Origin of the sequence: Algibacter sp. TI.3.09 (assembly GCF_038154905.1) — a bacterium.
Taxonomy (GTDB): domain Bacteria; phylum Bacteroidota; class Bacteroidia; order Flavobacteriales; family Flavobacteriaceae; genus Algibacter.
On sequence record NZ_JBAKAN010000001.1, the window covers coordinates 1,095,760 to 1,922,512 of the forward strand.

Below are 826,753 nucleotides of genomic sequence, written 5' to 3' on the forward strand. Positions count from 1 at the left end.
ATCGGCCATGACTCCTTTACCTATTTGGTCTGCCATGCCTCCATCAGCTTCGGTTAAATATTCTAACTGTGGTATATCTTGTAAATATAATGCAACAAATATAGCACCTGCGTTAGCACTTGCTTGATGATTCATTATTCCCAAACCATCCATGTGCTTTTTATTCAACTCTAAATAATAACGAAACGAAGCTTCAATATTCTCTTTATCTGTACTAGATAATTCTGGTTCGTTATAAAGAATATCGCAAGCTGCGGATATAAATAAAAAGAAATTCCCTTCATGAACCTGCACACCGTTAGTAGCCGCGCCAATAGATAAATAACCTTCCTCTTTATCAAAAACTGCTTTAACTAAGCTAATTACTTTTTGCTTGTAAACAGCCTTTCCCGTTAATTTATAAGCCAATGCCAACTGAAACGCTTTTTCGCCATCGCTTGCACTATAATCAAAGCTTGACCATATTTTGGTTGGCCTTCGTTTACTAACAATTTTACGTTCAGGAAACTCAAACCCATCAAGTTCCTTCATCATATTATCTAAGTTTTGCTTAGCCCAAGGATAGTTTTCTATTTTTTGTTTGGTGTCTTCAAAAACAGCATTAGTTGCCAATAAAAACGGATGCGATTTACTTCTAACAGATATAAACTCTAATGTTTCGATAATATGCCCTTCGGAATCTTTTAGTTCTATTATACTTGCTTCTTGTCCGCCTAAAGGTATTCTATCGCTAACTGTAACCTTTAGTGTGCCGTTATAACTTCCGTTAGGTTCTAAAGTTATTGATGCCACACTTAGTATATTTTCACTAGCCAATTCTCTCGGATGTTTCACGTTAAGAGTATAAGTTTCCGAAGTACTTTTTATGTTTTTTAGTTGAAAATTATAGGTTATAATTTCGTTAGCTTTTGCTGCTTGAGTTTGTAATGAGCTGCTTAAAACTACTTCTGAAATAGGCGAACCTGCATAACATAAGACATGGATTAAACAACAAAACAGTCCTAATAAAAACTGTTTTAAAAGAACTTTAAATTTTAATGATAAAACGTTCATTTTTAATTTATTTTATTTGAAAAAGGTTAAATCTGTTTTGCAAATAATCTCACAAAACAGACTTAAATATTTACATTCGTTAACTTTAATATTAGCCTAAATAAGCACCGTTACTTTCCAATGTTTCTTTTAATTTAGTATAAACTACTTCATTCGGCATAACTTTACCAACGGCAGATAAACCAGCTAGTGTTCCTGCGCCTTGACCGATAGCCATTGCAATAGGTGTAACACGTAAGCCTGCACTAGCATGATGATCGGCACCAATAGCTCGGCCAGAAAGCACTAAATTGTCGACTTCGTTTACCAACAAAGAATCGGTTGGAATAGAATAAACTCCATCATCATTTAAGTGTACGGTATCGGTTGTTCCTCCATCTGGCGAATGAATATCTAAAGGATAACCACCAACAGCGACAGGATTTTCAAACTTTACTTCGTTTACTAAATCTTCCGCAGATAATACATATTTAGCATGCGGATGACGCGATTCGCGGATGCCTATATGTGGCGCAGTACTTATAAAAGTTGCATTCTCGAAACCTGGTGCATACTTACGCATAAAATTAAAAATCTCTACACATTGCTTACGCCCCATAGTTTCCGCTTTACTTAAATCGAATGGATTTAGAGGGTCGAAACCTAAAACACGTGAGGTATTAAATATAAATTCGCCCTCGGTATTGGTTTCAAAAAACAACACATTATCTCTCGGCACAGTAACTTCTCCGTTTGCTTTGGCTTTGTTCCATAAATCGTAAAAGCCCCAAGTAGAAATACGTTTGGTACGTTTTAAAACTTCGGCTTTATCGTCACTACGCTCTTCGGCATCAAATTGATCCCAATTGTTTCGCATGTATTCACGTAACTTCTCCGTATCCACATTACCCATTTTCACATTTGTGGTCATGGGTTGCGATTTATTATCTTCAACACGACCTTCTGTAAAAGGCACACCAGATAATTTTACAATTTCACTATCTCCACTGGCATCAACAAAAATAGTTCCTGGAATTTCTTGAATGCCACCTCTATTATGAATAAAAACCGACTTGATTTTATTGCCTTCTTTAGCAATATCAATTAATCGGGTATGGTACAAAATATCGGCTCCAGCCTCACGTACCATATCTTCCAAAACAACTTTCAACATTTCGGCATCAAAAGGTGTTACTGTAGAACAATAACCTGTGCTATCAAAAATATGTCCTGGACTTGCTCCTTTTTCCTTTAACCTATTTACCATTTCATTTGGAGAACCAAACACAAGTTGCTTACCTCCTTTGTTATGAAACGTCATCATAGGACCAACACCCATAGCTGTTAAAGAGCCTCCTAAAAACCCAAATTGCTCGATTAATAATGTCTTTGCTCCTGTTTTACCTGCTGCAATCGCGGCATGACTTCCAGAAACTCCTCCGCCTACAACTATCACATCATATCCTTCTATTAATTTTGTATTGAATGTTTTCATTAAACTTTATTTTATTTTTTATAATTTTTAAACTAAATCTGTTTCACTTGAATCTACACCGAGTTTTGAAAGTAATAATGCCGTAACAATTACCACAAGTGCTCCAACTGGAAACCACCAGAAAAAACTAATCCCTTCAAAATGCATCCATGCAATAGCCAAAATTGCCATAAATGCACCAATTAAAATGCCCGTAAAAGTACCTTTCCGCATAAGCGCCAAAAAAGCGATACCAATTAAAATTCCATATGCATAACCAGGAACTTTGAAGCCTAAAGCTAACAAACCACCATCTTGAAAAAAGCTAAATCCGTAAGCCAATAATGCTAAAACTACACCCCAAACAATGATGGCTATTTTAGATATTTGAACCACTTTATTTTCGTCCATGGTTTTTAACTTCGGAAAAACTAAAGTTCCAATCCCCATAACACTTGTTTGAGAAAGAGCTGTTAAAGCAGAATCTAAGGTGGAAATTCCTGCAGCAAACATGGCCGCAATAATTAAACCTGAAATACCATTTGGTAACTCGTTTACCACATAATATGGAAATATCCTGTCGGGTTCTGCACTTATGGAAGCTTGAATTAAATCGGATAACGGATTGATATCATAATAAGCTACTAAACCGATGCCTACAAAAGCCATAATCCATGTAGTGGCCACACCTACAACAGAAAAAGCAACGGCCTTTCTTGCTTCTTTTAAATTCTTGCAGCATAGCGCGCGTTGCGTAACCACTTGATCGACGGCATTTGAGCCAAACTCAAAAAAAGTACATCCTAAAATACCAACCCATAAAGTATATGTTTTATGCGGATCTAAGGATAGATCCCAAAGTACCAATTTGGCTTTACTATCTGCAATGGCCATCATTTCTCCAAAACCACCCGGAATATCGCCAACGGCATAAAAAAGCGCAAAACAAGCACCGAAAATAAAGATTACAAATTGAATAGCATCGGTCCAAACTACCGTTGTAATACCGCCGATATAAGACCAAACTATAGCAAACAGCGCTATAATACAAATACATATTAAAGTACTTTGCCCTGTGATAACGCTAAGTACTAAAGCAGTACCTAACAAGCGTACACCTTGACTCATAGTGGCTCCAATCATGAAAAAAGTTCGAGATAACTGACTCGTTTTTACGCCTAATCTTTTCTGAATAAAATCGTATGGGCTGTAAATACCTTCTTCATAATATTCCTTTAGTAAAACATAAACAAATAGTACGTTTCCTAAAGCAAAACCGATGGTCATTTGTAAATAAGTTAAATTTCCATTCATGGAAAATATAAAAGCCGGTACCGCAATAAAAGTAGCAACACTAGTTTTTGTTGCAATTAATGACAAGGAAACCGCCCACCACGGCAAATTATTTCCGCCCTTAAAAAAAGCATCAAGGCCTTTGTCTTTATTTTTAACTAATTCGCCAATAACCGTGGTTCCTAAAAGAAATACAACTAATATAATCCAATTTAAGGTTGAAAACTTACTTGTGGCAATGCCGTTTTCATCTTGAGCAAACAAAGTGAAACAACAAAACAAACTGACTAATATGGCTATTGTTTTTTTCATTAGTGGTTTTATAATTTTCTATATTACGAAGCCTTTTATCTTCTATATTTTTTTAATTCTCTAAAAGCATACGATACAGAAACGATGGGTAATTTTCCCCTGTAATGGTTCCTGCTCCTGAAGCTCCCGAACCTTTGGTTAACGAGTCGCCAAAACAAATAATATGATTGTATTTATCTAACAAATTATTGGTTTTTAGGTAATCGAATACATTTTCGGCAATAAGCTTATACCCTATCGGTTTTAAATGCACACCATCTTCTTTATTACTATTTTTTAAGTTCCTGATGTAATTATCTTGGTTGTGTTGTGGTAATCCTTTTGCTTTAAAAACACTGTAATTGTCAACAAAAAACGTTTTATTTTCTTCGGAAACCGCTCTCATAATTTGTGTTACTTTTTGAAGTTTTACATTAGGCGTATCGGTAAATAATGATTTATCATGACGCTGAAATAAGTATAAACTATCCACTCTTGGAGGCGTCATCAATAATACTTGAGCATCGTTATTTTTAATATCCTTTACAATGTTAGAAAGATTTAAATAGTAGTTTTCATACGGTATAAACTTACTAGAATTCAACATATCGTTGGTTCCAACCATAAGAATAACCAAATCTGGTTTTTCTACTAAAACATCTTTTTCTAATCGACTTATTAAACTACGTGTTGTGTTTCCTGCAACACCTTTATTTTCTAATTTCAAAGCAGGTTTCTCGCTTTTCACAGAAGCTGCTTTACATGCAGTAAAGCAAATTATTAGTGTGAATATGACGTAAAATGATTTCTTCATATAAATACTCTTCAATTAATTATAATTAGTCTTTATTCTGTTCCATTTTCTTCAATCTTAACAAAGCCTCCATAAAATAATAATCCGCATAGATAATAGGCACATCGATTTCTGAATTTTTAGGGTGATGTCCCGTTGAATGCAGTAACAATGCTTGATTGTTATTTTTACTTAGATATGCATCGGAAGAAAGAATATCTATAAAACACTTAGCTGCATTAAAGTAAGTTTCTTTTAATTTCGCATCTTTAACTAAGCCTGAAAGATCCAATAAACCACAAGCCGCAACGGCAGCCGCAGAAGCATCTTTAGGTGCATTTGGAATTTTAGGATCGTCGAAATCCCAAAACGGCATACCATCTTCAGGTAAACGTTCTAAAAACTTATCGGCAAGACCAATGGCTGTCTTTAAGAAATCTTCTCGACCTGTTTCTCTGTATGTGAAAGCAAACCCATAAATACCCCAAGTTTGCCCTCTTGCCCACATAGAATCATCGGCGTAACCTTGATGCGCTACACCACGAATAAATTCGCCTGTTTTATCATCAAAAGACCCTAAGTGATAGGTTGAATAATCTGGACGCACCAAATGCTTCATACTCACCTCTGCATGGCTCTCTGCAATATCATAGAGCCTTTTTGAACCTCCATTTTTAGCCGCCCAAAATAGCAACTCTAAATTAATCATATTATCAATAATGGTATTGTGTGGATACTGCGGTTTCATAGGCCAAGAGTGAATAGAACCTACAATCGGGTTATATAAAGTAGCTAATGTGTCAGCTGCCGCCAACAGTATTTTTTTATACTCTGGATTACCTGTAAGCCTATAACCATTACCATAGCTATTGTAAATTTGAAAACCAATGTCATGATCTAAGGCCTTACTATAGGCAATAGTTTTTAATGGTGCCGTGAAGTTTTCGGCCGCATGCTTTAAATCTTGATCTCCTGAAAACTCATAAGCATACCAAAGGACACCCGGCCAAAAGCCACTACACCAATCTTTAACGCCTACTTGCTCCCATTTGGAGTGATTTTTAGAAATAGTACGAGGAAAACTATCAAATGTTTTTAGATCTTTTAAAGCCGCTTTAACCTTTATGGTATTAGAGCTTAATATCTCATCAATATGTTTAACATCTTTTTCTTTTTTTACTGAAGAACAACTTACGATTAGCATTGTAAAGCCTAAAATGAAAACGTTCACTTTAAAAAATTTCATATACATTAATTTAAAATTCTTGTTTAAGACTTCCTTTTAAGAATGTATTTTTTGAATACCCTTTCCGGAAGAAACACAAAGCATATTGCATACGTGCTTTACAATAGTAAAGAGATTTAATATTGAAGAATATAAATTATTGCTCTAATGATAGTAATTATTACCCAAATAGCCGAAATCTAACAATTACAAGGCCTTAGAGTATATGTAATGGCTAATTAATGCAGTAAAAAACATATAAACAAGCTATAAACACGACTAATTAAACAACTTTTTAAATAACAAAATGTTATTTATTTTCGTGGTTATCAATATATTCTTTAGGTGTTACTTTGAATTCTTCTTTGAAACTTTTACCGAAATAGGTTGAAGAATTAAAGCCAGCTTTATATGCAATTTCCTTAACTGTAAAGTTACCTTGGATTAATAATTCCGCAGCATACTTTAAACGGATTACTCTAATAAAACCACTTGGGTTTTGCCCCGTTATAGATTGAATTTTTCTAAAAAACTGAGACTTACCAAGACCTATTTCTTTTAAAATATCAGCAATTTTAAAATCGGGATTACTTATATTTTCTAATACAATTTTTGTGGCCTTCTCGATAAAAGCTTCATCTAGAGAATTTGTTGTCAGTTCTTTTGAAGGCAGTATAGCACCAAGTTTAGAGAACTTTTGTTTTAACCTTTCTTTAGTATCTAAAAGGTTTTTTATTCTAGCTTTCAGTACTGTAATTCTAAAAGGTTTTGATACATAAGCATCTGCACCTTGATTAAAACCAGATATTAAATCTTCTTCCCTGCTTCTCGCAGTTAACAAAATTATAGGAATATGGCATGTTTCAAACTCCGCTTTTAAGGTTTTACACATTTCAAAACCATCCATTTTTGGCATCATTACATCACTAATAATAATGTCTGGATAATGCTTCAAAACCATTTCTAAACCTTTTTTTCCGTTAACGGCTTCTTTTACAATGTAATAATCGCTTAAATCATCTTTTAAATGCGCCCTCAGCTCACTATTATCTTCTACAATTAATATGGTTTGCTTTTTAGAATTCGTGGTTTCCGGTTGTAATTTTTCGGTTGGTAATGTTATATCGGAAGTCAGCATATCGTACTCTACAGCCTTCATTGAGTTTATTAAAAACTCGTTCTTAACATTTTCTACAACCTCTTCTCTACCCTTTATATCTAAAGGAATAGCAACTATAAATTTAGAGCCTTTTTTAAGTTTACTTTTTACAGTAATAGTACCCTCGTGCATTTCAACTAATGCTTTAGTAAAGTTTAATCCAATACCAGTACCCGACTTAGTAGCATCTAAACTAGAAAAGCGTGAAAACACTTGCTCTTGTTGCTCTTTATCCATACCAACACCGCTATCTTTAATAACAATTTCTACAAAATCGCCGCGTTGTTTCTGTTTTTTAAACACACCTGAAACACGGTTTTCCTGAGTTAAACTTGCTATATTAACGCTTATACTCCCGCCACGATCGGTAAATTTAATGGCATTAGAAATTAAATTTGTAATTACTTTTTCGAGTTTATCGAAATCAAAAAGAGATATTATTTCTTCGGAAGAAGATGCAAACTGATAGTCTATCTGTTTTTTTTCAGCTAAACCCTCAAATAAATCAAAGATAGATTCACTAAACTTTACGATATCGCCTTTTTCTAATTGTAAAGGCGCCATTCCTGCATCCATTTTTCGGTAATCTAAAAGCTGATTTACCAAATGCAAAAGGCGTCTAGCACTACGCTGTGCTGATAAAGCAGACGATTTTACAACGGTAGACTCATTTAAATTAACCAATATTTTTTCTAGCGGATTTAAGATCAAAGTAAGCGGTGTTCTAAACTCATGAGATACATTGATAAAGAACTGAAGCTTCATAACATCGAGGTTACGCTCCTGCGACTCTTGAATACGTCTACTATACAATCTCATAAAAAACCAAACAAGACCAGTAATTAAAACTAAATAAATAAGATAAGCCCACCATGTTTTCCATAATGGCGGTAAAATTTCTATGTGTATTAATGCCGATTCACTTTTCTCCCAAGCGCGATCTACAGAAGCCAAAACTTCAAAAGTATAACTACCTGGTAATAAATTAGCCTGATTAACTACGCGTGAACTCTTGATAGTTACAAAATTATCATCTATGCCATGCATTTTGTAGGCATACCTAACATGATCTGGATTATTATAAAAAAGCGCTTCAAACTCAAACGAAATATAATTCTCGTCATGCTTTAGCTCTATATATTTTGTTTGAGAAATGTCTTTAGTTAAAAGCACTCTACCATTTACAGAATCGCCATAATTTATCTTTTTATTATTTAAACGAAACCCTGTTATTTTTGGTTTTAAAACTTCCGCAGACTTTAAATTGATAGTTTTAGGATTAAAAATATTAAAACCATTAATACCTCCCGCTATTATTTTACCATCCTTAGTTTTTTCTATAGATTTACTTTGAAACTCTGCGCCTTGTATACCATCGTGCGTATTAAAGTTTTTAATTTGATCTGTTTTTGTATTAATAAATGAGAGACCATTTTTTGTAGTTGCCCACACATTCCCATCATTATCCTCCGCCATACCAACAACAAAGTTATTAGGTAGTCCGTTTGCCGATGCATACGCTTTTACAACTTTTAAATTGCTATCTAATTTAAAAACACCATTATCGGTACCTAACCAAATGTTGTGTAAAACATCTTCGGTGATATAATTTATTTTCTGCCCTGCAACTCCTTTTTCTCTTACTTCGGAAACGTCTAGCCTTTTTGGAATAAACTCACTGAGAGCATTTAAATCTAGAACATTCAAACCTAAATTGGTTCCGATAAGTAATCTATTTTTAGAATCAATAAATAGCGTAAAAATGTTATTACTCCCTAAGTTCTCTTTATAACTATGAAATGTTTTATTTTTAGCGTTATAAATATTTAAACCCTCACTTTTTAAACCTAACCAAATTCGGTTCTTAGAATCCTCAACACCTGTCCATATGGAGTTCTGACCTAGGGTTAAGCTATCTTTTTCATCATGATAAAACCTTTCAAATTGGTCAATTTCAGTATTAAATTTGTTTAAACCACCATCGAAAGTACAGATCCAAATATCGTTATTAGAATCTTCAAAAGTGTATAATATTTTATTTGAACTTAATGAATTTTCATCTTTAGGATTATGCGAAAAATTTTTAAAAGTATTACTTTCTGGATTGTATAAATCTAAACCTCCATTGTAAGTACCTAACCAAATTCGTTCTTTAGAATCCTGCAAAACCGATTGCACAATTTTTTCACTTAGCCCTTTTGGATTATTAGGTTGGTAATAGTGATGCCCAAAAGAGTTTTTAGACGGATCTAATTTACTCACACCTTTATCATAGCTACCAAGCCAGAAAACGCCATCATGATCTTGAAATATTTTTGAAGGTTGATTGTTGGGTAATGAAAACGGATCGAACGGGTTGTTAACTATATTTTGCTCTAATTTTGCTTCATGTTTATTGTATAACAACAAACCATACCCATCGGTAGAAATCCAAATAATGCCATTTTCATCTTGATAAAAATCTTGTATTGGTGCTTTATTTTCAACAATAGAAATGTGATTAAAACTATTACTTCTAGGATTCCAAAGTATTAAATTAGAAACATCATTACCAATCCAAAAATCGCCATCTTTATCTATAAAAACTCGTTTAGAGATGTGGTTTAGCTCATAAAAGCGTTTGTTTTCAATTAAAACCCTTTCAAAATTATTTTCAGCCTTATTATATTTATTTAAATAAGATCCATTTGTACTCAGCCAAATGTTGTTATTCTTATCTTTTAAAACCACGTTAACGTAGTTATTATCTATAGAGTTCTTGTTGTCTTCATTATTTTGAAACGTATTAATTTTTAAGTTAGATGCGCTAACATCATTATCTTTTAAGTCAATTTTTACTGCGCCTCTATTGGTCGCCACCCATATGGTGTTTTCAACCTCATCAAACAATAATTTATTTATAACCTCATTGGTATTTGATGTTAGAGATTCACTTTCAAAAATATTAACACGAGAAAATTGCTGAGTGTTTTTGTTTAAAATATTGAGCCCGTTATTGGTACCAATCCATAAATTACCACTTTTATCTTCTGTAAGGGTATTAATCCTGATGTTGCTAATGGAACTAGGATCGTTAAGATTTGGTCTAAAAACCTCAAAACCATATCCGTTATATTTGTTTAAGCCATCAATAGTACCAAACCACAGATAACCATCTCGATCCTGAAATATTTCGGAACATGTACTACTAGAGAGTCCATCTATCTTATCTAAATTCTCAAATTTTAAATTATTGAATTGAGCTAGAGCTGAAAATGAAATAAAAAGAGAAACTAATACAACATATAATCTCAAATTCATTTATTTTATTTGGTTTGATGGTTTTGGGTTATTGAACTTATAATACAAACTTAAATAAATTAACCGGTTTTTTTAAGGATGATATTCTAAACAGACTACTCAATCTTATTTGGAGAATTGAGTAGCCCATTTAAAATATGATTTATTTAGTTTTTAACTATCTTCTCGGTTATAACAACTCCATTCTTTTTAATAGAAACAAAATAAACACCTAGATTTAAATAACTAACATCGAATGATTTATTATTATTCTCAACTTTAGTTTGAAGTAATAACTTGCCTAGCATATCATGAATTTCTAAAATACTGCCTTGGCTATTTGTTAAAGTAAATACATCAATAACCGGATTTGGATACATAGACATTAAAGCATTATTCCCCTCTTCTACAGATAGAGAAATATCATTATAAAATCTAAACCAATTAAAGTTTGCTAAAGTTGTGTTGGCCTGACCATTAAAAACCAAAAACACCTCATGAGAACCTGATACATTTGTTAAAGCAGCTGAACTTGCTTTCCAGTTTTGCGAACCTCCCGTGGTTTCGCTAACATCTATAGTACCAATTAAAGTACCGTTATCACTATCTAATCTAATTTCTACAAACGTATCTTTAGTTGAAGATTTCCCAATTGCAACCTCAGCTGCATTAATACTATTTTCATCAAAATTAAAAACTCCATAGTTTAAAAAGTCGCCTTTTTGGATACCACCAATGTAAGAACCTCCTTCTGATGCTGCTTTAATCTCAACGCCTTGGCTATCACAATAATCTTCTGCATTTATTTGAGAATTTGCAATTATAGTACCACATGCATCGATATCATCCTCATTACTTATCAAATTAATTGTAAAATTATTCAGTTCAAAAGCATTATCTATTCCATTAAATAAAATTTTAAGAGCTTGCACACCTTTTGTTAAGGTTACATTACTCGCTACTTTAAAATCCTTCCAATCGCTTAATCCTGTAGAATGAGATCCCCCAAAAGGAACAACAACATCGGTTGTTACATCTGTTCCTCCAATATTAAATTTTATAGCACCATTGGCATTAACTGATGCATATCGTATTAAAATATCATAAGTGCCATTATTCGGAATGTTTACCGTGTACGTAAGCCATTCGCCTGATGCAATATCTGTTACATTATATCCACCTTCCGTGCATTCTTTAAGATCTACATTTTCATCAGTACGATACTCATTTCTAGAATTCCCCATTGAAGTATCATGGTAAATACGATTTTCACCACTTACTGTTGAATAATCAAAATTCTCAGCTTCTATAGTCATAGGCAAACCATTCATATTATAAACAGGCAAATTATTTCCATCGAAACCAGAAATAGGATCTCCAAAACATTCACTTGGCCTACGGAAGGTTAATCCGCCATAACCAAGATATGCCCCATTTGATGGTGCAGTTTCATATGTTCCATTTATATCAATAGATTTTTCTCTAGCTCTTAACGTCCATTTTGCATCATCTTGAGTTTTTAAGCCTCTACCAACATAATGTGCTGTTGGTAATTCCCAGGCAGCAACCGTATGGAAGGTACCACGTAATATTCTAGAAGCATCGGTACCATATATTGGAGACATAGCTAAAGACTTTGTTCGGTTGGTTCTATCCATACCTTCAATAAATTTACCCGAAGCAACTGTTGGAGTCCATTCTGTTGGTTGATCTGGATAAGACGCTATATAAGAGACACTGTATTTCATGTTATACTCTAAACCTAATAAAATACGAGAATCTGAAGCGCCCCAAAAATCCGTTCCTTGATTCCAAGCTATTTCACCAACCGAACATAGTAAAGATTCTCCCCACATAGTATGCACCTGATCTCGTGAGCTTTCTTGCGACTGCCCATTGGCATAAATATAATGAGTTAAAACGCCATTAAAACCGTAGTCTGGCGTTGTGTTGCCTATGGTATAATTGTAATCTACTTGATAGTCTGTTGTACTTTTTATACTACCTCTAATATGCGGACCAGCCTGATATGGTAAATCATCCGTGCGGTGTGGTAATCCCATAGTATACCTCAGTGCTCTATCGTACATAATTTCGTTATCTAAAAACACACCCATTGCCAAACACGCTCTTATAGCACTTAATTCTTGATTTCCAGCACGTACATAATCAAACAAATAAGCGCGCCAATACCATGTGCCTTGTGTAGTTAAATCTGCTGGTACTGCTGTATTAGAATATCCAGGATACACCAACATATCTTTAAAGGCTTGGATATCGTTGGCTGCCCAGCCAGAATAGGTGCTTTTTATAATCTCTGCGGCTTCTACCATTTGATATATTAAGGAACTCGTTAACGCTCTAGTACCTGTGTGTTGCAGATAAGTTAAGCCAGTCCATGCATTAAAAATTTCTACTGCCTTATCAGCATATCGACTATCTCCAGTAATACTCCATTGCAAAGCATTGTAATAGGCTGCTCTGCTATCACTTTCAAAAGCTGAGAGGTTGGTTTTAGGTGAATCTCGATACAAAACCGTCATAGAAGTATTTCCTTGAACAGCATAATTGTAACTTGCTTTAGAATCGGAAACCATATGTTGGTAAGAGCTAAACCAAGGATCAATCTCTGCTTCAACCATATATTTCATACGTTCTAAATCTGATTTTTTATGCGATAAACCTGGGTGTACAAATTGAGCATTTATGCTACCGATATACCCCAAAATGAAACATAGCAATACAAGTGTTTTGCTGGTTGAAATTGAAAAGGTTTCGTTTACGCTGAAAGTAGTTTTCTTCATGTCTTAATATTTATAATTTTAGTTTAGTTCCTGTTGTTTACTTCGCTAAAAAAGAAGCCTATTATTTTGAAAAACAGGCACTAATTTAATTCAGTAAATTCATCTAAATTTAAAGATGAGTGGTATTGTAAATCTAAAATTTAGACCATAATAATAAACGATATTATAACCCCTTGATTAAAAACTATTACCCATTTACTAGATATTACGGCATAAAAAAGCCCTAAACTTAAGTTTAGGGCTTTTTTAATTTTCTAGAAATATATATTCCTTTTGTATTAAACCACAAAAAGCACTATGCCTATAATAGCTAATACCGTTCCAACAAAATAGAAACCATATCTGGTTAACCTATCTTTCTGAAAAATATAATTTCCTTTATCGTCATTCTTCTCTTTTACAAATTTAAAATCTTCTTCTCCTTGTTTCATATCTTTTATATTTTATGTTGAATTAATATGTAGACATGTATTTTTTCTTCTTACTAAACATGTCCTTTTCAGTAGTTGTTCAAATGTATTTATTAAAGCCTTAATGGATTAACGGGATACTGTAAATTTTTGACGCAATACATTAATTGCACAATTTAAGCCTACTTTATTCCTTGAAAAACGTAATAGCGTTAACAATAAATGTTTTTGAATTAATACAGAACACGAAATAGTAGCACCTTTGAAAAAAACAAATTATGGAAAATATATTAGTAGCTGGTGCCAACGGTACCACCGGAAAAAAAATAGTAAACTTATTAAATGCATCTCAATATTTTAAACCTGTCGCTATGGTTCGTAAAACGGAACAAGAAGAACAATTTAAAAAAGATGGTATAGCAACCGTTTTAGGAGATTTAGAAAAAGATATCTCTCATACCTTAAAAGGTATAGACAAAGTAATATTTGCAGCGGGTTCTGGAGGAAAAAACGTTATTGACGTAGATCAAGAAGGTGCAAAAAAATTAGTAGATGCTTCAAAAAAAGCCAATGTTAAGAAATTTGTAATGCTAAGTTCTATGGGAGCAGAAAACCCAGAAAAAGCAAGCGACTTAAAAAACTATTTAATGGCTAAACATAACGCTGATGAATATTTAAAATTAAGCGAATTAACATATGCTATTGTTAGACCAGGAAGCTTAACAGATAATAACGCCACAGACCATATTGAATTAGAAAAAAGTTTAAATAAAAGTGGTTCTATAAGTAGAGCCGATGTTGCTCAGACTTTAGTAAGATCACTTCATGATGATGCCGCTATTAACCAAACTTTTGAAATTATAGAAGGTAATACTCTTATCGGAAAAGCTTTAGATACGCTGTCTTAATTAAAAGTATATACTTCAAGACTATTAGGTGTGTCTTTTTATTTTCAGAATAAAAAAGATACACCTTTTTTAATAAATATAATGCACTCATTTTTATTCAATCCGCTTTTTAAATCCCACCAAAACTGCGCTGTACCATGGAGCAATTACAAACAACACATCAATTTAGCATTAAAGAACTTCCTTCTTTAATAAAAGAAACATACACCTCATGGATGGCCGACGATCCGTTTAGGCTTAGCGCCATTGTGGCGTACTATACCGTATTGGCACTACCCGCTTTATTGGTGATTATAATAAATGTAATTGGTGCTATTTGGGGTGTTGAGATTGTACAAGGGCAATTAACCGATGAAATTTCGGCTGCATTGGGTAAAGATGCCGCAAGTGCTATAGAGAATATTATTAGTGAAACTCAAAATTCAGAGAGTAATTTTCTATCTACAGTTATTGGTATTGGTACACTACTTTTTGGTGCTACGGGTGTGTTTTATCAATTAAAAATATCATTAAACGAAATCTGGAAGATCAAAACTAATCCGAATGCTAAAATCTGGAAAATTATTACCGATCGTGCCTTAAGTTTTGCTTTCATATTAGTTATTGGTTTTTTACTGTTAGTTAGTTTTATAGTTACCGCCGCCATTAGCGCTTTAAATAGTTACATACGCGATGCTTTACCAGATGTTCTGCTCTACATAGCTTACATATTAGATTTTGTATTATCTGTGGGTATCATTTCTGTGCTTTTTGCTTTAATGTTTAAGTACTTACCCGATGCTAAAATTAAATGGCGAACCGTATGGATTGGTGCTATACTTACCGCCATACTCTTTGTACTCGGTAAATTATTACTGGGCATTTATTTTGGTCAAGCTGATCCAGGTTCTACCTATGGAGCAGCCGGCAGTATTGTTCTAATTCTCTTATGGGTTTCTTACTCCTCACTTATTTTATTCTTTGGGGCAGAATTCACCTATATCTATGCAAAACGCTATGGTAAAGGCATAGAACCGAAAACGATAGGTATTATAAAAGAATAAAAAAAAGTTCTGTACGAGTTAACTTTTTATTCGATACCATTAATTGATGTCATCTTAAATACTGAATTTTGATGTAATGGAAAACCAACCATTAATCACTAATACTTATGAAACACATTAGCCCAAACATTATTAGACAAGTTTTTGTACTGCTACTTATAATACTTATGGGCGTACTCATATTTCAAGAAATTCTACCTTATTTAAGTGGTGTTCTTGGTGCAATAACAATTTATGTTATTCTTAAAAAACCCATGAAAAAATTAACGGATAGAGGTTGGTATCCTAATATGGCAGCCCTCTTTTTAATGTTGATGTCTTTTTTGTGCATTATGGTTCCTATAGCTGGTTTAGCAGTTATGATGGGAAGTAAAATTCAATATGCAGTAGATAACTCACAGAAAGTAATTAATGCCGGTAAAGGACAATTAGAAAAAGTAGAATCGTATTTCAATATAAACATGGCGTCGGATATAGATACCGGAGCTATTACATCTTGGTTATCAGATAAATTACAAAATTTTGCAGGTGGCACATTCAATATGGTAATATCCATAACTTTAATGTACTTCCTTTTGTTTTTTATGCTTACCAATGGAAAAAAATTAAAAGAATCATTATTTGAATATATCCCTATTAAAGACGAAAATTTAACCATCATAGGCAAAGAAACTAGCGCCAATGTAAAAGCAAACGCCCTTGGTATTCCTTTGGTAGCTATTGGTCAAGGTATTGTGAGCTTAATTGGCTTTTTAATATTCGGAATTTCCGACCCGTTTTTTTGGGCCGCTATTGTTACCGTTGGATCTATGATTCCGTTTGTAGGTAGTGCATTGGGTACCATTCCAGTATTTTTATTAGCCTTATCAAACGGCGACACATTTCAGGCTTGGGGAATTTTAATTTACGGTATTGTGGCTATTGGGGCCACAGATAATGTGTTTAGACTATATATTTTAAAAAGGCTCGACGATGTACACCCTTTAATAACCTTAGTGGGCGTTTTGGTTGGGGTACCGCTATTCGGTTTTATTGGGTTAATCTTCGGGCCTTTATTAGTTAGTCTATTCCTTATTGTACTTCGCATTTACAAAAAACAATACGGAGAAACCCAATAAATAGTAATATAAACAGCTTACACGTTCAATACCATTCAATTTATAGCGATTTTATCCTTCTTAATGGATAGCATCAAAAAAGAACGGGAACAAGTCAACCCACACCGTCATTGAGTCGTAATATTGAAGTAGTAAGAATAATAAACCGTTCTGAAGCAATTCAGAATATAAAAACATACAATTATGAAAATAGGAATAATAGGAAGCGGAAAAATTGGAGGAAATTTAGGAAAACATTGGGCACAAGCAGGCCATAACGTGCTATTTAGCTCGAGACATCCCGAAGAATTAGGGAGTCTTGTAAAAGAAGCTGGAGCTAATGCCAAAGCCCTAACTGTAACAGAAACTTTTGAAGCTAAAGCTGACGTATACGTATTAGCCATGCCGTTTAAAGCCATTGACGAAATCGCGGAACATTACGCAGGCGAATATGCAAATAGCATCATTTTAGATGCTACTAACCCATACCCATCTCGAGATGGCGATATGGCACAAAATGTAAGAGATGCTAATTATAATGCATCGGAATATACAGCCATGAAATTTGGTACAGCAAAAACAGCCAAAGCGTTTAATACCATACAAGCCGATCACTTAAAAAATCGTGCTTTTAGAATGCAAGATAAACTATCTGTCCCTTTTGCAGCGCAAGATGAAAGTAGTAAAAACGCGGTAAAAGAGCTTATAGAAGATATTGGTTTCGATGCTGTTTATGTTGGGAACTTAAGTGATTCTAAAATCATGGATCCCGATCAAGAAATTTACGGTATGTCGGTTTCTAAAACAGAACTTTTAGATACCATTCATTCTCAAAAATCATTTTAACACCTTAATTTCTTAACATATTTAAAAGAAATTAATTAAAAACAAAACACATGCAAATTATATATGAATATCACGATGTGTCTGCAAGCAGTAGCTTAGAGGCCATCGCAAAAGACAAACTAGAAAGCTTACAGAAAAAATTCAATTTCGTCCATCGGGCCGATGTATTTTTTAAAGTGCAAAACCGAACAGACGATAAAGAACAAATTTGTGATATACGCTTAAGTTTACCAGGCCCAAGGATATTTGCATCCACAAATGCAGAAACATTTGAAGCGGCTATTGCTGAAACTATTCGAGACTTAGAAATTCAGCTAAACAAGACAAAAGATAAAATGGGAGCTAGATAAACGCTTAATTAAAAATAACTATAGGTGGTTGGAAATGGTCTTGACAAACTTTTGGATGTTGAGGCCTATTTCTTTTAAAGCCATCCCATTTTAATATTAACCCTTAAAACATAATACAATGAAAACTTCAGAAAATATAAATAATACAGATGCAACTTATAATTCTAACATTACAGAAGATGATATTAGTGCCCTAGGAAAAAAAGGCCTGAGAGCAGACTCTGAAGATGATAGATTGTTACTAGACCGAGAAGAATCGATAGATTTTCAAGGGAAAAATTTAGATATCCCAGGAAGAAGCAATAGTGGTATTAACACCACACAAATTATTACAGATGAAGAAAACACCCTCTTTGGACAAGGCGGTGAAGACAAAGAGAATTTAGAAGCCCCAGAGCGTGCCAATGTAAGTAGAAGTGAGAAGTAGAACGCGCCTGAATCTATAAATAAAAACTAGAAAAAGAAAGAAAACATTATGAGTAATACAAACGATAAAACCAATTTTGAGACTATTAATCCGGCAACAGGAGAAACAATAGCAACATATAAATATATGGACGGCAAAGAAGCTGCCAGCAAAGTAAAAGACGCACATAACGTCTTTTTGAAGTGGAAATTAACATCTTTAGATGAACGTGCAAAAATTATAAAATCTATTGGTAAAACTTTAGAGAAAAATAAGGATGCTTACGCTAAACTTATGACTCAGGAAATGGGTAAACTAATTTCACAGAGTTATGAAGAAATAGAATTATGTATTGGCATTTGCGACTATACCGCTACAGAAGGTTTAAAACATTTACAAGATGAGCATAGACCGCTTTACGATGGCGGACAAGGGACTATACATTATTCGCCAATTGGTGTAATTTACGGTATTCAACCCTGGAATTTCCCGTTATACCAACCTATTCGTTATTCTATAGCCAACTTAATGGCAGGAAACGGAGTTTTACTTAAACACGCAAAAAACGTAACAGGATCGGCTATTAAATTGAAAGAAATATATGAAGAAGCAGGACTTCCAAAAGATCTATTTCAGGTACTAGTAATTAATCACGATGTATCGGATGAAATTATTGCCAACGATGCCGTTAGAGGTGTTACATTAACAGGTAGTTCTGGAGCAGGAAAACACGTAGCTATAAAATCTGCCGAAGTATTAAAGAAAACCGTTTTAGAACTTGGTAGTAATGATGCTTATGTTGTTTTAGATGATGCTGATATAGACTTAGCAGCAGAAGTTTGTGCCAAAGCTAGAATATACAACAACGGACAAACCTGTGTTGCTGCTAAACGTTTTATAGTTGCTGATAGTGCTTACGATGCTTTTAAAGAAAAATTTGTTAGCCATATGGAAGCTATGGAACTTGGTGATCCCACAAATTCGGATACCGATTTAGGCCCTATAGCTCGAAAAGATTTAAGAGAAGAACTACATGATAAAGTAACAAAAAGTGTTGAAAACGGCGCTAAAATTTTATGCGGTGGCGAAATACCGAACACAAAAGGTTACTTCTACCCTTCTACTGTTTTAGATAATGTAAAACCAGGCCAACCTGCATATAGCGATGAGCTTTTTGGACCTGTAGCGTCTCTAATAAAAGCAAAAGATAATGAAGATGCTATGCGTATTGCCAATGATAGTAAATTTGGTTTAGGTGGTGGTATTTTCAGTAAAAACGAAGAGAAAGCTTTAGAGTTAGCCAAAAATCATTTTGATACAGGAATGATACATATTAATTCTTATGGCTTAGCATATCCTAATATGCCTTTTGGAGGCGTTAAAGATTCGGGTTACGGAAGAGAACACGGTGGTTTTGGTGTACGCGAGTTTACTAATGCAAAAGCCATTACTCAACAAAAATAAGAAGCTTAGTTTGAATAGACTTTTTTCAAATTAAACAGAATTAAATAACAAAAACCTCATCTTGAAAGTAATTTCAAGATGAGGTTTTTTTATGCGCTAAATATAAAAAGAGCCCTAATTATAGGGCTCTTTTTATATTTAACGCAATCTATTTTATTATAGTTCTATTTCTTGATATACACCGTCTTTTTATTTACGAATTCTAATATACCTTCCTGAGACAATTCGCGTCCATAACCAGAAGCCTTTGTTCCTCCAAAAGGTAATTGAGGATCCGATTTCACCATATCATTTATAAAAAATGCGCCATCAGGAATATGACTAATTAATTTTCTAGCGGCTTCTAAGTCTTTTGTAAAAATCATGGTACCTAAACCAAATTTAGAATGTGTTGCAGTCTCTATAGCTTCTTGCTTATCTGCTACACGAATAATGGCTGCTACTGGTCCAAAAAGCTCTTCATCGAATGCTGGCATGCCTGGCTTTACACCTTCTAAAATAGTCGGCTCAAAATAATTACCGTCGTTATTATAACCGTAAGTTACTTTAGCGCCTTTTTTAATAGAGTCTTCAACTTGTTTCTCTAAACCTTCTACTAAATCTTTTCTAGCCATTACGCCTATTTCGGTATCCATTTCCATAGGATCTCCTTTTTTAATTTCAGCAACGCGTTTTTTAAAGGCCTCTATAAACTCATCGTAAATAGCATCGACCACAATAAAACGTTTAGCGGCAATACAACTTTGTCCGGCGTTTTGCATTCTTGCCATCACTATAGTATCAATATGCTTTTCTAATTTTGCATCTTCTAGAATAATACAAGCGTTATTTCCTCCCAATTCCATAACCGATTTCTTTAAATGCTTTCCGGCTAACGCTGCAATATTACGTCCTGCTTTTTCACTTCCCGTAAGTGTAACACCAGCAACGCTTTCGTGAGCTATAATAGTTTCAATATCCTCATGCCCTATTAATACGGTTTGAAAACAACCTTCTGGATATCCAGCATCTATAAACAATTGTTCCATCGCCAAGGCACAACCTGTGGTGTTAGACGCATGTTTTAAAATGGCTGTATTACCAGCTGTAAGTGTTGGTGCAGCAAAACGCATAACTTGCCAAAACGGATAATTCCATGGCATAATAGCTAAAATAGTACCAGAAGGATCACAACTAATAAAGCTCTCTTTGGCATCTGTTTTAATTAATTCATCCGCTAAAAAATAAGCAGCATTTTTTACATAAAAATCACATACAGCACTACACTTTTCTATTTCGGCTATACTCTGTGAAATAGGTTTCCCCATCTCCTTCGTCATTAATTCTGCGTATTCCTGTTTTCTTTCTAATAGCAATTGAGATACCTTATTAAGCATATCGGTTCTATCACCAATAGATTTCATTTTCCAATCTTTAAAAGCATTAGCGCCTTTATCAATTATTCCTTGAACTTCAGACTCCGTATGTAATTGGTAAGTCTCTATATCCTTATTATTAAAAGGGTTTGTAGTTGTTATCATAGTTTTTTCATATTTAAATATACTGCAACAAAGTATGCACATATTATTAATAAAGGTAACACAATCCATTTACATATTGCCTCATACCCTTCTATGCCGACTAAGTTAATATTTTAAGCGTTTGCGTCAATACTAACCGTAAATAGATTGCATCTTTGTAACAGAAACAAGAAGTAATATTAATTTAAAACATTTTACAACATGAACAATAATGGAAACACATTTTTAGGAGTATTAGCAGGAACAGCAATAGGTGCTGCATTAGGAATTCTTTTTGCACCAGATAAAGGATCTGCAACTAGAAAAAGAATTGCTGAACAAGCAGAATCTGCTAAAGAGAGCATTACAGAAACCACATTAGATATTAGAGATAAAGCTGCTTCTACTGTAGCTTCTAAAAGAGAAACTTTGGATACGCAATTGAATAACATTGTATCGGACGCAAGTCACAAAGCAGAAGACGTTATATCTACTTTAGAAACTAAATTAGCAGATCTTAAAGCGAAGAATAAAAAACTTCAAAAATCATAATAAGAACTATAAAAAAGAAATCATAAATGGGAATAATTGAAGCATTAGACGAGACCAGCTCGAAGGCAGTAAAAACAGGAGAAGACTATGTGCAAACTTCTAAAAATTACTTTGAATTAAAAGTATTTCAGCAGTTAGCTATTTTATCTACTGCTGGTATTAAGTTAGCCATTTACGGCATACTTTGTACGCTGGGTCTCATATTTTTAGCCGTTGCAGGTGCAGCCGCTTTAAGCACGTATTTTGAAAGTGCCGCTTTAGGTTACTTATGTATAGCTGGCGTATTCTTCCTTTTCATCGGTATTGTTTATTTACTGAGAAAAAAGATAGAAAATAGCGTTATTAAAAAACTCTCTGAAAACTATTTTGACTAATGAAAAAGAAAAATTATAATTCCTTAGAGGAAATTAATACGGAACTACATCTATTGAGTATTCAACGTGAAATTCATTTAGAAGAACTAAAATTGACCAAACATCAATTAAAAGAAGACTTAAGTCCAGCAAACTGGATAAGCACAGCCCTAGCAGGCATTAAAAAATACGGCGTACTAATGCTACTACGCAAAATTATTAAATAGTGAAATATTCCCAAGATTTTTTTACAAAAACAATTTGATACAACTAGAACCTTAAAACGTTTTAGTTGTATTTTTTTTTGTTTTAATATGAAGGGTGACCGTCTTCCTTATATTATCCTAAGTTTAAAAAATACCTCTTTCCCAAATTTTCAACACAGCGTAAAAACTCACCTTAACAAACTAATAATCAAACTCTTTATCAATAGAGCTAATAACTGAATGGTTTCCGTTAAGGTTAACCTTTCATTAATAGTAAATTTGAGTGTGATATTAAATAGGCTGTATCATTAAAGAAAAGCCTACTAATTAAAAACAAAAAAATACTATGAGTACTTACACAGAAACAGTAGGAAATAAACTAAACGAAATTTTAGAAAAAACATACGATGCTGAAAAAGGATATGCCAAAGCAGCAGAAAACACAGATCACTCTTTATTAAAACCATACTTTAAAAAACGTAGTAAAGAACGTTACAATTTTGGACACGAATTGAAAGCCGAAATTTTAAAATTTGGTGAAGAACCAGAAAAAGGTGGTAGCGTTACAGGAACTGTACATAGAGCCTGGATGGATACAAAAGCCTTATTCTCTGCAAACGATGCCGAATCTATGTTAGAGGAATCTATTAGAGGAGAAAAAGCTGCAGTATCAGAATATGAAGATGCTTTAAAAGATACCGCTTTACCATTAAGTACCGCGACATTATTAAGCAACCAGATGCAAAGTATCAAATCGGACTTAAACACTATAAAATTTTTAGAAGACCTAAGTTAAGATCAACTTACGTTTACTAACAAAAAAAAGGGATGCTCAATAGCATCCCTTTTTTTTGTTTTAAATCTATTTATATAATAACACTAATAGCCTTAAGCGCCGGAACACCCAATTTTATTAGGCTATTTCGCAAATGGATTAACAATAGAACGGATTACGGCAATCTACACGCTACATAAGTGGCATCTTTGTATAAAGGAAGTTGGTAAAGCATCAACCGAATTATTAACCTTAAAACAAATTACTATGTTACGTTGGACAGTCACTTTTATAATATTAGCACTAATCGCCGGAGTTTTCGGATTTGGAGGAATAGCAGCAGGTGCGGCAAGCATCGCTAAAATTTTATTCTTCATATTTATTGTACTATTTATAGTCTCTTTAATTAGAGGAAATAAAAGGGTATAATTAAACTCACCTTGCAAATATTGGGGCAAGGAAAAAACACACCAATAATACATTAACCATTAAAACATACACAATATGAAAAAATCATTTTTATTCTTAGCATACGCCTTATTATTCACCATTTCAATCTCATCTTTTACTAGTTGTAGAGATGAAAAATCGACATCAGAAAAAGTTGAAGAAACTATTGATGATGCTGGAGACAACATCGAAGAAGGTGTTGAAGAAATTGAAGACGAAATTGATGATGCTACAGACGACAATTAATAGTATTGAAAGAAAGAAAATTAATATAATAGCAAACAACGGGCATTTCTACTTAAAGATTTAGCCCGTTGTTTCTTTAAAAAAACGAAAACATGGAAAAGAAAGATTTAAAAAGCGAAAAAGACTTTATTAAAGTATACCAAGAGAAAGGTTTTACCGGAAACTTCATGATGGTGAACCATAAATTAGTAGGTACCGAAACAAAAACAGAATACTACCCTATGGATATTAAGGTGGTTGCAGAACACCGTTTTGAAGGTATGAGCAATCCGTCGGATATGTCAATTTTATATGTTATTGAAACCAAACAAGGACATAAAGGTACCGTTTTGGCTAACTATAGCCCATCTAGCGATACGAGTACGGCCGAATTTTTTAAAGCCATTCCTAAAGAAAATGTATCTCAAGAAGCTAACTTTTTAGTTTAATATTTAGATATAAATTCTTTATTTAAATAACGTCAATATATTCCAAACACCGAAAAACCTACTGTAAAACAATGGCATACAATAATAAAAACAGCACCACCCTATTATAAAAGATTTAAATTTCTGTAATTTCAACTTCACCTAAAATCAACTTATTTACTTCGGAATAACTAGCAGATTCTCATTTGTTTTCTGATCATTTTAAAAAAAGTTTTGATATTGATAAAAGTATTATATTTATCAAAATAAAATTATACTCAAAAAAGTACATTTTTTTAAAATAATTTAGATCCAATTTTAGTCTGGTTTTATGAAAATAAATATCAAATTTGATTATACTTTTATCTGTAAAGCCGTTTTACACGAACAATTAGAAGCGCTCGGTTTAGAGTACAAGCTTAACAACTTAGGTGAAGTTGAATTCCAGAAAAAACTCTCTGTATTAGAAATCGAAAACGTAACGGAAGCTTTTAATAAGTATGGCATAGAAATATTGGCCAATCCACAAAACGTTTTAGTAGAACGCATCAAAGATTTAATAACAGAACTTATAAGCGACCCTGAGAAATCTAGAAAGTACAATGTTTCTAGTTATTTGGCCGATGAGTTAAACTATTCTTACGCACACCTATCGTCTGTATTTTCAGAAATAACATATTCTTCAATAGAGAATTTTATTATTCTGAAAAAAATTGACCTTGCCAAGCATCTTATTATTCATAAAGACTTTACTCTAACAGAAATTGCTCACCAACTAAATTATAGTAGTGTTGCACATTTATCTACGCAGTTTAAAAAAACAACGGGCCTTACGCCTTCTGCTTTTCAGCGTATTATAAAAAAACGACAAGAAATTGAATAATAAAAATTTAGAGCTATGCCGTTAACTATTATGAATATTGTTTTGGCCGACGATGACGAAGATGATCGCTTATTATTCGATGAGGCTATATCGGAAATTGATGTAAAAACTAAACTATCGTTATTTAATGATGGTAAAGCCCTTATGGATTATTTAGTTTTACCTGATACCATTTTACCAGAAATTGTATTTCTGGATTTAAACATGCCAATAAAAAATGGTATGCAATGTTTAAAAGAAATTCGTGCAAACGATAAACTTAAAGAGCTTTGCGTTGCCATATATTCTACATCTTCATCCGAGGAAGATATTGAAAACACCTTTGTTAATGGTGCCAACGTGTACATTAATAAACCTAACAGTTTCTCTGCGCTTAAAAAAGCTATAGATAAAGTTTTGAAAATAAACTGGCAATACCACACATCTGCGCTTAATAGAGATAATTTTTTGTTACGCTTATAACCAGTATTTCTTCAAGGTTTATCGCTGTAAAGCACAGAACATATTCTTTCTGTGCTCATTTGCTATTTTTTTTAACTCAATCGATTACAGGGTTAACCGAAACGGTTTTTTAAAAAATAGTTTCCTTACTTTAGCGAGGTTATCATTCATATAAATTCGAATTAGAAGGTGATTAAAACATACAAAATTTTTATTGTACTGCTTATTTTGGCGCTCTCGGTGTTAATGTATTTAGGTAGTAATAGCTACAAGCAAATTAGAGAATTAGAGAAAACCGCCGAAATGGTAATGCACACATTACGTGTAGAAACCGAGATTAACAGTCTGTTTTCTCAATATGCCATGATGCAATCTCGAATTTTTGAAAACAAGTTGTTAAACAATTTCGATCGGGAAACCTTATTAAAAAATCAAAAGGATACCACGTTAAAAATTTTTAAGCGTTTAGATATTCTAACCAAAGACAACCTTAAGCAGCAAAAGAATTTAGAAGAACTTATAGTTTTAGAAGCTGCTTTCTATAAAAGCATAGAATCTTTAAACACGGAGGCTACAGCCGATAAAGAACTGCAAAATGCACATTTACAAGATGTATCTGCATTAATGCGAAAAATAGAAACGATTAAAGCCAACATGTTGGGCCATGAAGAAATTCTGTTGTCGCGTCGCCAAGAAGAGTTTTCTAAATCGAGACGATTAAACCCAATAATGACGTTATTTTTAGGCATGTTTGCATTGCTTATTTTTATAATCTCGTTTTGGCAAATTAACAAGCAGCGTAAAAAAAACGATAGAACTACAGCCTTTCTAGAAAGTGTATTAAAAAACACTGAAAATATAGTAAGTTATTATACCCCTATTAAGGATGATAACGATAAAATAACCGATTTTAAAATTATTTACGTGAACGAAAACATTGAAGATGTATTAGGCACATCGTCTCTTGTTTTGGAAGATCAATTACTTTCTAAAGTGTTACCAATACATTTTGAAAATGGTGTTTTTGATGCTATGGTAACTTGCTACAACAGTGGCGAAACCCAACGCTTCGAAAAAACCAATAATTTTAACGATACCCGATATCGGTTTAAAACTAATGTGGTTAAGCTTAACGATGGTGTTCTGGCAACAGCTAGCGATACTACAGAAGAGTATGATATTAAGCAAAACCTAATTACCGCTAAAGACCAACTACAAACTCAAAACCTTTTACTTTTAGACAACCGTGCTTTTTTAAGTAACATATTTAAAAGCACCTCTAATATTGTAATGCATTTTAAGTCTATTAGAGATGCAGCAGGTAAAATTATTGATTTCGACACATTATTTATTAACGATGCCATTAGCGACGTTATTGGCGATATACCTGCCGATGTTAAGCATAAAAAAGCTTCGGAAATTTATCCAACAGTATTCGAGAATGGTGTATTCGAAAAAATGGTAACTTGTATTGAAGAAGAACGCCAAATTGAATACGAAACCAACTTTGAAAAAGATGGAGAAACCAGGTGGTTCCAAGCTACAGCTATTAAACTTAACGATGGTGTAACTATAACCACTAGTGATATTACACTGGAAAAAACAAGAGCTGCAAAATTAAACGATTTAAATGCTGAACTAGAAATACAAAACTCCATTTTTAAAGATGCCGAAGGTGTTGCAGATATTGGTAGTTATGTTTGGTATTTAGATACAGGAGCCGCAAATATATCGGACAATTTCTATAGAATTTTAGGGTTTACTCCCAATGAGTTTGATGTCACTTTTGATAGCTATAGAGAACTTGTGCATCCCGACGATTTAGGTCGTTACGATCAATTGGGTGAGGAAATTGTAGAACACGGAAACTCTGATATACATACCTACCGTGTAATTACCAAAAGAGGTAACGTAAAGCATATTTATGTAAACGGACAAAAGGTAATTAAAGAGGGCAGACCAGCTTCTGTTGGTGTTGTGCAAGATATAACCAACCGTGTAAAGACTGAAGAAAAATTAAGAAATAAGAATGAAGAGTTAAAACGTTCTAATGCCGAATTGGAAAGTTTCAACCGTGTGGCGAGTCATGATTTACAAGAACCTATGCGAAAAATACAAATGTTTATTTCTCGCCTTTCGGAACGTGAGCTAGATAAACTTTCCGATAAGGGAAAAATGTATTTTGAAAAAATAGACAGTTCTGCAAACCGTATGCAAACGCTTATTAAATATTTACTGGCCTACTCGCGTATTAACCGAACTAAAAAAGATTTTATAAAAATATCGCTTAACGATACTATGGAAAAAGTATTGGACGATCTGGAAGAACGTATTGAGGAAACTGGTGTTGATATTGCTATAGATACCTTACCATCACTAAAGGCCATTCCTTTTCAAATGGAACAACTGTTTAATAACTTAGTCTCTAACGCTATTAAATACGGTAGCACCACAGAGGCTCCAAAAATTGTTATTGACTGTAAAAAGCTATCTAGAAATAAAATTCCGGAAGTCTTTGATAAGAAACGTAAAAACTACTACCGCATATCTATAATGGATAATGGTATTGGTTTCGATCAAGAAAATGCCGAAAAAATATTCGGCCTCTTCGAGCGTTTACATCAAAAGGACGAATATTCGGGAACCGGAATTGGCTTAGCCATTTGCAAGAAAATTGTTTTAAACCATAAAGGACATATTGTAGCGCAGAGTGAACCCGGTAAAGGTTCTACATTCTGTATTTACTTGCCTGCTTAGAGTTAGGTAGCCCGAAATGTTTCCTATAAAACAAAATTACAAAGCGCATCTTTAAACACGATGCGCTTATTTTTTGATTGTTTTCTTCTTCAACTTCATATTTAAAAATTCCACTAAAAGTGAAAATGCTATAGCAAAATACAAGTATCCTTTTGGAATAGCACCAATAGTCTGTCCGAATATTACGGTGTTAGATAAATGTGCCGCTTCGGTAATTAACATAAAACCAATAAGTATTAAAAAGGATAAGGCTAGTAATTGCATAGATGGGTGTTCGCTTATAAACTCGCGTATTGGGTTTGCAAACAACATCATTATTAATATAGATATTACTACAGCTATTATCATTAATATAAGCGCATCGTTATGGTGTTCGCCAATACCGTTTGTCATTCCAACGGCTGTTAGTATAGAATCTATAGAGAATATAAAATCTATAATAACAATTTGCACTATGGCATTAGAAAGTGAGGTTATCTTTTTTCCTTTTAAATCTTGCTCCTCCTGCCCTGGTTCGTCTAGTTTTTCATGAATTTCCGAAGTACTCTTATATAATAAGAAGAGCCCACCGAAAAATAAAATGAGTGCTTGCCAACTTATACCTACTTCTAACCAAGACCATGTAATGGTGTAAAACGGCTCTTTTAGTCCTACAAGGAAAGATACACCTAATAATAATAAAATACGCTGTACCATGGCTAACATGAGCCCTAAGTTGGTTGCTTTTCGCTGTTGGTGCTCCGGAAGTTTATCGGCCGCTATGGAAATAAACACAATATTATCTATACCTAATATAATTTCTAAAAAGGTTAGGGTTAATAAAGCTACCCAAGCATCGGGACTTGAAAATATTTCGAACATGGTTTAATCTCTTTTTTTATGTGTAATTGAATACCGTTTAATATATAGATGAAATTTATAAAAAATTAACCACAGTTTGCTAGAAATACTTCATTTGCATCAAAATTTAATGGTTTAACGGCCTAAAACAGGCACTTTCCGATAATTATATAACATAATACGAAAATTGTATAACGAAAAAGGTGTGTCTATTTCTGAACTTTGTATCAAACAAAATAGCAGACCAATTATGAAAAATAATAGCCAAAATTACCTGACAAATTCGAGAGTAGGACGTAGATGGTCTAAAGAGACTTTAAACGATACGGAACACAATGTTTCGAACCCAACAGAATTAAGTTCTACAGAAGGAACTAAACAAGACCCAAATTATTAAAAAATATTGACCTTAAATTAATGATATGTCTAAAATATTAAATGTACTCGCTATAGTTCTTTTCGGTCTTTGGGCCATTGGATTTTTTGTGTACAACCTTATCATTATTTCACACATATTTTTAGTATCGGCAACATTGGTACTAATTATAAGAGTTTTAAAAGAAAAGTAAACCCTAACCCTTAAAAAGCATTATTATGAAAGTTATAGATCTTAAAACAAATAATTTAGAACAAACCTTTAACCAATTAAAGGCAGACCTAGGTGGCCGTTTAGATTCAGCACACAAAGAGTACGCTTTAGAAATTGATAATAACATGGCTAAGGGTGAAATTAAAGGTGTATCTGTTAACGAAAATATTTCTTTCTTAGAATATAATATTACGTTTGAAAACGATACTGTAATCGCTAGAAACACACCAACCACTAACCCTATTTACTTTCTGTATTGCTCAGAGGGGCAAATGAGTCACGGGTTTGGATTAAACAGTAAACAACGCTCTTTAAACCAGTTTCAAACTGGAATATTTGCCAGCGATCCACATAAAACAAGCTGTTTCTTTTTTAGAAAAGGACAAACAGTAAAATTCTCTAACATTAGTTTCGATACGCAATCTAGCACTAAAGATGCCGATGCTATAAACTTATTGCAAACACAACTTTTAAAAACCTTTATGCCTAAAGGTGATAAAGAGATTTTTGCATACATAGGATCTTATAACTTGAGAATTTCAGAAAAAATACAACAATTAGAAGCCATTAAGCAAAAAGGTATTGTTAGACAATTATTAACTAACGGTATTGTACACATGATTTTGGCTTTAGAAATTGAGCAACACAACGAGGATACTAAAAATGGCATAACCAACTTCGGGTCTTTAAGCAGAGGCGAAATGGATACCATTAACGAGTTATCTAACTTTATACAAAATTACCCGGAAATTAAATATACACTGGCTTACTTAAGTAAAAAAGGTGGTATGTCTCCGGCAAAATTACAAGAAGGTTTTAAATTATTGCACAACCGTACGGTATCAGACTTTATTAGAAATACCCGTGTGGAAACAGCTGAAAACCTATTGAAAACAACGGACTTAAATATATCTGAAATTGTTTACACCGTTGGATTGACAAGTAGAAGTTATTTTTCTAAAATTTTTAAAGAAAAATATAACTGTAGCCCAAAGTATTACCAAGAAAATCAATATTCGGTAGCTGTAACAGCCTAATTAATAAACAAATTTTTGGGATATACTCCCGAAATAACAATGAAAAAATCCGCTAGCTTAGCGGATTTTTTGTTTTTGGGAAGGTTTGGCGTGAGTTTAATTTGGCTACAGAATTGTTAAAAAATCTTACAAGTTGTTATTCAATATTTTGAGTTTAGTGAAATGGTTTTTATATGTTTGTTATAAGTAATTTGAGCAAACCATTATGAGTAGACTAAAAACATTGATAAGCATTTTAATTCTGACCATGACATTTAGTAATTGTGGAAATAAAAAGAATGAAGAAGAAACCAACTCAAAAACTGAATTAGAAAAAGTTGAATTTCCCAAGAAAGTTTTTACCGAATCAGAAATAGCCAAATACACAGTTTCTGCGATTATGAATCAACCACCTGAAATAATAAAAGTAAAAGACAATGGCGGAATTTATAACGTTTCGTATACTCGAAAGGATGACGGGGAAAAGTTTGATTACAAGATTAAGATTAGCGGAAATAAAGTTACTTGGGGAAATATTGATGGAAGATGGAGAGACACTAAATTTGACGAGAAAATAAAGTATTCTGAAAAAGATAATAAACTAAAAATCATACAGACTTTTGAAAATGGTTCTAAAATTGTAAAAGAATTTAAAAAAACAGAATAAATAAATGAATTTGAAGATTATTGATAATGACGGTTTTTTAGCATTAGTTGATTCAAATAAATATAAATCTTTTATAACGGAAGATTGGGAATTTGAACAACTGACTTCTCACTTTATTGAACAATCAAATAAAGGACATATGGTTATTTGGAGAACAGGAGATGAAGGAGATGAATGGAATATTAGAATTGAAAAAGAAAAGACTTGTAAAGATTGTTTTAGAGAATTTGAAACTAAAATAAATGTTACTGACGGACAATTGTTCTTAACAGAATATGCTGATTTAACTATGTCTGCATCTTATCATAATTCTAAAATTCCATCGAAACATAATTCGGATTTAAATATACAATTAGACAATGGTCTTTATAATGTGATTATCAGACAACTTTTCAATCCTGATATTTACTATAGTGAAACAAAAGTTCATTTTGAGATTGTATTTAGAAAGACAGAAACTAATAAAATCGATAATATTAATAAGATAATGTGGTTTAATTGAAGAGAACGTTATACAACGTCATATTTATCAATATGAGCAATTAGTACTTAACCTAATGGTTATTCTATTTACAAAGCCACCAAATACTTAACGCTATCAAATATTAAAAAAATATAACTAACATGAATTTTGAATCATCGCCAGGTTGGGACGCTATAGATAATATTTTGAATAAAGTTTATAGCAATCAAAAACCTGAACATTTTGCCCCTGAAACGCCATTTAATTTAGGCGGAAGTGACCCTTTAGATGGTGTTAGCGTTTATTATGATAAGGAAAATGGATTTTACCACTACATAACTTACGGATTAACTGAACTCCACCAAAAGGAATCTGACAACGACGAATATAGTGGCTGGGGATTTGAATTAACTTTTAAGCTGAAATCAAATTCTAAAATGAATAATGCTCCAAAATGGCCAGTTAACATGCTACAAGAAATAGCAAAAATCGTTTTCCATGAAGAGCTTGAATTTGATGAATTTCATACGTTATCATCTGGGCCCATTACAAGTGAAAAATCCTCTATAAATGGATTATTGTTTATATTAGATAATCAACTTGGCGAAAGAGACTCGGAATATGGGAAATTTAAATTTTTACAAATATTCGGGTTAACAGAAAAGGAATTTGATGGAATTACAAACAAAACTATAGACCGCAGAGATTTAATAAAAAAAGAACACGTAAAAAACCCTTTATTAATCACTGATATAAATAAATAAATAGATTTGGTGACATTTGAACAAAATCAGACTCTAATAGACAAAACTTATTTAAAACCATAAAAAATGAATAAATCAAAAAATTTTAATTATTGGTACTTAACTATTGCTTTTGTATTAATCATGCTAACTCTTGGGTACATTTTTGAACTTGGAGAAACACTAGGAAAAGCCCTAGCAAATTAATATACTTTAGGCTAAATATAATAATAACGACACCTTTTATTTGACGTATTTGCTTAGAATTGTTTTTATATGTTTGTTGTAAGTAATTTAAGAACTGTCTCGAAATCGACAAATTCGGTATCTGAATCTTAAGATTTCGCCAATTATAAAATTCTTAACTAAAAATGATTTTTGATTTTTTAACATTGCAACTAACCATAAATCAACGACTTTAATGAAAATTCTCTTCACAATAACATCAATTTTTATAAGTATAATTCTTCACTCTCAAGAAAAAACAATAATTGGAGAAGTATGGAATTTTGAAAATAATGAACCTCTCTCCTATGTTAATATTGGAATTAAAAACAAAACCGTCGGAACAGTTTCTAATAATAATGGTTTATTCAAGCTTTTATTAAATGACCAAGTATCTTCAAAAGACACTATTATTTTTTCATACATTGGTTTTAAAACCGAAAAATATTTAGTTTCGGAACTAAATAAAATAAAAAAACCGATTTTACTTCAACCAAAAAGTATGGAATTAGATGAAGTAATTGTGAGTTCAAAAAAGATAAAATTAAAATCTAAAAAAATTGGAAGGACGTCAAAAGGCCTAGGATTGATGCACTCGAATTTTTACTCATATTATGAAAAGGATATCGATGACCGTTTGAGTAAAGAAAGGGGTATGAAGTTTAAAATGAGACGAAATTGTCATATCAAAGATTTGAATTTTAATATAACTTCAAATGACTTCAAATCTTTAAAATTTAGAGTGAATTTTTATAAAATTAAAGACGGTTTCCCAACAGATTTTATAGTTAAAAAGAATATCGTATTCGAAATAAAAGACAACTTTCTTGGTTGGTTTAAAGTCGATTTAGAACCTTATGAAATTTTTTTCAACAAAGAAATCGAAGAGGTTGCGGTAACAATTCAATGGCTTGAAAGCGTAAAAGCAAATGAAAAGAGTAAATATTTTGCAATTTCAACTGCAACCTCACCAACACATACAGCTTATTTCAGGGAAAAATCGATGGATAATTGGAATAAAGGAGGGCAAAATTTAAGTTTTTATTTAAACGCAATGTGTGAGTAAAAACTACTTACAACACCGGTTGAAAATAATTACGGTTTAGTGATAAAAAAAAAGTAGTTATATGTTTGCTTCAAATGATTTTATTTGTTAGACCCTCGTATACAACACCGTAACTATCATTAAAAAAAACATTGTAAAGCATACAAAGAAATGACAGAAGAAAAATTTTGGGAAATAATAGAAAAATCGTGGCAAGATTCTCCTGAGCTAAAAAAACAGAGAGATGAAGCAAATAATGACGAGAATTCTTTAGAACAATTAAGTTATCAGTTAGAAGAGGATATTACAGAAAACTATATCAAACGATTATCTAAACTAAAAAAAGAAGAACTCACTAAATTTATTCATATCCTTGAAGAAAGAATTTACCATATTGACAGAAAAGAGATTCATACGTATACGGATGGCTCTGATGATGGATTTTTATACTGCAGATGCTTTATTTTAGGAATGGGAAAAAGCTACTATGAATTAATAGACAAAACTCCATCTAAAGCAAAATTTGATTTAGAAGCGGAAGGTTTTGGCTTCTCGGCATATCAAGTATATGAGGAGTTATTTAATGAAGAGTTTGATAGATACTCAAAACACTCTATGGAATCTTGTTCAAATTCTGAAGGTTGGATTGAATAGCGTATAACAGCATTTTCAATAAACTGAAAGTTCTACGGATATTAACAAAACCTAACCAATAATAAAGGCTTAAAATTTAAAGCATTAACAATTGAAAACTAAATGGAAAAATATAAAATAGCTTTTGAAAACTCTTTATCAGGAAAAAAGGGTGTAGAAACTACAGTCTCTTCTACTAAGGAAGTCATAGAACACTATAAAAGCATCAATTGGTTTGAATTACTCAAAAAAGCAACACCTGAAAACCAGAATGATTCGGATATCATGGATGATAATTCTTGGAATTTTTCTATAGAATATGAAAAGTACAAAAAAGAATATATCCTTCATATTTATCCGCACCTTTACCCTACTCCAAGCGTAAAACCCGAAGACATTAAATTAGTTATTGAATTTAAAGAATCTAGCATAGTACCGACTTCGAAATTCGTTCAATTTTTCGGAGGTTCGAAAGTAAAAAAAGTTGAACAATATAAAACGGAGGCCACAGATTTATTGCAAGAAGACATATTGGAATATTTAAAAGATTTTTTAAACACCAACCATATGAATTTAAAAAAGCTTAACTCTAATGAATTTAACACCATGTTTGAGAGAGTTTGTAAAGTTTATTAAATTCAAAATATTTTTTTAAACCTATTGAAAGTAGAAGAAAAATAGATCACAATAATGAATTTTATAAAGAATATTACGGTATACCAAGTGTTACTAATTTTATTTTGGGTGTTTATAGCGCATGCCACATTTAGTGTGTTTTCAAAAATATACGAGCATAAAAAATATGACATGGAAAAAATATTGTTCGATATAAAAAAAGAGTTTCCATTTTCTACATTAAATTTCCAAAACATAAGAATTCAAGGGAATGATGAAAAAAGAAGCGTTTCACGCAATGGTGCTCCAGATAGCTATTATGAATCCGTTCATGTTTCAATAAAAAATGATAAACTACAAAAGGAGGCCAATTTCCTTTGGCTTCTTTTTCTTTTACCCTGTCTATTATTTTTAATGATTTTTGAACTTCCTCGAGACCCAAGAAATTTAAAAGTAAAGAATTTAAATAAAGTAAAACTAGAAACTTTTCTGTGGATTTTTGGAAGTCTTATTATATCACTAATTATTGCCGCCCCAACATTTAACGACAGATATTCCAGCAGTCACAAAGATTTAAACGCATTCCAACGTGAAACATCAATACTTTTAAACAAAATAAATTTAGAAAACTATAAAGTAAATGATTGAAATGTATAGATCTATAAATGCCGAAAAAGTAAACGATGATGTTATTTTAATAAATCATACAGATACTAGAGTTCTTTATTTCGAAATTTTTGTTTTATGCCCTTTAGGCTTAATGCTAATCATCCAAATTTTAAGTTATAACCATCAAGGTCTCATCGAAATTACAATAACCTTTTTACTGCTTATTATTACTATAATTTTAAATATATTTAAGAGAAAAATGTGCCCTAAAACAATCGAATTCAACAGAATTAAACAAACTGTTATTTACAAGAGAACATTCCCTAATATAAATGCAACCTATAATTTTAATAACCTTGATATTAAATCAAAAACTATAAACAATATAACTAATGATGGCCAAAAATTACATTACAAAAAATACTTAATTCAAGTTAAAAATAAAAATATAAGTTATCGTTTATGTAAAAGTAATCCCGATATGTCTTTTGATTCTTTCATTAATAAATACATGGAATCAGACAAAAAAACAATTAAAACCTTAATTCATTATAATAAAACTGATGATTTAGAATTGAATAAAGTAGTTGTCAACTAAAGCTAACATGTCTTCAATTCAACCTCTTTATAAAGTAATTTTCAAAAACCAATATTTAAGACTTCGTTTTAGGATTATACATAACGATAATCTGAATTACAATAGCCAAGAACACCAATATAAAAATCTCAATTTGGGTAAATAATTCTACCGAATCAAGAGCACGTTTACTTATAGACATTTGCCTGTTTCCTTCTGTAAGCTGTATTTTAGATAAATCACTAAGGTTAGTTTTTAAGCTTTCAATATGTTTAATAATTTGAGCATTATCAGCATAACCAGAGTGTAAAAACTTTGTTTCAGCATCTACCAACAACTTAACATTTTGCTTTAAATCTGAAAATACGTTCTCCTCTTGCGAGGTCAATTTTGTTTCCTCAAATCTAGAAACCAAAGCTTCTATATTATGGTTTACTTTTGAGTTTTTACTATCAAAAAAAGTAGAATCGGATATGGCTACTGCTAATTCCTTTTCTTGAACGGATTTTAGCATTTCAAAAATTAAATCATTCGCCACTAATCTGTCTTCGTAAATTGTAACCACAGAATCACGAACACGAACAAAATTGTTCTTATCGATTAAGTTAGTTGCAATGATCAAAACAAAAACCATTAATATTCCAAGTATCCACTTTAATTTATTATAAAACCCCATATTTTATAGCTTTTTAGAGATTAAACGTTAACTGTAAATATACAAAAAAGGGGGTGAATCAAGACTCACAATACGTTCTGAGGAAGATCGTATTTCCTAAATTTTCGTTAAAATTTTCTATCTATAATTTGTCTATAAACTTTGGTGCTTATATCCCGCTTATTGTGCCTATGCTCATCTTAAAAAAAACTTCCACTATGGACATAAACAAACTGTAAGAAATAAAAAATAAATTGACTACTTAATGTCATAATAATAGATATTCTCAAATTATATACATTTACAAATGATTAAAACTAAAAACCTAATGCAACAAGTAACAATCAATTTTTCTATTTTATTCATCTTATTTTTCTCTGTAACAAGTTGTAATAAACCTGAGGAAAAAGCTTCTTCTGATAAAAAAACAAAAAATGAAGTTTTAGTTTTAGGCACAATACACGGTGGGCACCTTACCGATAGTGTTTACAATATAGATTATCTCCAAAAGTTAATAACAGAAATAAATCCAGATTATATATTAACCGAGATTCCTCCAAAGGCATTTAAAACAGCCATGGAAGGGTTTAAAAGAGACGACAGTATCTCGGAGCCTCGTACCATGCGTTTCCCTGAATATGTTGATGTTATTTTTCCGTTATCAAAGAAAATGAAGTTTGAAATTATACCAACAGCTGGATGGACAAAATATATGGCAGCCGAACGTGGGGCAAAATTAAGAGCCATTCGCCAAGACACTTCGAGAGCTGATGATTGGGCTGAATATGTAAAAGGAAATAAACTTTCAGATTCATTATATTTGGCTAGTGGTAAAGTAAATAATCCATACTTTATCCATACAAATCAATATGATAGCATTCAAGATATAAGCCTGCAAACGTATAATACATTGTTTAATGATGAGCTTGGCCTTGGTGGCTGGGAAAATATTAATATCGCACATTATTGGAATATTGAAAAGGCTTTAGAAAAACACCGCTATCAAGGAAAACGCATACTAATTACATATGGCGCCGGACATAAAGGTTGGTTTTTAAAGGAATTACGTAAACGTGATGATATTGAATTATTAGAGATGAAGCCTTTTTTAGATGCTATTGAATAAAACAAACTATTACTTTAAATGATTGAAAAGCTCCAAAATAACGACATAGAAGTATCTAAAAAAATATATTCCGTTTTTCAGTCATCTTATAAAATTGAAGCGGAATTATTAAATGCTATTGATTTCCCTCCTTTAAAAAGACCTCTTGAAAATTATGTAAACAGTGATACAACCTTTTTTGGATACTTAAAAGATAAAGAGCTTGCTGGTGTTATTGAAATTAGCCATAATAAGAACTTTACACATATTAATAGCTTAGTGGTGTCTCCAAGTTTTTTTAGACAAGGAGTTGCAAGGAAATTAATGGAATTTGTTTTAAACACATTCGATTCTAAACTATTTGTTGTTGAAACAGGTGTAGATAATGGGCCAGCTTCCGAATTGTATAAGAAATTTAATTTCAAAGAAGTTAAACAATGGGACACCGACCATGGAGTAAGAAAAATAAAATTTGAACTAAGAATAAATGCTTCAGTATAACACCTAGAATTGTTATGCTAGGCTTAAAACACTTCAGTTTATCATGATTTTAGGATTCACTAATACCGCATACTCAAAAGTTGCCATCGTTTAATTACACCTACTGCAAAACAAAATGATACAAGCCAAGCATTGTGATTTATGTGAGTTCCCTAAAAGGAATTTGAAAACTGGCTTACATTGTGGTTTGACTGATAAAAAACCTGATTTTAAAGTTTCTTGTTCAAAAATTAAATTTAGTAAGGAATTCAAAAACTATCTTCCTGAATTACAGAATCAAATTGAAAAATTAAAAAAACGAAAAACATCTGTTTACGTAAAATTTCTTCTAACATCCACCATTGGATTAATCGTTATATTTAAAAGCCATTCCCTTTTAGAGATCGTATTTAAAATGGAATTAAGTTATTCGAGTTGGAGATATTTTGAAGATACATACTTAATTTATTTGGTTGGAGCTGCTATTTTATCAATAGCTTTGAGGCCAATACTTCAATACAAGAAAGCATTAAAAGACCTTAAATCTGAAAAAACTGAAATAAATACAGTAATTAACAAATATAACCTTAATATAGAATCTTTAATAAATCGCGATAAAAAGTAATATTAAATGACAGAAATTATTGATTTAAGTCAGGAAATATATGAAGGAATGCCTGTTTTTAAAGACCTTCCACAAGTTAAAATGGAAATTCATAATTCTCACGAAGAATGGGACGGCATAAAAAACCCTAAAACAAGAACACCTACAGTACATAAATTAGAACTCGGTGAACACACAGGAACTCATGTTGATGCTATAAACCATATGGCAAAAGAATATGAAGGACAATCGATAGATACCATGCCTTTATCTATGTTTTATACAGAAGGTATTTGTTTAGATTTTTCACACAAAAAGCTTAGAGAATTAATCGAACCTATTGAAATTGAAAATGCTTGTAAAAAACAAAATTTAGACATTAAACAAGGTGATACCGTTTTGATTTATACCGACCATTACCGAAAACATTTTAATGGTATAGATTGGGGAAACGGACCGGGAGTTTCTATTGAAACTGCTCGTTGGCTAGGAGAGAAAAAAATTGCTGCATTTGGCGTAGAAACCATGTCTCCTGGCGTTCCAAAAATATCGAACAAAGAAGTACATCATATTTGCGGCGAATTAGGCTTTACTCATTATGAAAACATGATAAATCTTGATTTATTAATTGGAAGAGGACGATTTAGGTTTATTGGACTTCCATTAAAAATAAGAGGAGGAACAGGCTCTCCTGTCAGAGCTGTTGCAATATTTGAAAAATAGTAACTATTACATGTAAAATTACAAAAATGACAAAAACAATATTTCAACTGTTATTACTCTTTGCTTTCTTTAATAGTATTGCTCAAAACTCAAAATTTGAATTAGGCCCTGAAATAGGCTTAAATATTAGTGATTTTAGATATATTGAAGCTAGGTATGTACAAGGTTATTCCATAGAAAGAATATCATTTGGACTTGTGGGTAAATTCAATTTTTCTAGAAATTGGGCGATAAAATCGAAGTTAAAATATGAAGGAAAAGGAATTCTGAATGAAAACGAGTGGGATACAGGATCTGTAATTCAAAAATTAAACTACTTAGTAATGCCAATTATGGCCGAATGGAGATTAGGCAAAGGAAATCTACAAGGTTTCTTTAATTTTGGAGCCTATGGAGCAACATTAATATCCGCCAAACGAGAATATTATTTGAATTCTATTGGAGGAGAAAAAGATACTACGGATAATAAAGATGAATTCAAACCTTATGATCTTGGGGTTGCTGGTGGGGTTGGAATTATTTATCAATTAAAAAACAACTTAAAAATCACACTCGATTTAGGAGGGCAATTAGGTTTGAGTCCCGTCGATTCTGGATATGGAAGTAATACTGGCTGGAGAGCTAATCAACATTTAACCGGAAATATTGGATTACTGTTTGAATTATAAGCTTACTACGCTACATTATACAATTTAATGATAGCTCTAATTTAAAATCAAAATCTTTGTTTTTTCATGTTTATTTGGTTTAAATTCATTAAATTAGTTATTCACTCAAGTACGGGTAAAATCTAATTATAAACTAAAAATTAAAACCATGGAAAAGACTTCGATAATACTTTTAGCAATAAGCCTTTTTGTAGTAATTACTTTTCTGTATTGGAGATTAACTCGTGCTTATGCCGAAAAGGAATTCGGTAAAAACATTTGGAAACAATGGGGAACGCGGACCTTTTATTGGCAAGGTGCTCTATACTTTAGTGGAGGACTTACGGTTGCCTTAATTTTTGTGTTAAAATCAGCAAATGTCTTAACGTTTTAATAGTTAAAAATCGTTTAAGCATTGAACATCTCATCCCTATTAAAATCTCACAAAGAAGAGATTATCTTAAATTTGAGTATTGAAGATTTAAAAGAGAAACTCAATGAAGATATAGAAACCTTTCATTTTAGATGGGAATCTGAGACGCGTTTCATTATCAGTTTAAAGTTCTCGTTCGGCTCTAGCTTAACTTTCGATACACATTATCATAACACCAAAAGTGACATCATAGCCAAAGGGAATTTAACCAAATTATCTAGTTTAAAAACAAAAATATCTTTAGAGACTAAAAGTAGATATTGGTTATTATTTTTACTTTGTCTCCCCATACTTATGCTAATATTAGATTTATGGTTGCAAATAGGCATTTTTATACCGGCTTATTTTATTTTTCCTGTAGTCTTTTTAATCCTCACAAAGGTGATTCAGCATGAGTATAAACGGTTAATAATAAATTTTAAAACTTATTTACATCAAAATTAGAAAACAAAAAAAAACGGTAAGAGTTTCCTCTTACCGTTTTTTCTTTTTCTAACAATTTTTATTTTCTATTTAAACGTTTTTAAAGACGAACGTAACATCCAAGCCATTTGTTCATGCATTTGCATAATACCGGTAATAAAATCGGCTGTACCTTCATCGTTATGCGCTTCGGCGTTGTCGCCAATATTTTCTCTTATAAATTTAATCACTGTTTCGTGATCTTCTAATAAAACCTTCATAAAACTAGCACTATCATTAGTGTCTGGTCCGTTTTCTTTCAATTCAGAAAGTTCTATAAACTGTTGCATACTTCCTGGCGAATAAAAGCCTAACATACGGATACGTTCTGCAACTTCGTCAATGGTATTTTCTAGTTTTCCATATTCTTCTTCAAAGAACACATGCTTACTATGAAAATCAATTCCTTCAACATTCCAGTGCGCGTTTCTGTATTTAGTATACATTACATATTCATCGGCAAGTAGTTGCTTTAACATTTCTACTACTGCTTTTCTATTATCTTTCTTAATGCCTATGGCTGCTGTTGTTGTTTCCATTTTCTTTATTTTTTTATGATTATAATATAAAGATACTAGTAATCATGGGCTTCGATTAACGCTAAACATTTAATAATTAGCGCTAAAAAATTACAGCTCCAGGCCACCATATTTTACGCCTTAACCATGAGCCTACTTTTTCTTGTTTTCTTTTTTGCTTGCTTTTTCGGCATCTTCAAAATCTATATCATTATCCACAACACCTTTAAAAGCTTCTATCCATCCATTCTTAAAGACATTAAACACACTTGGCCATACTTTGGTCTTTACTTGGTTTAAATCGCCCGATAAAGGCACCTTTGTTGCTAAGGTGTTATTCCCTTTATTTTTTAAAACGAATTTAAAAAAGCCAACAAAACCTTCCCATAGGGTGTTTAAAAAGCTGTCTTGTTCAGCACTAATTAACTTAGAATCTTTCAGTAAAGGTTTTACATAACCCGTTAAAAAACCATCGGCAATAGCAATTTCACTAAATACATTAAAACTTCCTTCAGCAAAATCGATGCCTGCATAATAATTAGTAAAATCGTTAAGTGCTGTTGCAGAAGCATCTTCCAAAGAAAATGATACATCCATATCTGGAATTTGCTTCACTAAATCCATTTTTCCGTTTAAGGTAAAACGACCTTCCCCAATAGACATGGCGGTAGCATTAATTTCAGAAGGCAATTCGCGCTCAGTACGTTCTACATTTCTAAGGTTGGTGGCGTTTAACTGAATTTGGTTTAAATTTAAATCGATATTTGGGTCGGCAGTAAGTTGCACAAAGGCAGCTTTACCGTCTATAATTTCAAGATTATTAATATCAATTGGTACCAAATCGGTTAAAGCTTTTGTCCAATCATCAAAATCAGGATCTGCAGCTTCATTTTTTTGTTGATCTTCAAAAACATAAATAAATTGCGGGCTCGTCATTACAATTTCACTCACTACCCTACCCTTAAATAAAGAACGCCATTCTATGGAAATATCCGTTTCTGCTAACTTTATAAAGGGCACCTCGGAACCTGCATCAATCTTATTTAAATATAAATTATGAATTACATAAGCACCACGAAAAAGCGAAATATCAATACCAGAAACCTGACCATAATAACCCGGAATGTCCGCAAGAACATTATTTACATACTTTTTAACCATAAAAGGTAATAACAACCTAAACAAGATTAAAACACCAATAATAATTACCGGTATAGTATATCGTTTTTTCTTCAAGCCTCTGTTTTTCTTCTTTTCCATGTGTTCTGTTTTATTTTTTTCCGTTACCAACTACTGTATTTTTAAGACCATCTTTCGTATTTAACCATAAATAGTTAAAAAACGATTTTGTTCTATCGCGCTCCACAGCAATATCTCCGTACCTATAACCGTTGGCATCGGTTTTAGAGCCATCATTAGTTAAAATATTAACCAATGTACTCAGTGTTTTATTTATACCTAATTGATCTTCATCTAATATAGAGAATTTAAAGTTCTCATATTTCATTTTCATTTCACCAGTAGATTCAAAATCATTACCATGTATTGTGAAATACATTTCATGAATGCGACCTAAAGCCCTTACATTAGCCTGAGATTCTAAAAACGGATTAATAGTTTCTCCTTCCAAATCGGTTAAAATAGCCGATGCATTAAAAGAATCTGCAGCATCCTTAGTATTAAAATCCCAATTAAATAATATTGGTGCTTTGCCCATAAGTTTGGCTTCCACTTTAATATCAATTTTTTCAGCATTGGTGTTAGAAACATTATTAATTTCTGCATCCAAATCTTCAAAAGAAATAGACACGGGGTCTATATCTAAATCAATCTTTTCAGAATAAAATACATTGGCATTTTTTATAAAGAAAGATTCAATATTTAGTTTTATAGGAAGGTTTTCGAGCTGCGTTCCATAAAGTGTTTTTACTGTAAAATCGTCTGCTATTAATTTGTTTCTATACAGGTTTAATTCTGAATTATTTAAATTGAAACGCTTTACTGAAACTGTAAAACTATCTTTAACTGTTCCCAATTCTAAAGCTTCAAAATTTCCTTGAGGCACTTTAAAATCTACATAATCACGCTCTACAGTTAATCGTTTTGAAAGTGCTTCTTTATTATATTTTGAAGTAATTGATAAATTTTCAAACTCTAAATTATTTTCTTCAAATGAAAGGCTAGCCACTTTTAATTCTTCAAAACGACTTAAATCTAAATACAGCTCTTGCAATTCCACATCTAAGGTTTCGTAATTAAAAGGAATTTTATTTTGAAGCATAGCCTCGTCTGTTTTCACATCAGATATATTAAAAGATAACTCATTTACAGAGAAGTGAATATCATCTGTATCTTCTTTATATAGCGTAATATTTGCATTTTTTATTTCAAAATTATCGGCTTCAAATCGCTTATCATTCCAAAGCGGCCAATATGCAACATCGGTTATTTTTAAAAATTCCGTAGTTGCTAAAATCTCTATCTTTTCAGTTATTTCATTTAAGCTCTTTAAGTTCAAATTATGAAATTTAACCGACCCTAAAAGGATATTAATATCCAAATCGTCGTAACTTAACTCAACGTTATCGGGTGTTTTTTCATTTATAGCTTCTGTTAAAGCATATTTACCATAAACCTGCAAGCCTAATAAACATAACAATAATATAATAGCAACCCCAAGCAAAACTTGGGGCCATTTTTTATGTATTGTTTTTGTTTTATATTCTGTTTTAGGCATCGTCATCTTCAGTAAATTGTTGGTCTAAAGGTTCTTTGTTTAAACCTGTGCTATCCGCATCTATATATTGTTTAAATTCCGCGGCACTTTTAATTTGTATATAGTTTTCACCATCTATCACAATTGGATATTTTAATAATTGCGGCTCATTCTCTAATATTTTTAACCAATCGTGCTGTTCCATAATTGCAGAATCTTCACCATAGGTTTCTGTAAAACCAGGATGGTCTTTATTTATTAAGTCCGATATATTTTTACCCAACTTACTGGCTAATTCGGCCCATTGTGTTCCGGTAACGTTTGTTTTAGATATATCTACTGCATGTAGTTTTTTCTCAGAAGATTTTACATAAGCATACGTTTGCTTGCCTATAGAGTTCTCTGAATGATAATAAATTGTAATTTTTCTGTTGTCTGTTGATATCACTCCCATAATGTTTTAATTTAGGTCGAAAGATACCTTCATTCTACTTTTTTAATTAGCGTAATCAAATTCTTTTGTAACTCAAAAGCACGCGCTATCCAACTATCAACGGTACATTAACTATCTTGTGAGTACAAAATAAAACAAGATAATGAACACACTATTATGGACTTTATACGGGGTTGTTACCCTTTGGAGCATCATCAGTATTATACTGCATGGCAGCCGACCAACAAAATCATTAAGTTGGTTATTGGCTGTGGTATTACTACCATTTGCTGGGCCATTACTTTATTATCTATTTGGTGTTAATAGAAGGAAGTTTAAATTTTTCAGGTTGAAGCAAACCGAAAAACGAAAGCTCTTTGATGAAAAATATAAAGACATTCATGAGTTAGAGAATAGTGTAGAATTTAACTCTTCTAAAAAGAAAAAACTTTCTCGACTTATTGAAAACGGTACGTTACTTAAAGCTTACGATGGTAATAACGCTACAGTACTTAATGGCGGAAAAGAAACCTTTGAAAGTATATTTGAAACCTTAGAAAAAGCAGAACACTTTATTCATTTACAATATTATATTTTTTCCGAAGGTGAACTTTCAGAACGTTTTTACAACATATTTAAGGAGAAAATTGCAAAAGGTGTCGAGGTGAGATTAATTTACGATTCTTTCGGGAGTTCTTCTTTTCGAGGAAACACCATTAAACGTTTTCGTGATCTTGGGGTGAAAGCCTTCCCTATGATGCCAATTCGTTTTGGAAGTCTTCTATTTACCTTGAATTATAGAAATCACAGAAAAATGATTATTGTTGATGGAAAAATTGGGTTTACAGGCGGTGTAAATGTATCCGATCAATATATAAAACCTATTTCCGATCTCGGAATTTGGAACGATATACATATTAAGCTAGAAGGCCCTGTAGTGAAGAGTTTACATCGTGTTTTTATAAAAGATTATTATTTTGCTAGTGATGAAGAGTTGCTTCTAAAAGAAAAATATATTCCTAAAATTGAACAAAAAGGAAACCATACCATCCAAATTGTAGCTGCTGGGCCAGACTCTAAACAACCAGCTATCATGCAGCAATATATAAGTATGATTATGCTGGCCGAAAAATGTATTTGCATTGCCAATCCTTATTTTATACCAAGTATTGCTGTGCTACAAGCATTAAAAATTGCAACATTGAGTGGTATTGAAGTTAACATACTTGTACCAAAAGTATCGGATTCTAAAATGGCAAAACTAAGCATGTTTTCAAATTTTGAAGAGTTACTTGCTGTTGGGGTTAACGTATACTTGAGGCCCGATTTTTCGCATAGTAAAATGATTTTAATCGATGGTGAAATTGCATCTATAGGTTCTGGTAATTTTGACTACCGAAGCTTCGAGCATAATTTTGAAACCAACGCTTTACTTTATGATGTTGAGTTAACCAAGAGCATACAAACAGAGTTTGATACTATTTGTAATAATTACATACCGCTAGATTACGAGTCTTTTAAAAACAGACCAGTCTGGAAACGTTTGCTAGAAGGTATGGCTAAGTTTTTTAGTCCGTTACTATAAAAGGAGACCACGAAATAAAACGAATGAAATTTTTAATTTATATACTAATATTTATGAGTGTAGAATACACAAAAGCACAACACATTATACCCGAAATTATAAAAAAAGAAGCCACGATTGCACTAGCTTACTATCCGCAATTAAAAGATACCGAAATAGAGTTTCGCTTTAAAAACGACATTAAAAAATCGACCATGCTGGCGCAACCTGTGTTTTGCAGTCTTTTAAAAAATCGTAAAAAAAGAAAGTATTTGGTGTTATTGAGTAGAAAGTTTAAAATATCGGGGAAAGAATTTAAAACTACCGATGTAGATAGCGATATTTTAATTGGATGGCTTGGTCATGAATTAGGTCATATTTGCGATTATCAAAACCGCAGCAGCCTTAACCTTATTTGGTTTGGCATTACATATCTACTTTCCGATAATCATATTAGAAAAGCAGAACGCGCAGCAGACTCTTACGCGGTTTCATCTGGAATGGCTGAATATATTCTAAAAACAAAACATTTTATTTTAAATAATGCTGAAATTGATGAAACATACAAAGCCCGTATTAGAAAATACTATTTAGCTCCAGATGAAATTTTACTGTTAGTGAAAGAACGAGAAGCTGTAGAAAACTAATTTCTTACAGCTTAGAGGCTACAAAATCTTCCCATTCGGCAAATTTTTCTTGCCCCATTACACGCTCCATTTTTACTTGTCCGCCTTTCTTTTTATTGCTTCCACTCCAATCGTGAAAAACAGAAGGCGATACCGTGTTAACCTTTACACCTTCTAAAGCTTTAGAACGTGCCACTTTATAATTTTTATTGGCATTCTTCAAAAATTCATCTAAAGCATTTACCAATTTATCAGTCTCTATGTTAGACTCTGTACCCAAATACCAGCAGTGGTAAAAATCATCGTTAATTCTATTGGCACAAAGCGTATATTCAGGTATTTCAATATCAAATTCCTTTTCTAAGTGTTGTACAGCATCATTCAATTTATTAACCGATAATTGAGAACCAACAGTGTTTAAAAAGAATTTTGTTCGTCCCGTAATTTTAATTTCGGCACGTTTAATATCTGTAAACTCAATAGTATCACCTATTAAATAACGCCACGATCCTGCCACCGTACTAATTACCAAAACATAATCTTGATTAAGTTCTACCTCAGAAATAGATAACGACGGCGCATCTTGCACCAACGAACCATCTGCTTGAATATACTCGGGCTTAAAAGGTACAAATTCAAAATAAACGCCATTATTGGTTACTAACTTCATAGCATCCGTATCTGGTCGTTCTTGGAATGCCATAAAACCTTCCGAAGCCAAATAAGTATCAATAACCGTAATAGGTTTTCCTAAAAGGGCATTAAAACTTCTTTTATATGGACCAAAAGCTACACCTCCAGAAGTATACACTTGTAAGTTCGGCCAAATCTCATGTATATTATTTAAACCATGATAATCTATCACTTTTTGCAGCATTAACTCCATCCAAGATGGAATACCGCTTAGTGCACCAATATCCCAATTAGCAGCGTTTTCAGCTATACGTTGTACACGTTTATCCCAATCGTCAATTTGAGCAATTTCTTTTCCTGGCTTATAATAATTTTGAAACCAAAACGGAATATTACTAGCGCTAATACCACTAATTTCACCTTCTAGCGCATCATTATGTTCTTCAAGATCTGTAGAACTTCCAAGCATCATAATTTCTTTTTCATAAAAATCGGCTGGTAAATCAAAGTTTCTTAAGGCAAGAACTTGTTGAATTCCTGCATTTCTAATAGCTTTAACCATGGCATCTGTAACCGGAATACGTTTATTTGTTTTCCCTGTAGTTCCCGAACTTAGAGCAAAATAATCTGGGCTATCTGGCCAAGTAATATCCTTTTCACCAGCTTGCACCTTTTCCCACCACTGTTCTGTAATTTGATTGTAATCGTGAAATGGCACTTTAGCTCTAAAATCACGTTCCATAGTATCCGATTTTAGAATCTCTTCAAATTGATAGGCTTTACCAAACTCGGTATCTTTTGCGGTTTCTAGTAAATCTTTTAGAACCTCGCGTTGTTCTTCTGCAGCATCAAATTCTGAAGAAATGATTTCTGATGCATGAATTATTCCTTTAATTATATTTCCTATTATGGCCATATTTACAGTGGTTTTATCGGTTAATAGCTATTTTTAAGAGTACGTAAATTGCGTTTGAATTTAATATGAAACGCGCCACGAACTCATCTACCAAAACTCCGCCAAAACCATAGAATAGTTTAGCTGTATCAAACTAATTATTAATCCAAAGCAGAAAAAACGCATAAAAAAACCGATGAGATCCTGAGATTCATCGGTTTTAAAACTACTTAATCTAAAATATACTACTAATCTAAATCTCGCTTTCGCGGAAAAGTTAAACGTCTGTTTTATTCCTTTTCGAACTAAAGTATTCTACTTCTCAACTTGACTTCCCCACCAATCTTTATTTGGTGTATAATCAGGAGATAACATCTTTTTACGTTGCTTTTCTAATCTTGGTAGCAACTGTGTTTTATGATTTTCTAAACGTTTTTTTCTAGCCGCTTCATCCCACAAAGGATCAACTTCAGCATACTGTGTATTCATACTTTCTAACCATTCTAGCAGCTCCGTTTTTAATGATGCTGTTAATTCTTTATTACTATCTGCAACGTCATCGCTTTCCATTAAATCACTATCCAAATTGTACAATTCACTGTGTAAATCTTCCCAGTAATAAATAAGTTTCCAATTTCCTTTTCGGATTATAGAACTTGGTTCTCCGCCTTGATTTCCATAATGTGGATAATGCCAAAACAAAGGTCTTTCATCTATAGTTTTACCCTCTAAAAGTGGTTTTAAACTCACGCCATCCATATGCGCTTGTGGTTCTAATGGTAAACCTGCCAAATCTAAAAGTGTTGGAAATAAATCGGTTCCAGAAACCGGTACATCTATATTGCTACCTTTTTGATCCATCCATGGAACATATACAAAATATGGAATACGCACGCCACCTTCCCATTGATAACCTTTACCACCACGAATATCTAGCTGTGCTGTAGAAAAATTGTCACCAGAAGTAACTCCTCCATTATCCGATGTGAATACTATAATAGTGTTTTTGTCTAAATCTAAATCTCTAAGCGTTTGCATTACAGTTCCAAGCGCCTCATCAACCTGCTCAATCAAACCTGCATAAACGGGATTATCTTGATGTTTTCGAGCTGGTAAAACACGTTCCATTTTAAATCCGTTCTCATCAATGCCCATTTTCTCAGCCTTATCTCTATATTTTTTCCATTTTTCTTCGGAAGTTTGAATAGGCGCATGAACTGCGTAAAACGATAAATAAGCTAAAAAAGTAGTGTCTTTATTTTTTTCTATAAATTTTGAAGTTTCTTTGGCAAGCTTCATAGATAGAGTCATCCCTTTTTCTTCAGGTAAGTTTGTTAAGTTCGGATTTTTAAACGGCGAAAAATAACCGCCATTTGGTCCTCCAGATTTGTTTCCTCCTTGGTTAACATCAAAACCATGATCGGTTGGCAAAGATTGTTGCTCTTCACTTCCTAAATGCCATTTACCAGCAAAAAATGTGCTGTACCCTCCAGCTTTAAAGGCTTCTGGCAACGTAAGCGCATCGAGATCTAAATGTTGTTTAAAATCTGGTGGTAATAATTTTGTATATCGGTTTTTGGCTTTCCAACCCTGTCCAGATTGAGCACCTTCGTATTGCGTGATACCATGTCTCGCTGTAAATTGTCCGGTAAGCAAACTTGCTCGCGACGGACTACACACCGTACATGTGGCATAACCATTTGTAAAAATAGTTCCAGATTTTGCAATTTTATCAATGTTCGGCGTTTCGTAATAATCGCTTCCCATAACGCTTAAATCTTGATAGCCTAAATCGTCTACCAATACAAATAGCACATTGGGCTTCTTAGGTTCAACTTCTGCTTTTTCAGATTTACAAGACGTAAAAACCGTACTCCCTAAAGTTAAAGCGAGTACCAAATATTTCGATGCTTTTTTTAATTTCATAAACTTTTATAACTGTTTTTATTTATCTCAATGAAATAGCTCCCAAAAGCTATTTTTTTATTCTAATTTAATTACGGTTCTAGCTCTAAATATAAACAATCTACAACCATTAAAAAACTGCCTTCAACAAACAAAAATTAAAGGCAGCAATTATACTTAAACTAAAACAAAACAAACAAGAAGGTTTAATCTCCTTAGAGGTGAATTCCCCTTGCATAATATCAAAAATAAGGCGTTTTAATGTTTTAAAATTCTCAAATATGGGTTCAAAATGAATCAAAAAAGCTCTATAAGCATCATTTAATCTGCTAATAGAGCTTTTTTTAATTTTATGTCTATTTTAAATTTTCCTAAAAGGAAAATTATACTCGATAACTTAAATTAGAAAATTATCTAATAATAATTTCATCAATAAATAATCCTTTATCTTCTATTGTTTCTATCTTAATCGTATTCGCACCACGATCAATTTTAATAGGTAATTTCGCCTTGCTCCAAGCTTTACCCATGTTGCTAGAATTTGGTAAAAACAATTTATCGTTAACCACTTTTCCATTTACAGTAACTTTTACAAAAGTTCCAGCAGCTTCCTTTAATTTTATACTATAACGCACATACAAATCTGCAGGACCTGCACCGCCATCATTCTCTTGATACCAAGATACAGAAGCACCTTGAGCCTTATTCATGCTAACAAAACCTTTGCCTTTAAAGTTTGCTCCATTAGTAATTATCTTGGCATTATTAAGCGTGGCTTCCTCAGCTTGCTCTCCTATTTGTTCTCCATCTCCTGTGTTTTTATTCCAAGTAAAACCTTCATTTTCACCAAAACGTTCTTCTAAAATTTGAGTTTCAACACCATCAACAACAATTAATGCTTTAACGGTAGTTTCTTTTTCAATTTTAAAACTGTTTTGATATTTAGTAGAACTTATAGTTGGCACATCGCCATTTACAGTATAAAACACTTCAATTTTAGGGTCTACTTTATCACCTCTTAAATTAATAACTTCTGTATCAATACTTATCAAGTTTGAAGTGATTTGTTTTTTCTCACCTAAAATACAACTCGCTAACAAATTAATAGCTCCATTTTGGTCTGTAGACTCAATATAAGCCCTTGTTAAACCATAAAACGCCGTTCTATGATTTGGACCAACATGTTGCTCTACATCTACAGGACTGCCGTTATCTAGCGCTTTAATTTTACCAGCGCCCAAAACGTTAAAGTACGTTCTGTTTTCCCCGTAAGGGTAAAAAACACCTAAACTATCGGTTGTAGAAACGCGTACTTGTACAATATCTTGACTGCTATTACCAAGTGATTCACCATCAATAGATAATTTTATTTTTGATGGCTGTGCCGCTGTTTTAACGATCTCTTCCGACACCACTTTTCCGTCTCTATAACCAACAGCTTTTAAAGTTCCTGATTGCCATTTTACCATCCATTGGCATTGCATTTCATCCCAAGCTGTGCCAGGTTTTAATTTCCCTAGTGATGTGTTATTGAAAAACAACTCCACTTCGTCACAATTAGAATATACCCAAACTGGAATTTCAGTACCTAAAGCTACTTTTGGATGCGTCCAATGTGGTAAAACATGAACCATTGGCTTACTCGTCCATTGACTTTGATATAAGTAAAATAAATCTTTTTCGAAGTTTGCCAAATCTATAGCACCACCCATAAACGCTTTAAAAGGCCAGCCGCCATGCACGTAACCGGCTTCGCCAATATAATCGTAACCCGTCCAACGGAACGATCCTGCATAGGCCGGAATATCACGAAGTTGTTCGATATTTAATCTAGACGACACACGCACTGTAGCATTATCATAACTTGAGTTAAATATTTGTTTCCTGTTTTTTCGATCCAATTCATCTACCCAATCGTGAGTAAAGACTTCCTCTTCCGTTAAATCAGGAAGTTCGTATGGTCTTTGATTTTTATTAGGATAACCATCTCTAAACCATGTTTTTGTTCGGTAAAAACCACGAACTTGCCATGTATGTGTATTTTCTGTTCCTATAAAAACTTTTCCTTTTTGCTTTTCGGTTAAGTTCTCCAAATAACCTTGCTTTTCGCTGCTCCCGTTAACACCTAAAACATTCATAAAATCCGAACCCGAATGTCCAGATGTTACAGGTCTTGTTGGATCTAGCAAGTTACATTCTGCAACTAAATCTTTCGCAATAGCGCCACGCGTTTCGTTACCAACACTATAAATTACTATGGATGGATGGTTTCTATCGCGCTTAATCCAATCGGTTAAATCTTTCTTCCACCATTGATCAAAAAAGTGAGCACCATAATCGTTTTTGGCTTTTTTCATCCATCCATCGAAAATTTCGTCCATAACTAACATTCCCATTTCATCACAAAGCTCATAAAATATCGGCGTTTGCGGATTATGAGATGTTCTAATGGCGTTTACACCCATATCTTTTAATTGCTGAATTCTGAAACGTAAAATTTTATCGGGCACCGCAGCGCCTAAAGCTCCAGCATCTTGATGATTACAAACCCCTTGAAGTTTGACATTTTCACCATTAATCCACATACCCGTTTCGGCAATCCATTCAATATCACGAACACCAAACTTGGTATTCACAACATCTACCAATTTATTATTCACTAATAACTCACTTTTTAACGTGTATAAATATGGAGTTTCCGTAGACCAAAGATTAGGGTTTGAAATAGCCAATTCTGTTTTAGTTGCAGTATTTAGGTTCTCAATTTTTTCTTCGGAAGAAACAATTACTACTCCACTTTTATCAAGTATTGTTGTTACTAAAACTGCATTTTTAACATCCTTATTTTCTGGAGCAAATTCAGTTTCAATAAAAACCTGATCGCCTTTGGTTGTTACAAAAATACCATCGCGAGCAATGTTTGTTTTATTTTTTACATCAATCCAAGTGTGAGCATAAATACCACTACCAGTATACCAACGCGCTGATGGTTGTTTATCGTTATCCACATGCACCGCAAAGGTAATTTTATTAGCATTTTCGGCTATGTCGCTAATATCATAAGCAAAAGACACCCAACCATAAGGTCGGTTTCCTAATTTTACACCATTGGCCCAGACCGTACTATTCATAAATACACCATCGAAAGCAATTTCAACTTGTTTACCTTTCCATGAACTTGGTACATTAATGGTTTTTCTATACCAACCAAAACCTGCCGGTAAGTAGCCACATTGCGCTCCCATAGGGTTGCTTTCGTCGTATTCACCTCCAATACTCCAATCGTGAGGTACATTTACAGTTTGCCAATTTGTATCATTAAAATCGACAACTTCGGCACCTTTAATATTCTCTTGGATAAATTTCCAATCGGCATCAAAACTGGTTCGTAATCGTGTTTCTATGGTACTGCTTTCCTCTTTACAACCAACTAGACATAAGTATAGCAAACTGAAAAGAACAACCGATATTTTAATATTTTTAATTTGTTTTAGCATATTATTTCTAACATTTTTATCCTTTACGTTTAATGAAAAACCATAAGGCCTATCAACTCTATTTTTCGGCTTTTACCGCTTTAATAGTATAACTATAAGTTAAGTTATCAGCTTCTATTTGATATTCCTTGTGAGGCATTCTACCCCAACTTGTATCGCCACCAACACCCATTTGTTTGTAATCGATATTGATGTTTACTAAATCTCGTTTTTCGATATCGGTAGTATGGCGTTGTCTTTTATCTTCTCCAGCATCAAAATCGTCGTTGTACTGGTGGTGGGCACTAAATGACACTAAATCTTCCGCAGTTACTTTAATTCCGTTACCAGATTCGTTTGTAAACGTAATCCATCGTGTATCCGTTTTATAACCGTTTTCTTGTGGACGAATGTATGGAAAATATAAATCGCTTACCGATGCTTTATATAAACCAACCAATGCCGATGTATTTCTATCTTGATAATTTTCGTGAGGGCCTCTACCAAACCAAGCTACGTTACTAAACTCGTTATTAATAACCAAATTATTACCAAATCTAGGCAATACAGGTAACTCTCCATTGATACCAGACATTGTAGTGTTTACTAAAATAGATCCTTCCGAATTTATCGTGTAAACCATTTGTAACGTTCCATTAACCGCAGCCAATTTGTAATTTGCAGTTACTACGCTGTTACCAGAAGCATCTGTTTCTTGCTTAATATCTACAAAACCTTGATTTTTGGTAGCTTCTTTCCAAACGCCCATTTTTTTAGGCATTTTAAAACCATAATCGTTATCGGTTGTTGGACGCCAGAAGTTGGCTTGAATACCTTTTAAAATAAGGTTACCATTACCATAATCTAATTCATTTAAAACACCTGTAGCTTTGTTGAAAGCAACCTTAATATCTTTACTAGAAATTAATATTTTTTCAGCATCTTCTCCAACAATTAATTCATCAGAAGATTTATTTATTCCAAAATTAAATTGACCTTTTTGAACTTCGAATTGCTCGTAAGCCACCGTATGTCCGCTTGGTACTAAATCTGTCGCTGTTTTTGTTTTTGCATAAATATTAACATGATATTCTGCATTATCATCATCAAACTTTGGTAAATCTATATTTACAGTTTTAGCCGTGTATGGAGCTACATCTAAAACAGGTAATTTTCCATCTGCAATTTCAACACCATTTTTTAATAAAGTATAAGAGAAATCTAAAGTATTTAAGTTTGTGAAATCGTAAATGTTTTTAATTTCAAAGGCTCCTTTTTTAGCATTTACAGCTTTAAACTTAATGTATTGATATACTTTTTTAACTTCAAATAAAGCAGGATGAGCCGTTCTATCTGGGTTAACAATACCGTTTAAACAGAAGTTTTTATCATTATGTAAATGCCCTGCACCTAAATCGCCACCGTAAGCCCAAAACGCTTCGCCGTCTTCATTTTCAGTAAGAATACCTTGGTCTACCCAATCCCAAATAAAACCACCTTGCATGATGTCGTATTTTTCAATAACATCCCAATAATCTTGTAAATTACCAACACTGTTACCCATAGCATGTGCGTATTCACATTGAATTAAAGGGCGTGTTGGATTATTTTCAGCATATTTAACCATACGATCAATTGTCCAATACATAGGTGCTTGAATATCTGTATTAGAATATTGTGTAGCTCCTTCATACTGGGTTGGTCTTGTGCTATCTTGCTCTTTTAACCATTTGTAAGTTGCAAAAAAGTTTTCACCATTTCCTGCTTCATTTCCTAAAGACCAAGTTACAATAGATGGGTAATTTTTATCACGCTCAAACATGCGTACCGTTCTGTCCATGTGCATAGCAGCCCACTCTGGTAAATATGCTGGGTGAACAGATTGATCTTTTTTATTGTTATTTAAACCTTGGTTGGTTGTCCCCATACCATGCGTTTCAATGTTTGCTTCATCAATAACATAAAAACCATATTTATCGCATAATCTATAAAAATGAGGGTTTTTAGGGTAGTGACTGCAACGAATAGCATTCAAGTTATTTTGCTTCATCACTTCTAAATCCTTCATGGTTAAAGCTTCAGAAATTACATGACCTTCAGTTTCGCTATGGTCGTGTAAATTTGCACCTTTTAATAAAACAGGCATACCATTTACAAGAAACTGATTGTTTTGAATATCAATGCTTCTAAATCCAACTTTAATAGCAGTAGATTCGCCATTTGTTGTTAATAAAAGCGTATATAAATTTGGAGACTCTGCGTTCCATGTTTTTACATTCGGAATTATTTTACCAAAACTCAACTCATTTCTTCCAGCTTTTAAAGCTATCGATTTAGAATCGGCATAAATTTCTTTATCACCATCTAATAATTGAATTTTAACAACCTGCTCTGCTGCTTTAGAAGTATTATTATCAACTTTTAAATCTACTTTAAACACACCATCTTGAAAATTATTTTCTAAATCTGATGTTACTCTAAAATCGCGTAACGTTACTTTATTACTAGCATATAAATAAACATCGCGCTCGATACCACTTAATCTCCAAAAATCTTGATCTTCCATATAACTAGCATCCGACCAACGTAAAACTTGTACAGCTAAGCTATTTTTTCCAGACTTTACTAAGTCGGTTATTTTAAACTCTACCGGTGTTTTACTGCCTTCATTATAACCTACCATTTCACCGTTTAACCATACATACATCGCACCGCTAACACCTGCAAAATGTAAATAAACATCTTTACCATCCCAATTTTCTGAAACTTCAAAATCTCTTTTATAACTACCGTTGCTGTTTAAGTTATGAGGTATATAAGGAGGATTTGGAGGAAACATATACGTTCTATTTGTATAAATTGGCACACCATGACCTTTTAATTCCCAGTTAGATGGTACAGTAAGTGTATCCCATTGTTTAACATCGAAATTTTCTTTGTAAAAATCGGTTGGACGCGCTTGTACACTATCTGCGTAATAAAATTTCCAAACACCATTTAAAGATTGATATAACGGAGAATTCTCCCAAGATTCATTACCTAAAGCTTCATTTTCATTGGTATATTTATAGAATGATGCCGTTGGCTTTTCTCTATTAATTTGAAATATTTCAGGGTTCTCCCATTCTGGATTTTCCCATTTTTCAGCCGTATAAACCGGTCTTGTTTCTGTTTTATCACAGGATACTAATGAAATAACAGCGATGATGAGGATTAAGTACTTTTTCATTTTATAATTAAGTTAGTGGTTCTCTTTATTTTGTTGCAATATGTTGATTTACCAAAGCGCTTTCTAGTGTTTTACCTTGTTTAGTAATGAATGCTTTTATGGTATAATTTGAATTTTGTTTCACTTTTGATAAAGGAATAAAGGCCTGAAATTGCTTGGTTTCTTCAGTTCTTCGTGTACCTTCAATTTTAATATCTTCTACATTTAAATAAGATACATTGTTGATAATGATACCAAAAGCGTCATTTTCCTTTAGTTGAAGTTTATTAAGTTTTACCTTTACAAGATAACCGTCTTCTTTAGTTTCAACAACTTGAATAGTAATTTTATCATTGTTTTCTGCTGAGAATGCCGTGGCTATATTTGGATAAAAATTACTTTCACCAGCATCAGTCAACCCTTTTACGGTGTAATAATATTGCTTATCATTTACAATATTGTTATCCAGAAAAACGGTGTCTTTTACAGCCGTTGCAATTTTAGTAAACTCATGCAACTTCTCACCACGATACACGTTATAGCTTGTGCCTTCCAAGACTTCATCTTGGCTATGCCATTTAACCTCAATGGTACTTGATGATTTTTTTACAGCTGAAACATTGCGCGGACTAAACGGTATTCTAGAAGATACTGTTACGTTTTCCTTATCAGAAGCTTCGCCTCTACCTAAACCGTTGTATGCTGAAACTGTAAATTGATAATCTGTTTGATCCTTTAAACCTTCAATACGGTAACCGAAAACATTATCGGCATCAATCTCTATGTCTTTTCCGTTTTCATCAACATAGTGTATTAAATAACCTTTGGCGTTTGCAACACTTTTCCAAAAAAGGGTAACGCTATCATCGCGTCTTGAAACTTTGAAAATTTCAGATTGTTCCGGTTTATTGAATGTTACTGAAACCACATCTGAAATTGGACTTTCGATAGCTTTATTTAATGCTTGTAGTTTAAAATAATACGGTTTTCCTTTCTCTACCGTTTCAACCAAAAAGGCCATTTTATTTTTTACAGTAACCGACTTATTTAAATTTAAAGCATCTGTACCATAATAAACTTTATAAGCTGTAGCTAAACCAACTTTTCCCCAATTTAACTGAATTCCCGTTTTCTCAATACTCGCTTTATAAATCGTTGGTTGCGTAAGTGCACTAGAGTTCGTTTTCCATTTACTAACCGAAATACTAAATGGTTTTACAGTTATAAGTCCGTTTATATATGTAGTTTCCTGAATATCTGGGTTTCTAGTTTTTAAGACATCGGCAGAAATATAGTTCGTTAATAAAGTCTCCTTTAATGGTGTGCCGTTAATATTAACTTGAAACTGATTAGATTCTTCACTTCTATTCGTAATCACTAAATAATTGAATCCATTATTCCCTTTGTAGGTTTGCACAAACATACCATTTGCTTCTGTCCCTTTTAAACCCGGGACTTGTACCATTTTAGAGATATCGGTTTTATATAAGAAATTAGAATTATTAGTAGCCTCATGATATATTTTTAAAGTTTTACCTTCTATATCACGATGAATACCGGTAATAATGGTATCGGTATCTATTTGCTTATTATTTTTAAAGGCTTCTTCTAATAAATTGTTTTTATTTACCGCAGGCAAAAACTTGTTACTAACCTCGTGCGCTGCAACATAAGTAGTGTTGGTGTGTTGCAACTGACGCATAATATATTCCACGTTATAAATACCGGAATAAATACCATTTAACGGGCTGTTCCATACACCAAATTCGGTGATAATCATGGGTGCATCTTTCCAAGTATAATCTTCTATTTCCGACATTGCCGACGGACTTGTTGCTTCTATTAATTTAGTGTTTGCGCGTTTATAAGCTTGCTCTAATGTTTCTTTTTTTCCCGTGTGTGGTGCGTAAGAATGCTTTGAAAACGTATTCCAGTAAGCACCATTGCTTTTTTGAAATTTATTAATCTCTTTCATAAAAGTCCATACACCATCCCAAGTATAATTCAATGCTAATTTAGCATCAGGCAGCACCTCTTGGATAGCTTCGGCATAAGGCTGCATTTTTGCCGCATAATCATAACCATCATTCCACCAATATCTATTTCTATTTGGCACATAAAAATAGGGTTCGTTGCAAAATTGCCAAGTTTCAACTTTAATATTATTGTTTTTACAAAAGCGAGCCAATTCCATCACCATTTCTGGAGTTTCAGAAAAGGCATTCACCGTAATCACTAGTTTTCCGTTGATTTCACTTAATAAATGATATAAATCGGTAACGCGATGTGGCCCTTTAACTTCCGTAAAGCGATGTCCTTTTAAATAAGGTTTTTGGTGATCGAACATGGCAATATAATCCAAATCATACTGTCCTGTTGCGCTACTAAAAGCATCACCCATTGTGCCAGAAAAATAACGTAACCAACCTGGTTTTAGCTCTTTTACTGAAGCTACAAAATCGGGATGTGTATAACTCCAAACCTTATCGGCTATACGCACATTGAAACCACTTGCACCATTTTTAATAGCATGGCCAGTTGTGGTATCTATATTTATAGACTCCGGATTTTGTGCATATATTGAAGCGGTTTGCACAAGGCAAACCGCTAAAACCAATTGTATGATTTTTACTTTTTTAAAAGCCATAAATTAAGATTAATCGCTTATTAAATTTTTAAAATGAAACCTGATCGAAGGTAAACACATCCGATGGTGTTCTTGCTTCTTTTAAAATACGCTCCATATCTTTTACAACCTCTGGATGCTCGCTAGCAACGTTATTTTGCTCACCTTCATCTACAGATAAATCGTATAATTCTATAGGTGCATTCGGGTTTTTAAGCACTTTATATTTTACTGCTTTCCACTTCCCTTTTCTAATCGCTTGGCGACCTCCTCTTTCATGAAATTCCCAATATAAATAATCGTGTTGTTTTTGTTCCGAAACATTATCCAATAATGTTGGCAAAAATGAAATACCATCTAAATTTGATGGAACTGGAACATCTGCTACTTCAGAAAACGTTGGAAGCACATCCCAAAATGCAGAAATTAAATCACTTTTACTACCTGGTTTAATTTTTCCTGGCCATTTAATCATCATTGGCACACGAATTCCACCTTCATATAAATCTCTTTTAACACCTTTAAAAGGTCCGTTACTATTAAAATATTTTGGATCTGCTCCACCTTCAGTATGCGGTCCGTTATCCGAAGTAAAAACAACAATAGTATTATCCTCAAGACCTAACTCTTTTACTTTATCCATAATTTCACCAACTTGATTATCCATAATTTCAATCATGGCAACAAAAGCAGCGTGAGATTCTGTTTGAGATTCATAAAAGCCTAATCTATATTCTGGCCCATCATCTGTACCTTCAAACACTTTCTCTGGAGCATATTTACCTCTATATTTAGCTAAAACAGCTTCTGGAGCTACTAATTCGGCATGAGGAATAATAGTTGGCACATACATAAAGAATGTACTATCCTTATAATTTTCTAAAAACTCGATGGCTTTTTCTTGAATTAATTCTGGAGCATATTGTTCTTTTTTATGTCCTGCATTACCTGTTAAAACAATAGAATCTTGATTAGACCATAAATGATAAGGATAATAATTATGCCCTAAACGTTGACAATTGTAACCATAAAAAACATCGAAACCTTGTTTGTTTGGATCACCTTCTGATCCTGGATAACCTAACCCCCATTTACCAAAAGCACCTGTAACATAACCGCCTTTTTGAAGCGCTTCTGCCATAGTATACGTATTGTCTGGAATTGGATATTGACCTTCTGGCATAACCTCTTTATTACCACGAACTGGAGTGTGACCTGTATGCATACCCGTTAATAAAGCTGAACGTGATGGTGCACAAACAGTATTACCAGCATAATGCTGAGTGAACAACATACCTTCTGCTGCTAATTTATCTATATGCGGTGTATTAAATTTTTGTTGACCAAAACTACTTAAATCACCATAGCCAAGATCGTCAGCCAGTATATATATGATATTCGGCTTTTTATTCTCTTTTACAACTTCCGTAGAAATTACATTTTCTTTGGTTTTCGCTTTTCCACACGAAAACGCACTTGCAACTAAAATAGCCGACAGTAAAATTTGAATACCTTTTTTCATTTTTATCAATTTCTTTTCTAGGTTTTAGGATCTATTTCCTTTTGAACATTTTAATACATTCAAATATACTTGTAAATTAAAGCTTCGTTTTATTAAAATCCCCCTACAAATGTTGCGATACCTGCAATACATGGTTAAATTAAAGCAGATGCAACATTATCACCCCTATTATTTTACATTATTAGGCCTAGCTCCGGCTAATTAAGGGTAAAAAACGATAAAACTTATGTAAATTGTGATGCTGTCAAGAATATTTTATATACAACATAATTACTCCTTTGATTTTTATGAGCATTTTTAAAACCACCATTACCTACATATGTTTAATTATTACGTTTTTTACTTTAAACATTTCTTTCTCTCAATCTAATTCTTTAAACTTTCATGAATTAGACATACACGGTGTTCTTTTCAATAAGAAGGTAAACGTCCTTTTTAAAGATAGCTATGGTTATTTATGGATAGGAAGTAATTCTGGTCTTTATAGATATGATGGTCATGATCTGGAAGAGTATCAATATGATGTTTTTGATGCCAATTCTATTCCTAATAATAATATCAATTCTATTATTGAAGACGCCCATAAGAATCTGTGGATAGGAAGTGAAAGTTACCTTATTCATTATAATAGAAAGAAAAACCAATTTAAAGGTTTTTTAAAAAATATCAGCTCGTTTGTAAAAACAAGTAGTAAAACGGGAGATATATGGGTAAATATCCAAACGGAAGGCTTACTCAGGTTTCAATCTAAGGAAGACATATCTGAAATTAATTTACCCGAAGTTTTTAGTAACGAACCTAGTGATAATATATACAAAACGAGCGCCAAAACCATTTCTACTGTATTGATAGATAATTTTGATAGACATTGGATTGCTAACGATAATGGCCTATTTTATATCAACGAAAACAATTTAATTACAGCTACAAACTTCAATGAAAAAATTATTGATATGAAGTTTTTGGCAGATAATAAAATAATGGTAGTAAGTTCAACCAGCATGTATATTCTAGGTACTAACAAAGCAGACTATAACATCGAGATTCTAGAACAATACCCAAATATTAATGAAGAATTATCCTCTACTTGCTTTTTAACAACAGTATCGATAGATGTGAAAAACAATGCCATTTGGATTGGCTCATCGGAAGGGTTAATTAAAGCGAATAGAATAGACAATACTTACCGTTTTAATTATTTCTCAAACACCAATAAAGAGGTTAACTTATTAAATAATCATATTTCATCAACCATATTTGATGATTATGGTAATCTTTGGATTGGTTCCTTTAAAGGAATTAATAAATATTTAGGCAGAACGTCTCTATTTGAATACAACAAACTCTCTCAAAGCAACAGCATTACTACAAGTTTAAAGAGTTTGGACTTAACCAACATTTTAGTAGGTACACGCGAAGGCCTTTTTCATTTTAATCAGAAAACAAAAGCCCATGTTAAAATTGAAAACGATATAAAGTTTATACAAACCATTACGAGAAATTATGAAAACACCGAGTTTTTAATTGCCGATAATAAAGCTATTTATAAAACTCGCAACTATAACTCCAACGATACCAAACTAGATTTAGTTAAAATTAAATCTTACAAAGAACTCATAAAAGACATTGTACCTATTAATAAGAATGAATTATGGGTGGCCCTTTGGGATGGAGGTATTGATATTATTAACAGCAATAAGGCGGTTTCTGAATTTAAACAAAATGTAATTAAAAAACTAGAAAACCACCACACCTCTACCCTTTTGCTCTCTAAAAACAACAAATTATGGATTGGTACACGTGGAGAAGGTTTATACTGCGTGGATCTTTTAAATGAAACTATAAAGCACTACCTACCTACCCTAGAAAATGGTTTAACATCCAATGCTATTTTAAGTTTACATGAAGATAATTTAAATAATATTTGGGTAGGAACACGTGGTGGCGGCTTAAATATGTATGAAGAATCTCTTGATAAGTTCAAGAATTTTAAAGAAAATAACGCCTATAGTCCAAAAATAGTTTCGGCTATTGAAGAAGATTATAATGGTAATATTTGGATGAGCACCAGAAATGGCATAACAAAGTTCAATATTAAAACACAACGTTTTATACCTTTTGGTGTGGAAGACGGTATTAACGAAAACCAATTCCTTTTTAATTCTAGCACGGTTAATGCGCAAAAAAAGATTATCTATTTTGGTTGTACCGACGGTTTCTACAGTGTTTTTACAACAAAACTAACACCACAAACTATATTGCCAACTACGGTAATTACAAGTTTTGCAATTCTTGGTAAAACACAAGAAAACAAAGCTATGAATAGCTTTAAAAACATCAATGAATTTTACACATACTCTGGCGCTCCAATAGAGCTACCGTACAATCAAAATAATATTGCTGTAAATTTTTCGTCGTTAGATTTAACAACACCTAATAAAAACCAATACGCCTATAAATTAAAAGGACTGAACAATTATTGGATTTACACAAGTGCTTCTAACCGAAATGCTAATTATAACGACCTCTCGCCTGGCACTTACACCTTTATGGTAAAAAGCACCAATAGTGATGGCGCTTGGAATGAAACACCTGCCGAGGTGTCCTTTATTATCAATCCCCCAATATGGAAAAGTATTTGGGCTATACTAACCTATATTCTTTTAGGCTTATTAATTATTTACATAGGTTCTATTTTAATTAGACGTTGGTATTTACTGAAGAAAAACCTTGTAAAAGAAACCATTTCTAGAGAAAAAGACAATGAACTTAACAGAATGAAGATGATATTTTTTACCGATATCTCTCATGAGTTACGTACGCCATTATCATTAATATTAGGTACTATTGAAAAAGTAGTTAAAGAGAAAAAATTCACATTAAGCCCTTTAACAAGTCAGCGTATTTACAACAATACTCTGAGAATGCACCGCCTAATAAACCAGATTATGGATATTAGAAAGTTTGACGAAGGGAAATTTAAACTCAAGGTTTCAAAAAATGATATTGTAAAAGATATAAATACCATTAAAAACGCCTTTAACGACTTTGCTAAAATTTACGAAATCGATTATGATTTTACATCTAACGAAAAGAAAGCATCCGGTTGGTACGATGTCGATTTATTAGAGAAAATTCTATTTAATCTAGTTTCCAATGCCTTTAAATACACTGCTAAAAACGGAAAAATAATAGTAAATCTAGACGTTATAAAACCTAATAAAAACGAAAGTGAGCTACAGCCATTTAGTGGTAAATATATAAGGTGTAGCGTTCGCGATAACGGTTTAGGAATTCCTAAAAAAGATTTAGAATTTATTTTTGATCGCTATTACCAAGCAACAAAATCGCAACGTAATCAAATACCAGGAACCGGCATTGGCATGGAACTGGTACATAAACTTATTGAGCGCCACCATGGTACTATTAACGTAGAAAGCGAAGAGAATGTTTATACAGAATTCACTTTTTGTATTCCTATTTCTAAAGATAAATACAGTAAAAAAGAGCGCATACAAACCAGTATGCCTTTAAAACGAAATTTCATAAAAAACTCCGAATTCCAAGTCATTGAAGAAGTTTCTACAGAGTTTAACAATAAAAAAAGCATAGAACAAAAAACTAAAAAATCTAAAGTTCTTATTGTTGAAGATAATGATGATTTAAGGCAAATGGTAAAAGAGGAGTTAAGCGATGATTTTGAGATTATTGAAGCTCCAAATGGCCAAGAAGGTTACGTGCAAGCTATGGCAGAAAAACCAGACCTAATTATTAGCGATATTTTAATGCCTATTCAAGATGGTCTTTCTATGTTGAAACAGATAAAACAGAACCCTGAATTTAACAATACACCTATTTTTATGCTTACTGCTAAAAATTCCGATGAGTCTAAAATTGAATGCTTAAGCCTTGGCGCAAACGACTATATAGAAAAACCTTTTAGTTTAGAATTTCTTAAATGGAAAGTAAAAAACACCTTTAAAACGAGACATAATCTAAAGGAAAAATATAGTAAACTTATAACCACAGCGCCTGTTGACAAACACGTAGACTCTAACGACGAAAAATTCATTAAAAAGCTTATCAAAATTATTGAAGATAATATGAACAATAATTTATTAAGCGTAGAATTTTTAGCTTCAGAAATTGGAATGAGCAGAGCAAACTTATATCGAAAAGTACAGCAAATATTGAATGATACACCTGTAAATTTCATTAAAACCATAAAACTAAAACGAGCTGCTCAGTTACTAAAACAAGATAAAATGTATATCTCTGAAGTTGCTTACATGACGGGGTTTAACAACCAGAAATACTTCAGTAAATGCTTTAATAAAGAATACGGCATGAGCCCTACGGAGTATATTAAACAAAATACAGAATAAAATAACAGTTGCTAAAACCAAAAAAAAAATTAAATCTCAGTTATACCATATTACTGAGATTTTTTTTGTGTTCATTTTGTTAATTTACAGACATATTCAATTAACATATTTCTCTGTTTTTTAGCTATTTTTCAGAAAAATTATATTTTAATCAGACTAAATATTACATTATATCATTATTGATACAAATAAATCCATTTTGATTGATTTTATGCTGAACTAGGTTTAACTTCGTTGCTCCTTAACAGCCACCTTAATTTTTAAAACTTAGTATAGCGAAACCAATGGATCACTATTTAGACCCTTTCTTTGAACTATCGATGGATTGTCTCTGTATTGCTAATTTCGATGGCTATTTCGTTAAAATCAATCCTGCTTTTGTTGAGCTTTTAGGGTATTCTGAAACGGAATTACGCTCTAAATTAATTTCAGAATTTATTTATGATGAAGATAAAAAGCGTACAGCCTCTAACAGATCTAATTTAAAACAAAATAAACCTTTAATCAATTTTGAAAATAGATATGTAACCAAATCGGGCGCAATTATCTGGTTGCACTGGACCTCTATTCCTGTTGAAAAACATAAGCTAGTTTATGCCATTGCTAAAGATATAACACACAAAAAAGAATTAGAGAACGAACGCATATCTCACCTAAGCAAACTTAGTGAGGTTAACGAAAAACTTAAGCAGCTTAACTACACAACATCTCACGATCTTAGATCTCCAGTAAATAATTTAATATCATTAGTAGATTTAATTGATTTAAGTAAAGTTGAAGATCCAGAAACTTTGAAAATGTTGAATTACATAAAAGTCTCTGCAGAAGGTTTAAATGATTCTCTAAACACTTATGTGGAAGCCTTTAAACAAAAAAACATATCGAACGAAACCTTAGATCTCGTTAATTTTAATACCATTTTCAACAAAGTAAGCCACTCCATAAGTACGTTAATACAAAAATCAGGAGCACAATTCGAAATAGACTTTAAAGCTTTAGAAAGCGTTCCGTTCAATCCGGCTTATATGGAAAGTATTTTTCTTAATTTCATTACAAACTCCATTAAATACGCACGACCAGAAGTTCCGTTAATCATTTCGATAACATCTAATAATTTATACGGTAAATCTACCTTTCAATATTCTGATAATGGTCTTGGGTTTGATATGGAAAAAGTAGGACATCTAATATTTAAATTAAATCAACGTTTTCACGGAAATGAAGATAGCAAAGGCGTGGGCTTATATTTAGTTTACAACCACGTAACCTCACTTGGCGGAAGCATTCATGTAGATAGTAAGGTTAACCATGGTACAACATTTACTATCAGTTTTAAGGATTAATTCTTCCTGCACACATCAATTTATTTATCTTTTTTCTTTATAAAATCTAAGTCTATTACATAGATTAAAAACTTTAAATATTCAGAATTTAGGTTTCAACACATCACGTTCTAAAATATTTTGTTTAACTTTTTAAGAAAAAGATTAAACATTATTGTATCTTTACAAAGTATTTAATGTTACAATTTTTAAAAAATCAAAAAAAAACGAGATAAGATATGTTTGGACTATTCAAAACAAAATCAGAGAAAGATATATTACAAAAACAATATGAAAAACTGATGAATGAAGCCCACGCCCTATCCACTTCAAATAGAAGAATGAGCGATCAGAAAGTGTTTGAAGCAGAAGAAGTCATGAAAAAACTAGAAAAGTTGAATTAATAAATGAGTGAAGAAAAAAAGCCAGATCAGGTCGTTTACAATACAGAAACCAAAAGATATGACGCTTCTATTAAGCCGTATGCCACTTCTGTAGGTGCACCTGTAATTACGCCAACCGATAGTATTGCTTGGAAAAACAGAAGCATCACAAAAATCAATCATAAGGTTGAGGCTAAATATTTGGAGCTAAAAGCAGAATACGAGAAAATGATTCAAGAATTTGAATACAACAAACTCATATTCGATGCCAAGTTCTCTTTTGAACCGGTAATTGGCGAAGTATATCATTTATATAAAAGAACTAATGGTGAATCGTTTCTATCTATAATAGCACCAGAACAATGCGATTTTAATCCGCTAGGAAGCTTTTATTTAAATGCAGACCAAACTTGGGAAAAAATATAATTTCACGATGACAGAAACAAAAACATTAACAGAGAGAGAATTAGACCGCATTATTGAAATGGCTTGGGAAGATCGCACGCCTTTTGAAGCTATTCTATTTCAGTTTGGATTACCTGAAAAAGAAGTTATTAAAGTGATGCGTGGCAACCTAAAAGAGTCTAGCTTTAAACGTTGGCGTAAACGTGTAAATAGCGGAGTGAGTAAAAAGCATTTAAAAAAACGAAATCCAGATATTACACGTTTTAAATGCTCTAGACAAAAAGCTATTTCTGGCAACAAAATAAGTAAACGTTAGTAAAAACAGCTCACCACGAATAGCAAAAAATTAAAAATGTTTATTCAATTATATTATCCCTAAAAAAATAAATAACTTCTTGAAAAGGCAAGCTATAAATATTGTTTGGTTAAAGCGAGATATTCGCTCGCAAGATCATGAGCCTTTACAAAAAGCGGAACAAGCAGGCATTCCATACCTTATTATTTATCTATTTGAACCTTCTATAATAGAATATCCAGATACAAGCCCGAGACATTTAAAATTCATTTACCACTCTATTTCGGAGTTAAACACAACATTAGAAACATACAAAAGACGTGTTGAAGTCTTTTACGGAGAAGCTATTACTGTTTTTCAATATTTACAAAACGTATTCAATATCAAATCTGTTTTTAGTTATCAAGAAAGCGGAATTCAACTAACTTGGCAACGCGATAAACAGATATCACAATTCTGTAAAGAGCATACTATTTTATGGCAACAATCGCAACGAGATGGTATTGTTAGAGGTCTTAAAAACAGAGATACATGGAACAAGCAATGGCATCAAACCATGCATACGCCAATTATAAAAAACATCTATTCTGTTTCCGAACTAGCTTCTATTAATCATCATTTTTGTATACCCGAAAAATTAGAAAATCAATTAAAAGCCTATCCCAAACATTACCAACCAGCAGGTGAAGTAAATGCTTGGCGCTACTTAAAATCGTTTACCGCAAAAAGAGGGTTTAATTACCAAAAACACATATCTAAACCTACAGAAAGTAGAATGTCTTGCAGCAGACTCTCACCCTATTTAGCCTGGGGAAATTTAAGTATAAAGCAAGCTTTTCAATTTATAGGTACACATCCAAACGGAACAAAAAACAGTAATGCATTTTCAGCAATGTTAACCCGATTACATTGGCATTGCCATTTTATTCAAAAGTTTGAAGTAGAATGTACCTACGAAACACGATGCATAAATAAAGGTTACGAGCTTTTGTCTCACAAGAAAAACGAAGCTTTTATAAAAGCATGGAAAACAGGCCACACCGGCTACCCTATAATCGATGCTTGCATGCGAGCTGTAGAACAAACTGGCTGGATTAACTTTAGAATGCGTGCTATGGTTGTCTCTTTTTTAACACTCAATTTAGACCAAGACTGGAGAGACGGCACTTACCATTTGGCACGGCAGTTTTTAGATTATGAACCAGGAATCCATTTTCCTCAATTTCAAATGCAAGCAGGCACTACAGGCATTAATACCGTACGTTTATATAACCCCGTAAAAAACTCACAAGAGCACGATCCTGAAGGTTTATTTATAAAAAAATGGATTCCAGAACTAAGCGCTGTTCCAACTTTACATATTCATGAACCTTGGAAAATGACAGCTATGGAACAAACGTTTTGCAACGTTATTATTGGTGAAACCTATCCAAACGCCATAGTAGATTTACAAGAAAGTGCGAGAATTGCGAGAGACAAAATTTGGGGACATAAAAAACACCCTGCTGTGTTGCAAGAAAAGAATAGACTTTTACAAACTCACGTTAATAGAAACTAATGAAAAAGGAAAATCTGCCAGAGAAAATATGTGTGGTTTGCGACAAACCATTTACATGGCGTAAAAAATGGGAGAAAAATTGGAACGACGTTAAATATTGCAGCACACGTTGCAGAAAGAATAAATGAAAAGCATCAACTTAATATTTCCACATCAATTGTTTCAAGAATCACCAATTTTTGAAACCACTGCTCCTATTTATATAATTGAAGAATATTTGTTTTTTAAGCAATACCCGTTTCATAAACAAAAAATAGCGTTTCATAGAGCTTCAATGAAGTGCTACGCAGATTTTCTTCAGAATAAAAAAAACCTCGAAGTAAATTATATTGAAGCTATTAACGATTTATCGGATATTAGAAAGTTAATCGTGCAGTTAAGTAAACAAGAAGTAAAACACATTAACTACCTAGACCCGACAGATAATTGGCTTCAAAAAAGGATAGAAAAAACAAGTGAAGAGCACGGCATTTCAACAACCGTTTATACTTCGTCTTTATTCTTAAACACTAAAGATGAACTTGCTAATTTCTTCCGAAAGGATAAAAAGAAATACCATCAATCTACATTTTATACCGAACAGCGTAAAAAAAGAAAGATTTTAGTCGATTCGGAAAATAACCCATTGGGAGGCAAATGGAGTTTTGATGCTGAAAACAGAAAAAAATATCCTGCTAAAAAAACACCCCCATCGGTTCAATATCCAGATAACGATGCTTATTATTTAGAGGCGAAAGCATATGTAGAAAAGCATTTTTCTGACCACTTAGGGAGTCTTACAGAGCATGCCTTATACCCTACTAATTTTGAAAGCACAAACAATTGGTTACAGCAGTTTTTTGAACAACGTTTTATGGAGTTTGGAACTTATGAAGATGCTATAGTTGCAGAAAACTCGATACTAAACCATAGTGTATTAACACCTATGCTAAACGTAGGTTTGATAACGCCTAAGCAAATAATTGATGCTTGCTTATTATATGCTGAAGAGAACAATGTACCTATTAATTCTACCGAAGGTTTTATTAGGCAAATTACAGGTTGGCGCGAATTTATAAGAGGTGTTTATGAAGCTAGAGGTAGTGAAGAACGCACCACTAATTTTTGGGGATTTAAAAAGAAAATTCCTAAATCGTTTTACGATGGCACCACAGGCATAGCACCCATAGATAAAACTATTAAAAAAGTATTACAAACTGGCTATTGCCACCATATAGAGCGCTTAATGGTTTTAGGGAACTTTATGATGCTTTGTGAGTTCGATCCCGATGAAGTGTATAAATGGTTTATGGAACTCTTTATTGATGCTTACGACTGGGTTATGGTAACCAATGTATATGGAATGAGTCAGTTTGCCGATGGCGGATTAATGGCGACAAAACCTTATATAAGTGGCAGTAATTATTTAATGAAAATGAGTAATTATAAAAAAGGAGATTGGCAAAACACTTGGGACGGGCTTTTTTGGCGATTTATGCATACGCATCGTAATTTCTTTTTATCAAACCCTAGATTAGGCATGTTGGTGAAAATGTTTGATAAAATGCCTTCTGAAAAGCAAGAGCAACATCTTAAACATGCAGAACAGTATTTAATATCCCTAAAAAACTAATATTATGCTATTTAACACAACACAAATTAATGATGCTTTTGTAAAAGAAAGTGACAACCTAGTTGGAAAAGCCTTTTCTTTTTTAGAAAAAATAAAAATGGGTGGTATTGGATCGAGTAGATTTATGATTGAAGAAATAAGCGAAAAACTTCAACCTAAAAATCTGCAAACTCTAGCCACAAATTATGCGAATATAGAACTAAGACCAAAAGGTATAATCGTGCATTTTACAAATAGACTCGATCGTTACTCGTGGATAATCCCCTATTACAGATTTGTTACTTATAGCACCAAAACGTATACTATACATGGTAATGGCCATTTTATCAAGTTTAAGAAAAATAAAAATTATAGCGATAACAAAAAGTTTATTGATAAAATGATTAACTTAAAGATCAGCTTTTTACAATTAGATTATTACGATGCTTAAAAGCCATTTTTACTCTAAAATAAAATACCATGAAGCATTTCATTTTAACACTTTTAATAGCTACTACTATGCAAACTGATACTATATTTAAATTTGAAAACACATCGGATATTACTAATTGGACCGTGGTTAACGATGATGTTATGGGCGGAAAATCGTCTGGAGCATTCACTTTAAATGAAACAAGCCATGGCGTTTACACCGGGCATGTATCTTTAGAAAACAATGGCGGTTTTTCCTCTTTAAGATATCGATTTAATGAGACTAGCACCGAAGGCTTTTCAAAAGTTATATTAAAAATTAAAGGTGATGGTAAAAATTATCAATTTAGAGTAAAATCTAAACTATCAGACAAACATTCATATATCGCGCTTTTCAGCACTTCAAAAAAATGGGAACTTATCGAAATATCACTAGCGGATATGTATCCGGCGTTTAGAGGTCGTAAACTAAATATTCCAAACTTCGACGCAAATAGTATTGAGGAAGTTGCATTTTTAATAGGCAACAAAACTGCTGAAGATTTTAAACTAGAAATTGATTCTATTATTTTAAAGTAATTTGAATACTTAGTTAATCACGCTTTACAAACAAACTCGATCGAGATGGCGCCGGAACCATAGAATTAAAATATCGCTTAAGCTTTTTCTCGTCCTTAACATTTAAAGTATCTAGTTCGGTATTTGGTCCAAAACAATTCATGGTAGTAGGCCTATCGGTTTTCACTAAAACAATAGTAGGCTTTGCTGCATTTTTATTACTACAGCCGCACAAAAGCGTTGCAACCAAAGTCAATAAAAAAGCATTCCGTAGCATAATTATTAATGTTGAATATTTAAAGGTACATATTAAGGATATTACTTTAAAGTAGCATAATTAAGCATTAAATAAATTTGTTAAATTCTTATTAAAAGCATGTAAGCCGCTTTATTTCATGTAAAAAAAAGATTTCACATTTCACCTTTAAACAAAAAAATCCTGCTTAAAAAGCAGGATTCTTTTATAAAATATATTTTAACAAGTTTTACACAAACAAAGGTTTATCTTGCATCATAGCATTTACTTTTGCTTTTACAGCTTCTAAAGCGGCATCATCTTCAAAGTTATTAATAACCTCGTCAACAAGCTCTACAATAGCAACCATATCCGTATCATTTAAACCACGAGTTGTTACAGCAGAAACACCTAAACGGATTCCAGAAGTTACAAATGGAGATTTATCATCAAAAGGTACCATGTTTTTATTTACAGTAATATCTGCTTTTACTAACGCTTGTTCAGCATCTTTACCAGATAAGTTTTTGTTACGTAAATCGATTAACATACAATGGTTATCAGTTCCGCCAGAGATAATGTTATAATCTTTAGCAACTAAAGCTTTTGCCATAGCATCAGCATTTTTCTTAACTTGTAATTGGTATTGTAAAAACTCATCGGTTAAAGCCTCTCCAAAAGCGATCGCTTTAGCAGCAATAATATGTTCTAATGGTCCACCTTGATTTCCTGGGAAAACAGCTGAATCTAATAAAGAAGACATTTTACGTAAGTTTCCGTTTTTAAGTTTAATTCCGAAAGGGTTTTCAAAATCTTTCCCCATCATAATCATACCACCTCTTGGTCCACGTAATGTTTTATGAGTTGTTGTTGTAACAATATGACAGTGTGGTAACGGATCGTTTAAAATACCCTTAGCAATTAAACCTGCTGGGTGAGATATATCGGCCATTAAAATAGCACCAACGCTATCTGCTATAACTCTAAAACGCTCAAAATCAATATCACGAGAATAAGCTGACGCTCCTGCAATAATTAATTTTGGTTGCTCTTTAGTAGCTATTTCTTGAATTTTATCATAGTTTAAAACTCCTGTTTCTTGCTCTACACCGTAAAATACAGGGTTATAAAGTTTACCAGAAAAGTTTACTGGAGAACCGTGAGTTAAATGCCCACCGTGAGATAAATCGAATCCTAAAATTTTATCACCAGGGTTTAAACATGCATGGTAGACAGCTGTATTAGCCTGACTTCCTGAGTGTGGTTGTACGTTTACATATACTGCACCAAACAAAGCTTTTGCTCTATCGATAGCTATTTGTTCAACTTCATCAACTACTTCACATCCGCCATAATAACGTTTACCAGGGTAACCTTCGGCGTATTTGTTAGTTAACACAGAGCCTGCAGCTTCCATTACTTGGTTGCTAACAAAATTCTCCGATGCAATAAGTTCTATACCGTGTAATTGGCGTTCTTTTTCGGCTTCAATAAGTTCAAAAATTTGTTCGTCGCGTTGCATATTATGAGTTTGATTTTTAATATTCCGCAAAAATAACAAATAGATTACTTAAATTGATGAAAATTTCGTTTTTTACATTTAAGTTTTTAACCAATTTATTAACGGTTAAAGAAAATTCATTTTTAAAGTAATTTTTCGTTGTAAAACAAAAAAATTATGTACGTTTGATAAGAATACAACAACCCGAAAACAAAACAGAATATGCCATTAACAGCGAACAACCCAGATAGAAAGTCGTGGCTACACGTCGATAAAAACTCCGACTTCCCGATACAAAACATTCCTTTTGGTGTTTTTTTAACCCGAGATGATATTATAACCATTGGTACACGTATTGGTGATACCGCTATAGACTTAGGTGCTTTACACCAATTAGGCTATTTTGAGGGCATCCCGTTAACCGACGATATTTTTCTTCAAGATACCTTAAACGATTTTATTGCAGATGGCCGTAAAACATGGCGTTTGGTTCGAGATAGAATTGCAGAAATTTTTGATGCAGAAAATGATGCCTTAAAAAGCAACATGCAACATAAAGAGGTTGTACTTTTTCGTTTAGACGAAATTGAAATGCAACTTCCTGTTCAAATTGGTGATTATACCGACTTTTACTCAAGTAAAGAGCATGCTACTAATGTTGGTACATTATTTAGAGATCCAGAAAATGCGTTGTTACCTAACTGGTTGCATATTCCGGTAGGTTACCACGGGCGTAGTTCGTCTATTATTCCTTCTGGAATTCCGGTACACCGCCCTAAAGGTCAAACTTTACCAAACGGAGCAACAGAACCTGTTTTTGGACCAAGCCAGTTAATAGATTTCGAATTAGAAATGGCTTTTATAACAACCGATGCTAACGATTTAGGAGAACCAATACCAGTTAACGAAGCGGAAGAATATATATTCGGACTTGTACTTTTTAATGATTGGAGCGCACGCGACATTCAAAAATGGGAATACGTACCATTAGGGCCGTTTTTAGCTAAAAACTTTGCATCGTCTATTTCTCCTTGGATTGTAACGCTAGATGCTCTAGAACCTTACCGTGTAGAAGGACCTAAACCCATTAAAAAACAATTGGATTACCTTAAATACAAAGGCAAAAAAAGTTACGATATTAATTTAGAAGTAGCCATACAACCAAAAGGCGCTAAAGAAACTACGGTAAGTCAATCTAACTTTAAATACATGTACTGGAACATGTCTCAACAACTAGCACACCATACCGTAAATGGTTGCCCAGTAAATTCTGGCGACATGATGGGTAGCGGAACCATTTCTGGACAAACTCCAGATTCTTACGGTTCTATGCTAGAGTTAACTTGGAAAGGTGAAAAACCTTTAAAAATGAAAGATGGTACTGAACGTAAATTTATAAATGATAACGACACCGTTATTATGCGTGGTTACTGTGAAAAAGATGGCACTCGAATTGGTTTTGGAGAAGTATCTACACAATTACTTCCTGTTTTCGAATCAAAAAAATCTAAATAACACTATAAAAATCAAACACTTAAAAACCCTCAAACTAAAAACTTGAGGGTTTGTTTTTGTTTGGCATCAAAATTGAAATTACCTCCAAATAACATAAAACCTTTACCTATGAAAAGATTACTACTCTTATTGTTATCCATTTCATTTTTAATATCCTGCGGTGGACGCAAACAACTCGAAAAAGCCATAAATACTGGCAACTACAACCAAGCCATTACAGAGGCCTTAAAAAAACTTGAAACCAACAAGGATAAAAAACGAAAACAAGATTATATTGTAATGCTTCGAGATGCTTATTATAAAGCGGTCGAAAAAGATTTAAATACCATTAAACATTTAGAAAAAGACAATAATCCAGAGCTTTTTGAAAATGTTTTTAATGTATACAAAAACCTAAATGCGCGACAAGAGGCCATAAAGCCTGTGCTTCCATTATACATTAACGGAAAAGAAGCTAAATTTGAATTTAGCGACTATAGCTCTAAAATTTCGGGCTATAGAAATAAAACCTCTAATTATTTATATGAAAAAGGACTCGATTTATTAGAAAGCGAAAATAAAGAGCAAATTAGAGATGCACATCAAATTTATAGCTATATAGAATCTATAAACCCTAATTACGAAGATACACGCGAACTTATACAAGAAGCTCATGCTCGTGGTACAAAATACGTTATTGTAACCATTGCAAACCAAACAAAACAAGCTATACCTAGAGATTTGGAAAGTGATTTACTAAATTTCGATACCTATGGTTTAAACCAATTTTGGACAGTTTACCACGCATCACCAGAGCAAACTAGAGCGTACGATTTAGCCATGCAACTGCAATTAAAACAAATTATTATCTCTCCAGAGCACGTAAAAGAACGCCAAATACTAAGAGAGCAAACCATAGTTGATGGTAAAAAATATGTTTTAGACAAAAAAGGAAACGTAAAAAAAGATAGTTTAGGAAACGATATTAAAGAAGACAACATTATTAAAGTAAAAGCCAAGTTATACGAGCTTAGCCAACAAAAATCGTCTCAAATTCTAGGAAACGTGATTTACAAAGACCTGAAAACAAATCAGGTTTTACAATCTTTTCCTGTAGATAGCGGTTTTAACTTCCAAAACATCTACGCAACTTATCGTGGAGATAAACGTGCCTTAACCACCGAAGACTTACAACTTATAAGATCTCGTAAGGTACCGTTCCCAATAAACGAACAAATGATATTCGATACCGGAGAAGATCTCAAACTGCAACTCAAAAACATTATAACCACTTACAATCCCGAATAAAAACAAAAAGCCCTCTAAATTTTAGAGGGCTTTCTTTTTCAATAAAACAGTAAATTAAATATTACATCGCTGTTTTTGTATAAGTAAATGTTGTTTTACTAACTATAGTTTCACCGTTTACATCAATATAATTAATGTTTCCTTCAGAAGTAAATTCAGTAAAATCATCATTTACCTCAAGTTGGCTCGTTTGGCTAAAACAACTAGATACTACCGTTAAACCATAAGTTTCATTTAGTTTCCAAGTCCCAATAGTAGTTTGTTCATTATCACAATCACTAGTACCACCTGAAACAAAAGAGTAAGCTCTATCGTCCTCAAAACCGTAAACAATATCTTTCTCACAGTCATCATATTGTAAAAACAAATCTGTACTTGCATTATCTTCACCGTCATCGGTTAAATCAATTTCATCTTCAGCAACAACAGCAGTTAATACCCAAGTACCACTAAAATTCATTTCTACATCGGTTAATTCACCCGTTAAACTATCAGTACAAGTTACGCCATCACTGTCGTCGTCGTTACAACTAACAAATAGTAAACTAAAAACCATTAAACTCTTCACTAATAAAATACTTTTCTTCATAATTAATTATTTTTATTTTCAAGATGTTAAATATCCTTAAAGGTTGCGTTATAATTATGCGTTTTTTACACAAAAAAATCTTACAAACAGGCTATTAAACTGCATATCAACTTAATAAACACAAAATTATAGAAACAAAAAATGCCCGATACATTTATCGAGCATTCTGTACTTTATAAACAAGTAAGTTATTAAATAAACTTACTTAAATCCATTTCATTTATTGCACCATGACTTTCGTGTGCAACAGCTACACCATTTTTAATTACCAAAAGCTGTGGAGACTGGTGCATAACCTGAAATTTATAACCCACCTCATTAGATATTTCTCTAAAATTCAGTAAATCTAAAAAATACAAATCTGCATCTTTTTCAGTAAAATCATAAGCATCTACAAACTGGCTCATCACCATTCTACTAATTCCGCAACGCGTAGAATGTTTAAAGATCATTTGAGTTTTAGTACTCGATTTTTCCTTTATTAAATCCAATTGCTGCATAGCATTCAACGGAATCCAAGGCAATACCTTTTCTTCTTTTGCCTCTCCCGAATCACCAAAAATTTTATTAAATAACCCCATGTATTGTTTTGTTTAATTATATTAATAAAGTATCTCAAAAAGCATAGATTAAATACATTATTGAAATCTCTATACAAATGTTTAAAAATAACACAAAAATAGTCCGTATTTTAAATAAAACTTACAGTTTTTATTCCTTTTTTTTTTAAAATAACCAGTAACATTTCCATAGGCATAAATTTATAACGAATTAATAAAACACGACTTAAATTATATTTGAGTTACATAATCTGGTTTATAATCGCTGTTAAATTTCACAATAAAAGTAGAACCTTCACCAACAGCACTTTCAACTAAAATTTCGCCTCCCATAGACTCAACATGTATTTTGGTCATGAACAAACCTACACCTCGCGCCTCAGGATGTCTATGAAATACTTTATTTAAACCAAATATTTTATGACGATGCTTTTTCAAATCGATACCTAAACCATTATCTTGAATTTTAAGCAAAATTTTATCATTTAATATCTCTGTATAAATATGGATGATGGGCTTTTCAATGTTTGATTTATATTTCAAAGCATTTTCAACAAGATTTAAAAAGATACTTTCAAAATAAATTTTATTGCACGATACACTATTAACCGCGCTAAAATCACTCGTTATCTTGGCTTTAGATTCAATGATATGTCCCGCTAATAATTCCTTTGTTTTATTTAACGTTTCATCAAAATAAACCTTTGTTTTAGAAACTTTTTCCTTTTTCACTCTTAGAGCCTCTAACAGAGTATTTAAAGTAATTGTTAAATGCTCAATCACTTTTTTGAACTTATCAAAAATCTCTTGCTTATTTTCTGAATCGCCAGCCGCACTATATAGTTGAACTAAAGAATTCAAGTTACTAACAGGTGCTCTTAAATTATGCGATGTTATTTGAGCAAAATCTGCTAATTGATTGTTTTTATCTATAAGTTTTTCGGCCAAAAGTTTTAAGTTAGCATTGGCATTAATCGTTTTTTGTTCTGCCTCTTTTTGAGCTGTAATATCTCTAATAGCAGCCGAAACTAACATACCATCTTCCGTTTGCATTGGGCTTAAGCTAACCTGCACAGTAAATTCTTCTCCATTTTTATGTCGGCCAATTAATTCATTTTGCTCACCAATTCCTATACTTTCCGGATCTGAAAAATAATTATCCTCATACATTCTAAAATTATCAACAAATCTATTCGGTAGTAAAATTTCTATCTCCTGTTCTAATAATTCTTCTGCAGCATAGCCAAACATTTTTTCTGCCTGCTTATTAACTAAATGTATTTTTTTATCTTCATTAACTATTATCATAGCATCAGGTGCCGACTCCAGAAGCCCTCTAAACTTAATTTCTGCAATCCTTTGGTGAGTTATATCTTGGCAGGTCCCTACGATTTCAGTAATTTCATTATTATCATCGGTAAAAATTTTAGCTAATACTTCTATCGTTTTTACAACACCATTTGTTGTTATAATCCTATGTATTAATCTAGAAGGAAACTCTTTATCCTTAAAGGTTTTCTCCATATGCCTTCTTACCTTTTCACGATCTTCAGGATGGGTTACTTTCAACATTGTTCGTTTATCCACATGCATTGAATCCACTTCTACCTCCATCATTAAATACAAATTGGGAGACCAACTAACAATATCTTCAATAAGATTATAACGCCAATGGCCCATCATGGTGATGTTCTCAGCAAAACTCAATAACTGGTTTTGTGTTAGTAAATCATTCTGAACCTTTTTTAAATATGTTATATCTTGAAAAATCCCAAATATTTTATTGCATTCACCATTTACAAATTCAGCCTGACCAATATCACGAATCCAAATATTTTCACCGTCCATATTTACTATTTCAAGTTCTACATCAAATGGTTCTCCTGTCTTTTTTAAATGCTGTATGGATTTTATAATTTTGTTCCTACTAGAGCCGTCTTTATAAAGATGCAAGCTTTTATTACCATAAACTTGGAAACCATTGGGTAATTTCAATATTTCTCGAGACATATCACTAAAAGTAATTTTATCACTCTTAATATCTAATTCCCATGTTCCAATACGAACAACTTTATTGGTTGTTCTTAATATTTTCTCTATTCTATCCTTTGCTATACTAATATTTTTGCTATCCGTAATATCGCCAGAATACATCAGTAAGCCCCCAATAGATCCGGTTGGTAAGTACCATGGGCGAATATCCCAAAAATACCATTTTACCGAGCCATCGTCTTGTACATAGTAACCTTCGTCGCACTTATCAATATCACCCTCTAAACATTTTTGATGCTGAGTCTTTCGGCTATCTGTAAGATTTGGAAAAACATCATAATGAGACATACCTACCACATCTATATCAACCATATTATAAACTTGTTTCCACTTTTCAGAAACCGCTATATATTTCATATCCCTATCGAGCATTGAGATAGATGGAGCTGCTTGTTCAATGAAGATTTTATTAAACTTATCTTTCTGCTCTAAGTCTAACTTTAATTTTTGAACAACTTCCAGATTTTCTTTTATTTGAAATTGAGATTTTGCCAACCGCTCGTTTGCTAATATTAAAGACTCATTCTTCTTTATTAATTGTCGAATATTAGTTAACCATAAAAATATAAATACCCCTAATAAGATTAAACCAAATACTAAAAAAATGATGTAAAAACTAGTTTCTACTCTTCTAAAGTTTGCTTTCGATTTTCTCTCATATTCACGAACTATAGCATCCATGCCAAATAAAAAGGATAGTTCTGCTTCTTTTATTTTAGCTTTTGTATGCTTGTCTAAAGAGAAACTCTTTAAAGACATTACACTATCGCTACATTTTACTAGTACCTCTAACTTAGTATCAACTAAATCAAACAGAGAATCTAACCTTTTAGTTCCCTTAGTTTGTTTATATTGATTAAGTAAAATATTGTGAGATGTTTCTATCTCCTTAGTAAACACCCTTAGAGAATCTACCAATTCGACAGGGGAAACTAGCCTAGTATCGCTATCCATAGCAAACATTACTTTTGTAATACGCTGACTTAACATACCTTGTTTACCAGACTTACTAATTAAAAACGCATCGTTATTTTGAGTTAGAACATGCTTTTTAATTACTATGAACACTATAAAAAAAGCAATAACAGATATGCATGCAAAAAGACCGAATCTCTGTTTTACTTTATTTTTAAGGGTTCTCATTATTCTATTTTAGTTAAAAATAATAAAAATACACAAACACAACTATTCCTACAAAAAATTAAATTAATAAACTTCAATAATTACAGTTAATCTAGTTTTTTTGATATTCTATTTTAGAAACACTAATTATTATTAACATAAAACATATTCTTTTTAAACTAAATTTGTAATATTCAACCATACTTACCAAGACAAAAAGTCATCTACAACAAGTGTTTAAGCGTCATTTTGTCGCTTTACTGTAATTGGTAGGGAATTTGAAATATACATTCCGAAATAAAAAACTAATAAGGTTTCCCGTTAAACGGAAACCATAAAACATATTAATTATGAACTTAAACGATTATACTATTAAATCGCAAGAGGCCATACAACAAGCACAACAAATTGCGCAAGGTTTTGGCCAACAGCAAATAGAAAACGAACATATTTTTAAAGGCATTTTTGAAGTCGATGAAAACGTGTTACCGTTTATCTTAAAGAAATTAAACGTAAATATCCCGATACTAAAACAAGCTCTAGATAAACAAATAGAAAGCTTTCCAAAAGTATCAGGTAGCGAACTTATGTTATCTCGCGAAGCAGGAAAAAGCTTAAATGAAGCCTCTATAATTGCGAAAAAACAAAAAGATGATTACGTTTCTATCGAACACCTCATTATGGCTGTTTTTAAATCGAACAGCAAAATAGCGCAAATGTTAAAAGACCAAGGTGTAACCGAAAAAGGACTACAAGCTGCAATTGATGAGTTACGCCAAGGCGAAAATGTAACCTCACAAAGCCAAGAAGACACATACAATTCGTTAAACAAATACGCTAAGAACTTAAATCAATTAGCTAAAGATGGTAAGTTAGATCCGGTTATTGGTCGCGATGAAGAAATTCGTAGAATTCTACAAATCTTATCACGTCGAACCAAAAACAACCCAATTTTAATTGGAGAACCCGGTACAGGTAAAACCGCTATTGCCGAAGGTTTAGCACACCGTATTGTTGATGGAGATATTCCAGAAAACTTAAAAAACAAGCAAATTTTCGCTCTAGATATGGGAGCACTTATTGCAGGAGCTAAATATAAAGGTGAGTTTGAAGAGCGTCTAAAGGCAGTAATTAAAGAAGTTACCACCAGCGACGGAGATATTGTTTTGTTTATTGACGAAATACACACATTAGTTGGTGCAGGTGGCGGACAAGGTGCGATGGATGCAGCAAACATATTAAAACCAGCACTAGCACGTGGAGAACTGCGAGCTATTGGAGCAACTACTTTAGATGAGTATCAAAAATATTTTGAAAAAGATAAAGCTCTAGAGCGTCGTTTCCAAAAAGTTATGGTTAATGAGCCAGATACAGAAAGTGCTATTTCAATACTTCGTGGTATTAAAGAAAAGTATGAAGCACACCACAAAGTACGTATTAAAGATGAAGCTATTATTGGAGCTGTAGAACTTTCAACACGATATATCACCAATCGTTTTCTACCAGATAAAGCTATCGATTTAATGGATGAAGCTGCAGCAAAATTACGTATGGAAATAAACTCTAAACCCGAGGAACTCGATGTTTTAGATCGTAAAATCATGCAACTAGAAATTGAGATTGAAGCTATTAAACGCGAAAAAGACGAAACGAAGTTAAAATCTCTACGTTCAGACTTAGCTAATATTAAGGAAACTAGAAATGAGCTTAACGCAAAATGGAAAAGCGAAAAAGAAGTTGTAGACAATATTCAAAACACGAAGCAAGCCATTGAAAACTATAAGCTCGATGCCGAAAAAGCAGAACGCGAAGGTGATTACGGTAAGGTTGCAGAATTGCGTTACGGGAAAATAAAAGAAGCCCAAGAACAGCTAGAGATTTTCCAAAAGCAATTGGATGAAAAATCGGAAACATCACTTATTAAAGAAGAAGTAACTTATGACGATATTGCTGAAGTTGTTGCAAAATGGACAGGAATACCAGTTACAAAAATGCTACAAAGTGAACGCGAAAAACTCTTAAGACTAGAAGATGAACTACACAAACGTGTGGTTGGTCAAGAAGAAGCCATAGAGGCTGTTAGTGACGCCGTACGCCGTAGTAGAGCCGGATTGCAAAACCCGCAAAAACCAATTGGAACCTTCCTGTTTTTAGGAACTACCGGAGTTGGTAAAACGGAATTAGCAAAAGCTTTAGCTGAATATTTGTTTGATGATGAGAGCGCGATGACGCGTATAGACATGAGTGAATACCAAGAGCGTCATGCTGTAAGCCGTTTAGTTGGAGCACCTCCAGGATACGTTGGTTATGATGAGGGAGGACAATTAACCGAAGCCGTAAGACGTAAACCATACTCTGTAGTGCTTTTAGATGAAATTGAAAAAGCGCATCCAGATACGTTTAACATCTTGTTGCAAGTTTTAGATGAAGGTCATTTAACAGATAATAAGGGTAGAACTGCAGACTTTAAAAACACGATTATAATTATGACTTCTAATATGGGAAGCCAAATAATTCAAGATCGTTTTGAAGCTACAAAAGATATCGACTCGGCTATTGAAGCAGCAAAAGTAGATGTGCTTGCATTATTAAAACAAACCGTGAGACCTGAGTTTTTAAACCGTATTGACGATACCGTAATGTTTACACCATTAAGTAAAGAAAACATTGTATCTATTGTAGGTTTACAAATAAAGAGTATCACAAAAATGATAGCAAAACAAGGTATTACTTTTGATGCTACGCCAGAGGCTGTAAGTTATTTAGCCAATAAAGGTTATAACCCAGAATACGGAGCAAGACCAGTAAAACGTGTAATACAGAAAGAGGTTTTAAACGCCTTGAGTAAAGAAATTTTAGCAGGGACCGTAACAACAGATAGTATTATTTTACTCGATGCCTTTAATGACGAGTTAGTTTTTAGAAATGAAAATCACTTAGTTAGCGAAGAAATCTAAGTTTTAGATACTAGAATTTAAATGTTAATTTGAAGCAACACAAAACTCAACATGAGGGATGTGTTGCTTTTTTTTATTAACGGAATAATGTAAAACGCCAATTAAAAAATAAAATTCTGATACTAATTTTACGAATTACCTTTCAAACCAAAATAAGCTTTTCAAAACACTAAAAACCAGTTCGTTTTATAGCAAGTCTTTTAATAATGTGCCTTACCATAGATAAATTATATTACAAACCCTTTGTTTTTCTTATTTTTTCTATGAAAGTAGGAATTAAGTTACCGTTCGTCTAAAAAATGAAATTTCACCCAAGCAATGCTCGGTTAGTTTCTAACTTTACTTCGGAATTACCCTAAACTTTCATTATTTAAAACTAATGAAGACTAATTCTGTCCCCTCAAAAAATAATAAAAAAATAGCTTAACCTAAAACTCCCTAACAATGATTATTTCGGAATACATTGACTATACCCTATTATCACCCACAACAACCGAAGCAGAAATAATAGCACTCTGCCAAGAAGCAAGAAAAAGCACTCTAAATAGTATTTGTATAAACAGTTGTTATGTAGCACTAGCTACAGAATTACTAATAGGTACCGACGTTAAAATATGTTCTACTGTTGGTTTTCCTGCCGGAAGCGCATCAACAGCAAGTAAAATTTTTGAAGCAACAAACGCTATTAAAGAAGGCGCTAGCGAAATCGATATGGTTATCAACCTTGGTTTATTGAAAAGTAAAAACTACGTTTCAGTAATGAAAGATATTAGCGCTGTAAAAACAGCAATTTCGAACATACCACTAAAGGTTATTATTGAAATTTCAGAATTAAATAAAAACGAAATTGTAAAAGCATCTCAAATTTGTTCGGATGCTAATGCCGATTTTATAACCACTTCTACCGGTTTTTCTAAAGGTGGCGCCACATTTACTGCGGTAAAAATTATTAAAAAAACAGTTAGAGATAGTATAAAAATTAAAGCTTCAGGAGGTATTACTAATTTAGAAATGTCTCAAAAATTTATAGATATTGGTGTAAGTCGCATTGGAGCTTCTCCAAACTTAAAACTTAGAAAAGCACTTTTAAAACTAGCATAAAACAAGTTTTATTTACTCAATTTAAATGAAATGGCTTGTCCAGTATATTTCTGTGACAAGCTATTTATTGCAGTTTCACTTAACTGAAGCACTCGTGGATAACCACCAGTAGTTTGGCAATCGCGCATTAAAACAATAAGCTTTCCTGAAGGTGTAAGTTGAACTGTTCCTGGAATAACTGGTCCAGTAATAATGGCTTCTAAATTATTTTGAAAATTTTCATTTAGCTGGTACCCCATTCTACTGTTATTATTAGAAATAGTGAAACACGTAGACAGTAACTCGTTTTGCTGAGTATTACTGAGGTTTTCAAACTCTGGACCTACATAAACCTCCAAAGTCGATGAATTCATATAAGATTCATCGTATCGAATTCTCGAATATGTATTTTGATTCTCCAGAGATGAAGCATTAATAGCTAATTCATCATTTTTAAGTAACCTGCTTGCTTTTGTAATGTTCGGATACATACTTTTACTCTTCATAATAGTTTCGGTGTTAAAACCGCCTAAAACAGCTAAATAACATCGAAAGCCTAATTTAAGTTTTCCGAAACTTAATATATCTCCCGGGTTTATAGCAATCGAACTATTGTTCATTATTTCAACACCATTCAACTTAGCACCCATTTGTGCGCCAGAAAACGAGACATATGTATTTACAGAAAATTGAAGACTAGCACCTAACATGGTCATTTCTAAAACCGCTTCATCTTCACCATTACCAACTAAGCTATTTGCAAAAGCCGCCGCTTTTCGATCCATAACTCCAGAAAATGGCACACCAAATTCCTGATAACCGTAACGACCAAAATCTTGAATAGTAGAATAAAAACCTGCTTTTAAAACTTTAATCATTTACGTTTTCGCTTTCTAATTGATACACACCTGCTTCTACTAAAGTTTTAATGTTTTTATAAGTTTTTAATGAAATTGGATAAAACTGAACACGATCTCCTACTTTCGCAAAACATGGCTTTTCTTTAGAAACATCGAAAAAATTAAGAGGAGAATTACCGATAATATTCCAACCGCCAGGACTCTCATTTGAGTAAATCCCAGTTTGATTTCCGCCTATAGCAACCGCACCTTTTTCAACCTGCAACCGTGGTGTAGATTTACGTGGTATATGAAGTGATTCATCTAAACCACCCAAGTATAAAAACCCGGGTAAAAAACCTATAAAATAAACCGTATAAATAGCCTCGCAATGTTGCTTAATAACATCCTCTTTAGACACCTTTTTTTCATTTGCAATAGTATTTAAATCGAGACCAAAAACCTCATCATAGCATACAGGAATCTTCCAAAGATGAGAAATTAAAGAAACAGCATTACTTTTACTTGAATAGATTTTATCTATAATAGCGATTCGCTCATCTAACGAAATAAATAAATTAACATAAAAAACTACTAATGAGCTATATGCGAAAGTTACCTGAATAATCTCTTTAATATGTGAGTTTTCAATTTTCGCCTTTAAAACTAAGACATCCTCAAGAACAGCTTCACTAATTTCAGCCGGCCATTCTACTAAAACAGCATGCAAACCTAAGGATTTATAACGAAGTTTAAAAGTCATTTAAACTAAAAAATTTTAATATGATGAAGTTCCAAATCGCTCCTTAAATCCTGAATTAAATTCACAACATTTGGCTGGTCTCCATGAAGACAATATGTATCGGCTAAAATCTCAATATCACGACCTTGTATCGCCCTAACTTTTTGCTCAGAAACCATCTTAAAAACATGATTAAACAAGTCGTTTTTCTCATGAATTAAAGCATTATTTTCTTGCCTAGAAACCAAGCTTAGATCGTCATTATAATTCCGATCTGCAAAAGCCTCGTAAACTATTTTAATATCATTTTCTATAGCTAAATTTGCTATAACAGAATTATATGGCACGTAAAGCTTAATAGGTAACATGAGTGATTTTATTACCTCGATAATAACATTTGCTGTTTTAACATCGGTAGCAGCCAAATTGTAAAGCGCACCGTGTGGTTTTATATGATGAAGTCTTGCGCTTTCAGATTTTAAAACAGAAAGTAAATCTCTAATTTGATGTTTAATTGAAGCATAAAGCGCAACGCAGGACATACCCATAATCACTCTTCCGAAGTTTTCTTTATCAGGAAATGATGGATGTGCTCCAATTTTAACACGATGTTGTTTAGCTAAACGCGTAACATCTCGCATAATCTCTAAAGTTCCGGCATGACCACCACAAGCGATATTGCATGAGGATATATGCGGCATAAGCAAACTTTCGTTGCCAATCCCCTCGCCTACATCAACATTAATATCTATTGTTTTAATTTCCACCAAACCAAGTTAGCGAATTTAAATTAATTATTAGAAAGAATTTAAGGCGTAAATAGCGAAAGAACCTAACCAATGCCCACCCTCGTAGCTATCACCGAAAATACTAGGTAAAGAATGATTTAAGTGCTGTATAGCCACAGGCTTTAAATGTGCATATTCTGGCAAACCTTCTACTATTTTATTTAAACTCCACGCTCTAGAAAAATTTAAACCATCTAAGTGTACTAAATTCCCATCGTTTCTATCGGAAACCTTACCCGTTTCTAAAGAAAAGGTTTTAGATTTCAATTGCGGAAGAAAATCATTTAGCCATGTTTTATAAGTTTCAACAGGTAACAATCGCTTCATTAAAGCAGCCTCTTCTAGGCAAGGCGATAAAAAATCTGAACCGCCAGGCTCCCAAGACATCGGACAATTTTTATCATTTAAAAAGAAATATTTTGCACGACTTTCAATCGCTTTCTTAAATGCTTCATCATTTACCGCCACAGCATAATCGTAAGCAAAAGACATTCCGAAAGCTGTATTCCCATGTGTTCCAACTCGCGTTGGATAATTTAATTTTGGAAGATAAACAGTATATTTTTCAACAATTAAATTTGTTAAAGGTTGAAGATTTTCTTCTAAGATTCTTGCAGTATCATCATCCCAAGTATGAAGTTCTTCTGCCAATTTTAACAGCCAAGCCCAACCGTAAGTTCGCTCGAAAGACGCACTATGCTTACCCGAAAAATACGCAACCTCTTCTTCAATCTTCTCTTTAGATAAGTTAAACAACAACCTATTCTTTAAATCGTTACGGTTTTTTATATCAGGATTGGTTTTAAGCAAACTCACCAAACTCCAATGTCCATGTACCGCAGAATGCCAATCGAAACAACCATAAAAAGCAGGATGTAATGTTGCAGGATTTTTTAAGTCTTCTCCACTCCCTAAGGTTTGAGATAACTTATTTGGGTATTCAGAATTTATACAATGAAGCGGTAATGCAGCTAATTTATTTGCTTGCTCTAAATCTAATTTTGGAACATCTTGACTTTGATTTTGAACCGCATTATAATCAGGAACAATCTCCTGTTTATTTTCAGACTGTTTGCAAGCTGTAATAAATAATAGAAAAAGTATAATAAAATGTGGTTTCATATAAAAGCTATTTATCGAGGTAAGAATCTATCAAAAGACTGCCAATATTTATCCTTGTAAATATCAAAAGTAATTTTTAACCTATCTGAGTATTTTGATTCAATCTCATAAAAAACCTTAGAAGGCTTTCTAAAATCGGCACATGCGAAATATACCTCTCGCATATTATCAGCCGTTTGCCTACCAATATTAAGATAGCCATCAAAATCTTTAAGCTGTTCCAAAACTTCATCTTCAATAACACTTAAAAGATTATAAGTGTTTTCATCTGGCATACCGTTATCCGCAATACATTTATACTCTATTTCGAGCACAGCAACCCATGGATGCGATGCTTTGCTATCCCATTGAAGCAAATCGGTATTTACAACTGCTAAAAGCGATAAACCAGACTCCATAGTAGCTTCTAACGCTGCATAACTATCTTTATCAGTAGAATGACGCAGTCCATCATATTTTTCAATGAATTCCTTTTCACGCCAAATTAGAAAATCTTTTAATTTCTCTATAGGCACCAAATCCGCTTGAGCATCAACGGTATTAATAACATTTAGATTATCGATAATAGAAACAGCGTTTAATTCGCCTAAAGCATTATCTAAAAACAAATAAACACCGTTAGTAACATCTAAACGTTGCTCTTCAGTTAAATCTTTATGGGTTATAGTAATATCAATTTCATCAGGATAATCTCCTAAGTCGTTAGAATAAAAATGAAGTGTATTTTTACTAAACTCCAACTCTCCTATTTGGATGTTCGAGTCATCGAAACCAGATTCAGGTTTTAAAGCTGTAATTCTCCAACCTTTAATTTCCGGAGCTTCGTTTACTAAATCTTCAACAAAAGCAATGTTTCTTAAATCACCATCGGCGGTTAAAATAAGTTCTGCTGTATCAACATCATACATTCCTGCAAGAAACCAAAACCCTTCTTTTAACTCATCTAATTTCAAAGATAAATCATTAAAAAACAACTCATTAACATCGCCTTCCTCACTAATCGCTTTAAAAAATGATTTTTCGTTTTTAACAAACCACTTCCAAAAATCTGAATAAGATTTTACAGGCATATCTTTCTTTAGTAACTTATTAAAAAAACTCATACCGCACCATTAGGTGATTTCGTTTTAAACGAATATAACAATTGAAAATAAAAAAAAGAAGAACATGAGATTACTCTACACGTTCTATTTTGGCACCAATAGCGCGTAAACGCTCGTCGATGTTTTCGTAACCACGATCTATTTGCTCAATATTCTGTATGGTCGATGTTCCTTTTGCAGAAAGTGCTGCAATTAGCAAAGACACACCCGCACGAATATCTGGAGACGTCATGGTTGTTGCTTTTAAAGTCGATTTAAAATCGTGACCAATAACGGTAGCTCTATGCGGATCGCATAAAATAATTTTTGCTCCCATATCAATCAATTTATCCACGAAGAATAAACGACTTTCGAACATTTTTTGATGTATTAAAACACTACCTCTAGCTTGTGTAGCCACAACTAGAATGATACTCAATAAATCTGGAGTAAAACCAGGCCAAGGCGCATCGGAAATGGTTAAAATAGAACCATCTATATAACTTTGAATTTCGTAACCGTTAGTATGTGCAGGAATATGAATATCATCGCCTTGCTTTTCAACGGTGATTCCTAATTTTCTAAAAACGCTAGGTATTACGCCTAAATCGTTCCAGCTTACATTAGAAATGGTAAGTTCACTTTTCGTCATAGCCGCAAGACCAATCCAACTTCCAATTTCAATCATATCAGGAAGCATACGGTGTTCCGTACCTCCTAAAGCTTCAACACCTTCAATAATAAGCATGTTAGAACCAACACCACTAATTTTGGCACCCATTCTGTTTAGCATTTTACAAAGCTGTTGCAAATAAGGCTCGCAAGCCGCATTGTAAATTGTAGTTGTTCCTCGGGCTAAAACAGCAGCCATTACAATATTTGCTGTTCCGGTAACCGATGCTTCTTCAAGCAACATATAAGTCCCAGTTAAATACTCGGCTTCTACGCCGTAAAACTGATCTTCTTTACTGTATTTAAATTTAGCACCTAAATTAATTAGGCCTTCAAAATGCGTATCTAATCTACGACGACCAATTTTATCTCCTCCTGGTTTTGGAATATATCCTTTACCAAAACGAGCTAATAAAGGCCCAACAATCATTATAGATCCTCTTAAACCACGACCATCCACTTTAAAAGCGTCAGATTCTAGATAATCTAAATCAACTTCGTCGGCTTGAAAAGTATAACTACCGTTATTTATTTTTTCAACCTTAACACCTAGTTTTCTTAATAAGTTTATAAGCTTATTAACATCTATAATGTCTGGAATATTATTTATTGTAACCAGTTCTGGAGTTAGTAGAACGGCACATAGAATTTGTAAAGCTTCGTTTTTTGCTCCTTGAGGTTGGATACTTCCTTTTAATTGGTGTCCTCCTTCAATTTTAAATGTTCCCATGCGTAAAAATTAGTAGCGTTTTCTTTGGCGGTTATTAGTGCTATTGCTCTTTTTTTGACCACCTTTTTTATTGTTATTATTAGCGAATTTCGATTTAGTTCTCAACAAACTAGTAGAATCTGATAAATCTTCTTCAGAATTTCGAAGATCTATTTTTCCTTCAGATAATTCGAACAGATGTCCGTAAATTACGGCATCTTCAACGGTATCTTTATTCCAATTTAAAAAACACTTTTTCATGTGATTTGCAATGGTATAAAGCAACGCTTCTTTTAATTCACCATCTTCCCATGTGTTTGCCACATCGATCATGGTTTTAATATTATTTCCGTAGAAACGATATTTCGGGAAGTTTTGTGGGTATTTTAAAGGCTCAGGACGCTCTTCGTAAATTTCTTTAGTAGGAATTTCATAAGGAGAATCTGCATCTAATTCAAAATTAGACATTATAAAAAGTTGATCCCAAAGTTTATGTTTAAAATCTGGAACATCGCGTAAATGCGGTTGCATATTACCCATTACAGCAATAATGCCGTTTGCTAATTTATTACGTTCTTCTTTTGTTTCTCTTGTTTTAGCGTAATTAATCATTTTCTGCATATGTCTTCCGTACTCTGGAATGATTAAATGCTCACGCTCTGTGTTGTATTCTAAATCGTCTATCAAAATAATGTGTAGAATTTATATTGTTGCATGTAGTTGTTATGCTTGCGCAAAATACAAAAAAAATTGAATAGCACGATTATTATTACCAAATCAATTATTGCGCGTACTTATTTATTAACCTAACGAGCAAATTATTTAGAAATTCAACCTCATATTCTCCAACAGTTGGCTCTATATGGTCGTTGCCAATTCCGCTATCGTTTGTAATAAACACATAGGTTCCGTTGGTTGCAATAGCAAAATAACGCATTAAAAACTCGGTAGATTTATCGATACCACTTGCCGTTACCGGAATCAATTTCACACCATTTTTGGCCGCTTTAATTAACGATTTCTTAATACTTAAATTTACGTCATCGGTTTGGTGTGGTGGCGCATCTAAAAGTAAAAAAGCAATTCGTGTTTTAGAATTTGTACCCCATTGCAAATCGTTTATTGCTTCATCTAAAGCTTCCTCCACGGCCTCTTCAAAATCGCCTCCACCATCTGCGCTTTGCTTGCTAATGAAATCTACAGTAGAAGAAATACTCGTTGTAAAATCTGATCGTCTGGTAACATAATCATCGCCCTGATCTCTATAAAACACCGTAGAAGTTAAAATTGTAGAATTGGCATTATCTTCTTGTGCACGACTAATAACATTAGTTAAATCGCTCTTTAAAAATTCAAGCTCATCGCCCATTGAGCCCGTAGCATCAACAATAAAAGCTACTTCTATTTTATTGGCAGTAGTTGTTGTATTCTGAATATTAAAAACATTTACACCTTCATTAAAAAAAGAAACTGCTTGACTTATTACTTCACCATTAATTTGAACATCGTAATCGGCAAGATTTACTGAAGAACTCGCCTTTCCGCTATCGAATAAGTCTACAAACAAATTAGCTTCACCTAAATTATCTGTTTTAGCTTCGCTGATAATTTCGCCATCTTTTAACAGAGAAAGCGATACATTGTTTAAAGGTTGTGAGGTGTTTTGATCTAAAATTTGAAACGCAATGCGTTTTGATGTATTGAAACTCCAGTTTTCTTGAAATGCAGTATAATCTTGAGAATTTAATAAATCGATCCAAAAATCCCACTGAGTTAAATCGTTCCATTCACCAGCCGTAATTTGGCCGGCACTTTCGCCGTTTCCCCCATTACCAGAATCTCCTGAACTCTCTGAACCTTTTGAGCTCGAAGATGCTGATGAATCGAGTTCATAACTTCCATCAACAGCACTATCACCGTTTTCACAACTGAACAAAACAAAAACAGAACATAAAACTAAAGCAATTTTCTTCATCTTAAACATTTTATTTCAAGATGCAAAATTATGCAAAAGGTTGCTTCAGAATAAAAAATAAAGTTTCAAACTCACGCTTTTTACATAAATTTAAAAGACAACAAATAAGATTTTCGTTTTCACGGAATTAAAACAAGTACAATTATTAAAGACTAATTACACCTTCTATTTTAGAAGCGACCTCTTTATATTTCTCGATAACAGTTTCAGGTTTTTCCATAACAACATCAATAGAAACACTAGTATATTTCCCGTTTTTAGATTCTTTTGTTTTGATAACAGCACCTAAACCATCGAAAATAGTTTCAATTTTCTCAATCTTTTCTTTGTTTGAAAGTACAATGAATTTATATAAGTATTCTGCAGGCCAAACGTCTGTATCGTATAATTGTTCTTTTAATTTATCGTAAAATTCTTCTGAATTTGGAGGTGTGCTCATTACATATTTATTTGGCTGCAAATATACAGTTTAGTTTCGATTTTTTTTATAGATTATAAATTCCGATTTTTACACAAAAATAAAGCAGCATTGAACACTAAAAAGATTGTTATTACGGGCGGTCCAGGAACTGGAAAATCAACTTTAATTAATGAATTAATAAAAAGAGGCCATACTTGTTTAGAAGAAATTTCGCGACAAGTAATTTTAGATGCCAAAAAAGAAGGTATTGATCAGCTCTTTTTAACCAACCCGCTCATGTTTAGCGAACTCCTCTTAAAGGGGCGACAAAAACAATTTGTTGATGCCGAATTATTTAAAAAAGAAATCGTGTTTTTCGATCGTGGTTTGCCCGATGTACTAGCTTACATGGATTTTATTGGCGATGAATGTCCAGAAAACTTCATTGAAACTTGCAACAAATCTAAATACCACACAGTTTTTATATTAAAACCTTGGGAAGCTATTTACACCAGTGATAATGAGCGTTACGAAACCTTTGATCAAGCTTTAGAAATTCACGATCATTTAGTAAAAACATACGAAAAATACGACTATAATTTAATAGATGTACCTTTTGATACTGTTGAAAATAGAACCCATTTTATTTTAAACGAATTAAAGATGTAAACGTCCAGAATGGAACACCCTATTAACATACTAGAACGTTATTGGAAATTTACAGAATTCCGACCAAACCAAGAAGCCATTATAAATTCGGTTTTGGCAGGTGAGGATACCTTTGCGCTTTTACCAACTGGTGGCGGAAAATCGTTATGTTTCCAAATTCCTGCTCTGGTAAAAAAAGGGATATGCATTGTGGTCTCACCACTTATTGCTTTAATGAAAGACCAAGTACAGTCCTTAAACAATAAAGGGATTAAGGCCATGGCGCTTACAAGTGGGATTTCATATAAAGAATTAGACACGCTTCTAGACAATTGTATCTACGGAAATTACAAGTTTCTATACCTATCTCCCGAGCGACTGCAACAAGAATTGGTACAAGACCGCATTAGGTTAATGAATGTGAATTTAATTGCCATAGATGAGGCACACTGTATTTCGCAATGGGGTAGCGATTTTAGACCAGCTTACAATAATATTGCGCTTTTAAGACAGCTACAACCTACGGTAAACGCTATTGCACTAACGGCATCTGCAAAACCAGAGGTTATTGATGATATTGTAAAACAACTCGATTTTATTAATCCTAAAATATTTAAGCAATCTTTTTTAAGACCCAATTTGGCTTATTTAGTTTACGATGAAAATGATAAATATTACAGAATACAGACGATATTAAAAAAATATAAACAGTCTTCTATTATTTATGTTAGAAATAGAAAACCAACTATTGAGCTTAGTGCTTTTTTAGAATCTCAAAACATAACCGCTACCTTTTACCACGGCGGTTTGCACAATAGCGAAAAGGATAAAAACATGGATGCCTGGATCAATAACCAAAAACAGGTTATGGTGGCTACAAATGCCTTTGGAATGGGGATTGATAAACCCGATGTAAAAACCGTGATACATATTAGCCTACCAGAAAGTATAGAAAGTTACTTTCAAGAAGCTGGACGCGTTGGTAGAAATGGTGATAAGGCTTTTGCAGTAATTTTGAAAAACAAAAGTGACCAAGCTAGTATTAAAAAACAGTTTTTAGGATCTTTAGCTAGTGTCGATTTTGTAAAGCAAGTTTATAGAAAACTATGTAATTATTTTCAGGTGCCTTATGGTGAAGGTGAATATTTAACTTTTGAGTTCGATTTTAATACCTTTTGCAAAACGTACAAGTTTAGCCCAAGCTCGTGCTACAACGCTTTATTGATTTTAGATAGAAATAGTATTATTACACTTTCTAAACAATTTAAAAACAAGGTTACAGTACAGTTCATTATTTCTAACTCGGCATTGTTCAATTATTTAGATACACATACGGAGTACAGTATTATTGTAAAATCTATTTTACGCATGTATGGCGGTGTTTTTGAGCAAGTCACCAAAATTGCATTGGCCAAAATAACAGAGAAATCGGCGATAAGCGAAGTAAAAATAGTGAACGCTTTAAAGCAGCTAGAACACGATGGTATTATTACCTTAAAACTATCTGCAACAGATGCCGAAGTTACTTTTATTCAGCCACGAGAAGATGATAAAACTATTAACAGAATAGCAAAAACTATAGAACAGCAAAATAATTTAAAGCAACAGCAAGTAAAGGCGATGCTAGATTATATTGAAAACGAATCGGTGTGTAAAAGCATGCAACTCCTCGCCTATTTTGGAGAAACAGAAATTAGTCCTTGCGGTGTTTGTTCGGTTTGTACTCAAGCTAAAAAAATTAAGGTTTCATCAAATGATATCTCAACTATAAAAAACCAAGTTATTGAGCTTTTAGAAAATGGGGATCAATCTTCTAGACAAATTTCGGCTTTACTAAACACTTCCGAAGAACATATAAAACAGGTTTTAAAATTACTTTTAGAACATCAAATAGTAACGATAACAGCAAAGAATACTTATAAGTTGAGCCATTTATAATTCAGCTTAATTATTAAATTCAGAAATAAACTTCAACTACACCTATTATAATAGGTATATAAAACGAAATACTAAACATGTTTAAGCTAAGGCCTACATGTTAGAAAAAACAAGATTAGAAATGAAAGATTTAAAAATAGTATTTATGGGAACGCCTGATTTTGCCGTTACCATTTTAAAAACATTAGTAGAAAACAAACAAAACATAGTTGGCGTAATTACGGCTCCGGATAAACCTGCAGGACGTGGCCGTAAACTAAACGAAAGCGCCGTAAAGGTTTATGCAAAATCGGTTGGATTAAATATTTTACAACCTACCAACTTAAAGAATGAAGACTTTTTGGAAGAATTAAAGGCGTTAAATGCGAATTTACACATTGTAGTAGCCTTTAGAATGTTACCAAAAGCGGTTTGGCAAATGCCTGAATATGGTACTTTTAATTTGCACGCTTCTTTATTACCTAACTATCGTGGAGCTGCCCCTATTAATTGGGCTATTATAAATGGAGAAACAAAAACTGGCGTTTCAACCTTCTTTATTGATGAGAAAATTGATACTGGTGCTATGATTCTTCAAGAAGAAATAAAAATAGAGCCAGAAGAACATGCAGGAAGCTTACATGATAAGTTAATGCACTTAGGGAGTGATTTGGTTTTAAAAACGGTTAACCTTATTAAAGAAGGCCCTGTTAAAACAGTTCCACAACAAGAAACGGCAGATATAAAAACGGCATACAAACTAAATAAGGATAACTGCAAAATAGATTGGAATGCCTCTATAGAAGATATCCATAATAAAATACGTGGTTTAAGCCCATACCCAGCAGCATGGTGTACCTTAATTAATGGTGATGATAGCCTAGACATTAAGATTTATAGTGCTAAAAAAGAAATTATTGAGCATAAGGATGCTATAGGACTTATTGTTTCTACAAAAAAAGAGTTAAAAGTCGCTGTGAGTAAAGGTTACCTTATTATAGATGATATTAAGCTTCCTGGTAAGCGAACTATGGATGTAAAATCACTTTTAAATGGCTATCAATTTGAAAGCGATGCAAAAATGCTGTAAAGCCTTATTCCTGCTGATGTTATTAAAAAAACGTTAAATCAACGTGTCTTTATTAACAAATGCTATAAGTTATTAACAAAACCACGAATTTCCCTTGCTATTACTTGTGTTATTGAGTAATCCGTATAAATTTGTATAGGATATAACAAAATGTTTAACCAATTTATTAATAATTAAATTTTATATTATGAACAAGACAGATTTAATCGATGCTATGGCAGAACACGCAGGAATTACTAAGGCTGCTGCTAAAAAAGCTTTAGAATGTGCAATTATTGAAATCGAAGGAGCTTTACAAAAAGGTAACAGAGTTTCTTTAGTAGGTTTTGGTTCTTGGTCAGTTTCTAAAAGAGCTGCAAGAGAAGGAAGAAACCCTCAAACAGGTGATACTATCCAAATTAAAGCAAAAAACGTTGTAAAGTTTAAAGCTGGTGCAGATTTATCAAGTGCAGTAAACTAATTATTTGCTTCATAAATATTCAGAAAAGCCTTCAAATTTTGAAGGCTTTTTTTGTATATATGTATTAAAGACTTGCTTTTTTAATAAATTAATATTAGATTTAATTACTAATTCCTGAAAATATGGTGACTACACAACCAAAAAAAGGTGATTTATTAATAGCAGAACCAGCTATTATTGGAGACGTTTCATTTAATCGCTCTATTGTTTTACTAGCCGATCATACTATTGAAGGTTCTATTGGTTTTATTTTAAATAAGCCTTTAGAATATACTATAAACGACTTAATACCAGAGCTTGATGCCTCGTTTAAAGTTTATAATGGCGGCCCTGTAGAGCAAGATAATCTTTACTTTATTCATAAAATACCAGAACTAATACCAAACAGTATTGAAATATCTTTGGGTATTTATTGGGGTGGCGATTTTAATGAAGTAGCAGAACTTATTGCTAACAAAACCATTAACGAAAACGACATAAAGTTCTTTTTAGGCTATTCTGGATGGGATACTAACCAATTATCTGATGAGTTAAAAGCTAATTCTTGGGTGGTTACCGAAAACATCTATAAAAAAGATGTTATTGAAAAAAGCTACAAATCTTTCTGGAAAGAAAAAATGTTAGAATTTGGTGGAGAATATAGTATTTGGTCTAATGCTCCCGAAAACCCGAGTTATAATTAACTCACTCTAATTTTAATATTTAATTCTTGAATTAAAAGTTTAGATACTTCTGATTTAAAAGTCTTTTTCCTGTATTTACTTACCGCTTGAATACCAACAATAACATTGGTAATAAAAATTTCGTCTGCCTTTTGAAGTTCAAAAGGAGAAATTGCCTCTTCTACCAATTCATATTCTGGTAAACTTTTTATTGTTTCTATAATTTGCTTACGCATTACACCTTTTAAACAACCGTTTTCTATTGGTGGCGTTTTTATAGTATTGCCTTTTACAACAAACACATTTCCGTTTAAAGCTTCAATTACTTGCTTATCGGTATTTAAAACTAAACAATTGTCGAGTTTGTTTTCTTTGGCATAGATACTACCAACTACATTTAAAGCCTTGTTATTAGTTTTTAAGCTCGATAACAAACTTGGAGACACATAGTAATCTTTAAATAAATCGACCTCGTAGAAGGCGTCTTTCACGATATAAAAATCAGTGTCAATAGGTTTTACAGCAATTAGAAAACTAATATCGTTGGTTTCGGGTAAATACAAGCCACCTTCATTTCTAAAAACAGTTAATTTCACTCTAGAAGATGCGTTTGATAGATTGTTTTCCGTTAAGGTCTTTTGTATTTGCTCTTCTAAATATTCCATGGTAAAATTCATAGGAATCTCCATGCGCATAATTCGCATAGACGCCATAAGTCTAAAATAATGATCTTCCCAAAACAATAATTTACCATAAGAGGCTTTAATTGTTTCAAATAAGGCATCACCATAGGCAAAACCTCTGTTGTTAATAGATAAGAGTGTATTATCTTCTAAAATATTTTCGTTAAAATTTACCATAAAAAAGTCCCGTTTTCATTAAGTGTAAAAACGGGACAAATATAATCGAATATTATGTTTTTTATATTACGCTGAGCCTAATACTTGCTTTAAACTTGATATTTGGTTGGTCCAAAGCATTTTAGATTCGTCTACTTCATCTTCTTCGGCATAATCAGTCACCATTAAAGAAACATCTTTTGTAATTTCATCTACTTGAATTCTAATTTCAAAATAATAAGAATCGCCTTCCTCTTCATCTTCTAACCATCTAAATTTAACACGCTCGCCACTTTTTTTATTTAATAGTTTTGCTTTTTCTTCGCTACCATCCCAAATAAAAGTAAACAACTCTCCTCTTGAATTTACGTTGTCTGAAAACCATTCAGATAATCCAGAAGGTGTTGATATATATTGATATAACAATTGTGGTGATGCTTGTATAGGAAACTCTATATTATATTTTACTTTCTCGTCCATATATGATTTAATCTTTATGTTGACAATATATACATTAATTAAGAAGTACCACAGAAAATTTAATAATATTTTTTGCCACTAATGTTTGTGTAATCTAATTATGTTTTTATCTTTGCACCCGCGGAAACGCATATGGCGAGGTAGCTCAGCTGGTTAGAGCGTCGGATTCATAACTCGGAGGTCATGGGATCGTGCCCCATTCTCGCTACAGGTAAACAAAGGGAAAGCCAAGAATTTTATTCTTGGCTTTTTTTATTTTGCTAAAACATTTGGTGCTTTTTTCGCACCATAATACAATTAGCACCAATTTATATCGAATTAATAAAGCTATTGTACTAATCCCACAGAATAATAAAAGATAGCGGATAAACCACTCCTATGCAAAAACAAAATATTAGCAACTTTTTCTTGTTTTTGTTTTTGTTTTTGTTTTTGTTTTAAGAAATGTATAGTCAAAAGAAGTTTAATTAGAGCGTGATATCTTAAAAAAGCGATTAGCATTTTCTCTATGAACGATAAAAAAAATACAAGTTTATAAAACAGCAACCTATAAAATTTCCTACTGAAGCGATACAAAGCATTAAAAATAAGCAAAGTAGTAATTACTTCGGGTTAAGATAGGTGCCAAATAAGTTATGAGTAGAAAACCAAAAGATAAGCTCGCTTGTTAAGATCATTTTGAGGTTAATTTTAAAGCCATAGCTCTTCAAGAATAAAATCAGAATTGAAAGCATAAAACTACAAGGTACCTAAACTAAGAGTAGCCCGTATAATAAGAATCAATTATTTGTTTGCAAAAAAAAAGCGTAATTTTAAAACAATCACAGAAAGCAATCATAATTACCTCATAGCACCTAATTTATTGAATCACTGTTTTGATGTTAATCGAAAAAAACTAATTTAGGTAAGTGACATTACTTATATTCAAACCAAACAATACTGGCTATACCTTACAGTAATTATTGATTTATTTAATAGAAAAATGATTAGATGGTCTTTAAGCAAAGACCTTTCTACAAATAACACTATTCAAGAAACCGCCTTACATGATAATAAATTAGTTCCTATTAATCTCTATAACATCTTTCTCTTCTACATTCTAAAAAAATTAATACTAAACCTCCCATTTGGAGAATATATTTTTAGTTTTTTTGACTCGTTCATAACGTATAAATCAAATTCACCAATTAACCAACTTATCCTAAATAGTGATATTATTAATAACCTCAACTTTGTTAAGTTTGAAATGTGTGGCTTAGTATTAAGAGTTTCGATATTCATATTGTATAAAAAAATAACGTATTAATAATGCCATCTTACAAAAGCCTCCATAGCTGCGTAATGTGCCATACCTAATTGATCATACAACTCGGCTGTTTCTTTATTCCTATCCTCGGCGCGTTGCCAAAATTCTCTACTATCTGTACCTTGGAACACCACACCATCTTTTTGTGATTGATGTTTAAAAATCCCTTTGCGTTTTTCCAAAACCTGGTCTGGCCCCATAGGTACAGCCATTTCAATTTCGTCTATTCCCCATTCTTGCCATGCGCCTCGGTATAACCAAACCCAACAATCCGTCATAAATTTCTTTGGCTTAAGTGTTTTTACGGCTTCAAAAATAGCATCTAAACATACTTTATGCGTACCATGCGGGTCCGCTAAATCACCAGCGGCAAAAATTTGATGTGGTTTTATTCTTTCAATTAATTCTGCTGTAATTTTCACATCGGCAATCCCTATTGGATTCTTTTTAATGGCTCCTGTTTCATAAAATGGTAATTCCATAAAATGAATTTGTTCATCTGGAATACCTATAAAATGACATGTTGCTCGTGCTTCACCCTTTCTAATAATCCCTTTAATACATCTCACTTCAGGACTATCAATTTCACTAGATTTTTTCTTTTTAAGGAAATCTGCTGCTTTTTTATAAATAGCATTTGCTTCTATACTTTCAATACCAAATTTCTGGTTATAATCGCAAACAAAACTTGCAAAACGTAAAGCTTCATCATCAGCCACAGCTATATTGCCTGAAGTTTGATATCCAATATGAACCTCGTGACCCTGCTCATGTAACCTTTTAAACGTACCTCCCATACTAATGATATCATCGTCGGGGTGTGGGCTAAAAATAATAACACGTTTTTTTAATGGCTCGGCACGTTCTGGTCGCTTAATATCATCGGCATTTGGCTTTCCCCCCGGCCAACCTGTAATAGTATTTTGAAGCTTATTAAATATTTTAATATTGATATCGTAGGCTGGACCAGAATCGGCTAGCAAATCACTCATACCGTTCTCGATATAATCATCATCAGTAAGCATTAAGATAGGCTTCTTTAAATTTAGAGCTAAATTTAAAACGGCTTTTCTAATAAGCTTATCAGACCACTCAATCTTTTCAACCAACCAAGGTGAATTAATCCGAGTTAATTTGGAAGCTGCCGCTAGATCTAAAACAAAACTTGCATTATTATGCTCCTGCAAATATGACGCTGGAATATGACTACTAACTTCACCTTCTGCTGATGCCTTAATGATATTAGACTTCCCTTCTCCCCAAGCCATTAGAATAACTCTCCTGGCTTCCATTATTTTTTTAACACCTAAGGTAATAGCTGTTCTTGGCGTATTCCCTAATCCAGAAAAATCGCCACTTGCTGCTACTCTAGTTATATGATCTAATGCGACCAAACGAGTTTTAGAATTTTGAAGTGAACCAGCTTCATTAAATCCAATATGCCCATTACCTCCAATACCTAAAATTTGTAAATCGATACCTCCTAAGGCTTCAATTTTAGCTTCGTAAGCATTACAATAATCGGCAATAGCTTCTTTTGATAATAAGCCATCTGGAACATGATAATTTTCTGGTAAAATATCAATATGATTAAATAGTTGTTCTTTCATAAAACGAACATAACTATTTATAGAATCGGGTTCCATTGGGTAATATTCATCTAGATTAAAAGATATTACGTTTTTAAAACTTAAACCTTCTTCTTTGTGTAAACGCACCAATTCTGCATACAGCCCCTTTGGAGAAGAACCAGTTGCTAACCCCAAAATACAAGGTTGTTTTTGAGCTTGTTTAACATTAATTAAATCGGCAATTTCTTTTGCAACTGCCTTAGATGCAGTTGTTGAATCTTGATAAACTACCGTACCTATATTCTCAAATCTTTTTTCGAATCCTGTTGCTTTGTCAATACTACTTTTTAACATAACGTGTATTTATTTCGGTGAAATTATTTTGTTTATTTATTGATTTTTCCTCCAATTTCTAATTTTGTGTCCCCAAATAGCATAAAAAAGAATAAAGACATAACAAGGTGTTAAAATCCAATAACTTTGTGTTGATGCTGTTGCCATGGCATCGGTTTGATTCATACCTTGAGCTATTAAATCTAGTTCATTAGCATCTACAATTTTGCCATATAATGGAGGTATAATGGCACCACCAGAGATTGCCATAATTAATAATGCTGAACCTGTTTTTGTAAACTTCCCTAAACCATCTAAAGTTAAAGGCCATATTGCTGGCCAAACTAAAGCATTTGCGATGCCTAGTGCTGCAACAAATAATATTGAAGTAAATCCTGTTGTGGATATAATGCAAATACTAAAAATAATACCTAATACAGCACTAGTTTTTAATGCTGTGCTTTGTTTTATGTATTTAGGAATTAAGAAAACACCTAAAAGATAAGTAGCTACCATGGCCATTAAGGTATATGTAGTAAAGTATTTAGCTTCTTCTCCAGAAAAACCAAGAGATATTCCATACGCTATAATAGTATCTCCTGCAATAACCTCTGCTCCTACGTAAACAAACAATGCCAAAACGCCTAACCATAAATGCGGAAATTGAAAAATACTGTTTTTAATACTTTTTTCGTTATTAGCCTCTTCTTTTCCTCCGGCGTCTACATGTGGTAAAGGTGCTTTTCTAATTAAAACACCCAATACAAAAAGGACTAAAGCCATAATTAAATACGGTATAAAAACACTATCTGCCATAGTATCTAATAGTGTGTTTTTTTCTTCTAATGTAGCGGAACCTAATTTTTCTTTAACCTCATCGATACCAGATAATAATATAGCTCCAAAAATTAAAGAGCCTAAAGCACCTGCTATTTTATTAGCTATACCCATAATAGCAATTCGTTTTGCACCACTTTCCAATGGTCCTAAAATTGTAATGTATGGATTTGCTGCTGTTTGCAACAAAGTCATCCCGACACCTTGAATAAAAATCCCCGTCAAAAACACCCAATAGGTTCTAGCTTCAGCGGCAGGAATAAAAACCAGCGCACCTATACCCATAATAATTAAACCCAAAGACATTCCTTTTCTATATCCAATTTTATTTAAAATATATGATGCTGGCAAAGCCATAACCACAAATGAGATATATGATGCGGAAGCTACTAAATAAGATTGCGCATCGGTAAGTTCGTTTATAGTTTTCATGAACGGAATTAAAGCCCCATTAATCCAAGTGACGAATCCAAAAATAAAGAAAATTCCTGCTATAATAATTACAGGCACCAAGGTGCTGCTTTTTTGCGTTGTGGTTTCGGGAGTAATCATAAATATTTTAAATTATTGTTTTACTATTTTGATGGTATTATAATTTGCTAGCTTCAATCTTCATAGAAAACCCATTAATGCATTCTAATGTAATTATAGTATGGTCTCCAGAATTATCTACATTTTGAATATAATCTGCTGGAATGACTGTCCATTTTCCTTTTAAGGTTATTTTAAGTTCTACAGGCATACTGTAGTTTTTAAATCGTCCTTTTTTATATTCAGGAAAATTTAAATCAGGTTGTACCGCACTTATAGTAAAAGCTTCTGCCGAGTTTTGTTTAACCATAACCAAAGCAGGCTCTGATACGGTTTCTAATAAACCATACTTTAAATTTTCTTCCTTTTCAAAAACCACATAACCTGTTGTATTCGTTTTTTTATCCAAAACAATATGTGCAATACTATCTGCACGTTCTATACTAAAAGACTCATCAGTTGCAATTAATTTTCCGAAATTCTTTTGAGAATCTTCATCTAAAAAAGGATAAATAACATATTGATAAGATGCATTCTTAGGTGCTACCCCATGATCGACCCAAGCAGTAACATAATCGGCCTCGGTTTCTTTAGCTCCTTTTCCTTTTGCATTCATGGAGCCGGTATTGATAGAATATTTATTATGATATGAATGTTGTTTTTCCTTCTTAATTTGAACAGGTGTATTAGAAAGCACATGATAGCCATTTCCGTAAGCATCTGTTAACCAAATATCAAATCCTGAATCTTGCTTAAGTTCTGTTTTAAAAGGAAACTTTTTTATAGTTTCTGATGCCGTATACAATGGTATTTTAGTATCTGATAAAAAATTTTGAAACAAATTAGTTTGTGTTAAATTCTTGGTATCTATACTAGAAATATTAGTGCCAATACAAATTAATTTATCACCAAAAGAGAACACCGATTTCTTAGCTTTTAAACGTCCTGGATATCCTACTTTATCTTCAGGACCATCAGCATTAGTCCCTTTACCTTCATTTAAAATCATTCCAAAAATACCGTTATCATCTAAAGTTGTAGAACCTGCGAAAGACTCATTAGATCTAAACATGAGTAATGGCATTTCTGCCTCTAATTCTTCCAATGGTAAATAAATAATTGTTCCTCCCGGATAGCGATTCCAATCCCAACCTTCTTGTTTAAAACCACTACCTGTTTCACCCTCATTATTTAATAACTGAATAGTTCCATTTGCCGGATATCTTCCATACCTGTTTTCATTTACATAGATCTCTGAAGCCCAAACATTCTTACTGTATCCTTTTATGATGGCTGCCCAATTCTTTCTTCTATGTACTGACGTGGCTGCATAAGGCATTGTGTAATAACCTGATAAATTTTCTTTTCGTATACCATTTACTTGAGTAAAAAGAGACGTATTCAACATATCATCTTTCCCCCAAAGTCTTAAATATGCCGCTGCAACATCTTTATCAATATTCTCTCTACCTTCTGGGTTACCAGCATAAACCATTAATAAAAATTCTTTCTTTAGGGATACAATTCCATTTTCTTCAATGGGGTGGCGGCCTGCGTTACCAAAGCCCCATTCATAAAACTGACTATATATTCGTGACTCTAAAAATGCTTTTTTGAAATTTTTGTGTCCTGCTGTAGAAATACGAAACCTGGTTTTAGCTAAAGTACTTATTACTTTGGGAACCGAATGAAAAGCGCCTATTCCGTATGCTGGATAATGACCGTTATGATGCCAAGATGTTCCATCAACTTTAAAGCCTCCATCTTCCTTTTGTTGTGCTAATGTAATAGAGATATAATTAGAATACGCACGTAACATTGCCGATTGCATCTCTTGTTTTTCAAACATAAAAATGAGCATTAAATGATAGTACGATTGCGTGTTTAAATAATCGATATTAACATGAAATGTGCTTTCATCGTTTAAGAGCATTCCTAAATTAAATAACCAATGCAAACTTGCCCCTACTTCGTTTAATAATCCATTATCGTACAATAATTGGCGCATAGTAAAAAATGCTTCGGTAATTTCTCTAACATTATAACCTATATGGTGTCTGGTTCCTCCACTAGAACCTGCTTGCCAACCTTGATCTAAAAAATACTTTGTTCCCGTTAAAAACATCGCTCTAATTTCTGCTTGTTCTTCAGGGTTTGCTCTATTGTAAAAATTGGCTAATTGTTTTAAAACTCGACCTAAGTCTTTTACATCGTTAAATTTATTTGGCCCTTGTTGCTTTTCATCATAATACTCCTCGAATTCCTTAAAAGTTAAAGGAGGCCCAACTACAATATTTCCTTTTTCTTTGATATTTAAATTTTGATATAAATCTCGGAGCGTATTTATATAGACTTTATATTTTTTATCGACTGCTAAACTTTGATCTATTAGTTTTTCGAACTTTTTTAGATCTAATCGAATAGCCATAGAAATTGGTGTTGGTTCTAAACTTTTAATATTATTATAATTACTAGTCAAAGCCATCCAATGGTCGGATCCTAAATTGGTATCTGATTTTATAAATGGTACAATTTCATCTGGGTATTGAAACCTATCATCTTGATATTGAGAAAAAATAATATCATCGAAAAACAATTTTCCTTCAACAGAAGTTGTACTTATTTTAAAGGTATCAAAATCAATAGATTTGCTTTTTAATGGAGCATTGCCTTGCATTTCATAAAACGGAACCCAAATGCGTCTCCATCCTGTAAAAGATAAATCTACTTTGAACCAAACTTCTTGTTTTCCATTTTTTTCATAAGAAATTGTTATTTTTTCATCTTGAGCCTCCTCATTATAAATAGACATTTGAAGTGTTGGGCTAGCAGGAAAATGATCGCCATAAGCTAACGGACTTTCTTCTTGTGATAAGATTTTAAAATTAGATGTTGAAAAACTACTTTCTCCATTCCATTCCCAAAGCAATGATGATTTTCCATATCTATTATGAGCCTCACTTATAGATACTTTACTATTCTCTACTTTATAAAACTCTAAAGCTTTTTGAGACTCGAAAGACTCTATAGCAGGGTTATAATCTTGTTGTGCAAAACAACTTACATTTATAAGTAACCCCATTAAAAAAAGGAAGCATTTCATACTATTTGAAAAACATATAATTCTTTTCATCTACTTGTGTTTTTGGTATAAAATTGAGGTTGTTTTTTAAATAAAAGCATTAATAAATCATAATTACCTTATTAAACTGATTTTTATTCTGCTTATAATTTTAGAGCCATTTCATTTACTTACCCTTTGAACCCTATCACTTTATTCTTAATCTTGTAACTTTTTTAATCTCGACAACGCTTCAATATAATAATAATCAGCATAAATTAAAGCAACATCTATTTCCCATCCCAAAGATTTCGCTCCGGTAGAATGTAATAAAAACGAATCCGTTTTTCCAACACCAGAATATTTATCTGACCCTAAAGACTTCAACATTTTTAAAGCTGCATTATAATAACGTTCTTTATCTTCTTTCTTTTCAACAAAAGTGCTTAAGTCTATTAAAGCAGATGCTACTACAGCTGCTGCCGAAGCGTCCTTCTCTTCTTTTGGATTGTTAGCCACATCAAAATCCCAGCAAGGCACCATATCATCAGGTAAAAGCGATAAATACTTATCGGTAAGTTTTTGAGCAAAATCTAAAAACTTTTTATCTTTTGTTTCTTTATAAACCATGGTATAACCATAAACCCCCCAAGCTTGTCCTCTAGACCATCGACTATCATCGGCATAACCTTGTTTAGTGTGTCTATTTAAAACAACTCCCGATATAGAATCGTATTCTAGTACGTGCCATGAAGTGTAATCTGGCCTAAAATGATTTTTCATCGTTGTTTCTGCATGCTTCACAGCAATATCATAAAGTTTTTTATCACCTCCGTTTTTTGCTGCCCAAAACAATAATTCTAAATTAAGCATATTATCAATAATGGTAATATGTTGTTTCCAACGTGGATGCATTTTATTAGACCATGATTTAATAGCACCAACATTAGGATTAAAACGTGTTGCTAATGAATTTGCAGACGTTATTAAAATATCTTTATATTCTTTTTTATCTCCTATTTCGAAACCTTTACCATAAGCAGGAAACATCATAAAACCAATATCGTGATGTTCTGTAATATTTTTATAATCTTCAAAAACCTCGGTACGTTTTATAGCTTCATCTTTCCATTTTTCATTTCCTGTAACATTATAAGCATACCATAAAATACCAGGATAAAAACCAGAAGTCCAAATAAGCTCATCGTTATCAACCTGCTGCCATTCTGTTTGGTAGTTTTCAATAAAACGTGGATGTTTTGTAAGATCTGTTAATTTAGGAACTATAACTTCTAATTGTAACTCACAATCATCAATTTGTTTTGCTAAATCAATACTTATAGTATTATTATTTACAACTTCTGTGATTAACTCTTTTTTGGATTCTTTACAGCTAGAAGCACAAATTAAAAGACTTGTTAAAAAAAGACTTTTAAAAGCCAAGTGAGCACTATGGATTACATTTAAATGGTTTTTCATTCTTAATAATTATAATGTTTATATTTTTTCTATTTACTACTTATGGGTGATTTCTATTGCAAAGTAAGGTGATGTATCAAAAAATTAAGCGGTGTTTCCGTACTTAGAAAAGGGGGATAACTAGTCTTTTTTGGTGATTTTTATAAAACTTACAGTATTTATACTACCTATTTCAAAACATTAATGAACAACCACAACTTAGAGTGTTATTAAGATCACATATAGCTTTTATAAACTAAAAAAAACACGTGAAGCAAAACTTATATGAAACAAAAAAGGGTAGCTATTTAAATGGCTACCCTTTTTATCAATACTGAAGAATTCCTCATTTATAAAATTATTTTACAACAACTTTTCTTGTTGCAACACCTCCATCTTGAAATTCAATTTTTAAGATATATAAGCCCTTTAAAAAGTTGGATACATTAATAGTTTGATTATTAAATTGGCTATAAATTGTTTTACCAGTAACATCAAAAAGAATTACTTTTTTAATATTAATGTTAGTATTGGTTTTACTAATATTTATTACGCCATTTGTAGGATTCGGATATATTGAAATACCTGTATTCAATAGATTGTTTTCAATCGATAAAGAAGAAACATCTGTTGATATCACAGCACCATTAATGCTTGCATTATCTATTGAAAAATTACGCACTACATTCCCATCATCATCTCTTACATATCTTAACTCTAATACATCTCCAGCATCACTGACCATAGCCGTATAATTAATAGTTAAAGCGCCAATATTACCACCTGATAAATTTGAATCTGTTGGAATCGTTAATTGCAAACCATCTGTCACATTATATAAAAATACAGTTACACCACAAAAAGATGCATCTGGATTATAAATGGTAGTTTTAACCTCGTAAGGTGTCCCTTCTAGCATGACATCATTGAAAGTGAAGGCCGCTCCTTGGCCTACCACAGCAGACTGTCCGTCTACATATATTGCACCATCATTTTCACCATCTCCATTATCAGTATCATCTGTAGTATTAGACAATGCTGTATCTCCAATTGAAGACCATGTGCCAGCTGCAGAAACAACTACAACCGTTGGCCCAACCGCTGCTCCATTAAGTTCTAAAATATCAATAGCATAATTACGAGATGCTCCTGCTTGTGTTTTTACATATCGCACTTCTAATACATCTCCATTATCTGCAGCTACAGCCGTATAACTCAAAGTTACAGCATCAATATCTGCTCCTGAAACATGCCCCACGCCTTGCAATCCAGAAGTATTTGTTGCTAATTCGATATCATCTGTTTTATTATATAAAGATACCTGCACCGTACAATATGAGTTATTGAAATTATACAATGTTGTATTTCTATCATTTACATTGTAATCTTCTAAATCACTACACGATGTAACAACCAGCCCCATTATAATTAAACACGTTAATATTTTATTTATATTTTTCATCTTTTATTTATTTTTTAAAATGTTAAATTAAGGTTCAGACCAATACTTCTTGTTGAAGGAAGCCCTAAAACATCTACGCCTTGTAATGCATTACCCGTACTTAAAGAAACGTTAGGATCGTGCGGTGCGTCTTTATAAAAGAAAAACAAATTGCTACCCACTAATGATGCCTTAACCGAAGAAAAAAATGATTCTTCACCTAATTGAAAGTTATAACCCAAAGCAAATTCTGCTAATCTAACATTAGTTGCACTATACATATATTCGCCAGTAAAACCATTTCTACCACCTACTTTGCCATAGTATTCTTGCGCCGTTAATGTAGATGTATTTCCTGCTAAATCTACTACTGCTATGTTAGCATTCTCTGTTTCTCGAGCTGAATTATTACTAAATCCTTCAACTATAGCTTCAGTCATACTCATAGTTTCACCTCCAAATTTTCCATCAATTAAAAGATCTACGGTAATATTTTTATATTTAAATGAATTGTTCCAACCTAAAGTGAAATCTGGATTTGCATTTCCTACTTTTGTTAAACCATCAATCGTGTTATCATCATTAGCGATTACGGCATCGTTATCTACAATAGGCAACCCGTTTTCATCTCTCCTAACAACTTGCGCATAAATATCTCCAAAAGAACCACCTTCAACTAAGTACGAACCGAAAGTATTAGAGCTTTTACTAGATATTGTAAAAAACTCAGGCTCAATTAAACCTTCTAAAACTTGACCATTATAAATTTTTTCTACTGTATTGTTATTAGATGCAAAATTTAAAGTTGATATCCATTCAAAATTATCATTTCGTATAGGAATAGCAAAAGCAGATACCTCTACACCTGTATTGGAAATTTCACCAGAATTTAAATACGCTTGCTCTGCACCGATAATAGAAACAGATGTTGAAAATGCATAATACTGATCTACAGTTTTAGTATTATAATATCCTAAATCGATACCATACCTGTTATTGCTAAATTTCCATTCTGTACCAATTTCGAAAGATTTTTGTCTTTCCGGTTTAGGAGTAGACCCAGGGAATGGCCTGATTGGATCGGTAGAACTAACACCTCCTCCACCAAAAACGATACTACTATTAGGTGATATTCTATCTGCAGAAAAACCACTACCAACCTCAGCATAAGATGTTCTTACTTTTCCAAAGGAGATAAGGTCTCCTAAGTCGAATAATTCACTTAAAACACCCGTAACTCCTACTGAAGGGTAAAAGAATGAATTATTTTCTGCTGGCAATGTAGAAGACCAGTCATTTCTAGCTGTTATATCAACGTATATTTTATCTTCAAAACCAATGGTTGTACTTGCAAATAATGAATTTACTCGTGTTTCTAAAGAATTTTGCTCAAATTTAACTGAAGGATTTCCATTAAAATTTTGAAATGAAAATACATTTGCAAATTGCAAACCTCCGTTTGTTCCTGAATCTCCTACAAAAGCTTCCGAAGTTGTTCGTTTTGTACTCGCTCCTAAAATTGCTGTGAAAGAAATATCTTTATTAATACTTGTATTAATATTTGCCAAAACATCTCCGTATAATTGTGTGTAATCATTTTTCTCAACAATATACCTTCCGTTTAGTGGCGCCAAAGTAGCCTCGGTAGTTGCATATATTTTTCTTTCAAAATCGAAGAATGATTTATCATACGTCCCTCTAGTTTGTAATGTAAGCCAATCTTTAAGCTTAAGACTTACGTTTAACGAAGCAACTAACTTTTTATTAGTATCTTCGGAAACATTACGGTTTAAAATCCAATATGGGTTTTGTTCAATATCACTAGTAAAAAATGTTCCTGGTTCTGTTCCTACTCCACGAAACCATCTTTGAGTCATGATATTTCTATTTGGGTTAAAAACCTCAAAATTAGAATAGTCCGATAATTTTTCTGTATCAGATTCAAAGGCATACGCCCCAACTAAAGGGTTATAATATGTTGCAGAAACAGGTCTATTCACAACACTTTGCGTAGACCCCATAACACTAGCATTTACACTTAATTTACCATCAAAAAGCTTTGCTGTTTCCCTAACATTAAACGTATGTTGCTTTAACTTGTTTGTTGGTAAAGTTCCATTCGCAAACGTATTACTATAAGAAAAATATGTTTGTGCATTTTCTGTACCACCCGATACAGATATCGAGTTAATATTAGTAAAACCTGTAGATAAAAAATCATCAATATTACTTTGAGCTTCATCATTAAAGTCCATAGCATAAGCAGAATCCTCAACAGTTAAATTCGAAGAATACCCCACTTTAAAATTTCCTGAACGTCCTTTTTTAGTAGTAATTAAAATTACTCCATTTAAACCTGCACTACCATATAAAGCAGAAGCAGATGCTCCTTTTAATACTGTTAAAGATTCAATATCATCTGGATTTATTAATGATAAAGCATCACCTCCATCTCTATTTCCTCCATCTTTACTTCCCAAAGAACTTCCCGGCTGGCTAGATGACGGATTAGATAACGGAATACCATCTACAACATATAAAGGTTGGTTGTTACCTATAGAGGAGTTACCTCTTAAAGTTACTTTAACCGATCCCCCAGCACCAGAAGCACTACGTGAAATATTTACACCGGCGACCTTACCTGACAAACTATTTATAGGATTTGTTTGTTTAACCTTATTTAGCTCATCTGCATTAATATCTTGAGCTGCATAAGTTAAAGATTTCCTTGTTTTTTTAATACCAAGTGCTGTAACAACAATTTCTCCTAATTGTTCTGCATCTTCATCTAATTGCATATTGACAATATTAGAATCCCCTACAATTTGCCTTCCTGTAGCCATTCCTAAAAAGGAAAATATTAAAACGTTTCCTTTGTTAGCTACTATAGAATAGTTTCCATCAAAATCTGATAGCGCTCCAATAGATGTGCCTTCAATTATAACATTCACTCCTGGTAACGGAATACCATCTGATTTCGAAATAACTGTTCCTTTTATTTCTTTTTCTTGCCCAAATGAGATTTGTACAGTGAATAATAAAAAAGAAAACAAAAATAGTTTTAATAAGTTTTGTTTCATAATTTGATTGTTTGTTTAATTATTTCCAACAAAGATTATAATTTAGAAGCAAAACTATAAGGGGTTAGGTGTTCATCGAGAGGGGCTTATCTGCTCTTTTCATTGACAACAAAGTTTTTTCAGAATAATTTATAAAATACTTTTAAAAATCATGTTAATGTTCAAAAAGTAATAACCTTGTTAAATACATCGTCTGTATCCCTTTATATAATCCTTGATGAATAATAATCTATTGTAATTAACATTTACTTTTTCAATTTCTTAAACAAAAATACCAATAGAGAAACTATGTACATATTGAATAACACAATTTTTGAATTTCTTAAAAAATTCGATTTTACCAATAGGACAAATCGGATAACTCTTTTGAGTTTAAAATTAAAATCCTAATTTTTAAATAAAAAACGAAAATTCAAAAATTGAATATTATTCAATTTTTAGTACAACCCAATTCATCAAAAATGATCTGCTCTTTATTTAGATTAAAATAAATTAATAAGTAGAGAGCAATTCGTTACATAATAAGTTGACACCCTCTATTAACTCCTACGAAAATTCAAAAAAACAAAACCTTCTATTGTACTTCTATCTCTTAAACTAACAACAAAGCCTATTAATAGAACTCAAAAATCAATAACCATATCAAGTGCCTCATCAGCATCTTTTCTCATAAAATTAGCTTGATAAAGCATAGTTGTAGTAACCGAAGAATGGCGATATAGTTTTTGTAACATTTGAATGGGTATTTTATCTCCCGAAATATTACCAAAACTATGGCGAGCAATATGCATGGACATTTTTTTATCTATACCTGCTTGCTCATCAACAAGCTCTAACCTCCTATTGAAGTTTCTTGTAGCTGTTTTTATTCTCGTTCTTACGCGTTTCTTATCATTTAAATTAATCCCTTCTAACTCCTTAAACAGATAAACAGAATCTTCTTCTCTTTCTAATTTACCGAGAATTTTAGAAACTTTATCAGGGATCTTCAATGACACTAATTTGTTGTTCTTAGCCATACGGTAATGTAAAGGATCGTCATAAAAATCTGCCCACTTTAATTATAATACATCACTTACACGAATTCCTGCAAAATAAAAACTTAGTAACCATGCATATAAAGCGTACTCTTGAGCTTGGGTTAAATCTGTTAAAATTATTAGCTGAATACTGAGATTAGATAAAATTTCTATTTAATCTTAAATTTTAAACCAATTTGTTATAATTTGTTTTTCTAGGGAAATTCCGTCTTTATGAACAAATTCATTTTTAGAGATATTATAAACGTAATCTATATTCCATACATTATAATTAGCAGCAACTGCTTTAATAGCGTCACAAACAAACTCGACTTCAGCATTGGTCATGGTTGGGTGTATAGACATTCTTATCCATCCTGGACGCTCCATCAAACAACCTTCCAAGATTTTTAATTCTATTGATTTAGACGTTGGTTGATCTACATTCAACAAATAGTGACCATAAGTACCCGCACATGAGCAACCACCACGAGTTTGTACTCCAAACTTATCATTTAGCAGCTTGACGATTAAGTTATAATGTGCATCTTTAATGAAAAAAGAAAAGATTCCTAATCGATCGGTCTGATTTGGAGCTAAAAGGTGTAAGTTTTCAATTTTTGAAAGCCTTTCAAACACAATGGTATTTAATTCATGTTCCCGGTCTAAAATATTCTGTACGCCCATTTCTTCTTTAAGTTTAATGGACAACGCAATTTTTATCACCTGTAAAAACCCTGGTGTACCACCATCTTCACGAGTTTCGATATCATCAATATAATCATGATCTCCCCATGGATTTGTGTAAGACACCGTGCCGCCGCCAGGATTATCTGGAACCAAGTTTTTATATAGTTTTTTATTAAAAACCAATACACCTGACGATCCTGGACCTCCTAAAAATTTATGCGGAGAAAACGTGATAGCATCCAAATATTCATCGGTATTTTCAGGATGCATATCAATGTTGACATAAGGTGCAGAACAGGCAAAATCCACAAAGCATAAACCATTGTTTTGATGCATAATTTTTGCCACCTCGTAATAATTAGTTCTAATACCCGTAACATTGGAACAGCCAGTAATAGCTGCTATTTTTATGGGACAATCTTGATGTTCCTTAATGAGTTCTTTCAATTTTATTACACATGGCAAACCGTGATTGTTTGATGGAATCACTTTTACTCTAGCGATGGTTTCCAACCAAGAGGTTTGATTTGAATGATGTTCCATATGAGACACAAAAATAATGGGTCTTTTCTCTTCCGGAACTTCTATATGGTCTTTTAGATTTTCACTCACCTTTATACCTAGAATACGTTGAAACTTGTTGATAGCTCCCGTCATTCCGGTGCCCACAGTAATAAGCACATCATCTTCTGAAGCGTTTACATGTGTTTTTATAATCGCTCTAGCCTCATGATACGCCAAGGTCATAGTAGAACCTGTTATAGATGTTTCGGTATGCGTATTGGCTACATACGGACCAATTTCATTTAGTAGTTTTTCTTCTATCGGTCTGTATAACCTTCCGCTTGCGGTCCAATCTGCATAAATAATTTTTTTCTTTCCATAAGGCGATTCAAACTCTTGATTTATGCCAACAGTTTGACTCCTAAACTCCTTAAAATATGCTTCAAGATTGGAAGTTCTTTTTTTATTTCTGAAATTATCAAGTATATTATTCATGTTTTTCAAACTTTAATTGAAGAATCACTCTAGCACAATAAAGTACCGAAGCAATTCTTCTCACTAAAACAATTAAGCATCTCTAAAAAAGTGTACTTAATTAAAAATTTTCAGTTCCTGTTTTTAACCAAGTGTAATAGGTTTCAACATCTGGCGTGTAAGCTACAGGTGTTATTAAATTTTCTTCGTTATGATCTATTAAAACATAGAACGGTTGTGAATTGGTTTTATATTTTATGGTTTGAAGTTCGCTCCATTTTTGCCCGATATACTTTAACGTCTTCCCTGGTTTAAGTTGAGATTCGACAACCTCACCGGCTTCAAGTTTTCTTTTATCATCGACATATAAAGAAATTAATACGACATCATTTTTTAAAATATTTAAAACCTTCGGATCTGGCCAAACATTTTGTTCCATTTTTCTGCAATTAACACAAGCCCAACCTGTAAAATCTAACATCACTGGTTTACCTATTTTTCTGGCGTAAGCCATACCTGTATCATAATCGTCAAATGCCATAATATCGTGTGGCGCTAATAAATGTGAGCCTTCAGGCAAATCGCCATGAGACGCATTACTTACGCCTAATCCTAATTTAGAAAAGCCAACACCATAAGGCGACTCGCTATAATCTTGCGGTGGCGGAAAGGCACTAATAATGTTTAAAGGTGCTCCCCAAAGTCCAGGAATCATATAAATAGTGAACGTTAAAACGATCAATCCTAAACTTAATCGTCCTACTGAAATGTGACTTAATGGTGAATCATGTGGTAACTGAATTTTTCCGAATAAATAGAATGCTAATGTTCCGAAAATGGCAATCCAAATCGCGATGAATACTTCGCGTTCTAAAATATGAAGTTGTAAAACTAAATCCGCTTGACTTAAGAATTTGAATGCCAAAGCCAGTTCTAAAAATCCTAAAACTACTTTTACGGTATTTAGCCAACCTCCCGATTTTGGCAGTGAATTTAACCACCCTGGAAAAGCTGCAAATAATGCAAATGGCAGCGCTATTGCCAAAGAAAAACCAAACATACCAATTACTGGAGCCAAACCACCTTTCGATGCGGCTTCAACTAATAAGGTTCCTACAATTGGGCCTGTACAAGAAAAAGACACGATAGCTAAGGCTAATGCCATAAAAAAGATACCTACAAGTCCGCCTCTATCTGCCTGTGAATCTACTTTATTGGCCCATGAATTTGGTAACATAATTTCGAAAGCACCTAAAAAGGAAACAGCAAAAACAACTAAAAGAATAAAGAAAATGATGTTAAACCATACATTGGTCGCTAGTGCGTTGAGAGCATCGGCACCAAAAATTCCGGTTACAGCGATACCTAAAAGTAAATAAATAACGATAATACAAATACCATAAATGATGGCATTTTTAATTCCTACAGCTTTGTTCTTGCTTTGTTTGGTAAAGAAACTCACCGTCATTGGAATCATAGGAAACACACAAGGTGTTAATAAAGCCGCAAAACCAGATAAAAAGGCTATAAAAAATATGGCAAAAAGCCCTTTATTTTCTTCCTGATTTTCTTCCACATGAGTACTACTATCAATAACCTCATCTTCTACGGCTTCCAACCTATTACCCGAATCTTTATGTAATTGAAAGGTTAAATCAACTTCTGTTGGAGGTAAACACCGAGAATCATCACATACCATAAATTCGACAAATCCAGAAATGGAAGATTCCCCTGCTTCTACTTCAACTTTTTGTTTAAACGTGGCTTTGTTTTCAAAAAACTTAATTTCCATTCCGAATACGGGATCATCCACAACATGACCTTCTTCCTCTTCGGTATTTCCAATAATTTTAAACCCACCCTCACTATCGTCATAAACGAAAGTTGTTGGTATTGGACCATTTTCTGGCACATTCTGTGAATACAAATGCCACCCTTGATCAACGATAGCGGTAGAAATTAAATGGTATTCGGTGTCTGATATTTTCTCTACTGAGGTTGTCCATTTTACGGGATCTAGGACTTGCGAATACCCCGCTAATGAAAATATTAAAACACTTAACACTAAAATAAATTGCTTCATTATATGATTTTGTTTTATTTGATATTGAATATTAAATCTACTTCGGTCGGAGGCAAACATCTACTATCGTCGCAAACCATAAACTCTACAGTTCCAACTACCTTAAATGGTATATTTCCTTTAATTAAAATACGTTGCTTAAATAAAGCTCTCGTTTCAAAGAACTTAATCTCCATATTAAAAACAGGGTCATTAATGACGTGTCCTACTTCCTCCTTGGTATTTCCTTTTTTTAAATAATAGTCGCTACTTTCAAATAAAAATGTAGTTGAAACCGGCCCGCCTTCTGGCACATTCTGCGAATACAAATGCCAGTTTTCCTCAATCGTTGCTGTTGCTAACAATTCGTATTCTTTATCCGTTATTTTCTTAACTGATGTAGACCAGTTTACTGGTTCTAAAACCTGCCCGTTACTCATTGTAAAAACGAATAACGTTAGTAGTAATATAAGATTTTTCATGTTTTTATTTTTTAAAGGGTTGTTATTTACTAAACAACCCTTTTTTTGAACTCTCTAAATTGTTTTAATATATTTAATGACTAACTCAAATAATCTAAAACTAAACAAAAAGCTGCTTTTTTTATTCAAGAGGTTAAGCAAGAATGATATTTTTACTATTTACCAAATGCCCCTTTTTATATTTTAGTCCAAAACATCATAAAAATTAACAACAACGCTAATTTTTATAAGTTTTCTCTTTTAATCTTTTATGTATTTATTAAGTTGACTTACGGGTATAACTACTTTTGTAACAAGCTGTAAATCTCCTTTTTTACCACCTCCTGTATAGTATGGATGGGTGGCACTCACCACACCAACGACTTCACCCGAATCATTAACAACAGGTCCGCCACTAGACCCTATACCGAATTCTGCTGTTATTGAAATTTTAGGTTCTGAATTCTTGGAACTTATATATTTTCTAGAAATGATACCTTTAGTCATAAAAAAAGTATTTTTAAAAGGATGGCCCATTACATATACGTCTTCTCCAATAAGTTCCGTTTCGGCCAACGGTAGTGCTTTTAATTTCTCGCCATTTGTTTCAATTTTAATAATCGCTAAATCATTAGATTTACTTGCGGACAAAATTTCTGTAACAACATAAACAGTCCCATCTTGAGTTACTGCAAAAATACCCCCATTATCATCGCCCGACTCAGGATTAATAACATGATAATTGGTTACAATTATACCATCTTCGTGAATTACAAAACCTGATGACGAACTTAAATGCACATTTGGACACTTATCACATAAATAAGACGTTCCTATAAATACTGTTCTGTCCTGTAGATAGTAATACATTTGATTACCCGTTTTTTTATCTAGCTTAGTATGAGTTATCTCGACCCCTGAATTGGCTTCAAAGTTTTTAACTTTGTCTTTTTGAAGTTTCTTATAAGTGGTATGCTTATTAGCTAAAACTATTTTTTCTACTTCTTTATTTGCGGCAGCTATAAACGCAAAACCGTTTTCTACTTCATCCCCTGATATAACAACTTGTGTATCTTTTTCCTCAGTAGTTGTTTTACTAGAATTACAACAACAAAGTGTTAATGTTAATGATAATGATATGATATAATTAATTTTCATTTTTTTGTATTAATAAGGTTTTTATATATTTTTTTTTATGGTTAGTATTAATAATAATGAAAAAAATATTTGATTATTATTTCAAACTATGAGATCTTTTCTATTTCAAAATGACATAGAAACATCCCTTCTTAAACAAATTAAAAAGAGGTTATTTTATAATTCTCTTTTCTAAACTTTGATTAAGACTAATTCCAAAATTTAAAACTAACAAAATGACTAATAATGTTTTAACTTAAAAAACATGTTTTAATTGAGGTGAATATTAAATTTTAAGTCCTTCAAATAATGAGATTAATTCCGGGTTCGATGGTCTTGGAGCATTCGTATTTACAATATTTCCTGAAGGATCTAATAAAATAAATTTAGGAATGCCGTTAATAACATAATCTTTAATAAACTGAGATTGAAATTCATTGTCTGCAAACAATTGAGTACCTCCAAGTTCTTTTTCTTTAATCATCGTTTTCCATTTTTCATAGCTTTTTTCTCTATCTACAGAAATACTTATAAATTCTATGTTTTTACCATGATATTGTTTTTCAACTTTTTTAAGCGAAGGTATCTCCCCTATACAAGGACCGCACCAAGTTGCCCAAACATCGATATAAACGTATTTTCCTTTTAAATCATCTAAAGACGTTGTTCCTCCAGCATAATTTATATAGTTTTCAAATTTAGGCGACGGATTTCCTGTTTGAACTTTCTTTAATTTTTCATAAGATTCAGTTACGCCCGTTTTTTGTTTTTCGTTCGTAGAACTAGACATAAAAAGATTGTAATACTCCTCAAGATGCTCTGTTCTAGAAATGCTAGCTATAGTTGTACTTAACAAATCATTCTTAATACTTTGGTTTTCAATAGAGGAAAAAGCCTTTAAATCGGCAATATCTTTAGAAATATTTTCAGATTCTTTAATTTCAGCAGCCTTATTCCTGTAATGCATACCTACTAGAGATTTATAGGCTCTAGAATTCTTATAATCTTCTTCATTATTATAATCAATATCGTCCAAATCACTTAAGAAATCTGAAGACACTTTAAAATCTTTTTTCTTTGTATAACGTGCGTGAGAATATTCAAAGTTAGCTATTTTATTAAGGTAAGTGTATTTTATATCTTTTTGCTGTGCTATTCTAAAACTTTCGGGAATACCCTTTGTGTCTCTTAATAGTTCGTTAAGAGAAGTAATTATAGTATTCATTTTATCTTTAAATACATCTTGCTCCAAAGTATAGACGTTCTCAGTACCCTCTAACTCTTTTGCTTTTTTAGCTCTAGCTCTTAAGAAGTTATTTTCTCCTGCACCATTTCCGCTAACGGCAACAGTACTATCTAATGCTTTTGAATCTGCATTCATAGTTAAATCATACCCATTTTCTAAATGAATATTGGTTCGCATTTTATTATAAATTAATTGATACATTCCTTCTTTACCTCGAATGGTATCTTTAAAAGATCCATCGCTAGCAACTAGTATTGTATCTTTAAATGTGCGATCATTAAAACTTAATACAATTATTTTGTCATCATTATTGTTTAGTAATTTACCTGAAAACAGAGCATAATCTACAGGTGCTTTTGCCTTACAAGAAAGCGCGAATATTGCAATTCCTGTTATAAATAGTAATTTTCTCATACAATTAGTTGTTGTTTTTAATGGTATAATTAAATACCTAATTCATTAAATAAGGTTATTAATTCTTCTTTTGAAGGTCGTGGTGCATTCCACGATACAATATTCCCTTTTGGGTCTAGCAAAATGAAACGTGGTATACTGTTAATTTTATAAGCTTGAATAAAATCGGTACTCCAATCTTTATCTGCAAGTAATTGAACGCCGTCTAATGCTTTATCTGCAATCATTTTACTCCATGCTTCACGCTTATCTTGTATATCTATAGAAATACTCACAAACTCAATATTTTTACCGTGATATTGCTTTTCAATTTTTTTAAGCGCAGGAACCTCGGCTAAACAAGGTCCACACCAAGTTGCCCAAATATCTATATATACATGCTTGCCCTTAAAATCACTTAAGGAACTTGTTCCTCCAGCGTTGTTTACATAATCATTAAAAACAGGAGAAGGTGCTCCTTTAGATAATTTCTTTAAGTCATCGTACTTTTTAGTAAAAACCTTATTATTCTCTGTTGAAGTAGAAACAGCCATGAAAGAGCTATAATACATTTCCATATCGTCGGTATAAGCTATATCGTATTTTGAGGCCGCCTTTAATAAATCATTCTTTATATAATCGTTAGGGATTGCTCCAAACACCCTAAGCTTAGCTAAATATTTATCAATCCCTTCTTTATCTACTAACTCAACTGCTTTCAGTTCAAAATATTCTTCCACCAATTCATCATACCACCCTCTATGTTTATAGGTTTCTTCGCTAGCAAAATCCACTCCTTCTAGTGGTTTAAGAAATTCCTTTGAAACTCTAAAATCAGGCTGTTTTAGGTTTCGTCCGTGTCTTCCTTGATACCGGACTAAAGATAATAGATAGTAATTATTCAATTGCTCACGCTCAAATTGAGCAAACTCGCTAGGCAAATCGGGAAAGCTATCTAAATATTTTATAAGATTTTCTTTAATCATGCTGGCTTTAGCACTAAAATCAGATTCGTTTAGATTATTAAATTCTTTAAAATCTCCTCTAAGGCGATCTCTTCGACTATCTTCTGTCAACAAATATTTAGAAGCATTAGAATCTGGCCCAGTTAATACCGAGGTGGCTCTCATATTTTTACCGTCTGTGGTGAGGTTATACTCCCCTCCATTAGCTAAGTAAATATCAATTCTGTTCATGCCTTTACCACTAAACCTGTAGGTGCCTGTTCCTGAAAATATGGTGTCGCAAGTAAAAGAACCATCCTCTGCTGTTTTAATAGTAAATCTACCTTTAGCATCTTTATGAGATAGACTAAATTCTTTAGATGGAGCGTCCAAAATGGTTCCAGATAACAAAATATAATCTTTTTTAGGATTCTCATTACAACCGAATATACAAACGGCTGTACATAATAAAATAATAATTTTTTTCATTTTTTTTTCATTTTAGAGCGCATAATAAAACTACCCCTGTAAGTGAAGCAAACAAAACATAGGAAAGCGAATTGCTTTTTTTATATGTATAATAAGTAGTTCTTTAGAGGATAGCAGCAGAAAGTGGCAAAACTTTTAATTTTGCCCTTATCTACTATTTTTAAATTGATTATTAACCCCTGTTATTTAATTTTTAGACCATAAATATCTGATCACCCTATAATAAATAAGATTGTTAAAAAACAGTTGCCAAAAAAAATATCTAAACCCATAACTAAGGGTTTAAACTTATTGAAGTCTAATACCATCTAAACAAAATGTAGACGGATATACCATAGTACCATCATTGTGAACATAGTCTGATGTCATTGTAAATAATACTTTATCTACATCTCCCAAAGAGGATAAGTCCACTTTTTGCCAATCATTTAAAATATAATCATGTTCTGGGTTTATATTATCCACCTCTTCATTTACACATAAGTACCAATCAACAGTTCCAGTAGAATTTCCATTCAAAAATCCTTCAATGGTTAATTTTACATAACCTTTATATATACCACTATCATAAGCTTCATCATAAACTTCATCATAAATATCACTATAAGCTTCATTATAAGCATCATCATAAGTGGCATTGTAAGCATCATCATAAGCTTTTTGTATCTCTTCTGGAGTAAGAGCTGGAGTATTAGCACTAGCGTCTACTTTTGCAGCTTCTCCTGCAGCAATAGCATCTGCTTCACTAACAGCTAATCTTGCTGCTTCTCCTGCTGCTACCGCTTCCGTTATCACAACTAATCCTGCTGCTTCTGCTACTTTATCTCTTTCTAAATTTTGAAAACCATTTAACCTAACAGCATCAAAACCACCAGGTGCTGGTAACCTAAACCTACCTTCTAAATCTGAATCCGGATTTTTAATATTAGGATTAGATCTCTTTCCACCATCTATTAAATAAGATTCAGTTACACCATCATAATCATCAGAGTAAATAGAGCCATATTGAGCTAAAAGATAATTATAAGACGTATTTGCAATAAGTACATGTGCTATAGTATTTGGAGAAGATAACGTAAAAAAGGCATTATCTCCTTCAGTATTTCCAACCAAATAATTCTGAGTCTTATTTGGCTCAGTAGTATAAACACTAAAAGCTGTAGTATTTATAGACGCTTGTTCTTCGGCTGCGGTAAGCCCTCCTATTGGAGCAAAATCCGGACTTAAATCCCAAGGGTATGAACGAAAATTTTTATTAGATAATGCAAACCCACTAAAATTATTTCCTGTTCCTGTAACATTTACCGTAATAATACCTGAAGCATTGTCACCAGCTGTAAACGGTGCCGTTGGAATTTGATAAGTAAATCTATCCAAACTTAATTCATTGAAAGTAATATCATTTGGATAAGCTATTTGAAGTTCTAAACTTTCTTCACATGAATTAAGCAAAATTAAACCAAAAATTGCTGCAGAAATCACTATATGTTTTTGTATTTTCTTTATCATCATAAAATATATTATTAGTCTAATTGATAGTTTTGGTGAATTAAATTATTCAGTTCCATTTCAATTGAAGGGATATTGTAACACAAACGAAATATTTCTAACACCCCTTCGCCTCTTAAATTCTCAATCCAACGAGCACCTGCAGAATCTTTAAATCGAGTTGATGCAAAGTATTCACTTCCATTTTCTAAAAACGTTTCGAAAAAATATTCTTTAAAAATGGCATCCATTAATTCTTGTTCAGTTGTAGGATTTAAACTAGGGATTATTGGATTCGTTCTTACAGCTCTCATCGTGTTTATAGGTGCAATTGCTTCAGCTATTGAAGCTCCAGTTCTTGCCAATAATTCTGATTTTAAAATATATAATTCTGGATACCTAAAGAAATATGTGTTGTATTTATGAGGTGTAGATTCTGTATTTGTATCTTCTCCCCAATCTCCTAATCTTGTAACTTTAGTAAAAGTAAAAACCTCTCTATTAGACCTAGGCCAGCAATAGCCAGTTACAACATCCCAACGAGGATCTGCTGAAAACCACTCATATCCACGTTTTAAATCTCCATCACGATCATCTGTTAGCTCAACTCTATTTGAATAATTGTATGGTATGGAGAACCTGTACCAACTACTAGTGTAGTAGTCTCTACGTAATGCTTCTATATAACCTGAAAATAAATTTTCTTGAGAGTCCCAAGAATCTTCATATACTTCTGCCAAGTCTTCCTGCATAGAAAAACGTGATATATTTGCATTTAACACTTCATTTATCAAACTAAGTGCTTCGTCAAGCCCAGTAGTTTCTGTATTAAAACCAGCTCTAAACAATAGCAACTTCGCTTTTAAAACCTTGGCTAATTCTTTAGACATATATTTACTATCTGAAAAGCCTGGAGCGTTAGCAATAGCAAAATCAAGATCTTCAAAAATTTTCTCGTAGCTATCACCTACATTTAGCCTAACTTGATGAACATTTTCTAGAGTAACTGTTTCTTCACGGTACATTACACCATCTGGATCATTATCATCACTAGCCCACCAATGTGAAAACTGCTGTAAAACAAAGATATGCCCCCAGGCTCTTAACAATCTAGACTCTCCAAGTAAAGCATTTTTTTCTTCTTGATCTATTTGCGTTTCATCTAGATTTGAAATACCATTTATCGCAAAATTTGCAGCATTTATTGTTTCATAATATTTCTGCCATTTAGATTGTTGAGTACTATTACTCCCAGATTGAGACCATTCCATAGCATATTCTGAACCTGACCAATCTACAAAACCTGCTCTAGACGCCATCGCTGTCATCATTCCTCCATCATATTCTGATCCATCAAGAGTACTATAAACTCCATCAACAGCAGCTCTAGCATTTACACTATTCGTAATTCCGTTCTGGCTATTTAATTTAAAACTTGGTTCTACATCTACAACGTCAGAACAAGAAACTATTAAAAAAGTTAGCAGAATTAATGGTATATATATTATTTTTTTCATCATTAACATAATTTATTAAAGTTTAACTTTTATTCCAAGACTATATACTTGTGCAGAAGGATAAGTCCCGTAATCAATACCTCCTTGAGAAAGAACTAAAGAATTTGCATCACCTTGAAATCCACCACTAGGATTAAATCCTGGATATTTAGTAATTGTGAATAAGTTAGTAGCTTGAAATGTAAAATCTATTCCATTAACTACTGAATTATTGAATATATCATTTGGTAATTTATACGATATATTCAACGCATTTAAACGTATATATGATGCATTATATAAGTATAAATCAGAAATCTCACCGTTATTAGAAAGCCCGTATTGCCCCATTCTAGGAAAGCTTGCCTCATATGGACTTAAAAGAGTTGCACTTTGTCCTGCTATTAAATTACTTTGGTTATTCCATCCAACACCATCTACATCTTGTCTTGGTAAATCCCATAATCTTTTGTGCCCATAAGCATATGAAAAAACAGAATTAACCCTAAACCTCTTGTATGAATATGTCAAACCAAAACCTCCATATCCTTTAGGAGTAGAAGTTCCTAAATCTACAATATCATCATCATCAATCTTTCCATCTCCAGAGTGATCAATAAAAATAACATCACCTGCTGTTTCAGTACTACTTCCGTAGTGTGTTTGCTGTCCTGAATCAAGTGTATTTCCAGTCATGGCATAAGCTTCTTCTGCAGTTACATAAAATCGTCCGGCAGTTTGCAATCCTTGCCAAACCCCAATAACATCACCCTTTTGAATATTTTGAGCATCACCTGCGACACCAATACTTTCGTTTGTACCATTAATAGCTAATATCTCTCCTTTATTTTTTGACCAATTAAAATTAAAGGTCAACCTATGATTTTCATTACGAAGAATATCATAGTTAAAATCAAATTCAATACCTGTATTTAATGTTGAAGCAACATTTGCTTGCACCTGTGAATCACCAGAACTATAAGCTACACGTTCTCTAAAAATTAGATCTTTACTTTCTCTTTCGTACATCCCAATAGAACCAAATAAGCGATCATCTAATAAACCAAAATCTAAACCTAAATCGAACATTACACTCTCTTCCCATTTTAAATTTTCATTTCCAAGACCGTCTGGTAAGATTGCAGGAGATTCATTATAAGTTGTAGCATCTACTAAGGTTAACCAATCAAAATTACCATTGGCAGGAGTACCTGCTAAACCATACGATGCTCTAACCTTTAAAAAAGAAACATATTTTTTAATCTTTTCAGATTTCATAAAATCTTCACCTGTTATTAACCAAGCCGCTGATCCAGAAGGAAAAGTTCCAAAACGATTTCCTGGCCCAAAACGCGATGAACCATCTTTTCTAATAGTTCCTGAAAGAATGTAACGATCGTCATATTTATATTGCACACGCGCAAACTGTGACACTAATCCACTTTCTGTGCTATCTTCATCTATATCAGCAATACTTGCGTGAGATCCAAAATTATTAAGAATATCATCATCTGGAAAATTTTCAGCAGACATTGAAAAACTTCGTCTTATACGAGTCTCTGCACTATAACCTAATAAGGCTTGTACATCATGTTTATCGTTAAAAACCTTTGAGTATGACAAGGTATTATCCCAAACATTTGCAGAACTTTTTGAGTTATACCAATTTCTTTCTGCAACAGTTTTATAATAACTACCTAACCTATAATATCTCAAAGTTTCTGAGTCTGAATAAGTATTTGAAAACGTAGTCTTTAACCTTAGACCTTCTATTATTTGATATTCTAAAGAACTAGTTACATTAAAAGTAAGTGATTTAGAATTATTAGTATTACTAAGAGTTGTATAAGGGTTCTCAGTCCATTTATCTTCTGTATAAAGACTACCATCCTCATTAAAAGCCTGTATATCTGGACGAATTAGTCTAAAAGCATTAATCAACCCATCCTTATTATCTGCATTTCGTGTACCTCCACTTGCTCTCAAATCAAATTTCAAATTATCTGTAATTTTTGTGTCAAAGTTAAATCTACCGCTATAATTCTCGGTTTTCCCACCTTTAATTACCCCTATTCGATCTATATATTTAAAAGATGCAAAATAAGTACTTCTTTCAGATCCTCCTCGAAGAGAGAAATTATGATCTACACTAATAGGTGATTGTGATAATAATTCTAACCATTTATTATCAGCATCAAAATATGCATCTGGATTCATCTTTAAATCAGATTTATCCCATTCACTTGTATTTAAAGCTTCAAATGCATCTTCATCTAACCAGTCTCCAGTACTTGATCCAAAACTCCCATCAGACCAAACATCTTCTTTAAAAGCTGCCTGTGAAAAGTTAATATAACCTTCTCTGTCGTAAAACTCATACCCATTAAAATCAAGTTTACTAACTGCTACACGAGAAGAAATTTCAAACCTAGGTTGTGTATTAAGCTTACCTTTTTTAGTAGTTACAAGCACTACACCAGCCGCCGCTCTAGAACCGTAAATAGCAGTTGCAGATGCATCTTTTAAAATATCAATGCTCTGAACATCATCTATATTCAAATTAAAAAGTGTATCAGCAATATCACTTGAAGTTATTCCAACTGCTTGTGGCACTCCATCAATAACCCATAAAGGTTGATTATTCCCAAGTATTGAAGCAGCCCCTCTAATAACTATATTTACTTGAGAAGTTGGTGATGCTGAATTTATCTGTACATTAACACCTGCTGCTCTACCTTCTAATAGACTAGATATACTAGCCCCCATTGGTGCGGTTTCAATGTCTTTTGCTGTTACTCTAGAAATTACTCCTGTTGCATCTTTTACAGTGGAAGTGCCATATCCAATAACTACAACTTCATCTAGGCCAGAAAAATCAGCCACCATAGTTACGTCAACAACAGTTTTACCACCTATAACAACTTCTTGGCTTTTAAAGCCTACATAACTAAAAGTTAAAATAATATTTTTATCAATATTTTTTAATTTGATGCTATATTTACCATCAAAATCGGTAAAAACTCCTTTGTTCTTACCTTTCAGGATAACATTTACTCCTGGTAAAGGAATCCCTTTATCATCTAAGACAATTCCTGTAATGCTATATTGCTGCGCACTAGCTAAATGTTTATTAGCAGTTACTTCGAGTGATTTAGCTTTAATTAAAATATCTTTTTCTTTTGAAAACTGATATTCAAATTGACCTTGTGACAATGCTTTCTGTAGAAGATCTTCAGCTTTTACAACGCTTTTTTTTAATGAAACTTTAGGATAATTCTCAAACAAATCGGCTCTATAAATAAATCTGTAATCTGTCTGATTCTTAATCATTTTGAAGACTTCGTCTACCGAAATTACTTGATTCGCTTTAATTTCAATTTTAGCGTTCTGAGAGAATCCATTTTTAGGAGATAAACTAAAGACGGACATCGATAAAAGAAAAATAAATGTTTTCATGATGAGCGTTAAAAACCTTCTCTTCTTGAAGAGAAGCAGATTAGTAATTTTTTTTTTCATAAATTTACATGTTGGTTAGTTAAATCATTTAATTAATCACTGTTTAATGGGATATCACTGGCGGTTAGAGGTTTAGTTTTATCCCGTTTTTTTTTATTCTATAGTTATATGTTTATCATCAATTTTATAATTCATATTATTAGTGTTTTTTATAATTTCCAGTATGTATTCTATAGATTGTTGTTTACTGATAATCCCAGTAAATCCAACACTTCTCATGTCTTCATTAGTGATTGCAACATCAACATCATACCATCTTGCCAACACCTTCATAATATCTTCTAAAGATTTATTTGTAAAGCTAAACTCACCAATACGCCAAGAGATAAAGTCTTCGACCTCTACTGTAGAAATTTCAAAATCATTTTTAGCTTGAGATAGTTTTGATTGTTGTTTTGGTTCTAATATTCTTTTATTTATATTATTACTAACACAAACACTGCCTTCTATCAAAGTGGTAATAATTTCAGTTTCGTCCCTGTAAGCTTTTACATTAAACATGGTTCCCAATACTTTTATACTTTGCTCATTGGTTTTTAAATGAAAAGCATCTCCACCATGATTAGTGCTTTTTGATACATCAAAATAAGCCTCCCCATAAACCAACTCTATTTCCCTCGGTTTTCCTTTTATAAAATTTACGGGATATTTTAGTTTAGAATCTGAATTTAACCAGACTTTAGTGCCATCTGATAATTCTACAAAAAACTGTCCTCCTCTTGGAATTGTTAAATAGTTATAGACAAGCTCTTCTTCTTGTTTTTCTGGTTTATTATAAACTACAGATTTACCATTACTTTTTAGCTTATCAGATTCGTAGATGGTTTCTTTATCTAGAACAATATTACTTCCATCTTCTAAAGTTAAAGTTGCTTTATCGGATCCGATTTGAATGGTATTACTGGTTTGCACAGCATAAACCTCTACTCTAGATTGAGATTTATATATAGAACCAATAGCCACAAATGCAACTAATGACGCAGCAACTGCATATTTAAAAATAGCTTTCTTATAAAATGGAATAACTTTAACCGGACTCTTTTCTTGGATAGATTCCAGAATATTAATAAGCATTTTGTTTTTTATCTTACTTTCTGGCCCCAACTCTTCAACCCATTCGTGGGTCTCTTGAAAACTTTCATAATAGTTTACAAGTTTTTTAACTTCTTCAATCGTAATTTTTCCATCAAGATATTTTTCAATTAAGGTTTGAAAATCTTGATTTTTATTTTGATTGTTTTTCATAAAATCTATAAATACGTTAAGTGTATATTAAGTAAGTGTCAAAATTGACTACTATCCCCCAAAAGAAAATCAATTATTTTTCATTTTCCATGAAAATAATATTACAAAAACACAAAAACACGTCATTTAAGCCAACGAATAAGCCTAAACAGTAAATAAAACGCAATGTTATTTTATTATAAAAAAGAAATGGAAATTTATAAATTCAGAAAAAGGGTAACAAATAAAACCTGTCCTAATGAAGTACGAAGTACGCGAAGTGCGTTTGTAATATGATTCTCTACCGTTTTAACAGTAATACCTAATTGTTCTGCTATTTCTTTGTGGCTTAACTGTTCTTGTCGACTAAGTTTATAGACTTTTTTACACTTTTCCGGTAAACTTTCAACAACAAGTTTAACAAAGTTTTTAAGCTCCTTATGCATCATTTTAGTTTCTGGAGTGGTGTATTGTAACCGTTCATTCAGGTCATCAAACAGCTCAACTCGCATCATTTTATTAGTTCTAAATTCAGCAAAAACTTTATATCTAACACATGCATAAAGATAACTTTGCAGAGATACTTTTATTTCAAGATCTTTACGTTTATTCCAAAGATCAATAAATACATCTTGAATAATTTCTTCGCAAACCTCTTTATTTTTTAATAAATTATAAGAAGAAATATAAAGTACTTTCCAATAGCTATTATAAAGTATAGTTAAGGCCTTCTTGTCGTCCACCTTTAATTTTCGTATTATTTCGCTATCGGAGTTACACATAATTTACGTGAAAATTATGAAAAAGAATATTCATTAATTTTACCAAAAAAAAAAGTTAAATTTCCACTAATGTATGTTAAATTTATTTATAACAATAAATCTAGTTTGAAAATAAAAATTTAGAAGCAGTACTTTTTTATATTAATAAATTGAAAGGTTTATTTTACTAATTCGAATAAAAAACAGACTTAATTTTATTTATATAATAAATTTGATTGAAAACTTGAACAGAATAATAAGAACAAAAAAAAACAGATACTTTTTTTCAACATATTAAGCATTAGTGAAACCCCATTTTTTTTAGCAATAGGTTCTTTCAGGTTTTCTTTTAACCTATACCAATATTATAAAAAAATAATTAAATAGTTCCTCTTTCTCTTGAACCAAGTAAAAGATTAATCAATAAAAATTAGAAATCAATAACCATATCAAGCGCCTCATCAGCATCTTTTCTCATAAAATTAGCTTGATAAAGCATAGTTGTTGTAACCGAAGAATGCCTATATAGTTTTTGAAGCATTTGAATAGGAATTTTATCTCCAGAAATATTTCCAAAACTATGGCGAGCAATATGCATGGACATTTTTTTATCTATACCTGCTTGCAAGGCAACAAGCTCTAACCTCCTGTTAAAGTTTCTTGTAGCTGTTTTTATTCTTGTTCTTACGCGTTTCTTATCATTTAAATTAATCCCTTCTAACTCCTTAAACAGATAAACAGAATCTTCTTCTCTTTCTAATTTACCGAGAATTTTAGTAACTTTATCAGGGATCTTCAATGACACTAATTTGTTGTTCTTAGCCATACGGTAATGTAATCGCTCGTCAAAAAAATCTGCCCACTTTAATTGTAATACATCACTTATCCGAATTCCTGCAAAATAAAAACTAAGTAACCATGCATATAAAGCGTACTCTTGAGCTTTTGTTAAACCTTTTAAATTCTCTAAAGTTTTTATTTCTTCTCTATTTAATCCTACCTTTATTGTTTCGGGAAACTTAATTTGAAATTTCCCTTTTCCAAAAGGGTATAACTCTTTTTTGGTGATGTTTTGACTAATAGCTAAATTATAAATAGTTCGAAGCGTAATCATATAATTAGCCACAGTTCGTGCAACCAAATTTCTTTTACTTAACAGAAAATGTTCAAATTGTTTTAGGAGTTCAACATTCAAATCTTTAAAATGAAGTTGATCGTTTTTTATAAATTCTCTAAACACTGCTATACGACCAATTTCAATATCCAATTGATGAAACTGCTTTCGGTTTCTTATGTTTACCAAGTAACTCTCGGCTACTTTAAAAAAATCGTTATCATATTTCGATACAATCTGATTCTTTATCTTTTTTGAAGATAAATCCTGCGCTTCAATCTCTGCATTAATCAAACTTTTGTTGGCTAAAGATAGTTTTGATAGTATCAGCTGATTGATTTCTAAATGATCTGGATGTGATTTTCTTACCCTTCGATTTTTGGTATCCCACTGCTTCAACTTTATAGCTTGTCCAATATAAATATATGATGGCTTCCGATCCTTTATAATTCTAATCGATATAGGATGTAGATTTTTTGAATTTGGTCGTTTAACTAAAAAAGGTGTTACTGATGCCATAAGTATTGATTTTTAATAAAGATAAAACTCTGTGTATTTATACACTGCTAAAACATAGCTAAAACATTCTTTGATATTAATTGATTTCATTTTATACTAAATAAAATCTAAAGCTTCATTTTTAATGAATTTTAAAGGTATTCATATTGATTTGACATAGTACGCTCTAAATTCATAACTCGGAGGTCATGGGATCGTGCCCCATTCTCGCTACAACATTTAATCGATTCAAAACAAACGGTTTAGTTCACTCTAAACCGTTTTTTTATGCTTAATATAAACGAATTCATTACATTTGAACACGAAAATGAACACGATTTAGAATACGATTTGGCACATAAAAAGATTTTTTCAACTCCTAAAATCCACACCGCTAACGGAGATTTATCAAAACGTTGGTACGTCTATTTTTCTTTTAGAGATCCTAAAACAGGGAAGCTCAAGCGAATGAAAAATATTTATGGTTCTGCCAACTCTCACAAAAACAAAGAAGATAGGCTTGCACTTTTATCTCGATACCGTAGAAGACTTTTAAAATTACTTAAAGAAGGCTACAATCCATTTCTTGATAATACAGAATTTCATAAAAATAAACTTGCTAAAAAAAGTGAAGTTCCTGCTCCCGTAGAACAAGCTAAAACTATTCCTGTTGAACAACCTATTCCTACGGAAGTGAAAGTTGAAGCTCCAAAACAAGAACAAAAAGAAAAAGAAGAAGTTAAAATGACTATTCGTGAGGCTTTTGATTTTAGTTTGGAACTCAAGGCTAAAGTAATTAATGAAAGGTCTCTAAAGGATTACCAATATTCTACCAATGCTGTTGTAAAATGGGTAAAAGAGAATAAACCGAAAATTAAAACCATAGATCAATTCACTAAAAAAGTAGCTCTAGAGTTTTTAAATTCTGTGTTATTGAAATCTAGTGCTAGAAATAGAAACAATTATCGTCTTAATTTAAGTAGCTTGATGCAAACTTTGGAGGACAATGAGATTATTGCTTCTAACCCAATGCGGAAAATATCTGTTCTTAAAAGTATTCCGAAAAGGAATCAAACTTATAGCGCTAATGAACAAGAAGACATATTTAAATACCTAGAAAAGGAAGACCCCATATTGCTTCTGTACATTAAATTCATTTCTTATAATCTACTAAGACCAATAGAAGTGTGTAGATTGAAAATAAAAGATTTTGACTTAAAGAATAACACCATTAAGTTTAAAGCCAAGAACAGCCCTTTAAAAACGAAAATCATTCCTAAGATAATTTTAAAAGAACTTCCAGATTTATCTAAACTGAATCCAGAAAACTTTTTATTCACGCCAATAAAACTTGGTGGTGCTTGGGATGCCACAGAAAATAACAGACGCGATTACTTTTCTAAACGATTTAAAACCGTAGTAAAGGAAAAGTTTAACTTAGATAATAACCACGGGCTTTATAGCTTTAGACATACATTTATAACTAAATTATACCGTGCTTTAGCGCAAAGCACATCGCCTCATGCTGCTAAAAGTGAATTAATGTCCATCACAGGGCACTCTTCAATGCAGGCTCTTGAAAAATACTTAAGAAATATTGATGCTGAATTACCAAATGATTATTCCGATTTACTATAAATAGATATGGATATTTTTACAACGATAAAAGATAATTTACTTCGGCACTATATTATATATGTGCCAACCATTCTTTTTTCTAAACTTAAAGGAAGTATTTACGAAGGTGTTTTACCTGAAGATGCTGCTAATACTTTATTCTATCTATTCAATCCAAAAGAAATAATTGCGGACGTTAATGCGTTTTCAATAGTTGCACTTTTAGAAAAATCGGATATACTGGAAAGTAATCTGTTTAAATTATTTGAAGCTAAAAAGACTATAGATGAAGAACATTTTAGAGTATTACTGGATAAATACAAAGAGCACGTAGAAGGCCATGCATTTATGACGCGGTGGATGTATGTTAATATAGATAAAACTTTTGCGAACTTAGACGTTGGCATTATCAATATGTTTAAATTCCAAGCGGAACAATTTCAAAAACATAGTGAAGAATTAAACAATCATTTTAAAATTCAACCAAATAAGGTTCCAAATGAAACTATAGCGCTTTTAGAACAATTAAAGGCAACCTATGCTAGTACTGAATTAAAAATCACTCCTCCTGCACCTATAAAACCTCTACCCGTTAGCGAAAAAACTAAACCTACAAAAAAGCAAAAGCTAAAAATTGATGATGATGAGATTGATAGGTTTTTATTAAGCTCGGTTTTCAACGTTAATCTCTAACTTTTTAAAATTTTTGACTACAAAATTAGTCTAAAAACTACAAAAAATATTAATTTAGCGTCAAACGTGCGTTCATTTGACGCTAAATTAAAGATATGGAATTTTATACTTGTCAATATTGCTATAAAGAATTTGACCCAAAACGTCGTCGTGTTCAGAAATATTGTAGCAATTCTTGTCGTTCGAAAGCACATCATGCTAGAAAGAAAACAGAAACTAAACTTTCTATAATTTCTGATTCCGAAACTAAAACTAACGTTCCAACTGTACCAACTCCTTCTGCAAAAAACAAAGTGGATTCTATGAGTTTGGCTGGCACAGGAAATGCAGCTGCAGGTAGTTTGCTAGCCGATACAATAAAATCTGTTTTTACACCTTTAGATAATAAACCTGCTACTAAAGGTGATTTGGAAAACCTGAAAAAACAGATTGTAAATCGTTACCATAAAATAACTAATCTCCAACAACGGAATGATGGTGCTCTACCCTATTTTGATATGGATACTAGTGAGGTTGTTTATTTGCTTTAGTGTTGGGGTAGGTTACTAATTTTATTAGTTAGAAAGCTTTCTATATTTTTCAATGATACCAGATATAACTTCATAGTATTTTTTGTCCTTATTCCTATCAGTATTATTATCACTCCAATCAAAGTTATCGTCTCGATAAACTAGTAACTCTCGATAAGGGTCATTCCAATAATACTTAAATCCATCAAACTCATACATATCATAAGGCCAATTATTGTACAATGATAATAATTCATCTTTTTTTAAATTAAATTTGAAAGTTATCCTCTTTTTTTCAAAACAGATATCTACACCATTATAGAAATTATCACATTTTGCAAACCAATCATCCCGCCTTCTTTCAAAAGGCTTAAACTTTTTATTTATAAAAGATTTATTCAATCTATCACATAAATTTCTAACCAAATCCTCTTCGGTTCTAAAGCTATTAATCTCAGTAGAACTATCTTTAGCCTTATTATAGTTAAATTTGAATTTATGAGATTCTGTTTTAACTTCCCTTTGGATCTCTGGTTTAATATCTTTTTTTATTTCTGTCTTATGCCCTCGGACTGGTCGCTTATAATCCGTTGAGTTTAAATCAATTTCTTCTGGAAAATCACTAAGCTTTTTCGTTGTTGTTTTCTTATTAAGACTAAAACTATAAAAACGTTGAGTTTCATCCAATAAAACCTCTGATTTCACGTAAGTTTTATTTAATGTTACTAGAAATTTATTACTCGTAAAAACAGGTCGTTTAATAAATACAGGTGAGTTTTCGTTTGCTATCTCCATACAGCTATTAAAAGCATCATTTTCAATATTATTGCTTCCTCTAAAATTGAATATGTCTGATTTGGAATGCTCGGTTAAAACTCCAAATTCAATATTTTCATTTGTAAAAGAATAATCATAGAGGTTTATTGAAGTAATCACACCTTTTTTTTCATTAGCATAATACTTAGCGTGTAATTTAGGCGCATGGATTATACTTATATTCGAAAATTGTTTAAAAAACTCAAAATCTTGTTTACTTAAACTTTTACTTACTTTATTTTCATTCTTACCAAATATTACAAGTATTTTAAGAAAATCAAATCGCTTAGGATTGCTAAATAATTTTTTAAAATGTTCATCTAATTTAATAAATGGCGAAACTATTAAAAGGGTCTCTTTGGCTTCCCATATTATATCATCAATTTCACTTTCTAGGGCTTTACCCGTTAAAAACGTACTCATACTAGGTTAATATTTTATATTTATTTGGGTTTTATTTTTTAAGCTGTCATTCCATTTACAAAAACTTGAACAAACTCTTTCATTTTGTCCAGTATACGCGCTCCTATTTCTCTTGCTTTTAAAATGCTTGGTCTACTGTCTAAACATTTAAAAACCTCATCACGTAATGGTTCTCTTCCATTATAGGTATAACTTTCAATAAGTGCTTTAAATTGGGCTTTATCTAAGTTTTCTTCTTCGCATAATTTAGCAAGTGCTAACACCTTTTCTTCATGCCAAAAACGTTCAAATTCATCTTGAATCGCATCGACATCGCTAATATGTGGTAAGTTTTCTTCAATAAATTTTTCTATCAATTCACGTTTACTACGTAACTCTACGTCTCCAGATAACATATCTATAATAGCCTTTTTCTGTGCTTTTGCATCTGCTGTTTTAGATTGTTTCAATTTAGCTAAGAGTTGCAAAATGTAGGCTACATTAATTTCGTCGCGATGAATAAGCTCTAACTCGAAATCAATATCATCTAAAATAGAGGTTTTGTGTTTTTGTCTATTACTTTTAACTTTCTCGTTTAAATCTAGATATTTGCCTTTGTAACTTTCAAAGGTTTGTTCATCTATACCTAAATCTTCCCAATCGAAATCGGTATAAGATTCTAATACATTTTTGGCGCGTAATAAACGTCTAAAAGCTTGAACAAAATTTAACTCATCGTTTTCACTTACCAAATCATCCACATTTTGATAAGTTGGCACTATTTCTAATAAATTCTTTAAAGCATCATCAAATTTTTCCGCTATGGCTTCATAGGGAGGCAAAATTATATCTTCAATTGCATTTTTATTAGAGAACAAAGTAATAGCCTCGTCTGTTGCCTTTTTTAGGTTTCGGAAACACAGTATATTTCCTTGAGATTTCTTCTCTCCTAAAATCCTATTGGTTCTAGAATACGCCTGTATTAACCCATGATGTTTTAGATTTTTATCTACGTAAAGTGTATTTACCTTTTTAGCATCAAAACCTGTAAGCATCATGTTTACAACAATAACAATATCTAATCTATCTTTATCCTGAAACGTTGTTTTTTCACGTTCCTTTAAACGCTTACTTATATCTTTAAAATAGTTTTCAAACTGCTGGCTATCTCGTGTTGAAAAGCTAGTATTATACATTTGGTTATAATCTGTAATATACGTGTCTAGCTTTTCTCTGGTATGACTTGTTTTATAAAGTGCGTTAGGTTCTGCCGCTTGTTGTAATTCGTCTCCAGGAATATAATCTTGTGCATATTCATCGTCTTCATTGGTACCATAAGAGAAAATAGTTGCAATGCGTAAATCATGCTCGCCTGCTTCTTTTTTACGTTTAAAAATATCGTAATATTTAATAAGCGTCTCTATATTACTTACTGCAAATAATGCAGAGAAATCCTTTCTATCTGTTTTAGTATCATGATAGGCAATAATATAATCTGCTATTTTTTCTAAACGTTTTTCATCTTTAAAAACGGCAGCCGTATCAATATCTTCAACTTCAATATCAATAAACGTATTGCTTTTTTGTTTGTATTTACCAATATACTCTATACCAAAACGTAATACATTTTGATCTTTAATAGCGTCTGTAATTACATATTTGTGCATACACTTACCAAACAAATCTTTGGTGGTTCGTTTACCTAAATCGTTTTTAGACGCATTGTCTTTAAAAATTGGTGTTCCTGTAAAACCAAACAGTTGGCTACTTTTAAAGTATTCGGTGATTTTTTTGTGTGTTTCTCCAAATTGGCTTCTATGGCACTCGTCAAAAATAAAAACTACTTTTTTATATTGTAAATGCGTTAAGCTTTTCTCGTAGTTAGCTTTAGAAATAGCATTATTTAATTTTTGAATGGTAGTTAACACCAATTTAGAATCGTCCGTTAACTGTTTAACCAAAGATTGTGTATTGTCTGTAACATCTACACTATCTTTCTTAAAGCTATTAAACTCTAACATGGTTTGGTAATCTAAATCTTTTCTATCTACTACAAATACCACTTTGTGTACGTTTGGCAAATCCATAATAATCTGGCTTGCTTTAAACGATGTTAAGGTTTTACCAGAACCTGTAGTGTGCCAAATGTAACCATTATCATTACTTGTAGATACTTGATTCACTAAATGCTCTGTTGCATAAAACTGATATGGTCGTAAAACCATTAATATTTTATGCGTTTCGTTATGTACCACATATTGCGCAATTATTTTACCCAAATGGTTTGGGGCTAAAAATGAATTGGCAAAATCAATTAATTCGGTTATGTTTTTATTATTTACATCTGCCCAAAAGAAGGTTTGCTTAACAGACTGCAACTTATTATTGGCTAAATATTTGGTGTTTCCACCATTACTAATAACGAACAATTGCACATACTGAAATAACCCATGATTAGACCAAAACGAATGACGTTGATAACGATTAATCTGGTTAAAGGCTTCTTTAATTTCTAAACCACGACGCTTTAACTCTATTTGTACTAATGGCAACCCATTAACTAATAACGTAACATCGTAACGATTTTTGTAAGTCCCTTCTTGAGTAATTTGGTTAGTGACTTGAAATAAATTATTGGTCCAGTCTTCGCTATTAAAAAAGCGTACATAAAAACTGTCTCCATTATCTCTGGTAATATTGAAACGATCGCGTAAGGTTTTGGCTTTTTCAAACACATTACCTTTTGCCAAGTGGTTTAAAATAGTATCAAACTCTTTAGTAGAAAACACCGTTTGATTAAAAGCTTCTAATTGTACTTTTAAATTAGACACTAAAGCGTCTCCATCTGGAATGGTTACGTTTTGGTAGCCTAAACCTAGTAATTGTTTAATTAGGTTGTTTTCTAGTTGTAGTTCCGATTGTTTAGCCACGATATAATTTATTATTTTGTTTCTATTTTTGGAAAATTTCTAAGTGGCTCATCACAAAGTATACAAAGCTCAATGATCCTACCAGCGACCTGTTCTACTAATTTTGCTCGAGTTTTATCATTAAACAAATCAGTTCGTACTTCTATATCTCCAAAATTTGTAACATTATTATAACAAGCCCAATACATATTACTGCTCCATTCTAATTCAGAAAATCCTGCTTTCTTCAGTTTTTTATGAATCAATTCTCTACTAAAACTCTCATTGTAGGCGATAAGTCCATATTTATTTTGAGAGGTATGAATTTTACTATTACCTTGTAATTGCACTTTAAGTCCTTCTATCCACTTTTCATTGTAAATATTTAAGCCACTCCAAGATGTAGTTAAATCGTTACCAACCGAAAAAGACCATATTGATTCTGTTTCGTTTAATTTAGTGATTACCATTTCCCCAATTTCCATTAAATATAGACTTGCATACTCTACCTCTACTGCCTCAATATTATCTGAAATTGTTTTAGCCGACTTATAATTAGCCTTGATAATATCTTTAATTTCTTTTTCCATTTTATCGTCTGAAAGTTGATTGGTTAGTTTTTTTAGTAGAATAATATATTGTTTAATGCTCTCTCTTAATATAGGTTGATCTGCAGCTTCTTTTAAACATAGCTCTAACCATTCTATTATTGTTTTGCGGTATGAGATACAGTGATAATCTTCATTTATAGCTAAATCATCTTTACTCCAATCTGATGGTTCTTCTCCTGTTAAAGTAAGATAATAAACTGTGTTATTTTCCTTATTATGGTTAGAATACCTTTTTATCTGAAGATTCTGGTCTGTAGCATAAATTTTGTTTTCTATACAAATAGTTTTATTTGTGGCATCTTTTATATAAATATCCACACGACCACCAGTTTTGGCTTTGTCGTCAATAAAACCCAATGAGTACTCTAATACTACTTCGGCAGAACTCAACTCTAACCCCTCAAAACCAAGTTGTTGCAAAAACAATCCAAGAAAGACACTTTTAAAATTATGCGAGCCTTTAGGGTTTAGCAACTCACCCAAAAACGCAGAGTGTGTTCCATTTTCTTTACTCTCCATTTTTAAAATAGAAAACACATTAAAATTTTCGCCTTTAAGATTTTTAATCTCTTCTTGATCTTTTAATGTGCGTTTTACATCTCGTAATAAATTTTTAGAGGTGTATAATATGTCTTCTTTGTTTAGACTCATTGTTTATCTGTTCTAGTTCGTCTTATTAAAATTGTCTAACTCAAATTTAGTTAAAGCATCACCATCTGTAATGGTTACGTTTTGGTAGCCTAAACCTACTAATTGTTTAATTAGACTGTTTTCTAGTTGTAATTCGGATTGTTTAGTCATTCAAAAAATTAAGTTTATAATTATTTTCAATCTCAGTAACTTCGTTTTCTTTTAATTCAGCAAACTCTTTGTTTAATGCTCGTTTTGAAAACACACCGTTATTCTGTTCTAAAAACCGAATTAAAGTAGCCACCATTTTATCTGGCATTTCAAATTCATTATCTAGATATCTTTTAAAAGCATCATAATTTTGCAGATAGTTTACTTCTTCTGGAATTACACGCTTTAACGTATCATCAACACAATCGTATAAAAATTCGGCTTGTTTGGTTGCATCAAAATAACGATAGAAGTCTATTGTATTGTTTAAAACTATCACATTATGGTCTTCCGTTTCTTTCCAGGAAATAAAATCTAATAGTGGATGCGAATAACTTTCAAGCGTCTTCCTGTAGTCATCAATATGGTCTAAAATGGATGCTGAAACCGGAAAAATAACACCTTGTTTCGTGAATTCCTTTTTAGCCAATATATGGTGTATAAGGTATCTGTGCAAACGACCATTCCCATCAACAAATGGATGTATAAACACAAACCCAAATGCTATGGATACTGATGCCAATACAGCATCATAAGCTACATCTTGCATTAACACATTGGCGCTAACCAATCCATTTAATAACGATGCTAAATCTTCATGTTTTGCTGAGATGTGTTCTGGTAGTGGTACGCCTGTGCTTCTATCATGTTCTCCAACAAATCCACCTTCATCTCTTAAACCAAGCTTTACAAATCTGGCATTTTCAATAACTATTTGCTGTAAACGCTCCAATTCTTCTATACTTAATGGTTTGTTACCAGCTTGTCCAATGGCTTTTCCCCAACGCATAGCGCGATTGGTTCCTGGATTTTCATTCTCAATAGTAAACGATGCTTTTGAATCTTTTAAAAGTAAAAAGGAAGAGGCGCGTTGTAACACATCTTTGTGGATACTGTTTAAATACGTGTTTTTCTGCTCTGATAATTTGGCGTTAATATAGTTATCTAGTTTATCCGTTTTAAATATTAATGGGCAAAATTCGTGTGTACCAGGAAGATTATTTACTATTTTTTGTCTTGCTACCTCGCTACCTTTAATGGCATATTGTAAATTTTGGTCTATTAATGGAATGTATTTACGTTTTTTTAAATCTACATTAATCTCTATCTGTTTTTGCATTAACCACTCATACAGAAACCATATTTTGCGACTATATTGACCGTTAGGTTCAATATGTAATAACTCTATAAGTTCATTTATGTTAACGTTATTAAAATAAGCTTTGAAGAATAATAAATTAATACCCTCATATTTTATAGCAAAGACTAATTGTTTGTAAAGCGTTTCTTCTGGCTGATAAGTTGGTGAGTAAACAGACCAACCGTCTGATTGGTATTTTTTTGACTTTTGTGCAATAAGTGATAGCGTATGAGGTAATGGTATTGGTAGTTTTAAACGTTCTATCAATGCACCATAACCCACTAAAACGCCTTCTTCTGGTGTTTGTCTACCTCGAAAAGTATTTATTTTTAGTGAATACTGTTTATTTTCCATTTGTTTTGTTGTAATCTAATGCTATCAAATATATACAAATAACGTGCGCTAAACAAAAAATACGTGCGCTAAATATGTTATTTAAAAAAATACACGCGCGTTAATTGAAAAAATGAGGCGCAATACATAAAAAACAAGCGCATACTATTTATAATGTAAAATTTTGCGCGCAAACATACTTAGACAAATAGTTACTGAAACAACTCATATTTATCGGTGTTGTGTCGGTGTTGTTCTCTTTTTTACCTAAACAAACATTTGCTGCAACAACCCTTTTTTAAACGCTTGCGTTTTGGTTATTTGCGTTTGTACTGCTTCTATTTTTAAATCTATAGCACTTAAATAATTGGCTATTTTTTTTTGTTCTTTTAATTCAGGAATCATAACTTTCAAATTATTTATTTCACTTGGAGATAAATTTGGAGGATCTGAACCGGCAATGTTATTTTCTATTGACTTAATTAAAAAATCTTGCTGCAATAAAAAGTAAACAAAATCTTTATTATTTTCTGTTACGATTTTACCAACTCTTTGATTTAATAAAGAATTACTAAAAAACTCATTAACTCTTGCTATCTTAAGTTTCCCATTTAAAATTGGACGTGTAAGTGCTAAAATATAATCTCCTTTTTCTAAAATGAATTTCTTATGTTTTTCTAAAAAAGAATATGGTAAAAATGATATACTATCGTTTTTCATTTCTTGAATACCAACATCTGCGATTTTCACCCATAAAACACCTTCACTTGTTGAATCCTTACTCGAAAAGGCATAACCATTAAAAATTTTAAAAACCTCTCCCAACCGCTTCTCTTCCCAATCTGGAAATTCCGTTTCATTTGGTGAGATTACGTCGTCCTGCGTCCTCGCAATGACGTCTGGTTTAAACCGCAGTTGTTGGCTAAACAGTTGTTGCATAACGCCTTTTTTGTATTGGGCTAACCTTTCTTTTTTTGTGGTGAGTTGCTGTAGTTTGGTATCTACTGCTGTTAGGAAATTGGCTATTTTTTGTTGTTCTGGTAATGAAGGTAGTTGAAGTTTTGTCTTAAATAAAATTCCCTGATTAATTACAACTTGTGCAGAGGCTAAACCTGCAATTTTATTTTTCCAAGATTTCTGCACACTATTTGAACCTAATATCAAAGGGACAAAAGCTGGATTAATATTTCCTTTAAGTCTTAATCTGAACATATTATCAGATACCATTAATTTAGTCCATACTTTATTTACATGGACAACAACTCCTACTCTATCTTTTGGACCAACACGAGTAATTAATATATCATCTTTGTTAACTTCGATATCTTTTCGTGCCTCCAATTTTCCGGGAAGCTTTTTGTTCTCATTTGGATTATAACCTTGCCAACTTATAGAAGTAGTTTTTAAAGACCCCCATTCTCCTTTTTTTGCTGGATATGACAAACACTTAGGACTCCAACCACTTCCAATCTTGTCGATTAAGTTTTTAAGAATATGCAAATCCCATTCACCTTCAAACTCATTAAAGCGTAGTTTGGGTTTTAGGCTTTTGGTTTTCTTTGGTGAGATTGCTTCGTCGAGTTTGCTTCGTTCCTCGCAACAGGCACTCGCACTGACAGATTGCTTCCCTGCGTTCGCAATGACGGATTGCTTGAGTTTGCCGCGTATGTCCTCCTCGCACTGACTGGCTGAATTATTTTCGTTTTGTGTTGCCATTATCGGTTTGTTTTTTTTGCGTGAGGGATAGCAGTGGAAATCCTTTTTGAGAGGGACGAACAAAAAGATTGTAGCGTATAGCCCGACCCTTGGGGCACGCCCAAATGGTTTATATGTATGTTGTTAATTGTTATCATGTGGTTGCTTTGTGAGACTGCTTCGTTCCTCGCAGTGACGGCTAAAAGGGGGGTTCTATGTTTAACTGTTTGCAAAAGTCGGCAATAGTAGCATCGGTTTTGGCTATGTCTTGCTCTATGGCTTTTAGGTCTTTGGCTACGGTGGTTAAATCTATAGGTTCTTCTTCCTCAAAGGTATCTACATAACGTGGTATGTTTAGGTTGTAATCGTTGTCTTTAACTTCGGCTAACGTGGCTACGTAACTGTATTTGTCTTTGGTTTCTCGGTTTCGGTAGGTTTCTACAATGGCGGCAATGTGCGCGTCTTGCAGTACGTTTTGCGTTTTTACTTTCTCGAAATGTTGGCTGGCGTCTATAAAAAGTACGGTGTCAGCGTCTGACCGCTTCTTTTTCAATACCAAAATACAGGTTGGTATACTGGTACCATAAAATATATTTGCTGGTAAACCTATTACGGCGTCTAGGTAATTTTTATCTTCTATAAGGAATTTACGTATGTGTCCTTCGGCAGCACCACGGAATAAAACGCCGTGTGGTAGCACGCATGCCATGATACCATTATCGTCTAATTGGTGTACCATGTGTTGCACAAAGGCAAAATCGGCTTTAGATTTTGGTGCTAGTTTACCGTATGCCGAAAAGCGATCGTCGCTCATAAATAATGGGCTTGCGCTCCAGTTTGCCGAAAATGGTGGATTGGCAACTATGGCTTCAAAACGTTTGTCTATATGGTTTGGGCTTGGGTTTACTAAGGTGTCTTCGTTATAAATATCGAAACGTTTGTAGTGTACGTCGTGCATAATCATGTTCATTCTGCACAAGTTATAGGTGGTTGGGTTGCTTTCTTGTCCGAAAAACTCGCCTACTTCTTTTACTTCTTTAGCAACACGTAATAATAACGAACCTGATCCACAAGTTGGATCGTACACGCTTTTTAGTTTGGTTTTATTAGTGGTTACTAATTGCGCTAGTATTTTAGAAACTTGTTGTGGTGTGTAAAACTCACCTGCTTTTTTTCCTGCGCCAGAAGCAAATTGTCCAATTAAATACTCGTAAGCATCTCCAAGAATATCACTATCTGTGTTTTCTAAATCGAAATCGATACCTTCTAAATGGATTAGCACTTTTACTATCAGTTCGTTTTTGGCGTCTTCGGTTTTACCTAGTTTACTACTTGTTAAATCTAGGTCTTCAAACAGGTTACCAAAATCGTCTTCGCTTTCGCTTCCCATAGTACTTTGCTCTATGTTGGTTAGCACGTTTGCTAAATCGCCAAGAATAAAGTTGTTTTTGTTACCAGAGTTACCACGTTTAGCCAACTCGCTAAATAGCTCACTTGGTTTTAAAAAGTAACCTAGTTTATCTAAAGCTTCAAATTTAATGGCGTCTAGCAAAGCTTCAGCTTCTGGATGTGCCTCTACTGTATCGTAATCTAAGCCATCTGGTTTTAAAATAACGTTAGCGTAAAGTTCCATTTTTCGACTTAAATATTTATAAAAAATAAAGCCTAATATATAATCTCTAAAATCGTCTGCATCCATATTACCTCGAAGGTCGTTGGCAATATTCCACAGGGTTTGTTTTAGTACTTGTTGTTTTTGTTCTTCAGACATTAATAATGTTTGTTTTTGTATTGAAACACTTAAAATTCTAGTAAAACAATAACGTTTTTAAGACTAGAAAAAAGTAATTAAAAGTATGCGTTTAAATATAGCAACTTTATTAATTATAGCAACTGATTAGGTTTAAAAATAATTGTTTTTCTTACACTTAAACGGGTTTGGTATTATCTGTAATTTTTAACTGATAACTATAACATTAAGCCGTTAAACGTACTGCTTTATTAAGCTCTAAATCAATAAGCTCTCAAACTTAGATATTTTGTAGGAGGAAACTTTACGGAAAACCGTAAAAGAGGAAAATAAACACTCAAATTTTAAACAAAAAAAAGTAAAAAGACCTTAGATATTATCTTCTCAATGATTTTAGATTTCCATGAAAAAGAATTGTTAGCGTTTGCAAAAGACAACTAATTTAGTCAGTTATTGATTTACATTTTGTTCTAAAATCTGCTCTTTATCAAGATTAAATGAACTTTTTTTTACCTTTAAAATAACAGGATAGATTATACCAATAACAAATAAAACTAAACTTAAAAATAATAAGTTAGAAGCTGAAACAAACACTGTATTTGCAGTAAGAATTCCTAAAATCAGTAAAACTGATATGGGTAAGGATAAGGCTAATATCGATATTGCAAAATTCGCATTAAAGGTTTTATCCTGCTTTGCACGATTTTTTTCTTTAAAATCAATACAAGAAATGTGTGCATAAGGCCAAAAACTACAGGCGCTTAAAGAAAAAGCGATCATAACTAATATATCATTCTTTACAACCAAATTAAAGGTATAAACAGCAACAGAAATAAGCAAAAGTGTAAATGCTGCTCTAAGAATTAACAATGAAAATATTTCGAAAAATTGCTTCTTTTTCAATTTTACAGCTAAGCCAATAAAAATTAAAACTAGCGGCGTCATTATAGCACTTAGTCGAGTTAAAGTACTGCCCAAAAAGTTAGGAAGCCTATCTAAAGAGATATTAAATGAAACCAATATAAGTGCTGCGAAAATAAAAAGATTAACAGGCTCGTAAAGTAAAGTGAGTAAAAGCGATTTCAACCTCGATTTTAAAGGCATTTTTTGTGTATCTGCCTTTTTATAATGCCACTTTACAGCCAATAAATATAACAGAAATAGAACAAAGAATTTGTTTCCTAAATCGGCCATGGCTGCATTTGCTAAAGCGCCATCTCCTAGAAATTCTAAAATAAAAGGAAAACAAGATAGTCCTGGAGCCAAAGAAGGAATTAAAAGTTTAGCACTTCTGCCAGATGGTGAGTTTTCATCTATTCCTACAATAAGCAGTAACATAGGAGATATAGCCAACAGTAATAAATTTAGACCAAGTGCTAATGCTGGAAAAAGAATGAGGTTACTATCTATTTTTATTTTTAAGAGGGCTATAAATATAGTTGCAGGTAAAACTATGGAAAGAATTAAACTTTTCAATCCATTGGTTTCATCGCCTGCCGATATTTTCTTTCTTAACAACAGCCCTATAACTACAAAAAGAAGAAACGAAATAGGTTTATCTAAAACATTCTCCATCTATTAGGCAAAGATTTCGCTAATAGCATTAGTAAAAGCTTTCATTTCATCTAGAGTGCCAATACTTACTCTACACCAGTTTTTATCCCAAAACTTAAAGGCCCTTACAGCAACATTTTTACCATAAATTTTTTCTAAGAATTTTTCGCCATCCATTGGGATTTCAAAAATGATGAAGTTAGTTTCAGAAGGCAAACAAGAGAAGTTATTAGATTTTAAATACGTCATGGTATAATCTCTAGCTTCCGTAATTTTTGCTTTACAATCTATTAAAAAGGCATCATTATCTAGACTTGTTGAAGCTGCAGCAATTGTTGGCCCTGTAATACCCATTCCGCCACGAGTAATTTCACTAATTCGTTCTAAAGTTTCTTTTTTACCTATTACATAACCAATACGTAAACCAGCCATACCATGAATTTTAGAAAATGTACGAGCAACAATGACGTTTTCACCTTCTGCTACCAAGGAATTCATAGAATCTTTTAACCCATTTTTGGAAAGCTCGATATAAGCTTCATCAACAAAAACAGGTGCTTTTTTTGAGACTCTTCGGCAAAATTCCTTTAATTTCTTTGCATCGGTAATTGAACCTGTTGGATTGTTTGGATTACAGATATAAACAAGTTTTGTATTCTCATCTACTCCTGCTTCCATAGCATCTAAATCGTGTTGAGAATCTTCTAATAATTTGTATGACTTCCACTCGCCTCCTACCGACTTTGCAACCACAATAAGCGACATATAACTTGGATCGGCACTGACCACATTACCTCCTTCACTAAAAAATACCATACCCACTTTTTCTAACAAATCTGAAGAACCAGGTCCCATTAAAATTTGATCGGGAGTTACGCCTTCATTCTTTACTATTTTCGCTTCTAGCTCTTTTAAGCTTTTCCATGCATATCTATTTGCTTTAAATACTTCATCCTGAAATGCCTTAGCTGCTTCTGGAGGTGGACCATAAGGATTCTCATTAGCTCTTAAAATCACTAATGAATCTTCAACTTCATTTAGTATAGGTGGAGTAAATTCATTAAAAGTATTCTTATAATTATATAAAAAAGGACTGTTACTTTTTTGAGCCTCTGTAACATTAGCACTCCAAATATCATTAGGCATTAATGCTAAAGTAAATAAAGAAAGTCCTCCTTTTTTTAACAAATCTCTTCTACTAAATTCAGTTGATTTCATAGTTTTATTTTATAAAAAGTTGAGATCAGAAGTTAATAAACTTGAATAAAACGAAAGGAGTGAAAAACATAAAAAGCACTACCCCTTTTTTTGTATTACGAAAAAATTGAGGCGTTTTTTTATGGGGTTGACAAAAAAAGCGATTTAAAGGCGATTTTTTAAAAATTGAAAATTCTAAATAATATGTTTTGGCTTATATTTTTTAATAATCTGTAATAGAAATCAACCTAAATAAAACAATTAGCAATCAATTAAACATTAAGTAGTATAAATTTGAATTTATTGATATTGAGTTGAGAAATATAAAATCACTGCAATAATATCGAATTTTAGCAGATTTATAATTATTAACAATCTATTCAAAACATTGATTAATTGGTGTATTATTTCTCGATCAAACTTTTATTAACGCAAATCACGCCAAAAAAAGCCGCAAAAAATGGAATTAAATTGTACAACAAAATAAGATTACATCTATCTTTATACTATAAAACCCCAACAAAATGAATTTACCTAAACTCTCTTTCCTTTTCCTTTTAATAATAATGCCAAGTTACAACTTGAAAGCTACTAACTACTATGTCTCAAATTCTGGCCTAAACTCAAATACAGGATTAAGCCAAAATGATGCTTTCTTAACGATTCAACATGCTGCAGATCTTGTTATTGCAGGAGATACCGTTTTTGTAGAAAATGGAATTTACGTAGGTTTTGACTTAAGAAATGTAAATGGCACAGCAGCAAATCCTATAATTTTTATGGGAACTGGAAATAATGTGTTAATTAATCAAAGTGGTGCAATAAGAAACGATGGTATTAACATTGAGAATGCTAACTATATAATAATCGATAGCTTTATTGTTAACGATATGCTAGGAAATGGTAATGGAATACGAGTGGTGGTTTCTAATAATTGTATTGTTAGAAATTGTGCTTGCGACAATAATGCAGAACGAGGAATTTTTACAGCATTTACAGATGATATTCTAATTGAATACAATGTTTGCACTAACTCAATCGATGAACACGGAATTTATGTCTCTAATAGTTCAGACAGACCTATAGTTAGATATAATGAGTGCTATGGTAATAATAATGTTGGAATCCATTTAAACGGAGATTCATCTGCAGGAGGAGATGGAATAATTAGTGATGCCTTAATCTACGGTAACAATATTCATGATAACAATGGAGCTGCTGGAATAAATATGGATGGACTACAAAATCCTACAGTTTATAATAACCTTATATATAATAATCATTCCGCTCAGGGAATTTCACTTTTCCAACAAGATGGAGCCATTGTAACTAATGGAGCCAAAATATATAATAATACCATTATTGTTCCTTCTGATGGTAGATGGGGAATACTACTTCAAAACGGAGCTAATATTAATACTGAAATCTATAATAACATCATCATTAATCAACACGCTTGGAGAGGCTGTATTGCTATAAATGATACTGCCATGTTTACAAGCGATAACAATATATTAAACGACAAAATGAGTAATAATGGAGACGGTTCTACTATTAGTTTAGCAGCATGGCAAGCATTAGGGTTTGACACAAACTCTCTATTGGCTAGCTCCATAAATTCCATATTTGTTAACCCAACATTAAATGATTTTAATTTGGCAACAGATTCTCAAGCTATTGATACAGGCACCAACCTTGTAAGCACAATAGTTGCGTACGATATAAATGAAAACACAAGACCTACAGGAATAAATTATGATATAGGAGCTTATGAATTTGACAGTACTCTTTCTACAGATAACAATTCACCTATATTCCAAGGTATTGCCGTTTATCCTAATCCAACTAGTGGCATAATAAACACGAAAATTAAAAACTTAAATAATATTATTTTATATGATATAACAGGTCGTTTTATTAAAATGATTGAACCAAAATCATTAATTGATTTAACTGAATTACCAAATGGCATTTATCTATTAAAACTTATATCAAATGAAAGAGAATTTATAACAAAAGTTATAAAGGAGTAATACATTGGTTAACTGTACTTACCTTAGTATATAAAAAAGGGCTATTAAAAAATAGCCCTTACTCCTTTACATTTGTAACTAACTCAAACAAAATATAGTAAAAGAAGATTAAAATAATTTATACATGAATTAGGTTTTAATCTAACGCCTTAATTATAACTTCTGCTTTATCTGCGTCTTTTATTATTTTATTGGCCATGTCTACAATATCACTCATTGCAATACTATTAACGATATTTTCAAAGTTTGCAGGATCATTCATATCGTAACCTTCTCGATAAAAATTAGTAAGCACATTCATCTCGTATTGATTGTAATCTTTGGCTTGTTCTCGCTCTTTTAGAAAGTTACTTATTGTTTTATTAAAATCATTTTCTTCTACTTTTCCTGCCGCCACTTTATTAAGTTCATCATACACCATAGCAATTAATTTATCCGCTTTTTCTGGGTTACAATCAAAACGCACAGAAAGTGTTCCTTTTTCTCTAGGTCTCTTGGATAAACCTGCTGATGTACTTGTACCATAAGTTCCTCCTTCTTGCTCTCTTAATGTTTCCATATACCTAAGCTGAAGTATATCTCCAAAAGCCTTCATTACTAAAGCGTTTTTTAGAGAATATTCCACATCATTTTTATAGATAATACTCACTGTAGTTTTTGGATTTTCCATTTTAAAAAACAAATCTTTTTTAATGATTTTACTTAACCATTCTGTAGAATTATCTTTATAAGTTTCTGTTTGCTTTTTAGTAGGAATGCTAGCAATATAGTTTTCTAATAATGGTTTTAATTGCTCTTTAGATACATCTCCAACAATAAAAAATTCGAAATCTGAAGCGTTATTAAAGCGCTCCTTATAAATTTGCTGAATAGTCTCGAATGAAACAGACTCTATATATTCTTTAGTAAACAAAGGCTTTTTAGGGTTGTTTTTACCATAAAACGTTACAAGCGTACTATCTTTTATTTTTTGACTCAGGCTTTCACTTTTACGAACCAATTGATTGTTTGAATTGGCTATAAGCACATCAAAAACCTCCTTTTCAAACCTAGGCTTTACAAATCTTAAATGCACCATTTGTAACATGGTTTCAACATCTTTAGTAGAAGATGATCCTGAAACAGATTCCGTAAGATTAGAAATAGACAGGTTTGTTCTTGCTGTTTTACCTGCAAGTACTTTCGAAAGATCATTTCTAGGATAATCTCCTAAACCAGATCCAGAAACCAAACCATTCATGTAACTGGCAGAAGGTAAATCTGCATCATCAATCAATGAACGTCCTCCATAACTCAATGCATTCAAATTAACGTCATTTTTTGTTTTATCAGCAAATTTATAATGTATCTTAATACCATTACTTAATATAAACGTTGAAGAAGCTGTTTCTTTATTTTCTTTTTCAGAAACTATCTTGCCCTTTTTTATCTTTACATTGCCTAACAAGGTTTTACCACTAAACTCATCCTTATACGCCGTAAGTGCTGTATCGTTTTCTGCTGCTGAAATAATTTGTAATGCCTCAGCTTCCGTTAGGTTTTCTTCTCCCTTTACACCTGTTGCTGTAATATATCTGTTTTTAATAGTATAGAGTGATTTAAGTTTTAAATGCAACTCTTCTAAAGTTAAGGTATTAAAAATCTGTTCTGCGACACTATAGTCTTTTTCAACATCCCTCATTCTAGAATTTTCTAGATAGTTTTTTTGAATCATGCCTTCAATATTTCTATGAGAAATGCTCTCCATCTTAGAGATTTGATTCTCATAAGAATTTTTATACATAGTGATGGCTCTATCAAGTTCTCCTTGTGTGAACCCGAATTTTACAGCACGATTTACCTCTTTTAAAACCATTTCAAAAGCCGCCTGTTGCTTACTTACTTTTGGAGATATACCAAATTTAAAAACATTTGTAGACCTAGAAATACTACCATAATTTACAGAAGCTCTTAACAATGGAGAGCCGGGATCATCATTTAATTCTCCTAATCGAATACCAAGTATCATAGTAGCAATACCTCTTAATAAACTTGACTTTAAATCTCCGACGGTTTCTTTCTCTAAATTTTTAGGGTGACGTATTCCGAATTCTATAGACGTAGATTTAACCTCCACATCCATAGCTGAACTAAATATTAATGCATCATTTTCAGGAATACTAACAACAAAGCGTTCTCTAGGGCTTTCCACGGCTGGAATTTTAGAAAACAACTTTTCTATTTTTGCTTGAACCTCTTCAACATTTACATCTCCAATAATTGCAATTGCCTGTAAATCGGTTCTATACCAATCATGATAAAAATCTCTTAAGACTTTGTATTTAAAATTATCAACAACATCCATTTTCCCAATAGGCATACGCTTAGTATAAATACTGTTGTTAAAAAGTGCTGGCATATGCTTTTCATAAATTCTCATATAACCTGTTTGGCGTGTTCTCCACTCTTCTTTAATAACACCGCGTTCTAAATCAATTTCTTCATCTTTTAAAGACAAAAAATTTGCCCAATCATGGAGCACTAACAAACAGTTATCTATAAGCTCTGGAGTGGCCGGAATATTATTCATGTTATACACCGTTTCTTCAAAACTAGTATAAGCATTAATATCTTTACCAAAAGACGCTCCATGTTTTTCAAGCTTATCAGTTATGCCTTTATCTGGAAAATTATCGGTACCGTTAAAAGCCATATGCTCTAAGAAATGAGCTAGACCTTGTTGATTTTCATCCTCTAACACAGAGCCTACATTTTGGATAATGTAATAGCTAGCTGCATCTTTTACAACGTCTGTTTTGTAAATGTAATAAGTAAAGCCATTGGGCAAAACACCTTTTATAACCTTAGTGTTTTCTGGCAATGGATCATTAAGGTTAATATTTTGCGCCAATAAACTGATGCTAAATAAAAATGTAAATAATATTGTTATTTTTTTCATTATTTTTTTTGTTATTATTACAAACGATAACGCTTATAATTAATCTTAAGAGCATTTGCTCATTATTTTCTAATTGATAATCTATACTATAGATTTAATAGTTATTATATAATTTGCCTTTGCTGAAACAGCAAAAAAAAGTTATTTAAAACCTGAATAACGCAACTGTAACTAGTTGGCTCTAATTTAATTTGACGTAAGTAATTCTTTTATTTTTGCTTCAAGCTCGTCTCCTTTTAGATTTCTTCCAGCTACTACACCATTTTTATCTATTAAGATGGTTGCCGGTATCATGGTTACTGAAAACACTTTTGCAGATGGACATCTAAATTCCTTTAAAGAAGAAGCCTGATCCCAAGTGATGTATTCATTTTTCTTTAAAAAATTACGCCATTTATCGTCATCTTTATCATATGATATACCTAAAACTTTTAAGCCTAGAGGACCAAATTCTTTATGTATTTCTCCTATATGCGGCATGGCTTCTATACAAGGTCCGCACCACGTTGCCCAACAATCAATCAACAATACTTGACCTCTGTATTGATAAAGGCTAATTTCTGAACCGTCTAAAGCAGGAATTGAAAAATCATCTGGAGTACCACCAACAAAAGATCTTTTTATTTCTTCTACCTCCCCTTTAAATACCATTGCTTCTTTTGAAGTTTTTATACTTTCAGATAAATTATTAAATGCTTCTTCAACCGACGAAAGCGGATCAAATCTTAACATATAATTCTTAATATAGAAGTACGTTCCGTAACTATTTGGGTAATTAGATAAGGTATCTATAACCTCTTCAATAAAGCCTTCATCTAATTTTTGACGTGCTTTTGCCAACTCATCATCACTCAGTTCATTTTTTTTATTGGCAACAACCAATTTATTTGTGGCTCTACCCCATACCGTTCTTCTATCCTTATAATTATGCTTAAGCTTAGCATATACAGCATCTTCTTTACCTCTATCAACCTCGAACTTAAACGGTTTATTAAATTTTGTTATCGAATCTTGCCAAATAGTTACATTAATGATAGTATCTTCAATAATAAAGTCTTCTTTATATTTGGTTCCTATAATTGATAACCTAGCCTCTTTAATTTCTCCAAATGAAGGGCCCTTAAAAGCGAAATTACCGGTACTATCTACACTTACAGTATCAATAGTTTTAACAACTCTTAAATTAGAGATTTCTTCTAATAACAACTGCTTTCCTACACCTTTTTCAAAAACGCCATTAATGACATAATGGGGAGGCTCCTGATTACAAGAAAATATTAACGAAGCAAATAAAAATATAAGTGCATTTTTCATATTACTAATTTTTGAAATAAAACAAATTCTTAATTTTTCCATGAAGTATATAGCCCTTAAATATTTAGCTCATTGAAAAGATTAATTAACTCTGGGTCTGATGGTTTTGGTGCATTTTGAGAAACAATAACCCCGTTTGGATCGATAAGTATAAAGCGCGGAATTGATTTAATATTATAATCTAAAATAAATTGCGAATTAAAATCTTTATCTGCTAATATTTGAATACCTCCAAGCTTTTTATCTACAACCATATCTTTCCATTTATCATGATCTTTAGAGATATCAACTGAAATACTTAGAAACGTTATATTTTTACCATGATAATCTTTTTCAATACGTTGTAAATCTGGAAGTTCTTTAATACATGGTCCGCACCAAGTTGCCCAAACATCAATATAAATATATTTTCCTTTAAGATCATCCAGCGATAATGTGCCTCCTGAATGCTTTTCATAGTTAATGAATTTAGGCGAAGGTTGCCCCTTATTTACACGCATAAAATCGTTATAAATTTTTGTGATTTTAGCATTGTTTTCTTCATTAGTAGAAGCGTTCATAAAAATTCGGTAAAACTCCTGAAAATCTACGGTTTGGTAGATATCATATTCTGCTTTTTTTGAAATGAGTTCGTTTCTAATTAATTGATTCGGAACAGTAGCATACACCGTTACGCCTCTTAAACCATACTCAAGAGAATCTTCTCTATGTAAAACATTTATTTGCTTAGTGTAATGACGATTAACCATTTCTCTATAAGCACTAGAAAAATAAAAATCGACAGCATTATCTAAATCTACGCCTTCTAACTCGGCCAAAAATTCTTCCGAAGGTTTATAACCTTTTTTTCGAGCCCATTGTCTGTGGTAACCACCAGCATAACGTTCTAATTCGTTTAAATATTCGTAATTAAGATTACGCTTTTCCAAAGTTTTAAAATCAGGCGTTATACCTTGCGTAGTATCTAACCTTGTATTTAAGTCGTTCTCAATTTGCTTAAATTTAACTTTAAAATCAGGTTCTTCTAATTTATAAACCGCTCTATCTTTTGTTTTTAAAGCAGCCTCTTTTTTGTTTTTAAATAGAATATAATTTGTAGTTTCTGCACCTTTACCAAAAATATCAAGAGAGCTATTAAAAGCTTTGGCATCTGCGGTAAGGTTAATAACATTCCCTTTATCTAAATAGATATTAGTTCTGTTTTTACCTATAATAAGTTCGTAAAGTCCAGAAGCTGCTTTAATGGTATCAGCAAAAACACCATTTGATTCAATAGTAATTTCTTTTTTAAAAGATTGATCTGATTTTATCAAAGTAACTTCTTTGGCTTCAAGATTGTCTATTTTCCCGGTAACTAAAGCATAATCTACTGAAGCGTTATTTGAACACGCTATAAGACTTAATGCTAGTCCGAAACTAAAAACTGTTTTTTTCATTTTATGGATGGTTATTTTTTGTTTATTACTAATGACGATTTTGTTATGGAATACATGTGATTAAAAACGTAAGTCGTACTAATCGAAATAATATTTTTTAAATATTTAACGTATTAAATAATTCTATCAATTCAGGACTTGAGGGGCGTGGAGCATCTTTATCAACTACGGCGCCTTGTGGATCTATTAAGATAAAACGTGGAATGGTTGACACAAAATAATCTCCAATAAATTCAGACGTTGGACCTTTATCAGTAATGACTTGAATGCCTCCTAATTCTTTATCAACAATCATTTGTTTCCATTTTTCAACATCTTTTGGCACATCAATAGATACGCTCAAAAAATTAATATTTTTACCATGATATATTTTTTCTAACTTTTTTAAGTACGGTACTTCAGCTAAGCAAGGTGCACACCAAGTAGCCCAAATATCGATATAGGTATATTTTCCTTTAAGCTCGTCTAGAGATAATGTTCCACCAGCATGGTTTTGGTAATTCACAAATTTTGGTGATGGTTTGCCTTTATTTAGACCTATTAACTTGTTGTAAGTTGTTGTAAGCTTCGCATTGTTTTCCTCGTTAGTAGAAGCATCCATGAAGGTTTTATAGTAATCCTCTACGTTTTCTATTTTAGTTATTCCATATTCAGCTCCAGAAAATATAAGCGCATTCTTAATGCTTTCATTCGGAATAGCTGCATGCACTTTAACCTTAGCATACATAAACTCAATAGAATCTTTTTTAGCTAGCGCACTAATTTCTTTAACATAATAACCGGTAACTAGTTGTTTATATGCATTTGAAAGTTCAAAATCTTTTTCATTATTAATATCTAAATCATCTAATTCTGACAAAAAATCTTCTGAAGGTTTATAATCATTATTTTTTGTCCAATAACGATGCTTTCCACTTGCATATTGAGACAATTGTAATAAATAAGTGTAATTAATATTCCTTTTTTCTAATGCTTTAAATTCAGGATCGATCCCTTTTGTAGTATCTATTACAGTATTTAGTATCGTACTTATATCATTGAGTTTCTTTTTAAATTCAACTTCTTCCAACGTGTAAAACGATTTATTATCGCCACGTAATTCCGCAGTCTTTTTATTTTTAAATGTGATATAATTTGTGGTTTCAGCACCTTTACCCGAAAACGCTAATGAACCATTGAAATCTTTAGCATCGGCTGAAAGATTAATGACATTCTCGTTTTCTAAATAGACATTAACTCTGTGTTTACCTACTGTAAGTTGATAAAGTCCAGAACTCGCCTGAATGGTATCAGAAAAAGCACCATTCGATTCGATTGTAATTTCCTTTTTAAAGGATTGATCGGCTTTTTCTAAAGTGATTACCTTAGCTTCTAGATTTTCAATTTTACCCGAAAACAAAGCGTATTCTACTGGAGTTACTTTTGAACAAGCCATAATACTCAAGAGTAGTACGACACTAAATATTGTTTTTTTCATTTAATTAAATATTGTAATAATATGTATTAATATGGTAATAGCGTTCATCAATTTAGATGCCCACCGACTGCCATTGGATTGAAAGAGCTTCTAAATCCATGTTTAAATCAGTCATCATAGATTCAACTACAATATCGTATTTAGCCTTAATATTAGGTTTTGTAGTTAACCATACATCTCTTTCTGCTTTTGGTCTAGAAATGATCCATACTATATATGATTCCCAATCTTCATGAGGTTTAAGTGAAATAGCTGTAAGCCCCCATGGATGCACAAACCCAGCATCCGTAGCTCCTTCTTCATCATATTCTGTTGCTGATGTGTGAAATGGAATACTAGAAAAAGTATACCGTCTATAAATATCTCCAGAAATACTGCTAAAGTCTTCTGGAATATTATAAGAATGATCAACATATGCATAAAAGTAAGCGAAAAGCAGCATTTCTTTGGTTAATGATAGGTTGAATTCAAAATCATTATTTACGTTAGAAATCATTTGTGTGCCCTGTGTATTATAATAAAGAATATCTCTATTATAACCATATGTGTCGAGTTTCTCAGCTGTACTAGAAGAAAATCCATTACCAACTAAGATCCATCTTCTAGCAAAATGAAGTTCTCTATAATCACTGAATAGGTCGAACATTTCATCAATTAAGTTTAAGAAAATCACAGCCCTTTCTTCATCTGCTGGTAATACGCCATCAACAAATTTTGATGGTTTACCCATAGCGCCATATTCTGTTTGAAGCGCCTCTTCTCCTTCAAGATCATAATACATGTGTAATTCATGCTCTTCAAGAAAACCATAAGCAAGTTGGCTAGCTTCAGTTGTACCTTGCTCAATTATTGGAAATGGGTCTCTACCGTTAAAGTCTGAAACAAGAACTTCTTCTTCTTCACATGATGCAAAAGAGGTTATTACCAATAAGAGAGACATTAGTTTTATTATATATTTCATAATTTTTTGTTTTATAGTTTATTTAATTATCTAGGCGCTGGTACCATACTTGTATTTGCCTGAATTTCACTCTCCGGAATTTGTAATACATAGCGTGGGTCATTTTGTTCTAAATGAGCCTCACGACCATCATAACCTATTCTATCCATTGCTGGGCGTGTAGTACGTTTTAAATCAAACCAACGATGACCTTCAAAACAAAGTTCTTTTCTACGTTCGGTATATATGTAGTCTAGAAGTGTTTCTTTTGTAAAGCCAGTAACAGTTAATTCAGTATAAAAATTAGGATCAAACTTTTTAACTCTAAGTGTATTAAGATCATCTATGGCTAATTGCAACTCTTCTTTTTGCGCATAAGCTTCTGCTCTATTTAATAAAACCTCCTCAGTTCTTAATACTCTACTGTGACCCTGAAAACTACCATAGTATCCACTTGTAGCTTGAGGTGTTTTTTCTCTATTTTTTATCAAATTTAATTTTGTGTTACTTATACCCCATAATACTCTATTATGAGTACCAATAAAATAAAACCTTCTCACATCACCAGGCTCATAAGAATCAGCTAATTCTTTACTTACTGAAAAAGTTGTTGCTGTAGGCCAAATCGATAGAATAGGAATATTTTCATTGGCACCGTTTCCAAAAAATACGTTCGGATTTTCCAAATCTGTATAATTTGTCCCCGTTCTAAATACACTATAATTAGCTTCATCAGTTTCATTATAAGTATCAGAAAGTATACTTAAATCAAAAATAGAAGGATTAGCTCCTAAAACTTCATTAGCAATCTCAATTGTTTTGTCCCAATCATGCATATATAATGCCACTCTAGATTGAAAAGCCTCGGCACTTTTAGCATCAAATAATACTTTTGTATATTTTTCAACAGGATTTGCTTCCATTAAACTAACCGCTTTTTCAAGATCTGCTGCCATTAAATTATATACTTCTTCCACAGTCGCCCTTGGATAACCCTTGTCTTCTGCTGCTGTAGTAAGTGTAATTGGAATTCCAAAATCTGAACTTGCTGTAGCCGGGTCATAATGCTGTCCATATAAGTTAACCAAATAGAAATATGAAAAAGCTCTTAAAGCATAGGCTTCTCCTTTTAGGTTATCCTTATAATCTTGCATCTCATCTCCAAGTGTAACTGATGATGAATTATCTACATTATTTATCACCAAATTGGTATAATAAATACTTTTATAAAGACTTGAAAACGCTATATCTGTTCCTAGCACCTCTTCATGAGATAGGTCGAACATGTAAGCTCCCATATAGACATCTGACGCATCTGGCCTAGGAATACCTACATTTAAGCCATACATTTTGTCCTCTTCAAAAAAGCCTATATCATCACTAAGCGCTTCAAGATATGGCATAATTCTAGTGTCTGTAACATAACCATAACTTAAAAGTTCCCTATAATCTGTTACTGTAGACGGGTTCAACTTATTTTGAGGTACCTCTTCAAGGTAGTCTTCACATGATACCGTTCCAAAAACAATTAGTACCACCGATATTATTTGAAATATTTTATATATATGTTTCATATTATTTTCAATTTTCATTATTACAGATTTAAACTAATACCCAATGTAAATGTTTTTGGTAACGGTAGAGAACCACCCCAGAAAGACGTATTGAAGTTCGCTGTTTCAGGATCCATACCTTGTAATCGTTTGTCAGCCAATACAAATAAGTTATCTGCTTGAAACTTTACCACTGCGTTAGAAAAACCTGCCTTTTCAATTAATGATTTTGGTAAACTATATTGAAGTAGTACATTTCTCAATCTTAAGTAATCCCCATTAATTGTTTGCGCATCACTATTATTAAACATGTCTGCTTGCGTACTTAAATAAGATGATGAACCTAGCCATGGAATAGTCGCAAAACTCTCATCACCTGGTTGTCTCCATCTGTTTTCAACACCTCTACGTAAATTAGCTTCAGCTTCAATGTATTCTGAATTAAATGCAAGATTTTGAAGTCTAATTTTATAATCTAGACCCGCAACAAGTAAAAAAGATAATTGAAAGTTTTTATAGTTAAATCTATTTGTGATTCCTAACGTTGTTGTTGGAACTCTAGACCCTTCATATTTTAGAGCATCTTTATTATCCTGAATATTGACTCTAAAATCGGCATCTGTTACACCGTATTCATTACCTTCTCCATCAAAAAACAATACAGCGCCTTCTTCATTAATTCTTGAAAAACGATAGGAATACATAGAATTAATAGGCATACCTTCTACAACTTCCCCAACGGTAAAAGTGGAAGATAAAAGACTAGATATAGACGGTTCTATAAAAGATTTTGTAACCTCACTATCAGTGAATGATGCATTAATACCTAAGTTATATGAAAAATTATCATTTTTAATAATTTTAGCATTTAACCCTAAATCCATACCTTGGTTCATTACGTTCGCATAATTCACGGCTTTATTTTGAAAACCTGTAACGCTAGAAACATTTTTATAAGAAATTAAGTCATTTCCTAAATCTCTAAATAAATCAATAGCACCAGACAATCTTCTATTGAAAACAGAAAAGTCAATTCCAATATTTACAGTTTTCGTAGTTTCCCATTTTAACTCTGGGTTAGCTGCTTGAATAATTTGTTGTTCTGTTAAGCTTGTAAACCTATTTGGAGGTAATGCTGTAGATATCACTTGCGGAGAAGCTTCTTCAACAATATTTCCTCTAAGTCCATACGAAGCTCTAACTGATAGCGCGTCAACAAAATCTGCCGAATCTAAAAAAGATTCTTGGTCAATATGCCATTTACCTGATACAGACCAAAGTGGTAGGTATCTATAATCTGGATTAGAACCGAACAGATTAGAACCATCAAAACGAATGTTAGCATTTATAACATATTTATTTTTAAACATTGAAGAAAATGTTGAGAAATATGATATGAATGATCTATCATAAAGTGAACGAGACACCGTATTTCTTTTAATTTCACCTTGCTCTTCTGATTCTTGTGGATTGTAAAATATTTTACCTCTATCGTGAAAATAGCCATAATTTTGGGTGTTTAACCCATCATAAACAACGTTTCTAAACTCTGTTCCTGCCATAATATCCACAGACAAATCTTCAATTGGATTGAATTTAGCATTCAAAGAATTTCTAAGAAGATAAGATTCTTGAGAAAAATTAGATTGATTGAATACACCTCCAAAAGGTAAGCTTGAATCGGCTATTTGATCTGCAGAGCCTGCTCCAAAGTTATAACCACGAATAACAGCCACATATTTACTAGCGTCTGTTGCATATTGTTGTGTTACACTACCTGAATATGTATAACTCATAAGGTTGTTATAGGTTAACCAATCTGTAATTTTATAATCAAGATTTAAAGTTGCTCTAATTTCGTGTTGTTTAGAGGTCTGATTGGTTGTACTTTGCTCATGTAGGATATTATAATTATAATTTCCATAAAAATAATAAGTTCCATCATCATTAAATGCAGGTAATGATCTAGATCTAGAATACGCATGGTCAAAAGCGTTGGTGGTGTAATTTTGTTCTCTATCTCTTTTAGATGCATTTAAAATAAGTCCAAGATTAACTCTACTAGAAAGTTCTGTATTCACCTTCGCCATAGCGCTATAACTTTTGTAACCTGTTGTTTTATCTAAACCATCTTCACTGGTATGACTCAATGAGGCATAATAGTTACTTTTGTTAGATCCGCCAGAAAAACTAATATCACTTGTGTTTGTTACAGCATCGCGAAATAATAGATCGAACCAATCCACATTCATTTCTGAAGTTTTTCTTATTCCTGCAATATATTCAGCTTCACTAATTCCTCCATTCTTATATAACCCCTGATAATATGGGACACCAACACCTCCGTGTAGAGCTATACCATCGTCAAGTAAATCAAATGAAAACTGAGCACGTTCTTGGGAATTCATTAAATCAAAATCTTCATAGGTTGGTCTTGGTTTAATACCAGTAGTATGATTAAAAGATATTCTAGGCTTACCACTTTTTCCTTTTTTTGTTGTCACCACAATAACACCGTTGGCTGCTCTAGTTCCATAAATTGCAGTAGCTGATGCATCTTTTAATATGGTAAGCGATTCAATATCGTTTGGATTAACCCCACCTATTGAACTGTTAAATGATTTTAAAAAATCAGGATCATTAAGTTCTGCAGGAGTTGCAGGAACTCCGTTTTCTAACATTACACCGTCTACAACCCAAATAGGCTCTGCATTACCACTAAGTGTAGCTGTTCCTCTAACTCTAATTCTTGGAGCAGCTCCAGGTTCTGCACTACTTGTAACAACGCTTACACCTGCAATTTGCCCTTGTATCATGTTTTCAATACTGGAACTACCCACAACATCAATTTCGCTAGTTTTAATTACGGTTACAGCACTACTTGTTTCGCGTTTATCTTTGGTTTGATAACCATTAATAACAACTTCATTTAATGCAGAAATATCTTCTATCAATGTTACATCAACTATCTTTTGACCTTTAATCGCTACTTCCTGAGTAACAAATCCCATAGAACTAAAAATTAAAGTCGTATTTTCAGCAGCCTTTATTTTATAGGCGCCATCAAAATCTGTAAAGGTACCTACGTTTTTATTTTTTACTTTTACTGTGGCACCGACCAATGGTATACCTTCCTCACCTTTAACAACTCCAATAACAATTATATCTTGTTGCTTTTCTAATTTTGATTGTTTAATTATTATCGTATGTTCTTCCGATATCAAAAAACTAAGATTGTTTGAGGTAACACAATCTTCTAAAAGTTTAGATACCTTTACTTTTCCTTTTTTTAGATGAACTTTTGATATCTCTTCAAAACAATCATCTGAATAAATAAAATTGTAATCGGTTTGATCACTTATCATTTTAAAAACTTCATCAACAGATACTGTTTTATCTGTTTCAATAATAATTTTTGCGTTCTGAGACAACGAATTCTTTGGAGATAAACTAAATACTGTTAAGCAAAAAGTAAAGAGTAATGTTCGCATGATAATTTTTAAGAACCGCTTCCCAAAAATGAGACGAGGGTTTGTTTGATTAATTTTCATAAATTTGCATAAATTGGTTAGTTAATTATTTAATTAATTGTTTTAAATTTAGGAGGGAGGAATCTTCACGGTCCAATGTTTATATTCTTTCCCTCTTTTTTATTTTAGAAAAACTGATTTCTCTTTCATTTCATAAGCTTCAATTTTATTGGTATTTTGAATGAGTTTTAAAATAGTTTCCAAGTTTTGATTTTTCTTTAATTCTCCATTAAATTTTTGTTTGGAGATAGAATCATTCAAAAACTCAAAATCAACATCATACCACCTCCCTAATACTTTAGCAATGTCTCCAAGTGATTTTTTATGAAAAATAAATTCTCCACATATCCAAGCTATTTCGTTTTTAACATCTACATGCTTAATAATCAAATTATTATTTTCAATATTAAAAATAGATTGCTGATTTGGAATTAGTAATTTTGTTTCCAATTTTGAGCTTACAGATACTTTCCCTTCTCTTAATGTCGTATAGACATTAGGTTCTTCCTTGTATGCCTTAACGTTAAACTTAGTTCCTATAACCTCAATAGTTTGATTCCTATTTATAACTGAGAACTTCGCTCCATAATGATCAGAACTCGGTGATACTTCAAAATAAGCTTCTCCATAAACAAGCTCAACTTCTCTAGGTTTACCTGCTATAAAATTTACTGGATATTTTAATTGAGATTCCGAATTTACCCACACCTGTGTATCGTCAGATAACACAATATGGTATTGCCCACCTCTAGGTATAGTCAAATAATTATATTCAGTTTTATTTGTATCATCCTCAGCAATTTTATATCGAATTTCTTTTCCTGAACTAACTATAATGTCATCACGATAATTGGTTACACTATCTAGAAAAATTTCAGATCCATTGGCAAGAGTTAATATAGCTTTATCTGTTCCTGGATTTATTGATACATTATTAGTTTCAGGCAAAGCATTTTTCGATAAAAAGAAAAAACTTGAACAAATTAGAATTAAAACTGTTGCTGCGTATTTGAAAAATTTTCTTTTATATATTGGAATGACTTTAGGTTTTTCATCAATAACCTCTCTTACATTCCTGTATGCTAGATCTACATCGTTCTTTAGCATGGCCATATTCAAATCATGATAATCCAAAACATATCGTTCAAACTTATTTTGATTCTCTCGATTTTCAAGCCAGATGTAAAGCAACTCTAGCTCCTCTTCTGTAATTGTATTTACTATAAATTTGGTTATAATCTTTTTCAAAATTAAATACTTATTTAGATGTTTACATGTATTATTACTTGTAAATTAAATAAAACCCCTAAAAAAAAATACACTTTTTATTAAAACACTGAGATTTATTCAAAGAAACTCATACAAGCACACCTTGTAATTCAATATGATTTTTTGAAACTATATTTTTTTTTAAAAGAAAAAAAAAGAATTCCGCAATACTTTCAATCTATAATACGATAATCATAATAACTGAATATTTTTAAGCTTTGCAGCAATCAATTATTGCATTTTTAAACATTTGTTTATAGTATTGCTTATGTATTACACTAAACATCTAAAAATATTCATGTCTACTTAAATATTACTTATATCAATATATGAATGAACTAGAAGTAACTAAAGCCATAAAAAATGGTGACGAAAAAGCCTTTAGACATCTCTTTAATTTATATTACGATAGACTTGTAGCTTATATAGCTACATACACCCATGATAAAATGAGCTCTGAAGATATTGTACAACAAGCTTTTATTGATTTATGGAATGCTAAAGATAAATTACAAGAATGCAAATCACCAAAAAGCTATTTATACACTATTGCTTACAACAGATTTATTGATAGTATTAATAAAGATAAAAGACGCACTAATTTATTAAATGTTGTTTATGAAAATGCTTTAAGAGATAGAATAGATGAGGATAATGAAGCATTAGAAAAACGCGTAAAAAAAATGAACCAAATTATTCAAACACTTCCTCCAAAATGTAAAAAGACTCTTGAAATGAATAAAATTAACGGGCTCAAATATCATGAAATAGCCGAAATAATGGGAGTTTCTGTAAAAACCGTAGAATCACAAATGAGTGTCGCTTTTAAAAAAATCCGTAAAGGTTTTGAAAAAGAAAATTTGTATCTATTATTGGTGAATTTCTTAAAAAAAGCATAAACTAAGCTTGAAATTCTGAAAACTTGAAGATTTATATAAAAAATTAAAGCGCAAAAATTCATGATTCACAATTACGAGTAGAATCATAAATTGTGATTAGGTTAAATGGAGAGCATAAAATTGCTCGCTGAACTAAATCAGCTATTTTTATAAACGATTAGAAAGTTCTCGTTTAGATGAACATAAACAAATCTTCATCATCAAAAGTTGATGCTGTAATTAAAGTTCTTGGTTCATTTTTTTTACTCTTTTCAGAATTTAATAATCTTCCAAAATTAAGTTTCTCTAATCTGCTTTTTAATTCTTTTAATGTTTTCATGGCGCATTTCTTTTTCTTGTCATAAATATACGATGCACGCATTGCTTTTAGATGTTTGTTTTCAATAAAAAAGCTTCAATATCAAAGAATTATCAATTTTTTAACAATTATATATAATCCAGTTTACATTATGCGACTTTGCCATTTTATGAAATTATTCAAGTAGAATAATAAGTAAACGTAACAGTATAAAATAGACTTATTACTTTCTTACACGATAGCTTTAACTCTAAAATTTAAAGTAAAAAAAACACAAAAAACCTTGTCTATTTCAATCTTAAAATCTAATTTTATTGTTCAAAATATTACTAATAATAGTGAACACAAAACTGAACACGTTTTGGAACACGATTTAAAATATGGTAGTTTTTAAATAATTGATAATCAATTATTTAGTCTTATGAAATTTTCTTGTACGAAAATTCACAACTCGGAGGTCATGGGATCGTGCCCCATTCTCGCTACAGGTAAACAAAGGGAAAGCCAAGAATTTTACTCTTGGCTTTTTTTATTTTGCTAAAACATTTGGCGCTTTTTTTAACTTAACTACAAATAGGATTAATTTAGCCTAAATTTTATTAAACTTCATTATAGTAAAAAACTAACGAAGAGATTCAATATATAAATAAACATAGTACTAGTACAGTTAATTATAATTTATATACTTCTAACTTGCACAGCATTTAATACAGGTAAACCTTTTATTTTCTCAAAATCAATAGCGATGCCTTTACCATTAGTAGCCTGTATTTCGTATTTAATTTTGACTGCTTTTTCAGAGCTATAGCGTGCTCTTAAGTTAAATCCTTTTTCAACACAAACAGTATTAATAAGAATATTATAAACCCGATCTGAAATATCTTCCTTTACTTTATCGTTTCCTAGATTATAGACCAATTTTTCGTGCTCTTTATCCGATTCTAGTTCTGCCCAATGTAAAGTTACGGCATACTTTCCATCCGGAACATCAAGTTTAAATTGCTCTATTCCAACACGCTGTGTTTGATATACGGGATCGTTTTCCGAATCGATAATATCTAACTCTGAACTCGGTAAACTACCATATTTGGTCTTAGGTTGGTAAGGTTTGCCTCCAACAAATCCCCAACTACCTGGTTGGTATGCTTTTTCTGGAATCCAAATGATGCTTTGCTTTTTATCTTCGTACATTCTCTTTGAACCTAAAAGCACATTCAGCTGATAAAATTCATCTTTATAATTAGAAAACTTATTGGGCGCTAACCTAAAATCGACATCCATAACATCTACAAAAGTCTTTGAATCCATAATACTTTTAGCAACCAAGGCATTAGTTCCGTTTACAAATGGTATTGAAAAACGAGCAATATTGTTTTTAACCTCAGCATTATAAGTTTTTCCGTTATGTAACAACTCTACCGAATTACCATTACTATAAACGGTAACAGGCTGCGTACAATACTGCGTGCCTACCTCGGCAACACCACCACGAATTGTCCATTGGTTTTGCCCAAACTTAATCACAGGTTCCTTAGATAGATAGGTTTTATACAACCACCACGTGTCTTTTTTTTCTCTGTTTAAAGTTGTAATACCCTTTAAATTAGTTCGAGGCAAAGCATAACCTCGAGATTCTGAATAAAAATCGTTTAAATTCCAAATATTAGCCCCTACAATAAAAGGTCTTTCAATAATGGCTTTAAAATAATGTTCGTGGTATTTATTTCCATATTCTACAGTGTAATCAAATCGTTTCGATTCGAAGGAATGTAATCTAGGATGTACGTCAGCACCATATTCTGTTACAATTAAAGCTTGGTTTGGGAACAATTCATGGAGTTCATCAAGATTTTCATCAAACCCCTTAAAAACACCACCATACCAACCTTGGTATAAATTCCAACCAAGAATCATAGGAACCGCAGTTAAACCTGCATCTTTGTAACGGCTGATAGCACCGTGATTAGGAATCATGGTATATCGACTAGAATCGAGTTCTCGAATATGAGCTTCTATTTTAGACGCCAGTTGGGTGACGTTTTTTGCATAAATTTCATAACGTGCTTTTTCTGTTTTTTGACTAAACGGTAAACGTAAAAGCACCTCATTCATATACGCCCATATAATAAGAGATGGGTGGTTGTTGTTTTGTTTTACCATTTCCTCTGCCATAACAAGGCAGTTTTCGGTAAAGGTTTCCGATTCGGTAATGGCGTTTACAATAGGGATTTCTACTGAAGCTAAAATACCAAGTTTGTCGCACATTTCTAGCACGGTTGGATCTTGCGGATAGTGTGCAATTCTTAAAAAATTACCACCCATTTCTTTTAGCAATCGTATATCGCGCATGTGCATTTCATCGGATAATGCATTCCCTTTTTTTAAATAATCTTGATGCCTGTTTGTACCTATTAATTTTAAATGCTCACCGTTAAGGAAAAATCCTTTTTCTGGGTCGAAGTTAAACCAGCGTAACCCTAAAGGCTCTATAGATTGGTCTAAAACCTCTCCCGTTTTGGCATCTTCAATTTGGGTAATTACGTTATACAAATACGGATTATCTGGCGACCATAACTGCGGGTTTTTAATAGTAAAAGCTTCTAAAACCGTTTTGCTTTTTTCGCTTTTGCTGAATTTTACTTTTTTAACAGTGGTTGCAACCGTTTGTCCATACTTATCAATAATTCGATTTACAAGGTTAACAGCTTTATTGCCGCTCAATTCATTTTTAATCAGGCTTTTTACCTCAACTTTAGCTATAGTTTTTGAAACCTCAGGTGCGCTAATGTAAACTCCCGACGTACTATAATCGTCCATTGAAAAATGAATAGCGCTACGTTTAAGTAAAAACACATCGCGATAAATACCACCAAAAAATGTAAAATCGGCAGATAATGGTGGAATGTCAATATTATGACTGTTATCTACTTTTACAGCCAAAATATTGTCTTGACCATATTTTAAAAATGATGAAATATCAAAATGAAACCTTGTATAACCGCCTTTGTGCTGTCCTACCCATTTTCCATTTACAAACAAATCGGCCACTTGGTTTGCACCTTCAAAATAAATGAAGGTTTTAGTTTTTGGAAGCTCTTCTTCTGCTATAAATATGTTTTTTTTATACCAGCCAATACCGCGATAATAGCCTGGTGTATCGTCTGTCGCATCTATATTATTCCATGTATGTGGAATGTTTATTGTTTCCCATTGAACTTCTTTTTCTGTTGAAGAATTTTCAATCTTAGAAGCATCTATATCGCCCTTATAAAACACCCAATTATTATTAATGGTGAATTTTTGATGCGATTGAGACCATCCACTAAAAACAGCAGCGATGGTAAATATTAAAACATAAATATTTTTTATCATTTTCAATAGTAATAGTTAATCAATATTTTCGAATACGCCACGATCTGGATTTCCTTGTATTGGATTTCCTAAAAAGTCAATCATTGGGTGTCCATCAATTTTTACACCCTTATTAATATCCGGAGATTCACCTTTTAATAAAAATCTTAAATAAGCCTTCCAATTCGTTCCAGCAGCCATAGCACTTTTAAACTGCGGATTCAATTTACTTTTAGCTGAATCTTTAGGCTCGTTTATTATATCTCCAAAAAAGGTATTGGCTTGAAAAGTGGTACTGGTACTTTTAGTAAATTCAAACATATTCCCTTCGCCTAATGAATAAAATATATTGTTTTTGTATTCCGTATTATCCGGATATCCGTTCCAGCTTTTATGATAAATAAGCTGCACTGCATCACGCGCCTTACCTGCAAAAAAGACGTTGTTATAAATTTTAATATTTGTAGTAGTACCAGAGTTCCTTACAATATGATGGGCATTGTCTTCAAAAATATTATACCTAATAATTGTGCCATCATTAAAACTAGTTTTACTGGCTCCGTCGTTACAAATAAGGATGCCTCCATGACCGTTATGATGGCTATAATTGTACTGAAATATGGTGTTTTTACAATTCCAATCACTATCAAAACCACCTGCATCTACATCTGGTTTATGATCCCAACTATCGGCTTTACTATTATAATAGGTGTACGACGCTTCGTTATACTGAAACAGAGCATTATCACAATTAAATGGGAAAGATGCATTACCGCTACCTTTAATGCCATTATAGGTAAACAAACAATGTTCTACTAATGGTGATTTTGCTACCCTAACAATTAAAGCATTAGCACCAGCTTTTTCGAATCTATTGTTTCTAAAAACAACATTTGTATTTGGATACCAATTGTGAATTTTACCATTTGCTAGCGTTTCCCCCCAACTGCTATTTAAAGATCTACGGTCCCAAACAGATTTGTTAGACCAACCCGTTCTATCTACATTATGAATATAGCAGCCCTCAACATACAAACCATCGAAATTAGATTTTCTCTGTTGTGAAACGTTTTTATCTCTAGTAATTTCAACAAAAACACCTCCATTATCTTTGGTACTCATATCACCATTTACATGGCAAATTTCTAAATTAATTAATTGAATATCGTGAAGTGTACCGCAATCCTTTCCTTCTATATAAATTCCCATTTTAGGCGCATATACATAAGTCGCATTATTTTTTATTGGATACTCCCTTGGCGTTTCTGAAACGGCATAATTTTTAATTTTTAAATCGCGTAATTCTAAATATTCTTGATTAAAGAATCGAATAGTATAAGATACAGATTCTCCATTAGCAATGCTACCAGCCGCATCTAAAATAGGAATTGGTCCCGAACCGTAAGCTCCAAAAACTATGCGTTTGTTTTTAGCACCACTTCCCTTTGGTATAAAGTTACCTTTCCAGGAACCACCTCTTCTAAAAAGCACAGAATCACCTGGTTTTAAAAGTATTTGATTAATTTTTTCTATATTTTTAAATGGCGCTGCTTTACTAATCCCAATGTTTGTGTCTTGCCCAATTAAATCATCCACAAAATAAGTGGTTTGCCCTTGTAACAAGGCAGTCATAAAAACAAAAATGTAAACAATTCTATCTCTCATCACAATTTTAAGCATTTTGATTTTATTATTTTTCTGAAATTAGTTTTAACATTTCGGTGGCATAGCGTTTTCCTAAAAGTCGCTGACTTGCACTATCAAAATGTGTTTTATCTATGGTTGATGTGTTTTCGGTAGTAACAACACCTGTATTTTTAACCGTGTTTGGCAACTCCAAAATCATGGCATTAAAATTATTTCGTAGTGGTTTATCTGGTGATAATTGTCCGGCAACAAATGGTAAATTAGGTACGTTCAAATCTTTTCTCAAAGCTTCAATTAATGCCGTTATTTTTGGCATATATTGTTTATACTTTCTTGAATTCGCTTCACCTTGGTGCCAAATAACACCTTTTAAAACACCATCTTTCATAGCTTTTTTTGCTTGACTAATTGCTTCATTATAAAAGGTCTTTCCTTGTTCCCATTCTTCAATAGACGTACCGCCTTTGGCATTAACAATCAATCCTATTTTTTGGTTTGGCATAGCTTGAGCCATTTCTTTTGCAAAACCATAACTAGGACCTATGTTTTGCATTTTTAGATCCTTTCTAATCGTAGAATATTTATTTAAAGGGTTTGCTGCTTTTTCCCAAGGCTTATTTTCAGTTCCAGTAAATAAAAACACATTTGGAATGCTATCTTGGTCTTGCAATTCGATAGGAGCTCGCCCCGCCATATTAGATTGCCCAATACATAGGTAAAGATCCATTGTTTGGGTATTACTTTTTGCTAAACTAGATGTTGATTTACATTGATACAAAAAAACAACACATACCAATAAAAGTATTTTGAATTTATTCATTTAATAGTTCTATTTTCAATTAATTTTCTATTCTTTTTTTTCAAAAAGCCATTATAATAATTCGACCTTAAAAGTGCCTTTCGGAATGATAACAGTAACATTATTCGCTTTAGAATTAACTATAGGAACTTTTATACCATCAATTTTTACTGATGAAACACCAACTGCATAAAAAGTTACTTTAGTTCCAGGAGAAACAATCTTACCAGTTGCCAATTTAGCGTCAACACCAGTACTCATGGATAATGCAACTGAAGCTTCGGATTGAAATCCTATTAACGTCTGTTGCCCTGATTTAAAGGATAATCCCTTTACAAAATAAGAAACCAAGTTCCCTCCTAGTTTTCTATAAACTATATTTTCTCCTTGAAAAGATTCTAAACCACGTTTTCCTTTTCCATTACCATGTGAAGTAAGTGCTATATCTACAACCTGACCTTGGGTAATTTCACTACCTGAATAATCGCCAGTTTTGATTCTCTTTATATCTCCTGCTTTATGGGTTTTATCACCAGGAAATAACACCGTTAAAATATCGGCTTGTTGGTTGCGTGTATTATAATTAACATACATATAATCTGAAGCAAAGGCATACCCCGATCTATCTTGATTGGCTGTCTTTTTTAGTTCTACCGATGCTGGTTCTGTACCTAAAAAGGTAGTTAATGTGGCCTTGTTATCAGAATACAAACGAGGCCCTGCATTTCCTTTTTCTATTTTAATTTCAGAAAAGTATTCGGTGGTATTCTTAACGGTATTTAAAATTGCTGAATTAGGATGCCACACTACATTTACATTATCTTCTTTTTTATCCGTAGTAACATGATCCATAACCAAATAATACCCATTAACATTATTTGAAGGTTGCATAAACACCACATCTCTAAAATGAGTTCCTTCTATTGCTTTAATACTAGAGCCTCTAAAATATTCTATATCCTGTCCTATTATGCCTTCAATAATACCATCTCCCACTTTAGAGGTATGTCTTTTTCCACCTATCATTAAGGTATTAGCTGCCTCTGAATTTGAATGCATAAAATCGAAAGTAGCCGTTACTCCATTTATAGTAGCATTGGTATTAGGACCATCGTAACCAGCATTACGCATTAAAATTTCGCCATATCCCGCCAATGCCAATGCATTAGTTTCATAATGGGTATGATATTCAATATTACCCTTAAGATTCATCATACTCATGTAAAGGCCATTATTAGATTGATCTTTGGATTTTAAAGCACCATAATTTTCAAATAAACGACTTGGTGCTAATTCTGCATCATTGGTATTAAATTCTAATGGATTATTTTTTGCAGCTGTTCCTGCCATAATTAGGTAATTAGACAAATGGCCTTTTAAAACACCTTCTGAAACACCAGCACCTTCACGTAATACCCACATGCCATATCTATAGGCTTCTGGTGAAAAGCGAGCCCCCGAAACTATATGTGGAGACAAAATGATATTTCCGTCTTCAATATCCCATGGCTTTTGAACTTCGGTATTTCGCGAATCGCCATACAGTAAAATTCTTCCGAAAGGCGCTGCAGCATAACCGTATATAAATTCTTTTAATCCAATAATTCCTGGGTTAGTGTAATATTCATTATACCCCATATACTCCATGATATCTAACATGGTATTTTTGGCTGCACGTTCAATAGAGTTCCATCGTTGTACGCAGTAGCCATTACCTGCAGGCGATACTCCATCATTAGGCATATAGTGCTCTGATAATCCTATATCAAATTCTTTTTTTGCATTTTGAAATTTAGCGTCGTATCCAATATATTTATAATACATCATTCTCATAGCCCATCCATGAGGATCCCATTTTCCTATTACTAAGGCCATTATTTTATCTTCTAGCCAACTTTCATATTTAGAAAGAACCTCAGCATCCAAATCATATCGAATAACATCGAGTGCCAAAAGCGCATAAAACAATTCATGAGAACGTACAGAAGATGTAGCGGCGCCATTACCAATTATGATAGTTTGAATTCTAGTTTCGAATTTGTTTTTAATAGCACTAATATATTTAGCTTTATTTGCAGGGTCTAGAATATAGGCTAGCGCGTTAGATCCCATAACATCTCGGGTTTCACCATCTCCTAGATTTGCAATAGAAATAGCACTGGTTTTCATGGCTCCAAACATTTTAGAAGTCGTTGCCAGTTTTCTCCAGTATGCGTAATCGTTAGTATCAATTATGTTTCCTGCATACCCTTGAAGTGGGATAAACACTGTACAAAAAAATACTATTAAAACTAAGTTGGTAGCACCATTAGTTACTTTCATATTGTTATCACTATTTAATTTATCTGCTATTTATTCGTTTAAATTCTCAATTACTCCAATAGCTCATGCATCTTCCTAATATTAAATCGTCTATTCTCGCTTTTTAAATTTAAAGCATCATCTCTACTTGGACTGCTCGTAACCCAATACCGCATGTGGTTCTTGCAGCAAGCCTTTCATATCTTCTATTATATCTTTATATTTAGCATTATTTGAATGTACTAGGTTATTCCATTCATTTGGATCGTTTTCCTGGTTATAAAGTTCCTGAGAACCATCAAAATATTCTGTAAATCGATAAGAACCATATTTCACAGTAGCATACTTCCCTCTTCTGAAAGTATAAGCTGGGTGTTCCCATTTAAGGCTAGGATTTTTTATAAGAGGAACTAGACTTTGCCCTTCAACTTGTTTATTTTCAGGAAGCCCGCATAACTCTAATAATGTTGGGTAAAGGTCAATAAGTTGAACGTTAGATTCAACCGGCTTAGCAATACCGTTTATTGAACTAGATCTAGGATCCTTTATGATTAATGGCACTTTAGTTGAACGATCCCAAGCGGTGTGTTTTTGAAACCTACTTTTTTCTCCCATATGAAATCCGTGATCCGACCATAAAACGACAATGGTATTATCTCTATACGGACTCTTTTCTAGGGCATCTAATATTTTTCCAACCTGAGTATCTGTAAAGGTTATGCAAGCCATATAAGCCTGAAGCATTTTCCGCCATTGGTTGTTCTTAATTGCCCATGGTACATCGGGATACGAATTCCAAACCGATTCGGCTGCTTCAGGAATATCATCATAATCATCGGCTTTATAAGGCGGAAGTTCGATGTCATCAAGAGGATACATATCTAAATACTTCTGTTGAATATATAAAGGCGTATGCGGACGCATAAAACCAGTCATCAAGAAGAATGGTTTATCGTGTTCTTGTGATAGTTGATCTACAGCCCACTCAGCAGCTTTATAATCACTCATTTCATTTTCTGGTTTGTGTATTGGGCCCCAATCCAACAGTCCTTTTGAGCCGAACCAGTTTAGTCTTTTCTTTTTACCATTTTCATCTAGATTGAAGTCCCATGAACCACGACCATGAGATACATCAACTGTTTCTTCGGGAACGTGATGATGAAGTAACTTACCAGCAGCCATCGTCTTATAACCATAATTCGAAAAATATTGATAAATGAGAGAAGAACCTTTCTCTTTAACAGCGTTAACAACCTCTTCATCCTCCCGCTGTATACTGCCTTCCATTCCGAAGCCCAAACTGTGATAATACATTCCAGACATTACGCTAGCTCGAGAAGGTCCACAAACCGCGTATTGACAATGGACTGAATTAAAAAATGTTCCTTGCGAAGCCAAAGCATCCATATTTGGAGTAATGGTTTGGTTATTGCCCATATAACCTGCCCAATCATTTAGGTCATCGACCGCAATAAAAAGTACATTTGGTTTCTTTTCTGTTTTCACTTTTTTAGATGAGGAACAGCTTGCAATAAGACCTAAACTTATAAAAAGGAGAAGGAGTCGTTTCATAGGGTAATATTTTTTATTAGTAATAAAAATTGTTTTAATCGGTTATCGTAGCCAATTAGGAATAGTGTTATTATCTTCCCATTCTTTTACAATACCATCTAATTTATCGCCTTCCCATTCGGTTGAACCGGCAGGAATAGCATCCTGTTTTGGCAACCATTTTTTATGCGCTTCAATAACGTCAGCATATTCAGGGTTACCAGCTAAATTAATATGTTCTCCTGGGTCGGTTTTATGATTGTATAATTCTTCGCCGCCATTGCGATACCTAATGTATCTCCATTTGTTACTCCTTACTGCATGGTTTTTGTAATACCATGTTGTTAATATAGACCGCTCTGTTTTTGTTTCTGGCGAATTAATTAATGGCACTATACTTTCGCCTTCTAATTTTGGTAATTCAGGAAGATTACAAAGTTCTGTTAATGTAGGATACACATCTAAAAGGCTAACCACCTGACTGCTTTTTTGCCCGTTACTTTTGTTATTCGGAACCTTAAAAAACAAAGGCACTTTTGTGGCTTCTTCCCAAAGGGCTTGTTTTCTAAAATGGCGTTTTTCTCCTAGGTGCTGCCCATGATCGGACCATAAAACAATAATGGTGTTTTTTCCATTCGGACTTTTCTCTAAAGCATCAATTACCTTTCCTATTTGCTCGTCTACAAATGTTACGCAAGCTAAATACGATTGTACCAATTCTGGTAAAATTTCTTTTTTCTTGCTTACATCGCCCCAACCGCCACGAGGTGTGTAACCATAAGCAATGGCTTTTCCCATAATGGGAATATCTTTAAATTCATCTTCAGGAACTTCTGGCACAACAATATCTTCGATAGGGTATAAATCGAAATATTTTTTTGGTGCTGTATATGGTACATGCGGACGAATAAAACCAACTGCCATAAAAAATGGTTTATCTTGTTTTTGATTAAGCTTATTGATTGCCCAACTAGCTATTTGCTCATCATACATGCCTTTTTCAGGAATATCTTCATCCTCTAAAGGGCCACCACATAAGGAGTAAAACCTATTAGTATCCTTATAGTTTTCAATTATATCTTTTTCACCATAAAGTTCTACCAACTGACCTCCATTTTTTGGAAAAGGATAAAACATAGTACCTCGATACCCATAACCATTTTCTTTTATATGTGGCTCCATATTTCTCCAAAATTGAGGTGAATATTCGGTCCAAAAATCATCTGTTTTATCTTTATAATCCGATTCACCGCTATGGAAAACTTTTCCTGTAGCGTAGGTATTGTAGCCATTGTTTTTAAAATGCTCTGGTAGCATACTATGGTTTGCCATGACGGTTTCATAATTCTTTTTCATATTAGCCGTAGAACTATACCAACCAGACGACGTGGGATGAATCCCGCTTAAAATTGAGTTTCTTGAAGCCGTACAAACAGGTTGCGATGCATGGGCATTTGTAAATAAAACACCTTCGCTAAATAACCTATCCATGTTAGGTGTAATAGCTTGTGAATGCCCAATTAATGCGCCTTCCCAATCGTTTAAATCATCTACAGAAATAAAAAGCACGTTTGGCGATGTATCTATTGAAGTCTCTTTACTTTTAGTTGACGAACAACTTGATAAAAACAAAAAAATTATAAATACTGCAAATATTCGTTTCATTATGAATTTTATTATGATTGTTGCTTATTAAGTTATTTTTTCAGTTTTGCGACTGCAATTCCAAATTCACCAGAAATAGAATAATAGAGATATACCTCGTTATTATCAATCAAAATAGCGGGATCTCTTAATTCATGAACCGGATTTCGAGAAAAACCATTTACAGATGTTTCGATAGGAAGATTAACACCTTCATAATCTTTTTCGGGTTTTAAAATTTCATTGGGAGTACTAGCCTTCCAACTCTCCCATGTGCCTTCAGAAAGATTGACTTCACAATTAAGAATACGTTCTGGTGAATCTACCTTTTGAGAATAAAACACAACGAGTTTATCTCCATTTAAGCTTAATGCTGTATGTCTTGCCTTTGGTAATATTAAAGCGCCTTTCATAAACGGTTGCATGCCATCTTCCGAACGATAAAAAGTACCTTTTACTAAAGCGTAATAACTAGATTGGTATTTAAAAACTCGAAAATAGGAAGGCCCCAATACAGTCTCTGATGCCTCAAAATTCAGCCCATCATTAGATGTGCTAAAAAACGTTTTTTGCCCTTCTTTGTTATGGTTATAGCCATGAAAATACATTCTCATGGTTTTTGTTTCGTCATCTTTAATAACATCTGGTGATGCAATATGACCTACTGCTGCGGTTTTATCGATATGAAGTACACCTGGTTTATAAATTGTCCATGGACCGGTAGGCGAATTGGCATAAGCTAACCTAATAAATTTACCATGATGGTGCGCAAAGTACATGTAATATTTACCTAAAGGGTTTTGGACCCAATCGGGAACTTTAATAACCGAAGGCCCATTAATATTACCGCCTATTTTACCTTTTAGCCCATCCATTTTGGGAGAAATCATGGGGTTGTTTTCTGCCCTAACAAACTCATAATTCCCCCAATCTATAACATCCAATTTGGATTTACAAGATGAAGCTCCTAAAGTTATAAATAAGCAAATTAGACCATATAATGCGCTGGAATGGTTCATATTATTTTTTGTTATTATCGAAATATGAGATTAAACTATAAACATTATTATTTACAGCTTCCATTTTTTTCATCATTGGTTCCCAAACTTCATATTCATTACTTACAATACCTTTATTAGCATCAATATTTGAAGGATCTACGCCTTTAGCCGTTGGATCGTTGTCTTGATATTTAAAATAATGCCAACCCACACAGTTTTTAGACTCCAATAAAGCTAGATTATAATTTTGATAAAAAAGACCGCGATCTTCTTGTGTACGTACAATCCATCCAGCTCCACTAGTATTTCCCATACCAGAATCTTCTCCCTTTGTATAATACTCGGTAACTATAAAGGGTTTGTCCGACCATTTTTCCCAATCACGCATTTGTTCTGCATCTGGTGTCCAGTAATTGTAATAATTATTAGAAATGATATCGAGATATTTACCAGCCGTTTTCATAAATGCTTCGTGATTTTTTTCTTTAGCATAAAAACGTGAACCAATATACATATGGTTAGGATCGTACTTCTTAATAGCTTTAGAAATTATTGAAAAATATTTATCGGCTACAACAGCCATAAATAATTCGCGATGATCGTTTGTAATTTCTTTCTTGGTAATTCCTTGTTCTTTTAACCAAGCGGCAGCGGCTTTATAACCAAAATCGTTGGTTGGTAAACTTAAATAATTATCCAAAGCTTTAAATTTAAATGGCATTTCATTATCGGAAAAATGTCCGAATAAATTAGGGTCGTCTTTATACTGTAACAGTTTTTTAGCGTGCGTATCGCAAAAGGTTTCAAAATTTGGATCAAACACAAAAATAGCATCGTTTGGATATCCTGTATGTCCAGGTTGCTGGTGTGTGCCACCACGTTTGCGCCCGTAACTACTCATAAAATTCCAATTTACCGTATACGGAAATGGTTTTTCTAAGGTTTTATTTACTTCTACAATTGCATCCACATCACTCCAAGAACCTGCACTATTAAAACCATTGTCTTGTAACATCCTTAACGTTTGGTTTATCCAGTTTTCTTTAGTTTGAAACTTTTTTGTAAACGCTGCTCTAGTACGTTCAGATTTCCCTGTATTGATACTATTTAAAGCAATATTAAAATATTGATAGCCTAACGGATCGATACCCCACCAACGATCGCCTATTTTTTTAACATGGAAAAAGCCTGTAGCTGCACCTGTTTGTTTACTTAAATCGCCACCATACTTGCTTGTTTCTTGCTTAGTTTCAGCTACATTATAACCGGGAAGAAAATCTACTGTTCGAGTTTTAAAAGGTTTATAATCTTTATAACTTCGAGTACCATCTTTATGATACACTTTCACCTTAGCATCAACCATTACAAACTCTTTATCAGCATTTGTAGCAGGCTTTTCTTTTGGTTTTGTATTTACGCAACCAACGAATAAGCTTGCTAAAAATATAACAGATATTTTTTTCATGACTTTAATTTTTTTTTTCAATTTTACCACTGATAATCTTTTCCTTCTCGGCTATCTTTCCATGATGCTTTAATTTTTTCTAATTCCGCCATCATGGTTTTTAATACTTCTGGTTTTTCTAAAGCTAAATCGTGTTTTTCTCCAGGGTCGCTTTTTAAATCGAAAAGCATCATGCTATCTCCTTTATTCGGAATACAAATTTTATATTGTCCGCTAACCAATGCATAAAGTTCTGTTCCATTATACAAACGCTGATAACCTGAAGCGATAGGAACGGTTCTTTCTTCGGAAGCGCCATTTAATAGTACTGGTTTTAAGCTCACGCCATCCAAAGGAATTTTCTTGCTTGGTTTAATATCAAGGATATCTAAAATAGTAGGTAAATAATCTACCGTCGAAGCCTGATAATTTAACTTTTGATTGGCATTAATTTTTCCTGGCCATAGTGCTAAAGAAGGTACTCTTAAACCACCTTCGTACATAAGGTGTTTATGCCCACGAAACGGACCAGCAGAAGCGATTCCTTTTTTAGTAATTGGTCCCGAAGGTCCATTATCACTAGTAAAAAAAATAATGGTATTATCTTCAATATTCTTTTCTTTCAAAAAACTACGCAAGCGCCCAATTTGATCGTCCATAGCCGTAATACAGCCATACAAATGTTTTTGTCCTTCTGGAAGGTTTGGGTATTTTGCTAAATACTCCGGTCCTGCAACCACAGGTTCGTGTGGTGTATGAAACCAAATAGTAGCTAAAAAGGGTTTATTTTCTGAAATAGATTTTTCTATAAAAGGAATCGCGCGATCCATAATAATACGACTATCATCTCCCTCTAAATTATCGGTTACCGGTGTTCCGTTTTCAATATAAATAGATCCGCCCCACGACCCGTCGTCCATAGCTCCCCAACTTTTCCATCCTTCTGGTGTTTTTGTTGGATTCCATGTAGGCACAGCACTTTTAGTAGCAAAAGTTTCATCATACCCATGATGCCATGGTGGTGAGTACATTCCGCGAGATTCTACTTTATCGGGTTCTAACCAACCTAAATGCCATTTACCGAAAAATCCAGTTTCGTAACCTTCTTTTTTTAGATACTCTGGAATTATTTTTTCTGCAGGCCTCATACCTCCTGTATGCGCGGCAAAAATGCCTTGTCTAAACGGACTTCTACCCGTTAAAACACTAGCTCGTGTTGGAGAACATAATGGTGCTGCCGCATAGAAATCGGTAAAAGTTACACCCTCTTTAGACATATTATCTAAATGAGGGGTAATAATGTTATGGTTTCCATTAAACCCAACATCTCCATACCCTAGATCGTCCGCCATAATTAAAATAATATTGGGCTGACTTTGTTGCACCTTTTGAGCGAAACCTTGAAACGCGACTAAATTAAGAGTGAAAAATACAGCCTGTTTATAAAAAAATCGATTTATCATATATCCTGTTTTAAAGTATAACTACTTGTTATAGCCTTCATTTTGTTCCATTTCTGCTCCTGTATTGGCATCTATAATACCCTGTGGAATTGGTAAATACTCATTATACTCAAATACTTTAGAGGCATCTAAACGTGGATTGTATTTTATAGTCCATTCGTAAAATGTCCCCGTTCTTACTAAAGTATGTTTTCTATATTCTTCAGTAACTAATTCGCGAGAGCGCTCCTTTAAAATAAACTCTAAAGTAACATCAGAAGCGTCAATTTCTGAAGCGTTAGAACGTCTTCTTAAGTCGTTTAAATATTGAGCTGCCAAATCGTTTTTACCTTGGTTCATTAACGCTTCGGCTGCAAGCAAATATGTTTCTGCTAATCTCACAAACATTTGATCGTCGTATTGCCCTGCATTAGATGCATTAGCAAAAAAGAAAGGATCGTTATATTCCCATTTTCTAACCCATGGCCATAAAAAATGCTCTTCTAAATCGTCTGGCTCATCATAATCCATATTGGTATACTGCACCACATCAAAATCAGTAGCAGTTTCATCGGTTGGAAAAACATAATATTTTTTTACACAATGCTCAGAATATCTATCATCGAAAGATTCGTACCAACCGAAAGCCGAATCGGTAACAGATAAACGCCCTGCTCCTTTACCTCCATTATACGTGTATTGTGTATCCAAATCTAACTTTTTCAACACAGCATCTTTAGTATAATATGTAATCCATGCATTTTTCATATATATATATTCATTTCCTACAATATCGGCATACGCATTATTTATTACCCAAAGCACTTCTTTATTGCCATCTTCGGGTCTTGGGTTATCAAATATATCTGAAAACGCATTACCTGGCTGTGATGTGTTAACACCAAATCTAGAAGTCATAAGTTCGTATTCCGGACTATTTATAACTCTAAGCGCTTCAGTTTCCGCCTTTAAATCTTCGCCCATATCAAGGTATAACTCTGCTAACATTGTACTCGCAACGGCACTGTTTACTTTACCTGTTTGCTCTTTCATTTCAAGATGATCGCGTGCAAAACTTAAATCAATTTCCATTTGGGCATTAATTTCTTCTATAGAACTACGTTCCCAATCGTTACGATAAGTTGTTCCATCAATTTCTTCAAGACTTAAAGGTACAGCACCCCAACCATATCGTAAATGACGGTAAGACCAAGCACGAATCAATCTGGCTTGTGCAATTACTTTATTTTGATTTACTACATCTGCAGAATCATTTCCTCCCATCCAATCAACAGCTGTAGTTTCAGCGCGATTGATAATTAAATTACTTGAATTAATAATTCTATATAACAAATTAAAATTTGATCCTACTAAGCTATTTTCTGAATTTAAATCGGCATAATCGTTAAACGGATCTATTTGTCCTGCTCCATTATTTACAAAAGCATTATCCGTACCCATTTGCCATAAAGATGCACGTGTAGTATTGCTTTGCGACAATCTATCTTCTCTAACCAATGCATACAACGCATTTAAGCCATTCTCGAAACCATCATAATTAAGTAGCAGGTTTTCGGCGAATATATCATCTTTTGGTTCTTCCTGTAAAAAAGTCTCTTCATTACAAGAGCTCATTAAAGCGGAACCAATGATTACTAATAATATCAGTGTTTTTTTCATGTTATTATTTTTAAATTTTTATTTAAATACTAAGTTTTAAACCTAGTAAAAAAGATGTTGTTTGAGGCACAGCAGTTTGCTGAGATGAGCTGTTTGAAAATTCAGGATCCAAACCTATCCAATCTGTTTCTGTATATAAATTTTTAATATTAGCAAATAGCTCTAGATTACTAATCTTCAATTTCTGTAATGCATCTGAAGGAAATTTATAATTAAGTGTAATATCTTGTAACCTTATAAAATCGGTACTACGATAAAACTGCATACTACGTTGATTTACATTAGCCGACCTATCATTTCTTGGATATGTATTACTTTGATTTTCTGGAGTCCAAAACGCTACATCATATCTGTTTTCTCTAAGATCAATATCATTAGTATACAACAATGTATTAGCTTGTGTAATACCTGAAACCATATTTAAAAAGAAACTTAATGACCAATTTTTATACTCGAATGTATTGGTTAAACCTGCTACGAAATCTGGAATTTGGCGTCCGATAACTCTTTTATCTGAAGGCGAGATATCTCCACTACCATCAGCATCTAAATATCGAATATCTCCTGCCTGAACATCGCCTTGTGGCGTACCTGTAGCATCTTCTTGGTATATACCATCGAAAACATAATCAAAATTAACATTAATAGGCTCTCCAATAAACCATTCATTATCAATATCGTCAATATAATTCCCTTCACTATCTGTTAACCCCACGTTAACAATTTTAGTGTTATAATGTGCGATATTAAAATTAGTAGACCATTGAAAATTATCGTTTCTTACATTTACAGTTGATATTTGAAACTCTATTCCTGTATTAGATGTTTCACCAATATTTTGAGTTATAGAACCTGTACCATTAACGTTAGAGATAGATTTACTTAACAAAAGATCGGTTGTTTTTGATGAATACACATCTATTAACCCTTTAACTCTATTTTTAAAAAATCCAAAATCTAATCCAGCATTAAAAGACGCTGTTGTTTCCCAGCCTAAGGTAGGATCTCCTAACCTACTTGGATAAAAACCGAATAAGGTGCCATCGTTTTCGTCAACATAATCTATAGATGATAAAGTTGGTAATGTAGAATAAGCAGATACAGCTTCATTTCCACTTTCACCATAAGACAATCTTAATTTTAAATTATTGATAGTATTTGAATCTTCTAAAAATTTCTCATTCGCAATATTCCATCCTACTGCCGCCGAAGGAAAAATCCCAAACTTACTATCTGTTCCAAATGCTGAATAGCCATCACGACGTGCTGTTAAGGTTAGTAAATATCTTGAATCGAAAGCATAATTAGCTCTAAGCATTTGAGACAAGTGTGTTTGCTTGTTATACGATGCCGTAGGCTCTATTAAACTAGCTTTACTTGCTTGGTAATAAGTCATTACATCATTAGGAAAACCTTGTGCACTTACATCATGATTTTCAGACCATTCGCTTTGCGCACTATACAGTCCTGTTAAAAATATAGAGTGTTTTCCGAAGGAATTTTTATAACTTACAATATTCTCAACAAGCCAGTCTTCATCATATTCATTTGCTAAATCTAACGAGCCACCAACACTCAAACCAGATCGGGTATTTCGGCCTCTATATGTTTGCGCTAATCTAGTGCGGTAATCGTAACCTGTGTTTAACTTATATGATAATCCTTTTACAAAAGGGACATCTATTAAAAGGCTATTATTAGATGTAAATCGACGAGATATATCGCTATTATCATATAACAGCGCTGCTAATGGATTCGTTACGTATACGCCATCGTCCCAAGTTTCTAATGTTTGAGAGCCATCTTCATTAAATGGGACTCCTAATGGATTCATAGAGAATGCGCCAGAAAAGCTAGCATTATTACCACTTCGATCGTAATAACCGTATTGCGTACTTGTATTAAACGTCATCCAAGGTAATAATTTGTGATCCAAATTAATTCTTAAAGTATAACGCTTAAAATCATCGCCAAGCGAAACCCCTTCAGAATTTAAGTATGATAACGATACATAATATTTTGTTTTTTCAGAACCTCCTAAAAACGATAAATCGTGTTGTAATGTCTGCCCTGTTCTTGTTGCAAGATCTACCCAATCAGTATTTCTACCAGCTGCATAGCCTTCATCTTCTACAAGAGACGTTGTTAATCCACGGTCTATTTTAGTTTCATAAAATGTTTTACCATCCATTAAACTTGGTATATTAACTGCTTGATTAATGGTTGTTGACACAGAATAGTTAACCGTCATCTGACCTTCTTTTCCCTTTTTTGAAGTAATAAGAATAACACCATTTGCACCACGAGAACCATAGATGGCTGCAGCCGATGCATCTTTTAATACTTCGAGAGATCCTACATCTTTCGGGTTAATTTCAGATAAATTTCCAGAGAAAGGAACACCATCGAAAATAATTAATGGTCCATTGGAAGCAGAAATAGAGTTTTGTCCTCTAATTAACATGGAGTTAGAAGAGCCTTCGGCGTTTGATGCATTTACCGTAATATTCATACCTGCCATAGTACCTTGAAGCATTTGCTCTAAACTAGCTCTTGGCCTAGATTCTAGTGTTTCTGGACTTACAGATACTACAGACCCAGTTACATCACTTTTCTTTTGAGTTCCATACCCCACAACCACAATTTCATTTAAAGCAGTCTCAGAAGTTGTCATAACCGTATTAATAACGGTTTTGTTACCTATTTCAATTTCTTGAGTAGTCATACCAATGTAACTAAACACGAGAGTCCCTCCATCTCCAGGAACTTGCAATGTAAAGTTTCCATCAAAATCTGTCATGGTACCCGTGCTTGTACCTTTTAATAACACAGAAACACCAGGTAAAGCGCCTCCGTATTCCTCAGAAACCTGTCCTGTAATCGTTTTATTTTGAGCGTACCCAAAAAAGGTAAACAAAACAAACGCTAAACACAGAGGTTTAATTAATAATTGCTTTTTTTTCATAAATCTAGTTTTTAGTTTGGTTGTTAATTTTAGTTTGTCTTAGTAAGGCTTCTAAGTAGTAATAATCGGCATATATTAGTGGTACATCGATCTCAGAATCTTTTGGTTTAGATCCCGTTGAGTGCTTTAATAAAAAACCTTTATTAGCGCCTTTAGTGTTAAAGTATTTTTTTGATGATAATGATGTTAAAATGTTATTTGCCGTATTTACATAGGTGTCCTTATTTTGACTAGAATACGCACTAAGTTCAAAAAAAGCAGATGCCATAACGGCTGCAGCCGAAGCATCTCTAGGTTCGGTTTTAAAATCCTTTAAATCGAAATCCCAAAGCGGCACATAATCTTCTGGTAATGTTGCGATGTTTAAAATATAATTAGCCACGTTTTCAGCTTGTGTTAAATAAACAGGATCTTTTGTTTCTCTATATATCATGGTATAACCATAAAGCGCCCAAGCTTGACCACGAGACCAAGACGACTCATCGGCATAACCCTGATGCGTGTTTTTTGAAACTACCTCACCCGTTTCTGGGTTGTAATCAACCACGTGGTAAGAACTATAATCATTTCTAAAATGATTTTTCATGGTTGTTTTAGCATGCGTATTTGCGATGTTATAAAACACAGAATCTCCTGTTTCTTTCCATGCCCAAAACAGCAATTCTAAATTCATTAAATTATCTATAATTACTGGATAATCCCATTTATCTTTATTGTGATCCCAAGATCTAATACAGCCAATTTTTTCATCAAATCGCGTTATAAGTGTTTTTGCCGATTGAATTAAAATTGCTTTATACTTTTCATTTTTAGTTACTTTATATCCCTCTCCAAAACTTGGTATCATTTTAAATCCTAAATCATGGTTTGAAGCATTAAATTTTTCACTTTCTAATTCTAAGGTATAATACTCCGCTTTTTCCTTCCATTGGTTTTCTCCGGTTAAATTATACATAGACCATAAAACTCCTGGATAAAAACCGCTAGTCCAATCTCTTTTTCCTACTAAATGTAGTTTGCCAGATGGCGTTAGTGTTCTTGGAAAAATTCTACTCGTATTTTTGAGACCAAGCGTATCTTTTATTTCAGGAAAATAAGAAAGCTGTTCCGTTATGGTATTGATTAATTTATCATGACTTACCTTTTTATTTTGCTGAAAATGGCAAGCTTGAAATAAAACAACAAAAAGCATTAAAAGAGTGATCCGCCTCATAGAAATATATATTAGATTAACAAAAATAACCTTAGCTCTTTCTTTATTTCTATTAATTGTTCCCTATTAGTATCAATTATGTTTCATTTAGATACAAATGTTCCAATTAACAACATGTGTACTAGCTTTTACCAAAAACATCCTTACTCTAAACTTGATATTATTTGTACTTTAGTTTTTTTAACCAACTACCAAATGAGACTTTTATTCTATATTGTAATGTTTAGCTGCTTTACAATATTTTTACATGCTAACAACGATCCTTATATATCCATTTGTAAAGTTACACCCGATGGAGGTGTTGCTTATTCTCAAGTAACGTCTATACTAGAGGATGATATGGGGTTTATTTGGTTTAGCACAAACAATGGTGTTTTCGCCTATAATTCAACTAAAACTAAACGGTATAGCCATGTACAAAATAACGACTCTACAATTCCATCCAACCGAATAAACAAACTTTACAAAGGCCATAATGGCAATATTTGGGTTGCCACAGAAAATGGACTTTGCGAATACCAACGTAGTAACGATTATTTTAAAAGATATTCCATTAAAGATAATTATGACAATAATATTGGTAAAAACATCACGTCTATATTTCAGGATAACAACCATACATTTTGGTTCTCGGACGAAAATGGTTTCGGGACTTTAGATCTAGAAAAAAATAGAGCTCTCTATAAAAAAACTAAAAATATTACAGGAAAAGTTAGCTGTATTTCTATTGATGACGAAGGCACTATTTGGGTATTTTATAATGATGGTGATATCTATTTTGCCACCAAAGGCTCCAACACTTTTCAGTTTTTAACAAAAGGATTAAAAAACCTAGTAAGGTCCGTTTTAATAGATAAAGATAATATCTGGATTGGTTACGAAGCCAAAGGCTTGCTGTGCGTTAATAAAATTGATAATAAAAAAACGCACTACTCCATAGAAGAAAACCGCCCAGATTATTTAAAGTTACCTAGTAACCAAGTTAGAAGTTTATTAAAAGATGAAAACAATAGAATTTGGGTAGCCACGTACAATGGTATTACTTTAATTGAGGACTTTAAAGTAAGCCACCACATTGATCAGCAAAAATATTCCGAACTCCCCAATCATTCCATTTGGTCTCTATATAAAGATTCTCAACAAAATATATGGATTGGTACTTGGATGGGTGGTTTAGCGTTTCATAGCGCGCACAATAATTCATTTATACGCTACAACCAATCAACTACAAAAAGAACTTTAAACGGTAATATTGTTAGCTGCTTTGCTCAAGTGCCAAATAGCGAGAATGTTTTGATTGGTTTAGATGACGGTGGAATAAACTATTACAATCCCGAAACTAACGTATTTAAAAACCTGCCTATTAACTACCAAGGCAAGGTTATTAAAAACATAAAATCTTTAGCTTACGATAAATACGAAACCTTGTGGGTTGGTACCTATGGAAACGGTGTACTGTACCGCGAAAAAGGAAAAACCAATTTTGAACATCTTGCTGTTAATTTTGAAACAGGATTTCAAGCGTTAGATATTTTAACTACTAATACTGGTGTTTGGGTTAGCGATTACCCTTTAGGCGCTTACTTTTATAATTTTGAAACTAAAGCCATTAAACGTTCTATACACAACCCACTAAATATCAAATCCATATCAAATAATAAAGTGCATTTTATTATTGAAGACAAAGAAGATAACGTTTGGTTTGCTACTCAAAACGGACTTAACCTATTGAAGAAAGGTAGTGACGAATTTATACATTATTTTCAGAATAAAAACCAACCACAAGGCGTATCTCACAATTATTTATACTGCATACATGAAGATAGTAATGGCTTTTTATGGTTAGGTACAAATGGTGGCGGACTTGATAAATTTGATCCTAAAACGGGAAGATTTGAAAATTACACCATTAAAAATGGCTTACCAGGAAACGAAGTATTTTCAATTCTCGAAGATGATAAAAAAAACCTTTGGTTAACAACCGAAAATGGATTGTGCAAATTCAATACGCAAACTAATATTGCCCAATCTTACATCACTAATAATAGCTTACAGAGTGACTTATTTCATCCTACATCGGCTTTAAAAGCCACTAATGACGATTTATTTTTTGGAGGCTCTAACGGTGTTATTCGCTTTTCACCTTCAAGAATTATAAAAAACCCTAAGCCACCAAAAACAAGTATTATATCGATAAAAGTTAACAATGAAAACATTCCTTTTAGCAGTAATATACCTTTAAAGTTACACCATACACAAAACTTTATCGGTTTTCAATTCACTTCTAACAACTATATAAATCCGAAGAAAAACATATTTAAATATCGCCTTTTAGGATTTAATGATCAATGGATTGAAACCGACTATACTGGCAAAGCCAATTTTACTAACATTCCTCCAAACCATTATGTTTTTGAAGTTAAAAGTGCTAATAATGATGGCGTATGGAATTTAGAATCTACAAAAATAAACATTAATATAATTCCTCCTATTTGGGCGAGATGGTATGCTTATGCATTGTATTTATTAGCCTTTATAGCTTCTATTTATTATTTTAGAAAACAAGTAATAAACCGTCAAAATTTAAAATCGCAAATAAAGTTAGAAAAAATACATCGTGAAAACGAAGAACAATTACACCAAATGAAACTTCAGTTTTTTACCAATATTTCTCATGAATTTAGAACACCACTTACCTTAATTCAAGGTCCTGTAAATAGATTATTAAAATTAGAAACCAACAACCCTAATTCTAACAAGCAACTAGAATTAATTAAAAATAATACCGATAGGTTACTTAGGCTTATCAATCAGTTTCTAGATTTTAGACGTGCCGATTCTGGTAAACTAAAACTACTTTCTGTAAATACAGATATTATAGCATTCTGTAAAGATGTATTTTATTGTTTTGAAGATCATGCTTTACAACGTGGTATTAATTTTCAGTTTATATCAGAAGTTCCTAACTTAAAAATTGATTTCGACACCGATAAGCTAGATAAGGTTTTGGTTAACATGCTCTCAAATGCTTTTAAGTATTCACCAGATAACACGAGTATAACATTAACTATTAAGAACAACAAAAAACCAAGTTTTAAGCCGAATTGGAATATATATACTGTGGGAGAACATATTAATGAAGATTATATTTCTATCAATATCTCTGACTTTGGATACGGTATTTCAGAAGAAACTCTTCCACAAATATTTGAAAGATTTTACCAAACAGAAAACAACTATAACCGAGGCACAGGAATAGGCCTTTCGCTATCTACCAACTATATTGCTATGCATAACGGGCAATTAATAGTAAGCACTTTAGAAGGTGAAGGATCTGCTTTCTGCATTTGTATACCTCAACACCAACCCAATACCACAACGCATATTGCCGATACATCGAGCATTACACAAACCAATAACTTTTCTTTTGAATCTTCGGAAATTAGAACTACCGAACATCAAATTGAAGAACACACAAAAAACCAAGAAGCCCTAATACTTATTACAGAAGATAACCTAGAGCTGCTAGAGTTTTTATCAAGTGCATTACAAAATCACTTTCGAATTGCCACAGCAAAAAACGGTAAAGAAGCCTATCAACAAATACATACATTATTTCCAGATTTAGTAATTTCAGATATTATGATGCCTGAAATGGATGGTGTTGAGCTCTGTGCCAAAATTAAAAATGATATTAGAATTAGTCATACGCCTGTAATATTACTTACAGCTTTAGATACTATAAAAGACAGAATATCAGGTATTAATTCTGGTGCAGATCTTTATGTTCCCAAACCGTTCAATGAAGATGTATTGATTGCTCAAATACACAACTTGCTAAACTCTAGAAAAGCACTTCGTTCTTTGTTTTCATCTCAACAAGAAGTTTGGAAAAGTGATATTGAAGTTCTAGACTTAGATAAAAAGTTTCTTTTAAATGCCATAAGTGTGGTTGAACAAAATATAAGTAATCCTGATTTTTCTGTTGAAGATTTAACCGATAAATTACACCTTAGTAGAACGCATTTACATAGAAAGCTAACATCATTAACCAATCAATCTGCCACAGAATTTATAAGAAGTATTAGACTAAAACATGCTGTTGAACTTATGAAAACAGGCGATTATTTAGTTAACGAAATTGGGTTTGCCGTAGGTTTTAATTCACACAACTACTTTTCTAAATCGTTTAAAAAACAATATGGAAAGACTCCTTCTGAATTTATAAAGGCAAACTTTGATGTTTCTGAAGAAAAAAAATAACACTTTATTTTTTCCAAGACAAAAACCGACTAGAACAAAACTGCTATAAATGATAAAACTTATTTACACATGGCCAAATAACAACCATATGCAAATAAGTTATAATTTAGGAATATAATTCCTCTGTAATAGAAATATAAAATTTAGTAACTCTAAAAACAGAATTGATTTAAAATCTATTAAAAAAACATGCTACATTTAGGCAAGCGAATTTATAGCAGTATATCTCTTTAATAATCTTTCTTTAGCATGCGTTTTACTTCTACTTCGCCATTTACACTTGTTATTTTCACCAAATAAAGACCTGTATTTAATGTGGTTACATCTATAATAGCTTTTTTAGAATTGAAATTATTTTGAGTTAAAACAACAGAACCGTTTATGTTGTAAAAATCTATATCTTGAATTATAGTTTTAGACTCTATTTCTAATCTATCATTTACAGGGTTTGGATACATTTTGAAGTTTGGTTCAATAGAAACTTCTGTCGACAACCCCGTTCTTACAATTGTTATGTAAGCTGGAGTATTATTGGCAGTATCTTCCTTTTCTCTTATTCTAAATTGTTCATTGGTAGAAGCGGCATCAACCATGTTTAATGAAACGATCTTGTTGCCCGCAATTTCAGCCTTAACATAATCGGTAATATCAATTTGATAAGAATCGTATCTAGAATCTACATCGCCATTTGATGAAAACACACCTGCTATTACTGTTGAAGCTTCGGGTGCATTGTTCCATGTTATGCTTTCCTCAGACCACGAATCGTCTTCTACTCCAAGCAACGTAATATCAAAAGCGCTTCCGTTAGACTGGTTTCCTGTTATATGTAAGGTTGCAGATTCAATTGCAACATACTCACTAACATCAAACTTCAACCAAGTCCGTCTTGAAAAATCTGCATTGGTTGGGCTTTCTTTTACAATCAATAATTCGCCATCATAATTTTTATTTGCGTTAGAGCCTCCTCGTGTAAAACTATCCTCTATAGCATAGAGTTTACCTCCTTCGTCATCAATATTACCATCATCTTCCAAAGCCAAAAAATCTCTAAAATTATAGATGTCTTTACTTATTTTTATTAGAGATGTTTTAAGTTCGGAATACCACTCCCCATTTGCATTTATAACACCTTTATTACTCGCGTCATCCTGAAACCTAAACCATTGATAACTTAAACAACCTTTACTTTCTAATAAATTAATAGCGAAGTTTTCAAAATACGCTGCTCTATCTGCTTGTGTAGGTACGTGATACCCTGCTCCACCACTATTATCTAAATCTACATCAAAACCCTTAGCATAAAACTCACTAATCATAAAAGGTTTTCCAGACTGCTCTGTCCACATTTCTAAGAGATTAGTATCAGGCTCAAATGGTCCATAATAATTAACACTAAATACATCTATATACGGTGCACTATCTTTATAAATAGACTCATAATTTTTTGCAGCACCATGTAATCTAGACCCCAAATAAAGCATATTTGGTGCATATTTTTTAATGGCAGTGTGTACAATTCTATAATAGGTACTCATTAAATAACCATGAAAATCGTTACGATCATCATTATCGATTACATAATCTGTTCCCTTTCTCTCAATCATCCAATCGTGAGCAGCTAAATAATTAGAATTTGCTTTGTCGATTATATCCAAATAACGATCTAACAATTCACCATATGTACTGTTCGAATAAATTGGCATTTCATTATCAGAAAACACACCAATACAATACGGATCATCTTTTTTTAAAGCCACAGTTTGCGCTAAATTATCGGCGTAGGATAAAAATGCTGTATCAAATACAGGAATAATTCCGTCTTTATATAGATCCTTATTTCCTTGAGATTCATTTTTGTAACCTAATATAAACAGTTCTCTAAAAACATATGGTATTTTATCTGAACTACTATTTATACTCTCAAAATCGGACCAATTAGCTAAATGATTAAAGCCAGCATCCTTTAAATCGTTAGGCAAACTTACGTTGGGATAATCTGATTCTACATTAACCGAATTTATTCCTATACCAAAATATAAATAGCCTTCTGGATCTACCATGTACCATTTATCATTATAGATTGCTGTTCTAAAATGCCCTGAAGCGGTTAGTTTTACGTCTAAAAAACCACCATACTGACTAAGTGCAGCTTCATTATTAGCATACTCTAATGTTCTTGAATTGTTTGTAGAACTCCCTGTGCTACCTCCTTTAAAGGTGGTTGGTATTACTGAAAAATCTTGTGCTTTTATAATTTGAATGTGACATAGTATTGCTATAAATATATATGCAACTTTGTAATTGTTTTTCATATGAGGGTATGTTTATGAGTTAGGCATTTCGTTTAAAAACACCTAACTCTATTAGTTATTAATTTAGTTTACCTGTTGCTATTCTATAACAAACTCGGCATATTGGGTATAAAACAAATCGATGGCGTTATCAAAAGGTTGATAAACACTTCTAAACTGTATGTTTTTTGAAGTATCAATATCTTCTAAAGAAATTTTGATAGTTTCTAAATTATCCAAATCGAGTTTAGCTTCCCGTTCAACATTATTAGAATCAAAATACATAAACTCACTGTATACATAGTCTGCAGGATCGCTAGAACTCATTGTGAACGTAATGTTATTGGTTGTTGTTTTATATGAAAGAATTTGTCTATTATTTAACGATGATATGTATATATCCCCAAGAGATTTCCCCGATCTAACAACAGGAATAGATTTATTTCCATAACTATCTAAATTAACAACTTCAAAAACATAACCTCCTTCTGGCAAGTTTTCAACTACGGCGCCAATAGTATCAATTACATTTGGTGTTACCGTAATAGGGATATCTAGAGAATCGGTTTTATCATTCCAAAAAATTCTTGCGCCCTTTATACTCAAATCCGATTGTACAAACCATTGTAATTTTAATCGATTATGTCCTGAAAAAGAAATTAGTGAATCTGGTTTTGCTGGATATATTGTTTCACCTTTATCTAAATATGGCTGATGTAAATCGTTCATTTCGGAACAATTATAAAACGCAATTAGAGTTAATGTTATTATTAATACTTTTTTCATTGGTGTGTGTTATTAGTTATTAATTGGCGCTCCAAAAAATTCAATTTCGGCATAAGTTACTTCCTTATATTCTGTATCCCAGTTTTGAATTTGTCTAATTCTAAGATACCTGTATGGTGGTGTACCACCTGGCATAAGGAATTCCATACCACCTTCTGAAAAGGGTCTATCAATAGCATTAATTTTTTCAACCCCTGGTAGGCCTGATGCTTTTATAACTTCAAATTCACTAATTAGCTCCCAGCCATCCATACCTTCTTCTCTCCAATTACCTGTTTCATGAGGATTGTCATCATTAGACCATACCCAGGCCCCATTAGTTTCTCTATCGATAAGACTTTGATCATTCGTTCCATACATCTCAAAGAAATGCATACCACCACGCGAATAACCATTCCACTCTGTAGCATAAATTTTAAAACGACTGTATAAGTTTATCTCCCCCATATCCATAGTATAATGCAGTGGAGAATATTGTTCTTCACTAGATAAAACAGTACTAAATGCATTAGATCTTGATTTGGTTATATCACCATCAAAAGCTCTTTCAAATCGTTGAGAATTTTGTTCTTCTGGTATATCCGTATCTAATCGTAATGCTTTCCATTTTGTTCTATCTAATTGTATTTCGTAAAGTGGCTTAAACTCCCCAACAAGTGTATCACTAATATTTCCCCATTGATCCTTTACAAAAAAACCTAATTCCACTTGCAACGTATCCATACCTCTTACATTTTGAAAATTAGTATTTGAAGCATCGTCATATACAGTTTCATAAGGCACAAAATCTCCAAATTCATCATGTCTTAAAATTGTAATCCCGAGATTATCAGCCTCTGCTTCATTTTGCCATTTTAATAAAACACCAGAAAAATCACTAGAAACTTCTAAAGATTCTCTCATACTAATATATGGCGGTGTTAACGGTATTACTTCTGCTACAACTTTGTCTGATCTGTTTCCACTTTTATCTACAGCATAAAGCTCAACTTCTTTTGGAAGCGTATCTCCGAAACCATTTACATATAAGTTTTGAGTGTATTTAGTCGCTACAGATTTTCTTTGTTGAACTTCATTAACGTAATATATAGCCTCAACATGAGAAAAATCTTCATCTGTAGGAATATCATAAGTGATTTTTGCGCCTCCAGGCGTGCCTTCACTTAGAACATTTGATATCATATCTGGGGCTGTTCCATCGGATGCTGGTTGCCCAATAAACTCCTCGCTACCACAAGCAACGATAAAAATAAATAAGCTAATTAAGGATATTTTATATTTCGTTTTCATAATTATTGTTTTTAAATTAAAGATAAGACTACCAACCTCCATTTTGAATTAAATTAGGATTAGACAAAATTTCACTAGTTTCTATAGGCCATAAATTATTTTTAAATGAATATGTAGGTACTCCCAAAACATTTGGCACATAATAATCTAAAGGCTCATTACCCAAATAATTCCAACCTCTAAAAGGTATATTCATATAATACTCTGCTAATTTCCATCGTTTTAAATCCCAAAATCTATGTCCTTCAAAAACCAATTCTATTAAACGTTCTTGACGAACAATATCTCTGAACCCTTCTTTCGTTGATGGTTTAGATGGGTTTACTGAATAATTAGCCCAAGATTCTACAACGCCTTTCAGGTTAGCTCTTTCTCTCACTTTATCTATATAAATATAAGCTGTGGCTCTATCGTCCACCTCGTTTGCACATTCTGCATATAATAAATATAAATCGGCCAAACGCATCTCTGGAAAAGCGTAACTTTCTCTACTGTAATCCATATCAGTACTGCTGATAACATTATCGTAATTAACTAACTTTTTAGGAAAATACCCCGTTTGAGAATATACTCCAGAACCAATAGCTGTACCTGAATATTCTGAAGCTCTAGCTTCTACATAATGATCTTCAAAGCCTGCTTGTCCTCCTGAAGAGTTGTATTGTGCAGGGTTTCCATACCATATGCCTCTATCAAAGCCTAAGCTACCATAAAAACGCACCTCTCTGTTCATGTGCAAATTTATAGTGGTTTCTCCATCTTTTACAAAGTATTGGTTATCTGGCACACCGTTCCCATCAGTATCACTATCATTATCAACATCATAATCTATTAACCCATACCGATCTGCATAATTCCAATTTAAATCTTCATCAATAGGCACGCCGTTTTTAGTATAAAACATTTCTGCTATACGTAATGTAGGCGAATAGAATCCCATAGCTTCAACGTTATCTTGAAATTTAACATGTGTTCTTGCTTGGGCATGGTTTTGGATTCTTCCTGCTAATCCTCTAGTAGAAACAAATATTTTCTCGTCGGTCCAACGTTCTGATAGTGATTGCTGTATCGTTAAAACATTCACTATTTCCTCTGGTACATCTTCTCGAGCAACATTAGCTGGTAAATACTGCATATCACTAGTATCAAACTTAAAAAGTTGAATACCCGCAAATTCTAAAGTATCTACTGCCATTTTGCAGGCATCTGCAGCCAATTGCCATTTATTAGCATCATAATCAGAAAAAAGACGTGTTCCATTCATATCTATCATATTAGCATACTCAGTATTTCCATTAAATAATGGGCTAGCTCCTGTAGCCAATACTTTAGCTCGCATGGCTAATGCCGCACCTTTTGTAACTCGCCCCAACTCATTTTCTCTATCGTTTATAAGTAGAGGTAAGTTTGTACTTGCTTCTAGAAATAAATCAGCGATATAATTTACACACTCATCCACTGGACTTCTAAATTTATGAATTTCCGATATATCCGCATCTATTGGCAAATTGATATCGTTTAGTATAATTGGTCCATACATTCTAAATAAATAAAAGTTATAGTATGCTTTTAAAAATTTAACTTCAGAAATCCAACGCTTTCTTAAATCTTCATCCATATATACTAGGCTGTTAATGTTTTCTAAAAACACGTTACAATCATTAATACCTAAGTATAAATTTGAACCGTTTTTACCACCACTCCAATAATCCAAATAAGAAATATCAGCTTCTTGAGCACCTAACGCTAATTCCGAATTAACTAAATGTGCTGGCTCTTCTCCTCTAATTAGAGAATTCACTCTGTAGGATGCATCTCCCCCGTAAAAGCCAACGTTGTTTTTAGGCTCCCCTAAACTTGGCATATGGCTATAACATGTAAATAAAAAGCTCTCTGCCGAGTTTTCATCATCAAAAGCATCAGCAATTGTTGCTACATTATCTGGTACAATATCGAGATAATCCGAACACCCTGTAATGACCACAGATAGTGTAAATATTATAAATATGTGTTTTATATTAGTTTTCATATTGATGTCATTTTTTAAAATTCAAGTCTAATACCTAAGTTAAATACTTTTTGAACTGGGTAATTGTATGGATCTCCAGAAAGTGACACATCCCATAAATCGAACTTACTAATGGTAAATAAATTTGTTGCAGAACAATAAAGTCTTCCGCTTTGCAACAGAGGTAGTTTACTTTTTATAAAATCTTTAGAAATATTATAACCTAGTTCCACTTGTCTTAATCTTAGATAAGAGCCATCTCTTAACCACCATGTACTATTTACACGATTATTATCACTTCTTGCATGTGTTAATCTTGGATAAAGTGCATAAGGATCTTTGTTATCTTCCGACCAATGATCTTGTGCATAAATATCTAGTAACTGATTGATAGCTTCCCCTTCATCAACACTATATTGGTAAAATGGTTGTGTACCAGAAGAATCTATAAAAAAGGATGTACGTGCTATACCATTGAAGAAACAGCTGAAATCCCAGTTTTTGTATCCTGTTGAAAATCCAAATCCGTAGTTTATTTCAGGAGATGAAGGGTACCCAATTGGCACTCTATCTTCACTATCAATAACACCATCTCCATTAATATCTTTGTATTTAATATCTCCAGGACCATAACCTTCATAAGAATTTTGTACACCTATTTGCAATGGTGAGTTTATTACATCATCTTGATCATAAAATAAACGTTCTGCTACATAGCCATAATTTTGCCTAATAGGTTGCCCTATTCTACTTCTCCATGGCGCGTTGGTATAATCAGGCTCATCATAAGCCAAAAACTCACTAGTTGCATAAGTGAAATTAGCCATAGTTTGAATCCAGAAATCTTTATTTACATGATGGTTCCCTCTTAATGAAAACTCAAATCCACGACTCTCAGCTTCACCTGAGTTTGCATATAAATTTGTTGATAATCCTAAACTTGCAGGAATTTCTGAACGCTCCATAAAAATATCATGTCGTTTATCAAAAAAGTACTCAGCAGTAATGTCTAATTTATTGTTAAACAAGCCTAAATCTACCGCTAAGTTAAATTTTTCAGCATTCTCCCAAGTAATCGCGCTATTAGCATATCTATTAATAGCTACACCATTTACAGTATATTCTCGGTCTTCACCAAAGGTTGCAGAATTACCACTGTTGTTTAGATTTACTTCTGATAAATAAAAGAAACGATCACTAGCGCTACCAATAGCATCATTACCAACTAAACCATAAGACGATCGGATTCTGAATTTATTCACCACATCTTCTAAAGGTTCCCAAAATTTTTCTTTGGAAACATACCAACCTGCTCCAATAGACGGAAAAAAACCGAATCTATGATCTGCAGAAAAACGCTCAGATCCATTATACCCAAAATTACCTTCGATAAAATATCTGTCTTTATAAGCATAATTTAATCTACCCGCTAAACCTAAATTTCGATTAGGTAAAGAGTTTTGCAAGTTAGAAGCTGTATTATTCTTTTCTTCACGCATGGTATAAACCAATGTTGCCCCTATTTGATGATCATCATTTAATTGTTTGTTATAATTAGCTGCACCTTCTAAATAAAAAACAGCAGACACCTCACTTGAAGACGGCGAATAATCAATAGCATCTTCAGGGTTACTTTCTTCGTTGAGCCATGCTAACTCGTAGTCTCCTGTGTATTTATCATACCTCCCAACATTATAATAAAATGGTCTATACTGTCTTCTGGTTTGAAAATAAGAAGAGTTATCATAACCTACTTTTAACCTAACATTAAAATCTTTTGAGAATTCTTTAGATAAATTAATTTGTCCACTTAATTTAGACCTAGTGTAATCTCTATATCCTTTTACAGATTCTGCGTAAGGATTAATATAATCGGCACCTTCTAAGTAATTCCCAAATAATATTTGTGTAGCATACTGGTTAGCAGCATCTGGCTCATAATATGCTGGATATAAAACAGGACTTGTTTTTCCTACCATATCAAAAACCGTTTGTGCACCATCTAGAGGCCCTGTATAGTCATCCAAAGCTAAATAAAACTGTACTTTTGCTTTAAAACTCGGGGTTATGTTAATATTGTTATTAGAACGTATTTGTATTTTATTTAAATTAATCCCAGAATTAAAATTATTCCTATCATCTACATTTAATATACCTGTATCATTAGTATATGTTCCAGATAAATAATACTTGGCAACCTTACCTCCACCAGAAACATTCAAGTTTAAACGCTTATTAATGGCATGATCTTTAAACAATGTGCCATACCAATCTGTAGCAGGAAATATTTGTGGATCAACATTGTTTTGTACATTATCTATTTCATTTTGTGTAAATACACGGTTTACAATTTCGCCTCCATTGCTAGATGTAAAAACAGCCTCATTCCATAAATTCATATACGTTACAGGATCTGCAAACTCAATATCTTTAACGTTGGATGATAAATAGGTTTCGTATTTAAAAGATATTTTCGCTTTTCCTTCTTCTCCTTCTTTAGTATTCACTAAAACAACACCATTTGCACCTCGCGAACCATATAAAGCCGCTGCCGAGGCATCTTTCATAATAGAAAAACTTTCTATATCATCTACATCCATTCTGGCCAAATCGTCTACACTAGATTCCATACCATCAATTAAAATTAAAGGGGAGGTACGATACCCGAATGTTGATACACCACGTATAAAAAACTCAGCATTATCATTGCCAGGTTCTCCCGATGTTTGATAAGATATAACTCCAGGAATTCGACCAGAAAATGATGCTGTTAAATTACTTGAAGGTATTTTTAACTCTTGAGGTTTTACTGTGGTTATAGAAGCCACTACACTTTCCTTTTTTTGTTGCCCGTAAGCGACAACGGTGACCTCGTCTAATTTGGCTGTATCTACCTGTAGAATAATGTTAAATTTAGTTTTTCCTTCAACAGGAATTTCTTGCTTAAGAAATCCCACATAGGTAATTACCAACACATCTGTCGGCTTTACTTTTAAAATAAAGTTTCCATCAAAATCTGTAGATGTACCTCCTTTATCTCCTTTTAGCATAATATTTACTCCTGCTAAGGGTAAACTATTATCTGAGGCAATAACAGTGCCTTCGATTATTAAATCTTGTTCATCTAATAAAGTGACACCGCTATTTTCAATACCCAATGCATGGGAGGAATAATGTAATGGCATTATCACATAAAAAAAGAACACCATTTTGAGTAATTTACAAAAATACTGTTTCATCCAGTTCGGTTAGTTTAGTTTAGTTAGTAATTTAGTTAGGTTAATTTCTATTTCTATCTATATTTTTATTTTGAGTATAGAAGAACACTCACTGATATAGAAAACTCAATAACAAATAGTTAATGACTGAAAATAGAGATCACTCAAAATTAAAAAGTAACGAGAACGAGAAGTGGAACTATTGTATCGACTTTGTAGTAAAGTTGTTACATTCTAGGGGTTATGTAACAAAAAGCAACATATGTACTAATTGAAATTACGTTATAAACTAAAGAGAACTAAACATATACAAGTAAAAACAGCTTTACTATTAAATATTAGACGCCGCATAAGAAGTTTTTCTTTTATGGAGAGAACAAAACGTTGGCATTAGTGGAAGAAACGGCAAAATAGCATGCAATAAAAAAACCACAACATGTATGCTGTGGTTTTTTTATTATATTATTCTTTACGCTAGATACTCTTGACGGCACTCGTTACAAACGAGAGCTGGTAGAGGGCTTTCTATATTCTATATCTATAGAATTGTATTTTCCCCACTCGTGCCACATCTATAATCGAAGAACCTGGAGCGCTTTTGTAAAGCGTGACTAATTGTTTTCCTATTTCAAATTACCATAGAGCATGTACTTTAACCGAAGGGTTTTAAAATAGGATGGTCGAATAAATAAATATTTGCATTGCAAATACTAAAAAAAATTAGACACACTTCACAGAAGTGCGCCAGAGTTACGGATATGTCGCGCAAGTGGATTAATAGTTTAAATGAATTGACAACTTTGTTTACTACTTATTACGCGAGCTTGCTGCTTATGCTAGTGGGGGAAATCACTATTAATAATGAAAACGTTATACATATGTGAAATTTTATTTTCACCTTATTTGTAAAAAAAACCGAAAAACAACTAAGATATAATCGTATTATCATAAAGTAAGTCTATATTTAATAAAGGTTTTGTTTCCTTTAAAACTTCTTGAGATCTATATATAACAAAAGATGAAATTATTATGCTTCCCTCATTATCCGTTAATGCATAAGGAGATAAGTGCGTCTTTTTTCCCTTTCCAAATAATCTAATTTTTGGATAATCCTTCTCTAACATCTCATGCCAATTTTTCAAATCAGCACCTGGAATAATACTAAAATATTCAATTTCTTCAGTCAAATTAAAAACTCCTTCATCATTAAATTTCTTTCCAACTAAAGGTTCTATTTTTTTTATATTATTTGTGGAATATATAGGGTATGTAAATGGATTTATCCCCCAAGTTATCATTATTATCTCCGCATGAAAAAGTTTTTCTATTATTTCACTATTACTAAATTCGTACACTAAATCCAACTGTTTCTTACCGTACTCATCTTCGATTACCTCTTTCATTTTAGGTAAGTCCACAATTAAAAATCCAAGATGACTAAAGCCATCAAAATGTTTTTGAACTAAAAAATTTTCATTATTGACTTTGGTTGACTTTAATGAAAAATTAATATAAATATTTAAAATATTTTTAGGAATAGGAATAGTTTCCAATACTCCATATGAGTGGTTAGGAAGTTCTTCGTACACACAAATATTTATATTATATCTTCCTTCTTCTAAAACCGTTTTTGGTTTAAAATTTATTAATTCATCTTCGCTTTGTAATTGTAACTCTGATTTACTATTAATTTCAATCTCCGATTCTATACTGTAAATAGGTTCGCCAAATAATTCAATAGGGAAAGTCTTTGATTCTAAATCGAAATCAAAAATAAATCTCAAGTTAAAAGATTTTTCAATTTCTAATTTTATGTTTAGAGGAACCTTTTCTTCATTTGAATTTAATATCAGTTGTTTCAAAATACTCGAATTACCTCTGTAACCAAAAGTTTCTAATTTATTCATAAATATATTTTAGCATTTTCCTTTTTTTCCATTTGAAATAATTAAATGTAAGTCTTCTTTAAATTTTAGCAATTCTGGCCTAACTCATGCCACATCTCTAATAGTCAAACCTCGCGAGTTTTTCTAAAGCGTGACTAATTGATAAATTAAAGATAATAAATTGCATTGCAAATTCTAAAAAAAATTAGACACACTTCACAGAAGTGCGCCAGAGTTGCGGATATGGCGCGCGAGGGGTATGCTTCTCTATCGGATAATAAAAAGTTTGTAAAATATTCTTCGAAGGGTTTACCAACCTCCAATAATCTTACGTTCTTTATGTTGTGATGATGTACGCTCTGGAGTAGCAAAAGATCCCGGATATAAAGGTTTAGGAAAACCTTCTGCTTTTCTACGTTCAAAATCTTGTAATCTATATTCGTCAAAAGCTGTGCCGGGAGGTAATGGACGGTTTTTATCCATATACCATACCATAAAAGACCAATCTTCTAACACATCGCCTCCCATAACATCAGTACTGGTATACCCATTGGGGTGTAGTAAAGATAACCTAGGTGTTGTAGGCGCTACACCAACATTTTTCATAGACCATGCCGCTAAACAATCTTTAAAGGGCATGGTAAAGGGTTTGCCATAAAAATAATTAGGAAACGTAATATTTCCATTCATTCTATCTAATATTAATTCTTTTTTTGGGTGGGTATAATAATAAATAATATGTAAACAGCCAATTATAAAAAGTAAAGATGTAAAAAGTAGACTAACATCTTTATTATGAGATAGTCTTACAATTATAGTTAATAATAATGCTCCATAAAATAAAAAACCTATATGTTTATATGTATCCATTGCAATAGCCTCATTCATTATAAAAAATTCATTATCTACACGGATATAATATTCAGGATTATTTACCTCCTCTTTTTTTATACGGCGCTTAACATCCCTATCAACGCAATGGGGCAAATAGCCTCCATGTTTACCATATCGTTTTTTTATCTTCATTATATCATAATTTACCTTTATATTCTTTACCCCAATCCATTAAACCCTCTATGGTATCTATACGTACGTTCTTATAATAAAAATCCCTTGCTTGCGCAAGCAACCATTATAGCTAGTGCGAGCGTCACGCTTGTACTCATAATTAATTACTAGCTTCATTATTATAGCATACCTAAATTCATTCCATCATTATCTATTTTTAATATGGTTTCATCATCTGAATAGTTTCTTGCACTACTATATTCCCAATCCCCAAAGCCATTTTGTGGTTGTAGAATTTATACTTTCTACTCATTACTTAAAAGTACAAAAGCTATCTAAATAGATAGCTTTTGTATTTTATTTTTTTGTAAAACTTACCGGTATGGCACTTGTTACAAACGAGCGCCAGCGAGGGTTATTAAGTCAATATTTGTCGTTTTTTTATTATCACATAACCTTCCACAAGGTTTATATCTACTTTTTAAGTTGCAATGGTAATATTTTATAAACAGATTTTTCTGCCTTAAAGATATTCTTTGATAATTCTTCAAACGCTATTTTATCATTGTCCTCAGGGTTCCAATCTTCTCTTCCTAAGTTAAAATCGGTATAGTATGCTTCCCAACTTGTATACTTTTGGCGTGCTAATTCTAATGTTTTTGCTCCTATTTCTTTAACTTCTTCCTTATTTAAATATCCAGATGCATACCCCATACAAGCATTATTAATTATTCGTGCATAGTCCCACGATTTATATTTATAATCTCTAGTTTGCAAATCCGTAATAGACTCTAATAAGCTAGATTTATTTGTTATATCCCACATGCTTCTTAACATACGTTGAGCACCAGATTTATCTGTGGTTTCAAAAGGAAATTCATATAACTCTTTATATCCTGCTACAATATCCTCGTCTGTGTTATAATCACTTAACATACTATTTACTTCAGCTATGCCTCCATAACCATTTGTAAAATAGATACCACCCAACATAAAACTACTTAAAGTTTCATCTTGTAATGGCTTTTTATCGGTTTTAGATCCGCAAGAGATTCCTACAACAGCAACTAACATTAAGGCTATACTTTTCAATTTTAAAATTCTCATATTTTATTTATAGTTTATTTCTCACAAATAACGTTATTTATTATTGGTTATGTCATTAATTAACCGAAAATTTATTACCTATTATTTTAAATTCTTGTATGAAAAACATTATAATTTAATAAAAACCAATATTGTCAATTTTCAATACTGTATGGCCACCTGCAAAGTTTTTAGTGCTACTATATTGCCAAATGTATTGCATTGTTAACAAAACAAAAAACAACGGGGTTAATATAGATGTAGTCTATTTTTTGTTTTATAACTGAAGTACTCCATAATTTAATAGGTTCGCTGTGGTGTTGACAAAATTGTTGTTTTGAGATATTACCTTTTTCTCTTCTGCAATAGTCTATACTTTCTACTTATTACTTAAAAACACAAAAAGCTACCTAAATGAATAGATAGCTTTTATTTTTAATTCTTTTGTAGAACTTACTCGATACGGCACTCGTTACAAACGAGCGCTAGCGGGGGAACTACCAAATTAGAACAGAGCCATTATCTTTAGATATTTTTGTTTCCAAAAATTCAGATTCTGGAGGGAGTTTACCTTTCCAACCTACCATTATATTTCCTTTTCTATAAATATTAAATATGTCCACAAAAAAAATAGGATAATTGTCGTCTAACTCTTTAAAATACAATTCATTCATATGGAATAAGATGATTTGTTGTAAACGAAAATCTGTTTTTATATCATTGTCCATCATGAATTGATTACAGATGTTGTCTATTTTGCTAAAGTCAATAATTTGCCTGTTTTTTTTTGATAATTTATTCCATGTGTTTTGATGATCCTTTCTTCTATTGGTATATAGATATGATAAAGATCTTCTCATCGCTTCGTTTATTAAATTCTCTAAACAAATAGCTTCGTTTGTATTTGGTTTACTACGTAGGGCTTCTAAACTTTGTTTTTTATCAATATTTATTACATCATAATAATTGTTATCAATATTTAATTTATTACCGACATTAGAAAACCAATTGATGGTAGAAAGTTCTTCTACAAACTGACTCATTTGATTGTTGAGTTCAATTTTTTTTAAAAATTCAAACATTATTTATTATTTTATTTATCTGTAAGCTGTCCCACTCGTGCCACATCTATAATCGCAGAACCTGACGCGCTTTTGTAAAGCGTGACTAATTGTTTTCCTATTTCAAATTACCATAGAGCATGTACTTTAACCGAAGGGTTTTAAAATAGGTTGGTCGAATAAATTAATCTACCCAATCAATTATTGTTATTGTCACAAATGTTGGAACAGTACTATCTATAACTTTATATCTCTAAGACATTGTTTAAATATAATAAATTGCATTGCAAATACTAAAAAAAAACAGACACACTTCACAGAAGTGCGCCAGAGTTACGGATATGCCGCGCGAGGGGTTTTTACTGTTGGTGTTTTTGTGTATTTATATTTATCGCAATAAAAAAACCACCGCAGTTGCAATGTCTTATATTTTTATTAAATCTTTATTCCCAATCAAAAGTTCCTATATATTTTAAACCTTCAAATTCTTTAGCTAAAGAATCGCCATCTAACCATTCATCTCCATAATATAACATTGCATTAGGATTAGTTAGCTTATTATTTTTGCAATATTTTAATACATCTTTTGTTAATTGATCACTAGGGAGTCCATCTAGTAGTTTTTGTAAATCATTTTCAATATAAACATGCCCAATGAAATCATTATCATAAGAGTTTTTATTCAAATATTTGCAAAACCCACAACGTTCGAAGTCTTCTCCTTCTTGGCTATTATAAAAGGAGGTTAGATCGAATAGTTGGTGAAATTCTTCTTCTGTACCACTAAATATACCTACCCATAAATGTAATTCATCCATAATTATTCAAAAAATTAATGTGTTTTCTTTAAGTGCTTATTGTGCATTTGTGTTACTATTGTTTTTGCTTGTTTTTTTGTTTTTGCTGCTTTTAATCTGGCAATTAATCTTTTATGGAAATTAGCAGAAGCTTCGGAATTATTTACCCACTCGTGCCACATCTATAATCGCAGAACCTGGCGCGCTTTTGTAAAGCGTGACTAATTGTTTTCCTATTTCAAATTACCATAGAACATGTACTTTAACCGAAGGGATTTAAAATAGATTGGTCGAATAAATAAATCTACCCAATCAATTATTGTTATTGTCACAAATGTTGGAACGGTACTATCTATAACTTTATATCTCTGAGACATTGTTTAAAGATAATAAATTGCATTGCAAATGCTAAAAAAAATTAGACACACTTCACAGAAGTGCGCCAGGGTTACGGATATGGCGCGCGAGGGGATAAATTTGTTAGTCGTTATATAGTGGATCAAAATATGGTTCTTTGAAAAACTCTATACCTTTTATCTTTTCTTTTTCACATTCATGGACGAATAATTCATTAACAACAAGATCCCAATCTCTATAACCATTAGCACGTACTATTTTATGATCCCCTAAACTACTTGGTTTAAATACAAGTTTAGTGTAATCGTCAAATTCATCTTGAAGTGATTTCTCACTATCAATACAATCTGAGAGATTTAAAACGTTTGGTATAAAATATTTTGCGATAAGTTTTTTTTCTTGATATACCTTAACAGGTATTAACTGTATATCTTTTGAAGCTATCTTGTTAATAATTGAAGCTAATTTTTCACTAATTAAAGGTACAGCATCACTTTTGACATAATCAAATTGTTTAAATTTATTCAGACTCGCTTTTTTATTTAGGTGAAATTTAATTTCACTTTCTATATTGAGAAATTCACAATCAAAAAAATCGAGGTAATCGGGATTTGTTGCGTGTTCATACTCTAACCAATAAAGGTTAGGGAAATCGCTACTAATGGTCCAAACGTAATACATATTTAAAATTTATTTACACTTTATTTTACCAGTTGACAACTCCACTCGTGCCATATCTATAATCGCAGAACCTGGCGCGCTTTTGTAAAGCGTGACTAATTGTTTTCCTATTTCAAATTACCATAGAGCATGTACTTTAACCGAAGGATTTTAAAATAGGTTGGTCGAATAAATAAATCTACCCAATCAATTATTGTTATTGTAACAAATGTTGGAACAGTACTATCTATAACTTTATATCTCTGAGACATTGTTTAAAGATAATAAATTGCATTGCAAACACTAATGAAAATTAGACACACTTCACTGAAGTGCGCCAGAGTTACGGATATGGCGTGCGAGGGGGGATAAACAAAAACATATCTTTTTTACTTTAGATTCTATGATAAAAGCTATCAAACTAGAAAAATTATAAACTAAAAAACCACAGCTTGCGCTATGGTTTTTCTTTTAGTATTTGTGTTGCTTACTCAAAATCAGCACTATTTACAAACTAGCGGGAGCTGGGAAAAGCGGACTATAGAATTTCAATTACTGGGGCTTTATCGTTATACATGTCAGTAACCATTTTTTTATTTATTTGAGATTTTTCATAAAAATAATTTTTATGTAGAGCACTTCCACCTTTAACGCCAATGCCAATAGTTTCATTTTTTTTAAGCATATTTTTAATAGCATTAAATATTTTCTTTATTGTCTTGTCACTAGTCTTAGAGATTAAACGTAACGAAATACGTTCAACAATATTTTTATCTATTCTTCCTCCAGTTCCTTCTATAATATATTGGCAAAAATTATCATTATAAAAACTCTTCTTCTCGTCTATAAATTCATTAAGAACTATATAAAAATTAAGATTAACTTCTCTGTTATTCTCTATGTCATTAATAGAATTGACCTTAAATTTAGAAACAGTTTTATCACTGTTTCTTTTTTCTGCATAAATAGATCCATTGTTTTTCTCTAAAACCTCCTGAATAAAAGGAATAAAATCAGTTAATGGCATGACTATATTTATATATGACATATTTGGTGTCTTATTTTATTTACAACTTACACTTGTTTTTTACCCACTCGTGCCACATCTATAATCACAGAACCTCGCGCGCTTTTGTAAAGCGTGACTAATTGTTTTCCTATTTCAAATTACCATAGAGCATGTACTTTAACCGAAGGGTTTTAAAATAGGTTGGTCGAATAAATAAATCTACCCAATCAATTATTGTTATTGTCACAAATGTTGGAACAGTGCTATCTATAACTTTATATCTCTGAGACAGAGTTTAAATATATCAAATTGCATTGCAAATGCTAAAAAAATTTAGACACGCTTTGCAAAAGCGCGCCAGAGTTACGGATATGTCGCGCAAGTGGACTATTAATATAGCTATCTGTCACAGTTTTATATTTAAAACTTCACCAAGTATTTCCTTCAAATATTGTTTTAACTTATCCTTATCATAGTCTTTTGATTCTAACTTTAACGTAATATTTTCTATTTCAGAATCTTTATTTGAAGGAAAGTTAAAACTTATTTTATTACTATCTAAAATAACTTCTTTGCAAATTCCATATCCAGAATTACTTTGATCATTATACTCTAAATAATAGCTGTCCATTTCTAATTGCTTGTCTTGTTCGTCAAACATATTTGCTCTTTGGACAATAAGGTAATTTTCGATATTACTTTCTTCTTCATTATCTCCAAAGGCAATCATTTTATAACCTTCTTCAATATTATTAGAAATATTTATTGTTTTAATATTTAATTCAATTTTCATACACTATTATTTACAACCTTTAGCTTTCCAAGATTTCATTTTTCCATCATCTCCTTCCCATTTATATTCAATATCTCCTCCTGTAGCATTCATTTTTCCTTTACAAGAATTACAAGGTGGATATTGGCCTATAATTTCCATTCTTTGTCCTGGCTGTAGTTTAACTTTCTTTACAGCTCTTGCTTCGGTATGTGTTGCTAAAGTACTTTGAGGGAAACCAAGAGCTTTTTCGGAAGCTGTCATATTTCCACTTTGAAATACTTCGGAAGAAACTAAATTGTTATTACTATCAAAAACATTTACTGTAGCTGTGTGAACTCCTTTTCCAGAACCAAATGCCATTAAACCATTAGGGTCTAACCAAAAATTCGTATCATGAACGTATGCGTAAAGATTATCACTACCAGCTAACCTAATCGGATCTTGACTTATATAAACACCTTCATCCGCAGAATAATACCTAAACCTATTATAGTACAGTCCAGTTTCTTCATCTTCATACTGTCCTTGATACCTAAACGGACAATCTTCCAAAGAACCTATAGCAAGTTTACGAACTTTTCCGTAAATATCGTACTCTACAGACCATGTTTTTTTGCCTTCAGAATTATACATTTCTACCGGTGTTCCTAGGTAGTCCGTAATAATAGAGTAGCTATCTTCTTCTGTAATTTTAGCCGATGGTTTAAATGTGCCTTCATCGAAGACCCAAGTAATTAAGTTTTTTATAGGTTCTGGATCGCTTTCGGTAAGTATACCAAACTCATCTACTGCTAATTTTGGCCTATCGCTAAGGTTGTATTGCCACTCGTGTAGTGGTACATTACCATCCCAAACAAAACGTGTTATTGTTCCTTTTTTAAGTGATTCTGTAATAAACTCAGAGTTGCCTTCTATACTTATTTTTGCTGTACGGCGCCCTAATGCATCATACTCATACTCTGTTTTTTTGTTTTTAGGGTCATTAACACTTTTAAGCATACCGTTACCATACCAAGTATAATTCCAGTTGCCTTTATTTGTTATTTTAGTAATTAAATTTCCTTCTTTATCATATTTATACTGGTTTCCATCTGCTTCTAATAGTTGGCCTCCGGTACCATATTTTCTATCGCCTTTACCTTTGCTTCTGTATAAATTACCAACCTCGTCTGGGAGTTTGTAATCAAATTGTTGATTTTCATAACGGGCACTTGCCAAATTATTAAAAGCATCATAACCATAAGTTACTGCACCATTAGTTAATTCGTCTACCATTTTTGATAAACGATCGTTAACATTCCATGCATAGGTACGATGACGCGTTTCTTTACTATGGGCCGTTACTTTTTGTTTTACTGGTCGTCCTGCACTATCATACGTTATGCTATTAACCACACCGCCAGGTAAAGCACGCTCTACCTCCATACCTATACTGTTATAGGTAAACTGAGCTTGCCATGGTAAGCTTGCCTTTGTTTCTGCTTTTTTATTTTGTGAAACAGAAGCAGACATATGCTCTACTTGCCCAAGTTTGTTACGGTTTATGGTGGTATTAGCCCCTAAACTACTGCTTATTTGTACTCTATTGCCTAAAGCATCGTACTTACTTTGTACTTTGTGTCCGTCTTGGGTTTCGCTAATTACTTTACCGGTTTGGTCGCGTTCTAAGGTTACTTGCGAGTGTTGGTTTACGGCTTCTATTAAACTACCATCTGCATCATAACTATAGGTTTCCCATGTACCATCGCTATGTTCGGCACGTACTATACGGCCGTTTAAATCGTATTCGTACTCCGTGTATTTTTCATCTGGTCGTTTTACTCGCAATACCTTACCTGCACGATCACGATTATATTGCCTTGTAAGACCATCGAAACCTATTTCGGTTACAATATCTCCTTTTTCATTACGCCCAAACATATAATACTCATCATGCTCGTTTGCAATTTGTACAAGTTGCTCTTCGGTGTTGTATTTAAAACGGACTTCTCTACCGTTTTCTTCTCTTGTTTTTAAACTCCCCATTGGAGTGTAATCGAAATTTATTTTACGATTATACTGATCTTTTGTTTGGATAACCTCATCATAAGCATTATATTTTAAGTGTATACTATTACTATCTGCTTGATGAACTTTGTTAATACGATCTAAAGCATCGTAAAAGAAATTTTGTTTATGGTTTTCGGCATTTTGAGTTTCTAGGCAACGTCCCCAACTATCATATTTCCAAGTAGAAATGGCTCCATTTGGTAAGGTCATTTTTGTTAGATTATAATCTTTATCATAATCTAAAACGGTTATATTACCTGCATTATCTCTTACTTCTTTAATTAAACCATTTTCATTATAGGTAAATGCGGTAACACCACTATCTAAACCTATAACGGTATGCAGTTGGCCTTGCTCGTTAAAGGTTTTTATTACAGAACCTCCTTTGGGGTATTGGGTTAATACTTGCCTATCATTACTATCGTAAACAAAGCTTACCACAGTACCATCTGGTTGAATTAGCGCAGTTAAATTACCGCGCTCATCATAACTATAACCTGTTAGGTTTCCTTCTTCATCTATATCTCTATAAATTTCTCCAAATTCGGTATACTCATGGTGTATACTATCTCCTAACGGATCGGTGACTTGCGTGCATAAATTATCGCTATTGAAATAGTAAATGCTTTCTCTTCCTAATGAGTCTGTTATTATATTATACCCTTTGTGGTATTCTAAGGTACCGGACAAAATATTATCGTCTCCCCAAGTTTTTATACATTTGGCTCCTGTTTTATCGCCATCGTATTCCCAATAAAAGGCTTGCCCATTACGGTCGGTTTTTTTCACCATTAAATGGTTATTATATTCCATTACGGTAGCTTTACCTAGAGCATCTATAATATGCGTCATGTCTCCCGCTTCGTTATAGCGATAAGCAATAAGAGTACGTATTTGTCCGCCATGGCGTGCGCTTACTTCTATAATTCTACCAGCAGCATCTAAGTCTAAATTTAAAATTCTACCTGCACTGTCTGTAATACGCTCTAGCTGTTGTACCGCATTATAAGAGAAACTTATAGTAAACCCATCGGTGTTTTCTAATTGGGTTGGCTTGTACAAATTGTCACCAACTTTTGAAAAAGTATATGTTTGTTGTGTTTCGTGATTTTTAACTTTATAGGTTTTACCGTTTATGCAATATAAGGTTAGCTTCTCGTTTCGGTTATAAGCTTCCTCGTTTTCGGCTACCAACCAAGGAAAACTAGTTACTCTACCGTCTGGCAAACGCATAACTATAGTGTCTTCTTCTTGAACAATATGCAACGCTAAGTCGTAATTAGAATGCATACCATGGCCTAACATACCATGGTAAGCAGAATCTGAATACCAGTTACGTTCCCAATGTATTGGAAGTGATCCTGCTAAATGAAAATCTTCCCCATCATAAATCATACGGCCTGTTACCAAATCTACTGGTTCAAAACCTTTTTTACAGAGTTTATCACTTAAACCTTGTGTAGCATCAAACTTTTTTAAAACCTTATGGTTTATTCCTTTTAATAGTTTCCCTCCTGCTTTTTTACCAAGTTTACCTGCAACCTTCATTAGCTTACCAAAACCTAAACTCATAAGAGCTCCCATTAAAGCTCCCATTAAATCGGGAGCATAAGGACCGCCAACTATAACTGGTTTCCCTCCTGGTAACGGTATAGTTGCCGATGTTGGTAAAAACATGTTTGGAGGTGTTATTGGCATACCTATATCACTACAAGTCATTAACATATATCCTGCAGGACTAAAGAAGGCATCTTCTGCACTTACTTTTGTACTCCCAAAAAAGTTAATAGATTCGTGCGCAATCATTGGCATCATTGCAAATGCGCCACCTAAAGGAATATGTTTTTTTATACCCAACATACCTGCGGTACCACTATTTCCCTTTGGTACACCATTTACATTTATGGTAGAACCAACGTAAGGCACATAATCTATAGGGTCTATTACTAAACCAATATAAGGGTGAGGTATTGGCACAGGAACTCCTGGTGGAACAATAACGATATGAATATCGACACCTATTACTGGGGTAAAATGTTTATTTGCAGGTAGCATAGTTTAAAACCAATTTAGTAATGTTAGTTTCCTTTTTTCCATTTCTTTACGTTTCTCTTCTATATTTTCTCTCCAAGTAACACCATCTAGCTCTCTCATAAATATATCAATGTCTTCGCATGTTTTTAAATCCCTTTTGTTTTCGTGTATGGTGTAACAATCGGCACTTATAAAATTCATACATGTTGCTTTTAAAACATCTTTAGGTAATGATGTTCCATAATGATATGCTTTAACAACAATAAGCTCATATTTCGCTTTGTCTTTTTTCTTTATAACACTATATGCCAACCACCAAGCAGATAAAGCTTGTGCGCCTAAATTATACTGTATTGCCGCATCGGCTTGCTTGCAAAATAGCGTTACAGCTTCATTTTTTTGTTTTTGTAATTGCTTACTACTAGCTTGTAAGCCATAATTTTGAACAATAATAGGTTCGCATATTTTATCGCCTCCTAAAAGGCCTTGCTTTGCCAAAGCCATTCCTTTTTGCAACAAATTATCTACCATTTCAAACTCTTTAAAATTAAATAAATAGCCTGCATACACTACATGTGCAGTAGCATAAGTAGATTTATTCCCTGTTACTTTTGTAACTTCTAAGCCTTTATTTCCCCATTTATGTAAACGAGACAAATCGTTTTTACTAACGCTATTCCCCATTTCTATTAAACAAGACCTAAACTTAACTTCAGGATCGTTAGGGTTCCCCATAGTCGCTAGTTTATTTATGGCACCGTCTAAATCCAAAGGAACAGATAATGATTTTGAAATAGTTGAATACTTCTCCATAACATCATCAAAATCTCTAGCATTAACGTCGTCAAAAAGCATGATCTTAACATGTTTAGGGAAACCGATACTTACTAGTCTATCTAACCATTTTTTATAATCTTTTTCTCTTTGTACAGCGTTAGGAAAAAGAGAAAGTACTAATGGTAACTCATTATCTGGTATGGCTTTTTGAAACGATTCTAGCATTTCTAAAAGCAACACATCATCATTTTCGGAATCTTTTAATTTGTTTTCATAAAGTTCAACATCCCAATCAAATGCAAAATCATTATTAGCTATTGCCTTTTGTATGTCTTTATCATTTTTAAAACTCTCTATCCAATCATTTACTAGCGACCTGCTATGCTTATCTATATCATTAAAAGGTGTAAGCAAAACTACCGGTATACATGGTAAACTACCATGTTCGCTAGACTCTAGTTTTAAGAATCCTTTATACAACCTTTTTTGATCTGGTTTTATTAACCATCTAATAAGTTGTATCTCTGGATAATCGGCAATATCATTTATCCATTTCTGTTGAATTTGAGTAATTAATCGTGCTATTGGATTGTGCTCTCTACTCATTAACTACAATTCAAGTTCAACATACCTCCTTTAACATTTGTCATTGCTGTACCATCAATATTAGTAGTTGCACCTTCTAATTTCAACATGGTATCACCCTTTATATTGGTATTTGGCGACTCCACATTTACTTGAGAAGCACTTTTTAATGTGTTTTTGGTACTACCGTCAGACAGGATCTCTTGCGATTTAATTTCTACATTATTTGTTCCTTCTATAAACACTTTTTTAGAAGCCTTTATTTCTATTTCTTCTGATGATAATGTGATTTTTTTAGGAGCACTAATTGTTATTTCAGATTTTGAAGTATCCAATATGATACTATTTCCACTACTATCTAAAATAGTTATGGTTTCTTTTCCTGCTTCATCAGAAAAAGATAAAGTATGGCCACTACGTGTTTTTATAGCTTTGATATCATTCTTCTCTGTTTTCCACGATTCTGCTTTACCATTCCCATTATATAAACTTCCAAGCATATAAGGGCGTTCTGCATTTGCGCCTTCAAAACCAACTAAAACCTCCTCGCCTACTTCTGGTATAAAATGAAAGCCTTTATCACCACCACCATGTGGTGTTACCACACGAATCCATGGCGTAGTTACTCCTGTTGGTTTTTGCCATGGGAATTGCACTTTTATACGTGCTAAGCCATCTGGATCTGAGTTTTCCATAACAACCGCTGTTTGCGTGTCACTTTTTGGTATAGCTTCAAAATTTGTATCCGGAAATACATCCATATCTGCACTTAGCGCCTCGAATGTATTATGGTATTGTCCGTTTTCGTTATTGCTATGGCGCACTTTTATAACACGGTATCTGCCATGACTTGCATTTTCACCTTGTATGTCTATTATTTTCCCTATACCTACACCAGGGTTATCACTATCACCCTTCATTCTTACTTGTTGGGTTTCTACAGCTTTTTTCTGTTGTTCTACATGGGTGTCCATACGTTGTTTAAGTCCTGGATCGTTAAACCCGTTTACCCAAACATTGGTTTCTTTAGCATAAAGTGCGTTACCGCGTTCGCTTGTAAAACTACTATATCCGGTAGAGCCTGTACTTACTTCCGATGTTTTTTTCTCATGCTTTTCATCGGTAAGGTAGTCGTTGGTGAAGTAATTAAAATTGTTAGGAAGTGGCACTAAATCTAATGAAAACCCATGTAAATCGTGCCCGTATGTTAAAACAACATCTTCTCCGTCTTCTGGTTGTCCGAAAATAAGTTTTTTACCATCATAGTACAACCACTCACTATATTGCATAGCTAAACGGCTTGCATAACGCCAATTACTTTCCTTATGCTGTACACTGTAATGAACAGGCGCACTGTTTTGCGGATTCATTATAGCGCTAAGTTTTGAGGTATCATACCCCTGTAAAGTAAGTGCTATAATGTGTGATAAACTTTTGTCTAAAAAGGAATTATAATGCGGACCATCATCACATAAAACCGTTGGGCTTTCTGCTTTAATCGTTACAATATTTTCGTTATTATATCCGCGCTTATTGGCTACAGAGGTAACAACACCTTTAAATTCTAATGTTTTATAACCAGAAAAATCACTTAGAGAACTTACTTGTAGTGTTAACGTTTCTCCCAAATAGTTTTTTGTACTATTAGAAATCTCTCCTTCTAAATTTTCTAGCACATCGGTTCTGCATTCCAAATTTAAAAAATGGTGCGCATTGATACCTTGATCTAAAACAAAACGCTTAAATGAGGTAATAGCGGTACTTCCAATAAAAATTTCTGTAACGGATTGTAATGCCATAGTTATATTTTTTTAATTTTTACTTTTAAACTGACCGTTGTTAAACGATAAAACGATTTTTTTTCCGGTAGGTCTCATCACCCCCATATCTTCATCTTCTTTATGTTCCAAAAAGCTTATTTCTTTCTTTTCTAAATCGTATGTTAATTTATCTTTTTGACTGCGCGATTTATATAATACCAATCGATCTTCACCATTAAAACAGCTTATGCAATCCTGTAGTTTTCCTTCTCGAAAAGACAACAAACGCATGGTATAAAATTCGTGACCATGTCCATGAGTTCCATAACCTTTAACTAGATAAAAATTGGTATCTATATCTATAATTTCAAAATGGTAACCATCTGAAAAATTAATATAATTACCCGTATTTAAATCTTTTTCAGATAAAAAACCTGTATATAATTGATTGTTATTTTCATATTGATACATGGAGTTATATTGTTTCCAGCTACCCATATTAAAGGTATCCCAAGAATAAATCTGTAATTTTTTATCTTTTGAGGTTAATACCGTAACCTGTTTAGACTTTGTAAGCGAATCGAAAGCCCTACCATAATATTCCTTCTTACCTAAAGCATCTTTCAATTTCGTTTCAAAAAGAGGTAACAAAGAATCTTTTTCATGACCAAAATCCTTTCTATCCTTATAATACTCCTGATATATTTGATGTAATTCTAAATCGACTTTACTAAATGCCAAATCGCTAGTTTGTACACTTTGGGATTTACATCCTAAAATCAAAAATAAAATTAGTGTATATGAAAAGATATATCTCATTCTGAAAAAGTATTAGACCATTGTAAATAACGCCACGAAGCTAGATTAGACAAGGCCACATCGTTAGGTTCTCTATTATCAAGCGTAACCACTCTTGATCCATAATCTGTATTACGAGCAAAAATATCTAATGTTGCTGCTTTTTCTAAAGCTGTGCGTGCTCGCCCTTCTCCTTGATAATATAAATAAGTCCAATATGCTAATTCATCTTCGGTTGGAGTAAGATGACCGAGCTCTTTAGCATGTCTTAAAAATAAATCTCTACGATGTGCTAAAGTGGCTCCACAAGCCCAAATAGCACTCTCCATATTTTTAAAATAAGCAGAAACGGTTTTTTCACGCTCATTCTCTGTGTGATGTTGAATAAATTCTGCATCGCCTTCTATATCTGCAATAGTTTTTCCTTCGTTGAAGGTATTAGGAAGGTACTTTTTATAGCGGTTAAATTCAGAGCCAAAATCATCGGTTCCAGCTATTTGATATCCACTTACAATAATATCATTACGAACTCCGTAAGGTGCATTTTTAGAAAAATTATTAGAATTCTCTAGATAGTTTATACCCAATCCTTCGGTGAGTATAATTGTTGCAAAATACGATGGAATAAACCCCAAATCTTTAGCAACCTCCTCTATAATATTATTCGCAAGACGTTCATTTGCTCCATTAACATAACCTGCTACAGCCAAAACTTTCCAAGCTTGATACTTGTTTTTTAGCTCTAGCTTAACTTCTTTATACGTTTTTTCTTGCTTACCCATAGTTAAAATATTAACTTATTGTAGGCCAGTTATTTGTAAACGTAGTATCTTTTATGGTAATCTCCTTTGCTGAAATTACTATTTGGGTTTGCATAGCATGGTCGTCTATAGCATTAAAATGCTCTTTATAATGTAAACAATAGGCATTTTTAAATTCTACTTTTTTTAAACTAGCCATATTTTCTCTTTTATAAAAAGTAATTACGCCGTTTTTAACCATATCGGGAGAAATAGCCCAATCTAAAAAATCTGTTTTAGAAGTCGATTCTATTAGTAGTTTAATTTGTCCGCCTCTTGTTTTTTCCGCAGGTCTTCCGTTATAATCTGCACCTTGAGAAAATTCGAATGTGCAATCTAGCACGTTCATTTCATCGCTTCCGATGACCAATTTTGATAAAAATGACATAAATTCTATTTTTAATTTTTAAGATTGCTTAAACCTTTAAACGTTGAACAATAATATTATTTTCTTCTCTTATTCCATTCCACTCTATGGTTTTGTTGGCATCGATATGTCGAAGAGCACTCCACCAATGTGGTTTAAAGTAAAAAATCCAGCCTGCTAATTCGTTATTTTCACCTAAAACTTCAATTTTACGTTCTGGGTGTAACGCATTATAATCATCTACAAAAAAGTAAAAAAGCTTACCAAACTCCATATGCTCTGGTGCCTTCACTTTAAAACGGCTCATATCCTTATCACCAAACTTCTTTTTAAACTCAAAACTAATAACTATAGGGTTGCTTAACTCGTTACTCGTTGGATCTTTAATATTTTCATTTAAAGGATAAAACCATTTTTTATAAACAGGAACAGGTATTGACAATGCAAATTCGTATGTTTTTAATACTAATAATGGTATAATAAAAGCAAAACCAACTGCAAGATATGTTAAAACAAAAGGTTCTCTAAACCTACTAATTACTTGCGTAAAGGCCAATAAAGCGATGCCTAAAAACGCTAAGGTTATAATAAACTCACCGAAAAATTCATTTTTATTTTCCGACAATTCACTAAAGAAACTACGCAACACAAAAATGTGACCTATACCTAATAAAAATATTATAATTTCTATAGCTATAAAGCTATTAGTAGGCGAGTTATCTAAAATCTTGTAGTATCCAAGCAGCCCGGTTAACCCAAATAATAAGGCTAACACTAAAACATAAACAATGGCTTGTACTTTATTTTTAGTGAATACTTTACGTACCTTTTTTACTAAAACCATAAGTATAGAACTCACTATAAATAGAATTATACTTAATTTTAAAACGTTTCCATTTAGTAAACTTGACATCATAGCATTTATAATTATTAAATTCTAGTAGACATACCTAAATACGCACCTACTTCTTTATCTAAGATAAATTCTTTTTCTTGTTTTAATTCAATTTCTGTTTTAACAATATATTCTATTGGTATAAAAAACTTATAAAATATATCTACAAAATTTAATATGCCCTTTTCACCTAAAAAGTGAGCCACATCGCTCTTTTTTTTAAGTTGTATTTCAACATTTAATACAGGTTGTTGTATGATTAAGGTTTCCTGATCTAATACAAAATCTTGCCCTAGCCGTCCTTCTGATTCCCCTCCTATATAAACTTTTTTAGACTCAAATGTTTTCTTGTAAATTACATCTACATCTAATATCTTTTTTAGACTTAAAAAGACGAGCTCCAAATTCCCCGAAATTTGATGTGCGTAAGGCAATAACCTGACTAATTTAATAGCGTACTTTTTAGGTATTGACTTATCTATTTTCCAAAAATCTATTAAAAAACTATCTTCTAAATTAGAAAACTTTTTAATTATAGATTTCTCTTTTTTTTCTATATCTACGCGCTGTCTAAATAACTCGTTTTCTATAGGAGCCAATAAAAGCCTAGCATCATGCTCTTCTTTTTTTTGCTGTTTTCTTATCGATGCAAAAGACGTCGAACTTCTTTTGGTATCAATTTTATGAAAAACACCCTCTGGTAGTAAATCGTAAATACCGTTTCGAGATAAATCTAATTGTAATGCGTCTTTATTTTTTTGATACTGTACTAATTTAACTTCTGCAATATCTCTTCTATAAGACCTATTAAAAGTACTTTGATTTAATGTTATAATACTATCTTCTGGAATGGAGGTTTTTTCTTCAACTTCAGACACCACAATTTCGGCCTTTAAGTCGTGGTAGACTTCTAAAAGCTCTTCATAAACAGCATCGAGTTGGTTGGTCATTCTTACGCGTCTTATAACTATGTACGAAAATTATTCTAAATCGGTTCTTTTACCCCCTGCAACAAATCGTTTTTCCCAAAATGGATTAGTGATATCACAAATTTTTACACCGCTAGCACCACTTGGCCCTCTGTATGAGGTTGCATTAATAAATTTATTGTTTTTTAAATAAATACCTACATGAGTAATAAGTTGTTGTTCGTTTGGACTATTAAAAAACAGAAAATCGCCTTCCTCTAAAAATTCTTTTCCTCTAAACAAAGTAATATGCTCCGAATCGAATTGCTTTTGCGCAGTACGCTCTATATACTTATCATAAACTTCAATAAATAATAGTTGTGTAAACGATGAGCAATCTATACCTTCTTTAGTCTCTCCTCCTAATAAATACGGTGTATTCATCCATTTATCAATAAACGTATACATTTTAATGTTTTGAAGAGAATCGGGCTTAGTATTTAATAATTTGGCGTACTCTATTTGTACAGGCAAATAGGGTGTTTTTACTATTAAGGAATCGTAAGAGACCACAATATCATCATTAGAATTAACAACAGTAGCTTTGGGACCTTTGCAGTTTATAATAGTAAATAATACTACCAATGTGAATAATAGTTTAACAAAAAATTTAATCATTTGTTTAATCTTTTTATTTTAAAATAAATTTTATTCTCTTCGACTAAAATACTTACAAAAATACATTATTTACATTAATAATTAATTTGAAGTTTTTAAATCTCCAATTCAAACATTTTTAATGTAAGTATTTAGGCCTATTTAATTTTGCGAAAGTCTTGCAATATCGCGATCTCTTTTAGTTTGCTCTAGTTCGTTTCTTGTACTTTCTAAGGCCACCTTATACTCTTCAATTTTACTTTTAGCATCAGCCAAACCATGCAATTCTTTTTTTGCTTTCTGCAAATCCACTAAAGTTTCAATAACACCTAAATACATATTATAACGATATGTTGAGTCTTCGCGAGGTATTGTGGTTTGTACGTCTGCTAATTTACTACCTATTAAGTTATTGATAAAAGACACATTTTGCCCAGGAATATCTAGAGAGTCTATCATCGATTTAATGCCGTCAATTTCTGAAGCAAAAGTTTTTTGAAATTGCATTTCGCGTTCCATATTTTTTGCGCGTTCTTTTAATAATGCGTTCTCTTTTTGAGGTACTCTAAAGTTAAAGAAAACAGCAACCATAATAGTTGTTGTAGTTAATATGAATAATAGAAGAAACTTGATAAAACTTGATCTACGCTCCTTAACATTTTTTGGTTTCATTCGTAATAATTTATTTGAGTTTGTATATTTCCGTTTGATTTATTCCATGAAAAAACGACGTCGTTTTTTAACTTGCTCTTCAACAATAACATCTTCTTTTACAAAGATATTAGAATCTGATTTTTTCCCAATGTATTCTAATTCGTTTAACTTCTTAAATAAAGCATTCATGAGTACTGTAAACGACGATGCTTTTTCAATAGAGGCATTAACATCTGTATGGATATACTCTAAGCTAATCATTTCATTTAAAACATTTTCAAACGCTCCTTGATTTACATCACACCAATCGGTAAGGTAGTTTAACAACTCCTCTTTTCCTGTACCTGCATATATATCTAAACTTCCTTTAATGGTTCTAGCTAAATTAATAAGTTTAATAACCATCTCTACAGGTGAAGCGTATTTATCATTAATACGATAAGTAGAAATTATACCTCTTAAATAAGCCAAAACATCTGTAGATAGTACTAAAACCATTTTAGCAAGATCGTTTGCCTGCTTTTTTTGGTGTATTTTTTGAATAACTTGCGTACAGTATAATTCTATAGCATTAAAAAAAGCACCCACTTCTACAAAGGTGTGCTGTAAGTCCGGATGACTTTGTATAGAGGTACATGGCGGAATAAAATCTTCTACTAAGGTCGACGTGTTATCTTCAATAATAACTTTACCTAATATAATACTGTTAAGCCCAACTTCTTTGCTATTGATATGATGCTCTGAAAGTAATGAAATTTGATATTTACCAACAACAAATGGCTTTCTAACAGGTTCTTCGTTTGGATTTGCATATCCAATTGGAATTCTACTATAAGGATTTACTGAAAGAACGATATACCAAACGCTATCTTCATTATTAATTGCAAATTTGCTTTTAATAAGGTGCCCAGATTGTTCCAAATATGCATTAATATCTTTATTAATTATTATTTGATAACCACCTAAAGTAACGGCATTACACTTATTTACAACAACAATTACACTTTCTTGTCCGTCCATAGAAACGGAAAGTTTTACAGGTAAATCGCTATCTCCAGGATTAGGCAGTAAACCGAAGTTATTTTGATGAATAAAATTACTATTAACCAACATAAGTTGTTGCATTAAAGCATCTTCAAAATCAATAAAGTGATCTTTATTAATTTTCATTCCATCTGCCCAATTTACTCTATGCTTATATTTAGATTCCATAATTTAAAGAATTTTTCTGCTATATTCAACATTCAAATTTTTAATACAATTCGAACCATCGTTTCTAAAAATAGTTAATCGTTTTATATTAATTCTTTTCCCTCTAATTTTTTGACAGAACACCAAAAATGTGGTATTCCTTCCGTTTACAACAATAGGTTTATTAACATCGCCACAGAAATAGTTCGAAAATTCTTTTTCGGTAATTTTACTTTCCGACACTTTGTAAAGCCTTTTTTCTAAATCAGGTTCGCTAATGTAAGGTACTTCAATATTTTCCAATTGCTCTTCTTCATTTTTATCATCATCCAAAACGGGCTCATACGGTATATCCCAACCTATTGGTCTTTCTGGTGCTATTATTGGAGCATCAATTTGTGCAGTTGGTGTTTCCTTATCATAAACTCGAATTCTTTTTTTACCGATGTGCTGAATATCACCATTAACTACTAATGTTATGGTTTTTAAACCAGATTCTTCATAAACATACGCTGCAGATTTAGTTGTGGCATTAGCATTAGCGGTTTCACCAAATCGCCACTCCCAACTGTAAGCATTTTTTGTGTTATCTGTAACTTTTAACTCTTGACCTACGGTTATACTATCTGGTATAATTAAATTAGGAATTTTAGTAGGATCTAAAACAAACTTTTTCTCTTTAATAATAATCGTCTCTGTTTTTTCGCAGCTATTATTTACTAATAATCTAACGTTATATTCTCCAGGCTCTTTATAGATATGAAAAGCTTGACTAATAACAGAAACGTCGGTACTATCGCCAAAATCCCATTCCCAACTCTGACCTTGTTCTGTAAGGTCTTTAAATTTTATAAGCTCACCCACTCTATAGTCACTAGCCTGAATATCAATATTAATTTGATCGCAAGGAAAATCTGTGTAATACCTGTAAGCCAAAGCACTCCCTGAAATAAAAAAGACTGCCAAAAACAAATACACTACATTTTTATCTAGATATTTTGTTAAATTTTCGTTCTTAGATTTACTCATTTGTTAAATTATTTTATAATTCTTTAATAACAATTTTATAAGGAAAAATGTTTACTGCTTGTTTTTTTAGAATAGACAGTAAATTTTCATTTAAATAATCCCACTCGTAAGGTTTTAAGTTCCCGTTTTCACTAGGCATTAAGATAATTTCAATGCATTGCAAAATCCCTTTGGTTATAGACAAATCTGTCATAAAACCCTTTTTAACTTCAATATGCTTTATGTTTTTGCCATACAATTCGTAACATACCGCTTTTAAATCCTCCTCTGTAATAATTCTATTTTTTGTTAAAGTAACACGTCTGTAAGCCTCTATCCGTTGCTCCATAGTTAAACTATTACTACCTCCAAAAACAGGTCTTAAAAAATAACTACTTTTCGTCTTTAAATTAGGTCCTTTATAAATTTCAAGACTTTTTCTTGCCTTTATATGGTTTGCTTCCTCGCCATTTGTGGTCCAATAGGTTACATTAATATTTTCACTACTTGTAAAAGGATTTAAATAAACATAATTAGTATGTAAAGAACTATCGACTACTTCGTTCGCTTTTTTCTCTATTAACGCGATAGTTTGATTTAAGGTGTTTAAATTATTTTGTAAAAATTCGTGATTAAAAAACTTAAAAGCAGCACTTTCATCTCTAAGCAACTCTAATAAATGAACAATGTATTCTTTTGCTTTTCTAGAATCTAACTTACCTACGTTTGCACTTCTAAGAAAATAAGTGCCCTTGTAAACTTCGTCAACATTTTCAGCTTCCAGTTTATAAGTTTTTCCGTTAGAATTTTCGATAGATTTTACATCGAAAAAAGGATCTTCTGAAAGAATTGGAATGATATCTATAAAATCCTTCATTTTATAACTAATATTATTCCATTTTCTATTTAAAACAGGAAATGCATTTATTGAACAATATAGTTGCCCTAAGGATTTTGATGATATAATACTAGAAAACTCAACTTTTATCCATAATAAATCACTTCCTAAAAAAGCATCATTTTTTGGGTTTTTAAAGTTTTGTAATTCTGGATAATCAGGTAAACCCTCTACTTTATTTGGTAATTTTAATGTTACAAAATGCTTTTGATAGTATTTATTAATCTCTCCAGAAAGCGTACTTGCTTTACTTGTATTTCCATCTAAAATACTTTCGATAGTACTTCTATCTAATTCTTCACTATTATAATATCCATCGATAGTGTTTATTTTTTGATCTCCAAGATACCATGTGGCATTATTTAAATGATGATAAAAAAGATCTTTATTAGCTACTCCCATGTACTCAAAATAAAATGAGACATCATTGAGGTCTAAGTTTTCATGTTCACTTTCTAAACCAATGTAAAGCGTTGCTTCATCCAAATCAAATTCGTTTCCCAACATTTGAGATAGGTCTTTAGATTTTTTATCAGAAAAAGTAAAAAGTTTATTACCAGTTACAATGTGTTTTACTCTGGCATCTAAAAGCTTTGTGTTTTGTGTGGGCGTAAAAAAGATATCTTTATAGCCTTGAGCAAGTCTCTGCGAAGTCGTTTTTTTTTTATAATATAATTGATGCTCTGGAGTAATTGTTGTTTTTGGCTCTAAAGACTCGCAATAGGCAATAGTATGCGCTGGTTTAACATCAAATGTAGACAGCGGCGTCATTAATTGAATGAGTCGCTCGGTAACTCTAATATGAGAATCACTAATATCACCAGAAAGCTTTTCTAGCTCTGATGCACATGCCGATAGTAATAAAGAGATTATAGGATCAAAAGAATCGGCAATTTCATTTGCAGGTATATTCCAAAGGCTTGCAGCCTTTTTCATCATCCGGTTCTTTATATCCTCCTTAGTAGTATAACTCATAATTTCAATAAGATAAAGGCGCTATATAAAAATGCTCTACATATTTAAAAGGTTCATTCGTTTTTTTAACGACACCTTTAACCATTATATATACAGATTTTTTAATTCTACTTTTCTCGCGTTTGATATTTATTTCTTCTTGTTCTATATTTACATCAAATTCTAAATTTGAAAGCCTAGTTTCATGTTTTTTTAATGACTTTACTAAAGATTCTGACACAATCACTCTAAGCTTATTATCGGAAGATATATTATTAAAATCTACGTCCCAAACTGCACATCCAAAAGATAAATCAAAATTACACTCGCCAAAGCGCGTCGTCATTATTAAATGAATATAATTAGCAACAGACTCTTCTATATTAGATTTCTCTACAGACCCATTATTAATTAACGCAGTTGCATTTAGTGGTAATTTATAATATTTATGTTGCATTATAAGCTTTGATTTTAATACTAGCTTAGCTAAACAAGAGGGATTTTATAGCTGCTATTTTATATCTAAGTATTCAAATAGTAAATTATTAAAACATCATAAAAAATATGCCAAATAAGTATATTTAACAAAAAAAAGCCACCTTATGGTTTTAGGCAGCTTTTTATATTTTTAAAAACTAAATATTATTGTTCTGCATAGTCAGTATCCCATTCGGTACCATCATCTCCTTTTTGACCATCCATAGTAATTAAGAAGTTTTTTGCAGGGAAATACGGTTTTAATCGAATATCCACGTGTATTTTATCTTTTTGGTCTCTGTCTTGTTCAAACCTTTTAATATCAAAGTTTTCAATTAACTTATCAGGACCAGTAACACCATCTAAAAACTTAACAATTTGTTTTAAAATTTCGTTTCTAGTTTTAGTATTAAAGTTTTCAAAAGCACGACGATTTAAAAAGTCCATTAAAACTTTAGATATGTAATCAAACACACGAACTACCGAATATGTTTGCAGACCAATGTTATCTCCATTAAATAATGTTTTAGCAGAAAATGCCATAACCTTACCATATTCGTTAACCATTGGTACTAAACCTAAACTTTCTAATGTAGCAATCTCACTCTTTTTTAAATCAAAACGTACAGATTCTACCTCACTTAAACCACCATGTTTTTTACCTGCAGTTACCTGAGACATAAGGGTTTTATACATACTACCTGCTAAAGCTCCAGATGGAGGAACAAAAACATCTTCTTCTTCTCCTAGTTCTGTTTCTTTATTTCTTCCTACTAACCAATTACATGTCATAATGGTATTAGATAGGTAAGCATCTCCACTTGCTAAATTTGCACTTTCAAAAAGCTCCATAACATCGTCTGGCTCATCTAAATGCGCGAAATCGGTAACCATAGTTACTTTATTACTATGCGCCATTTTAGCCCATTTATCTACTACGGCTTTACTACCTAAATACCCAGGTAATACTAATAAAGCGTAATTATCTCTTAAATCTAAACGATCGTAACTAGATACTATTTCTTCACGGATATAATCAAAAAATCTTGTGTTATCAAGATCTGCTAATTGGTCCATCTCAGCATTTACAATAGTTGCATTCTTAATAGACGCTTCATCTGTGTTTTTGTAAAACAACGCTACAGAACGATAAGATGCTTCTAGTTCTCTTGTTTCATCTAAAGCTATTTTTAAGTTCTTTTTTAAAACCGCTTTAGAGTGCTCTGCTTTTTCGTCTGTTTTTTCTATAATGTCGATAAGATCGCCATCAGACTTTAATGTTTCTGACCATAGCTTCAATACTTTAAGTAAATCACTACGTTCTTGTTTTTTATTATTTTCTGTTAAAAATATTTTACGCCTTGCTTTACGCTCAGGGTTTAAATTTTGAACATTATCGATTGCAGATTCTAAAAGATCAAACCCTCCGTATTTTGTTAACGAATTAGATTTTTCTTGAATTTGTTGCGAATAAGATTTTTCTTGTAAGCTTTGCTGACTATTTTCTGTATTTGCCATATCTTAGTTATATCTTTATTTAGCGGTACTTAACTCCTCAATTAGCATTTCTAAAGTAGAAACTAATGCTTGTTTTGATTCTTCATCTTGTAACGCCTGCTTAAGAACTTTATTCGTTTTAAGTTGCTTTATTATTTTTTTGTATTGCTCGCTTTCAATTTCAAGGCCTTTTAAAAAATCACTACCGTCAGTAATTCCTTTTTTACCGAAATCTCCTAGATTATTAAATTTAGTAGCTTCGTTAACAGTACCACCTTCTTTATCTTCGTATGCAATATTAAGCTCTGGAGAAAAATGTTCAAAAACATCTTCAACCGTTCTTAATCCTTCTACTGCTTCTGGTTTTATAGGAGTGTTTGGAGTAAGCTTACCCGCTATAAGTGTTCTGTTTTGAGGGATTTCATTTAATGCTTCACCAGCATCGACATCCGTTACATTACCACCAAGTCCAACTTTATTTGATGCCATAATATGTTTATATATATATTAAAAATTTAACTTTCACCCCGCTAATATAGCTAAGTTATTTTAAGAATAAAAGAGAATGTCTGAAAAAACTCAAACATCCTCTTTTTGTAATATTATTCATTTAGTCATAAAAAAACGACTAAAAAGAATCTAATTATACTGGCCACTCATTCTCATGAATTCCACCACCACTAGAAAGTTTCTTAGCAGAAATAGTAAACGTTTGAGTTAATGGATTAGTACCTGAAGCATCAAAATCTTCTTTGTAAAAAGTTAAGTATCCTTCTTCGAAGTTTACTTCTTTTAATTTAGCATCAGTGTCTCTTTTTGTAAATTCAATAGATCCATCTCTGCGCTCAAAACTACTACATTGCCATTCGAACAATTCAGTTCCGCCTGTTGATTCGATTGTAACTTTAATCTCTCCTCCTCTTGTTACAGAAGAAGGTCTTCCAGTTGCATCTGTTTCTTGTTTAAGAGCATAACTACAACTTAATACGTTGTACTCATTTCCTCCTACTTTTAACTTTGTTTTAAAAGCCATAAAAATTTGTTTTGTGGTAAAAATTACCTGATTAAATATATATAACGGCATGAACGCCAGCTACAAATCTATTAAAAATATTAAACTTGAAAGAATTTTAAACATATTTATTTAAAAAAATTCCCTAACCCCCAATAAACCAATAAGAAAGAAAAATATTATAGTTTTACAAATTAATAGTTTAACATTTTTTGTGATTTTCACTTTTCAAAATATTACTTTTGGGTAAATTAAATTGATAAAAAACTGTTATTTAATATAAATCTGGCTTAAGCTTAAAAACTAAATAAACTACAATATTACATGCAAGACTTAGACAAAGTAATAAATATAGCGCATAAAATAGCTAAAGAATACCAACACGAAAATTATGGTCCCGCTCATCTTATTAAAGCGGTACTCCATAAAGATTTTGCTCTTATGCGATTATTATTTAATAATGAGATTGATGTTTATTTTATAGAAGAATGGGCCGATGTACATTTGGAAAGTTACCCAAAACGTTCGCACAACCATAATGCTATTGAGGCAGACAGTAATGCGCAAACCACATTAGAGGAAGCCGATGATGTTAAAACAAAGCTTACTCACCAAAACGCAGATTTATTAAGTATTTTTATTGCAGCCATTACTCCTGGTGTTGGTTTTAGTTTCGATCAATTAAAATCATTACCGGTTACGCATACACAACTTATTGCTACCTTTAATAACAATAAAAACACGTCTGGAGTCAGCACTAAAACTAATTTAGATTCTAAAACAGGTAGTGATAATTTAGATAAATACGCAACCAACAAGCTTATTGATGCCGCCACAGGTAAATATGATTTTATTATTGGGCGCGATAAAGAGCTTAAACAAATTTCTGAAATTCTAAACAGAAAGTCTAAACCACATGTTATAATATTAGGAGAGTCTGGTGTTGGGAAAACTGCTTTAATTGAATGTTTTGCATCGGCTATATATAATGGTAACATTGTAGACAGTTTAAAGGACGCTACTTTATTTGAAGTAAACACGTCTATTTTATTATCGGCAGCTTCTTATAAAGGAGAAATTGAAGACCGTTTATTAAATATTTTTAAAGAATCTAGAAATTACGAAAAGCCTATCATCTTTATTGATGATTTCCACACGCTTCTAGAAGATAAAGCCACAAATAAAAGTATTGCCAATGCTATTAAATCTGAAATTAACACAGGAGGCGTAACCTTAATTACGGCTACAACTTCAGAAAATTACAGAAAATTAATAGCTGTTGATGAAGGTTTAGAAAGACGCATGGAAACCTTACAGGTTGAAGAACCAGACGATGAGTTAGCTTTTAGAATGATAAGCAACAATGCTAAACTTTACACAGAGCACCACGAACTTTCAATTTCTGATGATTCTATTAGAGAAATTATAAGGTTAGCTAAGCGCTACCTAAAGGAAAAAAGTCTTCCTGATTCAGGAATCGATCTGATTGATAGAACCATGTCTGCCGTTAAGGTATCCAAACAATCGCTCCCTAACGATATAGAATCTTTAAAATTAGAATTTTTAGATTTACAAAAAGAAATTGATAAAAAAACCCAAGACCAACGCCTAGAGGAATTAGATTGGTTTTACCTATCGCTAACAAATAAAGTTAGTGCTATTGTTTTAGATCAATATTTAGATGAAAATCCAAAAAATCATAAAACTATAGAAGAGAAGCAAGCGAGTATCGCTGCTTTATTACAAAAAATAAAAACCCATGCCGAAAAAGATATCACTGAAGTAACAGATAGTGATTTGGCAGCTATGGTTTCCATAATAACAGGCATTCCTGCAGGAAAAGTTCAAACCCAAGAAAAAGAGCGCCTGCTAGATATGGAAGATATTTTGAGAAAACGTGTTATTGGTCAAGATGTTGCTATTAAAACCATTTCTGACGCCATAGTAGAATCTAGATCCGGATTATCAAAACCAGGACAACCTATCGGTTCTTTCTTTTTCTCTGGACCAACAGGAACAGGAAAAACAGAACTAGCAAAATCTTTAGCTGAGTTTCTATTTAACGACGAAAATGCTATCATCCGTTTTGATATGTCGGAATTTAAAGAAGAACATTCCGCAGCATTATTATACGGAGCACCTCCAGGTTACGTAGGTTATGAAGAAGGTGGTGTTCTAGTTAACAAAATACGCCAAAAGCCTTACGCTATTGTTCTTTTTGATGAAATTGAGAAAGCACACCAATCTGTTTTCGATGTATTTCTTCAAATTCTAGATGAAGGAAAGTTGCACGATCGATTAGGGAAAGAAGGCGACTTCTCTAATGCCGTTATTTTGTTCACCTCCAATATTGGTTCAGATTTTATATCTAAAACCATGGAAAAAGGCGACGTACCAACATCGAACCAGCTTACAGAAATTATGGCTAATTATTTCCGACCAGAATTTTTGGGTCGTATTACAGAAATTGTTCCCTTCGCTCCTATTTCAGAAAAAATAGCAGTATCTATTTTCAATTTACATTTAAAAAAGGAGCTACTAAACATGGCAGAACGTTTAGGTATAACTCTAGAAATAAACGAAGAAACAAGAACCTACTTAGCCCTTAATGGGTTTTCTCCCGTATATGGTGTTAGACCGTTAAAAGGTGTAATTAGAAATCAACTAAAAAGACCTTTAGCTAAAATGATAATTGCAGATGAAATTAAACCGCCACAGGTAGTCGAAATTAAACTCGAAAACAATGTCGTAAAATTCATTCCAAAACAAACCAAAAAATAATTATAAAAACCATAAAGGGATTTCAAAAAGCAACAAATAAATCTTTCAAAAAAACGATAGCAAGGCTTACAAACATCTATAAAAGCCATGTATTTCCTACTGTTTCTTTGTGAGAAAAAAAGTGTTTTTGTGAGAAAAAATTTAAAAATTAAGTCGCAATCCCTAATTAACCTCGTATATTCGAAAAATTTAAAAAAGTTAAATTAAATGATAAGATTTTTTTACACACTTTGTTTCTTCTGTGTGTGTTTCTCTGGATGGTCTCAATTGGCCTCCTTAAAAGGAAATACGATAGAAAATATTAGTAAAAAACCTATAACTGATGCCTTTGTTATAATTGAAAATACTCCGATAATTCAAAAAACAAATGCTCTTGGAGAGTTTTTTATTGAAGAAGATTTACCTCTAGGCAAAATAACCGTTATAATTAGAAAGGTTGGTTACATAACTCGAAGGTTTGAAATTGAAATTTTTGAAGGCAAAGTAGCTAATGTTAAAGACATAAATCTACATATAGAAAAAGAGGAAGATAAAGATCCTGAAGATGAAAAAATAATATTATCGGGTACTTCTCTTACGGGAGTTGTGACTCACAAACAAACAAAAAAAGTTATAGAAGGCGCTCGAATAAACATCGTGGGGTCTTTTATGACGACTACAACAGATGAGGACGGATACTTTGTTTTTAATGGTAATGTTCCAGAAGGTCCTATCATTATAAAGGTTGCCAAAGATGAGTACACACCAAAGATGTACGATATTTTTATTAATAGCGGTAAAATTGCTTACGTAGACGGTATTACTTTAGGAAATGATCTTTATGATATACAAAACCAACAGATAAATACCTTTACAGAAGATCAATTATACGCAGATAATAATACTATTACTAATAATGCTGGTTTCTATCAATCTTCAAGTGATATTTTCTTAAAAACAGCGGCCACTCAATTTAGTTCTGCCTTTTATAAAGTAAGAGGACAAGATGGAGCAAATGGCGAGGTAATGATTAATGGTGTGGTGAATAACTCCCCTTTAAATGGAGACACAGAATGGAATAGTATTGGTGGTTTAGAGGAAGCAATGCAGAATAACTATTTAAGTTTTGGTTTATCTTCATCTAAATATAGTTTAGGTGGTACTTTAGGAAATTTAAATATAGACACCAGAGCATCTTCACAAAGAAAAGGAGGTAAAGTTTCTTACTTCTCTTCTAACCGACGTTTTTCTCATGGCGTGAACGCGACGTATGCCACTGGAAGAAATGCTAACGGATTTTCACTAGCTGTTTCTGCTACAAAAAGAACTGCTTTTAACGAAGGTTATTTTGATGGTACACCATACGATTCTAACTCGCTTCTTATTAGTGCAGAATCTAGAATAAACTCTAATAACGCTATTAACTTTACTGGTATTTTTAATGGAACCAGCCGTAATGGAAGGTCTGCAAACACCAACGAAGTTTTCAACCTTATAGATAATAAGTACAATAGTAACTGGGGAACAGTAAACGACGAAATTCACAACTCTAGTGCTCAAAGTATATCGCAACCCCTTTTAATGTTAAATCATTATCTAAACTTGGGGCCTAACACTAAAGTTCAAACTAATGTAGCTTATAGTTTTGGCACTAAAGCTAGAAGTCGTTTAGATTTTAATGGTGCTAGTATTGATAATACTAATAATATTTCGGACTCTTTTGGTGAAGATCCAAACCCAAGCAGAGCTTCTGCCCTACCAAGTTTTTTCTTTGCAGATGCCGATAACCCAGACTATGAAGGTGCTACTTTAGCAAGAGAAGCATTTCAGAATAATGGTCAAATTAATTGGTTCGATTTATTTGATACTAATATTAATAGTAATTTAAGCACTTCTATTTATGCACTTTACGAAGATGTTGAAAAGCACTCTAATCTTTCGGTTAACTCTATAGCAGATTTTAAAATAAATTCGCTTTTAAACATTAACGCTTCTGTAGGTTACGAAAATTATAACACAAACAATTTCGCTAGAATAAAAAACCTTTTAGGAGGTCAAGGTTATTTGGATGTTAATACTATTGAGGGTTCTGGAGATGACATACAATCCGATTTATTAAACCCAAACCGAATAGTTTCTACTGATGATGATTTTAGATATAATTACGACTTAAATAGAGTAGCCTTTAAAGGGTTTCTTCAAGCAGATTATAAGTACGACCAATTTGATGCTTTTATTGGTGCAAACCTTAAATACTCTAATAATACCAGAGATGGTAATTATCAAAACGGAAAATCTCCATATATGTCTTTAGGCAAAGGAGAAGAATATACATTTTTAGACTACAATGTAAAATTAGGTGTTGGTGTTGAAGTAAATTCAGAAAACAAATTTAGCATTAGAGCGTTGTACGGTAAAAATGCACCAAACCTAAATAACATATTTTTAAATGCTAGAGAAAGTGATAACCCAAGAGATTTCTCTACTATTGATTTCAATACGTTGCCTTCAGGGACATTAACGAGTGAAGATATTAGTGGTTTAGAAGAGTTTATAGATATTGTACAAACTACAAACCTTTCGGCCGAAATAAAATACGAATATAATTCTCCTTTACTTCAGGCGAGTGCCACTGCTTATTTTAATCAAAATTCCGACGGTATATCAAACAGAACTTTCTTAGGGTCTAGTTTCAACCAAAACACATCGTCTACCATACAAGAAGTGCTTACAGATGTAGATAAAAAATATATGGGTGTAGAACTTGGTTTAGCTTACAAATTACTAAAAACGCTAAGCCTCAAAAGTGCTGTAGCCATAGGCGATTTTAGGTATGCAAAAAACGCCAATTTACAATATATTATTTCTGAAGGTCATGTTGAAAACCTAGGTGAAGCCGCTTTAAAAAATGTACACGTATCTGGTACGCCATCTAATGTGTATTCTATAGGTTTTGAGTATAAAGATGAAGATAACTGGTGGTTTGAGGCCATGGGTAATTACTTTACCGGTAGCTATGTAGACATAAACCCTTACTTTAGATCGCGCGATTTTTTCTTAGATACAGATGGTGCTGTATTTGAAAGCTTTAACACTCAAGATGCTACAGCATTATTAAAGCAAGAAAAACTAGACAACTACCTAACTATTAACTTATTTGGTGGAAAATATTGGGAAATTAATAATAACCACATTGGCTTTAAAGCAGGTATAAATAATATTTTAGGTCAAAAACACGAACTAGGTGGGTATGAAACTCAAGGACAAATAAAATATGATGCCTTATTAGAAGACTCTAAACGCGAACAACCACTATATGGAAATCGTTACTGGAAAGGTTACGGTGCTACCTATTTTGCAAATATTTATTACAGATTTTAAAAACTATAACAAAAACAAAACATGAAAAACTTCTTTTTAAACCCCATTATTGTAATTAGTTTAATTATCGCCACCACATTTTCTTGTGCTAGCAATGACGACATTAGCATACCAGATTTAGATAAAGACAACCCAACCGATGTTGAAGCTAATACGGAATTACTTGCTATTACAGATTTATTTACAGGTAATGTAATTGAGTTCGATCAGGTACAAAACGGAGGAGAATTAGTCACTTCTGGTTTTATTATTTCTAGTGATGTTAGTTCTAATATAAATAACCAAATTTATATCCAAGATAAAACAGAAGATGCTACAAGTGGTCTTGTTATAGATGTTGAACTAGATAACATTTTTTTAACTCACGGAATAGGTCGCGAAGTGCTAATTAAACTTAACGGCTTAGGCATGAAGAAAGTTGGTAACGAACTACATATTGGTGTATATAATGATGGTGCCATTACATCTATTTCGGGCGACGATTTTCAAGATTTTGTTATTAGAACAAATACCAAAGAAACTATTGTTCCTAAAATATTAACGATAAACGAAATTTTAGAAGCTGCTAATTCAGATGAACCTCTTCCAACAATTTTAGTATCTATCGAAAATGTGCAAATTATTGATGAGCAATTAAACACAACGTATGCCAATGTAGATAACAACAGTGATGTGGATAAAACTTTAATCAATTGCACAGATGAAGATACCCAAACCATTATTTTACAAAATAGCGGTTTATCTACATTTAAAGCGCTACCCTTCCCTACAGAACAAGGTGCAATTACTGCAATACTTTCAAAAAACAAACTTATTATTAGAGATACTAATGATATCGACTTTACAGAAGAGCGCTGCATAGACGATAGTGTATTGCTATATGAAGATTTTCAAGATATAACGGATACTAATGAGATTATTGAGCTAGATGGATGGGAGAATATCAATATTTCGGATCCACAACTTTTTATACGTTGGGAAGCGCAAAAAACAAATGATAATATTTTTGCTGAAATAGAAAAAGGTGGATCTACTCAAAAATACGATGCTTGGTTAATCACCAAAGAAGTACAGATAGTTAATACACGTACATTAAAGCTTTCAGTAGACATCAATGTAAATAATTTTAATAGTAATGATCTTGAAATATTTATTGTAGAAAATGTTTCAGGTGATAATATTAATTTTTCAGAAGCTAACGAAATCGATGATATTGTACTTTCAGAAGATACAAGTGGTTTTATAACTAAAGAAACTACAATTACTATACCTAGCGATTATGATAGTTTTAGAATAGGTTTTAGATATAACAAAAAAAGTAGTACACCATCTGAAACAGAATACCAAATAGATAACATTATTATTTCTGAAGAATAAAAACCTTAAAAAAAACCTTAGCTTTAATCGGTTAAGGTTTTTTCTATTTTAAAATAAAAACAGAAAACTACCTACACTGCTTTAAGATAAATTAAAAAAGCTAAAACCCCAAAACATGAAAAACACCTATCTAAAACCCTTTATGTTATTAAGCATAATTGTAGCCACTCTATTTGCTTGTGGAGATGATGACAACGCTATAACGCCAGAACAAGAAGATGATATAGAAGCTAATACCGAATTGCTTGCTATTACTAACTTATATGAAAACGATATTGTAGAATTTAATCAAGTACAAAATGGAGCGACTTTAATAGCTTCAGGATTTATTATTTCTAGCGATGTTAGCAAAAACATAAATCAGCAAATTTACATACAAGATAAAACTGAGGATGCTACAAGTGGCGTTGTTATAGATGTTGCCCTAGATAATATTTATCTTACTCATGGTATAGGTCAAGAAATTCTCTTAAAGCTTAACGGACTTGGTATGCAAAAAGTGGAGAATGTAATCCATATTGGTGCTTATAGCAATGGAGAAATCACACCCATTTCTAGCGACGATTTTCAAGATTTTGTTATCTCAACAAATAATAACGAAGCAATTGTTCCTAAAACAATAACGATAAACGAAATTCTAGAAGCTGCTAATTCAGATGAACCTCTTCCAACAATTTTAGTATCTATCGAAAATGTGCAAATTATTGATGAGCAATTAAACACAACGTATGCCAATGTAGATAACAATAGTGATGTGGATAAAACTTTAATCAATTGCACAGATGAAGATACCCAAACCATTATTTTACAAAATAGCGGTTTATCTACATTTAAAGCGCTACCCTTCCCTACAGAACAAGGAACCATTACTGCCATTCTTTCTAAAAACACATTAACCATAAGAGATACTGATGATGTTGCCTTTACAGAAGAGCGTTGTATAGATGATAGTGTATTGCTACATGAAGATTTTCAAGATATAACGGATACTGATGAAGCTATTAACCTAGATGGATGGGTAAATGTTAATATTTCAGACCCACAACTTCTTATACGTTGGAAAGCACGAAAAACGGAAGATAATGTTTTTGCTGAAATAGAACAAGGAGGTCCTTCAGATAAATATCGAGCTTGGTTAATCACTAAAGAAATACAAATACAAAATTCTCGAACCTTAAAATTTAATCTAAGTATTAATGTAAATTCAAGAAATAGTGATAATCTGGAAATATTTATTATAGACAGTGTAACTGGAGATGATATTAATTTTTCCGAAGCTAACGAAATCGATGATATTATACCTTTAGAAAACACTGATGGATTTATAACTAAAGAAGCAACTATAACTATACCTGAAGATCTAGACAGTTTTAGAATTGGGTTTAGATATATTAAAGATAATATCCCATATACTACCGAATACCAAATAGATAACATTATTATTTCTGAAGAATAAAATTCTCACAAAAAAAACCTTAATCTTCAAATATTAAGGTTTTTTTTTTACCTTGTTTCCAACTAATTAAAACGCATATAAGTGTCATTTAAAGCAAAACTATATATAGAAGGCCAAGAGCGAAACCTACTAAACTCAGTTCTAGTTTACTCACAAATAGCCGATTACAATGGCAGGCCCACACAACTGCCCGTTAGTGAGCCTTTACAACTTGCTTTCGAGTCTACTAAAGACGACGAGTTGTTTTATAATTACATGTTCCATCCAGACCGCATGTTTAAAGGATACATTCGTTTTTTTAAACGCGATGGCTTCCAAAAAGATTTTGATATTGAGTTTGCCAATGCACATATTATTAATTTATACGAGCATTTTTCATCTACAGGCGATGATCCAATGTATATGCACATTATAATATCTTATGGTATTAGTCGTGTTAAAGGTACTATTCATGAAAAAAAATGGAATCCTAGTAATCCATTTGAAGAGGTTGAGGAGACAGCTACTCAAGAAGAAGAAACTTCTATTCTTGATTTGTACTACGAAAATAGTGAAGGAGAACAAATATCTAAACTTCGAAAAAATAAAACTGTCTTTCTTGTAATTAATACAAATGGTATGGTCGGTAAATCTATCGATTTAGACTTAAGCGATAGTGATTTCAATTTCGAATATAATGGAGAATTATTAGAAAACGACCAGTTATTAGGTCTGGAAGTTACTGCCGACACAATGAAAGTAGAATTAATCACAAAAAAACAAAACTAAGCTATGCCTACTGCAACACAATCTGACGATAACAGCATCTCATTAACTTCCTCAGGACTAGATGTCGACGAGTTTATTCCTTTAGTTTCTTTTAAGCGTGATGGCTTAAAAAATATAAATATATCCGAAGAAATTTTTGAATATGAAGAAGAGAAAATATCACATAATAAAGATGAAGACAACAAGCTTTCTAAACATATAGATTACTGGAATAGTCGTACTTATAGAATATTTGAACGTGTTACTAAAAAAGAAAAAATCACATTCCCTTTATATATTACCAAGGGAAATGAAGAAAGTGAGGATGATGACGGTATAATTACTGCTCGTTTATCTGAAGAAATAGAAGGTGTTAAAATTACGAGTGAAACAGATTTTAAAGCTTCTTACAATAGTAATTACACTTTAGAACTAGAATTAAAAGGTGATAAACTAAAACCTTTTTACGTTGATTTTTATGCAAAAGATGATGAAGATGATGATTGGGAAATAATGGACGTTACCATTAATGATAAAACAGGAAAATTAAAAAATGTGCATTGTGGGAGGATTAAGATAGTCAAAAAACAAGCTTGTATTTGTACAGATACTGATTGGCCAATTTTACCTAATATGGTATTAGATGCAAATAAAGTTAGATACGCTGTTACTTCCGTACCATGGGATAATCCAGAATGCTATCATTACGCTCTACATCAACTAAGTGTTTTAGGGTATTACTTGAAATCAGAACGTTGGAATAAAAAATGGGATGGTACAAAAGAACTAAACGACTATATTTATCAACTACAGGTAGATCACGAGGTTGCTGGCATGATAAAAGGACCACAAAAAATAATGTTCAAAAAGGCTCTTGTTTATCTAAAGAAAGCAATGAAAATGAAAACACCAGTTATGATAGGCTTAGATTATGATGTTAATACATATGCCAATGATGACTTAATTACAGATCACTTCGCTGTGATTACTGGATGTGGTAAAGACAGTGATGGAAACTTATATTTTGATGTAACAGACAATGCTTTTAAATATCAAAAATATTATTGCAACTGTGAAAATTTTGAAATATCAACTAAAAAACCAGGATCTTTGGAGGCTAAGGGCATATTTAGAGTATCTCAAGTTCGAGAATCTAAAAAATTATAGAGATGAAGATTAAATTAATTCTAGTAATTATTCTGTTAAGCTTATTAGCATGTCAAAAAATTGACAAGACTAATTTAAATGTCAAAAAATTTTATCCTTACACTTTAAAACTAAATAAAAATTCATCTTTATGGTATGATCGTAATCATGATTTTTTATATGAAGTATCTCAAAATGGAGATGGTTTAAATATTAATTTTCAATTTTATGAATTAAAAAAAGATACAATTACTGTAAATACAAAAAAAATAGAATTACCTCCATTTTATAAAGATATTTTTACACAAAAAAACGATTTTATAATACTCCATACAGAACCTAGAACTTTAGGTAAAAATCTAAAATCTACAGATATACTAACCAAGTATGACGAAAACTCTAGAATTCTTTTAAAAAAAGACATGGATATTTCAAAATACCCTAACGGTAATTGTTTTATCGTTGGCAATAATGAAAGACTTTTCTATATATCCGATTGGTTTGCTGCTGCTAATTCTAAAAGAGCAGCAGAAAGTAAACTGATAATTTCAGAAATTGATACGTCCTTCAATATTTTAAATCAAAAATTATTTAAAAATAAAAACAGGGATTTTGACTATAACCCCGCAAAATGTATATTTATTGAAAACATTGGTATCGTGATAGTTTCAGATATGTCTTATTTTGAAATTAAAGGCTTACCATTTAAAATAGAAATGTTCGATTTAGACCTAAACAAAAAATGGTCGGAAAATTTTGAGGCAAATTCTATAGTCTCTTTAGGTTATTCAAAAACTGAAAAGAAAATATCTCTTGTAATAGAGAAAGAAGGAACAAAAGTTAATTTTTGGGATTATGAGGGAAAGAAACAAGAAAAACAATATCACTTCAATTCTGATTTAATAAGTTTAACGTCGAGTGATGATAACATTTTTCTTTTAACTAAAAATCAAGAAAAGAATGATATTACTAAAATTGATTTTTCTGGAAAAGTAATCGATAAAATAAATCTTCCAAAAAATATAGAAATAAATAAAAAAAAGGAAATAAATTTAGCTTATCAAGAAAATCAGCTTTTTTTGATATCTATTGATAATGATAAAAAACTTTTGGAAATAGATAAGATTACAATGGAATAAGTATCTCAAATAAATACTATTAATTACGTTTATAAACATCTACACTCTTCTTATATGATATAAGAAGTTTACCAAGTATTAGCCTTACCAAAGCCTCCAATAGATTTTGAAACAAATAAAATACAAGCTGTTGAAATAGTTATAGAAGAAATAATTAGACAATCTAAAAAAAATTATAGCAATGAAATATTTCATTATATGTTTAATGATATTTGGACTTTCGTGTAAACAGTCAAAAAAAAATCAGTAGAATATGATGATATCATATCAAAAAATGACTCAATAAAACCAACAACTACAACTCCTAATATCACTAAACCCAACCAAATTAAAATCTGTGATGAAAGCTTTAGAACATCTTCCGCTTCATTGAATAAATTCATGGCATCAAAGAAAATAACATACCATGATTCTATAAAAGAAAGTGTTTTATATTACCCAACACCTCAAGTTTTCAGCTCCTTATTTAAAGCACAGTCCATTAATTGTATAACTTCTTCATCAGCTGGCCCATATCTTTCATTTGAATTATTTTACGACACATCTATAAAAGCCGAAAACATTTATGAAGACTTATTTAATCACAACAAAAATTATGAGAGTAAACAGGATATAGAAGGAAATTATCATGATTTTTTTAAAAGAGGGTTAATTTTAATATTGAATAAAAATGACAATATTATTACAATTATTAATTTTAATCCATTTTACGATAATAGCCTGCCAAAACAAGTACGACAATATTTTTCTAAAAATAAAAATGAATTTGACAGGGTCTTTATGAGCACAGGGGTTAAAACGGCTGAAGAATTTAAGTAGCTCATTCTACTTTCTATATTTTTTAATTCGATAAAACAGTATTGACGTAAGTATCTTGTATCAACATATGTCAACAAGTTCAAATTTACGTTACACCATGGGACTTACACAGCTTTTAATGCAGCGTGAATTACAACTACTCCCTAGCCTTTTGCTCATAAGAAGCTTCCCAAGTATTAGCCTTGCCTGAACCACCAATTTTACCATCCAACCTAATTAAGAAGTTTTTAGCTGGAAAATAAGGTTCCATATGCAATTCTAAATAAACACGATCTTTATGTTGGGAATCTTGTTCTAAACGCTTTATGGCAAAACTCTCAATCAATTTTTGCGATCCTGTGTTATTATCTAAAAAATCTACTATTTCCCGCATAAATTCTTTTCTAGTACGGACATTAAAATTCTCAAAAGTTTTTCTGTTAAAATAATCGATAAGCGCCTTGCTTACGTAATCAAAGACTCTAACCACAGAATAAGTTTGTAGCCCTAAATTATCACCATTAAACATTGTTTTGGCCGAAAAAGCTATAATCTCGCCATTTTTATAAACCATCGGAATTAAACCAAGCCGTTCCAATGATGCTAAATCATTTTTTTTGAGATCAAAACTTACACCTCCAATTCTTGCCAAAACACCAAACTTTGTTCCAGCACTCGCTTGAGACATTTTATTACTATAAATTTTACCTGCTAAGGATGTAGATGGCGGAATGTATAAATCATCGTCCTCATTAATATAATCATGCCTACCTCTACCAACCAACCAATTACAGGTCATGATGGTATTCGACAAGAAAGTATCTGCTCGAACATGGTCTGTACTCTCAAATAGTTCTACCACATCATCTGGCCCATCCAAATGAGCAAAATCTGTAATTAGTAACACTTTATTATCATGAGTTATTTTAGCCCATTTATCTAAAACCATATTACTTCCTAAATATCCTGGAATAATTAAAAGCGAGTAATTATCAACTAAATCTAACCTATCATAAGCATCGTTAATTTCATTGCGTACAGCATCAATAAACACAGGATTATCTAAATCTTTTAGCTGTTCTAAATCGGCATTTAAAATGGTTAAATTATGTACCTTTGTTTTCTGTGTATTTTCAAAAAACAAAGCAACAGATTTGTACGCCACCTCTAAATCTTTAGATTTCTGTACCAACAAGTTTAAGTTTTTAATATAATTTAAACCGGTATCTGTTATTTTCTGGGAGGTAGAATGTATCATCTCATCAGTTTCAGCATCCTCTTTAAGTATTTCTTCCCATAAATCAAGAGTTAATAAAAGCTCTTCTTTATCTTTTTTACTTACAGATGTTTTTAAAAAGTTATGCTTTTCTTGAGGCCTGTTAGAATTCAAATATCTTAATTCTGGAATAATGGTTTCCAAAACATCATAACTTAAATCTTCTAATTGATTAATCTCAAAATCGCGATTATTTTCACTTTCAGAACTTTTATCTTGAATTAATGACATCTATATTATGAGTTTTTTATTTCTTTTTTTAAATCTTGAATTTTTTTCAAAAGAGCTGTTTTAGAATCCTTGTTTTTAAGGAGTTCTTTTAACTCGCTATTATTTTGTAATTTATTTACAATATCAAAATAGATCCGTTTTTTAAGTTCCAACTCTGTTAAAAACTCACTTCTTGAAACTATTTTTTCAACTTCAAAATCCAACATATCCGTAAAACGAATAGTTTCCTTAACCATGCCTTTATCTAGGTTATCAAAAACGACATTTACACTCGGTTTAAAGTGCTGAAAAACAGCTTCGGTATTTTGCAACCCCTTTACAACCTCGGGTAGCAATGGTGGTAAATCTGTTAATTTTTGAATTAATAGAGATTTATTTGACGGGATTTCCTGAACACCATCGTTGTTTTTAGAGCTTCCATCAAATCCAAAATTAATCGCCATAATTAGTCTAGTTTATTAAATCTTAAAAATATACAATTGAGTTGGAATATTACTACTATTTTACTCATAAGCTCATTTTTTTTCATTTCTTATTAAATTTTAAAACACCAATAATTGAAGTTTTTCTAGCTTTTTTTATTCTTGCTATCAAGCAATTTTTTATCCTTAAAATTATCCCTTTTAATTCTTTAAATAAATAAACGGAATCCTCTTCTCTTTTTAATCTATTAAGGGTTTATCGAACAAGCTGCAGCATTCGGAACGTTTGTTCTAGATTAAAGATGTTCTGATTTCTCTGGTTTTCTTAAAACTTCTTTAATTTGAATTAAGCCAAAAAAACTAATTTAAAACAAAACTTATGATTAAAATTTTACTCAAAAAATTAACTTTAGTAATAGCTTTAAGCTTTTTAACGACAAAAAAACTAAAGTAACTAATAGCTATAAAGTACACGATCCTTCTATTATTCCTTACAAAGGTAAGTTCCATTTATACTATAAAGGTGAACAAATGGTAGAAGCTATTACTTTTGGAGGCAGACAAATTAGACATGGTGTGCCATTGCTGATAATCATAAAGGACCCTACGTAAAATCGCCTTACAATCCGATTTCAAATAGCGGACACGAAATTTATGTTTGGCCTTACAATAGCGGTATAGCAGCATTAATTACTACAGATGGTCCAGAGAAAAACACGGTACAATGGTCTCCAGATGGTATCAAATTCGATATTAAAGGTGTAGTAAAAGGTACTCCGCATGCTCTAGGTTTGGATAGAACAGCTGATAATGAAAAAGAACCTACAGAAGTATTACGTTGGGGTTTAACACATGAATATAAAAACTCAGATTACCAATATATTAGAGGTTTTAAATCCTGGAAAATGAAAAAGAATACCGCTAAAGGTGTGAGTGATGAATAGGCTTTTCGGGTTCTTATTTTGGATAAAGAAGAACTAAAAATTTAAAATAAATATTAGTCAAAATCATGGTGTGTTTTATATTAAAGTAATAATTACGAACTATTATTTCGATATAGAACACACCTTTTATTTGCACAGAAAACCTTGAATATTAATAACTATAACAGCACTAAAAACTACATCAATCCGCCAAACAAAGCATGGCACAAAATAAAAGCGACCACAGATAAAATAATACCAATTAAAAAAACATTAAACGATTTACGAAGGAGCTTAAACTTACGATCAATCGTTTTTCCTAAATGATAGGTATCTTTTGCGATGGTTTTATAAAGCTCATCCCCTTCATTCATTAAATTGGTGATATTTTCAACATATTCACCCTCTTCCATATCTTGAAAATTACCATAAAACATTAAATTTTTCACTTCACTTTTTCCATGAACGAGTTCTGGTCTTGTTGCAAAAATGGCAAAAGTAATAGATGTTAAATTGGTAAACAATATCATGACTATAGGATAAATAAGGTGTGGGTCATTGCTTAATTGACTCATCACTGTTCCCAATATTAACGACAAAATTAAAGCGTTTATAGATATTAAAATGTTCGATTTGGTATCAATCATTGTATTTAAAGTATACTGATTTTTAGACAATAACCTGAACAATGTTTCAACACCTCTTTCAGATCTCGGCGCTACTTTAGCCAATTTCTTTTTTAACTGCTTTAAACCGTCTTTATCAAGACTTAATTCATCCATTAAATATTTATCTTCTGCCTTTTCTTTTTGTTTATTACTCATAATAATGTTTTATAAATTATATGTTGAGAAGATTCACCTAAGGCATCTTTTTCTACATAATTGTTATTTTGATTAAAATCTATTATTCTTGATTTTATAGTATCCTTTAATTGTAAGTCTAATATTCCTTTTAATTTTAAATGAATATCTCTATCTAAAATTGGTGTTATAACCTCTATTCTATGATCTAAATTACGTGTCATCCAATCCGCAGAACCAAGATACATTTTTTCTTTTCCATTATTTCCAAAAGCATAAATTCTGCCGTGTTCCAAAAATCGATCTACAATACTAGTTATAGATATGTTTTCACTTTGTCCTTCAACTCCTGGAACTAGACAACAAATACCACGTATAAGTAATCTTACTTTTACGCCTGCATTACTTGCTTTATAGAGTAGCTTAATCATTTTAGCATCTTGTAGGCTATTTAGTTTCAAAATGATATAGGCTTCTTTACCTGCTATGGCATTTTCAATTTCTGACTCTATTAATTCTCTAAATTTACTTCGTGTTGTAAATGGAGATACTAAAAGCTTTTTAGATTTTGGAATAATAATTTGTCCTTGTAATACTTGAAATACCTGACAAAGTTCTCCTGTAATTTTAGGATTTACCGTCATTAATCCAAAATCGGTATAAATCTCTGAGGTTTTTTCATTAAAATTACCAGTGCTTATATAAGCATAAATAAGCGATTTATTTTCCTCAATACGTTCTATATATAAAATTTTAGAATGCACTTTTATTCCTGGATAACTGTAAACTACATGCGCTCCGTTTTCTTCTAAAACTTTTCCCCATTTTATATTGTTTTCTTCATCAAAACGTGCTTTTGTTTCAATAAAAACAAACACTTCTTTTCCATTTTTCGCTGCATTTAAAAGGGCCTTTGCAACAAGTGATTTTTTTGCAATTCGATATAAAGTTATTTTAATTTTTGTAACGCTATCGTCATTAGAGGCTTCATCTAATAATTGAATAACCGGTTGGTATGATTGATATGGAAAACACAAAAGTCTATCTTTAGCTTTAATAGCCTGGAACATATTCACATAGTCAAGAAATTCTTTACTTAATATGGGCGATAAACTTGAAAAAGATAAATTTTTAGTAGTTGGGTTAAGAAAACTAAACAGATCTTTAAAATTATGATAAGTACCACCTTTTATAATATCCGTCTCATTAATATCTAAAACCTCGTTTAATTTAAGCTGTAATTTTTTGGGAGATAGCTCATCTATTAAAGCTCTTGTAACCTGACCGCTAATTCTATTAGGCAATGCTGCTTTAATTTTATCTAATAAATTACCAGAATATTCATTATCTATATACAGTTCTGCATCTCTTGATATCTTTATACTATAAAAACTATGTTTATAAACTCCTTTAAGATTATCTTTTAAAATATCATCAATAAATGTTATATAATGCTTATTATCTATTGAAGGAAGTTCTATAAACCGAGGTGTTTGCTCATTGAATTTTAACCAAATAAGAGAATCATCTTCCATTTGAGAAACTAAATACAATGCTTCATTTTCAAGAAAAGGCTTCTCTTTACTGATATTTAAAAATTGCGAAGACTCTATTTTTTCTTTATAATATGTTTTACTAAACGCCTGTTGTTCTTTGTTAAATTCTTTATAACAAACCAAATTAACACCTTCATTTTCTAATGCCGGAATTATTTTAGAAAAAAATATTCGTCCAAATTCTTTTTGCTGTATATCAACTTGTTTTTTAATTTCTCTCAGTAATTTATTTGGCTTTGTTATTAAACGTTTTCTAAGTGGTTTATCTAGTTGTTTTATTTTTCTAATATCTGAAACTCTAACTTTAAAAAACTCATCTAAATTAGAAGAAAATATAGCTAAAAATTTAATACGTTCATACAATGGGTTTCTTTCATCTGCGGCTTCCTGAAGTACACGATGATTAAACCTTAACCATGATAAATCTCTATTATAATACTCCTTTGTGTTTAACATGTTTTTTAAATTTTAAAACGAATTCCTGTTCTTAAATACAATGGGTTAGAGCTATCTAGTCCAACAATATCATCTTTATTTTTATCCCTTAAATTAACTGAATTACTTAACACGTATGATGTTCTTGCATAAAATTGAATATTATTGGTGATATGAAATTCATATTGCAATCCACTTAAAAGTAAAGACATATTAATACTTTTTGCAACTGTAGAATTATTTATAAGAACACCTCGCTGTAAGTTTGATGTAAAACCATCAAGCTCTGTATATAATTTAAATCTGTGTTTAATTGAAGCATGATATTGTAAATTTGTTTTTGGCACCCCAAGATTATACGACCATTTTGAGTGAAATTTCCTGTAATAACTAATAAATGGTAAAGGAAAAGGATACCCACGATTTCCTGAATAAGATACACCTAAGACGAGTCTCCATGGTTTTTTTACATCTTTACTTTCCTTTTTATCCTTTATAAAAATAACATCTCCAGACAGTATTACATCTTCAAGATTTAAATCATTTGCAGTTAAATTAGAACTAAAGCCTGGTGTGAATCTTACACCTAAACGCCAATCGTTTTTTAAAGGCGTTGTATAAGCTATATTAATATCTAGTAATTGAAAATCGTTAAGTTCCTCTTTGCCAAAAGAGGGGGTTTCTCTCATATTAAGACTTACAGTACTATAATCAACTCCTAAAAATAAATACGTACCCTCTTTCTTTAATTTAATAGGATAGTTAAATAATGCACGTACTCGACTATATTGAATATTAGATTCTCCTGCCGGAAGTATTGTATACTCTATTCTCGCTAAATCGCTTAATTGAGCAAAACTAAAGTTTATAATAAATAGAGTAATTGTAAAACATAGAACTTTTAAGTTTTTCATTTTTATCTATGTTGTTTATTTATATAATTTCTTTACAAAGCTACCTATGCTTAAGCCTTGAACAATGATTGAGAATAATACAATAACATAAGTTATGTGGAGTATTAAATCTCCAGACAGCGCTTTACTTAAACTTAAAGCTAATGCAATAGAAATACCACCTCGTAATCCTCCCCAAGTTAAAATAGCAATTGTTTTAATTGGTTTTTTTTCTTCATGCTTTAACAACGAATATGGCAAAAACACAGAAATGAATCGTGCAAAAAGCACTATTAGTATAGCAAGTAAACCCAATAAAATATAACCTGTACTAAAATTTAATAAATGGATAGCAAGACCAATAAGTACAAATAAAATACCATTAAATACATCGTCTAAAATCTCCCAAAAAGAACTAATCGCTTTTTGTACTGGATTTTCATTTTCATTAACATGAATCTTATTACCTATAAATAATCCTGCAACAACCATAGCCAGTGGTGCAGATGTATGCAACATAAATGCACCTGCTGTCCCTCCCATAACAGTTGCAAGTGTAATCATTACTGCTAACTGTGGGTTGTCTTTTAAAGATTGAATACATTTTAAACCTAGAAAACCAATTAATAATCCATAAACTAATCCTCCAACTGCCTCTTCTAGAAATAGCATTCCAATTTCTGTTCCTATTTCTGTACTACTATGCTCTCCTGTTGCTGTAGCAATTAATAATATACCAGAAAAAACAACTACACCAATACCATCGTTAAATAAGGATTCTCCTTCTATTTTAATCCCTAAACTTTCGGCAATATTAGCTTTCTTTAAAATAGCCATTACAGCAATTGGATCTGTAGGTGAAATTAAAGCACCAAATAAAAGTGCATGTAAAAAAGGAAGCTCTAAACTAAATAATTGTGCTCCAAAGAAGGTTAAGCCTCCAACTAAAAATGTTGAAATAAGTACACCTAATGTTGCAAATAGGAAAATTGACTTTTTCTCCTTTGTAAGTGCTGCTAGATTAACATGTAATGCTCCTGCAAATAATAAGAAACTTAAAATACCATTAAATAACAATGTTTTAAAATCTGCATTAACAATTATGTCGCAAAAGAATCTATAAAATTCTGGAAAAATAGTTTCACTAAGCGTTATTGGAATAATTAAAATTAAACTCAAAATCATTAATCCAATAGTTGTTGGCAATTTTAACCACTTATAATTAATGTAGTTAAAGAGTGCTGCTATTGTAAATATAATACTGAAAGATTCGAACATTTTATTTTGATTTTGTATTAATATATTTCCCTACAAAGACACCGATAACGATAGCGAGATAAAATTGTCCGATGATATTCATAACAAGCGTAAGAGATTGTGCTGGCGCTGTAAGTGGTGTAATATCTCCATAACCAACAGTAGTAATACTTATAAAACTAAAATAATAAAAACTAAATCCTGAAAATCCCTTAATGAGTTGAAAGGAATTTGGATTTAAGAAGTTAATAGCTTCAAAAAGAATACCGCCAAGAATTCCCAAGTAAAGAAACCCTAATAAGGGCCCTAACACAAATTGAAGGTTTACTTCCTTTATTTTTAGCAACTGCCTTATAAGAATAACACTAAAACAAGCAAATAAGACAAAAGAGAATACCAACCTACAAATTAAAAAGGACTTAGAATTAGCATCTGTAAACTCTAACCAAATAGTTAACAACGTTATAAACCCAATAATATATGTAGTTAATTTTGCTGTTTTTTTTGTCGCAAGTAAAGAGCTACTTAAAATAACTAATGTATAATTTATTACTACCACATAACTTGGGTTAAAATTACCAAGTGCTATATGTACTGGAGTTAATAAAAAATTGAAAGCCGTTACAAGCGCTATCAAGTACTTATAACTCATGATTTTCTTCCAACTAATTATTGATTGTTGTTTCATTACTATTAAAAATTAGATTCAAGTGTTAACACTTTTCCTTTTCTTAAAACTTCAATTAATACTTTATCTCCAATTTTTAGACTTTCTATTTGCTTTTTAATACTACCTAAATCATGAGGTGCATTACAACTTAAACCTTGAATACTTAAAATAATATCACCACCTAACCATAATTTTTGACCTAATATTTCAGCTTGAATAACACCCGGTTTTAATCCAACTTTATCTGCAAAAGAATTAGGTGTTACACGCTGAATTAAGACTCCAGATTTTTGTGGTGTATTAAAAACACCAGCAAGACCTTCGCTTAAAAAAACACCTTCAAACCCTGTCCAAAAACTATTAACATCAAACAAAACTTTTTTCGCCGTATCAATATCTACTGCAAAACCAAGACCTTCAAACCCTCCACTATTAGATAAAATAAAGCTTACAATACCAATTAATTCTCCTTTGGTATTAAACATTGGTCCTCCAGAATTCCCATGGTTTATAGAAGCATCTGTTTGTATAAAACCCGCCATCTCACCATTAGAAATTATATTTTTTTTCATTTTACGACTAATGTGCCCAACAGATAATGAGTGCTCCAAACCTAAAGGTGCACCAATTACAAGTATTTGTTCTCCAACTTCTGAAGTATTAGAGCTTCCTACTTTTACTGGTTTTAAATTTATAGGCACTGTTCTTATTTTAAGAAGTGCTACATCTGCAGCTGTTGAACTTGATAACACATCTGCCGTAAACTCAACTCCATTTTGAAGTTTAACCGATACTTTATTTGCTGATTCAACAACATGAGCTGCTGTTAAAATAAAACCTTCTTTATCAATAATAACCCCAGAACCTAAACCTCCAGAACTTGTTATTTTGTCATCTTTTACCTTATATTCTATAACCTCAATGGTTACCACTGATGGATCGAGTTCTTTGAATAAAGTAGATAGATCTTGTGCATTAAGACCTGTACTTACACAAACCAAAAACACACACAATTTTTTTTTAATTTTATTCATAATAATTATTATAAGCTTGTTTTCAAATTCTCTACCATAGTCAAACAATACGCCTGCTAATCTAGGAGAATATACTCGAGAAAGATTATCTGTAAAATTCACTTCTACCTTTCTCTTGTATTTTCTATAAAATTTTAAAGGTTCTTATTTAAAATTGTGTTTTGCTATTAAGCGTTCATTTTTGCCCAAGCAGCATCTGCTAAACTTCTTAATTCTTCTGGCTTTTTAACCCATTGTCTTTTAGCATCAATAATTCCGAAAAACTTTCTTGTAAAAAAGTATAATTTATCATCTCTTATTTCCCAACTTTTGGGATTAGGATCTAACTGTTTATCTTCAGACATTGCAATTGCACAAAATCCGCCATATTCTGGTGCATAAGACTCTGGTGACTTCTCAAATCTCTCTTTATCTTCTAATGAAGCAAATAAGTACTTTGCATCATTAAAACTTGAAGTATAAGCGGCGTTTCCTTTTTTAGGACTTCCGTTAAAGAATGATACCACATCATATCCTTGTGCTGCAATTCCGTCTTTTAAATTTTGTTTCATTTTAATTATATTATAGTTTGTTTATATTAAAGTAGCATCTGTAATTATTTCTAATAATGCAGGACCGTTATGGTCTCTTAGCTTTTCTAAAGCTGGTAATAGTTCTTCTTTTTTGGTAACTCTTATTCCTAATGCACCACAGTTTTCTGCATATTTAGCAAAGTTTGCATTGTGTAAAGATGTTTTCCAAACGTCTAATTCTGCTGCTTTTTGTTCTTTTGAGATTTTTCCAATTTCAGAATTGTTTAGTAATACATGTTTAATATTCATGTTGTATTTTACTAAAGTCATCATTTCACCTAAATACTGCCCAAAACCACCATCACCAGAAACCGACCAAATGGGTCTCTCTTTTCCTTGTGCTGCCCAAGCTCCCATTGCTGCTGGTAATGAAAAACCTATAGATCCTAAATAACCCGACATTAAAACCGATTGATTTTTAGGCTCAAAATAGCGTCCGAAAGAATACGTATTATTCCCTACATCTACAGCAATTACTGCATTGTCTGGTACTACTTTATTCATTGCTTCGAAAACAGCAATAGAACTTAATCCAACTTTACTTTCGTCTTTTAAACGACTAGCTTTTTCTTCTTGCCAAATCGCCCAACGTTCTGCAATCTCTGGTCGTCTATCGATTGTATTCAGTTTACCTTGCGTTTGTTCTTCTATTAATGTTAAAGTTTCGGAAATCTCTCCCCAAAGCCCAGCATCTACTTTATGAAATTTACTTAGAGCTGCAGGATCGTAATCCACCTGAATAATTGGCTTTTTAGGAGTAATACCTGTATGATTAGAAAAGGAAGCTCCAAAGACTAATAGTAAATCACTTTCGTTCATAAACCATGATGCAATTGGCGTTCCGCTTCGTCCAAGCACACCACAGCCTAATGAATGATTATCTGCTATTAATCCTTTACCTTTAAATGTAGTAATTACTGGACAGTTTAATTTTTCCGCGAAAGCGGTAATAGCTTCCATATGAAAACGTGCACCGTGACCAACAATAATAGCTGGCATTTTAGCATTTTCTAACATACCCACTGCTTTAGTTACCATTTGCCTAGGTGGCGAAATGTTCATAGGTGTTATTCTATCTTCTGGTGTTTGCGCTTCTTCTCCTTCTGGTTTTGGCATAAAAGCAACCTCATCTGGAAATGTTATATGCGAAACATCCCTATTTAATAAAGCACTTTTTATAGCCAAACTCATTAACTCACTATGTTTTGAGTTTTGTTGTACGCTATGGTTAAAATTGGCTACAGTTTGAAACGCACCAACTAAATCTACTTCTTGAAAAGCACCTGTTCCTAATACTTGTGTATTTACTTGACCAGAGAGCACTAACATTGGCGAGCGGTCTACTTTTGCATCCCACATTCCTGTAAACATATTAGTAGAACCTGGACCTGCAATACCAAAACAAACCGCTGGTTTTCCCATTAATTTACCATAAGCTGAAGCCGCAAAAGCGGCTGCACCTTCGTGACGAATACCAAAAAACTGAAATTTATCTTGTTGTTCTAATCGCATCATAGCATCGGCAACTGCTAAGTTAGAATGGCCAACCATACCAAAACCAGTATCTACTCCCCAATTTACCATGGTCTGCATCATCACATCCGAAATGGTATCTTGATGCTCTTCTTCCTCTAAAACACCAACAAAAATTTCGTCGCCTTCTTCTTTTACTTCAAAAGTTGTTACGCCATCATCAAAACCTCCTGGTGGTAATCCAGAACAAGGATCGAAATCCCATCCATGCCAAGGGCAACGCAACATCCCGTTTTCAATAGAACCTTCTCCTAATGGTCCACCTTGATGCGGACATTTATTATCTAATGCAGAAAACTTACCATCGTAATGTGTTAAACAAATACCTTGATGACCTGCTGTTACCGTTTGTACACGTCCTTCAGGCAAAGTTTTCTTATCTTTTAGTACACTATACCATTTTGTTGTTTTCTTCATAATATTTCAGGTTTAATCTAGTTTATTTTTAAATTGATTCTGACGAATGGTTACTGCTCTAAAGGAAAAAATAATCAAAGAAATAAGACCAATAAGCGCAAAAATAATTGCCAGAATGCTTGTATATAAAGACGCTTTTCCAACTTCATACAAACCATTGATAACGGCAGAAATTAATAAAAGCGCTACAGCTACATAGAAAAATACCATAGCCATGTTAAGCAGCTTTAATTGTTTTAATTTTCTTGCAGTAATTGCTTTCTTTTTAGAATTTTCAATCATTGCGTTTATTTCATTACTTAACGTTACCATTAAGTTTGAAGTAGAAAGAATAAGCAACCCTAAGCCAGGAACAATTGTAATTGGTAAATGCCAGTTTTCCATGTTTCTATTTTAAATGATTTCGAACACCATAACTTGCCAATACACCTTCGCCTGTAGCTGCAGCAACTTGTGCAATGGCACCCTCACGACAATCTCCTGCTGCAAAAACACCAGACACGTTAGTTTCACCTAATCCTGTTGTAGTTATAAAGCCGCTTTCATTTAACTCAATAATATCTTTTACACTAGTTGTGTTCGGAATTAATCCTATAAATATAAAAGCACCATCTGCTGTTAATTCTTCGGTTTCACCAGTTGTTTTATCTTTAACTTCCAAACCTTTAAAATTGCCATTTTCATCCTTAGTAAATGCTAATGATTCTTTATTTAGATGTGTTTCTATATTTTTTATAGATGGTAATTTTTCAATATAAGTTTCAGAAGCTGAAAATTCTGAACCACGATTTACAATCGTTACTTTTTTACAAAAACCTGCTAGAAATATACCTTCTTCCAAAGCACTATTTCCACCTCCAATTACAAGCACTTCTTTATCTCTATAAAAAGCACCATCACAGGTTGCACAAAAATGAATACCTGCACCTATTAAATCTTCTTCATTTGTAATACCTAATTTTCTATATGTAGAACCTAAAGCTAAAACCACAGACCTACTTTGGTATTCGCCCATATTAGAATCTATATGAAATAAATTTCCGTTTTTAGAAATACTTTTCACCTCAACACCAGTTTCAATAGTTGCGCCATAGACTTGAGCTTGTTCTGCCATACGCTCCATTAATTTTGGACCAGAAATCTCTGTAAAACCAGGATAGTTTTCAATTTTTTGAGTTAAAAAAGCATTACCTCCAATATTCTTTTTTTCAAGAATTAAAGAACTAAAACGGTCTCTTTGAATGTAAATAGAAGCCGTTAATCCTGCTGCACCAGCACCTACAATAATACTATCGTAAACCTTTTTTTCTGATTCTTGACCAATGTTTAAAACGTCTTTTAAAATTGAATTATCTGGATTGGTATAACTTTTATCGCCAATAAATAAAGTCGGGATAATACGTTTTCCGTTATTAATTTCTTCTACTTTTTGAGTAGCCCAATCGTATTTATCGACTTCTATATATTGAAAATTAATATGATTGTCTTGTAAATATCCTTTTGCACGTTGGCAATCTGGACACCAATCTGCGCCATATAAAATAACACGTCCTTGCTCATTAATCCCTAATACGTTTGCTAAAACACTATTATCTGGATTAGTATATGGTTTTTCGTTAATAAGAATGGTTGGTATAATACGTTTACCATTGTTAATACCCTCTACGCGAGCAGTAGCATCTTTGTCTAAATCGACATCAATAAAATTGAAATCAATATTATTATCTTTTAAATAGGCTTTTGCGCGTTGGCAATCTGGGCACCAATCTGCGCCATATAAATCTATTGTATTCATTATTAATTGTTCTTTAGTTGGTTAATTGTTTCTTCAAAAAATGTGACACCTTGCGATTCTACTATAGTATTTGTATCGAGAATGGCTCCAGTAAACCCATTAGATTTCCACTCTCCAGATTCTAATTTTGGTAATTTAGAAGTGTCAATGGTATTTCCATTTTTGTATCCAGAAATATATAAATAATGGTTATTACAAATAGTATCTGGTATTGCTAATCCAAATCCAATAGTAATATCCGAATTTGGTAGAGCGCTATAAATACCGGTATCGAAGTGATGTGGCCAAATTCTAATTGAAGCATTAAGATTGTATTGTTTATCTGTTTTCTCAAGTACCAATTGTGCCAAAACACGCAGATGCATTAATGCTTTCAACTTAGACACATCTAATAATTTGAATGTAAATGCATCGTCTATTGTATACGGTAAATCGTAATGAAATTTATATTGATATGTTTTATTTAAGAATGCTTTAGAAGTATCTGTAAGCCATTCTAAAACTTCAGCATGCGTTGCACCATCTAAACTAAACGTTTTTGTTTCTTGATTCGATTTCCACTCTAATACAAATTTTTTGTAATCCAAACACAGTACATCTCCATTTTTTGAAAGTGTATGCGTAGAAAGACATCCATTTTCTATGTTAAAACCTAGGTTTGTATGACTGTCGTCTGACTCCTTTTCTAGAAAGCTAATTCCGGCGGCAGCTAAATATTGTGCTGCTAAATGCATCTGTTTTTCCATGGTATATTATTTTAAGCCTGCGTAATTAATTTTTGTTAAATGATGCATATCTCTATCATAAGTTGATAAATCGTCCTTATTAAACTTAGTAATATCATCGTAACCACAAGCACGTGCTACAACTCTAATTAAATCGTTTGTGGCTTCAAAGTAGTTTTGTAATTGTTTAGCTGAAGAATCAATAATCAATCTGCCACGTAAAGACTCTTTTTGAGTCGCAATACCAACCGGACAGTTATTAGATCCGCAAGCACGCATCCCTAAACAACCAATAGCTTGTAATGCAGAATTAGATACCGCAATAGCATCTGCGCCAAGCATCATCGCTTTTGCAAAATCCTCAGCAACACGTAAACCACCTGTAATTACTAAAGTTACATCTGTAGCTCCTACTTTATCCATATAAGCTCGTGCTCTTGCTAAAGCAGGAATGGTTGGTACATTAATATGATCTCTTAAAATGGTTGGAGCAGAACCTGTTCCGCCACCACGACCATCGAGAATTATATAATCTACACCAACATCTAGCGCAAACTGAATGTCCTTTTCTATATGACTTGCAGCAATTTTAAACCCAATAGGGATTCCTCCTGTGCGTTCTCTTACTTTATCTGCAAATACTTTAAAATCTTCAACTGTGTGAAAGTTTGGATTTGCAGCTGGCGAAATAGCCGTTTCACCTTCTTTTAATCCTCTAACCTCAGCAATTTCTTTACTTACTTTACTTCCTGGTAAGTGTCCACCAGTTCCTGTTTTCGCACCTTGACCACCTTTAAAATGAAACGCTTGTACGTTATCTAATTTATCCCAAGAGAACCCAAATTGAGCCGAAGCTAATTCGTAAAAATATTTAGAATTACTCGCTTGTTCTTCTGGTAACATACCACCTTCTCCAGAACAAATTCCTGTTCCTGCTAATTGTGCTCCTTTAGATAATGCTATTTTAGCTTCACGAGATAAAGCTCCAAAACTCATATCACTTACAAAAAGCGGCATGTCTAATTCTAAAGGCTTTTTTGCATTTGGACCGATAACAACTTTTGTAGCAACATCTTCATGATCTAATAAAGGTCTTGATGCTAATTGCGCTGGTAAAAACTGAATATCGTTCCATTTAGGAAGCGTATTTCTATCCACTCCCATAGAAGCTGAAAAACCATGATGTCCAATATTTTTCAAACCATTTTGAGCAAGTTCTTTTATATAACCTGTGTATGGTTCTGTTTCTTCTGGATGTGTATCTGCGTAAGCACCTAAATACGTATCGCGATTAAATGGTTGTGGACTATTTACTAAATAAGATTCAATTTCGAATGCATCTACAAACAAATCGTCTCCTTCAATTTTAGTAGAAAACTTATGTAGCACTTCTTTATTATTATATTCTGAAACTCCAGAATCTACACGATAATCCCATCCATGAACACCACAAATTAGATTATGACCATCTACGTGACCGTCTGACATTAACGCTCCTCTGTGTAAACATCTTCCGTAAAGTACAGAAATATCATCATCAAATTTCACGATTACTAAATCCAACCCATTTACTAGAGCGTGTTCCGGTTGCTTATTTTCTAAAGTACTTACTTGAGCAATTACTACTGGTTTTTTCATGGTTTTATTTATGTTTTTATGTTAGATTTAAAAAGAGAAACCAAGCACAACTGAGATTATTCCTCCATCGGCACTTGAATAATATCCTGCATTTAGTGTAAATGTTTCCAAGCCGCTAATCCAAAAAGAACCTCCCAAACTATTGTGCCATTTATCCGATGTGTCATTTTTCAACCAAACTCGACCATAATCAAAACCACCAGTTACACCATATTTTGTTGGAATAATACCACTATTAAAATCACCTATTTCCAATCTTAAATCGGTACTTTGAAACACTGAATAATTACCTATAAAACGTTCTTTTCTGTACCCACGAAGGTTTTCTCCACCTCCTAATTGCGCAGCGTGATACAATTCAAAATCATCTCCAAGAATAGCTTCTCCTCCTAATTTTGTTGCAAATACTAAGCTACCACTTTTATTTAACTTGTGATTAACAGCAATATGTGGTTTAATATATCCAAAAGAACTATCATCATTTCCTCCATCAATAACAGTTTTATAACCTACTGTAATTCCCGCATCTAAGCCCATTGTAGGGAAAGCAATATTATTTCTATTTTTAAATCTATAATTTACTTCACCACCAGCATAAATTTGCTTTTCAAAAAGGGTTGCTTCTTCTGGCAAAATATTAACAAATCTATTGGCTACGTTTTCAACTTCGAAAGATTCTATTAAAGGTTTAAAATAAAAAGAACCTCCATTTTCACCATGCCATATTAATGACACTGCAGCATTCCACTCTTTTATACTTACTCTATTAAAATCAAGTTCTACCTCATCTTTATCATAGCTTGTTTCATTACCAAAACCAAAGAAGTTCTGTGCAAAGTTTGGACTTGTGTACTTACCTTCTACTCCAAAATTCCATTTATGAAAAATATTTGAAAATTCACCTTTATAAGATAAATCATACCCTGAGTTCCCTGTGTAATATGCCGCACTTATACTATGTTTATAAGTAAACTCGTTGCGTTGTAATCCGAAGTATGAAAAGTTGTTTAGAACCCCTAATTTAACGCCATCATCTGGGTTTACACCTAATAAAGGTAGTATTTGACTAAAATTATGTTTTACTTTTTTATGGTCGTAATTATTTAGTTCATAATCATCAACTAGCCACTTTTTAGACTTTTTGTTTACAATGGTATTTTCTTTACTCTTATAATCATAAAGTTTTACTTTTTTGATGTTTTTAAAATCGTATATATCGTTTTTCTTTCCACCAACTATTCTAATTTTAATAAGATGATCGCCTTCTCCATCTACAACAAAAGTATCTTTTCCGTCTAAACCATAAATCCAAATTTCTTTGGTAATATCATGAGAAAAAGTTCGGTTTAAAAGCCCCATGTCTTTACGATCTATTTTTATAGTAGTATCTCCATTCGGAAGACGTGTTATAGAGAATTTATCTGTTTTTTGAGTTCCTACAATAACTTTGAATTTGTTCAAATATTCGTAATATGCTTTCGCTATTTCTACTAAATTAGACCGTCTTCCTTTAAGTTTTACTTTTATATCATCAATAACTTCACCTCTTATTTCTGAAGGAAAAGCTTCAAAAGCTGTCTCTACATCTTCATCTGTAAGATGCTCTTGAATGTATTGCGCTTGTTTTTCCCATTCATCCCAACCAGAAGAATTAACTAGCATTAAATCTAAATGATAAGGAGAAGATGCTAACCATTTTACACTTCTAATCTCTTCATCATAAGATTGCATTTTGCGAAGGGACGGAATAGAACGTGTTAAAAAAGAAATTAGAGATCCATCATATTTTGAAAATGCCTGATCTCTATCTCTAGGGATAGGCTCACAATGTGATGTACCGTCCTCATCATCATAATAGGCCCAACGCCATTGATCTTCATGTCTGTCCCAATCTCCTAAAAGCATATCAAACAGTCTCGCTTTAATGTATGATGGCTCATCAACAACAGATTTACCTGATCTATGAATTTCTTGTAAAACATCAGCTGTACTCAATATCTGTTTAGGATTTCCAAAACTTTCTAAACCAGCCTGCGTACTTCCAACATGTTCCTCTATCATGTATAACTCATCGCCAAAATCTTCATTAAACGCACCTAATATTTTTTGCTTAGGAATGTAATATAATACAGGGTTTGTATGATTAACACCTACTGCACTTGATAATCCACCAATTGCAAATGCCGCGTAAGGATTTGATGTGGTATAGAAATCTGATAAAAACTTATCTATTGTAGTATCATCAAGTGAATTTTCAATAAAAGTATTAGGAAAAGCATTGGCTTGTAAAAACTTAGCTGTGCTCTTTTTTATGGCTCGCATAACAAACTGCTTTCCATTTTTATCTTCTAATCTAAGCGATTTCGATTGTTGACCTCCACCTCTTTTTATAGGAGAAAGTCCGCCCATTAATGTATCTAATAAAACGACTGGTACATTTACATCTGTTCCGTAAAACGGTCTATAATGTTCTCCCCAAACTGTTTTGTAAAAACTACTTTTATCTATAGCCTCCTTGGTATAAATTGAAGCAGATTGTGTTTTTGGAGATGTTTCTTTAAAAGTATAGTGGCTTTGGTTATCATTTTCATCTCCTTTTAAAACATTAGCTTTAAAAACCTCTGTAGAAACACCATTTTTTACAGTATAAAACTTTACCTGTGCAGCACCATTATCACCTATTTCTAACTTTGCGAAGCCGTTTTCTGCAAGACCAAAATCACTTTTACTAACGTTACTAATATTTTTAGTTTTTCCAACCGCCCCACTAATAATTTGAGGTATGCCTTTATCTATATATTGTAAATTTTTATCTTTCCCAGATATAAAAATGATATTACCAGCAGCCTGAGCAATCGTTTTTAATCTGTTTCTAAGTTTTCTATATTTCTTGTTCTGAAAATCATGAGACTTAACACCTCCTATATTACTTAACAATCCTTGCTTTGTGTTTGTTTCAATAGGATGATGTAATGCAACTAGAATTGTTTTACCATGAGCTTTCTTTATTCTATTCTCAAATTCTAAGAAAAATAATGTTCTATTTTTAATTTCACTATCATCATTTATATAACTATGCTTATCCCAATCTTCCAGAAACCATTGTGTATCTACGGTAAGAAGTACTATATTTTCAGATAAATCTTTATGTTTTATAGCCTCACCATCATCCGGATAAAATTTTGAATTACTATTTTTTTGAATATGTTTTTCAATAGATTGAACACCTTTGTGGCCATTAAATGTCCATTCGTTTTTTCCGGGCATAAAATACGCTTCCCCATTGAACAAAGACAACTTATCTAATTGAGATGAAATACTTTGCTTAAAATCTTTACTACTATCATTGTCGCTTACTGAATTCCCTAGCAATAATAATATAGAATTTTTGGATGTTTTAGAATCCTTGATAATTTCATCCAATACACTAGTATCATTTGTTGTACCTGTATTGGCTATTAGATAAATTGATTTATCATTTTTTTGTCCCAAAACAATGGAAACTGTTAGTAAGAAAAAATATAAAATATTTTTTCTTAGACTTTTTAAAACACTCATAATTTGTTTGGTTTTTGATGGTAAATTTTTAGTACTATTAAACTACTAAAAAGCAATAAAGAATAATAACACATTGGAGTTCCAGAAGCTGTTTTCGGGCATTCGGCATAACCTAAAAACTGCATGATTGAAGCAATTAAAGCAATACTACCTGCTAAGCCTGTAAATAAAAAGTACAAGACATTCTTCTTTTTTAAAAGATGTACTATTAACGGAACGAGAAAACAGAATAGAATAACCAAACACATGGGGATGCCCATTATTTTTGGGCAGCCTTCACCTGTTTTAAATTCTTCAACAACTAGTCCGCCTGCTCCATATACTCCTATTATCAGTATACCAAGAATAACATAATATGTAATTCTTTTTAGCATTATTTGTTATTTACAACAACACAAGTAGGGCATTCTGTACCTTTAACTGTGCTCTTTAATTTTATACCATTTAGATGTGTTACCATAAAATTCTGTACAAAGGCATAATTAGCACTGTGGTTATTAACACTTATCTGTGCATCTTCATACTTTTCTCTTATGAGGTTATCGTACTCTTGATGCCCCCAACAATTAGGACAATAGCCCTTAGATAAATCGTTAATGTCCTTCTCCTTGCCCTTACCTAATAATTGTTTTATAAAATTCATCTCTTAGTTTTCTATTCTACTATTTCTATATCTGTTTCTATATCTGTTTCTTCTAAAATCGGTGCTTTAACTTGCTGTTTTAAATCGATAACCGAGTTGATCTTCGGGTTATCAACACTAATTTCTTTGTTGTCTGCCAAAAGCACTTTAATATTCAAAACAGTAGATTCTTTCCCTAATCCAAATTGAAGTAATGCCGTTTGATCACTAGCTAAGCCCTCTCCGCTTAACAGCCAATCGGTTAACGTTCTTGTTGGTGTAGTTACTGTTACTTTTGCTCCTTGTGCATTTACAGATTCTCCTAAGTCTACTTGCAAATAATTATTAGTTCCTCCTTTATTGATGTAGGCTAAAGATGGCGAATCGATATTTACCCAAATCATGTCTAAATAACCATCTTGATTAAAATCACTTACTAATGATGTTATAGCGTAATACGGATTAACAACACCACTCTTTTCTTCAGTTGGTGCAAACGTGCCATCTTCCTTTTGAACTAAAAATCTACTAGGTAATTTAAATAGTTTATTAGGTGCAAAATCTACATAATTTTCAGCTACCATTAAATCTTGTAAACCGTCGTTATTCATATCTGCAAAGGTGCAACCCCAAGAAAATTCGTAATCTGCAATTTTAGTCTCTTCCGCCGTATCTGTAAATTTAAAGTTTCCTTCATTTTTAAAAAGAATCCATTTTTCATTAAATAAAGAGGCATCTTTTATATCGCCTTTGGCCAAAGCTCTTGGCAACGTACTTCCGGTATTCGAAAACATAAAATCTACCAAACCATCATTATTATAATCGCCAACTGCTAACCCCATTGGGTAGGCAAATTTTTTGGTTAATGGGTTTGGCTTCATCGTGTATGTTAGGTCGCCATTATTTCTGTAAGTTCGTGCTTCACCCGTATCATGCACCACAACTAAATCTAACCAAGAATCGTTATCAATATCAACCAAAACACCTTGAAACGTATTATGAACATAATCTAAACCAGCTTGTTTTGTAATGCTTACAAAGTTTTCGTTTCCAGTATTTAAAAGTAATTCACTTGTAGAACCATAAGTATAATCTTCAAAAATAGTTTGACCTTCCATCAACTCTTTTTTAAGATAGGTTGCCATAAAAATATCTAAATCACCATCTTTATCAATGTCACCAACCGTTAATCCTGCAGGCGTTGATTTTTCGTTTATTGGTGTGTCAATCTTTTTAGCGGTAAATTTCCCGTCGGTATTATAATAGATCGTTAAGCCATCTTCTCTACCAAGTAAAATATCGGTAAATCCATTGTTATCAAAATCGGCAGAAACGACACCAACCGTGGTTAACGTGCTTCCTTTTTTCTGTAAATTAACTTCGGAAGAAATATCGACAAACTTATTATCGCGATAAGCAAAAATGGCATCTTCTTGAAACATGCCGCCTCCAAAAAAGACTTCATCTATATTATCGTTATCAATATCTATTAAAGCTGAAGGTGCGATTGGTAAAGATTTATCACCATTATATTGATGTTTAAAATCGATTACAACGCTCTCGAACAAAGGAATTTCACTATCTTCTATTGTGATGTTGTATTTATCTGAAACTGAATCACGCCAGAAAAAACCAAGAACGAGTACAACTAGTAAAAGGATAACTATTCCTGTGTATTTTAGAATTTTTTTAAGCATTTTTTTGATTTTTAATGTATTTGTTAAATTGATATAATGATAATCCGAAAAGAATAAAATGAGTGACGTTCATTAAAATAGGTAGCATGTGTTTTCCTAAATCTGGTATTAGCTTACCTAAAAGCACTAATAAAATAAGTATTACAATGGGGTTAAAAACTGCCATCCATTTTGGGTAGTATGTACCACCTTTTAAAATGGCAATAGCAAAAACAACGGATAATGTTGCTATAATAACACGTAGCGCTTGTACTAATACTTCCATGTGGTTTGTGTAATGCGCTAATAAATTTTGATAAGTATTAGTATCCATGGCTTCTTTTAAATGAACAATATTACCAATAGAAGCTCTAGATCCAATCCAAACTCCACCAACTGCAAAAGCTACAAACCCTATAGCTAAAACTAGTCTAGCCAAGGTTTCGTTGCCCGATTTAAGCATTCGGTAAATATGAATGTATCCAGCAAAATAAAAAGGCAATCCAATAACGGCCAAGAAATGACCTGCGGTAAGATTATTTAATGCTACAAATTTGAAAAATTCGTAATTTTCTGAATGTTCTAAAATTGAGGGTGAATAGTGTAAAAAGTATTCACCTAGACCTACAAGAATAGAAGCAATAAGGCCTAGATACCCTAAAGTTTTAGTTAATTTCATTTGATAGTTAATGTGTTAGTTATGGGTTTGTCGAGATATGTTAAAATTACTTTCAGACAAAATAAAATACTATAAATTAATAGGTTACAACTGCGGCTCGTAAAACAAAGCATTAGAAAACGACATGTAATAGAAATCTCAAAAATCAAGCTTTACACCTAATTCCCACACTTACATTTGTTTCTTCCTTATCAAATATATTTTGAATCAACAGAAAATATTTTAAGTAACCATTAATAGCTTCTAGAGCTATTTTATGTTTGAAATAAACTCGATATTATAATCTATTATCCCTTCCTTCCTCATGGTGCTAAGTACATTGCTCACTGTTTGCCTAGAGGTATTTGTAAGGTTTGCAATCTCTTTATGCGAAAGTAAATTTTTGGCAGTTAATTGCCCAGCTTCATCAGTTTCACCAAACTCTTCCAGGTAATCTGCAATAAATTCTTTAATTCTTGTTACGCTATCTTTATACAATAGATTGTGAACTCTTCTTTCTAGTTTTTGAATTCGAAGACCGTAAATTTTTAGCACACCATTTTTTAAAGACTTATGTTTTTCCATAAGTGCTTCCATCTGTTCCGATTCTATGTAACAGATTACGCAGTCCTCCAAAGCATAAGCTATTTCTTCGCTTGCCGCTTTTTTATCATATAGTGCAAGTTCGCCAAAAATATTACCACGCTTTAAAACATACTTAACAGTGTTGTTCGTTTTATTTACAATTTTTACACTCCCTTTTTTTAGAAAGAACACACTATTCTTATGCTCATCATTAAGGTTAATAGGTTTTCCCTTTTCAATATTATCCATTTCTAGAATCTCAACAATCTTCATCATATTGAACATGCCAAGCTTCTTAAAAAGATTGAAATCTTCTAAAAACCAGTATTTTGTAATTGCTTTCAATTGTAGTTTGGTAATAATTATAAAACCAAAGGTATCACATTTAACATTTGAATGATGGTATTAAATTTTTGATAGTTACTTAAGGCGACACTTGTTACGATTTTATTTCTCTTAAACTTCCTTCCTTATTTAACCGAAAAGCCACTTGAAAAGGAAGCCATCAATAACAACTATAACGATTTGGTTCAGAAGATGATATTTAATTACTTTTAACGAGTTTAGCAACTCCAATTCCAAATTCTCCAGATACTGAATAATATAGGTATACATCTTTGTTATCAATTAAAATAGCCGGATCTCTCAACTCATGCAATGGTTTTCTAGAAAAACCTTTTACAGATTTTTCAATAGGAAGATTTACACCTTCATAATCCATTTCTGGTTTTAATACTTCTTTAACCTCGTTAGCTTTCCAGCTTTTCCATGAACCTTCAGAAAGATCAACATCACAACTTAATATCCGTTCTGGTGCATCTCCTTTTTGGGAATAAAATACAGCAAGCTTATCTTTTTTTAAGCTAACAGCTGTATGTCTGGCTTTAGGTAAAATTAAAGCACCTTTCTCAAATGGTTGCATACCATCTTTAGACCGATAAAAAGCACCTTTTACTAATGCATAATATTCCGATTTGTATTTAAAAACACGAAAATAGGAAGGCCCTAATATGATATCGGATGCTTTGAAATCTATTCCATTTTTAGACGTGCTTAAAAACGTTTTTTGCCCTTCTTTATTCTTGTTATATCCATGAAAATACATTCTAATGGTTTTCGTTTCTTCATCTATAATAATATCTGGCGAAGCTATATGGCCAACAGCTGCTGTTTTATCAATATGAAGCACTCCTGGTTTATATACAGTCCAAGGTCCAACCGGCGAATTTGCATAAGCTAACCGAATAAACTTACCATGATGATGCGCAAAATACATATAGTATTTACCTAGAGGATTTTCAATCCAATCGGGTACTTTTATCACCGATGGTCCGTTTATATTTTCACCTAATCGGCCTTCTAAACCATCCATTTCCGGATAGATCATCAAATTATTTTCCGAACGTACAAAAACACGATCGTTGCCCTCTTCTAAAATAGAACTAGACACAACAATTTTAGACTTGCCTTGCCCTTCATTTTGAGCATAACCTTGAAACATTATTAAACTCAGGACAAGAAATAAAGTCTGTTTGCAAAAAAACCGATTTATCATATATACTTTTTTAGAATAGAACGACTTGTTATAAAAAGCAGTAATTTTTATTTCTGCTCCTGTGTTCCCGTTTGTAATAGCTTATCAACAACATTACCTGTTAGGCAAACAAAAATAGCCTTCACTCTATCTTTATAAGTATTAATTATTCCCTATTCGTATAAATTATGTTTCATTTTGATGTAAAACACCTTTAAATAGCACGAAACAGAGTAAGGCTTATCTTTTTAAAATAAGATAAGCCCTTCTCCTCTATCTACTAAAAAATTTATATTATATTAGTAAAACTTTACCTACGTAGATATATTGTGAATAAATTTCTAAAACATATCTAATTTAAAGACGAAAAACAATTCATCTTAAACACCTACAGAAAACCATGAAAAGAAAGGCTATTATTAAAACCACCACGTTCAAAAACTTATTTTATTTAGCATTAATTTCAATCGTGTCTATCGCTTGTGGTTCTAGAATTAATTCAAAAAAAGTTGAAAATTTCAATACCATGGAAGGTGTTTGGGAATTAAGCGAATTCTACCATCTTGCTAATGGAGATACGCTTATAGTAGATACTTCAAAAGTGCAACATAAAATTTACCTAGACGGCTATGTAATATGGAACACAGATCCGGCTCCCGATGCTTCGGAATGGCATGCTTATGGTACTTACACTTATAAAAACGACACCATTATTGAAAAGCTAACATCTACTTCGAAATCAATGAAAAGTGATGTGAACACATACGTTATACCCATTGAACGCGGAAAAAACTCTTACAAACAAGTAAACACTTATAAGAATAATGATACCATTTATCACAACATTGAAGTTTATAAAAAAATAAATTAAAGTTCATCAACCACTTTCCTTACAGAACAAAAAAAGTCTTCTTATACATACTTAAAGTATTTATAGGAAGACTTTATAATTTCCAGTTCAACCTACTTTTAATAAATGTTCTGGATACCATCCCCCAAAAAAAATCGTGACCAACTTATTCATTGGTTGCGTAAAACATCCATGATAATTTATATTATCTGTTATTATTTTCATGCTTCATTTTTTATTAAAGTGATATTGAAAACCCGGCCTTCCTCATGAAAAAATTAAGCCTTTTCTCCTATTATTACATCTTCTAAAAGTGTCCATATTTTATAACTAAAAAGAGCATTTATAATATTTTTTTTTAGACATTCAAATCTATCCCTAGTAAAATTATTTCACATCAACCATTTCGAAACAGCTGTTATACATAGTAATTTCAATCATATGCAACAATTGTTTCACCATTAGTCCATTTTGTTTTACTCTACATTCTATTAAAAAAGTAATTTTATTCAAATCATTTTAAGTATTAAAATTTCAATTATTAAACGTCTTTTTTAAACTATAACCATGACCCACAGAATAAAAAATATCCTTTTAGTTTCTGCACTAATTTTAAGTACATCTAGCTGTAAAAACGAAGTAAAAGAAATTAGTAACACCGAGAGTAAAACCACTTCATTGAAAGATGCTTTTAAAGGTAATTTTCTTATTGGAGCGGCATTAAACAAATCTCAAATAGAAGAAAAAGACACATTATCTATAAACCTTATAGAAAAAGAATTTAATACCATTACTCCAGAAAACGAAATGAAATGGGAACAAATTCACCCACAAAAAGATACATTCTATTTTGATATTGCCGATAAATATGTAGCACTCGGAGAAAAAAACAATATGCATATTGTTGGGCATACTTTGGTTTGGCATAGCCAATTGGCGCCATGGATGCAAAATGAAAAAGACAGCATTACTATGGTGAAAAATATAGAACACCATGTAAATACTATTGTAAAAAGATACAAAGGCAGAATAGATACTTGGGATGTGGTGAACGAAGCTTTAAATGAAGATGGCAGTTTTAGAACTTCTAATTTTTATGAGGTTATGGGCGATAATTTTATAGCTCTTGCTTTTAAATTAGCTGCTGAAGCCGACCCAGGTGCAAAATTAGTTTACAATGATTACAACCTTTGGAAACCAGAAAAAAGAGCTGGTGTAGTAAGGCTTGTAAAAAATCTACAAGAAAAAGGTGTAAAAATAGATGGTGTTGGTATGCAAGCCCACTGGAGTTTAGAAGGCCCATCTATAGAAGATATAGAAAATAGTATTCTTGCTTATGCCGCATTAGGCGTAAAAGTTAGTTTCACCGAGTTAGATGTTACAGCTCTACCAAACCCATGGGATTTGGATGGTGCTGCGGTAGAACAAAGTTATGAGCAGTATGAAGGTGATCCAAAAATGAATCCGTATCCAGAAAAATTATCTGAAGCTGCAGCTATGCAATTGGCTAACAGATATGAAACTATTTTTAAGCTTTTCTTGAAACATAAAGACAAAATTGATAGAGTTACATTTTGGGGGGTAAACGACGGTCAGTCTTGGTTAAATTACTGGCCTATAAACGGAAGGACGAATCATCCGTTATTATTCGATAGAGACTTCAATCCTAAAAAAGCATATGAGCGTGTTATGGCTTTAAAAAGTGATAATCAACCAAAACAAAACTAAAAGTTATGAGTTCTGATACACAAAAACTTTCGGTTAGAGAAAAAATAGGATATAGTTTAGGAGACCTAGCTGCCAATTTAGTATTTCAAACATTAGTGACCTATCTAGCTTTTTTCTATACTGATATTTATGGTCTTGAAGCCAATCATGCTTCAGCAATTATATTAAGTGTTGGCCTTGTTGCTGCTTTCGGGTTTAATCCAATTATTGGTGCTATTGCAGACAGAACAACTTCTAAATGGGGAAAGTTTAGACCATGGATTTTATGGACAGCAGTACCACTTGGAGTTGTGGCACTTTTAGCCTTTAGCACACCCAATTTTGAATATAAAGGCAAAGTTATTTATGCCATTGTTACTTACACTTTATTACTTTTACTTTATGCTGCAAACAACTTACCATATTCAGCTTTAAGCGGTGTAATTACTGGCGATATGGGCGAACGAAATAGCATTTCTGCGTATCGTTTTGTTGCAGTAATGTTTGCACAATTTTTTGTGCAAGTATTTATGCTACCTATTATTGAATCTGCCGGAGGTGGTGATAAAGCCGTTGGAATAGAAATAGTAATGACGTGGCTTGCCATTATAGGCACCATTATGTTACTCATCACGTTTTTCACTACGCGAGAACGTATTGTTCCTAAGCCAGAACAAAAATCGAGTGTTAAGGAAGATTTATCCGATTTATTTAAAAACAAACCTTGGGTTATAACGTTAACCGTTACCACATTAGTTTTTGTTACTCTAGCCATGAAAGGAGGCTCTTATGTGTATTATTTTAAAAACTACGTAGATGCCGATAGATTAACAAGCTTTATAGGTCCGTTATTAGATTTTCTATCAAGTATTGATGTAAATTTCTTTGGTGAAGATCCTGTATCTGCCGGGTTTGGATTATTCAACGCTGGTGGTATTATTTTCATGATAGTTGGTATTGGTTTATCTAAAAAATTAGCAGACAAATATGGAAAAAGAGATGTTTTTATGACGTTTTTATTTATTTCAACTTTGTTTATCATCTTCTTTTATTTCTTCTCTTCAACATCTGTAGAACTGATGTTTGCATCACAAATTTTACATGGTTTTTTCTACGGAATCACTATCCCGCTACTTTGGGCTATGATTGCCGATGTTGCAGATTATTCTGAATGGAAAACGAACCGGCGAGCAACAGCCATTATTTTCTCTGCAATGATGGTTGGTTTAAAAGGCGGCTTAAGCATTGGCTCTGCGCTTTTAGCCTCCATTTTAGCAAGTTATGGTTATGATGCAGACCTTACGCAACAAACAGCCATTACAATTACAGGCACTAAAATGCTTGTAAGTATATATCCTGCAATTCCATTTTTACTAGGAGTAGGTTTACTTTTCTTTTATGAAATTAATAAGAAAATGGAATTACAAATTGAAGCTGAACTAAAAGAACGAAGACAAAGTTAAAACTAACAAAACATAAAATTATGCCTGAAGAAAGTATCGAAAACATCAATTTTGATGACCTAAATAAGCGTGCTATTTCCCAACCATTGGTAACCAATATTTACACTGCAGATCCATCTGCCCATTTTTTTAACGGAAAAATATACATTTACCCATCTCACGATGTTGATGCTGGAGAAGCTTTTGACGATTTAGGAAGCCACTTCGCAATGGAAGACTATCATGTAATCTCAATGGATTCTATCGATAGTGAAGCCGTAGACCACGGTGTCGCTTTACACGTAAATGATGTGCCTTGGGCAAAAGAGCAAATGTGGGCTCCAGATGCCAACGAAAAAGACGGTACATATTATTTGTTTTTTCCTGCAAAAGCTCATGATGGTGTTTTTAGAATTGGAGTCGCCACAAGCAACTCGCCTATAGGACCATTTAAAGCGCAACCAAAAGCTATTAAAGGCAGTTTTTCTATTGACCCTGCAGTTTTTAAAGATGACGACGGGAGTTACTACATGTATTTTGGTGGTCTTTGGGGCGGACAATTACAGCGCTGGAGAAGTGGAGAATTTAATGCAGCTCAACCCGATAGCCCAACGGCATTTCTTCCTGAAGATAACGAATCTGCATTACTCCCTTATGTGGCAAAAATGACGGACGATTTATTAGAATTCAGCGAAAAACCAAAAGCTATAGAAATTTTAGATAAAAACGGAAACTTACTATTAGCTGGCGACAATAATCGTCGTTTTTTCGAAGCTGCCTGGTTACATAAATATAACGGTAAATACTATTTCTCTTATTCTACCGGAGACACGCATTTTATCTGCTACGCTATTGGAAATAACCCTTATGGGCCATTTACTTATGGCGGACGTATTTTAAACCCTGTAATTGGTTGGACCTCTCACCACTCTGTTTGTAAAGTTGATGAAAAATGGTATTTATTTTATCATGATTCTAGTTTATCTAAAGGTGTTACGCATTTAAGGTCTGTTAAAGTTGCTGAAATCACACATAGAGAAGATGGAAGTATTGAGACCTTAACCCCTTATAAAGACTAATTTTTATTATGAAATAATACTTCAAATAAGACTATAAATGAAATGGATTGTAAAGCGACTTATTGAGAATTACAATCCATTTTTATTTAATATGAAGTTTAACTGAAAACTTCAAACCTAAATTATTTCACTTACTAACCACCCAGTAGATCCCTCCATAAATATGATCTAAGAAATTTTTGTCTTTATACGATTCTGGTTTATGCCCTAAGGCTGTATAAAATGACTTTCCTCCTTCATAATATTGAAACCAAGAAATAGGGTGTATTTCTCCCATACCTTTTAACGGAATTTCATCATAACCTGCAGTAAAATTATAAGAAGCTTCATCAACAGTTAATACTATATTTAGTTTATCTGAATTCATATTTTCAAAATTATACCACTCATCACTACGTAACCATTTATTTGGCAAATGCCATGTTGCTGGAAAATCGTTGTTTTCAACCTTTACAATGGCAGCCTGTAATTTTGGATGATCAACAAATTTTGCGCCCACAAGGCCATCAAACCAAGTATTATCGTTTTCACCATCTGCTGTTCCATGTATACCAACAAAACCTCCACCACGTTTCATAAATGTTTTTAAAGCAACCATATGCTTTGTCTTCAAAGAATCGGCATTGGCATTCATAAATATTACTACATCATGTTCTGGTAATTTCTCGATAAGATCATTTGGTCGTTGTGTCCAATTAAATTTGAATTGATGTTCTTCTGCCATATCTTCAAAGGCCTGAATAGCAACAGGAATGCTATTGTAGTGCCAATCATCATGTTGGGTAAACAATAAAACACTAAACTGATCTTGAGCATTGGTTTTAATCATTGTAAGCATACATAGAGTTAATAAAAGATTCTTAATTGTGACAGGTTTCATAATCAAAGGTTTATTTTAATAATTCATAATAAATATATTCCCAAGCTAAACCAACACTAAACAACGGTGGAAAGCTATAATCTTCAACTTCAGATAAAATATATTGAACTCCAGATACTTCTTGATACTTAAATATATCTTCGAAATCTATTTTCCCGCTTTCTCCTAATTCTTTATAGTCTTTAACATGCCAACTAATAAATCGGTTAGGATAGGTTTCAAAATAATGAACAGGATTAACACCTGCGACATGCATCCAATAGATATCCGATTGAAAATACACATATTCCGGATTTGTGTTTTGCAGAAAGTAATCGTAAACTCTTATACCTTCAACCATTAAAAATTCATCAGCATGATTATGAAAAATAAATTTTAAGTCATTGTCTTTACAAAGTTTTCCGATTTTATTATAATAATTACAATAATCTTGAAGCTCTTTAATTGTCTTAATACTTTTTATTTTACTATTTGAAGTTGAAAGATATTCGACACCCGCTTTTTTATGATCTTGTATAGCCTTATCCCACCAAGACTTGATTGCAACATCATCATTTTTATCTGCAGGATCAAAGAATGTCATGGAACCCAAAAACCTCATACCTGCTTTTTCAACTACAGCCTTGAACGCTTCCGGAGTATAACCATAAAAACCCTCTTCTTTATACACAAAAGTTTCAACATAACTATAACCCATTCTACCTAATTGAATCAAGGTTTTTTCTGGATTTTTAAGCATATCATCATGCACCGAAACTAATTGAATACCTATATTCTTATTTTTAGGATTATGCTTGATATATCTCGTTTTCCATAAATGTTTTTCATTATTATCAAAGCCTTCCAAAGTAACATCGGTATAATTATTAAAGTTAAAATTAACCGTCATGGTGTTATTTCCATTAAGATCTTTATCCTGCATGGTCCATTTTTTTTCTGAAGAAAACCTGCCTTTCCCTGTAAAAAAAGCACCTTCATTATTATGTCCGGCTGCAAAGACAGTATTCGTAACACGATCATAACCAATTATCTCCCTAAGTATTGGTTCATATTTACTGGCACTATTTTTTTGCAAAACCGTTATGCTAAGCGAATTATTATTAAAATTACTTATACTCCTCATTTTCAAAGCCGGCAGTGCTGCAACGCTATCTGTGCTAGAATTAATAGCACTTACCCATTGCCCAGAATATTGCCTTAATCTATCTTTTTGAGAAGAAATACTATAGTCTGTTTGCCCAAAACTGAACGTAGATATTAATACAGTCAATATCTTAATGATTCTATTTCTTGTTTCCATTACAATTCTTCTTTTAAACCTTCTAAAACTCCAAAATAAGCTGGTTTTGGTTGTAAATTATCATCGTAAATAGTTGGCCAATCGGTTAAACTAAAAAAGCCATCTATCCAGGAGTCTCTATCTGTAAAATCCCAAAATGTAATGCCGTATTGTTGTGCTTTCGGTACAATGGAACGGTACATTTTAACAAGGTTTTTATATTTTTCGGCTTGTGCCTTTTTCATATCTGTGGTTAATTCAGTGTAAATTTGTTCACCACCATATTGCGTATCATTATGTGTATTAAAAATAATATCAACTTCAGATAAATGAATTTTTAAACCTGTATCGGCTGCTTTCTTCAACGCATTTGCAATCACCTCATCTGGAATATCCATACGGATATGCATTTGAAAACCTAAACCATGAATTGGAATATTTTCCGCCCTTAAATCTTCTATTAATTTAAGTGTTGCATTTAGTTTTAAAGTGTCTCGCTCAATATTAAAATCGTTATAAAACAAAACTGCATTTGGGTCGGCTTCATGGGCATAAGTAAATGCTTTAGCGATGTAATCTTTGCCCATAATACTGTACCAGATGGTCTCTCTCATGGCTCCTCCTGCAGATTCAAATGCTTCGTTTACAACATCCCAGCCCGCGACTTTACCTTTATAGCGGCCTACATAAGTTGTTATATAATCTTTCATAAAACCGGCTAACCACAACGTATCTTTTAAAGCTTTCTCTTCTACCCATTTAGGTGTAGAACTGTGCCAAATTAAATTATGACCAAACAAACGTTGGTTATTATTTTGAGCGTAATTAAGAATACCATCTATTCTGCTCCAATTGTACACACCTTCGCTTTCTGTAATGCGGTTCATTTTCATGTCGCTTGCAGAGGTTATGCTATTGAAGTTTGATTTTTGTAAATCTTGAAGCTCAAAATCGGCATTTAAAGTTTCAATTTTAATGGCGGTTCCTATTGGAAATTCCGCATTAGCTTTTAAGCCATTTTCTTTCTGTTTTTTATTACATGCCTGCATAACTAGTAATAACAAGGTTACACAGATAATTTTTAAGGTTTTATTGAAAAGCATATTTTTATTATTTGTTGGTTACTTTCGTTTGTATGTTTTTTATCTCTAGACCTAAATACTTTAACTTTTTTATATAGAAAAGCCCTAAAATGCGGAACAACTTAGGGCTTTCTAACTAAAATCTTAAATGATATTTATTACTCTAATCCTTCTAAAAACCCAGCATATGCAGGCTTTTTATTATAATCTTCGTCAAACATTAATGGCCACTCTGGAACACCCCAGAAATCTAACAACCAAGACTCATTATCTCTTACACCCCAAACTGTTAATGCAAATTTATTATCCAACGGAATGGCATTATAAATTTGAACAACCTCTTTAAATTTGTCTTTCTGAGCATTTGCTCTATCTGAAGAAAGTGAAGTTAAACTGGTATCTTCTTCTGGGTTTGCTCTAATATCTAATTCTGCAAAGTGCAATTTTAAATTTCTAGATACTGTACCATCTGCAACAGCTTGAATATTGGCTGCAGAAGGCCCGTTGTAAGAAATATGCATTTGTGCACCTACACCATCAATTAAATCTCCCAACTCATCAACCAAGTTAAACATAGCTTGACGTTTTGTTGGGCTAGATGCCATGTTGTAATCGTTATAAAAAAGAATTACATCTGGGTCTGCATTTCTAGCAAACTGAAAACATTTTTTAATATAATCATCTCCCATTTTTTGTCTAAAAACTGAATTTCTTAACGGGTGCCCTGTACCATCTTCAAAAGCTTCATTCACAACATCCCAAGAACGTACCTTTCCTTTATAGTGATTTAAAGTTGTTGTAATATAATCTTCTACCATAGCTTCAAACTCTGCATCGGTTCCAGAAAAATTTTCTACCCAACTAGGTGTTGCATTGTGCCAAATTAAAGCGTGCCCATGCACATTCATATCATTTGCTTGAGCGAAACCTACAATGGCATCTCCAGCAGAAAAATCATAATTACCTTCTGATGGATACATAATATTCATCTTCATTTCATATTCCGAAGTCAAGTTATTAAACTCATTCTTTAGAATTTCTATATGCTTACCTCCTGCCGTAACATAAGGCGATCTTGTAATTGTACCTACCGAAAATGTAGTTGCTGCACCTTTTAAACTCGCTGTATTTACACTTCCACAAACGGCATTAAGACAAATACCAATTTCATCTACAATAATATCTTTACTAATGGTGTTTGTAATACCATCACTAGATACGGTAAGGCTAATAGTATATCTTCCTGGAGTATTGTAAGTCACCTCTTTTACTCCTGCTCCATCAGCAATAGCGCTAGAGCCATTTCCGTAATCCCAAACTCCGGTATATGGTAGGTAATATTCGGTTGTATTATTTAAAATAAGCACTTTTGGATCTGATGGTGATATTGTGAAATCGAACGATGCTTGTATAGCATCTGGAAGTTCGGTTGGTCCAAATGTTGGAGAATCATCTGAAGAATTAGAACAGCTAAAAGCCATAAATAATACGACCAAACGAATTATATATTTAAATGTGTTTTTCATAGTTTTTTCGTTTTGTTTAGTTTTTAACAACTTTAATTGCATCTATTAAAAATGTTCCTTTTGTTTTCCCCATATCTAAAGCTATGGAAGATGTATCTGAATTTGCTGTAAATGTCCAAGCATATTTTGTCCATTCTGCAGATGCGATATAACCACCAGCATATTGTTCGGTACTATTTGCACCTGGATTAGTAGAATATCTAACAGAAACAGCATCGCCTTTAATCCATAATGATACGGTGTAGTCTGCTCCATTCTCAGTTGCAAAACCATCACTTACCATTTGAGCTTCCCATTCGTTACCATCGACGCCGTTATTAACTCTAAGCGCTCTAGAACCACTTAAAACATCTACAGTTTCTTGAGTCATTCTATCTGCTCCATTGTTTTGACTCCAATTAATAAAATCATTTTCTTCACCTGCTTCTAAATCACCGTTTAATAATTCGCTATCATTAGAAGGTAATGGCAAGGCAACTTCGCCTTTTACAACCTCAACAGCATCTATTATAAATGTTCCTTTTGTTTTTCCCATATCTAGGGCTAATAAGGTTGTTGCAGAATTTGCTATAAAGGTCCAAGAGTATTGAGCCCAACCGGAAGTTGCTGTGTAATTACCAGCATACTGATCGCCACCAACTCCAGGGTTTGTAGAAAAACGGATTGAAACAGGAGAACCTTTAATCCAAACAGAAGCAGTATATTTTTCACCATCTACGGTAGGAAATGCATCTGAAACTAATTGAGTTTCCCATTCGTTACCATCTGCATCATTATTAATTTTTACAGCTCTAGAACCTACTAATGGTTCGCTGCGTTCTTCCGTCATTCTATCGGCTCCATTATTTCTACCCCAATTAGTAAAATCATTACCTTCACCTTCTCCAAAATAACCATTAGCTAACAAATTCTCAGGATTTATTAAATGACGAATGTCTGATGGCGGTGGCAAGGTTACCGTAATATTTTGACTTGTATGTAAGTTTGTTAAAGCACTTACCATAGTTAATTTTACTGTTTTAGAACCTGAGCTTTTATACTCATATACTAACGGGCCATTTTGATCGATTACTTTAGAACCTCCAACTTCAAATTCCCAAAAGCTATAAAACTCTTCTTTATTTGGTGTTGTATTTTCGAATGTAAAAAAGCCAGACTCTCCTTCTGGAGCAGTTACCGTAAATTGTGGTTGTGTTAGTTCTATAACCGCATCGTCATCAGAACATGACCAAAACGCCAGACTTAAACATAAAAAACTTAAAATTTTAGTTGTTTTCATAATTGTTTTAATTAGTTTATTTAGTTATCGATATGTTTTCAACTATAAAAAAGTAACCTGAAGTATTTTTTTAATTGAATCCATATTTTTGATACTCAAATTTATTCTTTAACCACCTTTTTGAGTATAATAAATGTAGCGATGAATGATAAAATTGTTGCTTTTTACAGTAAAACCAACGTTTTACCTCACTTTTACAACATCCAACGAATCGTTATTTTTAACAATCAAAATATAGGTTTCATTTTTTACTGCTATGCTTTGCATATCCTTTGAATCTCCTGTAACAAAAAAGCCTGACTGATTAGCAGACATAGCCTTAAATTCACCTTGTCCATTTCCCTTTAAAAGTAATCCATGACTAGCATCATTTCGTGGTGTTTCAACTTCAGACACATATAAATTACCTACTAAAAGGGCATCTAAATGCGTGTCTTTATCAAAATCTTTTACTATTATTTTATTGATACTAGATACCTGAGCCTCTATAGGTAATTGATGCGTAACAAAATGGTCGTTTTTATTTTCTAAATACACGCTGGCAAAAGATTTTACGCTGTAGTGCAACGACGACTCTAGAGCTTTTTCTGTATAAACATCTACCAAAGTAGCTTGAGAAAAAGTTTCGTAATTTTTAAACTTACTTTTAATACCAGGTATTTGTTGAGATGAACACGACCTACCACGAACTGGGTATTGCTTGCCTTTATTGAAGTAGCTTAAAACAATATCGGTTTTGTGGTTATTATCAAAATCGTTAACAAAAATATCGAAGGTTTCGTTTTCTGTGGCTTTATATTTATAATTTAAGCCATTGTTGCCGAGTATATAATCTATATCACCATCGTTATCAAAATCTCCTGCTTCAATACTCCACCACCAACCTGTAGTATCTTTACTTAACCCCATGGTTTCCGATACGTCTTCAAAACCAGTTTTTATATTTTTATAAACCTTTATAGGCATCCACTCGCCTACCAAAATAACATCTGGCCAAGAATCGTTATTAAAATCGGTGATAATAGCGCTTGTAGCCATTCCTATATTTTCGAATACTTTGGAGTAACTTTCTTCAAATAAATTAAATTTCGGAGTGCCTTTTTCTCCAATATTTTTTAATATATAAGAAGAAACTGGCATTGGATATTTACCTGGTATTTGCCTACCTAAAACCAATAAATCGCCCTTTCCATCTTTATCAAAATCTGCATTATAAACTTTAGATCCACTTACCAAAAACTCAGGTAAAACTTCAGGTTTTGCTCGTATAAAGTTTCCAGCTCCATCATTAATATACAATCTATCTTGTAGTAATTTTGGTTGCGTAGCAAACTCATAACCGCCACTTACTATATACAAATCGTTATCATTATCTTTGTCTGCATCAAAAATGAGTGCGCTAATATCTTCATAGCTTTTATCTTCTAGCAATGCCTTTATAGATTGCTGCTCAAAACCACCTTCTTTATTCTGAAAATACATAGCTCCAGATTTTTCGTGAGATCCTCCAATAAAATAATCGTCCAAACCGTCTCCATTTAAATCACCTACAGCCAAAGCAGGGCCAAAAGCCGACATTTTGTGAGGCATTAAAACTTGATGTTCAAAATCATCAAAATTATTTTCAACGTGTTTATGTTTTGGAAAAGGACTTTCTGAGGCTTTAGAAAATATTTTTTGATAGCTATCCGTTTCGTTGTTATTCTTTGCTTCAACTATGCCATCAGTATAACTCAATACTAATTCTTGATTTGCTTTTAGATTTTTTAATTGCTGAATTTTGCCATCGGGCCAAACCACTTTTAGTACTTCTATATCGTTTTGTTTGCCTAATCCAAAATGTAATATTGGTGCTACGGAAGATTCAAAGCCCCGAGTAAGCGTAAGCTCTTGCATTTGAGTTTTGTTCGCCGTTGTAATATAAACGCGCGCTCCCAAACCGAAAGCATTTGCTTTTTTTCCTTTAAATGAAACCATTAAATAATTATTGATTTCTGAGCTTTTGTTTTCAAAAACGGAAGCATAGTCGTCAATATTATTTGTCACAATTTCTAAATCGCCATCATTATCTAAATCTGCATAAATTACACCGTTAGAGAAGCCTTCGAACTCAATACCCCAATCTTTATTAACACGTTTAAAATTGAAATCACCTTTGTTTTGATACATGTAATTATCCAATTTCTCTGAAGGAATTTGTTCAACTAAATAAAGGACAGAATCGTTTGCAACCTTAAGTTCTTCTAAATTATTGAAAAAATCATTATTATGAATCTCTCTTCGTGAACCGTTAGAAATGTATAAATCTTTGAACCCATCGTTATCAAAATCAGCAAACAGTGGTCCCCAACTCCAATCTGTAGAAGATACTCCTGCTAATCTTGAAATATTAGAAAAATGAGGAATTCCACTCTGGTAAACTCCCGAATTAACTTGCATACAGTTTTGCATGTATTGGGTTTGAAATCCCGCATTTTCAATATTGGTGAACAACTCCGGATTCATGCTAGACATGTTTGCTTTTTGCCTTTTATTATCTTCCGCATCCATATCTGCTTGAAAAATATCGAGATTTCCGTCGTTATTAAAATCTGAAATATCGGCACCCATACCATAAAACGCTGTGTGCGATGTCGCTTGTTTTATAACCTCGCTAAACGTACCATCTTTTTGATTTAGAAACATTAAATCTGGTGAATCAAAATCGTTAGACACATAAATATCTGGCCAAGAATCGTTGTTTAAATCGCCAACTGTAGCACTTAATGTTAATCCGAAGTTTTTAATACCTGCTTCTTCCGATACATCGGTAAACGTGTTACCATCATTTCTATATAAATGATCGGATTCAATAGCTTTTACATTTCGCATATTCTGTTGATATACAAAGGTTGGCGAACCAAATTTTGTTGGCGGATAATTGGCTACATACACATCCAGATCTCCATCTTTATCATAATCGAAAAATGTTGCTTGTATACTATGGCTAGCATCGTCCAATCCATAAGCAGTTGCACTTTCGGTAAATGTACCATCTTGATTATTGATGAATAATTGATTGTTTCTAGGTTCAAACTTCCCGCTTACGGAACAATAAATATCTAAAAACCCATCGTTATTAATATCTACCATAGTTGTGCCTGTATACCACCTTTGATCTCCAGAAACTCCTGCTTTAGTTGTAATATCTTCAAAGTTTAAACCACCTTTATTTAAGTACAATTTATTCTCTGCTTGGTTGCCTGTAAAAAACAAATCTATTAAACCATCATTATTAATATCTCCGGCAGAAACGCCTGCTCCCATATACATGTAAGCATAAGTAAAGTAGTTTAACTTATCTGTTTCACTAAGTGTATTTTTAAAATCTATTCCTGATTTTGAAACCTCAACTGAAGAAAAAATTTTACCATCTATAGATTTCACTTGTGCTTTCTCTTTGGAACAACTAATAAGTATTACAAAGCAAATTACACTTACTACATATGCTTTTAAATATCTGATTTCCATTTGTTAATATTTAATGGTTGATAATAAAATTCTAAAACATCTTTATTTTTACAAACGTTTTTTAAAGTTAAAAAGCAGCACAATTACATTGTGCTGCTTTTATCCAACTTAAAAAACTATCACTAAACTAATTCTAAACTATTTTTAATACCCTGGATTTTGGTCTGCCACTGTAACGTTTGGATTTGTTGCAATTTCCTTATCTGGTATTGGCCAAAGCTCATGTTTACCAGCTTGAAAATTAGTACCTGCTAACTCTGTAGCTGCGATGCCCCAACGAATCATATCATCAAAACGTACTTGCTCTCCACTTAACTCTACCTTACGCTCGTGCACAATAGCATCGAACACAGCCGGTTTAGAAAGCGAAGTAGATAAAGGATCTAAATCTGCACGTGCTCTAACTTCATTAATATACCCAACAGCAGTTGCTTGAGAACCGCCAGGTCTTTCATTTTCACATTCGGCCATCATTAATAACACATCTGAGTAACGAATTACTTTCGGGTTAATTCCAGATTCCTGCACCTCACTAACTTGCTTGTAATAATTTTGATATTTTTTCCAAGCAATAGGGCGAATATCTCCACTATTTTCAGCAAAATCTCCTTCTACAAAAGTATTAGCGCCATTGTTGTATGTATCTCCAACAAAGTAAAAACTACCTTCAATTCTGTTATCTCCAGGTTCAAATTCGGCCACTAAATCATCTGATGGATATACGTTAAACCAATCTAACACACCATAATCTTGACCTCTATAAGTCGCATGATTTTTACCAAAACCAGCAACAAGACTAGACCATTTATCTCCTGTTCCTAAAGATAAATCGTATTGAATTTCCCAAACAGACTCTATACCATTTTCTGTTTCTTCTTTAAAATTATCGTAGTAATCAGACTCTAATTCGTATCCTGACATTTTCTTAAAAGAATTTAAAGCAAGTTCATATTCTTTTTGATATAATAATGCTTTTCCTAAAAATGCTTGCGCAGCTCCTTTTGTAGCACGACCTGTTTCTTCTTGAGATTTTGGTAACAAGTTTGCTGATGCAAAAGTTAAATCTTCAATAATTTGATTCATTACATCGGCTTTTGGGCTCAATGGTTTTCCTTCTGGTTGTGTAAAATCACCGTTTCTTAAAGGCACATTACCAAATCTATTTACTAATAACCAGTAATATTGCGCTCTTAAAAATTTAGCTTCTGCCATAAATTTAGCCTTTGTAGCAGTCGACAATTCATTTTCTGGAATCTTATTTATAGTAGCTTCATTACCTATAACAAAGTTTGCTTTGTTTATGCCTCTAAAACAACTGTCCCAATATTCTGCAATTTGTCCGTTAGTGGAATCGAACGAGAAATCGTAAAATGTAATTTTATCGGCCTCTTGCTGTCCGTTTGGAGATTGCTCATGAGACATATTATCCATCATATACCAAATTAATCTACCATATAATGAAATGGTTTGTAGGTTAGCATAAGCAGCATTTACTGCAGATTCTACTTGAGTTTCTGTAGCGAAGAAAGTTTCGGGAGACAGTTGATTAGGGTTGGCTAATTCGAACTCGCTCTCTGAACAGGAATTCACTATAAATATCCCGAACAGTGCTGTAAGTATTAATTTATATGTTTTCATAATTTATTTCTTTTTTATTAAAATGATACTTGAAGTCCTAAAATAACAGATTTAGGTTGTGGATAAAGTCCACGGTCTATTCCAAATTCTTGATTTCCTTGTCCTATTTCTGGATCTAATCCGCTGTAATCCGTTAAGGTGATTAAGTTTTGGGCACTTACATATAATCTCAACTTTGAAAAATAATTTTCGAAGACACCGTCGGTAAACGTATAACCTAAGCTAATGTTCTTTAACCTTGTAAACGATCCGTCTTCAATATATCTATCTGAAACACTATGGTTTTGTGGCGCTCCTGGCACTCTTGGTTGTGTTGTAGATGGATTAGTTGGTGTCCAACTATCTAGTAATACCTTACTTCCATTAAATAATCTATTGGCACCAGCTTCTAAATCGTATTTGTTAGTGTTATAAATATCAACACCTTCTATACCTGTGATGTATAAATTTAAATCGAAGTTTTTATAATTAGCACTTAAGTTTAATCCGTAAGTAAAGTCTGGATAAGGGTTTGCCAAAATATCGCGATCTTCAGAAGTAATGTCTCCATCTCCATTTAAATCTTTATATCGAACATCTCCAGGTTGTACTGTAGTTTGCCCTGGGTTTGATGTAAATACCGCTGCTACCTCTTCTGGAGTTTGGTAAATACCATCGCTTACTAAACCATAAAAATGAAATAAAGATTCGCCAACCGTAGTTCTAGAAATGTTTCCTTTACCATCTTTCATGGCTGCACCTTCAAAAGCATCTAAGCTTCCTAAACTTAAAACTTCGTTTCCACTAGTTCCTAAATTTAAATTCGCCGACCATGTAAAATCCCCTTCATAATCATTAAATCCTAAAGCTAACTCTACACCACTAGTTTCTACCGAACCAACGTTTGCTGTAATGTTTCCGGCATTAATACCATTAGATAATGGTGCTGGTAAGCTTAATAATAAATCGTCACTTTGGTTTCTATAATACTCTAAACTTGCAGTAAACTGCCCATTATTTAAACCAAAATCTAAACCAACATTAAACATGGTAGTTTCCTCCCATTTTAAATCCGGATTTGCGCCACCATTTGCAGTTACACCTGCTCCATTACCATCGCCTAATGGGTACTCAAAATTCCCCGTTAACGTGGCACTGTATAAATAGTCTCCAATATTATCGTTACCAACTACACCGTAACTGGCTCTAAGTTTTAAATTATTAACATTAGAATCGTCTAAAAAGTTTTCTTTAGCAATATTCCAACCTAAAGAAGCCGATGGAAATGTTCCCCAACGATTGTTTGCACCAAATCTTGAAGAAGCATCTCTTCTAATAGAAGCAGATAAAATATATTTATCTTCAAAGTTATAATTAACCCTTCCTAAATAACCTAATCTATTGGTTTCACTAGAACCACTTCCAATAGATGGCGTTGTGGCACCAAATTGAACTAACTCGTTTGTAATTAAGTTTCTTGCACTTCCACCAAAATTTGTACTCTTGTTCTCTGTTTTTTCAGCAAGTGCTAATAATTCTAAATTATGCTTTTCAGCAATAGTTGTACTGTAACTTAAACTGTTTGTAAAAATTAAAGTTTGCCCTTGAGTATGACTTCTACCATACTCGGCATAGTTTTGAGCATGTGTACTACTACCGTCAACACTATCATCACTAAATGATGGCGTAAATGTGTTTCCATCAAACGTAAAATAATCTAAACCAACTTGTGTTTTATAATTTAAACCTTCAATAATCTCTAAATCGGCATATAAGTTACCGATAACGCTTAACGTTTTGTTAATGCTTGTAGGGTGTGTTTGAATACGTACTGGGTTTTCAGCATCTTGTCCATCTGCAGATGAAGAAGGCCCTTGAAAACCACCATCGTTATTAGAGTTATAAACCGGTAAATACGGAGCCGCTTTAATAGCATGAGTAATTAAAGAACGTCCACCACCCGATAATTCTGGGTTTTGTTTTCCAAAAGAAAGTGCCATAGACTCACCTACTTTTAATTTACCGATATTAACAGAACTGTTTGCTCTAAACGAATAACGCTCAAAGCCTGTGTTAACAATAATTCCTTCTTGCTTTAAATATTCCGCAGAAAAATATTGAGAACTTTTATCGGTTCCCGCAGAATAGTTTAAACTATGATTTTGCATCATTCCTATTCTAAATATCTCATCTTGATAATTTGTATTTATTTTATACGTAGATAATGGTCTGTTTGGAAAAACTCCTAAATTACCTGCATGTTGCAAATACTCAATGGTATTCATGGTGTTGTAACGTTTCGTGTTTTGTTGGAACCCCGTATACGTATTGAATGATAGTTGGCTTTTACCACTTTTTCCTTTTTTAGTTGTTACCAAAACCACACCATTAGAACCACGTGCTCCATAAATAGCAGTAGTAGATGCATCTTTTAAAATAGATACATTCTCGATATCGTTAGGGCTTATTCCAGATAAATTACCAACAATAACACCATCTATAACATACAATGGCGAGTTGTTACCAAACGTACCTAAACCTCTAATCAAAACTACTGGACTAGAACCTGGAACACCACCGTTTACAACAGTAATTCCTGGTGCACGACCCTGAAGTGCAGACTCTGCATTAGTTACTGGTAAAGCCGACATTTCTTCAGCATCTACTGTAGAAACTGCTCCTGTTACCGTGGCTCTACTCTGCTTTCCGTAACCAACTACAACAATAGCTTCTAGTGCTTCTAGAGATTCTTCTAAGGTTATTTTTAATGTATTTTGATTACCTACAGTTAGCGTTTTAGTAGCCATACCAACGTAACTTACTGTAATTTGATCTCCTATATTTACGTTTTTCAAAGAAAAATTACCATCGAAATCTGTAGATGCTCCATTTGTGGTACCCAAAACAATTACAGAAACACCAGGTAAAGGCATACCTCCAGTATCTGAAACTGTACCGCTTATGGTTTTTGCTTGTGAAAAGGCATTTTGCATGCAGAACATAGCAAGCAACATACCCAAAAGTTTAAACTTCATCATATTAAATAGTTTAAGTTAATTAATTAGTTATTTATTTAGTTTGTTAATAATACTCTTTTTTTTAAAACAGATGTAGAACTCGTATCGGAAACACCTTTAAAACCGGGTTGTTTACCTCCTACACTTAGCAATACATTTCCTGGCTCTAGTATTTTTTTTCCTTCGAAATTAACCCAGGCATACTCTTCAGCATCGATTTTATAATTTAAAATTTTAGTCTCTCCAGCAGCCAGCTGCACTCTATCGAAACTTACCAAAGTTCTAATCGCGTTTTGCTCATGTTTATCTAAATGTGTTAAATAAATTTGAACCACATCATCACCAGCAACTTTACTTGTGTTTTTTATTTCTACTGAAACATTAATAGCATCTTTAAGCGTTACTTGATCTGCTATTTTTAGGTTTGAATATTCGAAAGTTGAATAACTTAACCCGTGACCAAAAGGAAACAAAGGATCGCCCTTAAAATATTTATAAGTTCTATTATCCATGTTATAATCTTTAAAATCTGGTAAATCTGCTACCGATTTATAAAACGTTACCGGAAGTTTTCCTCCAGGGTTATAATCTCCAAACAAAACATCAGCAATAGCTTTTCCTCCAAATTCTCCAGGATACCAAGCTTCTAAAATAGCAGGAACATTTTCGGCTGCCCAATTTACAGCCAACGCACTACCATTCATTAAAACTACAATAGTGGGTTTACCGATGGCCTGAACCTTTTTCATTAATTCAACTTGATTTTTAGGTAATGAAATTTCAGAGCGATCTCCTTTATCAAAACCTTCCAATTCCACTTCCATTTCTTCACCTTCAATTTCTGGTGAAAGCCCTAAAAATAAGATGGCAACATCGGCCCTTTTTACCGCCTCTATTGCTGGTGTAATTAAATCTTCATCTAATTTAGCCCAAAGTAAATGCGCTTGCGGATCGGACAATGCATTGTTATACTCTATTTTAACATTATATATTTTTCCTTTTTCTAGAACCGTATCGAAATATTTTGTTTTTGGCTCGTATTCTGAACTAAACTCGAAATAAAGTGAATCGTTTATAAACAATTTAGCAAAACTACTTGCCTTTAAACCTATTCTGTATGCACCACTTTCGGTTGGTTTTAATGCTCCTGTCCAACGAACCGAAAAGTTATCAGATTTTAAATCGTTAATAGGTAGTTTTGGCGTCCAAACAAAATTGATAATACTATCTACCCTTGTAAACTCAGGCTCACCTTTAAAAATGTTATTACTAAAGTACTCTCCTTTTAAACCTGCTTCGCCTTCGCTTTTGAGTTCCGAATTAGGAATAGGTGTTAAAGTGGACCATCCCGAAGCAATATCACTACCCAAAGCATAATGTATTTCAGTATTAGGCAATTTTGCTTTTATAGCCTTTAATGGTGTTATAAACTGGTTGGGCGTACCATGATAATTACCTAATAAAGCTTGTGTCGAATTTGCATTAGGACCAATTATAGCAATGGATTTTAAACCTTTACTAAGTGGCAATGTTTCATTTTCATTCTTAAGCAACACCATAGATTCCTTAGCCACTTTTTCCGATAGTGCAAAATGTGCATTGCTAGCTACAACATCATAAGGAATGCTTGCCCATTTTACATGTTCTGGAGCATCAAACATACCCAATTTAAAACGTGCTAAAAACAGTTTTTTTATAGCAGCATCAATAGCTACCTCATCTACAAGTTCTTTTAAAATGGCATCATTAAGGCTAGGATCGTAAACATTTCCGCAATTTAAATCTGTGCCGTTATTTAACGCCATAGCTGCTGCTTCTGCTGGTGTTTCTACAACACCATGGTGTTCAGCTTGCCAAAAATCGTTTATCGCCCAACAATCGGATACTACATAACCATTGAAACCCCAGTCGTCGCGAAGAATTTTTTGTAATAGCATATCGCTACCACAGCATGGCACATCTCTATATCTATTATACGCACACATTACGGAATAGACATTCGCTTCCTTAACGGCTGCCTTAAATGCTGGCAAATACGTTTCGTATAAATCTTTATTATTTGTTTGGTAGTTGTCTTGGTGTCTCGATTTCTCCGGACCGCTGTGTACAGCAAAATGCTTCGCTGTAGCAACTACTTTCAAGTATTTATCATCATCGCCCTGTAAGGCATTAATATAATTAACACCCATTTTACTAGTTAAAAACGGATCTTCACCATAAGTTTCTTGACCTCTACCCCAACGCGGATCTCTAAAAACATTGATGTTGGGTGTCCAAAATGTTAAACCTTGGCCCATGCGTCTTTTACCCTCTTTTACAAACTGATGGTGCTTAGCCCTAGCTTCATTTGAAACTGCTGTTCCCATTTCAAAAATTAAATCTGGATTCCATGTTGCCCCCATACCTATAGCTTGAGGAAAAACAGTTGCTTCTCCTGCTCTAGCGACACCATGTAAACACTCGTTCCACCAATTGTATTCAGGAATACCTAACCGTTCTATTGCTGGAGCATCATATCTTAATTGAGATATTTTTTCTTTTAAAGTTAAACGCGATACTAAATCGTTAACACGTACTTCTGTAGAAAGCGATTCATCTTGAAATTGAAAAGCAACCCCTTTTTTGTTAGAGTTACAAGAATTCAAGACACATGTCAATATTACAACAAAAGCTATGTTATAATATTTAATGTTCAATATGTTAAGTTTAGTTATTAGCATATATAATTTGCGTTTAAAAGAAACTGAATATCATAACCAAAATGAAAAGCATAAAACAGACCAGTAAAATTTCTGCTAAAAGTTTTAATAGGGTTTTGCGATGTTTCATTTTGAAATTCAATAATTATGAAATCAAATATACTTGACGAATCGCTTTTTTGATAGAACGCATTAAGCAAACAATGAGAATTTTGTTGCGATTACCCCTATAAACGCATGTTTTACAACATTTGACACAAAAGATGCAACATCTATTACAAAACAGCCTTGATGTTAAAATATTGATATACTTAAAATAAGGCAGCTAGAAATATTAAGATTGAATACGTTTAACACAGATTATAATGCATAAAAAAACACATAAAAACTATGCTTTCACAAGCTGCTTTTATGTGTTTTTCTTCTTTAATTTGAAGTTATAATCTATTTACACCTCATCGTCTTTTACCTTAACCTCGGTAGGTAGAATTCCGAAGTGGGCCTTAAAACATTTTGTAAAATATGAAGGTGAAGAAAACCCTACTTTATAGCATACTTCGCTAATATTAGAATTTCCCGTTTCAAGTATCTGCTTAGCCTTCTGTATACGGATTTTTCTTAAAAACTCATTTACCGTTTGGCCCGTAAGCGATTTTATTTTGCGATAAAGCTGACTTCTACTTAAATTTAACTGCGATGCCAAAACCTCAACACTTAAATCGGAATCACTCATGTTTTCACTAATGTAGCTTAATACTTTTTGTATAAACTCTTTATCAATAGATGTAGTTCCGGCTTGTTCCTTACCACTTATATCTCCAAAATATTTATCGAATATTAACTTTCTACTCGTTATTAATTGTGCCAAACGTAATTTTAGTAAACGCATATCAAACGGTTTTACCATATACGCATCGGCACCAAAACCAATACCTTCCATACGGTCGTCTATTCTGGTTTTAGCAGTTAGCATTAATAACGGAATATGACTCGTTTTTATATCCGTCTTTATTTGTTTACAAAACTCAAACCCATCCATTTCTGGCATAATAACATCGGTTAGAATAATATCTGGTATAGATTGTTTTGCTATTTTCAAGCCTTCTTTTCCATTTTTTGCAACCAATATTTTGTAATGATTTTTTAATTCACTTTTTAAATATTTTCTCAGCTCCACACTATCTTCTACAATAAGTAATGTACTCGATTTAGTGCCACTTGCCGCATCGCTATCGGTTTCTGTTGCCTCTACAGCAGAATTTAATATAAATTTTTCCTTTTTCGCACTTTCTGAAACTACGTGAGGTGCAAGTTCTTCTTTTGTAAAATGTGTATTCCCAGCAGGAAGTAGAATTCTGAATGTGGTACCCTTACCTACTTCACTTTCCACTTCAACTTTACCTTTATGCAGTTTAATAAAACTTTGCACAACCTCTAAGCCTATACCTGTACTCCCGTAATACCCTTTGTTTAGGTTTTCAATTTGATAAAAACGTTCAAAAATTTTATTTATTTGATCTTTTTCTAATCCCGGACCTGTATCTGATATTCTAATTTCTAATGCCTTACGTGGTTCTTTTTCATCTATTAAAGGGAATAAAACCAAATCGTCTGTCGATAAAATATCTGCATTAATAGCACCACCATCTGGCGTAACTTTTATAGCGTTAGACAGGATATTAAAAATAATTTTCTCCAACATACTCGCATCTGCCCAAATTGGTAAATCGGGCACATCGGAATCCATAGAAAGATAAATATTTCGGTTAGACGCTTCTTCTTTAAAAAAAGCAACCACATCTTTTGTTAAACTTACCAGGTTGAATTCTGAAGCTCTAATATTCACTTTATCGAGTTCTAACTTTCTAAAATCCATAAGCTCGTTAATCATTCTATAAAGCCTATCGGTATTTCGATAAATAACATCTAGTTTATCTTTAACCGTAAACGGAAGACTCAAACCTGTGTCTCTCAAAATGTCTTGTAGTGGGTTAATTATTAAAGTAAGTGGTGTTCTAAACTCGTGAGAAATATTGGTAAAAAACTGAATTTTCTTCTCATTTAATTGATCTTCTTGTGCTCGCTGAATACGTTCGTTTTTAATAGCCTCCTTCTCTTTTATTCTACTTTGAGTCATTCTATTTAAAAGGTATACTCCCATAAAAAACAAGGCAATGTAACACACCATGGCAACATTTGTTTTCCACCAAGGTGGCAACATGGTTATTTTAAGTGTTAGCGGCGTTTCGTTCCAAACTCCATCATTATTCGCGGCTTTTAGCTTAAAGGTATACTCGCCATAATCTAGGTTTGTGTAGGTGGCACTTTGCAAATCGCCCACATAATTCCAAGATTCTTCAAAGCCTTCTAAATAATAAGCATATTGATTTTTTTCTGGTCTTGTGTAATTAATCCCTGTATATTCTATGGTAAATACCGTTTGCTCGTAATTAAACTCTAAACTTTTCGTTTCGGTAATAACCTTAGTGAGTGGGCTATTTTCCTGATTTAGAACTACATCTTTATTGAAAATTTTTAATCCTGTTAAAAATAAAGAAGGCACGCTTGAGTTTACCTCTAGTTTTTCTGGATTGAAATAATCTATACCTTTGTAATTACCAAAATAAAGCACACCATCTTCATCTTTTAACGTGGCGTTGAAATTAAAATCATCGGACAATAAGCCATCGTTAGACGAGTAGCTTGTTACCTCATTCGTTTCAATATTTAATTTTGAAATACCAGAATTACCAGTTACCCAAATATCGCCAGCATTATCTTCAATAATGCCAGTTACATTTTCTTCTTGCAAGCCTGTGATTTTATTATACCATTTAAATTCGTTGGTTTGCTTGTTGTATCTACAGAGCCCTGCGCCACGTGTGCCTATCCAAATATATTGGTTAGAACATTGATATAATGATAAAATATGATTGGCACTTTTTTGATTATTTGGCACCTGCGACATCTGTTTTTCTAGGGAAGCAAGTTCCAATTCATCATTTTTACTTTTAGTTATTTTGAAAAGCCCAGCGGTAGTTCCAAACCAAATGGTATTATCTTTATCGACTAAAATTTTTCTAACATCGGTTGTTGAAATACTTTCGAATGCGCCAGAATTATAATTTTTAAGCACATCTGTTTCCGTGTTATAAGTGTAGATACCGGAGTAAAAAGAGCCTATCCAAATTATTCCATCTTGATCTTCTGTTATAGATAAAATAGCATTTGAAATTAGATTGCCTTGAGCGTTTTTTACATTAATATTTTCAAACTTATTTTTGTCTTTTTTAAGCACATAAAAACCATTATCCCAGCTTCCTGCCCAAACATTTTCTTTACTATCAATAAAAACAGTTTGAATATAATTACTAGTTAACCCCGTATAATGCTCGGTATTAGAAAGATTTATATGATTAAATTTTGAATTTTTAATATCTATAACATCAATGCCTCCACCATCTGTAGAAACCCAAAGTTTATCTTTACTATCTTTAACAATACCAGTTACAGAACCTGTTTGCAAAGAGTTTACATTGCTCGTTAAACTTTCTATATTACCAAATTTATCAAAAAGTTTATCGCTTACAGCAACACCGCTGTTATAGTACCCAAGCCAAATGCGCTCTTCCTTATCTAGAAATAAAGACCAAATAGAGTTTGAAAGAATGCTATTTTCATCTCTTTTATGATACAAGTATCGTTTTATAAGTTCTCCATTAGAATTAATATGAAAAAGTCCATCATTCTCAGAGCCAATTAATATGGAATTATCTGGCAACTGAATCATTGCAAGTATGCGCTTATTACTTATTTCAAAATTTGAATATTCAGTAATAGTATCGTCTTCTAATAGATACTTAATAACACCGTTTCCGTAAGTTCCCGCCCATAAATTATTATTATTACTCCGTTTTAATGTTTGTATAGGTAGATTAAAATTGGCGTTGCTATTATTATGTGGTTTTCTAATTTTATTATTAGAATAATCTAATACACGAAGCCCTACACTTGTTCCTAAAAACACTGTTTTATTACAAATTTCTATAGCATTTATAGCAGGATATCTATCTGTATCAATCACCCTTACGACTTCTCGAGTTTCTAAATTCATGAGAAACAAACCTAAACCTCTTGTCCCTATTAAAAGATTGCCATAATGATCTTCTTTAATGCTTAATACTGAAATACCAATCTCATCGGTATTACCAACCGGTATTTTTTCAAACTGATCTAAATCCCTATTGTAGAGGTTCAGTCCATCTTCCGTACCAATCCATAAACGATTGTTATTATCTAAATAAGATGAAAAAACAAGATTGCTACGTAGTGATGTTGAATCTTCAACTTTAAATTTGTATGATGTATAATCAATACCATCAAACTTATATAAACCCGATCCGTTAGTACAAATCCACATAAACCCATGATGATCTTGGGTTATGGAATATATACCTACTTTAGAAATACCTTCCCTGATATTAACAAAATTAAAATCTTGAATAGGTGTTTGTCCCCAAAAATTTAGGGTTAACAGAAAGCTTAAAAATATTAAAAGATTAGTGCATCTTTTTAGCCGCATATTATTACAATTTATTTAGGACTATAATTAACATCGTTTGTTAAAATAATTCGATCCATTTTTAGACCATCTTCACGCATAGAGAACGATAAAATCGATTCTCCTTTTTCTAAATCTAAAAATATAGTTTTTGGCGTACCACAATGATTATCTGTTGCACGCTGCGCCGATGACCAGGTCCATTTATCTTTACCTTTGCACCATTGCATACGCGCTCCGCTTTCTGGCCAAGTGTTATTTACCCCAACATGTACGCCATTATCTTCTGCTCCACTAGAATAAACGCTTGCCCAAACATAATAACGACCAGGTGTATTTATTTTTATTTTATATGAAACCATACCGCCAACACCAGGCAGCGGGAAAAAGTTTTCTCCTTTAATTAAAATATCGTCATGAGTAACACGAGTATCCGGAAATGCCTCAATATATTTATGAGAACTTGCTGTTTTACTTTGGTCTGTTTTCTCTTTAGCATTTTTAACAATCCATTCTCTATTTGTTCCGTTTTTTGAATTATAATGAAAGTCCTCAGCCTCAATTTCTAATACACCTTCTTTTTCTATAAAAGGTATTTCTGCTTGTAGCATCTCTGGGGTTACCAAACCATCTGGAGTTAGAACAAGTTGACTCCATCGTCCTCTAGACCATGCGGTTCCGCCATTTTCTGGTATTTTCTTATTAGTTACCGCTTTAGATGCTATTTGGATAATATCATTTTCTGCAATAAAAAACTGGCCCATTTCGTGACGTTCAATATTAAATGTTTTATCGGTTTCCGAGTTTATTATATTACTCACAACCTCACCATTCTTTAAAATAACGTATTCCGATTCACCATCATTTTCAGCCATAGAAATCAACGTCAAGTTGTACAATCCAGATAATCCGCTAAACCTAGTACTTGCATAAGCTAACTTAGAGCGTTGGTCTTTATCTGCAGCGTTTATAGCTAAAACGTTATTGGACTTATCTTTATAATATACCGCGTTGTTATTATCTGTTTCTATCTCAAAATCCGTTAAAGCATTTAAGGTTACTACTTCTTTTTTAGTTTCCGAAGTTCCTTTTTTCTTTTTACTTTTTAAGGTTAATAAAGCCACCCAATCTTTTTCTTTATTTGGAGGAAAACCAATATCCACTTTTTGTCCGGCTTGTATTTTTTCTATTGTTCCATTTTGCAGGGCTTCGCCTGTTCTTGGATTATACCATTTTACTAAAAACGTATTTTTAGAACCAAATAAGTTAATTTTTGTTTCTTTTACTTCTGGTAAATAAATAGCATAGGTATCATCATTTTTAGCAAAAACAAAATCGTCTGGATTATCAGTTAAACCATCGGCCGATTGCATTTCTGTAAAAGGTAAATACCTCTGAAAAAACTCTAAAGCATATCTAGTTTGATTCCAAACGGCATCTCTAGAGCGCCAATCTTCACATTTTAAATCGTTGTGGTCAAATTTATATCCAAAATACCACTCTACACCAGCACCACCAGCCATTAAATTTCCCCATAACACTTTGTGTCTAATATCATCATGATTAGGATCGTCCTTATCTGGTTTTGCTCCAGTATCGGCAGGGCCAATTTCATCTTGATTTACAACCCAATTTCTTCCATTTTTTTGAGATTGGTCTATCCATTTTTTTGTAATGTTATGTACTAAATCAGGTTCGTGCGTTTGCAACGAAGGCCCATCTAAAAACGGATAGCCTAATAACGGATTTAAAAACAAATCTTGTTCTTTTGGCTGAGAGTGCGTGTGCAAAACCACTAAACTCTTATAAGGATCATGGGTTTTAATGTACTTAGCCATAGCTTTTCTATCGCTATCATTTTGACCTTTTGGCGACCAATGTACAGGACCATTTTCTTCTCCTAAATTCCACGTTATTGCTAAATGATGCGAAAACCTTGCTATTAATTCTCTGTAATACAGCTTTCTTTGTACTCCAAGTTCACCAATATCCATTAGCAATTCGTTTTCTGTTTCCTGAGTTACAATATGTAGCATTAAACCTAACTTATCCATGTGATCGAAAACAATTTCCCATTGGTCTAGCTTACTACAATCGAAGCGGTAACGCTCATTCTCGTTTGTCCATGGCCAAACATCTTTTCCATCGCCTTGCACATTCATGGTTAAAAAATAAACCGAGTTCATGCCTTTTGATGCTAGATAATTTAATGCACCAATAATGTTTTTCCCTTTTCCATTTTGCCACATTGGATCTCCATTTTTCCAATCTTTAAAATGTGGTTGGTATCGGTGTTTATCAGGTGTTTGATCGAACTCATAATATCCTAAAAAGTTTTCAGGACTATCCGTTCCTCCTTTTAAAAATGGCTTACTATTTTCTGAATAGTGCAAATATCTATCGCCTGTATATTGCAATCTTCCTTTTGCTTGTTCATCTGGTTTAGTAATTTCAAAACCACCTTTTACACCATCAAAAGCAACCGATTCTCCGGCCTCTTTATTATCATCTATAGCTATATTGTTTCCTTTTCTAAAAGATACCTCGTAAGTCCATGTGCCAACTTCATCTGGAGTAAATCGAACTTGCCAAACCTTACCATCTTTCGCACTTGTTTCAGAAGCATTACCATCTGTAGCATAAAATCCAGGAACGGAATACGTTTTGTTTTTACTTTTAAAAACAACGTTAAGTCTGTAGTTTAAAAACGGATTATCTTCTTGGCTCTCACTAAAAGAGTCTCCAGTAAAACTTAGTGTTATTTTTTGCCATTTTTTTAATGTGCCTTCTACTTTCACATCTTTATATTCCGAAAAAGTTAACTGGGTAATTAAAAAACAGAGTACTGTAAAAATTCTCATTAGATTAAGTTTTGGTTGGTTAATTGGTTTTGGTTTAAATTTCGGAGAATTAAATCAAATACTCCGAAATCTAATTTAGTTTTTATTCACTCTTTAAAAGTATATATTATTTTTATTACATCCTACCCATTACCTTTCTTATAGTCTTCTAAAAATTTAGCCAAACCACTATCTGTTAAAGGGTGCTTTAATAAACCTGTGATTGATAATAGTGGCCCCGTCATAACATCAGAGCCAATTTTTGCACAGTTAATAACATGTATAGTATTTCTAATAGATGCCGCTAAAATTTGTGTTTCAAAACCATAATTATCATAAATTAACCTTATTTCGCTAATTAGGTTTAAACCATCTGTAGAAATATCATCTAAACGGCCTAAAAAAGGCGAAACATAAGTAGCTCCCGCTTTAGCTGCTAACAAAGCCTGCCCTGCCGAAAAAACCAACGTTACGTTCGTTCTAATTCCTTTATCCGTAAAATATTTACAAGCTTTTACGCCATTAGCAATCATAGGCAGTTTTACTACAATTTGTGGATGCAATGCTGCTAGAGCTTCACCCTCTTTTATCATACCTTCGAAATCGGTAGAAATCACTTCTGCACTTACATCACCTTCAACTAATTCGCATATTTTTTTATAATGTCCCAAAATCGCCTCGCTTCCGATAATACCTTCTTTTGCCATTAATGATGGGTTTGTTGTTACGCCATCTAAAACACCCAAAGCTTGAGCTTCTGCAATATCACTTAAGTTTGCTGTATCAATAAAAAATTTCATAATTTACCTTCTTATATTATTGTTAAGTTTTTACTATTTAGTTTTCATTCATAATAAATAAATTGAATTCAACCCTAAATTGAAAATTCATATTCAAAACTACGTACAGAAAAGCCTATCCTATATTACAAATCAATCATTCTATGAAACAAATGATGCGCCTGGCTCTATAATTTGCATCTATAGAAACAGTTATTGCCAGATGTTACAAAAACAAAAAGCAGATTTTATGGTTTCAATTTTAAATGTTTTAGCGAAAAAACATAAAATATGTGGTGATATAAAAATCAATAACAGCTATTAAACCTAATGCATTAGCCAACATTTAATGCGTAAAACCTGCTTCAAATACTCAGCTTTTTTATCACAAAAAAGCATTAAAAAATTTAATAAAAATTTATATAAAAAATTGGCATTGTTATTTTTTTTGTATATAAATTAGATACACAATTAATAAATCTAACAATGCTATGTTATTAAGAGATGGCGTAAAAAATGCGGAGATAAAGGTCTCTTCGGAAACCAGAAAACTAAGTGATTTTGTAAAAGACAAAACCAAATCACTAATCGATAGGTTGGAATATTTTGAAGATATTATAAATATTGAAGTTGGAGATACCGGATTAAATAGAGCGAAAGCCTTAGAGCGCAAATTCGATATTCGCCAACTATATATTAAATATGAAGGTGATAATCCAACAGGTACGCAAAAAGACCGCATTGCCTTTGCACAAGTCTATGATGCTTTGCGTCGCGATTACGATACTATTTCTTTAGCAACCTGCGGTAATTATGGTGTGGCGGTAGCATTGGCAGCAAATTTAGCGGGCTTAAAATGTAAAGTGTTTATTCCTGAAAGTTACCATACCGAGCGTATTAAGGAAATGGAAATGCTTAACGCGGAAATTATTAAATTGGAAGGTAGCTATGAAGATGTTGTAAAATCTAGCACAGATTATGCTTTTGAGTATGGTTGGTACGATGCCAACCCAGGCGGAGCCAATACACCTTTACAAATTACGGCTTATGCACAAATAGCTTACGAAATCGTGGAAGATCTAGGCGATGCACCAAAATATTGCGCTGCACCAGTTTCTAACGGTACTTTATTTGCTGGAATTTATAGAGGTTTTGTTACGCTTTACAAACGTGGTAAAACATCGCGTATACCAAAAATGATAGCAGCCTCATCCTCTCATAAAAACCCAATTGTGAGTTCTTTTAAAAAAGGATTAAGCTCTTGTGAAGATTTAGACCCTAAGTCTATAAAAGAAACTATTTATAATGAACCGCTTATAAATTGGCATAGTTTTGATGGCGATGAAGCTTTATTTGCATTAAAAGAATCTGAAGGAGATGCTTTTAACGTAAGTGACAAGAAAATGAAAGAGATGGCAACTTTTCTTCTAAAAAAAGAAGGGTTAAAAATATTACCTGCCTCAACCGCAGGACTTATTGGATTGCTAGAACTCGATGAAAAACTAAATTTTGAACCAGACCGCTTTGTGGCAGTCTTAACAGCAAAAAACTAATAAATACGCTTAATTAAGCATATTTTAAAAACTAAATTAAAGATGAAAAAGAAAATAGACGGACGCGCACTTGTATATTGTGAAGGCGCATTTAATACACCTAATGGCAAAACGGCTCACGGCTTAGTACGTTTTACCGAACGCTACGAAGTTGTTGGCGTTATTGATAGCAAATATGAAGGGCATGATGCTGGAAAAACATTAGACGGAAAAAAGAATGGTATTATAATTTTTAAAGATTTAACTTCTGCTATTAAAGAATTAAAAAACTCTGGTGCTTTACCTAAAACCTTGGTTATAGGCCTAGCTCCCGATGGAGGAAGATTACCGCAAGAAGCTAAAGCTACCATAAAACAAGCACTTACCTTAGGCTGGAACGTAGATAGTGGTTTACACGATTTTTTAACAAACGATGAAGAGCTTGTAAAAATAGCTAAAGAAAAAGGTAGCCGCATTCGTGATGTACGCAAAACACCAGATCGTGATACCCTGCATTTTTTCTCTGGAGATATTGAAAAAGTAGACTGCTTAAAACTTGCTGTTTTAGGTACAGATTCTGCTATTGGCAAACGTACCACAGCATGGTTAATTGTTCAAGGTTTACGTAAAGCAAGCCGCAGTGCAGAAATGATTGGTACTGGGCAAACTGCTTGGATGCAAGGTGCTAAATACAGCATGATTATGGATAGTTGTATTAACGATTTTGTTTCGGGTGAAATAGAACACGCCGTTGTTAGCGCTTACAAAAATGAAAAACCAGACGTTATTGTAATCGAAGGTCAAGGTAGTTTAATGAACCCTGCTTATCCTGGTGGTTTCGAAATTCTGGCTGCTGGGCGTCCAGATTATGTTATCTTACAACATGCACCTACGCGTAAAGAATACGATGGTTTTCCTGGCTATAAATTGCATACATTAAAAAAACAAATTCAAGCTATCGAAACCATTTCTGGTGTAAAAGTATTGGCTATTACTGTAAACCATGAAGGTATGACGGCTGAAGAAATTACACCTGCATGCCAAGCTATCACTAAACAAACAGGTTTACCTGCATTTGATGTTTTAGCACATGGCACGGATGAACTAGTAGAATTGTTAGATTCTAAACTGTAATGAAAATAACCAATGTATCATACGAGCGTCTAGATTTAAAGCTCTCAGAGCCTTATACTATCGCTTACGAAACCATATCGAAAGCTGTAAATTTCATTCTTAAAATTGAAACAGATACACTAGCTATTGGTTATGGTTGTGCGGCACCAGACGCTGTGGTTACTGGAGAATCTCCTCAAGAAGTTGAGCAAGACATTAAAGATATTATCATTCCTTTTCTAAAAGGAAAAAATAGCTTTATGAGTACCGAGATTCTGCATGATTTAAAACCACTTCTAAAACGAAAATCATCGGCCTTAGCTATGGTAGACATGGCTTTACTAGATTTAGTTGCTAGAAAAATCGATACTCCTTTATATCAATTTTTAGGAGGTTATCGCCATAGCATCCCAACGAGTATCACATTAGGTATTTTACCTATTGAAGACACGTTGCGCATTGCCGGAGATTATGTAAAAGAAGGTTTTTTTATTCTAAAAATTAAAGGCGGACTTTCTGTAGAAGAAGATATAGAAAAAATGATACGCTTGCGCGATATGTTCCCAAGTACACAATTGCGCTTCGATGGAAACCAAGGTTATACTGTAAAAGAAGCCATTGCGTTTTTTGAAGGGACTAAAAAAGTGGGTATTGAAATTTTTGAACAACCAACCAAAGAAGGTATGGACGAACTTCTTGGCCAAGTAACCAAAAATACAGGTATTCCCGTTATGGCAGACGAAAGTGTAAAAACATTAAAAGACACGTTTCGTTTAGCTCAAAATGAACGTGTAGACATGGTGAATATAAAACTGATGAAAGTTGGTGGTATTCGCGAAGCTATGCACATCAACTCGGTATCTCAATCTGCGGGCCTAGAAGCTATGGTAGGTTGTATAGACGAGTGTAGATTAGGTATTTCAGCAGGATTGCACTTTGCGCTTTCTAGACAAAATATAAAATTTGCAGACCTTGATGGGCATTTAGATATGATTGCAGATCCTTTTAAAGGATTATTTAAACTAGATAAAGGTATTTTATATCCAAGTAAAGCAGCCGGATTAGGACTAATTAAAGACTAAAATGAAAAATAAATTTATATTATATTTCGCCCTTTTGGGAATATTAACTTTTGCACAAGCACAAGAATTGCCTGTAAAAGCTAATACGGCTACTAAACCGCTTAGATCTCTTTTAGATAATACACTTCAGAAAAAATTAGATTCTGAAATGAGTAAACATTCCGATTGGAAAACTCTTATTAGTCAGAACAAAATGGCTATCGGTCTGGTTGATTTATCTGATAAAAATAACATTAAATTCGCCCGAGTAAACGGCAATGAAATGATGTATGCTGCAAGCTTACCTAAAATTGCTGTATTACTAGCAGCAATGGATGCCATAGAAAAAAAGGAGCTTATTGAAACAGCCGATATTAAAAACGATATGAAGTTGATGATAAGTAACTCTAACAACGCGGCAACCACAAGAATGATAGACCGTTTGGGTTATGATAAAATTGAAAAAGTACTCACTAGCGACAAATACAATCTTTACGATGAGGAGACAGGAGGAGGCTTATGGGTAGGGAAACGCTATGCTGCCGGAGGCGCAACCAATCGAGAGCCTATAAAAAACTTAAGTCATGCCGCAACTGTAACTCAGGTATGCCGATTTTACTATATGCTTTACAAAGGTGAGCTTGTAAATACGCAACGATCTAAACAAATGCTAGATATTTTAGAAGATCCTGCTTTACACCATAAATTTGTAAACACATTAGATAGAATAGCACCTAGAGCTCGTTTGTTCCGTAAATCGGGCTCATGGAAAACGTTTCATTCAGATTCTATATTAGTTTGGGGAGATCCTGGTCGTCGCTATATTTTAGTAGCCTTAATAAATGATGAAAACGGAGAACAAATTATTAGAGACTTAGTAGTTCCTATTGAAAAAGTACTGAATATTTAATCATTTTTTATAACTTAATAGTAAAATAAAACATCTGGAATAGCTTACTTACATGATAAAAACAGCTTTAAAAAAAATATTTGATATTCGAGATGGAGAATTAAAAATAGCCCTACTTATGCAGGGCTATATCTTTTTAATAATTGCCACACTTTTAATTATTAAACCAGCAGTTAGTGCGCTTTTTATTTCGGAATTAGGTGCAGAAAACCTTCCTTTTGCGTATTTACTAGTTGCTGTTACAGCCGTAATTAGTTCTTATTTTTACTCTAAGGCAACCGAGCGTTTTCCGCTAAATAACATTATTAAATTCACCTTAATTTTTAGCATTATTAGCCTTGCTATTCTAGGATCGCTTTTACATCTTAATTTAATAAAAGGCTGGGTTTTATATGCTTTTTATACCGGAGTAGCCATTTATGCCGTATTAGCAACTTCTCAATTTTGGGTATTAGCCAATCTTGTTTTTAATGTTCGAGAGGCTAAACGTTTATTCGGTTTTATAGGTGCAGGTGCTATTACTGGTGGTATTTTTGGAGGATATCTTACCACGATACTTGCTCCTTTTATAGGTAATGAAAACCTCATCTTTGTAGCGGCAGTTTTCTTAATGCTCTGCTTCCCGTTATTAAATAAAATTTGGAAAATAAAAGTTTCAGTATTAAACACTTTTAAACAGAAAAAACGTATTTCCGTTTCCGAAGAAAACCCGTTAAAACTAATTTTAAGTTCTAAACATTTAACCTATTTAGCTGCAATTATAGCCGTTGGCGTTATTACAGCTAGATTAGTAGATTATCAGTTTAGTTATATTGCTGGCGAACGCATCACTGATAGCGATGAGCTTACCTCATTTTTTGGGTTTTGGTTATCGTCTTTCAACGTGGCGTCCCTATTCCTTCAATTATTTTTAACTAGAAAAATTGTGGGTGTTTGGGGAGTTGGATTCTCTTTATTACTATTACCAATTCTTATTTTTTTAGGCGGATTGTTATTCTTTGTTTTTCCAGAACTTTGGGTGGTTATTTTGCTAAAAGCATCAGATGCTAGTTTAAAACAATCCATAAATAAATCTGCTGTAGAACTCATTGCTTTACCGCTACCTTTTCAGTTAAAAAAAAGAACCAAATCTTTTATTGATGTAGTGGTCGATAGTATAGCCACTGGTATAGCGGGTTGTATTTTAATTTTCTTGATAAAAGGGCTAAATGTTTCTCCAATGTATATTATGGCGCTCATTGTTTTACTCACCTTTACATGGACTTATTTTGTATTTAAAGTTAGAAAAGAATATTTCTTATCCTTTAAAAAAAACCTAGAAGCCATAGTGCCTGTCACGAATAAAAAACGAAAAGAAACGGTATCAAAAGAATCTTTTTTAAAAGGCATGTACAATGTATTTAAAAATGGTGAAGACAGCGAAATTTTGTTCATGCTCGATAAGGCTAAAGAAATTAATGATAAGCGTTTGGTTGCTCCTATTTCTGCATTGTTAAATCATTCTTCTAATAAAATTAAAGCTGAAGCATTACGCAATCTATTTTTCTTAAATGAAAAAAGTATTTATCTCGAAGTTATCCCCTTTTTAAACACTCAAGATGAAAACCTAGTTATGGCAACACTAGAGTATTTATTACTGCACGCAGACAACGAAGAAGCCATTGTTTTTGATAGTTATTTAGACCATAAAGACACCTTTATTTCTGATGCGGCCTTACTTTGCTTAGCAAAAGAATCTAGAGACAACTACTCTTTGCGCGTTAAATACAATCTTTTTGATCGCATAGAAAACAAGAAAAGTAGCATAATGACCTTACCGGAAGAATTGCAACTTAAAGAAGAAATAAAACTACTACATTTAATAGGTTTTTCGGACTATAAAAAAGGATATCCTACTATTCTAAACGCTTTAGAAAACAATAATAACCCGGCGTTACAAGGCGAAGCTATTGTTGCTGCTGGAAATACTATAAATTCATTTTTTGTTGATGCCCTATTGTATAAATTACTAGATAAAACATTCCGCGAAAGCGCTATAAAAGCATTGATTAACTACGGAAACGCTATGTTGCTTGTTTTAAAAGAAAAGCTATTTATTGACGATATTGATATTGCTATTAGACGTTTTATTCCAAAAGCTATTTCGGCCTTTAATTCTCAAAACGCTGTGGACACAATGTTGATTAGTTTTAAAGATTCGGAAGATTTATCGATACGATTAGAATGTGTTGCTCAGCTCTCTAAATTAAAGGAAGCTAACCAAAATTTACATTTTAATGAAAAGCAAGTCGCCAAATTAATTCTGGAAGAATGTAAACTATACAATAGTTCGATAAATGCAATGCACACCCAAATTATTGTGCATTATTTACGTCGTAAAAAACTAAAAGCAACTATTCCTGATGAAGAAATGAAAGCCCGTGAAAGCTTAATTGAATTATTAGAACGTAGGCTAGAAAACGGCTTACAACGTATTTTTAAACTTCTTGAATTACGCTACGCTCAAAATGATGTACGCATGGCATACAAAGGTATTTTAAGCGATGAGCAAGATAAAAGAACTAATGCTATTGAGTTTTTAGATATTCTACTGAATCCTAATTTAAAAAGTGTGTTAATTCCAATTGTTGAGGCGACTATACTTGATACCTCTTCGGAAGAAGTTATTGAAACTATTAGCAAGAATAAATTAACAGAAATGGAATGCTTTCAGAATATACTAAACGGTAAAGATGTAAAACTGAAACTTGCCGTTTTATACTTAATAGAGAAAAAAGAAAGCTTAAAATACAACGAACTTATTACGCCGCTACTAACAAGTAAAGATAAACGCATACAAGAGTTTGCACAGAAAGCGATTAACGCAATGGTATAAAAAAATCTCAGGTTAAATACATAACCTGAGATTCATTTTAAATTCCCAAAAGACTTTTTTTTCTATTCTCTTACAGCCTTATCTATTCTACTGGCTAAAGCCAAGTGATCTCCTGCAGAGTTTTTCCCTAAAACATTAGTCATTAAACACACCATATATTTTGAGCCATCTCCATGCTCTACAATAGCAACAGAATTCATGTAATTAAAGACATTGCCTTTATATTTACCGCAAGCCTGATCTTTTTCTTTATCACATTTATATAAACTTCCCGATTTAAAATATACTGCAGCATCACGCAATTCTGGTGCTTGTGCGTAGCGTATTCTTCTATCTGTCATGTACATTAAACGTTTTATTTCTAAACTTGATTGCTTATCTACAATCTTCCCTTGTTCTAATTGTAACATCCATTTCATTAAGCCTAATGGCGAACCAATACTACCGCCTTTACTACCAACATAGGGGTTTACTCCGCGTGTAAAAAATGTTCCTAAACGCCATTCATCTTCAGTGATTCCTAAATCTCTTAAAGGTTGATTTACTATAGATATAGCAAGCTCTGTAATATCGTTTTTAGGACCTGCGCTAAAATAAGCATCGGCATCTGCCTGAGTCATTGTCGGATATTTTTCACCAAATGCAGCCATTAATAAAGCCTCTCGCCAAACCACACTCGCTGCACCATTATTACTAACCGATAAGGCATGATCTGCCCACTCAAAAAGAGAAAACACATCGCTAGCTACCGCTTGACGCTTTACCAATTTATTAGTTTCAATATTAAAAACAGGAATGGTATGCTCATCTGTTAACACCCAATTGCCTCCTTTTACTATTTTAGTTTTTAATAACGCCACGCGCTTGCTGTAATCATTAGGATAAATTTTAGCTAATTGATCGAATAACGCAGTAACAACAACCAATTTACCAACACTACCTGGTTGATAACCTCTAGTCTCATTTTGTTGTGCATATCGTAAACTATCTGGTTTATAAATATCTAAAATTGCAACAGAATAACTTTTATCCAACCTAGGAAATAATGCATCTATCTTTTTTTGGAATGCAGGGTTTTCCTTTAAAATATCACCTGTATTATATTGAGATTTAGTGAGCAAATTCAACTTAATATCATTAATACTTTTATAAGCTCCCAATGGTAATTTCGCATCTGGTAAATCGCCCGAAATAGATAGCTGTAAATGTTTTAACCGCTTTATTCCAGAATATTGATACCCATCTATAGGATAGATAGTATCGTTTACCGGAATAGTAAAAGCCATACAACATAAGGCTATTGCTAATATTTTAAATGTTTTAATCATGATTTTATAATGGTGTGTTCAGTGAAATTTCTTTTTGAATATTAACAATAGGCGTAATACTTTTTAAGTAATCTGATCCTAATGCTTTTTTGTTTTCTACAAATGGACGAATTTGAAATAACCAAAGTTTATTATCTTTAAAGCCAAGCTCCACATCATAAGCGCCCTTGTAGTCCGATTTTGTTTTTTTCGCTAAAGTTTTTCTAATTGTTTTTGATAATTCGCTTATTTCTAAAATATTTTGAGCGTTTAAAATTGGTTTTTCAAAAGTAGCAACCTCTTTACCTGTACCACCTGTTATCGGCAATGTGTTATGGAAAGCTTCTCGAGCAGGCGACAGTAATTGCGCTTTACCATCTACGCCTATATTATGTGTTTCGGCAGATTGCCCATCTACGGCACCACCTGCACCACGACTAAAAGCAATGGTTAAATCGTCTTCATTACCAGAAGAAATTCCTTTTGTAATCAACACCCCAGAGTAATCCACATCTACCGATGGAATAACTAAAATAGAAGGAAATACGTTTTCTGGATTTAGTAAATATTTCTGTCTCCATTTAAAGCTACGCTCTACATAAGGTGATGCCCAAACATCTTTAATACCTTGTAGAATTTTCTCTTTTTCAACAGCGTTAAAAATGGTGAGGTTAAGTCCTGCGCCTGTAAAATCTTTTAAATCTTCCATGTTAGTATCACTGCGCAAAAACACAGGAACGCTTCCGATAGGTTTGCCTAAAATAGATTGGAACGATTTAGAAATATCGTCTGTAAAATCAGTTTTAAGTGGCATAATTTTAATAGCTGCACGTAGAATTTCTAATTGTTTTAATTGAAAATTCTCTACCTCTATTTCAGAAATATTTTGAGATCTTTTTACTTCAGCTTCAGCAAACATTGCATTTAAAAACTCCCAATATGTTTTACCTTGATTAGGCATAACCTGATTCATGTGTGTTCTAAAAATACCAAACGGAATTACAAAACCTTCTACAACATTATCTTCAAACATTGATTTTAATTGCCCAAGATTGGCTGCTTTTGGTCCGCATAACTTCCCAGAATCTGATGCATCAACCTCACGCAGATTTAATATTTTGGTTTGATCTAAACGAATCTCCTTTACAGGTACTTCAATTTTATCTTCTTTCCGCACTTTTTTAGCAAACAATTCCTTTTCTTCAGCAGTCATTTTAGTGGCTTCTTTTAAAATCACGGTGCCTCTGTTCGATACAGCATAAAACACTTTTTTACCATTAAAAGCCATTAAAGCTTTCAAATTCTCATCGGATAAGGCTGCATTTGGAATCCCTAAATTTCTAGCTAATAATTGTACATGCGAAACCAAATTACCTTCGGCAACCGTTGCAATACCTGCAACAGGTTTTAAATCGGCCGGAGCACGTTCAAAAATGTAAATTTTATCGCTAGATACTTCTACATCATCCGGATTACCATTTACAACAACTAACTCGCCAAAAGCGTAGCCAGGATTTAAACCACGTACACTACTTTGGTTTGATAAATTCATTACTTTATTAGATAGCGAAGATTGATTTGCGATAAATACACCCAAATCGCCAACCGTTTGCCCCAATTGCAATGCCACAGACGAGCGTATACGATCGTCTATAAAACTATATGCCTTTGGCTCAAAACCTGTATATACATTTACTATATCTTGATAGTTTGCTTTTACCATTGCCGAACTCCATTCTACAACACCACGTGCTGTTTCTAACTTTTTAGTAAGGTCGCCTAAAGTAGATTTCACAGATAAACTTGGTTGTAAGCGAGAAGCCACTTGCTCCCACTCCCATAATTCAATCGCACCTGTTCCTGCAGCAGCCATAGCTAAAGCATGTACTTTCTCTAACTGTTCTCCAACTGTTTTTGGATGCCATTCTGTCGATGTTTTAAAAACAACAGCCTCTAGTTTATTAGCAATATCTAAAAGTAACAACCTGTGTGCACCACCTTTTTCGATAACAACATGTTTACGAATATCTAATAATACTTTAGCCGTTTCTTTAGTAAGTTCAGCTGCATCAGAGGTTTTACTATTTGTAGTTACAAATGCTTTTATAGATTTTTTTAAGTTAGATTCTGCTTGCAGTTTATTAATAAGCTTCATCAAACCATCTAAACTTACTGGCTTATGAAATTTTTCCATAGTTAAAACCAACTCGTCTATCTTTTTATTAAGTTCGGTTGTTAGTTTTAAGCTATTTTCTTTTTTAAAAGCTAATGTTTTTTCAATATCTATAGGCTCAGGATTACTGTGGATTTTTACTCGTAAATCCATAAATTTCCCAAATTGATCGGAAAGCACTTTAGATTGCGCCCTCATTAATTGCGATAAATCATCATCGCCTTGATGTGGTACATCTTTTAACGATTGTAACACTAAGTAATAATCTTTTACAAGCACATCATCTTTGGTAAGTAGCCATTTGTAAAATTTTACTCCCCAAACTTCTTCATCTTCAATTTGTATAGCACCACGATAAAATTGGCCTTTTTGGTTAACCCAACCATCATCTGTACGCGCTAAATATTTACCAAGTTGAAATTGTTTTAAGCGTGAATGATTTTTTGAAGCATCCCAAAAATCAGTTTTATCCGTATAAGCCAAAATTTGTCCTAAAAAAACAGCATTACTTTTACCTAAAGCAACAACCTCATTTTTATAAGTAGCATGCTGCACGCCACCTATATCGTCCGGACAAGGATCTTTTGCGGCTCGCATAGTCCCATCGTCACAAAACCATTGAATACTTTTATAAGTTCCTCGAATATCATTTTTATAAAATTCGATTTGACTTTTTATTTTTTCATTACTTAAAGATTGCCCGTAAGCATTGCTTCCTATTTTAAGAACAACAAGCAATAAAATCCATTCGCGTATTTTCATTTTTATGTTTAGATTATAACGTATTTTTAGACACTCTTATGCCAAGTTAGTCACTAGTTTAATTTAGTGAATTTTAAATAATACGCTATTATAAAATTAATCTTTTTTTAAATGATTTAATACAATTATACATAAAATAAAAAAAGCGATAGCAAAGAGAAATAAAACACTCTAGCTATCACTTTTTTTTACTTATTATTTTTAGATTAACCACACTTAGAAGATCCACAATCTTGACAAATTAAACAACCTTCTTGATATATTAATTCGTTGGAATTACAATTCTCACAGGTTTGTCCTTTAGCCTTAGTACCATCTTTCACATAGCGTTTTAATGCGCGTTGCACACCGTTTTTCCAGGTGTTAATAGATTCTGAATCTAACTGTAAACTTTGTATCAATTCTACCGTTTTATCTATAGGCATGCCATGTCTCAAGGTTCCAGAAATAAGTTTAGCGTAGTTCCAAAACTCTGGATTAAACTTATGAGACAAGCCTTCTATGGTTGTTTTGTAGCCTCGCTTATTTTTATATTGAAAATCGTAACGTGAAGATCCATCATCATTTCTATTCTTAATAATAAAACCTTTATCCACCCATCGCGGAATTACAATACCATCTTCATCATCGGTTAACCCTGTAAAAACCTCATAAGGTCTGCCATCTACCAAGCCCACGAAAGCAATCCATTTTTCTTTTTGATTCTGAAAACGAACCACATCGGCTTCTAAACTCAAAGGTCGTTTTTTTGAAAAATTATCATTTACAACTTGTTCTTCTTTTTTGGCATCAGTTGCCACTAAAACACCTGCTCGAGAACCATCGCGATAAACAGTTACACCTTTACAGCCTACTTCCCAAGCTTTTAAATACAACTCGCCCACCAAATCTTCACTAACATTATTTGGTAAATTAACAGTAACACTTATTGAATGATCTACCCATTTCTGGATGGCGCCTTGCATAGCGACTTTACTTTTCCAATCAATATCGTTGGATGTTGCTTTATAATAAGGCGATTGTTTTACTAACTTATCGAGTTCTTGTTGCGTAAAATGTTTTGAAGAATCTATATTATTAACCTCCATCCACTGCTTAAAACGATGATGAAAAACGATATATTCTTCCCAAGAATCTCCTACTTCATCCACAAAATCTACACGAGCATCTTTATCATTTGGGTTTACTTTTTTTCTTCGTTTATAAACAGGCATAAAAACAGGCTCTATGCCAGAGGAAGTTTGCGTCATTAAACTCGTTGTCCCTGTTGGAGCAATGGTTAGCAAAGCAATATTTCGACGTCCATACTCTAACATTTCATAATACAATTGGCCGTCTGCTTCTTTTAAACGTAATATAAAAGGATTCTCTTTTTCTCGGTCTGCATCAAAAATGGCAAAAGCACCTCTTTCTTTAGCTAATGTTACCGAAGCTCGGTAGGTTTCAAGGCATAATATTTTATGCACTTCCGTGGAAAATGTATTGCCAACTTCACTTCCATAACGAATACCTAAAGCGGCTAACATATCTCCTTCTGCCGTTATACCAATACCAGTTCTTCTGCCTTCCGTAGCTTTTTGCTTAATATTTATCCAAAGGTTTCTTTCTATAGCTTTTACATCTTCTTGCTCTGGATCTGAATCGATTTTAGCTAAAATTTTATCAATTTTTTCTAACTCTAAATCAATAATATCATCCATCATTCTTTGTGCAATAACGATATGTTTTTTAAATAACTTAAAATTGAATTCAGCTTGTTTTGTAAACGGTTTTTCAACATAAGAAAACAAATTAATCGCCAATAATCTGCAAGAATCATAAGGACATAAAGGAATTTCTCCACATGGGTTTGTAGAGACGGTTTTGTATCCTAAATCGGCATAGCAATCTGGTACAGATTCACTAATAATAGTATCCCAAAACAAAATCCCTGGTTCTGCCGATTTCCATGCATTATGTACAATTTTCTTCCAAATGCGATGGGCTTCTACCGTTTTAGTATAAAGAGGATTTTTACTATTTACAGGATAGTTTTGCGTGTAGCTACTATTGGTTTTTACGGCTTGCATAAAAGCATCATCAATTCTAACCGAAACATTAGCACCTGTTACTTTACCTTGCTCCAATTTGGCATCAATAAAGGCTTCTGCATCCGGGTGATTGATGGACACAGATAGCATTAATGCACCTCGGCGACCGTCTTGAGCTACTTCTCTAGTTGAGTTGGAATAACGCTCCATAAACGGCACAATACCAGTCGAGGTTAATGCTGAATTTTTTACAGGAGAACCTTTAGGACGAATATGAGACAGATCGTGACCAACTCCACCTCTACGTTTCATTAATTGTACTTGCTCTTGGTCTATTTTCATGATGCCTCCATAGGAATCGGATTCCCCATCATTTCCTATAACAAAACAATTCGATAAAGACGCTATTTGAAAAGGATTTCCAATTCCTGCCATCGGGCTTCCCTGTGGCACGATATATTTAAAGTTTTTAATGACTTCAAATATCTCAGATTCTGAAAGTGGGTTGGCATATTTTTTTTCAATTCGTGCTATTTCTGAAGCTATTCTTTGATGCATTTCATCTGGAGTGCTCTCGTAAATATTATTAGCCGAATCTTTTAAAGCATATTTATTTAACCACACACTAGCGGCCAATTCATCACCTTTAAAATAATTACGTGCTGCTTGTAAAGCTTCGTTTCTAGAATATGTTTTTCGAGGCTTCTGTAATGTTTGAGAATTCATGTTTTTCTGGAAGATTTAAATTGATACAAGACGTACTAAATGTCTTCAAAAACAAAAATCTAAAAGATGATAATTATCATAAAGTTTTCAGTAAAATTTTTCAACACCCTTATTTTTAAAACATTACAAAACAAGAACAGATGAAAAGTTAACAATTAATTTAAATTTATCAAAAAACAACAAAAACACCTTAACTCCCTAAACAAGGCTAATTAGCTCTATTTAATTGATTATAGAAACCTGTATATTGTGGGTTATTTGGAAATAATTGTACCAATTTAGAAGCAATATTTATTGCCTTATTTCTTTGATTTCCTTTGTTATAAATATAAGCGAGCACATAGAGCAAACTCTCATTGTTAGTATCTAATTTTAAACCTTGTGCTGCTATTTTTTCAGCTTGTTCTAAATTATTCACTTTATCGTAGAGTAAACTTAAATTATAATAAAACCTAATATTTTCCGGACCATGCTTTATAGCTAAATTCATTTGTTCTATAGCATCGTCTATTCTATTTAATTCGGCCAATAGTAATGCATACGAATAATACGTTACTGCATAATCAGGTTCTAATTCTATAATTTTTTCATAAGCTTCTTCAGCTTTTAGAAAATCGTTATTTCTGTAATACAAATTAGCCAAATTGGTTCGCACAATGTTATTAATATTGTCAATTTCTAAAGCACTTTCATAACCTCGAATAGCGGCTTGTAAATCACCTTTTTGCAAGTTGTAATCTGCTCTTTTTATTCTTCCTCCAACAAAATCTGCTGTGCTACTTAATTTAGTATCGAATTCTTTCCTAACTTTTTTATATACCGCTTTGTATTCTTCTGGTATTTGAATTTCATCTAAAAAACCTAAGGTATAAAAAGCCTTAACTCTTACCGAGCGCTTATCATCTTTAAGCATTGGCAGCAAATAATTTACATATTCTTTAGAATCTACTGCCCCTAAAACATCTAAAGTTGCGCCTCTTACAAGTGCCGATTTATCATCTAAAAAACTAATTAAATTATCGACGGTATTTGCATCGAAATAATTATTTAAACCACTAACAGCAGAAGCCCTTGCAATATCTGGATACAAGGTGTCTTTGGCTAATTCTAGTAAATTATTTAACCCGTTTTCTGTACCGAATAAACCAGGAGCAAGAAGTTCTGAAAAATGTTTATAATCGGGCTCACCATATTGTTGTTTAAATTGCTCCCAAGCCCAAGCATCATCTTTATCGGCATGGCATTGCACACATGCATTAGGTGTTCCGTATTTTAAGCTTAAATCTGGTCTCGGAATTCTAAAACTGTGATCTCTTCTAAAATCATTTCCCATATAATATTTACCCGTCATGTGACAATTAATGCATTTTGCCCCTTCGGAATTATTTGAATGAAAATGATGGCTAGGCGTATTGTAAGTTTCCGGAACATGGCATTGTGCACATAGATTATTGTCTTCAAATTTAAGCTCTAATGAATGTGCATCATGACAATTAATACAGGTTACACCGCTGTGATACATTTTACTTTGTACAAAGGAACCGTAAACATAATCTTCATCTAAAATTTGACCATCTGGATGATAAGTTCTTTGATTAATTAACTCCGGAAAGTAATGATCCAACATGGTGCCTTCAAAGTTAAAATACTCGGACACCTGTTCTCTCCGCATATGGCATCGTGCACATTGATCTACTAAATCTTTTGGAGCCGTGCCAACCGACATTTTTAAATCTCCCGTAAACTTATAGTCTTTTCCTTTTAAATTAGCTTGCTCCACATGGGTTTTCCCTGGCCCATGGCAGGCTTCGCAACTCACGTTAATTATGGCGTATTTAGTATCATAACTATGCGACTCGAAATCGTAATTTTTTCTAACATTTGTGGAATGACAATCGGAACACATATTGTTCCAATTCAATCCGCCTCTAGACCAATGCAACCACTCGGAATGGACAACTTTAAAGTCTGGGTACAAATCGAACCACTTATCTTTTTCGGTATCCCAAGCCGTTCTTAAGCATTGATAATGCCCGTTTGGAAACTGAACGATATACTGTTGTAAAGGTGTAACACCAAAAGTGTATACTATTTTATAATCTTGATAAGTGCCTTCAGGACCTTCAGTATTAACAAAAAAATCAGTTCCTTTTTTATAAAAATGAGACGTAACCCCTTGGCTTTTAAATTTTACATTATTGAAATTTCCCAAAACACTAGAATCTGAAACCACTTGCATGGCCTTGTCATGATGAGATCCTTGCCACAATTTAAATTGATTGGCATGGCATGCTTTACAACTTTGATCTCCTAAAAAATGATTGTCTGGAATTTGAGCTGTTGATACAAAAATATTATCTATTTCACCTGAAGTTGCTACATATTCCGATGTTTTTTCTTTACAAGAAAACAACGTAAAAATGACCAATAAAACAGCACTTGCTATGTTTGTAAATTTCAATATTACATAATTTTAAGCTCTAAAATTAAGTGAATTTTAGAGCGAAAAACCTAAATAATATCATGTTTTAAAAGAAGATATTTTCTTAAACTAAATTTTTAAACGGAGATTATTAAATGCAATTTCAATTCTGATTAAACAATTATTTTATTCTTCAAATTTAAAATAATCTAGTTCTGCTTTAAATGCTTTATTTCCGGAAAACCTCAGGTATATATCCTTTTTACCTTTCATTTTTTTTATGATTGAAAGAAGTTCTTGTGGCTCTTCATTTTTGGTAGATTCCAATTCAATTTGCCCGATTATAGAACCCGAAATACTATTTTCGCGTATTTCAATATTCCCTTTACCTTGGATGTTCTTTAAAGTAACTTTAATTTTTGATACCTTGTTTGAAAAGTTCACATTTGCAAATTTTACCCAAGCTCCATTTTTAATATTAGACAACCAAAAACCTCCATCTCGAGTTCCTTTTTTCTCAACACCTTCAGATTTATCATAAAACCATTCGGCTTCAATTTTATTCCAAGACGCATCATATTGACCTACTCCATTTTTAAAATGTTCATCTAAAAACTTAGTATCTGTAACAATATCTCCATTATCCGCAATATGACAATAGGAGATAATAGTTTCTCTAAATTTAAAGCCATTTTCAATATAATAACACCAAATATGATAAAACTGACCTTTCCACCAGAAGAAACTTCCGTGTGCAAATTCATCTAGATGATGCCCTTTTCCAAAAGCTCCAGAACTTTTATAAGGTCCGTAAATATTTTTGGATGTAGCATACTCGCGTCCCCAACTTAAGTAATAAGTGTCTTTATGTTTAAACAAATAATTTTTATCCATCCATTCTGGCGCTTGCTCCCAAGACTCACCATTTATTATAATAGGTTTAGGTGCTTCAACAGTAGAAATCATATCATTATTTAGTTCCGCAATGTAATATGCATCCGATTTATCTCCATAAATAATATATGGTGTTTTGTTCTCATTATCGTCAATAAAAATTGTGGGATCGTGCATTGGAGAAACCAGTGGTTTCCCTAAAGCATCTGTAAACGGACCGGTTGGTTTATTGGCACTCATAACACCAATACCCCGCTTTCTATCGGAAAAATAGAAATAATATTTACCATTTCTAGTTGCCGCATCGCTGGCCCAGCAATCGGTACTATTATCGGCCATGTAATTATGTTTAGGAGAAATAGCTTGTTCCATTTTCCAATCTAATAGATTAGTAGAGGAGAAAACCCGCCAATCTTTCATATCCCATATTTTATCTGTCGGATTTGAATCGTGTCCACTATACAAATAAATAGTATCATTAAACACCCGAATGTGAGGATCGGATACACCTTGTGCTTTCGTTATTGGGTTTTGGGCATTCCCTAGTAATGAAAACATAATAGATAATAACAGAAATGGTTTTAACATGGTGTTTTGGTCTAGTTGTGGTTTGCGAATATAACAAATAAGCAAAAACAGAAGGACCTCATTCATAAAAAGGAAAGGCGCTTTAACGGAGACAAAATTTTATTAATTTAAAAAAAAAACCAAAAAAAAACTCTGTGCCCTAACAACACAGAGTTTAAAAGCTCCCTACAGCTTTATTAATAGCTATTACAAAAATACTACTACTGTAGGGTTAATCTTTACGGGTTTCCGTAAAAGCCCTATTTTTTTTTAAATTAATCCTAAATCTTTAGCTATGGCTATTAAATGTATGGTGTTTTTCGAGTTTAATTGAATTTTAAGTTTGTTCAATCTTTTTTCAATAGAGCTTAAACTAGATGCCGAAGCTCCTTTTTCTTTAAAAATAGCACTTATTTCTTCTTGAGATTTACCTATTGAGATATTACGGAGTAATTCAACATCAAAAATATCTATTTCTAAATTAGATTTATTGTCTAAAGCCTTGGCTATTTTGGGTGAAAAATACCGTTTACCTTCGTACACACTTTGTACCGCTTGAGAGAGCTCGCTAACGCCATTACGTCCTTTACAAACATAAGCGTTTATACCTAAAGCCACTAAGCGTCTAACTTGTTGTAATCTATCGTCTACAGAGTAAGCTATAACATTTACTTCTGGATGTTTTTTTCTAACCAATGTTATCAAATCTTCACCCGATTTTAATTTTTGCTCTCTATGGTCGCATATAAAAGATAAATCTGTGATAAGTAAATCGAAGGGTTCGTTATCTAATTTTGCTTTTTTTATTTTTAAATAAGCTTCATCGCAATATTGAACTTTAGAAACATTTTCTATATTCAAATTTTTCAAAATTGTAGAAACCCCTTGGTTTATAATCCCCAGATCATCCGAAATTAAAACTTTATGAAACATACTATATCCGTGCGTTAACTTTAAACCCATTACCTATTTTGGTGCTAAATATAACGGTTCCTCTTAATGCATGAATACGGGTTTCCACATTCTCAAGACCACCAAGTCTATTTAACTCGGCTCCCACCCCATTATCCATATAGTTTATCTCTAAAATATTTTTATTTTTTTTAAAAGAAATAGATACAAGAGTGGCTTCACTATGCTTTTTCATGTTAGTCATAAGCTCTTGCAGCACCCGATAAATGGTCGTTTTTTTAATTTCAGAAATAGTATCCCAGTTTATATCCATTAAACCTCTGGTAATAATAACCAAACCTTCCGTTTCGTAAACCAATAATAAATCGTTTAAAACAAAACTAAAATTAGTTTCCAAATCAATGGTTCCACTTTCTCGTGATATATCTCTAGTTTTATTATAAATATGTTCTAACTCATCTAGAAGTTCTTCCTTTTCACTACTTTCTTCATACTGAAGCCTTGTCATAACTTGGTATACATCATTAGCAACCTCATCGTGCACTTTTTTAGAAATTCGTTTTTCGGTAACATAAACTTCCCTAACGCGATCTTCTCTGTGTTTTGATTTTAATGCAATAAATATTAAAATAGACAATATAATAACCAACACCCATAGTGTTAAGTATAGCCATTTATAGGTTATTTCTTTTTCTTTTTCAAACTCACTCACTAAAAGCTTAGTTTCATTTTCTTCTAGCAATTGTTCGTTTCTACTTAAATTATATTTTATGGCTGCAAATTTATTTTCTCTAAGCTGTTTTTCGCTTATTAGCTGTTTATTTAAATCGATATATTTTTTAAAATCAGAATTATTTTCAAGGTTTAGTTTTAAAGCTAAAGCTTCGAGTTGATAAGCTGGTGTTTGGATACTATCGGAAAGTGATTTTACTTTATTTGCAAAATAACGCGCCTTTATTCTATTTCCCTTTTCGGAATAAAACAAAGATAAATGGCGATAACTAGAAAAGAGACCCGATAAGTCTCCCAGTTCTAACCTCAATTTTAAAGCCTTTTCCATTTCTTTCAACGCTCTATTGTTTTTTATTTTCAGGTTGAAATATCCAAAATTATCAAAATAAGTTGCTTTAATTTCAGAGTTTTCTAAACCTGTAGCATCATCATAATATGATAACAAAGTTTGTGTTGCTTTATTGAAGTTGTTTTCGTCGGCATAGGTATTACCAATATTAGTAATAATGGCAATTTTATCTTTTGTTTCTTTATTTAATTCTAAAGCTTGATTGTAGTAACGTCTGGCATTTTCAAAATCTTCTAGTCTGCGATAAATCATACCTAATTGGTTAGATAATCGTCCTTTGGCATCATTAGATTTAGCTTTATCTTTTACAGCATCTAACAATTTTAAAGCCTTTACACTAGCAACTTCACTCTCGTAAGGAAATCCCATTTTAAATTGCCCAAGTGCTATTAATTCTAAATAATAAGCCGCTTTAATACTATTACCAGCCAATAATTGCTGATCTGCTTTCTTTTGAAAAAAGCCGAAAGATTTACCTATATAGTTTACATCTTTAAGTTCGGTAATAGATTTGTAGTAGAATAATGTACTGTCTTTTTTATTCTGAGCAACCAAGTTATGGCTCACAAAACAAAAAATATTTAAGGCTACAAACCAAAAGAAAAGAAATGAAGTTTTATTGACTCTCATTCCTCAAAAATAACAACTTATTTGTTGTTACGAATAAAAATAGATATTAACTGAAAACGATTACGGAATAACAAGAAATCACCTACAGAATATTGGATTTCCAATCATATTTTATAATAATTAAATGTGTCATTATTCAGGAATAACCAAAAACGGAATTTTACAATGAAACCCGAGTTCGTTTATCACAGGTTCGTTTATTATTTTTTCAATAAAACTATGTTTATATTTCACCATAGCTAGTACATCGATATCGAGTTCTTCTATAAAATCGTTAATTTCTTTAGCTTTCTCGGCATATTTAGGCATACAATGTAAACTGAAATCATATTTTTTAAAATAAATTTTTAACATTCTTAAATTAAAACTTTGAATATTACTCAGTTCCTTTTCTTCAGTGATATGTACAATTCTAATTTTAGGTTTATACAAATCGGCTAGGCTTTTTAAAGGCTTTATCTCTTTTAGGTTATAAAACCGATTGTAATCTGTAGGGAAAGCAATTTGCTTAGGCGGAACAAAATCGAACTCTTCTGGTATCACTAATACAGGGCACGCTTTAATAGACATTATTACGTTTACTGCTTTACTTCCGAAGAAAAACTCTTTTGCGCCCGTTGCTCCTTTTGTTCCCATAACCACCAAATCTATATCGTGGGTTTCACAAGCATGGTCAACGGCTTTATATAGATCTTGGGTACTTAAAATAATTTCAAATGTATGCTTTGGGTTGGGGTCGCTAGTTTCTGCCAGTTCCTTTAAATCTAAAAGTTCTTGAGTTGCTACGGTAGACATTTCTTTTATTAATCTATCTGAAAGATTGGATAGCATATTCCGCGTAAGCGCAACCGAATTTAGAAAATAAAAGGTACAGATTTCTTGTTCAAAAAAGTTGAGCGCATAAAGAGAAGCGCTCCATGCGTTATCAGAAAAATCGGTGGGCAGTAAAACTCTTCTCATACTAAAAGATTTATGCTTAAATGTAAGTATTTAGCATCAAATAAAAAATGATATCTATCAGTTTATTTGGCTTTCATCTCAAAATTATGCACAAAAAAAAGGGAACGTTTTAAACAAACACTCCCCTTTTTACACATTACTGAGATAATGCGAACTAACCAACTATAACTTTACTAAGAAACAGGATTTTAAAACTCCTATTTCATTTTTTTTGAACTGCTTGATTACATTTGTTAACTCTCACTAAAACCTAATACACCTTATTGAACGTTATTAAGTATTAAGAAAACAAACCTCATCTAGCAATCCATAGTAGTCTAAATACGTTATAAAATTTATGACTACTGATTTTTAAAGAACGTACAATTATACTGCTAAATTACTGTCTAAACCCGTAGTAAAACATGACAAATATCAGTTTTGAAAAATAAATTTATTTTTTTGTTTTCACTTTCATATTCAACGTGTTTTTATAAGAACTAAAACTAACACATCTATAGATATACATGTACCTCACTTTTAGATAACATGATAAATATCATTTTTTAAAGCAATGAAAATCAATAACTTTAAGATGTTAAAAACCCAAGATTATGAAAACTATTCTATACGCCACAGATTGTACTAAAAACGATGCTTCTGCATTAAAATATGCTTATCGTTTTAGCTACATAATGAAAGCCGATTTACACGTTTTACACGTTTACGATTTTCCTCCTATTCATCTTTCCGTTATTCAACCTATTGAAAAATTACAGCATCGAATGAAGGAAGAAAAAAGAGATATTGCTAAGAAATTCTGCGAAATACACCTTAAAAATGAATTTCGAGAAACACCAATAAAAATTCATGCTGTTGAGAATGCTTCAGTAGAAGATGCTATTATTGATACTGCTAAAAAATTATCTCCAGACCTTGTTATTTTAGGTATGAAAGATGACCATAGCCACCGCGGGTTTTTCGCAAGCAATATAGCTAACGAATTATTAGATCGTGTTAATTTCCCGGTTATGATGATTCCGAACGGTATAGATTACACCTGTATTTCTACTATTGTTTATGCCACAGATTTTGAACAACAAGACATTATTCCTATAAAAAAACTTATAGAAATTGTTCGTCCATTTGAAGCTCTTATAGAGATAGTACATATTTATCATACAGATACTACAACTGCTAGAGAAAGAATGGAACAATTTAAAAACATGCTCTTGGAACAAGTCTCTTATGAAGATATAACGTTTAAAACCATAGCTTCCGATAAAATAAAATCGGGTATTATAAGCGTTATAAATAGTGAAAATGCCAGCATGCTAGCCATGTTAGAACGTAAGCATGAATTTAGATTAGATAATCCATTTCGTAAAGATTTGGTAAAAGAAATAAAAACCAGAGTAGATATACCTGTTATTGCTTTTAGCAAGCGAAATACCAAAACAAAAGAGGCTGTTATCGCCTAATTGATCAATATATAGTAACCCCTTTTTCTTTTAAAGACTTCTGCTATAGAATACCTATAGCAGATGTTTTTAAATATCTTTTTTCTTATACATTTTAAACTATTTAAACCTGAATTTAAATGGTAAATAAACTAGTCTCTAAATCTAGTTGCACAAACTTCTAAATCAACACGTCTCAATACACTCAATGTAACAAAGGTTACTAACTAAACTTGCCTAATAGATTAATTTTACTCCATTATACCGTTAATAATAGAAACAAATTAAAGTTATGTCAATATTTTCAACACTATTTTGCTCTAAATCCGACAAGGATAACATCATTAAAGTTTTAGATATTTTAGAGTTTAAAGCACAAACGCAAAGTAAAAATGTGCAATTAGTAGATGTAAGAACTCCTGAGGAATTTAATTTTGGACACATTCAAAATGCTATAAATATAGACTCATCATCAGAAGAATTGAATTTAGAGTTTAGTGCATTAAACAAAAACGAAGCCGTATATGTTTATTGCAGAAGTGGTGCTCGAAGCAGGAGATGTGCTAACAAATTAGCAGGTATGGGTTTTATGGAAATCTACGATTTAAAAGGAGGCATATTAAACTACAAATAAACCCACATGGTTCAAAAACATATAAAAAAATGAAAACATCAATAATAGTACAAAATTTAAAATGTGGTGGCTGTGTACACACAATCACATCAAAATTAGCAGAAATTGAAAACATTACAAATATTATTGTGCATACCGATGATAGTAAAGTTTCATTCAATTACATAAACGAAGACGATGCTTTTGCCGTAATAGACAAACTAAAATCATTAGGCTACCCATCTATAGACGGCCATAACAACCTAGTAACCAAAGCAAAATCTTTTGTGAGTTGCGCAACAGGTAAATTTTCTAAATAAAGCGATTAACATGAAACGTTTACTAGTCTTTTCTTTACTTGCAATGTTATTTTTTAGTTGTAATAATTCTAAAAACAAAACATACTCTGCTTTCGATGAAGCCAGGGAATCTAACAATCATCCAGGAAAAAAGCTAATGGAAAACAATTGTTACGCCTGCCATAGTCCGTCTGCTAATGAACAAAATAGGATTGGCCCACCAATGATTGCTATAAAAAAACGTTACATCAATAGTGAAACAACAAAGGCAGAGTTTATCGAAAGCATGCAAGCTTGGGTTAAAAATCCAAACACCGAAGATGCTAAAATGTTTGGTGCCGTAAAACGTTTTGGGGTTATGCCAAAATTATCTTTTCCAGAAGAAACAATCGCACAAATAACCGATTATATGTATGATTTTGATATTGAACAACCCGATTGGTTTAAAACCCATTTTAATGAACAAAAAGGTAATAAGCGTCCTCAAGGCATGCGCAAGCGTAACGCACAAAGTATGGGGAAACAATTTCAAAACACCTCTACAGATACGCTAACTTATGCCCAGCGTGGTTTAAAATATGTCTTAGCTACTCAGGCTATTTTAGGTAAAAATTTAATGGGAACCATACAGGAAAAAGGCACACTAGAAGCCGTCGCTTTTTGTAACATAAAAGCCTACCCACTAACCGATAGTATGGCGGTAGCGCAAAACGCTATAATTAAACGCGTTTCCGATAAACCTAGAAATCAAAATAATCAAGCAAATAAAAAAGAATTAACGTATATTAAGGCCTTTAAAAACGATATTAAAAATAATATAGAACCAAAACCCATAGTAGATTTAACAGATAGTAAAGTACAGGTGTACTACCCTATTTCTACAAATACCATGTGCTTGCAATGTCACGGAAAACCAAATAGCGACATTCAAAAACCCGTATTATTAAAACTAAATAATTTGTACCCGCAGGATAAAGCCATAGGGTATCAAATTAATGAAATTAGAGGTGTTTGGAATATTACTTTTGATAAATAAAACAAAGTAAGGTATGAATAAATTTTCAGAATTAATAAACCAAGAAACTCCAGTATTAGTAGACTTTTATGCCGAATGGTGCGGCCCATGTAAAATGATGACCCCTATATTAAAAGATGTAAAGGATAATTTAAAAAACAGAGTTTCTATTATTAAAATTGATGTTGATAAAAATAAAGCCATTGCTGAAAAATACCAAGTAAGAGGTGTGCCTACTATGCTTTTGTTTAAAAGAGGAAAACAAGTTTGGAGACAATCTGGTGTACTTCAAAAAAGCGAACTTATTAATGTTATTACCGCATCGTATTAATGGATTTAACCGAGAGTTTCTGGGATAACAGATACAAGTTACATGATACAGGTTGGGATTTAGGTGAAATATCTCCGCCGTTGAAAGCTTATTTCGATGGTTTAACTAATAAAGATTTAAGAATTTTAATTCCGGGTGGTGGTAATTCTCATGAAGCCGAATATTTACACAACAAAGGTTTTAAGCACGTTTACGTTATAGATTTATCGAAAACGGCTTTAGAAAATTTAAAATTAAGAGTTTCTACTTTTCCTGAAGACCATCTAATTCATGGTGATTATTTCGATATTGATATGGTATTTGATATCATTATGGAACAAACTTTTTTCTGTGCTATAAATCCAAATTTAAGACACGCTTACGCGGAAAAAGCCTTTAACCTTCTAAACCAAACGGGACAGATTGTAGGTTTGTTATTCGATGCACATTTAAATGAAACGCGCCCGCCTTTTGGTGGTTCTAAAGCTGAATATTTAGACTATTTCAAACCTTATTTTGATGTTTCATTGATGGATGCATGCTATAATTCTCATCAAACAAGATCAGGAAGAGAATTATTTATCAGGCTCAAAAAACTTGATCATTAAATTTATAAGAAATTCTAAAAAATCTATAAGTATTCTTCAGAATAAAAAGATTTAAATAATTTCAGAATTTATAATTTTCACGCCCATAGCAATCATTTTTTCCTTTATAGCTACAAACCCTTCATTATCGAGTGCTTTGGAAGCATCTTCAATAAAAAAGCAATCAAATCCAGTTTCTACAGCATCATAAATAGAAAAATAAACACAAATATCCGATGCTAATCCACATAAGTAAAGTTCTGTAGTGCCCTTTTCCTTTAAATAACCTGCTAAGCCAGTCGATTTTAAATGTCCGTTGTCATAAAAAGCGCTGTAACTATCAATACTTTTATCTGTTCCTTTTCTAAAAATAGCTTCATAACTTTTAGTCTTTAAATCGGCATGAAGTTCTGCGCCTAAAGAACCTTGCACGCAATGTACAGGCCATAAGGTTTGTGGTTTTCCATGAACTTCAATTTCATCAAAATTAGATTTCCCTTCATGATTAGCTGCAAAACTAATATGATTTTCTGGATGCCAATCTTGCGTAGCCACAACCAAATCGAAATGATTTTGAATGCTATTAATTACAGGTACAATGTGATTACCTTCCGGAACGGGAAGCGATCCGCCAGGCATAAAATCGTTTTGTACATCAATTATTAGAAGCGTTTTCATAATATAACTTTTTATTATCGATTGTTTGAAAAGAACAAAAACTCTGTATCGCTTTTAATCTCTTCTGCTCAATTTATATTTTATGTTCTTTTATTAAAGCATCGCGTTCTTCTTTAAGCGAAGGACTTAAACCTATTTTGTAAATATGCGGATTTTGAAAACGTTTATATTCATTAGGGAGTTGCTCTAAACGAGATTGAGAATATTTTGAAATTTCGGTAACCGTACGTGTTGGCACTACTCTTTTTCCCTCTTCCATAACCATTTCTAAAAGTGGTTCGTGTTTAAATGGACTCAAATCTAATTTTTTAGTAATATCAAAAGGATGTTCCATTTGTGAAACCTCATCTTCAATAAAAAGTCCGATAGCATCTGCTCCATAAAACATATCATTAGCATCTACCATACGGTAAACTTGCTTTTTGAAAGGCAATGAAACCTTTATAATATTTTCAGAAAGTTTAATTCTTGGTGTTCCATTATATTCCGATAATTTATAAACGCCATCCAAAGCAGCATCTGGTTTTCCGGTAACTAAATTGGTGCCAACTCCAAAAATATCAATTGGAGCTCCTTGTTCCTTCAAACTTTTAATAACATATTCATCTAACTGATTAGACGCTACAATTTTTACATACTCCAAGTTAGCTTCATCTAAAATTGTTCTTGTTTTTTTTGATAAGTATGCTAAATCACCACTATCCAATCGTACGCCTAACAATTTATCACCTCGTTCTTCCATTTCTTTGGCGACTTTAATCGCATTTGGAAGCCCTAGTTTAAGCGTATTATAGGTATCTATTAAAAGTACACAGTTTTCTGGACGCACTTTTGCAAAGTCTCTAAAAGCTTCTAATTCGTCCTCGTAACTTTGAATAAACGAGTGTGCCATAGTACCCGACGATGGAATATTATAATCTTCAGCCGCTTTTACGTTACTCGTGCTATCAAAACCACCAATAGCAGCTGCTCGAGAAGCATAATAACCACCCGTGGCATGAGCGCGACGTAAGCCCATATCTAATAGAATTTCATCTTTAGCACTACGCCTAATTCTACTCGCCTTAGTTGCAATTAAAGTTTGAAAATTGAGAATATTAAGTAAAACGGTTTCTATAATTTGAGCCTCAATAATATTAGCTTCCACCTGTAATATTGGGCGATTAGGAAATACAACATCACCTTCTTTACTAGAACGAATGTTTCCCCTAAATCTAAAGTTTTTCAAATACTCTAAGAATTCATTTTCAAATCCTTTTTCTTTTAGATATGAAATATCTGAATCTGAGAATTTCAAAGTTTCAAGAATATCCAATACATCTTCCAATCCAGCAAAAATGGAATAGCCACTATTGTATGGATTATGTCGATAATAATAATCGAATACCGCTCGTCCATCGGGTTTGGTTTCAAAATAGACTTGAGCCATTGTGATTTGGTATAGATCGGTGTATGCAGCAGTAATATTCATGAGATTTTTAATTTTGATTGACAAGATATTCAAAATAGGAAAGATTTCTTATATCAAACGCGAAAGAAATTAACTGAAAAAGATTTACACAAAAAAATGGTGATGTTTTACTTAGAAAACCGAAATTAATTTCCTTTTAATCGTTGCCATAATTCAGAAATCAGCTTTTTTCCATCACGATTATCTTTAGGTTCTTCAGTAAAAGTAACCTTTCCTGAAACATCAACGTCCATTCTATATTTAAATACAAAATTTTCAGCCTTGGGCGTTAAACTCAATAACCCAAACCGTAAATCATTAAAATAAAGTACATTATCTTTTTTATTTATAGTGTACCAGCCTTCGGAAATAGCGATCATACGTTTTACACTTTCGTCTTCAACAAGATTACCTAATAATTCATGATTTTTAGGATAACTTTCAAAATTGATGGGTTGTGTGTCAAAAAACGAATAATTAGCAAGTAAATAAGCGTCTTCCGTTTGCACATTTGCACTCCAAAGTATCGTATTTAAAGGCGAAGGTCTGGTATCAATTTCTAAATATGTAATGTTTTGATTATTTAAAGCAGCCTCAAATTTAGTGTAAGAAGCCCATTTTAAAAGCAAAGTTATCGCTAAATAACATGTGCTTAAAATTAAGCCCATGTTGTTATAAAAGCGTCGTTTTTTGGTGGTACGCTTTTGGCGCATAGCCAAAATTAAAAAGACTAAAAAAGGTAAGGTGTATAACGGATCGATAACAAATATATTCTTGAAAGCCAAACGTAAATCGAAAGGCCAAAACAACTGAGTTCCCCATGTGGTATGTGCATCTAAAATAGGATGCGTAACAAACGACCAAAAGAACAACCAAGACCAATCTTTAAAATTCTTATACGTTTCATACCTAGAAACAAGCCACCCGAAAATAGGAGCAAAAAGTACGGAAAACACAATAGAATGTGTAAATCCGCGATGTATGGCAAGAGCAGAAACTGTGTCTGTAAAAAATGAGGCAAACACATCTAAATCTGGAATAGTACCCGCGATAGCACCATAAAGCATAGCTTTATTTCCAACTTTTCGACCTAAAACAGCCTCGCCTATAGCAGCTCCTAATACAATTTGAGTTAATGAATCCATATAGGTTTTAAAAGTAAATTAATTATAAAAATGGTTGAGGGTTTACACTTAAAGAGTTTTACCGGTCTACTTCTTCGACTTCTTATAAGCGGAAGCATAAGCTTTATGCCCAACTTCTACTCCATTTTGCATATCAATATAAGCCTGTGGATGCTCTTTTTTAAACCATTCCATAAAAGGTTTACCTGGCACGTCTTTAGGATGATAAATATTGTTAACAGGTATCATTTTTTCATCAAACTCTAAAGTTTTGTTTCGTAGCTTCTCAAGAATGTCTTTATAGTCTTTATTAGTCGCTAAGTTCACAAGCTGGTGAGGATCTTCTTTTAAATTATATAATTCCTCTATAGGTTTTGTAGGTTCGAAAAATGTTTTTTGATTTTCATTCAGCCTACCATCCCTATACATTTTACGCATAATATGTACGGCTGGTCTGTAGAATTCTAAATACACTTGATGAGAGTCGAACGGCACCTCCGGCATATCATTTCTAATATATGCCCAATCACCAGACGTTATAGCTCTAGATTTCTCGTTTATCTCGTCCCATAAATCACGGGTTCCATAAGTGAATTCGCGGGTGAAATCAGGTTTAAAAATAGGTTTCCCTGTCATATAACTTGGTACATCGATACCGGCAAAATCAATAATAGTTGCCGTAATATCTGTAGCACTAACAACCTCGTTTCTAACCTGCCCAACTTTAAAATATTTTGGATAATATACTATAAAAGGAATACGCAAACCTGTATCTTGTAAATAACCTTTTCCTCTAATATTGCTACGTCCATTATCTCCTATAAAAATAACAATGGTGTTATCTGCCATATTTTTTTCTTCTAACTCCTTAAAAATCATACCAACCTCATTGTCCATATATTCAATTTGGTCTAGATATTTTGCCCAATCTAAACGTATTGCAGGATGATCTGCCAAATACGGTGGTAGAGTTACTGTTTCTGGATTAACAGGGTGTGTTGATTGTTCCCGAATACTATCCCACCAATCTCCACGGTGTGTAACCGCTAATTGAATTTGCGCAAAAAAAGGTTCGTCTTCCTTATTAAAAGTATCGTGTTTATCAAATAAACCAAATTTATCTTTACCGTTCCAAGCCCCTATAGCTTTATTTTTAAAATTAACATCGATTTTGCGACCTTTATTCATAACACCATGGTGTCCCAAAATAGTGGTGTACCCTGCGTCTCGAAGCAATTTGGTAAACGGTTTAAAATGAGAATCTAAAGGAATCTCTCTATTGCTTCTATGGTTATGTGTGTTAGATTTTAGCTGATGTACACCAACCATCATAGCAGATCGACTTGGTGAACAAATAGAGTTGGTTACAAATGCGTTATTAAACCTGACACCATCGTTAGCTATTTTGTTTAAAAAAGGAGTTTTAACATCAGGCATACCGTACACTTCCAAATCGGTACTCATATCTTCCGCCATAAGCCAAATGATATTCGGCTGTTTATTTATTACCGAAGTAACTTCTGTTAGGTCTTTAGTCTTTACTTTAGAAGTACATGAAGTAAAAGCCATTACCATAACCAAGTTTAAAACAACATTTTTAAATAATTTCATCTCTTTTTATTATGAATTTATAATTGCGTCAACTTCTTTTAAGCTATAAATACGAATATCCATATTAGAAACATAAGCTTCACAAATATTAACATAATCTCTTTAAAGTAAGTAAGAAAGTTTGTTAAAAAATGTTTTTAATATGAAGGTTCACATAATTAGTACCGATAACGAAAACAGAATTAATATGCCCAGCAACCAAAATTTTACGCATAAAAAAAACTCAACGATATGATACCGTTGAGTTTTTCAATATTATAATTTAGCCCTGATAATTAAATAACAGTAAAACTATTTTACATAGCCCCCCATTCTTTTAAAGAAGCTGTGTTCATTTTAACATAACCATCGTTACCTGCTTTTTTAGAATAAACTAATGATTCTTTTGCAGCTTTAATAGCTCCAGCTTTATCACCGTTTGCAGCATGAATTAATGCTTGTCTACGTAAGTAATAAAAACGTGGGTTATCTTTAGTCATTTCAACAGCTTTATCAATCCATTCTGTTGCTTTTTTCATGTCTTTTCCTTCTGCTAAATAATAAGCAGCAGCAGCATAATAATCTCCTTCACCAGGACCAGCCATTACTTTATCAATAGCTTTTGAAACGGTTTGCTCTGTTGGAACAGTAAATGGCAATGCGGCATAAGAGTTTTCCCAAAATAACTCAAGCTTAGCTCCATTATTGGTGATACTATTAATATCAATAGTAAATGTCTCTACAACAAAAGGAATTGGCTCTACAGCTACTTTTGCAGATGCTGCCACTTTGCTATCATCCCAATTTTGAGGTGCTCCCCAGTTGCTAGTATCGGTGTAAAAAAATAATTCCCATTCTGTAGCCGAAATTAATTTAGTAAATAAAGCATAAGTTCCTGCTTTTAAAGACTGACCCGCAACTTCAACATCATTACTAAATGTAATTTTAGTGTTCTCGTTTGCTCCTGTTCTCCAAATAGTTCCAAAACTCTCTAGGTCTCCAAAAACTTTACGTCCTTTAACTCCTGGTCTAGAATATTCTATAGTAATATCAGTTAATCCCACCTTTTGCTCAAATTTTGCTTTTGGGCTTGGTTGTGGCGTTTCAATCTGTGCGTTTACTGTGTAAACCGTAGTAAATGCTAATAAAATTAATAGTAGTTTTTTCATCTTAGTTTTGATTATTAATATGCTATAAAATTACACATCCAAAGACTGATAATTGTTAACAAAAGCTTAAAAAAATGAGATAAGTAAAAATGGGGTAAATAAGGTAAAAACTACCATTTTGATAAGTTCAAAAAACAACGCTTTTTTTTCCTAAAAAACTATAAAACGCCTTGATTTGAATATATAAACACCTCAATCATTAAAATTTAGCTAAATTTTTGCTGTAAAATCAAAAAATTTATAATATTTTATTATATTGTCGAATTGTGAATAATACACAACGTGTTTTACTCCAAGAAAATTATTAGAAAAACGATTATTATATATGGAACTAATTGAAAAAGCGGTTGAATTTGAACAACGCAAACATACTTTTAAAACTACCAGTGAACGAATAGAAGCTTCGAGAGAGGTTAAAGACCTTATTTTAAGTCTAAACGACGTATACAAGGTTGATAAAGACCAAGAAATAATGGACTTAATGAAGCGATTGACTGCAGTTAAACAAAAAATTGAAAAAAGATTAAAAGGTAGACCTTAAAAACAAGGTCTTGTTAGTATTTTTTATTGCTAGCAAAAACACTTAGGAAGCATTAATTTACTTCATAAAAAAGCAGTATTTCATAAGTTATGAAATACTGCTTTTTTTATTGACAAGATTTAAACCCTTGCCTATTCTATTTTTTATAATATTTTACATGCCCACGGTAAGCAAAAACCCCAAGTACAGCTACAATTCCACAAGCAATAAGTATAAACTTAACACTCACAATTTGATCGCCACTAGCGTAGCTATGTAAACCTGCTAAGTAGAAGTTTACACCAAAATACGTCATTAATATACTTGCAAAAGCAATTATTGAGCAAAGGTTAAAAAACCAACGTCCGCGTAATCCTGGCACTAAACGCATGTGTATTACAAACGCATAAATCATGATACTAATAAGCGCCCAAGTTTCTTTTGGATCCCAGCCCCAGTAACGTCCCCAACTTTCGTTGGCCCACATACCTCCTAAAAAGTTTCCTATGGTAAGCATAACCAAACCTACGGTTAAAGCCATTTCGTTTATTACTGTTAACTCCTTAATATTAAGGAGCATTCTTTCTTTATTCTCCTTATTCGTGAAAATTATTAAGAATAACGAAACAACACCTAAAATCATACCTAATGTAAACGGTCCATAACTCGCAACAATTACCGCCACGTGTATCATTAACCAATAACTATTTAAAACCGGTTGTAAATTAGCAATAGCAGGATCCATCCAGTTCCAATGTGCAATCATTAAAATCATTGCAGTTACAAAAGCGGTAGAAGCCATTGTTAAATCACTCTTTCTTCCAAACAGTAATCCAAACAACATAGTAGCCCAGGCTACATAAATCATAGATTCGTAAGCATCACTCCACGGCGCGTGACCAGACAAATACCAACGTACAATTAAACCTGCTGTATGCAGTACAAACAAACCGATAACGATAAACTTGAATACTTTAATTGCCGTGCTTAAACCTTTACTATGCGATTTAAATATTTGAAAAACTAACAAGACAAACATTATTGTACCTGCATACATGTACCAGCTAAATAATTTTTTGAAAATATCGTACTTATTATATAGAACTTCTGTTTTTACTTTTTGATCACTAAGCATTACCGAACCACCATATCTGTGCTGTGTATCTTTAAAAGCCCTTAGAAGTTTTGAAGCTTCAGAGAAATCTCCAGATTTTTTAGCAGCATTTAAAGTATATAAATATGCCAGGAATCCGCTTTTCACAAAATTGTTGTAAAGTGAATCTTTTATAACGGTTGGATCTTCTTTGAATTCGAAATTGGAAATCCATTTGTGGTTATCATCATTTGGAATTGGGAATATTTTTAATGAACGTCCTTCAACTGTATTAAACAATAAGTTTACACGTTGATCGGCTTCTTTAAATTCCTTCTGAAAACCATTTGGTACTTGTGCTTTGTAGGCTTCATCTAAATAAGGCGCTAAAATATATTCTCCCCTTTCGGTGAAAAAATCCGCTAGTGTAGCATATTGCTCATCTAAATCTACACCAATCATATGCCGAATAGAATCGGCTTTTTTAGTTTTTAAGTAAATAATAGGCACATTGTACCATAACTGTGGACTTTCTTGAATAGATAGAAATACTTGGTTAGCATCAAACTCTTCATAAGAGTCATGTTTACTTAATTTTCTAAGCATTTCCGATGCATAAGTATTTACAGGCATCATACGTCCGCTCAAATCCTGAATCACCAAATTACCAAATTCAGAAGCATGTGTTTTAGGAGTAATATTTGCTCTTAAAACAGAATCTATTTGTGTTTTTGTAGGTTTGTTGCTATGGTTATGTCCATCGTTTGCAGAATGTTCTTGAGCAAAACCTTGAAGTCCAAAACATAAAACAACTACAGCTAAAATCTTAGCTTTCTTATCTTTTAATTTTTTGAGTTGTTTCTCTAAATCGCCAAAACGAGAATGCTTAGAAAACAAAATCGCCATCATACCAAAATAAAGCATAAAGTAACCAATATAGGTAATTAACGATCCCCAATAATCATGGTTTACAGAAAGTATAGTTCCCTTTTCATCTGGATCAAAACCCGATTGAAAAAAGCGATACCCATCATGATCCAAAATATTATTCATAAAAATTTTATAATCAAAATCATCACCACGCTCATCTAAAACCGTAACCTCACTAGAATATGCAGAATAACCTCTCTCTGTTCCAGGATAACGTTCGGCCTCAAAATCGTTCAATTTAATAGAAAATGGCAATTCAATTTTTTTAGATCCATATTTAAAAGCGAAATCTAATCCGCCTACTTTAATTTGCTTAAAACTACTGTTTGTGCCTTTACCACCAAGTAAACCCACACTTTTAGTTTCTCCATTGGCAGTTACTTTTAAAACCAAACCATCTTCATCATTTTTAAGGAATTCTGCTTTTTTCACCACATCAAAAACACCTTTTACAACAGGTTTTGGAAATACAATTTGCATGTTACCAATAGAATACCCGGAACGTAAATGTAGCGGCTGTATGCTATCTTTTACAAGTAAACCCTGAGCACGCGTTGCCATGGTCATGTATTCACCATCAAAAGGAGAATTAATAGTTAGGTTATCGTTTTCTAAAGTAATATTTATAGCACCATCGGTTGGCTTATTTAATGCGAATAACACATTGTGCACACTAGATACTTGACCTACTTTTAAGAAATGATTATGCGGTCCACTAGTTCCTGCTTCTACTATTTTTAAATAAGACTCTCCGTTTTCGTTGGGAATAATATCTTCTTCTGCTCCAACAATAAATTTATCTAATTTAATATTTATAGGTTGTTTGTTGTATTCTGTATTTAAATTGAAATCGTTTTCTAAACGCCCAGAAAAATCTACTTCTGTTTCTAAAACACGACGTTGCGCTACACCATCTACTAGAAAATCACCATCTACATAAGTGGTTATATATGTTTTTTGAGAAAGAAACGAATTTTCTGTGTCACCTTCGCGAATAGCCATCATACCTTCAAAACTTGCATAACGCGTAATAAATGCGCCTATAAGTATAAAAATAAATGCTAAGTGAAGAATGAACGTTGCCCACTTTTCTTTTTTGTACAATCTAAAACGAACTATATTACCTAAAAAGTTAATCACGAAAAACACCATAATACCTTCAAACCACCATGTATTGTAAATTAAATTACGTGAGTATGGCGTTGGAGACATATCTTGTCCGGCATCTAAAAATGTACCGGTTGCCATGGCCGCCGCAAAAGCAATAAATAAAACTGAAGTTAAACGTGTTGAGAAAAGAATGTTGGCTAGTTTTTTTTGCATGATAAAGGCCTTTTTAAGGTCGTGCAAATTTAAGGATTTAAGTTTATTCTTAAGTGTTAAAACTGTTATAAAATATTGGAATAAAGTAGGTAGAAACCCACTAAAATTATATCACTGAATTTTATGATGATTTAGATGAAATTTGAAAGCTAAAAAATATGAATCACTACCCCATTCTAGCTTCAAATATTTTTAGATATAAAAATGAGCCCATTTTACGCGCCTTAAATTTGGCGTTTTGAGCAAAATCGCCTTCAAAAAGTTCATCAATGGTTTCTAGCCATAGGTTTAACCAAAGTCCGAAATGCTGCTCTGTGATTGTGTTTTTATTATCGGCATCTACTTTAATATGCGTTTCTAAAGGGTTGCCTGTGTATTTTGTTTTTAAAAACAGACTGGCTTCCCAGAAGGTTGTTAAACGCTCTAGGTGCGCATCCCAATCTTTTATAACATCGTTAAAAAAAGGCGCTAACACCTCGTCTTTCCTTACTTTTACGTAAAAAGATGACACCAATAAGTAAACATCGTCGCGGGTTTCTAGGTCTTTTTTCATAATTCAAATTTAAGATTTATTTTAATACTTATCTGTTCTCAATAGGCGACTACATCAATATGAATACTTTTTATTCTTTAACAGCAAACCGTGTTACTAAAGTATATTGGAAAGCTGTTTTTTGATAAAAACCCAAGACTTGGCGGATAAGGCGTGAGGGATTGAACGGCCTGTTTGAGCTCCCCGACCTTAGAAGGGAGCGAGTAGTGATAGCCCGACCCTTGGGGCACGCGCAAATTATTTTGATTTATTAATTTGAAATTGGTAATTGCTTAGTATTTTTGCAAGATGATTTCAGTAGTAATTTTAGGAGCTGGCAATGTAGCTAGCCATTTGTATAGAGGTTTTCGTGAGGCAGATAATGTAACTGTTTCTCAATGGTATAACAGGAGTTTAGATTCGATTTCCGAGCATAGCAACGAGGTTGATATTACGGACGATTTATCGAATTTAAAGGTTGCCGATGTGTATATTTTGGCGGTTAGTGATGATGCTATTGCAGAATTATCGGAACAACTTCCGTTTGAAGATCGTGTGGTTGTGCATACTTCTGGAGGTATTGGGGTTTACGATTTAGATAAAAAACACAGACGTGGCGTACTCTACCCGTTACAAAGTTTTACAAAAGGGGCAGAACTCGATTTTGCAAATGTGCCGATGTGTATTGAAACTATTTATAAGGATAGTTTCCCGATGTTAAAGGAATTAGCCTTAAGTTTAGGTGGCCCAATACAAAAGGTAAATAGCGACCAAAGGCGCGTGTTGCATTTGGCTGCGGTTTTTGTTAATAATTTTACGAATCAGTTATATAGAATTGGTCATGAAATTACGGAGAGTGAAGGTGCCGAGTTTGATATTTTAAAGCCGTTGATTTTAGAAACCGCTAAAAAAATTGAGCATTTATCGCCTTTTAGAGCACAAACTGGCCCGGCAAAACGTCACGACAAAAAAACGATTAAAAAACATTTAAGAATATTGGATAACAATATTGAGCATAAAAAGATTTATGAATTGCTTACAGCATCAATACAGAAAACACATGGAAGAAAAAAGCTATAAAGAGTATTTGGAACATATTACCACCTTTGTTTTTGATGTAGATGGTGTACTTACCGATGGTACGGTTTCGGTTTTAACCAACGGTGAAATGTTAAGAACCATGAACGTAAAAGATGGCTATGCTATTAGATCGGCTGTGGATAAGGGTTATAACTTATGCATTATTTCTGGCGGAAAAAATGATGGCGTTCGTATACGTTTGGAAGGTTTAGGTATTAAGGATATTTATCTGGGGGCGAAAAATAAAATTGAGCAACTAGACGACTACCTAACAGCTAATGATATTAAATCGGAAAACGTGCTTTATATGGGTGACGATATTCCTGATTACCCTGTAATGAAAGGTATTGGCCTGCCTTGCTGTCCGCAAGATGCTGTTCCGGAAATTAAGAGTATTTCTAAATATATTTCGCATAAAAAAGGCGGAAAAGGCGCCGTACGTGATGTTATTGAGCAGGTTTTGAAAGTACAAGGAAAATGGAGCGGTTTTTATAGCGCACAGTTTGACTAATTTGTAAATTTCATTATCCGACCTCGCAGTTTTACTTTTTTAATTATTCATTTTATTTGATAAATGCTTAACGTCTTAAATCTTATTCGATGGAAGAATTTATTAATGATTGCCTTAACGCAATTATTAGTTAAGTATGCGCTTCTAGAACCTTTTGGGGTTGCTATTAGTTTGGATGGTATTGGCATTTCTCTTTTAATTTTTGCTACTATTTGTATTGCCGCCGCAGGAAATATTATTAATGATATTTACGATGTTGAAACCGATTTTGTAAATAAGCCGCATAAACTTATTGTTGGCAATTCTATCTCCGAAAAAACGGCTTACAACCTCTTTATTATTTTCAACTTTATAGGTGTTGGCGTTGGTTTTTACTTATCTCACGCTGTTGGTAAAAGTGCTTTTTTCTCCCTTTTTGTTATTATTTCGGCTTTGCTATACGTTTATGCTACTTATTTAAAACGGACGCTTTTAATAGGTAACATTGTAATTTCTATTCTTGTTGGTTTAAGTGTTTTAATTGTTGGCATTTTTGAACTACTACCCGCACTTACTTTAGAGAACAGAGACATTCAACTTACATTTTTTAAAATTATTTTTGATTATGCCGTGTTTGCATTTCTACTCAATTTAATACGAGAAATAGCTAAAGATGTTGAAGATATTGATGGTGACTATAAAGCAGGCATGCACACCTTACCTATTGCTATTGGTAGAGATAGAACGGGTAATGTTTTGTTTGTGCTATCGTTAATTCCCGTTTTAATTCTTATTTATTACATTGTAAATTCACTATATAAAGACATGCTTTCTGCGGGTTACTTTGTCTTCTTTATTGTGGGCCCGCTAATTTTTATAAGTATTAAATTGTTTAGTGCTAAATCGAAAAAAGACTATCACTTAATAAGTAGTTTAATAAAATTGGTGATGTTTTTTGGCGTACTTTCCTTGTTAATTTACTATTTTAACTTGAAAAATTAAACGATTCCTAATACTTTTGGAAGACGCTTGTAAAACCGTAAATAAATAGGTTTTATTAACTACTGATATACCTCAGTTGTTCACGCTGAAACTTTTAAACATATGCTTAAAGAGAAACTTAAAAATTACAATATTATTCTAGCTTCAGGGTCGCCACGTAGGCAGCAATTTTTTAAAGATCTTGGTTTAGATTTTGAAATAAGGCTAAAGCCAGTTAAAGAAGAATACCCAAATAGATTAACGCATTTTGAAATAAGCGATTATTTAGCACAATTAAAGGCGATACCCTTTAAAGATGAATTGCAACCAAATGATATTTTAATAACCAGCGACACCATAGTTTGGCATAACAACAAAGCTTTAGGCAAACCAACGGATGCAACTGATGCGTTCCAAATTTTGAAATCTTTGAGTAATGCCACGCACGAGGTAATTACATCGGTTTGTTTTACATCAAAAACAACATCTAAAACACTTTACTCCGTTACTAAAGTAAGTTTTAAAGAATTTACAGACGAAGAGATTCTGTATTACATAAAAACAGCTAAACCTTTTGATAAAGCAGGTGCTTACGGTATTCAGGAATGGATTGGACAAGTTGGTGTTACCAAGCTCGAAGGTTCTTATTTTAACGTTATGGGCTTACCAACGCATTTGGTGTATCAAACCTTAAACAAGCTTGCCGAGCAACCCGTTTAAAAATAAATATAAACCCGCCTTGCTTTGCTTTCTAGTGTATATTTGCAGCAAATTTTAAAACCTTAAAACATGCAGTTTTTTGAAACGTTTAAAAATGAATTAATAAACACAGCTATTGTGCTTGTTGTTTTGTTAATCATTAGATCCTTAATCCATTTTGTTATTACCAAAATTGGACACACAAGTGGTATAAACGATGCTAGAATACGCTTAATTAGACGTTACATCACCGTAACCTTATTTTTAATCGCCATTTTAATAGAATCCCTAATATTTGGAGTTGAAGTACGTGATTTAGCGGTTGTTTTCTCTTCTGTTTTTGCGGTTATCGGTATTGCATTATTTGCTATTTGGTCTATTTTAAGTAACATTACTTCTGGTATTATTATGTTTTTCAACTTCCCTTATAAAGTGGGTGATAAAATTGAAATTCATGATAAAGATTTCCCTATAAAAGCCATTATTGAAGACATTAGAGCCTTTCAAATTCATTTAAGATTAGACAACGGAAACTTAGTAACCTACCCTAACAACTTAATGCTACAAAAGGCCGTTACCTTAATACAAAAAGATGCTATAGACGAGACTGTTGATGATGGTGTTGATGCTATTTAAATTATTTATATCTTTATCTAAATACAATTTTTAATGGCTAAGACGAGAAAACATAACTACAAGAAAAAAGCAGGACAAGTACCGGGAACAGCCATTTATACAGGTTCAAAATCTTCAGAAAAACTCTTTATTGAAGTTTTCGATTATAATGAAACTCAATTTACAGAAAAACATTTAACCGATGTATCGGAAACCTTTCAGTTCAAAGGCAGTGATTCTATTACTTGGGTAAACCTAAATGGACTTAACCATGTTAAGGAAATTGAAAAATTAGCTAAACATTTCGATTTCCACCCTTTAGTTTTAGAAGATATTGTAAACATCTCGCAACGTCCAAAAATTGATGAATACGAAGATTATTTCTTCGTTGTTTTAAAGATGTTGTATTATGATAAAGATGAAAAAATAATATCGGAACAAGTCAGTTTTATTTTAGGCAAAAACCATGTTCTATCTTTTCAAGAATCTGAAGGTGATGTTTTTGATGCCGTTAGAGAACGTATTAGAACAGCAAAAGGACGCGTTAGAACCATGGATTCTGATTATTTACTCTATGTTTTAATAGATGCTGTAGTCGATTATTATTTTAATATTATTGAGATATTAGGTGATAAAATTGAAGATTTTGAAACTGATATTTTTAACGGAAATGCCACAGATGACGTCAGTCAGAACATCCAAAATTTAAAACGTGAAATACTAAAAGTACGCCGCGCTATTTTTCCGCTTCGCGATGTTATAAGCCGTATCGAAAAAAGTGACAATGCACTAATTTCTAAACAAACGCTTAACTATTATCGTGATGTTTACGACCATCTTATTCAAGTCTCAGAAAACATAGATATTTATCGGGAAATGATTTGGAGTTTAATGGATATGTACATGACCACCATTAGTAATAAAATGAATGAAGTGATGAAAGTGCTTACCATTATGGCTTCCATTTTTATTCCTTTAACCTTTATTGCTGGTATTTATGGTATGAATTTCGACTATATTCCGGAACTGCATTATCAGCATTCTTATTTTGTGCTTTGGGGTGTAATGATTATTATTTTTATAGGAATGATTATTTATTTTAAGAGGAAAAAGTGGTTGTAAACCTTCAAAATACGTCCAAAAACTAAACAGGCTTCCTAACATAAAAACATAAAGTTAAAGAAACATTAAAACCAACTTAAACCCTTTCAATCTTTGCTATATTTGATGCTTAGCTAACTACCTTTTTTATGCAAAGCACGAAGTATTATTTTATATTACTAGTTTTTACTGTTTCATTTTTACAAGCACAAAAACCCAAAACACCAACATCTACCGAGATTTACGAATCTATTGAAAAACTTAATTTTTTAGGTTCGGTATTGTATGTTGCCGCTCATCCCGATGATGAAAACACCAGATTAATTTCATACATGTCCAACGAAGTTAAAGCCCGTACAGCCTACCTATCTTTAACACGTGGTGATGGCGGACAAAACCTTATTGGCCCAGAAATAAGAGAACTATTAGGTGTTATTAGAACTCAAGAATTACTAGCTGCAAGACGTGTAGATGGTGGCGAACAATTTTTCTCTAGAGCTAACGATTTTGGTTACTCTAAACATCCCGATGAAACTTTAGAGATCTGGAATAAAGACCAAGTTTTAAGCGATGTAGTTTTAGCCATTCGCCAGTTTAAACCCGATGTTATTATTAACAGGTTCGACCATAGAACTCCAGGCAGCACACATGGTCACCACACCAGTTCTGCCATTTTAAGTTTAGAAGCTTTTGATTTAGCAAACAATAATACGGCTTATCCAAACCAATTAAAACAAACCGATTTATGGCAACCAAAACGCCTATTTTACAATACGAGTTGGTGGGCATATGGTAGCGAAGAAAAATTTAATGCTGTCGATAAAAGCAACATGCTAACTTTTGATATTGGTGTGTACTATCCGTTAAAAGGCTTATCGAATAACGAGGTTGCGGCACAAGCTAGAAGTCAGCATTTATGTCAAGGTTTTGGTCGTGTGTTAGATCGTGGATCGCAAAACGAATACATTGAATTTTTAAAAGGTGATCCTCTAGGTGAAAACAAAGATATTTTTGAAGGTATTGACACCTCATGGAATCGTGTAAAAGGCGGAAAAGCTATTGGAGATATTTTATATGAAGTGGAGGATAATTTCAATTTTAAAGAGCCGTCCCAGCATCTTCCGCAATTAATTGAAGCCTATAAATTACTTCAAAACATAGAAAACGAACACTGGAAAACTCAAAAAACAAAAGCGTTAAAGTCGATTATATCGATGTGTGCTGGTTTATATTTAGAAGCATCGGCAGAAACACCGTGGGCAACTCAAAACGAAACCGTAACCTTAGATCTTGAAGTTTTAAACCGAAGCAATCAAAATATTAGACTGGAAAGCTTTAAAAATGCCAATAGTGTAAATATTTCTAAACATATTGAATTAACAGAAAACACCAAATTCAACTTCAAAGAAACCTTTAAAGTTGGTAGCCATCAAACACCTACTACACCTTATTGGTTAACTAAAAAAGGAACTTTAGGCATGTATCAAGTAGACGATACAAGTTTAATTGGTTTACCCGAAACACCTAGAATTTACCAAGTAGATTTTAATCTTCTTATAAATAATACACCTATTACGTTCACTAAAAATGTTGTTTATCGTTTTTCTAAACCAGAAAAAGGTGAATTGTATCGTCCGTTTGAAATTATCCCAGAAGTATCTGCTAAAATCACCGAAAAGGTTATTATTTTAAATTCTGATGCACAGCACGATATTTCCGTTGTAGTAAAAGCTGGCCGAAATGACTTAGAAGGATCTGTAGAAATTTGTCATCCAAAAGACTGGAGCATATTTCCTAAAAGCCAAAAAATTTCAATTAAAAATAAAGGCGAAGAGCAAACCTTGGTTTTCACTGTAATTCCTCCTAAAAACCAAAGCGAAGGTACTATAAGCCCTATAGTTCACATTGGCGCTAAAGATTACACCAAAGAACTAATTGAAATTGATTACGACCATATTCCCTTCCAAACGGTTTTACTACCAAGCGAAAGCAAAATTGTACGTTTAGATATTAAAAAGAAGGGTAAAAATATTGCCTACATACAAGGTGCTGGCGATGTAGTTCCAGAAAGTTTACAACAAATAGGATATCACGTTCGTATTTTAAAACCAGACGAAATTAATGCCGAAACCCTAAGTAATTTTGATGCTGTTGTGGTAGGCATTAGAGCTTATAACACGGTTGAAGAATTAAAATTTAAGCAAGATTTATTGTTCGATTTTGTCGCTCAAGGCGGAAATATGATTGTACAGTACAACACCAATCATCGCTTAAAAGTTGATAATTTAGCACCTTTTGATATTACACTTTCTCGTGATAGAGTTACAGATGAAACAGCTGAAGTTACATTTTTAAACCCTGAACATCCCGTTTTAAATTACCCTAATAAAATTACACAACACGATTTTGAAGGTTGGACGCAAGAACGTGGTTTATATTTCCCAAGTAATTGGGCACCTACCTTTACTCCTATTTTATCTATGCATGATAAAGGTGAAACCGATAAAAAAGGAAGTTTACTTGTTGCAAAACATGGTAATGGCTACTTTATTTATACTGGTTTAAGCTTTTTTAGAGAATTCCCTGCCGGTGTTTCTGGTGCTTATAGACTGTTTGCAAACATGCTTTCTATTGGTAAAGAAGATTTAAAACAAGAAGCAAAACTAAACGATTAATTATGGAAGAAAATCAACCCAAAAAACCAGTTTGGCTAAAATTATATTCTGTGGTTTTAATTGCCAACGCCATCTATTTTATTCTGTTTTATTTAATTACAAAAGCCTTTTAATTTATGGAAACTTTAAATTGGATCGATTGGGCCGTACTTTGCTTTACACTAATAGCCATAGTAGCTTACGGAACATACCAAACACGAGGCAGCCGTAATGTACAAGATTATTTAAAAGGTGGAAACACCTCTAAATGGTGGACTATTGGCTTATCAGTTATGGCTACACAAGCTAGTGCCATCACCTTTTTATCAACACCAGGGCAGGCCTTTAATGATGGTATGGGCTTTGTTCAATTTTACTTTGGCTTACCAATAGCCATGGTAGTTATTTGTATGGTTTTTATACCCTTATACCATAGATTAAAAGTATATACAGCATACGAATTTCTCGAAAATAGATTCGATTTAAAAACGAGAACCTTAACAGCAATTCTATTTTTAATTCAGCGTGGTTTAGCAGCCGGAATCACCATTTTTGCTCCTGCTATTATACTTTCTGTTGTTCTTAAATGGGATTTACTCACCCTAAATATTGTTATTGGCTTACTCGTTATTATCTACACCGTTTCTGGTGGTACACGCGCGGTAAACGTTACGCAAAAACATCAAATGGTTATTATTTTTGTTGGTATGTTGGTAGCTTTCTTTTTAATCGTGAGCAAACTACCGCAAGACATTACTTTTAGCAAAGCGCTTGATATTGCTGGAGCTAGCGGAAAAATGGAAGTTTTAGATTTTTCATTCAACTTAAATAATCGTTATACATTTTGGAGTGGTATTATTGGTGGTACATTTTTAATGTTATCTTATTTTGGTACCGACCAAAGCCAAGTACAGCGCTACCTTTCGGGCAAATCGGTTAAAGAAATGCAATTGGGTTTAATTTTTAACGGACTTTTAAAAATACCAATGCAATTCTTTATATTATTTGTGGGTATAATGGTTTTTGTGTTTTATCAATTTAATGAAGCACCTGTAAACTTTAACCCAACCGCTACGGAGGTTGTGTTACAATCTAAATATGCCGATGAATACAAAACGCTTCAGGCAGAACAAACAGCTATTTTTAACGATAAGCAAAACATTATTAAATCGTTCTTAAACTCTGATAATCCAGATGCTTCAAAATACATTGCATTAGCAAATGAAGCCAATGATGAACTAAGAAAAGAAGCCAGAGATTTAATTGATAAAGCTTCGGAAAGTGAAAACATAAAAATAGAAAGCAATGATAAAGATTATGTGTTTATCCATTTCATTCTAAATAATTTACCTCGTGGATTAATCGGTTTACTTTTAGCCGTTATTCTAAGTGCAGCCATGTCTAGTACCGCAAGTGAATTAAACGCTTTAGGCTCTACCACTACCATAGATTTATACAAACGAAATACTAGCGAAAAAACCGAAGAAGAGATGGTAAAAGCATCTCGCTGGTTTACTTTTGCTTGGGGAATAATAGCTATAGGCGTAGCTTGTGTTGCAAATTTGGCCGAAAACTTAATTCAGTTGGTAAACATTATTGGTTCTATATTTTATGGTAATGTTCTTGGTGTTTTTCTTCTAGCATTTTTCTTTAAATTTGTAAAAGGTAATGCCGTATTTATTGGCGCATTATTAACACAAGTTATTGTTATTGCACTATATCTATTAGATTTAAACGACGTGATTAACCTACCATTTCTATGGCTAAATTTTGTGGGTTGTGCTATTGTAATTTCAATTTCATGTATCATCCAAATACTTATTCCAAATGACAAATCAATCAGAAGTTAAAACTATAAACTGGGGCATTATTGGCTTAGGAAATATTGCTAATAAATTCGCATCAGATTTATTAACCATTCCAAATACCAAACTTTATGCTGTAGCTTCACGTTCACAGGAAAAAGCAGATTTATTTGCTGATAAATATGATGCTACTCACGCTTATAACAGCTACGAAGCCTTAGTGAAAGACAAAAACATTGATGCCGTATACATAGCAACACCGCATGCTTTACATAAAGAAAACACCTTATTATGCCTAGAACATGGCATAGCCGTTTTATGTGAAAAACCATTTGCTATGGATGCCAATGAAGTTAGCATGATGATAGCGAAAGCCAAAGAAAAAAATGTGTTGCTCATGGAAGCACTTTGGACGTACTTTTTACCACATTATCAATTTGTTTTAAAGGAACTGAAAAATGAAACTTACGGCAAGCTTCTAAAAATGGAAGCCGATTTTGGGTTTCATCGTGATTTTGATACTTCGTCTAGATTGTTCAACAAATCTTTAGGTGGTGGAAGTTTATTAGATATTGGTATTTACCCAATTTTTGCAGCATTGTCTACTCTAGGGCTTCCGAAAGATATGCAAGCCGATGCTACTTTTTTTGAAAATGGAGCCGATTCTACGTGCAGCATGACCTTTACTTACCCCAATGGTGAAACTGCTAAGCTAAAAAGTACACTTTTAGAACCTACTCCAACCGAGGCTGTTTTTTATTGTGAACACGCAACCATCAAAATAAATACCATGTTCCACATGCCAACTACAGTAACTGTAATTGCTAACGGGGAAGAAAAAACTTTAGATTTTGGTTATAAAACTATTGGCTATAACTACGAGGCTATTCATTTTAATGAATTAATACGTGCAGGTAAAACAGAAAGTGATGTTATGACTTTCGAGTTTAGTGAAAAACTTATAACTACTTTAGATACCGTTAGAAAACTTATTAAGCTAGAATATTAAAAGCATATTTTCTTTAATAAATTATAAATCTGTCCGATAAGTTCGTAATTAACTTATCGGACATTTTTGTTATATTTAAAATCTGTAATAAAATATGAATATAGGGTTATACTTATGTTGGCACACATATGAGAATGAAAACACAACTGACATATATATTAGCATTCATTGTAATGATCACAGCTCCTTGCAACGGACAATCAACCAAAGAAGATAAGATAATTGGGAATTGGGAGTTAATTGATAATAGCCAGAAAATTATTATTTACTTCCAGAAAGATGGAACAGTTGATTTTGACCAAAACGGACAACAGTTCAAGGCTAACTACAAATTCTCTTCCGAGAAAACGTTATTACTTGGCTCAACATTATATAATATCCTGACATTATCTAACAATGATTTAGTAATTGAGACTACAGGTTTTATGCCTAATAAATTCTACTATCAAAAAACTGACAAGACAATCAAATCTATCAAGGAATACGAAACGGTTTCCGAAACATATCCGAATGAACAAAAAAAGCAAGAAGGGAAACTACATAATGGTTTCATGGACGGAAAATGGTTGGAGTGGTATGAAAACGGACAACTAAAAAGCAGAAGATATTTCAAAGACGCAAACCCAATCGGATTGTGGAATTTTTGGTTTGAAAGTGGGCAGAAAAAAGAAGAAAAAGAATTTGATAGCCAATCTCAACTTCTAAATTTAAAACGTTGGGACGAAAACGGGAATATAAAACAAGAAATAAAAAACTAAAAAACGTGTGCTAACACCGTGTAAAAATAATTGCTTGGTTCTCGCCTACTCGGAAAATCCTGCGGATTTCCCTCTGGTTCGTTCCATTTTTAGTAAGTTAGTGGTTTAACCACGCAACTATTCTTACACAACACGTTAGCAATAACCTCAAAAATGAAAGAGATTAACTATTGTATAGAAATATTGAATTTATTTGAGAATGATGAATATTCCAATTTGTTCGTTCTTAAAGAAATTACTAGTCGGAATTATTCTGAATTGGTTATCCATTTAGACAAAATCAAACTTGAGGATAACACTATTATAGAAAAAGAAATATATGGTAGTGGCTATATTGGATATTTCGATAATACTTGGTATCAAAATAAGTATAAGAAATATATCGATTTATTACAACAAAACATTGCAGAAGGAGAAGAGCATAGAAGATATGGATATTATTTTCTAGATTATATACATAGACTAAAACAGCTTTTTATCAATGAAAAATTAGATGAAAAACAGATGTTAGAAGTGATTCTGAAGGTTGATAGTGATATTGGTCAAAAACATCTGTTCATTAGTTTACTTGAATATATGAAAGAGCTTGAAAAATGGAGTGATATGGAGTATTATATAGAACAGATGCCTGTATATAAGGTCAATTCATATCGTAAAAAGGATGAACCAACTAGTGCCTTTGGATATCAAATTCGTATTTATGAATATATAAACAATGTTGACCTAAATAAATTTAAAACCTTTTATAAAAAGTGTCTTCCAGCTAAACATAAAACTGAAGCCAATTTTATAAAATCAGATTTTATATCTAATTATAGCAAACAAAAAGGGCTTGAAGCGGCAATGGAACTTACGGAAAAAACACCTTTTAAAAACTATGAAATAACAGCCTTAAAACCACTAGTCGATATTTTAAGTTACCCTGAAATGCTTACTCTTATAGAAAAACACGAAGAAGTATTAAATAAGCAAAAAAGTGCTATAAAGGAAAAGTTGTTGGTTGGTACCTTAAAAGCAGAATTCAACAAAGGGAATTATAACGAAAGTTATTTCTTAGAAGTTTATAATTTGATTCAAAAGATGGACAGAAAGGAACGCTGGGGTGATTTTAAATTAAAAGATTCTTTATTTTTCGATTTAGGTGAGTCTACTAAAAACTTGGAATTAATTATTAATTGTAGAAAACAAATTAAACACAACTTATTAAAAAAAGAACTGAAATATTGGGAATTAGAGAATAAAAAGGCAATCGTTAACAATGTATGAAAATTATAAGGGTTACGAGCTAGACCAAAAATTATTACATGTCCATAAAGTTCGGTAAAATTTTAAATTGAGCCAAGTCCTAAGCCGAAAGTAAGTACGTTTTTAATCCCTTCCTTTTCTTATACTAACCACTCCTCCAAAATGCCAAAAATCAAACTTCAAACAAAGATAAAAGCTACTAGGAACATAGTATTTGATCTCTCGCGAAGTATCGATTTACACAAAATTTCAACGGAACACACAAACGAAGAAGCCATCGCAGGAAAAACGAGTGGATTAATCGGAATGGACGAAAGCGTAACGTGGAGAGCAAAACACTTTGGTATTTATCAAAACTTGACTTCCAAAATCACCGAATACAACCGACCAAAAAACTTTACAGACCAAATGGTAAAAGGGGCTTTTAAAGAGTTTAAACACGAACATCACTTTGAGGAATTGAATGATGAGACTTTAATGACAGACCTTTTTTATTACAAATCTCCTTTTGGAATGTTAGGTAAAATAGCTGATAAGTTGTTTCTCAAAAAATATATGATTGAATTACTCACTGAACGAAATCGCATTGTAAAGCAGTTTGCGGAATCTGAAAGGTGGAAAGAAATAATATCTAAATAAATCATGCAAGTAATAATATTAGGTTTAGTAATTAATCAAAAATTTGGCTAATTTCCGTACAAAAAACCGTTCTTCACTTCTCTACCCCCTTTAACAAACACCTTCCACACATTCTTTACTTTCATTATTTGAACAACCTATTCTTCCTAAGAATCTTTACTCTCCGTTTTTAATAAAAATAAAACCTCTTTTAAATTAGTTAACATTCAACTTATTAAAAAGAATAATACGGGTTTGAATTACAGAAACTTCAATGTTTTCACTAAATTACAGTACAGTGCAGGATGGACTCAAATTACTAATTATATAAATTTGTCTAGTAACATTACAATAACAAATATGAGCACACTTACAAAAAAATTTAAACACGTAGATTATTTATGGGATGATGCTAAAGCTTCTGCTTTAGGAGACGACCAAGTAGCCTTATTTTTATATCGGTCCAATATTTTAGGAGCCGACCTAAGAATTACAAATTACGGTGGTGGTAACACCAGCTGTAAAACCATGGAAAAAGATCCTTTAACAAATGAAGAGGTTGAAGTAATGTGGGTAAAAGGTTCTGGTGGCGATATTGGAACATTAACACGCTCAGGAATTGCAGGTTTATATACCGAAAGATTACGCGATTTAAAAAATGTTTACGGCGGTTTAGAAGATGAAGATAGAATGGTGGGGTTATTTAACCACTGTATCTACGATTTAGATAGTAAAGCTCCATCTATTGATACGCCGCTTCACGGTTTATTACCATTTGCTCATATTGATCACTTACACCCGGATGCACTTATTGCTGTAGCCGCGGCTCAGGATAGTGAAAAAGTTACCAAAGAAATTTGGGGAGACACTATGGGTTGGGTGCCATGGCAAAAACCAGGATTCGATTTAGGGTTACAGTTAGAAAAATGCTTAGCCGATAATCCTGGAATTAGAGGTATTGTTTTAGGTTCTCATGGTTTATTTACTTGGGGAGACACATCATATGAATCTTACATCAATAGTTTAGAAGTTATCGAAATGGCTTCGGAATATATTGAAAAGAAAATGGAAGAAAAAGGTTCTGTTTTCGGAGGTCAAAAAGTAGAAAGCTTACCAAAAGAAGAACGTTTTGAAAAAGCAGTGCAAATCATGCCTTTATTAAGAGGTTTATGTGCTTCGGAAAATAGAATGATTGGTCATTTCTCTGATAACGATGTGGTTATGGAGTACATAAACAGTAACGATTTGCAACGCTTGGCGCCTATGGGAACCTCTTGTCCAGATCACTTTTTAAGAACCAAAATTCAGCCTTTAGTATTAACATTAGATAAAAACGAAGATTTATCTGATGCTGATGCCATTTTAAAGAAATTAGAACCTGGTTTTGAAGCTTACAGACAAGAATATGTAGATTACTATAATACTTGTAAAAAAGATAACAGTCCTGCCATTCGTGATGCAAACCCAGTAATTATTATTTATCCTGGTGTTGGTATGTTTAGTTTTGCAAAAAATAAGCAAACTACACGTGTTGCTAGTGAGTTTTATATAAATGCTATTAACGTAATGCGTGGTGCAGAAGCTATTACAGCTTATACATCTTTACCAAGGCAAGAAGCTTTCGATATTGAATATTGGTTGTTAGAAGAAGCCAAATTACAACGTATGCCAAAAGAGCAACCTTTATCTAGAAAAGTAGCTTTAGTTACTGGTGCTGGTGGTGGTATTGGAAAAGCTATTGCAGATAAATTAGCTGCAGAAGGAGCCAATATTGTACTTACAGATATTAACGAAGAAAGCTTAATTACAGCGCATGCTACTTACAAAAGAGATGTATCTACTTATGCTATTTGCGATGTAACAAATACAGAATCTATTGCATCTGCTTACAAAAAAGCAGTTATTGAATTTGGTGGTGTAGATATCGTGGTGCATAGTGCTGGTTTAGCAATTTCTAAAGCTTTAGAAGATACAACAGATAAAGACTGGAATATTCTACAAAGCATTTTGGTAAAAGGTCAATTCGATTTAGCTAAACAAGCTACCGCAATAATGCGTAAACAATCCCTTGGTGGAGATTACATTGCTATTGCAAGTAAAAACGGTTTAGTAGCTGGCCCAAATAATGTAGCATATGGTACTGCAAAAGCAGCACAACAACACATGGTGCGTTTATTAGCTGCCGAACTAGGAAAAGATAAAATTAGAGTAAACACAGTAAATCCAGATGGTGTTATTGTGGGTAGTAAAATTTGGGAAGGTGCTTGGGCCGCAGGTCGAGCTAAAGCCAATGGTATTACTGTAGAGGAGCTTCCGGCTTTTTATGCAAAAAGAAATTTATTAAATGAAATAATAACTCCTGCAGATATTGCTAACGGTGTATTCTCTTTAGTAGCATTACTTGATAAATCTACAGGAAATATTATTAATGTTGATGGCGGTATGGCCAATGCATTTGTGAGATAAAATAATATTTGAGTTAGTTTTAGTTTAAACTTCCATAGCATATTAAATTATATATGGAAGTTTTTTTAACAGAACACGTTTAAACGTTACTTTCTTCTTTTGCTAACTAAATAATTAATGCTTCACATACCTTCAACTAAACTAAACAAATAAGAATTATGAAAATAGAACAAAATCATATTCAAGACACCAATAAAAAAGACTTAACATCGCACCAAGAGCATTTCGATTTTTTATCCAATAGCTTAACAAAAAAAGGTGTAGATGTCAATAAAATCATATCAAAACTACAAGACTTTCAGGTTGCTATCCCTAGTTGGGCATTAGGAGCTGGAGGAACTCGTTTCGGACGTTTTTCATTCTATGGAGAACCTTCTAGCTTAGAACAAAAAATTCAAGATGTAGGTGTTTTACATGCACTTACACAAACTGCTGGAGCGGTATCATTACATATTCCTTGGGATATCCCTCAAGATTACAAGGCTATAAAAGAAATAGCTTCAGGCTTAGGTATTAAATTCGATGCCATCAATTCAAACACTTTTCAGGATCAAGCTAATGCTAAAGAAAGCTACAAGTATGGTTCTTTAAGCAGCACAAATGAAGCCGCTAGACAGCAAGCGATTCAGCATAATTTAGATGTGATTAATATCGGAAATAAATTAGGTTCAAAAAGTTTAACAGTATGGTTGGCAGACGGATCTTGTTTTCCGGGACAAACCAACTTTCAAACAGCGCTTCAAAATACAGAAAACAGTTTAAAAGATATTTACAAAGGTATTCCTGAAGATTGGAGTATGCTTATTGAATATAAACCTTACGAACCTAACTTTTACAGTACGGTAATTCAGGATTGGGGAACCTCATTCATGCTTGCTAATGCCTGTGGAGAAAAAGCGTTTTCACTTGTCGATTTAGGTCATCACCTACCTAACAGTAACATTGAGCAAATTGTATCGATATTAATGTCGAAAGCAAAATTAGGTGGTTTCCATTTTAATGACAGCAAATATGGAGATGATGATTTAACCGTTGGAAGTATTAAACCTTATGCCCTATTCTTAATTTTTAATGAATTGGTTTATGGTATGGAAAACAATCCTGCAAATCCTGATTTAGCTTGGATGATTGATGCTAGCCATAATGTAAAAGACCCGTTAGAAGATTTAATTCAATCTCTAGAAGCTATACAAGAAGCTTACGCCAAAGCGCTTTTAATAGATCAAAATGAATTAAAACAAGCACAACTAAATCACGATGTGGTAAAATGCCAAGAAATTCTACAAAACGCTTATAGAACAGATGTTCGGCCGTTACTAGAAAAAGCAAGATTAGAACGTGGCGGCGCATTAAGCCCTATAAATGCTTACCGTGCTTTAGATGTTAGAAATGAACTTATAAAAGAACGTGGTAGAAATACAGTTGCTACAGGACTATAATTTATTTTAAAATGATAAATGTAACTGCCGTATTCGACATAGGAAAAACCAATAAAAAATTCTTTCTTTTTGATAGTGATTACAAAGAAGTTTATAAGGAATACATAAGCTTTGATGAAATTCAAGATGAAGATGGACATCCTACCGAGAACCTAAAAGCGCTTCAAGAATGGCTAAAAAAAGTGTTTCAAAACATTCTTGAAGCTTCAGAATATAATATTCAAGCTATAAATTTCTCAACTTATGGTGCCAGCTTTGTACACTTAGATGAAAACGGAGAAGTACTTACGCCTCTGTATAATTACACCAAACAAATTGACAAAAGTATTGTTGACGAGTTTGTTGAAAAATATGGGCCTAGAGAAGATTTTTTAAAAACAACTGGTTGTTTTGATTTAAGCCTTTTAAATTCTGGTTTACAGCTTTATTGGATAAAACATACCAAACCCGAAATATTCAAAAAAATAAAATACTCGCTGCATTTACCCCAGTATCTCAGTTTTATTTTTACAGGAATAGCCTTAAGCGAATATACTAGTATTGGCTGCCACACAGGGCTTTGGGATTACACAAAAAAAGATTATCACAGTTGGGTTTACAGAGAAGAACTTCATAAAATTTTACCAACTATTGTTTCTACAGAAACCAGTATTAACATGAACTACAACGGGAAACGTATTAAAATTGGTGTGGGTATTCACGATAGTTCTTCGGCTTTATTGCCTTATGTGCGTAGTGTAAAAAAGAAGTTTGTATTAGTATCCACAGGAACTTGGAGCATTACTTTAAACCCATTTACAGATCATCCTATTGTTGCAGATAGCGATACTGAAGACTCTATTAATTATATGAGAATTAATGGAAAACCTGTAAAAGCGACACGTTTATTTTTAGGTAACGAGTATAAAATTCAAATAGATAAACTAAGTAAACTCTTTAATGTGGATGAAAATTATCATCGTCACGTAAAGTTTGACTATGATATCTATTCTGAAATATTACACGATTTTAAACACATGTTTACATGGGAAGGGTTAATTGATCAAGATATGCCAAAAGAAACTCATATAAGCTATGATAATTTTGAATATGCCTATCATCAATTAATGACGGAACTTGTTCTTCTTCAAATAAAAAGTATAAAAGATGTTATTGGTGACGATGATGTTAAACGCCTTTATATTGATGGAGGTTTTAGTGATAACGACCTTTTTGTAAAATTACTATCACATTATTGTAGAAACATGAAATTACGAACTACCGATTCTTCATTAGGATCAGCATTAGGTGCAGCCATTTCTATTTCAGATAAAAAATTAAACTCTAAATTTTTGCGTAAAAATTACTCACTAAAAAAACACGTCCCCTTTATAATTAAATAACACATACTAAATTACTAGACAGAACTAACCATTCCATAAAACTAAACTAAATGAGCCAAGTAAGTATAGAACAACATGCAATTGAAGACATTGCAGGAGGAGAATTTGAAAGAACCCCGGTACCAAAATCCAAACTAAAAGGATGGAAGAGTTTTATTGGCATGTATGCCGGAGAGCATGCTGCCGGAACTGAGTTTATGATTGGCCCCTTGTTTTTAACAGCTGGTGTAAGTGCTTTCGATTTAATTATTGGTTTGCTATTAGGAAACCTATTAGCAGTTTTAAGTTGGAGATTTTTAACTGCAGAAATAGCTATTAAAAACAGAATGACTTTATACTTTCAGTTAGAAAAAATATGTGGTAAAAAACTAGTTACAGGTTATAACTTAGCTAACGGTATTTTATTTTGCTTTTTAGCAGGGTCTATGATAACTGTTTCTGCAACAGCAGTAGGCATACCATTTAATATGCCTATGCCAAAGCTAACGGATACTATGCCTAACGGTGCAACTTGGATAATCATAGTTATTCTTATTGGAGCTGTTATATCTATAATTGCAGCACGTGGTTACGATATGGTTACCAAAGCTGCTAACCTAATGTCTCCAATAATTGTTATAGCTTTTATTGCTTGTGGTATAGTAGCTCTTAACCAATTGGGCGTAGCTAGTTTTAGTGATTTTTGGAATATTTGGGGAGAAGGTTCAGAGCCCTTTCCGGGGCAAATAAAATTCACGTTTTGGCATGTTGTAATTTGGTCTTGGTTTGCTAATGGCGCCATGCATATTGGTATGTCGGATTTATCAGTTTTTAGATTTGCAAAAGAAGCCAAAGCAGGCTGGGCAACAGCGGCAGGTATGTACGTAGGCCATTATATGGCATGGATTGCGGCTGCATTATTATATGCCGTTTACTTAAAATCTCCTGAAGCTTTAACTTTTTTAAGCAATGGTGATGCACCTCCTGTAGCACCAGGACCTCTAGCTTATAATGCTATAGGTGTTTTTGGTATTATAGCAGTCGTTTTAGCAGGTTGGACCACTGCAAACCCGACAATTTACAGAGCTGGTTTAGCTTTTCAAGCTATTTTACCAAAACTATCTACCGCTAAGGTTACTATTTTAGCAGGTACAGTTGCAACTATAGCAGGACTTTTTCCTGCATTTGCCATGAAACTTTTAGGTTTTGTTGCGCTTTACGGTTTTATTTTAGCGCCTTTTGGAGCCATTATTGTATTTGAACACTTTTTCCATAAAAAAGTAGGCATCATAAAAAACTATGCTGAAGTGGCTAACTTATCGTTTAATAAATCGGTGTTTTGGGCTTGGGCTATTAGCTTCGGTATTTTCTACTTTATTTCGGTACAGTTTGATGTATTTTTATCTTTTGTAACACTACCCGCTTGGATTTTATGCGGTGTACTCTTTTTAGTTTTTAGCAAGAAATTCCAAAAGCAGACGAAATAATTAATTTTAAAACATAAAAAAACGGGTTGAAAAGTTTATTACTTTTCAACCCGTTTTTATTTATAAATGATGATAAATACTAAATTTATTCTATATGTATTATTCTAATACCATTAAAACAATCGTCTGTACAATTATCTGGAGTATAACCACAAACTGATATTAATCCGTTATTCTCTGTTTCAAAGTAAGTTTTAGCATTTTTTCTTTTAACCAACCATTCATTTTCAGCTTTATTGTAGATAGCATCTAAGGTTAAAGCCTGAGCTCCTGAGGTATGACTTCCAACTTCTACTCCATTTTCTACCCACTCTAGTTCCTCTTCAGATAAATTAACATCTAAACCTTCTGGTATAAAATATTTAAAATGTCTTTGAGTAACCTCACCATTAATTACTGTTATTGTCGTTTCATTAGACCATCCCACCCAAGAACCATTTTGTACAGTATATGTGTATGAGTTATTAGTCTCTATTTTGAAAGTCTCTAAAGTTTCAAGACTATTTTCAAAACTGTTTTGATAAGATATGTCGTCCGATTCGCAAGACAGACATAAACTTCCAATAAAAACGAAGGCAATAAGGTAAATTTTGTATTTCATAATCTTGAGCTTTTCCCGAAGATGCAACTATTAGCAATTGGTTGCGTGATATCGAAGGTAGTATTTTCAATAATGAAAAAAGAAAAGCCTTTTTTTTCAAGAAAATAATTGAAGACATAAAAAAGAGGTTATCATTTCTTATAAAATAATAACCTCTTTTGTAATTTACATTTTGTGCAAAGCTGCTAAAACAGGAATACCTTCGTTCAGTTTTTTAAGTCTTAACAAGGCTTCAACGTAATAGTAATCGGCATAAACAATTGAATAATCAATCTCTGACCCTGCCGGTGCATGACCTGTAGAATGCAATAAACATGCGGTATTTACATCTTTACTTTGGTAGTTTTTAGAAAGTTCTATTAACATACCTTCACCTTTCTCTCTATATTCTTTAGCTAAATTTTTATCTTTAGTAAGCGTTGATAGTTCTAACAACGCAGAAGCTACTACAGCGGCCGCAGAAGCGTCTCTAGTGGTATTTGGAATATCTGGAGCATCAAAGTCCCAATATGGTATTAAATCTTCTGGTAAACGATCTAAATACACCTGAGTTATTTTTTGTGCAAAATCTAAATATTTAGGATCTTTAGTTTCTCTATAAACCATAGTATAACCATAAATAGCCCACGATTGGCCACGTGCCCACATACTACTATCGCTGTAACCTTGGTGTGTTACACCTTTAATTTTTTCTCCTGTATCTTTATCATAAACAACCACGTGGTATGATGTATAATCTGGTCTAAAATGATTTTCCATTGTAACGTCGGCATGGCTAACAGCCATATCATACAATGCTTTATTACCTCCATTTTTAGATGCCCAAAACAACAACTCTAAATTTATCATGTTATCCATAATAGTGTTGTGCTGTGGCCATTCCATATTTGGTACATCTCTCGGCCAAGATAAAATAGTACCAACATTAGGATTAAATAATGTGGCTAAAGTATCGGCTGTTTTTAAAATAACATCTTTATAATCTGGATTTTTAGTTAAGCGGTAACCATTTCCAAAACTATTATAGACCTGAAAACCTAAATCGTGATCTAAGGCAGGAGTTACAGATAATGGTCTAAGATATTCTGTGAATTTATCGGCAGATGCTTCCCATGCTTGTTCATTATTAAACTCATATAAATACCAAAGTTCACCTGGCCAAAAGCCACTAGTCCAATCTTTATAATCTACATAACGCCACTCTTTACTGTCTGGAGCAATATTTCTAGGAATATCTCCTTCGGCTGGAACTAATTTTAAAGCATTAGTAGTTTGCTCAACACAATACGCTAATTGCTCATCAACATCAAAACTTGCTTCTACTGCAACTTCACTTTTCTTTTTACCACAGTTTACCATTAGGAGTGTTACAACAAATGCGCCTAAAATTTGTAATTTCATATGCCTCATATTTAATATCTATAATCTTTTCTAATTCTATTTCTTAGGTTTGAGTAATTGAATTATGAGCATTAAATCATAATTACAAATCGCTTCCTTATTGAATTCAATATTAGTGAGAATTAAGATTTAACATCATAAATTATAGCGCAATTAGTATAAATTATGGTCATATTTTGACCGAAAGCGCCGTAAAGCCTACAGATTTTAAAATACTCGTAAAAAAACTATTATTTTTTAACAACTTAAGTTGAGTTATAATTAAACAAAATAATAAGAATAAACAGGAAGATTTAAGATGTATAAATAGACGAAAACATGGTCAATATGTAATGTGTGTAATTTGTATTTTATACACAAAAAAATCCTCTGATTTTCATCAGAGGATTTTTATACTTTAAACTAGATAACAACACTTCAAATTGTTATTAACTTACCTGTTTAACTCATTATGGCTATTAATTAGTAAATAAATAGGTATGCTCTAGTAACGTAGTTACTTTATTTTTTAATAAAGATATTAGTGTAATACCATCTACCTTCTTCATTTTGTTCTGCTGATATATCAAAGTTTGTAAAATCACCTTCAATATTTTTACGGTGTCCCTCACTTGCTAACCATGCTTTCACTAAAGTTTGAGCTGAGCTGTAACCGTAAGCCACATTTTCTGAAACCCTTGCAGCTCCCGTATGAGATTTTAAATACTCACTTCTCTTAAAAAAGTTATCGTGAGAGATTTCATTATTTTCTAACATATAATCTGTGTGGCTATAAGCTACAGATTTCACAATATTCATATCACTTAAAGTATTTAAACCTTGAGACATTCTATAATCGTTAATTAATTCTAAAGTTTCTACCTCAATAGTTTTGGCTTGGATAGTAGTTTCTTCAATTTGAATTTGTTCTGTACCCTCATCCATACTTTCAGTAGAACAGGAAAAAGAAAACATAGCTATCAGAGCTATTAACGGAAATTTTAGAAGTGATTTCATAAGTAGGTATTTTTTGAATTATTGCTTTGGGTTCAACAAAGATATTCGCCTACTTAAAAGAAAGTGTTAAATAAATGTTAAAATCGACTAACAACATGCGTTTCATCGATTTTAATTGCTTTTAATCGTTGAAATACACGTTTTGAAAATTAAAAAATGTATTTCAACGTTATTTTATGAAGATAAACGGTTTATCAACCAGCTATAATCTTCTTGAAGTTGATACCTAATTCTATCATGTAATCTATTAGGTCGACCTTGCCAAAACTCTATTTCAACTGGCTTTACAATATAGCCACCCCAATATTTTGGTCTTAAAATGGGTTTACCCTCATATTCTTTTTCTAATTCCGACAGTTTAGTCTCAAGATACTCACGATTTGGGATTACTTCACTTTGGCTAGAAACTAATGCACCTAACTGACTGCCTACAGGTCGAGACTCAAAATAACCATCGCTCATATTCTCAGCAATTTTTTCTGCACGTCCTTTTATAATAATTTGTCGTTCTGCTCCATGCCAAAAAAAAGATAAGCAAACATTAGGGTTCGCTGCTATAGCTTTTCCTTTTTCACTTTCATAATTAGTATAAAAAATAAATCCTTCGTAGGTGTAGCGCTTTAAAAGTACCACCCTGTTTTTTGGAAAACCATCTAACCCTAAAGTTGAAACCGTCATCGCATTTGTTTCATCTTCAGCAAAGTGTAAATCTACCTCATGAAACCACTTTTGAAATAATTCTAACGGGTTTTCTGGTACTTCTTCTAAAAGCAATTCGCCTTTATCATAAGATTTTCTATAGTTACTTAAGTCCTTTTCCATAGGTACAAATTAACGAAAAAAAAAGATTCTATAAATTTTTATTAAGTACGAATTTTCATATATTTAAAGTGTATAAATAATTACAGATGCAATTTAAAAAAACAAAATACTTTAATAGTATGACACATAAGGAAATTGAACTTCCCTTCGGAACATACTATTTTTGTAACAACATTGTAATTTCAGAATTAAATGAAGGTGTACATTTTGATTGGGACAAATGCCTTATTATAATTAATGAAATCTTAGAATTTTATGGTGACGATTGTAAAGTTGGGTTTATCTCAAATAGAATAAACAATTACTCTGTAGATCCTAATAATTGGGTGAGAACACATACTGAATATAACTTTATGGTTGCAAGTGCCATAATAGTATATAAAAATTCGAGCTACAAAGTAGCTACTCTAGAAAAATACTTTTCTCAAAAAAAATTAAAACGCTGCTTATCTTTAGAAGAAGCCATATGCTGGCTACAAAAATTTAAGAAGCTAAAAGTATAACAGAAAAAATGGCAACCATTAACTAAAATCAAACACCTTACCGTCTCCGCTTAGCTTTACATTATCAAAAACCTCCTCGGCTTCCGTTTTAAAGCCTTCCAAACCGCCATAACGTGTAGAAAAATGCCCCAACACTAAAGTGCCCACATTGGCTTGCTTAGCAATGCTAGCTGCTTCTTTAGCTGTAGAATGTTTAGTTTTTGGTCCTAAATGTGCATGTTTTTCTAAAAATGTCGATTCATGATATAATACATCTACATCTTTTATTATGGGCACAATATCTTCCTTATAGACTGTATCACTGCAAAAAGCGTAACTTTTAGGTTTTTCAGCATCCCTTGTAACGCTTTCATTTCTAATTAAAACACCATCTTCGTTCTCAACATCAAAGCCTTGTTTTAACTTTCTATAGTAAGCTACATTTATATTAGCTTCTTCTGCTAAATCTACGTCTAATTTACGCTCACCTTCCTTTTCCTTAAACAAATAACCGTTAGTATATATACGATGCTCTAAAGGAATGGTGTGTACCTCAACCACATCATCTTCATATACCAGTTGAGATTCTTTAGAAGATAACTCATGGAAATACAAGTTATAATTAGTCCAAGAATCGGCCAATTTCATTTGTAGTGTTACAATTTCTTTGATGCCTTTTGGGCCATAAACATGCAAATCGGCTTCTCTTTTCAACAATCTAAAGGTTGAAATTAAACCTACTAACCCAAAAAAGTGATCGCCATGTAAATGTGAAATAAACACATGCTTAATTCTATTGAATTTAATTTTATGTCTACGTAAATGTACCTGTGTACCTTCTCCACAATCAATTAGAAACATATGATTATTAATTTCTAAAACCTGAGATGTAGTATTGGTTAAAGCTCTTGGAGTTGCGCTATAACAGCCTAAAATAGTGAGCTTCATAAATTTTAATTTAGTGTTTTGTATTGTAAGGCATCGGCAGCTGTAAACTTACTTTTAAAAGAAAAAGCATAAGGCGTTTCGCCGTGTGCATTTAAATAATCTAATCTATCTTTAGCATCCTGAAACGTTGGTATATAACCTTCTGGTACGTACCAAAACGCAAGATGCATCATTTTAATTTTGCTAAACCATTCTTTTTTACGCTTAAAAACTTCAATATGGTCAGAATTGTAAGTGTAATTAAAAAGAGCTTCTCTACTTTCCCAAACCGATATATTAATAATTAAAGTATCATCTTTAAAAACTAAAACAGCAGCATCTTTATCCTCATCTTTTAAACGCCAAACAAAACCTTCGCTTTTATCGGCAATGGCATTCATTTTATCCACATTATTTATAAAACCTTGCATAATGGGATCGCTAAGTGGCGCCAAACATTTGGCAATATTTACTTGGGCTAAATAGAGTGTACTCATTTTACAAACCTAAGTCGCGTTCCATAACCTCCATTTCGATAAGGTCGTGAGCTTCTTGTAAGGTAGGCACAATAGCTAAATCTTCTGGAGCTTCGTCTAAATCTATTTTACTAGATACAATAACGAAAGAATGTTTAGCTGCACGATGTGTATTAGAAATTTGTAAAAACTCTACAACCTCATCCGTACTTATAGCATCTAAAGATGTTAAAGCAACAATAATATTATTGTTTTTAAACTTAGGATATAAAGCTTGTATTTTTTTTATCAATTCTATACTCGTAGCTTTCTCTTGAGTAATAATAGATGTATTTTCTTTTTGATCAATAATCATAACTATTGTTTTATTTTAGATGCCAATAAATAAATTACCGCCATACGTACGGCAACGCCATTTTGCACCTGATCTAGAATTATAGCCTGATCAGAATCGGCAACATCGCTCGTAATCTCTACGCCACGGTTTATTGGTCCGGGATGCATAATGGTAATTTCTTTATCTAGCGAATTTAGCAAATCTTTTGTAACTCCAAATTGTTGCGTATATTCTCGTGTTGATGGAAAATAACTAATATCCATACGCTCATTTTGTACACGCAGCATATTAGCAACATCGCACCAATTTAAAGCTTTCCTTAAATCGGTTTCTACCTTTACCCCTAATTTATCAATATATTTTGGTAATAAAGTTTTTGGTCCGCAAACCATAACCTCAGCACCTTGTAATTGCAATGCAAATATGTTAGACAGCGCTACTCTACTATGCAGAATATCGCCAACAATAACCACTTTTTTCCCTTTAACACCGCCTAATTTTTCTCTAATAGAATACGAATCTAACAAGGCTTGCGTAGGGTGTTCATGTGCGCCATCGCCAGCATTTATAATGCTTGCCTTAACATGTTTAGATAAAAACACACCAGCACCAGGGTTTGGGTGCCGCATTACAACCATATCCACTTTCATCGATAAAATATTGTTTACCGTATCGATTAAAGTTTCTCCTTTTTTAACAGAAGATTGTGCCGAAGAAAAATTTAATACATCGGCCGATAAACGTTTTTCTGCCAACTCGAACGATAACTTTGTTCTCGTAGAATTTTCGAAAAATAAATTGGCAATGGTAATATCACGCAGCGAAGGCACCTTTTTAATCGGTCGGTTTATCACTTCTTTAAAATGATCGGCCGTTTCAAAAATAAGTTGAATATCCTGTTTGTTCAGGTATTTTATACCTAATAAGTGATTTACACTTAATTCGCTCATGATTTTAATATTCAGTTGGCCCCAATAGTTGCCAGTTGTTCAAATTGTATATTATCTAGCTTCTTTAAACTAAAAAACTATTTTTCAATTAAATAAACCGCGTCTTCACCATCTTGCTCCGTCCAGTTTACTTTCACTTTTTCGTTATTAATAACATCTACCTGGCGGCCACGGTAATCGGGCTGTATCGGTAAATGTCTACTAAAACGTCTATCAATAAGTGTTAAAAGCTCAATTTCTTGAGGTCTCCCAAACGACTGTATAGCTGTTAAAGCCGAACGAATACTACGTCCAGTGTATAAAACATCGTCCACAAAAACTACATTTTTATCTTCAACTAAAAAATTAATTTTAGTGGCATTGGCCTCCAACGGTTTATCGCTACGTCTAAAATCGTCACGATAAAAGGTAATATCCAATTGCCCTAATTTAATATCTTTAATTTTATAATCTTCGGTTAAAATTTTAGCCAATCGGCTCGCTAAAAACACGCCACGTGGTTGCAAACCAATTAAAACGGTATTCGAAAAATCGTGATGTCGTTCAATAAGCTGGCAAGCCAATCTGTGAAGAATGATATTTATGGCTTTAGCGTTAAGTAAAACTTTTTGACTCATATGGTGTTCCAAACGTATTTGGTAAACAAAGGTAATGCAAAAAAAGATAAGTAGAAACCCTAGTCAATAACTTTATTTTGGGCGCAACCCTATCGGGTCGGGCTATACGTTGCAAGTCCTCGTAAGCCCGATTCTCATCGGGCTTACTGTGGGCTTTACACTGCTATCCCTTGCGCATAGCTTGCAGCGGTAGTTCTATAAAGCAAAGTGCCATTTAAACCACTACAATTATTTGTAATAATACTATAATCCAAATATTTTAGCATCTACATAAAATGCAGAATTCACATCAATATTATGGTCTTCAGAAATTAACTCATCCGTTACAGCTTCTACTCTAAGCGTATAAGCATCACTTTTAATGTACACCTTTAAATCTTCGTTAGTTGTTTCCAGCATAAGGCTCTTTTCTGCATTTTCCGGTACCTCTTCCATCCAAGCAATTAGCATTTCCTCTTCATCTTCCGCAGAAATATAAATATTAATAGAATTCAAGAAATTAAAATCGCCCTCTTCTGGCGAGATCAACTTCAATTCCATATCAGTCAGATTAATAGACTCTATTAAATCTTTTTTGGTATTGTTATTCTCAAAAGTAGATTCCGAGTTCGTAGTAACCTCTGGAGTTTCCATGAAAAAAGGCACATCTACCACAGTGGTAGATTGTATAACGACAGATTCGGTGTAATTAATTTCAAATTTGGTTAATTCATCTAGCGCATCACAACCAACAATTAATGTTAATAGAAATGCACTTGCAATTAATTTAATAGTTTTCATAAGTTATTTTTTGGGGTTTGTTTTTAATTTAAGTTTTCAAATATAAGACAAAACGATAAATAAATCGGTTTAAATGCAAAAACAGTGATTTTTTAAATAAAAAAAACTCAAGTTTAAAAAACTTGAGTTTCAGCTATTAAGTGTTAATTAATGAGTCTATTTAAGCCTAAACTCAGAGCTTGATACTAAATCTTTATCGTTATAAACATTAACCACGTAACGTCCTTTTTCAAACTTCTCTTTACCTTCAGATGCTACAAACTCGCAAACATTAAGGCTTATATTTTCATAATTAAACTTACTAATCATACTGTAGTTTACAATAGTTTCATCGAACTGTACTTGCTCGTTTAAGCCTAACGTACGGTTTAATGGGTCTACAACTTGTACATACAATTCTTGATCTCCACTTTGCACTAAAGCATTTTTAGGAACCGTAAAGCAAACTCTAATTTTATCTGTACGGCTAGCACGTTCTGTTGGAATTAATTTTCCAGAAGCACGCTCTATAACGCCAAAACCTTTTAAACCCACAGCACCTAAAACAGATGCATTGTTAACTACTTCTGCTAATGCAGTATTTTGTATCAATAAAGAATCTGTAAAAATAGTACGCTCTTCTAAACGTACTCTAGTGCTATCTAAAGATGTTGCTAAATACGAGTTCTCTACACGTAAAGAATCATTTTGTGCTAATAAGGCATCCATTTCTTTTTGTAACGATGCATATTTTTGTTTGTATCTCCACAAACTTTTTACGTTAGTTTCAGAAATCTGTAAAGAATCTATTAATCCTTGAATTCTACCACGAGCATCAATTAAATTTTTGTTCGAAATTTGATTTTCACTAATCGCCTCATCATATTGTTTAGCCATTGTGTTAAGATCGTTCATTACCAAACGTTTTTGTTCGGTTAACTCCTGCTCTACCTCGTTACTTTTCTTATTAAGGTTCATGGCATAAAAACCAGTTGCCAAAAATAAAACCAATGCAATCCCTAAAGCCACTTTAAGCCCTGTACTGTTGTTAGAATTTTCCATATATTTTATAAATTTAAAGTTTAGTTTTAATACTAAATGTACTGTCGACATTTGTTCTATATACGCACCACTTATTATTTTGGATCGAATACCCTCATTAAAAAAAATATAACGTAATTTAGTTCTCGCTTTTTTAAAAAGAACTAACGAACAATTATGACGGTAGAAATAATACCTTTCGAGCAAAAATACACAACAGATTTTTATAACCTAAATATAGAGTGGTTAAAATCGCTTTTTTATGTAGAACCTTACGATGAAATGGTGCTTAAAAACTGTGAAGCCCATATTATCGACCAAGGTGGCCATATATTTTTCGCAAAATTTAATAATGATATTGTGGGTACAGTAGCTTTAATGAAAATGGAAGGCACTAATAATTTTGAATTAACCAAAATGGCTGTTTCTCCACCTAATCGCGGGTTTAAAATTGGGCAAAAACTTATGCATCACGTTATTGACTTTGCTAAAATCAAACAGATCCCTAAACTTATTATCTATTCTAACCGGAAATTAGAAAACGCCATTTACGTCTATAAAAAGTATGGTTTTGTTGAAATCCCTTTGGAAGAAAACAACCATTACGAACGCGCCGATATTAAAATGGAATTAGCCTTTTAATAGAAGTAACTCTAATTATTTTTTTACATTTGATAATACCTTAAAAACTTATTCATGAAAATTAAAATTTTAATCCTTTTAATTACCGGTTTACTTGCTTTTAACAACTCTATTTCGGCTCAAGAAAGCACCTCTAGCTTATTAGATAAAGCGCAGACCGAAGCTAAAAAAGAAGGCAAAGCTATATTTATAAAGTTTGAAGCTTCTTGGTGCGGTTGGTGTAAAAAAATGACGAAAGACATGAAAGCCGATGGAACTAAAGCCTTTTTTGAAACAAACTATGTTACCGTGCCCGTTGTGGTAAAAGAATCTAAAGGAAAGGAACATTTAGAGAATCCGGGATCTAACGATTTACTAAAAAAATATAACGGCGAAAAAGCGGGTTTACCGTTTTGGGTTATTCTAGATGCGGATTTAAATGTAATTACAGATGCTTACAATGCTAAAGGCCAAAATTTAGGCGCTCCAGGAACTAAAGAAGAAGCAGATGTTTTTATTGAAAAAATAAAGAAATCGGCTAAAAAAATAACAGAAAATGATGTTGCGAGTATTAAAAGCCAGTTTGTACTAAAAAGTTAGATTACATATTATAAAACAAAAAAGCTCAAGATTTAAATCTTGAGCTTTTTTGTTTTGTATAAACTAGTAAACACCACAGTGCTTATGATTCTAATGGTACGTCTGGTAATTTATTTTTAAAACTTGGCGCATTCTCTCTGTACGATACCTTTTTCTTTTTAGAAACAACAAGTAATAAGTCTTCCTTTAAAGTAAATAAAGTTCCGCCTCTAAACGAATTTGTTAGTAATTCTTCTATTTCGGCAATAGCCTCGGGTAAAGAAAATTGTTTGTATAACTCCTCTTCGGTATGGCGGTATTTAAATTGAAAGATTGTTTTTCCTTCAACTACAAACAAACGGGCATAAACATTTACTAAGCCTTCGCTTTTTCTTAAAGGTCTACTTAAGGTTAGTTTTACAAACTCATCATCGATTACACTTTGTTGTAATCTTTCAAAAAAATCTTTAAATTCACTCATACTGCAAAGATAGAAAATGCCTCTATAAAGCCATAGTTTTTCATACAATTATATGGGTGTGTTTTTGGCGTTGTATTTTAAGTAAATAATTTTAAACTTTAAATTTATTACAAGATGAAACTTGTGTTTAGGCTTTAGCACATTCTCTACAAACAGCCCCGCGTTAGGGATTGATGCGGCATCCTTTTTACAAATTGGCTAAGCCTATAAAATAAGGATGAAACAAGTTTTAATTGAAGTGCTATTACAAACAGAACACTCCAAACCTTTGTAAAAAGATATAGCGGAAAGCCCGCCCCTTTTCGGGTAACGCCATAAAAAAAAACGATTGACAAACTTTACAGTTCATCAATCGTTTTAATTTAATTTTTATGTAATTACGTTTAGCCTTTTAACCAAGCTTCGCGTAATGTTTTTTGAGCTTCATTAACATCGGCTTTTTCAAAGATACCGTTACCCATAGTGTACGATTTTGTGGTTTTGGTATTGATTTCAATATCTTTTCCATCACGGTTTAGAGTTACGTTTATATCGGTTCCTGGAGTCCAAGCAAACATTTTTTGTAATAAATCGTTTGCGTTTTGCATTGTAAATGGCTCACCAGATACAGCTTTTAAAACATCGTTTGCTTGCACACCTTGCTCGTTCCAGAAGCTATTTTTAGTCACTTCTTCTGTAAAGAAAACTTCTCCTTTTTCTGGATTTGCTCCAAATAATAAGGTTCCTGCATTGTGTACATAGCTTGTTTCTATTTTTCCTTCGGTGATTTCTAAACCTACTTTGCTTAAAAATTGGTTATAATTAATTGGAATATCGCCAATAACATGGTTGTCGAAAAAGTCGCGTAACGATGGGTATGTCATGGCTACAATTTCGTCGATAAGTTTATCATCTTCAAACGGTTTGTTTTTTCCGTATTTATTAGACAGTTCTTTCATTAAAGATAAAATCCCACGTTGACCGTTACTTTCTTCGCGTAAAATAATATCTATGCACATACCTATTAGTGCTCCTTTTTGGTACACGTTTGTATATTGATCTTTGTAAGGTGCTTTTAGTATATTTTCGCTCATTATGGTAAAACTCATAGCATCGTTCATGTTTTGAGACGCTTGTACTTTTTCCATGATTTTGTTAAAAAACTCATCTTCTGAAACTAGATCTTCACTTACCTGAAAAAGAGTTGCAAAATACTCGGTTACACCTTCGTACATCCATAAATGCTTAGAGAATGTTGGGTTGTTGTAATCGAAATAATGAACATCTTCTGAGTGTACGCTTAAGGGCGTTACAATATGGAAAAATTCATGAGATACTACATCTGTCATGCTGCTAGCTATTGTAGCCTCGTCCATATCTTCTGGTAAAACTACAACTGTAGATGTGTGGTGCTCTAATGCGCCAAAACCTTTTGGAGACTCTTCTGTCCCTTCCGATAAATACAGGTAAATATCGTATCGAGGTGTTGAGTTAATATCGCCTAAAAACACTTTTTGAGCTTGCATCATTTTAAAAACAACATCTTTTAAAGAGGCTGCAGAATGTACATTGTTTGGCGAGTAAACGCTTAATACAATTTTAATATCGCCAACCATAAACTCTTCTACATCGAGTTTACCATACATCATTGGGTTGTCGGTAATATCGAAATAACGGGTTGCAAAATAACTTGTAGTTACACTTTTACCGTCTTCACTAGTTTTAGAATTTACAGTTTGTAATGCTGATGTACGAACAAAATCTGCAGAACCTGTTACGTCCAATTTATATTGGTTGTTTTTTAAAGTATCGAAATACCCAATAAAACCATGTAAGTTAAGCACATAGTTTTCTGGCTCAATATTAGTTCCCGATGGAGAAAATGGCTCTTCACCACCAATACCACCTTTAGTTTCGATATCGAAAGTATCGTTTACTAAATAAGTTATTTTATCCAATTCTTTTGCATTGGCAATCGTCCATGTGTTTTCGTCTACCTTTACTACTGGCATACTTTCACCTTTGTAGTTAATGGCTTTAAAATCGTCTACATACTTACCAAAATCGCTAACAGAATACGTTCCTTGTACCACTCTTGGTAATCTATAAGTTACGCTAGATACTGTAAAACGCCCTGGATTGATAACTACTGGAGCTTTATCATCGGTAACGTTATCTAAATTAATAGATGTTTCTATTGGTGTACTTACAGCTAAATCGTTTTTTGCGTTTTTTGTTGAATTACAACTTGCTAATAAAAGCCCCATCATGACAGATGCGGAAAGGAACTTGGTATTCATATTTTACTTTTAATTTAATTACGGCTGTGCATGAATTTGGTCTGGCACAACCTCGATTTATAATCACTCTATTTTAACTAAACGCATAGAATTTTTAGCAGATTCATGCAGACTACTTAAGTATAAATAATTGACCTCGAAATTACCATTCTGTTACATATTATTCTCCTAAGGTTTTGTTAAATTCGCAACATGCAAAAACCATTAGTCAGTATTCTCATTCCGTTTAAAAACACCGGAGCGTATTTAAAACCGTGCCTAACATCTATTATAAACCAAAGTTATTCCAATTGGGAATTACTTATTATAGACGACGGTTCTACTGACGATAGTTTTGATATTGTAAACTCTTTCGCGCTTAAAGATGCAAGAATACAACTTTATAAGAATATAGGAAACGGAATTATTGATGCATTGCAACTCGCATTTTCTAAAAGTAGTGGAGAACTTATTACCCGCATGGATAGCGATGATATTATGCTACCCAACAAAATTAAGGTTTTAGCACATAACTTAATAACACACGGCACGCAACATGTTGCCGTTGGATTAGTTAATTATTTTGCTGAAGATGGCATAAAAGATGGCTATAAAAGCTATGAAGTTTGGTTGAACGGTTTAACTGAAAAAGGAATTAATTTTTCTGAAATTTATAAAGAATGTGTTATTCCGTCACCTTGCTGGATGGTTTACCGCAGCGATTTTATTGCCTGCGATGCCTTTAACCCCAACTTATATCCTGAAGATTACGACTTAGCTTTTCGGTTTTACAAACATGGCTTTAAGTGTATACCTTGTAATGAAGTTTTGCACAATTGGCGCGATTATAATACCCGTACTTCGCGCACACATGTCCATTATGCTGAAAATCATTTTATTGATATTAAGCTGAAATATTTTCTAGAACTCGATTACAATCCCGACAAAACCTTAATAATTTGGGGAGCCGGAAAAAAAGGAAAAACCATTGCTAAAAAATTGATTGAAAAAAAGATACCTTTTGAATGGATTTGCGATAACCCTAATAAAATTGGTCGCGACATCTATGGCGTAATTCTTAAACCTTTTAATTATTTAGCTGAAACTGGCCACGCACAAAGCATTATTACTGTAGCTAATAAAAGCGAACAGAAAGATATTTTAGAATATATGAAAGGACTTAACTTAAAACCAATTGAAGATTATGTCTTTTTCTGTTAATTGTATTTTTTGAGTTTATTGTTAGAAAAATATTCGTGAATTGATGGCATTATTTTTTTCATTCTCTATATTTGTGTAATTATAAAAAAACATGCAGTTTAAACACCCCGAACTTCTTTACGCCTTATTTTTACTGCTTATCCCTATAATTATTCACTTATTTCAATTACGTAAATTTGAAAAAGTAGATTTTACCAACGTTGCTTTTTTAAAAGAAGCAAAACTACAAGCTCGAAAAAGTTCGCAAATTAAAAAATGGCTTATTCTCTGCACGCGCTTATTATTATTAGCCTGCCTTGTATTAGCCTTTGCTCAACCTTTTACAGCAAAAACAAACGCTTTTAAATCGAAAAAAGAAACGGTAATTTATTTAGATAATTCGTTTAGCATGCAAGCTAAAGGTAATAAAGGCGAGCTTTTAAAAAGAGCTATACAAGATATTATAGCGCATGTTCCTGAAAACGAAAACATAACACTTTTAACCAATAACAACGTCTATAAAAACGTAACTATTAAAAGTATTAAAAACGATTTACTACAACTTGGGTATGCCGCTACTCCACTAACGTCTCAAGCGGCCTATTTAAAAAGTAATACTTTTTTCAGCAAACAAAAAAGCAGCTTAAAAAGCTTAATTTATATATCAGATTTTCAAGATAGTAATCAAGGTTTTTCAATTGAGAAAGACTCTTTGAAAACAAATTATTTTGTTCAACTTCAACCTGTAAACAACGAAAACATCGCTATTGATAGCGCTTTTATTTCAAACAAAACAGCCTCTGAAATTAAATTAAGTGTCCTTTTGAAAAACACGGGAAAATCTTTGGAGAATCTACCCGTTTCACTTTTTAATAACGACACTTTAATTGCAAAAACATCGGTAAGTATAGATAAGGAAGCGAGCACGACCTTTACACTACCAAAAAATAAAATAATAAACGGTAAAATAAGCATAGATGATGCGAGTTTACAGTTTGATAACAGCTTGTTTTTCAATATTAATAACACCGAAAAAGTTAATGTATTAGCGATAAACGAAGGAAATGATGATTTTTTAAAGCGTATTTATACGGTTAGTGAGTTTAACTACACATCGTCTGCTTTAAACCAGTTAAACTATAACATTTTAGAATCGCAAAATCTAGTTGTTTTAAATGAAATTAACACCATACCAAACGCCTTAACTGCTGCGCTAAAACAATTTATGAGCCAAGGTGGTTCGCTTGTAATTATTCCGTCTAGTAACATTACCATAGCATCTTACAACGATTTGCTTCAAAGTTTTCAGTCTACTTTTAAGAGTTTCAATAAAACTGAAAAACGCATCACGAATATCAATTACTCGCATCCTTTATTTAACAATGGCGTATTTGAGAAACAGGTTATTAATTTTCAATATCCAAAAGTTAACGGATTTTATAATATAAATTCTGCAAGTCTATCTTCAATTCTTAAATATGAGGACGGCTCTCCTTTTTTGTTTCAAAATAAAAATACTTTTGTATTTACTTCGGCCTTAAATAAAGAAGATTCCAACTTTAAAAATTCGCCGCTAATTGTACCTACTCTTTACAATATTGGGAAGTATAGTTTTAAAATCCCTGAGCTATATTATACCATCGGGAAAAATAATAGCTTTGAAGTCAATACGCAATTGCAACAAGATGCCGTATTAGCGCTGAGCAACCAAACTGAAAATATGATTCCGGAACAGCAACTTTTTAATAACAAAGTGCTTATTAAAACTTCTGAAACACCGAATACTGCTAATATTTACAACATAAAAAACAAAACGGACGTTATTAAAAACGTAAGTTATAATTACGATAGAACGGAAAGCAACCTGCTTTACTCCAACTTATCTACCACGGAAAATATAAACCTGAACAACTCTGTTGCTCAAGTTTTCGATACTATAAAAAGTGACTCAAAAATTAATGCGCTATGGAAATGGTTTGTTATTTTTGCACTAGCGTTTTTACTTACTGAAATGTGCATATTAAAATATTTTAAATGAACATACTTATAAAATCGGCCACGATAATAGATTCTAAAAGCGAGTTTCATAACAGTACTCAGGATATATTAATTGAAAATGGCGTGATTACTTCCATTGCTAAATCCATTAAAAACACCAATAACTACCAAGAAATTCAACTTGATAATTTACATATTTCTCAAGGTTGGTTTGATAGTAGCGTGAGTTTTGGAGAACCCGGTTTTGAAGAACGTGACACCATAGAAAATGGTTTAAAAACCGCGGCTGCATCTGGTTTTACTGCAGTAGCCATGAATGCGAATAGCAACCCAGTAATAGACTCTAACTCTAATATTACATTTGTAAATGCTAAAGCGCAAAACCATGCCGTAAGCTTATTACCTATAGGCGCTTTAACCGTTGGAAGCAAAGGAGAAGATTTAGCCGAATTATACGATATGAAATCTGCCGGAGCTGTAGCTTTTTACGATTATAAAAAGCCAATTTCAAATCCTAACTTAATGAAAATTGCTTTGCAATACGCCAGTAATTTTGATGGATTAATTTGTGCTTTTCCTCAGGAAAATAAAATTGCAGGTCACGGTGTAATGAACGAAAACATTACAAGCACTACCCTTGGTTTAAAAGGTATACCTGCTATGGCAGAAGAATTACAAATTGCACGCGATATATTTTTATTAGAATACACTGGCGGAAAATTACATATCCCAACTATTTCTACTGCAAAATCGGTAGAATTAATACGCGAAGCCAAACATAAAAAACTAAACATTACTTGTAGCGTTGCTATACATAACTTATATTTCTCTGATGCAGCATTAAGCGATTTCAATACACATTTTAAAGTGTTACCTCCCTTACGCATACAAAGTGATATTGATGCCTTAATTGAAGGTCTTAAAGATGGTACTATCGATATGATCACCAGTGACCATAACCCAATAGATATCGAACATAAAAAAATTGAATTCGACCATGCCAAATACGGTACTATTGGTTTAGAATCGGCTTTTGGAGCACTTCAATCCTTATTCACCATTAAGAAAACTATTGATATTTTAACCAAAGGAAAATCACGATTTGGATTAGAAAACACACCGATAAATATTGGCAACAAAGCAGATTTATCATTATTTAATCCAGATACAAAATACACGTTTTCTAAAAATGACATCATATCGAAATCTAAAAATGCCATTTTTGAAGGTGAAGCTTTAAAAGGTAAAGTTTACGGTATTATTTCTAACAATAAAATTTCTATAAACTCATAATTTAAATGACAGTACAAGATATTGAAATAGGGCGCAAAAATGCTATAATTAGCTATTTAACCATATTTGGAACCATAATAGCATTCTATTTAAACAACGAAAAAAAGAGTGAGTTTGCTACCTTCCATATCAGGCAATCCTTAGGCCTATGGTTAACCTTTTTTGCATTAGGTTATATTGTTGGTAGTTTTGATAGTTGGTTAGTTTCTATGGGATTCTACATATTTTTTGCAGTGCTTTTTGTTTTTGGATTTGGAAACGCTGTTGGTAAAAAAGCACAACCTATACCTTTAGTCGGGGCTTTATATCAAAGAATGTTTGCTAATCTTGGCAAATAAAAACAAGAGTTTTTAAATTTTAAAAATAAACGTAACTATTAAAAACAGCAAGAAAACTCTTGATGTTTAAACCCATACACAAATGAATAGAGATCTATCTTTAGAACATATAATTCGTAAATCATCTTTAAAAGAAAATGCACCATTACTCATTTTATTACATGGTTATGGAAGCGATGAAAACGATTTATTTTCGTTTGCAAACGAATTACCAGAAGAGCTTTTCATTATTTCAGTGAAAGCACCTTACCCAATGCAACCACATGGAAATGCTTGGTATGCTATTAATTTTGATGCTGAAAAAGGAAAATGGAGTGATAATGAACAAGCTATTTTATCTCGAGATTTAATTGCTAAATTTATAGACGAAGCTATTGAAACCTACCCAGTAAATAAAGATAGTGTGTCACTTTTAGGCTTTAGCCAAGGTTGTATTTTAAGTTATACTGTAGCCTTAACTTACCCAGAAAAAATTAAAAACATTGTGGCTTTAAGTGGTTATGTTAATCCAGATATTTTTCCGAAACCTATTCAAAAAGAAGATTATGCCCATTTAGATTTCTACTGCTCTCACGGTAGTGTAGATCAGGTTATCCCTGTAGATTGGGCAAGACAAAACGCGCCTTATTTAAGTAAATTAAACATAAAACATAAATATTCTGAATTTCCTGTTGGGCACGGAGTTGCTCCGCAAAACTTCTACGAATTAAAAGAATGGTTATCTGCTCGTATTTAAAAAAGTTCCATAACTCTCTAAAAACAAAAAAACACTTCACTTTGAAGTGTTTTTTTTGTTTCCCTAAAACCGACAGTGTAATTGTTAATTTATTGCTTTGTTTTTAAGTAAAAACATAAATTATTGAAGCATATATAATAATGCCCAATTTGCTCTAATTTGAAAGAAAAAACAATTTTACGAAGAAAAATTTTACACAATAAAAAGTACAGCTTGGGGAGAGGGTTTTGATCAAGGAAACTTTTTTATATCCCTAGAGCCAGGAACATACGAGGTTTGTTATGGCTTAATTACTGATGCTTGCCCAGAAGAACAATTTAGTTGTCAAACTGTAACGGTACCTGAGTTATAGATCATCGAATAACGATTTCAAAATATTAGATTTCAATCTGTTTTCTACAGTTTAAATATCATAAAAACACCCTCACTAAATATAATTTTTAATGAGGGTGTTTTCATTTTAAACTTCAACATAAAACTTAACATAATACGCGTTAAACATCTATTTCCGAAGTAAAATATATACCATAAAAAAACCTGTCAGTTTATATAAACTAACAGGTTTTAAATATTATTTATGTTTAAATATTAGCTATTTACAACTAATCTAAATCCTTCACCATGTATATTAAGTATTTCTACTTTTGGATCTAATTTTAAATACTTACGAAGCTTTGCAATGTAAACATCCATACTTCTAGACGTAAAATAATTATCGTCTCTCCATATTTTAGTCAATGCTAATTCACGAGGCATTAAATCATTTTCATGTAATGCTAACAAACGTAACAACTCATTTTCTTTAGGCGATAACTTTACAGGTTCTGCTCCATTATGGCTTAAAAAACGGAGTTTAGAATTCAAGTCGAAGCCACCAATTTTAAATTCAAATTGTTTACTATCAGAAACTGTTTCTGTTGCCTTTCTTTGAATAATAGCTTTTATTTTCATTAGTAACACCTCACTATCAAACGGCTTGTTTAAATAGTCGTCTGCCCCTACTTTATAACCTTTAAGCACATCTTCCTTCATGGTTTTAGCCGTTAGGAAAACTATAGGCACATCAGTGTTTTTTTCACGTATTTCTTTAGCTAAAGTAAAGCCATCTTTATACGGCATCATAACGTCTAAAATACATAAATCAAAATCATCCTTTTTGAATTTTTCAAAACCTTCCATACCGTTTTTGGCATGAGTTACGTCATAATCATTCATCATTAAATAATCCTTAAGTACGGTTCCAAAATTTGGATCATCTTCTACTAATAAAATTCTTTTTTTATGCTCTTCCATAATTTACGATATTAACGGAAGCCTTACTGTAAAAGTACTTCCTTTGTCTTTTTCACTTTCTACTGTTATATAACCTTGATGGTCATCTACTATGCGTTTCACGTATGCTAAACCAAGTCCATGGCCTTTAACATTATGTATATTTCCAGTATGTTCTCTATAAAATTTTTCGAACACACGTTTTACGGCAGCTTTACTCATTCCGCTACCTTGATCTTTAATTTTCAATATAATATTAGTCCCAACATTTTCCGTATACACGTCTATTTTTGGGGCTTCTGGAGAATATTTAATGGCATTATCCAAAATATTTACCACCACATTTGTAAAGTGTGTTTCGTTTGCTAAAACCGATGTGCTTTCTGCATTCAAGTGCGTATGTATATAGCCTTGCCTGTCTTCCACAATCAATTCCACATGGGTAATAGCATCTTCTATTAACTCATGAAAGTCAACACGTTCTTTACTTATATTTAGCTCATTCTTTTCAAGTTTCGAAATACGTAACACATTTTCTACTTGGGCGTGCATACGTTTATTCTCTTCTTTAATCATGTTTAAGTAACGGATTACCTTATCACGATCTCCAATGATTTTAGGATTCTTAATAGAATCTAAAGCTAAATTTATAGTCGCAATGGGCGTTTTAAACTCATGCGTCATATTATTTATAAAATCGGTTTTAATTTCCGAAATTTTACGTTGTTTCATTAACTGATAAAGTGCTCCTGTATACGCCATAATAATGATTAACGTAAACACTATAGACAGCAAAATCATACCAATTATAGTCGATAAAATAAACTTACCATCTTCCGGGAAATTTACCAATAATTTATATGGACTTCCCGTATTCATATTAGAAAAAATAGGTACAGAATAGGTTGAAGCTTTATCATACTCAAAGGAATCACTCTGAATTTTTGTTGCCAAATCGTTACTGTAAATAGCAAATTCGAAATTAATATTAATCGAATCTTCTTTTAACTTGCGATCTAGCATTTCTTCAATCGTTTCTCTAGAAACTCTTTGATGAATTGGTCGCCTTTGTGCAATATCTTTATAAAGATCTTCAAATAAAATTTTATCGGTTGTAGACATCTTCTCTAAAACCAATAATTTATCATTCGAACTTAAATCTAAATCCGACTCTTTATTACTATAAACTCTTGTTTGGCGTTCGTTATAAATGCGTTTCACATTTATAGTATCTAACCCCATGTCAAAAAGCGGTGAACTCAGCTTGTAATTTTCTTCTAAAATACCACTACTATAAACTACAATTTCTTTAGAATCGGAGTCTTCTTGAATAATATTTAAGTTTCTAATAGCTGCCGTATCTACCGATACACCTTGTAAAACTAAATTCTGAAGTTTGTAAACATACTCTGCCTCTTCCTTAGTTTCAATAGTATTGGAAACATAGTAAAGTGCCGTTTTTACACTACTCCTAAAACGTTCTTTTTCGTTCTTTACGGAATTGTTAATATAGTAAGCTTGGATAGAAATTATCCCTATCAAAGATAAACTCATTAACAATATTAAAACGAAAATTATGCGTTTGCTCATTATTCAAAATTAACATTTTAACATTTACTAAAACAGCTTTTAACCTTACATTAACAAAAATGTTAAAATTCTATGATTTCTGTATTTTTTTAAGAATCTGGGCATGTACAAAAGCCACTTGTTTTTTAGTTTTTTCGAGGTCAATATTTTCGATAACAAAATGCGAAAGCTTTACTTTTTCGGCATCGCTCCATTGGTTGTCCATAATCGCTTTTACCTTTTCTTCTGTAGTATTATCACGTTCCAAAACACGCTCTATTTTAGCTGCTTTGGGAGCCGTTACAGCAATAATATAATCGCAGAGTTTATCACCTCCATTTTCAAATAAAATCGCGACTTCTTTTATTACGTAGACTGAATTTTGTTTGGCTGTCCATTTTTCAAAATGCCTAGCCACTCTTGGGTGAATAATAGCATTCATTTGGTTTAGCATATTTTTATCATTAAAAATAATACTAGCAATAAATGGCTTATTTAAACTTTGATCCACGTAAGCTTCTTCCCCAAACAACGCAATAAGTTTACGCTTAATAATTTTGGACTTAAGCATCAGTTTTTTGGCCTCAACATCGGCAATATATACTGGCACACCTAATGCCTTAAACATTTTTGCTACGGTTGTTTTCCCGCTACCAATACCACCTGTAAGCCCTATTACAATCATTTCGTTATAATAAATTCTATTAATTGTTGATTTACTCTTGCATTTTTAACCTGTTCTGGCATTTTAACCAATTCTGGCGTTAACGTAGAGCCTTTGGTGACTTTACTATAATCGCAAACCACTTTAAAATCTTTTACAGTAACACTATTAAAGTTTTTTAAACTCACGTAATAAGATACGTTAATTTCCTTTGGAAAATATTTTATTCTTAAAGAATCTGGCGTGTTTATAATATGAACCGGAATCTTTAATTTTCCTTCTGTAAACTTTTCAACTTTAGCTTTTAACACAGTTGTTCTACTCGAAAATTTTAAATCGGCCATATTAGGAAGCTCTAATTCTAAATTTTTAGTAATATCGGTTTTTACATCTATTAAATTTACAGGCTTTGTTTCAATAAACTTCAACTTTGAAACCAAAACATCTGGACCTATTACAGTAACCGAATCTGGTTGTAATTTATAATCTCCAGCTACATCATAACCTAAAGAAAAACTTACCTCCGATTTTAACCTAATAGGTACTTTTTTAACCAAATTAACACCATACTTAAAGTAAAGCGTATCTGGCAAAATATTTAATAATTCTACATGACTTTCAAATTGTGTATTTGCCAAATATTTAATCGATTTGTGCCAAACATAAGCCGAATCTTTTCTATAAACATCTTTATCAAAATCAATTTTAACTTTAGGAGAACTCATGTAATAATTTAACCATTTAAAGCCATGAGTTTTTAAGGTAATAGCCAAAAAATTAGTGCTATCATTCAAAATAACATGCTCTTGAGGCACATGCTCCATCTCAATATTAAACACTAGAGTATTAGTATATTCTTTAGATAATTTATTAAAAATCAAGATAATAAAAGCCGACACCAGAAAGAGTAGAAAAATATTGATTTTTTTACTTTTTATAGAAGATAATAAATGAGACTTTAATTTTTTTATCATTTCGATTTAAAGAATAATTTAGGAAAGTGATTTTCAGGATCCTTATTTAAAACGGATACAGCTATTGTCGATTTCAAAAACCCATAACCATAACCAAAAAATTGAATAATTATTGCCGGTATTGCCAAAATAGAAACCACGATATTTTTGGTAGAAATTAAAGCTAATAAAAAAGCAACTCCGAAATACAACGAATAAGCTATTAAGCCAAGATTAATATTAACAAGAAGCAATAAAATAGAAAACACGAAGCCTAAACAAAACAACGTAGGAAACCAATATGTTATTTTTTTAGTTGAAGGGTGCCAGCTATTTAAAATAGGCCTTACCATTCCGAATTTATTAACCTGCTTATAAAAATTACTCCAAGAAATGCGGCGTTTATGATACACAAAAGCTTCAGGAATTAAAGTGGTTTTAAAACCTAAATCCCATAAACGAATAGATAAATCGGGATCTTCACCAGGATGTATACGTCCGAAACCAGAAGAAGCAAGAAAAGCTACTTTTGATAACCCCATATTAAAACTCCGTGGCTGAAAGGTATCTACACTTTTTTTATTCCCTCTAATACCGCCTGTAGTGATAAAGGAGGTCATTGAAAAATTAATAGCTTTCTGTAAATTAGTAAACGATTGGTGTGCCGCATCTGGCCCTCCAAAACAATCCACATAATAAGCTTCTAACCCTTTTTCAACTTCAGATAAATATTGTGGTGGTAAAATACAATCGGAATCTAAAATAATAAAATAATTCCCTTTTGCCCGTTGCATTCCATAGTTTCTAGAATCTCCTGGTCCCGAATTTTCTTTGAAATAATAAGAAATATCTAACTTATTTTTAAAAGCATCTACTATTGATTTTGATGATAAAGTAGAACCATCTTCAACGATAACAATTTCAAAATCTGTATCCGTTTTTAACCCCACAAAACTCTCTAAAAGTTCTTGGGTTTCGTCTGGTCGATTATAAACCGGAATTATGAATGAAAACTCTAACTGCATAACACAAAAGTAACAAAAAAGCCACCCTTTTACAGGTGGCTTTAATAATATATAATCTTTATTTTCTATTTTTCTTCAGCAGCAACAAATGCACTCATAACTTCGTCACTAACACCCATGTTACTAAAACCACCATCGTGGAATAAGTTTTGTAGTGTTACGCGCTTAGTTAAATCACTAAACATAGAAACAGTATAGTTTGCACAATCTAAAGCTGTAGCATTACCAAGTGGAGACATTTTATCTGCGTAAGCAATAAAACCATCAAAACCTTTTACACCACTACCTGCAGTAGTTGGTGTTGGCGATTGAGAAATAGTGTTTACACGTACTTTTTTATCTCTTCCGAAGAAATATCCAAAACTACGAGCTACACTCTCTAAATATGCCTTATTATCAGCCATATCATTATAATCAGGAAATACACGTTGTGCAGCCATGTAAGTTAAAGCTACAATAGAACCCCACTCGTTCATAGCATCGGCTTTATAAAGCGTTTGCATAACTTTATGAAAAGACATTGCAGAAACATCTGTTCCTTTTTGAGTCCATGCATAATTCTGATCGGTGTAATGCTTTCCTTTACGTACGTTAATAGACATTCCGATAGAGTGTAAAACAAAATCAATTTTACCTCCAAGAATTTCCATAGATTTCTCTACTAAATTCTGTAAATCTTCTTCCGAAGTCGCATCAGCAGGAATAATTTGAGAACCAGTTTTTTCAGCCAATTCATTAATCTGTCCCATTCTCATGGCAACTGGCGCGTTTGTTAAAACAAAAGTTCCGCCTTCTTCATGAACACGTTCTGCAGTTTTCCAAGCAATTGAATTTTCATCTAATGCTCCAAAAATAATTCCTCTTTTTCCTTTTAGTAAATTGTACATATTAATTGGTTTATTTCCCTAATTCAACAAAACGTTTGTTCTGGTTTGTTTCGCTGTTATCTCCCTTTACAAGGCTATAATACGGGCCGTATTTTTAATTTATTGATTAATTTAACGCCGCAAAAATACTAAACTTTAAACTTTAAAACTTAAAAGCTTTAGTTTTTTTAATTTAGTAATTCCTTAGCATGTGCAATGGCTGACGACGACATTTCTATTCCACCCAACATTTGTGCTATTTCCACAATACGCTCATCGTGATTTAGCTTTACTAAATTGGTACGAGTAACATCGTCTACATCTTCCTTATAGACTTTAAAATGCGAATGTCCTTTAGCTGCAACCTGCGGTAAATGTGTAATAGAAAACACTTGCATAGTCTTACTCATATCCTGCATAATATCTCCCATTTTGTTAGAAATCTCACCAGAAACTCCAGTATCAATTTCATCGAACATAATAGTTGGCAATTGTATATAATTTGATAAAACAGACTTAATAGCAAGCATAATTCGTGATAACTCACCACCAGATGCTGCTTTTTTAAGTTCGTTAAATTGACCTCCTTTATTTGCAGAAAACAAAAACGTTAGCTCGTCTTGGCCATTTGCAAAAAAGGCATCTTTTAATGTTGCTTCAATTTTAAACTGAGCATTTGGCATCCCTAAGCTCGCTAAAATAGTTTCTAATTCCTTTTTTAACTGCGGAATTACAGCAACACGTGTTTTATTTATTTCTTTTGAAATTTTATTTATTTGCTTAGTTTTAGCTAAGATTTCATTTTCTTTTTTCTGAATATTTTCATCTAAGCTCTCAGTTGCCGAAACTTTTTCTTCTAATGCATTTTTAATTTGAATAAGCTCTGCTACATCTTCCGCAACATGCTTTTGCATTAAGTTATGTATCGCTTTAAGTTTTGCATCTACAACTTCTAATCTAGCCGGGTCGGCATCCAATTCCTCTTGTAAAGCGTCTACTTCGCCAAAAACATCGTCCATTTCAATAAGGCTACTGTTAACGCGGTTAAACAAATCTTCGTACTTAGAAGATATACCAGATAACTTCTGAAATACATTTTTCAAGTTGGTTAAACTCCCTAGAACTCCAATTTCTTCTTCTGATAATAATTGATGTGCTTCCGATAGTTTTTCTTGTATGCCTTCAATATTATTTAAAGTCTCATACTCCTCCTCTAGCGTTTCCACTTCACCATCAACTAAATTAGCTTCTACCAATTCACTCAATAAAAATGAGTTGTAATCGTGCTCTTTTATGGCTTCCGCCTGAAAGGTTAAAAGTTCTTTTAAATCCTTCTGGAGTTTTTTATAGCCTTTTAATTCAACTTTATAATCTTGTAAAATAGTATCGTTATTAGCTAAAGCATCTATTATTTGAAATTGAAAACCATTATCGGTTAATTGCATGGTTTGATGCTGAGAATGGATATCAATTAATCGTTCACCTAAAACCTGCAAACCTTTTAAATTTACCGGAGAATCATTTACAAAAGCTCGTGATTTACCTGAAGGCAAAATTTCTCGACGGATAATAGTTTGCTCCTCATAATCGAAGTCTTCTGCTTCAAATAAAGCCTTCAATTTATAGTTTGAAACATTAAAAACAGCTTCAATAATACACTTTTTTGAAGTATCTTTTAAATTACTTAAATCGGCACGTTTTCCTAAAATTAAAGATAAACCACCAAGAAGGATAGATTTTCCTGCTCCAGTTTCACCTGTAATTATAGAAAAACCATCGTTAAAATTAACCTGTAAATGATCGATTAATGCGTAATTTTTTATAGAAAGCGATGTTAGCATTTTTTGTAGTCTTTTATGTTAGACTTAATGTTTAGTTGTTAGTATAAAAGTGTTATTCTAAAACTTAATGTTACTCCATTTAGAACTGTGCATGGGCGCAATACGTTGCAGTGTTTCTTTTAAACTTGCAATATTTACGTTTGGACCATCGCTAAAAATTTGTTCTAACTCGTCGGCCTTTGCGTCAAAAAACGTTCGTAATAAAAAAGAATTAGGTCTACGACTATTCATATCTTTAAATGTAGAAAGTGCCGATGCAATCTCTTCTTTACCTTTTTTATTATTTTCTGCCATAACATCCATACCTGCTCTGTGGTAAGTATACATAACCTCACGAAACTCTTTAAACGTAGGCGACATAATGTTATCGATAAGTGCAAAACGACTTTGTAAACCATCTTCTAGCTTCCAACCTGCAGAATTACTTTGCTGAGAATAATTTGTAATAATTTGCGCTTGCTTAAAATATGGATCGCCACCTTTTTCTGTGAACGAATCGGCATCTAAACCGAGAATCATATATACATGAAACCCTAACACAGAAACTAAATTAGATTCGTATTGCGTAGGATTAAAGATTAGGTTTTGAAATTCTAAATATCTAAAATTAAAATCTTTATCGTTAAAATTATAAATTGGAGAACTGTATGATGAGCCGTAAGTTGGTCGAGAAGATTGTACTTGTAACGTTGCACTAAAAGACTCTCCACTGTACTCAACAATATTAATAAACATACTACAATCTAAACGCTCTTGTGGTGCAAACTTCTGGTTAGTCCATTTTGTTTTATTTACAAACTCGGTAAGTTGTTTTTCTAGAGTTTTAAAAATAGGAAAGTTTTCGTTTCCGGTTTGTTGCGCATTAACAATCACTTTACAGTTTAGTTCTTGCGAAATACCCGTGAAACTTAATACTAACAATAAAACAACTAATATGTTACGCATGTATATTTTCAATAATTTTGTTTAACAAATCTATCGCCACATCGGCTTTTGATTTTAGGCTATTTTCGGTAATATTACCAGCATCATCAATAAAAGTAACCTTATTGGTGTCGCCTTTAAAACCAGCCCCTTTATCATTTAACGAATTTAAAACAATTAAATTTAAATTCTTTCTTTTTAATTTTCCTTTTGCATTTTCGAGCTCGTTGTTAGTTTCTAAAGCAAAACCAACTAAGTATTGACTTGTTTTAATATCGCCTAACGAAGCTAAAATATCTTTAGTACGACCTAACTCTAACGTTAACGTATCACTTTTCTTTTTTATTTTCTGATTAGAAACTTCTTTTGGAGTAAAATCGGCAACTGCTGCAGAAAGCACAGCAACATCAACAGTATTGAAATGCTCATGAACCGCATTATACATATCGGCAGCACTAACAACCGGCACTACCTTTATTAAAGAATGTGATACCTTTTGATGTGTTGGTCCTGATATTAAAACCACCTCAGCTCCAAGGTTAGCAGATGCTTTTGCTATTTCAAAACCCATTTTCCCACTAGAATGATTACCAATAAAACGCACAGGATCTATGGCTTCGTAAGTTGGTCCTGCAGTAATCAATATTTTTTTTCCGCGTAGTGGTAATTTACCTAAGATATCTTCTTCAATAAAAGACACAATATCTTCGGGTTCTGCCATCCGGCCCTCGCCTACTAAACCACTCGCTAATTCTCCGCTTCCAGCAGGTATCATAATATTCCCAAAACTCTGAAGCTTTTTAAAAGATTCTAATGACGCGGGATGCTTATACATATCTAAATCCATTGCTGGTGCGAAATACACCGGACATTTAGCTGATAAATATGTAGCTAGAAGTAAATTATCGCTAGTACCATTCATCATTTTAGATAAGGTATTTGCTGTGGCAGGCGCAATAATAAAAACATCGGCCCAAAGTCCTAAATCAACATGGTTGTTCCAGGTGGCATTATCATCTTCTTCATTTGTAAAAGTAGAATGTACCGAGTTTTTAGAAAGTGTAGATAAGGTTAAAGGTGTAACAAACTCTTTAGCAGCAGGCGTCATCACGACTTTTATGTTTGCGCCAGATTTAACAAATAACCTAACTAACGAAGCCGTTTTATAAGCTGCAATACCTCCCGTAACTCCTAACAGTACATTTTTACCGTTTAAAATACTCATAAAATAGATGCTTCAATTTTAATTTTTACCTAATAACCTAAGAAACTCCAAGCCTATTATTATAATTGGTTTGGAGTTTAAATATTGTAAAGAAATTTAAGAATTTACTCTTGAGTATCTTCTTCTGTATTTCTAAAATAAATTTTATCTGTTAACCATTCTTGAACAGCTAATGAATGAGGTTTTGGTAATTTTTCGTAAAATTTAGACACCTCAATTTGCTCCTTATTTTCAAAGATCTCTTCAAGACTATCGTTATAAGTAGCAAATTCTTCTAACTTATCGATTAATTCTTTTTTAATCTCCGTATTAATTTGCTCTGCACGTCTTGATATGATTGAAATTGACTCGTAGATGTTCTCTGTTGGCTCATCTATTTGATTTCTATCATACGTAATCGTATTAACGGGAGCATTGGTTTTCTTTAAATCCATTTTGGTCTTGTTATTTAACTTTTTGTGCTATATTTTTCTAAAGCGCCGTTTAATTCTCCTGCCATATCATCTGCTTGCGAAATGAACTCAGAGTTTACATAAGCTTTTTTAAAGCTTTCGTAAAATTCTTTAGCTTGTTTTAAACGTACTTCTTTTTTTCGTTCTACACTATTCATTGCTAATTTATGTGCAGAATCTAATCTGTAAAACAAAGCTTTCTCTCTTAAAGAAGATCCTGGAAAATCGAAAATAAAATTATTAAATGATTTTATTGACGCTTCAAAATCTGATATTAAATTGTACTGCTTTGCTATACTGTATGCTTTATTCTCTAATTTAAAATCTAACTCTTGTACCAAAGTATTTGCATCGGCAACATATTTAGATTCTGGAAACACATTAATAAATGTTTGCAATTTCTCAATAGCTTCAACCGTTTGCTTTTGATCTTTAGTGTAAGCTGGTGAAAGCATTGAATAACTTTTTGCACTTAAAAAAGAAGCTTCTTCTTGCTTTTCACTATTTGGATAACTTGATGCAAAACGTTCAAATTGATATCCTGCTACATAATAATCTCCCATTTCATAGAAAGAATTAGAATATAAATACATCAATTTTTCTGCTTGAGGCTTTCCTCTATAATTTGGTACAATTTGAGCAAATAACCTATTGGCTTTTGCAAATTTACCTTCGTTATATAATTCTTCACCCATTTTAAATTTGGTGGCAATATCTTCAGATTTTAAAACCTTTTGATACTCGCTACAACTACTTAAAACAGTGAATACTAATAAAATGTAAAAAAACTTTTTCATAAATATAAAAGAGGATGCAAAATTAGGTTAATAATATGGATATTAAAAATATTATTTTCAATCCAAACTTTTGCTAAAATAGAGGCTTAAACCCAGTAATCATAAGGTTTAAGTTATATTTAACACTGAAAAAATATTTAATAAGCTTCTACAAAATCTTTAATTTTTTGCTTTAAGGCACCTGTTGCGGGTACTAATGGCAACCTCACAGTATCTTCACATAAGCCTAAAGCTTGAAAAACGGCTTTAATTCCAGATGGGTTATTCTCCTCGAATATATAATCTATAACATTCATTAATTTAAAATGAAGTTTGTAAGCCGCTTTATTATCTCCTTTTAATCCTAAACGAATCATTTCAGAGAAGTCTTTAGGAAATGCTTGCCCTATTACAGAGATAACTCCTGCTCCACCGGCTAAAACAATAGATAATGCTAAATCATCATCCCCAGAAATCACTAAAAAATCTTCTGGTTTATTCTTTATTAATTGTAAATACTGAGCCACGTTATTTCCTGCTTCTTTTACAGCAATAACATTTTTAAAATCGTTTGCCAATCTTAAAGTTGTATTAACATCCATATTTTTAGATGTTCTACCTGGTACATTGTAAAGTATAATGTCTACAGGCGAAACTTCAGATATAGCTTTAAAGTGCTGATAAATCCCTTCTTGAGTTGGCTTACTGTAATAAGGCGTAACCGATAAAATGGCATCTATACCACTTAAATCTGTTGTCTTAATTTCTTCAATAACTTGCATAGTGTTATTACCACCAATACCTAAAACTAAGGGCACACGACCGTTATTAGCTTTAGAAATTGTTTCAACAATAGCTTTCTTTTCGTCTTTAGTAATTGTTACACTCTCGGCAGTTGTGCCACTAATTACCAAATACTCTGTACCATTATCAATATTGAAGTTTACAATATTGGTTAATGCTTCATGATTTACTGTTAAATCATCATTAAAAGGCGTTACCAATGCCACTCCAGTTCCAAGAAACTTACTATTCATTCTAAATTTTATTTAATATTTTTAAGTATTTAAAAGTTTCGGTTTTAAATAAATCGAACTCTTTTAAGTTTGTTTTTATAATTAAATCGTTAATGCGCTCATCACTTTGCAATATTCCAATCTTAAATTTCGCCTTAGATTTCGCAGTAATTAACTTCAATTCTAAAATATCGGTATCATAATAGCTAACTAAAACATCAAATTTAGTATTTAAAAACCCTTCTAATTCTGGATTTTTAATAGCACCTCTCCAACCAAAATCTTTAGGATTATAACAATTATCCCAAGTCTTTAAATCTTCTTTTTCACTCTGAGAAAAGGCTATGATTTTCAATTTATTAGACTTTACTTTTAGGGTATCTGCTAACGAATTGAACATCTCAAAATCGTCAATTTCATCTAAATTTAGAATCACCCCTAAACTCTCAACATCACTATCGGCAACCTCCAATTGGCGTTCCAATAATAATTTGTTCAAGTATTTTTTATTAGATTTTTCTTTAAAACCCTTTAAAATCATTTACCTTTATCCTTTGCGCAAAGGTAGCAAAAGTACATTCAAAAAATTAGTTTAATATATGAGGATTACATATTTATTTATTTTGTTAAATATTTTTGTTTTTTCAGGGTGTAAAGATCAAAAATTACATCTCACAAAAATTGAAGGTAAGCAAATTACCATTACAGATTCTTTAGGCGGGAATAGTGAAATTGAAGCTTACATAAAACCTTTTAAAGATAGAATTGAAAAAGATCTTGATAGCGTTTTAGCCTATTCTGCAGACACCTACACTAAAAAAGATGGCGAATACAATACTGCCATAGGTAATTTTATGGCCGACGCCGTTTACAGCGAATCTAACCCGATTTTTAAAAGTAGAACAGGAAAAGACATTGATATGGTTTTATTAAATCATGGTGGTATTCGTTCTATTTTATCAAAAGGAAATGTTTCAAAACGAACTGCTTTTGGCTTAATGCCTTTTGAAAACAGTATTGTTGTTGTTGCTTTAAAAGGTGAACAAGTAGATAGTATAATGCATTACTTATCTCGAGGAAAACGAGCACATCCGGTTTCTGGAATTAAATTAACATTGGATAAAGATGATAATATTCTTGAAGCCAAAGTAAATGGCAAAAGCATAGAAAAAGATAAAACTTACTATGTTGCAACAAACGATTACTTGTATAGTGGAGGAGATAATATGACCTTTTTTAAAACAAACGATAGTCTATACGTTTTAGATTATAAAATAAGAAATGCGCTAATTGATAAGTTTATGAAACTGGATACCATTAACCCGGTAATAGACGATAGATTCACTCAAATTAAATAATATGAAACGTAGAGACTTTATACAACAAGCCACAGCTGGAACTGCATTAGCTACACTTGGCAGCATGGGACTTCAATCGTTCACTACGCTTGATAAAACATCTAAAATAACAATTCTACATACTAACGATGTACATAGCCACATTGATGCTTTTGGACCTGAAGATGGTCGAAATGCTAACAAAGGTGGTGTTGCACGTAGAGCAAATTTAGTAGATTCTATAAGAAAAGAAAACCCAAACACCTTACTATTAGATGCTGGTGATATTTTTCAAGGCACACCCTATTTTAATTATTACGGTGGAGAATTGGAATTTAAACTAATGAGTAAATTAAAATATGATGCCGCAACTATTGGTAATCATGATTTTGACAATGGTATCGATGGTTTGTACGCTCAATTACCACATGCTGAGTTTCCTTTTATTACAGCAAACTACGATTTCTCTAACACTATAATGGACACGCATACCAAACCTTATAAAATATTTATAAAAGATGGTATAAAAATAGGCGTTTTTGGTTTAGGCATAGAGCTAACTGGCTTGGTAGACAAAAGCATGTTTAAGGAAACAAAGTATTTAGATCCTGTTGAAACGAGCCAAGAAATGACGCGTATTTTAAAAGAAGATGAACACTGCGATTTAATTATTTGTTTATCTCACTTAGGGTATCATTATAAAAACAACCCAGATAAAATAGACGATTTAAAACTTGCCGGAGCAACAAAAGATATAGATTTAATTATCGGTGGCCACACGCATACATTCTTAAAAAAACCAACAGTTGTAAAAAATATTGACGGCAAAAACACACTTGTTAATCAAGTAGGCTGCTATGGTATTAACCTAGGAAAAATAGATTTCTATTTCGATTCTAATAAAAATAAATCAGCCAACGGGACTTCTATAATTGTGTAATGCTGCAACTATTTATGAACTGAATTAAGAATACCTCTAAAAAGAGTATAACATGTTTAGACATCAAGGCAAAAGCAGAACTTTAAAACACAACCTGCAAATTGCCACTGTTTTGTCTTTAGCTGCTGGAATAATAAATGTTACCGGATTTTTATCATTTAAGCAATTAACCACAAATGTAACAGGGCATTTTGCCCTCTTTATATACGATCTTGCTAATTTTGAATTTTGGAAAGGCACCATCTATTTTCTATATATTTTTTCCTTTCTTCTTGGTTCTTTTGCTTCAAGCTTTTTAATTGAAAAATATAGGGTTAATAAAAAACTCAACGTTTTTGTTATCCCTACTTTAATAGAAAGCTTAATTTTAATTTCTATTGCGGTAACAAGCAACTTTGTAGAAATAACTTATCCTAATTTTATAGTCTGTGCAATGCTTTTTGCAATGGGCCTACAAAACTCATTTGTTACTAAAATTTCAAACGCAGTAGTAAGAACAACGCACCTCACAGGGCTTTTTACAGATTTAGGTATAGATTTGTCCCATTTATTATTCCCAGAATCTCATCCTGATCGAGCCAAGTTAAAAGAGAATATTAAGTTACGTATATATATAATTTCTTCTTTCTTTACAGGAGGTTTAATAGGTGGATTTTTTTATTCTGAAGTTCATTTAAAATTAAATACCCTGATACTTGCGGCATTAATTTTACTATCAAGTTTATTTTACGACGACTTTAGGTATCAACTCATAAAAACAAAAAGAAAGTACACGCAACGAAAAAACCTTACTTAAGGTGTGGATAATGCTCGTCTTCTCTAGGGCTAACATTCGGCAATCGGGATTGTTCGTAGAAAAAGTAAAAAGCCCCTAAAACCAATGTTGTAGCTAGAAAGTTTAATAAGCTACTTTGAGAAATATAAATGTTAGCAATATCTATTACTTCGGAAAAAACAAGGCACAACACTCCAAAAAATAAGAAAAGTGATTTTTCGTTATCACGATAAAAATAATTCAATAACGATAAAGACAACACTAATAGAATAATAATATTGTATGTGTTTTCTAGAAAATAAATACTATTTGTTAATAAATTAGGTTGCTCAATGGCGTATAAAACATAAATTAAATAAGCATCTAAAATAAGTAAAACAAATAAATGAATCTTCAAGTTTCTAAACACATATTTAAAATTTATAGACTGACACATCTTAAAAAACAACATAAAATAAGCCAAAACATATAAACTGTTTCCTAAATAATAGGCATATTGGTAATAATCAGAGCTTGTATCAGGATAAGCAATTTTATCAAAAATAGCCAACAAATCGGCCAATGCAAATAGCACAAAAAACATTAAAAACAGCTTGTTTTTTGGCTTAACCGAAATTATATAACGAGCAACTACTAGCGGTATAATAAGAGACTCGAAGTAAAATGCCCATCCTGGGTTTCCGTTAAATTCGAAAACAACAAAAAACACATAAACAACTGCAATTAATATTATAAAGATTTTCGTTTTGTACATATTTGCTTCTAAAACCGAAGCAAATATAAACAAATAGCTCAATTTGATAGAGTTAAAATGCGTTTAATCGATTATTTTTATTCAAAACCTATCTTTTGCAAGAATTCAGCTTCGTTAACCAATTCAACATTTAACTTCTCTGCTTTCTCTTTTTTACTAGGTCCCATTTTATCTCCAGCAACTATAAAACTTGTTTTAGATGAAATAGAACTACTCACTTTCCCTCCGTTATCTTCAATCAGTTTTTTCAGTTCATTTCTAGAAACCGTTTCAAAAACTCCAGTAACAACTATAGATTGACCAGCAAGTAAACTTGTTTTCCCTACCAACTCCTCTGCAGACATTTCTAACTGAACACCAAAAGATTTCAATCGGTTTATAATATTATTATTTTCTTCGGAAGTAAAAAATAAACAAACACTCTCTGCTATTTTTATTCCAATCTCGTCAACATTAACAAGTGCTTCTTGTGTTGCTTCTCGAACCGCATCTATACTTTTATAATGTCTTGCTAACTTTTTCGCCACCGTTTCGCCAACATAGCGAATACCTAAAGCAAAAAGAACACGCTCGAAAGGGATGTTTTTTGATTGCTCGACACCTTGAATTAATTTTTCGGCACTTTTTTCGGCCATACGCTCCAACGGAATAACCTGTTCTTTAGTCAATTCATATAAATCGGAATAATTAGTAATTAAACCTTCATTAACTAAAAGGGCAACCGTTTCACCTCCTAAACCATCGATATCCATTGCTTTACGTGAAATATAATGCTGAATTCTTCCAATAATTTGAGGATTACATCCATTATAATTCGGGCAATAATGCTGGGCTTCACCAACTTTACGCTCTAAAGCAGTATCACATTCCGGACAATGGGTTATATATAATGTAGGCTCAGAATTTGCTGGTCGCTCACTTAAATCGACACCCAAAATTTTAGGAATTATCTCCCCTCCTTTTTCAACATAAACCATATCACCAACACGTACATCGTGCTTTTCTATTTGATCTGCATTATGTAAAGATGCACGTTTAACCGTTGTTCCCGCAAGCTCTACGGGCTCTAAATTCGCTACAGGCGTAATAGCTCCCGTTCTACCAACTTGGTAAGAGATACTGTTTAATCGTGTAGAAACCTGCTCGGCTTTAAACTTGTAAGCCATAGCCCAACGTGGTGCTTTGGATGTAAAACCAAGCTCCTCTTGCTGCTGTAAGCTATTCACTTTTACAACAACACCATCAGTTTCAAAAGGAAGATCATGACGATGTATATCCCAATAATTTATAAAGTCTAAAACTTGGTCTATAGAATTTGCCAGTTTAGCAACTTCAGGAACTTTAAAACCCCATTGACGTGCTTTTTCTAAACTCTCAAACTGATTAGAAACACCTAAATTTCCGCCTGTTAAATTATACAATAAACACTCCAAAGGGCGCTTAGCAACTTCTGCACTATCTTGCAACTTTAAACTTCCTGACGCTGTATTCCTCGGATTTCTATAAGGCTCTTCCCCTATTTCAATCCGGTCTTCGTTCATTTTATTAAACCCTTCAAAAGGCAATACAATTTCTCCTCGAATATCAAATACTGGAGGATAATCACCTTTCAATTTTAAAGGTACAGACTTTATAGTTTTTACGTTAGCCGTAACATTATCGCCCTGAAAACCATCACCACGAGTTACCGCTTTTTCCAACACACCATTAATATATGTTAAACTTATGGATGCACCATCATATTTTAACTCACAAGTATATTGAACATCACCATCTATCATTTTTTTAATTCGAGTTTCCCAATCAAGCAAATCTTCTTTAGAATATGAATTATCTAAAGAATACATACGCTGCGCATGCTTAATGGTCTCGAAGTTTTTGGTAATCGCACCACCTACACGTTGTGTTGGCGAATTAGCATCGGTAAACTCAGGATGTTTAGCTTCTAATTCTTGAAGTTCTTTTAACTTTATATCAAAATCGTAATCGGAAATAGTCGCATTATCCAACACATAATAGTTATGGTTGTGCATACGTAATTCGTCACTTAACTCCTGAATTTGCTTTTTAATGTTGCTCATTGATGTGGGTATACTTTGCTTGAATTTATATTCAATTGAAATGATTCAGCACTTTTAATTTTATGCTTCAAATTTAGGAAATACTATCTAAATAGAAAACTACTAAAAAGCATCAATCTCTTATTGCTAAAACTGAAATGGAATTATTTATTGCTAGTTATAATGTTGCTTGTTCCGTAAAAACACCATTAATCATTCTATCTTTTCTAAACATATCTTGTTTTAAATGGATGTCATTAAAATGATTTCCTTTTAATAATTGAATCATCTCGTTTCCTAAATATTCATTTATTTCAAAAAACAGAAGGCCGTTTTCCTTTAAGTTATGACTTGCAAATTCGGTAATGGCTTTGTAGAATTCCAACGGATTTTCATCATCAACAAAAAGTGCCAAATGCGGTTCGTTTTCTAACACGTTAGTTTGCATTAACTTTTTCTCTAAATGACGCACATAAGGCGGGTTAGAAACAATAATATCAAATTTAGTATCCACTAATAATTGCTCACCTTCAACCGATAATATATCTTGATTAATAAAAGTAATAGCCACCTGGTTCAACTCGGCATTTTCTCGAGCAACCTTTAAAGCCTCAACACTAACATCTAATGCGAAAACATTTGCATTTGGTAAGTTTTTGGCAATAGAAATAGCGATACAACCACTACCAGTACCTATATCTAAAATATTTATGCTTTTATTTTCTTCTACCGATTTTAACACCCAACTTACCAACTCTTCAGTTTCTGGTCTTGGGATTAAAGTGTTATCGTTTACCTTAAACGTTAATCCGTAAAACTCGGTTTCACCTAAAATATATTGAATTGGTATTTGTTGCTCTAACAATATTAATGCTTCTAAAATAAGTGCCTCGTTTTCGACCTCTAAATCGCGATCCATTGCTAATTGTAAACGTGTTACTTTATAATAGGTTTCAATTAAAATATAAAAGAAACTATCGACTTCTTCTAATTGAAAAAACGGATCTAACTTGTCGTGAAATATTTTCTGAATGTCTTTTAACTTCATTTTTTCAATAATTAGAAATACTTAGTGCATTTACTCTTGTCAATTTTGATTCAAACTAAAAAACTATAAATCTCTTAGCATCCAAACACCACAAGAAAAGTGCCCAGTATCACCCAAAGCCTTGTCTAAGTGTTTAAAACCATGAGTTTCATAAATATGAATAGCCGCTTTTAACTGTGTTGACGATTCAATATAACATTGTTTATACCCCAAAGATTTAGCAGCTTCTAGGCATTTAGAAAACAAAAGCTTACCGTAACCTTTACCTCTAATTTTAGATGAAAAATACATTTTCTGAATTTCACAAACCGTAGTTTCAAAACCGCTTAAGGGTTTAAAACCACCGCCTCCTAAAATTTCACCATCTGCTTCAATAACAAAATAAACATCATTTGCATTTTGGTAAACCTGAAAAATTTGTTTGGTTTCCGGATCGGTGTAAGCCGTACCTTCTAAAGGAATATTAAACTCATGAAAACACGCCCTGATAACTTGCTCGATTCCTGCGTTGTCATTAGGCCCAATTTCTCGAATAACTATATTATCTTTGTTCACTATAAAACTTTGCTTTTTGTCTGGTGAAGATACAGTAAATCCGAAAAAAACGTAATGAAGAAACTCATAATTTTATCAACACTACTCATCTCTTTTCTAAATTGTACTGTAACCGAAAAACCGACTTTTATAGGTGTACAAAACATTAAAATCTTAGAGTCAACATCTAAAAACGTAACATTTACAGCCGATGCTCTGTTTTTAAACCCTAACGATATTGGAGGCGAATTGCAAACCGATGCTATTAAAATATTTGTTAACGATAATGAAATGGGACATATATCGGCAGAACATTTTGATGTTCCGGCAAAAAAAGAATTTACAATTCCGTTAAAAGCTCAAATTCCAACAGACAGTATTTTTAGTAATAAAAACCTAAGTGGATTATTAGGGAGCTTATTTAGCAAAAAGGTTAAAATTCAATACACAGGAGAAATCAATTATAAAACCTTTGGTTTTTCGCATAGTTATGCTGTTGACGAAACCCAAAACGTTAAAATAAAATTTTAATATTGAATACACACGAAACCTACATAACACGCTGTTTAGAAATTGCCAAAAACGGACTAGGAAGCACACGCCCAAACCCAATGGTTGGTAGTATAATTGTTTGCAATAACAAAATTATTGGCGAAGGCTATACAAGTGCATACGGTGGAAATCACGCCGAAGTAAACGCCATAAATTCTGTAAACGATAAAACACTTTTAAAACAAGCCACCATATATGTTACACTAGAACCTTGCGCGCATTATGGAAAAACACCACCTTGTAGCGACTTAATTATTAAACACCAAATACCCAATGTAGTAATTGGTTGTGTAGACGATTTTGAAAAAGTAGCAGGCTTAGGTATAAAACGATTAAAAGCAGCCGGATGTAACGTAATTGTTGGTGTTTTAGAAAAAGCATGTCGAGAGCACCACAAACGCTTTTTTACATTTCATAATAAAAAAAGACCTTATATTATCTTGAAATGGGCAGAAACTAGCGATGGCTTTATTGCTCCAACAAGTAAAGATGAACAAAAACCAGTTTGGATTACCAACACCTACTCTAGACAATTGGTACACAAATGGCGTGCAGAAGAACAGGCTATTTTAGTTGGCACACAAACAGTGGTAGCTGATAATCCATCTTTAACAACTCGTGATTTTTCTGGCAACAATCCTATTAGAATTGTTTTAGACAAAACAGAACGACTGTCTGATAATTTAGCTATTTTTAATGATGCCGCTCAAACTATTCGGATCACCGAAAAAAACATCAATAAAAATTCCGAGACTATAGATTGGAATTCAAAAACCGACATAGCAAAACAGATAAGCACTATACTCTATAATAATAACATAAATTCTGTAATTATTGAAGGTGGCGCACAAACATTACAAACGTTTATAGATGAAAATCTTTGGGACGAAGCTCGAGTTTTTACTGGACAAACAACATTTAAAACTGGTGTTAAAGCACCACATATTTCAGAACAATTAGCTCTTGAAGAATACATACTTACAGATCTTTTAAAAATATATAAAAATGATTAGAACATTAATTTTCGATTTCGGAAACGTATTTATAAACCTTGATATCGATGGCGCTGCTAAATATGCTTTTGAAACCTTAGAAATTGATTCTTTTTCTGAAGAAATTACAGCGTTTAACAGCTTTTACGAACAAGGCTTAATTTCAACAGAAGAATTTTTAAGTTTTTATAAAGAAAACTTCCCTAAACTTTCGGAAGAAGATTTGATTTACACATGGAATTACATGCTAAAACACTTCCCTAAAGAAAGATTAGAGTTTATAAAAAGTCTCAAAGCCTCTGGAGAATACAAACTTATTTTATTAAGTAACACCAACGAACTTCATATAGATTCTATCAAAGAAAGTCTTTCTTTCTACGATGAATTTAAAAACTGTTTCGATGCTTTTTACTTATCTCACGAAATAAATTTAAGAAAACCTAATGCCGATATTTTTGAATTTGTTTTAAATGAAAATAAATTAAATGCCGATGAGTGCTTGTTTATTGATGATAACCAAGATAACATTGAAACTGCAAAAGGTTTAAAATTTGCTACTTGGCATATAAATCCAGAAACCGAAGACGTTTGCACTTTATTTGAAACCAAAAGCAACTTGTTTTAATTTGACTGAAAAAGACACTTATAAAACTATTACCAAAGCCATAGAACCTGTTTTGTTTAAAGATAAAAACAGTAAATTCTTTGGCTATACCTTTCCTGTTTTAAATGAAGATGATGTAAAACTTCATATAGAAGGATTAAAAAAAGAACACCATTCTGCCAGACATTGGTGCTACGCCTATCAAATAGGTACAGAAACCATAAGTTATCGTGCTAATGATGATGGCGAACCCAACAACAGCGCTGGTATGCCCATTTATGGCCAAATTCAATCTTTTGATATTACAAACATCTTAATTGTAGTTGTTCGCTATTTTGGAGGCGTTAAACTAGGCGTTGGTGGCTTAATAAATGCATACAAAACCACCGCGCAACTTGCTTTAGAAGCTTCTAAAATTATAGAAAAAACAATTAATATAGATTACTTAATTACTTTCGATTATAAAAACATGAATAAAGTAATGCGTGTTATTAAAGAACGTAACTTAAATATCACAAATCAAAAATTAGAATTAGACTGTCAGATTACAATTTCCGTTAGAAAAAAAGAATCTGAAGCCGTTTTTGAAAAATTTAATCATCTTTTTGAAATAGAAATCAAGCAAATTTAATTTCAACCAAAAAAAAATTTATCCTTCAAGAATATCCAAAATATATTGAGGTGCTTTTGTTGGACGCTTCGTTTTCATGTCTACAAACACTAAAATTGTGCTCGCCGTAGACAAAAGCTCACCTTGCTCATTTGTAATTTCGTACTCGAATTCTATTTTGGCGGTGGGCTTTTTTGTGAGTTGTGTTTTTACATTAATTAGGTCATCGTAACCTGCTGGTTTTTTATAATTTACATTCAAAGAAACCACTGGCAACATAATTCCATTTTCTTCCATAGTTTTATATGAAATGCCTAATTTTCTTAGCCATTCAATACGGCCCATTTCTAAATATAATGCATAATTTCCGTGATAGACAACTCCCATTTGGTCTGTTTCACCGTATCTCACTCTTATTTGTATTTCATCGGATTTCACGAACATATTTGAATATTTTTTTGTAGTTTCGACATGTGCTTAAACTTGAGGAAAAAATTCCAATTATTCAATAGTAATTCATTTTTTTTTTAAGAATTTTGTTCACATCTTTGCCGAACACAAAATGGGGGGATATGGAAATTCGTTTTTTCATCCATTAATTTAACAAACAACAAGAGTATTTAAAATGAGTATAACTGCGCAAACGGTATGGAATAATTGTCTAGAATTCATAAAGGATAATATTCAACCGCAAGCTTATAAAACCTGGTTTGAACCAATAATAGCAGTTAAACTAACTGATAATGCTTTAAGCATTCAGGTACCCAGTAAATTCTTCTACGAATGGTTAGAAGAGCACTATGTTAAAATCTTAAAAGTATCCCTAACTAAAGAATTAGGTGAAAAAGCCAAGCTAGTTTACATTATTAAAATGGAAAACACGTATGGCAACAAACAACCTTTTACAGAAAGAATTCCGAGTTCTAACAGAAGTGGTTTAAAATCACAAGATGTAGACATTCCTTTAAATAATAAAAATCCAGAATTACGTAATCCGTTTGTAATTCCAGGAATTAGAAATGTAAAAATAGAGTCGCAATTAAACCCTAATTACAGTTTCGAAAACTTTTTAGAAGGTGATTCTAACCGTTTAGCTCGAAGTGCAGGATTAGCTGTAGCGGCTAAGCCAGGTGGCACATCTTTTAATCCATTATTAATTTTTGGTGGTGTTGGCTTAGGTAAAACGCATTTAGCGCACGCTATTGGCGTTGATATTAAAGATAAATACCCTGAAAAAACGGTTTTATATATTTCTGCTGAAAAATTTACGCAACAATATATAGATTCTGTTAAGAAAAATAATAGAAACGATTTTATTCATTTCTATCAAATTATAGATGTTTTAATTATTGATGATGTGCAATTCCTAACGGGAAAAACGGGAACACAAGATGTTTTCTTTCACATTTTTAATCATTTACATCAAAATGGAAAACAAGTGATATTAACAAGTGATAAAGCACCTGTTGATATGCAAGATATTGAACAACGTTTATTATCTCGTTTTAAATGGGGACTATCAGCAGAGTTACAACATCCTGATTTTGAAACACGTGTTTCTATCTTAAAGAATAAATTATATCGTGATGGTGTTGAAATGCCTGATGATATTATAGATTATGTTGCTAAAAACATAAAAACTAATGTTCGTGAATTAGAAGGCGCTATAATTTCTTTAATAGCACAATCATCTTTCAACAAAAAAGAAATCACCATTGATTTAGCGAGAACTATTGTTGAGAAGTTTGTAAAAAACACAAAACGCGAAGTTTCTATAGATTACATTCAAAAAGTAGTATCGGATTATTTCCAAATGGATATTGATACACTACAATCTAAAACTAGAAAACGCCATATTGTACAAGCCAGACAATTAGCTATGTTCTTTGCTAAGAAATTAACAAAAGCATCATTAGCAAGTATTGGTTCTCAAATAGGCAAACGCGATCACGCAACCGTTTTACACGCATGTAAAACTGTAGATAACTTATCTTCAACAGATAAACAATTTAAAAAATATGTTGAAGACATTTCTAAAAAACTTTCTGTTTAAAACTGTTTTAAAATGACTAAAATTCTGATGGTATGCTTGGGAAACATTTGTCGTTCTCCACTTGCCGAAGGTATTTTAAAAACAAAACTACCAAAACATTTCATTGTAGATTCTGCAGGAACCGCAAATTACCATACCGGTAATGCGCCAGATCCTCGTTCTATTGCTGTAGCTAAAAAGTATGGCATAAATATTTCAAACTTAAGAGGAAGGCAATTTTCGGTTTCCGATTTTGACACCTTCGATCTTATTTATGTTATGGACGACTCTAACTACAACAATGTTATAAAATTAGCGCGAAACAATGAAGATATCTCTAAAGTAAACTTCATTTTAAACGAAATTTACCCAGCTCAAGATTTTAATGTGCCAGATCCTTATTATGGAGGAACTAATGGATTTGAAAACATTTACAACATGCTAAATGAAGCGTGTATAACTATTGCCCATAATTTAACTTCGGAATAAAATGACATCTGCTATAGGCCAACTTTACTTAATACCAACCACTTTAGGAGACAACAATCCGCTTGATGTTTTACCTATAACTGTAAAAAACACTATAGATAAAATTGATGTTTTTATTGTTGAAAACGAAAAAACAGCACGTCGATTTATAAAGAAGATATGTCCAGAAAAATCGCAACCCACTTTACAGTTGTTTCTTTTAAACAAACGTACCGAAGCTAGTGAGTTACCAGCATTTTTAAATCCATGTTTAACGGGTATTAATGTAGGTCTTCTATCTGAAGCAGGTTGTCCTGGTGTTGCAGATCCAGGAGCTGATGTTGTAAAAATAGCACATGAAAAAAATATAAAAGTAGTGCCACTTGTTGGACCATCGTCTATTTTAATGGCCATGATGAGTTCCGGAATGAACGGACAGAGCTTTGCTTTTAACGGCTACTTACCTATTGATAAAGCTGAGCGCAAAGCCGAAATTAAGCGCTTAGAACGCTTATCTTTCGAACACGATCAATCTCAGTTATTTATTGAAACTCCGTATAGAAACAACAAAATGCTAGAAGATTTAAGTAGTATTTTGGAGAAAAATACAGATATCTGTGTGGCTTGTGATATTACTTTAGACACCGAGTTTATAAAAACTAAAAATGCCGCAGCATGGCAAAAAAATAGCGTTGACCTTCATAAAAGACCAACGCTATTCATTATACATAAAAGCTAATTTAAACCCCTTTTAGATTGCTTTTGCACGTCTATCTGGTTTAACAAACGAAGTGTCGTAACCAGAAAATCGCTTCATGTAATACTGTACTGTGGTTCCAAAACCATCAGCGAAGTTATCTAAACCATAACTCCTTAAATAAGTTTTAACACTGCCCGGACCTGCTAAATGTGCCGCTGCCAGAATACCAGATTCTGTAACTAACACACCGTTAATGCGGCGTCCTACAAAGTTTTTAATGTCACGTCGCAAAATCCATTTGTTTCTTGCAGCGTTGGCAATAAATGCCTTTTCTTGTAATTTAGGGCTTTTCAAAAACGCCTCAGGATTATTAATCCCAATCATCTTTAAAGTTTCAGTCCCAAATTGATATTTGCCTAAATAGCCAAAAGTATTTACAGTTGTGTAATTACCTCTAGATTCTTTAAAGCCTATAGCTTCTTTAAATCCTACAAATGATTTTCCCAAAAATGGAGAAAACACATTGTCCTCGTCGTTTGACAGTAAAACATCTTCTTTGATATCTTCGTCCAGACTTACAGTGTAATTTAACTCTAAGCCTGCTGTTGAATATTTACTTAAATCTACGATCGCATCATTAGATGAAAACGACACACTTAACACAATTACTGTAAAAAGTACCAAGACTAAGTAACTTGCAATATTCTTTGTCATAATGTCTAAATTCTTCAGTGAAATTACAATTTAAATTCACCTGAAATTTTGAGCGTGCAAAAGTACGCCTTTTTCTAAAACTAACAAAATTAATCGTTTAACGACACGAATCAAATGTACAATAGATGAAATACACAGCCTTTTTTACCAAATTCGAGAGTTGGAAATGGTATTTTTATCATATTAAAAACACTAAAAACAGTTTTTAGAAAGGCTGAATTTGTTTTTATATGTTCTAAATCAATATCGAGACTTAAGAAGACTTGCCTGTACCGTAAATCACTAATTAACAATTCGTTAACATTACCGTTTACACCAGACAACATGCCTTCTCCGCCGTAACCTACTGCAAGATTAAGCCATTTTGGTATCTTACTTTCCTTGAAAAACGCATGCATGTTAGCACTAAGCCAATAGGTTTGCCCATTATAATCCTTTAGCACCTCTTCTAATAGTCCGTTTCCGAGCTTATCTGGGTTTTGTTTAGCGTATTTTGTTTGATGAAAACTATATTTAAGTGCAATTCGTTGTTCTTTCCATAATAATTCTTGCCCAATGTACAAACTTGTACCCGATGCATTCGCTAAAATATCACCCCAAGAAAAACCCCATTCTTCAGAATAACCATCGAGCATTTCTACAGCAGTAAGAAACCCAAAACCTAATGTAGCGCCATATAAAAGTTGATCTTTTTCACTTACACCACTCCAATTTAAAAGTTGTGCACCATGTTTCCCCATTTGGTAAGCAGAAAAGGCATGACCAAACTTATCCATTTGCAACCACTCATCATTATCATTTAAAGTATGGAATTTAGAACGCTCGTAATCGGCATACCACAGCTGGTTTAACCCAATTAAAGTAATGCTCGCAAGTGCAGCTTCACTATAAACCACAGCATTGCGTCGTGATGTATTTAAAGAATCACTTGGTATAAAGAAAGCGTTAAATCTCGTTTGAGAAAAAGCAACCGACGACACTAAAAGTAAAAATAGCGCGTACTTCACTTTAAAAGCCATCACTATTTATTAATACCTTGAGCAGATAAAAAACGTTGATATTCTCTAGCATTTACATTATGCTGCGCTAAAGTTTTAGCAAACTTATGGAAACCAAACTTTTTAGCATTTGCTGCAAAGTATAGATATTGATGCTTTTGGTAATTTAAAACCGCATCTATAGCCGAGATATCGGGCATAGCAATTAAACCCGGAGGTAAACCACGATTTTGGTAAGTATTATAAGGAGACTCAATATCCTTATGCACATTTAAAACACGCTTAATTATTGTGTTTTTGTACTTAGGTAATTGATAAGCAGCAAATTTTAAAGTAGGATCGGCTTGTAAAGGCATACCAATTCTTAACCTATTCATGTACACACCTGCAATGGTTGGTTGTTCGCTAGCTTGCTTAGACTCCTCGTAAACAATAGAGGCCAATGCAATTACTTCATTAGGTTCTAAACCAATAGCTTCAGCTTTTTTTGTTCTAGTCGAATTCCAAAAGCGCTTATATTCTTTAAGCATTCTATTTCTAAAACCTTCTGCATCGGTGTTCCAGAAAACCTCGTAACTGTTAGGTAAATACATTCCTAAAGCTGTAGCTTCATTAAACTTATTTTCAGCTAAAAACGTTTTATCCGTCATGGCTTTCAACAAAGACAAACTATCAGCTTCAATTTCCTTAGAAACACGCCCTGCTAGTTTTTCTAAAGTAGATTGATTATTAAAAGACACTTTAATAGCTATATTACCACTTCTTATAGAATTGATAATATCATTATTAGTCATCCCTTTTTCTATAGCAAACTTCCCTGCTCTAATATTAGAGGTGTATTTTTTTTGTTCAGATAAATCATCAAACGATTCAATATCGTCTAGTAAAGGCTCTAATTGACTTCTCACCTCGCTATAAGTTGCATTACTAGATATATAAACATAAGCCGTTTCATTATTAAAAGCCGTATTTGGCCTTAGCATTGCTTTGTAAACAAAGTTTGCAAAAAATGCGGCAACAAGAAGCCCAATAACAGCAAGAGCAATAAGTATTTTTTTTATGTACATTTAATTTTTAATAAGCTGAAATAAATATTCGTTTTTATAAGAACCATTAACATAGTTCCAATCTTTTTTTAATCCAATTTGTTCGAACCCCTGATTGGTAAACAATTTGATACTCGTAGTATTTTCTTCGGAAATATTACAATATAACTGATGAAGATCCAAATGTGTAAAACTGTAGTTTATCAATAAAGCCAGAGCTTCCTTACCTGCACCTTTACTCCTATTTACTTCATCTTTAATTAAAACCCCAATACCAGCACGACCATTTTTAAAATCGAAATCGAACAAATCAATTAAGCCAATAGCTTTATTTTCATTTGTAGAAATCACCAAACGCAGTTGCTTTACATCGTAAATATCTCGGTGAGCTTCCTCTAAATATTGCCTTATTAAAAACTTAGAATATGGCGTTTGTGTATTACTAATTTCCCAAACAGCCTCGTCGTTTTCTACAGCATGAATAAATTCTAAATCCTCAGGCTCTAAAGCGCGCAAATAGATATGTTCGCCTTTTAGAGTTATCATATATCGCCTTTAAACACAAATTTTGCAGGACCAATAAGCCAAACATTTTTGTAAACACCATTCTCAACATCGAAACTCACTTTCAATTTTCCACCCTGAACGTTTAATTTAATCAAGGTTTCTGTAGTTTCATTTATAGCATGCATAGCAATAGCAACGGCCGTTACACCTGTTCCACAAGATAAAGTTTCATCTTCAACACCACGCTCGTAAGTACGTACTCTAAACACTTCATCATTTACCTTTTTTACAAAATTTACGTTTGTACCTTCAGTAAAATAAGGCTCGCCATTTCTAATTTTAGAACCTTTTTCCTTAATATCGAAATATTCAATAGCATCTTCGAATTGCACATGGTGTGGCGATCCGGTATTTAAAAACACATGATTATCAAACTTTTCTACAACATCAACATCCAACATTTGTAACTTCACAATATCACCTTCAATTTCAGCATGATGTAAACCATCTATAGCTTCAAAAACAGCTTTATCTTCAATAACACCCAAATGTTTTGCGAAAGCAACCAAACAGCGACCTCCATTTCCACACATGGTACTTTCGTTACCATCGGCATTATAATACACCATTTTAAAATCTAGTGTATCATGATTTTCCAGAAGAATAAGTCCGTCTGCTCCTATCCCAAAACGTCTATCGCATAAAAAAGCAATGTTTTTGGTATCTCTTCTATTGAACGCTTGCTGACGGTTATCAACCATCACAAAATCGTTCCCTGTTCCTTGATATTTATAAAAAGTCTGTTGCATAATATGTCAACAAATATATGAATAAAGAATGTAATTTTCCGTTCAGTAATTGAGGAAATAATGTAGAAAAATGCAAAATTAAAGCAACAAACAGTTTTTAACTTCACAATACAATTTAAGCGCCTAAAACCATATTAAAATACTAATTACAAATATCTTAATTCTAAAAACTAACAGAACAATACGCTTTACCGCTCTGTTAAACAGGCGTTAAAGTGCACGTTAAAAATCGTTAAAAATAAATTTCATGTTCTGTAAATAATTAATTTTAATTGTTCAATAGATGGAACACGATTTTAAACACTCAAAATTATAGATTATATGAAGAAGATTTTAACCTTAGTAATGGTATCCGTATTAGGTGGTGTTATAACCCTTGGTGCATACAAAGTTTTTTTAGAAAAAGACAACACCGTAGTTGTTGCAGCAAATAACGAGCAACCTACTTTTTTACCAACCAATAATTTAAACATGGCACTTAACGCTGCGGAAAATACAGATTTTACAACTGCCGCAGATAATACGGTTCACGCTGTGGTACACGTAAAAAACGTAACTATTAGCTCTGGACAAATGACCTTGCAAGATTTCTTTTCCGGAAGAAGCCCTCAACGTGCGCAAATGGGTACAGGTTCTGGGGTAATTATTAATGCCGATGGCTATATTGTTACCAATAACCACGTTATTAAAAACGCCAGCGAACTTTCGGTTACATTAAACAACAATAAAACGTATACTGCTGAAGTTGTTGGAACCGATCCAAAAACTGATATCGCGCTGTTAAAAATTGATGCTGATGAAGATTTACCATATGTTACTTTTGGAGATTCTGATGGTGTGCAAATTGGCGAATGGGTATTAGCCGTTGGTAATCCGTTTAACTTAACCTCTACTGTAACTGCAGGAATAATAAGTGCAAAATCTAGAGATTTAACAGGACAAAGTTCTCAATCGTTTCTACAAACCGATGCGGCCGTTAACCCAGGAAACTCTGGTGGTGCACTAGTAAATACTAATGGAGAATTAATTGGTATTAACACGGCCATTTCATCTCAAACTGGTTCTTACGTTGGTTATTCGTTTGCTGTACCAAGTAATATTGCACGTAAAGTTATTGAAGATATAATGGAATTTGGTAACGTACAAAATGGCGTATTAGGAATTCAAGGCGGAACTTTTAATAGCGCTGTGGCGGAAGAAATGGGTGTAAATTACGCCGAAGGTGTTTATGTTGCCGAAGTAATAAAAAACTCTGGAGCCGAAAAAGCAGGTATTAAAAAAGGCGATGTTATTAAAAAATTAGACAATATCGAGATTTCTAAATTTGAAGATTTAAGCGGGTACATTAAAACTAAACGTCCGAACGATGTAATTAATGTAGAATTATACAGAAAGAACGATTTAAAATCTGTTTCGGTAACCTTAACAAAAACTGAAATGTTTACCGTTAACTTCATGAAAATGGATTTACAAGATTTATCAGATTCTTTTAAGGAGAAATATCAAATAGATTACGGCGTAATTATTAAGAATACAGAAAACAAATGGTTGTATTCTAACTTAGGAATTACTGAAGGTTATATTATTACTGGAATTAACGATACTAAAATTAAAAGCATAGATGATATTTCAAAACTGAAAGAGAAATATGGTGAAGATATTTTGGATAACATTAAAAAACTAGAATATATAAATACAAGAAAAGAAAGAAAAGAAGTTCTTTTTAAATAAAAATTGTTTGAATTTGTGTTAGTGAAACCTCTTTAAAGCGTAAAGCTTTAAAGAGGTTTCTTTTTTGCCTTACCTTATATATTTAAGTTGAAAAAACTAAGGAAATATCCAGAAAATTTCAGAAGAAAAAAAATCATAAAACAGTCTACGAAAACGTTTGAAATATGGTATTTTTGCAAAAAACTACAACTAAAACTATTTAAATTATGTCCTTTAACAAAACTTATGAAAAGGAATTAGCATTTCAGGCCGACAGACGTCGAGCTACTGTAGAATTCATTAAAATTATTAGTGATCTCTGGTACGATAAATCTATAGAACTGGTTCTTTTTAGAAACCAACTTATAGACCGTAATGTGAGTCAGATTTTAAATCTTCATGAATATGCTGGTAAATTTGTACAAAAGCCAATTTCCGTTTTCGACTCGGTAGAAATTGCTCAAGCCATCAAAACGCTCGATGTGCCACCAGCAAAACTGGACATTGGTAAACTAACTTTCGAGTTTCAATCAGAAGACAACAAGTATAATAACGCCACAGCATTTGTTGCTTCAAAATTGAAAGACGCTCACAAAAACGGAAGTATTGATCCCAAAAACGTGATACTTTATGGTTTTGGTAGAATTGGCCGTTTGGTAGCCCGAGAACTTATGGCCAAAACAGGCCAAGGGAACCAAATGCGTTTACGTGCTATTGTAACCCGCGGAACTATTGATGCACAAATTTTAGAAAAACGTGCTGCGCTTTTACGTAACGATTCTGTACATGGAGATTTTTCTGGAACCGTTTCTATTGATGTTAAAAACGAAGCTTTAATTATTAATGGCACTACTGTAAAAATTATTTCGGCTAATAACCCGGAAGATATTGACTACACCAAATTTGGTATAGACAACGCTTTAGTTATTGATAACACCGGTGCTTTTAGAGACAAAGAAGCTTTAAGCAGACATTTAAAATCTAAAGGTGTCGATAAAGTATTGCTTACTGCACCAGGAAAAGGGATACCAAATATTGTATACGGTGTAAACCATAAAGAAAACAACCCAGACAAGCATGCTATTTTCTCAGCCGCATCGTGCACCACAAATGCTATAACTCCAATTTTAAAAGTTATGGAAGATTCTTTTGGTATAAAAAGTGGCCATTTAGAAACTATTCATGCTTATACAAACGATCAAAATTTAGTCGATAATTTTCACGGAAAATACCGTCGTGGTCGTGCCGCCGCATTAAATATGGTAATTACAGAAACAGGAGCCGGTTCTGCTGTCTCTAAAGCCTTACCAAGCTTAGAAGGCAAACTAACATCTAACGCCATTCGTGTACCTGTGCCTAACGGATCTTTAGCGATTTTAAATTTAGAACTTGAGAAAGAAACATCCCTACTTGCTGTAAATACTATTTTAAAGAAATATGCTTTGGAAGGTGATTTAGTTGAACAAATAAAATATGAGTTAAGCGACGAGCTAGTATCTAGCGATATTGTGGGTTGTTCTGCCCCTTCAATTTACGATAGTAAAGCCACTATTGTTAGAAAAGATGGCAAAAACATTCTACTATATATATGGTATGATAATGAATATGGTTATAGCCATCAAGTTATTAGATTGGCCAAATATGTTTCTAAAGTTAGAAGGTTTACCTATTATTAGTTTAAAACATCTAAAATAAAATGTTACCCGTATATAAATTAGCCTCATTTTAATGAGGCTTTTTAACTAATTATAAGCATATTTTCATAACTTCGTAAACCGAATTCAACCCATAAAAAAATTATTCTTAGAAATGAATTTTACTAAACAACTGTTCTTCATAGCTTGCGCGTTTTTATTGACGCTTTCGTCTTTTTCTCAAACCGATGCAACACAAGAAGAAGATAAATTATCTTTAAATAGTGGTTCAATAGATAACCAGTTTGAATTTGTTATTCGTCGTTCTAACAGCTGGCAAGATTATAAAACCGTAAAGAAAACATGGCTTTACACACTTAAAGCACATACTTTAGATTCTCTAAAAGCAGTGCATAAAGATTTAGTAGACACTCAATTGGTAGTTAAAAATCAAGCAAAAGAAATTGCTGATTTAAAATTAAACCTTTCTAATACACAAACAGATTTAGAAAAAACAAATACCGAAAAAAACAACATGGCTTTATTTGGTTTACAAATGAGTAAATCGAGTTACAACGTGCTTATGTGGTCTATTATTGGTGGGTTATTAGTCTTTCTACTTTTCTTTATCTACAAGTTTAATAACAGTAATGCGATTACTCGTGCTGCAAAGAAAAACTTAGAAGAAACAGAAGAAGAGTTTGAAGAGCACAGAAAAACAGCTCTAGAGCGCGAACAAAAAGTACGTCGCCAATTGCAAGACGAAATAAATAAGCAGAAAAAAGCTTAAACGCTTCAGTATATAATATTTAAAATCCGTAATCTTTATTACGGATTTTTTTGTGCCTAACTTTAATGGTGATGCTCTAAAACTAAATTAAAAATACCGAACAATTCATTTATCTTTGTAGCAGATAAAAACAAGCCATGCGTATAGATATTATTACCGTTTTACCAGAATTATTAAAAAGTCCGTTTGAAGCTTCTATTCTAAAACGTGCCATTGAAGCCGATTTAGTAGAAGTTCATTTTCATAATTTACGCGATTACACTACCGATAACTATAAATCTATCGATGATACTCAGTTTGGTGGTGGCGCAGGTATGGTAATGATGGTAGAACCTATTGATAAATGTATTTCTGCATTAAAAGAACAACGTGAATACGACGAGGTTATTTACATGACACCCGATGGTGAAACCTTAAAGCAAGGTATTGCTAACCAATTATCGATGCATGAAAATATTATTATTCTATGCGGACATTATAAAGGTGTAGATCAACGTGCGCGCGATCAATTTATTACACGCGAAATTTCTATTGGAGATTATGTGCTTTCTGGTGGCGAACTTGGAGCAGCTGTGCTTTGTGATGCAATAATTAGATTAATACCTGGGGTTTTGGGTAATGAAACTTCGGCCCTAACCGATTCTTTTCAAGATAATTTATTAGCACCTCCTATTTATACAAAACCTAGAGAATATAAAGGTTGGAAAGTTCCTGAATTACTATTTAGTGGCAATTTCCCTAAAATTGAAAAATGGAGAGAAGAGCAAGCTTACGAGCGTACTAAAAAATTGAGACCCGATTTATTGGATGAATAAAAAGGTTGTGGTGCGTACTTTAGTTGTGTGCTATTTGAAAAAATCATTACGTTGAATTGAAATTAACAAAAGACCAGTTTTTAGAAGTTACATTTATTTTCGAAAAAACAATAATCAGGTTTGATCTTGGAGTTTCAAAAATGGTTGAGAACTGAATTAGCTATTAAGAATGGAATTGTGATTTTCCAACTTTTAGCCGCTCTTGATCGATTTGATGAACCAGCAATAGAAATAGCCGATAAAATGACGAAATACAATTGAATATTAGATACGCTCAACAGTATTTAAATAAAATATAAAAATATTGAACAACGCTTAATAGAATCCTGAAACTATGAATTACAGAGAAAAATTTGAAGCTCAGGAAACAAAAAAGTTCTTAAATTATCTTGTAAGCGATGAAATTACTCCATTATTAGAAGACTATGGGTATAAGAAAAAAAAAGACGCTTGGTACAAAACCAATGGTGATATTTTCATTCAAATAGAGATTGTTAAAACTATACGTAATAATGGACGTAGAATAGCTTTTAAATTTCTAATCGCTATGTTCCTAAACGAAAAAAACAGTAAGCCTGTTGAATTAAAAAAAATACTAAATAATTTTGAATGGAATCCTAAAGAGAACTTTTTAAGTGAAATAGATTACTTTTTAACTGACGAACATTTAATATATAAAAAACAAAACTTTGGTTGGATGGATTGGTATATTGTTTCACAAGATACCTTCGAGGAAATAGTTGATAGTCATTTACTAAATGATTTTGAAAATTATTTAATCCCTCAACTTGAAAAAATTAATAACGAGGAATTATTCAATAAAACATTAAAAGAAAAAAAACCTAAAGTTTTAAAGTTAAAATAATTAAGAGCTGAAGGACAACAAAATATAAAACCAAAGGAAGATATAAATAAACGCAAAATATTTTATTTTGCTAAGTAATAAACCTAACCGAAAATACTTATTACCAACCTATGCTTCTGACGCTAATCATTCAAGCTAATTAAAACGATTCCCATATTGCAATCAGAAATAACAAACCCAAGAATAACATGTTACAAGTGCATGAGACCTTCAAGTACATGTATTTGTGAGCACATTAGTCCTTTAAAGACTAAAACTCGTTTTATTATTCTTATGCATCCTAAGGAATATAAAAAGGAAAAAAGTGGAACGGGACACATAACAAATCTTCAACTTGAAAATTCAGAAATTATAGTTGGTGTTGATTTTACCAATAATAAGCGTGTAAACGACATACTGGCTAAAGAAAACAGTTCTTCTTTTTTACTTTACCCAGGGAAAGATAATTTCAACTTATCGATAAGAGAAAGTTTAGAAATAAATTCTTTTATGGGCAATAATGCAAACCTATTTCTTATTGATGGCACATGGCCTTGCGCTCGTAAAATGCTTAAACTAAGCAGGAACTTGCAGAAATTAAAAAGAGTGAGTTTTGATAATACAATAAAATCAAAATTTATTATCAAGCAGCAACCAGAATCTCTTTGCCTTAGTACTATTGAGTCGGTTTACACGGTATTAAATTTACTTAAGGATAGTGATTTAGAAGAATGCGACACAAAGGACTTTCTTATTCCTTTTGAAAAAATGATTGAGCATCAACTGGAATATATGCTAAACCCAAATAATAAAAACTATTGCACTACTGCGAATAAAGCGATTACTCCTAAAACAATGTATAAGAAGAATACGGAAAGGAATATTATTTTTGAACAAGAATAGATGCAATATCTCTATTGATAGTGATAGACCTTTCGGGTAGCCAAATGTTAGTAAGTAGTTGTGTTAAGGATAGCAGCGGCATCCTTTTTGAGAAACTTAAAATAGACTGAATTTATTATTGATAACTATACTTTTAAAAAGAAGAAAACCATAGCACCATAGCTAAAACCTTCTCAAAAAGATATAGCGGATAGCCTGACCTGAAAGGGAACACCCTAATTAGGGTTTTAAATTTATTATTTTAATTGTGGGTTTTAAAATATTAAGTATCTTTGCAGCCAATTTCGGGTTAACCTCTGGCGAGAATCGTGAATGTTGTTCTGAATTAATAATTAAATAAATATAAAGATATGGAATCTTTAGTAAAATTTGTTCAAGACGAGTTTGTAACAAAAAAAGATTTTCCGGAGTTTGGAGCTGGAGACACAATTACTGTATACTACGAAATTAAAGAGGGTACTAAAACACGTACACAGTTCTTTAGAGGTGTAGTTATTCAAAGAAGAGGATCAGGTTCTTCTGAAACTTTTACAATTAGAAAAATGTCTGGTACTATTGGGGTAGAACGTATTTTCCCTGTTAATTTACCTGCATTACAAAAGATAGAAGTTAACAAACGTGGTAAAGTACGTAGAGCTAGAATCTACTACTTCAGAGGTTTAACTGGTAAGAAAGCTAGAATTACTGAACGTAGACGTTAATTACAAAACACTGTTTTACAGTAAGTTAAAAGCCTTAAGATAAATCTTAAGGCTTTTTTTATTAACAAATGTTAATAACCTAAGTTCATAAATCGTTGATAACTAGAGTCTTAAAAATTTTTAAATTTCGTATTGTGGTTGTATCTTAGCTGTAAGGATAATGACAATGAAAGTTGGTTTCACTTCAACACTGAATTTACATTTAATTCTAAATAAGATAACGTTCTTACAAATTATTGTTTTTTAAGATTTTGTTACTTCAGGTGTATGCGTGAGTAGCAAAAAAAAAGGACATTGTAAAACACCAAATGCCACATGGCAAGCGGTTTTAATAATGGACTACTTATAATAAGGCATGGAAACGAAGGTTTAAATGAATTTTATAAGTTGTGTTAATTGTGAAATACCAGCGAAAGCAAACCATCACCTTTTAACATCGAGAAAAACAATTACCACGATATATTAGTGTAATAGGTCAATACATTTTGAAATTACAGTAGTATATCAATTGAAATAGCAAACTTGAATTGAATAGGTTTTGATGAAAATTCGAATCGACTTAGTGAAATATTACTAAATTCAAGAAAACAAGAAAACTATTTCAAAAAAGCCATATCAAAGGAGATTAAGTTCTGCAGTGATATGGCTTTTGTTTTTTATAGCTTTTTGGGCTTATACCTCTACTCTAGTTTATGCAACTCGATATAAGCGTTCTTAATACTGCATAAAAAGAAAAAGCGCTCACTTAACATGAACGCTTTTTAATAATCTTATATGTTTCTCTATGAGAAATACACGTAAATACCAATTACGATAACGCAGATAGCGATACCAACGGTTTTTAAATGTTTCCATGGTGTAATATCTACTTGTTTTGTAAACTCTAATACAAAAGCTTCTTTACGCGGATATAGTTTACCAATGATTAACATGATAATTACATTAAGAACAAACAAAATTGCCATTACGTGTAAAAAATGCGGATAGTTATCGGCTCCTACTACAAATGGTTTTACTACAAACTGACTTAAACTATATAGCACAACTCCAGAAATAATAGCCACTTTTGCCGCTATTGCTGGTACATACTTTGTTAAATACCCAACCACAATAATAGTTAAGATAGGAATACTGTAACAACCGTTTACTTCTTGCAAGTATCCAAATAATCCGTCGGGAGCATTTGCAATTAAAGGCGCAATACACATGGATAATATAGCTAAAACCATTCCAAAAGATTTTCCTGCAAATACAGTTTGCTTTTCGGTTGCTTCTTTATTAATGTGAGATTTGTAAATATCGATTCCGAATAATGTTACTGAACTGTTTAATGCAGAATTAAAAGAACTTAAAATAGCTCCAAACAAAACAGCTGCAAAGAAACCTACTAAGCCAGCTGGCAATACCTCGGTTACTAATCTTGGGTAAGCTTCATCTGGATTCTCTAAAGTATCACCAAACATATGGAAAGCAATAATACCTGGCAATACAACAATTAATGGCCCAAGTATTTTTATACCCGATGCTAATAGTAATCCTTTCTGGCCTTCTTTTAAGTTTTTAGCTCCTAAGGCACGTTGTATAATCGCTTGATTGGTTCCCCAATAAAACAACTGTACTAGCATCATCCCTGTAAAAATTGTTCCAAAAGGAATGGCTGATTCTGGCCCTCCTAATGCTTTAAATTTATTAGGGTTTGCTTCCATTAAAGTTGATATACCATCACCTACACTACCATCGCCAATGGCTAACAATCCAAAAAATGGTATTAAAAGCCCACCGATTAATAAACCGACAGCGTTTATAGTATCAGACACGGCAACTGCTTTTAAACCACCAAATATGGCATAAACAGAACCTATAATACCAATACCCCAAACGGTAATCCAAAGTGCTGCAGTTTTAGAAACTCCCAACATATCTGGCACATTAAACATCGAATTGATGGCCAAAGCTCCAGAATAAAGTACAATAGGTAATAACACAACTACGTAACCACTTAAAAACAAACCAGATGTAATGGTTTTAGTCATTTTATCGTAACGTTTTTCTAAAAACTGAGGCACAGTTGTTATACCGCCTTTTAAATATCTTGGTAATAAAAATACCGCCGTTACAACCATAGCAATCGCTGCTAATGTTTCCCAAGCCATAACTAAAATTCCTTCTTTAAAAGCCGACCCGTTTAAACCAACTATTTGTTCTGTAGATAAATTGGTTAGTAATAAAGATCCAGCAATTACAACGCCTGTTAAACTTCTTCCTCCTAGAAAATAACCATCCGAGGAATCTTCGTTCGATTTTCGTGTTGCTAAATAAGATATAATAGCAACCAAGGCAGTAAAGCCTAAAAATGATATAATTTGCATCATATGTTTGTGTGGTTTAGTTTAATTTAAAATTCAAATATATCTAAAAATAAGAACATAAATCATTATTAATTGTAAAAAATACATTTATTTTAATAAATCACTTGTATTTGTGAGTCTAGTTCCTATATTTGTAAAACCAATTACCTTAAACAAAACATTTTGTACAGTATAAAACACAGTCATTCAGCACTTGAAATAGAAAATTCAAGCAAAACCGTTTTCGCTAAAATTTGCTTAAACGATGGTGCAAGCCTTCAAGAATTAAAACTTTTTGGACAAATTTTAATAAAAAACTTAAGTCCTTTAGACTATAAAAACACCTATGCATCGTCCATTCTTTTTCCTTTTGCAAATAGAATAAAAGACGGTACTTACACATACAACAACGAAACTTATAAGTTTCCTGTTAATGAAGCACCAAATAATAATGCCTTACACGGTTTGGTCTTTAATAAAACATTTGATGTTATAGATGAAGTAACAACCGAAAATAGCGCTTCTGTAAAACTACTATATAAGGAAGATAAAAAATCTGAAGGTTTTCCGTTTACCTACTCTATTCAATTGGAATATAGAATTACAGAAACTACGCTAGATTTAAATGTAGAAATAACAAATACTGATAATGAAGCCTTCCCGTTTACATTAGGCTGGCATCCTTATTTTTTAAGCAGTAATTTATCTGAAAGCTTACTATCTTTTGAAAGCACAAAAAAAATGGTTTTTAGCGATCGTATGATTACGACAGAAACCATTAACAATCCAGATCCGTCTGAAATGTTATTGAAAGATAAACAGCTAGATGATTGTTGGGAGCTAGATAAAACCGAAGTCGAATTTGCAACGCCTAATTATAATTTAAGCATAAACTCTTCCGAAGAAAATTGCTTTTTACAAGCCTATACTCCACCGCTAGTTAACGTAATTGCTATAGAACCAACAACGGGAGTTTCCGATAGTTTTAATAATAAAATTGGTCTAAAAACCTTAGCGCCAAATACCACATACCAATTAGATTGGAACCTAAAACTAAACTAACATAATACTAAGAAATTATGAACACAACTTTAGTAAACCAAATTAAACAGGAGTTTCTAGATAAATTTAACGAAGAGCCTTTAATGGTTTTCTCTCCTGGAAGAATAAATATAATTGGTGAGCACACCGATTATAACGACGGTTTTGTATTTCCTGCAGCTGTAAACAAAGGTATTATTGCTGCTATCAATAAAACAACAAACAACACATCATCTGTTTGTGCATCCGATTTTAACGATACCATTTCCTTTTCAATAGACTCTATTGCTCCTATGGCAAAAGAAAGTTGGGGGAATTATGTTTTAGGTGTTATTGCAGAAATACAGAAATTAGGCAAAACCGTAGAAAATTTCAATATGGTTTTTGGAGGCGATATTCCGTCGGGTTCAGGTATGTCATCATCTGCTGCTTTAGAAAACAGTGTTGTTTTTGGTTTAAATGAATTGTTTAATCTTGGTTTCAGTAAAACTGAAATGATTTTTATTTCTCAAAAAGCAGAACATAATTACGTAGGTGTAAATTGCGGTATTATGGATCAATATGCTAGTATGTTTGGTATTAAAAACCATGCGTTACTTTTGGATTGCCGTTCGATTGAAGCTAAACCTTTTGAAATTAATTTTGAAAATTATGAGCTCATGCTTATCAACACTAACGTGAAGCATAGCTTATCTGATAGTGCTTACAATGATCGCCGCTCTGTTTGCGAGAGTATTTCTAAAATGCTTAACATAAAAGCCTTAAGAGATGCTAATGAAGCTGATCTAGAAAAAGTAAAAGATAAAGTTACAGACGAAGATTACCAAAAAGCTTTATTTGTAATACAAGAAAATAACCGTGCAGAACAAGCATCTGCAGCAATGCAAAATGGTGATTTAAAAACCCTAGGGAAATTAATTTACGGATCGCACCATGGTTTGCAACACCAATATAAAGTGAGTTGTGATGAATTGGATTTTCTAGTTGAAAGTGCAAAAGAAAATAAAGATATTTTAGGCGCACGCATGATGGGTGGTGGCTTTGGTGGTTGCACTATAAATTTAATAGCAAAAAATGCTGTAGAAGATTTTAAAACTTCGGTAGTACCAGCCTATAAAAAAGCGTTCGATAAAGATTGTTCAATTTACACCGTAGAACTTTCAGACGGGACACACCTTATAAAATAATTCAAAATTTAAAAGACATTACAATGACTACCGATTTACAAGATTTTTCGCATAAACGTTATAATATATTAACCGGTGAATGGGTTTTAGTTTCTCCACACCGTGCAAAACGCCCTTGGCAAGGACAAAACGAAGCTGTAAACAATGAAGTACGCCCATCTTATGATGAAAGCTGTTATTTATGTGCAGGAAATGCTAGAATAAACGGAGAGAAAAACCCAAATTATGAGGATGTTTTTATTTTCACAAACGATTTCGGTGCCTTGCAAACCGATTCTAAAGCTTTTAAAGTAGAAGATGGTTTATTAAAAGCGCAAAGTGAACAAGGTATTTGTAAAGTAATTTGTTTTAGCCCAGATCATTCCAAAAGTTTAGCAGACATGAAGCCTAACGAAATTGAAAAGGTCGTTTTTGCTTGGCAACATGAATACAATGAACTTGCTGAAAACGATTTAATAAATTATGTTCAAATTTTTGAAAACAAGGGAGCTGTAATGGGCTGTAGTAATCCACATCCGCATGGACAAATATGGAGTCAAACCACATTACCAAACGAAGTTGACAAAAAGAACACGCAACAATTAAACTACTTTAACAAAAATAAAAGTAGTCTTTTGGGCGATTATTTAGCTCAAGAACTAGAAAAGCAAGAACGTATTATTTTTGAAAACGATGCTTTTGTTGTGCTAATTCCGTTTTGGGCTGTTTGGCCGTTTGAAGCTATGATTGCTCCTAAAAAGCAGCAAAGAAACATATCTGAATTATCAGGAAATGAAACTTTACTATATGCTGAAGCTATTTCGGTAATAACTAAGGCTTACGATAAGCTGTTTAATACATCATTTCCATACTCTAGCGGTATCCACCAATCTCCTACAGACGGAGAAGCTAACGACCACTGGCATTGGCATATGAGTTTCTATCCACCATTATTACGTAGCGCAACGGTTAAGAAATTTATGGTTGGTTACGAAATGTTTGGCTCACCTCAACGTGATATTACCGCAGAGAGTGCCGTTAAAATGCTTCGCGATTTGCTTTAAATCATTAAAATATTCTCAAAAAAAGCCTTTACAATTTTGATTGTAAAGGCTTTTTTATGCCCTAAAGTTAAAATCTATTAACAGTTTTCTTCAAATTTAATCTCCTTTATTCTACTCTTCATTTAAACAGTTATTCAATATATCAAATTGATATTTTACAAAAAACAGCAATTATATGTAAAAAATTCATTGTTTATATTTTTGTTCTCTACATGAAATCAAGCTCAAAACGACTCATAAACAAGTATTTTTCCTTACAAAAATGTATTTCAACGATTAATTAATGTATTTCAACGTTTTAATTAGAATGTTTTATATGTTTGCAGTAAGAAATAAAACACGAACTAAAAACAGATATAAAAATGGTCTAAAAAAAATCATTGGGTAACATAGCAAAAACTATTTTTTACAATTCCCAAATTTCAATTAACCCAAAAGATATTTCATCAAAAATAACAGAAGAAGCAAAATAGAAATAACCTATAAGAAGTTCCCCCTAAACTTCTTTTAAAAATCTCCCTAAGGATTTATAGCGTTAACTAACACCACAACCTACTCATGAGCACGACATACAAATATAGCTGGCTTAAAAAATGCACATTAACCCTAATCGTAATTTATAGTTTTGCAATACCTTTAAACTTAAATGCATACAATTTAATTGCAAAAGTTTCTGAGACTAGTAAAATAGCTTTATTAGAAACAAGCCTTACTGTTAGAGATTCTTCTATAAACGTAAACGGAAAGTATGAGCTTTATTTTGATGGATTGGATGATTATGCCGAAGAGCCTTACGTTATCGACTCTTGGGAAGAAGTATCAATTATGGCATGGATTAAACTTGATAGCTTATCTCAAGATGTCCAAATTATTGCCGGTCAACGTGCATTTTACCTTCAACTTAATGCTAATAAAAGTGTTAGTGCTTTCGCAAATTCAAAAACATTAACTAGTAAAACACTATTAAACACAAATCAATGGTATCAGGTTACAGTAACGCACAAACCAAAAGATTTTAAGTTATATATTAATGGTGAAGCAGAGGCTACAAGATCAACAGCTTCTGGAAACATACAACACGATACATCAAACTTTACAATTGGTAAATATCCAAGTAATAGCAGTAATTACTTTAATGGTTCTATAGATGAGTTTCGTTTATTTAATAAAGCTCTTTCTAGCAATGAACTTCGCAAAATAATCTACCAAGAAATTGAAGATAACAATGGTATTGTAAAAGGGAGCGTTTTACCAAAAAACATAACCGATTTTGATGCAGAAACCAATACATCAACTGCTTTACCTTGGGAAAACTTAAAAAGGTACTACCGTATGGATGTTATTGAAGATAATGTACTATTTGATTCTGCTAACTTAATAAGTGACAATACAATACATGCACAAATTCATAATATTGAAACCATTAACGAGCAATCGGCACCAATGCCATTTGTTACTACGCAATCGGGATCTTTAGAAAATGCTTTAAATAATATTGAAAAAGGCATAGATGGATCAGACGCTGTAAAATACAATTGGTCTATAGTAAACATTAAACACAACGATGTATATTATTCTAATACTCAAAAACACTTAGGATTAATTGTAGACTATGCAGATGCAGATTTAAACCCAATTACATATGTAGTTAGAAACGATTCTGAATTAAACGTGAGCTGGTATTTAAACCTAAACGGAACCATTGATTTAAGAGGGAAATCTCAATTAATACAAGGTTTAGAAAGTACACTTGCCAATACAAGCCAAGGTAAAATAACACAAAACAGAAACCTTGAGGGCGACATATACACCTACAATTATTGGTCTTCTCCTGTGGGTCAAACTAATAATTTAACAAACAACAATAATTATAAATTAGCCGATGTTATTAAAAACATTAGCTTTTTAAGATCGGGTTACAACGGAACAGAAACAGCAGTTGCAGATTACTGGATTTGGAAATATTGCAACTTAATGAACAATAACAATACTCCCATTTGGCAACATGTAAGAAGTACAGGAATTTTAAAACCTGGTGAAGGTTTCACCATGAAAGGCACCGGAACTAATAGTGAAAAAATTAAGCAAGACTATCTAATTGAAGGTAAACCAAATAATGGAGATGTAAACATACCTGTTTATGCCGGAAACGAATATTTAGTTGGTAACCCATACCCATCCCCTATTGATGCTCAACAATTTATTTTGGACAACAGCGAAGAGCATTCCGGAGTTACAACAGGTGTTATTTATTACAAAGAACATTATAGTGGCGGTACGCATAGCCTTGGTGATTTTCAAGGAGGCTACGCAACATACTCACTTGCTGGCAGTATTCCTGCTGTTTGGCAAGGTGAAACGGCTCCGTTAATAACAGAAAATGGTTTAAGTTTAGAAGCCTCAAGACAATATATTCCAGTTGGTCAGGCATTTTTTATGGTGGCAAAAACTTCTGGTGATATTAAATTTAATAACGGACAACGTGCCTTTTATGTCGATAACAACGTCGCTGCCAAATCATCCCATACTAAAATAGCGGCCGAAGATGACAACAGACCAAAGCTTAGATTAGGTTTCAATTCTGTAAATCAAATACATAGACAATTACTAGTAACTGCCGATGAGCATGCTACTTCTGGTTACGATTCAGGATTTGATGCTCAAGATATTGATCAATTATCCGATGATATGTATTGGTTAATTAATAATGAAAAATTCAGTATTCAAGGTATTGATATTATAGATGAAACTACTAAAATTCCTTTAGGTATTCATACAAAAACCAATGGAGCGAATACAATTAGTATTGATGAATTAGAACATTTTCCAGAAAACTTAAATATCTACCTCTACGATAAAGAATTAAATATCAGCCATAATTTAAAAGAAAGCGATTATACTATTTATTTAGCAGCAGGTTCTTATTTAAATAGATTTGAAATTACGTTTTTCGAGCAAGTAACTTTATCTAATACAGAATTTGAAAATGATAAAATCGATATGTACTTTTCAAATTCAGAAAATAGCATCGTAATTAACAACCCTTCTTCGATTTATATCGAATCAATTCAAATGTATAATTTGGTTGGTCAATCGGTTTTCAATCTTGAAACTAAAGCAAGTAAAAGTAATTTCTCACGTAGGGTAGAGAAAACACATCCAGGCGTATATATTTTGAAAATAAAAACAAGTCATGGTGTCTTAAGTAAAGAGGTATTAAAAAAATAAATAACTCCCTCATTTAAAAATCATTACACTTAAAATTGTTTTCTATAAAACTAAAAAAAACAAAAAAAACCCCAACAAAAACACATTTATCTAGATAAACAGATTTGTTTATAGGAATTTATTTCCATAATATTGACGCTCCCTCCCTCTAGTCTCTCAAGAATTATGATAATAGCGTCTTAATGAAACAACCAGATCTGATTAAATCTCGAAGGTTTTTTATGCCTTCTTTTTTAGAAAAACTGTCTTCAAAAAACAATAAATACAATCCATTGTTTTTGATAAAATCTTTATCTCAGTTTGCTAAAAACCATTCAAATTATTTTCTAAAATCACTACAACCAAAAAAAGCTTCACCCATGTTGCTTTTATTTTGTTGCTTTTATTCTGCTGTCGCTTTTTCTCAAGTGCCTGCTAATAATGATTTAATAGATGCCACAACTGTTACGCATAGTTCAAGTTGGTGTTCTGCAGATGGCGCTTACACTACACTTAATGCAACAGCCGACGGCCCGAAAGGAATAGCATGGGCAAATGGACCAAACTTTAACGTGTGGTTTAAATTTCAGGCTACAGCAGCGCAAGTCAATGTTAAATTAACGCCTGACGGTATGCGCTATCCTTATTTAGCGTTATGGGATATTAACCAAGTAGAAATTCAAAGTAAAAATTATATTGACGTTAGTAGTTCAATAAATGTACAATCCAACAGTTTAACTATTGGCGATTGGTACTATGTATCGGTAGACAACCACAGCTCAAACAGCCATCGAGGTACATTTAGCTTATGTATTGAAGATAAGGTTGATTTCGATTTTAAGGAAGGTGCCGTTGAAGTACCACATACTGCAAACTGGTGCTCTGCTGATGCTGAATACACAACAAGTAACGGCTATCCCGATGGCCCTAAAGGTTCTGCATGGTCTAGTGATCCAAACGCTAATGTCTGGTTTAAATTTAAAGCCACAACCACACAAATTAATGCTGAAGTAAAGCATGGCGGTACATTTGGTAGTGCTCGCTACCCCTTATTAGCACTTTGGGATGCATCTGGTACAGAAGTTACAAGTAAGAATTTCAATTACACAGGAAGTTCTATTAGGATACAATCTAAAAACTTAACTATTGGAAATTGGTACTATATATCGGTAGATAATTACAGCTCTCCTGCCTACCGTGGCAGCTTTACCTTTTGCGTTGACGATAAGGTAAATTTTGATTTTAAAGAAGGAGCCGTTGAAGTGCCACATACAGCAAATTGGTGCTCTGCTGATGCAGAATACACAACAGTTGATGGATCTCCCGATGGAGTTAAAGGTTCCGCTTGGGCTAGTGAACCCAACGCTAATGTTTGGTTTAAGTTTAAAGCCACAACTACACAAGTAAATGCTGAAGTAAAGCATGGCGGAGTATTAGGTGATGGTCGTTATCCGTTATTAGCACTTTGGGATGCATCTGGAAATGAAATTAATAGTACAAATTTCAACTATACAGCAAACTCTATTAATGTACAATCTAACAATTTAACTATTGGAGATTGGTATTACATATCGGCAGACAACTATAATTCTACTAGTTACCGTGGTAGCTTTACCTTATGTGTAGATGATAAAGTGAATTTTGATTATAAAGAAGGAGCTCTAGAAATACCGCATACCGCAAACTGGTGCTCTGCAGATGCCGAATATACTACAGTTTACGGATCTCCCGATCAGGTTAAAGGTTCTGCATGGTCTAGTGATCCAAACGCTAATGTCTGGTTTAAATTTAAAGCCACAACTACGCAAATTAATGCTGAAGTAAAGCATGGCGGTACATTTGGTAGTGCGCGCTATCCTTTATTAGCACTTTGGGATGCATCTGGAACTGAAGTTAATAGTACAAATTTCAACTATTCAGCAGACTACGTTAATGTTCAATCTAGCAATTTAACTATTGGAGATTGGTACTACATATCGGCAGATAATTACAATTCTACCGCCTATCGTGGCAGTTTTACTTTATGTGTTGACGATAAGGTTAATTTCGATTATAAAGAAGGTGCTATTGAAGTGCCACATACTGCGGATTGGTGCTCTGCTAATGCTGAATACTCAACAGTACACGCATCTACCGATGGCACGAAAGGTTCTGCATGGGCCAACGGACCAAACTTTAACGTATGGTTTAAGTTTAAAGCTACCTCTACACAAGTAAATGCTGAAGTAAAAAAGGACGGTACCTTTGGAGACATGCGCTATTCTTACGTAGCACTTTGGGAAGAAGATGGTACTGAAATTACAAGTAAAAATTACAATAATGCGCTTAACACCAGAAATGTTCAATCTAACAATTTAACTATTGGAAATTGGTATTATATATCTGTCGATAATCACAGCTCTACAAGTTATAGCGGCACCTTTACTTTATGTGTAGATGATGAAGTAGATTTCGATTATAAAGAAGGTGCTATTGAAGTTCCACATACCACAAGTTGGTGCTCTGGCGATGATGAATATAATACCTACAACGCCTCTCCCGATGGTACAAAAGGTTCTATTTGGTATGATGGACCTAATTACAATGTATGGTTTAAATTTCAAGCTACGGCAGCACAAGTAAACGCTCAAGTAAAAATAGGAGACCCGTCTAAAAATATTCGTTATGCTTCTATGGCACTTTGGGATCAATCAGGAAATGAAGTTAAAAGTGCTAGTTATTACAGCGTTGATAGCTCAATTAATGTGCAAACCAATAATTTAACCATTGGAGACTGGTATTATATTTCTGTAGACCATAGAAATAGCATCTATTATATGGGTGACTTCACGTTGTGTATTGAAGATAAAGTAGGTTACGATTATAAAGAAGGTGCTATTGAAGTCCCTCACACAACCTCCTGGTGTTCCGGAGATGAAGAATATACAACTTTCAATGCCTCTCCAGATGAAGCCAAAGGTAGCAATTGGTACGATGGACCTAATTACAATGTTTGGTTTAAATTTCAGGCCACAGCACAACAAATAAGTGCGCAACTAAAAATAGGCGGTACATACGGAGATATAGCTTACCCTTTTATTGCAATTTGGGATAATGCCGGAACAGAAATTAAAAGCACAAATTATTATAGCAGTTACAGTTCTATAAAAGTACAATCAACCAATTTAATCGTTGGAGATTGGTATTATATATCGGTAGATCATCGAGACAATGTTAATTACCGTGGTACTTTTAGTTTATGTATCGAAGATAAAGTCGATTTCGATTATAAAGAAGGAGCTGTTGAAGTTCCTCATACCGACTCTTGGTGTTCTGGAGATGCAGAGTACTCTACAGTTCATGCTTCAGCCGACAGTGATAAAGGTAGCGCATGGTTTGATGGCCCTAACTATAACGTTTGGTTTAAGTTTCAAGCTACTTCAACACAATTAAGAGCAGACGTGAAAATTGGTGGCGCTTATGGCGACGTAGATTTCCCTTTTATTGCTCTTTGGGATGCTACTGAAACCGAAATTAAAAGCACGAATTACTATAACAATGAATCTATTAACCTACAAACCAATAATTTAATTATTGGAGATTGGTACTATATATCAGTAGATCATAGAAACAGTATTTATTACCGTGGTACTTTTAGTTTATGTATTGAAAACAAAGTAGGCTATGATTATAAAGAAGGCGCATTAGAAGTACCGCATACCACAAATTGGTGTTCTGCAGATGCAGAGTACTCTACAATTCATGCTACACCCGACGGTGATAAAGGAAGTGCATGGTTCGATGGCCCGAATTACAACGTATGGTTTAAATTTCAGGCGACAACAACACAACTAAAAGCCGATTTAAAAATTGGTGGTGTATATGGTAATATGGATTACCCCTACATAGCACTTTGGGATGTTGCAGGAACAGAAATTAAAAGTGAGAATTACTTTAATAATACCGACTCTATCAATCTACAATCCAACAGTTTAATTATTGGAGATTGGTATTATATATCAGTAGATCATAGAAACGCGGCCTATTACCGTGGTGCATTTAGCTTATGCATTGAAAATACAATAGATTATGATTATTATGAAGCTGCTATAGATATTACCTCATTAATTAATTCTTGTTCTGCAGATGCCATTTACACAACAAGAGGAGCTTCTCCAGATTTAAATAGCGGAACGGCTTGGAATAATAGTGGACCTAAATACAACCGATGGTTTAAATTTATTGCTCCTCCAACTTCGGGTCAATTTAATATTCTAATTGATAGAGGTGACGAAAAAGGTACACAGAGAGGAACTCAAGTGGCCTTATGGAAAGATGGAGGTACAGTTGAAGTCAACAGTGCTAGATATTCATCTTCAACTGATGATGTTACATTATCTGCTACTAATTTAACACCGGGAGACACCTATTATATCTCGGTAGACACATACTCAAGTAATAGCTATACCGGTACATTCACAATCTGTTTAGAAAATACATTTATAGATTTTAATGGTACGGATTATTATGTAGACTTTGGCAGAAACCATAATTTTACGAGTCAATTTTCATTAGAATCTTGGGTACTTCAAAAAACAAATTCAGGAACAGCTGCTATAATTTCAAAGGGAGAAACCCAAACAGGTAATCTTAGAGGTTATCATTTAACCATAAAAAATGGTTACCCTAATCTATCTTGGTACGATAATTCAGGAAATGCTATTTTAGATCTCTCTTCACCTTTTGAAATTACCGAGAATACTTGGCACCATGTGGCAACATCGTTTAACGGAAGCATAGCATCACTATATCTCGATGGTGTTTTAGTTGCAAGCCAAAGTACAAGTAGACCTTTAAGTAATAATCAATCTTTTTTAATCGGAGCGAGTTATGATAGCAGTTCGGCTTCTTCAGTAAAAAATAATTTCAATGGTTTTATAGATGAAGTTCGTGTATGGAATATCGGCTTAACACAACAGCAGATTCAAGATATGATGAACCAGGAAATAGTTCAAACCGGAACTATTGTAAACGGTAAAATTACAAATCAAGATGTTCATGCAGGCTTACGCTGGTCTAATTTAAGAGGTTATTATCCTATGACAGACAATACAGCAACCGACCATTCTAATTACAATATAGATGGTACATCAAAAAACAACACCACTACCCTTCAAGAACAAACTGCACCGTTACCGTATATATCAGCGACAAACGGAAACTGGGAAAATGCTACAACATGGTTAAATAGCGACGTACAATATGCGCCAAACACGGCTATGTATGGTACACGCATAAATTGGAATATAGCAGAAATTAATCATAATATTAATAATACCACAGGACATAGTGTTTCTGCTTTAATAATAGATAGTCCTGCGACATTAACAGTAAAAGCTTCTGATAGTTTAAGTGTTTCTAGATATTTAAAATTAAATGGTGAGCTTACTTTAGAAGGAGACTCTCAACTTATACAAGGTATTGATAGTGAACTGGATGTTACTAGCTCTGGGACTTTATTAAAAAACCAACAAGGAAGCGCTGATACCTTTACTTATAATTATTGGTCTTCTCCAGTTGGTCCTCAAAACATAACGGATAACAATAATAGTTATACATTACCCGAAGTTTTCGATGACGTTACTTTCTTAACATCAGGTTACAATGGTACCGTATCTCCTTTAGGTATTTCTACAGCTTGGATTTGGAAATTCAACAATAGAACAAGCGATGATTATTCGGAGTGGCAACATGTAGGAAACACAGGTTCTCTTCTGCCTGGCGAAGGCTTTTCCATGAAAGGTCCAGGGTCTGGAGTACCATCAGACTTGCAAAACTATCTATTAAAAGGAAAACCTAATAATGGAGATATTAACTTAACGATTAATGCTGGTAACGAATATTTAGTTGGTAACCCTTACCCGTCTGCAATAGACGCTAAAGCCTTTATATTAGATAATGGTACTACTATCGCTGGGCCAGGATCTACAACTGGAACACTTTATTTCTGGGAACATTGGGGAGGAAATTCGCATAACTATAGTAGTTATCAGGGCGGTTACGCTTCGTATTCACTATCAGGTGGTGTACCAGCTGTATCAAAAGCTTCAAGTCATGCAGATGTTGATCAAGGAGGCGTATCCACAAAAACACCAGGTAGATACATACCTGTTGCTCAAGGATTTTTTGTTGCTGCAGAAGCAACAGGAACTATAAAATTTAATAATGCACAACGTGTATTTCAAACTGAAGATGGTACCAATTCTGTTTTCCTAAAATCTGCTAATAGTAAAAACTCGAATACTTCTCCAAACAATCATGACGATTTACGAGAGAAGTTAAGAATTGGTTTTTACTCTACAAACAAGATTAAAAGGCAACTATTAACTACCGTAGACCCAAGTGCTTCTATAGGTTACGATTGGGGTTATGATGGACCAAACATCGACTATCAAATTGATGATATGTATTGGTTAATTGATGATAACACATACGTTATACAAGGTATAGATGAAATTGACGAAACAACCGTGTTACCCTTAGGTATTCACTTAAAAAACGAAGGTGTAAACATTATTTCTATCGATGAGATAGAGAATGAAGTAACGCCGTATGATATCTATCTTCATGATAAAGAATTAAACCTTTATCACAATTTAAGAGAAAGCGATTATTATGTAACCTTAATAGCAGGTAAATATCTAGATCGTTTTGAAATCACCTTCACAAACAGTTCGGAAACATTAGGCACAACGCCTTTAGAATTGGTAAACCGACCTGTATTAGTTTCTTTTTCTAACGATAATGAAAGTGTTGTTATTAGCAACCCGAATGCGCTTTATATAAAATCTACAGAGATAATTAATATGTTAGGCCAGTCTGTTTATAGTTTTGACACTAAATCTAATGAAACATCTATAATTCAAGCTACTAAAAACCTTAGTACAGGCTCTTATATTATAAAACTAAACACCGATAATGGTATTGTGACTAACAAGGTATTAATAGAATAAACCTTCAACATAATATTCACCAAATAAAAAGCGTCCTGAAATTAATTTTCAGGACGCTTTTTTTAAGTAATACACTCTATGTTTTATGCTTACTTTATTTGTTTTATCAAATCAGGAAGCGATACGTTAAGTTGCTCACCCGATACCATATTTTTTAAAGTATAAGTATCCGATTCCATTTCGTTATCACCAACTAAAACTACAAAAGGAATAGCACGTTTATTAGCGTGGTTCATTTGTTTTTTCATCTTGGCAGCATCTGGATAAAGTTCAGCATTGATATCGTTTTCACGTAAAGTCTTAATAGCTTTTAAACTAAATAATGCCTCCTTATCTCCAAAGTTGATAAATAACACTTCAATGTTTTTCGAAACCGTTTCAGGGAACAAACCAAGTTCTTCTAAAACTAAATAAATACGATCTAAACCAAAACTAATACCAACACCACTCACATCTTTCATACCGAAAATACCAGTTAAATCGTCGTAACGACCACCGCCTCCAATAGAACCCATGCTCACCGTTTTTGGTGCAGCCACTTCAAAAATAGCGCCTGTATAATAATTTAAACCTCTTGCTAAAGTAACATCAAGTTGCAATGCTGCCGTTTTTAAACCTAATTCGGAAATAGCTTCGTTAATAAAAGCCAATTCTTCAATACCTTTTTTTCCTTCTTCGGAAGTATCTAAAATAGATTTTAAACTTTCAATTTGAGATTCAAAATCGCCAGAAAGTGTAAATAACGGTTGAAGTTTTGTAATGCCTTCTTCTGAAATTCCTTTAGAACGCATTTCTTCTTTTACCTTCTCCTCACCTATTTTATCAAGCTTATCTAAAGCCACTGTGAAATCGATTAATTTATCGCTAGCCCCAATAACTTCAGCAATACCTGAAAGTATTTTTCGGTTATTAATTTTAATAGTAACGCCTTCTAGTTTTAATGCTGAAAAAACAGTGTCGTAAAGCTGAATAAACTCTACTTCTTGCCAAAGTGATTTAGATCCAACGACATCGGCATCACATTGAAAGAACTCTCTAAAACGGCCTTTTTGTGGTCTATCGGCACGCCAAACCGGTTGTATTTGATAACGCTTAAAAGGAAATTCTATCTCGTTTTGATGTTGAACTACGTAACGTGCAAAAGGTACAGTTAAATCGTAGCGGAGTGCTTTTTCTGAAATACTCGGAGTTAATTTAGTAGAATCTTTTTCAGTGTAAGCTTCTTCATTAGCTTTGTTTAAATAATCACCTGAATTCAAAATTTTAAAAATCAAACGGTCGCCTTCTTCTCCGTATTTTCCCATTAAGGTATCGGAGTTTTCAAAGCTTGGAGTTTCTATAGGTTGAAATCCGAAGGTTTGAAAAGCGCCACGAATACTATTAAAAATATAGTTTCGTTTTGCGACTTGTTCTGGGTTAAAATCTCTGGTTCCTTTTGGAATACTTGGTTTTTGAGCCATATTTAAACGTCCTACTCACGCAGGATTTTCTTTTAATTAGTACTTTTTTAATTTCCGCTTAAGCGAAACCTTAATTAATCAACTTATAAAAATATTGATACAATTCACCTTTAGTAATAGAAGCGCCTTGTTCAATCATTTTAAACTTATCTAAGTTTTTAGAATCAGAATACGCCTTATCTGCTTGTAAAAACTCAACATTTTCGTCCATTAAGTTTTCACGAAGCCAATCGTAACCTTCTTGGGTTGTAATATCAACATCATTTTTGATGTTAACTACAATAGCATGCATTTGATCTTCCTTTAAATGAAATAAATACATGTGTTTTGGAGCAAAATGCTCAAGATACTCTGCTTTATTTAAGGCGCCTTCCCAAATTAAATCACTAAATACATCCAATTCCATTTCTGCTAAATCGGGCTTATTAACTTTTAAGTTTGTCCACTCATCGGCAGTTATAGATTGGGTTGCCAAAAAGTTTATAAATTCTTGGTGTAATTCTTCGAACTGTTCTTTTGTTAATCTTGAATATTTCATTCTTATATTTTTTTCTCGAAACAACGAGAATGGTATATTTTATTTTTTAATATTTAAACTTGCTGCTGCAGCAAAAGGTCTATCGGTTGCAATAACATCAACACCTAAATCTACCCATTTTTGGTAAAGATGGTCACCTTTAGCTTGTGCTTGCTTATCTAGGTTACCTAAAGTACCGAGCATACAAGTAATTCCTAAATCGTGTAATTTTTTATAAAATGCTTCAGGAGATAATCTAGTTCCGGTAAAAGCAATCATGTTTTCCGTTGGAATTTCAGAATGTAACAACCAATCTAATTCTTTGTCGTTTCTCGCTGATACAGATAACAACAATTCTGGAGCTGCTTTATAGGCTGCGCTGGCTTGTTTCATATCATAAGTAATAATTACCGAAATATCTTCAGCACCAGTTTCTTTAACCAAAGCGACAACTTGATCTACAGAAACACTCTTTTTTATATCGATAGTTAATATCACATTATTTGCTTTTGCCCAAAGAAGAACATCTTTAAATAATGGAATTTTAAAAGTGGTTTCGTTACCAAAATCGTCTTCTAAATTATACTGTAATAATTCTTGATAGGTATAATTTGTAATATCACCTTCGCCCGTAGAAGTTCTACCTAAGCTATTATCGTGCATTAAAACAAGTACATTATCTTTAGTTTTAGCGATATCAATTTCATAAACGGCAGGAATACTATCGTTTATATACTTTAAGGTTTCTAAACAATTTTCTGGGTAATTCTCAATAGACTTCCCTCCTCTGTGCACACTAATAACAGGAGTTTTATTAGCCTGATAAGCCAATCGCTCAATTAAAACCGATTTTGTAGATGCTTCTTCTTTTTTAGGTTCTTCTTTACACGAAAAACTCACTACAAAAAGACAAAGTATAACTATATATTTCATATTATTTATAAAAAAAGCGCCCCTTAGTTAAGGAGCGCCAAATTTAAGAATATATCTGTTATTATCTTAGAAAATATAACGTAAACCTACTTGAGCTTGCCATCTAGAAGCTAAACTAGAATCAAAACCAAAGGTTTGAGTTTGATTTCCGTTAAAAGAGTAAGTTGGCACTCCTGTATCGTCAACAGAAACTCCTATTGGTTGTACATTATTTGGTTGTTGTATAATTCCCCAATCTGAATTTAATAAGCTACCAAAGTTTAAAATATCTAAACTAAATTGGATGGTATTTGTTTTATCTTCAGATACTTTAATTCTATAATCTTGCATGAACTTTACATCCCATTTACCTCTCCAAGGCGCTAATGCTCCGTAACGTTCTGCATATTGTCCTCTATTGTCATTTAAGTAATCGTCTTGAGCTATATAAGACTCTAATGCAGCAGCATCTCCAGTTCCAGCAAATTGCATTTGACCAATTTCACTAGAAGTAGGAATATAAATTAAATCGTTTATTCCAGAACCATCTCCATTTATATCTCCACCATAGGTATAGTTAAAACGAGCACCTTGTGCATATTCAAAAAATGTAGATATTGTGGTAGACCATTTATCGTTTCCGTAATCCCATTTTTTACTAGCTACACCAATAAAACGATGCTTATCTCCATATTTAGAATGCGAAAGCACATCGTTATTTACGTTACCTAATGCAGGGTTACCGTTAAAGGCGTCTCCTGTTATTTCAGCCTCAATAGAATTTACATCCCTAGCATCTAAATAACTATAGGCTAGCATAGAATATATACCGTTAGCAAAGGTTTTTTGAGCTTTTAAAGATGCATTCCAAATACGACCTTTATTCGAGTTTGTCATTACAAAAGCATTGCCATTAATAACTTCTCCCCAAGGTAATGTTGCTTTGGCATGATCACCATCTCCATAAATGGCTCTATTATCTACACCTTGTAACTGACTTGTAGGTTTATTTAACCCCCAGTTTTGAACGTGAATTCCATTTACATCTTTAGTATATGATAAATCTGCTGTTAATATAATACCGTTTTCAAGTTTTCTATCTAAACCTAAGTTTGTTCTCCAAACTTGTGGAAATTTAAAATCTGGATCTACAGCTTGGTAGAAAAATGCATCTACACCACTTACTTGGTTTCCTACCCAAACAAAAGGAAAACGCCCTGTAAATAAACCTGTACCACCTCTTAATTGAAAAGAGCTATCGCCATTAGCATCATAATTAAAACCAACTCTAGGCGACACTAACCAATCATTATTAGGCATTCTTGTTGAATCTATTAGTAAAGGTTCTCCTGTATTAGGATCTATATATTCTACATCTGGCAAATAGATTTCTCCATTTTCTGTATCTATAAATTCTTGCGCATTATCTGCTGTATCAAAAAACAAAGGCTTATCAAAACGAACACCATATGTTAATTTTAGTTTTTCAGAAACATTCCATTCATCTTGAGCATAAAAAGCCAACTGACCAACGTTTGTTTCTGCTAATAACCAGCCATTATCTACTCCATCAGCCAAACTATTTCTAGAGTTGAATGTTGCTTGTGCTCCTGCAAAATCATAATCAGCAGCATTAAAATCTGCAATATCCACGCTTCCAAAAACATCAAAACCATATCCTTTTAAATTAAAAGAGTTATCGAATTCAAATTTCTCGAAAGATGTTCCGATAGTAAAGGTGTGATCGCCTTGAAAGAAGTTTAAATTATCTGTAAATTGAAATACTTTTTGATCTAACTTGTTATTAATTGAAAAAGGTTCGTGACCCGCTATAATATACGGAGAACCATCTTTATAAATATTAATAACTGGAGCAGGTGTAGAAAACGGTGTTCTAAAATCGTCGAAATGTGTATACCCAATTTGTAATTTATTAGTTGATGTTTCGGATAAAGTAGAATTTAACTCAACCTGTATAGATTTTAAATTATTATTAATTTCGTAACCCGAATTTTGAAATTGTAACGTTGTTGCATCTGGACCACGTGGATTAATAGCCGAAGGATGGGCTGGTTTTTCTTGAGAAGCATTTAAAAAATTGTAAATAACAGCTAAACGGTTGCTATCATTAATATTCCAATCTATTTTAAAAATACCTTTTGTAGATTCCGAAGCATGTGTAAATCCTTGGTAAGCCCCTGGATCGTAACCTTGAGCTCTTAACGCTGTTTGCACAGCAATTAAATCACTTTCTAAAACTCTAGACTCGGTAATACCGCCGGTACCCGTGTTTGGTGTCCAGCCGTTAGTTCCTAAATCGTCACGTTCATCCTTTTCAAAATTCGCAAAAAAGAATAATTTATCTTTAATAATTGGTCCTCCAATACTCACACCATATTGTGTTTGGTTTAAGTCCGGTCTCGCCACATCTTCTCCTTTAATTTTTTTCCCAGTCATGGTTTCATCTCTATAAAACCCATAAACCGTACCATGAAATTGGTTTGTTCCACTTTTAGTAACTGCATTTACTGAAGCTCCAGTAAATCCAGATTGTGTAACATCATAAGGTGCTGTAGATACTTGAATTTGCTCTATAGCATCTAAAGAAACGGGTTGAGAACCTGTTTGCCCACCTGGAGTTGCTGCATCTAATCCAAAAGGATTATTAAAAATGGCACCATCTAAGGAGAAATTGTTAAACTGATCGTTTCTACCTCCAAAAGATCCACCACTAGCAGTTGGCTCTAATCTGGTAAAATCAGATTGCGATCTAGAAATAGTTGGTAAACGTGTTAACTCTCTACGACCAACACTAGTTTCTGCTCCAGTTCTATCACTACCAAAAGTACCTGTACCTCCTGTACCTTGTATAACCACAGCATCTAGTTGTTCGCTATCTTCAGATAAAGTAACATCTACATTTTGAGTTTTCCCTAATGTTAGGTAAACATTATTAAAGGTTTGCTCTTTGTAACCTACATAGCTCACTGTAATAGTGTATGGCCCACCTACTCTTAAATTTAGTAAATTAAAACGGCCATCAAAATTAGTTGCTGCTCCATATTTTGTACCTGTTGGTGTATGGATAGCTAAAACATTAGCTCCCGGTAAGGGAACTGAACCTTGATCTAAAACGAGTCCTTTAATATTAGAAGTGGTGACTTGTGCAAAAGCCATTACTCCAATAAACATAAAGAAAAATAATAATGTAATTTTTTTCATTGTTTGAAGATTGAGTTAAAGTATTAAGTTTGAAAAATTATGCATGCATAACGCTAGTAAAAATAGACCAAAAAAAAACCACTCCAAAGGAGTGGTTAATTATATTTAAAACTTTTATTAACTTTATGTTAACAAATTAGTTTGCCTGAGCAATAACGTCGAATTCTAAATCAACATTTACATCTCTGTGTAAACGAATTGCGGCAGTATATTTACCTAAACGTTTAACAGTTGTAAGCGTAATATATTTCTTATCAATTGCTTGACCTTCTTTTTCTAAAGCCGCTGCTAAATCGATGTTGTTTACAGAACCAAATAATTTGTCTCCTGTTCCAACTTTAGCTTGGATTTTAATTTCTAATGCTTTTAAAGCTTCTGCAACTACATTAGCTTCATCAACTATTCTCTTTTCTTTAAAGGCACGTTGCTTTAAATTTTCTGCTAATACTTTTTTAGCTGAAACAGTTGCTATAATAGCTTGTTTCTGAGGAATTAAAAAATTTCTACCATAACCGTTCTTAACTGTTACAACATCGTCTTTAAATCCTAAATTTTCAACGTCTTGTTTTAATATAAGTTCCATTGTTATCAGTATTTTATTTTAATAAATCAGCTACATAAGGCATTAAAGCTAAGTGACGTGCTCTTTTTACAGCAACAGACACTTTTCTTTGATACTTTAATGAAGTTCCTGTTAAACGACGAGGTAAAATTTTACCTTGCTCATTTACAAATCTTAGTAACCAGTCTGCATCTTTATAATCTACATACTTGATACCTGATTTTTTGAAACGACAATATTTCTTTTGCTTATTAGTTTCAATATTTAGAGGCGTTAAATATCTAATTTCGCCGTCTTTTTTTCCTTTAGATTGTTGTTCTATTGATGACATAATTAAGCTTTTTGTTTAAGTTTCTCTCTTCTTCTCTCTGCCCAAGAAATAGCATGTTTATCTAACGCTACTGTTAAATAACGCATAAAACGCTCGTCACGTCTAAACTCTACTTCTAAAGGATTGATAACCTCTCCGGCTACTTGATACTCAAATAAGTGATAAAATCCACTTTTTTTGTTTTGAATAGGGTAAGCTAACTTCTTAAGCCCCCAGTTTTCTTTTGATACCATCTTAGCGCCGTTAGAAACAAGAAAATCTTCGTATTTCTTTACTGTCTCCTTTATCTGATCTTCAGATAAAACGGGATTTAAGATGAAAACAGTTTCATAATGATTCATAAAAATCTATTTTTATTGTTAAAAATTGGCTGCAAAAGTAATTAATATTTATATCTTACACAACTTAATCTTATTTATTTTATGCGAACAGCATATTATTTCAGTGTTAAAAAAATGTTAAAATCTACAGTTTGCCGATGATTTTTGGTTTTTAGCCGAATTTTTCGTACTATTGTCGATATCTTAACCGAAATAAAAGAAATGTTATGACATTAAACTGTGTAGTAGTAGACGATTCAGCCATACAACGCCTCTCTATTGTGAAATTAGTAGAGAACCATCCCTCATTAAATTTAATAGCAGAGTACAGTAGTGCGTTGGAAACCAAAAATGGTTTAAATACACATCAAGTAGATTTAATCTTTTTAGATATTGAAATGCCAGTACTAAACGGATTTGAGCTTTTAGATGTATTAAACAACAAACCTCAAATTATATTTGTAACAGGTAAAACGGAATATGCATTTAAAGCATTTAATTATGATGCTACCGATTATTTACATAAACCAATTACAAGAGAGCGCTTTAACACCTCTGTAGATAAAGCTTTAGAGCAACATAGATTAACTCTAGACTTTAACGAAGAAGATGGCGAACATATATTTGTAAAAAGTAACCTTAAAAAACGTAAAGTTTACATTAAAGACATTAAGTGGATTGAAGCCCTTGGTGATTACGTTAAACTAGTAACTGAAGAAAATAGCTTAGTAGTTTTATCGACTATGAAATCTTTTGAAGCAGAATTACCAGAAGGTAAATTTTTAAGAATTCATAAATCTTACATCGTTAATTTGGATAAAATTGACAGATTTAATAGCAAAAACGTTGAAGTTGGTGCTTATGAAATTCCTTTAAGTAGAAATAAGAAAACGCAACTTGTTGATGCGTTAAATAATATTTAATAACGCTCTCCTTTAAAAAAAAGGAAAATTCTACTAAAATAATTATTACCCCATTTTTATTTTAGCTGAACTAGTAATTATCCACATTAAGGATAACACGAACCGAGCGAAAATCTTTTACATTCAAGAAGCTATTGTTAATTTTAATGATAGCTTCTTTTGTTTTTGCTAAAGAGTGTTCCTTCGGTATTTTTACCAAAATATTTTTATGATATTGATTTCTAATTCGTGATACAGGCGGGAATTCTGGCCCTAAAACATGTTCTTTAAACATTTGCCTTAACGACGTAGCATACCAATCTGCTGCGATTTCCACACGACTATAATCTTTATGTTTTAACGTAATTTTTATTTGCTTATAAATTGGAGGGTACTTAAAATTATACCGCTCGTTCATTTGTTCTTTAAACATATCGATATAATTATTAGTAGACACCTGCTGTAAAATATTGTGGTATGGATTGTAAGTCTGTATTAAAACTTTACCGCGCTCCTCCGTTCTACCGGCCCTACCCGATACTTGCAACATAAGCTGAAAACTACGCTCGTGCGCTCTAAAGTCAGGGAAATTAAGCATATTATCGGCATTCATAATACCAACTAGCTTTACGTTTCTAAAATCTAGCCCCTTAGTAAGCATTTGTGTACCAACCAAAATATCGATTTCTTGCTGTTCTAATGCCGTTATAATTTTCTCGTAACCATATTTACCACGCGTAGTATCCAAATCCATACGCGCCACGTTATGCTCCGGGAACAATACCTTTACCTCAGCTTCAATCTGTTCTGTTCCGAAACCTTTATTATCAAGTTCTGGACTACCACAAGCCGCACATTTTCTAAGCATAGCCACAACATACCCACAATAATGACAACGTAATTGGTCTCGATATTGGTGGTACGTTAAACTCACATCACAATTAGGACATTGTGGTGCCTCACCACAAGTACTGCACTCTACAATAGGCGAAAAGCCTCTGCGGTTTTGAAACAAAATAATTTGATGCCCTTCCGCTAATGTTTCTGTCATTTCAGCAATAAGTCTATCACTAAAATGGCCTTTCATGCGCTTTTTCTTCTGCTTTTCTTTAATATCAACCAACTCCACTTCTGGCATCAATACATCATTAAAGCGATGCATAAGCTCTACAAAGCCATATTTGTTTTGCTGTGCATTAAAATAACTTTCTAAACTTGGTGTTGCCGAGCCCAAAAGCACTTTAGCCTTATGTAAATGCGCCAAAACTACAGCTGTGTCTCTTGCATGGTAGCGTGGTGCTGGATCAAATTGTTTAAACGATTGCTCATGCTCTTCATCAACAATTATTAATCCTAAATTATCAAAAGGTAAAAATATCGATGAACGCGCACCTAACACTATTTTCGCTTTCGCGGAAAGTTCTAAAACCTGATTCCAAACCTCAACACGTTCATGAGATGAATATTTAGAATGAAATACCGCGACTTGATCTCCAAAATAATTCTGAAGTCTATTAACCAACTGTGTGGTTAAAGCTATTTCTGGTAACAAATACAATACTTGCTGCCCAGAATTGAGAATATCTTCAATTAACTTAACATATACTTCCGTTTTCCCTGAAGAAGTAACGCCATGTAATAAAGTAACCTGATGCTTCTCGAAAGTGTCTTTTATTTCTGTTAACGCCGTTTCTTGATAGCTATTTAGTTTTTTAGAGTTTTCATTTTCTTCACCAGAATACTGAACACGGTCTGTTTGAATAAAATATTCTTCTAAAACACGTTTATCTATTAAAGATTTTATAATTGAAGTTGAAGCGCCACTCTCTTCCGATAACTCAGAAACTTTTACAGGTTTTCTCGTTTTTGCAGAAATAGAAAACAACGTCATCACGACATCACGCTGCTTTGGAGCGCGACTTAAATCGTTCATTAACTCATGAAATTCTTTTTCCGTAGAATAAAAAGTATGCAACTTAACATATCGTACTAATTTTGGCTTATACTTTTCGTAAACCTCTTCTTCAACAGAAATAGCTTCTTTTTCTATTAAACGCTTAATAACAGATAGCACATTCTTTTTACTCAAGATATTAGAAATATCCTGAATTTTTAAAGACGATTGATGGTGCAAAGCTTCGTAAACCAAAAACTCATCATCTTTTAAAGTAGATTCGTCTATAGTGGTTTTATTATTCTTAGAAATTACAGTTTCACTTTCTAAAATAAATGCACTTGGCAATGAGGCACGCATAACATCTCCCATGGTGCACATATAATAACTAGAAACCCAATCCCAAAGCTTCAATTGCTTTTGATTAACAACAGGAGTTTCGTCTAAAATTTGCTGAATTTCTTTAGCTTCATAAGCCGTTGGTGCATCATGATGCACACGATAAACAATACCCGTATAAATTTTAGATTTCCCAAAAGGAACAGCAACACGCATACCTGGCTTTATAAAATCGAACTCCGAAGCTGTAATGCTATAGGTGAATAATTTTTGAAGCGGAATGGGTATTATAACGTCTATATAGTGCAAAGTAATAATCCTTAAATTGAATAATTATTTATGTCGAATCCAATATTGCGTAAGGTATAAAAATGCAATATAGCCTCGAACTTGTAGCTTACCTGTTTCTTTATCTAACACAATTCTACATTTGTACTCTTTACCATTTTCAGCATCGAAAATAGTTCCATTTTTATAATGTTCTCCATGTTTTTCGAGCTCATTAATAATAACCATACCAAGGATAGGCTTGTCTTTTTTATCACCTTCGCAATCTTGACACAAGGTGTTTTTATCAAAGGGTTCAAGAATTTCTATAACCTTACCGTACACTTTACCATTTTCTTCATAAATATCGATAATACATTTGTGCGCTCCTGTTTCATCATCAACTGTTTTCCATTGTCCTAAAATGTCTTGAGATTGAACTGATATCGACAGCATGCAAATTGTAATTAACCAAATGTATTTCTTCATAATTAAAAGCTTTTTCTAAGTTTATTTAATGAGGCGTTCAACTCGTAACCAAGCAACAAAATATTAGAGTTGAGCCATAAGTAAAACATTAATATTAATAACGCGCCAATAGACCCATATAGTTTATTGTATTGTCCGAAGTTTTCGATATACAAACCGAAAAAATAAGACGTTAAAATAATAAGTAAGGTTGTAAAAAGAGCACCTATTGAGAAAAAATTAGAATATTTCCCTTCTTTTGTGCCAAAATAATATAAGGTTGCCGTTGCTAAATACACCATAAGTACAAAAAATAAATACTTTACAACATCGGTCCAGAACAAGCCTTGGCTCGCTACCTCGTAACCACGATGCTCTAAGGCATCAAACAAGCCTTGCACCACGTACAACTGAAAATAACCTAACACCACAATGGTAATAATAAGTAAAAATGCCAATATTAATGCAATACCTAATGCATACAGATATTGTTTAAACACATTTCGGGTAAGTTGCTCGTGATACGAGTTCTCGAACCCCGAAAACACTGCATTTACACCATTTGCCATTAAACCAATGGATAAAACAAACACAGAGGATAATAGACCGCCACGCTGCGATTGGTCGATGTTTTCAAAAATATTTTCAAAGAAAAAATCTGATGTATTTGGTGGTAAAAACGATTCTAGAAACACTAAAAATTCTATTTTAAAATCGTCTATAGGTACATATGGAATAATGATAAGCACAAATAATAGAAACGGAAAAATAGCCATAAAAAAACTAAAAGCGATGGCACTAGCTCGTGTAGCTAAAGCACCTTTTGCAATCCCGATAACATAAAGCTCTACTAAATCGTAAAATGAAAGACCTTCTAACCCTGGTAATTTTAATTTTTTTAAAAACCGAACCAAGATATTAATTACAGGAATTTTATCTAGCTTGTCTTCAATGGGTTTTGTCATTAATAAAAAATTAAACAGAATAAATACAAAGTTAATAAAGTAATTACTGAAAGCAAGGTATAAAAAAAGAGTGTCTATATAGACACTCTTTTATATATTTTATGAAATTAAAAACTATTTCATCGCTTTTAAACTTAAATCCATATTGTGTACAGAATGCGTTAACGCTCCACAAGAAATAAAATTAACTCCACATTCGGCATAATGACGAATTGTTGCTTCGTTAATATTTCCAGAAGATTCTGTTAAACACTTATTACCAATTAATTTTACCGCTTTTCTAGTATCTTCATAATCGAAATTATCTATTAAAATACGATAAACACCTTCTGATTGTAAAATCTCTTCAACTTCACTTAAATCGCGAGCTTCTACCATAATTTGTAAATCTCTACCAGTTTCTGTTAAATATTCTTTAGCCATAGTAATGGCTTTAGTAATTCCTCCAGCAAAATCGATATGATTATCTTTAAGCATAATCATGTCGTAAAGTGCAAATCTGTGATTTTCTCCACCACCAATTTTTACAGCCCATTTTTCTAACACACGAATTCCTGGTGTAGTTTTTCTAGTATCTAAAATTTTAGTTTTAGTACCTTCCACCAAATCCACAAACATTCTCGTTTTAGTAGCAATAGCACTCATACGTTGCATTGCGTTTAAAACCGTACGCTCTGCTTTTAAAATAGATTGAGAAGAACCTTCTACATACATAACAATATCTCCGTATGTTACCTCTGTTCCATCTTCAATACGTACATCTAATTTTAAATTTTTATCTACGTAAGCAAAAACTTTTTTAGCAAAATTAACACCGCCAATAATACCTTTATCTTTAACTAAAAGTTTAGCTTTCCCTCTTGCATTTTCAGGGATACAGGCTAAAGAACTATGATCACCATCACCAACATCTTCACGTATAGCGTTAGAAATTATCATTTTCACTTCTGTATCAAATTGCTCCTGTGTAATCATAATTTGTTTTTGGTTTGCAACAAAAGTAAGAAATTGATTTACGAAAATAAATTTTACTTTTACGAAATTTAAGAATTTTTCTTATTTAAATACATTATTCATAAATACTAAATAGTAATTTTGCTTATATGACTATCAAACTTATTGCCATAGGAAAAACAGATAACAAACAACTTTTAGCGTTAATAGCTGATTATCAGAAGCGTTTAGGGTTTTACATTAAGTTCTCGTTAGAAATTATTCCGGACATAAAAAATTCTAAAAATTTAAGTGAAGACTTACAAAAGCAAAAAGAGGGTGAACTTATTTTGAAGAAATTAAGCAATACTGACACCTTAATTTTGCTAGATGAGAATGGAAAACAGTTTGATTCTGTAGGTTTTTCTGACTATTTACAGAAACACATGAACTCTGGAATTAAACAATTGGTTTTTGTTATTGGTGGCCCTTACGGGTTTTCGGATGAAATTTATGCCGAAGCAAAAGGCAAAATATCTTTATCTAAAATGACATTTTCGCATCAAATGATTCGTTTGTTTTTTATTGAACAACTTTATCGTGGTTTTACTATTTTACGAAATGAGCCTTACCACCACCGTTAGGTTAAAATTATAATTTTTAAACTTTTAGTAAAACAGATTTTAATCTAAGATTTTATTAAAACCTTATTCAAAAGCAAAAAAGAGGGCTAAAATAAAATTTCAGCCCTCTTTCTAACTTGTATATGATACTCTTAAATTCTAGTGCGTTTTATAAACTTCTTTACGTTTTTTAAGTTGTTTTTCTAAATCATTAACTGTTTCTCTAACCGAAACCTCAAAATTACGCTCGTTTGATACTGCAAATATTCTTGGTCCTGGTAAGCTTAATTCAATATTACATATTTTACCAGCATCATGAGCCTTTTCATCTTGTTTAAAATGAACCGTTGCGCTTATTAAAAACTCATAACGATTAAATAATTTCTCTAATTTCTCTTCTGTGAAAGCTGTTAATGTTTCGCTTGCATCTACTCCTACGTATTCAAAATTTACTATCATAACTTATATTTTATATTATCAAATATAGCTTTGGGAATTCTGATTTTAAATGATTTTCGTCATATATAAAACGGTCTTAACCCAACTAACTCATACTCAACAGCTCTCTAATTACTTTCTTTTATTAATTGTTCCATTATGCTTTTAAGCTTCCCTGGCTCAATAGGTTTTATAATATAATCTGATATATCACTAATTCTTTTAGCCTTTTCAATATCTACAGGATCTACAGATGAAGACACCATATATATTACTGTTTTCTTACCAAGCTTAGATTTAATTTTAACATACTCTTCCATAAATTGATAGCCATCCATAATAGGCATATTAATATCTAGAAAAATAACATCTGGAAGCTCATCATTTTGGTTTAGATTGCTTAACAGAAACTCTAAGGCTTCTTCTCCATCAGAAAAAACTTTTATATTTTTTTCAAACTCTAATAACTCCAGTGTTTTTACTACAGTAAATTGATAAATATCATCATCATCAACTATGCAAATATTAACAGGTGTATTCATCATAACTCAATTAATTAAAATTAATATAAAACGTAGTACCCTCGTTTACTTTACTTGTTGCATATATTGTACCATTCAATGCTTCTACTTGTGTTTTAACCATAAATAAACCAACACCCTTTGCTTCTGGATGCCTATGAAATACTTTGTTAAGGCCAAATAATTTATGACCGTGCTTTTCTAAATCAATTCCTAAGCCATTATCTTGAAAGAACAATCTAACTTTTCCATCGATAATCTCAGATTTAATAAATATTTCTGGAACACGATTTTTAGAGCGATACTTAATAGAATTCCCTACTAAGTTAAGAAAAATACTTTCTAAATAAATTCTATCGTATTTTATTTTTGATATTTCGGAGAAATCGCTAGTAATAATAGCCTCATTCTTCATGATTTGCCCTGTTAAAATTTCTTTTGTTTTATTTAAAACATCATTAAATTTAAGTTTTTCAAATTCTTTAGGTGTGTTGTTTTTAATTTTAACAGCATCTACTAAAGTATTTAATGTCACCGTAAGGTGATTTATTACTTTTTCAAATTTCTCGAACAAAAATGCTTTATCATCTTCACTAACTGAAGCGTTATACAGACCTAGAAGCGAATTAAGATTACTTACTGGAGCTCTTAAATTATGCGATGTAATGTGTGCAAAATCGGCTAATTGATTATTATTTTTAATTAATTTTTGAGCTAGAATCTCTAGATCATTTTTAGCTCTAATTATTTTATTTTGAGCCGTTTTTTGATCCGTAACATCCCGTATTGCCGCAGAAACTAAAACACCATCTTCCGTTTCTAATGGACTTAAAGTTATTTGAACGGGAAATTCTTTTCCCTCCTTATTCATAGCTGCTAAATCTTCTTCCCCCGAAGATTCAGTTCCTACTAAATCTCCTAATAACGTATCAACTTTAGCTTCGCAGCCCGTTAAAAAACGTTTAGGCAATAGTAAATCGACAGATTTATTATATAATTCTTCAATTTTATAACCAAACATTTTCTCTGCTTGCTTATTAATCATTTGAATTTTGGAAGCCTCATCAGTAATCACCATAGCATCTGGCGCAGATTCTAACAAGCCTCTAAACTTATTTTCCTCCATTTTTTGTTCGGTAACATCTTGGCAAGTTCCTATCATTTCAAAAATTTCTCCTTGATCATCAAGAATTACCTCACCTAAGAAATGAACTGTTTTTATTTTTCCTTTACTTGTAACTATGCGGTGTATAAAATTATCCGGAAACTTCTTTTCTAAAAAAGCATCTTCTATAAAACGCGTAATAAATGCTTTATCATCGGGATGCACGTAACTAAAAAACGTATTATAATTTAAATTCTCATCCGTTACATCATGCTCAAAAATACCATACAAATTAGAAGACCATTTTAAAGAATCGGTAATCACGCACCATTGCCAGTTCCCCATTTTGGTTATTCTCTCAGCAAAACTTAGAAAATGATTTTTCCGTAACAGTTCTGCCTCTGCCATTTTTTGCTCAGTAATATCTTGGGTAGTACCAATCATTTCAAGAATTTCGCCGTGATTATCAAAAATCACTTCACCTAAAGTATGTATCGTTTTCAACTCACCATCACTAGTTATAATGCGGTGTATAAAATTATTAGGAAGTTTTTTCTCCACAAGTGCATCGGCTACAAATTTAGCAACCATGGTTTTGTCTTCGGGGTGAACAAAACTCATAAATGTTTCGTAACTTAGGTCGATTTGGTTTTTATCACTAGCATAAATCTCATGCATATTATCCGACCATTGCAAAGCACCAGTAACCAAATTCCACTGCCAATTCCCCATCTTGGTTATTCTTTCAGCAAAGCTCAGAAATTTATTTTTCAACAACAGTTCGGCTTCTGCCATTTTTTGTTCTGTAATATCTTGGGTAGTACCAATGACTTCTATAACTTCTCCTAAATTATTGGTTTTAACTTCACCCAAAAGTCGAAGTATTTTAGTTTCACCTTTAGCTGTTACAATGCGGCTTATAAAATCATTTTCAAAAACCTTATTTTCTATAGTAGCTTTAGCGTGTTTTTCCACATTTCCCTTATCCTCAGGATGCACAAAACGGACTAAATTTTCAAAACTTATAACACCTTCTTTATCGTCTATCTCATAAATTTCATACATTCCATCAGATAGCCATATTGTGTTTTTATGAACATCCCAACGCCAATTACCCATTAGGGTAATTTTCTCTGCATAATTTAATAATTGATTTTTACGTATCAATTCCTTTTCTGCTATTTTTCTTCCAGAAATATCTGTTGAAACCCCTAAAAATCCTACATTATTACCTTGCTCATCTTTAATAGTCGTTAAGGTTGATTCTACAGGAAAGGTAGTGCCATCTTTTCTAACAAAGGTCCATTCTCTAATATCAAAAGTATCTTCTTTCCCTAAGTCTCGATAAGAATCGTAATTTTCAAATTCCCTCTCGTACTTATTAGCCATATCCCTTCTAAAGTTGACCAACTCTTCTTCTAAGTAAAATACGTTAGGTTGAACTTTACCAATCATTTCAGCTGCGGAATACCCTAAAAAATCCTCTGCACCACAATTAAAATGAGTAATTAAACCTTCATTATCTGTTGAAACTATTGCTAAAGCTTTTGAATTGAATATGGCCTTCAATTCCGTATGAGCCTTATGTAGTGCTAGTTCTGCTGATTTTATTTTATTAATATCTTGAAAAACACCAAAAACACGAGTACATTCAACTCCTATAAATTCTGCTTGCCCGATAGCTCGCGTCCAAATAGCTTTACCTTTAGCTGTTATAAGCTCTAATTCTAAATCGAAAGGTGTTCCTTGCTCCTTACTATCATTAATAGCTTTTTCAATAGCATTTCGACTTATTCCTTCTTTAAAAAACTTAATAGCACTTTCTAAATTTGGCTCATAATCTTCTGGCACTTCATGTATTTCATGAAGTACTTTACTCCAAAAAACATTATTCTTTATTAAATCAATTTCCCAAGTTCCAATACGGGCTATTTGACTTGTTTTATCTAAAATATTTTCTATACGTTTTTTTTCGTCTTCTTTCTCTTTTATATGAGTTATATCTCCAGTATGCATAATTAAACCGCCAACAATACCTTCAGAAATATACCAAGGTCTCACATCCCAATAAATCCATTGCACTGTGCCATCCAAACGCACAAAAGGAGCTTCATCACAAACATCTATCGCTCCATTTAAACATTTTTGATGGTTGGCTTTCCATTCATCTCCAATTTCAGGAAAAAGATCATAATGGCAGCGACCAACAATATCTTGATTCTCCATTTTATAATCCAAAATCCATTTTTTAGAAGCCGCTATGTAACACATATTAGTATCTAGCATTGCAATAGCCGTAGGTGCCTGCTCAATAAAAATTTTATTATTAGCATCCTTAAGCTCTAAATCTGTTTTAAGCTTTGTAAGTTCGCATAGGTTAGATTTTATTTCAGCTTTTGACGCAGATAATTCCTCATTAGAAGATTTTATTTCTCTAATACTGCTTAAAAACTTCTTAAATGCTGGACGTATTACAGTTAAAAAGCCACCTAGTAGCAATAAAAAGGTTCCTATAGCAAGAGAATAGATAACCACTTTTAAAGTTTTCAAGCTTTTTTCTTCCTTCTTTTGATATTCAGAAATTAAACTATCTATATTTTCAAAATAAGGTCTCTCTACTTCTGCTATATTTTTAAATTCTGCTTTTAACACCTCAAAATCAGATTGACCAATAACATTTTTACCAGAAGCTGATAATTTATTTAAATAGGATTTATTTTTTTCTAGAAGAACAGCTACAGTTTCGCTATTTTCCTTTTTGTTATTAATAGCCTGCTGATATGCCTGTAAACTATCCCATTTTTTTGTAACATTCGATAAATTGTCTAGTAAGTTTATATTGGCCTCCTGCTTGTCGTCATACCCAATACTAAACGCAATTTTAGAGATACGCTGAGCCAAAACACGTTGTTTTCCAGCAACACTAATTAATTTAGAATCTAAAATCTGTGAGCTGATACTACTTTGAACAATAAACAAGGTAGTTAAAGTGATTATTATAATAGAAGAGACAAATAGTAGATATCTTTTCTTTATAGATTTTTCTAATTTTTCCATTAATAGCTTTTAGCAATCAATATTAATTGACTTTACTTAACAAAAATTATTTTTATTTTAATTCTAATATTTAAAAATAGAATGCTATTATTACACTTAAGCCACATTGGAATAAGAAAAACACGAAACAGAGGATATATGTATTATTATTCGGGGCTACAAATATTAACAAAACTATGCCAAAATATGAAATTATATATAATTATGTACGTTTTTTTTTCAATAAGTTAAACTAAATAAGACTTTTACAGTCATAAAAACCCCACATTACGAATGAGACTAGTTTTTGCTACAAATAATATGAATAAAATAAAAGAAGTACAATCTTTAATTCCGAGTGAAATTGAACTTCTTAGTTTAAAAGATATTGGCTGCTTTGAAGATGTACCCGAAACTCAAAATACAATTGAAGGTAACGCCAAGCAAAAAGCCGAATACATAAAAACAAATTATAATTACGATTGCTTTGCTGATGATACAGGCTTAGAAGTTAATGCATTAAACGGTGAACCAGGAGTTTACTCGGCACGTTATGCAGGAGAACAGCGTAATGCAGAAGACAATACCAACAAGCTTTTAACAGAATTACACAATAAAACCGATAGATCTGCCCAATTTAAAACCGTAATTGCATTACACTTAAACGGAGAGCTACATACCTTTACAGGTATTTGTAAAGGTGAAATTACTACAGAAAAACATGGTGAAAAAGGTTTTGGTTACGATCCCGTTTTTAAACCCAATAACCATAACAATACCTTTGCCGAAATGGACTTAAGTGTAAAAAACAGTATTGGCCATCGAGGTAAAGCTGTTAAGCAGTTAGTTGATTTTTTAAATGAAAAAAATTAAGCATAACGCATTAAAAAAAAATCTTTTTGGGGTTGGCTATTAAAATTGTTTTATTACATTTAGTCTATGACAGAGGAATACTTAGAAAAAGAGAATGCGGCCATAAAAAAAGCGTATAAAGAACTGCTAAAGGTTAGTTATACTACGCTTTCTGATGATGATAAAAAACTAATTCGTAGGGCTTTTGAAGTTGCCGTAGACGGACATAAAGACCAACGCCGTAAATCTGGAGAAGCCTATATTTTTCATCCCATTGCTGTGGCTAAAATTGTAGCACAGGAAATTGGTTTGGACGGCACCTCTATTGCCGCTGCTTTGTTGCATGATGTTGTTGAAGATAGCCCTGATTACACCATAGAAGATATTGAAAAACAATTTGGAAAAACCATTGCAACCATTGTTGCTGGATTAACTAAAATTTCTTCTTTAAGTAAAGATCAAGATATGGATGTTTCGCTGCAGGCGGAAAATTTTCGTAAAATGTTATTGACCTTAAATGATGATGTTCGCGTTATCATTATAAAAATTGCAGATAGGTTGCACAACATGCAAACTATGGATTCCATGAGGCCTGATAAGCAAATTAAAATAGCCTCGGAAACTCTTTATATTTACGCGCCATTAGCGCACCGTATTGGACTTTATAACATTAAAACCGATCTAGAAGATTTAGGTTTAAAATATCTTGAACCAGCAGATTACAACGATATTTTAAACAAAACCAAGGAAAGTAAAAAAGATCAAGACCTTTATATAGAACAATTTAGTGAAGTTATAAAACACTCATTAGATAAAGAAAAACTAAACTACACTATAAAAGGACGACCAAAATCTATTTTTTCTATTAGGAAGAAAATGATTAACCAAGGTGTATCTTTCGATGAAGTTTACGATAAGTTTGCGATTAGAATTATATATAAATGTGATGCCGATCCGCAGAACGAAAAGTTCCTTGCTTGGAAAATATATTCTATAGTTACCGATCACTTTAGGCCAAACCCTATCCGTCTTCGCGATTGGATTTCTTCTCCTAAAAGTACAGGTTACGAAGCGCTTCACATTACAGTTATGGGGCCAAAAGGCCGTTGGGTAGAAGTGCAAATACGTAGTGAACGTATGAATGAAATAGCCGAAAAAGGTTATGCAGCACACTATAAATATAAACAAGGAAGCGAAAAAGAAGATAATTTAGAAAGTTGGATAAATAGATTGCAGGAAGCTTTAGAAAATCCGCATACCAATGCTGTAGATTTTGTAGAGCAATTCAAACTAAACTTATATTCAAAAGAAATATTTGTCTTCACCCCTAAAGGTGATCTAAAATCGTTACCAAAAGGAGCCACAACACTCGATTTTGCTTTTAGTATCCATACCGAAGTTGGTATGAAAACGCGAGGCGCTAAAGTTAACGGCAAACTGGTACCCCTTAGTTACGAGCTAAAAAGTGGAGACCAAGTAGATATTTTAACTTCAGAAAATGCAAAACCTAATCCAAACTGGTTAGATTATTCTACCACAGCACGCTCACGAAGTAAAATTAAATCGGCCTTAAAAGAAGATAGAAAACTTGTAGGTGAAGATGGTAAAGAAATTTTACGCAGAAAATTAAAGCAGCTTAAAATTAACCTTAATGAAGCTTCTGTTAACGAAATGGTTAACTATTTTAAGCTTAAAACAAGTTTAGATTTATTTTACAGAGTTGGTCTTGGTACGATAGACAATACGATGCTTAAGGCATATGCGGCATCTAGAAGTAATGCTTTAATGAGTTTCCTTAAAAGTAAAATAACTCGTAAAGCGAATATTAATACCGACGAATTAGAAAAAGATGAAATTACAGCAAAATACGATGCTGTTGTTTTTAATAAAGAAGAAGAAAAGCTAGATTATAAGTTAGCAACCTGCTGCCACCCGATACCTGGTGATGATGTTTTTGGATTTTTAACCGTTTCCGATGGTTTAAAAGTTCATAAAATGAATTGCCCCAATGCATTGAGTTTACAATCTAATTACGCCTACCGGATCATGCCTGCCAAATGGATCGATTCTTCTCAACAAGAATTCTTGGCACATATTTCTTTAACCGGAATTGATCATATTGGATTAGTTAATGATATTACCACCATAATTTCTGAGAACATGAGTGTTAACATGAAAAGTATTAGTTTTCAAAGTGACGACGGGCTTTTCTCAGGAAAAATTGATGTTGTGGTGAAGAATAAAACCCTTTTGAAAAAACTTTTAGACCGTCTTAAAAAAATTAATGGTATAGATAAGGTTACTAGAGTGTAAAAAAAGTGTAAATTTGCGATGAAATTATGGATACAAAAGTAGATACAAAAAATCAAGACATAGTTAAAAGCGTTTTTACAAGCTTTTTAGAGAATAAGGGACACCGTAAAACCCCTGAACGCTATGCTATACTTCAAGAAATTTATAATAACAACGAACATTTCGATATAGAATCTCTGTATCTTAATATGAAAAATAAAAAGTATCGTGTATCTAGAGCTACACTTTACAATACCATAGAACTACTTCTAGAGTGCGGTTTGGTTAGAAAACACCAATTTGGCCAAAATCAAGCACATTACGAAAAATCTTATTTTGACAGGCAACACGACCATGTTATCTTAACAGATACAGGAGAAGTTATCGAGTTTTGCGATCCTCGAATTCAATCTATTAAAAAAACTATCGAAGAAGTTTTCGATATTGAGATAAATAATCATTCACTCTATTTCTACGGGAAAAAAAAATCTCCCGATAGCAAAAAGGACAACTAACTAATTTTACAATGGCAGTAGATTTACTACTTGGATTACAATGGGGAGACGAAGGCAAAGGGAAAATTGTTGACGTACTAACCTCTAACTACAACATTATCGCACGTTTTCAAGGTGGACCAAACGCAGGACACACTTTGGTTTTCAACGGAAAAAAACACGTTTTACACACTATTCCATCAGGTATTTTTCATGATGATGCTACCAATTTAGTTGGTAATGGTGTAGTTATAGACCCAGTAATTTTTAAAGGTGAACTTGACAAACTTGAAGAGCAAGGCGTAGATTACAGAAAGTCGCTAGTTATTTCAAGAAAAGCACACATTATTTTACCAACGCATAGATTACTAGATGCAGCTAGCGAAACCTCTAAAGGAAAAGCTAAAATTGGATCTACATTAAAAGGTATTGGCCCAACTTACATGGACAAAACTGGTAGAAATGGTTTACGTGTTGGCGATTTAGAATTAAGCGATTGGAAAGAAAAATATAGAGCTTTAGCTAATAAGCATCAGTCTATGATTTCTTTTTACAACGTTGAAATTGAATACGATTTAGCCGAACTTGAAAAAGAATTCTTTGAAGCTGTTAATGTTTTAAAATCTCTTAAATTTATAGATTCTGAAGAATATGTTTACCAAGCACAAAAATCTGGTAAAACAATTTTAGCCGAAGGCGCACAAGGGTCTTTATTAGATATTGACTTTGGAACATATCCATTTGTAACATCTAGTAATACTACTGCAGCTGGTGCTTGTACTGGTTTAGGTGTTGCTCCAGGACAAATTGGTGAGGTATTCGGGATTTTCAAAGCTTATACAACTCGTGTTGGTTCTGGCCCATTCCCTACTGAATTATTTGACGAAGATGGTGCTCAAATGGCCAAAATTGGTAACGAATTTGGTGCAACTACAGGTCGTCCACGTCGTTGCGGATGGTTAGATTTAATTGCGCTTAAATATGCTTGCCAAGTAAATGGTGTTACGCAATTAATGATGATGAAAGGTGATGTACTTTCTGGTTTTAAAACCTTAAAAGTATGTACAGCTTACAAATATAAAGGAGAAGTTATCGAACATTTCCCTTACAACATCGAACCAGAAAATGTAGAACCAGTTTATACTGATTTTAGTGGATGGGATGAAGATTTAACAGAAATGTCTGAAGCATCTCAACTTCCAAAAGCTTTAAACGAATACATTGAGTTTTTAGAAAAAGAATTAGAAATACCTATTACTATAGTTTCTGTTGGACCAGATAGAAAACAGACTATTTTTAGAAATAAATAAAAATATTTCAAAATAATATTTAAGACCTGATGTGTTTCTCCAAACTGTCAGGTCTTTTTTATTAAAAAAAACATAACACATAATTAAACATCATTATTATCGTTATTTTTGTCGCAAACATTTTCATTTTGATAAGAACAAAATTTATATACACTTTCATCATTTTCTTTCTTGGAATTTCAACATTTTTAACCGCTCAAGACAAAAAGAAAATAAGCATTGAATATGCTGGGCGATTAAATGTAGATGAAGAAAATTATCCAGGAGCAAAAGTACTAACACGTAACAGCATGCAACAGGTACATATTGCCCATGCTGGTAGTAATATGTGGTGCGATAAGGCCATTTACTATAGTGGTGAAAACTTCGTTGAAGCTTACGGAAATGTTATTGTAAAGCAAGGTGACACCATCACCATGACCTCTAAATATGTAGAGTATAGTGGCACCTCTCAACTAGCCTTCGCTAGTGGTGAAGTTGTTTTAAAAAGTCCAAATTCGACTATTTCTTCAGATACTTTATACTTCGATAGAATAAAACAACAATCTTTTTATAAAAGTGGTGGTAATGTTGTTAAAGATTCATCAGGTACTATTACTAGTAAAATTGGTCGTTATTATATGACTGAAAAAAAATTCCAATTTGTTGACGATGTTGTTTTAACAGGTGATGGCACTGTTGTAAATTCAAATTATTTCGATTTTTATGAAGATACGGGGCTTGCTTATTTATTTGGCCCATCAACCATAACAACAGAAGATAGTAAAACCTATTGCGAGAAGGGTTTTTATGATACAAAAAACAAAACTGGATATGCATTAAAAGATTCTAAGATATATTATGATGATCGTATTATCGAAGGTGATAGTCTATATTTTGATAACACAAAAAGTTTTGCTTCTGCAACAAACAATATCAAAATTACCGACACTATAAATAAGAGTATTGTAACGGGGCATTACGCCGAAGTTTTTAGAGCTAAAGATTCTCTTTTTATCACTAAACGCGCCTTAGTAACAACGGTTCAAGAAAAAGATTCCGTCTATTTACATGCCGACAAAATAATGGTTACCGGTAAACCTGAAAATAGAATTACCCGAGCCTATTACAATGCTAAACTCTTTAAGACAGACATTAGTGCCAAAGCCGATTCTATTCATGCTAATCAAAATACAGGTATTACCGAATTAATAAATCTAGACCGCTTTGCTCCTACCGATGCTTTTTCAACAAAGCGACGCCCCATTCTATGGAATAACGCAAACCAAATGACGGGAGATACTATTCATTTAATCTCTAATTCAAAAACAGAAAAATTAGATTCACTTCGTGTTTTTAATAACGCTTTTATAATTAGTAAAGACACTATTAGTGAAAATGGATATAATCAAATTTTTGGAATAACCTTAGTTGGTTTATTTAATGACGCGAATGAATTACGAGAAGTAAATATTAATAAAAATGCAGAATCTATATTCTATACACGTGATGAAAATCAAGAATTAATAGGTATCGACAAAGCTAAATCTGGTAGTATAAAGATGTTATTTGCAAATAGTGACATTGAAGAGTATACGCGATTAAATACTGTTGATGGCACTCTATTCCCTGAAAAAGATTATCAAGAAAAAGATAAATTCCTAAAAGGTTTTGATTGGAGGGAAGATGAGCGTCCTCTAAGTGTTGACGATTTATTTAAAGAAGACAAGCCTTTTGAATTAACTGTTATTAAAGGCTTGGAAGATTATGTGCCACAAGAGAACTTTTTTGATGAGGAGTTATTGGAGCGGATGAAATATTCCAGAAAAGAACACGTTTTTAGCTTAATCGTAGGAGACAAAAATAATGTTATAAAATCTCCTTCTGAATTTAATAAATGGCAAAAAATAAAAGTAAGAATAATATCAAATACAGAAGATTCTCCTGAAAAAAAACGTACAGCAGACAAAGTAATCGCTCTTACTAGCGACAATGGATATATAGTTTATGATACAAATGAAAAAACAGGAGTTTTCAAGTTTTATATTTGGATTAAAGGTAGCGGAAATATCACCATTAACCTCCAAGAAAAAGGAAATAATTATCCAGTTTATGAAAAATTAAATATTAAGCTAACTAATACTTGGAAAAAGTACGAAATTGAAACAACAAAAAAGGGAGGGGAGAATCAAATTAGATGTGTAATTAGTAATATCCAGAAAGGTGATAATGTTTACCTGTGGAACGCTCAATTGTATGTAATACCTTATTAATCTATTATTATGAAACCTGACTTCTTAAACCACCAAGCCCAAACCTCTCCTCACCCATTAGCTATGGAAATTTCTCATGCTAACGGTTCATATATTTATGATACAAACAATAAAGCTTATCTCGATTTTGTTGCAGGGGTTTCAGCATGTCCATTAGGTCATCAACACCCTAAAGTTAATTCTGCCATAAAAGACCAACTCGATAAATATTCGCACGTTATGGTTTATGGCGAATACATACAAAAACCAGCAGTAGAGCTCACTAAACTTTTAGCAAAACATTTACCAACATCATTACAATCCACATATTTAACTAATTCAGGAACTGAAGCTATAGAAGGCGCACTAAAGTTAGCAAAACGTGCTACTGGGAGAAGTGAAATGATAGCAGCAAATCACGCATACCACGGTAACACCATGGGAGCTTTGAGCGTAATGGGATATGAAGATAGAAAACAAGCCTTCAGGCCATTACTTCCTGATGTTAAATTTATAGAATTTAATAACGAGGAAGACCTCTCTAAAATAACAACAAAGACAGCTTGTGTCATTTTAGAAACCATACAAGGTGGAGCCGGCTTTATAGAACCAAAAAACAATTACTTAGAAAAAGTAAGAAAACAATGTGATGCCGTTGGAGCTCTTATAATTTTAGATGAAATTCAACCAGGTATTGGAAGAACAGGTAAGCTTTTTGGGTTTGAACATTACAATTGTATTCCTGATATTTTAGTTACCGGCAAAGGCCTTGGAGGCGGTATGCCTATTGGTGCATTTACAGCATCTCTAGAATTAATGAATCTTTTACAAGATAATCCCAAACTTGGCCATATTACTACTTTTGGAGGCCATCCGGTAATTGCCGCCTCTGCATTAGCAACTCTAACTGAAATTACGGAAAGTCACTTGATAGAACAAACTCTTGAAAAAGAGCAACTCTTTAGAAAACTATTAGTTCACCCTTTAATAAAAGAAATTCGTGGGATAGGTCTTATGCTCGCCTTAATAACACCTTCCGCAGATATAACAAATGCACTAATTTTAAAATGTCAAGATGCCGGATTAATACTATTTTGGCTACTTTTTGAGCCAAAAGCCGTTAGAATTACTCCACCATTAACTATTTCTAACGCTGAAATTAAAGAAGGTTGTTCTAAAATATTGAATATTTTAGACGAAATAAAAAACACATAAAACACTTAATTACAGGGTTTTATATTTTTATTTTTTAAACAAAAATAAAAATGTTCATTACTTTGTTAAAAACATTTACCTCAGTTTTGGTGTAAACCATAAATAGAATACTAACTTTAATAAAGTAGAAAACATACAAAAGTGCTTATGGAGTACGGTCACGACCACAATAATAGCTTACCTCTAACTAAATTTGAATCGATGCTTAAAACAAATCATGTTTTATTTTTCGATTCAGAAGAGTTCGAAAATATCATTCACCATTATCTTAACTTAGGAAAAATTGCTTTAGCGAAAAAAGCAATTAAGCTAGGTTTGGACCAGCATCCTACATCCATCAATTTAAAATTATTTAGAGTTGAAGTTTTCGTTTTTGAAGACAAGCTTGAAGAAGCCGATCTTTTATTAGATCAACTTTATAGTCTTGACCCACAAAATGAAGAAATATACATTCAAAAAGCCAATATATTTTCTAAAAAAGACAATCACGAAAAAGCTATAGAAGTATTGAAACAAGCTCTAAAATTAGCTGACGACGTAGTTGACCTATACTCCTTAATAGGAATGGAGTACTTGTTTTTAGATAAATTTGAAGAGGCAAAAATTAATTTCATGAAATGCTTAGAAAGTGACATTGAAGATTATTCATCACTTTACAATATTATATATTGCTTCGAATATTTAAATCAAAATGAAGAGGCTATCACTTATTTAAACACCTTTTTAGATAAAAACCCGTATTGCGAAGTCGCATGGCACCAATTGGGTATTCAATATTTTGCACTAAAAAAACTAAAAAAAGCATTAGCGGCATTTGATTTTGCAATTATTTCCGACGATACTTTTATTGGAGCATACATTGAACGTGGTAAAGTATTAGAAAAACTAGGACGATACGAAGATGCCATCGAAAATTACTCAATCACTTTAAAACTGGACGACCCCACATCTTTCGCTCTATTACATATTGGTAACTGCTACGAGAAGCTTAAAAAAGACGATTTAGCACTCCAATATTATGATAGAACCGTACATGAAGACCCTTTATTAGATAAAGGTTGGATTGCTATTACTAAGTTTTATAATAAACGAAAAAACTATCAACGTGCTCTTTATTTTATAAATAAAGCCATCAATATTGATTCGGAGAACGTTATGTATTGGAAACTTTATGCACAAATAAACCAGCGTTTAAATTTTTATGAAGAAGCAGAACGTGGTTACAAAAAAACGCTAGAGCTTGGTAATTACGAACTAAACACTTGGCTAACCCGAGGCGATTTACTTATTAAATTAGGTGAAACAGAAGCAGCTATTGATAATTTTGAACAAGCTGTAGAGTTTTACTCAGATAGCGCAGAATTAGAGTACCGATTAGCTGGATTGTATTTAGCACTTCACGAAACGGATAAGGGTACATTTCATTTAAAAAATGCTATAAATATCAATGAAGAATATAGCTTTATTATTGAAGAACTTTTTCCTGAAATCTACAAGAAAGTTGCAGTACAAAGCTTACTAAAACAAAATTCGAAGTAAGTTTTATATTCTGTATAAACGTTTTCATTAAAATACATACCTTTGGTTTTTTACGTAAAAAATCAAAACATGCAAAGACAATTAAAAGACTATTTAATTATTTCGCTTAAAGGCCTTGCTATGGGAGCAGCCGATGCTGTTCCAGGCGTTTCAGGTGGTACTATTGCTTTTATTTCAGGTATTTACGAAGAATTAATAAATTCCATAAGTAATATAAATGCTGATTTAATTAAATCACTTTTCACTAAAGGCATAAAGCCTTTTTGGCAACAACTAAACGGTAATTTTTTAATAGCGCTATTAGCTGGTATTATGGTCAGTTTTGTATCTGTAATGCGTTTAGCAAAATACTTATTAGAAAATCATCCTGTTCTTATTTGGTCTTTCTTTTTTGGTCTTATTGTGGCGAGTATTTTTTTTGTTGGAAAACAAATTCAAAAATGGAGCTTAGCCGTAATAATTAGTTTAATTCTTGGTGCGTTTATAGCCTTTTATATTACAACACTTCCTGCTTCATCTAATAATGAAAATCCTTGGTTTCTATTTATCGCCGGAGCTATCGCCATTTGCGCTATGATTTTACCAGGAATTTCGGGAGCCTTCATTCTAATAATATTAGGAGCGTACAAAGCTTTAAGTGATGCTTTTCATGATTTTGATATCAAAAAAATATTAATTTTTGCAAGTGGAGCTCTTGTGGGCCTTTTAAGTTTTAGTCATTTATTAAAATGGTTGTTCAAACATTATCATAATATCACCTTAGCAGTCCTTACAGGTTTTATTTTTGGATCTTTAAACAAAGTTTGGCCTTGGAAAAAAACATTAACATGGCACACCAATTCCGAAGGAATTAAATCTGCGGTTTTACAAGAAAGTGTTTCACCTTTTTCTTTCGATGGAAATAACCAATTACTTTTTGCTATAATCTTAATGATTCTAGGATTTTTAACTATTTTTATTCTTGAAAAAGTGGGCAATAAAAAACAATAATGGAAAGCACCAGAACACTTACCGATAAAATTTTTCTAATCTTAAAAGGATTAGGGATGGGTGCTGCCAATAAGGTACCTGGAATTTCTGGTGGTGTTGTCGCTTTTGTTGCTGGTTTTTACGAAGAGTTTATTTACTCACTAAAAAAGGTAAACGGTAAAGCTTTTAAACTTCTAATTAATGGGCGCTTTAAGAGTTTCTACAATTACATAAATGGTAGATTTTTAAGTTTACTTTTCTTCGGTATGATAGTTAGTTATTTTAGCATTTCTAAAATTCTAGATTATCTTATCAAACAATACGAATTATATGTTTGGAGTGTTTTCTTCGGAATGATTATAGGCTCAATTTACTATATAAATAAAGATTTTAAAGACCGTAATTATCAAACCTATCTATCACTAGCTATTGGTATTTTACTAGGTGTTGGTATTAGCTTTTTAAATCCTGCTAAGGAAAACGATAATCTTTGGTTTGTATTTTTCTGTGGCATTATAAGTGTTTCAGGCATGACATTACCTGGGTTTTCAGGTTCATTTATTCTCATTTTACTTGGTAACTATGTACTCCTTTTAGTCGATTCTGTAAATGCCCTTTACGATACTTTTTCAGAAATAATTAGAAGTGATTTTGGTTTTACCACAAATCCGGAACGTTTAAGAATGCTACAAGTACTCGCTGTCTTTACTTTAGGCTCAGTAGCAGGTTTAGTAACTTTTTCGCATTTATTAAGCTATATTTTAAAACGTTACAAAAGCATTACCACTTCATCAATATTAGGTTTCATTATAGGTTCTTTAGGCGTTGTTTGGCCTTGGAAAAAAACAATCTACAAACTAGATCAAAATGGTGATTTTCTATTCGATTCTACAGGATCTAAAGTGGTTCATAATTATCAACGCTTTTTCCCAGAATTAAACACCGATACTTATTTAGCTGTTGGCTTTATATTACTAGGCATAGCATTTGTTTTAGGCCTAGAGTGGTACGGACAAAAAACAAGACATATACAAGAATAATATAAAAAATTATCAAGTGAAAAAATTAGGACTTTTAGGCAAAGATATATCATATTCATTTTCAAGAAATTATTTCAAAAACAAATTTGAAAATGAAAAAATAACAGATACAAGCTACGAAAATTTCGACTTAGAAAGCATCGATCTATTTCCTTCAATTATAAAAAACACAGAAAATATAAAAGGTTTAAACGTGACCATTCCCTATAAAGAAGCGGTTATGCCTTTTCTTGATAAAATAAATAAAAAAGCGAAAGCTATTGGAGCGGTTAACACCATAAAAATCACAAAAAAAGGAAAACTTGTTGGTTATAATACAGACTGTTATGGTTTTAAAAATACGCTAAAGCCTTTCGTGAAATCGCATCATAAAAAAGCTTTAATTCTAGGTACAGGTGGCGCAAGTAAAGCGGTTGCTTTCAGTTTAAAAGAATTAGGAATAGATTATAAATATGTTTCTAGAAAACACTCTAAAGGTGTAACTTTTACTTACGACGATTTAACAGAAACCATTGTTGCAGAACACGAAGTGATTGTAAACTGCACGCCATTAGGGACATTTCCGAACATTGAAGTTTGCGCAAATATTCCATACAACGGTATAACGGATAAACATATTCTATTCGATTTAATATACAATCCAGATCAAACTAAATTCCTGAAACAAGGTAAAGACAATGGCGCAACAACTATTAACGGATTAAATATGCTAAAATTACAAGCAGAAAAATCGTGGGCCATTTGGGATTTATAAAAAATATCCACACCTAAGCCTTTGTTAATAATAGACTTGTTAGTATCTTTAAAGTCTATAGTAAAAACTACGAACCTAAACATTTTATAATGTCTGACTTAAATAACCCTAACGCAGAAAACGCAGATCATGCTAATCCTGTAAAAAGTGAATCTATTACACCAGAAACAACGGCTCCTGAAGCTATAACTCCTGATGATTCACAAACTTCTGAAACACCAATCACTGAAGTACAAACAGAAGATACTGTAGCCGCTACACCTGCCCCTGTAAAAGGAGACAGTGAAGATGATGAAGTTCTAAATGAAATTGAAGAATCTAACGCAGAAGATGCCGAAGATGAAGGAAACAAAGATAGACACACCATTGAAGTTAAGGAATACGATAGCATGTCGCTTGAAGCTTTAGCCATTGAGTTAGAAAAACTTGTTCAAGGACAAAAAGTACAGGCTATAAAATCTCATGTAGATGGTATTAATGCCGAGTTTAAAACAAAGCACCAAGCCTTAGTTGAAGAGAAAAAAGAAGAGTTTTTAAATGAAGGAGGAAATGAAATTGATTTCTACTACGCCTCTCCTATTGAAAAACGATACAAGGCAGCTTACAAAGAATACCGAAATAAACTTAACGATCACTACAAAAGTTTAGAGAAAAACTTAAAGCAAAACTTAACCGATAAGCTAGAAATAATTGAAGAGCTTAAAGGTTTAATTAATGTTGAAGAGAATATAAATACAACTTACAAGCACTTTAAAGAATTACAAGAACGTTGGAGAACAACCGGACCAATTCCGAGAGATAAATACAATAACGCTTGGAATAGCTACCACCACCATGTGGAGTTATTTTACGATTTTTTACACCTTAACAGAGATTTACGCGATCTAGATTTTAAACATAATTTAGAAAAGAAATTATTAATTATTGAGCGCGCTGAAGAGTTAGCGCAAGATGATAATGTAATGCGATCGTTTAGAGAACTTCAAGAATTACACAAAATGTGGAAAGAAGAGCTCGGCCCTGTAGGTAAAGAACATCGTGAAGAAATTTGGGATCGTTTTAAAGCTGCAACAAAAATTATAAACGATAAACGCCAAGTTTATTACAAAGAAATTGATAAGGTTTACGATAAAAACTTAGAAACTAAATTAGAAATAATTGCTAATATAGAATTTGTTGCTGCTCAACCTGCAGGCTCACATAGTGAATGGCAAAAGCGTATTAAAATTATTGAGGATTTAAGAAATCAATTTTTTAATGCCGGAAAAGTACCTTTAAAAGTTAACGAAGATACTTGGGCTAAGTTTAAAGATGCTGTTAGAACTTTTAACAGAAACAAAAACGCTTATTACAAAGATTTAAAAAAGGAACAATATACTAATTTACAGAAAAAATTAGAGTTAATAAAAATTGCTGAAGACAACAAAGAAAGCGAAGATACTGCGGTAACAACGCCTTTGATGAAAAAAATTCAGAACGATTGGAAAAAAATTGGTCATGTTCCAAGAAAAGACAGCGACAAAATCTGGAAACAATTTAAAGCAGCCTGTAATCACTATTTCGATAAAGTGCATGCGAAAAGAAATGCAGTAAGCCAAGAACACGTTGATGCTTTCAATAAAAAATCTGAATTATTAGAAACTCTTAAGGCTGTGACACCTACAGATGATAAAGACAAGGATGTTGAAATCATTAAAAGTCATATTAATACTTGGAAAGATTTAGGGCGCGTACCAAACGACAAACGCTTTATTGAAGATAAATTCCAGAAAACCATTGACGATTTATTATCTAGTTTAAAAATGGATAAAACAGAAATCGAAATGATTAAGTACGAGAACAAACTTGATAGCTTAACATCTACTGATGGTGATACAAGAAACTTAGATAACGAACGCTTATTTATCCGTAAAAAAATGGATGAAGTAAAAGCGCAAATTAATCAGTTAGAAAATAATTTACAGTTTTTCACGAATGTAGATGAAGATAATCCGTTGGTTAAAGATGTGCACAACAACATTAAAGGCCACAAAGATTCTCTTGTTCTTTTAAAAGAAAAACTAAGAAAAATTAAAGAGCGTTATTAATTTGTAACACTATTTATTACAATAGAAAAAAGGCAGCTTAGAAAAATTCTAAGCTGCCTTTTTAGTTTCATGTCGTGTTTTCTAAAACACTAAAATATTAAACACGAACATGGCCGTCTCCAAAAACATAATATTTATTGGTAACAAGCTCCTTTAACCCTAATGGCCCGCGATGGTGTAATTTGTCGGTACTTATAGCAAGCTCTGCTCCTACACCTATTTGTCCGCCATCGGTAAAACGTGTTGAGGCATTTTGATATACTACAGCACAATCTACTTGTTCCATAAATTTCTTAGCAATATCGCTATTAGTAGTCATCACTGTTGCAGAATGACCTCCAGAATATTCGTTTATCTTTTCTATAGCATCAAAAACAGAATTTACTGTGCCAATACAACATTTCATTTCAAGAAATTCTTGATACCAAATAGAATCATCGTTTATAAGTTTTTCATGACTTAGAATCGATTTTGTTTCTTCATCAACTAAAACCTCTACTCCACTATCTTTTAAAATTTCATTTAAATTTAAAATTCTACCCGCATAATCAGGAAGTTTTTTACTCACTAAAATTTTATCTAAAGCATTACACGCCGATATTTTTTGAGTTTTAGCATTTAAAATCACCTCTATGGTTTGTTTCCAATCGGCAGCCTCATCAATGTATAAAAAGTTATTACCTCGCCCACTTACTAAAACAGCGCACTTGGCATGCTCTTTTACAAACTTTATAAGTTGCTCGCCACCTCGAGGTACAATTAAATCGAGTTGCTCGGTAGGGTTTCTTAAAAAGGCCTGAGTTTCCGTTCTATTCATGGTTAACATTTGAATATAATCGGTATTCACACTATGTTCCTCTAATGCCATATGCCAAAGTTTTACAATAGCTGTGTTACTGTGCACAGCTTCTTTACCTCCTTTAAGCAATATTTTATTATTGGCTTTAAAAGCAAGCACTGTAGCTTCTACGGTTACATCTGGCCTAGATTCATAAATAATCATAATAGTTCCAAATGGTGCTGTTTTATTCACAACATCCAAACCGTTATCAAACTGTTTTCGGCTAATTATTTTATTCACAGGATCCTCTTGTTCACGCACCACCTGTATTGCGGTAATCATACCATCGACCTTATCTTTATTCAGAATTAAGCGATCGTACATGGCTTGATCTTCTTGATTAAAAGCCGCTATATCTTTCTTGTTTGCATTTAATAAAGTATCCTGATGTTCCTTTAAAAGAACCTCCATACTTTTTAAAACACTATTTTTTATTTCTTCTGATAATAATTCCATTTTCTCTTTTTTTTATAGTGACACCTTGGTTCCTACAGCTTTTCCATCTATAATATCGATAATGGTGTTATCACTTTTTCCATTAGCAATAAAAGTTGGAATGTTGTTGGCTGCAGTTTGTTGCGCATAATCTAATTTAGATCCCATACCACCACGGCCTTCTCCTTCACCTTTATTATTGTCCTGAATATATTTATTAAGATCGTCTCCCGGATCTACATTTCTTATTAAATCACTGCTTTCCGCTTCTGGATGTCCTGTATACAGACCATCTATATCTGTTAAAATAATAAGCTTATCTGCGTTAATTAGCTGAGCAATTAAACTCGCTAACTCATCATTATCGGAAAACATAGACATGGTTACCGATACTGCATCATCTTCATTAGCAATAGGAATAACGCCTTCTGAAAGTAAACCTTCACAACAGTTAATCATATTTTGCCTGTGTACTCCTGGGCTAAAATCTCGCTTTGTAGGCAGTACTTGCGCACACTTCATTCCATAATCATGAAAAATATCATAATAAAGACGCATCATTCTTGGTTGCCCAATGGATGAATATACTTGGCGTCGTACTGTTTTATCTTTAATTTTAGATTTCCCTAGAACTTCTTTTCCTGCAATGGCAGAACCAGAGGAGACTAATATCGTCATGATATCACGCTCGTAAAGCTCTGCTATTTGTTTTACCAATCGTCTTAAAACTGGTCTTACAATTCTATTATCTTTGTTGGTCATTACATTAGTACCAACCTTAATCACTATTCTTTGTTTACACATTTTAGTGTTCTTTTCCCATTTCTACCGCACGACTAAATGCAGCAAAAGCAGCTTCTTTAATTAATTCATTAACATTATTATCTTCCATAGAATCTAGTGCAGCACGCGTAGTTCCGCCTTTAGAAGCTACTCGATCCATCCACGAATTTGGAGATAGATTAGACTGATTAAAAAGCTCTACAGCTCCTGTAAAAGTTTGACTTACCAATACCGTAGAGTCGTTTTTAGAAAAGCCCATTTGTAAGGCTGCTTCCATCATACTTTGCATAAAATAAAATACGTAAGCTGGCCCACTTCCAGAAATACCTGTAGAGGCATCAATAAAGTTTTCGTTAGAAACTCGCATCGATTTCCCTGTAGTGTCCAATAAACTTTCTACCGTTAGCATTTCTATTCTAGAAATTTGTGGTGATGTTACGTAAGATGTTAAGCCTTTACCTATTTGTGCCGGTAAATTAGGCATAGCACGTACCACTTTATCTAAACCTGTTAGTTCTTTTATGGAAGCTATAGTTACACCTGCCATAATAGAAACAATAATTTGTTGTGGGTTTACCAATTTGTTGATGGCTTTAAAAACGCCTTCTGCATGGTATGGTTTTACTGCAATAAAAATGATATCTGCTTTTGGCACGCAGTCTTCAAGCTCTTTAAATGCATCAAAATGTGATATTTGGTTTAGCTCCTCCAATTTCTCTTCAGATTTGTCCAAAACCATAATATTTCTCTTTTTTAGCAGTCTAGATTTAGACATGCCTTGTGCATAAGTAAGCCCCATGTTTCCTGCTCCAATTACCAGTACTTTCATTTAATATATATTTAAATTAATTATTAAAAATTCGGTTAAACAAAAAGAATACAATCTTTGTAATCTTTAACTTCGCCGTAATATGTTTCGCGATATTTATGAAGCGTTTTGATAGGTAAACCAAACAAGTATTTTTTAATATGTGTTACTTTACTTGTTAGTTCCCCCATTTTTACGCTATGTATTTTCTCGTAAGATGTTTTTCTCTTTATTTGTATAATCTTCATGTTCTGTGTGTGTTTTTTAAAATGGATTATCGAACTAATCGCATTTCTATATTTCTTGCTTTAAACCCTTGTTTTTCGAATAATTCTATAACTGGGTTATCTTTATTTACATGTATAGCGATGTCCCCATCACAATACTTTATGGTATGTTCTATTAGCTTCTGGGCAATCCCTTTACCTCTATATTCGGTTTTAACAGCCATATATACCAATATGTTTTCTGCTAAATACTCGTTCATACCTGTTCTATTAACAACTATAGCTCCTAAAATTTCTTGTTTATTTTCCATAATAAAAACATAACCGCCAAGTCCTGGAACTTCTTTTGCAGCATACATAATCGATTTTTGAATGGCGCTTTTAGTGTCTGTAAACTCACCAGAATGCTCATGCAAAAACTTGGAAATACGTGATATATCGTTAATTGATAACCTAGAAAAGGCATCAAAAGTTGTAATAGTCATTAAATGATTATTATTTGTGGTTATACCTAAATTTAGGTAAACAAAAAAAATAAGGTAAACGCAAAAAACTATTCACTTATAAACTAATAAGTAAATAATTAACGTTTAAAAATTGAGTAAGGAGATTGGCTGGATACTAGAATGCAGGAGGAATGAATTTATCCGACTGATTTCTAAAAACTAGAAAGTTGAAGTTAAAGATTCTGATATTTCTTTGCTCATGTATGCCTTTTACCATGGTGCAAATTTAAAAAAAACGAACCCCAATAGCAAATTAACCATGTTAAGATAAATACAATTCGCAAAAAACGCTTGTTTTATAACATTATAGTTTTTTGGCTTCTTCCCAAAACACATCCATTTCAGCAAGTGTCATGTCACTCAATGGTTTATTTAAACCTTTGGCTTTCTCTTCTAAATATTGAAAGCGTTTGGTGAATTTTTTATTGGTGCGTTCTAGAGCATTTTCTGGATTAATATTTTTAAAACGGGCATAGTTTACTAGCGAAAACAAAACATCTCCAAATTCACTTTCCATGGCGTCTTGGTCGTTAGCTTCAATTTCTACTTTAAACTCATTAAGCTCCTCTTCTACTTTTTCCCAAACCTGAGAAGGCTCTTCCCAATCGAAACCTACACCAGCCACTTTTTCCTGAATTCGTCCTGCTTTTACAAGTGCAGGTAAACTTTTTGGTACACCTTCTAAAACACTAGATTTTCCTTCTTTCAGCTTTAAGTTTTCCCAATTTCTTTTTACATCCTCTTCATTTTCAACTTTTACATCACTATAAATATGTGGATGCCTATGTATTAGTTTTTCGCAGATAGAATTGCAAACATCGGCTATATCAAAATCTTTGGTTTCGCTACCTATTTTGGCATAGAACACAATATGTAAAAGTACATCGCCTAATTCCTTTTTTACTTCTTCTAAATCTTTATCCAAAATAGCATCACCCAACTCATACGTTTCCTCTATAGTTAAGTGGCGAAGCGTTTCCATGGTTTGCTTTTTATCCCACGGGCATTGCTCACGAAGCTCGTCCATAATAGTTAATAATCTATCGAATGCTTTTAGTTGATTTGCTCTAGAATTCATGGAAAATTGGAATTGTATTCTTTTTTGTAAAAATACAGTTTCTACTATTTATAATTTTAGTTTATAGGAAGAAAATAATGCTGTGCTATTTAATTACAACATAAGAATCATCTCCTAATGTATGTTATTATCTGCTTACTGACATTTAACTGATTTCTCTAAAACAGCTAAATCTATTTGCCTTTAAATTGAAACTTCTCTCTACTATTTTCAAAATCTAGACGAACAACATTTCTGTAGTAAAAAACCACTTTAAATATCAGAATTTTAATTATATTTTTTTATTTTCATAAAATATTTCTCCTGAAAGCTAACCAAAACCAAATTATCATGAGTAAATTACATTTCACACTCACTTTGTTACTATTATTATTTTACACACTATCGCCAGCCCAAGTAGGAATTGGCACCACTAGTCCTGAAGCGATGCTAGATGTAAATGGGACTTTTAAGTTAAGAAGTACTATTAACGAAAGTGACATAAACATAATAAAAGAAAATATTTTAGTCACCTCAAGCTCGGGCATGGTTAACACCATAATGTCTTCTGACGTTATAGATGCAGCATTGCCAACTATGGTTAAAGCTTCATTTTCTTCGGCTGGAGACATAAGTCATATTTTATCTCTTGGTGCCTGTACACTCCAATTTAACCAAGAAGAAATCGATAACAACAATGAATTTGATACTTCTACAAATACTTATACAGCTAAACAAGGAGGTGTTTATACCATCGGAGCTCAAGTAAAATTAAATACATCTTTAATTGCAGTTAATACCGATATTGGTATAGGTATCTACAAAAATGGTACTTTAATTGCTGAACAACGTTTTATAAGCGTTATCGTAAGTATACCGTTAGGTAGTGACATCGAAGTTTCTTCGCCAATAAGATCTGTTACTGCAACAACAGATTTAGCTACAGGTGACAGCATTGAATTTAAAATAACAGCCATAGATATTCTCGGAATCCCCTTATCTTCCATAAGTATTCTTGGTGGCAATGTAGAAAGTTTCTGTTCCATCTACCAAATAAGATAACCCACAACAATATTTAAGTTCTGTTTAAAGAAACTTTTTAAACCATTTTAATATAACTATCGGAGCCAGAACTAAATCTACAAATAAGGTTATAATCACAATAAGCCCTACTAGTAAACCGAGTATAAAAATTTCTAACGATCCTGAACTCATTAAAATAAAAAAACCACCAACCAGAATAATACTCGTAGCCAAAATAGCTTTTCCGCATTCTAAAACCGCTGTTTTTATAGCATAGTCTACGGAGCCTCCTTTTTTACGTTCCCATTGAAATTTACTTAAAAGATGAATGGTATCATCAACTGCAATAACAAAACCAACAGTAAAAATAAGCGCAATTTCAGCTCTTAAATCTACTTTAAAAAACCCCATAATTCCAGCCGTTATAATCAACGGAATTAAATTAAGGAATACAGCTAAAATACCTAAAGCCATATTTTTGTAAACTATTCCTAAAGTAATAGACACAATTATTATGGCAATCAAAAGTCCGAAAAATGTATTTTCTATACTTTTTTCTTGAGATATATCGATAAGCATATCGATACCAGATAGCCTTGCCTCTATAGGCTTATCATCTATTAAATTATTTACATGTTGCAAAATATCAGTATGGATGGCATCAATATCATGCTTTCCAAAATCTTTCATTTGGGCATTAAATTTAAAAATAGTTCGGTTTTTATTAGCTAAATAATCTTTCTTTAAAAGTGAAGCTAGTTCCTTTTCATATTTTTTGATAGTCTTAGAGTCTAACGGTAACGGCCTTTCTTTATAGGTATTTGGATAATACGCCTGACTCATAATTTGATAATAATTTACAGGCGATTTTACATCGTTTAAATTAGGATGTTCCGCTAGGTAATTATCAATAGCATAAACCGTTTCTAAAAGTTCAGGCTCATTTAATTTCTTTTCATTTTTAGATGAAAGTACAAGCTCGAACGTACGAGAACCTCCAAAATTATTTTCGAAGAATTTATAACTGCTGTATAAATCTGTTTTTTCAGGAAATGAATAATGACTTCCATTTGTACTAATTAAAGTCATTCCATAACAACTCAGAGCAAGAACTACAGCAAACCCAACAAGTACCGTGTTTTGATATTTATAAATTAAATCTAGCTTTTCAAACAGCTTCGCAGATAATACCGTAAACGGTTTACTGATGGTAAATAGATTTCCCTTTTTTAGACCGCTAAAAAATATAGGTAAAAAGATAAGCGTTAAAACAAAGGTTAAAATCACTAAAACAGCCGACTCAACTCCAAAATTACGCATTGCCTGCATGGGAGACATATACAATACTAAAAAACCAACTGCTGTTGTAAACGATGTGATTAAGGTTGTAAACCCAATTTCGCTTAACGCATTTTTGGTTGCTTGCTTAGATGATAATCCTTTTTTAGCTTCAATATCATATTTTATACACAAATGAATAACATCGGAAACCGCTACAATTAAAATAATAGTTGGAAATAAATTAGACATGGTACTTATAGGTCTCTCCAAAGTAACCATACCTCCCAAAAACAAAACAATAACCACAACAACCAACACTATGGGAAATAAAATAGCTGCTGGTTTTTTAAATATGAAAATTAAACTCAGACATAAAAAAATAGAAATCCAAAAACTAAATGTCAGTATTTCTTTAATAAGAATGTTTTTAAACGAAACATCAATAACTTCTCTTCCCCATAAAAACGTGGTAAGTTCGCCGTAATCGGTTCTTAACGCATTAATATCGCTTATTAATTTATCTAAGGGTTTAGTCTCTAAGTTTGGCTCGGTTTCTATCCATAAAAACAACGCATCGCCTTGTCTATTAATAAAGCTTTTGGGTAACTCATCGCCTAAAATTTTCTTTTTATTATAGGCTAATTTACCGCTATCTTCAATTTTTAAATACGGTACACCAATAATACCAAACATACTTTTTATTGGGTAAGACAGCGTTAGCAAACTATTTATCTTTTTTATATTCGGAATCTGTTTTAAGCTATCGGTTAGCGCTTCTATTTTATTAAGAAATTCCAAATTGAAAACAGAATCTTGATGTTTAACGCCTAATAGAATTAAATTATCCTGACTAAAGAACTCCGATTTCATGTCTTGATAAAAAGTGTAATCGGCATCATCTTCATGAAAAAACTGAGATATATCGGTATCTACCTCTATATTTGGCGCTTTTATTGCCGCAAACGCTACGAGTAAAACTAATATTACTATGTAGATATACCTGTATTTTAAGAGCTTCTCAATCATAATTAACTATACCAATTTCGCTTAGAGCATACAAGATACGAAGCACAATTTTACTTTAATAGATATTTACTCCATTCTACTTAAAATAGCGGGATTTTTATTGAAAAGAAACCAATAGATTGTTCTAATTTTGAAGCTTATTATTAAGCAAGTGGATATTCTACTGTAACACATTTGCATCAAATAAATAATAGTAAAATGATAGAATTATTATTCGTAATTAAATTACTAGTTGCTATAACCTTTGTTATCGGCTTATCTATACTTGCTGAAAATGTAAGCCCAAAAGTTGCCGGTATTTTATCAGGATATCCAACGGGATCTGCCATCACTTTATTTTTCTTTGGCTTAGAAGTTAGTCCTGATTTTGCAGCAAAAAGCGCTGTTTATAATATGATGGGCTTAACGGCTGCCTTAACCTTTGTTTATGTGTATTACATAGCCTCTAGATACTTTAAAAGGTTTAATATTTTGCTATCTTCTTTATCGGCTATAACGGCGTACTTTACTGTAGTTTCAATATTAAATTTTATTGAAATTAATAAATATATAGCCATATTGATCCCAATTACTTTCTCCTTTTTGTTTATTCGTCTTTTTAAAAGTATTGAAAATATTAACATAAAAACTAAGGCTAAACTTAATTATAAAATTCTTTTTGTGCGCGCCTTTTTTGCTGCTCTAATTATTTTAGTGATTACTAGCGTACCCAAATTTGTTGGACCAACTTGGGCAGGACTTTTCTCCGCCTTTCCGACAACATTATTTCCGCTTATGCTGATAATTCATTTTACATATTCTAAAGAACATGTGCATACCGTGATAAAAAATGTTCCTATTGGTATGTTTTCATTAATAATTTATTCCCTTGTTATTTCTATAGTTTATCCACTTTATGGAATTTATGTTGGTACTCTTATTTCGTTTGGAGCTGCTACAGTTTATCTTCTTGTTTATAAGAAAATAAGAAGTGTTTTGGATAAGCGCGAATTGAAAAGACTATCTAAAATAGGAGAATAAAATGGAGACTATAATTCGATGAAAGAAGAACTCACGTAATATATACCGGATAAAAAATGTGTGATATCTCACATTGTCGACATGACTTTAAGAGCTGTTTTAGGATAAACAATTGATGTTTTTTTTGATATTAAATTAGAACTTCTAAACATATACTTTAAAACAAGGTCTAAAAATACAAATTCAAAACGTACAAAATTAGTTTGTCATTTCGACGAAAGGAGAAATCAAATAGTAAATGAAGGATAAAAATGTGTGATGTCTCCTGTTGTCGACATGACTTCCGAACATTTTTATAAGATTGAAAATTATATAATCTAAAACTTAAAATAATAACTCCTTCTGGCCAATACGCCCGCGTTAGGGATTGGAGAGAAAAGCCCACAGCCTGACGAAGGAAGTGCGAGGACTTGCAACGGAAAGCCCGACCTAGGTCCTGATTTTTTTTTCAGGACCTAGGTAACGCCCAAATACCAATTCTAAAACAGGAAACAGTTTTAAAACAAAAAATCCAGCTCGAAAGCCGGATTTTTAATTATTATGATTTTAGAAAACTATGCTCCGTTTTCTTTTTTAATTAAGTTTAAGGCAGAACCTTCGTTATACCATTCAATTTGCGCATCGTTATAGGTGTGATTCAATTTAATAACATCTTTACTGCCATCGGCATGAACAACTTCTAAGGTTAATTGCTTGTCTGGTGCAAAAGCATTTAAGTCTGTGAAGTTGAACGTATCATCTTCTTGAATTAAATCGTAATCGCTTTCGTTAGCAAATGTTAAACCTAACATCCCTTGTTTTTTAAGGTTTGTTTCGTGAATACGTGCAAACGATTTTACAATTACAGCGGCAACACCTAAATGTCTTGGCTCCATGGCTGCATGCTCACGAGACGATCCTTCACCATAATTATGGTCTCCCACAACAATAGTTTTAATTCCTGCTGCTTTGTAAGCGCGCGCTGTATCTGGCACACCTCCAAAATCGCCTGTTATTTGGTTTTTAACAAAGTTAGTTTTTTGACCAAATGCATTAACGGCTCCAATTAAACAGTTGTTTGAAATATTATCTAAGTGCCCACGGAAACGTAACCATGGTCCTGCCATAGAAATATGGTCGGTGGTACATTTGCCAAAGGCTTTTATTAATAATTTTGCACCCGAGATATTGTTACCAAGCGGTGTAAAGGGTGTTAATAATTGTAAACGCTCCGAATCTTCGGCTACTTTTACTTGTACGTGGCTACCATCGGCTTCTGGAGCTAAGTATCCGTTATCTTTTACTTCGAATCCTTTTGGTGGTAATTCCCATCCTGTTGGCTCATCGAACATCACTTCTTCACCATTCTCATTAATCAACTTATCCGTCATTGGATTAAAGTCTAAACGACCTGCAATAGCAATAGCAGCTGTAATTTCCGGAGATGCTACAAAGGCATGTGTATTTGGATTTCCATCGGCACGCTTAGCAAAGTTTCGGTTAAACGAGTGTACAATGCTGTTTTTTGGTGCGTTTTTAGGATCGCTATATCTTGCCCATTGGCCAATACATGGTCCGCAAGCATTTGTAAATATTTTTGCATCTAGGTTTTCAAAAATCCCTAGGATACCATCACGATCTGCTGTGTAGCGTACTTGTTCTGATCCTGGGTTTATACCTAGTTCTGATTTCATTTTTAAACCTTTATCTAAGGCTTGTTGTGCTATGGATGATGCACGAGATAAATCTTCATAAGATGAGTTGGTACAAGAACCAATTAATCCCCATTCTACTTTTAAAGGCCACTCGTTAGCGGTTGCTTTCTCGTTCATGTCTTTACCTACTGGCGTAGATAAATCTGGCGTGAAAGGTCCGTTTAACAATGGACTTAATTCTGATAAATTAATTTCAATAAGTTCATCGAAATATCGTTCTGGGTTTGCATACACTTCAGCATCTCCAGTTAAATGTTCTTTAACGGCGTTTGCAGCATCTGCAACATCGCTTCTATCAGTGGCGCGCAAATAACGCTCCATAGACTCATCATAACCAAAAGTAGAGGTTGTAGCACCTATTTCGGCTCCCATATTACAAATGGTTCCTTTACCTGTACACGACATTGATGTTGCTCCAGGTCCAAAGTATTCTACAATAGCTCCTGTTCCTCCTTTTGCAGTAAGAATTCCGGCTACTTTTAAAATAACATCTTTTGGTGCTGTCCAGCCTGATAATTTACCAGTTAACTTAACACCTATTAATTTCGGGAATTTAAGTTCCCACGCCATTCCGGCCATAACATCTACTGCATCGGCTCCACCAACACCAATAGCTACCATACCTAAACCACCAGCGTTTACTGTGTGAGAATCGGTACCAATCATCATCCCTCCTGGGAATGCATAATTTTCTAAAACAACTTGGTGAATAATTCCTGCTCCTGGTTTCCAGAAACCAATACCGTATTTATTTGATACAGATTCTAGGAAATTAAAAACCTCACTACTCACAGAGTTGGCGTGCTTTAAATCTGTTGCTGCACCATCTTTAGCTTGTATTAAGTGATCGCAATGCACCGTTGTTGGTACTGCGACTTTAGTTTTTCCGGCTTGCATAAATTGCAAAAGTGCCATTTGTGCTGTTGCATCTTGGCAAGCAATTCTATCTGGCGCAAAATCTACATAATCCTTACCTCGCGAGAATGCCTTCGAAGGATTTCCATCCCAAAGGTGAGAATATAAAATCTTTTCAGAAAGTGTTAATGGTTTGCCTACAATGCCTCGTGCTTTGTCTACACGTTCTGCCATTTTGGTATAAACCTCCTTAATCATGTCGATGTCAAATGCCATAAAATATTTGTTTTTTTGTTATTTGAATTTTAATTACTACAATGTACAAAATATAGAATTATTATAATCATATTTTCACATTTTGATAACGTTAAATAATTCTAAAACAATATGAATTGTTCTAAATTTTTAACTCCAAAAATTAATAAAATTAAAGACATAAATATGTCTTCACTCTAACTTCAAATTTAAAATATTACAATTGTTTTTATTGACTTGAAAAAAAATATAGTTAACTCTATAAAACAAAAAAGCCTGAATCTAAGATTCAGGCTTTTAATTATAAAAATTATGCTTTTGATTATCTAACCAATTGCTTTGTTGAAGGTTTAAACTTCGTTAAAACAATACCGTCTACAGCAGCTTCATATTCTGCCATAGTAGGAGTTCTACCTAAAATTGTAGATAAAACTACAACTGGAGTAGATGATAATAAAGATTCACCTTTTTTCTCACCAGTATCTTTTACAACTCTACCTTGGAATAAACGTGTAGATGTTGCCATTACTGTATCTCCTGGTTCTGCTTTTTCTTGGTTACCCATACAAAGGTTACAACCCGGACGCTCTAAATACAACATGTTTTCGTACTTAGTACGTGCTAAACCTTTTGGAGCGCTATCATCAAATTCAAAACCTGAATATTTTACTAAAACATCCCAATCGCCTTCTGCTTTTAACTCATCAACAATGTTATAAGTTGGTGGAGCAACAACTAAAGGTGCTTTAAATTCAACTTTACCATATTGAGCCTCAACATTCTTTAACATTTGAGCTAATATTTTCATATCACCTTTGTGAACCATACAAGATCCTACGAATCCTAAATCTACTTTTTTAGTTCCTCCGTAGTAAGATAATGGTCTAATGTTATCATGTGTATAACGTTTAGAAACATCTTCATTATTTACATCTGGATCTGCAATCATTGGTTCTGCGATTTCATCTAAATCGATAACAACTTCTGCATGATATTTAGCGTTTGCATCTGGTCTTAAAGATGGTTTGATACCAGTTTTAAGTTCAGTTATTCTTGTATTTGCTTTATCAACAAGACCTTTAAGCACTTGTTTTGTATTGTCCATACCTTTATCAATCATGATTTGGATACGACCTTTTGCAATCTCTAAAGATTCAATTAAAGTATCATCTTCAGAAATACAGATAGAAGCTTTTGCTTTCATCTCTGCAGTCCAATCTGTGAATGTAAACGCTTCATCTGAAGTAAGTGTACCAATATGAACCTCAATGATTCTTCCTTGGAATACGTTTTCTCCTCCAAATTGCTTTAACATTTGAGATTGTGTAGCGTGTACCACATCACGGAAATCCATATAAGATTTCATTTGTCCTTTAAAAGTAACTTTTACAGATTGTGGAATTGGCATTGAAGCCTCACCTGTAGCTAATGCTAAGGCAACGGTTCCTGAATCTGCTCCAAAAGCAACACCTTTAGACATACGTGTGTGAGAATCTCCACCAATAATGATATCCCAATCTCCTACTGTAAGATCGTTTAATACTTTATGAATAACATCTGTCATTGGGAAATACTTCCCTTTAGGATCACGACCGGTAATTAAACCAAAATCGTTCATAAAGCTCATTAATCTCGGAATGTTAGCCTTAGACTTATCATCCCAAACAGAAGCTGTATGACAACCAGATTGGTAAGCACCATCAACAATTGGAGAGATAACTGTAGCAGCCATCATCTCTAATTCTTGAGATGTCATTAAACCTGTAGTATCTTGAGAACCTACAATGTTTACTTCTACACGAACATCTGAACCTGCATGCAATACTTTACCAGGAGTAGTTCCAACAGCATTTTTGTTGAATATTTTTTCAACAGCTGTAAGACCTTGTCCTTCAATAGAAATTTCTTTTGATGGTGCATATACAGGTACTACATCTACACCTAAAACTTTAGAAGCAAATGTTTGTAATTTTTTACCAAAAACAACAGCGTAAGAACCACCTGCTTTCATAAACTCCATTTTTTGTGGTGTAAATGCTGCAGAAATATCTTTTAACTCTTTATCTCCGTTATATAATTTTTTCTCTTTTGTATTAATAGTAAGTACAGTTCCTGTTTCTACAGAATACTCTTCTTTTAAAACTGGTTCCCCATCTTCATCACGAATAGTATTTCCTTCTGCATCTTTTTGTTGAACCCAGTTTTTAAGGTCTAAACCAATACCACCAGTTACACCAACTGTAGTTAAGAAAATTGGAGAAATCCCGTTTGTTCCAGCAATTACCGGAGCAATATTTATAAATGGTACATATGGGCTAGCTTTTATACCTGTCCATAATGCCACATTGTTTACACCAGACATTCTTGATGAACCAACTCCCATTGTTCCTTTCTCAGCAATTAACATCACTCTTTTATCAGGGTGTTGTGCTTGTACTGCTTTTAATTCGTTTTGTTGCTCTATGTTGTGCTCAAATAAACACTGACCGTGTAATTCTCTATCTGAACGTGAGTGCGCATCTCCTCCTGGAGATAATAAATCTGTAGAAATATCACCAACTCCAGCAATAAATGTTACAACATCAATTTTTTCGTCAATTTCTGGAAGCTTTGTAAAAAATTCTGCTTTAGCATAACTTTCTAAAAGTTCCGTAGCAATAGCGCTACCATTTTTAAACGCTTTTTCTAAACGCTCCATATCTGCCTCGTAAAGAAAAACTTGCGTTTTTAATACTTTTGCAGCTTCTTGAGCTTTAGCATCATCGTCACCAAGTGCGATATCTAGTAACACACCAATAGAAGGTCCACCCTTCATGTGTGATAATTGTTCTAAAGCAAAAGCAGGAGTAATTTCTTCTACTACTTCTTCACCAAGAATAATTTCCTTTAAAAACTTAGCCTTTACAACAGCAGCACTCGTAGTTCCAGGTAAAACATTATAAATAAAGAAATTTAGAGAATCTTCTCTATATTCATTATTCACATCTTTAATTTGCGCAATAATTTCGCTAAGTAATTCAGCGCCATCTATTGGCTGTGGGTTAAGCCCTTGACCTTTTCGTTCTTCGATCTGCTTAATGTAATTCTTATAAGTATTCATGAAAGAAATATTTACGGTGTTAGTTTAGGCTCGAATTACCAAATTCAGAGCCCGATAGTTTATTTAAGTTTAATTTTTTAAGTCTTGCAAACTTAAAAAATTTAAAGCAAAGTTTTAAAAAGAAACAACGTAATACAACAACTAATTATAGTTTATTATTATAATGCCATTTTAAATTAATATGACTATTTATATTTCACGTTTTTAATAAAAAAAATAGTAATATCTTAAGTAATTAACAAAAATACTTGTTAATAAATCGCGAATTCCTAAAAGTCATTATTGGTTTTTCGAAATACGTATAAAGTAAGTAGGAAAAAAAGAAAGAAGCCCCCCAGTAGAACACTAAAATCATCACTTTTTCAATGCCCGAAAAGGTTTCAACGTTAAATATTCGCTGTAGCGGAAGTAAAATTAAAGAGTAATTTAAAAGATACAGTGCGTAAGAAATTAAACTAATAAAAGTGATTTGTTTTTTGAACACAATACCTTTTTCCCAATTGGAAAAAACAGGAAATAATAAGAGCAAACTAATAGATAATAATGGCAAATAAAAAACAGTGTAAAATAACGGATGTGTTTGTGGTTGACAATTGAAAATAAAGATGAAACCATGCATGACAAAAAATAAAATAAGCCCACAAATAAAAGCACTTGTTTTATACCGATTCCATAGCAAACGGCATTTAGAAAAAAGATAAGCCGCAAAAAAACCGTAATAAATACTATCTATTCGGTATACAACTACCTTTCTAACTTGATGGCTCCATGTTTTATAAGATGATATATCATTCTCGAAATAAAATAATAAACGCGCCAAAAACACAGCGAGAATAACAACCAAAGTTACTAAGAGAAATAAATTGTTTTTCGCTACCGATTTACTAAACGGGATAGCCGCTAAAAGCAAAACAGGAACCAAAAGGTATGCAAACTCTTCGATAGATAAACTCCAAGACTCTGTAAAAAAGTCGGGCATAGCTGTTTTAAAATTTTGAATAAAAAGAAAAAAACTACCGATACCTGCTATAATTTCTTTATTAAAAAGATAAAACACGATGATGTTTAACAGAAGGACTAGAAAATAATTTGGCAACGTTTTAAACCAACGCCTAACCCAAAATTGCATAAAATCTCTAGGTGTCGTTTTATTATTATCAATATTTTTGATAATAATACCACCAATAAGAAATCCACTTAACACAAAAAAGAGATCCACACCAATAGCACCAAAAAATTGGACTATGGTAATTATAAAATGAGATTCATTTGGAAATAATAACAGCGTGGAATGCGAACATAACACGAGTAATATGGCTGTAGCTCTAACAATGTCTAATCCAAAAATTCTATGCTGTACATTTATAGACATGAGTTAGAATTCTTGTGTAAAACGTTTAGAACAAACTCTTAATAATATCCGTTTCTGAAATGCCTTCGGCTTCGGCTTTGTAATTTTTAATAATACGGTGTCTTAAAATACCTTCTGCAACAGCTTGCACATTTTCTATATCTGGAGAAAATTTACCATTTACAGCTGCATGTGTTTTGGCTGCCAAAATTAAATTTTGAGAAGCTCTAGGTCCGGCACCCCAGTCTAAATAATTTTTAACTATTTCTGGAGCCTGATCACTATTTGGTCTTGTTTTACCAACCATAGCAACAGCATATTCTATAACATTATCTGCAACAGGAATACGACGGATTAAATGCTGAAAATCGACAATTTGTTGTGCAGAAAACAAGGCATTAACCGTAACCTTATTATCATTTGTAGTTGATTTTACTACCTGTACTTCTTCTTCAAAAGTTGGGTAATCTAAATTAATAGCAAACATAAAACGATCTAACTGTGCTTCGGGTAACGGGTAAGTTCCCTCCTGCTCAATTGGGTTTTGAGTTGCTAATACAAAATAAGGTAAATCTAGTTTATAATGATGTCCTGCAACAGTAACAGCACGTTCTTGCATAGCCTCTAAAAGTGCAGCTTGTGTTTTAGGTGGTGTTCTATTTATTTCATCTGCTAAAATAATATTAGCAAAAATAGGGCCTTTTATAAATTTAAAACGACGATCTTCATCTAGAATTTCACTACCTAAAATATCACTAGGCATTAAATCTGGAGTAAACTGAATACGTTTAAAATCTAGACCTAAGGCTTGTGCAATAGTATTTACCATTAAGGTTTTTGCTAATCCAGGCACACCAATAAGTAAGGCGTGACCTCCAGAAAAAACAGAAATTAAAATTTGGTTTACAACCGCATCTTGACCTACAATAACCTTGGCAACTTCAGTTTTTAATGCTTTAAATTGTTTTACAAATTGTTCAATGGCAGCTACATCGGACATAGATTTATTTTTTTAACCAGTTACTAGAAAAATCGCAATCTCTAAATTTAGATCCAATCTTGATATAAGTATCTGCAATTTTCTCTGTTTGCCAATCTTCGATTGCTTTAATTTTCTTCTCGTCTAAGGCAAGTTCTCTAATTTTTAAGTAATCTCTAGCATAATTAGCTTCATGCTCATTGATTCTATCGGTTACTCTTAATATTTTAAACTTAACGTTTCCGGTTCTGTCTTGCTCGGTTAAAACTAAACTAACTTCGCCTTCTTTTAAATCTTGAATTTGAGAATATAATTCTGTATCTAATTTAGTTAATTCGAAGTTATAATCTTGAGTCGCTGGATTAATTAATTGTCCACCATCGTTTCTAGTTTCTTTTTCATCACTAGCTTCACGAGCGGCATCTGCAAAAGTAATTGCGCCACTTTCAATACGTTCTCTTACTTTTTCAAGACGTTCTTTAGCCTCTGCTATAGCTTCAGTAGAAACTTTAGGTGTTAATAATATATGACTTACATCGTACTCTTGACCTCTAATTTTATCTACGGTAATAATATGGTAACCAAAATCTGATTTAAATGGTTCTGAAATCTCTCCTTCTTGAAGTGCAAAAGCTACTTGACGAAATTCCTTAACCATTCTAGGCTTCTTCTTGTTTAGTGTATATTTTCCACCACGACTAGCCGATCCAGGATCTTCAGAATACAATACCGCTTTAGAACGGAAACTTGCACCTTTTTCAATAATGTCTGCCTTAAACTGCTTTAATCTATCTATTACACGTTGCTCCTCTTCATCTGAAACTTTAGGTTCCGAAACAATTTGAGCTACTTTAAGTTCTGTTCCAAATGTTGGACGATCTTCTTTAGGTATTTTAGAGAAAAATAAACGAACTTCTTCTGGAGTAACTTCAATTTCCGAAACAATTTTAGCTTGCATTTCTTGAGCTAATTTATTCTTCTTATTAATTTCGAACATTTCTTCACGAACTGCTTTCTCAGTATCCTTTTCATAAAGAGCCAATAAACGCTTCATGTCACCATTTAGTTCAGCTAAAAACTGTTCCATTTGGTAATCTACCATACTACGGATTTCAGCATCAGAAACTATAATACTATCTTGTATAGCGTGGTGCGCATACAATTTATCTTCTAGCAACTTACCAAATAACTGGCAAGACTCTATATCTTTTATATTAACACCTTGTGCTTCTAATTGTAAATACGTTTTATCTACATCAGATTCTAACACAATAAAATCACCAACTACAGCAGCAACCGCATCTACCTTTTGCTTTTTGTAATCGCTTGGAACATCACTTTTAGTGTTTTGCACTAAGCTTGTAGAGTCTACTTTTGCAACAACATCCTCTTCAATAATTTCTTGTGCAAATGCTGCGTTTCCTAAACATAGTAAAGCAACAGTAGTAAATTTTAGGTTATTTATAAATTTCAAATTCTTTATTTTTAATAGCATCCTTAGTAATGTCTTTTTCTAATTTTTTAATAAGTTCTAATTTACGTCTATTTCTAACAATTTGATTAATTGTTGGCGTTACAAATTCTAGCGGCGCCGTATCATTTCGTAATAAAACATCATTAATTTGCATCAAATATACTCCTAATGAATCTTTGAGCTGTACAAAATTAGATTTTTTTAACAGTTGATTTTTATTTTCGGGTGTAATCGCAGGAATTTTACTAATAACTTGGCTTGCTTTTATCCAAATGGTGTCGTTTAAGGAATAAGATTTAAACTGAATAGACATAGAATCGAGTTCTCTTTTATCCGTTTTATTAAAACGCTTGAATTTTTTCTCAATACCGCTGTAATCAATAATGTTTTCATCTACATGAATATATCGAAATTGCAGTAATTCTTCATTCAATTTAAAAACATCCTTATTTTTATTATAATAAGCTTCTGCCATGCTTCGGTTAACAACCGTATCTAGGTTTCTACTTACCAAAGCTTCAATATATGCCTTAGTGTATAAATCCGTTTTATACTGTTTCACCAACTTATCAAAACCCGCTTGTTTTTCTTCACTTAAATTAAGCAAAGCACCATCTAGAAACAATTGCTTTGTTGCCCAATTATTAATATAGTTTTGCACTAAAACAGCACTATCTTCTTTTGTGCTTGCTTCGGAAACTAATTGAGATACATCCTCCTTATATAGGTACGAATTATTTACCCTAGCAATAGGTTCACGATTTTCTTCTTCTTTCAACGAGAAATCGCAAGACACCATAAATGATGCTAAAAGGACTAAAATTATTATTTTCTGCATCTATTATTTTTCTATTTCAGATTTCACCTTTTTCAAGATATCTTTATTAACAACTACTTTATATTTATCGGCTAGCGATTTTACCCATTTGGCTTCTTTTTCATTTTGATAATCTGAAATTACAGCACCTTTTGCTTCTTCTAAAGTTTTTTCAGTTTCTGGAAGAATATCTTTTACCTGAACCACTTCGAAAGCATCGTTATGTTTAAAAATTTTAGACATCCCTTTCTTGAACTTAAACCCTTTTGGAAGCGCCTGATGTTCGGCATCCATAATGCCTGATGTGAAAATAACTTCTACACTATCATTACTATTTACTAAATTTTTAATACGATCTAAAGACATATTTTCCTCTAGCAATTTAGAAACCTTTTTCAGCGTTTTTTGTTTAGTTGAAGAAGCAACAACGGCATCAATTCTTTCAGGTAAAATATAATTCTTTTTATTTGAATTATAGAACTCCTGAATATCTAAAGAATCGGTTTTTGAAGCATTCCAAATAGTATTTTCCATTAAATCGAAAAGTAACAAACCATCGCGATACTCGTTAACAACATTCGCGAATTCTGAGTTTACCTCTTCTAAATGCGTTTCGTGATACTCTACTAAACTTTTATTAAAAAACTCAGTATATTTTTCTGAAACAATATGATTAAAGGGCGTGCTCTCACGAAGATTACGTTGCGTTTTTACAAGATGGTTTCCAAAATCTTTATAAGTGTAATTTGTTTTACCAATGGTAAATAAAATATTATCGGCTTCAAAATTTGATGGTAACTTCCATTTACGCTTGTAATAATCTGCATTTAAAACCGAAACAAAATAATCGAGATTGGGTTGCTCATTATTTAAGTTATACGTTTTCTTTAACTTGTTATACAAAGCATCATCAATACGTTTAGAGCGCTCATCACGTTGAACTTTTTGAACCAATTCCGTTTTAATATCTTTAAAATCTGCAACAGGCTTCTTGTTATATAGTTTAACAATGTGCCAACCGTACTGTGTTTTAAATGGTTTTGAAACCGCCCCAACTTCATCCAAACTAAAAGCAACTTCTTCAAATTTCACAGTGCTTAACTGACCTCCAGAAAAGGGAGGCATTAATCCACCTTTTGAAGCTGAACTTTTATCATCTGAAAACTGTTTTGCCAAAGCCTCAAAATCTTCACCTTGATTTATTTTTTTATAAATATCTTGAATTCTAGTTTCCGGGTTTTCGGCAGTAACATCACCTTCCTTATTAACCACCATAATATGCGCAACCGTGCGTTCGCCACGAGATTCACGCTTATCCTGCACATTAACAATATGGTATCCAAAACGCGTTCTAAAAGGTTGAGATGTTTCGCCTACTGCAGTATCAAAAGCAGCATTCTCAAAGGCGTAAACCATTTTAAATCCATTAAACCAACCTAATTGTTCTGCAATTACTGCTTTGCCATCGGCTGTTTGCGTCATTACATTTCCAAAACCTTCATTTAAAGTAGTTTCACGTAATTTGGTAATTTTATTAAAGGCAGCTAAAGTATCTATTGGAGAAGCATCTTCAGATAATAAAACTAAAATATGCTGTGCTTTTACATCATTAGAAATACGATGGTAAGCCTCCTCAACTAAAGCTTCGGTAACCGTATTATCGGTCATGAAGTTTTTAGCTAATTGTTTTCGGTAGGTTAATAGTTCGCGTTTATAACTTGCTTTTTTATCTAACCCGAGCGTTTTAGCTTCCTTTAACTTTAGCTTATAGTTTGTAAAAAGTTCCAAATAAGCATCGACATCTTTTTGAGATTCATCTTGAACTAAATCTAAGTTCTTGTTGTAAACATTCATAAATTCAGATACATAAACTGGATCGCCACCAACCTCTAGTAACACCTCTTTATCTGCAGTTTGAGCATTCAATAAAAAACAAAAAAAGAACGGAATTTGAATAAAAAAATATTTAAACTTCATTTGAAAATATAAATTTTTAATAAAAACAAAAATAGTAATATAAAGCTATAAAGCAAGTTGCTTTAACAAACGTTTAAAAAACATAAATATTACACTTTTTGAAGTATATTTGAACCAGAAAACCACAACAATAAGCATGCGTAAACTTAAACTTATCTGGGATTTTAGAGGGCCAAACGGGCAACGAACAGCAGAACATCACCTTATTCATTTAAAAGAATACATTGCCATAGAAAAACTAGACATTAGTATTACTGGTGTTGAAATTTTAAGCGAAATGCACGCAATTGCATTTTTAGTTGTGGATGAGGCTGATATGAAACCTATTCGCGATGCGCTAAAACCACACCGAGGACAAGTTTATACAGCCTAAGTAAACCTTTTAATTGTTGTAAAACCCTTTTGGATTAACATTTTCGTAATTATGGGTTAAAAACCTAAGCGTATTCTTTAAAATATCGCCCATGTTTTTACAGTTTTTAAACTCAATATCTTGTGTGTAATCGAATATTTTAGACTTTAATAAAGTAATATTCTCTTCGTTAGAAATAGTATCTTCATACATACAGGTTAGCAACTCTTCAATTCTATCTTTAAAACTTTTTAATCGTTTTACTAAAATAGAACGCTCTTCAATTTTGTATTGATCTATGGAGAATTTCTGAACGCGTTTAGTCACCAATTCTACCATTTTAAAGTTCTCTTTAAAAAACTGAGGTCTGTATATATTTAGCTTCCCTTCGTAAGATTGCTGATCGAAATCTATAGCACGAATTTTATAAACTACGTGGTCAAAATCGTGTGTAGGCACAATAACGTAATTGTAAGATCGCATGTCTCCCAAAAGCCTAATCATGCAACGCTCATTAAACTTCACAAACTCTTTAGCAATTTGAGTTTTTTCAGAATTACTACATTTTGGTAAAAAGTTTTTTATAAACTCATCACCAGGTATTCCTGCAATATGTTCTTCTATTAAGGTGTTTTCGTAAACTAGAAAATTCAAATTATACGGCGAAAGCATATGCTCTAATTCTAAACCATAAACACGAGAAGCATCGGCCGTTTTAATATAGAAGTAAGTATAATTATCATTTAAAACATTACGGATTTTTATACGGAAAGGTTTAGAGTTTCCGAAGGTGCAAAAATCTATAGCATCAACACTTAAGAATTGAAAAATATTCTCATTTCCATCAGAATGCAAAATGGTATATACTTTTTTTAGAGATTGATCAATTTCTTGACGCTCAAACTCATTATAATATACTCGAATCCATAGCGTATCATTATCATCTTTATCATAAACCACTATCGAACCTTGAAAACGTAACAAATCATCATAAAAAATTGGAATTTTTGTATTTCTATTATATTCCAAAAGGTAATTATGTAATTTTTCAGTAATCGGAAACGATGGTTTCCTCTTAGATATTTTTAAATCTTCCATAGCATGTAAATATATCTAAAAATAAAATATTTTCGGCTAATTAAAATAATCTACTCACTTTATTATTCATTCATATTAAAAATGATTAAAATTAATAATGATAATGCTATTCCTTATATTTTAATCTTTTATTCCTTTTCTTGTAACAAATTAGAAAACGGGTCGTCGTACTAAAAAACTAACACATGCCAGCGCTTTAAAATGCAGGCTTTAAAAACTACATAGTTTGGAATCTATATTAACCATCAAGAATCTCACCAAAAAATTCGGTTATTTAACAGCCGTTAAAGATTTATCTTTCACCATTAACAAAGGCAATGTTTACGGCATTTTAGGTCCAAATGGCAGTGGAAAATCGACCACTTTAGGTATTGTTTTAAATGTAGTAAATAAAACAGAAGGTAGCTTTCATTGGTTCGATGGTAACACCTCAACACACGATGCTTTAAAAAAGGTAGGCGCCATTATTGAACGCCCGAATTTTTATCCGTACATGACGGCTGCACAAAACTTAAAACTGGTTTGTAAAATAAAAGGTGTTGGGTTAAATAAAATTGAAGAAAAACTAGAAGTTGTTGGGCTTTTAGATCGAAAAGACCATAAATTCAGCACCTATTCTTTAGGTATGAAACAGCGTTTAGCTATTGCTTCTGCCCTATTAAACGATCCTGAAATACTAATTTTAGACGAACCTACAAATGGTTTAGACCCACAAGGTATTCACCAAATTAGAGAAATTATAAAACAAATTGCAGCCAAAGGCACTACTATTTTATTGGCTTCCCATTTATTAGATGAAGTTGAAAAAGTTTGCTCGCATGTTGTTGTTTTGCGAAAAGGTGTGAAATTATATTCTGGTCGTGTAGACGAAATGATTTCTAGCCATGGCTTTTTTGAATTGAAATGCAATAAAGAAACTGAACTGATTGCTTTTATTGAAAAGCATCCATCATTCTCGAATACAAAAACCGATAGTGGTTTAATAACAGCTTTTCTTAAAGAGCCATTAAGTTCGGAAGATTTTAATAAACAACTTTTTGAAAACGGTATAATCCTTACCCATTTAGTGCAGCGTAAAGAAAGTTTAGAAGAGCAATTTTTACAATTAACAGATAACAACTAATACAACCAAAAGCAAAACTCATGTTCAGACTTTTAAACCTAGAATTACAAAAGCTTTTACTAAATAGAACCAGCAAAGTTTTAATTTTTGTGTCGTTTATTTTACCGTTTTTCGTTATTCTTTTATCCTCTATAAAAATAAATGTTTTTGGCTTTTTCACTTTAGAACTTGGTGAATTAGGCGTTTTCAACTTTCCTATAATTTGGCATTTAACCACGTTTTTTGCTTCGCAATTTAAATTCTTTTTCGCCATTGTTGTGGTAAGCATGATCGGGAACGAATACAGCAACAAAACCATAAAACAAAACCTCATTGACGGCTTAAGTAAAAAGGAATTTATTTTATCTAAATTCTATGCTATTGCTTTCTTTTCGTTTATTTCCACTGTACTTATTGGACTTATTTCATTCTGTATTGGCATGTATTATTCCAGTTATGACCAAGTTGACATTATCTTTAGAGAAACCAATTTTTTATTAGCTTATTTCGTAAAATTATTAGGCTTTTTTAGCTTGTGTTTATTTTTCGGAATGCTTGTAAAACGTTCGGCGTTTGCATTGGCTTTCTTATTTATTTTATTTATTTCTGAATGGATTATTTTCGGATTAATTACCTGGCAATTCGATCATCATGTGGCTACTAAAATTCAAAATTTCTTTCCGCTACAGTCTATGTACAATTTAATAGAGCAACCTTTTCAACGTGTGGCCATGTCCAAATTCCCTGAAAAGGCAGAACTAGCATACGATTATTTAGTGCATTGGTATGAAATCGCTATTGTTCTTGGCTGGACCGCTCTATTTGTATTTTTATCGTTTAAATTATTAAAAAAGCGCGATTTGTAATATATTTGATAGCTATTGCTATTATTTAGATGAAAAAAAACATACTACTCGCTTTATTCTTTTTAGTTGGATTTAATATCTATGCTCAAAGTGAAGCATCTACCTGGTATTTTGGCTATAACAGCGGCATTAAATTCGATTTAGCCTCTAATAGTATTACCTCGCTTAGTGATGGAAAACTAAACACTTTTGAAGGTTGCGCGACCATTTCGGATGAGTTTGGCGACTTACTTTTCTATACCGATGGTACAACCGTTTGGAATAGAAACCACGACATCATGAACAACGGCAGTGGTTTATTTGGAGATCCTTCGAGTACGCAATCGGCTATTATTGTTCCTAAACCTAACAACGAAAACATCTACTATATTTTTACTGTTGACGACCACAATAATAACGAGGCCCATTTTGGATTAAATTATTCTGAAGTTGATATCACTCTAGATGGTGGCTTAGGTGAAGTTACTACTAAAAACGTTAATTTATTAAACGATTGTTCTGAAAAGATTACCGCTGTTTTAAAAGATTGTATCACCAATTCTATTTGGGTAATTGCTTATGCATCAGTCGATGGAAACCCTGGAGATTTAGATACCTTTTATGCCTATGAAGTTGATAGTGCTGGTGTACAAAACAAACCAGTTAAATCTACTTTTAAATTACCATCTTCCATTTTTATAGATTATCGAGGCTATTTAAAACTATCGCCAGATGGTACTAAGGTCGCCATTAGCCATGTATCAAATGGTATGTATTTATACGATTTTGATGTTGCTACAGGTATTGTTAGCAACCAATTGCCCATACCAATTTCTGGTTTTGCAAACAAGGCTTACGGACTAGAATTCTCACCAAATAGTGAATTACTTTATGTGAGTACGTACAACGATTTTTCGGACAACAGTAACCCACAAGCCAGCGAAGACCCAAACAATCACGAGTCTAAACTTATACAATATAATTTACTTGCAACAGATATTGTGAACTCTGCGGTAACACTAGACGACAGACGTCTTTTTAGAGGTGGTTTACAGCTTGCTCCAAACGGAAAAATATACAGAGCATTAAGTGCCACATACAGACAAGGCTTACCATATTTAGCAGTAATAAATAACCCAAACGAATTAGGCCCGGCTAGTAACTATCAGCATAATGCTGTAAACTTATCGCCTAATTTATCCTCGCAAGGTTTACCTCCTTTTATTCAGTCTTTTTTCAACACAAAAATTGATATTATTAAGAATTCAAAAAGCACTATTAATCTCGATTTGTGCGAAAACGATACCTATACTCTAGCTGCCGATAATATTGCCGGCGCAACCTATACTTGGTCTATGGATGGCTTACCACTTACAGAAACAAGTGCTAGCCTATTTATTAATGCCAGCGGACATTATGAAGTTTACATAGACCCCAATAATGGCGATTGTGCTTTAGAAGGAGAAGCTTACGTTAATTTCAACGAAAATCCAGAAGCCTTCGATTACACGTTATTACAATGTGATGAAGATGGATTAAAAGATGATAGAACAACGTTTGTTTTAACCCAAGCCAACGAAGCTTTAACAGGAAATGTAGCCGACTTAGAAACTCGTTTTTATTCCGATAGTGCTAGAACTTTAGAAATAGATGGCACAAGCTACAACAACACCTCAAACCCACAAATTATTTATGTTGAAGTTTACAACCCAACAACCACTTGTTTTGATAATTCTGAATTAACGATTGCTGTAAGCTCCACAGACTCTAAGGATGCCGAGCTAATTTTATGTGATGATGATGGCACTGAAGATGGTTTTCAATCCTTTGATTTAAATGATGCCGATGTACAACTTACAGATGGATTACCTGCTGGTTTAACCATTTTGTATTTTGAAAATTATACCGATGCCTTATTAGAAGAAAACAACCTAAACAACATTTACACCAATACAACAGCGTACTCACAAACCCTTTTTGCACGTATAGAAAATGCTAATAATTGTTATGGTATAAGCGAAATTGAACTCACAGTTAACGAACTACCACAAATAGAAACTGAAGCTTTATTTTACTATTGTATTAATAAATTCCCTGAAACCATTACTATTAATGCTGGCTTAACAAACGGTTTCTCGAGTAATTACTCATACAATTGGTCTACATCAGAGAACACATACAGCATAGACATTAACGAAATTGGCACTTATACTGTTACCGTTACCAATGCCGTTGGATGTTCTAAAACTAGAACCATAACTATTGAAGGTGCCAATATTGCGACTATAGATAATATCGAAATTAAAGATGTATCAACCAATAATAGCATAACCGTTATGGCTTCGGGTGAAGGCGAATACGAGTATCGATTATTAAACAGTAATAATGTGGTAATTGCTCCATACCAAAGCGAGCCGGTTTTCGAAAATGTATTCCCTGGGGTTTACACGGTTTCTGTCAACGATACAAAAAACGATTGTGGTGCTGTTAATCAAAAAGCCCATGTTATAGGGTTCCCAAAGTTTTTTACACCTAATAATGATGGTTTTCATGATACATGGAAAATCTACGGTATATCAAGTGACAATCAACCCAACTCGGAAATTTTAATTTATAACCGCTACGGAAAATTATTAAAAACACTAAGCCCCGAAGACACCGGATGGAACGGTCGTTTTAATGGCGCATTATTACCTGCCGATGATTATTGGTTTGTTATTCAATTGGAAGATGGTCGTATACATAAAGATCATTTTACTTTAAAATATTAACTTTTGAAAATAAAATTACTATCCCTTTCTATCTTGATGAGCCTTGCTTTTCAACTAGACATCTTTGCTCAAAACCCAACCGACTGTAGCGATGCCGTTATAGTTTGTGGAAACTCAAATATTAATTTAAACGTTAATGGTATTGGTAAGCAAGAACTCGGTTTTGGACAAAACTGTAGCAGTCAAGAAAACAATAGTGTTTGGCTCAAAGTAACTCCAGTAACCGATGGTACACTTGGTTTTACCCTTAAACCTTCAAGCAGTTCTATAAACGAAGATTACGATTTTTTTGTTTTTGGTCCAAATGCCGATTGTAATAATTTGGGTTTAGCAATTAGATGCTCTACCACCAATCCTTCTTCTTCTGGAGCCAGCAATAATCATACAGGCATGAATGGCACGGCCAATGACACATCTGAAGGTCCAGGCGCAAACGGTAACAGTTTTGTAAGCTGGCTTAATGTATCGGCCGGAGACACCTATTTTATTGTTATAGATAGACCTATTGGAAACAGTGCTTTTAATTTAGAATGGACAGGAACTGCAGAATTTTCAGACCCTCCAACAGATGCTTCTGTAACAAGTTCTACCTCAAAGAACCTTGAAAATTGCGATGTTACTCTACCTTATAATGACGGATTTACAGTTTTCAATTTAGAAGAAAACACGCCTATAATTACTGGTAGTCAAACCGATGCCGCAATTACTTATCACGCCTCAGAAAGTGATGCGATAATAGGTATTAATCCAATTAGTTCGCCATATACCAACATTGCCAATCCGCAAACCATATTTGCGAGAATCACAAACAACTCTACGGGCTGTTTCGAAATATCAGAATTTAATCTTGTTGTAAACACAGGTCCTGATTTTTTACAACCAGCAGATTATGTGCTTTGTGATAATATAGATGATGGTAATGATAAAAACGGACGCACCACTTTCACCTTATCTTCAAAAAATAGCGAGATTTTAGATGGACAAGATCCAAATGATTTTAATATTACTTATTATGAATCTTCAGCGGATGCTGAATCAAAAAATAATCCACATCCTGATTTATACTATAACACTACTGCTTTTAGCGAAGTTGTATTTGTTCGTATTGAAGATAAAATAAATCCTTTATGCAGAAGCATAACGTCTTTCAATTTAGTTACAAACCCTAATCCGGAAGCGTTTGACACTACTTTGCTTCAATGTGATGAAGATGGCATAAGCGATGGTTTTACAAATTTTAATTTAACTGAAGCCGAAGCTAACTTAACAGGTAAAACGCCAGATAGATCGGTACGTTATTTTACTGATAATGCCAGAACGATAGAAGTGAATGGTGATGCTTTTTTAAACAGCCAAAATCCACAAATTATTTATACTGAAGTCACTAATGAGCTAACCGGATGCATTAGTTTTTCGGAATTAACATTAGCAGTAAGCACAACAAACTCAAACAATGCGGCACTTGCTTTATGCGATAATGATGGCATAGAAGACGGCTTAGAAGCCTTCAATTTAAACGATGCCGATAGCCAAGTTGTTAACGGACTTCCCGTTGGTTTAAATATCTATTATTATGAAACTTACGATGATGCGTTGCTAGAAACAAATGAGTTAAACTCAAACTACACCAATACAACACCTTACAACCAAACTATTTTTGCAAGAGTTGAAAATGCCAATGATTGTTATGGTATTAGCGAGGTTGAACTTACAGTTGCTAAATTACCCGAAATAGATTCAGATGCTCTATTATACTATTGCTTAAACACCTATCCGGAACTTATAGAACTTAATGCAGGTATAGTAAACGACTTACCAAGTAATTACAGCTATAGTTGGTCTACCGGAGCAACTACCTACGCCATAAATGTAAACGCACCTGGGATTTACACCATTACAGTAACAAATATAACGGGCTGTTCTAAAACAAAAACAATTACAGTTGAAGCGTCTGCCATTGCAGAAATTAACGACATAAAAGTGGATGATGTCTCTAACAATAACACCATTACTGTATTAACTTCTGGTGAAGGTATTTATGAGTATCGATTAATTGATAGTAATAATGTGGTCGTTGCACCATACCAAAGTGAGATTTTATTTGAGAACGTCCGCCCTGGAGATTATACCGTATCTGTTAAAGACACCAAAAACGATTGCGGTGTAATAAATAAAAAAGTATACGTTATTGGGTTTCCTAAATTTTTCACACCAAACAATGATGGCTTTCATGATACTTGGCAAGTTTACGGCATTTCTAGCACAAACCAACCAAACTCAGAAATCACCATTTACAACCGTTTTGGTAAGTTAATTAAAACGTTAAAAGCTGCGGAAGATGGTTGGAACGGATTATTTAATGGAGAGAAATTACCAAGCGATGATTATTGGTTTTCAATTAAACTTGAAGATGGTAGAATATTTAAAGATCATTTTACGTTAAAGTACTAATCTAGTAGCCTAAAAACCTTATTAAATTGCATTTTACCTTAATTTTTTAAATTTCAATTGAAAAACGAATACTTTTAGCACATTAATAGCAACAATTCAAACCCTGATAATAGCCTACCAACCATGAGATCTTTCTATTCATTCTTAATTGTTCTCTTGTGTTGTAGCCAATTTACTCATGCACAAAAAATATTGGTAGACAGTAGCGTGCCTGTACAAACTCTAGTTGAAGACAACCTTGTAGATGGTTGTGTAGATATTTCTAATGTTGAGTCGGCCATAAATGGAACACCACATGGCTTTAGTAGTTACGGTTATTTTGAACGCGCAGGCTCTAATTTCCCTTTCGCAAGTGGTATCATGCTTTCTACAGGAGCTGCAAATTCTGGAGGAAACTCTCTTATTACACCTACATTAAGCGAAGGATCTTCCGTTTGGGGAACAGATCCCGATTTAGAAACCGCTCTTGGTACAACCAATACCTTAAACGCAACTTCTATCGAATTCGATATTGTTTCAATTTCAGGACAATTTCAATTTAATTATTTATTTGCTTCCGAAGATTATGATGGCATTAATCCGTGTCAAGTTTCCGATGGTTTTGTCTTTCTTATAAAAGAAACAGGAAGTGCTGCACCTTATCAAAACATAGCTCTTCTTCCTGGCACAACAACACCGGTAAATACTAGAACAGTGCATCCTAACTTATTACCTGCATGTGCTGCCGAAAACGAGCAATATTTTGCAGGATATAATATTGGAGACACCAATTACATTGGTAGAACTACCGTATTAACAGCGGCTACAACCATTACGCCTTATGTATCTTATCACGTAAAGCTAATTATTGCAGATCAAACTGATGGAACTTACGATTCTGCTGTTTTTATAGAAGGTGATAGTTTTAAAATATTAGATTTAGGTGAAGATATTACAAGCTGCGCAAGTTCTGCACTGTTAGATGGAGATATCAATAACAGCTTTGCGTCTTACAAATGGTTTAAAGATAACGTTGAAATTACAGGAGCTATTACTCCAACATACACAGCTATTGAAAGTGGAACGTATAGAATTGAAGTAAGCGTTTCATTAAATGGAAATACTTGTATAGAAGAAGATGAAATTGTTGTGGTATTAAATACCGAAGAACAAATTACACCAATTACAGATTATCAATTATGTGATGACACCAGTGGTGATGAAATTGAAATTTTTGATTTATCAACAAAAACCGCCGAATTAATTGCTAATATTCCGTTTACAAACTACACCTTTTCGTATCACTACAATGAAACAGAAGCACGTACAAACGTAAACCGAATATTAACCCCAATACCAAATGCAGCATCTAATCCTCAAAACATTTTTGTTCGTATTGAAGATTCAGATTCTGGTTGTTTCGCTTATACTAATTTCGACTTAATTGTTAATCCGTTACCTGTTATAAACACACCTACGGTACTAGAAATTTGTGATACCGATAATTTACCTGATGGTTATGCCATAATAGATTTAACTCAAAAAGACTCCGAAATTAGTGCAGGAGACAGTATGCTAATAGTAACTTACCACTATAGCCAAGCTGATGCAGATACAGGAGCTAACCCCATACCAACTCCATACCAAAACTTGAATACACCAAACGAGCGTGTTTATGTTAGAGTCCTCAACCCTGCTACAGGTTGTATAAGCCAAACGCAACTTGATATTGAAATAACAATTAGCCCAATTGTAAATCGAGACACTCAATATTTGGATGCCTGTGATAGTGATCAAGATGGATCAGCTAATTTCGATTTAACACAAGCAATAGACGATATTATTGGAGGCTTAACAGGCGTAACAGCTACTTTTCACGAAAGTATAGACGATGCCCAAACAGGCAGCAACCCTATTGCAAACGAAACCAATTACCAATACACAAATGCTGTAGGAGAACCTGGATTCCGTATTCTTTATGTACGTATTGTAGACGATTCTACTGGTTGCCCTACCATTGTGCCTTTAGAAGTTCACACGAACTTGCTTTTAACAGGCACAGACACTGGCTTTTTTGCTCTTTGTGACACCAATGAAGATCCAGACGATTTACTTCAATTTAATTTAAACTCTGTTGAAACTTTTATTGCTAACGAGTTACCAAACCCGATTAGTGTAAATTTTTTCGAAGATGAATCAGACCGAGATGCAAACATAAACATGCTAGATAAATCTGTTTTATATACAGCAGAAAACCCAACAACGCTATTTATAAGAATCGAAGATACAGATAGTGGATGTTCCGAATTATCAGATATTACACTGGTCATTAATCCGGTATTATTATTTACCCCTGCCGTACCACTTCCCTATTGTGATTCTGATGATGATGGTTTTGTTAGCATTGATTTACACTCATTAGACAGTACAGTATTAAACGGTAATCCCGATTTTGAAGTTACTTATTTCGGAGAACTTACCGATGCAGAAAATAACACCAATCAGTTACCGCCTTTCTATACTAACACTAATAGCATAGAAACTATTTATGCGCGTATACAACATGTTGCAACAGGTTGCGCAACTATTAATCCTTTTGAAATTGAAATTCTTTTAGCTCCTGCCGCTACAACTCCTTCAGACTTTGTGGTCTGTGATAATGATGACGATGGATTCTCTATTATTAATTTAGAAGATAAAAATTCCGAAATTGTAGCAGATCCTTCCGTTAATGTATTCAGTTATTACACCAATGTTGACGATGCTAATAACTTTATAAACTCAATAGACACACCCACCGCTTACAATGCAAACACGCAAACCGTATATGTAAGAGTAGAAAGTAGCGCTAACACTTCGGGGTGCTATAATATAGTAGAACAACAAATTATTGTAAATACGCTGCCAACCCCACCTACTATTACCAACTACCAAATATGCGAAGTTGATGGAGATAGAACAGCCGATTTTTTATTATCGGAAAAAGATACTGAAATTTTAAATGGCCAAACAGGTAAAGAGGTTTACTATTTTGAAGATGTGACACTTACAATGCCAATCGACAAAACCAATATTTACAACAACACAACACCCAGCCAAACCATATATGTACGTGTTGAAAACATTACGGACGCTAACTGTTTTGCTGAAACCTCGTTTACTATACAAGTAGCTCCAGACCCTATTTACAATACGCCCGCACAATATTTAATTTGTGATGATATTAGTAATGATGAAATAGCTGTTTTTGACTTAGATACAAAAACACAAGAAATCACAAACGGATCTCCCGATGATTTAAATATTTCTTATCATACAACGCAATTAGATGCGCAAGACAACACAAACCCTATTACAGATTCTAATTATACCAATGTTGTAAACCCACAAACTTTATTTGTTCGTATTGAAAGTGATGATTCTTTATGCTATGTAGTTGAAACATTAAGTTTAAACATTATTTCGGCTCCAGATATATCACAAGTTACAGGTCCGTTAATTAGTTGTGACGCAGATTATGATGGTATTACAAATTTTAATCTAGAGGATGCTGATTTTGAAATATACGATAGAATTCAATCTAACATAGCTATCAATTACTTTGAAAATCTAGATGATATTAACGATGACGGTTTCGATAACACAAATGAAATTGCAAATCCAACCGCTTTCAATTCTACATCGCAAACCGTATATATAAAAGTAACCAATACACTAACTGGATGTTTTAGTGTTATACCACAAGAGTTAGAGGTAAACTTACCTCCAGAAACCTTAACGATTGGCACTATTGCTATTTGTGATAATGATACAGATACTTACGATTTATCTCAAGTAGATCTTCGCTTAGTTGATGATACAAGTACTGTGACCATTTCGTACCACGAAACAGAAATGCAAGCCGAGAACAACACGGATCCACTAGATCCGATGTATACTTATACCAATCTGAATCAAACATTTTATGCTAGAGTAACAGATATTGCTAATACTTGCCACATCGTGACTTCTTTTAACTTAAGAGTTTATATCAATCCGCGTGCTTCTAGCAGACCTGCAGATTTAACAGAATGTGATGACGATGATGATGGTTTCTTGGAGTTCGATTTAACCAATGCCAACACCATTATTCTCGGCAGTTTAAACCCTAGCACGCACAGCATTACCTATTACAACAACGTTACTGATGCTGATGAAAAAATAAATCCGTTAAGTAATTTATATGTTGCTGAAGATGGAGAAACTATTTATGCAAGATTAGAATCTAACGCTACCACCTGTTATGATATTACCCAGTTTAACACCTATGTAAACGCTTTACCAATTATTGATCTAGAAGAAATAATACCAATTTGTAATGATATGCCTATTACTGTTAGCGCAGAAACAGGTGTAGCTGGCGACACGTATTTATGGTCTACCGGAGCAATAACTCCAGAAATCACAATTCAACCTGAAAACCCAGGTAATTATAGTGTTACAGTAACTAGAACTTATTCTACAACGAATTCTTGTTCGACTTCAGCCGATTTCGAGGTTGTTCTATCTGATGCCGCAATAATAGACATTGCACCTCCAACAACAAACTTTACCGATCCAAATAGTATTATAGTAAATATTCGCTCTGGCGGAACAGGGAATTATGTTTATATCTTAGATGATGGAGAACCACAAACTTCTAATGTTTTTACAAATGTTCCTTATGGAGAGCATTTGGTAACTGTTAGAGATTTAAATGGCTGTATGGACGAAACCCGCCCTGTGTTTATATTTGATATCCCGAAGTACTTTACCCCTAACAACGACTTGTTTAACGACACTTGGCACGTTGTTGGCGCTGCTCAATTGCCAGGAACTGTAGTTTATATTTATAATAGATATGGAAAACTATTAAAAACACTTACTCATGAATCAGATGGTTGGGATGGCACCTTTAACGGACAACATCTTCCTGCTGATGATTATTGGTATTTAGCACAAATTATTCAAGATGGAAATGCCTTCGATTTAAGGGGACACTTCGCTTTGAAGCGCTAAAACGAAGGCATTTTAACTTAAATATTTAACTCTTTAAAGTTTTCTTTTTAACTAATAACCTTTAGGTTTTTACCCACTTTAATAAAAGCATTAACGGCTTTATCAATGTGAGCTTTAGTATGCGCAGCAGATAGTTGTACTCTAATTCTAGCTTTATCTTTTGGCACTACAGGGTAGAAGAAACCAATAACATAAATCCCTTCATCTAAAAGTTGATTTGCCATATCTTGAGAAAGCTTAGCATCATAAAGCATAACTGGTACAATTGCTGCATCTGCCCCTACTAAATCGAAGCCTGCTGCTTCCATTTTACTCCTAAAATATTTTGTGTTTTCTTCTAACTTATCTCGAAGCGAAGTGTCTTTTTCTAACATTTCAAACACTTTTAAAGAAGCCCCAACAATAGCTGGAGCTAAAGAGTTTGAAAATAAATACGGACGCGAACGTTGGCGTAACATATCGATAATTTCTTTTTTACCCGTTGTAAAACCACCCATAGCTCCACCTAAAGCTTTACCAAGCGTACCTGTGATAATATCTACACGGCCTAATACATTTTTAAGCTCGATAGTACCACGACCCGTTTTACCAATAAAACCAGAGGCATGGCATTCATCAACCATAACTAAAGCATCATACTTATCGGCTAAATCACAAATTTTATCCAATTCTGCAACTACGCCATCCATAGAAAACACACCATCGGTTACAATAATTTTAAAACGATGATTTTGTTTATTAGCTTCAATAAGTTTAGCTTCTAAATCCGTCATGTCATTATTAGCATAACGATATCTTGCAGCCTTACATAAACGCACACCATCGATAATAGAAGCATGATTTAATGAATCGGAAATAATAGCGTCTTCATGATTTAAAAGCGGTTCGAAAACACCTCCATTGGCATCAAAAGCAGCAGCATATAGAATAGTATCTTCACAATGAAAAAACTCAGCTATTTTAGCTTCCAATTCTTTATGAATATCTTGAGTTCCGCATATAAAACGTACTGAAGACATACCAAATCCGTGCGTATCCAAAGTATCTTTAGCCGCCTGAATAACTTCTTTATTGTTTGATAATCCTAAATAATTATTCGCACAAAAATTAATAACCTCATCGCCTGTTGATACTTTAATAACAGCATCTTGAGAACTTGTAATAATGCGCTCTTCCTTGTACAAACCTTCATTTTTAATGGCTTGTAACTCTTCTTGTAATTTGTCTTTTATGCTTCCGTACATCGCTTTATTTTTATGCTATTAATTTATTATTATAATATATTCTCAACTTTTCAATCATAACTTCTGTCATGTTTTCCAAGTTATATTTTGGTTGCCAACCCCAATCTTTTTTGGCCCGAGTATCATCAATACTATTAGGCCAGGAGTCTGCAATACCTTGTCTGAAATCGGGTTTATAAGTTATTTCAAAATTAGGAATTGTTTTTTTAATAACATCGAACACCTCTTGCGGCGCAAAACTCATTCCTGATAAGTTATAAGATGTTCTCACTGAAATTTCTTCAACAGGTGCATCCATTAACTCTATAGTTGCTCTAATGGCGTCGTCTATAAAAATCATTGGTAAATGAGTTGAAGCTTCTAAAAAACACTCGAAAGATTCATTTTTAACAGCCTTATGGTAAATATCTACAGCATAATCTGTTGTGCCTCCACCAGGCATAGATTGATACCCTATAACTCCTGGATATCTTAAAGAACGGACATCTAAACCATATCTTTTATGATAATAACTAGCCCAGTTTTCTCCAGCGACTTTACTCATACCGTAAACAGTTGAAGGCGTTAAATTAGGATTTTGAGGTGTATTATCTTTTTCTACATCTTCGCCAAAAACGGCAATAGAACTTGGGTAAAACACTTTATTGATACCGTGTAATCTTGAAACTTCTAAAACATTAAATAAAGATTTCATGTTAATATCCCAAGTATTTAAGGGGAACTTCTCACCATTAGCAGACAAAATAGCAACTAAATGAAATATTTGAGTGATCTTATATTTTAAGACCACACTTTTAAGCGCTTCGAAATCGGTAGCATCCAAAACCTCAAAATGCCCCATAAAATCAGGGTTTAATCTTAAATCTGAAGCGACCACATTTTCTGCTCCATATTTTTTCTGTAATTCAACTGTCAATACGGTACCAAGTTGGCCACCTGCTCCAGTAATTAAAATTCTTTCGTGTTTCATAATTCAATGTATTACAGAACAAAATTACCAAAAACAACAATTACCCCATTAATTAACCGCTATATAAGCAATAAATAAGTATTTTTATCTTTAAAAACAAAACAACACCATATTATTAACTAAATCAACTCCTTTTAATCTTTTTAAACAGTAAAATTATCTGCACAAATGGAAAAATTAGACGACGTAGACCTTCATATTTTAAGAATTTTACAAAAAGATTCTAAAAAAACAACTAAAGAAATTGCCAAAATACTCAATTTAACAGCCTCACCAGTTTACGAGCGTATTAGACGTTTAGAAAACAAAGGTTATATAAAAAAGTACGTTGCCTTACTTAACAAAACACATTTAAACAAAGCTGTGACAGCGGTGTGTATGGTTTCTCTTCGTTACCACAACGAAGGTTTTATAGAAAAGTTTGAAAGCCAAATAAAAGCTCTAAAAGAAGTGCAAGAGTGCTACCATATGGCTGGGAAAGTTGATTTTTTCCTAAAGATAAACCTTGAAAGTCTTACCGATTATCATGAATTTGTTCGGCTTAAACTTTCTAAAATTGAAAACATTGGTGTACTAGAAAGTTATTTTGTTTTAAAAGAAATACACTCTACTACAGAGTTTTACATTTAAAAAACTGATTTACAAAAAAGATAAAGCCTTTGATTATCTCAAAGGCTCTACCAACAACTTAACTAAAAAATTAACATCAAACTACTGATGTATAGTTAAAACTGGGTTGTTATGAAGTTTCTCTAAAGTTGAAATAACTCTAGATTTACACAACCCAATTTTTCGGAGTAGATCTGGTTTCTTGTCTACCACACACATAATGCTACTTAAATGAGAAATAGCATAAGTTTTTAAATTATCAGATTTTGCTGTAAACTCTAAGGCCACAGTTTTGTCCGTTTGATTTTCTAAATGATTACACAGTAATTTTATATGTCTACTAGTTTCATCTGGCATGTCTTTCTCGTTTGTGAGAGCTAAGACAGTAATGATGAAATTGGTGTTTTTAAAGATTTCTAAAAAGCTATCAATTTCATTGGTTCTTACTTCTTCAGTAAAATTTGATGCTATAGCTAAATTTATTTTTTTGTTCATAGAAGCATACGGTGGAACAATTAAAACGGGGCAGGTTCTAATTTTACCAACAATAGATTCTATGTTTTTACTAATTTTAGCATTGCCTTTTAGCACAATTAAATCGACATCGATACTTTCTATATGTTTTTCCATAGCCTTTACCAGACTTAAACCTTCGGAAATCACATGATACTCGTGCTTTTCATTATTTTTATTTACAGCGTACTCATCGAGTAAATCTCCCAAGTGCTGTAAAGATTCTTCTTTAGGTTTTTCAAACCATTCATCATCGGCCTGCAACATTTCAATAGCGCTTAAACCACCTGTTCCGTAATTATAAACATTAAGAAAGTAAAACGCACAGGCTTCATTTTTAAAGAGCTCTGTAATGTAATCTATAGCTTTATAGCTACTTGTAGAGAAATCTGTGGGAATTAAAATCTTTTTCATGTTTTCTAATTATTTAAGTTTGTATCGCATTAACAATTTATAAATATGCGTTTCAAAAGCTGTACATTCCTGTAAAAGGAGTTTGTATTGTTCTCGCTTTTTTTCGTGCAATTTCGATCTTACTTCATTGTACTCTGTTTTACCGTATTCAAATTCAATTTTTAAATCTTGGCTATACTTGCAAAAAGTAGCCATAACCAAAACATTATTTCGTCGGAGTGCTTTAATTAGATTTTCAACCGATGGACTTTTAATAAGCCGTTTTTCTAAAACACTAAAGCAATCTAATTTGTTATTAAACTGCTCGAGTGTATAGAGCCAAAGATTTAATTCTTTTAAATCTTTTTGAATGCAAAGTCGCCTTTGATTATCTATTCTATGTAATAAAATATGGTCCAAAAAATTATATAAATTAAGTACTATTACCCGTTTACAAAGTTAGTTTGGCTTGTATTACACTATATACCTCATCTTTCAATCTTCGGTATTTATCAATATGGTAGAGGTAAGTTCTTCTATAACTTTCATGTTCTGTTATGTACACCATATCGCATTGCATATCATCACACTCAATTAAATTAGAGCGTAATAGCACATACTTATTAAGTGCATTTAGCAAAATTTGATTTTCTGCTTGCTTTTTAGAAAGCTTATTTAAAACCCCATCCTCTTCCACGGTTTGGCTTATTGCACTATATATGCCAGTTAAATTATCCAATTCTTTTTGAATGTATTTAATATGGCTTATCCAATTATCGAGTTCTGTGGTGTTGATTTTATGTGTAATATCAACATCAGAATCATGGTCGTAAATTTCTAAATATTCTGTTTTCATTTTTAAAGATTTTTTAAATTACTAGATTCAAACCTTTAACGGTTTCTTCCTGATTTACATGGGCTATTTTTAAATGATGCCTTCCTCCCGGAAAATCCCAAATAATAGTATCGCCTTCTGCATAACCAATTAACGCAGCACCCATAGGCGCTAAAATTGAAACTTTATTCTTGTTTACATCCCTTTCGGTTGGAATCACCAATTGCAATGTTTTTTCTATGCCATTCTCAAAAATTAAAGTCGCCTTACTATTAAAGCGAATAATGTCGCTTGGCATTTTTTCATTATCCACTATTTGAGCTTCCTTAAGCTCTTCACTTAGTTTTTGCAAAGACTTTTGAATTTCAAAATCTCCGGCATAACCAGACACATTAAGTATACGCTTTAAATACACGTATTCTCTTTTCTCTAATATTAGGCTTCCGTATTTCATTTTTATTCTGTTTTATCAATTCTATTTATGGAAATATCCCTCTTAACACATAGGCTTTTTCTATGCGTTCTATGGCAATACAGTAAGCGGCTGTGCGCATATCCATAGATTCTTTTATAGAATACTCATAAACTTTATTAAACGATTCTTTTAATTTTTTATCAAGTTTTGCAACCACCTCATCTAACTGCCAAAGCTCGCCGTTTCGGTTTTGTAACCATTCAAAATAACTTCCAATAACACCACCAGAATTACATAAAATATCGGGTATTATGGTTACGCCATTTTCAACTAAAATTTGTTCACCTTCTACATTTATCGGTCCGTTTGCACCTTCTGCAATAAGGGTCGCTTTAATATCGTGCGCATTATCTTTTGTAATTTGATTACCCAATGCCGCAGGAATTAAAATATCGCAATCTATTCCGAAAAAGGTGTCATTCGAAGTATCATTAGCTATTGGGAAACCAACAATGCTCCCTGCGTTAGATTTTGTATAATTAAACAGGCTTTCAACGTCAATCCCTTTTTCGTTTTCAATACTACCAAACGCATCTTGCACAGCAACAAGTACAGCGCCTTCTTTTTCTAAAAAATAAGATGCCCAGTACCCAACATTACCAAAACCTTGCACTATAAACTTTTTATTTTCTAGGTTGATTTTATTTTTGTCGGCCCAAAACTTAATGGTTAAAAACACACCATAACCCGTTGCGCGATCTCTGCCTTCCAAGCCTCCGCTTCCTGCAGGCTTACCTGTTACTACGTGTAAATTAGCCGAACGTTCTGCTGGCGGACGCGTACTCATGTACGTATCTGAAATCCATGCCATCGTCTGGCTATTCGTATTCACATCTGGTGCAGGAATATCGTGTTCTGGCCCAATGTTATCGGCTAAAGCAAAGGTGAAACGCCTTGTAATACGCTCTAATTCTGAGGTAGAATATTTAGAAGGGTCTATTTGAATACCGCCTTTACCTCCACCATAAGGCAAACCAGCCAAAGAGGTTTTCCACGTCATCCACATCGCCAATGCTCTTGCGGCATCAATATCAACTGTTGGATGATAACGCAAGCCACCTTTATAAGGTCCTAACGCATTATTATGCTGTACGCGATATCCTGTAAATATTTCTACTTCGCCATTATCCATCTTAACCGGAAAATGCACAATAATTTCGTTATTGGTTATGCTCAGTATTTTACGAATATTAGGATGTAAATTAATTATATCAGCAGCATGATTAAACTGATTCATGACGTTCTCCATCATGCCTTTTAACGGTTTCTTATGTGCTTTTTTATTTAATTCTGCTACTTCTACCATTACCTTAAATTTTAATGAGATTAGGTACTATATTTTAATTTCGTTAGCTTCTATTGCTTTTTCTAAACTTATAGAAACGTTGGATACTGTATTAAAAAAACGTCGACCATCCTTACGCTTTACGCTAATTCTAGTATCACCTTCTTTAAGCATTTTTACTTCTGTTACAACAACTTCTTCTCCTAAAGCGCTTTTATAATCTGCAACGCCATTTCTTTTAATGATGAAATTTGCACGCGGAAACTTAATGTGTTTGTATTTACTTGTTGAAGGATTTCCGATTTCAATAACATCGCCTACTTTTAAAGTTGCCGATTTATTTACATCATCTTGAGCATTAATGCTTAAACTTCCTAAAACTATAAAACTTGCTAATACATACTTTTTCATGGATACTTACTTTTAAAATTAAAACTATTTAAATTCTTTTTTTGGATATTCTGTTTTTATCAATTACTAACAACACCAACTTAAGCCAGCGTCATTAAAGATTTTTTACTTCTATTTTTATCTATTCGATTTGCTAATGAAAAACTCGGTTCTAAGGCTTCTTCTTCGTACTCGCTACAAGACCAAACTTTATCTTTTTGAGACGTTAACACACATGTTTTACAATGCACACAACTCGGGCAGATATTAAATTGATTGACACTCATTTCTATTACATTTAGTATTCTTAAACCATAAAAGGCAACGTTTGTGCCATTTGGAATTACGTAACACTTAGAAACACCAAAACCCTTTACAAATAAAGGGTTTTGGTGATATTTCGATAAAAGACTTATATTTTTTAACTGGTACAAAATTACCCAGTCGGGAGAAAATGCCTCAGTAAAAAGGCCTTATTCTGATAGTTTTTGACGAATGGTTTTTCTATCTATTTGAAGAATTTCTGCGGCCTTCGTTTTATTATTACCTGTGGCACGCAATACTTTTTCTATATATTTTTTTTCAATAACTTTTAGCGGTTCCAAGCTGGTATCACTAAACTCTAAAGTGTATTTTAAATGCTCTGGCAAATGCGCCACATCTATAATTTTGTCGCACATAATTACAGCGCGCTGAACAACGTTTTCTAATTCTCTAATATTCCCTGGCCAATTATAGCGGTTTAAAATAGCCAAAGCTTCGGGTGTTATTTTTATAAATCGATCTTTATATTCTACGCCATATTTAAACAGAAATTTATCGACTAAAACCGGAATATCCTCTTTGCGTTCTCGCAGTGGCGCTACATGTATTTCTACAACGGTTAATCTGTAAAACAAATCTTCTCGAAAGGTTTGTTTCTGGATCATATCGCGCAAATCGCTATTGGTTGCCGCAATAATTCGAATATCAATTTTTTCGGGCTTTTGTGCACCAACTTTAATCACTTCCTTTTCTTGCAACACACGCAATAAACGCAATTGCACAGCTAAAGGCGCATTACCTATTTCATCTAAAAAAATAGTACCACCATTTGCAGCCTGAAAAAAGCCATCTCTATTTGTATCGGCACCTGTAAATGCACCTTTTACGTAACCAAATAATTCGGCTTCCAATAAATTTTCGGGTATAGCACCGCAGTTAACCACAATAAATGGCGCTCTAGCAAATTTACCTTGGTAATGTATCGCACGTGCTACAAGTTCTTTTCCAGTACCACTTTCTCCGTTAATAAAAACAGTGGCTTTGTTATCTTTAATACGTTCAATAATTTGAATAACATCCTGTATTTTTTCAGAATTACCAATAATTTCACCGTAAGGTTTATTTTTTTCTTCGGAAAGCTTAATCGTTTTTTGATTGTTTTCCTTAGAAATGGCCAACGATTTATTAACCGCATTTTGAAGTTCCTCTCTCGTGAATGGTTTCGTTAAATAATCAACAACACGAGATTTTATAAACGACAGCGAATCTTGAACCGAAGGATAACCTGTAACGACTAATTTTGGCAATTTAGGATAATGCTCGGAAACAAATTTGATGAGTTCTGCCCCATCAATTTCAGGCATTTTTAAATCTGTAATTAGCAAATCTATTTTAGTATCGCGCAAAATAGTAACCGCTTCTTTTACAGAAACCGCTTTGTAGGTATGATAATTCCATGACTGCAAATGCCTTTGCAAGAGCTCTAGAATATCAACATCATCGTCTACAATTAATATGTTTTCTTTACGTAATAGCATGCCTTAGTTTTTTGGTAAAGTAATTGTAAATATAGCACCTTTACGTGTTCTATTTTCTGCTTTTATGATGCCTTTATGAGATGCCACAATACCATGCACCACGCTTAACCCAAGACCAGAACCATCTTCCATAGGTTTTGTGGTAAAAAATGGTTGAAATACTTTTTCTAAAGCTTCGGGTGTAAAGCCAGAACCTTCATCTAGAATTTTTAGAATAATATCGGTTTCTGTTTGCAAAGCTTCCATGGTTACCAATCCATCTTTTGGCGAGAAGTAAATAGCATTCATCAATAAATTGAATATTATTTGAGTCAGTTGAATAGGATCTGCTTTTAGCCACAGCGTTTCATCTTCAATTTTTACTACATATTTAACCTGTTCTTTTCTAAAAGAAGCATCGAGTAAATCGATAGCGCTTTTAATAATAGGCACGAGATTAACACGTTTCATTTCTTGAGGCATTTCGCAAGCAAAAAACATTAATTTCTTTAAAACCTCTCTAGAAAAAATGGCATTATCTATAATTTTATTTAAATCGCCCGATATTTTTTTATCGTCTTCAAAATCAGATTTCAGTAATTCGGCAAAGCCTAAAATATTGGCTAATGGTGTATTGAGTTCGTGAGCAATTCCTGCTGTTATTTCACCAAGAATCCCTAATCGATCCGCATGTTCCATGCGCTTTTTTAAAGCGGCTTCACTGTTTTGAATTTCAATACGCTCCAACAAATCGCCAACTTTTAAAGCGACATTATCTAACAAGAGTTGTTCTTCATTTAAAAAATCGTCCACCTTAAAAGAATCTGCATTTAAGCTACAAACAATATGGCCTTTAACCACATTAAAAATTTTGATTTCAGATTGAATTGAAACCGCATCTTCAGGGTCTGTTCCGGTATGTATCGCTAAACGATTCACCTCAATACGGATGCCTATTTTCTTAGGATATAAAAATGCTTTTTGCAGGCTATTAGCAATAGCCTCTAAAGTGGCTTCAATATGTTCAGGATCGGCATTACTAATGCTCGACGACACCTCATAAAGGCAGGTAAGCTCTTTAATACGTTCTTTTAATGCCTTATCGGTTACTTTGCTCATCGCTACTTTTTTCTTTAGAAAACCTTTGTAATTCTCCTTATTTACAAAATTTATTTTAATCTATTAAAATACAAAATTTAAAACCCATTGTAAAATAATATCGCCCTGAAATTTGCTTTAATTATTTCACTTTAATCAAAATTATTAAAATGAATTTTCAACCAAAAGAACAAACTCCTAGCCACACTTTTAAACAAAAAAAAGACCGCTTTTTCAAGCAGTCTTTTCTTCATATTAAAAAAATATTTTATAATACTCTTAGTTATAGTTTGAAGTGCTTACCTCAAAAGAAGAGTCTTTAGCAGCTAAATAACGTTCTGCATCTAAAGCAGCCATACATCCTGTACCTGCAGCTGTAACAGCTTGGCGGTATACGTGATCTGCAGCATCTCCACAAACAAATACGCCTTCAACATTTGTTAAAGCACGACCTGGTACATTTTTAATGTATCCTGTTTCGTCCATATCAATAAAGCCTTTAAATATATCTGTATTTGGTTTATGCCCAATAGCTACAAAAAATCCTGTAGCAGGAATATCTTGAGTTTCTTTCGTTTTATTATTTGAAACTCTTACTCCTGTAACAACTTGACCGTCACCTAAAACTTCTTCTGTTTCCGTATTGAATAAAATTTCAATATTTTCTGTATTTTTAACACGAGTAGCCATTATTTTAGACGCTCTAAATTCGTCTCTACGCACTAACATGGTAACTTTTTTACAAAGTTTAGATAAATAGTGAGCTTCTTCACAAGCAGAATCTCCTGCTCCTACAATAACAACCTCATGGTTTCTATAGAAAAAGCCGTCGCAAACTGCACAAGCAGAAACACCACCACCTAGTTTTAAATATTTTTGTTCAGATTCTATACCTAGATATTTAGCAGAAGCTCCTGTTGAAATAATTACAGTATCACAGTGAATTTCTTTAGTATCATTTACCCAAACTTTATGTACATCACCAGAGAAATCAACTTTAGTAATCCAACCATCACGCACATCAGTTTCAAAACGTTCTGCTTGTTTTTGTAATTCCATCATCATTTGAGGTCCTGTAACTCCTTCTGGATAACCTGGAAAATTCTCAACTTCATTGGTTGTAGTTAATTGTCCGCCTGGCTGTATTCCTTGATATAACACCGGATTCATGTTAGCTCTAGCTGCATAAATTGCTGCTGTATAACCTGCAGGTCCTGACCCTATAATTAAGCATTTTAATTTTTCAATTGTATCAGACATAATTGCTATTAAATTTTGATTAAGACCAATTTAACTATGAAATTGGTATAACAAAAGTAGAATTTTTGATTGAATCCTTACATAGAAGTTATCAACAGTTTTTATAATGCAATAGTTAGTTACTATAAAACAGCTTATGGCGTTATCTTTAAAAAGGTATTGATAAACCGGATACATTTTTAATTATTATCAACAATTGGCCTATTTAACGGCACATTAACCAAACTTTGGTTTCTGCTTAAAATCACAATTAACAAAACAATAGCAATATTATTTTTGCCGGATTAAACCTTTTTCGTTATTTTATGTCTATTAACCACCACCTATACTAACTTTAATAATGAAACTGCACCTTTTAGATCGTAGTAACCTCACCAATAGTTCGTTTACCACTAAAATTAACGAATATCCTTATTTTTTAAAAATATGGCATTACCATCCCGAGCTAGAGCTTGTAGTGGTTTTAAAGAGTGAAGGCACCTGCTTTATTGGCGATAGTGTAGAAAAGTTTGGTATTGGCGATGTGGTACTTATTGGTAAAAACTTGCCACACATGTGGTTAAATGACGACGGGTATTTCGAGCAAACCTCGGAGCAAACAGCCAAAGCGATTGCTATTCATTTTAAAGAAAATTATTTAGGACCTAAGTTTTTCGAAACGCCCGAAATGATTCATATTTTAGAATTATTTAAACGGGCCAGTTACGGGCTTAAGTTTTTAAATGTTAACAAAAAACTGATTAACAGTATTAAAAGCATGCTAGAACTGGAAGGTTTTGAAAAAACCATGGCCTTTTTACATATTCTACACGCTCTAGCTAAGCATACCGATACTAAAAAATTATCGAGCCAAGGCTTTATAAACTCCTTTAATTCCTCTAAAAGTGATACCCAAGATAATGTGCAGGCTTATATTTTTAAAAATTTCAACTTAGATATTTCACTCAATAAAGCTGCCGAAATTGCACACATGAATCCTTCGGCCTTTAGCCGCTACTTTAAGCGTGTTAACAAAAAAACGTTTTCTAGATACGTTACCGAAATCCGTATTGGCTATGCTTGTAAGTTACTATTAGAGAACAGATTCAATATTTCAAAAATTTGTTACGAGTCTGGTTTTAATAACATTTCTAACTTTAACAGGCAGTTTAAAATCGTGATGAATTACACACCTTCGGAGTATTTGGAGAAGCACAAAACAAAGCACGATTAATTGCATTTTTTAAGTTAAGAATCAATACAAGGCAAAAAAAGTATCACACACGATCAAAAATTAGGCAGACTGGTATACTATTTCCTTCTAATTTTGTCCTGCGCTGTAAAACGGTTTTAAAACTTCATTTTAAACCATTTTAGAAGCCCAAGTCATTTAAATTAGAAATTTTATGAAAGTAGGTTTATTTATTCCTTGTTACATCAATCAACTCTATCCGCAAGTTGGTAAAGCAACTTTAGAACTTTTAGAAAAACTAAAGGTTGATGTTGCTTATCCGTCGGGGCAAACCTGTTGCGGACAACCCATGGCCAATTCGGGTTACGAGTACGAATCGGTTGGTGCTTGCAATAATTTTGTAGATAATTTTAAAGACTTCGATTACATTGTTACGCCTTCTGGAAGTTGTGCGTATCATGTAAAAAAACATTACAATATTATTCCACAAACCGACGATGTTACTAAGGTTAGAAACAATGTTTACGAGTTGTGCGACTTCATATTAAATATTTTAAAAATTAAAGATTTAGGCGCATCATTCCCCTTTAAGGTTGGTGTACATAAAAGCTGCCACGGTTTACGAGGCCTACGTTTAGGTTCTTGCTCGGAAGTGGTAGGACCGCGTTTTTCTTACATTGAAGAATTACTACAAGAAGTAAAAGGCGTAGAATTAATGCCTGTAAAACGAAGTGACGAATGTTGCGGATTTGGTGGCACATTTGCCGTTACCGAAGAGGCCATTTCTGTAAAAATGGGGAAAGATAAAATTAAAGATCATTTAGAAAGTGGTGTTGAAGTTATGACGGCCACCGACACCTCCTGTTTAATGCATTTAGAAGGTTTGGTTAACCGAAACCAACAGCCTTTAAAAATCTTGCATATTGCCGAAATTTTAAACAGTAGTCTTTAATTTTAACCGCCAACAGGTGTTGTAAAACAAAACATTATGAGTCATCCAAAACTAGCTAGCATATTTAATAAAGACGAAAAAAAAGTCGATTGGCATGATAAAGCCTTGTGGTTTGTGCGCCATAAACGCGACAAATCTGTACACCATGTGCAAGGTTGGGAAGAGCTAAGAAATTTAGGGCATGGCATTAAAGCGCACATGCTTTCTAATCTCGATATTTACTTACGTGAGTTTGAAGCCAATGCTAACAAAAACGGTGTAGAAGTACACTGGGCAGCCAATGCCGAAGAGCACAACCAAATAGTACATAAAATTTTAAAAGATAACAACGCTCAAAAAGTTGTAAAAAGTAAGTCGATGCTAACTGAAGAATGCCATTTAAATCCACATTTGGAAGCCGATGGTATAGAAGTTATCGATACCGATTTAGGTGAACGCATTGTGCAATTGGCCAAAGAGCCGCCTAGTCATATTGTATTGCCAGCCATACATAAAAACAAACATGAGGTAGACGAGTTGTTTCAAGAACATTTAGGCACTAAACCTTGTGATGGCGATCCGCAATATTTAACTGGAGAAGCGAGAAAACATTTAAGACAAAAATTTATTGAAGCCGATGCTGCAATTACCGGTGTAAATTTCGCCATTGCAGAAACTGGAGGCTTTGTAGTTTGTACCAACGAAGGTAATGCCGATATGGGCGCACATTTAGCACCCGTACATATTGCCTGCATGGGTGTCGAGAAAATAATACCAAAGCAAGAACATTTAGGTGTGTTTTTACGCTTATTAGCAAGGTCGGCTACTGGACAACCGGTAACCACTTATTCATCGCACTTTAAAAAGCCTAGCGATGGCAGAAAAATGCACATTGTAATTGTAGACAACGGCAGATCGGAGCAATTAAGTCGTCCGGATTTTAGAGCCTCTTTACACTGTATTCGTTGTGGTGCTTGTATGAATACTTGCCCAATTTACAGACGTAGTGGTGGCCATAGTTACGACGCTACAATACCAGGACCAATTGGTTCTATTCTATCGCCAGGTAAAGATTTAACAAAACACAGCAGCTTACCCTTTGCCTCTACCCTTTGCGGATCTTGTTCGGATGTGTGTCCGGTGAAAATCGACATCCATGCGCAACTTTATAAATGGCGACAAATTATTACTAAAGAAACGCCACAGCCTTTTATAAAAAAGAAATCTATGCAAGTTATGGGAAGCATTTTTGCTAAACCTAAACAATTTGAAAAGGTTGGAAAAATTGCACGTTGGAGTTTAAGAACCTTACCAAAAGCGGTAATAAATTCTAAACCCAATGCCTGGGGAAAAGCCCGTGATTTACCAACAGGTCCAAAAGAAAGTTTTGATGATTGGTACAAAAAAAGAGAAGAAAATAAAGGTAAAAACAACTAAGCTATGAGCAGTAGAGATAAAATATTAAGCCGAATAGAAGCTAATAAACCAGACGTTCTAGCGTTACCAAATATCGATTTATCGCTTTTTGATGAAGGTTTAGACTTAGTACAGGAGTTTACCAAGAAAGCTGAAGTTGTTGGCGCTAACGTTATCGATATGGTGTCTAAAGATGTTGTTGCACAGGTTGAAAACTTGTTTCCGGATGCTAAAATTAAATATTCGGCTATAGAGAACACCAGTGCTTTTAACACTATAGATTTAGCAAACATTGAAAAACCACAAGATTTAGAAGATTTAGATATTTTAATTATTGAAAGTGAATTGGCTGTAGCCGAAAACGGATCGGTTTGGGTAACCGATAAACAATTACCTATGCGTGTTTTACCGTTTATTACAAAACACCTCGTTATTGTAACCAGTAAAGACAATATTGTGCCTTACATGCACCAAGCATACCACAAAATAAATGCTGGCGATGCTAACGATTTTGGAGTATTTATTGCTGGGCCATCTAAAACCGCCGATATTGAGCAATCGCTTGTTATTGGCGCACATGGCGCTTTAAGTTTAACTTTATTATTGAAATAAAATAAAAAAAGCTCAAAAGAAAATATCTTTTGAGCTTTTTAAAATATACCTTTTACCAAGTTACTATCTTGGTTTGTAAATAGCGCCTGTTGCAAAATCTACTATTACGCTAGGTGCAAAAATGATAATATCGGCTATTAAGGCCACAACTCTTATTTGGCGTTGTTGTTCGCCTCCAGCTGGTTTTCTTTTTTGAGATGCCGTTACAGGGCCTCCAAATAGGGTGGCACAACTAGACATCATAATCGCTACTAATACTAAAGCTACTGCATTTTTCATTTTCTTCATCGTGAGAATTATTAGAGTGTTAAACAAACAATTTAAGCAATATTTACTTAAAAGCAAATTTTTAAAACATGAACTCTAATTAGCTTGTATTTTATTAGAAAGCTAAATACCTACTCTAAACCAATTTCATCGATCATTACATCGGTGTTTGGCTTGTTCTTCTCCCACGTTTTCTCTAAATATTTGTACAGTAAATAGGTGCTTAAAAGTCCAAAAGGAAGCATCATAATACCTAACAACGTGTCGTTAACACCATCTATAGCGCCTGGAGCTACAAGTTCTGCTATTATACCTAAAGCAAACGCAAAAACGACTATACCTGCGTAATATACTACTATGCCTAAAATGGCAAAGCCCCATTGGCTTTTATTGTAGACTTCTGCCAATTTGTAAAAATACTTGCCTATCCAATACAGTAATACTAATCCTAACATGTTTTTCGGTTTTAATTGATTTGGTTAATGGTTTTAATATTTTAACAATTTAAGTAAAATATTTATAATGGGGTTTGGGGCTGAAAAAGTTGGTGATTTTATTTTAAGAGAAACTGAGTCTTTTGTTGTTGAACTAATATTTAACTGAATTACAATGACCGTTTTGGATTTTAGCTCAATTTTTCCAAGTGAAATTTATTATTAGGCAAAACGGTTAAATTAAATTTATGATTTTCACCTTTTTTCCAAGGAGCAAGATTATTCATAATCATCCATTCTCCAATTCGTTTGTCCCTAAATTCAGTACAATTTCTCCAAAATCCATTTGTTATTTTGACTTCAAAAAAATCAGAATTTTCAATTGATAGGTTAATTTTAGTAATGTTTTTCTCAAAATATTCACGACCTCTTACTCCAACTCTAATGCCATAACCATTTCCATTTGGATTTTGTTTTCCGTCATTCCATGAACTTACTTTTAACTTTTTCATATCTATTTATATTGAAGAATCTAATAGGTTCAACTTAGTAATGCTTTTTAAGCTCATTTTCTCCTTTCACGTATTTCTATAGATTCATTAAAATTCAGTGATTGTGTTCCTTTAAATTCTTTTTAAATGAATGTTAATATTCTTCTTTCGAACTCGATTTTTCTTTAATTACAAATAACAGTAGGTATAAGAATAGTACGAAACTAAAATATACTTACTTTCGGATTTGGCACTTAACCCCTATTATTTTTTTATACTTTGTTAGCAATTGTTATTTGTACCAGTCTTCAATTAACTGGTCGAGTTTTTCTTCAAATTTTTTGTCAGATTTTTTAATTCTCCTTTTTCCTTTACCAATAGGTTGTACATAATCATTACTTTCTATATAAGGAGTAAAAGCATTTGAATTTACATTTTTTAATTCCAAACTAAGCTCTTTGTATTCCTGAGTTGAATACAGATTAGTGTCTATTTTCAATTCAATTTGAAAAGGTAAATTAAGTGCAGTAATTAATTCTTTTTGAGGAATGTTTATTCTGGTTAACTCTATCTTTTCAAGTGAAGGCAATTTGTCTAATTCATTTAACTTTTCAAGTTCGTATGTTTTATCATATGACCCTTCAATATTTAAATATTTCAAGTTATTTAGTTTTCCTATTCCAATTGTGTCTTTAATATTAGTAGGTTGAATTATTGATAAATTCTCAATACTATCATTAAAATTGAGAGAAGTTAAATCTTTAACTTTCCCCGTTTTAAGTAGACAAAGTGTTTTCAATTGACTCAAATCACGAATACCGTTGAATGTGAAATCTGGGTCAGTTATATGTGATATGCTTAAGAACTCGACATTTTTGAATATGTTAAGTAGAGTTAAGTCGAATAATTTTGTATTCCAAAAACTTAAATATTTTACTTTTTCTAGAACTTCTTCATTCTCATTTAGAATTTTTACCTCAGTATCATTCAAGTCATAATTATTGAATTCTATAAATTCTAGTTCTCTATATTGATTTATAGGACCTAAATTCTTATTTCTCGGCAAAACTAATAGAGTTTTGGAATCATATTTAATTCCAGAAATTCCTAATTCAAGATTGTCTGAGAAAATATCTTCATTTGAGACTTGATATTTATAGTTTGCAAAATCATTAAAATTCTTAATCATTTTATTCTTATAGTTGCGTGGTTAAGCTCCTAATTTAGTAAACAAAAACTGAATAGAAAATCCGCGAAGATTTTCAGAAGTAAGCTAAAACTAGCAGTAAATTATATACTTTGTTAATCACAGTAATTTATATTATTTTAACTAATGGAATTTCCATTTCTAACGTTTCTTTTTTTTCCTTATTCATAAACCTTGGCAAGGTTCTCAAATGTTTTAACTTCTTTAAATTCAGTAATGGTGAAATATCATAATTTTTATTCTCAACATTTAGAATCATATTTAAGTATTCCAAATTATTCAATTCTGATAAAGGCTCAATATTTTTAACGGCTTTCCCAGTTCCTCCCATTCTTCCGTGGTCTAACCATAATTCCTTTAATTGAGGTAACGTTGTAAGTGGTTTTAATTCATACAAATTCTTAATTCCATAAATATATAATGTTTTTAAGTTTTCCAAATTCGCAATAAAATTGATGTTTTCTACTTTAGTTATTCCACTTAAAATTAAAACTTCTAAAGATTTTAAAACGGATAAATTTGGAATGGCATCTTGTTTGTTGTTAGAGATGTTAAGATATTTTAGATTTGGTAATGAAGCAATTACACTCAAACGCTCTTCATCTAAGTCATTTAGTATTATTCCTTCAACAACTTTATTTCCAATCAAATGTTCATAATTGAAATAATTCAGTTTAAATTTTTTAAGAGGCGTTGGCATGTCTATTATTTCAGAATTAGTTGGTAATTCAGAAATATCAAATGGGCAACGAACAGTTCCTTCTAAAATTCCCAAATGTGGGTAATCAGATGGTGATTTACTTTCGGCCAAATAGTTGTTCCAGTTCATTTTTTTATTGCGGCTAACGGACTTATGTATGGTTAGTTGCGTGTTTCAGCAACTAATTTAGGAAACAAAAACGAACACGAGAAAATTCCGTAGGAATTTTTCAAATAAGCACTTGCTAAAGCAATGAATTATACACGGTGTTGTAAAACGTTTTTATTATCAAGTAGTTGTCAAATCTACGCTGTTGTATTTATTTAAAATTAAAATTGTTAATATTAATATAATAGGTACTAGATATATAGCTAGATAATAAACTAAGTTGTTAAAATATAGATAGGTGTTTTTAATCCACCAGTTTTTACTCGAAGAATAATTTTTAAGGTTATTATTAACCCTATGTAGTTCAAAATCTATTGGGTCGTGATTATCATATAAGCCTATTATAATATCATATTTTTCAGTTATTTTTTTAATACCACTAGTCTTTTCATAGTCAGATTTAGATTCTTTGATTATCTCTAGTTCTTTAAAAAGTTTTGCCAATGATTTTGAACAGTTATGGAATTTTTCTGCTTTTAAATTATACTCCATAGAGTTTTCAATTAAAACAAATACTAACAATAATATAGAAACACAAATGGATAAAAAGTTAACTGTCTCAAGTGTTTCGGAATTTTCGATAACTTTAAATGGTTCTAATAGTTTTAAAATTATTACATAAACCGAAAGTAAACTTAAAGTATAAGATGACATAATCTTTTTCTTTTTCAGTCTATGATAGGCATTAAATCTAGCAGATTTAGTTTTCCAAATTCTATCATACAATTCTTCAAATGCATCTCCTTTCTGTTCTCTAAGTTTTTTCATTATTGTTTATTTTATATTGTATTGAAGTTCTAGCCATTTTCTATAATATGAATCATCAATGTGGTATTTGATTTTCTCAGAAATGTCTTTATTATTTCTGTAAGGTTCGCTATTTAAGAAAGAACACAAAACTAAGAATTTTTGTAATGGATAAGTCTTATATTTCTTTTCAGGAAACAAGTATAACTTGACTTTGGTTTCTATTATATCTAATTTTTTTAAATTAATTAAATTGTTAGCAGTTGAAACTACCTGTTGTTCTGCTGTAGAAATTTGACTCTCTAAAAACTTTCTAACTTTGTCCTCTTTGTATAGATATAGCCTGCCCATTATTGAGGTAACTTGTCTTCTAAGGAAAGGGTGTGAATTCCAAATACCTTTATAATCGAATATAAATTTATATAAATCTTCAGGATGGTCATACTTTGTTCGAACCCATAAAAGGCAATAAAAGTCAAAAATTTGTTTTCTAGACATACTAAATGATTTTATTTTTTTTATTGCTTTATCAATAAAATCATTTCCTTCTTTTGTTAAAGGTATATTCCAATCGGTTATAAGTTTACAAATATTGAATAATGAGATATCATCGTGTAATTTTAATTCGTCAAAAATTTTCAAAACAACTTCTGCTGTTCTTTTATCAAAACCAAGTGTAGCTAGATAGAATAACAAATTTGACCTTATACCTGGGTTTTCGTTGAAAAGAGTAGGTACGTCTTTAAGGATTCGTTTAGAATTGATTTTACTAAAAGCGGTTATATATCTCTTTGTTATTTTTTCAAAATATTTCGCACTTTGGTTTATTTTAAGATGCTTTTTAAATCTTTTTATTAACTCACTACTAATAGCTTTAATTCCGTGTTGCAAATGGTAATCAAAATCAATTGAATCTAGGTATTTATTCTCGTCAATTAAGAAATGAAACTCAGCCTCTTCTGCTGTGTAAATATTTGTTTTCTTTAAATTTAATGCAAGACCTCTGCTCTTTAATACATCTGAAGAGGAACTTAAAATATTAACAGCTTCTTCTCTGCTGTCTACTGCAATTACTACATCATCCATCCATCTTGTAAAACTGTCATTCGATTTCTTTTTGATAATCTCATCAAACTCAAAAAGAAACGAATGAGCCATCAGTCTAATACCTTCTAAATTTGATGTTGGTAGTCCACGACCTGTGTAAGGTAGGTAATCAGGTAACCAAGAATTCCTCTCAATTATTCCAAATAAAATATCTAATAAGGCTTCATTGTTTTTTATATACCCTGTTATTAATTTTCTTAATTCTGGAATGAATATAGAATCATAATAATTAGATAAATCTGTAACAACAATAAGTTCTTTTTGTTCACTAAATTTAAATATTTTCTTTTGCATTTTTTTCCACAACTCTCTCCAATCAAATCCATACTCATCAATTTCGTGCGGTTTTTTGACATAATGTTTGTCTCTAGAGTAATAAGAGTTCTCAGATGGTTGATTTGATAAAATCTCCGAACTAATTTTGTCAGTTATAATTTGTAAGATAAGTGCATCTGAAGGTTGTGGTATAATTAAATGTCGGCAAATACCAAGTTTTTTTTCTACTCTGTAAATTAATGGTTTTGAACTTGAATAATTTCCGGATAAAATATCGTTTCTTAAAAGAAGAGCTCTTGAATTTATATTGTAATTAAAGTCATAATAGTCATATATGTCTAAAATATCAACTGTCCTAAGTTGATTCCGTACTACTTTTCTCCAAATGTTAGTAATATTTATTTTAGTAAAAACTTTATCTAATTCTTCTTTTCTTAGTTGATGAAATCTATCTGTTAGCATAAAGTTTGGTCAAATGTTTTACAACTAAAGGATCCGAATAGTCATCATAAACTAAAACACATATCCCTCCTAATTGACCTCTAATTTAATACATCGGTTTTACATAACATTACGGGTTTCCGTAAAAGCCAAAATTTATTTTTTACGCTTCAGTTTCATCCATTGTATTATTTGCCAAATAAGTCCCCAAATTACGAGTATAAGCATTATGCTATTTACAATACTATGCCATACAAAGTTAGAGGTGTTAAGTTGTAATTGGTTTTCGGTTGCGTATTTATCTTGTAGTTTGCTATGGTGCCAGATATAAATAGAATCGTTTTTGGGCAGATAAAATGGTGTGGCATCGTAGATTTTATAAAAGTGGTTAAAATCGGCTGCCTCTTGTTTAGATACTATCATATTATTTTTAGGAGAAATAACCGTAACTATATCTTTAAAGTTGTTGTAGTGCAGGTGGTAGCCATAAAACGAACTGCTTCCCGTATTATGAGTTCCAGTTTCTATTACCTCTACGGAATCTACTTTTACTTTCTGTTTTACAAACTCTGTTTTATGTTTTAGGTACAGAAATTTATCTTTTACAGAAAAAAAGGCAAATGGTGAATACATAAATAAAAACAGAAATAGGAATACTAAAACAACGTTTAGAACTTTATTTATGCCACTTTTAGGCTTGTTGACTCCCATGTATTTTCAATTCTCTTAAGCTTAATTAAAAACGGAATTAATAATGCTAACTCTAAACGAAACGTTATGTTGAAACCGTTTTGAAAAAAGGGCAAAACAATCATTGAAATTAAGCATAAAACGATGCCGATTATAGCATCTATTTTTCCAATTTTTATGGCATAATCTTTTTCAAACCAAAGCGAGAATGCTGTAAAACCTTTTAAAACACCTATGGAAACTACCATTAAACCAAACAGCGAGAAGGGTTCGTTTGTTTCAAATCCATAAAACGCTAAATTTGGTTTTATATCTGTGAAGCCTAACATTAAACACACAACAGCCATAAACCCGAATAACATAAAAATCCAACAGAATACTTTAATCCACCATGGCAGTAGTTTTCTTCTTCGTTCTGTAATAGTTTCGAATTCCTCGAATGCACTTTCGTTTAAATTGGTTTCTATTTCCTTCAATTTCAAATCTGTTTAAATTACCTACAACTAAAATATAACAAACATACCAACCGAACTAAAAACAGATTGATAAAGTTGTAGATTTTTTTAATCTTGTTTTATTCCGAATTATAAAATTAAATTGAACACGTAACCCGAGATGATAATACATAATGTTACCACTCCAAAAAATATAGCAATGAGTTTAAGCGTCATAACTTTTTTTAAAAGCATGGCTTCTGGTAACGACAGGCCAACAACGCCCATCATGAAAGCAATTGCGGTTCCTAAGGGAATGCCTTTTGCAACCAATACCTGCACCACCGGAAGTATACCCGATGCGTTTGAGTACATAGGCACTGCCAAAATGGTTGCAATAGGTATAGCAAACAGGTTGTCTTTATCCATATATTTTTCAAAAAACCCTTCTGGAATATAGCCGTGCATGAGTCCGCCAATTGCGATACCTACCAGCACATAAGGAATGATGCCTTTTATAATTTTAAGAACTTCGGCCCAAATAATTGGTAAGCGTTGTTTAAAGGTTTGTTTTTCTGCCTGAAACACATCTTGATCTCTTTGTGCATGTGCTAAAACATCTTTCACCCATGGTGTTAAATAAGGTTCTAGTTTTAATTTTTGAAGTATAACGCCAGATATTGTACCTAATAACACACCACTAATTACGTAGATTATAGTTGTTTTTACACCAAACAAGCCCATAAAGAGACCAATGGCAACCTCATTAACCAAAGGTGAGGTTATTAAAAATGCAAAGGTGACACCTAAAGGAATTCCGCCACGCACAAAACCAATAAATAAAGGTACTGATGAGCAGGAACAAAACGGTGTTACAACTCCAAAAAGGCTAGCCATAAGATATTCTAAACCAAATAATTTATTTCTGGAGAGATAGTTTTTAACCTTATCTATAGGGAAGTAACTATTTACGATTCCCATAAAAAAGATAACTACAAGGAGTAGAATTAAAATCTTTATAGTGTCGTAAATAAAGAAGTTTAAAGCTTCTGCTATATGTTGTTCTTTATTTAAATTTAGAAGGTTGTAAACAAACCAATCGGCTATATTTTGTACCCAGTTAAACATGTGCTTTAGCACTAACAGTACCAGAAATAGAGCACGATAATTTTACTGTGTTGTAGATGGTACCGAACTTTTCGATGTTCTTTTTAAGTAAATCTGTATTCAGTTTTTTATCGTTGGTATAGATGGTTACATTGTGAATAAGATGCTCCATCCTTGGCGGATTTTCAAGTCGGGTGGCATTAACTTCAATAGTGGCTTTTGTATAAGAGAACTTCATCATGCCCGAAAAACGTTCTACATTTTTTAATACGCAAGATGCGAAAGCCCCCAAGAATAATTCGGCAGGATTTGGTAAGGTTTCGGCCGTTTTTGGCGTTGTACCAAAATCTATATCAGATTGTTTGATATGAATAACAGCATCTTGATTTGAAACAGACGATGCTTTAATATGATATTCCATAACCGTTTGGTGTATTAATTTAATAGCGCTAGCACTTCGTCTTTTGATGGTACGCGCCCTTTTATAGTCACCACATTATCGATTATCAATGCTGGCGTTGTCATGACATCAAATTTCATAATTTCAATAATATCCTCAACTTTTTCAATGGTTGCCTCAATGTTGTTTTCTGAAACGACATCTCGAACAACGGTTGTCATTGTTTTACATTTTGGACATCCGGTGCCTAATATTTTAATTGTAGTCATAATATTCGGGTTTCTTATACCAAAGATAAGCACCCAAAATATTTAAAAAGGTGATTTATGTTACACTAAAATTGAATTGTTTTGTGTATTGTTTATGTACTAAATGATTTATTACTAAAGGAAATTTAGAAGAAAAAACCTGTTTATTCCCACTTTTTAATTAATTGGAGTACACCACTTTTAATTCCGGCATAAAATGCTTCATTTTTAAATTCGGGTATCATTTTTTCATCAATGATTTCTTTACAAATTTGGTCGGTTAAAATCAGCTCGGTTCCAGTTCCTGTTGCAATCCCAATCTCTCTACAAGGCTTGCATAACACTATGGTAAGTCCGTTGTTATTTTCGGCCGTTCCAACGCCCCAACTTTGTCCTAAATTGGTTGCATATTTTTGAATGTTTTGATACGGTTTTATACTGTCGATGGTGACAACCACAATTTGCCTTATTGTTTCCATATGATAATCATGAAGGATTTTCGATAATTCTGCCCGTTGAGATTCTGTAAACACCTGTCCGTAGTCATTTATTCTGCCTATCGGTTTTGGAAACGCACTATTTTCTATTCCCAAATATTCATATTTCGGCGTCAATTTTTCAGTTTCGGTATCTTGAGCATTTCCTTTGCAAGAGCATACATTTAAAGCCAAGAAAATCAATAGTATTTTTGTGCTTATTTTCATTTTATGCAATACTGACGTTAGTAACTTTAATTTGGTTTTCTCTTTTTTCATGGCTTGAAAGTAAAGTTAATTTTATCGAGTTGACAACTTTAACTATGCACAAAAAAGTAAATATTTAAATATACTAAAACTTAACTTTCACTAAAAACACAAATGGATTAAAAACGTAATCCACAGCGTGGTCGGTTTCTGTTGTTTCAGGCTCATTAAGTTCCGGATCTACTTCAGACCACTGAGATGATGTTTTTTCTTCTTTTAAATTGAAAATAGTAAAATTACTTTCTAAGCCAATAAAAACATTGTTATGAATTTTATACTGTATTCCAACTGTAGGAGATAATCCTATGCCGTTAATTTTGCTTTCTGTTTCGCTATAAAGTGCTGTAATTCCACCTCCAGAAAACCGAGAAGATTTCGATTTTAAATAGCTAATATCTAACGCTAAATAAGGTGTTATTGTTTTTTGTTTGAAAATATACTCATAGCCCAATTTAAAAACCTGCTCTTTATAGTCGCTATTGTCATTCCAATTATCAAAAGGCTTTTCGTTAGATTTATTAATGGGTCTGTAGTAAGTAAATCTAATAGCATTTTGTTCATTTAAAAACCTTTTGAGCGTTAAATGACTAAAAGGAACGAAGTAATATGAATTTTCAAATAAGATATCTTGATTTTTAGGAGATTCCGCTAAGTTGATTAGTCCAACAGATATTTCATTCTTTTTAAAATCTGAATTTTGACTATACCCTAAGTTTAGGATAAATAAAAAACTTAAAACCAATAAAATATTTTTCATAATTACTTTATTTAAAGATGAGCAATTAACCAAATGGTTGCGTTGAATATTTTAGAACAAGTATTTAAACCCTACCTCTACCCTTCCAAACTATTTAAATGATTAGCCAAAGCGACACCCATACTAAAACAACCTTGTAATAAATAGCCACCAGTGGGCGCATACCAATCTAGCATTTCGCCAATGGCATAAGTGTTTTGTATTTTTTTACATTGAAAATTGGCGTCAACTTCATCTAAAGCGATACCGCCTAAAGACGAAATAGCTTCATCTAAAGGACCAGCCGAGGTAATAACCACCGGAACGGCTTTAATAGTTTGCACCAACACATCGGGATCTGAAAAGGTGTGTTTATCTGTAAATTGTTTTAACAAACCAATAGCTGTTCTATCGAGGTTTAAATCGTTTTTAAGAATATCGGTAACTTTAGAACGTCGTGCATTTTTATACTTACTACGTATTTGATTAACCGTCATTTTAGGTTTTAAATCTAAGTAGATAATCACTTCTTTTTCGCTGAGTAACCGATCTTGTATTTTTTGACTAAGCGCATAAATAGCATTGCCTTCCAACCCGAATTTAGAAATTACCAACTCTCCTTTTGCTAATACATTATTAAAAGTAAGTGCTATATTTTTTAAAGGTTTCCCTTCGTGAATGTTTATAAAATCCGGTTGCCAATCAACACCAAAAGCACAATTTGCAGCTCTAAAAGGCAGAACATTTATATGACGTTTTTCAAACTTAGATTTCCATGAACCTGTGGAACCTGTTACTTTCCAACTTGCGCCTCCTAATGCAAAAACTACAATATCTGAAGTTACAGCAGCTGCATTTTCAAAAGTTAAATCGCCTTGCGTATTCCAGCCCGTCCATTTTGTATTAAATTTAAATTGAACGCCACGTGCTGCAATATAATCTACAATGGTTTTAAGCACTTCTATGGGCTTTACGCCTTGTTTAGGAAACACACGATTACTAGAGCCTACAAAGGTTGAAATACCGAGTTGATTGAGCCAATTTATAAAATCGTGATTATTAAACTCACGGATAATGGGCGCCATAAATCCACTAGGGTGATATTGCTGTATTAGCGCATCTTCCGAAGTACTAAACGTGAGGTTTAAACCGCCTTCTCCAGCTACAAGAAACTTACGTCCGGCTGTTTTTTTCTTTTCGTAAATAGTTACGCTATATTTTGCAGTATCTATTTGTGCCGCAAGCATAAGTGCTGCTGGACCTCCGCCAATAATGGATACCTGTTTCATCTAAAAAAAGTAAAAGGTTTTAAATGAAATGCCCCGTTTGGGAATATGGTGTTATGCTGTGTCATATTTCGAAAATCTCAAGCTGAAAGCCGAAACTTAAGCATATAAATTGACTCTTAAAAATTTAGATAGTTGAATCATGTATTAATTTCAGATTTAACGATAATTATTCATCTGTAGTTCTCTTCAAATTCATAAAAAAAGCAAAGCTCAAAAACAATGATGCTTTTGAGCTTTTACAATATTATTTTTATGCTTCTGTGTAAACGAAAACAAACAAATCTACTATATTTTACAACTGAAATATTTTTTCCATAAGCATCCACTTCTCTCCTTCTTTGGCCATTGGTAGTGCTTGTTGGTAGTTCCACATCAATGTTTCCCATTCTTGAACTTTAGGATTATTAGCATCCATAGCGTTCTTTTGTTCGAATGAAAAACTATCGTTTACCACCATAATCATGAATAAACGATTTCCTACTAAATAAATTTCTAAATCTTCTATACCAGAATCTTTAATACTCTTTATAATTTCTGGCCACACCTTTTGATGGGCCACTTTATAATCTTCTATTAATTTAGCATCATCTACTAAATCTAAAGCGAAACAATGTTTTTTCATAATATAACTTTTCAACTCAATTTAAGCAACAGTTCCTTCGTGGTTCTTAAAAACATGCATACCATACCAAGCGATATAAACAAAGCATACTAGAGGTAATATAAACGAGAAATTAACCTCGGCAACACCCATAATTGTAGTATCGGCAACACCGCTTCCGCCAGCATCGATAATCATACCTTGTAACATTGGTAATAAGGCACCACCAACAATGGCCATTACTAATCCTGCAGAACCTACTTTAGATTGCTCTTCGGTTAAATCGTTTAATGCAATACCATAAATAGTTGGGAACATTAAAGACATACAAAATGAAATACCTACTACACAATACAAGCCAAAAATGCCTTCTACAAATATAGCGCCTGCAACACATGCAATGGCTAAAAGTGCAAACGTCATTAATAATTTACCTGGACTCATAACACGTAGCATCGCTGTACCCACAATTCTACCTACTGTAAATAAAACAAAGGCGATAAATTGATAAGCAAATACATCTATTTTCTCGTAACCAGGAACATCGGCATTCGATAAATCGATAGCTTCTGCATATTGGTAAATGTACGTCCACGTCATGATTTGTGCACCAACATATAATATTTGTGCTACAACACCTAAAACGTATTTACTGTTAGACCCTAATTTTTTAAAGGTTTGTCCTAAACTTGGCATAACACCCTCTTCTTTAGATTGTGGCATTTTGCTCACTAAAAACAATACAAATACAGCCGAAATCACTAAACCTAAAACAACGTAAGGATCGCGAATAACTGCTAAATCGGCTACTTTTATCATGGCTCTTTTAGCATCGTCTAGTGCGCTAAAATCTGCAATATCATCAGATTGAAGTTTATCGTAAACAAAATATTTTGCTACTAACAAACCTGCTATTAAACCTACTGGGTTTACCGATTGAGCTAAATTTAAACGTTGGGTTGCTGTTTCTTTAGCTCCCATTGCTAAAATATATGGATTGGCAGCCGTTTCTAAAAAGGCTAAACCAAATGTTAAGACATATAAACCTAAGCAGAAAAACCAAAATTGCTCTGTAATAGCCGCTGGATAAAACAATAATGCACCACCAGCATATAAACCTAAACCTATTAAAACCCCTACCTTATACGAGTATTTACGCATAAACATAGCTGCCGGTAAGGCCATACAGAAGTAACCACCGTAAAATGCCATTTGTACCCAAGAGGCTTGTGTGTTGGTTAATTCTAATACTTTTTTAAAGGCATTTACCATAGGATCGGTAACGGCATTTGCAAATCCCCAAAGGGCAAATAATGACGTTACAAGTATAAATGGAATAAGTACTTTTTTTGATACTACAGGTATTTTTGGTGTGGTATTCATATAAATTAGTTAGGATAGCTTATTAATTTTTAATTGAAAAAATGACGTATTATATAGAACGATCGAGGTGTGTGTACCCGCCGTCTACATAAAGTAATTGCCCCGTGGTATGGCTAGATTTACTAGATAATAAAAAAGCAACCGTATCTCCAATTTCTTCAGCCGTTGTCATACGATTTTCAAAAGGAATATTTTTAGTAATGGCTTCTAGCTTTTCTTCTTTATCTGGGAATGTGCTAATCCATTTTTCGTATAATGGTGTGTAACATTCGGCAACAATTAATGCGTTTACACGAATGCTATATGGCAATAACTCTACGGCCCATTCTCTGGTTAAAGCATTTCGCCCACCGTTTGATGCGGCATAACCCGACGTACCACCTTGGCCTGTATCGGCTGTTTTAGAACCAATATTTACAATAGCACCTTTGCTCTTTTTAAGCTCTGGTAATGCGTAGTGTGCCATTAGGTAATAATGTACAACATTACGTTTTAAAGATTCCATGAAACCTTCGTAATTACCACTTTCTAAGCCAACACCATCGTTAACGCCTGCGTTATTTACTAAGCCATCAATTTGGCCATATTTTTCTACTACAGCTGCCACTGCTTTTTCGCATTGTACAGGATCGGTAAGTTCTGCTAGTGCATAAAATATATCGATACCTTGTTTAGAAAACACGTCGATAACCTCATCTACACTGGCTTTATTTCTAGTTATAATTACTGGCCTAGCACCTTCACGAATTAAGGATTCTACAATCCCTAAGCCGATACCTTTGGAGCCTCCGGTAACTATAATAACTTTATCTTTTAAATTTAAATCCATAATTTGAATTTTAGTTTTAGTTGTAGTTCTACGTTTATAAATTGTAAATCTTTATGGCATTTTCGCCCATAATTTGGCGTTGTTCTTCTTCCGAGAAATCGATAAAATAGTTTTCAATAATTTGTAAAACACTTTTATATTCCGCAGCTAAAAGACATACAGGCCAATCGGATCCAAATAGTAATCTATCGGTTCCAAAAGCATCGACCATTGTATCTAAAAATGGTGTAAAATCTTCTGGTTGAAAATTAAAATCTTCCGTTTCGGTAACCATACCCGAAATTTTACAAGCCACATTTTTAAATGTGCCTAATTTCTTAATATGCTTTACCCAATCGGGATTTAATCCTTTTGAAATTTGTGGTTTCGCGATATGATCGATCACAAATTGTTGGTTCGGAAATTTCTCGACCAACTTGACCACATTTGCCAAATGTTTTGGAAAAATTAAAACATCGTAAGCTAAGTTGAATTGACTTAATTTACTAATGCCTTGCTGAAAATCTTCGCGTAAAACAAAGTCTTCGTTTTCTACTTGTAATAAATAGCGAACGCCTTTAAACATCTTGTTTTTAGAAAAATGCTTTAAGCGCGCTTCTGCATTATCTGCACATAAATCGACCCAGCCAACAACACCTTTTATAAAAGGATTTTTATGGGCTAAATCTAATAAAAATTGGGTTTCAGCTTCCGACGGATTGGCCTCAACCACAATGCAGCCATCAATAGCATTGGCATCTAAAATAGGTTTTAGATCTTTAGGAAGAAAATCTTTTCTTATCACTTCCATAGAAGCATCAATCCAGCTATCTCTAACTGGATTGTAACTCCAAAAATGCTGATGCGCATCTATTTTCATTATTTTTTGTATGCTTTTACCGATTGCTTAGAAACACCTAAACCTTCAATACCTAACTCCATAACATCGCCAGGTTTTAAGTATGTTGGAGGTGTTAAACCTAAACCAACACCAAATGGCGTACCTGTAGAAATAATATCTCCAGGAAGTAAGGTCATGAATTGACTGATGTGACTTACCACGTGTTGTACGTTAAAAATAAAATCGGATGTTGAGCTATTTTGCATCATTTCTCCGTTAATTTTTAACCAAAGATTTAAATTATTCGGATCTTTAATTTCGTCTGTTGTAGCAATAAAAGGTCCTACTGGTGCGAATGTATCACAACCTTTACCTTTACACCATTGTCCAGATTTTTCTATTTGAAAAGCACGTTCACTTACATCGTTATGCAATACATAACCTGCGATATGATCGAAAGCATCTGCCTCTTCTACATAAGATGCTTTTTTACCAATAACGATAGCTAATTCTACTTCCCAATCAGATTTTTCACTGTTTTTCGGAATAATTACATCATCATTAGGCCCCACTAAAGCGGTAGTCGATTTAAAAAACAATACCGGTTCTTTAGGAATATCCATACCAGCTTCTGCTGCGTGTTGTGCATAGTTTAAGCCCACACAAACAATTTTTGATGGTCTTGTTAATGGCACACCTAAACGTACATCGTCTGCTACGGTTGGGCAACTATCTTGGTTATCTTTTAACCAAGCTTTTAGTTTTCCAATACCATCGTTTCCAAAAAACTCTTCATTATAATCTGTTCCAAATGCCGATACATCGATTATTGTCCCATCTTCTAATTGAACACCTGGTTGCTCGCTTCCTACTGCTCCAAATCTTATTAATTTCATCTGTATAAGTTATTTTATGTTTGTAAATATATATTTTTAATTACCGTTTAGTGTTACAAAACCACCATCGATAGCATAATTAGATCCTGTGATAAAGCCAGCTTCATCCGAACATAAAAACAGCACTAAATCTGCCATTTCTTGAGGTTTTCCCATACGCCCAATAGGTTGAGTTGCCGATAATTTTTCGAACATTTCCTCTTCTTTACCTGGGTAATTATTTTTAATAAAACCATCTACAAAAGGTGTATGTACACGTCCGGGTGCAATACAATTACAACGAATACCATCTTTTATAAAATCTTTCGCAATAGAATACGTCATCGTTAACACCGCGCCTTTTGTCATAGAATATGCAAAACGATCGTTAATACCAACTGTAGATGCAATAGATGCAATGTTTAAAATTACGCCGTTCCCTGTTTTCTTTAAAGCTGGTAAACATGCTTTAATGCAATTGTAAACCCCTTTGATATTTACGTTATAAAGACGATCTAAATCGGCTTCCTCACAGACTTCAACATTACCAACATGAGCAATACCTGCATTGTTAATTAAAATATCAATCGTTCCGTTTTCCGCAATCGTTTTTACAATACTATCCACATTAGCTTGGTTTGCAACATCACATTTATGAGCCGCTGCTTTTTCACCTAAAGCTTCAATTTCTTTCACTGTTTGTTCCGCAGCTTCAAGATTAAAATCTAGAATATGCACTTCTGCACCTTGCTCAGCAAACGTTAAAGATATGGCTTTACCAATTCCGCTACCGCCACCTGTTACAAGGGCTACTTTATTTTTTAAACTGAATTTTGTCATTTTTATATGCTTAATTTATGTTTTATAATTATTAAAGAGACATACCACGTTTCCACGGAATAAAATCGTCTTGTCTTAATTGTCTTGCTTTTGTTTGCTTACCACTAGCCACCTCGATAACAAAGTCTAAAAGTTCTTCGCCAGCTTGTTCAATGGTTTTAGAACCTTCAATTATTGATCCCGTATTGAAATCGATAATATCACCCATTTTATTAAAAAGTGTTGAGTTGGTAGATACTTTTACAACCGGTGTTATTGGGTTTCCTGTTGGCGTACCTAAACCTGTAGTAAATAGAATAACGTTACAACCAGAACCTGCTAAACCTGTTGTAGACTCTACATCGTTCCCTGGTGTGCATAATAAATTTAAACCAGAAGTTACAACCTGCTCCGTGTAATCTAAAACATCTTGCACTGGTGATGTACCACCTTTTTTAGCAGCTCCTGCAGATTTTATAGCATCGGTAATTAAACCATCTTTTATATTTCCTGGTGAAGGATTCATTGAAAATGCCGCTCCTAAAGCTTCTGCTTTTGAGTTGTAAGTAGACATTATATGCGAGAATTTTTTAGCCTTTTCTGTACTTGTACAACGGTTAATTAACTCCTGCTCTACACCATTAAGTTCTGGAAATTCTGATAAAACCGTTGCTCCGCCTAATCCTACGATTAAATCGGAAACATAACCTAAAGTTGGGTTTGCTGAAATTCCAGAGAACCCATCCGATCCACCACATTCTAAACCAATTACTAATTTAGATAGGTTCGCCGGTTTACGTTCAATTTTATTAGCTTCCATTAAACCAACAAAAGTTTTCTTAACAGCTTCGGCCAATAATTCTTTTTCAGATACACTTTGTTGTTGTTCTAAAATATAAACAGGCTTGTTATTAGCATCGGCCATTTTACCTAAAGCATCTTGTAAGATACTTGCTTGTGCGTGTTGACAACCTAAACTTAAAACCGTTGCTCCTGCAACATTCGGGTTGTTAATATAACCTGCTAAAAGGTTACAAAGCGTTATAGCATCTGATGTTGCACCGCCACACCCACCATCGTGAGTTAAAAACTTAACACCATCTACATTCGGGAATAACAAGTTTTTGCTTGTGTCTTCGCCGTCTTTCAATATATTTTTTTCTAGCATCGCTTCCGCGGAAACGCCAGACTTATAATCATTAATTAAGGCATCTACATTTAATCCTAAATGTTGCTTTTTACCATACCCTAATTTTTCAACTAGAGCTTGTTTTAAAACTTCAACATTTCTGTTTTGGCAGAATACCAAAGGAATAATTAACCAATTATTCTCAGTCCCAACTTTCCCATCGGCTCTGTGATAACCGTTAAATGTTTTATTTACAAACTTTGAAACATCTGGTGCTTGCCAAACTTCTTTTTCTTCGGAAGAATTAACGCCGTACTTTTCCGTATCATGAATAAGGTTAGTGGTACTAATGATATCGCCTTTTAAAATCTCCTTTTTAGCTTTTCCAACCAACACACCGTACATATAAACGGGATCGCCTTCTGCTAAAGTTTCAGTAACAAATTTATGCTTTGCTGAAATATCATTTTGAAGTTCATACACGTGATTTTCAAAGGTGATTTTATCTCCCTTTTTTAAATCCGTTAGTGCGACAATTACATTGTCTTTTTCATGTATTTTAAGTACGTTTTGTTTTGTTTCCATAAATACTGGTAAAATAAAGTGCAGCTCTACTGCTATAAAGAATTATGAATACAATAGTACTATAAGCAACCATTGAAATCTTCCAAATATTTGACCAATACTAATACTATTATTGCATTTGAAACAGAATAAAGTTTCAAAATGCAATTTTAAGACCTAATTAGCTCTTTTTTAGAGATTCACAATATGTTCTAAACTTACACTACTTGTATTCTAAAAATAACGTTAATCGTTTACAGATTCTACTGTAAAAGTTTCTTTCAATTTAATATCTACTGAAGATGCTCCAATTAAAACCTCAAAATCTCCAGGTTCTACCGTCCAATTCATGTTTATATCAAGCAATTCCAAATCACTCGGTGTTAAAGTAAAATGGATGATTTTAGTTTCATTTGGTTTTAAATGCACACGATCGAAACCACGTAACATAGACTCGTAAGTGGTTACACTACTCACTTTATCTTTCAAATACATTTGCACCACCTCATCACCTTCGCGTTTTCCTGTATTTTTTATTTTGAATGACACCTCAATATTCGCCTGAGCTTTTAAAGATGTTCTAGAAATAACTAAATCGCTATATTCAAAAGACGTGTAACTTAAACCGTAACCAAAAGGATATAAAGGTCCTAAAACACGCGTATTTCCGTAACCATTTGGTCCTGCTCCGGGTTGCCCTGCTTGAGAACCTGGTTTGTACGGAAAGTTTAAAGGAATTTGCCCTACCGATTTAGGAAAAGTTACCGATAGTTTCCCTCCCGGATTATAATCTCCAAATAAGGTTTCTGCAATAACTTCGCCGGCTGCTGTACTCGGGAACCATGCTTCTAAAATGGCAGGTAAAAATTTATTTTCCCAATTAATAGTTAGTGGTTGCCCGTTAATTAAAACTAAAACCACAGGTTTACCTGTTGCATAAAGTGCTTGTACAAGTTGAAACTGACGCCCAGGAAGTCCTAAACTAGTTCTCGATTTGGTTTCGCCAACACGTTTTTCATCTTCGCCAACTACGGCAATAATAATATCAGATTTTTTAGCTTGCTCTACAGCAGCATCAATATCTGCTTGTTCTTTTGCTGATAATGGCGTTGGAATAATTTCACTTCCTGGCCAATCGGGATCTACAATATCGCAACCTTTTACAAAGCTAACATTAGCTTTATTTCCTGCATAATCTTTTACACCTTTAAACACCGAAGTAGACGGATTAAAAGCCGGACCATATCTACTAAAAGTAAAACTAACCTCATCGGCTAATGGACCTGTCACTAAAATATTATCGATTTTATCGACATCTAAAGGCAATAGATTATTTTCATTCTTCAAAAGCACTAAAGACTCTCTATTTATTTGTTTTGAAAACGCCTCGTCTGCAGCGGTATGTACTGTTTTATCAGCCTCATCAGGGTTTTCAACATAAGGACTATCAAAAAGTCCTAATCTAAATTTCACTCTTAAAACATCAGCAACTCTAGAATCAATAGTTTGCATTGAAATTTTTCCTTCTGCAATTAATTCTCTTAAAGGTTCTACAAAAGATTCTGGAGTTCTAAACGTGGTTCTAACATTTAAACCAGCTTCTATAACTTGGCGTACCGCTTCTTTATAATCTGCCGCAACATGATGTTTTTCCGAAACATATTCTACCGCTTCACTATCTGAAACCACATAACCGTTAAAGCCAAATTGTTCACGAAGTAATTCGGTTAAAAAATAAGGACTAGCCGTAACTGGAACACCATCGTAATCATTATAACTACTCATAATTCCCATAGGCGCAGCTTCTTTTATAACTTTCTTGAAAGGATATAAATGCAGTTGAAACATTTCGCGAGGTGCCACATGCGGGTCTGTTCTCGCATCACCATCTCTTGCTCCTTTTGGTACACTGTAAACAGCAAAATGTTTTAAAGTTGATGCTACGCCTTCCGATTGAATACCTAAAACCATTTGTTTTCCCATTTCTGAAATATGAAACGGTTCTTCACCATAACATTCCAAAACGCGTCCCCAGCGTTGATCGCGAGCTACATCTAAAATAGGTGCGTAAACATTGGTATACCCTAAAGCTTTAGCTTCACGGCCCACAATAGTTCCGGCTTTATAAACCAAATCTTTATTCCATGTACTACCAATACCAATAGGTGCTGGCAGTGGCGTTGCTTTTTCGTGACATAAACCGTGTACACCTTCATTAGTAAAATCTACAGGAATCCCCATTCTGGTTTCTTCAATAAACCACTTTTGAACGGTATTTATAGCTTCTGCATGTGTACTATATGGAAATGCATATTTGGTATGCGTTTTTTCTTGATTCCAAATGGTATTTAAATGCTCATCAATATTTGCAATACCGTCTTTCCAAACTCTATTTTTCCATTTATCGTTTGGCATTTCATCTTCTAAAACACGAGAATAGCCATATAATGTTACTAACTGACAGGTTTTCTCGTTAACATTCATCAACGAAATTAAATTGTTAACCCTAGCTTCTAATGGTGCTTTAGAATCTTCAAAAACATCTTTAGCGCCATTTTTATTAAAATCTATCCAACCTTTATGATAAATATCTTTATTATCAGGTTTCATGCCCGTAAATAGAAATGAAACAGCAAGTGCTAACGTTATTTTGTAATACTTCATTCGGAAATTATATTAGGTCTTCTATTATTCTGAAATTAACTGGTATACTCTAAAATTATCAGCTGTCATGTGGTTTTTCACGGTTCTAAATCCGAAATATCCCGAAGTATATGGATTAGCATCTACAAAATCGGACACCAATTGATTGTCTCTGTAATACTGCACAATACCATGGTTTGCTATTATTTTAATATGATATGTTTTGTTAGGTTCCAACATAAATTTAGAATCGCTCAAATCGTGTTCTGGTAGTAAAGGACGTTCGCCATTACCGACATAACGTCTAAATCTTGTGGTTTTATTGTGGTTACCGCCAAGTCCCATATAATACAACTTCAAGCTATCGTAATTTGAAAATTTACCACCACGCTTATCAGAATTTGCAAATAAGTTTGTAGGATTTTCAGGATCGTTTGCCATCCAAAAACAGTTAAGATCCGAAACGCGATCGTTTGCACCACCATCTTGAATTACAAAAACATCATACTCGATCACTATTGGGCCTTCAAACTTCTGTTTCAACCAAACGGTACAACCAGAAACATCGTTAATTTCCAGTTTACTGTTTTTAACTTCCACAGTACCTTCTGGCATTTGCTCCACTTGCCAGTTATCTAATCCTTTATCAAAGTTCTCTTTAAAAAGTAATTTCGTTTTAAACGTTTCTCCTTTTATTTCTATACTTTTATTAATATTGAAACATGATACTACCGCAAAAAGCGCGAGCGCTACCACACCTACAGAAAGTCGTTTTTTGTTATATTTAAAGTTCTTCATCTATATTATTTTTTTAATTAACCTGTTTGATTAACACTAAACTCCAAGGCGTAATCTCGTGGTTAATTGTTAAGTTTCCGTTTTTATCAGCTTTTACAAATTCCGTTTTCATGGTGTTTGCGTAAGTTTTCATCACTTTAATTTCCTCACGTGTTGGCGGTTCTGGTTTGCCCATAGATTCCCAAAAATTATGAATATTACCGTGATCTTTATCTAATATCTCAATTTCAAACATGGTATTTGCATCCAAACCTGTTAATGTAAAATTTAATTTTTTAGAAGTTCCTGATTCACGTTTATCTGTTCCAAACGGTACAGCATCCTCATATTCTACGGGATAATTATAAGCTAAAGCCACTACATTCCCTGTTGAAGCCTCTTTACTTACAAACAGATAATCATCTTTATACAATTTCTCGTTTCCTAATTCATGAAGCATTCTATACGCGTGATACGATGGTTTTACTAAACCTTGAAAATTTATCATTCCGAAACCACCATGAAAAACACTTGATGCGCCTCCTTTTTCTTCAAAAATATCGGTAAACGTCCAAAATGCTAAAGAGTTTGTTAAGCCAATACAATCTAAATTAGATTTTACAATATAAGCGGCCGCAGGCAAACGATCGTGCATTTCATCGCGACTACTTGGGCTGGTATTCCACTCGGTTAAATGAATTTCAACATCTGGGTAATGACTTTTCGCTATGGTTTCGTTCAGCCATTCTAAATCTAATTTAAGGGATTTAGCAAAACGTGTTAAGCCCTTTCCTTTACCTGTTTCTGGGTTAAAAGCATAATCGGTTGGGTAAGGATGTGTGGTTACAAAATCTACAGGTAATTTCTCTTTATGGCAATACGCTAAGAAATCTTCAATCCATACGCCATGCCACTGTAAGCTATTAATATCCTTTGTATTAAATACAGCGTCAGATGCTTTATCATCTGTAGTTTCACCATCAAAACGGGTATCTGGCACAAAATTACTCGTTGATGGTCCGCCAACTTTTAAACGTTCGTCCACAGATTTCACAGCCAAAGCAGATTGCTTATACAATTCAAAATACTGAGATTTCGTTCCATCCCAAAATAATGGGTATAAGTTTGGCTCGTTCCATACTTCAAAATACCAAGTAAGTACCTCTTCCGTTCCGTAACGATCTACACAATGTTGTGTAAAGGCTTTAACTAAATCGTGCCATTTCTCGAAAGAATCATCGGCTGGTGTAATATTAGCTTTCCACCAAAATACTGTTTTAGAATTTTCGGCTGCCATACTCGTTGGTAAAAAGGCTAATTCTACAAATGGCTTTACGTTTAAATCTAACATACGATCGAATAAATCGTCGATATATTGCCAGTTATAAACCGTTTTACCTTTTTCTATAATTACAGGAAACATATCGTCGTGAAACAATCCGTGAAAACGCACATATTCAAATCCGCAATTTTCTTGAACCTGTCCTAGCTGTTCTAACCATCCGGCTCTTAAACCTTCGTTAGCACGACCTGCTCCTACCATTTTACTCCAATAATGATCGAATTGTTCGCCAGTATCGTTTACATTAACCGAAATTTTTTGTTGTGCATTTAGAGACAAAACGCCTCCCAAAATAAATGCAACAATGGCTTGTTTTAGTTTTTTCATTTTTTATATATTATCTTATATTTTCGATTATTTACTAGTAATTATTTCGTGATTATTATAGTATTAATAGACTTGGCCTCTACGGAAACCACAATAGTATTGGTGCCTAATTCTAAACTTACATTTTGTTTTTTGTCTTCGGGATTATTCAGTAAAACCAAAGTTCTTCCATCTTTTAACTGAAATGCTAAATGATTTTTTCCTTCGGAAGATTTTAAATAATGATCGCCCGGCTGAACAAAATGAGATAAATGTTTAAACAAGTAAAACTCGTCGGTATAGGTTACTTTTTTAGTTTGCTTATCGATAACCACCATAGAATTTTGTGGCCATCCCCAAGCACTTTTTCCTGTTTCGTCTAAAACCATATTCCAATACATATGAGAACCGGCTTTATTATTAAAAAAGTGAACTAAAGTTTCCCAAGAACGATCAAACGACGTCCAATCATTCTCGCCTTCACCACACTTATTCTCTGTTTGCATGTATTTTAAGTCTGGATATTCTTTATTTATAGCAGGTATAGCGTTAGATCCTCCCCATTGAAAACCAACACCTTTAATATATTTGGCTGCTTTTTTATTATCTAAAATAGTACGCACATAATCTGGCTTACTCCAGTTAATGGTGCCTAACCAAATTTCGGTATCCAAACCATCTTCTTCTAATTTCGGACCTAAATAATCGCCTATAAATATTGAGAAATCTTCGGCTCTCCACGTGCAACTTGGCCAGTTTGGCGCGTAGGCAATTTCGTTTTGAGGTTGAATTGAAAACAAATCGATCCCTTCTTTTTTATAAGCTTGGATAAATTTTGAAAAATACAGCGCATAAGCTTTTAAGTACTGATCTTGCATTTTAAACGCTGTTGCATTACTCAGTATTTGAGCACCCGGATCCATTCTATTTCCGTTGGCGCGATTATTCCAATCGCCGGCACGCAGAGAATAATGTTCATTAACCTTCATCCAAGCTGGAGGCGTCCACGGTGAAGCCCAAATTTGTAAATCTGGACGAGCCTTTAAAGCCGCTTTCAAATATGGAATTAAAATATAACGATCTCTATCAATATTAAAGTCGCGCATTACAAAATCTTCTGGAACATCATTATGTGAATAATAACTGAGCGCATAATCTGAAGCTCCAATTGGAATACGGCACATAGAAAAATTACAACCTTCTTTAGAAAATAAAGCATTAATAACGTCCTTCCCGCTATCGGCATCTAGCGTATTAATAGCTTCCCAACCCAACTCGTTAAACGCGCCACCAATACCATCAACTTCTTGCAATAAACTATCTGCATAAATTTTAATTTTTGTACTCGCATTTTCATTTGTTTTTTGCAAAAACTTTTTAGCCTTTACCCAACGCTTAGAAGCTGTGGTATAGGTTAGTTCTACGTTCTGTGCAAAATGAATCTGACTCACTAAAACAAACATTAAAAAGATTAAATAAGGACTTGATAATTTGATAGACTGAAGGGATTTCATAATTAATGATATTTAAATATTACTCCGTTAAAAACACAGAAGCTGGAAGCCCGTGATTATTATACAAGTTTGCACCTTCCGGATTTGATGACCAAGCATAACGAACAGCCATAGGTATCAAACCTTCTTCACTCCAAACTTCAACTTTATTTTTTGAAATTATTTTTGCTTGAGCAGGATACCATTCGCCATCTTTTCCTTTTATTTCAAACCATTTTAAAGGTTGATTTTTAACTTCGGACACAGGATTTAACAAATGCTTATGGCCTACAATCAAACCTTCTCCAACCTCTGAGAATGTAATTTGTATTTTGTTTCTTTTTATTTTATGTGAATAATATAACGGTCCACTAACAGCAGAAACCTCTACATTGTAATCGTTTTTTAAAGCCCATAAAGCCAAGCGCTTTCCTGCATCCATTTTATTATGTGGGTGCACATCTCTAGCTTCACCAATATCATAGAGAACAGCCATACCGGTATACGGTAATTTTAAACTTTGCCTTAATTGATTATTAACTGATGCCCAACCTAAATCGGAACGTTTATCTGGCACTTCATAATTTGCCAATTGCATCCAATAAAAAGGTAAATCTTCTTGGTTCCAATCTGCTCTCCAACTTTTTATTAACGCAGTAAAATAATCTCTATATTCTTCTTCTAAAAAATGCGAATTGCTCTCACCTTGATACCACAAAACTCCTTTTATTTTAAACGGTATAATAGCAGATAACATACCATTATAAAGTGTTGCCGGCAATTGTTTATCTAGTGATGGATGTGTGGAAGGATAAGGTTTAGGTGTCTTCTTTCCGCCAGCTTCCCAAGCTTTAAACTTAGCTGTGAAAGTGGTATCTACATAATTTTCTACAGATACTCTTTCTATAATTTCATTAGATTTTTTTCGGCTAGCTTCAAAATAAGCTTTCATATTTGGGTCGGCCATATACGCCGCTTCCGAAAGCCATGGCTGAATACGTGTACCTCCCAAAGCACATTCTAACAAACCAATAGGCACATTAACCTGCTCGCGAACTGCTTTAGCAAAAAAGTAACCTGTTGCAGATATTTTACCGATTTGTTCTGGGTTTGCTTTTCTCCATTGATCGTCAAAATTTAATTTCTTTTCGGAAAGTGAGGATGTTGGCTGCACTTCTATATGACGAATCCAATCGTCGTTTACTGTTAAAACTTCATTCCAAATATACTCAACTAAAGGTTGATCTTTTGGATCTCTAGATTTTTTAACAAATTTCGACATAGAGAAATCCATATTGGATTGGCCAGCACATAACCAAATATCTCCTGATAAGACATCTGTAATTTCAATTGTATTTTTTCCGGAAACGGTAATTTTATGCGGACCTCCAGCTTTGGGGGTTTTGATATCCAAACGCCAAGTTCCATCTGTATTTGTTATCGCTGTAGCATGTTCTCCCCAACTTGTCGAAACCTCAACTTTTTCATTAGGATCTGCCCAACCCCAAATAGGAATTTCGGCATCACGTTGAATGACCATATGGTTAGAAAACAAACTATTTAATTCTACATCTGCAAACCCAAATTTTGGTATGGAAACAATTAGAATTACGATAATTTTAATACTGATTTTCATCTTAAATATTATTCAAAAATAAACAGCAAAGCCTGTTGCTCTACATACTGCAATTTGAAAAAAAAAACAGAAATAGACTATAACTCCATACCCTTAGACTATAAACAATGATTCATATTGGGTATTTACACCTTAAAAGCCAAGGTTTTCGCTGTAATTCATGAAAGTATCACACTAAAATCACAACTCAAATACTCGCGTTTTTTTTAAGACAAAAACTCTAAAAATTCATCTTTTAAGATTAAAAACAGATTAAGAAAAATGGTTTAATTTGAAGCGAAAAAACATGAATTATACTCTTTTCTAACGCGTAATTATTTTAAGAATTTTTCCATAGGAATAACCTCTGAAAATTCTTTAACTTCTATATTTTGATAGAATATTTCGGCTGTTTCAGATTGAAAACCAATGATACCTTCGCTAGGGTTTAAATTGAAAGCCATATTAACGATTTCTCCATTTAATTTATGAATAGTATATGCACTGCCCATGACTATAATTTCGCAATGATTCCATTCACCGTTTAAGGCGTTATAATTTTCGGTAGGAGAAGCAAAGTGTAACCAGCTTTTTGTTTCATCCAAAACACCACCTGCTTTTGGATTTAAGTAAGAGTCGCCGTTTGGATCAGAATACCAATCGTATTTTACACCTTTCGGACGAATTAAATCGCCTGTATGGTTTTTATTAGTTACTTGATTGTAACGCACTTGATACTCAATACCGGTTGGCCAAATTTTATCATCTGTAACGTGATAATACACGCCTGCATCATATTGCCACCTCTCAAAATTATTGGCTATTTTTTCACCCCATTTATAATCAAATTTCAGAATGTATTTACTGTATTTCTTTTTGGTATAAAATAAGCCGTGCGTCCCATTTTCGCCTGTTCCTAAATCTAAACTATCTGGTGCATCTTTAAAAACGTGTACCATTTCATTTTCAATAGCAAAAACCTCTTTAGACATTTCCGCATCGTCATTTCTTAATTTAAGATACCAACCATCCCAATTTTCACCATTAAATATTTTAACAAAACCTGCATTATCTGTTGCATCATTTTGAGCCGTTCCTTTGGTTGAATATAAACTAAATGCAATTATAAAAAAGACGCATAATGTAATTTTAGAAAGTTTCATATTGTATATTATTATTGAGTAATTATCAGCAAAAACAGGACATAAAAGTTACTGTATTTGTTTTTAGCTAAATTATTTATACGCTTTTTTATTTCTTATAAAGCATGGCTTTTTTGATGTAAATTATAGTTCATTTGGTATTAAAGCATAAAAAAACAGCATTAAGGACCATCTTAATGCTGCTATATTCAATCTATATATAAGCTATTATTGTTTTACAACACGCTTAATAAACTCATTGTTTTCTACCTTAACTTTAAGTAAATAAATTCCCGAAGAAAGTTTGGAAACATTGATTTCTGATGATGTTCCACTAATATTTTTCGTTAACAAAACTCTTCCGTTTAAATCGTAAACATTAACGCTTGCATTATTAAGCTGTTTACTTTTCATTGTTATTAATCCGTTAGTTGGATTTGGATAAATATTAAAATCTAAAGCTTGTTCTATATTGTTTGCGCTTAGTGTTATGGATACCATAATAGTACCGAACTCCTTCCAAACATCAGTCGCTTCATAAGCCGCTTTAGCTTCTTCACTTGGCACAAATAACGTGGCATTAGTAAGGTTTACACCGGAAAACTCAGAAGCTGTTATTGCAGCTGGAACTGGATTTAAAACTTTTACAGTGCTTAAATTATTAAGGTTTAAAAATGCGCTAGCACCAATAGAAGTTACATTTTCTGGAAGAATTATAGATGTTATACCCGTGGCATCTCTAAAAGTTTGCGACGGAATTTCGGTTAACAAAGTTGAAGCCGATAAATCGACCGTTTCTAAATTTGTCATTCCTCTAAAAACACTTGTACCCATAGTTGATAATGTATTTGGTGTGGTTACCGAAGTAACGCTTGAGTTACCATTAAAGGCGCCATCTCCCACGGACTCCACACCACTCATAATATGGTTTATTTCTAGAATTGAACTGTTTACGAAGAAGCCTCTAGCATCTATAACTTTAATTCCGTTTGTGGTTGTAAATGATAGCGTTGTTAAACTTCCACCTCTAAACGCCTGATAACCTATTGATGTAACTGTACTTGCTAATTCAATAGTTTCTGTGCTACTGCCGTTGAATGCATTATCTCCAATTCTGGTAACCATAAAAGACGTATCTGTTTCTGGGCTTGTTGCTGTACTTGGCACAACCACATTAACTAACGAGCTAGATATAACCTCGGCTTCGTAAGGGTCTAAATTCGTTACTTTATATTCTATATCTTCAACTATAAATGTATCACCAATAGTATTTTGCTCTGGTTCTAAAACTACAATATTATCACAATCGGATACCGTATTAATAGTATTTCCTGTACCATTATCCGTAACTGTTCCGGTGGTATTAATAATGCAAGAGCTTACTGTAGATAAAATTTCAACAGGCATATCTGTACAAGTATTTAAAACGGTTCCAGAAGTTGATGTACTTCCTAATGGTGAAAATGGATTAGCTCCCGATGGTCTGGTAGCTCCTAGTAAAATAGAATGCACTTGCGAGCGAGTAACATCATTCCACTTTTTAAGTGTCACGTTATGGTTATTACCCCCAATAGTTGCAATAGCATGCAGCGTAGTTGTTGCCACATTTTCCATTAAAGCAAGTTCTACGGTTGAAGCGCCTCCGTTAAGGTATAATAACGGTCCATTAACAGCATCACCTCTACTATTTTCAATAGTTACTTCTTCCACTTGATAACCTGCTTCGCAACCTGTAGCTTCACAGTTTTGCATTAATACATCGCCTCCATATCTAGTAAAAGCAAAACCTGAACGTGTGTTTTTTGCAACGCAATTAATAAGTGTAATAGCGCCTGTGGTATGCCCATCAACGCCACCTGCACCGTATGAACGATATCCAACTTCACTTAATGATTTTGTATAGCCCGGCGTAATAACTTTATTCCCCTCATAATTAGTATAAACTGCTGCAAAATCTCTATCGAAAGCTGGTCCTGATGTTTCAGCTAACATATCATCGGTTGTTCTCGTTGTTGATTCTGCATGGCAATCTTCAAAAAGCACATTTCTTCCACCTTGAATAAAGAATAAATGTCCAAATGCCTGCGAGTAAATAGAGCAACCTTTAATAGTAATATTTAATCCTTCGACCAGTAAACCACTATGCTTACGTAAGCTAACTAGGTTACCGTCTCCTTTCCCTAAAAGATCTCCATAACCGTAAGGATAAGAACCATTTATATTTAATGTAACATCTTCCATGATATTGTTTTCTCCTGCAATGGTAACAGATTGCATGCCAGGGCTCGAAGGTGCCGAATTTCCAATATCGGTTACTGTTAAGCCTTTAATGTTTACAAAATCCCCTGTAACATATAACTCAATAATACGAGTGCCATAATCATTTAAAAGCTCTGAATTTATTTCAATAGTAACACCTGTTAAATCGAAATTATTATTACTTCCGCTGAATTCAATCATAGCGTGCCTATTATTCGCATCAGGAACCGTATTCTCAATAACCTCAGGCGTTAAGTAATCTTCCATTTGATAAACACCTGGAGCCATAACTATATTTTGGTTTGAATTGCCAGCCGCAGCAGCTAGCTCAGCAACACTAGTGATATTTTGCCCAATTGCTACAAAAGAAGCAAAGAGTGATAATGAAAAAACGAATAACATTTTATTCATTTTAAATAGTTGTAATTTTGTTTTCATACGTTTAGTTTATGGTTATTTAGTTGATAGTAATATTACCATTAACCATAGTTTAATTCTATAAATTATTACTTCATCACTTTAAATTATTGCTTTTTAAAGACTTGAAATCCTGTAACCTAAAAAAAGTCTTACATAAAAAAAGTTCTACCAAATAAATTTGATAGAACTTCTCACTTTAAATAATGATTGAATTGGTTGGTTAATACGAATTACAACTTCACTATTTTTCTTGTCATATTTTTCGATGTATCGGAAATCATAAGCATATAAATCCCGCTGTTTAATTGAGACACATCTAGTTTTATGTTATTCGATTTTGGTTTAGTTTCCAAAACTTTCTGACCACTTAATGCAAAAACCTTAATACTAGTTTCATTCAAATTTAAGTTAGCTGAACCTAATGAAATATTAAGCGCATTTGAAACTGGATTTGGATACATACTAATAAGAGCATCTTCTGCATTAACATTTAACGATGTTCCAGCATATTCGATAATCAACTCAGGAACCGTTTCGCCAAGTTCTTTTGTATAAAAATCGATACCAACACCACTATTCGCAGGGTCTTTAACAGCAAACGTAATCACCTTATCTCCGTTAGCTTCTTGAGCTACATAAGATGATACATCCCATTCGCACCATGTACTTGCAGCTGTTGTAATTTCAGATCTGGCATTAGAATAATCTGGTTTATTATTCCAAGTTATTTCTGTTTCCGTCCAACTATCATCAGCCACATCATACACTGTTCTTAAATCTCTATATCGTGTTCTTTGAAACAATCTAAGCTTTGCTGAAATCACATCTCCAGGCAGTGTGTTTAAATTGAATTTTAAAATAGCATAACGCGCATCAACTTTTGTAACCATCGATGTTGCTTCTCCAAAATTATCATTTGCTTTTCCTTCATGTACATAAGAATCTGCATCTGCACCTAAACTCAAAGTACCAGCAACCATAGGAACAATGGTTAATTCTTGTGAAACGCTAGGCGCTTCATTAAAAGCGGCATCGCCTTCTTGCGTTGCAGTTATAGTTGCTTCTCCCAACCCAACAATATGAACCATACCGTCTACAATTGTTGCAACTGACGTGTTTGAACTTGAATAGCTCACATCTAAACCAGATGTAGCTGTAGCTTCTGGATCGAAATCGTCTCCACCTAATAATTTATTAGACATGGTGAAAAACTGAATGGTTTGATCTTCTTTTACAATACCTGTTTCAGTTAAAGTAAAACTATCTAATTTGAAAGCATTAGAAACTCCTGAAAAATAAATTTTTAAACTTTGAACGCCTTTTTCTAATTGAATATCTTCTGCAATAACATAATCTTTCCAATCGGAATCTCCTTCAGAATTAGGTGCACCAAATGGCACAACTTCTTCTCCTGTTTTTTCTTCACCTGCAAAACTAAATTTAACAGCACCGCCTGCTTGAGAAGCTGCATATTTAATGCTAATGCTATAAATAGCAGTTTCTGGAACTGAAATAGTATAAGTTAACCATTCTCCAGCTTCTATGTCTGTTAAATTATATCCACCAGTTGCTATAGTTTCAACATCTACATTATCCATCATTCGGTATGCTCCACCTGAATTCCCTACGCTTAAATCGTTATAAATTCGACCTTCACCATTTTGTAATGGATCGTAATCAAAATTTTCAGCTTCAATAACTTCAGTAATAGTATGTACTGCGTAATCTGGTAAACCATTAGCATCGAAACCTATTATTGGATCGCCAAAACATTCCACAGGTCTGCGAAACGTAAGTGCTCCCCAACCAATAGCATCGTTAGTCCAACCTGCTTTTTCGTAACCACTTAATTCAATCGATTTATCTCTTGCGCGTTGTGTCCATTTAGCTTCTTCTTCAGTTTTAAAACCTCTACCAATGTAATGTGCCGTAGACATTTCCCAGAGTGGACGATTAGATGTAAACCCTCCAATACCTTCAGGACTCATAGATTTAGAATACCAACGACCTGTTCTGTCAAAGCCTGTAATAAAATTATCTGGCTCCCAAGCGGTAGTTTGATCTGGATAAGATGCTATAGCCGATACGTTATATTTTAATGAAAACTCAAGTCCCTTTAAAAATCGATCATTTTCATGACTATACAAATCATCACCTTGATTCCATGCCATTTCGGACATCGATCCTAACAAACCAATACCAAAAAGCACATGTCCTTGATCTCTTGACGATTCTTGACATTGACCATTTTCGTATATATAATTAGTCATCACCTCGTTATATCCGTAATTCGCTTCGGTATAACCACGATCAATACCATAAGTATCTGAATGGTCTCCAACTGCGGTAGGCACTTCGCTGCTTGTATTTGGTCCAGCAGGATAAGGAAGATCTCCTGTGTGCTCCTCCAAAGTTCCTTGAATATAATGGTATGCACGGTTGTACATGGTTTCGTTATCTAAAAAGATTCCCATAGCCATTACGGTACGCCAGCCTGAGAGACCTTGATTTCCGTGTCTTACCGGGTCTCCTAAATAAGATTTCCAATAAAACGTCGCATTATTTCTAATATCTGCAGGTTCTGTTGTAGTAGAATATCCTGGGTACACCAACATATCTTTAAAAGCTTGTACATCTGCAGCTTCCCATCCTGTATAGGTACTTTTAATAATTTCGGCAGCTTCTACCATAATATAAGCTATGCCGCCACTTAAAGCCTCAGTTCCGCCACTAGTTACCGATGTTAAATTAGACCAAGCTTTAAAAATTTCAACGGCTTTATCGGCATGTCTTGTATCTCCGGTGATATAATAACGGATAGCATTATAATATGCTGCTCTAATATCGCTGTTCCATGCGTTATAATTCACTCTAGAATCTCTCCCTAATTCAGTAAAGGTTTCATCACCTTGCACCACATAATCATAGCTAGATTTAGAATCTAACTCCATTTCCTTATACGAAGCATACCATGGATCAACCTGTGCCTCAACCATATATTTCATACGATCTAAGTCTGATTTTTTATGTGAAATACCTGGATGAATAAATTGTGCACGAGCCACAGTAGGCACAGTTGGCAACGCATAAGTTGCTGGATCGTTTTGAAAGTTTTTAGAATCGACATCGGTTACTTTTAACCAGTACCAATATTGCGTTCCGTTTTCTACTGAAGTATCTGTATAATTCGTTCCTGTAACACCATTTTTAATCAATTGACGTCCACTCGCATTATCATCAGTATCTCTAAAAACACCTACATTTTGAATGTCTATATTCTCGATATCCCAATCTAAAGTTACAAAACCATCGCCTGCTGTTGCAGAAAGCTCCACACTTGGCTCTCCAGATGATGGATTAGCACTCGCCGCATTAGAATTTATAGTGTTTTCTGAAATATCGGTCGCTTTAATCCAGTACCAATAATCTGTACCTCCAACAACCGAATTATCGGTATAGGTTGTTCCAGACACATTACTCGCAATTAAAGTACGCCCGCTAGCATCAGCATCTGTATCTCTAAAAACATCTTGTCTAACGGTTGTTACGTTATCTAAAGTCCAATTTAATTCCACAGTATTAATACCTGATGTAGCACCAAGTAAAATACGAGTTTGATTGGTTTGATAAACGCAGTTAACACTTGCATCAGAAATATTACCCGATTCGTTTACACCACCTGGCAAACTATAATCTGCACTATCATCATCCGTATCATTTCCGTAGGCATTATTATCAGTTACAATTCCGGTAACACCGTTAACACCACTTATACCTTCTAATGTATTATTTGAAACACAGTTTCTTCTAATATCAATATTTGTTGTTGGCACACCTTCGGAATTAGCTAAAATACCCACATTACCATTATTTTGCACAATACAATCGTGTACTAAGTAACCATCGGTATTTGCCGCACGAACACCTCTAAAATAGTTGCCCGACATCTCGCAGTTGTAAATTTTAATATCTTCACTATAAGAAATATTAATACCATTTGCTGAGGTAGAATTTAAAAACTGACTATCTCGAACTTCTGCACCATATACACGACGTAAGTACATGTTATGTGCAAAGCCTTCTTGTCCTGCCGTTCCGTTTTCATCAAACAAACAATCTTTTACTAACAAGTTTTTTGTTCCTTTAATATGAACACCCCAACCCGTTTTTGTACAATGCACATTTAAAATCTGGACATTTTCATGTTCCACATCATCGTTAGCGGTAATTTCTATCCCTCCACCATTTGCGGCATTGGTACCTTCTATAGCCAAATTTTGAATAATGAGATTTACTAAATTTTCTGAATCTGCAATAATCATTTTCATGTTTACCGTAGTTTTAAGTAAACTAGCCCATTGGCCTTCACCTTGTAAAGTGACATTACTTTTCATTCTAACAGGTACAGTAATATTATGTGTTCCCGCAGCGAGCGTTACAACACCACCTCCACTTGCGGCGACATTATCGATTGCGGTTTGAATATCGCCTCCTGGAGATACCGTTTCATCGGTTGCCCATATTGATAGGGATAAAAAAAAGAAACAAACGAAACATATCGATTGTTTAAAAAAATAATAGTTCTTCATTCTTTAATTAGTTTAGAAAGAAGGTTTTACTCTAGTAACATTTGGGGTGCTAAGAATAAATATGCCACCTACGCAGCGTACTTAAAATGGTTATGTAATGATATTATTTTGAAAGCAGAACTCTTATAAATTATAGTTCTTTGCCTATAAACTAAAGTTCTTTTTTGAAGATTAATTCGTACAGCAACTGGTATTAACAAAAAAAAGCCTGCTTATAGAAAAGCAGACTTTAGTATTTTATTTTTTGAGCATTTTACTTTTGAAAAGTAATCCGCTTATAAAAAGTGTGGTTTTATAACACAATAAACTTTAATGCTTCACTGTTTTAGATTCGTAGAATTCGTAAAAGTAACTCCAACTAAATGTTTCTCCTGGCATTACCTTAATATCGATATAAGTTTCGGGACATATGGTTCTTGCCGTTCCCCAAAGTCGGAATCGAGAAAGTGGTTGATCTCCGGTAATTTTAACGCCTGCTCCTGTTTTAGAATTATGTATACTAACATCAAAATTATCGACATTGTTATTCAATCCTTCCAAGTGCTTGATAGCAATAGATTCATCGCCAATAATATCTCTTTTAAAAACTAAACGTTTGTCTTCAATTTCAAAAATATCGCACAAACCTCTACCTTCCCCGGAAACTTCAACAGGAAAAGTCATTTTAAAATCTTTACCGATGGTTTGATTATCAATAACAAAAAAATTATGATTAAAGCCGAAAGTTTTAATCTGATGCTTACCTGTGTTTTTTAAAACATGAGAAATTACCATTTTTTGTTCATGTTCTCTAAGCTTAATAGTTTTTGTATATTGATATGAAACCTTGTCGGTGTTTAAAATATGAATAAATTCAACTGCGTTACCTTTAACTTTTATGCTGCGTTTTCCTAGATTTACAATCTCGTAATTTTTAAAATCACTATAATTTTCATTTGAAGTTTTTTTAAGCGCACCAACTCCAATTTTCACAAAACTTTCGCCAATTGCAACATCATTATAATTTACGGGTGCATAAGCTTCAACGGGGCCCATAATAGTTGCAAATGGAGGTGCATTGTCTGCATCGAACCATTGACCAAAATAAGTATGCTCATTAAATTCTAAGCTAGAAATAACGCCAGACCAATCAAACCGAGTGCCTTTGTAATAACCATTTTCAGCATCTGGCAAATATACATTGGCTTTAATAATTCCGTTTCTAATTTCAACCTCTGGGTATTTTATATCCTGACTATTCCCGTGGAAAGCACCGAATAATATAGCAAAAAGAATATGAAGACCTTTCATTTTAAAATACCTCGTTTAATTTCTACCTTTTAAATATTTCTTTTATTCTGAATTATATATTGCTTAGTTGGTCTCTCCCAAATGAGAAAGCATAAAACTGCTGCAACGCTCGGCAATGCCTTCAAAAGACGGAGAGATATTTTTACCAGACATACTATGCCCAGCATTTTTAACAGCTAACAATTGTACATTGGCATTTTTTTCTTTGGCAACTTCCATCATGTAAAGTGAATTAATAATAGGAAGCGTGGTATCCTTTTGGCCGTGTACTAATAAAATAGGCAAACTGTTTTCATCTAAAAACTCAGTAGGGCTCATCAAGCGTGCTAGCTCTGGTTTTTCTTCTAAAGTACCACCTAATAAACGATTGAAAAGTTTACCATTTTCAAAAATAGAATTTGGTCTAATATCAGGATTTAAGCATGATGTAAACGGAAAAAAAGAAGTTACAAACTTATATTCTGGATGAATATCTGCTAAACTCGCGTCGCCAGGAAAAGGTGCATCGGGAGCTAAAGCCGTAACTAAACTCAGGTGTCCTCCTGCAGAACCACCCCAAATACCATATTGCTCTTTATCTAGTTTAAATGCATCAGCATTTTTTAAAAGAAATCTAGCAGCATCTTTACAATCTACCACAGACTCGTAAGATGTTACAGGTTTTCTTGCTAATCTATAATCTATGGTTGCACACACCACACCGCTTGCTAAAAGTGTTTTTAATGTTCCTAAAAAAGAATCTCTAAAAATGTTTTCTTTTACACCACCAGCCCAACCACCGCCATGTACAAATACAACCCATGGGTTTTCTTCTTGAAGCACATCTGCATTTGGATAAAAAACATCCATAATTACTGGTTTTCCATTGACTGTTTTATAAACCACATCTTTTTTATAATTCTCTCCTTCTACAAAACCGAAATCAGCTGGTACCTGAGCATGAAGCACAGATATACTTGAAAGAAAAAAAGTAAGCAGAATAGATATTTTTATTGATTTCATATAACTTGAATTAAAGTAAAAAAGTCTCAACTTTATTTATGTTGAGACTTTTATAAATATTATGATTTTTGATTCCAAAGACGGTAAGGATCATCATGAGCAACCATTTGCTCTAGTAATAAAGCTTCCATTTCGGCTAATTTCTCAGCATATTTTGGGTTTTCGGCTAAATCCGTTTCCATTTCACCTGCTTTATTATGCTCAGGTAAATATTCATTTGGATTTTCAGCTAAGTTAAAAAGTTGAGTTTCTCTCACTTTACCATCCATTACATCGTACTTAATTAATTTCCAATCACCTTTTTTAACAGATCTCATACCTGGTTTTGTTCCTCCTGCATAAACACCGTACATCACGTCGCGAACCGTTTCCTTTTCTCCTTTAAAAACAGGTACCATACTTTTACCTTCTACAGTTTCTGGAGCAGTAATTCCTGCTAAATCGCATAAGGTTGGTAATACATCTAAAAGATACATATTCCCTGTTACACGTTTTCCTGAAGGAATTCCAGGGCCTTTAACTATAAATGGCACTCTCGAAGTATGCTCGTATAAGTTTTGTTTTCCTTGTAAACCATGACGACCAATAGCCATACCATGATCGGAAGTATAAATAATGTAGGTATTATCAAGTTCACCCATAGCTTCTAATTTAGCTAAAACTTTCTCTAATTGATTGTCTACATTCTCTGAACAAGCATATTCTCTACCTAATTCATTTCTAATCGTTCTTTCATCTCTATTTTTCCAAACACCACTTACACGTTCCTCATCTCTAAGTTGTGGATGTCCATGAAAAAATGGGTGTGCCGCTAAATAATTATCCTGAAGTTCTGGTTGCTTATCATTTGCAGCAGGTAATGAATTTTGATCTTTATGATTGGTTGCTCCATACTTCTCTAACAATTCCGGCGTACCATTTCGAGTATCATGTGGGTGAGAAAATCCGAAATAGATAAAAAACGGATCTTCTTCTTTCACTGTTTCTCTATCTCCTAAATATTCTAGCACTTGCTTTGCATGCCAAGCACTTCCTGTTTCTTCTGTACCGCCACGTTTTGTTGCATCGTGAACCACAGTAAATTGTTTATTTGCTCCTGGATAAGAGTTTCCTTTTTTACAAGTTCTCATGGTTTTATAACCCGCACGATTAAAAACAGCTCCAATAGTTTGGTCGTCTATCTCGTTTGGATCGGTTTGCTTTTGAAATTCTGCACTTGGTGGTAAATGCCATAACGTTCTTCCAGACATAATCATGTGGCGCGATGGCGTACAAACAGCTCCATTCATAGACCCCATGTGGCGCGCTTGCTCTACAACAACACCTTGGCTAGCTAACTTACTAATGGTTGGCGTTTCTAAAATTGAATTTGGATCGTAGGTTTGCAAATCAAACGGCGATTGATCATCTACCAATACAAATAGAAAATTCGGTCTTTTTGGAGCTTCTGCAACTTCCGCTTTTGTTTCTGCTTTGTCTTTACAACTTGTAAACGCTAGCACTAAAATTCCGGCTAAAAGGGTGTGTTTAAAAAATTTATGCATATTAGTTATTGTTTGGTTTTTTAATTTTTGACATTTCTATTTAAATGATTATTCAGATATATTTTCTTTGTTTTTCAACTTAATGAAAATGAGGTTTATTTAGCTATTAATGTAAATATTTATTACAAAACCTCATCAATAATTCGAGCCACTTCTTCTCCTTGCTTATTAAAACCTAAAGCTTTATAATGCACATTTCCGGGTGCTTGCTCCCAAGCTTCGCGATGTGGTTGGGTAAAAGTGTACAAATCGTTAATTATAATATCCGGATGATTTGCTAAAACTTCTAAAGCTGCTTTATTGTATTTAATACTATCGCCTTTAAAGCGACCTTTTGCATTTTCGGGAACCGGTGTTGTCGTTGCAAAAATTAATTTTGCCTTCGGAAATTTCGTTTTTAGATATTGACAAATACCTTCTAAATTTTCTTTATATGTTTCAATACACGACACTTGCTTACCATCTTTCTTGTTTAGATTTTTTCCTTTTAGGTATTTTAAATCGTGTAAACCCACATTGAAATGAATAACATCCCAATCAAATTTCCAGCCTTGCTCCAATCCTGGTTGAAACATACTTTGCTCCAATTTATCCATATTCGGGATAAACTGATCACTAGATCCTCCATTTTTAAACAAGCGATAAACATTAGCCTTTTCCCTTAAAAGTTTCATCACGGTTGATGAATACGCAATTGAAATAGAGTCGCCATAAATAAACACATTTGGCACTCTTTTTCTAGGATGAATATACACAAATGCATCCGTTTTATAGGCTTTACCTATTTTTCCACACAAGGCATCCCAAGCGAGTTTACAAATGGCTTCGTTTGTTTTTTTGTACGCACTTTTAGCAAAGGCTATTGGAGCTACACCGATACCTAAAGTACCAAAACCTAAAATTTTTATAAATTTTTTACGTTGCATATTTTTAATATTTCAAACTTAATTACTCCAAACTTTAATTCTATTCTCTCCTATTTTTAAATTCTGAAATGGGCCAACCAATGGTTGTTCCGTGGTTCGTTCGTTTCCAAAATAATCTTCATTAATGGTGAGTGCAGAACCATCAGGATTTTCATAAGGTGTTTCCGACTGAAAAGCAGCACCTAAAATAGTGGTATTTACAAACTGTGTTTTAACTTGCCTAAAACTCGCGTCTGCAGTAATATTTAAGTAATAACCATCGTCCTCTTTAGTTAAACGAATAGCTGGATTTAAAGTTTTATTTTCAACAAAATTAGTTTCTATATTCGATGGTTTAGCTTTATTTAAATACAAATTAGCATCTATAAAAACGGGGAACTTCTGCGCATTATAGTTGTTTAAACTACCAGGTGATTTCCATTGATATGAAGCTGAAGGAAAATCGTTGTAAGCATCCAAACCATAATATTGACTCTTCTCTAACGACTCGTTATTGGCCGCAAAAATGTTATTATAAAAACGATCGTCACCAAGTATAACCGTCATCATCCCCAAAACTTCCGTAGAATGCGGAAAATGATAATGGGTAAACCTATTTGTTGCCGTTCTCATGTGTATATTTCCAGCAACTAAATTATTGACAAATGCGGTTCCTTGAGACGCATTAAGAATCCCTCTTTCGGAAAGTAAAATATTGTTATCGATTATCATAGGCCCGTGATTCACTTCTACAAACAAATCTTGATCTTCATTATTAACTAAAAGATTACCCGATACCCGAGCACCTTGTGCTTGCCAATCTAACCAAATACCTCTGTGGTTATGGTGTATGAAATTATTTTTTATAAGAACATCTATAGCTGCATGCAGTTTAATTCCCGCAATTTCCCAACCATCAAACTGTTTTTTTACATTTATATTATAAATATGATTGTTAGATATTTCACTAAAAATACAACCAAGATGACCGATAATTCCGCCTTGCTCACAATCTTTTATGGTATTGTTTCTTATAACATGAGAACCAATTGTTTCCTTAGACCATCCCATTTGTAAAGCTTTAAAAACAACTTCGCGCTCGCGTTGCGTGCCATGCTTCTTTTTATCTCGACGCCATGCGTTTTGGCCAGAACCACGCTCTTTCCCTATCACTATTCCGGCACATTTAGAGTCGGTGATGAGGTTGTTTTCAATAACCCAACCTTTGCTCCAGTTAGGGCCTATTAAACCTTGTTGTTCTGCTGTTGGTGGTGCCCATTGCGTTGCAGCGTGCGCCATTTTAAATCCACGAACGGTGATATAATTAATTCCTGTTTTCTTCGGAAAAAAGACAGTAGGTCTCACATTAATTTCTACTAACTCTTTATTAGGGTTTTCATCTTTAAAATTGGCATATATCGTCGTCGTTTCATTGTTTGTTTCACAATACCATTTGTATTTAGAACCTTCAACATCTATTGCTCTTTTTAAAGGATTTAAAGATGCTACTTTAGTTAAACTATCAATTTCATATAAGGCTTTTCCATTTACATAAACCTCGCCTAAATGATGATCTCTGCCGTAAGTTTTTGTTAACCAATCGCCATAAAGAATTTCTTGATACGGATTAAAATCTCCGAAGAAACTATTATCAATCACGACTTTCCAAACAGAGCCTTTATGCTTTTTCCAAGTACTGATAACTTCAGAACCTTTAATCCAAACATCTTCGTTCTCAGCTGCCTGATAAACAATTCGATTTCTATCATTTCTTCCTCCATAAAAAGGATCTATGCGTTCTCGATAAACACCTTCGTGAACAATAATAACATCACCTGGCTGTGCTAATTTGGCTGCTTTAGAAATGGTTTTAAACGGTGCGCTTTGGCTTCCTTCATTAAAATCGTTTCCTTTTTTTGATACGTGAAAATCTTTTGCTTGAACCATAAAAGAACAAACAAAAAGTAAGATTGTGAAAATGCTGACTTTTGCTCTCATTCTATTTATTTTTTAGAATCAAATTCTATTATTATTTTATAAATAATTTTACAAGCCAACATCACGAACTTCAAATTTAAAAATTCAATTTATGATACCTAATTTAAGCTCATCCAAGTTAATTGCTCCCAATTTTCTGTAACATAAGGTTGAGGTAATCCTTCTGTTGATCGACCTGTTTTTATAATATCGGTGATTTTAGCTGTTAGCCTACTAACCACTTCTGGTTCTTCAAAACATAAATTATTAGTTTCCCCTGGATCGTTTTCTATGTCGTAAAGTTCAAACGGTGCTTCGCCTTCTTTTGGTTCTATAATCACAGGTTTTAAAGAACCACCAGAACCTCTAAGCATATTTAATTTCCATTTCCCTTCGCGAATAGCAAAATGCCCAGTGAATGAATGATGAATTACGGGTCTATCTGCTTTTTGTTTAACAGCGTCATCTTGCATCATTGGCCATAAGCTGTAACTATCTTCTCCTGCATTATCAGGTATTTTAGCTCCAACAATATCAGCAATAGTTGCTAAATAATCGGTTTGACAAACTGGATCGTTTACTTGACTTCCTGCTTTAATAGCATTTGGCCAACGCATTAAAAACGGTACTCGGTGTCCGCCTTCATAAACATCACGTTTTCCTCCTTTAAAATTCATACAACTATAATGTCCGTAAGTATCTCTTTGATAAGCGTAATTAGATTCCGCACCATTATCCGATGAAAAAATAACCAAAGTATTTTCATCTAAACCATTTGCTTTTAAAGCATCAAGTACTTGCCCGATACGATAATCTGTTTCCTCCATAAAATCGCCATAATTTCCGCAATTACTTTTTCCTTGAAAATCAGGATGTGTACAATGTGGTAAATGTGGACTTGTAAGTGGTAGGTATAAAAAGAAAGGTTTTCCAGATTTAGATTCATCTGCAGCATTACCGATATATTCTACGGCTTTATCTGCAAAAGTTTTAAGAACCAATTCGTCATTAAATGAAGGCGCTACCTCAACATAGCCCTTAGCTTGTTCTTCTTGATAAGGAGGCGTCATTCTGTAGGTACGCGGCGTAACATCCAATTTCTTTTTTGTGTAAAGCGTTGGAGGATCAAGCACTCGATCGTTTTCTAAATATGTTAATATACCATAATTCATAGAAGCAGGAATTCCGAAGAAATAATCGAAACCTTTTTCTATTGGACCATCTGTGAAAGGTTTAGACCAATCGCGACCACCCTTTTTGACATCACCTTCAAACTCCATTTGAAGGTGCCATTTACCAATCATGGCTGTACTATAACCTTGCTCACGAAGTAACGAAGCAATCGTCATTCTATCTTTTTCAATTAAACACGGACCATCTGCACGTAAAACGTTTTTCTTTAAACTTGTTCTCCAACTGTAACGCCCTGTTAACAAGCTGTATCTAGAAGGTGTACAAACCGCATCACTACTGTGTCCATCAGTAAAAGTAACACCTTCGTTAGCTAACTTATCCATATTTGGCGTTCTAAATTTCGCCTCAGGGTTAAGTGCACTTACATCTCCATAACCTTGATCGTCGGTGTAAATAATAACAATATTAGGTTTTGTTTCTTGTGTTATTTTTACTGTCTGTGCTTTATTTTGCTGGCCGCAAGAGACCAACAAAACAAGATTCAAACAGGCTACTAATCTTAATACTAATTTCATTTTGATATTTTAAATTCCGCCAAACAGCGTTTTTAATTTATTTTTTCAACATATACATAATATGCAGGGTGTACACGACCTAACTCATCTATAAGTTGTGCTTCCATATCGTATTTTCCCGCTGGAATTTTCCCTCTAAAGGTTACTTCATCTTGATCTGCTTTAATTTCTAAAGTTTTAGAAATATTAGCTACATATAAGAAAGCTTCTTTAAAATCTGATTTTACACCCGCTGGCGATGTTTTATCATATTCAATAGCCTTTTCTTGAGCAGGAAAGGTTGCATTGATAGCTAAGTTGCTTTCTCTTGGAAATCTACGTAAACTGATTTTATAATCGCCATCTTCAACAAATTCGACCTTCCATTTACCACCAGCACGAGTTCCTGTAATAGCACCATTTTGATGCCATGAACCACTATATTTCCCAACAATCATATCGTGAGCTGAAATTCTACTCGGGTTTTCTTTTTGAGACCCCACTTTAATGTAAGCATAACGTTCGTTTACTTTTTCGTCTACAAAAGATTGCCACCAGGTTTCGTAACCTACGCCTAAACGTGCTGCAATTTCTGGGTGCGCAGAAATGATGTTATTTTCTTGACCTAAATCGTTGTTTATATTGTACAGCTCTTTACCGTCAACTAAACGCCAATCTTTGTCCATAACCGTATATTTTTTATACTTGATCAGGTTTTGTTCTCTTTGGGTATCCATGTATAAAATTCGGTTTTCCCAAGTATCATTCTTAGCTTCTAATAAAGGCGTTAAACTTTTACCATCTAGTTTTTTAACTGGATTAAAATCTAAACCTAATAAATCTACAAACGTTGGTAATAAATCGTAATGCGCTACTAACTCATCAATATCTTTACCGCCTGTCAATTTTCCATCTGGCCATCTAATGTAAAGTGGCACACGGTGTCCACCTTCATACTGGCTACCTTTACCACCTTTTAAGCCTGCATTGTAAACACTTCTACCTGCTGCTGTTCCATTATCCGTAGTAAAAATAACGATGGTATTATCGGCGATACCTAAATTGTCTAATTTATCTTCTAACCTTTTAAAATTGTCATCAATATTGGTAATCATTCCATAAAAACGCAAGGTTCTCTCATTGATATCTTTATACTTTTTACCTTGATATAAATCGAAATAATCTTTAGGAAGATTGTAAGGTGAGTGCGGTGCATTGGTAGAAATATAGCAGAAAAAAGGTTTGTCTTTATTGGTTTCAATAAAATCTAAAGCACCATTAAAAAACACATCTGAGCAATATCCTTCGTACTTTTCCATTTTGCTATTATGCCAGTATGTATCATCGAAATAATCGTTACCCCAATAATCAGGACCTTGACCTACGCCTCCGCCACCATGCCGAATAACTTCATGAAAGCCTCTATCTTCAGGACGAAAAGGATAATTATCACCTAAATGCCATTTTCCGAACATCGCATTGGTATATCCATTTTGAGCAAAAATTTGAGGTAAAGTCACTTCATCTTCAAAAAGAATAGAGCGCCCATTAATAGTATGAAACACATTAACACGATTACTATGGCGTCCCGTCATGATTGCTCCACGCGTTGGAGCACATGTTGTAGACACGTGGTAATTTGTAAAACGAACCGCATCGGAATAAAACTTATCTATATTTGGTGTTTTAACAAACTTATTCCCTTCGCAAGCTAAATCGCCTTTTCCTTGATCATCGGTAATTACAATAATGACGTTTGGTTTTTGTTTCGATTGTGCCGAAAGCCCATCAAAACTTGAAAATATTGCAATTAAGACTAAAAATAGTAATGAAATTCTTTTTCTCATTATGGTAAAAGTTAGGTTATTAATTCCTAAAAATAAAAATTTATAAAGTCCAATTTACATTTTTTCGACGAGCGTGTAATATGCGCCTAATTCTTCACCAGAATCTAAAGTAAACCAAGTTTGAAGCTGTGTTTCTCCTGCTTTAAGGTCTACGGTGAATTCTACGAATTGCGCATTTGGATCTACAGCAACAGACTGCTCTTCATCTTGAATTTTAATTCTAGCATTTTTAATAGTTAACGCTTTACTTTTTACACTTTCTCTAACCGTTGTACCTTCTAAAGTTGGACGCACAGGAGCAATTCCGTTTAACGGCAAACCTGTTTCTATTGGCCAACGACGTAATTTTAAATTGTATGTTCCGCTCTCAGCAACCTTTACTAACCAGTAGCCATTGTCGATATAACCTTGTCTGATGTGACGTTGGTGCCATGGACTTGCCGCTGCTGTAGTATGCCAATCGTGACCATGTAACGTTGTTGGATTTTCATTTCGAGTGCCTACAATAATATAAGGTTGATCGCTATAACCTGGAGAGATTTCTTTCCACCAAGCATCATATTCTGCTTTAAAAGCATCCATTTTTTCTGGAAACTGATCAGCAACGTTTGTACGTTGCTCAGGATCTTTGCTTAAATCATAAAGTTCGGTACCATTAACAAGCCTCCAATCGCCTTTCATAAAAGCGGTTCTTCTCCAAGGTTCTGGTACTTCAGTACGTTGTGAATTTGTGATAACCGCACGATCTACAAATGCTTCATTATGACCATCGATTAATGGCTTTAAACTTTTTCCGTCGAATTTTAAATCTTCTTTAACTTCTAAACCACATAAATCCACTAAAGTTGGTGCGATATCGTAATGCGCCGTAAGTTCGTTAATATCTTTTCCGGTAGTAATCCCACCATCTTTCCAGTGAATGAATAGTGGTACGCGGTGTCCACCTTCATACATACTCGCTTTAATACCCCGCATACCAGCGTTGTAACCTTTTCCAATAAAACCATCTAAACGATCGCCTCCTTTTTCAATTTTTGCTCCTGCTGAAGTTCCGTTATCCGTAGAGAAAATCAAAATGGTGTTATCCATTAAATCGATTTCTTTTAAATACTCTACCAATTTCCCAATATTTTCATCAACATTAGAAATTAAACCATAAAAGGCTGCGTTCGGTATGTTTTCATTATTTTCATAAGGATCAGAATATTTCTTTTCTACAAAATATGGCGTGTGCGCTGCGTTGGTAGATAAATAACAGAAGAATGGTTTATTATTCTTTTGATTTTCTGCCATATATTTTTTAGCATTATCGAACCAAATATCAGTACAAAATCCTTCAAACTTCTTTAACTCACCATTGTGCTTGTAGGTGTCATTAAAATAATCATTATCCCAATAATCCAAAGCTTGCTCAACACCACCTCCACTGTGTACTAAAACTTCTTCGAAGCCTTTGTCTTCCGGACGAAATGGGTAATTATCACCTAAGTGCCATTTTCCAAAAATTCCGGTTGCATAACCATTATCTTTAAAAACCTGAGCAATGGTTGTCTCTCTATCTAAAATTAACGAACGCCCATTTACAGTATGCCATACACCAGCTCTGTTAGAGTGATGCCCCGTCATTAAAGCTGCTCTTGTTGGCGCACAAGTTGGAGATACGTGGTATTGTGTAAAACGTGCACTTACATCGTAAAGATTATCGATGTTTGGCGTTTTAATTTCCTTGTTGCCAAGGCGTCCTATATCGCCATAACCCTGATCGTCTACAACAAGTAAAATTACGTTTGGTTTTTCTTTCTTTACTTCAGTCTTTTTTTCTTCCGATTTACAAGACACCATAAATAAGGCGCATAAAATTACAGCAATAAGACCTCTACTTTTTTTCATAAGAATTAATTTATCTGAATAGATGTTTAGTATTTTGAATTGAAATATCCGCGCTTTAGAAAACGGACATTTAAGAGCATAAAAATATCACTTCCGTAGAAATATGGATATAAACTATCATTCAAATACTATAAATTATAGGCTTATATTGAAAAAACTTCGATGTTTAGAGGGGTTAACTACTTTTTTTCTTCGGAAACAGGATAGGTTTTCACAAGATTAGCTGTTCCATAATCGGTTACTTTACCACTACTTTTCACTTGATTTTCTTCGGATAAATGACCTAAAACAACTGGATAATTAGTGCCATTTTTTATTGAAATATTTGTCGCACTATACGTTTTATTTCCAAAATGCTTCTTAAAATTTTCCTCATACCCTTTAGGCACATTTGGATAATCTGTAGTTAAAAACTGAAAGCGAGCAGGATAACCAACCACAATGGGTCTAAGTGTATTATCGATAATTTCTGAAGGATTAGCTGCGGTTAATTTTATATTGTGTCCATGCCCTTTTATAGCAGCAAACACATGGTTTCCGACAGCATATGGAGCAGGTAAAACAGTTAAATCTATATTTTGGTTTGATACTTTATCGAAATGCATGTAAAGTAACGGCCCGTAAGCGGCATTGCCTTTACAATTAATCATTTCTCCACCATTATTTAAAGAATAGCCCTCGACAACACAATCTAAAACCGTACTATTTTTAACAGTTACTTTCCCTTTAGCCATGTACAGTTTAATACCGCCTCGGCATTTTTTAACCACACAATTCTCGACGGTTACAGACCCTGGAATATTGTAAGCGCGAATACCATCTTCCGTTAGGTTAAACATTACATCACGAGGAATAGGAAGTCCTTCCATTTCTCCAATCGGCATTTTGTAATTAAATCGTTTTGGTAAATCGCCATCGTTAGTTTCTGTGTAAGCATTATTACTAGGGCGTACATCGCCTTCAATGTAGGTGTTTTTTATAAGCGTTTTATCGGCGTTTTTCTGCATGTAAATAACATGTCCAAATGCTCTATGTTGAAATTCACAATTATCAACCGTATTCCCCACGCCTGTAATTAACAAAGCGCAACGTTTATCTAACCCAGTAGCATTACCTCTTCCAATACCGTACATATTGCCATAGCCATAAGGAAACGAACCTCTTACGGTTAGCTTTATGCCTTCCACAATATTATTATTTCCAGAAACTCGAATATTTGCACCACCTTTTAAGCCTTTCGCTAAGGTTTTCCGGTTTTGATTGTAGCTCCCAAAATCGGTTACTTTCTCCATACCGTTTTGATAAGTATCTTCGAAATCCCCACCTCTTAAAATATTATTAGATCCTGTAATATCGAAATGCGCATCTTTACATGTTCCGACAGGGAAATTGATATAAACCTCACTCAGTTCAATAATATTGTTTGAACCAGAACATTGAAAACCTCTTGATTCTAATGGTAAATCGGTAATAATATATTTTCCTGGCTTAAGAATAATATGCTGATTACTTTCTTGAACTACTAAACGCAACTCAGATAAACTAGACACTTTAATTTGATTTAACTGAAGTTTACTTTCAATGGCTTTACCTGTGTTTTGAGCGCAACTAAACTGCGCAACGACAAACATAAGTACTACTGCAATATTTATAAACTTAAGCTGTTTCATTTTAAAAGGTATCTTATCTATTATTTTGATTGAATAGTATTATTTGTGCCTAAATCTTCTATAGTTCCAGACGTTCTGCCTTTAACACTTAAGCTTTTATTCGAAAGATATAATGGATAATCGGTAAGATTATTAATTTCAAATTCAGAGCCTTTAAAGTCGTTTTGATGCGGAAAATTTCCATTTAATAAACGAATGTTATTTTTTAAACCACCAACTTTAATTTCCAATCCGTGCTCTACGCCTTCATTACTTCCACGTAAAGTGATATTATGACCACGACCACCTATGTAGGCTACATTTCCAGAACCATTCATGTACGGATTACTCGCAGGAATGATAGTGATATCAGCATTAAAATTCTTGTCATTTTCATAAGTCGATGAATATACTGGGCCGTAACTGCAATCGGCTCTACAATTAACCACATCGCCAGAACCTAAAGAAAATCCGTTTTCACTACCAATAACGGTACAATTTTCGACATATTTTTTACCAGTTGCATGCGCTAAAGTCACACCTGTTCTCATATTTTTAACGGTACAATTTAATATCGTTGGGTTCGATGTCCCGCGCTTAATAAGTTTACCATCGATAATAGTTTCGCCTGCATTATAAGCACGAATACCAGCTTCTCCAGTACTTAGCATATAGCCTTTGGGAAGTTCGTATCCCCAAACCGTCATAAAATCGACTTTGTCGGCAGGAGAGCCTGTACCTTTTTCTAATAACATATCGTTGGTACTACGCATTTCGCCTTCTACATAGCAACCTTCTATTGTTGGGTTACTTGCAGCTTGCATAAACAAACAATGCCCGTAACTTCTATGGATAAACGTCGAGTTTTTTAAATTATTAGATTCTCCACGAATTAAACAAGAACTGTGTTTTTGGTGTCTAATAACGTTTTTACCACCTTTACCAAAGGCATCGCCATAACCATAAGGAAACGATCCTTTAGCGGCTACGTAGAAGCCTTCAACTAGATTCTCTTTTCCATCGATACACACATTTAACGCACCTTTTGTTGGCCCATCATAAACCGATCCGTCATCTATTAATGTTAGATTTTTAAGCACGTTATTATTACCAACAATTTGAATTTCGTTAATTCTAATATTTCCATAAGATTGAAACACTTTTGTATCAACATTTATAGTAACTCCTGAAAAATCGTAAATACTTTTGTTTCCTTCAAAAAGCAACAACACTTTACACTCTTTACCTACAAAAGACGATTTTTGATACAAACCATTTTTCACATCGGCAGCCGTTATGGAGTAAACACCTGGTGTCATTTTTACATGCACTTTATCCTGACTTAAATACGGTATTAATTCACTTAAAGAATTCACCTTAATTTGTGCGTTAGAAGTGATGCTTAGTAGGAAACATATCCCGAAAATAAACATCGCATTTTTAGTTACTGAAATGGTGTTGATAAGTTTATTCATTATTAATCTTATTTTTATTTTAATACTTTTATTTGGTCTAAAACTGAACTTCTTTAATTTTTATTTCTCTATAAATTAATTCTGAATATTCAGCCTGAAGAGCTATAAATCCAGATTTAAGCGATAAACCTCCGTATGTTGCATTGGTGATTTCGTTGATTAACACTCCATTTAAATAATACTTTGCACTATCACCTCTAACTTGCAACAAGACTTGGTTCCAACCTGGCTTTTCTTCATTAGTCCATTTTTTTGAACTGCTATAGCTTCTTTTCTTAATTTTTAAAACTTTACCTCCTTTTAAAACATCGCAATGCGCTCCGAGAATATTCCATAGATCGCCACAATCGCCTTCTTGAATTTGATATTCTAAACTTGATGGCCAAGCATAACTCCCCACAGGACAATGATATAATAAACCGGCATCACGTATTTTATCGAGTCGTGGTTCAAATTTACGTTCACCCCATTTAAACTCAAACTTCAAATCATAAGAGCTGTAAGCTTTTTTGGTAATCGCAACCCCGTAAGGCGCGGTGGTTTTCTTCCATTTATACATGGCTTTTAGCTCCTTTCCATTATACTCAAACATAGTGTTTGCTTCTTGCTCAGTAGCGTCACCATTTACAATAAAATCATAATTGGGCCCCGTTTTTTCTGAATTTTCATAAAGATCTACCCATATATCGAACTTAGCCTCTCTTGTATTATCTAATTTTCTAATTAGAATATTTCTGAAAGCAATACTTCCATGATCGCCCTGTAACCTTAATGGAGCAAAAGCAACCTCAGCAGCATCTAAACCTTCACGAGTAGCTCCCGTTACTTCTTTGTTTTCATGAATAATTTGCCCGTTAAGAATTACCTTTTCGAACATGGCATTTTTTATTTTATTTCCGTTTTTATCAAACTTCGGCGCTCTAAAAATAATATCGTAAGTCTGCCACTCTCCTAACGGTAATGTTGCATTAACCCTTGGCGAGATGCCTTCGTAGCCTCTTTCTCCTTTAGGCTTGCTTTCATCCCAACGCTGATAAATCCCTCCACAATCAGAATACGCCACATCATCTTTTCCGTAACTATCAAAAATTTGGATTTCGTATCTACTCTGAAAATAAATTCCTGAATTGGAACCTTTTGGTAATAGAAATTCAATGTGTAATTCCATATCGCCATAAGATTCCTGTGTTTCTAGATGTTCCGTTTTGCCTGTTTCTCCATTTACAAAAACACCTGCACCTTTTTTAAAATCTAAAAACTGGTAGTTAACCGAATCAACCTCAACCGATTTCACTTCAAACCAATCACCTTGAGGGGTTCGAAAATCTTCAAGACCTTTTAGTTTTATTTGACTGAAGGATAAGTTAATTCCTATCAATATTGTTAAGACTAAAACGCTAAGTTTTAAATTATTCATTTTAATGTTGTTTAAATTAATCAAACTATAAAAATCTAAAACTGAATAGTAGTTTCTTCACCTTGAAAATAAATTCTTTCTGCTCGGCCTTGATCTACTGTGTGTATCAGGAACTCTTTTGGCAAATCTTCAAACACAACATAATTATCGACACCTTTAGTTACTTTTAGTGTTTTATCGGCATCGGAATAAGTAAAAACCACTTCAGAATAGGTTTTATTCTCATAATTATACGATTCGTTATCATCAAAATACACTACATATTCTCCATCGGCTCCAGGATACACCACAATTTCAATAGGATCTTTTGTAAATTCTGTAGCAAACTGAACTTTTGGACCTATTGGCAAAATACTTCCTGCTTTTACGAAAATTGGAGTTTCATCTAAAGGTGTTTCAACAGTAATTTCCCCCTTAGCTTTTACTTTTTTACCTGTCCAGAAATTATACCAAATACCTTCTGGCAAATAAATTTCTTTTTGACGTTGTTGGTATTCGGTAACATTACAAATCATTAACGATTCTCCAAAAAAGAATTGATCTTTAATACCCCAAGTATTTTTATCATTTGGATAATGATACACAAGCGGCGACATCATTAATTTACCTTGAGTTGTTACTTTCCAAGCTTCAGAATAAATATATGGCATCAATTTATATCTGGTATCTATAAATTTGCGAGCTGTAGTTTCAAAATCTTTGTTATATCTCCAAATTTCAGTTTCTGAAACATAACCATGGATTCTAAAAATAGGACTAAACGCCCCAAACTGAAACCAACGTGTTAGCAATTCTATATATTCCGGATTAGTATACTGACTATCGTAAATAGGATTTAACGACTTAGAATCTCTAAAGAAACCACCAATATCATGTGTCCAATAAGGTACGCCAGCCATAGTAAAATTAAGCCCTGCAGGAATTTGTTCCGCAAACTGCTCCCAAGTTCCAGCGACATCGCCAGACCAAGATGTTGCTCCGTAACGTTGCTGCCCAGCATAAGCCGATCTTGTTAAGTTAAAAACACGTTCGTTAGGAAACTCTTCTCTTCGACCTTCATACATGGCTCTTGTTACTTCTAACGAATAAGCGTTTTGAACTTCTTCATAAGGTCCAACGGCAGTACTTACTTTTGTATCTCTTACTCCTTCTGGTTCTGTACCATCCAACCAAATAGATTTCACACCTTTATGAAACATAGAATCACTTAAAGATCTATAAAATTGCTCACTTACTTTTTTATCATAAATATCGATATAATTACTACTTTCTATTTTAGTAAGCCCATACTTTTCCTCTAAAGGTTTATTTTTAACCTCTGGCCAAACAGAAACCATTAAATTTAAATTCAGTTTGGTTAGCTCATCTACCATAGCATCTGGATCTGGATATTTAGCTCTATCCCACTCTGGGCCTTTAGTCCCTTTTGGCCAGTAAAACCAATCTTGAACAATGTTATCGACAGGGATATTTCGATCTCTCATTTCGCGAGCATTTTCTAACAATTCCTCTTGATTATGATAACGTTCTCTACATTGCCAAAAACCATAAGATTTTTTTGAAAACATAGGCGCCTTACCCGTTAACTCTTGATAGTTTGATATCACTTCACCCGGATTAGCTCCATAAACGAAATAATAATCGATGGCATTGCCTTTAGTACTGCTAAAAACGGTTTTGTTAAAATCCGGTTCATTATAAAATAATTTCCCTGGTATTTTTGCTCCTGTATTTTGGAATATTACCTTATATGCTTTTCCTGCTTCCAAATGTTTTTTACCAGAATATCGTCTAGGCATCCATATGGTTGAATAGTTGATAACAGAATCGCCATCGATAGATACATTAATATTCCCTCGCATACGCCCGTTATTATCACTTAAAGCTAAAAAGGTGTATTCTCCAGTTTTTGTTGGTGTAAATGTAGTTTCGCGTATGTTTTTTTCTGCTGCCTCTTTAGCAGCATAAGCTGCTACATTCTCCTTTTCACCATCAACAGGAGCTATTGCATCCTCACTATTATTATTAACTTCAGCTTTAGAATCAAATACGATCTCATTTTCAGGATTATTAAAATCGGTAAGACTATAATTATGCCAATAAATACCATAACCTTTAGTTGAAACCAAAAACGGAATCGCGATTTCCTGATTGTATTGCTGTAAACGAATTGGTACATTTTTCCAATTCATAATACCACTTTGAAACTGACCTAAACCGTACAAACCTTCATCTCCCGCTTGAAACCCTTGTGAAACATTATGTTCCTTTCCTTCTTCTTCGGAATTAATAAAGGTACGCTCGTTGGTTTCAGCTAATAAATCTTTGCCATCCTTTGTGTTATAAGTAATAGTACCATCACTATTTACAAATATTTTAACCAAATTAGTGCTAATTGTTATTCTATCTGATGCTTCTTTTAACTCCCAATCTACTTTTTGAGGCTCTAAAACCGTAACATAATCTGGTATTGTTGACGGTGTACTTGTATTGAGTATTTTATTGACATGAATAATGGCATCATCAATAATTTCAACATTAATATTTAAGCTATCCTGATGGATGGTTACACCATGTTCCGATTTCTCAAAATTATATTTGTATTTTGAATTGCAGCTTACTAGTATAAGGAATGCTATACTGAGGTAACAAATGCTTTTTGTCATTATTATTTTGGTTTATAGTTGGTACTTTTTTAATGAATAATCTTTAGTATTGTTTATTAAAAATTATTCATTCGGAAAATTCTTTGGCAATGGAGGTACGTTTAACGCTTCTTTTTCATCTGGAACTCTATTAGATGTGGTTTGTTTATCACCATACCAATATAAGCCTACCCCGTATCCCATTTCACAATCGGTCCAGCTCCAAACTTCCATGTCTAATTTTAACGAACTATTAAAAGGCATAACATCTAAGGCACGAGTTCTCGTCTCTGTGCTATAACCAGAAGTGTTTTTACCTTTAAAATCTTTAGGTTTTTTATTTAACTTATTGAATATATGACTTCTTGGTTGTGCATGAAAAGGATGCTCGTAAAACTCGTTACTTTTCCCTCCCCAAGAATAAGCATAGTAATCTTCGGTTCCTGTTCCAAAAATGGATGGAAAATCTTCACCATCTACATAAATTCTTTCATCGCCTTCTCCCCACCATCTTTCAACAGGGTTCATAACAGTTAAAGCATCTCCCACATATACACCTCTTCCTTTTATTGTAATATAATTCCAATCAGAAAAAGGTCTAGTAGCTACAGGATATTGCCCTTTCCAAGCGGCATTAAAATACATGCTTTCACTATCCCAATTCCATTCACCAACAGTTGCTTTTAAATCTACATTTACTGTAGTTTCCCCTATATTAATAATCGATATTTTTCCTGTTTTTTGATATGGCATTACCCATCTACATGTCATTGTTCCATCTTCACTAACCGTTCTATACCAGCCTTGAAATGGGTGTAACCCTATTCCGTTACCAAAAAAATCACCTAATGGACACCAAACAGTTGGCTCACCATCAAATTCAATTTTTAAAATTACAGTACGAGTTACATCAGGATTTTTGTAATTATCTAATTTTATACTAAGCTCTCTAACAGCTGCATGTCCTTCTGGTAATTTTATAGATTTTTCTTTTTTAGATTTTAATTTTGCACTAAAAGAAACATCTTCACCTTTCATTGTATTTTTTGGAGCTAACAATAACTCACCTACCTCTTTAGTTAAAGGCATTGCATTATCAAAATCCTCTTTAGTAAAGGTTTTTATAGGTGTGTAATCATCATATTCTCTATAAGTAAATTGATAAAAAAAAGGCCTCTGTGTTGTAGTAATTTTACAACTCTTAGCATAAGGAATAGGAAAAAAAGATACTGCTGAACGCAATGACTGATGTGCCAATGGAAAAGGAATCAAACCTGTTCCATCAAGCAAGCCTAACATATTTCCTTGCAATGCAGGCTCTTTACTTCCATCTAAATAAATTTTGATTTCAATGTCTGTGTTTGGTTTATTTGCACTCAAAAAAGGCATCCAAGTGCGTACAATAGCTCCAGGCCCCACATGATCCATTAATACCCACTCTTTTTGACCATTTTTTTCTTCTGTTCTAATAAAATTATGATCGTCATCTTTACTGTTGAAATCATGATTATTAAACCAACCAACAGAATCTTGAGGTATTGTAGAAGCTCTATTATAACTACTTTCTTGTTTTAATCTAAAATTAGTTGAAGGAAAACGAGCGACAACATCTCTATCCACCATATCTTTTAACAAAGATTCTATACTCACTTCATTCTTGTTTTGAGCAAATCCTAAAACTGTAGCGAATAAAAAAATAATACTTAGAATGTGTTTCATGGGCTTTAGTTTAGTTTATGGTTTTTAGTTGTTTTTATTGAGAGCTACTTGATACATCTCCTCTGTTTTTGCTCTTAATTTTTCTAAAACAGCAGTATACTCATGATTATTAACCAAATTATTTTGTTCAGAAGGATCCGTAATCACATCATAAAGTTCCTCAATTTTAGGTGTATGTTCGTAGTAAACAATATATTTCCATCGCTCTGTACGCACGCCTCTACTTCTATAAGATTTATTATTTTCGATTAAATTTTGATTTAATTCGTCTACATTATCTTTATAGCGTTCTTGAAACATAGCAGCCAAAAACAAATCTTCCATAAACACCGTATCTCGCCATTGCGACATGTCTTCAGTTTTACTTAAAACCCTACTAATATCTCGACCTTGCATACTATTTGGCACTTCTAAACCTGCCATGGCAACAATTGTAGGTGCCATATCTACTGAAGAAATAAGTGCCGCTTCTCTGTGTTTACGTTTCGATTCTGGTACACGTCCGTCATAAATAATAAGAGGAGCCTTAACAGATTCATCATACAAAAGGCATTTATCAAAAAGCCCGTGAGAACCTTGAAAACGACCGTTATCACTAGTATAGATAATAACGGTGTTTTCTAACATGTTCTTCTCTTTTAGTTTTTCAACCAAAAAGCCAACTTGTTCATCTACAGTATAACCCTGTGTTGCAAAACGACGTACAAGCCTTTGATACATTTCGGGTGTAGATGAGCGTTTTTTATGCAAATACACACCTCTTGCATTTTCTTTAACCACTGTTGGTAAAACAGGATTATCGCCTTCTACCCAATTGTCTGGCGCTTCCATTTCTGCCTCTTTAAATTGCTCGAAATGCGGCATATATACATCCTTATCGTTATCGTGCTTTACTGCATAAAAGCTAACCGACAAACAAAATGGTTGGTCTTCGGGTTGTGTGTCTATAAAACGCATCATGGCTTCTCCAGTTCTTAAAGTTCTTCCTGAATTTTGTCGCCCTTCTTTATAGATATTTTTCAATTCTACATCCTCTTCTGGCCAGGTAACATGCCCTTTTCTATCGCGTGTTTCACTTCCTGCAAAAAAATCAAAAACACCACCCATATGTTCTTTATAGAATTGCTCTTTTGGCATACTTGGTCGTGTGGCTTCATCTGTTACTGTAAATCCTACCTTACCGATAAAACCTGTTCTATAACCCGCATTTTTAAGTAATGCAGGGTAACTTTTACTAAAATCATTTTGCGATAACGTATAATCGTCCGGAGCAACAAAACTCACTCTATGATTTGAATTATACCTTCCCGTTAACATAGTTACTCGACTCGGCATACAAATAGCCACAGCATAAAACGCCTGATCGAACACCACACCTTCGGCTGCCAATTTATCTATATTAGGCGTATTAAATTCCGGTTTTCCGTAAACTCCCATATTATCCCAACGTTGATCGTCGGTCATTAAAAAGATAATATTTGGCTTAGATTTAGCTTCCAAAGCTTTATCAGTTTCATAATTACTTTTTGATTGACCATTCGTTATTAAAGACAAGAGCATCAATAAAGTAATAGATGAAATTCGTTTTAAACTATGCATAATTTATCTTCCTAATATTAATATTTAGTTCGCAACTCGTTAATTTTTTTATCCGCATTATTAGAAATGTGGCGATCATATTTTTGAGTATAAAGCGTCGCTACTGAAAGATATTGCTGCGGAAGTTTATTGTAATGCTTCCAAGCTTTATCATAAGCTTTAATCCATTTTTTAACTGCTTTGGTATCACCTTGTTTTTCAGCATCGGCCATGTTAATAATAATTCGGTATATTTTATAAAGCCTTAATCCATATTCCGAAGAACCTATAGCATGATTTTTAGTCGCTTCACTATCCCATTTAATAGATTTTGCCAGCTTAACAATCGTTTTCCATTTGGCAACCGATTCATCTTTTTGCTCTAAATTTCGCTTACGTTCTACTTCTCCTTTTACAACACCAGGCCAACCAATTCCCTGATCTCTAGTCCACCAAGGATTCATATCCCCATAAGTACTATTTCTACCTCTAACTACAGCTTCAGCAGAAAGTAAACACAGTTCTCTAAATTTGGTAACATCATCACCTTCCAACTTTAAACGTTCGGTAGCATATCTATTAAAAATAAAGGCTTCACTTTTATCTGTATTCTGCCCCCATTGCGCCATAACCCATGCGTTTAAATCGCACCACATTTCACTTTTAATATAAGGACCTTCCCATCCACCGCCTCGGGACCAAGTCCAAATACCAGCATACAAATCGGGTCTTTTTTCAACAAACTCACCAATACTATTAATTTCCTCTTCAGGCATTCTTGCATGCTCCTCAAAACCATCTATAACTCCGTTGGCAACATAATTAGGGTAAGCACCCTTTCCTTCATATTCACGAGCTGCTTGAACTTCAATAATTTGACGATGACGCCCTTGACCAATTATTTTACTAAATGTACGAGCTCTATGAAAATCACCTTCACAATGTTTAATACTAATAATTAAATTATCATGCGGCTCTATAGCATTACTAACCTCCATGTATGGTCCCATATTTCTATCGAAGGCTATCCATGTACGGAAAATAAGTTGCTTGTTTCGTTTTACACAAATCTCTTCCCTAAGAATTTCCATTAAAGGAATAATGGTTTTTTCAGGACTATTTTTATTTTCAATAGCACCTTGATGATATGGTGCATCATGCAAATATGTTTCGCCAATACGCACCACCAAACCATCTAAATCTGGAAACTGATCGAACATTTCGTTAATTTGAGCCCGGATAAATTTTTCCGTTAAGGCATTATTTGGATCTCCAAAAGTACTTTCTATACCAAATTTTTCTATTAAACGCTTCGGAAATAAAACCAAATCGGACATAGCATAAATAGCCATATCTTGTGCTTTACTCTTCGCATGCATCTCTTTAATTTGTGCAGCCTTAGCATCTACCCATGCGCGCTCCTCTGAACCTTTTGGTAAAATATCTGGGTCTACAGATTCCCAATTTATCGCTAATGCTGGCGATTCAAACAGAAAATAAACCTTACCATTATAACCCATTTCTTTTATCACTGCCGGATCATTATAGGCCGATTGATAAGGTGCTTCACCAGGATTATGATGAACCATATCTAATATTAAAGGTGAAGCAACATCATTCTGAGCCAAAACATTCGTGCTAAAAACACTCACCAACACTAAAAATGTTAAACTGAAATAATTTTTTAAACTTAATTTTTTCATTGATATAAAATTTATTTAAAAGAGATCTTAAATGATTCTCAGGTACTCAAACATAGAAATTTATAGCTCGTTTCGATTATTAATTCGACCAATAACTGCTGTTTTCACACAATCAACACCTCTTTTTAATACCTAATTCTAAACATTTTATTTTCTAACCAAAATAATCTCCTCACCTACTTTTGTTTCTATATCAAACAAGTACGATTTTTTCAAAGTCACTCCCTCTAATTTAGCTTCTTTAGAAACTAATGGCTCCTTAATTTCTGGTATGCTATAAAATGCATTTGAGTTTGATTCCGTTCCTTTTTTCAAGAGTTTACCATTTTCTAGAGTGAGGTCGCTATACGAACGAACACGCAAGTTACCTCCTAAATTAGATTTGATAACGGCTTTTACAATCTCACCACTTTTCCATTCCATAGATACAATTTCAAAACCACCACGTGCTCGTAATCCATTTACATGCCCATCTTTCCAAACATCAGGAAGTGCAGGAATTAAATGAATTGCGCCGTCATGACTTTGTACTAACATTTCGGTTAAACCGGAAGTAAAACCAAAATTTCCGTCAATTTGAAACGGTGGATGTGCATCTAACATATTAGCATAAGTACCTCCTCCTTTTGGTGAATCTGGACGGCCAACTAACTTTATTTGATCGCCCATAAGTTTATAAGCATGATTGCCATCTAATAAACGTGCCCATAAATTTATTTTCCAGTTCATAGACCATCCTGTTGATGGATCACCTCTTTGAATTAGCGTGTTTTTAGCACCTTCAAATAATTCTGAATTTCTATATGGTGAAATTAGATTAGAAGGGTACAACCCATATAAATGTGATACATGGCGGTGTTTGTCTTCCGGATCGTCTAAATCTTCCATCCATTCTTGAAGCTGATTGTATTTACCAACTTGCATTGGTGGTAATTTAGAAAGTGTCGCCTCCATTTGTGGAATTAAATTTGAATCGACATCTAATAATTTTGCAGCAGTAATAGTTTTAGTTAAAATATCGTACACCAATTGATTATCCATGGTTGTACCAGCTTCAATATTTACGCCTTTATCACGTCCTTTTGGCCCGTGTTCTGGCGAAATAGTTGGTAACATAATTAACCATCCATTATCGGGCTCTTCTGTTAAAAAACTCAAGCAAAACTCCGAAGCACCTTTCATTGCAGGATATACAGAACGTAAATACTCCAAATCGCCATTAAACATAAATTTCTCCCATAAATGCTGACTTAACCACGTACCTCCTGTTGGCCACATGCCCCAAGTTGCTCCATCTACAGGCCCTGCAATACGCCATAAATCGGTATTGTGGTGCGTTACCCAACCATCGGCACCGTACATAACTTCTGCGGTTTCTTTACCTGCTTCGGAAAGCTCACGAACCATTTGAATAAGCGGTTCATGCATTTCAGATAAATTAGTAACCTCGGCCGGCCAATAATTCATTTGAGTATTAATATTTACCGTGTAAGCACTTTTCCATGGTGGTGTTAATTGATTACACCATAAGCCTTGTAAATTTCCAGGTTGCCCTCCTGGTTGCGATGAAGAAATTAATAAATAACGTCCAAATTGAAAATACAAAGCTGCCAATGCAGGATCGTTACCTGTACTGAATTCTTTAATTCTAACATCTGTTGTGTTATTTATAGAATCTGTAACACCTAAATCTAACTCAACTCTTTTAAAATATTTTTGATAAAAAGCTGTATGATCTTTTAGTAATTGATGGTAAGCTTTATTTTCCGCTTTAGCGATATAATCAGCAGCTCGTTTATGTGGATCTGCACTTATATCTTGATAATTAACAAAGTTAGTAGCTATTGAAATAAATAGCGTTACACTGTTCGCTCTAGAAACTACCAATTGTTCAGCTTTCGCAGATGTTTTCCCGCCTTCTTGTAAAATCTTTAAACGAGATTCAAATTCTACTTGTCCTTTTGTTGGTGTCCCATCTTTTATATGTTTGCTAATACGGTCGCTACTAAGTCCTGTCATCTTTAAGATATTGTTATCCTCAGTAGACACTGAAACAATTGCAGGTTCTGGTCGGTCCATACTAGCAGAAAAACTAATCTTTCCGTTTTCGCTAGCCGATAATTTTATCACAATAACCTGATCGGTAAACGATGTGAAAATTTCACGTTTATAATTTACACCGTCAACAGTATAGGTGGTTGTATTAACAGCGTTTTCAATATCTAGCTCGCGGTGGTAATTAGAAAAATTATCATGATTTTCAAAATTCAACCTTAAATTACCAACAGTTTCGTAAGGCATACCATGAGATTTTTTCGAAATAAAATCTTTATCAGCCAAACGGTGCGCTTCCGTATATTTTTTTTCAAAAAGTAATGTTCGTATTTCAGACAAAGACGTTTTAGCTGCTGCATTATCATTTCTATGCGGACCACCAGCCCAAAGTGTGTTTTCGTTAAGTTGAATATTTTCGTTTACCGGATTCCCAAAAACCATAGCACCCAATCGACCATTTCCTAAAGGTAAAGCTTCGTTCCAATCTGCTGCTGGAGCGTTGTACCAAAGTTTGTTTTTATTATTATTTTGAGCAACACAAGTTCCAATTCCGATACAAATTAAAATAAAAGTATTTAATATAATTTTCATCCGTTTTACTTTTAGCTATGGTTTAGTTGTAATTTTTAACGAAAATAATATTTACAGGATTTTATAGTATAAACTATGGTTTCATCCATATAAACTATAACCCATTTAGTGTTATTGGTCGTGTATTTTATACTTCGCCCCATGTAATAAGATGTATTTAAAAATGCTTTTAGTCAATAAAAAAACCGCACTTTATAAGTGAGGTTTTTTAAATATCAATACACTCAATAATTACTAAAAAACAAAACAGCCACCTTTTAAATAAAAGATGGCTGTTTTTATAAAATTATAAAATGCGTTTTATTCTAAAATCGCTTTCATGTCTTGTTGAAGTATTTCTGCACTTTTAGCAGCGGCTTCTGCAAAATCTTCGTTTTGAGATGCATAAATAATACCTCTCGAAGAATTAATTAATAAGCCAACATTGTCCGTCATACCATATTTACAAACGTCTTGCAAGTTTCCTCCTTGAGCGCCAACACCAGGAACGAGTAAAAAACTATTTGGAATAATTTTTCTAATATCGGCAAAGTATTCTGCTTTGGTAGCACCAACAACATACATTAAATTCTCGGCGTTTGTCCATGTTTTAGAAGTTTCCAAAACCTGTTTATAAAGCTCTTTTCCTTCAACCGTTTTGGTTTGAAAATCAAAAGCTCCAGCGTTAGAAGTTAAGGCCAACATTATAGTGTGTTTATCTTTAAAAGCTAAAAATGGCTCCACAGAATCTTTTCCCATATATGGAGCTACAGTTACCGAATCGAATGCTAAATCTTCAAAAAAAGCTTTAGCATACATAGTACTTGTGTTACCAATATCACCACGTTTTGCATCGGCAATAGTGAAAATCTCAGGATGTTTTTCGTTTAAATATTTAATAGTTTTCTCTAAAGATTTCCAACCTTTAAGACCATAAGCTTCGTAAAAAGCTGTGTTTGGCTTATAGGCAACGCATAAATGATGTGTGGCATCGATAATGGCTTTATTGAAAGCAAAAATAGGATCTTCCTCTTTTAAAAGGTGCTGTGGTATTTTATTTAAATCCACATCTAATCCTATACATAAAAAAGATTTTTTCTTCTGAATTTGCTCAATAAGTTGCTTTGTTGTCATCCTAACTTAATATTCCTTTAAAGGAAATTACTATTTAATATTAAACTTAACGCACTATAAATTCTATGTTAGTTTTAACACTAACATAGCAATACATACTCTAAATGATATCGGTATTTGCTTTTAACTTCTCTGTGTTTTCAGCTAACATTAATTCGTCTAGAATTTTTTGAATATCACCGTTTACAATATTTGATAGATCGTAAAGCGTTAAACCAATTCTATGATCGGTTACACGACCTTGCGAGTAATTGTAAGTTCTAATTTTAGCAGATCGATCTCCCGAAGACACCATACTACCACGTTTAGCAGCATCGGCTTCGTTCTTTTTAGCCAATTCCATTTCGTAAAGGCGAGAACGTAATACTTTAAAAGCTTTTTCTTTATTTTTATGTTGCGATTTTTGATCTTGACATTGCGCCACTAACCCTGTAGGTATGTGAGTTAAACGTACCGCAGAATACGTTGTATTTACCGATTGCCCACCTGGTCCAGATGAACAGAAAAAGTCGATTCGAACTTCTTTAGGGTTAATCTCTACATCAAATTCTTCCGCTTCTGGAAACACCATAACCGTTGCTGCACTGGTATGCACACGTCCTTGAGTTTCTGTTTGCGGTACACGTTGTACACGGTGAACTCCAGCTTCAAACTTTAAGGTTCCATAAACATCTTCACCCGAAACTTCGAATTGAATCTCTTTAAAACCACCATTTGTACCTTCACTAAAATCTACCGTATCTACACGCCAGCCTCTACTTTCGCAATACTTGCTGTACATTCTAAATAAATCTCCTGCAAAAATACTTGCTTCATCACCACCGGTTCCGGCACGTAATTCTACTACAGCATTTTTAGAATCTTCAGGATCTTTAGGAATTAAAAGTACTTTTATTTCTTCTTCTAACTTAGGAATACCAACTTTAGCTTCTTCCAATTGCATTTTGGCCATATCTACCATTTCGGCATCACTACCGTCTGCAATTATTTCTTCAGCTTCAGCTAAATTATTAGTAAACTCTATATATTCCTCACGTTTATCCATGAGGAGACGCAAATCTTTGTATTCTTTATTAAGTTCTACGTAACGCTTTTGATCGGTGATGATATCTGGTTGGATAATTAAATCGCTAACCTCATCAAAACGTTGTTTTACTATTTGTAACTTCTCTAACATCTGCCTTATTTAATTGGAAATCAAAAATACAATAAATTATGAATTTTCAATGACTACATGACACGGAACTAACGTAACTTTAAAAATATTTTGCATTTTTTTTCGTTATAAGCCATACTATGCAACAATTATCTGCTTTATTTATATTTTACCGACCATATATGTTATGGTCTTTTGGTGTGAATATACTTTTTGCCGTCATGGGTTATAGCTTAATTCCTATATTTATAATAAAATTGATTCTGATTGCTTTTTTGTGGTATTTAATGAATGAAACCAACGCAAAACGCAAATTAATATTCTATAAAAACTTGGGGCTTTCCACTTTAAAACTCTTTGGTTGTCTATTTATTATGGATTTAATTTTAAGTCTTCCTTTTCTTTTAATTTTGAAAGAATTTATATGATTTTTGAAATCGATAATATTGAATTATCCTTTAAAGAAAAACGTATTTTAAACGGTATTTACCTTAAAGCTGAAACAAATAATATTACAGGGTTATTAGGAAGCAATGGTTGTGGAAAAACGTGTTTATTAAACATACTATTTGGGAGTTTAGAACCTAAATACAAACTAATTCGTGTAGATAATAAGCCCATTTTAAAACCACTCTACCAAACAAAATTAGTTAGCTATTTACCTCAACATCATTTTATTCCTAGCCATTTAAAAGTAAAAACTATTTTTAAACTTTTTAAAATCTCTTGGAAGACATTTACACATCATTTTGAAGTTTTCGGACATTATAAGAAAATTAAAATTGGAAAATTATCGGGAGGAGAACGCCGCTTAATTGAAACATACATCGTTTTAAAAAGCAACACTAAATTGGTTTTATTAGACGAACCCTTTTCTCATCTATCTCCCTTGAATATTGAAATTATAAAAAATGTGATTACAGCTAAAAAAGAGCATAAAGCCATTATAATTACCGATCATTTATATAAAGAAATTATTGATATTGCTGATAATCTTTACTTTATAAAAAACGGTAATTCAAGACGCATTGAAAATGTAAAAGAATTAGAGGATTTGACGTACTTAAACGCTTCTAACCTTAACTAATTTAAATGCTTTATCGTTTTTATTTTCTAAAACAGAGAATAAAACACAAAAACTTAAACCAAATAAAAAGAAAAAATACTCCAAATAGCATAAAGCCATTAATTGGAGATAGTGAGCAATAACGCTAGTAACTTCGGCTAAAGTTAAAAACACGACTACTAAAGCAAAATATTTAGATCTAGAATCTTTTATTAAGCGATACCGAATAGCAAAAGCCGCAACTATAATTAGAGCACACCCTAAAAGAAAGTACAAATTAACCAAATATTCTAAAATAATAAAAGGTTCTATTATTGCGATAACAGCTCGAACGACATAAGTATTAAGAAAAATAAGCAATCCATAAATTAGATATTCAATATAACTAATACGTAATGTTTTTTGTTTGAAAAAACCACAGAGACAAAGCATAACATAACCGAATAATTTAAAAAGGGTTGGCCATATGGTGTTGAGTGGGTTTTCAGAAAAAACAAGGAAAGTTTCCGATAGAATAAAGAACACCCAAAAAAGTATTATACTCCATTCTGAATAAATTTTATACTTTAAAACAAACACAAAAAGCACTAGTTCTGTGAGCAACACAACGTTTAGGCTATAACTAAAAAATAAGACAAAACAACTCAACACAAAAAAAATGCTGGTTATTAAGTACACCCTATTTTTGAGACTTAACATGCTCTATATATTTTTGCGTAGCGGTAAACCAAGAGATTTCTTTTTAAGCGTGTAATTTAAAAATATTATAAGAAATACAATATTTGTAAGTAGATAAACATCTTTTTAACATAATATCAAAAAGATATACGGTAAAAATAAGATAATAGACGTCTGATTACTCTTATCTTTTAGAAAATTTTAAATACTGCCTGTTTTTATTAATTTATGTACGCTGTCACTAACGTTTTCATCAATAAAAGCAATGACTCCAAAACTTAATCCAAATAGAAAGAAAAAATATTCTAGATAATACATAAAGGTATAATCTAAATAGAAACCAACAATCCCAAAGACTTCAGCTGTTATTAAAAAGGTTATTAAAAACAAGAAATACTTAGAACGCGAATCGTGCAACAATCGATATCTATATGAGCTTATGCTGAGCAGAATAAGAACGATACCATACACAAAAAACACGACCGTCATATATTGTTCTTCAACCAGAGCCGCTACCAACTCAACTATTTTATAAACCACATATACATTTAACAAAAAAACGAGTGAGTAAACACAAACATCCATGCTGTTATTCTTTACTTTTTTCTGCTTAGGATACACGTAAATCAGTAGCATAAAATAACCAATAAGCTTTAGTAATGTGGTTATCGGACCATAAGCGATATTATTATTAAAATATATAGCTGTTGCCGATAACGTAAAAAAGAGCCAAAATAAAGGAATAGTCCACTCTTTTATTTTTTTGAATTTAAGAAAAACACTAAAGAAAATAATATCGGCTAAAAGGTTAATTGTAAACACACCACTTACTTTGTGAAAGTATTGACAACAACAACATAAAATAAAAAGAACAGAAGTAATTAAATATATTTTATTCTTGAGCGTTAACATTTCTAGGGCATTTTGTTTACAACAATGGTCGTAACTTTTTCAGTAAAAATTAACGCAATTTAACTATATCATTTAAAATCTGCTAGTTAAGAATACTGAAATTTTATTTTATGCAAATATTTCTATTTTCAATAGTTAAAAAATCAATTTCGTAAAATAACACGTAATTTTGTAGTAAATTGAAAACAAAATATCAATTAAAACACCTTACTAATAAAAGGTCTGAGTTCTCGATTTAAAAATCTACAGCAAAACCAACACCTAAAAACTGTTTCCATTGCACTTTTGCACCGGCTTCTTCAGTTTCGCCTTCAACATCTGTTTCAATAGATGTTTTAACATCATCATCATACCTTAAATGTGAGCCTAAAGTTGCTCTAATAAAACTGTTAACCTTAAAATCAAAATCCACACTCCAATCTACGTCTACATTTCCGAAGTTATTAACGTAATCAGAATACATGCTCAATTGGTTTTTAACGGTTATGTTTTCGACTAGCTCCATCTCATAACTGTTAGTTATTAAAACACCAACCTCTCTCCGGGTTTGTTCGCCTTCACGAATTAATAAACCTTCAGAATCGTAAACAGCCGGAGTAACACCAAAAGCTCCTGCGTTTGCTAAATCTTCATCTAAAACAAAGGTGGCTTTTAAGGTAAGTGGTGAAAAATAAAATGACATTTTTTCAATATTTTTACCGTACTCCATACCTCCACCCAAAAACAAATAACCTGGCGCCATTAGTCGAGATATAGGATTGTCTGTGTTTGGGTAACTATATCCATTGGTTAACTGTGTTCTAAAATTTAATTGAGCTGAATAAAACCAGTTAGATTTTAAATCTGGTTTAAATCCCATACTCGAATTGATTTCGATTAAATCGTCGGTTTTTCTAAGCTCTCTAGATTGTTGCTTGTTTATACCGTAACGCATACGCGCATCGTTTCTCCATGAAAAATACTTATCGCTATAATTAGCACTAGTCTCAAAACCAACTAAACCGGAGATTGAATTACTACCACCTGAATTCCAGTTAACAAAAGCGACTTCACTTAAATCGAAAGTTGCTTTATTTTTTTGCTGCCATTGCGGACCATCATATTTTGGCTTAGCTACCTTTAAGAATAAAGAATCGGGCTGAGCATGAATACATTGAAAAAGGAGACAAGCAATAATTAAGAAAGAATTTTTCATGATTATATTAGGGTATTTTTTAAAATTACACAAAGCATCAATAATTGTACCATTTTAACGAATATTTAAGAATTATATTTCAAGTGGCTTAATAATTTTAAATTCGACTACGCTATAAACGAGCAAAGCACCTAAACCTAAAACATATAACGGTCTAGAAACATAAAATAAAAAATCAAAACCTAAAAAATATCCCGTCGATGTTAAAACATTAGAAATGGCAACGCCGTATACAAAAACCACGTAATACCTAGCTTTTACAGTTGAATAACCATAACTGTAAGCAAATGCTAGTATGGCTAAAAATATTTGAAGTGCACCATAAAAAAGCGCAACCACAGTTAATGATGAATCTTTTGACGTGACTTGAGTTAAGTTTAATAACTTAAAAAGTAAAAACACATGCAATAAGGCTACAACAAAGAACACCAAAGTAGTAGAAACATTATATTTTAAACGAATTATTTTAGGTAAAACATCTAGACAAACACATATAGCTGCAAGCCCTCTAAAAACAAGAGTTAAACGGGCGTAAAACAAGGTTTCAAAAAAATGTATAAAAAAATCGGCAAAAACTAAACTAATAAGCGCAAGCAATAGGAATATGTTTTTATAACCTTTCAACAAAACAAATAGAATAAGGAAGGAAGAACTGCTAATAAGCCTTATGTTGCGCATGCCTTCTAAATCAAAAAAAGTTATGGTTAGCAAATTTGCCAAAACGAGCAAAGCTGTAACTCCGAAAATAACTTTTTTCGACTCCATGGAAAAAATATTAAATATTAGTTATTAATATACAAACTCTCCAAACTCACTATTTATTGTTAATTTTTTAGTTTCAGAAGCCTCTACTCTACCAATAATTTTAGCATCGACGTTAAACGATTTAGATATAGCAATAATATCTTCTGCTATTTCTGGTGTTACGTACAATTCCATTCTATGACCACAGTTAAATACTTGGTACATTTCTTTCCAATCTGTTTTAGATTGCTCTTGTATCAATTTGAAAAGCGGTGGAATTGGGAATAAATTATCTTTTACAATATGAAATTGATTTACAAAATGAAGAATTTTAGTTTGTGCTCCACCAGAACAATGTACCATACCATGTACTTTATCACTTTTAAACGTTGATAAAATCTTCTTTATAATTGGAGCATAAGTTCTTGTTGGTGATAATACAAGTTTACCAGCATCTATTGGAGAATTCTCTACAGCATCTGTTAATTTTACACCACCAGAATACACAAGATCTTCAGGTACTGCGGCATCAAAACTTTCAGGATATTTTTCGGCTAAATACTTACTAAACACATCGTGTCTTGCAGAAGTTAAACCATTACTTCCCATACCGCCATTATAGCTTTTCTCGTAAGTGGCTTGTCCAAAACTTTCTAAACCTACAATTACATCTCCAGCTTTTATGTTGGCATTATCTATAACATCACTACGTTTCATACGTGCTGTTACGGTAGAATCTACAATTATGGTTCTCACTAAATCTCCAACATCGGCAGTTTCACCACCTGTAGAATGTATGGTTACTCCAAAAGATTTTAAATCTTCCAAAAGTTCTTCGGTACCATTTATAATAGCCGAAAGCACTTCTCCTGGAATTAAGCTTTTGTTTCTACCAATAGTAGAAGATAACATAATGTTATCTGTAGCGCCAATACACAATAAATCGTCAATATTCATTATTAACGCATCTTGAGCAATACCTTTCCAAACCGAAACATCTCCGGTTTCTTTCCAATACATATAAGCCAACGACGATTTTGTACCTGCGCCATCTGCATGCATTACTAAGCAATAATCTTCATCATTAGTTAAATAATCAGGAACTATTTTACAGAAGGCCTGCGGAAACAAACCTTTGTCTATATTTTTAATAGCGTTGTGAACATCTTCTTTTGATGCTGAAACTCCTCGTTGTGCGTATCGTTTTGAAACTTCTTGACTCATAATATTCTATTGTGTTGCAAATTTACTTTTTTGAATGAAAAAACCCCACTTTTTTAAAGCAGGATTTTAGAAGTTTTAATATTTTATGGGTTAAACCCTTTATTATTTTCAATTCTCTATTCTTTTTTAGTAAAAACTAAATAAAAGAAAAGTTTTAAACCTTGCATTTATCTCTTTTCAACTAAAAAACGAATTGTATTTTAATTATCGTGTAAATAATAATTCGCGATACTTCGTTAATGGCCAAATTTCATCATCAACCAACATTTCTAATTTATCACAATGATACCTAATATCATCAAACAGCGGTTTTACTTTTTTCGCATAAGCTAAAGCACGTTTTTCAATATCTTCAATGGCATTTGCTTTTCGACGCTGATCTACCATTTTGGTAACATTTGCGTTAATACCTTCTATATGATTCGAAATTTCTTCAATTAAAAGCACTTGCTCTTTAGAGACATCATGATATTTTTCTTCAAAAATCTCTTTTAATCCACGAACGTTTCTAATTAAAATATTTTGATATTTAATTGCTGTTGGCACAATATGGTTTCGAGCAATATCGCCCAAAACACGACCTTCTATTTGTATGTGCTTGCTGTAAGCTTCCATCTCAATTTCGTAACGCGCTTGAGTTTCCACTTTAGTCATAACATTCATTTCTTCAAATAAATCGATGGTTTGTTGAGATATTTTAGCAGTTAAAGCTTCCGGAGTTGTCTTATTATGACTCAATCCTCGTTTTTTAGCCTCAACCTCCCAAGGCTTACCATATCCATTTCCTTCAAATAAAATAGCTTTAGTATCCTTTATATATTCTCGCAAAACATTAAAAACAGCTTCATCCTTTTTTAAATCTTTTTTATTGATTAAAGCATCAACTTCAACTTTAAAATCTTTTAACTGTTTTGCTACAATGGTGTTTAAAACCGTCATCGGGTTACCACAGTTTGCGGTAGATCCTACTGCTCTAAATTCAAACTTATTGCCTGTAAAAGCAAAAGACGATGTTCTGTTTCTATCCGTATTATCAAGTAAAACATCAGGAATTTTACCTATCACATTAAGCTTAAGTTCTGTTTTTTCTTGTGGAGATAATTTTCCTTTTGTAACCCCTTCAAGTTCATCTAAAACCTTAGTAAGTTGCTCACCAATAAACACCGACATAATAGCTGGTGGCGCTTCACTAGCTCCCAAACGATGGTCGTTACTTGCCGATGCCACAGAGGCACGCAAAAGTGCTTCATGTTTATAAACCGCTTTAATAGTATTTATAAAAAAGGTAAGAAACTGTAAATTACTCATTGGTGTTTTTCCTGGCCCCAACAAATTCACTCCAGTATCTGTAGAAAGTGACCAGTTGTTATGCTTTCCAGAACCATTCATTCCCGCAAATGGTTTTTCGTGAAAGAGCACTTTAAAATTATGTCGAGACGCTACACGCCCCATTAAATCCATTAAAAGAGAATTGTGATCTACTGCTAAATTCGCTTCTTCATAAATAGGAGCCAATTCAAATTGATTAGGCGCCACTTCGTTATGCCTTGTTTTCACCGGGATTCCCAAAAGCATACACTCCGTTTCTAGCTCGCGCATAAAATTTAAGGCTCTGTTAGGTATCGATCCAAAATAGTGGTCGTCTAACTGTTGCCCTTTTGCAGCCGAATGCCCAAGCATAGTACGCCCAGTTAGTGTAATATCTGGACGGCTAGCAGCCAACATTTTATCTATTAAAAAATACTCCTGCTCCCAACCGAGAGAACTGGTTACTTTTTTTACGTTTTTATCAAAATAGCGACATACAGCCGTAGCTGCAGTATCTACTGCATTCAGTGCGCGTAAAAGAGGTGTTTTAAAATCTAGCGCTTCACCTGTATACGCCACAAAAATAGTTGGTATACAAAGTGTAGTTTGGTAAATAAAAGCTGGTGATGTAGGATCCCAAGCCGTATAACCACGAGCTTCAAAGGTATTTCTAATACCTCCATTCGGGAAACTAGAAGCATCTGGCTCTTGCTGTACCAATTGGTCGCCACCAAATTTCTCAATAGCCATACCACCTCCAATAGTTTCAAAAAAAGCATCGTGCTTTTCGGCAGTCGCTCCTGTTAATGGCTGAAACCAATGCGTATAATGTGTAACTCCTTTAGATAACGCCCAATCTTTCATAGAAGACGATACTTGATCGGCAATACTTCTGTCTATTTTTTTACCATGACTGATAGCATTCATAACGCCATTAAAAGCATCTTTGGTTAAATATTGGCGCATGGTGTTTTCGTTAAACACATTTTTACCAAATAAATCCGATCGTCTTTCCTTTTCCTCAATATGCACAGGTTTATAGGCCAACGATTCTTTTACGGCATGAAATCTAAGTGTAGACATTTTCTAAAGCAGTTTTATATTTTCTAATAATTCTTCAATATAACTCATAAAAAATTTAATTCTAAACATCAGTATTAAACTTTCGAGCAAAAATAGGCACCAAAATCAAGAATTCCGTAAAAACCCTAAATATATTATTAACACTTTTTCAGTATTTTCAATAAATAATCAACTTTTTTTAAAATAATCCTCAAAAAAGTAGGGTATAAATAAAAACAAGTCACCTCTTTGTTAAAACACCCCTAATAAATTCGTAGTAAAAACTTAAAAATATATATTTGTGATATTATTATCAATATTTCAATTATAAAATATTCATTATGGCAAAAATTAAATTAGAATACCTTTGGTTAGATGGTTACCATCCTACTCAAAACTTAAGAAGTAAAACTAAAGTTGAAGAGCATGAAGACTTCAAAGGTACATTAGAAGAAATAGGAAATTGGTCTTTTGATGGATCGTCTACTAGACAAGCAGAAGGCGGATCGTCAGACTGTTTATTAGTTCCTGTTGCAATCTACCCAGATCCAGATCGTATCAACGGTTATTTAGTTATGACTGAAGTTATGAATGCTGATGGAACGCCACACGTATCTAATGGTAGAGCTACTATTGATGATGATGATAATGATTTCTGGTTCGGTTTCGAGCAAGAGTATTTCATTATGGATAATAAAACACAATTACCTTTAGGTTTCCCTGTAGGTGGTTATCCTGCTCCACAAGGTATGTATTACTGCTCTGTTGGTGGTAAAAACACACACGGTAGAGATTTCGTTGAAGAGCATGCAGATTTATGTATCGCAGCAGGTTTAAACTTCGAAGGTATTAACCAAGAGGTTGCTTCAGGACAATGGGAGTACCAATTATTCGCAAAAGGCGCTAAATTAGCTGGTGACGAACTTTGGATTTCAAGATATTTATTAGACCGTTTAACAGAAAAATATGGTTACTACATCGAGTACCACCCAAAACCATTAGGTAAAGATATGGATTGGAATGGTTCTGGTATGCACGCAAACTTCTCAAACAATGTTTTAAGAACATGTGGAGACAAAGAAGTTTACGCAGCAATTTGCGAGGCGTTCCGCCCAGTAGTAAAAGAACACATTGCTGTTTACGGTGAGTTTAACGACCAACGTTTAACAGGTTTACACGAAACTGCAGCTATTACAGATTTCTCTTGGGGAATTTCAGATAGAGGTGCATCAATCCGTATTCCTTTAATCGCAGTAGAAAAAGGCTGGAAAGGCTGGTTAGAAGACAGACGTCCTGCTTCAAACGCTGATCCATACAAAATTGCAGCAAGAATTGTGAAAACAGTTAAATCTGCAAAAGTATAATTCACATAGCATAACATTTTGTTCATAATATAAGCGCTAACATTTATTTGTTAGCGCTTTTATTTTATAATTTATTTAGTTTTCGGGCTTTCCGCTATATCTTTATTTGTGCCACTACGGTTTAAAACTACTTACAGCTTAGAGGCTAACACAAAACGTCGGTACTACCTACAACAATAACGCTCGCACAAAAAAGGATGCCGCATCAATCCCTAACGCAAATTCCCGCCAAGGCTTTAACTTAGCGAGAAAACCCACCTACTCTTGCTTCCTTACTCTTCTCCATAATTTATTATCCGTACTTGCTTTAATACACTATTTGCTCATAATAAACCAACAATTTAAACAGACTATATCTATATATATGCCATGAAATCATTAATACAGACACATATATTAGTCCTAAATAAGATATTAATATATATTTGCACGCCCATTTCAGGTAGATAATTTCAATTACCTACCAACACCATTAATTGTATGAATAAAGTACTTATTATCTTTTTATTATTCTGTTCAAACTTCATGAACGGACAAACCACACCGGAATCATCTGGAGAGCAAACCATCTGGCAAACCTTTAAATACGATATGGGTAGTGTTGGAAAAGGTGTTGGTTATGCTTTTAGTAGACCTACAAAATGGAAAGGTAAACAATGGATAGACTTTGCAGGAATAGCTGCAGGAACAGCTCTATTAACGCTTGCAGATGATGAAATAGACCATTGGTCTGATGGTTTTCGAAGTGCTATTCCTAACAACGTGCTACATTTTGGCGGAAAAACAGCTAACCCTGAGGGGAACTATAGCCTTAGTGGCGCTGTATACTTTACAGGGTTATTCATTAAAAATGAAAAAATTAGAAGAACAGGCGTTTTAATGCTAGCTTCCACAATTACAGGCGGATTTTTACAGCAAGTAACCGTGCGCGTTCTAGGAAGAGCGAGACCATTAACTGGAGAATCAGCAAATGGTTTTGACCCCTTGACATTAAAAAAAGTTAATAATTACGATTCCTTCTTCTCAGGCCACACCATCTTATCCTTTGCAAACGCTTACGCCATTGCCAAACAATTTAAGAGTCCGTGGGTAAAAGCAGGTATTTATACTATTGGTAGTATTCCTGGATTTACAAGAATAGTAATAAGTAAACATTGGTTTTCCGATGTCGCCCTTGGTACAGTAATGAGTATTTTAATTGTAGAGTCTATCGATAAATATTTAGACTCTAGATACGATCAAAAATACAATAACAAAAATAAAAAGGTAAATTGGGATTTATCTTTTGCACCAGGACAAATTGGAGTTAACCTTCAATTCTAAATAAAAAAATTTAGAATACTTTCAGAACCTCTAAAATCTCAGAAAACCCAGGTCTAGATTTCACATTTACATCTGTACAATCAGCGATTAATTTTCGCCATTTTACGAGAAGTTCAGTATTCATGTCATTTTCACGAACAAGACCTAACACATCTTCTACTAAACAAGCATAAGCGCGCACTTCTACACGCTCAACAGCATAAGCAAGCCCAGAATTAACATCGTAAAAAGAGGCTGCCCCAAAATCACCCAAAAGGCAATCTGCCGATGCATTCACTAATATATTATGCGCATACAAATCACCATGGTTAATACCTTTTTTATGTAACTGCTGGCAAACCGAAGCCATGCTTTTTGCAATTTTCAATAACTCATCTGCATTAAAAACAGAAGTTTCATCAAACACATCTCGTGTACAAGTTTGTAAACTTGGTGGATTTCCTAAATTGACGTAATCTGGAGAGATCAACGTCATTATTAAACCTATTTTATCTTCCGGATGATTTTTAATTTTTCCTAAAACAGGAATTAAATTCTCATGAGCACCAGCTGAAATAGAAATAGCCATTTCATCGTCTGGTAAACCATCGCTAGTAACATCGCCTTTAAATACTTTAATTGCGATGTCTTTATTTTTCGATTTCCAAAAAGCTTTAGAAATAAATCCAGAAGCGCCTTCTCCTAATAATTCTTTAACAGAAAAATCGTTCCAATCAAAAGCCTCAAAATCGGGCTGTAATTCTATTTTAGCAGCAGCAGCAGGATTACCTCCAAAAGCTACCCAACTTAATTTTGGCAACTCAAAAAACCAATCTGGAATCGATTTTAATTTATTAGCCGAAAACCGAATGAGTTCAAGATTCATACAAGCTTTCATCTCAATAGGTAATTCTTCAATTAAATTTCCTGCTAAAGCGCATTTTTGAAGCAACGTACAATCTCCAATACTCTTCGGAAGTTTTTCAATTTTATTATCGGTTAAAATCAACCAATTTAATAGTGGTGGAAATGCTTGCTCTGGCACTGTTTTAATTTGATTAGATTTAAAACCAATCATATTCAAATTAGGGCATTTTGCAAGTATGCTTGGAAATTCCGTAAAGTTATTTCTTGCAAAAAATATAATTCTTAAATGCTTAAGCCGAGCGATACTTTCGGGTAAAGAAGTCAATTTATTATCTGATAAATCTAAAACCTCTAAAGTCTCGGAAAGCGATATAATTTCTTCCGGAAACGTTTCTAAACCACAAGCTAATTTTAATGTTTTCGAACCTATTAATTGTCCAGATTTTAATGCTTCTAAAGAATGTACCATGTATCAATTTTGAAGTTACAAATCTAACTATTATAGATGTCTAAAGAGCAGAAAACCTCAGGTTTTTCGGGATAATTTACTGCTTAAATATTCAAAATAAAGAAAAAATTAATACGCCTTAAACATAATATGGTTAGGGTTAGTACGGGTATCGGAAAGTTTAAAATCGTAATCGCCAACAATTTTAAACTCATTTTTTGTGTAGAATTTTATGGCTTTCAAGTTTTCGACCCAAACAGCTAACCAAATTCCTTTTTGATTATACTGCTTAGAGGTTTCAATGATATAATTAAAGAGCTCTACTCCTAGCTTTTTATCATGAAAGGCCTCCAATAAATAAAGTCGATCGAGTTTAGTAACAGCAGACTCATTAACCCAAGGGCTTATTGCATTAATCTCTATTTTTGAAAAGCCAGCAATTTCACCTTCAAAAGAAATAATATAATATTGAACGTTTTCGTTTTTAAACTCTTCAGCTATAGCTTGCTCTTGATACGCTTTATCAACAAAAGTTTTAATATCACTTTCCGAAGCACTATGTCCATGAGATTCTAAAAAGGTTTGACGTCCAACTTTAGCAATTAATTGTGCGTCTTTAACTGTTGCTTGTTCTATTTTAATCATACTACAAAAAATCTATTTTCCGGTAAATACCAAAAACATAAAAACACCATAACCAACAACTAGCGCAAAGCCTTTTAATCGGCTAATCTGCAAACGTTTTGGTAAAAATATTAACGGAATTAAAATAGCAGAAAAACCAAGCATCCAGAAAATATCTGTACTTAATATAGAGGGTTCTGTTACCGGAATTGGTTTTATCATAGCTGTTAAACCTAAAACCGATGCAATATTAAAAATATTAGAGCCAATTAAATTCCCTAAAGAAATAGCTTTTTCTTGTTTAGCTGCTGCAATAACCGATGCTGCTAATTCTGGTACACTTGTACCAATTGCGATAAGCGATACGCCTATTACAGCCTCGGAAACCCCTATAGAAACTGCTATAGCTTTAGCGCCTTCTACTAGCCATTCACTACCAAAGTAAAGTGCTGCTGCTCCAATTAACAGCCATAACCCTATTTTAAAATTAGAAACAGTTGCCAAAGTATCATCAACCTCATCTGAAGCTGTATCTTTTTTGGCGTTTCTTATTAAATATATTAAAAACACGATAAGTCCTGCAAACAGAATACCTCCTTCTATTCCCGACAATACGTTATCGTTTTTCAGAAAATAATACAGTACTATAGAGAACACCATCATCACAGGCCAATTAAGCTTATAAAATGATTTATCTACAGCAATAACGCTTACCATAGCCGTGATGCCTAATACCAAGCCAATATTTGCAATATTAGAACCTACAACATTAGTTATAGCAATGGCAGGCGAACCAGACAAGGCGGCTTGTAAACTTACGAGTAACTCTGGTGCCGATGTTGCGAAAGAAACCACTGTCATTCCAATTACCATTTTGGAGATATTAAACTTAAAAGATAACGCTACAGATGCACGAACCAAAAATTCGCCACCAACAACCAATAAAATAAAACCAAGTATAACCCAAAGTAAACTCATAACTATATTTTTTTGCGAAGATAATTGAAACTGAAAATTGAAAAGCTAAAAGGGAAAAGTTTTTTTAAACAATAAGGTAAGCAGATAAATTAAAGACCACCTCTCGGCTAAAATTAAGAGCAAATACTTTTGAAAACTTAAAAAATATTTAAATAACTACTATTTTAGTTTTATAACTATAAAAATAGTTATACATTTGAAAACTACTGATAATTAACATTTTAATTTATAATGGAAAAGCTAACTAACAAAGAAGAAGAAATAATGCATATTTTATGGACGCTTGAAAAAGCTTTTGTAAAGGATGTCTTGGCTGAAATAAAAAACGATAAACCGCATTACAATACGCTTTCTACTATAATTAGAAATTTAGAAGAAAAAGGATATGTAGCATACACGGCCTACGGAAAAACTCATCAATACTACCCTATTGTTTCTAAGGAAGATTATAGAAAAGGCTTTATGAACACCGCCATTAATAACTATTTTAATAACTCTTACAAAAACATGGTATCCTTTTTTGCTAAAGAAGAAAAGATTAGTGTAGACGAGCTTAAAGAGATTATTAAACTCATTGAAAAAGACAATTAATTATGGAATACCTATTAAAAGTATCTGCTTTATTAGCTATTTTCTATGTATGTTATAAAGTATTTTTGCAACGTGACACCTTTTTTAATGAGAATAGATGGTTTTTAATACTCGGTATTGTAACTGCATTTGTGTTGCCTTTTTTAGTGATTCCAATTTATATTGAATACACTCCTGTAGACGTACCAAATTTTAATAATATCCCTACGGAGGTTTCCGAAAATATCGAAACACCATTTAATATTTTAGATTATTTACCAATAATTTATTTACTAGGAGTCATCGGTTTTTCTATTCGGTTTTTAATACAACTTACCTCTTTAAGTTTAATTATTTCTAAAAGTAAAAAAGAAAAACACGGTAAATACACATATATTAAAACGGACAAAAACATATCGCCTTTTTCGTTTTTCAACTGGATTGTTTTTAACCCAAATAACTTTAACAACACCGAGTTAGAACAGATTCTAATTCATGAAAAAATTCATTCCAATCAAAAACATTCCATCGATGTTTTACTCACACAACTTAGTTGCATTGCACTATGGTTTAATCCGTTTATATGGTTTTACAACAAAGCATTAAAGCAAAATTTAGAATTTATAGCCGATAATGAAACTCAACATCAAATAGATTGTAAAAAAACGTATCAAATCACTTTACTAAAAACAAGCTTGCCATCTCATCAAATGGCTTTAACCAATAATTTTCACACATCATTAATCAAAAAACGAATCGTTATGTTACACAAATCAAAATCGAAAAAAATCAGTTTATTTAAATACACCCTTATTATCCCCTTACTTTTTACCTTCATTTTTAATTTCAATACAGAAGTTATTGCTCAAACTAAAGAACAGAATATTACAGGTAAAAGTGATTCCGGAGTTACTTTAAAACTGGAAGACGACGATAATCCGCTTATTATAATAGATGGGAAAACATCTAGCAAAATCAAACTCGAGCTCCTAAACCATTCCAATGTTGAAAGTATAAACATACTTAAAGGAAATGCTGCAACGGAAGCTTATGGCAACAAAGGAGACAATGGTGTTATGTTAATAACCACTAAAAAACAAAGCCAGTGGAAAGTTAGGTCTGAAAGAAATAAAAATGTTATTCACGCCACTAAAGACACGATATATGTTAATGAAAAGCCAAATGTTTTACAAAAACTAGTTAACGATTATGATAAAGAGCCGCTTTTTATATTAGATGATAAAACAATAACTAAAAAAGAACTTGCTTTACTAGACGAACAAACCATCAACTCCATATCTATCATAAAAGAAGAACAAGCCACAAAGAAATATGGTGAAAATGCTAATAATGGTGTTGTAATAATAAAAACCAGAACAGCAGATTCCCAAAATAGTCCTTTTGTAAAAATAGTAAAAGCAAAGTTATACATTGTCGATCGCGTAGAAATTAAAGAAGCTGACTTCCAAAAAATAGATCCAGAAAACATCAAATCTATTAATGTACTTAAAGGAAAATCTGCTATTGATAAATATGGAGAAAAAGCTGAAAATGGAGCTATAGAAATTACGACTAAGAACAATAATCAAAAAAACTCAAATTCTGTTCAAACAAAAAAAACACAACATAAATTAGAAATAGCGAAAGACAAACAACCTTTAGTGTATGTTGACAACGAAGAAGTAAATTACGAAGACTTAAAAAATCTTGACACAGAAAACATAGAATCAATGAATGTTTTAAAAAATAAAAACGCTACTGATAAATACGGTGATAAAGGTAAAAATGGCGTTATAGAAATTACCACAAAAAAATAAACTCCCAACCCATAAATTCAAAATTAAGGCACTCAGCAATGAGTGTCTTTTTTTGTTTTAAAAAAATTTAAAAAAGACAAAACCATTAAAAACCGTTTTGTTTTACACCAAATCTCCCTTGGTTTCTCAAATACACCCTCAAAAACCCCTTGAAAAGTTTTAATTTAAAACCATATTAACACATTTTACACACAATTCAAAACACACGCAAAGCAAGTCACTCAAATATTAAAACAAAAACGATTCTTATACTTACAAATTCGTATTCAATTTCACCGATTTACCTAAAATCACTTGGAGAATACTTCTCTAAAAATATATATTGAAAACTCAATCGAAAAACTGAGTATAACACTAACCCTTTAAAACTAACAATTATGATGACTCTTGCAAAACTTGTAGTAGATTTAATAATCACAATCCTTACAAGTATCTAACCACAAAACATGTAAAACTTAGTCTAGAATAAGTTTTACTATTTTTACAAAAAAAAAGAGGTTATAGATGCAAAAGCAAATATTCAAAATTTTAGCAAAGGTGAACAAAGCAGTCTTACCAAGTTACTCTAAAAAACAACTCGATTTATCAAAAGCCAGTAAACTACAATTAGCAATAATAGGTTGGCGTGTTTACGTCACTAAAAATGCGTTAGATTAATTTAAATTTATCGCATAAAAAAAGCTCCCAATTTCTTGGAAGCTTATTTTTTCGTGACCTCGACTGGATTCAAACCAGTAACCTCTTGAGCCGTAATCAAGTGCGCTATTCAGTTGCGCCACGAGGCCGTTTTTATGTGGGTGCAAATATACATCTTTTAATAAAAGCCCACCAAATTTTTTTTAACTTTTTTTATTATTATTTTTGAATATGGAAAAAGCCCTCTTAAAAGAAAAATTCAGCAACGCTCTAGATCAAGATATTATAAACGAAATCTTAGAAGTCGGACGTTTTAAAACCTTTCAAAAAGATGATATTATAATCGATATCAATCAAAATCTAGAATATATACCACTACTCCTAAGCGGAAACATAAAAATATTACGTGAAGATAACGATGGTAACGAACTCTTAATATACTTTCTCGAAGCCGGCGAAACCTGCACCATGTCGCTTACCTGTTGTATGGGCACCTCAAAAAGTAAAATTCGCGCCGTGGCCGAAAGCAACTCAAGCATCGTACTTATACCTGTAGCAAACATGCAAATTTGGTTCCATAGCAACCACAGCTGGCGTAATTTTATACTCGAAAGCTACCAATCACGCTTCACCGAAATGCTCGAAACCATAGACAATCTGGCTTTTTTAAAAATGGACCAACGCCTCTACAACTACCTACTCAACAAAGCAGAACTCAGCGGCTCAAAAACCATTATTGTAAAACATCTCGACATATCCGAAGATCTCCACACCTCACGCGTTGTAATTTCTAGACTCTTAAAACAGCTAGAAAACGAAAACAAAATAAAACTAAGTCGTAACAAAATAGAAATTCTATAAAACATTTGGGCGCTACCCGAAAAGGGTCGGGCTATTCGCTGCAAGTCCTCGTACGCGCAATTGCCATTGCGCATACTGTGGGCTTTTCACTACTATCCCTAGCGCAAGCAAACCTGCCAACAAAAACCTCTATCAAATAAGCACATTATTTTCTCTTATTTACGCTCCTATTTCTTCTTGTTTCTATAACCTCTCACCTATTTTCTAGGTCTTACGAGTAAAGCAACCGCTGCACGCACTTCTAACCTACTCCCTTAAAACAACTTAACTACACACAAAATTCAAAGTAACATTTATTACAAAACATACTACACCAAGACCATACCTTTGCACCAAATAAAAGAATATGGAAATAATTTTGAACCCTTGGCCATGGTATGTATCAGGCCCATTAATAGCCATCGTTATGGCACTACTACTCTATTTTGGCAAAACCTTCGGTATGTCATCCAACCTGCGTACACTTTGCGCTATTGGAGGAGCTGGTAAATTTGCCGATTTTTTTAAATTCAACTGGAGAGATCAACTATGGAATCTTACCGTAGTACTAGGCGCTATTATAGGCGGCTTTATTGCAACACACTTTTTATCAAACGATACACTTATCGATTTAAACCCAGAAACGGTTGTCGAGCTTCAAAATATGGGCTTTCAAAATGCAGGCGCATCACTTTTACCAAACGAGCTCTTCAGTATCGAAGCACTCAAATCACCTAAAGTTTTAATCATATTAATTATTGGAGGTATACTTGTAGGTTTAGGAACCAGATATGCAGGTGGCTGCACTTCAGGCCATGCCATTACAGGGCTAAGCAGCTTGCAAAAACCATCACTAATAGCCGTAATTGGCTTTTTTATCGGTGGATTAATAATGACTAATCTTATTTTACCTCTAATATTTTAACTATGAAATTTATAAAATTCTTATTAGTAGGCATTGTCTTCGGTATTCTATTAGTAAAATCCGAAGCCGTTTCATGGTATCGCATTTACGAAATGTTCCGTTTTCAATCCTTTCACATGTACGGCATTATTGGTACGGCTGTAATATCGGGTATTTTGTTTCTACAAATATCAAAAAGAGGTTACATCAAAAGTATAGAAGGCGCCGATATATTTGTTCCTAAAAAAGACAACGGCATCACTCGCTATATTGTTGGCGGAATTATTTTTGGCTTAGGTTGGGCACTTATAGGTGCATGTCCTGGGCCTATGTATATTCTTTTAGGCACAGGCGTTTCTAGCATGCTTATTGTAATTGCGGCCGCCATAGTTGGTACATTTATTTACGGTATACTAAAAAGTAAACTCCCACACTAAATGGAAAGTTCTCAAATTATAGGTTATGTAGGCGCTCTTATTGTTGGTCTCGTTTTGGGACTCATTGGTGGTGGTGGCTCTATATTAACTGTCCCTTTATTAGTCTACTTATTAGGCTACAACCCTATTGTTGCAACGGCATATTCTTTATTTGTTGTTGGCACAACTTCACTTGTTGGCACTTTACAGAAATTTAAAGAGGGCTTAGTAGATGTAAAAACCGGACTAGCCTTTTCATTTCCATCCTTTATTGCCGTGTATTTATCACGTCGTTATTTAGTACCAAATATTCCAGAAACCTTATTTAAAATTGGTGATTTTACATTAACCAAAGACATGAGCATCATGGTGTTTTTTGCTATCATTATGCTCATAGCATCCATTTCCATGATTAAAAAAGGAAAAACGGATGACGTTGTTACAACAACAAGCCAACCTTATTACAAAACCTTTATACAAGGGCTAACTATAGGTACCATAACAGGTTTGATTGGTGCGGGAGGCGGATTTCTATATGTTCCGGCATTAGTACTTTGGGCTAACATCCCCATGAAAAAAGCAGTAGGAACCTCATTAATCATTGTCACTATAAATTCCCTTATCGGGTTTACAGGAGATATGCAAACATTAGAAATCGAATGGACCTTCCTTTTAACATTTACGGGTATATCCATTTTCGGAATTATTCTAGGCAACTATTTTTCTAAATTTATTAGCAGTAGTAAACTCAAAAAAAGCTTCGGTTTTTTTGTGCTTCTAATGGCCGTGTATATTATGTACAAAGAGCTTAAATAGCTTATGTAATAATTGTAACGTAGCAAACCATTAAAGTTTCTTAATTTTGAAGCAAGAAATAAAAAAAGTATCGATTTCACTCCTATTGAAATCATAGAAACCATAAAAAATTAAAACATGAAAATAGAACAAATATATACAGGTTGCTTAGCTCAAGGCGCTTACTACATAGAATCTAACGGCGAAGTTGCTATTATAGATCCATTGCGCGAAACGCAACAATATGTAGACAAAGCAAATAAAGAAAATGCTAAAATAAAATATATTTTTGAAACGCATTTTCATGCCGATTTTGTTTCTGGTCATGTTGATTTAGCTAAAAAAACGGGAGCGACTATTGTTTTTGGTCCAAATGCAGAAACCGATTATAACGCTCACATAGCCAAAGACAACGAAACCTTTAAAATTGGAGAAATCACTATTAAAGTATTGCATACACCTGGGCATACTTTAGAATCTTCTACCTATTTATTGATTGATGAAGACGGAAAAAACCACGCTATTTTCTCTGGAGACACCCTGTTTTTAGGTGATGTTGGCCGACCAGATTTAGCGATTAAATCCGATTTAACAAAAGAAGATTTAGCTGCCATGTTGTTCGATTCGCTTCGGAACAAAATTATGACACTTGCCGACGATGTTATTGTATATCCAGCACACGGCGCAGGTTCTGCTTGCGGAAAAAACTTAAGTAAAGAAACCGTTGGTGTTTTAGGTGAACAGAAAAAAACGAATTACGCTTTACGTGCCGACATGACGCGTGAGGAATTTATAAAAGAAGTTTTAAATGGTATTGCACCACCACCACAATATTTCGCAAAAAATGCCATGATGAACAAATCGGGCTATGATAATTTTGAAAATATTCTAAAAAAAGGAGACACACCACTTTCTCCAGAAGCTTTTGAAGCGATGGCTAATAGTGAAGATGCTTTAGTTTTAGACGTAAGACATCAAGACGATTTTGTAAAAGCCCATATCCCGAATTCTATTTCTATTGGTATTCAAGGTGGTTTTGCGCCATGGGTTGGCGCTTTAATAACAGATTTAAAACAACCTATTCTACTTGTAGTTCCTGAAGGAAAGGCACAGGAGACTGTTACAAGACTATCTCGTGTAGGGTATGATAACACTTTAGGTTACTTAGAAGGCGGCATAGAAAGCTGGAAAGCAGCTGGAAAAGACATTGAAACCATTGATTCTATATCTGTAGATGAATTCTGTAAACGTTTTAATTCTGAAAACATACAAGTTTTAGATGTTAGAAAAGACGGAGAATATAACTCGGAGCATTTAAAAGGTGACAACGTTAAGCATTTTGCGCTAGATTATATTAACGATAATATGAATAGTATTGATAAAAATCAAACTTACTACGTGCATTGTGCTGGTGGATACCGCTCGATAATAGCGGCTTCTATTTTAAAAGCTAGAGGTTTTGATAACTTAATTGATATTGCGGGAGGATTTGGAGCTATTAAAAACTCCAATTTACCAACCACAGATTTTGTGTGTCCAAGTACGCTTTAAATATTAATATTTAATTCTTCAGAAATGACAAAAAACATAGGAGCTACCGATAAAGCTATTAGAGTACTCGCAGGAATAGCTATTGCTTTAATGTACTATTTTAATATTATCTCAGGAACACTTGCTTTAATATTAATGGCTGTTGCTGTTATTCTGCTTGTAACAAGCTTTATTAATTTTTGTCCGATTTATGGCATTTTTAAAATAAACTCGATTAAAAAAGTAAAGTAGAAAGAAAATTACATTAATAGCAAAAAAAAAGACCTCTCATTTTATCGAAAGGTCTTTTTTGATTATTGTATATATGTGTTTTACACGAGCTCTGCACTTAAGCCTGCTTCTAGCAGCATAGAGCAACGTGGTTTTAAATCGTCTAATAAGCCTGTTTTAACCGTACATTTCCCTTTGTAATGCACTAACATAGCGCATTGTTCTGCTTGTTCTGGTGTATGCTCGCAAGCATAAATTAATGTATCAATAACGTGATCGAAAGTATTTACATCGTCGTTATGCAAAACAATCTCGTTTTGAGTTAAAACTTCTTCTTCTAGCAATAATTCTTCGAATGTTTTTTCTTGTATACTCATAATTTACACTATGTCTTTCTTATGTCTCCTTATAGGAAAACACTTGGTTAACGGTTTAAATATGTTACTAATTTAAAAATTTTAACGATACCCAATTGTTTCTTTCTAACTTTTCTTCAAATTTTAACAAATGTTTTTCACATTCGGCTGTTATTAACGGAATGTCTTCAGCATAAAATCCGCTTAAAAATAACATACCATTTTCATTTAAACAAGCAGCATAAGTTGCCATATCTTGAAGTAGAATATTGCGGTTAATATTTGCTATAATAACATCGTAACTTTTACCTTTCAAAGCAGAAGCATCGCCTTCTATAACCGTGATATGCTCAGCATTGTTACGCTCTACATTCTCTAAACTATTAAGGTAACACCAATTATCATAATCTACAGCATCTAGAGGTTTTGCCCCTTTCATTTCTGCAAGAATCGCTAAAACTCCAGTACCACAGCCCATATCCAAAACCGATTTATCTTTCAAATCTGTTTTTAAAATATGCTGAATCATCATGTGCGTCGTTTCATGATGCCCTGTACCAAAACTCATTTTTGGTTCTATAATAATATCGTAAGTTGTATCTGGTTTCTCGTGAAAAGGTGCTCTAACAGAACAAGCATCGTCAACAATAATAGGATTAAAGTTTTTCTCCCATTCCTCGTTCCAGTTGGTTTGTTCTATTTCATTGAATTCGTAAGTGATTTCGAATTCATCAGATTTTAATATTTGAACATCGTCTAAAATATTAGCATTCCATTCTTCTTTTTGAATGTAAGCCGTTGCTCCATCTTCGTTTTCTACAAAACTCTCGAAACCAGCGTAACCAAGTTCTGCTATTAAAATCTCTACGGCTGGCTGTAATGGCGCTACTTTAAAATAGTACCCAATATAAATAATATTTGACATTTGCTTTTTTATTAAAGTGCAAATTTAAGCGTTATTAACGGAGTTCGTGATAAAATTTTATTAAAAATTAGTTTGAAATGACTACTTTATTATGGTTCTAGTCTTTAGGATGTTTGGAGGGATCTAACTTGATTTCATAAACAGAAATTCTAATTGTTTATATTCTCTACATAACCAAGTATGTGTGATTTCTCCTTGCATAGAAATGACAAAAGATTTAAAGGATAATTCCTGGTTTTTATAAAACAAAAAACACCTTATCAAGTGAATGATAAAGTGTTTTACATTTTTAATACATCATTAAAAAAGCTGACGTATTTAATTTATTTTAAATAGAACTTTGCAAAAATAGAGATACCAAAGGGTTGTCTCTACATTTTGCAGGTTAGCCCGCGTTAGGGATTGAGGCTTTGTTGGAGCTCTTTTTGTGTGGTTGCACCTATGCAACACAAAAAAGCGACCGCGGAAAGCCCGACCCTTTTCGGGTAACGCCCTAATTATTTTAACTAATTGTATGTTTTAAAAAGCATTTACAATTGCGAAAAAATCTTCAGCATTTAAAGCTGCTCCTCCAATTAAACCACCATCTACGTCTGGTTTAGAGAAAATTTCTTCAGCATTTGCTGGCTTAACGCTACCTCCGTAAAGGATTGAAACCTCATCGGCAACATCGTTTCCGTATTTATCGGCAAGTGTTTTTCTAATAAATGCATGCATATCTTGAGCTTGCTCTGGGCTTGCTGTTTCTCCAGTACCAATGGCCCAAACAGGCTCGTAGGCTAACACAATGTTTTGAAATGCCGCTGCTTCTAAATGAAACAATGCATTTTTAATTTGATTACCAACTATAGTCTCTTCGTTTCCAGATTTTCTATCGGCTAATTCTTCACCAAAACAGAAAATTACACGAATACCTTTTGCTAAAGCTGCATCGGTTTTTTTAGCAAGTAACTCATCGGTTTCATTGAAATATTCACGACGCTCACTGTGACCTAAAATTACAGTATTAACGCCGATGCTTTTTAACATACTTGCACTAATTTCACCTGTATAGGCTCCATTTTCTGCAAAGTGCATGTTTTGTGCTATAACTTCGATATTAGAAGTTTTTAATGCTTGGTATGCCTGAAATAAATTGGTAAAGGTTGGTGCTACCATTACTTCTGCATTAGAGCTTGTTGTTTGATTTTTTAACGCAGTAATTAACGCTTCGGTTTGCGCTAAATCGTTATTCATTTTCCAGTTTCCTGCTACAATGTTTTTTCTCATAGTTGCCTTTTAACCTTCCCTAAATTGACAAGGATATTTTTTTAAAAAAGTTAGTAATTGTTGTTTTCTACTGCTAAAATAGTTAATTTTTTATAGCTTTTATTAACTTATCGTCATCAGCTTCAATAACATTAAATACAACGATTTCGCCAGCTTTATTTATTACCAAATATCTAGGAATCCAACTGATATTTAAAAAATCTGCAAAATCACAATCTTTAGCATTTGGCATAAAATAATGGTCGCCATTTACTTGGTATTTTGCAATACCGCGTTGCCAAGCCCCTTGCTCTCTATCTAAAGATAAAAACACATAAGCTATTTCTGGATTGTTGGCTTGTAGCGCCTTAACTTTAGGCATACCTTTAATACAATCGCTACACCAAGATGCCCAAACATCAATAACTATTGTTTTACCTTGGTGTTTATCTAATATGCTTTGGAAGGTTACCTCGTCGCCATTTTGAGCAATAAAGGTATCGTTTAAAGCTTCGGCAGAAAATTGTTTTGGCTCGTCTTTACAGCTTAAAAAAGTGATCAATAAAACGAAAATATATTTAATCTTGTTCATATAAAAAGTGTTTGAAATGTTTACGCTTTCGCGGAAATAAATATTTATTTTAATTTAACTTTTGGATCTAACCAAACGTAGATTAAGTCGACAAAAATGTTGATAATTACAAACAATACAGCAATTACCAATACAGCTCCCATAATTACTGGCAAATCTAGTGTGTTTAAGGCATTTACAATTTCTTTACCAAGGCCGTTCCACCCGAAAATGTATTCTACAAAAACGGCTCCTGCAAGCATAGATGCAAACCAACCTGATATTGCTGTAACTACCGGGTTTAAGGCATTTTTTACAGCATGTTTTTTTATAATTTGAAATTCACTAAGTCCTTTAGCACGTGCTGTTCTAATGTAATCTTGATTAAAAACCTCTAGCAAAGAATTTCGCATAAGCTGAATAACCACCGCCAACGGACGAATACCTAAAACAACTGCCGGAAGTATTAAATTTTTCCATTTTATGTGCATAGCCTCTCCAAAATCGTCTAGTTCGTACAAACTCCCCGTCATCTCTAAATTGGTATATTCATGCAGTACAAAACCAAAAAACCAAGCAAATAGTATGGCACTAAAAAAAGAAGGTACGCTCATGCCTAGCGTGCTAAATATTTGAATTGTTTTATCGATCCATTGGTCTTTATACAAAGCAGATACAATACCCAAAATAACACCTAATATCATGGCTATTACAATGGCCGAAACTGCTAAAACAAAGGTGTTTGGTAAAGTCTCGCCTAATACCTGACTTACTTTTTTCCCTTGTTTTGTAAAGGATTCTCTCAAATAAGGAAATTTTAAAACCGTGGTTGTATTCCCTATAGTAAATAATTTACTCGCTGTATATTTTCCTTCGCGCAAAAAAGTATAATCATCTCTTTCTTTAGAATGAAATGACAATGGTGACAAATCGTTTAAATAATATAAATACTGCGTTCCTAAAGGCTTATCAAAACCATATTTTTGCTTTACTATGGCGAGTTGCTCGCTATCTTCATTTTGGCCCAACATCATTTGCGCAGGATCTCCGGGAAGCACATTAAATAAAAAGAAAATAACAGTAACAACCCCAAATAATGTTAGGATGGCGTATGCTATTTTATTTATTAAGTAATTCAAATTAATTGCTGGATATTAATTATTGATATAGATAACGTTTTAATAATGAGTAATGCCTTATTTTTTCAACATCACTTTTACTATCCCTTTATAATTACTAGCGTTTGCAGTGTTAATAGAGTCTAACTCTTCGTTTTGATCTTTTAAAACATTTACCGACTCTATCGTATCTGCATCAAGCGCTTCAACCTCTTCTTTCGTTGCTGTTACATCATCAATTTGATATAAAATATTTTCAACTTTAACAGGCTCAGGAGCTCTTTCTACTTTTGGTAATTTAAGATCGTCTAGATCATTCCAATGTACTTTTTGCTTAATTGTTCCTTTATCTAGCTCTATAACTCCAGGGTTAGAACGTACAATAGTTTTAAGTGCTTTTTCATCACATAAATAAAAATTAAAATCAATATCGTAAGCTTCTCTTATACGCTGTTTAGCAGTTTCTCCAGAGGCAGATAAACCAATAATTTCATAACCGTTTCTTCTAGCTTCATCTTGCAATGCTTTTAATTTTAAAGCGCCGCCTTGCTCCATGCTTTCTAAATTATAAGAAATAACCACAATTAGATTATCTCTATTTAAAAAGTAATCGGTTAAATTTTCATCTGCTGTTTCTATCGAAAAATCATAAATTGGCGGCTCGTAACCTGCAGAAATCTCTTTAGTATCAACACTTATAAATTCACCCTCTACAGATGGGTAAGAACCATTGGTAGTTATAATTTTTTCTTCGCCATTTACTTTAAATTTCCAAGCATATTCTGTTACCGGTTTTGCCGCATCCTCAGGCACAGTCATACCCTCTTGTATATTAGCCCCAATGTGGTATGCTCTAAAATCTATAGCTGGCAAATGCATTAATACATGGTAACCAAACCATAAACTTGCAATAAAACTTAGCAGGGCTAAAACGGTTGTGCCTAGCTTTCCGAAAAGTGGTTTTATGTGCTTTACTCCCGCAAACAAAATGAGAATAAAAAACAGCAACACAACATCTTTTGTAAAGCTTTCCCATGGTGTTAGTTTCAAGGCGTCACCAAAGCAACCACAATCTTTTACTTTATCGAAATATGCTGAATAGAAGGTTAAAAATGTAAAGAAAACAATCATTAACAATAAACTCCATACAGTAAATTTAGGTTTATAACCAATGAGTAGAAATACACCTAAAACAACTTCGAACACAACAACTAGCACCGAAATCATTAAAGAATAAGGCTCTAAAAACGGTAAGTTTAAAACATCTTGACCAAAATATTCGGCTAATTTATATGAAAAACCTAACGGATCGTTAAGCTTAATGAATCCGGAAATAATAAATAGAACTCCTACAAATACTCGGCTTATACCTACTAAAAATTTCATGTTATATGTTTTTATATGAAACTTAAACCCTAAGCTTAAGTTTTAAAATGTGCTTACTGTTAACCTAAACTAATGGTCTTCACCTAAATGAATCATCGCGAAAATGGCATAATTAATCATGTCTTGATAATTAGCATCAATGCCTTCGCTTACTAACGTTTTACCTTCATTATCTTCTATCTGTTTTACACGAAGTAATTTTTGCAAAATTAAATCGGTTAAACTACTCACGCGCATATCTCTCCATGCTTCTCCGTAATCGTGGTTTTTGTTTTCCATTAAGGTTTTGGTAACCAAAATGTGTTTTTCATACAATTCGGTAGCCTCTTCTGTCGATAAATCGGGCTGTTCTACAACACCTAATTCCAACTGAATAAGCGCCATAATAGAGTAATTTATAATACCTATAAATTCGCTTAATTCACCTTCATCTACCTTTCTAACATCGTTTTGCTGTAAACCTCGAATACGTTGGGCTTTTATAAAAATCTGATCGGTTAGCGATGGTAAACGTAAAATTCGCCAAGCACTTCCATAGTCGCTCATTTTTTTAATAAATAAACTTTTACAAGTATTTACAACCGTATCGTATTGTTTTGAAGTATCTGGCATGTATCAATTATATTTTGTGTAAATTTCGCTTAAATTGTTTAAAGTTCAAAAGTTTTTAAGAGGAAGTTTGACGTTACAATTTTAAAGTTTTAGGTTTGATATTTAATATTGAAAATATTGACATTTTAAGAGGTTATGACCATTAATTGCAAAGGAACACTTATTGATTTATCGTCGCCAAAAGTGATGGGGATTTTAAATTTAACACCGGACTCATTTTATGATGGCGGACAGCATAAAGATGAAAAATCTATTCTGGACCACACCGAAAAAATGCTAACAGAAGGTGCTACTTTTATTGATATTGGCGCATATAGTTCACGCCCAAATGCCGACCATGTAAGCGAAGCCGAAGAGTTAAAACGCATTTTACCTATTGTAGAACTTGTTTTAAAAACATTTCCAGAAACCTTAGTTTCTATTGACACATTTAGAAGTGAAGTCGCCAAACAGTCTATTGAAGCTGGTGCTGCCCTAATAAACGATATTTCGGCAGGAAAGCTCGATGACAATATGCTGAAAACGGTTGCCGATTTACACGTACCATATATTATGATGCATATGCGTGGCACTCCGCAAACCATGCAACAACAAACCGATTACAACAATTTGGTGAAAGATATTATATTCTATTTTTCTGAACGTTTAATGGCCGCAAAAGAACTTGGTATTATAGACCTAATTGTAGATCCTGGTTTTGGTTTTGCAAAAACTTTAGAACAAAACTTTCAACTTTTAAACACTTTAGAATTATTTAACATACTCGAAAAACCTTTGCTTGTTGGTGTATCGAGAAAATCGATGATTTACAAAACCCTTAACAACACAGCTAAAGAAGCTCTTAACGGCACATCGGTTCTAAACACGATTGCTTTACAGAAAAACGCATCTATTTTACGCGTGCACGATGTAAAAGAAGCTATGGAAACTATTAAACTTGTTGAATCTCTCAATGCTTAAAATGAAACATCTACTTCTCCTTTTTATTACAATCGGCTTATTATCTTGTAATAATGAAAAAGTACTAGAATTACCAGAAATTAATCATTCTAAAATATCAGAAATAGATGATATCTCGGCCGCGTATCTCTTTTACGATTCAGAAAAAGACAGCATCGAATTAAACCGTAAAAATTTAATTAGTACAACCAATTGGCTCGTTAATGTCGATAAACGCTTAAGTTTAAAGTTAGCTATTCCTCAGATTACATTTCTTCAGAATAAAAAGAAAAACGCAGGACATAAAAAAGAAGGTATTAAAAACTACTTTACTTGTAATGATACGAGTTTAAAAAGCTTAGGTTTTATTGAATTTACTGAAACTGTTTATCATGAAGAAACGAGCTGGGAATACTTAGCAAAACTTTCAGATTTAAATGAAAGTAAAAACGCTATTTCTATAACATTTGATAACACCAACAGCATATCGATAATAGAAGTTGACAGCAGTTTAACTTCCACTAAAACAGACAAAAACAATCTATTGGCTTATTTAAAAAAACAAGATCGTGCCAACCACAATATCTATTTAAATTTCAATGTAGATTTAAACTTTCAAGATTATATAACTTATAAATCACTATTAGAAAAAGCCGATTTAAAAGAAAGTAAAATCTCAAACAACGAATTTATTTTTAATTAACCTTTATTCACTAAATTTACAAAAACACTTTCACCATTGGAAATTTTTAATGACCTCTTAAACTTTAAAATTGTTGATATTATTGATGTAATTCTGGTAGCAGTGCTCCTTTATTATGTTTATAAACTAACAAAAGGCACAGTTGCCATCAATATTTTTATTGGTATTATTATTATTTATTTTGTTTGGAAGCTTACCGAATTTCTAGAAATGGAATTGCTTACCGGTATTTTTGGAGGCTTCATGAAAGTGGGGATTATAGCCTTAATTGTTGTCTTTCAACCAGAAATCAGGAAGTTTTTATTAATGGTTGGTTCTACGAACTTTAATGGACGACGTAAATTTTTACAACAATTTAAATTCTTGAAAACGGAAACTAGCGATGCTACCGATGTTGACGTTATTGTTTCGGCTTGTAATAAAATGGCAATATCTAAAACGGGTGCCCTTATTGTTTTTGAACGTAATAATAACTTAGATTTTATTGCCGCCTCTGGTGACGAAATGAATATAAAAGTGACTCAACCTATTATAGAAAGTATCTTCTTTAAAAATAGTCCTTTGCATGATGGCGCCATTATTATAAACGATAATATTGTTAAAGCTACTCGTGTAATTCTTCCTGTTAATAACGATAGAAGCATACCGAAACGTTTTGGACTTCGTCACAGAGCAGCAATTGGTGTTACTGAAAAAACGGACGCCTTAGCGCTTGTTGTAAGTGAAGAAACCGGACATATTTCTTATTTTAAAGACGGTGAGTTTGTTGTTTTTGATGATACTAATGCTCTTACCGAAATTATAAAAACAGATTTAGCTTAAATGAAATTAGCCTGTAAAAATTGCAAAAATTTACTGCTTGAAAAAAGTAATTTCTGTAATTTATGTGGCGAAAAAACAGCTTATAAACGCCTGACTGTGAAATCTTTTTTTGCTCATTTTATCAATCAGTTTTTAAGTATTGATAATAAGCTTTTAAAAACTTTTATAGATTTATTTACACAGCCTGATTTGGTTATTGATAGTTATATCAAGGGCTTTAGAAAAACATATGTAAATGTCTTTTCTTATTTAGGGTTATCGATAACTCTTATGGGACTTCAGTTTTTTATTCTGAAGAAATTCTTCCCAGAACTATTACAATATGGCTCAGGACTTGAACAACCAGAAGGTTTCGATATTAATAGTGTTATGGATTTCATTACAGAATATCAAAGTGTTATTACTTTGGTGTCTATTCCTGTATATTCTCTAATCTCAAGATTTGTATTTAAAAAGTCGAAAAAGTATAACGTTGCGGAACATTTCGTGATTATAACCTATACTTCGGCACACTGGTTTATTATATCATTTTTCATGATTTTAATAACCTTACCTTTTGGATTAAACTTCTACAGCGCGTCGCAATTAATTTCTATTCCAGCCTTGTTTTATATGGCTCATGTTTACAAAAAGCTATATGAGTTTTCCTGGAAATCGACTATATTAAGAACTATTTTATACGTCGTAATGAGCTTCCTTTTTCCGATGTTTATAGTATTAATTTTCGGCATACTTTACGCAGCTTTTTATCTAAAAAATTAGTGAGCTAAACAATATCGACTAATAAAGATTAGGCAACATCTTCCTTTAAAAACTGAACTTCATATAAATTTCTATAATAACCATTTTCTTTTTTAAGAAGTTCATTATGCGTGCCTTGCTCAACAATTTTACCAGAATCCATAACAATAATTTTATCAGCCTTTTTAATGGTTGCTAAACGATGCGCAATAACTATAGAGGTTCTACCTTTTGTAATTTTATCGGTGGCATTTTGAATAAGTTGTTCTGAATAAGAATCTACAGACGAAGTCGCTTCATCTAAAACCAAAATACTAGGGTTAGTAACATATGCACGTAAAAAGGAAATAAGCTGACGCTGACCAGAAGATAGCATCACCCCACGTTCTTTTACATTATAATGATATCCGTTTGGTAACGACATAATAAAATCGTGAATCCCGATATCTTTTGCCGCTTGGTAAACTTGCGCTTCTGTAATTTCTGGATGATTTAAAGTGATATTGTTTAAAATAGTATCGGCAAACAAAAATACATCTTGTAAAACTACAGCTATTTGAGTTCTAAGAGATTCTAAGGTGACATCTTTTATATTAATTCCGTCTACTGAAATAACTCCGTCTTTAATTTCATAAAAACGATTAAGTAAATTAATAATAGTAGATTTCCCTGCTCCTGTAGCTCCAACTATTGCAACGGTATCTCCAGATTTCACATTAAAAGAAATCCCTTTCAATACAGCTTCATCTTCAACATAATTAAAATACACATTTTCAAAATCGATATCTCCTTTAAAAGTTTCGGCAATATGTGTTCCGTGATCATCAATTTGCGAAGTAGTATCTAGAACTTTAAATACGCGGTTTGCAGCGACCATTCCCATTTGTAGGGTATTAAATTTATCTGCAATTTGTCGTAGAGGCCTAAATAGCATTGGGATAAACATGATAAAGGCAATTAAATCACCTTGAGATACATCACTAGCCTCTAAAACCACGTGTAAACCACCATACCAAGCCACTAAGCCCATAGCTATAGAACCCGATAAATCTGCCAATGGAAAGAAAATAGAGTTATACCAAACGGTTTTTAACCATCCTTTTTTATGACGCTCGTTTATGGCTTTAAACTTTCTAAACTCGGTATCTTCTCTTGTAAAAAGTTGTAGAATTTTCATTCCTGTTAATCGTTCTTGCACAAAAGAATTTAGGTTTGATACTTCCGTTCTCACTTCTTCAAAAGCCTTTTTCATTACTTTCTGAAAAATTCTTGTAGCGTATAATAATAAAGGAAGCATGATAAATACAATAATACTAAGCTTTACATTGATATAAACCATAACAGCGAAAACAACAATCATGGTCAGTAAATCTTTTACAATCATGAACAAACCTTGACCAAAAATATCGGCAATACGTTCCATATCGGTCACCGACCTTGTAATAATCACTCCAACAGATGAATTATCGTAATATTTCATTTTAAAACGTAGTAAATGATTGAACAATTTAGTTCTTACATCTTTCACTAAATTCTGCCCTAACCATGCCGCGTAATAGATAAAACAAAGCTGTATAACCGTTTGCAGAATTAAAACCACCAACATAATTATAATGTAAAACAGAAAATCTTCTTTCAATTTTACAGCAATACTATTATCTATGGCATATTTGGTTAAGTAAGGCGTTGCTGCACTAAAAATAGCAGATAAAACCACCATAACTAGCAAGCCAATAAAAACCAGATTATAAGGTTTTATGTAAGTGAATAACCTTTTAAAAAGGTTAACGTCAAATATTTTCTCTTTGGGTTTACTCATTTATATTTTTATATCTTCTGGATATTCTACTTCAATTAAATATAGACCGTGAGCAGGAACAGAAAATCCAGCTTCACTCCTATTTTTAGATTCGATAATGTTATGCAAATGTGCTACCGGATTTTTACCTAAACCAATATTGATTAAAGTACCAACAATGGCACGTACCATATTACGTAAAAAACGATCGGCTTTAATAGTAAAATGCAGTTCGCCACCGACTATTTGCCATTCAGCTTTCATTATATTGCACAAAAAGGTATTTACATTAGTTTTACTCTTAGAGAAACACTGAAAATCGTTGTATTCTAACAATATTTTAGTGGCTTCTTTCATTTTTTCAATATCTAATTTTTGCTTTACATTGTAAGCAGCATCAACATTAAAAACATTTTTCTGTAAAGAAACGCGATACAAATACGTTCTGCTAACGGCGTGAAAACGCGTATGCACATCTTTTTTCACTTTAAATATATCGTGAATAGCAACATCTTTAGGTAAAAACGAATTGAGTTTAAAAACCAAATCGACGTTATCTATATCGCCTTCAAAATCAAAATGAGCAAACATTTGCTTCGCATGCACACCTGTATCAGTACGCCCTGCACCCATTATAGAAATTGACGTATTTAATAAAACCGATAAAGCTTTTTCTAAAACTTCTTGTACCGAAATGGCATCGGGTTGTATTTGCCAACCATGATATGCTGCACCGTTATATGAAAGTTCTATAAAATATCGCAATTTGTTTTAATACTTTTGTTGAAAGAACAAATATAGTCAGTTTTAAGGTTCTTGTGAATACTCAAATCTTAATTATATATTAAAAGATTTTAATGAAAAAGATATTACTCCTTTCGGACACCCATAGTTATATAGATGATGATGTTTTAAAATATGTAAAACAAGCAGATGAAGTTTGGCATGCCGGAGATATTGGCGATTTAAAAGTAACAGATGCCATAAAAGAACTCAAACCATTAAGAGGCGTTTACGGTAATATTGACGATGCCAAAGCACGTGGTGAATTTCCGGAACACAATCGTTTTATGTGCGAAGGTGTAGATGTTTGGATTACACATATTGGCGGTTACCCGCCTAAATATAATTTAAGAGTGATTGAAGAGATTAGAAAAAATCCTCCAAAAATTTTTATTTCCGGGCATTCGCATATTTTAAAAGTTATGCCCGATAAAAAATTAAATGTGTTACATATGAATCCTGGTGCTGTTGGAAAACATGGCTTTCATAAAGTAAGAACCATGCTACGCTTTACAATTGATGGCAAAAAAATTGATAATTTAGAAGTTGTAGAGTTCCCTGACCGGCATCCAAAAATCTAATTGGTTTCATTCCTTAAACTAAAAACAGAATAAAAATAAAAAACTCCGAAGCTTTCACTTCGGAGTTTTAACGCACTAATACTACTAAGATGTTAGGTTTATCGTAATCGATCTACAGATTTTACGAGGTCTTCATCCTTCTTGATGGCCTTATTAGCTAAAGCTAACAACACGATAGAAACAAGTGGAAGAAGCATCCCAATACCTTTCTCAGAAACCGCCGTCTCTCCAGATAAATTTAGAGATTGATACACAAAAAATCCTAATAAAATAAAGTTTAATATGATGTTAAGCCTCCCCAAAACAAATTGGAGTTGCCTATTTTTGAACATAAATATAGAAATTAAACATAATACCGCCGACCCTAAAAAGAGACCAAAGTACAATATATCGTCTTTTGCAAACACTAACTCATCAGTATTTGTGGTCCATAAATTGAACACAAAAATTAACCCAGCAGAGATTCCTGCTGCTACTAATAAATAAACTGTTTGAATGCGTTGTAACATATTATTTTAACTAACTAGTTAGCAAAAATAACGGTTTCTTTAAAAAAATAGCCTAAAAAATTAAAATAAAGTTGTATAATTGCAGTATTAATTCTCAACAACCGCAATAACAGGCGGTTAATTCTTCAGAATAAAAATTCATTTTTTTCAAAAAACTCAATTTTATATTCAATATATAATATTCAAAATATATCAATGTTTGAAATTTCACAATTAAAAGAAAAGAAACTCACTGACCTACAGGAGATTGCTAAAAAACTGAACGTTCCTAAGTACCGTTCTTTAAAAAAATTAGATTTAGTTTATCAAATATTAGATACTCAAGCCGCAGACCCAAAAGCGGTAGATGCAGTAGTTGCTCCTGCTAAACCAGCAGCTGAAAAAACACCTGCAGCTAAACCAAAACCTAGAAAACCTAGACAACGTTTACAAAAACCAACACCAAATACTACTGATACGCCTGCCGAGCAAGCATCAGAAATAAAACCTATAGCAGAACCTAAACAAGAAGACGCTAAGGTGGATAATAAACCAGCCCAACAACCTGAAAAAGTTGAGGCTAAAGTAGAAAATAAACCTAAACCAAGGCCACGCCCTCAAAAGGAACGCAAAAACGAAAACCAACCAAATCCAAGGCCAAAACCTCAACAAAAACGCGATCAAAACAAAAACCAGAAAAACGGTAACGTACATACTGGAAGCAATGGTAATAAAGATAGCCGTAACCGCTACCGTGAGCCAGATTTTGAATTCGATGCTATTATTGAGAGTGAAGGGGTTTTAGATATTATGCAAGATGGGTATGGATTTTTGCGCTCATCAGATTACAACTACTTATCATCTCCAGATGATATATATGTATCGCAATCGCAAATTAGATTATTTGGTTTAAAAGTTGGTGACACCGTTTTAGGACAAGTGCGCCCACCAAAAGAAGGAGAAAAATATTTCCCTTTAATAAAGGTTAGTAAAATTAACGGCCAAAATCCAAATGTGGTTAGAGACCGTGTAGCCTTCGAGCATTTAACACCATTATTTCCTCAGGAAAAATTCAATTTAGCAGGGCGCCAAAGCACAATCTCGACTAGAATAATGGATTTATTTGCACCTATAGGTAAAGGACAACGTGGTATGATTGTATCACAACCAAAAACAGGTAAAACCATGTTACTTAAGGATGTTGCAAATGCTATTGCAGCAAACCATCCAGAAGTTTATCAAATGATTTTATTAATTGATGAACGTCCGGAAGAGGTAACAGATATGCAACGTAACGTTCGCGGAGAAGTTATCGCATCTACCTTTGATAAAGAAGCACACGAGCATGTAAAAATTGCAAATATTGTTTTAGAGAAAGCAAAACGTTTAGTCGAATGTGGTCACGATGTAGTAATTCTTTTAGATTCTATCACGCGTTTAGCACGTGCATACAATAGTGTACAACCCGCTTCTGGTAAAATATTAAGTGGTGGTGTAGATGCTAACGCCTTACACAAACCAAAACGTTTCTTTGGAGCGGCTCGTAACATAGAAAACGGAGGTTCGCTTACCATTATTGCTACAGCGCTTACAGAAACAGGTTCTAAAATGGACGAAGTAATTTTCGAGGAATTTAAAGGAACTGGTAATATGGAGTTACAATTAGATAGAAAAATATCTAACCGTAGAATTTTCCCTGCTATCGATCTTACCTCTTCAAGCACACGTCGCGACGATATTTTACTCGATGCTAACACCATACAACGTATGTGGGTAATGCGTAAATACCTTGCAGATATGAATCCGGTAGAAGCCATGGAATTTATAAACGAGCGTTTTAAACAAACCCGAAATAACGAAGAGTTTTTAATCTCAATGAACGGATAAAACCTTCAAAATATACACAAAGCCTTAACGTAAAAGTTAAGGCTTTTTTTTCACCATAATTTTGGCGTTACCACAAGGGTCGCGCTTTCCGTTACTAGTTTTGGCTCGATGCTCGCCTCGCCAAAAGCTAACCACTACAATCGCTAACGCAAGTTTAGGCCTTAATTATGTTACGTTATTATAAAACAACAAACACTTAAAGTATTAACTTTTAGGGTCTGTTCTTCTTTCTAATTAACACTAAAACAGAACAAAAGCTAACAATTTTCAGTCTAAATCAAATGTAAAGCGGTATTTAGTAGACTTTATTTCATGTTTTATCGAAAATACTAATAATACATATTTTGTTATTGAAATAGTTACTATTTTTGACACGCTATTAAGCTATTAATTAATTCAAATCTGAAAATGATGAACAACAACAAAAAATCTCTCGTTAATATAATTGGTGCTCTCGCTATTATATTAGCATTCACTTTCTCTACTAACGCAAACGCGACTTCAGTTAGTGCTGTTTCAACTACAAATGTAACTTTAGCAACTACACACTTTATGGTTGTAGGTGGTGGTCGTTCTAGAACATGTAACTGGGGGCATAAACGATGCTATACTAGACATTATGGTTCTCCTAAATGTGGATCATGTGGTCATAACAGTCACAGTGGTGGTTGCAGTGGTGGTGGATCAACTCCAACACCTCCAGATTCAGTACCTTTAGATGGTGGTCTTGGTTTCCTTATGTTGGGAGCAGCTGCTTTAGGTGTTAAAAAATTACGTGGAAAGAAAGATGCTAAATCTTAAATCTTTACAAAAAGACATACCATTACCAATAAGGCTTTTTCTCGGAAAAGCCTTATTGCTTTTTATAATATGGAAGGTTATATATTCTGGTTTTCTATATGACTCTCAATACTTAGATCACCCATTAACTACACATGTTGCTAAAGCGTCTACTTATCTCTTAAATAACTTAGGAGGTATGAGTGATTTCTCTACAGAAAGGGAAAACACAAGTTTTATTTTCGAAGGCGGAGAAACCGTTAACGAAATATCAGCAATTTATCACTACGATTACATTTCACTATACATTGCTAATGCCTGTAACGGTTTAGAAGTGTTTATACTTTATATTGGATTTATTATTTGTATGCCTTCATCATTTTGGAGGAAAACAAAATATATCATTCTTGGTATTCTACTTTTAGATATTATAAACATTTTAAGATGCGTAGGTCTTATCTATTTAAAAGAATATTTCGACGTTTACTTCGATTTTGCTCACCATTACCTTTTTAAAGCTGTAGTATACACGGCGACATTAATAATTTGGGGTTACTTTGCCCGTAAAATTCATTTAAAAAATGAAACTGTATAAATCAGATAAAGTTCGCTTCATTGTTGGGCTTATATTAATTATTATTGTTTACTCTTGGTATTACATCTATTTTGCAGAAAACAAGAACACAGCCTCTATTCCATCGAAAATTAGGCACATTATCACCTTTGCTACAACTCTAGCTGTTTATTTTATAGGTACTTTTCATTTAGGAAAACTAAAAGACACCTGGATGTCGTCGCTTTGGCATTTTATTCATATCTCTGGTTTATTTATAATTGGAGTCATGGGACTTTTTGATTGGTTTATTCATGAAATATCATTAAACGCAAGGCACTTTGCTGGAGGAATTCAAGAAATGCTTATTTCTCCTGTTTTATATTTTGCAATGGGTTTACTAAATAGAACCTTCAACAAATAAGTAAAAGTCCTTTTTTTAAACTTTTATCTTAAATGAACAAAACCATCCTCACCTAGATTTAATATATACACCTGTATTTTAAAAACGAGTATAATCGATAACATAAAAAAAACCCTTGACATTTTTGATGTCAAGGGGTTTTTTAATCTATTCTAAAACCTATTACAAAAGTTTTATAAAGTAAGGCTTAGTAGCGTGCAAAAAGATCTTTATACTCTCTTAAATCGGCTATGTTACCTTTGTTGCTAAGATTTTTAGTTAGCGCTATCAAGTATTTTAAACTCTCTACCGGTGTATCCAAATCATTTACTCCTTCAGCGCCTTCTTCTTCATCTTCTAAAGGCTCATCATCAAGTATAGGAATAAGAAACGTACTATTCTCTTCTAAATGCTCGTAAGTTAGTCTTAATACTTTTACCACTAAAGGTATTTGCTCTTCTAAAGCATAAGTTCTTAATTCCTTAATATCGTCAATTAGCGCTTCTTTATTAATACCTGACTCATCAAGATCCTTAAGAATTTTATCGACTAATTTATTTGCTTTTTGATTTTCCAACGGTGCTATTATTATGTGGTTAATAAACTTATTCTATTTGCAAATTTATATTTTTAAATTACTTTTCGCACTATAAAGCGCATTAAAAAAATCCAAAAAAAAAGCTTCTCATTTCTGAGAAGCTTTTAATATCATAAATTTTAAATCACTCTTAAAGTGCAGCAACAAATTTAGCTAAACCAGATTTAAGGTTTGCAGCTTTGTTAGCGTGAATTACGTTCTTCTTAGCTAATCTATCTAACATAGATACAACTGAAGGATATAAAGTTTCAGCTTCACTCTTATCAGTTAAATCACGTAATTTCTTGATAGCATTACGAGTTGTTTTATGCTGATATTTGTTAGTTAAACGCTTTGCTTCGTTACTTCTAATTCTTTTTAATGCTGACTTATGATTTGCCATTTTGTTTTTTTCTTAATTTTTTAAAATTGTAGCCCGTAGGGGAATCGAACCCCTCTTACCAGGATGAAAACCTGGCGTCCTAGCCGATAGACGAACGGGCCATTATTTTTTGAGTGTGCAAATATAAAACTTTTATTTTAACTTGCAAATTTATTTTTTCAAATAAAATATTTTCTTTTCAAATAACTTAACAATGTTTTCCATTGCGGGTGCAAAGATACATCTTAATTTAAGTTTTGCAAGTTTTTTTAAAAGTTTTTTGCATTTTTTTTTAATTAATATGCCTTTGCAAATAACACTCTTCCTTTCGATGGTTTCCCCGAATACACACACACTCCTTCTTCTTCCTTGAATTCCAAAGGAATACATCTAATAGTGGCTTTTGTGATCTCCTTTATCTTATCTTCTGTCTCTATTGAACCATCCCAATGCGCTGAAATAAATCCTGTTTTATTTTCTAAAATATTTTTAAATTCTTCAAAAGAATTCACTTCTGTAATGTGAGAATCTCTAAAATCTAATGCTTTTTTAAACAAACCTTCTTGCATTTCCTTTAATAAGCCTTCAATAATTTCTGTTAAATCGCTTAAAGCAACAACTTGTTTTGTTAAAGTATCACGTCTTGCAATCTCAACAGTACCATTTGCGAGGTCTCTTGCTCCAATTGCAATACGTAAAGGTACGCCTTGTAATTCGTGTTGTGCAAATTTAGCTCCTGGCCTATGCGTGGTTCTATTATCAAATTTAACCGTCATGTTTTTACCTCGTAGATCGCTCATTATAGTATTTGCGACTTCCGTAATAGCGTCTAAATCTTCTTCCGTTTTATATATAGGAACAATTACAACTTGGTTTGGCGCTAAACTTGGAGGCAGAACTAATCCAAGATCATCACTATGTGTCATTATTAAAGCGCCCATTAATCGTGTTGACACTCCCCATGAGGTTGCCCAAACATAATCTTGCTTTCCCTCCTTATTAGCAAACTTAACATCAAATGCTTTTGCAAAGTTTTGTCCTAAAAAGTGAGATGTTCCGGCTTGCAATGCTTTTCCGTCTTGCATTAAGGCCTCAATACAATAGGTTTCATCTGCTCCAGCAAAACGTTCACTTTCGGTTTTTAAACCTTGAATAACTGGTATAGCCATAAACTTTTCAGCAAATGTTGCATATACATTATTCATTGTTTCTGCTTCTGTTAGCGCTTCTGCTTTAGTTTCATGAGCTGTATGCCCTTCTTGCCATAAAAACTCAGCGGTACGTAAAAACAAACGTGTACGCATTTCCCAACGCACTACATTGGCCCATTGGTTTATTAATAAAGGTAAATCACGGTAAGATTGTACCCAACCACGAAACGTATTCCATATAATAGCTTCAGATGTTGGTCTAACAATAAGCTCTTCTTCTAACTTAGCTTCTGGATCTACACGTAACTTCCCTGGTCTATCAGGATCGTTCTGTAGTCTATAATGTGTAACAATAGCACATTCTTTAGCAAAACCTTCAGCATTCTTTTCTTCAGCTTCAAATAAACTTTTCGGTACAAAAAGAGGGAAATATGCGTTTTGATGTCCTGTTTCTTTAAACATTTTATCTAATTCTGCTTGCATTTTCTCCCAAATAGCATAGCCATAAGGCTTGATTACCATGCAACCTCTAACAGCAGAGTTCTCCGCTAGGTCGGCTTTTACAACGAGTTCGTTATACCACTTAGAATAATCTTCTGCTCTACTAGTAAGTTTTTTGCTCATATTGATGTTTTGGCACAAAAATTGTGATTATGTTAAATAATAAAATAGTTCAGCAAAACTAACTATTTTTGTAGTGTCCAACAATAAAATTATACAGATATGCAATTAAATAGCTACTTAAAACAAAAAATGCCAAACTTAGCACTGCTTGCTTTGCTAATTAGTGTGTCATCTTGTGGCTCATATCAATACGTAGGTGTTGACAATGATGGAATTTATGGCGAGGAAACTGTTCGCGTTGTTCAAAACGAAGAAACAGAAGTTGCAACTCCAAGCAGCTCAAATAGTAAATATTACGAAAACTATTTTAAAACAGGTGCTTTAGAAACCGAACAAATGATAGTGAATAGTGAAATTTTCACAGATATTGATAGTTACGAAAGTGACAATTATACTGATGAAGAAGCTATTGTAACTGATAATACTTACCAAGGTTATGCAGGCTGGGGACAAGCCACCAATAACGTTACTATTAATTATATAGACAACGGATGGAATAACTACGGATGGAATAACTACGGATGGAATAATTGGGGCTACAACAGCTGGGAATGGAATCGTTATAATAACTGGGGATGGAACAGGTTTAACAACTGGGGCCAATATAACCCATACCGCTATGGCGGCTACAACGATATTTTTTATGGAGGCTATGGCGGCTGGGGTTACTACAACAACTGGAGCTATAATGGTTTTAACGGATATTGGGGTAACATAGGTGGTTACTACAACTATAATAATAGAAATTATAACAGGAACTACAATAATAACCGCGTAGCATACAACGCTAGTAGAAGAACGAATTACGGTACTACATCTAATACAAGTCGTCGTACTAGTGCATCAACTGCTTCGGGACGTAGCAGCTCGACTTCAAAATACAATACAACAACGAGAAGAAGTAGCACATCTAGTTCTACAATTAATGGTAATACAGTTAGAAGAAGCTCAACACCTAGCTCAACACCTAGCTCAACAACCTCTAGAAGAACATCTACAGTAACTAGAACGCCATCTACAAATTCAACATCGAGATCAACATCGACTACAACAAGACGTAGTTCAACATACACACCATCAACAAGTAGCAGAAGTTCTTCACCTTCAAGCACAAGATCTTCATCTAGTTCAAGAAGTTCTACTTATACGCCAAGCACAAGAAGCTCATCTAGCTCTAGTGGATCTTCAACAAGATCTTCAAGCAGTAGCAGTAGTCGAAGTTCAGGTAGCTCTTCAAGATCATCAGGCGGAGGTAGACGTGGTTAATTCATTCTAAAAAAAGAAAAATATTTATATATGAAAAAGTTAAGTTTACTATTCATAGGTGTATTCTCTATGTATAATATATACGCGCAAGATATTAGTGACGCCTTACGTTACTCTCAAGATGAAATTCAAGGAAGTGCTAGATTTAGAGCCTTAAGCGGAGCCTTTGGTGCTCTTGGAGGCGATTTGAGTGCAGTAAGCATAAACCCTGCTGGCTCGGCTGTTTTTAGTCAAAGTCACGCATCGTTTTCACTAGTGAGTGCAGATAAAAACAACACCACAAACTATTTTGGAAATACCGAAAAAACAAACGATTCTAAATTCGATTTAAATCAAGGTGGAGCCGCTTTTGTTTTTAAGAACAATAATAATTCACCATGGAGAAAATTCACTTTAGCGATAGCTTACGACAGAACGAATGACCATAATAATAGTTGGTATTCTGCCGGAGTAAATACAAATGACGACGGTAATTTCAGCAACTCTATTGCTAGTTATTTTTACGATTATGCCGATGGTAGACGCTTAGATGAAATATCTGCTTTCCCTAACGAATCTATCAGAGAAGCTTACTCTGAAATTGGTAGAGCTTACGGTTTTGCAAATCAACAAGCCTTTTTAGGTTTCGAATCTTTTATTTTAGAAGCCGATGATATCACTAATGATGGAAATACAACGTATACAGCCAATGTAAATTCAGGTGAATTTGAGCATCGCTACACCAACGTTGAAACAGGATATAATGGTAAAATAAGTTTTAACTTTGCTACTCAATATCAAGACAATGTTTATTTAGGGATTAACTTAAATTCTCATTTTATAGACTATCAACGTTCAACATCTTTATTAGAAGACAATAATAACGGAGGGGTAATTGATTTTATAGATTTCGATAATGCTCTATCTACAACAGGTAATGGTTTTTCTTTTCAAATTGGAGGGATTTTTAAATTATCACAAGAATTTAGATTAGGATTAACCTACGACTCACCAACTTGGTACACTATTGAGGAGGAAACATCTCAATTTTTAGATACTAGTGAATTAGTTAATCAAAACATTGATGCTTTAGATCCACAAATCGTAAATATTTACCCAGAATACAAACTACAAACGCCAGGTAAATTTACAGGAAGTTTAGCTTATATTTTTGGACAACAAGGTTTAATAAGTTTCGATTACTCGAATAAAAACTATGCCAACACTACATTTAAACCAGAAGTAGATTATACAGATTTAAACGCAGATATTACAAACGTATTAACCTCTGCTTCTACTTACCGTTTTGGTGGTGAGTACAAAGTGAAACAATTAAGTTTTAGAGGTGGTTATAGATTTGAAGAAAGTCCATATACCGATGGTGTTACTGTTGGAGATTTAAATGGCTTTTCTCTAGGTTTAGGATATAATTTTGGTAACACAAAATTAGATCTAACCTTCGATCAGGCTAAACGTTCATATCAAACATCATTATACAATGTTGGACTAATTGATACTGTTGATATCGATAGAGTAAACTCTAATGTTACACTATCTTTAAGCTTCAATATCTAGTAAATATTTCGATTTTAAAACATTTAAAAAGCTTGAACTTTAAAATGTTCGAGCTTTTTTCATTTTAATTGTAATATTTAAAAGAGAAAACAGACCAAGTAGAAACAACAATTATATGTTAAGATAAAACATAACAAAACGGAATTACTTATCTTTGCAGACTTAAAAATAAGATATTTTTCGCAAATGAAAATGGATAATAATATAGAAGAACACGATACTTTGGGCGAAGACCATATTGGAACATCAGCAGATACGCCTTTAAGGAATGATGCTTTTACCCTTTCTGACTCAGAGAAAATAGACATTATTAAAGACGATGTACGTCACATTTTGGAAACATTAGGGTTAGATTTAACCGACGATAGTTTAAGTGGTACACCTAATCGTGTTGCAAAAATGTTTGTAAACGAAATTTTTGGTGGCTTAGATCCTAAGAAAAAACCAAAAGCGTCTACTTTTGACAACAAATATAAGTATGGAGAAATGCTTGTTGAAAAAAATATAACGGTATATTCAACATGCGAGCACCATTTATTACCAATTGTAGGAAGAGCACACATTGCTTACATTTCTAACGGAACAGTAGTTGGTTTATCTAAAATGAACCGTGTTGTAGATTATTATGCAAAGCGCCCACAAGTACAAGAGCGTTTAACAATTCAAGTTGTAAAAGCATTACAAGAAGTATTAAATACAGACGATGTTGCTTGTGTTATCGATGCTAAGCACTTATGCGTAAACTCTAGAGGTATTCGCGATATTGAAAGCAGTACTGTAACTTCAGAATTTGGTGGTAAATTTAAAGAAGAATCTACTAGAAGAGAATTTTTAGATTATATTAAATTAGAAACTAAATTTTAAGTTTTTAATTTATTTACTCTCGATTTTAAATCAACAACATCTAAACCTAACAACATTTAACGCATGCAACTTTTCGAGCATAACCCTATCAAAATATACAATTCTCTTTCAGGAAAAAAAGAAACCTTTACACCTATTGAAACTGGCTATGTTGGTATGTATGTTTGTGGGCCTACGGTTTACAGCAATGTGCACTTAGGTAATGTTAGAACATTTATGTCTTTCGATATGGTGTTTCGTTATTTAAAACATTTAGGTTATAAAGTACGCTACGTGCGGAATATTACCGATGCTGGGCATTTAGAAAACGATGCAGATGCAGGTGAAGATAAAATTACTAAAAAAGCACGCTTAGAGCAAATAGAACCTATGGAAGTAGTACAACGCTACACCGTAGATTTTCATAATATATTAAACACGTTCAATTTTTTACCGCCAAGTATAGAACCTACGGCAACGGGACATATTATTGAACAAATTGAGTTAATTTCTACCATTATCGAAAACGGTTTTGGTTACGAAGTAAACGGATCTGTATATTTTGATGTTCATAAATTTAATGAAACTCACGAATACGGAAAATTAAGTAAACGTAAGCTTGAAGATTTAATTCACAATACAAGAGAACTCGACGGACAAAGTGATAAGCGAAATCCACAAGATTTTGCCCTTTGGAAAAGAGCAGAACCTCAACACATTATGCGTTGGCCTTCGCCTTGGAGCGATGGTTTTCCTGGATGGCATTTAGAATGTACTGCCATGAGTACAAAGTATTTAGGAGAGCAATTTGATATTCATGGTGGCGGAATGGATTTAAAATTTCCACATCACGAATGTGAAATTGCGCAAAATGAAGCAGCCAAAGGAAAATCGCCTGTAAACTATTGGATGCACGCCAATATGTTAGAATTAAACGGACAACGTATGTCTAAATCTACCGGAAACACAGTAAATCCAGACGAGTTACTTTCGGGTAATAACGATTTTTTCAGTAAAGCATATGCGCCTAGTGTTATTAGATTTTTTATAGCACAATCGTCATACAGAAGTGTTTTAGATTTAACTAATGATGGTTTATTAGCCAGTGAAAAAGGTTTTTACAGACTAATGGATGCTGTTAATTTATTAGAAAAACTAGAAGTATCGCAACAAACGTCATCTGTAGATATCAATGTTTGGAAACAATCTTGCTACGATGCTATGAACGACGATTTTAACTCGCCGATCTTAATTGCTAATTTATTTGAAGCAGCAAAATACATCAACCAAATAAAAGAAGGCAAAGAAACTATTTCTGCTGAAGATTTATCAACTTTAACAAATACCATGAACATCTTTGTTTTTGATGTTTTAGGTCTAGAGAATGTGGTTAAAAACGATTCTGGAACCGATAAATTAACTGGAGCTGTAAATGTTTTAATAAAACTAAGACAAGAAGCTCGAGCTAATAAAGATTTTGCTTTATCCGATAAAATTCGTGACGAACTAGCCGAAGCGGGTATCTTGTTAAAAGATGGTAAAGACGGTACAACCTATTCGGTTAACTAACACTTTCTTTTTTGTAGAAATTCAGGAAGCTACTTTATAACTTAAGGTTTTATAATCGTATTTAGATCTCATGCTGAAAAAAATATTAGTAGCACCATTTCTATTCTTAATAAAGGTTTATCAAAAACTGATATCGCCACTCACACCTGCAACCTGTAGGTTCCACCCTACTTGCTCGCAATACTCTAAAGAAGCCTTAGAAAAACACGGCATATTTAAAGGAGGTTGGTTAGCTATAAAACGTATTTTTAGCTGTCATCCGTGGGGAGGTTCAGGATACGATCCTGTTCCTGAAAAAGACGAGAAATAAACAGCTTACAAACTAAAGTTCTTCCAGCTCTTTTACGTTTTCATTAAAGAAATAAAACTGATTTTTATGCCAGTATGTATTTTCAAACAACGTAATTCCAGAAGCAGTGTTTCCATTTCTTTGTAAAATATCTTTAGCCTTGTTGTAGTATAATTTTGTGTTTGGTAAATCTTTCAACTTATAGTACGTCATAGAAAGTCCAAGCATAGCATCAAAATCTAGCGAATCAAATTTTAAAGCTGTTTCAAAATCTGCAACAGCATTTTTATATTTCCCTAAAAGCAAGTGAGTTGTCCCTCTATAGAAATAAGCAAACCCGTTATTCTCATTCAACCTTAGCACTGTAGAAAAATCATTTTTTGCTTTCTTGTAGTAATTAATACTCAACAAAAACACACCACGATTGTAGTACGTATCTGCCGACGGATCCATGAGTACCGCCACTGTATAATCTTTTAAGGCTTGTTTGTAATTCTCTAAATTCTCAAAAACCAAACCACGTAACGTGTATCCTTTTGGATAATATGGTTCCTTACTTAGCAAATCATTAAGCACCTCAATAGTTCCTGTATAATCACTTAAATCAAAACTAGCACAAGCCAAACTGTAAAGCGCATCCAAGAAATTAGGGTCTATTTTTACAGCATCTTTATAATCCTGCCTAGCACCTTCAAAATCTTCTAAACTGTATCGAGCATTACCACGATTAAAATAACTATCGGCATCAGGCTCTGTAATTATTATTTTAGAATAATCGATTATAGCTCCCGAGTAATCACCCAAGTCATTTTTTGCAATTGCACGATAAAAATAAGCATCTAACTTATCAGATTCTAAATTAATTACCTGCGTTAAAAGCTCTATGCGCTCGCTTAAATCTTCAGTTTTTAAGGCTTGACGAAACAATTTATTTGCCTGCCCAAATATCAATATCGGCAAAACAACTAAAATTAAAGTAAAGTATTTTTTCATATTATATTAATTCAACAATTAATATGCCATTTATATGGCTTCAGCAATTTTTTATGAAAGGTAATTATTTTTTAGATAATTCTATACATTTTCTATTCGGCAAACGCATTCATTTTTGTGGGCGTTTCCCTTCGGGTCAGGCTTTCACTACTCGCTCCCTCCTATGGTCGGGGAGCTCAAACAGGCCGTTCAATCCTTAACGCGGGGCTTTTTATTGATTTATTTATCAATTTCAAACAAAGTTTATATCATTCACACTAAAATTTCATAAAACAAAAAAAAGACCATCTAAAAATTTCAGATGGTCTTTTAAAAATATATGTTTTAAGATTTATTCTCCTAAAAATGGGTAACGGTAATCTTTAGGTGTTACAAACGTTTCTTTTATCATTCTTGGTGACACCCAACGTAATAAGTTTTGTGCACTTCCAGCTTTATCATTAGTTCCAGATGCTCTTGCGCCTCCAAATGGTTGCTGTCCTACAACGGCACCAGTTGGTTTATCATTAATATAGAAGTTTCCGGCTGCATTTTGTAAAGCTTCAGTTGCCTGAGTTACTGCATATCTATCGGTAGATAAAATAGCTCCCGTTAATGCATAATCACTTGTTTCATCAACTAACTTTAATGTTTCCGCGTAAGCGTCATCCTCATACACATAAATAGTAATTACAGGGCCAAATAGCTCTGTACTCATAGTTGTATATTTAGGGTTTGTTGTAAGTATAACAGTTGGCTCTATAAAGTAACCTTTGCTTTTATCATAACCTCCACCAACAATAATTTCGGCATCAGCATCTGCTTTAGCCTGATCAATATATTTAGCTAATTTATCAAAAGAACCCTCGTGAATAACAGCAGTAATAAAGTTACTCATGTCTTCTGGAGAACCCATTTTAAAAGAGTTTACATCTTCTATCACAAAATTCTTTACATCACTCCATAAGCTCTTTGGAATGTAAGCACGAGATGCCGCACTACATTTTTGACCTTGAAATTCAAATGCTCCACGAACAATTGCCGTTGCAACTTGCTTAGCATTTGCCGATTTGTGAGCTACAATAAAATCTTTCCCTCCTGTTTCTCCAACAATTTTTGGGTACGTTTTATAAGTATGGATGTTATTCCCTATTTGTTTCCAAAGTTCTTTAAATACATAAGTAGAACCTGTAAAGTGTAATCCAGAAAAATCTGGGCTAGCCAATACCGTATCTGTAATCATTACCGGATCTCCAAAAACAACGTTAATAACGCCAGCAGGAACACCTGCTTCTTTAAACACATCCATAATAACTTTTGCAGAATACACTTGGCTATCACTAGGTTTCCAAACTACAACGTTCCCCATTAATGCCATACAAGCTGGTAAATTTCCAGCAATTGCAGTAAAGTTAAACGGTGTTACGGCATATGTAAAACCTTCTAGTGGGCGATACTCAACACGGTTCCAGGCATCACTTGTGCTTTCTGGTTGCTCCATGTAAATATCCGACATAAACTGTACATTAAAACGTAAAAAGTCGATAAGCTCACAAGCTGCATCAATTTCTGCTTGGTATATGTTTTTAGATTGCGCAATCATGGTTGCAGCATTAATTTTAGCTCGGTATGGACCTGCTATTAATTCGGCAGCCTTTAAAAAGATTCCTGCGCGTTGCTCCCAAGGTAGTAAACTCCATGTTTTTCTAGCCTCTAAAGCTGTAGCAATAGCATCATCAATATGTTTTTGCTCTGCTACGTGATAAGTTCCAACCACATGTTTGTGATCGTGCGGAGGAGACATTGCTCTGGTGTTACCCGTTTCAACATCCTCACCGTTTATGTACAAAGGAACGTCCACTTTACTATTAAACATTGTTTTATAAGCCTCTAAAACTTCCGCTCTTTCAGGACTTCCTGGTGCGTAAGATTTTACAGGTTCGTTAACAGCAACTGGTACGTTAAAAAAGCCTTTTCCCATGATTTTCTATTTTTCGTTATTGAATATTCAGTAAATACACTACAAATCTAAGAATTTTAAAATGATTTTCAAGATACAAAGACTCATAAAACATCGTTAATTTATAATAAAACACTACGACAGCTTTAACTAATTATCCAAATCGTTTATTCCCCATTCATCTAAACTTCTTAAAATATTTTCTAAAGATTTTCCGCGCTCACTTAATGCATATTCCACTTTGGGTGGCACTACAGGATATACTTTTCTAATAACGAGCCCATCTTTCTCTAATTCACGAACCGTTTGTGTAAACATTTTATTAGAAATACCAATAATCTGTTTCTGTAAAATTCCCGAACGTAATGCACCTTCTAAAAGATGAAATAATATTAATGGTTTCCATTTTGTACCAATTAAAGTCATGGTATAGTTAAGCGGACAATAATTATTTCTATTCATTCAAAAACTTAATAAATTGTAAATCATTATTTTACTCGTTTTGGTAACTATACTACTTTTTAGTAAGTTGTTGCCAGATTGGCAAATATAACCTTAGTTTGCATAATAAAACTTTGAATTATGACTTTAAATAAAAATTATCCAAAATCGTTTTCACACATCGGAATCACGGTTCCTGATATAAAAAAAGCAGTACAATTCTACTCTGAAGTTATGGGTTGGTACATTATCATGGAACCTTCCGAAGTAAAAAAAGAAAACGATACTGCCATCGGGCAAATGTGTATTGATGTTTTTGGTGAAGATTGGGAAACCTTTGAAATCGCACATTTATCTACATCTGATGGTATTGGCATCGAACTTTTTTGCTTTCCGCATGGCGTAAAAGAAGCTCCAGGATTTAGTCCTTTCAATACAGGATTGTTTCATTTTTGCATACAAGATCCTGACATTGAAACACTAATAGATAAAATTGTAAAAAACGGCGGTAAGCAAAGAATGCCTATTCGTGAGTATTACCCAGATGATAAACCTTATAAAATGTGCTATGTAGAAGATCCTTTCGGAATTGTTTTTGAAATATACACACATAGTTACGAATTAACTTATTCTTCTGGAGCTTACTCCAAATAATTATTAGCAACATAGCTCGATACATGCCTGTTTTAGTCCCTGAAATCGATTTTTGACTTTCGAAATTCCAAATTTTGAAACATTTTTTCGTAAGTTGCCAACCGGTTTTCAGACTATAAATTTATGTGTACAGTAACTATTTTTCCAACAAGGAATAACAACTTTGTTCTAACCTCTAATAGAGATGAAACTCCAAATCGTATTTCTCTTCAACCCGATTTTTACAGCGTTGAAAACACAAAGCTTTTATTTCCCAAAGATAAATTGGCGGGAGGTACATGGATTGGTGTCAGCGAAAAAAACAGACTCATTTGCCTATTGAATGGTGGTTTTAAAAATCATACAAAAAAAGTTAAATATAGAATAAGCCGTGGTATAGTTACTAAAGATTTTTTAGTTGCAGATGATATTGAAACGTGTATTGAAAACTACAACTTCGAGGATATTGAACCTTTTACTATTGTAATTTCCGATTGGAATTCTAATTTAAAATTTTACGAACTCGTTTGGGATGGTAACACTAAACATTTTACACAACTACCTTTAGAGCCAAAAATTTGGTCGTCGGCCACTTTATACAATCCCTCCATGAAAACCGAACGTTTACAATGGTTTAACGACTATAAAAAAGAAAACGTATTAACTTCGGAATCTATTTTAACGTTTCATAAAACGGCGGGTAAAAACAATATGGATTATGGTACTTTAATGGACCGAGGCAAAGTAAAAACTACAAGTATTACACAAGTTAAAAAAACAAATAGTAACGTAAACATGCGTTATGAAAGTTTACAAAACCAAAGTGTTTCTTCTAAAACATTAAAAACACCTCAAATAGTTAATGGATAATACCGGAATTATTTTAACACTCGCCTACCCTGACACAATTGTTATGGTTTCCGATGAATGGTTTTCTCCATTTTTAAGATTTGTAGGGGTTGGAAAAAAGAATTATTTGCGTGCTGGTCATGCTGCTTTAGTTTTAATTGAAAAAGAAACAGGTGTTTTAGAATATCACGATTTTGGACGTTATATAACACCAGAACCCAACGGACGTGTTCGAGGTAGAGATACCGATAACGAATTACATTTCCCGCTAAAAGCAGAAATTAAAGATGATAAAATTTTGAATTTAGACGAAATTTTAAAGTTTTTAGCCACACACCCTAAATTAACTCATGGCGAGGGTAATTTGATTTCCTCGGTTTGTAATGTTATAGACTACAAAAAAGCAAGAACTTTTATTACCAAGATGCAAAACGAACATTTTATTCGTTATGCTGCCTTTATTAAAAATGCCAGTAATTGCGCCCGTTTTGTTTGCGATGCCCTAATTGCTTCTGTTACAAAACCAGAAATGCAAAAAAACATAGAAAACTCGAAGTGGTTTACACCAAGTACGGTTGGCAATGTGCTACTCGCTAATACAGGTCCACATGCTTTTGAAGTATCGGAAACTGGTAAGATTTCAGAATTTAAAGGTTCGCAAAGAAGTGAAAATCTACGTTGTTTTTTAGATAAACTTAAAGACCACAAAGTAAACCTTATTGGTACTTTAAATCCCAAACCAGTTAACGGTACACATCAAAATGCACAATGGTTATCTGGCATTGCTGCTGGAGCATGGTTTGAACTTCATGAAACGGAAAATGCTTTAAACTATAGATTTAGGCGTGTTTCTCCTTACGGAAATATAGATGTAGATACCTTTTTCAAAATTGAAAATGAAGGGTTTAATTTTAATCAAACTTTTGAATTTGTGCCTTATTCTAACTGTAAATTCTTTCATATAAAACAAAATAAAACTATTTATAGATTTAACAGAATAGACGACTAAACAGATAAGTTTAAAGCTTTAAAACAGCTTCTTTTTGCTTTTGAAACACCTTAATTTCTGGCAACTCAGTAATTGCTATATCAATATACTTTAAAGCTTTTTCTTTATTTTTTTGATGGGTTTCTATTTGAGCCAATCGATAATACGCCCACGCTTTTGGCACACCATCTTTAGCCGAATAATGTTGAATATATTGATTTAAACAAGCTTCTCCTTTCTCCAATTCAACGTTATATTCTGCAGCAACTTTTCCTATTTGGTAGTGTAATGCATTACGCTTATGCTTAGCTTCGGCTTGTTCTATATTTTTTATGGCTTCTTCTGGTCTTTTTTCATTTTCGTAAAAAGCAGTTAACTTATCGAAACAGTTTAGCGATCCACCTTCGGCTATAGCCATTTTATAAAATTTTTCGGCAAGTTTAGGTTCGTCGTCATATTCATAAATATAACCTTTAGCCAAATAACCGTCTACTTTAGAAAGCACTTCGAGTTCTTCAGCATATTGTAAAGACTTACTTCTACTTCCGCCTAAAACTCCCGGTAATTGCATGTAGAGTTCTACTAAAGCCCAACGCGTGTCAATATGGGTTGCATCTAATTCCGCGGCCTTTAAAAATGCTCCTTTAATATCGCCTATTAATCCTAATGCGGTAAACTTACTTACCGATAGAGCTTTCATGCCTAAAGCACCTCCATATTTATAATGGTAATTAGCTGTATTAGGTTTACTGTCAACAAGTTTTTTATAGTTATCAATAGCCTGATCCCATTGTTTCTGATGTCCATAAACATCTCCTAATAATTCGATCGCTTGCAAATCGTTAGGCGTATTTTCTAAATATTGAATAAGCAAAGGCTCGGCTTTTTGATAGTGCTTTTTACTAACGAGCTCTTCAAAATCGGCAATAGACGATTGAGAAAAGACCATAATTGGCAATAACAGAAATATCAAAAATTTATTCATAGATTTTAGTTCAAAATGCAAAGTTAAACTTTCTGCTTTACTCCAAAAATGGTTAACTTCACTCAATAAACGAAACCGTTCACGCATTGGTATATTTTGGAACGGCTTTTGTTCATATTTTAGAGACAAATTTAATGCAATGAAAAACACACTATCTATATTAATGGTTATATTATTTTCACACTTTTCTTCTGCTCAGAGCCCTAATTACGACAAATTATGGCAAGATGTAGCAAAGTTTGAAGCTGAAGGTTTACCTAAATCGGCTTTAAAAGTGGTTGAAAACATCGAAAAAATTGCCAAAACCGATAAAAACCAAGCCCAAACCATAAAAATTATGCTTTTTAAAAGCAAGTTTGCTATGGTGTTAGAAGAAGACGCTCAACTAGATATTATTAACGATTTTAAATCGAAAATAGCTACTAGTGAATTTCCTACTAAAAACATACTAGAGAATGTTTTAGCCAATTTATATTGGCAATATTACAAGCAAAACCGATGGAAATTCTATAATAGAACACAAACTACTGAAAAGGTTGATGCTACAGATTTTAGAACTTGGGATTTACAAACGCTGTTTGATGAAACACACCTACATTTTCAAAATTCGCTAGCAAACGGTTTAATGCTTCAGCAAGAAGATTTAAAACAATTTGCAGCTATTTTAACGGAACAAAAAGATTCTAAAACTTACAGACCAACACTGTTTGATTTCTTAAACCATACAGCTCTAGAGTTTTATAAAACCAATGAAACTCAAATTACCAAACCTTCATATAAATTTGAAGTTGATAACGAAAAACTTCTAAGTGATGCTAAAATCTTTACTGAATTAACAATAACATCGAAAGATTCTAACTCGCTACAATTACAAGCTTTAAAAATTTATCAAAACTTAACTCGTTTTCATTTAAAAGACAAATCTCCTTTTACCTTAGTCGATGTTAATATTGAGCGCTTAAAATTTGTAAACGAACATGCCTCCTTTAATAACAAAGAAACCTTACTACTCGATGCTTTAAAAGCAGAAAAGAAAGAATATAAAAAACACGAAGTTTCTGGCCTCTATGATTTTGAAATTGCGCAAATTTACTACCAACAAAGTAATACCTATCATCCAAAAACAAGCGATACATATAGATGGAAAGCTAAAGAAGCTTTAGAAATCTGCGATGCTGTTATCGCTAAATTTCCAAAAAGTAATGGGGCAGAAAAGTGTGAAGTTTTAAAAGCTATCATTAACCGCACGCAACTTCAACTAACTAGTGAAGCGTTTTTACCGGTTCAGCAAAACGGACGCATTTTTGTGCAATACAAAAACTTAAACCATCTTGAATTTAATGCCTATAAAATAACCGAAAACCAGTTTGAAAAATTTCTGACACTTTATAATAGTGACGATCAATGGGATTTTATTAAGCCATTAAAATCTACTAAAACTTGGGAAAGCACATTAAAAAATGAGAATGACTACCAAAGTCACAGCACCGAAGTTTTACTTCCTAAATTAGATAATGGCAGATATCTTCTGGTTGCGACTCCTAAGAACGCTAGTGATAGAGATTTTTCATTTTCCAACATTCAAATAACAAACACGGCATTAATCGAAACCGAATCGCCTGATTTTAAAATTTTTCAATGTATAGATAGAACAAATGGAGCGCCAATAGCCAATGCTTCGGTAGAATTAACATACACCGAAAACTATACAAACAAAATAAAAACCGAGCAACATAAAACAAATAGTTTAGGCCAATTTAAAATTAATAAAAAAAGAGAGCATTGGTACAGAAACGTAAAACTTAAGGTTAAAAACAATAATGATTTAGCATACTTTGGCGATTATTATATTAATAGAAGTAATACCCAAAACGAAGAAAAAACAACTTATAAATCTTTTTTATTTACAGACAGAAGTATTTACAGACCATCGCAAACCGTATACTTCAAAGCTATTGCTATAAAAAGAGAAAACAATAAATCTGAAGTTTTAGAAAACCAAAACGTCTTGGTTTATCTCTATAACGTTAATGGTGAAAAAGTAAAAGAATTACAACTAAAAACAAACGATTTTGGCTCGGTTGCTGGTGAATTTATTTTACCTAACTCAGGCCTAAATGGTGCTTATTATATTGAAATTAATGCCGCTTCTAACGGTATCAACTTTAGAAGCACAGTAGATTTTTCGGTTGAAGAATACAAGCGTCCAAAATTTGAAACTCAATTCACTCCCGTTACAGATACTTATAAAGTAAACGATTTGGTTAAAATAACAGGTAAGGCCTTAGCTTATGCGGGCAGTAATATTACCGATGCCAAAGTAATTTACACCGTTAAACGCAAAGTGAGATACCCAAGCTGGTATTATTGGTACCGCCCTTATTTTAGCAGCGAAGCTCAAGAAATAACACATGGAGAAACAAAAACTAATGATAAAGGTGAGTTTGAAATTTCTTTTAAAGCGCAGCCAGATCAAAGTATTGATAAATCTAGCTTACCAATTTTTAATTATGAAATTACGGCCGATGTTACCGATTTAAATGGAGAAACAAGAAGCGCAACAACAATTGTTAACGTTGGTTACCATGCTTTAGTAGCTAATATTATGGTAGATTCTGTTTTAGATAAAACTAAAAAAGACAACCAAATTTCTATAAACACACAAAATCTAAATGGCTCCTTTGTTGACGCCAAAGGCTCTATTAAAATTTATAAATTAAATGCTCCAAACTTTGTTTTAAGAACAGCACCTTGGAGTGCACCAGATTATCAAAGTTTTACCTTCGAAACTTTTAAAACGCTTTTCCCCCACGATGCTTTTCAAGATGAAGATGATTCTAAAAACTGGAAAAAAGGAGATTTAGTTTTTCAAAAGGACTTCAATACAAAAACAACCAAAACTTTAGAACTCGGAAACATCAAAAAATGGAAATCTGGTCAATATATTATCGTTCTAGAAAGTGAAGATAAATTTGGACAAGCCGTTAAAGATGAAGCTAGAACAACCTTATTTAGTGATACAGATAAAACATTAGCCGATAATCAATTATTCAGCGTTTCAGCCAATAAAAATCGATATAACATTGGAGACAAAGCCGTGATAACCTTTGCTTCTTCAGCTAAAAACATCAACCTTACCGTCTCTATTGAAAAGGATGAAAAAATTATTAAAACTGAAATTATTCAGCTTAATAACAACAAAAAAAACATCACAATTCCGGTAACGGAAAATGATTTAGGAGGCTTTACGGTAAACTACAGCTTTGCGGTTTATAATAGCTACCAATCTGGTTCTGTATTTATTTCAGTTCCATTCCCAAAAACAAATTTAGACATTGAAACCATTACGTTTAGAGATAAACTACAACCTGGCTTAGAAGAAAATTGGCAGTTTAAAATTAAAGGTCCAAAAGGCGAAAAAGTGAATGCCGAAATTTTGGCAAGTATGTATGATGCCTCTTTAGATCAATTTAACTACCACAGTTGGTACTTTAGCCCAATTCAGAATTCGACATACCGAACACGAACTTACAGCCAAGCAAATTCAAGCTTTGGTAATAGCCAATTTAGAGTTTATAACAGCTATACCAATGTTAGATATCCTGTACAATATTATGATCAATTAGATTGGTTTGGCTTTAATTTTGGAAGACAACACCGTAATATATCCATTAGAGGCATGTCGCTTTCCAAAAAAATGAGCGGTCGCGCCGCTGGTATTAACATTGTTGAAGATCGTATTGAAGCTCCTGAAATGATGATGGAGGAAAGTGACATGTCTAATTTAGATGATACCGTTGTTGTTGGGTACGGCACTCAAAAGGAAGTTAATAATTCTGAAGTCTCTACCGAGAAACCTAAAGAAATGGATTTTGATGATGTTCAAATTCGTAAAAACCTTCAAGAAACAGCCTTTTTCTTTCCGCAGTTAAAAACAGATAAAGACGGAAATATTAGCTTTAATTTCAATACACCAGAAGCTTTAACAAAATGGAAATTACAATTATTAGCGCACACCAAAACCTTAGAAAGTAGCTCTAGAACCTTAACAACAGTTACCCAAAAGGAATTAATGGTTTCGCCAAATGTACCACGTTTTTTACGCCAAGGTGATGTTATTTCTATCAGCACCAAAATTTCAAACCTTACAGACCAAGCACTTTCTGGTCAGGCTAAGTTAATTTTAACCGATGCCTTAACCGGAAAAGAAATTAACGGAGCATTAGGTATCACTGAAGCTAATAAAACCTTCAATGTAAATGCTGCCGGTAACACACAAGTATCATGGCAACTAAATGTTCCTGATAACATACAGGCTGTGCAATACAAAATTGTTGCAAAAGCGGGCGATTATAGCGATGGCGAGCAAAATGCTTTACCTGTTTTAAGCAATCGCATGTTGGTAACCGAAACTTTACCAATGTGGGTACGTAGCAATGAAACTAAAACATTTGTTTTAGATAAGCTGAAAAACAATAACTCTTCAACTTTAAAAAACCATAAACTTACTCTAGAAGTAACTTCTAATCCTGCTTGGTATGCGGTTCAGGCCTTGCCATACCTTATGGAATATCCATACGAGTGTAACGAGCAAACTTTTAGTCGTTATTATGCCAATGCCTTGGCGAGCCATATTGCAAACTCGAACCCAAGAATTCAGGAGGTTTTTAACCAATGGAAAAATAGCGATGCGTTGCTTTCTAACTTAGAAAAAAATGAAGATTTAAAATCTATTTTAATTCAAGAAACACCTTGGTTACGTGATGCACAAAGCGAAACAGAGCAAAAAAAACGTATTGCTTTATTATTCGATTTAAATAAAATGAATAGCGAATTACAATCTGCCGTTAATAAACTAGATGCTAACCAAATGCCGAATGGTGCTTGGTCTTGGTTTAAAGGTGGCCGCGAAAACCGATACATTACACAACATATAATTACTGGTTTTGGTCATTTAAAACAACTTTCTGTTGCAGATGCTAATGAAAAAACTTCTGAAATGGTTTCTAAAGCCATTCAGTTTTTGGATGCTGAATTTATTCAAGAATACAAAGACATTAGAAAGTATGATAAGAATATGGACTTAGATTTAGACCATTTAAGCTATACACAACTGCATTATTTATACATGAGAAGCTTCTTCCCTAATATTAAAAAATCTAAAGAAGTTGAAGAAATCATTAACTATTATCAAACACAAATTGAGAAATATTGGTTAAATCGTTCGCTTTATGCAAAAGGTCTAATGGCATTAATTTCACATAGAAATGATGCGCCTATTATGGCTACCAAAATTTTAAAATCGTTGAAAGAAACAAGTATTACTTCAGAAGAATTAGGGATGTACTGGAAAGCTAATACCAACTCTTGGTTCTGGTATCAGGCACCAATTGAAACTCAAGCTTTATTAATTGAAGCCTTTTCGGAAATAGAAAATGATACAGAAACAATTGATAATTTAAAAATCTGGTTACTTAAAAACAAACAAACCAACCGTTGGAAAACCACAAAATCTACAACCGATGCCGTGTATGCATTATTACTGCAAGGTAGCGATTGGTTAAGTGTAACCGATGCTGTTGAAATTGTTTTAGGCGGACAAAAGATTGAACCATCGAAACTTGAAGATGTAAAAGTTGAAGCCGGAACAGGTTACTATAAAACATCGTGGAATACTGCTGAAATTAAACCAGAAATGGGAGACGTTAGTATTTCTAAAAAAGGAGCAGGTATTGCCTGGGGTAGTTTGTATTGGCAGTATTTTGAAGATTTAGATAAAATTACTTCAGCAGAAACACCTTTACAATTGAAAAAGAAATTATTCTTAAAAACAAATACGGACACCGGTGAAAAAATAACAGAAATAACAGAGCAAACCGCTTTAAATGTTGGAGACTTAGTACGTGTGCGTATAGAACTTAAAAGCGACAGAGCTATGGAGTTTATACATATGAAAGATATGCGAGCAGCAGGTTTTGAGCCCGTGAATATAATATCTGCTTATAAGTGGCAAGATGGTTTAGGCTATTATGAAAGTACGAAAGATGCAAGCACAAACTTCTTTTTTGATTATTTACCTAAAGGCGTTTATGTTTTTGAATACGATTTACGTGTAAATAACTCCGGAAATATGAGCAACGGCATCACCACGATACAAAGCATGTATGCTCCAGAATTTAGTAGCCATAGTGAAGGTGTACGTGTTTTAGTTGACTAGAAGTAATAAAAAAAGTAAGCCTGGTCATTTTGAGGTTAGGAGAAATCGTATAACGTACATATATCTTGTGTAATAGAAAATTTGACGCAACCTTTCGTGAAATTTCACATCTAATAATAAAGTATAATTAATTATGAAAAATGTATTAATCATATTGTTATCAATATTAGTTTTGGGCTGTAGTTCTGATGATGATAATTCAGAAGTAATAAATATTGAATCTTCTTTAATAGCAAAAGATAATCTTTACGGAAATGGAGCAGAAGGAATTACGAAACAGAATTTAATTATTTCTAACCAAACCGCTTGGAATGATTTAATATACAAAATGAATTTAGCAAATAACACTTCTGATAACTTTAAAGAAACCGATATAGATTTTTCTAAATATATCATTATTGCAGTATTTGACGAAATAAAAGGGAACGGTGGTCATAACTTGGAGTTAAACATAATATCGAATTCTGAAAAGATAATGGTAAATGTTACAGGTTTAGCTTCTCAAGGGAATGCCACAACTGTTATTACACAACCTTTTCATATTGTAAAAATTCAGAACTCTGATTTACCAATAATATTTAAATAAAAACTTACTACAACACGGTATAAACATAATTACCACTTTATTATAGGCAGTAATTAAAGACAAACTTTATGTGATGTCTCCATTCGTCGACATGACAACGGAAACGCTGAGTAACTTATAAAACAAAAAAATCCCCTTCAAGTTTTAAATTTGAAGGGGATTTTTATTTTATGAGATTTCTGTTATAACAAATACTCAACACTTTAATTAAAACTCCAGTTTTTGTAACTACTAGAAGCTTCTAATTTGTTTTCTAAACTATCTTCTAACTCTGGAAAGAAGTCGATTCCCGTAAGTTTTTCAACTTTATCTACAGATACAACAAACTTATATAAGGGTTGTTTAGACTCTACGCTAGGCATTAAAAAAGCAATCATTTTAGTTTTACCCGAATTATTATCGATCAAAACTTTATAAAATTGATTTGGCACTGCTACTTGCTCGTCACCAATGGTTTTCATGTTTCCCTTTAACACTCCTCCTGTTACTACAAAAACGCCATTATATTTACTTGCCCAATATCTAACTTTCTGTTCTAGCGTATTCCATATACCCGCATTAAAATCATGCTTTTGCGGACTGATATTACTTGTTAAAAACGTTTCGTCGTGCGCTTCTTTACTGTAACGTCGGTCTCCAGCAGGACAAAGATGCCCACGATCGTAACCCGATTTTTTATAATTACGCCAATCTGCTGCGCCTGTTTTTACCGCTTTATCTATTTCAAAATACGGGCGTTTAAAATCATTTTTAGATAAATGAGATTTCTTCAATTCATAAGCCACCCATTCAGCTTGTTCATAAGGCTCACTGTAAGACAGCGAATATCCATCGTGATGCACAATTTGCCCTGTTGTACTGGTTGGCAAAAAGTATTCGTTTGTATCACTCTTAGATGTTCTACCTTCAGTTACAATTTCATTTTTTTCTTCTTCATCTAAAAAATGCTCATATCCATAAATAGCAACCAGAATAACGACGGCAATAACCGATAATAATTTTCTTTTCGTCATTTATTCTAAAATGAATTCTAAAGGCTCTCCAAGTTTAAAATTAGGTGCATTAATATCTAACAACGCTGAAATTGTTGGAGCAATATCTGTAATTTCTGTTCTCTTAACTGTTTTACCATGTTTAATTCCTTTTCCGAAGAACAAAAGCGGCACGTGCGTATCATAATTTAAACCACTACCGTGTGTAGAACCTGTTTTTCCGTAAGATATGTAAGCTGGATCTTGAATTACTAAAACATCACCAGAGCGTTTTTGGTTGTATCCGTTTTGAAGTAATTTTTCAATACCCGTTGTAAAAGAAGCTTTTCCCATAGTTGTTGCGGTGTAAGCTTTGTAAACATTGGTATAATTAATTATTTCGTTAACAATAGCATCTTGTACAGCTTCTAATTCTAAACCTAAAGTTTTAATCTTTTCGCGATTTAAAAATATTTGATTATTGCTTATATTTTCAATTAGATCATCTGCTTTAAAAGTTGTTTGCATAAATGCCTCTAACTTTGTTCTCATGGCTTTATTATTCAAATATCCTGCTGGAATTTTTTTCGACCTCATATAAGCAGGCACATTAATTGCACCGTGATCTGCAGTTAAAAACACCGTATAGTTTCCTTTTCCAACTTCAGCATCTAAACCTTTAAAGAAACGTTCTAAATCTTTATCTAAACGTAAATACGTATCTTCAATTTCTTTAGAATTAACTCCAAAATTATGACCAACATAATCAGTACTAGAAAAACTAACCGTTAAAACATCGGTAAATTCATCTTTACCTAAATCTTCACCAACTAACGCTGCTAAAGCAAAATCGGCTACTAAACTATTACCATAAGCCGTTGCTTTTAAAATATCATAACCACCATTTTTTCCTTTTAAGGCATCTAAATCGTAAGGAAATGTTGCTGTAGCTTGTCCCTTAAAACCACCTTCAAAATCGTTTAAATCACTACCACTTTCTAAATATGTCTCAATATTATATAATGTATTCCATGGCTTAAGATATGATTTTACAATACCAGATTTATTAAATTTACTTACCCATTTAGGTAATTCATTCATATAAAAAGAACTAGAAATAAAGTTTCCTTCATTTTTTCCTTGAAACCAATATGCTGCATTTGCAGTGTGCCCTGCTGGTAAAATAGCTCCACGGTCTTTTACTGATATTCCTATAGTTTTACCACGCATTTGTGTGAATAACCTATTCTCATCAGCAAATGTTGTGGTTTTCATGCGTTGTGTAGACATTTTTCCTGCATCTGTTTTTGTTCCTATAGAAGAAACAGCATCGTCTTGTGCACAATACACCATGGTTTTTAATTCTTTATCGTACCAGTTATTAGCGATAATGCCGTGATATTTAGGACTTGTACCCGTAAAAATAGATGCGTGACCAGGCCCTGTATAAGTTGGAATATAATTAAAATGATTGTTTTTACAGTTAAAACCTTCATTCATCATACGCTTAAAGCCGCCTTCTCCATAACGGTCTGCAAATCTTGTTAAATAATCGTAGCGCATTTGATCCACAACAATACCAACCACCAATCTCGGGTTAGTTTCATCAGATTTATTTTGTGCTTTAGAAGATAAACTTAACACAAAAACTACAACTAAAAAGAAAATATTTTTATTCATTATAATGGGTTTAAGCTTCAAAAATACATATTTTAAAAACATGATAATTTAAAATAATCGTTAAATCCCACTAACTTTTTTTACTTTAGCAGTTCAAATTTATATATGACGTACCTACATAATATAGGAGCTTATTTTTTAATGATTGTTGAGATGTTTCGCAAGCCAACCAAATGGAGCGTTATGAAGCAACTAATATTAAAAGATATAGACGATTTAATCATTGGATCTTTAGGCATTGTTGCCTTTATTGCTTTTTTTGTGGGTGGTGTAGTTACCATACAAACCGCATTAAATATTGACAATCCTTTAATTCCAAAATATTTGGTTGGTTTTGCTACCAGACAATCTATTATATTAGAATTCGCCCCCACTTTTATTTCTATTGTAATGGCTGGTAAAGTGGGCTCATTTATTACATCGAGTATTGGTACTATGCGAGTTACCGAACAAATTGATGCTTTGGAAGTTATGGGAATAAACTCATTAAACTATTTAGTATTTCCAAAATTTATTTCTTTAATGTTATATCCGTTTGTAATTTCTATCGCTATGTTTTTAGGAATTCTTGGAGGCATGGCTGCCTGTGTTTACGGTGGTTTTAGCTCATTAGACGATTATATTGTTGGTATACAAATGGATTTTATTCCGTTTCATATTACTTACGCCTTTATAAAAACTTTTGCTTTCGCCTTTATATTAGCAACAATTCCATCTTTTCATGGATATTACATGAAAGGTGGCGCTTTGGAAGTTGGTAAAGCCAGTACAACCGCATTTGTTTGGACTAGCGTTGTTATTATTCTTTTAAATTATTTACTAACCCAAATGTTGTTAAGCGCATGATAGAAGTTAAAGATTTACAGAAATCGTTTGGAGAAGCACATATTTTAAAAGGGATTACAACCACTTTTGAAAAAGGAAAAACAAACTTAATTATTGGGCAAAGTGGTTCTGGTAAAACAGTATTTTTAAAATGCTTATTAGGGCTATTCGATTACGAAGAGGGAAGCATTGCTTACGATGGGCATATATTTTCTAAACTTACAGAAGATGAAAAACGAAACATGCGTGCAAAAATAGGTATGGTTTTTCAAGGAAGTGCCTTGTTTGATTCTATGACTATTGCAGAAAACGTAATGTTCCCGCTACAAATGTTTACCAAACAAAGTAAAAGCGAAATGCAAGATCGTGTAGACTTTGTTTTAAAAAGAGTGAATCTACCAGATGCACATAACAAAATGCCAAGTGAAGCTTCAGGAGGTATGCAAAAACGTGTTGCTATTGCTCGCGCAATTGTAAACAAACCTAGATATTTGTTTTGTGATGAACCCAACTCTGGTTTAGATCCAAAAACAGCTATTGTAATTGATAATTTAATTAAAGAGATTACAGAAGAATATCAAATTACAACCGTAATTAATTCTCATGATATGAATTCTGTGATGGAAATTGGTGAAAAAATTGTGTTCTTAAAAGATGGACTAAAAGCTTGGGAAGGTTCTAAGGAAACTATTTTTAGAACAGATAATGAAGTGGTTACCGACTTTGTATATTCATCTAACTTATTTAAAAAAGTACGTAAAATGTACTTGGAAGAAAATAGCTAAAATCAGTAACCCATTATTTTTATTTTAAAGTTGTTATTCTATCGAATTAATTTCGTTTTAAAATAACACGCTTGGCTTTAAGCTCTTCTTTTAACCAATCGGTAAGTTGCTTTTCTTTTATCACAATCAAACTATCACTTAAAGATTCGTTCCATTTTACAGTGGCAACTTGCAATGTATCTGTGTTTATAAAATCTTTAGACTCTAATGTTTTAGCATAACTAAAATATGTTAAATCGTTAAACCTAACTTTGGCATCACGCGATAAATTGGTGAAAGATATTACGCTACTTCCGCCATTCACTAGGCGAAGTTCTTCTTGTAAAACTTCAATTTCATTTCGTAAACCAGAAATAATATGATCTTTTTCATCTAAATCTCTAATAGCTCTATCATAAGCGTCGGAAATTTTATCAAAACTTCTGTTTTTATTCCCAAAAATCTCTAATTTAAAATCACTGATTTTATCGTATCCTTTAATTTCGTTTAACAAATCGGATTCTGTAGCTTCAGATATTTCACCATTAAAATAAAGTGTGATTTTTTTCTCATCTGAATTTAAGGTTCCGTTTTGAAACCAAAGCTCCTGATTTAGTTTAATTTCATTTGAAATAAAATTATTGTAATCATTCTCAAAACCACTGCTTTTTAAAACTCTTAAGAAAGTAATTGTTGGATAAATCATAACAACCACAGCAACCAACGCTGCAAAACGCGCTGTGCGTCTTCTTTTAGCCGAATTAGCATACTTAAGCATAGGAAATCTAAGAAGCTTAAGCACTATAAATGTTGCCAACGCAATAAAAATAGTATTAATGGTAAACAAGTTCATGGCACCTAAAAAGTAGGTCCAATTTCCGTGTGCTAAACCATAACCCGCCGTACATAAAGGTGGCATTAACGCCGTAGCAATAGCCACACCAAAAATAACCGATGCAATAGTCCCTCTTTTAGTACGTGCAATTATTAATGCCAAACCACCAAAGAAAGCAATAAGCACATCTCGAATATCTGGTTTTACACGACCTAATAACTCTGAGGTTTCTTGATTTCCTAAAGGAAAAAATTTAAAGAATAAAAAAGCCGTTAACAAACTCAAAACAAGCATAGTTGCTAAGTTTATTAACGATTTTCTAAGTGTATCAATATCGTTTATAGCGATGGACATGCCAATACCTAATATTGGCCCCATAAGCGGAGAAATTAACATGGCACCAATTACAACAGCTGTTGAATCGGCATTTAACCCAATGGAAGCGACAAAAATAGAACAAATTAAAATCCATGCTGTAGCTCCTTTAAAAGGAATATCTGCTTTTATAGCCTCAATAGTAGCATCGCGATCGGTATCATCCCTAAAATCTAATAATTCTTTAAAAAACACATAAATGCTTTTAAACAATCCTTCGGCGTCTTTCTTAACGGCCTTTTTTGATTCCTCTACATTTTGATTTTTCTTTGCCTGAACCTCGTCTTCAGAAAAATTGAATTTATTTTCTTCCATTTATATATTAATTAGCAAAACCGCTTCAAATTTAGTTGCTATATTTATCGTTAAAACGCTTTAAAACAAGCTTGATATCTTGCTCTTTACTCTTAGGGTAAATAAGCAAAGCTTCATCATTATCAACAATAATGTAGTCGTTTAAACCATCTACAATAACTTGTTTTCCAAGTTTTGTTCTTATCATATTACCTTCAGCATTCTCAACTAAACTATTAGCATTTAAAATAGCATTATTATTACTATCCTTATCTAGTTTATCGTAAAGACTTCCCCAAGTTCCTAAATCGTTCCAGTCAAACTCTGCACCTATCACAAAAACATTTTTAGATTTTTCCATAATGGCGTAATCTACAGATATGTTTTCGGCTTTAGAGTAATTTTCTTTTATAAAATCATCTTCACCATCGGTGTTATAAACAGATATTCCAGACTCAAACAATTGGTATAATTCCGGTTGATTATTTTTAAAAGCATCTACAACGCTTTTTGCACTCCACATAAAAATACCCGCATTCCATAGAAAATTACCTTGACTTATAAAGGCTTTAGCTGTTTCGTAATCTGGTTTTTCTCTAAATTGACTAACAGGTTTAATAACGTTTTCAGAATTTTTATCGAACTCAATATATCCAAAACCTGTGTTTGGAAATGTTGGCTGAATACCAAGCGTCATTAAAGCATCATTTTCTGAGCAATAATTAAATGCTTCTTCTACATTTTTAGAAAAAGTTTGCTCATCTTCAATCCAGTGATCACTTGGTGCCACAATCATTAAAGCATCTGGGTTTTCTTTCTGAATTTTTAAAGATGCATATAAAATACAAGGTGCTGTATTTCTCATTGCAGGCTCTAAAACCACTTGTTTTTGAGTAACTTCTGGAAGTTGCTCTAAAACCAAATCGTTATAACGCTCGTTTGTTAATATGTATATATTTTCCTTTGGAATTAACCTTGATAAACGTTGAAATGTTTTCTGAATAAGCGTATCGCCCGTTCCAAGCATATCATGAAATTGTTTTGGAAAATCACTTGTACTTACTGGCCAAAATCTAGATCCTACTCCGCCTGCCATCAATATGGCATAATAATTATTCTTCATTTCTTAATTTGTTTTTCTAGAAAATCGTAAAATATTCTAGCTTATTATTATTTTGTTTTACTTCTATTTTCAAAAATTAAATAAGTTTAACCTCCGCATTTGGATTAAACAAATATAACCTTCCTGTTTTAATTTCCACACACTCAAATCGTTTTACCCTTTTTTGTCCCATTTTAAAAACCCGACCATTATATAACTCAAACGATTGTCCCAAAGGTATTTCAAAAACATAAGTTTTATCGTTTGGCTCGTCGAATTCCTTTAAAGCTAGGGCTAATACCGTATCTGTGTCGCTAGATGCTTTTGGATTTTTAAAATGTGCTGCTAAAAGTGGTAACAAACTATCCGGAAAAACATCGGGATTTAAAAATGGTAACATTAAATTTTTAAACGTATATTTCCATTCTTTACCATGCGGTTTAATAAATTTTCCGTAACCTTTGTACGTCTCAAAATGGGCTATTTCATGAATAAGCGTTATTAAAAACTGGTATACATTTAAATTAGAGTTTATAGTGATTTGATGTTTACCATGCGGCAATTGTCTATAATCACCGTGGCGCGTTTTACGCTCGTTTTTTATTTTCACCACCAAATGATCATGCTCTAAAAGTTTTAAAACTCGATTAACAGCATGTTCTGGAATATAACTTTTTAGTAGGTTTTGCATTACGACAAAAATAATAATTGTTAAAACAACACACTTATATTTACAAGAAAAAAAATAAAACTTAACAATCTAATATCAAACCGTCTAAAAGTTTAGGTATGTTTTTTTAAAGGTTTCGTAAATATTAAGTCTTTTTTATTTTTTTGTAAATTGTGGTAATAGCTCGTCAAAAATAGATAACTTTTATTTTTTTTATTATTTAAGTCGCAAATAAATCATATTAAAAAAACAATAACAGTTAAAAAACTATATTTATTTTAACAAATATTAATAAAGTATAAACTTTATTTAGTTAAAATCATAAAACACTAAATATTTTACAACAAACACTTATATTTGAGCATAACACTTTGTAGCTTATGAAAGACAACAACCTATTCTCTAATTACGAGAAACTTGCTAGTACTTGGGATGAAATGTATAATGACAATGCAGAATTTAGATCGCAGTATGATGGTTTTATTAAATATTTAGAAAACACATCAACAGAAAAGCTTTCTAAAAAAGAAGACCTTGCAAAACAATTATTTATGAGTCAAGGGGTTACGTTTACGGTCTACAATGATAATGAAGGTATCGAGAAAATATTCCCCTTCGATATTGTACCTAGAGTTATAACAGCTGCTGAATGGCAGAAAATTGAAGCAGGTATTAAACAGCGTCTAAAAGCACTAAACTTGTTCATTAAAGATATTTATAATGAACAGTTTATAATTAAAGATGGCATTATTCCTGGTGAATTAATTTACTCTTGCCCTAATTTTTTAAGAGAAATGAAAGGCGTTAAGGTACCTTATGATGTTTATGTACATATTTCTGGGGTCGACTTAATAAGAAATAACGATGGCGAATTTTACGTCCTTGAAGATAATTTAAGAACACCTTCTGGCGTGAGTTACATGCTGGAGAACAGAGAAATATCAAAACGTTTATTTCCTGGTATTTTGCCTAAAAACAATGTTCGTTCAGTTTCAGATTATCCAAATTTATTATATAAGAAGCTTAAAGAACTCTCAAACCTGTCTAAACCAAATATTGTTTTACTTACTCCAGGCATATACAACTCTGCGTATTACGAGCATACTACACTAGCCCGTTTAATGGGTATTGAATTGGTAGAAGGTAGCGACTTGGTTGTTAAAAACCATTTTGTTTACATGAAAACGACTAATGGATTAAAACAGGTTGATATTATATATAGACGTGTGGACGACGATTATTTAGATCCACTAGAATTTAATGAGAAGAGTGTCTTAGGCGTTGCCGGAATTATGGCTGCCTACAGAAAAGGGAATGTAAACATTGTAAATGCTCCCGGAACCGGAATTGCCGATGATAAAGCAATTTACATCTATGTACCAGACATGATAAAGTATTATTTAGATGAAGAACCTCTTCTGAAAAATATTGAAACCTACCAATTGGGTCGACCAGATGAGCTGGAATATGTTACCAAAAACATTAAAGACATGGTTATTAAAAAAACCGATGGTAGTGGTGGTTACGGTATGCTTATGGGACATGAAGCTACAGATGAAGAAATTAAAGATTACTTGAATACCGTTAGCAAAAAGCCAGAAAACTTTATTGCTCAGCCTATTTTAAGGCTATCGACCGCACCGTGTTACATAGATGGTAAATTATCTCCAAGATGTATCGATTTAAGACCTTTTGCCCTTTCTGGACGAGATGGTATTGATATTTGCCCTGGAGGATTAACCCGTGTTGCACTAAAAAAAGGATCTCTAGTAGTTAACAGTTCGCAAGGAGGCGGCAGTAAAGACACTTGGATTTTAGAATAATTTCACAAAAATAAATATGTATGTTAAGTAGAGTAGCAAATAATCTTATTTGGTTAGATCGATATATGGAACGTGGTAGTGGTATTCTTAGTTTACTAAAAGTAAATTATTATGCCAATCAAGATTCGCCAGAATTATTTTCCTGGACACCCGTTATTAAAAATTTCACAGCATTCGATAACGAATATTACACGGAAGATGCTTTGGAGTGTATCGATTTTATGGTGTTTAACACAAATAACTCTAATTCAATTCTCAATATTGTTACCAAAGCGAGAGAAAATGCACGTAGTGTGCAAGAGCATATATCTAGAGAACTTTGGTTGTGTGTAAATAATTACTATTTATACCTTACAGATAAAAATTTACGAAAGCGATTAAAAGAAGAAGATCCTGTTCAGTTTTTAGAAGATCTACGTAAGCATCATTTAATTTATAACGGCACATCCGATATTACTCAAGAACGTGGTACATCGTATTATTTTATGAATGTTGGAAAGTTCTTGGAGCGTGTTAATCTTATTGCCGATTTTACATCGCTTAAGCTTCAGGAAATAGGAAAAACATCGGATAGTTTAGAGAAGAGTTTCTATTGGAAAAATTTACTTCTCTCTATAGGTGGTTATCAATTCTATCTTAAAACTCATAAATCTACTTTCAATCAAGATCACGTAATCACTATGGTTTTTCAGGATAAATTATTTCCTAGATCGGTATATTATTGTGTAAATAAACTAAGCAGACATATTACGCGTTTAATTGAAACAAACGAACTTGAAAAAAAGAATTTAGAATTCTTAATTGGTAAATTAGAAAGCTCTATAAAATACACCACCATTGAAAACATTAATGAGCAAGGCTTAAACAACTTTATACATAGTATAAAGGAAGACATCAGTAATATTTCAACAAATATTAATGCGGTTTACAACTCTAAATAATTGATTTATAATTATCATGGCTACATTTTTCATTAAACATACAACAAAGTATAACTACAATGCACCCGTAATCGATGGGGCGACATTAACGAGGTTACACCCTATTAATGATGATAATCAAAAGGTTATTTCACATTTAATATCGATAACAAACAATCCTTTTATAGAAACCTTTATCGATTTTTATAACAATAGAGTTGGTACATTTATGGTGATTGAACCACACGATGAATTGAATATAATTTCTGAAGTTGAAGTGGTAACATCTCCAAAATTAATTCCGGATGATACTATTGACAAAACTTTACAGTGGGAAGAGCTTAAACGCATAAAAAACACCACAGACTTTATAGATTTTACAGCTCATAAACCTTTTAAAGGCAGCAAAGAAATAACTGATGTTATTCTAGATTTAATGCTAAAAACCAAGTCGCCATTTCAGGCTGTACTTGCCATATGCGAGTATGTATATAATAATTTTGAATACAAAACAGGAGTTACTAACGTAAAAACGTCTTTAGAAGAAGCTTGGGAACTAAAAGTAGGTGTTTGTCAAGATTTTACTAATGTTATGCTACGTATGGTAAAAATGCTAGGTATGCCAGCTAGATATGTAAGTGGCTATATTTGCCCTAACGATGAGATAACTCGAGGAGAAGGCGCTACACATGCCTGGATAGAAGCTTATATTCCGTTTTACGGATGGTTAGGTTTCGACCCAACAAATCACGCCATAGCAAACGAAAATCATGTTAGATTAGCTATAGGAAGAGATTATGGAGATTGCGCACCAGTTAAAGGTGTGTTTAAAGGTAGTGTTGAAGCTGAAATGCAAGTTACTGTTTCTGTTAAAACAAATAAAAATGAAAACTCAAAGCAACTAAATCCAGAAGTTTCTACCGTATACCCTTCAAACAGTTACAAGCGTAGTTTGGAAGAAAAAGAAAACGGTGGCGGACAACAACAGCAGCAACAGCAACAGCAACAATAATAGAATTTTATTTTTTTCTATCGATAACATAGTTAACCATAAGCTCTAACGATTGCTTATATTCAGAATCTGGATACTTTTGAAGCAATTCTAGAGCTTCCGTTTGAAATTGTGTCATTTTAGAAATGGCATAATCCAAACCACCATTATTTTTCACAAAAGCGATAACTTCTTTTACGCGTTTAGTGTCTTTATTATGGTTTTTAATGGAATTAATAAGCCATTTTTTATCCTTTTTAGATGCACCATTAAGAACATGAATTAAAGGTAAAGTCATTTTTTGTTCTTTTATGTCAATACCTGTTGGCTTTCCAATTTGCGTATCGCCATAATCAAACAAATCATCCTTAATCTGAAATGCCATACCAATAAGCTCTCCAAATTTACGCATGGTTTCTACATGTTCCGATTGTGGTTTTACAGATGCAGCACCTAAACTACAACAGGCAGCAATTAGAGTTGCTGTTTTCTGACGAATAATCTCGTAATACACCGCTTCGGTAATATCTAATTTTCTGGCTTTTTCTATTTGGAGCAACTCACCTTCACTCATTTCTCGAACTGCAACAGAAATAATTTTAAGCAAATCAAAATCATTATTGTCAATCGATAATAATAAGCCTTTAGATAGTAAAAAATCGCCAATTAAAACAGCTATTTTATTTTTCCAAAGTGCGTTTACAGAAAAGAACCCACGACGCCTGTTACTATCATCCACCACATCATCATGTACTAATGTTGCAGTGTGTATAAGCTCTATAACAGAAGCTCCACGGTAGGTACGCTCGCAAACTTCGCCGTTAGAAACCATTTTAGAAACTAAAAACACAAACATAGGGCGCATTTGCTTCCCTTTGCGATTCACGATATAATGTGTAATACGGTTTAGCAAAGCCACTTTACTCGACATAGAAAGCAGGAACTTTTGTTCAAAAAGATCCATTTCGTAAGCTATGGGTTGCTTTATTTGTTCTACTATTTTCAAGGTGAGATATTAAAAGAAATCAAATATAAGATTTACAAATTTATATACTAAACGATTTATGATTTTATACGAAATACCAAACGCTTAACTTTTATTGGCCAATTGCCCACAAGCAGCATCGATATCTTTTCCGCGACTGCGACGTACGTTAACTACAATTCTGTTTTTTTCTAATGCACTAATGTAATTTTCAAGAGCTTCGTTTGAGGCTTGTTGAAATTCACCATCGTCAATAGGGTTGTATTCAATAATATTAACCTTACATGGTACATATTTACAAAACTGAACAAAGGCATCAATATCTTCTTGTCTATCGTTTATACCTTTCCAAACCACATATTCGTAACTAATTTTACGACTAGTTTTTAAGTACCAATATTCTAAAGATTCTTTTAAATCTTTTAAAGGAAATGTTTCGTTAAAAGGCATTATTCGAGTTCGAACCTCATCTATTGCTGAGTGTAAGGATACGGCTAAGTTGAATTTCACGTCATCATCAGCCATTTTCCTGATCATTTTTGGCACTCCAGATGTTGAAACCGTAATTCGTTTTGGAGACATGCCTAAACCATCGGTAGATGTTATTTTATCGATAGCCTTAATAACATTATTATAGTTCATTAACGGCTCGCCCATACCCATAAACACAATATTACTTAAGGGACGATCGTGATATAAACGACTTTCGTTATCGATGGCTACTACTTGATCGTAAATTTCGTCTGGATTTAAGTTTCGCATACGTTTTAAACGTGAGGTTGCACAAAACTTACAATCTAAACTACAGCCTACTTGACTAGAAACACATGCTGTGGTTCTTGTTTTTGTTGGTATTAAAACCGACTCTACAATTAACCCATCGTGCAAACGTACCGCATTTTTAACTGTACCATCGCTACTGCGTTGCATGGTATCTACTTTAATGTGATTAATTACAAAATTGTCTTCGAGCATTTGGCGTGTTTCTTTAGATACGTTTGTCATATCTTCAAAGGTGTAAGCCGATTTTTGCCAAAGCCATTCGTAAACTTGATTGCCTCGAAAAGCTTTATCGCCATTTTTTACAAAGAAATCCCGAAGTTGTTCTTTGGTTAAGGCGCGTATGTCTTTTTTATTATCTTTCATTTGGTTGCAAAAATAGTGAAAGCTTTTTCTTTTATGGCACTTGTTTTTATAAAGTCGTCCTAAATTTAGTATAGACCTTAAATTTAACACATGGCTGCATTAGGGATTGCAGCGGCATCCTTTTTGCTGAATTTAAAAATTATTTTTTTTGATAAGTCTGCTACTTCATAAAAACCTCAATTAAAAATAAATATAGACTGTTTTGCAAAAAGATATAGCGAAAAGCCCGACCTGAAAGGGAATGCCCAAATTTTAAAACGTACTATTTTTATTAAATATGAAACAAAAAAAAGCCTCATCGTTTTTAATGGATGAGGCTTAAATTTTATTTTGAATGGATTAGATGATTAACATCGCATCACCATAACTGTAGAATTTATATTTTTCTTTTACAGCTTCTTCGTATGCTTTTTTAGCAAAATCATGACCTGCAAATGCCGAAATCATCATTAATAATGTAGATTTTGGTGTGTGGAAGTTAGTGATCATGCAGTTTGCGATACTGAATTCGTATGGAGGAAAAATAAATTTATTTGTCCATCCTTCTATTTCGTTAAGCTTTCCGCTTGTTGAAACTGCACTTTCTATGGCACGCATAGCTGTGGTTCCTACGGCGCAAATACGACGTTTTTCTTTAAGTGCTGTATTTACAATCTCGACTGCTTTTGCTTCAATTTTAAGCTCTTCGCTATCCATTTTATGCTTAGACAAATCTTCTACTTCTACAGGATTAAACGTTCCTAAACCTACGTGTAACGTAACCTCAGCAAATTTAACTCCTTTAATTTCTAAACGTTTTAATAAATGTCTAGAAAAGTGAAGTCCTGCAGTTGGTGCCGCTACAGCGCCTTCTGTTTTTGCGTATATAGTTTGGTAACGATCTTGATCTTCTGGTTCTACATCACGTTTGATGTATTTTGGAAGTGGTGTTTCGCCTAGCTCGTTTAATTTTTTACGGAACTCGGTGTACGATCCATCATATAAAAAACGTAAAGTACGCCCTCTAGAAGTTGTATTATCGATAACTTCGGCTACTAACGTTTCGTCGTCTCCAAAGTATAATTTATTTCCTATTCTTATTTTACGTGCTGGATCTACTAAAACGTCCCAAAGGCGTTGCTCTTCGTTTAATTCTCTTAATAAAAAAACTTCGATTCTAGCACCTGTTTTTTCTTTGTTTCCGTATAAACGGGCTGGAAAAACTTTGGTATCATTTAAAATTAAAACATCGTCTTCCTGAAAATAATCAATAATGTCTTTAAACATCTTGTGTTCAATGGTCTGCTCTTTTCTGTTAAGCACCATTAAACGTGACTCATCTCTGTTTTCAGCTGGATATTCCGCTAATAATTCATCTGGTAAATTGAAACCAAAATGTGATAATTTCATTCAAAAAGGTTTTAAGTTAATGTGTTTTAATCTCTTCTGAGCTTCCCCTGAAAAAAATCTAACAGCTGCAAATATACAATCTGAGCATAGGGGTTGTCAAGTAAATGCGTGATTATTATTCGGTTATTTTAAAACCGATAGCTTTTAAGTCGTCCCAAAACGTTGGATATGATTTAGATACCACGGCAGCATGTTCTATAATTAATGATGTTTTTAGGGCTAAAGGCGCGAATGCCATAGCCATACGGTGATCGTTATAGGTTGCTATTGGTACTAATTCCTTTATTTTAGTTGATGGTGCCAAGTGTAAAGACTTATCTGTGATTTTTACTTCGCCACCTAGTTTTTCAATTTCGGTTTTTAAAGCAACTAATCTATCTGTTTCTTTAATTTTTAGAGTGTGCAAACCTATTAAATCGCAAGGCATACCTAATGCAAAGCATGTTACTGCTATGGTTTGAGCAATATCTGGTGCGTTCTTTAAATCTAAACTTAATGTTGATTCACTGGCTTTTTCTTTCTTTAAGGTGATAGAATTTCCATTGAATGTACTAGTTACTCCAAAGTGTTTGTAAATCTCAACTAACACAGAATCGCCTTGTAAAGAATTCTCTTTGTATGATGATAGTGTGATTTCCGTACCAATATCACTAATGGCTGCAATACTGAAATAGTATGATGCCGAAGACCAATCGGACTCAACAACTAATGTTTTTGGTGTTAATGCTTTTGTATTTGGTTTTACGGTAATAACATTCCCTACAAATGATGACTCTACGCCTATTTCGTCGAGTAAGCTTAACGTCATGTTTATATATGGTACCGATGTAATTTCGCCTTCTAACGTTAACTCCAAACCATTTTCTAGTTTTGAAGCTATTAATAATAAAGCTGAAATGTATTGACTACTTACATTTGCTTTTAGAGACACTTTATGATTTGATAGTTTTTTTCCTGTAATTTTTATTGGTGGAAAACCATCGTTATCGATATAACTTATTTCGGCTCCAAGATCTTGAAGGGCTTCAACTAAAATTTTAATTGGACGCTCCGTCATTCTTTTAGAGCCCGTAAGTGTTACTTCTCTTCCTTCTTGAATTGAAAAATACGCGGTTAAAAAACGCATGGCTGTTCCGGCATGGTGTATATCTACCACGTTAGATTGCGAGCTTAAAGCATTCGTCATTAAATTACTATCATCGGAGTTTGATACATTTTCAAGTTTAAATTCCGGATATAGCGCTTGTAATAATAACAAACGGTTAGATTCACTTTTTGAACCTGTAATTGTAACTGCCGATTTTTGGTTTTCGAGTTTCGATTTATGAAGAGTAATATTCATTGTAAAATTCTATACGTTTAAAGCCTGCTAATTTACTTTAATTTTTCGTTATTATGGTGTCTATCGTGGTCGCGTTTTCCTTTCTTATACATTCTTTCATCGAAAGCTTTTTGTAAATCGACTCCGGTTTGGTTTGCTAAACAAAGTACAACGAATAAAACATCGGCTAATTCTTCACCTAAATCTTTATTTTTATCACTTTCCTTTTCACTTTGCTCGCCGTATCTGCGGGCAATTATTCTAGCTACCTCCCCTACTTCTTCAGTAAGTTGAGCCATATTGGTTAACTCGTTAAAATAACGAACACCATGTTCTTTTATCCAATTATCTACTTCTTGTTGTGCGTTTTCTATATTCATTATATTCTACTTAAAACTATTTGTTCGTTTTCTTTTTCTATCATTTGTGCAAAATAAGCTTTTAAAGCTTCGTAATATGCTGGATTAATAATAGCAGAATTAATCTCATTTAAAACAGACACCTGTATTGTGTTTCCGTTGCCGTTAACTTGATAAATAAATTTCCCCAAATGATCGGGTAATTCTAAACCTCCAGATTCTGGCAGACTTTCTATTTTATATCCTTCAGGTATTTTTACTACTATTTTACTATTCATTTTAGATGGGTACCCAAAATCTACAGGAAATTCTCTTTTGCTTAATTTAAAAGGATTATCTGTGGTTTTCAAAAAAAACAATGGCGAAAAATACATTTTATCACCAATAATATCTGCTTGACTTTCTTTTACAAATTTATAAGACTCTACAATAGGCTTACCTAAATCTAATTCGTTTTTAACATCGTAATCTAAAATTTCTAGCCCACCATAATTATTTTCTAATCGCGCTATAAAATCATCATGATCCACATCAACATAACGTTCTCTGAAGGACAATGCTTTATGACTCTTTTTTATACTCCTGTATCCACCAGATAAATCTCCATTTTCCGATAAACTAGCCATAAAAAAAACTGAGTTTTCAGAAATTTGTTGTGGGTACAAGTCTATTAAAGTAGAACCTCCTGCTTCTGCTATAACGCGCCCTTGCCAATTTAATGTTCTAAAAGGCAAAACATTAGGTGTGCTAAACCTGCTCGTAGCATCTAAAAGAATATTACCTTCATTTAACTTCACATAACTTACCACATAATTATAACCTTCTAAAGTTGGAAATAATGGCACACCGTGTTGCCTAGTACTAACCAAAACCGGATAAGCTCTAAGTCCTGCATGTTGCAACATAGCGGTAAGCATTAAATTAATTTCGGCAACATTACCTACTTGATCTTTATATGCATGCTTCACTCCATCGTCAGTTCCATAACCGTAATAGCCATTCCATTTTACTTTGTTTTTCACATAGTTAAATATTAGAGCTGTACGTTGCAGCGGATTGGAAACTGTTGCAATAAGCGCATCAATATCATCTTCAAAGTAACCTTTTCTATTTAATTCGGGGCCAAAGTTTGAGTTGTCGTAAATAGTATTTACAACATCCGACCACGATGTAGTATAGGATTTTATAGGCGCATCCGGGTACTTAATGTAAGATAATTCGTATTTAACCGAAGATTTATAATTATTAATATTATTAACATAAGGTTCATCTTTTAACGCTGGTACATTATTCAAATCAAACTCTGTAATATTCTTTTTAAAAGCTAAATCTTCTGAATAAGATCTCCCTATACTTGTTCTACTCGTAAGTTTTATTTTATCTGTCTGACTACTCTTTTTGGGTGTAATACTTAAATACCCTCTAGTACTTTCTTTAAAAGTAAAATATTCGGGAGCCTCAAATCGAGCTTCTATTTTTTTAACTGGAACATCATGCTGAAATACAAATTGGTCTACATTGTATATAAATGGCGAATTAATTCTGTACTTATACTCTACAACACAGCTGGCTTTTACATTCGGCATGGTAAATTTATACTCGTTGGTGTATTTTGATAATTCTGTTTTAAAAATACCATCTTTCGATAGTTTGGTTTCTTCAACCTTACCATTTACTAAGTGATAAGTATAGGCTTTTAAATTTCGGAGTTCCTCATCGGATCCTCCACTTGTACTCAATCTATTTGTTTTGGTTGCATAATCGAATCCTTCTTGATTATAAATCTTAATACGCTCATGCACTTCGGTTACTAATCTAAAGCCACTTGGCTCAACATACTCATAAAAAGATTTTCTATTTTTATATAAATACGTTGCACTTGCAGAAGAATCTAAAGGATTAAATTTTTCTTGTAATTCTTCTTTAGATACTTTGCCAAAATGGTAATCTTGAGCAAATGCAGTTAATGAGAAACAAAGAGTTACTAATAGTGAGGTTAGTTTCATAGTATAATTTTACTTTTTAATTAATGCGACTTTAGCGTTATCGAGTTTTGATACTTCTTTATAAAAGGTTCTAAACGCAGCATAATCTTCTTTAGGGAATTCGCCATCGTTTATAATAAAAATTCTTTTATATTTTATTTTAGAATTATCTACAGCAGAAATTTCTGTGGTATAGCTACCAAAATTAGTTTCTAACGACTGCCCTTTTGGTAATGATTCTATATTGTAATCTGGTGGTAAATTAATCTCTACCTCATCTACATCTTTAAAGCCTCTGTTTATTTTTAACGGAAGTTTTCGACTTCTATACCTGTCCGGAATATGTGTATTTCTATTTAAAACATTCAAATTAACGAGCATACGTTCACCTACTTTTTTGGTGTAATTAATGGCTTGAAAGTTTATATTTTCAATTAATTCTATGGTGTTTTTATTATTTTCAATACTCATGTTATTTATAGACATGTTGTTTATGTATTTCCAACGTCTTTTGTAATACACATCCAAATCACGTTCTGGCTCAGTTTCTAACCAATATTTATTATCATATTGAATACCTTTTGAATTTACATCTACCACAGCCTTAATCGAACCATCGTTTGAAATATCACAAACTCCCTTTATGGTTTGCAAACTTTCCTCTGGAATATATTTTTTGGTATGTTGTATTTTTCCACCTTCTGGAGTAATCACCAAAACATCTCTATCGTCTGTAAAATCACCAATAAAACCGAAAGGCAATTTCTGACTTGTACACTCTAACCAAATATTCTCATCGTTATTCGGGATATTCAGAATAACATGATTGCCCTGCATAGCAGCAAAATCTTTTTCTAAACTGCGTTGAGAATCTCCTGCAAAAACCACAGAATAATTAGATTCTATACCAACAGCATTAAGCAAAGCCATAGTGTAATTTGTTAAACCTTTACAATCTCCATACCCCAACCGATCTACTTCCGAAGCATTAAAAGGTTTCCAACCTCCAATACCAACTTGCACGCTTATATAACGCACTTTATCTTGAACGTATTGATATATTTTTTTCGCCTTTGCTATATTATCAGGTTCATTTTTAACCAATCCCTGAATTTTAGTTATAGTCCCTTCCGATAAATCGTGAGTGTTTTTTATTAAATCATGATACATCCAAGTTCCAAATTCGCCCCAATTTTCTACTTCAGAATTAACACCTTCTAAAGAAAACTGTTTTGATGCAAACATCACTTTTGGAACAATATCAGAAAAATTAGGACTATAGTCTTCTGGCTTAATTCCAGAAACATTTTTTATGCTATAATTTATTTTAGTTGAAGTAAGGTCTGCACTAATTTTATAACCTTCAATATTCTTTTCCTTTTTTCTAATAGTAAGTTCTTCAGGGAAACTTAAGGTATAACTACTATTTTCAACACTTAAAAAATATTCGGTTACTGGAAAAAACGAATTAATAAACGCGGTATTATTAGTTTCGTATTCCGAATTAAACTCAATAGTATAAGGATATTTTATAGGAGTATATTCTAGATATTTTACTCGAGAGTCTGAATATAATGTACCGCCATCCACAGCACTTACATCTCTAAAATCTTTCTCTTTAATCTTCTTAATAACCTTACCGAAGTTATCGTAAACCAGAACCTCTAATGTTTTAATATTTACGTTTTTATCATAATGCAAATACGCATTAACAGCATCGTTACCTTCTTTATTTAATACAGTTACAATTCGTTTTTCGGTAACCAACATACTTTGTGAAGACTCTAAAACAATAGAAGTAACATCATCTCTAACAACGGCATTAGCATTTTGCTTTAAATTATCGGGAATACTAAAACTAGTGTATAAATTTTGTTGAGAAAAACTAAAAAGTGTTGAGAATAAAAATAGAGTATTGAGAATACGCTTTAAAATCATGAAAAAGGGGTTATGTTTATTTTACAGCGCCTAGTTATTTAAACTATAGTAAAACGAACTAATTTGTTCCCTTTTTAAATTTTACAACTAAAAACCTGACAGCTAATATAATAAAACACGGTAAAAATATGTATTTAAATTCGCTTAAAATTACCTGAATTCCACGTTCGGATATAAATTTACCTATACCAATAGGTGAAACGCGTATATCTTGAAAAGGAAAGAAAAATCGATCGTTATTGAAAGGAATAAAAAAGCCTACACCTTTTCCTCCGGAAGTCATAGCATCTAAAAGACCATGAGACATTGTTGAAGTAAAAATGACTAAAAACCAAATTACTTTATTATTTCGACCTAAAGTAAACATTAAAATCAGTGCCCAAATTAAAGCAAACACAATAGAATGCGTAAAACCTCTATGCCCTAACGGGTCGCCATAAGCAATACCTAAATTAAAGCCAACAACATCAAAATCGGGTAAAATTGTAGAAAACACCGCAGCCCATAGCAACCACTTTAAATTTTGTTTATTCGTTACTTTCACCAAAGTATATCCAACTATGCCATGTCCAAAAATGGATGCCATTACTCTTTATTTTTTGTATCTATAATTATGGTAACTGGGCCATCGTTTAGCAACTCTACCTTCATGTCCGCTCCAAATTGTCCGGTTTGCACTGTTTTTCCTAAATCTTTTTCTATTTGTTTTACAAACGCTTCATACAATGGTATAGCAACATCAGGCCTCGCTGCTTTTATATAGCTCGGGCGATTGCCTTTTTTAGTAGAAGCTTGAAGTGTAAATTGACTTACCACAATAACATCACCACAATTATCTTTTAAGGAATGATTCATCACATCATTATCATCAGAAAAAATTCGGAGATTCACAATTTTATTCGAAAGCCAAACAATATCATCATCTGCATCCTCATTTACAATTCCTAAAAGAATTAAAAATCCGTTTTCTATATTGGCTACTTTTTCACCTTCAATAGTTACGCTAGCTTTTGTAACGCGCTGTATAACTGCTTTCATCTATTTAATTGCATTTTTTTAAAACCTAACAAATGTATTTTTAAGGTTTAAGTAAATTACCCTAACGGGGAAATGCCTCATTGACTAAAATTAGTACTATTCCCAAATATCGGTTCTGTAATGCTCATCTTCACCCTCTACAAGTTGAATGTAACTTCGGTAACGAGAATACTCAATATCACCTTCATCTAACGCATCTTTAACAGCACACTTTGGTTCTTTAATATGTAAACAATTATTGAATTTACAATCTTGCTTTAAAGCGAAAAACTCAGGAAAATAATCGCCAATTTCTTCCTTTTCCATATCAACAACACCAAAACCTTTAATTCCTGGTGTATCTATAATTTGAGCTCCAAAACTTAAATCGAACATCTCAGCAAAAGTTGTAGTATGTTGCCCTTGCATATGTTGCGTAGAAATTGCCTTGGTTTTTATATTTAAACCTGGTTCAATAGCATTTACAAGTGTAGATTTCCCAACTCCAGAGTGCCCAGAAAACAAACTAACCTTACCATGCATTAAGGCCTTTACTTTGTCTACATTTTTACCTGTAACGGCAGATACCCCAATACACTCGTAACCTATTTTTCTATAAATATGTGCCAAATATTTTACTTCGTCTAGTGTTTCTTGATCGTAAGTATCAATTTTATTGAACAATAAAACCGTTTTAATTGAATAAGCATTTGCCGTTACCAAAAACCTATCGATAAAACTGGTTAATGTTGGCGGATTATTAATGGTTATCATTAAAAAAACCTGATCTATATTGGCCGAAATTATATGGGTTTGCTTTGATAGATTTACAGATTTACGTACAATGTAATTAAACCTATCATGTATATTATGTATAATCCCCGATTCTTGATTATTATCGGTTTCTATTTCGAAATCTACAATATCGCCCACAGCAATTGGGTTGGTACTTTTAATACCTTTAATTCTAAATTTCCCTTTTATTCGGCATTCGTAAGTATCACCCAATTCGGTTTTTACGGTATACCAACTTCCTGTAGATTTATAAACGCGTCCTGTCATTACAACAAAGATGGAAATAAATATCATAGTATACAAAAAAGGCTTACATATTAATGCAAGCCTTTAAAATAATAATGAAAATTTCTTACTGTAAGTTCAATTTCTCAATGTGTAAATCTATAGTTTTTTCCTTTTTATTATATTCAACAAGCATTATATGTCCTAATTTAGCAGGTAAAACTCTAAATTTTATTTTACCACTATCTTTTTGAAGGTAAATTTTGTCTTCAGAAAACTCCCCTTCATTATACATAATAGTCTTAAATGCTAACTTATTTTTTTCACCCTTTAATCTTTCATAATCTATAAAATTTGAATAAAAACGATCTCTATCTTTATCTATTTGAGTAAACTCATAATCGAAAGCACCGTAAGCCTTAAGCGCATGCGCATTTAATTGAGGACTTCCAACATCTATTATACTAGGTGCTCTGGACTTCCCTTTTTTGAATACTTTAATGTCTTTTAATTCAAATTTATTATCAAATTCAAAAATAGCCGCATCAGTTATAGTCAATTGCGTTACAGCCCTTTGTCCATTTGCATTAGCCGTTAAACCAAGAATCCCTGTTAGACTTGCCGTTTTTCGATACTTCTCTCCAATACAGTAAAAACTACCTGTCTGAGTCCTTATCATATCATGAAAATAAACATAACCCCTTTTTGGGTTTTTTCCATCTGACTCAACTGGCATCATTTTATTTATTTCATCTTTCCAACTCACTTTATTATCAGACACAATATTCCCTGAAAGATCATTAATTTGTGAAAACAATCCCAAACTCTTGGACTTGATTATATTATCTCCTTTTTCAAAATACTCTCCTAAAAGCACAACCTTTTTATCATCTGTTAAAAAAGCATTAGTTATTAATCTAGGGTTATTCTCTCTATCAAACTCTTTTTCAAATAATAACTTTCCTGTTTTTATATCAATAACAAGAACTTTAAATTTTATTGTCTGACTCAATGCAGATTTTTTAGATGCTTGAAGAGCCACTAACACTTCTTCATTCACCTCTATTGGGTTAATAGTCATGATCTCTTTAGTATCATCAGGCGAGTTATAATCCCAAGACGAACCACCATCAGTAGCTATATACTTCAAACCATATCCTAGCTTCTTATTATCTCTTATATAATTAAAGATAAATCCTTTATTATCAACTGGAAACAGCATGTTAAAATTCCCTGCTTTTAACATATAACCTAACCATTTCATCTCTTTTTTATTAACAGAAATCACAATATCCTTTCCTTGATTTCCTTGTCTATCAAAAGAAACAAGCTTATATTTCTTTTCTTTAGTGTTAATCATTGCAAACATTAAAGCCTGATTGTTAAACTTACTATCAGCTAAAACTGTGTTTTTATTATCTATATAAGATTTCGTTGCAATATCATTTAAGTTATTATCTAATATTTTAATTCCATACTCTCGCATTCCTTTTTTAAGTTTATCTATTTGATAATAAAAATAATATCCATCGACATCATTATTCTTATCCATCATAGACCCAGAATTCTTTAATTTAAAAGAAGTAATCTCATTTAAAGATTTTTCCTGAGCATTTAAAACTATAGAAAGCATAAATAGGCAAGTCAAGGTTAAAAGTTTTTTCATTTTGTTGTTATTGAAGATTATTTATTAATTGATTTAAAAAATTCTATTATTTTATTGAGATTTTCAATATTATTTTTTTCACCCTCAATTGATTCATAGAAAGCTATCCATATTTTTTTGACTTCGCTAAGCTCTAGATTATGTAAAAAAAGTCTAATTAGATTTAATTGTTTTTCATCCGAAAAACTATTCTTTTGAGGCACATACTTCCCTAATTCATGCTTTTTTTTTGCTTGTGCCGCCATATATAACACTTCGGCTATTTTAGAATAGTAATAATCTGATGTTATATGTTTACTATTATACTTTTCTATTAATTGGTATAATGCTAGATCTAGAAATTTTAAATCAAAAGCAAACTGAATACTTTGCATATTTGATATATGTTTTAAATCTTCATAACTATATTCAGTAGTCCTACTAACGACAATCTCTTCTCTTACTATACTAAAATCTTTAACCAATTTATTCACCCTAAACTCAATTTCTGGGTGGGTTTTCAAAGTATCAGAAACCAAACTAAAATCATTTGTTTTTTCATTTGTATCAAAAAGCGATGTACTTTCTTTTAACCAGTAATCTTTAAATGGATAACTTCTAAAATTAAATACACTATCTATTTTAACATCATGAGATAAAATCATTTCATCTACCTTTCTTAATTTTTCTAAAGCATATAATGCAGCAAATTTCGAATACTTTGTTTTAGAAAAAAGAACAAAACCTAAAGAATCTGCCTCCGCTTCCACCTCCTTAGAATAATCTAATAAATCAATACTCAATTCATCTATTAAAGAAAGTGCAGCTCTTGTCCGTCCATATTTATTTCTCTTAATTTTCTTTACCTTTTTTTTAATTTCTTTTGAATTAATAGAACTAACTCTTTTAGTAGTGCCTTTTATTGAATGATCTAACAATTTATGCGCTACTTCATGACATATTATAAAAGCTAATTCGTCATTAGACTCTAATTTAGTCAGTAATCCTAAATTAATTTCAAACATACCATCTCCATAACAAGCAGCATTTGGAACTATTGAATTTTTAATAAAAAAATTAAAGTCTGTTGGATTAATTTCTGGGTTAGATTTATAAATATGTTGAAGTATAGGATCCAAATTTTCTTTTATTTTAGAATTAAAAACATAAGTACTGTCTTTAACCGCATCTAAAGATTTTTCATCTCTATTCTTATAATATTTCTTAATTTTTGAAGAAAAAGACCCATTAATTTTTTTAATATGATTGGAATTAATCCGTTTAAAATAAATCTTTAAAGAATCAATATTTCCAGGAATATACTCGTAAGAAAGCTCCTGAGAAGACAAGGTGTTAATAACACCAAAGAAAAAAATAAAAGAGAGCCGATAAAAATTCATTCGGCCAAAAATAAAAAAATCTGACAATTAATTGTCAGATTTTTTATAAATTGTAGTAATTTTATTTAATTACTATCCGTTAATCACTTTTTCTTGGTGATTGATAGATTCTTGGTGTACTGCTTTAAACATTTTTAAGATAAATTCTTCACTTAAACCATGTTGCTCACCTTCTAAAACCATTTTACCTAAAATTTCATTCCAACGTTTAGATTGTAAAACGGCAACGTTCTTTTGTTTTTTAAGCGCTCCGATACTATCAGAAGTTTTCATTCTCTTTCCTAATAAATCAAGAATTTGATTATCAACAACGTCAATTTGTGCTCTTAAATTATCTAAAGAACTATTGTATTCTTCTTCTGTATTAGATTCTTTTCTAATTTTTAAATCTCTCATTATTTGCACTAAAGTAGATGGTGTTACTTGTTGTGCAGCATCACTCCATGCGTTTTCTGGATCGTAATGAGTTTCAATCATTAATCCGTCAAAGTTTAAATCTAAAGCTGTTTGAGATACATCAAAAATCATATCTCTTTTTCCTGTAATATGCGATGGATCGTTTATTAATGGAATATCTGGATATTTGTTTTGAAATTCAATAGCTAATTGCCATTCTGGAGTATTTCTGTATTTTGATTTTTCGTAAGTAGAAAAACCTCTATGGATTGCTCCAATGTTTTTAACACCCGCTTTGTAAATTCTTTCGATACCGCCTAACCATAAAGCTAAATCTGGATTTACTGGGTTTTTAATTAACACAGGCTTATCTGTACCTTGTAAAGCATCTGCAATTTCTTGCATAATAAAAGGAGATACTGTAGAACGTGCACCAATCCATAATAAATCGATATCATGCTCTAAAGCTAATTTTACGTGAGCAGCATTTGCTACTTCCGTACAAACTTTCATCCCTGTTTCAGCTTTTACTTTTTGTAACCATTTTAAACCTAAAGCACCAACACCTTCAAACATTCCTGGGCGTGTTCTTGGTTTCCAAATACCAGCTCTAAAATAGCTTACATCGGTATCTTTTAGCTCATGAGCTATTTTTAATACTTGTTCTTCTGTTTCAGCACTGCAAGGTCCAGCAATTACTAATGGATGATCTAAGTTTAAATCATCTAACCAGGTTCTCATTTCTTTTGTGTTTTCCATAATCTTAATCAAATTTCAAAATGAAATTCCAATTTCCGTGCTTTTTATTATTTAGTGTAGTGTCGAAATTGGATATTCAATTTTTTTTCAGGTTTAATGTATTCCGTTTAATATATCTTTTATATAATTTGTGCTTTCCATCTCTTTATAAATCGCTTCGAAATCATCTTGTTTCATAAGCTCTTTAAAGTGAGACAGGTTGTTAATATACTCTTCTAATGTTTCAATAACATTGGCTTTGTTCTGTTTAAAAATAGGTGTCCACATGGCTGGCGAACTTTTTGCTAAACGCACTGTTGATGCAAATCCACTGCCTGCCATATCAAAAATATCGCGTTCGTTTCTTTCTTTATCAATAACCGTTTTTCCTAACATAAAAGAACTAATATGCGACAGGTGCGATACATAAGCAATATGCTTATCATGAGCTTCCGGATTCATATATCGAATTCTCATACCAATATCACTAAACAATTTTAAAGCCTTTTCTTGTAGCTTAAACGTTGTTTTTTCAACCTCACAAACAATATTTGTTTTCCCTTGAAACAAACCGCTGATAGCAGCTGCCGGTCCAGAATGCTCTGTTCCTGCAATAGGATGCATTGCTAAAAAATTACGGCGTTTAGGGTGGTTTTCTACCACTTTACAAATATCAACTTTAGTTGATCCCGCATCGACTACTAAGCCTGTTTCTGGAATTAAATCTAAAATAGTTGGCAACAATTTTACAGTTGCATCTACGGGTATAGAAATAATAACTAAATCGGCATTTTTTAAATCGTCTAGCGTTGCTTTTTTATCAATTAAATTTAAAGCCAAAGCTTCTTCAAGCGTACTGTCTTTACGGCTAATACCATGGATAATAACATCTGGTCTAAGGGCTTTTATATCCTTAGCTAAACTACCACCTATTAACCCTATGCCTATTGAATATATATTTTTCATTTTGCTCCCTAACCTTCTCCTCTTGGAGAACGAACTGTTACGGGTTTTACTTTATTACTATTTACTTTTTTATAATGTCTAAAATTCTAAATGGCAATTAACTATTAACTTACACGCGCTATGGCTTCTTGTAAATCTTCGGTTTGTGCACATAAAGAAAACCTAATATAACCTTCACCTTGAGAACCAAAAATAGTTCCTGGAGTTAAGAATATACTTTTCTCTTTCAATATTAAATCGATATACGCTTCTGCTTTTACATCTGCAGGCAGTTTTGCCCAAACAAAAAGTCCTGTTGCATTTTCATCGTACGTGCAATTTAATGCTTCGGCTAATTTCCAAACTAAATCACGACGTTCTTTATAAACGTTATTTAAGGTTGAAAACCATTCGCTAGAACATTTTAAAGCTTCAATTGCACCTTTTTGAATACCGTAAAACATTCCGGAATCCATATTGCTTTTCACTTTTAAAATATCGTTTATATACTTATTATCACCAACAACCATCCCAACACGCCATCCGGCCATATTGAAGGTTTTACTTAATGAGTTAAGTTCTAAACAAACATCTTTAGCGCCTTCTACATTTAAAATACTCGTAGGATTTTCATTTAAAATGAAACTATACGGATTATCATTTACTATTAAAATATCATGCTTTTTAGCAAAAGCCACTAAATCTTCAAACAACGTTTCAGATGGTTGAGTTCCTGTTGGCATATGCGGATAATTTACCCACATTAGCTTTACTTTACTTAAATCTTGTTGCTCTAAAGCTTCTAAATCTGGTTGCCAGTTATTAGCAGCGTCTAACTCATAAAAAATTGGTTCTGCCTCTAACAATTTAGTTACCGATTGATAGGTTGGATAACCTGGATTTGGTATTAAAACAGCATCACCTTTATTTAAATATGCCATTGAAATATGCATAATACCTTCTTTACTTCCCATTAATGGAAGCACTTCAGCATTTGGATTTAAATCAACATTGTAATGCGTTTTATAAAATCCTGAAATAGCTTGACGCAACTCTGGCAAGCCCTGATAACTTTGATATTTATGTGCATTCGGACTCAACAATCCTTCGGTTAAAGCATCTACTACTTTTTGCGATGGTTGCAAATCTGGACTACCAATACCTAAATTTATTACAGGTTTCCCACTTGCTATTAGTGCGTTTACTTCTTTCAATTTTCTTGAGAAGTAGTATTCTTCAACACTATGCAATCTATCGGCTACTTCAATCATAATTTTGCATTTTTATATTCACCTAAAACTTTAAAATCGTCTCCCATTATTTCTATTAATGATTTTGCTTTCTGAAAACTAGCATAATCATCGAAGGTTACATCAACAAAAAAGGCGTACTTCCAAGGTGTTTCAATAATTGGAAGGCTCTGTATTTTTGTTAAATTCAACTTGCAATCGCTCATTACATTTAAAATAGTCGCTAAACTGCCTCGTTTGTGGTTCGCTTCAAACTTTATAGATGCCTTACTAATTTCCGACTCTAAAAGATCTGTTTTTGTACGTTGTACAATAGCAAAACGAGTTTCGTTGTTTTTAATGGTTTGTATACTTTTTGCTAAAATATTGAGCTCGAAAATTTCGGCTGCAAATTCACTAGCAATGGCTGCAACACCTTTTAATTTTTTATTCTGAATACGCTCTGCCACTTCGGCCGTATCTTTATCTTCAATTAATTTAATATGCGGATAATCTCTAAAAAACTCTTTACATTGTAATAGCGCCATAGGATGTGAATACACCTCTTCAATATCCAAAATACTCTGGTTTGGCAATGCCATTAAACTATGCTGAATATCTAAATAATGCTCTCCAACAACATGAAGATTATACTTATCGATTAATGCATAATTAGGAATAATAGAACCCGCAATCGAATTTTCGAGTGCCATAATTCCTGCATCACATTCTTCTGTAATTAACGAATCTACTACTCTATCGAATGATAAACAATCGATAGTAGCCACAGGAGTTTCAAAAAATTGTTTTGACACAATATGATGATATGACCCTTTTATACCTTGTATAGCTACTGTTTTTATCAATTTTTATTGTTTTTTATTAATGTTCAATAGATTGTTAAACAAAAAAAAGTCTCGATTTTCATCGAGACTCATATTAAATTTATAGTTTTAAATTATACATACAACGCCTCGTTCTTTTCGCTAAAAAAGAAATAAAACCAGTTGTTAAAATATGTAAAATATACTGTCATAGTGATAATTGAGTGGCTAAAGTAATTATTTTATTAAGAAATCAAAATACAATAAAACTTTTTTTTACATTTTATTTAAAAAAATAAAGATTCCACATAAAACCTACCATTATTATGCACAATTTTAAATTATATACGGAATACACTAAAACATCTTAAAAAAGGGAATCGTCAAGATTTTTACATTCATATTCATTATTTTTGAACAAACAATTAATTTATGTCGATAGAAGTTACAGGAATATCAAAGCTTTACGGAAATCAGAAAGCTTTAAACAATATTTCGTTTACCGTAAAAAAACCTGAAATTGTTGGATTTCTTGGTCCTAATGGTGCAGGAAAATCGACCATGATGAAAATTTTAACCACATTTATTCAACCTTCCGAAGGTGCGGCCAAAGTAAATGGACATGATATAGATGAAGCTAAACAACAGGTACAAAAAAGTGTGGGCTACTTACCAGAGCACAACCCACTGTATCTAGATATGTTTGTAAAAGAGTATTTAAAATTTAATGCCGATATATATAAGGTTGATAAAAAACGTATTAACGAAGTTATAGAGCTTACAGGCTTAACTCCAGAAATGCATAAAAAAATAGGGCAACTATCTAAAGGGTATCGCCAACGTGTTGGGTTAGCCAATGCCCTACTCCATGATCCTGAAGTTTTAATTTTAGACGAACCTACAACCGGATTAGACCCAAACCAATTAGTAGAAATAAGAAATTTAATTAAACATATAGGCCAAACAAAAACCGTTTTTCTTTCAACACACATTATGCAAGAGGTAGAAGCCATGTGCGACCGCGTTATTATAATTAACAAAGGAGAGATTGTAGCCGACAAAAAACTTAACGAACTACGAGACGAAAAAGAACAAACTGTAATTGTAGAATTCGATTTTAGAGTTGAAGATGCTTTTCTAATTAGATTACCGAAAGTGAAAAGTGTAAAAAACACCTATGGCTTTGTTTACGAAATTACATTTAAAACTTCCGAAGATATGCGATCTCATGTTTTTGATTTTGCACACGATAACCAATTAAAAATTCTTCAACTTAATCAGAAAAACGCAAGTTTAGAATCGCTTTTTAGAGAATTAACCGCATAAGCCCGTTTTTAAAATAGAAAAGCATGATATAAATCATCTTTACCCACGCTCAAACCTAATAAATTTGCAATATTACTTAGCTAAAAACAAGTAATATCTCTATATTTATAACGTAACAAATATATTACGATGAGCAAAGGAATTTATGTGGCTACTATAGAGCCCAACAGCGGAAAATCGGTTATTGTGTTAGGCCTAATGCGTATGCTTTTAGGAAAAACAGCAAAGGTTGGTTATTTTAGACCTATTATTGAAGACCTCGATGAAGGTGAAATGGACAACCATATTAGCACCGTAATTTCACATTTTGAAATAGATATTAATTATAAAAACACTTTCGCTTTTACCCGAAACGAAGTCTTAGATTTATACAACCAAGGCAAATCTGGAAAGGTTATTGACGAAATTATTAAAAAATACAAATACCTTGAATCCCGCTTTGATTTTGTTTTAGTTGAAGGCACCGATTTTTCTCATGAAAACTCCAGCTTAGAATTAGACATTAACATCTTGATTTCTAAAAACCTGAGTATTCCCGTTATAATTGTTTCTCAAGGTGATAAAAAAGATTTAAAATCTATTGTTGATAGCGTACAATTAGCTCATGATACATTTAAAGGTGAAGTTGATGTACTTTCTCTTGTAACCAACAAGGTTGATGAAGATCAAATTTCTATCTTAAAGGAAAAACTACAGAAACGTATCAATACGGATACAGATACCAATATTACAGTAATTCCGAAAATAAAAAGTTTAGCAAGCCCAACCATTAAAGAAATTGTAAAAAACCTACATGGTAATGTCCTTTTTGGTAAGGATATGGTTAATAACCAAGCCGAAAATTTTAGCGTTGGCGCCATGCAGTTAAGAAATTACTTAACACACCTAAAAGAAAACGCATTAGTTATTACTCCCGGAGATCGCGCCGATATTATCCTTGGTGCTTTACAAGCTCATATTTCTAAAAACTACCCTAAAATATCAGGAATTATTTTAACAGGAGGTTTAATTCCTGAGGAATCTATTTTAAAATTAATTGAAGGTCTTTCTAGCGTAGTACCTATTATTAGTGTTAAATCTGGTACTTTTTCGGTTACAAATACTATTGGAAAAATAAAATCTAAAATTTATGCCGATAATATTGAAAAGATTGAAATGTCTATCGCAACATTCGAAAAACATGTAGATACCGATAAATTATCTAATGATTTAATCACTTTTCAATCGGATATATTCACGCCTCGCATGTTTCAGTATAACTTATTGCAACGCGCACTAAACAATAAAAAACATATTGTTTTACCAGAAGGTGATGATGAACGTGTATTAAGAGCTGCAGCCAGGTTAATAGATGCTCAGGTTGTAGAATTAACCTTAATTGGTGACGAAAACTTAATAAAAGAGCGCCTTATCACTTTAGATATTGCCCTAGACACAAATAAAGTAAATATTGTTTCTCCAACAAAATCGCCATATTTTGATGATTATGTAAACACGCTTTACGAACTAAGAAAACATAAAAATGTAAACTTAGAAATGGCAAGAGATATGATTTCTGATGTATCGTATTTTGGAACCATGATGATTTACAAAGGCCATGCAGATGGTATGGTTTCTGGAGCTGTACACACCACGCAACATACCCTTAGACCAGCCCTTCAGTTTATAAAAACGAAACCAGATGTTAACATTGTGTCTTCTGTTTTCTTTATGTGTTTAGAAGATCGTATTTCTGTTTTTGGAGATTGTGCCATCAACCCGAACCCAAATGCAGAACAGCTAGCCGAAATCGCTATATCATCTGCTGAAACCGCTAAAAACTTTGGAATTGAACCAAAAGTAGCCATGTTATCTTATTCTTCTGGAGCCTCTGGAAAAGGAGCCGATGTAGAAAAAGTGCGTGAAGCTACCGAAATAGTTAAAAAATTAGCGCCAAGTTTAAAAATTGAAGGCCCAATTCAATATGATGCCGCTGTAGACATGCGTATTGGTAAAAGTAAATTACCAGACTCAGAAGTTGCAGGTAGCGCTAGTGTTTTAATCTTCCCTGATTTAAATACAGGTAACAACACGTACAAAGCCGTACAAAGAGAAACCGGAGCATTAGCCATTGGTCCTGTTCTACAAGGATTAAACAAACCTGTAAACGATTTAAGTCGTGGCTGTACTGCCGACGATATTTACAGCACAGTAATCATTACAGCCATTCAAGCACAAGATTTATAAAATATGCAAGTACTCGTTTTAAACTCAGGAAGTTCATCTCTAAAATTTCAATTATTTTCAATGCCAGCCGAAACTATTTTATGTTCAGGTTTAATTGAACGTATTGGAATGGACGATGCGAAATTTATTTACAAAACTGAAAAAGATACCATAGAGCACGTCACTGCTATTTACAACCATAAACAAGGATTAGAACTACTATCTCATCAACTTTTAGATAGTGAAACCGGCATCATTAAATCGGCTTCAGATATTGATATTGTTGGGCATCGTGTAGTACAAGGTGGTGCTAGATTTAAAGAAACCACCGAAATTAACCAATGGGCAAAAGACAACATAAAAGATCTTTTTAGCTTAGCACCTCTACACAATCCTGCAAATTTTGAAGGTATTGAAGTGGCCGAAGCTATTTTCCCTTCAGCTAAGCAAGTCGCAGTTTTCGATACGGCATTCCACCAATCTATCCCCGAGCATGCTTATAGATATGCCATACCAAATAACCTTTTAACCGAACATAAAATAAGAATGTATGGTTTTCATGGTACCAGTCATAAATACGTATCAGAACGAGCCATTCATTATTTAGGTAAGAAAGAATCTAAAATAATTTCAATCCATTTAGGTAATGGTTGCAGTATAACAGCCATTAAAAACGGAAAAGCTGTAGATCACTCTATGGGATTAACACCTTTAGACGGCTTAATTATGGGTACGCGAAGTGGTGATATCGATCCTTCTGTAATTTTTCATTTGGCAAGTAAATTAAATTACTCTTTAGATGAAATTAACACTCTCTTACAAAAGAAAAGTGGTATGCTTGGCTTAACTGGTTTTAGCGACCTAAGAGAAATAGAAACAGAAGCTGCTAAAGGCAATAGAGATTGCTTGCTTGCTCTACAAATGAACACCTACCGCATTAAAAAATACATTGGCAGCTATGCCGCTGTTTTAAACGGATTGGACGCCATTGTGTTTACCGCAGGAATAGGAGAAAACTCAGAATTAATGCGTAAAATGGTTTGTGAAGATTTAGATTTTCTAGGCATTAATATAGATACAGAGAAAAACAAAGAAAGATCGAAACTCTTAAGAGCCGTAAACACTATTGAATCTAAGGTGAAAATATTAATTATTCCAACCAATGAAGAGTTAGAAATAGCGAAACAATCGGTTCAATTATTCGAAAATTAATCGACCTGTATAAAGTTCTTCCACAGTAATAATATCTGGAGTATTAACCGAAATAACATCTCCGGGCCCAGAAATTTTCCCCGTAAGGGATTGCTGTGGATTTACAACCATATCGTTAGAACTTCTATTTGATATAGTAACGGATTGAGCGATTAAATCTCTACCCTCAAAACGAGATGTTCCTGCAGCAAAAATAATGCGTAAATTTTCGGTTTTACCAGAAACAAAACAATTGGAGAGATTATTAAAAACAAGAGAAAAACTGGTGTTATCAATTTCTAAATCAAAGTTACCATTAGTAAACGAATCTTCTGCTCCAAAATCCTCAGATAAAATTGACAAACTTGGATAGCTTAAAACACCATTAGAACTAACGGTATATTGTGTAGAACTTCTAATTTCGGTAATATTAGGTGCCGTTACATAAACTTTAGTAATACCATAATCACGCACATAATTGCAGCTGTTATTATCCGTTAATATTAATTTACCATTGGTTACAATGGCTTCAACATCATTAATTAAATTCTCACCCGTTTCAACAGTAACCTTTTGTGTTGCACCATCGGTAATTATTAATTCAATATCGCGATTTACTAATATTTCAGTAAAAATATCAACACTAAATTCTTCCTGTATTATAGCTCCTGTTTTCTGAAAACAATCGCCTGCATTTTCACTATCACAAGCAAAAAGAAGGCTAAAAACGAATATATATATTAACTTTTTCATAATCGAACACCAATTCCAAATTCAACAGCTTCCGCTTTAGCTCCGTGAGACTTCAAGGTCATGGCTCCAAACCATTTTCGCTGTTTACCAACGTAACGTTTTAAACCAATTCTTAAATAGGTTTGGCCTTCAAAATCGTATGGATAATACACATAATAACCAAACTGCGTAAGTAGCGATGTTCTATTAATAAACAACTCGTGCCCTACAAAAACACCAACACGCTTATAATCTTCATCACCAGATACATCTAACTCAGGGAAAGCAACACTTCGGTAATAAATAAGTTCCTTTAAAAAATTAGAAAAGAAAACATCGGCACCAAATTGTAAAGCACTTTTACGGTTAATACGCTTATCTGCATAAGCAGAAAGTACGTAAAACGCATACTGACCACTATCTACAATATCACTTTCGTTTATACCCGATCTAAAAACAAAATTATATTTTATAGCTTGTGTAAATTGTCTGTCATTATCTGCTAAAGTATGCTGATACTCTAACTCTTTTTTATCTAAATTATAGGTTAACCCAACATTAAGCGCTAAAGTATTTGTACTCGCGTTAGGTGCTTTAACATTGGCATTAGAATAGTGTATTAAAGAAAAACCAGCTGTTAAACCAAAGCGATCAATAATGCGTTCTTTTTTATAGTTAAGCATCACCATGGTGCTACTCATTAATTTAGAACCGTAAGCAATATTTCTATAATTATCAACCTTATCATAAGGCGTTTCGGTATACCCCATACCTTGCCCAATTCTAAATTGCAGATTTCTATTAAAAAAGTAAAAATTAAAATGCGCATAAAGCGATGTTACATTACCTAAAACATCATTTTTCATGTTTTGATAAGCATAAGTAACACCATAATCCGGATAATTAAAACGTTGTTCCCAATCGTTAAAACCGTATGTTTTTTTGTTCCAACTTAAAAGATAACCTTCCGGATGTCCTTTAATTAAATGAAGTATATCGTTATTATGAAGCGCAATATTACCCTTAAAATAACTTAAATCGAGGTAAGATGTATGTGTTTTATCTTGTGAAAAGCCACTAAAAAATAGGACACAAAATATGCAGGTATAAAGTAATTTCATTATCGGGTTTCTGTGTGGCAAATGTACTTAAATTTCAACGTAAACATTAAAACTTAAGTACAAACCACACTATTTACTAAAACAAAGCTTCGGCAATAGCCTTAACGTTATCACTTTTCCCCATAGAGTAATAATGCAATACAGGTACACCTGCCGCCTTCAACTCTTTAGATTGCTGTATAGCAAATTCAATACCTACTTGTCTAACCGCTTTATTATCCTTACAACCTTCAACAGCATCGATTAAATTTTGAGGTAAATCAATTTTAAAAACCTGAGGTAAAATTTGTAAATGCCTTTTAACAGCTATAGGTTTAATTCCCGGAATAATAGGCACATTAATTCCAGCTTCTCGAGCCTTATCTACAAATTCAAAATACTTATTATTATCAAAAAACATCTGGGTAACCACATAATCGGCACCAGCATCTACCTTCTCTTTTAAACGACGTAAATCGTTAACCAGCGATGGCGCTTCCATGTGTTTCTCTGGGTAACCAGCCACACCAATACAAAAGTCCGAATTATGCTCAACCTTAAAATCATCGTGCAAATACTGCCCTTTATTAAGGTTTGTAATTTGTTGCACTAAGTCGCTCGCAAATGCATTTCCTCCTGCTACAGGTTTAAAATATGGTTCATCTTTCATCGAATCACCACGCAAAGCCATTACATTATCCAAACCTAAATAGTGGCAATCTACCAAAACATATTCAGTTTCTTCTTTTGTAAAACCACCACACAATAAATGCGGAATAGCATCTACCTGATATTTATGCATAATAGATGCACAAATACCAACCGTACCAGGGCGCATACGTGTAATACGCTTATCCAACAAACCATTGCCTTTATCAATATACACATACTCCTCACGAGATGTGGTAACATCAATAAATGGTGGATTAAACTCCATTAAAGGATCGATATTATTATATAAATCCTGAATATTTGTACCTTTCTTTGGCGGAATTACCTCAAAAGAAAACAACGTTTTTCCGTTGGCTTGTTTAATATGGTCTGTTACTTTCATTACTTATTTTTTGTCATCCTCACAAAACGAGAATCTTATCTATATTTTAGTTTAATTTTGGCGTTACCACAAGGGTCGCGCTTTACACTATATCTTTTTTTGCCTTTGGCGGAAACAAAAAAAGGATGCCGTTGCAATCGCTAACGCGGGTTCACCAGCTTATTTTTAACCTCATCAAAAGTTTCTGCGTACTCCCAATAAATCCATCTTCCATCCAAATAATCCGTAAGAATATATTTTTCACTCAACGATTTTATTCGAGATACGGCAACCACTTTCTTCGAAAAACCATCTACCGCAACATGTTCCAAAACCTCTTTGTTATCTGCATCATAACCATGAGAAATCATGTGGCTTCCTAACGTCACCTCTATAAATGCCATGCTATTCTTCTGCTAAATTAGGATGCAACCATTTTCTAGCTGTTTTCTTATCGATGCCTTTACGTTCAGAATAATCAGTTAACTGATCGTCAGTTATTTTACCTAAACCAAAATACTTCGCTTCTGGATTACCAAAGTAATACCCCGAAACTGCAGCAGCTGGCCACATCGCTAAACTTTCCGTTAAGGTTACACCAATTAGTTTTTCAACCTCTAGCAATTCCCAAATTGTTTCCTTTTCTAAATGATCAGGACATGCAGGATATCCTGGAGCCGGACGAATACCTTTATAACTTTCCTTAATTAAATCGGTGTTACTTAAATCTTCATCGGCAGCGTAACCCCAATGTGTTAATCTTATTTTTTTATGTAAATATTCAGCGAAAGCTTCAGCAAATCTATCAGCAATAGCTTGTGCCATAATACCATTATAATCGTCATCTTTAGCTCTATAACTATCGGCTAATTCTTGAGCGCCAAAAATAGCAACACAGAATGCGCCCATATAATCCGTTCTACCAGATTCTTTAGGAGCTATAAAATCAGATAATGCATGATTTGGAATCCCTTCACGTTTTTTTAATTGTTGACGCAACGTTCTAAAAATCGCGATTTCCTTTCCATTTTTCTGAACAGAAATATCATCTTCATTAATAGTATTCGCTTCAAACAAACCAAAAACAGCTTTCGGTTTTAAAAGTTGCTTGGCAATAATTTCCTTAATCATTTCCTGAGCTTCGGCATACATAATAGTAGCCTGCTCGCCTACAACCTCATCGGTTAAAATATCAGGAAATTTCCCGTGTAAATCCCAACTTCTAAAAAACGGACTCCAATCTATAAAAGGCTCCAATTCTTTTAAACTTAGCATTTTTAATATTTGCACACCTAATTCTCTCGGTTTAGAAATATTAGACGTTTCCCAATCTATTTTATATTTTCTTTTTCTAGCTTCTTCAATAGAAATATAAGATTTCTCTTTACCACGCTTTAAAAACTTGTTTCTAAAATCATCATAATCGGCTTTTAACTTCGCGACATAAGCATTGTTAGTTTTCTTATTTAATAAATCTCCAACCACGGTAACTGCACGAGATGCATCATTAACATGCACCACCGCGTTTTTATACTGTGTATCGATTTTTACAGCTGTATGTGCTTTAGATGTTGTTGCACCACCAATAAGTAAAGGCACTTCAAAATTTTGAAGTTGCATTTCTTTAGCTAGATATACCATTTCGTCTAATGATGGCGTAATTAACCCTGATAAACCAATGGCGTCAACACGTTCGCTGATGGCCATTTCTATAATTTTTTCTGGCGGCACCATAACTCCTAAATCTACAATTTCGTAGTTATTACAAGCTAAAACAACGCTCACAATGTTTTTACCAATATCGTGCACATCGCCTTTTACGGTAGCCATTAATATTTTTCCAACAGGCTCTTGTTTGTCTCCCTTTTCTTCTTCAATAAACGGGTTTAAGTAACCAACGGCTTTTTTCATTACACGCGCCGATTTTACCACCTGAGGTAAAAACATTTTACCTGCTCCGAATAAATCTCCAACCACATTCATCCCGATCATTAAATGACCTTCGATAACTTCAATAGGTTTTGCGGCTTCTTGTCTTGCTATTTCAACATCTTCAATAATAAAGGCATCAATACCTTTTACTAAAGCATGCGTTATACGCTCTTGTACTGGGTTTTCTCGCCAAGATAAATCGACACCTTTTTCAACTTTAGAACCTTTTACTGTTTCTGCAAAGTCTAACAAACGTTCGGTAGCATCTTCTCTTCTGTCTAAAATAACATCTTCAACGTGCTCTAATAAATCCTTTGGAATATCATCATAAATCTCTAAAAGCGCAGGATTTACAATACCCATATTCATACCCGCCTGGATGGCATAATATAAAAACACTGAGTGCATAGCTTCTCGAACGCCATTGTTTCCTCTAAAAGAAAACGATACGTTACTCACACCTCCACTTACACTTACATTTTCTAAATTTTGACGCACCCAACGTGTTGCTTCGATAAAATCGATAGCATTTCTTCGGTGTTCGTCCATTCCGGTTGCTACCGGAAATATATTTAAATCGAAAATAATATCTTCCGAAGCAAACCCCACTTTATCAACTAAAACACGGTATGAACGTTCAGCAATTTCAATTCTTCTTTGGTATGTATCTGCTTGCCCAACTTCATCAAAAGCCATAACAATAACTGCGGCACCATAGCGTTTAATTTGCTTGGCTTGCCAAATAAAATTCTCTTCACCTTCCTTTAAGGAAATAGAATTCACCACACATTTTCCTTGCACAACTTGCAAACCAGCATTGATAATTTCCCACTTAGAACTATCAATCATGATAGGCACACGGCAAATATCTGGTTCGGCAGCAATAAGGTTTAAAAAGCGTACCATCGATGCTTTACCATCAATAAGTCCGTCGTCCATATTAATGTCGATAATTTGCGCTCCACCATCTACTTGGTGACGTGCAATATCCAAAGCTTCATCGAACTTCTCTTCATTAATTAATCGTAAAAACTTACGAGACCCCGCTACATTAGTACGTTCTCCTACATTTATAAAATTGGTGTTTTCGCTTAGAACTAAAGGTTCTAAACCAGACAATTTCATGTATTTTGATTGCTTTATCTTCATTATCTATAATGTTCTACTGTTGGAAAAGGTTCGTAAAATGAATGTAACAACGTTTTCCATTCTTGATATTCTTGTGATTTACGGAAACCAATTTCATGATCTTCAATGGTTTCCCAATGCACTAATAATATATATTTATCATCTTGTTCAACACATTTTTTTAAATCGTGTGAGATATAGCCTTTCATTGAAGAAATGATTTTCTGAGCGATTTTAAATGTATTTTCAAAATCACTTGATAATCCTTTCTTAATATTCAATATGGCTACTTCAAGAATCATAATTTATAATTTAAAAATTATACCAATTCACCATGGGTTCTAGGCTTATACTTGGCTGCAAGATCTGCTATAACACGAATATGCTTCGGACTAGTACCACAACAACCACCTATAATATTTATTAAATTACGTTTTAAATATTCTTCTATTTGCTCTCCCATTTCTTCAGGAGTTTCATCGTATTCTCCAAAAGCATTTGGTAATCCGGCATTAGGATGCGCTGATATAGCAAAATCTGTTTTAGAAGCAATAGCTTCTAAGTGAGGTTGCAATAAATTAGCCCCTAAAGCACAGTTAAACCCTACTGAAAGTAATGGAATATGAGATACTGAAATTAAGAAAGCTTCAGCTGTTTGTCCTGATAATGTTCGTCCTGAAGCATCGGTAATAGTACCACTTAACATAATTGGCATATCGATACCACGTTCGTCTTTTACTTCTTCTATCGCAAATAAAGCAGCTTTGGCGTTTAAGGTATCAAATACAGTTTCAACTAAAAGTAAATCTACACCACCATCAATAAGCGCTTCTACTTGTTGTTTATATGCAATGCGTAACTCATCGAAAGTAACAGCTCTGTATCCTGGATCGTTAACATCGGGAGACATACTTGCTGTACGGTTTGTTGGCCCTATTGAACCCGCTACAAAACGAGGTTTGTGGGGTTCTTTTGCAGTAAACTCGTCGGCGACTTCTTTGGCTATTCTTGCAGACTCGTAGTTTAGCTCGTAAACTAAATCTTCCATTTGGTAATCTGCCATAGCAATTGTAGTTCCCGAAAAAGTATTGGTTTCTACAATATCAGCACCTACGGCAAAATACTTACCGTGTATGGTTTTTATAGCTTCGGGCTGGGTAAGCGATAGTAAATCGTTATTTCCCTGTAAAGGTGTTGGATAATCTTTAAAGCGTTCGCCTCTAAAATCTTCTTCTTGAAATTTATAAGCTTGTAGCATCGTACCCATGGCACCATCTAAAACCAAAATTCGCTCTTTTAATGCTTCTCTGATATTCGACATGTTTTCTTTTCTTTTTACGCTTTAGATTATTTTCGTTTACAGCAATTAAAAATACTGAAGAACGAAACACTTAGCTAAAACGTTGTATTCTATTATAAGTTTTATCAAGAAAAGTTAAAGAAACACTTTTCGTTATCTGTCTAATAATTTTAAAAATTACTAAGTAGAATGTAGCACCTTCTTTAATTCCTTGATAGTTATCTCGGTTCTTAAAGGGTTGCCAAGGTTTCAACGGGTCTATTCCCTCTGCCTTTCTTGATAACACAATTACATTTATGAACTGTTACCACCATTGTGGATTTGCTCCTGCAAAAATAACAACTATATTGCTGTTATCCTTGTGATATTGCGAAAATTATTAGACTATTCAAATAGGCTAGACGACAAATAACGATCGCCACGATCGCAAATAATAGCAACTACAACACCGCTTTCTAAAGACTCTGCAATTTGCAAAGCACAGAAAACAGAACCACCACTACTCATGCCTGCAAAAACACCTTCTTCTTTCGCTAAACGTTGTGTTATATTTTTAGCATCTTCTTCGGTTACATCTATAACAACATCTACTTTTGAACGATCAAAAAACTTAGGCACATACTCTGGCGACCATTTTCTAATACCAGGTATTCTGGCACCATCGGCCGGTTGTGCTCCTACTATTGTTATTGCTGGATTTTTTTCTTTAAGAAATGTAGACGTTCCCATAATGGTTCCTGTTGTTCCCATAGTGGCAACAAAATGTGTTATTTCACCTTCTGTATCTCTCCAAATTTCTGGACCTGTTGTTTTATAATGCGCTTTCCAGTTATCATCATTTTCAAACTGATTTAAAACGGTATACCCTTTTTCATCACGTAATTTAAAAGCAACATCTCTAGAACCTTCAATACCGATATCCGCTGGCGTTAAAATTACCTCAGCACCATAAGCCCGCATGGTTTTAACACGTTCTACTGTAGAATTTTCAGGCATAATTAATACCATGTTCAATCCTAAAAGTTGTGCTATAAAAGCTAAAGCAATTCCTGTATTTCCACTGGTTGCTTCAACTAAAGTACCTCCCTTTTTAATATCGCCACGTTTTAAAGCTTCAGAAATCATATTGAAAGCAGCACGATCTTTTACGCTTCCTCCGGGATTATTTCCTTCTAACTTCAAAAATAAACGCACGCCTTTTTTATTAATTAAATGCGTTGCTTCAACTAAAGGTGTATTTCCTATTTCGTCTAATATTGTTTTACCGTATGCCATTTTTCTTCGGTCTAATTTTAATTTCTGTTTGATATGTTACTAATGAATCTTCGGGTACCGATTGGGTAATCCAAACATTAGCTCCGATAACACTGTTTTTACCAATTACAATATCGCCTCCTAAAATAGTTGCGTTGGCGTAAATGGTAACATTATCGTCTATGGTTGGGTGTCTTTTAGTAGAAGCCAAGTCCTTTGAAACTTGAATACCACCTAAAGTAACTCCTTGATATATTTTCACTTGCTCTCCAATTATGGAAGTTTCACCAATTACAATTCCTGTACCGTGATCGATATAAAACGATTCGCCAATAGTAGCACCCGGATGAATATCGATACCTGTAATACCGTGAATATATTCACTCATCATTCTAGGTAAAATATAAACACCTAGTTTATAAAGCGCATGACTTAATCTATAAATTGAAATAGCATGAAAACCAGGATAAGCCATGTAAATTTCGGCTAAACAATGCGATGCAGGATCGTTATTTTCGAAAGCAATAGCATCTAAATCTAATTTCCTTCTAATTTCTGGAAGTTCCGCTTTAAAGGTTTCCCATATTTTTTCGCCATTTTCAATTTCTAATTTATCTAGAATTTGCAAGAATGTTTTCTCTAAATATTCGGCGTGTTCTGCTTCGTGATCACAATCGAACAAAGAGTAAAACACTTTTTTGGTAAAGGCTTTAACTGTGTCTTTTAAACAAACATTATAACTTTTCATTTGCTGCTATATGTGTAATACCATTGTGTTTAATGGTGTATTTAATCAGTTTATAAAAATAAAACTAATCCTTTTAAAAAGCTTCTTTTTTTAAACATTAAATCCTGCAAGATTTTGGAAACCTTGCAGGATAGTCATGCCTTGTGTTTAGTTTAGATCTTTTTAATGAAAACACTAAAAAGATTTATCGTTTACTAGGTAATAGCTTGAACTACGGCCTTAGGAGCTTCTTTACGAGTACCATCAAAACCATCTACACCAGAAACTGTAGTATATTTTAAAACATTTTTCTTTCCTGGATGTATAATTTTATATGCCGCCTGACACATGATAGTTGCTTCATGGAAACCACAAAGTATTAATTTTAATTTACCTGGGTAAAAATTACCATCTCCAATAGCAAATATACCAGGAACATTAGTTTGATAATCTAAGGCGTTATTTACTTTTACTGCATTTTTTTCAATCTCTAATCCCCAATTTGCAATAGGTCCTAATTTAGGAGAAAGCCCAAATAAAGGAATAAAGTGATCGGTTTCTAAAGTAAAAGGCTCTTCGTCCTTTTTAGTTATTTCTATCGCTTCAACTTTACCGTCTCCTAAGATATCAGTAACTTCTGCAGGTGTAATAAGGTTTATTTTTCCAGCATCTTTTAGCTCTTGAACTTTTTCAACTGAATCTAAATGTCCTCTAAATTCATTACGTCTATGTATTAAAGTAACACTTTCTGCTATGTCGGCTAAAAATATAGACCAATCTAATGCAGAATCTCCACCACCAGCAATGATTACTTTTTTATCACGATACACTTCTGGTTCTTTAATCATATACTCAACACCTTTATCTTCATACTTAGAAAGGTTTTCAAGTTGCGGTTTTCTAGGTTCAAAACTACCTAAACCACTAGCAATAGCAACAACTGGTGCTTGGTGTTTTGTTCCTTTATTTGTAGTTACTATAAACGTACCGTCTTCCTGCTTTTCAACAGTATCTGCACGCTCACCTAAAGTAAAACCAGGCTCAAATTGTTTTGCTTGCTCTAATAAATTTTTTGTTAAATCTCCAGCTAAAATTTCTGGAAATCCAGGAATATCATAAATTGGTTTTTTAGGATACAATTCTGAACACTGCCCACCAGGCTGTGGTAACGCGTCAATTAAATGACATTTCAATTTTAATAATCCAGCTTCGAATACTGTAAATAAACCTGTTGGCCCCGCGCCAATTATTAGTATATCTGTTTTAATCATTTTACTATGCTTTATATATAATTACTCTTTTTTTTCTATTAGTCCTTTTGTGAATTCGTTTAACGTTTCCACTTTTTGTTCAAAATCACCTTTAATAGTTTTTCTAAACTCGTTTAAATTTTTAACTAAATCGTCTACGTTTTCAGGAATAACATCCTCAAAAAATTGACGCAAACGTTTTGCTGTAGTTGGTGATTTTCCGTTAGTAGAAATCGCCACTTTCACATTCCCTTTGGTTACAATACCACCCATATAAAAATCGCAATACGGCGGATTATCGGCAACGTTAACTAATTTAGATTCTGCCCTACAGTCTTTCCAAACTTGTACATTTACCTCTGGTATATCTGTCGTAGCAACCACCATATGCTTGCCAATAATATAGTTTTTTTTATAACTATCTTCAACTAATGTTACACAACCTGTTGTTGCAAGTTTTATAGTGCCTTCACGAAACATTGGCGACACCATTGTAACGTGTGCATCTGGACTCGATTTTAATAAGAACGTTAATTTTTCTTCAGCAACATTTCCGCCACCAACAATAAGTACATTTAAACTTTTTGTTTTTAAAAAAATAGGATATAAATTATTCCTTTCTTTTTCAGCTAGGCTCGACGTCTTTATTTTATCCGCTTCATCTAGCATATTACTTATTTTTATTAACCGTTTCTAAAACCGATGATAATACAGCGCGTTCTTTCACCACATCGCCAATAACAATAATAGCAGGGTTTGCTAATTGTTTTTCTGCCACTATACTTTCAATAGAACTTATAGTACCAATCCCTACGTTTTCATTATCTCTGGTGCCGTTCTGAATAATAGCTACGGCAACATCTTGTTTATTTTCTTCTGAAAAAATGCGAACAATTTCACTCAATTTACCCATGCCCATTAAAATAACAACTGTTGCCGACGATTTTGCAGCCAAAGCCACATCGCCAGATAACTGATGCTTTTTGGTGGTTCCGGTAATGACCCAGAAACTCTCTGAAGATCCTCGTTTTGTTAACGGAATACCTTGATAAGCTGGCACGGCCATGGATGATGAAATACCAGGAACAACATAAGTTTCTAATCCAAATTGTCTCACATAATCAATCTCTTCTGCGCCTCGACCAAAAATAAAAGGATCGCCGCCTTTTAAGCGTACCACATGCCCTTTCTCTTTAGCTTTAGATACAATAAGATCGTTTATTTGATCTTGTTGAAAAGCATAACACCCTCTACGTTTACCTACAAAAATAAGTTCGGCATCTGCCGCAGCATATTTTAGTAAAGCCTCATTAATAAGTGCATCGTAAAGGATAACATCTGCAGATTCGATGGCCTTAATTGCTTTAAGGGTAATCAAATCTAAATCTCCTGGACCAGCACCTACTATGGTTAATATTGGGGTTTTTAAACTCATTGTTGTTTTTTAGTATTCTTATGCTTTAGCTTGTTCTGCTTCTCTATAAGCTCTAACTGCTGCTAAAAACTTATCGGCATTTGCAATATAACTTACTGCAAAATCTTTAGTTGGTGCATTTTTATTGATTTCGTAAATTAATTCTGAAAACGATGTTCCTAAATCAATTTTACCACCTTCAATAAAAAACTCATCAAACTGAGAAACAATTCCAGCATGCGTATTTGTCTTTTTGTTTTCAGCTAATAATAACGCTTTCGCGGAATTAACTAGCGATTGGTAAGCGTAATATATAGCACTAGAATACACCTCATCTTCAAAAGAAGCTTTAGCATTATCTATTTTCTCTTCACTCTCAAAGAATAATGTTGCAATTAAATCGATAACTACACCAGCACATTCTCCAATACCAATTTCTTTAACGTATTTTTCTTCTTCTCCCCAATCGATAAAATCTTCTTGAGTTAAATTAGTCACGTCTTGTAAATCGTTTAATAAATCATAAAAATAACGTTCTCCAGTTACTTTATAATAATCTACAAATGATTTCCCTTCAGCATTTGCTTCAAAATCATTTAAGATTCTACGTAATGCTTCCGGTCCTCTTTTACTTGGTACTTTTACTACTTTATCAGCAAAAAGTGCGTTTCCATTTCCTAAATTCCCGCCACCTAATAAAACTTGTAACGCAGGCGCTACTAATTTTTCAGGCGTTCTAACCGTCATCCCTTGGAAACCAATGTTTGCCATATTGTGTTGACCACAAGCATTCATACAACCACTAATTTTAATTACAAGATCTTCATTTTGTAAATACTGTGGATATTCTGCCGTAATCATACGTTCTAATTCTACCGAAATACCAGTACTACTTGCTATACCTAAGTTACAAGTATCTGTACCAGGGCAAGCTGTAATATCTACGGCTTTATTGTAACCCGCTTCTACAAAACCTAATTTCTCAAGTTCTTGATAGAAAAACGGCACTAAATCTTCCTTTACAAAAGGAATAACTATATTTTGACGTAATGTTAAACGTATTTCACCAGCAGCATATTTATCAACTAAATTAGCCAATAAACGCGCCTTATCTGTATAGAAATCACCTAATAAAACTTTAACACCAATAGCAACATATCCATCTTGTTTTTGAGGAATAATGTTAGTCGATTTCCATAAATCAAAAGCTGCTTGGTCTTTAATTTCAACTTGCGGTGCTTCAACAGAAACCGGTTGAGATGGCACATAAGCATCGGCATCAATAGCTACTGTTTTAAATTCAATCGCTTTTTGTTCTTCAGCAATTAAAGCTTTAAAAGCCTCTAATCCAATATCCTTTAAAAGGAATTTCATACGTGCTTTAGCTCTACTTTTACGTTCACCGTAACGATCGAAAACTCTTAAAACACCTTCCATTACTGGAATAATTTTATCTGCAGGTAAAAAGCTATAAAGTTCTTCGGCATGGCGCGGTTGAGAACCTAATCCACCAGCAACCATCACTTTAAAACCACGAACACCGTTTTCTACTTTCGCAATAAAACCAATATCGTGTAAATACGATAATCCCGTATCTTCGTCTGTATTAGAGAAAGACACCTTAAATTTACGTCCCATTTCTTGACAAATTGGGTTACGTAAAAAGAATTTAAAAATCGCATCTGCATAAGGAGATACATCAAAAAGTTCGTTAACATCTACTCCTGCAGTTTCAGAAGCTGTTACGTTTCTTACTACGTTTCCGCAGGCCTCACGCACGGTAACCTCATCTTTTTCAAGCTCAGCCCAAAGTTCTGGCGTTCTTTGTAAATCTACATAGTGAATTTGGATATCTTGACGGGTTGTAATGTGCAAACGACCACGAGAATATTCATCTGAAACATCAGCAATTCTTCGTAATTGGTTACTTTTCATTTTTCCGAAAGGAATCTTGATACGAATCATTTGAACCCCTTCTTGACGTTGGCCATAAACGCCACGAGCCAAACGAAGGCTTCTAAATTTTTCTTCATCAATTTTACCATTGTTAAATAGCTCAATTTTATTGGCTAATTCAATGATATCCTTTTGTACTATTGGATTTTCTATTTCTGTTTCAAAACTTTGCATGATATACCTGACCTTTTTCTTATTAGAAAAATATTTTTTATTATTTGTTACTGGATAAAACCAGCTCCAACCGTGTTATTTGATTGTGGATCAATTAAAATAAACGAACCGTTTGTTCTATGGTTTTTGAATTGATCAAAAAAGATAGGTTTGTTTAATTTAAATGAAACCGACGCAATATCATTAACACCTAAAGATGTTGCTTCTTTATCTATTCCTGAATAATCAGGATTAATTTTGTGGTTAATTCTATCAACTTTAGCTAATACTTTATTAACACCATGTTGAACAATATATTTACCACCAACGGTTAAGTTTTCAGAATCCATCCAACATACATTGGCTGTAAATTGTTTATCGATAGTAGGCAAATCGTTTTCTTTAACAATCATGTCTCCACGAGATACGTTAATATCGTTTTCTAAAGTAATAGTTACAGAAGAACGTCTAGAAGCGGTTTCGTATTTCTCGTCGTAGAAATAAATATCTTTAATTTTAGATCTTGTTTTAGAAGGTAAAACAATAATATCATCTCCAACGCTTAATTCACCTCCGTAAACTTTTCCTGCATAACCTCTAAAATCGTGAAAATCTTCAGTTTTAGGACGAATTACATACTGCACAGGGAAACGTGGTGTACCTACATTATAGATATCTTTTTTATCTAAATCTTCTAAATGCTGTAATAAAGCATCACCTGTGTACCAAGGCATTTTATCAGATTTGTTTACAACATTATCACCTTGTAATGCACTTACAGGAATGAATGTTATTTTTTGATCTTGATAATCTCTTTTGCTCATTAATTCAGAAAAATCGGCCTTAATTTTATTATAAGTCTCTTCTGAATAATCAACTAAATCCATTTTATTAATAGCCACAACTACATCTTTAACTCTAAGTAAGTTATTGATAAAAAAGTGACGATTAGTTTGCTCAATAACACCTTTACGTGCATCGATTAATATAATAGACGCTTGAGATGTTGATGCTCCAGTAACCATGTTACGTGTATATTCTACGTGGCCAGGAGTATCTGCAATAATATAACTTTTCTTTTTAGTTGAAAAATATATATGCGCTACATCAATAGTAATACCTTGTTCTCTCTCGGCCATTAAACCATCTGTCGCTAATGAAAAATCTAGGTAATCATACCCTAATTGTTCACTTTTGTCTTCTATCGCTTTTAACTTATCTGAAGTTAATGATTTTGTATCGTAAAGGATGCGACCGATTAAGGTACTTTTACCGTCGTCTACACTTCCTGCTGTTGCAATTTTTAATACTTCCATTGTAATTATAATGTTGGCCAAAAGCCTAATTTGTATTCATTTTAAAAGATTCCGTTTTCACGAAAATAACAAAATTGATATTCTAGAAATACCCTTGTTGCTTACGTTTTTCCATAGCACCTTCAGATCGCTTATCATCGATTCTAGCACCACGTTCAGAAATAGTAGAATCTCTAATTTCTTCTACTACTTTCGAAATTGAAACTGCATCTGAATATACCGCTGCAGTACAACTCATATCTCCAACCGTTCTAAAACGAACCATTTTTTCTAATACCTCTTCATTATCATCTCTGTAAACAACATCGTCTTCTGCAGACCAAATCATGCCATCTCTCAAGAATACTTTACGTTTGTGAGCAAAATATATTGAAGGAATTTCAATGTTTTCTTGTTCTATATAAGACCAAACATCTAATTCCGTCCAGTTAGAAATAGGGAATACACGTACGTTTTGTCCGTGTTCAATATCGCCATTCAACATATCGAATAACTCCGGACGTTGGTTTTTCTCATCCCATTGACCAAAATCGTCACGAACAGAAAAAATACGCTCTTTAGCTCGTGCTTTTTCTTCATCGCGTCTTGCTCCACCAATAGCCGCATCAAACTTAAATTCCTCTAAAGCATCAAGAAGCGTAGTGGTTTGCAACATATTTCTACTTGCATAACGACCAGACTCTTCTTTTACCTTACCTTCATCAATAGAATCTTGAACGTTACGTACAATTAGCTCTAAACCTAATTCTTTACATAAACGATCTCTAAATTCAATAGTTTCAGGGAAATTGTGTCCCGTGTCTATATGCATTAAAGGGAAAGGTATTTTTGCTGGGTAAAAAGCTTTAACAGCCAATCTAACCAAAGTAATAGAATCTTTTCCTCCAGAAAATAACAACACAGGTTTTTCAAATTGCGCTGCCACTTCTCTCATAATGTATATAGCCTCGTTTTCTAACGAATTTATATTTGATGTGTCTTTATTCATAATCTCTTTTTGTTATTTCGCTTTCGCGGAATATTCTAATTTATATTGTTTTAAGCGTGTAAACCACACTCTCTATTTTCTAATGCTTTGGTTGGATCGAAATATTTAAACTCATTTGGCAGGTTATTCTCTTCCAAATATTTATCTAATTTTTCATCGCTCCAAAAGTAAAACGGACTAACCTTTAATACTCCAGCTTTACTAACACTAAAAATACCGATGCTATCTCTAAAAGCCGTTTGTCCTTGGCGTAAATTTGTAAACCAAACTTTTGGGTTATGCTCTGCCATAGCTCTTGTAAAAGGCTCTAACTTCACTTGCTCTGTAAATAAAGCATGTTCCGGAGCATCTACACTAGGAATTCCCATAACGACATCTCTATGTGAAGATGTTTGTTTTGGCACATATAAAAACACATTTAAGTCTAAGTCTTTTATAACCTGTTCTGCATGCTTATATGTTTGTGGTGTATTGTAACCAGTATCGCACCAAACTACTGCCGTTTTAGCTTTAACCGTATTTACAGCATGCAAAATAGCAGCCTCATAAGGTCTAAAATTTGTAGTTACTACAGCTTCGTTACTTAACTCGAAAGCTTTAGCTATTATTTCTGCTGGTGAAGCGTTTTTAAAAGCTTCATTTAATGTATTTAATTCTGATTGTTCTATCATTATTTCCCCCATTTAACTGAATTCCAAATACGCTCGTGAAAAAAGTACAGTATCATCTTGGTTACAAAATCTACCGATGCGATAGATGCTGCTACCGAAAGTTCACCTGTTAAAAAATAAGAAACTATTAAAGTATCTAACGTTCCAATAAGTCTCCAGCTTAAAGCTTTCGCTACACTTCTAATTGGTTTTTCTCCAACTGCATCTTCTTGATAAGTAGACTTTTCTTTATTTTTTAATAACATTTGCGCTATCATTTTCTTAATCTTATATTAATCCTACCGTTTTAGTAGGGATTACAAATGTAATACATTTTTATACATAACAAATAGGTTTTATGAATTTTTTAGGATAATGAAATATTTTCGGGTTAAACTGAAGAAAATTTATAGAAAACCGAAAATTTCTCATGATTTTATCAAGATTTAGTATTTGATAAATCGGCTAGCGTATTGTTTCGTAGCACTTTTAGTGTATTATCACGTACCATAATCATGAGTTTATGCACACTACATGCATGCTCATCTGGGCAATCGTCACATTTTTCATAAAAGTTAAGACTCACACAAGGCACCATAGCAATTGGTCCCTCGAGAACACGCATTACATCCGTCATTTTAATTTCCGAAGGTTCTTGTCTTAAATAATAACCACCATGCTTTCCTTTTTTAGACCCTAGAATACCAGACTTTCTTAAGGTTAGCAAAATTCCTTCCAAAAATTTCTGAGGAATGTTTTCACTTTTAGCAATAGTACCAACTTGCACTGGCGCATCGCCTTCTGCTCTAGCAAGAAACGTTAGTGCTTTTAGTCCGTATTTAGTTTTTTTAGATAGCATGTGGTAAATATAGTTATTTAAAACACTTTGCTAATATAATTATTTTGAAGAAGTTTTATAATTAGTGGCATGTTGTTTTTGTAAAGTGCTAAAACAAAACGCATCAATATTATATATGCAAAAATTACTACCCTTATTATTTATCGTCTTAAAGCCTCTTTAAACTGATAGAAAAAACGTTCTATTAAACGTAAATCTTCAGTAATAATTTCAGCAGAACCACGCATTTCTTGTTTAAAATCAATGGTTTTTCCGTAAGAAGTCACTAATACTTTAGGTAATTCTACATCTATAACATATAAGCCATTTACATCAGGCACTATTGAAACATTTTTAACAACTCCGTTAAGCACACCAAACTCTGTATCAGGATAATTTTCTATTTTTAAATTCACTTTTTGACCAATTTTAATTTTTCCAGAATTTTGACCGGGTGCTTTTAACTTAGCTATAAACGAGGAATTTCCGCTAGGAATAATTGTAAAAACCAAATCGCCCTGATTAACGTTTTGATTGGAATTCCAAAAATTTAAAAACGATACTTTACCATTAATATTAGATTGCAAAACATACTGATATTCCCAATCTCTAATTGCTTTTTTTAATTGATTAAAAGATTGAATAACATTTTTAAGCAATACCATTTCTTCTTTCACCCTATTAATTTCAGTGCCTTTAGAGGTTTGCTTTGCGTTACTTATTCCTTCTCTAATTTGAGATATTGAAGATTCAAAATTCTTATAATTACGTTCTGCCTGAGCCGCTTCTAGTTGTTTATTCTCGAAGTCTTGAGCAGAAATAATACCTTTATCAAACAATAATACATGCCGTTGTAAATCCTTCTTTTTAAAGTCTAATTCCGTTTTATTAATTTCTTTTTGAGACTGAAGACTTCGTAATCTTCTATTTAATTCTGAAATGGAATATATATTTGCTACGGCCTCATTAGAATAGGGTTTTAATTCTTTATTTAATTGATACTGTATATAGCTATTTTCAAATAAAGCATATTGAGATTCAATATTCCCTAAAAATAAAAGAGGTAAACTATCTATTGGAAACTTAAAATATTGTCTATTTAAAGTTATAGTATCTATAATCGATTTAAGCTTAAATACATCTTTATAATTAGCCGTGTTTTCTAATATAGCCAAACGCTGCCCACTACTAACCTCTTGATTATCTTTTATTAAAATAGCTTCTAACTTACCTGTAATTTTAGCATATTCTTTTTGTGGCGGAATTTTAGTTGTTATTAAAGCTTCTGATGCAATTATATCTGGATATTTTACTAACCAAGACAAAAACAACAGCAATATTATTAATACAAGAAATAATACATTCCCCCAACGTATCATCCAATGTGGTACTTTGCTAAGTATTTCTTGTACCTCTTCACTCCTTAAATCTATGTCTTCTAGTTTGTCTGACATGCTATTTCCCTAATTCTAATTGGTTTTTAACCAAATTATAATAATTCCCTTTTTGCTTTACTAAAGCTTCATGATTCCCAATTTCCACAATTTTGCCTTGGTCTAAGACAACAATTTGATCTGCATTTTTTACAGTACTCAACCTGTGCGCAATAACCACTACCGTTTTATTTTCAAAAAAAGTATTCAGCTTCTCCATAATCACTTTTTCATTGTTTGCATCTAAAGCAGAAGTTGCTTCGTCAAAAAACAAGAAATCTGGATTTTTGTAAACCGCTCTTGCAATAAGCAGACGTTGCTTTTGCCCAGTACTTAAGCCCACACCTTCCATGCCTATTTTAGTATTGTACGATAATGGTAAAACTTCTATAAAGCCTTTAATGTTGGCAACATCTACTGCATGTGCCAATTTATCTTTATCTACATAATCTTCACCAACTGCGATATTATTAGCAATGGTATCGCTAAAAATATAACCTTCTTGCATCACTACACCACATTGGTTTCTCCATGCTTTTTGAGATACGTGTTGTAAATCGTAATTGCCAAGTTTTATAGTTCCAGCATTAGGTTCGTAAAATTTTAAGAGCAATTTCATTAAGGTGGTTTTACCACTACCACTAGTCCCAACGATAGCCGTGATTTTATTTGAAGGAATAGTTAAATCGAGGGATTTTAAAACCATTTGATCCGACCCAGTATAACTAAAATGAACCTCTTCGAGACTTAAATCTGCATCCTGAGAAAGGTCTGTTATTTTATTAGCACCTTGCTGCTCTTCATCTTCTTTATTATGAATTTCGGCCAAGCGCTCTAACGATATTTTAGCATCTTGCACTTCTCTAATAAAGCCAATAAGTTGCGCTATTGGTGAGTTTAACTGCCCTACTATATATGTAATAGCCAACATCATCCCTAAGGTAATATCACCATCAATTACTAATTTAGCAGAGAGTACGGTAATTAAAATATTTTTTACTTCATTTATAAAACCAGAACCCACAGTTTGGTATTGTTCGAGTGCTAACCCCTCTATGGATACTTTAAATAGTTTAGCTTGTAAAAACTCCCAACCCCATCGCTTTTGTTTTTCAGCATTATGTAATTTTATTTCCTGCATCCCATTTATAAGCTCAATAACTTTACTTTGCTCCTGACTTACTTGAGAAAAACGCTTGTAATCTAAATCTCTACGCTTTTTTAAGAAAATAATAATCCATAAGAAATAAAGAAAACTTCCTATAAGAAACACGCTAAAAACCTGTAAGCTATAGTATGCCAAAACAATACTAAAAATAACAAGATTCACCATAGAAAAGAGCACGTTTAACGACGATGTTGTTAAAATACTTTCTATACGCTTATGGTCGTTTATACGTTGTAGAATATCTCCCGTCATTCTCGTGTCGAAAAAGGCTATTGGCAAATTCATGAGTTTTACAAAAAAATCTGAAACCAGCGATATATTTATTCTTGCACTTAAATGTAATAGAATCCAGCTTCTAATAACCTCAATAGCTGTGCGCCCAATAAACAAAGCTAATTGAGCAAATAAAATAAGATATATAAAGTGTACATCTTGATTTTTTATACCAACATCCACAACACTTTGCGTTAGAAACGGAAAAACAAGTTGAAGTAAACTCGCCGCAATTAGCCCGATAACTAATTGCCATAAAAACTGCTTATATTTTAATACATATTTTGATATAAACGAAAAACTAAAATCCTTATCGGCCTCATTAGTTGTTGTAGCATACTCCTTTAAATTAGGTGTTGTTTCTAATAATAAAACAATACCTTCTTCGGTTTCTGAGCTCGCGTTATTACCAATCCAGTGCTCTAAAAGATCGGGTAGGTTATATTTAAGCAATCCATGAGCAGGATCTGAAATATGATATATGTCATTTTTTATTTCATATAAAACAACATAATGGTTTTTATTCCAATGCAAAATACAAGGTAGCGGTGCTTCTTCTAATTGCTTCGAAGTAATTTTGACACCAAGTGTTCTAAACCCAATACTTTCTGCCGCATCACTTAATCCTGCCAAACTACTTCCTGATCTCGTAGTTTCACTTAAGGTACGTAACTCTTGTAAAGGGATTATTTTATTATAGTGCTTTGCTATTATTTTTAAACAAGTGGCACCACAATCTTTAAAATCGAGCTGTTTATAAAAAGGAAACTTTTTAATCATTTGTATTGATTAAATGAGACATACCATAACTTTTTATAGCTTTTGCTTTTAATGGGCTTGTACTCCAATCTTCCCACTCGTTTGTATACGGACTATAACCGCATTTTAAAGGCTTTGAGAAATCGTTATCTGGGTCTTCTGTATAAGCTCTACAATCTGTACAGATATATCTGAATTCGCAGTCTTTACAAACGTCTATTTCGTCTTTAGAAACATTCCAATATTTTTTAAAATCTTTAACCTTTAAAGCTTTTTCAAAAGATGTGTTTTCTATATTTCCAAAACTTTTAGACATACTTGGGCAGTTTTTAATATTCCCGTTAACATCGATAGAAATTTTCTTATTTAGACAGGTGTTATTGTTTTGAGCTTCTGTAAAAACAGCTATTGTAGACACAAAAAAACCTTGATTAATTAAACCACAACAGGTATTATCTAGAATTACCGCTTTAGTTTGTTTTATAAAATCGTCTTCATAATCGTTTGGAGCACTATGCAAAAGAACGCGACCTATTAAGGGCGATTTTAATACTAAGTTTTTAACTCGTTCCACATAGTTTTCTTGCTTAGAATACTGAGCTATAAAATCAACATTTTTAAAATAGCCTTTAGAACAATGCTCTAAAATGTCCTCCATTTTTTCTAAGCTTAAAGTAGTATAAGCTCTAACTTCTAAATATTTACATTGAACATCTATAAGATTATTAATTACTTTTTTAATACCATAATCCGATTTCTCATCTAAATCGATTATAGCATTATTAATAACTTCTGATGTATCATATTCTAAAGGAAAATCTGGAAAACTATCAGGAGAACTTGTATAAAAACCTATACCCTCGTCTATAAAATAGTTTATGTATTCCATAAGCGTTTCTTGGGTCTCTAGATCTAATTTATTTTTAACCTGAATTAGAGGTGTGTTTTTTAGCTCAATTAGAATATCATATAATTCATTGGGTATGAAAAAAAGTTTGTTTTCTTGTAAATCACTTATCACGGTTCTAGTTGCACCTATAGTTAACGTGCAGTTCGAAAAAATTAAAAAATATTTCATTAAAAAAAATTAAAGCTTTTAGTTATGGGTTTAGGAGCAGCACCTGTAGGTGTTTTAACAGACTCGTAAACCTCCATTTTTATCACTCGATTTGGTCGCCTTGAAACGACTGGTTGAATAGGTTCACCGCCACCAATTTCTTCGACTTCAGAAAGCTGATATAATAAAGGCAAATTTTCTACCCCTTGTTTAATGTTTTTTTTCATGTAATGTTTTTAAGTGTAACGCTACCTTTTTCTCTAAAAAGTAATTACAAGGTTCTGATACCATAGAAAATTGACCAATAGGATTAACTTCTAGAAAATAGATAAGATTATCTTGCCCTAACATAAAATCTAGAGAGCCCGTTTCTAAATTTAAGGTTTCCATTAAAAGGTGAATTTTATCTTCAACTTCCTTTGTAAGTTGATATGGTACCTTCCGTAAATCTTTACTATATTTTCTATGATCTACCTCTGAATTGGGCGTCATTATAGCCATAGAAAAAATTTCCTTATTGAAATAAAATGTTCTAATTTCGAGTGTTTTAGGTATGAATTTTTGAATAAATGAACTTGGAAATGTAGAAGAAACAGCCTCTATATTAGTAACTTCTTTTGTATAAAACATAGTAAAGCACTCTCTACTCGATAAAGGAAATGTATTCCCCAAGCTTTTTGTTATTACTCTACCGTGTTCTTCTTTGAAATTTTGAAGTTGCTTTTTACTATTTATAATTTTATATTCAGGAATATTAAACCCCACAGCTTTTGCTTCATCTAAAACAATTAATTTATTAACATCAATAGAACTGGGGTGAGATAGCCAATTTTTAGATTTAAGCAAGTACATAAAATATTGAGATAGCATTTTATTTTCATCTCTAATATTATCATTTAAGGTAATTATATTTTTTTCATTATCAACAACGGTGGCTTGAGGAAGCCCTTTAACGAAACCCCATCTCCAAAACCAAACTGTACTCACTTTTTCGATATTTTTAAGATCCCAATTAGAATAATTTTCTGCATGGAGCCTTTTAAAATCCTGTTTATAATATGATAACCAATCCATTACTTTCTCTGGTGTGGTATCATGTTGGCTATTTGTTAGTAGTAAAACCATAAGTAGAAATATGCCCAACCTTATTAAGGGTTGAGCATTTTTAATATTAACTAATTATTAATAAAATGACCCCTCACTAATATCTCCATGTACCAATGATTGAGTATTCCCTGCTGTAGAAGCTCCTCCAGGCATCTCCCAAATTACCCAACCTGATATTTTTGGAGAAGGATTACCATAAGAACCACCTTGAATTTCTTCCAACTCTACTTTGTTTTCTTGAAAATCTGATAATTTTTTCATTATAAAATTTCATTTAAATACCTACTCTATTTGTATAAGCTTTTCGGCTACCGCTTTTAAGTATTATAGTCCTAATTTCTTTCTTATTTCATCACCTATAGGATCTGGTGTACAATTCCCATTCATTATTCCGTTATCTCCTGTTCCTCCAAAAACGGTTTTTGTTGCTTTAGTTTGCAATTGAAAATCACGGTAATCATTTAAATTTTTCATCTTAAATTGTTTTACTTTATATATTCTCTATTTCTTATAGACCTATGCTTCTTAAATAAAGACACCCAAATCTCTAAAGATTAGAGTGCCTTTGATTAGTTTTAATTAACCCATCGCGGTTTAAATGTGTAATTTAATTCTAGATCAGTGTAACTATGTACTCCATTAATATCAGAAGTAAAAGCTGACACGTGGTTCCCTGGAGTAGAATCTCCGCCTGGATATGCGTTTATAGCTTGAACAGAAAACGTAGTTCCACCATTAACATTTTTCAACTCTACTTTGCTGTCTTTAAAATTTGATAATTTCTTCATAATATGAAAATTAGCTTTATTTTTGCATTAATAAATATTGGATTAAACACTAATCCAATTAACATCTGGACGAACCCAATTCATTTTCCCAGGACCACCAGGGTAATCAGGTGGGTAATCAGGAATAAAATACCCTGATATTATTGGATAATCAGTTTTCCCTCCTTGAATTTCTTTTAAATCTACTTTACTACCTTTAAAATCTGATAATTTTTTCATTTTAAAAATTTATTTAAACACCTACTCTATTCATATAAGCTTTTCGGCTACCGCTTTTTTTGAGAAACCATTTTTACAACACAACGCCCTTATTAAAAATAAGAAAAGGCTATTACCATGGCTTCCCACGTATATGATGTAGATTAAAAAAATAATAACAAGTTTTTTTTATTTCCCCTCAGAACTGAAAGAAATTCAGAAAGGCAGATATCTTTATTTTTAGTATCATTGTGGTTCCCTATGACAGAAATTAATATCAAAAAAATAATTGATAGCGCCGTTAATGGAAATGAATTTCCTTTTAATAGATTTTTTGAAGATACTTTCAAGAAACTATTACCCAAACTAACCGCTCTCACTAACTCAAGAGACGATGCGCAAGACGTTTTTATAACATCTATGCATAAATTTTGGGAACGCTTTGTTATTAAACAAGAAGAACTGCCTCTTAATAGTATAGCCTATATTTATATGATGTGCCGAAACGCATGGCTACATAAAAAAAGACAGCCATGGAACTCTGTTATTTTAGTAGATAATAATGCATACAACCTTAATAAAACTAAGAATGATGCATTAGTAACAGAGCAGGAAAAAACAGATATTGAAAACGATATTTCACTAAAGCACAAAGCTTTATCTATTGCCATTAATGAGTTATGTGATAAATGCAAAAAACTTATTGAAGCAGAGCTAGATAACAATATAAAATTAAAAGATTTACAGCAAGAAATGGGGTATAATAATTACCAAGCTTTAGTACAAGCAAAATATAATTGTAAAAAAAGACTAGTTAAAAAAGTTACTGAAGCTTTAATTAACTTGAAAAAAAATAATTCTTAATAATGATTCCAGAAAAAGATTTAGACTTAATTACACGTTTTTTCGACTTAGACCTTTCTTATGAAGAATTAAAGGAATTTGAAAAAAGAATATTGCTCGACATAAAATTTCGCGAAAGATGCGAAGCTTATAAGGCAGCCAACGATATAGTAAACACTACTTATCCAGATAAAGATAAACTGGCAAGAACCGAAAAATGGAAGACCTCATTTAAAGATAAGGAAACAACAATAGCTACAAAAAAAACGCCGTGGAAATGGGTTGGTGCTATTGCAGCAGGTTTTATTATAACATTTTTTATTTGGCAACTTAATTCCACATTTCAAGAACCAGACTTAAATAAATTAATTGCTAGTTCTTGGAATAAAAAAATTGGTTTAGATTTTAACACCATTCGTAGTACTAAAAAAGATTCTTTAAAAAGCCTCGTTAGCAGTGCGTACAGCACTTATAGCGACATGAATTACCAATCTACCATTAACTTACTTAGTGATTATAAAGCAGACACTATTTATTATGAAGATGTTTTACTGCTTAGAGCCTTATCTTTCTATAAAAAAGAGGATTCTGATACTGCTTTAAAAACATTAGACACGCTTTCTAAATACCATACAGGTAAAAAATCTAAAGTAGCAAATTGGTATAAAGGCCTTATTTATCTTGAACAAGGCGATATAAAAACTGCCGAAAAATTTATAGAACTACCTAAACATAAAACTAAAGAATTGAAACTAAGAGAGTGAAATGTTATAATATCTATTAACAAATACTTTCAACGTTTTCAATACTCATGATAATGAATAAACATCTATTTTTCTTTTGGATCTTAGTTAGTTTTCTTTTTATACCTAGCTTGTATGCTCAAAAAAAAGCTGACACTTTAGCTGCTTCAATAAATTACAAAACTGCAGATTCACTTTTAAAAAAAAGAGATTTTAATACATCTGTTCTTTTATTTAATGAAGCCCTTAATGTATATGAAAAAACAAGTGCTTTCAAAAAAATAGCAGATTGCTATTATAAATTAGGCAAATGCTACGAGGAATCTTTAGATTATAATAAAGCACAAAAATTTTACGAGAAAAGTTTAAAGCTAAAAAAAGAAAAGCTACCATCAAACCATGAGAGTATCTCGATATCGCTCTCCAGTTTAGGACGTTTAAATTTTATTCAATCTAACTACAAAACGGCTTTAAGTTTTTTTGAAGAAGCCTTAAAGGTTTCATTGAAGACACATAAAGAGACCGATCAAGTTATAGGAAATAGGTACAATAATATAGGACTCTGTTATTATAATTTAGGAGACTTACACACCTCATTAAAATACCTAGAGAAAAGCTTAAATATTGATATAAAATCGCTAGAAGAAAACCATATCAATATTGGCTTTAGTTATATAAACATCGGGCTTATTTATTTTGATCTTATGCAAGATGATAAGGCCATGATGTATTACCAACAATCTTTACCTTATTTTGTTAAAAACGACTATAACAAAGGCCTTTTAGGTGTTTACAACAACACAGGAAACATACTAAAATCTCAAGGAGAATTAAATAAAGCTTTAAATTACTATCAAAAAAGCTTAGCCATAACCCTTGAGTACTTTAAAGAAGATGTTTCTTTACTGTCATTAATTTACATGAATATTGGCAATACTTACGGCATGTTGGGAGCCTATGATGACGCTCTAATATATTTAAACAAATCTTTAGAGTATTACAAAACCATTTTGGATAAAAACCATGATAAAATAGCAAAACTATATGACAATATTGGATCGCTATATTCTTCTAAAGGAGAATACAATACAGCTCTAAAATATTCTGAAAAAGGACTAAACATTCAAGAAAAATTAGGTAATCATCTTGAAACAGCATATTCACTAAAGCTATTAGGAGAACTCAAGTATAAATTTGAATTTTATAATGAAGCTTTATATTATAATCAAAAAGGGTTAAAATTAACTCAAAAAATATATGGAGCTACGCATTTATTAACTTCAAATTTTCACTACAATATGGGTATTACCCATTATAAAAAAGAGAACTACAAAATTGCCTTAAAATATTTAGATAGCGCTCTTGTTTCCAATTCTAAAAATGCAGATGCGAATAATAGCTCAGCCTTTAATCCTAATAATTATTTTGATCACCAATTATTATTAAAAACGATACATAAAAAGGCACAGACATTAGAACTTCAATCTATCCAAACTAAGGATAATATGCTGCTAGAAAAGAGCGCAAAGCTATATTATCAAGCAGATTATATTATAGATTATATTCGCGAATCAATAAATAATCATCAAGATAAATTAGTTTTAGCAGAACAAGCAAAAGCAATTTATGCAGATGCTATTGCTGCACATGTACTACAGTATAAAAATACAACAGAAAAAAAACATCTAATAAACGCATGGCACTTTACCGAAAAAAGCAGATCTAATACTTTAAAAGATTTACTCAATGATACTAATGCTAAAAACTTCTCAAACCTACCAAATGAACTTTTGAATTTTGAAAAAAGCATTAAATCAGATATAGCCTACTATCAATCACAAATTGTCGCAGAACAATCTGAAAACATTTTAGATACAGATAAAATTAAGAGCTTTGAAAACGAATTATTCACTATTAATCAAAAGAAAGATTCTTTAATAAAAGTACTTAAAAAGGACTATCCCAAATATTATCAATTAAAGCATAAAACAGAGTCCTTTTCTGTTAAGGATATTCAAGATAAAATAAATAATAGAACGACGGTATTAGAATTTTTCTCTACTGAAAGTAAAATCTATGCCTTTACAATTTCAAAAAATGATATTTCAATAAAAGAATTAACAATTTCTGAATTAGATAAAAAAATAGAACGCTTTAATACATCAATTACTTCCGAAAATTTAAATGATTACAAAAAAATAGCATCCGTTTTATATCAAGAACTTATTAAACCCCTAGATACAAAACTGATAGGAGATGAATTAATAATTGTTCCAGATGATATATTATGGTATCTAAATTTTGATTTATTACTCACAAATAACAACAATAAAAACAGTAGAGAACTTCCCTATTTATTAAAAAAGTATGCTATTTCTTATTCCAATTCAGCAGATTTATTATTCAATCCTATTGTAAAAAACACTTCAAAATCTAAAACCTTAAAAGAGTGTCTCGCCTTTTCATATTCAAACGCACCAACTACTAAAAAACCGAATAAAAACAGCGTTTCTCCTGCTAATGATATTAAAGAAGATTTACCTGGTGCGAGAAAAGAAATTGACCTGATATCTAAAATTATAGATGGTCAGTACTATTATGGAGTTAACGCCGTAGAATCTACCTTTAAACAAAACGTAGAAAAATACAACATTCTACATTTAGCATTACATGGTGATGTTGATAATGAAAACCCTGAAAACTCTAAATTATTTTTCACAAAAAGTAAAGATACTATAGAGGATGATATTTTATACAATCATGAACTTTTTGCTTTAAATATCCCCGCAGATCTTGTTGTACTAAGTGCTTGTAATACTGGTATAGGCGAAATTGCTAATGGGGAAGGTATAATGAGTTTAGGAAACGCTTTTCAATACGCAGGAGCCAAAAGTTTACTGTTGAGCAAATGGGAAGTACATGATAAAAGCACACCTGAATTAATGAAGTGTTTTTATTCAAACCTAAAAAAAGGCATGAATAAACCTAAAGCACTACAGCAAGCTAAATTAAAATATGTAGCAAATACAGAAGCCTTTTACACCAACCCATTTTATTGGGGAAGTTTTTATATTATAGGGAATACAGATGCCATAAGTTTTAAAAACAATTCAAATAACATCTATTATTGGATTGCTGGAGTTCTTTTTGTTCTTTCTATAGTATACTTATTAAAAAAATATAAGTCTAAAAATTAATTACTTGTATGGCTTTTTTCAAGTGAATAAAAAGTAGCCTGAACATAATCATCAGCATCACCAGTATTGTTCTGGTTGTAAACACCAGCTTTAAAATACATATACTGTCCGCCTTTATCGTAACCACTGCTCAGCATATCAATAGTTTTTATAATATCGGCTTTACCTGCTCTAGAAATAGTAACCGTTAAAGCATTACCAACCACTTTAATTTTATACGAAAACTTTTCACCTAAAGCAATACCATCTTCTGGGTTAGAAGCAGAACTACTTCTAGAACCAATTAAATCGTACCATTGCTCGCTTCCAAACCCCTCAATAGGCTCGTGTGCAAAATAAATACCACCTAAAGCATTATCTTTCAGTTTTCTGTAATAAAGACGAATAGGCTCATCATCATTGGCATGTATTTGCCCAACAATAACACGACCAATTTGGCTATCATCTCCAGTTGTAGTTACGTAATTTACAGCCAGAGTGGCACTCATTTCTCCATCGAAACTAGCCGCTGCATTTATATCTGCGGTAGGTGCCGATCCAAAAACCCAATTGTTTTTATTCACACCTTGCGTTTTAATACTTGTATTAGTACCACGCAACATTTCGCGTAATTCTACTCGAGTATAACTTGTATTTAGAGAGGTTTTAAAACCAGCCACAGGGCATTTAAAAACCATACCACCATCGGTATTAGTATAAAAATATTTACTGTTTTGGTAATCTGCATTTATTTGAGCAACCGTTACCGTAACCGCTGTACCATCACCCTTATTTTCTGGAATACTTAAATTCCAAGTCGATAAATCGAAATTTTTGGAAGGTGCCACATTAGCGTCTAAAACTCCTGTACTTTCAGCTTTTGCTGCCTGAGTAATTGTTATATTTTTAGAAATATCACCACCAATAACATTTACAGAACCCGTTCGCACAGTAGTATTTGGGTTTGCTGTTACAGAGATATTTATAGTACCATTATTAGTTCCATTTGTAGGAGACAAAGTAATCCAATCATTATTATTAGCTGTGTACCAATACAAATTAGCCGTTACTGTTATTGAGTTCGTTTCCCCACTTGCTGAAAACTCAGAAACTGTAGATACATCTAAGATATCAACCTGGTCTTCCTCTCCAGAATCACTAGAATTACAGCTAAACCCAACAGTTAAAAACAAAACCGCACAAACAATATTTAATAATTTCATGATGTAAATAATTTTTATAAAAATAGCATGTTAAATCATGAGAAACTAAAAAAACAATAGCTATTCAGTAAACTAAATGTAAAATTTAAGCAAGTGCTTGCTCTATATCTGCAATAATATCATCAATATGTTCTAACCCTAAAGAACAACGCACCATACCATCTGTAATACCAGCAGCAGCCTTTACCGACGCTTCAACTTTAGCATGCGTTGTACTTGCTGGGTGTGTTACAATGGTTCTGGTATCTCCCAAATTAGCCGATAGCGAACACATTTTTATACTATCAAAAAAGGCCTTCCCGCCTGCTATACCGCCTTCAACTTCAAAAGCCACAATACTTCCTCCCATTTTCATTTGTTTTTTAGCAATGTCATGTTTAGGATGCGATTTTAAAAACGGATATTTCACCCATGTCACTTTAGGATGTGCTTCTAAAAATGTAGCCAATTTTAAGGCATTTTCACAATGTCTTTCAACTCTAATCGCTAGAGTTTCTAAAGATTTAGACAATACCCAAGCATTAAACGGACTCATAGACGGCCCTGTTAATCTCGAAAATAAGTAAATTTCTCTAATTAATTCCTTTTTACCAACCGTTACGCCACCTAACACACGCCCTTGGCCATCCATTAATTTAGTAGCAGAATGAATTACTAAATCTGCACCAAATTTTATAGGTTGCTGTAAATACGGCGTTGCAAAGCAGTTATCTATAACAAGCAATAAATTATGCTTTTTACAAATAGCACTTAAAAATTCCAAATCTAACACATCAACGCCCGGGTTTGTAGGCGTTTCAGCATAAATAAATTTCGTGTTTGGCTGTATTAAACTTTCTATGGTTTCAACTTTGTCAATATCAAAATACGAACATTCAATATTCCATTTCGGAAAATACTTAGTAAACAAACCATGCGTAGCACCAAAAACAGAACTACAAGACACCACATGGTCTCCAGCATCCAACAACGTTGCAAATGTAGAAAACACAGCAGCCATACCACTTGCAAAAGCAAAACCAGCCTCTGCACCTTCCATTTTACAAACCTTATCTACAAATTCGTTTACATTAGGATTGCTATATCTACTATATAAATCACGTTGTTTCTCTTCGGCAAAAGACGCGCGCATCTCCTCAGAGTCTTCAAACACAAATCCGGACGTTAAGTACAAAGGTACCGAATGCTCCGAAAATTGTGTATTTTCACTCTGTGTGCGTATCGCTTCTGTTTCGAAATGTTTTTTATTCTCGCTCATTTTATTTTCACTATTCAATAAAGGTAAAAAACCCTCAAAGATTTATTTTTAATATTTTTATTTGGGCATTTCCCTATCGGGTCGGGCTTTCCGCTGTATCTTTTTTGAGAAAAACAAAAAAGGATGCCGCATCAATCCCTAATGCACTTACCTGCTTTGGTTTGTTTTAAACCTGTTGTTTTTTTTTGTTTTCTTGCAAAGACCTATTAAGTTTTTAAAACCTGACAGGTCTGAGATTTCCGCCTTCGCAGAAATGAAAAAACAAACCTAATTAATATGCTTAGATAATCGCAAAATATCACCAAACACACCACGCGCTGTAACTTCTGCTCCTGCTCCTGCACCTTGAATCACGATAGGTTGCTCACCATAACTTTCAGTAAATATTTCAAAAATAGCATCCGAACCTTTTATTTGTCCTAACGTACTATCATTTGGTATAGATACGAGCTTAACTTCTAAAACGCCTTTATCTTGAGATAAATCTCCCGATAAATCTCCAATATAGCGTAATACATGCCCTGGTTCTTGCTTATCTTTTATAGCTTGGTATTGTTCATTTAAAACATCCAACTGTTCTAAAAACGACGCTACCGATATATTTTGATACGCTTCTGGAATTAAATTCTGTACCGAAACATCTTCAAACTCATTATACAAATCTAACTCTCTAGCTAAAATTAATAACTTTCTAGCCACATCATTTCCAGAGAAATCTTCTCTCGGATCAGGTTCTGTAAAGCCTTTGTCGATAGTTTCCTGAATAATTTCACTAAACGGCTTATTTTCAACAGAAAAATTATTAAATAAATAACTTAACGTTCCCGAAAATACGCCACGAATTCTAGTAATATTCTCACCCGATTCGTGTAATAACTTAATAGTATCAATTAACGGCAAACCTGCGCCAACCGTAGTTTCATATAAATATTGTTTGTTATTTTCTTTTAACTGAACACGTAAATCTTTATAAAATTTATGCGAAATGGTATTTGCAATTTTATTAGAAGATACCAAATCGAAACCAGCCTCTATTAAAGGGATGTAGTTTTCATAAAAATTAGGACTTGCCGTATTATCCACAGCAATTAAATTTTCTAAATGGTTTTCTTTTGCAAAAGCAATAATATCTTCAATGGAACTTGCTGTGTCTACCGTTTTAATAGCATCTTCCCAATTAGCATCAACACCATTTTTACTTAAAAGTTGCTTTTTAGAATTCGCAATAGCAAATACATTTAAGTTAATGGCTTTACGTTTTTCAATATCGCTTCTCGATTTTAAAATTTGATTAATCAATGCACCTCCAACACCTCCATGTCCGAAAATGGCAATGTTTATCTTTTTAGAAATTCCAAAAATCTCACCATGAATCACGTTCATAGCTTTATGTAATTGCGATTTTTTAAGCACTAAACTTATATTTCTTCCGGTAACGGTATTGTTAAATAACAACGGCGTAATTTGGTTTTTTATAAGCGCATTAAATGGTTTGTGGAACGAACTTAACTCGATACCAATAATTGAGATTACAGACACATCGTCCACAACATCAATTTTATTTACATCCTGAGAATAGAAATCATTTTCAAACTCACGCTCTAAAGCAATAACCGCTTGTGTGGCTTCGCTTGCATTAATAATTAAGCCAATACCACGCTCTGACGAGCCTTGCGAAATAATACTAACACTAATATCATGAATACTTAACGCTCTAAAAATTCGAGCATCTACTCCACTTTTCCCTAACAAACCACGACCTTCAAGATTTAAAAGCGCCACGTTATCTAAAACAGACAGCGAAGTCACTTCTTTAGCACTTGGTTTTGCTGTAATTAAAGTTCCTTCATCCTCTGGATTAAAGGTATTTAAAATACGTAAGTTGATGTTTTTTTCAACTAAAGGAATTATAGTTTTTGCGTGTAAAATAGTAGTTCCAAAGTTGGCCAACTCATTTGCTTCACTAAATGATAATTCTCTGATTTTTTGAGCATCGGCAACCAAATCAGGGTTTGCCGTATAAATACCATTTACGTGTGTATAATTTTGTAACTCTTCAGCATCTAAATAATTTGCAATTAAGGCTGCGGTATAATTACTTCCATTTCTACCTAAAGTCGTGGTTTCATCTTTTAAGTTTGAAGCAATAAAACCTGTAATTACATTTACAGCATCTTTATGTGCTTTGAAAAAAGCAGTGACATTATCTTTAGATAATTTAGCAATAGGAATTGCATTTCCGAAGTTCTCATCTGTTTTTATTAGCGTTCTAGAATCTACCGCATTGGCTTTTATTTGCTTCTGGTTTAGTAATTCTGAAACCATTTTAATGGCCAACAATTCGCCTTGTGCTAAAATAGTATCCTTAATCTTTCCGCTGTAATCTCCAAGTAAACTAACACCTTCAAATAATTTATCAAGCAATGTAAACTCTTCAGTAAAATCAATAGTTTTTAAAGGTTCTTTTTGGTAACTTTTAAAAGCTTCTAATTGCGACTTATACTCTTCGCCTTTTGCGGCAAGATTTAAAACAAATTCTAGTTCGTCGGTAGCATTGCCACGTGCCGATACTACAATCGAAATTTTATCGCCATTATTAACTTTATTTTCAATAATGGTAATTACATTATTCAATCCTTCGCCATTGCCTAAAGATTTGCCTCCAAACTTTAATACTTTCATTCTTTTCTTTTTTGAATCTGGCACAAAAATGCCTTCTATAATTTTTTCTAACTGCTCATATTCCATTAAAAACGCATCGTGACCGTGTACCGAGTGAATTTCGTTGTACGTTACATTCGGGTTGGTTAATGCTAATTGTTTGTGCGTTTCTCTATTCTCTTCTGCTGTGAAAAACAAATCGGAATCGACACCTACAATATGGATATTCGCTTCTATATTTTCTAAGACATTAAAGTCTTCTGGTCTATTTTTGGTAACATCAATTGTTCTAAGTAACTGATTCATTAACTTATAAGCTGAAAGCTGAAAACGCTCTTGCAACTTCTTACCGTGATGCAACAACCAACTTTCTACATTAAATATCTCTAAATCTACATTTTTAGAACGATGAAAACGCTCTTTAAAAGATTCTGGAGTTCGGTAACACAGCATGGCATGCATTCGTGCGTCGTGCACCGGATTTTTTGAATTTATTAAAAACTGTTCTTGAATCTGGCAGTTTGCTATAAGCCAATCTGTAGATTTCCAATCAGTTGCGATAACCACCAAGTTTTCGGTAAAATCGGGTTGTAAAACCGCCATTTCCCAAGCAATTCCGCCACCTAAAGAACCTCCAACGGCTGCAAACAGTTTTCCTATTTTTAATTCTTTTAAACCTAGTAAAAATATTTTTGCGACATCGCGTGCAATAAAATCCTTGTAATTTTCAACAACAAAGCCGTCATAACTATTTCCTGGGATATTGAAAGCTAAAACGCTGTATAGTTTTGTGTCGATTACTTTATCATCGCCAACTAAATCTAACCACCAGCCATCTTCGCCAGCAACATCACTGTTTCCGGTTAAGGCATGATTTATTAACACAATAGGTGCGCTACCCAGTGGTTTTCCAAACACTTGATAACTTAAATTAAGTTCCGCATTAAGCACATCGCTTTCCGTGCGATAATTTTTAATGGTAATATGTTGCAATGGATGCTTCAATGTATTGTGTATTTATATTAGACCTGCTCCATTTTAAAAACCGAGCAGGTCTTAGAATATCTAATTTTAAAATCTCACTTTCGTGAGTGATAGTAAATTTAATAATTAACCCCGAGTTAACGAGCGTTATTATTAAATGGTTGCAAAAGCAGCTTTTAAATCTGCTTTTAAATCTTCAATATCTTCAAGACCAATAGATAAACGCACTAAATCGCTAGACACTCCTGCAGCTTCTTGCGCTGTTTCATCTAATTGTTGATGCGTTGTACTTGCTGGGTGAATAATTAAAGATTTTGTATCTCCAATATTAGCAAGTAAAGAAAATAATTTGGTGTTATCTGCAATTTTCTTAGCCGCTTCAAAACCACCTTTATGTCCAAAAGTCACTAAACCACTTTGTCCTTTAGGTAAATATTTATCAGCTAAAGTTTTATATTTACTACTTTCTAAACCAGGATAGTTTACCCATGCAATATCATCTTGAGCCTCTAACCATTTAGCAATCTCTAATGCATTTGCGCTGTGTTGTTTTATTCTTACTGGTAAAGTCTCTAAACCTTGAATAATTTGGAAGGCGTTAAACGGACTTAAAGCACCACCAAAATCACGTAAACCTTCTAATATTAATTTAAACACATAAGAAGCCGCACCTAAAGTTTCGTAGTATTTTAATCCATGGTAACCTGCAGAAGGCTCCGTAAATTCAGGAAATTTTCCGTTAGCCCAATTAAAAGTTCCACCGTCAACAATAGCACCACCTAAAGATGTTCCTTGTCCGCCAATATATTTTGTTAAAGAATGGATCACGATATCTGCTCCGTGTTTTAGCGGATTTAATAATACCGGCGTAGCCACTGTATTATCTACAATAAAAGGAACTCCTGCCGCTTTAGAATGTACTGCAATAGCTTCTAAATCTAAAACATCTAATTTCGGGTTCCCTAAAGATTCTACAAAAAATGCTCTTGTATTATTTTGCACTGCTGCTTTAAAATTCTCTGGGTTAGAAGCATCTACAAACGTAGTTGTAATACCAAAACGAGGTAAAGTTACACTCAACAAATTGTAAGTACCACCATATAAACTACTAGACGCTACAATATGGTCGCCAGCTTTTAAAAGCGTTAATAACCCTGTAGAAATAGCCGCAGTTCCCGATGCGAAAACAACAGCTCCAACACCACCTTCTACAGCCGCTAAACGATCTTGTAAAATTTGATTGGTTGGGTTGTTTAAACGGGTATAAATAAAACCTAGTTCTTTTAATGAAAATAGGCTTGCTGCATGATCTGAATCGTTAAAAACATACGATGATGTCTGGTAAATTGGCACGGCTTGCGTTCCTCCGTTTGCTTTTACGTCGTGTCCTGCGTGTAATGCATTTGTTGATAATTTGTGATCGCTCATTTTTCTTATTTTTTTTAGTTAATTGGTTGCCGCTTTTTGCGATTAAATAAAAAGTCAAATTCACTTAAAAAAAGTGTACTTAATAGAAAAATGTTATAAGAAAAATTAAAATTGCAGAAAGCAATTCTTGTTAGTTATCTATCCAAACACCAATAAATGAATTGGTAATTTAAGTAGAATTTAGCACCTTCATTACTAAGTGTAAAGGGTTGCTAAGGCTTCAGCGGGTCTATCCCTCCACCTTTCTTGATAACATTTCAGTAAGTTTATTGAACTTTGTGAATGCAAATATTCAATTAATAAACGCTAATATCCAAATTTTTAACAGGAATTTTTAAAGATTTACCAATATCGCAATGTTTTGTTGTTTTAAGGCTTAGCTTCTTTGAAATATTGAATATTATGAGATTTGTCGGGTTTCCACCTTAAAATACACTTAATTTTTGATAAAATCAATAACTTCGTTTGGCGTGTTAGTATAGAAGGTTTTAATACAGTAATATTATAATTAAGTTAGACAAACATTTGATGAACATCATAGAATTCAATACATATTGGGAATTAAATTACCCTGAATCGAATCTGATTGGACACGAATTAAAAAGGTTATATCCTAATAGATGGTTACGGATTCATAGTTTACCTAAATCTAAACGATATGCGAAATCGGAAGATGAATATAAAATAATTCTAGGTAAACAGAACAAACTGATTTCTCAACTAATTGGAGAGAACACTGAAATAATAATTGTGACAGGTCAATATGAAATGGAATTGACTGACGAAATCTCAACCGAGTTATCTAGTTACGGAGAATTTCAAAAATGTAGAACAATTGAACTTCTTAAAATTTATCCAGAAGAATATGAAGACGATTTTTTCTATGATGTTTATTTCAGAACTGATATATGGAGAATTAATTCTCAAAACAGACTGTTGAAAAATATGCGGATGATGAATTCAGAGCAATGTTTGTCTGTCCGAAAAAAAACTGTATTGTAGCGCCATATGATGGTGGAATGGACATAATAGTTGGCTCTCAAGAAAAAAGATATAAATTAAAAATTAAATATAAAGATTGGCTTTCTGAAAGAGAAGATGGAATGTAGCTCAATTAAACAACTTGCTACAACACCTTACAAAAATACGCTTAGTTTAGTCCTTAGTTAGAAGAGCTCTACTCTTTCGCTTAAATTCCGGCATCCATTCAATAAACTTTAGTTTTTCAACATTGTATATTAATAATTTAATACAGATTACTTAATCAAGCAATCTGTATTAAATCGCTCAAAATTAGGCTTTCAATTCCCATTTTACAGACTTTACCCAATCTGATAAACTTTGCGGAGTTACCCCCAATAGTTCTTGTGTTCCTTTATAATCTTTAGCAATCATTTGCTCTCTATTATTTTTAACATACCTGTAAAGATTAGATATTTCTCTTCCTGCAATTTCTCCAAAAGCTGGCGAAAGTTTCTCTTCAAATTCATCTGGAGTTACTGAAACATAATGAAGTTCTTTTCCTGTTTCTATTGAAATGGCAGCTGCTATTTCTTCTCCGGAAAATAAATTTCCGCCAATAGGTAAAACACGACCAGATAATTCTGGTTTTTCAATTGCAGACGCGACATATTTACCTAAATCCAAATGACTAATCCAAGGCACTTTACTTCCTGATGCTACTGGATAAGGAACAATATTATTATTTAAAATTACGGGAATTGACCATGGTGCAGAAATATTATCAATATAAATATCAGGCACTAATGTTGTTACATTTAGTCCAGATGCATCTAATAGTTTTTTAATCTGTGCTTTTATATCAAGAGCTAAAAACCCTTCACTTTTTTCTTGCAAATCAAACCCTACATTAAATACAACGTGCGCTACCTTTTGTGCTTTTGCTGCTTTAATAAAATTTGAAGTATACGCTTTTGCTAAATTTAAATCAAATAATAAAGGAAAAGTATAAACGGCTGCATCAACACCCGTTAACGCTTTATTTAAAGCCTCTTCACTTTCCAAGCCTCCTTTCACAACATTTATGCTTGGCATAACCACATTGCCTTCCGAACGTTTTAATGTAACTATATCATGCCCTTTTATTATTAATTCTTGTGCTATATTACTTCCCTGAAAACCAGCTGCTCCTAATACAAATACTTTCATTTCTATTATTTTTAAATATTAATTATAATACAAAAGTAGTATATTACCCTACTTTTCACAAGTACCTACCAAATAGTAGGGTGCTAACCAAAAAGTATGTAAAACTGATAACCAGAAACTTAATGAAAATAAAAAATATAGTAAAAGACGAAATCTGCCCTGTAAGTACAGCACTAAGTATCATTGGAGGAAAATGGAGATTACAAATAATTTTTCAAATAGGTATGGAAAAAAGAAGGTTTGGAGAACTAAAAAGACTCATTCCTACAATTAGTGAAAAAATGCTTATTCAGGAACTAAAAAACTTGACTCAAGCAGGTATTTTAAATAGAAAAGCTTACAAAGAAATCCCTCCTAAAGTAGAATATTCATTGACTTTGGAAGGACAAAAAATTCTACCTATAATCGATCAAATTCAAGATTTTGGTACTGAATTGATAGAAAAAAGAAACAATGAAAACTCATAAATACATTTAGCGATTGTCTTCAATTTAAAGCCTATGCATATCTACATAACTCGCTAAACATAAATTTTTGATGTTTAGATAAGCAACAATGAATAAAAATTTCATGTGGTTTTTGATAAAATATAATAACTTCATTTTGCGAGTTAGTATAAAAGGTTTTAAGACAGTAATGTTATAAACAATATGAAAAATAAAATGATCAAAAACCTTATCGCTTTACTTATAATTCCAATCTTTATAAATCAACAATTAGTTGCACAACAATATACTTTAGATACAATTGTTAAAGATTTTAATAACGACAAAGTAATTGATACTCTAATCAACTACTATTCATCTGGGAGTTCTTGCAGCGGACGAACTGTTTCAATTATTAATGGCAAAACAAAAGAGAAATTTGAATTAAATAATAATGGTTGTTTTTCTACTTTCACGAAGAGAATCAGAATACCTAAAAACTTAACATTAAAGTCGAATAAGTTTTTTTTAGATACTATAACAGAAAAATTACTACCAGTAAAAAGAGATAGTATGGATGCTTCTCTAAAATGGTTAATAAGTGCAGAATTAAATTTAAAACAATTAGATTCTCATGCTCTCTTTAACATTATAGCCAAACCTAAAACGAATTGGCAACCTAGTATAAATATTCCAAAATCATACTATGTTAATATTTACGGAGATACCTTGCAAAAATTAGAACCTCTAAATAAAGGGAACTCTATCACTAAAAAAGGGCAAGGGTTTTTAGTCTATTATACTGGAGGTCATAACATAAAAACATTAGACAATTTAGTTCCTGTTGCACAAAATAAGGATTATGATATTTACAAGACAGACCACGCTGTTTTTGTAAAAAAAGGAAATAGTTATAGATGGGTATTTATATCAGATGCTAATGTAACAGGATCACCAGAAAAACATCGTTGGGTTTCCATAAACCAAATTAAATTAATAGATCATTATTTAATAATTCATCAAGATACAGCTCCCGATAATATTTATAATATTCAAATTATAAATATAGAAACTCAAAAAGTAGCCCGTTTAGCTTTCAGCTCATCACATAATAATTGGACTGATGAAGACGGTATGGATACTTTTAAAATAACAGATAACCTTTTAGAATTCACACAATACGATGACCCAAAATTAATAAAAATACCATTAAATAAAATATTTGACACTCTGGATGAATTGAAATAAATAAAAAAACTTAAAAGAAGATTAGGCCTACAGGTTTTTAATAAATTACAACAAGTCAGTTATTCTTAAATTAGCAACTACCTGAACCACTAACAAAAGATGAAATATTTAATAACACTAATATTAGTCATAATAATTTTGACTTATGGACAAGTAGCGGAAACTGAATTCCCTCTTGCTTTAAATATTACCTTAGTAATATTAATTCTATTGACACCTGTTCTGTGGGAATATTCTTTTTTTAGTAAGAGTTATGAAGCTGATTTTAAAATGAGAAGTCAGCGAAAAACAATCGGAATATTTGACATTATTAACGCCATAGCTTTGTCTGTAATATTAGTTTTTGAAAATCAGGATTATAAAAGTATAATATTTCTGATTATAGTATCTTGGATTTTCCCAATAGCGGATTTTATTCTGTGGTTTATTTATAGAAAGAAAAAACCATTTACAGTTTTCATTAAAGAAAATGAACTGATTTTAAACAGACGCTGGAATCCAAAAAGAAATCTAACTGAACTCACTCAAATTAAATTTGATAGATTTAGTAAAAATTTAAAACTTGATTTCAAATCAAAATCGGAAATATCAATAAAACTAACGGAATATAAAACTGACGATATTCAAAAGCTATTAGAAATTCTAATTGAGAAATCGGAAAATGAAGTTTTTATCCCGAATAATTACGAACCGAAAATAAAAAACAGATGCTAACGTAGCCTAGAAAAAAGACTTAGATTAATAATAGACTTGCACATTTTACTAGACTCAAGTTTTAGCGAAAAAAAAAAACCAAAAATGAAATTAATATTATTCTATTTGTCTCTTTGTTTTTCAATAAGTTGTTCTTACGGACAAGAAAAACATAAAGATGTTCCAATTGGAATTGGATTTTTAGAAACAAACAAATCCTACCCTATTCCTTTTTACAAAAATGAAAAGGATAGCATTCCTTTTGACATATTAAAATTTAACGTTAAAAAAAATGGAACTATAAAGTTTATAACCAAATTGGAACTGAAACCATATATGATTTCAGAAGGAGACACATTTAAAGAAGGAAAAAGGAATATAGATAATGGATTGGTACATTTCGGGCCCGAATTAAAGTTTAGAGTAATAGATTCTACTAAAACCCATTTTAAAGTTGTTACAAACGAAAGTTATAACGAAGAATATTATATAAAGATTGAACCTCAAAAGACTTATTACGCAACACTAAGCGAAGTATTTAAAAATAGTTGCGCGAACTGCCCAAACTCTAATCAAAATAATGACTGGAACGTTTTTGAAACATGGGAGAGGTATTTGAAAAGAGTTGAATACATATCAAAAAGAGAATTGAAAATTTATGACAAACCAAATGGAAAGATAATTTTTGAGGTTAACAATAATGATTTCCTACCTTTTTATGTGGAAGAAACAAAAGGAGACTGGATAAAACTAAAGAAAGATTTTGGTAGGCAATATAATTTTGATGATTCGAAAAACTATAATGGTTGGACACAATGGAAAAATGGCAATAAAATCTTGATTGAAATTACTGAAGAAACATATTTTTAAAAACATCACCCAAAGCAGATGAAACTCAGAAAAGTAAATATTCAAGATCTTGAAACTTTAAATAAAGATAGGCAAACAAACTTTTATTGAAAAATTTATGCTTCAGTAAATAACGAAGAAGACATGTCTGAATATTTAGATAAAAACTTTTCTAACGAGGCAATTAAGGCTGAACTGAATAATAAAAACGCACTAGAAATAGAACGTATATAAGTATTGAAAGAATTTCACGAAAAAAAAGTAGGACAAGCTCTTTTCGAAAAAGCAATTAAATTAGCCAAAGAGAAAAGCGTAGAATTTATTTGGTTATCCGTTATGAATTTGTGCCATTTGATAAACACATTTTCAGTCGGGAATGATGAACAGTTGGATATTATGATGAAATTTTGAATAAATAAAACCAGCGCCTAACAACACTCTACAAAAGAATAAAATGAAAAATACTATAATTACACTTTTACTTTTATGCCCTATATTTTTATGGGCTGATGCATGGGATAATTTAACCTTGCAACAAGCTGAACAAGTCTGTGAATTTTTAAATACAGATCCATATATTTTAGATTATTGCGATTGTTGTGACTATGAAGGCGAATACGCCACAAAAATCTACTTAATGAAAGTGAAATCTACAGAAATTATTAGTTGCGACTGGAACTCGGAATACTATAGCGTAAGAGCAGATGTTGATGTTTTGGCTGAAATTCCATATATAAAAGAGGGACCCGACATTAATTATGCTCACCGATACAAATCGAAAGAAGAGCTAGTAATAACCATGAATTATACATGGGCATATAACGAACAAAAGAAAAAGGTTGCACCTATATACACAATTATCCCCTACAATATCTACGGAGAAACTAACCCAAATTCGGGTTCTTGCAAAGCGTTTACAAACTTCCCTAATCCAAAACAGATAAAGAATAGAAAATATAAAAAGTGGTATAATAAAAAATTTCAAATCTAAGAAACGCGATTACCCTACTTAACAAAACTAACCATAAACGAACACCCTTAAACCTAGCAATAACTCGCGTTAGGGATTGAACGGCATGTTTGAAATCCTGTTTGTTTTTCCTTTAAAAAAACAAATAGATTGAGTAGTGAAAGCCCGACCCTTTTCGGGTAACGCCCATATTTTAGTTGGCTACTTCGCTAATAAATTTTATACGGTATAATCTAAGTTCTTCATCGTCGTAATCGCCATCAAATTCTTCAATAGCATCAGAGATACTATCGGTGCTAGACTCCATGAAATAATCGTGAATTTCTTCTTGTTGATCTTCATCGAGAATATCGTCTACCCAGTACGTAATATTTAATTTGGTACCAGAATACACAATGGCTTCCATTTCTTTAATAAAATCGCTCATAGACATCCCTTTCGACGATGCAATATCGTCTAGCGGAAGTTTACGGTCTACGTTTTGAATAATGTATAGCTTGTTTGCGGAGTTGCTTCCGGTAGATTTTACAACCAAATCATCGGGACGCGTAATATCATTATCTGCTACGTATTGCTCTATAAGCGCCACGAAATCTTTACCGTATTTTTTAGCTTTTCCGTCGCCAACACCGTGCACATTACCAAGCTCGGTAATAGTTACTGGGTATTTAAGCGCCATATCTTCTAGCGATGGATCTTGAAAAACCACAAATGGCGGTACACCTAGTTTTTTGGCATTCTTTTTACGTAAATCTTTAAGCATACGCATTAAAGTAGCATCGGCAACAGCATCTGCGCCTTTTGCTGCTGTAACTACAGAGCCATCTTCTTGTGCACCATCAAAAATATGATCTTCCGTCATCATGAAAGATTCTGGATTTGCTATAAAATCACGACCTCCGTCTTTTAATTTTATAACACCATAGGTTTCGATATCTTTTTTAAGAAATCCGGATACTAATACTTGGCGTAAAAGTGCCATCCAATATTTATTATCTCGTGCTTTCCCTTTTCCAAAAAAATCTTGCTCGTTGGTTTTATGAGAATTTATAAGTGCGTTTTCCTTACCTATAATAACGTTTACTAAATCTTTAGATTTGTACTTCTCATTGGTTTTAGAAATGGTGTCTAATAGAATTTTAACTTCGTCTTTGGCTTCCACTTTCTTTTTTGGATGCCTAACGTTGTCGTCCATATCGCCACCTTCTCCAGTTTCGGTATCAAATTCCTCACCAAAATAATGGAGAATAAATTTACGTCGGGAAATAGAAGTTTCTGCGAAAGCAACAACTTCTTGCAGTAAGGCATGCCCTATTTCTTGTTCGGCCACTGGCTTACCAGACATGAATTTTTCTAATTTCTCTATATCTTTATACGCATAGTAAGCTAAGCAGTGCCCCTCGCCACCATCGCGACCTGCACGACCGGTTTCTTGATAATAACTTTCTATACTTTTTGGAATGTCATGATGGATTACAAAGCGTACATCGGGTTTGTCGATTCCCATACCAAAGGCTATGGTTGCAACAATAACATCACAATCTTCCATTAAGAATTTATCTTGATGGCTCGATCTCGTTTTTGCATCTAAACCTGCATGGTAAGGCAACGCGTTTACACCGTTTACTTGTAAAACTTGCGCCAACTCTTCTACCCGCTTACGACTTAAACAATAGATAATCCCCGATTTACCATCGTTTTGCTTTACAAAGCGAATAATATCGGCATCTACATTTTTAGTTTTTGAGCGTACTTCGTAATATAAATTGGGTCTATTAAAAGAAGCCTTAAATGTTGTTGCTCCCGAAATACCCAAGTTTTTAATAATATCTTCTTGTACTTTAGGTGTTGCCGTTGCGGTTAACCCAATGATTGGAATATTGTCACCTATACGCCCGATAATATGTCTTAAATTTCTATATTCTGGTCTAAAATCGTGTCCCCATTCACTAATACAGTGCGCCTCATCGACGGCCATGAATGATATTTTTACAGTACGCAAAAACTCAACATTTTCCTCTTTTGTTAACGACTCCGGAGCCACATAAAGTAATTTGGTTACCCCATTTACAATATCTTCCTTTACCCGCTTAACTTCGGTTTTGTTTAGAGATGAATTTAATACATGTGCAACGCCTTCTTCATTCGAAATCCCTCGAATAGCATCAACTTGATTTTTCATTAAAGCAATTAGTGGCGATACCACAATTGCTGTACCTTCTTGCATTAACGCAGGCAGCTGGTAACATAGCGATTTACCACCACCTGTAGGCATGATCACGAATGTGTGATTGCCCGAAATAATACTTGTTACTACATCTTCTTGCAGTCCTTTGAATTGATTGAATCCAAAATATTTTTTTAAGGCACTGTGTATTTCTTTTTTAACTGTCAACATGAATTGTATAAATTATTTCTTACTTGTTAATTGTAAACACACAAAGCCTATTAATTGCTTTCAATTTCATTGCGTATTTAGAGAGTCTCAATCTTTTTTTCGTTAGTTTTGCAACGAAAAAACAAGTTAAAATAAAATTAATTTGGTTATCAAGTTTAAAGATAATAAAATCTTTAATGCTTCAACTATAAAAAATAATAAATTTTGAGTACAGAAAATTCTATTATTGAAACTGCTAAGCAAACAATTGAAATGGAAAGTAAAGCCATTTTAAACTTATCGAGCTTAGTAACAGAAGATTTTGCAGCTGCTGTAAATCTTATCTATAACTCTAAAGGTCGCGTTATTATTACAGGTATTGGCAAAAGTGCTATTATTGGTAATAAAATAGTAGCTACTTTAAACTCTACGGGAACGCCTGCTATTTTTATGCATGCTGCCGATGCCATACATGGCGATTTGGGTTTAATTTTAAACGACGATGTAGTGATCTGTTTATCGAAAAGCGGTAACACTCCAGAAATAAAAGTTATAATTCCGTTGATAAAACGAGCAAACAATAAAATGATTGCCATTACCGGAAATACAAATTCATTTTTAGCGCAACATGCTGATTATGTTTTAAATGCTTACGTAGAGAAAGAGGCTTGCCCAAACAATTTAGCACCAACAACAAGCACAACTGCACAGTTAGTAATTGGCGATGCACTTGCCGTTTGTTTGTTAAATTTACGTGGTTTTTCGAGTACAGATTTTGCTAAATACCACCCTGGTGGCGCACTAGGCAAAAAACTATATTTAAGAGTTGAAGATATCTCTTCTACCAACGAAAAACCTGCAGTTAAGGGCGACGCGAGTATTAAAGAAGTAATTGTAGAAATTACTGCAAAAATGCTAGGTGTAACTGCCGTGGTAGAAAACAACCAAATTATAGGTATAATTACCGATGGTGATTTGCGTAGAATGCTTACCAAAGTAGACGATTTTTCTAAACTTACTGCTAAAGATATTATGGGTGCCAACCCCAAACGTATTCAGGCAAACGCCATGGCTATTGAGGCTTTAGAAATTATGGAAGCCAACGATATTTCGCAACTTTTAGTTGAGCACGAAGGCAAATATGCAGGTGTTGTGCACTTACACGATTTAATAAAAGAAGGTATTATATAATGGCAAAAAAGGATATTAATGAGATGTCTTTTTTAGACCATCTCGAAGATTTACGCTGGCACTTAATTAGAATTTGCTCGGCCGTAATGATTGTGGCCACGTTAGCATATATTTTTAGTCGTTTTATTTTCGACGAAATTATTTTTGCGCCACTACACATGGATTTCCCAACGTACGATTTCCTATGTAAAGCGGCTCAATTTCTTGATGTTACCACCACGTTTTGTGCCGACAAAATTCCGTTAATTTTACAAAACCGAACCATGGCAGGGCAATTTTCTGCCGATATCTGGACGGCTATTTTAGGCGGTTTCATTATCTCGTTTCCTTACGTAATTTACCAATTATGGAGTTTTATTAGTCCGGGTTTACATAAGGAAGAACGTAAGCATTCGCGTGGTTTTATTATTATTTGCTCACTCCTATTCTTTATAGGTGTACTTTTTGGTTACTATATTATTACGCCATTATCTATTAATTTTTTGGCAAACTATAGCATATCATCTATGGTAGATAACCAAATAGATATTAGCTCTTATATTGCCTTAGTTCGTGCTTCAGCATTAGCTTCGGGATTAATTTTCGAGTTACCAATCATTATTTATTTTCTAACAAAAATAGGTTTGGTTACTCCAGAATTCTTAAAAACTTATCGAAAATACGCTATGGTAATTGTATTAATTTTATCTGCAATTATTACGCCACCAGATATTGCCAGTCAAGTTATTGTGGCAATTCCTATTATAATTTTGTACCAAGTAAGTATCACTATTTCTAAAATAGTGATTAGAAATCAAAAACGAAAAGAGAAAAAAAATGTCAGAGTCAGTTAAAGAATTCAACGATTACCGTTCTAAAATGAACGATAAAATTTTAGGTGATAACAATAAAATTATAAAACGTATTTTTAATTTAGATACTAACGCTTTCGCGGAAGGAGCTCTAGATGTAAAAACTAAAGAGTTACTTGGTTTGGTAGCTTCTACTGTTTTACGCTGCGACGATTGTGTAAAATACCACTTAGAAACCAGTTATAAAATTGGACTAAAAAAAGAAGAAGTTGTAGAAGCTTTAGGTATTGCAACCTTAGTAGGCGGAACTATTGTAATTCCACATTTACGTCGTGCTTATGAGTTTTGGGATGCTTTGGAAGAAGATAGCAAAACCCAATAAAAACATAAAAAACCAACAACTGTTAAAGAAGTGTATATGATTTCACTATTTTTAACGTTCATTATAAAGATATGATTTTAAAAGCCGAAAATTTAATGAAGTCCTATAGCGGACGAAAAGTTGTAAAAGATATTTCTCTTGAAGTTAATCAAGGTGAAATTGTTGGACTTTTAGGCCCTAATGGTGCCGGAAAAACAACATCTTTTTACATGATTGTTGGTTTAGTAAAACCTAACGGTGGCCATATCTTTCTTGATAACAAAGAGATTACCAATTACCCAATGTACAAGCGTGCACAAAACGGTATTGGCTACTTGGCGCAAGAAGCTTCGGTATTTAGAAAACTAAGTATTGAAGATAATATTTTAAGTGTATTACAACTTACCAAATTAAGCAAGAAAGAACAAGTCCATAAAATGGAATCGCTTATTGATGAGTTTGGTTTAGGACATATTAGAAAATCTCGTGGCGATTTATTGTCTGGTGGTGAGCGTCGTAGAACAGAAATTGCTCGTGCCCTTGCAACCGACCCTAGTTTTATTTTACTCGATGAACCTTTTGCAGGTGTAGATCCTGTGGCTGTAGAAGATATTCAGCGTATTGTAGCACAACTTACTAAAAAGAATATTGGTATCTTAATTACCGATCATAACGTGCAAGAAACACTAGCCATTACCGATAGAACATACTTAATGTTTGAAGGTAGTATTTTAAAAGCTGGTGAACCAGAAGAACTTGCTAGTGATGAAATGGTGCGTAAAGTATATTTAGGTCAGAACTTTGAGTTGCGTAGAAAAAAGATTAGAGAGTAAAAACCTCACACACTATAAAAAAGCCGTTAGTAATAAATTTATTACTAACGGCTTTTATTATTTCTAGTTATTCTTAAAGGAATCGAAAAGCCAAACACTTCTCCAAAGTTATAAACAACATAGTAAATTAATTATCCTTTTCTTCTTTCTAACAATACCATCATCATTAAACCCAAAAGAATACGGTATTCATCGTCATTATCAATTTCTTGTAATTTAGAAACACTAAACTTTCTTCCAAAAAACGATCCTTCTTTTTTAAGCTTAACCACAGCTTTATTATTCAAATCGATTACACTATAACTCGGATTGAAAAAATATCCTGTAAACATCCCTAGAATTGGTATTTCACCAAACATAGAATCGAATACTTTTACCCAAGCATTATCTTCACGAATATGATATTGTAATTTTTGATTTTGATCAATAAGTTCATATTGCGCTTTCCAAATAGATCTCCATCCCTTTCTTGCAATTTTACCAAGCTCATTACCTTCTTTATCTTTAAAACTGTAGGCCGCAGAAAAATCGATCCATCTATCTGCTTGTATTCTATAATTTACTTCAGTCTTGTTTTCATTATTATAGATAAGAATATCTTCTTTAAGCTTAAACATTTTTTGCCTAACGTAGGCAACGGTAGCTCCAGAAGCATCGGTTGCAACGAAATCGTTAGCAAAAGTTGAAATGTTAAACTTAAAATTTAATGGAAATGAAATATTTTGCATATCGGTAAACTATTTATTTTTAGCAGCTTGTTCTTTTAATAATTTCTTTTGGTAACGCCCTTGCACCACATCTACAATAACTAAAACCGCTAATACAAAATAGAACGTTGTTTTACTCATTGGCACAATATTTTCACCAAATATATTGATATGCGCTAAGTGACCACCTTCGGTAACTAGCATAATACCTACTATAAAAAGAATGAATAAACCAAGTACTTCATACATTCTATTTTTAGCCAAGAATGAAGAAATTTTATCGGCTAACACCAACATTAATAATCCACTTGCAACAATAGCAATAGCCATAATTATAAACGCTGCAGTTGTATTTTCTAAATGACTAGTAAGCCCAATTGCAGCCAGAATAGAATCGAAAGAGAATACTAAATTCATAATTACAATACTCGTAATTACGGCATTAGCAGACTTTAAACGCTTGCCATCACCACCTTCTACATTATGCTCTAAATCATGATTAGAAATCATGTGCCAAATTTCCTTAATAGCTGTGTAAATTATAAATCCGCCACCGACTAAAACAATAATACTATGCCCATTGAAGGCAAAATGGAGAATATCACCAATACCACCTGTTAAGAATGAAAACGGTTCTTTAAAAAATCCGATAATAGAAACTAAAACAAATAGAAGTACTATTCTTAAAACAATAGCGATTAAAATACCAACCTTACGCACTCGTTTTTGCTCGCTTTCCGGAGCTTTTTTACTTTCTAATGAAATGTATAATAAGTTATCGAATCCTAAAACAGCTTGTAAAAGAACTAGCATTAATAGCGTGAAAATGTTTTCTAACATTGGTAAATTATTTGGAGTTTAAATTATCTATAACAGATAAAAATATATAAAGAATTATTATTAAAGGTATGGCTGCAAACTGTAAAACAATTAAAAGTATAACGCACAAAATTAGAAAAATATAGCGCATTACATTATCCTTAAAACCATAATTTTTAAATTTTAAGGCGAATAATTTTATATTGGCATTTAATATGTAGCAACTAAGTAGCGTAAGGCCTATTAAAAACCATTTATTCAAAATAATAGAATTTATAAGATCACTATTTTGAAATTCAATAATAAGAGGTAACGATAGTATTAAAAGAGCATTTGCAGGTGTTGGCAAGCCTTTAAAGTAGGTTTGTTGATCTTCATCAATATTAAATTTTGCTAATCGATATGCCGATCCTAAAGTGACCAACAATCCCATTAGTGGCAAAATTTGCAATTCAGTACCAATCCAACTAGAATGCTCTTGCCAATGCGAAGCTTCAGAATAATCTACAAAATCGCCAGTAGCTAACATTAATAGTTTGTACATTATAATTCCAGGAACCAAACCACTGGTTACCATATCTGCCAGAGAATCTAACTGTAATCCTAATGGGCTAGATACATTTAGTTTTCTTGCTGCAAGACCATCAAAGAAATCGAAAAATATGCCTAAAAACACAAATAACGCTGCTGCAACAAAATCATCATTTACCGCCAAAATAACAGCAATACATCCGCTTAACAAATTTAAAAGCGTAATAGCATTAGGTATGTGTTTCTTCATATTTAGTCTTTTAAGTTTGTAAAAATAGCAAACAAATTTCGTCTAAAACAATATCTATCGTAAATTCAAGTTTATAGACTTAAATATTACGCCATTAGACAGCAAATAAGTTGAAGTTTCAATTTGAAATTTTATGATTAAATAGGTATTATGTGCATCTTTGTAAAAAATTTACGATTGAAACTTAACCTGACCACCTTATTCTTTATAATCTCTATTTCGGTATTTAGCCAAACGGTTAGAAAATACTCAAACGAATTTATGAATATTGGTGTAGATGCGGCGGCATTAGGTATGAGTAGCGCCGTAACTTCGCATTCTGCCGATGTTAATTCTAGTTATTGGAATCCGGCAGGACTTTTAAAATTAGAAGACAATCAGCTTTCATTGATGCACTCGAGCTACTTTGCAAACATTGCGAATTACGATTATGCGGCTTATGCTATGCCTTTAGACGACAGAAGTGCTATTGGAATCTCGTTAATACGATTTGCTGTTGACGATATTTTGAACACCACACAATTAATTGACGATCAAGGCAATATTAACTACGACAGAATTAGCTTATTTTCTACAGCAGATTATGGATTAACCTTCTCTTATGCTAGAGCATTGCCTGTACAAGGCTTAAATTATGGTATAAATGCTAAAGTAATCCGTCGTGTTATTGGTGATTTTGCATCTTCTTGGGGTTTTGGTTTCGATTTAGGTGTTCAGTTTGAAACCGAAAACGATTGGAAATTTGGTATTATGGCTCGCGATATTACCACAACGTTTAATGCTTGGGCCATCGATGAAGAAGAATTTGCAACCGTGCAAGATGCTGTTGAAGGACAAAACCAAGAGTTACCTGAAACTACCGAAATTACCATTCCTAAATTACAAATAGGAATTTCTAAACTTGTAGATTTTAATTACGATTACACCTTATTAACGGCTGTAAACCTGAATGTGAGGTTTGAAGAAAATAATGATATTATTTCTTCTTCCGTAGCGAGTATCAATCCTGCATTAGGTTTTGAATTTGGCTATATCGATATGGTTTATTTACGTGCCGGAATGGGGAATTTCCAGAATGAATTACAGCTCGATAATACGGAGCAACTTAGCTTTCAACCTAGTTTTGGTGTTGGTTTTAAATACAACGGCATTCAGGTAGATTATGCTTTTACAGATATTGGCGACCAAAGTGTTGCGCTTTACTCTAATGTGTTTTCGTTAAAAATTGACTTAAGCGTTTTTAGATAATTTCTATTATTTATGAAAAAAATATATTTTCTACTTATACTTTTATTTTCGTTTGAAGCTATACAAGCTCAAGAGCATTTGCTGTCTGAAAACGCCGAAATAAGCGTACTTACCGTTGGCCCAGGAAACGAATTAAATGATGCTTTTGGACATAGTGCCTTTAGAATAAAAGATACTTCTCGCGACTTAGATGTGGTTTATGGTTATGGTCAATACGATTTTGACTCACCTAATTTTTATTTAAAATTTGCTCAAGGTCAGCTTAATTATTTAATTAGTAAAACAGACTTTAATAGGTTTTACCAGGTTTACATTTACTATAATCGAAGCATAAAAGCTCAAGTTTTAAATTTATCTCAAGTTGAAAAGCAAAAACTTTACGATTTTCTAATTAATAACTACAAACCAGAAAACCGTAGATATCTCTATGAATTCTTCTTTGATAATTGTGCTACCAAAATAAAAGAAGTCGCAAATACTTCGGTAAACAATAGCATAATTTTTAATAAGCCTAAAGATTTTGAAGATGCTACTTTTAGAACATTAATTTACCAAAATGTGAAGAAAAACTCGTGGGGAAGTTTTGGTATAGATTTGGCTTTAGGCTCTGTAATTGACAGACAAGCCACTCCTGAAGAGCACATGTTTTTACCAGAAAACATCTATCGCTTTTTTGAGGTTGCTACTATTGGAAATGGAGACAAACCTTTAGTGTCTCAAAACCATATTTTATTTAATAAGAAGGAAAAATATGTATCCACTTCGTTTTTAACAAGTCCGTTATTTATAATTGGCCTTATTGGATGTTTTATAATTTTTATCACGTATAAAGATTATAAAAATGGAAAGCGTAGTAACTGGTTAGATGTGAGTTTATTTTCTATCACTGGTGTTATTGGCATCGTTATTTTACTACTTTGGTTTGCGACCGACCACACAGGAACACATCAAAACTACAACCTTCTTTGGGCATTTGTTTTAAACATTTTTGTAATCGGACAACTTTTTAGAAAAACACCAAGCGTTTGGTTTTCAAAATATTTAAAATTCTTAGTGATTATGCTGTGCCTACTCACCTTACATTGGTGTATTGGCGTGCAAGTATTTGCTATTGGATTAATCCCGCTATTAGTAGCCTTATTTATTCGCTACCTATACCTAATACAACACTTTAACAGAAAGTAAAGATCGTTGTTTTGAGCTGAATTAAAAGCTTCGTTCTAAGATTTATTAAGGAATGTTAGGTTATTCGGAATATCTAGTTAAAATCGGCTTATTGCCCTCTAAAGAATATCATAGTGCTTATTGTTTTTACTAGTATATTAATATCTAAGAAAAAACTACGGTGTTTAATATAGTATAGATCGTATTGAAGTTTTAATAAACTATCATCTACCGAACTACCATATCTCGTTTTTACTTGTGCCCAACCTGTAAGCCCAGGTTTTACAATATGTCGAGTTTCATAAAATGGTAATAAGTTAGATAGTTCAGATACAAAACGTGGACGTTCTGGCCTTGGACCAATTAAACTCATTTCACCTTTTAAAATATTGATAAACTGAGGGATTTCATCTAATCTAGAATGTCTTAGAAATTTACCAAACGGTGTTATTCTGGTATCGTTTTTTTGAGCCCAAACTGCACCATCCTTTTCAGCATCTTCTACCATACTTCTGTATTTTATAATCTGAAAAGGCACTCCATTTTTACCAATTCGTTTTTGCGTATAAAAAAGTGAACCTCTATTTCCTATTAAATTCCCAATAAAAATTAAAGGAAGAAAACCCAAACTAACAATCAAACCGATTACTGAAATTGCAATATCGAATACTCTTCTAAAAAACAAATACAACTTATTGTGATTACTTCGGCTAAATGGAAAATATTTATAAAAATCTTTACCAACAAACTGTACAGGAACACGTTGAGTCATTTCCTCGTAAGCTTGTGTATATTCTTTTATAGGAAAACCGCGTTCTAATAAGGTAATTAAATCACGATAGATTTCTGGTGTTATAGAATCCGAATCATAACTAGCAATTACAATTTCTGATATATTTTCATCCTTAATAACCTGATGAATTTCAGTTGGACTAAATTCTCTTGCTCCTGTAAATTTTATATTATCAACTTGTTTTGTTTCGCAGTTAATGAAGCCTACAATTTTATAATTAGGATCTGAATTTTTAAAAGCTTCAACTATAGATTGAATACTTGAGATTTCGCCAACAACTAAAGCTTTTTTATGAAATCTAGGCGATGTTATAAAAGTAACATAAAACCACCTCCAGACAAACAAGGCCGACACAATAGAAAAATAAAAATATAAAATCTGTAACCTATTATCTGGTAAAACTGGTGTAAAAAGTGGTGTTAGAAAATAAAACAACACGGTAGTCGATGCCGTAAAAACAATATTAGCGAATGTTTTATCTAGCTTGCTAGACTTTTGTAAATCGTAGAGTTCAAAAATGGTTCCGAATATAGACATGTATAACACAAGCACAAATACCCATTTCCAATTTTCTTTATTGATGATAAAATAATTAAAATCGAAAAAATTACTAACCGCATATAAAATAGCAAGCACCGCAAAAACGTCTATGATTCGCAAAAGAACTTTACGCTCCGAGATATCGAAATGGATGCTACTTTTAAACATTTTTTTGCACTAGTTAGAGAGATGTAAAGATATAAAAGTTAACAAGACTGCCCTTATTTAACTTAAGAGATTATGCCATTGCTGTTTAACTTTATTCCAAGCATAGCCCTCTACTTTTTGTCTTGCCTGGTTTGCCATATCTTGGGTTTTATTAACGTTGGAAATTAACACTTTTATAGCGGATACAAAGGCCTCAACGTTATTAGATTCTACAAGCACCCCGTCTTTATTATTCTCTATTAAAAACGGCATGCCTCCCACATTTGTAGAAACGACAGGCAAGCCCAAAGCCATAGCTTCGATAACACTTACCGGTGTATTATCAATGGTGGTTGTGTTTATAAAAATATTAAAACCTTCAGCTTTTTTATGCCAATCATTTTTAGACAATAAGCCTGTAAACTCAACTTCTACATTCAAACTTTTAGCTAATGATTTAGTCGATTCTAAACTTCCATCTTTCTCAGGACCAATCATACACAACTCAGCGTCTATATTTTCATTTTTTAGAGCTTTTAAAATATGAATCGCTAACGACGGATTGTATATTTCTGAAAAAGAACGTACCCATAATAGTTTTATTGATTCATAGGTTTTCTTTTGAATTTTATAATCTTCTATTTTTATTGAGTTCGGGATGTAAATCAAATTATTAAAATTATTGAACTCAAAATTAGATTTTAAATATAATGATGGCGCCACATTTTTAAACGCATGTTTAAATACTGCTTTCGATAATTTAGTTGATTTCAATAATCGTTTAGGCAATTCGCCTCCGTGCAATATGGGAATGTAATTTAGTTTGAAACCTCTGCAAAGCTGGCTAACAAAGTAGGCATAGTAAAAATTTAAGGTACTATAAGTATCGATTAATACATAATCGACTGTTTTCCTATGTTTAAAAACAGCCCAAAGCATATCGAGAAAACGAAGTATTATAGACCTATAGCTTGAAACAGAATTAACTTGAAAACCCAAACTTTTTAGGTCAGCTTCTAAAGTATCAATTGTAGATTCTGTTTTACCTTTTTTCGATAATTTGTTTCCTATGTAGAGGATTTTTTTCATCAACAATATGTAATAAACTTAAAGCATAAATAAATGCAGGCGCTGCAATACGCATAGCTGAATGATTTATAGTGAGTAGCCAAAATAGATAAAAAGAATAAAATAACACATTACTTCGGTCACCTATTCTAAAAAATAATGGTACCAATAGCAACACCAAAAATGCTAAAACTCCAAATAAACCGTGCTCTGCAACAATACGACTGACTTCGTTATGTGATGCCGCATGAATGCCAGTTTTTTGAAATCTAATTTCTTTAGCTCTTCCAACCCCAATACCAAAAAACGGATTATCTATGAACTCTTCAAATTCTAATAAAAAGAGAGTGCCTCTCCCCGTAGTAACATCGCTTTTTTCTTGTCCTGCTGCATTTTCATTAGCATAGCGTTTTTCGATCATACCATTTGTTTGACTAGCCGAAATACCCCATGTAACAATGCCTATTATTAAGAACAACATTATAGATAGACGCATTTTACTTTTATTTCTTTTATCCATCACTTTGTATAGAATAAATATAAACGCAACAATCATAAAAATCGCAGTAAACACACCTCCTCGACTAAACGTAACAATAGCCCTAAAAGCAAATAACAATACAAATATCAAATCTAAATATCGAAAAATTTTATTTTTACTAAAATAAAAAAAACGAACCGTCATTAAGAAGAAACCTAAACCTAAAACAGTCGCCATTTGATTAGGCCCAAAACCTCCAGAAGTCGCAAAGTTAGAGCCCGTACCCGTTGATACTGAAGATACATCTGGATTATACATGATAACATAAACAAGCGTGCTTACTAAAGGGTACAAAATAAAATTTACTATGGACTCCAATTGCTTCCTTGTAACTTTCAAACCAAAACAAAATAAGGCTGAAACACCTAAAGTTACTGGTCCACTTAAATTAAACGCAATAGCCTTTCTAATGTTCTGATCAACTTCCAAGAGATACAAAGAGACATAAATACTCGGAATCATAAGACATATATACAATAAATAAGATGTCGCTTTTTTATTAAATCCATTATAAAACAAACCAAAAACAGAAAAAACTATAACCATATATTTGCTAACCTCATAAAAAGGCCCACTGTTAGTCATGCGCAAAATAACCTCAGCACCGACTATGTACGCACAAGCTTTAACAACTTCTAAAGATTTTAATTGTTGTTTAGCGCTAATTATTTTAATTAAAAAATAAAATACAATACCATAAAAATAAAGATTACCTAAAGCTTTTGATAGGTAAATAAAAATGCCTATCAACACGTGTAAACCCAATAGTTTTAAATAGTTTTTTTGCATTTAAATTATAATCTATTATAAATCTTTACAATATTCTGTAACGTTGAAATTTCAGAATATTCCTCCAAAATATGTTTTCTTAATTGATCAGAATAGGATTGTCTTATTTTTTTATTCTCTATATAAAATATTAGAGCTTTGCAAAGCTCTTCTTGATTATTAGACGCTATCACTATACCATTCTCATGATTCGTAATTACTGTACCACATTGTCCTACATCCGTCGTTATAGTCGCTAAACCAACCAAACCATATTCTAACAATGCCAAAGGTAAGCCTTCTGATTTTGAAGATAAAACTCCTATTTGCGATTGACTTAATATATTTGAAGTATCAGGACAACTACCGTACAAAAAAACAGTATCAGTTAGTAACAAAGATTTTATTAATTGTTTTAAGCTATGCGCGTATTGATCATTATTATCCTTACCTATTAGATGTAAGGTCCAATCAGGATATACATCTAAAATTTCATGAAATGCTTTAATTAAAAATGGATGATTTTTATCTGATCTTAAGTTTGCCAAACATACTATTCTTTTATTCTTCTCACCTTTAAGAACTGTTTGTTTTTTACTTGAGTCTAGTTGTGGGGAATTTTGTATATATTTTATCTTTTGGGTCCATAACTTTTTTTTTGCCCATTTTTCTAAATCAGTACTAACAACTAAAATATTAGAAAAGAATAACGAACATATTTTTAAGATAAAAATGTGTTTAAATGTACTATTAACGCGATTACCATAATGATCATGCCAAACCAATTTAATTTTTGGGTGTATTAACTTAACAAGTGTTGCTAAAAAAAAAGAGGAACTGTGTGCATGTATTAATGTTATCCCCTCTTTTTTAATAAAAAAATATAAACCTCTAATAGCCGTAATATCTAAAGCGGACTTTTTCTTTAAAAACAAGTACCCCACCTCTTGCTTCAAGTTAGCTTTTAACAAGCCTTCTGTTCTTGTAGCGCACAAATAACTACCATCGACTTTATCAAGTAACCCATTGGCATAATTAACTGCAACACGCTCTGCACCTCCTGCTTCTAGACTGTCTATAAGTTGTAATACTTTCATTTTAAGCCTTTATTAGTTTTTCAATTTCATTTTCAAACACATCTAGAGTATACTGTTGAGACCAGTCCGATGCTAATTTAGACATCGTCTCTAATGCATCATTGGATTTTAAAGCTAATAGTATTTTAGAAACGGCATCATCCACATTAGGCGCTATAAGTATTCCTCGATTTCCATAATCCAACATGTTTGAAACACAAGATATAGCGGTCGCGATTGGTATGACACCAAAAAACATAGCCTCTGCCAAGGCTTTAGGCCATCCTTCGGACTTAGAGGCTAATATTGTAAAATGAGCTGACTGCAATGCGGCCTTGACAGTTTCATTAGTTTTATTACCATGTAGAACAATATCACTACCTAATTGTTTATCTTTTACATACTGTTGCGCCTCTTGTTTCAAAACACCATCTCCAAACAATTGTAAATTACACTTAACACCTCTCCTTAGTAATTGCTCTACAATTTGTATGGCCAATAAAGGACGTTTACCTGTTACCAAACTTCCGACAAATACAAACTCTAAACCTTTTGTATAGTCGCGAGTAACCGGTATTACTCGATCTTGATCTTTATAAGTTGCAGTAAAAAATGATTTAATATTTTTAGTCTGATTTGGCCAATCTCCATAAACTAGAGCAGTCATCTTTTTTGTCCATTTGATATTACTTAATATGTTCTTTTGAATACGATAACTCTTAGGTTGATTGGCATTAGGATCCCAATTACCAGCATATTTTGCAGTTTTGATTTTCTTTGGAAAGAAAAACTGTACCAAACACCCCAATAATCCGATATTACCAGGACATCTTAAATGAATATGATCTGCGCGTTTACAAGCCTTCCATAGCTTAAAAAGAATATATGGTAATACTAGCAAAGACTTAATACCACGACTAATATTAACAAAGGCTATTGCAGGTATTTGAGTTAATGTAATATTGTCATGACTATAGGCTATATCTATCTCAGAAATTGAGACTTCAGTTAGCGGTGCCACAATCTCAACCTCATCCACATGCTTTAACCACAAATTCATCTCACGCACATAAGGTGCATAAGCATACCACTGATAGGCATTTGATTTATGTAAGACATGGCTTATTATTAAAAAACGCATTAGTTATGTTTTGGAGGGTTAAAAAATAAAGAAAACCAGCCCACTATACGCCCTAAGCTTTCTGTAAATGCTTCCTTTTTATTAGCTGTTGTAATAACATTAAGCAATCTAACCTTAGTTAACAAGATAGCAATTACGTGCCATTTAAACCTCGCTTTAAATTTAGGATTTGAATATTTTACGCGCCAAACATACCAGCCATTTCTAATAACCATTTTCCCATAACTAAACTTGTTAGGTCTGCCTGAAGGCTCATGATGATGTGCTAATTGTGCTGCAGTATTAATATATAACATCCCTTTTTTAGCTATACGTAAAGAGAAATCGGCATCTTCATACAACCCGTACCCTTCAAAATATGTTGAAAAATTTAAGGTTTCAAACACCTCCTTTTTATAAGATGACACACCTCCCATTATTTGTTCTACTGGATACACTTTACCCGAAGGGGGTAAAAAACTGACTGACCGACCATTTGAAAAAGTAGGCATAAACCCTGGAGGCACATCAGGTAAAACTCCAAATAATCTCCTTATTTTAAAACGTAAAGGTTCTTTGCGTTGCCAACCATCATAATAAAAATAGTTTGTATCGTTTTCTGTAGTTTGTTTTTGCCAATCTATCTCATTAGTTATATAACCACCAACTGCTAATGCTTCTGGATGCGCTTTATATGTAGATAATAATTGTTCAAAATAATGAGGTTCTAAAACGACATCATCATCTAAAAAACAAACGACATCTATTGTATTTCCAACATGAGTAATTCCGAAATTACGTTGTTTTGTTAAGCCTCTATTATCTGCTTCAACTTTATAATAACTTAGATTTTTAAACGCTTTGTCTTTTAAAATTATTTCGGTATCCCTATTTGTGGAACCATCAATAATTATGATGTCATTTGGATAAAGAGTTTGTTCGTTTACCGATTCCAAAAGCTGAATTATTGCTTTTGGACGCATATAAGTACAAATTAGTAGAGAAAAATTCATATTAAACAGCCTTATTTTTCAAATTATTAGCCCAATCTTGACTTATTTCCCAACGTTTTTTAAACACGCGATAGTATATAAATGGATTTTTTATAGTTTGCTTTTTATAAAACTTAAAAAATAATGTTAATTTATAACTATTTAACTGTTGTACGGTTTTATATTTTAAATTGTAAAGCATGACCGTTGGTGATGGTTTAGGCGTTACTTTTTCATTATCCCAAGCATGGATATATGTTGTTCTAAAACCGCCAATAGGTGCTTTTAGATGCTTTAATTGTACATAAGGTAAATAGATAACATCAATACCTTTATTTCTGAGCTGCATTCCAAAATCTGTATCCTCTCCAAAACCATGTTCGAAAGCTATATCGAATTTCAAATTTCTTAAAACACTTGTTTTTACGATACTACAACCAGATCCAAAAGCCGCCCATTGTATCGGTATTTTACGTTTTTCGGTTTCATTCTCTCTTAAACAACTTAGAGTAATCGCATTAAAATCGTGTGCTTGCATAAATACCAAGGCTTCATTTATTGTGTTTTTATTAAACCGAATATCATCATCTGCCATAAAAACATAATCTGATGTCACCAATTGCAAACCTATATTTCTAGCATTACAAGCTCCTGTTTGAGATATAAGTCTATGCTCTATTTTAAATGGCCAATCTTCAGATGTTATATAATTAAGTTCAGATTTTGAAATTTCGCTATCGTCTTGCTCTATAATTATAATTTGAGCAGGCATTACTGTTTGTTTTGCTAAATCCTTTAACACATCGTATAAATATTTTGCTCTTCCTAATGTTGGTATTAAAACCGAAACTGATGTGTTTATTTTTAACTCTTCAGTAATGGCTTCTGAAGTTATAAACTTATTAAAGGTCTTCTGTTTAAATAATAGACTTTTTATTAAAGGAAATAATAAAATTTTCTTTTCAAAAATCATTAAATATAAAAATAATAACAACGTCCAACGTGCTCTAAAATGTTCTTTTACAAACTGAAACAACTCTGTTTCACTTGCTTTTTCATCTAAATAGACTTCTTTATTATCTTTTATAATTTCTGAAGAAAAATAACAAAGCAAACCATTCTTCATTCCAAGTTTTGCTATACTATTTATATTATAATCTAAACTGTTACTATTACTTATGCATTCTCTAAACATTAAAAGTTTTTCACCATAAATTGCGCCACAATTACTGGACATTAACCAAGTAGGAAACTTTGTCTCTCTATTCACATTAATAAACAGCGAATCTTCAACATAACCAATGGCATCGGTTAAATAGCTAGAGTTTCCATTAGACACCATAACATTATTTGAAGTAAAACAAAACTGTATGGCTTCTATATTAATATTCTTTTTATTTAAAATATGACACCAAGCAATAATAGAATGACTATACTTTGAAGCTAAAAAAAACAATCCCTTTGTAGGTTTTTTTTCTTCAATTACTATAATCTCGCTAGTTGTAGTGTTGAGCACCTCAACAACGGTATTGTTTTTATGAAAAAGAATAAGCATCTATAGTTTTTTTATAAAATTCGACAGATTGCTTTGCAACAATTTCTGAACTAAATTTTGATATAATCTTCTTTCTTGCTGCAATTGAAAACTCCTTTCTTAAAGTTTCATTATCTAAAAGTTCATTGATTTTATTTGCGTAAGTTCCGTGTGCTTCTGGATGCACTAAAAAGCCATCTTCGCCATCGTCAACAATTTCTTTTGCCCAACCCACATTTGATGCCACTATAGGCTTTTTTAAGGCCATTGCTTCTAACCAAGATACTGGTAATGCTTCCGCGAAAGTAGGAAAAACACACAACGTTGCTTTCTCTATATGTGCTCTCATTTCAGAATATGGCACTGCGCCCACGTAATTTACTCTTTTAATCGCTGCTTCTGTAAATAACGGTTGCATTAATTGCCAAGTCGATTGCGTTCGCGTTTTAATATCTGGGCTGTCTTTACCAACTAAGATAAGTACTGCATGTGGATACTTCTCGTTAACTTTATTAAAAATATAAGGTAACTCTAGAAGTCCTTTTTTTCTTATTAGTGTACCAAAGTATAATATGGTCTGATTTTTTTCTTCTGAAAGACTATCTGTAGGCTCAAAGTCTTCAATATTAACAGCATTTGGAATTACGGTAAATGGTTTGTTTAAATTGAAAAGCTTATTCGTTAACTCACCTGTAAATTGACTTACCGAAATAATACCATCTACAGATTTTAAAGCCTGCTTTTCATGAAAGCGATTAATGGCTTTTACTGGTCTGTGATCTAAATGACAGAAATAAGTATCGGACCCATTTTCCCTTATTATCAATGGGCAATTAATATTAATAAACGAGGCTATACCTGTCCAATCTGGAGCTTCTACTATGTCTATTTTTTGCGCTTTATGTAATCTATTTATTAGCTTTTGAATTTTCTTACGTGTTAAAAACCACGACAATCCCTTCAATTTAACGTTTTTTATTTTAAAAAACTGAATATTGTCCGATACAAATGTTGCATCTTCTTTTTGGCCATAGATAAGTAATGACACCTCATGTCCTTGTCTTTGCAAAGCAACTGCTAAGTGTTTAATACTTGTTCCAATACCACCAGAATGACCAATACGCTCATGAGGATACTCCGGAGTTAAAAATGCGATTTTCATAGATTTAATGTATTAAATACTTAAGCACTTATTAAATTCAAAATATTACACATAGTGTTTTGAACCTTTGTAAGATATAATTTGTGAAGGTGACGGCGCCACTACAGCATTAGCTTCTACATCAAAATTAACCAAGCTATTAGCACCAATTAGAACATCATTTTCAATTACAATACCTCCAACAATAACGGCATTTGGACCTATAAAAACACTATTGCCAATTTTAGGCACACCTTTATTTTTTCCGCGATTTAAAACACCTATTGTTATGCCTTGAGAAATATTACAATAACTTCCTATAATTGTATCACCATGGATTACAACACCTCCAAAATGCCCAATATATAAACCTTTACCTATGTTTGTGCGATAAGATATATCAAAACCATATTTATATTTTATCCTTCTTAAATACAAGAAAAAGAAGTAAAATAGCAGTTTGTTTTTTTTTCTATAGTGCTGGCAATTTCTGAAAACAATAGAAAATTTAACACCAGGAGCACCATTAAATAAAAGCTGTTTTAAATTTCTAAAAAAGGAAGGCTTAGTATTAATACCATAGCGTTTTAAATCTTCTCCCAGAATATGTTTTAAACTTGAATGACTCATGACAAATTTTTATTTTTAGAACTAATTAGTGCTATGGCCTCTAAAATTCTATCTGTAGATTTTTCTTGTGGTGATTGACAAATGGTATCAAACCATGAGTTTGCTTGTTCTATAGTATTAGTTGTATTTTGTAAAACACTTATAATTTTCGATTCGATGTCTTCAGCACTGTTTAAGTAAATCACAGCCCCTTCTGGCATTGAGCGAAAATGAATATATTTATAACACACGTGGATATCCCATGCACTATCTAACTGCTCCTCTTGATTATAATTAAAATAGCCACAAGCTTTATTAAAAGCAGCATAATCAAAAATCATAGAGGAACCTAAATTTACAACAAACAAGGTATGTGCGATAGTATTAGATAATAAGATATTATCCTCTTTAGTAGGAAACATCGTATTCCAAATATTATTTACATTCTGCCATTTAGGTGCGACTTCAACAATTATATCTTTGTATTTATCGATAATTGGGTTATATCTTCCTGAAAAATCTACTGGACTTCTTCTTAGTAAAATACCAAGTTTATATCCTCTTGTATTTAATATAGAAATGGCTTTTGCAAAGTCATCTAAATACTTTGGATCATCCGGAGAAGTTGTAATATCATCACCAGAAAAACAAATATAATTTTTATCAGGATTTAGATTATACTCAGTATAAAATGCGTCTTTAGATTTAATTATTGCACTATTAAAATGAGATTCAAATTGCGGTGTTCCTGTAATTACAATCTGGTCAGATTTAATTCGAGGATAATATTTATGCAATTCTTTTTTCATAAAATCACTCCAAACAAAATAGAAATCTGTATTTACAACAAGTGTTGCTTTTGGTAAATTATCCCAAGAAAAAATGAATGTGGCAGTCGGAATTTTAAAATATTGTGCAGCTAATAAAGGCGCTATAGCAGTGCCAATTCTCTGATTACTGCAAAATAAAAAGTCTGGTTTTTCTTTTTGTAGCGTTTTAATACACGATTGGTAATACGCTGTCGTACGTTCTTTCTTATTAATTATATTTTTTACTTTCTCAAGCCCTTTGTCTGAGGAATATAATAATATAAAAGTCTTGGTTATTGCATTTTTTATAAACTTCTTTAATGTATTATTCTTAGCAGGAAACCGATATGCATTATAGATTGTATCTCCTGTGTTTTTAATATTTAAATTTAGCTCTATTTGTTTTCTAGCATTCTTTAAAATACCTGTTAACCAATGTGTTTTAATATTAGTTAATCTTACTTCGTTATATCCCATTTCTGCAACAGAAAATGGCGTACTATTCCAATAGGTAATATCGAGATTTTTTGTTTTTGCTACATCATTAAAGCTTGTAAAAGCAAAATTACGAAGCGCAATACCTGAAGGTAACAAAACAAATATTTTTTTGTTTTTCATATAATTTTATAGACTACCTATTCTGCCATGATCTGAATAATTTCTTTGTACGATAAACTCATTATTTAAAGGTTTTTCTGAAAGAAATGTAATATCGCAAAAATAGTTTTCTTCAATTGGATTTAGACGCCAAGGTACTATATTTTTAAAATCTAAAGTCCAACTATTCTTTTCAAGTTTTTTAACTTCTAAGTTATTCCAAGAAGTAATATAATCAATCCAATTATAGCCTAATGCCCAAGCTTCTGCTTCAAAAATAGCAAGATTTAAAATTTTAACAGCTCTTAATCCTCCTACATCTTCTTGACTAACAGCCTCCGAGCCATCGTTAAACAGTAGACCATTAACTCCTGGTTGTTGAAAATAATGAGATTTAGTATCTATTAAATGATTATAATTAACGTCAACTTTATGACAAACAGATTGGAAAGACTTATCCTTTAATGATGGATTAACTTTAACGTAGCGAACCAAATCATGATAACGAATCCATCTCATATTTCTATACAAACCTAAACCTGCTTCATTTACCGCGGTTGCTGCTAATGGATAGTAACTTCTTACTAAAGCATGAAGCTTCCCTAAAATGCCTTGACCTCTATATTCGCCATCTAAATACAAATTAATAATCCAAGCTAAACCGCCTTGAAAATTTGCTCCTACATGACCTACAACTTCTTCTTTATCATTCATGCAAATAAATGAACGTCCAAACTTAGGATTACCATATTGCCATTCCCAAAATTCTTTTTTGTGTAAAGGATGATTGACTCTATATATTTTAGTAAAAAAAACGAGTAGATTATCCCAATCGTCTATAGTAGCTTCTCTTGTTATCATAAATTATAATTTTTACCTCCCACAACATCATTACAATCAAATCTATTTAAAAGCAGCTTGTCCATTATATTAGAATTTGTACCTCGCTTTGTCGTAAAACCAAATTTATACCCAGCAGCAGATGCTAGTTTTGAAACCACAGTAGTGCAAGCTTCATCTGTTCCGTATGGATAAGCAACGATTTCTATTTTAGATTGTGTAATAGTTTCAAAATAGGTTTTTGATAGTTTTAACTCTTCAATTATATGGTCAGTTTCTAATAAACCTAATGGATAGTGACTATGTGTATGACTTCCTAAATATTTTAAATTTGCTAATTCTTGTAGTTGATTCTTTGTCATATACAAATCATTAAGTATTTCAGATTCATCAAAATAATTAGAAAACAACTCTTCTATCACTACTTCTTGCTCTTTGTAATTTAATACAAAGTTTAAAATATATTTTAAAACAGCACTTTTTTCATCATCATAAAAGTAAATGGATTTTATTTTAGCTGTATCTAAATGCCTTAGTTTGCTTTTATATTTACTTTCAATGCTCTTTAATACTATTTCGGAATCTATTATCGATCTTAATAAATGTATTTTATGAACCGTTGAAACTTTTTTCTCTAAATAGTTTATTGAGTTGGCAAAAAATACTGCTGGAATATCAAGCGCATTTAAAATAGAAAACCCAAAGTCAAATTGCTCTTTTAAACCATCGTCAAAAGTGATTAAAATGTAATTTTCTTTACTTGAAAGGATTTGTTCAGAATTATCTAATAAATCTTTTGAAGCTATAAATTCACCTTGATTTTGAAGCAATAGCAACTGCTTTTTAAAGGCTAAAGGTGTGACTCCAAAAATACTTGGGTATTTAGTTTTAAAATCTTCTCTAATATAATGGTAATTACTAACTGTTAGCATAAGTTAAATATCCATAAATTGTTTTTGATAGTTGGTTTCCCAAAAATCATCTATTAATAACGTTTTTAGGAAAGCTTCAGCACTATTCCCTCCACCAAAGACTTCTGCTTTCTCTAAGCCCGTTTCCTTTTCTATGTCAATAGCATTTAATATGTCTTTAGTATTATAACTAGTGTTTATTATTGAGACTAATGACACTCTATTGGCTTGTCTTGTTCCAATATTTATTGTTGGAATACCGTAATATGGTGCTTCACGCACACCAGCACTGCTATTACCTATTATAAACTGAGATTTCTTTAATAAGGTTAAAAAATATTCAAATCTAATGGAAGGGAAAATTCTAAAATTGGAGTGTTGCTTTAATTTTTGATAAGCTTCAATTATTATTTTACTCCCTAAATCGTTATTAGGAAAAATAACAACATAGTTTTTTTTGCTAGTAATTAAAGCTTCAACAAATTGTTTAGCATACAATTCCATTTGATCATGCTCTGTTGTTACCGGATGAAACATGGCAACTGCATAATTTTCAAAATCGATATTGTAATACTCTTTTACAACACCAAGACTAGGCAAATTATCTGAAAACATAATATCGACATCTGGAGATCCAATAGTATAAATAGACTCTGGTAATTCGCCCATTTGTTCTAAACGCTCTTTGGCTCTCTTATTTGCTACAAAATGGATATGACTCATTTTACTTGTCGCATGACGTATAAGCTCGTCTATTGTTCCAGATAACTCTCCTCCTTCTATGTGAGCAACTAATATATTATTTAAACTTCCAACTATGGCGCCAGCTAAAGCCTCTACACGATCACCATGGATAACAATCAAATCTGGATTCACTGTTTTTATAAATTCTGAAAATCCTGAAATTGTTTTAGCCAATGTTAAATCCATTGTAGCTTCATGGGTATGATTATTAAATGTTGAAATGTTTTTAAAACCACAACGTTCAACTTCAATAAGCGTATAACCATATTCTTCTAGCATATGCATACCAGTAACGAACACGTGAGCTTCAAAATCGAGTTCAGATTCTACACTTTGTATAAGCGTTTTTATCTTACCAAAATCTGCTCTTGTTCCTGTTAAAAATGCTATTTTTTTAATATTACTCAATGTTTTCCCATGTTAATTGCACGTCATTATCAATAGTATTTGCTGCTTTTTTGCCAAGAATAGAATCAAACTTATCTGCTAATATTTTTCCTGTTCCTGGTCTCTTTACCCAAATATTATCTTTTGTAAAAATGTCACCTTTACTTATAGACTTTATAGTACATACTGTTGCAAATGCAAAATCTATTGTTACTTGCTCTTCTTTTGCAGGTTCTTTTGTTCCGCCTCGCATTAATGCCATTTCTGCACTATTTACAATTAGCGCTTTACAAGCTTGCTCATCCATACTGCAAACAATATCTGGTCCTGTTCGTTGCATGTGATCTGTAAAGTGACGTTCTAAAATAGAACCACCAAGAGCTACCGCACCTAAACACGCATTATTGTTTAATGTGTGATCGCTTAAACCAAAGACTTTTTCTGGAAATGCTTCATGTAATTCCAACATGGCACCAAAGCGCACTAGATGTATTGGTGTTGGATATAAGTTAGTAGTATGTAATAAGGCGATTGGCACTTTATATTTATCGAAAATAGCGACTGCCTTTCTAACACTTTCTACTGTATTCATTCCTGTACTTAAAATCACTGGTTTTCCAAACTGCGCAATGTGTTCTAATAAAGGATAGTTATTACATTCGCCTGAACCAATTTTATAAGCCGGAATATCAAATCGCTTTAAACGCTCTGCAGCTGCTCTAGAGAATGGTGTTGATATAAAAATCATCCCTTTTGACTCTACATAATTTTTAAGTGCTAATTCATCGTCCTCATTTAGCGAACAACGTTCCATAATATCATAAATAGAAACATCCGCATTACCAGGAATCACCTGTTTTGCTGCACCACTCATTTCGTCTGCAACAATATGCGTTTGATGTTTTACAACTTCTACACCTGCCCTTTTAGCAGCATCTACCATAGCTTTAGCTACTTGTAAAGAGCCTTCGTGGTTTATACCAATTTCGGCAATAACCAATGGCGGAAAGTCTTGTCCTATTTTCCTGCCTGCTATTTCTATGTATGGTTTCATCTGCTCTGTCGTTATATTAATTTAATTACTACTTTTTTTCTTTTTTATACCTAGTGCTATTTTTAATTTTGTTTCTGATGGGCGTTTCTATATAAAGATAAGTTAATACCGAAAGACCAATAAGAATTGCTAAACGCAAAAAGAAGCAAAATAAGAAATCTTCGCCTTTATCTAGTCCAAAATATTTATTCAATCTATAATCGCTAATGTATATCCATACTACAAATTGAAGTATGTATAATCCAAAACTTATTTCGCCTAAAAAAATAAATGCTTTTTTATTAAATAACTTGGTAATAAATCCATTATTAAGTGAAATCAATATAATTAATGGAATAAATAGTACAGCTAATAATCCATTATGAAAATTAAGTCCTATTGGAAATTTTAAGGCTAATAATACTAAAGCTACTAGACTGAATATAAATATATCATAGTTTTTTATTTTATTGCTATTGTTAATAAAATAAAGCCCTGCTAAATTCCCTATTAAAAATTCATTGAGATGAAATACAGGATGATACTTCAGGTCTTCGGTACTATAAAACAAAATTGGATAACTTTCTTTAAAAAACAAATAATGAAATAGTATTTGGCTGATAAACCAAAATAAAACTATGGGTACAATTAATTTTTTATAATTAATTTTTGTATAAAATCGATTGTATAATAACGGAAATAAAACATAAAAAAACAACTCTACTGATAGTGACCAAGCTGCATTATTAAAGACCAAAGCTTTACTTGGCACCCAGGTTTGAACCATAAATAAATTTAAAACAAAATCAACATAACTCACTTGATTTGATATCACAAAAAGAGCCAGTAGTGATAATAAAGCTAATAAATATACTGGATAAATTCTAGCAAATCGATTACGCATATAATCCATGAAATTTACATGCATTTTTTTGTGATATGCAATAATCATTACAAATCCTGATAGGATAAAAAAGTAACTTACCCCAACATTTGCTTGCTTAAACAAAAATCTTGTGTACTCATTTGTAAAATGCATTTTCCCACTTCCAAAATGATGAAAAACAATTAGTACTGCTGCAACAAATCTAGTAAATGTAAGTTGTTCTATTCTCATTTAAAGTATACCTTATATCTTTTCAGAATTAGATGTCTTATTTAAAACATATTGGGCGTAATCAAAATCTGCTTGTGTATCAATATCTATATTTTCAAATAGATGGTTCATTTTATATGGAAATGCATTAGTGGTAATTATATCGTCTTTTAACACACTTTTTGATTTGACAATATATAGCAAACCATTTTCAAAATACAATGGTTCTAAATCTTGACTTCGTTGACCTGGCTTATAATTAAAAGGCTTAAACACATCCTTCTGTATGCTGCCTAATTTATGCTCATTTTGTGACACTGTAAATAAACTGTCACATTTTTTTTCGTTATAAACTTTAAAACAACTCTCTAATAACGTTTTAGGTCTTAACGGATTTGTTGGTTGTAGAAGTACTACTGTTTTAACCTCTTCTACAATAGATTCTAAAACATGCTTAACAGCAGAAACTGTTGGCTCAAAATCGCCAGAAATAGCTGCTGGTCTATCAATAACATTTACGTTATAGGAAAGCGCAATTTTTTTAATAGCAGCATCATCTGTAGTCACATAAATGGCATCAATTAAATGATTATTTGCTTTAGCATACAAAATACTGTGTGCTATTAAAGGTAAATCACCTAACATTAAAATGTTTTTATTAGGTAATCGTTTTGATCCTCCGCGTGCGGGAATAACTGCAATTGTTTTCAATTTTAAAATTATTTAATTTATTATATCAAGGCCAATTTAATTGTATTGGTGATTGTATCGTTTCTTGTTGTACTTTATAAAAACGTTGGTAAGCAAACGTTGTTATTAAATTTGTTGCGTTTGCAATATAGTCTTCAGATATTTTATCGAGTGCGTTTATGCGCTGATTATAAAATGTACCTAACCAAGCTTCATTATTAACGTTTGCCACAAATAATTTCATTTTGTTTAAAATATCGTCTTCTATATCTTGATAAGCAGAAACACTTCCGTAAGCCTTAACTACTTTATCCATTATCGAATCTTGATACGTTACCGCAAATACAGGGACGCCAAATGACAAGGCTTCTATTAGCTTACCTTTTAGTAATTCGCTGTGTAAAATAGAATCTACAACAAACATACAGTCTGCTTTTTTCACGAGTTCAAGCACCTCTACTCGCTCTAATTTAAATTTTAAGGTACCGTTAGGGATTGATTCTTTTAGCCAAATAACGGATTCTTCATCAAATTGAGACAATACAAATGTAAAGTTTACAACTTTTGCGCACTCTAACTTATTAAAAGCGATTAAACTTTTCTTAAATTCGTCAGTAAATGCACTTTTATAAAACGTACCTGTGTATAAAACATTTATGTGTTGTTTTTTAATATCTCTTTTGTAAAGGTTTGCTAGTTCGCGCATAGCATGCGGAATTACAAAACAACGTGCTCTATCTAAATTATAATTATTAGCCATTTTATCTGCTAATTTAGACGATGGAAATGTCCAAGCTTGCGCTTTATTCTTAGTCGATAAAAATAGCTTTTGTTCACTGTTTAAATTATTCTTTTTAAAACTATTTACATGTATTGGATCGTTAACATTTACAATAAATGGAAATGGCTTTTTAGCGTAAACATTTAAGACTGGTGCTAATGACATTATTGGTAAAATTCTAGACCAAACCACATCTTTATTTGTTATTGTTTTAGCTAATATTCTAGATTGTTTTTTAATCCATACTATATTGTGAAGTGTTTGATTAGAGCTAAATACTATTTTAAAAATCTTATTTACAACACTGTAGACAAACTTATCTATACCTTTCTTTTTCTTTGAAATTTTATATAACGCAGCACTTGTTTTTAATTTTTTTACAAGTTGAATCTCTTCACCTTTAAAACGATAATTATGGAAAGCCGATAATACCAGCAACCTATTGCCTTTAGTAGCAGAAACATCTAACCAATTTTTATTAACAATGGCTTCACTAGATTTTAGATCTGGATGCACAGCATAAGCAACAACAATAATTGGATTAATCATCTATTTTGCTTTTACACTATTATAGTTATTAATTATTTGCTTTGGTAATTGTTTCCAAGCATAAAATACTTTTGAAAAACACTGGCTTAAAATAAATTTATACATCAATTTATTTTTTATTAAACAGTTAATAAAGACGCTCTCTGTTAATGGTACTAATTTAGATACTCTTAAAATTAAATAGAACCTACAAGCTCAAAGCCATTTTATAAGACTTTGTTACAATTACAAATTGACTTTTACTACCCGAATAACATTTATAATTTACGTCAATACTCTTCTCTTTTAAAACTTGTAATAAACTTTCTGCTGTTTCTTTTTCTCCTGCTCTATTATAATCATCTATAATAATAATGAACTCTTTATTCTGATTAAACATTTTTGCAAGTTCAACAATATCATATCTTGAATAACTAGAACTACCAAAAGGACCATCTATGATATATAATGAAAAATTATTTTGCAACTTTTCTATACCTTGATATCCTAAATATATTTGATTTAATACGTCTTTATCTATAGCTTTAAAATGTTTTATTTCAGAACTACCTGACAATTCAAATTCTTTATTAAATTTTTTAATCCATTCTTGATCATGCTCAATAATTGTATGAGAAGATTGTAAAATATTATTGCTAACTAGTGTGGATATAAATTTAGAGCTTTCTCCCAAACCTAACTCTAATATGCTTTCTGGTTTAAGGTCAAATAAAATCCGTTTTAAAATATAAAAAAAAGAATAATTTCCAGCCCAACGTCCTATATTAATGGATAAGTTATTTAAACATGCGACACCTCTAATAGTATCATGATAAACATTTGCCCAGATTAATTCGTTGGTTAATGCTTCTGTACGTTTGTGCCTAGATTTATTATCTTTTACAGTATTAATAATTTTTTTTAATATCATTCTTTTTTTTTAAAATTAAGACTTCCAATGTATATTAACAAAAGTAAACTTAAACACTTTCGATTATAGTTTTAAAATAAGCTGTACTCAAATAGTGCTCTAAATCTGGACGATTTAAATTCGCTTCTTTATTTTGTAACCAATTTAAATAAAGCAATTCTATTTTTGATGCTATTTCTTCGACATCATTAACTTGGCAAGCATAAGGATAACTAGCTCCTAATAAGTGTCTAACCTCGCTTTTCTTCGGACTTAATGCTAAAATTGGTTTATTAGCATAGACACAATGGGGGAATTTTCCTGGTAAAAATGGGCTGATTTCTGCTTTAGATTCTATTATTATATTAACAGATGCTTTATTTTGTAAAGTATTAACAACTCTAAAAGGAATATTTTTTAAGTGTAATTGCAATTGCGGAAGCGTTTTTGCCTCAAACTCTAGACCTTTACGGTGATAACTTGCATACCCGATTAATACTAATTTCGAGTTTTCTTTTGCGCTAGGATTATTCTCTAAAAACGTTCTGAAAGCATTAACTAAATCAAAAGGTGGACGCTGTTTCATTAAATAACCAGCATGAAGTAAAGTAAATTTACCATCATGGGAAAGCCCATTATATTCTTCTAAATTTTTTAAAACATCGATTTTTAATTGTTGGTGAGGAATTATTAAACCTGATGATTTAAAATCAGGAAAAAACTGACTCATCCATTCTTTCAATAACTGACTTGGAAATGCAGAGTATTTTGCGCTTTCGGAAACTTTTCTGAAAAAATTTTCTTTTTGTTTATATCCTGCTTCCTCCCAACTGTAAGGGTCTGGATATAAATGAAACGGGTAAGGATCATGCACATAAGCCAACCATTTATTGTGTAATTGTGGTGTTCTTAAAAGTGCATGATGCGGTCTAAAACTAGCCCCTTGACTTAAAGTAATAATTAAATCAAAAGTTAAAGGATTTGTTTTAAGTACTGCTTTAGAGATACTCTTAGAATCATTTAAAAAAATAAATGAATGACCAAAAATGCGTTCTAGTGGTTTGGATATATTTATTTTAGTTATACGCTGAAAGACCCGTTGTGATCTACTTAAAATATAATTTACATTTGCTTTTCTCTCTCTTATGTCAAAACAATCTGTTTTATCTACAGTTACTTTTTTTCGTGTATAATGCAACACAGTAACACTATAATTGCAACTTACAAGAGAATTAATAAATCCTAAATTAGCTTTTGCGCCACTGGAAGCGTTAACGTCTAATGTTTCTGCTACAACTAATATTTTTTTTAATTTACTATCCATTTTTTATTTAAAAAATCACATATAAACAAGTAACCTACTTTAACAAAACATCTCCTTTTCCTAATATTTTATAACTTAAACTCGCTAATAAAAACTTAGTAATCCATTTATAATATTGAACATCTAATAGTGGTTTTTTTAAAACAAAAAACATAATATTTAAAGTCTTACATCGTAAATATCTGTAATTTTTAAATAATTGTACGTACATAAACAATAGTGTTTTATTTGAAACACCATAATCTACTAAAAAATTTATTCTCTCTATTAAATTATTATGAATACTCAAAGCAACAGCTTGAGAAAATGTGTTTGTAATCGTGTTATTGTGATGTCTGTAATAGGTTAAATATGGGTCAACAAATTTGATATTTATTTTTGGATTTTGAAGCATTCTAATATGAAAATCTCTATCCTGGCCTTTCAACAATTGTAGAGAAAACAGGTTGTTATTTTTTAAAACACTTTTTTTCCACATTGGATCACAAACATACCAACTTCTCTTTAAGGTTATAAAATCTTCTAATAAATTTGGGCTATTAAAAGTTCTAATTTCTTTACCAATTGTTTTTTTAATTGTCCCTGTAAATGACTGTGTTTTAGAGATTACACAATTAATATTATTATCAAATACATCTAACTTAATTTTTATAAAATCAGGATGCATAATATCGTCACTGTCAAACCAATTTACATACGCTCCTTTAGAGACTTCAAACCCATAGTTTCTGCAACTATTACCACCCTTAGGTAAGGTATCTGGCCTACTATACACTTTAATTCTTGCATCTCTTATTATAAATGCTTCTAAAATGGATACTGTCGCGTCTGTGCTGCCATCATCCACTATAATACACTCCCAATTTTGATAAGTTTGAGAAATGACAGAGTCTAGAGTTATTGATATTAAATCTTCTCTATTATAAACAGGAATTAGTATTGAAACTAGTGCAGAAGGACTCATATGCTCTTTTAGGAGGGGTTAAAAAATATTTTAGCTGTTTGAATTTCTTTACAGATAAATAAAACAATTTATCGTGCTAGCATCAATACCTATTATAATTACTGATATTTTATTTAGCACAACCATTACTTTTACAAAACGTTAATCATTCGCGCTTTTATTTCACTATCTATAAACAATTGTTTATCCTGTTTTTCTAATAACCCTTTTTTATTTATCATAGTATCAAACCATTCTGAATATACTTTTGCCCCTTTATGATTAAGGTGGTTTAAATCACCAAATTCACTATTTTTCAATGGAAAATTCTTAAAGTCTAAAAATTCGACATTTGATAATCTTGTGTCAATAATATTTAGAAAATCAGATTCGTTATGCAAACCAGGATATTTAGGATGTAAAGGACTACGTATTAAATATAACTGTACTTTACTCTTTTTACAAAACTCAATAATCTTTAAAAGATACGTTAAATTGGTAGAAGCTAACTTATCTGTCTGTTGAAATTTTAATAGGTTTTCTGAAGAAAGAACGGTAAGTAATGAGTCTGTTTTATCTCTTTCAAGATAATAGTATCCTCCCCAATTAATAGTTTTCGGGAAATTCTTTTTAGACCTAAATATAAAATTTGCATTATTCATAAATGACGTTGATTGAGCGCTTACAACTTCCTTCATATTCTTTTTAGCAATCATTAATAAATCAGAGGTCTCGATAACAGGAGCATATTTTGGATAATTCCTGGAGATTATATTATCACCCCAAGTATATAGTTTGTCCCAATCATCATCTATCTCATAATTTGTAAATTCTAAAAAAACGGTACGCACTTGGTTATTTACTTCTACTATTTTTTTTAGTTTGGAGTATGTATAAAAATAAGATTCTGCTGATTGTGCAAAGTTTTCAAAGTTCTGAATTATGGAATCATTATACGCGCATTCAGGATGCGAATGTCCAAAAACTAACTGATTACTGTTTTGTTTTATTTTAAAATTATCACCGCTTTCAATAATTTTCTTAGGCATCAAAAGTATTAACACAATGAATAACGAAGAAGCAAATAGAAAAATACACGTTTTGAATATAAATTTTTTCATGGTAGTTAAAATTGAAAATATATAAATTCTTGTTGTTTTCCACTAAAATGAAAATAGAAAATACAAAATAGAATTACACAATAAAAAGCCCATCTAAATGATCTAAACCATTTTAACCCTAAATTAGCTAATGCGTGTTGTTGCCCTCTCCCTAACCACTCTATAATAATAAAAACAAATAACAACACCACTATTGGCTTGACTAAGCTGTCTTGTTGAAATGATGGATATATAAAAAGTGACTTAGAAAATATTTCAGAAACATAACTTAGCGCATGCTCAATGTTTTCTGCCCTAAAGAATATCCAAGCAAACACAGTTAATCCAAAAGTAAATAACATTAATACTGTTTCTTTTATTGTTGGTAAATAACTTCCTTTTGCTACAACATCAAAATACTTACGGTTATTTTTTAAAATATAAACAGGTAAAAAATAAAACGCATTTAATGCACCCCAAATAATAAAAGTCCAATTAGCTCCATGCCAAAAACCACTTACAATAAAAATTATAAATATATTTCTAATACTAATCAAAGTCCCCCTTCTACTCCCTCCTAAAGGGATATACAAATAATCTCTAAACCAAGTTGATAATGAAATATGCCAACGCCTCCAAAACTCAGCAATGTTTCTGGAAAAATATGGGAATGCAAAATTTTGTTGCAGGTTGAATCCAAATAAACGTGATGTACCTATAGCTATGTCAGAATAGCCTGAAAAATCACCATAAATTTGAAATGTAAAGAAGACAGCACCAATGATTAATGTACTACCGTTATAATCTGTAGAGTTATTAAAAATCTCATTAGCATGTAAAGCACAATTATCAGCTATGACAATTTTTTTAAATAAGCCCCAAAGTATTTGTCTTAGACCATCAACTCCATTACTATAATCAAACGTCCTTTTTCTAAAAAACTGAGGTAGTAAATTAGTTGCCCGCTCAATAGGTCCAGCTACTAGCTGCGGAAAGAAACTTACAAAGGCTAAAAATGCAACAAAATCTTTTGTTGGTTCAAGTTTCCTATTATAAACATCAATGGTATAACTTAATGTTTGAAATGTATAAAAACTGATACCAACAGGTAAAATAATATTGAGAGTATTTGGTTTTATTTCTGTTCCAAAAAACGAAAAGGCGGACACAAAATTCTCTATAAAAAAATTATAATATTTAAAAAAACATAGAAATCCAAGATTTGCTATAATGCTAATCCAAAGGAGCGTTTTTCTCTTGGTTAGATTTTCTTGTTTTGACAGACTTATACCAACTAAATAATCAATAACGCTACTTAAAAATATTAAGAATAAAAAACGCCAATCCCACCAGCCATAAAAGGTATAGCTTGCTAATACAATTAATGCGTTTTGTAACTTTAAATTTTTATTGGTAACAAACCAATATAAAATAAAAACAATTGGCAAGAATATAGCAAAGTCAATAGAGTTAAATAGCATACTTTTATTCTAAAATTTTTAATATTAGTGTTTGTTTTTTAATAATCTATAAAAGAATAAACGCATTGGTAAATGAAAATAAAACAGCTTCCACTTTATATTTTCTACAGTCGATAATTTTAGTGCTTCCATCATTCTATTAAACAAATTATATGCTTTATAATCTAGAGAAACTTGTGTAAAATATCTAATTATTCCAGTAGAAAGCAGTTGTTGCTCCTTTAGGTTTTCTAAAACCAAAACAATTGCATCTGTATTAGATTTTATCCTTACAGGATCTTTCTTAGTAAACTCTCCTGTATTTGATGCGTCATGTTTTCTGCCATAAAATAAAATTTTATTTATTGATATTCCTTTAAATCCTTTTGAAATTATTCTAGAATACAATTCCCACTCTTCAGCATACATTAAGTGCTCAACATAGTGATTACCTATAAAACACTCTCTCTTCCACATAACTGCACAAGAGTTAAAAAGCAATTCATGTTTTAGTATTTTATGCACATCACTTTTATCTATTTTAAACTGTGTATAATTTTTTGAAAGGTCATAATCGTAATTAAACGTTCCTCTAAATACCGTTCTAACATAGCGACAAAAATCAATTTCTGATTTTAAAAACTCAGACACACAAATTTCTAAATTTTGAGGATGTGCAATATCATCATCATCAAAAAATATAATATAATCGCCTTCAGCCAAATCTAAACCATAATTTCTTGAACCTGGTAAACCCTTAGTATATAAGTCTGTTCGTTTTAAATAAGCGAAGCGTTTGTCTTGTTTTAATATAGACCCCAAGACTTCTGCTGTATTATCTGCTCCGCCATCATCAATAATTAGGCATTCCCAATTTTCAAATGTTTGCGCTTGAATAGATTTAATAGATTCCACAATATATTGTGCTCTATTATAAGTTGCCATTACTATAGTTACTACTGGTTTCATTTTACTTTTAAAGGGTTCACTCTGTTATAATCTTAAATAAAGATATAGTTTATTTAATACTTCACTTAATTATAAAATTATCAATCAAACTATAATTACAAAATCGCATTTAAAGATTACAAAAATCTTTATACTTCTTTATGTATTGTTACATTCTTGTCTCTTTCTAAAATAGTCGTATCAATTAAATTTAAAACTTCCTCGTCTAATTCTAAATCAAATTTTCTAGCAAATAAAAAATTCTTAGGTTGTCTACATAATAAATTAAAATCTGTAGTTGTGAAGGTGACAGGTAAATCTGCACCTTTTCTTTCCCAGTCAATAAAATGCACAGAAGGTTTAACGTTTATAGTGCTATCAACAAGCATTAATTCTTTGAGAATAGTATGAAAAAATTGTTCGTCCGCACTAGATGTGTATTTATAATACTTATATAAAGCTCTCTTATTTAATTCTATATATTTTAAAATTTTTAATGTGGTTTGCAAATTAAATCCCCACCAATTAGATCCCTTGTAATGTTTTTTAAATAAAGAATTTCTTCGAAATCTAAAAAAAAGAGGCCAATTATTAAACTTAATCCGTCCATTTAAAGACAAAACTATAAATAATTTAAAATTTTTAATTCCAGAACACAAAATTGGTGATAAATAAATGAAGCCTTTAGATAAATCAGAGGGTTTTATAGCATATTGCAAAACCCTATTCTGATATAATTTATTACTCTTATCATATAAAACCTGATCAAAACTAATAAATTCGAATTTATTATTCTTTATTAAATAAGCATCAATATCTTCCAATGATTTAATAGGATAATCTTATCCACTTAAAAAAAACACTTTTGTTCCAATAATATTTTTTTCAAGAACAACTTTTTTTAATAGATTTATTGTTGCAATAACTTGCGAGAAATCGCCCCAAATACAATTCACCCTTTCTTCTATAAAATAAACATTTGAATTTTGGATTTGATTCAAAAATATAGCTATATCAACTTTTAGGTCTACATGAATGTAGAATTTAGATTTCTTATCATCTAATTTCTCAATTAGCCTTTTTAATTGTTTTGGGTTTTTATGTACAGTTAGTATATATCTTTTATTCATAATAAAAACATGTGATTTTCATAAAGCATCCATTTTCAAGATTGCTATATTTCTATACTACATATATAGTTGTTTCTCTTTTTGTTATATAGTTACACTTTTTATTCTTCCTTTTTTATCTCTAAACGATTTCAATACTTATGTTACTATCTTTAGTGATATATAAAACAGAATACACTATTCATTCTTTGTTCTCACAAAAATTTTGTCAGTTAATGATAAATCAGTAGGATAAATTTATTTCTTAGGGTTTTTATATTCTACTAACTGGCTTCTAGTTAAAAATAAATTGAGGCTTTTAGGAATATACCTTTCAATTTTAAATGCCATACGCCTAAACCTTGTACTATATTTACTTGGGAGTAACCTGTGAAATCTCTCTATAGTGCCAATAGGAGTAATATTAACAGCATTAAAATATGTATTGCCTATTTTTTTATAGCTTTTTGAAGAATTATCCCTGTCTGGATGTGGATCATTTTTTTTCCATTGGGCAAATTTATCTTTTTGAAACTTTGAGGGCCTTCCCGGAACTGGTGTATGCCACCTCAACTCGTCTAAAACTTTACTATTAACAGCAGGCTCAAAATATCTTACCATACCATTAGGCTTTAAAACTTTTACTATTTTTTCTGTGAACTCTATTTCTTGCTCATGCGTTAAGTGATGTACAAAAGCCTTTCCTACTACAATATCATAATAATCAAGTGCTAATTCGGATTTAAGAAAATCTCCATATATAAATTTAAGAGGGACTTCAAAATCAAAATTAGCATTTAATTTATTAATAATATCACCTGAATATTGAGAAATATCATTGGCATGTACCTCTGCACCCAAGGCTGCCATAACCGCAGCATTTGTACAATCTCCACATCCCAATTCTAACACTTTTTTACCTTTTAATTGTGCTTGGAAATTATTGTGATATAAACCCACCCAGCTTGTATGGATTTGTGTCGCTGAAGTTATAAATTTATCAACGTTAGTTATTTTGTTTAAAATAGATTCAACATTAACATTATTGTATTGTTTATCATAATGCTTTTCATTTTTAATTGTATTCTTTTCTGATGCGTCCATTTTTACTTATTAACTTTTATAATTAGTCACCATTTTTTTATTACCTCTTAGTATTTTAACCAAATTTTGACTTTATCCATCTTAATGGCTTTAATATAAAAGCTCCAATTGTATACTCTAGACGCTTTGTGATTTTTATTTTTTCGCGATCTTCCTTTTCTAATTTCAATAACAAATTATCAATTATAAATTCACAATTAACATTAACAATATCTTTATGCTTATTGTAAATATATCGGATAAGCTGATATTTAACTTTATTTGCTCTCGATGTAGTTGAACCTTCTCTTCTTCTGTAATTAAATAAAACTTCAGGTATAACTTCTGCCGAACCTGATTTTCTTAACAGGTTAATATAAAATTCCCAATCTTCAAATCCATTAGTCATAGATTCATCATACCCACCACATTTTAACCAATCGGACTTTTTAAACATAGCTGATCCAAAAGAATTATTTGATGATAAAAACTTTTTCACATTTCCTCCTTGTGGCTTATAAACATAATTATTTCCTGCCATTTCAAAAATTATATTAGCAAAACAGGTTACAATTTTTGCATCTTTCTCGGTCTTGATTAAATTAATAGCCTTTTCACAAAATGTATTTTCGAAATAATCATCACTATCTAAAGTTAAAATAAGATCCCCTTTAGCTTGACTAATGCCATTGTTACGAGCATTACTTTGTCCTGCATTTTCTTGAGTAATTAGTATGTCTATTTTTGACCTTAAGCTTTTTAAGACCGCTTTAGTTTCTTTATTTGAACCATCATCTACTACTATGATTTCTTTATATAAATAGGTTTGATTATTTACAGAGTCGATTGCTTGTTCAATAAATTTGGCATCATTATAACAAGGTATAATTATTGAAATTATGTTATTACTTTCCATTAAAGAGTTACTTTAAACATATTGATCCATTATTTTCATTATTTTCTTCATACACTAGCTTTTGAATGCTAAATTTACTTAATCTTAGTTTTAATTTACTTTTATTTACACTTTAGACAGCGCTAAGCTTGATAAGGCTTTCTGTAATTACTCTTTATTCTTTTTAGTAAAAAAAGGAATAAAATTTTTCAAGCCTTGACAATTATCCTTTATACATTTGAATAAGTTTGATTTAAGTAACTCTAAATAGACAATGTTAAATACTTTCCTTCATTATATCCTAGCATAACAATAAACATTGAATCATTATTACCCATAATTATTCAAAGCTATTAGTTAGTATGATTTCTAACTTTTTAACATAAGTTTCAATATCGTATTTTTTTATATACTGAGCATTTCTATTGCCTTCTGCTTTTCTTAGTCTTTCATTAATTGCCAATTCATACATTGCTTGATATATCTCTTCTTCTGTATTATTTACTAAAAACTTAGAATCTTCTAACAAACCAACACAACCTGGATGGTTTGAACTTATAACAGGAAGCGCGTATAACATATATTCCATAATCACATTTGGTGTACCTTCTATAAGTGATAGAAGCATACCAATATCTAAAATATTCAAGACATCTGTCACATCCTCATTACTTAATAAAGTCACCTTATCAGAAAGATTCATTTTGCTAATACTTTCATTAAGATTATTATATATCTCTAAACAAATCTCATCATTGTCTTTATTCCCAAGTAAGACTAAGTGTATATTTTTTATGTTTTTAGCTAATTTATCAAAAATTTTTAATGCTAAATCATGGTATTTAAAAGACTTAAAATGAGCAATCATGCCAAATACAACATCTCCTTTACTAATATTATATTTTTCTTTTATTATGTCTGAATCTCTATTTTCTTTTTTTAGCGTTAAATATTGAGGCAATAAATTAAACACTTTATTCTTTACTACATACTCATTTTTAAAAATATCAAAGCAATTATCTGCATTACCAATAATACAAGGCATGTTATTAACAGCAATACTTTCATAAATATCTTTTTTTAAAAAATCTAAGCCTAACTGATGCCAAAAAGTGTATTTAACGGTTGGTAATAATTTATATAAATAATATGAGATTTTTGATGGCGTGTTTAAGAATGGAACTACAATGTCGTAGTTATTTTTTTTAAGCCCTTTTTTTAAAAGTAAAAAATATTGTACAGACCATTTTAAACGTTTCAAATTCCTAACTGACAACTCTTTTCGAAGAACTACATGAGGAAAACCAAAATAAAAACTATTTTTTATACCTGTTGTTTTAAAAAAATCATCAAACTCTTTTGTTCTATTGTTTGATGCTATAAACAAAATATCAACATTACAATTCTTATTATTCACTAAAAACTTACCAAGTCCTAATGCTTGCCTTTCAGCACCTCCTAATGTACCGACTTGAAGTACTAACAACACATTTTTATTATCAAATTTCATGTAAAGCTTTTATTATTTCTTTAAATTACTTTTAATTAAGTTATTTTAATCTAAAACATAATTTAATCCAAACTTTATAGTTTTTATAAGTCATCAATGCATAGTTTGTTTTTAAAAAACTTAAACAACTATAAAAATTAACGTCTTTATTTATGGATCGTAATAATCGCAGTTGTAATTGTATTATTGTAAATAACCACGCTTTTTTATTCTTTTTTGAAAGATTTAGTTTTTCACTACAAACATTAACCACCCTTTTTAAATCAAAAATCTCTTTACTACTTTTTATTGAATAAGGCGCTATGTGCAGTTTTGTGAATAGTTTTGCACAGTAATTTACATCTAAATCAAAGCTTGAGAAAAACTTTGTATAACTAACTTCTATATTTTTAACAAAAAGCTGATTACGCTCACTATCAACCTGAATACTTTGGGTTAATGCCCCATTATGTACTCTATAATGATATAAGACTTTATCTAAATGATAAAATTTATATTTTTTTAGAGACTGTAACCAAAAATCATAATCTTCAACTAAAAATAAAGATTCATCATACTTTTCTGAGTTTTTATAAACTTGATGGTTATACAAAAAACAAGCTCCGATACAGTTTAATTGCAACAAATTATAAAAATCCAATAATTTAACAACAGTATTCTCATTTCCGCTTATCATGTTATAATTAGCATAGACAATATCTGTTTTCTCTTTCAGTATTACGTTTACCATTGTTTCAATTGCTGATAAATCATAATAGTTATCATCACTTGTCCAAGTGATATACGCACCCTTAGCCTGATCGTGTCCAATATTTAAGCTAGCAGGTAATTTTTTGTTTATGACGTTATTTATTACTCTTACTCTATTATCTATAGCTAAATACTGGTTTGCTATTTTTAAAGTAGTATCCGTTGAACAGTCATTAACTATAATAAGCTCAATATTGCTATAGGTTTGATTTAAACAACTCTCTATAGATTGACCAAAGTATTTTTCGCCATTATAAACCGGAAGGATTATAGATACGAGAGGAGCTTTTTCCATATTCTTTTTGGCAGTTTAATGACTCTTTTTACTTTGTGTTTAAAATCTTTATTATAATAATATTTAATATACCAGATTTTATAATCTATATTCTTCTTCTGATAACTTACACTTTTATAAAAACCTACTTCTCGTTCTGCTATAATTTTTTTATCAAAATTTTTAATAATTAAATCTCTAGTGTTATTATTAGAAAGATTACTATTTGCTAATTCAAGAATTGCCTGAGCAATTATCTTAGGGTCTTCATATTTATCTACCAAAATATTCATAACCTTATCATTTAGCAAATACGTGTTCATTGGCGCTATGTTTGACGTTACAATTTTTGTTTTACAGCTAGCTGCTTCTGCAAAAACTAACCCAAAACCTTCCCATCTACTTGGTACACACAATACTTTGGCAATATTATACCATTTTACAAGCGCTTCATTTTCAACTTTTTCTATAACATGTAATCTATCTTCAACCTTATGTTCTTTTGCTATTGTTATATAAGGCTGTACATCTCCTTTTCCTATTAAAACCAATACGTAATCATCCTCTAAAAACACCAATGACTTAACAACGGTTTCTATATTTTTTTCGAAAGATTTTCTTCCAATATGAAGTATTACTTTCTTATTCTTAAATTGTTCTGCTAACGGGTTGCTTGATTCTTCTAGTTTATTAAATTTAGCAGTATCAACTCTATTACCTAAAACTTTAGCATTCTTAATACTTAATTCTTTATCTAAAACCTTATTAATAACATTACTCATAGTAAAAACCTCATCAGAAAATTTTAAACTTTCATGAAGTAATTTTACATTAGTATCGTGTACACTAGACACAACCGGTATATTAGCAACACGATTATAGTTAGCGTAAGTTGTTGCCCAATATCCTCCATAAGCTCTTACACATAAAGGATTAATGCTTTTTAAATGCCTTTTATATTCCTTTGGGTTTTTACAAGGGATTATCTTTAAACCATAAACGTCTCTTGCTTCTTTTTCTAAAGGTGATAGCACATATACTTCATCAAAAAAAGAATTAGGGTTGTAATACTCCTCTAACCAAGAAGAAGTCCCTTTTTCTTCATAAGCCTGTATTGGATCTGATGGTATTACAACTAACTTATGCTTCATTTAAAGTCCATTTAGAATTAAAAACAACATCACCTTGCTTTTTATTTAATGATAAACCATTATTAAAATAATTATTATCTATAACATCAAAAAATAGAGCATCATATATTACCTCCATATTTTGTCTAGGTAGGTTTGTTCCAATAGCGATTAATGCCTTGTAACTTCCTTTAGTAATATTTAATGAATCAATTACACAGGTTAAACTATCATTAGGATTAAAAGGTTTATTAAAACTATTATCCAAATGTGTTCCAATTGAAAAAACTCGTCTTTGATCTTCATTCTCTACACCTATAAAGCAATAGTTGATTTTTTCTTTATAGTTTCCTTTAAATGTAATTTTGATTTTAAATTCTTTTCCTATTTCAATGGGATTATTAAGTAGTTCTACTTTTTGTATAAATTTGGATTTAAGCACATTATCATCTGTGGTTCTCATCGACTCTTTTAAGTATTCTTGTATCACTTCATCCGTTTCTCCTATCATAGAAACAGTTCCGTTTTTTAACATTATAGTGTTAGAACAAAGATTACGAATAGCAGTCATATCATGACTTACAAAAATGACTGTTCTACCATCTGAGGTGCTAATATCCTTCATTTTACCAATTGCTTTCCTTTGAAACTCGGCATCTCCAACAGCTAAAACCTCATCAATAACCAATATTTCAGGCTCCAAAAATGCTGCTACTGCAAAGGCTAATCGTACGGTCATACCAGAACTGTAGCGTTTTACAGGGGTATCTATATAACGTTGACAACCGGAAAACTCGATAATTTCGTCGATTTTAGACGTAATCTCCTTTTTGGTCATTCCTAAAATAGCACCATTAAGATAGATATTTTCTCGTCCAGTCATTTCGCCATGAAACCCTGTACCAACTTCAAGTAACGACGCAATACGTCCTCTTGTTTTAATTTCTCCTGTGGTTGGTCCAGTAACTTTAGATAGTATTTTTAAAAGCGTAGATTTTCCTGCTCCATTTTTACCTATAATACCTAAAACTTCGCCACGTTTAACTTCAAAATTAATATCCTTAAGCGCCCATACATATTCACTAGAACCTTTAGTGCTACGATCATTACTTTCGCCTACTTTTAAATACGGATCTTCTTTACCTCTAATACGATTCCACCAACGGTTTAAATCATGACTTATAGTACCTGTTCCAACTAGCCCTAAACGGTATTGCTTAGAGATGTTTTGGGCCTTTAAAATTATATCTAGACTATCTACCATGTTCTACTCTTAAAAAAATCAACAATCTTTCTTGAAGCATCACCTTCTCCATATGGATTTATGCTTTTATTAGCTTTAGACTTAGACAAAAGCTCATTTGTTTTCTCAACTATTAAAACCTCATTGGTCCCTACTAAAAAAGAACAACCTGCTGTAACACCTTCTTGACGTTCTGTAACGGTTCTTGTCACTAAAACTGGTACTCCAAAAGTTGGCGCTTCTTCTTGCACGCCTCCAGAATCTGAAATAATAAGGTGAGATTTCTTCATAATCCAAATAAACGTTGGATAATCTAAAGGCGCTATTAAATGCACATTTGGTAAATTAGAAAGTCGTTTATAAACCACTTCTTGAACGTTAGGATTGAGATGCACAGGAAAAACAAGTTCCACATCATTTTCTTTTGCTATTCTAACTAAAGCATTACAAATAGACTCAAAACCTTCACCAAAATTTTCTCTTCTATGTCCTGTAACAAGGATTATTTTTTTATTAAAATTTACTTTTTCTTTTAAATCTTGAATAACAGTATTATTAAAACCTTGATCTAAAATAGCACTTGTGGTTTTCAAGGCATCTATGACAGTATTTCCTGTAACTAAAATATTATTTGATGCTACTCCTTCCTTTTTAAGATTCAAGCTTGCAGTTTCTCCTGGAGTAAAATGAAAATCTGCCAACCTACCTGTTAGTTGTCTATTCATTTCTTCTGGAAATGGAGATTGCTTATTATAAGTTCTTAATCCTGCTTCTACATGTGCAACTTTAATTTTTCGATTAAATGCTGCTAAAGCAATAACACTAGAGGTTGTAGTGTCGCCATGTACTAAAACAAGATCTATTTTGTTTTCTGTAAATATTTTATCAATACCTTCTAGAATTCTTGAACTTAATTTATTTAGTGTTTGATTAGGCGTCATTAAATCTAAATCAAAATCTGGTTTGATTTTAAAAAAATCTAATACCTGATCTAAAAGACCTCTATGTTGCGCAGTTACACAAAGCTTAGTATTATAATCTGACTTCAAAAACTGAAAATATACTGGAGCCATTTTTATAGCTTCAGGTCTGGTTCCTATACAAATTAAAACATTTTTATTTTCGTTCATATTTTTAAAATGGTTAGTCTAAACCGTATCTATAAAAGTCTTTTCTGTTTTATTAAAAATAATCAGGCCTATCAAGAAAATTACCACACTGATTACACCTGCATATATAAAATTAGCCCAAGAAAATTGTCCAATTCCTAAAGTCATATACCTAAATAATTCTATAATTGTGGTCATTGGATTATACTCTACAAGCCAAGCATATTCAGGAACACGGGTTTTAAAATAAGACAATGGATACATTACTGCTGATCCATACATTAATAATTGCACCCCAAAGCTTACTAAAAACGTTAAATCGCGATATTTTGTAGTTAATGATGATAGCAACATTCCAAATCCCAATCCAAATAATCCCATAAAAAGAACTAAACAAGGTAATAATACCATTGCCAATTGTGGTCTGGCTAATACGACCTGATCCGTAAAAAAGACATAGTAGATGTAAAATAGTACAAATACCAGTAATTGAATTCCGAATTTTAATAGGTTTGAAAACACAACTGATAAAGGCGTAATAACTCTAGGGAAATATACTTTACCAAAAATGCCTTGATTAGCTTTAAACGTATTACTTGTACCAGTTAAACAAGTACTAAAATAGTTCCAAGAAGTAATACCTGCTAGATTAAACAAAAATGAAGGCACGCCATTACCTGTAGGAATTGCTGCTAAATTATTAAAAATTAGCGTAAATATTACAGAGGTAAATAAGGGTTGGATAAAAAACCATAAAGGGCCTAATATGGTTTGCTTGTAAACCGTAATAATATCACGCTTTACAAATAGAAATAACAAGTCGCGATAGCGCCAAATTTCTTTAAAATTAAGATCTATCAGCTTCCTTTTAGGAGAAATGGTATAAAGCCAATTATTATTTTTTTCAGTCGAGTTCAAATTAATATATTAAAAGTTTAAATTATAATTTTAAACACACTCACTTAATAATAAAGTAAATATCAATCTATTTTTTAATAACAGAAAGTAGCTTATTAAAAAAAGACTTTTTCTCGGCTACATCGTGATATCCGTTAGCATAATCCCCATAACCGTATCCGTAACCATAACCATATTTTCCTTTTAAATTATAAAAGTTATAAATGAAACTAATATTCTTAACGACACCGTTTTTATACTTTTCATTTATCAAGGTAAGCATCTCTTTTTGAGTATAATCTTGACGGACTACATAAAGTGACGCGTCGGCATATTCTAAAAGCTCCAAAGCATCAGCTACTAAACCAACAGGAGGTGTATCTAAAATTATATAATCATATTTTTCTTTTAACTCAGCTATGAGCGAATCCATTATTTCACTAATCAAAAGCTCCGAAGGGTTTGGAGGTATTGGACCTGAGGTAATAATATCCAAGTTTTCAACTTTTGTTTGTTGCACAATATCTTCTAGTGAATTTTGTCCTATCAAATAATTCACAACACCAATGTCATTCTTCAATTCAAAATCACCAAAAATCCTAGGCTTTCTTAAATCTAACCCTACCAATACAGTTCGTTTTCCGCTTAAAGCGAAAACAGACGCTATGTTAATAGCTGTAAAAGTCTTTCCTTCTCCACTTATAGAAGATGTAATTAAAACAGTTTTACTCCCTTCCAAATCATGCTTTTTATACATAAATTGCAAACTCGACCGTATAGCCCTAAAGGCCTCAGCCATTGCAGATTGTGACTTATTGAAAACAGCCAAATTATTAGCTGTATCATTTTGACCAATAACACCTAATAATGGTATACTGCTTAAATCCTCCAAATCCCCTGGAGCATGAAGTTTATTATCAAAAAAGGTAACAACAAATGCAACTAAAAACAGAGGAATTATCACTCCGAAAAAAGCAAAAACATATCTTATATTAAGATTAACAGCGTTTCTTCCTTGTCCAGTATCTTTTGCTGGTTCTATTAAAACAATATCAGAAACATTAGAAGCTTTTATTAAATCGGCCTCACCTCGTTTTGCCAAATACAAATCGTATGTACTCTGACTTAACAAATATTCCCGTTCTATAGCTCTTAGTCTTTGTTGACTTTCTGGAATGGTAGAAAATTCATTTTCTGAATTATAAATCTTAGAATTGACAGACTTTAATTGAGATTGAATATTAAATTTTTCTGAAGCAATATTCTCAAGAACAACCTGCTTTAATGCTCCTATTTGCCTATTTAAATCATCAAAAACAGACACATTGTCCCTTACTGAATAAGCTAGTTTAGATTTTTCGGCAGATAACAAAATAATTTTAGAAACATTCGCTCCTATATTAGCTTCTGAAACTCCTGTGGTCGACGGGACTTGCAAAGCACTATAGTCATTATTAGTAACTAAATAATTTTTCAATAAATCCAAAGCCAATAGCTGCTCCGTCAACACGTCTTTTTGGCTCTTATATTCTTCAATTTTAGATGTCAGTAAGGCACTTTCACTTTCTAAATCAAATATTTTATTAACCTTCATGAAATCATTAAGTGAATCGGCTTTTTTTGTCAGCTCCCCTTTCACTCTAGATAATTGCTTATCAATAAATTCAATGGTATTTATTGCATATTGATTTTTACGCTGTAATTGGTCTCGATCCAAAATAAAAACAGACGTATTAATATAATCAACTATTTTAGGTTTGTTCTTATTAGTTAACCTTATAGTTAAAAGAGGTGAATTCATTTCATTTCTAACAGCATAAGATTGCATAAAACTAGAAACCGTGCTATCAAAATTATTAAACTGAATAAAATATTCCGATTGAGGCACTAACGCCATTTCATTCCTTTTTAATAAGCGACCTTTCAAAAAAGGCAAATCTATATAATCTCCAAAATTATATTCTTCGGAAAAGACACCCTCCTTAAAGTTTATATATTGAACTTTTTTATTTCGATAATTTTGAGCTGCCACAACATTCAATTCACCAAAATCATATGAGACTTGAAACCTATTTTCTGATAGTAGCGTAATTTTTAAGGGGTGACCAATAATCTGATAACTATCACCTTTACCTTCAAACATAAAAGGCGTTTCTTTATAAATATCCGTTTTATAAAAACGTCCTTGTTGTAAATATGTTAGATAAAGCTTTAGACTATCTACAACTTTCTCATGGTGTTTTCTAGATGTTAAATTTAATAACACCTCTTGCACCTTCCCAGATATACCTCCGTAGTTAAACACTAAACTTGTGTTGGCAGTAAATAAAGGGTTTTTATCGTCTTGCACGGTTACAGAAGCACCAAGAGTATAAGGAAACTCCCGTCTAATATTTTGATGGTAAACGACATAAAAAGCAATACAAAGACCAAGTAGCAACCATTTCCAATAGCTTATAGCCCTAAAAACAAACTCTTTAAAATTGAAGTTCTGTCCGTTTTGAAAATCAAATCCATCATCCATAGCTTACAAATTCTTTACTAAAAAATAAGTACTAATAACAACTGAAAACAAACTAGCAATTGTAGTAAGTGTTTGCGTAGCCGTTTCACCAGCCCCTAAAGATTTACGCTTTAATGGTTTTACCATAATAATATCATTAGGTTGTATATAATAAAACTCAGATTTCATTGCTGCTATATCAGTCAAATCTATATGATGTATTTTTTGACCATCAGGATATTGCCTCACAATTAAAACATCTGTTCTATCTCCTGTTTGCTGAATGTCTCCTGCATTTGCAATAGCTTCAATAATATTAACGCGATCTTGGTAAATTACTTGCACACCTTTACTAACAACCTCTCCAACCGTTGTGTATTTCAAACCAGCAAGTTTTACAGTAACAAATATTTGAGCCGTTTCTTTAAAATACTGCTGTAATAACTCATGTTTTACCTTATCTTCTATTTCCTCTACTGTAAAACCGAGCACATTAATTTCTCCTAAAATGGGGAATTCTATATTACCATGTAAATCCACCGTAAACCCAGTAAAATAAAGCGCTTGTTGCGTATTACCAACATCATTAGTTGTGGGATTAAAAATTTCAACCAATTCCTTATCTAAAGCCTTTACGTCGATACTCAAAATATCATTAATCTGTACCCTGTAAGGCTTAGCCAATGCCTGTATTTGCAAAGAATCACTAATTACAGTTCCTTTATCTTGCAAATAGACAACGTCTTTATTTGTGATACAGGAAGTATTAACTAACGTAATTGCAACAAGAATAAAAAAGGCAAATTGTTTTAACATATAGGCTAATAGATTAACCACAAATATAACTTTTCACCGTGAAGAATAAAACTTATACCCTTTTTTTTGGTTTTTTAGACGTTCTTTGTAAAAAAACAAATAGCCTTGAATTATTTAACAGTAGAAAACATATCGAAATCTTACGGAGAACTTACACTTTTTGAAAACGTTTCTTTCAGTGTCCACAAAGATCAAAAAATAGCTTTCGTGGCTAAAAATGGCACGGGTAAAACCTCTATTTTAAATATTCTTTCAGGAGATGACGAACCTGGTTCTGGTAGCGTAACTTTCCGAAAAGGTATTGCCGTTTCTTTTTTATCTCAAGACCCTAAGTTTGATAAAAACTTAACAATTGAAGAAACTATTTTCGCTAGTGAAAACCCAATTTTAAAAGTGATTTCGAATTATGAAAAAGCACTTCTAAACCCAGACGATACAGACGCTTACCAAGTCGCTTTTGATGCTATGGAACGCCATGAAGCATGGGATTTTGAAACCCTATACAAGCAAATCCTTTTTAAACTTAAATTAGAAGATTTATCCCAAAAAGTAAGTATACTTTCTGGTGGACAGATAAAACGTTTAGCGCTAGCAAATGCCTTAATAAACAAACCAGATTTACTAATTTTAGATGAGCCAACAAATCATTTAGATTTAGAAATGATTGAGTGGTTAGAATCCTTTTTTGCTAAAGAAAATATTACACTTTTTATGGTAACGCACGACAGGTATTTCCTTGAACGTGTTTGTAATGAAATTATAGAATTAGACGAAGGTCAAATTTTTAATTACAAAGGAAACTACTCATATTACCTAGAAAAAAGAGAAGCTCGTATAGAAAATGATGCCATAGAAACCAACAAAGCTAAGCAACTTTTCAAAAAAGAGCTTACTTGGATGCGTCGTCAACCAAAAGCACGTACTACAAAATCTAAATCTAGAATTAATGATTTTGCCGATATAAAACATCGTGCGCACCAACGCCGTAACGATCACGAAGTTCAATTAGAACTAAACATGGAACGTTTGGGAAGTAAAATTTTAGAATTTCATAAAGTATCAAAAAGCTTTAAAGACAAAACAATTCTAGATAACTTTAACTACATGTTTCAAAAAGGAGAACGTGTTGGTATTATCGGAAAAAACGGAACAGGAAAAACAACATTTCTAAATATATTAACCCAAACTGCTCAGCCCGACTCTGGTAAAGTTACCAAAGGTGAAACTGTAAAATTTGGCTATTATACTCAAAGCGGAATTACTATAAAACCAGAACAAAAGGTTATAGACGTTATTCGTGAGTTTGGAGATTATATTCCGTTAAAAAAAGGAAAGCAAATTTCTGCACAACAACTTTTAGAACGCTTTTTATTCAGTAGAAAAAAACAATACGATTTTGTTGAAAAACTAAGTGGTGGTGAGCGTAAACGCTTGTACTTGTGCACCATTTTAATTCAAAACCCAAACTTTTTAATACTAGATGAGCCTACCAACGATTTAGATATTGTAACACTAAACGTACTAGAAAGTTTCCTTTTAGATTTTCCCGGTTGCGTAATTGTAGTAACTCACGACAGGTACTTTATGGACAAAGTAATCGATCACTTATTTGTTTTTAAAGGCGAAGGTGAAATTGAAGATTTCCCAGGTAACTACACCGATTACCGGATTTACGAGGACAGTCAAGATGTTATTTCCGCAGCTGATACCGAGGATAAAAAAGAGAAAAATGCTTGGAAAAAAACGGATGCAAAAAAACTTTCTTACAACGAAGAAAAGGAATTAAATAACATTGAAAGTAAAATAAAATCTTTAACGTTTGATAAAAAAGAACTAGAAGCAAAATTTAATAATCCAGATTTAACACCCGACGAAATAAATGCACTTTCCGACAAGCTTCAAGTTATTATTGATACCATAGAAGAAAAAGAAGAACGTTGGTTAGAGCTTTCAGCAAAACTTGACGATTAACAACCACATTCAACTATATATTCCCATAAGCTCAACAAACTTATGGGAATTAAAATATTAGTGTTTTTTAAACGCTTTAACACCAGCCTCTACTCGGGTTTTTAAATAATTAACACGAGGTACAACCGGGCAAGAAAAACGCTCATTATAAGCGCAATATGGATTGTAGGCGCTATTAAAATCTATAATTACGGTATTAGATTCTGGGATTTTCATATCGAGATAGCGACCACCACCATAACTTTCCAAACCATTAGTTTCATCTAAAAAAGGAAGAAACAGATAATCTTCAAAACCTTCTTTATTCATTAATTCCTGTCCTTGATAAACATTTAAACTAAACGTTTCTCCTTTCAATTCAAAAGTCAAAACGCCATAAACACGCTCTTTAGAAACACGGTCTGTTGTAGTTTTCATATTAAACCATTCGGCATTTTCAACACGTTTAAATTGAGCTGTAACAACATAAGTAGAATCAAATTTAAAAAACTCTAAACTTTCAAACACCTTTCTGTCTTTGTCTTTTAGTGGTGATGTAGAAGCATCTTTATACTCTGCATTTATTGTTTTTTGGAATTCCGTTTCCCCTAAAATGGGACGTTTATTTTGCCCGCAACTAAAAACAGACATTAAAACTACAGCCATTAACATTAAATTCTTCATTGTTTTTATGGATTAAAAGATGGGTTTATATTGGTATTATAAGATTGCATTAAACTGTTAGAAAATTCGCCAAAAGCATCTTCATCTGCTAGAGATTTAATTTTTTCCGGGTCAAAATTCCCTTGTAAATAATAAGCTGTTGTTTCGTTTTCTGTACTATTAAAGATAATAGCATCGGTTACCACTACGCCTAATTCTTTTACTGAAATTATACGCGTATTAACTACATCATTCTTTCTAAAAACATCGGTATAACCACTATTAGTTACGGCATTCATTTCAGCAATTAAACTCTCACGTTTAAACTTACTAAGCGCATCAAACTTTATAAATTTCAAGTCTGATATATTACCGATAGCATGTTTTACTTCAGGTGAAATTTGACTTAAAACTGCTTTCATAAAATTAGGAACTTGAAAAGATGTGGTTCCCATATCTGCTTTATGATTGTTATAAAACCCTTGAAAACTACTACCACACGATACCAGTAAAAAGCACAAACTTAAACCTATGTATATTTTCTTCATTTTTAAATTATTTCATTTCAAAAATACAACTTAAGAAAATTTTAAATACATTTGACCAAATAAATTATCAATAATGCAAAGTAACGTCACTATTTATAGAAAGTTATGGACCTCTCGCTATAAGGGAACAGGTTGGGCTTGCTCTATGTTGTGATGATATAAACATATATTATTTTCAGTATTTTAAAAGTCCGACTTCGCAGTCGGACTTTTTTGTTTTCCAAAATTTCAAATTCCATCAAAAATATATTTCTCAAAAGTTGCTCTAACTAAGCAATTAAAATCAATAAAAATGAAAACACTATTTAACAACTACATCAACACATTTAAAGGCTTATCGCACGAAGTATGGTGGCTTGCTCTTATTACTTTAATAAACAGAGCTGGCACCATGGTTATACCGTTTTTATCGCTTTATCTCACCGAAAATCTAGATTTCACTTTAAAAGATGTTGGATGGATTATGAGTGCCTTTGGTCTTGGTTCTGTGGTTGGATCTTGGCTTGGCGGACAATTAACCGATAAAATTGGTTACTACAAAGTAATGGTTAGAAGTTTAATTTCAACCGGGGTTTTATTTATTGCGCTTCAATTTCTAAACACCTTTGCAAGCTTTTGCTTTGGTATATTTTTAGTGATGCTCGTTGCCGATATGTTTCGTCCGGCCATGTTTGTTGCACTTAGCGCATACAGCAAACCTGAGAACAAAACACGATCGGTAACCTTAATTAGACTTGCTATAAACCTTGGTTTTTCGGTAGGTCCAGCAGTTGGCGGTATAATAATTACAACACTAAGTTACGGTGGTTTATTTTGGGTAGATGGCATAACTTGTATTTTAGCAACAGGTTTACTTATTAAAGTTTTACACCCTAAAAAAGCTAGAGTATTAGATACAGTAAAAAATGAAAACCCAAGCTCTGCATATCACGATAAAGCATTTTTGATATTCTTAGTCGCTATGGTATTATTTGGCATTGTATTTTTACAGTATTTTTCTACCATGCCTTTGTACTACAAAGATATACATCACTTAACAGAGTTTGATATTGGAATTCTTTTAGGTATGAATGGTTTTGTTATTTTCCTTTTAGAAATGCCGTTGATAAAATGGCTAGAAACTACCAATTTCACCAAATCTGGTCTCATGGTTTTCGGTACCATATTGCTTGGTATAAGCATCCTAGTTTTAAACCTAACCGCTTGGACTGGTGTATTGATAATTGGTATGTTGTTTATGAGTTTAGGTGAAATGATTACGTTTCCTTTCTCGAATGCTTTTGCGTTAGATCGTGCAAAAAAAGGAAATCAAGGTGAATATATGGCACTCTATTCCATAGCTTTTTCTATTGCTCATATTTTTGCACATAACGCAGGTATGCATATGGTTGACGATCTAGGTTTCGATAATACGTGGTACATTTTTACAATGCTAGCCGGCTTTTGCGTACTTTTATTATTCACTTTAAGTCGATATTTAAATACACAGAAAAAGAAAAGACTAGCATGAATTTAAACCAAATAACCATACCCTCTATTAATGTTGAAAAAGCAGTAGAGTTTTACATTATTTTGGGATTGAAGCTTATTGTAGATTCAATTCCAAGATATGTACGTTTTGAATGTCCAGATGGTGATGCGACGTTTTCAATACATCAAGAAGAAAAATTACCTAAAGGAAACGGGATAACTATTTATTTTGAAGATGAAAATCTAGATGATTGGGTAGAAAAACTTGTTAAGAAAGGTATTATTTTTACTGAATTACCAAATGATAAACCTTGGCTTTGGCGCGAAGCGCATTTGAAAGATCCTGATGGCAATAATATTATTTTATTCTATGCAGGAGAAAACAGAAAAAATCCGGCTTGGCGCATACCTTCCTAAATGTAAATTAAAAGGCTTAAATCGGCTTAATTTCTTTTTGTTTAATAACACGAGACAGTACAATTTGTGTTTTCGTTTCGCCGTAACTTATCAATTGATCAATAAAGACTTCTAAGTGTTTATTATTTTTTAGAACCACTTCCATTACAATGTTTTCGTCGCCTGTAATACGGTAACAATTCACCACTTCATCATACGTTTTAACCTTTTCTAAAAAAGGCTTTAATTTCCCCATAAAAGCACGAAGCGTAATGATGGCTTTTAATTGATATCCCATTTCAAAAGGAGATACTATGGCTTTATATTCTTCTATAACACCAAGGTCTTCCATTTTCTTAATACGCTCGGAAACTGCTGGCGAAGTTATACCAACTTGTCTGCCAATTTCGGCGTTAGACATGCGTGCATTTTGCTGTAAACACTTTAAAATCTTACTATTAAGTGCATCAAACTTCATTTAAAAGAATTTTAACTATAATAAATTAATATTTAAAGCAAATATACGTTTTTACTTTAAAATCTAAAGAGAAATGTAATTTCTTGTCGCTAAATTTGATAAAATTGCTAGAGGTAAAAATAATGACATCTAATACCCCATCAAATCTATCGGAATTACCGGTTTATAAAAAAGCCATTGAGATTTTATCTTTATCTCAACGTATTTCTATGTATTTAAATCACGATTTATCGGGTTTAAAAGCCGATGGAACAGAAGATGCAAATATTTATTTTTCTGGAGATATTATTCAGCAATCGGTATCACTTGTTCCCGAGATTGTAAATGCTGAGTTAGAACGTTATTCTGAAAGAAAATACAAGCATATTGCATCTTTAAGACGATTAACAAATATGCTTTATAAAAACTCGTACCGTTTAGAAAAATCTGACAGTAATGGTAAAGACTTTTTACCTATTTTACGTAGCGAATTAAAGAAATTCAAAAAACTTCAACGCAGTTGGTTACTTACTTTGTAATTATTTGCTTTTTATATTTTTAGTTCACAAAGACATCATTATATTTACGCCCGATTTAAAACCTCAAATGCGCACGTGGCGGAATTGGTAGACGCGCTGGCTTGAGGGGCCAGTATCCGTTTTAGGATGTGGAAGTTCGAATCTTCTCGTGCGCACTTTATTATTATTTCTACCTAAATATTCAACTCACTACATGAGTTGGTTTTTCTTCTAAAAAAGCTTCAATATTATCTGCTGTGGTTTGCATTAATCGTGCTCTAGCCTCTTTTGATGCCCAAGCAATATGTGGCGTAATAATACAGTTTTTAGCATTTAACAAAGGGTTATCTGCTTTTATAGGCTCGCTAGAAACAACATCTACAGCCGCTCCGGCTAGTTTATTGTTATTAAGAGCATTTTTTAAATCTTCTTCTACAATTAAACCGCCTCGAGATGTATTTATCAAGAACGCGCTATCCTTCATTTTTGAAATAGAATCCGAATTTATTAATCCTTCTGTATTTTCAGTTAATGGGCAATGCAAACTCACAAAGTCCGATTGCTTAAGCAGCTCATCTAATTCAACATATTTTAAAGTTTCCGATTCCAATCGTAAATCTTGACTTCGATTATAAGCCAAAATATTTAATCCAAAAGCTTGCGCCATTTTTGCTGTAGCCTGCCCTATTCTTCCAAAACCTATTATACCTAAGGTTTTACCTGAAAGTTCTATAAGTGGTGAATTCCAAAAACAAAAATCTTTAGACTTCGTCCAATCGCCATTTTTAACGGCTTTATTATGGTCGCCAACATGATGGCACAATTCTAAAATAAGTGCCATAGTAAACTGCCCTACGGCCTGTGTACCATAAACCGGAACATTAGACACCACAATACCTAGATCTTTAGCAGCTACCACATCTATAACATTATATCCTGTTGCCAAAACACCAATATATTCAAGGTTTGGAGCTTTCTCTAAAACCGCTTTTGGCAAAGGTGTTTTATTGGTAAGCACTATTTCAGCTTCACCTATATGTTTAATAATAGTGTCGTGATCAAAAGTTGTTCTATCATGCACTTCTAAATCGCCAAAGGCTTCAACTGCTTTCCAACTTAAATCTCCTGGGTTTAATGTGTAACCGTCTAGAACTACTATTTTCATATCTTTTTGCTCTTAATTTCTTTCAAAAATCATTCAACTATAAAACTATAAGAAAATTATAATAACAGCAACTATTTCAAAATATATCACAAAAAAAAAGAGTAACGCCTAAACGTTACTCTTTTTAATATATAATGTAGTAAAAGCTTAAGCCAATACTTCTTGTACTTTATCTGCAGCTTCTTGAAATTCTGTAGCACTCATTACTGCTAAACCAGAGTTATCAATTAATTCTTTTGCAATATCAGCATTGGTACCTTGTAAACGTACAATAATTGGCACGTTAATAGTTCCCATGTTTTTATAAGCATCAATAACACCTTGAGCAACACGATCACAACGAACAATACCACCAAAAATGTTAATTAAAATAGCTTTTACAGCTGGATCTTTTAATATAATTTTAAATGCAGCTTCAACACGTGCAGCATCTGCAGTACCACCAACATCTAAAAAGTTAGCTGGCTCACCACCTGCTTGCTTAATTAAATCCATAGTTGCCATTGCTAAACCAGCACCATTTACCATACAACCAACGTTACCGTCTAGGTCTACATAGTTAAGGCCAAGTTCTCCTGCTTCTACTTCAATAGCACTTTCTTCACGTACATCACGTAAAGCTAAGTAATCTTTATGTCTGTAAAGTGCATTATCATCGATAGTCACTTTAGCATCAACTGCCATTATTAAGTTATCACTTGTTTTTAAAACAGGATTAATTTCAAATAATGAAGAATCAGATTTTACGTAAGCTGTATAAAGATTAGTAACAAATTTTGTCATTTCTTTAAACGCTAAACCAGATAACCCTAAGTTAAATGCTACGCGTCTTGCTTGAAATGGTAATAAACCTGTATTTGGATCTATTTCTTCAGTAAAAATTAAATGTGGAGTTTCTTCTGCAACAGTTTCGATATCCATTCCACCTTCAGTAGAATACATAATCATGTTACGACCTGTACCTCTATTTAATAAAACAGATACATAAAATTCGCTAGTTTCAGTTTCACCTGGATAGTAAACATCTTCAGCAACTAAAACCTGGTGTACTCTTTTACCAGCAGCAGACGTTTGAGGTGTTACTAAGTCCATCCCAATAATTTGTCCTGCAATTTCTTCAACTTCTTTAAGGTTTTTGGCTAATTTTACTCCGCCACCTTTTCCACGACCACCTGCATGAACCTGTGCTTTAATCACGTGCCAGCTTGTTCCCGTTTCCTCAGTTAATTGTTTTGCGGCAGCAACTGCCTCCTGTGCATTTTGAGCAACCATACCACGTTGGATACGTACACCAAAACTGCTTAATATTTCTTTACCTTGATATTCGTGTAAATTCATAATCTGCTTGATAATTTTAAGTGCAACAAATGTAAATAATCGTTGGTAATTACACTAATTATTTTATGCGGAAATTATCATTTATCCATTTTTCAGTGTTAAATAATTAACAAAATGTTTAATTTGTATAATTTTTACTTTATTTATTTTTTATTGAAGCAAAAAAAATATCTTTGACAAAAATTATAAAAACCATGCAAGAGAGTCAATTGCTTAAAATTGCCAACGAATTTGGCAGCCCTGTATATGTTTATGATGGTCATAAAATTGAGAATCAGTATAAACGCTTAACTAGTGCTTTTAAAAATGTTAAGAAGTTAAAACTTAATTATGCGGTAAAAGCATTATCAAACATTTCTGTTTTAAAGCTTTTACATAGTTTAGGTTCTGGTATTGATACCGTTTCTATACAAGAGGTGCAATTAGGTTTAGCTGCTGGTTTTAAGCCTGAGCAAATTATTTTTACACCAAACGGAGTTTCTTTAAACGAAATTGAAGAAGCTGCTAAATTAGGTGTTAAAATAAACATTGATAACCTTTCTATTTTAGAACAGTTTGGTGCAAAACACCCAAACACACCGGTTTGTATTAGAATAAACCCACATGTTATGGCTGGTGGAAATGCAAATATTTCTGTTGGACATATTGATTCTAAATTCGGAATTTCAATTCATCAAATACCGCACATTTTACGTATTGTTGAAAATACTAAAATGAATATTAACGGTATCCATATGCACACCGGAAGTGATATTTTAGATATTGAAGTGTTTCTTTATGCAAGTGAAATTTTGTTTGAAACGGCAAAACAATTTGATAATTTAGAGTTTATCGATTTTGGTTCTGGTTTTAAAGTGCCTTACAAACCAGGCGATATAGAAACTAATATTGAAGAATTAGGAAAAAAACTTTCAAAAAGATTTAACGATTTCTGTAAAGATTACGGTAAAGAATTAACCTTAGCTTTTGAGCCAGGTAAATTTTTAGTAAGCGAATCGGGTTACTTTTTAGCGCAAGTAAATGCGGTAAAACAAACTACATCAACTGTTTTTGCACAGGTAGATTCTGGATTCAACCACTTAATCCGCCCCATGTTTTACGGATCGCATCATGAAATTAGTAACATTTCTAACTTAAAAGGTCGTGAACGTTTTTACACCGTGGTAGGTTACATTTGTGAAACCGATACTTTTGGAAATAACAGAAGAATAAACGAAATAAATGAAGGTGATATTTTAGCCTTTAAAAATGCAGGCGCTTATTGCTTCTCTATGGCAAGTAACTATAACTCACGTTTACGCCCTGCAGAAGTTTTATGGTACAATGAAAAAGCACATTTAATTAGAAAAAGAGAAACTTTTGATGATATTTTACACAATCAAATAGCTGTCGATTTTTCTGAAAAAAAAGAAACTGTAGCCGCTAAATAAGTTACTGTTTATAAAATTTTAAATCCGTTTTAAGGTAAATTTATCTTGAAACGGATTTTTTTATTCAAAAAAACTATTTTTATTAAGGTTTTCGAGCAAAATCACGCTATTTTTGGAGACAAACAAATATTTTTCAATGGATTTTACAAACCCTTTAGTATATGGAGTTCCTTGTTTTTTAGGACTCATATTATTAGAACTCTCATACAGTAAGCATCGTAAAGAAGAACGAAGTCAAAAATTATACAACTGGAAAGATCTAGGTGCCAGCCTTACCATGGGTATTGGTTCTGCGGTATTAGCTCCACTTACAAAAACTATTGCGGCTATTGTACTTTTTAATTATGTATACGAAGTTTTTAACCCTTTAGTAGATGGTGTGCGCACTAATATTATGGGATACGAATCTTTTGGTTATGCTTGGTATATTTGGATAATTTGTCAATTATTAGACGATTTTAGTTATTATTGGTTCCACCGTCAAAACCATAATGTTCGTTTTTTATGGGCGGCTCACATTGTGCACCACTCATCAGATAATTTTAATTTAGGTACAGCCGTAAGAAACGGTTGGTTTACTATTTTATACAAACCATTTTTCTACATGTGGATTGTTGCTATTGGCTTTCCGCCAGAAATGCTCGTGGTTTGTTTAGGTATTGAAGCCCTTTGGCAGTTTCAATTACACTCTGTTTATATTCCTAAAATGGGAATTATAGAAAAATTTATGAACACACACACCATGCACCAAGTACACCATGCTCAAAACTTTGAGTACATGGATAAAAACCACGGTGGATTCTTAAATATTTTTGATAAAATATTTGGGACTTGGAAAGAACTAGATGAAAATATAGAAATAAAATACGGTGTTACACATGCACCAAACTCATACAATCCTTTGGTGATTTTAACGCACGAATACAAAGATATCTGGAACGATATGAAAAAGTCGAGTAACTGGTATCATAAATTTATGTATGCATTTGCTGCTCCTGGTTGGAGTCATGATGGAAGTTCGCTTACCATTAAGCAACAAAGAAAACTATTAGAAAAACAAAACCTGAAAATTTAATTTTCAGGTTTTGTTTTTTTATATAAAATGTAAATACGAATATTTTATTATTGCTTCACAAATTTTTGAGAGAACACACCTTTATCTGTAGCGATATTTGCAATATATAAACCAGATTGTAACTGATCTACAGCTAACTTTCTTTGGTTAGTTTTTACGTTTAAAACTTGACGACCAGAAAGATCTACTATTGAAATAGACTCTACTTCTGCCTTAACATTAATGTTTAACTCTTCTTTTACAGGGTTAGGTAAAATAGAAAATTCTACTTGACTTAAAGTTTGATCGTTTAAACCAAGGGTACTAGTTGTTAAGCTTTCAGCTGTTTCAAAAGTTTCATTATCAAAGAAATCACTCGAAATATCTATACGAGTTGTTCTAAAAACTAAATCTCCATTATCCTTATAGTAATAATAAGATGTTTGCTCTAAATCTGCAACCTTAATCGGGAATGGCAACCCATCAGGAATCATATATAATTCTAAATCTTGTACAAGATTCAGTCGAGTAACTCCTCCTGTAAAATTTTCGCCTGTTAAACCACTTATATTTACATTTAATGTTCCTTGAGCATCTACACTTCTACTCATAGTACCTGTAAATGTTCCATTGTTACCGCTAAAAGAAAAACTTCCTGCTATATCATCAGCATTAGGATTATAGGCATATGCTAAGGGAAAACTTCCTATTTCTCCTTTATCTGTATAGACAAGATTTACTCCGTTGCTCTCAGCACCAGTAAATGAAATAACTGCACCACTTTTTTCTAAAAAGATTTTACTTACTTGGGTAGTACCAGCATTAGTATTTATAACAGCTGTGGAACCGGGATAGTTAGAAATTGCTGCATCTGTTGTAGAATACTCATCAGATGTATTTTGATTGTCATAAGTAACATTAAAAGTCCAAGTAGCATTTGCTCCTGCCGCACTTTGGTCTGTTGGAGCGCTTACAACAGCAAACTCAGAGCCTGTCGCACTCTCAAACGTAGGTATCGAATTTTGGGAATAGCCCAAACTCGTAACGAGAAGTAATAAAAGTAATTTTAATTTCATAGTAATTTGTAATTTATAGGATTAATTGTAGCACAAACTTACAAAAAACGCCCTCCCCTAAATCGATGAAAAACAGCGTTTCATAGAAATTACAGATTATTTTTTTACTTTTAAAAAAAACTATATTATTATCATTTTTAAAGCGAATAATTAAATAATCTCGCTAAAAAACGCCTTCTAATCACGAATTTTTCCACTAAACAAATTAATATTAGAATTTAATGAATTACCCGAAGCCCGGCGCAGTGTTACCAATTGCCCACAATGCCAAATAGCATCGGAAATTGGTCCGTTTATCATGTTCCAAAAAGGATGTCTTGCTGTATCAAATTCTGATAAATCTTTGCTCGACCTCAAAATATTAGAGGCTTTCTTTAAATTGAATAAAGTTTGCTTTCTTTGATCTTCAAATAACATCTTTTTGTCAACCGTTTTTTTACTTTCTTCTGAAATTGAACTTAGAATAAAATGAGATAAACCCAATATATGCTCGATAGTTTCTGCGCTAGTGCGTCCCAATTCACTTGCTTTATAATCCAAATCTACATCACGTAAACCTTCACTAGCCCAATAATAACGAAATCCAAGAGCATCTATCATTCTTGCTGCTACACTACCTGCTGTGTAATTTTCGATTGGTTCTTCTAGCTCATAATATGGTAACTCCTGTTCTTGCGCCATGGCTCCTAAATTGATTATTAAAAATGAAATAAGAATTGTAAACTTCATCATTTATTTATTGTGTTTAATATCATCACTTGTATCTAATTCACCATCACTTCCTAAAGATTGTAGTTTAAATTCGGTTCCGTTATTAAGAGGTTCATAGTGAAACTCTTGTTTCCACGAATCGAATATTACATTTTGTCTCAACGGATTATTCCTAACAACATCACCAATTTGTTCTGGATATCGACCTATATCTTGTTTTTCTATTTCTAGTATTTTTGCTAATTCAACTATTTTACTACGTGTAGAATCTTGATTAGAATCTGTAAATAGTAATACCCCTGAAATGAATAATATTAAGGAAATAGGAAAAACAATTAGCATTATTTTTTGAGAAGGATAAAGCATGAACTTTTTAGGAAGTCCATGCTCTTTTTCAAATTTGCGCCGTTTTCTTTTTTTAAACCAAAATTTAATATCTTGAAACAAGAGTAATAAATCGACTATTAATTCTGCTAGAAGTAGCCACATTTATTTTTTAATATTCCTTGAGGTATTTATTGGGTTAATGCCGTATTTATCGAACAAATAAACCAAAGATGTCATAGTTGCTGCTCCTAATTCTAGTTCGCGTTTGTTAATAGCATCGAAAGTATCGTTACTAGCGTGATGATGATCAAAATAACGTTGAGAATCTGGACGTAAACCTGCCAATACATTAGTTTCGGTTTTTAACGGACCAACATCTGCTCCACTTCCACCCTTTTCAAAATAATGAATTAAGTAAGGTTTAAATAGTGGCTCCCAGCTTAAAACTTGACTAAAACTAGCATCACTACAATCGAAATTAAAACCTCTAGGTGTAAATCCACCAGAATCACTTTCTAAAGCAAATACATGATTTTCATTTTTTTGTTTAGCAACTTCGGCATATTTTTTTCCGCCACGTAAGCCATTCTCTTCATTCATAAAAAGCACCACTCTTATGCTACGTTTTGGTGTTATTCCAGATTCTTTTAATAATCTTAAAACATCCATAGATTGTACAACGCCTGCGCCATCATCGTGAGATCCATCGCCTAAATCCCAAGAATCTAAATGACCACCAACGACCATATATTCATCTGGAAATTCACTCCCCGTAATTTGCCCGATAACGTTATAAGATTGTACGTCTTTTAACTGTTTACAACTTTGCTTAAAATAGAATTTAATGTCTTTATTAAGCTGTAACATAGTACTTAATAAATTAGCATCGTTAGTACTAATGGCTGCTGAAGGAATACGTTCATCGACTGGTAAATCACCATAAGTCATGCTTCCTGTGTGTGGCAAATCGTCTTGTCTTAAATTCATAGAACGCACAATTACTGCTACTGCTCCATATTTTGCAGCTTCCACAGCACCACTGTAACGTTGATTTACACAACCACCATAAGCTTCGAAAGTGCTAATTAAATCTGCCTGCATCGGGCGATTATAAAATACTATTTTACCTTCGACCTCAGCCTTCCCTAAAGCTTCTAATTCTTCAAAGTTTTTAACCTCAACGATATTAGCTTTTAAACCTAGACCTGGTGTAGCTACTGAACCTCCCAAGGCACAGATGTTCACCGTATTTGTTTTACCGCGTTCGGTTTCTACAAATGCATATTCTTTTGCTCCACGTACCCAACGTGGTACCATTACGGGTTGTAACCAAACTTTATCTAATCCTAATTTATCGAGTTCTTCTTTGGTGTAAGCCACTGCTTTCTCTGCTCCTAAAGACCCTGATAAACGGCTCCCTATTTGATTTGAAAGATGATTTAACCATTGGTAACTTTGTCCGTTTGTTAAAGATTGTTTGTAGATGGTTTTAAGCACATCTTCATCACTTTGGGCAACTAAAACAACAGAACTTAAAGCCATTGCAATTGTTAAAACTCTTTTTAATTTTATCATTAGTAATATACTTTGGTTATTAATATGGATTGGTTATTTTTTGCTAAAGATAATATTTCATCAAAACCGAGCTTGATTGAAAATTATAACTTTTTGTTAATTAACCAGCCGAAATTGCGTTAACGATTGAACGGCCTGTTTAAGCTCCCCGACCAACGGAAGGGAGCGAGTAGTGAAAGCGTTTTAAAACGCCCAAAACCTTTTACTCATTAGCTAATTGAGCTTTATAACTCTCTAAATTAGCCTTAATTTTATCGTTTAATTCTGGCTCTGTGATATCGGTGTATTTAATTAAATTATCGTGTAAAATTTTTGCGACTAATAATCGAGCTGTTGGTTTATCGTCGGCAGGAATAGTGTACCAAGGCGCGTGTGACTTAGAGGTTCTATTTATGGCATCTTGATAGCAGTCTTGATATTTGTCCCATAGTTTACGTTCTTTAAGATCGTCGGGCGAGAATTTCCAGTTTTTTTCAGGCTTATCTAAACGGCGTAATAATCGGGTTTTTTGCTCTTCTTTAGATAAGTTTAAAAAGAACTTAAATATTATGGTACCGTTATCGGCTAGGTGTTTTTCGAAGTTATTAATTTGCTCGAAACGCTTATCCCAAAAGGCTTCATTTACATCGTCTACAGTTTCTATTCCAGGAATATTTTCGCCCAAAATATATTCGGGATGCACTCGAGTTACTAATACATTTTCGTAATGTGTACGGTTAAAAACACCAAATTTACCACGTTGTGGAAGTACTAAATAATGACGCCATAAATAATCGTGACCACGCTCCAAATCGGTTGGTACTTTAAAACTATGGCACTCGATACCACGCACATTAAACTCTTTAAAAACTTCGCGCACCAAACTATCTTTCCCTGAGGTATCCATACCTTGTAAACAGACCAAAACCGCGTGTTTATCGTGCGCATACATTATGTTTTGCCACTCACCCAGTTTTTTACGAATGCTTTTTAATTCACTTTTAGCATCGTCTATTACCAATTTAGTTTCGGAGTTTTTTAGGGAAATATTTGAGGTTACCTTAAATTTATCTATTTCAATATTTTTCATATAACAGTGTTGCGGAAATTAATTTGTATAAATATAATAAAGAATTTATTAAACCACTTACTAACCGAATTTAGAAATAGTGAATACCCCGAATTTTAAGGGCAATACCAAGTATTATCTGTGTTTTCGACAAACGGCACCCTCGACCAAATTGTTTTTAATACTTTAGCCCATCCAAATCCCTATTAAATACCTACTTATTATGAAAACCCTTTTACTCCTACCTATTTTATTTTTAACCTACGCCATGCAGGGCCAAGGAAATTGCGAAGATGCAAGTGCTTACTTAATTAATTCTTACTCGCATGTTAAGGATGCTTACGACTCTAACAATATTAGCCATTTACAATACTATTCGAACCGCTCGGTAGAATCTATAAAACTATCTAAGCAAAATTTAGCAGATTGTAATTGTAAAAAAGCCCTTGATTTAGCTAATCAGGTTTCAGATTTATTAGTTCAGGTAGAATCTGCAACAACAAATGAAGATGGCCGATTTTATGTAAAACGCGCCAGAGATTTAAGTAAACAAAGCGTTATTGAAATTGACAAATGTGCCTACAACAATGCTAATAATATTGAAGTTGAAGAAACACCAACTGAAAATAATGCCTTAGCCAATTTACAAAAAGAACAAGAGCAATTAAAGCATCAACAAGCGGCTTTAAAACTTAAAGAACAAGAAATAAAGCAGAAGTTAGCCGAACAACAAACGGAAGCTTTGGCTTTAGAAAAGAAACAACTTATAGGTAAATACAAACTAGCAATTAGCTCTACAGTTAAAACTTATAATGAAAGTTTAAAATTGTGTAACAACAGTAATACGTTAACAGCTGCAGATACAGATGTATCTCAAGAAAGCATGGAAACTATTAAGACGCATTATATTTCGAGCTTAAAAAAATTAGCTTCAGATTATGTAACGCAGTTAGATTTGTGCGCCAACTAAACCTGTTACTCAAAACTTAAAAACACAGCGCTTCGAATTTATTTTTGAGGCGTTTTTTTATAGTATGAATTAAAATATTTTAGAAACAAATAGATTTAATCTATTCTGATCAGTTATAGAATATATTTGGTTCGAGTCGTAAAAAATAATACTATTGTATAAACGCTAAATATATTAACTAACAAATACCCAAAAAGCATGTTTACTCAGAAATTTAAATGGCCCGTTTGCTCCTTAATGTTTCTATTTTCTATATCGTTATTTTCACAAGGACTAATGCAAGAAAAACATAATTTCACAAGGCAAGATACGCTACGCGGAAGTATTACTCCTGAGCGCGAATGGTGGGATTTAACCTATTATCATTTAGACATAAAAGTGGACCCGGAACATAAATTTATCTCCGGAAAAAACACCATTCAATATAAAGTATTGAAAGCCGATTCTGTAATGCAAATTGATTTACAATCACCTTTAAAAATAACTAAAGTTGTTCAAGATAATATTGAACTTGATGTTAAACATGATGGCAATGCTCACTTTATAAAACTTCAAGAAAACCAAGCTTTAAATACTGTAAAAAGTTTAGATGTATATTATGAAGGCAACCCGAAAGAAGCCGTTAACGCACCTTGGGATGGTGGTATTTCTTGGAAAAAAGACTCGAATGGAAATGATTTTATTGCATCATCTTGCCAAGGTTTAGGCGCTAGCGTTTGGTGGCCATGTAAAGACCATATGTATGATGAAGTAGACAGTATGCTTATTAGCGTAAACGTGCCAAAAGATTTAATGAATGTATCGAACGGAAGGTTGAGACTTGAAGAGCGTATTGGAGATACCAAAACATATAGTTGGTTTGTAAAAAACCCTATTAATAACTACGGCGTAAATATAAACATTGGCGATTATGTTCATTTTTCTGAAGTTTATGATGGTCAAGGTGGAAATTTAGACATGGATTATTATGTTTTAAAAGATAACCTAGAAAAAGCCAAAGAACAATTTAAAGACGCTCCAAAAATGATGAAAGCGTTTGAACATTGGTTTGGACAATATCCTTTTTATGTAGACGGTTACAAACTAGTGGAAGTGCCTTATTTAGGCATGGAACACCAAAGTTCGGTTACTTATGGCAACCAATACAAACCAGGATATTTAGGTCGTGATTTATCGGGAACAGGTTGGGGCTTAAAATTCGATTTTATCATTATTCACGAATCGGGACATGAATGGTTTGCCAATAATATTACGAATAAAGATATTGCCGATATGTGGATCCATGAGAGTTTTACAGCGTATTCGGAAAATTTATTTTTAGATTATTACTACGGAAAACAAGCCTCTTCGGAATATGTAGTTGGAACTCGAAACAGCATTAGAAACGACCGTCCAATTATTGGAAATTACAACGTAAATAAGGAAGGCTCTGGAGACATGTATTACAAAGGTGCTAATATACTACACACCTTACGTCAACTTATTGAAGACGATGAAAAATGGAGACAAATGTTACGTAAAATGAACGTAACATTCTATCACCAAACAGTAACTACCAAGCAAATTGAAGATTTTTTATCTGAAGAATCAGGCATTGATTTAACAGCGTTTTTCAATCAATATTTAAGATCTGTGAAAATCCCTACTTTAGAATATTCTATTAACAAGAAAGAACTAAAATACAGATGGACAAACATTGTTACCGATTTTGACATGCCTCTTGAAGTTAAAATAAATGATGAAAACGTTTGGTTAAAACCAACTTCTGAATGGAAAACATTAGACTTTAATTCGAAAATATCAACCTTAGATGTTGATATCGATTTTTATGCTGAATCAAAGAAAATATAATGCCTTTGAAAACTCCTGAACTCTATTTTAAAACAGATACTGCTTGGCGCAAATGGCTACATGAAAACCATAAAGATTTTAAAGGCGTTTATTTGATTTTTTATAAAGTTGAAAATGAAGAAGCCTCCATGCGTTGGGAAGAAGCCGTAAAAGTTGCCATTTGCTATGGTTGGATAGATTCTACAGTAAAAAGCTTGGGCGATGGAAAACGTAGGCAATATTTCTCTCCAAGAAACCAGAAAAGTGTTTGGAGCGCCTTAAACAAAAAGTATATTAAAACGCTTACTGCAGAAGGTTTAATACACCAATCTGGTTTAGATATTATAAATATTGGCAAACAAAACGGCAGCTGGACAGCACTAGATTCTGTTGACAAAGGCATTATACCAGACGCCTTAAAAAAGGCCTTTGATGAAAACCCTGAAGCTTTTAAAAATTACCAAAACTTTGCACCTTCCTATAAAAAACATTATTTATTTTGGTTAAACAGTGCTAAACGTGAGGCTACAAAAACAAAGCGCATAACCGAAATTATTCGATTATGCGCTAATAATATTAAAAGTAGAGATACTTGGTAAATTAAGAATCGCTGTTAATAAAAGAGATTAGATTCCATGGTGTTTTGACTAATAGAATTTGTAAACACTTGCAGCATACGCTTTGCAATACCTGTCCATCCAAAATTACGTCTAGCAAAACGCGCACCTTCCACAGATAGCTCATTTCGCATTTTAGGATATAACAAAGGCATTGCCATCATAGCTCCAAACTCTGTAGGTCTATGCGGATCAGCAAATAATGCTTGATTTCCAAAATCTATTAAATCGTATAAACCACCATGTACAGTTACTACACTTGGTGTTCCACATGCCATAGCTTCAATAGCCACCATACCAAAAGGTTCATATCGAGAAGGCATTACAAAAATATTAGCTGCGCGATATACGTTTGCTAAATCTTCATCGGCGATATAGTTTTTCCATGTTATTCTATCTAAAACCCCTAATTCCTTAGCTAGTTTTTTTAAACCTGCAACGCCTTTATCATCTTGCTCAGACTGGTCACCACCAATGGCTGCGACTAATCGCGCTTCTGGGCAAAGTTCAAAAACGGTAGGGAGTGCTCTAATCAGTAAATCGTAACCTTTATTATGCGCCATTCTTCCTAAAGCCAGAATATCGGTAGGTTGTATATCATATTTTGCCCTAATTTTATCATTTTCTTTGGAAGGCACTGGGTAAAAACGGTTTTCGTCAATACCAGGCGGAATCATAGTGCAATTTTTAGACAGCACATCGTATTGCTGAGTCAATAGATCCACTTGTGGCAATGTTGTTGCAACAATATAGTTACACATTTGGTAAACAAAATATTCCTTTCTAATACGCTCTTTAAAACGGTAGGTCTTTTCCATTTCCTTTTCTTCCATATCACTCCCCATGCTGTGCTGTTTCCACCAACCTAAAGAATGCGGTGTATGCACGTGAGATATGCCTAATTCTTCAGCTATTTTTTGGCCTGCCCAACCGGCATCCCAGTAATGGGAATAAACCACGTCGTATTTTTTATTCTCTTTCTTTATTGCCGCTAAAGTATTTGTTACAAAAGCTTTAAGATGGTCGTGCATATCTTCTTTCCTAATGAATTTTTTACCTCCAAAAGGAATTCGCCAAACACTATAATTTTCATGAACATTATCGTACTCTGGCTGATCTTCGAATTGACGTGTTACCAAATCTACTCGTTTACCTAACCGACTAAAACGTTCTGCAAGTTCTAAAACATAAACTACTTGCCCTCCTGTATCAGGCTTACCAAGTTCTGGATTTGCTCCTACATATCCATGTAAAGAGATCATTAATATTGATTTCATAGTTTTATAGTTTGTTAAATTATTTCTTAATTATTTTTAAATCGTGACAAGCTGAAATGTATTGAGCAGCAGACCAAGCTTGATAGGCTTTCCCCATCGCTTTTCCGGTTATACCGTGTGCCCATTCATTAAACTCCCACTCATCATTTAAACCTTCCTTATTTATTAAAGCGAGCTTATGCAACTCAGAAATAGCCATATCTCTAAAACCAAGCTTCCCAATAAATTTCACCCAAAAACCACCTACAAAAGGCCAAATACCGCCGTTGTGATAGTGGTTTGGTAAATTCAATAAATTAACGGTGTAATAGGGTTTCCAATCGGGATCTCCAGGAGTTACAACCGGATACACATTAGATACCGGAAAAGGATCGTTAACACCAACGCCTAACATAAATTTAAAGGTTTGATGTGCTTTTTCGGCATCGACTGTACCAAACAAAAAGGCGAGCACGTTTCCGAATACATCGCAACGCCAACTAAAATCGAATGGTGTGGTTTGCTGAATTAAATAAGGCGTATCACCTAGTGTAAACTGACGCTCTGCGAATGATACCGTTTGAAATAATTTCTGTTGGGTAGATGGCCAGAAATTCTGTAAAATCTCCTTTTTAATAACTTGAGACCATCGAATGTACTCTCCGGCTTCATCATAATCGCCGAGCATTTCTAACATTCTACCAAAGCACACATTAGAACGGTACCAGAGAATTTCATCATATAAAATATTATAACTTCCACCGAATAAATCCGTCCAATCTCCAGCTTCAGGAATTTCTAATAAAGCATCATTATTACTATCGTGTGCACCAAGCCAGCGCATGGTTTCCTTAATATCTCCAATATATTTACGCAAAAACTTAATATCTTTTGTAACGTTTACATACTCGTAAAATGCAATTACAACCCATATACCGCTATCTATAGAGCAAATACCACCTACTCCAGAATAATCGGGTTGATTGTCCTTTAAACGTACATTAGAAGGGATTTGCCCGTTTCTAGAACTATTCTCTATTAGTGTTACTAAAGTCTGCCGCTGACATTTATGTATCTCTTCATCATCAACTAAAGCCAATGATCCAATTACTGTAATAGCGCCATCTCTGGCCCAAACACTGTGATAGTTTTCATCGGTTCCATGGGTAATATTATCTTCAATTGAACAGGCTGAAAACCCAAGAGGCGTAATATTCTTTTTTAAAGCAATAATGGCTTTCTCATAACCTTCTAAAATAAGATCTAATTTTTCTTTATCATCTTCGGAAGCAATACTATTTAATTCCTGTTGAATAATATAATCTTCGGTATGGTCTGTATTACTTGATACAATAGCCTCTTCTGGCAGAATACCATAATACACTAAACCTTCTATAACTCCATCTCCACAATCTTTTTCTGCGTGGTAAATTTGACGGTATTTGGTATATTTATAAAGTTCTTCGTGAGCATTCGCTACTACAATCCCTTTAATATCTTCCATATCGAACATAGCAGAATCATTACCACTATCTCCAGCAACCAAAGCGTTCGAAGCTTTTAAATTCAGCTTTCGTAAAAGCCATTGCAAAGCATTTCCTTTATTGGCCCACTTAGGAAGTATATCCAGAAATTGTTCTTGAGAATACACCACGTTAATATCCATATTGGCTCTAACAAAAGTATTTTCAATCTCGGTAATAACAGCTTCTGTAGCATTGTGAAAATAATAACTACGCTTATAATCATGCTGATATTTACTTGGCTGTTCGTTTATCGGGCCATCGATATTTTGTATAATATCTTCAACCAATTTTAAATCCCAACCATCGTCTAAAACGTCATTAAATTCCTTAACAACACATTTTTTATTGTAATCATAAATATGAGTACCTACACCAGAAATAATATAATCGGGCTCTGGCAATGTCCCTTTCTCTATTAAATGAATAACATCATCAACTAAACGCCCCGTATTGTATGCCAGCAAAACATCTTGTTTTGGCTTATGTTTTTTCCATACTTTCCGAAAGTTACTTTTATGAGTATTAAAATCTATAAGCGTGTTGTCTATATCAAAAGATAATAGATTGATATCATGTTGAATTTCACTATTAGGTTTTCCCATAAAATCTTTAAAATTTATCGATTATTGTCAATTTTTACTCTATTTTGAGTAGAAACTAACCATTTTTCATCAAAAAACCAAAGAAAACCGATTAAACCAAAAGTGTTTTCCTTATTTGGAAAATAGAAAGATAAAGACTACGAAATCTTAAAAACAGCACTATAATTTTTGAGTATATGATAATTACTGAAACAAAAAAAGCGCTAAAAAAATTAATTTCTTAGCGCTTTAATAATTAAAAACTTATTTATCAAGTGATTAAATACCACTTATAAAACTTCCGTAAGGATCTTGAAATTGAGTGCCTTCGGAAAAACGTTGTTTACTTAATAATTTAAATTCTACTAATGCCCAAAGCACAAACTCTTTCATGAAATAAGCATCTTCAGGTTTTAAGTTAGGTTGATACTCGCCAAGCAAATCGTCTAAAGGAGAAATTGCATCTAACAAGTTAGTATAATCTTTGTTTTTTAAATCGTCCAACAATTCAAAACCTTCTTTTTCGTTGAAAAACCATGATACAATATCATCATATGGGCCTTCTTCATCTTGCTTTTGCAGTTTTCCTATCTTCGGAAAAAACTCTTCAAACAAACTCTTTACAGCTTCACCTATTAGATTATAAGCCACCACAGCAGCGCCTTCTTGCTCACCTTCATAAACCAACTCTACCTTACCGGTTATTGCTGGAATAATACCAGAAAAATCGCTTAAACGAACCATAGTACTATCGTCACCACAAATTAAAGTACGTCTTTCTGCTGTGCTTAACAAGTTTTCGAATGCCGTAATACTCAGTCTAGCACTTACACCACTTTTTGCATCTATATATTCACTTTCTCTAGCTTCAAAAACAATTTGTTCTAAAAGATCTTTAGCAAAATCAGGAACCTTTACGGTGCTTTTTTGTCCTTCAACTAAATTAGATTCTTGCTCCGTAATACGTCTAGCCGTTTCAATATCTTCAGGGTAATGCGTTAATATTTGCGACCCAATTCTATCCTTTAAAGGCGTTACAATACTCCCTCTATTGGTATAATCTTCTGGGTTTGCCGTAAATAAAAACTGAATATCTAAGGGCAACCTCAGCTTAAAACCTCTAATTTGAATATCACCTTCTTGTAAAATATTAAACAAGGCCACTTGTATTCTAGCTTGTAAATCGGGAAGTTCGTTAATTACGAAAATACAACGATTTGCTCTCGGAATCATACCATAATGAATTACTCGATCATCGGCATAACTTAACTTTAAATTTGCAGCCTTTATAGGATCTACATCTCCAATAATATCGGCAACCGTAACATCTGGCGTTGCTAATTTTTCAGCAAATCTGTCACTTCTATGTAACCAAGAAATTGGTGTATTATCGCCTTGTTCTTTTATTAATTCTACGGCAAATCTTGAAATAGGTTGTAACGGATCGTCATTAATTTCCGAACCAGATACAAACGGAATGTATTCATCTAAAAGATTAAGCATTAAACGCGCTAAACGTGTTTTTGCTTGTCCGCGTAATCCTAATAAATTAATGTTATGCCTTGATAGAATTGCACGCTCTAATTCAGGAATCACAGTATTTTCATAACCATGAACCCCTTCGAAAGTGGTTTCTTTATTTTTAATTTTTACGATTAAATTATCTCGCAATTCATCTTTTATAGATTTACTGCTATATCCTGACTTTTTAAGTTCGCCTAGTGTTTTTATATTTTCTATTTTCATATCTTATATTTAAAAAGAGATTCTAGAAAAAAAATAGTACTCGCACTCATCTTTTTTTCTGAACTCTTTACTTATTTTTTATCCTTTAATTCGTTTTTTTCTATTTGTTTCGTAATCTTCGAAAATCATTTCACCTAAACCTTTTAAACCTGTATAAAATGCTTTCCCTTGGTTGGCCTTTGTAAACTCGCGAACAAACTGCATTAAGTAGTTATCCTGCGCAATCATAAAGGTGGTAATAGGAATATGTAAGCGCCTCGCTTGTTGCGCCATGGCATAACATTTATTTACAATATGGGTATCTAGACCATTACTGTTTTTATAATATTGACCATCCGGAAGGCGTAAGCAACTTGGTTTTCCGTCGGTTATCATAAAAATTTGCTTGTTGGTATTTCGTTTTCTTCGGAGTAAATCCATAGCCAATTGCAAACCAGCAACGGTATTTGTGTGGTATGGACCAACTTTTAAATACGGCAAATCTTTAATTTCTATTTGCCACGCATCGTTACCAAATACCAAAATATCGAGTGTATCTTTTGGGTAGCGCGTAGTAATTAATTCGGCTAAAGCCATAGCTACTTTCTTGGCTGGTGTTATTCTATCCTCACCATACAAAATCATACTGTGGCTAATATCAATCATTAACACGGTACTCATTTGCGCTTTATGCAAGGTTTCTTCAACAACCAAATCATCTTCCGATAAGGTAAAATTAGAAATCCCATGATTAATTTGCGCATTCTTTAAACTCTCCGTCATCGATACTTTATCTAAAGCATCTCCAAATTGATAGTTTCTAAAATCGCCAGTATGCTCATCGCCTATACCCTGTCCTTTACTTTTATGATTCCCTTGTCCGCTACGTTTTATATTACCAAAAATCTGATCTAAGGCTTGCTGCCTAATTGCGCGTTCGGTTTTGGCGGTAATCGCTATGCCGCCATTACCATCTGGGTCTATTTCTTCTTTTATGTAGCCCTTCTTTTTAAGGTCTTCAATAAAATCGTCTATAGTATATTCTGCAGTGGTTAAAGTGTATTCTTTATCGAGTTCGCGCAACCAATCTATGGCCTCATCAAAATCGCCAGAAGTATGTGTAATTAGTTCTTTAAAAATATCGAACAACTTATCGAAAGGAGATTGATAAGGTGCTTCGTAAGTTTTAAAAACAAAACCTTTTCTTGATGTATTTCTATTCATAATACTATAAAAATACTCAATTTAAAATCAAAAAAGTAGCATGTGATAATCGGAATTATCTATGGGCAGAATGAGTTCGGTTATACTGTGTTATTCTACACGTTTTAAACCCGCCAAATCTTCGATTTTAATATACTTGCCTTTAGTAGAAATAAGGTTTTCTTTTTTTAGTTGAGAAATAATACGAATAGCAGACTCTGTGGCAGTGCCCACAATATTAGCGTAATCTTCTCGCGATAACAAAATACTTAAAGTACCATCTGTGTTTTCACCAAAATTACTATGTAGATAAATTAGAACATCTGCCAGTCTTTTACGCACTGTTTTTTGAGCCATGTTGACAATAATATCATCGGACTCTCGCAAATCTCTAGCCATAACTTTAAGCACATCAAAAGAGAATTTAAGATTGTTTTGAAAATCTGCCATAATCTCTCCACGAGGAATAAAACACACTTCCATATCGTTTAGCGCTACAGCTTGTAGATTAGAAACTTCCTCAGTTATTAGTGAGCGCTGCCCTAACAACTGGCCTTTTACAACCATTTTCACTATTTGATCTTTTCCGTTTTCACTTAGTTTAGATAATTTACAAATACCATCTTTAATGCAATAGACTCCGTTAATATTTTCTCCTTCTTCGAAAATAACTTCTCCCTTTTTAATGATTCTAGAAGTTTTACATCCCGAAATACGAATTAATTCATCTTTAGTTAAAGACTTCATTGAATTAAATTGTTTTATTATACATTGTTCACACTTCCCCATACCTATCTTGATGTTTTTACTTTTAAAATAATTTTGAATGAAAACCCCATTTTAATGTAAAACTAAAAAAGGGACATCGGTATAATAGCGCTTTTTGGGTGTCGTGGGATGAAATAGAATTTTTTGAAAATAATTTAAATTCTTAGCCATCATGGCAATTAAATTAATGTGCTTATGCTCAACAAAATTCTGAACAGCATCTTCTATATGATTGTCTGTTAAAAAATGAAACGTATGCTCGTGACTATTAAAATAATCGTCTAAAAATTCTTTGTTTTTCTGTTGATCTTCATTTAGATCGGTACTTTTTTTATTGATATGAAGCGCTCTTACTGCGGCCTGGTTTGCCTCAATAATATCGGCCATTGGTTGCAAGGTTTCTACATGATAGAAAAATGAAAAATCGGTAGGAAAGGCAATTTCTTTTGGACTAACGTACTTTGCGTTTTCGGGCACAACCAATGTGGTACATTTTACTTTTGTAATAACATTCCCAGTATTACTGCCAACAGCTAAATTATTTAAACCAGACTCGCCACGTGTACCCATGACTATAAAATCAATCTTTTTTTCTGCAACCTGATTTCTAATAGAATTAAGAATATAGTTATTATCCATAACCGGATAAAAACGGTGTTTATCACTTAAATAAGGACTTTTTATAATACGTTTTATGGTTTGTTGTAGCAGTTTTTTTGACGGACTTTTTACGACACTAGAAACTATGGTATCATCATTTGTTGATACCTGTTCCTGAAATCTGGAAATCTCGGAAGTGTTTACGTGTAATATGTAAAAATTACACGACGACTTACTAAAAAAACGCAACGCATACTCTATGGCATTCCAAGCGTTTTCAGAAAAATCTGTGGGTATTAAAATATTCTTCATGCCTATCTTCTTCTAGAGAACAAAAATAAAGGCAGGATGTTTAAGGAAATATGACCAATATCATGAACACGCCATATTTAAGATATTTTAACGTACTTGTTGCAGTTTATCTAAATCTAAAATTTTGATATTTCTACCTTCAATTTCAATAATACCGCTGTCTTTAAAACTAGATAAGGTTCTAATTAAACTTTCGGTCGCAATACCAGCAACACTGGCCAAATCGTTACGCGAAATTCTAATAGTGTCTTGTGGGTTTCTATTTAATTTTTCAGCAAATTGTAAGATGGTATTTGCTGTTCTTTTTTTAACCGAACTGTATGCCATTTGCAGTAAATGATCTTTTACATCGGTTAGATTTTCTGTTAGTAATTGTATTAATTCTAAGGTGACTTGGTGGTTGTTATTAAGCACCTCTTTTAAAGCGCTTTTTGTAACACCTATTAAGGTGGTTTCTTTTATAGCAGTTGTAGACTCCTCGTAAGTTGTGTTTTGCACAAAAGATGTGTAACCAAACAAATCGTCTTCTTTATAGAGCGCAGTTGTTAAATCTTTCCCTTTTTCATCAAATTTATGAGACTTCACTAAACCTTTAGCTATTAAATAAATATAGTTTGAGTGTTGTCCTTCTTCATAAATAATATCACCTTTTCCGTACTTTGTTATTTCACCATTATCATCAAAAAAGTTTTTTAAATCATTAAGCGTTCTAATATCAGATTCATCGGTCTCTGCTTCTTCCTTCTTATCGTTTATATCTTTAAGAATAGCCGCTTTAGCCAATCTACTTTCTATGGCACTAATAAGTTCATCTTCTTCAAAGGGTTTAGTGATATAATCGTCGGCACCCAAATCCATCCCTTTTCGCACATCTCTACGCTCTGTTTTTGCAGATAAAAATATAAAAGGAATATGCTTAGTCGTTTCATTTTTAGATAGCGCTTCTAAAACACCATAACCATCGAGTTCTGGCATCATGATATCGCATACAATTATATCCGGTAAATTTGCAATAGCCAATTCTACTCCTAATTTCCCGTTTCGAGCAGTCATCATATTATAGTTAGACAGTTCTAATAATTCTGCTGTGTTTTCTCTTAAAACAACATCATCTTCTATCAATAATACTTTATTCATTATTCTGCTTTATTTTTTATTATAATTGTAAATATACTTCCTTTATTTTCTTCACTTTTAAAACTTATAGTACCGCCTAAGTTTTCTAAATGGCTTTTCACGATATTTAATCCAATACCAGTTCCTTGTTCAAGCAAGGCGTTTTCAGCTCTAAAATAGCGATTAAATATACTTTTTTGATCTTTTTCCGGAATTCCAATACCGTTATCTTTTATATCGAATGTAGTATACGTATCATCTTGCTTAATCATGATATCGACAATAGTATTTTCCGAAGAATACTTAATAGCGTTATGCACTAAGTTAGACATCGCTAATTCTAAAATTTTCTCATCCTGATGCATGGAGTAATCATCAATATTCTCAGGGTAATTAATTTTTTGCCCATCTTTTAAAAGCATATTTGCATTGTAAACCACCTCGTTAACCACTTTACTCAATTTAAAAGTAGTTAATTTATAATTCATTTTTCCGGTCTCTAATTTTTCAATAGACAGAAAATCGTTTAATATATTATTTAGGTAATGCACCTTATCGGAAATGGTCTTTATATGCTTATCGCGTCTTTCCTGCTGTTCTGTTAACTTATACTTGCTCAACAACATAGAAGACGTTAAAATACCACTTAAAGGTGTTTTAAACTCGTGAGAAACTAATGATAAAAATTTAGTTTTCAACTCATTAAGCTCTTTTTCTTTTTTAAGCGCGTTGCTTATTTTATTTTGAGCATCAATACGTTTTTTTATTTCTTCGTCGCGCTCAACATTTACAACTTTTAGTTTTTCAACCGTATTACTCAATTCTGTGGTACGCTCGTTAACTTTTTTCTCTAACTCGTTATTTAATTCTAGTAACTCAAGTTCTTGTTGTTTACGTATAGAAATATCGATAACCAATGTCATTATAAACGTTTCTCCTTCAATTTCTAAAGGATTCAAACCAGCTTCTACCGGGAATGTAGAGCCATCTCTATGTGCGCCATACAAATCTCTACCGCGTCCCATTTTACGGCTTTCCTTGTTCTTCATAAAGCCATCAAAATGAGCACCATGATTGGCATGATAGGTTTTAGGGATTAGAATATTTAAGTCTTGATTTAATAATTCTTCTTTGGTATAACCAAACATACTCTCAGAAGACTTGTTGGTAGCAACAATTTTTTGATTTTTATCGACAACAATAACACCTTCTGAAACGGCTTCAAAAAGTACATTAAAAACTCGATCACTATTTTGAAACATTACTAAAATTGATTTTGAAACTTTACATAATACACGAAAACATAAATAGTAGTAATGACGGAATTAAGCTAATTATCTTAATTTCATACTATCAGAATTTCCTTGTAGTAAAATTTTGTACTTTGTAAAAATAGCAAAAACATGATTAATATCATATTTAAAATACGGTTGATTTCTGAATTTTGCAATAGGTATAAATGAGCAAATAGAAATGAGTAAAACTCCATGTTTTCACTGTGGTTTAGACGCGTCTGCGGCTGAAATTACATTTGATGATAAACCGTTTTGTTGTAACGGCTGTAAAACCGTATACGAGATTTTCTCTGTAAACGATTTAACGTGTTATTACGATTTACAAGCATCTGCTGGTGCCAAACCTAGCGATATTGAAGGCAAATACAACTTTCTAGACAATGCTAAAATTGTTGAAAGCATATTAGATTTTAACGACGATACAACACAAATAGCAACCTTATATATACCTCACATTCACTGTAGTTCTTGTATTTGGATTTTAGAAAACTTAAATAAACTAAACCCTGCTATAAGTGCATCAATTGTTAATTTTGGTAAAAAAACAGTACGTGTAACTTACAATTGTAACAACATTACCATAAAGCAATTGGTTAAACTTTTAGGCAGTATTGGTTACGAGCCTTTTATTAGTTTAGACGATTATAGTGTTGGTAAAAAAAACGTAGATCGATCGCTTATTTATAAACTAGGTGTTGCTGGTTTTGCCTTCGGAAACGTGATGTTTTTATCCTTTCCCGAATATTTTCAGGTTACTGGGTTTTGGATTGAAACCTACGCTCCCGTGTTTAGGTGGCTTATGTTTTCATTCTCACTTCCTGTTGTTTTTTACTCAGCTCAAGATTATTTTATTTCAGCATATAAAGGTTTACGTTCTAAAATTTTGAATATAGATGTTCCTATTTCTTTAGGTGTTGTGGTTTTGTTTGTAAGAAGCACTGCGGAAATTATCCTGGATTTAGGCACAGGTTTTTTCGATAGTTTAACTGGCCTTATATTTTTCTTACTACTCGGTAAATTTTTTCAGCAGAAAACATACAACTTCTTATCTTTTGAAAGAGATTACAAATCGTATTTCCCTATCGGAATCACTAAATTGTATAATGATGGTAAAGAAGAATCTGTTCAGGTTTACGATATTGTAAAGGGTGATAGATTACTAATTAGGAATGAAGAATTAATTCCAGTAGACTGTATATTAATTAACGGAAAAGCACGTATTGATTATAGTTTTGTAACAGGCGAATCTGAAGCTGTTTCTAAGCAATCGGGTGATAAATTATTTGCGGGAGGAAAACAACTAAACGGCAGCATTGAAGTAGATGTATTAAAAACCGTAGAGCAAAGTTATTTAACTCAGCTTTGGAGTAACGATGTTTTTAATAAAAACAAAGAAGATGGTTTTACCACACTAACCAATGCTATTAGTAAAAAATTCACAATTGCTGTTTTAAGCATCGCATTTACCGCTACGGGATATTGGCTTTTTGTAGATTCATCTAAAGCATTAAATGTTTTTACGGCTGTTTTAATAATCGCTTGTCCATGTGCGATTGCATTGGCTGCTCCTTTTACCTTCGGAAATTTACTTCGTATTTTCGGAAAACTGAAGTTCTATGCAAAAAACGCTTCCGTTATCGAACAATTAGCAGCTATTAACACCATCATTTTCGATAAAACCGGAACCATTACTGCGAATAAAGAAACTTCTGTAATGTACGAAGGCTCTAACCTCTCTAACGATGAAGAATCTTTACTTAGAAGCACTTTAAGAAACTCCAATCACCCATTAAGCAGATCGCTATACTCGCTTTTAGATCAACACAATATTGTAACTTTAGATACTTACGAGGAACATATTGGTAAAGGTATAGAAGCAAAACACAACCAAGATACCATTAAAATTGGTTCTGCACCTTTTGTGGGTTACACCACAGAAACAGCTACTTTAAACACTGCTGTTTACGTAAGCACCAATAGCGAGTATAAAGGACGATTTACTTTCTACAACAAATACAGAAAAGGACTTTCTAAACTATTTAATAAATTAAAAAAGCATTACGATTTAGTAATACTTTCGGGAGATAATGCTGGCGAACAAGAAAACTTAACTAAACTATTGCCTGCAAAAACGAAACTATTTTTTAATCAGAAACCAGAAGATAAACTAGAGTACATTAAACATCATCAAAAATCTGGAGCAAAGGTTTTAATGATAGGTGATGGATTAAATGATGCTGGCGCATTAGCACAAAGTAATGTTGGTATTGCCATTTCAGAAAATGTAAACATTTTTTCTCCAGCATGTGATGCTATTCTCGATGCTTCAAAATTTAATCAATTGCATGATTTTATTAAAGCTTCAAAATCGGCTATCAAAATTATAAAATGGAGTTTTATGTTGTCTTTTTTCTATAACAGTATTGGGTTATATTTTGCCGTTACAGGTCAATTAGCCCCCGTTATAGCTGCCATATTAATGCCTTTAAGTTCTATTAGCATTGTGATATTTACAACTGTTAGCACAAATTTTTTAGGTCGAAAATTGCAAAAGAAAAAAAACTAATTGTAAGAGTATAAAACAATTAGAAAAAAGTTTATTTTTATTGAATCAAAATAGGATCAAAATCCAAGAAACATGACAAATGTCATGTTTTAACGATCACTATCAAAGTACTTTTGATCCATAACTTCAATTAGGTATGAGTGTTATATATATTTTACTAACTATTAGCATTATTGTTGCTATTGGCTTTTTTGTGGCGTTTATTATTGCTGTTCGTAATGGGCAGTTTGATGATAGCTATACGCCGTCTGTTCGTATGCTTTTTGAAGATGAACTGGTTAAAGAAAAACCCGAAAAAACAATTTTAACTAAAAACGATTAACATTTTAATTTATGGAAATGCAACAGTTTAAGTACGATAATAAAATCGTTACAAAATTTATTTACGCCACCATCGTTTTTGGTGTTGTAGGTATGTCGGTAGGTTTACTACTTGCTTTTATGTTTTTGTTCCCCAACTTAACCGATGGAATTGCATGGTTAAGTTTTGGACGCTTAAGACCATTACACACCAATGCTGTAATTTTTGCTTTTGTTGGTAACGCCATGTTTGCTGGTATTTATTACTCGCTACAGCGTTTATTAAAAGCAAGAATGGCAAGCGACCCGTTAAGTAACATTAACTTTTGGGGTTGGCAACTTATTATTGTTGCAGCAGCCATTTCATTACCATTGGGTTATACATCTTCTAAAGAGTATGCCGAATTAGAATGGCCTATAGATATTGCTATTGCAGTAATTTGGGTTGTTTTTGGTATTAACATGATTTGGACTATTTTAAAACGTAGACAACGTCACTTATACGTAGCCATTTGGTTCTACTTAGCCACGTTTGTAACTGTTGCGGTGCTACATATTTTTAATAGTTTAGAACTTCCTGTAAGTGGAATGAAAAGTTACTCTGTTTACGCGGGTGTTCAAGATGCCTTAGTACAATGGTGGTACGGCCATAATGCGGTTGCTTTCTTTTTAACGACACCGTTTTTAGGACTTATGTATTATTTTGTTCCTAAAGCAGCCAACAGACCTGTGTACTCATATAGATTATCTATTGTTCACTTTTGGTCTCTTATATTTATTTATATCTGGGCAGGACCTCACCACTTACTTTACACCGCTTTACCAGAATGGGCACAAAATTTAGGTGTTGCATTCTCTGTAATGTTATTAATGCCGTCTTGGGGTGGTATGATTAATGGATTATTAACACTTCGTGGTGCTTGGGATAAAGTACGTACCGATCCTGTTTTAAAATTCATGGTTGTTGCTATTACTGGTTATGGTATGGCAACGTTTGAAGGCCCATTACTTTCACTTAAAAGTGTAAATGCTGTAGCGCATTTTACCGATTGGATTATTGCCCACGTACACGTTGGTGCATTAGCATGGAACGGGTTTATGGCCTTTGGTATCATCTACTATTTAATACCAAAATTATTTAAAACAAAAATGTACTCTACAGGCTTAACCAACTTACACTTTTGGGTAGGTACTTTAGGTATCATTATGTATGCTTTACCATTATATGTTGCTGGTTTCACTCAGTATTCTATGTGGCAACAATTTAATCCAGATGGTACTTTAGTTTATGGTAACTTCTTAGAAACTGTGACTGAAATTATGCCAATGTACATGATGCGTGCTATTGGAGGTAGTTTATATATTATTGGTATGTTTATCTTAGTTTACAACGTAATCATGACGATTAGACAAGGTAGCACAGTTCAAGATGAATTGGCCGAAGCACCAGCTTTAGAGCGCGTTTCTAAAAAACGTACTGCAAATGAAGGATGGCACACTTGGTTAGAACGTAAACCAATACAACTAACCATTTTAGCAACTATTGCCATATTAATTGGAGGTATTATTCAAATTGTACCAACCATTATGGTAAAATCTAATATACCAACTATTTCTACAGTAAAACCATATACACCACTGGAGTTAGAAGGTCGAGATATTTATATACGTGAAGGTTGTGTAGGCTGCCACACACAAATGATTCGTCCGTTTAGACACGAAGTTGAACGTTACGGCGAATACTCTAAAGCGGGAGAATTTGTTTACGATCATCCATTCCTTTGGGGATCTAAACGTACCGGACCAGATTTACATAGAATTGGTGCTAAATATTCAGATAACTGGCACTTTAACCACATGTACGACCCACAAAGTACCTCATCGGGATCTATTATGCCAAGATATCCTTGGTTAATTACAGGGGAAGGTAGTGAGTTAGATAAATCGTTAACCGAAACAAAAATGGAAGCTATGGTAACTCTAGGCGTACCATACACGCAAGAAGAAATTGATAATGCACAACAAGATATGTTGACGCAAGGTGGGCAAATTGAACAAAACCTATATCAAGATCCAGATTTCGCAAAAACCTATGAAGCTGATAAAAAATATGCAGCCGAAAACGGAGAACCATTTATAGAAATGAAAAACAGAGAAATTGTTGCACTTATTGCTTATTTACAGCGATTAGGTACCGATATCCATGTGAAACCAGAACAAAAATAATAACCACCAAAACAATATAAAATCATGTTGAAATTTGTAAAATACCACATGGAGAGTATTGACGGCATCGAGATTTATCCAATAATGTCGTTAGTGATATTCTTTACTTTTTTTGTACTTCTTTTTTGGTGGGTAATTACTGCGAAAAAAGACTATATACAAAACGTTAGCAACCTGCCTTTAGAAACTCAAAACGACGATACATTATGAGAAAACTAATTCCATCTTGGATACGAATTCCCGTAGCCTTTTTAATAATTTTCGCAGCAACAGAATACTTTGTAGATTCTGGCGGAAAGCCCGCTTTTATAGAATACACTGCGGTTCAATTGTTTTTAATTTTAGTATTGCTAATTTTAATTGCTATTGAAGGTGTTATTGGAGCATTGGAAAATGTTATGCTTCATAAATTAGATACAGAAGCTAAAGCTCGTTTTTTAGAAGAAAAAGAATTGGGCTATAAATTCACTTGGATCAAAGAAACCTACACTAAATTATTAGGTCAGAAACCAATTGAACAAGAAGCTGAAATTGTTTTAGATCATAATTACGATGGTATAAAAGAACTAGATAATAATTTACCACCATGGTGGGTATACGCCTTTTATATTTCAATCATTTTTGCTATTGGTTACATGTTGAAATACGAAGTTTTTAATGGAGATAATCAAATTGATGAATTAGAAACTGAATTAGCAGAAGCAAGAATAGCTATTGAAGAATACAAAAAAACAGCAAAAGATTTAGTCGATTTTAATACGGTAACTCTATTAACTGAAGCATCGGATCTAAAGGCAGGAAAAACCATTTTCGAAAGCAACTGTGTGGCTTGCCATATGGCTGACGGTGGTGGTGGAATTGGACCAAACTTAACCGATAAAAACTGGATTTTAGGTGGCGATATTAAACACGTATTTAAAACAGTTTCTGAAGGTGGACGTTCTGGAAAAGGTATGATTGCCTGGAAAGCACAACTTAAACCAGCGCAAATTGCACAGGTTTCTAGTTACGTTTTAAGTCTTCAAGGTACAACACCAGCAAACCCAAAAGAGCCACAAGGCGATATTTGGACTCCAGAAGGTGATGCTGCTGCAGAAGTAAACTAAGCACACAACTAACTTAATATATCCAAGACCTGGTAGTAAAACTAACTAGCAGGTCTATTTAACACCAAACATTGTGGAAACGCCAGACAACGAAACATTTAGAGATTCCATTGGTACGGTTACCGAAGACGGTAAACGCGCTTGGGTATTCCCTAAAAAACCTAGTGGCAAGTTTTACAAATACCGTAAATATATAAGCTACGCTCTATTAGCATTTTTATTATTGGCGCCATTTATTAAAATTAATGGCAACCAGTTTTTAATGTTTAACATTTTGGAGAGGCGTTTTAACATTTTTGGCTTCCCGTTTTGGCCACAAGATTTTCATCTATTTGTAATATCGATGATTATTGGTGTTGTGTTTGTTGCCCTATTTACGGTAGCATTCGGACGTATTTTCTGCGGATGGATTTGTCCGCAAACCATTTTTATGGAAATGGTTTTTAGACGTATTGAATATTGGATTGAAGGCGATCGTGGTAAACAAATGCGTTTAGCTAAACAACCTTGGAATGCCGAAAAAATTAGAAAGAAAACATTAAAAACAGTAATTTTTGTGTTAATTTCTTTTATAATCGCCAATGTATTTTTGGCTTATTTAATAGGAAGCGACAAGTTAATATCTTACATCATTGATGGTCCGACAGAGCATTTAAGCACCCTTATATCTCTTACCATATTTACAGCTGTATTCTATTTTGTTTTTGCTTGGTTTAGAGAACAAGTTTGTATTATTGCTTGCCCTTACGGTAGATTGCAAGGTGTACTTTTAGACACCAAGTCTATTGTTGTGGCCTACGACCATAAACGTGGTGAGGCAGAAAATGGTAGAAAAAAATTCAGAAAAACTGAAGATCGCGAAGCTTTAGGCCATGGTGACTGTATAGATTGTATGCAATGTGTTAATGTTTGCCCAACAGGTATAGACATAAGAAACGGTACACAATTAGAGTGCGTGAACTGTACAGCTTGTATTGATGAGTGCGATCATATTATGGAAAGCATTAATCTTCCAAAAGGTTTAATTAGATATACCAGCGAAGAAAATATAGAGAAGAAAACACCTTTTAAATTAACACCAAGAATTAAAGGTTACATAGCAGTATTAGCCATTTTAACCGGCTTGCTTGTTGGTATGCTTTTTTTACGAAACGATGTAGAAGCGACAATTTTAAGATTACCAGGTCAACTTTACGAACACAAGGAAAACAACATTATTAGTAATGTGTTTACCTATAAGCTGGTAAACAAAACATCTAAAGATATTGAGAACGTAAGCTTTAAATTACTGTCGCATAAAGGGGAATTAAAATTGGTTGCTACAAACGATCATTTTGTAGTGCCAAAGCAAGAAATATCGAAAGGTACTTTGTTTGTTGAAATAAATAATTCGGCTTTAAGTGGCGATAGAAATAAAATTAAAATTGGAGTTTACTCTGGTGATAAGTTAATAGAAACCACTACAGCCAACTTTTTAGGGCCGCGTAGTTTTAAGTAAACCTATTGCTAAAAACTAAAAAGGAATTTAGCACGTAGTTGCATTAGGGATAGAACGGCATGTTTGAGCTCCCCGACCAAAGGAAGGGAGCGAGTAGTGATAGCCCGACCCGTAGGGTAATGCCCTAAATAGAAAATTAATAACGTTACATTTTTTGCTTTCGCGGAAATAAAAAAAATATAATTGAGATGAAATTTAATTGGGGAACTGGAGTAGTACTTGCATTTATAGGCTTTATAGCTTTTATAATGTACTTTGTTGTAACCATGTTTGCGGACAATAGGTTTAAAAACGAATTGGTTACTGAAGATTATTATGGTGCAGAATTATTGTATCAAAAGGATATTAATAAGCTTGAAAAATCGAAAGAATTAACGGTAAACGTAAATTACTTGCGCACTAATGATGGCTTAAAAGTGGTATTCCCAAAGGGTTTTGATTATAAAGAAATTACAGGAAAAGTGTTCCTATATAGACCATCTAACAAACAACTAGACTTTGAGACTTCTATTGTTTCACTGTCTGATTCTACTTTGCTCATACCTGACAAACGTTTGGTAGATGGTCGTTGGAACATTAAAATTGACTGGCAATATAAGGGAAATTCTTATTTATTTAAGGAATCTATAATTTATTAACATGCTTTTCTCAGCATTTATACTAGGCCTTTTAGGTAGTTTTCATTGTGTGGGCATGTGTGGTCCCATTGCATTTATGCTGCCTGTAGATCGAAATAACGCGTTAAAAAAAGCATTACAAATTGGTGTTTATCACCTCGGAAAACTACTAGCTTACAGCGTTATTGGCCTCGTTTTTGGCTTAATTGGCAAAAGCTTATACTTATTTGGTTTCCAGCAACAACTCTCTATTTTTATTGGAATTTTAATGATTCTAGTGGTTTTAATTCCGCAGAAAACATTTAACAAATACAACTTTTCTAAACCGGTTTACAAGGCAATTTCTAAAGTTAAATCGACTTTAGGATCTGCTATGAAGAAAAAAACAATGGATACTTTTTTAACCATTGGTTTTTTAAATGGCTTTTTACCTTGTGGCTTAGTTTACATGGCTGTTTTTGCAGCTATTGCTAGCGGCAATGCGCTAAATGGCGCACTATACATGGCTGTTTTTGGTTTGGGCACCATACCATTGATGACAACGGCTATTTATTTTTCGCAGTTTTTAAAAGGTGCCGCTCGCCAAAAAATACAGAAAGTAATTCCTGTTTTTGTAGTTATTATTGGTGTGCTATTTATTATTCGTGGTTTAGGCTTAGGGATCCCTTACCTCTCTCCTGCTCCGGTTTTGGATGCAGTTTCGGCTAGTATGGATTGCCAGCTTTAAGCTATTTTATTTTCTCTTTTAGGTATAGCTATAAAATATAATTTCGCCACCCTGAGTTTAACCAGAATGACGAAATTACCCCCATTACAATAAAAAAAATACTATTAAATCTTTAATGTTAATACTGGTATAGGTGAATGGTTTACAACTTCCTCCCCTACGCTGCCTTTAAAAAAGCGCGCTAAACCTTTTCTGCCATGGGTTGGCATTACAATTAAATCTACATTGTGTTTATTAGAGAAATTTACAATACCATCATCTACGGTATAGTCACTTACATAACGAACGTTCTCTAAACTTCTTAAATGCTTATCTGCTTTTGTAAAAAAGTTAACGGCCATTTTCTCTAATTGTGCTGTGCTACTAAACTTTTCGTTTGGTAAATTAACATGCACTAAATAAATTTTAGAGGCAATATCCTGGAACATTTCCATGGTATGGTGATATGATTCTATAGACTCTTCCGAGAAATCGCAAGCCAATGCAACCACATCAAAATTAATATTAGCTACATTGCTTTTAACAACAAGCACAGGTATTTCTGAACTACGTACAACGCGTTCTGTATTAGAACCTATAAACATCTCTTCGAAGCCATTGGCGCCATGAGAGCCCATAATTATAATATCTGCATCGTGTTGCTTAGCAACATCGTTAACCTCGCTAAACACTTTTAAATGCTTAATAATTGGAGTGATTTTAACACCTTCTAAATAGTCTTTATCTAAGAAATCGTTAAACTTCTTTTCAGCTAATTTCATAAAAAATACTGCTTTTTGTCCTAGAAGTTCATCTGAGACAGAAAGGGCTTCAGTAGACATTTCTAGCATATGCAATGCAAGCACCTCAGCATCATGTTTTTTTGCTAATTTTGCTGCTGTTTTTAAAGCATATTCTGAATGTTCTGAAAAATCGACGGGTACAATAATTTTTTTCATGTTACTTGGGTTTTAAGTTGTTATAAATCTCAGAGCCATTACAGCTTACTAAATATTAAATTAATTTGGTAGCGGTTTTTTAAACCGTCATAGAAAACAGTTGTGTATCGGGCTGTTTACGTTGCAATAGTAAATCGAAAGCCATACAAATATTGCGTACAAATGGTTGTCCTTTATCGGTAACGGCAATACTATCTGTTTCTATTTTCAATAAGCCATCTTGCTCCATTTCTTTTAGCCTAATTAAAGCATCGGGCAATTCTGGAAAACGAAGGGCATCATTGGTCCAACTGGTTTTAAAACGACACATTAAATTAAGAATGTGTTGCCTAATTACCAAATCTTCTTCATTTAAAATATGACCTCTATAAACAGGTATTATATTATCTTCCAACAAATTGTAATAGCTTTCTAGGCCTTTTACGTTTTGAGCAAAACCGTACCAACTATCACTAATAGATGATACACCTAAACCTATCATGGCTTGTGTTTTAGAGGCTGTGTAGCCCATAAAATTACGGTGTAAATCTCCATTTTCCATAGACTTAAAAAGGCTATCGGTTTTTAATGCAAAATGATCCATCCCAATTTCGTGATACCCTACTTCTGCTAATAATTGTTTACCTAACTCGTATTGTTTTCTTTTTAGTTCTGGTGTTGGTAAATCGTTATCGTTAAAACCACGTTGTCCATTTCCTTTTATCCATGGCACATGTGCGTAGCTATAAAATGCCAATCGATCTGGCAATAATGCTTTTGTTTTTAATATGGTAGATTTTACATGGTCTATGGTTTGAAAAGGTAAACCAAAAATAATATCGTGACCAACCGAGGTGTAACCCACTTCTCTAGCCATTTCGGTAGCACGCTTAACATTTTCAAAGGGCTGAATACGATGAATGGCTTTTTGTACCGTTTCATTATAATCCTGCACTCCATAACTTACGCGTCTAAATCCCACATCAAAAAGTGCTTGCAAATGCTCGCGTGTTGTATTATTTGGGTGACCTTCAAAACTAAACTCATAATTATCGGCTAAAACCGATCTATTTAAAATACCATTTATTAATATTTTTAAATGCTCCGGACTAAAAAAAGTTGGTGTTCCGCCGCCTAAATGCAATTCCTTAATTATCGGTTTTTCATCAAACAATTCTAAATACAAATCCCACTCTTTTAAAACCGCATTTATATATGGCGACTCTACACTGTGTTGTTTTGTAATACGCTTATTACAACCACAAAAGGTGCATAAACTTTCGCAAAAAGGTAGATGTATATATAGACTAATTCCTTCTTTAGAGTTACTTTCTTTAAAAGATTGTACTAATGATTCTTTCCATTTATTTAACGAAAATGTTTCATTATTCCAATACGGAACAGTTGGATAGCTCGTGTATCGAGGTCCAGAAATATTATATTTATCTACTAATGATGTATTCATACCTAATAATTATAGTTCAAAATTAGCAGAATTCCCGTTCTAAAAATATGATATATATCATACCAAATCTTGCATGTCATTTATTATTGGCTTAACTTTCGACTAAATAAAAAAAGCATAACAAAATGAAAAAAATAAGTATCCTTTTCTTAGCAATGGCTGTAAGTTTAGCCTCTTGTAAAAATGAAAAAAAAGACAACACAACAACCGAAACAGTAGCAACTGAAACGGCTGTACAATACGTAGTAAAGCCAGAAGCGACTTCGGTAAAATGGACCGCTTACAAAACCACAGAGAAAAAACCTGTTGGTGGAGAATTTAAAGTTTTAAGATTTGATGAAAAAGCTGGAGCAACTCCAGAAGAAGCCTTAAACAACTTAAGCTTTTCTATCCCAGTAAGCAGTGTATTTACTAACGATGCAACAAACACACGTGATGCTAAAATTAAAACTTCATTTTTTGGAGCTATGTTAGACACCGAGTTATTAACTGGTAAAATTAAATATGTAGATGGTGCTTATTCTGCAGCGATTACCATGAATGGTGTTACTAGCGATTTACCTTTAGAGGTTAAAATCACAGAAGAACGTCGTGTAGTAATGACAGGTGTTATGGATTTAAAAGAATGGGACGCATTAGGAGCTTTAGAATCGTTAAACAAAGTATGTTTCGATTTACATAAAGGCCCAGATGGTGTTAGCAAAACTTGGGACGATGTCGCTATTGAAGTGAATACTTTTTTACGCGAAAACTAAACATTACCCAAAACACCACTCAACTTTTAAAACCATATATGGATTTAGATATTCTAGTCGAAAAATTTAAACAAAAAGACGAAAAGGCTTTTGAAAGTTTATACGCCATGTATAGCGAAAGCATGCATGGCGTTATTTTTAACATTGTTAGAAATAACGATATTGCCGAAGAAATAATGCAAGATGTTTTTGTAAAAGCTTGGCATAAATCGGACACATACTCGAGTAAAAAAGGTCGTTTCTTCACCTGGATTTTGAACATTGCCAGAAACGCGGCTATAGATAAAACGCGCTCTAAAAGTTTTAAAAACACAAAACAAAACCTTGATGCCTCTTTTTTCGTAGATATACTTGAAACTAGTGATAATCTAGATAATACCACGGATGCTATAGGTATAAAAAACTATGTGGGTAAACTCGCTAAAAAATGTATTGAAGTTATAGAACTTCTTTATTTTAAAGGTTACACACAAACCGAAGCTTCCGAAACATTGAACATGCCTATTGGCACGATTAAAACAAGAAATAGAAACTGTATAAAAGAGCTTAGAAACATGGTTTTAAATTAAAACCTTTTAAGTCTATATTTTGAACATTATTTAAAATTAAAATGGATATTAACGCATACATAGAGTCCGGAATTTTAGAGCTATACGTAGCTGGTTCGCTTTCTGATAAAGAAAACGAAGAGGTCTATGCGCTTATGCAAAAAAATCCTGAAATTTTACAAGAAGTTTTAAATATTGAAGCCGCCGTTATTAAACTTACTGCTGCTACAGCTCCAAAAAACAAAAACTATATATTAACGAGTATCAAAAAGACTTTAGGTTTTAAAGGCAATAGCGATACTAAAGTTATATCGATCACTAAATACAACTGGATTACTTATACCGGTTGGGCCGCATCTGTTGTTTTGGCTGCCGGCCTATTATGGACCGTAAACCAAAACACTACTTTACAATCTAATATAGAAGTTGCCAACGTAAAACAGGCCTTATTAGAAACTCAAATTGCAAATTCTAAAAACAGTTTAGAAGAAGCACAAACTCTGGTTTCCGTTTTACGAGACGATGCCATTACTAAAATACCTCTTGCTGGTCAAGGAAATTTTGCTAGCACTTACGCGAAGGTATATTGGGATAAAAAAGAACAACGTATTTTTCTAGATGCGCAAGGATTACCAGAACCTCCAGAAGGTAAAGTATATCAAGTTTGGTCTTTAAAACTTAGCCCTTTAACACCTACAAGCTTAGGTACTATTGACGATTTTGCTACGGATACCAACAAAATATTCGAGATTGCAAATGCAAATCAAAGTGAAGCTTTTGGTATAACTTTAGAGCCTGCTGGCGGAAGCGACACCCCAACTATGGAGTTTTTATACACACTTGGTGTTGCGGCTAGTTAATTCATTTTAAAAACGTTTTATCTTCTTATTTATGTTTCCTATGACTAGGAAAAGGCACAGAAATGATCTATTCTTTACGTCTATTGCGGTTTAGCTTATTTATTATTCACCTCACTCCTGTCTACCGTTAAATAGTTTCCCAAAACCTAATTATTAAGCATAAAAAAAACACTTGACTATATTTCTATAATCAAGTGCTTTCACCTAAAAAACCAACAAAATCAATCACAAAATTCTTGGCTTAATCTTTATATTTTCAAATCACTACACTTCTATAAATGTACTTTAATTAAAACCTATAACTCACAGTAAACTTACTAGAAAACGGTGTACCTGGTGTAAAATGAATTTCTTCTACAGGTGCGGTTTCATTCTGTAAGCGTGAGGTTGTAGCAAATTGTGTTTCGTTCCATTCGGTATCAAAAAGATTCTCTATCGCGAAACCAAACGTTAAATTATTGATGGTATAATTCACGTTAAAATCGCTCACAAAATAACCTTCGGCAACAATACTATTATCTTCGTTTGCTGGTCTATCATCAATATACCTGAAATTTAATCCTCCAGAAAACCCATCTAAATCGTTAACTGTAAGTCCACCTGTTAAAGTGAAATCTGGAGCCAACGGAATATAATCTTCACCAGAAGCTTCATCTATACTACGCGCTTTTGTAAGTGTAGCATCGGTATTTAAAAACAACCAATTGTTTAATTGATATCTTAAACCTAAATCTGCACCATAACGTCTTGTTCTTCCGCTAGGTTCAACAATACCAGCATCGCCAACATAAACAAACTCTTGCTCTAAAAACAAATACCATAAAGCAGAATTAACCACTAATTTTGGTGTTAGTTTCCAAATATTACCAAGATCAACGCCATAGGCTTTTGGTAAAATATTTTCACTAGCATTGGTTACAACAACTCGTGTATCATTAGAGTGAAAACCAATACCCGATTTTAAGTATAGTTGCAAGTTATCTTTCGCATTATAAAAGAAATTCAACTTAGGCAACAACGCTGTTTTGGTTTCATCTAAAGACGTGTAGTTTGTTTGTAGTTTATCATTATACATAAATTTAAAATGCTCTAAACGTAAAGCTGGAGCAACAATAAGTTTTCCAAACTCGAATTCTGCATTAACAAACATACTTGCGTTAGTTTGGTTTATATCACCCAACTGCACTTGCTCTAATGTTGTACTTCTATTTAAAGTTTTAGATAACTCGGTATCGTTTGCCACATCATTTCTTAAACTTACGCCTGCACTTAAAACTACAGGTGTTTTCCCTAAATAAGTATCATGAATTAAACGACTATTAAATCCAAAAATATCACGATTTTCAATTTGTTTTATTTGATCGCCATTTACAGGATCTTCTAAAAAGAATGTAAAATTAGAATACAGTTCGAATGCCGAATGTGTATAAAACATATTGGTTTTTAACCTTGTATCATCATTTATATACTTACTATATTCTATGTTTAAATTGGTACGTTGCGTGTTACCACCTTCGGTATCATCGATAGCTCCAAATCTAGAAATATTTCCATTATCAACTTCGCGTTGTGGTATTTGCCCAGAAGCATCCCAACGACTTTTAAAGTGAGACAGTGTTAAGCTTAATTTATTATTTTCTGGAGAAATAACGGTGTACTTTCCAAATAGATTAAGTCTATTAAAATTTTGAGGAGACTCAAACGGGCCATCATTTTCTAAATACTCAATGGCCATATAAGCGTTTTCATTTTTAGAATCGCCCAACAAATCAAACATCCCAAGAGTTCTTAAAGAGTTAAATTGGCCAATAGACAATGAAACCTGACTATCTTTTATATAATCTTTGGTAGAAAAATCTACATAACCTGCCGTGTTAAAATCACCTTTATTGGCATAATAACTTCCTTTACCAAAATCTATTTTGTTAACCGTTTCGGCTATTAAAAAGTGTAAATCACTGTAACCTTGCCCGTGTGCATGAGACACCATATTTACTGGCATACCATCTACCGAAATGGCAACATCGGTTCCGTGATCGATATCAAAACCTCTTAAAAAAAGCTGTTCTGCTTTTCCACCACCAGCGTGTTGACCAATAATTAAACCAGGTACTTTTCGTAATACTTCTTGAGAAGAGTTTACGGGATCGATACTTAAATCTAATCGAGAAATTGTGCTCAACGCATTTAATTGCTCATTTAGGTGTAGCTCTTCTAACTGAAATGTTTTCTCTTGTAAAGTAATCGTTATTCCTGAATTTAGAGTGTTTTCTTCTAAAACCAAAACCTGATTTTTATAACCTAGAAGTCCAACTTTAAGTGAATCTCCTATTTTATTTTCATCTAAAACAAACATACCGTTTGCCGAAGAGTGCGCATGCGTTTCAGAATTTAAGTTATAAACATAAGCCGCTTCTAAAGGCTGATTATTTTCATCTATAATCACACCTTTTAAACGTTGTGAAAACCCTAAATTAACTAAAAACAAGACTAAAACTGTAGAAAGATATTTTCTATAATTCATATAAAACATTTAAATATTACGAATTTCATTGGCCATTAAAGGACCAAGTTCAAAAATACTATTATTCAATTCTTTTTTTAATTCCTCGGCTTTTTTTAACTTTCCATTAACCTTATAAATGCACGCTAAATGGTATAATACATCAGGCTCCGATGTTTTCCCTATAACAAAATTCTCCATAACTGTTAATGCTTTTTTAGTATCTCCTAAATTAAAATAAGACCAAGCTAACAAATCGTAAGATTGTGGTGTTGGGCGATTTTCAATTTCGGTTAACGCTATTTCTAAAGCTTTGTTTTTCATATTAATATCTTCAGCAAATAAAAGTGCGTTATACTTATTATACATATCGCCATATTGCGTATTGCTTACTGCTTTTTTGTATAATTCTAACTGTTCTTTTTGCAACTCAGCATCTTCTAGATATTCAGCAATATCTGCCTTCAATAAATAGTAATCTGGAGATAAATGAGTTCTGGTAGCATAATCTAAAATGCGCAACGCTTCCTTTGGGTTTTTCTCGTGAGAATACACAATCCATGCAATTCCTTTTTTAGAATAAGCATCTTGCGGATCAATTTCTAAAGCCATTAAATAGTGCTTATAAGCAGCTTCTATTTTTCCGGCGTGCCCGTAATAATCGGCTAAATTAGTATACACCCATTTTTTTGTAGATGGCATATTGGTATATTCCGCCATGGTTTTAGCACGTTCCATATATTTTATGGCAGCATCTAAATCGCCACGAACATCCGACCATTTTGATAAACGAATGATATAATCGAAATCTTCAAAATCTTTAAAAGTTTCTAAATAACTTTTCGCAGCTTCAAAATCTCCTAATTCTAGGTTAACATCGAAGAGCATTTTTTGAGTACTTTCTAAATGTTCCCCATTAATTTCTGCTTTTTTAAGTAAACCTAAAGCTTCTTTAAAACGGTGTTGCGAAATATAATTTCTTGCTAAAGCACGTAAATAGCCTGTGCTAGTATAGTTTACAGCCTCGTTTGCTTTTATTAAACTTTCTTCGGCCTCTAAAAGAGATTCAATATTACCCGTAACTCCAAATATTTGAGATTGTGAAGCAGATACCTTTGATAAATAAGGAAATTGATTAGGTTGTTTTTCTAGTTTTTGTTTCCAAAAATTTAAATCTGCCTGAGCCAATGCTAATGCTTTGTTGGTTGTGTTTTCTAAAAAAACATTATAATCTTTAGAGTTGGTAATTTTATTATCGGCATTATTACAACTTGCAAAACAAGCTGCTAATAACACAAACGCCAGTTGGTGAATGATTTTCATGATTTTAGATTTTTAGTGTGATTTTTTTGTGATTCGTTTTTAGGTTGAAAAAATAAAGAGGCTGTTTAAAAAAATAATTAAACAACCTCTAAATAGGCTTCTACCAAGGAGAAGCTAGGTAAGGAAATGAAGGCAAAAAGTCTTTATCGTTAGCACTTACATTATCATTAGAAAATTGAGGGTTTTCAGTAAAATCTTCACCACCAAAAATTAATAATAACTCTACAGTAATAACATCATCAGTTAAATTACGACCTGTTAAAACATTAGTACCATCGTAAAAAGTTGTTGTTCCGTCTAAGGATACATTTAAAACATCGGTTGCAAGTAAACCTGTAAAGGTTGCAGCATCTTGTTGTAATGCATTTTTATCGCCAGCGTTAGCAAAAGCAGGACTTAAACCTTCTAAATTTGCTTGAAACATACTTTGGAATGCAGCATTTTGCTCTGAAGGAATAGTAACATTGAAATCATCTTTACTAGATCCAGAAACAAATACAGTATTTACTGCAGGTCTTCCCATTTGATCTTGTTGCATAAATGTTCCTGAAAAATCAGGCTCCATATTTTCTACAATATTGTTATCATCGTCCGATGAGCAATTAAATGCTAAAAATGATAATGCAAATGCGACACTTATATTTTTTATAGTTTTCATACTTAATAATTTTAATTAGTTATTTTTTATTTCTTTTTAGATTCTACCCAAGTGTTAATAGTTCCCGAACCACCAATCATACTTTTTGGTACTTCTACTACTATAGACATTACATTACTACCTGCAAACGTATCTGCTCCTGGATCGTTAAAACCATCAGCAGTACCAGCAATAATTGCAGAGTATTGTGCAAAATCCATAAAAAACGGATCGTCACGTGGGCCAGCAAAAAACGTCATACCCATTGCATTAGTTTCTGTTACAGCAGCTTCACCATACGTTGTAATATCTACCCAACCTGTATTAGTTGCTGTAGTTGCGATGGTACTATTAAGTCCTGTTTGCGATGGTGCAACTGGTCCAAAAAAGTACATTTTTCCGTCTCTCGGAATGGCTTGAATTACCATGTCTTCAATATTGTCACCATCGGTATCAATATTAATTTCAACTAAAACACTTTCATCAAATGCAGCATCGGCAGTTGCGCTTGGGCTAATTAAACCTTGTACGTTTGCTACAAACACTAAGTTATTTGTGTTTTCAGCTTGAAAGGCATAAAAATCTGTGATATCACTTGTTCCTCCTTTTACAGCAGGTGCATCGATATGATCTGCCGCTAAAATGAAGACACTAGCCGCAGCTACTACTCCAATTCCTAATACTCTTTTTAAGTTTTTCATGATTTTGAATTTTTGTTAATCTGTTAATTTTTGAATTCACGCATACCTACGAAGAAACAACAAGAGCGGTTTTGTTAAAATTATGTTAAAGCGAAAAACCGCCTAAATATTGGATATAAAATTTATCTTTGTCTCTTATTAAAAATGATAGTAGAATGAACCCATCGGCTTCTGGTTGGATAAATAAATTGCTTACAGATGTTAGTAAAAAGGATGCGCTATTTAATATAGACAAAGAATCTTTTTATGAAGCATTGCGCGATTCTGGATTTATCTACGGAAGCAATTTAGAAGTTGTAGAACATACTTTTGAAAACAAAGACCTTACAGAAGAAGAACTTTGTAAAACCAATTTATGCTTAGCATTTTTATACACGCACAAAACATCGAACTCTAAAGCCGAGTTTGTAGATAGTGTTATTGGCTTTTACTCTACCATTAAGGAATCTAAAAATTCTTTTTTTCAGGATTTATTAGGTGGTAAAAAATCGAACGAGCAACTCGAAAAAATAATACACAAACGCGTTCAAATAGACGCTAATGTTTTAACAAAAAACTTTAACTACTTTGTTATTAACGCGCTACTATATATAGATGTGTTGGCGTACCAAGGTTATTTGAAAAACGAAACCATTTCGATTGAATATTTAAAAAATTTAGAAGCTGCCATTACCTCTATTTCTTTAGAAGTTTTGAATGCCAAAGCCTCTAAAAATAAATATGACGAAAGTTTAATTAAATTGTTTGAATCGTCTTTACGCTACCAAAACGACACGCATATAGATTATAAAGCAGCCGTTGCTATGGTAAAAACTTCTAAGGAAGCCTACTATATTTTAGACATTGCTTGCATGGCCTCTTGGAGTGATGCTATTATAGACGAGAAAGAATATCAATTTTTAGTAAAACTAGGTCAAGATTTAAGATTGAATAGTGAACGCATTCAGCAATCCATCCAAAGTGTAAACACCTTTTACACTGCCAACAAAGGCAATATTGCGCTTTTAAGCTCTAAAAATATTGTACACAGTTTTTACGATAATTCTAGTAAAATGGTATACAAACTTATTACTAGAAATAGTAAACGCTTGTACCAAGAACTAAAGGATAGTAAGGAACTTATGGTTCTACTTACCCAGTCTACCGTTAGAGATTTAACTAAAGAGGAGCAGAAAAAAGTAACCGACCAACTATTAGATATTTTTAAATCCATACCTAGTTTAGCGATTTTTCTATTACCAGGCGGTGCCATTTTATTGCCTTTGGTTATTAAATTTATTCCAAAATTATTACCTTCTGCTTTCGATGAAAATAGAATAAAGAAATAATAGATTCCACTTTTCATCGTTTATAATATATTGAAATCACATTGGCTAAACATTAGTTTTAGCCGAACTCCGTGGTCTATCACAGAAAAAAAATCTATTCTTTTAGAACTATTTTATTTTTTTCAGTTAGATTTACGAATACTAACATTCTAATCATATAAAATTTGAAGACATCATATACAATTGAGGAAATTAACGACGTATTACAAGGCGAATTAATTGGCCATACTACACAAGAAATTAACGGACCAGAACAATTACAAAACGCGAATAATAATCATATCACTTTCGTTGGAAGTGTTAAATACGTGAAATTTTGGGCCGACTCTAAAGCATGTGCTGCTGTTGTAAATGATAATTTAAAAATTGAAGCCGGAGATAATCGCGCTATTATTAAAGTGAAAAATGCCGATTTAGCGATGGCTAAAATACTGGAACTTTTTAATCAACCAGCTCCCGTATTCGATACTGATATTCACCCAACAGCCGTTATACACGAAACTGCAAAAATTGGTAACGGATGTAAAATTGGAGCCAATTGCTACGTTGGTAAAGATGTAGAATTGGGTAACGAAGTTATACTATACCCTAATGTTTGTGTTTTTGATGAAACCATTATAGGTGATAAAACCATAGTTTGGTCGGGTACCGTAATTCGCGAACGCTGTATTATTGGTAGTAACTGTATTTTCCATACTAATGTAAGTATTGGTGCCGATGGTTTTGGATACAGACCAAGTGACGATGGTAGAGGCTTAGTTAAAATACCACAAATAGGGAATGTAATTATTGGTCATTTTGTTGAAATTGGAGCAAATTCATGTGTAGATAGAGCCAAATTCAGCTCTACTATTATTGGCGACGGTTGTAAAATTGATAATCTAGTACAGGTGGCTCACAATAGTGTTATGGGACGATCTTGTATTATGGCTGGACATAGCGGACTCGCTGGTTCGGTTACACTTGGAGATGGTGTTATTATTGGAGGAAGCGCTTCTATTAAAGACCATACCAACATTGATTCGGGAGCAACCGTAGGTGCTGGATCTGGTGTAATGAACGATGTAAAAGCCGGACAAACCGTTTTAGGTTATCCTGCGCAAGACGCTCGAGATATGCTAAAACAATGGGTTGCTATGCGTAGATTGGTTAAGAAATAAAATTTTATTTATACAAAAGGTTTACTTTATTTGAAAATTTTTGAATGGAGTGAACCTTTTTGTTTTACGAATAATTCGATTCTGGTGTATTTTTACATCAAAAGATGTAAATTATGGCAATTGTTGGAAGACAAGATGTAAATAAAAAACTTTAAAAAGCAAAAAAACCACCTCTCATTGAGATTATTAATGCACTTTTAATCTTCATAAAACACCTCCAACCTCAACAACTAATTTCCATTGACTCAAACAGCCTTTCCATTGAAAACATTTGAATTCTAAACATAAAAATTGCAGTTTTACCGTATCTTAATAGAACCTAAAAAAGTATTATGAATCTAGAGTTCTTAAACAAACGTAATTCCAAGATTTTTGAGTTCAGTTTTATTTCAGCCTTTTGGTTGTTATTATTTACGGCACCACTATTCTTTCAATGGATTAACGTAGATAAAATAAACTGGAACATCATTTTTAATGTCTGGTTCGATTACTTACCGCTACTCATTATATTTTGCATCAACAGAATTATTTTAATTCCTCAGTTTCTATTTAAATCTCGAATTTCCTTATATATAATTTCTGTAACGCTATTAATAGCGCTAACCGTAATTGGTTCTATAACAATACGACAACTGGAAAACCCGCAACAAGCACCACCATTACACGGGCAAAATTTACTACAACTGCCTGACTCTAATAAAGAACTTAAAGAGAGAAAAACAGGAAACCACGAAGCACCAATGTCTTCAACTCCACCTTATATAAACCTTATATTATTATCCATTTTATTGGTTGGTTTTGATACCGGAATGAATCTTTCTGTAAAATGGGCACAAGGACTGCAGCAAAAAGCAGAGATAGAAAAAGAAAATATTAAAAATGAATTAGCTTTTTTACGCAATCAAATTAGTCCACATTTTTTAATGAATACGCTTAATAATATTCATTCCCTGGTTGATTTCGATACAAAAGAAGCCAAAAGTTCTATTGCTAAACTTTCGGTGTTAATGCGCCATCTGTTATACGAATCGGACGCAACACCAACCACTTTAACAAAAGAAATAAATTTCATTAATAGCTATATTGAACTCATGAAACTGCGGTTTAGTGAAGAAATCGATATACAATTCAACTTACCAGAACAATTACCCGATATCACTATTCCTTCATTTCTTTTCACAAATATTCTCGAAAATGCTTTTAAATACGGCATAAGCTATGATGAAAAATCATTCGTTCATATTAATTTATATATTCATAAAAACGAGCTTGAATTTAATATATGCAACAGTTTACATAAAAAGAAAAAAATTACAGAACAATCTGGGATAGGTATAGAAAACACTGAAAAGCGACTTAAATTACTTTTCAAAAATAATTATACATTTACCCATACAGAATACGACAAGATATTTAATTCAACCATTAAAATACCTATATGATAACCTGTATAGCAGTAGACGATGAACCTTTGGCATTGAGACAAATTGTTTCTTACATTGAGCAAACGCCATTTTTGCAACTTTCAGCAAAATTCACGAATGCATCATTAGTAACGGAATACTTAGAAACTAATACTGTAGATTTAATGTTTTTGGATATTAATATGCCAGATATCAGTGGCATGGAATTGGCTAAATCACTTAAAAATCCGCCTAAAATAATTTTCACTACAGCTTATAGCGATTACGCCATAGAAGGCTATAAAGTAAATGCCGTAGATTATTTACTAAAGCCAATTGAATATAACGATTTCTTATCTGCATCTACCAAAGCTGAAGATTTTATAAAAAAAGATAAGCTAGTTAAAACTGAAATTAAAAAGACGGGCGATTACCTGTTCATTAAATCTGGGCAAAAACACATCCGAATTAATTTTAACGATATAGAATATCTAGAATCTCAAAAAGAATACGTCTGTATCCATTTGATAAATAGCGCTCCGGTAAAAACATTAATCCGTCTTAAAAATATTGAAGAAGTATTACCACAGGGAAATTTTATGCGTATTCATCGTTCCTTCATTGTAAACCTCAACCATATTGTTACCGTAGAACGCAACCGAATTATTTACAGCGACAAAAGATGTATTGTAGTTAGCGACACTTACATAGATCAATTTAAGGAATTTATTAGCAATAATTTTTTTAGTTAAAATTCCATTGATTAAATACCGCCTTCCGTTGATATTACTTTTTTTTCACTCGTCACTTTAAGTTCTTTGTAGTAAGTTAAGACTAAACACAAAGAGATGATACATTATAGCAAAAAACTGTTTACGGCACTAGGCCTATTTGTTTCGGTTATTTCTGTGGTAAAAGCTCAAGCCACCTACCCTATTGTAGATACAGGCGTAAACGCATTTTATAGTGATACAGCCATAATAACAGCACCAACCAAAGCCCAACCTTTTTACGGGCAAGATGCTACATACACTGGTAATCAACCTTCTTACACCGATAATAATGACGGCACGATTACAGACCATGTTACAGGCTTGGTATGGGAAAAAAATATGGGTACAAAAATCACTTTTGAAGAAGCCTTTGTAAAAGCAAAAAATTCAAATCTTGGAGAACATACAGATTGGCGTGTTCCAACAATAAAAGAATTGTACTCACTTATTTTATTTACAGGAAAAATAAAAGGAGCTACTGCCATAGATATGTTTATTGATACTGAATATTTTAATCAACCACTTGGAAACACAAGTATTGGTGAACGTGAAATTGATGCGCAAACTTGGTCGGCAACAGAATACGTAGGCAAAACCATGAGAAAAGACGCCACCGTTTTTGGTGTTAATTTTGTGGATGGAAGAATTAAAGGATATCCTAAATACAAACCCAGAACCGGAGATAAAAACACTATGTATTTTCGCATGGTTAGAGGAAACACAGCATATGGAAAAAACAATTTTATAGATAATGGAGATGGTACAATAAGCGATTATGCCACCGGATTAATGTGGCAAAAAGCAGATGATGGAAAAGAACGAGATTGGGAAACATCTTTAAACTATGCCGAAAACCTAGAACTCGCAAACTATAACGATTGGCGTTTACCCAACGCCAAAGCGTTACAAAGTATTGTAGATTACTCAAGATCTCCTCAAACAACGAATTCTCCGGCTATAAACCCGATATTCGACACAACAGAAATAAATGATCCAAAAGGAAAATCTGGCCAATACCCTTATTTCTGGACCAGTACAACACATTTAGATGGTAGAAACCCATCTGCTAGTGCTGTTTATATTGCTTTTGGCGAAGGACAAGGAGAAATGAGAGGAACTCTAATGGATGTGCATGGTGCAGGCTGCCAAAGAAGCGACCCTAAAAGTGGAAATAAAAATAATTTTCCTCAGTTTTTTGGTCCACAAGGTGATGTTCGTTATGTCTACAATTTTGTACGATGTGTAAGAACAATAGAATAAAAACCATATATTTAAAATAATATTAATATACCCCAAACAAAATAAACGAATAAAATAAAATGTATATGAAAGCAAAACATATTAAAATCGCAGCCATAATAATGATATTTTTAGGCCAAGTTAGTTGTAGTGAAGACGATAAGGTAACAACCAACGAAACTATAGAAGTTCCCGATGTGTATTTTAAAATTTACGGCGCAACAAGTATTACAAGTGATGGTACTTATATTACAATAAATACGAATGGTATGCCAGACCATAAAAGTGTGTATTACCCAACTTCAAGTGAATTATACGAAGATTTTAGTGGTACTACTTTTGAAGGCTACGATTTTGTAAAAAACCCAAATACCATCGCTTCATTCGATTATACTTTTAAAATACCTTTAAACCCAACAGTAGCGACTAACCATGCCGCTACACCACTTGGTGCTATAGGAGTTTCTTTAAACGGTGTGCCTCTTTTTAATCAATATGCAGGACCTAACCAACCACTTACCGATGAGTTTCAAAGTTTTGATAAATACTGGGGACATCCAACAGGAAATGGAACATTTCACTATCATATTGAACCACTATATTTAACAACGGTAACAGCTACAAAGTCCTCATTACTTGGTTTTCTATTAGATGGTTTTCCTGTTTATGGTCCTGAAGAAAACGGATCTGACGTTACCGGATTAGACGCCTACCATGGCCATAGTCACGCTACCGAAGATTATCCTGATGGAATTTACCATTATCATATTACCAATACAGATCCTTACATAAACGGAAACGGATATTACGGAACACCTGGAACTGTAACGCAGTAATGAAATACGCCTATTTATTTTTCTTGATTTTTTGTGTGTGTTCTTGTAAAAACAAAACAAATGAAACTAGTATTATTAAAAACATTCCAGCTTCATTTGTTTTAAAATCAACGACCGTAACAAAAGCAAGTTTACTTTATGCTGAAGGTAGAATCTATTCAGGTTTTGTTTACGAACTAAACCCAGAAACTGCGGATACTCTTTTGTTAGAAGGTTATTACAACGGCTTAAAAGAAGGTGCATCAAAAAAATGGTATACCAACAATAAGTTAAAGGAATTACGTCATTATTCCTTTGGACAAAAAAACGGAAAGCAAATTGCATTTTGGAAAAACGGAAATAAAAGATTTGAATATACCGCTAAAAAGGATGCCTATGAAGGCGAATTAAAAGAATGGAATAGCGATGGGTTTTTATTTCATTTGGCTCATTATTCCAACGGACAAGAAGAAGGCTCTCAAAAACTATGGTATGATAATGGGAAAATTAGAGCAAACTACGTTATCATTAGTGGTAAGAGGTATGGATTATTAGGAACTAAAAATTGTGTAAATGTATCGGATAGTATTTTTATTAATAAGTAGTGTTTTATTAATTGGTTGCAACGGAAGTAAAAAGAAGCGTCAGAATACGGAAGAGATCACAGCTTTACCTTACTATAACGACCCGACTTTTACACCGGTATTTATAAAGGATAAATCTAGAGTTCAAAAAGAAATCACGCATATTATTGATGATTTTGAATTCTTAAATCAGGATAGTATTTTAGTGAATCAAAGTATAATTCAAAACAAAATACACGTTGCTAATTTTATTTTCACCACTTGTGGCAGTATTTGCCCGGTAATGACAGATCATTTAAAAATAGTAAGTGATAGCTTGCAAAATAATCAAGATCTTGTTTTTCTATCGTATTCTGTTACACCTTGGATAGATACGCCTAGTAAATTAAAGGCTTACAAGAAAAACCATGATATTACAAACGAGAATTGGCAATTTCTAACGGGTTCAAAAAGTGACATCTATAAATTAGCCAGGCAATCTTATTACGCCGAAGAAGATATTGGTTTCAGCAGAGATAGTACAGAGTTTCTACATACAGAACATTTAATTTTAGTAGACCAAACTAAAAGGATTCGTGGTGTTTATAATGGCACCGTAGCTTTGGATATGGAAGCGCTCATAAATGATATAAAGACTTTACAAAATGAAAAATAATAGTCTCTCCAACTTAAGATTGAAATAGCAATATCATTTTTAAAATATTACAGTAAATAAATTAGGTTTCCAACTCCAACAACTCCTGTTAAACAGCCTAAAATAAAATCCATTCTAGTTGCTATAAAAGTAAGTTTGTGTTCAATTCTGCTCGCTACTGTGGCATACACGGCGTATAATGTAAATGAGCCCGCCGTAGAACCAATAGAAAAATATAAACTATTGAGAAGTGAGTATTCGAAATACTCTAAACCTATTAGCAAAGAAATAGACGTGAAGTAAAACGGAATGGCAAAAGTATTTAATAAAGACATACCAATACCGTGTAAGTAAGCTTTAGACTTATCGATTTCTTGTTTTTTAATTTGCTTTTTTGAAGTAAAATATAACCTGAAAAAATTTGCCGATAGTAAGAAAAGAATACCTGTACCAACTTTTTGTATCAGGGTTATATATTCTGAATTCTCCATTAAAACGCTTGAAAGATATGCGCCTATATTAGCTTGAAAAAACAATACCGTAGCAAAACCACCAATGAGATAAAAAGCAGATTTCCGTCCACTTTTCAAACTAAACTTAACAACTGTAAGATTTAAAAAACTAGGTACAATACTACCGGAAGCAGCAATAAGAAATCCAAAAAGTAAGCAGGTTAAAAAAGTCATAATTTATATCTAGCCACAAATAAACGGCTTAATCCATCAATATGTTACTACGTTTAATCTTTAAATTAACCCGAAACGATTCAACTAAGCCTTTTTTAATCAAATGGAAAGTTTAAAAATATAGTAACTTAGCCTTCTTTAACCTATGGGTCTATTTTAGAATAAGCAAAAACGACATTACACGTATTATGAAAATAGTATTAAAAGTACTCGGTATTATATTTGGTGTTTTATTCATTTTTGGAGCTATTGTGCAATACAACGACCCCGACCCTATATTGTGGATTATTATTTATACCATTGCTTCTATTGCTAGTTTTGGTTATGCCGCTAACAAAACACCTAAAATGGTTCTACTTGTTCTTGGCACTTTATTCCTAATCGGTTTTTTCTCAGCCTACCCAGAAACTTTTGAAGGTTTTGAAATAGGTAAAGGAGATATAAAAAATGTAGAAGAAGCGCGAGAAGCTTACGGATTATTGCTAATGGCAATTGTTATGTTTTTGTTTGGTGGTTTTTCTTTTTTAGGGAAGAAGTGATTACACAAAAATATGTTGTTATGTAAAAAAATCACTCTCATATTACGATGCTACAATAATTAAATACATTTACTTAAAAAATGTAAGGCGTTGATTACTAAAAAAGTAAGTAATAAAGCATTAAATGTCAGCTCCTGTTTTTTATTTACCATACACTTCTGTTAATTTTTTTAACATATATTTACACCTAACCGTAAAAAATCTTAATATGAAAAACATCAAAAAAGCAGTTCTATTTACATTCTTAATTTTTGGTATTACTAGTTCTTTTGCAAAAGGAAAAATCCCGCTTGGGAAAAAAGAAGTGATTACTGTTGTCTCTGAATTACCAGATAACGAAATGTATGAAACTAGTGAAAACAGTAAAGTTTATCTTGATTTAGCAACAATACACGAAGAATTTAATGTGGCTTGGATTTTACCATTATGGATTACCAAAGATGCGAAGCTTGTTTTATATGATGTAAAATCAGAAACATATTATGACGTTTCAGAAGAGCAAATAGCCGTCATATTAGAGGAAAACAACATTAATAAAGCCGATGTTTTAAAAGTTCCTTTTTACAATAAATATGGTGGTAAAGTTCTATTTCTATTAATAGTAGCAGGAATCATCTGGAGTTATATGGGTAAAAAAGAAGATAATGTAACACCTCAAGAAGTTTAATTATGAGTCCATATTTACTTCCGGCAATAGTACTTTCTTTTGGTTTCCTTATGATGTTTTACATGATGAAAAGAAACAAAAAGCATGTTAGCAATGAAGATTTTGATAAAGAAAAACAAAATGTTGACCAGTACAAAAAAGAACTTCTAGACAAGGACTATTCTTTTATCAAAAAATGGATGAAAAACGCCCCTATTGATGCTTTTACCTCAGCCTCTATACCATATACAGGTGCAGACAAAGCTAAAGATATAGGTAAAGACATATTAAAATCTGCAATGACTTTAGGAACCGTAAAGTATACCACTGTCGAAACTCCTTCTTTTGTGATTTTAAGCGAAGGGAAAATGCATTATTTTAGTACAGATGTAGATGGCGATTTAAAAGAGCATTTAATTTTTAATTCAGAGCGCTTAAGCAATGCAACCGTTACTTTCGATTCTACTAAAACCAAAGAAATCGTTGCTAACAAATACCTTTTCACCTTTAATATAGACGGCCAAGTAAGCGCTATAGAAGTTCATAACACATTAACTTTTAATGCTGATGTTTCTTCAATGTTTGGCAGTAGCTATTCTAAAACCTTAACTAAAAACAAAGTTGTTGGAGATGAGTTTTATACTAAAATAATTGCACTTTATCCAAACTTAAAAGTAAAGCGCTAATTTATCATCATTATAATTTTCAAAGCCGAATTTCAAAATATATTGAAATTCGGCTTTTTTGATTTATACTCAAGCAAAAATAAACAGCTACTTAATTGAATATGGTTTCTTTACAAATAAGAACTAATATTAGTAAAAGGCATTGCAACATATACAGCAATTCCTTTTCTTTAAAAAATAGAATACTTTTACAAAAAACTAAATCATCATTTTATGGCATTTACTATTGCTTTTATACTATTAGTGGCTTTCGCTCTCTATACTCTTTATGCCACCAAAAAGAAAAAGGCTGAAAAATTTCCCGCTAATTGGCATAACAAAATCATGCGGCATGTTAATTTTTATAAAGGTTTATCTACCACTGAACAAAAACGATTCCAGCAGCGGATTATGGTATTTTTAAGTGAAGTAAATATTGAAAGTGTAGGTTTCAAACTTGAAGATCTCGATAAAATATTAATTGCATGTAGCGCTGTTATTCCTGTTTTTAATTTCGAGGAATGGCATTACAAAAATTTAAGTACGGTTTTAGTTTATCCAGATCATTTTAATGAAAATTTAGGTTTTGCTCAAACCGATGAAAACCGACAAATTGCAGGTATGGTTGGTACGGGACAATTTGAACATCAAATGATTTTATCACGAAAAGCACTGCATGGTGGCTTTCAAAAAAAATCTCATATTCACAATACAGGTATTCATGAGTTTGTACATTTAATAGACAAACTAGATGGCTTAACAGATGGCGTACCAGAAACATTAATACAGCAACCCTACGTTATACCTTGGTTAAAAATTATCCATAAAGAAATGGAGGATATAAATAACAATAAATCTGATATTAGAAATTACGGAGGTACTAATGAAGCCGAATTTTTAGCTGTAGCTTCGGAATATTTTTTTGAACAACCTGAAAAAATGAAGAAAAAACATCCAGACTTGTATCAAATGCTTGAAGTTTGCTTTCGTGTAAAAGATAGTTCTAAAACGTAAAAGAGGATTTAAATTCTCTTTAGAAACCCATCCACAAATTAAGATGTTTTTTCTTACTTATTAAGTGCTAATTTTTTAAATTTGAATATTACATTGCTAAAACCTTAGCAAAAATCATGAAAAAAGTAATTTGTTTTCTACTAACAATTTCATCTTTGTTTTATTCCTGTAAGGAAAAAACAAAGAAAAGCACTTATATAAAAAAGAAAGTCATAGATAGCGCTATAGTTTACACACCAAAAAGTGAACTTGAAAATGAATATCTTAATTTTAATTCTCCAGAAGCTATAAATCGAATAGCAGACATAGAAAACGAATATTTTAATGACTATAGATTAAACTCAAGTAAATACTATGGCACACAATGGTATTACTCAGTAGGTTTAAGCAAGGATTTACTAGACTCTATAAATGTTTTTCAAAAATATGCTATAGAAAAAAATGATATTAAGCTAGATAGTATGCACTGCACTATATTTGCTGTAAAAGCTTTAGAAGCTGGGTTTGGAAAGGAATTTGAAACTGTTGAAAAACATCATACCAAAATATGGGCTAACCGCGAACATGCTGGCTGGAGCTTAGGATATATTTTAACTAAATTCTACAACTGGAAAGCCTACCTTTTTATCTCAAAAAACTCTAATGAATATGATGCCTGTTTAAAGAATTACAAAAAGGATAAAAAATACCATGTTTGGAAACAACCCAACATTCCTTTAACGGGTATTTTTGATGTTGATGATGATAAAGACGACATTAATAATCTTCTAAATCTAAATGAGTTTGGCTGGGGTTTTAGCAATCAGGGATGGCACACTTGGATAACCCGGTTTAACTATTTAAAAGAATGTAATTGGCTTGGAGCTCCTTCTGAAAAACACAACTTAAGCAAGAGCACGCCTCTATTTTTAAAAACTAAATTCACCGATTACCGTGACTATAATTCTCATGTAATAATTTTTCCGCCTAAAAAGAACGAAATATTTATAAACGAATAACAGAGATAGAAACAGCGTAAAATTAATTTTAACCTGTAGACATATTTTCAGAACAAAACATTATGAAAAACTTAATTTTAATATTATTAATTGGATTTTTTAGTTGTAAACCTGACACCAAAAAAAACATTAGTTATACAGCTCAAAATAATATAAAGATTATAAAAGCTGACACGATAAAATTCACAAATGGATTTGATTTTCCTGTAGGAAAACCAGATGCAAAAAAATATTATAATGCTCAAAAATTTGGAGAAAACGAACATTTAGGAGATGATTGGAATGGAGTTGGAGGAGGAAACACCGATTTAGGCGATCCGATTTATTCTATAGCAAATGGATATGTCTCTTATGTTGAAAATGTTTATGGAGGTTGGGGAAACGTTATTAGAATAGTACATTATATTGATAATGAAAATCAAATTGAATCTCTATATGCACATTGTGATGAAATAATTATTAAAAAAGGAGATTACATAGAAAAAGGGCAAAAAATTGGAACAATAGGAAATAATAATGGGCAATATCTTGCTCACTTACATTTAGAATTAAGAAGCCAAGTTGGACTTCCAATAGGTGGCGGATATTCTTTTGATACTGAAGGGTATTTAGACCCTACTGAGTATATAAAAAACCACAGAAATTAACAACGTGCAAATCCATAGCGCCACTTAGGCTTAATTTAAAAGCAAAACATGTAAATTTGGCCAAGTAAGAATTTAAAAGGCTGCGCTTACCTTCTACCCTACAAACAAAAAAAAAGAACATTATCTGCTAGCCAAAAAACAATCTAGATGCCAATAGAAAACATACCCGAACTCTACATTAAGGACAAAACAGAAAGTCCTGATTTATTTTGTTTACGACTTTAAAATGACCACAGATGTTGTTAAAAGTAAGGTGAATTTAGGCATGAATATGTTTAGTTTTCTTCAAGTAGGGAAAAAACAAGTGCATTTTGCAGGAACATCGGTTGCAGTAAATAAAGACCAATCATTATTACTGAAAAAAGGAAATTGGCTTTGGACAGAATTATTAGACACAGAAGCTATTTATTACTGTAAACTCTTTTTCTTTTCTGAAGAGAAACTAACCGATTTTTTAAGTAAATACACCAACGACGTTAAACCGTATAAAGAAGATGTACCCTATTTTGTAATTGAAAACGATACATATATTGCTTCTTTTATTAGCTCGTTAGCATCACATACATTTGAAAACCAAAATTTTAGCGATGCATTATTGGCTTTAAAGTTTGAAGAAATTTTATTGTACTTATTAAATAAATATGGTAATACCTTTGAGTATTACTTACATTCTCTAATTTCTAAAGATGTTTCACCATTTAAAAACATAGTAGAAAACAATGTGCATTCTAATTTAAAGTTAGAAGAAATTGCCTTTCTCTGCAATATGAGTTTATCTACTTTTAAACGTCATTTTACAAACGAATACAACCAAGCACCAGGAAAATGGTTGCAAGATAAGCGCCTACAAAAGGCTAAAGAATTGTTACAAGGCGGAGAATTAAAAGCATCTGATATTTACTTAGAAATTGGCTATAACAACCTGTCTAACTTTAGTGTAGCCTTTAAAAACAAGTTCGGAATTAGCCCAACAGATATTTCAAACTAGATAAACAATATCTAAACCACTGATTTACAAATTTCTAAAAACACATCAAACTATTTTTTTTTTGATAATAAACAACATTGACCTTTTTTCATAAGTTATTGAGCCGTTTCAATAAATAGAAAGGTAATAACCCAACATACATTTGTACCATAATTAAACAACGCTTGTTTTTGCAAGCACTATTTAATAATTAAAAATTATAATTATGGCAAATGTAACAAAACCAGTATTTAAAGAAAGATACGGTAACTTTATTGGCGGTAAATTCGTGGATCCTGTAAAAGGTCAATATTTCGATAACGTTTCTCCAGTAGATGGTAAAGTATTTACGCAAGCAGCACGCTCAACACAAGAAGATATAGATTTAGCGCTAGATGCAGCACACGAAGCGTTTCCTTCTTGGAGTACATCTTCAGCAACAGAACGTAGTAATGCGTTATTAAAAATTGCACAAGTAATGGAAGATAACTTCGAGTACTTAGCAACTTTAGAAACTATAGATAACGGAAAACCAATTCGAGAATCTCGTGCAGCAGATATTCCTTATTGTATCGATCACTTCCGCTATTTCGCAGGTGTAATTCGTGCAGACGAAGGTAGTATTTCAGAACACGACAAAAATACAGTAAGCATTGTATTGCACGAACCTGTTGGTGTTGTTGGAGAAATTATTCCTTGGAATTTTCCAATGTTAATGTTAGCATGGAAAATTGCTCCAGCTTTAGCCGCAGGTTGTACAGCTGTTGTAAAACCAGCAGAGCAAACACCTACTAGTGTTATTGCATTAATGGAACTTATTGGTGATATTTTACCAGCAGGTGTATTAAACATTGTAACTGGTTTTGGCGCAGAAGCTGGTGCAGCTTTAGCAACATCTAAGCGTATTGCAAAACTATCTTTTACAGGTTCTACGGAAACTGGGCGTAAAGTTTTACACAATGCTGCCGAAAACATTATTCCTGTAACTATGGAATTAGGTGGTAAATCTCCAAACGTATTTTTTCCATCTGTAGCCGATCATGACGACGATTTTTTTAGTAAAGCTATTGAAGGTGCACTAATGTTCTCTTTAAACCAAGGTGAAATTTGTACTGCTCCTTCACGTATTTTAGTGCATGAGGATATTGCAGACCTTTTTATCGAAAAAATGAAAGTGCGTTTAAAAGCAATTAAAACAGGAAACCCGTTAGATCCAGAGACTATGATTGGTTCTCAAGTTTCTAAGCCACAATACGACAAAATTCTTGACTATATTAAAATAGGAAAAGATGAAGGTGCAGAAGTTGTTGCTGGTGGTGATGCTGGTAATTATGAAGGCGAACTTTCTGAAGGATACTACATTCAACCTACAGTTTTAAAAGGAAATAATAAGATGCGTATTTTCCAAGAAGAAATTTTTGGTCCGGTTGTAGCCTTAACAACATTTAGCTCTACGGAAGAAGCTATTGCTATTGCAAACGATACGCCTTACGGTTTAGGTGCTGGTGTTTGGTCTAGAGATGCACACGAATTATACCAAGTACCTCGTGCTATACAAGCTGGTAGAGTTTGGGTAAACCAATACCATACTTATCCTGCACATGCTCCTTTTGGTGGTGTTAAAGAATCTGGATTTGGTCGTGAAAACCATAAAATGGCTTTAGATCATTACCGTGTTGTAAAAAACATGTTAATATCTTACGACAAAAAACCTATGGGTTTCTTTTAATTAAAACCCATTAAATTCAGTAATAATAAAGCCTTGGATAATCCAGGGCTTTGTTGTTTTTATATAAATTTCATTAACCTGCTATAGAAAAAGAACTACTCCATATACTCTTGCCATTTTATTAAAATATATTTTTCTACATTACTTTCTTTCTTTTTTAGAAAACCAAATTCATAAACAAATAGGTAAATATCATCTTTTTTGTTTTTCCAGTAATGGGTAAAATATTTTGGATTAAATCCTAATTCGAGAACAACTTTTGCTCGCACAGTTGCTTTACCCGATTTATTAAAGTTTTTAAGAATTTTTCTATTAAGCTTCAACTGGTTATCTACTTTATTATAGAATCTTGGAGCTTCATCTAAAGATTTCCGGTAGTGATATGAGCTTTTGCAATGTAAATCGCAATAAATTTTATCAGACCGTCCTATCAGCTCTTTTCCGCAGGATAAACACTCATTCTTTTTTAATTTCATATTAACTTAAACGAAGATTACACGAATACTATTCGTTTAAGATACGACTAAATTATTTTATATAAATATCTTGTTTTAAAATTACTGATATGCTAAATAAACATATAACATTAAAACATCTTTTTATAAAAGAAAAACAATGTATTGGCTTACAATTCAATGCAGATAAAGTTATTCAAGCTCTAATTAAAGAGTTACCTAACCCAAAATGGAGTAAAGAGTTTAATATGGTATATATTATAAATAACAAATCTAATATCAATTTAATTTTTGAGAAATTTGAAGGTGTTGCTTGGGTTAACTGCAACTATTTTTTTAAAGACAAAAAACTAAATAGTGATAACAAAAACACAGATGTATCTTGGTTTAGAAATCGACCTATTAAAAAAAACTTTAGAGTATGTCCTGAGGAATTTTTACAGAAATTAGAGTTGAAAAAATATTCTAATAGCACGGTAAAAAACTACGTTCATAGCTTTGAGAAATTTATCAACTACTATAAGGAAAGAGAATTATTTAGCATAAACGAAAATGATATTCGAATCTATCTTAAAAAGTTAGTTCACGAAGACAGATCAAATTCATATATAAATATGTCTATTAACGCTATTAAATTCTATTATGAAATGGTTTTAGGAATGCCGAATCGATTTTACTCCATTGAAAGACCTAGAAAAGAGTCTAAGTTGCCAAAAGTACTATCAAAGGAAGAAATAATTACAATAATTAACTTAACCAATAACATAAAGCATAAATGTATTATAAGCTTATTGTACTCTTCTGGTTTGCGCAGAAATGAACTATTAGAATTAAAAATAAAAGACATTGATAGTAAACGAATGGTTATTAGAGTTGAACAAGCTAAGGGAAATAAAGACCGATATACTGTACTGAACAAAAGTGTTCTAGAAGATTTGAGAAAGTATTTTAAAATTTACAAACCTGAAACATATTTATTTGAAAGCCCTATTTCGGGTAATAAATATAGTAGCTCTAGCGTACTCCAAATTGTTGTAAAATCTGCCAAGAATGCTGGTATTAAACAAAGAGTTACTCCGCATATGTTAAGACATAGTTTTGCTACTCATTTATTAGAAAGTGGTACTGATATTCGCTACATCCAACTGCTACTAGGTCATAATTCGACCAAAACAACAGAAATTTACACACATGTTGCTACGAGTTCCTTTACAGAAATTAAAGATTTACTATCTTAGTGCGCATATAATAGATATATAGTTAGTACTAACTATATACAATTGTTGTAAGCAATAGCGTGGCTATCGTTAGATAACTTTCAATATAAATATTGTTTACGCAAAAGGAATAAAAAAAGGCAGTTAAAAAAGTGTATTATTTAGAAAATACGCTTCCAAGTTTTCGGCGAT

678 protein-coding genes, 4 tRNA genes, 4 pseudogenes and 2 riboswitches (1 of these 688 cut by a window edge) are annotated in these 826,753 nt (G+C 32.8%); of the genes and pseudogenes, 250 read left to right on the forward strand and 436 right to left on the reverse strand.

The genetic code is table 11. From position 1 onward, the window contains the following. The 8 genes from V6246_RS04350 to V6246_RS04385 all read right to left on the reverse strand — a co-directional run. Positions 1-1,053: the 5' portion of a hypothetical protein gene (locus V6246_RS04350; RefSeq protein ID WP_341559137.1), read on the reverse strand. It extends 1,461 nt beyond the left edge of the window; the window shows 1,053 of its 2,514 coding nt (coding positions 1-1,053); the start codon lies at positions 1,051-1,053; its stop codon lies off the left edge, out of view. Positions 1,054-1,144: 91 nt separating this feature from the next. Beyond that, the gene (locus tag V6246_RS04355) at positions 1,145-2,527 is read right to left on the reverse strand and encodes an FAD-dependent oxidoreductase (RefSeq protein ID WP_341559139.1); all 1,383 of its coding nucleotides are present in this window, start codon (positions 2,525-2,527) and stop codon (positions 1,145-1,147) included. A gap of 27 nt (positions 2,528-2,554) precedes the next feature. After that, positions 2,555-4,111 (reverse strand): sodium:solute symporter family transporter, encoded by a 1,557-nt coding sequence (locus V6246_RS04360; RefSeq protein WP_341559140.1) that lies wholly within the window; start codon positions 4,109-4,111, stop codon positions 2,555-2,557. Positions 4,112-4,163: 52 nt separating this feature from the next. Beyond that, positions 4,164-4,904, reverse strand: a complete 741-nt coding sequence (locus tag V6246_RS04365; protein ID WP_341559142.1) for an SGNH/GDSL hydrolase family protein — start codon at positions 4,902-4,904, stop codon at positions 4,164-4,166. A 25-nt stretch (positions 4,905-4,929) separates the two neighbouring features. Continuing rightward, a complete protein-coding gene (locus V6246_RS04370; protein WP_341559143.1) occupies positions 4,930-6,129 on the reverse strand; it encodes a glycoside hydrolase family 88 protein in 1,200 nt (399 codons plus the stop codon). Positions 6,130-6,418: 289 nt separating this feature from the next. After that, positions 6,419-10,567 (reverse strand): hybrid sensor histidine kinase/response regulator transcription factor, encoded by a 4,149-nt coding sequence (locus tag V6246_RS04375; RefSeq protein WP_341559144.1) that lies wholly within the window; start codon positions 10,565-10,567, stop codon positions 6,419-6,421. A 146-nt stretch (positions 10,568-10,713) separates the two neighbouring features. Further along, complete coding sequence (locus tag V6246_RS04380; protein ID WP_341559146.1) at positions 10,714-13,350, reverse strand: carbohydrate-binding protein; 2,637 nt, start codon at positions 13,348-13,350, stop codon at positions 10,714-10,716. Positions 13,351-13,628: 278 nt separating this feature from the next. Next, positions 13,629-13,781 carry a hypothetical protein gene (locus V6246_RS04385; protein ID WP_341559148.1) on the reverse strand — a complete coding sequence of 51 codons (153 nt, stop codon included), beginning with the start codon at positions 13,779-13,781 and terminating at the stop codon, positions 13,629-13,631. Positions 13,782-14,038: 257 nt separating this feature from the next. Between V6246_RS04385 and V6246_RS04390 the strand changes: the two genes are divergently transcribed. From V6246_RS04390 to V6246_RS04420, 7 genes are all read left to right on the forward strand, one after another. Then, positions 14,039-14,668, forward strand: a complete 630-nt coding sequence (locus V6246_RS04390; RefSeq protein WP_341559149.1) for an SDR family oxidoreductase — start codon at positions 14,039-14,041, stop codon at positions 14,666-14,668. 137 nt (positions 14,669-14,805) lie between these two features. Continuing rightward, on the forward strand, positions 14,806-15,711 hold the full coding sequence (locus V6246_RS04395; RefSeq protein WP_341559151.1) for a YihY/virulence factor BrkB family protein: 906 nt from the start codon (positions 14,806-14,808) through the stop codon (positions 15,709-15,711). Positions 15,712-15,818: 107 nt separating this feature from the next. Then, on the forward strand, positions 15,819-16,829 hold the full coding sequence (locus tag V6246_RS04400; protein WP_341559152.1) for an AI-2E family transporter: 1,011 nt from the start codon (positions 15,819-15,821) through the stop codon (positions 16,827-16,829). 183 nt (positions 16,830-17,012) lie between these two features. Beyond that, a complete protein-coding gene (locus V6246_RS04405; protein ID WP_341559153.1) occupies positions 17,013-17,654 on the forward strand; it encodes an NADPH-dependent F420 reductase in 642 nt (213 codons plus the stop codon). Between the two features lie 50 nt (positions 17,655-17,704). After that, positions 17,705-18,004 carry a ribosome hibernation-promoting factor, HPF/YfiA family gene (gene hpf / locus V6246_RS04410; protein WP_159020560.1) on the forward strand — a complete coding sequence of 100 codons (300 nt, stop codon included), beginning with the start codon at positions 17,705-17,707 and terminating at the stop codon, positions 18,002-18,004. A 118-nt stretch (positions 18,005-18,122) separates the two neighbouring features. Further along, the gene (locus tag V6246_RS04415) at positions 18,123-18,431 is read left to right on the forward strand and encodes a hypothetical protein (RefSeq protein ID WP_341559156.1); all 309 of its coding nucleotides are present in this window, start codon (positions 18,123-18,125) and stop codon (positions 18,429-18,431) included. Between the two features lie 48 nt (positions 18,432-18,479). Continuing rightward, positions 18,480-19,874: an NAD-dependent succinate-semialdehyde dehydrogenase gene (locus V6246_RS04420; RefSeq protein WP_341559157.1), complete on the forward strand. Its 1,395-nt coding sequence runs from the start codon at positions 18,480-18,482 to the stop codon at positions 19,872-19,874. Positions 19,875-20,038: 164 nt separating this feature from the next. Here V6246_RS04420 and V6246_RS04425 read toward each other — a convergent pair whose 3' ends face one another. After that, a complete protein-coding gene (locus V6246_RS04425) occupies positions 20,039-21,394 on the reverse strand; it encodes an NAD-dependent succinate-semialdehyde dehydrogenase (protein WP_341559158.1) in 1,356 nt (451 codons plus the stop codon). A 201-nt stretch (positions 21,395-21,595) separates the two neighbouring features. Between V6246_RS04425 and V6246_RS04430 the strand changes: the two genes are divergently transcribed. From V6246_RS04430 to V6246_RS04475, 10 genes are all read left to right on the forward strand, one after another. Continuing rightward, entirely contained in the window at positions 21,596-21,925 is a 330-nt protein-coding gene (locus tag V6246_RS04430; RefSeq protein ID WP_042498659.1) for a YtxH domain-containing protein, read from the forward strand. 26 nt (positions 21,926-21,951) lie between these two features. Continuing rightward, a complete protein-coding gene (locus tag V6246_RS04435; protein ID WP_341559160.1) occupies positions 21,952-22,299 on the forward strand; it encodes a hypothetical protein in 348 nt (115 codons plus the stop codon). Then, positions 22,299-22,505, forward strand: a complete 207-nt coding sequence (locus V6246_RS04440; RefSeq protein WP_042498656.1) for a DUF6327 family protein — start codon at positions 22,299-22,301, stop codon at positions 22,503-22,505. The genes V6246_RS04435 and V6246_RS04440 overlap by 1 nt, the downstream gene beginning before the upstream one ends. A 325-nt stretch (positions 22,506-22,830) precedes the next feature. After that, entirely contained in the window at positions 22,831-23,280 is a 450-nt protein-coding gene (locus V6246_RS04445; RefSeq protein WP_341559162.1) for a ferritin-like domain-containing protein, read from the forward strand. Between the two features lie 246 nt (positions 23,281-23,526). Continuing rightward, the gene (locus tag V6246_RS04450; RefSeq protein ID WP_074935331.1) at positions 23,527-23,688 is read left to right on the forward strand and encodes a DUF1328 domain-containing protein; all 162 of its coding nucleotides are present in this window, start codon (positions 23,527-23,529) and stop codon (positions 23,686-23,688) included. A gap of 75 nt (positions 23,689-23,763) precedes the next feature. Continuing rightward, positions 23,764-23,955 carry a hypothetical protein gene (locus V6246_RS04455; RefSeq protein ID WP_042498647.1) on the forward strand — a complete coding sequence of 64 codons (192 nt, stop codon included), beginning with the start codon at positions 23,764-23,766 and terminating at the stop codon, positions 23,953-23,955. Between the two features lie 92 nt (positions 23,956-24,047). Beyond that, on the forward strand, positions 24,048-24,383 hold the full coding sequence (locus tag V6246_RS04460; RefSeq protein WP_341559165.1) for a hypothetical protein: 336 nt from the start codon (positions 24,048-24,050) through the stop codon (positions 24,381-24,383). Positions 24,384-24,693: 310 nt separating this feature from the next. After that, the gene (locus V6246_RS04465; RefSeq protein WP_159020568.1) at positions 24,694-25,245 is read left to right on the forward strand and encodes a helix-turn-helix domain-containing protein; all 552 of its coding nucleotides are present in this window, start codon (positions 24,694-24,696) and stop codon (positions 25,243-25,245) included. Positions 25,246-25,260: 15 nt separating this feature from the next. Further along, on the forward strand, positions 25,261-25,707 hold the full coding sequence (locus V6246_RS04470; protein WP_158849708.1) for a response regulator: 447 nt from the start codon (positions 25,261-25,263) through the stop codon (positions 25,705-25,707). Positions 25,708-25,875: 168 nt separating this feature from the next. Next, entirely contained in the window at positions 25,876-28,443 is a 2,568-nt protein-coding gene (locus V6246_RS04475) for an ATP-binding protein (RefSeq protein WP_341559168.1), read from the forward strand. Between the two features lie 66 nt (positions 28,444-28,509). Here V6246_RS04475 and V6246_RS04480 read toward each other — a convergent pair whose 3' ends face one another. Next, positions 28,510-29,304, reverse strand: coding sequence for a TerC family protein (locus V6246_RS04480; RefSeq protein WP_341559169.1), 795 nt, complete (start codon positions 29,302-29,304; stop codon positions 28,510-28,512). A 229-nt stretch (positions 29,305-29,533) separates the two neighbouring features. On the opposite strand from V6246_RS04480, the gene V6246_RS04485 reads away from it, so the two are divergent. The 10 genes from V6246_RS04485 (at position 29,534) to V6246_RS04530 (ending at position 36,486) form a co-directional block, all read left to right on the forward strand. Next, positions 29,534-29,680 carry a hypothetical protein gene (locus V6246_RS04485; protein ID WP_341559171.1) on the forward strand — a complete coding sequence of 49 codons (147 nt, stop codon included), beginning with the start codon at positions 29,534-29,536 and terminating at the stop codon, positions 29,678-29,680. A gap of 197 nt (positions 29,681-29,877) precedes the next feature. Next, positions 29,878-30,909, forward strand: a complete 1,032-nt coding sequence (locus tag V6246_RS04490) for a helix-turn-helix domain-containing protein (protein WP_341559173.1) — start codon at positions 29,878-29,880, stop codon at positions 30,907-30,909. 205 nt (positions 30,910-31,114) lie between these two features. After that, positions 31,115-31,555, forward strand: coding sequence for a hypothetical protein (locus V6246_RS04495; protein WP_341559174.1), 441 nt, complete (start codon positions 31,115-31,117; stop codon positions 31,553-31,555). 4 nt (positions 31,556-31,559) lie between these two features. Continuing rightward, a complete protein-coding gene (locus tag V6246_RS04500; protein ID WP_341559176.1) occupies positions 31,560-32,057 on the forward strand; it encodes a hypothetical protein in 498 nt (165 codons plus the stop codon). 122 nt (positions 32,058-32,179) lie between these two features. After that, positions 32,180-32,782 (forward strand): suppressor of fused domain protein, encoded by a 603-nt coding sequence (locus tag V6246_RS04505; RefSeq protein ID WP_341559178.1) that lies wholly within the window; start codon positions 32,180-32,182, stop codon positions 32,780-32,782. A gap of 400 nt (positions 32,783-33,182) precedes the next feature. Then, positions 33,183-34,052, forward strand: a complete 870-nt coding sequence (locus V6246_RS04510; RefSeq protein WP_341559179.1) for a carboxypeptidase-like regulatory domain-containing protein — start codon at positions 33,183-33,185, stop codon at positions 34,050-34,052. 150 nt (positions 34,053-34,202) lie between these two features. After that, positions 34,203-34,685 (forward strand): DUF4240 domain-containing protein, encoded by a 483-nt coding sequence (locus tag V6246_RS04515; protein ID WP_052415431.1) that lies wholly within the window; start codon positions 34,203-34,205, stop codon positions 34,683-34,685. A gap of 102 nt (positions 34,686-34,787) precedes the next feature. Further along, on the forward strand, positions 34,788-35,300 hold the full coding sequence (locus V6246_RS04520; protein WP_341559181.1) for a hypothetical protein: 513 nt from the start codon (positions 34,788-34,790) through the stop codon (positions 35,298-35,300). 171 nt (positions 35,301-35,471) lie between these two features. Beyond that, positions 35,472-35,927 carry a hypothetical protein gene (locus V6246_RS04525; RefSeq protein WP_341559183.1) on the forward strand — a complete coding sequence of 152 codons (456 nt, stop codon included), beginning with the start codon at positions 35,472-35,474 and terminating at the stop codon, positions 35,925-35,927. Continuing rightward, positions 35,920-36,486: a hypothetical protein gene (locus tag V6246_RS04530; protein ID WP_341559185.1), complete on the forward strand. Its 567-nt coding sequence runs from the start codon at positions 35,920-35,922 to the stop codon at positions 36,484-36,486. The genes V6246_RS04525 and V6246_RS04530 overlap by 8 nt, the downstream gene beginning before the upstream one ends. Positions 36,487-36,541: 55 nt before the next feature. Here the strand turns inward: V6246_RS04530 and V6246_RS04535 are convergent, their stop codons facing one another. Then, entirely contained in the window at positions 36,542-37,141 is a 600-nt protein-coding gene (locus V6246_RS04535; RefSeq protein ID WP_341559187.1) for an MCP four helix bundle domain-containing protein, read from the reverse strand. Positions 37,142-37,448: 307 nt separating this feature from the next. Here V6246_RS04535 and V6246_RS04540 point away from each other — a divergent pair, with 307 nt between their 5' ends. The 6 genes from V6246_RS04540 (at position 37,449) to V6246_RS04565 (ending at position 41,073) form a co-directional block, all read left to right on the forward strand. Next, positions 37,449-38,246: a hypothetical protein gene (locus tag V6246_RS04540; protein ID WP_341559189.1), complete on the forward strand. Its 798-nt coding sequence runs from the start codon at positions 37,449-37,451 to the stop codon at positions 38,244-38,246. An 18-nt stretch (positions 38,247-38,264) separates the two neighbouring features. Next, positions 38,265-38,726 carry a GNAT family N-acetyltransferase gene (locus V6246_RS04545; RefSeq protein ID WP_042498618.1) on the forward strand — a complete coding sequence of 154 codons (462 nt, stop codon included), beginning with the start codon at positions 38,265-38,267 and terminating at the stop codon, positions 38,724-38,726. Between the two features lie 115 nt (positions 38,727-38,841). Continuing rightward, the gene (locus V6246_RS04550; protein ID WP_341559191.1) at positions 38,842-39,330 is read left to right on the forward strand and encodes a hypothetical protein; all 489 of its coding nucleotides are present in this window, start codon (positions 38,842-38,844) and stop codon (positions 39,328-39,330) included. 6 nt (positions 39,331-39,336) lie between these two features. Then, positions 39,337-40,032: a cyclase family protein gene (locus tag V6246_RS04555; protein ID WP_341559193.1), complete on the forward strand. Its 696-nt coding sequence runs from the start codon at positions 39,337-39,339 to the stop codon at positions 40,030-40,032. A 26-nt stretch (positions 40,033-40,058) separates the two neighbouring features. Beyond that, the gene (locus V6246_RS04560) at positions 40,059-40,700 is read left to right on the forward strand and encodes a porin family protein (RefSeq protein WP_341559194.1); all 642 of its coding nucleotides are present in this window, start codon (positions 40,059-40,061) and stop codon (positions 40,698-40,700) included. Between the two features lie 148 nt (positions 40,701-40,848). Then, a complete protein-coding gene (locus tag V6246_RS04565) occupies positions 40,849-41,073 on the forward strand; it encodes a hypothetical protein (RefSeq protein ID WP_341559195.1) in 225 nt (74 codons plus the stop codon). Between the two features lie 548 nt (positions 41,074-41,621). Here V6246_RS04565 and V6246_RS04570 read toward each other — a convergent pair. From V6246_RS04570 to V6246_RS04585, 4 genes are all read right to left on the reverse strand, one after another. Beyond that, entirely contained in the window at positions 41,622-42,113 is a 492-nt protein-coding gene (locus V6246_RS04570; protein WP_042498602.1) for a Dps family protein, read from the reverse strand. 132 nt (positions 42,114-42,245) lie between these two features. Next, positions 42,246-43,352: a DUF748 domain-containing protein gene (locus tag V6246_RS04575; protein WP_341559197.1), complete on the reverse strand. Its 1,107-nt coding sequence runs from the start codon at positions 43,350-43,352 to the stop codon at positions 42,246-42,248. Between the two features lie 10 nt (positions 43,353-43,362). Further along, the gene (locus tag V6246_RS04580) at positions 43,363-44,829 is read right to left on the reverse strand and encodes a hypothetical protein (RefSeq protein ID WP_341559198.1); all 1,467 of its coding nucleotides are present in this window, start codon (positions 44,827-44,829) and stop codon (positions 43,363-43,365) included. Next, positions 44,822-45,262 carry an arsenate reductase family protein gene (locus V6246_RS04585; RefSeq protein WP_341559200.1) on the reverse strand — a complete coding sequence of 147 codons (441 nt, stop codon included), beginning with the start codon at positions 45,260-45,262 and terminating at the stop codon, positions 44,822-44,824. Before V6246_RS04585 ends, V6246_RS04580 begins: the two co-directional genes overlap by 8 nt. Before the next feature lie 142 nt (positions 45,263-45,404). Between V6246_RS04585 and cls the strand changes: the two genes are divergently transcribed. Together cls and V6246_RS04595 are read left to right on the forward strand one after the other, a co-directional pair. Then, the gene (gene cls, locus V6246_RS04590) at positions 45,405-46,826 is read left to right on the forward strand and encodes a cardiolipin synthase (RefSeq protein ID WP_341559201.1); all 1,422 of its coding nucleotides are present in this window, start codon (positions 45,405-45,407) and stop codon (positions 46,824-46,826) included. 23 nt (positions 46,827-46,849) lie between these two features. After that, complete coding sequence (locus V6246_RS04595) at positions 46,850-47,452, forward strand: hypothetical protein (RefSeq protein ID WP_341559203.1); 603 nt, start codon at positions 46,850-46,852, stop codon at positions 47,450-47,452. Positions 47,453-47,456: 4 nt separating this feature from the next. Here the strand turns inward: V6246_RS04595 and V6246_RS04600 are convergent, their stop codons facing one another. The 6 genes from V6246_RS04600 to V6246_RS04625 form a co-directional block, all read right to left on the reverse strand. Continuing rightward, positions 47,457-48,980 (reverse strand): GH3 family domain-containing protein, encoded by a 1,524-nt coding sequence (locus V6246_RS04600; RefSeq protein WP_341559205.1) that lies wholly within the window; start codon positions 48,978-48,980, stop codon positions 47,457-47,459. 294 nt (positions 48,981-49,274) lie between these two features. Continuing rightward, entirely contained in the window at positions 49,275-50,885 is a 1,611-nt protein-coding gene (locus tag V6246_RS04605) for a sulfatase (RefSeq protein WP_341559207.1), read from the reverse strand. A gap of 389 nt (positions 50,886-51,274) precedes the next feature. Continuing rightward, positions 51,275-54,361 carry a glycoside hydrolase family 2 TIM barrel-domain containing protein gene (locus V6246_RS04610; protein ID WP_341559209.1) on the reverse strand — a complete coding sequence of 1,029 codons (3,087 nt, stop codon included), beginning with the start codon at positions 54,359-54,361 and terminating at the stop codon, positions 51,275-51,277. A 58-nt stretch (positions 54,362-54,419) separates the two neighbouring features. Beyond that, on the reverse strand, positions 54,420-57,569 hold the full coding sequence (locus tag V6246_RS04615; protein ID WP_341559210.1) for a glycoside hydrolase family 2 TIM barrel-domain containing protein: 3,150 nt from the start codon (positions 57,567-57,569) through the stop codon (positions 54,420-54,422). 25 nt (positions 57,570-57,594) lie between these two features. Then, the gene (locus tag V6246_RS04620; RefSeq protein WP_341559212.1) at positions 57,595-60,195 is read right to left on the reverse strand and encodes a fibronectin type III domain-containing protein; all 2,601 of its coding nucleotides are present in this window, start codon (positions 60,193-60,195) and stop codon (positions 57,595-57,597) included. 28 nt (positions 60,196-60,223) lie between these two features. Further along, positions 60,224-61,696 (reverse strand): arylsulfatase, encoded by a 1,473-nt coding sequence (locus tag V6246_RS04625; protein WP_341559214.1) that lies wholly within the window; start codon positions 61,694-61,696, stop codon positions 60,224-60,226. 287 nt (positions 61,697-61,983) lie between these two features. Between V6246_RS04625 and V6246_RS04630 the strand changes: the two genes are divergently transcribed. The 10 genes from V6246_RS04630 to V6246_RS04675 all read left to right on the forward strand — a co-directional run bounded on the left by V6246_RS04630 (position 61,984) and on the right by V6246_RS04675 (position 72,646). Then, entirely contained in the window at positions 61,984-66,081 is a 4,098-nt protein-coding gene (locus V6246_RS04630; RefSeq protein ID WP_341559216.1) for a hybrid sensor histidine kinase/response regulator transcription factor, read from the forward strand. Positions 66,082-66,365: 284 nt separating this feature from the next. Beyond that, positions 66,366-67,424 carry a PAS domain-containing sensor histidine kinase gene (locus V6246_RS04635; protein WP_304404460.1) on the forward strand — a complete coding sequence of 353 codons (1,059 nt, stop codon included), beginning with the start codon at positions 66,366-66,368 and terminating at the stop codon, positions 67,422-67,424. 218 nt (positions 67,425-67,642) lie between these two features. Continuing rightward, positions 67,643-67,807, forward strand: coding sequence for a Lacal_2735 family protein (locus V6246_RS04640; RefSeq protein WP_159020595.1), 165 nt, complete (start codon positions 67,643-67,645; stop codon positions 67,805-67,807). Between the two features lie 3 nt (positions 67,808-67,810). Continuing rightward, a complete protein-coding gene (locus V6246_RS04645; protein WP_341559218.1) occupies positions 67,811-68,212 on the forward strand; it encodes a DUF2452 domain-containing protein in 402 nt (133 codons plus the stop codon). Positions 68,213-68,219: 7 nt separating this feature from the next. Beyond that, the gene (locus V6246_RS04650) at positions 68,220-68,507 is read left to right on the forward strand and encodes a TIGR03643 family protein (RefSeq protein WP_341559220.1); all 288 of its coding nucleotides are present in this window, start codon (positions 68,220-68,222) and stop codon (positions 68,505-68,507) included. Between the two features lie 79 nt (positions 68,508-68,586). After that, entirely contained in the window at positions 68,587-70,044 is a 1,458-nt protein-coding gene (locus tag V6246_RS04655) for a cryptochrome/deoxyribodipyrimidine photo-lyase family protein (RefSeq protein ID WP_341559221.1), read from the forward strand. Beyond that, the gene (locus V6246_RS04660) at positions 70,044-70,172 is read left to right on the forward strand and encodes a DUF2256 domain-containing protein (RefSeq protein WP_341559223.1); all 129 of its coding nucleotides are present in this window, start codon (positions 70,044-70,046) and stop codon (positions 70,170-70,172) included. The genes V6246_RS04655 and V6246_RS04660 overlap by 1 nt, the downstream gene beginning before the upstream one ends. Next, on the forward strand, positions 70,169-71,656 hold the full coding sequence (locus V6246_RS04665; protein ID WP_341559224.1) for a cryptochrome/photolyase family protein: 1,488 nt from the start codon (positions 70,169-70,171) through the stop codon (positions 71,654-71,656). Before V6246_RS04660 ends, V6246_RS04665 begins: the two co-directional genes overlap by 4 nt. A 4-nt stretch (positions 71,657-71,660) precedes the next feature. Continuing rightward, positions 71,661-72,086: a hypothetical protein gene (locus tag V6246_RS04670; RefSeq protein ID WP_341559226.1), complete on the forward strand. Its 426-nt coding sequence runs from the start codon at positions 71,661-71,663 to the stop codon at positions 72,084-72,086. 29 nt (positions 72,087-72,115) lie between these two features. Next, positions 72,116-72,646, forward strand: a complete 531-nt coding sequence (locus tag V6246_RS04675; protein WP_341559228.1) for a CIA30 family protein — start codon at positions 72,116-72,118, stop codon at positions 72,644-72,646. Positions 72,647-72,659: 13 nt separating this feature from the next. Here the strand turns inward: V6246_RS04675 and V6246_RS04680 are convergent, their stop codons facing one another. Further along, on the reverse strand, positions 72,660-72,902 hold the full coding sequence (locus tag V6246_RS04680) for a hypothetical protein (protein ID WP_341559229.1): 243 nt from the start codon (positions 72,900-72,902) through the stop codon (positions 72,660-72,662). A gap of 208 nt (positions 72,903-73,110) precedes the next feature. Then, entirely contained in the window at positions 73,111-74,382 is a 1,272-nt protein-coding gene (gene glyA, locus V6246_RS04685; protein ID WP_341559231.1) for a serine hydroxymethyltransferase, read from the reverse strand. Positions 74,383-74,583: 201 nt separating this feature from the next. Here glyA and fahA point away from each other — a divergent pair, with 201 nt between their 5' ends. Both fahA and V6246_RS04695 read left to right on the forward strand, forming a co-directional pair. Further along, a complete protein-coding gene (fahA, locus tag V6246_RS04690) occupies positions 74,584-75,876 on the forward strand; it encodes a fumarylacetoacetase (protein ID WP_341559232.1) in 1,293 nt (430 codons plus the stop codon). 108 nt (positions 75,877-75,984) lie between these two features. Continuing rightward, complete coding sequence (locus V6246_RS04695) at positions 75,985-77,163, forward strand: hypothetical protein (protein WP_341559233.1); 1,179 nt, start codon at positions 75,985-75,987, stop codon at positions 77,161-77,163. A gap of 61 nt (positions 77,164-77,224) precedes the next feature. On the opposite strand, the gene V6246_RS04700 is transcribed toward V6246_RS04695, so the two are convergent. From V6246_RS04700 to V6246_RS04710, 3 genes are all read right to left on the reverse strand, one after another. After that, the gene (locus V6246_RS04700; protein WP_341559234.1) at positions 77,225-77,752 is read right to left on the reverse strand and encodes a DUF5004 domain-containing protein; all 528 of its coding nucleotides are present in this window, start codon (positions 77,750-77,752) and stop codon (positions 77,225-77,227) included. Between the two features lie 191 nt (positions 77,753-77,943). After that, positions 77,944-78,333 carry a bacillithiol system redox-active protein YtxJ gene (gene ytxJ / locus V6246_RS04705; protein WP_042498545.1) on the reverse strand — a complete coding sequence of 130 codons (390 nt, stop codon included), beginning with the start codon at positions 78,331-78,333 and terminating at the stop codon, positions 77,944-77,946. A 210-nt stretch (positions 78,334-78,543) separates the two neighbouring features. Beyond that, a complete protein-coding gene (locus V6246_RS04710; protein ID WP_341559237.1) occupies positions 78,544-81,507 on the reverse strand; it encodes a PAS domain-containing sensor histidine kinase in 2,964 nt (987 codons plus the stop codon). A 329-nt stretch (positions 81,508-81,836) separates the two neighbouring features. Between V6246_RS04710 and clpB the strand changes: the two genes are divergently transcribed. Both clpB and deoC read left to right on the forward strand, forming a co-directional pair. Further along, positions 81,837-84,443 (forward strand): ATP-dependent chaperone ClpB, encoded by a 2,607-nt coding sequence (gene clpB / locus V6246_RS04715; RefSeq protein WP_341559238.1) that lies wholly within the window; start codon positions 81,837-81,839, stop codon positions 84,441-84,443. Positions 84,444-84,887: 444 nt separating this feature from the next. Continuing rightward, positions 84,888-85,544 carry a deoxyribose-phosphate aldolase gene (deoC, locus tag V6246_RS04720; RefSeq protein WP_341559239.1) on the forward strand — a complete coding sequence of 219 codons (657 nt, stop codon included), beginning with the start codon at positions 84,888-84,890 and terminating at the stop codon, positions 85,542-85,544. A gap of 8 nt (positions 85,545-85,552) precedes the next feature. On the opposite strand, the gene V6246_RS04725 is transcribed toward deoC, so the two are convergent. From V6246_RS04725 to V6246_RS04765, 9 genes are all read right to left on the reverse strand, one after another. Continuing rightward, positions 85,553-86,401 carry a 5-oxoprolinase subunit C family protein gene (locus V6246_RS04725; protein WP_341559241.1) on the reverse strand — a complete coding sequence of 283 codons (849 nt, stop codon included), beginning with the start codon at positions 86,399-86,401 and terminating at the stop codon, positions 85,553-85,555. After that, positions 86,394-87,125, reverse strand: a complete 732-nt coding sequence (gene pxpB, locus V6246_RS04730) for a 5-oxoprolinase subunit PxpB (RefSeq protein ID WP_341559243.1) — start codon at positions 87,123-87,125, stop codon at positions 86,394-86,396. The genes V6246_RS04725 and pxpB overlap by 8 nt, the downstream gene beginning before the upstream one ends. A gap of 5 nt (positions 87,126-87,130) precedes the next feature. Then, positions 87,131-87,871: a 5-oxoprolinase subunit PxpA gene (gene pxpA / locus V6246_RS04735; RefSeq protein WP_341559245.1), complete on the reverse strand. Its 741-nt coding sequence runs from the start codon at positions 87,869-87,871 to the stop codon at positions 87,131-87,133. A 30-nt stretch (positions 87,872-87,901) separates the two neighbouring features. Then, the gene (locus V6246_RS04740; RefSeq protein WP_341559246.1) at positions 87,902-89,014 is read right to left on the reverse strand and encodes a DUF2891 domain-containing protein; all 1,113 of its coding nucleotides are present in this window, start codon (positions 89,012-89,014) and stop codon (positions 87,902-87,904) included. Between the two features lie 11 nt (positions 89,015-89,025). After that, the gene (locus V6246_RS04745) at positions 89,026-90,117 is read right to left on the reverse strand and encodes a DUF695 domain-containing protein (RefSeq protein WP_341559248.1); all 1,092 of its coding nucleotides are present in this window, start codon (positions 90,115-90,117) and stop codon (positions 89,026-89,028) included. A gap of 70 nt (positions 90,118-90,187) precedes the next feature. Next, positions 90,188-91,498, reverse strand: a complete 1,311-nt coding sequence (murA, locus tag V6246_RS04750; protein ID WP_341559249.1) for a UDP-N-acetylglucosamine 1-carboxyvinyltransferase — start codon at positions 91,496-91,498, stop codon at positions 90,188-90,190. Positions 91,499-91,507: 9 nt separating this feature from the next. Further along, the gene (locus V6246_RS04755) at positions 91,508-92,164 is read right to left on the reverse strand and encodes a DUF4290 domain-containing protein (protein ID WP_341559251.1); all 657 of its coding nucleotides are present in this window, start codon (positions 92,162-92,164) and stop codon (positions 91,508-91,510) included. Positions 92,165-92,258: 94 nt separating this feature from the next. Beyond that, positions 92,259-93,452 carry a vWA domain-containing protein gene (locus V6246_RS04760; protein ID WP_341559252.1) on the reverse strand — a complete coding sequence of 398 codons (1,194 nt, stop codon included), beginning with the start codon at positions 93,450-93,452 and terminating at the stop codon, positions 92,259-92,261. 145 nt (positions 93,453-93,597) lie between these two features. After that, positions 93,598-93,891 (reverse strand): DUF493 family protein, encoded by a 294-nt coding sequence (locus V6246_RS04765; protein WP_341559254.1) that lies wholly within the window; start codon positions 93,889-93,891, stop codon positions 93,598-93,600. A gap of 90 nt (positions 93,892-93,981) precedes the next feature. Between V6246_RS04765 and V6246_RS04770 the strand changes: the two genes are divergently transcribed. The 5 genes from V6246_RS04770 (at position 93,982) to V6246_RS04790 (ending at position 98,650) form a co-directional block, all read left to right on the forward strand. Further along, on the forward strand, positions 93,982-94,521 hold the full coding sequence (locus V6246_RS04770; protein WP_341559256.1) for an ATP-binding protein: 540 nt from the start codon (positions 93,982-93,984) through the stop codon (positions 94,519-94,521). Positions 94,522-94,530: 9 nt separating this feature from the next. After that, a complete protein-coding gene (locus tag V6246_RS04775) occupies positions 94,531-96,438 on the forward strand; it encodes a RecQ family ATP-dependent DNA helicase (protein WP_341559258.1) in 1,908 nt (635 codons plus the stop codon). A 121-nt stretch (positions 96,439-96,559) separates the two neighbouring features. Further along, the gene (gene fmt, locus V6246_RS04780; RefSeq protein ID WP_341559260.1) at positions 96,560-97,507 is read left to right on the forward strand and encodes a methionyl-tRNA formyltransferase; all 948 of its coding nucleotides are present in this window, start codon (positions 96,560-96,562) and stop codon (positions 97,505-97,507) included. Positions 97,508-97,694: 187 nt separating this feature from the next. Then, complete coding sequence (locus V6246_RS04785) at positions 97,695-97,967, forward strand: HU family DNA-binding protein (protein WP_159020619.1); 273 nt, start codon at positions 97,695-97,697, stop codon at positions 97,965-97,967. Between the two features lie 122 nt (positions 97,968-98,089). Beyond that, positions 98,090-98,650 (forward strand): YqgE/AlgH family protein, encoded by a 561-nt coding sequence (locus tag V6246_RS04790; protein ID WP_159020620.1) that lies wholly within the window; start codon positions 98,090-98,092, stop codon positions 98,648-98,650. Here V6246_RS04790 and V6246_RS04795 read toward each other — a convergent pair. Next, positions 98,647-99,489, reverse strand: coding sequence for an aminotransferase class IV (locus V6246_RS04795; RefSeq protein WP_341559262.1), 843 nt, complete (start codon positions 99,487-99,489; stop codon positions 98,647-98,649). The two genes, V6246_RS04790 and V6246_RS04795, sit on opposite strands and share 4 nt — an antisense overlap. A gap of 66 nt (positions 99,490-99,555) precedes the next feature. Continuing rightward, a complete protein-coding gene (locus tag V6246_RS04800; protein ID WP_042498517.1) occupies positions 99,556-99,948 on the reverse strand; it encodes an START-like domain-containing protein in 393 nt (130 codons plus the stop codon). Positions 99,949-100,082: 134 nt separating this feature from the next. Here V6246_RS04800 and V6246_RS04805 point away from each other — a divergent pair. Beyond that, positions 100,083-100,156 (forward strand) — tRNA-Met (locus V6246_RS04805). 1,094 nt (positions 100,157-101,250) lie between these two features. Here V6246_RS04805 and nagB read toward each other — a convergent pair. The 19 genes from nagB to V6246_RS04900 form a co-directional block, all read right to left on the reverse strand. Further along, positions 101,251-103,179 carry a glucosamine-6-phosphate deaminase gene (gene nagB / locus V6246_RS04810; protein WP_341559265.1) on the reverse strand — a complete coding sequence of 643 codons (1,929 nt, stop codon included), beginning with the start codon at positions 103,177-103,179 and terminating at the stop codon, positions 101,251-101,253. Positions 103,180-103,215: 36 nt separating this feature from the next. Beyond that, positions 103,216-104,547, reverse strand: a complete 1,332-nt coding sequence (locus V6246_RS04815) for a sugar MFS transporter (RefSeq protein ID WP_341559267.1) — start codon at positions 104,545-104,547, stop codon at positions 103,216-103,218. Positions 104,548-104,584: 37 nt separating this feature from the next. Next, entirely contained in the window at positions 104,585-107,659 is a 3,075-nt protein-coding gene (locus tag V6246_RS04820) for a chondroitinase family polysaccharide lyase (protein WP_341559269.1), read from the reverse strand. Between the two features lie 147 nt (positions 107,660-107,806). Next, the gene (locus V6246_RS04825; RefSeq protein WP_341559271.1) at positions 107,807-109,066 is read right to left on the reverse strand and encodes a glucuronyl hydrolase; all 1,260 of its coding nucleotides are present in this window, start codon (positions 109,064-109,066) and stop codon (positions 107,807-107,809) included. A 337-nt stretch (positions 109,067-109,403) separates the two neighbouring features. Beyond that, positions 109,404-110,507: a T9SS type A sorting domain-containing protein gene (locus V6246_RS04830; RefSeq protein ID WP_341559273.1), complete on the reverse strand. Its 1,104-nt coding sequence runs from the start codon at positions 110,505-110,507 to the stop codon at positions 109,404-109,406. A 14-nt stretch (positions 110,508-110,521) separates the two neighbouring features. Beyond that, the gene (locus V6246_RS04835; RefSeq protein ID WP_341559274.1) at positions 110,522-113,566 is read right to left on the reverse strand and encodes a TonB-dependent receptor domain-containing protein; all 3,045 of its coding nucleotides are present in this window, start codon (positions 113,564-113,566) and stop codon (positions 110,522-110,524) included. A 623-nt stretch (positions 113,567-114,189) separates the two neighbouring features. Beyond that, positions 114,190-114,585 carry a tyrosine-type recombinase/integrase gene (locus tag V6246_RS04840; RefSeq protein WP_341559275.1) on the reverse strand — a complete coding sequence of 132 codons (396 nt, stop codon included), beginning with the start codon at positions 114,583-114,585 and terminating at the stop codon, positions 114,190-114,192. A 180-nt stretch (positions 114,586-114,765) separates the two neighbouring features. Next, a complete protein-coding gene (locus V6246_RS04845; RefSeq protein ID WP_341559277.1) occupies positions 114,766-116,274 on the reverse strand; it encodes an aminotransferase class V-fold PLP-dependent enzyme in 1,509 nt (502 codons plus the stop codon). Positions 116,275-116,374: 100 nt separating this feature from the next. Beyond that, on the reverse strand, positions 116,375-118,336 hold the full coding sequence (locus V6246_RS04850; RefSeq protein ID WP_341559279.1) for a protein-disulfide reductase DsbD family protein: 1,962 nt from the start codon (positions 118,334-118,336) through the stop codon (positions 116,375-116,377). A gap of 14 nt (positions 118,337-118,350) precedes the next feature. Next, positions 118,351-118,797, reverse strand: a complete 447-nt coding sequence (locus tag V6246_RS04855; RefSeq protein WP_341559280.1) for a protein-disulfide reductase DsbD domain-containing protein — start codon at positions 118,795-118,797, stop codon at positions 118,351-118,353. A gap of 240 nt (positions 118,798-119,037) precedes the next feature. Next, complete coding sequence (locus V6246_RS04860; RefSeq protein WP_341559282.1) at positions 119,038-119,934, reverse strand: S1 family peptidase; 897 nt, start codon at positions 119,932-119,934, stop codon at positions 119,038-119,040. Positions 119,935-120,199: 265 nt separating this feature from the next. Next, complete coding sequence (locus tag V6246_RS04865) at positions 120,200-121,573, reverse strand: TlpA family protein disulfide reductase (protein ID WP_341559283.1); 1,374 nt, start codon at positions 121,571-121,573, stop codon at positions 120,200-120,202. A 29-nt stretch (positions 121,574-121,602) separates the two neighbouring features. Then, entirely contained in the window at positions 121,603-122,985 is a 1,383-nt protein-coding gene (locus V6246_RS04870; RefSeq protein ID WP_341559284.1) for a TlpA family protein disulfide reductase, read from the reverse strand. Positions 122,986-123,273: 288 nt separating this feature from the next. Then, positions 123,274-124,497, reverse strand: a complete 1,224-nt coding sequence (locus V6246_RS04875; RefSeq protein ID WP_341559286.1) for a DUF4465 domain-containing protein — start codon at positions 124,495-124,497, stop codon at positions 123,274-123,276. An 11-nt stretch (positions 124,498-124,508) separates the two neighbouring features. Continuing rightward, the gene (locus V6246_RS04880; RefSeq protein WP_341559288.1) at positions 124,509-125,990 is read right to left on the reverse strand and encodes a RagB/SusD family nutrient uptake outer membrane protein; all 1,482 of its coding nucleotides are present in this window, start codon (positions 125,988-125,990) and stop codon (positions 124,509-124,511) included. A 15-nt stretch (positions 125,991-126,005) separates the two neighbouring features. Then, positions 126,006-129,425 carry a SusC/RagA family TonB-linked outer membrane protein gene (locus tag V6246_RS04885; RefSeq protein WP_341559290.1) on the reverse strand — a complete coding sequence of 1,140 codons (3,420 nt, stop codon included), beginning with the start codon at positions 129,423-129,425 and terminating at the stop codon, positions 126,006-126,008. 153 nt (positions 129,426-129,578) lie between these two features. Then, positions 129,579-130,730, reverse strand: coding sequence for a FecR family protein (locus V6246_RS04890; protein ID WP_341559292.1), 1,152 nt, complete (start codon positions 130,728-130,730; stop codon positions 129,579-129,581). Positions 130,731-130,927: 197 nt separating this feature from the next. Continuing rightward, positions 130,928-131,491, reverse strand: a complete 564-nt coding sequence (locus tag V6246_RS04895; protein ID WP_341559294.1) for an RNA polymerase sigma-70 factor — start codon at positions 131,489-131,491, stop codon at positions 130,928-130,930. A 409-nt stretch (positions 131,492-131,900) separates the two neighbouring features. Then, a complete protein-coding gene (locus V6246_RS04900; protein WP_341559296.1) occupies positions 131,901-133,103 on the reverse strand; it encodes a site-specific integrase in 1,203 nt (400 codons plus the stop codon). A 267-nt stretch (positions 133,104-133,370) separates the two neighbouring features. Here V6246_RS04900 and V6246_RS04905 point away from each other — a divergent pair, with 267 nt between their 5' ends. The 3 genes from V6246_RS04905 to V6246_RS04915 all read left to right on the forward strand — a co-directional run bounded on the left by V6246_RS04905 (position 133,371) and on the right by V6246_RS04915 (position 135,922). After that, a complete protein-coding gene (locus V6246_RS04905; RefSeq protein ID WP_341559298.1) occupies positions 133,371-134,720 on the forward strand; it encodes a tyrosine-type recombinase/integrase in 1,350 nt (449 codons plus the stop codon). Positions 134,721-134,726: 6 nt separating this feature from the next. After that, complete coding sequence (locus V6246_RS04910; RefSeq protein ID WP_341559299.1) at positions 134,727-135,392, forward strand: hypothetical protein; 666 nt, start codon at positions 134,727-134,729, stop codon at positions 135,390-135,392. A gap of 95 nt (positions 135,393-135,487) precedes the next feature. Next, the gene (locus V6246_RS04915; RefSeq protein ID WP_341559301.1) at positions 135,488-135,922 is read left to right on the forward strand and encodes a hypothetical protein; all 435 of its coding nucleotides are present in this window, start codon (positions 135,488-135,490) and stop codon (positions 135,920-135,922) included. Positions 135,923-135,946: 24 nt separating this feature from the next. Here V6246_RS04915 and V6246_RS04920 read toward each other — a convergent pair whose 3' ends face one another. From V6246_RS04920 to V6246_RS04960, 9 genes are all read right to left on the reverse strand, one after another. Then, on the reverse strand, positions 135,947-137,140 hold the full coding sequence (locus V6246_RS04920) for a phospholipase D family protein (RefSeq protein ID WP_341559302.1): 1,194 nt from the start codon (positions 137,138-137,140) through the stop codon (positions 135,947-135,949). 38 nt (positions 137,141-137,178) lie between these two features. Further along, complete coding sequence (locus V6246_RS04925; protein WP_341559304.1) at positions 137,179-140,049, reverse strand: type I restriction endonuclease subunit R; 2,871 nt, start codon at positions 140,047-140,049, stop codon at positions 137,179-137,181. 11 nt (positions 140,050-140,060) lie between these two features. Continuing rightward, on the reverse strand, positions 140,061-141,290 hold the full coding sequence (locus V6246_RS04930) for a PDDEXK-like family protein (RefSeq protein WP_341559306.1): 1,230 nt from the start codon (positions 141,288-141,290) through the stop codon (positions 140,061-140,063). Between the two features lie 12 nt (positions 141,291-141,302). Then, positions 141,303-141,440: a hypothetical protein gene (locus tag V6246_RS04935; RefSeq protein ID WP_341559308.1), complete on the reverse strand. Its 138-nt coding sequence runs from the start codon at positions 141,438-141,440 to the stop codon at positions 141,303-141,305. After that, positions 141,433-142,974 carry a Fic family protein gene (locus V6246_RS04940; protein WP_341559310.1) on the reverse strand — a complete coding sequence of 514 codons (1,542 nt, stop codon included), beginning with the start codon at positions 142,972-142,974 and terminating at the stop codon, positions 141,433-141,435. The genes V6246_RS04935 and V6246_RS04940 overlap by 8 nt, the downstream gene beginning before the upstream one ends. A 246-nt stretch (positions 142,975-143,220) precedes the next feature. Continuing rightward, positions 143,221-144,669 (reverse strand): restriction endonuclease subunit S, encoded by a 1,449-nt coding sequence (locus V6246_RS04945; protein ID WP_341559311.1) that lies wholly within the window; start codon positions 144,667-144,669, stop codon positions 143,221-143,223. Positions 144,670-144,847: 178 nt separating this feature from the next. Next, entirely contained in the window at positions 144,848-146,419 is a 1,572-nt protein-coding gene (locus V6246_RS04950) for a type I restriction-modification system subunit M (RefSeq protein ID WP_341559313.1), read from the reverse strand. 429 nt (positions 146,420-146,848) lie between these two features. Then, complete coding sequence (locus V6246_RS04955; RefSeq protein WP_341559315.1) at positions 146,849-147,973, reverse strand: permease; 1,125 nt, start codon at positions 147,971-147,973, stop codon at positions 146,849-146,851. A 3-nt stretch (positions 147,974-147,976) separates the two neighbouring features. Then, on the reverse strand, positions 147,977-149,170 hold the full coding sequence (locus V6246_RS04960; RefSeq protein WP_341559317.1) for a pyridoxal phosphate-dependent aminotransferase: 1,194 nt from the start codon (positions 149,168-149,170) through the stop codon (positions 147,977-147,979). Between the two features lie 545 nt (positions 149,171-149,715). On the opposite strand from V6246_RS04960, the gene V6246_RS04965 reads away from it, so the two are divergent. Next, complete coding sequence (locus V6246_RS04965; RefSeq protein ID WP_341559319.1) at positions 149,716-151,182, forward strand: NosD domain-containing protein; 1,467 nt, start codon at positions 149,716-149,718, stop codon at positions 151,180-151,182. 136 nt (positions 151,183-151,318) lie between these two features. On the opposite strand, the gene V6246_RS04970 is transcribed toward V6246_RS04965, so the two are convergent. The 8 genes from V6246_RS04970 to V6246_RS05005 form a co-directional block, all read right to left on the reverse strand. Continuing rightward, a complete protein-coding gene (locus tag V6246_RS04970) occupies positions 151,319-154,120 on the reverse strand; it encodes a M16 family metallopeptidase (protein ID WP_341559320.1) in 2,802 nt (933 codons plus the stop codon). A 186-nt stretch (positions 154,121-154,306) separates the two neighbouring features. Next, complete coding sequence (locus V6246_RS04975) at positions 154,307-155,434, reverse strand: TlpA family protein disulfide reductase (protein ID WP_341559322.1); 1,128 nt, start codon at positions 155,432-155,434, stop codon at positions 154,307-154,309. Positions 155,435-155,490: 56 nt separating this feature from the next. Then, positions 155,491-156,870, reverse strand: a complete 1,380-nt coding sequence (locus V6246_RS04980; protein ID WP_341559324.1) for a TlpA family protein disulfide reductase — start codon at positions 156,868-156,870, stop codon at positions 155,491-155,493. Positions 156,871-156,967: 97 nt separating this feature from the next. After that, the gene (locus V6246_RS04985) at positions 156,968-158,347 is read right to left on the reverse strand and encodes a TlpA family protein disulfide reductase (protein WP_341559325.1); all 1,380 of its coding nucleotides are present in this window, start codon (positions 158,345-158,347) and stop codon (positions 156,968-156,970) included. 52 nt (positions 158,348-158,399) lie between these two features. After that, entirely contained in the window at positions 158,400-159,308 is a 909-nt protein-coding gene (locus tag V6246_RS04990) for a hypothetical protein (RefSeq protein WP_341559327.1), read from the reverse strand. A 26-nt stretch (positions 159,309-159,334) separates the two neighbouring features. Beyond that, a complete protein-coding gene (locus V6246_RS04995; RefSeq protein WP_341559329.1) occupies positions 159,335-160,861 on the reverse strand; it encodes a RagB/SusD family nutrient uptake outer membrane protein in 1,527 nt (508 codons plus the stop codon). Positions 160,862-160,881: 20 nt separating this feature from the next. After that, positions 160,882-164,331, reverse strand: coding sequence for a SusC/RagA family TonB-linked outer membrane protein (locus V6246_RS05000; protein ID WP_341559331.1), 3,450 nt, complete (start codon positions 164,329-164,331; stop codon positions 160,882-160,884). 159 nt (positions 164,332-164,490) lie between these two features. Further along, positions 164,491-165,618: a FecR family protein gene (locus V6246_RS05005; RefSeq protein ID WP_341559334.1), complete on the reverse strand. Its 1,128-nt coding sequence runs from the start codon at positions 165,616-165,618 to the stop codon at positions 164,491-164,493. A 350-nt stretch (positions 165,619-165,968) separates the two neighbouring features. Here V6246_RS05005 and V6246_RS05010 point away from each other — a divergent pair, with 350 nt between their 5' ends. Beyond that, positions 165,969-166,538 carry an RNA polymerase sigma factor gene (locus V6246_RS05010; RefSeq protein WP_341559336.1) on the forward strand — a complete coding sequence of 190 codons (570 nt, stop codon included), beginning with the start codon at positions 165,969-165,971 and terminating at the stop codon, positions 166,536-166,538. 172 nt (positions 166,539-166,710) lie between these two features. Here V6246_RS05010 and V6246_RS05015 read toward each other — a convergent pair whose 3' ends face one another. The 13 genes from V6246_RS05015 to V6246_RS05075 all read right to left on the reverse strand — a co-directional run bounded on the left by V6246_RS05015 (position 166,711) and on the right by V6246_RS05075 (position 187,874). Then, entirely contained in the window at positions 166,711-166,899 is a 189-nt protein-coding gene (locus V6246_RS05015) for a hypothetical protein (protein ID WP_341559338.1), read from the reverse strand. 615 nt (positions 166,900-167,514) lie between these two features. Then, positions 167,515-170,208 (reverse strand): glycoside hydrolase family 2 TIM barrel-domain containing protein, encoded by a 2,694-nt coding sequence (locus V6246_RS05020; protein ID WP_341559339.1) that lies wholly within the window; start codon positions 170,206-170,208, stop codon positions 167,515-167,517. A gap of 15 nt (positions 170,209-170,223) precedes the next feature. Then, on the reverse strand, positions 170,224-171,867 hold the full coding sequence (locus tag V6246_RS05025; protein ID WP_341559341.1) for a right-handed parallel beta-helix repeat-containing protein: 1,644 nt from the start codon (positions 171,865-171,867) through the stop codon (positions 170,224-170,226). Between the two features lie 10 nt (positions 171,868-171,877). Next, the gene (locus V6246_RS05030; protein WP_341559343.1) at positions 171,878-172,561 is read right to left on the reverse strand and encodes a sialate O-acetylesterase; all 684 of its coding nucleotides are present in this window, start codon (positions 172,559-172,561) and stop codon (positions 171,878-171,880) included. A 144-nt stretch (positions 172,562-172,705) separates the two neighbouring features. Beyond that, complete coding sequence (locus V6246_RS05035; protein WP_341559345.1) at positions 172,706-174,955, reverse strand: hypothetical protein; 2,250 nt, start codon at positions 174,953-174,955, stop codon at positions 172,706-172,708. 123 nt (positions 174,956-175,078) lie between these two features. Continuing rightward, a complete protein-coding gene (locus V6246_RS05040; RefSeq protein ID WP_341559347.1) occupies positions 175,079-176,506 on the reverse strand; it encodes a sulfatase in 1,428 nt (475 codons plus the stop codon). Positions 176,507-176,548: 42 nt separating this feature from the next. Then, the gene (locus tag V6246_RS05045) at positions 176,549-178,150 is read right to left on the reverse strand and encodes a sulfatase (protein ID WP_341559349.1); all 1,602 of its coding nucleotides are present in this window, start codon (positions 178,148-178,150) and stop codon (positions 176,549-176,551) included. A gap of 32 nt (positions 178,151-178,182) precedes the next feature. Continuing rightward, the gene (locus V6246_RS05050) at positions 178,183-179,148 is read right to left on the reverse strand and encodes a hypothetical protein (RefSeq protein ID WP_341559350.1); all 966 of its coding nucleotides are present in this window, start codon (positions 179,146-179,148) and stop codon (positions 178,183-178,185) included. 1 nt (position 179,149) lies between these two features. Continuing rightward, a complete protein-coding gene (locus tag V6246_RS05055; RefSeq protein ID WP_341559352.1) occupies positions 179,150-180,595 on the reverse strand; it encodes a hypothetical protein in 1,446 nt (481 codons plus the stop codon). A gap of 23 nt (positions 180,596-180,618) precedes the next feature. Then, positions 180,619-182,037, reverse strand: a complete 1,419-nt coding sequence (locus V6246_RS05060; protein WP_341559354.1) for a sulfatase family protein — start codon at positions 182,035-182,037, stop codon at positions 180,619-180,621. A 21-nt stretch (positions 182,038-182,058) separates the two neighbouring features. Then, on the reverse strand, positions 182,059-183,696 hold the full coding sequence (locus V6246_RS05065; RefSeq protein WP_341559357.1) for a RagB/SusD family nutrient uptake outer membrane protein: 1,638 nt from the start codon (positions 183,694-183,696) through the stop codon (positions 182,059-182,061). Between the two features lie 22 nt (positions 183,697-183,718). Further along, positions 183,719-186,661, reverse strand: a complete 2,943-nt coding sequence (locus V6246_RS05070) for a SusC/RagA family TonB-linked outer membrane protein (protein WP_341559359.1) — start codon at positions 186,659-186,661, stop codon at positions 183,719-183,721. Positions 186,662-186,665: 4 nt separating this feature from the next. After that, a complete protein-coding gene (locus V6246_RS05075; RefSeq protein ID WP_341559361.1) occupies positions 186,666-187,874 on the reverse strand; it encodes a glycoside hydrolase family 88 protein in 1,209 nt (402 codons plus the stop codon). 195 nt (positions 187,875-188,069) lie between these two features. Between V6246_RS05075 and V6246_RS05080 the strand changes: the two genes are divergently transcribed. Then, positions 188,070-192,137, forward strand: coding sequence for a two-component regulator propeller domain-containing protein (locus V6246_RS05080; protein ID WP_341559363.1), 4,068 nt, complete (start codon positions 188,070-188,072; stop codon positions 192,135-192,137). Positions 192,138-192,367: 230 nt separating this feature from the next. Here V6246_RS05080 and V6246_RS05085 read toward each other — a convergent pair whose 3' ends face one another. The 30 genes from V6246_RS05085 to tssD (V6246_RS05230) all read right to left on the reverse strand — a co-directional run bounded on the left by V6246_RS05085 (position 192,368) and on the right by tssD (V6246_RS05230) (position 229,714). After that, positions 192,368-194,452 carry a CBM96 family carbohydrate-binding protein gene (locus tag V6246_RS05085; protein ID WP_341559365.1) on the reverse strand — a complete coding sequence of 695 codons (2,085 nt, stop codon included), beginning with the start codon at positions 194,450-194,452 and terminating at the stop codon, positions 192,368-192,370. Between the two features lie 78 nt (positions 194,453-194,530). Next, a complete protein-coding gene (locus V6246_RS05090) occupies positions 194,531-195,217 on the reverse strand; it encodes a DUF4998 domain-containing protein (protein ID WP_341559366.1) in 687 nt (228 codons plus the stop codon). A gap of 12 nt (positions 195,218-195,229) precedes the next feature. Next, positions 195,230-196,507, reverse strand: a complete 1,278-nt coding sequence (locus V6246_RS05095; protein WP_341559367.1) for a DUF5126 domain-containing protein — start codon at positions 196,505-196,507, stop codon at positions 195,230-195,232. A 28-nt stretch (positions 196,508-196,535) separates the two neighbouring features. Next, a complete protein-coding gene (locus V6246_RS05100) occupies positions 196,536-198,536 on the reverse strand; it encodes a RagB/SusD family nutrient uptake outer membrane protein (protein ID WP_341559368.1) in 2,001 nt (666 codons plus the stop codon). Between the two features lie 14 nt (positions 198,537-198,550). Beyond that, a complete protein-coding gene (locus V6246_RS05105; protein WP_341559369.1) occupies positions 198,551-201,754 on the reverse strand; it encodes a SusC/RagA family TonB-linked outer membrane protein in 3,204 nt (1,067 codons plus the stop codon). A 905-nt stretch (positions 201,755-202,659) separates the two neighbouring features. Continuing rightward, entirely contained in the window at positions 202,660-203,640 is a 981-nt protein-coding gene (locus V6246_RS05110; protein ID WP_341559370.1) for a hypothetical protein, read from the reverse strand. 288 nt (positions 203,641-203,928) lie between these two features. Further along, positions 203,929-204,645 carry a hypothetical protein gene (locus V6246_RS05115; RefSeq protein WP_341559371.1) on the reverse strand — a complete coding sequence of 239 codons (717 nt, stop codon included), beginning with the start codon at positions 204,643-204,645 and terminating at the stop codon, positions 203,929-203,931. 456 nt (positions 204,646-205,101) lie between these two features. Further along, on the reverse strand, positions 205,102-205,734 hold the full coding sequence (locus tag V6246_RS05120; protein WP_341559373.1) for a DUF1266 domain-containing protein: 633 nt from the start codon (positions 205,732-205,734) through the stop codon (positions 205,102-205,104). A 476-nt stretch (positions 205,735-206,210) separates the two neighbouring features. After that, complete coding sequence (locus V6246_RS05125; protein WP_341559374.1) at positions 206,211-206,795, reverse strand: hypothetical protein; 585 nt, start codon at positions 206,793-206,795, stop codon at positions 206,211-206,213. Positions 206,796-207,217: 422 nt separating this feature from the next. Continuing rightward, on the reverse strand, positions 207,218-207,592 hold the full coding sequence (locus V6246_RS05130; protein ID WP_042507082.1) for an immunity 22 family protein: 375 nt from the start codon (positions 207,590-207,592) through the stop codon (positions 207,218-207,220). Between the two features lie 459 nt (positions 207,593-208,051). Further along, positions 208,052-208,609, reverse strand: coding sequence for an imm11 family protein (locus V6246_RS05135; protein WP_341559375.1), 558 nt, complete (start codon positions 208,607-208,609; stop codon positions 208,052-208,054). Positions 208,610-209,126: 517 nt separating this feature from the next. Then, positions 209,127-209,615 (reverse strand): hypothetical protein, encoded by a 489-nt coding sequence (locus tag V6246_RS05140; protein ID WP_341559377.1) that lies wholly within the window; start codon positions 209,613-209,615, stop codon positions 209,127-209,129. 388 nt (positions 209,616-210,003) lie between these two features. Continuing rightward, entirely contained in the window at positions 210,004-210,390 is a 387-nt protein-coding gene (locus V6246_RS05145; protein ID WP_341559379.1) for an Imm10 family immunity protein, read from the reverse strand. A 6-nt stretch (positions 210,391-210,396) separates the two neighbouring features. After that, positions 210,397-214,476, reverse strand: coding sequence for a DUF6531 domain-containing protein (locus V6246_RS05150; protein ID WP_341559381.1), 4,080 nt, complete (start codon positions 214,474-214,476; stop codon positions 210,397-210,399). Between the two features lie 3 nt (positions 214,477-214,479). Beyond that, entirely contained in the window at positions 214,480-215,838 is a 1,359-nt protein-coding gene (locus tag V6246_RS05155; protein ID WP_341559382.1) for a hypothetical protein, read from the reverse strand. Beyond that, complete coding sequence (locus tag V6246_RS05160) at positions 215,838-217,616, reverse strand: type VI secretion system Vgr family protein (RefSeq protein WP_341559383.1); 1,779 nt, start codon at positions 217,614-217,616, stop codon at positions 215,838-215,840. The genes V6246_RS05155 and V6246_RS05160 overlap by 1 nt, the downstream gene beginning before the upstream one ends. Positions 217,617-217,628: 12 nt before the next feature. Continuing rightward, complete coding sequence (locus tag V6246_RS05165) at positions 217,629-218,318, reverse strand: hypothetical protein (protein ID WP_341559384.1); 690 nt, start codon at positions 218,316-218,318, stop codon at positions 217,629-217,631. A 74-nt stretch (positions 218,319-218,392) separates the two neighbouring features. Beyond that, positions 218,393-219,157 carry a hypothetical protein gene (locus tag V6246_RS05170; protein WP_341559386.1) on the reverse strand — a complete coding sequence of 255 codons (765 nt, stop codon included), beginning with the start codon at positions 219,155-219,157 and terminating at the stop codon, positions 218,393-218,395. A gap of 10 nt (positions 219,158-219,167) precedes the next feature. Then, entirely contained in the window at positions 219,168-219,563 is a 396-nt protein-coding gene (gene tssD, locus V6246_RS05175; RefSeq protein ID WP_341559388.1) for a type VI secretion system tube protein TssD, read from the reverse strand. A 28-nt stretch (positions 219,564-219,591) separates the two neighbouring features. Continuing rightward, positions 219,592-220,458 (reverse strand): TssN family type VI secretion system protein, encoded by an 867-nt coding sequence (locus V6246_RS05180; RefSeq protein ID WP_133966490.1) that lies wholly within the window; start codon positions 220,456-220,458, stop codon positions 219,592-219,594. A gap of 14 nt (positions 220,459-220,472) precedes the next feature. Further along, entirely contained in the window at positions 220,473-221,387 is a 915-nt protein-coding gene (locus tag V6246_RS05185; protein ID WP_341559390.1) for a hypothetical protein, read from the reverse strand. Between the two features lie 30 nt (positions 221,388-221,417). Next, positions 221,418-222,023 (reverse strand): C40 family peptidase, encoded by a 606-nt coding sequence (locus V6246_RS05190; RefSeq protein WP_341559391.1) that lies wholly within the window; start codon positions 222,021-222,023, stop codon positions 221,418-221,420. Positions 222,024-222,164: 141 nt separating this feature from the next. Beyond that, complete coding sequence (tssO, locus tag V6246_RS05195) at positions 222,165-222,674, reverse strand: type VI secretion system TssO (RefSeq protein WP_341559392.1); 510 nt, start codon at positions 222,672-222,674, stop codon at positions 222,165-222,167. A 39-nt stretch (positions 222,675-222,713) separates the two neighbouring features. Next, complete coding sequence (locus tag V6246_RS05200) at positions 222,714-223,868, reverse strand: hypothetical protein (RefSeq protein ID WP_341559393.1); 1,155 nt, start codon at positions 223,866-223,868, stop codon at positions 222,714-222,716. Positions 223,869-223,871: 3 nt separating this feature from the next. Then, positions 223,872-224,876, reverse strand: a complete 1,005-nt coding sequence (locus V6246_RS05205; protein ID WP_341559394.1) for a PKD domain-containing protein — start codon at positions 224,874-224,876, stop codon at positions 223,872-223,874. 13 nt (positions 224,877-224,889) lie between these two features. Continuing rightward, the gene (locus V6246_RS05210; RefSeq protein WP_341559396.1) at positions 224,890-226,728 is read right to left on the reverse strand and encodes a type VI secretion system baseplate subunit TssF; all 1,839 of its coding nucleotides are present in this window, start codon (positions 226,726-226,728) and stop codon (positions 224,890-224,892) included. A 4-nt stretch (positions 226,729-226,732) separates the two neighbouring features. Then, positions 226,733-227,164, reverse strand: coding sequence for a GPW/gp25 family protein (locus V6246_RS05215; RefSeq protein WP_341559397.1), 432 nt, complete (start codon positions 227,162-227,164; stop codon positions 226,733-226,735). Between the two features lie 185 nt (positions 227,165-227,349). Next, positions 227,350-228,702 (reverse strand): DUF5458 family protein, encoded by a 1,353-nt coding sequence (locus V6246_RS05220; protein WP_341559398.1) that lies wholly within the window; start codon positions 228,700-228,702, stop codon positions 227,350-227,352. A 15-nt stretch (positions 228,703-228,717) separates the two neighbouring features. Next, the gene (locus V6246_RS05225; protein ID WP_304404266.1) at positions 228,718-229,170 is read right to left on the reverse strand and encodes a hypothetical protein; all 453 of its coding nucleotides are present in this window, start codon (positions 229,168-229,170) and stop codon (positions 228,718-228,720) included. Between the two features lie 154 nt (positions 229,171-229,324). Then, positions 229,325-229,714, reverse strand: coding sequence for a type VI secretion system tube protein TssD (gene tssD / locus V6246_RS05230; RefSeq protein ID WP_042499012.1), 390 nt, complete (start codon positions 229,712-229,714; stop codon positions 229,325-229,327). A 303-nt stretch (positions 229,715-230,017) separates the two neighbouring features. On the opposite strand from tssD (V6246_RS05230), the gene V6246_RS05235 reads away from it, so the two are divergent. The 8 genes from V6246_RS05235 (at position 230,018) to V6246_RS05270 (ending at position 242,518) form a co-directional block, all read left to right on the forward strand. After that, entirely contained in the window at positions 230,018-232,474 is a 2,457-nt protein-coding gene (locus tag V6246_RS05235; RefSeq protein WP_341559400.1) for an ATP-dependent Clp protease ATP-binding subunit, read from the forward strand. Between the two features lie 207 nt (positions 232,475-232,681). Next, positions 232,682-235,834 carry a carboxypeptidase regulatory-like domain-containing protein gene (locus tag V6246_RS05240; RefSeq protein WP_341559402.1) on the forward strand — a complete coding sequence of 1,051 codons (3,153 nt, stop codon included), beginning with the start codon at positions 232,682-232,684 and terminating at the stop codon, positions 235,832-235,834. A gap of 21 nt (positions 235,835-235,855) precedes the next feature. Beyond that, complete coding sequence (locus tag V6246_RS05245; protein WP_341559403.1) at positions 235,856-237,211, forward strand: DUF5689 domain-containing protein; 1,356 nt, start codon at positions 235,856-235,858, stop codon at positions 237,209-237,211. 115 nt (positions 237,212-237,326) lie between these two features. Beyond that, complete coding sequence (locus V6246_RS05250) at positions 237,327-238,667, forward strand: DUF5689 domain-containing protein (protein ID WP_341559405.1); 1,341 nt, start codon at positions 237,327-237,329, stop codon at positions 238,665-238,667. A gap of 81 nt (positions 238,668-238,748) precedes the next feature. Then, positions 238,749-239,435, forward strand: a complete 687-nt coding sequence (tssD, locus tag V6246_RS05255) for a type VI secretion system tube protein TssD (RefSeq protein WP_341559407.1) — start codon at positions 238,749-238,751, stop codon at positions 239,433-239,435. A 3-nt stretch (positions 239,436-239,438) separates the two neighbouring features. Next, positions 239,439-240,581: a hypothetical protein gene (locus V6246_RS05260; RefSeq protein ID WP_341559409.1), complete on the forward strand. Its 1,143-nt coding sequence runs from the start codon at positions 239,439-239,441 to the stop codon at positions 240,579-240,581. A 2-nt stretch (positions 240,582-240,583) separates the two neighbouring features. Next, positions 240,584-241,699 carry a hypothetical protein gene (locus V6246_RS05265; protein WP_341559411.1) on the forward strand — a complete coding sequence of 372 codons (1,116 nt, stop codon included), beginning with the start codon at positions 240,584-240,586 and terminating at the stop codon, positions 241,697-241,699. A gap of 381 nt (positions 241,700-242,080) precedes the next feature. After that, on the forward strand, positions 242,081-242,518 hold the full coding sequence (locus V6246_RS05270) for a hypothetical protein (protein WP_341559412.1): 438 nt from the start codon (positions 242,081-242,083) through the stop codon (positions 242,516-242,518). 136 nt (positions 242,519-242,654) lie between these two features. Here the strand turns inward: V6246_RS05270 and V6246_RS05275 are convergent, their stop codons facing one another. Both V6246_RS05275 and V6246_RS05280 read right to left on the reverse strand, forming a co-directional pair. Continuing rightward, the gene (locus V6246_RS05275; RefSeq protein WP_341559414.1) at positions 242,655-244,004 is read right to left on the reverse strand and encodes a type VI secretion system contractile sheath protein TssC; all 1,350 of its coding nucleotides are present in this window, start codon (positions 244,002-244,004) and stop codon (positions 242,655-242,657) included. A 5-nt stretch (positions 244,005-244,009) separates the two neighbouring features. Next, complete coding sequence (locus V6246_RS05280; RefSeq protein ID WP_042498876.1) at positions 244,010-244,447, reverse strand: hypothetical protein; 438 nt, start codon at positions 244,445-244,447, stop codon at positions 244,010-244,012. 435 nt (positions 244,448-244,882) lie between these two features. On the opposite strand from V6246_RS05280, the pseudogene V6246_RS05285 reads away from it, so the two are divergent. Beyond that, positions 244,883-245,370, forward strand: a pseudogene (locus V6246_RS05285) (glycoside hydrolase family 117 protein); the annotation flags it as partial. Between the two features lie 176 nt (positions 245,371-245,546). On the opposite strand, the gene V6246_RS05290 reads toward V6246_RS05285, so the two are convergent. The 19 genes from V6246_RS05290 to V6246_RS05380 form a co-directional block, all read right to left on the reverse strand. Further along, entirely contained in the window at positions 245,547-246,173 is a 627-nt protein-coding gene (locus V6246_RS05290) for a Pycsar system effector family protein (protein WP_341559416.1), read from the reverse strand. Continuing rightward, a complete protein-coding gene (gene ppk1, locus V6246_RS05295; RefSeq protein WP_341559417.1) occupies positions 246,170-248,164 on the reverse strand; it encodes a polyphosphate kinase 1 in 1,995 nt (664 codons plus the stop codon). Before ppk1 ends, V6246_RS05290 begins: the two co-directional genes overlap by 4 nt. Positions 248,165-248,169: 5 nt before the next feature. Then, positions 248,170-249,057 (reverse strand): DUF6268 family outer membrane beta-barrel protein, encoded by an 888-nt coding sequence (locus V6246_RS05300; RefSeq protein WP_341559418.1) that lies wholly within the window; start codon positions 249,055-249,057, stop codon positions 248,170-248,172. A gap of 15 nt (positions 249,058-249,072) precedes the next feature. Continuing rightward, positions 249,073-250,314 carry a cation:proton antiporter gene (locus tag V6246_RS05305; protein ID WP_341559419.1) on the reverse strand — a complete coding sequence of 414 codons (1,242 nt, stop codon included), beginning with the start codon at positions 250,312-250,314 and terminating at the stop codon, positions 249,073-249,075. Position 250,315: 1 nt separating this feature from the next. Next, positions 250,316-250,981 carry a potassium channel family protein gene (locus V6246_RS05310; RefSeq protein ID WP_341559421.1) on the reverse strand — a complete coding sequence of 222 codons (666 nt, stop codon included), beginning with the start codon at positions 250,979-250,981 and terminating at the stop codon, positions 250,316-250,318. A 5-nt stretch (positions 250,982-250,986) separates the two neighbouring features. Continuing rightward, the gene (locus V6246_RS05315) at positions 250,987-251,997 is read right to left on the reverse strand and encodes a S1C family serine protease (RefSeq protein WP_341559422.1); all 1,011 of its coding nucleotides are present in this window, start codon (positions 251,995-251,997) and stop codon (positions 250,987-250,989) included. A 167-nt stretch (positions 251,998-252,164) separates the two neighbouring features. Next, entirely contained in the window at positions 252,165-252,548 is a 384-nt protein-coding gene (locus V6246_RS05320) for a YHS domain-containing (seleno)protein (protein WP_341559424.1), read from the reverse strand. Between the two features lie 21 nt (positions 252,549-252,569). Next, positions 252,570-254,519: a thiamine pyrophosphate-dependent enzyme gene (locus V6246_RS05325; protein WP_341559425.1), complete on the reverse strand. Its 1,950-nt coding sequence runs from the start codon at positions 254,517-254,519 to the stop codon at positions 252,570-252,572. Positions 254,520-254,531: 12 nt separating this feature from the next. After that, on the reverse strand, positions 254,532-254,903 hold the full coding sequence (locus tag V6246_RS05330) for a hypothetical protein (RefSeq protein WP_341559427.1): 372 nt from the start codon (positions 254,901-254,903) through the stop codon (positions 254,532-254,534). A gap of 4 nt (positions 254,904-254,907) precedes the next feature. Next, the gene (locus V6246_RS05335; protein WP_341559429.1) at positions 254,908-256,314 is read right to left on the reverse strand and encodes an FAD-dependent oxidoreductase; all 1,407 of its coding nucleotides are present in this window, start codon (positions 256,312-256,314) and stop codon (positions 254,908-254,910) included. 2 nt (positions 256,315-256,316) lie between these two features. Continuing rightward, positions 256,317-257,060 carry a hypothetical protein gene (locus V6246_RS05340; protein ID WP_341559430.1) on the reverse strand — a complete coding sequence of 248 codons (744 nt, stop codon included), beginning with the start codon at positions 257,058-257,060 and terminating at the stop codon, positions 256,317-256,319. 6 nt (positions 257,061-257,066) lie between these two features. Then, positions 257,067-258,677, reverse strand: coding sequence for a glutamate synthase-related protein (locus V6246_RS05345; protein WP_341559432.1), 1,611 nt, complete (start codon positions 258,675-258,677; stop codon positions 257,067-257,069). A gap of 27 nt (positions 258,678-258,704) precedes the next feature. Continuing rightward, on the reverse strand, positions 258,705-262,235 hold the full coding sequence (locus tag V6246_RS05350; protein WP_341559433.1) for a metallophosphatase: 3,531 nt from the start codon (positions 262,233-262,235) through the stop codon (positions 258,705-258,707). Further along, a complete protein-coding gene (locus V6246_RS05355; RefSeq protein WP_341559435.1) occupies positions 262,232-262,609 on the reverse strand; it encodes a hypothetical protein in 378 nt (125 codons plus the stop codon). Before V6246_RS05355 ends, V6246_RS05350 begins: the two co-directional genes overlap by 4 nt. Beyond that, the gene (locus tag V6246_RS05360) at positions 262,609-262,878 is read right to left on the reverse strand and encodes a hypothetical protein (RefSeq protein ID WP_341559437.1); all 270 of its coding nucleotides are present in this window, start codon (positions 262,876-262,878) and stop codon (positions 262,609-262,611) included. Before V6246_RS05360 ends, V6246_RS05355 begins: the two co-directional genes overlap by 1 nt. A gap of 11 nt (positions 262,879-262,889) precedes the next feature. Further along, a complete protein-coding gene (locus V6246_RS05365; protein ID WP_341559439.1) occupies positions 262,890-264,554 on the reverse strand; it encodes a CRTAC1 family protein in 1,665 nt (554 codons plus the stop codon). After that, on the reverse strand, positions 264,547-265,212 hold the full coding sequence (locus V6246_RS05370) for a DUF6796 family protein (RefSeq protein ID WP_341559441.1): 666 nt from the start codon (positions 265,210-265,212) through the stop codon (positions 264,547-264,549). The genes V6246_RS05365 and V6246_RS05370 overlap by 8 nt, the downstream gene beginning before the upstream one ends. A gap of 249 nt (positions 265,213-265,461) precedes the next feature. Continuing rightward, positions 265,462-266,121 (reverse strand): Crp/Fnr family transcriptional regulator, encoded by a 660-nt coding sequence (locus V6246_RS05375; protein WP_341559442.1) that lies wholly within the window; start codon positions 266,119-266,121, stop codon positions 265,462-265,464. Between the two features lie 199 nt (positions 266,122-266,320). After that, positions 266,321-267,277, reverse strand: coding sequence for a hypothetical protein (locus tag V6246_RS05380; RefSeq protein WP_341559444.1), 957 nt, complete (start codon positions 267,275-267,277; stop codon positions 266,321-266,323). Positions 267,278-267,710: 433 nt separating this feature from the next. Here V6246_RS05380 and V6246_RS05385 point away from each other — a divergent pair, with 433 nt between their 5' ends. From V6246_RS05385 to V6246_RS05400, 4 genes are all read left to right on the forward strand, one after another. Beyond that, complete coding sequence (locus V6246_RS05385; protein ID WP_341559446.1) at positions 267,711-268,181, forward strand: hypothetical protein; 471 nt, start codon at positions 267,711-267,713, stop codon at positions 268,179-268,181. A gap of 546 nt (positions 268,182-268,727) precedes the next feature. Next, entirely contained in the window at positions 268,728-269,888 is a 1,161-nt protein-coding gene (locus V6246_RS05390; RefSeq protein ID WP_341559447.1) for an endo-1,4-beta-xylanase, read from the forward strand. A 5-nt stretch (positions 269,889-269,893) separates the two neighbouring features. Next, the gene (locus V6246_RS05395; protein ID WP_341559449.1) at positions 269,894-271,330 is read left to right on the forward strand and encodes an MFS transporter; all 1,437 of its coding nucleotides are present in this window, start codon (positions 269,894-269,896) and stop codon (positions 271,328-271,330) included. Positions 271,331-271,350: 20 nt separating this feature from the next. Then, the gene (locus V6246_RS05400; RefSeq protein WP_341559450.1) at positions 271,351-272,388 is read left to right on the forward strand and encodes a glycoside hydrolase family 43 protein; all 1,038 of its coding nucleotides are present in this window, start codon (positions 271,351-271,353) and stop codon (positions 272,386-272,388) included. A 127-nt stretch (positions 272,389-272,515) separates the two neighbouring features. Here the strand turns inward: V6246_RS05400 and V6246_RS05405 are convergent, their stop codons facing one another. From V6246_RS05405 to fsa, 12 genes are all read right to left on the reverse strand, one after another. Beyond that, a complete protein-coding gene (locus tag V6246_RS05405) occupies positions 272,516-273,268 on the reverse strand; it encodes a ThuA domain-containing protein (RefSeq protein ID WP_341559452.1) in 753 nt (250 codons plus the stop codon). Between the two features lie 10 nt (positions 273,269-273,278). After that, the gene (locus tag V6246_RS05410; protein ID WP_341559454.1) at positions 273,279-274,568 is read right to left on the reverse strand and encodes a sugar phosphate isomerase/epimerase family protein; all 1,290 of its coding nucleotides are present in this window, start codon (positions 274,566-274,568) and stop codon (positions 273,279-273,281) included. Continuing rightward, a complete protein-coding gene (locus V6246_RS05415; RefSeq protein ID WP_341559455.1) occupies positions 274,568-275,650 on the reverse strand; it encodes an endo-1,4-beta-xylanase in 1,083 nt (360 codons plus the stop codon). Before V6246_RS05415 ends, V6246_RS05410 begins: the two co-directional genes overlap by 1 nt. 137 nt (positions 275,651-275,787) lie before the next feature. Further along, a complete protein-coding gene (locus V6246_RS05420; RefSeq protein ID WP_341559457.1) occupies positions 275,788-277,155 on the reverse strand; it encodes an endo-1,4-beta-xylanase in 1,368 nt (455 codons plus the stop codon). A gap of 16 nt (positions 277,156-277,171) precedes the next feature. Beyond that, positions 277,172-278,434, reverse strand: a complete 1,263-nt coding sequence (locus V6246_RS05425) for a carbohydrate binding domain-containing protein (protein WP_341559458.1) — start codon at positions 278,432-278,434, stop codon at positions 277,172-277,174. 183 nt (positions 278,435-278,617) lie between these two features. Further along, positions 278,618-281,944, reverse strand: a complete 3,327-nt coding sequence (locus tag V6246_RS05430) for a VCBS repeat-containing protein (protein ID WP_341559460.1) — start codon at positions 281,942-281,944, stop codon at positions 278,618-278,620. Between the two features lie 144 nt (positions 281,945-282,088). Beyond that, entirely contained in the window at positions 282,089-283,582 is a 1,494-nt protein-coding gene (locus V6246_RS05435) for a RagB/SusD family nutrient uptake outer membrane protein (RefSeq protein ID WP_341559462.1), read from the reverse strand. 17 nt (positions 283,583-283,599) lie between these two features. Then, a complete protein-coding gene (locus V6246_RS05440; protein WP_341559463.1) occupies positions 283,600-286,599 on the reverse strand; it encodes a SusC/RagA family TonB-linked outer membrane protein in 3,000 nt (999 codons plus the stop codon). Between the two features lie 35 nt (positions 286,600-286,634). Further along, positions 286,635-289,274, reverse strand: coding sequence for a glycoside hydrolase family 3 protein (locus tag V6246_RS05445; RefSeq protein ID WP_341559465.1), 2,640 nt, complete (start codon positions 289,272-289,274; stop codon positions 286,635-286,637). Between the two features lie 451 nt (positions 289,275-289,725). Then, positions 289,726-293,859: a two-component regulator propeller domain-containing protein gene (locus V6246_RS05450; RefSeq protein ID WP_341559466.1), complete on the reverse strand. Its 4,134-nt coding sequence runs from the start codon at positions 293,857-293,859 to the stop codon at positions 289,726-289,728. An 11-nt stretch (positions 293,860-293,870) separates the two neighbouring features. Then, positions 293,871-296,699, reverse strand: coding sequence for a DUF5060 domain-containing protein (locus V6246_RS05455; RefSeq protein ID WP_341559467.1), 2,829 nt, complete (start codon positions 296,697-296,699; stop codon positions 293,871-293,873). A 122-nt stretch (positions 296,700-296,821) separates the two neighbouring features. Further along, complete coding sequence (gene fsa, locus V6246_RS05460) at positions 296,822-297,478, reverse strand: fructose-6-phosphate aldolase (protein WP_341559469.1); 657 nt, start codon at positions 297,476-297,478, stop codon at positions 296,822-296,824. Positions 297,479-297,948: 470 nt separating this feature from the next. Here fsa and V6246_RS05465 point away from each other — a divergent pair, with 470 nt between their 5' ends. Genes V6246_RS05465 through V6246_RS05485 form a run of 5 tightly spaced genes read left to right on the forward strand, consistent with a single transcriptional unit; the run spans position 297,949 to position 304,948 of the window. Continuing rightward, positions 297,949-299,010, forward strand: coding sequence for a pyridoxal-phosphate dependent enzyme (locus V6246_RS05465; protein WP_341559471.1), 1,062 nt, complete (start codon positions 297,949-297,951; stop codon positions 299,008-299,010). Positions 299,011-299,052: 42 nt separating this feature from the next. Beyond that, positions 299,053-300,123 carry a DUF1611 domain-containing protein gene (locus V6246_RS05470; RefSeq protein ID WP_341559473.1) on the forward strand — a complete coding sequence of 357 codons (1,071 nt, stop codon included), beginning with the start codon at positions 299,053-299,055 and terminating at the stop codon, positions 300,121-300,123. Continuing rightward, positions 300,123-301,184, forward strand: a complete 1,062-nt coding sequence (locus V6246_RS05475) for a mandelate racemase/muconate lactonizing enzyme family protein (RefSeq protein WP_341559474.1) — start codon at positions 300,123-300,125, stop codon at positions 301,182-301,184. Before V6246_RS05470 ends, V6246_RS05475 begins: the two co-directional genes overlap by 1 nt. 1 nt (position 301,185) lies before the next feature. After that, on the forward strand, positions 301,186-302,073 hold the full coding sequence (locus V6246_RS05480; protein ID WP_159020936.1) for a serine hydrolase: 888 nt from the start codon (positions 301,186-301,188) through the stop codon (positions 302,071-302,073). 52 nt (positions 302,074-302,125) lie between these two features. Further along, a complete protein-coding gene (locus V6246_RS05485) occupies positions 302,126-304,948 on the forward strand; it encodes an Npt1/Npt2 family nucleotide transporter (protein WP_341559479.1) in 2,823 nt (940 codons plus the stop codon). A gap of 62 nt (positions 304,949-305,010) precedes the next feature. On the opposite strand, the gene V6246_RS05490 is transcribed toward V6246_RS05485, so the two are convergent. From V6246_RS05490 to V6246_RS05525, 8 genes are all read right to left on the reverse strand, one after another. Then, a complete protein-coding gene (locus V6246_RS05490) occupies positions 305,011-306,276 on the reverse strand; it encodes a hypothetical protein (RefSeq protein ID WP_341559481.1) in 1,266 nt (421 codons plus the stop codon). A gap of 4 nt (positions 306,277-306,280) precedes the next feature. Further along, complete coding sequence (locus tag V6246_RS05495; RefSeq protein WP_341559483.1) at positions 306,281-309,190, reverse strand: PEP/pyruvate-binding domain-containing protein; 2,910 nt, start codon at positions 309,188-309,190, stop codon at positions 306,281-306,283. Between the two features lie 206 nt (positions 309,191-309,396). Next, the gene (locus tag V6246_RS05500; protein ID WP_341559485.1) at positions 309,397-311,946 is read right to left on the reverse strand and encodes an adenosylcobalamin-dependent ribonucleoside-diphosphate reductase; all 2,550 of its coding nucleotides are present in this window, start codon (positions 311,944-311,946) and stop codon (positions 309,397-309,399) included. A gap of 208 nt (positions 311,947-312,154) precedes the next feature. Next, positions 312,155-314,407: a tetratricopeptide repeat protein gene (locus V6246_RS05505; protein ID WP_341559486.1), complete on the reverse strand. Its 2,253-nt coding sequence runs from the start codon at positions 314,405-314,407 to the stop codon at positions 312,155-312,157. Between the two features lie 147 nt (positions 314,408-314,554). After that, complete coding sequence (locus V6246_RS05510; protein ID WP_341559488.1) at positions 314,555-315,850, reverse strand: family 43 glycosylhydrolase; 1,296 nt, start codon at positions 315,848-315,850, stop codon at positions 314,555-314,557. A gap of 249 nt (positions 315,851-316,099) precedes the next feature. Beyond that, on the reverse strand, positions 316,100-316,792 hold the full coding sequence (locus V6246_RS05515) for a response regulator (RefSeq protein ID WP_341559490.1): 693 nt from the start codon (positions 316,790-316,792) through the stop codon (positions 316,100-316,102). Further along, the gene (locus V6246_RS05520) at positions 316,764-318,389 is read right to left on the reverse strand and encodes a tetratricopeptide repeat-containing sensor histidine kinase (protein ID WP_341559491.1); all 1,626 of its coding nucleotides are present in this window, start codon (positions 318,387-318,389) and stop codon (positions 316,764-316,766) included. The genes V6246_RS05515 and V6246_RS05520 overlap by 29 nt, the downstream gene beginning before the upstream one ends. A 195-nt stretch (positions 318,390-318,584) precedes the next feature. Next, complete coding sequence (locus V6246_RS05525) at positions 318,585-319,412, reverse strand: universal stress protein (protein ID WP_341559493.1); 828 nt, start codon at positions 319,410-319,412, stop codon at positions 318,585-318,587. A gap of 593 nt (positions 319,413-320,005) precedes the next feature. Between V6246_RS05525 and V6246_RS05530 the strand changes: the two genes are divergently transcribed. From V6246_RS05530 to V6246_RS05555, 6 genes are all read left to right on the forward strand, one after another. Continuing rightward, positions 320,006-320,872, forward strand: a complete 867-nt coding sequence (locus V6246_RS05530) for a universal stress protein (protein ID WP_341559495.1) — start codon at positions 320,006-320,008, stop codon at positions 320,870-320,872. Positions 320,873-321,143: 271 nt separating this feature from the next. Beyond that, a complete protein-coding gene (locus V6246_RS05535) occupies positions 321,144-321,485 on the forward strand; it encodes a rhodanese-like domain-containing protein (RefSeq protein ID WP_341559497.1) in 342 nt (113 codons plus the stop codon). 29 nt (positions 321,486-321,514) lie between these two features. Continuing rightward, positions 321,515-321,784, forward strand: coding sequence for a heavy-metal-associated domain-containing protein (locus V6246_RS05540; RefSeq protein ID WP_341559498.1), 270 nt, complete (start codon positions 321,515-321,517; stop codon positions 321,782-321,784). A 10-nt stretch (positions 321,785-321,794) separates the two neighbouring features. Continuing rightward, entirely contained in the window at positions 321,795-322,799 is a 1,005-nt protein-coding gene (locus tag V6246_RS05545) for a c-type heme family protein (protein ID WP_341559500.1), read from the forward strand. Between the two features lie 13 nt (positions 322,800-322,812). Continuing rightward, positions 322,813-323,109, forward strand: a complete 297-nt coding sequence (gene trxA, locus V6246_RS05550) for a thioredoxin (protein ID WP_159020959.1) — start codon at positions 322,813-322,815, stop codon at positions 323,107-323,109. Beyond that, the gene (locus tag V6246_RS05555; protein WP_341559501.1) at positions 323,109-323,696 is read left to right on the forward strand and encodes a methyltransferase domain-containing protein; all 588 of its coding nucleotides are present in this window, start codon (positions 323,109-323,111) and stop codon (positions 323,694-323,696) included. The genes trxA and V6246_RS05555 overlap by 1 nt, the downstream gene beginning before the upstream one ends. Positions 323,697-323,747: 51 nt before the next feature. Here V6246_RS05555 and pncA read toward each other — a convergent pair whose 3' ends face one another. The 5 genes from pncA to V6246_RS05580 form a co-directional block, all read right to left on the reverse strand. Continuing rightward, complete coding sequence (pncA, locus tag V6246_RS05560) at positions 323,748-324,353, reverse strand: bifunctional nicotinamidase/pyrazinamidase (protein ID WP_341559503.1); 606 nt, start codon at positions 324,351-324,353, stop codon at positions 323,748-323,750. A 73-nt stretch (positions 324,354-324,426) separates the two neighbouring features. Then, on the reverse strand, positions 324,427-325,824 hold the full coding sequence (locus V6246_RS05565) for a nicotinate phosphoribosyltransferase (protein ID WP_341559505.1): 1,398 nt from the start codon (positions 325,822-325,824) through the stop codon (positions 324,427-324,429). Between the two features lie 125 nt (positions 325,825-325,949). After that, complete coding sequence (locus V6246_RS05570; protein WP_341559507.1) at positions 325,950-326,948, reverse strand: metal-dependent hydrolase; 999 nt, start codon at positions 326,946-326,948, stop codon at positions 325,950-325,952. A 66-nt stretch (positions 326,949-327,014) separates the two neighbouring features. Beyond that, positions 327,015-328,538: a sulfatase-like hydrolase/transferase gene (locus V6246_RS05575; RefSeq protein ID WP_341559509.1), complete on the reverse strand. Its 1,524-nt coding sequence runs from the start codon at positions 328,536-328,538 to the stop codon at positions 327,015-327,017. Between the two features lie 296 nt (positions 328,539-328,834). After that, a complete protein-coding gene (locus tag V6246_RS05580) occupies positions 328,835-329,686 on the reverse strand; it encodes a DUF2911 domain-containing protein (RefSeq protein WP_341559511.1) in 852 nt (283 codons plus the stop codon). 325 nt (positions 329,687-330,011) lie between these two features. Here V6246_RS05580 and V6246_RS05585 point away from each other — a divergent pair, with 325 nt between their 5' ends. Further along, a complete protein-coding gene (locus V6246_RS05585; RefSeq protein ID WP_042498369.1) occupies positions 330,012-330,227 on the forward strand; it encodes a hypothetical protein in 216 nt (71 codons plus the stop codon). A 136-nt stretch (positions 330,228-330,363) separates the two neighbouring features. Here the strand turns inward: V6246_RS05585 and ccsA are convergent, their stop codons facing one another. Together ccsA and V6246_RS05595 are read right to left on the reverse strand one after the other, a co-directional pair. Next, entirely contained in the window at positions 330,364-333,552 is a 3,189-nt protein-coding gene (ccsA, locus tag V6246_RS05590) for a cytochrome c biogenesis protein (RefSeq protein WP_341559514.1), read from the reverse strand. Between the two features lie 166 nt (positions 333,553-333,718). Further along, the gene (locus V6246_RS05595) at positions 333,719-334,105 is read right to left on the reverse strand and encodes a group III truncated hemoglobin (protein ID WP_341559516.1); all 387 of its coding nucleotides are present in this window, start codon (positions 334,103-334,105) and stop codon (positions 333,719-333,721) included. A gap of 288 nt (positions 334,106-334,393) precedes the next feature. Here V6246_RS05595 and V6246_RS05600 point away from each other — a divergent pair, with 288 nt between their 5' ends. From V6246_RS05600 to V6246_RS05675, 16 genes are all read left to right on the forward strand, one after another. Then, positions 334,394-335,164: a Rossmann-like and DUF2520 domain-containing protein gene (locus tag V6246_RS05600; RefSeq protein WP_341559518.1), complete on the forward strand. Its 771-nt coding sequence runs from the start codon at positions 334,394-334,396 to the stop codon at positions 335,162-335,164. Beyond that, a complete protein-coding gene (locus V6246_RS05605; protein ID WP_159020977.1) occupies positions 335,145-335,675 on the forward strand; it encodes a KdsC family phosphatase in 531 nt (176 codons plus the stop codon). Before V6246_RS05600 ends, V6246_RS05605 begins: the two co-directional genes overlap by 20 nt. 63 nt (positions 335,676-335,738) lie before the next feature. Continuing rightward, positions 335,739-336,656 (forward strand): geranylgeranylglycerol-phosphate geranylgeranyltransferase, encoded by a 918-nt coding sequence (locus V6246_RS05610; protein WP_341559520.1) that lies wholly within the window; start codon positions 335,739-335,741, stop codon positions 336,654-336,656. Positions 336,657-336,758: 102 nt separating this feature from the next. Beyond that, positions 336,759-337,355 carry a Maf-like protein gene (locus V6246_RS05615; protein WP_341559522.1) on the forward strand — a complete coding sequence of 199 codons (597 nt, stop codon included), beginning with the start codon at positions 336,759-336,761 and terminating at the stop codon, positions 337,353-337,355. Positions 337,356-337,424: 69 nt separating this feature from the next. Further along, the gene (locus tag V6246_RS05620; RefSeq protein WP_159020982.1) at positions 337,425-337,970 is read left to right on the forward strand and encodes a mechanosensitive ion channel domain-containing protein; all 546 of its coding nucleotides are present in this window, start codon (positions 337,425-337,427) and stop codon (positions 337,968-337,970) included. Between the two features lie 33 nt (positions 337,971-338,003). Further along, positions 338,004-339,071 (forward strand): magnesium/cobalt transporter CorA, encoded by a 1,068-nt coding sequence (corA, locus tag V6246_RS05625; RefSeq protein ID WP_341559524.1) that lies wholly within the window; start codon positions 338,004-338,006, stop codon positions 339,069-339,071. A gap of 128 nt (positions 339,072-339,199) precedes the next feature. Beyond that, positions 339,200-341,725 carry a PIG-L family deacetylase gene (locus tag V6246_RS05630; protein ID WP_341559526.1) on the forward strand — a complete coding sequence of 842 codons (2,526 nt, stop codon included), beginning with the start codon at positions 339,200-339,202 and terminating at the stop codon, positions 341,723-341,725. Positions 341,726-341,841: 116 nt separating this feature from the next. Next, on the forward strand, positions 341,842-343,554 hold the full coding sequence (locus V6246_RS05635) for a sodium:solute symporter (RefSeq protein WP_341559528.1): 1,713 nt from the start codon (positions 341,842-341,844) through the stop codon (positions 343,552-343,554). Next, on the forward strand, positions 343,532-344,518 hold the full coding sequence (locus V6246_RS05640; protein ID WP_341559530.1) for a Gfo/Idh/MocA family protein: 987 nt from the start codon (positions 343,532-343,534) through the stop codon (positions 344,516-344,518). The genes V6246_RS05635 and V6246_RS05640 overlap by 23 nt, the downstream gene beginning before the upstream one ends. Positions 344,519-344,652: 134 nt before the next feature. Beyond that, complete coding sequence (locus V6246_RS05645; RefSeq protein ID WP_341559532.1) at positions 344,653-345,276, forward strand: toxin-antitoxin system YwqK family antitoxin; 624 nt, start codon at positions 344,653-344,655, stop codon at positions 345,274-345,276. Positions 345,277-345,429: 153 nt separating this feature from the next. Further along, positions 345,430-346,542 carry a hypothetical protein gene (locus V6246_RS05650; RefSeq protein ID WP_341559534.1) on the forward strand — a complete coding sequence of 371 codons (1,113 nt, stop codon included), beginning with the start codon at positions 345,430-345,432 and terminating at the stop codon, positions 346,540-346,542. 141 nt (positions 346,543-346,683) lie between these two features. Next, entirely contained in the window at positions 346,684-347,160 is a 477-nt protein-coding gene (locus V6246_RS05655; RefSeq protein WP_341559536.1) for an SRPBCC family protein, read from the forward strand. A 339-nt stretch (positions 347,161-347,499) separates the two neighbouring features. Beyond that, positions 347,500-349,605 carry a bifunctional aldolase/short-chain dehydrogenase gene (locus tag V6246_RS05660; RefSeq protein ID WP_341559537.1) on the forward strand — a complete coding sequence of 702 codons (2,106 nt, stop codon included), beginning with the start codon at positions 347,500-347,502 and terminating at the stop codon, positions 349,603-349,605. A gap of 158 nt (positions 349,606-349,763) precedes the next feature. Next, positions 349,764-351,044: a sugar isomerase gene (locus V6246_RS05665; RefSeq protein WP_341559539.1), complete on the forward strand. Its 1,281-nt coding sequence runs from the start codon at positions 349,764-349,766 to the stop codon at positions 351,042-351,044. A gap of 11 nt (positions 351,045-351,055) precedes the next feature. Further along, positions 351,056-352,426, forward strand: a complete 1,371-nt coding sequence (locus V6246_RS05670; RefSeq protein WP_341559541.1) for an FGGY-family carbohydrate kinase — start codon at positions 351,056-351,058, stop codon at positions 352,424-352,426. Positions 352,427-352,476: 50 nt separating this feature from the next. Further along, complete coding sequence (locus tag V6246_RS05675) at positions 352,477-353,892, forward strand: purine-cytosine permease family protein (RefSeq protein ID WP_341559544.1); 1,416 nt, start codon at positions 352,477-352,479, stop codon at positions 353,890-353,892. 85 nt (positions 353,893-353,977) lie between these two features. On the opposite strand, the gene V6246_RS05680 is transcribed toward V6246_RS05675, so the two are convergent. The 4 genes from V6246_RS05680 to pdxH form a co-directional block, all read right to left on the reverse strand. After that, a complete protein-coding gene (locus V6246_RS05680) occupies positions 353,978-354,493 on the reverse strand; it encodes a hypothetical protein (RefSeq protein ID WP_341559546.1) in 516 nt (171 codons plus the stop codon). 165 nt (positions 354,494-354,658) lie between these two features. Beyond that, positions 354,659-355,894, reverse strand: coding sequence for a glycoside hydrolase family 88 protein (locus V6246_RS05685; protein ID WP_341559548.1), 1,236 nt, complete (start codon positions 355,892-355,894; stop codon positions 354,659-354,661). Positions 355,895-356,395: 501 nt separating this feature from the next. Continuing rightward, positions 356,396-356,890: a CAP domain-containing protein gene (locus V6246_RS05690; RefSeq protein WP_304404121.1), complete on the reverse strand. Its 495-nt coding sequence runs from the start codon at positions 356,888-356,890 to the stop codon at positions 356,396-356,398. A gap of 174 nt (positions 356,891-357,064) precedes the next feature. After that, complete coding sequence (gene pdxH, locus V6246_RS05695) at positions 357,065-357,712, reverse strand: pyridoxamine 5'-phosphate oxidase (RefSeq protein WP_341559552.1); 648 nt, start codon at positions 357,710-357,712, stop codon at positions 357,065-357,067. A 119-nt stretch (positions 357,713-357,831) separates the two neighbouring features. Here pdxH and V6246_RS05700 point away from each other — a divergent pair, with 119 nt between their 5' ends. Further along, positions 357,832-358,215, forward strand: coding sequence for a hypothetical protein (locus tag V6246_RS05700; RefSeq protein ID WP_341559554.1), 384 nt, complete (start codon positions 357,832-357,834; stop codon positions 358,213-358,215). 18 nt (positions 358,216-358,233) lie between these two features. Here the strand turns inward: V6246_RS05700 and V6246_RS05705 are convergent, their stop codons facing one another. The 7 genes from V6246_RS05705 to V6246_RS05735 form a co-directional block, all read right to left on the reverse strand. Beyond that, positions 358,234-359,142: a ribonuclease Z gene (locus tag V6246_RS05705; protein ID WP_341559556.1), complete on the reverse strand. Its 909-nt coding sequence runs from the start codon at positions 359,140-359,142 to the stop codon at positions 358,234-358,236. 5 nt (positions 359,143-359,147) lie between these two features. Beyond that, positions 359,148-359,618: a DUF3291 domain-containing protein gene (locus V6246_RS05710; RefSeq protein ID WP_341559558.1), complete on the reverse strand. Its 471-nt coding sequence runs from the start codon at positions 359,616-359,618 to the stop codon at positions 359,148-359,150. A 1-nt stretch (position 359,619) separates the two neighbouring features. Next, positions 359,620-359,952, reverse strand: coding sequence for a ribonuclease Z (locus tag V6246_RS05715; RefSeq protein ID WP_159021003.1), 333 nt, complete (start codon positions 359,950-359,952; stop codon positions 359,620-359,622). A 2-nt stretch (positions 359,953-359,954) separates the two neighbouring features. Next, on the reverse strand, positions 359,955-360,884 hold the full coding sequence (locus V6246_RS05720; RefSeq protein WP_159021004.1) for an aspartate carbamoyltransferase catalytic subunit: 930 nt from the start codon (positions 360,882-360,884) through the stop codon (positions 359,955-359,957). Positions 360,885-360,961: 77 nt separating this feature from the next. After that, positions 360,962-361,501, reverse strand: coding sequence for a bifunctional pyr operon transcriptional regulator/uracil phosphoribosyltransferase PyrR (pyrR, locus tag V6246_RS05725; protein WP_159021005.1), 540 nt, complete (start codon positions 361,499-361,501; stop codon positions 360,962-360,964). 243 nt (positions 361,502-361,744) lie between these two features. Then, positions 361,745-362,281: a hypothetical protein gene (locus V6246_RS05730; RefSeq protein ID WP_341559561.1), complete on the reverse strand. Its 537-nt coding sequence runs from the start codon at positions 362,279-362,281 to the stop codon at positions 361,745-361,747. A gap of 156 nt (positions 362,282-362,437) precedes the next feature. Continuing rightward, complete coding sequence (locus V6246_RS05735) at positions 362,438-363,322, reverse strand: chromosome partitioning protein ParA (RefSeq protein ID WP_159021007.1); 885 nt, start codon at positions 363,320-363,322, stop codon at positions 362,438-362,440. Positions 363,323-363,478: 156 nt separating this feature from the next. On the opposite strand from V6246_RS05735, the gene V6246_RS05740 reads away from it, so the two are divergent. Both V6246_RS05740 and V6246_RS05745 read left to right on the forward strand, forming a co-directional pair. Beyond that, a complete protein-coding gene (locus V6246_RS05740; RefSeq protein ID WP_341559562.1) occupies positions 363,479-363,943 on the forward strand; it encodes a GNAT family N-acetyltransferase in 465 nt (154 codons plus the stop codon). Between the two features lie 54 nt (positions 363,944-363,997). Continuing rightward, positions 363,998-364,522 carry a thioredoxin family protein gene (locus V6246_RS05745; protein ID WP_341559563.1) on the forward strand — a complete coding sequence of 175 codons (525 nt, stop codon included), beginning with the start codon at positions 363,998-364,000 and terminating at the stop codon, positions 364,520-364,522. 82 nt (positions 364,523-364,604) lie between these two features. Here V6246_RS05745 and V6246_RS05750 read toward each other — a convergent pair whose 3' ends face one another. Both V6246_RS05750 and V6246_RS05755 read right to left on the reverse strand, forming a co-directional pair. After that, complete coding sequence (locus V6246_RS05750) at positions 364,605-364,982, reverse strand: hypothetical protein (RefSeq protein ID WP_341559564.1); 378 nt, start codon at positions 364,980-364,982, stop codon at positions 364,605-364,607. Positions 364,983-365,365: 383 nt separating this feature from the next. Further along, positions 365,366-367,261 carry a M61 family metallopeptidase gene (locus tag V6246_RS05755; protein ID WP_341559565.1) on the reverse strand — a complete coding sequence of 632 codons (1,896 nt, stop codon included), beginning with the start codon at positions 367,259-367,261 and terminating at the stop codon, positions 365,366-365,368. A 192-nt stretch (positions 367,262-367,453) separates the two neighbouring features. On the opposite strand from V6246_RS05755, the gene V6246_RS05760 reads away from it, so the two are divergent. From V6246_RS05760 to V6246_RS05780, 5 genes are all read left to right on the forward strand, one after another. Next, positions 367,454-368,461, forward strand: a complete 1,008-nt coding sequence (locus V6246_RS05760) for a glycosyltransferase family 2 protein (RefSeq protein WP_341559566.1) — start codon at positions 367,454-367,456, stop codon at positions 368,459-368,461. A 91-nt stretch (positions 368,462-368,552) separates the two neighbouring features. Continuing rightward, on the forward strand, positions 368,553-370,478 hold the full coding sequence (locus tag V6246_RS05765; RefSeq protein WP_341559567.1) for a BatA domain-containing protein: 1,926 nt from the start codon (positions 368,553-368,555) through the stop codon (positions 370,476-370,478). Further along, on the forward strand, positions 370,475-371,731 hold the full coding sequence (locus tag V6246_RS05770) for a dihydroorotase (protein WP_341559568.1): 1,257 nt from the start codon (positions 370,475-370,477) through the stop codon (positions 371,729-371,731). The genes V6246_RS05765 and V6246_RS05770 overlap by 4 nt, the downstream gene beginning before the upstream one ends. A gap of 5 nt (positions 371,732-371,736) precedes the next feature. Beyond that, complete coding sequence (locus tag V6246_RS05775) at positions 371,737-372,069, forward strand: hypothetical protein (RefSeq protein ID WP_304404112.1); 333 nt, start codon at positions 371,737-371,739, stop codon at positions 372,067-372,069. A gap of 82 nt (positions 372,070-372,151) precedes the next feature. Then, positions 372,152-372,805, forward strand: a complete 654-nt coding sequence (locus V6246_RS05780) for an alpha/beta hydrolase (RefSeq protein ID WP_341559569.1) — start codon at positions 372,152-372,154, stop codon at positions 372,803-372,805. A 588-nt stretch (positions 372,806-373,393) separates the two neighbouring features. Here V6246_RS05780 and V6246_RS05785 read toward each other — a convergent pair. The 13 genes from V6246_RS05785 to V6246_RS05845 form a co-directional block, all read right to left on the reverse strand. Then, positions 373,394-374,098: a response regulator transcription factor gene (locus tag V6246_RS05785; protein WP_159021018.1), complete on the reverse strand. Its 705-nt coding sequence runs from the start codon at positions 374,096-374,098 to the stop codon at positions 373,394-373,396. 3 nt (positions 374,099-374,101) lie between these two features. Further along, positions 374,102-375,631, reverse strand: coding sequence for a sensor histidine kinase (locus V6246_RS05790; RefSeq protein ID WP_341559570.1), 1,530 nt, complete (start codon positions 375,629-375,631; stop codon positions 374,102-374,104). 106 nt (positions 375,632-375,737) lie between these two features. Continuing rightward, a complete protein-coding gene (coaE, locus tag V6246_RS05795) occupies positions 375,738-376,331 on the reverse strand; it encodes a dephospho-CoA kinase (RefSeq protein WP_341559571.1) in 594 nt (197 codons plus the stop codon). After that, positions 376,328-377,284 carry a CdaR family protein gene (locus tag V6246_RS05800; RefSeq protein ID WP_341559572.1) on the reverse strand — a complete coding sequence of 319 codons (957 nt, stop codon included), beginning with the start codon at positions 377,282-377,284 and terminating at the stop codon, positions 376,328-376,330. The genes coaE and V6246_RS05800 overlap by 4 nt, the downstream gene beginning before the upstream one ends. Further along, complete coding sequence (locus V6246_RS05805) at positions 377,281-378,288, reverse strand: glycosyltransferase (RefSeq protein ID WP_341559573.1); 1,008 nt, start codon at positions 378,286-378,288, stop codon at positions 377,281-377,283. Before V6246_RS05805 ends, V6246_RS05800 begins: the two co-directional genes overlap by 4 nt. Before the next feature lie 65 nt (positions 378,289-378,353). After that, positions 378,354-379,175 carry an enoyl-ACP reductase FabI gene (locus V6246_RS05810; RefSeq protein WP_042502818.1) on the reverse strand — a complete coding sequence of 274 codons (822 nt, stop codon included), beginning with the start codon at positions 379,173-379,175 and terminating at the stop codon, positions 378,354-378,356. A gap of 167 nt (positions 379,176-379,342) precedes the next feature. Continuing rightward, positions 379,343-380,995, reverse strand: coding sequence for a DNA repair protein RecN (gene recN, locus V6246_RS05815; protein ID WP_341559574.1), 1,653 nt, complete (start codon positions 380,993-380,995; stop codon positions 379,343-379,345). A gap of 57 nt (positions 380,996-381,052) precedes the next feature. Next, the gene (gene porD / locus V6246_RS05820; RefSeq protein ID WP_341559575.1) at positions 381,053-381,940 is read right to left on the reverse strand and encodes a type IX secretion system protein PorD; all 888 of its coding nucleotides are present in this window, start codon (positions 381,938-381,940) and stop codon (positions 381,053-381,055) included. Next, on the reverse strand, positions 381,933-383,144 hold the full coding sequence (gene coaBC, locus V6246_RS05825; RefSeq protein WP_341559576.1) for a bifunctional phosphopantothenoylcysteine decarboxylase/phosphopantothenate--cysteine ligase CoaBC: 1,212 nt from the start codon (positions 383,142-383,144) through the stop codon (positions 381,933-381,935). Before coaBC ends, porD begins: the two co-directional genes overlap by 8 nt. A 104-nt stretch (positions 383,145-383,248) precedes the next feature. Further along, positions 383,249-383,578: a DNA-directed RNA polymerase subunit omega gene (locus V6246_RS05830; protein ID WP_042498299.1), complete on the reverse strand. Its 330-nt coding sequence runs from the start codon at positions 383,576-383,578 to the stop codon at positions 383,249-383,251. Between the two features lie 14 nt (positions 383,579-383,592). Beyond that, the gene (locus V6246_RS05835) at positions 383,593-384,393 is read right to left on the reverse strand and encodes an outer membrane protein assembly factor BamD (RefSeq protein ID WP_159021026.1); all 801 of its coding nucleotides are present in this window, start codon (positions 384,391-384,393) and stop codon (positions 383,593-383,595) included. A 137-nt stretch (positions 384,394-384,530) separates the two neighbouring features. Next, positions 384,531-385,409 (reverse strand): 4-hydroxy-tetrahydrodipicolinate synthase, encoded by an 879-nt coding sequence (gene dapA / locus V6246_RS05840; protein WP_341559577.1) that lies wholly within the window; start codon positions 385,407-385,409, stop codon positions 384,531-384,533. Between the two features lies 1 nt (position 385,410). Continuing rightward, on the reverse strand, positions 385,411-385,929 hold the full coding sequence (locus V6246_RS05845; protein ID WP_445818986.1) for a DUF6913 domain-containing protein: 519 nt from the start codon (positions 385,927-385,929) through the stop codon (positions 385,411-385,413). A gap of 58 nt (positions 385,930-385,987) precedes the next feature. On the opposite strand from V6246_RS05845, the gene V6246_RS05850 reads away from it, so the two are divergent. The 3 genes from V6246_RS05850 to V6246_RS05860 are packed head-to-tail and all read left to right on the forward strand — an operon-like array spanning position 385,988 to position 388,461. Then, positions 385,988-386,746 (forward strand): 5'-nucleotidase, encoded by a 759-nt coding sequence (locus V6246_RS05850; RefSeq protein WP_341559579.1) that lies wholly within the window; start codon positions 385,988-385,990, stop codon positions 386,744-386,746. Position 386,747: 1 nt separating this feature from the next. Beyond that, positions 386,748-387,665, forward strand: a complete 918-nt coding sequence (locus V6246_RS05855; RefSeq protein ID WP_341559580.1) for a bifunctional metallophosphatase/5'-nucleotidase — start codon at positions 386,748-386,750, stop codon at positions 387,663-387,665. A gap of 52 nt (positions 387,666-387,717) precedes the next feature. Next, positions 387,718-388,461, forward strand: a complete 744-nt coding sequence (locus V6246_RS05860; protein ID WP_341559581.1) for a YoaK family protein — start codon at positions 387,718-387,720, stop codon at positions 388,459-388,461. Here V6246_RS05860 and V6246_RS05865 read toward each other — a convergent pair. The 4 genes from V6246_RS05865 to V6246_RS05880 form a co-directional block, all read right to left on the reverse strand. Next, entirely contained in the window at positions 388,454-389,194 is a 741-nt protein-coding gene (locus V6246_RS05865) for a hypothetical protein (protein ID WP_341559582.1), read from the reverse strand. The two genes, V6246_RS05860 and V6246_RS05865, sit on opposite strands and share 8 nt — an antisense overlap. A 77-nt stretch (positions 389,195-389,271) precedes the next feature. Then, positions 389,272-391,275 (reverse strand): NAD-dependent DNA ligase LigA, encoded by a 2,004-nt coding sequence (gene ligA / locus V6246_RS05870; RefSeq protein ID WP_341559583.1) that lies wholly within the window; start codon positions 391,273-391,275, stop codon positions 389,272-389,274. 157 nt (positions 391,276-391,432) lie between these two features. Continuing rightward, positions 391,433-392,302 (reverse strand): peptide chain release factor N(5)-glutamine methyltransferase, encoded by an 870-nt coding sequence (gene prmC, locus V6246_RS05875; RefSeq protein ID WP_341559584.1) that lies wholly within the window; start codon positions 392,300-392,302, stop codon positions 391,433-391,435. A 63-nt stretch (positions 392,303-392,365) separates the two neighbouring features. Then, positions 392,366-392,857 (reverse strand): GNAT family N-acetyltransferase, encoded by a 492-nt coding sequence (locus V6246_RS05880; RefSeq protein ID WP_341559585.1) that lies wholly within the window; start codon positions 392,855-392,857, stop codon positions 392,366-392,368. Positions 392,858-392,911: 54 nt separating this feature from the next. Between V6246_RS05880 and V6246_RS05885 the strand changes: the two genes are divergently transcribed. From V6246_RS05885 to V6246_RS05900, 4 genes are read left to right on the forward strand one after another with little or no spacing between them, the layout of a single operon-like run. Beyond that, positions 392,912-393,367: an LEA type 2 family protein gene (locus tag V6246_RS05885; protein WP_159021036.1), complete on the forward strand. Its 456-nt coding sequence runs from the start codon at positions 392,912-392,914 to the stop codon at positions 393,365-393,367. Between the two features lie 2 nt (positions 393,368-393,369). Next, a complete protein-coding gene (ribD, locus tag V6246_RS05890) occupies positions 393,370-394,401 on the forward strand; it encodes a bifunctional diaminohydroxyphosphoribosylaminopyrimidine deaminase/5-amino-6-(5-phosphoribosylamino)uracil reductase RibD (RefSeq protein ID WP_341559586.1) in 1,032 nt (343 codons plus the stop codon). Next, on the forward strand, positions 394,394-395,005 hold the full coding sequence (locus V6246_RS05895; protein WP_341559587.1) for an HAD family hydrolase: 612 nt from the start codon (positions 394,394-394,396) through the stop codon (positions 395,003-395,005). The genes ribD and V6246_RS05895 overlap by 8 nt, the downstream gene beginning before the upstream one ends. A gap of 1 nt (position 395,006) precedes the next feature. Then, positions 395,007-395,615, forward strand: a complete 609-nt coding sequence (locus V6246_RS05900; RefSeq protein WP_341559588.1) for an IMPACT family protein — start codon at positions 395,007-395,009, stop codon at positions 395,613-395,615. An 18-nt stretch (positions 395,616-395,633) separates the two neighbouring features. On the opposite strand, the gene V6246_RS05905 is transcribed toward V6246_RS05900, so the two are convergent. After that, a complete protein-coding gene (locus V6246_RS05905) occupies positions 395,634-396,038 on the reverse strand; it encodes an acyl-CoA thioesterase (RefSeq protein ID WP_341559589.1) in 405 nt (134 codons plus the stop codon). A 181-nt stretch (positions 396,039-396,219) separates the two neighbouring features. On the opposite strand from V6246_RS05905, the gene dnaA reads away from it, so the two are divergent. From dnaA to V6246_RS05920, 3 genes are read left to right on the forward strand one after another with little or no spacing between them, the layout of a single operon-like run. Further along, the gene (gene dnaA, locus V6246_RS05910; protein ID WP_159017702.1) at positions 396,220-397,647 is read left to right on the forward strand and encodes a chromosomal replication initiator protein DnaA; all 1,428 of its coding nucleotides are present in this window, start codon (positions 396,220-396,222) and stop codon (positions 397,645-397,647) included. A gap of 12 nt (positions 397,648-397,659) precedes the next feature. Then, complete coding sequence (locus tag V6246_RS05915) at positions 397,660-398,115, forward strand: low molecular weight protein-tyrosine-phosphatase (RefSeq protein WP_341559590.1); 456 nt, start codon at positions 397,660-397,662, stop codon at positions 398,113-398,115. Between the two features lies 1 nt (position 398,116). Next, positions 398,117-398,833 carry an SAM-dependent methyltransferase gene (locus tag V6246_RS05920; protein WP_341559591.1) on the forward strand — a complete coding sequence of 239 codons (717 nt, stop codon included), beginning with the start codon at positions 398,117-398,119 and terminating at the stop codon, positions 398,831-398,833. A gap of 12 nt (positions 398,834-398,845) precedes the next feature. On the opposite strand, the gene V6246_RS05925 is transcribed toward V6246_RS05920, so the two are convergent. From V6246_RS05925 to dapF, 5 genes are all read right to left on the reverse strand, one after another. Then, positions 398,846-399,508 carry a peptidoglycan-binding protein LysM gene (locus tag V6246_RS05925; RefSeq protein WP_341559592.1) on the reverse strand — a complete coding sequence of 221 codons (663 nt, stop codon included), beginning with the start codon at positions 399,506-399,508 and terminating at the stop codon, positions 398,846-398,848. A gap of 110 nt (positions 399,509-399,618) precedes the next feature. Continuing rightward, entirely contained in the window at positions 399,619-400,527 is a 909-nt protein-coding gene (locus tag V6246_RS05930) for a DUF2279 domain-containing protein (protein WP_341559593.1), read from the reverse strand. 2 nt (positions 400,528-400,529) lie between these two features. Then, positions 400,530-401,573, reverse strand: a complete 1,044-nt coding sequence (gene mltG / locus V6246_RS05935) for an endolytic transglycosylase MltG (RefSeq protein WP_341559594.1) — start codon at positions 401,571-401,573, stop codon at positions 400,530-400,532. Then, complete coding sequence (locus tag V6246_RS05940) at positions 401,574-402,098, reverse strand: GNAT family N-acetyltransferase (protein ID WP_341559595.1); 525 nt, start codon at positions 402,096-402,098, stop codon at positions 401,574-401,576. Further along, positions 402,095-402,868, reverse strand: a complete 774-nt coding sequence (gene dapF, locus V6246_RS05945; protein ID WP_341559596.1) for a diaminopimelate epimerase — start codon at positions 402,866-402,868, stop codon at positions 402,095-402,097. Before dapF ends, V6246_RS05940 begins: the two co-directional genes overlap by 4 nt. A gap of 321 nt (positions 402,869-403,189) precedes the next feature. Between dapF and V6246_RS05950 the strand changes: the two genes are divergently transcribed. From V6246_RS05950 to rplS, 7 genes are all read left to right on the forward strand, one after another. Further along, positions 403,190-404,599, forward strand: coding sequence for a trypsin-like peptidase domain-containing protein (locus V6246_RS05950; RefSeq protein ID WP_341559597.1), 1,410 nt, complete (start codon positions 403,190-403,192; stop codon positions 404,597-404,599). A 206-nt stretch (positions 404,600-404,805) separates the two neighbouring features. Further along, positions 404,806-406,254, forward strand: a complete 1,449-nt coding sequence (locus tag V6246_RS05955) for a glyceraldehyde-3-phosphate dehydrogenase (RefSeq protein WP_341559598.1) — start codon at positions 404,806-404,808, stop codon at positions 406,252-406,254. A gap of 133 nt (positions 406,255-406,387) precedes the next feature. Continuing rightward, the gene (locus V6246_RS05960) at positions 406,388-407,002 is read left to right on the forward strand and encodes a tRNA (guanine-N1)-methyltransferase (protein WP_341559599.1); all 615 of its coding nucleotides are present in this window, start codon (positions 406,388-406,390) and stop codon (positions 407,000-407,002) included. 137 nt (positions 407,003-407,139) lie between these two features. Next, a complete protein-coding gene (gene trmD, locus V6246_RS05965; protein WP_341559600.1) occupies positions 407,140-407,817 on the forward strand; it encodes a tRNA (guanosine(37)-N1)-methyltransferase TrmD in 678 nt (225 codons plus the stop codon). 334 nt (positions 407,818-408,151) lie between these two features. Then, positions 408,152-408,682: a hypothetical protein gene (locus V6246_RS05970; protein ID WP_341559601.1), complete on the forward strand. Its 531-nt coding sequence runs from the start codon at positions 408,152-408,154 to the stop codon at positions 408,680-408,682. Positions 408,683-408,838: 156 nt separating this feature from the next. Further along, the gene (locus V6246_RS05975; protein WP_341559602.1) at positions 408,839-409,564 is read left to right on the forward strand and encodes a tRNA-uridine aminocarboxypropyltransferase; all 726 of its coding nucleotides are present in this window, start codon (positions 408,839-408,841) and stop codon (positions 409,562-409,564) included. A 350-nt stretch (positions 409,565-409,914) separates the two neighbouring features. Continuing rightward, positions 409,915-410,265 (forward strand): 50S ribosomal protein L19, encoded by a 351-nt coding sequence (gene rplS / locus V6246_RS05980; RefSeq protein ID WP_042502860.1) that lies wholly within the window; start codon positions 409,915-409,917, stop codon positions 410,263-410,265. Positions 410,266-411,047: 782 nt separating this feature from the next. Here the strand turns inward: rplS and V6246_RS05985 are convergent. Further along, entirely contained in the window at positions 411,048-412,634 is a 1,587-nt protein-coding gene (locus V6246_RS05985) for a solute:sodium symporter family transporter (RefSeq protein WP_341559900.1), read from the reverse strand. Positions 412,635-412,796: 162 nt separating this feature from the next. Here V6246_RS05985 and V6246_RS05990 point away from each other — a divergent pair, with 162 nt between their 5' ends. The 5 genes from V6246_RS05990 to V6246_RS06010 all read left to right on the forward strand — a co-directional run bounded on the left by V6246_RS05990 (position 412,797) and on the right by V6246_RS06010 (position 426,083). Continuing rightward, positions 412,797-413,675 carry an aldose 1-epimerase gene (locus V6246_RS05990; protein WP_341559603.1) on the forward strand — a complete coding sequence of 293 codons (879 nt, stop codon included), beginning with the start codon at positions 412,797-412,799 and terminating at the stop codon, positions 413,673-413,675. Between the two features lie 17 nt (positions 413,676-413,692). Then, positions 413,693-414,841: a galactokinase gene (gene galK / locus V6246_RS05995; protein WP_341559604.1), complete on the forward strand. Its 1,149-nt coding sequence runs from the start codon at positions 413,693-413,695 to the stop codon at positions 414,839-414,841. Between the two features lie 23 nt (positions 414,842-414,864). Continuing rightward, positions 414,865-415,884: a UDP-glucose--hexose-1-phosphate uridylyltransferase gene (locus tag V6246_RS06000; protein WP_341559605.1), complete on the forward strand. Its 1,020-nt coding sequence runs from the start codon at positions 414,865-414,867 to the stop codon at positions 415,882-415,884. 558 nt (positions 415,885-416,442) lie between these two features. Continuing rightward, complete coding sequence (locus V6246_RS06005; protein ID WP_341559606.1) at positions 416,443-419,112, forward strand: LamG-like jellyroll fold domain-containing protein; 2,670 nt, start codon at positions 416,443-416,445, stop codon at positions 419,110-419,112. Positions 419,113-419,294: 182 nt separating this feature from the next. Further along, positions 419,295-426,083, forward strand: coding sequence for a LamG-like jellyroll fold domain-containing protein (locus tag V6246_RS06010; protein ID WP_341559607.1), 6,789 nt, complete (start codon positions 419,295-419,297; stop codon positions 426,081-426,083). An 89-nt stretch (positions 426,084-426,172) separates the two neighbouring features. Here V6246_RS06010 and hisS read toward each other — a convergent pair whose 3' ends face one another. From hisS to rpsF, 7 genes are all read right to left on the reverse strand, one after another. Further along, the gene (hisS, locus tag V6246_RS06015) at positions 426,173-427,543 is read right to left on the reverse strand and encodes a histidine--tRNA ligase (RefSeq protein WP_341559608.1); all 1,371 of its coding nucleotides are present in this window, start codon (positions 427,541-427,543) and stop codon (positions 426,173-426,175) included. A gap of 70 nt (positions 427,544-427,613) precedes the next feature. Continuing rightward, positions 427,614-428,081, reverse strand: coding sequence for a DUF6495 family protein (locus tag V6246_RS06020; protein WP_341559609.1), 468 nt, complete (start codon positions 428,079-428,081; stop codon positions 427,614-427,616). A gap of 39 nt (positions 428,082-428,120) precedes the next feature. Beyond that, a complete protein-coding gene (locus V6246_RS06025; RefSeq protein WP_341559610.1) occupies positions 428,121-428,993 on the reverse strand; it encodes a glycerophosphodiester phosphodiesterase family protein in 873 nt (290 codons plus the stop codon). Positions 428,994-429,059: 66 nt separating this feature from the next. Then, positions 429,060-432,194, reverse strand: a complete 3,135-nt coding sequence (locus V6246_RS06030) for a TonB-dependent receptor (RefSeq protein ID WP_341559611.1) — start codon at positions 432,192-432,194, stop codon at positions 429,060-429,062. Between the two features lie 136 nt (positions 432,195-432,330). After that, positions 432,331-432,777 (reverse strand): 50S ribosomal protein L9, encoded by a 447-nt coding sequence (gene rplI, locus V6246_RS06035; protein WP_042498223.1) that lies wholly within the window; start codon positions 432,775-432,777, stop codon positions 432,331-432,333. 13 nt (positions 432,778-432,790) lie between these two features. Further along, the gene (gene rpsR / locus V6246_RS06040) at positions 432,791-433,087 is read right to left on the reverse strand and encodes a 30S ribosomal protein S18 (RefSeq protein ID WP_042498218.1); all 297 of its coding nucleotides are present in this window, start codon (positions 433,085-433,087) and stop codon (positions 432,791-432,793) included. A gap of 2 nt (positions 433,088-433,089) precedes the next feature. After that, positions 433,090-433,428 (reverse strand): 30S ribosomal protein S6, encoded by a 339-nt coding sequence (gene rpsF / locus V6246_RS06045; protein WP_042498216.1) that lies wholly within the window; start codon positions 433,426-433,428, stop codon positions 433,090-433,092. A gap of 206 nt (positions 433,429-433,634) precedes the next feature. Between rpsF and V6246_RS06050 the strand changes: the two genes are divergently transcribed. After that, positions 433,635-434,330, forward strand: a complete 696-nt coding sequence (locus tag V6246_RS06050) for a LytR/AlgR family response regulator transcription factor (protein WP_042498213.1) — start codon at positions 433,635-433,637, stop codon at positions 434,328-434,330. A gap of 70 nt (positions 434,331-434,400) precedes the next feature. Here the strand turns inward: V6246_RS06050 and priA are convergent, their stop codons facing one another. The 4 genes from priA to nadC all read right to left on the reverse strand — a co-directional run bounded on the left by priA (position 434,401) and on the right by nadC (position 439,217). Continuing rightward, the gene (gene priA, locus V6246_RS06055; RefSeq protein WP_341559612.1) at positions 434,401-436,851 is read right to left on the reverse strand and encodes a replication restart helicase PriA; all 2,451 of its coding nucleotides are present in this window, start codon (positions 436,849-436,851) and stop codon (positions 434,401-434,403) included. Between the two features lie 24 nt (positions 436,852-436,875). Further along, complete coding sequence (locus V6246_RS06060) at positions 436,876-437,298, reverse strand: DUF2147 domain-containing protein (protein ID WP_042502886.1); 423 nt, start codon at positions 437,296-437,298, stop codon at positions 436,876-436,878. Between the two features lie 2 nt (positions 437,299-437,300). Next, positions 437,301-438,242, reverse strand: a complete 942-nt coding sequence (locus tag V6246_RS06065; RefSeq protein ID WP_074939219.1) for a YihY/virulence factor BrkB family protein — start codon at positions 438,240-438,242, stop codon at positions 437,301-437,303. 114 nt (positions 438,243-438,356) lie between these two features. Continuing rightward, the gene (nadC, locus tag V6246_RS06070) at positions 438,357-439,217 is read right to left on the reverse strand and encodes a carboxylating nicotinate-nucleotide diphosphorylase (RefSeq protein WP_042498210.1); all 861 of its coding nucleotides are present in this window, start codon (positions 439,215-439,217) and stop codon (positions 438,357-438,359) included. A gap of 128 nt (positions 439,218-439,345) precedes the next feature. Between nadC and rlmH the strand changes: the two genes are divergently transcribed. Continuing rightward, complete coding sequence (gene rlmH, locus V6246_RS06075; RefSeq protein ID WP_341559613.1) at positions 439,346-439,819, forward strand: 23S rRNA (pseudouridine(1915)-N(3))-methyltransferase RlmH; 474 nt, start codon at positions 439,346-439,348, stop codon at positions 439,817-439,819. A 138-nt stretch (positions 439,820-439,957) separates the two neighbouring features. On the opposite strand, the gene V6246_RS06080 is transcribed toward rlmH, so the two are convergent. From V6246_RS06080 to V6246_RS06090, 3 genes are all read right to left on the reverse strand, one after another. Next, positions 439,958-440,257: an HPF/RaiA family ribosome-associated protein gene (locus tag V6246_RS06080; protein WP_341559614.1), complete on the reverse strand. Its 300-nt coding sequence runs from the start codon at positions 440,255-440,257 to the stop codon at positions 439,958-439,960. A gap of 107 nt (positions 440,258-440,364) precedes the next feature. Further along, complete coding sequence (locus V6246_RS06085) at positions 440,365-440,778, reverse strand: response regulator (protein WP_042498201.1); 414 nt, start codon at positions 440,776-440,778, stop codon at positions 440,365-440,367. A 10-nt stretch (positions 440,779-440,788) separates the two neighbouring features. Further along, positions 440,789-444,919, reverse strand: coding sequence for a PAS domain S-box protein (locus V6246_RS06090; protein WP_341559615.1), 4,131 nt, complete (start codon positions 444,917-444,919; stop codon positions 440,789-440,791). A gap of 273 nt (positions 444,920-445,192) precedes the next feature. On the opposite strand from V6246_RS06090, the gene V6246_RS06095 reads away from it, so the two are divergent. From V6246_RS06095 to V6246_RS06145, 11 genes are all read left to right on the forward strand, one after another. Next, complete coding sequence (locus V6246_RS06095; RefSeq protein ID WP_341559616.1) at positions 445,193-445,771, forward strand: non-canonical purine NTP diphosphatase; 579 nt, start codon at positions 445,193-445,195, stop codon at positions 445,769-445,771. 66 nt (positions 445,772-445,837) lie between these two features. After that, entirely contained in the window at positions 445,838-448,063 is a 2,226-nt protein-coding gene (locus tag V6246_RS06100) for a RelA/SpoT family protein (protein WP_341559617.1), read from the forward strand. Between the two features lie 26 nt (positions 448,064-448,089). Next, a complete protein-coding gene (locus tag V6246_RS06105; RefSeq protein ID WP_042502895.1) occupies positions 448,090-448,557 on the forward strand; it encodes a Fur family transcriptional regulator in 468 nt (155 codons plus the stop codon). Between the two features lie 11 nt (positions 448,558-448,568). Further along, positions 448,569-449,846 (forward strand): adenylosuccinate synthase, encoded by a 1,278-nt coding sequence (locus V6246_RS06110; protein ID WP_341559618.1) that lies wholly within the window; start codon positions 448,569-448,571, stop codon positions 449,844-449,846. Between the two features lie 128 nt (positions 449,847-449,974). Next, entirely contained in the window at positions 449,975-452,098 is a 2,124-nt protein-coding gene (locus V6246_RS06115; RefSeq protein ID WP_341559619.1) for an OstA-like protein, read from the forward strand. Between the two features lie 9 nt (positions 452,099-452,107). Continuing rightward, complete coding sequence (locus V6246_RS06120; RefSeq protein ID WP_341559620.1) at positions 452,108-453,292, forward strand: aspartate aminotransferase family protein; 1,185 nt, start codon at positions 452,108-452,110, stop codon at positions 453,290-453,292. Positions 453,293-453,439: 147 nt separating this feature from the next. Further along, on the forward strand, positions 453,440-454,831 hold the full coding sequence (locus tag V6246_RS06125) for a tetratricopeptide repeat protein (protein ID WP_159017733.1): 1,392 nt from the start codon (positions 453,440-453,442) through the stop codon (positions 454,829-454,831). A gap of 69 nt (positions 454,832-454,900) precedes the next feature. Beyond that, positions 454,901-455,821 carry a DUF368 domain-containing protein gene (locus V6246_RS06130; protein ID WP_341559621.1) on the forward strand — a complete coding sequence of 307 codons (921 nt, stop codon included), beginning with the start codon at positions 454,901-454,903 and terminating at the stop codon, positions 455,819-455,821. Beyond that, the gene (locus V6246_RS06135) at positions 455,821-456,840 is read left to right on the forward strand and encodes a DUF368 domain-containing protein (RefSeq protein ID WP_341559622.1); all 1,020 of its coding nucleotides are present in this window, start codon (positions 455,821-455,823) and stop codon (positions 456,838-456,840) included. The genes V6246_RS06130 and V6246_RS06135 overlap by 1 nt, the downstream gene beginning before the upstream one ends. 16 nt (positions 456,841-456,856) lie before the next feature. Further along, positions 456,857-457,594, forward strand: a complete 738-nt coding sequence (locus V6246_RS06140; RefSeq protein ID WP_341559623.1) for a shikimate dehydrogenase family protein — start codon at positions 456,857-456,859, stop codon at positions 457,592-457,594. 89 nt (positions 457,595-457,683) lie between these two features. Then, positions 457,684-459,681: a DUF349 domain-containing protein gene (locus tag V6246_RS06145; RefSeq protein WP_341559624.1), complete on the forward strand. Its 1,998-nt coding sequence runs from the start codon at positions 457,684-457,686 to the stop codon at positions 459,679-459,681. A 97-nt stretch (positions 459,682-459,778) separates the two neighbouring features. Here V6246_RS06145 and V6246_RS06150 read toward each other — a convergent pair whose 3' ends face one another. From V6246_RS06150 to mazG, 6 genes are all read right to left on the reverse strand, one after another. Beyond that, a complete protein-coding gene (locus V6246_RS06150; protein ID WP_341559625.1) occupies positions 459,779-460,978 on the reverse strand; it encodes a glutamate-5-semialdehyde dehydrogenase in 1,200 nt (399 codons plus the stop codon). A gap of 12 nt (positions 460,979-460,990) precedes the next feature. After that, a complete protein-coding gene (gene proB / locus V6246_RS06155) occupies positions 460,991-461,761 on the reverse strand; it encodes a glutamate 5-kinase (protein ID WP_159017739.1) in 771 nt (256 codons plus the stop codon). Between the two features lies 1 nt (position 461,762). Continuing rightward, entirely contained in the window at positions 461,763-462,569 is an 807-nt protein-coding gene (gene proC / locus V6246_RS06160; RefSeq protein WP_341559626.1) for a pyrroline-5-carboxylate reductase, read from the reverse strand. A 35-nt stretch (positions 462,570-462,604) separates the two neighbouring features. Continuing rightward, the gene (locus tag V6246_RS06165) at positions 462,605-462,796 is read right to left on the reverse strand and encodes a hypothetical protein (RefSeq protein WP_341559627.1); all 192 of its coding nucleotides are present in this window, start codon (positions 462,794-462,796) and stop codon (positions 462,605-462,607) included. 26 nt (positions 462,797-462,822) lie between these two features. Next, positions 462,823-463,260 (reverse strand): GNAT family N-acetyltransferase, encoded by a 438-nt coding sequence (locus tag V6246_RS06170; protein ID WP_341559628.1) that lies wholly within the window; start codon positions 463,258-463,260, stop codon positions 462,823-462,825. A gap of 325 nt (positions 463,261-463,585) precedes the next feature. Then, entirely contained in the window at positions 463,586-464,359 is a 774-nt protein-coding gene (gene mazG / locus V6246_RS06175) for a nucleoside triphosphate pyrophosphohydrolase (protein WP_341559629.1), read from the reverse strand. Between the two features lie 330 nt (positions 464,360-464,689). Between mazG and V6246_RS06180 the strand changes: the two genes are divergently transcribed. Then, positions 464,690-465,400 (forward strand): hypothetical protein, encoded by a 711-nt coding sequence (locus tag V6246_RS06180; protein WP_341559630.1) that lies wholly within the window; start codon positions 464,690-464,692, stop codon positions 465,398-465,400. Positions 465,401-465,424: 24 nt separating this feature from the next. On the opposite strand, the gene V6246_RS06185 is transcribed toward V6246_RS06180, so the two are convergent. After that, the gene (locus V6246_RS06185) at positions 465,425-467,668 is read right to left on the reverse strand and encodes an efflux RND transporter permease subunit (protein ID WP_341559631.1); all 2,244 of its coding nucleotides are present in this window, start codon (positions 467,666-467,668) and stop codon (positions 465,425-465,427) included. Positions 467,669-467,866: 198 nt separating this feature from the next. Between V6246_RS06185 and V6246_RS06190 the strand changes: the two genes are divergently transcribed. Further along, positions 467,867-468,688 carry a hypothetical protein gene (locus tag V6246_RS06190; protein WP_341559632.1) on the forward strand — a complete coding sequence of 274 codons (822 nt, stop codon included), beginning with the start codon at positions 467,867-467,869 and terminating at the stop codon, positions 468,686-468,688. A gap of 554 nt (positions 468,689-469,242) precedes the next feature. On the opposite strand, the gene V6246_RS06195 is transcribed toward V6246_RS06190, so the two are convergent. From V6246_RS06195 to V6246_RS06225, 7 genes are all read right to left on the reverse strand, one after another. Continuing rightward, positions 469,243-471,513, reverse strand: a complete 2,271-nt coding sequence (locus tag V6246_RS06195) for an aconitate hydratase (protein ID WP_341559633.1) — start codon at positions 471,511-471,513, stop codon at positions 469,243-469,245. A gap of 301 nt (positions 471,514-471,814) precedes the next feature. After that, positions 471,815-474,592: a bifunctional aconitate hydratase 2/2-methylisocitrate dehydratase gene (locus V6246_RS06200; protein WP_341559634.1), complete on the reverse strand. Its 2,778-nt coding sequence runs from the start codon at positions 474,590-474,592 to the stop codon at positions 471,815-471,817. Positions 474,593-474,827: 235 nt separating this feature from the next. Further along, the gene (locus V6246_RS06205) at positions 474,828-475,964 is read right to left on the reverse strand and encodes an acyltransferase family protein (protein WP_341559635.1); all 1,137 of its coding nucleotides are present in this window, start codon (positions 475,962-475,964) and stop codon (positions 474,828-474,830) included. Positions 475,965-475,989: 25 nt separating this feature from the next. After that, positions 475,990-476,943: an AAA family ATPase gene (locus tag V6246_RS06210; protein WP_159017749.1), complete on the reverse strand. Its 954-nt coding sequence runs from the start codon at positions 476,941-476,943 to the stop codon at positions 475,990-475,992. Between the two features lie 4 nt (positions 476,944-476,947). Next, the gene (locus tag V6246_RS06215; RefSeq protein WP_445818987.1) at positions 476,948-478,417 is read right to left on the reverse strand and encodes a peptidylprolyl isomerase; all 1,470 of its coding nucleotides are present in this window, start codon (positions 478,415-478,417) and stop codon (positions 476,948-476,950) included. After that, a complete protein-coding gene (locus V6246_RS06220; RefSeq protein WP_341559637.1) occupies positions 478,380-479,234 on the reverse strand; it encodes a peptidyl-prolyl cis-trans isomerase in 855 nt (284 codons plus the stop codon). Before V6246_RS06220 ends, V6246_RS06215 begins: the two co-directional genes overlap by 38 nt. 3 nt (positions 479,235-479,237) lie before the next feature. Then, positions 479,238-481,190, reverse strand: coding sequence for a peptidylprolyl isomerase (locus V6246_RS06225; protein ID WP_341559638.1), 1,953 nt, complete (start codon positions 481,188-481,190; stop codon positions 479,238-479,240). A gap of 136 nt (positions 481,191-481,326) precedes the next feature. On the opposite strand from V6246_RS06225, the gene V6246_RS06230 reads away from it, so the two are divergent. After that, on the forward strand, positions 481,327-481,563 hold the full coding sequence (locus V6246_RS06230) for a hypothetical protein (RefSeq protein WP_341559639.1): 237 nt from the start codon (positions 481,327-481,329) through the stop codon (positions 481,561-481,563). 9 nt (positions 481,564-481,572) lie between these two features. On the opposite strand, the gene V6246_RS06235 is transcribed toward V6246_RS06230, so the two are convergent. Then, positions 481,573-482,640, reverse strand: a complete 1,068-nt coding sequence (locus V6246_RS06235) for a hypothetical protein (RefSeq protein WP_159017754.1) — start codon at positions 482,638-482,640, stop codon at positions 481,573-481,575. 226 nt (positions 482,641-482,866) lie between these two features. Here V6246_RS06235 and V6246_RS06240 point away from each other — a divergent pair, with 226 nt between their 5' ends. The 5 genes from V6246_RS06240 to V6246_RS06260 all read left to right on the forward strand — a co-directional run bounded on the left by V6246_RS06240 (position 482,867) and on the right by V6246_RS06260 (position 494,825). Beyond that, positions 482,867-483,763, forward strand: coding sequence for an ABC transporter ATP-binding protein (locus V6246_RS06240; RefSeq protein WP_159017755.1), 897 nt, complete (start codon positions 482,867-482,869; stop codon positions 483,761-483,763). A gap of 20 nt (positions 483,764-483,783) precedes the next feature. Further along, positions 483,784-484,608 carry an ABC transporter permease gene (locus V6246_RS06245; RefSeq protein ID WP_159017756.1) on the forward strand — a complete coding sequence of 275 codons (825 nt, stop codon included), beginning with the start codon at positions 483,784-483,786 and terminating at the stop codon, positions 484,606-484,608. Positions 484,609-484,637: 29 nt separating this feature from the next. After that, a complete protein-coding gene (locus V6246_RS06250) occupies positions 484,638-487,358 on the forward strand; it encodes a T9SS type B sorting domain-containing protein (protein ID WP_341559640.1) in 2,721 nt (906 codons plus the stop codon). A gap of 3 nt (positions 487,359-487,361) precedes the next feature. Next, positions 487,362-489,809: a T9SS type B sorting domain-containing protein gene (locus tag V6246_RS06255; RefSeq protein ID WP_341559641.1), complete on the forward strand. Its 2,448-nt coding sequence runs from the start codon at positions 487,362-487,364 to the stop codon at positions 489,807-489,809. A 192-nt stretch (positions 489,810-490,001) separates the two neighbouring features. Next, positions 490,002-494,825 carry a T9SS type B sorting domain-containing protein gene (locus tag V6246_RS06260; RefSeq protein WP_341559642.1) on the forward strand — a complete coding sequence of 1,608 codons (4,824 nt, stop codon included), beginning with the start codon at positions 490,002-490,004 and terminating at the stop codon, positions 494,823-494,825. Between the two features lie 47 nt (positions 494,826-494,872). Here V6246_RS06260 and kbl read toward each other — a convergent pair whose 3' ends face one another. Further along, positions 494,873-496,069, reverse strand: coding sequence for a glycine C-acetyltransferase (kbl, locus tag V6246_RS06265; protein WP_341559643.1), 1,197 nt, complete (start codon positions 496,067-496,069; stop codon positions 494,873-494,875). 10 nt (positions 496,070-496,079) lie between these two features. Continuing rightward, positions 496,080-497,039, reverse strand: coding sequence for an NAD-dependent epimerase/dehydratase family protein (locus V6246_RS06270; protein ID WP_341559644.1), 960 nt, complete (start codon positions 497,037-497,039; stop codon positions 496,080-496,082). Between the two features lie 168 nt (positions 497,040-497,207). On the opposite strand from V6246_RS06270, the gene V6246_RS06275 reads away from it, so the two are divergent. Continuing rightward, positions 497,208-497,669 (forward strand): Lrp/AsnC family transcriptional regulator, encoded by a 462-nt coding sequence (locus V6246_RS06275; RefSeq protein WP_042497467.1) that lies wholly within the window; start codon positions 497,208-497,210, stop codon positions 497,667-497,669. Between the two features lie 81 nt (positions 497,670-497,750). Here the strand turns inward: V6246_RS06275 and V6246_RS06280 are convergent, their stop codons facing one another. The 10 genes from V6246_RS06280 to trxB all read right to left on the reverse strand — a co-directional run bounded on the left by V6246_RS06280 (position 497,751) and on the right by trxB (position 505,678). Beyond that, complete coding sequence (locus V6246_RS06280) at positions 497,751-498,575, reverse strand: universal stress protein (protein WP_341559645.1); 825 nt, start codon at positions 498,573-498,575, stop codon at positions 497,751-497,753. 9 nt (positions 498,576-498,584) lie between these two features. Then, complete coding sequence (locus V6246_RS06285; RefSeq protein WP_341559646.1) at positions 498,585-498,974, reverse strand: hypothetical protein; 390 nt, start codon at positions 498,972-498,974, stop codon at positions 498,585-498,587. A gap of 31 nt (positions 498,975-499,005) precedes the next feature. Next, positions 499,006-499,410, reverse strand: a complete 405-nt coding sequence (locus tag V6246_RS06290) for a hypothetical protein (protein WP_074939144.1) — start codon at positions 499,408-499,410, stop codon at positions 499,006-499,008. Between the two features lie 13 nt (positions 499,411-499,423). Next, complete coding sequence (locus V6246_RS06295) at positions 499,424-499,843, reverse strand: GreA/GreB family elongation factor (RefSeq protein ID WP_341559647.1); 420 nt, start codon at positions 499,841-499,843, stop codon at positions 499,424-499,426. Between the two features lie 25 nt (positions 499,844-499,868). Beyond that, positions 499,869-501,170, reverse strand: a complete 1,302-nt coding sequence (locus V6246_RS06300) for a Glu/Leu/Phe/Val family dehydrogenase (protein ID WP_341559648.1) — start codon at positions 501,168-501,170, stop codon at positions 499,869-499,871. 27 nt (positions 501,171-501,197) lie between these two features. Next, complete coding sequence (locus V6246_RS06305) at positions 501,198-501,560, reverse strand: hypothetical protein (protein ID WP_282147680.1); 363 nt, start codon at positions 501,558-501,560, stop codon at positions 501,198-501,200. Positions 501,561-501,640: 80 nt separating this feature from the next. Further along, a complete protein-coding gene (locus V6246_RS06310) occupies positions 501,641-501,973 on the reverse strand; it encodes a hypothetical protein (protein ID WP_341559649.1) in 333 nt (110 codons plus the stop codon). 39 nt (positions 501,974-502,012) lie between these two features. Continuing rightward, positions 502,013-503,341 (reverse strand): sigma-54-dependent transcriptional regulator, encoded by a 1,329-nt coding sequence (locus V6246_RS06315; protein WP_341559650.1) that lies wholly within the window; start codon positions 503,339-503,341, stop codon positions 502,013-502,015. 3 nt (positions 503,342-503,344) lie between these two features. Further along, entirely contained in the window at positions 503,345-504,439 is a 1,095-nt protein-coding gene (locus V6246_RS06320; RefSeq protein WP_341559651.1) for a sensor histidine kinase, read from the reverse strand. A gap of 258 nt (positions 504,440-504,697) precedes the next feature. Continuing rightward, positions 504,698-505,678, reverse strand: coding sequence for a thioredoxin-disulfide reductase (gene trxB / locus V6246_RS06325; protein ID WP_074939123.1), 981 nt, complete (start codon positions 505,676-505,678; stop codon positions 504,698-504,700). 340 nt (positions 505,679-506,018) lie between these two features. Here trxB and V6246_RS06330 point away from each other — a divergent pair, with 340 nt between their 5' ends. The 4 genes from V6246_RS06330 to V6246_RS06345 all read left to right on the forward strand — a co-directional run bounded on the left by V6246_RS06330 (position 506,019) and on the right by V6246_RS06345 (position 509,808). Continuing rightward, the gene (locus V6246_RS06330; RefSeq protein WP_042502974.1) at positions 506,019-506,891 is read left to right on the forward strand and encodes an AraC family transcriptional regulator; all 873 of its coding nucleotides are present in this window, start codon (positions 506,019-506,021) and stop codon (positions 506,889-506,891) included. A gap of 172 nt (positions 506,892-507,063) precedes the next feature. Further along, the gene (locus V6246_RS06335; protein WP_341559652.1) at positions 507,064-507,801 is read left to right on the forward strand and encodes a (Fe-S)-binding protein; all 738 of its coding nucleotides are present in this window, start codon (positions 507,064-507,066) and stop codon (positions 507,799-507,801) included. Positions 507,802-507,837: 36 nt separating this feature from the next. Further along, positions 507,838-509,217 (forward strand): lactate utilization protein B, encoded by a 1,380-nt coding sequence (locus tag V6246_RS06340; RefSeq protein ID WP_341559653.1) that lies wholly within the window; start codon positions 507,838-507,840, stop codon positions 509,215-509,217. Positions 509,218-509,220: 3 nt separating this feature from the next. After that, entirely contained in the window at positions 509,221-509,808 is a 588-nt protein-coding gene (locus V6246_RS06345; protein ID WP_341559654.1) for a LutC/YkgG family protein, read from the forward strand. 63 nt (positions 509,809-509,871) lie between these two features. On the opposite strand, the gene V6246_RS06350 is transcribed toward V6246_RS06345, so the two are convergent. The 48 genes from V6246_RS06350 to prfA all read right to left on the reverse strand — a co-directional run bounded on the left by V6246_RS06350 (position 509,872) and on the right by prfA (position 574,164). Continuing rightward, positions 509,872-510,096, reverse strand: coding sequence for a hypothetical protein (locus V6246_RS06350; RefSeq protein ID WP_042502979.1), 225 nt, complete (start codon positions 510,094-510,096; stop codon positions 509,872-509,874). Between the two features lie 110 nt (positions 510,097-510,206). Beyond that, complete coding sequence (locus V6246_RS06355) at positions 510,207-510,530, reverse strand: hypothetical protein (protein ID WP_152596509.1); 324 nt, start codon at positions 510,528-510,530, stop codon at positions 510,207-510,209. Between the two features lie 170 nt (positions 510,531-510,700). After that, entirely contained in the window at positions 510,701-511,021 is a 321-nt protein-coding gene (locus V6246_RS06360; protein WP_341559655.1) for a hypothetical protein, read from the reverse strand. A 271-nt stretch (positions 511,022-511,292) separates the two neighbouring features. Further along, positions 511,293-512,189 (reverse strand): hypothetical protein, encoded by an 897-nt coding sequence (locus V6246_RS06365; RefSeq protein WP_341559656.1) that lies wholly within the window; start codon positions 512,187-512,189, stop codon positions 511,293-511,295. A gap of 127 nt (positions 512,190-512,316) precedes the next feature. Then, complete coding sequence (locus tag V6246_RS06370; RefSeq protein ID WP_159017775.1) at positions 512,317-513,036, reverse strand: leucine-rich repeat domain-containing protein; 720 nt, start codon at positions 513,034-513,036, stop codon at positions 512,317-512,319. 159 nt (positions 513,037-513,195) lie between these two features. Beyond that, a complete protein-coding gene (locus V6246_RS06375) occupies positions 513,196-513,843 on the reverse strand; it encodes an SLATT domain-containing protein (RefSeq protein ID WP_341559657.1) in 648 nt (215 codons plus the stop codon). A 6-nt stretch (positions 513,844-513,849) separates the two neighbouring features. Continuing rightward, complete coding sequence (locus tag V6246_RS06380) at positions 513,850-515,667, reverse strand: RNA-directed DNA polymerase (protein WP_341559658.1); 1,818 nt, start codon at positions 515,665-515,667, stop codon at positions 513,850-513,852. A gap of 135 nt (positions 515,668-515,802) precedes the next feature. Then, positions 515,803-516,357, reverse strand: coding sequence for a hypothetical protein (locus V6246_RS06385; protein WP_341559659.1), 555 nt, complete (start codon positions 516,355-516,357; stop codon positions 515,803-515,805). After that, on the reverse strand, positions 516,327-516,812 hold the full coding sequence (locus V6246_RS06390; RefSeq protein WP_341559660.1) for a hypothetical protein: 486 nt from the start codon (positions 516,810-516,812) through the stop codon (positions 516,327-516,329). The genes V6246_RS06385 and V6246_RS06390 overlap by 31 nt, the downstream gene beginning before the upstream one ends. Positions 516,813-516,920: 108 nt before the next feature. Then, the gene (locus V6246_RS06395) at positions 516,921-517,898 is read right to left on the reverse strand and encodes a permease (RefSeq protein WP_341559661.1); all 978 of its coding nucleotides are present in this window, start codon (positions 517,896-517,898) and stop codon (positions 516,921-516,923) included. After that, a complete protein-coding gene (locus V6246_RS06400; RefSeq protein ID WP_341559662.1) occupies positions 517,891-518,298 on the reverse strand; it encodes an OsmC family protein in 408 nt (135 codons plus the stop codon). The genes V6246_RS06395 and V6246_RS06400 overlap by 8 nt, the downstream gene beginning before the upstream one ends. 14 nt (positions 518,299-518,312) lie before the next feature. After that, positions 518,313-518,546 (reverse strand): thioredoxin family protein, encoded by a 234-nt coding sequence (locus tag V6246_RS06405; RefSeq protein ID WP_341559663.1) that lies wholly within the window; start codon positions 518,544-518,546, stop codon positions 518,313-518,315. 143 nt (positions 518,547-518,689) lie between these two features. After that, positions 518,690-519,280, reverse strand: a complete 591-nt coding sequence (locus V6246_RS06410; protein ID WP_341559664.1) for a TPM domain-containing protein — start codon at positions 519,278-519,280, stop codon at positions 518,690-518,692. Between the two features lie 73 nt (positions 519,281-519,353). Next, positions 519,354-520,025 (reverse strand): hypothetical protein, encoded by a 672-nt coding sequence (locus tag V6246_RS06415; RefSeq protein ID WP_341559665.1) that lies wholly within the window; start codon positions 520,023-520,025, stop codon positions 519,354-519,356. A gap of 77 nt (positions 520,026-520,102) precedes the next feature. Continuing rightward, entirely contained in the window at positions 520,103-521,293 is a 1,191-nt protein-coding gene (locus V6246_RS06420) for a BaiN/RdsA family NAD(P)/FAD-dependent oxidoreductase (protein WP_341559666.1), read from the reverse strand. Positions 521,294-521,585: 292 nt separating this feature from the next. After that, positions 521,586-521,915 carry an L-rhamnose mutarotase gene (locus tag V6246_RS06425; RefSeq protein WP_042502991.1) on the reverse strand — a complete coding sequence of 110 codons (330 nt, stop codon included), beginning with the start codon at positions 521,913-521,915 and terminating at the stop codon, positions 521,586-521,588. Between the two features lie 21 nt (positions 521,916-521,936). Continuing rightward, positions 521,937-523,277 carry an L-fucose:H+ symporter permease gene (fucP, locus tag V6246_RS06430; protein ID WP_341559667.1) on the reverse strand — a complete coding sequence of 447 codons (1,341 nt, stop codon included), beginning with the start codon at positions 523,275-523,277 and terminating at the stop codon, positions 521,937-521,939. 49 nt (positions 523,278-523,326) lie between these two features. Next, the gene (locus V6246_RS06435) at positions 523,327-524,106 is read right to left on the reverse strand and encodes an SDR family oxidoreductase (RefSeq protein ID WP_341559668.1); all 780 of its coding nucleotides are present in this window, start codon (positions 524,104-524,106) and stop codon (positions 523,327-523,329) included. Between the two features lie 34 nt (positions 524,107-524,140). After that, a complete protein-coding gene (locus V6246_RS06440; RefSeq protein WP_341559669.1) occupies positions 524,141-524,965 on the reverse strand; it encodes an amidohydrolase family protein in 825 nt (274 codons plus the stop codon). Next, on the reverse strand, positions 524,965-525,822 hold the full coding sequence (locus V6246_RS06445) for a fumarylacetoacetate hydrolase family protein (protein ID WP_133966880.1): 858 nt from the start codon (positions 525,820-525,822) through the stop codon (positions 524,965-524,967). The genes V6246_RS06440 and V6246_RS06445 overlap by 1 nt, the downstream gene beginning before the upstream one ends. 36 nt (positions 525,823-525,858) lie before the next feature. Beyond that, positions 525,859-526,641: an SDR family NAD(P)-dependent oxidoreductase gene (locus V6246_RS06450; RefSeq protein ID WP_341559670.1), complete on the reverse strand. Its 783-nt coding sequence runs from the start codon at positions 526,639-526,641 to the stop codon at positions 525,859-525,861. 31 nt (positions 526,642-526,672) lie between these two features. Further along, positions 526,673-528,334 (reverse strand): UxaA family hydrolase, encoded by a 1,662-nt coding sequence (locus tag V6246_RS06455; RefSeq protein WP_341559671.1) that lies wholly within the window; start codon positions 528,332-528,334, stop codon positions 526,673-526,675. A gap of 225 nt (positions 528,335-528,559) precedes the next feature. Continuing rightward, on the reverse strand, positions 528,560-530,977 hold the full coding sequence (locus tag V6246_RS06460; protein ID WP_341559672.1) for a glycoside hydrolase family 3 N-terminal domain-containing protein: 2,418 nt from the start codon (positions 530,975-530,977) through the stop codon (positions 528,560-528,562). 24 nt (positions 530,978-531,001) lie between these two features. Then, entirely contained in the window at positions 531,002-531,754 is a 753-nt protein-coding gene (locus V6246_RS06465; protein ID WP_341559673.1) for a DUF6250 domain-containing protein, read from the reverse strand. A 13-nt stretch (positions 531,755-531,767) separates the two neighbouring features. Continuing rightward, complete coding sequence (locus V6246_RS06470) at positions 531,768-533,402, reverse strand: GH39 family glycosyl hydrolase (protein WP_341559674.1); 1,635 nt, start codon at positions 533,400-533,402, stop codon at positions 531,768-531,770. A 41-nt stretch (positions 533,403-533,443) separates the two neighbouring features. After that, complete coding sequence (locus tag V6246_RS06475; protein WP_341559675.1) at positions 533,444-534,895, reverse strand: glycoside hydrolase family 30 protein; 1,452 nt, start codon at positions 534,893-534,895, stop codon at positions 533,444-533,446. A gap of 19 nt (positions 534,896-534,914) precedes the next feature. Continuing rightward, positions 534,915-536,510 carry a sialate O-acetylesterase gene (locus tag V6246_RS06480; RefSeq protein WP_341559676.1) on the reverse strand — a complete coding sequence of 532 codons (1,596 nt, stop codon included), beginning with the start codon at positions 536,508-536,510 and terminating at the stop codon, positions 534,915-534,917. Positions 536,511-536,824: 314 nt separating this feature from the next. After that, positions 536,825-537,652: a 3-keto-disaccharide hydrolase gene (locus tag V6246_RS06485; RefSeq protein ID WP_341559677.1), complete on the reverse strand. Its 828-nt coding sequence runs from the start codon at positions 537,650-537,652 to the stop codon at positions 536,825-536,827. Positions 537,653-537,859: 207 nt separating this feature from the next. Further along, on the reverse strand, positions 537,860-540,328 hold the full coding sequence (locus V6246_RS06490; RefSeq protein WP_341559678.1) for a leucine-rich repeat domain-containing protein: 2,469 nt from the start codon (positions 540,326-540,328) through the stop codon (positions 537,860-537,862). 212 nt (positions 540,329-540,540) lie between these two features. Continuing rightward, on the reverse strand, positions 540,541-544,899 hold the full coding sequence (locus V6246_RS06495) for a CBM96 family carbohydrate-binding protein (RefSeq protein ID WP_341559679.1): 4,359 nt from the start codon (positions 544,897-544,899) through the stop codon (positions 540,541-540,543). Between the two features lie 309 nt (positions 544,900-545,208). Then, on the reverse strand, positions 545,209-546,189 hold the full coding sequence (locus V6246_RS06500) for a hypothetical protein (protein WP_341559680.1): 981 nt from the start codon (positions 546,187-546,189) through the stop codon (positions 545,209-545,211). A 63-nt stretch (positions 546,190-546,252) separates the two neighbouring features. Next, a complete protein-coding gene (locus V6246_RS06505; protein WP_341559681.1) occupies positions 546,253-547,191 on the reverse strand; it encodes an alpha/beta hydrolase in 939 nt (312 codons plus the stop codon). Between the two features lie 59 nt (positions 547,192-547,250). Then, a complete protein-coding gene (locus V6246_RS06510; RefSeq protein ID WP_341559682.1) occupies positions 547,251-548,735 on the reverse strand; it encodes a sulfatase-like hydrolase/transferase in 1,485 nt (494 codons plus the stop codon). Positions 548,736-548,857: 122 nt separating this feature from the next. Beyond that, positions 548,858-549,661, reverse strand: a complete 804-nt coding sequence (locus tag V6246_RS06515) for an SGNH/GDSL hydrolase family protein (RefSeq protein ID WP_341559683.1) — start codon at positions 549,659-549,661, stop codon at positions 548,858-548,860. 18 nt (positions 549,662-549,679) lie between these two features. Further along, positions 549,680-551,638, reverse strand: a complete 1,959-nt coding sequence (locus V6246_RS06520) for a DUF1565 domain-containing protein (protein WP_341559684.1) — start codon at positions 551,636-551,638, stop codon at positions 549,680-549,682. A gap of 98 nt (positions 551,639-551,736) precedes the next feature. Continuing rightward, positions 551,737-553,326 (reverse strand): sulfatase family protein, encoded by a 1,590-nt coding sequence (locus V6246_RS06525; RefSeq protein WP_341559685.1) that lies wholly within the window; start codon positions 553,324-553,326, stop codon positions 551,737-551,739. 32 nt (positions 553,327-553,358) lie between these two features. Next, a complete protein-coding gene (locus V6246_RS06530; protein ID WP_341559686.1) occupies positions 553,359-555,152 on the reverse strand; it encodes an arylsulfatase in 1,794 nt (597 codons plus the stop codon). A gap of 54 nt (positions 555,153-555,206) precedes the next feature. Then, the gene (locus V6246_RS06535; protein WP_341559687.1) at positions 555,207-557,042 is read right to left on the reverse strand and encodes an arylsulfatase; all 1,836 of its coding nucleotides are present in this window, start codon (positions 557,040-557,042) and stop codon (positions 555,207-555,209) included. A 179-nt stretch (positions 557,043-557,221) separates the two neighbouring features. Continuing rightward, on the reverse strand, positions 557,222-558,712 hold the full coding sequence (locus V6246_RS06540) for a hypothetical protein (RefSeq protein WP_341559688.1): 1,491 nt from the start codon (positions 558,710-558,712) through the stop codon (positions 557,222-557,224). 20 nt (positions 558,713-558,732) lie between these two features. Next, positions 558,733-560,166, reverse strand: a complete 1,434-nt coding sequence (locus V6246_RS06545; RefSeq protein ID WP_341559689.1) for a right-handed parallel beta-helix repeat-containing protein — start codon at positions 560,164-560,166, stop codon at positions 558,733-558,735. Positions 560,167-560,203: 37 nt separating this feature from the next. Next, a complete protein-coding gene (locus V6246_RS06550; protein WP_341559690.1) occupies positions 560,204-561,583 on the reverse strand; it encodes a 3-keto-disaccharide hydrolase in 1,380 nt (459 codons plus the stop codon). Between the two features lie 35 nt (positions 561,584-561,618). After that, positions 561,619-564,249, reverse strand: coding sequence for a glycoside hydrolase family 31 protein (locus V6246_RS06555; protein ID WP_341559691.1), 2,631 nt, complete (start codon positions 564,247-564,249; stop codon positions 561,619-561,621). A 63-nt stretch (positions 564,250-564,312) separates the two neighbouring features. Then, the gene (locus V6246_RS06560; RefSeq protein ID WP_341559692.1) at positions 564,313-565,947 is read right to left on the reverse strand and encodes a glycoside hydrolase family 172 protein; all 1,635 of its coding nucleotides are present in this window, start codon (positions 565,945-565,947) and stop codon (positions 564,313-564,315) included. Between the two features lie 24 nt (positions 565,948-565,971). Continuing rightward, positions 565,972-567,546 carry a sulfatase-like hydrolase/transferase gene (locus V6246_RS06565; protein WP_341559693.1) on the reverse strand — a complete coding sequence of 525 codons (1,575 nt, stop codon included), beginning with the start codon at positions 567,544-567,546 and terminating at the stop codon, positions 565,972-565,974. A 17-nt stretch (positions 567,547-567,563) separates the two neighbouring features. After that, on the reverse strand, positions 567,564-569,228 hold the full coding sequence (locus V6246_RS06570; protein ID WP_341559694.1) for a hypothetical protein: 1,665 nt from the start codon (positions 569,226-569,228) through the stop codon (positions 567,564-567,566). 147 nt (positions 569,229-569,375) lie between these two features. After that, positions 569,376-571,874: a glycoside hydrolase family 95 protein gene (locus V6246_RS06575; protein ID WP_341559695.1), complete on the reverse strand. Its 2,499-nt coding sequence runs from the start codon at positions 571,872-571,874 to the stop codon at positions 569,376-569,378. 300 nt (positions 571,875-572,174) lie between these two features. Continuing rightward, positions 572,175-572,987, reverse strand: coding sequence for an orotidine-5'-phosphate decarboxylase (gene pyrF, locus V6246_RS06580; RefSeq protein WP_341559696.1), 813 nt, complete (start codon positions 572,985-572,987; stop codon positions 572,175-572,177). 100 nt (positions 572,988-573,087) lie between these two features. Then, the gene (prfA, locus tag V6246_RS06585) at positions 573,088-574,164 is read right to left on the reverse strand and encodes a peptide chain release factor 1 (RefSeq protein WP_159017813.1); all 1,077 of its coding nucleotides are present in this window, start codon (positions 574,162-574,164) and stop codon (positions 573,088-573,090) included. 403 nt (positions 574,165-574,567) lie between these two features. On the opposite strand from prfA, the gene V6246_RS06590 reads away from it, so the two are divergent. Further along, positions 574,568-575,230: an ABC transporter ATP-binding protein gene (locus V6246_RS06590; protein WP_341559697.1), complete on the forward strand. Its 663-nt coding sequence runs from the start codon at positions 574,568-574,570 to the stop codon at positions 575,228-575,230. On the opposite strand, the gene V6246_RS06595 is transcribed toward V6246_RS06590, so the two are convergent. The 6 genes from V6246_RS06595 to V6246_RS06620 all read right to left on the reverse strand — a co-directional run bounded on the left by V6246_RS06595 (position 575,207) and on the right by V6246_RS06620 (position 582,353). Beyond that, positions 575,207-575,641: a hypothetical protein gene (locus tag V6246_RS06595; protein WP_341559698.1), complete on the reverse strand. Its 435-nt coding sequence runs from the start codon at positions 575,639-575,641 to the stop codon at positions 575,207-575,209. The genes V6246_RS06590 and V6246_RS06595 overlap by 24 nt on opposite strands. Before the next feature lie 447 nt (positions 575,642-576,088). Then, the gene (locus V6246_RS06600; protein ID WP_341559699.1) at positions 576,089-576,709 is read right to left on the reverse strand and encodes a hypothetical protein; all 621 of its coding nucleotides are present in this window, start codon (positions 576,707-576,709) and stop codon (positions 576,089-576,091) included. Positions 576,710-577,034: 325 nt separating this feature from the next. After that, positions 577,035-577,994, reverse strand: a complete 960-nt coding sequence (locus tag V6246_RS06605) for a DUF3078 domain-containing protein (protein WP_159017816.1) — start codon at positions 577,992-577,994, stop codon at positions 577,035-577,037. A 72-nt stretch (positions 577,995-578,066) separates the two neighbouring features. Further along, complete coding sequence (locus tag V6246_RS06610; RefSeq protein WP_341559700.1) at positions 578,067-578,759, reverse strand: hypothetical protein; 693 nt, start codon at positions 578,757-578,759, stop codon at positions 578,067-578,069. Between the two features lie 24 nt (positions 578,760-578,783). Continuing rightward, positions 578,784-579,962, reverse strand: coding sequence for an AIR synthase related protein (locus V6246_RS06615; RefSeq protein WP_159017818.1), 1,179 nt, complete (start codon positions 579,960-579,962; stop codon positions 578,784-578,786). Between the two features lie 204 nt (positions 579,963-580,166). Continuing rightward, the gene (locus tag V6246_RS06620; protein WP_341559701.1) at positions 580,167-582,353 is read right to left on the reverse strand and encodes a glutamine synthetase III family protein; all 2,187 of its coding nucleotides are present in this window, start codon (positions 582,351-582,353) and stop codon (positions 580,167-580,169) included. Positions 582,354-582,673: 320 nt separating this feature from the next. Between V6246_RS06620 and V6246_RS06625 the strand changes: the two genes are divergently transcribed. Both V6246_RS06625 and V6246_RS06630 read left to right on the forward strand, forming a co-directional pair. Further along, on the forward strand, positions 582,674-583,696 hold the full coding sequence (locus V6246_RS06625; protein ID WP_042497348.1) for a glutamine synthetase beta-grasp domain-containing protein: 1,023 nt from the start codon (positions 582,674-582,676) through the stop codon (positions 583,694-583,696). A 480-nt stretch (positions 583,697-584,176) separates the two neighbouring features. After that, positions 584,177-585,019 (forward strand): phosphatase PAP2 family protein, encoded by an 843-nt coding sequence (locus V6246_RS06630; RefSeq protein ID WP_341559702.1) that lies wholly within the window; start codon positions 584,177-584,179, stop codon positions 585,017-585,019. A 10-nt stretch (positions 585,020-585,029) separates the two neighbouring features. On the opposite strand, the gene V6246_RS06635 is transcribed toward V6246_RS06630, so the two are convergent. From V6246_RS06635 to V6246_RS06645, 3 genes are all read right to left on the reverse strand, one after another. After that, positions 585,030-586,334 (reverse strand): leucine-rich repeat-containing protein kinase family protein, encoded by a 1,305-nt coding sequence (locus V6246_RS06635; protein ID WP_341559703.1) that lies wholly within the window; start codon positions 586,332-586,334, stop codon positions 585,030-585,032. A 108-nt stretch (positions 586,335-586,442) separates the two neighbouring features. After that, positions 586,443-586,958 carry a GNAT family N-acetyltransferase gene (locus tag V6246_RS06640; protein WP_341559704.1) on the reverse strand — a complete coding sequence of 172 codons (516 nt, stop codon included), beginning with the start codon at positions 586,956-586,958 and terminating at the stop codon, positions 586,443-586,445. A 12-nt stretch (positions 586,959-586,970) separates the two neighbouring features. Further along, a complete protein-coding gene (locus V6246_RS06645; RefSeq protein ID WP_341559705.1) occupies positions 586,971-587,915 on the reverse strand; it encodes a calcium/sodium antiporter in 945 nt (314 codons plus the stop codon). A gap of 231 nt (positions 587,916-588,146) precedes the next feature. On the opposite strand from V6246_RS06645, the gene V6246_RS06650 reads away from it, so the two are divergent. The 3 genes from V6246_RS06650 to V6246_RS06660 all read left to right on the forward strand — a co-directional run bounded on the left by V6246_RS06650 (position 588,147) and on the right by V6246_RS06660 (position 590,959). Next, positions 588,147-588,506, forward strand: coding sequence for a BlaI/MecI/CopY family transcriptional regulator (locus V6246_RS06650; RefSeq protein ID WP_341559706.1), 360 nt, complete (start codon positions 588,147-588,149; stop codon positions 588,504-588,506). A gap of 2 nt (positions 588,507-588,508) precedes the next feature. Beyond that, complete coding sequence (locus tag V6246_RS06655; protein ID WP_341559707.1) at positions 588,509-590,302, forward strand: M56 family metallopeptidase; 1,794 nt, start codon at positions 588,509-588,511, stop codon at positions 590,300-590,302. 504 nt (positions 590,303-590,806) lie between these two features. Then, positions 590,807-590,959 (forward strand): SsrA-binding protein, encoded by a 153-nt coding sequence (locus V6246_RS06660; RefSeq protein WP_074938075.1) that lies wholly within the window; start codon positions 590,807-590,809, stop codon positions 590,957-590,959. 54 nt (positions 590,960-591,013) lie between these two features. On the opposite strand, the gene V6246_RS06665 is transcribed toward V6246_RS06660, so the two are convergent. Then, positions 591,014-591,087, reverse strand: a tRNA-Arg gene (locus V6246_RS06665). 82 nt (positions 591,088-591,169) lie between these two features. On the opposite strand from V6246_RS06665, the gene V6246_RS06670 reads away from it, so the two are divergent. The 6 genes from V6246_RS06670 to V6246_RS06695 all read left to right on the forward strand — a co-directional run bounded on the left by V6246_RS06670 (position 591,170) and on the right by V6246_RS06695 (position 595,675). Beyond that, positions 591,170-591,799 carry a Crp/Fnr family transcriptional regulator gene (locus V6246_RS06670; RefSeq protein WP_341559708.1) on the forward strand — a complete coding sequence of 210 codons (630 nt, stop codon included), beginning with the start codon at positions 591,170-591,172 and terminating at the stop codon, positions 591,797-591,799. 346 nt (positions 591,800-592,145) lie between these two features. After that, positions 592,146-592,703, forward strand: coding sequence for a YeeE/YedE family protein (locus V6246_RS06675; protein ID WP_341559709.1), 558 nt, complete (start codon positions 592,146-592,148; stop codon positions 592,701-592,703). Between the two features lie 2 nt (positions 592,704-592,705). Next, positions 592,706-593,119, forward strand: coding sequence for a DUF6691 family protein (locus tag V6246_RS06680; RefSeq protein WP_341559710.1), 414 nt, complete (start codon positions 592,706-592,708; stop codon positions 593,117-593,119). Continuing rightward, positions 593,120-593,914, forward strand: a complete 795-nt coding sequence (locus tag V6246_RS06685) for a sulfite exporter TauE/SafE family protein (protein ID WP_341559711.1) — start codon at positions 593,120-593,122, stop codon at positions 593,912-593,914. A gap of 117 nt (positions 593,915-594,031) precedes the next feature. Beyond that, positions 594,032-595,444 (forward strand): MBL fold metallo-hydrolase, encoded by a 1,413-nt coding sequence (locus V6246_RS06690; RefSeq protein WP_341559712.1) that lies wholly within the window; start codon positions 594,032-594,034, stop codon positions 595,442-595,444. 24 nt (positions 595,445-595,468) lie between these two features. After that, positions 595,469-595,675 (forward strand): YgaP family membrane protein, encoded by a 207-nt coding sequence (locus V6246_RS06695; RefSeq protein ID WP_341559713.1) that lies wholly within the window; start codon positions 595,469-595,471, stop codon positions 595,673-595,675. 80 nt (positions 595,676-595,755) lie between these two features. Here V6246_RS06695 and V6246_RS06700 read toward each other — a convergent pair whose 3' ends face one another. From V6246_RS06700 to V6246_RS06730, 7 genes are all read right to left on the reverse strand, one after another. Continuing rightward, on the reverse strand, positions 595,756-596,031 hold the full coding sequence (locus V6246_RS06700) for an ATP-dependent Clp protease adaptor ClpS (RefSeq protein WP_042497325.1): 276 nt from the start codon (positions 596,029-596,031) through the stop codon (positions 595,756-595,758). 67 nt (positions 596,032-596,098) lie between these two features. Beyond that, the gene (prmA, locus tag V6246_RS06705) at positions 596,099-596,935 is read right to left on the reverse strand and encodes a 50S ribosomal protein L11 methyltransferase (RefSeq protein WP_341559714.1); all 837 of its coding nucleotides are present in this window, start codon (positions 596,933-596,935) and stop codon (positions 596,099-596,101) included. A 519-nt stretch (positions 596,936-597,454) separates the two neighbouring features. After that, complete coding sequence (gene tpiA, locus V6246_RS06710; RefSeq protein WP_042503062.1) at positions 597,455-598,204, reverse strand: triose-phosphate isomerase; 750 nt, start codon at positions 598,202-598,204, stop codon at positions 597,455-597,457. Between the two features lie 82 nt (positions 598,205-598,286). After that, positions 598,287-598,775, reverse strand: coding sequence for a TlpA family protein disulfide reductase (locus V6246_RS06715; RefSeq protein WP_341559715.1), 489 nt, complete (start codon positions 598,773-598,775; stop codon positions 598,287-598,289). Positions 598,776-598,819: 44 nt separating this feature from the next. Then, positions 598,820-599,893 (reverse strand): ABC transporter permease, encoded by a 1,074-nt coding sequence (locus tag V6246_RS06720; protein WP_341559716.1) that lies wholly within the window; start codon positions 599,891-599,893, stop codon positions 598,820-598,822. Between the two features lie 57 nt (positions 599,894-599,950). Continuing rightward, positions 599,951-601,258: a BT_3928 family protein gene (locus V6246_RS06725; RefSeq protein WP_341559717.1), complete on the reverse strand. Its 1,308-nt coding sequence runs from the start codon at positions 601,256-601,258 to the stop codon at positions 599,951-599,953. Positions 601,259-601,327: 69 nt separating this feature from the next. Then, positions 601,328-601,870: a DUF1599 domain-containing protein gene (locus V6246_RS06730; RefSeq protein WP_341559718.1), complete on the reverse strand. Its 543-nt coding sequence runs from the start codon at positions 601,868-601,870 to the stop codon at positions 601,328-601,330. A gap of 135 nt (positions 601,871-602,005) precedes the next feature. On the opposite strand from V6246_RS06730, the gene folP reads away from it, so the two are divergent. From folP to V6246_RS06750, 4 genes are all read left to right on the forward strand, one after another. Next, positions 602,006-602,830, forward strand: a complete 825-nt coding sequence (gene folP / locus V6246_RS06735; protein WP_341559719.1) for a dihydropteroate synthase — start codon at positions 602,006-602,008, stop codon at positions 602,828-602,830. A gap of 1 nt (position 602,831) precedes the next feature. Beyond that, positions 602,832-603,512, forward strand: coding sequence for a hypothetical protein (locus V6246_RS06740; protein ID WP_341559720.1), 681 nt, complete (start codon positions 602,832-602,834; stop codon positions 603,510-603,512). A gap of 36 nt (positions 603,513-603,548) precedes the next feature. After that, on the forward strand, positions 603,549-604,334 hold the full coding sequence (locus tag V6246_RS06745) for a diadenylate cyclase (RefSeq protein WP_159017859.1): 786 nt from the start codon (positions 603,549-603,551) through the stop codon (positions 604,332-604,334). 96 nt (positions 604,335-604,430) lie between these two features. Next, a complete protein-coding gene (locus tag V6246_RS06750) occupies positions 604,431-605,096 on the forward strand; it encodes a DUF3667 domain-containing protein (protein WP_341559721.1) in 666 nt (221 codons plus the stop codon). 28 nt (positions 605,097-605,124) lie between these two features. On the opposite strand, the gene V6246_RS06755 is transcribed toward V6246_RS06750, so the two are convergent. Together V6246_RS06755 and truA are read right to left on the reverse strand one after the other, a co-directional pair. Then, complete coding sequence (locus tag V6246_RS06755; RefSeq protein ID WP_341559722.1) at positions 605,125-606,894, reverse strand: ABC transporter ATP-binding protein; 1,770 nt, start codon at positions 606,892-606,894, stop codon at positions 605,125-605,127. Continuing rightward, the gene (truA, locus tag V6246_RS06760; RefSeq protein WP_341559723.1) at positions 606,895-607,638 is read right to left on the reverse strand and encodes a tRNA pseudouridine(38-40) synthase TruA; all 744 of its coding nucleotides are present in this window, start codon (positions 607,636-607,638) and stop codon (positions 606,895-606,897) included. Between the two features lie 92 nt (positions 607,639-607,730). On the opposite strand from truA, the gene V6246_RS06765 reads away from it, so the two are divergent. Further along, complete coding sequence (locus tag V6246_RS06765) at positions 607,731-608,237, forward strand: metallophosphoesterase family protein (protein WP_341559724.1); 507 nt, start codon at positions 607,731-607,733, stop codon at positions 608,235-608,237. Between the two features lie 98 nt (positions 608,238-608,335). Here V6246_RS06765 and V6246_RS06770 read toward each other — a convergent pair whose 3' ends face one another. Further along, a complete protein-coding gene (locus V6246_RS06770) occupies positions 608,336-608,746 on the reverse strand; it encodes a DUF4293 domain-containing protein (protein ID WP_341559725.1) in 411 nt (136 codons plus the stop codon). 195 nt (positions 608,747-608,941) lie between these two features. Between V6246_RS06770 and rho the strand changes: the two genes are divergently transcribed. From rho to V6246_RS06790, 4 genes are all read left to right on the forward strand, one after another. After that, a complete protein-coding gene (gene rho / locus V6246_RS06775; protein ID WP_341559726.1) occupies positions 608,942-610,612 on the forward strand; it encodes a transcription termination factor Rho in 1,671 nt (556 codons plus the stop codon). Positions 610,613-611,023: 411 nt separating this feature from the next. Further along, positions 611,024-611,413: a PID-CTERM protein-sorting domain-containing protein gene (locus V6246_RS06780; protein ID WP_074938133.1), complete on the forward strand. Its 390-nt coding sequence runs from the start codon at positions 611,024-611,026 to the stop codon at positions 611,411-611,413. Further along, entirely contained in the window at positions 611,400-611,987 is a 588-nt protein-coding gene (locus V6246_RS06785) for an archaeosortase/exosortase family protein (protein ID WP_341559727.1), read from the forward strand. Before V6246_RS06780 ends, V6246_RS06785 begins: the two co-directional genes overlap by 14 nt. Further along, positions 611,974-612,369: a hypothetical protein gene (locus V6246_RS06790; RefSeq protein ID WP_042503087.1), complete on the forward strand. Its 396-nt coding sequence runs from the start codon at positions 611,974-611,976 to the stop codon at positions 612,367-612,369. Before V6246_RS06785 ends, V6246_RS06790 begins: the two co-directional genes overlap by 14 nt. A 187-nt stretch (positions 612,370-612,556) precedes the next feature. On the opposite strand, the gene V6246_RS06795 is transcribed toward V6246_RS06790, so the two are convergent. The 4 genes from V6246_RS06795 to proS all read right to left on the reverse strand — a co-directional run bounded on the left by V6246_RS06795 (position 612,557) and on the right by proS (position 615,082). Further along, positions 612,557-612,925 carry a hypothetical protein gene (locus V6246_RS06795; RefSeq protein WP_341559728.1) on the reverse strand — a complete coding sequence of 123 codons (369 nt, stop codon included), beginning with the start codon at positions 612,923-612,925 and terminating at the stop codon, positions 612,557-612,559. Between the two features lie 151 nt (positions 612,926-613,076). Further along, the gene (gene rpsT, locus V6246_RS06800; protein ID WP_159017870.1) at positions 613,077-613,328 is read right to left on the reverse strand and encodes a 30S ribosomal protein S20; all 252 of its coding nucleotides are present in this window, start codon (positions 613,326-613,328) and stop codon (positions 613,077-613,079) included. A 29-nt stretch (positions 613,329-613,357) separates the two neighbouring features. Continuing rightward, a tRNA-Glu gene (locus V6246_RS06805) sits at positions 613,358-613,429 on the reverse strand. Between the two features lie 174 nt (positions 613,430-613,603). Then, a complete protein-coding gene (gene proS, locus V6246_RS06810; RefSeq protein WP_341559729.1) occupies positions 613,604-615,082 on the reverse strand; it encodes a proline--tRNA ligase in 1,479 nt (492 codons plus the stop codon). 99 nt (positions 615,083-615,181) lie between these two features. Between proS and V6246_RS06815 the strand changes: the two genes are divergently transcribed. The 5 genes from V6246_RS06815 (at position 615,182) to yidD (ending at position 620,624) form a co-directional block, all read left to right on the forward strand. After that, positions 615,182-616,348 (forward strand): hypothetical protein, encoded by a 1,167-nt coding sequence (locus V6246_RS06815; RefSeq protein ID WP_341559730.1) that lies wholly within the window; start codon positions 615,182-615,184, stop codon positions 616,346-616,348. Between the two features lie 30 nt (positions 616,349-616,378). Then, positions 616,379-617,902, forward strand: a complete 1,524-nt coding sequence (locus V6246_RS06820; RefSeq protein ID WP_341559731.1) for an OmpP1/FadL family transporter — start codon at positions 616,379-616,381, stop codon at positions 617,900-617,902. A gap of 186 nt (positions 617,903-618,088) precedes the next feature. Continuing rightward, entirely contained in the window at positions 618,089-618,766 is a 678-nt protein-coding gene (gene folE / locus V6246_RS06825) for a GTP cyclohydrolase I FolE (RefSeq protein ID WP_042497298.1), read from the forward strand. 63 nt (positions 618,767-618,829) lie between these two features. After that, complete coding sequence (cysS, locus tag V6246_RS06830; protein WP_341559732.1) at positions 618,830-620,314, forward strand: cysteine--tRNA ligase; 1,485 nt, start codon at positions 618,830-618,832, stop codon at positions 620,312-620,314. A 70-nt stretch (positions 620,315-620,384) separates the two neighbouring features. Beyond that, a complete protein-coding gene (yidD, locus tag V6246_RS06835; protein ID WP_341559733.1) occupies positions 620,385-620,624 on the forward strand; it encodes a membrane protein insertion efficiency factor YidD in 240 nt (79 codons plus the stop codon). Positions 620,625-620,636: 12 nt separating this feature from the next. Here the strand turns inward: yidD and V6246_RS06840 are convergent, their stop codons facing one another. The 3 genes from V6246_RS06840 to V6246_RS06850 all read right to left on the reverse strand — a co-directional run bounded on the left by V6246_RS06840 (position 620,637) and on the right by V6246_RS06850 (position 623,997). Then, complete coding sequence (locus V6246_RS06840) at positions 620,637-621,596, reverse strand: tetratricopeptide repeat protein (RefSeq protein ID WP_341559734.1); 960 nt, start codon at positions 621,594-621,596, stop codon at positions 620,637-620,639. Positions 621,597-621,927: 331 nt separating this feature from the next. Further along, entirely contained in the window at positions 621,928-623,556 is a 1,629-nt protein-coding gene (pruA, locus tag V6246_RS06845) for an L-glutamate gamma-semialdehyde dehydrogenase (RefSeq protein ID WP_341559735.1), read from the reverse strand. Positions 623,557-623,685: 129 nt separating this feature from the next. After that, positions 623,686-623,997, reverse strand: coding sequence for a winged helix-turn-helix transcriptional regulator (locus tag V6246_RS06850; protein WP_341559736.1), 312 nt, complete (start codon positions 623,995-623,997; stop codon positions 623,686-623,688). A gap of 120 nt (positions 623,998-624,117) precedes the next feature. Between V6246_RS06850 and V6246_RS06855 the strand changes: the two genes are divergently transcribed. The 3 genes from V6246_RS06855 to V6246_RS06865 all read left to right on the forward strand — a co-directional run bounded on the left by V6246_RS06855 (position 624,118) and on the right by V6246_RS06865 (position 626,467). Further along, the gene (locus V6246_RS06855) at positions 624,118-624,630 is read left to right on the forward strand and encodes a VOC family protein (RefSeq protein ID WP_341559737.1); all 513 of its coding nucleotides are present in this window, start codon (positions 624,118-624,120) and stop codon (positions 624,628-624,630) included. A gap of 123 nt (positions 624,631-624,753) precedes the next feature. After that, positions 624,754-625,479: an NRDE family protein gene (locus tag V6246_RS06860; RefSeq protein WP_341559738.1), complete on the forward strand. Its 726-nt coding sequence runs from the start codon at positions 624,754-624,756 to the stop codon at positions 625,477-625,479. Continuing rightward, a complete protein-coding gene (locus tag V6246_RS06865; protein WP_341559739.1) occupies positions 625,472-626,467 on the forward strand; it encodes a DUF6695 family protein in 996 nt (331 codons plus the stop codon). Before V6246_RS06860 ends, V6246_RS06865 begins: the two co-directional genes overlap by 8 nt. Positions 626,468-626,477: 10 nt before the next feature. On the opposite strand, the gene V6246_RS06870 is transcribed toward V6246_RS06865, so the two are convergent. After that, positions 626,478-627,431 carry a tetratricopeptide repeat protein gene (locus V6246_RS06870; protein WP_341559740.1) on the reverse strand — a complete coding sequence of 318 codons (954 nt, stop codon included), beginning with the start codon at positions 627,429-627,431 and terminating at the stop codon, positions 626,478-626,480. Positions 627,432-627,570: 139 nt separating this feature from the next. On the opposite strand from V6246_RS06870, the gene V6246_RS06875 reads away from it, so the two are divergent. Then, positions 627,571-633,648: an alpha-2-macroglobulin family protein gene (locus V6246_RS06875; RefSeq protein WP_341559741.1), complete on the forward strand. Its 6,078-nt coding sequence runs from the start codon at positions 627,571-627,573 to the stop codon at positions 633,646-633,648. A gap of 133 nt (positions 633,649-633,781) precedes the next feature. Then, positions 633,782-634,234 (forward strand): hypothetical protein, encoded by a 453-nt coding sequence (locus V6246_RS06880; protein ID WP_341559742.1) that lies wholly within the window; start codon positions 633,782-633,784, stop codon positions 634,232-634,234. A gap of 203 nt (positions 634,235-634,437) precedes the next feature. On the opposite strand, the gene V6246_RS06885 is transcribed toward V6246_RS06880, so the two are convergent. Both V6246_RS06885 and pafA read right to left on the reverse strand, forming a co-directional pair. Then, the gene (locus V6246_RS06885; protein ID WP_341559743.1) at positions 634,438-635,247 is read right to left on the reverse strand and encodes a DNA/RNA non-specific endonuclease; all 810 of its coding nucleotides are present in this window, start codon (positions 635,245-635,247) and stop codon (positions 634,438-634,440) included. After that, entirely contained in the window at positions 635,248-636,885 is a 1,638-nt protein-coding gene (gene pafA, locus V6246_RS06890; RefSeq protein WP_042497270.1) for an alkaline phosphatase PafA, read from the reverse strand. Between the two features lie 105 nt (positions 636,886-636,990). Between pafA and V6246_RS06895 the strand changes: the two genes are divergently transcribed. Both V6246_RS06895 and V6246_RS06900 read left to right on the forward strand, forming a co-directional pair. Then, complete coding sequence (locus V6246_RS06895; RefSeq protein ID WP_074938163.1) at positions 636,991-637,731, forward strand: MlaE family ABC transporter permease; 741 nt, start codon at positions 636,991-636,993, stop codon at positions 637,729-637,731. Beyond that, positions 637,728-638,495 (forward strand): ABC transporter ATP-binding protein, encoded by a 768-nt coding sequence (locus V6246_RS06900; RefSeq protein ID WP_074938166.1) that lies wholly within the window; start codon positions 637,728-637,730, stop codon positions 638,493-638,495. The genes V6246_RS06895 and V6246_RS06900 overlap by 4 nt, the downstream gene beginning before the upstream one ends. A gap of 46 nt (positions 638,496-638,541) precedes the next feature. Here the strand turns inward: V6246_RS06900 and V6246_RS06905 are convergent, their stop codons facing one another. The 3 genes from V6246_RS06905 to V6246_RS06915 all read right to left on the reverse strand — a co-directional run bounded on the left by V6246_RS06905 (position 638,542) and on the right by V6246_RS06915 (position 641,771). After that, positions 638,542-639,999: a DUF389 domain-containing protein gene (locus V6246_RS06905; RefSeq protein ID WP_042503112.1), complete on the reverse strand. Its 1,458-nt coding sequence runs from the start codon at positions 639,997-639,999 to the stop codon at positions 638,542-638,544. Between the two features lie 31 nt (positions 640,000-640,030). Further along, positions 640,031-641,101, reverse strand: coding sequence for a mannose-1-phosphate guanylyltransferase (locus V6246_RS06910; RefSeq protein ID WP_341559744.1), 1,071 nt, complete (start codon positions 641,099-641,101; stop codon positions 640,031-640,033). A 76-nt stretch (positions 641,102-641,177) separates the two neighbouring features. After that, positions 641,178-641,771 carry a SprT-like domain-containing protein gene (locus V6246_RS06915; protein ID WP_341559745.1) on the reverse strand — a complete coding sequence of 198 codons (594 nt, stop codon included), beginning with the start codon at positions 641,769-641,771 and terminating at the stop codon, positions 641,178-641,180. A gap of 359 nt (positions 641,772-642,130) precedes the next feature. On the opposite strand from V6246_RS06915, the gene V6246_RS06920 reads away from it, so the two are divergent. The 3 genes from V6246_RS06920 to V6246_RS06930 are packed head-to-tail and all read left to right on the forward strand — an operon-like array spanning position 642,131 to position 645,505. After that, positions 642,131-643,573, forward strand: coding sequence for a circularly permuted type 2 ATP-grasp protein (locus V6246_RS06920; RefSeq protein ID WP_341559746.1), 1,443 nt, complete (start codon positions 642,131-642,133; stop codon positions 643,571-643,573). Between the two features lie 20 nt (positions 643,574-643,593). After that, positions 643,594-644,514 carry an alpha-E domain-containing protein gene (locus V6246_RS06925; RefSeq protein WP_341559747.1) on the forward strand — a complete coding sequence of 307 codons (921 nt, stop codon included), beginning with the start codon at positions 643,594-643,596 and terminating at the stop codon, positions 644,512-644,514. A 16-nt stretch (positions 644,515-644,530) separates the two neighbouring features. Further along, positions 644,531-645,505, forward strand: a complete 975-nt coding sequence (locus V6246_RS06930; protein ID WP_341559748.1) for a transglutaminase family protein — start codon at positions 644,531-644,533, stop codon at positions 645,503-645,505. A gap of 7 nt (positions 645,506-645,512) precedes the next feature. Here V6246_RS06930 and V6246_RS06935 read toward each other — a convergent pair whose 3' ends face one another. The 16 genes from V6246_RS06935 to V6246_RS07010 form a co-directional block, all read right to left on the reverse strand. Then, entirely contained in the window at positions 645,513-646,490 is a 978-nt protein-coding gene (locus V6246_RS06935) for a polyprenyl synthetase family protein (protein ID WP_341559749.1), read from the reverse strand. Positions 646,491-646,574: 84 nt separating this feature from the next. Beyond that, positions 646,575-647,615 carry a 23S rRNA (adenine(2503)-C(2))-methyltransferase RlmN gene (rlmN, locus tag V6246_RS06940; RefSeq protein WP_159017896.1) on the reverse strand — a complete coding sequence of 347 codons (1,041 nt, stop codon included), beginning with the start codon at positions 647,613-647,615 and terminating at the stop codon, positions 646,575-646,577. A 339-nt stretch (positions 647,616-647,954) separates the two neighbouring features. Beyond that, the gene (gene queA, locus V6246_RS06945) at positions 647,955-649,004 is read right to left on the reverse strand and encodes a tRNA preQ1(34) S-adenosylmethionine ribosyltransferase-isomerase QueA (RefSeq protein ID WP_159017897.1); all 1,050 of its coding nucleotides are present in this window, start codon (positions 649,002-649,004) and stop codon (positions 647,955-647,957) included. Positions 649,005-649,119: 115 nt separating this feature from the next. Then, positions 649,120-650,346 (reverse strand): 3-phosphoshikimate 1-carboxyvinyltransferase, encoded by a 1,227-nt coding sequence (locus V6246_RS06950; protein ID WP_341559750.1) that lies wholly within the window; start codon positions 650,344-650,346, stop codon positions 649,120-649,122. Between the two features lie 32 nt (positions 650,347-650,378). Continuing rightward, positions 650,379-650,705 carry a nucleotide pyrophosphohydrolase gene (locus V6246_RS06955; RefSeq protein WP_042503119.1) on the reverse strand — a complete coding sequence of 109 codons (327 nt, stop codon included), beginning with the start codon at positions 650,703-650,705 and terminating at the stop codon, positions 650,379-650,381. Then, positions 650,705-652,690 (reverse strand): transglutaminase domain-containing protein, encoded by a 1,986-nt coding sequence (locus V6246_RS06960; RefSeq protein WP_341559751.1) that lies wholly within the window; start codon positions 652,688-652,690, stop codon positions 650,705-650,707. The genes V6246_RS06955 and V6246_RS06960 overlap by 1 nt, the downstream gene beginning before the upstream one ends. 9 nt (positions 652,691-652,699) lie before the next feature. Then, on the reverse strand, positions 652,700-654,607 hold the full coding sequence (locus V6246_RS06965) for a DUF3857 domain-containing transglutaminase family protein (protein WP_341559752.1): 1,908 nt from the start codon (positions 654,605-654,607) through the stop codon (positions 652,700-652,702). A 58-nt stretch (positions 654,608-654,665) separates the two neighbouring features. Beyond that, positions 654,666-655,193 carry a metal-dependent hydrolase gene (locus V6246_RS06970; RefSeq protein WP_341559753.1) on the reverse strand — a complete coding sequence of 176 codons (528 nt, stop codon included), beginning with the start codon at positions 655,191-655,193 and terminating at the stop codon, positions 654,666-654,668. Then, on the reverse strand, positions 655,193-655,645 hold the full coding sequence (gene dtd, locus V6246_RS06975; protein ID WP_341559754.1) for a D-aminoacyl-tRNA deacylase: 453 nt from the start codon (positions 655,643-655,645) through the stop codon (positions 655,193-655,195). Before dtd ends, V6246_RS06970 begins: the two co-directional genes overlap by 1 nt. A gap of 96 nt (positions 655,646-655,741) precedes the next feature. Then, a complete protein-coding gene (rsgA, locus tag V6246_RS06980; RefSeq protein ID WP_341559901.1) occupies positions 655,742-656,686 on the reverse strand; it encodes a ribosome small subunit-dependent GTPase A in 945 nt (314 codons plus the stop codon). An 85-nt stretch (positions 656,687-656,771) separates the two neighbouring features. Beyond that, positions 656,772-658,310 (reverse strand): DUF6770 family protein, encoded by a 1,539-nt coding sequence (locus V6246_RS06985; protein ID WP_341559755.1) that lies wholly within the window; start codon positions 658,308-658,310, stop codon positions 656,772-656,774. A 17-nt stretch (positions 658,311-658,327) separates the two neighbouring features. After that, entirely contained in the window at positions 658,328-659,716 is a 1,389-nt protein-coding gene (locus tag V6246_RS06990; RefSeq protein ID WP_341559756.1) for a M48 family metalloprotease, read from the reverse strand. Between the two features lie 45 nt (positions 659,717-659,761). Beyond that, positions 659,762-660,844: a bifunctional 3-deoxy-7-phosphoheptulonate synthase/chorismate mutase type II gene (locus V6246_RS06995; RefSeq protein ID WP_042497238.1), complete on the reverse strand. Its 1,083-nt coding sequence runs from the start codon at positions 660,842-660,844 to the stop codon at positions 659,762-659,764. A gap of 93 nt (positions 660,845-660,937) precedes the next feature. Then, a complete protein-coding gene (locus V6246_RS07000; protein WP_042497237.1) occupies positions 660,938-661,789 on the reverse strand; it encodes a prephenate dehydrogenase in 852 nt (283 codons plus the stop codon). A 104-nt stretch (positions 661,790-661,893) separates the two neighbouring features. Then, complete coding sequence (locus V6246_RS07005; protein WP_042497234.1) at positions 661,894-663,039, reverse strand: pyridoxal phosphate-dependent aminotransferase; 1,146 nt, start codon at positions 663,037-663,039, stop codon at positions 661,894-661,896. Next, entirely contained in the window at positions 663,036-663,863 is an 828-nt protein-coding gene (locus tag V6246_RS07010) for a prephenate dehydratase (RefSeq protein WP_341559757.1), read from the reverse strand. Before V6246_RS07010 ends, V6246_RS07005 begins: the two co-directional genes overlap by 4 nt. A 390-nt stretch (positions 663,864-664,253) precedes the next feature. Here V6246_RS07010 and gldA point away from each other — a divergent pair, with 390 nt between their 5' ends. From gldA to V6246_RS07025, 3 genes are all read left to right on the forward strand, one after another. Further along, positions 664,254-665,147: a gliding motility-associated ABC transporter ATP-binding subunit GldA gene (gldA, locus tag V6246_RS07015; protein ID WP_341559758.1), complete on the forward strand. Its 894-nt coding sequence runs from the start codon at positions 664,254-664,256 to the stop codon at positions 665,145-665,147. A 129-nt stretch (positions 665,148-665,276) separates the two neighbouring features. After that, positions 665,277-667,373 carry a phosphate acetyltransferase gene (gene pta / locus V6246_RS07020; RefSeq protein ID WP_341559759.1) on the forward strand — a complete coding sequence of 699 codons (2,097 nt, stop codon included), beginning with the start codon at positions 665,277-665,279 and terminating at the stop codon, positions 667,371-667,373. A 3-nt stretch (positions 667,374-667,376) separates the two neighbouring features. Beyond that, a complete protein-coding gene (locus tag V6246_RS07025) occupies positions 667,377-668,564 on the forward strand; it encodes an acetate/propionate family kinase (protein ID WP_341559760.1) in 1,188 nt (395 codons plus the stop codon). On the opposite strand, the gene V6246_RS07030 is transcribed toward V6246_RS07025, so the two are convergent. The 27 genes from V6246_RS07030 to V6246_RS07160 all read right to left on the reverse strand — a co-directional run bounded on the left by V6246_RS07030 (position 668,550) and on the right by V6246_RS07160 (position 693,118). Next, positions 668,550-669,296, reverse strand: coding sequence for a head GIN domain-containing protein (locus tag V6246_RS07030; RefSeq protein WP_341559761.1), 747 nt, complete (start codon positions 669,294-669,296; stop codon positions 668,550-668,552). The two genes, V6246_RS07025 and V6246_RS07030, sit on opposite strands and share 15 nt — an antisense overlap. Then, on the reverse strand, positions 669,293-670,396 hold the full coding sequence (locus tag V6246_RS07035) for an acyloxyacyl hydrolase (RefSeq protein ID WP_341559762.1): 1,104 nt from the start codon (positions 670,394-670,396) through the stop codon (positions 669,293-669,295). The genes V6246_RS07030 and V6246_RS07035 overlap by 4 nt, the downstream gene beginning before the upstream one ends. Before the next feature lie 76 nt (positions 670,397-670,472). Then, positions 670,473-671,429 carry a methylenetetrahydrofolate reductase [NAD(P)H] gene (gene metF, locus V6246_RS07040; RefSeq protein ID WP_304403890.1) on the reverse strand — a complete coding sequence of 319 codons (957 nt, stop codon included), beginning with the start codon at positions 671,427-671,429 and terminating at the stop codon, positions 670,473-670,475. 140 nt (positions 671,430-671,569) lie between these two features. After that, on the reverse strand, positions 671,570-671,797 hold the full coding sequence (locus tag V6246_RS07045) for a hypothetical protein (RefSeq protein ID WP_341559763.1): 228 nt from the start codon (positions 671,795-671,797) through the stop codon (positions 671,570-671,572). A 16-nt stretch (positions 671,798-671,813) separates the two neighbouring features. Then, complete coding sequence (gene metH / locus V6246_RS07050) at positions 671,814-674,489, reverse strand: methionine synthase (protein WP_341559764.1); 2,676 nt, start codon at positions 674,487-674,489, stop codon at positions 671,814-671,816. After that, the gene (locus tag V6246_RS07055; protein WP_042497219.1) at positions 674,489-674,770 is read right to left on the reverse strand and encodes an antibiotic biosynthesis monooxygenase family protein; all 282 of its coding nucleotides are present in this window, start codon (positions 674,768-674,770) and stop codon (positions 674,489-674,491) included. The genes metH and V6246_RS07055 overlap by 1 nt, the downstream gene beginning before the upstream one ends. A gap of 17 nt (positions 674,771-674,787) precedes the next feature. After that, on the reverse strand, positions 674,788-675,789 hold the full coding sequence (locus V6246_RS07060; protein WP_341559765.1) for a homocysteine S-methyltransferase family protein: 1,002 nt from the start codon (positions 675,787-675,789) through the stop codon (positions 674,788-674,790). Between the two features lie 129 nt (positions 675,790-675,918). Beyond that, a riboswitch (SAM riboswitch) is annotated at positions 675,919-676,054 on the reverse strand. 98 nt (positions 676,055-676,152) lie between these two features. Continuing rightward, a complete protein-coding gene (gene cysM / locus V6246_RS07065; protein WP_341559766.1) occupies positions 676,153-677,043 on the reverse strand; it encodes a cysteine synthase CysM in 891 nt (296 codons plus the stop codon). Further along, positions 677,030-677,770, reverse strand: a complete 741-nt coding sequence (gene epsC / locus V6246_RS07070; RefSeq protein WP_341559767.1) for a serine O-acetyltransferase EpsC — start codon at positions 677,768-677,770, stop codon at positions 677,030-677,032. The genes cysM and epsC overlap by 14 nt, the downstream gene beginning before the upstream one ends. Positions 677,771-677,964: 194 nt before the next feature. After that, positions 677,965-679,020 (reverse strand): NAD(P)/FAD-dependent oxidoreductase, encoded by a 1,056-nt coding sequence (locus V6246_RS07075; RefSeq protein WP_341559768.1) that lies wholly within the window; start codon positions 679,018-679,020, stop codon positions 677,965-677,967. A gap of 21 nt (positions 679,021-679,041) precedes the next feature. After that, positions 679,042-679,668: a precorrin-2 dehydrogenase/sirohydrochlorin ferrochelatase family protein gene (locus V6246_RS07080; protein ID WP_341559769.1), complete on the reverse strand. Its 627-nt coding sequence runs from the start codon at positions 679,666-679,668 to the stop codon at positions 679,042-679,044. Position 679,669: 1 nt separating this feature from the next. Further along, positions 679,670-680,434, reverse strand: coding sequence for a uroporphyrinogen-III C-methyltransferase (gene cobA, locus V6246_RS07085; RefSeq protein ID WP_341559770.1), 765 nt, complete (start codon positions 680,432-680,434; stop codon positions 679,670-679,672). An 18-nt stretch (positions 680,435-680,452) separates the two neighbouring features. Then, the gene (locus tag V6246_RS07090; RefSeq protein ID WP_341559771.1) at positions 680,453-682,543 is read right to left on the reverse strand and encodes a HEPN domain-containing protein; all 2,091 of its coding nucleotides are present in this window, start codon (positions 682,541-682,543) and stop codon (positions 680,453-680,455) included. 47 nt (positions 682,544-682,590) lie between these two features. Beyond that, entirely contained in the window at positions 682,591-683,838 is a 1,248-nt protein-coding gene (locus V6246_RS07095) for a sulfate adenylyltransferase subunit 1 (RefSeq protein ID WP_074938218.1), read from the reverse strand. An 82-nt stretch (positions 683,839-683,920) separates the two neighbouring features. Beyond that, positions 683,921-684,826, reverse strand: coding sequence for a sulfate adenylyltransferase subunit CysD (gene cysD / locus V6246_RS07100; RefSeq protein WP_341559772.1), 906 nt, complete (start codon positions 684,824-684,826; stop codon positions 683,921-683,923). A gap of 50 nt (positions 684,827-684,876) precedes the next feature. Continuing rightward, the gene (locus V6246_RS07105) at positions 684,877-685,497 is read right to left on the reverse strand and encodes a phosphoadenosine phosphosulfate reductase domain-containing protein (protein ID WP_341559773.1); all 621 of its coding nucleotides are present in this window, start codon (positions 685,495-685,497) and stop codon (positions 684,877-684,879) included. Beyond that, positions 685,497-685,742, reverse strand: a complete 246-nt coding sequence (locus V6246_RS07110; RefSeq protein WP_410488894.1) for a DUF2061 domain-containing protein — start codon at positions 685,740-685,742, stop codon at positions 685,497-685,499. The genes V6246_RS07105 and V6246_RS07110 overlap by 1 nt, the downstream gene beginning before the upstream one ends. Before the next feature lie 173 nt (positions 685,743-685,915). Then, entirely contained in the window at positions 685,916-686,335 is a 420-nt protein-coding gene (locus V6246_RS07115; RefSeq protein ID WP_341559774.1) for an RrF2 family transcriptional regulator, read from the reverse strand. A 140-nt stretch (positions 686,336-686,475) separates the two neighbouring features. Beyond that, positions 686,476-687,768 carry an HlyD family secretion protein gene (locus V6246_RS07120; protein WP_341559775.1) on the reverse strand — a complete coding sequence of 431 codons (1,293 nt, stop codon included), beginning with the start codon at positions 687,766-687,768 and terminating at the stop codon, positions 686,476-686,478. 1 nt (position 687,769) lies between these two features. Continuing rightward, on the reverse strand, positions 687,770-689,965 hold the full coding sequence (locus V6246_RS07125; protein ID WP_341559902.1) for a peptidase domain-containing ABC transporter: 2,196 nt from the start codon (positions 689,963-689,965) through the stop codon (positions 687,770-687,772). Next, entirely contained in the window at positions 689,961-691,025 is a 1,065-nt protein-coding gene (gwsS, locus tag V6246_RS07130) for a grasp-with-spasm system SPASM domain peptide maturase (RefSeq protein ID WP_341559776.1), read from the reverse strand. The genes V6246_RS07125 and gwsS overlap by 5 nt, the downstream gene beginning before the upstream one ends. Beyond that, positions 691,025-691,231, reverse strand: a complete 207-nt coding sequence (locus tag V6246_RS07135; protein ID WP_341559777.1) for a hypothetical protein — start codon at positions 691,229-691,231, stop codon at positions 691,025-691,027. The genes gwsS and V6246_RS07135 overlap by 1 nt, the downstream gene beginning before the upstream one ends. Beyond that, positions 691,215-692,129 (reverse strand): hypothetical protein, encoded by a 915-nt coding sequence (locus tag V6246_RS07140; RefSeq protein WP_341559778.1) that lies wholly within the window; start codon positions 692,127-692,129, stop codon positions 691,215-691,217. Before V6246_RS07140 ends, V6246_RS07135 begins: the two co-directional genes overlap by 17 nt. Before the next feature lie 57 nt (positions 692,130-692,186). Then, the gene (locus tag V6246_RS07145) at positions 692,187-692,372 is read right to left on the reverse strand and encodes a hypothetical protein (RefSeq protein ID WP_341559779.1); all 186 of its coding nucleotides are present in this window, start codon (positions 692,370-692,372) and stop codon (positions 692,187-692,189) included. Between the two features lie 63 nt (positions 692,373-692,435). Then, a complete protein-coding gene (locus V6246_RS07150; protein WP_159140068.1) occupies positions 692,436-692,585 on the reverse strand; it encodes a hypothetical protein in 150 nt (49 codons plus the stop codon). A 101-nt stretch (positions 692,586-692,686) separates the two neighbouring features. After that, positions 692,687-692,899 (reverse strand): hypothetical protein, encoded by a 213-nt coding sequence (locus V6246_RS07155; protein ID WP_159017932.1) that lies wholly within the window; start codon positions 692,897-692,899, stop codon positions 692,687-692,689. A 42-nt stretch (positions 692,900-692,941) separates the two neighbouring features. Further along, on the reverse strand, positions 692,942-693,118 hold the full coding sequence (locus tag V6246_RS07160) for a hypothetical protein (protein WP_341559780.1): 177 nt from the start codon (positions 693,116-693,118) through the stop codon (positions 692,942-692,944). A gap of 240 nt (positions 693,119-693,358) precedes the next feature. Here V6246_RS07160 and V6246_RS07165 point away from each other — a divergent pair, with 240 nt between their 5' ends. From V6246_RS07165 to V6246_RS07175, 3 genes are read left to right on the forward strand one after another with little or no spacing between them, the layout of a single operon-like run. Next, complete coding sequence (locus V6246_RS07165; protein ID WP_341559781.1) at positions 693,359-693,961, forward strand: hypothetical protein; 603 nt, start codon at positions 693,359-693,361, stop codon at positions 693,959-693,961. A 2-nt stretch (positions 693,962-693,963) separates the two neighbouring features. Next, the gene (locus V6246_RS07170) at positions 693,964-694,704 is read left to right on the forward strand and encodes a tetratricopeptide repeat protein (protein ID WP_341559782.1); all 741 of its coding nucleotides are present in this window, start codon (positions 693,964-693,966) and stop codon (positions 694,702-694,704) included. Between the two features lie 53 nt (positions 694,705-694,757). Beyond that, entirely contained in the window at positions 694,758-697,880 is a 3,123-nt protein-coding gene (locus tag V6246_RS07175; RefSeq protein ID WP_341559783.1) for a CHAT domain-containing tetratricopeptide repeat protein, read from the forward strand. Here V6246_RS07175 and V6246_RS07180 read toward each other — a convergent pair. The 4 genes from V6246_RS07180 to V6246_RS07195 all read right to left on the reverse strand — a co-directional run bounded on the left by V6246_RS07180 (position 697,877) and on the right by V6246_RS07195 (position 705,413). Further along, entirely contained in the window at positions 697,877-699,082 is a 1,206-nt protein-coding gene (locus V6246_RS07180) for a polysaccharide lyase family 7 protein (RefSeq protein WP_341559784.1), read from the reverse strand. The two genes, V6246_RS07175 and V6246_RS07180, sit on opposite strands and share 4 nt — an antisense overlap. 85 nt (positions 699,083-699,167) lie before the next feature. Beyond that, on the reverse strand, positions 699,168-700,340 hold the full coding sequence (locus V6246_RS07185; RefSeq protein WP_341559785.1) for a trans-sulfuration enzyme family protein: 1,173 nt from the start codon (positions 700,338-700,340) through the stop codon (positions 699,168-699,170). A gap of 267 nt (positions 700,341-700,607) precedes the next feature. After that, positions 700,608-704,006: a bifunctional aspartate kinase/homoserine dehydrogenase I gene (gene thrA / locus V6246_RS07190; protein WP_341559786.1), complete on the reverse strand. Its 3,399-nt coding sequence runs from the start codon at positions 704,004-704,006 to the stop codon at positions 700,608-700,610. A gap of 132 nt (positions 704,007-704,138) precedes the next feature. After that, positions 704,139-705,413: an O-acetylhomoserine aminocarboxypropyltransferase/cysteine synthase family protein gene (locus V6246_RS07195; protein WP_341559787.1), complete on the reverse strand. Its 1,275-nt coding sequence runs from the start codon at positions 705,411-705,413 to the stop codon at positions 704,139-704,141. A 131-nt stretch (positions 705,414-705,544) separates the two neighbouring features. Further along, positions 705,545-705,669: riboswitch (SAM riboswitch) on the reverse strand. Positions 705,670-705,941: 272 nt separating this feature from the next. Between V6246_RS07195 and V6246_RS07200 the strand changes: the two are divergent. After that, positions 705,942-706,522: pseudogene (locus V6246_RS07200) on the forward strand (DUF3885 domain-containing protein). A 184-nt stretch (positions 706,523-706,706) separates the two neighbouring features. On the opposite strand, the gene V6246_RS07205 reads toward V6246_RS07200, so the two are convergent. Next, positions 706,707-707,582, reverse strand: coding sequence for an SDR family oxidoreductase (locus V6246_RS07205; protein WP_341559789.1), 876 nt, complete (start codon positions 707,580-707,582; stop codon positions 706,707-706,709). Positions 707,583-707,704: 122 nt separating this feature from the next. Here V6246_RS07205 and V6246_RS07210 point away from each other — a divergent pair, with 122 nt between their 5' ends. The 5 genes from V6246_RS07210 (at position 707,705) to V6246_RS07230 (ending at position 711,788) form a co-directional block, all read left to right on the forward strand. Next, complete coding sequence (locus tag V6246_RS07210) at positions 707,705-708,049, forward strand: winged helix-turn-helix transcriptional regulator (RefSeq protein ID WP_341559790.1); 345 nt, start codon at positions 707,705-707,707, stop codon at positions 708,047-708,049. Between the two features lie 183 nt (positions 708,050-708,232). Continuing rightward, a complete protein-coding gene (locus tag V6246_RS07215) occupies positions 708,233-709,255 on the forward strand; it encodes a hypothetical protein (protein ID WP_341559791.1) in 1,023 nt (340 codons plus the stop codon). A 99-nt stretch (positions 709,256-709,354) separates the two neighbouring features. Continuing rightward, a complete protein-coding gene (locus tag V6246_RS07220; RefSeq protein ID WP_341559792.1) occupies positions 709,355-709,969 on the forward strand; it encodes a hypothetical protein in 615 nt (204 codons plus the stop codon). An 84-nt stretch (positions 709,970-710,053) separates the two neighbouring features. Beyond that, on the forward strand, positions 710,054-710,818 hold the full coding sequence (locus V6246_RS07225; RefSeq protein WP_341559793.1) for a hypothetical protein: 765 nt from the start codon (positions 710,054-710,056) through the stop codon (positions 710,816-710,818). A 433-nt stretch (positions 710,819-711,251) separates the two neighbouring features. Further along, a complete protein-coding gene (locus V6246_RS07230) occupies positions 711,252-711,788 on the forward strand; it encodes a hypothetical protein (protein ID WP_341559794.1) in 537 nt (178 codons plus the stop codon). 172 nt (positions 711,789-711,960) lie between these two features. Here the strand turns inward: V6246_RS07230 and V6246_RS07235 are convergent, their stop codons facing one another. Continuing rightward, on the reverse strand, positions 711,961-714,165 hold the full coding sequence (locus V6246_RS07235) for a RecQ family ATP-dependent DNA helicase (RefSeq protein WP_341559795.1): 2,205 nt from the start codon (positions 714,163-714,165) through the stop codon (positions 711,961-711,963). 204 nt (positions 714,166-714,369) lie between these two features. Between V6246_RS07235 and V6246_RS07240 the strand changes: the two genes are divergently transcribed. The 4 genes from V6246_RS07240 (at position 714,370) to lptB (ending at position 717,320) form a co-directional block, all read left to right on the forward strand. Further along, positions 714,370-715,335, forward strand: coding sequence for a KpsF/GutQ family sugar-phosphate isomerase (locus V6246_RS07240; RefSeq protein WP_341559796.1), 966 nt, complete (start codon positions 714,370-714,372; stop codon positions 715,333-715,335). Continuing rightward, on the forward strand, positions 715,335-716,168 hold the full coding sequence (tatC, locus tag V6246_RS07245) for a twin-arginine translocase subunit TatC (RefSeq protein ID WP_042503198.1): 834 nt from the start codon (positions 715,335-715,337) through the stop codon (positions 716,166-716,168). The genes V6246_RS07240 and tatC overlap by 1 nt, the downstream gene beginning before the upstream one ends. Beyond that, complete coding sequence (locus V6246_RS07250) at positions 716,152-716,508, forward strand: carboxymuconolactone decarboxylase family protein (protein ID WP_074938235.1); 357 nt, start codon at positions 716,152-716,154, stop codon at positions 716,506-716,508. The genes tatC and V6246_RS07250 overlap by 17 nt, the downstream gene beginning before the upstream one ends. Positions 716,509-716,579: 71 nt before the next feature. After that, complete coding sequence (lptB, locus tag V6246_RS07255; protein WP_042503199.1) at positions 716,580-717,320, forward strand: LPS export ABC transporter ATP-binding protein; 741 nt, start codon at positions 716,580-716,582, stop codon at positions 717,318-717,320. 131 nt (positions 717,321-717,451) lie between these two features. Here the strand turns inward: lptB and V6246_RS07260 are convergent, their stop codons facing one another. Genes V6246_RS07260 through V6246_RS07270 form a run of 3 tightly spaced genes read right to left on the reverse strand, consistent with a single transcriptional unit; the run spans position 717,452 to position 719,627 of the window. Then, on the reverse strand, positions 717,452-718,048 hold the full coding sequence (locus V6246_RS07260; RefSeq protein ID WP_162857662.1) for a hypothetical protein: 597 nt from the start codon (positions 718,046-718,048) through the stop codon (positions 717,452-717,454). A 9-nt stretch (positions 718,049-718,057) separates the two neighbouring features. Beyond that, positions 718,058-718,867, reverse strand: a complete 810-nt coding sequence (locus V6246_RS07265) for a TerC family protein (RefSeq protein WP_074938237.1) — start codon at positions 718,865-718,867, stop codon at positions 718,058-718,060. A 7-nt stretch (positions 718,868-718,874) separates the two neighbouring features. Beyond that, a complete protein-coding gene (locus V6246_RS07270) occupies positions 718,875-719,627 on the reverse strand; it encodes a CDP-alcohol phosphatidyltransferase family protein (RefSeq protein WP_341559797.1) in 753 nt (250 codons plus the stop codon). A 177-nt stretch (positions 719,628-719,804) separates the two neighbouring features. Here V6246_RS07270 and V6246_RS07275 point away from each other — a divergent pair, with 177 nt between their 5' ends. Continuing rightward, positions 719,805-720,875: a putative type IX sorting system protein PorV2 gene (locus V6246_RS07275; RefSeq protein ID WP_341559798.1), complete on the forward strand. Its 1,071-nt coding sequence runs from the start codon at positions 719,805-719,807 to the stop codon at positions 720,873-720,875. Between the two features lie 12 nt (positions 720,876-720,887). Continuing rightward, positions 720,888-722,060 carry a lipoprotein N-acyltransferase Lnb domain-containing protein gene (locus tag V6246_RS07280; protein ID WP_341559799.1) on the forward strand — a complete coding sequence of 391 codons (1,173 nt, stop codon included), beginning with the start codon at positions 720,888-720,890 and terminating at the stop codon, positions 722,058-722,060. Between the two features lie 88 nt (positions 722,061-722,148). On the opposite strand, the gene V6246_RS07285 is transcribed toward V6246_RS07280, so the two are convergent. The 35 genes from V6246_RS07285 to V6246_RS07455 all read right to left on the reverse strand — a co-directional run bounded on the left by V6246_RS07285 (position 722,149) and on the right by V6246_RS07455 (position 760,788). After that, positions 722,149-723,540, reverse strand: coding sequence for a sugar transferase (locus V6246_RS07285; RefSeq protein ID WP_341559800.1), 1,392 nt, complete (start codon positions 723,538-723,540; stop codon positions 722,149-722,151). 57 nt (positions 723,541-723,597) lie between these two features. Beyond that, entirely contained in the window at positions 723,598-724,608 is a 1,011-nt protein-coding gene (locus tag V6246_RS07290) for a glycosyltransferase family 4 protein (RefSeq protein ID WP_341559801.1), read from the reverse strand. Beyond that, positions 724,562-725,917, reverse strand: a complete 1,356-nt coding sequence (locus tag V6246_RS07295; RefSeq protein ID WP_341559802.1) for an O-antigen ligase family protein — start codon at positions 725,915-725,917, stop codon at positions 724,562-724,564. The genes V6246_RS07290 and V6246_RS07295 overlap by 47 nt, the downstream gene beginning before the upstream one ends. Before the next feature lie 5 nt (positions 725,918-725,922). Next, positions 725,923-726,993: a glycosyltransferase gene (locus V6246_RS07300; protein ID WP_341559803.1), complete on the reverse strand. Its 1,071-nt coding sequence runs from the start codon at positions 726,991-726,993 to the stop codon at positions 725,923-725,925. A 1-nt stretch (position 726,994) separates the two neighbouring features. After that, on the reverse strand, positions 726,995-728,032 hold the full coding sequence (locus V6246_RS07305) for a glycosyltransferase family 4 protein (protein ID WP_341559804.1): 1,038 nt from the start codon (positions 728,030-728,032) through the stop codon (positions 726,995-726,997). Between the two features lie 80 nt (positions 728,033-728,112). Then, positions 728,113-729,105 carry a glycosyltransferase family 2 protein gene (locus tag V6246_RS07310; protein ID WP_341559805.1) on the reverse strand — a complete coding sequence of 331 codons (993 nt, stop codon included), beginning with the start codon at positions 729,103-729,105 and terminating at the stop codon, positions 728,113-728,115. A 1-nt stretch (position 729,106) separates the two neighbouring features. Beyond that, complete coding sequence (locus V6246_RS07315; RefSeq protein ID WP_341559806.1) at positions 729,107-730,639, reverse strand: glycosyltransferase family 2 protein; 1,533 nt, start codon at positions 730,637-730,639, stop codon at positions 729,107-729,109. Then, the gene (locus tag V6246_RS07320) at positions 730,620-731,780 is read right to left on the reverse strand and encodes a glycosyltransferase family 4 protein (RefSeq protein WP_341559807.1); all 1,161 of its coding nucleotides are present in this window, start codon (positions 731,778-731,780) and stop codon (positions 730,620-730,622) included. The genes V6246_RS07315 and V6246_RS07320 overlap by 20 nt, the downstream gene beginning before the upstream one ends. A 45-nt stretch (positions 731,781-731,825) precedes the next feature. Further along, on the reverse strand, positions 731,826-732,389 hold the full coding sequence (locus tag V6246_RS07325) for a serine O-acetyltransferase (RefSeq protein WP_341559808.1): 564 nt from the start codon (positions 732,387-732,389) through the stop codon (positions 731,826-731,828). Further along, a complete protein-coding gene (locus tag V6246_RS07330) occupies positions 732,386-733,795 on the reverse strand; it encodes a UDP-glycosyltransferase (protein ID WP_341559809.1) in 1,410 nt (469 codons plus the stop codon). Before V6246_RS07330 ends, V6246_RS07325 begins: the two co-directional genes overlap by 4 nt. Before the next feature lie 6 nt (positions 733,796-733,801). Further along, positions 733,802-734,635: a GNAT family N-acetyltransferase gene (locus tag V6246_RS07335; protein WP_341559810.1), complete on the reverse strand. Its 834-nt coding sequence runs from the start codon at positions 734,633-734,635 to the stop codon at positions 733,802-733,804. Further along, the gene (locus tag V6246_RS07340; RefSeq protein WP_341559811.1) at positions 734,632-735,546 is read right to left on the reverse strand and encodes a polysaccharide deacetylase family protein; all 915 of its coding nucleotides are present in this window, start codon (positions 735,544-735,546) and stop codon (positions 734,632-734,634) included. Before V6246_RS07340 ends, V6246_RS07335 begins: the two co-directional genes overlap by 4 nt. A 3-nt stretch (positions 735,547-735,549) precedes the next feature. Then, a complete protein-coding gene (gene neuC / locus V6246_RS07345; RefSeq protein WP_341559812.1) occupies positions 735,550-736,677 on the reverse strand; it encodes a UDP-N-acetylglucosamine 2-epimerase in 1,128 nt (375 codons plus the stop codon). Then, the gene (locus V6246_RS07350; RefSeq protein WP_341559813.1) at positions 736,670-737,710 is read right to left on the reverse strand and encodes an N-acetylneuraminate synthase family protein; all 1,041 of its coding nucleotides are present in this window, start codon (positions 737,708-737,710) and stop codon (positions 736,670-736,672) included. Before V6246_RS07350 ends, neuC begins: the two co-directional genes overlap by 8 nt. Before the next feature lie 28 nt (positions 737,711-737,738). Further along, positions 737,739-738,806, reverse strand: coding sequence for an acyltransferase family protein (locus V6246_RS07355; protein WP_341559814.1), 1,068 nt, complete (start codon positions 738,804-738,806; stop codon positions 737,739-737,741). 12 nt (positions 738,807-738,818) lie between these two features. Beyond that, on the reverse strand, positions 738,819-739,496 hold the full coding sequence (locus tag V6246_RS07360; protein ID WP_341559815.1) for an acylneuraminate cytidylyltransferase family protein: 678 nt from the start codon (positions 739,494-739,496) through the stop codon (positions 738,819-738,821). 25 nt (positions 739,497-739,521) lie between these two features. Continuing rightward, positions 739,522-740,805 (reverse strand): hypothetical protein, encoded by a 1,284-nt coding sequence (locus tag V6246_RS07365; protein WP_341559816.1) that lies wholly within the window; start codon positions 740,803-740,805, stop codon positions 739,522-739,524. Between the two features lie 187 nt (positions 740,806-740,992). Continuing rightward, positions 740,993-741,715, reverse strand: coding sequence for a hypothetical protein (locus V6246_RS07370; protein WP_341559817.1), 723 nt, complete (start codon positions 741,713-741,715; stop codon positions 740,993-740,995). Positions 741,716-741,764: 49 nt separating this feature from the next. Continuing rightward, complete coding sequence (locus V6246_RS07375; RefSeq protein ID WP_341559818.1) at positions 741,765-743,018, reverse strand: UDP-glycosyltransferase; 1,254 nt, start codon at positions 743,016-743,018, stop codon at positions 741,765-741,767. 34 nt (positions 743,019-743,052) lie between these two features. Further along, a complete protein-coding gene (locus V6246_RS07380; protein ID WP_341559819.1) occupies positions 743,053-743,982 on the reverse strand; it encodes a glycosyltransferase family 2 protein in 930 nt (309 codons plus the stop codon). A gap of 131 nt (positions 743,983-744,113) precedes the next feature. Then, a complete protein-coding gene (locus tag V6246_RS07385; protein ID WP_341559820.1) occupies positions 744,114-745,082 on the reverse strand; it encodes a hypothetical protein in 969 nt (322 codons plus the stop codon). A gap of 5 nt (positions 745,083-745,087) precedes the next feature. Continuing rightward, positions 745,088-746,542, reverse strand: coding sequence for an MBOAT family O-acyltransferase (locus V6246_RS07390; RefSeq protein WP_341559821.1), 1,455 nt, complete (start codon positions 746,540-746,542; stop codon positions 745,088-745,090). Positions 746,543-746,566: 24 nt separating this feature from the next. After that, entirely contained in the window at positions 746,567-747,490 is a 924-nt protein-coding gene (locus tag V6246_RS07395) for a glycosyltransferase family 2 protein (protein ID WP_341559822.1), read from the reverse strand. Between the two features lie 128 nt (positions 747,491-747,618). Further along, positions 747,619-748,302 carry a beta-1,6-N-acetylglucosaminyltransferase gene (locus V6246_RS07400; RefSeq protein ID WP_341559903.1) on the reverse strand — a complete coding sequence of 228 codons (684 nt, stop codon included), beginning with the start codon at positions 748,300-748,302 and terminating at the stop codon, positions 747,619-747,621. A 9-nt stretch (positions 748,303-748,311) separates the two neighbouring features. Next, entirely contained in the window at positions 748,312-748,599 is a 288-nt protein-coding gene (locus V6246_RS07405; protein ID WP_341559823.1) for a hypothetical protein, read from the reverse strand. A 237-nt stretch (positions 748,600-748,836) separates the two neighbouring features. Beyond that, positions 748,837-749,682 carry a class I SAM-dependent methyltransferase gene (locus tag V6246_RS07410; RefSeq protein WP_341559824.1) on the reverse strand — a complete coding sequence of 282 codons (846 nt, stop codon included), beginning with the start codon at positions 749,680-749,682 and terminating at the stop codon, positions 748,837-748,839. A 55-nt stretch (positions 749,683-749,737) separates the two neighbouring features. Next, on the reverse strand, positions 749,738-750,577 hold the full coding sequence (locus V6246_RS07415) for a glycosyltransferase (protein ID WP_341559825.1): 840 nt from the start codon (positions 750,575-750,577) through the stop codon (positions 749,738-749,740). A 319-nt stretch (positions 750,578-750,896) separates the two neighbouring features. Next, positions 750,897-752,066, reverse strand: a complete 1,170-nt coding sequence (locus V6246_RS07420) for a glycosyltransferase family 4 protein (RefSeq protein WP_136581953.1) — start codon at positions 752,064-752,066, stop codon at positions 750,897-750,899. Between the two features lie 40 nt (positions 752,067-752,106). Beyond that, on the reverse strand, positions 752,107-753,111 hold the full coding sequence (locus V6246_RS07425) for a glycosyltransferase family 2 protein (protein WP_341559826.1): 1,005 nt from the start codon (positions 753,109-753,111) through the stop codon (positions 752,107-752,109). Continuing rightward, positions 753,084-754,241, reverse strand: coding sequence for a glycosyltransferase family 4 protein (locus V6246_RS07430; protein WP_341559827.1), 1,158 nt, complete (start codon positions 754,239-754,241; stop codon positions 753,084-753,086). Before V6246_RS07430 ends, V6246_RS07425 begins: the two co-directional genes overlap by 28 nt. Continuing rightward, the gene (locus V6246_RS07435; protein WP_341559828.1) at positions 754,231-755,484 is read right to left on the reverse strand and encodes an ABC transporter ATP-binding protein; all 1,254 of its coding nucleotides are present in this window, start codon (positions 755,482-755,484) and stop codon (positions 754,231-754,233) included. The genes V6246_RS07430 and V6246_RS07435 overlap by 11 nt, the downstream gene beginning before the upstream one ends. Then, complete coding sequence (gene wecB, locus V6246_RS07440) at positions 755,478-756,593, reverse strand: non-hydrolyzing UDP-N-acetylglucosamine 2-epimerase (RefSeq protein ID WP_341559829.1); 1,116 nt, start codon at positions 756,591-756,593, stop codon at positions 755,478-755,480. Before wecB ends, V6246_RS07435 begins: the two co-directional genes overlap by 7 nt. A gap of 18 nt (positions 756,594-756,611) precedes the next feature. Beyond that, on the reverse strand, positions 756,612-757,490 hold the full coding sequence (locus V6246_RS07445) for an ABC transporter permease (protein WP_341559830.1): 879 nt from the start codon (positions 757,488-757,490) through the stop codon (positions 756,612-756,614). Between the two features lie 67 nt (positions 757,491-757,557). Further along, a complete protein-coding gene (locus V6246_RS07450) occupies positions 757,558-759,993 on the reverse strand; it encodes a polysaccharide biosynthesis tyrosine autokinase (RefSeq protein WP_341559831.1) in 2,436 nt (811 codons plus the stop codon). Positions 759,994-759,996: 3 nt separating this feature from the next. After that, on the reverse strand, positions 759,997-760,788 hold the full coding sequence (locus V6246_RS07455; protein WP_341559832.1) for a polysaccharide biosynthesis/export family protein: 792 nt from the start codon (positions 760,786-760,788) through the stop codon (positions 759,997-759,999). Between the two features lie 105 nt (positions 760,789-760,893). Between V6246_RS07455 and V6246_RS07460 the strand changes: the two genes are divergently transcribed. Continuing rightward, complete coding sequence (locus V6246_RS07460; protein WP_341559833.1) at positions 760,894-762,759, forward strand: ABC-F family ATP-binding cassette domain-containing protein; 1,866 nt, start codon at positions 760,894-760,896, stop codon at positions 762,757-762,759. A gap of 57 nt (positions 762,760-762,816) precedes the next feature. Here the strand turns inward: V6246_RS07460 and V6246_RS07465 are convergent, their stop codons facing one another. After that, the gene (locus V6246_RS07465) at positions 762,817-763,422 is read right to left on the reverse strand and encodes a DUF1684 domain-containing protein (protein WP_341559834.1); all 606 of its coding nucleotides are present in this window, start codon (positions 763,420-763,422) and stop codon (positions 762,817-762,819) included. A gap of 5 nt (positions 763,423-763,427) precedes the next feature. After that, positions 763,428-763,949: a DUF4252 domain-containing protein gene (locus V6246_RS07470; protein WP_341559835.1), complete on the reverse strand. Its 522-nt coding sequence runs from the start codon at positions 763,947-763,949 to the stop codon at positions 763,428-763,430. Between the two features lie 292 nt (positions 763,950-764,241). Between V6246_RS07470 and V6246_RS07475 the strand changes: the two genes are divergently transcribed. Further along, positions 764,242-765,459 carry an MDR family MFS transporter gene (locus tag V6246_RS07475; RefSeq protein WP_341559836.1) on the forward strand — a complete coding sequence of 406 codons (1,218 nt, stop codon included), beginning with the start codon at positions 764,242-764,244 and terminating at the stop codon, positions 765,457-765,459. Then, the gene (locus tag V6246_RS07480) at positions 765,456-765,836 is read left to right on the forward strand and encodes a VOC family protein (RefSeq protein ID WP_341559837.1); all 381 of its coding nucleotides are present in this window, start codon (positions 765,456-765,458) and stop codon (positions 765,834-765,836) included. Before V6246_RS07475 ends, V6246_RS07480 begins: the two co-directional genes overlap by 4 nt. 16 nt (positions 765,837-765,852) lie before the next feature. On the opposite strand, the gene V6246_RS07485 is transcribed toward V6246_RS07480, so the two are convergent. Continuing rightward, positions 765,853-766,293, reverse strand: a complete 441-nt coding sequence (locus V6246_RS07485; RefSeq protein WP_341559838.1) for an Lrp/AsnC family transcriptional regulator — start codon at positions 766,291-766,293, stop codon at positions 765,853-765,855. Between the two features lie 122 nt (positions 766,294-766,415). On the opposite strand from V6246_RS07485, the gene V6246_RS07490 reads away from it, so the two are divergent. Both V6246_RS07490 and V6246_RS07495 read left to right on the forward strand, forming a co-directional pair. Beyond that, a complete protein-coding gene (locus tag V6246_RS07490; protein ID WP_341559839.1) occupies positions 766,416-766,811 on the forward strand; it encodes a hypothetical protein in 396 nt (131 codons plus the stop codon). Positions 766,812-766,880: 69 nt separating this feature from the next. Beyond that, a tRNA-Leu gene (locus V6246_RS07495) sits at positions 766,881-766,966 on the forward strand. A 26-nt stretch (positions 766,967-766,992) separates the two neighbouring features. Here V6246_RS07495 and V6246_RS07500 read toward each other — a convergent pair. Next, the gene (locus tag V6246_RS07500; protein ID WP_341559840.1) at positions 766,993-767,955 is read right to left on the reverse strand and encodes a D-2-hydroxyacid dehydrogenase; all 963 of its coding nucleotides are present in this window, start codon (positions 767,953-767,955) and stop codon (positions 766,993-766,995) included. Positions 767,956-768,102: 147 nt separating this feature from the next. Beyond that, complete coding sequence (sucC, locus tag V6246_RS07505) at positions 768,103-769,293, reverse strand: ADP-forming succinate--CoA ligase subunit beta (protein ID WP_159017992.1); 1,191 nt, start codon at positions 769,291-769,293, stop codon at positions 768,103-768,105. A gap of 194 nt (positions 769,294-769,487) precedes the next feature. On the opposite strand from sucC, the gene lysA reads away from it, so the two are divergent. Then, entirely contained in the window at positions 769,488-770,723 is a 1,236-nt protein-coding gene (gene lysA / locus V6246_RS07510) for a diaminopimelate decarboxylase (RefSeq protein ID WP_341559904.1), read from the forward strand. A gap of 136 nt (positions 770,724-770,859) precedes the next feature. Then, positions 770,860-771,798: a sterol desaturase family protein gene (locus V6246_RS07515; RefSeq protein WP_341559841.1), complete on the forward strand. Its 939-nt coding sequence runs from the start codon at positions 770,860-770,862 to the stop codon at positions 771,796-771,798. Positions 771,799-771,845: 47 nt separating this feature from the next. On the opposite strand, the gene V6246_RS07520 is transcribed toward V6246_RS07515, so the two are convergent. The 5 genes from V6246_RS07520 to V6246_RS07540 form a co-directional block, all read right to left on the reverse strand. Further along, complete coding sequence (locus tag V6246_RS07520; protein ID WP_341559842.1) at positions 771,846-772,853, reverse strand: T9SS type A sorting domain-containing protein; 1,008 nt, start codon at positions 772,851-772,853, stop codon at positions 771,846-771,848. 177 nt (positions 772,854-773,030) lie between these two features. Then, positions 773,031-773,585, reverse strand: a complete 555-nt coding sequence (locus V6246_RS07525; RefSeq protein ID WP_341559843.1) for a hypothetical protein — start codon at positions 773,583-773,585, stop codon at positions 773,031-773,033. Beyond that, positions 773,586-774,053, reverse strand: coding sequence for a type II secretion system protein GspG (locus tag V6246_RS07530; RefSeq protein ID WP_341559844.1), 468 nt, complete (start codon positions 774,051-774,053; stop codon positions 773,586-773,588). It abuts the gene before it with no gap. Beyond that, positions 774,054-775,466, reverse strand: coding sequence for a M20/M25/M40 family metallo-hydrolase (locus V6246_RS07535; RefSeq protein WP_341559845.1), 1,413 nt, complete (start codon positions 775,464-775,466; stop codon positions 774,054-774,056). A 202-nt stretch (positions 775,467-775,668) separates the two neighbouring features. Beyond that, the gene (locus V6246_RS07540; RefSeq protein ID WP_341559846.1) at positions 775,669-776,535 is read right to left on the reverse strand and encodes a PPK2 family polyphosphate kinase; all 867 of its coding nucleotides are present in this window, start codon (positions 776,533-776,535) and stop codon (positions 775,669-775,671) included. Between the two features lie 202 nt (positions 776,536-776,737). Between V6246_RS07540 and V6246_RS07545 the strand changes: the two genes are divergently transcribed. The 3 genes from V6246_RS07545 to V6246_RS07555 all read left to right on the forward strand — a co-directional run bounded on the left by V6246_RS07545 (position 776,738) and on the right by V6246_RS07555 (position 779,913). Continuing rightward, on the forward strand, positions 776,738-777,484 hold the full coding sequence (locus V6246_RS07545; protein ID WP_341559847.1) for a hypothetical protein: 747 nt from the start codon (positions 776,738-776,740) through the stop codon (positions 777,482-777,484). Between the two features lie 276 nt (positions 777,485-777,760). Continuing rightward, entirely contained in the window at positions 777,761-779,335 is a 1,575-nt protein-coding gene (locus V6246_RS07550) for a M1 family metallopeptidase (RefSeq protein WP_341559848.1), read from the forward strand. Continuing rightward, on the forward strand, positions 779,335-779,913 hold the full coding sequence (locus tag V6246_RS07555; protein ID WP_341559849.1) for a YdeI/OmpD-associated family protein: 579 nt from the start codon (positions 779,335-779,337) through the stop codon (positions 779,911-779,913). Before V6246_RS07550 ends, V6246_RS07555 begins: the two co-directional genes overlap by 1 nt. A gap of 14 nt (positions 779,914-779,927) precedes the next feature. Here V6246_RS07555 and V6246_RS07560 read toward each other — a convergent pair. The 8 genes and pseudogenes from V6246_RS07560 to V6246_RS07595 all read right to left on the reverse strand — a co-directional run. Then, positions 779,928-781,211 (reverse strand): annotated as a pseudogene (locus V6246_RS07560) (glycosyltransferase); the annotation flags it as partial. Between the two features lie 16 nt (positions 781,212-781,227). Next, positions 781,228-783,315, reverse strand: a complete 2,088-nt coding sequence (locus tag V6246_RS07565) for an HAD-IIB family hydrolase (RefSeq protein ID WP_341559851.1) — start codon at positions 783,313-783,315, stop codon at positions 781,228-781,230. 258 nt (positions 783,316-783,573) lie between these two features. Continuing rightward, the gene (locus tag V6246_RS07570) at positions 783,574-785,040 is read right to left on the reverse strand and encodes a magnesium chelatase (RefSeq protein WP_341559852.1); all 1,467 of its coding nucleotides are present in this window, start codon (positions 785,038-785,040) and stop codon (positions 783,574-783,576) included. A gap of 78 nt (positions 785,041-785,118) precedes the next feature. Continuing rightward, on the reverse strand, positions 785,119-786,243 hold the full coding sequence (locus V6246_RS07575) for a vWA domain-containing protein (RefSeq protein ID WP_341559853.1): 1,125 nt from the start codon (positions 786,241-786,243) through the stop codon (positions 785,119-785,121). A 90-nt stretch (positions 786,244-786,333) separates the two neighbouring features. Continuing rightward, on the reverse strand, positions 786,334-787,011 hold the full coding sequence (locus tag V6246_RS07580) for a Crp/Fnr family transcriptional regulator (RefSeq protein WP_341559854.1): 678 nt from the start codon (positions 787,009-787,011) through the stop codon (positions 786,334-786,336). 51 nt (positions 787,012-787,062) lie between these two features. Beyond that, on the reverse strand, positions 787,063-787,902 hold the full coding sequence (locus tag V6246_RS07585; RefSeq protein WP_341559855.1) for a universal stress protein: 840 nt from the start codon (positions 787,900-787,902) through the stop codon (positions 787,063-787,065). Positions 787,903-787,989: 87 nt separating this feature from the next. Further along, positions 787,990-789,039, reverse strand: a complete 1,050-nt coding sequence (locus V6246_RS07590) for a response regulator (RefSeq protein WP_341559856.1) — start codon at positions 789,037-789,039, stop codon at positions 787,990-787,992. Then, positions 789,039-790,280 carry a PAS domain-containing sensor histidine kinase gene (locus V6246_RS07595; RefSeq protein ID WP_341559857.1) on the reverse strand — a complete coding sequence of 414 codons (1,242 nt, stop codon included), beginning with the start codon at positions 790,278-790,280 and terminating at the stop codon, positions 789,039-789,041. Before V6246_RS07595 ends, V6246_RS07590 begins: the two co-directional genes overlap by 1 nt. 211 nt (positions 790,281-790,491) lie before the next feature. Here V6246_RS07595 and V6246_RS07600 point away from each other — a divergent pair, with 211 nt between their 5' ends. The 8 genes from V6246_RS07600 to V6246_RS07635 all read left to right on the forward strand — a co-directional run bounded on the left by V6246_RS07600 (position 790,492) and on the right by V6246_RS07635 (position 799,353). Next, positions 790,492-792,879, forward strand: coding sequence for a heavy metal translocating P-type ATPase (locus V6246_RS07600; RefSeq protein ID WP_341559858.1), 2,388 nt, complete (start codon positions 790,492-790,494; stop codon positions 792,877-792,879). A gap of 136 nt (positions 792,880-793,015) precedes the next feature. Next, a complete protein-coding gene (ccoS, locus tag V6246_RS07605; RefSeq protein ID WP_341559859.1) occupies positions 793,016-793,201 on the forward strand; it encodes a cbb3-type cytochrome oxidase assembly protein CcoS in 186 nt (61 codons plus the stop codon). A gap of 11 nt (positions 793,202-793,212) precedes the next feature. Continuing rightward, positions 793,213-795,405: a cytochrome-c oxidase, cbb3-type subunit I gene (ccoN, locus tag V6246_RS07610; protein ID WP_341559860.1), complete on the forward strand. Its 2,193-nt coding sequence runs from the start codon at positions 793,213-793,215 to the stop codon at positions 795,403-795,405. Positions 795,406-795,429: 24 nt separating this feature from the next. Then, the gene (locus V6246_RS07615; RefSeq protein ID WP_159018016.1) at positions 795,430-795,615 is read left to right on the forward strand and encodes a CcoQ/FixQ family Cbb3-type cytochrome c oxidase assembly chaperone; all 186 of its coding nucleotides are present in this window, start codon (positions 795,430-795,432) and stop codon (positions 795,613-795,615) included. After that, positions 795,612-796,511, forward strand: coding sequence for a cbb3-type cytochrome c oxidase N-terminal domain-containing protein (locus V6246_RS07620; protein WP_341559861.1), 900 nt, complete (start codon positions 795,612-795,614; stop codon positions 796,509-796,511). Before V6246_RS07615 ends, V6246_RS07620 begins: the two co-directional genes overlap by 4 nt. Positions 796,512-796,584: 73 nt before the next feature. Continuing rightward, positions 796,585-798,009 carry a cytochrome c oxidase accessory protein CcoG gene (ccoG, locus tag V6246_RS07625; RefSeq protein WP_341559862.1) on the forward strand — a complete coding sequence of 475 codons (1,425 nt, stop codon included), beginning with the start codon at positions 796,585-796,587 and terminating at the stop codon, positions 798,007-798,009. A gap of 188 nt (positions 798,010-798,197) precedes the next feature. Next, positions 798,198-798,647, forward strand: a complete 450-nt coding sequence (locus tag V6246_RS07630; protein ID WP_074938369.1) for a FixH family protein — start codon at positions 798,198-798,200, stop codon at positions 798,645-798,647. Between the two features lies 1 nt (position 798,648). Continuing rightward, positions 798,649-799,353 carry a sulfite exporter TauE/SafE family protein gene (locus V6246_RS07635; protein ID WP_341559863.1) on the forward strand — a complete coding sequence of 235 codons (705 nt, stop codon included), beginning with the start codon at positions 798,649-798,651 and terminating at the stop codon, positions 799,351-799,353. 104 nt (positions 799,354-799,457) lie between these two features. Here the strand turns inward: V6246_RS07635 and V6246_RS07640 are convergent, their stop codons facing one another. Then, positions 799,458-800,291: a universal stress protein gene (locus V6246_RS07640; protein WP_042500141.1), complete on the reverse strand. Its 834-nt coding sequence runs from the start codon at positions 800,289-800,291 to the stop codon at positions 799,458-799,460. Between the two features lie 79 nt (positions 800,292-800,370). Beyond that, positions 800,371-801,735 carry an oxygen-independent coproporphyrinogen III oxidase gene (gene hemN, locus V6246_RS07645; protein WP_341559864.1) on the reverse strand — a complete coding sequence of 455 codons (1,365 nt, stop codon included), beginning with the start codon at positions 801,733-801,735 and terminating at the stop codon, positions 800,371-800,373. 125 nt (positions 801,736-801,860) lie between these two features. On the opposite strand from hemN, the gene V6246_RS07650 reads away from it, so the two are divergent. From V6246_RS07650 to V6246_RS07660, 3 genes are read left to right on the forward strand one after another with little or no spacing between them, the layout of a single operon-like run. Further along, the gene (locus V6246_RS07650) at positions 801,861-802,490 is read left to right on the forward strand and encodes a YceI family protein (protein ID WP_341559865.1); all 630 of its coding nucleotides are present in this window, start codon (positions 801,861-801,863) and stop codon (positions 802,488-802,490) included. Positions 802,491-802,528: 38 nt separating this feature from the next. Beyond that, a complete protein-coding gene (locus V6246_RS07655) occupies positions 802,529-803,059 on the forward strand; it encodes an RNA polymerase sigma factor (RefSeq protein ID WP_042500139.1) in 531 nt (176 codons plus the stop codon). Between the two features lie 41 nt (positions 803,060-803,100). Next, positions 803,101-803,898, forward strand: a complete 798-nt coding sequence (locus V6246_RS07660) for an anti-sigma factor (RefSeq protein ID WP_341559866.1) — start codon at positions 803,101-803,103, stop codon at positions 803,896-803,898. 289 nt (positions 803,899-804,187) lie between these two features. Here the strand turns inward: V6246_RS07660 and V6246_RS07665 are convergent, their stop codons facing one another. From V6246_RS07665 to V6246_RS07680, 4 genes are all read right to left on the reverse strand, one after another. Next, on the reverse strand, positions 804,188-806,422 hold the full coding sequence (locus V6246_RS07665; RefSeq protein ID WP_341559867.1) for a TonB-dependent receptor: 2,235 nt from the start codon (positions 806,420-806,422) through the stop codon (positions 804,188-804,190). Between the two features lie 9 nt (positions 806,423-806,431). Then, entirely contained in the window at positions 806,432-807,724 is a 1,293-nt protein-coding gene (locus V6246_RS07670; RefSeq protein WP_341559868.1) for a tetratricopeptide repeat protein, read from the reverse strand. 100 nt (positions 807,725-807,824) lie between these two features. Continuing rightward, on the reverse strand, positions 807,825-808,382 hold the full coding sequence (locus V6246_RS07675) for a DUF4331 family protein (protein ID WP_042500134.1): 558 nt from the start codon (positions 808,380-808,382) through the stop codon (positions 807,825-807,827). Positions 808,383-808,408: 26 nt separating this feature from the next. Beyond that, entirely contained in the window at positions 808,409-809,062 is a 654-nt protein-coding gene (locus V6246_RS07680; RefSeq protein ID WP_341559869.1) for a DUF4331 family protein, read from the reverse strand. A 128-nt stretch (positions 809,063-809,190) separates the two neighbouring features. On the opposite strand from V6246_RS07680, the gene V6246_RS07685 reads away from it, so the two are divergent. From V6246_RS07685 to V6246_RS07720, 8 genes are all read left to right on the forward strand, one after another. Beyond that, on the forward strand, positions 809,191-810,390 hold the full coding sequence (locus V6246_RS07685; RefSeq protein ID WP_341559870.1) for an LETM1-related biofilm-associated protein: 1,200 nt from the start codon (positions 809,191-809,193) through the stop codon (positions 810,388-810,390). A 164-nt stretch (positions 810,391-810,554) separates the two neighbouring features. After that, positions 810,555-811,550, forward strand: a complete 996-nt coding sequence (gene lpxD / locus V6246_RS07690; protein WP_341559871.1) for a UDP-3-O-(3-hydroxymyristoyl)glucosamine N-acyltransferase — start codon at positions 810,555-810,557, stop codon at positions 811,548-811,550. A gap of 332 nt (positions 811,551-811,882) precedes the next feature. Further along, the gene (locus tag V6246_RS07695; RefSeq protein WP_341559872.1) at positions 811,883-812,992 is read left to right on the forward strand and encodes a sensor histidine kinase; all 1,110 of its coding nucleotides are present in this window, start codon (positions 811,883-811,885) and stop codon (positions 812,990-812,992) included. Further along, a complete protein-coding gene (locus V6246_RS07700; RefSeq protein WP_341559873.1) occupies positions 812,989-813,705 on the forward strand; it encodes a LytR/AlgR family response regulator transcription factor in 717 nt (238 codons plus the stop codon). The genes V6246_RS07695 and V6246_RS07700 overlap by 4 nt, the downstream gene beginning before the upstream one ends. Positions 813,706-813,801: 96 nt before the next feature. Next, positions 813,802-814,986 (forward strand): Lcl C-terminal domain-containing protein, encoded by a 1,185-nt coding sequence (locus V6246_RS07705; protein WP_341559874.1) that lies wholly within the window; start codon positions 813,802-813,804, stop codon positions 814,984-814,986. Between the two features lie 65 nt (positions 814,987-815,051). Continuing rightward, positions 815,052-815,801, forward strand: coding sequence for a YHYH protein (locus V6246_RS07710; protein ID WP_341559875.1), 750 nt, complete (start codon positions 815,052-815,054; stop codon positions 815,799-815,801). Then, positions 815,801-816,385 (forward strand): toxin-antitoxin system YwqK family antitoxin, encoded by a 585-nt coding sequence (locus V6246_RS07715; RefSeq protein ID WP_341559876.1) that lies wholly within the window; start codon positions 815,801-815,803, stop codon positions 816,383-816,385. Before V6246_RS07710 ends, V6246_RS07715 begins: the two co-directional genes overlap by 1 nt. Next, positions 816,354-817,019, forward strand: coding sequence for an SCO family protein (locus V6246_RS07720; protein WP_341559877.1), 666 nt, complete (start codon positions 816,354-816,356; stop codon positions 817,017-817,019). The genes V6246_RS07715 and V6246_RS07720 overlap by 32 nt, the downstream gene beginning before the upstream one ends. A gap of 47 nt (positions 817,020-817,066) precedes the next feature. On the opposite strand, the gene V6246_RS07725 is transcribed toward V6246_RS07720, so the two are convergent. Then, a complete protein-coding gene (locus V6246_RS07725) occupies positions 817,067-817,684 on the reverse strand; it encodes a LysE family translocator (RefSeq protein WP_341559878.1) in 618 nt (205 codons plus the stop codon). Positions 817,685-817,872: 188 nt separating this feature from the next. Between V6246_RS07725 and V6246_RS07730 the strand changes: the two genes are divergently transcribed. The 8 genes and pseudogenes from V6246_RS07730 to V6246_RS07765 all read left to right on the forward strand — a co-directional run bounded on the left by V6246_RS07730 (position 817,873) and on the right by V6246_RS07765 (position 824,889). Continuing rightward, entirely contained in the window at positions 817,873-818,223 is a 351-nt protein-coding gene (locus tag V6246_RS07730; RefSeq protein WP_133967128.1) for a transmembrane 220 family protein, read from the forward strand. Positions 818,224-818,431: 208 nt separating this feature from the next. Further along, positions 818,432-818,890: a hypothetical protein gene (locus tag V6246_RS07735; RefSeq protein ID WP_341559879.1), complete on the forward strand. Its 459-nt coding sequence runs from the start codon at positions 818,432-818,434 to the stop codon at positions 818,888-818,890. Between the two features lie 2 nt (positions 818,891-818,892). Continuing rightward, the gene (locus tag V6246_RS07740) at positions 818,893-819,555 is read left to right on the forward strand and encodes a hypothetical protein (protein WP_341559880.1); all 663 of its coding nucleotides are present in this window, start codon (positions 818,893-818,895) and stop codon (positions 819,553-819,555) included. A 213-nt stretch (positions 819,556-819,768) separates the two neighbouring features. Continuing rightward, positions 819,769-820,548 (forward strand): M90 family metallopeptidase, encoded by a 780-nt coding sequence (locus V6246_RS07745; protein WP_341559881.1) that lies wholly within the window; start codon positions 819,769-819,771, stop codon positions 820,546-820,548. Between the two features lie 116 nt (positions 820,549-820,664). After that, on the forward strand, positions 820,665-821,546 hold the full coding sequence (locus tag V6246_RS07750) for a hypothetical protein (RefSeq protein ID WP_341559882.1): 882 nt from the start codon (positions 820,665-820,667) through the stop codon (positions 821,544-821,546). A 62-nt stretch (positions 821,547-821,608) separates the two neighbouring features. Further along, positions 821,609-822,193: a M23 family metallopeptidase gene (locus V6246_RS07755; RefSeq protein WP_341559883.1), complete on the forward strand. Its 585-nt coding sequence runs from the start codon at positions 821,609-821,611 to the stop codon at positions 822,191-822,193. Positions 822,194-822,340: 147 nt separating this feature from the next. Continuing rightward, positions 822,341-823,181: pseudogene (locus V6246_RS07760) on the forward strand (helix-turn-helix domain-containing protein). Positions 823,182-823,386: 205 nt separating this feature from the next. Continuing rightward, on the forward strand, positions 823,387-824,889 hold the full coding sequence (locus V6246_RS07765; RefSeq protein WP_341559884.1) for an aldehyde dehydrogenase family protein: 1,503 nt from the start codon (positions 823,387-823,389) through the stop codon (positions 824,887-824,889). A gap of 95 nt (positions 824,890-824,984) precedes the next feature. Here the strand turns inward: V6246_RS07765 and V6246_RS07770 are convergent, their stop codons facing one another. After that, on the reverse strand, positions 824,985-825,365 hold the full coding sequence (locus tag V6246_RS07770) for a hypothetical protein (protein ID WP_341559885.1): 381 nt from the start codon (positions 825,363-825,365) through the stop codon (positions 824,985-824,987). Positions 825,366-825,454: 89 nt separating this feature from the next. Between V6246_RS07770 and xerA the strand changes: the two genes are divergently transcribed. After that, entirely contained in the window at positions 825,455-826,582 is a 1,128-nt protein-coding gene (gene xerA, locus V6246_RS07775; RefSeq protein WP_341559886.1) for a site-specific tyrosine recombinase/integron integrase, read from the forward strand. Positions 826,583-826,753: the final 171 nt, after the last annotated feature.

Bases quoted from the DNA above. Each gene is read 5' to 3' on its own strand.
- V6246_RS05885 (WP_159021036.1), top strand. From the start codon at position 392,912: ATGAAGAAACTCATAATTTTATCAACACTACTCATCTCTTTTCTAAAT.
- V6246_RS05525 (WP_341559493.1), bottom strand. From the start codon at position 319,412: ATGAGAAGAGTTTTACTGCCCACCGATTTTTCTGATAACGCATGGAGC.
- V6246_RS06515 (WP_341559683.1), bottom strand. From the start codon at position 549,661: ATGCAACGTAAAAAATTTATAAAAATTTTAGGTTTTGGTACTTTAGGT.
- pyrF (WP_341559696.1), bottom strand. From the start codon at position 572,987: ATGACAACAAAGCAACTTATTGAGCAAATTCAGAAGAAAAAATCTTTT.
- V6246_RS07265 (WP_074938237.1), bottom strand. From the start codon at position 718,867: ATGTTAGAAAACATTTTCACGCTATTAATGCTAGTTCTTTTACAAGCT.
- V6246_RS06100 (WP_341559617.1), top strand. From the start codon at position 445,838: ATGACAGAGGAATACTTAGAAAAAGAGAATGCGGCCATAAAAAAAGCG.
- dtd (WP_341559754.1), bottom strand. From the start codon at position 655,645: ATGAAAGCAGTTATACAGCGCGTTACAAAAGCTAGCGTAACTATTGAA.
- ppk1 (WP_341559417.1), bottom strand. From the start codon at position 248,164: ATGTTAAACACAAAGGAGTATTATAATAGAGATTTATCATGGTTAAGG.
- mazG (WP_341559629.1), bottom strand. From the start codon at position 464,359: ATGAATTCTAGAGCAAATCAACTAAAAGCATTCGATAGATTATTAACT.
- V6246_RS04580 (WP_341559198.1), bottom strand. From the start codon at position 44,829: ATGCCTAAAACAGAATATAAAACAAAAACAATACATAAAAAATGGCCC.
- V6246_RS05575 (WP_341559509.1), bottom strand. From the start codon at position 328,538: ATGAAATTATTTAAAAATGTTGTTTTAAACTTGGTTATGGTAATGGCT.
- V6246_RS05200 (WP_341559393.1), bottom strand. From the start codon at position 223,868: ATGGAATCTAAATATAAGCATAGAGTAAATTGGGCAGATGGAATGAAA.
- V6246_RS07305 (WP_341559804.1), bottom strand. From the start codon at position 728,032: ATGAATTTGTGGTTAAAGCATGTGGATGAGGTTGAGATTGTGGCACCG.
- V6246_RS06180 (WP_341559630.1), top strand. From the start codon at position 464,690: ATGAGTAAATTACATTTCACACTCACTTTGTTACTATTATTATTTTAC.
- V6246_RS06210 (WP_159017749.1), bottom strand. From the start codon at position 476,943: ATGTCCGATGTAGCTGCCATTGAACAATTTGTAAAACAATTTAAAGCA.
- V6246_RS04615 (WP_341559210.1), bottom strand. From the start codon at position 57,569: ATGAAAAAGTACTTAATCCTCATCATCGCTGTTATTTCATTAGTATCC.
- V6246_RS05665 (WP_341559539.1), top strand. From the start codon at position 349,764: ATGAAAATAGAACAAAATCATATTCAAGACACCAATAAAAAAGACTTA.
- V6246_RS06475 (WP_341559675.1), bottom strand. From the start codon at position 534,895: ATGAAATCCCTTCAGTCTATCAAATTATCAAGTCCTTATTTAATCTTT.
- V6246_RS04550 (WP_341559191.1), top strand. From the start codon at position 38,842: ATGATACAAGCCAAGCATTGTGATTTATGTGAGTTCCCTAAAAGGAAT.
- gldA (WP_341559758.1), top strand. From the start codon at position 664,254: ATGTCGATAGAAGTTACAGGAATATCAAAGCTTTACGGAAATCAGAAA.
- V6246_RS04850 (WP_341559279.1), bottom strand. From the start codon at position 118,336: ATGAAGCAATTTATTTTAGTGTTAAGTGTTTTAATATTTTCATTAGCG.
- V6246_RS07110 (WP_410488894.1), bottom strand. From the start codon at position 685,742: ATGTTATTAAAAAATAAAGAAAAGTCTACTTATCAAGAAGATGCAGTT.
- V6246_RS06910 (WP_341559744.1), bottom strand. From the start codon at position 641,101: ATGAAGAATAATTATTATGCCATATTGATGGCAGGCGGAGTAGGATCT.
- dapA (WP_341559577.1), bottom strand. From the start codon at position 385,409: ATGAATAGTAAGTTTCTTGGAACTGGAGTGGCATTGGTAACGCCTTTT.
- V6246_RS06535 (WP_341559687.1), bottom strand. From the start codon at position 557,042: ATGAAAAAAAGTAGAGGTCTTATTGCTGTAATTTTATGCGCCTTATTT.
- V6246_RS05535 (WP_341559497.1), top strand. From the start codon at position 321,144: ATGTCAATATTTTCAACACTATTTTGCTCTAAATCCGACAAGGATAAC.
- V6246_RS04605 (WP_341559207.1), bottom strand. From the start codon at position 50,885: ATGAAATTAAAAAAAGCATCGAAATATTTGGTACTCGCTTTAACTTTA.
- V6246_RS07575 (WP_341559853.1), bottom strand. From the start codon at position 786,243: ATGAATAGAAATACATCAAGAAAAGGTTTTGTTTTTAAAACTTACGAA.
- V6246_RS05555 (WP_341559501.1), top strand. From the start codon at position 323,109: ATGGATTTAACCGAGAGTTTCTGGGATAACAGATACAAGTTACATGAT.
- V6246_RS04380 (WP_341559146.1), bottom strand. From the start codon at position 13,350: ATGAAGAAAACTACTTTCAGCGTAAACGAAACCTTTTCAATTTCAACC.
- V6246_RS07205 (WP_341559789.1), bottom strand. From the start codon at position 707,582: ATGAAAGTATTTGTATTAGGAGCAGCTGGTTTTCAGGGAAGTAATATA.
- dnaA (WP_159017702.1), top strand. From the start codon at position 396,220: ATGAGTATAACTGCGCAAACGGTATGGAATAATTGTCTAGAATTCATA.
- V6246_RS05405 (WP_341559452.1), bottom strand. From the start codon at position 273,268: ATGAAACCTGTCACAATTAAGAATCTTTTATTAACTCTATGTATGCTT.
- V6246_RS05830 (WP_042498299.1), bottom strand. From the start codon at position 383,578: ATGGATTTAAAGAAAACCAATGCTCCCGTTAATACGATTACGTATGAT.
- V6246_RS06220 (WP_341559637.1), bottom strand. From the start codon at position 479,234: ATGCAGAAAATAATAATTTTAGTCCTTTTAGCATCATTTATGGTGTCT.
- V6246_RS04460 (WP_341559165.1), top strand. From the start codon at position 24,048: ATGGAAAAGAAAGATTTAAAAAGCGAAAAAGACTTTATTAAAGTATAC.
- V6246_RS06565 (WP_341559693.1), bottom strand. From the start codon at position 567,546: ATGCATAGTTTAAAACGAATTTCATCTATTACTTTATTGATGCTCTTG.
- nadC (WP_042498210.1), bottom strand. From the start codon at position 439,217: ATGATTACACAGGAGCAATTTGATACAGAAGTGAAAATGATAATTTCT.
- V6246_RS07285 (WP_341559800.1), bottom strand. From the start codon at position 723,540: ATGTTTAAAAGTAGCATCCATTTCGATATCTCGGAGCGTAAAGTTCTT.
- V6246_RS07355 (WP_341559814.1), bottom strand. From the start codon at position 738,806: ATGAGAATAGAACAACTTACATTTACTAGATTTGTTGCAGCAGTACTA.
- V6246_RS04630 (WP_341559216.1), top strand. From the start codon at position 61,984: ATGAGCATTTTTAAAACCACCATTACCTACATATGTTTAATTATTACG.
- V6246_RS04575 (WP_341559197.1), bottom strand. From the start codon at position 43,352: ATGGAAAAGAAGAAAAACAGAGGCTTGAAGAAAAAACGATATACTATA.
- V6246_RS04390 (WP_341559149.1), top strand. From the start codon at position 14,039: ATGGAAAATATATTAGTAGCTGGTGCCAACGGTACCACCGGAAAAAAA.
- V6246_RS06435 (WP_341559668.1), bottom strand. From the start codon at position 524,106: ATGGATTTAAATTTAAAAGATAAAGTTATTATAGTTACCGGAGGCTCC.
- V6246_RS06250 (WP_341559640.1), top strand. From the start codon at position 484,638: ATGAAAAAAAACATACTACTCGCTTTATTCTTTTTAGTTGGATTTAAT.
- V6246_RS06490 (WP_341559678.1), bottom strand. From the start codon at position 540,328: ATGAAAACAAAATTACAACTATTTAAAATGAATAAAATGTTATTCGTT.
- rlmN (WP_159017896.1), bottom strand. From the start codon at position 647,615: ATGAAAGATAATAAAAAAGACATACGCGCCTTAACCAAAGAACAACTT.
- V6246_RS05320 (WP_341559424.1), bottom strand. From the start codon at position 252,548: ATGAAACAAAATTTAAAAGACGGAATTGCAGCACAAGGATATGATGTG.
- V6246_RS06955 (WP_042503119.1), bottom strand. From the start codon at position 650,705: ATGAATATAGAAAACGCACAACAAGAAGTAGATAATTGGATAAAAGAA.
- V6246_RS05115 (WP_341559371.1), bottom strand. From the start codon at position 204,645: ATGAAGATAAAAAAACGATATGGTAAACATGGAGGCTATTTGCCCCAT.
- V6246_RS06650 (WP_341559706.1), top strand. From the start codon at position 588,147: ATGGAAAAGCTAACTAACAAAGAAGAAGAAATAATGCATATTTTATGG.
- pdxH (WP_341559552.1), bottom strand. From the start codon at position 357,712: ATGGAAAAGGACTTAAGTAACTATAGAAAATCTTATGATAAAGGCGAA.
- V6246_RS06170 (WP_341559628.1), bottom strand. From the start codon at position 463,260: ATGACTATTACAACTTTTGATGCCTTTTCTAGGTTATCAATTAACGAT.
- V6246_RS05540 (WP_341559498.1), top strand. From the start codon at position 321,515: ATGAAAACATCAATAATAGTACAAAATTTAAAATGTGGTGGCTGTGTA.
- V6246_RS05895 (WP_341559587.1), top strand. From the start codon at position 394,394: ATGATTAGAACATTAATTTTCGATTTCGGAAACGTATTTATAAACCTT.
- V6246_RS05710 (WP_341559558.1), bottom strand. From the start codon at position 359,618: ATGAGTACACTCTATTTAGCCCAAGTAAATATTGCCAAATGTTTGGCG.
- V6246_RS06640 (WP_341559704.1), bottom strand. From the start codon at position 586,958: ATGATTAAAATAGAACAAGCAACAGTTAAAGACGCACAATTAATTGCT.
- V6246_RS05675 (WP_341559544.1), top strand. From the start codon at position 352,477: ATGAGCCAAGTAAGTATAGAACAACATGCAATTGAAGACATTGCAGGA.
- V6246_RS05955 (WP_341559598.1), top strand. From the start codon at position 404,806: ATGTCCTTTAACAAAACTTATGAAAAGGAATTAGCATTTCAGGCCGAC.
- V6246_RS04420 (WP_341559157.1), top strand. From the start codon at position 18,480: ATGAGTAATACAAACGATAAAACCAATTTTGAGACTATTAATCCGGCA.
- V6246_RS07115 (WP_341559774.1), bottom strand. From the start codon at position 686,335: ATGCTATCTAAAAAAACTAAATACGGACTAAAAGCACTAACGTTTCTT.
- V6246_RS05475 (WP_341559474.1), top strand. From the start codon at position 300,123: ATGAAAATAACCAATGTATCATACGAGCGTCTAGATTTAAAGCTCTCA.
- V6246_RS05515 (WP_341559490.1), bottom strand. From the start codon at position 316,792: ATGGGTTTAAAGTTAACGCACGGATATAGTATGTTTCATAAAGTTTTA.
- V6246_RS05325 (WP_341559425.1), bottom strand. From the start codon at position 254,519: ATGAAGAAAACAACAAAATGGTATAGTGTACTAAAAGATAAGAAAACT.
- V6246_RS06655 (WP_341559707.1), top strand. From the start codon at position 588,509: ATGGAATACCTATTAAAAGTATCTGCTTTATTAGCTATTTTCTATGTA.
- V6246_RS04990 (WP_341559327.1), bottom strand. From the start codon at position 159,308: ATGAAATATATAATAAAACTAATGTCTCTCTTATTGGTAATAACCTCT.
- V6246_RS06850 (WP_341559736.1), bottom strand. From the start codon at position 623,997: ATGAATAGAAATAATTATTGTCCGCTTAACTATACCATGACTTTAATT.
- V6246_RS06630 (WP_341559702.1), top strand. From the start codon at position 584,177: ATGAATAAAGTACTTATTATCTTTTTATTATTCTGTTCAAACTTCATG.
- V6246_RS06385 (WP_341559659.1), bottom strand. From the start codon at position 516,357: ATGGGAGTCAACAAGCCTAAAAGTGGCATAAATAAAGTTCTAAACGTT.
- pafA (WP_042497270.1), bottom strand. From the start codon at position 636,885: ATGAATAAAAATATTTTCTTTTTAGTTGTAGTTTTTGTGTTAAGTTTA.
- V6246_RS04795 (WP_341559262.1), bottom strand. From the start codon at position 99,489: ATGGTAAATTTTAACGAAAATATTTTAGAAGATAATACACTCTTATCT.
- V6246_RS05775 (WP_304404112.1), top strand. From the start codon at position 371,737: ATGACAGTACAAGATATTGAAATAGGGCGCAAAAATGCTATAATTAGC.
- V6246_RS05835 (WP_159021026.1), bottom strand. From the start codon at position 384,393: ATGAAAAAGTTTTTTTACATTTTATTAGTATTCACTGTTTTAAGTAGT.
- wecB (WP_341559829.1), bottom strand. From the start codon at position 756,593: ATGAACGAAAATAAAAATGTTTTAATTTGTATAGGAACCAGACCTGAA.
- V6246_RS06165 (WP_341559627.1), bottom strand. From the start codon at position 462,796: ATGAAGATTATACAAATAAAGAGAAAAACATCTTACGAGAAAATACAT.
- V6246_RS05770 (WP_341559568.1), top strand. From the start codon at position 370,475: ATGAACATACTTATAAAATCGGCCACGATAATAGATTCTAAAAGCGAG.
- pncA (WP_341559503.1), bottom strand. From the start codon at position 324,353: ATGAAAACGCTTCTAATAATTGATGTACAAAACGATTTTATGCCTGGC.
- V6246_RS04560 (WP_341559194.1), top strand. From the start codon at position 40,059: ATGACAAAAACAATATTTCAACTGTTATTACTCTTTGCTTTCTTTAAT.
- V6246_RS05355 (WP_341559435.1), bottom strand. From the start codon at position 262,609: ATGCTAAAAAGAATTACATATTATGTTATTCTTGGTATACTGATAATA.
- V6246_RS07630 (WP_074938369.1), top strand. From the start codon at position 798,198: ATGAAATTTAATTGGGGAACTGGAGTAGTACTTGCATTTATAGGCTTT.
- V6246_RS07470 (WP_341559835.1), bottom strand. From the start codon at position 763,949: ATGAAGAAAATATACATAGGTTTAAGTTTGTGCTTTTTACTGGTATCG.
- V6246_RS06090 (WP_341559615.1), bottom strand. From the start codon at position 444,919: ATGGAAAAATTAGAAAAATCTATAAAGAAAAGATATCTACTATTTGTC.
- V6246_RS06455 (WP_341559671.1), bottom strand. From the start codon at position 528,334: ATGGAAACAAAACAAAACGTACTTAAAATACATGAAAAAGACAATGTA.
- V6246_RS04435 (WP_341559160.1), top strand. From the start codon at position 21,952: ATGGGAATAATTGAAGCATTAGACGAGACCAGCTCGAAGGCAGTAAAA.
- V6246_RS04840 (WP_341559275.1), bottom strand. From the start codon at position 114,585: ATGGCTAAGAACAACAAATTAGTGTCATTGAAGATCCCTGATAAAGTT.
- V6246_RS07660 (WP_341559866.1), top strand. From the start codon at position 803,101: ATGGATATTAACGCATACATAGAGTCCGGAATTTTAGAGCTATACGTA.
- proS (WP_341559729.1), bottom strand. From the start codon at position 615,082: ATGAGCAAAAAACTTACTAGTAGAGCAGAAGATTATTCTAAGTGGTAT.
- V6246_RS07365 (WP_341559816.1), bottom strand. From the start codon at position 740,805: ATGATTAATCCAATTATTGTTGTTGCTTATGCTGTGCATCCAGATCTA.
- V6246_RS05605 (WP_159020977.1), top strand. From the start codon at position 335,145: ATGGAAGAAAAAAGCTATAAAGAGTATTTGGAACATATTACCACCTTT.
- V6246_RS07315 (WP_341559806.1), bottom strand. From the start codon at position 730,639: ATGCTTATTCTTTTTCATAAAAACAATACCGTTGTTGAGGTGCTCAAC.
- V6246_RS07080 (WP_341559769.1), bottom strand. From the start codon at position 679,668: ATGCTAGATGAAGCGGATAAAATAAAGACGTCGAGCCTAGCTGAAAAA.
- V6246_RS07340 (WP_341559811.1), bottom strand. From the start codon at position 735,546: ATGCTAACAGTTAGTAATTACCATTATATTAGAGAAGATTTTAAAACT.
- V6246_RS07185 (WP_341559785.1), bottom strand. From the start codon at position 700,340: ATGAGCGAGAATAAAAAACATTTCGAAACAGAAGCGATACGCACACAG.
- V6246_RS05580 (WP_341559511.1), bottom strand. From the start codon at position 329,686: ATGAAAAAACTACTATTAATTTTATTAGCATTTACTACGGTTTACACA.
- pruA (WP_341559735.1), bottom strand. From the start codon at position 623,556: ATGGGAAAAGGCTTTTTTAACGTACCAGTTGCTGTTAACGAACCTGTA.
- V6246_RS06130 (WP_341559621.1), top strand. From the start codon at position 454,901: ATGCAAAGACAATTAAAAGACTATTTAATTATTTCGCTTAAAGGCCTT.
- V6246_RS04875 (WP_341559286.1), bottom strand. From the start codon at position 124,497: ATGATGATAAAGAAAATACAAAAACATATAGTGATTTCTGCAGCAATT.
- V6246_RS05510 (WP_341559488.1), bottom strand. From the start codon at position 315,850: ATGTTAAAACCATTTCTGTTATTATCTATTATGTTTTCATTACTAGGG.
- V6246_RS05440 (WP_341559463.1), bottom strand. From the start codon at position 286,599: ATGATGAAGTTTAAACTTTTGGGTATGTTGCTTGCTATGTTCTGCATG.
- V6246_RS05080 (WP_341559363.1), top strand. From the start codon at position 188,070: ATGAGACTTTTATTCTATATTGTAATGTTTAGCTGCTTTACAATATTT.
- V6246_RS04800 (WP_042498517.1), bottom strand. From the start codon at position 99,948: ATGGACGAGAAAGTAAAATATAATATAGAGTTTCCTATACAAGCATCA.
- V6246_RS06360 (WP_341559655.1), bottom strand. From the start codon at position 511,021: ATGAAAAAGTTAAAAGTAAGTTCATGGAATGACGGAAAACAAAATCCA.
- hisS (WP_341559608.1), bottom strand. From the start codon at position 427,543: ATGGCTCAAAAACCAAGTATTCCAAAAGGAACCAGAGATTTTAACCCA.
- V6246_RS07005 (WP_042497234.1), bottom strand. From the start codon at position 663,039: ATGATTGAAGTAGCCGATAGATTGCATAGTGTTGAAGAATACTACTTC.
- pta (WP_341559759.1), top strand. From the start codon at position 665,277: ATGAGCAAAGGAATTTATGTGGCTACTATAGAGCCCAACAGCGGAAAA.
- mltG (WP_341559594.1), bottom strand. From the start codon at position 401,573: ATGTACATAAAAAAAATACTTATTGCTCTTGCTGTTATTGGGCTTCTT.
- V6246_RS06555 (WP_341559691.1), bottom strand. From the start codon at position 564,249: ATGACAAAAAGCATTTGTTACCTCAGTATAGCATTCCTTATACTAGTA.
- V6246_RS05070 (WP_341559359.1), bottom strand. From the start codon at position 186,661: ATGAAAAAAAAGCAATTATTAATTAAACCTCTGTGTTTAGCGTTTGTT.
- V6246_RS07220 (WP_341559792.1), top strand. From the start codon at position 709,355: ATGAAATATTTAATAACACTAATATTAGTCATAATAATTTTGACTTAT.
- V6246_RS04445 (WP_341559162.1), top strand. From the start codon at position 22,831: ATGAGTACTTACACAGAAACAGTAGGAAATAAACTAAACGAAATTTTA.
- V6246_RS04540 (WP_341559189.1), top strand. From the start codon at position 37,449: ATGCAACAAGTAACAATCAATTTTTCTATTTTATTCATCTTATTTTTC.
- V6246_RS06595 (WP_341559698.1), bottom strand. From the start codon at position 575,641: ATGCTTTGTCTCTGTGGTTTTTTCAAACAAAAAACATTACGTATTAGT.
- V6246_RS07420 (WP_136581953.1), bottom strand. From the start codon at position 752,066: ATGAAATTTGATAATAAAAATGTGTTGTTAGTACTTCAAGTCGGTACA.
- V6246_RS05105 (WP_341559369.1), bottom strand. From the start codon at position 201,754: ATGAAACAGTATTTTTGTAAATTACTCAAAATGGTGTTCTTTTTTTAT.
- V6246_RS06930 (WP_341559748.1), top strand. From the start codon at position 644,531: ATGGCTACATTTTTCATTAAACATACAACAAAGTATAACTACAATGCA.
- V6246_RS04895 (WP_341559294.1), bottom strand. From the start codon at position 131,491: ATGTGTAACTCCGATAGCGAAATAATACGAAAATTAAAGGTGGACGAC.
- V6246_RS05340 (WP_341559430.1), bottom strand. From the start codon at position 257,060: ATGGAAAAACAGATGCATTTAGCAGCACAATATTTAGCTGCCGCCGGA.
- V6246_RS05865 (WP_341559582.1), bottom strand. From the start codon at position 389,194: ATGTACAAAACGAAAATCTTTATAATATTAATTGCAGTTGTTTATGTG.
- V6246_RS05410 (WP_341559454.1), bottom strand. From the start codon at position 274,568: ATGGAAACAAGAAATAGAATCATTAAGATATTGACTGTATTAATATCT.
- V6246_RS05600 (WP_341559518.1), top strand. From the start codon at position 334,394: ATGATTTCAGTAGTAATTTTAGGAGCTGGCAATGTAGCTAGCCATTTG.
- folE (WP_042497298.1), top strand. From the start codon at position 618,089: ATGAAAATGGATAATAATATAGAAGAACACGATACTTTGGGCGAAGAC.
- V6246_RS04910 (WP_341559299.1), top strand. From the start codon at position 134,727: ATGGATATTTTTACAACGATAAAAGATAATTTACTTCGGCACTATATT.
- V6246_RS07515 (WP_341559841.1), top strand. From the start codon at position 770,860: ATGGATTTTACAAACCCTTTAGTATATGGAGTTCCTTGTTTTTTAGGA.
- V6246_RS06060 (WP_042502886.1), bottom strand. From the start codon at position 437,298: ATGAAGAAATACATTTGGTTAATTACAATTTGCATGCTGTCGATATCA.
- V6246_RS04640 (WP_159020595.1), top strand. From the start codon at position 67,643: ATGTTTGGACTATTCAAAACAAAATCAGAGAAAGATATATTACAAAAA.
- nagB (WP_341559265.1), bottom strand. From the start codon at position 103,179: ATGTTAAAAAGTAGTATTGACAAAGCAACAGGATTCGAAAAAAGATTT.
- V6246_RS06320 (WP_341559651.1), bottom strand. From the start codon at position 504,439: ATGAGCAAAGTAACCGATAAGGCATTAAAAGAACGTATTAAAGAGCTT.
- V6246_RS06780 (WP_074938133.1), top strand. From the start codon at position 611,024: ATGAACAACAACAAAAAATCTCTCGTTAATATAATTGGTGCTCTCGCT.
- V6246_RS07520 (WP_341559842.1), bottom strand. From the start codon at position 772,853: ATGAAATTAAAATTACTTTTATTACTTCTCGTTACGAGTTTGGGCTAT.
- V6246_RS05330 (WP_341559427.1), bottom strand. From the start codon at position 254,903: ATGGAAAACTGGCATTTACCAATTACAATTGTTCCTGGCTTAGGGTTG.
- V6246_RS07170 (WP_341559782.1), top strand. From the start codon at position 693,964: ATGATTCCAGAAAAAGATTTAGACTTAATTACACGTTTTTTCGACTTA.
- V6246_RS06575 (WP_341559695.1), bottom strand. From the start codon at position 571,874: ATGAAAATTATATTAAATACTTTTATTTTAATTTGTATCGGAATTGGA.
- V6246_RS07680 (WP_341559869.1), bottom strand. From the start codon at position 809,062: ATGAAAAACTTAAAAAGAGTATTAGGAATTGGAGTAGTAGCTGCGGCT.
- V6246_RS07585 (WP_341559855.1), bottom strand. From the start codon at position 787,902: ATGAAGAATATTTTAATACCCACAGATTTTTCTGAAAACGCTTGGAAT.
- V6246_RS06110 (WP_341559618.1), top strand. From the start codon at position 448,569: ATGGCAGTAGATTTACTACTTGGATTACAATGGGGAGACGAAGGCAAA.
- V6246_RS06550 (WP_341559690.1), bottom strand. From the start codon at position 561,583: ATGAATAATTTAAAACTTAGCGTTTTAGTCTTAACAATATTGATAGGA.
- V6246_RS04830 (WP_341559273.1), bottom strand. From the start codon at position 110,507: ATGAAAAATATAAATAAAATATTAACGTGTTTAATTATAATGGGGCTG.
- V6246_RS04570 (WP_042498602.1), bottom strand. From the start codon at position 42,113: ATGGAAACAACAACAGCAGCCATAGGCATTAAGAAAGATAATAGAAAA.
- V6246_RS06305 (WP_282147680.1), bottom strand. From the start codon at position 501,560: ATGAAAAAGTATGTATTAGCAAGTTTTATAGTTTTAGGAAGTTTAAGC.
- V6246_RS06205 (WP_341559635.1), bottom strand. From the start codon at position 475,964: ATGTCTATAAATGTACAGCATAGAATTTTTGGATTAGACATTGTTAGA.
- V6246_RS04930 (WP_341559306.1), bottom strand. From the start codon at position 141,290: ATGAGTCTAAACAAAGAAGACATATTATACACCTCTAAAAATTTATTA.
- V6246_RS05035 (WP_341559345.1), bottom strand. From the start codon at position 174,955: ATGAAAGTAACTAATGGTGCTACCAACTTAGTTTTAATAGTATTTTTT.
- V6246_RS04940 (WP_341559310.1), bottom strand. From the start codon at position 142,974: ATGGAAAATAAACAGTATTCACTAAAAATAAATACTTTTCGAGGTAGA.
- V6246_RS04520 (WP_341559181.1), top strand. From the start codon at position 34,788: ATGGAAAAATATAAAATAGCTTTTGAAAACTCTTTATCAGGAAAAAAG.
- V6246_RS07720 (WP_341559877.1), top strand. From the start codon at position 816,354: ATGTATCGGATAGTATTTTTATTAATAAGTAGTGTTTTATTAATTGGT.
- V6246_RS07350 (WP_341559813.1), bottom strand. From the start codon at position 737,710: ATGAAACCATACATAGAAATAGCAGGCAGGAAAATAGGACAAGACTTT.
- V6246_RS05385 (WP_341559446.1), top strand. From the start codon at position 267,711: ATGAAAAGAAAGGCTATTATTAAAACCACCACGTTCAAAAACTTATTT.
- V6246_RS06560 (WP_341559692.1), bottom strand. From the start codon at position 565,947: ATGAAACACATTCTAAGTATTATTTTTTTATTCGCTACAGTTTTAGGA.
- pyrR (WP_159021005.1), bottom strand. From the start codon at position 361,501: ATGAGTCAAAAAGTTTTACTTAACGCTAAAGCCATAAATATCATTCTT.
- V6246_RS07235 (WP_341559795.1), bottom strand. From the start codon at position 714,165: ATGTTGACAGTTAAAAAAGAAATACACAGTGCCTTAAAAAAATATTTT.
- V6246_RS06865 (WP_341559739.1), top strand. From the start codon at position 625,472: ATGGATAATACCGGAATTATTTTAACACTCGCCTACCCTGACACAATT.
- V6246_RS06050 (WP_042498213.1), top strand. From the start codon at position 433,635: ATGACATTAAACTGTGTAGTAGTAGACGATTCAGCCATACAACGCCTC.
- V6246_RS05155 (WP_341559382.1), bottom strand. From the start codon at position 215,838: ATGAGTAGAGAGCACAATCCAATAGCACGATTAATTACTCAAATTCAA.
- V6246_RS05750 (WP_341559564.1), bottom strand. From the start codon at position 364,982: ATGAGTGAATTTAAAGATTTTTTTGAAAGATTACAACAAAGTGTAATC.
- prmA (WP_341559714.1), bottom strand. From the start codon at position 596,935: ATGTCAAATATTATTTATATTGGGTACTATTTTAAAGTAGCGCCATTA.
- V6246_RS04945 (WP_341559311.1), bottom strand. From the start codon at position 144,669: ATGGCAACACAAAACGAAAATAATTCAGCCAGTCAGTGCGAGGAGGAC.
- V6246_RS04890 (WP_341559292.1), bottom strand. From the start codon at position 130,730: ATGAAAAACAATCAAAATAAAAATCAAGATTTTCAAACCTTAATTGAA.
- V6246_RS06290 (WP_074939144.1), bottom strand. From the start codon at position 499,410: ATGAAAACAGAATATTTAGAAATTTACGACCATGATTCTGATGTTGAT.
- V6246_RS05810 (WP_042502818.1), bottom strand. From the start codon at position 379,175: ATGTACAATTTACTAAAAGGAAAAAGAGGAATTATTTTTGGAGCATTA.
- V6246_RS04880 (WP_341559288.1), bottom strand. From the start codon at position 125,990: ATGAAAAAAATAATATATATACCATTAATTCTGCTAACTTTTTTAATA.
- V6246_RS06245 (WP_159017756.1), top strand. From the start codon at position 483,784: ATGTTCAGACTTTTAAACCTAGAATTACAAAAGCTTTTACTAAATAGA.
- V6246_RS04765 (WP_341559254.1), bottom strand. From the start codon at position 93,891: ATGAGCACACCTCCAAATTCAGAAGAATTTTACGATAAATTAAAAGAA.
- V6246_RS05915 (WP_341559590.1), top strand. From the start codon at position 397,660: ATGACTAAAATTCTGATGGTATGCTTGGGAAACATTTGTCGTTCTCCA.
- V6246_RS06335 (WP_341559652.1), top strand. From the start codon at position 507,064: ATGAAAGTAGGTTTATTTATTCCTTGTTACATCAATCAACTCTATCCG.
- V6246_RS06465 (WP_341559673.1), bottom strand. From the start codon at position 531,754: ATGAAGAACTTTAAATATAACAAAAAACGACTTTCTGTAGGTGTGGTA.
- V6246_RS06425 (WP_042502991.1), bottom strand. From the start codon at position 521,915: ATGAAAAAACATTGTTTCGCTTTAGATTTAGTAGATGATGCTAAATTA.
- V6246_RS06365 (WP_341559656.1), bottom strand. From the start codon at position 512,189: ATGATTAAGAATTTTAATGATTTTGCAAACTATAAATATCAAGTCTCA.
- V6246_RS06225 (WP_341559638.1), bottom strand. From the start codon at position 481,190: ATGAAGTTTAAATATTTTTTTATTCAAATTCCGTTCTTTTTTTGTTTT.
- tatC (WP_042503198.1), top strand. From the start codon at position 715,335: ATGGCAAAAAAGGATATTAATGAGATGTCTTTTTTAGACCATCTCGAA.
- rho (WP_341559726.1), top strand. From the start codon at position 608,942: ATGTTTGAAATTTCACAATTAAAAGAAAAGAAACTCACTGACCTACAG.
- V6246_RS07550 (WP_341559848.1), top strand. From the start codon at position 777,761: ATGCAAGAAAAACATAATTTCACAAGGCAAGATACGCTACGCGGAAGT.
- V6246_RS05680 (WP_341559546.1), bottom strand. From the start codon at position 354,493: ATGAAATACAAAATTTACCTTATTGCCTTCGTTTTTATTGGAAGTTTA.
- V6246_RS07530 (WP_341559844.1), bottom strand. From the start codon at position 774,053: ATGTGGCTACTTCTAGCAGAATTAATAGTCGATTTATTACTCTTGTTT.
- V6246_RS07465 (WP_341559834.1), bottom strand. From the start codon at position 763,422: ATGAAGAATTTAATGTTAATGGCTGTAGTTTTAATGTCTGTTTTTAGT.
- V6246_RS04565 (WP_341559195.1), top strand. From the start codon at position 40,849: ATGGAAAAGACTTCGATAATACTTTTAGCAATAAGCCTTTTTGTAGTA.
- V6246_RS04900 (WP_341559296.1), bottom strand. From the start codon at position 133,103: ATGGCATCAGTAACACCTTTTTTAGTTAAACGACCAAATTCAAAAAAT.
- V6246_RS05645 (WP_341559532.1), top strand. From the start codon at position 344,653: ATGAAAACACAACTGACATATATATTAGCATTCATTGTAATGATCACA.
- V6246_RS05245 (WP_341559403.1), top strand. From the start codon at position 235,856: ATGAAAAACTTCTTTTTAAACCCCATTATTGTAATTAGTTTAATTATC.
- tpiA (WP_042503062.1), bottom strand. From the start codon at position 598,204: ATGAGAAAAAACATTGTAGCAGGAAACTGGAAAATGAATAACGATTTA.
- V6246_RS06815 (WP_341559730.1), top strand. From the start codon at position 615,182: ATGCAATTAAATAGCTACTTAAAACAAAAAATGCCAAACTTAGCACTG.
- V6246_RS06395 (WP_341559661.1), bottom strand. From the start codon at position 517,898: ATGTTTAACTGGGTACAAAATATAGCCGATTGGTTTGTTTACAACCTT.
- V6246_RS05000 (WP_341559331.1), bottom strand. From the start codon at position 164,331: ATGCGAACATTACTCTTTACTTTTTGCTTAACAGTATTTAGTTTATCT.
- porD (WP_341559575.1), bottom strand. From the start codon at position 381,940: ATGCGTAACATATTAGTTGTTTTATTGTTAGTATTAAGTTTCACGGGT.
- V6246_RS05050 (WP_341559350.1), bottom strand. From the start codon at position 179,148: ATGAACCATTCCAGCGCATTATATGGTCTAATTTGCTTATTTATAACT.
- V6246_RS04865 (WP_341559283.1), bottom strand. From the start codon at position 121,573: ATGAGAAAATTACTATTTATAACAGGAATTGCAATATTCGCGCTTTCT.
- V6246_RS06635 (WP_341559703.1), bottom strand. From the start codon at position 586,334: ATGGTACATTCTTTAGAAGCATTAAAATCTGGACAATTAATAGGTTCG.
- V6246_RS07410 (WP_341559824.1), bottom strand. From the start codon at position 749,682: ATGGACGCATCAGAAAAGAATACAATTAAAAATGAAAAGCATTATGAT.
- V6246_RS05465 (WP_341559471.1), top strand. From the start codon at position 297,949: ATGTTATTAAGAGATGGCGTAAAAAATGCGGAGATAAAGGTCTCTTCG.
- V6246_RS06030 (WP_341559611.1), bottom strand. From the start codon at position 432,194: ATGAAAAAAATTACATTATTATTTTTCTTTATGTTTATTGGAGTAATG.
- V6246_RS05065 (WP_341559357.1), bottom strand. From the start codon at position 183,696: ATGAAAAAAACACTGATATTATTAGTAATCATTGGTTCCGCTTTAATG.
- V6246_RS06025 (WP_341559610.1), bottom strand. From the start codon at position 428,993: ATGAAATATATAGTTATACTTTGTCTTTTTGTAGTGAGTTTTTCGTGT.
- V6246_RS05345 (WP_341559432.1), bottom strand. From the start codon at position 258,677: ATGAAAAAACCAGTAGTAATTGCTCAAGTAAGTACTTTAGAAAATAAG.
- V6246_RS06965 (WP_341559752.1), bottom strand. From the start codon at position 654,607: ATGATTTTAAAGCGTATTCTCAATACTCTATTTTTATTCTCAACACTT.
- V6246_RS04965 (WP_341559319.1), top strand. From the start codon at position 149,716: ATGCCAAGTTACAACTTGAAAGCTACTAACTACTATGTCTCAAATTCT.
- V6246_RS05785 (WP_159021018.1), bottom strand. From the start codon at position 374,098: ATGGAAGAGCATAAAAAAAGAATTTTATTAGTAGAAGATGATCCAAAT.
- V6246_RS04710 (WP_341559237.1), bottom strand. From the start codon at position 81,507: ATGAGAACCCTTAAAAATAAAGTAAAACAGAGATTCGGTCTTTTTGCA.
- V6246_RS05450 (WP_341559466.1), bottom strand. From the start codon at position 293,859: ATGCGGCTAAAAAGATGCACTAATCTTTTAATATTTTTAAGCTTTCTG.
- V6246_RS05315 (WP_341559422.1), bottom strand. From the start codon at position 251,997: ATGAATAAAATTAAAAAAAAATTGTGTGTGTTTTTGGTTTGTGTAAGT.
- V6246_RS05800 (WP_341559572.1), bottom strand. From the start codon at position 377,284: ATGATAAAAAAATTAAAGTCTCATTTATTATCTTCTATAAAAAGTAAA.
- V6246_RS07535 (WP_341559845.1), bottom strand. From the start codon at position 775,466: ATGATAAAATTAAAAAGAGTTTTAACAATTGCAATGGCTTTAAGTTCT.
- V6246_RS05110 (WP_341559370.1), bottom strand. From the start codon at position 203,640: ATGAATAAATTAGAAACTTTTGGTTACAGAGGTAATTCGAGTATTTTG.
- V6246_RS06870 (WP_341559740.1), bottom strand. From the start codon at position 627,431: ATGAATAAATTTTTGATATTTCTGTTATTGCCAATTATGGTCTTTTCT.
- V6246_RS04400 (WP_341559152.1), top strand. From the start codon at position 15,819: ATGAAACACATTAGCCCAAACATTATTAGACAAGTTTTTGTACTGCTA.
- V6246_RS05015 (WP_341559338.1), bottom strand. From the start codon at position 166,899: ATGCGTGCATCGTATATTTATGACAAGAAAAAGAAATGCGCCATGAAA.
- V6246_RS05660 (WP_341559537.1), top strand. From the start codon at position 347,500: ATGAGCACACTTACAAAAAAATTTAAACACGTAGATTATTTATGGGAT.
- V6246_RS06840 (WP_341559734.1), bottom strand. From the start codon at position 621,596: ATGAAAAAATACTTTACTTTAATTTTAGTTGTTTTGCCGATATTGATA.
- V6246_RS06505 (WP_341559681.1), bottom strand. From the start codon at position 547,191: ATGAAATCAATAAAAATATCTATTCTGCTTACTTTTTTTCTTTCAAGT.
- V6246_RS04670 (WP_341559226.1), top strand. From the start codon at position 71,661: ATGCTATTTAACACAACACAAATTAATGATGCTTTTGTAAAAGAAAGT.
- V6246_RS05930 (WP_341559593.1), bottom strand. From the start codon at position 400,527: ATGGCTTTTAAAGTGAAGTACGCGCTATTTTTACTTTTAGTGTCGTCG.
- V6246_RS07715 (WP_341559876.1), top strand. From the start codon at position 815,801: ATGAAATACGCCTATTTATTTTTCTTGATTTTTTGTGTGTGTTCTTGT.
- V6246_RS05740 (WP_341559562.1), top strand. From the start codon at position 363,479: ATGACGGTAGAAATAATACCTTTCGAGCAAAAATACACAACAGATTTT.
- V6246_RS04440 (WP_042498656.1), top strand. From the start codon at position 22,299: ATGAAAAAGAAAAATTATAATTCCTTAGAGGAAATTAATACGGAACTA.
- V6246_RS07030 (WP_341559761.1), bottom strand. From the start codon at position 669,296: ATGAAAAAGTTAATATATATATTCGTTTTTAGCCTTCTTTTTGCTTGT.
- V6246_RS05700 (WP_341559554.1), top strand. From the start codon at position 357,832: ATGACACATAAGGAAATTGAACTTCCCTTCGGAACATACTATTTTTGT.
- dapF (WP_341559596.1), bottom strand. From the start codon at position 402,868: ATGCAACAGACTTTTTATAAATATCAAGGAACAGGGAACGATTTTGTG.
- V6246_RS07640 (WP_042500141.1), bottom strand. From the start codon at position 800,291: ATGAAAAAAATTATTGTACCCGTCGATTTTTCAGAACATTCAGAATAT.
- V6246_RS05290 (WP_341559416.1), bottom strand. From the start codon at position 246,173: ATGAGTAATAAACAAAAAGAAAAGGCAGAAGATAAATATTTAATGGAT.
- V6246_RS07750 (WP_341559882.1), top strand. From the start codon at position 820,665: ATGAAAAAAGTAATTTGTTTTCTACTAACAATTTCATCTTTGTTTTAT.
- V6246_RS04745 (WP_341559248.1), bottom strand. From the start codon at position 90,117: ATGAGTTTTTTTAATAAGTTACTAAAGAAAGATATGCCTGTAAAATCT.
- V6246_RS06085 (WP_042498201.1), bottom strand. From the start codon at position 440,778: ATGAATACACCTGTTAATATTTGCATAGTTGATGATGATGATATTTAT.
- V6246_RS07380 (WP_341559819.1), bottom strand. From the start codon at position 743,982: ATGAGTCCTTCTGCACTAGTTTCAATACTAATTCCTGTTTATAATAGA.
- V6246_RS05300 (WP_341559418.1), bottom strand. From the start codon at position 249,057: ATGAAAAACTTAAAAGTTCTATGTTTTACAATTACTCTATTTATTATA.
- V6246_RS07160 (WP_341559780.1), bottom strand. From the start codon at position 693,118: ATGAAAAAATTATCAGATTTTAAAGGTAGTAAAGTAGATTTAAAAGAA.
- V6246_RS07105 (WP_341559773.1), bottom strand. From the start codon at position 685,497: ATGATAGAACAATCAGAATTAAATACATTAAATGAAGCTTTTAAAAAC.
- coaBC (WP_341559576.1), bottom strand. From the start codon at position 383,144: ATGAGTATTTTAAACGGTAAAAATGTACTGTTAGGAGTTACGGGAGGT.
- V6246_RS07035 (WP_341559762.1), bottom strand. From the start codon at position 670,396: ATGAAATTACTTTATACCTGCATATTTTGTGTCCTATTTTTTAGTGGC.
- V6246_RS04595 (WP_341559203.1), top strand. From the start codon at position 46,850: ATGAAATTTTTAATTTATATACTAATATTTATGAGTGTAGAATACACA.
- V6246_RS04620 (WP_341559212.1), bottom strand. From the start codon at position 60,195: ATGGCTTTTAAAAAAGTAAAAATCATACAATTGGTTTTAGCGGTTTGC.
- galK (WP_341559604.1), top strand. From the start codon at position 413,693: ATGAACACAACTTTAGTAAACCAAATTAAACAGGAGTTTCTAGATAAA.
- folP (WP_341559719.1), top strand. From the start codon at position 602,006: ATGACCATTAATTGCAAAGGAACACTTATTGATTTATCGTCGCCAAAA.
- V6246_RS05765 (WP_341559567.1), top strand. From the start codon at position 368,553: ATGCAGTTTAAACACCCCGAACTTCTTTACGCCTTATTTTTACTGCTT.
- V6246_RS07710 (WP_341559875.1), top strand. From the start codon at position 815,052: ATGAAAGCAAAACATATTAAAATCGCAGCCATAATAATGATATTTTTA.
- epsC (WP_341559767.1), bottom strand. From the start codon at position 677,770: ATGAAAAGTTATAATGTTTGTTTAAAAGACACAGTTAAAGCCTTTACC.
- V6246_RS05280 (WP_042498876.1), bottom strand. From the start codon at position 244,447: ATGGCGATTAATTTTGGATTTGATGGAAGCTCTAAAAACAACGATGGT.
- V6246_RS06715 (WP_341559715.1), bottom strand. From the start codon at position 598,775: ATGAACAAGATTAAATATATTTTCGTTTTATTGATCACTTTTTTAAGC.
- V6246_RS06300 (WP_341559648.1), bottom strand. From the start codon at position 501,170: ATGGTAGAAGTAGCAGAATTAAATAAAAAAGCACATAAGAAACCGTTA.
- V6246_RS04385 (WP_341559148.1), bottom strand. From the start codon at position 13,781: ATGAAACAAGGAGAAGAAGATTTTAAATTTGTAAAAGAGAAGAATGAC.
- V6246_RS04695 (WP_341559233.1), top strand. From the start codon at position 75,985: ATGAAAAGATTACTACTCTTATTGTTATCCATTTCATTTTTAATATCC.
- V6246_RS07145 (WP_341559779.1), bottom strand. From the start codon at position 692,372: ATGAAAAAATTATCAGATTTTCAAGAAAACAAAGTAGAGTTGGAAGAA.
- V6246_RS06765 (WP_341559724.1), top strand. From the start codon at position 607,731: ATGAAAAAGATATTACTCCTTTCGGACACCCATAGTTATATAGATGAT.
- V6246_RS04415 (WP_341559156.1), top strand. From the start codon at position 18,123: ATGAAAACTTCAGAAAATATAAATAATACAGATGCAACTTATAATTCT.
- V6246_RS06355 (WP_152596509.1), bottom strand. From the start codon at position 510,530: ATGTTAGGATTAGTATTACTGTATTGGATAGGCAAGTATTTTTACAAA.
- V6246_RS04740 (WP_341559246.1), bottom strand. From the start codon at position 89,014: ATGAAACCACATTTTATTATACTTTTTCTATTATTTATTACAGCTTGC.
- V6246_RS06125 (WP_159017733.1), top strand. From the start codon at position 453,440: ATGGAGTACGGTCACGACCACAATAATAGCTTACCTCTAACTAAATTT.
- V6246_RS07320 (WP_341559807.1), bottom strand. From the start codon at position 731,780: ATGAAAATCGCATTTTTAACTCCGGAGTATCCTCATGAGCGTATTGGT.
- V6246_RS07435 (WP_341559828.1), bottom strand. From the start codon at position 755,484: ATGGTAGATAGTCTAGATATAATTTTAAAGGCCCAAAACATCTCTAAG.
- V6246_RS07555 (WP_341559849.1), top strand. From the start codon at position 779,335: ATGCCTTTGAAAACTCCTGAACTCTATTTTAAAACAGATACTGCTTGG.
- V6246_RS04835 (WP_341559274.1), bottom strand. From the start codon at position 113,566: ATGAAACAAAACTTATTAAAACTATTTTTGTTTTCTTTTTTATTATTC.
- V6246_RS06860 (WP_341559738.1), top strand. From the start codon at position 624,754: ATGTGTACAGTAACTATTTTTCCAACAAGGAATAACAACTTTGTTCTA.
- V6246_RS07300 (WP_341559803.1), bottom strand. From the start codon at position 726,993: ATGAAAGTATTACAACTTATAGACAGTCTAGAAGCAGGAGGTGCAGAG.
- V6246_RS05305 (WP_341559419.1), bottom strand. From the start codon at position 250,314: ATGTTCGAATCTTTCAGTATTATATTTACAATAGCAGCACTCTTTAAC.
- prmC (WP_341559584.1), bottom strand. From the start codon at position 392,302: ATGAAGTTAAAAGACATTCAGAAAATATTTCACGACAAGTTAGATCCG.
- V6246_RS07700 (WP_341559873.1), top strand. From the start codon at position 812,989: ATGATAACCTGTATAGCAGTAGACGATGAACCTTTGGCATTGAGACAA.
- V6246_RS05275 (WP_341559414.1), bottom strand. From the start codon at position 244,004: ATGTCATTAATTCAAGATAAAAGTTCTGAAAGTGAAAATAATCGCGAT.
- glyA (WP_341559231.1), bottom strand. From the start codon at position 74,382: ATGCAACGCGACGAACAAATTTTTGAACTTATTGAAGCCGAAAAAGAA.
- V6246_RS04725 (WP_341559241.1), bottom strand. From the start codon at position 86,401: ATGATTAAAGTTTTAAAAGCAGGTTTTTATTCTACTATTCAAGATTTT.
- V6246_RS07370 (WP_341559817.1), bottom strand. From the start codon at position 741,715: ATGATATTAAAAAAAATTATTAATACTGTAAAAGATAATAAATCTAGG.
- V6246_RS05100 (WP_341559368.1), bottom strand. From the start codon at position 198,536: ATGAAAACTAATATAAAACACATATTTATAATATTTACACTATCTGTG.
- V6246_RS07395 (WP_341559822.1), bottom strand. From the start codon at position 747,490: ATGAAACCAGTAGTAACTATAGTAATGGCAACTTATAATAGAGCACAA.
- V6246_RS06730 (WP_341559718.1), bottom strand. From the start codon at position 601,870: ATGCCAGATACTTCAAAACAATACGATACGGTTGTAAATACTTGTAAA.
- trxA (WP_159020959.1), top strand. From the start codon at position 322,813: ATGAATAAATTTTCAGAATTAATAAACCAAGAAACTCCAGTATTAGTA.
- V6246_RS07430 (WP_341559827.1), bottom strand. From the start codon at position 754,241: ATGAAGCATAAGTTAGTTGTAATACCATCAGATCCAATACAGGCTTAT.
- V6246_RS06855 (WP_341559737.1), top strand. From the start codon at position 624,118: ATGACTTTAAATAAAAATTATCCAAAATCGTTTTCACACATCGGAATC.
- V6246_RS06660 (WP_074938075.1), top strand. From the start codon at position 590,807: ATGCAAAAGCAAATATTCAAAATTTTAGCAAAGGTGAACAAAGCAGTC.
- V6246_RS06610 (WP_341559700.1), bottom strand. From the start codon at position 578,759: ATGGAGTCGAAAAAAGTTATTTTCGGAGTTACAGCTTTGCTCGTTTTG.
- V6246_RS06415 (WP_341559665.1), bottom strand. From the start codon at position 520,025: ATGAAAAATATTTTATTGGTTTTAAGTTTTTTATTTATCCTAAACTTA.
- V6246_RS07485 (WP_341559838.1), bottom strand. From the start codon at position 766,293: ATGAAGTTTGATGCACTTAATAGTAAGATTTTAAAGTGTTTACAGCAA.
- V6246_RS07175 (WP_341559783.1), top strand. From the start codon at position 694,758: ATGAATAAACATCTATTTTTCTTTTGGATCTTAGTTAGTTTTCTTTTT.
- V6246_RS07405 (WP_341559823.1), bottom strand. From the start codon at position 748,599: ATGAATAAAAGATATATACTAACTGTACATAAAAACCCAAAACAATTA.
- V6246_RS06540 (WP_341559688.1), bottom strand. From the start codon at position 558,712: ATGAAACAGCTTAAGTTTATAAATATTGCAGTAGTACTTATGTTTGTC.
- V6246_RS06645 (WP_341559705.1), bottom strand. From the start codon at position 587,915: ATGAGTTTACTTTGGGTTATACTTGGTTTTATTTTATTGGTTGTTGGT.
- V6246_RS05075 (WP_341559361.1), bottom strand. From the start codon at position 187,874: ATGAGGCGGATCACTCTTTTAATGCTTTTTGTTGTTTTATTTCAAGCT.
- V6246_RS07475 (WP_341559836.1), top strand. From the start codon at position 764,242: ATGAAAACACTATTTAACAACTACATCAACACATTTAAAGGCTTATCG.
- V6246_RS05270 (WP_341559412.1), top strand. From the start codon at position 242,081: ATGGCATCAAAGAAAATAACATACCATGATTCTATAAAAGAAAGTGTT.
- V6246_RS05370 (WP_341559441.1), bottom strand. From the start codon at position 265,212: ATGAAATTAACTAAAACTTTAGGGTATCTAGGCCTTATTGCTTCTATT.
- V6246_RS05455 (WP_341559467.1), bottom strand. From the start codon at position 296,699: ATGAGAATTTTTACAGTACTCTGTTTTTTAATTACCCAGTTAACTTTT.
- V6246_RS04515 (WP_052415431.1), top strand. From the start codon at position 34,203: ATGACAGAAGAAAAATTTTGGGAAATAATAGAAAAATCGTGGCAAGAT.
- V6246_RS06495 (WP_341559679.1), bottom strand. From the start codon at position 544,899: ATGAAGAACTATTATTTTTTTAAACAATCGATATGTTTCGTTTGTTTC.
- V6246_RS05670 (WP_341559541.1), top strand. From the start codon at position 351,056: ATGATAAATGTAACTGCCGTATTCGACATAGGAAAAACCAATAAAAAA.
- V6246_RS04405 (WP_341559153.1), top strand. From the start codon at position 17,013: ATGAAAATAGGAATAATAGGAAGCGGAAAAATTGGAGGAAATTTAGGA.
- V6246_RS06680 (WP_341559710.1), top strand. From the start codon at position 592,706: ATGAAATTTATAAAATTCTTATTAGTAGGCATTGTCTTCGGTATTCTA.
- V6246_RS05040 (WP_341559347.1), bottom strand. From the start codon at position 176,506: ATGAAACGACTCCTTCTCCTTTTTATAAGTTTAGGTCTTATTGCAAGC.
- rsgA (WP_341559901.1), bottom strand. From the start codon at position 656,686: ATGACAGGACGCGTTTATAAATCTACAGGAAGTTGGTATACCGTAAAA.
- V6246_RS06740 (WP_341559720.1), top strand. From the start codon at position 602,832: ATGAAACATCTACTTCTCCTTTTTATTACAATCGGCTTATTATCTTGT.
- V6246_RS06380 (WP_341559658.1), bottom strand. From the start codon at position 515,667: ATGCTAACAGATAGATTTCATCAACTAAGAAAAGAAGAATTAGATAAA.
- V6246_RS04970 (WP_341559320.1), bottom strand. From the start codon at position 154,120: ATGAAAAAAATAACAATATTATTTACATTTTTATTTAGCATCAGTTTA.
- rpsF (WP_042498216.1), bottom strand. From the start codon at position 433,428: ATGAATCATTATGAAACTGTTTTCATCTTAAATCCCGTTTTATCTGAA.
- V6246_RS07670 (WP_341559868.1), bottom strand. From the start codon at position 807,724: ATGAAAATCATTCACCAACTGGCGTTTGTGTTATTAGCAGCTTGTTTT.
- V6246_RS05855 (WP_341559580.1), top strand. From the start codon at position 386,748: ATGAAACGTAGAGACTTTATACAACAAGCCACAGCTGGAACTGCATTA.
- deoC (WP_341559239.1), top strand. From the start codon at position 84,888: ATGATTATTTCGGAATACATTGACTATACCCTATTATCACCCACAACA.
- V6246_RS05545 (WP_341559500.1), top strand. From the start codon at position 321,795: ATGAAACGTTTACTAGTCTTTTCTTTACTTGCAATGTTATTTTTTAGT.
- V6246_RS05655 (WP_341559536.1), top strand. From the start codon at position 346,684: ATGCCAAAAATCAAACTTCAAACAAAGATAAAAGCTACTAGGAACATA.
- V6246_RS06995 (WP_042497238.1), bottom strand. From the start codon at position 660,844: ATGGAAAACACAAAAGAAATGAGAACCTGGTTAGATGATTTAAACTTA.
- ytxJ (WP_042498545.1), bottom strand. From the start codon at position 78,333: ATGGGGTTATTTAATAAAATTTTTGGTGATTCGGGAGAGGCAAAAGAA.
- V6246_RS05205 (WP_341559394.1), bottom strand. From the start codon at position 224,876: ATGAGTAAATCTAAGAACGAAAATTTAACAAAATATCTAGATAAAAAT.
- V6246_RS06135 (WP_341559622.1), top strand. From the start codon at position 455,821: ATGGAAAGCACCAGAACACTTACCGATAAAATTTTTCTAATCTTAAAA.
- V6246_RS05485 (WP_341559479.1), top strand. From the start codon at position 302,126: ATGATAAAAACAGCTTTAAAAAAAATATTTGATATTCGAGATGGAGAA.
- gwsS (WP_341559776.1), bottom strand. From the start codon at position 691,025: ATGAAATATTTTTTAATTTTTTCGAACTGCACGTTAACTATAGGTGCA.
- V6246_RS05610 (WP_341559520.1), top strand. From the start codon at position 335,739: ATGCTTAACGTCTTAAATCTTATTCGATGGAAGAATTTATTAATGATT.
- V6246_RS06700 (WP_042497325.1), bottom strand. From the start codon at position 596,031: ATGAGTATACAAGAAAAAACATTCGAAGAATTATTGCTAGAAGAAGAA.
- metH (WP_341559764.1), bottom strand. From the start codon at position 674,489: ATGAAGATAAAGCAATCAAAATACATGAAATTGTCTGGTTTAGAACCT.
- V6246_RS07595 (WP_341559857.1), bottom strand. From the start codon at position 790,280: ATGTTTCAAAATAGTGATCGAGTTTTTAATGTACTTTTTGAAGCCGTT.
- V6246_RS05595 (WP_341559516.1), bottom strand. From the start codon at position 334,105: ATGAAAAAAGACCTAGAAACCCGCGACGATGTTTACTTATTGGTGTCA.
- V6246_RS05135 (WP_341559375.1), bottom strand. From the start codon at position 208,609: ATGTATTACGTTTGGACCATTAGTAGCGATTTCCCTAACCTTTATTGG.
- V6246_RS04490 (WP_341559173.1), top strand. From the start codon at position 29,878: ATGAAAGTTATAGATCTTAAAACAAATAATTTAGAACAAACCTTTAAC.
- V6246_RS07490 (WP_341559839.1), top strand. From the start codon at position 766,416: ATGACATCTAATACCCCATCAAATCTATCGGAATTACCGGTTTATAAA.
- V6246_RS06200 (WP_341559634.1), bottom strand. From the start codon at position 474,592: ATGAATACTTATAAGAATTACATTAAGCAGATCGAAGAACGAAAAGGT.
- V6246_RS07210 (WP_341559790.1), top strand. From the start codon at position 707,705: ATGAAAATAAAAAATATAGTAAAAGACGAAATCTGCCCTGTAAGTACA.
- V6246_RS06145 (WP_341559624.1), top strand. From the start codon at position 457,684: ATGTCTGACTTAAATAACCCTAACGCAGAAAACGCAGATCATGCTAAT.
- V6246_RS06620 (WP_341559701.1), bottom strand. From the start codon at position 582,353: ATGTCTACACTTAGATTTCATGCCGTAAAAGAATCGTTGGCCTATAAA.
- V6246_RS07735 (WP_341559879.1), top strand. From the start codon at position 818,432: ATGAAAAACATCAAAAAAGCAGTTCTATTTACATTCTTAATTTTTGGT.
- V6246_RS07215 (WP_341559791.1), top strand. From the start codon at position 708,233: ATGAAAAATAAAATGATCAAAAACCTTATCGCTTTACTTATAATTCCA.
- V6246_RS05380 (WP_341559444.1), bottom strand. From the start codon at position 267,277: ATGTTTCAAGGTTATGCTCAAAATGAAGGGCAAGGCAAGTCTAAAATT.
- V6246_RS05495 (WP_341559483.1), bottom strand. From the start codon at position 309,190: ATGAAAATACGCGAATGGATTTTATTGCTTGTTGTTCTTAAAATAGGA.
- V6246_RS07330 (WP_341559809.1), bottom strand. From the start codon at position 733,795: ATGAAAAACAAAAAAATATTTGTTTTGTTACCTTCAGGTATTGCGCTT.
- V6246_RS05150 (WP_341559381.1), bottom strand. From the start codon at position 214,476: ATGCTACCTGCAAATAAACATTTTACCCCAGTAATAGGTGTCGATATT.
- V6246_RS06880 (WP_341559742.1), top strand. From the start codon at position 633,782: ATGAAAAATGTATTAATCATATTGTTATCAATATTAGTTTTGGGCTGT.
- V6246_RS07695 (WP_341559872.1), top strand. From the start codon at position 811,883: ATGAATCTAGAGTTCTTAAACAAACGTAATTCCAAGATTTTTGAGTTC.
- V6246_RS04510 (WP_341559179.1), top strand. From the start codon at position 33,183: ATGAAAATTCTCTTCACAATAACATCAATTTTTATAAGTATAATTCTT.
- V6246_RS06235 (WP_159017754.1), bottom strand. From the start codon at position 482,640: ATGGAAGATTTAAAAATATCTAAGAGGAAACCATCGTTTCCGATTACT.
- V6246_RS07525 (WP_341559843.1), bottom strand. From the start codon at position 773,585: ATGATGAAGTTTACAATTCTTATTTCATTTTTAATAATCAATTTAGGA.
- rplI (WP_042498223.1), bottom strand. From the start codon at position 432,777: ATGGAACTTATATTAAAACAAGACGTTGAAAATTTAGGATTTAAAGAC.
- V6246_RS06370 (WP_159017775.1), bottom strand. From the start codon at position 513,036: ATGAACTGGAACAACTATTTGGCCGAAAGTAAATCACCATCTGATTAC.
- V6246_RS05030 (WP_341559343.1), bottom strand. From the start codon at position 172,561: ATGGATCTTTACCTATGTATTGGGCAATCTAATATGGCGGGGCGAGCT.
- V6246_RS07705 (WP_341559874.1), top strand. From the start codon at position 813,802: ATGATACATTATAGCAAAAAACTGTTTACGGCACTAGGCCTATTTGTT.
- V6246_RS05780 (WP_341559569.1), top strand. From the start codon at position 372,152: ATGAATAGAGATCTATCTTTAGAACATATAATTCGTAAATCATCTTTA.
- V6246_RS06970 (WP_341559753.1), bottom strand. From the start codon at position 655,193: ATGGCATCCATTTTTGGACATGGCATAGTTGGATATACTTTGGTGAAA.
- V6246_RS06215 (WP_445818987.1), bottom strand. From the start codon at position 478,417: ATGCTATTAAAAATAAAGAATTTGAAATTTATAAATAACCTAAAATTT.
- ccsA (WP_341559514.1), bottom strand. From the start codon at position 333,552: ATGCAAAAAAAACTAGCCAACATTCTTTTCTCAACACGTTTAACTTCA.
- V6246_RS06625 (WP_042497348.1), top strand. From the start codon at position 582,674: ATGGCAAAAATTAAATTAGAATACCTTTGGTTAGATGGTTACCATCCT.
- V6246_RS06615 (WP_159017818.1), bottom strand. From the start codon at position 579,962: ATGAGTCAAGAAGTTTCAAAACGATACGCACAACGAGGAGTTTCAGCA.
- V6246_RS04455 (WP_042498647.1), top strand. From the start codon at position 23,764: ATGAAAAAATCATTTTTATTCTTAGCATACGCCTTATTATTCACCATT.
- V6246_RS07225 (WP_341559793.1), top strand. From the start codon at position 710,054: ATGAAATTAATATTATTCTATTTGTCTCTTTGTTTTTCAATAAGTTGT.
- V6246_RS07500 (WP_341559840.1), bottom strand. From the start codon at position 767,955: ATGAAAATAGTAGTTCTAGACGGTTACACATTAAACCCAGGAGATTTA.
- V6246_RS07615 (WP_159018016.1), top strand. From the start codon at position 795,430: ATGTTGAAATTTGTAAAATACCACATGGAGAGTATTGACGGCATCGAG.
- V6246_RS06460 (WP_341559672.1), bottom strand. From the start codon at position 530,977: ATGAAGTATTACAAAATAACGTTAGCACTTGCTGTTTCATTTCTATTT.
- V6246_RS05055 (WP_341559352.1), bottom strand. From the start codon at position 180,595: ATGAAAAAAATATCTGTTATATTTTTAGCAAGCTTATTCGTTGGTTGC.
- V6246_RS07325 (WP_341559808.1), bottom strand. From the start codon at position 732,389: ATGAGTCATTCAAGTTTAAAACATATTCTGGGAGAAGATTTAAAACGC.
- V6246_RS07335 (WP_341559810.1), bottom strand. From the start codon at position 734,635: ATGATAACAAGAGAAGCTACTATAGACGATTGGGATAATCTACTCGTT.
- V6246_RS04635 (WP_304404460.1), top strand. From the start codon at position 66,366: ATGGATCACTATTTAGACCCTTTCTTTGAACTATCGATGGATTGTCTC.
- V6246_RS06340 (WP_341559653.1), top strand. From the start codon at position 507,838: ATGAGTCATCCAAAACTAGCTAGCATATTTAATAAAGACGAAAAAAAA.
- V6246_RS05225 (WP_304404266.1), bottom strand. From the start codon at position 229,170: ATGGCATCAAATAAAGTTGGACTTGGTGGTAATGTAACGGATGTCGAT.
- V6246_RS04680 (WP_341559229.1), bottom strand. From the start codon at position 72,902: ATGCTACGGAATGCTTTTTTATTGACTTTGGTTGCAACGCTTTTGTGC.
- pxpB (WP_341559243.1), bottom strand. From the start codon at position 87,125: ATGACTTTTAAACTTCGTTATAAATCCTTAGGTTTGCATGCTGTTTTA.
- V6246_RS06270 (WP_341559644.1), bottom strand. From the start codon at position 497,039: ATGAAACACGAAAGAATTTTAATTACTGGAGCAGGTGGCCAACTTGGT.
- V6246_RS05415 (WP_341559455.1), bottom strand. From the start codon at position 275,650: ATGCTTTTCAATAAAACCTTAAAAATTATCTGTGTAACCTTGTTATTA.
- V6246_RS05045 (WP_341559349.1), bottom strand. From the start codon at position 178,150: ATGAAACGAATATTTGCAGTATTTATAATTTTTTTGTTTTTATCAAGT.
- V6246_RS07055 (WP_042497219.1), bottom strand. From the start codon at position 674,770: ATGATTCTTGAAGTAGCCATATTGAATATTAAGAAAGGATTATCAAGT.
- V6246_RS06670 (WP_341559708.1), top strand. From the start codon at position 591,170: ATGGAAAAAGCCCTCTTAAAAGAAAAATTCAGCAACGCTCTAGATCAA.
- V6246_RS07455 (WP_341559832.1), bottom strand. From the start codon at position 760,788: ATGTTAAAACAATTTGCCTTTTTTATTCTTGTTGCAATTACGTTAGTT.
- hpf (WP_159020560.1), top strand. From the start codon at position 17,705: ATGCAAATTATATATGAATATCACGATGTGTCTGCAAGCAGTAGCTTA.
- V6246_RS05420 (WP_341559457.1), bottom strand. From the start codon at position 277,155: ATGAAAAACACATTTAAATATATAATTCGTTTGGTCGTATTATTTATG.
- V6246_RS06685 (WP_341559711.1), top strand. From the start codon at position 593,120: ATGGAAAGTTCTCAAATTATAGGTTATGTAGGCGCTCTTATTGTTGGT.
- V6246_RS04585 (WP_341559200.1), bottom strand. From the start codon at position 45,262: ATGGGAGTGATATCAACAGACAACAGAAAAATTACAATTTATTATCAT.
- V6246_RS06345 (WP_341559654.1), top strand. From the start codon at position 509,221: ATGAGCAGTAGAGATAAAATATTAAGCCGAATAGAAGCTAATAAACCA.
- V6246_RS04855 (WP_341559280.1), bottom strand. From the start codon at position 118,797: ATGAAAAATCTTATATTACTACTAACGTTATTCGTTTTTACAATGAGT.
- trmD (WP_341559600.1), top strand. From the start codon at position 407,140: ATGCGTATAGATATTATTACCGTTTTACCAGAATTATTAAAAAGTCCG.
- V6246_RS04960 (WP_341559317.1), bottom strand. From the start codon at position 149,170: ATGAAATCAACTGAATTTAGTAGAAGAGATTTGTTAAAAAAAGGAGGA.
- V6246_RS07665 (WP_341559867.1), bottom strand. From the start codon at position 806,422: ATGAATTATAGAAAATATCTTTCTACAGTTTTAGTCTTGTTTTTAGTT.
- V6246_RS07295 (WP_341559802.1), bottom strand. From the start codon at position 725,917: ATGCAAAAAAACTATTTAAAACTATTGGGTTTACACGTGTTGATAGGC.
- V6246_RS06405 (WP_341559663.1), bottom strand. From the start codon at position 518,546: ATGACTACAATTAAAATATTAGGCACCGGATGTCCAAAATGTAAAACA.
- V6246_RS05095 (WP_341559367.1), bottom strand. From the start codon at position 196,507: ATGAAAACGAAATATAAAATATCCTTAATTAGCTTATTTATTTTTATC.
- V6246_RS05235 (WP_341559400.1), top strand. From the start codon at position 230,018: ATGCAAGACTTAGACAAAGTAATAAATATAGCGCATAAAATAGCTAAA.
- V6246_RS07000 (WP_042497237.1), bottom strand. From the start codon at position 661,789: ATGAAAAATATATATTCAATAGGCATAGGGTTAATAGGTGGTAGTTTA.
- V6246_RS05850 (WP_341559579.1), top strand. From the start codon at position 385,988: ATGAGGATTACATATTTATTTATTTTGTTAAATATTTTTGTTTTTTCA.
- V6246_RS05950 (WP_341559597.1), top strand. From the start codon at position 403,190: ATGAAGAAGATTTTAACCTTAGTAATGGTATCCGTATTAGGTGGTGTT.
- V6246_RS06315 (WP_341559650.1), bottom strand. From the start codon at position 503,341: ATGCTATTACGTAAAGAAAACATATTAATTGTAGACGATGATGTTGAT.
- murA (WP_341559249.1), bottom strand. From the start codon at position 91,498: ATGGGAACATTTAAAATTGAAGGAGGACACCAATTAAAAGGAAGTATC.
- V6246_RS06470 (WP_341559674.1), bottom strand. From the start codon at position 533,402: ATGAAAAAACTAAAACAAGCCATTGTTGCATTTATTTTGGGAGGCGTT.
- V6246_RS04985 (WP_341559325.1), bottom strand. From the start codon at position 158,347: ATGAAAAAAACAATATTTAGTGTCGTACTACTCTTGAGTATTATGGCT.
- V6246_RS07250 (WP_074938235.1), top strand. From the start codon at position 716,152: ATGTCAGAGTCAGTTAAAGAATTCAACGATTACCGTTCTAAAATGAAC.
- V6246_RS04660 (WP_341559223.1), top strand. From the start codon at position 70,044: ATGAAAAAGGAAAATCTGCCAGAGAAAATATGTGTGGTTTGCGACAAA.
- V6246_RS06150 (WP_341559625.1), bottom strand. From the start codon at position 460,978: ATGGAATTATTATCAGAAGAAATAAAAAATAGTGTTTTAAAAAGTATG.
- ccoN (WP_341559860.1), top strand. From the start codon at position 793,213: ATGGAAATGCAACAGTTTAAGTACGATAATAAAATCGTTACAAAATTT.
- V6246_RS07770 (WP_341559885.1), bottom strand. From the start codon at position 825,365: ATGAAATTAAAAAAGAATGAGTGTTTATCCTGCGGAAAAGAGCTGATA.
- sucC (WP_159017992.1), bottom strand. From the start codon at position 769,293: ATGAATTTACACGAATATCAAGGTAAAGAAATATTAAGCAGTTTTGGT.
- V6246_RS06545 (WP_341559689.1), bottom strand. From the start codon at position 560,166: ATGAATAAACTTATCAACACCATTTCAGTAACTAAAAATGCGATGTTT.
- V6246_RS04480 (WP_341559169.1), bottom strand. From the start codon at position 29,304: ATGTTCGAAATATTTTCAAGTCCCGATGCTTGGGTAGCTTTATTAACC.
- V6246_RS05585 (WP_042498369.1), top strand. From the start codon at position 330,012: ATGGAACTAATTGAAAAAGCGGTTGAATTTGAACAACGCAAACATACT.
- V6246_RS05760 (WP_341559566.1), top strand. From the start codon at position 367,454: ATGCAAAAACCATTAGTCAGTATTCTCATTCCGTTTAAAAACACCGGA.
- V6246_RS05635 (WP_341559528.1), top strand. From the start codon at position 341,842: ATGGAAACTTTAAATTGGATCGATTGGGCCGTACTTTGCTTTACACTA.
- V6246_RS06695 (WP_341559713.1), top strand. From the start codon at position 595,469: ATGACAAAAAACATAGGAGCTACCGATAAAGCTATTAGAGTACTCGCA.
- V6246_RS07600 (WP_341559858.1), top strand. From the start codon at position 790,492: ATGAGTAAAACTCCATGTTTTCACTGTGGTTTAGACGCGTCTGCGGCT.
- V6246_RS06480 (WP_341559676.1), bottom strand. From the start codon at position 536,510: ATGAAAATCAGTATTAAAATTATCGTAATTCTAATTGTTTCCATACCA.
- metF (WP_304403890.1), bottom strand. From the start codon at position 671,429: ATGAAAGTAACAGACCATATTAAACAAGCCAACGGAAAAACGTTGTTT.
- V6246_RS05360 (WP_341559437.1), bottom strand. From the start codon at position 262,878: ATGAATTTTATAAAACAATTATTAGGTAAGGGCAAGGAGAAGGACATT.
- V6246_RS04650 (WP_341559220.1), top strand. From the start codon at position 68,220: ATGACAGAAACAAAAACATTAACAGAGAGAGAATTAGACCGCATTATT.
- V6246_RS05860 (WP_341559581.1), top strand. From the start codon at position 387,718: ATGTTTAGACATCAAGGCAAAAGCAGAACTTTAAAACACAACCTGCAA.
- V6246_RS07270 (WP_341559797.1), bottom strand. From the start codon at position 719,627: ATGAAGAAACACATACCTAATGCTATTACGCTTTTAAATTTGTTAAGC.
- V6246_RS05720 (WP_159021004.1), bottom strand. From the start codon at position 360,884: ATGAGCGAATTAAGTGTAAATCACTTATTAGGTATAAAATACCTGAAC.
- cysD (WP_341559772.1), bottom strand. From the start codon at position 684,826: ATGAATAAAGACACATCAAATATAAATTCGTTAGAAAACGAGGCTATA.
- rpsR (WP_042498218.1), bottom strand. From the start codon at position 433,087: ATGTCATCAATAGAACAACAATCTAAAGGAAAAAAAGACGGCGAAATT.
- V6246_RS04980 (WP_341559324.1), bottom strand. From the start codon at position 156,870: ATGAAAAAAACAGTTTTTAGTTTCGGACTAGCATTAAGTCTTATAGCG.
- V6246_RS05145 (WP_341559379.1), bottom strand. From the start codon at position 210,390: ATGAAAATTGAATTAAATATTAAAACAATAAATATTTCTAATAATATT.
- V6246_RS06445 (WP_133966880.1), bottom strand. From the start codon at position 525,822: ATGAAATTAATAAGATTTGGAGCAGTAGGAAGCGAGCAACCAGGTGTT.
- V6246_RS04525 (WP_341559183.1), top strand. From the start codon at position 35,472: ATGGAAAAAATATTGTTCGATATAAAAAAAGAGTTTCCATTTTCTACA.
- V6246_RS04450 (WP_074935331.1), top strand. From the start codon at position 23,527: ATGTTACGTTGGACAGTCACTTTTATAATATTAGCACTAATCGCCGGA.
- V6246_RS05365 (WP_341559439.1), bottom strand. From the start codon at position 264,554: ATGCTTAAAAAAATTCTAAAATACACAGGAATAGTTATCCTTTTACTA.
- V6246_RS05185 (WP_341559390.1), bottom strand. From the start codon at position 221,387: ATGACCAACCAACTCGATGCTGTTTATGAAGAGCTTTTAGAAGTCTAC.
- V6246_RS06080 (WP_341559614.1), bottom strand. From the start codon at position 440,257: ATGATAGTAAATTTTGAATACGTAGGAGTAGATGCAAGCGAAACATTA.
- V6246_RS04375 (WP_341559144.1), bottom strand. From the start codon at position 10,567: ATGAATTTGAGATTATATGTTGTATTAGTTTCTCTTTTTATTTCATTT.
- V6246_RS07095 (WP_074938218.1), bottom strand. From the start codon at position 683,838: ATGGAAGTATTAAAAATTGCAACAGCAGGAAGTGTAGACGACGGTAAA.
- V6246_RS04370 (WP_341559143.1), bottom strand. From the start codon at position 6,129: ATGAAATTTTTTAAAGTGAACGTTTTCATTTTAGGCTTTACAATGCTA.
- V6246_RS06725 (WP_341559717.1), bottom strand. From the start codon at position 601,258: ATGAAATTTTTAGTAGGTATAAGCCGAGTATTTGTAGGAGTTCTATTT.
- V6246_RS04470 (WP_158849708.1), top strand. From the start codon at position 25,261: ATGCCGTTAACTATTATGAATATTGTTTTGGCCGACGATGACGAAGAT.
- V6246_RS07425 (WP_341559826.1), bottom strand. From the start codon at position 753,111: ATGGAAAAAGCTCCTCTCGTATCTATAATCCTTCCGGTTTATAATGGC.
- V6246_RS04845 (WP_341559277.1), bottom strand. From the start codon at position 116,274: ATGAATAATATACTTGATAATTTCAGAAATAAAAAAAGAACTTCCAAT.
- V6246_RS07415 (WP_341559825.1), bottom strand. From the start codon at position 750,577: ATGGAAAGTAATAACATAATTTCAATAATTATACCTTGTTATAATGAT.
- V6246_RS04430 (WP_042498659.1), top strand. From the start codon at position 21,596: ATGAACAATAATGGAAACACATTTTTAGGAGTATTAGCAGGAACAGCA.
- V6246_RS04610 (WP_341559209.1), bottom strand. From the start codon at position 54,361: ATGCTAAAACAAATTAAAAATATTAAAATATCGGTTGTTCTTTTCAGT.
- V6246_RS06500 (WP_341559680.1), bottom strand. From the start codon at position 546,189: ATGAAAGGTCTTCATATTCTTTTTGCTATATTATTCGGTGCTTTCCAC.
- V6246_RS05570 (WP_341559507.1), bottom strand. From the start codon at position 326,948: ATGGATTCATTAACTCAAATTGTATTAGGAGCTGCTATAGGCGAGGCT.
- V6246_RS05650 (WP_341559534.1), top strand. From the start codon at position 345,430: ATGAAAGAGATTAACTATTGTATAGAAATATTGAATTTATTTGAGAAT.
- V6246_RS04535 (WP_341559187.1), bottom strand. From the start codon at position 37,141: ATGGGGTTTTATAATAAATTAAAGTGGATACTTGGAATATTAATGGTT.
- V6246_RS05430 (WP_341559460.1), bottom strand. From the start codon at position 281,944: ATGGAAATCAGATATTTAAAAGCATATGTAGTAAGTGTAATTTGCTTT.
- V6246_RS07375 (WP_341559818.1), bottom strand. From the start codon at position 743,018: ATGGATAGTAAATTAAAAAAAATATTAGTTGTAGCAGAAACATTAGAC.
- V6246_RS07570 (WP_341559852.1), bottom strand. From the start codon at position 785,040: ATGAAAATAGAAAATATAAAAACACTAGGCGAACTTAAAAAGTCAGGA.
- fahA (WP_341559232.1), top strand. From the start codon at position 74,584: ATGCCATTAACAGCGAACAACCCAGATAGAAAGTCGTGGCTACACGTC.
- V6246_RS04860 (WP_341559282.1), bottom strand. From the start codon at position 119,934: ATGAAAATTAATTATATCATATCATTATCATTAACATTAACACTTTGT.
- V6246_RS07060 (WP_341559765.1), bottom strand. From the start codon at position 675,789: ATGTCGAATATCAGAGAAGCATTAAAAGAGCGAATTTTGGTTTTAGAT.
- V6246_RS06275 (WP_042497467.1), top strand. From the start codon at position 497,208: ATGGAAAAATTAGACGACGTAGACCTTCATATTTTAAGAATTTTACAA.
- V6246_RS04360 (WP_341559140.1), bottom strand. From the start codon at position 4,111: ATGAAAAAAACAATAGCCATATTAGTCAGTTTGTTTTGTTGTTTCACT.
- V6246_RS04975 (WP_341559322.1), bottom strand. From the start codon at position 155,434: ATGAAAAATGCACTTATATTTTTATTTGCTTCGTTAATATTTTCTTGT.
- V6246_RS05620 (WP_159020982.1), top strand. From the start codon at position 337,425: ATGCAGTTTTTTGAAACGTTTAAAAATGAATTAATAAACACAGCTATT.
- V6246_RS06675 (WP_341559709.1), top strand. From the start codon at position 592,146: ATGGAAATAATTTTGAACCCTTGGCCATGGTATGTATCAGGCCCATTA.
- V6246_RS05500 (WP_341559485.1), bottom strand. From the start codon at position 311,946: ATGAATTCTCAAACATTACAGAAGCCTCGAAAAACATATTCTAGAAAC.
- V6246_RS04950 (WP_341559313.1), bottom strand. From the start codon at position 146,419: ATGTCTGAAGAACAAAAACAACAAGTACTAAAACAAACCCTGTGGAAT.
- V6246_RS07635 (WP_341559863.1), top strand. From the start codon at position 798,649: ATGCTTTTCTCAGCATTTATACTAGGCCTTTTAGGTAGTTTTCATTGT.
- V6246_RS05190 (WP_341559391.1), bottom strand. From the start codon at position 222,023: ATGATTAAATTTTTTGTTAAACTATTATTCACATTGGTAGTATTATTT.
- rlmH (WP_341559613.1), top strand. From the start codon at position 439,346: ATGACTATCAAACTTATTGCCATAGGAAAAACAGATAACAAACAACTT.
- V6246_RS05745 (WP_341559563.1), top strand. From the start codon at position 363,998: ATGAAAATTAAAATTTTAATCCTTTTAATTACCGGTTTACTTGCTTTT.
- V6246_RS04885 (WP_341559290.1), bottom strand. From the start codon at position 129,425: ATGAAAACATTTATTTTTCTTTTATCGATGTCCGTCTTTAGTTTATCT.
- V6246_RS04495 (WP_341559174.1), top strand. From the start codon at position 31,115: ATGAGTAGACTAAAAACATTGATAAGCATTTTAATTCTGACCATGACA.
- V6246_RS05390 (WP_341559447.1), top strand. From the start codon at position 268,728: ATGACCCACAGAATAAAAAATATCCTTTTAGTTTCTGCACTAATTTTA.
- V6246_RS06690 (WP_341559712.1), top strand. From the start codon at position 594,032: ATGAAAATAGAACAAATATATACAGGTTGCTTAGCTCAAGGCGCTTAC.
- V6246_RS06410 (WP_341559664.1), bottom strand. From the start codon at position 519,280: ATGAAAAAAGAGAAAACCAAATTAAAGTTACTAACGTCAGTATTGCAT.
- yidD (WP_341559733.1), top strand. From the start codon at position 620,385: ATGCTGAAAAAAATATTAGTAGCACCATTTCTATTCTTAATAAAGGTT.
- V6246_RS05985 (WP_341559900.1), bottom strand. From the start codon at position 412,634: ATGCAAATTATATCATTTTTAGGCTTTACTGCCTTGGTTGCTATTATA.
- V6246_RS07620 (WP_341559861.1), top strand. From the start codon at position 795,612: ATGAGAAAACTAATTCCATCTTGGATACGAATTCCCGTAGCCTTTTTA.
- V6246_RS07075 (WP_341559768.1), bottom strand. From the start codon at position 679,020: ATGATTAAAACAGATATACTAATAATTGGCGCGGGGCCAACAGGTTTA.
- V6246_RS07155 (WP_159017932.1), bottom strand. From the start codon at position 692,899: ATGAAGAAATTATCAAATTTTAAAGACAGCAAAGTAGAGTTGAAAAAT.
- V6246_RS05470 (WP_341559473.1), top strand. From the start codon at position 299,053: ATGAAAAAGAAAATAGACGGACGCGCACTTGTATATTGTGAAGGCGCA.
- V6246_RS05220 (WP_341559398.1), bottom strand. From the start codon at position 228,702: ATGGCAAATACAGAAAATAGTCAGCAAAGCTTACAAGAAAAATCTTAT.
- V6246_RS07090 (WP_341559771.1), bottom strand. From the start codon at position 682,543: ATGCAAAGTTTTGAAACAGAAATAGAAAATCCAATAGTACAAAAGGAT.
- V6246_RS07565 (WP_341559851.1), bottom strand. From the start codon at position 783,315: ATGGGAAAACCTAATAGTGAAATTCAACATGATATCAATCTATTATCT.
- V6246_RS07025 (WP_341559760.1), top strand. From the start codon at position 667,377: ATGCAAGTACTCGTTTTAAACTCAGGAAGTTCATCTCTAAAATTTCAA.
- V6246_RS07150 (WP_159140068.1), bottom strand. From the start codon at position 692,585: ATGAAAAATTTAAATGATTACCGTGATTTTCAATTGCAAACTAAAGCA.
- V6246_RS05020 (WP_341559339.1), bottom strand. From the start codon at position 170,208: ATGATAAAAAATATTTATGTTTTAATATTTACCATCGCTGCTGTTTTT.
- recN (WP_341559574.1), bottom strand. From the start codon at position 380,995: ATGCTAACATCGCTTTCTATAAAAAATTACGCATTAATCGATCATTTA.
- V6246_RS05685 (WP_341559548.1), bottom strand. From the start codon at position 355,894: ATGAAATTACAAATTTTAGGCGCATTTGTTGTAACACTCCTAATGGTA.
- V6246_RS06010 (WP_341559607.1), top strand. From the start codon at position 419,295: ATGAAACAACCAGATCTGATTAAATCTCGAAGGTTTTTTATGCCTTCT.
- V6246_RS07140 (WP_341559778.1), bottom strand. From the start codon at position 692,129: ATGGTTTTACTACTAACAAATAGCCAACATGATACCACACCAGAGAAA.
- V6246_RS06920 (WP_341559746.1), top strand. From the start codon at position 642,131: ATGAAAGACAACAACCTATTCTCTAATTACGAGAAACTTGCTAGTACT.
- V6246_RS05630 (WP_341559526.1), top strand. From the start codon at position 339,200: ATGCAAAGCACGAAGTATTATTTTATATTACTAGTTTTTACTGTTTCA.
- V6246_RS05130 (WP_042507082.1), bottom strand. From the start codon at position 207,592: ATGGATGAATTACATTTATGGGTAGGTATATTTAGTGGTACAGAAGAA.
- V6246_RS07480 (WP_341559837.1), top strand. From the start codon at position 765,456: ATGAATTTAAACCAAATAACCATACCCTCTATTAATGTTGAAAAAGCA.
- V6246_RS07745 (WP_341559881.1), top strand. From the start codon at position 819,769: ATGGCATTTACTATTGCTTTTATACTATTAGTGGCTTTCGCTCTCTAT.
- cls (WP_341559201.1), top strand. From the start codon at position 45,405: ATGAACACACTATTATGGACTTTATACGGGGTTGTTACCCTTTGGAGC.
- V6246_RS07280 (WP_341559799.1), top strand. From the start codon at position 720,888: ATGAAAAAAATATATTTTCTACTTATACTTTTATTTTCGTTTGAAGCT.
- V6246_RS06105 (WP_042502895.1), top strand. From the start codon at position 448,090: ATGGATACAAAAGTAGATACAAAAAATCAAGACATAGTTAAAAGCGTT.
- cysM (WP_341559766.1), bottom strand. From the start codon at position 677,043: ATGGCATACGGTAAAACAATATTAGACGAAATAGGAAATACACCTTTA.
- V6246_RS05490 (WP_341559481.1), bottom strand. From the start codon at position 306,276: ATGATTAAAACATTTAAAATATTAGCAATAGCCTTATGTTGTATGGCT.
- V6246_RS06420 (WP_341559666.1), bottom strand. From the start codon at position 521,293: ATGAAACAGGTATCCATTATTGGCGGAGGTCCAGCAGCACTTATGCTT.
- V6246_RS06095 (WP_341559616.1), top strand. From the start codon at position 445,193: ATGAGACTAGTTTTTGCTACAAATAATATGAATAAAATAAAAGAAGTA.
- V6246_RS06280 (WP_341559645.1), bottom strand. From the start codon at position 498,575: ATGAAAAAGATTTTAATTCCCACAGATTTCTCTACAAGTAGCTATAAA.
- corA (WP_341559524.1), top strand. From the start codon at position 338,004: ATGGCTAAGACGAGAAAACATAACTACAAGAAAAAAGCAGGACAAGTA.
- V6246_RS06330 (WP_042502974.1), top strand. From the start codon at position 506,019: ATGAAACTGCACCTTTTAGATCGTAGTAACCTCACCAATAGTTCGTTT.
- V6246_RS05805 (WP_341559573.1), bottom strand. From the start codon at position 378,288: ATGCAGTTAGAGTTTTCATTCATAATTCCGGTTTATAATCGACCAGAC.
- V6246_RS06895 (WP_074938163.1), top strand. From the start codon at position 636,991: ATGACGTACCTACATAATATAGGAGCTTATTTTTTAATGATTGTTGAG.
- V6246_RS04905 (WP_341559298.1), top strand. From the start codon at position 133,371: ATGCTTAATATAAACGAATTCATTACATTTGAACACGAAAATGAACAC.
- kbl (WP_341559643.1), bottom strand. From the start codon at position 496,069: ATGTACGGAAGCATAAAAGACAAATTACAAGAAGAGTTACAAGCCATT.
- V6246_RS06440 (WP_341559669.1), bottom strand. From the start codon at position 524,965: ATGAAAATAGATGCGCATCAGCATTTTTGGAGTTACAATCCAGTTAGA.
- clpB (WP_341559238.1), top strand. From the start codon at position 81,837: ATGAACTTAAACGATTATACTATTAAATCGCAAGAGGCCATACAACAA.
- V6246_RS07230 (WP_341559794.1), top strand. From the start codon at position 711,252: ATGAAAAATACTATAATTACACTTTTACTTTTATGCCCTATATTTTTA.
- tssD (WP_042499012.1), bottom strand. From the start codon at position 229,714: ATGGCTTTTAAAACAAAGTTAAAAGTAGGAGGAAATGAGTACAACGTA.
- V6246_RS05180 (WP_133966490.1), bottom strand. From the start codon at position 220,458: ATGATGTCAAGTTTACTAAATGGAAACGTTTTAAAATTAAGTATAATT.
- V6246_RS07540 (WP_341559846.1), bottom strand. From the start codon at position 776,535: ATGAAAAATATTGAAATAGATAAATTTAAGGTAACCTCAAATATTTCC.
- V6246_RS06005 (WP_341559606.1), top strand. From the start codon at position 416,443: ATGAGCACGACATACAAATATAGCTGGCTTAAAAAATGCACATTAACC.
- V6246_RS05690 (WP_304404121.1), bottom strand. From the start codon at position 356,890: ATGAAATCACTTCTAAAATTTCCGTTAATAGCTCTGATAGCTATGTTT.
- ccoS (WP_341559859.1), top strand. From the start codon at position 793,016: ATGAGTGTTATATATATTTTACTAACTATTAGCATTATTGTTGCTATT.
- V6246_RS04790 (WP_159020620.1), top strand. From the start codon at position 98,090: ATGGTGACTACACAACCAAAAAAAGGTGATTTATTAATAGCAGAACCA.
- V6246_RS07590 (WP_341559856.1), bottom strand. From the start codon at position 789,039: ATGAATAAAGTATTATTGATAGAAGATGATGTTGTTTTAAGAGAAAAC.
- V6246_RS05210 (WP_341559396.1), bottom strand. From the start codon at position 226,728: ATGAGTTATACTACTAAGGAGGATATAAAGAACCGGATGATGAAAAAG.
- V6246_RS05735 (WP_159021007.1), bottom strand. From the start codon at position 363,322: ATGGAAAATTCTAACAACAGTACAGGGCTTAAAGTGGCTTTAGGGATT.
- V6246_RS05715 (WP_159021003.1), bottom strand. From the start codon at position 359,952: ATGATTATTGATCAAAAAGAAAATACATCTATTATTACTCAAGAGAAA.
- V6246_RS06915 (WP_341559745.1), bottom strand. From the start codon at position 641,771: ATGCAAAACCTACTAAAAAGTTATATTCCAGAACATGCTGTTAATCGA.
- V6246_RS06195 (WP_341559633.1), bottom strand. From the start codon at position 471,513: ATGGCATTTGACATCGACATGATTAAGGAGGTTTATACCAAAATGGCA.
- fsa (WP_341559469.1), bottom strand. From the start codon at position 297,478: ATGAAATTTTTTATTGATACAGCAAACTTAAGTGATATTGCAGAAGCT.
- V6246_RS05970 (WP_341559601.1), top strand. From the start codon at position 408,152: ATGAATTACAGAGAAAAATTTGAAGCTCAGGAAACAAAAAAGTTCTTA.
- V6246_RS04625 (WP_341559214.1), bottom strand. From the start codon at position 61,696: ATGAAAAAAGGTATTCAAATTTTACTGTCGGCTATTTTAGTTGCAAGT.
- V6246_RS07580 (WP_341559854.1), bottom strand. From the start codon at position 787,011: ATGGGGAAGTGTGAACAATGTATAATAAAACAATTTAATTCAATGAAG.
- V6246_RS04825 (WP_341559271.1), bottom strand. From the start codon at position 109,066: ATGAAAAACCATTTAAATGTAATCCATAGTGCTCACTTGGCTTTTAAA.
- V6246_RS07385 (WP_341559820.1), bottom strand. From the start codon at position 745,082: ATGAAAAAATTTATATTCAAAACGTGTATTTTTCTATTTGCTTCTTCG.
- V6246_RS04915 (WP_341559301.1), top strand. From the start codon at position 135,488: ATGGAATTTTATACTTGTCAATATTGCTATAAAGAATTTGACCCAAAA.
- V6246_RS06190 (WP_341559632.1), top strand. From the start codon at position 467,867: ATGATAGAATTATTATTCGTAATTAAATTACTAGTTGCTATAACCTTT.
- V6246_RS06000 (WP_341559605.1), top strand. From the start codon at position 414,865: ATGACTACCGATTTACAAGATTTTTCGCATAAACGTTATAATATATTA.
- V6246_RS07730 (WP_133967128.1), top strand. From the start codon at position 817,873: ATGAAAATAGTATTAAAAGTACTCGGTATTATATTTGGTGTTTTATTC.
- V6246_RS06350 (WP_042502979.1), bottom strand. From the start codon at position 510,096: ATGAAGAAAATGAAAAATGCAGTAGCTTTAGTATTAGTAGCGATTATG.
- V6246_RS06820 (WP_341559731.1), top strand. From the start codon at position 616,379: ATGAAAAAGTTAAGTTTACTATTCATAGGTGTATTCTCTATGTATAAT.
- V6246_RS05730 (WP_341559561.1), bottom strand. From the start codon at position 362,281: ATGAAAACTATTAAATTAATTGCAAGTGCATTTCTATTAACATTAATT.
- V6246_RS05940 (WP_341559595.1), bottom strand. From the start codon at position 402,098: ATGATAACTCTAAAAGGCGAACATATCTATTTGCGCGCTTTAGAGCCT.
- V6246_RS04760 (WP_341559252.1), bottom strand. From the start codon at position 93,452: ATGAAGAAAATTGCTTTAGTTTTATGTTCTGTTTTTGTTTTGTTCAGT.
- V6246_RS04815 (WP_341559267.1), bottom strand. From the start codon at position 104,547: ATGATTACTCCCGAAACCACAACGCAAAAAAGCAGCACCTTGGTGCCT.
- V6246_RS06960 (WP_341559751.1), bottom strand. From the start codon at position 652,690: ATGAAACTAACCTCACTATTAGTAACTCTTTGTTTCTCATTAACTGCA.
- V6246_RS05335 (WP_341559429.1), bottom strand. From the start codon at position 256,314: ATGAATACAATAGATTTATATGGCGCAGATTGGTGCCCAGATTGCCAA.
- xerA (WP_341559886.1), top strand. From the start codon at position 825,455: ATGCTAAATAAACATATAACATTAAAACATCTTTTTATAAAAGAAAAA.
- V6246_RS07725 (WP_341559878.1), bottom strand. From the start codon at position 817,684: ATGACTTTTTTAACCTGCTTACTTTTTGGATTTCTTATTGCTGCTTCC.
- V6246_RS06605 (WP_159017816.1), bottom strand. From the start codon at position 577,994: ATGAAAAATTCTTTCTTAATTATTGCTTGTCTCCTTTTTCAATGTATT.
- V6246_RS04425 (WP_341559158.1), bottom strand. From the start codon at position 21,394: ATGATAACAACTACAAACCCTTTTAATAATAAGGATATAGAGACTTAC.
- V6246_RS04365 (WP_341559142.1), bottom strand. From the start codon at position 4,904: ATGAAGAAATCATTTTACGTCATATTCACACTAATAATTTGCTTTACT.
- V6246_RS05215 (WP_341559397.1), bottom strand. From the start codon at position 227,164: ATGCAACATAAATATTATAAATTACCACTAAATGCAACTGCGTTAATT.
- V6246_RS07650 (WP_341559865.1), top strand. From the start codon at position 801,861: ATGAAAAAAATAAGTATCCTTTTCTTAGCAATGGCTGTAAGTTTAGCC.
- fucP (WP_341559667.1), bottom strand. From the start codon at position 523,277: ATGAATACCACACCAAAAATACCTGTAGTATCAAAAAAAGTACTTATT.
- V6246_RS05845 (WP_445818986.1), bottom strand. From the start codon at position 385,929: ATGATTTTAAAGGGTTTTAAAGAAAAATCTAATAAAAAATACTTGAAC.
- V6246_RS05925 (WP_341559592.1), bottom strand. From the start codon at position 399,508: ATGACAAAGAATATTGCAAGTTACTTAGTCTTGGTACTTTTTACAGTA.
- V6246_RS04500 (WP_341559176.1), top strand. From the start codon at position 31,560: ATGAATTTGAAGATTATTGATAATGACGGTTTTTTAGCATTAGTTGAT.
- V6246_RS06885 (WP_341559743.1), bottom strand. From the start codon at position 635,247: ATGACGAAAAGAAAATTATTATCGGTTATTGCCGTCGTTATTCTGGTT.
- V6246_RS06755 (WP_341559722.1), bottom strand. From the start codon at position 606,894: ATGAGTAAACCCAAAGAGAAAATATTTGACGTTAACCTTTTTAAAAGG.
- V6246_RS06065 (WP_074939219.1), bottom strand. From the start codon at position 438,242: ATGACAAAACCCATTGAAGACAAGCTAGATAAAATTCCTGTAATTAAT.
- V6246_RS06925 (WP_341559747.1), top strand. From the start codon at position 643,594: ATGTTAAGTAGAGTAGCAAATAATCTTATTTGGTTAGATCGATATATG.
- V6246_RS04395 (WP_341559151.1), top strand. From the start codon at position 14,806: ATGGAGCAATTACAAACAACACATCAATTTAGCATTAAAGAACTTCCT.
- V6246_RS05265 (WP_341559411.1), top strand. From the start codon at position 240,584: ATGAAGATTAAATTAATTCTAGTAATTATTCTGTTAAGCTTATTAGCA.
- V6246_RS05400 (WP_341559450.1), top strand. From the start codon at position 271,351: ATGCCTGAAGAAAGTATCGAAAACATCAATTTTGATGACCTAAATAAG.
- V6246_RS05905 (WP_341559589.1), bottom strand. From the start codon at position 396,038: ATGTTCGTGAAATCCGATGAAATACAAATAAGAGTGAGATACGGTGAA.
- V6246_RS04355 (WP_341559139.1), bottom strand. From the start codon at position 2,527: ATGAAAACATTCAATACAAAATTAATAGAAGGATATGATGTGATAGTT.
- V6246_RS06950 (WP_341559750.1), bottom strand. From the start codon at position 650,346: ATGAATATTACTCTTCATAAATCGAAACTCGAAAACCAAAAATCGGCA.
- V6246_RS07135 (WP_341559777.1), bottom strand. From the start codon at position 691,231: ATGAAAAAAAACATTAAACAAGGGGTAGAAAATTTGCCTTTATTATAT.
- V6246_RS04485 (WP_341559171.1), top strand. From the start codon at position 29,534: ATGAAAAATAATAGCCAAAATTACCTGACAAATTCGAGAGTAGGACGT.
- V6246_RS05160 (WP_341559383.1), bottom strand. From the start codon at position 217,616: ATGGCATTACAATCCGTTACAGAAATTTTTATTGGAAGTACCGCTATT.
- V6246_RS04870 (WP_341559284.1), bottom strand. From the start codon at position 122,985: ATGAAAAAAATTATTATTTTATTATGTACAGCCGTTTGTATATTCGGT.
- V6246_RS04675 (WP_341559228.1), top strand. From the start codon at position 72,116: ATGAAGCATTTCATTTTAACACTTTTAATAGCTACTACTATGCAAACT.
- V6246_RS07120 (WP_341559775.1), bottom strand. From the start codon at position 687,768: ATGTCAGACAAACTAGAAGACATAGATTTAAGGAGTGAAGAGGTACAA.
- V6246_RS05530 (WP_341559495.1), top strand. From the start codon at position 320,006: ATGAAAACTATTCTATACGCCACAGATTGTACTAAAAACGATGCTTCT.
- V6246_RS05960 (WP_341559599.1), top strand. From the start codon at position 406,388: ATGAATTTTACTAAACAACTGTTCTTCATAGCTTGCGCGTTTTTATTG.
- V6246_RS06525 (WP_341559685.1), bottom strand. From the start codon at position 553,326: ATGAAATTAGTATTAAGATTAGTAGCCTGTTTGAATCTTGTTTTGTTG.
- V6246_RS07290 (WP_341559801.1), bottom strand. From the start codon at position 724,608: ATGAAAAAAATCCTCTACATAGGAAACAAATTATCGAAAAAAGGTAAA.
- V6246_RS06400 (WP_341559662.1), bottom strand. From the start codon at position 518,298: ATGGAATATCATATTAAAGCATCGTCTGTTTCAAATCAAGATGCTGTT.
- trxB (WP_074939123.1), bottom strand. From the start codon at position 505,678: ATGTCTGATACAATTGAAAAATTAAAATGCTTAATTATAGGGTCAGGA.
- V6246_RS06530 (WP_341559686.1), bottom strand. From the start codon at position 555,152: ATGAGAAAAAGAATTTCATTACTATTTTTAGTCTTAATTGCAATATTT.
- V6246_RS05125 (WP_341559374.1), bottom strand. From the start codon at position 206,795: ATGTTTGAATTTTTAAAAAAAATTGAACTCAACAATCAAATGAGTCAG.
- V6246_RS05085 (WP_341559365.1), bottom strand. From the start codon at position 194,452: ATGAAAAACAATTACAAAGTTGCATATATATTTATAGCAATACTATGT.
- V6246_RS07545 (WP_341559847.1), top strand. From the start codon at position 776,738: ATGAAAACCCTTTTACTCCTACCTATTTTATTTTTAACCTACGCCATG.
- V6246_RS07755 (WP_341559883.1), top strand. From the start codon at position 821,609: ATGAAAAACTTAATTTTAATATTATTAATTGGATTTTTTAGTTGTAAA.
- V6246_RS05425 (WP_341559458.1), bottom strand. From the start codon at position 278,434: ATGAAAACAACTAAAATTTTAAGTTTTTTATGTTTAAGTCTGGCGTTT.
- V6246_RS04935 (WP_341559308.1), bottom strand. From the start codon at position 141,440: ATGACTAAACAATCCGAATTACAACTAGAAAACAGTCTAATTAAACAA.
- ligA (WP_341559583.1), bottom strand. From the start codon at position 391,275: ATGAGCAACATTAAAAAGCAAATTCAGGAGTTAAGTGACGAATTACGT.
- proC (WP_341559626.1), bottom strand. From the start codon at position 462,569: ATGAAAGTACTGGTAATTGGAGCAGGAAACATGGGGCTTACTTATGCA.
- V6246_RS07260 (WP_162857662.1), bottom strand. From the start codon at position 718,048: ATGCAAAATATTTCATTTCCATTAAATTTTAAGTTTAACATTTCAACT.
- V6246_RS04600 (WP_341559205.1), bottom strand. From the start codon at position 48,980: ATGGCCATAATAGGAAATATAATTAAAGGAATAATTCATGCATCAGAA.
- V6246_RS06785 (WP_341559727.1), top strand. From the start codon at position 611,400: ATGCTAAATCTTAAATCTTTACAAAAAGACATACCATTACCAATAAGG.
- V6246_RS05705 (WP_341559556.1), bottom strand. From the start codon at position 359,142: ATGAAGCTCACTATTTTAGGCTGTTATAGCGCAACTCCAAGAGCTTTA.
- V6246_RS05120 (WP_341559373.1), bottom strand. From the start codon at position 205,734: ATGAGAATTTTAAAATTGAAAAGTATAGCCTTAATGTTAGTTGCTGTT.
- V6246_RS06900 (WP_074938166.1), top strand. From the start codon at position 637,728: ATGATAGAAGTTAAAGATTTACAGAAATCGTTTGGAGAAGCACATATT.
- V6246_RS05060 (WP_341559354.1), bottom strand. From the start codon at position 182,037: ATGATAAATCGATTTTTTTATAAACAGGCTGTATTTTTCACTCTTAAT.
- V6246_RS04530 (WP_341559185.1), top strand. From the start codon at position 35,920: ATGATTGAAATGTATAGATCTATAAATGCCGAAAAAGTAAACGATGAT.
- cysS (WP_341559732.1), top strand. From the start codon at position 618,830: ATGCAACTTTTCGAGCATAACCCTATCAAAATATACAATTCTCTTTCA.
- V6246_RS07765 (WP_341559884.1), top strand. From the start codon at position 823,387: ATGGCAAATGTAACAAAACCAGTATTTAAAGAAAGATACGGTAACTTT.
- V6246_RS06520 (WP_341559684.1), bottom strand. From the start codon at position 551,638: ATGAGAGCAAAAGTCAGCATTTTCACAATCTTACTTTTTGTTTGTTCT.
- V6246_RS07675 (WP_042500134.1), bottom strand. From the start codon at position 808,382: ATGAAAACTATAAAAAATATAAGTGTCGCATTTGCATTATCATTTTTA.
- V6246_RS06375 (WP_341559657.1), bottom strand. From the start codon at position 513,843: ATGAAAAAACTTAGAGAACAGAAAGGAGATGCATTTGAAGAATTGTAT.
- hemN (WP_341559864.1), bottom strand. From the start codon at position 801,735: ATGAATACATCATTAGTAGATAAATATAATATTTCTGGACCTCGATAC.
- coaE (WP_341559571.1), bottom strand. From the start codon at position 376,331: ATGATTGTAATAGGGCTTACAGGTGGTATTGGTAGCGGGAAAACAACC.
- prfA (WP_159017813.1), bottom strand. From the start codon at position 574,164: ATGTTAGAGAAGTTACAAATAGTAAAACAACGTTTTGATGAGGTTAGC.
- V6246_RS06510 (WP_341559682.1), bottom strand. From the start codon at position 548,735: ATGCATAAATTTTTTAAACACACCCTTTTAGCCGGAATTTTAGTGCTA.
- lptB (WP_042503199.1), top strand. From the start codon at position 716,580: ATGATTTTAAAAGCCGAAAATTTAATGAAGTCCTATAGCGGACGAAAA.
- lysA (WP_341559904.1), top strand. From the start codon at position 769,488: ATGCAAGAGAGTCAATTGCTTAAAATTGCCAACGAATTTGGCAGCCCT.
- V6246_RS05310 (WP_341559421.1), bottom strand. From the start codon at position 250,981: ATGAAACAACAATCAATAATTAGTTGGAAGAAAATCATGAGTTATAAG.
- V6246_RS04665 (WP_341559224.1), top strand. From the start codon at position 70,169: ATGAAAAGCATCAACTTAATATTTCCACATCAATTGTTTCAAGAATCA.
- V6246_RS05565 (WP_341559505.1), bottom strand. From the start codon at position 325,824: ATGAATATTACTGCTGCATACACCGATCTATACCAAATCACAATGGCT.
- V6246_RS05395 (WP_341559449.1), top strand. From the start codon at position 269,894: ATGAGTTCTGATACACAAAAACTTTCGGTTAGAGAAAAAATAGGATAT.
- V6246_RS06230 (WP_341559639.1), top strand. From the start codon at position 481,327: ATGCGTAAACTTAAACTTATCTGGGATTTTAGAGGGCCAAACGGGCAA.
- V6246_RS06905 (WP_042503112.1), bottom strand. From the start codon at position 639,999: ATGGAAGAAAATAAATTCAATTTTTCTGAAGACGAGGTTCAGGCAAAG.
- V6246_RS05480 (WP_159020936.1), top strand. From the start codon at position 301,186: ATGAAAAATAAATTTATATTATATTTCGCCCTTTTGGGAATATTAACT.
- V6246_RS05025 (WP_341559341.1), bottom strand. From the start codon at position 171,867: ATGCTTAAAATTGTGATGAGAGATAGAATTGTTTACATTTTTGTTTTT.
- V6246_RS06185 (WP_341559631.1), bottom strand. From the start codon at position 467,668: ATGATTGAGAAGCTCTTAAAATACAGGTATATCTACATAGTAATATTA.
- V6246_RS04920 (WP_341559302.1), bottom strand. From the start codon at position 137,140: ATGAGTACGTTTTTAACGGGTAAAGCCCTAGAAAGTGAAATTGATGAT.
- V6246_RS06590 (WP_341559697.1), top strand. From the start codon at position 574,568: ATGATTTTTGAAATCGATAATATTGAATTATCCTTTAAAGAAAAACGT.
- V6246_RS04995 (WP_341559329.1), bottom strand. From the start codon at position 160,861: ATGAAACATATATATAAAATATTTCAAATAATATCGGTGGTACTAATT.
- cobA (WP_341559770.1), bottom strand. From the start codon at position 680,434: ATGAGTTTAAAAACCCCAATATTAACCATAGTAGGTGCTGGTCCAGGA.
- V6246_RS07180 (WP_341559784.1), bottom strand. From the start codon at position 699,082: ATGAAATTATTAAATATTGTTTGTGCGGTTTTGTTTTTAACTGTTGGG.
- V6246_RS06020 (WP_341559609.1), bottom strand. From the start codon at position 428,081: ATGAAATATTCAAGATTAACAAAAGAACAGTTCGAAGAATTACACCAA.
- V6246_RS06770 (WP_341559725.1), bottom strand. From the start codon at position 608,746: ATGTTACAACGCATTCAAACAGTTTATTTATTAGTAGCAGCAGGAATC.
- V6246_RS05140 (WP_341559377.1), bottom strand. From the start codon at position 209,615: ATGCCATTAACTGATTTTATTCCTTTTATTCAGGAGGTTTTAGAGAAA.
- V6246_RS04645 (WP_341559218.1), top strand. From the start codon at position 67,811: ATGAGTGAAGAAAAAAAGCCAGATCAGGTCGTTTACAATACAGAAACC.
- tssD (WP_341559388.1), bottom strand. From the start codon at position 219,563: ATGTCATTTTTATCAAAATTGGTCATCGGAAGCGATGAAATGAACGTG.
- V6246_RS07310 (WP_341559805.1), bottom strand. From the start codon at position 729,105: ATGAATTTTTCTCTACTAATTTGTACTTATATGCGTCCAAAAGCAATA.
- V6246_RS05350 (WP_341559433.1), bottom strand. From the start codon at position 262,235: ATGAGTGTTTTAAAAAGTCTAAGAAAAAATATTTTATATTTTTTCTTA.
- V6246_RS05170 (WP_341559386.1), bottom strand. From the start codon at position 219,157: ATGGGTAAGCAAGAAAAAACGTATAAAGAAGTTAAGCTAGAGCTAAAA.
- fmt (WP_341559260.1), top strand. From the start codon at position 96,560: ATGAAAGATTTAAAAATAGTATTTATGGGAACGCCTGATTTTGCCGTT.
- proB (WP_159017739.1), bottom strand. From the start codon at position 461,761: ATGTGTAAACAAAGAATAGTGATTAAGGTTGGTACTAATGTAATGACC.
- V6246_RS05010 (WP_341559336.1), top strand. From the start codon at position 165,969: ATGAATGAACTAGAAGTAACTAAAGCCATAAAAAATGGTGACGAAAAA.
- V6246_RS04775 (WP_341559258.1), top strand. From the start codon at position 94,531: ATGGAACACCCTATTAACATACTAGAACGTTATTGGAAATTTACAGAA.
- V6246_RS04955 (WP_341559315.1), bottom strand. From the start codon at position 147,973: ATGGAGAATGTTTTAGATAAACCTATTTCGTTTCTTCTTTTTGTAGTT.
- V6246_RS07655 (WP_042500139.1), top strand. From the start codon at position 802,529: ATGGATTTAGATATTCTAGTCGAAAAATTTAAACAAAAAGACGAAAAG.
- V6246_RS05920 (WP_341559591.1), top strand. From the start codon at position 398,117: ATGACATCTGCTATAGGCCAACTTTACTTAATACCAACCACTTTAGGA.
- V6246_RS06570 (WP_341559694.1), bottom strand. From the start codon at position 569,228: ATGAAAAAATTAAGTTTAAAAAATTATTTCAGTTTAACATTTTTAGTG.
- V6246_RS05240 (WP_341559402.1), top strand. From the start codon at position 232,682: ATGATAAGATTTTTTTACACACTTTGTTTCTTCTGTGTGTGTTTCTCT.
- V6246_RS05640 (WP_341559530.1), top strand. From the start codon at position 343,532: ATGACAAATCAATCAGAAGTTAAAACTATAAACTGGGGCATTATTGGC.
- V6246_RS05790 (WP_341559570.1), bottom strand. From the start codon at position 375,631: ATGAGTTTATCTTTGATAGGGATAATTTCTATCCAAGCTTACTATATT.
- V6246_RS05250 (WP_341559405.1), top strand. From the start codon at position 237,327: ATGAAAAACACCTATCTAAAACCCTTTATGTTATTAAGCATAATTGTA.
- V6246_RS07740 (WP_341559880.1), top strand. From the start codon at position 818,893: ATGAGTCCATATTTACTTCCGGCAATAGTACTTTCTTTTGGTTTCCTT.
- rplS (WP_042502860.1), top strand. From the start codon at position 409,915: ATGGAATCTTTAGTAAAATTTGTTCAAGACGAGTTTGTAACAAAAAAA.
- V6246_RS04545 (WP_042498618.1), top strand. From the start codon at position 38,265: ATGATTGAAAAGCTCCAAAATAACGACATAGAAGTATCTAAAAAAATA.
- V6246_RS05615 (WP_341559522.1), top strand. From the start codon at position 336,759: ATGCTTAAAGAGAAACTTAAAAATTACAATATTATTCTAGCTTCAGGG.
- V6246_RS05090 (WP_341559366.1), bottom strand. From the start codon at position 195,217: ATGAAAAAAGTATTAATAATAACATTAACTCTAATTGCGTTTTATAAT.
- V6246_RS06120 (WP_341559620.1), top strand. From the start codon at position 452,108: ATGAAACCTGACTTCTTAAACCACCAAGCCCAAACCTCTCCTCACCCA.
- V6246_RS05260 (WP_341559409.1), top strand. From the start codon at position 239,439: ATGCCTACTGCAACACAATCTGACGATAACAGCATCTCATTAACTTCC.
- V6246_RS06985 (WP_341559755.1), bottom strand. From the start codon at position 658,310: ATGAAAAAACTTTTAACCTTGACTTGCCTATTTATGCTTTCTATAGTT.
- V6246_RS05755 (WP_341559565.1), bottom strand. From the start codon at position 367,261: ATGAATACCAAGTTCCTTTCCGCATCTGTCATGATGGGGCTTTTATTA.
- V6246_RS04505 (WP_341559178.1), top strand. From the start codon at position 32,180: ATGAATTTTGAATCATCGCCAGGTTGGGACGCTATAGATAATATTTTG.
- V6246_RS06295 (WP_341559647.1), bottom strand. From the start codon at position 499,843: ATGAAATACGGAAGCCTAATATTAGAGAAAAGAGAATACGTGTATTTA.
- V6246_RS04820 (WP_341559269.1), bottom strand. From the start codon at position 107,659: ATGAAAAGAATTATATGTTTTTCAAATAGTATGAAATGCTTCCTTTTT.
- V6246_RS05435 (WP_341559462.1), bottom strand. From the start codon at position 283,582: ATGAAAACATATAAATTAATACTTACAGCACTGTTCGGGATATTTATA.
- queA (WP_159017897.1), bottom strand. From the start codon at position 649,004: ATGAAATTATCACATTTTGGTTTCAATTTACCAGATGAATTATTAGCG.
- V6246_RS07165 (WP_341559781.1), top strand. From the start codon at position 693,359: ATGACAGAAATTAATATCAAAAAAATAATTGATAGCGCCGTTAATGGA.
- V6246_RS06790 (WP_042503087.1), top strand. From the start codon at position 611,974: ATGAAACTGTATAAATCAGATAAAGTTCGCTTCATTGTTGGGCTTATA.
- V6246_RS04700 (WP_341559234.1), bottom strand. From the start codon at position 77,752: ATGAAGAAAAGTATTTTATTAGTGAAGAGTTTAATGGTTTTTAGTTTA.
- V6246_RS07390 (WP_341559821.1), bottom strand. From the start codon at position 746,542: ATGCTATTTAACTCTATTGACTTTGCTATATTCTTGCCAATTGTTTTT.
- rpsT (WP_159017870.1), bottom strand. From the start codon at position 613,328: ATGGCAAATCATAAGTCAGCATTAAAAAGAATTAGAAGTAACGAAGCA.
- V6246_RS07195 (WP_341559787.1), bottom strand. From the start codon at position 705,413: ATGAGCGATCACAAATTATCAACAAATGCATTACACGCAGGACACGAC.
- V6246_RS04465 (WP_159020568.1), top strand. From the start codon at position 24,694: ATGAAAATAAATATCAAATTTGATTATACTTTTATCTGTAAAGCCGTT.
- tssO (WP_341559392.1), bottom strand. From the start codon at position 222,674: ATGAAACCAAAAAATGTTAAGGAGCGTAGATCAAGTTTTATCAAGTTT.
- V6246_RS06485 (WP_341559677.1), bottom strand. From the start codon at position 537,652: ATGAAACTTTCTAAAATTACATTATGCGTCTTTTTTATAATTGCATTT.
- V6246_RS04555 (WP_341559193.1), top strand. From the start codon at position 39,337: ATGACAGAAATTATTGATTTAAGTCAGGAAATATATGAAGGAATGCCT.
- V6246_RS06875 (WP_341559741.1), top strand. From the start codon at position 627,571: ATGAAAAACACACTATCTATATTAATGGTTATATTATTTTCACACTTT.
- V6246_RS06450 (WP_341559670.1), bottom strand. From the start codon at position 526,641: ATGACAAAATTCAGTTTAAAAAATAAAGTAGCCCTTGTAACAGGTGGC.
- V6246_RS04785 (WP_159020619.1), top strand. From the start codon at position 97,695: ATGAACAAGACAGATTTAATCGATGCTATGGCAGAACACGCAGGAATT.
- V6246_RS07450 (WP_341559831.1), bottom strand. From the start codon at position 759,993: ATGGATGATGGATTTGATTTTCAAAACGGACAGAACTTCAATTTTAAA.